Raw genomic sequence first — 922,746 nt, 5'->3', positions numbered from 1 at the left:
ATGGTCAAATCCTCGCGTCAAGAAGGGAATCAAAAGGGGGAGCCTACTCATTCTCATCGGTTATGTATTGCAGATCCGGTTCGGACGATTGTTGGAAGGCTCGATCAATACCAGTTTTGATATTGTCCATGTGCTCCAATGTTTGGGTCTATCGATGATCTTTATTGTTGTACTTTATTTGCCATTCCATAAGTCAGGCAAATACCTGTTCCAATTCTTGTTGGGCTCCATTACCATTTTGCTCTTTCTGTCCAATGGACTTATGGATCAATGGGATTATGGATTCCTGCCCGGCTGGCTATCCAATTATATAACAACAGAGAACGGTTCCGTTTTTACTATGGTGCCCTGGTTTGGCTTTGCTACGGCAGGTGCGTGCCTATCTGGATTTTTTCATTCCAATCCAAACAGGCAAGGATTCTACCTCAAAGCATTTTTAATTACCCTTTCTATCGGTATACTATTGATTCTCCAATCCTATGAGTTCATACGGGACCTTGGATTCTTGATCGACACCCCTCTTTTACATAGGGCACTTGACAACAGCTACCTTTTCGCCAGGTTGGGAGTGGTCCTTGTCATCTTTGCCATATTCATTTTATTGAGAAACTTTTTGGCCCATAAGATTATTCTTCAAATTGGGCAAAACACATTGGCCATTTATATCCTCCATGCCATGGTCCTTTACGGTAGTATTACAGGACATGGTCTTAGCAGGTATTACCATCACTCCCTATCCATTTCACATGTTGTCCTTGGAGCCATATTTTTTCTTGCAGGCATTTGTTCTTTGGTCCTAATGACTGAAAGGAAAATAAAGCAACTCTATAACTAAGACCGGTTGGGCCGAGGGTTCACTTCAAGACCTCCAGGCTGCAGTTTATTCAGTTTCTCTTTTGAACGAAGCCAAAATTCCAATGGATAGCGACAATGCAATAAATCCTAAAGAAACCCATTCCGGAAAAGTATATTGGTGTGCCAAGATCAATTTCACCCCAACAAAGCTCAGAATGGCCACCAGACTATATTTGAGGTGGTGGAACCGGTTGATCATATGGGAAAGGAAAAAGTACATCGAGCGAAGGCCCAATATGGCGAATATGTTCGAACTGAACACCAAAAAGGGATCCGAGGTTATTGCCAATATGGCCGGAACACTGTCCAAGGCGAACAGGATATCGGAAAATTCAATGATCACCAAGGCGATGAACAAGGGGGTGGCCGCGGTAATATGGCGCAGTTTGATGAAAAACTTCTGACCCTGCATATGGGAGGTAATGGGCATGATCTTTCTCAAATTCCGATAGATAAATGATTTTTTTGGATTAAAGGCCTTTTGTTTGGATACCAACATCTTTATGGCGGTAAAAATCAAAAAGGCCCCGAAAATATAGGTCATAAAACTGAACTTCTTGATCAGTGCCACCCCGAAGAAGATCATCAGTGCCCGGAACACAATGGCCCCCAAAATACCCCAGAAAAGCACACGATGCTGGTATTTCTGGGGAATATGGAACGAACCGAAGATCACTGCAATGATAAAGATGTTGTCAACGCTCAAGGATAGCTCGATCAGATAGCCGGTAATGTATTTTATACTGGCGTCCAGGGGTGCCAGGGAATCGATATTGTCAACTTTCCCTGTTCCATACAATCAGTAAACAATACCTGAGAACAAGAAGGACATAGCCACCCAAATTCCGGTCCATATGGATGCTTCCCGCACACTGATGATATGGGCCTTCCTGTTGAAGACACCAAGGTCCAATGCCAAGAAAAAAAAGATACCCAAAAGGAAAAAGCCCCAGACCATCATAAGTTTTAAGAATCAAAAGTAAACATTGGTAACCGTCAGTCTACAAAAAACCATTAAATAAAAATGTCCCATGGATAAATCCATATAAAATCTTTATATTCTTCTGGGTAACTTTACCCAAAAAAGGTTTGGATTTCCTCAGAACACGGAATTACAGTAAAAGGAAACAGTACACGATAAGCATCCTGCTCATAGTAGCCACTTCGTTCGTCTGTTTCTTTCTGGTAAATTTTATCGGTTATGGTGCCGTTGCCCTCATCCTGTTGATGGCGGTCTCCCTCAATGCCATCCTCTTCGATATTTTTCCTGTAATGGTATCCGCTCTGTTAAGTGCCCTGATTTGGAACTTCTTCTTTATTCCCCCTACAATGACCTTCCACATCGAGACCCCCGAGGATGGCCTTATGTTCTTGATGTACTTTGTCATTGCATCCATCAATGCAGTACTTACCTTTAAGTTCAGGGAGTTCGAAAAGAAACAACGGGATGAGGAGGAAAGGGCCAAGTCCATAGTCCTATACAATACCCTGTTGAATTCGCTCTCCCATGAACTCAAGACCCCTATAGCCACCATAATCGGTGCCGTGGATACCATTAAGGACAAAAACTCCAAACTCTCCGATGGAAACAGAAATGAACTGTATTCAGAAATCGAAATTGCAGGTCTCAGGCTCAATCGACAGGTCGAAAATCTTTTAAGCATGAGCAGGCTTGAAGCAGGGTTCATCCAGCCGAAAAAAGATTGGTGCGATATCAACGAAATTATTTTTTCCATGATCCGAAGGAACCAACAGGATGCTTCGAATCACAAGGTTGTTTTCGAAGCCAAGGAGCACCTTCCCCTTTTTAGGCTGGATGGTGGACTCTTGGAACAGACCTTGCACAATATCATCCACAATGCCATTCAGCATACCCCAACAAACTCCATTATAACCATTGATGCCGATCAAATCCATGAAGGCTGTGTCATATGGGTCTCGGACAACGGGAAAGGTTTCCCGGAAAACGAAATTAAATCCGTTTTCCGTAAATTTTACCGCATTCACAACACGACAGGGGGTACCGGTCTTGGACTTTCAATAGTGAAGGGTTTTACCGAAGCCATGAATGGAAAAGTGACCTTGGAGAACAGGGAGGGAGGTGGTTCCTTGTTCACCGTAACCATTCCAGCAGAAACATTGCCCATAAACAACGATGAAAATGGATAAGGCACAACTATTGATCATTGACGATGAGCCCCAAATTAGAAAACTGCTCCAAATCAATTTGGAGAGCAATGAATACAGGGTCATACAGGCTGCAAATGCCAAAGAGGGTACTGCCCTTGCAGCAAGCCATTTGCCTGATGCCATCCTTCTGGACATAGGGTTGCCGGATAAAAGCGGCCATGACCTCTTGGTGGAACTCAGGGACTGGTACCATAAGCCCATTATCATTTTGTCGGTTCAGGACAACGAACCCGATATTGTCAAAGCGCTGGACAACGGCGCTTCGGATTATCTTACCAAACCCTTTCGGAGCGGCGAACTCTTGGCCCGTATCCGATCGGCAATGCGGAGAGATCAGGGCATTGAGCTTAAAACCGTCATTTCGTTTGGAAATCTTGAAATTGACCTTGTGGCCCGAACGGTCAAAAAGGAAGGGGTGTTGATCAAACTGACACAGACCGAGTACAACCTTTTGGCGCTATTCGCAATCAATGAGGGAAAGGTACTCACACACCAGTACATACTTAATGAGGTCTGGGGATATGGCCACAAGAACGAGACACAATATTTAAGGGTATTTGTGGGCACCCTGAGAAAAAAAATCGAGGAACGGCCCAACCATCCCGAACACATCGTAACCGAAAGCGGGGTAGGTTATCGGTTTCAATGACCTTTTTAAAATCTTTATCCCCTAGCCCCTTTTCTTGATTTTTTAAATATTCCATTCCCCTGATCTTTGTGCCAATCAAAAAGAGCTATAAAGTGGGATGGGACTTTTTCTATGATGAAGGTGCAGGCGGCCCATATGATTCTTTGGACGACTGGTGCCGGGATATACACCATCTTGTGCTTCCATTGATCATCATGGTGGATATGGGCATGAGCATTTACTTCATTGTTGAACTTTTCCTCATCTAGACCACCCCTATGGAAAATAAAGCCCGAATCAATAAGGAAGCAGCGAATTTGATAGTCAGTCTATGCTTATGCATCCATAAGTTGAAAAATCCAAACTTGGATGAAAAGGGGCCCTATGCCCTTCTTATCAAATGGACCCATAGGGATTTAAAGGATAGATTGGATGCTGTACTGGGGGGCTTGAGTGTAAGGGTCATGGTAAGGGAAGCGGGAAAGACCAAGGATTATGTCAAGAATCTTCTGGTGATTTATGGACTGTTGCCTGAAGGGTTGGGACATAAAAATGAAATCATCGGGATTCTGCACGAAATCTTGGACGTAGTGACCGAACTGGAACAGGGATTGGGTCATGATTTTTAAATCAATGTATGAAAGGAATATTAAAAAAATACAGAAAGTTTCAATTGACTCTTTCACCCCAACAGAACCTATTGTACGGCTTTTTGACCTATACCCTTTTAGGATGGTCATTACTTTGCCTCCCCATAGCCCATAAACTGGACATTCCCGCCCTGGACAGCCTGTTCATTGCCACCTCTGCCATTTCCACAACGGGCTTGGTCACAGTTAGCGTGTTCGATAGCTATTCCTGGTTCGGACAATTCATTGTAATGCTCCTTTTCCAAATCGGGGGGATCGGTTATATGACCTTTACGACCTTTATTGTCCTTTCCAAGAAAAGTGACCTCACCCATTGGCACCAACGCATACTGAACGCCGAGTTTACCATGCCCAAAGGGTTTCAGGTCAAGGATTTTCTGAAATCGGTCATCCTATTTACCGTTGTCATCGAGATCATTGGGGCCCTATGCCTCTATATTGCCTTTACCAAGGCTGGGGTGGAGCACAACTTTGCCCTATGGAGCAGTATCTATCATAGCGTTTCGGCTTTTTGCACAGCAGGTTTCAGTCTCTATAACGACAGCTTTGAACAGTTTGCGGGCAATCCGTCCATCAACATAATACTTTCCATTTTGGCCATCTGTGGTTCCTTGGGGTTTATCGTGGTCACCGACTTTTGGAACCGACTATCCGGAAAATCGAGAAAGATCACCTTCACCACCAAAATCATTTTAGGGTCCATGGCCCTACTATTGGTATTTGGAACAATTATGCTCTATTTTTTTGAACCGGCCATTGAGGGACAGGGCGGACAGCGTTGGATGGCCTCCTTTTTCCAGACCATGACCGCACTGACCACGGTAGGGTTCAACACGGTCCCGTTGGGTAGTTTTGCCACTGGGAGCCTATTGGTCATTATTTTCCTCATGTACATAGGGGCTTCTCCTTCCGGGACCGGTGGTGGGATGAAGACCACAACGGTCACTGCCTTGATCGCCATTATGTGGAACCGGATCAGGAACAATAGGCATGTTACATTTTTGGGAAGGACCATTCCATTGGAAAGGCTCTATGTGGCCACCTCCGTTTTCATGCTGTATGCATCTGTTATATTTTTGGCAACTTTTCTATTATCCCTCTCTGAAAAAATCCCCTTGGAACAGATCCTTTTCGAGACCACCTCGGCCATTGGCACTGTAGGTCTCAGTACAGGCATTACAGGAAGTTTAAAGCCTTTAGGAAAAATGGTCCTTATTACGACCATGTTCGTGGGCAGGTTGGGATTGCTTACTTTTGGCCTGGCCATCTTGGCAAAGAGGAATACGTTGAGTACAAAGAAAAAAAGTGAAGACTTGGCTTTATAGGCACCTATGGGCCGCACCTCCTTAAAGGCCAGTTTTATGGGGCATCCATCCATAATTTTTGATAGCACATTGAACAATGGCATCAGCCGGTACGCCCTCAATCTTTATAAAATCTTTATAAACCTATGCCTAACTTTATGCCCTCAAACCTAAGTATGGTTTTCTATGTCGCTTTTCAAATGGGGAAAGTCAACACTTTTTAACAGGGACTTTTCCCAAATCCTTTTTAAGCTGGCTTTGTACAGCAGCATTCTGGGGGTTTTTCTGTTCATTGTCGATTTTGGCTATGACAAGCCCCAACGCATACAGATTTGGTTCAACATCTTTTATTTTGTGGTTATCGGCCTGGGTATTTTGGCCACGGTCCTGCGGTATGTGGAGCGTATGAAACAAATCGAACGCTCGGTCATCATTTTTGATGCCCTTACCATTTTGATTACCTTGGGTATACTCTGGGCCCATTTTTTTGGGGAGGAGGGACAAAGCCATTTATCGTTCCTGTACAACGACAATTGGGTCAAGTTCGCCATCATCCTCACGTTTATCCGGGAGTTTTCCGAGCAAGAGATCAACTATAAAAAGACCCTGCTCAATCCCGCGCAATTGTTCATTGCCAGTTTTTTGGGCATCATATTGATCGGAGCGATTTTATTGTCGCTGCCCAATGCCACCCATGACGGCATCTCCTTTTTGTATGCCTTGTTCACCTCTACCAGTGCCGTATGCGTAACAGGTCTTATTGTAGTGGATACAGGAAGTTATTTCACCGTTTTTGGTCAAACCGTCATCCTTTGCCTTATCCAGGCCGGGGGAATCGGGATTTTGACCGTTGCAAGCTATTTCAGCTACTTTTTCAAAGGGGGTGCCTCTTATGAAAACCAGTTGACCTTGAGTGACATGACCGGAAGCAAAAAATTGGGTGAGGTCTTCGGTACATTGAGACGTATTCTTGTCATTACTTTTTCCATAGAACTGGTCGCGGCGCTATTTATCTACTTGAGTTTGGACAATGGTTTGTTCACCTCCTTTTTCCATCGCTTCTTTTTTTCAGTATTCCACGCTGTATCTGCTTTCTGCAATGCAGGGTTCTCCACCTTGCCCAATAGTTTGTACGAAACTGGGTTTCGGTATAATTATATGTTCCAAAGTCTTATAATCGCAGCCTTTGTATTGGGCGGATTGGGGTTTCCCATTGTGGTAAACCTTATAAAGTATCTTAAATATTTTATGGTCAGGAAACTGTTCTATCTTACTGGGGACCAGAAAAAACACAAACCATGGGTACTGAACCTGAACAGCCGCATTACACTCATAACCACCTCTATGTTGACCACTTTGGGAACAACAATGTTCTATTTCAATGAATATAACAACACCTTGGCGGAACACGATGGCGTTGGTAAGGTGATAACGGCCCTTTTCGGTGCGGCCACACCAAGAACGGCAGGCTTTAATTCAGTGGACATGGCTGCACTCGATTTCTCCACTGTCATGATGATTTTCCTTTTGATGTGGGTAGGGGCGTCACCGGCGTCCACGGGAGGGGGCATCAAGACCAATACCTTTGCCATAGCCACCCTGAACTTTTTGAGCTTGGCAAAGGGAAAGGCAAGAATAGAGGTCTTTCGTAGGGAAATCTCCGAAGTCTCGGTGCGACGAGCCTTTGCCGTAATTGCCCTCTCCTTGTTGGTCATCGGCACCGGTATTATCTTGATTTCCGTATTTGACAGTGACAAGAAATTATTGGATATCGCCTTTGAATGTTTTTCAGCATACAGCACCGTTGGTCTGAGTCTGGGAATAACTGCAAAACTGAGTGGCGCCAGTAAACTTGTCATTATCGCGGTGATGTTCATCGGTAGGGTGAGTATGTTGACCCTGTTGATCGCAGTGTTCAAAAAGGTAAAGCAGAAAAATTATAAATATCCTGTTGAGGAACTTACCATAAACTAAAAGAACTGATTATGAAATATATCATTGTGGGACTTGGAAGCTTTGGCGCCTCTCTTTCAGAAAAGTTGACCGAACAGGGGAATGAAGTTATCGGTATCGATACGAACATGAACCGGGTCGACAATTACAAGGAGCGCATCTCTCATACCATTTGTATGGATGCCACCGATGAATTTACGGTGTCCGGTCTGCCTTTGGAGGACACCGACATGGTCATTGTGGCCATTGGGGAGGACAAGGGAGCCAGTGTGATGGCAACGGCCCTTTTCAAGAACTTTCAGGTCAAACGGCTGATCAGTAGATCCATTGATGAACTTCATGAAAAGGTTTTGCACGCTATAGGGGTAGATGAAATAGTGCATCCAGAGGAGGAATCCGCCGAACGATGGGCCAAAAAATTATGCCTCAAAGGAGTGGTCGACTCCTTTGAGTTGAACGATGATTACAGTATCGTCGAGGTCAAGGTCCCTGCCAAGCTACATGGCAAGACCATAAGGGAAAGCAATATCAGGGAAGCTTACAATCTATTGGTGTTGACTACAATAGCCAACACCGAAGAAAGAACAGTTGTGGGAAAAACCAGGAATGTCACTAAGGTAAAAGGGGTTGCCAACCCTGACAGCATGTTGAACAACGATGATATTATCGTAGTATATGGTTCGAACAAGGACATCAAAAAATTTTTAAAGGATGATTGATTCTAGACATTTTTTCATTTTGGGACTGTTAATGGTAATGTTCACAGTAGCCTCATGTAGGGATAGGGGTTACGAGCAAAAGCTATTGGAGCGACAACGAATCGAAGATTCATTGGCCAATTCTATCGAGGGCAAAACCTCAAACATTCCGAAGGATCATTTTGAGACCATTGTTTTTGAAGGCTGTGAATATTTGGTTTATAAGGAGGAGCCTGATTCCAATTCGGCATTCGGGTTTATGGCACATAAAGGGAATTGTAACAATCCCATACATGTTTCAAATCCCGATTAGGCCCTAATCATGGAGTTTAATGGGTATGGCACCATAATAATCCGTTATGCTTTTGACCATGGAACTGCGATTCGCTATAAACATTTAAAATAGGATGTCCATTGTCATTTTAGTTCAAATCTTAACTACGCTTGTTTTGTCTGGAAGGGCTAACAGAGATTGAAGAATTATTTGTATAGTCGATATTCATAAGAAAACGGATACCATTAAGTAAAAGAAAAAGCAACAATAATTGTGATATTAATGACTAGTTTGATTTCTTTTGGGATATGTTTTTTTCAACATGTAGATTGCTCAGAAAAAGATATCATTTTGGATGTATATAGGGAGTATCACATATTTACCCTCGGGCCGGAAAATAGAGGTGGTGAAGATCAACTACGACTTTTTTCGGGGAAGAAACAAAGAGATGCATGATTACGATTCATTTGATTTTATTACACTTAATTTATAATTTTAAAATATTTTTGATTAAAATCCGTTACGGATAAAATTCCTTGGGTCTTGGAATTTCAATTTAGTAAACCAACCATATCCACATAGGCAACATGCTTCAGAAATTAATTCTTTACCAGTGACGTTTGGTTATCCAACCGTTTCAGTTATCCCAAACTTTTTAAACCAACCTCAAAGGAATGTCCCCCATCCTAGATGCTTCCAGTTTATCGGAAGACCATATTTTTGATTTTTGTCCACATCCCATGTGGATTTACGATTTAGAGACACTTCGTTTTCTAAAGGTTAACAATGCGGCCCTGCAACAGTATGGCTTTACCAAAGGCCGTTTCCTTCATATGACCCTTAAGGCGATAAGACCTAAAAAGGATATCGCCAAATTGGAAATGGCCATCGAGAACACCAAAAAGAGAAAGGACACCTACAAAGAGGGCTTTTTTCGCCATAAGAAAAAGGACGGTACGGTCTTCCCCGTATTTCTGAAGAGCAACCTCATCCAATACAAAGGTAGACCTGCTGAACTTGTCATAGCCATGGATATTTCCGATACCATGGAGTACGAAAAAAGGTTACTTTCCCAAAACCGACTTTTCCAGGCCATTTCGGATATGAACAACAATTTGATTCGAAATCCGGATTGGTTGAAAGCATTGGATGTTTGTTTTACGTTACTATTGGAGACCTTGAAAATCCATCGGGTCTATTTCTTTCAGAGCGATTCGAAACTTGATAGGATCACGTTAATGAAAATTAAGACCGACCGAGATCCTAAATCCGATCTCGATGGATACCCTGCCTTGCCCTTTCCGCTTCTACAGCACCTAATTGGGCGTTTGAGGAAGGGAAGGGTCTTTTCGATGAACCGATCGAAGGTCTCGGAACCTAATCTTGCGGAAACTTTGGAGACAGAATGCCTAAAGTCATTATTGGCTCTTCCAGTTTTTTCATCTGGCACTTTCAGGGGTTTTATCGGCTTGGAGGACCATGAGACAGAAAGGAAATGGACGAAAGAAGAAGTACAATTGTTGAACACCCTAACCACCAATCTATCCCATTTGATCAATCAATCGGATGTCTTGGACCAAGTAAAGAACAGCGAAAGCAGGTTCAAAAATTTGGTGCTGAACGGGACCGATCTGATCTCTATCGTGGATACGGACGGAATCTACCTTTATGCTTCCCCATCCTTTGACAACCAATTGGGGTACTCAACCCATGATTTGATGGAGACTTGTTTTTTTGATCGATTGTCCAAAGACGATATACCACGGTTAAGGAAGGCCCTCGAAATGGTACAAGAGGTCGAACATGTTGAGATCGAACCATTCCGATTCAAACATTCCAATGGAACCTGGAAGTGGATTGAATCCATTTGGAGCAACTATTTGGCCACGCCCCACATTCAGGGGATTGTCATGAATTCCAGAGATATTACCGAAAGGATGAGGTCCAAATTGAAAAAAGAGCTTTGGCTGGACCTCGTTAAAGCTTTTGGAAAAAAGGGAAGCCTTCGGGACGGCCTTGATACCATCATGGAAAAATTGGTCGAAGTGTGCGAAATACAAGCTGCTGAGGTGTGGTTAAAATCAAGGGACGGGGCCAAATTTAACCTGCTAGGCCAAGCCAGCGGTGGGAAGAGTGGCGAACTTTTTTTGAAGCAACCCATGCCTGTGGATTATTTTTCAATGGAGAAGGGAATACAAGGCAAAATCGAACAAGCGAATGCATTGATGATTTGGGATGACTTTGACAAGAACCCTGAATTTGTTCGATCAAATTTCGCCAAAAAGGTTGGGATCAGAACCTGCATTGGCCTACCCATACTTTCGGGCCAGGAATCCATTGGATGTCTCCTTTTATTTGCAAAGCAACCAAAAGAGGACTTGAATGATATCTTATATCTTGTTGAGGGAATTGGCCATCAGATAGGGGGACCCATCAAACAAAAAATGGTCCAGGCGGAATATTTGGAGTTTTTTGAGCTCTCACCGGATCCCTTTTGCATCATTGGTTTTGATGGGAGAATAAAACAGGCCAATAAAGCCTTCCTAAGGCAATAGGCAAAAATCGAACACAAATTGTGGGAATGGCATTTGAAGCCTTTATCCATGCATCCGATCAGGAAAAATTGGACCAAGTGTTGCCCAATCGACGTGGTTCGGGAAGAACTGATGGTATTGAAATGCGTATGTTGACCAAAAGCAATACGGAAAAATGGTTCATATGGTCAAGTACTGCCAATATGGACCATGAACTTGTATTGGCGGTCGCCAAGGATATCACTGACCAAAAGGAACTAGAGCATTCTTTAAGGATGTCAAACACCAGACTCAACCGGGCACATCGGATAGCTAAAATTGGATATTGGTATAGAAATTTCGATTCGGACCTTAGTGAGTGGAGCCCGGAAACCTATGGGATTTTTGGATATACCCCTGAAAATTTCCATCCGACCATGGAAAATGTCACCAAAGCCTTTCATCCAGAAGACCGATACCTTATCGAGGAAAGTCCCAACATCCATTTGGAACCAGGGGTCATTACGAAATTTGAACATAGGATCATCACCGGGGACGGGGCCGTTAAATGGGTGCACCAAGAAATCCAAATGGTCGTCGACGAATCCTCAGGGGAACCAATGCATATTGAAGGAACGGTCCGGGATATTACCCAAGAGAAGGAGTATGAGTTGCAATTAAGGATAAGTAGGGAACGGTTCCTTTTGGCCATGTCGGCCAGTAAGCAGGTCATTTGGGAACTTGACCATCGATCCAAAACCTTATTATATTGCCAAGTTTTGGACCGAGTGGAGGAACGAATAACCAAACAGCCCTTTGAAATTGAAAATGATTGGTTCAAAAGAATCCATCCAAAAGACAGGGAACATGTCTGGAATACCCTTGAAAACCATTTGTACGAGTCTGAAAAGAAGGATTGGGCCATCGAGTATCGGACCATATCCGAAAACGGCTCCATGGGATATGTACTAGATAGCTTTTATGTCCAGAGGGATGGCCGCAACAACCCTATTAAAACCATTGGTTCAGCAATGGATGTAACAGAGGCAAGGGAACAAATGGAAAAAATTAAGGGCCAAAACAAAATGCTTACGGAAATTGCCTGGCTGCAGTCGCATGCCATCCGTTCGCCCCTGACCAGGATTATGTCCCTTCTGATCCATCATAGAAGCTATGGAGAAGAAGTTTTCTCAACAAAGGACCTGTTGGATATCATTTCAACCTCCATTGATGAAATTGACCGTGAACTACATAAAGTAATAGAGATAACCAATAAAAATTTTCAAAATGGCCAAAGAAATATTATTGATCGATGACGATGCCATCACCAATTTTTTAAATCAAAATTTGATCGAACAGAAAATAAAGGGCATTCCCATTTCCATATTCTATAACGGTTTGGAAGGCCTTAAATATATCAAGAACAATCCAGACAAACACTATATCGTTTTTTTGGACATCAATATGCCCGTGATGAACGGCTGGGAGTTTATTGAAGCAGTGGACTCCCTAACGGTTGAAACAAACGTGGAGATTCATGTTTTGACGTCTTCCATAAACCCTGGGGATAGGGAAAGGGCCAATGGTTTGCCAAATGTTGATTCGTTCATTGAAAAACCGTTGGATGAACTTGCGATGGAGTCATTTATGGTGGCGAAGCTAAAAAAGCCACTTTGATTTCAGTATAAGGCCGTTCACGGATATATCCATACCCAGTGCTTTATGCAGTTTCCCTGCAAATACGGTATATGCGGTTTGCCTTATCTGTAGAGAAGTAACACCACAACACGGCATTTGGTTATTGCGCCTTTTTCATTTTCAATGAATAGCAAATGACACAAAAGATTGGCGTTTTGAATAAATAGCTTCGGTTTTATGTTTTAGGCATTATTTTCTGGAACCTTTAAATGTATTTTAGAGGTAAATTCATATTTCTGGATCATAATTTTACTTTGTCTAGGTGATTGACTTTAAAAATTGAGACCTTATTAACAACAATTAAATTGAATAGTTCCGTATTGTTTTTAACGAAATATTTTTCTTCTTCAACACTACCACAAATCGGCTCCTTGTACGGAAAGGTTATACAATTCTCAAAAAAGTATAGAATTGCTTTTTGTGAATCCCTTATGTTTCGCACGAAAGAGGAAATATCAAAACCAAGGACTTCGCTTTAAGCCATTGTAATAATTTAAGCATATAATCGGATAATATCCGATTATATGCTTGTTTTTTCGCATTAAATTGTTACATTTAAATACTTTAATCGGATATTTTCCGATTATCATATGCAAAAACAGCAATATGGATTTTAGAGCATTAGTAAAGGAATATGCCGAAGGCCCAATATCAAGGCACCTGATTCTGGCACTACTACATGAGTACCAAAGTCCGAACGATAAAATCAGTGAATTGATCAAAAACCAGGAGCTTATCTCCATTCGGAGAGGTCTTTATGTCATAGGCCCAAAAATAGACCTGCCGTCCCCCGAGCCTTTCTTGATCGCCAATCATCTCAGGGGGCCAAGTTATGTATCATTGGAATCCGCTCTGTCCTATTGGAACATGATTCCGGAGCGCTCCTATGAAATAAGTTCCGTGACCCTAAAAACTTCCAAAACCTATAAAACCCCTGTTGGGCGGTTCAGTTACCGACACTTAAAAACTCCCTATTATTCCTATGGCCTAAAAAATGTGGCATACTCCAGTAAACAAACAATCATCATTGCTTCTCCCGAGAAAGCCATATGCGACAAAATTGCCCTGACAGCAGGTATCAATCTTAGAAGTATCGGTCAAACCAGGGCATTGTTATTGGAAGATTTCCGAATGGACATCGAAGTACTGCGTACATTGGATACAAAGACCATGGAAACTTGGATAGAAAATGCACCAAAAAAAAAAAGTTTAAAAATCCTCATCCAAACCCTAGTTGCATTATGATCAAAGAATGGATTGCTGAATATGACCCAAAAAATGAAGAAGAGATACTGTCCGCATTGCGTGAAATCATGCAGGAAATTACCCTCGCAGGTCTTTCAAGAACCGATTTTTACGAGAAGGCTGCTTTTTATGGGGGTACCGCACTGCGCATCTTTTATGGCCTTGATCGATTTTCAGAGGATTTGGATTTCTCCCTACTACAACCTGACCCCAATTTTTCCATTGAGCCCTATTTCAAAGCCATTGTGGATGAATTCAAATCATTGGGGCTCAATGTCAGCATAAAGGAAAAACAAAAAGCTGAAAAGTCCTCGATCGACTCCGCTTTCCTGAAAGCTGAAACCATATGGCAAGAAATTGTATTGGAGGACATTATCAAAGAAACCGGGGTCCGTTCAAACAAGACCCTGAAAATTAAAATAGAAGTGGACCGAATGCCCCCTCTAAATTTCAACACCGAAGAAAAACTGCTACTTCGTCCATTTTCCTTTTATGTGAAATGTTTTACCCCACCAAGCCTATTTGCAGGAAAAGTCCACGCCCTACTTTTCAGAAAGTGGAAAGATAGGGTAAAGGGAAGGGACTGGTATGATCTGGAATGGTACATTAAAAAGGGTATTGAATTGGACACAAATCACTTTTTGGCAAGAGCCAAAGATACGGGTGACTGGAAAGAAGACAGCATTTCACCTGAAGATGTCATGGAATTGCTCCATAAAAAAATCGAATCCGTTTCATTTAAAAGTATCAAAGAAGATGTTGTAAGGTTTATTAAAAATGATGATGTTTTAAGTATTTGGAGCCCTGAATATTTCAATGATTTAATAGAGAAAATCAAATTTGGGAATACCTGATATACAAAATATTTAGAGGAATTGTAAAAATTAAAAGGGCACTTTAATGGCTTAAAAAGAATCAAAAAAATTAGTTCCAAAAAAAGATTTCATATGTACATATATACAATACAAAACAGATAATTCAATCCATATTGAAACCAAAACCCTATTTCAGATCAAAATCCATCATTTTTTATGTTAAAAAGGTTAAAATTTGTTAAAAGGTGAGCAATTCGGTGCCTCTCAATAATGACCCTCCAGGAAGCCCTGAAAAATGGGCTATTTTGGCAAAAAGTTCGAGTCCCGTCCAGACCGCAAAAAGCTCCGAGAAATCGGAGCTTTTTTGGTTTTTGCCCCCATCACTTAGCTTTTTCTTTCCCCTATTATTTTGTCGTTATTCACTTTCCTATCAAAAATTAATGGATACCGTTAACCTTCCTCGCTATTGAGCTAAGCTAAACCGAGTCAACACCTTATATTTCATGTAATGAAAATGGATTTGCCCGACGCAAAATGTTTTTGTAGCAGCATTTCCTTGAACTGAAATGAAAAATAGAAATTAACACATACGAAAAAATGGATAAGAAGAATTATATGAACAACCCAGAAGGCCTGAGAAAAATCAGGACCATGATCGACGAACAAAAAACGGTAATGATGGCCAGTGACTTGGACAAAACACCTTTCTCCGTTTGCCCAATGACCATACAACAGATGGATGAAAAGGGTGACCTTTGGTTTTTTGTTTCCAAGAAAAGTGGCCTATTCAAAGACATTGAGAAGGATAACCGTGTTCAACTCTTGTATGCAGATGAAGATGATGACCAGTATATTTCCATATTCGGCAATGCAACACATATCATCGCGAAGCAAAAGAGAGAAGAATTATGGAATTCCCATTTGCTAAATTGGTTCAAGGGAAAGAATGATGAGGATTTGGCTCTGATCAGTGTGAATATGGACAACGCCTATTATTGGGACCATGAAAACGCCAAATTAGTTTCTTTCTTCAAAATTGGAAAAAGTGGTTCCGTAAAGGAGACATCCGAATCGGAAACAAAGGGTTTTGTAAATCTATAAGAGATAAGGTAGGAAAGATTGGACAATACTTTCGTGGAAGGTTTTGTGTATAAGAGAACCCATTTTGTTCATCATCTAAATCAAAGTGATAAAACAAAAGCAAATGACAACTATAACGTTTGCATAGGCGTAAAACGGTGCATGACGAACGTTAGAAAAAACATAAAGCCCAGTATTATTGGGATTTAAGGGCAGCATTGCTTACCTTTGCCCCGATGAACGTCAAGCTCCACGAGAGAAAAAATTGCAGGATTCTAAGTTTTCAATATCTGGTATTTCGAAACCAACCAGATAAATTCATTCCGCCTACCCTATAATTACCTTCCCATTTGGGGAGTAGCTCCGTAACCAAGGAAGTCCGCAAAGCAATATTTCCGGAATTCCTGTTGGCCCTATTTTAACCATTAACTAAAACTTAATCCATCATCGTTCAAAACAAAAGCATGGTAATCAAAACCTACGATGCCTATACTAGACTTTCTACCATGGAAGCTGACCGGTTTGCCAATTTTCTTTTTGATCATCAAGAAGGAAAAAAAGCCACCAAAAAAGCCATTAGAAAGGCTATCCAGTATTCCACCAAAGACATTCCTGGATTGGGAGGGTATGTTTTTGCCATGGAAGAGAAAGATGACATTTTGGGCTTGGCCGTTGTGAACAAAACAGGGATGGGCGATTATATCCCAGAAAATTTCTTGGTTTTCTTTGTGATTCACAGAGACCATCGCAACAACGATATCGAAAAAAAACTATTGGACTATACACTCCAATATTGCAAAGGGGATGTTGCCGTTCACATTACGGGTGAAAACCAGTATCCCAATAAAGAGTTTTTTGAAGACAAGGGGTTCAAAGCAACCCATTTAGAAATGAGATTGAACAGATAAATCAGTATATGTTAAAAATTGAAGTAAAACCAGGCGAAAGTATCGAACGAGCGCTCAAACGCTATAAGCGGAAATACCGTAACACCAAGCGTTTGGACCAAATTCGTGACCGCCAAGAATACACAAAAAAATCAGTAGAACGCCGAAAAACATTGAAAAAGGCACAATACAAGGAACAATTCCTGAACGAACAGGAAGACCAATAACATCAAAAACAAAAAGTATCAACAACAACAAAATGAGACTTTCAAGAATTAAAAGGGAAACCAGATATGAAAAGCGCTACAGCGTTAAAATGGGGGAGCTTACCACCCGTGTCACGTACATAAGAAGGTATATTATGGGGCTTCCCGTCCGCACTTTGCACCGCTATCGTTCCACGTATTATGGAAAGATTAAGGATTGCAAGGATTGCAATGTACTCGCATAACACCATTTTAATTTATTATATAACCCTTTAATAAAAACAATGAAAGTATTGGTTATTGGCGCAGGTAACATGGGACTTACCTATGCCACAGGTATGTCTAAATCCAAACTGTTGAAGAAACGCAACATTATGGTATTGGACAAGTCAAAAGAAAGACTCGAAGAGGTAGGTAAAATTGCCTATTTCGATGCCATTGATAAGATTGAGGACTGTGTACCACAGGCCGACATCATTTTTTTGGCCGTTAAACCCTATCATGCCGAAGAACTCTTCCAACGCATGAAGAAACTGGTGAATCCCGAGCAATTGTTCATTTCGATCATGGCAGGAGTCACCATTAACTATATTCAAGAAGCCTTGGGAATCAAAAAAGTGGTCCGTGCGATGCCCAATTTGCCCGCTCAGGTAGGTAAGGGTCTAACCAGCTACGTGTCCGCAGAGGAAGTTTCCCGTTTGGAGCTTTTTATGGTCGAAGGATTGTTGGACACCACGGGAAAATCGCTTCGGGTAAAAAACGAAAAGTTCATTGATGCCTCTACGGGTATTTCCGGTAGCGGTCCGGCCTACGTATTCTATTTTATGCAGAGCATGATGGAGGCCGCCCTACAAATGGGATTCTCAGAAAACGTTTCCAAGGTTTTGGTGAGCCAAACCTTTACCGGTGCGGTGGAATTGTTCAACCAGAACAACCTAAACCCCGACACCTGGATGGAGATGGTCGCCTCCAAAGGAGGAACCACTAGGGCTGCCTTGGATTCCATGGAAGACAACAATGTAAACGAATTAATCAAAGAAGCCGCCTTCGCAGCATTCGGTAGAGCTGTGGAACTTGGCGAAGAATACTAAACCATGTACAAAGAACTAGTGGTTATCAAAGTAGGTACCAATGTGATGACCAATAAAGATAATAGAATCGTAAGACCCGTGCTCAACAGCTTGGTACAGCAGATTGCCGAGCTATACGAGCGAGACATCATGACCATTTTAGTCTCCTCTGGATCGGTTATCGCCGGTAAAGAGGTGCTGGGAAAAGCCAAAATCAAGGATAAGACCCAACGACGACAGGTATATTCTGCCATTGGTCAACCCAGAATGATGCGGCACTATTACAACATTTTCAACGATTATGGTATGAAGTGTGCCCAAGTACTCCCCACCAAGAGGGATTTTAACCCTGGGGTGCATCGGGATAACATGATCAATTGTTTGGAAGGCCTCCTTTCCGAAGGAGTCATTCCCATAGCCAATGAAGACGATGCCGTATCCGTATCCATGTCCATGTTCTCGGACAATGATGAGCTGGCCACATTGCTGGCCCAGTTGATGAAAGCCGACAAATTGATTCTTATGACGGATATCGACGGTCTCTATGATGGACATCCCGAAAAGGAAGATTCCAAAGTCATAGGAAAAGTTGAGCCTAAAGAGGACTTGGACAAATACATAGAAGAAGGAAACAAGCAAGAAGGTGAAGGCCGTGGCGGTATGGGTTCAAAATTGAACTATGCCCAAAAAGCGGCAGCAGCCAACATACCTTCATACATCGTTAACGGAAAACGCGAAAACGTAATCTTGGATGTAATCGAAGGAAAGAACGTAGGAACAGAAGTTTCAAAATAACAGTAATGAAATTATTAAAAACAGATTTAAAAAATAAAGTATTACAGGACATGGAGCGCATTCTCGATGAAAATCGGGACGAACTGCTCCAAGCCAACAAAAAAGACCTCGACGCCTTTAATCGGGACGACCAAGCCTTGTACGATCGCTTGGTAGTGGACCAAAAGAAGGTAGACCAAATGATTCAGGCGGTAAAAGAGGTACGCCTACAAGATGACCCCGTGAACAAGGAAATTTCCACAAGGGAATTGGACAACGGGCTTAAAATCATCAACAGAACGGCACCCTTTGGTACCATCATGATCATTTATGAGTCCCGTCCCGATGTGACCGTGGAAGCGGCCGTACTAGCCTTTAAGGCAAACAATAAGATTTTGCTCAAAGGAGGTAAGGAAGCCTACCATAGCAACAAGGCTTTGGTCAAGTTTTGGCACCAAGCCCTCACCGAGAATGGCTTGTCCAAGGATTTTATCCAGTTCTTGGAAATGGACAGGACCCAAACTCAGGATTTTTTACGAAATCCAGACCAAGATCTGGACCTTATCGTACCCCGTGGCGGTGAACGCTTGATCGCTTTTGTAAAAGAACACGCCAAGTGCGCCGTACTGATTAGCGGAAGGGGAAACAATTTCCTTTATGTACACAAAGAAGCGGATTGGGAAAAAAGTTTGAAAGTGATCTTGAACGCAAAGACCCACAAGATTTCTGCCTGTAATGCATTGGACAAAATTTTGATGGATACCCAGATCGATGGGTATGAAGATAAGTTGAAAGAACTACAGAAGGTCTTAACTGCCAACAATGTTTCCATAACGGTAGATGATGAAGTCAAAAAAACGTTGACCAACGAAGATACCATAACCGATGAAGCTATCTGGCAAGAGGAATTTTTGGCCATGAAGTGTGTTATCGGTGCCGTGGACAATATTGACAAGGCTATTGCTAAAATCAATAAAAATTCAGGTGGACACTCCGCTTCCATCATGACAGAGAACAATGAAGTGGCCAGAACCTTCATGGAGAATATAGACTGTGCCGCTGTGTACCAGAATGCCTCCACCCGATTCACCGATGGAGGTCAAATGGGCGTTGGGGCAGAACTGGCCATCAGCACCGATAAATTGCACCACAGAGGTCCATTGGGTCTCAAGCAATTGGTCACCAACAAATACTATGTATTTGGGGATGGACAGATTAGGGTGTAAACCCAACCTAAAATGATGTAAAAGGAGGCAAATTGCCTCCTTTTTTTATGGATTGCTCTGAATCAATATTCTCAAAAAGGGAAAAAGCTTGGTCAATCATCATTTTTCATTGTATTTATTGGTCATTTTTTAAGAAAATCTCTAGATTTAGTTCATAAAACAAATAAGTATGGGAAAATTTGAGATTAAAACCGATAAATCCGGAAAGTTCAGGTTCAATTTGAAGGCCGGGAACGGACAGGTAATTTTGAGCAGCCAAGGGTACTCTTCCAAAGCCGCTTGCGAAAACGGAATCGATTCTGTGAAAAAACATGCGCAGGACGATGATAATTTTGAAAGAAACAAGGCAAAGGACGGAAGTCCATACTTTAACCTGAAAGCATCCAACGGTCAGGTTATCGGAAATAGTGAAATGTATTCCAGCGAATCTGCCATGGAAAATGGTATTGCCTCCGTCAAAAAAAATGCTCCTGACGCATCTGTAGAAGAAGTTTCTTAAAAACAAAGTCATACTTTACATCACAAAAAACAGCTCGATCGGGCTGTTTTTTTTGTGCTTATTTTTCATCCGTCAGATCAGAAGGGCCATCCGTCAGATCGGAAGGGGCATTCGTCAATTGGCCACAATTTTTTCAAACTTTCGATTGTATGTTTGTATCGCATTTAAGCGTTAGTGCATATTGATAAGCAAGGTCAATATAACGCATGCACATATAGCAATTCACTTTTGACGACTGATAGTCATAAAAGTGTTTAGTTTAGTTGAGGTTTCCGTTACGCCAAGGAATCGAAAGATTCCTTGGTTGTAATGGTTTTTTTGTTTGTTCCCTATCCACATCATCAGAGTAGGAAAAATCCTGTCCAAATCTGCATCCGTCAGATCAAACCCCCCATCCGTTAATTGGCACCCTTTGCGTATTGCTATTTGTATTCTCTTTGTTCCATTAACAAGGTGAACAACCAATAGCAATACATAAACGATGAGAAATAAAATGATGTTTTCAGGAAAGATATTAGCAGGTCTTTTCTTGATACTAACAATGCAAAAGGCACAATCCCAATCCTACTCGGGATTTTTGGAAGACAACTACAACGGGGTGCATGGAATTCTTTCCAACCCTGCTAACATTGCGGACTCCCGTCTAAAGTTGGACGTGAACCTGGTCGGGGTCAGTGCCTTTTTTGGCAACGATTATTTGGGAGCCAATTTGGGCGATCTATTCCGGGATTTTGAAAATACCTTCGATGAAGCGAGCAAAACCCCAAAAAACAATAACTTCTTGGCCGCCAATTTGGACATCCTCGGACCAGCGACCATGTTGAGCATGTCGCAAAAACACTCCATAGCCGTTTATACCAGAGGACGCATCTTTTTAAATATTGATGATGTCAACGGAAATACCATCGATAAGGAGGGTGGCTTTAACGAGAACGAGGACTTCTTTGTGAACGAGGGTAACATCTCTGGCCAACTGAACCTTTGGACAGAAATAGGTGCCACTTATGCCCGTGTGCTGTCCAACAAAGAAGAACACTTTTTTAAAGGAGGTCTTACCGTTAAGTACCTTTCCGGAATACGCCATAATTACATCAACGGTTCGGACATTAGCTTGGATTATAATGCAGCCCCAAGGCAAATAACCACCACAGGTCAGTTAACACAGGGCAGGGATTTTTCGGAAGGCAGTGATGTATTGGACGACCTTTTGAGTTTTAGTTCCTCATCGGGTTTTGGAGCTGACCTCGGACTGGTTTACGAATGGCGTCCCGACCATGCCAAATACACCCTAATGGATGCCAATGGCAATCCAAAACCCAACAGAGGGGTTAATAAATACAAGCTCAAATTAGGGCTTTCCATTACCGATATAGGCCGTATCAACAACGAAAACGGCGAGGAAGAAACCTATGATTTGAACGCTACCCAAGATGTGGACAATTTCGATGGCCTAGATCTGGATGAAGCATTACAGGAAAACTTTGCCACCATTGGCGCAACAAGGGTATCGGCACCAAGTGCCCTACCAACCGCGCTACATGCCAATGCCGATTGGAATGTGGGTTCAAAATTCTATCTAAATCTCAATACAGATCTCTCGCTTCGTGAGCGAAATCGAATCAACACCGCACATGTCATCAATCAAGTATCACTTACACCAAGATTGGAAACCGCATGGTTGAGTATTTATTCACCTATCAGTCTCATGCAAGGCATAGGTCTTAGATGGGGTGCTGGTCTAAGAATGGGACCTTTCTACCTTGGATCAGGCTCTGTGCTCACCTCCTTCCTGGGTCAAACCAGAACCATCGATGCCTTTGCCGGAGTAAAGGTACCCATCTATCAAGCTAAGTTACGGGATAGGGACAACGATGGCATCTTTAATCAAGAAGATGCATGCCCAGATGTGCCAGGACCAGTGGACAACCAAGGTTGCCCTTGGCCGGATACTGATAAAGACGGTGTTTTGGATAAAGACGATTCATGTGTAGATCAGCCCGGACCTGTAGAGAATAATGGTTGTCCATGGAAGGACACCGACGAGGACGGTATTTTGGACAAAGACGATAGCTGCCCCAATGAAGCAGGGCCAGCAGAAAATCAAGGTTGTCCTTGGAAAGATACCGATAACGATGGGATTCTTGACCATAACGACAACTGTCCTGAAACACCAGGTTTAGCTGAGTTTGATGGATGCCCCGATACCGATGGTGATGGTATTATGGACAAAGAAGACCGCTGTCCTAACGAAGCAGGAAGTTTGGAAAATAAAGGATGCCCTGATACCGATGGCGACACCTTGGTGGATGTGGACGACGAATGTCCAAACGTAGCCGGACCGTTTAGCAATAACGGATGTCCAGAAGTAACCCAAGAAATTCAAAAGCAATTGAACGACTATGCCCGCACCATTCTGTTCGATACAGGAAAGGCTACCATCAAAACCGAATCTGTATCCGTTATGGTGGACATTATCCAAATCCTGAACGAATATCCCACCACCAAATTCACGGTTGAAGGCCATACCGATAGCGTGGGAAGCAGCGAAAGCAACCAAAAACTGTCCGAGGCAAGGGCAAAAGCGGTGCTGGAGTTCTTGATCAACGAAGGAATTTCCAGCACTAGATTGACCGCCATCGGATTTGGAGAGGACAAACCGATTGCAACCAATGATACCCCAAGCGGAAGAAAACAGAACAGAAGGGTAGAAATCAATTTGATCAAATAGGATAAGCTCACAAAACAAGAACCAGGTTTGGTGTAATGCTTACGTTCTTGAATAAGTGGGTCAAGACCGTCAGGAAAATTACTGACGGGCTCCTTTTACAAGAATAAACCTACAAAAACCGCAAATTTAAAAAAGGTCGATTTTCTCATCCGTTGATCCAGAATGGGCATCCGTCAATTCAAAAGACCCATAGATCAATTGGCACCCAAAAATGCAGATCATAGTGCTTTACTTTATACTACCAAATCTATATCCTGTCCTTACCCCAACAGGAGCATAAACTTAACGCTTATGATAAGACTTCTACTTAACCACTTTTTTAATGCACTGAAATCACTTCAGGTGCAGACCTCGTTTATGGTTAATCCTGCAAGAACCAAATCAGTAGTAAGTTTTGTTCTGTTGATGGGATTAATGTCCAACACTTCGATATTTGGTCAAACAGAAGTTGATACATGGTATAGTGCGGACCGTGCTGTGAATAGCGCCCCGCTGCCTAACGGACAATTACAACTATTTACACCATTGGCCCCGGCAGATGGAACTCCTGTCACTTGGTGGTACGATCTCGTCGACTTTAATGATCCAGATAAACAGGATGCCGTTCAACATCCTTCAAATGTATTGAATTTCCTGCTACCCCATCCAGACGGATTCGAACACTCTTTTGGATCACCATCATTCTTGACACCAGTAGGATCAGCTCCCGGAGTACCAACGCTAAGGAGAAACCACATGAACTTTAACCCATCTATTGAATTTGATGGAAGCGGAGTTGGAGACGGATTATACCTACGTCCAATTTCAAGAGGAGAAATAACCCTATTTATTGTATTTCAGGCACAAGGAGCTGGAAATACGGCTGAAACCCAACGACTATTATTTGGTGGAGATATCGAAAACCATCATTCATCCACAACCAATATTTCTGTGGGAATAGCAGACGGGAACAGGTTTTCAGTCGGAAGAACATGGGATGGAGACGGCGGCGGATGGTTTCAATCCGGTAGTGTGGATTTGTTAGGAGCACCAACTATCGGCACTATGATTAGGGATGTAGATACCGATGGCTCCCAACAAGATGAACGCTTTATGTCCTTTGTAAATGGCCTAGCCGATATTGATGAGCTAAGGATTCACTCCAGAGCTGAACAAAATCTATACCTCTATAATAGTTTAGGCAAGCACTTCAATAGTAATGATTCAAATAGGAACCTTACAGGAAATATAGCTGAAGTTCTTTTGGCTGATGGTCCCTTGGATGCAAGTAATAGAGCTAGGGTAGAAAGCTATTTAGCCATAAAATACGGGATTACCCTTAATAGGGCGGGACAATTGGGAAGTATCGATGGAAATTTAGGCTATCCATACCTAGCCGCAGATGGAACAGTAATTTGGGATCCAACCCTAAATTCCAACATTTATAAATTTGATATTGCAGGTTTAGGTCGTGATAGATACCAAGATAACAATGGTAGTAATCCAGATTTGAGATATAACCTGCACCAGCGCATTTCCAAAAGTGTGAATGCACAGGCTATTGTTACCATGTCCAACAACACCGATTTCATAGGTGACAATTTGGAACAAACTAGGCCTATTATAGATAATACCACATCGTCTGGGGAGTCATTGACAACCACATCATATTTACATAATTACCTGATTTGGGCAAGTGATAGGGGAAGTGTAAACCAAACCGCAGTAGAATTGCCCACAGGATACTCCGTCCGTATAGAACGGGAATGGCAAATCCAAAAAACAGTGTCTCCCGGAGGAGTTGACCCCATAAACAATGTCAGTGTTCGGGTAGACCTTTTGGGTTCAGATATGCTTTCCAACCCCAACTGTGGCACTTTAGTGCTCCTTATAGATAATGATGGTGATGGCGACTTTCTCACGGGCACTTTGACGTCCATCCCCGCCACTAGCGTAGATGGCGCCAACAATGCCTATTTTGATAACGTAACCTTTGAGCACACACAGGTCTTTACCATAGCTTTTTTGGATGATGAGGACCCTACTGCTAGCGATCAAGTATCAACAGTTTGCGATACCCCTCCTGCTGTGGATCCTGATGTCATAGACGATGAAACGGACAATTGTGGTATTGCTTCTGTTACATTTATATCAGAAACAACAGACAATCTTTCCAATCCAGAAACCATAGTAAGAACCTATCGCGTAACCGATATTTACGGCAATTTCATAGACGTAACACATACCATATACGTCTATACTTCACCGGTAGTAGATGAACCTGCTGATGTCTCTGCATGTAACTCTTATGTGTTACCACCGCTCACCACAGGCTCCTACTTTACTGGAAGTGGCGGTACCGGAACTCCGTTATCCGCAGGAGATGTTATTACCAGTACCCAAACCATCTATGTGTACGCCGCAACAGGACCAGTACCGTGCACAGATGAGCATAGTTTCACCGTCAACATCGACGGGGCCAACGAGGCCGGAACCCCCACAGACCTCGCACTCTGTGAAGGGGACGCCACCGCCTACGACCTCTCCGCACAGCTCGCCGGTGAGGACGCAGGGGGAACATGGACCGACGTGGACGACGCTTTCGGCAACGGGGCCAACTCCGTGGTAGCCGACCCCGCCAACATGGACTTCAACGCCATAGCACCGGGAACCTACCGATTTACCTATACCGTATCCTCGACAGGGGCATGCCCCGACGACTCCGCAACCGTGGAGGTCAACATCGACGGGGCCAACGAGGCCGGAACCCCCACAGACCTCGCACTCTGTGAAGGGGACGCCACCGCCTACGACCTCTCCGCACAGCTCGCCGGTGAGGACGCAGGGGGAACATGGACCGACGTGGACGACGCTTTCGGCAACGGGGCCAACTCCGTGGTAGCCGACCCCGCCAACATGGACTTCAACGCCATAGCACCGGGAACCTACCGATTTACCTATACCGTATCCTCGACAGGGGCATGCCCCGACGACTCCGCAACCGTGGAGGTCAACATCGACGGGGCCAACGAGGCCGGAACCCCCACAGACCTCGCACTCTGTGAAGGGGACGCCACCGCCTACGACCTCTCCGCACAGCTCGCCGGTGAGGACGCAGGGGGAACATGGACCGACGTGGACGACGCTTTCGGCAACGGGGCCAACTCCGTGGTAGCCGACCCCGCCAACATGGACTTCAACGCCATAGCACCGGGAACCTACCGATTTACCTATACCGTATCCTCGACAGGGGCATGCCCCGACGACTCCGCAACCGTGGAGGTCAACATCACCATACAGCCCGATGCAGGGGACGACGGGGCCATGACCATATGTGAGGGGTCATCAGTGACCGCCGCGGACCTTTTCGCACAGCTCGGGGGAACACCCGATGTCGGGGGGACCTGGACACCAGCACCCGCAGGACCAGGGGTCTATACCTATACCGTGGCGGCCAATGGCAATTGTTCAACTTCTGCAATGGCACAGGTTACTGTTATTGAAGAAAACATAGGTGCCTTTGTAGAACCCGTTTACACTTGTGAGGGCGGCAATTCAATCAGCAATTCGATTTTGGTGACACTTGCTGACCCCTCCATAGCGGACAACCTTATGTATGCACTGGATTCCACAAATCCCAACGATTTTGTATTGAATCCTGACTTTTTCAATATAGGTGCAGGGGAGCATACTTTATTTATAATGAGCAATAGTGGATGTTTGTTCGATTTTGCTTTCACAATAGACACAATAGACCCATTGCAGCTATCACTTTCTAGTGAAAGTATAAATCAAATAACCGCCAATGCAACGGGAGGCACAGTTCCCTACACCTACTATTTCGAAGATGAAAATGGTACAACTGCGAACACCTATACCATTGACAGGAACGGAGCTTTCTTTGTCAGGGTAGTGGACAGTAACGGTTGTGAGGCCATAGCTACCATTACTCTCAATTTAGTAGACATTTCCATTCCAAATTTCTTTACTCCAAACAATGATGGGCAAAACGATTTTTGGAAACCTAGAAATACTGAAGGCTTCCCTGATATTGAAACTTACATTTTTGATCGATATGGAAGGAAAATATGGATTATAGGACCTCTTGACCAAGGTTGGGACGGCACCTACGAATCCAGACCTCTTCCATCTGGGGACTACTGGTACATTGTTAGATTGAACGATGGCACAGGTCGTGAATATGTAGGGAATTTCACCCTATACCGTTAAACAGAAAAATACAATGAGAAAAACTCTAGTCTATGCAATGTTGATGAGCACTATATACACATACGGACAAGAATTGACCATCCCGCAGTTGTCACAATATTTAGCGGACAACCCCTTTATCATGTCTCCCGCTTATGCAGGCATCGGAAACTATGTAAAGGTTCGGATGAACGGACTCACATAGTGGGTGGGTATCAGGGATGCTCCCGATACCCAGTCCCTATCCGCAGATGTTCGACTTGGAAACAGGTCTGGTATTGGATTATTGATGTATAATGATTCCAACGGCGAAACCAAGCAAAGAGGGGCGAAAATCGCCTTTGCCCATCATTTGACTTTAGACAAGTATGAGGGAAATTATCTTTCGCTTGCCCTTTCGTTTAACCTGAACCAATTTCGTATTGATATTGAGAACTTTGAGGATAATACTGATCTTGCGGTGACGGACGACCGCGCTTCCAGCAATCCCAATTTTGATCTTGGTGCCTTATACCGTAGGGGTGAATTTTATTTGGGCCTTAATGTATCCAACATTTTCAATAAAGACTTTAATAAGTTCAATCCCATTCTAGAACCCAATACCTTAAGAAATTATTACCTCTATTCTGGATATAGCTTTAGAAAAAGTAAAAGAGCGGACTTTGAAATTGAACCTTCCATTTTCTTTCAATACTTTGAAAGTGATGGTAGGTCCGTAACAGATTTAAATACCAAATTTAAATGGTATGACTTCCTAGACTATTATTATGCCGGCTTTACCTATCGTTTTTTGAACGATCAACTGGGGAGCCCACTTTATGTAGCTCCAATGATCGGTCTCAAAAAAGGGGACTTCTACTTTGGTTATAGCTATCAAATCATAGCCAACGAAATTTTGGGGTACTCCCAAGGAACCCATGTAATCACCGTGGGTGTTGATTTATTCCAAGGGATTTCAAATTGCTCCTGTACCTATTAAACAAACTCTTAAAAATTTCAGCATATGAAAAAGATTATTAAAAATTTCAGCATTGCCCTCTTAACAGTTTCTATCTTATTTTTATCCTCTTGCAGTAAAGATGAGAGTCCTTTTGGACCATCTTCCAGCGATGCGCCAGTCACACTAAGTAGCAAGTCTATCGATACCTTGGTTTACGCAAAGGTTGGAAATGCAGCTATACCTGTTTACATAGCAATACCCGAAGATTGTGATATGGAAGATTATCCCGCGGTTATGGTGCTTCATGGATCAGATGGCATGTGGTTAGACCATGATACTAGCACAGGTAAAATGTCAGGTCAATTTAACGAATGGAAAAAACTTCTGAACAACAACTGCATTTTTGCGGTTTTTGTTGACAGTTATTCCGGACGCGGCGTTCAAACACGAACAGGAAAATGGACTACCGCCCCAGATAACTTTAAAATAAGTTCCCAATTTATTCGGCCAAGGGATGCCAATGCTGCGCTACGACTATTGCAGGAAATGAAGTTCAGCAACGGCAAACCTGTAATCCGTAGCAACCAGATTGCCTTAGTGGGTTTTTCGGATGGTGCAAGTGCCGTAGCATCTACTTTATACAATATCGATACCACTCCTGATGGATGGCAATGGATCCAAACCTTTGATGGAAAAGTCTACGACACCAACTCCGGAGTAATACCCCCAGAGCCAAAACCCGAAACCGGGTTTGCTGGTGGTATTTTCTATTATGGCGGCTCTGGAGCCTATAATTATTGGGGCAAAAGTCCATGTAGCGATGATGCGGCAGAGGGCAACATATTTCAGCCCTACGCTCCAATGCTCTATCAAGTTCCATCAGAGGGATACTTGAGCGAGAACACACTTTGTCAGGTTGCTCTTTTGAAAGAAAAAGGACTACCAGTGGAAGTAAGGGTCTATCAAGGCGTAGGCCATGGTTTTGACTTTGATAAAGTGGAACAGAGTGAACTGGCAAGAGCTGTATCCATACAATGGTTAAAACAACTTTTTGCCAACCTTGAAGATTAATACAAACCACATATTTATATATACGAAGCGTCAAATAGGGAACATTACTGAATTTCAATCTCAAGAAACTAGCTTTTTGGAACCACAAGGCGATAGGGAACACTAATATTACTGTTGGCCGCCTTTTGAAAAGCTAGCAAATCATCCTCATAACAAAAATGAATGAACGGCCTGGGGCCAAAAAAAAGTCAGAACACCTGAAAAATGAGTTGATATGAGAGACAACTTTCTTGAAAAATGGATTTTGGATTTGGTAAAATCCGAACATGAGTACGGAAACATCCCGAATCACGCCACCTACAGATTAAGGGAGCGATTGCACGATTTTATCGAAGTGACCATTGAATGGATGGATTATGAAGAAAATAACCATAAAATAGTTTACCATGCCCGATCGTATGGTAGAAACAAAATTGGAGCCACGGTAGACCCAATGGAAGATTCCATTTTTGAACTGGAAAACTATTATACATTGGAAATACACACCTATATAAACCATGTTAAAAGGAATTATAGCACTCGAAAGATTGCAAATTATGATGTGATGGGTGTTGTTAGACAGTTGGAAAAGACAGCAAACAAAAAATAAGGCCCCTTAGAAGGCATATTTGATGAAATTGGAGTGTATTTCATCGATAAAAACTCACGCTTAATCGATGATTTTGTATCCGTCAATTCAAAAGGGCCATCCGTCAATTGGTGGGGCAAAGTGTACTTTTTTATTTGTTACTTGGTATCAGGAAAATTCCCAAATTCTTAAAATAAAACCTGTTATGCATCTATTAACCATTTTTTGGACACTTATTTGTGCCTTCGCCATTATTGGATATCCCATTTATCTTTTACATAAATCCTCATCCATGATGAAGGATCATCATGATAACTGCATACCGTCGGAACCCAATACGGTAGAACTACTATCGTTTGACATAAAAGAACAACTGCCAGGCTGGTCCTTTAGCTTGGATGTCCCACAATTAACCGAAGAGATACTACGTAAAAATCCAATTCTTTTTTATTTGGAATCGGATAAAGATTGTTTAAAGCTTCCTTTGAACAATGCCTCCATGGGCTACATGGCCAATGTGTACAAAAATGTTGGAAAAGTCTACGTCACCTTTAAGTCCATAAAGGATGGAGTTTCCAACTATTATGTTCCTGCCTCACATTTAAAAAGGCTTAAAGTATTGATTATCAAATCGAAGGATGAGCGCATATGTGGTAACCAATCCGCATCGCCAAGCAAAACGGTAATGCACAACAGTATGACCAAGGCAGGAATCAATATCAACGATTACGAAGATGTTTTGGGGTATTTCAGCAACATTGCCTCGATAGATTTTAAAGGGCATTTCATATCAAAAGTCCCTAAACGAAATAAAGTCCAAAGAAAGCCCATGAAGCCTGTAGCCGCTATAAAAAAAGACGAATTATATGCTACGGTTTGAAAAACTATCTTTTAGTGTTCTCCTGTTAATGTAAAGTGGGGTTCCTCCCCTATTGGAACCCCATTTTACCACTAAAAAGCCATGTGAAAAATGAGCCAAAAATTGCATCCGTTGACTGGGAAGGGCCATCCGTCAGATCAGAAGGGGCATTCGTCAATTGACCGCATTTTTTTTATAAAAACCGAAGTAGCTTTATCGAAGATTTAAAAACAAACATATGGGCTGTAGCTGAACTGTAAAGTTCCTGTCTTCGGTTCTGGCGATGGAGACAGTACAGCCCAAAAAATATAATTATTAAGCATTATTACACACTAACCAAAACTCACCATTAGTATTTTCTTCAGCTGAGAGCAAGTATGGGGTTATGCTGCGTAACAGTTAAAAAAGAGAAAAGAAAGTGGTGAGTCCTTTTTAGGACAGTTTTAGTAATGCAGTTTTTTGAAAAATACAACTATCCCAATTCAAATTGTATTATTCTTCCCCCAAAATGCTTATTTTAATTGGTTAAAAAGCATACTAACATGTAACCAATCAAGGGTTTACACATAAAATAAGCTCTGTAGATGATTTACAGCCGAGCAAGTAAGTGACTCGACTTTGCTGTTTACGCACTAAAGCAATGGTAATAGAATGCTGCGAGAGAAATGAATAGTCCGAATTAATTGCATGCTTAAAAAATTAAATATAGAAAAATAATTTAATTCTTACAATACCTGAAAGAAATATAATCAACTCACTTGGAGTCATTAACCTTGTAACTCCCTTTTTTGCTGAATGATTGCGGCCACACATATAAACAGACCCTCCTGCACACAAGGCTTTCTTGTTGTTTCATTTGCTCGTTTATTCCCGATTAAACCCTTCAAGACTCTATGCCGCTTCCTACTATGTTTTTGTATTCTTTTGGGGCATTTTGCCCATTCTCAGGAATCCCCGGTTAATCAAGATCGTAAATTAAAGCAGCTTCCGTTCTCTTATGCCATAGTAAAAGATTGGGATAGTAGCTTTTCCGAGATGTTGGAATCTTCGTTTTCCAAGCCCCACAAGAATGTTTTACTCGATGTAGGAAAGACGTATTGGTTTAAAATTGACCTAAACAATGAACTTGATACTCTTCAGACCGAAGATTTATGGCGATTAAGGTCTAACCATTTTAATAGGGCACAACTTTATTTTAAAGATGGGGATTCCATCGCCACCCATTCCTTTGGACGATTCAAGGATGAAAATGAAAAGAGATCGTTAAAACATGGTAGTGGTGCTGTGTTCCGATATGAAAACATAATCTCCGGGAGATACCTTTATGTAAAAGCAAAAAATCATTTTGAATACCCATACCCTGTCCATTTCGGATATTTGTCAAATGATGCGAACCGATTTTACACCGATTACTACAGCGAACAAGACCTTGAACAGATCACCCCTTCCCTACTCTTTTTGGGGGGCTGCGCCATTTTATTCTTAACATTCGCGGTCATATTCCTAAACGTAAGAAGGTTGGAATTTCTGTTTTATTCATTTTATGTGCTTTTTTTATGTGGCTTCCTTACCGGTCTCGATATTCCCAGAGTATTCACTCTGTTCGATAGCGAGCTTGGCTTTTGGGCTCTTACCATTTCCCAGGTCCTCATCAACCTGTTTTATGTATTGTTTGCCAAGTTTTATTTGAACACCGAAAAGCAATACCCTTTACTGGATATTATCATCAAAATCATTGTTTTGGTATTAATTCTTATTGTGCTCGCACATGGAATAGCTTACTTTTCAGAACATTACCAACTGCAAAGCAACATTTTGAATTTCCAAAGACTACTGATGACTCTTTTTGGTCTTTTCGCCATGGTTTACCTCCTTCTGTTGCGTAAGGATATATTGGCCTGCTTTATTGTTGCAGGTTCATTTTGTTATATGCTGGGTGCACTTGCCTTTTGGCTAATGTATTCAAAACACTATATGATCTTGGGCTCCATGTTGGAAATCATGATTTTCTCACTCGGTCTCGCTTATAAAATCAAATTGGAGTATGAAGGTAAAGTTATCTTGCAAAGGGAAGTTTCCCTTAAGGACATTAGCGCCAAAAGAGCTCAAATAAACCCCCATTTCTTCTTTAATTCATTGGGCTCCATCCAACATTTGATACTGCACGACAAAAAAAATGCCGCATTAAATTACCTGAACAAGTTCAGTAAACTGGCTCGTAGTGTTTTGGAAAGTTCGTATGAAACCACGGTGACCCTGACCGAGGAAATAGAACTGCTACGCTCCTATCTGGAACTCGAGTCCTTGCGGTTTGATAAAGCTTTCTCATACACCATTACGGTGGCTGATTCCGTTGACACCGATGCCGTGGAAATCCCCTTGATGCTCATTCAACCCTTCGCCGAAAATGCCATTATCCATGGGTTGATGGGAAAAAAGACAGGCGAAAAGAAACTTGAATTCCGTTTTTTCATGGAAACGGAATATCTTGTCATAGAAATTGAGGATAATGGGGTAGGCAGGTATTATGAAAAAACCAAGAAAAGCAGGAAAAAATCCAGAGGTATGGAAATCACCAAAAAGAGACTAAAAATGCGGGACACCTCCGACCTCAATAAAAATAGCATTGAAATCATAGACAAATAGGACACCCAAAGCCAGCCCAGCGGCACCAAGGTCATTATACGATTGAATAACCCCTAAAAAACAACCCAATGGTACTAAAAGCAATAATCATCGAAGATGAAAAGCACAGCAGGGAAACCCTTAAATCCATGCTGGAAGAGTTTTGTAAAGGCGTGGAAGTCATCGCCATGGCAGGCACTGTTGATGAAGCGGTTAGAGTCCTCTCTGTGTACAGTCCCGACATTGTTTTCTTGGATATTGAATTGCAATCGGGTGTTGGGTTCGACGTGCTTGAAAGAATCAAGGAACCCAATTTTGAGATCATCTTTACCACGGCCTTCGAAAAATATGCCATAAAGGCCATAAAATTTAGTTCGTTGGATTATTTGTTGAAGCCCATTGATCTTAGTGAACTCCAACAAGCCGTGAACAAGGCCCGAAGCAACATGGACACCAATATTTATCGGGAACAGTTGGACAACTTGATGCAGAACATATCCCGGGGCAATATGCGTCCCGAAAAAATATGTTTGGCCACCACCACGGGTATGGAGTTTATAGAAATCAAGGATGTTATCGCCTGTAAAGCTGATGGTTCCTATACCTGTTTTATGATGGACAGCGGGGAAATACCCATGGTAAGCAAGCACTTAAAGGAATATGAACAAATGCTTGCCGAGTATAACTTTATGCGTGTACACAACAGCTACCTTGTCAACTTGCGAAAGGTGAAAAAATATGTAAAGACCGATGGGGGTTATCTTATAATGGAAAACGACCTTCAGGTAAACATTTCGCCAAGAAAAAGGGATGACCTCATTGAGGCGATGAAGCGTCTGTAAGGGATTAATCCTTCTTGTTCACCAACCCTTTCGTAAACTCGTTCAAGGCTTCCACCTTTTCCTCGAAATCACCCTTTAGGGTTTTGCGGTATTCGTTTAGGTTTTGCACCAAATCATCGATATTTTCAGGAATCACGTCCTCAAAAAATTGACGCAAGCGTTTAGCGGTGGTCGGAGACTTTCCATTAGTGGAAATGGCCACCTTTACATTCCCCTTGGTCACGATTCCACCCATATAAAAATCGCAAAAGGGAGGGTTATCGGCCACATTCACCAAGGTACTTCGCTCTCTGCACTCGTGGTACACCTGCTCGTTCACCTCCGGCTTATCGGTACATGCCACCACCATGTGCTTCCCATCCAAATATTCAGTACGGTACACATCTCTTGTAATCGTCACCTGATGTTTTTGGGCCAACTCCAAGGTAGCGGGCAAAAATTCGGGAGCTACCATCTGTACCTGGGCGTTTGGGCTGGACTTCAATAAAAAAGTCAATTTCTCCAGTCCCACATTGCCACCGCCCACAATTAGGACGTTCAAATTGGCCACTTTTAAAAAAATTGGATACAGCTCGTTCCTTTCCATTGTAAATTGGTTTTCAACCTCCGATACCTCAAAGATACTGACTATTTATGGCCGGAAGTAACCATTTAACTGGCCAAGATCTAAAAAGTTGGTTCTTCTTGCTTCTTTTTTGATGATTTGAACTCATAGCGAACAAATAGCTCGTGCGAGCCTCCGCTATAATTTGCCAAGTTGGAGGTTGTAAGATCATAGGCGTAACCAGCGCTAAAATTGGCATCGATTTGCATCCCTAGCAAGGTAGAGAAAGAGTCGTCCCAGCGATAAGCCAATCCAAATAGAAAAGTTTCCTTGAGCATGGCATTCACCGAAACATCTGCAATAATCGGTGTGCCGAGCACCCATTTTACAAAGAAAGCGGGCTTGAGTTTAACATCGGGCGTTAAGTCCACTACCTTTCCGCCAATAAAATAATAGTGCAAACGCTCCGCTGCTATTTCCTGCTCCTCCCCATCGTAATGCTTTTGCGAGAAAAAATTGGGAATGGCAAATCCCAAATATCCCTTTTTGGTATCGTAGTATAGTCCGGCACCTATGGTGGGGAAAAATTTACTTTTGATGTTGTTTTGAAAGGCCACATCCGCATCATCCGTAAGTCCGCGGGAAAAATCCACATCAAAAATGCGACCGCCCAATTTCATCCCGAAGGATAGCTTTCTGTTGGCACTGTCCAGTTGAATGGTGTAAGACACGTTTCCATCCACCGAAATTTCAGAAGAAGGACCAAGAGCATCCCTTGAAATGATTCCCCCCAGACCCAATTTGTGTTCCATAGGTGTATCCACGGCGAGTACTTGTGTGTTTGGCGCCCCATTTAGACCGGCCCATTGGGAACGGTGCAGCAACAAAGCGGTCAAATGTCCATTGGAACCTGCAAATGCCGGGTTTACGCTCATGGTGTTGTACATGTATTGGGTAAACTGGGGATCCTGTTGTGCAAAGCTAACCAAAGGGGTTGCGCAGAGCAGAATCAAACAGATTTTCCTTATTTCCTTGGTAATATGTATCCTTGAAATCCCCATGCTTATCTGTTTAAATACAACCAATCCGTTCGTGGTTCCGACCCGTCGCCCAAATCCAAAATATAATAGTAGGTACCCACAGGAAGTTGGTCTTCGGGCTGGACCATGGCGCGACCATTTGGCGTTCCGTCCCAATCATTTTTATAGGATCTTGTTTGATAGACAATATTCCCCCACCGATTATAAATCTGCAATGAGTTATTGGGGTAACGGGAAATACAATCAATCTTAAAAAAGTCGTTCACACCATCGCCATTGGGAGAGAACTCGTTGTAGACGACCAAACAACTAGGAGCAACTGACGCTTCTGCCCTATTATTGTCCTCATTGATATCCCATTGATCCACATAGGCGATGTTCACAATGTTTTGATAGTCCTCAACATCCATAACCTCAACGGTTAACAATAGCGTGGCGGTTCCGGATACGGGCAAGCACTCGATTTCCCAAAAGGAAGCATCGGCATCATACGTTCCCGTTGAAGTCTGTGCACTCACAAATTGATACCCCAAGGGCAATTCCTCCTGTACCCCAATCTGCGTTGCATCATCAACACCTAAATTGGTCACAGTGATTTCAAAAGTCACCTCATCCCCAATATTTGGCTCTGGATTATCCACAGATTTTGTGATGGCCAAATCGGTGGTCTGTGGTGCAACAGAAGCAGTTGCTTCGTCGTCATCCACAACACCGTCCATAAAATCATCCTCATCCATAGCAGTGGATGGATTGCTATCGGGGTCGGGATATAAACTTGATGATACAAAGGCCTCATTGCGATACTCATCTTCCGACCCTGTTGGCGGATTGACCATCGCTAAAACTTCCAAACTTTCCGTATCCTGGTTCAGGACCCTTCTGTTCAGGTTCCAGATTCCCGAAGTTGCATCGTAAATACCCGCCGTTGTGGTATGGGATTGATAGGTATACCCTGAAGGCAACATATCAATGACCACTACATCTCTGGCATCGGAGGGACCATTATTTGTTAAGCTGACCACAAAACGAACCACTTCCCCTACATTGGGTGTCGTGTTATCCACTGTTTTGGTCAGCGATAGATCGGCCAGTCCACCGGGAACTGGAACCACCGTTGCCTGATCATCCTCGGAACCCAAGTTGTTGTTGGGTGTGGAATCGGGATCATACGTATCCAATGCAATGAGTTCTGCTGTGTTCTTATAGTTGCCTGTTGATTTTACAATGGCCCGAATTTCCAAGGTTTGTAATGCTCCATTGGCCAGAAAAGGTAATTCCCAAGACCCTGCAATTTCATCGTAGACACCTGCTGAGGTTACTGCTGAAACAAATTGATAGCCATCTTCCAATTCGTCTTCAATGATCAATCCTGAAGCATCATTGGGGCCATCGTTTTGTACTTGAATTGTAAAGAGGAGTTCATCACCCACCTCGGGATTCAAATTGTTCACCGCTTTCGATACGGACACATCGGTTACATGCCTTGGTGTGATAGCCAATTCGTCCTGATCGTCCTCGGACAGCACTCCGTTGTCCGGTGTGGAATCTGCATCAAATAGGATGGCATTGGTCACTTCTGCCCCAAAAACATAGTCGCCTGTTGGATTTACTTCAACCACAACGTTCAACTCTGCTTGGGATTCCAAAGGAACCGCCCCAAGATTCCATAGTCCGGTAGAAGGGTTAAATGCTCCTCCCGAATCGTCAGAAACATAGGTGAGCCCATCTGGTACAATTTGAGTCACTTGCACTCCAATCGCATCGCTCGGGCCCTCGTTGGTCAATGTTGTGGTAAAGGTGATTTGAGTGGCCACATCGGGAACTGCATTGTCCACGCTTATCGCTACATTCAGGTCGGCTGATGGAACTGGTGTGGTGCCAGCACTATCTTGATCATTTTCAAAGATGTTGTTATTGTTCGGTATTGAATTGGGGTCGAATTGATCGGAAGCAAAAACTTCGGTCACATTAAAATAATCTCCGGTATTGTTTACCGAGGCGACAATCGTCAATGTTTCTGTGCTTCCATCGGCGATAGTCCCGTTGAGTGTCCACATTCCCGAGGTTGCGCTATACAAACCAGCCGTGGTGCCATGGGAAACATAGGTATATCCATCCGGCAATAGGTCCAAGACCTCAACCCCAGTGGCATCGCTCGGGCCCAAATTGGTAATATTTATGGTGAAAATGACATCCTGACCAACAAATGGACTCAGTTGGTTGACCGATTTCCGCAATAATAGATCTGCCACGGGGACCACAATCGGTTCCACCGTTTGCTGATCATCCTCCGCCTCATTGTTATTATTTGGACTGGAATCCACATCGTTCTCCGCCACATTGGTCAATTCGGCCGTATTGGTATAATTTCCTATCTGTAATACGTCCACGGTAATAGCCAAGGTTTCAGAGCTGCCATTGGGCAAACTGCCCACTACCCACGAACCATTGGTCGCATTATAGGTTCCCGTGGATGGAACTGCATTTACCAATTGATATCCGGAGGCCAAAATATCGGTCACTACCACATTGGTGGCATCACTAGGTCCATCGTTGCCCACAGTGACCGTAAACACAATCTCCTGACCTACTTCGGGAATCAGTTCATCCACAGTTTTGGTCACGAAAATATCTACCAAAGGTTCTGGAACTACCGAAACACCGTCTTGGTCGTCCTCGCCCGGTATGTTGTTGTTGGGGCTGGAATCCACATCATTTTGATCATGTGCGGTAATTTCTGCTATGTTATTGTAATCTCCTGATGCATTGACCGTGGCCAATATGCTTAAACTGGCCGAACTTCCGTTGGCAACGGTACCGACATTCCAAATACCCGAAATGTCGTTGTAAGCGCCACCCCCATTGTCAGAAACATAAGTGTAGCCAGAAGGCAACAAATCGGTCACCCCCACCGAAGTGGCATCACTTGGGCCGTCGTTGCTCACTGTTAAGGTGAACCTGACGTTTTCGCTAACCAATGGGGGCGATTTATCGATTGTTTTGGTGAGTGAAAGGTCTATCAATGGCGCTGGTGCGACCACTACATCGCTCTGGTCATCTTCTGAAGACACTCCATTGGACGGAGTGGAATCGATATCATAGGCATCGGAAGCGATGACTTGGGTAGTGTTGGTGTAATTGCCGGAGGGATTGACCATCACATCGATGGTCAATGTTTCCGTAGCTCCGTTGGGCAGGGTTCCCACCTCCCAAAAGCCGCTTACGGGACTGTAAGTTCCCGTCGTTGCTGCATAGGAAACAAAATTGAAGCCGGAGAGCAACTGGTCTACCACCCTTACATTCGTTGCATCATGTGGACCAGCGTTGGAAATCGAAATCTCAAAGGAAATCTGCTGCCCCACAAAAGGGGACAAATCACCGCCCACTACCGATTTGGTCAATGAAAGATCGGCCTGCAAAGGCGCTGCAGTCACATTGGCTTCATCATCTTCGCTTTGATCTCCATCATCGTTATTGGGGCTACTATCGCTATCCAACTGATTGGCAAAAACGACTTCCGCGATGTGAGTGAACTCACCTAGCGTCCCCGTTGGGGTCTGTACGGTAGCATTAAAGTTTAAAGTAACCGTATTGTTTCCCACTGGAACGGTCAATCCCGTCCAAGTGACTTCATCAGTTAAAAAACTAAAGGTTCCGCTATTATTTATGGCGGTCACATTGTCAAAACCACTGGGCACCAAATTGGCTATGGTCACATTGGTGGCATCCACATCTCCAAAATTGCTCAGATGTATGGTAAAGTTGACCACTTCACCAATGGTGGGCAATGTATTACTGGCTAACATTTCCATTTCAAGGTCAACCCCCTCTATGGTTATCCCCACAGTGTCGGATGCGGTATTACAGCTTATATCGGAGACGGTCCATTCAAAAATATAGATGCCCAAGCCCATGTTGAAAACCTGGGTGCTGGGATTATTGGCATCTGCAAAGGTGACCAAGGTGGGGCCGGATAACTGTGTCCAAGTGCCCGTACCAACAGCTGGCGTGTCTGCATTCAAAAAGACGGAGGTGGCTTGGTCAAAGGTAAGGTCTGGACCTGCGTTCACCGCACAATCTTGAGCATATCCTTGATGAAAAACAGCCAACAGGAGGAAAACTGTCAAAAAAAGTTCCTGAAGACAGGCAGTGACTGAGGTTTGATCATAGCTGGGTTGATGAGGTTTTCCTTATCTGGCAAGGCTTACCCAAACTTATCAAGAACTGGCCTAAAATGAGAAGTTATGTTGTAGGGCAAGTAGCTTTTGTTGTGAAATCACCGATAAATGAAGAGAGAAACACGCTATTCGTTGTGGCATTTTGTCCTTTTGATGAAAGCTGAAACGGCTGCGATTCCGGATACAAGAAATCGAAATGGATGACCTTAAATGAAAAAGGGACCTGTTTCAGGTCCCTTTTTAAGTATTCAATTGATAGGATTGTTATGCTTCGCAGCTCACACAGTCTTTCTTTTGTTTGAATTTTTGCGCGGCATTCATGCTGTGCTGATAGTACAAGGACTTCAATCCCAATTTCCATGCGGTAACGTGGATTTTGTTGATTTCCTTGGTAGGCATATCGGGGTGTACAATAATGTTCACCGACTGCCCTTGATCGATATGATTCTGTCTGTTGGCCGCTTGGTAAATGATGTCCAATTGGTCCAACTCAGAATAGGTTTTGAAGACCGCCTTTTCCTCTTCGGTCAAGAAATCCAAATGCTGCACGGAACCATCCATATCACGGATGCTCTTCCATACTTCTGGGGTATTTTGACCCTTTTCTTCCAAAAGATCCATGAGGTATGGGTTCTTAATGGTCACTTTGATTTTGGCAATATCCTTAACGTAACAATTGCTCCAGATGGGCTCGATTCCTTGTGAAACCTGTCCCAAAATAAAGGCGGAAGAAGTGGTAGGCGCAATAGCGTTCAAGGTAGCATTGCGTCTTCCATACCCTTTCAATACATCGGGCTCGCCAAAACGCTCTGCCAACTGCTCTGATGCCTTGTAGGAACGCTCTTTGATTTCCCTAAAAATTTCACTGTTCAAGTTGTAAGCCTCCTGACTATCAAAGGCCAATCTTTTGGACTGTAGCAAGGAGTGCCAGCCCAATACACCTAGACCCAAGGCACGGTTTTGCTTCGCAAAATTATAGGCACGCTCCATAAACAGGAAGGTTTGTTGGTCTTCCCTATCCGAAGAATCCCTGTATTCCTCCAATTTTTCAATAAATTCGGTAATCACGGCATCCAAGAAATGTACCATGGTCTCAACGGCATCGGTCTTTTTCCACTTATCGTAGTGCAGTAAGTTCACGCTTGAAAGTACGCATACGAAGGACCAATCATCACTGGAAGGCAACATGATCTCGGTACATAGATTGCTTGCATGGATACGGTGCTTTTTGTCCTTATACACATCGGCGGCACCATCGTTGGCGTTGTCAGTGAAGAATACATAAGGATATCCCATTTCTCCCCTTCTTTGCAACACTTTTGCCCAAACGGTTCTTTTTTCCGCGTCTCCATCCACCATTTCCTGCATCCATTGGTTGGTTACGGTAACCCCATGGGTCAATTGTTGGATTGGGTTCCCTTCGGTTCCGATTTCCAAAAACTCCATGATGTCCTTATGGTCAATGGGCAGGTATGGAGAAAAACGACCGCGACGAACCGACCCCTGGCTGACTACATCTACCATGGACTCGAACAACTGCATAATATGCACGGCACCGGAGGCTTGACCGTTATTTTTAACGGGTGCTCCCCTATGCCTTATTTTTCCAAAATAACCCGAAGTTCCTCCTCCAAGTTTGGACATCATCCCTACCTCCGACTGGGTATACAGGATGTTCCCCATGTCATCATCGATATGGGAACCAAAGCAACTGATGGGCAACCCGCGCTTTTTTCCAAAATTGGACCATACTGGAGAGGCCAAAGAGAAAAAGCCTTCGGACATATAGCCGTAAAACTTATCGGAGTATCCCGGAATTCCCAAAATCTCCTCTGCTCTATCCCCGATTTCTCGGATTCGTTCCTCTGGGGAAACCCCTTCGGTCAAATATCCGGATGCCAGAAATTTTCGGCTGTATTCGTTCAACCATTCAAAGCCTTTGCTTTCTTCGTTCTTTAGCTTGGACAAGGTGTCTTTCCTTGCGTTTACAAGCTCTTGTGTTTTATTGTCCTGCTTTTGGTCTGCGGTCGGGGTTATTTGTGTTCTCTTCTCCATAATTAAAAAAGGTCGTCGCTAGTTATACTTTGTGTTCTTTTGCTATAGTTGATGGATCTTTTTACAAAAAAGTCTCCGTGTTTTGTTCCTATGATCTCGTCGTCGAACCATTCAGTCTGTTCCAATAGTTTTTGATCGACGTCGAATATTTTGGGGATTCCTATGCTCTCCAACGAATTGTTAAATCTGTTCTTGATGAACTCATTCACCAAGTTTTTGGGCAAGAAATCCAATTCGCCCTCTTCAAAGATCCAGTCCACTATTTTGCTCTCCGCATCAAATGCCTTCTCACAGATATCCTGGATCATTTCCTTGTACTCGTCATCGAACCACTCTGGATGTTCTTTTTTGATGATATTGATCACATCGATTCCAAAATCGCCATGAATCTGTTCTTCCTTGGATGTGGCCTCCACTACATTGGAAATTCCCTTCAACACATTTTTGTGTTTGTTGAACGCCATAATGATCAAGAACTGGGAAAACAGGGAAACGTGCTCGATAAATAGGGAGAACAACAAGATGGATTCGGCATACTCCCTATCGTTCTCACTTTTGGCATTTTTGAGCGCAGTCTCCAAATACTGCACCCGTTTCATGATTACCGGCTTTTTCTTCAAGTTTTCGAACTCTTTGTTCAATCCCAAAATCTCCAAAAGGTGTGAATAGGCATCGTGGTGGCGCACCTCACTCTCCGCGAAGGTGGCTCCAACAGATCCGATTTCTGGTTTGGGCATTCTGTGGTAGATATCGCCCCAGAAACTTTTAACGGCCACCTCGATTTGGGAAATGGCCAACATCGTATTTTTGATGGCGCTGCGCTCCACATCCGTCAACCCCGATTTAAAATCCTGGATATCGCTGGTAAAATTGAATTCCGTATGGATCCAATACGAGTGTCTGATCGCAGGTACATATTCATACAATTGCGGGTACTCATAGGGCTTTAGGTTGATACGTTTTTCGAAGATATTCGACTCACGCATCTGGGCCCTTTTGTTCCTGTAAATAATGTAGGCTTTTGCCGCATCGTGGAACTCACTGTCCATAAGTTCGTTCTCCACCACGTCCTGCACTTCCTCCACAGTGGGTACGTAGTGTTCATCTTCTCTCTTACGTTCCAACAACACTTGGTTGACGTTGTCGGCAATGGTCTGCGCATCGTTGATCTGGCCATGTTCCACGGCCGTCATAGCCTTCAAGATTGCGTTTGTAATCTTGTGCAAGTCAAAATCTTGCGTGCTAAAATCCCTTTTAGTTATCTGAGTAATCTGCATGAAGAAAACGGTTTGGAGTTGAAAAAAATAGCTTGACTGTAAAATTCCTATTTTCTTTACTTAAATTTTAAGTTGACCCGATTAGGTTCTTAACACTTTTATCAACATTTAGGTTTTTCACCGATAAAAAACCATGGGAACAAACGTAAATCAAGGGCTCCGAAAAATTGAAGTCAAAACCGATTTTTTCCAAATACTTTTTCACAGTTCTTTAACAATTTTTAGGTCGCTTGTTCATCGTCCCAGTAAACACCGAACATTGGCCCATTTTAACGACGGAAACATCCTTCGGAAACACTCGATCGTTTTTCAAACCATATAGGCCCTTCACCAAAAAATGTTTGATGAAAGTCCATCAGCATTCAATAATGTTTTTATTTTTGACCCAAGTAAATCATTTTGAGTATGTTGATTACGGCTAACAGGGCGATTTCCCCGTTACTGAGTTTTGATTTCTACTTGGAGGCTTACCATCGATTGGTGAAGACCTTAAAAAAGGAGGAGGACCTAAAACATCTTCGGGAAGTGCTTAACGGAAATCTTGGATCCCATATCCAAAACCTGATATTGGAGGAAAACTACGACACCCTGGTGGTAACCTGCCCCAAGCAACACATTGTTTGGGTAAACGATGGTTTCACGCAAATGACCGGTTACACCAAACATTTCGCTATCGGCAAACGGCCCAGTTTTCTTCAGGGCAAGGAAACCCCAAAAAGCACTACCAACGAAATTAGGGAACAACTAAAGGCAACCAACACGTATAGTGGTTCCGTAATCAACCACCGAAAGAACGGCGAGCCTTATCTCTGCAAAATTCAAATATTGCCCCTTTACGATTCCCAAAAGGAGCTTACGCATTTTATTGCGCTGGAGAAGGAATTAATGGCCGCTTAAGTTTGGGGGAACCGATATATCTTTGTAAAAAACTACGGAACAAGTACCTTCAATGCCTTTCCAACAATTGATACCGTTAACTCGTTATTTTCTAAATGATGTAATTCTCCATCGGCCTGCATTAAACGATCACAACGCCCTCCTTCAAACGCCAGCTTAATTTCCTTTACCTTGAAATATTGGATTTTATCAAGGTACTGATTCAATCTAAAAAGAACCATAAGACCCACCAAAAGCATCTCCCCACGACCAAGGCTTTCTATGACCACCACATCTAACAAGCCATCTTCCATGGATGCCATTCTTGTTAGGGAAATATCATAGCCCATAACCTTGGAATTGGAAACAAAAAACATAAATGGATTTACACTAAAGGTTTTCCCGTTGAGTTCCACGTTGATATTTTCGACTGGTTTAAATTCTCTAATGGATTTAAAAACCGCCTTTAAATAAGCCCAAAACCTTCGGCCATTGGCTTTATTATAATTGGAAATCACTTTTGCATCGAACCCGATTCCCATATTGGAAAAAAAAGGTTTTCCGTTTACCAAGGCCACATCAATCACACTGGTCCTTCCCTTCTTAATAATATCGGCCGCCTCTTGAAGCCTTCGGGGAATACCAAGACTTTCGGCAAGTCCGTTTCCAGAACCTGTTGGGATGATCCCTAAAAGTACCTTGGTTTGCACCAAACAAGAAGCGACCTCATTAATGGTCCCATCCCCTCCGCAGGCGACCAAAATTTCAGCTCTTTGCCCAATCGACTCTTCCGCCAATTTTGATGCATGTCCAGCATAATTGGAGATTTTTACAGTAATATGATAGTACTGGGGATCAAAATATTTGGACAGGGTAACCTTATCCAAAACCTGACCTCCTTTACCAGCAATGGGGTTCACTATAAAATGGATGTCCGTCATTGTCCCGGATTTGCGTTCAGCCCGCCATGGTTATATAGAAAATCGGCCAATTGGTAATATGAAATGGCTTCATTCAAAAACAATGTGTCCAGGGGACTCTTTATCAAACTGTTCTCTTCTGGATCCCATTGATATTGATTTGCTGTCTTGCCATCTCCCAAGACCATTAGGTCGGTCTGCTTTAACAATCCTAGCTTTCTATAATTGCCAATAAAAGCGCGTTGTTCCAAAGAATCCGTGGCGAATACGTTTCTGCCAAAAAAATTGTTCTTGTATTCCCATCCCAGCAATGAAAAAACGGTAGGCATAACATCGATCTGGGAGCACTGAGTGTTGATCTTTTTTTGTGACAGACCATCAAAATTGACCAAGATGGCGGGAATTCGATAATTGGCCACATCCAGTTCCCACTTACCGGCACTACTCGCGCAGTGGTCGGCCATAATCACGAAAACCGTATTCCTGTACCATGGTTTGGTCTTCGCATTTCTAAAAAACTTGCCTATGGCATAGTCGGTATACTTCACGGCTCCGTTCCTGCCAGTACCAGAGGGAATATCTATTTTTCCTTCTGGATAGGTATAAGGCTTATGGTTAGAGGTCGTCATGATAAAGCTAAAAAATGGCTTTCCCTCCGAAGAGAATCGGTCCGCCTCTTTGAGCACTTTTTCAAAAATATCCTCATCACACACCCCCCATGCGTTCTCAAAGGTCACTTCCCCATTTTCTATGTTCCTGCGGTCGGTCACTATATCACCGGAGGGCAAAAAGCCTCTTCCCCTATCGACAATATCAAATCCATTACCGCTGAAAAACTTGTCCATATTGTCAAAATAACCATCGCCACCGTAGAAAAAAGTCCGTGAATAACCTTTGTTTTTAAATACCTCACCTATCGTATAAAGACCTTGGTTACGTTCGCGCTTTACAATACTTCTTCCCGGGGTGGGCGGCACGGCCAAGGTAATGGCCTCCATACCGCGTACCGTTCTTGTTCCGGTAGCGAACAACTCGGTAAAATAGGCCTCGGCTCTGGCAATGGAGTCCAAATTGGGGGTCAACCCCTTTTGGTTGCCGAAAACTCCTAAATAGTCCGCACTTAGGCTCTCCACACATATTAATACTACATTTGGCCGTTGTTCCCGATTTCCCTTCACATACCGGAGAATATTTTGGTTCGGGAAGAGCAAACTGTCAGCAGGGGTCTTAATATGTTCCTCCACGACAGCTAGGGCATCGGTTTCGGGAATAGTTTGATAGAAGTCCGTATAACTAAGCTCATTGTTTCTGAAAGCTGCAAAAAAGGAATAGATTCCTGCCTTGGACAACTCGTTGTTGTATCTGTTGTTCGAAAGCTCGGCATCTTCATTCTCAACCTTACCGCTATAGGTAAGCATTATTCCAATGGCCAATATGGCCGGCACCAGTTTTTGTCGGAAAGTGGTAGTTGACCGAAATGCCTTTCTAAAAACCCCTTTCTTATTAACGTACCATGTTGTGAGCACTACTAAGAGCAACATACCACCAATAAGAAGGGGCAATGGATAGGATTCATTTATATTTTTTACCACCTCGTAGGTATAGATCAAGTAATCAACGGCAATAAAATTGAAGCGTCTTTGGAACTCATCCCAAAAAGTAATCTCTGCGAAAAAGGAGAAATAGACAATGAGCAAGCCCAGCGACCACCCGAGATAACATATTATTCGGTCCACGACCGAGCCATGGAATTTCTCGGGCAACAACATGAAATACAAGGCCGCCACCGTATAAAAAAATGACAGCGCACCTATATCGAAGAACAATCCTATCATAAAGACCTTGACCAATCCAAAAAAGGAATGTTCCACTTGAGAGAAATCCATGGCAAGGAAAATGGACCTAACCACGAATGAAACAATCAAAAACAACAATGCAAAAGCGTTGATGATCGAAAAACGGGATGGAAATATTTTTTTAACCATAAATATCTTGTTGATTAATCCATTACAAACTTGAAACCAATACCAAAATAATGAGCCTTTAGCCCAGTGGTTCGATGATAATTATTGTATTTAAAATCAATGCTCTTTAATCCAAACCTCCATGTCCTGAACTTGGTGAAAATATCCGTATAGGTAATTCCGAAGCCGTATTGATGGGCATCGTAGGCTGAAAGATCAAAATCGGAGGTATAGAAAGCACTGGTTGAAAGGTGGGTATCGAAAGGTGCAAAATAATCGATCTGGTTCTGCGTGTAATACCGATAAGATGGGTAAAAGGTAAAGTTTTGCAACACCTTGATGGGGAGTTCTACACTGGCTGTATGTGCCCGAAGGCCCCAATCATCAAAATAGTAGCGATAATAGGTTCGAACGGTAATCAACTCATTAAAATAGTGGTTCAGCCGAAATCCGATTGGAAACTTCATTCGATTGTCCGGCAATCGCTCCATGTCGTCGGCCAACATAAATACATCCCCATTCTGTGACGAAGTGTAATTGGGAATACTTGCGGGGTTTCCAATAAAATAATTGAGTCTATCAGCAAAATAAACCCTTTGCATGGGGTTGGCCAGCCAGCCTTGTTGACGCACTACATCAGCAAATATGGACATTTGGGTATTCTTTCCCAATATTTGTGAAAAGGAAACCGATAGTGCAAAACTGTTCCGTTTCTTATCAGAAATCAGGCTGAAACCATCCACGGGACGCCACGTATCAGCACCATTCTTATTGGTTACCTCTCCGTTATCGTTCAAAATATCCACGCCATTGAAAAAGCCGCTGTTCAAGTTGGTACCGGATTCCAGGTAGCTATCCAGTTCTGTTGGATATCTGGGCAACCAGGTATCTAGAAACACACTTCCTTTAAGATTGATTTCCGTATTCTTTTCATTGAACAGTTTGGTAATGCCCGCCCCAAAACCAAAGGATAGGTAGTCGTATTCCGTAGCGAAAGAGGCATTGGCGCTCCATATCTGGTTCCTATCATCGGAACTATGGGCGTAGGCCGCAGAAACACTTCCCCAAGTATCTTGCCGGGAGGCCCCTGAAGATGCCACCCAAGGGCTCCCGATTACACCCGAATATCCGCTACCGGCGCTAAAATTGTCATCATCCTCAAAACCATCATCATCCGCGTAGCGGTTACCCCCTGTTTTTGCCGAAGTGGCCACAGCGCCCCGTGAAGCACCACTAACACCAGAGCCAGCATTGGAGTTGGTCAGGTCAAACGGATTCAAGTTACTCGATGATGCAGAAGTGTAGGTGGAAATACCCACGTCTACCGTCAAAACATCGTCATCATTCAATGGAATGCTCACTACAAAAGAAGGAGCCACATCTGTTAGCTGTTCCGTGCCAATTCCCCCGGTCACAGAGGCATTGTTTCCATCCTGTTCGTAATAGCTGGACAAAATATCGACCTCCGTGGCCTCCAACACCCGCTTTTTATAGCCTTCAACATTTGTTTGTTGTGCCCATCCCAACAGCGGAAACAACAATGCTAGTACAACAATTTTTCCCATTTCTTGATCAGTTACATCCACATCCCCCACCGGTTTTGCCCCCGTTTCCGCCCGAGGCACCTTCACGGTAAACTTGATAGTTGGTCTCAAACTTTGTGAATTTTTTATCGGCCAGTACCATGTCAGGATCATTGATGTTCACTTTGTCATATTCATGTAATACGGCACAAGAAGAAAGACTACACAATCCACATAGCACAATTAAAATCTTTTTCATATCTGGTATATTATTTACTTTGAGTTTCTATTTCCTTTAGGGCAATGTTTTTGGAGGTGATTACCTTGTTGTTTTCATCCACAATAATGCATTCCACCCCTTTCAATTGGTTGATAAAGTCAAGACCGATATCCACTCCCATCACAAATACTGATGTTGCAAGTGCATCGGCAAGCTCTGCATTCTTGGTAAAAATGGTGGCGCTGAGTATTCCTTTGCTGGGATATCCTGTCCTTGGGTCGATGATATGGGTATAGCGTTCGCCGTTGATAATAATGTACTTTTCATAATTACCTGATGTTACGACGGCCTGATCTTCCACGGGCAACCAAGAAAACACCTTCTCTTTGTTCAAAGGATTTATTATGGCGACCATCCAGTCCTTGCCATCAGGCTGCGCACCCCAGGCATTCAAATCTCCCGAAGCATTGATTATCCCCGATTCGACACCCTGCTCCACCAACAGCGCTTTGGCTTTATCGGCGGCATATCCCTTACCTATGGCACCAAAACCTATCTTCATACCCTTGTTCTTTAAAAAAACAGTCTGGGCGGCGTGATCTAGGATAATATTTTGGTATCCCACTTTTGAGACCGATTCACGAACAATGTCTGGTGACGGCATTTCGGTAACGGATCCATCGAATTTCCAGATACGGTCCATGGAAGCATAACTGATATCGAAAGCGCCCTGTGTAAGCTTGGAAATCTTCAATGCCCGTTCGATCAGCTGGAACAATTCTTTGTCTACTTTTACCGGTCGTAGTCCTGCATTTTGGTTGATGGCCGATGTCTGGGATTGTGGGTCCCAAGAAGAAATCAGCTTTTCTATTCGAGAAATTTCGGCTACGGCCATATCCAAATAGGTATTGCCTTGTTCAAGATTTTCGGCCACTACCGTAAGATCGAACCTACTCCCCATCAACTTTAAGGTGCGCTGATAGACCGTTTTTTGCAAGGTCACATCGCGCAAATGATAGTTGGTTTGTCCCGAATAGCCCGCCAAAGAAAGAAAGAGGAATAACACACAATATATAAGCCCTGTTCTCAACATATCTGTTTATTTAAAGGAGCTCAATTTGTTGAAATAGGCTTTTGGACCTGTTTTTTCATAACCAGCCTGCCCGAGCACCTTTCCTGTTGCGTCCAACACCACCACGTAAGGAAAGTAACCTTTGGGATTGTACTTCGCCGCCAGGGCCTTGTTTCTGGCTTCTTGTTCTTCAGGCAACTTATTCCCCTTCTTTCGTGGAAAATCTGCCTTGAGCATTACAAAACGGTCCTTTGCCAATTGTTGAAACTCCTTTGTGCTCCAGACCTCTCTATCCAATTTGATACATGGCGCACACCAGTCGGATCCCTGAAAGACCAGTATGATGTTTTTTTCGTGTTTCAGTGCCAGTTCTTTGGCAGTGTCCATGTTCGTTTGCCATTCTTGAGCAGAGATTTGCTGAATGAAAAAAAAACTGAATACCATTAAAAAAGAATACCGCTTCCTTATTTGCATAACTAGATTTATTACATTTTATCAATAGTTAGACAGCCAAAAGAAGGGACACCCTATTTTTTTCTCATTATTTTTATACCCTATTTAAAATAGTTTCGCCAACATTGAATACGACCAAGGAAGAACCATCCATTTGCGAGCAGCAAACCTATAATCAAATATTTCGTACACACTACGAAGCCGTTACCCGGTTTATATATTTTAAATGCGGCGACCTACAACAAGCTGAAGATATCGTTCAGGATGTATTTGTAAAGCTCTGGAAGTTATGCGCCTCAGTATCGTTTGAAAAGGTAAAAGCTTATCTGTATAGAGCCGCCAACAATTCCTTCCTAAACGAAAAAGCACATGAAAAAGTAGTCCTAAAGCACATGCAAACCATTGTTCGGCCCATTGATCACGAAACTCCAGAATACCTGATACAAATGGAAGAGTTCCACAAAAAACTCAAAGAGGCGATTGCATCGTTGCCGCCCAAGGAAAGGGAAGTATACCTATTAAGTAGGATAGAAAAAAAAACCTATCCCGAAATCGCTGAAATTCTGGGACTTGGAATCAAAGCCATAGAGCGGAGGATGAGCAAGGCTCTGTTATTGTTAAGGGAGCTTCTTGGAAATGATTTAAAGTTATAATAGGGTAAACCATTGTTTAACTGTCCTTTAAATAAGAGAACAAATACCCATGGAAGAAAAATACGCCAGTGAAGATTTTTTGGCCCGATGGCTTGCAGGGGAATTGAGCAAGGAAGAGCTAGCAGGGTTCGAGGCATCCAATGTCTTCAGGGACATTTTGGCCATTGATACTGCGGCCAAATCCCTAAGTGGCCCTAAAGTTGATGTGGAAAGAGCGCTCTCATTGGTCACGGCACGGAATCAAAACATTAGGAGAACAACACCTAAGGTAAAACGGTTATGGTCATTTACTGTAGCGGCAGCTTGCATTGCCATACTTTTCGCAGGATACACCTATTTCTTCGGGTACAAGACCTATTCCACAGGCATTGGGGAAAAAGAAACCGTTCTTCTTGCAGATGGCTCCCTAATTGAGCTGAACGCCAACTCTTCAGTATCTTTTAAAAGATTCGGCTGGGAGGAAGACCGATCCGTTAACTTTGACGGAGAAGCTTTTTTTGATGTTGTTCCGGGCAAGGATTTTACGGTAAACACCGACAAGGGCAAAATTTCCGTTTTGGGAACCCAATTCAACATAAGGGACAGAAAAGATTATGCAATACAGTGCTACGAGGGCGCTATTATATTTATGCCATTGAACGAAAATCATCCCATTATCGAACTGGAAAAAGGTATGGGAATTCTCCTATCGAAAGGGAAAATCCAAAAAGAACTGCTTTCCAAGAATGCCCCAGATTGGAAAAATGGTTTCTCTTCCTTTTCAAATCAGCCCTTGTACGAAGTATTGGAGGAACTTGCTCTACAATATCCCGTGGAATTTAGAACAAAAGGCGTTGACATGAACCGGGAGTTTACAGGAATTTTTTCTCACAACAGCCTTGAGAGTGCCTTAAAAACGACCATGGAACCCATGGCTGTCGAATATCATATTTCCGAAGACAAAAGAATTATTACCTTGTCCGAATAAGTGATGAGGATTTTCATAGTTGCGGCATTGTTCCTATTTGGCATTTTTACGTCCAGTGCCCAAGAACATCTATTCCTTGAATTTAGGGACACCCCATTAAAAAAGGTTATTGGACAACTGGAAAAAGATTTGGACCTACGGTTTTCATATGCAGAGGATCTGATCAAAGACAAAAAAATAGAACTATTTGCAGACGGCTTAAGCCTGAATATACTTTTAGGTACCCTTGAAGCCCAAACAGGACTACGTTTTGAAAAAATTGATGGGCAACCACAAATAATCGTTGTTCCCTTGCCCACAGCAAAGGATTTATTCCAAGTGTATCTTTTAGATAAGGATACACGAATGCCTATATCCGAAAATCAAGTTGTGATAGACTCTAACCTAATATTGGCAACGGACAAAAGCGGTTTTATCCAGTTCAAGGATACTGGAAAACCTACCTATCGGTTGGAAGCGAATGGATACCGAACCATATTTTTATCAAAAAAAGAACAGGTTCGCCCCATTTACCTTACCCCAGCATATCAAGAACTCAAAGAGGTAGTGGTCACATCCTATATCACCACAGGTATTGATAGAAATCAAGACGGTTCCATTACCCTTTTACAAGAACCATTGGGACCCATTCCCGGGCAGACTTCACCAGATATTTTGCAAAGCATCCAATTGATTCCCGGAGTTGCAGCTTTGGATGAGTCAGCATCGGGAATACAGATACATGGTGGCACCTCGGACCAAAACTTGGTTCTGTTCGACCATATTCGTGTGTTCAATACAGGCTATTTGTACGGTATGCTTTCCAGATTTAATCCCTATGCAACCCAAAAAGCAACCATTTTTAAAACCGCAACTAGCGCATCCTATGGCGATAGGGTTTCTGGAATAATCGATATTAGCACGGACGATACGGTATCCTCAAAAATGTCAGGAGGAATTGGAATGGATGGATTGAGCGTTGACGGATATATCAAAATACCGTTATCAAAAAAATCATCCATCTCGCTCTTTGCCAGAAATGCGTATCAAGACATTTTCGAATCCCAGACCTATGAGGCCTATGCCAAGAAAATTTTCGATAATTCCGGGGCTATATCAGATAGTAGTGGGAATCCTCTAAATGTGGTTTCGGACGATAGCTACACCTACGAAACAAGCAATAGTGAGTTTCGGTTCTACGACATTAACGCCAAATATGTCTTTAAACCATCGGAAAAGGACATACTTTCCGTTAGTGCCTTAATGACAAGAAACCGAACCTTGTTCTCGTTCAGCAATCAAGGGGAAACCAAAAGAGATTCATTGGCCACTGGTAACGGGGGAATAAGTATTAACTGGAAACGTCATTCTTCCAATGGCCAGATTGATCAGTTAACCACGTACTTCTCTTCCTACGATTCCTATTACCAAAACCTTGAACTATATGGAAACGAGCTCGAAGAAACCAATATTAGAGGTAATCGAATCAGTGATTTTGGATTGGAACTCAAGTCGGATAGGGTCTTAAAAAACAACGATATAGTAGGTTTCGGATACCAACTTTCCAACACGAATTTAGAAATTGACCTAAACTACTTTTCCAATATTGACCCTGCAAACAATGTTAGCCTTCCTGTGCAGGATAGTAACCTAAAAAACGTACTTTTCGGGGAATACAGTATTAGAAAGGAAAAGGGAAATTTATTCAAAATAGGACTAAGGGCGGTTCATTATGGTAGTTTGGGCCGGTTTCTGATCGAGCCGAGATTGAATCTGGAGATACCATTGAGCCCATCATTCAGAATAAGAACAGGCTACGAAAGGAGAAACCAGCCCATTGCACAGCTTATTGAATTTGACCAGACCGAACTCAGACTGGAAAACAACCTATGGAGGCTATCGGACAATGCGGACTACCCGCTATTGCAAAGTAATCAGTTTTCTGCAGGCATTCTTTTCGATAAGAATGGCTGGACCTTTGATGCGGAAGTCTACTATAAAAACCTCACCGGACTAACCTCGTTTAACCAAGGATTCAATCTGCCCCAACCCATTCTTGCTGAAGGCAAAAGTCGCATTAAGGGATTGGACATCCTATTAAAAAAGCGTATCAAAAATTATAGATTTTGGATGGGTTATACCTTGAACAATGTGGATTTTATATTTGAAGACCTCCAGGACCAAAGCTTTTCAGGCAACAACGACATACCCAACAGCTTTAGGATTTCCAATAGTTTGAACATTAAAAACCTAAAGCTCTCTGTTGGATGGCAATATCGTACAGGATCACCATATACTCCCATTAAAAATTATGATGAAGCAACCAGAATAGTCTCGTTTGAATCCTTGAACAGCGGCAGGTTGCCCAACTTTCATAGACTGGATGCTTCTGTAATCTATAATTTTGATGTCAATCCAAAATCCACAAAAATCCAATTGGGGCTTTCTGCATTGAACATCTACGCCCGGATAGTACCCCTCGCAGTCATCCATAGGACTTCACAACAGAATGGAGCGTTATTGTTGGAACAGGTAATACAAAGAAAATCGCTGGGCTTCACTCCAAATCTTACTTTGAGATTGTTTTTCTGATTTAGGAGAAATAAAAAACCCTGACAAAAATGTCAGGGTTTTGCAGTACCTTGGGTGGGAATCGAACCCACACTCCCGAAGGAACTGGATTTTGAAGCCAAGCGGTATTAGGTCATTTTATCTATTATCAACTCATTTTCAATTGTTTATCAGTTTTTTTATTTTATTTGATTTCAAATAAAATCAATTAAACCCAAGAAATGTTGTACCTATGTTGTACCAACTTTGTATTATCTTTACTACAAGATTATCAAGTAAATGGCCAGTAATACAAAAATAGTACTCCGGAAAAAACCAAATAAATTTGGTGAATACCCTCTGGCCATCAGAATATCAAAAGATCGGAGAACAAGCTACATTTATTTGGGTCATTATGTCGATGCAAAATACTGGGATGCCAAAAAAAGACAAGTCAAAAGATCTCATCCTAATCCCGCTCACCTAAATAACTTTTTGGAAATAAAGCTTGCTGAAACGGGTAAGGTTATTTTAAGGCTGCAAGCGGAGAACAAAGATATTTCTGCCAGTCAAATCAAGGCAGAGATTGAATCTGTCTTAAATAAGAAAGACTTTTTTCAAGTTGCCCAAGAGCATTTGGATGAATTGGAAAACAACAACAGATTAAGTCAACATTCTTCGGACAAAGCACGCATCAATCATCTAAAGAAATATAGCAGGTCTTCGACCCTTCCATTTAAAGAAATAAGTGAACGCTTTTTAAAAGGGTTTATCCGGTATCTAAAATCGGAGCGAAAAGTTTCCGAAAGATCGGTAGTCAACAATCTTGTGGTAATTAGAACCATTTACAATAGGGGAATTAAAATGGGGCTTGTTGACAGAAAGCTATATCCTTTTGGGCATAACAAAATTGCCATCAAATTTCCTGAAACGGAAAAAGTGGGCCTAAATGCCAGTGAAATAAAAAAAATTGAAAACTTAGCTTCCTTGTCCGAAAGCCAAAAACATGCCAGGGATGTCTGGTTATTTAGTTTTTATCTAGCAGGAATAAGGGCTTCGGATGTCCTACAATTGAAGTGGAGCGATATATATGATGGCCGCTTGCACTATACAATGAAGAAAAACTCCAAAATAGTTTCGTTGTTAATCCCGGATAAGGCTAAGAAAATTATTGACTCCCATCAAAGAACAAAGGGAGGAAACAATGATTTTATCTTTCCATATCTCAAATATGTAAATTCAAAGGATGGAAAGGTACTTTGGAAAAAAACCAAGCTAGCCATTAGAAAAATCAATGATGAAATGGGCACTATTGCAGACAAAGCGGAGATAAACAAAAAAATCACCATGCACATTGCAAGGCACAGTTTTGGAAATATTGCTGGAGACAATATCCCTGTGCAGTTGCTACAACAACTTTACCGCCATTCTTCGATTACCACCACAATGATGTACCAATCCAATTTCATGAACAAAAAAACCGATGACGCACTTCAAAGTGTGGTAAATTTCTAAATTGACTTAAGTTTGTCCCAATCTTACCAGAACTTTTGCACATGGTTCCTGTTCCAATTTTATAGCGTTCCGGCAGATAAGCGTTAAATAGAATTGGAATAGGGTGCAATTTACTTTGCTATTAATGTTCCGGCAAGATCTTATTTAGGTTAGTCCTATTTTAAGGAAGATTTAAAAAGTGGAAGGGTTAAGAATTATATTTTCTATGCTTTCTTAAGGTCTAAAAGGTTCGGTCTTATCATTTGGACCGTATTTCGTTTACTAATTGTTATCTGCTGTTATTTTTTCATGTGCTCTAGTCCAATTCCCGATAATGTGAAGAACATTCCCCTTTCAATGTTAAACTCTTCGAAAGTTACTAATTCTGGAATTCTTTTTTCCTTTTCCAATATGGATTTTATCGCTTTGTAGTGATTTAAAAATTCCTTTGTTAAATTCAGGTCTTTTTTAAATGCTTTAATCATTTCTACGAATAAGAAGCACCCATAATAAATAATAAAATCTTCGTAGTACTGGTCGAAATTGTTAGTTGAAAATTTATGAACTTGAGGCCGTTCATCTAAATCTTTACTCCAACCCGTTCTCAAAATAATATGAGGGTTAAAATGTACATGAGAGGAAGAAGCCGAATACAGGTAATCATAAAGTTTTATTAGCTTTCCATCTGTTGCCATTTGGGCAACACTTGGAAAATCTCTTTTTTTATTTAATCCTTCTCTTTCCCAAATTTTTTTCAAATCATTGGATGCCTCTTTAATCATTTCTGGAATTAGTGCTTCATTCATTATTGGCTGTTGAGAACCGATTTGTTTGAAAAAGTTCTGTTGAGCGATTATGCTGTCGTAGCAATTCTTATGTGCGTAGGTCGATATAAGTTCGTTTTTATCTCCACTATATTTTAAGATTATATACTTAAAGGCAATCAGTTCCTCCGTGATACTCCGAAGGCTGGACAAAAGAAAGAATGAACCCGTTTTTTTCTTATTGACGATGTAAAAGTTGAACTCAATACATTTTGCAAAAATACCTGTCAAAACAGACTGGAAAATTTTGGAATTTAATTCATTTGGTTCATAGGTAACAGAATTGAATTCTTGCAAAAGATTATGAACTTGGTCAAACTCTATCTTTAATTTTCCTTTCATTTCATATTGGCAGTTAACGGTCTCTGTTCGTAGTCGAGGTTTAGCACTTAACTTTGCAAGTAAAGCAATTACTTATAGCCATCTTTGCCGGCAGTTTTTATTTCTTCTGGGAAATATTTAATTAGAGCCAATTTTGCATCTTCATTCCCTTGTAACAATTTTATACTTCTATCCGTAAAATCAGATATGTTTAAATGTTTACTAGCTATATTTTTGATTCCTTTATGATTAAAAGTAACCAACACTTTGTCATAGTCTGCACTGGTTATCATTTGATTTAATTGAGCAATACGGTCAGTAAACCAATCATTTATTGTAATGTTATCTAGGAAATTTTGATAATTAGTTTCTAACTGATTTAAGGCGTTACCTTTAGAAACATCACTATCGGTGAAATAGTAATTTACCTTCGTGCTTACATAATTTGAAGCCTGAACTTCTTTTAGTTTGTCTAATTCTTTAATGACGTCAGTTTTAATTAAATCAACATTTGCTTCATCAGTTAAAATCTGTTTCGCAAGAATTGCCAGGAAATCTGAATCCAAAAATAAATTTTCAACTTCAGCAACTGAAAATGAATAGACATCACTTTCTTTTAGTTTTTCCAGTCTTGAAGTATCGTGATGATCAGAATCAACAAGACCAAATGCATTAGTGTTTACATTTTGTAACTTATTAAAGGCTTTAGTGTGATTAATTACATCAAAGCAACTGCCCACTGGCATTATTGTCAATTCAGGGAAAAGGATTGAGTAGACCCTTTCGTCAATACTACCTTAACACCTTCACAGAAAAGAATATTTTTTCTACTACCTAATAACTCAAAAAGAAGAGTCTCAGGTATTTCATCAGTTGGTATATCTTCAATTTCCCATTTGTCGGGATGTGTAAATGATTTGATCCATATCTTTTTTGCAGTCGTTCTACTGGTTGCGAAATCTAAATCGTGTGTAAGATAAATAAAAAGACAATCGTTCCTTTCACTTTCTAATATGTCCCATAGCTTTTTTAATATAGTTTTGTGCAGATACATTTCAGGTTCATCAATGACAATAAATCCTTGAGATGGTGCTTGTAAAACTTGAGCAATGAGATATAGCATAACTTTTTCACCATCACTCATTTGTATTGCAGGGTACGACCTACCGTCTTCTGAATAAGCTGTGATATTAATTCCATCCCTGCATTCAATTGTTCTATGCTCTATTAAAGAATTCCATATTTGAAATGTTATATCTAAATTAGTTAATCTTGGGCTTTCCATTTCTTTTCCAGACTTAACCAATTCAATAGCTTTTTTCCTATATGAATTGCCAACAGAAATATTATCTGCAAGTAAATTTTTTAATACTATGGAAAATTCTTGCTGTAAGTATCTGAATTCGCCATCATTTTTGTTTGTTTTATCTCGAAGTTGAGATTCTTTAAGTTCCGTTGCAGTTTTAGCTGGGTTTGAAATAGAATCAAAACTGGGAACCAATAAAATTCGTTGGGCAGAAATTACTACTCCATTATTTTGAAGGTAGCTTTTAAACTTGTTTGATAGGGTTGTTTTTCCACTGCCATTAGCACCAATTGCGACCACATTATTATTGAAAAATCCAATCTTTTCAAAAAAATCAACATTAAAATTTAATTGGTCGTAATACCTAACAAAATTAACCCCATTTTGTTCAATATTAGTGCGCGTTTGTTTTATCCAGTGCTCGTTTTGTTGGGGAATAAATGAAGTGTTTTGATGACCTCTAAAGGGCAGTGAACTCAATACGTTATCTATATTAGACCTAAATTGATTTAGATAATTGATTTCAAAATTACCGGCAGTTGCCTTTTCTTCTATCAAGGTAACTAATGCAATAATTTTATCTATAATGTCCAATGTTGATTCATTGCATTCTAATTCAAAAGAAACTTGTCTATGAATATTTAAATCATTTTTAGCAGTTTGGACGTAAGTTAAAAATGCTTGTAGTTGTTGGTTCATTCAAGTATTTTTTAAATGGCAGGGAACGGTTATTTAATAACATCAGTTATGGGTTGTACGCAGGATCACTCACTGTAAATATGCAGGGGGTTGAGTTAAATGTAAGAATTTTCAATAAACTGTAAAATGTGAAATTCCGTAAAAGGTTTAATAATTGCATCGAATGGAGGATTTATTTAGAATCCAATATTGGATTGCTTTCTTTTTTCTTTTGCCTGGCAAAAGAAAAATGTAAAGCAAGAGGGTAACATGCTGGCGCACTGTTATTGATTCATTTTCCTTCGGAAAACCCCATTTCTAAGGTGTTTTTAAAAATATTGATCTATGAACTTTATAGCTTTTTCTACTAAAAAAGGCCTTCCGACCAGTAAAATCAATTGATTTTTTACTAAAAAATGGTTTTTTGAAGAATGGCTTAGTTGAGTAATGAAGGCTTTATTTGTCCAATAATTTTATCGGCAAATCTTCTATTTTTCACGGAAAAAGGTGTTCAGCCCAGTAAATTCAAGAAAATTTTCACGGAAAAATCAAAAATAATTAGTCATTTTGAATAAAATGTACCTTTTCATCCCATAAATGGCATTTGTATTTTATTAAATCTGTTTTGTAAATTACAATCGGTTTATTGTGGGAAACACCCTATATTTGAGCTATGCAGACAAAGACCAAAAACAACCATATAGGCAGAAAGATTAGTAGAATCAGGGAACTTCGAGGGATGAAACAAGAAACTCTTGCAGAAGAACTGGGTATCAGCCAACAGGCCATTTCCAATTTAGAGAACAGCGAAAAAGTAGATGATGCCAAGCTAGAGGAGATTGCTAAGGCTCTTGGCGTATCCAAAGAGGCTATTGAAAATTTTTCTGAGGAATCAATGATTAACTATTTCAACACCTTTAATGAAAAGGTGTCCAGTAGCAACTTTGGCCACAATAATACTTGCACATTCAATCCTTTGGATAAATTAATTGATGCATACGAAGAAAACAAGAAGCTTTATGAGCGTTTGTTACAAGCTGAAAAGGACAAGGTTGCGTATTTAGAAAAGCTGATGAAATAGATTATTTTAAGTTTCAACCACTCACTTACTTCATTGGTAGATGTACCTAAAAGTATAGTTCTGGCCAATTTGTAATATCTTTATATCCTAGAACGGTTATAAAAGGTATATGCAAGTTCAATTTCGCACCAAAGATGAGGCCAATATAGAACAGGAAAGAGGTTTCTTGGCACTTACCCCTATTGAACGCATTTACCGTTTCTTGGATTTGATGCAGCGCATCAACCGGTTTCCCACAAAGGCCAAACATGATGAGAATACTTTCATTATACACATTAATAAAGGGAAATGAGGCAATGGAAAGAGGATGTCGATCTTTTTTGGAAATGACCAACAAAAAAAGTTAGAAAAGTCTATATCTTCTAATGGTCATGGGTTGGGGTACCTCTCAAAAACATTCTATTGGAACTCTTTAAAACTTAACAGATTTTGCCTCGCTCAGTAAATTAGTTTGTGTAAGTATTTGGGGCTTGCAGCACTTCACTTCGTTCCGTTCGCTTAATAAAGTTATTCCAAAACTCTTATTGGTGTTGAAAAAACATGTCTAATAGATTGACACTTTTTGTAAAAAAAATTTACACTCATACTTCAGATTAAATAAAAGAGCGTAATTTAAAATACTTAATATCAGAATATTAAAAAGTTTTTGGAGGTTGGTTCAATTTTTGGAATGGCAAAAGTGTTGTTAAAGGGGTGCAAGAAACTAAAACCTTGTTTATGAATGAAATAAAACCATACTTTCGACATCTTTTGAAGAATAAATTATACACAGTAGTAACTGTTCTGGGTTTTGCCTTTTCACTAACTTTTGTTTTATTACTAAGTGTATATATTAAGAATGAGCTTTCCATAGATGATTTTCATTTAAAGAAAGAAAGGATCTTTCGGCTTGAAAACGAAAGTGTAGATTTCTCGCCCCCCATAGCTGTCGATTTAAAAGACAGCTACCCTGAAATTGAGGATTTTACCAGGGTTTACAGTGAATCCGGGAGGATTTCGAAAACAGATGGGCAAAAGACTAAGTTTGACTACCTTGGAGTGGATGCATCATTTTTTAAAATCTTTTCCTTTCCACTTATCAAAGGTGATGTAAGTAGTGTTCTTCAATCGGCTGATGGTATAGTTCTTTCAGAATCAAGAGCTTTCAACCTGTTTGGAACTTTGGACATTATTGGTGAAACAGTGTTCATCAATTCCAACAATAAGTTCACGGTTACTGGTATAATGGAGGATTTTCCGGAGAATACACATTTTGAAAAACAAGATGCCATTGTGAACCTAAAGGCTTTCAAATCCATTTGGGGATTTGAAACCATAATGGAAGAATATGGATGGTGCTCAATCAGCATCTATTTTTTAGCCAAGGCAAACACCAATCTTCCTGCAAAAGCCCCTGAAATACACGAAAACTTCAAAAAGAATTTTTGGCTTTATAAGGAAGGTTGGGCAAACACCGTAGAGTTTACACCATTGAAGAATCTATATTTTAGTTCAAAACAAGGAAGTGGCACAAAGAGTAATAGCAGAGCCTTAATTACTGTTCTATCAGTCATAGTATTTATTATCCTGTTACTTGCAGTTGGCAATTATATCAATCTGACAATTGCCCAATCTACTTTCAGAGGGAAGGAAGTAGCGATGAAAAAGCTACTGGGAAGTTCAAAGAAAAGACTGGTCTTTCAATTGGTCAAAGAGTCTGTTTTTTTATGTATTCTCTCATTGCTTCTTGCTCTTTTACTTGCCATATTGGTAGAACCTATCTTTAATTCTCTGTTGAATACCCAATTACTTCTGGACAATGCTTTGAACATTACCAATCTAATGATCTTTTTATTAATTTTTACCATCATAGGTTTGTTATCCGGGATTGTTCCAGCTATGAAGATTTCAAGCTTTAAACCTATTGAAGTGGTGAATGGTGGGTTTAAGAAAAAATCCAAGGGTATATATGCTAAGGGTTTTATCACTTTTCAATATACTGTAACAATAGCCCTATTGGTCTGTAGTTGGATTATTCTAAAGCAGACCGAATTTCTGCGCAATTATGATTTAGGGTTTCAAAAAGATAATATCATCCAAATGGAATATCTAGGGGCAATGAACCAAAAAAGCACCATTAAGGATGCTCTTATGACAATCCCTGGTGTCAAGAATGTATCCATAACATGGCAGAGTCAATTGAGTGGTGGAAGTAACCAAACATTTGATCATAATGGAAAATCTATTAGCTTTCAAGAGTTTGCGGTGGACTCTTCATTCTATAATGTCTTCGGAATTGATATTAAGAAAAATAATGTCGCTTACTCGGAAAATGGGGTGTTCTTAAATGAAACAGGACTAAAAACATTGGAACTGAAGGATGGGGAAAATTCATTTAGGTTCCATGAAGATGAACTCCCAATATTAGGAGTGGTCAATGATTTTAATTTTAAAGAACTTCGCAACCATGTTGGCCCACTTATGATTAGACAACTAACACCTGATAGGTATGCAGACAATATATTCTTAAAAGTTGAAGGTAAATCTATTTTTGAAATTGCCGAAAAGATCAAATCAGTTTATGGAGATTTAATCGGGGATGTCGAATTTGATATCAATTTTGTTGATGAGTCCATCAACCAATGGTATGAAAAGGATGAACGGACAGGTAAAGTCATTGGCTATTTTACACTATTATCTTTTATAATATCTGCAATGGGTATTTTGGCAATGTCAACTTTTTACACTCAGCAACGGAAAAAGGAAATAGGAATCAGAAAAGTAAACGGAGCCAATATTGCACAGGTACTTTCGCTATTGAATAAGGATTTTCTAAAATGGGTATTATTGGCATTTTTTATTGCTGTACCGATTTCATTGTATACAATGAATAGATGGCTTGAAAATTTTGCATATAAAACCAAATTGAGTTGGTGGATTTTTGTTTTAGCAGGCGTTACGACCTTAGTTATTGCATTTGTAACAATTTCATGGCAAAGTTTTAAAGCTGCCATGGCCAACCCAGTAGATGCTTTACGAAACGAATAAGAATCTTTAATCTTATTCAATTTAAAAGATAAAATATCACGAACTGCGGTCTTTCTTTTGCGACCCTCCGGGAGCAAAAGCATGATTGTCATGACAATGACACATCTTGAATTCGTTGCCGAACTTTATCTATAGCGTTTTTTCCCGTTCTTTCGTTCCAATTTGAGCACGGCCCAAATCGAAGCCAAAATTTTGGGGCGGCAATGAAATCGAACAAGTAAACATTGAAAAAATGTTGGCCGTCACCTTTCTGAGAAATGTTTTACAACATTTAACTTTCGGATATATTGCATGAATACTTTATCCATTACCATACATTTTTATAGACACTTTTTGGAAACATGAAAGTTTAAAAAAATACAAATACACAAATTATTAGTTTGTATATTTGAATGATTATAAACCATGTGGCCTTTTTATGGTTTAAAAAAGATTTAATATCAAAACTTTTAGTTTGGAAAAAGAACAAAAAATAAACCGTTTTCTTAATTCACAGCCTCCGGGAGTTGTCTATTTAAGCTCATGGTTAACGGAAAATGGATTCTCCACACAATTGCTCAATCGATATAAAAAGAGCCGTTGGATATATTCCATTGGTTCCGGAGCTTGGATGAGAATGGGTGATAAGCCTACCTATCAAGGAGCATTATTTGCGTTGCAAGAACAAGCTAACCTAACTATCCATCCGGGAGGTAAGACCGCCTTATCCTTATTGGGAAAAGTCCATTATCTGGAACTATCCACAAAACAAATAACGTTGTTCGGGGGAAGCGAAGAAAAATTGCCCGCTTGGTTTTCAAAATACAACTGGGGGTTAAAAGTGGACTACTATAGTTCCTCCTTCCTTCCTTCCAATCTAGGACTACAAACTTTGGAGCAAGGGACTTTCAATTTGTCGGTGTCGAATCCAGCAAGGGCCTTAATGGAGTGTCTGTATCTAATACCCAAGAAACAAGAACTGGTCGAGTGCTATGAAATAATGGAAGGATTGAACAACCTAAGGCCAAAGCAGGTACAGGAACTTTTGGAGGCCTGCACTTCCGTAAAGGTGAAACGACTTTTTCTGTACATGGCAGAAAAGGCAGGGCACGATTGGTTTAAATACACCAACTTGGAAAAAATCGATCTTGGAAAAGGAAAACGCTCCTTGGTAAAAGATGGTGTTTATATATCCAAATACCGTATCACGGTCCCTAAAGCATTGGAAAATTATGAATAATTACAAGCAACAGGTTTCCCTATTGTTACAGGTGTTACCGGAGGTAGCAAAGGAACCGGATTTCGCACTGCACGGTGGTACGGCCATCAATCTGTTTGTAAGGGACATGCCCAGATTGTCGGTAGATATTGATTTGACCTACATCCCCATAGAGGATAGAAAGACATCCTTTAAGAACATTATTAATGGTCTTGACCATATAAAAACAAAACTCGAAAAAATTTTACCGGAAGCTACAATCACCCTAAAAAAGGAGACATTAAAACTTCAGATCACCACTGTAAACGCACAGATAAAATTGGAAGTTAACCAAATCAATAGGGGTGTCATGGGTGAAACGGTAACATTGCCGCTATGCGAAAAAACCCAAGAGGAGTTTGATGCTTTCTGCGCCGTACCGGTAGTTCCTTTAGGTCAATTGTATGGTGGAAAAATATGCGCTGCATTGGACCGACAACATCCCAGGGATTTGTTCGATGTAAAATATATGATGGAAAACGAAGGATTTACTGACGAAATCAAAAAGGGGTTCCTATTGTTCCTTTTGAGCAGTAACCGCCCCCTTCACGAAATGTTGCATCCCAATTTTATCGACCAAAGGAAAACCTTGCTCAACCAATTTGAAGGTATGAGTCCGGAACCTTTTACCTATGGGGATTTTGAAAAAATCAGGAAGGAATTGATAAAAGAAATCCATCAAAACCTAACAGCTGAAGACAAGGAGTTCTTATTGGGTTTTGGCCAAGGAACTCCCAATTGGGATATTTATGATTTTGAACGTTTTCCTGCCGTGCAATGGAAACTACAGAATCTTATCAATCTTAAAAACAGGAACCTTAAAAAGCATGAAAGTTTTGTTACCTCATTGAAGAACGTATTGGATTGATTGAACTATTCGCCAAAATGAAATTATAAGGCAATGCATCAAAAAAGAAATATAAATATCTTCTCATGAATATTGAAAAGCAAATACAGTTACTGAAAACCTTTTTCAAAGGGCGTGACGATGTCTTTGCTATACGATGGGAAAAGGGTGATAAAAGTGGTTATATGCCAGCTTATCATTATGACCCCTATATGTACCGCCTACACAAACAAAAAGGAGGAACATTCAACAATTATAAGGACAAGACCTATTTAAAATTAGATGGCCATCAACTAACAAAACATATAAAAGGCGTCAAATTTATTGGTGTTTATCCACTTTTGACCGATAACACCTCTTGGTTTATCGTGGCCGATTTTGATAAAAAAGACTGGAAAGAGCAGTCCGTTAAAGCTATAACTGTTTGTAAGGAAAATGGGATTCCTGCATATTTGGAACGTTCGCGTTCAGGAAATGGTGGACACGTATGGATATTCTTTGAACAGCCATACCCGGCCATAAAAAGCAGAAAGGTTTTATTGAAGCTTTTCGAGCAAGCAGGTGTTTTTTCCAAATTTGACAAAAACACTAGTTTCGACAGGCTATTTCCAAACCAAGATTATTTGTCAGGAAAAGGGTTTGGAAACCTGATTGCCCTCCCGCTTCAAGGAGAAGCTTTACAAAAGGGCAATTCCTGTTTTATTGACCTGCGGACTTTTACTCCCTTTCAAAATCAATGGCAATTTTTAAAAAGCATCAAAAGGGTTTCGATCATTCATTTGGATAGGGTTTTAGAAGAATTATCCAAGGAAAGCGTAGTCACAAAGGTTTTTTCTAAAAGCCATAATGTCAATACCGGGAAATTGAAGATTAGTTTAAGAAACAGTATCGTGATTAATCGAAATGGCCTAATCCCACCAATAGTTGATTTTTTAAAAGAGCGTTTGAACTTTTTTAATGCTGATTATGCGGTTAAAAAGAACACCGGAAGAAGTACTTGGAAGACGGAGCGCTATTTTAAACTTATTGATGAAACCGAAAATACAATTGAAATCCCGAGAGGTTTTATAGGGAGCTTGGTTCGGTTCTGTAAGCAAAAGCACATTGATTATGAATTTATAGACCAAAGAAAACAGTTGAACAATATTGAGTTGAAGTCCTCAATTCAGCTGCTAAAACACCAATTCCACCCGGTAGAAACAGCTAAAAAAAAGGATTTCGGAATTATTGTAGCCCCACCAGGATCGGGAAAAACAATAATAGGACTAAAAATCATTGAACAAAAGCAACAACCTGCATTAATCCTTACCCATAGAAAACAGATCGCCGAGCAGTGGATGGATAGAATTGAAACTTTCTTTGGAATTCCAAAAAGGGAAATCGGCAAAATTGGTCAAGGCAAAATGAAGATTGGCAAAAAGGTAACAGTGGCATTGATCCAAACGTTGGCAAAGAAACTATCCAACGAAAATGATGCACAAAAATTAGCATCTGCTTTTGGCGCCATAATCATAGACGAATGCCATCATATTCCGGCTAAATCCTTTCGTGAGGTCGTGCATCAACTCTCTCCGTATTATCAATATGGGTTAACGGCAACCCCCTTCCGTAAAAGCAATGATGAAAAATTAATTTTTGTGTATTTGGGAAACATTATTTCTGAAATAAAGCCCCAACAAATTGAACAATACAAAAAAGCAAGGGTTGTAATTCGCGAAACCAATCTCAACGTTCCCTTTAACCCAAAAACTGACCATTTTGAAACCCTTTCCAAAATATTGGTCCACGATTCCGAAAGGAATAAACTCATCTTAAACGATGTTGGAAATGAATTGAAAAAGGGTAGAAAGGCAGTAATCATTACGGAGCGAAAAGAGCATATTCAAACCCTTCATCAATATCTTAAAAATCAATTTGAGATTATTCCAATTTCAGGCGATGATAACGCAACCTCACGTTCGATGAAATGGAAAAATATCGAACAAGGCAACTTTCAAGCTATTATCACTACCGGGCAATTTTTTGGGGAAGGGGTGGATATCCAAACCATCTCCTGCTTGTTCTTGGTATATCCGTTTGCCTTTAAGGGCAAACTAATCCAATATATCGGAAGGGTACAACGTTCTGAATTAACACCCGTTATTTATGATTATCGGGATAAGCAAATCCCGTATCTGGATAAGCTCTTTTTAAAAAGGAACACCTACTATAGAAATCTTGACCGACAAGCAACGCTGTTTGAGGATTTAAAAGAAGACATTGATAATGGACCGAGACTAAACGATATCGACAAGGTCATTAAAGTTGCTATCAACAATTTGGATTTTCATTACGGAATGGTCAGTTTTTCATATAAATCCCCAAATGGAACTTCATTTGAATTTGAAATCGAGAATGAAGAAATGCAACCTGAGTTTGAGGTATTGAAACCATATTTCACTAGGGTTTTAAACTCCAAATTCATTACGGTCCGTATCCATATAGGATTTAATGATGCTGCGGTTGTTTCGCAATTGGCCACCTCGGATGATATTGACCGTATCAATAAAGAAATAGTGGATAGTGTAAAATTTCAGTTTATTGAACAACATTTTATTAAGAGTGTAAAACTTGGAAAGGATGAAGATACTGAAGAGGTGCCTAGAACAATAGGATCATTCTTTGGCTCAGCTGATAATCTGTTGGAAAGCCTATTGAAAAACAGCAATTATGTCCACTATAGGCAGTTATTATATTTATCAAAACAGCATCAGTATGAAAAACTGAAAATCAGATTTGTTTTAAATCCATTTTCATTCGTTTTCCTAGTAGAGGGAGAACAAAAACATCACATTATTCTGGAAACACTGAATACCAAAGAGGCCACCTATGTGTGGCATCTTCCAAAAGAACATTCTCTTTTCAAAGTAGAATTGGAACGAATCAACCAGAAATTGAATTGGATCCGTAATAATGGGCGCCAATCTTTTTTGGAAACCAAAAAAGAAAATTTCAGTAGGATAATTCATGACTATAGCGAAGATGGAAGAGGCTTCTATAAATGGAAAAATGCTTTGGAAGAACGTTTGCTGTAATACCTTAGTCTTTTTCCGTATTCCGAACTGGAAAGTGTCTCAACTTGGCAGCGTGGAAACGATGTCAATGTTGCGAGCTTTTTCGCAGTCCATGGCGTTTCTATTTTTTCTCTCATTGTCTCAAGTTTTGTTATTTCTCCTACCTTCCTACCTATCCCAATGATGACGAGGGTTTTTAAGCTAGGTCAGATGTTTTTTCAACTTACCTATCTTACCCTTTAGGTAGGTTAGGTAACCTCTAGGTAAGATGAATGTTATATATCCTACCTAAGGTTTTGCCCCATGACCATTGACTATATCCTACTTTAGGTAACTAGGTAGGTATTATTCTTCTTTCTTTGCAAAATCCATTTCCCATGGGCTTACCCCAAAGAGCGGTCGGGACAAATAGCCGTACACCTGTCGTTTGGGGTGCTTTATCTTTTGATTTATTTGTTCCTTTCGCTCTGCGTTCCGTTTCCAACGAAATTTTGATGATTTGATGACAAACCTCTCGGAGACCCTATAAATACTGATTATTCACCCGTCATCATTTTGTCATCGTTTCATCGTTTTTGTTTTTTTCTTCAACGTCCCTGTCATCATTTTTTATTTTGATGACAGTATGATGACAAAGTGATGACAGCCTAAACCCTTATAAACGCTGGGCTAATATCAATCTGTCATCAAATCATCAAAATTTTGGGGCATAAAAATCATTTTCTACGGCAAAGTATTTCGAGCTGCATCATCGATATTGACTATCAGCCGTTTTATAGGGTAGCTTTCTGCTCTCTTTGAAGTTGGATCGGTACCCCCAGTCTTAATGACTGAAAGCTCTAAAATACATGGATGGAGTTGGGTATAACTTGAACAAGTGCAAGAAATAGGGTCAAATGATACCAAAAAAGCACAACCAAAATGTTAAAGTTGAAGAATTTAAAATGTTGTACCTATGTTGTACCAAAATAAAAAAGCCGAGAGGTAAATCTCGGCTTATCCCTTTTGTACCTTGGGGGGGAATCGAACCCCCACTCCCGAAGGAACTGGATTTTGAATCCAGCGCGTCTACCAATTCCGCCACCAAGGCATCGGTACCACATTTTCAAATGCGAGTGCAAAGCTAAAAAAATAATTTTATATATCGCCAAAAAATACTTGGATTTATCCTTTAGCAACCCAATTTAATTTTTAAATTTGCACCTCCTTATTTATAAGTACGTTAAAACGCTAGCTAACAAGAAATTGTAATGGCATATCAAGTCCCGGAACCTAAAATATTTGCTTGCACACAAAGTGTTGAGCTGGGCAACAAAATCGCTGCCTCCTACGGAGCTGAATTGGGAAAAGTTCAATTCTCCAGATACAGCGATGGAGAGTTCCAGCCCTCCTTTGAGGAGTCCATTAGGGGAGCGCGTATTTTTATTATCGGCTCCACCAACCCCAGTTCCGAAAACTTGATGGAAATGTTGCTGATGCTCGATGCGGCCAAAAGGGCTTCGGCAAGGCACATTACCGCCGTTATGCCTTATTTTGGTTGGGCAAGACAAGACCGTAAGGACAAACCGCGTGTTCCCATTGCGGCCAAATTGGTCGCCAAAATGCTGGAGACCGCCGGTGCCACCAGAATCATCACCATGGATCTCCATGCGGACCAGATACAAGGATTTTTTGAAAAGCCCGTGGACCATTTATTTGCATCCACCCTTTTCTTGCCTTATTTAAAAGGGTTGCACTTGGACAATCTTTGTATTGCATCTCCCGATATGGGAGGTTCCAAAAGGGCCTATGCCTACTCCAAAGCTTTGGAATGTGATGTGGTGATTTGTTACAAGCAACGAGCGAAAGCAAATGTTATTTCCCACATGGAACTTATTGGCGATGTCCAAGGTAAAAACGTGGTTTTGGTAGATGATATGGTCGACACGGCCGGAACACTTACAAAAGCGGCCGACCTGATGATGGAACGGGGAGCGGAAAGCGTACGTGCCGTTACAACACATGGATTGCTTTCGGGCAAGGCGTATGAGCGCATTCAAGAGTCCAAATTAACAGAACTGATCGTTACCGATTCCATTCCTGTGGACCAAAGCCAAAAGAAAATAAAGATATTGTCGTGTGCCGATCTCTTTGCCGATGTGATGCACAGGGTCCACCACAATACATCAATATCATCAAAATTTTTAATGTAGCCTTCGACTACGCTCAGGCTGACAACGCCTGGCACTTCGAAGATAAATTTTATCATAAATTAAATATTAATAACAGATTATGAAGTCAATTACAATCAAAGGATCCCAAAGAGAAAGCGTGGGCAAGGTTGCTACCAAAGCCTTACGTAATGCTGGAAAGGTCCCTTGCGTGCTGTACGGAGGGGATAAACCAGTGCATTTTTCAGCTGATGAAATCGCATTCAAAGACTTGGTGTACACCCCAAATGCCTACACCGCGGTAATTGAATTGGAAGATGGTCAAAAATTTGACGCCGTATTGCAGGATATTCAATTCCACCCTGTAACCGACAACATCCTACACGTAGATTTCTACCAGTTGTTCGAGGACAAACCAATTACCATGAGAATTCCTGTTCGTTTGGAAGGAAACTCTCCTGGTGTGAGAAACGGTGGACGTTTGCTTTTCAGAAAGCGTAAACTATCCATCCGTGCATTGCCTGCATTGCTTCCCGATTTTATCACTGTAGATATTTCCAAATTGAGAATCGGTCAGACCATTGCTGTGGAAACTATTTTAAGTGACGATTACACTTTCTTGCACCCAGATAGTACCGCTATCGTTCAGGTGAAAGCTTCTAGAACTTCTGTTGATGAAGAGCTTGAAGATGAAGATGAAGAAGGAGTAGAAGGTGCTGAAGGAGAAGCTACCGAAGGTGGCGAAGCTCCAGAAGCGGAAGCTGCAGAATAGCACTTCAACAATTTTCACAAGAGCATCCCATTTTTGCCTCGGTAAAAATTTGGGATGCTTTTGTATTTTTGGGCAAATCCATTTTGGCTGATGCTCCATTTTATCAAACAGCTTTTTGGCTCACATAAACCATTATTGCAAGAAACCGAACCCATGAAGAAATTTTTGATTGTTGGTCTTGGAAACATAGGTGCTGAATACGAGGACACCCGTCACAATATCGGGTTCAAAGTCCTTGATTTTTTGGCCGAACAGGAGAGTTTCGCATTCGAAAGTGCCAAACTTGGTGCCGTGGGCACTTTTAAGCACAAGGGCAGGAGCCTTATCTGCCTAAAGCCGTCCACCTATATGAACTTAAGCGGTAAGGCTGTGAAGTATTGGCTGGATAAGGAAAGTATCCCTCTGGAAAATCTTTTGGTCATTACCGACGATATCAACCTTCCTTTTGGAACGCTTCGTTTAAAGGGCAAGGGTAGCGATGGCGGCCATAATGGTTTGAAGGATATTCAAAATGTGCTACAGACCACCACATACAACCGTTTTAGATTTGGCGTAGGTTCGGATTTTGGAAAGGGCCAACAAGTGGATTATGTGTTGGGCAAATGGGATAATGACCAACAAAAATCCATGCCCGAACGTTTGGAAAAATCTGCGGATCTCGTGCGATCGTTCGTCTTCGCTGGTGCCAAAAACACCATGAATCAATTCAACGGCAAATAAGTTAGAGAACTTTAAAGTCGAACACACTGGAACTGGAAACATTCCCTTCCAAATCAGTAGTGATCACTTGCCAGTAATACACCGTACCCGACTCAACGCCGACGGGAAGTTCCATGGTAGACGCATTGGTTACCCCGACCGATGTTTCCGGAGGGTTGGTTTCCGAGAAAAATACTTCAAAGAAGTCGATGTCATTGTCCACATCGGCACCTGCCCACTCCAAGGTTACTTCGTTGGCAATATCCTTCTGGACCGTTGCTCCCGACCTAGGGCTTTCCAATTGTGCAGGAAAAGGAACATAAGTGGTCTGTGACCCAGCATTGTAAAAAAGCCATGTTTCGCTAGATGCTACCTGATCAGATTCGGTGTTTTGGCTGGTGACCGACCAGGCATAAGGGGCTCCCTTGGTGATGGTTAAACTTGCTGAAGTGGAAGCCGTAGAAATGGTCTGGGGTAAATTGGTATTTAAATTGATGACAGAAAGCGTATACCTAGTTGTATTTTTGGACGCATTCCATCTGAAGGTGACCTGGGATGAAGTCTGATTGATATCCGTTCCCGTGGTACACTCTGAATTTTCTTCAGGGAAAACCAAAGTGGCACCTTCAGGTGCTGGGGGAGGTCCATCGTCCCCACCACAGGAAACCAATAATGCCAAAAGGCTCAAATAAATTATCTTCCGAATCATTCCTTGATCAGTTTAAACATTTCCTTTTTACCGGATTTTTCCAGACCTAAATAATACAGTCCTTTGGGCAAGGTGGACACATCCAACTCCAAATCCTCACCGAATACCCTTCTGCGTTCCGTGCGGACCAACTTCCCATTGGCAGTGAACAGTTGGATTCCCACAATCCCTTCAAATCCGGCCATGTACACTTGGGTCGCGGTATACACTGGGTTTGGTGACAAAATTGGCCTTTCCGAATAAAAGAAGGACTTTTCAAAACTTCCTTGGCAAGGCAAATTGGTAAAAACCTTTAAGGTGTTGATACCATTTTCCAAAGGAAGTTGAATTTTGGAAGCCTCCGTTTGGGTAACCAGACCATTGAGCTCCACATTGTAAAACGAAGCCCCGTTCAGGTCAAGGTTCAATACCCCCGCATCCAGCAATGCCGATACATCGAGCACATCGGGTTGGGTCAGCATAGCATCGAAACACACCTCCTCATACGTTATCAATCCATCCGTTCCACTTATGCACAAAGAATACTCTCCCGCAGGCAGATTGCTAAACGTTTGCGAATTGGTAAATTCAAAAGATTCCGAACCACTGGCACCGTTCAAAACAGCTGTGTAGTTGACCGCGGTATCCAAAGGTGTAATGGTTATGGAACCATCATTATTGTTACGGCAGCTTTCGCTTTCCACTTCAATTTCAAAATTATCGGAAGCAAATCGATATACCGCGCAGCCATTCGTATTCACCTCAACACCTTTTGGCGTGCCCAAGCAGAGGTCGTCACCATCATCAAAAACGCCATCCTCATCAGCATCGGGTCGATAACTACCCTCAACACAGATATCCAGGGAAAAATCGACCAAGGCACCACCATCACTGGCAGCGGTATCTTCTATTTCCAAGACCCACTCGCCCAATATGGACTCGCCATTCAGGGATGATAAAAATCCTATCGGCGCAACTGTTCCCGAAATTGCAGGGTTTTCTCCACAAACAATGGGGTCCCCATCATCATCAAAAACTGCATTCAAATCGTTATCCGCTCCGCAATTATTTGATAATAGGGTCACCTCGGTTCCCGAAGGAGAGATAAGGGTAATGATCAGGTCTTCCAAATAGGTATGATCTAGCTGTAAGTTTACATTGACATCCGAAATGGGCAAATCTTCCACAAACAGGATGGAGGTGGTAATGGTTGGCGTTCCAGATGATGAAATGGTAATGGGTAAATCCGTTGCGTTTCTATTTCGGCAATTTATCTGTGATGTGGTAAAGCTGAAAGGTGTTCCAAAAGTTCCCGAACCGCAACCATTGTTGGGTCTCACTCTCCAAAAATATTCGGTCTCAGCCTCTAGTGTTGTGGCCTTATAGGTGGTAAAGGGCAAAGATGCAGATTCTACCACATTGGTAAAGGCCAAATCGGTCGCCACTTCCACATCATAATTCGAATAGGATGGGTCAGCTTGCCAATTGAGCAAAGCCTCCAATGCCACACCCGCCTCTCCATCACTTGGCGCGAGCAATGCCACATCGGCAAAATTGCCATCCTGCACCAGAAGGGTAAGCGTAACGTTCTTGGTCACCGAAGCCGAGGTCGCAGTGACCACAATATCGTAGGTTCCTGGGGCAACGCTGTTGGTATTCGACAGTGTAAGGTCTACAGCCGTACTATTTGCGGTTGCATTCGTTGGAGAAAAATTGGCAGACATGCCTGCAGGAACGTTAGCCGAAAAAGTAGTGTTCTCGTTGAATCCTGCATAGGTTTCATAAACAAAAGGTATCACCAAATCATCGGGCTGGCAAACCTCATAGTCCAAGTTTTCAAAATTAAGGACCACTTGGGATTGCTCAATGGTAAAATCGGTGCTGTTCACAGCGAAGAAGATATTGTTACTGGCTTTTACCATAATTCGACCCGTATTGGTCACATTTCCTGGCAGAAGCACTTCTTCGGCACCATCGTTCAAGGTGTTTTCCAAAAGGGTTATGGGATAGGTCAGTCCACCATCCAAAGAAAGAAAAATATCCACCTGTTGCGCATTTATGGGAGCTATGTCCGTGTTTGACACGTCCCATGTAATTTCTTGTACCGAGCCGGCCACGTAGGTTTCTTCGGAAGTTTGGGAAGTAACGATAAAAGGACCTGCGGCTTTAATGACCCGAACATCCAATACATCCGAAACTACTTGCCCACCTCCAGCAGCGTTGTCACGGACCGTACAGGCAAATCTCAAGTTCCGTTCTATCTCGGAAACCGTTTCCCAAGCTTCTCCTGTGGCTGGGTTTACTTGAGTCAAATTACCTTGGACAACTTCGGAAAGTCTGGGAAAATATCTTTTGGAATCGGTTGATGGTGGCAACGATCTAAAATTGGCCCCGCTCGGGTTCAAGGAGCCAAAAGATGCCGTTGTTACCAATCCATCATCAATTTGTTCCCAAGTATAGGTCAGCACATCCCCTGCGTCGGGGTCGGTCGCATTACCTTCCAAAACAAAGGCGGTTCCTCTAGGTATGGTGTAATCATCCACTGGCACCAAAACAGGCGGTGCATTGCTGATTGCCTCGGTTTGGGCACAGGAAGTGGTCTCCAAATAGGTAGATATTTGAAGTATGCTATTGTAATGGAAATAATCATCGCCCTGCAGCGCAACATTGTTCCCTTCTACAATGCCTGCATACCCCATAATGGTGCTTCCACTGGCAGGTTCCGCTTGAACTCCCGTTCCCTCAGATTCGAAAGACCACGTGTGGTTGGCGCCAAATTGATGACCGAGTTCGTGTGCTACGTAATCCAAATCGAACACATCCCCTTCGGGAACGTTGGCGGCAGAAAAGGCACTACCTTTTCGATTATCCACACAGACAGAGGCGATAAAACCAGCATTACCATTGTCCAATCCCACGCCTACTTGATGGAACAAATGCCCAACATCATAATTTTCTTCTCCAATAATCGATGTAATAGTGGACTGTATCTGCGAATTCAAACTATTGTTGAAAGGATCGGTATTGGCATTGGTAAAAATAAGCAGGTCGTTATTGGGAATCAGTTCCAAGGTGACGCCCAAATCGGTCTCGAATACTTCGTTGACCCGGGTTAAAGTTGCATTGATGCCAGCAAGCGCGTCTTCTACCGTGCCGCCCATGTATTGGGTATATTCTCCCGAAGCGGACACCGCCACCCGATACGTTCTGAGCACTTGGTCATCTACCAAAGGGACTATGGTTTTTCCAGCTAAATTGGATGATTTTGAAGCATTTCCAAATAGGTCTTTGCTGGTTGTACAGATAAAATCCATTTTTGAGGAAAGACCTGCTTCCTTGTCATAAAGAACATAAGTATCCGAATCGTTCGAGGCTGGCTCCATGAATGTGATTCGGCTGTCCTCCAAACTCACCATCATGGTTTGGATACCTTTGTGCGAACTGCTCAGCTTCACCTTGTATTTACCATCGGCGCTGATTCCCGTAAATGATTTGATAGCCGGGTATTTCTTGGAAAGATCGGGATGGAGCACGGCCGTTTCCTTCACGTAAAACGGAACTACATCCCCTTCCCCATTGGGAAGATAAACCGTGGTTGCAGAACTTTTGGCCACCGAAACGGAATTGATTGTTTTGGATAAGCCACTTTTGTCCAACGTGAACACTTTTTTGGCATCCGAAATATCCTTTAGGGAACTGGCGCGAAGTCCGGACCGGTTCGGAACGTTTTTCCAATATCCCTGCTGCCCGTAAATGCAAAAGCAGCTAAAAAATATGGTTATTGAAAAAACAAGATGTAACTTAGCTTTCATACACGGTTAGGGCATAGTATATTTTCAAATGTAAGCCTTTTTTTATTTCTAAATCAGTTGGAAACAATCCAAAACATTTCTCATTTTAAGCAAGTTCCGCATCAAACTGTGGTGACCATCGGCACATTTGATGGTGTGCATTTGGGCCACCGTAAGATATTGGAACGCATCACAAACAATGCCAAAAACACCGGACTCAAATCCACGGTCCTCACCTTTTTCCCGCATCCAAGAATGGTATTGCAAAAAGATGTGGACATCAAACTGCTGAACACCCTCGAAGAGAAAAAGCAGATTTTGGAAGGTTTGGGACTGGATTATTTGATCATCCATCCGTTTACCAAACAATTTTCCAGACTATCGGCCATCGATTTCGTAAGGGACATTTTAGTGAACAACATCAAGGCCAAAAGAATCATCATTGGATACGACCACAGGTTCGGTCGCAATCGAAATGCCAATATCAAGGACTTAATTTCCTTTGGAAATACCTTCGATTTTGAGGTAGAGGAAATTCCTGCCCAAGAAATCGAAGACGTTTCGGTGAGCTCCACCAAAATCAGGAAAGCGTTGTTGGATGGCGATGTAGAAACTGCCAATAGCTACTTGAACTATGCTTACATGCTAACGGGCACGGTGAAAAAAGGACGCGGACTAGGAAGGGATTTTGGTTTCCCCACCGCAAACCTCCACATTGCCGAAGAGTACAAACTCATTCCAAAAAATGGAGCCTATGTGGTAAAGAGCCATTTGGATGGCAAGGAGTATTACGGCATGATGAACATCGGCTTCAACCCTACGGTAGACGGTTCCAAAAAAAGCATCGAAATCAACTTTTTTGAGTTTGACGGCAATCTCTACGAGAAAAAAATACAGGTAGCACTATTGCACCGTATCAGGGATGAGCATAAATTTAACTCGATCGAAGAATTGAAGGAACAATTGAAGAAAGACAAAAACCACTCTTTGGACCTAATTTCCAAATAAATGTTCACCCAATTTCTATTTCGGAAAATTGACAACGCCCAACTGGTGGTTTTCCGAATATTCTACGGCTTATTGGTCGCTGCGGAATGCTACGGGGCCATCGCCACAGGCTGGGTTCGAAGAACTATGGTGGAGCCCAAGTTCACTTTTTCCTTTATTGGGTTTGAATGGTTACAGCCCCTGCCCGGCAATGGCATGTACATCTATTTTGCTGTTATGGGCACTTTGGGGCTTTTGATCGCCCTCGGGTACAAATACCGATTCAGTGCTTTGGCCTTTGCCATCATGTGGACCGGTGTGTACCTCATGCAGAAAACATCCTACAATAACCATTACTACCTATTGATGCTATTGGCCTACATCATGGCCATTTTTCCCGCCAATAGGGATGCCTCTTTGGATGCCAAATTCAACCCTGGGCTGCGTTCCCAAACCATGTACAACTGGATTCGATGGACCATCATACTGCAATTGTTCATTGTGTACACCTATGCCTCAGTGGCCAAACTATATGGGGATTGGCTGGATTTCAGTATCGTGGAACTGTTGATGGAATCCAAAAAGCATTATTATCTGATCGGGGATTTACTCCAAGAAAAATGGGTGCATCAAATAGTCGGGATATTCGGGATTGTGTTCGACCTTTTGATCGTTCCAGCCTTACTTTGGAAACCTACGCGCAAAATTGCTTTTGTATTTTCCATCTTTTTCCATCTGTTCAACAGTATTGTCTTCCAAATCGGGATATTCCCCTACCTCTCTTTGGCCTTTACGGTCTTCTTTTTTGAACCTCAGACCATTCGAAATCTCTTTTTGAAAACCAAAAAATTCATACTGGACACCAAAATCGTAGTCCCCAAAAGCAAGAACATCATTCTTTCGATGCTGGGCATCTATTTCCTCATTCAATTGCTGTTGCCCCTTCGGCACCATCTGTTCCCAGATGATGTACTTTGGACCGAGGAGGGCCATCGACTGAGCTGGCGGATGATGCTTCGCAGTCGAGCGGGCAGAATCACCTACAAAGTAGTGAACACCCAAAGCAAGGACACCACCATCATCAACCTAAATGAATATCTGACCAACAAACAGGTGAGGAGAGTGGAATGCTATCCCGATTTTATATGGCAATTTGCCCAACACCTCAAAAAGGACTATGCCCAAAAAGGAGAGGACATTCAGGTATTTGTGGACAACAAGGTCAAAATCAACCAAGGGCCATACAAAATCTTTATCGACCCCAAAGTGGACTTGGCCAGCGTTCCGTGGAACCATTTTTCCCATAACGATTGGATTCTCCCCTCGACCAAAGAATAAAATTGGGCACTTGTTCAGATTCGATTAAATTTGCGGCTCAAAACTAGGCCATGCTTCAACTACAGAACATCAGGGAAAACAAGGAAAGTATCATCACCGCTTTAAAAAAGCGAAATATCGATGCAGCACCGATGATTGCGAAGGTTTTGGAACTCGATGAAAAACGACGTTCCATCCAAACAGAATTGGATGCTACTCTGGCCGAATCCAACAAAATCTCCAAAGAAATCGGCATCCTTTTCAAAACAGGAAAAGCGCAGGAAGCGAATGTTCTAAAAGAAAAAACCGCTGGACTTAAAGAAGCGTCAAAAAAGTTGGGCGATGACCTCAACCTTACTGCAGATGAACTTCAGCAACAACTATATTTGATTCCGAACGTTCCGCACGAATCGGTTCCAGCGGGTAATTCCGAAGAGGACAACGAGGAAGTATTCCGGGAAGGTGATATTCCAACCTTAGCGGAAGGCGCATTGCCCCACTGGGAATTGGCCAAGAAATATGACATCATCGATTTTGAGCTTGGGGTGAAAATCACGGGAGCAGGTTTTCCAGTGTACAAAGGAAAGGGTGCCCGTTTGCAACGCGCCTTGATCGCCTATTTCTTGGATAAAAATGCAGAAGCTGGGTATACCGAGATGCAAGTGCCGCTCATGGTCAATGAGGACTCTGGCTACGGAACCGGACAATTGCCCGACAAGGAAGGGCAAATGTACCATGTACAGGCGGATGACCTATACCTAATCCCAACGGCTGAAGTGCCGGTGACCAACTTGCACCGAGGCGATATCTTGGCGGAAGGTGATTTCCCTATCAAATACACAGGCTACACTCCCTGCTTCCGACGTGAGGCGGGCAGTTATGGGGCACATGTCCGTGGTTTAAACCGTTTGCACCAATTTGACAAAGTGGAAATCGTGCGCTTGGAGCACCCCAACAACTCTTACCAGGCCCTAGATGAAATGGTGGAGCATGTTAAAAACATTCTTCGCGAACTCAAATTGCCCTACCGCATCTTGCGGCTCTGTGGTGGCGACCTTGGTTTTACATCGGCCCTGACCTTTGATTTTGAGGTATTCTCCACCGCGCAAGACCGTTGGTTGGAAATCAGCTCCGTGTCCAACTTTGAGACCTTTCAGGCCAATCGCCTAAAACTTCGTTTTAAGGACGAAAATGGGAAAAGTCAGCTGGCCCACACCTTAAATGGAAGTGCCTTGGCATTGCCACGGGTATTGGCGGGTATCTTGGAAAACTATCAGACCGAAGACGGGATAAAAATCCCTGAGGTTCTGGTTCCCTACTGTGGTTTTGATACCATCGATTAAGGTTTTCAGGCATTTATTTGGATTCGCTTAACAGAATCCCCCGTATTTCTGCGTTATATTTGAAATAAAACAAGCAATTGCAACGCCTTTTATTTTTCATATTCGCAATTACATGCACCGTGTTGTCGGCACAAGAAGATTTCTTGGCCAAACAATACTTTCAAGATGGGGATTATGAAAAAGCATTGGTCTTCTACGAAAAATTGGTGGAGACCAATCCAAGACGCACAGATTATGCAGAGGGATTGGTAGCCTGCTATCAGCAATTGGAACGTTACGATGAGGCCGAAGCATTCTTACTTCAAAAAATAGAAGATAGTTATGCCTTTCCCACCTTTTTTATTGAGTTGGGCTATAACCATACCCTAAAGAACGAACCTGAAAAGGCCAATGCCTATTACGACAAGGCCATCCAAAAAATAGAGGACAACCCCAATTACGGATACAGTGTGGGCTATCGGTTCCAAACCTATGCCTTATTGGATTATGCCATCCAAGCCTACAACCGCGCCATGGAGCTCAAACCGGACCTCAACTATGATTTTCAATTAGCTAGAATTTATGGTGAACAGGGCGACATTGCCAAAATGTATCAGTCCTATCTCAATTTGATTTGGGAAGGCCGCACTTCCCGCTCCAACGTGCTCCGCAATATTGAGGACTTTATTTCCGAAGACCCATCCAACGAAAACAATGTGCTACTGCGCAAAGTGTTGTTGCAAAATGCCCAAAAGGCACCGGACATTCTTTGGAACGAACTACTGAGCTGGTTGTTTGTCCAACAAAAACAATACAATAGCGCCTTTGGCCAAGAAAAAGCCATTTACAAACGAAGTGAAGGACAATCCATAGACCGTTTGGAAAATTTGGGCCGTATCGCTATGGAAGAAAAAGACCTGGAAACGGCCACGTCTATCTATGAGTTCATTGTGGAAAACACGGAGAATCCGAGTACCAGGCTCAATGCAGAACTCAGCTTGATCGACATTGCTTTGGAAAATCCCTCGGAAAAAGTGTTGCAAACGGTTGAGAAAAAATTTGAGGACTTGGTAGAAATGTACGGAAACCAGAGCAGGACGCTTCAACTACAAGTGGCCTACGCCAATTTCCTGACCTTTAAAAAAGAACAACCAGAACCGGCCATAGCCATGCTCAAGCAAAGTTTGGAACTACCCATGGGCCAAATGACGATGGCGTATTTAAAATTGGCACTGGGGGACATTTTGGTTTTTGACCAGCGGTTTAACGAAGCATTGATTTTATTCACACAAGTGCAAAAAAGCATGAAGAACGATGTGCTGGGGCAAGATGCACGGTTTAAAGTGGCACAGACCAGTTTTTACAAGGGCGATTTTGATTGGGCCCTCACCCAACTTAAGGTATTGCGCGGTTCCACCTCCCAGCTCATCGCCAACGATGCCATGCAGTTAAGTTTGTTAATTTCGGACAACTCCTTGGAGGACTCTACCCAGACCGCTTTGAAAAAATATGCCCGTGCCGACTTGTTGGCCTATCAAAATAAAGACAAAGAGGCTGTTGAAGTGCTCGAGGATATTTTGGAAAATCACAAAGGGGAAAAAATTGAGGACGAGGCCTTGTTGAAGCAGGCCGAACTTTTGGTAGAGCAGAAAAATTATGAGGCTGCGGCCTTCAACTATCAAAAAATAGTCGAGTTTTATTCCGATGGGATTTTGGCCGATGACGCCCATTTTGCCTTGGGAGAACTCTATGAGAACACTTTGAACGAACCTGAAAAGGCCAAGACCCACTACGAGAAAATCATCTACAACTATCAGGACAGCTATTACTTTCCACAAGCCCGAAAAAATTTCAGGCGGCTTCGAGGGGATGTAATCAACTAGTCACCTGCCCATTACTACGAAGACGGGAATCTCTTAAAGAGGTTTCTCAGAATTACACTAACTTCGTCCACGCTAAAACAAACAAAGCAAATGCTCATATACAACGTAACCATCAACATCGATGAAAGTGTACACGACCAATGGCTGGAATGGATGAAGGACAAACACTTACCCGATATGCTGGCCACAGGGAAATTCTCCCACGCCAAAATGGTAAAGGTCTTGGTAGAAGAGGATATGGGCGGTATTACCTACTCCGTTCAATATACCACACAGGACAGAGCCACCTTGGAAGCCTATTACAAGGAGGATGCCGACCGTCTGCGTGCCGATGCGCAACAGATGTTCCCCAATAAATTCGTTGCCTTTAGAACGGAGCTAGAAATCATCAGTCAACAAATCCCATAACAATTGGAGTATCTGTTTTCCTATGGAACCCTACAGGACCCACAGGTCCAGAAATCTGTTTTTGGCCACTTGCTCAACGGAAAAACTGACGCAGTTGTGGGGTTTCAAAAAATGGAAAATGCCGTTTATGGACGTTACCCCATAGTAGCTCATACCGGAAACCCAAAACACAAAGTTAAGGGCATGGCATATGAGGTGAGTTCCGTTGACCTGAAAAAGGCAGACCGCTACGAGACCGAAGCCTACAAAAGGGAACTCTTCACCTTGGAATCAGGCGCCAAAGCATGGATCTATGTCGAAAATTCCAATTAACTTGCCAAAAAATGCTCCCGTGTCCAAAAAGAAAAAAAAGAAGTACCCGAACAATCCCAAGTACAATCAAAAACAGGTACAGGAGGAGGGCGCGGTAAAGGCCAAAAAACATTTGGGCCAGCACTTTCTCAAAGATGAATCCGTAGCACAAAAAATTGCACAGACCCTTTCGCTGGATGGCTATCAAAACGTGCTCGAAATTGGCCCGGGCATGGGAGTGCTCACCAAGCATTTACTGAAACGCGATTTGGATTTGGTGGCGATGGACTTGGACGATGAATCCATTGTCTACCTCAACCACAGCTTCCCGCTCGAACACGCTGCCATCTTAAAACAGAACAACCGCTTGAACGTCGTAGAGGCGGACTTCCTGAAGTTTGACCTGACCGAGCTGTATGGGGAGGAACAGTTTGCCATTACGGGAAACTTCCCTTACAATATCTCCAGTCAGATTGTTTTTAAAATGCTGGAAATGCGCCATCAGATTCCTGAATTTTCAGGAATGTTCCAAAAAGAAGTGGCCAAACGTATTTGCGAGGGCCCTGGCAACAAAACCTACGGGATTCTCTCCGTGTTGGTCCAAGCCTATTACGATGCCGAGTACCTTTTTACCGTACCGCCCGGGGTTTTTGACCCACCACCAAAAGTCGATTCGGGAGTGTTACGGTTGACCCGAAAAAAGGAACTCACCTTGCCATGCGACGAACGCCTTTTTTTTAAAGTGGTGAAAACCGCCTTCAACCAAAGAAGAAAAACAATACGCAACAGTCTTAAAACCTTCAACCTTTCTGATAATCTCAAAGAAGATGCTATCTTTGACCAACGCCCGGAACAGCTAAGTGTAGCTGACTTTGTAACGTTGACACAGAAGATAGCCAATGACCCCGTTTAAACTCACAGACGAGCTTTTAGAAGAAATCAGGGAACTGATCGGCGACAGCAAGGATGCTGCGCTTCAGACCATGATGAAGGAGTTCCACTATGCCGATATTGCGGAGATAGCGGACGAACTGGAGGTCGAAGAGGCTACATATCTTATCAAACTGCTCGATAGCGAGAAAACCTCGGACATCCTTGCCGAAATGCACGAGGACATCCGTGAGGCGGTCCTTAAAAACCTTACCGCGAAGGAAATTGCCGGAGAGTTGGCTGAGCTCGACACCGATGATGCGGCGGATATCATCAACGAACTTCCCAAAGAGCTTGTTCAGGAAGTTATTTCGGAGATTGAGGACAGGGAGCACGCCAAGGACATTGTGGACCTATTGCGCTACGAAGAAGACTCCGCCGGTGGTCTTATGGCGAAGGAGCTCGTAAAGGTCAACGAGAATTGGACCGTTACCACCTGCGTGAAGGAAATGCGTGCCCAAGCCGAAAATGTGACCCGTGTACATTCCATTTACGTAGTAGATGATGAAGACAAGCTCAAAGGTAGGCTTTCCTTAAAGGATTTGCTTACCGCTCCCGCCAAGAGCCATATCAGGGAAATATACATTCCGAAGGTAGATTCCGTTAACGTGAACGAAAAGGGCGAAGAAGTCGCTAGGGTGATGTCCAAATACGATTTGGAAGCCATTCCCGTAGTGGATGAGATAGGACGTTTGGTGGGGCGAATCACCATTGATGATATTGTTGATGTAATCCGTGAAGAAGCCGATAAGGATTACCAAATGGCAGCCGGTATCTCTCAGGACGTGGAAGTAAGTGATAGTATTTGGATACTTACGCGAGCACGCCTCCCATGGTTGATCTTGGGTCTTTTTGGCGGACTTGGGGCTGCGGCCATTATGGGAACCTTTGAGGAAATGATTGCCAAACACGCCGTATTGTTCTTTTTCACCCCGTTGATTGCTGCGATGGCCGGAAACGTTGGGGTACAATCCAGTGCCATTGTGGTGCAAGGTCTGGCCAACGACGACTTAAAGGGCAGTGTGAGGAACCACCTGTTGAAAGAAATGCTATTGGCTCTTCTCAACGGATTTATCCTTGCTATTTTGTTGCTGCTCTTTACCTGGGTATGGAAAGGGGCCTTTGAAACTGCTTTGGCCATATCCCTTTCGCTGATCGTGGTGATTGTGGTGGCCGGATTTATAGGCACCTTTGTACCCCTCTTCCTTCATAAAAGAAATATAGATCCCGCCATTGCCACGGGTCCTTTTATTACGACCAGCAACGATATTTTTGGCATCCTTATTTATTTCTGGATCGCAAAAATCATTTTGGGAATTTAAATCTTGCCATGAAATCCATCAACCTAAAAGAAAAACATGCCGAGTTTACCAAACCGTGGCATCCGCATCAAATTGCCGTAGTGGACGATATGCAGGTCCTTTTGGCCAAACTCCAAGGTGAATTCGTGTGGCACGCCCACGAAAACGAGGATGAACTGTTTCAGGTTATCAAAGGCACCCTTTATATGCAGTTTCGGGATAGGACCGAAGTGGTGAACGAAGGTGAGATCATTGTGGTGCCCAAAGGTGTGGAACATAATCCCATGACCAAAAATGGCGAAGAGGTGCACGTACTCCTTTTTGAAAAAATGAGCACAGCACATACGGGCAATGTGCTCCATGAAAAAACACAGACCCATTACCCAAAAATATAGGAGTCGTATATTTGCCCCCATGAAAGTTCTCCACCTCGACACCAACCATCCCCTGCTCTTGGAACAATTTGCAGAGCTCGGGTTCGAAAATCATGAAGACTACAGCTCTACCAAGGAGCAAGTAGAGAAAAAAATCCATCTATACGACGGCATCATCATCCGAAGCAGGTTTACCATCGACCAACAATTCTTGGAAAAGGCCACCAACCTCAAATTTATTGGAAGGGTCGGCGCCGGCTTGGAAAATATTGATGTGGATTATGCCAAATACAAGGATATTTTCTTGGCTTCGGCACCTGAGGGTAACCGAAATGCAGTGGGCGAACACACCCTTGGCATGTTGCTCTCCTTGATGAACCAGATGGGCAAGGCCGACCGACAAGTGCGAAAAGGCAAATGGAAACGCGAACAAAACAGAGGCGTTGAACTGGAAGGCAAAACGGTAGGGATTATTGGCTATGGAAACATGGGCAAGGCCTTTGCCAAAAAATTGCAAGGATTTGACGTAGAGGTCATCTGTTATGATATTGTGGGTGGCGTAAGTGATGACAACGCCCGGCAAGTCGGCATTATGGAATTCCAGCAACGTTCGGATGTAGTGAGTTTGCACGTTCCCCAGACCGAGGAGACCATAGGAATGGTCAATACCGAATTCATAGAAAAGTTCCATAAACCGTTTTGGCTATTGAATACCGCCCGTGGAAAATGTGTGGTCACCAAAGACCTGGTGGAAGGACTAAAATCTGGAAAAGTGCTTGGCGCTGGATTGGATGTACTCGAATATGAGCAAAAGTCCTTTGAGAATATGTTCACTAAAAAACCAAAGCCGTTCAAATACCTACGCAAGGCCAAGAATGTATTACTAACTCCCCATGTAGCGGGATGGACCGTGGAAAGCAAGGAAAAATTGGCGCAGACGATTGTTGACAAAGTGAAAGAAAGATTTTCTTAACTTTAAGAACCTCTTCTATCCTATACTTGACCTTGATTGCTCATTAAATTGATTATTTTATGACCATTGAGGCCCAAACACCGGACGAGTACATTGAAAAACTTCCTGATGACCGCAAAGAGGCGGTCTCCAAATTACGGGAAACCGTAAAATCCAATTTACCCAAGGGTTTTGAGGAATGCATCAACTATAAAATGATAGGCTATGTGGTGCCACATGCCATTTATCCAGAGGGTTACCACTGTGATCCTAAATTGCCATTGCCCTTTATCAATATCGCCTCACAGAAAAACTTTGTGGCACTCTACCATTCGGGCATCTACGCAGACCAAGAACTCCACGATTGGTTTGTGGGTGAATATCCAAAGCATGTAAAAACCAAATTGGATATGGGCAAAAGCTGTATCCGATTCAAAAACGTGAACCACATACCGTATGATTTGATTGCGGAATTGTGCCAAAAAATGACTCCGCAACAATGGATCGGTTTGTACGAACAAAACATTAAGAAATCATGAAAAACAGAGTAACGGGATTGGGCGGCTTTTTCTTCAAAAGCAAGAATCCGGATCATATGAAAGAATGGTACAAAAATCATTTGGGCCTCAATACGGACCGCTATGGATGTACCTTTTGGTGGAAAGACAAAGATGGAAACGACTGTTCTACGCAATGGAGCCCGATGGATGAAAAAACAGAGTACTTTAAACCTAGTGAAAAGCAGTTTATGATGAACTTCCGGGTGGAAAACCTGGTAGCGCTGCTCGAAGCCCTTAGAGAAGAGGGCGTGAGGGTAGTGGGTGAAATGGAAGAATACGAATATGGTAAGTTTGGCTGGATTTTGGACCCCGAGGGCAATAAATTGGAACTTTGGGAGCCTGTTGATAAAGCCTTTCTGTAGGTATGGATTTATTTGCTACATTTAAAACTCATTAACCAACACATAAAAAAACATGTCAGAAGAAAAAAAAGACTTCGGTGATAAAGCCGAAGAAGCAGCCAAAGACTTTAAGGAGGATGTAAACAAGGCATTCGATCCAGCAAATCCGGAAAGCGGAAAAACCGTAGCCATTATTGCTCACTTGACCTTCATTGGATGGATTATCGCTATCATTATGAACAGTAGCAACAAAACGGAAATAGGTTCCTTTTACATAAGGCAGACCTTGGGGATTTATCTCGTTGGATTTGTCTTAGGTATAATACCCATTATCAACCTTTTTGGTATACTTATCACCTTCATTCTTTGGATCATTAGCTTGATTGGTGCCATTAATGGAAATCAAAAACCTGTATTTTTGGTGGGCGAGTATTTCCAAAATTGGTTCAAGAGCCTATAAAAAGTATGTAAAAGCCAGATAAAATCTGGCTTTTTTTGAGGACTTATTCATCGTAATATTACAATAAATAGACAGCATATGGTCATTAGAACCATGCAAGCTTCAGATTGGGAAGCAGTCGCGAAGATTTATTTGGAAGGCATCGCAACCGGTTTTGCCACATTTGAGACACAAGCACCCTCCTATAATGATTGGGACAAAGCCCATACCAGCCAGTGCCGTTTGGTCGCCGAAATGGATGGCATCATCATGGGTTGGGCAGCGCTCTCCCCCGTATCCAGTCGATGTGTGTACGGCGGTGTGGCCGAGGTCAGTGTTTACATTTCGGCCCAGAGCCGTGGCCAAGGTGTCGGGAAAGCATTGATGCAGCATTTGATCGGGGAAAGTGAAAAAGCTGGATTTTGGACTATTCAATCCGGTATTTTTCCAGAGAACACGGCGAGTATCAAATTACATGAAAGAGTGGGTTTTCGCTATATTGGAAAACGGGAACGCGTGGGCAAGATCCACGGGGTCTGGAAAGATAATTTGCTGTTCGAAAGACGAAGCTCGACCGTTGGCGTGGATTAATCCTCCTCAGAATGGCCGTTCCCTTCCGCTACTTTGCGCTCCAGTTCGGCCTGAAACTCTTCCATTACGGGTTTTACGGTACTCTCCGGTAAATCCGCTATCCGGATGTACATTAATCCGTCCACCGAATTATTAAAAAGCGGGTCCACATTAAAGGCCACCACCTTCGCATTTTGCTTGATGTACTTTTTGATCAACACCGGTAAACGCAAACTTCCCGGCTCCACCTCACTGATTAGTTTATCAAATTTATTCAGGTCGGCTTGGGTCTCATCAAAAACAAACTCCTTATCCGCATCCTTCAACTTTACCTTGAACTCCTTTTTGGGGCGAATGTATTGCGCCACGTAGGGATCCCAGTAATTGGATTTCATGAATTCAATCATCAAGGATTTGGAGAAATTGGAGAATTGGTTGCTGATGCTTACCCCTCCAATCAAATATTTATGCTCTGGATGTCTCAGGGTCGTATGTACGATTCCTTTCCAAAGCAGGAACAAGGGCATGGGTTTTTGTTGGTATTCCTTTACAATATAGGCTCGCCCCATCTCAATGGATTTCTCCATCATTCCGTACAACTCCGGTTCAAATCGAAACAAGTCCTGCAAATAAAAACCGTCGATACCGTACTTGCTGAAAATTTCGGAACCCAATCCCATACGGTAAGCCCCTACAATGGCCTTGCTGTCGTCATCCCAAAGAAACAAATGGTGGTAATAGGAATCAAATTTGTCTAAGTCAATCGCATTGTTGGTACCTTCTCCCACTTCCCTGAACGTGACCTCACGCTGACGCCCGATCTCGTTCAAACAAAAGGGCATATCCTTGGCCTGGGCCAAGAACACTTCGTAGTTCTTGCTCTGGAGCATACGGCAATCCTTCTCGCGCAATTTTTCAATCTCGCCCTCCAAAACCTTTGCACTGATGGCCGAGGCAATCTTTTTGGGCGGCTTGGGGATTTTGAGGGAGGTCGGCACCTTGTCCAAGAAGCGTTCCTTTTCAAAAACATTGGCCAACAAATAGGTTTTCTTTCGGAGCAGTTCTGCAAATCCTTCTAAAGTATCCTCCTCATTTTGGGTTTGGACGGAAATGGGTTGACCAATCCGCACTTTGATGGGACGACGGCTTTGGGATGTCAATTCCGAAGGTAATTTGGCCGTTCGGAATACATCGTCAATTTTAGAGAGGCGATAGAACAACCTACTATTTCGGGCATGAAAATAAATGGGCACAACGGGCACTTCGGCCTTTCGAATCAGTTTTATGGCGGCCTCTTCCCATGGTCGGTCCACCACCAACTTTCCATCGCGATAGGTAGACACCTCGCCGGCAGGGAAAATCCCGAGAGGATGTCCATCGCGTAAATGTTGTAGTGCATTTTTAAACCCTACGATGCTGCTCTTGGCATCCTTATGGTTCTCAAAGGGGTTCACCGGCATAATGTAGGGCTTCAAAGGCTCTATCCGGTGCAACAAAAAGTTGGCAATTATCTTATAATCTGGCCGCTCATTCAACAATAACTTGAGCAACAGTACGCCATCAATACCTCCCAAAGGATGATTGCTAATAGTAATATAGGGGCCCGATTTCGGGAGTCGTTTTAAATCTTCTTCGGGAATTTCAAAATCTATTTCATAATGTTCTAGAATAGCATCCAGAAACTCAGGACCCGAAAGGTCTTTGTTCTTATCGTAAAACCTGTTGATAGTGCTAATTCGGGTAGCCACCATTAAAAGCCATCCTACAAACGTGCCCAAAAAGCCATATTTGTCCAGATGGATGACCTTCGCCACCTCTTTAGCAGAAACCAAGCCCATAGAAAACGTATTTAGGTACGCGTAAAGATAGAAAATAAACCCTATAGGGTTTTTTACCCAAATATTAAGGCTAAATCATTACTTCACAACCAATTGAACCGTTTCCTTGCCTCGCTGCTCCACCAGTACGGACTTTCCATTTTGAAGGGATTTGACCGAATCGTCGTTAAAATGGCGAATGGTGTATAGCGACACATCTTCGTGACAAACCACCTTAAATTTGCGTTTAAGCTCTTCCAGCAATGGCGGAAGACCCCTAAACTTATTGTCCAAACAGACCGAAAAGCTGATGGCCGAATTTTGGATCAAATCGACCTTTAAGCGGTGGTCATGGAACAACTTGAAGATTTCGCTGATGTTATCCTCCACGATAAATGAAAAATCCAGTGAAGATAGTTTGAGCAACACTTGGTTCTTCTTTACGATAAAGCAGGGTACCTTGGGCTCAATACCGTTGCCCTTGCCCACAGTAGTACCCTTATCCTTTGGATTCACAAAGGATTTTACATGAAGGGGTATCTCCTTACGCTGAAGCGGCTGTAAGGTTTTGGGATGGATTACCGAAGCTCCATAAAATGCTAGTTCGATGGCTTCGCGGTATGAAATCTTGTCCAACAATTGGGCGTTCTCAAAATTTCTGGGGTCGGCGTTCAATACTCCGGGAACATCCTTCCAAATGGTGACGGATTCCGCATTGAGGCAATAGGCCAAAATTGCAGCGGAATAATCGGAACCCTCCCTTCCCAAGGTAGTCGTAAAATTGTTGTCGTCACTTCCCAAAAAGCCTTGGGTAATGTTCAATTTGGAAACGTCGACACGGGAAAGTACTTCTGCTTGGGTACGGTCCCAAAGTACTTGCGCATCCCTGTTGGTCGTATCGGTCTTGATAAGGGTTCGGACATCCAACCATTGATTGGAAATCCCAACCTCGTTCAAATAGGCACTGACGATGGTACTGGACAATAGTTCGCCATAACAGACCACCTGATCGTACACAAAGCCATATTTGGGCGACTTATTCCACGCCAAAAAGCCTCTTACTTCATCAAAGAGCATCTTTACTCGGTTATAAACCGGGTGGTTTTGGTTTTGAAAAAGATTGGTAATAATGTTATGATGATACTCCACCACCTCTTGTAGCGATGACTGTACATTGGCCTTATCATTAAAATAGGACTCCACCACCTTTTCCATGGCGTTGGTCATCTTCCCCATCGCAGAAATGACGACCAAAGTATCTTGGTAACCCACCTCTTTAAGCACATTCACCACATTTCTCACTGCGTCGGCATCCTTCACCGATGCTCCACCAAACTTAAATACCCTCATGTATCTTATCTTCTATAAAATTGTCGGCCTAATTTAGGCTCTCCATGTAATTTTTGATTCCTGCTTCATCCAGCTGCACCACGTCCCAATCCCTTAGCACATGGGCCCCTTTCTTTTCATAAAATTCGATAGCGGGCTCGTTCCAATCCAGCACTTCCCAACATATCCGTTTTACCCCAAGACTATGTCCATATTTAACGACCTCATCCAGCAAAGCGGTTCCCAAACCACTTCCCCGCATCTTCTCGGAAACAATTAAATCCTCCAAATGGACGGCAGGTCCTTTCCATGTGGAGTACCTTGGGTACACCAAGGCAATGCCCGCGATTCCATTCGACGTATCTGCAACAAAGCAATGGAACATCTTTTGGTCGCCAAAACCGTGCTGTACCAAATCCTCTTCGGTAATCTCTACAGCATCGGGCTCCTTTTCATAATGCGCCAATTCCTGAATCAGTTGAAAAACTTGCCCCATGTCTTCGGGTTGGGCCGCCCTGATCGTATATTCCATAACTGTTACAAATAAAACTCAAAGTTATAAAATTACATAATTAAAGTCTTTCGAAAACGTTGTAGTTTCACAAAATGCCCGATATTTGTCCTCAAATAAAACAGCCTTTCCATGTTTGAAAAACAACATCGCACGCTCGGTGAATTCATCATCGCCAATCAAAATTCATTTCAATATACTTCTGGGGAACTTTCACGACTGCTCAACGGGATTCGCTTGGCCGCAAAAGTAGTGAATCACGAAGTGAACAAAGCGGGATTGGTAGACATTATCGGCGCTGCGGGAGACACCAACATTCAGGGGGAAAACCAACAAAAATTGGATGTTCTGGCCAATGAAAAATTCATCCAGACCCTTAAAAATCGTGAAATTGTTTGTGGCATTGCTTCGGAAGAGGAGGAGGACTTTATCAGCATCAACAGTTTTGACAAACAGCACCAAAACAAATATGTGGTTTTGATAGACCCTTTGGACGGCTCTTCCAACATAGATGTAAACGTTTCGGTGGGGACCATTTTTTCCATTTACAGAAGGGTCACTCCGGTAGGAACACCGGTGACCTTGGAGGACTTTTTACAGCCCGGAAAGAATCAGATTGCGGCGGGTTACATTATTTACGGCACATCGACCATGCTGGTCTACACCACCGGGGACGGGGTAAACGGTTTCACGCTTAATCCAGCCTTGGGCACCTTTTACCTATCCCATCCAAACATGCAATTTTCGGAAATAGGGAATATCTACAGCATAAATGAAGGTAACTATGTGCATTTTCCGCAAGGGGTAAAGGATTATATCAAATACTGTCAAATGGAGGAAGGAGATAGGCCCTACACTTCACGGTATATCGGTTCGCTGGTCTCGGATTTTCATCGAAACATGATCAAGGGTGGAATTTACATCTATCCCAAAACCAGCAAGGCACAAAATGGAAAACTTCGTTTGCTGTACGAATGCAACCCCATGGCGTTTTTGGCCGAGCAGGCCAATGGTAAGGCGAGCGATGGCTTTCAGCGAATCATGGAAATCCAGCCCACCGAATTGCACCAAAGGGTTCCTTTTTTCTGCGGAAGCAAAAAAATGGTAGAGAAAGCAGAGGAATTTATGGCGAAATACTAGCTTTCGCGCCTTACCAATTCGTGATAATCCTCGAATGGGATTCTTCCTGTAAAAATTTTGATGGATTTATCGACGAGTTCTGCTGCCGATTTCGGTGAGAAGCCAAGGCCAATAGCATATTTCTCCACTATGCGCCTCTCTTGTTCGTCAATATCATGGTCTGAGAAAATAATCTGAAAAAATTCGAATAGCCTCTTATATCGTTGCTCGCCACTGTGAGGAGTCTCGATTGGATATTTGTTCTCCTTTTTCATCACCTCCTTAAATTCCTCCTCGCTGATGTTCAATTTAAAGGCAAACTTTTCCAAAACGGCCATCTCCTTGGGGTTGATTTCCCCATCAACAGCTGCCAAACTTGCCAAAGTGGCAAAATGAGCCAAGTTTTTCTTGTGGTCCCCGTGCTCGTAAAGATCTAAAATGGGCATATCTCAAATTTTGTGGGACAAATATAAATCTTTAAAAGAGATTAAAATATATAAAATGGGCACCAAAAGAAATTTGTAATTTACGGCTGCTATGAAAACACCTTTGCTGCAATTTACCCCCAAAGGAATCTACTGTGAACAAGCGGATGTGTATTTGGACCCATGGAGACCTGTGGATAAAGCCATCATTTCGCACGGACATGCCGATCACAGCAGATGGGGGCATCAAAAATACATTACCCACCACAAGAATGTTCCCATTGTACAACATCGTCTAGGCGATGTGAACATTTCCGGTAAGGATTGGGGCGAGACCTTCAGCTTGAACAATGTAAAGTTCAGTTTGCACCCAGCCGGACATATGGTGGGTTCTTCCCAAATACGGGTAGAGCACAAAGGGGAGGTTTGGGTCTTTACGGGGGATTACAAAATCGAGGACGACGGTCTCACCACGCCATTCGAATTGGTAAAGTGCCACACCTTCATCACAGAATGTACCTTTGGATTGCCTGCCTTTCAATGGAGACCGCAAAAAGAAGTGTTCAACGACATCAACCAGTGGTGGGCCCAGAACAAATCGGAAGGAAAAACCTCCGTATTGTTCGGTTATTCCTTGGGCAAGGCACAGCGTTTGCTCAAACATTTGGACACCTCCATCGGAAAAATTTACACACACGGAGCCGTGGAGAACATGACAGAGGTATTACGGCCCTTGGTCGATTTACCCCCGACCCATTTGATTACCAAGGACACCAAAAAAGACGAGCTTTTGGGCAACATCGTGGTGGCACCTCCTAGTGCCCACGGTAGCACTTGGATCCGCAAAATGGTGCCCTATGTTACGGCTACGGCAAGCGGATGGATGGCGTTTCGGGGTGCCCGAAGACGCAGGGCCATTGATAAAGGCTTTGTGTTGAGCGACCATTGCGATTGGAACGGACTGTTGCAAACTGTAGAAGCTACGGGAGCAGAAAAAATCATCTGTACCCATGGCTATACGGATATTTTCTCCAAATATTTGCAAGAATTGGGATACGATGCCCGAACAGAAGCCACGCAATACGAAGGGGAGCTGTCCGAGGTCAATGCTACCGAACAGGAAAAATCGGAAGTGGAATGAGACAGTTTGCCCAGCTCATAAAAACCTTGGATGGCACCAACAAAACCAATGTAAAGGTACAGGCGCTCTCCAACTATTTTTTAGAGGCGACCGATAAGGATAAGGTTTGGACCATTGCGATTCTCTCCCACCGAAGACCTCCACGACCAGTAAACACAACTTTGCTGCGCACATGGGCCGCGGAGCTCTCCAACATCCCTGCTTGGCTGTTCGAAGAAAGTTACCATATTGTTGGGGATTTGGCAGAGACCATTGCCTTGGTAGTACCATCATCAGAAAAAGGCTCCAAAAAATCATTGACCACATTTTTACAGGAGATGATTGCCCTAAAACCAAAGTCCGAAGCAGAAAAAAAAGAATACCTATTTCAAAATTGGTCCGTGCTGGATTACTACGAAAGGTTTGTCTTCACCAAATTGATTACAGGCGGTTTCCGTATCGGGGTAAGCCAAAAATTAATGACCCGGGCACTTTCCAAAGCTACGGGTATCGAGGAGGATATTCTCGCCTACAAGTTAATGGGGAATTGGGACCCGAACCGCATTTCATTTCACGATCTTGTTTTGGAAGAAAAGGAGAGCGATTACCTATCCAAACCCTATCCTTTTTACTTGGCGTATGCTGTGGAAGAAGATGTTTCCGACTTGGGGGATGTAAACCAATGGTCCGTAGAACACAAATGGGATGGTATTCGCTGCCAAGTGATTCTTCGAAATGATGAACTCTTTGTTTGGAGCCGTGGGGAAGAACTGGTCACCGATAAATATCCGGAATTTGAAGCCTTCGTTGGCGTCATCCCCAATGGAACCGTTCTGGACGGTGAACTGCTCCCCTATCCCAAGGGCGAAATCGGAACTTTTAAAGATTTGCAGACACGCATCGGCCGTAAAAATATTTCAAGATCACTTTTAGAAAAGATTCCCGTCAAATTGAAAGTATATGATATTTTGGAATGGAAGGGGAGGGACATCAGGAATAAAACTTATCTGGAGCGAAGAAAAATTTTAGAGTCTGTGATTTCGACTACGCTCAATCATCAGGACGCCGAGCGCTGGTCATTGAGCGCCCGCCTGCCGGACGGGCAGGAAGTCGAAATGAGTCGAAGCAACTCATCTGGTAACGAATTACCGTTGCTCCTATCCGAACGAATGCAATTCGATTCATGGGACAAAGTGACCAAAGAAAGGGAAAAGTCTAGGGAAAAACGCAGCGAGGGCCTTATGCTCAAACGAAACGAATCCACCTATCAAGTTGGGCGCAAAAAAGGGGATTGGTGGAAATGGAAAGTTGACCCGCTAACCATTGATGCCGTACTCACCTACGCGATGCGCGGTCACGGTCGACGCAGTAACCTTTTTACCGACTACACTTTTGCCCTCTGGGATGAAAACGAAGAAGGTGATAAAGAACTGGTCACCTTTGCCAAGGCATATTCCGGGCTTACCGACAAAGAGTTTAGACAAGTGGATGCCTGGATCAAGAAAAATACCTTGGACCGTTTCGGCCCTGTCCGAAGCGTCACCCCGCAGCATGTGTTTGAAATCGCTTTTGAAGGTATCGCTCCTTCCAAACGCCACAAAAGCGGTGTCGCTACCCGTTTTCCAAGGATTTTGAGATGGCGAAAGGACAAGAAAATCGAAGAAGCCAACACATTGGACGAGTTAAAAGCACTAATTCCGAGTGGAACGAAGGAATCCAATAAGAAATGAGTCAAAAGGACCTCTTCCATATCGCCGAAAATTGGTTCCAAGAACAAGATTGGAAGCCATTCCCTTTTCAAAAGGAGAGCTGGAAAGCTTTTTTGGATGGAAAACACGGCCTATTAAATGCGCCCACGGGTAGCGGAAAAACCTATGCACTTTGGTTTCCCATCGTGCTCAACTACATTAAAAACAACCCTGATTACAAGACAAAGCATAAAAAGGGATTAAAAGCCATTTGGATTACGCCGCTACGGGCGCTTTCGCAGGAAATCAAACAATCCGCTGAACGCATCACCCAGGATTTGGAAACGCAAATGACCGTGGGCATCCGTACAGGCGATACCTCCACCAAGGAAAGGGCCAAAATGCGTACCAACATGCCCGACCTTTTGATTACTACCCCCGAAAGTTTACAATTGTTGCTATCCTCCAAAAATTATGCTAAAACGTTTAAGGATTGCTCGGCTATTGTAGTAGACGAATGGCACGAATTGTTGGGCACCAAACGGGGCGTTCAAATGGAACTCGGGCTATCCCGCCTAAAAACAATTTGCAAAGAGTTACGGATTTGGGGCATATCGGCCACCATTGGGAATTTGGAACAAGCACGGGAAGTACTGTTGGGACCCACCTCCCCAGAACTGGAAAATTCGGTTTTGGTCAAGGCCAACCTCAACAAGAAAATCACCGTCAAAAGTATTATTCCAAAGCAAATGGAAACCTTTCCGTGGCGCGGACATTTGGGACTGCATCTTTTGGACCAGGTGGTGCCCATCATCAATAACAGTAAAACTACCTTGCTTTTTACCAATACGCGCAGTCAATGCGAAATATGGTTTCAGAAAATATTGGAAAAATATCCCGAGTTCGCCGGGGAAATGGCCATGCACCATGGGAGCATCAATAAGGAAACCCGATTATGGGTAGAGCAGGCCATTCGCAACGAAAGCCTAAAGGCTGTGGTCTGTACATCCAGTTTGGACCTTGGTGTAGATTTTGCGCCTGTGGAAACCGTGATCCAAATTGGTGGACCCAAAGGCGTTGCCCGTTTCTTGCAGCGCGCGGGACGCAGCGGTCACCGACCTGGTAAAGAAAGCGTCATTCATTTTCTGCCCACTCATGCCATAGAGCTGGTCGAAGCTTCGGCCATGCAAAAAGCGGTTTTGAACAGTGCTGTGGAAGACCGTATCCCCTACTTGAACAGTTTTGATGTCCTTATTCAATATTTGACCACCTTGGCGGTTTCAGATGGGTTTTATGCTGATGAAATCTATCCAGAAATCAAACAAACCTTTTGTTACCAGACCTTGACCGAAGAACAGTGGCAATGGCTGCTCAATTTTTTGGTAATGGGAAGCCAAAGTCTCAAGAGCTATGATGAATACAAAAAAGTAGAGGTAGAAGAAGACGGCAAATTTAAAGTAAACAGCAGGGCGGTGGCCATGCGTCACCGTTTTCAAATAGGAACCATTGTTGGGGATGCCACAATTTCTGTTCGCTATCAAAAAGGAGGGTACATTGGCAGTATCGAGGAATATTTTATCTCCAAATTGAGCCCCGGCGATGTTTTCACCTTTGCAGGGCGAAATCTGGAATTCATAAGGATCAAAGGAATGGCCGCACACGTTCGAAATTCTTCCAAACGGACAAACAAGGTACCTAGTTGGATGGGCGGACGTTTGAGCTTTTCTGCAAAGATGTCCGAGTTATTGCGTCAAGAATTGTACACCGCCGAACTGGAATTTGACGAGCAATCGGAAGAGATACAGGCTTTGCAGCCCATGTTCAACAAACAACGGGAGGAAAGCATTGTACCCCAGCCCCATCAGTTTTTGATCGAAACCTTCAAGACCCGTGATGGCTACCATCATATGTTTTATCCGTTTGAGGGCAGGGCCATTCACGAAGGGATGAGCAGTTTGTTGGCGTATCGGATTAGCTTGTTGGCTCCCATTACCTGCTCACTTGCCTTCAACGATTACGGTTTTGAATTGCTATCGGACCGTGAAATCAACATTCAGGAGATTTTGGACAACAACCTTTTTACGCCAGAGTATATGTTGTCCGACCTACAAAAAAGTTTGAATTCCAACGAAATGGCACGTAGAAAGTTCCGTGATATTGCCGTTATCAGCGGGATGGTGTTTACGGGCTATCCGGAAAAAGGTGTCAAAATGAAGCATCTGCAAAGCAGTTCGGAATTGTTGTTCGATGTGTTCCGTGATTTTGAGGATGACAACCTGCTCTACCAACAAGCCTATACCGAAACCTTTGAGCACCAATTGGAAGAAGGTCGTTTGCGATTGGCTTTGGAACGTATCGGTGAACAAGAAATCGTTTGGCGAAAATGCTCACAACCTACACCCCTCTCGTTTCCCATTATCACGGACAGGTTGCGGGAAAAATTGTCCAACGAAAAACTGGCTGACCGTATCAAACGGATGGTAAATAAACTAACCAAATGACCACGGAACATCCTTGCACCTGTCATTCCGTGCCCCGACACGGAATCTCATCCAATAAGAATACTGAAACATTTTTTGAATCACCCTGTGTGGTTATTTTTATTATAAAACAGACTGTCATTTGAGAAATTCAGCGTCAAATAGATTTCTCGACTGCGCTCGAAATGACAATTGAACTAACTTTGCGGTATCTGGTTTTAATGACGGAAAATATTCAAATACACAACCAAACATTTCAGCTCCACCCTTTGGGTGGCCTATTCTGGGAAGAGAAGTCGTTATTGTTGATCAGCGATGTGCATCTGGGCAAGGTATCCCATTTTAGAAAATTTGGGGCTGCTGTTCCCCGAAAGGCCATTCACAAGAATTTCCTGCTGCTGGACCAAATCGTTTCCGATGTCCAACCCTTTCAAATCTGCTTTTTGGGCGATCTGTTCCATTCGTCATTGAACAAAGAGTGGGAATTGTTCGAAAACTGGGTCGCTAAAACTCCTGCTGAGATACTGTTGGTAGCGGGTAACCACGACATTATTGCCCCGGAAAAATTCCAAAAACTGAACATTTCCCTGTTTCCCGAATTGATCATCGATTCGTTCCTATTGACCCACCATCCCGAGGAGCGCGAAGGGTATTTTACGTTTTGCGGCCATGTGCACCCCTCCATTAAATTCAGGGGTTTTGGCAGGGAGCGCATTAAACTTCCCTGCTTTTTCAAGTCCAGCAACCAAATGATCTTGCCCGCTTTTGGCCAGTTTACCGGAACCCATGCCCTTGAGCCCAAAGATTCGGATGAAGTCTTTGCCATTGTAGAAGATAGCATAATCAAAGTTTAACATTACTTCGTCTTTTCTATATAAAGAGCGAGATTAATATTGAAGAATCCGCTGTAAAAACTCAAGTTCAAATTCAAAAGTCAAGTTCAAAAAAGGTCATTTCGATATGAGATGCAATGCATCGATTGAGAAATCTGTTTGAAAACTCAAGTGCAAGTTTCAAGTTCAAAGTTTAAGGGTTAAAGGTTTAGGGTACAACTTCAAAAGGTTATTTCGACTGAGGAACGAAGTGATGATGGAGAAATCTGTTTGAAAGCTTAAGTTCAAGTTCAAACTCAAGGTTCTAAGTTTAAGGTTTTACTTCAAAAGGTCATTTCAAATGACAAAGAACCCTATTCGTGCCAATTCGTGACATTAGTGTCAACTGCTCATTGCCTTCGGTCTTCGGACTTCTTATTGTCGCTTCGACTCATTTCGACTACGCTCAATGACCACCGCTCAGCGACCACTGCCCACTGCTGACTGACTTCGGACCCAAACAAAAGATTTCTCGACTGCGCTCGAAATGACAAAGAACCCTATTCGTGATAATTCGTGAAATTAGTGTCAACTGCCCATTACCTTCGGACTTTTTATTGTCGCTTCGACTACGCTCAGCGACCACTGCCCACTCTTGCCTGACTTCCGACTTCCGACTCCCGACCCTAGTTCCATAAACTCGCTTTAACGCCCTCATCACACCAAGCACACACATTCTACCCAAATCAAAACAAACCCAAAAAACATTTTTACTAAAAGGTTACGCGGTTTATCTTTGCGGCAAAGTTTTTTGGATTGACCAAAACCCCGATTTCCCAACTTTTTGAACAGTCTCCCCAACTCGGGAAACTGAGGGAAGCTATTGCCCAAGCTGTCACTTCGAGCTGTCACCCTGAGCTTGTCGAAGGGGCAGTCGATAAGTCATTGGTATCACAAAAAATCAACATTAAAGGACTTGTTGGTTCTTCCCTATCCTTTGTGATTGCAGAAACGTTTAAGTCGGTTGACTCCCCCTTTTTGCTGATTTTGAACGACAAGGAAGAGGCAGCCTATCATCTCAATGACCTGGAACAGCTTATCGGTGAAAAAGATGTACTTTTTTATCCAGGAAGTTACCGCAGGCCCTACCAAATCGAGGAAACGGACAATGCCAATGTGCTCTTGCGAGCCGAGGTGCTCAACCGCATCAACTCCAGAAAAAAACCTGCAGTTATCGTCACCTATCCCGATGCGCTTTTTGAAAAAAGTGGTCACTCGGAAGGAACTGGACAAAAACACCCAAAAAATAAAGTTGGGCGACGAGATTTCATTGGACTTTTTAAACGAAGTCCTTTTTGAATACCAGTTCAAGCGGGTGGACTTTGTGACCGAACCGGGCGAATTTTCTGTTCGGGGCGGTATAGTAGACGTGTTTTCTTTTTCCCATGATGAACCTTACCGTATCGAATTTTTTGGGGACGAAGTGGACAGTATCCGAACCTTTGATGTAGAAACACAGCTTTCTACGGACAAGGTGAAAAAAATCACAATTATTCCCAATGTAGAAAATAAGTTCACCGAAGAAATACGGGAGAGCTTCCTAAAATATATTTCGGCCAACACGGTGGTCTTTGCCAAGAACCCGGCCTTGATCTATGACCGTATCGATTCCTTTTTTGAAAAAGCAGAGGAAAGCTTTGCCAAGCTGAGCCAAGAAATCAAACATGCGGCTCCCAAAGAACTTTTTGTGGATTCAACTTTGTTGAAAGAGCAGTTGAAGGATTATTTATTCGTTGAAATTGGGGCTTCGACTCCGCTCAGCCATCAAAATACAGGAGAAACGGTCACTGAGCGAAGTCGAAGTGGCATCATCCAATTCAATACCAAACCCCAGCCCTCGTTCAATAAAAAGTTCGATTTGCTCATTGAAAATCTCAATGACAACCGGGATGCGGGTTACAGTAATTATATTTTCTGTTCCACGGAGCAGCGGCCAAGCGTTTTCACGACATTTTTGATGAAGTGGATGAGACGGTGCACTACCAAACCATCATTTTTCCGCTGTTCCAGGGTTTTGTGGACCAAGATCTAAAAGTAGCCTGCTACACCGACCATCAAATTTTTGAGCGCTACCATAAGTTCCATTTAAAGAATGGCTATGCAAAAAAGCAGGCCATCACCCTTAAGGAACTCAACAAACTGGAAATCGGTGATTACGTTACCCATATCGATCATGGCATCGGGAAATTTGGTGGACTGCAAAAAATCGATGTGGAGGGCAAAAAGCAGGAAGCCATCAAATTGATCTATGGCGACCGTGACATTTTGTACGTGAGCATCCACTCGTTGCACAAAATTTCCAAATACAACGGCAAGGACGGTGCTCCTCCCAAAATCTTTAAACTGGGCTCGGCGGCTTGGAAAAAACTCAAGCAAAAGACCAAGGCGAGGGTCAAAAAGATTGCCTTCGACCTTATTAAGGTATATGCCAAACGAAGACTTGAGAAGGGTTTTCAGTATGCGCCCGATAGCTATCTCCAGCACGAATTGGAGGCTTCCTTCCTCTACGAAGACACCCCGGACCAAGAAAAAAGCACCCAAGACGTCAAGAAGGACATGGAGAGCGAACGCCCAATGGACCGCCTCATCTGTGGGGATGTAGGCTTTGGAAAAACAGAGGTTGCCATTCGTGCCGCATTCAAGGCCGTGGACAACGGCAAACAGGTGGCCGTTTTGGTTCCTACTACCATTTTGGCCTTTCAGCACCATAGAACTTTTTCCGAACGATTGAAAGAAATGCCCGTAACCGTGGATTACCTCAACCGTTTTAGAACAGCGAAGGAGAAAAGGGAGACCCTGGAGAATTTGGAAAGTGGGAAAGTGGATATCATTATTGGAACACACCAACTGGTCAACAAAAATGTAAAATTCAAGGATTTAGGATTGTTGATAGTAGACGAGGAGCAAAAATTTGGAGTGTCCGTCAAAGAAAAACTGCGTTCCATCAAAGAAAACGTGGATGTGCTCACCTTAACGGCCACACCTATTCCAAGGACCCTTCAATTTAGTTTGATGGCCGCCCGTGACCTATCCGTTATCAATACGCCACCGCCGAACCGCTATCCCATCGAGAGTCAGGTGATTCAGTTGAACGAGGAAATTATTCGGGATGCCATTTCTTACGAAATCCAAAGGGGCGGACAAGTATTTTTTATCCACAACCGCATTGAAAACATCAAAGAGGTCGCTGGGATGATCCAACGCTTGGTACCTGATGCCAAAATTGGCATCGGTCATGGCCAAATGGAAGGCAAAAAATTGGAAAACCTTATGCTTGCCTTTATGAACGGGGAGTTTGATGTTTTGGTGTCGACCACGATCATTGAAAGTGGGCTGGATGTAACCAACGCCAATACCATTTTTATACATAATGCCAACAATTTTGGATTGAGCGACCTGCACCAAATGCGCGGACGTGTGGGCCGAAGCAATAAAAAGGCTTTCTGCTATTTCATTACCCCGCCTTACGAAGTGATGACCACCGAAGCGCGCAAACGTATCGAGGCTTTGGAGCAATTCACAGACCTGGGCAGTGGCTTTAACATTGCGATGAAGGATTTAGAAATTCGCGGTGCCGGAGATCTATTGGGCGGTGAACAGAGTGGGTTCATTAATGAAATAGGGTTTGAAACCTATCAAAAAATATTGTCCGAAGCCATTGAGGAACTCAAGGAAAACGAGTTCAAGGAATTGTATGAGGAAGTCGAGGGCGACAAGGAAAAGGTATATGTTAAAGAAATGCAGTTGGACACCGATTTTGAGCTGCTCTTCCCTGATGATTACATCAACAATATTACGGAGCGACTCAACCTCTACACCCAACTGAATGAAGTGGAAGATGAAGAAGGCCTTCAAAAGTTTGAGGCGCAACTGGTAGACCGCTTTGGGGAATTACCCGAACAAGCGGCAGACTTACTGAATTCCGTTCGCATTAAATGGATTGCCACCCACATTGGTCTGGAAAAAGTGATTATGAAAAAAGGCAAGTTCATTGGCTATTTTATTGCCGATCAGCAATCCAGTTTTTACCAGAGTGCCGTGTTTACCCAAGTGCTGCAATATGTTCAGAGCCATCCCCAACAGGCCAAGCTCAAGGAAAAACAGACCCGAACTGGGTTACGGTTACTGTTGACGTTTGACAGGATTACGAGTGTGGATAAGGCTTTGAGGGTCTTGGAGCCTTTTACACCTCAAAAAGAGAATGTTTCAGCATAGAATGGATTTCTCATATCCGTTCGAAATGACATCAACCTTCAATGGTCATTTCGACAGAGCAAAGCGACGAGAAATCTCAAAAAGTCATCTTTCCAGGCATGCTTTAGCATCCAGCTCAGACAAAAATAGATTTCTCACTGCGTTCGAAATGACAGTTACAAATCATTTGTCATTTCGACAGAGCGAAGCGATGAGAAATCTCAAGCAAGCAAGATTCCGTGCATACTTCGACTTCCTGCCTGCCGCAGGCGGGGACTCAACATCCGTACAGAATGACCTTAAAAAGCCTCATACACCTGCTTTACAAACTCCCCGATTTTTGAGGGCTCCAACCAACGGGTCACAATGACCAACCCATTTTTTTGGTCCACCACAATAAAGTTGCCTCCAAATCCCGCAGCGTAGAACACGTGCTCCGGAACACCCTCCCAGTGGCGGTCTCCTTTTTGGTTGAGCCACCACATATAGCCATAATTAACATTGGGTATAGAAGGCGTAGTGGCTTTCTTAATCCAATCTTCGCTGATGAGCTGCTCATTTTCCCATTTCCCGTTATTCAAAAACAAGGTTCCAAAACGGGCCATATCCTCTGTGGAAATAAAAAGTCCGGCACCCGAATGTCCTCCCCCGGTCACGGATTTCATTTTAATACCATCGACTACCGTCCAGGCGTTCTCGTAGCCAAACCAACGCCAAGAGGTTGTTGCCCCAATTTTGTCCATCACTTCTTCTTTGAGGACCACGGGAACAGGTTTTCTCCACACATGAGTAAGCGAATAGGCAAGAACATTAACACGAACGTCGTTGTATTCCATCACGGTTCCCGGTTCATTCAGTTTGCGGAACTTCCAATCGTCCAATCCACCTTCTCTGGGTGGACGGTCCGCCCAATCCTTGCCACCCCAGAGCTCACCCGACCAATCGGAATTCTGTTGCAATAGGTGTTCCCAAGTTATTTTAGAATTGTGCTCCCCATCAAAAGTGCCATCCCAAATATAATCGCCCACTTTGTCTTTGGTATCCTTTATCAAACCATGATCTTCGGCCAATCCGGCAACGGTGGATAAAAAACTTTTGGTGACACTAAAGGTCATATCCACACGTTTGGTATCGCCCCAAGAGGCCAAAACATAGCCGTTCTTCATAATCATACCAGCAGGACCTCCTCGTTTTTTGGTCGGACCCAAAATTTGATGGAAGGGTTCGCGTTTAAAACCTTCCAAAATGGCAATCCGCAAGTCCCGAGACCCTGAATATTCGTTGGCATTGGCAAATGCTACGGCTTTGTCCAATGCAGATGGGTCAAACTTAAATTGCCCTTTTTCCGCAGTTTGCCAAGTTTCGTAGCGTTGAGGAAAGTTGATTTCTTGCCCGTGGACCATAAAGGTTGTGGCAAAGGCCAACAGAAGTGCTGTTTTCACTAAACAGTTTTTCATTTTTCGGAGGTTTGGTTTGGGTAAGAAAGGTAGTGATTGTTGGGGAATTTATCCTTTGTCAATTCAAAGGATATCTTTTTAGATTCTTCGCGGCGCTCAGAATGACAAATCAGATTTCTCACGTTCGTTCGAAATGACATCACCCTTCAATGGTCATTTCGACAGAGCGGAGCGACGAGAAATCTAAAACCGCTTTTTGTGAACCTGCTCTCCGGTTTTATCATAGTATCGCCATGTGCCCACTTGCTTATCCTCCCGAAAACGACCCCTTATTTTTCGAGTACCGTCGGGATAGAATTCTTCGTAGCGACCATGTTTTAGGCCATCTTTCAAATCCACTTCAAACCAAGTGTTCCCATTGGCATATTGCTTTCGGAACGATTTGGCATTCAAATCGGTTGGATAGATAGGTTTAAGGTCAAAAATGGCATCGGTAATTTCCGTTGAGTCGGAAACTGGCTTTTTTACCGTTGTTTTATCCACGGATCCTTTCTGTTTCATGGCTTTTTTGACTTCTCCCACATCCTGATACTTCAGGACCAATCGACTTTCAAATAGGTCATCCTCAGGAGTCAGTTGCAGGCCTACCTGCGGAAAGCAAATGATAAAATCCTTGTTCTTCAGCATTTTTTGTTTGGTCGGTGCATCGGCCAAGGCATACATATTGTCAAAAAGCAAAGGCACATTACTGTACACAAAAACCGTGGATTCGGTATCGAACTTTTCATCAAAACTTTTAAACTCTTTTGAAGTTGCCAGGATTTCCCCTTCCGATACTTTATCAATTATACCCTTTAGGGTATTGGGACTATCACTAAAGATCACAAAGTCGTCAATTAGGGTGAAGTAGGGTTTGTCAAACTCATCAAACCTGCCGCCCAGAAGCATCTTAAAAAAGCCTTTGATGGAGAGAAAATTGATTTCGTAATCCTTATAGTTGACCGCCTTAAACTTGACGGGCGTTTTTTTACGGATCTGCTCTACCACAAAATCCAGATGGGTCTTGGCAGCTTCGGCATCGTTGGCCTTGAGTACCAAGGCCATGTCGTTCTTGCCCTTGTTGATGTGGGATTGAATCTGAAGCACGGCAATTTCGTCCCCAATCCAGCTTATAAAACGTTCCTTCACATCGATTTTTAGGAACTTCTCCACCTTGGCAATACTTGTTTGGTAACTCTCGAACTGCTCAGGGTCGTTCTGTTGGACAATTTCGAAATTCTTATAGAACTCAGTGAAGCTATCAAACCCATAACTGATGTACAGTGCCGTGCTGTTTGGAGCCACTTCGGGAACAGACCGTTTGGCCGTGCCCGATTTTTGCAACGCTTCCAAATAGTATTCGTTCACGCCGCTGATATTGGTATATCCATTGGCGGTGAGGGTACTGTTTTCATCCAGATCAAAATAGAAACCGGAGAACAGGAAATTTTCACTCACCCGTTTTACCCAATCCGAAGGGCGGTCGGAGTACATTTGAACGTAATCATCAAAATAATGGTATTGCACATACATTCGGAAGAGATCTTCATGTCCCACTTTTTGATTGATCTCCAAAAAATTGAGATTGCGTCCCAAAACAGGTTCCGAATACTGATCAATGGAAGCCTCCACCAAAGTATGGGTATACGACGCCACCAACTGGTTTTTGATAAAGGCCAAATACATGGTCTCTTTGCTTTCCCTGTCGTGGACTTCCAAAATCTCATGTTCGTGATAGGTACGCTTGCTCAACACGTAACCATCATCCAACAAGGTGTTCAGATAGGTTTTGAGCAGTTGCAGTTTGGCTATTCGTTTTAAATCCAGTACATAAAAAATTCCATAGTCCTTGGGCGAAATCATATGGATGGAGATGAACAGGGAACGATTATCGAAAAACTCGAACAGTTTATGGTTGTTGTTGAAAATCGTATCTACCCGTTGAATGTTCTCGGTGAGGTCCGAAAAATAGGCGTTTTTCTTGAGGTGGCGCCATCCTTCGCTCTTGCTGATTTGCTCCCAACTCTCTACGGGCTGTTCCGATTCAATAATGAAAACCGCATCTTTGGGAATCAGGTAAATGGACTGCAGATTGGTCTTTGGGGAAAGAATAAAAATATAGGCCAGATAGCACAGGTACAGTACGATCAGACCCAAAAAACCGAACAAAATCCTTTTTTTGGTCATTTTTCAAAAAAGCGTCTTTTTCAAGAACGAAGAAGATGCCGTTTTAGTTTAGACCAACAAACTGGAAACCGATTTTAAAGTGATTTTAAATCCTTGATGGTCTTGAAGGCAACATCCACCTGTTCGTCGTTCACCAGAATGGTAAACTCATTGGTCGTGGAAATCACCTCATAGAGCACAATGCCCTCCCAGGCCAATCGCTGAAAGATGAAGTAATAGATTCCGGGCACCGAGACGTTTTCAGCAGGCAACTTTACCGTAATGGAAGAAAGTCCTTCGGCCTTTTGGGTACAGCGTTCCATTTTGAAGTATTTCTCCACTACCCCGTCCATTACATTGCTGATAACAATATTGATTTCGTTCACGCCACGCGACGAAGTGTAGAAAACGTCTTGATTGGCATTTACCTCTTCCAATAGCCTTGCCTGTTGTTCCAATATCGTGTCCGAAGCCAAAAAGGTATAATCCGTTAGGTTGGAACGTACCGTAATCTCCCCAATATTTTTAAGGACCTTTACAATTTTATGGGTGGCCCTAAACTCCAAATCATCCGAAAGGCGTTTGAGTGCCATCACAATGGCGCCGTCCTTTACATCCTTTCCAAGCTCTTCGGCGATTTCCGGTTTTATTTGACGTGACAAAGAGGTCAGGTTAATGATTCCCTGCGCCAAAGCTGTTTGCAAAAAGGGCTTTTTCTTGATGTAATGCTCGACTACCGCTGATATTGTTTTCATGGATTGGCTTGATTTTCAACAAAAATAACATATTGTTATAAAACAAACAAATGGTTAGAAATGATAGAAGGCATTTTCAATATGCTCAATATCAAAACGGTCATCATATTTGATTACGGTGATAATGTCAAACCTCACCTCCACATCATCTTCCATTTCCTCCACAAAGTGATTGGCCGCCATGGTCAACAACTTTATCTTTTTAGGATTGATGGTATTGGAAATATCTTCCAAAAAACCACTGGTTCTCGACTTTACCTCTATAATCACTAAGATATCCCCTTGCCTTGCGATAATATCGATTTCAGCCTTGAGATAACGGTAGTTTTGCCTCACTATCTGATATTCCGAAGCTTTTAAAAAGTCGATTGCTTTTTGCTCTCCTAGCTTGCCAAATGTGTTATGATCACCCATAGATTTGGTAAAATTCTAAAAATTTACTGCATTTCATCGAAAAATTTGGTAGTTCACGGACTTTAGAACGTTAAGATTGTAATTTGTTGGCTCAATTGAACCACATCCAATACTAGCATAAACATATAGTTGCCCCAAAACTATGTACCTAATTAACGCCAGACATTGCTATGGAGTACTTTATCAATTGTAATTCCTCAACCTTGGCGCCGTACACTACTCCATTGGATGAGTTACGTGCGGCCCACTTGTACCGAAGGCTCGGATTCAGCGCCTCGGTACAGACCATTAACGCCGCTGTTGGACAAACAGCAGGCACCCTAATCGACAATTTGGTAGATCAGGCGCTCGCCACCCCGGCCATTCCCGCACCAGAATGGGCAGATTGGAACAACGCCAATTATCCGGAAGACGACGATCTTGCCCGCCAACTGCGAAGGGCCCATATTGAAGATTTCACCACGGCCTACGGAAATGCCTTGGTCAATAACGAACTGCACGAAAGGATGAGTTTCTTTTGGAGCAATCACTTTGTGACCCAATTGGAAATCTACGATTGCCCCGGATTCCTGTACTACTATATCAATTGCTTACAGCGAAATGCCCTGGGCAACTTTAAGACCTTCACCAGTGAAATCGGTTTGACGAGTGCCATGCTCTATTATTTGGATGGGGTCCGCAACCGGGGAAACAATCCGAACGAAAATTATGCCCGTGAGCTTTATGAGCTCTTTACCATGGGCGAAGGGAACAACTATACCGAAGAAGATATCATTGAAACCTCCAAGGCGCTATCTGGTTACACCGAACGTGGCGAAGAAGGATGTACCCAAGTCACTTTTGACCCCACGGAGTTCAACACCGACAACAAGACCATTTTTGGACAGACCGGAAATTGGGGGTATGATGACGTTATCGATATCCTTTTCAATGAACGTCCGAACGAAATCGGTTGGTTTATCTGTAAAAAATTATACGAATTCTTCGTTCACCCAGATTCTACCGGTGACGAAGGAAACGGCATTGCCCCACAGATCATTGATGGGATGGCCCAAACGTTTATCAGTAGTGGGTTTGAGATTGCTCCCGTACTGCGACAACTGTTCAAGAGCCAGCACTTTTTTGATGAAACCGCTATCGGGGTCATAATAAAAAGCCCCGCAGATCTCTATTTCAATTTTTTGAAAGAGACTGGTTTCTCTTATGATGATGGTACCATTATGAATATGATGGATTCGTGTTCCCTGATCGGCCAACGCTTTTTCAACCCTCCAGAAGTGGAAGGTTGGCAACGCGACCGAACCTGGATCAATACCAATTTCATCATTGGTCGATGGTTGACCATGGAGGTGTTCTTGGAGCGATTTTTCCAAAATAATCCCGAAGAGTTTAGGGATTTAGCGGTAGCTGCCGTTGGACCTGCCAATAGCAATACCAGCAATCCTGAAATTGTGGTCAGGGCCTTGGTCAACAAGTTCACGCCCAAGGGCCTTTTAACGGATGCCGATTTTGAACGGGCCATGGATGCCTTCAAGATTGACGATGTTCCCGAGGAATATTATTCTCCCGATTACTATCCAGGAGGTACGAGCCAGTGGATGCTGCAAATCAGTGCAGAAACTCCAACACAGGTGTATATCCTGTTGCGCCATTTGTCCCGCGAACCCGAATTTCAACTCAAATAACCCCATCACCATGTGCGATAATCACCACACCCACGATAATTCCCCTTTCAAAGGCCTAGAACACGAAGGCCACGATCTGGAACACAAAAAATGGAGCCGACGCTCATTTATCCAAGCTTTGGGCATAGCAGGTTCGGGATCCATGTTTTTGGGAAGTCATTTTGTAACAGCTTCCTCACCATCACCGTTAACGGCTGCCGTAGCGGCTGCAGAAACGGACAATATTTTGATATTGATTCGATTATCAGGTGGGAACGACGGCCTCAGTACCGTTATCCCTATTCAACAATATGATACCTACGCCAATGCTAGGCCCAATATCTACATCCCGGAAAGTAAGGTCCTAAAGCTTACCGACGATTTTGGAATCCCTACTTATATGAGTGCACTGGAATCGCTTTGGGGCGATGGCCAGTTTAAGGCCGTGCACGGGGTTGGGTACGAAAACCAAAGTCTTTCCCATTTTACGGGATCGGATATTTTTGCCAACACAGACTTGACCACAACCGGATTTTCCGGTGAAAACACAGGCTGGATGGGCCGTCACTTTGAAAACCTGTATCCCGATTACCTCATTAATCCGCCAGCGGCTCCTGCGGCCATTCAAATTGGCAACTTGGCCAACTTGGTCTTCCAAGGGGAAGAAACCAACTACGCCTTTGTGACCAATAATGTGGATCAATTGGAACAAATTGCAGAAACAGGTTCCTTCTACGAAATTGAAAATGCACCTTTTGGCGATTGTATGTACGGTGACCAGCTTCGATTCTTAAGGGGAGTGGCCAACACCACCTACGAATATGCGGGCACCATTCACGATGCCTACATGAGGGGACAGAACCAAGTGGAGTATCAGGATAATGGTTTCGCACGTCAATTGGCGCTCTTGGCGCGATTGATCAAAGGAAACCTGGGCACCAAAGTGTATATGATCTCCTTGGGAGGTTTTGATACGCATGGCAATCAGCCTATCGTTCACGAACGTTTGATGTCCAACCTATCCGTAGCCATCAATAACTTCTATGAAGACTTGGCCTTTACCGAACAAGACGACAAGGTGTTGAGCATGACTTTCTCCGAATTTGGCCGTAGGATCTTCGAAAATGGTTCCAACGGTACGGATCACGGAAAAGCGGCCCCGACCCTCTTCTTTGGTTCAGGATTGAGCGGAAGTGCCTTTGTGGGCGACCACCCATCCTTGGACGAACCCAACAATCGTGGTAACTTGGATTACACCATGGACTTCAGAAACCTTTACGGCACCGTATTGGCAGAGTGGCTCTGTGTTCCTAGACAAACGGTGGAACAACATTTATTGGGCCACCCCTACCAAGCCGTGGACTTAGGGTTCAACTGTAGTGGAGAGGTGTTCGACGATATTGCGATGGACAATGATCCTCCGACTTTACCAGAAACACCGCCAAGCCAAGACCCTATGGATCCAAACATCGATATTTTGGATACCATAGAACACGCCGCAATCTATCCCGCGACCTCACCAAGAGATCCCTACATCCATCTGGAAATGCCCGTTTCGGCCCATGTGGATATTGAATTGTTCAATATTCTGGGACAACGGGTAGGCACCCTGTTCAACGAGATGATGTTGGAAGGAGCCGTGGACATCAATATCCGTCAACGCATGCGTGACAGCTTGTCCACAGGAAAATATATTTACCGAATCTCTGTGGGAGATAAGAAAATGAGCAAATCCGTGATGATTGCTTAACGATTATACTTAGTCATTCATTTTTTGGAAGCCCTTCGGAAATGCACCCCTCACCCCAAATAGGGTCGCATTTTCGGGGCTTTCGTTTTTTGTGCGTATCCCGTTAAAATCAGTATTTTTGGGGCTTAATTAAAAATTACATGGCTCAAAATACTTCTCCTTCCAGATACACCATCACAGCGGCACTCCCCTATACCAACGGTCCCATTCATATTGGGCACTTGGCCGGTGTTTACGTTCCGGCAGATATCTATTCCCGCTATTTACGGTTAAAGGGTAAGGATGTCGCCTTTGTATGCGGGAGCGACGAACACGGTGTGGCCATATCCATGAAGGCCAAAAAGGAGGGGGTAACCCCAACCGAAATTATTGATAAATACCACGGCATCATCAAAAAATCCTTTGCCGATTTCGGAATTTCCTTTGACAACTACTCTCGGACTTCTGCGGAAGTACATCATAAAACCGCATCGGAATTTTTCAAAAAAATGTACGGGCAAGGAGATTTTATCGAAGAGGAGACCGAACAATTGTACGACGAAGAGGCCAACCAATTTTTGGCTGATCGATTTGTTATCGGCACCTGTCCCCGTTGCGGCCACGAAGAAGCCTATGGTGACCAGTGCGAAAATTGCGGCTCTTCCTTGAATGCTACGGATTTGATCAACCCAAAATCCACCATAACAGGAACCGTTCCTACCTTAAAAAAGACCAAACACTGGTTTTTGCCCCTGGATCGGTACGAAGGTTTTTTGAAACAGTGGATATTGGAAGACCATAAATCGGACTGGAAACCCAATGTATACGGACAATGCAAATCATGGATCGATGAAGGTTTAAAGCCACGGGCCGTTACCCGCGATCTCGACTGGGGCATTCCTGTTCCCGTTCAGGGCGGCGAAGGAAAAGTGCTCTATGTTTGGTTCGATGCACCCATTGGCTATATTTCTTCCACCAAGGAGTGGGCCGCACGCGAAGGCAAGGATTGGGAGCCCTACTGGAAGGATGAGGACACCAAATTGGTGCACTTTATCGGTAAGGACAATATTGTGTTCCACTGTATCATCTTCCCGAGCATGTTGAAGGCAAACGGTGACTTTATCCTTCCCGATAACGTACCCGCCAATGAATTCTTGAACCTTGAGGGCAACAAACTTTCCACCTCTAAAAACTGGGCAGTCTGGTTGCACGAATATTTGGAAGAGTTTCCCGATATGCAGGATGTACTCCGCTACGCGTTAACAGCAAATGCCCCAGAGACCAAGGACAATGATTTTACGTGGAAGGATTTTCAATCCCGAAACAATAACGAGCTTGTGGCCATTTTTGGGAACTTTGTGAACCGTGTGGCCGTTTTGACCCATAAATATTACGATGGCAAAGTGCCAACACCAATTGAACTTTTGGCGGTTGACGAGGAGGCCCTAAAAGCTTTAAAAGAATTTCCCGAAACACTTTCCTCATCCTTGGAGCGCTACCGTTTCCGGGAAGGAAGTCAGCAATTGATGAACTTGGCGCGTTTGGGCAACAAATATTTGGCCGACCAAGAGCCTTGGAAACTGATTAAAACGGACGAAAAGCGCGTACAGACCATTATGTATGTTGCCCTCCAGATTGCTACAGGACTCGCTATTTTAAGTGAGCCCTTTTTGCCGTTTACCTCGAATAAGCTAAAGGGGATTTTACGTCATGCCAAACTTGATTCAGCATCCCATTGGGATGACATTGCAACAAATGATGTGCTGCTTCCTGCTGGGCACCAACTCAACCCAAGCGAGCTACTTTTTAGGAAAATCGAGGATACCGAAATTCAACAACAACTGGACAAATTGGAAGCCACTAAAAAAGCAAACGCATCAACCTCCACCAACTCAACTGACATGGACAAGGAAATAGCACCCCAAAAAGATACCATTACCTATGATGATTTCTCCAAACTCGACATGCGGGCGGGAACAATCGTCGAAGCCGAAAAAATGCCAAAGGCAGACAAACTCTTGGTCTTAAAAGTGGACACCGGTTTGGATACCCGGACCATTGTATCGGGCATTGCCAATAGCTTTAAACCCGAGGACATTGTGGGCAAAAAGGTAACTGTCTTGGTCAATTTGGCTCCCAGAAAATTACGCGGAGTTGAAAGCGAAGGGATGATCTTGATGACGGAGAATACCGAAGGAAAGTTGGTTTTCGTCAATCCTGATGAGGACGGAGTGGCGAATGGGGAGACCATAAACTAATTTATACCCAAAGAAATTGTAAGGTCAAGAACCCGCCTGCCTAAGTGGAAAAACTTCTCGACTGCGATCGAAGTGACAACTACCAAAAAAACATCAATGCAACTCGTTCCCTACATCGTCCAACACACCCAACTATCACAAAAAAGTGTGGAAAATACGGTCGCCTTGTTGAATCAGGATTGTACTGTTCCCTTTATTTCACGGTATAGAAAAGAGCTGACCGGAAATTTGGACGAGGTGCAGATTGGGTCAATCGTCGAATTCAAAAACCAGTTCGAGGCCCTGGAAAAACGAAAAGCGGCCATCATTAAAGCGGTTGCAGAGCAAGATGCCCTTACCCCTGAACTGGAAACAAAATTTTTGAATTGTGCTGACCTGACCAGTTTGGAAGACCTGTATCTCCCGTTCAAAAAAAGCAAGAAGACCAAGGCTGAGACCGCCCGAAAAAATGGCCTGGAACCTTTGGCCAAGATCATCATGGCCCAAAGGAACGATGATATCGAGTTTACAGCTTCCAAATACCTTAACGAGGAGGTCACCAACGAAGATGAGGCCTTGGAAGGGGCAAGACACATCATTTCCGAGTGGATCAACGAAAGAACGGACATCCGAAATCAATTAAGGGGCCAATTGGAACGCTATGCTTTGATCACCACAAAGGTGGTCAAAACCAAAAAGGATGATGAAAAAGCCCAAAAATTCCGTGACTATTTTGATTGGAGCGAACCTTTGAACCGCTGTCCATCACACCGGTTTTTGGCCATCATGCGTGCCGAAAAGGAAGGTTTTATCCGTGTAAAAATTGAAATTGATGATGAACGGGCCATTCAAAAGATGGAGAGTCGCCTCATCAAATCCAATAATGCCTGCACCGAACAAATAGAACTCGCCATTGCAGATGCCTACAAACGACTTCTGCTACCTTCACTGTCCAACGAACTTTTAAAATCGGCCAAAGAAAAGGCAGATGCTGCTGCCATTCAGGTATTTTCAAAAAACCTAAAGCAACTGTTGCTCGGTGCCCCGTTGGGTGAAAAGCGAATCTTGGCCATCGACCCGGGGTTTCGAACAGGCTGTAAGTTGGTTTGTTTGGATGAACAGGGCGATTTAAAGCACAACGAAACGATTTATCCCCATCCGCCACAACGGGACAGTTCCGGTGCCATCAAAAAGATAAGTTCTTTGGTAGATGCCTATAAAATCGAGGCCATCGCCATTGGGAATGGGACAGCATCGCGGGAGACAGAACAGTTGGTAAAGCGAATTCCCTTTAAAAATCCTATGGAGGTTTTTGTGGTCAGCGAAGCTGGGGCTTCCATTTACTCGGCCTCTAAAATTGCAAGGGAGGAATTTCCCAATTACGATGTTACCGTTCGTGGAGCGGTTTCCATCGGTCGGCGACTGGCCGACCCCTTGGCGGAATTGGTTAAAATTGACGCCAAGTCCATCGGGGTTGGGCAATACCAGCACGATGTAGATCAGACCCAATTAAAAAATTCCTTGGACACAGTGGTGGAAAGTTGTGTGAACTCCGTAGGGGTGAATATCAACACGGCCAGTGTACCTCTTTTGAGCTATGTTTCGGGCATTGGGCCTAAACTTGCCGAAAACATTGTGGCTCATCGGAATGAAAACGGCGCTTTTAAAAACAGGGAAGAAATCAAAAATGTGCCCCGTTTGGGCGGAAAGGCCTTTGAACAGAGTGCTGGATTTTTGCGCATCAAAAATGGGGACAATCCTTTGGATGACTCAGCCGTGCACCCAGAAAGCTATGGTATTGTATCGCAAATGGCCAAGGATAAAGGCATTTCATTAAAAGAAATTGTCGGAAATAAGTCAGCGCTCCAAGGCATTGAACTGAAATCGTATTGTACGGACACCATTGGAATGCCCACTTTGCAGGACATTTTGAAGGAACTGGAAAAACCGGGCTTGGACCTTAGGGAAAAGGCCAAAGTGTTCACTTTTAACCAAAACATCAAAGAAATCACCGATTTACGTCAAGGTCAATTATTGCCGGGAATCGTCAACAACATCACCAATTTTGGATGTTTTGTGGACATCGGCATCAAGGAAAGTGGACTTATCCATATTTCCAATCTCTCCGATACCTTTGTAAAAGATGTGAACGAACATGTGAGCCTGCATCAACAAGTGGTGGTGAAGGTGTTGGATGTAGATGTGCAAAGAAAACGCATACAATTGGCGCTGCATAAACAGGGTTCGTAATATGCTGAAAATAGCCTACCATCCTATTTACAAACACCCCTTGCCCGAAGGGCATCGCTTCCCCATGATCAAATATGAATTGTTGCCGCAACAATTATTGCATGAAGGAACCTGCACACCGGCCAACTTTTTTGAACCCGAACTTCCCAACGACCAAGACATTTTGGCTGCGCACGATGCCACTTACTACAAAGATTTGGTCGCGTTGGACCTTTCCAAGAGTGCCGCTCGCAAAATTGGATTTCCCCTCAGTACGGAACTGGTGCTTCGGGAACGCATTATTGCGGATGGCACCATAAAAGGTTGTCATTTCGCCCTCGAAAATGGTATTGCCATGAATATTGCAGGGGGAACGCACCATGCCTATTCCAATCGCGGTGAAGCTTTTTGCATGCTCAATGATCAGGCCATTGGTGCACGCTACCTGTTGAACAAAGGTTTGGCTCGAAAAATACTGATTGTGGATTTGGATGTGCACCAAGGCAATGGAACGGCTGAAATTTTCCAGACAGACCCTAGTGTTTTTACGTTCTCCATGCACGGCAAGGGCAACTATCCCTTCAAGAAAGAGGTTTCGGACTTGGACATTCCTTTGGAAAAAGGCACTACCGATGAAGAATATTTGTCCATCCTAAAAACCACCTTGCCCGAATTACTGGGGCAAGTACAGCCGGATTTTATCTTTTACCTGTGCGGGGTTGATGTGCTCGAATCGGATAAGTTGGGCACCCTTTCCATGACCTTGGATGGTTGCAAGGAACGCGACCGTTTTGTACTCCAAAGCTGTTTTGATGCCCAAATTCCTGTGCAATGCAGCATGGGCGGCGGGTATTCGCCAGAAATAAAGGTGATTGTGGAGGCACACGCCAATACTTTTCGCTTGGCCCAAGATATGTATGAAGAATTTTAGCGACTACTTTTGTTTTACACCATCATGAAAACCTATCTCTATCTCACATTGCTTTTGTTGACCACTGTCCTGACTGGTCAAGAATTGCCCCAAAAAGAAGAAAAAAACCTTTGGAACAATTTTACCTACGATATCGGAAATATTTTCGGCGGAGTCGGTCACGCTTATTCCAGACCATTTCATTGGAAAGGTAACGACTGGGCGAACTTTGGCTACTTGAGCGGAGGAACCTTGCTGTTATTTACCGTAGACGATGAACTGAACGATTGGAAAAATGGTTTTGAACAGGACGTTCCAGATTTCATCAAAGACTACGGAAACAAATATGGCGCCCCTGAAAACAACTACATGCTCACCGGCGGGGTGTACTTGGCCGGACTCTTTTCAAAAAATGAAAAACTCAGGCGTACGGGTGTGCTTTTGATTTCCTCCGCCACAGCAGGTGGATTTCTTCAACAAGTCAGTAAACGAATCATTGGGCGTGCACGTCCAAAGAGTGGCGCTGGTTCCGCTACTTTTGACCCTCTACATCTGGATAGGGTCTACGATTACGACTCTTTCCCTTCCGGACATGCCATGCTGGCCTTTAGCAACGCTTACGCCATTGCGAAACAATTTAAGAGCCCGTGGATTAAGGGTGGACTTTATGCTGTGGGGATGATTCCAGGCATGGTAAGGGTGCTCGATGACTTCCATTGGGTATCCGACGTAGCCTTTAGTACGGTACTGAGTATCTTTATAGTGGAATCCATCGACAAATACTTAGACTCCAAGTACAATGAAAAATACAACGATCAAAAACCAAAGAACGTGAGCTGGAATCTGTCCTTCGGACCAAATACCTTGGGAGTTTCCGTTCACTTCTAGAAGATTAGGGCCCAGTTTTTTGTTAAATTTTATTTAGATTGATTTAAAACAATTAATTTTGTCGCCTATTCTGTCCGCGATGGGAAAGAAAAAAGACAAGAAAAAACTCAAAAAGGCCATGCTTCGGGAATTGCCTCCTACAGGGAAGGTGAAATCCAAATGCTGCAAAAAATACAAGAAGAGCGAAAGCAAGCGTTGTAAAAAATGTCCTTGCTTTGATTTGCTCAAGAAAGTGGCCTAATCAGCTCCATCAAAAAAGCACCCTACTTTCTCCCATCCCAACCTATGGTTTTTTTATTTGTGCTATTTTTAAGGCAAACTAGAAACCATGATCAAAAAAACCTCTTTTTTATTTGCCCTTCTCCTTAGCTGCGGTATGTCGCTGCTGGCACAGGACAAGGAAACCGTAATTGAAGCCATTATTACGGAAGCCAACGAAAATTCCCAACTCGAAGCATTGGGTCACGAACTTATGGATGGCATTGGCCCCCGATTGGTAGGAACACCCCAAATGAAAAATGCGCACGACTGGGCCGTTGCCAAATATGCGAGTTGGGGCATTCCAGCCCGTAACGAGCAATGGGGCGAATGGAAGGGATGGGAGCGCGGTATTACCCACATCGATATGGTTTATCCAAGGGTTCAAAGTCTACGGGGAACACAATTGGCTTGGAGCCCTAGCACGCCCAAAAAAGGTGTTACGGCGGAGCTCGTTGTTTTACCGACCGTATCAAATTCGTCAGAGTTTAACAATTGGTTACCGAACGTGAAGGGTAAACTGGTAATGATTTCGATGCCGCAACCTACTGGCAGACCTGATTACAATTGGGAGGAGTTTGCCACCGAAAAGTCCTTCGAAAAAATGAAAAAGGAACGCGAAGAGCAGACCGAAGCCTGGAACAAGAACATGGACAACATAGGTTTGGACAGACGTTCGCTTCCCGTTGCTTTAGAGGAAGCAGGGGCGGTCGGGATAGTTGCTTCCTATTGGTCCAGAGGTTTTGGAGTGAACAAAATCTTTGGTGCCTACACCAAAGAGATTCCAACCGTAGATTTGGAACTGGAGGATTATGGCATGCTGTACCGTTTGGTGGAGTCTGGTCAAAAACCTCAACTGCATGTGGTTGCAGAATCCAAGGAACTGGGCAAGGTGCCCACTTTCAACACGATTGCCGAAATAAAGGGGTCCGAAAAACCCGATGAATATGTCATCCTTTCTGCCCATTTTGATTCGTGGGACGGTGCCACTGGCGCAACGGATAATGGAACAGGAACCTTGGTCATGATGGAAGCCATGCGAATTTTGAAAAAGGTATACCCAAATCCAAAGCGCACTATTCTTGTGGGCCATTGGGGAAGCGAGGAACAGGGTCTAAACGGGTCTAGGGCCTTTGTGGAGGACAACCCGGAAATTGTTGATGGCGTACAGGCCGTATTCAATCAAGATAATGGAACCGGACGGGTAGTCCGTATTTCCGGTGGCGGTTTTTTGAATTCGTACGATTATCTCGGCAAGTGGCTGCACGAAGTGCCTTCGGAAATCACCGATGAGATTGAAACCACCTTTCCCGGAACCCCAGCGCGCGGGGGATCGGACTACGCATCCTTTCAAGCTGCTGGAGCACCTGCCTTTAGTCTAAGTTCTTTGAGCTGGGCCTACTGGAACTACACCTGGCATACCAATAGGGATACTTACGACAAGATTGTTTTTGATGATGTTCGGAACAACGCCATACTTACAGCCATTCTGGCGTATATGGCCAGTGAGCATCCTGAAAAAACATCGAGGGAGAAAGCAGTTTTACCTGTAAGCAGCAGAACTGGAGAGCAATTGGAGTGGCCCACACCGCGTTCACCCGAGCGTGATGGCGGTCAGAATTAAGTCCATACCAAACCCGATATAAAAAAGGTGCCCGATCGGGCACCTTTTTTTGACTAACTAACTAAAACACATTCAAAATATGCGTGGTGAAGCTACTTGGACTACAGTCCCCACTGCTTCTTTGGAGTATATGGTATCGTCCGAATAAATAAAATAAAATCCCGCTTGCTTATAATAAAGGTCGCTATGCATACAGTCGTTTTTACATTTTTCGGCATGTTCGGAATATGCCATTCTTTTTTCATTCATGTAAACCTGATATGCTGGGACATTTTGGACCTTTAAATCATTTTCAAATAGAATTTGGTCCTTCCAAAAATCCTTTTCGTCCTCTATATTCGAAAAAGCAACCGTTTGTTCGCGATGGGCATCTTTTCGGGCCAATTCTTTATAAAAGGACAGGCCATTATGTTGAGCCATACTTGCGGTCGCCAAACCTAAGGTAAACCATATCGCAATGTAAATTTGTAATCTCATCTTTCTTGATGTTAATGGATACGTTTTTCATCTACTGCAGTTCTGGCGTTTGGTCATATAACAACCAAAAAAGCTTTTTCCCTACCTCGGAAACAAAAAAAGGGGCTGTTACACCCCTTTAGTCCATATTGGATTGAAAGGCTTACTTGCCCAACATTAATAATTCATTGCATTTGATCTCGGTGATATATCTTTTTTCACCCTCGTTGGTTTCGTAGGAGCGATTCACGAGCTTACCCTCTACCATAATTTCCTTACCCTTGGAGAGGAATTCTTCGGCAATCTCGGCCAATTTGCCCCACGCGACGATGTTGTGCCATTGGGTATCGGTTACTTTTTCCCCTTTGGCGTTTTTATAGGTTTCATTGGTGGCGATGGAAAACTTGGCCAATTTGGTGCCATTTTCAAGAGTGATGATTTCAGGGTCGTTTCCCAAATTACCGATCAACTGAACTTTGTTTCTAAGTGAATTCATAATAGTAAGATTTAAGTTTAACACGTATTCATCGAACTTCCTTGGTCCGACGAGGCAAACTTAGAGCCACTTCAACACATCATTTGGCTTGTAATTATTTGTTTTCGTTTGTAAACGTATGTAAGTAATTATACCTATTTAAAAGTGACTTGACATACAAATCGGTGTCTAACTAAATGACCAAAACCACTTAGTGATGCCCATACGAAGTATTAACAAATACACCGTGATCAAACGGTTTAGTTTAGGAAAGAAACTATACGACAAACTGGATACCATCTACGTTCAGGAACACGACCCTGTAAATATGGAGCCCCAAAAAGTCTTTAATGGAGAAAAGGAATATGTAACCGACATTTCATCCGATGTATATCTATCGCTACGGAAAGGCTTCATTATCGACGAGCAGCAAAGCTCACTCGACCCTAACCACTCCAAATAATCGTTAATTTTTGTTAAATGCTTGATTACCTTGTTATTGCACTCAGCTTCACAAGTGTGAAACAACATTGAAAATAGCGCATATTGCCCTTAAAATGGGACTTTTTGTGCCTTTTTGGCATCCAAACACCAATAGCATCAAGAATTACATCATTCCCATCAATCCCAGCGTCCCTCTTCCTGTACTTTAGTAGTAAATAAATCAAAAACCTATTATATGGAAACTATTAAAGCACAGAATAAGACATTTAAAAAATTAGGATTCACCTATTTGGAGACCGCAGAAATTGTAGTCAGCCTCAATACGCTGCTGGCCAATTACCAGGTATTTTATAATAAGCTTAGAAATTTTCACTGGAACATCGAAGGACCAGATTTCTTTGAACTCCACGAAGAATTCGAAAATGAATACAATACCGTAAAGGAAAATATTGACATCGTAGCGGAAAGAATCCGAGTGTTTGGCGTAAAAACCAACTTTACCATGAAAAAAACCATGGAGCTCTCCAAAATTGAGGAAAAAGATAAAAACTTCTCCGCTTTGGAAATGGTACGGGAAGTACTCAACGATTACGAAATTCTCCACGACAACATGTTGGATGCCGTAAATGCATCACTGGAGACCGGAGATGTTGTTACTGAAAACATGATGATAGAATTTATGACCGAGCTGGAGAAGAGACACTGGATGTTCACTTCCTACCTAAAGTAAGAAACGAACATTTTTGCCGAAGAACTGATTTATTAATCACTAAAAACAATACTATGAAAAAGATACTCACTATACTATCATTCGCGACCTTGACCGCATTTGCGGGATATGGACAAAGCCAAAATTCCGGAGTCATGAAAGCAACTACGCAAATGAAGACCTTTACCGTTTCTGAAGACGGTGTAGAAAAGGAATACAGCGTAAAAGTGATGGAACGAAGGAAGTACGGTATGGAATTGAACAGTAAGGATAGAGGAATGGTCAATCAAGACCGAAAACTATCATCACCATTTGTTACCAAATTGGTAGCCATTGATAGCGATTCCGACCCGAACTACGACGATTATATGGTGCTGAAATACAAGGGTACCGTAAACAATGATTTTGATGTAGTCCAGACCGAGAAAGGATTTGATATCAATGTAGACGATAAAACAATGCACTATGATGTATTGGAAAGCAATTACCTCGTAGATAAGAAGAGTAAAAACTTCTTTATCATTGAGGAATTTGAATCGAAATAGTTGATATAATTTCGTTTTTTGATTGATGAGAAGCCAGGGATTTTCCCTGGCTTTTTCTTTGTTCAAATCGCCGGATTAAGACTTATATTTGGACCTTAAATTCAACCTATGGACCCTTGGCTACGTCCCATACAATTGGAAGGCGAATCGGTAAAGCTCGTTCCGCTTCAGAAATCACAAAAAGTGGATCTGGTCTTCGCTGCATCCGACGGCAAGCTTTGGGAACTTTGGTACACCACAGTCCCATCTCCCAAGACCATGGACTCCTATCTGGACACGGCCTTGGCACAACAAGCCGAGGGCAACGCACTGCCCTTTGCCATCATCAACAAAAAAACCAATTCCATTGTGGGGAGCACCCGTTATTTGAATGTGGATGCAAAAAACAAACGATTGGAAATCGGCGCTACGTGGTATGCCAAGAAAGTGCAGCGTACAGGCATCAACACCGAGTGCAAATACCTGTTGCTCAAATATGCTTTTGAAAATTTAAACTGCATTGCCGTGGAGTTCCGTACCCATTTTCACAATCACCCATCCCGAAACGCCATTTTGCGTTTAGGAGCCAAACAAGATGGCATTTTACGCAACCATCGGGTGGATGAACACGGCAATATGCGGGATACGGTGGTCTATTCCATTTTGAACACCGAATGGAAAACGGTCAAAACTTCGTTGGAATTCAAAATGGGCAAAAGTTATTTGGGCTGACCTTTTCCAAGACACCATAAGTTGGCAAAATTATAACTGGCCAGTTCCAAGTTTTCAATGGTTTTGGCTTTGGCATCTTCCAAATTTCCTATTTGATTGAGAATGGAAACTGCATAATCCAACCCCATATCCTGCATCGCTTCAATTGAAATATCCACCGACCCACAAAATGCTGCAACTGGGATATCATATTTTTTGGCTGAGCGAACCACACCGTTGATGGTTTTTCCGGAAAGCGTTTGTCCATCCAACTGTCCCTCGCCCGTAATCACCCAATCCGCACCTTGCAAAAAGGCATCAAAATGGGCGAGTTCCATGACCAAATCAACCCCAGAGGCCAGCTCTGCATTCAAAAAAACCACAGCTCCTCCGCCAAGTCCGCCGGCGGCTCCAGCGCCCGCGATTTGTTGCACATCAACCCCAAAAGTGGACTGTAGCACTTTGGCAAAGCCTTGTAGTCCCTTGTCCAATAACACAATTTCTTCCTCAGATGCTCCTTTTTGCGCTCCGTACACCTTGGCAGCACCGTTTTCTCCATAAAAAGGATTGTTCACATCGCAAGCCACTTGAATCTTGGCGTCCCACAACTTGGAATTCACCTGACTTTTTTGGATCTCCTTGACCTTTCCTAAATTTTTCCCAACGGGTTCCAGTTCATTTCCGTTGACATCCAAGAATACATATCCAAGTGCCTTGGCCATACCCATACCGCCATCGTTGGTAGCACTGCCGCCTATCCCCAGCACAATGTTCCGTGCTCCCTTTTCCAAAGCATCCAAAATGAGTTCACCCGTGCCATAAGAGGTGGTTTCCATACAGTTCATTTCCTGCTTTTGAAGCAGCTTATAACCTGATGCTTCCGACATTTCAATAAAAGCCGTCTGTTTATCCTCCGACAGCAAGTAATGCGAGTCAGTGTTTCGAAAAAGCGGGTCCTTTACGGTTACAGTAACTTTTGATGCGTTCAAATAATCCCCAACCACATCAATGGTACCGTCCCCACCATCGGCCAAAGGCCGATGTATCAATTCTGCATTTGGAAAAACTTTTACAATGCCACGGGCAACGGTTTCACAAAATTCGCGTCCTGTAAGTGAGCCTTTATATTTATCGGGTGCCAAAATAAATTTCATATCCACAATGTACTCAAGTTAATCGAGTTAAGCCAGATAATTTGAGCTGCTCCATTTCAAAATGGAACACGGCACAGGTTTTGAACATAAGGGGGAAGTATTTACCTTTAATAAAACTACATCATGAAAAAAACAATCTTTTTTATAGCTACGGTGCTGTTCAGCGGTGCAATTTTTGCCCAATCGAAAAACTTTTTAAATACGCCTTATCTGGAGACCCAAGCACAGGTGGACACCATGGTCACTCCGGACAAGATTTACCTCAACATTTTTATCCAAGAAAAGGATACCAAAGGCCGGGTTTCCGTGGAAGAGCAGGAAAATCAAATGGCACAGCGCTTCAAGGCTATGGGAATTGACCTAGAGAAACAATTGGTGATCAAAGATGCTAGCAGCAACTTTAAAAAATATTTTTTACGGCAAAAAGAGGTGCTCAAAAGCAAGCAATATTCCCTATTGGTCTATTCGGGCAAGCAATTGGGCGATGTGATGATGACCTTGGAACAACTGGAAATTGCCAACACTAGCATCGAAAAAACAGAATATTCTAAAATGGACGAACTCGAATTGGAGCTCAAAACAAGGGCCGTAAAAAAAGCCATTCAAAAGGCCGAAGCACTTACGAAGCCCTTAGGTCAAAAAGTGGGAGCGGCCATTCATATTGTGGACAATTCGCAATATTATCCAAGGTACAACCAAGCACCCATGATGGAAATGAAGGCCGTGTCTGCAGATATGGGCAGCGCACAACCATTGGACCTTGATTTTGAAAAAATTCGGGTAGAAACCAATGTCAACGTCAAATTTGCCCTGTCCAATTAGCGAACAGGGTCGTATCATTCGAACCAAAACCTATATGAAAGCAACTGTCTTACTTTTTCTCTTTACTGTCGGACTTGTTTCTGCCCAAGAAACGCTACAATTGTCCGAAGGACAAGCATCTCCCCTGGCCAACCTGTCGGATGTCGCTTGGATAGCAGGTCATTGGCAAGGAGAAGCTTTTGGTGGTACCGCAGAGGAAATCTGGAGTGCCCCTTTGGGCAATTCCATGATGTTTGTGTTCCGATTGGTAAACGATGGCATGGTTTCCTACTACGAATCGGGCCATATCCAGCAATTGGACGATTCCCTCATACTTCAGCTCAAGCATTTTGATGGCAATCTGATGGGTTGGGAAGAACGGGACGAAACCATTGACTTTAGATTGGTAAAACTAGAGCCGAACAAAGTTTTCTTTGAAGGACTGACCATGGAAAAAATAAGCGACGACCAAATGAATGTTTGGGTGCTCATTGAAGAAAATGGAAATTCGGAGGAAATCCTTTTTGCATACGAAAGGGTAAAGTGATTTGGTTTCACGGGAAACGGTTGAATTAGTATCTTTAACGGACTAACTAAACCAACACTCCTGTGAAATCAAAATCTTTACTTTTAGTTTGTGCCATGCTTATGGCATTCCATCCTGTGGATGCACAACGCAGAAACAAAAAATCTGATCAACCCTCCATCGTTGTTAACGACTCCCTTTTCCCTGGATTAAAGTGGCGAAACATTGGCCCCTTCCGTGGAGGGCGTAGCGTTGCCTCCGCAGGGGTTGTAGGGCAACCCCACACCTATTATATGGGAACTACTGGTGGTGGCATCTGGAAAACTACGGACGATGGCATTACCTGGAAAAATGTTTCCGACGGATTCCTGAAAACGGGGACCGTTGGTGATATCGCCGTATCCGAAAGCAACCCTAATATCGTGGTCGTCGGCATGGGCGAGCATGCAGCTCGAGGCGTTATGACCTCGATGGGCGATGGCGTTTACAAATCCACCGATGCCGGGAAAACTTGGAAACACATAGGTCTGGACTTTACGCGCCATATCTCAGATGTCATCATCCACCCTACCAATCCTGATATTCTCTTCGTTGCTGCCCAGGGTGCTCAATACGGCCCTTCCGAAGATAGAGGCATCTACCGCTCTACCAATGGAGGACAATCTTGGGAAAAAGTGCTGTACGTGGACACTATCACTGGAGCATCATCCTTGAGCATGGACATGAGCAACCCCCTTATTCTGTACGCAGCCATGTGGCAACACGAACGAACGCCATGGACCATTACCTCAGGAGGAGCCAATTCAGGGCTTTATAAATCTGCCGATGGAGGAACCACTTGGGACAAAATGGAAAAAGGTCTTCCCAAAGAATTCGGTAAATCGGGCATTTCCGTATCCAGGGCAAATGCCGATGTGGTCTACGCCGTAATTGAGGCCGAAGGCGAAAAAGGAGGTGTGTATAAAAGCATGGATGCTGGAAAAACATGGAAACAGACCAACAAAGATCGAATCAATATTGCACGATCTTGGTACTACATGGAAATCTTTGCCGATACCCAAGACGAAAATATCGTGTACGTTTTGAATGCACCTGTCACCAAGTCCATTGATGGCGGAAAGACCTTCACGCCTGTTCCAACGCCCCATGGCGATAACCATGACCTCTGGATTCATCCGAAGAACAATCAGATCATGATCAATTCCAACGATGGTGGCGCCAATGTATCCAACAACGGAGGAATTAGCTGGAGTTCACAACAAAATCAGCCCACGGCACAATTCTACCGGGTCATCACGGACAATCTAGTCCCCTACAATGTGTACGGAGGACAGCAGGACAATACATCCGTAGCCATTGCCAGCCGTACTAGGGATGGCGGTATTGATTGGAAGGATTGGTATGCTGTTGCTGGCTGCGAGAGCGCCTATTTGGCCTTTGACCCAGACAATCCAGAAGTGATTTTTGGCGGATGCTATCAAGGAATCATAGAAAAATGGGTGAAAGCCTCCCGTGAAGCCAAACCCATTAAGGAATACCCAGAATTGGGTCTGGGAAACATTCCAAAGGACTTTAAGTTCCGTTACAATTGGAATGCGCCCATCATTAGTTCACCACACGACCGCAACACCATTTACCATGCCGGAAATGTGGTGTTCCGAACCACCGACGGCGGTTACAGTTGGGATGTGATCAGTCCAGACCTTACCAGAAACGAAATTGAGAAACAAGGACCGGGAAGTGGTCCATATACCAACGAAGCGGCTGGAGGGGAAAACTACAACACCATCATGTACTTGGTGGAGTCTCCCCATGAACAAGGAGTGCTTTATGCAGGTACTGACGATGGATTGGTCCACATCACCAAAAATGGAGGCCAGAGCTGGGAAAACATTACCCCTCCCAATACCAAGGAAGGAATCATCAACAGCATAGAGGTATCTCCGCACGATCCAGCTACGGCCTACATCACCTTAATGCGCTACAAGTTCATGGATTTGGACACCTATATCTATAAAACATCGGATTACGGCCAAACGTGGACTAAAATTACCAATGGTATTGATGGCGAACATACTTTTGCCCGTGTAGTACGTGAGGATAAAAAGCAAAAAGGACTGTTGTATGCCGGTACCGAAACCGGACTATATGTTTCTTTGGATGATGGGCAACATTGGCAACGCTTGCAATTGAATTTGCCCGTGGTCCCCATCAACGACTTGATTATTCAGGATAATGATTTGGTAGCGGCTACGGCAGGAAGGTCTTTCTGGATTTTGGATGATTTGGGCGCGATTCAGCATAGCTTGAGCAGGGCGAATTCGCTTCAAATGGTAACTCCGAAACCATCCTACCGAATTTTTAATGGCAGTTCCGATGAATTTGTATCAGGATTGGGACAAAATCCAAAATCCGGCGTCACTTTCGATTATTATTTACCGAAAAAATTGGATTCCACCGAACTGAAGCTAGAGGTACTTTCTGGTGGAAAGGTGATACGAACCTTCACCAACCAAGCGCCAAAAGATTTCAAGAGTTGGGCAGGTGGACCCTCCAAACCGAAGGTGCTGCCTTCGGCCAAGGGATACAATCGGTTTACTTGGGATTTTTACCGCGAACCCTCCCCTGCCATTGAGAATGTGTTTGGGTTTGATGGATATGGAAGTTCCCGTGTGGCACCCGGCACCTACACCCTTCGGCTAACCATGGGCAACGAGACCGTGGAAACCAAGGCAGAGGTATTACCAGATCCTTTGATCGAGGCTACAGCTGCAGACTATGCGGAACAGCAATCCTACTTGACCCGAATCGATGAAACCTTGGTTAACATGCACAAGGCTGTGAACCAAATGCGCACGGCCAAAAGTCAACTTAACACCTATAAGAAATTGCTCAAGGACAATGAAAAGGCCAAAGAGCTATTGGAGAAAGGAGATGCATTACTGGAACGCATCAATACTTGGGAAGAGAACCTCATCCAGCCCAAGCAAAAAACCTTTCAGGATGTAGTGAACTTTAGCAGTAAACTCAATGCCGATTTCATGCATTTGAGAGGGTTTATCGATGTGGCCGAACCTAAGGTCACCGAAGGTGCAAAAGAGCTTTTCCGGGATAATATGGCCGAATGGAAGACTTTTGAAAATGAAAAGAACGCCATTGTGGGCACGGGCATGAAAGAATACAACGACATGTTCAAAACATTGGATATTCCCGCCATTATTTTAACAGAAGAATAATGGCCGAAACCTTTTGGAACGATCAGGAGTTCACAAAACAGGATTACACCCAGCAAAAATTGCCAAAGGGCGATTATGAAAATTGCCGTTTTGTGGACTGCCTGTTCTCCGAGGGGTATTTGGACAACCAGAATTTTATTGATTGCACATTTGTGGGCTGCGACCTTACCAATGCCAATATTGCCCATACCACTTTTAACGAGGTCACCTTTACCGACTGTAAAATGGTAGGGCTCCAGTTTGAAACTTGTAACCCCTTGTTGTTGTCGCTCCATTTTATAGGTTGTAATCTGTCCGTAGCGTCTTTTCATGGTATGGACTTACCACGTACCCTATTTGAAGATTGTAGGATGCATCAAACCGATTTTACGGAGACCCAACTGAAGGAGGGAAAATTTCCCAATTGTGATTTTGAAAATGCCATCTTTGACCAGACCAATCTGGAACGTGCTGATTTTACGAGCGCCCTAAACTTTAACATCGACCCCTCCATCAATCAACTCAAGAAAACGCGGTTCAGCAAAGAGGGATTGATCGGTTTATTAAAAAAGTATGATATTGTGGTTACCTAATCTTATCCTATGTCCGAAAGAAAATGCTTGGTCTGTGGAGAAAAGCTACTGGGCCGTATCGACCAAAAATACTGTTCCGACCATTGTAGAAATGCCTACAACAACCTGCTGAACCGTGACAGCAAAAATTTGGTGCGCAACATCAACAACAAACTCCGTAAAAATTATCGAATACTGGACAGTTTTCCTTTAAAGGATGGCAAAACCAAGACCACGAAGATGCGTCTGTTGGACAAAGGCTTTGATTTTGAGTACATCACCAACCTTTATACCACCAAAAAGGGCAGCACGTATTATTTCGTGTACGACCTTGGCTATTTGCCGCTCGACAACGATTATTACATGATCGTAAAAAGGGAATAGATTATTTCCAGCTTTGTCCGCTTAATTTGAGTGCGGCCACTACGATATCCTTTCGGCTGATCTGACCCACCAAAATACCGTTTTTCATGACGGGCAATCGGCGCCGGTTGTGGCGATCAAAAACACCCGCAGCATCAAAAATGGACATATCGTGAGGAATGGTCTCTACATTTTTGGTCATAAAACGCTCTACGCTCTTATCCAAAATAGGTTGGTTAAAATAGCGGCTCTCCGAAATCTGCTTCATACAATCGGCTTCGGAAACAATCCCCACCAAAAAACCATTGTTGTCCAACACAGGCCCACCAGAGATATGGTGCTTGGCAAAAATCTCCATTACTTCCAATATGGACTGGTCTGGAGAAAAGGTGATCAATTTTTTGGTCATGTAGTCCTCCACCAAAATTGGGGCATTGTACTTTTTCTTGGATTCCTCCTTAGAACGCACGCCTTGAAAACTCTTGATTGCCATAGGGTTAGATTTTAAAGTTGAATATTAAATATAGCCTTTTTTAACGAATATCCTAATTTTGGTCATCTAAATATGAGAACCTTTTAGAATTTCATACATTTATCACGTTGTGTATTTTAGCTGAAATTTGTCAGTTCGAGTGATTTTTCGAAAGAAAAATTGTATCGAGAACTAGAATTTCAATCCCAAAACCTATTCTCGATACCTGCCTTTGCCGGCAGGCAGGCAAAATTCCTTCGGAATTTTACTCGAATTGACGGCTTTGGCATAAAGACATCATAAACACACAACGGGTTACATTTAGTCTTTAAGAATATGAAGCCATGAAATTTTCCCGAACCCTTGCCCTTTTGCTGCTTTTCCTTGCCGTTTATTGGAGTTTTGTTTCCCTGATGCCCTCCTACAAACCAGATAAGGATGATGCAGCCACCAACTTTTCCGTTGACAGGGCGCTTGGCCACGTGGATCAATTATCCAAAGTGCCCCATGCCGTCGGCTTTCCCGGTCATGAAGACGCAAAAAAGTACATTATTTCGGAGCTGAAGAAAATGGGACTGGAGACCTTGGTCCAAGAGGGCTACACAGCAGGCGATTGGGGCAATCTGAGCAAGGCCAGCAATATTTTGGCCCGAATCGAGGGTAGCGAAGAGGGCAAAGCACTTCTTCTACTATCGCATTACGACAGTAGTCCGCACTCCTCTTATGGTGCAAGTGATGCAGGAAGTGGTGTCGCCACCATTTTGGAGGGAGTACGTGCTTTTTTGAGCGAAAATAGAGTCCCAAAAAACGATATTATCATCCTAATCAGCGATGCAGAGGAATTGGGGCTGAACGGTGCTGACCTCTTTGTAAACAATCATCCTTGGGTCAAGGACGTTGGGCTAGTCCTAAATTTTGAGGCACGGGGCAGTGGCGGACCCAGTTACATGCTTATCGAAACCAACAGGGGCAACGGGAATTTGATAAAAGAGTTCAAAAATGCCAATCCGAAGTATCCCGTGGCCAATTCTTTGGTGTACAGTATTTACAAAATGTTGCCCAACGATACCGACCTAACGGTGTTTCGCGAAGATGCGGACATTGAAGGCTTCAATTTTGCCTTTATCGATGACCATTTTGATTATCACACCGCATTGGACAACTATGAACGATTAGATAGAAACACACTGGCCCATCAAGGAAGCTATCTAATGCCGCTCCTCACCTATTTCAGCGATGCCGATTTGGGCAACCTAAAAAGTCTGAATGACGAAGTATATTACAATCTGCCCTTCTACAAATTGGTTTCCTATCCGTTTGAATGGATATGGCCTATGTTCTTTTTTGGGGTGCTTGCTTTTGCAATGCTCTTGTTCTGGGGCTTCAAAAAGAAGCAATTGGAATTCAAGCCGATTTTGAAAGGCTTTCTACCCCTACTCATCACCTTAGTGGTAAATGGACTGGCCGGTTATTTTTGCTGGTCCATCATCACTTGGTGGTACCCAGGCTTTAAGGATATGCTGCACGGCTTCACTTACAATGGTTACACCTATATTGCCGTATTTGTATCCTTTGCCTTGTTCGTTTGCTTTTATACCTATCATAAATTCCGAAGAATCAACACACCCAATCTTTTGATAGCCCCTAGTTTTTTATGGCTGGTCATTTGTGGATTGGTGGCGCATTATTTGAAAGGTGCCAGCTTTTTCATCATCCCTTTGTATGGATTGTTGGCCGGACTGTTGGTGACCATCAACCAAAAGGAACCCAATCCGTTCCTGATGGTGTTCCTTGCCCTGCCTGCCGTATTGATCTATTCGCCCTTCATCAAAATGTTTCCCGTTGGACTTGGACTCAAGATGATGATTGCGGCAACGGTACTCACCACACTGCTTTTTGTATTGATTCTCCCTTTTTTCGGGCAGTTAAAAAGCAAGGGGAGACTGGCTTGCCTTTTCCTTTTTCTGTTTTTTGCCCTTGGGATTACCAGTCATGTTCAATCCGACTTTAATGAGGAACGTCCGAAACCAAGCAGTTTGCTCTATGTGTACGATGCAGACAAACAATCCACCCTATGGGCCACCTACGACCATGTATTGATGGATTGGAACGGACAATTTTTAGGGGATGATAAGAGAAAACCTACTGCAGAGACCATCTCGAGCAAGTACCGGACCAGCCTGAATTATGTGGCCAATGCCCCCAAGAAGAATATCCCCGTCCCATACATTGACACCGTTTTGGACACCATTATAGGGGATAAAAGACATATTGAGGTTTGCATTACCCCAAAACGGAACGTGAACCGATTGGAAGTATTCACCAATCCGGTAGTCATTAGCGCTGCCAAGGTGAACCGTATTCCATTATCGTCCTACTACTTGGAAAACCGAAGAAGTAGGTTGTTGACACATTATATATCCAACAACAATTTTACAGAACTGCAACTGGAGTTTCCAAAGGATTCTGTGTTGGAACTCACCCTTTACGAAGCCTCCAACGATTTGCTGACTCATCCGGATTTCAGTATTCCTGAACGACCTAAAAACAGTATCCCTATGCCTTTTGTGTTGAACGACGCCATATTGACCATAAAAACCGTCCGATTTGAATAAAACCATAGGCATATTGGGTTGTGGCTGGCTAGGTTTTCCCTTGGCCCAGCGATTGGTGGCCGAAGGATATACCGTTAAAGGAACTACTACCTCAGCTTCCAAAATGCAAGATTTGCAAGATGAAGGCATCACCCCATTTCAAATTAGTTTGTCCGAAAATGGGATCCATGGTCCCATCAACGAATTTTTGGCAGGACTGGAAACGCTGATCATCAACGTTCCGCCAGGATTGCGAAGCAACCCCTCCGAAAGCTATGTTCGTAAAATGGAGCATCTGCTCGAAGCTCTTACAACGAGTGATGTCTCCCATGTGCTATTCGTAAGCAGTACCTCGGTGTATGGAAATGCCGACGGTGAGCTAACGGAAGATGCTCCCTTGATGCCAAATACCGAATCTGGAAGACAATTGGCAGCATGTGAAAACCTGTTCCGAAACAGCAAGGCATTCGCTGTGACCATCATCCGGTTTGGCGGACTCATCGGACCCGACCGCCATCCTGTTACCATGCTATCGGGCAGGGAAGGACTGAACAACGGCCACCACCCCATCAACCTCATTCATTTGGAAGATTGCATCCATATGATATGGACCATTCTCAACAATTCTTACTGGGGTGAAACCTTCAACGGAGTGTATCCCCATCATCCCGAAAAACAAATCTATTATTTTGAGGAAGCACAAAAAAGGGGGCTTCCCGCACCTTCCTATCAAAGGGAACCGTCATCCAATAGTGGCAAACTGGTTCGGAGCACAAATTTCCTCAACAAGGGCCATAGCTTTACCACATCGGTAGTTTCTTAGCCTTATTGAATTCTTAACAGCTTGGTTTGGATTATTTTGTTAGTTTTGGCGCACTAAATTGAAGATCAATGAAAAAGACCGTACTCTTACTGCTCCTATTTGTGGGCTTTAGTGGTATTTCCCAAACCAACAATGCCCTTGTGGAACACTACAAGGCGTACTACCAAGAAATGCGATTGCAAGGCGATGTCGTCGGTGTTATCGGCGCACTGACCCACTTGAATGTTTTAGACCCTTCCCAAGGGCGCAGGGACACCTTGGCCTTTGTTTACATGAACAATGGACAGCACATGCAGGCCCTGAACACTATTGGTGTGGAAAAGAATGCAGATGATTCCGATTTGGCCGTACAGATCAAGGCTTTTTCATTAAAAGCCCTGAACCAGCCCAAAAGAGCCTTGGAACACTTTGAAGAGCTGTACAAAAGAGAGGCTTCTCCATATATCGCTTATGAAATGGCCGACCTTAAAATACAAACCGGCGATATGCCCGGGGCGATTTCCAATATTGAATACGGTATTGCCAATGCCACAGATGAAATGACCTATGCGTTTTACGAGCGGCAACAACCCTACGAGGTTCCTTTAAAGGCCGCTTTTTATCATTTGAAAGGTTTGGCAGATTTTAATATGGATAAAGAAAATATTGATGGAGCCATTGTTTCCATTGACGAAGCCCTGAAAATTGCTCCGAACTTTAACTTGGCCAGCCTGAGCAAACAGGCCTTGGAATCCCGTAAAAAACAAGCTGCCGAAGGAGGCGAAAAATAGGTTATTGCTTATTTTTTAATTCTTGGAGCAAAGCATTGTCCTTTTTTTCCTTGATCTGGACAAGTTCGTCCACGAATTCGTTGGGCACTGCAATTGAAAGTACATAATGGGCAATTTTCCATTGCCCATTTACTTTTTTGAGCACGCCGGACCCCCTACAAATCTTCATTTGGGTGTCCAATAGCTCATCGAACCAAGCAAATTCCCCTGATTCGTCTACATAAATATTGCGCTCCACAGCGGTAAAGCTCCATGCTTTGCCACTATCAAAATAGGGCTTGGAAAAGGCCCGGAACTCATCATTTTGCCAATTTTCCATTGCATCCGTGCCCAAAAACACCCCGTCCTCGGTCATTCTCCCAAAGTAGGACTCAAAATCAGCATTGGCCGCATCCTTATGCCAACCGTCCAGAACATTGTTGATGGCCTCTTTTTCATTTTGTTGTGCAAACATCGTGATGGAACCCATCAAAAAGGCAATAAATAGAGAGTTAAGCTTCTTCATCTAAAATCAGTTTTTTGTCCAATTGGCTGTTCATGATCAAATTCAACTGTCTGCGCATGGCGTTATACGCTTCCAGCACTTTAACGGTTGATTCTGTGGTTGGTTGGTTGTCGAGTATACTGGCCTTGGTCTTGTACAAAAAGGTACGCATGACCATTTGACGGCTCTTTAATTGGAAAGAATCGAACGGCTCGGGATAGGTTCCTTCGGCCAATTTTTTCTCCTTTTCGATAAGATCGTCGATAGCGAGGGCCAAATCTTCATTGTTGGTGGCCTTGTAGAGCACATCGACGCTTGCATTCAAATTCTTGAACTCTTGCCATTGCTCCACGATCGCACTTGCCTCTGGATTTATGGTTGCCTTATCCGGCATTTTTTGGTAGTTGAATTCCAGTGCCGTAGTATCCACTTCGGGAGCGGCTTTTTCGGACTTTTTGCATGCCCCTAACGAGACCAGCAAAATCAATATGCCTAATAATTTTCGCATAGGCGAATGTACAAATTTTAATAAAGGGTATCTTTGCCATCAAACTAAATTAACTTCAATTTTAATGCACAAACCCGTTTTGATTATTGGCGCATGCGGCCAGATAGGAACCGAACTGACCTTTGAACTACGAAACAAGTACGGAGCTGAGAATGTGATTGCCAGCGACATTCGTGAGGGCAGTGATGCCCTGATGCAGTCGGGTCCATTTGAACTATTGGATGCTACCAACTACGCTGCCATTGAAGATGTGGTGATGCATTACGAGATTGATGAGGTCTATTTAATGGCCGCCATGTTGAGCGCAACGGCCGAAAAATTCCCCATGCGCGCCTGGAACCTGAACATGAACTCCCTTTTCAATGTCCTGAATCTGGCCAAGGAGAAAAAGATTTCCAAAGTGTTCTGGCCCTCAAGTATTGCCGTTTTTGGGCCCAACACCCCAAAACAATACACGCCGCAAAATACCATCATGGAACCCAGCACCGTTTACGGAATCAGCAAACAGTCCGGTGAACGTTGGTGTGAATATTACCATAAAAAATATGGGGTGGATGTAAGAAGCATCCGTTACCCCGGTTTGATCAGTTGGAAGACCATGCCGGGCGGAGGGACTACCGACTATGCGGTTGAAATCTACCACGAAGCTCTTAAAAAAGGTTCGTATGAATGTTTTTTAACCAGCGATACAGAGCTTCCGATGATGTATATGGACGATGCCATTAGGGCAACGATTAGCCTTATGGAAAGTCCTTCGGAGAACATAAAGGTGCGGTCCTCATACAATTTGGCTGGCATGAATTTTACCCCGGCCCAAATGGCACAAAGCATCACCAAGCATATTCCCGATTTTAAAATCAGTTATGCTCCCGATTTCAGACAAGATATTGCAGACTCCTGGCCCAGCAGCATAGACGATTCATTGGCCAAGGAGCAATGGGGATGGCAGCCCAAGTTCAATTTGGACCAAACTACAAAGGAAATGCTCGAAAATTTAAAAAAGAAGTAAGGCCTTATTCTTCCTCTCCATCATCGGAATCCGAAAACTCTTCGTCTTCATCTTCTGGTATCTTTTCAAAAGGTTCTGAATCGAAATTGTCATCGTCATCCTCGTCGAAATCCGCCATCGTACGTTCGAGCTTGGAGCTTATCTTCACCAGATACTTGGTATCCTCCGTAGATACTTCAACGGCTTCAATGTATTCCCCCTTGAGGTTTTTGAAGTGGATGACATCGTCGTCCCCATAACCGTCAGGGTATTTTTCCACCAAAAGCTTGAGCACTTCCGATGTTAGTTTTTTATAGTCTACAATTACGCGTTTGAGGTTATCCATGTTTATGGGATTGATTTGTACCGTGGCTAAATTTAGAATAAAAGTGATTACAAGTAGAAATTATAAAAAAAATCTTGGGTTGTCAAAATTGGGGCGATTTTATCGACCAAAGATCAAGCCAAGCTTAAGCTATCATTATGGGGCAATGAAGTGAACCTTGCACTTTGATGAATACATATTCGGCAAAGGATATTTGATTATTATGTATCTTACCTATCCCAAACCAATAAAGGACAGGACCATGAGCCTACAAAATGACCTGCCAGAGCTTGTGAAGGCCGGAGTGATTTCTGAAGACACCGCTGCGGATATTGCTTCGTATTATCAAGGCAAACAAACATCTCCCACGAACAAACTTTTTGTGGTTTTTGGTATTTTGGGGGCCATTTTGGTGGGTTTGGGCATCATACTCATCATTGCCCATAATTGGGACGACCTTTCACGCGGCCTGAAAACGGTCTTTGCATTCCTACCGCTAGTTATTGGACAAGCATTATGTGCATTTGCCTTTTTAAAAAAGCGGGGCAATGTGGCATGGAGGGAAAGCAGCTCGGTATTCCTATTTTTTGCAGTGGGTGCCAGCATTGCTTTGGTAAGTCAGATTTACCATATTCCAGGAGACCTGGGCAGTTACCTGTTAACATGGATGCTTTTGACCCTGCCCTTGATCTATGTGATGCAATCGCCCATGACCTCCCTGCTTTGCCTAGTGGGAATCACCTACTACGCCTGTGAAACCAGTTATTGGGGATTCCCAACATCAAATTCCTATCCGTACTGGGGGATGTTGGTTGCCATCCTCCCCTTTTATTATCAACTGTTTCGGAAAAATCCTTTTAGCAATTTTGTTCGCTTCCATAACTGGCTGGTTCCCCTGTCCCTCGTTACGGTTTTGGGAACCTTATCGGCTACCTTGGACGAGTTCATGTTTATAGCGTACATATCCCTTTTTGGCTTCTTTTATCTTTTGGGAACAGGTGCGTGGATGCCTCAAGAAAATACCAAAAACGGCTATACCATACTAGGCAGTTTGGGCACCATTATTTTACTGTTGTTTCTGAGTTTTAATGAATTCTGGGAACATCTGTTCAAAAAGGAACTGCAGCTTACGGAAATCTTCGCTTCGCAGGAATTTGTTTTGATTGTGCTGCTAACCTTGGCGGCATCCGTACTGCTATACCGAACCATCCAACAGAAGGGAATCCGAAACCTATCCCTTTTCTCTATAGCTTTTTTGGTGTTTATTCCCATTTTTTTCATCGGAACAGCTTCTACCATAGCTGTGGTTTTGGTAAATGTGTTGGTATTCCTGCTTGGGGTCTTTACCATTCGGGAAGGGGCACGAAAAAACCATTTGGGCCTGCTCAATTATGGCTTGCTCATCATTACAGCCTTAATTATTTGTCGGTTCTTTGATACCGACCTGAGTTTTGTGGCAAGAGGGCTATTGTTCGTTGGGGTTGGCGCTGGGTTCTTCTTCGCCAATTATTGGATGATTCAAAAACGAAAAGAAAAATGATCGGTAAGAATACCCAAATCATAGCTTTTGTAATATTGGCCTTGACACAACTGGTGATTCCCGCCAACATGATCTGGCAGCAAGAACAGCTATTGGAACACGGCACCGAATATAAGTTCAAGACCGCTCCCGTAGATCCGAACGACCCCTTTCGGGGAAAATACATTACACTGAGCTACGAGGCGTCCTCATTCGACGTAGGCAATGAAATGGACTGGGATCATGGGCAAGCCGTTTACGTTGAGCTGACCACGGACCAAAAAGGATTCGCAAAAATAGCATCGATATCCCATGGGGCACCTGATCATACCGAAGCATACGTTGAGGGCTCCATCCTGTTTGTAACCCGTAATGGCAGTAACCGAGTTACCATTGGCTATCCTTTTGATCGTTTTTATATGGAGGAATCCAAGGCCCAACCTGCGGAAGTGACCTATCAAACCGCACAAAGGGACACCACAAAGACCACTTACGCACTGGTCCGCGTAAAAAACGGAAAAGCAGTACTAAAGAACGTACTGATTGATGGTGTTCCTATAAAAGAACTGGTTGGGAAGGAACTCTTGGAAAATGATTGAAGAAAGTAGCCCCGGCAAGAATCGAACTTGCATCTAAAGTTTAGGAAACTTCTATTCTATCCATTGAACTACGGGGCCATTCCATAAAATGGACTGCAAAAATAGGGTTTTTGACTCATCTTATGCAACCCTTTTCTGCTATTTATACATTGGTTTTGGAACTACCCTAAGACCTTTTTGCTTCTTCTTCCTTCAGGATTTTTTCCAAATAGGATCGGGACAACGGCTTGTCCACATAACCCGAAATCATCCCGTTTTTTTTGGCAATGGCCCTATCCGAAGCATTGGTAAATGCCGAAAGGACATAAACACTGGGGAGTTTGTGTTCTTTGAACAGATTCTTCAGGTTTTCCAAAAAATCCCATCCGTTCATCCCGTCCATCACCAAATCCAAAAAGATGATATCGGGCAATCTATCGTGCTCCTCGATATATCCGAAGCAAGCTTGTATTCCTTCCTCCCCACTGGAGCAGGTCACGATATCAAAATTGCCGTGGGATTGCTGTATGCAGTACCGGGTCGCGAACTGCGACACCAAGTCATCGTCTATAATAAACGTCGTGAGTTTCATGTAGGGTCTATTACGTAAGTTTGGGACATCCAAAGCTATAGGCAAGCCCTCAATAAACCATCCATTTTCGTTGTTTGGGCAAATTATCCCGTCAATCCACGCCTAATGGGGCAATCTTGCCCTCACCAGGCCATACACAAAGGCACCTAAAATGGCCCCGAACAGTACGATGACAATGGGCCAATAGCCCGCTCCCACCAAAATGTAAATGGGTCCAGGACAGGCTCCCGCGAGGGCCCAACCCAATCCGAACAACGTACCTCCCAAAATATATCGAGCAAACGATTTTTCCTTGTCGGATATTTGGATGATTTCCCCTGAAAATGATTTGATCTTGGATTTTTTGATCCAAAAGACCAAAACAACACCGACTGCTAAGGCAGAACCAATGATACCGTACATATGAAAGGAATCAAACTGGAACATTTCATAAATCCGAAACCAAGAGGCGGCTTCCGACTTGTACAGGACAATTCCCAAAAAGGTTCCCAATAAAATATAAACTATATTCTTCATACTGCAAAAATTAAGGGAAACAGCAGGTGTACCATAATCAATCCACCAATAAAAAAGCCAATGACGGCAATCAAAGAAGATCGCTGTAGGTTACTCAATCCTGAAATGGCATGGCCAGAGGTACACCCTCCAGCGTAGCGGGTTCCAAAACCAACCAGAAAACCGGCAACCAAAAGAATAATCCACACTTTAGGATTGGATAGGGCTTCTATACTAAAAAGTTCGGTGGGCAAATAGGCTTCCCCAGCACTTTCAAAACCAAGATTTTGGAGTTTGGTCACGGTTTGTCCCGATATATCCACAGCAGGATTGGGAGAAAGCCAATGGGCTCCCATGAATCCACCAATAACGGAACCGAGGACAACCAAGAGATTCCAACGTTTGGATTTGGTATCTATTTTAAAATAATCCGAGAATTTTCCAGCTCCGCCCATGGAGCAAAATGTCTCCAAGTTGGAGGACATTCCAAATTTTTTGCCCATGAGTATAAGCAGCGCCATGATGATGGCGATAAGTGGGCCCGCCACATACCAAGGCCAAGGTTGATAAAGCATTTTCGTGAGGTTTTAGACAAAGGTCACGAAAATGCTTTAAATAAAAAACAATATAAAGGCCTAGCTACAGTTGTTGGTCGAGTCGGAGACCCCGAATTTCTTTAGGATATCTTCCAACAAACACCACTTGGTCAACGAGGATTGCAACAGGTTGGCCCCCACAAACGCGGTAAACCACAACCAGTTGATGTTGACATATACGGCCAAAATAAGGCTGATGAGCACAAAACTGCCCGCTACACCCCTAACGATTCTATTTCTCATTTTTTTTGATTTTTAAACGGTTCTGTCAATAGGTATTTCCACCGCCCTTATCGGGTTGGTGGTCTCACTTTCGGTGTTGAATTGTTTGATCAATCCAAACAATTCGGTTACCTTCTCTTCTTCGGTAAAAGAGAAGAACATATTGGATGCTGCGCCTCCCTTTTCGCTAGGGAACCAGCTGCTGGTGTACATCAACGGTGCTGCACTTTTGTATCCGTCGATATCGGACTCGCTGAAACTCTCTACGCCGGCCTTTTTAAACAATTTAAAGACCTCGCTCTTATATTCCTCAACTGTGGTAACAATGATCATTTTCATGTGCTTACTTTTATTGTTTTTCAATGGTCACATGTAACCTTTGACGACTAAAAAAATCACTGACCTGTTTGTCAAAATATGCTGCTAGTCGTTTCGGTTTCATTTTAGTTGTAATTTTTACGTTCAATCATATAATACACCAATGGCACCACCAAAAGCGTCAACACTGTGGACACTATGGTTCCTCCCATCAATGAAATGGCCAATCCTTGGAAAATAGGGTCGAACAATATCACAAAAGCTCCAATGACAACTGTTCCAGCCGTTAACAGAATAGGGGTGGTACGCACGGCGCCAGCTTCGATAACGGCTTGCTTAAGGGGAACTCCTTCGTCCAATCTTAGATTGACAAAGTCGATAAGCAATACCGAGTTCCGTACCATGATTCCTGCCAAGGCAATCATCCCGATAAAGGAAGTTGCGGTAAAAAAGGCACCCAACATCCAATGTCCAAGCACGATTCCAATTAAGGAAAGGGGTATGGCCACCATCATCACCATAGGTGCCTTAAAGTTTTGGAACCAACCTACGATCAGCATGTAGATAATCACAATGACGCCCAAAAAGGCAATCCCCAAATCACGGAACACCTCTAAGGTCACCTGCCACTCGCCATCCCATTTTACGGTATAATCATCCTCAAACTGGGGTTGTTCCATGTAGAGTTCGTTAATGGAGTAGCCTTCGGGCAGTTCCAATTGGTTCAATTTGTCCGTCATTCCCAAAATGGCATATACCGGACTTTCCAATTGCCCAGCCATATCGGACATCACATAAACCACACGCTTTTGGTTTTTTCTATAGATGCTTTTCGCTTTGACACCTTCCTTGACCTGAACCAAGTCGCCAACGGAAACCATATTTCCCTGCTGGGATGCTATCTTCATTTGCTTGATTTCCTCCAAACTGGATTTATCCTTCTCACTTACGGCAAGGACAATTCCAATCTGGTCAAAAGCATCCTCCCTATAAATATGGGATACCGGTTGTTCGCGAAAAGCCATGGCCATCACCTGAACAATTTGCTGCGGAGTGATACCGTAGATCATCGCTTTTTCCTTGTCAATCACAAAATCGTACTCAACTTGATCATCCTCGACCATCCAATCTACATCCACTACGTCGGTAGTGTTGTTCAAGATGCCCTTTACCTTATCGGCCAATACAATTTGCTTTTCATAATCCGGACCGTACACCTCGGCTACAATGGTAGAAAGTACAGGAGGTCCCGGTGGTACCTCCACAATCTTGATGTTGGCCTGGTATTTTTTACCCAATTCCTGAATCTTGGGCCTAAGTAATTTGGCGATATCGTGACTTTGTGCACTTCTATCGTGCTTATCCACCAGATTCACCTGAATATCGGCCATATTACTACCTCCACGAAGATCGTAGTGCCTAACCAATCCATTGAAGGTTATCGGTGCGGAGGTGCCCACATAACTTTGGTAATTGACCACTTCGGGTCGGGTGGACAAATAAGCTCCGATTTCCTTGGTTACTGCAGCCGTTCTTTCCAAAGTAGTGCCCTCGGGAAGGTCTATCACCACCTGAAACTCGTTCTTGTTGTCAAAAGGCAACATTTTCACCGCTACGGATTTGGTAAAGAACATGGCAACAGAGGCCAATAATAGCACTACGGTGATACCTAAGAACATCCATCTCTTTTTGCCACTTTCGATCAAAGGTCTTTCAAATCGCTCGTAAGCTTTATAAATAAAGGTGTCCTGGATTTCGACGGCTTCTTTTTCCTTTTTCTTCTTTTTGTCCTTCTCCCTTAGGAAGATGTACCCCAAATACGGAGTTATGGTCAATGCCACGAACAAGGATAACAACATGGCTATCGAGGCTCCGATGGGCATGGGCGACATGTAGGGGCCCATCAATCCAGATACAAAGGCCATGGGCAATACAGAGGCAATCACCGTAAATGTGGCCAGAATGGTAGGGTTACCTACTTCGTTAATGGCATAAATCGCAGCATCTTTGAAAGGCAATCGTTTCATTTTAAAGTGGCGGTGCATGTTCTCCGCTATAATGATGGAGTCGTCCACCACAATACCCGTTACAAAAACCAAAGCAAACAGCGTGATTCGGTTCAACGTATAATCGAGCATATAATAGCTCAACAAGGTCAAGGCGAAGGTAATGGGCACGGAAAGGAACACGACCAATCCACCTCGCCACCCCATGGCCAACATTACCACAAAAGTGACGGCAATAATGGCACCGATCAAGTGCATTAATAGCTCAGATACTTTTTGGGATGCGGTTTCGCCATAGTTACGGGTGACCTCCACCTTTACTTCGTCAGGGATCAAGGTAGTTTTTAGGTGGTCCACTTTTTCCAAGACCACATCGGCAATCTTCATGGCATCGGCCCCTTTACGTTTGGCAATGGAAATGGTTACCGCCGGGTATTCCGATTTAAATTCTTCTGCCTTTTCACTGGCAGCACCAAATCCAAGGGAAACATAGTTTTTGGGCAGCTCGGGACCATCCAAAACAGTGGCTACCTGCTTCAAATAGATGGGCTGACCTTGTTTGGTGCCCACAATCAGGTTTTCCAGATCTTCTTTTGTTTCCAAAAAGTTTCCCGTGCTGATGTGGAACTCGGTATCGTTGGAAAGGAAGTTACCAGAATCCATCTGTTGGTTATTGGCTTGGATCATTTGGGCAACGGCCAACATATCTAAGCCTGATTCTGCCATTTTATCCTTATCCACCACCACACGAAGCTGGGGACTACGCCCTCCTATCTTTTTGGTGATCGAAACACCATTTACTTTTTCGATTTCATTTATGAGCTCGCCCGAAATCTGTCTCAACTGAAAATCATCGTAGGTATCACTCCAAAGTGTTAAGGCCAACATGGGCACATCGTCAATGGCACGGGTTTTTACCAATGGCATGGTAACCCCTTCGGGCATTTGGTCCATGTGCTTGTTGATCTCGTCGTACAAACGTACCAACGACCTTTCGATATCTTCCCCTACATAAAACTGCACAATAACCATCCCCTGCTCTTGCATGGAGGTGGTGTACACATACTCTACGCCTTTGATGTTCGATATAATTTTTTCGAGAGGTTTTGTTATCCTGGATTCCACCTCGGTTGGGCTGGCCCCTGGATATCCTACGAAGATATCCGCCATGGGCACATCAATCTGGGGTCCTCTTCCCTTGGGATAAGGAAGGAACTGTACACCCCGATGACCATAAACACAATCATGAGGAGCACCGTTAGCTTGGAGCTAATAAACCCTTTGGCTATTTTACCTGCAAGTCCGTCTTTCATTGTTAGCTTTTTTGGGTTATTGAATGCTTACTTTAACTCCGTTGTACAATTTTCCTTCGGCCGAAACGATGTACTGATCCCCCGCTGATAGACCGGACAACACTTCCACCTCATCACCATAGGTATCGCCCAATCGCAACCATCGCAATAAGGCCACGTTATCCTGTCCGAGTGTATACACCCCGGTCAATTGACCCTTATGCACCAAGGCTTTGGACGGAACCGTAACAACTGTTTTACCATTGCTCTCCTCGCCCGCCTCCAGCCTAACGGTGGCAAACATACCTGACAAAATCTTGGCATCTGTTTTGTCCAATAAAACCTTCATCACATATTGCCCACCTGTATGTTGTGCGGATGCACTCAACTCGGACACTTTTCCGGTAATCGTGGTATCCAAAGCCTTTACAAGTATGTGAGCCTTGGTTCCTATTTCGATCTCTGAAATATTGTTCTCCGCTACTTTGGCCTCCACTTCAAACCCACCTGGGGATTCCACGGAAACCAGCGGAACACCCGGATTGGCCATATCACCCTCATCGATGTAGGTATTGGTCACCACTCCACTGAAAGGCGCACGAATGTTGGCGTAAGCAAACTGGGAGTTTACCTCATTTTTCATTTGATTGGCTGCTTCCAATCTGGCCTTGGCCATTTCATAGCGCGCGGTCATATCATCCAGCTCTTTTTGGGAAGCGCTGTTTTCCTTAAAAAGATTTTGGAACCTTTCATAATCCTTCTTGGCATTGTTAAAAGCCACCTGTGCTTCCGTAATGGAGGCTTCCACCTGTGCTTTTTTAGCCCGTAGGTCCACGTTGTTAATGGAGATCAGTACATCCCCCTTGTTTACTTTCTGACCTATTTTTACAGGAATGGATTCCACATGACCCATCATTCGGGTACTTAGGGTGGCGCTGTTCACGGCCTTGATTTGACCACTTCCGGCCAAAATGGTGGAGCTATCGTCCATGGCCACTTCGGCAACGGTTACCGGTACTGCTTCGGAATTGTCGACCGACTGTTTTTCATCGCTTCCACAGCCTACCAGAAAAAGGCCAAAGGATGCGGTTAGCAGTAAACTTTTATATATCGTAGTGTTTTTCATCTTGAATTATTCTTTGGTTAAAAATGTCAATAAGTATTGTGCTTGATTATATTCAAAAATGGTTTGATAGTACGCCAATTGCTTTTCGGCAAAGGTGGCTTCGGCCATCAATAAATCTGTTGTTTTTTCGAGTCCTTCCTTGAATCTGTTGGTGCGTATCCGCAATGCTTCTTCGGATTGCTCCATAGCCAATTTTGAGGTCTGGAGACGGCTCTCGGCATCTTCGACCATCCGTTTGGTGCGTTGAAGCTCCATAGTACTTTTGGCAACGTACTGTTCGTATTCCTGTTTCGCCTTTTCATAGCTTGTTTTGCTCTTTCCTGCTTTGGCAAATCGTTGGGATCCCTTAAACACATCCCAGCTCAAACTTGCCCCAATAATGTATCCTTTGGCATCGGCCTGAAAAATTTGATCATCGTACATTTCGTAACTGGCAAAAGCGTTCAGTCGCGGTAGAAAGGTCATGTTGTCCGCCTTCATGTTGGCCTTGTAGGCTTCTGACACCAAATCCATAGCTTTCACATCTGCCCTGTTTTCCAGAGAGCCTTCCAAGGTTTCTCCTAGCCTGTCCGGCACCAGTTCTTCGGATGGTTCGTAAACCACGGTTCCTTCTTCGTTCATCAAAAATGCTAGATAATCCGACGCATTTTGCACGTTGCTCTTGGCTGTTTTCAATTGGTCGGCAACCTCGGTGACCCGGACTTTTACCTCCAACAAATCCGATTTTTGAAGTAATCCTTGATCATAGCTGTTCTGCGCCATCTTCAAGTTGGCATTGGCAGCTTCAAAAGCTTTTTCCATAACCGCTACGGCTCTGTGGGCCAATTGTAATTGCCCAAAGGCCTTCCTAGCTTCAAAGTCTAAATAATCCCGAGTTCTGATGGCTTGGAGTTCTTTGGCTTCCATCGTGGTCTTTGCCGCTTTGCGCTGGTAAAAGCCATCCAAATTGATCAAGGGTTGTTCCACCGAAACTATGGTGGCGTAGTTTTCTACCTGATCGGGGTCGTTTAAAAGAACAGGGTTAAAATCTGCCTGCGTCAATATAGCTTGGTTGAGTTTGGAACCAAAGGCCATCAAAGGGTTGGTAGTCGCCAATCCAGTGTGCGATACAGCAATCTGTGGTAAAAAGATGGAATTGGAAAACCTATAATCGTATTTGGCCATTTGGGCTTCCTGCTCAGAAACCTTTATGCTGCTGTTGGACTCCTGTACCTTGGCCAATACGTCTTCCAGAGAAATATTGATATGGTCCTGAGCGAGTGTCAGCTGCATAAAACCGAATGCAATAATACATGTGAATATATGCCTCATTGTTTTTTTATTTTGAGGCAAAATTAGAGTGGCAACACCGCTTTCACAGTAACATTAGTTACCTTGGCTTATATATAAAATTAGGAGGCACGATGGCCTCCCTATTTCTTTTACTATCAGAAGAATAACTGGTTCAACCCCATTTAATATTGGGTTTGGAGAAACATGGATACCCTTAGGATGGTTTGTTTTTGTCGCTGTTCATCAGGGCAAAAACTGCAATTACCAGAACTACGACCACCAGTGCAAACACACCTATCATCCAAATGCCGTTTTCCCAGGATACCAGTGGAATATTGATTAATGATTTCACGATGTATTGGTTTTAAGTTTGGTTCAAATGTACAGGCTTCATCCTTTTGATAATATGATAATTCTCATAATTGCCACACCTAGGCTTACCTTTTTGAGAATTAATGAATGTACCGCAGTCTGTTTACTAAAAAAGCCGCCCTTTTTAGGAGCGGCTTCTTTTATCAACCAACCAAAAAAACCTAGTTCTTGACCTTGCATGTATTAATCCCAAACAGGGTATACAACGGGCAAAAACTAATAAAGCTTGTTAAAACGAATATGGCCGCCAACGCTAATAGCACATAGGCCAATGTTCCTGTTATCACATTAAAGTAATACAACGCCCCTACACCTAGTGCAAGGAGAATCCGGATTGTACGGTCTGCACCGCCCATGTTTTTTTTCATAATGGATAGTTTAATATTAGTACCATACAAATTACCAAAAATTGGCTCAGCTTGCATATCCTTTTTTTGATTATCAAAGGATTACCTCAAAAATAAGGTTTCATGGAATCAACCATAGTAACCTTGGTTACACAGACGGTATTATTTTTAAAGTATTTTTGATATTGAATAAGTTTGATGCTGTTTGCTCGACAAATTTGGCGTATGTTGGATTATTTGGATGCCCTTATCAATGGATTTTTAGGAACGGTTCGCTGGACATGGAGGTCCATTATTTTTGATGTTCCCTGGTACACCAATTATTTCTGGGGATTGATCATTATCTCTTTGTTGGTCTGGGGATTGGAGATTCTTTTCCCTTGGCGCAAGCAACAGTCCATTTTTAGAAAGGACTTTTGGCTGGATGCCTTTTACATGTTTTTCAACTTTTTTGTGTTTGCCATCGTTATCAGTGGGGTCTACAAACTGTTGGGCGTTCTGTTTTCCGACATGGGCATCAGTTCACGAGCTTTGGCCATCGTGGATATGGCAAACTGGCCGCAGTGGACGCAATTGCTCCTCTTTTTTGTGGTTCTCGATTTTGTACAGTGGTTCACCCATGTTTTGTTGCACAGGTACCCGGTTTTATGGGAATTCCACAAAGTGCACCATAGCGTAAAGGAAATGGGGTTCGCGGCCCATCTACGTTTTCATTGGATGGAAAATATCCTTTACAAACCACTAAAAACTTTGGGCGTGATGGTCATTGGTGGTTTTGAGCCCGAACAGGCCTATATTGTGCATTTTGCTGCCATCGCCATCGGACATTTTAACCATTCGAACATAAAACTGACCTATGGTCCGCTAAAATATATTTTGAACAATCCGGTGATGCACCTATATCACCATGCCTACACCATTCCCAAAGGCTCTCACGGGGTAAATTTTGGCATCAGTCTTAGCATTTGGGATTATATTTTCAGAACCAACTATATTCCGGAAAGCGGTGGTCAAATCCAATTGGGTTTCCCTGGGGATGAAGCCCTGCCCAAAGGGTTTTGGGGACAATTGATTTATGGCTTCAAAAAACCGAAAAAAAAGCATTAATTCGTTTTTTTCGGGGCATCAAAAACAATGCTCCAGATTCCCCGTACTTCGTCGGGTCCATATCCTGTGGCTCTATCTTGGGGATACAGTTGGGATAAGCTTTCGTATACTTTTGGGGTTATGTGTTGTTCTGGAACTCCGTGGCAGTTCAAACACATGGTATTGGTTACGATGGGATAGTAAAAAAATACTTTTCCGTTCTCTTCCCTCAAAATAGGTTCAACGGAATTGCCTGCTGAAACCTGGGCCTTAAACGTTTCGATGTGAGCCAATTCTATGTCATTAGCTTGATTGTTTGGATTTCGAGGTTTATCCGATACCCTTTTGATGCGCGCATGGAAGTTGGTAGACATACTATCGGTCAACGGGTAGGCCCTTTCATTACAAAAAGCTAAGGCCGCTTCTACCCCCTCATTTTGAATAGTGCCCATTAGATTTTTACCAAGTACTTTTTTGGTCGCCATCGCATAATGCATTCCCAATTCCTTTGCGTCCGTTTCGGCTTGGGACGTTTCCGGCTTTTTACCTCGGTTGTAAAGGGAATCCCCTTTTCGGTCCATCCAATGGGATTTGAACCATTCGGGCTCCTCAATGTGGTAATCGAACATGTACTCGGCAATCTTTCTTACCTCATTTTCTGGAAATTGTTGGGCTGGCATCAATCCAAACCTTCGGACGGCACCACGCATTTGGGTCTTATCTTCTGATGGTGATTTTACGAAGGCCATAATAGCATTCACAAAAGCCTCCCTTTCCTGATAACTTTCCAAATAATGAGCCTTAATGGCCACCATTGGTGGCCCAATTCGCTGACCGTTCTGTGCTGCGGACGGATTATGGCATAGATAACATTGATTTTCCATCAGCACTTTTCCTTCCACTATTTTAGGGGCGGTTTGTGCGATTGGTTCAGGCACTTCTTCATCCGAAGTTTTTGGTCCCTGTTTACAGGATAGCAGCAGAAAAAAGACCGATATGGAAATCAAGGAGAATCTCATCGGTTGGACATTTTACCACTAGCACAGCTCACAAACGATTTTGCCTTGTCCATAAAACCGTTTTCATCGTCCATTGTGGGATAGCCCATGCGTTTGAGGGCCTCTTTAACTAAGGAAGCTTCATCGGCGCTTTGATGATCAAAGCTAACCGATGAGCTGTCCTTCTCCACAATCACCTCTTTAATTTCCTTTATACCGGAAAGTTTGCTGGATATGGTCTTTGCACATCCGCCACACTTCAGATTCTGTACTTGAAAAGTTGTTCTCATCTGCTTTTGTTCCGATTAATAACTCCAAGCGCTATAGCCGCCCCTTAGATCATATATTTTTGAAAAACCAAGTTCCACCAATCTTTTGGCAGCTCTTTGGCTTCTATTCCCAGATTGACAATAGATATAAAGGGGAGTATCCTTTTTCATTTTGGCAACGGAAGCATCAAAAGCAGAACCTTGGAAAAAATCGATGTTCTTGGCTCCTTTAATGTGCCCGGACGCAAACTCTCTTTTGGTCCTCACATCCACCAGCTGTACTTTACCTTTGGAAATGGCTTCTTTATATGCTTCGCGGTCCAGAATCTTAATTTCATCTGGCAAGGTTTGTTCTTTGAACAAAAAACTGAATATTGACATAGTATCTTTATTTTGAGACACTAAAGTATCCCAAACAATCTATGCCGTCAGTAACGATGGTTACACAACCCGAACTTTTTTGAGATTATTTCCGAGGTAAGCACCTTATTTCAAAGTTGTAGGGCATACATAATCGGTAACCGGTATACCCGCTTTTTTGATATCTGCAAAACCACCGGCAACATCAACTAAATTGTGGATTCCCCTGCTTTTCAATATAGAGGAAGCAATCATACTGCGATATCCTCCGGCGCAGTGCACATAAAAAGTCTCTTTCTCCGGAAATTCCGATAAGTGATCGTTGATGTAATCCAAGGGGGTCAAGTGGGCATTTTCCACATGCTCGGCTTGGAATTCGGTTTCTTTTCGCACATCGTACACCGGCACCCCGTTTTCAATTCGTTTTTTCAACTCTTCGGCACTAACGCTTTCTACGGTGTCCACTTCCTTCCCGGCTGATTTCCAAGCATCGATTCCGCCCTTTAGGTAACCCAAGGTGTGGTCAAAACCAACACGTGATAATCGGGTGATGGTCTCCTCTTCCCTTCCTTCTGGTGTTACCAAAAGGATGGGCTGCTTTACATCGGCAACCAATGCGCCTACCCATGGGGCAAAACTACCGTCCAACCCGATGAAAATAGACCGTGGCACATGTCCTTTGGCAAAATCGTCCTGATGGCGGACGTCCAGCACAATGGCTCCTGTTTCGTTCGCCGCCACCTCAAAAGCTTCCGGTGTTAGGGCCTGGGTTCCCCTTTCCAATATTTTGTCGATATCCTCGTAGCCTTCCTTGTTCATTTTTACATTGAGCGGGAAGTACTGTGGCGGTGGCAACAATCCATCGGTCACCTCTTTGATGAATTCATCCCTGGTCATGTCCGCCCTCAAGGCATAGTTCATTTTTTTCTGATTGCCAAGAGTATCTACCGTTTCTTTCATCATATTTTTTCCGCAAGCGGAACCGGCACCGTGGGCGGGATAAACGATTACGTCATCGGCCAAGGGCATAATTTTGGTTCTTAGGCTATCGAACAGTGTACCTGCCAACTCTTCCTGTGTCATGTGAGCCGCTTTTTGTGCCAAATCTGGCCGACCTACATCACCCAAGAACAAAGTGTCGCCACTAAATATGGCATGGTCTTTCCCATGCTCGTCCCGCAATAAAAAAGTAGTGCTTTCCATGGTGTGACCCGGTGTATGTAGCGCAACAATGGTAATATTGCCCAACTGAAACTCTTGTCCATCTTCTGCAATAATGGCATCAAAAGAGGGTTCTGCGGTCGGACCATACACTATGGGCGCTCCCGTTTCTTTGGATAGGGTCAAGTGGCCGCTCACAAAATCGGCATGAAAGTGGGTCTCAAAAATGTATTTGATTTTTGCCCCGTTTTCCTTGGCGGTTTTTATGTAAGGGTCCACCTCTCGTAAAGGATCAATTATGGCAGCTTCGCCATTGCTTTCTATGTAGTAGGCACCTTGTGCAAGGCAACCTGTATAAATCTGTTCAATTTTCATCTCTTGTGGTTTTTATCAAAAATACGATTCTACGCCCTAAACTTCAGTGACCAAAGTTACAAAGTCTTGGTTTTTGATTGCAGGGACACTTTTTTCTGTATGTTGCTCAATGCCTTAGGATTATTACAGCAATCCACGGCATCGTAGGTTTGTGCAAATAAGTTTTCCTCTCCCAAAATATCGATTATGCCACTTGAATAGAGGATATCCCTTGTCGGGCCAATGGCTCCGGCAATCAAAAACTCAATTCCCTTCTCGCGAAGTTCCAAAATAATTCGTTCCAGCATTACCGAAGCGCTGCTATCGATATAATTGATAGGCTCCGCGTTCAGGATAATAAACTTAAGCTGGGGTCCTTTCTTTTGAATTTGTTGATAAAGTTGCTTTTTGAAATAATCCTTGTTCCCAAAATACAGTTGTGCATCAAAGCGAATGATCAGCTTGTCGTCGTACACTTCCACATCTTCAGAAAAACGGTTCACATTTTTGAAATAGGTAGTGTCCTTGATTCTTCCCAAAACCGCTATGTGGGGGTTGGAAATCCGGTAGACCAACAGCAAAAGGGAGAGCAATACTCCCAAGATGATTCCTTCGATAAGGCCAATGGACAAAGTCATCAAAAAGGTGGCGATCAGCAATAGGAACTCATCTTTCCTGTTTTTCCAGAGTTGCAGCGGGTACCTCAAATCGATAAGTCCAAACACCGAAACAATGATAATGGCCCCTAGCACTACGGTAGGAAGATTGTAGAAAAGCGGTGTCAAAAACAATAAAACCCCGGCTACCAAAAGCGCACTGAAAATCAGTGCCATGCCGGTGCGTGCGCCGGAGTGGTCGTTAATGGCGGTTCTTGAAAAGCTTCCTGAAACAGAAAATGACTGAAAGAACGAACCAAGAATGTTGGATAGTCCCAATGCCCGAAGTTCTTGGTTGGGGTCCAACTCATATTCTGGGTGGCGTTCCTCCACAGTTTTAGCTATTGAAATGGATTCCATAAACCCAAATAGTGCCACGGTAATGGCTATGGGCAAAAACTGTCCTACCGCGTCCCATTGTATGCCGGGTAGTTGAAAACTGGGTAATCCCCGTGGTATTTCACCGACTACTTTTATGCCCTTGGCCTCCAATCCCAAAAGTGCTACCGACGCTATTCCCAAAATAACGACCAACAAAGGCACTGGTAATTTTTTATTAAGTTTTTTTAGTCCAACAATAATTAATATCACCAAAATCCCTATGCCAAAGGTAAGGGGCTGGATATCCGTGAGACTCCCAAAAATACTTCCCAGAAGCACATAAATTTTACCGGATTGGGGCAAATCCACGCCCAGAATGTGCTTTAATTGTCCCAGACCGATTAAAATTGCGGCCGCAGAGGTAAATCCGCTGATAACAGGTTTGGACAAAAAATTGACAAAGAAGCCCATTTTTAAAATACCCAACAGCAGTTGAAAAAGTCCAATGAGAAGCGTCAAAAAGATGACTGCTGCAATATAGTCCTGAATGTTGGCCAACTGCATGGCCCCAATCCCTGCTGCCACCAATAAGGAGTCCATTGCCACGGGACCGACAGCCAATTGCCTCGAAGTTCCGGTAAGGGCATACACCAATTGAGGCACCAAGGCTGCGTACAGACCATAGATGGGTGGCATCCCCGCAATCATGGCATAGGCCATGCCTTGTGGAATCAATAGAATGCCCACGGTAAATCCGGCCACTAGGTCACCGTACAGGGTTGAACGGTCATAGCGGGTAATCCAGTTTAAAAAAGGGAAAATCCTTTTGAGCATGCAATCGGTTTTATACAAAAATAGGATGCCTGTTGGGTATCCTCAGTAACAAAGGGCACAAACCTACAAATCCACTACGTGGATGTAGTTTCTGTGGAGCACCAGCTTTTTCATCTTCTCCAGCTTCTTCAACAATCTGGAGATCACCACCCGTGAAGTATGCAAATCATAGGCGATTTCTTGGTGCGTATTTCGGATACGGTTATCGTTGGTGACCTCAACCTTCTTTTTAAGATAATCCACCAAACGTTGGTCCAAATTTTTAAAGGCAATGCTATCCACAGTCTGCAATAACTCGTTGAGCCGATTTTGATAGCTATCAAAAACATAGTTGCGCCACCCTTTATAATTCGCCATCCATTCTTCCATTTTTTGAACGGGAACCATCACCAGTCGGGTATCGGTTTCAGTAATGGCCCTGATTTCGCTTTTCGTATGCCCCATGCAGCAAGCCATGGTCACCGAACAGGTTTCCCCTTGTTCCAGATAATACAAGAGCAATTCATCCCCTTCCTCGTCTTCGCGCAGCACTTTTATGGCTCCGGACAATAGTAAAGGCATACTCCGAATGTATTGGCCAATATCCATAATCGTTTCTCCCGCGGGTACTTCCATGAGTTTGCCCGTTTCGAGAATTTCATCGATCAGGGGCTGTTCAAAATAGTTGCCAAATGTGGCTGCAAGCTCTTCTTTCATGTTGTAAAAATACGCTGCTCTAAGGTAACCATTTTAGGAAAAATGAAACTGTACAACGGGCAATCCAACTAAGGAGTTTATGGAATTATGTTGATAACTAAGATGCACTTCACAATAATTGGCTATTTTCAATGCGAGTTTACCATTGTAATATGTATTGGATAGGTTTCGACATAGGCAGTTCATCCATAAAAGCTGCATTGATCAATGCTGATAACGGGAGCCCTATTGATATGGTTCAATACCCCGAAAAGGAGATGTCCATCGCCTCCGCACAATCTGGCTGGGCAGAACAGCACCCACAAATGTGGTGGCAAAATCTTTGCAAAGCAACCCAAAACCTGATTTCAAAAAGTAACATAAACAAAAGTGAGATAAAAGGCATTGGCATATCTTATCAAATGCACGGATTGGTCATCGTGGACAAAAAGCTAGAACCTATTCGTCCTTCCATTATTTGGTGCGATAGTAGGGCAGTAGAAACCGGAGAGCAGTTGTTCCATAATGCTGGTGAGGAAAAATGCATCGACCATCTCTTGAATGCTCCCGGTAACTTTACCCTATCCAAGCTCAAATGGGTGAAGGACAACGAGCCCGAAAACTATCAAAACATACACAAGTTTATGCTCCCGGGGGATTACATCGCTTTGCGACTGTCGGGAGAGTGTGCCACTACCCCCTCGGGACTTTCCGAGGGAATCCTGTGGGATTTCAAGGAAAATCAAATCGCCAAATGGCTATTGGAAGAAGCGGGAATCGATACCTCCCTTGTCCCTGAAATCCGTCCCTCGTTCTCCGAACAGGGAAGGGTCAGCAAAAAGGGCGCCGAGGAATCCGGACTGCCCGAAGGCATTCCCATCATGTACCGTGCTGGGGACCAGCCCAACAATGCTTTGGCACTAAACGTTATGGAACCGGGCCAAATTGCCGCAACGGGGGGCACCTCCGGAGTGGTCTATGCCATCTCCGGCCAGCAAAGGACGCAAGAACATACCCGCATCAACAGTTTTGCCCATGTCAACCATTCCAAAGACGCTACCCGAATAGGTAAGCTGCTATGCATTAATGGGACAGGCATACAGTACAGTTGGATGAAAAACGAACTGACTGATGGGCTTTCTTATAATGATATGAATCAAATGGCTAAAAAAGTAACTATCGGTTCGGATGGCCTTTCCATCCTTCCCTTTGGCAACGGTGCGGAGCGTATGTTGGAAAATCGTGGGAAAGGCTCCCGCATCCTTAACCTCAATTTCAACATCCATAAAAAATCCCATCTGTTCCGGGCAGCCTTGGAGGGCATCGCCTTTGCCTTTGTGTACGGCATGGAAATCCTACAGAAGGATGGTGTGGACATCGGCTCCATCAAGGCGGGCAACAACAATCTCTTTAGGGCCGGTATCTTTTCCAAGACCGTGGCCACGCTGTCCCAAAGCAAGATCGATATAGTGGAGACCACTGGTGCAGTGGGGGCTGCAAGGGCAGCAGCCTATGCCCATGGGGACTTTGCCAGCATTGGCGAAGCCACCGCCACCGATGCCGTGCAGCTGACCTACGAGCCCGAAAACAATATCAATGAATACCAGGAAGCCTATCAGATCTGGAAAGAGGCCCTGAACGAATATTTGGATTAACAACTGAACAAACATATCATGATCACAACAGGAGATAAAGAATTCTTTAAGGGAATCGGCAAGGTAGCGTTCGAAGGAAAATCCTCGGACAATCCCTTTGCCTTCAAGTACTATGACGAGAACAAAAAAGTGGGCACAAAGACCATGAAGGAGCATTTTAGGTTTGCCATCGCCTACTGGCATACCTTTACGGGCGTTGGAGGGGACCCTTTTGGGGCGCCTACCATGGATTTTCCTTGGCTCCAAAGCACTGATTCCATTAAACAGGCCAAGGACAAAATGGATGCAGCTTTTGAGTTCATCACCAAGATTGGTGCACCCTATTTCTGCTTTCATGATTTTGACTTGATAGACGAAGGTTCCAGCTTGGTGGAATCCGAAAAAAGATTGGAGATCATTACGGACTATGCGCAAGAGAAAATGAAAGCTTCCGGAGTAAAATTACTATGGGGCACGGCCAACTGTTTCAGTCATCCGCGCTATATGAACGGTGCTGCCACCAATCCCGATTTTGATGTCGTGGCCGCTGCCGGTGCCCAGGTAAAAAATGCCCTTGATGCCACCATCAAACTGGGAGGCGAAAACTATGTTTTTTGGGGTGGCAGGGAAGGTTATATGTCCCTTTTGAACACCGACATGGGACGTGAACAGGACCACATGGCACGTTTTCTTCACATGGCCAAGGATTATGCCCGAAAACAGGGCTTTAAAGGGACCTTCTTCATTGAACCAAAGCCCATGGAGCCCACCAAGCACCAGTATGATTTTGATGCGGCGACCGTAATCGGTTTCCTTACCAAATACGACCTATTGGACGATTTTAAACTCAACATTGAGGTGAACCATGCCACTTTGGCCCAACACACCTTTGAGCATGAGCTTCAGGTAGCGGCGGACAACGGCTTGCTGGGCAGTATCGATGCCAACAGGGGGGATTACCAGAACGGTTGGGACACCGACCAATTTCCCGTGGACGTCTACGAACTGACACAGGCCATGTTGGTCATCCTGCAAGCTGGAGGTTTTCAAGGTGGCGGCATCAACTTTGATGCGAAAATACGCAGGAACTCCACTGACCTAGAGGATATTTTCCATGCGCACATCGGGGGAATGGACGCCTTTGCAAGGGCCTTATTGGCCGCAAACGATATTTTGGAAAATTCCAAGTATCTTAGCCTACGCAAGAATCGCTACGCTTCATTTGATACTGGCTCAGGCAAGGCATTCGAAGAAGGTAAACTTTCATTGGAAGACCTTCGTCACTATGCGTTGGAGCATCAGGATATCAAAAAGAGAAGCGGACAACAAGAAATGTTCGAAAATATCATCAATCAATATATTTGATTTTATAACCAACTAAACAAACCGTTTTGGCCCAAGCCAAGACATCAAAATCTAATTTATGGCACTTATTTCATTTTTGGGATTCACTCTTTTGGTGGGCATCATCTCGTGGTGGTCCGTTAGAAAAACCGATGAATCATCTTCCGACGGTTATTTTTTAGGAGGCAGGAGCCTTACCGCTGGAGTTATTGCAGGTTCGCTATTGTTGACCAATTTATCCACGGAACAAATCGTTGGACTCAACGGGAGCGCCTACAAGGATGGGCTTTCCGTTATGGCCTGGGAAACCTTGGCAGCACTTGCCATCGTGGTCACGGCCCTGTTCTTGCTCCCAAGATATTTAAAGGGCGGACTCACCACAGTACCGCAGTTTTTGGCCAAACGTTTTGATGTCAGCACCAAGACCATCACATCCGGCTTGTTCTTAACCGGCTACGTAGTGGTATTGTTGCCTGTGATATTGTACTCCGGTTCGGTCGCCATTAGTGGAATGTTCGATGTTCCCCAACTCCTTGGGGTTTCGGACTCCACGGCCCTTGTGATTTGTATTTGGGGCATTGGCATTATAGGTTCCATTTATGCGGTTTTTGGAGGATTAAAAGCAGTTGCGGTATCGGATAGTATCAACGCTGTTGGTCTTATTGTAGGAGGTATATTGATTCCCATTTTTGGTTTGATGGCCATTGGTGACGGAAGTGTTTTTGGGGGACTTGAAACCTTGATGAACGCAAATCCCGAGCGTTTTGATTCCACTGGAAACCCTGGTCAAGAAGTACCTTTTTCTACCATATTTACCGGAATGATGTTGGTACAGCTCTTCTATTGGGGGACCAACCAACAGATCATTCAACGTGGATTGGGCGCCAAAAACCTAGCGGAGGGCCAAAAAGGACTGTTACTGGCCGCTTTTCTAAAGATTTTGGGACCCATCATCCTCGTGCTGCCGGGTATGATCGCCTACTACTATTTTGAGGGCGGACTTGCCAGTAGCGACCTTGCATATCCGGAACTGGTCCGCGCCGTATTGCCCAAACCGTTGATGGGCTTTTTCGCCGCTGTGCTGTTCGGGGCTATTTTAAGTTCGTTCAATAGTGTGCTCAACAGTTCTGTCACGCTCTTCGGGATAGACATCTATAAACAACATTTAAACAAGGATGCTTCAGAAATGACCGTGGTAAAATATGGGAAGGTCTTTGGCGTTTGTTTGGCCCTAGCAGCCATGTTCATTGCTCCGCTGATCGCAAATGCTGGCAGTTTGTTCAACTATCTACAGGAAATCAACGGAATTTACAGTATTCCGATTTTCACCATTATTGTAGTGGGTTACCTCACAAAAAGAGTCCCTGCCATTGCCGCTAAAATTGGTATTCTTTCGGGGTCTGCCCTTTACATCATCAGCCAATTTATCATTGGGCCAAAAATGGTGGCAAATGCACTTGCCGAGGCCAAGGCCAATGGAATCACGGACCCTGCCGAGCTCAATTTAATCGAGGCTGGAGCATATCCCCATTATTTGCACGTAATGGCGATATTGTTTGTGTCCAACATCATCATCATGCTGCTTATTGGAAAGTTCTATCCGAGAAAGGAGCCGTTCCAACTGGAATACACCAAACAAGTTTCCATAGAACCTTGGAAACACGTAAAATTGGCCAGTGGATGTATCGCTTTTATCGTAATTGCGATCTATATCTATTTTGCCAAGTAAGGTAGATATACAAGCTAACTAAAAAAGGCCGGGGTTCTACCCGGTCTTTTTTTATGGTAAGATGCTTTTCAAAAAATTATCCTTGTACGCCCTGCCCATGGGGATTTTGGCACCATTGGTAAGCGATACCAAATTTCCCGAGATACGGTCTATCTTTTGGGTATTAATGATGTGGGATTTATGTATTTGGTAAAAATGATTCCCTCCCAAGACGTCGACCCAGTGACGTAGGGATTCATTGGAAAGTATTTTCTTGTCGGCCAAATGAATCTCCGTATAGTCGGAATCCGAAGTAATCGAATAAATATCGTTTATCAGGACCTTGATGTGTTCGTGGCTGGACTTCACGTAGATTTCCGTAAGGGGAACACCTCCACTCTTTGAGCCCTCTTGCTCGTATTTGGCGTTCACCTTGTTCACGGCCTGCAAAAAGCGTTGAAAGGAAAAAGGCTTTAACAGATAGTCCACCACATTAAGGTCATATCCCTCCAAAGCATACTCCGAAAATGCCGTGGTCAAAATAACATTGGGCGGATTGGGAATGCTTTTCAGAAAATCCAGCCCATTGATCTTGGGCAGATGAATATCCAAGAACATCAGATCCACAGATTCAGTGTTCAGGAACTCCATTGCCTTTAGTCCATCGGAAAAGACTTCTACCAATTGCAGCGTGGGTACATCTTGGATAAATTTTCGCAATATGCGCTGGGCCGGCGGCTGATCTTCAACAATGATACATCTCATAACCTACACTTTTTCCAATTCCAGCTTCAGGTACACATGGTAGCTGTTATCGGCTTCTTCAATCTGCAAAATATGCTTTTTTGGATAAAGCAGCTCCAATCGCTTTTTTACATTCTTGAGGCCAATGCCCTTGGCCACACTGTCCAAACTAAACCCAGGTTCGTAGTTATTCCTGCAATGGAATTCCAAATAGGAATTTTTCAGTTTTACCGAAATGTCGATTTTAATATCCGATGACTGACCTGACTGGCTGTGCTTAAAGGCATTTTCGATAAATACGATCAAAATTAAAGGCGCTATCCTGTAATCTCCTTTAATGTCGTCCACATCAAAATGTACCTCTCCCCTGTCCTCGATCTGTAATTTGTACAATCGGATAAAGTTGCCCAACTGCTCCAGCTCCTTTTTCAGCGGAACCAGCTTTTCCTTGGACTCGTAGAGCATATATCTGAGGACTCCGCTCATCTCCAGAATAATCTCGGGTGTCTTTGGCGATTCCTGAAGCGCATACGAATACAGATTATTCAAGTTGTTGAACAAAAAATGGGGATTGATTTGGCTACGGAGAAACTGTAACTCACTTTCTTGTATGGTGGATTCCAATTCATCAATTTGGGCTTGTTTTTTTAAGGCGTCCCACCCAAACTTAAAGCCAGATAAAATACACATGACCGGCAATACCCCAAGCAGCGAGATATAGATGCCAGGAAAAGTCCTTCCCCTTTCTGAATCTGGAAATATAATAGGTTCCAACACAAGTTCCTCTATCAGAATAACAACGGCAACCACAATGGCGGCCCCTACAAAAAACTGCCAGTACTTTTTACGATACAGAAAATGGGGCATTAAATAGTACGTTACAGAGACTGTGGCCAGACTGTAAAAAGTCAAAAAAATGGCCCTGTGCACCATAATGGCACCCGTATTTCTGTTGAACGAAAAGAACAGCAGCACCAAGATGTGCAGTACAATTTGAAAAAGAAGCTCCTTGCGAGAAATCAATACACTTAAATTAGTAAATCCAAAACTAGAGATAAAACTCGGGTAAAAGAAAAGCAGTTTTATCAACAACCAACTTTAGCCTGTCAACGACATTTCTCCCATTACATTTCTTAATTTATTGGTTGATTGGGGGTTAAGCCCCGTTGTTCGCAGAAAATATTTAGATTTTCGAACCAGTTTCTCCATCTTTAGTCCAAATCACAGGAGAAAGTGGCAATCCTTTCCCTATGTGAACATCATTACGAACACTAAAATCATACATTATGAAAAAATTATTTCTTGCAATGGCATTTTTGACCGGCTTGATCGTCAGTGCCCAATCTACATGGAAATCGGACCCAGCACATTCCAAGGTCGGTTTTGGCATTACCCACCTTATGATTTCACAAGTTGAAGGACTTTTTAGCGATTTTGAAGTAACAGCAACGGCCACCGAATCCTTTGATGATGCGACATTCTCTGTGGACATTAAAACGGCGAGTATCGACACGGACAATGAGAGACGCGACAACCATTTGAAGAGCCCAGATTTTTTTGATGCCGAAACATATCCCTCCATCACCTTTGAGAGCAGCAGTTTTGAGAAAACAGGAGACAAGACATTTAAGGTCATGGGAGACCTTACCATTCACGGAACCACCAAAAAGGTGACCTTGGACGGAACAGTGAACGGTATCATCACCGATCAACGGAGCAATAAATTAAAGGCAGGACTAAAGCTTACCGGAACCATCAATCGATTGGAGTTTGGTGTCGGGGAAGAGTCGGCTTCCATAGGAAACGAGGTAGACATGACCATTCACTTGGAAATGGCCCAACAATAAACGAAATTTACAACCTATTGACAAGAAAGGCCCAATTGGCCTTTCTTCTTTATTTACAACAAACTTAACATGGGAAGAAAATCAGAAAATACGTTTAGGGAATTCCACCGCTATTTGGGGTTCTTTTTGGCCGGAATTATGGCCGTTTACGCCATTAGTGGCATTGTACTTACGTTTCGAAACACCGATTATTTGAAAAGCGAATATCAGGTAGAAAAAACATTGGAACCCAATATGCAGGAAGAGGCTTTGGGCTCCGCTTTGCGCAAAAGAGGCTTTAAGGTGGACAAAGCCGAGGGCGACATGGTATATTTTGATGGCGGCACCTACAATATGAAAACAGGTGAGGCATCCTACACGGAAAAACGTTTGCCCGCTATTTTGGAAAGCATGAACAAACTGCACAAGATGCACACTGGAAATCCATTGTTCTGGTTGGGTATCTTTTTTGGGATAGCCCTACTATTTTTTGCGGTTTCAGCGTTTTTTATGTTTCGTCCCTCCGCTCCCATTTATAAAAAGGGACTGTATTTTGCCGCGGCAGGTTTTCTGCTGACCATAGTCCTGTTAATGGTATAAAATATAAAAGCCACCAAATTCGGTGGCTTTCTTTTTGTATGCTCCCACGCTAAGGATTGATGCCCAAATAGGCTACTGCCTCTTCATAGGTCATCTTTTTTAGGTTTTCGATGGTGCCTTTGCCCAATGCACCCGATGGGGCCAATACATATCTGAGACTTATTTCAAGTTCCTCATCCTTCCCCATAGAAACTCCCTTGAACACTTCGTTGTTCATGATGATCGATTCCGAATAAATGGATATCAAGATATTTCCTGGAGAGAACGAATAATCAAAAACGTCTTTGCCAATTTCATCTTCATTATAAAAAACGATGACCTGTTGTGGCAGAGAAACGATATTATCCGTATTAGGCACTGTTTCCGTCCCGTTTGATCCATAAATGTAGATCTGGGCATAAACCAACACCACGCCACCATTGGCAATATCCTCTGTTAATTGGGGAATATCCCAATTATAGGTCAGTAAAGGGTGACTATCCGAGTATTCGAACAAATCAAGTACAGCAGGCACATGTAACCAATCACTGGCAATTACGTTCATGTTGCCATCCACCCCATCGACCCCATCGGTGCCCGGAGTGCCTTGCTCTCCTTGCGGACCCTGCTCGCCCTGAGGTCCCTGCTCACCTTGAGGACCCTGTACGCCTTGGGGGCCAGAATCTCCTTGTTCCCCTTGAGGTCCTTGTGGCCCGGGATCACCCTGAGGCCCTACCTCGCCTTGTTCGCCTTGAGGTCCCATAAGACCATCAGCCCCATCTTCAACAGAACAGGAAAAATGTAAACAAATGGATGCAGTGACCATGGCAGCGATTGCTAATTTTCTATATAACTTCATAGTACAGTTTGGTTTTTATGTTACGATGCCTACAACGTCCTCATCTTTCAAATTGTTATGAATTATCTTACAATTTGTTGTGTCTTATCCTATAGTTGTTGTGTAAAGGCAAGTTGTATGAATTATTTTTTTTGAATCAAACACCGGATGTGCAAAACCACTTACCTCAAAAAATATGACTAACTTTTAAGGGGTATCTCGAATAGTTGTTATCCACCATAGAAGTAATGCCCCTACATACCAAAAAATGAATTCGATGAAGAATCCACTCATATTAAAAATCCTCATTTTGATGAGTTATTTTGCTACTAAACCTATGTCCGCCCAAAACTTGGACGATCATAAATGGAAACATAGAATCCTTATCGTAAAAACCGCTGTTGACCATTCTGAAAGATTCGCAGACCAGCTATTGGAATTCAAGGACTCGAATAAGGAACTAAGGGAACGAAAACTGGTGCTGTATGCCATTCGGCAAGATGAATTCTCTTTTACGGATTATACCAACAACATGGAGAATTACACCGGAAAACTTCCTGAAAAAGGAATCAAACCCATGCTAAATGCAAACGAAGCGTTTGAGATCATCCTTATTGGCCTGGACGGCGGAATCAAACTTCGAAAAAATGATATCGTTTCCCGAGAAGAGCTATTTAGCATCATAGATGCCATGCCCATGCGAAGAAATGAAATGAAGAATTAAGTATAGTGTATTTACGCCAAGGGACGTACCTAAGAAATACATCAACAAGCAAAAAAGAGCCGCACTCTCGTGCAGCTCTTTTTACTGTTGCTCCCCCTCTTGGGCTCGAACCAAGGACCCTCTGATTAACAGTCAGATGCTCTAACCAACTGAGCTAAGGAGGAATATTTTACCTTAAGCGGGTGCAAATATAATGGATTCTTTTTTACACCACAAACAAAAAAATTGGTTTTCTATTTAAACAACCATTTATACAAATCGTTGCCATTGGCAAACAGCAACAAAGCAATCAATAAAAAGAAGCCGACCATTTGGGCATACTCCAAAAACTTGTCGCTCGGTTTACGGCCTGTAACCATTTCGTACAGCAGGAACATTACGTGTCCACCATCCAGGGCAGGAATCGGCAAAATGTTCATAAAGGCCAAAATAATGGAAATAAAGGCCGTTGTCGCCCAAAAAGCTGGCCAGTTCCACGTATCTGGGAACATACCGCCAATGGCTGCAAAACCTCCCACACCTTTATAGGCTCCTGTCTCTGGGTTAAAAATCTTCTTGAGCTGCTTCATGTAACTGGAAAGTGTAGAAACTCCTTTGTTGATACCCGCTGGAATCGATTCCAAAAACGAATAGGTCTCTGTCTCCACCTTTAAAATCCCTCTTTGTTCCATCTCTTCCATGGTGAAGGGTGCCGTAACAATGCCCAATTTACCATCACTGCTTACCGATGCGGTAACTTGCCCCTCTGAACCATCTTCCCGACGAACCAGTACATTGATATCCTTACCTTTGTTCTGTTCCAATTGATCCATCACTTGGTCCCGATAAATGGCAGGTTCCCCATTGATGGCTAAAAACTCATCCTTTGGTCTAAATCCTGCATTCTTGTTATGCGAAGTATCAGGAACGTTGTTTACCATAAATGGCGTCCGATAAAACAAAAACCGAACCTTATCCTCGTCCTCTATTAGAGTAGAGATAAAGTCAACTGGGATTTCCTTTTCTATTCGTTCCCCATCCCTTTCAATGGTAATTCGGTTTCCATTGATCAACTCAATAAAAACGCTGTTAAACGATTTCAGCTCTTCACCATCCACAGCAATGATCTTGTCCCCTGTTTGAATGCCCACTTCATCGCCTATTTCCTTTTCTAGTACCCACACACCATCTTTTAGACTGTTCATGGGAATATACTGTTCACCATAGGTATAGGCCATACCAATATAAATGATGACGGCCAACACGAAATTTACGGTTACACCCCCCAGCATAATGATCAAACGCTGCCAAGCTGGCTTGCTTCGGAATTCCCATGGCTTGGGTTCTTGCTTCATCTGTTCCTTGTCCATGCTCTCATCGATCATACCGGATATTTTTACATATCCGCCCAAGGGTAGCCATCCAATACCATAAACCGTTTCACCTATTTTCTTTTTGAAGAGGGAAAATTTCACGTCAAAAAAGAGGTAAAACTTCTCTACCCTGGTCTTGAACAGCTTCGCTGGGATAAAATGGCCCAGCTCGTGCAGCACGATCAAAAGCGATAAGCTCAAAAAGAATTGTATGGTCTTTATAACTATAGGGGTCATCCGTCGTGTTTTGTTAAAACCAACAAAAGTAACCTTTTAGGGATTGATAAAAAAACCTCCCCATTTTATCACAATAGGATTTAAGAAAGATTTAGCATCAAAACTTTCCTTTCTCTTTGATGGATAACCGTTTGGGCCGTAATTTTGCATATATGCTGTCATTCTTTGCCAAGTACAAAATGTTCGGGATAGTCATGTTGGTCCTTTCCGCCATCATTGTCTATCTATTCTACAACGCCCTTCAGCCCCAGAAAATGCTTCCGGTGTACCAGCCTTCCATGGTGGACAAGTCCTTGGTGGACAGCACCCTCCATTACACCAAAAAATACCATAAGATAGCCGATTTTTCATTGGTCAACCAAAACGGGGATACCATTACCCAAGAAAATTACAAGGATAAAATATATGTGGCCGATTTCTTTTTTACCACCTGCCCAACCATTTGCCCGATCATGACCAAAAATATGGCCGAGGTGCAAGCAGTGGTGAAGGACGACCCCAACATTATGTTGCTCTCCCACTCCGTTACCCCGGATATTGATAGCGTTGCCCAACTAAAAAAGTATGCAAGGGAAAAAGGCGTTATCGATAGCAAATGGAACTTGGTCACAGGAGATAAGAAACAGATCTACCAGCTTGCTCGAAAATCATATTTGGCCGTTAAAAATGATGGTGACGGAGGTCCGTACGATATGATCCATACCGAAAATTTTATTCTGGTGGATAAAGAAAAAAGGATTCGTGGCTTTTACGATGGTACCGACCGTGAAGAAATCGATAAGCTTTTGAAGGACATTGAAATCCTTAAAGCCAGTTATAACGATTAACGCAAATCTTCTTTCTTCATGATTGCCTCCTGTAGTTCCCCATTTTTACTTATTTTTGCCCTTACTTAAAATTGTTCTAAATAAAAACAGTGGCCACAGTAGCAGATTTACGGTACGGACAAAAGGGAATAATCAAAGGATTCACGGAAAACAACCTCCCCATCAAGTTAATGGAATTGGGATGCCTGCCCGGCAACAGCGTAGAACTGTTGCGTATTGCCCCACTGAACGATCCCATTTACATCAACCTTAGTGGCAGCCACTTGGCCATACGACGATCCTTGGCGCAGCTCATTGAATTGGAAATCATTGAAGAAACACAGCCCAAATGAGCAAAAACATCAACGTAGCCCTCATCGGGAACCCCAACACGGGAAAAACATCAGTATTCAACCAACTTACCGGTCTTAAGCAAAAAGTAGGCAACTATCCCGGAATCACCGTGGAGAAAAAGGAAGGTATCTGCAAACTTCCCAGAGGCGTAAAAGCGCATATTCTCGATTTACCGGGAACCTATAGTTTGAACACCACCTCTCTCGATGAGAGTTTGGTGGTGGAACTGTTGCTCAACAAAAACGACAAGGATTATCCCGACGTTGCCGTGGTCATTAGCGATGTGGAAAACCTCAAACGGAACCTACTGCTCTTTACCCAGATCAAGGATCTAAAGATTCCGACCATTTTGGTGATCAACATGGCCGATAGGATGGACCGAAAAGGGATTTCGTTGGATGTGGAGGCCATGGAGAAAAAGTTGGACACCAAAATCGCCTTGGTCAGTACCCGGAAAAACACTGGTATAGAACGCATCAAGGAATTGATTGCCGATTACAAAAATGTCTCGTCCAAACCGCTATTAGATCCAACCCGAATTTCCCCAGCATACTTCGAACGATTAAAAAAGGCATTCCCACAAAACGATGTGTACAAACTATGGCTCGTCATCACTCAAGATGTGAACTTTATGCCCATAGAAAAGAAGCGTATCCAAGATGCTACGGACTTCTCCACAAAGTCGAAGGATGAGCTCAAAAAATTGCAGCACAAGGAAACGGTACTTCGCTACCAGCTCATCAATAACATTTTAAAAGAAACTTACAAGGTCGATTTTTTGGCGGCAAAAGGCCTTCGAGCTTCGTTGGACAAAATCTTAACGCACAAAATATTCGGCTACCTGATTTTCTTTGCCATCCTATTGCTCATATTCCAGGCCATTTTTGAGTGGAGCTCCTACCCCATGGACTTTATCGATGAAAATTTTGCCTTAGCGGCCGAATGGATAAAGACCACCTTGCCTCCCGGGGTATTTACGGATTTACTTGCTGAAGGAATTGTAGCGGGAATCGGGGGCATTGTTATTTTTATCCCTCAAATTGCCTTTCTGTTCCTGTTTATCTCCCTTTTGGAAGAGTCAGGCTATATGAGCCGTGTCGTTTTTTTAATGGACCGATTGATGCGTCCCTTCGGATTGAGCGGAAAAAGTGTAGTGCCCCTCATATCTGGGAACGCATGTGCCATACCGGCCATTATGGCCACCCGCACCATTGAAAATTGGAAAGAAAGACTCATCACTATTCTGGTAACCCCATTTACCACCTGCTCCGCCAGATTGCCCGTGTATTTGATTCTAATCGCCTTGGTGATTCCAGAGGGCAGCATTTTGGGTCTGAGCTATCAAGCGTTGACATTGATGCTTTTGTACCTCATCGGCTTTGGAATGGCACTGTTTTCAGCCATGGTGCTCAATAAAATCCTTAAGATAAAGAGCAGGTCCATTTTTATGGTTGAAATGCCAACCTATCGGCTTCCATTGCTCAAAAATGTGGTGTACACGGTAATCGAAAAAACAAAAAGCTTTGTTTGGGGCGCGGGTAAAATCATTTTGGCCATATCCATTGTCCTATGGTTTTTGGGCTCCAATGGGTATTCGGATGATTTCCAAAATGCAGAGACCATCGTAACCGAAAGAATAGAAAACGAGGGATTGAGCACCTACAGCAAAAATTACATTCAAAACAACATTGCTTCCCATAGGGAGAACGCCTTGGCAAAAGGAATCGCACCCAGCTCCATTCAAGATTCCCTAAGGACCTTGACAGCAGAACTCACGGAGAGGGCGGTTGCACAGGAGATTGCCAGTTACAAATTGGAACATTCCTACATTGGCCAAGCCGGAAAAGCTTTTGAACCCTTGGTAAAACCCTTGGGCTACGATTGGAAGATCGGCATTGCCGTATTGACCTCCTTTGCCGCCCGGGAAGTGTTTGTGGGCACCTTGGCGACCATTTACAGTGTGGGAAGCGACGAGGAAGAAACCATTAAGAAGCGAATGGCGGCAGAACTGGATGAAGATGGCAAACCATTGTTCAATCTCGCATCCGGAATATCACTGATGTTGTTCTACGCTTTTGCCATGCAATGCATGAGCACGCTCGCCATTGTAAAAAGAGAGACCAATTCATGGAAATGGCCCATGATCCAATTGGGCTTTATGAGTGTTTTTGCCTATATTATAGCTTTACTCGCTTACCAAATCCTAATTTAATCGCATTATGATCCAACAAATCCTGGTTTATGCCACCTTATTGATTGCTGCAGGGTATTTGGTGTGGAAATTTCTACTCCCCAAATCAATCTTCGGAAAAGGCAAGAACAATTCTGGTTCCTGCGGTTCCGATGACTGCGGTTGTGGTTGATGAACAAAATGTTTTTAGGTTCATTTGTATTAAAATCCATAGATTGTGGGACATTTTGTTCTCATGAAAAACCTCACATCCGTTTTCTTGCTCATCATCTTGATGCCTTTTGCAAGTTGTTCCTCAACTAAGAATCCATCCTATAGCAAGTACGCTGCCCAGGAAATCCAGACACAAAACAACAAAACCATCGACTTGATCGATAGAATCAGGCGTTTGCCCGGAATAACGCTCAGAGGCGGTATCCCCTATTTTATGAAATCGGCCAATCAGATTACGGGAACGGCCACCGAGCCATTGTACGTCCTGAACGGATATATACTGGGCAATTCGTTTGAATCGGTAAATCAATTGGTGGACAGTGCCACCGTGAAGGATATCGAAGCACTGAGCGGTTCGGATGCAGGATCCTATGGCTCCAGAGGTGCTAGCGGGGTCATAAAAATCACTACTTTCCAATAAAGCATCACTCTTAGAATAAAAAAATCACTTTCCGTGTAACCTTTCCCAATTTCTTGACTATATAAGATAAACGCCAACTAAAACAACAGCATTTGGAAACACTTTCAGATGAGATGATCATGCAAAAGGTATCTGAGGGAAACCTAGACCTGCTGAAGGTACTTTTTGACCGGCATCATAAACACGTGTACAATTTTCTGTACAAAATGTCGGGTGATCGAATGTTGGCGGAAGATCTTACACAAGATGTTTTTTACAAACTGATCAAGTATAGGGGTACCTACAACAATGGGTCGTTTATGTCTTGGATGTTCACCATTGCAAGGAACAATCTCAAGACCCATTACACCAGAAACCATAAAGCCCACGACGATATCGAGGTTTTGGCCTACAAAGCGGTGGAAGAGGAGAATGAGGTGTCGGAAAACAATGCCCACTTACAATATGCCCTGAGCCAATTGGATCCGTACGACCGAGAATTGGTCATCTTAAACCGATATCAAGAGATCAAGTACGAGGATCTTGCTGAAATTATGGGCAGTACCCCCGGAGCTGTAAAAACAAGAGTGTGCAGGATTTTAAAAAAATTGAAGAATATCTATTTAGAACGTAGTTGACCATGGAAAAAGAGCATGTTTTTGACCAAATACCAGAGTATCTGGATGGTCATTTGAGCAAAACGGAGACTGCCAAGCTAGAAAAGCATTTAGAGCAATGTGCTGAATGTCAAAAAGAAGTAGAGGAGATGAAAATTCTTTTCACTGGGTTTGACAATGAGGTGTCCACACCCACCGATAGGCTCAGAGCCAAATTTGAAGCGGCCCTTGAACAAGAAAAGATGCAGCAGGGAAAAGTGGTTCGCATGGAGAGCGGAAAACCATCCAACTGGGCAGGGAACCTATTAAAAATTGCGGCAAGCATCGCCCTTTTGGTAGCAGCATTTCAGATGGGCAGCCTCTTTCAACAACGAAAAGTAAACCAGGACCTTGCACAACTGCAAGATGAAACCCATAAAATGAAACAAACGACCATGCTGTCGTTAATGGAGAACCAATCGGCGAGCAAACGCATTCAGGGAGTGAACTATATCGAAGAATTTGAGGAGCCCGACGAGGCCATCATCCAAGCACTCGCCAACCGATTGTTGTACGATGAGAACGATAACGTACGGATGAACGCCTTTGAAGCACTGGTGAAATTTACCGCATCAGAAACCGTAAAAACCACCTTTATAGAAGCCTTGGAGCACGAAAAGAACCCAAGCATACAAGTAGCAATTATTCAGGCCTTGGTCCAGATTCAGGAAAAGAAAGCGGCCGAACCCATGAAAAAATTATTGGAGAAAGAAGACACACAACCCTTTATCAAGGATCAAATCAGGGCAGTATTGCCAAGTATATCATAAACATCAAAAAAGCGAATATCATGAGAAAATTCACAATTATTGCTGTGGCCCTTTTTATGGGTACCATGGCCAAAGCACAAAACGACTACACCAAATCCCTCAACGGAATCCAATGGGTAAAAATCGAATCAAAGACGGATATTGTGGTAAAAACACACAACGCCAACGAATTGGTGATCAAATCCGGCCCTCAAATAAAAACGCCAGAGCGTGCCAAAGGACTCAAATTGGTGGGTGAAGGCGGCACGGACAATACCAACGTAGGCTTCTCCGTAGTACAGGACGGGAATACCCTGATCGTGTACAACCTACGCAAAAACAAGGGAGCCGAAATCTATTTGCCAGCTTCACAGAACCTTGCCGTAAAAAGCACTTGGAACGGGGATATTGAAATCGACGGTTTTTCGGGTGAAATTGAAGCCGATGCCCAACTCAATGGAGGGGTACGCATCACCAACGTAAACGGCCCTGTTACCGCCAACTCCTTGAACGGGCAACTGGAAGTGGTTTTTGGAAAAGTCACTCAAGACTCCCCTATCTCCCTGTATTCCACCAATGGTGCAGTAGATGTCAGTCTTCCAGCAAACACCCCGGCCAATCTTGCCTTGAGTACGCTCAACGGAAATGTGTACACGGATTTTGACGTTAAAGCCGAGGACAAAAACGGATTAAAGTCCGTTTTGGGAAGGGATATCAAGGCATCCATTAACGGAGGTGGCGTCAAAATTTCCATGAAATCCACAAACGGAAACATGTATCTCAGAAAAAAATAAACATCAATCAACGTTTAAAATCAAAAATCGAACAGTCATGAAAAACATTATTATTACCGCATTTTTAGGGTTGGTTACACTTACCCTGAGCGCACAGAAAGTCATCGAAAAAAACTTTGACTACTCCGGTCAGTCCATAGATTTGGATGTCAAATTTGCGAAAAACATAGAAGTAAAAACATGGGACAAAAACACCGTCTATTTTAAGGCCGACATTACTATTGAGGATGGAAAGTACTTGGACAAGTTTAAACTCGACATTGCTGAAAACAACAGTTCCCTCAGTATCGCTTCCAACGTAAAGGATGTTTTTGACGCTTTTAAGGCCGAGTGGGAGAAAACACGCCCAAATAAAAAGGGGTATTATTTTGAAGGGGACAGCTACGAGTTCAACTATGTGCTTTACGTACCCAAGGGAGCCACCTTCGCCGTAAGCAGCATTAACGGTGACCTTGCCTCGGATTATATTGAAGGAGATTTTACAGCAGATTTGATCAATGGCGATATCGAAATCAAAAAGTACAATGGCGATATGGACCTTAAGACCATCAACGGCGAAATAGATCTGGTGATGAAGGATTCCAGATTGGTGGCCGAGACCATTCATGGCAACATTTATGCGGATGAAGGCTTAAACCTTACTGTGAGTGATCGCTACGTGGGCCAAAAAGTGGAAGGAAGGTTTGACAATGCCACGCACCGCCTACAACTCAATACCATTAATGGGAATATGTACCTGCGCCTCTAGATCAAATTGGCAACAAAGGAATAAAGCAAAAGGGCCCAACCAACGACCAGCAATAATCCCCCGATGGGGGTCACCGGGCCTAAAAACTGAGGTTTACTGCCTTTTGCCGCACCCAAACAAAGAGCATAAATACTGAAGGAAAACAACAAGGTACCAAAAATAAAGCAGTTGACTATCCAAGAGTCCAATGGCTTATCAAAATTAAGATTAAAGCCTAAGACCAACAGTATAATGGCATGGTACATTTGATATTTGACCCCTGTCTCAAAACTTTGTAGCAGTTCGGGGGTCAATTTCTTTTTAAGGGCGTGGGCACCAAATGCGCCAAAAACCACTGCCAAAAGACCATACAATGCGCCCATAAGTTGGGCCATAAAAATTGTTCCCATAGTGCTGTTAGATTAAAGGTCAATATGGATTTCGTAATCCGAAATCATCTTAAAAGCGCACTCGTGATATTTGGGCGGACCAAAGGTCTTCATTTTGGCATTGGAAAATGCCACTTTTTCCTTGGGTATGCCCAACCAATTGGTATCGAGTTTGCCATTGTTGTTTTCATCATGGAATACGGCCAAGGCATATTCTCCAGGAGGAAGGTCGGGAATATTGAATTCCACGCTTCCTTCGTTTGCGGCGACACTGTCCGTCTTCAAAACACGGTCAAAAGATAAAAAGGATTCGTCGGAATCATACACTGCAACATTGACACTTCCTTTTTGAGTGGCCACATTGTTCACCCGAACGCTCAATGTATTCTGCGAGAAACCCACAATGGGCAATAAGAGAAAAAAGAGAAATGCCTTCATACCTATTGGACTTCTTTTTCAGTTTCCATGTTGTTCAACAATTCAGTCTGCAAAATTGCAAATAATTCGGTAGTTTTAAGACTGTCCCTCAAATTCACATACATTTTTAAGGAATCGTGGTGCACCAATTTGATTTTTTGCTGGTAGAGATCATCCACAAAAACATAGACTTTGGTGTTGGTTATGGAATCATTAAACACCCCTTTCTCCCTTTCCATCCAAGAAAACCCGCTAGAACGCTCCATCTCGGGTAATTTTTCCACAAAAACCACACTGTCCAATGCTGTCAAAGGTATGTTTTGATAATAGATACCCGAGTAGATCTTAAGGTGTCCCTCCTCGATCTTATGCCAGTTTTTATAGTGCTCCACAAAGGCAAGAACGCAAAGTATCAAGGTGATGACAATCAGCAGATTCCATAACCAGTGTCTCTTTTTTGATTTCATAGTATGTCTCGAAAATTCCTGTGTACGAACCAACAGTTCCTACAAAGAAAAGTAATTATTAGAACAACATGCGAATCCGTAGAATATTGTGCGCTAACTTATTATCTTTAAACAAACCACTAACCATGCCGACCATTTTTAGAAAACTCAGGAAATCCCTCTTGACCGAGAACAAATTCTCAAAGTATCTTTTTTATGCCGCAGGGGAAATTGTGCTGGTCGTCATTGGAATACTATTGGCCTTGCAAATCAACACCTGTAACAATCAAAAGATACAGCGCAACAAGGAACAATTCTATTTACAGGAAATTAAATCGAGCCTGGTTCAAGACTCTTTGGCAATACATGTGGTGTTGGACTTCAATCGGGAAAAACAAGCGACTATTTCCGATATGATGGGAATCTTTGCCGACACCTTGAACAACCAACAACGCTATGCCATTTTTGATGCCGCTACGGACGTTTTTGTAGACTATCGCCTTTTTGAACCCAGCACCACCACCTTTAACAACATGTTGGCCGCAGAGACCATTACCGTAATTCGTGACAATGGCCTTAAAAAGCTATTGACTAATTATTATGAATACCCCTATTCCGAAGGAATTCAAAAAAGATTGGTCCAAATGAACCGTAAAGTGGTAGATGAGGCCTTCCCGGAATTCTTTACCAAGGAATTTGCAAAGGCCAAACTGAATCTGGATACCGAACTAAAATCCATCCAAAATGTAGAGCTGCACAAAAATCCCGTTTTTCTTTCCGATCTTTACGGTATCAGTTATCTTATGACCATGCAGGACAGTTTTCTTGGCAAAACTTTGTCCGACATCAACAAACTGATTACCACAATTGATCAAAATTTAGAATAACAGCAACACAACTTTATGGATTTTAAAGGAAAAAATGTATTGGTTACCGGTGCTTCGCGAGGCATCGGGAAAGCAACCGCATTGGCCTTCGCCAAAAAAGGGGCCAAGGTAGGGCTCAATTATAGAAGTAATGATGAAGTAGCCAAACAGACATTGGCGGAGCTGCCCGGGGAAGGCCATCAACTTTTTAAAAGGGACATTTCCCAAAAACAAGAGACCCAATCCCTCATTGAGGACTTTGTGAATCATTACGGTCAATTGGACGTTTTGGTGAACAACGCGGGCATTTCCATTTTTCATGAGATAGACCAAGTGGATTTTGATCATTGGACCCATGCTTGGGAAAAGACGTTCGAGACCAACCTATTTGCCGTGGCCAACTTGTGCTATTGGGGAGCCAAGGCGATGATGAAAACCGGAGGCGGACACATTGTAAGCGTGTCCTCACGAGGTGCCTTCCGGGGCGAGCCTACCAAACCGGCCTACGGGGCCAGTAAAGCGGCACTGAACTCCATGAGCCAATCCCTGGCCAAAAAATTGGCACCACACCACATTTATGTTGGAGTGGTCGCCCCTGGATTTACCGAAACCGAAATGGCCAAAGAAACCCTGACCCCTGCCGAAAGGGAAAACCTGCTCCGTGAATCACCCTTTAAACGCATGGCCCAACCCGAAGAGGTAGCGCACGCCATTCTTTTTTTGGCATCTTCCGAGGCGGCTTATTCCTCAGGGACGATCATTGATGTAAATGGCGCATCTTACCTAAGAAGTTAAGGAATGAAGGCTGCTACGATTGCACAACTCAAAAAAGAACTCCAATTCAAATCACAGGAGGAAACCCTCCTGCTATGCCTGCGCTTGGCCCGCTTCAAAAAAGAGAACAAGGAATTGCTTACTTATTTGCTTTTTGAATCCGATAGTGAGGAAGGCTATATTGAATCCGTAAAAGAAGAGGTCGATGCCATGTTTGAAGACATCAATACCAGCAGTTATTTCTACATCAAAAAGAGCGTTCGGAAAATACTTCGTACCATTAAAAAATACATCCGATACTCTGGGAACAAAGCCACCGAAGTGGAACTGTTGCTCCACTTTTGTGAACGGATGAAATCCTTACGACCGTCCATTCACAGAAATACTACCCTCACCAATTTGTACAATCGCCAATTGGAATACATCAAAAAGAAAATTTCCCTGCTCCATGAAGACCTACAATATGATTATGGAGTTATCTTGGAACACTTAAATCATTGAGACATGTTTGAAGACGATGATGATCTAAACAAAAACAGGGATGAATTTGAAAAAATGCCCCTTTACAAAAAAGGGTGGGTCATTTTTGATTTGGCCGACAAAATAGCCTCCCTGGCCAATGACGAAGAAGAATATGCATCCCTTCCGGAAACCGAGTTGCGCCTCTTACGGCACCATGCAGAGCAACTGCGCAATGATGCCATGCTCATTTGCCCGAAAATAGCAGGCGCCGAAGGAGGTGACCTGTATGGCATCCGAATGGAGAATGCAACCATCATTCGGAAAGCTGGCCGCGAGATCCAAACGGGATGCTCAGGTTTGGAAATGTGGGGGTTCAAACACACGGAATATCTGGAGTTGCTACGGCAGGAAATTGAGGAATTCAGAATCTTGTTTGCCGAATGGGTACAGACTTTTGACCCATGGAACTATACCTTGGACCGCTGGGGTCTATTTAATCCTCCCGGGGTCAACTTTGATGATCCAGAACTCTAACCCATCCAGCAGCCATGTCAAAAAGTTTGAGTACATTGTAGACTAATTCAAACTACTCACAACCAACCTTTGACATCATGAGAATGCCAACAACCTCGATGAAAACATGGATGCTACTTTCCATGTTCCTTTCAACACTATTTATTTACGCACAAAATGCATCCCCTAGCATCGTTGACACCAGCTTTTACAGCGGTTTTGAATGGCGGAACATAGGTCCAAACCGGGGCGGACGTTCCTTGGGGGCCGCCGGAAGCCCCTCCAGACCCAACGAATATTATTTTGGTGCCACCGGGGGAGGGCTTTGGAAAACCATTGACGGCGGAAACACTTGGAAATGTGTAACCGATGGCCAAGTAACGAGTTCCTCTGTTGGGGCTGTGGCCGTGGCAGAAACCAATCCGGACGTGGTGTATATCGGGATGGGCGAAACCCAACTTCGTGGTAGCATCACACAGGGAGACGGGGTATACAAATCAACCGATGGCGGCGAAACATGGACACATCTTGGACTGGAGGAAACCCAAGCCATTTCCCGAGTCCGTATTGACCCGACCAATGAAAATATTGTTTATGTTGCCGCATTGGGCCATCCCTATGGAGAAAACGAGGAACGCGGTGTTTTTAAATCCGTGGACGGAGGCAAAACATGGAAAAAAGTCCTTTACGTGAGCGATAGGGCAGGTGCCGCCGACCTGATCATAGACCGAAACAATCCCAATACCCTCTACGCCACTACGTGGCAAGTCTATCGTAAGGCATGGAAAATGTGGGGTGGTGGTCCAGATAGCAAGTTATGGAAATCTACCGATGGCGGGGAAACTTGGACGGACCTGACCGAAAATCCTGGAATGCCCGAAGGTCCCATTGGTAAAATTGGGGTGACCGTTTCCCCTGCCGACTCCGATCGCGTTTGGGCCATAGTGGAAGCCAATGAAGGCGGTGTTTTTCGTTCAGATGATGGAGGTGACACTTGGGAACTCACCAACAACGAACGGAAATTACGGCAACGTGCCTTTTACTACTCCAGAATTTATGCCGACCCCAAGGATAAGGATGTGGTGTATGGTCTAAATGTAGGTTTTTACAAGTCAACCGATGGTGGAAAGACTTTTGATGAACGCATAAATACGCCCCATAGCGACAACCATGATTTATGGATAGACCCCAATAATCCAGAAAGAATGATAAGCTCCAATGACGGAGGTGGTGTGGTGAGCATCAACGGCGGTAAAACATGGACCGAACAGGATTATCCGACCTCTCAATTTTATCACGTAATGGCCACCAGCGATGTCCCTTATCATGTAGCTGGTGCCCAGCAAGACAATTCTACTTTGGCCATGCCCAGCGATGGTTGGGACTTTATGCAGGCCAGAGGCCCGAGCTCCGAATGGTACTACGCTGTGGGCGGCGGGGAAAGTGGTTGGATTACGCAAAGCCCGACCAATCCCGATATTTTTTACGCAGGAAGCCAAGGAGCCCTCTTGACTAGATATGACCGAAGCAATGGACAAACACGAGACATTCAAGTATATCCAAGATTTTTCTCGGGAGAACCTGCAAGTGCACTTCCAGAACGTTGGCAATGGACTTTCCCCATTATGTTCGCTCCCAAAGACCCGAACGTGATGTATACCTGCTCCCAACACGTCTGGAAAACTACAAACGATGGACAGACCTGGGAAAAAATCAGTCCGGATTTGACCTATGCCGACCCAGAAACCTTGGGCAAAACGGGTGGGGTCATCACTATGGACATGAACGGCCCCGAGATCTATGCCACGGTCTTTGCCTTGGCACCTTCCAATCACGATATCAATACCATTTGGGCCGGATCGGACGACGGTAAAATACACATCACCCGCGATGGCGGCAAAAACTGGGAGGACATTACGCCGGAGAACCTTCCCAAATATTCCAGGGTAAGTATCATTGAGGAATCCATACACAATCCTGGCACCTTATATGTGGCTGCGAACAGATACCAAGTGGACGACAGGGCCCCCTACGTTTTTAAAACACACGATTACGGAAAAACCTGGACGAAAATAATTAATGGAATAGAAGACGGTCACTTTGCCAGAGCGATTCGCGAAGACCATATCAGGGAAGGCCTATTGTTCTTGGCCACCGAACATGGAGTGTATTTTTCCATAAACGATGGCGCCGAGTGGCAATCCCTTCAATTGAACTTGCCCGATACCCCGATCAGGGATTTGGTGATCAAGGACAACGACGTGGTATTGGGCTCCCACGGTCGTGGATTTTGGATTTTGGACGACATTCAGCCGTTCAGGGAATACTCCGAAGACCTTAAAGAGCAAAAAAATGTCCTTTTTAAGCCTACCAATGCCATCAGGGGCATCTACAATGCCAATTTCCAATACTACTTGGAAGAAGAGGTGGACACCATCACCTTTTCCATTTTTGACGCCAACAATAACCTCATCGAATCTTTCGGGGGTAATCAACCCAAATATGAGGATTCAGGTGAATCTTCGTGGTGGAGCCGTTTCAGCAGCACCAAACCTACAACGGCAAAAGGCATCAACACCTTTACATGGAACTTGCGCTATCCCGGTCCCACTACTTTTGATGGTATCATTATTTGGGGAGCATCGGCCGAGGTAGGACCAAAAGCACCGCTTGGCACCTATACCGTACAAATGAAAGTTGGCCCCGAGGTCATCAAAAGCTATCCATTTGAGATTGAAATGGACCCCAACCTGAAGGGAATTACTGCGGAGGATCTCCAAAAACAGTTCGAATTGGCTTCCAAAATCACCCAAAAAGCTACTATTGCGAATGAAGCGGTCATACAAATACGCAGCATCCGCAAACAATTGGATAGTTTGGGCAAGGGGATTTCCAGCAGAAAGTTCACTAAACTCACGGAGGATTTCATGGGAACCTTGACGGAAATTGAGGAAGATCTTTATCAGACCAAAAATCAATCAGGACAAGACCCATTGAACTTCCCCATCAAACTGAACAACAGGTTCAACGCTTTGCAACGAAGTATCGAAAACGGGGATGCACGACCCACGGATGCCGCCTACGTGGTGTACGATGAATTGTCCGAAGAACTGGAAAAACATATGGCCAAACTGAATACAGCCTTGGAAAAAGAGCTCCCAAAGGTGAACGCCATATTAGAAGAGAACGGAGCTTCAACAATACGTTTGGAGTAACATAGGGTTAAAGCCGGAATTGTAGCGCAAATCATTATCTTTAAAGGAATCAATTCATAATCGACCTATGAACCGTTCCTTTCTCAAAGTGATGATTTGCGCTTTTCTTTTTATGGCCATTTCATGTCAACAAAAACAAGATGAAAAAGATCAAGCTCCCGTAGAAAACGCAAAATGGTGGAAAGAGGCCATCGTTTACCAAATATATCCTCGGAGTTTTAAGGATTCCGACGGTGATGGTGTGGGTGATCTAAAGGGCATTATTGAAAAATTGGATTACATCAAAAGTTTGGGAGTCAATGCCGTATGGCTAAATCCCATTTATACCTCTCCCAATGCCGACAACGGTTATGATGTGAGCGATTACAGGGGCATTATGGAAGAGTTCGGGACAATGGCGGACTTCGACAGTCTCCTTGCCGGAATGCATCAAAGGGACATTAAGTTGGTAATGGACATTGTTGTAAACCATAGTAGTGACCAGCACGAATGGTTCAAACAGTCGAGAAGTTCACGGGACAACCCTTATCGGGATTACTATCATTGGTGGCCTGCGGAAAAAGGAGAACCTCCATATCGCTACAGTTTGTTTGATGCCAAAGGCAATGCCTGGCAATACGATTCTATAACCAACGCTTACTATTTACATTACTTCGCCAAGCAACAGCCCGACCTCAACTGGTCCAACCCCAAAGTACGACAAGAAGTTTACGATATTATGAAGTTTTGGGCCGACAAGGGAGTGGATGGCTTTCGTTTGGATGCATTCCAATTTGCTGCCAAGGACACTACCTTTCCTAAATTTCCGGAAGGGTTTGAAAAAGATTTCATACAATACTACGCCATGCAAGACGGGCTCCACGATTATCTGAAGGAAATGAACGAACAAGTCTTCAGTAAATATGATGTGATGAGCGTTGCCGAAGGAGCAGGCCGTAATTTTGAAGATGCCCACAAATTGGTTGATGCAGACCGTAATGAATTGAACATGGCCTACGCCTTTGAAGGAGTGGATATTCCAAAATATGAGGGATATGATCTAAAGACCATGAAAGAGATCTTCACCAAATGGGACCAAGAATTTGCTGAGGATGGTTGGCTTTCCATTTTTTTGGCCAACCACGACCAAGCCAGAATGGTAAGTCGTTGGGGCAACGACAGCAAAGCATACAGAAGCGCCTCTACCAAACTCTTAAACACTTTTATACTTAGCATGCGCGGTACACCTTACTGTTACTACGGGGACGAATTGGGCATGACCAATATTGACTTTGATTCGATATCCCAATATCAAGATATTGCAGCAATCAATGGCTACGAAAAAGCATTGTCCGAAGGCGAGGATATGGAATTGTTCATGAAAAAACTCAACTATGGGTCACGTGACAATGGACGTACCCCTATGCAATGGGACAATTCCGAACATGCAGGATTTACCAGCGGAACACCATGGCTTCCCGTAAACGATAATTACATCGATATCAATGTAGCCACTGAAAACGCCGATCCCAATTCTGTGCTCAACCACTTTAGAAAAATGACGGAACTTCGAAAGCAAAATCCCGTTTTGATCTATGGAGCATACGAACTCCAAGCTCCGGAACATCCGCATATTTATGCCTACACAAGGACATTGGGTAACAAAACCGTATTGGTTTTGTTGAATTTTTCCGCCGATTCAGCAGAGCTTGCACTAAAAAATGATTGGTTAAACCATTCCGTGATGATCAACAACTATGCTGATATCGAATTCGCAGAAAATTCAATCAAAATGCAACCCTATCAAGCTGTGATTTTGGCCATTGAGCCATGAATCCGTAAAATCAGATTAATTCTAAATTAAGTCCGAATTGATGTCCTCCTGCTTATTATTCTTAATTTTATGGTGTCAGGATGAACAAAATAGTTACCATAAGCATATCGTTGCTCATTTTACTCCAAAGTGCCAATATCCATTTGAAGGATTTGGTGGAACTTGGACAACTGGTCGAGCACTACCAATTCCACAATGAGGAATATGGTGACGATTTTATGGTGTTTGTATCCAAACATTATGGGGACCTTAAAGCTTCCCATAGCGAAAAGCATCAAGAGGAGCGGAAAGAACACGAAAAACTTCCGTTCCAACATCATCAAGCTCCCTGTGCGCAACCTTTAGTGTTTGTTTTAGGACAAGATAGCTTCATCAATTCCTATCCAGAAATTCCATTGGCGGCGAAGGGTAATTTTCATTATCAGATATCCTATTCGCACATTTGGGGGGACAATCTTTTCCAGCCGCCCAAACAGGCATAATTCATAGTACTTCAGCCTAGCTGAACACTTCTCACAAGCTTTATTCCATTTTAATAATGCTATTATTTTCTATGAATCATGTTTTCAAAAATTATCAACTTTAGTATAAAGAACAAGTTTATTGTTCTTCTTTTTACAGTGGCAATAGCCTTGGTGGGGCTATACTCACTATCACAAATACCCATCGGGGCCGTTCCCGATGTCACCAACAATCAAGTGCAGGTCATCACTACCTCAAGGAGCCTCTCCACCCAGGATATGGAAAAATTTGTAACCTATCCCGTAGAGTTGGAAATGGCAAATCTCCCTGGCGTTAAGGAAATTCGGTCCGTTTCCAAGTTTGGCCTTTCCGTGGTTACGATAGTATTCGAGGACGATTTGGGCACCTTTCTGCCACGACAGCTCATTGCGGAAAAAATCAAATCTGCATCCAGTCGAATACCCGAAGGCTTTGGAACCCCGGAGATGGGACCAATTACCACCGGATTGGGAGAGATTTACCAATATATTTTGGATGTAAAGCCCAAATACAGGGACCAATATTCTTCCACGGAGCTGCGTACCATCCAAGATTGGATCGTAAGACGGCAGCTTTCCGGAATTCCAGGAGTGGTGGAGGTGAATACGTGGGGAGGGCACCTCAAACAATACGAAGTGGCCATTCAGACCCAAAAGTTGAACGCTTTCAATATCACCGCTAGAGAAGTGTTCACCGCCTTGGAAAAAAACAATAGTGTTACGGGCGGTGGTTATATCGAGAAAGTAAACCAAGCCTATTTTATCCGTGGGGAAGGTTTGGTGGGCAACCTTAAGGACATCGAAAACATTGTGGTAACCGCAAGGGACGGAATTCCAATCTATATCAAAGACGTGGCCAAAGTTGGATTTGGAAGTGCGCCACGTTTTGGGGCGATCACCGGAAATGGCGAGGGCGAAAAGGTCCTCGGTCAAATTATGATGCTCAAAGATGCTGACTCCAAACGTGTTATCGAAGCCGTCAAGGAACGAGTCGCCGCAATCTCCAAATCCTTGCCAGAGGGGGTGTACATCAACCCGTTCTTGGACCGTAGTGAACTCATCGGAAGAACAACCTTTACCGTTACGGAAAACCTCGTACTGGGTTGCCTTATCGTGATTTTTGTCGTCGTATTGCTCTTGGGCAACTGGCGCTCAGGGCTTGTGGTCGCCTCGGTTATCCCACTATGCCTATTATTTGCCCTTACCTTAATGAACATTTTTGGTGTGGACGCCAATTTATTGAGTTTGGGTGCTATCGACTTCGGAATCATCATTGATGGTGCCGTAATCATTGTGGAATATATTGCATTTCAAATTACACGAAGACAGGGAGAGTTAGTGGACTTGGGCAAAGATGCCACACAGTCCATAAAGGATAAAATAACGGTTGAAGGTGCTACCAAAATGATGAACTCCGCCGTGTTCGGCCAGCTAATCATTTTAATTGTATTCATCCCAATCCTGTCCCTGAGCGGTGTAGAAGGGAAAATGTTCAAACCAATGGCGTTGACATTTAGCTTTGCCCTTTTGGGAGCCATTTTACTCTGCTTTACCTATGTTCCCGTCGCCTCCTCCTTGTTTTTAAAACCATCCAAGGAGTCCTCCAAAAATGTATCCGTCCGTTTGGTAAACTGGATCAACAAACAATATGAACCCGTTATAGAATGGGCCATGAAAAGCAAAAAACTCGTGCTTTCCATAGCTGCTGCACTATTGGTAGGAGCCATAATTTTGTTCTCTTCAATGGGAGGTGAATTTGTGCCCACTTTGGACGAAGGAGACTTTGTGATCCAACCTGTTCTGAAAACAGGGACTTCCTTGGCCAAAACCGTAGAAACGACCACTAAAATTGAAAAAATCCTAATGGAACAATTTCCAGAGGTCAATCAGGTAGTAAGCCGTATCGGCGCAGCCGAGGTTCCCACCGACCCTATGTCAATGGAAGAAAGTGACGTTATCATTTCCTTGAAACCAAAAAGCGAATGGACCTCTGCCGAAACCAAGGACGAACTGGCCGATAAATTTAAAGAGGCCCTTTCCGTAATCCCGGGCATGGAAGTGGAATTTACCCAACCCATTGAAATGCGATTTAATGAACTGATTACCGGGGTACGGGCCGATATTGCCATCAAAATATTTGGGGAGAACCTCGAAACCCTGAGCAAAAAAGCCGATGAAATAAAGGACCTTATCCAAGATGTGGAAGGTGCGTCGGACATTATCGTAGAGAAGGTGGAAGGTCTTCCCCAAATGAACGTTGCTTTTGACCGCGCCAAAATTGCACGTCATGGGCTCAACATTGCCGACCTGAACGAAATGATTTCCATGGGTTTTGCCGGTAAGGTCGTTGGCAGCGTTTTCGAGGGGGAACGACAATTTGATCTGGCCGTCCGCTTGGATTCCGAGAACCGCCAAGATATTTCCAACCTTCGGAATCTTTATGTGGATATTCCCAATGGAGGAAAAATCCCGATGAGCGAACTGGCTGAGATTACCTATCAAAAAGGTGCCGCCAAAATCTCCCGTGATGATACCAAAAGACGCATCGTAGTGGGCATCAACGTTAGAAACCGGGATCTTCAATCTGTGGTCGATGATATCCAGTTATTGGTCAGGGACAACATCACGCTGCCCCCGGGCTATCTGATTACCTATGGTGGACAGTTCGAAAACCTTCAAAATGCCAAGGCCCGGTTGATGATAGCCGTACCCATTGCTTTGTTGCTCATATTTATAATGCTCTATTTCGCTTTTGGGTCGGTAAAAGAAGCTTTGTTGATTTTTTCCGCCATCCCGTTATCAGCGGTCGGCGGGGTTCTCTTGCTCTGGTTAAGGGATATGCCCTTCAGTATTTCTGCCGGGGTTGGATTTATTGCCCTTTTTGGGATAGCCGTGCTCAACGGTATCGTACTCATCGAGCATTTCAAGGAACTCAAGGGAAAGGACTTTGATTCCATGGAAGATTTGATCAAACAGGGTACCAAGGACAGGCTTCGTGCGGTTTTATTGACCGCTTCTGCGGCAGCTTTGGGCTTTTTGCCCATGGCGGTATCCACCAATGCGGGTGCTGAGGTACAGCGACCCTTGGCCACCGTGGTCATTGGCGGACTGGTAACGGCAACTATGTTGACATTGGTTGTACTGCCCGTTTTATATGCGTATTCACATCACATAAAATTCCGTGGAATGGGAAAAATACGAAGAGCGCGAAAAATGAAAAAGAAAGCGCTTACCATTTTATTGTTCATGGTTAGCCTTTCAGGTTTCTCCCAACAAAAGTTGAACCTGGAGGACCTTATGGCTTTATCCTTGGAAAATAACAAAGGTATCCAGGCAGGTTCCATGATGGTAGATCAAGCAGAAACCCTAAAGGGAACCGCTTTTGAGTTTGACAAAACGGATATTTACTATCAATATGATGAGAACAACTTGGCCATCAACAATCAGCCCATACGGGTTTTTGGGGTACAACAGCAATTTGAGTTCCCTACGGTTTACGGAGCAAAGAACAGACTTCAACAATCGAACTACGAGCTGCAAAAATCATCCTTTGAAATTCAAAAGAAGCAATTATACCAAGCCCTGAGCAATGCGTACTACCAATATCAGACCTTGAACCAAAAAGCAAAGCTTTACAAGACGTTGGACAGTATTTATAGCAAATTTGCGCACGCGGCCGACAGACGTTTTGAACTCGGCGAGACCAATTATCTGGAAAAAGTAACGGCAACGGCCAAGCAACGACAGATTGCGAACACCTTTGCCAAGATCAATCAGCAGTTGTTGACCACATATGGTCAGATCGCAAGTTTGGTCCAGACAGAAGACAGTCTACAAATAGTGACCGAAATGCCAGAAAAGCTTACCGTGATCAATCTGCAAGGGATGATGCCAACGGAGACCTCTTTTTTGGACCATCGCCAACAGCTGAGTAATGCCCAAAAGAGCTTAGAGGAAAATCGATTGCTGCCCGACCTCAACCTTGAGTATTTTCAAGGAACCAACAGCGGTCTGGGCGCATCCCTTTATGGTCTTCAAGTGGGCGTTCGCGTTCCCATTTTCTTCTTTGGCCACAGTAGTAAGGTGAAATCATCCAAAATACAGACCAAGATCACGGAAATGGAAAATACGGAGATCAGCGTAGCCATGAACCAGCGCTATAAAACCCTAATGGGCCAATTGGAACAACAGGCCAAGGAGCTCTCCTATTATGAGGACGAAGGTGGTCTACTTTCCGATCAAATTTTGAAAGCAGCCTCCGGGAATTTTCAAAATGGGGAAATTGACTTTTTCCAATATATCCAAAGCTTGGAAAATGCCTACGAGATTCAACTCAATTATTTGGATGTGCTCAACCAGTACAATCAAACCGTAATCGCCATTAATTATTTGACCATAACATTATAATCATGAAACATATACTTCAAATAACCGCTGTTTTCCTTCTAATGATGGGCTGCGGCAATAAGAACAATCAAGCATCCACCGAACAAGAACAAGAAGAAACAGGTATTGTGGTGACGCAGAACCAATTCGATACCAATGATTTGATAATAGGAGGCTTGGAGAAACGAACCTTTCCCAAGATTGTGGAGACCTCTGGAATGATTGACGTTCCTCCGGAAAACCGGGCCAGTATCACCGCATTTATGGGAGGTTTTGTGAAGCAGACTTCCCTTTTGGTGGGTGACCGGGTCAAAAAAGGACAACTCCTGATAGTACTCGAAAACCAAGAATTCGTACAGATGCAACAGGATTATCTCGAAGTATTCAACCAGTTGGATTACCTGAGGGCAGAGTTTGAGCGAAACCAGACGCTTTTTAAGGAGAAAATCGCCTCACAAAAGAATTTTCTTCAAGCCAAGAGCAATTATGAAACAGCCAAAGCACGCTATCAAGGTTTGAGGGAACAATTACAAATGCTCAATATTTCCCCAAGCCAAGTGGAGCAGGGCAAAATCTCTTCACAGGCTGCCATTTATGCCCCTATTGCGGGCAGTATCACCAAAATGAACGTGGCCAAGGGAAGTTATGTGTCACCTGCTACGGAAATATTGGAAATTGTAAACAATGACCACATTCACCTAGAACTTACCGTTTTTGAGAAAGACATTTTAAAGGTGAAGAAAGGACAAAAGATCTTGTTCAAGATTCCAGAGGCGGCCAAATCCAATTTCAATGCAGAGGTATACCTAGTGGGGACATCGATTGACAGCGATAAGCGAACCATAAAGGTGCACGGACATTTGGAGCACGAAGAGAACACCAATTTTTTACCTGGGATGTTTGTGGATGCCATGATCATGACCGATACGGTACAAACCTGGGCATTACCCGATGAGGCGGTAATCGAATCGGAAGGAAACCATTACGTGCTAAAACTGATCAACAAGCAAGACGGCTATACCTTTGAACGTATCCCCGTAGCTCAGGGAAATTCGTATGATGGTTATTCGGAAATCATTTCGGATCAACTAACCGAATCTGACGAATTTTTGATCAAGGGGGTATTTGATTTGATTGGGGGATAATTTACCCCAATCCTACATCCAATATCATCATAATAATAAATCCACCGATAAAACCCATTGTGGCGATATCGGTGTATTTGTCTTGTTGCGTTTCTGGGATTACCTCCTCGACCACCACAAAGATCATGGCTCCTGCCGCAAATGCAAGGGCATAGGGCAAAATAGGTTCAAAGGTCAATACGGCCCAAGCGCCAAGCACACCGGCAATAGGTTCCACAATGGCCGATGCCTGACCGTACATCCAACTTCTTCTACGGCTGAGTCCATGCCTGCGCATAGGCACTGCAACGGCAAAGCCTTCCGGAAAGTTTTGTAGCCCAATACCCAAAGCCAAGGCCACGGCACCACCAATGGTCGCGCCTTCAAAGCCAGAGGCTACACCCCCAAAAAGGACACCTACCGCCAACCCTTCGGGAATATTGTGCAAGGTAATGGCCAATACCAAGAGCGTAGTGCGATGCCAGGGTGTTTTTACCCCTTCCGCTTCGTCTATTTTAAAATTGATATGGACATGGGGCAAAATTTTATCCAGACCAAAAATAAAAGCTGCACCCATTAAGAACCCAACGGCAGCGGGAATGACCTTGACAAAGCCTTCCCCTTCACTCATCTCAATGCCCGGTGCCAATAGGCTCCAGAAACTGGCGGCTACCATAACCCCACCGGTAAAGCCCAACATGCCATCCATTAAGGCCCTTTTTGGACTTTTGAACAAAAATACAAGACCCGCCCCGGCAGCGGTCAATCCCCAAGTGAACAGGGTGGCGTAAAGGGCCGCCAAAATCGGGTCGATACTTTCAAAATAGTCGATTACTGCTTCCATTAGCTATTCTTTTTCACAAATAAGTTTGATGCTATTTGATGTGATATTCGCATTTCGTTCCCCTCCATTCGAATACGAAGGGAATTGTCAAAATCCTCTTTATCCAAAACCTGGATGGTATTGCCCAAAGCGATGTTGTTCTTGTCCAAAAACTTCAAAAAGGGAACCGAAGAATCCTTCACTCCTACACAAACCCCTTTGGAGTTGATGGGCATTTCGCTGAGCAATTTCTCATCACGTTCCTGAAACTTTCCATCTTTCGTGGGAATGGGATCGCCATGGGGGTCATACTTGGGAAAATCCAAGAGCTCATCTATTTTGTCTATCAATTTTTCACTTTTGATGTGCTCCAACTGCTCGGCCACTTCGTGTACCTCATCCCAAGTAAAATCCAGTTTTTTCACCAAAAAGACTTCCCACAACCGATGCTTACGAATAATGGACAATGCGGTTTTAACGCCGGCATCCGTCAACGAAACCCCTTGGTAGCGCACATAATCCACCAATCCTTTTTCGGCCAATTTCTTGGCCATATCCGTGACGGACGAGGGTTTGGTTTCCATCTGTTCCGCTATCGCATTGGTGGTAATGGATTTGGAATCGCCACCACCCAAATGAAATATGGCCTTTAAGTAGTTTTCCTCAGATCGGGTCATCAAAATTGTTTTTTCAAAAATACATTTTTATTTAGCAAAATTTATTTTTCGTTGTGTCTAAATTACCGAGTGAATTTGAATACCTTTTTGAAGCTAAGCAGCACCTTAATCTACTAGTAGTTTCTTTGTAATGCGATTACAAAAAGAAGAATGGTTATCTTTCTAAAGTTTAAAATGAAATACTATTGAAGTCTCGATTTTACTTTTTTGCCTGCTTTTTGATTTTCATCCTTGTACTGTCACTTTTGATTACCGGCTCCTCCATTTTGACCGTCCCGTTGTATGAAGGAAGTTCCATTCCGATGGGAACGCCCATCACTTGGATGGGTCTAATTGCGTTGCCCTTGACAATCTATTTTGGTGTGGGAGAATTTAGGGATCCCAAGAAACGGCACAAACTGTTCAACCAACTTCTTACGTTTTCCGTGGGTTTTGCAGTTCTTTGGGTACCCGTGTCCTATTTACTTGCTGGAAATTTATCGTTTTCATTTTCGGGAGCGGCGACAGGTTTTCAGGGAGGCCAACTGGCCATGAAATTATTCTGGGGATATACCTATGGCATCGCTATTTTGCCCGTTTTATTATTAATCATACATTGGTTTTTGAAATTGATAAATACAATAAGAAAATAATATCCAGTGAAGATTCATTTCCTATCCATTATGGTAATCCTGTTTTCCCATTTTACAGGTTTAGGGCAAACTGAAAGAATTGAAAAACAGCTTATGGATTGCTACTATCAATCTTATCCGGATGATGGAGAGGGCTACAAACAATTATTGCTTGATTATCAAAATCTTCTGATTCTAGAGGGGTTCTTGATCGATGAAAGTGGAAAAAGCTATATCCAGTTTCTAAAAGGAGTGGTTAATGGAACACATCCCAAAAAGGAACCGTCCAAGCTATTCTGTTTAGAGAGTCAAAAATTAAGTGGTTATGACCCTCAAAAAACTATAGGTTGCAATCAGATCAAAAGTGTTGATTCAACAAATTACAATAAGTCAACATTAAAACAGCTAGAGCAATTTGCTGTTGATTCTCCGAAATCTTTAGCAAGAAAGATGTTGGAATTGTTATCCAAAGAAGATTTTACCCTGGATTATTACAAAAGACTATCCTTTCTAGTCTTTTGCATGATTGATACCCAAGCGGGAATAAATACGGATTTCCAAGAAGTCAAAGAGTACGACCCAGACAAGGCATTGCATATAAAAATCACTGAAAACGAGGAAATCTATGTTGATGATAATCAAGTTTCAAAAGAAAAATTAGCCAGCCACATTGAACAACACTCTTTAAGAAACAAATCCGTAGCAACATTTGTGTTAGCCTATAATGGTAACATAAAATATTCTGTTTACAAGAACACGGTGGAGATCCTTTATAGTACGGTTATTGACTTAAGGGAAAAGCTTGCTCTAGAAAAATTTGGCACCCGTTTGGAAGATTTGGATAATAGCCTTAAAAAACAAATAACAGCCATCTATCCTTTAAGAATCGTAGAGGAAGAATTGGAATAAAAGAAAAAGTCATTCGACCCTTCAAATGCCTATTTTTAACAATATGCCCAACTACGACTACATCATTATAGGTGCGGGAGCCGCTGGTCTGCTTTTGGCCGATACGTTGGGAAAAGATCCTTTCTTTGCTTCCAAATCCATTTTGGTGTTGGACAAGGACGATAAATCCAAAAACGACCGCACGTGGTGCTTTTGGGAACGGGGTGCCGGGCAATTTGATGAACTGGTCCATAAAACATGGAACCATATTTATGTGGGGGGGAAATCACTTCAAAAATCCACTTCCATTGACCCCTATACCTATAAAATGTTGAGAGGGATTGATTTCTACAATCACTTCGTGCCAAGAGTAAAGGCCTATCCCAACATCACTTGGATACAGGAAGAAGTGCAACAATTCGAAGAGCACGAACATGAGGTTGTGGTAACCACCCCTAGCCAAAAATTTACCGGACAAACGGTATTTTCCAGTGTGTACGACGCTTCCCTACCCCTAAAACAAACGGATTACCCCGTTTTACAGCAACATTTTGTAGGGTGGCACATTAAAACAGACCGGTCGGTTTTTAACCCAAACGAGGCTACATTCATGGATTTTTCCGTACCCCAAAAGGGCAATACCCGATTTATGTACATCCTCCCCTTTTCGGAAACCGAAGCCCTCTTGGAATACACCCTCTTTTCCGAGCATCTGTTGGAAAAACAGGAATACGAAGAAGCCATTAAAGCCTACATCACCAAAAACTTCGGTGATATAACCTACTCCATCCAAGACACCGAATTCGGAAGTATTCCCATGACTTGCTATCCCTTTCATCAACATAATTCCAATAAATTGTTCCATATTGGGATTGCAGGTGGGTGGGCCAAACCCAGCACGGGCTATACTTTTTACAATACAAGCAGGGAAGTGCCCAAACTGGTAGCACATCTTAAAACGGGTAAACCCTTGACCCAATTTCACCAAAAGAACCGGTTTCTGTTCTATGATATGTTATTATTGGACATTTTGTACAAAAACAATCACTTGGGACACGAAATTTTTGAATCCATGTTCAAAAGAAGAAAGGCTTCCTTGATCCTAAAATTCTTAGAAAACGAGACCAATCTTTGGGAAGAACTTCAAATTGTGTCCGCTCCCAAACCCATGCCGTTCATCAACGCATTGCTCAATCGCCTATTCTAAACGGTACGCTCCATCAAATTTTTTCCAAACTGCTTTAGCAAAGCTTTTTTGTTCTCTGGCAGGTTGGTGTCTGCCAAGGCATCAAAGGCCTTTTGGGTGAAGTCTTGTATCGCTTTTTTGGTTGCTTCCACTGCTCCACTTTCCTTAAAAATTGCTTTTACCGCAGCGACCTTAGCTGTAGAATCTTCAGGTTTGATGGAATACAGGTGCAACAGCCCTTCTTGATTGTCTTTGGAGGCATTTTCCAAGGATTTCAGGTACAGATACGTCTTTTTGTTCTCCATAATATCGCCTCCCACTTGCTTGCCAAAGGTTTTGGGGTCACCAAAGGCATCCAAATAATCGTCCTGTAATTGAAAAGCAATGCCCAGATCTCGGCCAAACTCATAAATGGCATTGGCATCACTGTCGGGGGCTTTTGCCACAATCGCACCCATCTTCATGGCAGCTGCCACGAGAACGGAGGTTTTGTACTCAATCATTTTCAGGTATTCGGGGATGGTCACATCGTCCCGGGTCTCAAAATCCACATCATATTGCTGCCCTTCGCAAACCTCCAAAGCGGTCTTGCTGAACAATTTGGTCAGCTCCGCATAGATTTCAGGAGGGTAGCTTTCAAAACATTGATAGGAAAGAATCAACATGGCGTCGCCGGATAGAATTCCCGTGTTCACATCCCATTTTTCATGAACGGTCACCTTACCTCTTCGCAAGGGAGCGTCATCCATAATATCATCATGTACCAAGGAAAAATTGTGGAACATTTCCACAGCCAAGGCCGCATCCATGGCATCCGCTACCTTTCCACCAAAAGCCTCGGCCGTCATCAAGGTGAGTATAGGCCGCATGCGTTTGCCTCCCAATCCCAAAATATACTGTACGGGCTCGTACAGATTTTTGGGTTCCCCTAATTGGGTTCTTTGTTCGAGGTACGTAACAAACTGAGCTCTGTACTGACTAATGCTATCGATATCTGACATGGAGTCAAAAATACATTCAAATATTGAATTTGAGGATGGGCTACTTTTAAAATCAGTTGTTATCCACACCAAATATCTAAAAGTCAATCCTTTGAAAAAAAGTTTCCAAAAAAGTGCAATAGAATCCTTTTACTCCGTCTCTATTAGTGAAGAGCAACCCGAAGTAACCAAATGGCAGCCAAAACCGATAACCATAACAACCTGACCAACTTCTTCACAGAGGAGTACGGATCGTTGCGGTCGTATGTGCAGTCGAAGATCAGGGACACATCGGAACGGGATGCCGAAGATATTGTGCAGGATGTTGCCCTACGGATATTCTCCCGATCGGAAGATGCCATTCCTATCCACAACGTAGGTGGATTTGTGTACAACGCCATTCGCAACAGGATTATGGACATTATGCGTGGGAGAAAAGAGAAAAAAGTGCCCAGCGAGGACATTGACCAACAATGGCGCGAATTTGCAGAGTTCTTTTATGGTGATGCCGACAATAGTTACTCCCCGGAAATGGAACGGGCCCTCAAAAAGGCCGTTCAGGATTTAAAAGCGCCTTACCGGGATATCGTCATTGCCATAGATTTTGAAGGATACCATTACAAACAAATAGCTGAAAAAACAGGAATACCGGCAGGGACCCTCATGTCACGAAGACATAGGGCCATGTCTGAACTATCAAAAAAATTGGAAAACTTAAAAGAAATGAGTCATGGAGCATAAAAAAGAATTTGAAAAAGCTGTAGAAAAGAAGGTGGAGAACACCGTAAAAAAGGTAGTAAAAGTCATTGCCATGGTCGTCTTGGGAATCTTGGTCTTTCTTTTGGCCAACTATTTACTGATGCGCCTCTGGAACTGGCTCATACCCGATTTGTTCGGAGTTGGAACCGTTACCTACTGGCAGGCACTTGGAGTGTTCATTCTTGCCAAATTGCTGTTCGGTTTTGGCGGCGGTGGCGCAAAAAGCAAGGGCAGCAGTCACAAAAAGAAGATGAAGTCGTCCAACAAATGTGGATCCTGGAGACGGGATTTTGATGAGTGGAAACACTACGATCAATTTTGGAAGGAAGAGGGCGAAGAAGCCTTTAAAGCATATGTTCAAAAAATCAAAAACGATAATCATGATGAATCCAAAGAAGCCTAACCGAAGTAAAAAGTACCTACGCCAATTCCGACCTTTTTTTTGGAGGTTGGGTCCCCTCGAAGAAAATGAGTCCCATCAAAAAACAGCGGTGGTTCCCGTATATATCCACGGAAAAAAACGCAGTTAAAACAAAAAATCAATCCTTCGTTAAAAAATTGTAAAACCACGGAAACTTTTTTTGTTTTTAAAGTTTCCGTGGTTACATTTGCCACCGATTATGAGGGAGACGATTATACAAAAAGCAACTGAAATGTTCTTAAACCTAGGCTTTAAGAGCGTTACCATGGACGATTTGGCCCATGAGATGGGGATGTCCAAAAAGACCATCTATTCACATTTTAAGAACAAAACGGAACTGGTGGAGGAGTCGACCATGACCATGTGTGACTTTATTACTTGCGGAATAGACAACATCGTAGAACTGAAAAAAAACCCAATTGAAGAACTGTACGAAATCAAAAGATTTGTGATGGTACATTTAAAGGATGAGAAATCCTCACCTCTGTACCAATTACAGAAGTATTATCCCAAGGTCCATGCCACCCTTAAGGAGAGGCAGTATAGTTCCATGCACGGCTGCGTCATCGAAAATGTGAAACGAGGCATGCAAATGGGCATCTACCGTGACAACCTCAACGTGGAATTTGTTTCCAGAATTTATTTTTCCGGGGTCATGAGCATTAAGGACAATAACCTTTTCCCTACCAAAATTTTCAACAAAGTGGAGCTGCTGGATTATTATCTGGAATACCACCTCAGGGGCATTGTAACCCCAAAAGGAAGACAAATACTCAACTCAATCATCAATTCAAATCAAGAATAAATGCGACAAACACTAATCACCTTACTATTTATATTGCCCTGGTTGGCATCTGCGCAGGACTCCATACCGAGTTTTAGCTTAGATCAGGCCATCACCTATGCATTGGAGCACAATTATACCGCCCAAAATGCAGAAAGGGATATCCTTGATGCCCAAAAGCAAAAATGGGAGACCATTGCATCGGGATTGCCCCAGATCAATGGAGCGGTAAGCTACCAAAACCAGTTGAAGCAACCTGTGGCCCAGATTCCCGCTGAATTTTTTGGCGGAGAACCAGGCACTTTTCAAGAAGTGGTCTTTGGACAGCCGCAATCCATTGCCGCCACTGCAACCTTGACCCAACAGATTTTTGATGGATCTTACATCGTGGGCGTTCAAGCCACCAAAACCTTTTTGGATTATAGTCAGAACAACAAGGAAAAAACCGAACTGGATGTTCGTAAATCGGTGGTAGAAGCCTACGGCAACGTATTGTTGGCCCAAGAAAGCGTACTGATTTCCGAAAAGAACAAAGCCACTTTGGAGGAGAACCTCTACGAAACCAAACGTATTTACGAGAACGGACTTGGAGATGAGGAGAGCGTGGACCAATTGCAGATTACGTTATCATCGGTTGAAAATCAGCTTAAAAATGCCCGTAGGATGGAGAAAATCACAAGGCAAATGTTGAACCTGGTGCTTGGACTCCCTATTGAGGCCCCAACAGTTCTGACCGAAAATCTGGATGACCTTACCCAAAAGCAAATTGATTTAGGCCTTATCGATTCCGAATTTGACATAGAGAACAACGTAGATTTTAAAATGGCTGCCAACCTCAACGAACAACGTTTCCTTGAGTTAAAATTGGCCAAGAGCAGAGCGCTTCCCACCTTAAATGCTTTTGTCAATTATGGGGGAAACTCATTTAGCGATCGTTTCAATTTTTTTAGCAGCGGGCAGCAGTGGTTCGGTTCCTCTATTTTAGGGGTAGACCTCAACATTCCTATCTTCAGTTCCCTGCAACGAAGCGCCAGCACCCAACGTGCCAAGATTGCCTTGGAAAAAGCCAAAACACAATTCACCGAAACCCAATCACGTATTCGTCTTCAACTGGAAACGGCCAAGAGCGATTATATTCTGGCCATTGAACAATATGGCACTTCCAAAGACAATCTGGACCTGGCCGAACGCATCGAAAAAAAGAACCAAATCAAATATTCCGAAGGTCTGGCTACCAGTTTTGAATTGAGACAGGCACAGACGCAGCTATACAACAGTCAACAAGAATATCTACAATCCATGGTCGACGTGATCAATAAGAAAACGGCGCTGGAAAACATTATAAATCAATAAACAAAGGAGAAAACCATTCCATCATGAAAAAAGCTATATATATCACAATAACCACCTTGGTCCTTGCTTCGTGCGGCAGCGGCAGCGGTAATTCCGTAGAAAGTGTAATCGCCAGTAAGGATGTAGAGGCCATTCGCGCCAAACGAAATTCCGTCACCGAAGAACTGAAGGCGTTGGAATCACAAGTAAAACAATTGGACGAGGCCATCGGTGAACTCGAGGACAACACAAAATTACCTTTGGTTTCCGCACTCACCGTAGAACCACAACAATTTCAACATTATTTGGAATTGCAAGGAGATGTAATGACCGACCAAAACGTTTTGGTATACCCGGAAATGGCCGGTACCCTTTACCGTGTTTATGTAAAAGAAGGCCAACGTGTATCAAAGGGGCAATTGCTGGCCTCCATTGACGATGGCGGACTCTCCAGCCAATTGGCTCAGTTAAGGACCCAGGCCGAGCTGGCGAAGACCACTTTTGAGCGCCAAAAAAGACTTTGGGAACAAAATATTGGTTCGGAAATACAGTACCTACAGGCCAAAACGCAGTATGAGGCCCAACAGAGCGCCGTGAAACAATTGGAAAGCCAAGTAGGGAAATCTTCTATCCGTGCTCCTTTCTCAGGGATTGTGGACGACATTATAAAAGATCAAGGTACCGTGGTAAGCCCAGGACCTGGATCAGAGATTTTCCGAATTGTAAACCTATCCGATATGTACATTGATGTAGAAGTACCCGAAAGCCACTTACCCAATGTGACCGTAGGTAAGGAGGCAGAGGTCTATTTTCCTGTTTTGGGAGAGAGCATCACTACAAAGGTGCGTCAGACCGGCAACTTCATCAATCCGAGCAACCGATCTTTTAGTGCGGAGATTCCCGTGCCCAACAAGACTGGAAATGTAAAGCCCAATTTGACGGCCAAGGTAAAAATCAATGATTATACCAACGAGAATGCCATTTTAATCCCCCAAAGTGTGGTTTCGGAAAATGCTGAAGGGGAACAATACGTGTATCTTATTGCTGAAGAAAACGGAGAGGTGATGGCCAAAAAATCCATTATAACTCCCGGTAGAACCCAAGGTGATTATTTGGAAGTACTTGAAGGAATCTCATCCGGCAGTCAGGTCATTGTAGAAGGTGCCCGTAGGGTACGAGATGGACAAAAAGTTCAGGTGATCGATTCAACTACAACAGCCAAAAACTAATCCAGGACAATGAAAAAAGCTGAAAAAAACGCAAATAAGGAATTTCGCCTATCATCGTGGGCCATAGACAATCCGTCTGTGATCTATGTGATGATCGGTCTGTTCTTCATCATAGGGCTATCTGCCTATTTTTCCATGCCGCGGGAAGATTTTCCTGAGGTAGAAGAAACGAAGATCTACGTAAGCACCGTTTACCCGGGGAATACGGCGGAGGATATGGAGCGATTGATTACCGACCCTTTGGAAGATGTGTTGAAAAACATCAGTAATGTGGTCGAAATCACCTCGACCTCCCAAGAGGATTATTCCATGATCGTTGTGGAGTTTGATGAAGAAATTGCCGTGGAAACCGCCAAGCAAAAAGTAAAGGACGAAGTGGACTCGGAAAAGGCCGGTGAAGATTGGCCTATTTTCAATGGGGCCAAAGTGGAACCCAACGTGTTCGACCTCAACCTTGCCGAGTCGTTTCCTATCATGAACGTGAACCTTACCGGGGACTATCCGGTGGAAAAACTAAAGGAGTTCGCAGAGTATCTGGAAGACGAAATAGAAGACCTCCCACAAATCAAAGAGGTTGATATTAGGGGCGCACAGGAAAAAGAAGTCGAAGTAGCCGTGGATGTGTACAAAATGATGGCATCCCGTGTAAGCTTTGACGACGTGATCCAAGCCATTGCCAATGGCAACATGACGATGTCCGCAGGTAACTTGATTACCAGCGGCCAGCGAAGGACCATTCGTATTTTGGGTGAAATAGAAAACCCTTCGGAACTGGAAAACTTTGTGGTAAAATCCGAAAACGGAGCCATCTATCTGCGTGATATTGCTACCGTCACTTTCTCGGAAGAAGACAAAACCACCTATGCCCGTGAGCACGGTAGTCCTGTAGTGATGTTGGACATCAAAAAACGTTCTGGAAAAAATACCATCGAGGCTTCGGACCTCATCCGTGACCTTGTTGATGAGGCTAGGGAAAACTACTATCCCAAGGACCTTAAGGTAACCATTGCCAACGATTCGTCCAGCAGGACCTTGAACCAAGTTGACGACCTAGTGAACAACATCATCTTCGGGATTATCCTCGTGGTGACCGTTCTCATGTTCTTTTTAGGATTCCGCAATGCACTTTTCGTTGGTTTTGCCATACCCATGTCCATGTTCATGTCCTTCATGATCTTGTCTGCCATGGGCTACACGCTTAATACCATGATTCTTTTTGGTTTGATCATGGGACTGGGTATGCTGGTGGATAATGGTGTAGTGGTGGTTGAGAACGTTTATCGACTCATGGAACAAGAAGGCATGTCCCGCAAGGAAGCTGCCAAAAAAGGGATTGGGGAAATCGCCATCCCGATCATTATTTCTACGGCAACCACAGTGGCGGCCTTTGTGCCACTCGGAACATGGCCAGGTATTATGGGAGAATTTATGATCTTCTTCCCGATTACGCTCTCCGTGGTTTTGGGTTCTTCCTTGTTCGTGGCCATTTTTATGAACTCCATGCTCGTTTCCCAGTTTATGCAGATTGGGGAAAAAGAGCTTACCAGAAAACAGTTGATTCGATTGAGTATCATTTTGGGAGGATTTGGATTGTTCATCTACTTTGTGGGCGGACAAGTTCGGGGGCTCGGTACCTTAATGATCGTTGTGGCCGCCATGTTCTGGATCTATAAGTATTTCCTTAAACCTTCCGCCCGTCGTTTCCAGACCAAGAGTTTGGTGCGATTGGAAAACTTCTATGAAAACCAATTGAAAAAGGCGCTAAGAGGAAGAAATGTGTACTGGTATTTTGGCCTTACCTCCCTTCTTCTGGTTCTTTCTTTTGTGTTCTTTGGGATGTCGCTACAAACACAGCGTACCAAAGTAGAGTTCTTCCCAGACAATACACCTAATGAAATTTATGTATACATCGAATATCCACAGGGAACCGATATCGATAAGACCAATGCCATTACAAAGGATATTGAAAGTAGGGTATACGGGGTAACCGGTCGCAGCAAATACAACGATGGTGATTTTAACTATTTGGTGCAATCCAGTGTATCCCAGGTAGGTAAAGGTGCAGAAAACCCCTTTACAGAGGGAGGTTCCGCAGCGGAGATGCCGCATCGTGGTAAGATTACCTTGTCCATGCGGGAATTCAAATACCGTAACGGATTGGATACGGAAGAGCTTAGGCAGCAGATTCAGGATACCTTGACCGGCGTATATCCCGGGGTTACGATTTCGGTAGAAAAAGATGCGGTAGGACCCCCTGCTGGATACCCCATCAATATTGAAATTGAAGGTCAAAACTATGACACCCTCATCAATACGGCCGAACGCATGCGAAATTATATCAACAGCAAAAATATTGCTGGAATCGAGGAGCTTAAGGTCGATGTAAACAAGGGCAAGCCTGGAATGCAAGTTGTTGTGAACCGAGAAAAGGCCGGCGAACTTGGAGTGTCCGTGGGTCAAGTGGGCCAGCAACTACGTAGATCCATTTTTGGGGACAAAGCCGGTATTTATAAAAAGGATGGTGAGGATTACAACATCAACGTAAGGTTTGATGAGGATATCCGCTACAATACCAGTGCCTTGTTCAACCAGAAAATAATCTTTAGGGACCCTTCCAACGGGCAGATTAAGGAAATTCCAGTATCTGCCGTGGCCGACCAAAAGAACACCTCTTCCTTTAGTGCCATCAAGCATGTAGATACCAAAAGGGTGGTGACCGTATACTCCGCACTAAAACCCGGCTTTACCGATGCTGCAGCTATTGTTGCGGAAATACAGGAAGAAATGCAGGAGTTCAAAGGACTGCCCGAAGGAGTCAAAATTGATTACACCGGACAAATAGAGGAGCAAGAAAAACAGATGGCCTTTTTAATGAGTGCCTTCTTTTTGGGGCTTGGATTGATTATGTTGCTTTTGATTTTCCAGTTTGGTGGCATCTCCAAACCAGCCATTATTATGATGGCCATTTTCCTCAGTTTTATCGGAGTATTCGGTGGCTTGATCATCACGGGCTGGCCCTTTGTGATTATGATGACCATGATGGGTATCATCTCCTTGGCCGGGATTGTGGTGAACAATGGTGTGGTGCTATTGGATTATACCCAAATCTTGATCGACCGTAAAAAAGTGAAACTAGGTATTTCTGACGACGATCTATTGAGTCGAGAAGATGTGACAGAAGCCATAATTGTCGGAGGAAAGGCGCGTTTACGGCCCGTATTGCTAACGGCCATTACAACGGTATTGGGCCTTATTCCGTTGGCCATTGGTCTGAACATCAACTTTGTGAGCCTCTTTTCAGATTTTGACCCTCAAATATACATGGGAGGTGACAATGTGATTTTCTGGGGACCTTTGGCATGGACCGTGATTTTTGGTCTGGTGGTAGCTACATTCCTCACACTGATCATTGTGCCGGTATTGTTCAATATTTCGTACAGGTTAAAAATCAGAATCCGTAGTTGGACCTCAAAACACGAAACCCCAGAGGTGGTAACAGAGTAAATCAGGATATACATAAATAAAAAAGCCCCGACCAAATGGTCGGGGCTTTTTCTTAAACACTGATTTTAACTATTGGTTGACCGTAACGGCATCGCCTTGGTTCCAATTTTTTACTTGTGCTACGCGGTTATCTGAATAATCCACCTCGCTCAATTCATCATTTTGCCAGAAAAACCATTTTCCGGTCTTTACGCCATTGTCGTATTGACCAGTGGCAATTTTTTTACCTTCAACATTGAACATTACCCAGTCACCATGTAACTTTCCGTTCAACATATAACCGGTTTGGGCAATTTCGCCGTTGTCATGAAAATAAGTGGCTTTCACCATTTTTCCCATTTTCTCAAAGGTCGGTTCAGTATCTTGAGCAGACACCCCAACCACAAACATCACCGCCAAAAATAATACTGCTTTTTTCATATTGTATGGGATTTAATATTGTTAATACCTAATTGATAACGTAACAAAGATACTTAAATTTTACATTAATAACACATTTAAGTAACATTTAGTTTACATTAAGTTAACATTAAAAATCTATGTTACTGTATTTCAGTATGTTAAATGTATTGTGAAACTCACTTCTGAAGATATTTTACCCGACTTTTTAACCATTAATCGTATCAAAAGCCACTATTATGTAATCTTAATGTTAATTTAAAGTTACGTAATTATTTGTTACCAACACTCATTACCCACCTAAAAGCGTCCAAAACAGAAAAAAGGCATATCCCCTAAAAATTACACACATTCCTATTAAATTTGCGCTCTCATAACAAGCAGTATGTACAGAAGCAATACTTGTGGTGCCCTCAGGGCATCGGACATTGGAACAGAGGTGGTTTTAAGTGGATGGGTGCACAAGCTACGTGACAAAGGTTTTGTGGCCTGGGTGGACCTTCGGGACCGCTATGGCATTACCCAATTGGTCTTTGATGAGGAGCGCACCTCCAAAGAGCTTCTGGACAAAGCCAGGGAACTGGGTCGTGAAACCGTGATACAAGCCAAGGGCGAAGTGATCGAGCGCGCTTCCAAAAACCCCAATATTCCAACCGGGGAGATTGAAGTATTAGTGAAAGAGCTTACTATACTGAATACCTCTTTGCTCCCTCCTTTTACCATAGAAGATGAAACCGATGGTGGCGAGGACATCCGCATGAAGTATCGCTATTTGGATATCCGCAGGAATCCAGTTAAAAACAAACTGATTTTTCGCCATAAAGTGACCATGGAGGTCAGGAAATACCTGTCCGACCAAGGCTTTATTGATATTGAAACCCCTTATTTGATCAAATCCACACCCGAAGGCGCAAGGGATTTTCTGGTGCCCAGCCGTATGAACGAGGGACAGTTTTATGCCTTGCCCCAGTCGCCACAAACCTTCAAGCAACTGTTGATGGTAGGCGGTATGGACAAGTATTTTCAAATTGTGAAATGCTTTAGGGACGAAGACCTCCGTGCCGATCGCCAACCAGAGTTCACGCAAATCGACTGTGAAATGGCCTTTGTGGAACAGGAAGACATCCTCAATACTTTTGAGGGCTTGACCAAGCATCTGTTAAAGGAAATCAAAGGTGTTGACGTAGCAGATTTTCCCAGAATGACCTATGACGATGCGATGCGACTATACGGTAACGACAAACCGGACATTCGTTTTGGAATGCAGTTTGGCGAACTCAACCCAGTAGCGCAGCACAAAGATTTTAATGTATTCAACTCGGCCGAACTGGTAGTTGGGATTGCCGTTCCAGGTGCCGCCTCCTACACAAGAAAGGAAATAGACGGCCTCATCGACTGGGTAAAACGCCCACAAGTGGGAGCCAAAGGGATGGTCTACGTAAAATGTAATGAAGACGGCACCTACAAATCTTCCGTGGACAAGTTCTATGATCAGGATGATTTGGCCCAATGGGCCGAGGCAACAGGGGCAAAAGCCGGCGACCTTATCTGTGTACTTTCGGGCAACACCCATGAAACACGCACCCAATTAAGTGCGCTTCGTATGGAATTGGCCACACGCTTGGGCCTTAGAAAACCAGATGAGTTTGCTCCGCTTTGGGTAGTGGACTTTCCATTATTGGAACTGGACGAAGAAACAGGAAAGTACCATGCCATGCACCATCCTTTCACCTCACCAAAACCCGGTCAGTTGGAATTGTTGGACACCAATCCCGGAGAGGTTAAGGCGAACGCCTACGACTTGGTACTGAACGGAAACGAAATTGGAGGTGGTTCCATCCGTATCTATGATAAGGAAACCCAAGCCACCATGTTCAAACATTTGGGCTTTACCCCAGAAGAGGCCAAGGCGCAGTTTGGATTCTTGATGGATGCCTTCCAGTACGGTGCCCCCCCACACGGAGGTATTGCTTTTGGTCTGGACCGATTGGTTGCCATTTTGGGCGGACAAGAAACCATCAGGGACTATATTGCCTTCCCAAAAAACAACAGCGGACGCGATGTCATGATCGATGCGCCAGCCAACATAGACGACGAGCAATTAAAGGAACTCCATTTAAAATTGGACTTGTGATATATCAAAATCCCGCTCACTGCGGGATTTTTTAATACTTTTATTAGTAGTATATACCTCAATGCCCTATAGTAACAAAAAACTGTTTACCCGATTTCTTAAATGGCGATATAGAAACATCTCCAACAGGACCTTTATTCAATTGATGAGCCTGATGGTGGGTTTCCTCGCTGGAGCCGTTGCGGTGACCTTAAAAAACACCACCTATTTTATAGAGTCCCTTCTAAAGAAGGGAATTGTGTTCTCCGAAAACCAGCTATATTTCATATTGCCTACCATTGGGCTTACCTTGGTGTACCTCTATGTCAAATTTGTACACAAGGAACCGCTACAGCATGCCGTTTCATCCATCATATTTTCACTATCCAAGAAACGGGGATTGCTTCGGATAAAGGACATCTATACACCTTTGATAACCGCTCCCCTTACCGTTGGATTTGGTGGTTCGGTAGGTTTGTTGGGGCCGGCTGTCAAATCAGGTTCGGCGGTGAGTTCCAACTTGAGCAGGCTTTTTCATATTGATGCCAAAACCCGGACCTTATTGGTGGCCTGTGCCTCGGCCGGGGCCATAGCCTCTATTTTTCAATCGCCCATTGCTGCCATCATATTTGCAGTGGAAGTGTTTACGCTGGACCTCACGATGCTGTCCATGCTGCCCCTGCTGCTTGCCTCTATTTCGGGTGTGTTGACATCCTACTTTTTTCTGGGCAACGAGGTACTGTTCAGTTTTTCCCTCTCCGAAGGCTTCCAACTGAACGATACTCCCTTTTATATTCTGTTGGGTGTGGGGACTGGTTTTGCCTCCATCTATTTCACCAAAATGTACTTTTACATCTTGTCCCTTTTCAAAAAACTGAAAAGCCCCAAATACAAACTATTGGTCGGAGGCATTACCATCGGGGTTATGCTTTATGCCATTCCTCCACTTTATGGTGAAGGTTTTGGCTTTATCAACAATCTCTTGGATGGAGACCATCTCAAGGCTTTGGGCACCACCCCTTTTGATGCCTATACCAATAATATTTGGGTAGTGATCGCCCTTCTGTTCGGCATTACTATTTTTAAGGCTATCGCCATGACGACTACCATTGGTGCCGGTGGTGCCGGAGGGGTTTTTATTCCTACCATGGTCATGGGCAGTGCACTGGGCAACGTCGTGGCCAAGGTAATCAATAATTTAGGCCTAGGTTTCTCGGTTTCGGAAAGCAACTTCACCCTAATTGGCATGTCGGGGCTCATCGCTGGGGTGATCCACGCACCATTGACGGCCATATTCCTTATTGCGGAAATTACGGGAGGGTATCAGCTTTTTGTGCCCTTGATGATTACTGCTGCCATTTCATATTTGATCACCAAGAACGCGCTCGACTATACCATTTACACCAAAGAACTCGCCAAAATAGGTGCCTTATTGTCACACAATAAAGACCAAATGGTCCTTGGGCTGATGGAAATGGACGATGTGATCGAAAAAAACTTTAAGCCCGTCCACCCTAAAATGTCTTTGGGGGAAATGCTGCACCAATCGGTTTCCAAGTCCAAAAGAAACCTGTTCCCCGTGCTGGACGATGACAAAAAGCTCATCGGAATCATCGTGTTGGACGACATTCGCCCCATGATGTTCGATACGGAGCTCTACGATACCATTTTTGTTAAAAATTTGATGCATGCCCCGCCAGAGGTTATCTTTTACGAGACGGACAATATGAAACAGGTGATGAAAAAGTTTCAGGACAGTGGCGCCTGGAATTTGCCCGTCATCAAAAAAGGAAAATACGAAGGCTTCATTTCAAAATCGAAAATGTTGACGGCCTATCGCAGAAAATTGATCAATTATTCCCAATGAAAATCAGACTGAAACATATCATATTTATCATTATGCTGTTATCCTTAGGCTCCATAGGCTATGGGCTTACGTTGGAAGACAAGCACCCCCAAGCACCCAAGTACATCGGTGGGGGAACCGTTGGACTTTTTTTGGTGGCCATGCCACTTTTTCTTTGGAAGGAAAGTAGGTTTAAAAACATGAAAGATTACATGTTAACCAAGGAAAATATTATAAAAATGCAAGAAAAAGAACGTAAAAACACTGAAAATCAATAATTTTCATAAGATTTAAACTTCTTTTCATCCAATCAGTCATAAAAAAAACTACTTTCGTGTTTTAACATTTTATTTATTTTTTAATGACTGGTACAGTAAAATTTTTCAATGATTCCAAAGGGTATGGATTCATTACAAACGACGACACAGGAAAAGACATCTTTGTTCATGTTACAGCATTGAACGGGGTGGAATTGAACGAAGGCGACAAAGTAGAATACACAGAAGAAGAAGGAAGAAAAGGAGTGGTTGCTGCAAAAGTGCAGGTAATCGGATAATAATATTTTATTTTGATTTGATTTAGAAACCCCGGCAGTGCTGGGGTTTTTTATTTAGTTTAGGTTCCTGCGCTGGATAAAAAACCGTTTTAACAGCTCGGAGGCTTCCTTTTCCAGTATCCCCCCGACCACCTCAGTTTTGGGATGCAGATGTCCACCCATCACATTGAAGCCCCTTTCCAGGTCTGATGCTCCATACACCACCTTTGATATTTGGCTCCAGTACAAGGCCCCTGCGCACATTTGGCAGGGTTCCAAGGTCACATACAAGGTGCAGCCCTGAAGGTATTTACCGCCCAAAAAATTGGACGCAGCGGTAATGGCCTGCATTTCTGCATGTGCGGTAACATCCTTTAGGCGTTCCGTAAGGTTGTGCGCCCTACCTATGATTCTATTGTTCACCACAATGACCGCCCCGACCGGCACTTCCCCCCGTTCAAAGGCCATCTCGGCCTCCTGAAGGGCCTTCTTCATAAAATAGGTGTCGTCAAACGGGTTTTCCACAATTTTTACATCAATTTCATCAGATTGCTAAGCTACACATAAAATAATTTTGGGGAGAATCGATACTTTTGTTTTTTATTCATTGGAAAGGTTATTACCACATATCGACTCCCCTAGCGACCTCAAAAAATTGACCTTGGACGAGCTGCCCCAACTTGCCCAAGAACTGAGGGAGTTCATTATTGACATTGTTTCGACCAAGGAAGGACATTTGGGGGCCAGTTTGGGCGTTGTGGAACTCACCATTGCCCTGCACTACGTATTCAATGCCCCTCACGATAAGCTTATTTGGGATGTGGGCCATCAAGCCTACGGGCATAAAATATTGACGGGTCGAAAGGAAATTTTTGAAACCAATCGCCAATTGGGCGGTATTAGCGGTTTCCCAAAACGCAGCGAAAGTGAGTACGATGACTTTGGAACCGGTCACAGTTCCACAGCCATCTCCGCCATTTTGGGAATGGCCATGGCCTCCAAACTAAAAGGCGACCATTCCAAACAGCATATTGCCGTGGTCGGCGATGCATCCATTGCCAGTGGCATGGCCTTCGAGGGTCTCAACCATCTCGGGGTGACCGATGTTAATGCATTGATCGTGTTGAATGACAATGCCATCGGAATTGACCCCAGCGTGGGTGCGCTCAAAAAATACCTTACCAATGTAAAGGCCGGTACCGCCAAGGACGAAAATATTTTTGAGTGCCTCAATCTCAACTATTCCGGGCCCATTGATGGCCATGACCTAAAAAAACTGGTCGATGAACTGGAACGATTGAAACAGCTCGATGGTCCCAAACTGCTGCACATCATCACCACAAAGGGAAAGGGGCTCAAACAGGCCGAGGAGGACCAAGTAGTATACCACGCCCCGGGCAAGTTTGACAAAATCACCGGGGAACGATTGCCAAAATCAGGCGAATCACAACCCCCAAAATACCAAGATGTTTTTGGGCATACCTTGGTAGAACTGGCTGAAAAGAACCCAAATATTGTGGGAATCACCCCCGCAATGCCCAGCGGCAGTTCTTTAAAGCTTATGATGGATAAAATGCCTGAACGCGCTTTCGACGTGGGCATTGCCGAGCAGCACGCCGTCACCCTGGCTGCGGGTATGGCGACGCAGGGATTGGTTCCATTTTGCAATGTGTACTCTACTTTTTTGCAAAGGGCGTATGATCAGGTTATTCACGATGTAGCCCTACAAAAGCTTCCCGTAATTTTCTGTCTGGACCGAGCGGGACTGGTAGGCCAGGATGGCCCCACGCACCATGGTGTTTTTGATATCGCTTTTTTGCGCTGCATTCCCAACCTTATCCTATTTGCACCTATGAACGAAATGGAGCTCCGGAACATTATGTACACCGCCCAATGGGGCCTTGACCTTCCCATCGCCATCCGATACCCAAGAGGGCGGGGCGTAAACTTGGATTGGAAAAACAAGTTTGAACAAATTGAAATAGGAACCGCGCGTTGTCTTAAGAAAGGAAGTAAGCTAGCTATCCTAACCGTGGGGCATGTGGGCAATACCGTTACCGAAATCATATCAAAACTGGATGGGCAGGAAAAAGTTGGGCACTACGATATGCGCTTTGTAAAGCCGTTGGACAAAAAAACGCTCCGTACCATTTTTAGTACCTATGACCAAATTATCACGGTGGAAGACGGGACGATAATGGGTGGCTTTGGATCTTCCGTTTTGGAGTTTGCGAACGAAGTCGGAGCATCCATCCCTATTTCCATTTTTGGGGTTCCCGATGTTTTTATCGAACATGGGGAAATGACGGAGACCCATCAACTTGCTGGTATAGATTTTGATACCTTATTTTCACACATACAATCAACCTTAAACCAATGCGATTAACTTGCTTTTTCATTCTTTTCCTTACTGTTTTCCTATCTACCCATGCACAGGTAACGCGCATCAAAGCTTTTGAGATTGACAGTACGGAGTCTGGTTTTCAAATTGTTCGTATCAAAGATGTTAAACTAAAGTACCTTACCCGTAGCGCCAAGCTTACTGATCCACGTACCGTACTGAACAGGATCAAACCGTTACGAGTGTGGTACAACCGATTCAAACCTACCTCCTTTTGGAAAAAGGTGAACAAATTTGGGCTCAACATCAGCGAAGTGGCCTTTGTAAACTGGAACGCGGGGGGCGACAATTCGGTGACGGCCTTGGCAAGTGCCGATTTTGCCCGAAATTACAAGTTCAGGTATTTGAGTTGGAACAGTGAGGCACAATTTCGTTACGGCATAAACGCACAAGAAGGGAGAAAGTTGCGAAAAACGGACGACCAGATTCGGATGGCCTCTACCTTAAGTTTTAGAAAGGATACCATCACCAACTGGTACTATTCGGTGAGGGCCAATATTAGGACCCAATTCTCCAATGGTTACAAGTATCCCGACCGTGACAACCCCATTTCAAGGTTTATGGCTCCGGGATATCTTTTTGTGGGTATGGGTTCCTCCTACTTGCCTCCAAAGGATAAGTTTACCTTGTACATTTCGCCCGCCACCATGAAATCGACCTTTGTTTTGGACGAAACGCTTTCCGAACAGGGCGCCTTTGGTGTTGAAAAAGGTAAAAACCTCTTCTTGGAACTTGGTTTTTTGATTACCAATACTTGGGAAACCGAGGTAGGCCAAAATGTGCTGATGAGCCATCGACTGAATCTCTACACCGATTACATCCGGAGTTTTGGTAACATTGATGTGGATTGGGAACTGAATTTTAACCTAAAGGTCAATGAATATCTCAACGCCAATATCGGAACCCATATCATTTTTGATGACGACATTAAATTTAATGAGGAAATTGCGGAGGATGGGACCATCATAGACCCTGGGATTGCCCGAATACAGTTTAAACAGCTGTTGGGGGTAGGATTGCTCTATTCCTTTTAAACCTTGCGGCCGGTCAATTTATCGTGGATGTGCACAGCGGCACTGTCCGACAGACTGGCCACAAAGCAACTGGTATCCAACAATATTTTATAAATGGAGGTCGAGGTGTTCCTGTAGCTTTCAGGTAGACTTTTAATGAGCAATCGATCGTAATTCGTATCCTCACCTTTCTTGATATGGATCAATGCCGTAGTGTACATGTCCAATAGGTCCGAAATGATTCGGTAGCCTGCCAATTCCTTATCGATAACCTCTGTGGATTGATAGATCTTCTCCACGCTCAACTTGATGATATCGTCCACCTGTGCAGTATATTTTCCTTTATCAAGCAAAGAAGTATTGAACTCCCCCTTAAGGATCTTTTCTTCATGCTGAACAAAAACATCCACGGCATCCCCTATCAAGGTACTAATGGCCAGAGCCCTCAAATAGCTCAATCGGTCACTGGAAGTGGTCATGGCATTGTACTTTTTGGTGTTGATGTTGTCCTTCACCAAATTGATCAGGTATTCCAAGGCATACTCCTCGGGAATCAATTCAAGGTTGATGCCATCCTCAAAATCGATAATAGTGTAGCAGATATCGTCCGCAGCTTCGACCAAATAGGTAAGCGGATGCCTTAAAAATCCCGTTTCAGGATGCGAGGGATTCGGCAAAAGGCCAAGTTCCTCTACAAGTTCATTGAAAAAGGCTTTCTCGGATTGAAAGAAACCGAATTTTTTGTCGGCAATGTTCTTGGAAGGCTTTTTGGGCAAAGATCCTTTGGGGTATTTGATAAAAGCGCCCAAGGTACCATAACTTAGTCGCAGACCCCCCGGAACCCCTTCCCGTGACTCGGTGAGCAGTTTAAACCCGTTGGCGTTCCCTTCAAAATCGATAAGGTCTTGATATTCCTCCGGCGTCAGGATATCCTCATAAAACTTTCCCGGTCCTTGTTTAAAGTAATTGCCAATGGCCTTCTCCCCACTGTGCCCAAAAGGAGGGTTGCCAATATCGTGGGCCAGCGCTGCTGCGGCAACAATGGCTCCAAAATCGTTGAAATGGTGCCCGTGAACTTCGGCCAAAAACGGATATTTGTTCAATACTTTTTGTCCAGCGATACGACCAAGGCTACGGCCCACTACGGAAACCTCTAAACTATGCGTTAAACGGGTATGGACGAAATTCTTTTGGGATCCCACGGCGATGGGCATGGGAAACACCTGTGTTTTGTCCTGCAGACTTCTAAAGGCAGATGAAAAAATAATGCGGTCGTAATCCACTTCAAACCCTAGGCGGGTCTCGTTTTGTTCCTTTCGCAGACGTTTTCCTGTATCCCCGTGTCGTTTTAAAGAGAGTAGCTGCTCCCAGTTCATTGGCCAGTAATTTGCAACGAAGATATGGCAAAACGGGAACCTATGTCCAACACTGGGAAAATATTGATATTTTTAGTTCCGTATTTGGTAACATTTTGTTAACCTGATTGCCGATTTATAGTATCATTTTTGTCATATTTCTGAAAGAATGGGGGAGAATATTTACATTTTCATGGTTGTGGCTCTTGGCATTTTGGCCATTACCGATTTGGTTGTAGGAGTAAGCAACGATGCGGTCAATTTTTTGAACTCGGCCATTGGGTCAAAAGCAATTTCGTTTAGGACCATAATGATTGTGGCCAGCGTTGGTATAGCGTTTGGGGCCATATCGTCCAGTGGAATGATGGAGGTCGCCCGAAAGGGAATCTTTAATCCCGGTGAGTTTGTTTTCGAGGAAATCATGTTCATATTCATGGCCGTAATGATTACGGACATTCTATTGCTCGATTTCTTCAATACTTTGGGCATGCCCACCTCTACCACCGTTTCCATTGTTTTTGAGCTTTTGGGGGCATCTGTGGCCATATCCTTGATTAAAATCGCCGAAACCCAAGGCGGTGTTTCCGATCTTGTGACTTACATCAATACGGATAAGGCGGCTGAAATCATATTTGGCATTCTCCTTTCTGTTTTTATTGCCTTTTCCATTGGAGCTTTCGTACAATTTATATCTAGGGCATTGATTTCTTTCAATTTCAAAAAGAAATCCAAATGGGTAGAAGCCATTTTTGGTGGTTTGGCCATTACCGCCATTGTATATTTTATACTGGTGAAAGGTTTGAAGAGTGCAGCACTTTTCGATGGAGCCCTATCAGAATTTGTTGCCACCCAACCTCAAACCTTTTTGGCAGGTAATTTTGTGTTCTGGACCTTGATTTCTTTCATTACCGCCAGTCTTTTCAAGTGGAATATTTATCGCATCGTTATCGGTTTTGGAACCTTTGCACTGGCAATGGCCTTTGCGGGGAACGATTTGGTCAACTTTATCGGGGTCCCTATTGCCGCATTGCAATCCTACCAAGATTGGCAAGCTTCCGGCATTGATCCAACTCAATTCAATATGAAAGGGTTGTCCGCTGCCGTCCAAACGCCCACCATGCTGTTGTTGCTCTCTGGAGCGGTAATGATTATCACCCTCTGGTTTTCTTCCAAGGCAAAGGGTGTTGTTAAAACCAGTGTAGATTTGGCACGACAAGACGAGGGGGACGAACGTTTCCAGCCTAATTATCTTTCGCGACAAATCGTTAAGTTCAGTATTGCTGCATTTGATAATGTTTCCAAGGTGGTTCCCAATTCGATTCAATCTAGAATTGACAAGCAGTTTGTGCTCCCCAAAACATATGTGCCCAAAAGCAAGACTCAGGAACAACCGGCTTTTGACATGGTAAGGGCATCCGTAAACCTTATGGTTGCCAGTGTGCTCATTTCCATTGCCACTTCCATGAAACTACCATTGTCCACAACTTATGTCACCTTTATGGTGGCCATGGGTACTTCTTTGGCCGATAGGGCGTGGGGAGCGGAAAGTGCCGTGTACAGGGTTGCAGGAGTACTCAACGTCATCGGCGGTTGGTTCTTTACAGCGCTAAGCGCCTTTGTAGCAGCAGCCATAATAGCCTATCTGCTTTTTGTTGGTAAATTCATATCCCTTGTTTTGATGCTAGTGGCCGCAGCAGCCATTTTATTGCGTAATTATATCTCCCACAACAAAAAAACTAAGGAAATTAAGGCGGAAGACAGTCTGCGTAGGGCAGAGAGCAGTTCCATACAGGGAGTGATCGAAGAGACCGCTGCCAATATTGCCAATGTGGTCAAACGAAGCAATCGAATTTACTCCAACTGTATCCAAGGATTGTCCAAACACGACCTTGACTTTTTGAAGAAGAATAAAAAGCAAAGTAAAAAATTGGCCAATGAAATCGATGGTCTGCGAAATGACACCTTCTATTTTATTAAAAATCTGGACGAGGCCCATGTAGGAGCCAGTAACTTCTACATCAACATTATGGGACACCTTACCGATATGTCCCAATCCTTGGAATATATTGGAAAGGTGAGTTATGACCACGTGAACAACAATCACAAAAAGCTTAAGTACAACCAAATCAAGGAGCTTAAGGAAATAGACAGCTCTTTGGAGAAAGCTTTTAACAGTACCCAGAAGGCTTTTGAAGATCGCTCCTTTGAACAGATAGGCAGTGTTCTTAAGTCTAAGGAGAAACTCTATGCGATGGTTTCCCAAAAAATCAATCAGCAGGTTTCCCGAACCAGAACCGAGGAATCCAGCCCTAAGAACACTACCCTTTATTTCTCCATTTTATTGGAGAGCAAGGATTTGATTACCGCCATGATGAATCTTTTGGAGCAATACTACGCGGAACACGACAGTTCCGTTTCCCCTGCCACCATCGAGAAGAAATAAAAAGCGGTATCTTTCATCCACATAATTTAGTTGTGATGAAAAAATACGGTTTTATATGGGCTTGCCTTGGCCTGTTATCATTTGTCTCTGGACATTCCCAATCCATATCTGCGGAACAGGTTCTGGAAAAGGCCATAGCCTTTCACGACCCAAATGGGAAATGGGACCAATTAAAAACATCCTTTAAAGTGGTTATGGAAACTCCAAACCGCCCAAAACGAACCAGCACCATTCAGGTCGATTTTCCAAAACAGCTTTTTATGTTAACCGTGGAGCAAGGCGAAAACACCTCTTTTTTCAACATTACCCCCAACTCATGCGTCATCACCTTAAACGATAGCGAAGATTTTTCGGAAGAGGACAAAGAAAAAATGAGATTGACCTGCGAACGTGGCAATTTTATGAAAGACTACTACACATATCTGTACGGTTTGCCCATGAAATTGAACGACCCGGGCACTCATTTGGACCCTAAGGTTCAAAAGAAGACTTTTAAGGGCAAGGAATATCTTGTTGTAAAAGCGACCTACGATGCCGAAGTTGGAAAGGATACTTGGTACTTTTATTTTGACCCCGCCTCCTACGCTATGGAAGTATATCAGTTTTACCATGAGGAGTCCAAAAACGATGGGGAATACATCCTATTGGATGGTTTGGAAGAAATCGAAGGCATCAAAATGCCCAAAACAAGAGCTTGGTACACGAATAAAGAGGAAAAGTACTTGGGGACTGATACGCTATTCAAATTATAAGCGCATGAAACATATTTTATTGGTTGGAATAGTGGGTTTTTGTAGTATCGGTCTATTCGGCCAAACTAAGGAGAAGGATTGGATGTTAGGACCCTTTAGTCGGCCTGAAAATGCAAGACCTATTCTACAAAAGGATAGCTCTTCAACTTTCCTGGATCCCATATCACAGGAAACCGTGCATTGGGAGTCCATGGCCACGTTTAATCCAGCTGCCATTGCGGAGGGAGATTCCATATACGTGCTGTATAGGGCGGAAGAAAAATTGGGGGAGAAAGAAATAGGAGGTCACCGCTCTCGCATTGGCATGGCCGTTTCTACAAACGGAATTGATTTTACCAAAAGGCCCCAACCTGTTATTTACCCTGACCAAGATCATCAAAAGATCCATGAATGGCCCGGCGGAGTAGAAGACCCACGAATTGTGGAAACGGAAGATGGGCTTTACGTGCTCACCTACACCCAATGGAATAGGCAAGTGCCGAAACTGGCCGTGGCGACCTCACAGGATATGGTAAATTGGGAAAAACATGGGCCCGTATTTCAAAAATATAAGGATGGAAGTTATCACGATTCCGAGACCAAATCCGGAGCTATTGTGACCCAAATCAAGGATGGGAAATTAGTAGCGGCCAAAATCAATGGTAAATACTGGATGTACTACGGAGTGCCCCATATATGGCTCGCCAGCTCCGATAATTTGATTGATTGGGTACCTGTGGAAACCTACGAAGGCAAGTTGGCGCCCGTTTTAAGCCCAAGACCGGGCTATTTCGATTCATGGTTGGTAGAGGCGGGACCGCCTCCGATACTAACGGATAAGGGAATTGTAGTGCTTTACAATGCAGGTAATTCACAAAATATTGGGGTCAAAGCATTGGGCAATCGAGTGTATACTGGCGGACAAGCCCTTTTCGATTCCAACGAACCTTGGAAATTGATCGATCGCACCAACACACCCTTCATTCAACCTGAATTGCCCTTTGAAAAATCGGGGCAATACAAAGATGGAACGACCTTTTTGGAGGGTTTGGTCCTTTTCCACGGGACGTGGTATCTGTATTACGGTACTGCCGATAGTATGGTAGGCGTTGTTACCGGTAAGCAGTAAACTATCTATAAAAATTCATCTCATCCATATATTTCCATACCGATTCGGGCAGCAGGGGACGTATGTTCTTTCCAGCCTTGTGCGCTTTTCGAATAAATGTCGATGATATTTCCATGATAGGGGCGTCTACTTTTATAATCTTCGGATGGCCCTCAAACTGATGCTCTATTTTTCCTTCGGAAATTCTTGGATACACATGTATGGAATAGTGCTCTAAGATAGCCTCGTAGTTCTTCCATTTATGCAGGCCTTTTAAGTTGTCTTCCCCCATAATGAGCGAAAATTGATGGTCATCGCCATACTTTTCATCCAAATGGACCAAGGTGTTGGTGGTATAGTTGGGCTGTGGAAGGTCGAACTCGATTTTACTGGGCTTTAATTTGGGATAATCATGTACCGCTTCGTACACCATTTGATATCGATGGTTGTTGTCCAAAAGCGATTGCTTCACCTTAAATGGACTTTGTGGTGTGATGACGAACCAAACCTCATCCAGATCGGAAAACTCCACCAAATGGTTCGCAATCACCAAATGGCCTATATGTATGGGGTTAAATGTCCCAAAAAAGAGGCCTACCTGCTTCATCGCCTAGTTGTCTTTAGAAGGAATCTCGACCCCTAAAAAATCGGCGACCAATTTATGGGCCTCATCCAGTGCAACATCGAGATCATAGTTCTTGATGATCTTATCAAATTGTGGGGCCGTGGCCAGCTCAACGGAAGCTTTGGCTATTCTCATGTTTATCTTATCGTCGCTTTCGGTGCTTCTTTTTTTCAGTCTGATTTTTAGTTCGTCCACACTGGGTGGTTTCACAAAAACGGCCAAGGTTTTATCCGGAAACTTCTTTTTGATGCGCAATCCACCGGAAACATCGATATCAAAGATGACATTCTTCCCTTCTGCCCAAAGACGCTCCACCTCGCTTTTTAGGGTACCGTAAAAATTATCGCGGTACACCTCTTCCCATTCCAAAAAGTCACCATCCTTGATGTGTCGTTTAAATTGGGAAACAGACATAAAATAATAGTTGACCCCGTTTTTTTCCTTGCCCCTACGCGGACGTGAGGTGGCCGATATGGAAAAGGCCAGGTTCAGTTCGGGCTGGTCCAGCAAATGGCGTACAATGGTGGTCTTGCCACTTCCCGAAGGTGCCGAGAAAATAATAAGTTTACCGCCTTCCGTCATAGCACATTGAGCATTTGTTCCTTTATTTTTTCCAATTCATCCTTCATCTGCACCACCAACTGCTGCATGGGAGCATAATTCGCTTTGGATCCAATGGTGTTAATCTCCCTCCCGATTTCCTGAGAAATGAATCCCAATTTTTTTCCGTTGGATTCCTTCGAATTCAGTGTGGTCTCAAAATACTTGAGGTGATTGGCCAAACGGACTTTTTCTTCCGTGATGTCGTATTTCTCCAGATAATAGATGAGTTCTTGTTCAAACCGGTTGGCATCCAATTCTACCTTTAGGTCGGCAACTGCTTTTTCCAAGCGTTCGCGCACTGTTCCCAAGCGTTCGGGATCCATCGCTTTAACCGCTTCCAACAGTTCATTTAGGTTCTTCAGCCTGTTTACAAAATCCTCTTCCAACACCTTTCCCTCTTCATTTCTGAACTCCACAATGTTGGAAAGTGCTTCATTCATCGCTTCAACAATCGATTTATATTCTTCTTCGTCGATAGCATCTTTTTCGGTTTTGAGGGTATCGGGCATACGCAGGGCCATTTCCAATAGCTTGATTTCGTCGCCTTTCACAATCTTGGAAAGTTGGTCCATGTAGTTTTTGACCACTCCTTGATTCACCTCTGCCGTGGTTTCCTCCCCGGTAATCTCAACATACAGGTTAAAATCCACCTTTCCCCGTACCAATGCAGCTGCGATCATTTTACGCAATTCCAGTTCCTTTTCCCGGTAAAACTGGGGGAGTCTGGCATTGATGTCCAGATTTTTGCTGTTGAGCGATTTAAGCTCTATGGTTATTTTTTTGGATGGAAGCTGTAAGATGTGCTTCCCGTAGCCTGTCATGGACTGGATCATATAAATCTGCTAAATTTTGCCAAAGGTAACCAAAATAGGTTTTGGCCCCTTATTGATTATAACCGTCTAAAATGGACCAAGGGAGCTAGTCCAACTCCCTTACCCATATATTTCTGTAGCTTACCCTGCTGTTGTCTCCGTGGTCCTGCAAACGCAGAGGTCCTTTTCCGTGCGGTGGGTTTTTGGGCCATCCAATGTAAGGGGTGGTACCCTTGATCTCCACATGGTCCTGTATCAACACTCCGTTATGAATCACTGTAAGGGTTCCTGATTTTACCTTTTGACCCTTTTCAAATTCGGGAGCATGGTAAATGATGTCATAGGTGTTCCACTCGCCTGAAGGTACCGAAGCCATGGCCAAGGGCACATGTTGCTTGTAAATAGATCCCACCTGCCCGTTCACATAAGTGTCGTTGTTGTTGTTGTCCAACACCTGTACTTCATACAAGTTGTTCAAAAATACCCCGCTATTACCTCTGTTTTGCCCATCACGCTGAACTTCGGCCGGGGATTTCCATTCGATGTGCAACTGTACGCTCCCAAAATTTTGCTTGGTCTGAATATCGCCTGTGCGGTCCTTCACCGTCATGCTTCCATCATCATTCAATATCCATTTTGCCGCCGTGCTGTCTACGGAACTGATCCAATTATCCAAGGAGGTACCATCAAACAGTACAATGGCATCGCTTGGAGGGGCTCCATTTTCACCTGGGGTGACCTTGGGAGGAACAGGTTCGTATATTTCGGTTTCCTCTGGTGTGGTGGGTTCCTTTTCTTGCGCTGTGGTCCATCCGAAAACAAATAGGGCCAATATCATTAAAAGATTTCGTGTTTTCATCATCTTATAACTCCTTAATTTTTATGTTTCTAAAAGCGACCATATCACCATGGTCCTGCAGTCCAATCTTGCCTGTAGTGAAGGCGGCGAAATCTTCCCAATCGGCAAATTTTGAATTCGCAATCAATTCATCCCACCCAGGTCCTTGCACGGGAAATTCCACTATTTTGGTTCCGTTAAGTACTACATGTCCTTCATTGGTCTTGTGGTTGATCATCAATTCAACGGTATTCCATTCACCAGCAGGATTTGTTACATCCTTGGACGGTGAAACCATATCATAAAGGGCTCCCGCCAAACGATCATCACCATTTTGGGCATCGGGATGGCGTTCGTTGTCCAACACCTGTATTTCGGGTCCGGTGAGATAAGGTTGACCGTATTTTTCGTCCTCTTTTACGGCCCAAAAAATACCGCTGTTTCCCCCTTCGGCAATCTTCCAGTCCAAGGTCAGCACAAAGTCGGTAAACTCTTGGTCGCTAACGAGGTTGTAACTAGTGCCTTCGGGCCTTTCTTCGGGTGGATAAAACACCATGGCGCCATCCTCCAATTTCCAAGGTTCTGTTACGGCTCCCCCGTTGTACATGTGCCAGCCATCAAAGCTTTCACCATCGAAAAGTGTGGTCCACTCTGACTCTTTTTCTTCAACGGTCTCGGTCATTTCTTCCTGTACTTCTTCTTTGTTTTCCTTTGGTTTATCCTTGCATGCAACAGCAATGGCAAGGGCTACGAACAGCAATGGTTTTTTCATAATCCCAGTATGTTTTTCAGTTTTTCTTTATCGATGTCCGCTCCCGCGAAATCATCAAAGGTTTTGGTTGTGGCTTCTATGATATGATCTTGAATAAATTTAGCGCCTTCGCGAGCACCTTGTTCCGGACTCTTGATACAGCATTCCCACTCCATTACGGCCCACACATCGCATCCGTATTGGGTCAGTTTGGAAAAAATGGTCTTAAAGTCAATCTGCCCATCACCTAAAGAACGGTACCTTCCTGCTCTATCCCCCCAATCATTGTAACCGCCAAAGGCACCTTTCTTGCCAGTTGGGTTAAATTCGGAATCTTTTACGTGAAAGGATTTGATGAACTCATGGTAGTGGTCGATATAGGCGATATAATCCAATTGTTGTAACACAAAGTGACTTGGGTCGTATAAAATATTAACGCGCTTGTGATTGCCAGTCGCATCCAAAAATCGTTCAAACGTATCGCCATCGTGAAGGTCTTCGCCGGGATGTATTTCGTAGCAAACATCCACGCCTTCTTTATCAAAATGGTCCAAAATGGGCATCCATCTTTTGGCCAATTCCTCAAATCCCATTTCTACCAAGCCTGCTGGACGCTGTGGCCATGGGTGTGCGGTGTGCCAGAGCAAAGAACCGGAAAAGGTGGCGTGTGCCTTGAGCCCCAGTCTTCGGCTGGCGGTAGCTGCTTTTTTTACGGTTTCCACGGCCCATTTGGTACGTTCCTTGGGCTTTCCGTGCAGTTCCTTGGGAGCAAAATTATCGAACATGATATCGTACGCTGGATGAACGGCAACCAACTGCCCTTGCAAATGGGTGGATAGCTCGGTGATTTCCAATCCATAGGAATTGATCTTGCCTTTGAGTTCATCGCAATAATCCTGACTTTCGGCAGCCTTGTCCAAATCTATGAGGAACGATTCCCATGTGGGAATCTGAATGCCTTTATAGCCTAAATCGGAGGCCCATTTACACATGCCGTCCAAGGTATTGAACGGAGGTTGACTGTCCACGAACTGCGCTAAGAACACTGCTGGTCCTTTGATTGTTTTCATTGAAATTAATTTTAAGGGATTCGATAACCCCAAACAAATTGGGATTTATCTTCTATATTTAAGAAAAAAACTATGCTATTTTTACGTCTCATGTGGTTAAGACCTAAAGATAGGAATTCGTTAACAATTAAAACAGCTAACCATTTTTTTTTAAACACTACTTATGGATAATGCTTCTGCCCGAAATCTGTGGGGCGATTTTTTGGATGCCCATTTGGAATTTGCCTCCGAGGATGCCCCTAAAGTCATTCACTTTGGCGACAACGAGAAAGATGCCAACCTATGTGCCGATTTGGTCTGTAAAGAGACCAAAAGAGCAACGTCCCATTCCTTACAAGTTTTACAATTAAAAGGGAAACCACTCCCCAAAATCGGAGATTTTGCCGTGGTGACCGATTGGGAAGGAAAGGCCAAGTGCGTGATTCGCACCACTGCAGTTAAACTGCTCCCGTACTTCAGCGTAAGAGAGGAACACGCGCGTTTGGAAGGTGTTGGCGATAAAAGCCTCGAACACTGGAAAAAGGTGCATTGGGACAACTTTACGCGTGAGCTTGCCCAATTCGACAAAACTCCCAAAGAGAGTATGATCGTGGTTTTCGAACAGTTTGAAATGCTCTTTAAAAAGTAATGGCTGCCTGAAACAAGTTCTTCAACCTCAACTTTTTTCAGGTTTACTACTCTTTTTTCAAACAGCCATATTGCTCAGGTAAACGGAAATCAATCCATGTCTACCCAAATATTTCCTTGTTTGTGGGAGGCCACAGTATTCTCAATAAAATTAAGGCCTCTAACCCCGTCCGTCATGGTAGGGAATTCGCCACTATTGTACTCTTCGCCACGAATGGCCTTTGCCACGCCAAGATAAATATTGGCCATGGCATCAAAAATACCTTCTGGGTGTCCCGGTGGCAGTTTAGTACCGTCCAATGACAATGCTGAGTTGTATTGATGTCCCGGTTTATATACCTGTAATGGTTCGGGGTCGTTCAGCCTGTACAGATAGTTTGGGTTTTCCTGTTCCCATTTCAAGCCTCCTTTTTGACCGTAAATGGCAATAGTAAGGTTGTTTTCTTCACCAGTGGCCACTTGACTCGCCCGAATGACGCCTTTTACATTCTTGTCCAAACGGATAAGGGCCGTTCCGTCCATATCCATCACATTGTCATCATAAACATAATTGAAGTCGCACAAAAGGGATTGCACTTGCAATCCAGTGGTGAACTCTATCAGGTTAAAGGCATGTACCCCAATGTCTCCCATACAGGAACTGATACCTGCTTTTTTGGGGTCCAACCTCCATACACTGCCTCTTTTTTCCTTGTCGTGGATAATGGGGTTCATCCAACCCTGATAATATTGGGCATCGACCTTGTGCACTTTTCCGATAACGCCTTCCTTGATCATCTCCCTCATTTGGCGCACCATAGGATAACCGGTATAGGTATGGGTCACCGCGAATACGGTCCCGGCCTTTTTAAGGGTATCCCGTAGAATTTTGGCTTCTTCGTAGGTGGTGGTCATCGGTTTTTCACAAATGACATGAAACCCGTGGTCCAACAGCTTCTTTGCCATGGGAAAATGAAGGAAGTTCGGTGTAAGGATGGAGCATACCTGAATACGCTCATCTTCCGGCAACTTCATTTCCTCTTCGACCAGCGTATCAAAATCTTTATAGATACGGTTGGTAGGTATGTCTATCTCCTTGGCAAAGGCGATGCTGTCCTCGTGATCTGGATTGAAGACCGCTCCCACTATTTCGTAGTTGTCATTGATGAAGGATGCGACCCTGTGCAGCACCCCGATAAGAGAATCCCCTCCTCCTCCAAGAATTCCTAGTCTAATCTTTTTCGGCATTTTCTAATCTTTATATTTATTAAACAATTTCTTCCGTTGCATGTCCTTGTGGCACTCTTCGCTCTTCAAGCTTTTTTCGTAAAAGGAATAAAATGAAGAACAGCACGGCTACAGCGAGCGGGAAAAACATCATTTTCCCCAAGGTCGCCTTTCCGGCGGTAAGTTCGGCCACTTGATCGGCCAAACCAGAGGCCAATGCCTCATTTTTTGCGGTGTCCAGCCATCCTCCGATCACCGGTTGCCAAATGGAGGTGGCGAACATGCCCGCTCCACCTACCAGCGACATTCCCAAAGCACCTGTTTTGGGCAGATATTCGGAGGTAAACCCGATCATGGTAGGCCAAAAATAACAAACTCCCAAAGCAAATAAAATGGCGGCCAAATATATCATGGATCCTTCGGCAATGCTCATACTATATACCGCGGCGGTAGTCACTACGGCAGACATAAGCAATACACCAATGGGATTGATGCGATGTACAATGGGCCCGGCAAAATATCGGCCAATGGCCATAATGCCCGTTACCATGGCAAGCACCAACATGGGGCTTGCCCCCGAGTTTCCAAGGATACGCTCCACCCATTGCTGTGGCCCAAATTCGGATATGGCCGTAAGGGTCATACAAATCAGGATAAAGATGAACAAGGGATCGGCAAGACCTTTGATATTTTTTGTAGTATCTGTTTCGATATGTTCGCTTTCGGGGAATTGCTGTTTAAAGAACATATAACCGTAAATGAACGTAGGAATCAACATGACCCCGATCTGCAATTGCCAGCCCATTCCAAAATCGGTCATGAACTTGGAGATCAAGGAACCGATCACGATACCTCCAGGGAACCAAACGTGAAATTTGTTGAGCATCGCCGTACGGTTTTTGGTGTACATGTCAGCTATCATAGGGTTACAGGCAGCTTCCACAGAACCATTGGCAAAACCAATAAAGAAGGTTGAAATAATAAGTGTCCAGAAACCTCCGGCCACAATAGTGAGCACCAAGCCCAATAAATGGCATACAAAGGCGGCCACCATCAGTTTGCGGGCTCCAACCTTATTATAGAGCAGACCTCCGAAGATCATGGCAATCGGAAATCCAAAAAAGGCCATACTGTTGATCCAACCCAATTGCTGGTTAGAAAGTTCAAATTCTTCCCCCAGCTGGGTCAAAATACCGGCCCGAATGGCAAAGGTCATGGATGTAACGACGAGTGAAATACAGGCCGCTATAAAAAGCTGGTTCTTGTTTACATTTTTCATGTTTGAGTTAGTTGGTTTTGGTTGTACCTAAGATTTATATTCTACTTTTTCATTTTTAAAAAGTACGGCAAAAAGAATTCCGACCGCAAGGGCAAAGATAGCTGGGAATCTCCACACGCTTACCCAATCGTGGGTATTATCGGGCAGTTGATAGGTATCCACAATTTGACCTGCCACCCAGAATCCGATCAGCATCCCCATACCGTATGTAGCCAGTGTAATCAATCCTTGTGCGGCACTTTTATATTTTTCACCTGCTTTGGTATCGGTATAAATTTGACCGGACACAAAGAAAAAGTCATAACAGATACCGTGCAAGGCAATCCCGATAATGAGCATAAATACCAACTCACCTGTGTTCCCGTAGGCAAACAGTACGTATCGCACAAGCCAAGCGATCATTCCCACCAAAATGGTTTTTTTAAATCCGAATTTTTTAAAGAAAAAGGGCAATAACAGCATGAAGAGAACCTCGGATATCTGCCCTATGGTCATCATTCCGGCGGGTCCTATTTCCGACCCTGCCAGATTGATGGAGGCTCCGATCTCCCCTAGATATTGACCCGCATGCTGATAGTAGAACCCAAGCGGGATACATATCAAAACGGAGGCTATGAAGAAAATCAAATAGTTCCTATCGTTTAGAAGTTTCAATGCATCGAGACCCAATATTTCCGAAATGGACACTTTCTCTTCTTTGTCCACCTTTGGAGGTGTCTTTGGAAGGGTAAAACTGAACACTCCCAAAATACCCGACGCAATGGCTGTCATGATAAAGGTATTCCTAAGTGCTCCGTTGGCTATATTTTCAGGCGAATCCCATTGAAATATCAAACTGATAAAGACCAAACCTGCGATGATCCAACCAATGGTACCGAACACACGGATAAAGGCAAACTCTTTGGACGGGTCCTTCATTTGGTTGAACGAAACCGAGTTGACCAAAGCCAATGTGGGCATGTAGGCAATCATATAACCAAAAACATAAGGCACAAATATGGAAATATCGTCGGCCGATGCCATTTGGTACATAAGGAAGGCCCCTATTAAATGGAGCACACCCAAAATGCGCTCTGCGTTAAAGTACCTATCTGCTATAAGCCCGATAATGAACGGGGCAATAATCGCTCCCCACGATTGGCTAGAGTACGCAAGGGCCGTTTCACTGCCGCTGGCGCCCAAGGTATTCGGCAGATATATTCCTAAGGTAACAAACCAACCTCCCCAGATAAAAAATTCGAGGAACATCATAAAGGAGAGCTGGAGTTTGATCTTACTATTCATGTAAACTATGCGTTAGTGGTTTCTATCTTTTGTAAAAAATGTAATCCAAAGGTTCGGGCGTGAGACCTTCATCGCGAAAGGTCCTCATCATTTGTCCCCGGTGGTGGGTTGAATGATTGATGATATGAAAAAGTATGTCCTTCACTTCGTTGGTAAATACCTTTCCTGCACTATTGGTGTATTCCACCCGATTTTCCAAGGCATCCGTACCGGAAAGAATTTCAAAGGTGGTACGTTGGTTATCGTAATGGATATCTTCCCACCGTTCTAACATGTGCAGGTCCCAGACCCCATAATCAGACGTATTCCCTAAAATTCTTTGGTTCCAAATATGATGGGCATTGAGTATGTGACTAAAAAGTCTAATGCAGTTGTCCGGAACCTTGTCCGGACCACTGCATTGTTCAATCATTTTTTTGTTACAATAATAATTGTAATCGAAGAGCTGTTGAAAAAATCCCTTCATCTACCCATTCATCTTTGGTCGGATTACTCCAATATTCTTTCCAAGAGTCTTTTGGTGGCCAAAATGCCTTCCTCTTCGCTCAATTCGGAGCCTTCGTACTCAACTCCCACAAAACCTTCGTATCCAGAATCGAGCACTATCTCCATAATTCTTGGGTAATCTACCCTTGTTTCATTTCCTTGCTCATCGAAACTGTAAGATTTGGCGCTTACACCTTTGGCATAAGGCATCAGCTCTTTGGTTCCTTTGTAGCGGTCATATTCTTCCAAACATTTGGACGAATAGTAGTCGCCAGCTTCCCTTTTGATGCAGAAGTTCCCAAAATCGGGCAAAGTACCGCAGTTGTCCATACCTACTTTTTCCATCACTTCCGCCAACAATTGCGCATTGGATGATGGTCCTCCGTGGTTTTCTACAATGATGTTGATGTTTTTGTCCTTGGCGTAGGTGGCCAATTGGGTAAGTCCGGCAACGGATGCTGGCATCCATACTTCGGGCTCCATGCTTCCATTGAGGTTAACACGTATGGAGTGACAGCCCAATGCAGCGGCGGCATCTACCCATTTATAATGGTTTTCCACAGCCTTTGACCTCTCTGCTTCGTCCGGCACAGCAATATCGCCTTGGCCATCGACCATGATCAGCAAGTTCTTTAATCCATACTTTTCGCTTTCGGCCTTGCTTTTTTCTACCCAGTTGTTCATGGCCTCTTCTGAAAAATCGGCCGCTTCAAGTTCTTTGTAGTACAGGCCGCTCACATATTCCAGACCTTCAAAACCCCACTCGCTGGCTTTCTCGGCAAAGCTGTAAGGATCTACGCCCTCCTCAAATATCATTTTGTGCATGGACCATTGGGCCAAGGAAAGTTTAATATCTGGTTTTGACTCTTCGGCAGCCACTTCTTCGGTGGCGGTTTCATCGGCCGTTTCCTTCTTTGGATTCTGTTTACAGGAATAAAATCCCAAAAAAGCCACTGCGATCAACGTGACGATACTTTTCTGTGCTAAACTACTTTTGTTCATATTTTTACGTTGGTTAATTTCTTCGAGAACCCAAAAACTATAACGTTATAGTGCTGAATTCTCAATAAACATAGGGTTTAAATGTAGAAAATTAATTTAATAATTAATACATTTAGCAAATAAACAATCCGAATAAATGAGTAAATTTTATTACAATCAAGAGCAGGAATCCTATGATGCCATCGTGGTAGGAACGGGCATCAGTGGAGGTTGGGCTGCCAAAGAATTGTGCGAAAACGGTCTCAAGACCTTGGTCTTGGAGCGTGGGCCCATGGTGAAGCACCGCGACGATTACCCAACGGCCAACAAAGACCCTTGGGATTTTCCCCATGCAGGACAGGCAACCCGAGAAGACATTAAGAAGCAGGAAAAACAATCCAGAACTGGGTATACCACATCTGCTGCATCCAAACATTGGTTCGTAAACGATTTGGACCACCCGTATAACGAAGTAAAGCGATTCGATTGGATGCGTGGCTACCATGTAGGTGGGCGTTCCATTATGTGGGGTCGCCATAGCTACCGCTGGAGCGATATCGATTTTACGGCCAACAAGAACGAAGGCATTGCCGTGGATTGGCCCGTGCGCTACAAGGATATAGCCCCTTGGTACGATAAAGTGGAAAGTTTTATTGGAGTTTCCGGTGAAAATCTGGGCTTGCCACAATTACCCGATGGTAAATTTGAGCCGATGATGGAGCTCAACTGTGTGGAAGATTTGGTGCGCGGCAAAGTGGCTGAACACTTTAATGGTCGTGTGATTACCGCAGGAAGGGTGGCCCACATTAATAGTGACAAACAATTTGAGGGCGATGGCCGTGTACGTTGCCAATTCAGGAACCGTTGTATTAGAGGATGTCCATTCGGAGCATACTTTAGCAGTGTTTCCTCAACGCTTCCGGTTGCGGAGCGCACAGGCAACCTTACCCTAAGGCCGGACTCCATTGTTCATGAAATCATTTACGACCCAAATACCAAAAAAGCTACGGGCGTAAAAGTTATCGATAGGGAAACCAAAGAAGCCTACGAGTTCAAGGCCAAAGTGATATTCCTTTGTGCTTCTGCGGTTGCATCCACTTCCATTTTGATGCAATCCAGATCGGACCGATTCCCCAATGGATTGGGCAACGATTCCGGTGAGCTTGGCCATAACTTGATGGACCACCACTTCCAAGTAGGTGCTTCCGGTAAGTTTGATGGATTCGAGGACAAATATTACAAAGGCAGAAAGCCCAACGGTGTCTACATTCCGAGATTTAGAAACTTGGGCGGTGACTCCGATGTAAGCTTCTTTAAGCGTGGTTACGGTTACCAAGGAGGTGCAAGCAGGGGCAATTACGAAGAATTGGTCGCCGAAGCGTCCTTTGGAAAAGAGTATAAAGATGCCATGCTGACCCCAGGAGGTTGGAACTTTAGTATCAACGCTTTTGGCGAGGTACTGCCTTACCACGAAAACAAGATGACCTTGGATTACGATAAAAAAGATCAATGGGGACTGCCTACGGTTACCTTTGATGCGGAAATCCGGGAAAATGAACTGAACATGCGTAAGGACATGCAGGATCAAGCAGTGCAGATGCTTGAGAAAGCAGGTGCCAAGGATATTACTCCTTTTGATGCGCCCTACGCCCTTGGTCTTGGTATTCACGAAATGGGAACGGCCCGCATGGGAAGCGACCCAAAAACCTCTGTGGTAAACGGGAACAACCAAGTACATGGATGTGAGAACGTATACGTAACCGACGGTGCATTTATGACCTCTGCCAGTTGCGTGAACCCATCGTTGACCTATATGGCATTTACGGCAAGGGCAGCCAACCACGCCGCCCAAGAACTTAAAAAAGGAAATATATAATGGAAAGAAGATCAGCACTCAAAAATATGGGATTGGCTTTCGGATATGCCGTAGCCACCCCAACCCTGCTCTCGCTTTTACAGAGCTGTAAGGACAAGCCGGCATTTGCTGAATGGACACCAAGCTTCCTTAGCAAAGAACACGGTTACGCCTTGGCACAGACCCTGGACGTAATTCTGCCAAAAACTGATACACCTTCTGCCACCGAGATGAACGTACACGTGTTCATTGACGCATATTTGGACGAAGTGATGCCTTTGGAACAGCGGGAGTTTGTAATGATGCAAATGAACAATTTCTATGATAAGGTTCTTGCCGATTCTGGTAAAGAAACATTGACGGACATAGAACCAGCAGACATAGAACCCGCCTTAAAAACGTACTTGAGAAAAAGGACGAAAGAGGAAGAGGAAGCCCACTCCGAAGCCATCATGAACTATATGGAGGCTATTATGGAAGGCGGCGAAGGAGTTCTGGATGACGAGGTTGTGCGCTTCTCTTTTGCCAACGATTTAAGGGGCTTGGCCACTTGGGCCTATAAATCCTCGGAATATATTGGTGAAGAGGTACTGGCCTATGCACCCATACCAGGGGAGTACATCCCTTGCGGCGATCTGCAGACATTGACAGGCGGAAAAGCTTGGTCTTTGTAAATCGCAAAGCACTCGAATCAGAAAAGCCTCCAGTTTTGGGGGCTTTTTTAGTTATCCACAGTAACAAAAATACCCCGGAATGTTCTATTGTGGGGTGAACTTGTCCGAGGTATTAAATCAATAAACACTATCACACGTACTGTAATCCAGCACTAAAACTGGTGGTAAAAATAGGCATCACTGCAACAAAATTCTTAACCGTCCCAGTTAACTTTTTCTTTATTTCCATCCATTTTTAATGGAAAACGAAAGTCTTGGTTTGCGTGGACAAAGATTTAAAAATACGGTCAAATTCTAAAGTGGCTACGCCAGAAACAACGACAAAGTTTTTAACATAAAATGTTGACATCTAGAGGAAAGCAAGAAATCGAGTTGACCAACGGGAATAGAACCACATAAAACAAAAAAGACCAAGGGGAGAACTAATATCCCTACTTGGTCAAACTCTTATGATGAACCGGCCAAAGCCATATATTACCAAAGAGTACGGCCTCTTCAATCCTGGTTTAAAAGATTCTTTTCGTTCTAGGTAGTTCCCCCGAAACCTAAAATCAAATCCGAATCACACCCTGATCAAAGATGAATTGTGCAAGCGGTTTATACAATCAGATGATTGGTTGCTGTGGCCGTACAATTTTTTGGTAATACAAAATTTTAAAGAACATTTGGAGCCTAAGCTATTTCTTCACGACCATTTCCTTCCAATCCTCGTTCCATTTAGTCTCTTTCTTTTCTGCCACAGAGGCAAAGATCAAGGCTACAACAAAAATCAAGAACAAAACAATGCATTTTCGCATGGCTCCAGTATCTATTGGTTTTTTAGTCAGGCCGAAGATAATTAACAACAAATATGCAATAGGGGTTCTATGTATAAATTGCATCATTTTATGTATAATTGGTTTTGCCATTTTTTTGCCGTTTGTAATCCTTTTCTTGTTTTTTGATTTTGATACTCTTAAAAAATGCGGCTTTTTCCCTTGATTTTGATTTTTATACCAGTTATACGTGCTGCTGATCCATTAACACATAATTTTAGCACTATGTGAAGAATAATTCTAAATTTGAATTTAGGTATATAGTTTTATGATAGAAGCCGTAATCGTCGATGATGAAATCAAGGCCCTTCAGAGTTTGAGTTGGGAGCTGACCAATTTGAGCGATGAGGTGGATATTATTGCATCCTTTACAGATGCCCGCGAAGCCTTGAACTATTTGGAACAGAACACGCCCGATTGTTTGTTCCTCGATATCGAAATGCCCTCCATGGACGGTTTTCAGTTCATCAAGAATCTAAAGAACAAGGATTTTCCAGTTGTCATCACCACAGCTTACAATCAATATGCGCTACAGGCCCTGAAGAACGAGGCCATCGACTATCTTTTAAAACCCATAGATTCCGATGATCTTGAAGTAACCCTGGCCAAAATCAAAAAATACAACGCCAAAAACCTGACGGTAGAACGATTGGAGAAAATATTGCTCAACTTCAATTCAGAATCACAGAGCAAAAAAATTACCATCAACACCGACGGTAAGCTCGTTTTCCTGCATAGCGACGATATTCTTTATGCAGAATCCGACGGTAACTACAGTACCATTTTTTTGACGGACGGCCAAAAGATCCTACTTACCAAAAAATTAAAGGAGGTCAATTCCCTGCTTCCCGAAAACTGTTTCTTCCGCATACACAATTCGTACATCATCAATCTTAATAAAATAAAGGAGTTCCTAAAAACGGACGGCTACGTAGTCTTGGAATCCAACCATAAAATCCCAGTGTCCCGGCAAAAAAAATCCGATTTTTTGGATATGCTCTAATACCCGTATTCCCGTGCCCACATCAAAGTTCCATCCCATCGAAAACCTGTATCGAGCACAAAGGTCGGCGGTTACGGCTTTCCTTTTTTTCTTGGTTCTAGGGGGATTGGAAGCTCAAGAAATTCCAGAAGCATTTCAGGAAAAAGCGGAAACCCTTGTTCAGTTGCAACCAAAAACTTATGAAGTACTGGACCAAGAGCTTTATGAAGAAAAAAAGGACACCACCCTTCTACGATATTTTGCCGACTTGAGTGCAGCGAACGATTATCCAGTGGGACAATCCTATGCGCTGAATCAATTGGGCATGAAATACCGTAACTTTTCCCAATACGAAAAGTCTGTCAACCTACATGAACAGGCACTGGAGGCGGCAGAGGAGGGCAATAGTACCGACTTTAAGATTTTGAGCCTTAATATGCTCGGGGTGGTCTATAGACGCACGGATGCCATTAAAACCGCTTTGGACTACAACCAAAAGGCCCTCGAGTTGGCAGAAGAAGTCGAGAACCCATCCAACCACATCAAGCGCAGTATCAATGTGGCCCTGAACGGAATCGGAAACCTGTACCAAACCTTGGAACAGTACGATTTGGCCATTATGCAGTTTAAAAGGGCCCTAAAACTGGAAGAGGAGCTGAACAATAAGTTGGGCTTGGCCATCAATCACCAGAACATCGGACATTGCTTGGAAGAAAAAGGCGATTTGGAGGGCGCTCTGGAAAACTACAGAAAGTCCTTGGCCTATAACGAGGAAATCGATTCGGATATCGGCCGTGTCATTTGCAAGAATAGTTTGGCCCAAATCTACTTGAAGCAGGACATGCCCTATCTGGCATTGGTACTCTTGGAACCCTTGCAGGAAGAAGCCAAGAAAATCGGAGACTTTTCCATTACTTCCTTGGTCTTCATCAACACAGGATGGGCCCATACCAAACTGGCGAACTACAAAGTGGCAGAAGATTTTATCCAAGAGGGATTAAAAATGGCGCAAAACCGAAATATTCCCACCAATATCCTCTATGGATACGAAAAAATGACGTTTTTAGAACAAACCAGGGGGAATTTCAAAATGGCATATGAATTCTACAAAAAGGCATCCGAATCCGAAAAACAGATTTCAAGTGCTACGAATCTCCGGTACATGAACGACATCATCGTTCGGTACGAAAATGAGAAAAAGAACAACCAGATCGCGGTGTTGGCCAAAGAGAATGAAATTGTGCGGTTACGACTTAAAAAAAACCAGACAACGCTTTTGGTCAGTGCGTTGATCGTAGGACTGATTTCGTCCATCCTTTATATTCTTTACCGCCAATACCAGAGCAAAAACGAAAAAAGGGTGCTCACTTTGGAGCAGCAAATGCTGCGCAGCCAAATGAATCCACACTTTTTGTTCAATTCGTTGAATTCCATTAAGCTGTACATCATTAACAACGAACAGAAAAACGCTGTTCACTACCTAAACAAGTTTTCCAAACTCGTCCGTAAGATTCTGGAGGCATCTTCACAAAAGGAAATCCCATTGTCGGAAGAATTGGAGACCATGGAACTTTATATGAACATTGAAAACATACGCTTTTCCAATGAAATCGATTTTAAGATTGAGGTAGAGGAAGATATCAATATAGACAACATCAAAATACCTTCGCTCACCCTGCAACCCTTTTTGGAAAACTCCCTCTGGCACGGATTATCACCAAAAGAAGGGGATAAAAAAATCCAGATCAACGTGAAACACAAGGACAAGGGCCATGTTTCCATAGAGATTGTGGACAATGGCATTGGGCGCACCATGGCCGAGGTAAACAAGGAAAATCGGGTATTGAAACGCAAATCGCTTGGAATTCGCATCACCAAGGAACGCTTGGCCAATTTTGCCAAGGACTACCAGAACAAATTTGATGTGGATATTTTGGACCTGTTCGATGAGAACGGGGATCCCAACGGAACCAAAGTGGTATTGGACATCCCTACGATTTAGCGCTTGCTGCCGCGACCTCTTCCAGTTCGCTATACCACTTTTTGCCAAACTTTTTGATCAAGGCATCCTTTACAAATTTGTATATCGGCACCTTTAGTTCTGCCCCCAAAGTACAGGCAGGGTCGCATATTTCCCATTTGTGGTAGTTCACCGCGGTGAATTCGCTGTACTCCCGTGTGCGAACAGGGTATAAATAGCAAGAAAGAGGTTTTTTCCACTTGGTAGCTCCCGCTTCGTAGGCAGCTTCGAGACCGCATTTGGCAATGCCCTTATCGGAAAAGATCACATAAGCACATTCATTGTTGTCCACCAAAGGCGTTTCCCATTCCCCATCTTCACCTTTTACAAAAGCACCCTGTTCTTCAATGGCAGCAATACCTTCAGGACGCAAAAACGGTTTCACCTTATGGTAGATGTCCACCAATTTATCGGTTTCAGCATCTTCCAATGGCGCCCCGTATTCTCCTCCTACACAACAAGCACCTTTGCATGCGGTTAGGTTGCATACAAAATCGTTCTCCAAAATCTCTTCGGATACAATGGTTTTTCCAATCTGGAACATAGTCTGCCCTTACTTTTTTGGCAAAGGTAATCCAAAACCAAAAAATTGATGATTTCTAAACATTTTATGTGATCCAAAAGTATTTTTTACCTGTAAATTTGCCGTCCGAAAAAAATGACGCCATGAATTTTAACGTTAAGGAAATAGCCACCGCTGGAATGATCTTGTTTGCCGTGATAGATATTTTGGGAAGTATCCCGATTATTTTATCGCTTCGCCGCAAAGTGGGACACGTGCAGTCCGAAAAGGCCTCCATTGTGGCCACCTGTATCATGATTGCCTTCCTATTTGTTGGTGAAAGCATCCTAAAATTGATAGGTATAGATGTCAACTCCTTTGCCGTGGCGGGGGCTTTTATCATCTTTTTCCTGGCTATTGAAATGATTTTAGGCATTTCGCTTTACCGGGATGATGAGCCTGAGACGGCCTCCATTGTGCCCATCGCCTTCCCATTGATTGCCGGTGCGGGCACCTTGACATCCATTCTCTCGTTACGGGCAGAATACCACGTGGAGAACATTATCGTCGCCATTATTATAAACGTTATCTTTGTATACATCGTGCTAAAGTCCAGTGCCAAGATCGAACGGATTTTGGGCAAAAATGGACTTAATATTATTCGAAAAGTGTTTGGGGTCATCTTAATGGCCATTGCCGTAAAGCTTTTTGCCACCAATGTAAACGAGTTATTGTCGCACGCTGCTTAAAACAATGCTATGAACAAGACCTTCGCCGTAATTTTAATCGTACTTGCTTTGGCCCTTATTGCCTTTAACGTCACCTTGGTCGATTTTGAACAGCCTTTTCAGGGCGATAGCACCATTGCCCTTATCGGGATAGTGGCCTCGTTGTGTGCCATTGTGTTGATGTTGATTTTTATGACTTCCAAAAAAATCGACAAGAAACTGAAGGATTGATCTAAGGTTTCATTTCTACCGCACCAAGTTGTGAAGCTTCGATATCGGCCTTGTCCAACTCCTTGACCCGTTGCAACATGCTGTCGTAATCCCCTTTTATTTGTGCGGACACATTGGGTGAGAACAGTTGTTCGGCAATATTGGCTTTTAGGTAAGCTTTTATTTTGTCTTCGTAAGCGTAGAAGTCCAACTTTATCTTGCGGTCCAGCACAAATTGGATGAAGTTATCAAAAAGGATATCATCCACTCGGAATTCATCCAAAAACTCGTTTTGGGTGTACCCTTCATATCGGGTCCTATCCTCCTCCAAGTGCTCAAAAATAAACCTTGCAAAGAATTGATAGGTCTCATCCATACTCTCAATGGCTTCCTCTTGATTACTGCCAATAGGCACAAATACATCGGGAATGATTCCTCCACCACCATAGACCACCTTTCCTTTTGGGGTAACAAACTTTAAGGAATCGGCTACTTTTATACTATCCGCAGAGAGCAGTTCTCCGCTTTCGTATCGCTCCATGAACCTATGGTAATAATCGTAGTTGCCATCCTTATAGGATTTTTGGATGGAACGTCCTGTTGGGGTGTAGTATCGGGAAACGGTCAGCCGAACCGCTGAGCCATCGCCCAAATCCATTTCGCGCTGCACAAGTCCCTTTCCAAAAGAACGGCGCCCCACAATGGTCCCAATATCGTTGTCTTGCAAAGCACCCGCAATAATTTCACTGGCAGATGCGGAACGTTCATTGATCAACACATAAACGGGTTTGTCCTCAAAATCCCCTTTCTTGGTGGCATACGCCTTGTTGATTCGCCCTTTTTTGTTCTTGGTGAACAGAATCAATTTATCCTCACCCAAAAACTCATCGGCCAATTGCTCGGCAATGCCCAAATATCCGCCAGGGTTGTCCCTGAGGTCAAGCGTTAACTTTTCGGCCCCGCGCAACTTCAATTTTCTGAGCGCGTCTTTGAACTCATCAAAGGTGGACTCGGCAAAACGATTGATTTTGATGTAGCCCATATCCTTGGTGAGCATGTAGTAGGCATCCACACTGCGGATAGGCACCCTATCACGGACCACAGGAACATCCATAAGTTTATCTTCGCTCTTTCGATATACCTTGAGATTGACCTTGGTCCCTATTTTACCTTTTAAAGTGGAAACCACATCGTCGTTGGCTATTCTACGTCCGAAAAGGGTGTCATTGTCGGCCATAAGGATACGGTCGCCAGGTTTGATGCCCCCTATGTAGCTTGGACCATTTTTAATGGCTCTGATTACGGTAATGGTATCGCGGTACATGTAGAAACTCACTCCTATTCCAGCAAAATCCCCTTTCATGCTTTCCGCAACGTCCTTCATTTCATCTTTGGGAATGTATACAGAGTGCGGGTCTAACTTGCCCAAAATATTGTTGACGGTCACATCCACAATGCTATCGGTATCCACATCGTCCACATACTCATAGTCGATGTAGTCGATAAGCCTGTTGAGTTTATCCTTTTTGGAATTGGTGGAGAAGAGCTTCTCCGGCGAATCGTTAAAATGGAGCTTGCCTCCGATAAATATGCCAAGAGCCACCGCTAAAGCAAGTAACGTGGGCCAAATATATCCTTTAATCTTTTTCATATAGCAATTATGGTTTTAAACCATTTCTTCCAAAACAGGCAAATGCACAATCTCTACGCCTGCCCTTTCCAGAAATTTTAATCCAGAGTCGTCTTTGTACGCTTTCTGGTATACCACACGTTTTATGCCAGCTTGGTGAACGAGCTTGCTACACTCCCTACACGGGGACAACGTAATGTACAAAGTGGCCCCTTCACAGGATTGTGTGGATGAGGCTACCTTAAGAATGGCATTGGCTTCAGCATGGAGCACGTACCATTTGGTGTAGCCCTCTTCGTCTTCACAGTAATTCTCAAAACCAGTGGGTGTTCCATTGTAACCATCGGAAATGATCATTCTATCCTTGACGATAATGGCGCCGACCTGCCTTCTTTTGCAATACGATAGTTTTCCCCACTCTTGGGCCATCCGCAAGTAGGCTTTGTCGTATTTTTCTTGTTTGCTCGCCTTCATAAATCCAAAAACGCTGATATTTAACTAAATATACCTGCTTTACAAGACCCTCACAACCTTATTCGATAAAATTTAACGAAGGTTCCTACTTGGGGAACGTAGCAATAAGCAGGGGTATTGTAATGGCAATGATTAAAATTGATGCTACTGCTATAAAAATGGAACGCCTTACCTTGAATAGGTCCAAAACTACATAGGCGATGGCCAAAACCACCAATATAATGGTAACCTGGGACAGCTCGATTCCCGTGGCAAAACCCAACAAAGGGGTAATCTTGTCCTCCTCCTCTGCCATCAACATTTTAAAGTAATTGGAAAACCCAAAGCCGTGGATCAGCCCGAAGAATGCCGTGGCCAACGCATGAAGAAAAAGACCCACATCCAACGCTTCCTTGTATACATAGGTGAAATTGAAAAGGGCCGTAAGCAGAATGGTTATGGGAATCAGGAATTCAATCAAACCGACATCCAAAGTTGCCACTTCGTAGACCGATAATGCCAAGGAAACGCAATGCGCTACGGTAAAAATCGTGGCCAAAATGACTACCCGCTTCCAATACCTAAAGGTAAAGGGTACGGCCAAGGCCGACAAAAACAGGATATGATCATACGCGCCAAAATCCAGCACGTGGTCCAGCCCCAACTTGATGTAGAACAAAAACTCTTGCATAATATATTGGTTAAGAAATACCTCTTTCTTTTTGTATGGTCTCGTAAGCCTTTTGCACTTCCTTGAACTTCTCCTCTGCTCCTTTTCGTATGGCTTCGTTCTCCGTCACCACCCTATCCGGATGGTACTTTTTGGCCATGGTACGGTAGGCCTTCTTCACTTCTTCATCGGTAGCCGTCTTTTCGATCTCCAAAATTTTATAGGCCGTATCCGCCGATTTGATGAACATGGCCATGATACTCTCAAAATCGTGTTGGCTCAACCGAAAGTACCCGGCAATTTCGCGGAGTTTTTCAACTTCTGCCTTGCTCACCTGCCCATCGGACTGGGCAATGCCGAACAGAAAGTGCAACATTTGCAACCGCACCTCGTAGCGGGTTCGTTGCACCATAAAATTACAAATTCGCTGGGCGGATATTTCCCTTTTTTTGATGACCTCGTTGAACGTCCTGAAAATGGCATTGGCCTTTTCCTTGCCGTAGGTGCTCAGAAAATATTGGCGCACATAGTCGAGCTCCCGTTGATTTACCTGTCCATCGGCCTTGATGATGATAGAGCACAACGAAAGCAAGTTCAACTCAAAATCGGCCGGAGAAACCGATTGGCGCGTCACATTTTCGAAAATGGAACCCGACCTGCTACCGGAACCTCCTAGATTATCCAAGAATGTCCCCACGATAAATCCCAAAACCGCTCCAGGAAACCTAAACATAAAATAACCGAGAAAGGCGGCTATCCACTTGATCATGCATCAAAATTTAAAGGGCAAAGATAGGGGTTTGATTGACAAACAAAGCTTTATGCAATGTTAAGGGTGATGAAAAAAACCAAACGATCCCTTATCTTTGTCACCTAATTAAATCGAAGCCTATGTATCCAGAAGAATTGGTAAAACCTATGCGCGAAGACTTGGCCATGGCCGGGTTTGAAGAACTACATACAAGCGAAGCCGTGGAAAACGCCCTTAAAAAGAGTGGCACCACATTGGTCGTAGTTAATTCGGTTTGTGGCTGTGCAGCGGCCAATGCCCGACCTGCAGCCAAATTGAGCCTTCAAAATAGTAAGACACCCGACAACTTGGTAACTGTTTTTGCAGGTGTGGACATGGATGCCGTGCAAACAGCAAGAAACCATATGGTTCCGTTCCCTCCATCATCACCAAGCATGGCCTTGTTTAAAGATGGGGAGTTGGTGCACATGATCGAAAGACACCACATTGAGGGCAGGCCTGCCGAACTTATCGCGGAAAACCTGATGGAAGCCTACAACGAGCATTGCTAACATTGGGCAAATCCTATAACAAATAGCCACCTTAATAGGTGGTTTTTTTATTTTTACGCAACCTAAAAACCATCATAGTGCTAAAATTGTTATCCTATCCTTTGACCATCCTCTTTTTCCTGTTGTTTGGTCTGGTATTGGTCATTTTTCATCCCATACAATGGTTGTGTCTCAATCTGATTGGATATAATGCTCACAAAAAAAGTGTATCCGTCCTCAATTGGTTCATTATGCGGTGCACGAATGTTTTGGGAACCCGGTATACTTTCAGAAACCAACAGCAACTTCCAACGGATAGACCCCTCATCATTGTGACCAATCACCAAAGCATGTACGATATTCCACCGATTATCTGGTACATGCGCAAGTACCATCCTAAGTTTGTCAGCAAAATAGAATTGGGAAAAGGCATCCCGAGCGTTTCCTATAACCTTCGCCATGGAGGTTCTGCGCTGATCAACAGAAAAGACCCAAAGCAATCCATTGCCGAGCTTCAAAAATTGGGCAAGTACATTGAAACCAACAACCGCAGTGCCGTGATTTTTCCTGAAGGCACCCGAAGCCGAAACGGGGTGCCCAAGCCCTTTAGGACCACTGGTCTAAAAGTGATGATGAAAAATGCGCCATCGGCCCTAATCGTGCCCATCAGCATTAATAATTCATGGAAACTGCTCCGTTACGGCAAATTCCCAATGGGATTGGGTTCCCACGTCACCTTTGATGTGCATCCGCCCATAGAAAATTCGGGAAACCCTGATGAGCTCATCACCCAAATTGAAAACCTAATTGTTTCTGGGGTCAAAACGGGATAATAATGGAAAACCAACTTATTCAAAATACCATCGCCTTTGTAAAAAGGGAACTGAGCGATGCCGAAGGAGGTCATGATTGGTTCCATATCCAACGTGTTTTCAATACTTCCAAACTTTTGTTGCAGCATGAAGAAGGTGACTCCCTTGTGGTGCAATTGGCCGCTTTGCTGCACGACATTGCAGACCCCAAGTTCCATAATGGAGACGAGCAGATAGGACCACAGACCGCCCAAGATTTTTTGGAGACCCAGCAGGTTTCACACGAAACCACAGTGCACGTCGTCAATATTATACGCCACATGTCCTTTAAAAATAGTCTGGAGCAGGATGGGGAGACATTCACTTCCAAAGAAATGGACATTGTTCAAGATGCCGACCGATTGGACGCCATTGGTGCCATTGGCATTGCCAGGGCCTTTAACTACGGAGGCTTTAAAAATAGGGAACTGTACAACCCGAACGTGCCCCCTAACCTGAACATGACCAAGGAAGAATATAAAAAATCCAAAGCCCCCACCATCAACCATTTCTACGAAAAATTGCTCTTGCTCAAGGACGGGATGCGTACCCCAACTGGAAAAAAACTGGCCGAAAAACGGCATCAATTTATGTTGGATTATCTGGAACAGTTTTACAAGGAATGGGAAGGGTCAGTATAAATCCTAGACTTTCTTTTTCCCCTTTTTTGTATCTTGGGAACTCACATAAAAAATCAAACTAAACAAGATGCAAAGAAGAAAGTTCATCAAAAATACCGCAGCGGCTTCGGCTGCGTTTTCCATTGTTCCGAGTCATGTGTTGGGCAAGACCCACGTTCCCCCCAGCGACACCCTGTATGTGGCAGGCTTTGGTGTTGGTGGTAGGGGAAATAACGTTATCAATGGACTCAACGATACGGGACGCGTTAAGTTCGTGGCCTTTTGTGATGTGGATGACCGCCGTGCCCAAGAAACCTACGAACAGTTTCCCGATGTAAAACGATACAAAGACTTCCGCAAGGTTTTTGATGAACGCTTGAGCGATATCGATGCGATTATGGTGGCGACGCCCGACCATACACATGCTACCATTGCGCTGCCTTTTATGCGTGAAAAAAAGCACGCCTATGTGGAAAAACCGCTCACGCACAACATACAAGAAGCCCGATTAATGACCAAGGTAGCCCGCGAAAATGGGATCACCACCCAAATGGGGAATCAAGGAGCTTCCAGCGACGATAGCCGTATTGCCCGTGAATGGGTGGAATCCGGTATTATTGGAAAGGTACACACCATTGATTGCTGGACCAACCGACCTGTATGGCCCCAAGGAGTGCCCATGCCTACCCAGAAGGACCGTATCCCAAGAGGATTGGATTGGGACCTGTGGTTAGGGCCCGCCAAAATGCGGGATTACAATGATGCCTATCTTCCGTTTAAATGGAGAGGGTTTTGGGATTTTGGAACCGGTGCCTTGGGTGACATGGGCTGCCATATTATGGAAACACCCTTCAGTGTGCTGGACCTCGGGTATCCTACGGAGGCCGAAGCCAGTTGTACCACCGTTTGGGTAGATGATTTTGTGGAAGCGGATTACAGTCATTCCTGTCCACCTTCTTCCAAGATACACCTCAAATTTGAGCACGAAGAGCACGGCGACATTGCCCTAAACTGGTACGATGGCGGTTTGAAACCAAATTTACCCGACGAATTAAAAGATGGCGAAACCATCGGTGACAATGGTGGTGGAACGGTGATTTATGGCGACAAGGGCATTTTGGTGTGTGACACCTATTCCAGAAACGCCCGTTTATTGCCCTCCGAAATGATGGACCTCTACAAAGCCCCTGCTGCCAAATATCCACGGGTACCGGGCGGAATGAATGGCCATATTGCCAACTTTGTGGACGGTTGCCAAAACGGAACGCCAACTTCTTCCAATTTTGAAAAAGCAGGAAAACTAACAGAGACCGTGTTGATGGGGAACCTTGCCGTAAAAGCCTACCAGTATAAAGAATTACAGCCTGGTAAAACTGCAAAGGACTGGAACCCCTACAACTCCCCAGGGCGAAGAAAGTTGATGTGGGATGGCGAGAACATGAGAATTACCAACTACGAGAAGGCCAACGAATGGGTAACGCGCGATTACCGTGAAGGCTGGGAGTTGGAATAAGTAAACTAAGAAAATTGATATATAAAATGGTCCGTTTCGGGCCATTTTTTGTTCTCAATACATCAGGTGAAGATGGATATTCGAGGCCAGTTAAGTCATTTCGACATGAGATACTAAGCATCGATTGAGAAATCCAACAGAAAAACTCAAGTTCAGATTTCAAGTTCAAACTCAAAAGGCAAGTCCAAATTCAAAAAAGGTCATTTCGACTAAGATGTGAAGCATCGATGGAGAAATCTGATTGAAAAACTCAAACTCAAAGGTCAAGTAGAAGTTTCAAGTTCAAGGTTTAGGGTTTAGGGTTTAGGGTTTAGGGTTTAGGGTTTAGGGTTTAGGGTTTAGGGTTTAGGGTTTAAGCCTAAAAAATTCATTTCAAATGACAAAGAACCCTATTTGTGCTAATTCGTGACATTAGTGTCAACTGCCTATTGACTATTTCCCATCAAACCAAGTCTATTTTCTATCGTCTTTTCTCTCCTGAATCTAGATTCTTGGCTCTTGGCTCCTCACTGAACCAGGTTCTCGATACATTTTTTGCCTCTTTTTTTCAAAAACCGTCAAAAAACACTCGAACTGACCCCCTATCTTACAAGATCAACAACTGCCCACTGCTGACTGATTTCCGACTCCCGATAGATTTCTCGACTTCCCCTTCGACTGCGCTCAGGGTGACAGTTCGAAATGACAAAGAACCACATTGGTGCCAATTTGTGAAATTAGTGTCGACTGCCTATTGACTATTTCCCATCAAACCAAGTCTATTTTCCATGGTCTTTACTCTCCTCAGTCTTGATTTTTGGCTCTTGGTTTCTCACTGAACTAGGTTCTCGATACATTTTTTGCCTCTTTTTTTCAAAAACCGCCAAAAAACACTCGAACTGACCCGCTATCTTACAAAATCAACAACTGCCCACTGTCCACTGCTGACTGATTTCCGACTCCGGATAGATTTCTCGACTGCGCTCGAAATGACATCCTACCTCGCAACACGAAACCCGAAACCCATAACTCGTAACTCCCAACTTCGGACTTCCAACTGCTAACAAAAACTCAAAACAACTTTAACTGCCCATCTTTGTAATGTTCATGAAGTTCTGTGTTCAGGGTAGGAAAGCTTTTATCCCGAAAATATTTTTTCCTGGCGAGTTGTGCCATGTGATGGATTTGCTCCGCAATTTTGCCCTCTCCCCTCGTTCGGGTTCCGAATCTGGAATCATTTACCGTTCCTCCGTGGCAATCTTGTATTTGGTGCAGTACCTTTTCGGCCCTGTCTGGCATGGCCTTTCTGAGCCAATCTGAAAACAGCTGACCAATCGCCCCATTGAGTCGAACCACCGTAAGGCCAAACGAACGTGCACCATGGTCGGCCACGGCTTTGGCCAATGGCAACAGTTCATGCGAATTGATTCCAGGGATCATGGGTGCCAACATCGCGTTTACGGGAATGCCATTTTCGGATAGGGTTTGGATGGTTTTGAGGCGCTTTTGGATGGAAGCCGTTCGAGGTTCCAGTAAACGCCTTGTTTTTTCGGACAGCGAAGTCACCGAAATATATACGCCCACCAAACCATACTGATTCAATTCTTTCAACACATCCAAATCCCTTAAAACAAGGGCGTTTTTGGTAATGATGCCAACGGGATGCCGATATTTTAAAAACACCCCCAAACACTTTCGGGTGATTTCGTATTCCCGTTCCGCAGGTTGATAGCAATCCGTATTTCCTGAAAGTACGATGGTCTGTGCCTTCCAATTTTTATGTTTAATCTTGGCCTCCAAAAGTTCCGGAGCCGATTTTTTGACCAATATCTTCCGTTCAAAATCCAACCCGGCACTATAGCCCCAATACTCGTGCGTATTTCGGGCGTAACAGTACACGCATCCATGCTCACAACCTTGATAGGGGTTCATGGAGTACTGCATGCCCACATCGGGACTCTCCACTTTATTCACTATGGTCTTGGGAAAAATGGGGATATAGGTCGTTTTGTTGCTTTCCGCTTCTTCTCCCTCCAACCGACAGAATTCCAAAAAATCATCCCGAAGTTCAAAAGAATGCTGCAAAAACCGGTTGTCGGTATTCTGCTGTGCGCCTCTTCCTTTGATATAGTTTTCGGGATTCATGTATTGGATTTATTCCAAATATATGGATTATTTCCTTTTATTTAAATATTTAAGTTTGACACGAATTTCACGGATTATCTCGAATGCAGCGGCTACACCCATCGCTACATCGCGTCCAGTCAGGCAATCAGCAACCGAACGGAATGACACCAAAATATCCGATTTAGCGCTTTCGGACTTCCTAAAGATTTCTAGACCTGCCTGCTGCAGACTACCAATTAAGAACCTTTCACTAGTTCTCGATACTTTTTTTGGCTCCTTTTTTCAAAAACTCACCAAAAAACACTCGTACTGACAAACAAATATTTGCTTCGGACTTCCGATAGATTTCTCAACTTCCCCCTCGACTCATTTCGACTTCGCTCAATGACCAACGCTCGGGGTGACAGTTCGAAATGACAATGAGTCCTATTGGTGCTAATTCGTGAAATTAGTGTCAACTGCCCATTGCCTATTTCCCACCAAATCAAGTCTATTTTTTATGGTTTTTTCTCTCCTGAGTCTTGATTCTTTGCTCATGACCCCCACAAAGATTTCTCGACTGCCCCTTCGACTCATTTCGACTTCGCTCAATGACCACCGCTCGGGGTGACAGTTCGAAATGACAAAGAACCCTATTCGTGCCAATTCGTGAAATTAGTGTCAACTGCCCATTGCCTATTTCCCATCAAACCAAGTCTATTTTATATTGTCTTTTCGCTCTTGAGTCTTGATTCCTGGCTCTTGGTTCCTCACTAAACTTGGTTCTCGATACTTTTTTTGGCTCCTTTTTTCAAAAACTCACCAAAAAACACTCGAACTGACAAACAAATATTTGCTTCCGGCTTCGGACTTCCGATAGATTTTTCAACTTCCCCCTCGACTCATTTCGACTTTGCTCAATGACCAACGCTCAGGGTGACAGCTCGAAATGACATCTTAACTGTTGACTTCAGACCTCCGACTTAGGACTTCGGACTCCTGACTTAAAATAAAAAAGCCGAGCGAATGCCCGGCCTCTCTGCTTAGGTTAAGTGCCCCGAATGGGAAATATTATTCTAGACAAGAAAAATACATTTTAGGATTTCTACCTTTTATAAGATACAAAATCCCACAACTAAAATTATTCCTCTTTGCTTTCCAAATACCTGAACAAGGGTGCCATTTTTTCTTCATAAGAAAGGTTCGCCCAATTCAACTCTTTAGTACTTGATCCACTACTTTTAGAGGCTTCGCTGTTTATGTTCTCAGTTTCAACAATTAAGAGTGGTCTTAGGTCTTCTAAAGTATTTTCTTTTGCCACAATACGTAAATCTCCCTGACCATTTTCATCAGAATTAGGGTCAAGCCTTAAACGAATTCCTTTATTACTATCTGGATTACAAATCCAGTTTTCCACAACGCTTCTAGGCAATATAATAGGGAACCAGCCATAGGCAGACCCAGAACCTTTCGGCAACAAAAGTGGATAGTCATCGGAACCTATTGGTCCTGCCCACATTGCGCTCTCTGCTCCAATATCCGCCCAATCATCATTGACATTTGCCATGGACCAATTCACTTCTTCCTCAACGAAGATGGGGTCGTCAGCTCCATAAAAACCAACCTTCATGTATAAATTGTCAAAGGTTGCGTTTAGGTAAGAATCTATGTAAACATATAATGTAGCCTTACTCACATAAAAAGCATCAGAACAGGTTTGACCCTCCCCAACTAATTGAGAGGTAATGGCATCTCCAATTCCATCGAAACGAAAAAGTGCTCTTCTTTCCCCTGTTGCAAGTCCGTTAAATGAATAAAATAACTGAACAAAATCCTCATTCAGTCCTGTTCCGGTAGAAACAATATTCGCATCAGATGTTCCTTCATATCCTTTAAATCCATTTTGGAAATAAAAATCTACAGTTGGGCTATCTGCTCCTTGTTGACCTTGTATACCTTGTTCACCTTGTGGGCCTTGGGGTCCTTGTGGCCCTGTTTCACCGTCTTCCCCCGAACAGGAGACTAAACTTACTGCCATGCACAACATGGCCATACATACTAATTTTAAACTTTTCATGATTGTTAATTTTATAAATTAGGGTTAATACTCCGCCAAAGTTAGGTGAGGAAATAGGTAGCATTTTAGGCTAATTGACGGATGGCCCTTCTGATCTGACGGATGCCCCTTTTGGGTTGATCTGTGAAAATTGGAATAGGATTATTCCTACGAAATTTTAGCCTAAAAAGAGATTGTAGGGAACACACTACATGGTAGAGGGTTTGCCTTTTTCGATGATTTTAAATCGTTTTCAGTGGAAATCAGCAACAAAGATGGACTTCCTATCCTTAGAATTGAAGAATGTAGCTATGAAGGATGGTCCTGAGAGAGTGACCCATGCGAATTCCAAAGTATAGGCTTCAGAACCCAAAAAAAATAGACTTAACGGCCTGTCGGATTACTGAAAACTCACTTTCACCAATTGCTTTCGACTTCCGCGCTTGGCGTAGAACAGCATTTTGTCGTCGGATTCATCTTTTAATGGCATGGAGACCATTAACGGCAATCGGGCTTCCTGTTGGTCGATGATTTTTTCATAATCCATCACCCCATTTTCGTCCAACGAAATCATGAACACATTTCGGTTTCGGCTAAATCCTTGCTTAAAAATCAAACGTTCATTGTTGATCAATTGCGGATTTTCGGCAGCGGTGCAAATAAAAAAGTAAGTGTTGCCATCCTTGCAATAGGAGCTGTAGGAGGCATAGGCGCCATCGCCCTGGGTTACTTCGGTCTTGTTGATGTTGCGCGCCCATTCCATGCTGCCATTGGCATCCAGTTTTACGCTGACGATATCGTTGTGATGGTACCGTTCAATCCTGATGCGTTGACCCGCTCCAGTGGTTTCCAATCCGGTGGTGACGAAATATTCCTCGGCGTTGAAGAATATTTCATTTTCTTCAGTGGTTTCCACCCCTTTAAAAACCAGGTTTTTGATATCCTTGTCCTCTTCGCGCCCAAACTTATCGTCCATAAACTGTTGTGAGAAGGGGTTGTACTTTTGGGTACGGATATTCAAAGTGTTCGGGTCCACATCAAAATAGGCGATGCCATTGTAACGGTTGTCCTTACGATCGGCATAAAACCCTGTACAGACCAGTTTGTTTTGGATGAAAACGGGATATAATGCCTCAGGATATTTACCGGGATCCACGAAGGATTGGGTTGTGTTCCCGGATTGTGACACCTTAATAAGCTCGTACTGAAATTTCCGTTCGTCCACACTAAACCTTCGCTTTTTATAGTAAGCCTTCCCTACAATATAGGCCGTTTGAAGGTCAGCAGAAAAAGCAACGTTCTCGAAAGCATAGTTCTTTTCCTCGATTTGGTCGGAGAAATCATATTCAAACTTTTTATTGAGTGCAGTATCGAACATATGGATCATATGTTTGTTGTCCTTTCCCTTTTTATGATGCGTGCTGATCACAAAACCTCTTTTGTTTTCATCAAACAAGACAGCTGTGGTAAAGCCCCTGGAAAAGTCGCGGTTGTAATAGTTTTTGCCAACGGGATCGTTCACCTCTTCCGAAGCGATGGAAAGCAACTTTTTTTCCTTGAAGTTAAAATCGATAACAGGACTACTGTGCACCCAGTATTCATATTCGCCCCGGTCAAGGTTGTAATTGAGAAACAACAGGTGCAGCTGACCATTTTTGAGGAAGCCATCCACAAAATCGAGCCCTTTCAACTTATAGTTGTATTCCGATACCAACTCTAGATTGCTGTTGTACTTTTCGATCAGGTAGCCCTTGGGCTTCAAGATCAATCCTTGGTAATAGGCACGTACCAACACATAACCGCCCGAGTCGTCCTCATTGATGGCAACTAGGTTCGAATATCGGTAGCGGTCGTGATATTTTTCCCCAAAATCATAGGAAACGGGCATCTTTTGTGCATTCAGCAACACACTGCCGAACACCAGTAAGCAAAGTACTAATAGGTTGTTTTTCATGATCTGGCTGCGTTAGGCCAATGGTCATGATCCAGGGAAATCAGCTTTTCTTTTCTCGAGGAAGGCCGAAGTGCCTTCCTTAAAGTCATCGGTTCCAAAGCAAGTGCCAAAAGCATCAATTTCCACCGAATAGCCATCAGCGTCATACTTAAAACCAGCATTTACCGCTTTTATTGCGTGTTTTATGGCGACGGATGAATTATTCGATATCCTGCTCGCTATCTTTTTACAAAAAGGAAGTAGTTCTTCGCTGGAGACCACGTGGTTCACCAGTCCATATCCAAAGGCCTTATCGGAATCGATCATGCCTGCCGTCATGATCATTTCCATCGCACGCCCCTTACCTACAAGCTGCGGCAAGCGTTGGGTGCCGCCGTATCCGGGAATCACGCCCAAGGAAACTTCGGGCAATCCCATTCGGGCATTGCTGCTGGCGACCCTAAAATGGCAGGCCATGGCCAGTTCCAATCCTCCGCCCAGAGCAAATCCATTGATGGCTGCGATAACGGGTGTCGAGAGATTCTCAACAAAATCGAACAGTTGCCGTTGACCTGCAGCGGCCAATTGCCGGCCTTCCTTCACCGAAAAATCCGCGAATTCGGAAATATCGGCACCGGCCACAAAGGCCTTGTCCCCGCTTCCTGTAATTATAATGACCTTGGTTTCGGAATCCTCATCCAACTCCTTAAAGGCCACGTGCAGCTCTTCTATGGTTCGTTTGTTGAGCGCATTGAGTTTCTTGGGCCTATCGATGGTAATAGTGGCCAAATGGTTTTCTTCTTCAATGTAGATGTTTTCGTAATCCATAAAGATTGCTGTTTGGGGCGGCACAACGCTGAACCGCCATTATTTTTTCTGTTCCTTTGGAAAATCGATGGTAAACACGGTCCCTTTTCCAACTTTAGATGTAAAGTTAATGGTTCCGCCATAGTTTTCCACAATGTTCTTTACCATACCCAATCCTAGGCCTGTACCACTGGATTTTGTGGTGAACTTTGGCTCAAAAATACGATGCTTGTACTCATCGGAAATGCCCAGACCATTGTCGGCAACCGATATTTTTACCCTATCCCCGACCGATGCTACGGTTACCAAAATCCGTGGCGATTCCACTTCGGGAATGGCCTGAATGGCATTTTTGACCAAATTGGTGATCACCCGTATCAGTTGTGTGCGATCCAATTTGGCGACCACCTCTTCCTCATCCGCTATAAAATGAATGTAATCCTCATTAAAGATTTCCAAGGCCAGCTTTACCACTTTTACCACGTTCAGGGTCTCATTTTGCTGGGCGGGCATATCGGCAAAACTCGAAAAGGCCGTGGCAATATTGCTCATGGTATCGATTTGCTGGATTAAGGTTTTCGAAAATTCCTTTACTTTTTTTTGAATATCAGGGTCATTTGGGTCGAATTTCCGTTCAAAACTCTGTACGGTCAATCGCAGGGGAGTCAACGGATTTTTGATTTCATGGGCTACCTGCTTCGCCATCTCTCGCCAGGCCTGTTCACGTTCGCTACGGGCCAATTTTACCGCGCTTTCCTCCAACTCATCAATCATCCGGTTGTAGGAGTCCACCAGCTTTGCGATTTCCTCCCCTGGGCTTTCCAAATAGATTTTCTCGTTTTGATGGGTGAGATTGGTCCGGTTGATCTTGTCGGAAATTGTTTGTAACGACCTTGTGATATATTTTGAAATGAAATAGGACAGAATAATGGCTATGACCAACATTAACAGATAAACCATACCCAATCGGAAAAGGAACTCCTTAAGTTCCATATTGTTGAAGGTATTGTCCTCAAAATAGGGAAGGTTCAAAATACCGATGGGCTTAAACTTCAGGTCGTAGATGTAGCGGTATGTTGCTTGATAGTTATCGCCAGCCGCCCTTTTTTCTTCCACAAAACGGCTTTCCCCTCCTTCTCTCAGAAAATTAAGTATTTCAGCATCCAAACAGGTGGCGATGGCGTTGGATTCGAAAGTGGGCCTAGAGCTTTTAATGAGGTTTCCTTCTAGATCATAAAGGTTGAAATTGACATTTTGGATGTTGGCAATCTCATAGATTTCTTCGCTAAAGATGAGGTGAAGATTCTCGGTGACTACCGGATAGGTGGTTTCCTTGAGCGTAAATTCAATGCTCTTCATCAACTGCTCTTCCTTACGCTCCAAGCGTTCCCTGTGGTAATCGTTTCCCTGCTCCTTGTATTGGTACACCGTTACCCCGGCAATCAGCACAGATGCCAATACCACCAAGGTAATCATGGAAATAAAGATGCGCGACCGTAAGGATAGTTTTCGTAGCAAGCTCGCTTGATTTGATGGTTAAATTTAAGCAATTATCGAGCCAAACAATACAGCTTCGGGATTGGGATTCAATCACAAAAACAAGACGAAAGAAAGCTCAATCTTTTTGTTTTCAAGCATTGGGATTTCTGTCCCGCACTTTTTTGTACCAACGAATGCCCAGCATCAAAAGGATAATCAATGCAAACATGCCTACAATTCCATAGATCCAATTGAAAGCACTTTTGAGCACCACTAAAAAGACAACCGCAAAAAGGATAATCGTGGCAACCTCGTTCCACAGACGCATAAATTTTGAGGTATACTTGACCTCATCCCGCTGTAATTGCTTGAAAATCTGATGGCATTTCCCGTGATACACAAAAAGTAGCAGCACAAATGCGAGTTTAACGTGCATCCAGGGTTGCTGTAACCAGCCCGGCATCAAAATAAGCAAAATAATGGCCGTGAGCGTGCAGAGCACAGCCGACGGCCATGTAATGATATACCATAATCGTTTGGTCATCAATTTGAGCTGGTCGCTCAGGATTTCCTTATCGGGTGATGGTTTCTGCCATGCTTCGATATGGTAAATAAAGAGTCGCGGTATATAGAAAAGACCTGCGAACCAGGTGACCACAAATATGAGGTGCAACGATTTGATGTATGGGTACAGCAATTGCTACGTTTTTATGAGTTACATCCGGATGGCTCCAATGCCCTTATCCCAGAGTTTGGTGTTAAAATTAGGGATTTCCGTTTTCATTAAGGTCTCCGCACGTTGTTTTAATCCCACCCATTGGGCATCCAGTTCCTTCTTTCGGTCCACGGATGGCTGATTGATCTGTGGCAACGAACTATTGCTGTGGTTCATCACAAAAAGATACTCGGCCGTAAACTTGTTGGGGAAATTCTCCACATCGTCATAGGCTTGCGATTTGCGCTGCACCATTTCCTCGTCCCACACCTTGAGTTTGTCGAGCAATGACTGTCCTTCTTTTTTGAGTTCCTCCTCTTTCAAGTCCTTTAGTAATTTTGTCAATTGATTTTGAACGCTTTTCAAGGTGTTTACCTTATTGTGCATGTCGATGAGTTTAGACTCAAAATCCGTCATAATAGCATCGTACTCGGCAAAGCGCTCTTCCGAAACATGGGTATTGGGCGTAGGCACAATCATCCCTTTGGTGGTAACGGTATTTCCTCCTGCACTTAATTGGATGGTATACGCTCCAGGTGGCACTTTGTGCCCTGTGAAATCCGCTTCAATGTATACACCTGGTACACCTGGCATTATAGGGGTTTTAAGGTCCCATACAAATCGGTTCAATCCTTTGGATGTCCCCAAGGTAGGTGCAGGGGGCGCTCCTCCTCCGTTATGGGGGATATAATCCTCATCCTTCTTGGAGGTAAAGGTCCGTACCACTTTACCCTGTGCATTTTTGATTTCCATAGTGACTTCGGTGGAATCCATTTTTTCCGGAAGATGGTAATAGATGACCATCCCATTGGCCGGGTTGACCCCTTCAAATGGATTGGTTCCGGACAGATTGGAAGAATTTCTGCTCAATGGGCTTCCCCAATAACCGTGGATGGCTTCTTCCGGCTGATACAATTTCAATTCACCGCTATTTCCTTTGTATTGGGCCAAGGTTGTGATATTGTCCAAAATCCAGAAGCTCCTCCCAGAAGTAGCCACAATCAAATCGCCCTTGTGCACCTTTAAATCCGTAATCGGCGTTTTGGGCAAATTCAATTGCAGCGGCTCCCATTTTTTGCCGTCATTCCAAGATACATACAGTCCTTTTTCAGTTCCGGCATACAACAATCCTTTCTGCTGTTCATCCTCACGGACCACTCGTGTAAAAGCTCCGTAGGGAATGCCCTCACTAATATTGGTCCAACTTTTTCCGTAGTCGTTGCTTTTGTAGAGGGCAGGAGTATAATCGTTGAATTTGTATCGGGTAGTTGCGATATAGATAGTCGCTGGGTCGTGTGGTGAAACTTCAATGGCGTTTACCAAACTCTCCTTTAACCCCTTTGGGGTTATCTCTTCCCAAGATTCACCGCCATTTTTGGTAATATGCACCAATCCATCATCACTCCCAGTAATCAACACCCCAGCTTCGTGTGGTGATTCCAAGAGATAAGAAATGGTCCCGTAGTTTTCAGCACCTACGGCTTCATTGGTGTATGGGCCTCCGCCCTTTCCTTGCAGTCCATCTTGGTCCCGTGTTAGGTCTGGTGATACTTCCTCCCAGGTCACACCATTGTCCCTTGTTCTGAGGACCAACTGTGCCGCATGGTAAAAAGTTCCGGGTTCGTGTTTGGACCAAATAATGGGTGCATTCCAATTGTATAGGTATTTCATGTCACGTGCATCACGTCCCAAATATTGTATTGGCGCTGCCATGACATTGCTGGACATTTTGGATTCCATATCCAACAGTTCAATGGTACCCAGATAACTGCCTCCCATCACATAGCGTGGATTTTCGGGGTCGAAGCCCAAAAAGGCACTCTCTCCCCCAGCGGAATAATGCCAATCTTCTTGATTGATGCTCCATCGACCTACGGAAAGACTGGCGATCTTTACCGAGGTGTTGTCCTGTTGACCTCCATAAATATTGTATGGGAACAAATTATCCGTGCTGATACGATAAAACTGTGCCGTGGGCATATTATCCTGCAGGGTCCAGTTTTCACCATAATCGAAGGTAATGGTAGCTCCACCATCATCTGCCAAAACCATATTTTTCGAGTTGTTCGGGTTAATCCACAGGTCATGGGTATCACCATGGGGCACGGAAATGGTCTCCCAGGTTTTTCCACCATCTTCGGAACGGAACATAGAGGCACTCAACACATACACGGTATCTTCATCATTAGGGTCTACAAACACTTCGATATAATACCAGGCACGCTGTACCAATCGGTTGTCCCCACTGATCATCTGCCAACTATCGCCCCCATTGTTGGAGACGAAGAGACCTCCTTTATCTAAATCTGAATCACTTTCGATCAAGGCGTATACTTTTTCAGAATTGGAAGGGCTCACAGCAACGGCCATTTTCCCTTTTTCTTCAGGCAGCCCTTTGGTCATTTCTTCCCAAGTGTCTCCGCCATCGGTAGATTTGTACAATCCGCTTCCTGGTCCTCCACTGATTACTTTATTGGGTTTACGCTGATGCTCCCACATCGCGGCATAGAGCACTAAGGGATTGTTGGCATCCATAGAGAGTTCCACTGCTCCGGTGCCTTCATCCACAAACAGTATCTTTTCCCAATTTTTTCCACCATCCATGGAACGGTACACCCCTCTTTCAGGGTTTGGCGCAAATAAAGCACCTTGGGCAGCCACGTACACCACATCTGGGTTGGTGGGGTGGATAATGATTCGCGAGATATGCTGTGTTTTTTCAAGTCCCAGTTTTATCCATGTTTTTCCTGCATCATTGGATCGGTAGACACCATCCCCGTAGGAGGTCATTACTCCCCTTGGAGCATGCTCACCCATACCACAATAGAGAATATTGGGATTGGAAGGCGATACGGAAACCGCCCCTACGGAGCCCATTTCAAAGAAACCATCCGATATGTTTTCCCATTGTCCGCCCGCATTGGTGGTTTTCCAAAGTCCACCACCCGTGGTTCCCATATAGTAAGTGAGCGGGTCGCCAATTACACCGCTAGCGGTCACGGAACGTCCTCCCCTAAATGGGCCAATGTTCCGGAAAATCATGGGTTCAAAATAGTCGTTGGTCGTCTGTGCGAATGCCAGGGTGCCAAAAATGGCACTCAACAAAAAAAGCAGTCCTTTTTTCATAGTGTTGGTTGGTATTGGAATGTCTGTAATGTAAAAGCCCCTATGCAAAAACATAGGGGCTCGTTTATTTATTCTTCTATGCTCAAATAATCCAATTTGAGTTGGTTGAACTCTTCATTGAAGGTAGCAATTTCTTTATCCATCAAATTATCGAATGTCCTCAATTGCTCGTTGATCTTTTGTGTCATTTCATTTTTGACAGCAATATCCTGTTCGGTCGGTGGGAAATCGTCTAGAGAGACCAAACTGTTCAAGTGCGCCAATTTATTGGTCAACCTGATGGGGAAGTTCAAAGGATCTTGATTACTTCTGTTTTGGGTCTGATAGAGTGCCTTTTCTACGGAGCCAAACTCTTCCTTCAAGCTTTTGGCTTTCTCCACCAATGCTTTTGTGGCTTCTTCATCCTTATATTTTTTGATGAATTCATCCAACTTTCCGTTGATTGCCCTAATCTTCTTTATGGATTGATGGGCCTTGTCCACAGTCTCGTTCACCTCGGTGATAAAATCGTATTGTTTTTGCATATCGGCAACGGTAACTTCGGCCCTTGGGTCTGGTAAAATGGTAAAGTTTTCGCTTTGTGTTTCTCCATTTACGTTCAAATGCACCTTGTAAGTTCCTGGAACCGCTTTTGGACCGCTTAGGTTGGCCCACCACAAGATCATGCCATCCAATCGTTCGGCTCCCTTGCCTCGCGTATCCCAAACATAGGTGTTTCCGCCTTTCTTGGCTTCCAGTTTTTTGTCCTTTTCCTTGGCGTAGGTACTGTAGGTGGCCAAGGTATCTCCGTTCATTTTGGTATAGGTCAACGCAATGCTGTCCTTTTCGGAAACATCTTTCAGGTAAAAATGCGTAATAACCCCATTGGGCAAGTTCTCACCTTCTGTTTTTGATGGCCTTCTTGACGCCCTGCCTTTGGTTCGGTAGCTGTCCCTTGGTTTGTACAAAATCGCATCAGCAGATTTTTTGGCATTGTCCAATTGATGTAATACCGTAAGATCATCAATAACCCAGATACTTCTACCTTGTGTCGCTACGATCAGGTTGTCATCCTTGATGGTCAAATCGGTAATGGGTACAATGGGCAAATTCAATTGGAACTTCTCCCATTGGGCTCCATCGTTGAACGAGATATACATTCCGGTCTCCGTACCCGCATAGAGCAGCCCTTTTCGTTTTGGATCTTCCCGAACCACCCTTGTGAAGTGTTCATCTTCAATCCCATCGGTGATTTTGGTCCATGTTTTTCCGTAATCGGTGGTCTTGTAGAGATATGGGGCAAAATCGCCCAACTTATACCTCGTAGCGGCCACATAGCAGGTTCCTTCATCAAATGCAGAAGGCTCAATGCTATTGATCATGTTCCACTCGGGCATATTTGGAGGTGTTACATTTTCCCAGGTTTGTCCGCCATCTTTGGTCACATGGATAAGTCCATCATCACTACCTACCCAAAGCAGACCTTCCTTCAATGGGCTTTCATTGGCGGCAAAAATGGTACAGTAGTATTCCACACTGGTATTATCTTGAGTGATGGGTCCACCACTGGAAACCAGTTTGGTAGGGTCGTTTCGGGTTAAATCACCACTCAACAGTTCCCAGCTTTGACCTTCGTTGGTCGTCATGTGAACATGGTTGGAAAAGGTGTACAGTTTATTGGGGTCGTGCTTGCTGAACATGATGGGGAAGTTCCATTGAAAACGGTACTTCATCCCTTCGGCACCGTGTCCCATCGGGTTGTCGGGCCATACATTTACTGCTCTTACCGTTTTGTTGGCATGGTTCACACGGGTCAAAAAGCCTCCGTAGCTCCCGCCATACACAATATCGTTGTTTTCAGGGTCCACGGCAATATGTGCGGATTCACCTCCTGCTGTTTCTTCCCAATCATCCTCTCCAATAGATCCATCATCACTTCGGTAATTGATTCTGATGGTAGAGTTGTCCTGCTGCGCCACATAAATTCGATATGGGAACGCATCATCCGTAGTAACCCGGTAAAACTGTGCCGTAGGTTGATTGTGATAGGTACTCCACGTTTCACCGCCATCAAAACTTACTTGGGCACCACCATCATCGGCCATGATCATACGGTTGGAATCTTCAGGTGCAATCCAAAGATCATGGTGGTCTCCGTGAGGTGCGTTGTTGGATTTGAAGGTCTTTCCTCCATCCGTACTTTTATGATAGCTCACGTTGAGTACATAGACTACATCTTCATTATTGGTGTCGGCATAGACACGGGTATAGTACCACGCTCGTTGCCTTAGACTTCTATCACTGTTGACCAAGGTCCATGTAGCTCCGGCATCATCGGAACGGTAGAGACCTCCTTTTTCCTTGTTTTCTACCATGGCCCACACCCTATTGCTGTTGACTGGGCTTACGGCCACTCCAATGATACCCAATGTATCGGTTGCGAAGCCCTTATTTTTGGAAATCTCCGTCCATGTTTCACCGCTATCGGTACTCTTCCAAAGGGCGGAACCTACTCCACCACTGCTCAAGTTGTAAGGTGTGCGTTGTATCCTCCATGTGGAAGCATACAAAATCCTTGGGTTGTTCGGATCAAAGGTAAGGTCAACGGCTCCCGCCATATCATTGGCATACAGCACTTTTTCCCAAGTTTCGCCTCCATTCGTGCTTTTGTAAACACCTCTTTCGGTAGTGGGTTTATACAGATTGCCCATTACCGCAGCGTAAACAATGTTGTGGTCCTTTGGGTGGATTCTCATTCTAGAAATATGTCGGCTTTCATCCAATCCCAACGATGTCCATGTTTTTCCGGCATCCACTGTCTTCCAGACTCCGTAACCAGAGGAGACATTACCACGAACGGTCTGTTCTCCACCACCGACATAAATGACATTGGGGTCGCTTTGGGCCACTTCAACGGCACCAATACTTCCTCCGAAGTAACCATCGGAGATATTCTCCCAGGTGCCACCACCGTCTTTAGTTCTCCAAACTCCACCTCCTGTGGCTCCAAAATAGTATAGGTTAGGTTTTCCTGGCACTCCAGCAACGGTTCCGGAACGTCCACCACGGAAAGGCCCGATCAATCGGTATTCCAAACTAGAATAAAGTTCTTCGGGGTATTGTGGCCCACTTTGTTTTTTGTTCCTACGCTGGGAATGGACCGGTGAAATAAACAGTGTTGCGGTAAGCAAGAGCATACCGATCTTGAAAAAGCAAATCTTCATTTTTAAAGTGTTGAGTTAGTCAGCCTTAAATGTAATAAAAAGCAACAAAAAAGTTATCCAATATTTTGTACTTTAACCCAGCATATAAAAATCAAAACCTAAACCATGCTTAAATTTTTGAGGCTTGCCGCCATCTTTTTGGCGTTGGCCGCTTGCAAAGACCAATCCAAACAAAAAGAACAATCAACCCCTCCCGAAACAACCACAGAACAACCCGAATGGGTGTATTTGTTCGATGGCACCAGTTTGGACGGCTGGCGGGGCTATAACATGGACTCCCTCCCGCCTGGATGGACCATTAAGGACAGCGTACTTACGTTCGATACCGAATTGGGACTTGAACAGGATTATACCGGTGGCAAGGATATTATCTACGGCGCAGAAGAGTTTGACAATTTTGAGCTTTATCTGGAATGGAAAATCCCCGAAGGAGCCAACAGTGGCATTTTTTATCACGTTAAGGAAGGCTACGATGGCCCGCCGGAGGTATCGCCTGAATATCAGATCATCGATGATGAGAATTATGCCGATATCCACGATCTAACCGGGTACAACTCACAGTTTGGCGCCGAACATCCCGAACTCCTTCAAGATTGGCAAAAAACTGGAGCGGACTACGCCATGCATACGGCAGACGAATCGCAAAAGCAACTGAACCCCATTGGGGAATGGAATTCCTCAAAAATTGTGTTCACTCCAGAAAAAGTAGAGCATTGGCTCAACGGCAAAAAACTATTGGAGTTTGAGCCTTGGTCCGAAGACTGGAAAGCCAAAAAGAATTCAGGGAAATGGGACAACGCTCCCGATTATGGGAAATACAAAACGGGCTACATTGCCCTACAAGATCATGCGAGCCCAATTTGGTTCAGAAACATAAAAATTAGAAAACTATAATAACCTCCAGACCATGAACAAAAGAGAATTTATCAAAAAGAGTAGTGTGGGAGCACTGGGAATAATGTTGGCGCCTTCCATTCTTAAGGCAGGATTCCCCAAAGACAAACTAAGAACGGCACATATTGGCGTAGGAAATATGGGCATGGAGGACCTCAAGGCCGTATCCTCCCATGAAGCAGTTGAAGTTATCGCTCTTTGCGATGTGGATGCCCTCAACCTATCGGCTGCGCACAAAATGCATCCGGGCGCACGTATCTTTTTTGACTATCGTGTGATGTTGGAAGAAATGGGAGATGAAATCGATGCGGTCATCGTTTCCACGCCCGACCATACACACGCCCCTGCCTCATTGATGGCAATGAACATGGACAAGCCCGTGTACTGTCAAAAACCGCTCACCCACTATGTTTCCGAATCCAGGGAAATGAAACGGGTGGCCGCCGAGAAAGGTTTGGTGACGCAAATGGGGATTCAGGTGCACTCCTTTTACGATTATAAATTGGCCACACTTTTGATTCAGTCCGGAATCATCGGTAAAGTTCATACGGTACATGCATGGTCGCCCAAAAATTGGGGGTATGATGGACCATTGCCCGAAGGCGAAGATCCGGTTCCAGAGCAATTGGATTGGAACCTTTGGTTGGGCACTTCCACCAAACGACCTTACAAAAAGGACATGTACCACCCAGGAAACTGGAGAAAATTGATGGATTACGGCTGTGGTACCTTGGGCGACATGGGAGTCCATATTTTTGATACGCCTTACAATGCGTTGGAGCTTGATGTACCCAGAACCATTATGACGGAATGCCGCCCTCCCAACGGATTTGGTTTCCCGGAAAAGAATACGGTCACCTATGAATTCCCTGGCACCAAGTACACAGGAAAGTCCTTAAAATGGATTTGGTACGATGGCCCCGGTGCACCAGAAATGCACGAAGACCTGATGTTGCCCGGAATGGAAATGAAAAAAGACAACGCTGCTGCCCAAAAAAGTGACGGGAACAGTATCTCCTTGGACGCCGGAGTGGCAGGAGAAAACGAACTTCCAGAACAAGGGGCCATGTTTGTGGGAACCAAAGGCAGATTGTTGTTGCCCCACTTTATGCAATTGCCCAAAAAGATAGTGCGCGGTAAATATGTGGACATTTCCAAGGAGATTGCCAAAGTATCCGAGGAGCATAATTTGGGCGAACCCATCCGTAATTATGGCACAGAAGGACCAAAGCACTACCACCAGTTTGTGGATGCCTGCTTGGGCAAGGATACCACAACCGCACCTTTTGATTATGCCGCCCGTTTGACGGAAACCATTTTATTGGGAACCATTGCAGGGCGTTTCCCAGGAGAAACGCTTCATTGGGATGCGGAAACGGCGCAATTCAAGGAAGAAAAAGCCAATCAGTTTTTGGCTGGTGATTATCGGGACTTTTAAATAATCGCTATGTCCTCCACCTTGGAATATTGGTTAAGCGGTTCCGTACCCCATGTCCCTGCACTCTTACAGCCAGCAGCACATGCCTTGCTACAGTCCGTGCGGGAAGTAAAGGAATATTTGGCCAAGTTCCCGGAAGAGCAGCTTTGGGAAAAAGCCTATGGCAGGGCCTCGGTAGGATTCCACCTTAGGCACATGACCGGGGTACTGGACCGATTACTAACTTATGCCAAACAAGAGCCCTTGACGAAGGAACAGTTCGAATTCCTGAAAAATGAAGGGAATGGCGAAGGAGCACCTACCAGCGAACAATTGATTTCGGCATTGGAGGACAAAGTGAATGAAGCTTTGATCTATTTCAAGACCATTCCAGAAAACACCCTGACCGACGAACGTTTTGTGGGCCGCAAAAAGCTGCCCACAACGCTAATCGGATTGCTTTTCCATGCTGCCGAACATAGCCAACGTCATGTGGGTCAGTTGTTAGTGACGGTTAGCGTTGTAAAAGGTCAATAACCGGGCCTTCGGGGCTATCTTGGAAAATTGGGTCGCGAAGTGAATGGGAACCAAACTTGATGGAAGCCCCGACAGAACCTTCGCATGAGTTTAAAAAGGGATACTTTAACTTCCACAACAACAAGGTTTTGACAGTCTTCTCTTACAGCGTTTCCCCACAAAATAGTGGGCTTCCGGAGGATTAATACCTTAAAAGTGTACTGTCACCTCTGTTTTTTTAACAGTCACAACATTAATTTCACATCTCCTTTTCCATGGACTAGTTTCGAAAATGTATGGAAAGGATAAACCTCAATCAGTTTTCATTTATAGTAGCCCTTTTAGCTGTATTCCTTATAACTCCAGCTATGCTTCATGCCCAAAAAGCGGCACCTGTTGCAGCGGATGATAGCTACACGGCAGGACTTAACAGCACTTTGAACGTTGCAGCATCCAACGGTTTGCTTCAAAATGACTCAGATGCCAACGGAAATGCCACCATGAGTGTGCAAACTACGCCCGTGGCTGACGTAGCCAACGGTGTTTTGAACCTGAACAGCGATGGTAGTTTTGACTACACCCCAAATGCAGGTTTTATTGGAACAGATAGCTTTACCTATCGGGTTTGCGACGATGGTTCGCCAAGCGAAGTAGTTTCCCGCTTTGATTTTGATACTCCGACCATAACCACAGCTACCATTGGTCCCAACGCCACCTCTGTCAACCCAAATGCAGCACAAACAGGTTGTGGGATACATTTTCCTACCGGCTCAGGTGGATCAACAGGTTTTGATATTGTGGTGCCCAACACTTCAGGTATTTTTAATTTTACCAGTTTTGAAGTCTCCTTCGAATATCAAGATCAAGAAAGTCAAGCTGATATTGTTACCGCGGGTAATTTTAGAATCTATCACTTTAGGCCCAATGAGATGGGATTGGAAATTGACGTGGTCAACTCCGTAACCGGTCTTACGGAAACCTTTACCCAAGATTTTGGGAATTTTTTGAGCGGAAACAATCCGTATTCCGTAGCTTATAACGAAGCTACCGGGGAAGTAACCTACACAGCCAACGGAAGTTCCACAGTATATGCCGTAGCCCCTCCAAATTCTCCTTTGGACAGTAGTTTGGCCACAGATATTATTATCGGCGAACGCATGGATGGCTCTGGGTCCTCTACACCCTCACTCTGTAGCATGGAGTTTGTGGACAACAGTGTGCTTTGCGATGAAGCCGATGTCTCCCTCTCGGTAATAGCTACTGTAATCACCAACAGGAACATCACATACCGGGTGAATAAAAATTAGGATACCAGAGGACTTCCTCCTACGCCTTATGCTCCAATAACGACTCGAACGAAACGTATTTTAGCGCTTTCTCATGGGTAGCTTCCAATACCACAGGTGGCGCAACTCCCTCCAAATAGGCCTCTTTCCAACGTGAGGCACAGAGGCACCATTTGTCCCCAGCTTTCAAGCCTGGAAATTGATAAAAGGGCATGGGTGTTATCAAATCGTTCCCTTTGCTTTTTGAGAACTGTAAAAACTCATCCGTCATAATGGCGCACACCACGTGTTTTCCTGTATCGTCGATACCCGTTTTACAAAATCCATCCCGATAATAACCCGTTTTGGGTTCCAAACAGCATGAAATCAATGATGACCCAAGTACATTTTTATCCATAGTGGCCTAAAAATAATTTAAGTTGAGCAGTTTGTAGCATTATTGTTGCCTTTTCTATAAATGAATGACAAGCTTTTATCATTATTGATAGTCCTAAGGTTTTGATTACCAATGGTTCTTCATCCATATAAATACGCTATTGCATTCCATTGCAAAACATTAATTCTTATTTATCCGATAAGAATCCGAATAAGAGATATGTCCCTTTAAGATTGGATAGGCAATAACCGAAACATAAAGCTCGTTTCAATAAATCACTAACCAATGATTATGACAAGATCTGAACGACTGGTTTCTTGCAAACAATGCAAAAACCGCTATCTCGACTTTAATAAAGGACTTCTATGTAACCTTACAGGCAAGGAAGCGGATTTTGAAGGAGAATGTCAAGACTTTGAACAAGATGTATCAAACACTTATATAAGAAAACCAAAAGAGGCCATAAGGCCCAATACCAATAGAGCGCTATGGGCGCAATACCTTATTTGGGCAATACTGGGTTTCAGTCTATTTTCTTTGTTATCCTCCTATCTTCAATATGACCTTTTGTTAAAAGTTCAAGAAGGTTTTTATGTATCTGAACATGAGCTAACCAATAATGATTTAAGGGAAGGAGTCGTAGGGATTATTACTATTGTTTTGTACGTAACCTCAGTTATTCTATTTATTAGATGGTTTCGAAGGGCATACTACAACTTAAATAGTAGAGGGAATACAACATATGACGAAGGTTGGGCCGCAGGCAGCTGGTTCGTTCCAATAATCAATCTATTTCGGCCATATCAAATTATGAAAGAAATCGATGATGAAAATTGCAGGCTTATTGAAAAACATTCACAAAAACCTATTTCGAAAAGCTCCATTCTCATAGGGTTTTGGTGGGCAGCTTGGATAATCGGAGGTATTTTGGGACGTTATATTTTCAAATCAGGTTTAAATGCAGAAACACTTGAAGAACTGATGGCCAGTACGCAAGCCGATATGCTAGGTATCGTATTTGACGTTCCGCTCTCTTTGCTGGCAATTTTTACTATAAGAGAAATATCCAAAAAAGAAGATCTTTTATTTCAACTAGAAGAAAAATCACTCGAAAAAACTCAAGCCTAGTTTTTCTACAAATTCCGTAACATTTTGGATTGTTTTCATACTAACTTAAAGGAAATCTTCCCGATTTTTAATAGTTTTAAAGAGATAACAACTAAACACTATACCCATGGATATTTTTGGAAAAATCAAGGAGAAGCTCAGTAACGAGTTTATTGATATTGTCGAGTGGTTGGATTACACCGACGACACCATTGCGCATCGCTTCGAGCGATATCAAAACGAAATAAAAAACGGTGCGAAGCTCATTGTTCGTGAAGGACAGACAGCCGTTTTCATTAACGAAGGTCAATTGGCCGATGTGTTCGGGCCCGGCACCTACGACCTCACCACACAGAACCTGCCCATTTTAGCGACCCTAAAAGGGTGGAAGTATGGATTTAACTCTCCCTTCAAGGCCGAAGTGTACTTTGTGAACACCCACCTTTTTACCGATGAAAAGTGGGGAACAAAGAGCCCAATCACCTTGAGCGATGATCGCTTTGGTCTGGTAGAAATACGCGCCTTTGGCACCTATGCCTTCAAAATTTCCGATGCTGGAAAATTTATCAAGGATATCGTTGGTACAGACAGCAACTTTACCAATTTTGAAATCAATGAGCACCTCAAAAGTTTGATAGCCACCCGTTTTACCAATACCGTTGGCCAAGCCAATCTTCCCATCGAGCTTTATGCAGCAAACACCACCGAGCTTTCGGACACTTGTCGCGAGGTGATGTCGCCTGAGTTCGAAAGTGTAGGTATTTCCTTGGAAAAATTCTATATCGAGAACGTTTCCATGCCCGAAGACCTCAAAAAGGAAATCTTCGAGTACAGCCGTATCGATAAATTGGACTTGGACAAACTGACCAAATTCAAGACGGCAAAGGCCATCGAAGCTGCTGCACAAAACGAAGGTGGAACTGCAGGTGCCGGAATGGGCATGGGTATGGGATTTGTGCTGGCCCAACAAATGGGAGGCATGATGGGCGGAAACGCACAAGCCGCTCCACAACAGGTTGCACAACCCATGGGAGGTGCTGTTCCTCCTCCAATGCCAACACCCACCATGTACTACTATGCCTCCAATGGGGTGCAGCATGGGCCCGTTACCTTTGAGCAGATGCAGTCTTTGTTTGCCTCTCGCACCATCAACCGCGATAGTTTGGTGTGGAAACAGGGAATGTCCGCATGGACCGCTTTGAAAGAGATTGAGGAATTGAAATCGTTCTTGGGAGGCAAGACGCCGCCACCATTACCAACGGAGTAATCTTTTTATTGGCATTTCGAAATGAGTTGCAAAGCAACGATTGAGAAATCTCAGTGTTGCAATTGAGATTTCTCAGTCGTGAACTCCTTCGAAATGACAACAAAAGTACCAATTACCTTGTCATTCCTGTGAAAACAGGAATCCAAAAAAACAATCAAGATTTCCGCCTTCGCGGGAATGAATCTATGGAAGAGCAAAAAATCCAAAAGACCGAACTCAAAAAAGCCTGTGTCAATTGTGGTGCAGAGCTTAAATACAAGCCTGGCACTACCCAGATAAGCTGCGAATATTGCGGACACATGGAGACCATTGCCTTGGATGACAACGGGTTCGAGGAATTGGAACTGTACCCTTTCCTTAAGGAAATGGGCGCCCAAAGGCACAGTGAGGAGATTTCCATGCTGCATTGCAAAAATTGTGGTGCCGATCAGCATGTGGAAGAAAATTACAAGTCCCTTCATTGTGTATATTGCGGTCAACCCTTGGTAGTTGCAGACGCCTATACCGAAAAATGGATTTTACCAGGCGCCGTACTTCCCTTCCAAATCGACAAAAAGCAATCTTTTGCCATTTTTAAGAAATGGGTACAAGGATTGTGGTTCGCTCCCAACAATCTAAAAAAGGCGGCACTGGACCCTCAATTCACCAAAGGTTTGTATTTGCCCTACTGGACCTTTGATGCGCAGCTTTACGCTTCCTACACCGGCCAACGCGGAGAGTATTATTATGAGACCAAAAGGGTTCGCGACTCCAATGGCAAAATGGTAACCAAAAGGGTTCGGAAAACAAGATGGTATCCAGCAGCCGGTCAGGTTTCCGGTTTTGTGGACGATACGCTCATCAAAGCATCACATCAAAAGGCGGGAAGAATCCCAAGTAAAATCGCCTTTTGGGATTTGAAAAAGCTCCAACCGTTCAACAGTGGATTTTTATCAGGATTTGTAACCGAAAAATATACCATCCCGCTCAATGACGGTCACCTGCAATCCAAAGAAGTGGCCAGAGGTATTGCCGAAACCTGGTGTAGGCGTGATATTGGCGGGGACACCCAACGCGTGCTTTCCATGGACATGAAACTGTCCGAGGAAACGTTTAAGCATATTTTGTTGCCCGTTTATGTGAGTGCCTATCGGTATAGTGGTAAGGAGTACAATTTTTTCATCAATGGGGAGAATGGACAGATATCCGGCACACGACCTTATAGTTTTTGGAAAATATTCTTTACTGTTCTTGTAGTGATAGCCGTAATTGGTGTGATTGTGTTGCTTTCTAAAAAATAATAAGGAGTCAGTTCGAGTGATTTCCCAAGGAAATTATATCGAGAACTTAAAACAACAGTATCTCGATTCAAAAACGCTTCGCTTTTCCACTCGATGTGACCAGCTTTACTCAAACACCAAACAAACAGGATTGGGATGACTGGTTTCGTTCAAAAAAGTTAACGTACCCTTTTCCAAGTCCCTTTTGAACACCACAATATTGCTGGTCTTTTTATTCGCTACCAATAAAAACTCGCCCGTGGGGTCCATGGAAAAGTTTCGAGGCCAATCACCGCGGACCGACTCCCTACCAACCAAATCCAATCGTCCTGAATCTTGATCCACTTTAAAAATCACTATGGTATTTTCTCCTCGATTGGATCCATACAGAAACTTGCCATCAGGTGAGAGATGAATGTCGGCACAAAAGCTTTCCCCATCAAAATCCGCAGCCAAGGTTGGCACTACTTGAACTTCTTGATAATCACCCTGAGTATCCTTTTCAAAAATGGAAATGGTACTGTTCAACTCGTTGATGACATATAGCAATTGTCCACCTTTACCAAAGGTAAAATGGCGGGGTCCTGCCCCATCTTTAAAGGTCAGGGAGAATTGTTCAGCTGGAGTAAACTTTTCCTCTTCTTTCTGATAGCGCTTAACAGCATCCAGCCCTAAATCGGTCACCATTAGCCCTTCTGGAGTGAATTGAGCCATATGTGCATGCGATGTCTTAACGGAATCCAATGGCTTGTGGTCGATTACTTGCGGATTCTCGGCCAGCGAGCCATCTTCATTGAGGGCGAAAATGGAAACATTGCCTCCCGTATAGTTGGCTACGGCCAATTGGCCATTACCCGAAAGTGACACATGACAGGGGTGTGCCCCTTGGGTTCCTCTGCTATTTTGAAGCTCTAGTGCTCCCTTTTCCAAACGAAACGCGGTAACGCCTCCGCCCAAACTATCAAAATCGGCAGTTTCCTGAACGGCGTAAAGGTTCTTTTTATCCTCCGAAATGGCCAAATAGGAGGGATTGGTCAACTTCGCCGCCAGTTTTTGGTTGGAAAGCTCCCCTGTATTCGCATCAAAGGAATACGTATAAATGCCTTCACTATCGCCATCGGTATAGGTGCCAACAAATAGGGTGTACATGGGTTTTTCTTGAGGTTTTTCTGCACAAGCGATTGCTAAAACAGCAACTAAGCCCGCTAGAATACTATTTTTCATGGATGTTTAGTTAGGCCACCCAAATTAAACATTCTAAATCAAAATAAAGAGGTTTAGGAGAGTTCGCTCTTGATTTCCTTTTGAAGAAAGAAGCCGGTTACAATGGTCGATAGCACATCTGCAATACAAAACGAAAGCCATACGCCTATTTCACCCATAAATTTGGGCAGTACCAAAATCAAAGGGATAAAAAAGAAGCCTTGACGGGTCAAGGTCAACAACAAGGCTGGGGTAGCTTTCCCAATGGCCTGAAAATAAGCTGCCCCGATCAACTGAATGGCAATTATAGGGGTTGCGGCAAAGACCAAGCGCATGGCCAAAGGTGTATGCGCAAGCACAAAATTGTTGGTGGCGATTTCTTCTGCGGACAATTCTGGTCGATTGCTCAAAAACAGGGAGGCGATTTCGGACGGGAAGACCATCAGCACTATAAAGACCAAGGTTGCGACCAAGGCCGCATATTTAATGGCGGTGTAGATGGATTCCTTCACCCGATCGTATTTGACGGCACCATAGTTGTAGCCCGCGATGGGCAAAAACCCCTGAGTAACCCCAAAAACCGGGAACAGGGCAAACATCAACATCCTGCCGATAATCGCGTACACCGCGACCATGGCCTCCCCGCCCAGATTGAACAATATATTGTTCATCAATAAGTAGACAATACTGGTCACAGCTTGGCGGGCCAATGTCACAAATCCCAAGGAACCGATTTCACGGAGGATGGGGCGGTCCAATCCAAAATGGGAAACATCTATCTTAAGTTCGGAGTTGTCGGACAGGAAAAAATAGAATACGTAAAAGAAACAAAGCAAATAGCCCACCGTGGTCGCCCATGCGGCCCCGTGCATTCCCCAATCGAACACATAAATAAAGATGTAGTCCATCAACAGGTTCCCAACGGATGGGATGATCATGGCTATCATGGCAAAGCGAGGTTTGCCCTCGGCACGGATGACCGAATTTCCCATCATACAGAGCGCCAAGAAGGGAACTCCGTACAAAATGATGGTGTAGTAAATCTTCGCAGGTCCAAAAATAGAACCTTTCCCTCCAAAGGCCGGAATCAGGCTATCCACAAAGTAAAGCCCAAGGGCCACCATGGTAATGGTTACCAATAAGGTCAGGGTAATCTGGTTACCGAAGGTTTTTAGGGCTTTTTCGCGGTTGTTGGCACCAAGTGCACGGGAAATGATACTGGAACCTCCAATACCGATGGCCATTCCAAGGGCGGCAATAAAAAAGGATACCGGCAGCACTACATTGATAGCAGCGATGGCTATGGGCCCGATCCAATTTCCGACAAAAATGGAATCCACCAGCACGTTCAGGGACATCACCAAAATACCGATGGAAGCGGGTACAGCTTGTTTGATCAGTAATTTTCCAATGGGTTCCTGTCCCAGTTCATCGGAGGTTATTTTGGCCATGCCAGTGGGTATTCTTTGGGTTTACAATAAGGTGAATGCTATAGTTGTTTCAAAACTACAACGCATTCACCAAATTACCTTTGTTCTCCTTCAGTTTTTCAGCAATACTGTTCCAAAGCGCTATTCGATAGTGCAATGCCTGTTTGCTGTGCTCCAGAACATCGTTCCATTTTTGGTCATCGGAACCACAAAGCGCCTTGATCATGCGCAGCGCTAAAGGTCCATGCTCGTCCCCATCCAACTCGATGTGCCTTTTCAGGTAGTACTCCAGTTTCTTGTATTGGCTAGCGCCCTGTTCGCCCGATTGTTCGATAATGCCCAAAAACATATCGGGAATCAAGTCTTCGCGACCAAAAGTAAAAGCAGCTGCGATGATATGCGGTTCTTGGGTATTGATGACCTTAAAAGTGAACTGAAGAAAGTCTCTTTCTGCTTCATTGAGGTCAGCCTTCTCAATTTGGGCAGATATCGTTGCCAAATCCGTAAACGAAGAAATTGTTGCTTCCACTTTTTGGGTGTCAGCTTCAACTTCTTTCATGGCATCCAAATACATTTCAAAATGACTTTTGGCCTCTCCTTTTTCATTAAAGTCGCTCTCCTCCTCCAACACAATCTCATTGATGAATCGGGCTACAGCAGTATCCGTTGCCGGATGCCAAGGCAAACCAACGCAGGTAAGCTGCTGCTGAAGCGCCTTTAAAAGTGACATAAAATCCCAAACGGCATACACATGGCTCTCCATAAAGGTCTTGATGTCCTCAATGGTTTCCAATTGGGCGTATAGCGGATGGTTCTTGAGTTGTTCCCGAAGAGGTTGGAGTTCTTGCTCCAAGATTTCAATTTTCATAGCAATTCTTTTATTCTTCTTACGGAATTTATCGGATATGGGTTTCGGGCAATGCTCCTTTTTCCTCCCAATCCTTGATCCAGTTGGCCATTAGTTCGGCCCAATCGTCGCGGTCGTTCAAACAGGGAACATGTTTATAATGTTCTCCACCGGCTTCTTCGAACTGCTCCTGTCCTTCCATGGCGATTTCCTCTAAGGTCTCCAAGCAATCACTCACAAACGCAGGGGTAATCACTGCCAGTTTTTTGATGCCTTCGTGACCTAGACGTTCAAACTCCTTATCCGTAAAGGGCTGCAACCATGGATCGCTCCCCAATCTGGATTGGAACGAAGTGCTGACCTTATCTTTTGGAAGCCCAAGCTCTTTGATGACCAACTCGGTAGTATCGTAGCACTGGTGACGGTAACAGGTATGGTGTGCCACGGAATTGGTCTTACAGCATTGGCCATCCAGTTTACAATGGAACTTGGTAGGGTCAGATTTTCGGATATGCCTTTCGGGAATTCCGTGATACGAAAACAAGATATGTTCGTAATCAAAATCCTTTAAGCCTTCAGCAATACTTTTGGATAGTACTTTGATGTAATCCGGGTTGCTGTAAAAAGCGGGAAGGGTTGTTAAGTGCATCTCAGGAAAGTCCTTTTGTTGCACCTCCAGTGCCTTTACCACCACGGTTTCGTAGGATGACATGGCATAGTGCGGATACAATGGCACCAAAAAAACCTCATCAACGCCCTTATCCTTCAATTCCTGCAATCCTTCCTTGATGGACATGGAGCCATAGCGCATCCCTAAAGCAATGGGAAGGTCGGTATGCTTTTGTACTTTTTCCGTGAAACGTTTGGACAGAATAATGAGGGGAGAACCTTCTTCCCACCAAATTTTGGAATAGGCCTCAGCAGATTTTTTGGGACGGAAATTCAAAATGATGCCTCTCACAATGATGTTCCTCAACACAGGATTTACGTCGATAACACGCTCATCCATCAAAAATTCATCCAAATACGGCTTTACATCCTTTGCGGTTGGGCTATCCGGAGATCCCAAATTGACCAATAAAACTCCTTTTTTCACGGCTTTTTAGTTTAGGTCGCTAAAATACAACACGTAGTGGACTTGACCTTTTTCACATCCAAATTCTTTCTTATGATCAAATAATGTTTCTCGATTTTGTTTAACCATTCTTCCTTTCTTGACCATTCTATCTTATTTTTGGAAATATGGAGTCTTTCTACGACAATGTTTCCAAAGAATCCCTGATTTATTTAGGTGTGACCCTAGTTGTGCTCGTGATACTTTATTGGGTCACTTCCGTAGTCCTGAAACGACTGGGAAAAAACCCTAACTATTTATTGCCCAAAACCGCTTTTAAACGGCTGGCATTTCCATTGATTCTCATTTTTCTCTCCGTCTTGCTTCGCATGAAAGCACTGCGGGACATTCTAAACCTATCGGAAGCTGGTTTCTGGTTTAGAAAAATCAGTACCATTCTTTTCATTTTTGCCATGGCATGGGTAATGATTGCCCTGCTTAAAATCATTAAAAAAGCGGTCATCCAAAATTATGACATAGGAGAAGCTGATAATTTAAAGGCCAGAAAGGTCTACACCCAGTTTACCATTTTGGAACGGATCTTTATTTTTATTGTTATCCTCTTGGCCACAGGATTTATGCTGATGAGCTTTGAGGAAATCCGCGAAGTGGGTATTAGCATTTTTGCCTCGGCAGGTGTAGCGGGAATCATTATTGGGTTTTCGGCCCAGCAGTTCATCGGGACCATTCTGGCAGGTATCCAAATTGCCATTGCACAGCCCATAAAACTGGATGATGTGGTCATTGTGGAGGGTGAATGGGGCCGCATTGAGGAGATTACCCTGACCTATGTGGTAGTGAGCATTTGGGACAAAAGGCGCTTGATCGTACCGACGCCCTATTTTATCAACCAACCCTTTCAGAATTGGACGAAAACCTCTTCAGAGCTGATGGGGACCGTATTCCTTTATGTAGATTACAATGTCCCTTTTGATCAACTGCGCGAGGAACAGACACGAATTTTGAAGGATACCGACCTGTGGGACGGCAATGTGAACGTAATACAAGTAACCGATACCAAACCCAATTATGTAGAGATCCGATGTTTGGTAAGTGCCAAGGATTCTCCCACAGCTTGGGATTTACGGGTCCATCTCCGCGAAAAACTTATTGTGTATTTACAGGACAACTATCCGGAGAGCATTGCCAGAACCACCCGATTATCGGTTGAACATAAAAACGGTTTTAATGAGAAATAGCATATTCATGGCCCTTTTGATGTTGGGAGGCTTCGCCAATGCCCAACACATCACCTGTTCTCCTGAGGACAAATCCTTGTTTGAGCATAAAATCGCCGATCTAAAGCAAACAAGGGCATCGAGTCTGGGAGATACCATTGCCTTGGTGGGACAGTCTTTTTTGGGAACGCCTTATGTGGAAAAAACACTGGAAGTTGGGGATAAGGAAACCTTGGTAATCAATTTTGGTGGACTGGACTGCACCACCTTTGTGGAAAATGTCATGGCGTTTAGTTTGATGCTGAAACGTCAACAGACCAATTTTGAAAGTTTTACCAAGAACTTGGAGACCGTTCGGTACAGAAATGGGGATTTAAAAGGTTATCCCTCTCGTTTGCATTACTTTACGGAATGGATTCGGAACAACGAGAAAAAAGGTTTGGTGAAGGATATTACTGCAGAATTGGGTGGTGTTGCGTTGGAAAAACCCATCAACTTTATGGGCACCCATCGTGATCTGTATCCGTTTTTGGCCAACGATACGAATTTTAAAGCCATGCTTACGGTGGAAAAAGAGCTTGCCAAGGAAAAGCTTTGCTACTTGCCCAAGGATCAAATCGAAAGCAAGGAACAGCTCATTAAATCGGGTGACATTATTGCGCTGGCCACTTCCATAAAAGGTTTGGACGTGACCCATACGGGCATTGCCATTCATCAACCGGACGGGCGACTGCATTTATTGCATGCTTCCAGCAAAAACGGGGAGGTGGAAATTTCTGAATTGCCTTTGGCGGATTACCTCAAAAACATCAAAAGCAATATTGGAATTATAGTAGCGAGACCGACCTTACTTCCGCTTTAAACACCATTCGATGGCTCCCAAAAGGTGTTGACGGAACATGGGTTCATCATAAGAATCATCGGTATGGCCGCCACCAGTGTAAAAAGCCCTGCCCCCATCGAATTCCTGATACCATGCAATCGGATGGTTGGTGCCATTGGTGCCACCTTCGTAGCTGCTTTCATCCAAATTGAGCAACACCGTAGTTTCCGAACTTAGGGTTTTGTAATTGTACCACTCATCGGTTCGTATCCAAGTATCTGAAAGATGTTCCGTTGCCGGATGCGACTTGTTGACCACATTGATGGTCGCTTTTCGGACATTGGGGTTGCTAGGATGGGAATCGAAGTAACCCCCTACCAACTTTCCGTACCAAGACCAGTCATATTCGGTATCTGCCGCAGCATGAACACCCATATAAGCGCCACCACTTTTTATGTAAGACTCAAAAGCCCGTTGCTGTGTAGCATCCAAGACATCCATGGTGGTATTCAGAAACACCACAAGCTTGTAGTTACCTAGATTTTGGACCGTAAAGTCCTCACCCGACTCCGTCTGCAAGGCAATAAAACCATTTTGCCGTCCCAATTCCCTTAAGGTTTGGACCCCTTTTTCAATAGATTTATGCCTGTAGCCTTCCGTTTTGGTAAATACCAGCACCAATTCAGGCATTTTTTTCGCCTCGGCCTCGATGGTAGGGTCATCTTGAGCCATAATGGGAAGCGTAAAACAAAGAGCGAGCAAGAAAAGTGGTATGAATTTCATAAGGGTACCTTTAGACGTTTGAAGTTAAATATTTTTTGGGCGTAGTACCGAATTTCTTTTTAAAAGAGGCTATAAAATGGCTAGCAGTGCTGTATCCGACCTTTAATCCTACTTCGTTGACGTTATGTTTGCCGGTTTCCAGCATTTTTCGGGCATAATCCATTTTATAATCGAACAAAAATCCAAAAACGGAGTCCCCATAAATCTGTTTAAAACCCTCCTTTAATTTTTTAAGGCTCAAGCCAACTTCTTGTGATAGTTCGGCCAAGGTCGGCGGTTCGGCCATACGGGAAATCATGATTTCCTTGGCCATCCGGATACGGCGCACATTATCTTCATCCGCCAAATAAGGGCACTGTTCCAAATCGGCATCCTCGGTTTTGTTGAAGTAGAGAGAAATCAATTCATACACCTTCCCTTTCAGGTATAATTTTTTTATGGATGGATGCAGGTTGTAGTTCATCAATTGGCTCAGTACAACGGCTGTGGCAGGCGATACCATTTCTTGGGAATAGTATTTCTTTTCCTTGTTTTCCTCGCTCAAAAAAGGAATGTAATCCGCTTCGTTGGAAAATAGGGCGTGGAACTTTCTAATGGTCATCACCACGGAAAGCAACCATGACCCTGGCGAGACCACTAAGTCAAGCGGCAAATCCTTCTGGGTATTGTAAAGCAAGAGCGAGTTTTCCTCGTTGACTTCCAAATAGTAATTCCCTTCATTAAAGTTGAACTTGGATTTGCCCTTCAAACAGAAATGAAACTGGATATAGGTACTGTCGATATCCCGTTCAATAAGTTTTGGTTCTTGGGTATCGTTTTGGATTTTAAGGATGTAAAAGCCATCTTCCACCAAAATTTCATCATAAGAACCGCTAGCGATATTTTTCACATTCATTCTTCGTCTGATTTTGTTTTCCTACTAATTTAGAATCGCTCTAAATTGTATACTGCTTAAGCTAATTTATCAATAATAACAGTGCTTACCATCATTTTTATCAAAAATAAAACATAAAATGGCAGCGATGGTCATTTATAGTACCGCTAGCGTTATTTTTTGACCTACAAGCCTGTTATTTTTGTGCTGCGATTTATATCCTTTATGAGGGACTACCATATTTCAAAACATAATTCCTTCTATGCCATTGGGTTGAGTTACAAGAAGGCAGATGCAGAGGTTAGAGGAAAGTTCAGTCTGGATGTTCCTGCTATTGACCGTATTTTGGGCAAGGCAAAGGAATTTGGAATTGATGGCCTGTTGGCTATTTCCACATGTAACAGAACCGAACTATACGGTTTTGCACAACACCCCTACCAACTTATCAAATTGCTGTGCGACGAAACCCCTGGTACCGTTGAAGAATTTCAGGAAGTGGCCTACGTGTACAAAAATCACGATGCCATATCTCATATGTTTAAAGTGGGCACTGGTCTGGACAGTCAGATTCTGGGCGACTTTGAAATCATCAGCCAAATAAAGCAAGGGTTTTACCGATCCAAAAAGCAGGATATGGCCAATCCTTTCCTGGAACGCTTGTGTAATTCGGTAATCCAAGCAAGCAAGCGAATCAAAAACGAAACAGAAATTTCCTCTGGTGCCACTTCGGTTGCCTTTGCCTCGGTTAAATATATCTTGGATAATGTAGACGACATTTCCAACAAGAACATTTTGTTGTTCGGGACAGGCAAGATTGGACGGAACACCTGTGAAAATTTGGTGAAGCACTCCAATAATTCCCATATCACTTTGATCAACAGAACGCGTGCGAAGGCGGAAGATATTGCCGGTAAGTTCCAATTGACGGTAAAAGATTATGGCGACCTTCAAACGGAAATCCGAAAAACCGACATTTTAGTGGTGGCCACAGGGGCTCAATTGCCCACCGTTTCCAAGGCCATCATCCATCCCAAAAAACCTTTGCTGGTTTTGGACCTATCGGTGCCCAAAAACGTTTCTGATGATGTAAGGGAATTGGACAATGTGACCTTGGTGCATTTGGACCAACTTTCCCAAATTACCGACGAGACCCTGTCCAAGAGAAAGGAATATGTTCCCAAAGCGGAAGCCATCATAGAAAAGGTAAAAAAGGATTTCCTCAAATGGTTGGAAAGCCGAAAATTTGCCCCGGTCATCAATGCCCTAAAGGACAAACTCAACACCATGAAAGCCGAGGAAATCGACTTTCAGACCAAAAAAATTGAAGGATTCGACCAAATACAAGCGGAAATCATCTCCGACCGTATCATCCAAAAAATCACCAAGCAGTTTGCCAACCACCTAAAGAGCAACGAGGTCGATACCGATGATAGCCTGGAACTGATACAAAAGGTCTTTCAGCTAGAACTACATTCCAAATGAGCAAAATTATCCGCATTGGAACCCGCGACAGCGAACTCGCGCTGTGGCAAGCTACCACCGTGCAACAAAAACTGGAAGCGCTCGGGTACGACACTATTTTAGTGCCCACCAAATCGATGGGGGACCAAGTGCTGGACAAACCGCTTTACGAACTGGGAGTTACCGGAATATTTACCAAAACCTTGGATGTGGCCATGCTCAAGGGCGACATTGATATTGCCGTCCATTCCATGAAAGATGTTCCTACGCAACTTCCCAAAGGTATTGTGCAAGTAGCCGTATTGGAGCGCGCCATGACCCATGACATATTGGTGCACAAAGGTTCTGGTTTTTTGGAACAGGACCAACCGGCTACCATTGCCACCGGAAGTTTGCGCAGAAAGGCCCAATGGTTGAACAAATATCCCCATCATACCGTGGTAGACCTCAGGGGAAATGTGAATACACGTCTCTTAAAATTAATTGAGAATGATTGGCAAGGGGCCATTTTTGCCCAGGCAGGACTGGAACGCATCAAATTGTTGCCCAAAGATGCCATTCAACTGGATTGGATGATTCCTGCACCCGCACAAGGTGCTATGCTCATTGTGGCCATGGAAAATGATGCATTCACCAAAGAAGCCGTATCCCAACTCAACCATACCGAAACCGAATTGTCCACAACTATCGAACGTGAATTTTTGCGGACCTTGGAGGGTGGTTGTACCGCACCCATTGGGGCTTTGGCCCAAATAAAAGACCAAAAGGTTTATTTTGAAGGCGTTGTTTTTTCGTTGGATGGAAAGCAGAAAATCGATATCAAAAAAGAGGTGAAACTATCCGAAGCCCAAGGGCTAGGTAAACGTAGTGCGGAAGAGGTATTGCAAAAAGGTGGTGATAAATTGATGCAGCAAATCAGAAATGAAAACAATACTGTCCACTAAAATGTTGAGCTTGGCCCAAAAAGAGCTTTTTTTAAATTCCGGTTTGGGATTAGTGGAGTACGATGCCCTAAAAATTGAGCTGGTTGACGTGAGAATTCCTTTGGACCAAGTGAACTATATTTTTACGAGCAAAAACGCAGTGAATGCTTTTTTGGAACAAGCCAGACATTCAGATGCATCGCGGTTCGCTGCCTTTTGCGTCGGAGAAAAAACCAAGAGATTTTTGGAAACCAATGGAATGAAAGTGTTGGAAATGGCCCAAAACGCCTCGGATTTGGCCAGGATTATCATGGAGAAGCATCAACACAAATCCTTTTTGTTTCTTTGCGGCAACAAGCGGAGGGATGAACTTCCTGAAACACTGACAAAAAATAACGTTCAGTATAAAGAATTGGAAGTGTATCGCACTCATTTGAATTCCAAAGCGTTTCAACGCAATTTTGATGGTATTTTGTTCTTTAGCCCAAGTGGCATCCAAAGCTATCTTTTGGAAAATTCAGTAGGAAACAGCACCCTCTTCTGTATTGGAGATACCACCGCCGCTGAGGCCAGAAAGTATTCAAACAAAATAATAGTTGCCAATAAGCCGACCGTAGAAAACGTGTTGGTCCAGGCGATAAAAGAAATGTCATTCCGCACTTGATGCTGAGGGTAGTCGAAGCATGATGCGGAAACCAAAAATAATATAAAAGATTCCTGTCTGCACAGGAATGACAAATTAAAATTTATGATCAAAAACGACTTGTTCCTTCAAGCTTTAAAAGGTGAAACCGTTGAACGTCCACCCGTATGGATGATGCGACAAGCAGGGCGCTATTTGCCCGAGTTTATGGAACTCCGTAAAAAATACGATTTCTTTACCCGCTGCCAGACCCCTGAATTGGCTTCTGAAATTACCGTGCAGCCCATACGCCGCTACGGTATGGATGCAGCCATTCTGTTCAGTGATATTTTGGTAATTCCACAGGCTATGGACATTGAGGTGCAGATGAAGCCCAATTTTGGACCTTACCTCCCCAATCCTATCCGTTCACAAGCAGATTTGGACAAAGTAATCGTTCCCGATATCCAAGATTCATTGGGGTATGTGATGGATGCGATTACCATAACCAAGGAAAAGTTGAACGACGAAGTTCCTTTGATCGGGTTCGCAGGCTCTCCGTGGACCATTCTCTGCTATTGTGTGGAGGGACAAGGGAGCAAAAGTTTCGATAAGGCACGAGGGTTCTGTTTTACCCAGCCTGAAGCTGCACACGAACTGCTTCAAAAAATAACCAACACCACCATTGCCTACCTCAAGGCCAAGGTAAAAGCCGGGGTAAACGCTGTGCAAGTTTTTGACTCATGGGGCGGCATGCTCTCACCACAGGACTACCAAGAATTTTCGTGGAAATACATCCAGCAGATTGTTGATGCATTAAAAGAGGAAGCTCCCGTTATTGTATTTGGAAAAGGGTGTTGGTTCGCCCTCAAAGATATGGCCAACTCCGGCGCTTCGGCTGTTGGGGTAGATTGGACCTGCTCCGCACAAAACGCGAGGTATTTGACCGGCGGAAATATTACGCTTCAGGGGAATTTTGATCCCGCGCGTTTACTGTCCCCACCTGAGAAAATTAAGGAAATGGTCACGCAAATGATCCGTGATTTTGGCAAGGATAAATACATTGTGAACTTGGGCCACGGCATATTGCCCACCATTCCTGTAGAAAACGCAAAAGCGTTTATTGACGCGGTAAAAGAATACAAAGGGTGAACCTTGTTGCAGTACTAAAACGGGTCGATTTAAAAAATATACTGAAAGTTATAGGTATTGGTTTCAGCCGACCTCATCTGGTGCTGCCCACCGTTAAGGCTACGAAGGACTGCATTGCCATTTCCACCCAAAACTATGGAAAGTTGCATCATAAAAATGGGCCCGCCAATGCCTTTAGACATGCTTTTTGGAATTATTTAATTGCGAAAAGATGCTTTAATTGGCACAGCAACGAAAAGACCGTTTTAGCTTGGGCCAAAAAAGTGACGGATTGGCACGAGGATTCATTTCCAAATCAACCCCTGCCAAGGGCCATGGATTTGCACAACAATGAGGTTGGTCGTTTGGTTTTTACACAACACCTACTAAAATCCGAGCAGGAAATCGTAGCATTGATGAAGGAAATGACCTCGGAATCCATTAAAATCGACACTAACACAGACCTGTCTGAATATAAAAACCGAATGGTACATATTTTAGAACAATGAAGGATAAATTTTACGAATACATTCAGCAACTACAAGATACCATAACCACCAAATTGGAAGAATTGGACGGCGTGGCCAAATTTCAACAGGATTTTTGGGAGCGTGAAGAAGGGGGAGGGGGCAGAACCCGGGTGATTGAAAACGGTACTGTTTTTGAAAAAGGCGGTGTCAACATTTCCAAGGTACACGGTCCACTGCCCAAGAGCATGCAAAATTACTTTGGTGTGGAAGACGTGGATTTTTTCGCTTGCGGCCTCAGTTTGGTGATTCATCCCAAAAGTCCAATGGTTCCCACCGTGCATGCCAACTGGCGCTATTTTAAAATGTATGACAAGGATGGGGACATCGTAGATCAATGGTTCGGCGGCGGACAGGACCTCACCCCTTATTATTTGTTTGACGAGGATGCCGTTCATTTTCATAAGACGTGCAAAAAGGCCTGTGATGCACATCATCCAGAGTTTTACCCTACTTACAAAAAGAAATGTGACGAATATTTTTGGAATGCCCATCGAAATGAAGCCCGTGGGGTTGGCGGATTATTTTTCGATTACTGCAAGGCTACGGATGCAACCAGCATGGAAGATTGGTACAACTTCGTCACCGAGGTTGGCGATAGTTTCTTGGAAGCCTATGCACCCATTGTTGAAAAAAGAAAGAATCTCTCCTACACCAAAGAACAACGCGACTGGCAAGAAATTCGTCGTGGCCGCTACGTGGAGTTCAATTTGGTACACGACAAAGGCACCCTTTTTGGGCTCAAAACCAATGGCCGTATCGAAAGTATTCTGATGAGTCTACCTCCTCACGTACAATGGCGCTACGACCATCATCCGGAGAAAGGAAGTGAGGAAGCCAAACTGATAGAAGTGCTAAAAGAGCCGAAAAATTGGGTTTAATCCGTAGTTTTGATAGCAAACCTAGCTTATGAGACAGAAAATATATCAAATCGATGCCTTCACCAATCGGACTTTTGGCGGTAACCCAGCGGCCGTCTGCATCCTAAATTCGTGGCTGAGCCCAGAGTTGATGCAAAAGATAGCCCAAGAGAATAATCTGGCCGAAACCGCCTTTGCAGTTAAAAAAGATGAACAGTACGAGATTCGCTGGTTTACCCCAGAAGTGGAAGTGGACCTTTGTGGACATGCCACTTTAGCGACTGCTTTTGTGCTGTTTCACTTTTATGAATTTGACGAAAATACCATTCAGTTTTATTCACCACGCAGTGGAAACCTCAGCGTTGACAAGGCTGATAATGGTTGGCTTACCTTGGATTTCCCAACAGACCACCTGATTGCCATTCAAAATGTTGACGAGTTGGACGCTGCTATTGGACAAAGTCCAATAAAAACCCTGAAAGGGAAAACCGATTACTTGATGGTCTATCGCTCCCAAAAAGAGATTGAAGCCTTGGAACCCAACCATCACTTATTGGCGCAATTGGATGTTCGTGGGGTTATTGTGACGGCGCCTGGGGACGAAGTGGACTTTGTTTCCCGTTTTTTCGCCCCGGCCTGCGGTGTTCCCGAAGACCCCGTAACCGGTTCGGCCCATACCTCTTTGGTTCCGTATTGGACGGAAGTTCTTCAAAAAACCAAAATGACGGCCAAGCAACTTTCCAAAAGGGGAGGCGATTTGGTCTGTGAATATTTGGGCGACCGCGTAAAAATATCAGGCAAAGCCGTACTTTATTTGACCGGGGAAATAGACATTTGATCAACACTTAATACTTAGCATATGTACCCACTTATACGAAATAGAAGACTCCGTGCCTCCGAATCCATCCGGAGATTGGTTCGGGAAACCACCTTGACACCAGATGACTTTTTGGTACCGCTCTTTGTGACCGAAGGAAAAGGAATCCGAGAAGAAATCCCATCCATGCCCAATTATTTTAGGTTGAGTTTGGACCAGTTGGAGAAGGAAGTAAAGGAACTTTGGAACATGGGATTGTGTTCCGTGCTCCTTTTTGTTAAAGTGGATGATAAACTGAAGGACAACAAAGGCACCGAAGCCCTTAACCCCAACGGTTTGATGCAGCGCGCCATAAAAACCGTAAAAAATGCCTCTCCCCAAATGCTGGTGATGACGGATATTGCCCTTGACCCCTTTTCATCCTACGGCCATGACGGTATCGTGGCAGAGGGACAGATCCTGAATGATGAAACTGCCGAAGTACTTGCCGAAATGAGTGTATCCCATGCCCAGGCAGGTGCCGATTTTGTAGCACCCAGCGATATGATGGATGGCCGGATCTTGACCATTCGCGAAGCTTTGGAAGATGAAGGATTCATCAATACAGGAATTATGGCCTATTCCGCCAAATATGCCAGTGCCTTTTACGGTCCCTTCCGCGATGCGTTGGATTCCGCTCCAGTGGACATTGCCAATGTGCCCAAGGACAAAAAATCCTATCAAATGGATTATGCCAATCGGTATGAAGCCATCAAAGAAACCCAAATGGACATTGATGAGGGGGCTGATATCGTAATGGTAAAGCCAGGCTTGTGCTATTTGGACATTGTTAGGGAAATCAAAAATGAGGTGGAAGTGCCAGTAGCCGTTTACCAAGTTTCTGGGGAGTACGCCATGGTAAAAGCTGCTGCCGAAAAAGGTTGGTTGGACCACGATGCGGTTATGCTGGAACAGCTCACGGCCATCAAAAGAGCAGGTGCCGATATAATCGCTTCGTATTTTGCTAAAGATGCAGTAACCTTAATAAGTTGATTCTTTTTCGTCGCCCTGAGCGCAGTCGAAGGGTTGCGAAGGATTTTATCCGAACTTTGGGATAAACCTCAGCCAAAATGAAAATACGAACCACTTCGATACTCTTCTTCATTTTAGTGATGCACTTGGGGTTTGCCCAACGCGAGCTTATCCATGCCTTACCCTCCCAATTAGGGTTCGATGAGGCTTTCATCAACCAAAAGGTGGATTCCATCATGGAAATGGGCATCGATAGCTTGGCTTTTCCCGGAGCGCAGCTCTTGGTGGCCAAGAACGATACCATTATTTTCCACAAAGCCTATGGTTTTCAAACCTACGATAGCATCCAGCCGGTAGCCTTGAACGATTTGTACGATTTGGCCTCTGTCACCAAAATCTCGGGACCGTTGCCTGCTTTGATGAAGTTGGTAGATGAGGGAAAGCTCGATTTGGATGAACCTTTCAGCAGATATTGGAAGCCTTGGCGACACCGAAAGGATAAAAAAGACCTCACGCTTCGGGAAATCTTGGCGCATCAAGCAGGGTTGGTACCCTATATCGTTTTTTTGAAAAAAGTATTACGGAAGAATGGTGCCCTCAAAAGGCGGTTCTTGCATGCTTCATCCAGCAAAAGATTTACGGCACAAGTGTACGATGGGCTGTACATCAACCATCGTTTTGAACGAAAGATGAACCGAATCATCAATCGCTCCAAGGTCTCCGATGAAAAGAAGTATGTGTATTCGGGACTCTCGTTCTTGCTTTTCCCCCAATTGATTGAACAGCTGACAGGAACCGATTATCAAACCTATTTGGATGAAAATTTCTATCAACCATTGGGTTGCCATACCTTGGGATATCTTCCAAAGGAAAATTATTACGCAAATGCAATTGTTCCCACCGAAATGGATTCCATTTTTAGAAAAACGGTGGTACAAGGTTGGGTACACGATGAAAATGCATCGCTCAAAGGAGGTGTATCGGGGAATGCCGGCCTTTTCGGCACAGCGGACGACCTCGCCAAGTTGATGCTGCTTTATCAGAATTACGGCAAGGTTGATGGCCAGCAATTGATTTCAGCCGAAACCGTAAAAGAATTTACCGAAGTTCAATATCCCGAAAACGACAACCGTCGTGGATTGGGTTTTGACAAGCCGCTGCTGAACAATTCAGAACTTCCTTTGGGCGAAGCCTACCCTTCCCCCTTGGCCAGCCCCAAAAGTTTTGGCCATTCGGGATTTACGGGAACTTTCGTCTGGGCCGACCCTGAAAACAGATTGACCTTTATTTTTCTATCAAACCGCGTTTATCCGTCACGTAGCCATCGCCAATTGTATGAGCTGAACATCCGAACTGCGCTGCAGGATGTTTTTTATAAAGCTATGGTATTACCCATTCAAAATTGATTCCTATTCCCTATCTTGGTACAAAAGATTCGGCCATCCTATGGGACTACTCATTTTTTACGCCCTAATTTCCATTTTCTTTTCCTTTTTGTGCTCCATCTTGGAAGCGGTGCTCCTCAGTGTCACCCCTACCTTTATTAACTTAAAAAAGCAAGAAGGCAAGGATTATGCAGCCACTTTGGAATCCCTTAAAAAGGATGTGGACAAACCGCTTATTGCCATATTGACCTTGAACACCATCGCCCACACCGTGGGAGCCATTTTGGTGGGGGTACAGGCGAAGGTAGCTTATGCGGAAATCTATGGAACCACAGAACGGACCCTTTTTGGTTTTGCCTTTACGGAAGATTTGATGGTCGGAATTGTCTCCACGTTGATGACCATATTGATTCTGGTGGCCTCAGAGATCATTCCAAAGACCATTGGAGCGACTTTTTGGAAACAACTGGCCAACTTTACCAGTAAGGCACTAAACATCATGGTATTCGTTTTAAAATGGACCGGATTGCTTTGGCTTTTGCAACTCTTCACCAAACTCGTTGGTGCCAAAGGCGAGCACGGCAGCGTGTTGAGCCGTGAAGATTTTAGCGCTATGACGGAAATTGCGCACGAGGAAGGCGTCTTCAAGGAATCGGAGTCCAAGATGATCAAAAATCTGCTGTATTTTGATGAAATTCTGGCTCGGGATGTCATGACACCACGAACGGTGATGAAGGTTGCCTCTGAAGATATGCCCATCAAGGAGTTTTTTGAGAAAAATAGACCCCTTCGTTTTTCCCGCATACCCTTGTACAAAGATCGGATGGACAACATTACCGGTTTTTTTCTCAAGGATGAATTGTTGGAAGCCATTGTCAACAAAAAAGGGAACGAAACCTTGGCCACCATCCGAAGGGAGTTGTTGGTAACCAACCGGAGCAAGTCCATCAACGACCTTTTCAAAAAATTTGTGCAGAAACGCGAACACATTTCATTAGTAGTGGACGAGTATGGATCGGTAAGCGGATTGGTGACTATGGAGGATGTGATAGAAACCTTGCTCGGATTCGAGATCATGGATGAAAGTGACAATGTGGAAGACCTCCAGAAGCTCGCCAGAAAGAACTGGCATGCGCGCGCCAAGCGATTAGGAATTATTGAAGATGAAGATGAAATAGAGTGATGGAACATGCTTGTATACAGACCCCTATCGGAATCGCAGAGTTAATAGGCGATAAAAATGGACTGGCTTCGATTACCGTATTGGAGAGTAAAAAACCAAAAGGTACAATTCCAGCGGTTTTAAAGGATGCCGTTGAGCAACTTGAAGAATATTTTGAAGGAAACCGAACGGTATTTGAGCTTCAACTCAACCCTTCGGGAACCGATTTTCAAAAAAAGGTTTGGGAAGCCCTTTTGCAAATTCCCTTTGGAAAAACCATTTCTTATTTGGAACTTTCCAAACAACTCGGTGACGTAAAGGCCATTCGTGCAGTAGCCTCGGCCAATGGCAAAAATCCACTTTGGATTGTGGTTCCTTGTCACCGTGTCATCGGAACCAACGGAGACCTCACAGGATATGCAGGTGGACTGCATAGAAAAAAATGGTTATTGGAACACGAGAGTCCTGCCAAGCAGACGACTCTTTTTTAATGTATTGCCATGCTTTATAAACTTAACCTGAAGCATATCCTTTTTTTGGATATCGAGACCGTACCCCAACACCCAAATTTCACCGATCTGGAGGAAACCGCCCAACTTTTGTGGGAACAGAAAACCCAGTACCAACGCAAGGACGAATACACACCCGGAGAATTTTACGAACGGGCGGGCATTTGGGCCGAGTTTGGTAAAATAGTCTGTATCTCCGTGGGCTATTTTGTCCACAAAGGTGAACAACGAAATTTTAGGGTTACATCCTTTCACGGTGAGGAAATTGAAATCCTTAAACAGTTCAAGCAGCTACTGCAAGACCATTTTAGTCAAACCAAGCACCTCTTATGCGCACACAATGGCAAGGAGTTCGATTTCCCCTATATCGCTCGTAGAATGGTGATCAATGGCATTAACCTTCCCTATAAATTGGACCTTTTCGGAAAAAAGCCTTGGGAAGTGCCCCATTTGGACACTATGGAGCTTTGGAAGTTTGGCGACTACAAACATTACACCTCCCTAAAACTGCTTGCTTATGTCCTTGGGATTCCATCTCCAAAAGAAGATATGGACGGCAGTATGGTAAAGGATGTGTTCTACAAAGAAAAGGACATCGACCGCATCATCAACTATTGCGAATTGGATGTGGTGACCACGGCCCAAGTGTTCCTGCGACTGCAGAATGAGGAGTTATTGCGTGATGATGAAATCAAAAAAGTTTAGAAATTAAAATTGAAACAAGAGCCGAGAAATAAGAGTCAAGAGACAGGAATCAAGATGCAAGACCCAAGAGGGCAGTCATCTTTTGAACTTGATGTTTGAATTTGAACTTTTCAAATGGATACCGTATCATGCTTCGACTCATTTCGACTTCGCTCAATGACCCCCGCTCAGCAACCGTTCGGAATTAAACAACTAATTAGTTTTTATAAAACTTGGTACTCTTAATTCCGGCGTAATCTTGTACCACCAAAACGTATAGTCCGGCGGAAAGTGAGGATACATTAATGGAGCCTTGGGTTTTCCCTTTTTGGATTACATTCCCAGAAGTGGTCACAATGGAAAATTCAGCATCTTTTGACAGTTCAGCGTTCACATTTAAATAATCCACTGTGGGGTTTGGGTAAACGGATATAGTCAACTCTTGTGGAATAAACATGGGCGCATTTTCAATCAATGCCGTTTCAGCTCCATTAAACGCAAATTCGATAGGCTCCGAAAACTCGGACACTACATTTTCGGTACAGATGGAACGCACACGCGCTTCGTAAACCTTGCCTACTTCCAAGGCTTTAAGCTCAACGCTGCTTTCCCAAGTCAATTCACTGTTCCAGTCGTCCGAATCCACACTTTTATACTGAATCTCGAAAAGGGTTTCTTTGGCTTCCTTCCAAGAGAGGGCAGCTCCATCTTCCGTAGCATTATCCAAATCCAGATTGGAAGGAGTTTCAATCGAACATTCAGAAACTTGGGCTCCAGTAACGATCAGGGAAAAATCCTGAAGGCCGGTGGTCAATGTTCCTTTATGTGAAATGGTGATGGTATAGGTTCCGCTAGCTTGCTCCACTTCTAAGCGCTCAAAGGGATCAACTTTATTATCGCCCTTGGTGGCAGCATCGTTTGCTTTGGCTGGATTGAGTTTCCAAGGAAAATACGTTTGTCCATCCTTGGTGATACGAATGTCCAAATCATTGACCAAAGCGGCAGCAGTACTGTTCAATTCTCCTCGGTTAATGTTTTCCGAAGCTGGGTCTGTCCATGAAATCGAGGCCATCAACGGAACTCCTTCCATAGCGTTTACGGTAATGGTGTAAGTTTCCCCGTTGGACAACCGTTCCTCATTTACCAAAGTAGTGTAGTCTTTATTTTGAAGGACCTCAGCAGCAGCTTTGGCGTTCATAATACCCCAACCCATTTTGTAATCGGGTCCCTTGGCATCCACATCATCAGCCGTATGAAGGGCTAATCCCTTAAGGGTGGCAGCTTTCATATACGAACCAAAAAGCTCTTCGTGATACTGTTGCAACAACAAAAGTGACCCTGTCACTCCTGGCGCCGCCATGGACGTTCCCGAAGAAACCTGGTAGCTGCTATTGGTGGCTGAACTGGTGGAAAGAATGTTTCCGCCATCTCCGGCCAAGTCAGGTTTTACACGACCATCATCCACGGGTCCAAAACTGCTGTATCCAGCAACGGATGCCTTTTTTAAATCGCCGTTACTATCGATTTCGGTATTGGCACCGGCCACGGTCAATCCGTTTTTGGTGGTAGTAAAGCCCAATAGTAAGTCGAACCCATCAGCTGTTTTCCCAAAGTTGGGAGCATCATTATCAAAAGATTTTTGAGCATTGCCTGCAGCGGTCACCATCAAATAATGTGGCGCATTATACATGATTCGGTCCCAATCTTGGCTAACTTTAATGTAAGCGCCAAAGTACCAATCCGGCACCCGGTCCGAAAGTATTCCGTAGGAATGGTTGCTCAACAAAAGTCCGTTGGCAGCTGCTTCGGCCACTTCAATCTTGTCTCGGCTCCAATCGTGGGTTAAAGCCTCCGCGCCGTAGGCAACACCTCTAGCATTGGGCTCCACGCCGGCAGAGATTAAATTTCCGGTCACTAAGGTAGCGTGCAGACTTACTTCATTGGCTTGATCAGCGTTTTTGGCACGAACATCAAATTCTTGATGGGAAGATAGTGCTACACCGGAATCCCATACGCCAACTTCCATTTGGGTTCCTGATAGACCCAAATTGAGAAGGCCTTTATCATATAGGGTGTGGGCCCTAGAAGTTTGGGATGCAGGGTCATTTAAAGTTGTATAGAATAAAGGAGTACCATCTGTACCTACGTCTTCGAGCGCAATTTCGGTACCATCGGTTCTCTTTTCTGTAACTGTAATATTCTTGGATTTGACCAACTCACCTATTAGCTTTAGCTTAGCCTCATAATCGGCTTCCATCTCGGAAATGAATGTGGACATATTTCCGTACTCATAATCGAAACTAACTTGCTCTTTGGTGTCTCGTGTTTGTCCTAGGATGGAACCCACGCCCAAAAGCGAAAATAAAATGGAGAAGATTGCTCCCTTAGCCGAAAAAGGAAATCTGTAGTCCATGATAGTTTAAGTTTAGGTAAGATTTGGACTACGAATATATGAGAAAACGTAAGTATTATCGATAAAATTCCTACTTTATTCGATGAAATACATAGTGATTTACCGATTTGTGTTGTGAAAATTCACTTTTACGATGTGTAGCCTTATTCCTACTTTAATTTGCTGTAACGTAAGCTCTCCAAGATTACAATAGCCAACCACAAAAATAGCTGCCAAACATTGTGTAAATTTGTATCCTAAACCCATTTGATGCTAGAAAAGAAGTCCATAGAATATGAAAAGGCGGTACTGATCGGTGTGTTGAACCAACATCAAGATGAAGACAAGGTAAAGGAATACTTGGATGAGTTGGAGTTTTTGACCTATACGGCCGGTGGCGAAGTGGCGAAACGATTTGTGCAGCGCATCGATGTGCCCAACCCGAAAACCTATATCGGTAGTGGTAAAATGGAAGAGGTGCGTCAATATGTGAAGGAACACGAAATCGGTTCCGTTATTTTTGATGATGAACTCTCCCCTGCCCAGCAAAACAATATTGAAAAACTGCTTCGCTGTAAGGTACTGGACCGAACTAGCCTTATCTTGGATATTTTTGCCCAGCGCGCACAGACGAGTTACGCCCGCACCCAAGTGGAATTGGCGCAGTACGAATATCTTTTACCTCGACTAACCGGACTTTGGACGCACTTGGAACGACAAAGGGGTGGTATCGGGATGCGTGGACCGGGTGAAACGGAAATCGAAACGGATAGACGTATTGTCCGCGATCGCATTGCCCTGCTCAAAAAGAAACTGGCCAAAATCGACCGACAAATGGAAACCCAACGGGGCAACCGGGGTTCCTTGGTTCGTGTAGCTTTGGTAGGATACACCAATGTGGGTAAATCTACCTTAATGAACGTAATCAGCAAAAGTGATGTATTTGCCGAGAACAAACTCTTTGCAACCTTGGACACCACCGTTCGAAAAGTGGTTTTGGGCAACCTCCCTTTTTTGTTGAGCGACACCGTTGGTTTCATCCGAAAACTGCCCACCCAGTTGGTGGAGAGTTTTAAAAGTACCTTGGACGAAGTTCGAGAGGCCGACCTTTTATTGCACGTAGTGGATATATCCCATCCCAATTTTGAAGAGCATATCGCATCCGTCAACCACATTTTGGACGAAATCGATAGTTCGGACAAGCCATGTATAATGGTCTTCAATAAAATTGACCAGTACCAGCCCGAAACCATCGATGAAGATGACTTGGTCACGGAAAAAACCACGGCCCACTTTACCTTGGAGGATTGGAAAAAAACCTGGTTCAACAAGATGGGCGATAAGGCACTTTTTATCTCCGCTTTGAACAAGGAAAACATGGACGAATTCCGCAAGCGGGTGTACGACGCGGTGAGGAACATCCATGTGACCCGTTTCCCTTACAACAACTTTTTGTATCCAGAGCATCTGGATGAATATAGTGAGGGGTAGACTTTATCGATGAACGGCAACCTATTGCCTATTTCACAACATTTTTGGACCTGTTCACAACAAAAGTTTAGGGCGTGACCACAGATGATCTACTTTCACTTTGTTTTTAAGTCATTTTAGTGTCACGCACAGATCTTACAGATCTTAACCTACTTAGACCATGGTCTTAAAAACTTGAAAAACATTTTTCACCCCACAAAAAAGCCCTCCGCAAAGAGGGCTTTTTTTGTATGCAAAAGTTGCACGTCAAAACTTGTAGCTCAACCCAAGGGTCCAGTACGTTTGCAGTTCGTTGTCAATGGTATCAAAAGTGGCATCCGGATTTGGTGTTGGAGCATTGTTCACAATATAATTGAGCGTTTCCTGCTTGTTGTTCCTCAAACCAAAATCAAAGCCCACCCCAATCATTTTCCAAAGGGTATAGCTAAATGAGTTGATCCAGGTCCAGTTACTCAAATTGCTGCTCTCATAACTCTGAAAAAGGGAAAGGTTACTCTTAAAACTCACCGCTCCTATCTGTTTAGTATAGTCTGCAACAATCTTGGCACCCATGGACGACTCAAAAATGGTATCCTCGCTACTGAACACAAAGTTGTAGTTGAGCGGATGTATGACCACTACCAGGTCCGAAATGGGCGTCCACGTAGCACCCACACCCAAATCAAGGTAACCGGGGTCGTTAAAATTGCTCAATAAAGTGGTACGGTATTCCGCCAAGGCAGAAATCGCAAACTTCTCGCTTAGTTTTCTACCGTACAGGGAAGAAATATTGAATACATCCGTAGCCTGTCGGAAACTGTCATCGTCGGTGGGATCGTCCTTATCGTCCAGCTTTACCCAAGCTAGGTTCACATTGGCCGAATTTCTCCAAAAAAACTTTTCTTCTTTCAGGTTGGCAAAGGCATTTACGGTAAATCCGATGTTGCCAGAGGAGTTATTGGGTATGCCCTGCGCAAACCAATTATTGAATTCCGATAGGCTACCGCCAATGGTTCCAAAGGCGCCCACTTTCCAGCCGGGCAAGGCATCGAGTTTGGCCTGTAGGGCATCCACCCGCTTTTGAATGGCGGCAATGGAATCCTTTTTGGGAGCTATCTGGGCTTTTAGTTCTTCTTCGGTCTGTGCCGTGGCGGTGACTAGCGCAAAACAGGCCACAAGGGCGAATAACAATTTTTTCATAGTATGAAGTTTACTGTTTAGACCGTAAAAATAAGAAATGTCACTTCGCAACCGCCATTTCTTCACAAACAAATGGGTTTAGGGTTTAGGGTTTAGGGTTTAGGGTTTAGGGTTTAGGGTTTAGGGTTTAGGGTAAAAAAGTGCTTTTAGGGAATTCTTACCAAACTGATGTTGGCGAAGTAACCGGAACACTCAAACTCAAGTGTCAAGTTCAACACATAGGTTCAAAGTTTAAGGTTTAAGTTCAAAAGGGTATTTCAAATGACAAAGAACCAATTCGTGCCAATTCGCAAAATTAGTGTCAAATGTATACTGCCAACTTACCACCCAGCACTGCCCACTACTTCCCTATTTCAGTCCTCCTTACTGTCGCTTCGACTCATTTCGACTCCGCTCAATGACCGCCGCTTAGCGACCACTGCCCACTGCCCTCTGCTGACTGACTTCCGACTCACAAAAGATTTCTCACTTCGTTTCGAAATGACATCTTAACTCCTGTCTTCCGACTTCGGACTTCCAACTGCCCATCAAACCAAGTCTATTTTCTATGGTCTTTTCTCTCTTGGATCTTGATTCTTGGTTCTTGGTTCCTCACTGAACTAAGTTCTCGATACATTTTTTGCCTCCTTTTTTCAAAAACTCATCAAAAAACACTCGAACTGACACACCATCTTACAAGACCAACTGCTACCTGACTTCGGACTCAAACAAAAGATTTCTCGACTGCCCCTTCGACTCATTTCGATTCCGCTCAATGACCAACGCTCAGGGTGACAGCTCGAAATGACAAAGAACCCTATTCGTGCCAATTCGTGAAATTAGCGTCAACTGCTCTTTGAATCACATCGTGCAACCCGAAACACGTAACCTATAACTCCTCATCTATTCCCGTCTATTTTCTATGGTCATTCCTCTCCTGGGTCTTGGCTCTTGGTTCTTGGCTCCAGTAAAGATTTCTCGACTGCCCCTTCGAGTTATTTCGACTACGCTCAATGGCCAACGCTCAGGGTGACATCTCGAAATGACAAAGAACCCTATTCGTGCCAATTCGTGACATTAGTTTCAACTGCCCACTGCCCATCAAACCAAGTCTATTTTCTATGGTCTTTTCTCCCCAGAGTCTTGATTCTTGGCTCTTGGCTCCTCACTGAACTAAGTTCTCGATACATTTTTTGTCTCTTTTTTGCAAAAACCGCCAAAAATCACTCGAACTGACATCTTAACCTGAAACCCGAAACCCATAACTCGTAACTCACCACTCCCGACTCCCAAAATCCCATTTCCAACCCCCAAAATCCATCCCCCAAAAAAAATCCGTCAGATCAAACAGGGCATCCGTCAGATCAGAAGGGGCATCCGTCAGATCGCACCCATTTGTAAACCCAAAATACCGCATCTTGCTCCTTATTTTTAAAAACTGATAAATTATGAATTACAAAAAATTGTTATGGTCGCTCCTGGCCATTACCGTATTGTGGTCCTGTGGAAAGGACGACGCGCCCCCACCGCCTTCCAACGCGGTACCTGTAATTAATGCCGCTACCTTTACCGTGGCGGAGAACATCTCCGATACCAAGATCATTGGTACCGTTAAGGCCACCGATGCCGATGGTGACGCCCTCACCTTTAGCATACAGACCAACTCCGACAACCTGTTCGAGATCACCGGGGCAGGCGTAATGAGCCTAGCTACCGGGAAAAAACTGAGCTTTGCCACCAAGACGAGCCACTCCCTAACCGTTGCCGTGACCGATGGCACCGATACCGCCAGTGCCACAGTGACCGTGAACGTTACGGAAGCCACGGGCGAGGAGCCGACCAACGAGGCCCCTTCTGTTGAAGACCAAGAATTTACAGTGGCAGAGGATAAGACCGTGGTAGGCACTGTAACGGCCACCGATGCGGACGACGACGAACTCACATTTGCCCTAGTAACCGATGAGAGCGAACTCTTCCAAGTGGCCGATAATGGCGAAATCAGCTTGGTCCAGGGCAAGAACCTCGACCATGGGACCGCCACAGAACACGTGTTGACCCTTAACGTTGGGGATGGCGTAAACGTGCCCGTGGAGTTTACGGTGACCATTACCGTGACCAAGGCCGGTGAGACCACCAACGAAGCCCCGACAGCCGAGGATCAAAACTTTGAAGTGGCCGAGGATGTGGCCGTGGGCGATGTGATCGGCACCGTGGAAGCCAACGACGGCGACGGGGACGAATTGACCTTTGCCTTGGTGACCGACGAAAGCGAGCTCTTCCAAGTGGCGGAGAACGGTGAAATCTCTTTGGCCGAGGGCAAGAACCTCGACTTTGAGACCACCACCAAGCACAGCTTGACCTTGAGCGTTAGCGACGGCAGCAACGACCCCGTGGAGTTTACTGTGACCGTAACGGTGACCAATGTGATTGAAAGCTTGTTCGAGGACCCTGCTTCTTTTATTATGAAGTTTAATGTAGCCGCCCAACAAGTACTGGGCATTGGACTAAATCAAGATTTTGAATATGACTACTCCATAGATTGGGGGGATGGTACCGTAGAAAACTATACCACCAATGAAAACCCAACACATGAATATGCTGCTCAAGGGGAATATTTAGTGGCCATAAAAGGTACTTTTCCTGCACTGCGCATGGAATGGACAGATACGGACAGTCAAAATACTCTGGTCGATGTAGTACAATGGGGTACCCAACAATGGCAATCCATGTTTTATGGATTTTCTTTATGTGAAAACTTAGTAGGGTTTAGTGCCGCTGATGAGCCTGATTGGTCAAAAACCAACTCCATGGAAGGGATGTTTGCTGGCTCCGTAAAATTTAACGGGGATATTGGAAATTGGGACACCAGTGCTGTAACCAATATGGCTAATATGTTTAGCTATGCCTTGGCCTTTAATCAGGATATTGGAAATTGGGACACCAGTGCTGTAACCAATATGCAAGGTATGTTCTATACTGCTCATACATTTAATAAAGATATCAGTAATTGGGATACCAGTAGTGTAACAAATATGAGTAACATGTTCTACGTAGATCAAGGGGAATCTGCCTTTAACCAACCTTTGGTTCAAACTGTTGGCGGTTGGAATACAAGCAATGTAACGAATATGGCAAACATGTTCCGCAATGCGGCGGCCTTTAACCAAAGTTTGGCCTCATGGGACATCGGTAGCGTTACCAACATGTCGGGTATGCTCAATAATTGTGGGATGAACACGGAGAATTATGCTGCCACCTTGATAGGCTGGGGCAATAGGGCAGATGACCAGATTCCAGATGGCATTACTTTAGGTGCCAACGGACTTCAGTATTGTAATAGTGTATCAGTAGGATTTGCAATAAGTAACTTAAGCAACTCCATCCAAAATGGGGGTAATGGTTGGACCATTAACCATGCTGGGGCTGTAAACTGTCCATAACAACCACCTAAATACCATCTTGTCCCAGTCCCATACAGGGCAAGCAGAACCACCGGCGGCCTCCAGGTTTCCGGTGGTTTTTTATTCCGTGCTGGTCACGGAATCTCATCCTTCTTGATACTACAGCATCTTTCCGTACTCCTGCCAACTGGCAGGAGATACGGAATCTTTTTTTTAGGTGGTAAGTAGGTCGCTTCGGCTCATTTCGACTCATTTCGACTTCGCTCAATGGCCACCGCTCAATGGCCAGCGCTCAGCGACCCAAACTCTCATTACGAACGGTTGCCGGGGCGTCATTCCGAACTTGCCTGCCTGCGGCAAAGGCAGGTTTCGGAATCTCATCCCTCTAGATAAGTTGTCTTTTCGTGCACGACACGGAATCCATTTTGTTTGGGATGCTGAAACCAGTTCAGCATGACCGCAATAAGTCATTTCGACATTAGATGCGAAGCATCGATTGAGAAATCCAATGGGAAAACTCAAGTTCAAATTTAAATGTCAAATTCAAGGTTTAAGGTCAAAAATTTCATTTCAAATAGCAAAGAAGCCTATTCGTGCTAATTTGTGAAATTAGTGTCAAATGTATACTGCCAACTTACCACCCAGCACTGCCAACTACTTCCCTATTTCAGTCCTCCTTACTGTCGCTTCGACTCATTTCGACTCCGCTCAATGACCGCCGCTCAGTGACCACTGCCCACTGCCTACTGCCTTCCGACAGATTTCTCACATTCGTTCGAAATGACAAAGAACCCTATTGGTGTTAATTCGTGAAATTAGTGTCAACCATCCACTGAACGTCTGCCCATCAAACCAAGTCTATTTTATATGGTCTTTTCTCTCCTGGGTCTTGTTTCCTGGTTCTTGGTTCCTAACTCGCAACACGAAACATGCAACTCACGACTTCGGACTTCCGGCTTCCGACCCACAAAAGATTTCTCACTTCGTTTCGAAATGACATCCTAACCACTGACTTCGGACTTCGGACTCAAACAAAAAATCTTTCACGCTTGCTCCGCTCGCCCTTCGACAAGCTCAGGAAGACAGTTCGAAATGACAGTCAAACATCCCTCTCAACTGCGTACCGAACTACTGTCCACTGCTTACTGGACCACTGAAACCTACTTCTTTCGTTTAAAAAGCGGCACTGAGGAACAAGCTTCACCGTACATTACACTTTTGGCCACTTCTTGGATGCGGGCAACGGCCATGAGGTAGGCATTCTCGGGAACGGGTTTATGGGAACACCCTTTAATAATAACAGGTTTATCGGTAAATTCCGTAACGTCCAATTGCTCCAAAATGGGTTGGTAAAGTGCGGTTTCCAAATCTGGTAAAGTGCCTTGTATCACTTTTTTGGCATAAGGTTGCAATTTGGAAGCTACAAGCATAAATGCCCAACCGGGCACTATGGCGTCCGAGGAACATTGTAAGGCTACGTAAGCATCTTGATAGGCTGTCCAATCATGCGCCTCCACGTGGGCACGAAACTCCTTTTCACGCAAAATAAAGCCTTCATAGAGCCAATCTGCAATGTCCAACACCTTACGCTCCCCTTTGGGATAGTAATCCTCGAGGTTGAAGGTGATCAACTTGCTTTGGGCTACTCTGTTTATAATTTCATCTTCCATACTGTCATTCCCGCGCAGGCAGGAATCCATTATAATTTTTGATTCTGCGATCGGAATCTATTGGCCGGTGAGGTTTTTTGGTGCTTTGTTTTTCTGCCTTTTACACGTTTGCGCCACAGTTCAAAAGAAGAACGCTTCAAATGGGTACGCATCACCTCGCGCACATCGTTCTCCTTTAGGCCAAACTGAAATTCGATGGCTTCAAAAGGAGTCCTGTCTTCCCAGGCCATTTCAATAATTCTATCAATTTCCCTAACCGTTAATTCCTCTGACATTATGATTTATGATTTTGGAATTATTTCTTGACAGTTTACAATAATCCGAGTTCGAGTTTGGCCTCTTCGCTCATCAATTCCTGCGTCCAAGGTGGATCGAAAGTGATTTCCACTTCAACGTCTTTCAAGACATCGATGGATTTAACTTTTTCCTCCACTTCCACGGGCAAGGTTTCGGCCACGGGACAGTTGGGCGAGGTAAGCGTCATCAAAATCTTTACTTCATAATCTTCATTCACGAACACATCGTAAATCAGACCAAGTTCATAAATGTCCACTGGGATTTCAGGATCGTAAATGGTCTTGAGCACCTTTACGATTTTTTCGCCCAGTTCCTGTGTATCTATGGTAGTTTCTTCGCTCATTCCGTGTTATTTTAACTGTGTTTGATAAGCTACTGCGTACAATTTGAGCTGCTTGATCATACTCACCAATCCGTTGGCGCGTGTCGGGGACAAATGTTCCTTTAGTCCGATTTCATCAATAAAATCCACATTGGCATCGATAATGTCCTGTGGTTTTTGATGACTGAAAGCCCGGATCAGTATGGCAATGATGCCCTTGGTGATGATGGCATCGCTATCCGCCGTAAACACCAATTTGTCGCCTTCCAGTTCGGCATGTACCCACACCTTGCTCTGACATCCTTTAATGATGTTGTCGTCGGTTTTATATTTTTCTTCTATTAACGGAAGTGACTTTCCAAGCTCTATCATGTATTCGTACCGCTGCATCCAGTCGTCGAACATGGAAAACTCGTCTACTATCTCTTCCTGTATTTCTTTTATGCCCATGCGATTATTTTGTTCAAAAGTACAACTCAGGTCGATGCTTATCAAGTCTTTAAGAGAAAGATAACTTCCAACGATAACACTCTTGATACATTTATCAACAATTCGTCAATTCGAGTGATTTTTCAGGACAGAATCCTGAAAAATTGTATCGAGAATCAGAATTTTCAGAGTAAAAACCTTGTTCTCGATACTTTTTTTTCAAAAAAACTCGAACTGACGGTTTTTTGAATCTATGAATTCTCAATTGCACAAAATGTTATTGCAACATATTTTTGGCGCGTTTCACCCCTTCCACTAAGCGGTCCACTTCTTCCTTGGTATTGTAAAAACTAAAACTGGCCCTTACCGTTCCGGGAATCTTGTAAAAGTCCATGATGGGTTGCGCGCAGTGATGTCCAGTTCGGACTGCGATGCCCAGTTTGTCCACAATGGTACCGATATCATACGGGTGAATCCCTTTTATATTAAAAGAGATGACCGAAGTTTTGTTGGTCGCGGTGCCATAAATCTTCAGACCTTCAATAGTGAGCAATTGTTCCGTTGCATACTGCAATAATTCATGCTCATATTGGGCGATGGCCTCAAAACCGATATGGTTCATATAGTCCAAAGCGGCCCCAAAAGCGATTCCACCGCAAATGTTGGGTGTTCCGGCTTCAAATTTATGGGGCAGGTCGGCATAGGTGGTCTTTTCAAAGGTTACCTCAGCGATCATCTCGCCACCTCCTTGGTAGGGGGGCAATTTTTTGAGCCACTCTTCTTTTCCATATAACATTCCTACACCGGTAGGGCCACACATTTTGTGGGCAGATACCGTGTAAAAATCCACATCCAAGGCTTGCATATCAGCTTTGATGTGCGGTGCGGCCTGCGCTCCGTCAATCAAAACCGCGGCTCCTGCCTTGTGGGCGGCATCAATAATTTCCTTTATGGGATTGATGGTGCCCAACGCATTGGAAACGTGGTTGCAGAACACCAACTTGGTCTTTTCTGACAATAGCTTGTGGTATTCCTCCATGACGAGTTCACCGTTCGTGTTCATGGGTATCACTTTCAAAATGGCACCCGTGCGTTCGCATAGCATCTGCCAAGGGACAATGTTGGAATGGTGCTCCATGGCGGAAACCAATACCTCATCTCCTTTTTGTAAAAAAGCGGTGAATCCGTTGGCCACTAAGTTAATGGCATCGGTAGTCCCGGAAGTATAAATGACCTCGTGCGCTTTTGCAATATTGAAATGCTTCTGGATTTTTTGACGGGCAGCTTCGTAGGCGTCCGTGGCTTCTTGCGATAAGGTGTGCACCCCACGGTGAATATTGGCGTTGTACCCTTGATAGTAGTCCACGATCACATCGATTACCTGTTGTGGTGTCTGCGAGGTGGCCGCGTTGTCCAAATACACCAAGGGCTGTCCGTTCACCTTCCTGTGAAGGATGGGAAAATCCTTTCTAATGGCGAGTATGTCCAGAGTTGTCTCTATCATTGTAAGGTTGAGGCTAAAAATTGAGCTTACAGGTCAAATCCCATACGCACTCCCAATTTATTGGCGATAATCTTATTGATTCGCGCCTTTAGTTCGGGAATTCGTACACTTTCCAATACGTTGTTGGCAAAAGCGTACATCAATAGGGCCTTGGCCTCTTTTTTGGGTATTCCCCTTGACCGTAGGTAAAACAATGCTTCTTCATCCAACTGGCCAATGGTACATCCGTGCGAACATTTTACATCGTCCGCAAAAATCTCCAATTGCGGTTTGGAGTTGATGGTCGACTTATCGCTCAACAAAATATTGTTGTTCTGCTGAAATGCATCCGTTTTTTGGGCGATTTTGTCCACAATGATCTTTCCATTGAACACCCCCGTAGAACTGTCCCCGAAAATTCCTTTGTAATCTTGGTGGCTCTCACAATTAGGCTGTGCATGGTGCACCAAGGTGTGATGGTCCACATGCTGTTTGTCGCCCAAAATGGTGACCCCTTTCAAGGTTGAATCGATGCGCTCGCCATTCTGATAAAAGTTCAGGTTGTTGCGGATCAATTTACCTCCCAAAGAGAAGGTATGCACCCGCACTACGCTACTGTCCTTTTGCGAAATATAGGTGTTGTCCACCAATGAAGCGGTGGGCTCATCATTCTGTACCTTGTAATAATCGATGATGGCGTCCTTTCCAGCAAAAATTTCGGTCACGGAGTTGGTGAACACCTCATTTCCCGTTAAACTTTGGTGCCTTTCAATAATCTGAACCTCAGCGTTGTCCTCTGCCACGATCAAATTACGCGGCTGCAACATCAAGGCTGGCTCTTTGCCCGTAGCCAAATGTAGAATTTGGATGGGCTTTTTGGGCATTTTGTTCTTGGGGATATAAATGTATGCCCCTTCCTTACAAAAGGCAGTGTTCAAGGAGGTCAATGACTCATCCTTGGAGGCCGCTTTATTGAAATATACTTCAATGATGGGTTGATACATCGGCTTGCTGAATGCCGAACTCATCAAACAGACATCCACCCCGTCATGCGTTGTTTCTGATAGGTAAGAGCTGTACACCCCATCCACAAATACGATTTTATAGGTGTCAATCTCGTGCAGGAAATATTTTTTGACATCCTTGTACTCCAACGAGGTCTCGTGTTTTGGAAAGATGCTGAAATCCACTTTCTGCAATCCTTTCAACGAGGTGTATTTCCAAGCTTCCTCCTTTTTGGTGGGAAAGCCTTTGGTCTCAAAATTTTTGATGGCATGGGACCGCTCTTCGTGAACTGGATGATCTAAATCCATTCCGTCCTCAAAAGCAAAAAAAGAGGAGACTAATTTTTCCTTTAAATCCATTTTTTTTAATGTTTCAGGTTAAGGGTTTCAAGTTTTAGGTTTCTAGCTGATTCTCCTTAAACTTTACTCCTTTAAAATCCTTTTTATTTAAATAGTTGATGAAGTTTGCAATTTTCCGGCTAAGGACTTCATACTCAGAAGTCAGCTTTTGCAGTTCATCAATGGTGATATAATCATTATCAAAAACCCGGTACAATTGTGATCTTGATTCTCCCGCAGATCCTTTTGCAATTGAAAGAAATTGTCTAAACTCCAAGTTACCGTCCCTTTCAAACCCCTCGGCGATATTGTCCATTACGGAACCCGAAGATGCCTTTATCTGGTCTCTTAGTCGAAAATGATTCTTCAAATCGGTTTCATTTGCAATACGGATGATGTCCTTGGATAGCTTTCTGGCTTCCTGCCAAATCTCTAAATCTTCGAACCTTTTTACCGTAGCCATTGGATCGGGACAACATTAAACTTGAAACTCCTAAATTACAGCATCCTCTTTCAACCAATCGTAACCTTTCTCTTCCAACTCCAACGCCAATTCCTTGGTTCCGGATTTCACTATTTTTCCATTATGCAATACATGTACAAAATCTGGCACGATGTATTCCAACAAACGTTGGTAGTGGGTAATTACGATAATGGCGTTATCCTTACTGCGCAATTTGTTCACCCCGTTCGCCACGATGCGAAGGGCATCAATATCAAGTCCGGAATCAGTTTCGTCCAAAATGGCCAATTTAGGCTCCATCATCGCCATTTGGAAAATCTCGTTACGCTTCTTTTCACCTCCAGAGAAGCCTTCGTTCAAGGAACGGGAAAGGAACTTCCTATCAATTTCCAACATTTCGGACTTTTCACGAATCTTTTTCAGCATTTCGTTGGCCGGCATATCTTCCAAGCCTTGTGCTTTTCTGGATTCGTTGATAGCGGTCTTCATGAAGTTGGTCACCGACACACCTGGGATTTCTACTGGATATTGGAAGGAAAGGAACACTCCTTTGTGCGCTCTTTCCTCTGGTGAAAGTTCTCCCAAATCTTCTCCTTCCAAGAGAATGGTTCCTTCACCCACCTCAAACTCTTCTTGACCTGCAATTACTTCGGCCAAGGTGCTTTTCCCAGAGCCGTTGGGGCCCATAATGGCATGCACCTCTCCCGCATTTACTTTCAGGTCGATTCCCTTAAGGATTTCCTTGTCCTCTACGCTTGCGTGTAAATTTTTTATTTCTAGCATGATTTCTCTTCTTCAAAAATTATGTTCTATCTTAAAATTTGTGATTTCGACTTCGCTCAATCACCAAATCGGGTTTTGGGTGGTTGAGCGTAGTAGAAGCTACCCAACGGAGCCTTCCAAACTGATTTCCAATAGTTTTTGGGCTTCCACGGCAAATTCCATGGGAAGTTTGTTGAGCACTTCTTTACTAAATCCGTTTACGATCAAAGCAATGGCCTTTTCGGTATCGATTCCCCTTTGGTTGCAATAGAAAATTTGGTCCTCACCAATTTTACTGGTCGTGGCCTCATGCTCTATCTGTGCCGTTTTGTTTTTGGCTTCAATATAGGGGAAGGTGTGCGCTCCGCAGCGATTGCCCATCAAAAGGGAATCACACTGGGAGAAGTTCCTGGCGTTTTCGGCACGGCTGTTCACCTGTACCAATCCTCGATAGCTGTTTTGCGACTGGCCTGCGGAAATTCCTTTGGAGATAATGGTACTCTTGGTATTTTTTCCCAAGTGAACCATCTTGGTTCCTGTATCGGCCTGTTGAAAATTATTGGTTACCGCAATGGAATAGAACTCCCCAATGGAGTTGTCCCCTTTCAAAATGCAGGATGGATATTTCCAGGTTACGGCTGAACCGGTCTCAACCTGTGTCCAAGAAATCTTGGCGTTCTTTTCGCAAAGTCCACGTTTGGTCACAAAGTTGAAAACGCCCCCTTTACCTTCGTTGTTACCGGGGTACCAGTTTTGCACCGTGGAATATTTGATTTCTGCATTGTCCAGCGCAATGAGCTCAACCACTGCAGCGTGCAATTGGTTTTCGTCACGCATGGGCGCTGTACAACCTTCGAGATAACTCACATAACTGCCTTCTTCGGCAACCACCAAAGTTCGTTCGAACTGTCCTGTTCCCGCTTGATTGATACGGAAATACGTGGAAAGCTCCATCGGACATCTAACCCCTTTAGGAATATAGCAGAAGGACCCATCGGAGAATACCGCAGAGTTCAGGGCCGCATAAAAATTATCCTTTTTGGGCACCACAGTACCTAGATACTTCTTTACCAATTCCGGATGCTCTTGGATGGCCTCGGAAATTGAGCAGAAAATGATCCCTTTCTCGGCCAAGGTCTTTTTAAAGGTGGTGGCCACGGAAACGGAATCCATCACTATATCCACGGCAACCCCAGCCAGTTTCTTTTGTTCATCCACGGAAATGCCCAACTTCTTGAAGGTCTCCAGCAATTCAGGGTCTACTTCGTCCAAGCTGTTGTACTTCGGCTTTTTATTCGGGGCGGAATAGTATGAAATATCCTGAAAATCAGGTTTCTTGTATTTCACATTGGCCCATTCGGGCTCCTCCATTTCCTGCCATGCACGAAAGGCTTCCAATCGCCACTCCGTCATCCAATCGGGTTCCTCCTTCTTTTTGGAAATGGCAATCACGATGTCCTCGTTCAGCCCTTTGGGCAACGTATCCGATTCAATATCTGTGTAGAAACCATACTCGTATTCCTTGGTTTCCAGTTCTTTCTTTAATTCTTCCTCTGTATAAGCCATATATCTTTAAGTTATCCAATTACAGGCCTTTAGTCAATGTTTATAGTGAAAAACTTTCTCCACATCCGCAGGTTCTTTGGGCATTGGGATTGTTGAACACAAAACCTTTACCGTTCAAACCTCCGGAATATTCCAATGTGGTGCCTACCAAATACAGAAAACTCTTTTTGTCCACAATGATTCTGACCTCATTATCTTCAAAAACCTTATCTGTATCCGCTGCGGATTTGTCAAATTTCAATTCATAAGACAATCCACTGCACCCTCCGCTCTTTACGCCAACACGCACAAAATCGGTGGTCGCATCAAAACCTTCCTCGGTCATGAGTGACACTACTTTATGCTTGGCCGATTCCGAAACCTTAATCATCTTACTTGTATTTAATCTAAATAGCCTACAAATATACTGTTTAAGAAGGGTTTTACCATAGCAACTAACATTATTATAACGTATGATTCGATAGGCGTTTCCTATGGAAATTCGCATAGATCCATACCCTATGCCCATACATGGCGATTCCACAAGGCTTTTTCGTGATTTTGACCTAGTTACGCCAAAAAAATTAATGTTCGACCCTAAACCTAAATTTACGATAATCCTCATTATTTTTGCAAAATGCTAGAAGACAAGAATCAAGAACGAACTTCATTGGAAGAATTGGGCGAATTTGGCCTGATAGAACATCTTACCAAAAACTTTGAACTCCAACAGCCTTCCTCCATTATCGGGGTGGGCGACGATGCCGCCGTAATGGATTATAACGGCAAAAAAACCATTGTTACCACCGACATGCTGGTGGAAGGAGTCCATTTTGATTTGAGCTATATGCCCCTAAAGCATCTGGGCTATAAGTCGGTGATGGTGAACCTGTCGGACGTGTATGCCATGAATGCCATGGCCACCCAAGTCACGGTTTCTTTGGCAATCTCCAACAGATTTCCTTTGGAAGCACTTGAAGAGTTTTATGAAGGCGTTGCCTTGGCGTGCAAACTGTACCATGTGGATTTGGTAGGGGGAGATACCACTTCCTCCACACGGGGAATGATCATTAGTGTTACGGCCATTGGCGCGGCAGACGAGAATGACATTGTTTACCGAAAAGGGGCAAAGCCCAACGATTTGTTGGTGGTGACCGGGGATATTGGCGGTGCCTACCTCGGACTTCAGGTTTTGGAGCGGGAGAAGGAAGTTTTTAAGGTCAACCCCAACAGCCAACCCGACCTTGAGCCGTATTCCTACATTGTGGAACGGCAATTAAAGCCAGAAGCCAGAAAAGATATTGTGGAACTGCTCAAAAAACTGCAAGTAAAACCTACCTCCATGATCGATATCAGCGATGGCCTTTCTTCGGAAGTCATCCATTTGTGCAAGCATAGCGATACAGGCTGTAATGTTTTTGAGGATAAAATCCCGTTAGATCCTACGGTAATTTCCGCTTCGGAAGAGTTTAAGATGGATAGCACCATGATTGCCTTGAGCGGCGGAGAGGATTACGAGTTGTTGTTTACCATCGACCAGGCAGATTTCCCAAAAATCAAGGGCAACCCCAATTTAACGGTTATCGGCCACATGACCGAAAAGAGCGAAGGCATCCATTTGGTGAGCAGGGCCAATACCAAGATTCCAATTACCGCACAGGGCTGGAACTCGTTCAACAAATAAAAAAATCCCGAAAATCAAGACTTCCCTACATCATGGCATTGGGGCACGCAACCATTAGCAGCAGGTAATAACTTAAGTTTTCGGGATAAGATTTGGGCCTTTTCCTAAATCAAAAAAGGGCTATGCCACTTGGTGCACCACCCTGTTTTTGCGTTTTCTGTACATATCTTCCAAAGTACTGTTGATCTCTTGCATTTGAGGTGTCAGTGCAGAGAGTTTGCCACTTACATCGGTAGTGACCTCTTTTTGGCAGTGGATGCATTTGTACTCCTTAATGTGTTGGGTCACCTTTTTGGAAACCACGTAATGATGGCCGAACAAACTGCAGAAGAAGGAGGTGAATTTGTTGCCATGTTGCATAGTAGTTGTTTTCATAAGCTGGTGTTGTTTGGAGAAAAGCACTGGATTGCGAAATGGGGCTTCGAAAAATGCTTAATTTGGTTCGTAGTTTTATGTTATAGAAATATGAGTTTAATACGTTTATTTTTATAGGAACGGATGTTGATAACTTTTTATTTCACCTTTATCTCGATAAAACATTTTTTTCGATGAAATACCATAAAATCGTTGAAAAGCTGTCTTTTTCCGCTCAAAAACACTTTTGTAAGATACCTTATTGAAAACAAATTATCAACAACCCATCAATAAAAAATCGTTAACGATTACGGCTTTTGCCCTTTTTTCCCTCTTTTTTGGCGCGGGCAACCTTGTTTTACCTCCACTTTTGGGGTTTAAGTCGGGCAATTTATGGTGGCTGGTCACCTTGGGGTTTTGCATTTCGGGAGTACTCATTCCTATTTTGGGCATTGTAGCGCACGCCAAACTGCAGGGCACCTTGTTCGATTTTGGCAAAAAGGTATCGCCCCGTTTCAGTATCATCTACTGCTACCTTATTTATGCCATCGCCATTGCATTGCCATCACCCAGAACCGCTTCGGTAACACACGAAATGGCCATTCAGCCCTTTTGGGATGCTCCCTCTTGGCTCACGAGCCTGATATATTTTCTGTTGGTGTTCGTGTTTGCCATCAATCGCAGTAAAATGCTGGATGCCTTGGGCAAATTATTGACGCCGGGAATCCTCATTATTTTGGTGCTGATGATAGCCACTGCCGTCTTTGGTTTTGATTTTGAACTGGTCCCGTCCACGATGGACCGTCCATTTAGTTCGGGCATATTAGAAGGCTATCAAACCTTTGACGCCATTGGGGCCGTAGTGGTAGGCGCTGTAATCATCATTTCCATCAACCTGAAGGAAAAAACCGCATCGTTCGAGGAAAAGCGAAGACTCATTGGCAGAGCGGGACTTTGGGCGGGCATCGGGCTGTTTTTGGTTTACGGCGGACTTATTCTGACGGGAGCCGTTTTTGGAAATACGTTTGATGCCGAAATCTCTAGAACTAGCCTTTTAAGGGGCATTAGTACGGCAACCTTGGGAAGCACCGCCAATCTTTTCCTGAGTATTTTGGTGAGTTTGGCCTGCTTTACCACCGCCGTTGGTATTGTAACGGGTACCTCGGATTTTATAAAAGGTCGTTTTAACGATTCCATTTGGGCTTACCGCATTACGGCCTTCTTGGGCTGTGTGCTTGGGGTGCTCATTGGTCAGTTTAATGTGGGGTACATAATTTTGGTGGCGGTTCCCTCGCTAATGTTCATCTATCCCATCACCATTGTGTTGATTTTGTTGAACGCCGCTCCTTCGGCCTGGAGTTCGACCAGGGTGTTTCGAAGTGTTGTTCTGGTCACGGCCATTTTTAGTGTTCCCGACTTTCTAGGAAGTTTGGGATGGGGAGAACAAATAGCTCCCTTTGTCGATTGGATTCCGCTAAGCGAACATCAAATGGGATGGGTTTTGCCCGCCCTGGTAGCTTTTGTAGTGGCAAACTTGATTTTTGGAAACAAACCAATAGTCCAGGAATAATTACACCCTTCTTTTAAATCTGCAGAAGAGAAAATGCTGCGTAGTACCAAATGGCGTTTGATGGTTTTCTGTTTGACAACCCATTTTTTCAAACTTTTGGAAAGTAGCTTCCATTTGTTCAGGACTGTATTGCTTAATGGAAAGACCACTGCATTTTTCAGGGCCATTTTCAGAAAAGGTACCGATAATCACATGTCCCTTAACCCATTCGTTCACTAAATCTACATAGGATTGAATCTGCTCTGGCTCTGTCAAAAAATGAAAAGCAGCACGGTCATGCCACAAATCGTAGTTCTCTTTTGGTTGGAATGAGATGATATCGGTCTCTATCCATGTTACTTTATTGGCGTGTTCGCCTAATCGTTTTTTGGCCCGTTCCAAGGCCTTACCTGAAATATCAAGTACAGTGATGTCTTCAAAACCTTCATCGAGCAGAAAATCGACCAACTTGCTGTTGCCTCCGCCCACGTCTATGATTTTTGAATTCTTTTTCAGGGACAGGGAATGGATGAGTTCCAACGAAATTTGCGGCACTTCTTGTGTCCAACTGACCTCCTCCGGCGTTTTGGTACCATAAACTGTTTCCCAATGTTCTTTTTTATTCAATACTTGATTTTTAAGGTTTAATCGCAAGCACAATGTTTGTTGCTCCTTGCCTTTTCAAAGCATTCCTTTCCTTCGGAAAAAGCAAAATAGGCCAAGCCCAAGGTACCTATACTATCTATATATGGAATCTTAAAAAGTTCATAGATACCGCTGCTGACCAATAAAATAATCGACATGTACACACAAACCAAGGTACAGTTGGCATCGGCCAAAATAGGAGCTGAATTGAGTTGGCGCCCCACCTTTCGCTTCCACCAGACCAAAATCCACATCACCAGTATGGAAATGGTTGAAATGACAACACCCCAAAAAGTGGTCAAGGGTTTGTGGCCTGTCCAAATATTGTAAACACTGGATACCACCAATCCAACGACCAACAAATAAAATGCTACGCCAGTGATTCGAAGGGCGGTTCGTTCAAAATTATCACGGTTGCTATCGGGGTTTCGTTGGATCCGCAGAATCATGTGGGCAATGCCCAAACCTGAAATGACCTCGATAAAACTATCCGTACCAAAACCAAAAAGCGCAAGACTTTCATCCTCAAGCCCAAGATAGGTGGAGATAATCCCTTCCGCCACATTGTAAAAAATGGTAAAAAGGGCAAGCGCAAAGGCGGTTCGGTATAGTTTAAGCTGATCCGTCATAATCCGTTACATTAAGCCATTTGATGGAACATTTCTTTTTGGTGATGAACCAAACTGACTAACTTACTCCGAGTCTCGCTTCTTTTTATTGTAGTAATAAATGGCATACGCAATGCCAGCCAGCACCACAAAGGGAAGGTAACTCCCAATAACCACCCCGATTTCATAGGCACTATCCGGGGCTTCTTCCATCTTTTTTTCGATGGTCGATTGTTGCATCAACCACACTAGGCTCGCTCGCATACTTCTTTTGTCTCTCTAAATTCTAAAATCAGAATCTGACTATTTGTTCATCAATTCCTCGATTTCCTCGATTTCTATGGGGATGTTTCGCATCAAATTAAAGGGCTCTCCCTTTTCTTGGATAACCACATCATCTTCCAAACGGATTCCCATTCCCTCGGCAGGAATGTAAATACCGGGCTCCACCGTGAACACCATATTGGCTTTCATCGGTTTTTTCAACTCCCCGTAATCGTGGGTATTCAACCCGATATGGTGACTGGTACCGTGCATGAAGTACTTTTTGTAGGCAGGCCAGTCTGGATTTTCATTTTGCACATCGGCCTTGTCCAACAATCCAAGTCCTATCAGTTCGGAGGTCATGAGTTTTCCGACCTCCTTGTGATATTCGGCCCATAGCGTTCCGGGCACCAACATTTTAGTGGCTTCATCCTTTACACGAAGGACTGCGCTATACACTTCCTTCTGTCTGGCCGTGAATCTTCCGTTCACAGGAATGGTACGGGTCATATCGCTGGAGTAGTTGGCGTATTCCGCAGCAAGGTCCATCAAGATCATATCGCCGTCCTTCACCTGTTTGTTATTTTCCAAATAGTGGAGCACGTTAGCATTGTTGCCCGATGCAATGATGGGACTGTAGGCAAACCCTTTGGAGCGGTTCCGAATAAATTCGTGCAGATATTCGGCCTCAATTTCGTGTTCCCATACGCCAGGCTTCACAAATTCCAACACCCTTCTAAACCCTTTTTCGGTAATGTCGCAGGCCCTCTGCATCAATTCGATTTCCTCTGGTTCCTTTACCCCGCGAATGTTCTGTAAAATGGGATTGCTTTTGGCCCATTGGTGGGCAGGGTATTCCTTTTTTACTTTTTCGATGAAGCGGTCTTCCCTAGTCTGGGTTTCCACTGCTTGGCGGTAATGTTCATTGGTGTTGAAGTAGATGGTATCCGCCTCCGTCATCAAATCAAAAAATATCTTGTCAAATTCGGTAAGCCAATACACTGTTTCAATACCTGAAACCTCCGTTGCTTTTTCCTTGGTGAGTTTTGCTCCTTCCCAAACGGCGATATGGTCGTTGGTTTCCCGCACAAACAGAATTTCCCTGTGCTTGGCATCCATGGCATCGGGAAAGAGAAGCAAAATCGTTTCCTCTTGATCAGCACCGCTCAGATAAAAAAGGTCCCGGTCCTGCTCAAAAGGCAAGGTACTATCCGCACCAATGGGATAAATATCGTTGGAATTGAAGACCGCAATGCTCTTTGGCCGCATTTGTGCCACGAATTTTTTACGGTTCTTTATAAAAAGGTTGCTGTCTATCTGAGTGTATTTCATAGTTGTGATTTGATTTGCTCAAATGTAGGTAATTGCGTTACCGAAGACAAATCCTTACCTTCCCAATCAAATTGAAAAAATGGAGCTCAACCTTAGTATTCCCGCACTGCTTTTTCCTGCCATTTCGTTGACCATGTTGGCTTACAACGCACGTTACTTGGCCATTGCTGCATTGATCCGCCAGTTGCACAAGCAGTTTGAGGAAACTTCGGCGCCACCTCTAAAACAACAAATCAACCAATTGCGGACGCGATTGGGCATCATCAAGAACATGCAGGCCACTGCCATCGTGAGTTTTTTGTTGGCCGCCGTTACGATGTTCTTGATCTATGTGGAAATGCGGGTCTGGGCCAATGTAATTTTTGGCATCAGTCTGGTTTTTTTGATGATTTCTTTGATCCTTTCCCTTCTAGAAGTACAACTTTCCACTAAAGCCTTGGGGATTCAGCTCAAAAACATGGAGAAATAATACGGGATTCCAACCAGATGTGTAGGAATTTTACGTATTTCATTTCTCCTAAAATAGCATCCGTCAATTGAAAAGGCCCATACGTCAATTCGGAAGGTGCATCGGTCAATCGGTGCCCAAAAATACCTTTAGCCCCATGTACCTTTGATTCATCATTATAGATGTTTTAGACGTAAACAATTATGCAAAAGGTAAGGGATTTGGCAATTTTTAAAAAAATAAAGGAGGTCCGGGAGTACGAATTCGGTGTCTTTTACTTTTTTGATGGATTGGTCATCTCCGAAATGAGCGAAGGAGCCACTTTCGATTGGGACAAAGCCGAAAAAATAATCAGTGTGGCCTACGAAATTTTAGGAAAGGATAAACCTGTAGCTTACATCAGCAACCGAATCAACGATTATTCCGTGGTGCCCACGGACTGGCTCAAGTTCTACAAAAACCGACATCATCTAGAGTTCTACTCCATTGTGGCCTATAATAAAAGTGGTTTGGCCAGTGTTATTTTGGAAAAGATGTTCTTCAGAAACAAAATCAGGCAGTTTTCCGATTTGGAAGATGCCGTACAATGGAGCTTGGCCAAGGTCAGTGAAAAAATGAACATGTCGGCCTGAACCTAAAATTATTTGCGGCTGTTTCTTCCGTGCTTTTCCACATAACGCACAATGTGCTTGGCCACGTTGATACCCGTGGCGGCCTCTATCCCTTGAAGACCCGGAGACGCGTTCACCTCAATCAATAAAGGGCCATTTTTTGATCGGATCAAATCCACACCTGCTACGCCCAATCCCAGGTGTTTGGTTGCATTAATGGCTATGAACTTTTCGCGTGGTGTTAGTTGTACGGCTTCCACTGCGGCTCCTCGGTGCACATTGGACCTAAAGTCGTCCAAGCCGCTGGTACGTTTCATGCTGGCGACAATTTTTTTGCCCACTACAATAATCCGAAGGTCTTCCCCATTGGCCTCGGCAATATATTCTTGGAGTAAAATACTCGTGTTCATGTTGTAGAGGGTATCGATTACCGATTTTGCCGACTTTTTGCTTTCCGCCAGAATCACACCTTTGCCTTGGGTGCCCTCTTGCAGTTTTATAATGACCGGCGCTCCGCCCAAAAGCTCAATTTGATCCTCTACATTGTAGGGATTGATGGAAAACACTGTTTTGGGGACAGGAATGCCTTTTTGGGACATCATCTGTAGGGTAGCGACTTTGTTCCGGGCTCGGGTGATGCCCAATGATTTGGCGGTGGTGAACACATGGTTCAGCTCAAATTGCTTTACGATGGCCGATCCGTGCCGAGTTACCGTAGTGCCGATTCGTGGTACAATGGCATCAAACTCGTCGGTGATGTTCTCCGTTCCCATATAAATCTCGGGTCGGTCCCCGCCCAACTGCACCGAACATTTGGTATGGTCCACATGCTCCACATAATGCCCGGCCCGCTCAAATTCCTCAGCAATCCTAGCCGTGGAATACACGTTAAGGCTTACGGATAAAATGGCAACATCCATGTTTTTTTGTTTGATTTTGGATTCATTGGTAATATCGGTCAAATTTCCGGGATGGCGATAACGAGGGTTTAAATCGCATTAGCTTAAAATGAATCTAAATAACCTGCTTTACGATGTTGAAAGCTTGTTAAAAACTCCTTCGTGCCGTAAATTTGTGTAAAAACTGACTTCTAATGAGTTTGATAAAATCTTCGTTGGCCCGAAAGTACGTAATGGCGCTATCGGGTCTTTTTTTGGTTGTTTTTCTCACGCAACATCTTACTATCAACATTACTTCGGTCATTGATCCGGAAACCTTTAACTCCTGGTCCCATTTTATGGGCTACAATCCATTGGTGCAATTTGTACTTCAACCCATTTTGATTGCTGGTGTAATCATCCACTTTGTAATGGGCTTTGTGTTGGAAATCCAGAACAGAAAAGCTAGGGATGTGGGCTATGTAAAGTACAATGGCGCTGCCAATGCACCATGGGCTTCCCGTAACATGATTTACTCAGGTTTGGTGGTATTGGCCTTTTTGGCGTTGCACTTCTACGATTTTTGGGTGCACGAGATGGCCTACAAGTACATCGAGGCCAACCCACAGGACCCAACGCGTTACTACGCCGAAACCGTTGAAAAGTTCGCTCCTGTTTGGAGAACCGTGCTTTATGCGGTATCCTTTGTGCTGCTGGCTCTTCATTTATGGCATGGCTTTGCCTCCTCTTTCCAATCCATGGGTGTAAACAACAAGTACACTGCTGGATTTAAAAAATTTGCTAAAATATTCGCGGTCGTGGTACCCTTGGCCTTTGCATTCATCGCCGTTTACCACCACCTTAACCCAATAACACATTAAGTATGGGCATATTGAATTCCAAAGTTCCATCTGGACCCTTAGCGGACAAATGGACCAAGCATAAAAATGAAATTGACCTAGTCAACCCCGCCAACAAGCGGAACATTGATATTATTGTCGTTGGTACTGGATTGGCCGGGGGCTCCGCTGCAGCCACTTTGGCAGAGCTGGGCTACAATGTAAAAACTTTCTGTTATCAAGATTCTCCCAGAAGGGCGCACTCCATTGCAGCCCAAGGAGGCGTGAACGCGGCCAAGAACTATCAAGGGGATGGCGACAGTGTTTACCGTCTTTTCTACGACACCATCAAAGGAGGTGACTACCGTTCCCGAGAGGCCAACGTGTACCGATTAGCGGAAGTATCCACCAATATTATTGACCAATGTGTTGCCCAAGGAGTCCCTTTTGCAAGGGAGTATGGAGGGTTATTGGACAACCGCTCCTTTGGAGGGGTTTTGGTTTCCAGGACCTTCTACGCCAAAGGGCAAACCGGTCAACAGTTGTTGCTGGGCGCATACGCCGCCATGAACCGTCAAATCCAACGAGGCAAAATCAAATCGTACACGCGTCATGAGATGTTGGACTTGGTTTTGGTCGATGGTAAGGCCCGGGGTATTATTGCCAGAAACTTGGTGACCGGTGAAATCGAAAGACATTCTGCGCATGCCGTTGTCATCGCTTCCGGAGGATATGGAAACTTGTTTTACCTTTCCACCTATTGTATGGGTGCCAACGTGATGGCAGCCTGGAGAACACACAAAAAAGGTGCTTTCTTCGCCAACCCATGTTACACACAAATCCACCCGACCTGTATTCCGGTTTCGGGAGACCATCAATCCAAATTGACCTTGATGTCCGAATCACTGCGAAACGATGGACGTATTTGGGTGCCCAAAAAATTGGAAGATGCCCAAGCCATTCGCGAGGGTCGTTTGAAGCCTACTGAATTGGCGGAAGAGGATAGGGATTACTATTTGGAAAGACGTTATCCTGCCTTCGGTAACTTGGTGCCACGGGACGTTGCCTCAAGAGCTGCCAAGGAACGATGCGATGCTGGATTCGGCGTGAACAAAACTGGCGAGGCCGTATACCTCGATTTTGATTCGGCCATAATGCGTTATGGAAGGGAAAAAGCAATGACCTCTGGAATGAAGGATGCAGACGACAAAACCATTCGCGAGCTCGGTGAAAAAATAGTCGAGGCGAAATATGGTAACCTCTTCCAGATGTACGAAAAGATTGTGGACGAAAACCCATACAAAACCCCCATGAAGATCTATCCAGCGGTGCACTACACCATGGGAGGTCTTTGGGTGGATTACAACCTGCAAACCACCATTCCTGGGTGTTATGCCGCAGGAGAGGCCAACTTTAGCGACCACGGCGCCAACCGTTTGGGGGCATCGGCCTTGATGCAGGGTCTGGCCGATGGATATTTTGTGCTTCCATACACCATCGGGGATTATTTGTCCAACGATATTAGAACTGGGCCCATTCCTACCGACTCTCCTGAATTTGATGCCGCCGAAAACGATGTTCGTGAGCGCATCAAAAAATTGATGTCGGGTAGCGGTATCCACACGGTGGATTATTACCACAAGAAATTAGGTAAAATCATGTGGAACAAATGTGGAATGTCCCGAAATGAAAAAGAGCTCAAGGAAGCCATTGAAGAAATCGCCGCATTGCGCAAGGATTTCTGGGAAAACGTAAAAGTTCCCGGAACACCGGATTCCAAGAACCAAGAATTGGAAAAAGCAGGTCGTGTGGCCGATTTCTTGGAACTGGGCGAGTTGTTTGCCAAGGATGCATTGCATAGAAATGAATCCTGTGGAGGACATTTCCGTGAAGAGTATCAAACAGAAGAAGGCGAGGCCCTTCGTGATGACGAAAACTTTAAATACGTGGCCGCTTGGGAGTACGCAGGCGAGCCCAAAGATGCCAAATTGCACAAAGAAGATTTGGAATACGAGAATATCAAAGTAAAGACACGTTCATATAAATAAAATTGCTATGAAATTATATTTAAAAATATGGCGTCAAAAAGATGCGAACTCCAAAGGAGCGATGGTCGACTACACCCTTGATGGGGTAGAAAAGGACATGTCCTTTTTGGAGATGTTGGATATTTTAAACGAGGATTTGATCGCCAAGGGTGAAGAGCCTGTGGAATTCGACCACGATTGCCGCGAAGGTATCTGTGGTACATGTTCGTTGATGATCAACGGACGTCCGCACGGTCCAGATTCATTGATTACGGCCTGTCAACTGCACATGCGTAGTTTTAATGATGGGGACGAAATCGTAATTGAACCTTGGAGGGCCAAAGCGTTTCCTGTAATCAAGGATTTGATTACTGATCGTAGTGCTTTCGACCGCATCCAACAGGCTGGTGGTTATATTTCCGTAAACACTTCGGGACGACCAGTGGATGCCAACGCCATTCCTATTGAAAAGGAGCTTGCCGATGATTCCTTTAATGCCGCCACTTGTATTGGTTGTGGGGCCTGCGTGGCCGCTTGTAAAAATGCGAGTGCCATGCTGTTTACCTCAGCTAAAGTATCGCAGTTTGCCCTATTGCCACAGGGACAGGTAGAAGCTGCGGAGCGTGTTCAGAACATGGTGCGCCAAATGGATTTGGAAGGATTCGGAAACTGTACCAATACCGGTGCTTGTGAGGTGGAGTGCCCCAAAGGTATTTCTTTGGAGAACATTGCCCGCATGAACCGCGAATACTTATCCGCTACGTTGAAAGGATAAATCGTATCATATTTTATTATAGAGGACCCAAATTCCAAAAGGAGTTTGGGTTTTTTATTTTTCTTTCTTTCTGTAGTAGTAAATAAATTGCCTAACATTATCCTCAACCTCCGTTTGGTCATATCTGCTAAATTCTTCTATTCGGATTTCTTCTTGAATTAAACTAGGGTAATACTGTTCAACCTTCCTATAAATAAAGTCGATATCAGAAATCTTGCTCATGTACTCAAAATCCCTTTCCTCTAAGGAGGAAATATTTTCATTATTCCATATCGTGGGGAATATTCGGATATAACTTCCAGTGCTCTCTGCTGAATTCATGTGCATCTCTAGATATTCCATATACTCCTTATTCCTGTGTTCAAACAACAATGCCATTATCATTCTATTTTCATTTTGAAATGGATTTTTAAAAAAAGGATGTTGGTCTGAATCGAACACTTTATCAACTATCATTAACTCAAGTTCTTTCTTAAAATCTTGGTTTCTGAATTGTCTAGTAAAATAACATAATTCACGAAAGTTCAATTTTTCCCCCAAGGACAAGGATAACTCTTTAACTTTTTCAGGAATATCATCGCTTAGCAACCTGCCAATTGATTCAATAATCTCTAAGCGGTCGTTTTTGCCAAAAACATCACGATCAGTAACTGGAAACATATCCATTTTGCCAAATAAGTATAGAAAAAGGTTGTTTCTTATCCCAAACTCTTTACTATTGGCAATCATAGCCAAGATTCTATATTTAATCTTCGATAAATTATACTTGTTAAATAGTTCAGAATATATAAGATCCGCTTCATCAAAATTTTTGTCTTTCACTAAATTGATAAATTTACGAACTACCCCTTCCGATATCTTACCCTTAATATGATAAGAGAAATACTTGTCAAAATGATAGAAATGATTAATCCTTAATTCACTGTTCAGTTCATCCTCAGATTTAACTTTGACCATAAGCTTCAGTCTATTCAATGGAAATAGCATATTTATGATATGCATTGATGCCCTAAAATTATCATTTAACTCTTTTCTAAATCCATTCAACTCGTCTCCGGAGGCGGGAGCATCATTAAATGTAATTCTGTTTTCTAGTGCTCCTGTTATTGGATTTTGATAATAATTTTTAATTAACTCATAACAGCTAGGATCTTTTAATTTTAAATAGTTTAGCCAAAATAAATCCCTAAGATTCACATCCTCGCCTATAGAAAATGCATCAATAAAAAAACTATTAAAAAGCCTTATTATTTCTCTAGGATTTCTAAAATAGCTTGCATTATACTCTTTTCTTATCTCTTCAATCTCCGCATTTTTTGAAGTCCCTGCTTCTAAATATCCTAGATTTGATACCACATTTTTTAAGTTCTTATCAAAATAGGCCCTCAAATCCTCTTCTTCAATTTTTGGAAGCCTTATTGGAACTTGAACTATTTTTTCGAGATAAAGCCTGCCGTCTTCCGCATCATCTCCATGTCTATCCTTGATAACTTTGCATATTTGCTCATCATCCATTGTTATCAAATACACTATGTTTTTAAAATTAGCATTGAGCTTAATTAACTTTAGCAAAGAATATACCTCCTCCTTATCTAACCTATCTATATCATCAATGAAAATTACAATCTTATAATTTGCTTTAATTAATGCTTTATCAATAAAACCTTTTAAATCTACAATTGACAAAGTAGCCTTATGCTCCAAATCTCCACCTAAAGCCTTAAAAATTTCCGACGGGTCAAAAGTTAATTTCCCTGAAAAAGCTTTTGGAACACCAATGGTCGCAGATAATTTAATTGCTTTCAAGTATCTACCAAAACCTTTAATAAGCTTGGCCGCCCTCTGTAAATCCTCATTATCATTTATCCTCAATTTTTGAGAAAGACCTTCAAAAAAGTCGAATAAAATTTCGTTTTCATTGTCATATCTCCAAGGATTGAAGTGGTACTTCATTATACCTTTTTCGCCCTTCAACTTTTCAAAAACATCAATCTTATTCTCTACAAGGTTTAAAAATGAAGTTTTTCCATCCCCCCACTTTCCATAAATACCAATTACTAGTGGTTCACTATTTGATGTTGATCTTTGAATTATTTCCTGAACTTTCCTAGAATAATGCTTAAAGTTGAATAAATCTTCTTTAGCGCTGCCAATTGGCCTTTCAACAATTAATGAATCACTCATATTTTAAATTGATTTTCTTATGATTTCAAATTCCTACAAAAGGTAATTAATTTCAACATGTTAATATTTTAAATCTGTATGGTTTGCTAAATTTTACATACTTTTCAAAACAATGACCAAAGAGTATCCCAAAGAGCGTATCAAAGTACCCCGATTTAATGAGGAATCAGGTTTTTACACCACCCCTCAGCGCTCCAAGATCATGGGAAAGATCCGTGGTAAAAATACCAAGCCGGAACTCGCCTTTAGGAAAGCATTGTGGCAATCGGGCTATCGATACCGTATCGATTATAAAAAGCTTATCGGCAAGCCAGATATTGCCCTAAAAAAGTATAAAACGGTCATTTTTATTGATGGGGAATACTGGCACGGCCATAATTGGGAGGAGCGCAGGGAGAAAATCAAAACGAATCGGGAGTTCTGGATTCCAAAAATCGAACGGAACATGCAGCGTGACCAAGAGGTAAATCAAGCCTTAAAAGAAAAGGGCTACACGGTGTTTCGGTTTTGGGAAACGGAGGTAAAGAAAAACTTGGACGATTGCCTCGAAGAGGTACTTACCCACCTCAATCAAGTCAAAGCTGCTTTTTCACAATCCTGAACACCTGCAACACATCGTCCAACGGCAACTCAAAATCCTGAAATTCCGGCGAAGTGTTTAGGTTATGGCAAAGCAAGGCCCTTTTGTCCTTGTTATACCCTGTAAGTCGCTTACAGATAATCCGGTCCACACAAACAAGTATGTAAGATTCGTTCCAAAAGGTCTCCTTGTTGCGAGCCAAGGACTCTTTTTTTACTTCCAATCCAAGGACATACGACTTGTTGGGAATGGATGCAGCGCTGGAGTCGTTCATGGAGTCGCCGGAGACTTCAAAAATACGATGGGGTTCCTCGGTCAAGAAATCAATAATGAACCCTCCTTGGAATGGGTTGGTGAATTTGTCCGTCTTTAATGATTTGATATACTTTTGATGCCACTCCACCAGCACCAAAGGAGCCATTACCAAATACTTTCCATGCTCCAAGGGGTAGAATACACTGCCATGTTTGGTAAACGGTTGTCGCCTGGTATAGGCCTCTCCCATATCGTTCACCTCGTGCATGTAGAGCTCGGCGATGGTAAGACCAAAATATTCGGCGATCTTGGTCAAATTTTTTATGGGAATGTTGGCATCCTTTCTTTCGTAGAGCTGAATCGTACGTAAACTCACGCCAATTTCCTCACCCAATTGCGATTGACTAATATTATTTTTTCGTCTTAATTGCTTAATTATATACATTTATTTCTATATTGTGTAATATTGTTACGCAATAAGCGCTCAACGCAGCAATTTCTCTAGTTTTCTGTAATTGGGTTACAGGCCAAATATAGAAAATAGGATTTGACCCCAACATATAATTATTTAAACTCGAATTATATATGGGTTCCATTAAAGGCCTAGGGCCATTTCTAGAAAAAGATTCCATTTTTACGGAAGAGGATTACGGAAAACCGATCAGCGAGCGACTGTCCCAAGTGCTCCGCCGTAATGCCACCAAAAACGATTTTGCCAATATTGCCATTCAGAGCAATGTAAGCTTTTCAACCATTCGAGATGTGGTGTACCGAACCAACAGCTTGACCAAAGTGAACGCAATGGCGATTTCCTTGCTCATCCATGCGGCTTTTGAAAATTCCTTTGCCTACAAATTGCAGGCCGAAGGGGACATTATGTTCTTGAGCAACTTACTTAAGGTCTAGTCGAAGGAGCCAATCGGTCTGCTTGTCCTTTCCGATGTAATAGGGATGCTCACCAAATTTGACAAACCCATGGCGTTTGTAAAAAGCTATGGCCTTTGGATTATGCTCCCAAACCCCTAGCCAAATGAATTCCTTATGGAACTTTTTTGCAATGGACTTGATTTCATTTAACATCCAGGCACCAACTTGCTTGCCCTGATATTCCCGGGCCACGTAAATACGCTCTATTTCCATCGCTCGCGGATGATGCACGTCCGTTTGTGCGGAAGCTACATTGAGTTTCATGTAGGCAACCCGTTTGGATGAGTTGTGTACAAAATAAAAATGGGTGTAGATATTGGACAATTCCTTGGCAAGTTTCCGGGGGTGGAAGGCTTCTTGAAGATATGCCTTAAAGTCCTCTGGATTATTGTCTTTTTCAAATGCTTCAGCAAAAGTGGTTTTGGACATTTCCAACAGATCATCCAGATCGGTCAAGGTACATTTGCGAAGCGATAGTTGCATAGGGTTGGTTTTGCCTAAAATTATCGCAAAAAAAAGAGCCGAACAATACGTTGGCTCCATATTTTTCAGGGGGATTTAAACTGGTTGACCTAAAGCATGAACAGCTTTTTGATCAAAAGCATAAAACCTGTGAAAAAATCGTTCCTGTAAACTTGAACATTCTCGTTCATCGTAGTGTTAGATTTTAGTGCCATGGTTCAATCGGTTTGTGGTTAATTTGGGTAACAATTTCGTTATAACCAAATATATAATCGTTGAATGGCAATATAAAACTATTGTTGTGTAATGGCAATATTATGTTGTATAAATTAAGCCGTTTAGTATCAAATTTGCATTTCTGGAATTTCACCCTCCACGACCAATTTACCTTCGGTAGCTGCTTGAATTTCTTCAATGGAAACTCCCGGTGCCCGCTCCAATAGTTTAAAGCCCTCCGGTGTTACCTCCAACACGGCCAGATTGGTCACTATTTTGGTTACGCAACCGACCCCTGTCAAGGGCAAGGTGCACCTTTTCAACAATTTGGATTCTCCCGCTCTATTGGTATGCATCATGGCCACGATAATGTTTTCTGCCGAGGCTACCAAGTCCATGGCACCTCCCATGCCCTTGACCATCTTCCCGGGAATCTTCCAGTTGGCGATATCACCGTTTTCCGCTACTTCCATGGCCCCTAAAATGGTGAGGTGGACATGTTGCCCTCGAATCATGCCAAAACTCAAGGCGGAGTCAAAAAAGGACGCTCCCGGCAAGGTGGTTATAGTCTGTTTTCCGGCATTGATAATATCGGCATCTTCCTCTCCTTCAAACGGGAATGGACCCATGCCCAATACCCCATTCTCACTTTGGAACTCCACACTGATGTCGTCCCTGACAAAATTGGCCACCAAGGTGGGTATTCCGATACCGAGGTTGACGTAGTAACCGTCCTTGACCTCTTTTGCAATTCGTTTTGCTATTCCGTTTTTATCTAACATATTATTTTCTTTTGTAAACACCCCTAAAGTCCCGCCCTAGGGGACAATTGCTATTTCCTTTCACGGACGGTTCGCTGCTCAATGCGTTTCTCATAGTTTTTACCTTGGAAGATGCGCTGCACAAATATTCCGGGAATATGGATCTGGTTGGGGTCCAAGCTCCCAGCGGGCAGCAGTTCTTCCACCTCGGCCACGGTAATGGTCGCTGCGCCACACATGCACGGGTTAAAGTTCCTTGCTGTTCCCTTAAAAATCAGGTTTCCGGCCTCATCGCCCTTCCAAGCCTTCACAAAGGCAAAATCCGCCTTGAAGGCAGGTTCAAGTACATACATTTTTCCATCGAACTCCCTTGTCTCTTTGCCCTCGGCCACTTCGGTACCGTAGCCTGCAGGAGTGTAAAAAGCAGGGAAACCCGCTTGGGCGGCCCTACATTTTTCGGCCAAGGTCCCCTGTGGGGTCAGCTCCACTTCCAGTTCACCGCTCAACATTTGTCGTTCAAACTCATCGTTCTCGCCCACATAGGATGATATCATTTTTTTGATCTGACGCTTTTGCAACAAGAGTCCAAGGCCAAAATCATCCACTCCTGCGTTGTTGGAGATGCAGGTGATGTCCTTGATGCCCAAACGGACCAATTCGTCAATGGCATTTTCCGGTATTCCACATAGGCCAAACCCCCCCAGCATGAAGGTCATTCCATCTTCTACCCCCTTCAAAGCCTCAGAAACATTGGCAACTGTTTTATTGATCATAGAATTCGTATTTATTTGCCCTGAAATTACGATTTAAATAAAAAAGCCCCAAGCAAATTAAGATATGCTTGAGGCTTTGTTAAGAAATAAGTTCTTGTTTAAAAATCCAAGTCTTCCAGATCGTCTTCTGTATCGATTAAATCTTCTTCTTCGTCCTGTTGTTTTGTGCAATCAATGTTGATGGATAGTTCTTCCGGTGCTTCAAACTCCTCCTTGGATACATTCAGTTCTTCGTTGTCGTAGTTCTTCTTCATATAGAGTGCCCAAATAGGCAATGCCATAGATGCCCCTTGTCCGTACAAAAGACGGTTAAAGTGTATAGATCTGTCTTCTCCGCCGACCCAAACACCTGTGACCAGATTCGGCACCATGCCCATAAACCAGCCATCACTCTGGTTTTGTGTGGTTCCAGTTTTACCTGCAATGGGATTGGTGAGTTCGTACGGATATCCAGTGATAATCTCTTTGTATACGGTTTGATTTTTTCCGTAGGTGTGCCGTAATCTTCCGCCCGAACCATATTCGGTAACTCCTTCCAATAGGTTCACCATGGCGTAAGCGACATCTTTGCTCAATACATCCTTCGTCTCTGGTGTGTACTCAAAAAGTACCGTTCCGTTTTTGTCCTCAATACGGGTCACCATGACAGGCTTCACATAAACTCCTTGATTGGCATAGGTTCCGAATGCGCCGACCATTTCATAGACGCTCACATCGGGCGTTCCCAATGCGATGGAAGGCACTTCGGGAATTTCTTTGGTAACCCCCATACTTTTTGCGATGGACGCCACCGACCCAGGTCCAACCCGATCAATAAGCTGGGCTGTAATGGTATTGACAGAATTGGCCAATGCACTTTTAAGGGTCATATCCTCACCGGAGTACTTTCCGTCCGAATTTTTCGGGCACCATGCAGCCATATTCCCATGTTTCCCGGGCTCAATGCAATATTGGTTGTCGGGGAGGGTATAACATGGCGAATAGCGTAATTGATCTATGGCAGCTGCGTAGACAAAAGGCTTAAATAATGAACCCGCTTGTCTAGATCCTTGAATTACGTTGTCGTACTGAAAGTGCTTGTAATCGATTCCTCCTACCCATGCCTTTACGTGACCTGTTTGTGGTTCCATTGACATCATGGCGGTACGTAGAAAAGTTTTATAGTATCGGATGGAATCCATTGGGGTCATGATGGTGTCCTTTTCAAAAGAATCGCTGTTCCAATCAAAAACGGTCATTTCCGTTTTTTCGCGGAAGGTGGCTTCGATATCTTTTTCGGACAGTCCTTCGCGTTTGAGGTGTCGCCATCTCGCGGAACGTCGCATGGCATTGCGCATGATCGTGTCGATGGCTCCCCTGCTCACATCCAAGAAGGGTGCGGTGAGATTTCGGTCGGGGGTATTTTGGTGGAAAAACTCGGCCTGAAGGTTTTTCATGTGCTCCTGAACCGCTTCTTCCGCATTGCGTTGCATTCTGGAATCTATGGTAGTGTAGACCTTTAACCCATCGAGGTAAATATTGTATTTCTCACCATCCGGTTTGGGGTTTTCCTTGACCCATTGGTTCAAATAGCGCTGCATATACATCCTGAAATAGGTGGCAAGACCTTCTCGATGCGACTCTGGATTAAAATTGATTTTCATCTCCAAACTTTGAAGGGAATCCTTTTCTTTTTCGGAGATATAACCGTATTTGGCCATTTGACCCAATACCGTATTCCTGCGGTTCAATACAAGTTCTTCTCTACGGATGGGATTGTAAAGGGACGAGTTTTTGAGCATACCCACCAAAACCGCGGACTCCTCAATTCTCAAATCTGCAGGTTCCTTTCCAAAATAAATTCTTGCAGCGGACCGGATACCATCGGCATTGTAACCAAAATCATAAATATTGAGGTACATGGCTATGATCTCTTCTTTGGTATAATTGCGTTCCAAGCGGGTGGCTATGACCCATTCCTTGATTTTTTGGGTAACGGCCTCAAATAAGTTTCGTGATCTGACCCCAACGAAAAGTTGTCTGGCCAGCTGCTGGGAAATGGTACTGGCGCCTCCTTTGGTTCCCAAATACACTAGTGCTCTTGCAAATCCTCTGGCATCGATTCCGGAATGGTCATAATAACGGGCATCTTCGGTGGCTACCAGGGCATCCACTATGTTTTGGGGCAGGGTCTCATAATCTACCCATGTACGGTTGTCGTCCAAATAGAGTTTTCCCAAGGTTTCGCCATCGGAAGAAATAAACTCGGTAGCGAGATTGGTCTCCGGGTTTTCCAAACGCTCAAAGGTTGGCATTTCGCCAAACACCCCCCATGAGGCCAATAAAAAGATAAGGACCACGGCCAATACTCCTGATCCGAACAAAATCCAAAACCATTTAATAAAGGGAAGAAAGTTTTGCTGCTGTTTTTTTTGACGCTTTTTTGCCATTATAATTTGGGTGCTTTTTCTATTTCCAAACCAACATCTGTTACGCCTTCCAAAATGTGAAGGCCTTCCACATCGCCGTTTTTGCGCATGGCGTGGGAAATGCTCACCTTATATACGCCAGAATCCGGAAAATCGATCTTTTCCTTGTACCAAAGTTTGTTTTCCTTGATACTTCCCATTCCTTTTCCCAGCCATTCGCCGCTCGGCTCGGCCATGCGGTACTCCAATGTATCTTTAACGGTATTTCCGCTGGGATATTCCAGTTCGGTAATCAAAAATAGGTTGCTAAAGGCAAAAGTGTCATCATTTCTAATATTGATGAACACATTATAGGTTTGGGTGGAGTCCAGTTCAGAGAATTGAAAATCAACTCCTTGATCCATCTGCCATTTACCGTCGGTGATGGGTTGATAATCCGAATAGACCAAAAGTTCGTTGCAGGAGGATAGAGCAAGAACCAACACCAGTAGTAACAGCAATTTATTTCGCATTTGGAGATGCTTTAGATTTTGGTTTTCTGCGCTTCTTCTTTCTACGCTTTTTTCTGTTTGGCCGATCAAATCGGGTAAGGCTGTCTTGCCCGACCACATTTTCGAAAGTGGTTTTATCCTCGGTAACATTGTCCGCGGCATATTCTTCGAGACTGGCCACTTTTTGGTTCTTTTTGTTGAGTTCCAAAATCTCCAGTACCTGATCTTTGGAAAGCGTATGCCAAGTAGCAGGTTCATCCTTGTAAGAGAACCAAAGTGTTTCTTTAAAAATATCGGCTTTTTGGCAAAATGCGATTCCCTTCTGTGTTTTTAACTTACAATCGGACGGCGGGAAGTTCTTGAGCGCTTCCAGATACATGTCGAGCTCGTAATTGAGGCAGCACTTTAATTTACCGCATTGGCCCGCTAATTTCTGTGGGTTGAGGGCCAATTGTTGATAGCGGGCAGATGCCGTGCTCACCGACCTAAAATCGGTCAACCAAGTGGAGCAGCAAAGCTCCCGACCGCAGGACCCGATGCCTCCCAAACGTTGCGCTTCTTGCCTATATCCAATCTGGCGCATTTCAATTCGGATACCGAAGGCTTTCGCCATATCCTTGATCAATTGTCGAAAATCCACACGATCCTCGGCAGTGTAGTAAAAGGTGGCCTTGGAACCATCCCCTTGAAACTCCACATCGCTCAGTTTCATTTCAAGTTTTAGGGAAATGGCAATCTCCCGCGAACGCTTTTTGATTTCTTCTTCGCGGTCCCGACATTTTTGCCAAATATCAATGTCCCGTTGACTGGCCTTTCGGTAAACTTTAGGAAGGTTCTTATCGTCCGGAGAAACTTTTTTTCGTTTCATCTGGATTCGAACCAGCTCTCCGGTAAGGGTAACTACCCCTACATCGTGGCCGGATTTGGCCTGGGTGGCTACCACATCACCAATGGACAAGGTGAGATTCTCCGTATTCCTGAAAAATTCTTTTCTGCTGTTTTTAAAACGTACCTCAACGCAATCAAAGGGTTTTTGACCGTTGGGCAACGACATATTGGAAAGCCAGTCAAAGACTGTGAGCTTGTTACAACCATCAGTGCCGCAAGTACCATTGTTCTTGCACCCACGCGGTTGTCCATCCTTGCCGGTTGAACAACTGCTACACGCCATATTTAATATCTTGATTGGAGAGCCAAAAAAAGCAAACTGTCTGTTCTAGCGCGGACCGGAAGTCCATCTTACATAGGGAAATCCAAATCATACATCCACCACGCCGATGAAAGAACCTGTTTTGCTACACTGTTTGAGCAGCCCCAATAGGGTTCATAAAAAATTACTTGATGTAAATATAGTACAATTTGTGGCAGTAGTGAAATGCTACTTCTTGTATTTCAACACGGGAGAGCGTCCTTTTTTGAATATTTTGTTGCTGGCTCCCTTGCCCTTACGCAAACGTTTTTGTTCTTCGTAGGGCAGTGCATGTACTTCCATACAATCCACCGAACAACAATTGTTCATTTCATTGGCACATTCATCACATTGGATAAACAACAAATGGCATGCTTCGTTTGCACAGTTGACATGGGTATCACAAGGCTTTCCGCATTGATGGCAATGTGCGATCACATCTTCGGAGATGCGCTCACCGCGCCTATGGTCAAAAACAAAGTTTTTACCCAAGAATTTGTTTTCCAATTGCTTTTCGCGCACTTGTCGGGTATATTCGATAATGCCACCTTCCAGTTGAAAAACGTTTTTGAAGCCTTTGTGCTTGTAGTAGGCACTGGCCTTCTCGCAACGGATGCCTCCGGTGCAGTACATCACGAGGTTCTTGTCCTCTTTGTGGGCGGCCAAATCCTTTTCGATGATGTCCAACGAATCGCGGAAGGTATCCACATCTGGGGTAATGGCATTTTTAAAGTGCCCTATCTCGCTTTCGTAGTGGTTGCGCATATCTACCAGAACAGTATTTTCATCTTCGATAAGCTGGTTAAATTGTTCGGCGCCTACGTGTATGCCCTTATTGGTGACATCAAAGGTGTCATCGTTCAATCCATCGGCCACGATTTTATCGCGTACCTTAACCTTTAATTTCAAAAAGGACTTGTTGTCCTGTTCAATGGCGATGTTCAACCTTACATTTTCCAAAAAGGTGATACTGTCCAAATGATCCTTGAAGCTATTGAAATTATCTGCTGGCACCGAAAGTTGTGCATTGATTCCTTCGTGGGCCACATAAATGCGCCCGAGAACTTCCATTTGGTCCCAAGCCAAAAAAAGATGGTTTCGTAAAATCTGTGGATTGCCTATGCGTGCATATTTGTAGAAAGAGATGGTAAGCCGATCTTTCCCGGCTTCCTCAATAAGCGCTTCCCTTTCCTTTGCACTTAATGTGTTGTACAGTTGCATGCTATACCGGATTAAGTTTTAAGAATGGTTCTTTTAAATGTGCGGCAAAGATAGAAAATTAAGGGAGAGCAAACTAAAAGGGCCGCGAAGGCCCCTTTAATCCATTACTACTTTCTCATAGCAGCGTTCTCTTTCTCATAGCAATTGCGAGCCAAAAGGCTCTATGGAGATGAGTTAGTACTTTAAGGATGTAATGTTATTAAAAAGGTTGCGTGCCCTTTTTTTCATGTGGAAAGAAATGGTATTTTAGCCTTCCTAATATTTTTTACCATGAGCAACGAGAAAGAAGCAAAATTAAAAGCACTTAAACTAACCCTGGACAAGTTGGACAAAACCTACGGTAAAGGTGCTGTCATGAAAATGGGGGACAGTGTTGTGGAAGATGTTGAAGTGATTCCTTCCGGCTCATTGGGACTGGATATTGCCCTAGGTGTGGGCGGTTACCCCAAAGGAAGAGTGGTGGAAATCTACGGTCCTGAATCCTCGGGTAAAACTACGCTGACTTTACACGCCATTGCCGAAGCACAAAAAGCAGGAGGTATTGCCGCTTTTATTGATGCTGAACACGCTTTCGACCGTTTTTATGCCAAAAAATTAGGGGTGGATATCGACAACTTGATCATATCCCAACCCGATCACGGGGAGCAAGCTTTGGAAATTGCCGACAACCTGATCCGTTCCGGGGCAATCGACATTGTTATTGTGGATTCCGTGGCCGCTTTGACACCAAAAAGTGAAATCGAAGGGGAAATGGGGGATTCCAAAATGGGATTGCATGCGAGGCTCATGTCGCAAGCTTTGAGAAAGCTAACCTCCACTATCAGCAAAACAAAATGTACCGTAATATTCATCAACCAGTTGCGGGAAAAAATCGGGGTCATGTTCGGTAATCCTGAAACGACTACCGGTGGTAACGCCCTAAAATTTTATGCTTCGGTGCGATTGGATATTAGAAGGTCTACCCAGATTAAGGATACGCACGGTGAGGTCCAAGGAAACAAGACTAGGGTAAAGGTGGTCAAAAACAAAGTGGCACCTCCCTTCAAAACGGCTGAATTCGACATTATGTACGGAGAAGGAATTTCCAAGATCGGGGAAATCCTCGATTTGGGAGTGGCCTACGAAATCGTGAAGAAAAGTGGTTCTTGGTTCAGTTATGGCGACACTAAACTTGGACAAGGGCGGGATGCCGTAAAATCGCTCTTGTTGGACAATCCAGAGCTTGCAGAAGAATTGGAAGCCAAGATCAAAGAAGCCATTGCCGCAGTAAACCAGTAAACTTTTTTATCGATTTTTCTGGTAGATTGACATTGGCCTTTTCAAATCCTACGCAACCCTTGTGTATACCATACATCTTAGGGGAAAAGGATTAATTATGAAAAAAGTGCTGATGCCCTTCTTATTGATTGTGGCATGCTCATGGTTCATCTCCTGTGAGGTGGACGATGATTCCCCCAATTTTTACTTTACCTCGCTGACCACGGTCGAGGCCCAAATGCCCGAATCGTTCGAGTTTGGGGAAACCTACGATATTGAAGTAACCTACCTAAGGCCAAATGGCTGTACCTTTTTTGAAGGCTTTAATGTGTCACAAACCGCAGAAACCGGTCGCGACGTTGTCGTGGTAGGCTCTGTGCTCACCGATGAGGACACTGTATGTACACAAGCTGTAGAAGAAGTTGTAGCCACCTTAAAATTTAATGTAATTTACACCAAAGACTATGTATTCCGATTTTATGCAGGCGATGATGAAGACGGCAACCCGACCTTTTTGGAGTACACCGTCCCGATTGCAGAAACGGAGAACACAAATCAATAACAACAAAAATCCAACATTGACCAACATTTGGATCTTGAAGAACTGATATATCATTGTCAAAAGGGAAACCGACAGGCACAAGCTGAACTATACCGGAGATATTCCGGTATTCTTTTCGGGATGTGCCTCAAGTATTCTCGGAACAAAACGGAGGCAGAAGACAATCTGCACGATAGTTTTATGACCATTTTTGACAAGATCGATCAATACGGTTTCAAAGGATCTTTTGAAGGCTGGATCAAACGGATTACGGTAAACACCGTCCTTCAAAAATACAGAAAGGACCAGCACCTAAATGTAGTTTCCGAGAATACCGAAGATGAGGAAGATGTGGACACCGATGGTACCGACATCAGTCTCTCCACTTTACTGGGATACATTCAGGAACTGCCGCACAAATATCGGCTCACCTTCAACCTTTATGTGCTGGACGGTTATAGCCACAAGGAAATAAGTGAGATGTTGGGGACATCCACTGGAACTTCCAAATCAAATTTGGCTCGGGCCAAGGCGATTTTGAGGGAAAAAATAGAAAAAACCAAAATAAACATTGCTTAAACGAAATGACAATGGGGAAAAAGAATTTAGAGCAATTGTTCAAGGAACGCTTTAGCGACTTCCAAGAGGCGCCCGACCCAAAGGTCTGGGCCTCCATCGAAGCTTCCTTGGACCAGAAAAAAAGAAAGAAACGCGCCTTTCCCATTTGGTGGAGCCTTGGCGGCGTTGCTGCCGCATTGGTTTTGTTGCTACTGGTAGCAAACCCTTTTGCGGAAGACACCATAGAACCACAGGTGATTTCTGAAAAGGAAAACGTTGCATCGCCCAAAACCATGGACAAGTCGGAATCCGATATTACCAAAGATGGGACAAACACGAAAGCAACTCCTGAAAATCAAAAGGGCTTGGTGAACAACACTGATGATGGAACCACTATCAACAAAGAAAAGACGCTGCCCAACAGCAATTTTAATAAAAACCAGGCCTCCTTGGCCCAGAACGCCGAGCAGAACACGCTTGAAAACCGTTCAAAGGCCAACAATAAAACCAATCGGTATGCCTTGGGCGAAAATGATGGGCAGACCATTACGGGAACTGTTATGGACGTTAATGAAGGTATTGTGTCTTCTGAAAGTCCCGATTCAGTATCTAAAAATCAGTCCAACAATGAAACGCCTTCAGCCGCAGCCGAAATGGCAGCGATTAATGAGGAACAGCAGGAGACTGAAAAGCAGTCCATTTATGATGCGATAGCCGAGCAGAACGAAATTGAGGAGGAGGCCGTCGCCCAAAACAAGTCTGGCAAATGGTCCGTTGGGCCCTCGGTGGCACCCGTATACTTTGACGCCTCTGGCGATGGCTCGCCCATAGACCCCAGTTTTGCATCCAACTCCAAATCAGGAAACGTTAATTTGAGTTATGGTGTTAACGTGGCCTACGAGGTGGGAAAAAAGCTAAAAATACGATCAGGGGTGCATCGGGTCAACTTTGGATACAACACCAATGATGTTGTGTTTTCCTCTACCTTGAGATCCGCCTCCAACGACAGGATCGAAAACATCAACTACGATCCAAACGCCCTATCCATCGTTGTAGAGAGTAAAAACAATGCAAAAGATGCACTCGCCGTCAATTCCAAGGAGATTGCCTTTAACGAAGCAGCCGCCTTTGATGGGTCCATGGTACAACAACTGGGCTATATTGAAGTTCCCTTGGAGTTGAATTACGCAATTGTGGATAAAAGATTTGGAGTTGATGTTATCGGTGGGGTAAGCTCCCTGTTTTTGATAGACAATGCCGTATTGCTGGAATCCAATGAACTCATCACCGAAGTGGGCGAAGCCAATAACATCAATTCGACGAATTTTAGTGCCAATTTTGGTATGGGGCTCAATTACAAGTTTTCACCCAAAATACAGATCAATGTAGAACCTGTGTTCAAATACCAATTGAACACCTTTTCCAATGTTTCCGGCAACTTTCGGCCATATTCCATTGGTGTGTACAGCGGATTTAGTTTCAGGTTCTAGCATCTAAGACGTTGGTTAGGAAGATTGCTCCTTTAAGCAATCATTCGAGCGCTCTATCCTTAGGGCGCTTTTTTTTATAAAACATTCGCATATTTTTCTTACTTTTTCCACATCAACACTAACCAAAGGATTGATACTGTGACCGCTGAGAATTTTGAGGACATCCTTGTGTACTTTTCCAAATCGTTGATGGGAAAGGAAAACGAAGAGGATATTCTTTGGGATATCGCCAAGAATTGTATCGCCAAACTGGGCTTTGTGGACTGCGTGGTCTACTTGGTCGACCACAACAATGTCCTTATTCAAAAGGCAGCCTACGGCCCCAAGAACCCAAAAGACCGTACCCTGCACAATCCTGTTGAAATCCCCGTTGGGCACGGAATCACTGGGGCGGTGGCCAAAACACGTCAAGCGGAATTGATTGTGGACACTTCCCAAGACCCCCGCTATATCGAGGATGATGACAACCGGCTTTCCGAAATCTGTGTCCCCATTACCTATGAGGACCAACTCTACGGCGTTATCGATTGCGAGCACCCCGAAAAAGGATTTTTTACGGAGCGCCACCTCAAAATGTTATCCGCCATTGCCTCCATTTGTGCCATAAAAATTAAGAGTGTGCGCGCCAATCTGGAGCTTTTGGAAAAGCAGGACAAACTTTTTCAGATACGGGAGGAAATGATGGAGCTAAAGCTGAAAGCCCTGAATTCCCAGTTGAACCCCCATTTTATTTTCAACTCGCTCAATGCCATCCAGTATTTTATAACGGCACAAAAAACCAAGCTGGCCTTGGATTACTTTTCCACCTTTAGCCGTTTGGTCCGATATTACCTTAAACAATTGGGAGAGGACACCACGCCATTGTATCACGAAATCGATATGCTGCACTGGTACCTAAAGCTTCAAAAGTTGAGGTATGATGACTCCTTTGCCTACACCATTTCCATAGAAAAGGACAATCACAATATCGAGGAGGCCATTATTCCATCTTTCATCATCTTGATGCTCTTTGAGAACATTGTGGAACAATCATCCATCAACCAAGAAATTGACCAACATTTCCATATCGATATTAAATCAACCTCAACATCCGTGATCCTGAAGGTGGAGTATCATTGTAAAAATTTGGATCCCCATGTTCCAAAAAACCTGGATTACCGGGAAGATATCCTAAAGTGGAAAGACCAAGTACGACTTCTGAATACGGTCAAAGGCTACAGCATCGCCCACCAAACATCCAGTGTGAGGGCCAAGGGAATGTACAAGAAAAGCATCTTGTTGCAACTCCCGAATTTGGTTTAGGTCAAATCCTTTAAAATTACGGTTCTTACCTCTTCGCGCAACGTGGAAGTATCCTCCGCGCTCAAAATGCCCGTTTCGAAGAATGGATGCACCTTTGCCCTTATCCTTCCAGGTCCACCGCTTAAAAAGGTAAAGGAGAACCGTTTTTTATTGTCCAAAAAGGTGATGGGTACCACGGGGATTTTATGGGCAATCGCCATTTTAAAAGCGCCATCCTTAAATTGGTCCAGAACAATTTCTTCTTCCGGGACACCGCCTTCAGGAAAAATACAGATACTCAAGCCTTGGTTCAGCCGTTTTTGGGCCCTTCGGTACACGCCCGTTCTACTCTTTACACTGTCCCTGTCCACCAAAATACATACCCTTTTATAGAAAAATCCGAAAATGGGAATACTTACCAGTTCTTTTTTGCCCACGAACACAAAGGGATTACGGCTAACGATGAGCATCAGCATAATATCGAGCATACTGGTGTGGTTGGCCACCAACATATAACTTTTGCCCTTTTCCATACGCTGTTGCCGTTCAATTTTGGGAAAACAGCCCATCCCGTACAAAATAGGCACGGCCCAAAAGTTACGTGCCAGCCAAAAAAAATGATGATAGGTCTTTTCGGAAATCGTAAAAAGCAGCAATAATGGAAAAAACAACAGTATAGGTACGGTAACCAGGATATAGAACCATACCCGGTACAAAACATGCCCCACATTTCTCACCACACCTAACATGGGGCCAAATGTAAAGTATTTCGGAATTTTCATTCGGCACATAGCCTATCTTTTAGACAAACTACTACTTTTTTAATACGCGGGGGATGCTTACTTTTACGCGCAAAAAAGGAAGCATGGCGCGAATTCTGACCGGGATACAAAGTACAGGAACACCCCATTTGGGGAATATTTTAGGGGCCATTATGCCTGCTATTGACATGGCCCAAGACCCCAAGAACGATTCCTTTCTCTTTATTGCCGATATGCATTCCCTAACCCAGATTAAGAACGGGGAACTGTTGCGCAACAACACCTACGCTATTGCAGCCGCTTGGCTCGCTTTTGGCCTGGACATTGAGAAAACCGTTTTTTACCGACAGAGCGATATCCCACAAACCGCAGAACTGGCCTGGTACCTGAGCTGTTTTTTTCCCTACCAACGGTTGACGCTGGCCCACTCCTTTAAGGACAAAGCCGACCGGCTGGAAGATGTAAATGCAGGCCTATTTACCTATCCTATGTTGATGGCGGCGGATATCTTATTGTATGATGCCGAAATTGTCCCCGTAGGAAAAGATCAGTTGCAACATTTGGAAATGACCCGCGATGTGGCTGCCCGCTTCCACAACCAAATGGGCGAAACCTTCGTGATGCCCGAAGCCAAGGTGCACGAACAGACCATGTACGTTCCCGGGACCGACGGCGAAAAAATGAGCAAAAGCCGCGGTAACCTCATCAATCTGTTCCAACCTGACAAAAAATTGCGCAAGCAGATCATGGGTATTGTTACCGATAGTACCTCCATGGAAGACCCCAAGGACCCTAGCACGGACAATGTTTTTGCCCTCTACAAGCTTTTGGCAGCTCCCGAGCAAATCGAAGAAATGAGTGCCAACTATTTGGCCGGAAACTACGGTTATGGCCATGCCAAGCAAGCCTTGTACGAACTGATCTTGGAAAAATTTGAAGAGCCCCGCGAAAAGTTCGAGTATTACATGACCCACACCAACGAAGTGGACGAAGCCCTGGCCTTTGGCGCCGAAAAAGCGCGTAAAGTGGCCGATGGGGTACTGGCAAGAGTACGTGAAAAGTTGGGGTACTAACAGTTCATCCGAAATTGGAGCGACCGACTGGGAACCAGCAACCCTATAAATACTCGTAAAAACCTTGATTTTTCTTCCAAGACCGATTAAACCTCGATTTACCGTGGTAAAGTTTCGATGAACAACAACCAAAATCAGGGCGACTGTTCTGTTTTTGCGTTTATAGATGAACTGGCCTCGAAATAGTTCAAAACTGGGCTGTTTCGTGTAATTTCGACATAAGGAACGAAGTGACGATGGAGAAATCCAATGGGAAAACTCAAGTTCAAACTCAAAGGTCAAGTTCAAGTTTCAAGTTCAAAGTTTAAGGTTTAACTTCAAAAGGTCATTTCTATCCTATTGGTGTTAATTCGTGTAATTAGTGTCAACTGCCCACTCTCAACACGAAACACGCAACACGAAACTTCTGACTCCCGATAGATTTCTCACTTCGTTTCGAAATGACATCTTATCCAGCATTTTAGGTTTACTGCCCGCAGCCAATAACCAAGTCTGTTTTCTATGGTCTTTTCTCTCCTGAGTCTTGATACCTGACTTTTGACTCCCACAAAGATTTCTCGACTGCGCTCGAAATGACATCCTAACTCGCAACACGAAACACGCAACTCAAAACTCCCGACTTCCGACTTCGGACTTCCAACTACCCATCAAACCAAGTCTATTTTCTATGGCCTTTTCACTCCTGATTCTTGATTCTTGGTTCTTGGTTCCTCACTGAACAAGGTTATCGATACATTTTTTGACTCCTTTTTTGAAAATCCGCCAAAAAACACTCGAACTGACATCTTAACCTGAAACCTGAAACCCCTAACTCTAAACTCCCGACTTCGGACTTCAGACTCCCGAACCCTCAACTGCCAACAAAACCTACACCGCCTCGAACAGTTTACCGGGCAGTGGACGAATCACGCCTTTCATTTCCATTTGCACCAAAGTGGACGATACCTTAAAAATGGGCAATTTGCACTCCAAAGCCACGGTGTCCAGTAGCTGTTTTCCGTTCAACTGCAGGTAGGAGTAGATTGACTGTTCTGTTTCGTCCAACTCGACGAACAGCTGCTTCTGCACTGTTTTCTCTGGCTTTTCTTCCTCGATTTGCCATCCCAAAAGGTAAATCAGCTCGGCGGCAGAGGTCAATAAGTGGGCCTTTTGGTATTTGATGAGGTCGTTGCAGCCCTTGCTCCATTTGTCGGTGGCCCGGCCCGGAACGGCAAACACCTCTCGATGGTAGCCATGGGCCAAATCAGCGGTCACCAAACTACCCCCCTTTTCGGCAGACTCTATGACAATGGTAGCTTCGCTGATACCTGCAATGATTCGGTTCCGCTTCAGGAAATTCTCTCGGTTGGGTTGACTAGTGCTCCAAAATTCGGTCAAAAAACCACCATTGGCCTCGATTTTGCATTGATATTTGGCGTGTGCTTTGGGATAAATTTGATTCAGGCCATGCGCCATGCAAGCAATCGTCTGCAATCCGTGATCCATCGCCGCCTTTTGCACTTTTATGTCCACACCATAAGCCAATCCACTTACAATAATGGGGTTCAACGGGGCCAATTCGGCTATAAACTGTTGGGCAAAGGAACTCCCGTAACTGGTCAAATTCCGCGTGCCCACCACGCTGATGATTTTTTGCTGCTTCAAATTGATATTGCCCCTTTGGAACAAAAGAATGGGACCGTCCAAGCAATGTTTAAGGCGTTCAGGATAGGTGTCATCCATAAAATAGGACACCTCAATGTTCTCTTTGGACAAAAATTCGAACTCCTGTTGGGCTTCATCCAAATATAGGGTATCATGAAGTCCTTTTAAGGTCACTTTACCAATGCCGTCAATTTTGAGGAGGTGGTGTGGTTTGTCCTCAAAAATGGCCGATGGACTTCCGCAGTGCGCAATTAATTTTTTTGCGGTCACATCCCCGATATTGGGAATGTTTTGCAGCCGCAAAGCCGCAATAATTTCAGGTTCAGTCATTTGATTTGGGCGTCAAAGTTGTCCACAAAATACAGCTTTTCAAATGTTAATAAAAAGTTATCCGGCTTATTTTGTACTCCCCCATTTTTTACAATATTTGTGGCTATGCGGATAGATGCACACATAGAAAAATTGTTGTTTGACTATAATTGTGTCGTGGTACCCGGTTTTGGGGCTTTTTTGGCACATGGTACATCCGCAGAAATCGATAGGGCCACCAACACTTTGGTACCGCCAAGCAAAGTCATCTCCTTTAATTCCCAACTTTCCAAAAACGACGGTCTTTTGGTATCCCATATTGCCAAAGAAAAGCAATTAGGATATGAAGAACTGTTGAAAGAAGTGGAAAACGTGGCCCAAGATTGGAAAGAAAGATTGGCCCAAGGCGAGCGCATCGAGCTTTTTGGCATCGGGACCTTGTGGCATAATTCCGAGCAACGTATCCAATTTCAACCGGAAGAAAAAGTCAATTTTTTGACGGCTTCCTTCGGACTTTCTGCTTTTACCGCCACTCCTATTCAGCGTGAGGTAATCAAAGAGGAAATTGAAGAGTTGGAAGAACGGATTCCATTCATCATCACTCCGGAAAAACGGGAGCAGAGCTCGTTCCGACCTTGGCTCAAGTACGCCGCCGTGATTCTGTTGGCCGTTTCTATGGGAGCTACATCGTACAAAACCTATGGCGACCTTCAGGAAAAGGAGGTGGCCGCCCAGCAAGATGCCCAGCAAGAGGTTTCCCGTCTTATTCAAGAGGCTACTTTTTTTGAAAGTGCTCCTTTGGAGCTGCCTGCCATCAATATCAAGGTTACCAAAAAGCAATTGGGTAAACATCATGTAATCGCCGGTGCCTTTCGGGAAGAGGCAAATGCGGAAAAACGTGTTGACCAACTTAAGGCAAAAGGGTATAATGCCTTTTATTTGGGCACCAATACCTATGGGCTTCATCAAGTGGCTTACGACAGCTTTGAGGACCCGAAGGAAGCCCTTGTTTTTTTGAGAAAGGTAAAAGCCGAGGATTCACGAGATGCTTGGTTGCTTTCAGAGAAATAATCCCACTTTCCTTTAAAAAGCATTTCTTACTTCAATATCTTTGCGCAAAATGTAAAGAGGTATGCGCGCTAAAAAACCCAGTGAATCTCGCACGGTAATGACCGATTTGGTATTGCCCAGTGAAACCAACCCCCTGAACAACCTGTTTGGAGGCGAGCTCTTGGCCAGAATGGATAGAGCGGCCAGTATTTCGGCACGGAGGCACAGCCGCCGTATTACGGTGACAGCTTCGGTAAACCATGTGGCATTTAACAGTGCAGTTCCCTTAGGGAGTGTGGTTACCGTGGAAGCTTCGGTTTCGAGGGCATTCAACACTTCCATGGAGATTTTCTTGGATGTATGGATCGAAGACCGCTTTACGGGAGAGCGCACCAAGGCCAATGAGGCCATTTATACCTTTGTGGCCGTGGATGATACGGGAAAACCAACCGAAGTACCGCCTTTGGAGCCTGAAACGGAGCTGGAAAAGGAGCGCTACGCTGCTGCCCTTCGGAGAAAACAATTGAGCTTGGTCCTGGCCGGTAAAATGAAGCCTGCCGATGCCACAGAGCTTAAGGCGCTTTTCTTGAACAACTAAAAAGTATACAGTCGAATTCCCACGAAAGGAACCAAAGTTTGAGTTCTTTTCAAAGAGTTTTCGATCTCTGGTGCGGCATCAATACTCAATAAATCCATGTAGTGGTCCAGTTTGAGAAATACACCAAACGAATTGCTTATTCTATAGCCAAGGTCAATCTTGGCCAGTATGGAAAACCCATCATCCCTGAACTTGGCAGCGTCTTTCTCATGTCTATAAAGGGCATAACCTATGCCCAAACCTGTTCTTAGGGTGATTCTTTTTTTGTGTTCCAATATGGAGTAGCTACCTGTAACATACAAATGCGTTATTCTAGAGTTATCTATACCTCCAACTTTGCTAATATCAACAACATCTCCTTTAAAAAAGCTCCATTGTCCTCCAATCAACCATTTGGGCGATTCCAAAACATTTGCTGTGATGTTTGTGGCATTTCTGAGGTCATATCCTTCGGCCAAAAAATTATTCCCATAACTGGAGGGTATACCATATGCAATACTTAGCTCGCCTAAGATATCCCATTGCAATTCTTTTTGCTCTTCTTGCCCGAATAATAAGGATAGCGGCAGAAAGAGCATTGAAATCAATGCAATCCTTTTAAAAATCAAAAGTATACCCATCAGTATTATATTGTATTTTGATTTCTCCTCGCCCAACTATCCCGTTATTAATCAATGAATAACTGATTTTAATAGACTCTCCCTGTATGACCCTTAATGGAACTTCCCTAGTCATATCAGATGGGTATAACTCCCCAAATAATTGCCTTTGGAACACTTCTTCTTCGAACTCACCGAAATTTAAATTGACCTCTTTTAGGGTAGAATTGTAAGATATGCCATAGGACAGTGTGTCTTGCATATTGGCTACCCGATTGATTAATAAACTTGTATCTTCCAAAGGCCCAATAGCAATGTCAGGAACTTTATATTTGAAGTTTTCCAATGAAAATGGTTGTAGCCCATTAATTTCTACTGTTGGCCAGAATGCATTGTACCCGTTTTTACCGATATCATTGATAGCCACTGAAATGAAATCACTGTTTTCTGGTGAGATGGTAATGACTTGATATTGGCCATCTGACCTTAATTTTGATTCGCCTATCAAAGCTACTTGCTCCCTCCTTGAGGGAAAAGAAGTGAAAGTTCCTAAGGCATAAACATCTACGGGAAGTTCGGGAATTACTGTACTTTCAAAGGAAATCACTTGGCCATCAACCAAAAGGCGGGTATTGTCCTCATAGGTCAACTCACATGAGCATACAATTATACCTATAATGAAAACAAGTAGGTTTCTTCTCATTACTTAAGTAAAGATTTGGTTGGCTGAAAGTTACATCAATTATTTGATTAAAAATCAAAATTATTGGGGTCTGGTCCAAATCGTTTGCCCTTTTCCAAACTATCCAATAATTGCACGTCTTCATCTGACAATTCGAAATCAAAAAGGTTGGCATTGGCCTTGATGCGTTCTGGTTTGGATGATTTTGGAATAGTAATCACCCCTTTTTGCAAATCCCATCGCAGTACTACCTGTGCAATGGTCTTGTTGTATTTCGACGCCAAATCATTCATCACATCCAAATCAAATATATGCCCTTGCATTAAAGGAGACCATGCCTCGTACTGGATATTTTTAGACACACAGAAATCAATCAAATCCTGCTGCACCAAATAGGGGTGGAACTCCATTTGGTTGACCATGGGCACAAGCTCCACCGAAGGCAACAAATCCTCTAAATGATGTTTTAAAAAGTTGCTGACCCCAATGGCACGGACCCGTTCTTCCTTGTACAGTTTTTCCAAGGCTTTCCAGGTCTCCTTGGAGAGGTCGCCTTTGGGCCAATGAATCAAATACAAATCCAAGTAATCGGTTCCCAAACGTTCCAAACTGGCCTCAAACGCCTTGAGCGTGTTGTCATAGCCTTGATCGGTATTCCACACCTTGCTGGTCAAAAAAACATCTTCGCGCTTTACATTACTTTCGCGGATTCCGGTACCAACGCCTTCTTCATTGTGATAAATGGCAGCGGTATCGATATGACGATAGCCATGGTTTAAAGCTGCCTTTACCGCATTTATGACTTCGCTTCCATCATCGGATTGATAAACGCCCAATCCAAAATAGGGCATCTGGACCCCATTGTGTAGTTCAAAAGAGCCTTGTAAATCAGTTATTTTCTTCATAGTGTTAAAGTTGATAGATCCAATCCTCGGGGTTCAAGCGGTCGGAATCCTTGTACAGGTAAAATTTCAACTTTGTGGTGCCGTCCAACCGATTGGTATTTATTTCGCCCAGCACTTCTTTGGCGGCGACTTTATCCCCTTTTTTTACATAGAGATTGGAAAGGTTATAATAGGTGCTGATGTAATTTCCATGTTTGATCTGAACGCCTTTGTTCCCTCCGGGAACGGATAGAATGGCAATGACCTCGCCCTCAAAAATGGCCCTCGCCTTGCTCCCTTTGTCCGTGGTGATGGTTACGCCATTGTTCCGATGCTTGATGCCGGGGTATAACTTGTCCGCATAAACTCCATAACCCTGACTTTTAATTCCCTTTTCCACCGGCCAAATCAATCTGCCCTTGTTGGAAGAGAAATTGTCTGCCAACAACTTGGCTTCGGGAGTAAGGGCAAACGTGGCACTGCTTGTGGATTTGCCCGAGCTTTTGTTGGAGCTGGCAATCGCACTTTTGATCATCCGTTCAATTTCATTGTCTATTCTACGGGCCTCTTTCTGCTTTTCCGCAATGGCGGCGGTATATTTTGCCTCGTTCTGTTTTATGCTCGTTAAGAGACTACGCTGCGCCTCAATTTCTTTGTTTAGTTCCTCCTTAGCCTTTTGATTTTCTGCAACCAATTGGTCTTTTTCCTTTCGTTGACGTACCAAGTCTTGGTTTAAGGCTTTGAGTTCCTCGGTTTTTTGCACAATGCCTTCCCCCTGCTTTTTACGGTGTTTGGCATATTGTTGCATGTACTGAAGCCTTTTGAAGGCTTGAAAAAAGTTTTCTGCGGATAAGAGGAACATCAAGCGATTATTCTGCGACTTGTTCTGATAGGTTTTTTGAATCAGTTCGGCATAATCTTCCTTTAGGACTTCCAAATCCTCCCGAAGCTTGCTGATACTTCTAATATTGACATTGATTTGCCTACTCAGCAAATTCGATTGTTGATTGGTTACCCGAATCAGCTCTTGCCGCACATTGATTTTGTTGTCCAAAGCCTCCATTTGGTCCAACACCGTACCCTTTTCTTTGCGCTCGGCGAACAGCAGACGGTTAATTTCTTTGATTTCCTCTTGCAAGCGTTCCCGTTTGGCCTCCAACACCTTCTGTTCCCCGGTTTGAGCAAATGAAGTTACCGAGGTAAGCAATGTAAGTATCAAACAATAAATAAGATATGAAATTTTAGCTTTCATATTACTTTAATGTAATTTTATCATACCCTTTGGGCACTTTGTACGGAAAACTCATGGGTTTGTTGAGCTCCAAGTTACGAAAACTCAAGTCAATCGTAGTCAGTTCACCTTTTTCCTCGGCCACGATTTGTATATCCTCCGGAAGCACATTTCCAGAAATATCTTGATAGGTATATTTTGCCAATAAATGTCTTGCGTTAATCGGTTGTGATATTTCCTGACTGGCTATTTTAAAGTTTTTGGGCTCCAATTGAAACAGAATCTTAAAAAGTTCTTGGGCTTTCTTAGGTTTTAATTGGTAGTTCCCGTTGTATACTTCCGAATTGAGTTTTTCTTTTCTGAGGTCGAGCACTGCGTTTCCCAAAAGTAGGTTTTGTACTTTTTCAAAATCCAGTTCTGTACCCAACAACTTGCTCAAATAGCTAAAGTCTCCATCGAAATACTCATTTTGGAGCTTGTTGTAAAAGGATACTTTTTTGGGCGTAATGTGCGCCTTTACAACACCGAGCGGCGCACTCATCCAAATCACTTTGTCCTTTTCCATGCGTAAGCTTACGTTGACACCTTGCGAATCGTCCCCGTTGGTGTAGTCGATCTTAACTCGCCCCCTCAGGGTTCGGAATTTGGGTTGGTTGGAATAATGGGCATTCACGATATTTTTTGCCGAAAGTCGCGAATTGGCCTCCCCGCCAGTAATCGATTTGGTGCTTTTACACGATGTCAAAGCTGCCAGCATAATTACGGCAATTCCAGCTTTATATATGTTTTTATGTAGGTTCATTAGAGTCCTGAATTGATCTTGTTCAAATATTCATTGGCTTTTTGTGCATTCCCAATCTTGGAATACCCTTCGGATAATTGCTTGTACATCTTATTTTGAAGTGCAGTGTCATCCAATAGGTAGTCCAATCCACTTAGCAACACTTCCACCCCCTTGTTTGCATTACCGGTATTATTCAACGCTGTTCCGTAAGCGTAATAGAAATATGGCTGTAATGGATAGGTGTCCAACGCCTCCTTGGATTCCGTTAATAAGGCTGTATAATCAGACGCTTCAATGTATTGGTCCAATGTTCTTTTTAGTTGGGCCAATGGGTCATTTACAGGCTCTTTTTGCTGCACTATGGGTGTAACTTCTTCTATATTTTCCCTTTTTTGGAGGGAATCCTTAATCTTTCGGCTTAGCTCCGATTTCAAGGAGGAACTTGGTAAACCTTCCAACACCTTGGTGGCTTCCTTGTACTGCTTCATTTTGAAGAAGAAGAGCGCCATGTTCTGCCTAAGCTTGGTATTACCATAAGGAATTCGTTCTTTGATAGTCTCCACGGGGCTTCCTTGTTTGTCCAAAATGGTGAGCACATTGTCCAAATACCAATAGTCCTCTGGTTCCGATAATAGAGCCTCAATCGCATAATCTTGCGCCTGCACGTACTTTTTATCGAGCATATAGGCTTTACCCAATTCGTAATCCACTACGCTGTTGTTGGGTTCCAGTTGCTTGCATTTCAATAAGAGGTCTACCGCCCTATCGTAGTTTTGGATGCCTTTCTGTTTGAGGGCTTCAAAGAAATTTTCTTGAAACTCATCGGTATATTCTTCTAAGTAGACCTCGGCGCTCCCCTGTTCTTCTTGGGCACAGGTATGATTATGCATCAGTACTGATGCTCCCGCAATCAACCAAACCAGCAGTTTCCTTTTCATAGTAACGTCCTAAGTCCCCATCCCACCAAAAATGTGTTCTAAAGTTATTCCAAAACAGAATAATCTCCAATGCTAATGGTCTCAAAATTACCATTATAAATTACATGGTTCCCGATCATGGCATTATCCAAATTGGCATTGGTAATCCTGCTATGGCTCTGGATGAGGCTGTTTTTTATGGTCGAATTCTCCACAACGGTATTCGCGCCAACCGAAACATATGGCCCTATCGTGGTATTTTTGAGCACTACGTTCTCTCCAATAAAACAGGGTTCCACTATATTGGCATTTTCTTGTGTCACGGAATCGGCAATCATGTTTTCGCCCTCCTTTTCCAAGAAGGCCAACATGCGCTGATTGGTTTCCACGGTCACGTTTTTGTTGCCGCAATCCATCCACTCATCCACCTTACCCGGAACAAATTTCATGCCCTTTTCCATCATCCGTTTGATGCCATCATTGATTTGGTATTCCCCACCATGGGTGATATCATGATCCAAAACATGCTGCAGCTCATTTTTGAGCACTCCAACATCCTTGAAATAATAAATACCGATTACAGCAAGGTCAGATACATATTCTTGCGGTTTTTCAACCAATTCCACGATTTGATGGTCACTGTTCAACTGGACCACTCCGTACGCTTCGGGGCGCTCCACTTGCTTCACCCAAATAACGCTATCGGCCGATTTATCCAAATCAAAATCGGCTCGTATTAAGGTATCGGCATATGCGATTACTGCAGGACCGCTCAAGGATTCCTTGGCACTCATGATAGCGTGCCCAGTTCCAAGCGGTTGTTCTTGTCGATAAATGGACCCTTTAGCGCCCAATTCGTCCGCCAATGCCATTAAGCTTTCCACCACATCATCCCCAAAAAAGGCAGGATCACCCAAAATAAAGGCAACTTCCTCGATTGGTTCGCCCAATACTTTAGCAATATCAGTGACCAAACGGTGCACTATAGGTTTTCCTGCAACAGGAATCAACGGTTTTGGAACGGTCAGTGTGTGCGGTCTTAGGCGAGATCCCCTCCCTGCCATGGGTACGATTATTTTCATGCTAATGCCCGCGAAGGCGGGTATCTTTTTATAGGTTATACTTATTTATGCGGTCTCGACTGCGCCTGTCTGTGGACAAAGGCAGGCTCGACCTGACATTATTACTTCACTCCTGTACTCCCAAATCCGCCCTCGCCTCTGTCCGTTTGAGAAAGGGCTTCAACTTCTACCCACTCGGCACGTTCGTGCTTTGCGATGACCATTTGGGCAATACGTTCACCATTTTCCACAATAAAATCTTCATTGGAAAGATTTACCAGTATTACCCCAACGTTTCCGCGATAATCGGCGTCAATCGTTCCAGGGGCGTTTAACACGGTGATTCCTTTTTTGGCCGCCAACCCGCTACGTGGCCGTACTTGGGCCTCATAGCCCACAGGGAGCTCCATGTACAGTCCAGTGGGGACAATGGCCCTTTCCAGAGGTTTTAAGGTGATGGGGGATTCCAAATCCGCCCTTAAATCCATCCCTGCGGAGGCAAGGGTTTCGTAATGTGGCAGCTTATGGCCTGATTTGTTGATGATCTTAATCTTCACGTCTTAAAAATATGCTTCTTAATTTATCTCCTTCCAACTTGTACACTAAGCCCAAAAATAACAAAAACAGTAGGCTGCCGGCTATTAAATTTCTATTAAAAACATAGAACGAAAGTATGGAAAACACCAGCGATACGGATAGATAAAACACAATCTTTCGCATGTTGTAGGGTACAGGGTAGTATTTTTTTCCAAAGTGATAGGAGAGGAGCATCATACTACCATAGGCGGCCAAGGTGGCCAAGGCCGAAGCCATGTATCCTATTTTTGGGATCAAGCTTATATTAATGACCAAAGTGATGATGGCCCCAACGGAAGAAATATAAGCGCCAAATTTGGTTCTGTCCGTTACTTTATACCAAACAGAGAGGTTGTGGTAAATCCCCAGACAGAAGCTTGCCAATAGGATAATAGGAACCACATCCAAAGCTTCCCAATACACAGGGTTGTGCAATAGCAGTCTGCCCAGTACATCGATAAAAGCGATAACTCCCAATAAGATAATGCTCCCAAGGATTACAAAGTAATTGGTAATCTGTGCATATGTTTTTTGGGGTTTTTCGCTCTTGGCATGGCTAAAGAAAAAGGGTTCCACCCCCATTCTGAAAGCGGTCCCAAACAGCGTCATAAACAAGGCCAGTTTGTAGCAGGCACCATATTTTCCCACTTCACTTTCGGCAATGTCGGATGGAAGGAGTTCGGTTAGTAAAATTTTATCCAATACCTCGTTGATGGTAAAAGCGATTCCAGCTACAAGAATGGGTCCTGCATATTTCATCATTTGTTTCCAAACGCCCAAATCGAACGTGTAGGATGCCTTTAGGTAGGTGGGCAACAAAATCAATAAGGTTACTCCGCTGGCGATTACATTAGATATCAAAACGTAATGGATTTCCCAATTGGGTTTGTACAGGGATACGAAAAAGCCAGTGTCCGCCTCTTGTGCCATTTTTGGGAGTACCAACAGCAAAAATACGTTAAAAGCCAAGTTTATGGCCACATTAATGGTCTTTAGGACCGCATAGCGCATTGGTTTCTCATTCGCTCTTAGCAGCGCAAACGGAATAATGACCACGGCATCAAGAACCAAAATATAGGTGGTGAACTTAAGGTAATCTGCGTTGATATTGGTTACGCTGGATAACCATTCCCTAAGCGACAGGGCAAGAATCAGAAACAGAAAGGAAGAGCTCAGCAAGGATATCAGTGAAGTAGATATCACTTTGGCCTTATCCCCGCTTTTATGGTAAAACCGAAAAAATGCCGTTTCCATACCATAGGCCAAAAACACATTAAAGATGGCTATCCAGGCATATATGTTCGTGTACTGTCCGTAACCTGAAGCATTCTCAAATACGGCGGTATACAGCGGTAACAAAAAGAAAGAGATGACCCTTGGCATTACGGTGGCCAGGCCATAAATGAACGTTTGTTTAAAAAGCCGCTTAAGTGGATTCAATAGGAGTTGCTTCTTTAAAGACCTAAGTTAGGTGGCTACAAGTTACGCAAAAGCCCGAATTAGCTAAACCATATTGCCCTAAGAAAAACAAAAAGACCACCGGTTGGGTGGCCTTTTGATATTATATAAATACGGAATCTTAATTGTTCAAAGCCTCGGCTCCACCAACAATTTCGAGGATTTCGTTGGTGATCGCTGCCTGACGGGCTTTGTTGTAAGTCAATTTTAACTCGTTTCTCAATTCGGCAGCATTATCCGTCGCTTTGTGCATTGCGGTCATACGTGCTCCGTGCTCACTGGCAAAGGAATCCCGAATGGCCTTGAACAACTGTGTCTTCAAGGATTTTGGAATCAGCTCCTTTACAATTTCCACTTTGGAAGGTTCAAAAATGTAGTCAGCAGCAATAGCTTTGTCCCCTTCAGTTCCTACTATCGGCAGAAACTGCTCGGTCATCACAATCTGGGTAGCGGCATTTTTGAACTTGTTGTATACCAATTCGATTTTATCGTAATCGCCCTTGGTAAACAAACGCATCAACAATTCAGCGATTTCTGCAACATTGTCAAAGGTCAAATCATCGTATACCTTGCTTTGGTCGCCCAAAATGGTATGCCTTTTTCTAAGGATGTCGTGCCCCTTTTTACCGATGGTATAGAAATCCACTTGCTTGCCCGGATACATATTGGAGACCAGATGGTTGCTCTGCTTGATGATGTTGGAGTTGAAACCACCACAAAGTCCCCTGTTGGACGTAATGGCAACCACCAAAACCTTGTTTACGGGCCTTTTGTCGGCGTACTCGCTTCCACCATCTCCTTCCAAACTGGCACTAAGCCCTTGCAGGAGCTCGGTCAATTTATCGGAATAGGGACGCATTGCCGTAATAGCATCCTGAGCTTTCTTCAACTTTGCGGCAGATACCATTTTCATGGCACTGGTAATCTGCATCGTTGATGAGATGGATGATATTCTGTTACGTATTTCCTTTAGATTCGCCATATTCTACTTTGTCATTCCGCACTTGATGCGAAATCTTTTTGGTTATGGATTCCTACAGTGCCCTGAGCGTAGTCGAAGGGCACCTTGGAAATGACAATTGTTATGCTTTGTACTTGCTTGAAAGATCTTTACAAACAGCAGTCAAGGTCTCGGTAACCTCATCGGTCAATTTACCCGCTTTAAGGGTGTCCAAAACATCTCTGTGCTTGGCGTTCAAGAACTCCAAGTAATCTTTTTCGAATTCTTTTACTTTGTCTACTGGCACATTTCTCAACAAGTTCTTGGAACCTGCAAAGATGATGGCCACCTGATCTTCAACAGTAAATGGATCGTTCTGACCTTGTTTCAAGATTTCAACGTTTCTACGTCCTTTCTCGATAACGTTCAAGGTAGCGGCATCCAAATCGGAACCGAACTTGGCAAAAGCTTCCAGTTCACGGAACTGGGCTTGGTCCAATTTCAAGGTACCGGCTACTTTTTTCATGGATTTGATCTGAGCGGAACCACCCACACGCGATACGGAGATACCTACGTTGATTGCAGGACGCACCCCTTGGTTGAACAAGTCTTGCTCCAAGAATATCTGACCATCGGTAATGGAAATTACGTTGGTTGGGATATAGGCAGAAACGTCACCTGCTTGTGTTTCAATAATAGGAAGTGCAGTCAATGACCCTCCTCCTTTTACCATCGGCTTCAAGGACTCTGGAAGGTCGTTCATGTTCTTTGCAATCTCGTCATCGGCAATCACTTTGGCCGCACGCTCCAACAATCTCGAGTGCAAGAAGAAAACGTCACCAGGATATGCTTCACGTCCTGGAGGTCTTCTCAACAACAAGGACACCTCACGGTAGGCTACAGCTTGCTTGGACAAGTCATCATAGATAATCAAGGCCGGACGCCCTGTATCCCTAAAGTACTCTCCAATGGCCGCACCGGCGAAAGGTGCATATACCTGCATCGGTGCAGGATCGGAAGCGTTGGCGGCAACAATGGTTGTATAGGCCAATGCACCTCTTTCTTCCAAAGTTTTGGCGATAGCGGCCACCGTTGATGCTTTCTGACCTACGGCAACGTAGATACAGTAAACTGGTTCACCGGCATCGTAAAATTCTTTCTGGTTCAGGATGGTGTCGATACAAACGGTTGTTTTACCAGTCTGCTTATCACCGATCACCAACTCCCTTTGTCCACGTCCTACGGGAATCATGGCATCGATAGCCTTGATTCCAGTTTGCAATGGCTCGTTTACAGGTTGTCTAAAAATTACACCAGGAGCTTTACGTTCCAAAGGCATCTCATAGGTTTCGCCCGAAATAGGGCCTTTACCGTCGATAGGCTTGCCCAAGGTATCGATAACCCGGCCAACAATTCCTTCACCAACGTTGATGGAAGCGATGCGCTCGGTCCTTTTTACGGTTGCACCTTCTACAACCTCTTTGGATGGGCCCAACAATACAACACCTACGTTGTCTTCTTCCAGGTTAAGAACAATTCCTTGCATACCGCCGTCGAACTCCACCAACTCCCCGTACTGGGCATTGGAAAGTCCATACACACGGGCAATACCATCACCCACTTGCAATACGGTACCTACTTCATCCAAGGAAGCGGATGCTTCGAAACCTGATAACTGTTTTTTCAAAATTGCTGATACCTCAGCGGCTTTTACTCCTGCCATTTTTATAGACTATTTGTAAATTCTCTTTTTAATCCGTTCAATTTGTTTGCGATGCTTGCATCGTATTGGGTATCTCCTACCCGTAGTACAAATCCTCCGATGATGCTCTCATCGATTTTATTCTCAAGGGTAACCTTGTTACCGGTTGCCTTGGTGACCGTTTCCAATATCTTCTTCTCCAAATCGGAAGTCAATGGAACGGCGGTTGTCACGTAAGCTACTTCTTCGCCCTTCAATTTTTCGTGAAGGATGATGTATTTGAAGGCCACTTCCTGCAACATCGCAATTCTTTTATTGCTGATCAAGGTTTGAAGAAGACCTTTGGTGATTTCGTTGGCATCCTTAAAAATTTCCAACAAACTGCTTTTTTTCACCTCCGATTTGATGATAGGGCTCTCCAACATGCGTTGAAGCTCCACGTTCTCGGAAATGGTAGCAGCTATCCCCCGCATGTCTTTTTCCACGGCATCGGCCGCTTTCTTTTCGACTGCGAAATCCAAGGTTGCTTTTGCGTAGCGTATGGCTGCCCTATTTTGGTTCATGGTCCGTTTAGTTCAGTTTAATATCTCCCAACATGTCCTCGACCAACTTCTGTTGTTTGCCTTTGTCGGACAGTTCTTCTTTGATTACCTTTTCCGCAATTTCCACGGAAAGGTTCGCTACTTGTGCCTTGATGTCTGCCACAGCAGCTTTCTTTTCACTTTCAATAGTAGCTTGGGCCTGCTTGATCATCTTGTCGCCTTCAGCCTGAGCTTGTTCTTTGGCTTCGGAGATAATGTTGGCTTTAATGTCTCGGGCTTCTTTTAACAGCGCGTCCCGTTCTGCCCTGGCCTCTTGCAACAATCGTTCGCTATCGGCAGTGACGTTCTGCATTTCCTTTTTTGCAGCCTCAGCAGCTTCAAGGGCACCTTTGATCCCTTCTTCGCGCTTTTCTACCGCTCCAAGAATGGGTTTCCAGGCATATTTTCTCAACAACAACAATAGGCCCACGAAAAGCAACAACTGCCAGAAAAACAAGCCAAAGGAAAATTCCTCTATTAACTTTTCCATTTATCTTAAAATATTAATGCTTTTAAACTATATCACTTTAAAATCAATGAAGGGCCATAGCCAACCGCTATGGCCTTCATCAATACTGTTACGGTTATTAAGCTGCAAAAAGAGCGGCGAAACCGATACCTTCAATAAGGGCTGCTGCAATCAACATTGCTGTTTGGATCTTACCAGAAGCTTCAGGTTGACGAGCAATGGCTTCCATTGCCTGACCACCGATTCTACCGATACCCAATCCTGCTCCGATTACGATCAAACCAGCACCTACGATGTTTGGAATTGTCATGATATATGAATTTAAATATTAAACGTTCTACTTTTAATTAATGATGATCTTCTTCTACCGCCATACCAAAATACAGGGCGGACAACATGGTGAAAATATATGCCTGCAATGCGGCCACCAACAATTCCAATAAAGAAAGTGCAAATGCCAACAAGAAGGACAATGGGCTTCCGATCCAGTTTTTAAATATGAACATCAACCCGATAATACTCATCAATACCACGTGACCTGCGGTAATGTTGGCATACAAACGAATCATCAATGAAAATGGCTTGATGAACGTTCCCAACAATTCGATGGGCGCCAATATAATTTTCATAGGGACAGGTACGCCCGGCATCCAAAAGATGTGCTTCCAGTAGTTCTTGTTCCCAGTAAATGTTGTAATAAGATAGGTGATCATGGCCAAGGCAAAAGTCACTGCAATGTTGTTGGTGACATTCACTCCTAGCGGTGTCAACCCCAAAAGGTTGATGACCCATACAAAAAAGAATACAGTAAGCAGATAGCTCATATACCTTTTGTATTTATGCTCACCAATGTTTGGTATGGCAATTTCGTCACGCACAAAAAGTACCAATGGCTCCAAAAATCTTCCCAAACCTCGTGGCATGGTGCTTTTTTGGTACCTCTTGGCCATGGAACGGAACACCAAGAACATTAAAAGGGCTACGGCCATAATAAAGACCACATTCTTTGTTATGGAAAAGTCCAAGGGCTTTTCGTTGGTGGGATGTGCATCATCTACCACCAAATTCTCCCCAAAAGCATCTTCGGTATGGGTTTCTTCGCCATGATGTCCACCAAAATTGATGGTTCCTTCGGCATCCGTCTTGTATATTTTATTGTGATAAAGTGCGTAGTAATTACCGTCTACCTCTGCAACGGACTCTCCATGCTCCAACTCGGAAGAAAGAAAGACCTTCAATCCATTATCCCATAGAATCACAGGAAGTGGAAACCCAAAATATTTGTGCTCGCCCTCTTCGGTGGTATATGAAAAAAGGTTGAAATCATGCGAATCCAAAAGGTGGTGGTCGATGTATTCCTTAATCTGTGTCTTTAAATCGTGGGCACCGGTTTCAACTTCTTCTCCCTCTTGGTTTTGGGCCGATACAAATCCCGCAATCAAAAAAATTACGGCAACTAGTTTTTTACTGAAAAAAGAATATCGCATATGATCCAACTATGGGTCCTCAAAAATTGGTGCAAAAATACATTCCTCCTTCAAAAGAAAAAAGCTTTTTCCAGTATTATTTTTTTATTGAATTTTTCAGGTCTGTTTTGGGGCTTTGTCACACAGTATTAAGCAGTTTCACCAAAAAGAAGGTTTCCAATATCAGTGCAAATCCATATGGGACAAAAAAGATAAGGAACTCCAATTGCTCCAAGACACCATCCTGATGGAATGCGGGATATAGAAAAATGAAGAAAAGCGCAAACTTTACGAGGCTTCCCCCTAGAAAAAAGAATCCCAACAAGTCGCGATATTTATTGCGAAAAATGTAAATCGCATAAAAAACAATGAGCGCCATAACCGCATTGAGCACATAGCTTTTTGTCAGCTGCAGGGACGAAAGCTCGTATCCCCGGTCTTCCAAAACCCATGATTGAAGAAAGAACAGTCCCCATAGGCCCAAAAGGAGAATGGAGGTAAAAAGAATTGGATAAGCCCTTTGCTTCAATCGTTGATTTTTTTGATTTGTTGGAGGATCAAATATATAGAAATCGCCACGGCCAAAATGGTACAAATGGGCAAGAATACTTTTTCAGTCCCAAAATGGCCATCCAACCATTTGCCGCCCCAAACGCCCAAATAAATAACAACGCCCATTTGAATGGCGGAACCAGACAAACGGGCGGCTGTATTGAGTGTTTTGTTGTAGTCTTTCTTAGGAGGCTTTTGCTGGCTCATTTTTGCTGGTTGACTGCATTTTGGGCGTAGCCGAAGCTCCTTTGCCCATGGTGCACGCCGCATTAAAGGTGGCACCAGGTTCTACCGCCAATTTGGCTACCGTTACCGTGCCCTCGATCGTTGCGGAGGATTTCAACGACAATAGGTCCTTTACCATAAGTTCTCCGTTGAACCTTCCTTCGATATCTGCGTTCACGCACTCTACCTTACCGTTAATGTAGCCATCCTTTCCAATGACCACTTTACCGGAGGTGGTCACATTGCCTTCCAACTTACCGTCTATCCTGAAGTCGGCCTCGGAGGTGATGTCACCCTTAATTTTAGTGTTCTTCTCGATTCTGTTGGGCTGTCCGCCAAATTCATTCATAGGCCGGGGTTTTTTGTTGTCAGAAAACATTGTGTTCTAGGGTTTTGGGGTTTAAAATTGTGCTTTGTATGATTCTAAGTTTTTGTGGACCTGTATGATTTTATAATTATCCGATAAAACTACAAAATTCTCATCTTTAATCAGATAGTCCCTGTTGTTTTTTATGAGCTCCGCGAAGCCCAAGGCAAAGTCTTGCGAAGGAAAACCGTGTACCACTACAAATTCATCTTCCAAATTATAGATGTCCTTGGAAACCATGTTTTTATAGTTCAGTTCCTTGATTGCTTTTTCCAATCGGTTTTTGAGCTTGGTGGCATTTTCATCGTTTCTGATCTTGAACGGGAAAACTACTTTCCAGTTGCCCGCGCCAGTGGAACCGGTTTCTGGGGAAAACTCCTTGTTCTCCAGTTTAGGCAGCTGCTCCTCCACCATTTGCTCGGCCTTTTTGCCTTCGGGGTTGTTGGGGTAGGTCAGTGCCACATAGTTCAAGGCTTCCTTGAAGGGCTCAAAACCTTGCAAGCGGCCAATGGCATTCGCTTTCAGCATTTCAAACTTGGGTACAATGGGATCGCCGGTAAATTTATTGATGTATTCCTCCGACTGGGTGATCACGTTCAAAAATTCCTGTTCTTGGTACTTTTTGAACAGGGCTGCATATCGGGCATCGGGGCTATCCGTATCCCCGTCCAGTACCGCCTGTGGGTTCAACAAAATTTCCGCGTAGCGGGTATCGGGATGATTGGCAATGATGTTCTGCTTCATGTTCACTGCCAGCGGACTGCCCGTTTCCTCATAAATCTTGTATAAATTGTATTTGGAGGGCAAAATCAACCGCTCTTCGGGATTTGACGACAACACCCGCTCCAATTTGGCGGCGGCCAACATGTTGTCCTTGAACTTTTCCTTGTAAATCAAACCCAATTGATAGTTGGCAAAGTTGCGCTCGCCTTTTAAACTATCTATTACGGCAACATCCGTAGGAACTTGCTCCAAGTAAAAGTCAACGGAATATTTTTGGTCTTCGGTCAGGACTTCATCATTCGCTGCAACCACCTCTCCGGTAGCCTCCGAAATGGAGATTTTGGTTTTATTGCTCCATCGCCAATCGTCTTCCAAAGTCCGGGTGCCCCATCGTGTCCTAAAATCGTTTCTGCCATTGCCCAAACTGGTAATATTGTAAAAGTAGAACTTGCCTTGGTTCTCCTTACCGCCTTTGCTGTTGGCAAAAGTAGCGAAGCCGGCGGTGGTGCGCTCCCTCTCTTTTTCGGCAGCCGCTTCTTCCTTCCGCTTCATTTCGGCTATGTAGTCCTCAAAATAGGCCGTACGGTCCGCTATCGGCATTTGATATAAAGTGATCACGCTATCGGCATGCTGCACAATGTCCTCATATTTGATCACATCCTCAAGGTTGTCCAGCTTCTTTTTGATGTTTCGGTGCTTGCGGGTGTTCTCGTTCAAGTTGGTCAAAGTGCTGTCGTAGTAGGAGCCCGCCATGCGGTATTCATCCTTGTCAAAATAATAATCGGCCAGACTTTGATAGTTGAGGGCATTCAACTTGCGTTCGCCTTGGGTTGCCTGAATGGATTTGTTATAATAGGCCAATCCAAGACTATCCTCTTCGTAAGCCATATGAAATTCGGCCACTTGGCGATAAATCTTGTCCAAAAAGGGGCGGTTCTCCCGATTCTCTTCGAGTTCGGTGAGGTATTCCAACATTTCCTCTCGGTTGCCTTCGGTAAGTTCTATGTTCTGTATTTTTTTGAGATGCGCATTGATCATGTACACCCTGGGGGATTTGCGGTTAAGCTCAATGACTTTATTGTAGGCGTAGTTGGCACTGTCCTTATGCCCCAACTGGTCGTATAACTGACCTATGATGAACAAATACCTTCCTTTTTCCGGATTCTTTTTGGTGTAGGCCTGGGATATTTTCAATTTTTGAATAGCGGTGTCGGGAGCATTCAGGTTGATATAGCATTGGGCCATAACTGCGTTGGCGTCGGCATACTCCTGGTCCTTGAGTTTTTCGTACTTAAAAAGTCGCTTTAGATTTTTGATGGCCACCTCGGGATTATCCAAACGCATATTTGTTTTTTCCCGCCAGATGGTCGCTTCATTCAGCTTGTCGCTTTTGCTATATTTTCTCAGGATATAGTTGAAGGATTCCAAAGCAGGAATATAACGCTGGTCAAAGTAGCGGGATTTTCCCAAAAGCAAAAAGGCCTCATCAATTTGCGGGTTTCGCTCCTCGTCCTTAATGTCCATGCTGTGCTTTTGGATAGCCTTGGTAGCCTTTTCCTCCGCAATAAGAAAGTTGGGGTTGTTGTCCTCGGAGTCCAGTTTTACCTCATCGGTCACTTTTAAGCGTTCTACGGGCAGTATTTCCCAATAATCATCCCGATAGGTCGAATTGATTTCATCCAGCCCTTTTTGAAAGGCCAAATTTCCGTTGTACAAAGTGTTGTACTCGGTGTTGAGGGCGTGCCAATTTCGGTTGATGAACTTGTCCTTTTGGGTGGAACAGGCATTAAATGCAAGTCCTCCCAAAACCAATAGGCCCAAAAATGTGTGATGAAGCTTCAAAATTATCGATAATCTTGTGTAACCTTAAACTCAAAAATGAGCGGATTATTATAAGGCTTATCGATAAAATGCATTATTCCCTCATCAAGGTTTCAGTTTTAAGAAAATAGTGTCTCCCAACCCCAACCAATACTTTGACCCGATTACTATTCTGGAGATAGTTTCTTTGATCGGGAGCACATTTTTGTATCTGTTCATAGTTATATATGTAACCAAGCTTTTGGTAGACTCATCATACATTGTTCTTGGTGCTCCCATGAATACATACTTTTTCAGGAAATTTAAATCATTTCCATAGGGACTCTCCTGCATCAATCTTAATTGAATCTGACCTGTTTCGATTATGACTGCGTCGATATAGGACTCTTTTTTCAAATCAAAATAAATAGTGAATCCTTCGATTTCTTTATTAATCAATGAAAATATTGCCTCGTCCAGTATTTGAGTTTCCTCAGAATCAATTGTTCGTTCCTTTTTTAAATCCTCCAACTCCTTTTTGTATTGATCTATTTGAGGAACAAAATAGCCTAAGGAATTTTCTCTTTCGGAAAATGACTCAATATTTCTTTTAAGCCTCTGGATTTTTTGGTAGTTGGCATTTTGAAGCTCCAGAAGACATTCCAATTCCAATTGAATGTGCCTCAGCTGTTCGTTAGCGTAATGAACAGCAATATAGTCATGATCTCTTTTGTTTTCATCAATTTCGAGTAATAGGCGTTGTTTTTCCCATTGATAAAAATCAACTAATAAGTCTAAATCACTGGACATGGTTAATGGTTAATGTCCTAAAGTTGTAGAATTTCCGATTAACCTGCAAAGAAAGCTTCCAATTCCTTCATGGTTTCCGCAGAGGTGTGAAGATCTTTCACAATCTCACCTTTATGGAGCACCACGATACGCTGGCAAACTTCGGTTACGTGGATCAAATCGTGACTAGAAACCAGTACGGTAACGCCCTCTTTTGCTGCCAAATCCTTAATGATTCCCTTTAATCGAATTTGGGTGGTCGGGTCCAAGTTGGCAAAGGGTTCGTCCAAAATCACCACCTCGGGGTTACCGATAAAGCTGGCCACAATGCCCACCTTTTTTTGGTTTCCTTTGGAAAGGTCCCTAAGGTATTTTTTCTGGTTGAGGATTTCTCCGTGGAAAAAGTCATCAAAATTGGCCAATAAGGCATCAACATCCGCTTTGTTCCTTCCGCGCAGTTCGCCGATAAAGTAAAAGTACTCTTCGGGTGTAAGGTACCCGATCAAGAAGGTCTCATCAACAAAGGCAGAGGTAAAGGGCTTCCATGCTTCGCTCTCGTCCACCCGAATGTCTTTATTTATGATATGACCGGTAGAAGGCTGTATCAAATCCAACAAAATACTGAACAGGGTTGTTTTCCCCGCCCCGTTGTTGCCAACAAGGCCAAAGCTCTGTCCTTTGGGAATTTCTAAATGGTCAATGTTCAAAACGGTTTTGTCTCCGTAGGTCTTGGTCAAATTATGAACTGTGATCATGTACTTTTCTGTTAATGGTTTTTTATTTCTGTTTGTATGCTTGTAGTGTTTTGTACTTTTCCTTTTTGTAAATGCCCTCAATCATGGTAAATACCCTGTTTTTGAAAGCAAATCCGAGTATGCCGAACACGGCTACAAAGATGTACCCTGCCGTAGGGTTGATCAAAAAGTGGCCAATGGCATAAATAGCTATGGGCAGCACCAATTTGGGCAAGGTAAGCAACAACGTTTTGGCATTAAAGGCCTGCTTGTCGCCAAAGGCTTTCTTGTTCGAGGTAAGCTCAATGGGCGTTTTTACATAAGCCCCTCCCCAAAGCACCAGGTAACTGTTTATCCCAATGTTATAGATGCCTCCAACCAATACTGCGGCGTAGGCTTCCCATCCAAAGTAAAGGTAAAACGTCGCAAGAAAAGTGGAGATAATAGTCGCAATAACCACCAAATACCATTTGGAAGAAAGGTATTCCCGATACTTGATGTTTTGGCTCATCATCAACGGATAGTAACTGCTGTCCCAACTGGGCACGTACTGCCCAAAACTGAACAGGAACCCTCCCGTAACAAAAATACCTGCGAAGATTTTCCAGAAAGGCCCGTCGTAGACTTCGATGGCATTGGTAAAAAAGAGCAGTCCGTAAAAAATAAAGAAGAATCCTGCTATCACCGCCGAGCGCGAGCGCTTGTTCCGCTTGATTAGTTTGATGTCGTTCTTGAGGAAGGTGCCCAAATTCCCGAAGCGGTCCAACCATTCCAGGTTTTCTGTCTTGGCCTCGGTATGTTTTTTGGCCAGTCCGCCATCCAAATACATGTGCTTTTTGAAATAGGCAAAGGCGCCATAGTACAAGCCTGCCAAAACCATCCAAGGGATAATCGTCGTCCAGGGCAGATCGTAGAAAAAGTCGAAAATGGGTTGGGTGTAAAAGGTAATATCGAACCATTGATAGTATTGCGATGCACCGGCCAGGATGAAGAGGGCCGCGAACACATAAAAAACAGCATTTTGGTTGTTCACCATCACATTGATAAAGTTGTTGCAATAGAGCAACGCCATCATCGCCAAGTGCCATCCTATGACCTGAATGGCAGGGTATCCTTGGGCGACCAAAACAATACTGAACGGTACAAAGAAAAAGGCATGGGCCACATTGAAGAAAGAAATGGCCGTTTTTCCGAGGGAAAAATGGACCACTTTGCTTTTGCTAATGGGCAAATACAACAAGGGTTTGATGTTCGTGACCGGCATTTTTTGAAGCATGTACCGGAATAGGAGGTCGAATGCCAAATAATAGATCATAAAACGGTTGATGACCCTTAACGGATCGCCGATACCTCTTTCGTCAATAATAAAGTATGCGGCAACACCCATCCCCAAAAATGTGGCAGTAATCCACAAAGCACCTATGGCCATCAAGATCTTGAACCATATTTCGGTCTTGAAGGTTGCCGATCTAAAAAATGACTTCCACTGGAGCCCAATAAAATGTTTGATCATGGTCGGTGTATTTTTTTTGTTGGTATCTAATTTATCGGATTTGTTACACAGTGGAAATGCTTTTTGTAAAAATAGCTGTTCAAAAGGAGTGTATTGCTTAATTTTGCAGCAAAAATTTATACATGAGCCAATTTCATGCCTTACAAATAACTGCGGTAGACCAATTGACCCCCAATGCCGTAGCCCTTACTTTTGACATTCCGGAGCACCTTAAAGAAGCGTTTACTTTTAAAGCCGGACAATATATTACCCTAAAACACGAAGTCAATGGAAAGGAACTCCGTAGGGCCTACTCCATTTCTTCCGCGCCCTCATCGGGAAAATTAACGGTCGGCATCAAAAAAATGGAAGGCGGAACGTTTTCTGTTTATGCCAACGAACAACTGAAGGCCGGGGACACCTTGGAAGTCATGGTGCCGGAGGGACGTTTTGTGTTCGACTCCCAAGACCCACAAACCATAGCTGCCTTCGCTGCTGGTAGCGGAATCACTCCTATTATGAGCATTGCGCAAACCGTTTTGGAGAGACATCCAGATAATCGCTTTGTTTTGGTGTTCGGAAACCAGACGCCTGAGGAGACCATGTACTTCAAAACCATCCAATCCCTAAAGGAGCGTTATGGTGACCGTCTTTTTGTGCAATATGTATTCAGTAGGTCGAGCGAGGAAGGCGCCCTTTTTGGACGTATCGAAAAATCAACGGTAAACTTTGTTTTAAAGAACAAATTCAAAGAAACTGCATTCGATGCCTTTTACTTGTGTGGACCCGAGGAGATGATCAATCAGGTGTCTAACACCTTAAAAGAGAATGGAATTTCCGAGAACAAAATCCATTTTGAACTGTTCACTAGTTCGGATACGGAAGATGAGTTGGCCGAAGAACTGGAAGGTAAAACACAGGTAGAAGTACTTGTGGACGATGAGACCTTTACCTTTGTTATGGACAAAAAGGAACTGGTACTCGATGCGGTGCTAAAGCAGGATATCGATGCGTCGTATTCATGTCAAGGTGGTGTTTGTAGCAGCTGCATTGCTCGCCTTACCGAAGGAAAAGTGGAGATGGTGAAAAACCAGATTTTAACGGACAGCGAGATTGAAGAAGGGTTTGTGCTTACCTGTCAATCGCACCCGATAAGTGCCAAGATCAAAATCGATTACGACGACGTATAAAACTGGATTAATACTCTAAGAAGTTTGGGACATCATTTTTTCCAATGCCCTACTGCCTTGGTCATACCCAATTTTAAAGGCGTTCTCAATACCCTTTTTATCGAGCACCCCAATGGCATCCAATTCTTTGGGTTCGATAAACAGGTCGCATTGCCGTAATTTTTCGTGGTTGGAGGCGTGAATCATCAAACTGGTGACCCTGGCCGTAAGCTGAAATGAATTTCTGAGGTCCTTTTTCTGCAAGGGAGCGGTTATGGAAACGTTACTTCCAATGATAAAATCCGTAAGGTTGTCCACATATTCCTTTGGGAAATTGTTCATGATGCCACCATCCGCATAAAGCACATCATCAATGGTAACCGGACTGAATACAGGTGGTAATGCTGCCGACGCCAATAATGGTTTGATGAGCTCTCCGTCGTAGAATACCTTTTCGTTGCCTTTTAACAGGTCCGTGGCCACCACAAAAAGTGGGCGTTTCAAACTTTTAAAGCTATCATCGGGAAAAAAATCCTTGAAAATACTGAAATATCGTTCGGTATCGATAAAGCCGGGTTTGTTGATGGCAAAAAAACTGTACTGAAATAGCGGCGTCTCCTTAAAGAACTTGAGCATATCTTCCACGGAGTTGTCATTGGCATACAGCGCCCCAACCAAGGCTCCAATACTGGTTCCGGCCACTACGTTGGCTTCAATCTGGTGTTCCCGAAGGGCCTTGATAAGCCCAATATGTGCCATTCCACGGACGCCACCGCCAGAAAGTACCAAGCCTATGGATTTATCCTTGAGCATCTGTTTATTACATCAATTGGTTGTAGGTGTAAAGGTACTATTTTGATGGAATGCCAAGGTTGCCCTATCGTTGTATTTCGATTAAAAACAACATTCCCATCAAAAAAACCAAACCACCTCTGCCAAAACTCCGTAAGTGTGTGTATAAACTAAAAATTACATCACATGAAATCTTTTAAAACAATTACCTTATTATTTTCTTGTATTGGCTTAATGGCCGTAACCCATGTATCCGCACAGACCAAAATGGTTGGTGGTGCGCCCATGTACCCGAGCAAGGACATTGTTTCCAATGCCGTGAACTCCAAAGACCATACTACTTTGGTAGCTGCCGTTAAAGCGGCCGGATTGGTGGAGACCCTGCAAGGCGATGGGCCATTTACCGTATTTGCCCCTACCAACAGTGCTTTTGAAAAACTGCCCGAAGGAACCGTGGCCACCCTGTTGAAGCCAGAAAACAAATCCAAATTGCAAGCAGTGCTTACCTATCACGTGGTAGCTGGTAAATACAGTGCAAAGGATTTAATGAAATGGATCAAAAAAGGAAAAGGCATGGCCGAACTTACTACAGTAAACGGAGCCAAGCTCACTGCCATGATGGAAAACGACATGATAATGATCAAGGACGGTTCTGGAAACGTTTCCACCGTCACCATTGCAGATGTCAACCAATCGAATGGTGTGATCCATGTTGTGGACACCGTTGTGCTTCCGTAAGTAAAGATCTTTGTTAATTTTTTGAGTTAGGAAAAGAGCGGCAAATGCCGCTCTTTTTGTTTCTGATTCCTTATAATCGACTACAAAACAATTGTTTATGGACTTAGAGGCAATTTTATGCCGATAAGTGTAATCATTCGCAAATCCTTTCGACCTAATTCAATAGTGATATTTGTTGTATGTTTAAGTAAAAACATCAAATCCAGAAAAACATGGCGAACTCCTATTATGACCCAGCGGACCTAAGAAAATTTGGAAACATTACAGAATGGAGCGAGGAACTTGGCAAGAAGTTTTTTGATTACTACGGAAAGGTTTTTGAAGAAGGTGCCTTGAGTGCCCGCGAAAAATCACTTATCGCCCTGGCGGTAGCGCATGTGGTGAAATGTCCATATTGCATTGATGCCTACACCAAAGACGGGCTGCAGCGAGGCATTACCAAAGAAGAAATGATGGAAGCCGTTCATGCGGGGGCAGCCATTGAGAGCGGAGCGACACTTGTTCACGGAGTACAAATGATGAACAAGTACGAAAAGCTTTCGATGTAGTTTCGGCTTACTTCGCTTATAATTGAACGTCCCCTAGTATTGAACATCAATGTATCGGAAGGAAAATGAACCTTTCCTAAAATGATTTAGATAACCTATAGCATGACGCAAAGCATTCTCGCAGATATAAAAAAAGCAGCCAAAAAGTCCCTTAAAGCGAGGGAAGACGAGCTCGCGAATACCCAAAAGCAATTGGAAGTGCTGAATGGGGAGTTGTTTTCGAGTGGTGAACTGCCCTATTTTAAGGATAAGATTGCCGAATCGGGACAATTTCCCCTAAAACCCAAAACGTTGGAAGTACTCCAGATCAATGTGGGGTATATGTGTAATCAGGTTTGTGCCCACTGTCATGTGGATGCCGGGCCAGACCGAAAGGAAATCATGACCCGGGAAACCATGGAACAGTGCCTTGAGGTGATTCGAAATACTGGGGCACACACCTTGGATTTGACCGGAGGAGCCCCCGAAATGAACCCCGATTTTAGGTGGTTCGTGGAGGAAGCGTCCAAAGCGGGCATCCAAGACTTTATCGTTCGGTCCAATCTCACCATTATTCTGGCGAACAAAAAATACCACGATCTGCCGGAGTTCTTCAAAAAACACAATGTGCATGTGGTTTCTTCCATGCCGCACTATACCCGAGGAAAAACGGACAAGCAACGGGGGGATGGGGTTTTTGACAAATCTATAAAAGCACTCCAAATGCTCAACGAGGTGGGCTATGGCAAACCCAATAGCGATTTGCGTTTGGACTTGGTGTACAATCCTTCCGGGGCATTTTTGCCGTCCGACCAAACGGCGATGGAGCGGGATTTTAAAAAAGCTTTAAAAGAAGATTTCGATATCGACTTTCACAACCTGTTCGCCATTACCAACTTGCCCATTTCGCGCTTTTTGGACTACCTTATCGCATCGGACAATTACGAAGATTACATGTACTCATTGGTGGAAGCCTATAATCCTGCCGCCGTGCAAAATGTGATGTGCACCAACACCATTTCGGTAAGTTGGGACGGCTGGCTGTACGATTGTGATTTCAATCAGATGCTGGACCTTAAAGTGGCGAGCAAGGTCAAACATATCAAAGATTACAACGATGACCTGTTGAACGACCGTGAGATTGTGATTTCACAGCATTGCTATGGTTGTACGGCCGGAGCCGGGAGCAGTTGTCAGGGTACGGTTGCGTAGCTGCTTTAGGCGTTAACCTCAAAATTGATGTTCATAGTCCCAATCCAGACCATCATCATCCAATGATGCTTTTGTAATTCCAGTATATCGCTCTTTCCAAGGAGAAGGATCAATTAATTGCATGGATTCGCTCAGCTGAGTTGCTATGTCCATCAAATCGACCACCAAAGGCTGGTCTAAATTTCCACTGGATTTCAGTTCAAAAGTTTGATTCCCATTGTTGAGATAGAGGTTATAATCCAAAAATTCTTTGTCAAAATCAACATCAATGATAGCAGCTTCCCGTGCTGTAGCTATTTTGAATGGCTGATAGCCGTGATTATCTACAATAGCGTTCTGGTGTTGGACAAGTTTTTTGTTCAGCTCGTTAAATTTTTCGCTTTTGATGGCCCCTAAAGCTACATCGATACTTGGAAAGTTTAAATCTTCAGATTTTCTAAGGTGTTCCATGTCCTTTTGTCTGTCCCAGACCACCGTTCGTATCATGGGAGGTAAAAAATCAGCTTCCTTGTTCCAGGTGTCATCACTCCAAATCGAATAGGATTTCAACAAGCCATATTTTGGCTGGTGCAGTATCAATTGGAAATCTTTTTTGAGCCAATCACCACTCGTTTTGTGGATGATGGACGATGGTCCCTCTATAAGAAAGTTGCCCATTTTTGTAATACGTTGTCTATACGCACCTGTCATAAAATGCATTTTTGTAGAAGTTGGCACAAATGTGAGGAATAATTTGGTGCGATCTGACGGATGCCCCTTCCGATCTGACGGATGGTGCTTCTGATCTGACGGATTTTTTTTGGGGAGGTGGATTTTGGGGGTTGGGAATGGGATTTTGGAAGTCCGAAGTCGGAAGTCGGGAGTTCGGAGTTAGGGGTTTCAGGTTTCAGGTTTCAGGTTTCAGGTTTCAGGTTTCAGGTTAAGATGTCAGTTCGAGTGTTTTTTGTCGGTTTTTGCAAAAAAGAGACAAAAAATGTATCGAGAACTTAGTTCAGTGAGGAGCGAAGAGCCAAGACCCAGGAGAGGAAAGACCATAGAAAATAGACTTGGTTTAATGGGCGGTTGGAAGACCGAAGACCGAAGTCGGAAGACAGGAGTTAAGATGTCATTTCGAAACGAAGTGAGAAATCTATCGGGAGTAGGAAGTCAGTCAGCAGTGGGCAGTACTCGGTGGTAAGTTGGCAGTATACAAATGACACTAATTTCACGAATTGGCGCCAATGGGGTTCTTTGTCATTTGAAATGAATTTTTTGACCTTAAACCTTAAACTTGGAACCTTGAATTTGATCTTGAGTTTTCAAACAGATTTCTCAATCGATGCATTGCATCTCATATCGAAATGACCTTTTTTTGAACCTATGTGTTGAACTTGACACTTGAGTTTGAACTTGAGCTTTTCAACTAGATTACATCATCAATTCTTTGCATTTCATTTCTAATCAACCTTTGTCAAAAGTTGAAACAGCTTATTCAGCACATCGGCGGGTTCAATGGTTTGCATCGCGTTTTCATAGCCTTGGGGTACTTTGTTTCCATATACAGAAGTTGGAATCAAGGGGTAGGTTTCCCGGTCGGCCGTCAAAGCATTTTCTATGGGCTGCCCAAAGGGATAAAACCCGGCATACGGGTGGGTAACGCCCCAAAGCGTCACCACAGGAATACCATAATTCGAAGCCATATGCGCATTCCCACTGTCCATGGACAACATCACATCCAAATTGGAAATGAGCTGAAGCTCTTCGGATAATTTGAGCTTGCCTGCCATGCTAAGTGCATTGTTGTAGGAGTTGGCCATATCTTCCAATACTGTGACTTCCTTCTCGCCTCCTCCAAAAAGCAATATTTTATACTTATTGGTATTATTTAGTTCTTGGATTACCGTTTCCATTGATTCTAAAGGATACATCTTCCCTTCATGGGCGGCAAAAGGGGCAATTCCCACCCATTTCTTGGTATCCTGATGTACCAAATCGAGTACTTTCGGGGAAAGAGGTAGTCTTTCAAGTGGTGGTGAGGAGCTTAAATCTATTGGATAACCTAGTTTTGAAAACACCTCGGCATAGCGTTCATGAGTGGTTTTAAGTTGCTCAAAAACCTTGTTTTTAGTCCTTGTAAGTGCTTTTTTCTCCTTTCTGCCTTTGTCAATTTGAACAAAAGGGATGCGTTCCAGGCCAAAATACTTTTTAAGTACCCTGCTTCGCAGTACATTGTGCAAATCTGCAACGGCATCGATTTCCAAAGCTTTCAGTTCCTTGTACAATCGCCATAGGCCCGTTAGACCTTTGTGTCTGTTTTTCACATCAGCTGCATACACTTGCACGTTATCCAGACCATCAAAAATAGGGGCAAATGTTCTTTTGGTAAGCAAGGTGAGCCTAAGATGGGGATATTGTTGCAAGAGGGCTTTGATTACCGGGACCGTCATGGCCACATCGCCCATGGCCGACAAGCGGATGATCAATATATGGGTGTATTTACCCTTTTTGTCCACGGAGTACTGGGTTTAGCTCTTCGTCGTTGTACATTTTCATCTGTTTGTAGACTTTCATGTACTTATTTCCAGCCTCGATATCGGCCAACAATTGATCTATGGCCGTAGAAAGATCTTTTCTTTGTTCCAATAGTACCGCTAGCTTTTCACTGCACTTTTGGGTGTGCTCTGCGGAGGCGTCGGTACGGTTCACCTCCTCTTGCATGTGATAGATCTTCAATGCCAAAATGGACAATCGGTCTATGGCCCAAGCAGGACTTTCCGTGTTGATGGTGGCATTGTCCTTTACTTGTACTGATTGGTATTTATTCAAAAAATAGCTGTCAATATACTCTACCAAGTCCGTCCTATCCTGATTGCTCGCATCAATTTTCCGTTTCAGCTCCAAAGCGGCTTTTGGTTCAATCTCCGGGTCTCGGATAATGTCTTCATAATGCCATTGTACAGTATCTATCCAGTTTTTCCGGTAAAGCAAATGTTCTATTTGATCTTTTGGGTACGGATTGGTGAATGACTGGCTCACATCGTCCTTAATGTGATAGGTATCTATACTTTCTTGAAAGATATTGAAGGCAAAATCGCTGAACATAATCTAAAATTTGTTCAAAGATATTGCTTTATGGCGTATTTAGTTAAGGTGGAAGACAAAAAGAGCGCAGGCCAGGACAATGCTGCCCATAAGTGCAATCTCTTGAAACTTCTCTTTTTTGATGCCTTCAAAATAATTGGTGAAGAACACGGCAGCGGGAAAAAAGGTGAGCAGAACAGGGGATGCATCGGCCGGTGTGAACAGCATAATCCCAGTGGACAATATGAAAATGAGAAATACAATCCGTAGTAGGAGCAGCTTTCCCCCACTTACGTTTCGAAGTCTTACGAAAACCAACATGGAAACCAAGATGGTCAAAATTAAATAAATCAATGTTTTTACATTGAGTACCTGAAAAAAGGATTTGGTAGTAAACAGCCCTAAGGAAAATTGGTAGTGCTCCTCAAAAAACTCCAAAGACCCTTGTACTTTGAGCACCGTGAATGTCAACATAAATATGGTGGCAATTCCCAAAAAAGGCACCAACCAGTTTTTAACCGTTTTACGGTCATATACTCCGATCACAAAAAAAACGAGCAGCATAAAGGCAAGCGCCCAATCGTAGAACAAACTGGCCAATGAAATCAACAATGAGGCATCGAATATTTTGTGTTTTACGTTCCTAGTTGATTTTACGGACAATATTCTCCAAAAAGCCAGAAGTAGAAAAAAGTTGGCAAAAATGACCTGGTCAAGAACGAGCTCGTCGGAAAAACTTATAATCAGCAATAGGAAAAACAGCATGGCATACGAGTTGGACTCCGTTGCTTTCTCGGTGCGTACGATTTGATTGACGATAAAAACAGCCAGTAAAAGTCCGATAAACAAGACCAGTTCTCGTCCGATGACTTGGCTTATCTTTTGTTCCCCAAGCCCGAAAAATAGATGGGTAAAATAGAAAAGGAACAGGACGATGGCAAGAACAATGTAGTTTATGGGTTTAGTTTTTCCGAAAAAGCTTGAAATCATCCTATCTTTTGCTACTTTTGTAAAGTAAATATAGCCAAGATGAGCAAGTTTTTTTACGGTATAGAGGACTTATTTGTAAACTATCTTTTTGCACCACTGGATTCGTTGCGTTTTATGCACAGCTGGTGGGGCTCCAATACCATTAACTGGGTCTTTATGATCATTGGCTTTGTGGCCATGGTCTATTGGATGGGCCAGTTGAAAATTTTCAACGAAAGCGGCGAGGAAGATAAAAGCATCAGCTCACACTCTTATCTATAGATCGAAGCCTAGATCTTTTCGGTAATACATGCCATCAAAATGGAGTTTTTCCATGTTTTGATAGGATGTTCTTAGCGCTTCCCTAAAATCTTTTCCAAAGGAAGTAATAGCTATGACACGGCCGCCATTGGTCACAACCTTTCCATCTGATATTTTGGTTCCTGCGTGAAAGACGAGGGAATTTTTAATATTCTCCGTTCCCTTGATTTCCTTGCCTTTTTCATAGGCTTCGGGATACCCGCCAGAAACCGCCATTACGGTGGTTGCAGCTCTTTCATCAATATTTAGGTCGATTTGGTCCAGTGTTCCATTGGCCATCGCCAGCAATACTTCAACCAAATCACTTTGGAGCCTTGGAATAACCGCCTCGGTTTCCGGATCGCCCATTCGCACGTTGTACTCGATTACCTTGGGTTCGTCTCCCACTTTGATCAAACCGATAAAGATAAAGCCCACATAAGGCAAATTATCCGTTTTTAGGCCTTCTACGGTCGGTTTAACTATTTGTCGCTCTATCTTGTCCATAAAGCCGGTATCGGCAAAAGGAACCGGGGAAATGGCCCCCATTCCACCCGTGTTGAGCCCCGTATCGCCCTCACCTATTCTTTTATAGTCTTTGGCAGTTGGTAGGATTTTATAGTTGGTGCCATCGGTGAGCACAAAACAGCTCAATTCTATACCGTCCAAAAACTCCTCTATCACAACGGTGGCACTGGCGTTTCCGAATTTGGAGTCGAGCAGCATCGATTTGAGCTCGTCTTTGGCTTCTTGTACATCTTTCAAAATCAAAACACCTTTGCCTGCGGCCAAACCATCGGCCTTGAGCACGTAGGGAGGTTGTAGTGTCTCCAAGAAGGCTTGGCCTTCCTGTAGGGTCTCCCTTGTAAAACTTTGATAGGCTGCCGTTGGAATGTTGTGACGCATCATGAACTCCTTGGCGAACTCTTTGCTGCCTTCCAATTCGGCAGCTGCTTTTTGCGGTCCGATTACTGGAACGGATTTCAACTCGGCATCATTTAGAAAAAAATCGTGCACCCCATTCACCAAAGGATCTTCCGGTCCCACTACCACCAATTCGATGCTTTCCTGCAACACCAACGTTTTAATGGCCTCAAAATCGTTGACACCCACCTCCACATTTGTGGCAATCTGTGCAGTGCCCGCATTGCCTGGCGCCACAAAAAGTTTGGATGTTTTGGGACTTTGGGAAATTTTAAGGGATATGGCGTGCTCGCGACCACCGGACCCCAGGACAAGAATGTTCATGGTTCAAAGTTTTGGCAAAAATACGTTTTGACAGGAACTTTTGTCTAGTTATTCGGGGAGAAATCGCGATGGGCTTCCCATAATTGTTCGTGCGAAAGTGATTTGAAATAATCAAATACTTTTTTCAGTCCTTCGGAACGATGTACTTTAGGCTCCCAGTCCAAGATTTCCTTGGCGCGGGAAATATCTGGCTGCCGCTGCATGGGATCGTCCTGTGGTAGCGGCTTGAAGATAATTTTTTGGTCGGTTCCCGTGAGCTTGATAATTTCTTCTGCAAATTCCAGAATAGTGGTCTCATCCGGATTCCCAATGTTGATGGGTTCTACATAATCACTCATTAAAAGTCGGTATATCCCTTCAATCTGGTCATCGATATATGTAAAGGATCGCGATTGTGAACCATCACCAAAAACGGTAAGGTCCTCGCCACGAAGTGCCTGTCCCATAAAAGCGGGGACGACACGGCCATCGTTAAGTCGCATACGGGAACCGTAGGTGTTAAAAATCCGAACGATACGGGTATCCAAACCGTGATGCCTATGGTAGGCCATGGTTATGGACTCCATAAAGCGTTTGGCCTCATCGTAAACGCCCCGTGGGCCGATAGGGCTCACATTGCCAAAGTAATCCTCGCTTTGCGGATGCACCAAAGGATCTCCATAAACCTCTGAAGTCGAGGCCACTAGAATCCGTGCATTATGGTCCCTGGCAAGCCCCAATAAATTAAGTGTCCCCAAAGAGCCGACCTTTAAGGTCTCAATTGGGATTTTTAAATAGTCAATCGGGCTTGCCGGTGATGCGAAGTGTAAGATGTAATCCATCTTGCCAGGAACATGAACAAATTTGGTGACATCGTGGTGGAAGAACTCAAACCGTTTTAGGTGAAACAGGTGCTCGATATTTTTCATATCACCTGTAATGAGGTTATCCATCCCAATAACATGGTGTCCTTCGGCAATGAAACGATCACATAAGTGTGACCCCAAAAATCCGGCTGCTCCGGTTATGAGTGTTTTTTTCATTTTTTCCCTTTCTTACTCTTTGAGTCGGAGTCCTTTTTCCCTTTTAAAGCATCTATTTTTCGTTTCAATAAGATTTTTTGCTTGAGGGTCGTAAAGTTGTAATTGTACCTGAAGAATATATAAGCCAAAAAAATCACAACACCTACCAACATAATTACCATTCCCGTATTCTTTGCCTTACTTCCTAGAATAATAAAAAGAACAACAAAAATGATATTAAAACAACCTATAATAAAACTAGCTTGCTTATGTGAAAGCCCCCAAAAGTCGATGAGCACATGATGAACATGATTCCTGTCCGGGGAAAACGGACCTCTTTTGTTCGCTAGACGAATTGTAAACACTCTTGCGGTATCAAACAAGGGAACAATTAAAATACTTATCGCTATTAAGGGAGCATTCTCTAACAAAAAAGGAAGTTCTCCGTAAGCTGTAGGCTCAAGTGCTAAAAACTTCAATGTCAATACGCTGATTATAAAGCCGATAATCAATGAACCTGTATCGCCCATAAATATTTTTTTATTCGAAGATATGTTAAACCCAAAAAAAGCCATCAATGAAGCGTTCATTGTGATGGCGATAAGAGCAAAAAAATATTCCTGTGATAAATAGAAAATAGTTGTGTAAATAACCATTATTACAATACCAACAATTGATGCTAGTCCGTCAATCCCATCGATTAAATTATATGAATTTATTATGGTTAACATTAAAAATCCTCCTATTATAAGGTATAGATAATAAGGGATTTCATAAATGTTCAAAAAGCCATTTAATGACTCAATACCAAAACTATCATTGACCAAAACAAAGCTGATTGCCAATATTTGAGCCAATAACTTTGACACTGGCGAGAGAACAACTAAGTCGTCTTTAAGCCCTACAATGAACAAAATAGTAAGTCCTGGAATAATGTAAATGAACTCTAAATGTTCTGCTCGATCTTTTATAAAAAATAATGTGAAGACCAAACAATAAAAAAAGGCGATTCCTCCCAATGTGGGTGTTCTCGACCTATGAGAACTCCGATGATTAGGATTATCCATTAACCTCTTATATTCGACAACACTAATTATCCTTGGGATTGTCAAATAAGTCAACAAAAAAGACCCTATAAAAAGTAATGTAGCTGTTTCAAGAAAATACATCCGTAATGTTTAAACTCTCCCAAAGATAATCTTAATTAAAAAGGTAAACAGTGAGCTTTGTCTAGAAATTCGAGTAGGTTCTTTCACCAATCGGTAAAACCATTCTAAACCCAATTTTTGATAAATGTTTGGCGCTCTTTTTTTCATTCCTGCGTATACATCAAAGCTTCCCCCCAAACCCATGTATAGAGCTGGGTATTCTTTCATAAGCTCGGACATCAATATCTCTTGTCTGGGGCTTCCTTGAGCAACAAAAACAACGTCAGGCTTTTTGGTTTTTAAATCAAAAGTCAATTTTTCTTTTTCACCTTTCTCAAAATAACCGTTACGAAACCCCACAATATCGATATTTGGATAATCCTTTTGCAGCTTACCTATAGTTTTTTCAATCACTTCTGAGGTTGAGCCTATAAAGTAAAATGATTTTGAATTTTCATATCTGCCAATGATATCAAGCCAAAATTCTGCTCCTGCAATTTTAATAGCACGTATACCTTTTCGCCTCAGGGCCAAAACGGCACCAATGCCGTCTGCATAACCGATGTTATTGTTAATTATATCATCTAACACTGTGTCTCTTCTGACAAGTTTTTCCGCGTTAAGGGCTATTAGAATAGCTTTTTTGTGTTGAATGAATTCCAAAAACTCCAGTTTGCTTTTGAATGGGTAAATATTCTTTTTGCCTAATTTAATACTATCCATATATTTTCTGAGCACCTTTATATAATTCTAAATAGCTTTCAGCATTTGCAAGCCAACTCTTTTTCTCTTTAACAAATTTCATTGCTCTTTTCTTTACAATTTTACTCTCTTCATTCTCAATAAAGAGAACCTTTTCCATTAATGAAAGAAGATCTTCTTTATCACCAGCTTTGAACAGAAACCCATTTTCTCGATTCACAACCAATTCCTTTATTCCCCCTACATCACTCCCAATGAACAACTTACCATATGCCATCGCTTCTAATGGTTTTAAAGGGGTGACTGAATCAGTCAACTTATTTTTAAGCCTAGGGTTAAAAATTATGTCAATTGAATTGAAGGCCAGTGGAACTTCATCTGGTTGAATTGCTCCTAAAAAATAAACGTTGTCAATATTCTTGGCAAGTTCGGCAATTCTAGTTTCTTCCACTCCTTGACCGTATATTTTGAGCTGGATGTTAGGATATTTCGAGGAGAATTCCTTAAAAGCATGGATTAAAAAATCTATCCCTTCATGTGGCGTTAATGTCCCAATATAGCCAAAAGTTGTTATAGCCCTTTCTGTATCATCTTCGACATATTTGTTTCTCAATTGCTTGATCCATGTTGTATTAACCGCATTATTAATTACCACTACTTTTTCATTGGATATCCCTTTGGAAAGTAACTCTGCTTTTAAATTATTATTTAATGCAACCACGGCATCGGACCTTTTCATAACGAATAGTTCAAGTTGAAACAATAGGTTTTCGAAGTATAGATCCAAAAAGGTTTTTCGCTTCTTGGTCTTCCTCAACATCCATAGCGACCTCACCTCATAAACAACAGGCAGTTTATATTTTCTTCCAAAATATATTGCGGGAAGTCCACAGAAAAACATAGCATGTGCATGTAAGATATCTGGCTTTTCCCTCTTGATAATTTTATTCAACTTGCGTGAAAATGGAATAATGCTTAAAACCTTGTTCACCCTCTTTAAAAAGGATTTTGGTTTGTCCGAAATACTGTCGCTGGTCCTAATTGATGTTCGGATATAACGAATTCCATTAATTGTCTCTTCTACTTCTTTGCCAATTTGGAAAGGGGAAGTTACAGCAACTGAATCTAAACCAATTTCCTTTTGAGACATTAGTATGTCTCTTGACCTAATACTTGAACCTGAAATCTGAGGCAGTGATTGGTAAAGTATATGCAATACTTTCATAGAAATAGTTGTGTTGAACAAAAGTAAAGTAAATTGCAAGAAAATAACCAGATAAAGCAATCCTTAACCTTTAGTATATTTAATATGATCAATAAACTGGAAAAATACAGGTCTACTGTTTTTTTGTGCATCTTAATACTGTTCTTTATTAGTTTGATATTGGCCCCAAACGACATCAACAGCAAGGTGCTTATAGGACTTGTAATTGTTTCCTTGTTCTATTTTTCTTTAGAAAGCCTTAAAGAGTCCTTAAAGCATCATTTCCCTTTGTTGTTACTTTTCCTATTAATTACTATTAGCCTGGTTTATACTGGAGACTTACCCACTGGTGTCCAAAAAATTCAACGCGTATTGGTAATTCCGCTATTTTTTATGGTATTCCCATTTGCCAATCTCTCAAAAAGAGTTTCGCAACAAATACTCACAGTTTTTGTTTTTGTGGTTTTGACCGCTACTGTCTATTCGCATATTGTGGTGATTAATTCCCTTTTAGAGAATGGGGAGTCAACCGTTCGAAGTCTTTTTAACCTCAATTATTCTTATTTGAACTTGGGCAACACCTTAGACCTTCACCCGACTTATTATGCTTATTTTATTTTATTTGCTATATCCATTACTATTAGCCTGCTCCAAAAAAGCAAATCTTTATTGATCAAGTCACTTTACGTGTTGTTAATCCTGTATTTTTCCTTTTTTATTGTCCATTTGTCTTCTCGAATCGGAATTTTGGCACTATACTTTCTACTTTTGTTTAATGTGGTTTTATACATCAGGGCTTCCAAATCTTGGAAAAAGGGAGCTTTGATTCTGGTAGCGGTACATTTGGCACTGTTCGCCATAGTTTGGAATATTGGAGTCACCAAATACCGTATCCAACATATTTTTGGGTTTGAGTATTATAACGGATATAAAGTAAATGATGGCCAACACAAGTTAAGGCTTTGGGGAGCCGCAATCAAATCCAACCATAATTTTTTGTTCGGGAATGGAATGGGCGATATAAACAGCTCATTGAACCAAGCATACACCAACTTGGACAACAAAAAGGCCTTGAATGAAAATTACAATGCCCACAACCAGTTTATTGAGTACTATGTGGGACTGGGCATCGTGGGCGTACTTGCCTTTACGTATCTTCTTTTCTATTATGGGTACGCTTTCCTCAGGGCAAAGAATTTTTTGGGGTTACAGTTTATATTAATAACCGCTATTTTGTGCCTTACGGAAAGCCTATGGAGCAGACACCATGGCATCGTTTTTTTCGTAATGGCATTAGGGGTTATTTGGCAGTTGAACAAAGATGAAACTCAGATAAGTCTTTCCTAAAAACTACGGACAGCTCTTACTCTGCTCTTATACCATTTTGCTTCCCCTCCAATGCTACCTACATGCCAACAAGCGTCGGAATAAGGATAGGGAGGCCCACACTGGTCTACCCATCCGAAAACTTGTATTGCATATTTTTTGGAAGGCTCCCCGTCTTTATCTTGAGTGGAGGTCCAATATGTTATGGTATGCTCCAAAATGTATTCTTTAGGTTTGTTCATCTTAGTAATTTCTTTATAACTCGGCAAATACCAATCATCATAAACCTCTCCTTCAAACTCAATGCTGTAGTCATCGCAAAGGCGTGCCGCGATGTTAGGTTCGTCACATACAGCCAATATGGCCAAGGTATTTACCTGCCCATAGCCTATACCTATGTTTTCAGCACCTGAAATATTCAGGCAATCCATTGTATTAGGACAACATCCCCAAGGTACCTCAAGTTCCCCATCTGCGGTCTGCAGGTCCTCAAACGAGGCGATAAGGCCGTGCGATTCTCCGGACACATAGCCCTTGTCCCCTTCTTGGAAGATGTAAAATACTATGCCTCCTTGGTAATGGTCCCCATATTTTAAAAAAGGACCATCATCCTTACTACAGGAGGCCGCTATTGCGACCAATACGGTTACGAAAAGTCCATTCAACTTTTTCGTTGCAATTTTGCTTCTTGTTTTAATTAAACGCCTCTTTTTGCTGCAATGTTGTTTTAAATCCGGCCAATAAAATCAATATAAACAAAAAAGAGGTCTGGTACATAAAGGAAGTGGTCAATCCCATAACAAGAAAATAGCAGATAGTCAACACCTTAAATCTTTTGTTGGTTTCAGTTTTATTTATGAAATACAGCAAGACCAGTAACGGAACCAACATTACCAAGCCATATTTTACATAGAGGGTAAGGTAAATGTTGTCCATGTAGATGTTATAATCCTCAATGTTCTTTCTATACTCAAACCAGGGAATGAAGAAGGTTTCACCAGCTCCTTTGCCGATCAAGTAATTGTACCATTCAAAACTATCCAATTTCAAGAAAAAGGGAGAAAAGCGTTTTTCTTTTAGCTCTGTCAAAAGAACCTGTGCATTCAACAAAGTGCTCACCCGTGCCTTAAGCGCTTCATTCAAGGATAAAACCCCGATGATTATGGCCAACAAGCCCACAAACAAAAAACCGGCCTTTCTTAAAAATGCCTTGGGGTTCGCCAAGGACATCACCATATTCAACAAAAACAATAGTACTGTAACCAATAGTAAGGTTCGATTTCCAGAGAGAAATATTGGTCCGAAAATAAATACAAATTGCCATCCATTAATCTTTGAATCTGATGCCATTTTTCCCAAAAGAAAAAAGATGGCATAAAATGTGCCCAATGATAGATATCTACTTTCTTGTGCCATATAGAAGGGGTCGTTTGTAAGTATGGTCACAATTGGGGTGAAATTGACCATAAGAAAATAAAATACAGTGGCGAAAAAATTAATAAAAAGGAGTTTTTTGGCCAACTTGCTATCCCAGGAATATTGATTCCCCTTCATAATATCCAAAAAAAGGAGGCCTATTGCCAATCCTAAAATGGGTTTGGCGTCCTTTAACAAGTCTATAGCCGAGGTACTGCTTGAATTGAAAACATAACCCAAACCTGTGTATACAATAAAAAAAACAGGTAATACAAGTAGGGCCCAAAATAAGTTTTTTGATATTCGATTTTGTTTTAGAATTAGCAAAATGTATAGTAGAAGGGGTATAGCTACAAAAAAATAGTAAACGGTAACTTGATATCTTGTATGAAGTATGGTTAGGGCGGGAGTAAAAGGTATTAACAAGGATACCCCAAAAAACCATTTTAGTCCTTTGGTTTGCCAAAACAAAACCCCAAGCAGCAAGTAGCATATGGTGAGAATAACGAAAATGAAGTTGGGAATCATGCTTTTAGACTATCCTATTTAAAAGATGGTTTAACAATGGCCCAAAGATACTCCCTAAAAGTGGCCCCCGTCATTTTGTAGACCAGCAGCCTCCAACTAGGAATGAAAAGAATAGCCATTGCCAATGTAAGCGCCCAAGCCACCTCTTCAATTCCCATAATGGAGCCGGAATATATGAAAATTGGCAAGACCAATAGAGTAATCATGTTCCATAAAAACTCAAGGTGGGTTTTGCCAGTGGCAATCACTAAACTACCCACTGGGTTGCCAATTGCCCTAAAAATCATATATACGCTGAGAATCCTAACCAGCGGGTTAATTTCCTCAAATCCAGTGCCATATAAAAGTTGCACTATTATCGGAGCAAAGAGGGCAACGGCTCCATAAACTGCAAAGTTTAATTTACCGACCCATCCAACTAATTTTAAATAGTTGGTCTTAAGTTGTAACATGTTTTCCTGAAACTTGGCCAATGCAGGTGAAGCCACCTTCAACAAAATGGGATTAAGTATTTGTGCAGGCCTTGAAACCAATTGCTTTGCTAAACTATAACCTCCTAAAACATCGGAATTAAAGAACTTGCCAATCAACAAAATATCCATGTCCCTATTAAAATAGTTGATAATTTGCCCTCCAACTTGGTACATGCCTATCTTTAAAAAAGGGGTGGTCTCACCAAAATTGAAATGAAGTTTGAGTCCATATTTTTTCAGTCCGAGAATCAGATACAGAGTGTTCTGAACCAAATATTGTAAAAGTGCACTGTATACCAAGGCCAATACTCCATAATCGTTAATCGCAAGATAAACTGCGAAAATTAAGGATAGCAGTGATGCGGAAATTTCGAAGATGGTTACTTGTTTAAATAAAAGAAATTTAGACTCTATAGTTTTAAATATCCTTCCCCCGGCCGAGATCAGTAGGTTAAGTCCTAAAAGAGGAATTAGAAATTTCAGGTCTTGTTCTTCATAAAAATTGGACACCAATGGAGTTATCAAAAGCAAAATACCATAAAGCACTATACTAAAAATTACATTGAGCCAGTAAAGGCTGGCATACTCATTCTTGGAAATCTGTTGTTTGTGCAAAATTGCAGAAGTTAAACCCATATCGTTGAACAGGTTCATAAAACCCATAACAAAGGTAACCAAGGCCATTAATCCAAAATCTGCTTTATCCAAAAAACGGGCAAGAATGGCAATTTTTAGCAATGCCACAAGTGCGTTGGTTATGGTCCCAATAGTGGTCCATTTAACTCCCGATATCACATTGCTCTTAATCTCTTTCACTTAAAATTGATAGAACCTCTTGTTTAATTCTATTTTTAACCCTTTGATAATTATATAACTGTTGTGATAAAGTAATGTTCTTTAACATTTCTTTTTCTGTTAAAGGATTTAGTGCGTCCTCACAGTCAAAATCCTTTTGAATAGAAAAAATTAAAAATCCTTCTCTCTTAAGACACGAGTAAATAGTGTTTTCTTCTCTAAGGAACACCTTACAGCCAGCTGCTAAAGCCATCATTATCGTATTAAAAGCCTGTTGTCGTTTGTGGTTCATTATCAAAACAGAACAGCTTTTGAGAATTGAATTATATTCTTCAAAACTTAAAAATTCAGTTATTGGAAACATTTTTTGTTTTAAAACAGACTTTCCCTTTGATAAAACAACTTTTTTATAAAACATGTCTCCATAACTCAGTGGAACAAAAACTTTTCTTTTAGAAATATCTTTTTTGACAATCATCTTAAAGGCTTCGATATGATTGTTGGTTGCTGAGCTTGAATTTCCAATTAAAATATTTTGCCTTTCCAATACAAGTTCATCTGCTAAGTTTTGTTCATTAAAACTAAAATAAGTAAACCAACCCCTCTTTGCTTTGTTTTCTACATACGTGTCCAATAGGTCTATGTCTTCAGAGATGTTAGTAAGAATGTAATCTATCTTTTGTCTTACAGTTTTCTTAAATAACTTCCACTGATATCTCTTTTTTATTTTAGATAAAATCTCTTTACGTACCAGTTTTAATACTGGAAGGCTTTTTTTGTATGTCTCCCGAGTTAGAGGAAGTAAATTGTTTATTTTAGGGTTTAAACCATAAATCTCTGCCCCCCACAAATACCAAATATTTTTGGTCCTGTTAGGAATTAAAGGAAATAAATTCAACTTATAATCCTTATAAAGGTTATGGAAAAAAATTATATTAGCTTTTGAGGCGTGTTCTTTAAACAAATCTTTATATCTCCTACTTCCCTTAAGAGCATAAAATGAACAATCAAAGTTTATTCTTTCATGATAGACTTCACTCCTTTTATCGTCGACACCTATGAGGTATACATTATCATTTGGCAGAATATCTTCAAATATTTGTATAGCTTTCTTTAAGAACTTTTCCTCATCAAGTATATGAAGTATCATTTAAAATATTTTTTGATAGTATCCGATATGAATAATACTTCATCACATTCTAGTTCATAAAATAATGGTAATCTGATCAAGCAATCCGAAAATCTTTCAGAATTTTGAAGACGTTGTGGTGTGTTGCTTTTGAGATAAAATGTGCTTGTGTGCAAAGAAATATAGTGGAAAACTGCATGTACACCCCGGCTTTTTAAAAAAGATAATAGTTTATCTCTCTCGGCAATATTTTGTGCTAGAACATAGAACATATGAGCATTATTAGTGGCGTAATCAGGAATACTGGGCAAAGTAATCTTGCCGTCCGACTCAAGTGATTCTAATTGTTTATAGTATATGTTCCAAATTTCCTTTCGTCTTTTTTGTATTTGTTTCGAATGTTCCAACTGAGCATAAAGGAAAGCTGCTGTAAGTTCAGATGGCAAGAAGGATGATCCAGTATCCACCCAACCATATTTATCAACTTCCCCTTTAAAAAATGCGGTCCTATTTGTTCCTTTTTCCCAAATAATTTCTGAACGATCAGTAAACTTCGCATCATTTACAACAAGAAGACCTCCTTCACCTGCAATGACATTTTTGGTCTCATGAAATGAAAATGCTGATAAATGTCCTATTCCTCCCAATGGTTTTCCCTTGTAAAATGAATCTATAGCCTGAGCTGCATCTTCTATGACATAAATCCCATGTTTATTTGCGACACTCATTACAATATCCATATCACAAGCAACCCCTGCGTAATGCACCACCACAACAGCTTTTGTCTTAGCAGTAATCAGCTCTTCAATTTTGTTCTCGTCTATTCCAGGATGGTCTTTTCGACTATCCGCAAACACAATATTTGCTCCTTGACGGATGAATGCTAGCGCCGAAGATACGAAGGTGTAGGAAGGAACGATTACTTCATCCCCTGGACCGATGTCCAAAAGAATAGCTGCCATTTCTAATGCATCTGTACAAGATGTGGTCAATAGAGTTTTCCTAAAATGATACTCGTCCTCAAAAAAGCTCTGACACTTTTTGGTAAAAATACCGTTGCCGGAAATTTTCCCAGAAAGTACCGCCTCCTTTATATACTGGGTCTCATTGCCAACAAGAAAGGGTTTATTAAATGGAATCATCAATAAAATTTTGTTCTAAATAATTTTAAGGGCAATAATGGCTCATTATTATCGTCGAAACTTGCCATCTCAATCTTAAGTAAACCTTTTCCACATACAACAACGGGATTTCCTTGTTCCATAAAGATTACTTTACCCGGACTTCTATTTTCAATAATAATATCGGAGATTTGACTTACTTCAAAAATTCTCACCTTTCTTTGACCAACAAACGCAAAAGCGCCAAGATATGGGTAGCCCACCGCATCAATGAATCTTTTTATCTTCTTTGAACTTTGGTGCCAATCAATTTTATAGTCTTCTTCAGTCCTCCATAGACTGTAAGTGGCCTTGCTTTCATTTTGAGGGGTGGCATAGATGTCGGTATTTGACTTGATTTTGTGAAATATGTCTAGTACTAAATCCACATAACAATCCGCTATTAAATCTATTGCCTTTTCAATTTTTATTGGGTATTGTATGTCTGTTTGGGTTTGTCCAATAATGGGACCTCTATCATAATCGTTGCTGGCAAATAACGCAGTGACCCCTATCTTACGCTCTCCATTAATCAATGAATTAACCAAAGGTGCAAAACCTCTATACCTTGGCAACAACGAATCATGGAGGACAATAAGAGGTGGGGTATTCTCCGTTTTTATCAGCCATCTCCATGATATTGCCAACAAGTATTCTACCTTCAAATCTTTGTAGCCCGATTCATCTCTGTCATAATATGCGATGCCATATTCGGAACAAAGCTTTCGGATTTCGGTGTTGTAATCCTTATGGATGTTAGTGTCTAAAGCTCCAACAACAAAAGCCAGGTTTAAGGTATAATCATGGTTCAATAAGCTTTTGAGGACCAGAAAGCCTTTCTTTGTCATTAAAAACACCCCTATTTTTTTCATTTTGAAGCTATTCTTTTCAAGTATTCGCCGTAACCACTTTTACTATGATCGTCTGCCACTTCTTGGAACTTTTCTTTTGAAATATATCTCATCAAATATGCTATTTCCTCCAAACATGCGATTTTAAGACCTGTTCGCTTTTCCACCGCTTTTACAAACTCGGTAGCTTCAGTCAATGCTTCGTGGGTTCCAGTGTCCAACCAGGCGTATCCTCTACTCATTATCTGCACCTTAAGCTTGTGCTGTTGCAGATATGCCTGGTTTACCGAGGTAATTTCCAATTCCCCTCTTTTCGAAGGTTTTACATTTTTTGCAATTTCGACTACTGAGTTAGGATAATAGTATAATCCTACTACCGCATAGTTGGATTTTGGCTGATGTGGTTTTTCCTCTATGCCTACAACATTTCTTTCTCCATCAAATTCAACCACACCATAGCGTTCAGGATCCTCTACATAATATCCAAATATCACTGCCTTTTGTTCACTCTTAACCGATTCGACCGTGGTCGACAACATTTTTTGTATTCCCGCACCATAAAAAATGTTGTCTCCAAGTATCAAACATACGTCGTCCCCTCCTATAAACTCTTCACCAATAATAAAGGCTTGTGCCAATCCATCAGGTGAAGGTTGTTCAGCGTATGACAGCTTTATTCCAAGTTGTTCCCCTGACCCTAACAACCTTTTAAAGTTTGGAAGGTCATGCGGTGTGGAAATAATCAAAACCTCTTTGATACCCGACAACATCAGCACCGATAGCGGGTAATAAATCATTGGCTTATCATATATAGGCAATAATTGTTTTGAAACCACTTGGGTCAAAGGGTGTAATCTGGTTCCTGAACCGCCTGCTAGAATAATTCCTTTCATATATCGTTTGGATATTGTTTCTCATAATACTTCATGTAGGCCCCGGAGGTAACATGGGACAACCAATTCTGGTTTTCCAAATACCAGTCAATCGTCTTGGATAAACCCTCCTCAAAAGTTACCGAGGGGGACCAGCCCAATTCATTATTTATCTTTGAAGCATCAATGGCGTACCTCAAATCATGTCCTGGCCTGTCTTTGACAAAAGTTATAAGTTCTTCTGAACTTCCAGTTGACCTGTTAAGTTTATTATCCATTTGCTTACAAAGCTCCCTAACAAGATCAATGTTTTTCCATTCGTTGAATCCACCTATGTTATAGGTCTCATTAATCGTTCCTTGATGAAATACCAAGTCGATTGCCCCAGCATGATCTTCTACATACAGCCAATCCCTTGTATAATTGCCATCTCCATAAACTGGCAAGGGTTTTTTATTAAGAATATTGTTAATGAAAAGTGGTATTAGTTTCTCTGGAAAATGATTGGGTCCGTAATTATTGGAACAATTACTTATTACATACGGTAATGCATAAGTTTCCCCATAAGCCCTTACAAAATGATCTGATGCTGCTTTTGAAGCAGAATATGGGGAGTTTGGTTGGTAAGGACTCGTTTCTGTAAAAAACCCAGTTGTCCCTAAAGATCCATACACCTCATCCGTACTTACATGGTAAAATCTCTTCCCTTCCCAATTGCCCGACCAAATTTGCTTGAACGCATTTAATAAATTCATGGTTCCCAATATATTCGTCTTGGCAAATGACAATGGTTCACTTATGGATCGATCTACATGACTTTCTGCGGCCAGATGGATTATACCATCAAAGCGATACTTATCAAAAAGATCACCAATGAATTCTGCATTATTAATGTCTCCCTTAATAAAAAAATAATTAGGATTATTCTCGATATCCCTAAGATTCTCAAGATTGCCCGCATATGTCAGGGCGTCTATATTGTATATATTGTAGTTGGGATAGTTTAAAACGAAGCGCCTTACTACATGGGACCCAATAAATCCGGCGCCGCCGGTTATTAATATTTTCATTTTTAACTGTTATGAATTTTTTTAAACTAAGTTTTATTGTCTGACAATACCGCAAAAGTCCAATACTACTTTTCCCTTATCTAATTCCAATTCAAAAAATTGCTTGTGGCCCACCAAAAAAACAACAATATCTGCCTGCTCTGCTGCCACATTGTAATCTGTCAATTTAAAAACATTATGGGAAGCTATGTTAGGTTCTACGATAAAATACTCCTCATCATTGGAGTCTTGTAAAACCTTTTGTACTATGTACTTTGCAGGTGATTCTCTTAAATCATCTATATTCGGTTTAAAAGCCAATCCCATAAGTGCTATACGTGGTTTGCGGCCGTGTTTTAACTGAAACTCCAGCTTCGTGTTTTTTATTTTTTCTGCGCACCAAAACGATTTGTAGTTGTTGATTTCCCGAGCAGTCCCAATAATTTTTGATTCCATAGGGTAATCGGCAACAATAAAATACGGGTCTACTGCAATACAATGTCCTCCTACCCCACACCCTGGCTGTAAGATGTTGACTCTGGGATGCTTGTTTGTCAAATTAATAAGCTCCCATACATTGATATCGGCCTTGTCACAGATTAAGGACAGCTCATTCGCAAAAGCAATCTGCACGTCCCTTGATGAATTTTCGACCAATTTGCACATTTCTGCCGTTCTGGCGTTGGTTTTGTGCAGTTCTCCTTTTACAAATTGTTGGTAAAAAGATAATGCCTTTTGTGTTGAAGCATTATCAATACCTCCTATTACTCGGTCGTTATGTACCAATTCATGCATTACGTTCCCTGGCAAAACCCGTTCAGGGCAATAAGCTACATATAACTTATTCTTTAGTTCGGGTCGTTTGGAGTAGATAAGTCCCGTCATTTTTTCGGTAGTACCAACGGGTGATGTTGATTCTATAATATAGAGGTCACCTTCTTCAAGTAATGGCAGTATGGCCACTGTGGCGGCTTCAACAAAGGAGGTGTCTGGCTCATTCTTGTCCTTAAAAGGTGTTGGAACAACTATAATGTATGTTCTTGCATTCACTGGTTTAGTATCTGCGACAAGGTTACCCTCATTAACTGCAAAAGCAACCGCAGCATCTAATTCAGGTTCAACAATATGAACCTTACCTGAATTTATGGTGTCCACCACATTTTGGTTTATATCAACACCGTGAACATATTTACCGCTTTTGGCAATCAAGGCAGCTGTTGGGAGTCCGATATATCCAAGTCCCATCATTACTACATCTGGAGAGCTTTTTTTGATTTTCATTTCTCTTCTTTAATAGTTTTACCTAAATTTTGATATGAAATAACCTGCGTTTTAATGGCCTCTTCCGTTTTCATAAAAGGTTTCTTCGGGTCCTGTATTAAATAGCTTTGGCGAAAACCTGCTTGATAACACTTTGCTTGCCATTTATTTTAAATAACGGTCGGAATGCTCTGCATTCATATCTTTGTCAGACAGCAATAACTGATTGCTTTCCAAGTTCCATTTTATGCCCAAATTTTTATTGTCGTATCTGATTATGCCTTCAGAGGCCTTATTGTAATAATTATCGCATTTATAAATTACAACGGCCGAATCGCTCAATGTTAAAAAGCCATGGGCAAAACCCCTTGGCACAAATATTCGCTTTTTATTTTCAGCACTTAATTCAATCGACAAGTATTCGCCAAAGGTAGGAGAATCTTTACGTAAATCAACAACTACATCTTGTATAATTCCTTGGATTACCGAAACTAGTTTGGCTTGTGCATAATTATCCTTCTGAAAATGCAACCCCCTCAACACTCCTTTTTTGGAATAAGACTGGTTGTCCTGGACAAAGTTGACATTACTGCCTATTGCCTCACAAAAAGCTCTATGATTGTAACTTTCAAAAAAATATCCACGGTCATCCTTAAAAATGGTGGGCTCTAAAATATAGCAGCCCTTTAATATAGTTTCCTTAGCTTGCATACATTTTGAATTTAGGGGACCATTTTTTTAAAGGTTAAGATAAAACACTGTTTTTTGGTCTTTTGGCAAGTGTTTGATATTCATTGTCAACGGTCAATGCCACTCTTTCGAAAAGTTTGTTTTCCTTCAATATTTGCTCCGCAAATTCATACCAAGTCATCGGATCACCATCTGCGAAGTGATAGGTTCCAAAGGGCTTATTGCCCAATACAATTTCGTTCAAAATAAAATGGGCCAATGCCTCCGTGTTCGTGGGGCGCCCCTTTTGGGCATTGGTAACCCGAAGCTCTTCTCCCGCCAGTGCTTTTTTAAGAATGGTTTTATAAAAGTTGTGTCCATGTCTCTTGCTATACAACCAAGACGTGCGGACAATGTAGTGTTCGGGTTGCCATTCTTGAATCAATTTTTCTCCCGCCAGTTTGGATTTCCCATACTCATTTATAGGATTGGGGTTGTCTTCCACCGTGTAAGCATCCTTCTTTTCCCCGTCAAAAACATAGTCGGTTGATACATGGATCAAAACCACGCCATGCTGCTTACAAATCTGAGCCAAATCTTTCACAGCTTCCGCATTGACCTTAAAAGCTTCTTCGGCGTTACTTTCTGCGGCCTCCACGTTGGTAAAGGCAGCACAGTTGATGCAAAAGTCGCACTTCCCTTTTTCAAATACTTCGACGATTTGCTCTCTTTGCGTAATGTCGAGGGCATCCATAGGTTTAAAATCAAAGGAGAGTTGTGGAAAATGCAAGGTTAGGTCTTGAAAAGTAAGTCCGAGTTGCCCATTGGAACCTGTTACTAAAACGCTAACCATTGTTTAACTTTTATAGTAAAAGCCTAATGCCGCCCCTACTTTTGATTATATGTTTTAAGGTATCTGTTTAGTTCAAGCAAAGCTAAAACCCCAAGGACCAAAATTAGCAACAATGCTGGGAGTTTAAATTTATAGCTGTTCCAAATTCCCTTTAATTCCACGCCCCTTGTTGGGAAATCGCTAATTACATTGATAATGGTCGATTTATTGGCGCGTTCCTCGTTGAGTTCTACCAGTTTTTCCTTCAATACGTCTTTCTCCTGCACCAACGCAAGCTCACGCCCTTTTGCCTCCCCTCCTTCTGCCAAATTAATGCTCGTACCCTGCATGGGCTTGTCCGCTTCCTTCACCAAAACAGTTCGATATAAGCTTTGCAAAGAGTCTATCTCGGCCAACTGGTTTTTATAAATCTCTTCCTGAAGCTTTAGGTTTTCATCATTAATCCTTTTCTGTAACTTAAAATACTCGTTTACTGAAATAGAGTTGATAATGGCCGGCTGCGCTTTCTTGGCCACCCTATTATCTGTGCTTATCAAGGATATTTGGTGGAACCTGGCGTCCATGGAATTGAAGTTCTGCAAATAATTTTCGTAGTCAATCGCTTTTATGGTAGTAGTGTCGAGCTCTTTTATAAATTGATCAAAGAGCTTTATTTTTTGATTTTCATCCGAATAGGAATCCGTGAAAATCTCTTTGATGCTAGCTGCCTCATGTTCAGTGATATTCAATGCAGTGGCCAATGCCACCGAATCTTGGGCCTTAGCTAAATCATTGTAAAAGGCAATATTGTTGTACAATTGCTGTACACTGTTAAAATTGGGTTCCACTACCATCCGGGAAATATACTTTTCCGGGGTAATACTGTCAAGGACAAAACCTCCCACACCTCCAATAATAAGAGCCGCTCCGATTACAACGATGTTCTTTTGAACAAACAGTAAAAATAGCATTATCAAGTGGAAAATGCCTTTGAATATACTTGCGATGAAATTGAAGAACTTTTGAAAGCTCCTTCCTATCATTTGGAACAATTGTCCCAAATCTATTTCATCCGAATTGTTCTGTTGTACCGGTTGGTCTGCCATACCTTATGAATTGAATATTTGTTGTAAAATTTTATCCGTAATCAAATACGTGGGTTTCACCCCTGTTGTCCCCAATCCTCCTGAAGCCAATGTGCTCCCGGTCTCCAATGGATTGTCCGAGGCGTAGTACGCATATCTCACCTTCACCTCCTTTTTAATGCTCTTCCGAATCTGGGAGGCCGATTGTATTGCCTTTTGGTAATGCACCCCTTCCATCTCCAAGCCGATAACGTTCCATGTAGACTCATGAAAAAACTGGAGAATATCCCTGTTTTGCAAGGATGTTCCCAAAACGGTCACCATGGTTCCTTCCGTTACCTTTAATCCATGTCCTTCAAAATCGGAACCTTTCAGTTCGTTCTCGAAGGGATAATTGTCGGCGGTTCCTTCAAAAATATGCGCCGAAGGAATCATAATATCTCCTTTTCCCCCTTCCAAAATACCAGCTTTTCCCATGATGGAAACTGAATCCACATTTAAAAATGTTTTCTTTTGGCCTTCTTCCATCGGCTTCAAAAGCTCGTCTATGGTCTCATAAGCCTGCTCGCCAAAGGCATAGTCCATCACAAAGATAACTGGTTTTTGATCTTTTGCGATATCATTTGGGAGTGTGTAACAACAGCTGCCGTTTCCGAACTTGGCCGTGTCAAAAATCTGTACATCGATATTCGCTCCTGATTCATCCTCCAACATAATCATGCCATTGCTCAGCGCATGGTTTTTGACCTTTTTATTGAGGGACTTGTTTTTATCCGAGCTTAGTGCCTTATAAATTTCCAAGGAGTCGTTATCCGGGAATTCATCTGCCAATGCCTTTTTGGCAAACAAGGAGTTCATCACACTGTGCATATTTGCGCTGATGATATGAAGTGGCCTGTGCAACAGATCATGGTTTTTCAGCGTGGCCTTGATCCTATCTGCCCATTTTTCACCATGGATATGATGCCCCAATCGCTCCCGCAACAAGGGGCTGAAGGTAATGGTCCTTTTATTGCCTGTCGTCTCTTCCTCAATGGCCAGTTTGCCCAACCAATGGATAACGTTCAAAAAGCGATCCGGGTCTTCTGGGGTCTTAAGCTTGTTTTGGATTTCCACCACCTCATCAAAAGTCCTGCTCAAGATATTGGCGCAGTGAATCAATGCCACCTCACGTTGTTCGGAGGTCTTTTCTTCCGATAGCACAAATTCCGTAAGCTTGTCCCAGTCCCTTATGGTCGAGGTCCCATCGTCTACCAATACCCTTCTGCATATTTTTCCGGATTCGATGAACAAGAAGGTCAAGTGGGTCAAAATATCATAAATATCACTTCTACCACGGGTAATCTCCACGTTCATCTGCTCGTCATCAATACGGTAACAATTCCTTCTCCTTTTGGGAGGAACAATTGGTTTTAGATGTGATTTGGCAAAACCTTCGTCGGAGGTAAGGTTGATAAAGCGACATTCCTCGATGCCTTCGGGAAGTCGTTCCAACACATAAATCAAACCGTTCAACTCTGCCTTATCGTCGGCAATGGTGCCATAAATTTCCGGCCTAAGCAACAATAACGCGGTCCGCAAAGCATTACCGGAAACGCCAGAGGGTTTGTAGAATCCCCTGTTCAGCAAATGTCGCATGGTGATGTACAACCGTTCGATTGCGTTGGTCGACTCCTGTGCCCTAGTGGTCTGTTTTACTTCTGTTGCCATCATAACTTCTGGCAAAAATAAGTGAATTCCTATGAAAGATAAGCCCTTATAACTCAACTAATTTTAAATGGCTGAAGTCCATCGGCCACTTTTCGGTCGTTCGCAAGGCGCTGTACCTTATTCTGACCTCCAAGCTTTCCAATGGATTTCATATAATCTTGAAAGCCGTTGGTGCTGATGCTTCTTATTTTCAAGGGTTGAAGAATATGGCCATCAATCAAATCAAAATAATAACTGTTCTGCTGTTTCATGCTTTCTTCTATAATGGAAGCAAACTTTTCTTGGTCAGATGGCTCCCGCTCAAATTCGATAAACCATTCGTGATAGGGCAGCTCTCCTTCCTCGGGATCGGTTTGTGGGGCAACGGTAAATTCATTCACAAGGGCATCGGTCTGCTCCACGGCCAATCGTAAGGCTTCTTCCACTTCCTTGGCGATTACGTGCTCCCCGAAGGCAGAGATAAAGTGTTTGATACGTCCAGAAACCACAATTTTATAGGGGTCTTTTGAAATAAACCGAACGGTATCGCCAAGATTGTAGGCCCATAGCCCTGCATTGGTAGAAATCACCATGGCATAATCCACATCCAATTCCACATCCGCAATGGTCAGTCTCTTGGGTTGTTCATCAAAAAATTCGTCGGCTCTTACAAACTCATAAAAAATACCAGCATCGAGCAACAAGAGCATCCCTTTTTCCTTTTGTGAATTTTGATAGGCAAAAAATCCTTCGCTTGCGGGAAAGAGTTCGATACTGTCCACTTTTCTCCCAATCAAGTTTTCAAACTTGGCCCGGTAAGGCTCGTAATTCACCCCGCCATAAATAAAAAGTTGGAATTCCTTAAACAGCTCCCCTACTTTTTTTCCCGTCTTGGAGTTCAGCTTTTCAAAATACATCTGTACCCAAGAGGGAATGCCTGCGATTACGGTCATATTCTCGTTTTGAGTCTCCTCAACAATTTTTTCCACCTTGGTCTCCCAATCTTCGATACAGTTGGTTTCCCAGCTGGGCAATCGGTTTTTTTGAAGGTAGTTGGGCACATAATGGGCCGAGATGCCCGAGAGGCGCCCTAATTTGATGCCGTTTTTTTCCTCCAACTCCGGACTTCCCTGCAAAAAAATCATCCTCCCATCCACAAAATCGGCGTTCCCTGTTTCATGGATATAATTCAAAATGGCATTCCTTGAGGCTTCTACTTGATTTTTAATGGACGGCTTGGTGATAGGAATGTATTTGGCACCGGAGGTGGTGCCAGATGTTTTGGCAAAATAAATGGGCTTGCCTGGCCAAAGCACATCTGTCTTGCCATCTATGATCTGTTGAACATACCCTTTCAGGTCTTCGTAATCCCTGATCGGGACGCGTTCCACAAAGTCCTGATGTGAATTGATGGTCTCAAAGTGATGGTCCTTGCCAAAAAGGGTCTGTTTTCCCTTTGCTACCAATTCGTTAAAGACTTTCTGCTGGGTGTGCACCGGGCGGTTTACCCACTTGTTCGTCTTTTTCGCTATCCGGTTGGCAAATATTTTGGCTGCAAATGCTTTTAGGGACATTAGTTAAAATCAATATAGTTCTGCGGGTCTACCGGTTTCCCTTTTCTCCAGAGTTCAAAGTGAAGATGTGGGCCTGTGGTGAGTTCCCCCGTATTTCCGATGGATGCGATCACTTCCCCAGCTCTTACTAAATCTCCTTGGGACTTGCTCAAAGAGCCATTGTGTTTGTAAACCGAGGTAATTCCTTCTTGGTGCTCAATAATAATGACATATCCTGTTTCGGTGGTCCACTCTGCAAACAATACAGTACCATCGGCAATTGCCTTGACAGGGGTGTCCCTGGGCGCCACCAAATCTACCGCATAATGCTTTGTCTTTTGATCAAACCCTTGGGACAGGGTGCCGTTGACCGGCGAAAAGAAAAGCGTACCCAAGTTCTCGATGTCTCGCTCAAAAAGATTGTATTTGTCTTCCAGTTCCACCTCTTCCCTTAAGAGCAGATCTTCCCGTATTGGGGTGAGATCTACCGATGCTGGATCTAACTTATATTGTTCAAAAAGGGAGTCTCGGTTAGTCTGATTGTTCTCGATATCGCCGCGCAAGACCTTTCGCACATTGTCCAAATACCTGTTGGTATAATTTAGCACAGTGACCAAAGAGTCCGTTTTATAGGTAAGTTCAGTGGCCTGTCGCTTCAATTTGGTGGATGAGTAACCTGGAATGTATTCTCGTAGTGGGGTAAAGGCAATGATCAATGTGGTGACTCCAATCAGTACAATAATGAAAAGGGTGCCGGTCACAAAAACGTTCAACCGGTTCAGCTTAAAGGATATCTTTTCCTCAAAGGTGCTTTCATTCAAGATCACCAAGCGGTACTTGTGCAGCAGCTTACGCCTGATCTCTTTTCTTTTCTTTTTGTCCTTTGCCATAATCAACAAAGATAGTCTTACAATTTAATATGGATGTTAAGCTTTTTAAAAAGCTAGGTTGCTTAAGTTCCTAAAAATCATTCCCAAATGCTAATTTTAGTTAATCGATCACACTCTTCCGCATCTTTTTAGTACTTTTACATTTCTAAATTAAAGCTTTTGTAGATATGATTGCTCAAACAATATTTCTTGGTATGTTAGGCCCTTGGCAGATTGTATTGATCGTTGCCGTGGTGGTTTTGCTTTTTGGAGGCAGAAAGATTCCAGAGTTGATGAGAGGCTTGGGAAGTGGAATTAAAGAATTCAAGGACGCTACCAAGGAAGACGATAAGTTGGAAGGCGAAAGCAAAGAATCCAAGTCCTAAAACAGTTTAGTATTTAAACCTTGAACCCTATTGTTTTTTAATGGTTCATCGACCAACAACAACATTTTTTAGGCATTCAACGACGCAAATTCAACCTTTCACAACAAAAACTTAATACCCCACTTACCATATCCTATTTTAGCGGTTCAACTAAACTGTTAGGCTCTCACAATGCTTAACCTCCAAATGGACCCAACTGTTCATTTGTGCAGATGGAGTGGTAATGAAAAAACTGACCTTGCTATTTTTCTTTCTCGGTTGTTTGGGAATATATGCCCAAGACCTTGCTGTGTCTTCAAATGATGCAGCTATTCCTTTGTATACAAACAGCATTAGCGAATCTAACGCCAATAATGGAGATGTTGTAAAACACGTTGATGGCCTAAGCGACAAAAAGCTGGCCAAATACCTTCGCAAGGGTGGTGTTGCGGATAAACTTATCGAAAAGGCCAACGAGTACTACGACAAAATGTGGTATGCCGAGTCGGCGCGCATTTATGATATGGTGCTTGAAAAAACGGACGCAAAACACACCTCATCCCTACTATCAAAAGCCGGTGACTCCCATTATTTTATCGGGAACCTTGAGAAGGCCTACAAATGGTACAATGAACTTTATCAATTGTTTTCCGATGATGTGTCCGACGAAACTGTTTTCAAATACACCCAAACCTTAAAGGGAACTGGCAAATACCGAAGAGCGGCGGCAATCACCAAGATTTTACGCCAAAAGAGGGAAGAGCCTTTAAAGGAACTCCAAAATCAAAATGACTCCAATTGGGAGGATGCCTACACGGTCAAAATCAAGAATTTGGGAATCAACTCTCCCTATTCGGATTTTTCTCCCATGTTTCATGGTAACGGTATTGTTTACTCCTCCGCCAAAGATTCATCCATTTTTATCACACGCCGGTACAAATGGACCAACCAACCCTTTTTGGATATTTACGAGGCCAAGCGAAAGAATGATGAAGGAGACCTGACACAACCCAAGAAGTTCTCCAAAAGCATCAACAGCAAATACCATGAGGCTTCAATGGCCTTTTCTCCCGATAACGAAACCATTTATTTCACACGAAACAACTACGGAAAAAGATTGAAGCGAGGGAAAAATGGTATCAATCACTTAAAGATTTATCGCTCCCGATTGGTGAACGGGGAGTGGTCCAAGGCCGAAGAGCTACCGTTTAACAGCGCAGATTATTCCACCGGGCACCCCACCGTTAGTCCAGATGGCACTAAAATGTATTTCGTTTCCGATAGACCTGGCGGTTTTGGCGAAACGGATATTTATGTGGTGGACATCTATCCCGATGGCGGCTTTTCAGAGCCCAAAAACTTGGGTAGGACCATCAACACTGCGGCAAAGGAAATGTTCCCGTACATCACCGAAAACACCCTTTATTTTTCCTCCAATAGGCCCATGGGCTTTGGAGGGCTAGACATATATAAGTCAGAGGGCGTGGACGATATGTTTAGCATTGGGGTCAATTTGGGCAAACCCATTAACAGTAGTAGGGATGATTTCTCCTATATTATTGATGCTGCGGGCGAGAAAGGATATTTTGCTTCCAACAGAAAAGGAGGGAGGGGCGACGACGACATTTATTCCTTTGTTCTTGAAGCCAACCTCAACGCCATCACGGGCTTTGTTGCAGAAGCGGAGACCGAGGAGGCTCTTGAGCGGGTACATATTGCATTGTTTAGTGCTACTGGCGCCCTGCTTTTTGAAACCATGGCCGATACCACGGGAGGTTATAGCTTTAAAAACTTAAGTTCCAATACAGATTATACCGTGGTGGCCCAAAAAGAGGGCTATATCAACGATAGTTTACAAGTACGCACCAAGGAAAACGAAGGTATTTCCGTTTCGCAATACTTGCGCCAATTGAAACGAACAGAGCCTAGTACCGTTGCGGAGATGTTTGAGCCAAGCAATGTTTATTTTGAGTTTGACAGTTCGGAAATTACTACGCGTTCAGCGGAAGAGCTGGATAAACTGGTTGCAGTGCTCAAAGAAAACGAAGGTCTCTCCCTAAAGATAGCTTCCCATACAGACGCAAGAGGCCCTGCGGCCTACAACAGGCTTCTATCGGACCGAAGGGCAAAATCTACCAAACAATATATTGTATCCCAAGGCGTGGACCCGTCCAGAATTATAAGTGCCGTAGGATATGGTGAAGAAAGGTTGCTCAACCCCTGTTCCGATGGGGTTCCCTGCTCTCCCACACAACACCGTTTGAACAGAAGGTCGGAATTCATACTGATTTCCGAATAATCGCTCCTGCGACTCCTTTTATGTCTATTTTCAAGTTGATTTTCGCACTCTAGTTGCCGTTTATCGGTCATCCATGCCTTCCATCGATCGGCAGCAATATGTAGTTTGTCGATCAAACCCATTCCTTTAAGGATTAGCGACTTAAGAGTATGGTTTTCGTCGTTCAAAAACGGCTTTTTGCCCTTTAGTTTTTTCATCCACCCTTTAAAAACAAAACTTTGTTTCAGCTTAAATCTTAAAAAACATACTTATGAAAAAATTACTACTCGTTAAGGAAATATATATTGAAGGCTTCCGAAACTTGGGCCACTTTTTGGTGGAGAAATATTTCAAGATATTCGCCTGGTTTAGTTTCGTGATGTTCTTTGTGGTACTTTATGCCTTCGTATATCGAATTGCCACTGGCTTTGCATTTGATTAAATCATATCCATCATACAAAAAAGCCCCGAACCAATGGTTCGGGGCTTTTTATTTTTTTCTATTGCTAGTTATCTAATCGGACGTGTCTTTTGATGGTAAAAACTCAATGGTCTTTAAAATGGCTTCCAGTTCGAACATGTAGTCCCTTTTGGCTTCGGATGGTGCAAAGGTAAACCCTTCGATGACCATTTTTCTGTCATTTTCCTTGTCATTGATGATATAGGTCAAAAACGGTCCCGCCATCGGATAACCGCTTATTTCCCAAACCCCTTTCACCTCGGCCGCTTTTTTGCCGCCAATCTCCGCAGGAAACACATAGGGCGAAAAGGCCTTTTCGGTAATCATAAAGGTATTTTCATACGGGCCTGGAATATACTTTTCGCCAATGGAATCCCTCATCCGAACGATATCGTCCACAAACGTGGAATCGTTGCTGAAGTAATCCCAAGGCATTTCATAAGCAATTACATTCATGGTGCCCTTCGGAATCTGAATGTCCATCCACACAAAATTATCTTCTCTTTTGCCCACCTTATACAACGATGGCACGTTTAGTTTTATGCCAAACTCCTCTTCCAATGCCTCATCTTTACTCAAGGAACGCTCAAACCTTCGCTGGGCCTCTGCAATTTCGTTGGATTTGAACTCCTTTATCGCTCTGTCGGCCAGGGAATCCAAATTCCTGATCATGACCTCTTCGGTAGGGCCAGTGACCACCGCTACCTTTTGGGGCTTTGCATAGGCGTCGTCCTTAATATGGGCCAAAGAGGTGGAATCCTGCTCCACGTAGAGAATAGATCTCGCATGTGTGGTAGTTCCCTTAAAAACCTTTGGAGGCACTTGGGTGAGGGTAAACAATGGCTCTATTTGGGGCAACCCGATAATCTGTGCCGCAAATTCGTCACGTATCTTTTCCCCGACCGGCCCTCTCCAGAGCTCGGTGTCCATGATGACCATCAGCGAGTTGATTCCCCCGGTAGAGGGTGGTAAAAATTTTTCTTTGGAGCCTGAGTTCTTACAGGCTGATAACGCCAACAATGAGATGGCAAGCAGTAGTGTTCCTAATTTTTTCATCTTGTGTTAAATTTACGAAGAACAATCACACAATTTAAGTTTTGTGCCCGGTTTTAGGTTATTACCTCTAATACCGTTCCATTCTCGTAAATTTTCTATGGTAACTCCTGGATATTTTTTGGAAATCGTCCAAAGTGAATCTCCAGACTGCACCGTATGGACCTTTGCCCCGTTGGCAACGGTGTTTGAAGACTTGGACGCACTGCTCTTGGAGCTTGATTCGGCAACATAAGGTTTTCTCGGAAAAATGGTCAAGCGTTGCCCTACTCTCAAATTGTTGCTTCTAAGACCGTTCCATCGTTTGATCTGGCTGACTCCAACCCCGTAGCGTTCTGCAATTTTGCCCAAATAATCACCACTTTTTACGCGATATCTGATCTGGTCTTGTGCGGTAATCATGCTCGGTAACGGCTTCTCCAAAGAGTCCAGTTCCTTTTTAACGAAGGCATAAATTTCCTCCTCGTTGGCCACAAACTTTCCAATTTTGGATTTGGGCAGTCGCAAGGCGTAATTCTTCCCTTCCACTTTGGGTATGATATTGAGCTTGTAGGCCGGGTTCAACATTTCCAATTCCTCGTTGCTGATATCGACCAATTTGGAGATTTGGTCAAAAGTGATCAAGTTTTTGACATGGATGGTATCCGTTTCAAAATAGGGACGCTCCGCCTTTTTGTATTGCAGGCCATGCTCTTCGGCATACTCAAAAATGTACATGGTCGCCAAAAACGCCGGAAGATATCCTGCTGTTTCACGTGGAAGAAATGGTCTAATGTTCCAATAATTCTCGTAACCGCCCGAACGTCGGATGGCTTTGTTCACATTTCCGGGTCCGGAATTATAGGCTGCCAAAGCCAAATCCCAATCTCCGAAAATATCATACAATCGGCTTAGGTATTTGCTGGCCGCTTTGGTTGCCATAATCGGGTCGTGCCTCTCGTCTACATAACTGCTTACATCCAAACCGTACATTTTTCCGGTGCTGTACATAAACTGCCACAATCCCTTTGCTCCCACTCTGGACATGGCTTTTGGATTAAGGGCAGATTCAACAATTGCCAAATATTTAATTTCCAATGGGATGTTTTGATTGTCCAGTTCCTGCTCGAACAAGGGAAAGTAAAATTGGCTGGCTGTCATCATCCGTTGCATCAAATCCCTTCTGCGAGTCAAAAACGATTTGATAACGCTTTCCAAAGAAGAATTATACGTAATGTTGAACGGTGTTTTCTCGTTCATTCTGGCCAATCTGGCCTTGAGGGTGTCGGTTGGTAGGTCCACCACAAAAATGGAATCTTGCCCCGGCCCGTTTTGAACCTCCAAAAGCATATCGCTGAACAGCTCGGCATTGCTATGGAGTTCGTTCAGCCAAAGGCTGTCGTATCGCCAAGCCTCTTCCAGGTCCCGTAGCTTAAACTTACCATCTTCGTGGGTTTCCAATGCCATGAGCTGCCCGTCAATCTTAATGTTGGATACAGCAATGACCCCTTCTTCCTCTTCTTGGAGCATTATGGAATCCTTCTCCTCCTCTTGCGTACTATCCTGTTGCGCACTCAAATAAGGCGCTAGGGACAGCATGGCCGCAAATACAGCTATTTTCAATCTTTGGTTCATTTGGAAACGGTTTGATTTTTTTGGGGCTAACTAAATTGGCTTTTTTTTCTGACATACTAAAGCGCACAACCAAAATTTGCCGTCTTTTAACGTTTTCCCCTAATAACTCACAACGTGGAACTTAGCTCAATATTGCAGCGATGCCCGGAAGGGTTTTTCCTTCCAAACTCTCCAACATGGCTCCTCCTCCTGTAGATACGTAGCTTACTTTATCCTCGAAACCAAACTGCTTCACGGCAGCAACGGAATCCCCACCGCCAACAAGGGAAAATGCACCGCCCTGTGTGGCTTCATCAATATAGTTGCCCAAGGCAATGGTTCCTTTGGCAAAGTTTTCCATTTCAAAAACGCCCACAGGTCCATTCCACAATATGGTCTTGGAGGCCAGAATCACTTGTTTAAAGATTTCCAAGGTTTTTGGTCCTGCATCCAGTCCTTGCCAGCCATCGGGAATTTTATCCACGTCGACAAACTGGGTCTCGGCATTGTTGTCAAAATCGTTGGCGGCTAGCACGTCAACCGGTAAGTACACGCTAACTTTTTTGGCTTCGGCCTGTTTCAGGATATCCAATGCCAGTCCCATTTTATCGTCCTCGCAGATGGAATCACCCACTTTTCCCCCTTTGGCTTTTACAAAGGTGTAGGTCATCCCACCGCCGATGATCAGGTTATCAACCTTATCCAATATATTCTCGATGATCGTGATCTTGGAAGACACCTTTGCCCCGCCCAAAATAGCGGTCACAGGTTTCTCGCCCGTTTCCATAACCTTGTCAATAGCCTTGATTTCCTTGGCCAATAAGTAGCCAAAGCATTTGTTTTCCGGGAAAAACTGGGCAACGATGGTCGTGGAGGCGTGCGCCCTGTGTGCTGTTCCAAAGGCATCGTTCACATAAATGTCCCCGTGTTTGGACAGTGCTTCTGCAAAGGACTCATCGCCTGCTTCCTCCTCAGCATGAAAACGAAGATTTTCCAACAATAGCACCTCTCCGTTCTTTAAACCGGCCACGGCATCATCTGCTTTTGCCCCGACGGAATCTTCGGCAAATTTCACCTGTACACCGATAATGTCCGATACTTTATCCACGATATGGGAAAGGGACATATCTGGATTGGCCTTGCCCTTTGGCCTGCCCAAATGGCTCATCAGTACAGCAGAACCGCCATCTTCCAAAACCTTTAGGATGGTTGGCTTGGCTGCTTCGATTCGGCTGGTGTCGGTTACCTTGAAGTCACCATCCAACGGTACATTGAAATCAACCCTGATCAGTGCTTTTTTGCCTTCGAAATTAAAATCGTCTATCGTTTTCATCTTTGTGTTCTTTTTTGAGAATTTCAAATGTAAAGATTTCCTGCTTTTTCCGCAGTCGCAGCGACCCGATATTTAAAAGTTAAGGTGATTTTAACCTTTTTGTTACCATATGTTACATCCAGAAGTGTCCAATGGAGCGCATGGGCAACTTCAGCGGTTAAAAAATGTATCTTTGAGACATGCTTTTTAAACACATTTTAGGGCTCGAACACATCAAAAGTCATTTGGTGACCACGGCGGAAACCGGAAGGGTGGCCCATGCCCAGTTATTTGTGGGCCCGGAAGGCTCTGGGGTGTTACCCATGGCCATTGCCTATGCGCAGTACCTTCTCTGTGGAAACACTGGAGGGGAAAACGAAGGTGAAAACACGGTGTGCAATACCAAATGCAATTCGCTGACGCATCCTGACCTTCATTTTGCTTTTCCCGTTTCCAATTCGGACAAAGTTAAGTCGCATGCGGTAAGTGACCACTATTTGGAAGAGTGGCGGATGTTTGTTTCGGAGCAGCCTTATGGCAATTTGTTCGATTGGTACCGGCTTATCGGTATTGAAAAAAAGCAGGGCCAGATTGGGGTGGACGAAGCGCAGGATATGGTGAAAAAATTATCCTTGAAGTCCTACGAAGGCGGTTATAAGGTGCTCATTGTTTGGATGGCCGAAAAGATGAACGTTTCAGCGGCCAACAAGCTCTTGAAATTGATTGAAGAACCCCCCAATAAAACGGTGTTGCTGCTATTGGCCGAAGATGAAGAACAGATCATCAACACCATACGTTCCCGTTGCCAGATCCTGAACTTTCCCCCTTTGGCGGAACAGGTGATTACCGACGAACTTTTGGCTAGGGGCGTTGCGCAAACGGAGGCGCTTACCATTGCCTTGGAAGCCAATGGCAATTTTAACAAGGCGTTGGACCTGCTTAACAAGGATTCGGAGGACTTGGTCTTTGAACGATGGTTTGTTCAATGGGTGCGGAGCGCCTTTAAAGCCAAAGGAAATAAAGGCGCCATTCAGGAGCTGATTTTATGGAGCGATGAGGTTTCCAAGACCGGGCGCGAGGTCCAAAAAAAATTCCTTAACTATTGCCTCACTATGATGCGGCAGGCACTGCTTCTCAACTACAAGGCCAAGGAATTGGTCTACACCAAAGTGCATATGGAAGGTTTTGATTTGAACAAGTTTGCTCCCTTTGTACATGAAAACAATATTTTGGATATTGTGAAAGAGTTGGAAGAAGCCATTTTCCACGTGGAACGCAATGGTAATTCCAAATTGATTTTCACGGACTTGTCCATTAAACTGACACGGCTATTGCACGCCAAGGCCGCTTAAACCAAACAGCGTATGAACCATATAATTTCAAACATCACGGAAATCCTATTGCTGATTTTTTTGACCATTGTTTTCTTACAGAGCGGCATTGATAAGCTGCTCCATTGGAAAGGTAACCTAAGCTGGCTTACAGGGCATTTTTCCAAATCCCTTTTTAAGGGCTCGGTGCCTCTGCTGCTTGCCATTATCTTGGTGATGGAAATATTATCCGGGATTCTTTGCGGGGTCGGAATTTTTCAATTTGCCATTGATGGCGAAAGTACCATCGGCTTTTACGGTGCGGTATCCTCTGCAGTTACGTTGTTGATGTTGTTGCTGGGGCAGCGAGTTGCTACGGATTATGAGGGGGCAAAAACCATAGTGGTTTATCTTATCCCCACCGTTTTCTTGGTGTATTTGATGCAATGACAAACGCTTTTCAATCATGATTGCTGCACCTAAGCAAAGAACACAGCTTCCCGAAAAAACACAAAAATATTACGACCAATTCCAGCATCTCATCTTGGAAATCCGGAAAAGGAAATTGCCAAGTGATTTGGTAACGGTCATCAATAATCGCATTGAGACATTGAACCAAGTCTCGGATACCGACAAGGCATTAAAGTCTGAAATCCAAAAGACTCAGTCGAAGATTGTTGGTCTTTTAGCGGAAAAACTGAAAATAGTGCCCATTAATTATTACCGAAAAACATGGTTTGTTTTGGGCATGACCGTTTTTGGGCTCCCAATGGGAACGGCGCTCGGTCTTAGCTTGGGCAATATGGGATTATTAGGTCTCGGACTGCCGGTGGGGATGTTCATCGGGCTGGCAATGGGTGCCCGAATGGACAAAAAAGCGGAAGAGGAAGGTAGACAATTAAATATCGAAATTAAATCATAGCTACTTCCAGAAATTGATTTTCAATAACATGAAATAAGGGCTGTCTTATCCTGACAACTCCTTAAACAAAAAAGAGGCCCTCTAAAAAGCAATTTGTATGTCATTTCGAGCGCCTGCCTGCGGCAGACAGGCAGTCGAGAACTTAAGACGCGTTGGACGTCAATGGGTTTCGACTGCGCTCAACCCGACAAAGTTCCAATAGTAAAGCTTTTTAGAGGGCTTCTTTTATTTGTATGGATACAGTACTAGTTTTCGTACTTATCGTTCAATATCTTCAATATTTCGTTCGTCACATCATTGGCATCGTCGCCATAGATTACAGAACCTCCTTCACCCCCACCAAGGATGTAGGTATATCCGTTTGCTTTTCCATAAGCACGGATTTCCTTTTTCACCTTTTTCACCAAACTATCCATTTGAGTCTGGCTATTCTGCTGTAACTGTTGCTCTTCTTGTTGAAGGCGCTGACCAATTTGTTGGCCACGCTGTTGCAGTTGTGAATACTCTTCCTGTGCGCTTTGCTGTGACATGCTCTGGGCTTTGCTCTGGAACTGCTGCAGTTCCATTTGAAAGGCTTGGGAAATACTGTCCCTTTTTCTGCCCATGGCATCAGCTTTGGTCTTAAACCTAGCCTCTACATCTATTTTCTCTTGATAATCGTCCATGATCTTTACACTGTCCACATAGCCGATTTTGTTTTGCTGACATGCCATGGCCGTCACGGCAATCGCAAGCACTACTAATTTTTTCATTATTTACTTTTTATCGATGCGCAAAAATAGGAAAGCTTTCGGAAAGGCGATCATTAACTTTTTGTGATGTTAATCGACCTCAAAAAAGATAAATAAACAAAATCTATCCTAAAAAGCTGAAACAATTGATTCTGATTATTTTTAGGGCGGCATAAAATCCGCTTTTCTCGCGGCATCTTTTTGAGTCAATACGATTCCCTTTAAAAGGCACAGTTCGCAACGCAGAGGGCCTTAAAACAACTTATTTCCCCTTTTTGAGAATATAAATCAAGGACGAGGGCTCCTTGGTAAAAACAGCTTTAAGGTTGGACCATAATCCGATGAAAAAAGCTTTGATGAAGTAGAATCTGTTTCCTTTGTATTTTTCGGAAAGCAGAGAGACATAAAATGCATCGAACCACATCGGTTTGGTCTGGACTACTTGCAGACCATGGGGGGCAAAAAGTTTAGAAATCGCTGTTTTTGAAAAATGCCAAAGGTGTCTGGGAACATCGTAAGCAGCCCAGAAGGATTTATAGTGTTGGGCATCCCAAGATTTAAAATTGGGAACGGCAATAACCAAAACTCCATCATCTTCTAAAAGTTCAACCAAGTTGGAAACCTGCTCCTGTAAATTCGGCAAGTGCTCCAAAACGTGCCATAAGGTAATGGCCTGAAACTTCTGGACAGCAAGTTTATCCAAGGTAGGCCATAGTTCCATGCCCTTTTCCTTTGCCAAGCCCCTTGCTTTTTCATTGGGCTCAACTCCGGTGACTTCAAAGCCAGCATCTTGGGCAGTAATGAGAAAATCTCCCGTTCCAGCACCTACATCTAATAAATTTACAGGTTTATCTATCTGATTTTCAACAGTTTGAAGCTTATTTTTAAGGTTCACAGCTTTAATCCAGTGATATAGCCGTTCTGTGAACGATGTTTTGGCATCTGTATGGGAAATATAATCCTCACTATCGTAGTACTTTGATAGTTTTTCTGGTTGGGGCTGGGTTATGAGCATATCCAAACTTTCATCCCGGTGCAATTCAAACTGCTCTCCAGAAACAGCATAATCCTTAGTTCTTAAAAACAAGTTCATTGTAGTTATCGGTAGCCAAATATTCTTTTTTCAGGTTCCGAAGATAGGACAAAACCTTTTGCCGCGAAACCGACTCTTCAGACAAACAGTCTTTTTCTGTATCAGTAAAGACTTCTATTGCAATGTACCAATTGCCGGTTCTAGAGGTATGGATATCATCAAAAACGGGTTCCATGTCGGTAGCTTTGTTCAGGGCAACATCCAAAGCCAAGGGAATAAGGTTGATAGTCTTTGTTGGAATCTCTACTTCGTAAAAGGAAAAATAATAGGTTGTATCCTCAATCAAAAAAGGAACCTGAACGTCCACATAGTAATCATTCAATTGAAATTTTGTGTTGACGTAGTGGTAAAATTCGTCAGCCTCTTTAGGGTCTTCAAAAACGAAAACATTCTTTTTGGGAAGGCCCTTTTTGAAGCGTTTCCCTTTTGCAATTTTATAATCTTTAATGTTTGGAGCAATGCGCAAAGGGATACAAGACTGGCACAACAACGCACACCATAGGATTAAGCGTATTCGTTTCATCTGGCTTAGTGTTTGATATAGCAAATCAAAAATCGAGCCGTTCTAGATGAATCAGAACCCAAAATTTCATGTTCCACGTGGAACAGTTCAGGCGGCTATCTGCCCAAATACACCAATAACACACTAATGTCTGCGGGAGAAACACCGCTTATCCTCGAGGCTTGTGAGATGGTAACTGGCTGAATGGACTGCAACTTCTCCCTCGCTTCATAGGATAGTGATTTCAACTTAGAGTAGTCAAAATTGTCCGGGATACGTACATTTTCTAACCGCTGTAACTTATCGGCATTTGTTTTTTCCTTCTCGATATACCCCGAATATTTCACTTGTATTTCGGCTTGCTCCAATACCTCTGCATCCAATTGGTGCTCCTTCACAAATTCTGAAACCGACTCCAATTCGAGCATATGCTTCATGGTAACCTTTGGTCTAGAAAACACTTTGAACAACTTATCAGATTGCTTTACTTGTGCCGAATTTAAGGACTCCAAAATGGGGTTTATTTCATCCGTGGTGAAGCTTGTCTTTTTAAAGAAGTCAATAAAATTGTCAGACTTGCTCATCTTCTCCTCCATCCTTCGCAAACGTTCCTCTTTGGCCAAACCAATTTCATAGCCTTTGGGGGTAAGTCTCAAATCGGCATTATCCTGTCGAAGTAAGGTCCGATATTCTGCCCTTGATGTAAACATACGATATGGCTCTTCAGTGCCCTTGGTGATCAAATCATCAACCAACACACCGATATAAGCCTCATCTCGTTTAAGGATGAACGGTTCCTTTCCGTTGATTTTTAAATGGGCGTTTATTCCGGCCATCAAACCTTGGGAAGCTGCTTCCTCATATCCCGTGGTCCCATTAATCTGTCCTGCAAAATATAGGTTCTGTACCAATTTTGTTTCCAGCGTATGCCTTAACTGCGTCGGTGGAAAATAATCGTATTCAATTGCATATCCTGGCCTAAAAAATTTAACCTGCTCAAATCCCTTTACCGACTTCAAAGCTCGATATTGAACATCTTCAGGAAGGGATGTGGAGAATCCGTTGACGTAAACTTCCACCGTATTCCAACCCTCTGGTTCGACAAAAATTTGGTGCGAATCCTTATCTGCGAAACGGTTAATCTTGTCCTCAATGGATGGGCAATATCGCGGCCCTATACTCTTAATTCTGCCATTGAACATTGGTGATCTTTCGAAACCCTCCCTAAGCAAATCGTGAACCAATTTACTGGTGTGCGTCATATGGCAATCGCGCTGCGTTTGCAAAATGGGGGTATCCAAATAAGAAAATTTCTCAGGTTGGCCATCACCTGGTTGGGGAATCATCTTGGAATAATCCAAAGACCTTCCATCAACTCTTGGTGGTGTTCCGGTTTTCATGCGCCCACTATCAAAACCAAGCTCAACCAATTGTTCAGTAATTCCTGTGGCCGCTTTTTCACCAGCCCTTCCACCGCCTAGCTGCTTTTCTCCAATATGGATCAAGCCATTCAGGAATGTCCCATTAGTAAGTACAACGGCTTTGGCTCTAATTTCCAAACCAAGGCTTGTTCTAACCCCTACGACTTTATCCCCCTCAATCAATAATCCATTCACCATCTCTTGGTAAAAATCGGCATTTGGGGTATTCTCCAAAGCCATGCGCCACTCTTCGGCAAAACGCATTCTATCGTTCTGCGATCGCGGACTCCACATGGCAGGTCCCTTGGATTTATTCAGCATTTTAAATTGGATGGCAGACTTGTCGGTAATAATACCACTATACCCGCCAAGAGCATCTATCTCACGGACAATTTGTCCTTTTGCAATACCTCCCATAGCCGGGTTGCACGACATCTGCCCGATGGTTTGCAGGTTCATGGTCACCAACAAGGTGCGAGAGCCCATGTTTGCGGCAGCCGCTGTTGCCTCTGCCCCTGCATGACCTCCACCTACAACAATAACATCATATTCCTTTTCAAACATATCTATGGTTCCACGTGGAACATTTTAATCTTTTCTTCTTCTTTATTTCGCATCACTTCCTTTTCCGCGTTGTTCTTGTCGCCGTATCCGGCAAGGTGTAAAACCCCGTGACTCATCACGCGTTTTAGTTCCGTTTCGAAATCCACCCCGAATACATCAGCGTTTTCTTTGACCCGCTCTGTAGAAATAAAGATGTCAGCAGCTATCCGGTTGCCATCCGTATAATCGAAGGTAATAATATCGGTAAGCGTATCGTGATTTAAATATTGCATGTTAAGTTCCAACAAGTATTCATCCGTGCAGAAAATATAATCTATCTGGCCTAAAATGTAACCTTCGGAATGCACTATCCTATTTACCCAATCGGAGTAGTCGGATGTGTTGCTTATCAAAAAATCACTTTTGAAATGGAACTCTATCATTGTCAAAATATACCTTTACTTTGCGCTCGTAATTTTTGCGCAAAGGTAAGGCTTGTCTATTTAATATTTCAACATCGTTTTGATACCTTTCCAGCAACTCCGGTTTCGTGGTAATCGGATTGGAGTATTGTTTTAAATTACTCTTGCTTTCCCGTTCCTTTTTTTGACCCTGTTCTAGTGAGGCATTTTCCAATTTCATCAACTGGTGCTGAATGTTGTTTGCTTTACTCCGCGTCTTATTTGTAATCCCATTTTCCAAAAGGTCATTTTCAAAGTCTTCCATCTGTTGCATCAATTTTTTGGCCAAATTCCTATCAGATTCGTTAATCATGTTCTCCAGTTGCCTTTCTAAATTCTGTCTTAAAAACTGTTGCTCTTTGTAAATTTCATATACTTCATTTAGGTCCATTTCTCCTAAACCATTCCCGTTTGATTCAGATGTGCCATTTTGTTCTCCCGTCTTTCCACTTTGCCCTTTTTGGCCATTCTTACCTTCACCTGTATTTCCTTCTTCGCCCTGCTTGTTGCCACCTTCATTCTTTCCGTCTTGCTCGCCCTCACCATCTGATTGCTGACCCTGCTTTCCTGATCCATTCATTTTCTCCTGTATCCCTTGTTGGCCTTTGATGATATCCGGTAACTGAAAATCCTGCCCTTCTCCGCTGCCTTGGCCCGGACTCATGTTCTGCTGCATATTATCCAAAACATTTGCCAAGAAATCTGCCAAAGCGTTTGTAGCATTGATCACATATTGTTGATACGAGGCACCTTGATAAATCTGATTATCGGCAATACTTTCCAAAGACTTATCTATGTTATAATACACCTCGGTGATTTGCTCGTTCACAAACTCAGACAATTCGGCCCTACGGAGTGAGAGGGCAAATAAACTATCATCTACATGCTCAAACAATCTACGAAGATCCTGCTGGCCCTTGACGGTTTTTGAGAACTGGGAAATATCTACATCCGCACTTTGGATATTATCAAAAAGGTTTTCCTGCTTGAAAGAAAATGTGACCAAATTGTCCAGTATTTGCCGGAGCATTTCAGCATCTTCGGCATCGGACTGACCTCCTCCTGAAGCACCTGACTTTAATGATTGGCTCATTTCGCGCATCTTCTGCGCTGCGGACTTTTGCTTTTTGGTGGCATTATTGCCAGCATCCTCCTTTTCCTTGGATTGTGAAGACTCTTCCATTCCCTGATGCTTATTTATTTCCTCAAGGGCATCTTGCTGGTCTTGTTTTATGGCTCCGGTCTTCGTTTCATCCGTATCAAGTTCGATGGGTTTCTTTAACTCTTGGTTATCATTCTCCAAATCCCGTATCTCTTTTTCCAAACTTTCAAATTCCTCATTAAGCCTTTTTTGCTCTTTGTCACTAAAATCCTCTCCCAACTTTAACTCTGATAAGGTCTCTTGCTTCCGCGCCAATTCTTCCAGCTCCTTAGCTATTTGTGATGCCTTTTCAGTGACGTAGTAACGCTTCGTCAACTCTAAAATCTGCTCTAGGTTACGTGTATTTTTACCTTGATTCTTACCCAACTCCTCAAGGCGTTGTTGTAGCTCCTCCTTATCAATCTTCTCCGCAATCTTTTCCAACTCTTCCAACAGTTTGGCATTTTTGCGAGCCTCTGCTTCTTGTCGCTCCAAACGCTCTTGTATCATCCGCTTCATTTCGGAATCTTCCTCATTCTTGTCAATGCTCTTATTTAAATCCTGGCTAAACTTTTCCATTAACTGCTCTTGCATTTGCTGTTGTTGCAGAAAATTTTTAATCTGACTTTTCTCCTCAAAATTCAAGGCCTTCTCTTCCTTCTGCAGCTGATTGATTTCGGAAAGCTTCTCTTCCTGTTCTTGTATGTTCTTCAAGGATTCCCCAAGCTTGTTCAATGTCGTATTCTGAAACTCCAACTCCTTGTTATTCAGCTGATTATCATCATAAAGAACAGCGTCAAACACCTCGCTTTGGGTTACCTTTCCGCCCCTAATACCATCATTATCAACCACTTCAAAGTAAATCTTATAGCTTTTACCCGCTTCAATCGCTAAACCGGACGGGAACGTATAATAGAACTGAGTGACATTGCCTTTTGGCGAATCCAAAACAAGACGTTGCACACTTTGTTTATCATCGGATGGATAAACCACGGCCCTAATCTCCCTTAAACCATAATCGTCGGCCGCTTGTCCAGCAAAATAAGCCTCATTGGGATTGAGTGAGTCCATTATTTGGTTCACCTGCACAGTCGCCTTTTGATCACGAATCACACCCAGGCGATACGCAAGCCTTTCAAAGTCACGTACCTTTTTATTGGATGTGGTTAATTCATACTCTACTTCATCAAATAGTCGCATTTGATGACTGAATACAGAACCATCCCGTTGAAAGGATTGTAAGGTGTCCTTGGTGATCATATCAATCTCGTCAACATTGCTCCCGGAAATTTTCCATGTAATCCGCGTACCCTCCGGTACCTCGGCATTACCTGTCCCAGATAGTACCTCAGAACTTCTTTTCAAATAAGAAGGATAATCCAATTGCAAGGAAAAATCAACCAAAGTAGGTGTTTCAAATGTGCTTACTTGATACCTTCTGGAATCCCATCCATTGGCCGTTAAATAAAAACTAAAGTTGCCAACAGGTGGTTGAAACGTATACACATAAACCCCATTACGCTCTTGCATCACTAAACGTTCGTTGCCTACCACCATCTGAACATCGCTCGGGCGAACCTCTCCAATAGTTCTCACTTCAATGGTCAAAGCTTCATTATCCAATACCTCCAAATCGGTGTTCAGCACCTCGAACACAAAAGGAGCAGGACGTTCATAAGCCACATCGTAATTTAGAACCCTTTTGTGGGAATTGAAGAACGAGACCACATCCCCGGTCACCCAAATAACAGCCAAAATACCCAATGGAATCAGGATGTACCTCGCATATTTTAGACTCTCCCGAACATTCACCGCATCCACAAAGGACACGTTTTTTAAATCCGTTGCCCTTTGCTCTATACTTGCCATAAGTAAATCAGACTTTCTTGGATTTTCCGAAAGCTCCAACAAATTAAGAAGTCTATCATCAACGTTGGGGAAATGCTTCCCAATCATTCGAGAGGCCAACTTGTGGTCAATCCCCTTACGAACCTTGAAAAGAAAAAGCAACGGAATAAGGATATACCTGTACAGCAGAAACAATTCTACAACCACAAACAAGATAAACATGGTCAATCGCCACGACTCGTTCATCCAAAGTACATATTCAAAATATGTAATGACAATCCAAAAAATAGTGCCTAAAGTCAAAAACAGGAAAGCTCCCTTTACCAATTGCTTCACATAAAAGCGGTTGATAAAGCGTTCCAGTTTCTCCAGAATGGTGTCGTAGGTGCTCAAAATCAATAGTAATTATTACCAAATTACCCGATCCTTACCAATTGAAAAGAAAAAATTTGTTAAACCTTGGTTTAAACCGATGCACGCACCCCTTTTCTGTTCAACCGCATCCATGTATCTTTGCAGCCTAATCAAGGTCGATTATGAGTCAAAAAGTACGAGTCCGATTTGCACCCAGCCCTACCGGTCCATTGCACATTGGCGGATTGCGCACGGCGCTTTTCAACTATTTGTTTGCCAAAAAACATGATGGTGACTTCGTTTTGCGAATAGAGGATACCGATCAAAACCGATTTGTGGAAGGGGCCGAGGCATATATCATTGAGGCCCTTAACTGGAGCGGGATTCCTTTTGACGAAGGACCGGGAAAAGAAGGAGACTTTGGACCTTACCGTCAGAGTGAGCGTAAACAATTGTATCAAGCTTATGCACAAGAATTGGTAGAAAAAGGAAAGGCTTACTATGCCTTTGATACGGCAGAGGCCCTCGACCAACATCGAAAAGACCATGAGGCCAAGGGTAAAACATTTATATACAATTGGCACAACAGATTAAAACTGACCAATTCCCTCTCTCTTTCCAATGAAGAGGTGCGGGCCAAAATAAATGCCGGAGAAGACTATGTCATCCGTTTTAAGTCCCCTGAAAATGAAAATCTTGTTCTAAAAGACATCATCCGTGGAGAAATTCACATCGATACCAATGTGTTGGATGATAAGGTATTGTTCAAAAGCGATGGTATGCCCACCTATCACTTGGCCAACATTGTGGACGACCATCTGATGCAAATTACCCATGTGATTCGTGGTGAAGAGTGGTTGCCTTCCTTGGCCTTGCATCAACTTCTATATGACGCATTTGGTTGGGATGCCCCACAATTTGCACACCTTCCATTGATCATGAAGCCCGTAGGGAAAGGAAAATTGAGCAAAAGAGATGGTGAAAAAGGGGGATTCCCCATATTTCCGCTTAGGTGGAACCAATCCGAAGGCTACCGGGAAGCCGGCTTTTTCCCCGAGGCGGTTGTTAATTTCTTGGCGTTATTGGGTTGGAACCCAGGCACAGAACAAGAAATTTTTACTTTGGATGAACTAGTAGACAGCTTTACCTTGGAGCGTGTCAATAAATCCGGAGCCCGCTTTGACCCAGAAAAAAACAATTGGTATAATCAACAATGGCTACAGAAAAAAAGTGATGCCGAGTTGGCAGAACTATATACAAAAGAACTTGCCCAAAAAGGCATCACTGCCGAAATGGATTATGTTGTAGAGGTGGTATCATCCATCAAGGAGAGAGCTTCCTTCGTTACCGATTTTTGGGACCTATCCGATTATTTCTTTCAAGCTCCCGACTCCTACAACGAAAAAGCGGTAAAAAAACAATGGAAGGAAGATACCCCTGAAATCATGCAACAGCTAGCTTCCCTATTAGAAAAATTGAACGATTTTTCATCAACAAATATCGAACAACAGGTGAAAGCATGGATTTCCGAACAGGAACTTTCCTTCGGAAAAGTGATGCCTCCCTTGCGTTTGGTAATCGTTGGTGACATGAAAGGACCGCATTTATTCGATATCATGGCGCTTATTGGCAAAGCAGAAAGTATCTCCCGCATACAGACCGCCATCGCCCACTTATAGGATTATTGGAAATGTAACATTATTTGAATATTGACTACTAATAATGTAGTCAAGTTTCGTAATTTCCATTTCTAACATAAATTCTAAACACTATGGGCAACTATTATCTAATACCGATTGCGTTTATAGCGCTGATTATCCTTTTTAAGTTCTTTTTTATTGTGAAGCAACAAACCGCTGTGGCTGTGGAACGCTTTGGAAAATTCCATAGCATCAGAAACTCCGGGCTTCAAATGAAAATCCCGATTGTGGACCGTATTGCAGGCCGGTTGAGCCTAAAAATTCAACAGTTGGATGTTATCGTTGAGACCAAAACCAAAGACGATGTATTCGTAAAGCTAAAAGTTTCTGTGCAGTACGTTGTCATAAAAGACAAGGTCTATGATGCCTTTTACAAACTCGAATATCCACACGATCAAATCACTTCGTACGTATTTGATGTGGTCCGTGCCGAGGTTCCTAAAATGAAACTGGACGATGTCTTCGTTAAAAAAGATGACATCGCCATCGCAGTAAAGGCAGAGCTACAAGATGCAATGCTTGACTATGGATTTGACATCATCAAAACGTTGGTGACGGATATCGACCCGGACGCGCAGGTAAAAGCCGCCATGAACCGCATCAACGCCTCAGAACGTGAAAAAATCGCGGCACAATTTGAAGGTGACGCGCAGCGCATCCTGATTGTGGAAAAAGCAAAGGCCGAGGCGGAAAGCAAGCGTTTGCAAGGTCAAGGTATTGCAGACCAGCGAAGGGAAATTGCCCGCGGTCTCGAAGAATCCGTAGAAGTGTTGAACAAGGTGGGCATCAATTCCCAAGAAGCCTCTGCTCTCATTGTGGTTACCCAGCATTACGACACCTTGCAAGCTATTGGTGAAGAAACCGATACTAACTTGATTTTGTTGCCAAACTCTCCGCAGGCCGGAAGCGACATGCTAAACAATATGGTGGCCTCCTTTACTGCCAGTAACCAAATTGGAGAAGCTATGAAGCGCAAGAAAAACGAAAAAGGTACGGATAACGATTCGTAAACCTGTTCCCAATACAAAAAGGCTCCGAAGACGGAGCCTTTTTCTTTTAATCAATGCTTTGCAACCTTAATCCAATTTCTTTAATATCTTTTTGGCGACCAAGGAGATAGCAACTTTTTGAAGCAAAGGAGCCAATCCTCCCAAAATATTGGTCGGATAGAGCTCATTCTTGGTGTTCTGAACGGCAAGCTTCACTTTCTCTTCCTCAATTTGTCGTTGCAATTTGAGAATTTTCAAGTCCCGATCGATTTCTTCAAATGATGTATATGTTCCTTGTATCATATCTCGTCAAAATAAAATTTAGAAAAACTCTTTAATAATGGCTTTTCAAATCTTTTGCGAACAGACCACAATATTAGACCAATCAGTACATAAATACCGCCAACCAATAAAAACCCTTGGGCCGTGTTGTTTAACAACATCGCAAACCAGAAGGCCAAACTTATGGAAAGGAACAAAAGAGCCATGGAAACCACACCGCCAATAACCAAGACTTTGGTGGCCATGGTGATTCCCTTCATCATGGACTTAAAGCTTTGGAGGCGGTAAAAGTCCAAACTATTCTTCACATAGGACTTTACCCCATCCTCCACATCGCCAATCTGTTCTTTAATTTCTTCAAATGCCATGGATTACTTCTGCAATTGGGCGTTCTTACTTCTCAAATCTTCGAGCTTCTTTTCCAAGGCAACCAAAATATCATCTGCCTTATAGCTCATGGTAGATAATGTATCCTCCAACTTTTCTTCGAATTCCACTTTTTTGGCATCCGCCGTTCTGGTGAATTCTTCTTTGGCATTGCTTAAACTTTGAGTGATATCATCTTTGGCCTTTACAGCACTCTTTTTGATTTTCTTTCTGGTTTTCTTTCCTTTATCCGGAGCATACAATATTCCAATTCCAGCTCCAACAACAGCTCCAGTTAATAATGCGGTTAATACGTTTCCTGTGTTATTTGACATAATTTTTTTGATTTTTGATTAAACTTCAGTGATACCGAATCGTAACCTATTTAAATGATTACTGAATCGGATTTATCCAAAAGTAATAGTGCGTTAGTGCACGGATCAATTCAAACGGTGGAAACGTTAACGCTTTAGCTAAATTTTGATGAAATATTGCAAATAAGACGCTACAAGCCATCTTTTGCTCACTTCCATGCCTTCAGTCGGCTTTTAAAAATTAGTCAAAAGAAACCCGCCAAAAAAAAGCCGTTTTCAATAAGGCAATTCAATGGCGGGGCAAAGTTTAATAAGAAAATATTATGTTACTCCTTTTGCTCCAATTTGGCCCACGTGTCGCGTAAGGTCGTTGTACGATTGAACACCAATTGGTCGGAGGTAGTATCTTTGTCGACATTAAAATAACCGAGACGTTGGAACTGCATTTGATCGCCAATCTTGGCATCCTTTAAACTAGGTTCCAAATAACCGGTTACCTTTTGCAACGAATCCGGATTTATGAAATCCAAAAAATCTTTGTCTTTATGACTATCAGGTGTGGCATCCGTGAACAATCTATCGTATAATCGTACCTCGGCTGTGATGGCATGCGCAATGGAAACCCAATGTAAAGTTCCTTTTACCTTTCGCAAACTCTCCTCGGTGCCAGAACCACTCTTACTTTTGGGGTCATACGTACACTGTACTTCGGTAATGTTTCCTTCCGAATCTTTGGTGCAGCTTTCAGCCTTTATAATGTATCCATTCTTTAAACGGACCTCCCCTCCAAGTTTCAGCCTAAAGAATTTACGATTGGCCTCTTCCCTAAAATCTTCTTGTTCAATGTACAACTCCCTTGAAAAAGGAACCTTGCGGCTGCCCGCGGAATCATCCTCCGGATTGTTCTCGGCCTCCAACCACTCTTCCTTACCTTCCTCATAATTGGTAATCACCAATTTTAATGGATTGAGAACCGCCATTACCCGAGGTGCAATTTGGTTCAAATGCTCTCGCACATGAAAATCGAGCAAGGATACATCTACCACATTGTCGCGCTTGGCAATCCCGATAGTGTCGGCAAAGTTTCGAATAGATTCTGGAGTGAACCCCCTTCTTCGCAACCCTGAAATGGTGGGCATGCGGGGATCATCCCACCCAGTCACAATTCCATTTTGAACCAACTGTAGCAGCTTTCGCTTGCTAACCACGGTGTGGCTTAGGTTTCTTCGAGCGAATTCTCGCTGTTTCGGGCGTAATTTATCCGAAGATACCACTTGGTCCAAAAACCAATCGTACAGCTCCCGGTGCGGTAAAAACTCCAATGTACAAAGGGAGTGGGACACCTGTTCAATATAATCGCTTTCGCCATGTGTCCAATCGTACATCGGATAAATACACCAATCGGTATTTGTGCGGTGGTGCGCTTTATGCAGAATGCGGTACATTACCGGATCACGCATAAGCATATTTGAAGATGCCATATTGATTTTTGCTCTGAGTACATGTGCTCCATCCTTAAACTCACCATTTTTCATACCCTCAAAAAGGCGTAAGTTTTCCTCCAAGGAACGATTACGGTACGGACTTTCTTTCCCTGGTTCCGTTGGAGTCCCTTTTTGACTCGCTATTTCTTCGGAGGATTGGCTGTCCACATAGGCTTTTCCATTTTTGATGAGCTCAACCGCCCAATCGTACAATTGTTGGAAATAGTCCGACGCATAGCATTCCGAAGCCCACTCAAAGCCGAGCCAGCGCACATCTTCCTTTATGGCCTCCACATACTCCTTTTCCTCTTTGGCCGGGTTGGTATCGTCGAAACGAAGGTTCACCGGGGCATTATACCGCAGTCCAAGTCCAAAATTGAGACAAATGGAGCTGGCGTGACCAATGTGCAAATAGCCGTTTGGTTCAGGTGGAAAACGAAACCTAAGGTCATTTTTGGAATAATCCTTCTTAAGGTCTTCCTCAATAATGTGTTCTATAAAGTTGAGCGATCTAGCTTCTTCTGACATACCAGTAATTTGATGCGCAAATGTAGTAAAATCCCATGTTGATAGCTATTTTTCCTGCTTCCGTGTATACAAAGTAGGCCATTTCACAACAGTTTTCCCAACACCTACAACAATATCTTTCCGTTCGTCGAAAATAGCGACATATTTGTTATTGGAATACTATATGAAAGAGAGGCGCCCGAACACCGTCTCTCCGAAGGAATTACGATTATTACAATTAAGGGGCACAAACTAACAGGGCTATATGGCCCATAACCTCTTAAATACTAACGGTGATGAGAAAAAGTAATTCAACCTATAGCGTTCTTGTTCTGGCCTTGGCTTTTGTGCTACTTGGTACCCTTACTTCGCAAGCCCAGATTCTACACAAGCCCGTACCGGCCGACAACCCCAACCTTGCTGGAAATTCCGCTTGGACCGCTGTCTGTGCTTCCGCAGGCTTTAACGAATATTTCGTGAACTTTACTTGGGATCCGCCCTTGGTGAACAGCAACAACGAATTTGTTCTTGAGCTATCGGATGCCAACGGCTTTTTCTCCGACCCCACCGAACTGGCCCGCGTCAGTGACAAAAACACAACTTTTGACTTTGAGTTTCAATTCGCTCTTCCTTCGGAAATGCGCGGAAGTAGCTATAAAATGAGGGTTCGAAGCACGAGTCCGGCCAAGACCAGTCCCGCTTCTGATGCCTTTTCCATGTATTTTATCGATTACAATGCGCCCTTGCTGATCAGCGAAAACGGAAGCGGATCCATTCCTTCTGGGGGGTTGATTCAAATTTGTGGTGGTGGAGCGGTCACACTAAAGCCGCACAACATTCCAAATGCCTCTACCTATATCTATAACTGGTACCGCAGTGGTACATTATTGCCCACAAAATCAGAAAGCATCACCGTTTCTGAACCGGGCATGTACTACGTGGAACTCGATTACGGGGATTGTTCCGGATCCGCCAACACCCTATCCAACACCATTGAAATATCCACTGGCACCAGTGCAGGCTTGGCCATCAACGGCCCAAGCAGCATTGCCATTTGCCCTGGAGAATCCCAGGTGTTGGAGGCCAGTATTTCCGGTATGGGACTAAAATATACTTGGTACAAAGATGGAGTCGTCGTAAACGGTCCTACTGTTGATGCCAGCACATTTAATGTAAACTCAAGCATAACAGGCTTTGAGGGTTCCTATGAGGTTGAAATTTCTGGAACAGGAGTATGTACCGAAAGATCGGCCCCTATTACTATCTCCAGAACCGGTTCGTTCGACATTACATTGAACAACAACGAAAATATAGTCTTGCTTCCTTCACAGACGAAAAACTTATCCGTCTCAACCTCGGCTACAAGTGCCAGTTATCAATGGTATAGAAATGGTGCTGCCATTGCAGACGCCACCAGCAATAGCCTTCTGATAAGCGAAGTGGGCGAATACTACGTAACAGTCACGGAAAATGGGGGTCCTTGTACGCCCGAGCCCATTGCCTCTGCAACCACCACGGTAGTATCTCCAGACTCTTTTGAGTTTGTGGTCGATTATGTGGGCAATTACACTTCTTGTGAAAGTGTTGACGCTACGTTGACCTTGACCGCTATCAATGCAGTAAGCGATAGTGGTGCCAAAACGGATGTGACCGCAGACCTACAAAATTCATTTGATTATCAATGGAAACTGAATGGAGCCAACATTTCAGGGGAAACATCAAAGACCATTACCCTATCCAATCAGGAAGACAACGGCGAATATACCCTAATGGGTTCCGTTGATGCTTTTGAGGCCCTGTCCAACAGCTTGGCCGTGACTTTGGCTTCCAATGAAACCTTACAGATTACAGCCAACGGCAATGTTCTTTGTGAAGGTGGGGAGGCCATCGTTCTGGAAACTTCCAAAGATTTGACCGATGTAACATTCCAATGGAAAAAGGACGGAGCTGTTGTTGATTCCTCATCCGACGCTTTCACGGTGAGCGAAACAGGTGTCTATCAACTTGTTATCACTTCCAACGAATGTCCATTAGTATCCAACGAAATCACCATTAGCGCTTTTGACGATTCGCTTTTGGTACTTGATAAACCCAAAGACCTCATCATTATTGAGGGAGAAACCCAAACCCTTACCGCTAGCGGTGCAGATTCCTATGAATGGTACGATGCAGGGAACAACCTAATTTCCTCAGGAAGTTTTTACGACTTTACCGAGGAAGGGGAATACCTACTCGTGGCCTATTTCGGAACCTGTACAGTGAGCAAAGTCATTACTGTTACCTACAGGGATATGTTCAATATACCAAATGTTATTACCACCAATGGCGACGGTATTAACGATTTATGGGTATTGCCCAACACCTATTCCAGAGATCCGAACGTACTTGTGACCATCTTCAATGAAAGAGGGGAGCAAGTGTTTAGCCAAGCTGGCTACGAAAACAATTGGCCGCAGTCCACCACAGCTTTCAACAAACAAAACATGATTTTCTATTACAAGATTACCCGTGGTGGCAAAAGCCTGAAACAAGGAACCATCACTGTTATTAAATAAGCAGCAATGCAGACCAAAAAACCTCTACTCTTACTTGCCTTCTTGCTACTTGCCCTTTCCGGAATCCGCGGACAAGAGGAAGAAGCCTATGTACCCTATAACGTACCATCACAGAACCTTTTGAAGTTCAATAGGTTCTTGCTCAACCCTACCTTTTCTACGGTAAGGGAAGACAAATCGTACATTAACCTATTTCACAGAAACCAGTCGGTATCTTTTGATGACAATAACCAAGTGTACTTCTTGAGCTATAGTGGTAGGGTGAGCGATAGAAGTGGTGTTGGTCTTAGTTTGTTCACTAACCGAGAAGGTCTCTTCAATAACTTCGGTGTTCACGCCAACTACGCCTATGGTGTTCGCTTGAGCCCAAAAAGCACCTTCACCTTTGGTGCCAACGTAAGCTATTACCAAAGTGCCTTTAATCAAGATAGGGTAAATTCTGTTGAGGTTGACCCGCTATTGAACACCTTGGAAAGCAGTTCTTTGGTGAGCTTTCAACCTGGGTTCAACTTCTCCATTGGTAAGTTTGATATTGGAGGGTTTGCAGAAAACTTGTTCGACTACAACCTAAAAACCAGTGAGTCTGTCACTGATTTCAATGAAAAGACCTATTCTGGTCACTTGCAATATACCCATCAGTTTGAAAATGGAACAGGAATCATGGAAAAGGCTCGTTTGATGCCCTTGGCCCGGGTTCGTAAAGTAGGAGAAGAAAATATCACTCTTGGTGGTAACCTTATTCTTGACCTCCCAAAATTGGGGTGGGTACAAGCAGGTTACGACGATTTTTACGGAGCTTCCGCAGGACTTGGTTTTAACCTTACCAAGAACATCTCTTTGGGATATACCGTTGAGAAAGGATTGTCCAACCAATTTGAAAACTTTGGGGTAACCCATGAAATCTCCTTGGCATACTCCTTTACGCCTAACCTCACCGAGGATAGAGTTATGTTGGAAAAAGAAGGCGAAGAACTGGTTTCCAATGAGGAAGATGTTCCACAAGATAGCTTGAGCATTACCGATAAAGATTTGGAAATCGCCCGCCTGCAGGACAAATTGGCTGAAAACGATGCCATTTTGGACGAATTGCTGATGCGCCAGGATTCGATTGAAACTACTCGAAAAAAAGACCTTGAACGACGCTTCGAAACCGTTATGAAAATGGTTCAGCGGGAAACACGCGGTCAAAATCCTGCATTGGAACAAAGGGCTAAAGAGGTCTACTTTGCCGATATGGACAGCGCGGACATTGTTACCCGCAAAACACAGCCTTTTGCCAACCATGGGCTATCCAACAGCACGGCCACCAAAAAGGTGATCAAAATCAACGAAACCAAAGCGAATACCGGCGATGCCTATGCTTCCAATACCTCCTCAAAAAAGGACAACACCTATAGGTCGGTAAAAAGCAAGAAGACAACTGGGTTCAAATCCCATGCTGTTCCCAATGTGGAAAGCGGTCACTATTTGATTGCCAATGTGTTCAGGGATACCAACAACCTCAACGCATTTATTGAAAAACTTCGTGCCCAGGGCATTGAAGCCGATTACTTCCAAAACCCGAAGAATGGTCTCAACTACGTATACATCGGGGACTTTAACAACAAGACTGAAGCTCTGGAAGCCTATCGTACCAAGATGAACGGTACCTACCAAGGCGATGCTTGGGTGATGAACGTGAACAATGGCGGTTCGCCCATTGCGGGCTACGACGGAACTTTGGCCGCAAAGTCCAAGTACAACAACAATGTGCTTTCCAAAAACGTAGCAAACAATACCCTAGCAAAAGGCAACAAGCATGTAGTGCTCCAAACACAATCCGGAGACGGATTGCCAGAGGGCTATTACATTATTGCCAATGTTTTTGACAATTCGGCCAGTGCCAAAGCCTTTGTTAAAGAATTAAATTCCAAAGGATTGCACGCGAGCTACTTCGTAAGTCCCGCCGACAAAAACAGGTACGTGTACTTAAAAAAGCACGAAACCTGGAACAATGCTTTGACCTCTTATTACACCAAACTAAACGCTTCGTATGATGACGATATGTGGATCATGCGCATCAAACCAAACACTAATAGCTAACCATGACCAAAGTCTTATTCAAATCCATTGTTTGCCTACTGGGCATAGGGCTTCTTAGCTCTGCACTTCATGCTCAAGTGGAGGTGCCTTTTACCCCAAGGTTGGACAATTCCTATATTAACATTAAGGGAGATTATACCTTTTTGGCCAACTCCATTATAAATAGAGTGGATGGTAGCAATACGGCCAACGACCCCTATAATGGCAATAACAACAACAACGGTTTTCATAGGGATTATATTGATATTGATGGAGACCCAACAACCTTTAGTTCCAGCAGTTCTACCTTAACCTTGCCAGATTGCTCCAGAATCTACTGGGCCGGACTGTACTGGTCGGCCAATTACCAACAAGAGGTGCTGAACAACAGCCAGATCTCAAGCCTTCCTGCGAACGATTCAAGAAGACTGGATTTTAGAGAAATCAAATTCAAGGTCCCTGGCGGAAGTTACATTGATATTGTAGCCGATAACAACCCTGACCCCGTAGGAGAGGAAGATACCGTAATCCATGATGATGTCAACTTCAAGGACTCCCCTTATACCTGTTTTGCCAACGTTACGAACCAGCTTCAAGCCTTGGCCAATCCTGCTGGGGAATACACGGTGGCCAATGTTAGGGCTACTAGAGGTAGAAGTGTTGGCGGCGCTGGTGGTTGGACTTTGGTCGTAATCTACGAGAACCCTACGCTTTCCGGTAAATACATCTCCGTTTTTGACGGATATGCCGGTGTTTCCGGTACTTCAAGTGCAGATATCAATGTGTCTGGATTCAATACAATTCCATCCGGACCGGTAAGGGCCCGTTTGGGGGCAAGTGTCGTAGAGGGAGATAGAAGCATCACTGGTGATGCGTTCCGAATCCAAACTCCAATGAACCCCGGTTTTACCAACCTATCCAATGGTTCCAACCCTGCGAATAACTTCTTTAATTCAAACATTACCATTGATGGTGCAGATGTTACCAACAGGAACATATATGCGACAAACACCCTTGGCTACGATGCGGATATTTTTGAAATCAACAACCCATCCAACAGCATTATAGACAATGGCGAAACCGATGCCACCTTGCGTCTTTACACACAAGGGGATGGCTATGGCGCTTTTTTGGTGACCTTTGGTATCGAAGTAATCGAACCTAACATTGTCCTTGAAAAAACAGTCGAGGACATTGGAGGAAACGATATTACCGGAGCCGGGGTAAATCTTGGTCAAACCTTGGATTATGTGCTTTCTTTCCAAAATACAGGGAACGACGATGCCACCAATTATACCATTAGGGACATACTACCCGTTAATGTTAGTTTGGACGAATCTTCCATCACAATGCCAGCAGGTGTTACCTATACCTACGACGCTGCCACTAGGGAAGTGATGTTCAGTATTCCTGATAACCTTATTGAGATTGGCGACCCTATTTCACAAATAAGAATGCGGGTACAAGTGGCCCAGAACTGTTTCGACTTTATTGATGCCTGTACCGATGTCATCCAAAACTTGGCATATTCCACCTATCAGGGAATTATAAATCCGAACCAAATCACGGACGACCCAAGCGTTTATGACTTTGATGATTGTGGTTTTGGTACTCCCGGAGCCACCAACTTTCTATTGGACGATCTAAGTGCCTGTAATTTTACCAGAACCGTACAATTATGTGGTGAAGACGTACTTCTTGATGCCGGGGACAACTTTGACAACTACATTTGGTACCGCGATGAAAATGGGAACAATACCATTGATGTTGGTACAGACACTGTAATCACAGATGGGGATGCGGACAACGACCCGAGTACCCTTTTGGTAAGTGAAATCGGAACATATCTTGTGGACAAACAAGTGGCCGATCCGTGTAAGGATTTCCAAGAAATCATTGTTGTGGAACTGTTTGGATCTGTACAGTCCAACCCGATAACTGCTTTGATCAACGACACCTCAAACACCATTGATGGTGACATTGAAATATGCCCCAACGATGGTAGCGAGCTTCCCGAGATTTTCCTTTGTGGATTGAATGACACGGAGCTTATCCAAATCAATATTCCCGATGCCACGAGCATTGTTTGGGAGCAATTGGACGAAGCCAGCTGTGGTGCTTCCGTAGATGGTTGTGCAAACACCAATACAGGATGTACCTGGAACACCGTGGACACTGGAAACGACTTTTTGGCCGAAAACACAGGCCAATATCGAATGGTCATCAACTATCAAAATGGCTGTTTTAGTCGATTCTATTTCAATATTTATAAAAACCCGCTAGACCCCCAGTACACATCCAGCGACATTATTTGTGACACCCCCGGTAACATTACCGTGACCAATATACCGTTGACCTATGAGTTCCAACTTGTAAACCAGGCCACGGGTAATATTGTTGTGCCCTATCAGTCTAGCCCAAGTTTTACAATTCAAAACAACGGCGCCTACATGGTAGAGATGAGACAACAAGGCGTAACAGATGGTTGTGTTTTTGTGTTGGACAATATTGGTATACTGGACAGGGATTTCCAAGTGGATGTGGTTCCTCAGGACACGGACTGTAACGGTCTGGGCGAAATCGCAATCTCTGTACTTAATGTAGAAGCGCAGTATTACTATGAAATATCCCAGGGAGGAACCGTAGTCGATACCCACGGGCCAACCAACGATAACAATTACACCTTCGAAAACCTTAACGATGGTATCTATGACGTAACCGTTACCACAGATGATAATTGTGATTACACGGAACAAGTAACCATACAAGATCTTACAGACCTAGAACTTACCGCCAGGATTTCCCAGCATATTACATGTAGGGAAGGAAACATCCAAATGGAATCAACAGGGGGTAAAACACCACATACCTACGCTATTTGGTCCTTTGTGGATGAAGGTGGGGTTACCCAGATTTCTTATCCAACAGTAAACGACGTTCCTGCTTCAGCCTATCAAACCAGTCAAATATTTGACATCTACGATCCAGGAGACTACACCTTTATTGTCGTTGACAGGAATAATTGTTACGACATTTCGAATACCGTGACTATTGAATTTAGGCCAGCAGCAGAATTTAACGCGACTACCGTTACCGATGTGGTTTGTTATGGTGACGCTACTGGGGGGATTACTTTTAATTTGGTCAGTTCTAACGGATATCAACTTACATACTACTTGTTCGACGCCACCGGCTTCGACGAAGACAATTACGACTATGCCAATGCGTTGGCCACAAACACTTCTGGGAATTTCCCAGGATTGACTGATGGGGATTATGTGGTGGTCATTAACCAACGTAAAGGTAGTGCCTCATGTGATTATTTTGAGTATTCCACTATCTCAGCTCCATCCTTTGCTTTGGATGCCGATGCTGTATTAACCCAGGATTACACCTGTTTACAAGATGGAATTATCGATGTTCAAAATGTAACAGGAGGGACCGCTCCTTATGAGTACAGTATTGATGGCGTTACTTTTGGAAGTGCTTCAACGTTCAACAACTTTACGGATGGAACCTATACAGTAACCGTTCGTGATGCCGTTGGTTGTGTCTTTACAGCTACTCCTATCACAATCGATCCGCTAGATCCACCAACGGATATCGATTTTGCGGCCACCAATCCACTTTGTCCAACCTTTACTTCCGATGTAACCCTAACCGTAACCGGAGGCGAGCCCAGTTTGATATACGAAATCATCTCTCCTGTGGGAAGTGCCGTAAACAATGGCAACAATAATACCTTCACAGGTTTGACCCCGGGAACTTACCTTTTCCGTGTAACGGACAACGCAGGATGTACTTATGATGAAAGCCACACCATTGCCCCTGTCACTGAAATCTCCGTTACTGGTCAGCTGATTAGCAACATCACCTGTTTGGGTGATAGCGATGGTGAAATCCAATATACTGTTAACAACTTCAATACGGATTATGATTACACAGTAACAGGTCCTGCCAACTTTTCTGGAGCAGGGGAGACCAGCGGAACCATTTCATTGAACGGATTGGCCGAAGGAACCTATACCATTACCGTAACCGATAACTTTACCAACTGTACCGACACAGCCAACTTAACCGTAGCTGCTCCTACAGCGGCCATTACAGCACCGGTTACCATTACACAGCCCACCTGTTTGGCCAATGGCTCCGTTTCCATTGCCGCTGCTGGAGGATGGGGAAGCTATACGTATGAAATTACTGCAGGTCCAGCAGGCTATACCCTTCCTGCACCACAGACCAACGGTCTTTTTGCTGGTTTGAACATTGGCGGCACCTACACCTTTACTGTTACCGACGCCAACGGATGCGTATATACCGATGACTTTGTCATTAATGAAGCAGTAGCACCCGCTTTGGACATTGTTCCAAATGATATTTGCTATGATGATGCTACAGGTCTTACCCTAACGGCCAATGTAATCTCTGGAGGGGATGGAAATTATGAATACAGCCTTAACGGAGGTCCATTTGTAACCAGCAATGTATTTACCGGCTTGGGCCCTGGAACCCATACCATCGATGTAAGGGACGGAAATGACTGTACCGACTCGGAAACTATTACCATAGACCCCGAGCTGAGCGTAGTGGCTTCCGCTCCAAACATTACTGCATGTGCTACAGATACAGATATAACCATCACCGCTGCCGGTGGTGACGGCAACTACGTGTATGCCGTGGTGGCCAATGGGGCCACTCCAACAACTGGAGATTTTTCAACTACAAATCCTGTTACCGTTACAAGTGCTGGAGACTACGATGTATATGTACGCGACAATGGTGGAGCTTCAGGCTATTGTGAGGCAAATTATGATATCACCATTGCCCAAGATCCCCCATTGACCATTAATGTGACCAATACAGATATTCTTTGTAGTGGGGAAGCACAAGCTCAAATTACTATTGCGGCGTCTGGTGGAGAGGGACCGTATACGTACAGTATCAACAATGGGTCTACCTATCAAACCTCGAACACTTTTGTAAATCTTCCCGCGGGAAGCTACAATATCCGTGTAAGGGATGCCAACAACTGTGAAGTAACCGAAATCTATACGATAAACGAGCCTCTAACGCTATCTGCATCCGCCGCAGTTACAGCATTGGCCGAATGTTACCCCGGTATGGGTGCAGAGGTACGGATAACCAACGCAATTGGGGGCACAGCTCCCTACGAATACAGCTTTGATGGCGGTTCCAATTATGGCGCAAGTGCTATCGGCTACCTATTGCCCGGAACCCATACCCTTTACATTAGGGATGCCAATTTGTGTACCTATCCAATGACGGTTACCATTGACCCGGAACCAACCCCTCCTACGGCAACACCGGCCATAGATTATGAGTGTGATGGAGAAGGAACGATTACCGTAACAACAAGTAGTACGGATTTTGATTATACCTATGAAATCAACGGAACCCCAAATACACCGAACACTTCCAACGTGTTCAGCAATGTGCCCGTTGGAAACCACACCATAACGGTTAACTATACCAGCAACATAGCTCCTTCCCCAAGTATTCTACTTACCGAAAACTTTGGAACGGGACCCAACACCAGTATTCCCGAAGTGGACCCGGCATACTGCTACGAGCCACAAAACGGAACCGTAAATTCTTGTGGATGGGCAATTAATAACAGAATCCAAGACGGGGAATACTCTGTGACGCAAAACATCGTGAACCCTTACGGTTCGTGGTTGAGTCCAAATGACCACTCAGGTTTGCCCAATGGTCGCTTCTTGGCCATGAACGTTGGTGGTGCAGTAGGGCCCAATGGTATTATCTATGCCAAAAGAGGCATTGAGGTAGTTCCCAACAGGGACATTACCATTTCACTTTGGGCATTTAATCTATTGAGAAACGGAACTGGTGGAGCCGACCCAGATATTGACATTCAGTTGGTAGATGGCGGCGGAACCGTAATTGCCAGTACAACCACAGGAAACGTTCCCAAAAACAATGGGGCCAACGATTGGCAGAATTACTCCGTGACCCTTAACCCGGGAGGAAACACCAATTTGGATATCGTAATTCGTACCAATTCGGCAGTAACCGGAGGAAATGATATTGCAATAGATGACATTGAAGCCTTCCAAACCCCAGAAGTGTGTACGGAATCGTTGACCATTAATGTAAATGTGGAAGACGGACGTGCCTTTGACGGTGCGATTACGGCATTTACCGACCTGACTTGTAATGGAGCTGCCGATGGCACCATCACTTTTGAAGCGGAAAACTTTGACCCTGCAGCCGGATTTACCTATCAAGTGGATGGCGGTGCTGTTTCAGCGGCGCAATTTGCCAGTCCTATAACCGTAAACGGTTTATCCGCAGGAGCACATACCATCGAAATTGTTGACTTGAGAGACCCTGCTTGTTCAGTGGTGCTTAATCAGACCTTATCACAACCAGATGTGGTTGACGTTACTGCTTCGGTTACCACCCAACTCACTTGTACCAATGGCGGTGCAACCATAACGGCAACAGCGATCGGTGGAACACCAGTATATCAATATCAATTGGAAGATAACTTAGGTGCTATACTTACTCCTTATCAATCATCCAATGTATTTACCGGCTTAACCGATGGTGACTATGTACTTAGAGTAAGAGACACCAATGCTTGTGAGGATACAACACCTATTACGGTAGATCCTTTTGAAATTCTTGCTTTTGATGCAACCCCAACAGCATGTTATAGCGGAAATAACGACGGTAGTATTCAGGTGGATGTTACCGCTGGAAATGGCAATTATCAGTTTAGCTTGAACGGCGGAGCGTGGATCACACCATCCCCTTCAACAGCTACCACCTACACATTCAATAATCTGGTGGCCGGAACCTATACCGTAGATGTGCGCGACCAATACGGTTGTTCGTTGCAACAACCAGTGACCATAGTGGACGCCTTGGTAGCATCAGTAGATGTGGTCGATGTATCAACTTGTGCAGACGGCAGTATTACTGTTACAGCTTCTGGTGGAAGCCCAACATTGGAATACGCTTTTGTTCCAACAACTACGAACCCAACAGGTTCTTTCTCCACATCGAACGTATTTACTGTTACTGCAGGAAACGAAGGGACATTTGATGTGTACGTCAGAGATAATTCCGCTACGGCACCCTACTGTGAATTTATGGAAACCGTAACGGTTGATCCTGCGGTTCCATTGACCATGACAAATACTCCGAACGATCCCGATTGTTATAATGGGACTGGAAATATTCTGGTAGATATCACTTCTGGAATTGCTCCATATACCATCGAAATTATTGATTTGGACAATGGCGGGGCTTCCAGCCAAACCAACACCAATGTTTTGGCCTCTAGCAGAACCTACTATAACCTAATGCCCGGCAACTATACTATCAATGTAACCGATGCATCAGGATGTATTATTACCGATACCCAAACCATTAACAACCCAGACGAACTAACAGCTGTGGTAAGTGGAATTACGCCTGCCACCTGTACCGGATTGGCAAGTGATTTTGGTTTTGGTTTCTCCAGTTACCCTACAACTTTGGGAACCATTGAATTTAGTGATGATGGGGGGGCTACTTGGATTGGTGACAATTCCGTACCCGGTGTAACCGATCAATTGACTGGTTATAACTCCGGTGATACCGTTTACCCATCCATGAGGACTGTGGACGGTTCCGGTAATACTATCTGTCAAACAGACCTGCCGCCTTTCATTATTCCTTATCCTTTGGATGATTTGGATATAACCATTTCGGCATTGGTTGTAAACTGTAACGAGCTTCAAGTTACCGTACAGGGATCAGAGGGTGCTCCAGGATATGAGTATGCTTATTCTGATGACCCGGCCAATTTTGATCCAGCTACTGCTTCTTGGAATCCCGGTGGAAGTGTGGACAATCTGGGTAATCCAGTTACCGCTGGTCATGGTATGTACCAATGGACCGGATTGGTTCCTGGTAGAACCTATGTGTTCTATGTAAGGGATAGCGGAGGATGTGTTAGACAAAGTAACGTGAACGTTAATGATCTGATTACTGTTCCCTTGGAAATCACATCTACATCCACACCAAGTTGTGCTGGATTAAATAATGGAACCATTACTTACACGGTAACAGATAACCAAGCGCCTTTTGAGTCGCAGTTTAGATGGAACTTCTATGATATGAGCTCTGGTTCGCCTGTACTGGTTACCAATAGTGGTGGAATAGTTCCTTATTCTTCTCCCCAAGATATTACCTTAACAGGCCTTCCTGCTGGAAACTATTACATCGAAGTCATTGAAGTTGATGGCGGAGGTGTTGATAGTTGTGTGGGAGCAACAGAAAACCTATTGCTGGAAGAACTTGATCCATTGTCTGGAACACCTGTTGTGCTGCAAGACATTAGTTGTAATGCTCCAGGCCTTATCCAAATCCAAAACCCATTGGGCGGTGGTGGAATATACACCTACACCGTAACGGGCCCTGCCGGCTTTACAACCATAACCTCAACATCCGATAATCCAATCGAGATTCCAGCTAACTCACCTGCTGGAAACTACGATATTACAATGGAAGATCAGTTCGGCTGTGGAGTGAACCTAGGATCTGTTCCTTTAACATTGACTCCGAACCCAACTATTGACAGTGTACTTATTGATAGTTGTTCCATTCCTATTACAGTAACTATCAATGCAACTACCACAGCTCCTCAAGTATTCTATTCATTGGATGGAGGAGCAACCTATTTGGACAATGGTGGGATATTTACCAATGTGTCGCCCGGAACCTATAACGTAGCCATCATGGATAGCAATGGATGTACGGATACTGATGTAATCGATGTATATCCTCCATTGGAGTTCACGGCTATCCAGACTGTTGCTTTGGATTGTGAGCCAGGTACTGCGGCTAATGCGGAGATTGAAATCGAGGTAATCTCAGGTTCTGGTAACTATGAATATGTAATTGATGGACCTGGTGCCAACGATCAAGTTAGAGCGGTGCTACCGTCCAATCCATTTACATGGACAGACGCTGCCGCTGCCGGAAACTATGAAGTTATTGTATTTGATATGGGAACAGCACCACCAAACTGTTCTCAGACCATTACAATTGATGTTCCGGACGCGCCACTCCCTGATTTTACGGAAACACACGTAGATGTGAGCTGTTTTGGAGGAAATGATGGAAGCATTACCTTGACAGCCGTTGATAACGGTATACTACCATTGAACTATACCCTTGTACCAATGCCTGTCGGCGCTGTCCTGAACGGAAATACCTTTGAAAACCTACCTGCAGGAACCTATGATGTGCGAGCAGTGGGAACGAATAGCTGTCCTTTTGAGATTAATGGTATAGTAATCAACGAACCTGCTCCTATCTCTGTTCCTGCTCCTACAGTAGTTGAATTTGCATGTACCGCAGGTAACAATAGGAACAACGCTACTATCACTGTGGATGCATCATCCATAACCGGTGGAAGTGGAAACTATGTGCGCTATGAATTTATCAACAACGCAGGTTCCGTAGTAGTGCAATCCGGAAGCAATCCTGTGTATACCTCAACCGACATCAACGGAGGAAACTATACCATCAATGTATACGATTCCAATGGTTGTTTGGGGACCACAACAGCTGTAATCGCTCCATTCGATCGTTTGGACTCGGCAACGGTAACCGTAGATGCAGTGGCCACTTGTGTCACCGGAGAGGATATCACCATTACAGCAATTGGTTCCATCACAGATTCCAATACACATCCTGCAAACTACGAGTTTAGGGAATTGCCTTCTGGTGCTTTCCAGGCTTCGGGAAGTTTCACTGGATTGAGTGTTGGCACTCACAATTTTGAAGTTAGAAATACAGTAACAGGATGTATCATTACCGTATCCCACGAAGTGGCCGATCCAGAGGTGTTGGATTTAAACATCGTAAACACCACGGATATCACCTGTTTTGGTGATACCAATGGTACCGTTGAATTAAATTTGGTAGACAGCTCCTCTGTTACCTATGCCGGTGCAACTAGCTATACACTTTATTACGATACCAATAACACGCCTACAGATACTTCTGATGATACTGTGACAACAGGTTCCGATGCTGATGGCAGCTTTACCATCACAGGATTGGCAGCTGGTACATATTTCATTGAAGTAACCGACACCAATCCTCCTGGATCAGCATGTTTGTATAGTGAATCGTTCACGATTGCAGGCCCCGCTGCCGCCATTACTGGAGCTACTGTAGTTACTGATATTACATGTCTTGGTAACGATGGAGCTGTACAGATTACCAACGTTGCCGGTGGATGGGGTGGATACTCCTACTATGTAGGAATTACTTCACCAACTGGCCCGGGAGATTATGTGGCCAGCCCAAATTTCACTGGATTGAATGCAGGTACCTACGAAGCTTGGGTCATCGATTCCAGTGGCTGCGAGCAATTGGTGGACACCGCTGTGCTGACAGATCCAACTCCAATTACAGCAACTTTACAGATCAATGTGGAAAACTGTACCAACCTACAAGGAGAAATCCAAGTGGTTGGAACCGCTGGTGGCCAAGGAAGTAACTACACCTATCAATTGATCAGAAATGGATCAAATGTAGGTTCTCCACAAACCAGTACTATTTTCTCTGGTCTTGGTGCCGGTTCTTACGAAGTACTTGTAGCCGATCAGTGGTCTTGTACCACAACGGTTGGGCCCGTAGTGCTTACAGATGCCATGACAGCAACCACCACTGTGGATAAACCCATCGACTGTACCTTGAACCCAGGAGGTGAAATCACTGTGAATGTATCGGGAGGTTCTTCCAACCTAACATTTGATGTGGTCTACCCAGATGGAATAACTACCGATTCCAATATCACAGGGGTATTCACTGGACTAACCCAGCCAGGGGTATACACCTTTACGGTAACCGACAACAACACAGCAACACCTTGTACGTACGTCGTTACACAAGAGCTTGATGATAAAGTTGACCCGGTCATTGACAATGTTTTGGTAGATGATGTCAACTGTTTTGGAGGTTCCGATGGAAGTTTGACCGTGGTACTAGATCCGGCAACCGTAGTAGATCCTGTATACACTTATGAGCTTTACGAAATGTCCGATTTGGTAAATCCATACCGATTTGCGCAATCAAGTCCAGTTTTTGATAACCTTCCAGCCGGTGATTACCGAATAAGGGTAATATCATCTAGGGAATGTGATGACACTTTCGATGCTACCGTAGGCGAACCATCTGTTCTAAACGCAAACGCAACGGCAACACCATTTGTTTGTTCACCAAGCAACTCGGTTAATGAATCGACCATCACCGTTGTGGCCGCAGGTGGAACCGCTCCGTACGCGTACAGTTTCAATGGAAACAGTTTTACATCCAATGATACGTTTGACATTGTGGATAATGGAACTGCCCAAACCATCAACTATGTGGTGCGAGATGCCAATGGTTGTGAATATCCTGATAGTATTATCGTTCAGCCATTGAATACATTTACCTTGGGTATCAATCAAGATGTGGCTATCACTTGTGCAAATCCAGAAACGGTAACATTGACCGTTACGGAAAGTATTGGTGGAGATACCTATACATTTGAACTGTTGCCTGTTGGAAATCCTTTTGGATCAATGACAGCTTCAACAACTACAACAGCTACCTTTGATTTGACCCAACCCGGTAGTTATACCTTTAGGGCCACCAATGACACCACTGGATGCTATGTAGAAACTACGCATACAATTGCACCATACGATACCATTGATGTAGTGGCTACGGCAACATCACCTGCTATCTGTTTTGGTGATGCAGGAACTATCGAAATCAACGTTTCAGGCTACGTTGGAACGTACGACTATGAAGTATTCCAAGCAAATGGAACAACAACAGGGGTTACCGGAAGTGGCAATACAACTACCAATCCATTCCAGATTCCAGATCCAACCGCTGCCTTGGTCGGTGGAAACTATTATGTGGAAGTCGTGGGGACCAATGCCCCTTTCTGTCCGGCAGTATCAGGTACAATAACCATTGTTTCCCCAAGTTCTGCACTGGATTACACCCCACAAGAAGTGGCCAATGTAACCTGTACCAATGATCAAGGTGAAATTTTAATAGCCCCAACAGGAGGTTACGCACCTTATGATATTGTTTTGACCAATACTACCACATCCCAAGTGTATACCATGAACAATGTAGCCAGCTATGTGTTCACAGGTTTATCTGCAGGAGATTATACGGTAAGCGTTACGGATAACGGAGGTTGTACTGAAGATAGGACGATTCCATTAATAGAACCAACTCCTATTACTGCGGACATTGATGCTGCTCCAATAGATTTATTGTGCTACGGTGCAGAAAGTGCATCCGTATGGGCACATAATGTTGCCGGTGGAAGTGGTTCTTACGTATATCAGTTAAACTATTACGATGCAACAGGCGCCAATATCGTTTTCACCACAGGTGAACAGAGTAGCAATACCTTTAACGGATTGGGTGCAGGTATTTACAGTATCACGGTATCCGATGGATGGAATTGCGGTATAGAAACTCCTCAAGTTACCATTACGGAACCTACCGAGGTAATGGCCAGCCTTATTGAAGTGAGTGCCATGACCTGTAACAATAATGCAGAGATCATGTTGAACGCCGTAGGAGGAACTGCTCCTTATTTCTACAGTACTGATGGTATCAACTTTACAGCAATGAGCGGTGGTGATACCCATACGTTCAATGTAGGTCCGGGAGCGTATCAATATTACGTAAGGGATGCCAATGGTTGTGATGCTTTGATTTCCAACCAAGTTACTGTTGACGCGGTTCCACCACTTACGTTGAACATTGACGATTCTGCTGCGATGATCAATTGTATGGGAGAGGCATCTGCGACCATCACGGCCCAAGCCACAGGTGGACTCGGTAACTACAGCTACGAATTGTTCGGAGATGCAGCTTTGACCAACTTGATCAATGGTCCACAACCCAGCGGAACCTTTGGTGGTTTGATGGCAGGTGATTACTATGTAAGGGTTACCAGTGACGATTGTGTTGAGGTATCTCCAGTGATTACCATTGTAGACCCCGAACCATTGGTAGTGCAGAGAGAAGAATTTACAAATATTACTTGCTCAGGAGAGAACGACGGTACCATTACTGTTGAAGTGTCGGGGGGAACAGGTGAAATCCTATACGCTATTTCACCTAATCTAGATCAGTTTGATACGATGAACACCTTTACTGATCTAGAACCCGGCATCTATGATGTTATCGCACAGGATGTGAACGGATGTTTCATCACGTTCCAGTTTGAAATTACACAACCCGATCCTGTAGTGGCCGAAGCTATCAACATTATGGATGAGGTCTGTTTTGAAAGTGGTGATGGCTCCTTCGAACTACAGGTTTCTGGAGGTACAGCACCCTATGAAACAAGTTTAAATTCCACTGCGGATTCCAACTTTGTACAAGATCAGTTCTTGTTCCAAAACGTACCAGCCGGAACACATGTGGTGTTTGTAAGGGATGCCCAAGGTTGTGAAACAAACGTAATTGTGGAAATAAACCCCGGAGTTAACCTTGCCGCTACAGTTACGCCAATGTATGAATGTACCGGTAATGTCCCAGATAATTATTTGGACATTGTAATGGAAGATGAATCCATTGCCAACGATTTGATGTACGCCTTGGATTCCACCGATCCTGCAGATATGCAGTTGGAAGCCAACTTTACCAACATGGCACCTGGAGACCATTACATTACCATTGCACATTCGAATGGATGTATGACAACCTACGACTTTACCATCGATTCCTTTGAACCTTTGACATTGACGTTGGAAAACAACACCATCAACCAGATTACGGCCGTGGCCGAAGGTGGTGTGGAAGATTATACATTCTATTTCAATGGAGTGGACAATGGAAGTGACAACACCTATTTTATCAATAGGACAGATACCTACACGGTAACCGTTGTAGATGAAAATGGTTGTGAGGCCACGGCAGAAATCTTTATGGAGTTCATAGATGTAGAATTCCCGAATTTCTTCACCCCAGATGGTGACGGTCGCAACGATTTATGGCTGCCAGACAACATTGAGGGCTTCCCCGACGTACTAATCAAGATTTACGATCGTTATGGTAGAGTAGTGGAAGTAATGGCCCGAAATGTTAAGGGCTGGGATGGAAATTATGATGGCAAACCATTGCCAACTGGTGACTACTGGTACGTTGTTCAATTACAAGGTGAACAGGATAACAGAGAATTTGTAGGGCATTTTACCCTATACCGATAATAACGCTTAACCTACTTTAACCCCATGTTCAAAAAAGTATACGCAACCATCTTATTTGTTCTGTTGGCATGCTTTGCCAAAGCACAAGAGTTGACTGTACCCCAACTATCCCAGTATATTGCGGACAATCCCTTTTTGATGTCCCCAACCTATGCGGGAATAGGTGACCATATCAAGGTAAGGCTCAATGGCCTTACCCAATGGGTGGGTATCGAAGATGCACCGGATACCCAAACCTTGGCCGCAGATGCACGGATCGGAAACAGGTCGGGAGTAGGCATGTTATTGTACAATGATAGTAATGGTTTCACCCGGCAACGGGGAGCCAGAGTGTCCTTTGCCCACCATTTAACCTTGGATAGGTATGACGATATCTTCCTTTCCTTTGGAATCTCTTATAACTTCAACCAATTTCGAATCGACGTTGAGCAGTTTGAGGAGCGTAATGGACAGCTTCCCGCTGATGATAAAGCCACTACCAACCATAATTTTGATTTGGGTGTACTCTATCGTTACGATAAATTCTTTTTCAGTCTAAATGCAGGCAACGTTTTAAATAAAGACCTGACCAATTTTAATACGGATGTCATTACCATTGAGCCCAATAAGCTGAGAAACTATTATGTGTACTCGGGTTATAGCTTTTCCAAAAGCAAGAACAGCAAATTGGAAATAGAGCCTTCCGTATTCTTTCAATGGTTTGAAAGTGATGGGCGTTCCGTAACCGATCTGAACACCAAATTCCGGTTCCGTGATTTTGAGGACTATTATTATTTAGGGGTAACCTATCGTTTTTTGAACGATCAGTTAGGTAAGCCACTCTACATTGCACCCATTGCAGGATTTAAAAAGAGTAACTTCTATTTTGGCTATTCCTATCAGGTCATCACCAACGAAATTTTGGGCTACAGCACGGGAACGCATGTATTGACCGTTGGTATGGATCTGTTCCAAGGAATAAGTAACTGTAGATGTATGTACTAAATTCTACTCATTTCCCGTACTTTTGCCCTTTCTTAATTAAAGGCTTTGGGAAAAATTAGGTTAAAAAACGTTCGAATACATTCCAACCACGGATGCTTGAAGGAAGAAATGCTCATTGGGAGCGATTACAGGGTAGATTTGGAGATTTCCGCTGATCTATCCCAACCAGCCAATTCCGACCAGCTCAGTGAAACCGTGGATTATGTACACTTGAACAACATTATAAAAGAAGAGATGACGGTGCGTTCCAACCTTTTGGAACATGTGGCCAAACGCATCATTGATCGCATATTTAAAGAAATCAAGGAAGTAACGGAGGTCGAGGTAGAAGTAGCCAAGATCAATCCACCCATTGGTGGCGATGTGGAAAGTGTATCCGTAAAACTAAGTTCCAGCCGATAAGTTTATTTAAAGGAATACTGGACAAAAATTCGCAAAATATTTTTAGCTTTGCGATCCAATTGGCATCGTGGCCGAGTGGCTAGGCAGAGCTCTGCAAAAGCTTGTACAGCGGTTCGAATCCGCTCGATGCCTCAAAACCCAGTACAATGTGCTGGGTTTTTTTGTTTATAGATTCTCTATTTTTTCGATTTCTTCCTGTATATCAAACCTGTCTTTGGGCAAAAATCCTTTGGTAATCAATACGATTCCGCAAATGATGAGCACTATGCCCAATCCCTTTTTTATCAGTACGATCCGTTCTTGGGTCAAATAGCGTTTCAACTGTTTGGCCAACACTATTTTAAGTACATCAATTCCGAAATAGACCATTAATACCGTTCCAAAAAAGACCACCATTCTGTTGGGGTTGTTTTCCAAACTGGGCCCCACCACTATAATCAGGCCCAACCAAAAGGCCAATACCCCAATATTGATAAAATTCAACAGAAAACCTTTTACGAAGAGTCCCAAATAGGTTCCTTTGGTGGCTTTGACATTCGTCTTTTTTTTTGCCTTCTTCACAAACAGAAAAATTCCGTAGACCAACAAAATCATCCCACCGAACACAAACAGCCCAGGTTCGTTGCTCAAATTCTCCAACAATTGAAAACTACTGAAATAGGCTATCAATAAAAAAACGATGTCCGCCAAGATTACCCCTAGATCCAAACTTACCCCTGCCCTAAAGCCCTTTGTGGCACTGGTTTCCAATAAAACAAAGAAAACAGGACCGATCATAAAGCTCAACAGAAGCCCTAAAGGGATTGCAGCTTGGATGTCGTCAATCATTTTTTAATCTACTCTTTTTATTTTTCCGCCAAAGAGGGTTCGTTCATCCATGGTCTTTGGATCTCCATACACCAGCACTTCGCCACCAGCTTTTACATTGGCCTTTACATAATCGGTTGCATGGATTTCGGCATGTCCCCCTGCGTTCACACTTATCGTGGTAAATTTGGTTTTAAAGGTTCGACCGTTGTATGTACCTCCCGTATTGATGATCACATCTTGGGTGTTGGAAAATCCTGCAGCGAATATTTTACCTCCAGATATGGACTTGATCAATAATTGGTCCACCTCACAGTTGATTTCCAATTCACCACCCTCCTGTGCCTTCAGTTCCAAAACATCTTGCACATAGGTGTGATCGGATGATATCCTGGCATCTTCATTCACATCGATCACCACCAATTCTTCCGAATGGTACAGATCAACATAGGTTCTATATCCACTGAAAATTTTAACGATTTCCATTCGAATTTTCAACACACCTTCATTGTTGACTATGGCCACATTACTGGTGTTGGCTCCCGTAATCACGGCTTTATTTTCGTTGGACTTGATTAAATTAATGGAAATTCCATCAAATCCCTTGACTTCGGTAAACTTTTGTAGGTTTTGGGTAATGGTAGCATCCTGGGCTTCACTGTATTGCAGTGAAAGGAACAACATAACAATCGTACATATTCTCATGTTATAAAAATTTGGTTCTCAATAGGATAACAAACTTTGTTCCAAAATAGTATTATTTCTTTTTACCGATCAAGGAAAAGTCCAAATGTCTTTTGATCAAATCGGTACTCTTCACCATCACGTACACTTCATCTCCCAATTGGTACATTCGTTTGGTCCGTTCCCCAATAATGGCATATTGGCGTTCGTCAAAAACATAATAATCATCTTTGATATCCCTAATCCGTACCATGCCCTCACATTTGTTCTCCACAATTTCCACATAGATGCCCCACTCGGTGACCCCGGAAATCACCCCTAAGAACTCTTGGTCCTTATGGTCTTCCATAAACTTGATCTGCATGTACTTGATGGAATCCCTTTCCGCATTCGCGGCCAATAGCTCCATATCGGAAGAATGCTTGCATTTTTCCTCGTAAAACGTAGCTTTTGGTGTCTTTTCCTTATCTAGATAATGCTGTAGCAATCGGTGCACCATCACATCCGGATATCGTCGAATGGGAGACGTAAAATGGGTGTAGTAGTCAAACCCAAGACCATAATGGCCAATATTTTCAGTGGTATAAATAGCCTTGCTCATACTTCGTATGGCCAAGGTATCCACCAAATTCTGTTCTTTTTTGCCCTTAACGTCCTCCAACAACTTATTTAGGGACTGATTGATGGTCTTTCGGTCCTTTAGGTTGATACTATGTCCAAATCTGGAAATAACGCCGTTCAGGGCCATTAATTTATCATCATCGGGTTTATCATGCACTCGGTACACAAAGGTTTTCTTCTGCTTCCCGATAAACTCTGCCACTTTTCTGTTGGCCAAGAGCATAAACTCCTCGATCAATTTATTGGCATCCTTGGACTCTTTGAAAAACACACCTACGGGTTCATTGTCCTCCGAAAGGTTGAATTTCACCTCAATCTTATCAAAAGAAATGGCTCCAGCATCCATACGTGCCTTTCGCATGATCTTTGCCAACCGATCAAAAGTGAGAACGGCTTCAACGATGTCATCCGAAACAGAATATGCCTTTCCTCGAATGGAAATTTCTTTTGGAATTTGATGCTGTTTTGTCTCAATAATGTGCTGCGCTTCCTCATAGGCAAAACGCTCGTTGGAATTGATAGAGGTTCTACCAAACCATTGTTTGACCAACTGGGCCTTATCATTCATCTCAAAAACGGCCGAAAAGGTATATTTTTCCTCGTTGGGACGCAACGAACAGGCTTGGTTGGACAACACTTCCGGGAGCATGGGAACCACACGGTCCACCAAATATACCGATGTAGCCCTATCGTAAGCCTCTTCTTCCAAAATGGTATCGGGCTGCACATAATGGGAAACATCCGCGATATGGATGCCTATTTCATAATTGCCGTTTTCCAATTTTTGAAAAGAAAGTGCATCATCAAAATCCTTGGCATCCTTGGGATCAATGGTAAAGGTCAATACATCGCGCATATCCCTTCGCTTAGCGATTTCCGATTCCTTTATACTGGTATCCAATGTTTTGGCGTACTGTTCCACCTCATAAGGAAATTCATGGGGAAGTCCATATTCCGCCAAAATGGAATGGATTTCCGTATTATGTTCGCCGGGTCTCCCCAACACCTCCACAATTTCACCATACGGGGAATCGGCGTCATCGGGCCAATCGCCCAAATTGACCAAAACCTTGTCTCCATCGTTGGCCTTTTTCAGCTTTTCCGGCGGGATAAAAATATCGGTATACATTCTGGAATCGGTGGGGCGAACAAAAGCAAAACGTTTTTGCTTGTCCACAATACCCACGTAAGAGGTTTTCTTTCTTTCCAGTACCCTGGAGATTTCACCCTCCATTTTCTTGCTCTTGCGCCTCGGTTTTATGAATACCTCTACCGTATCGCCATGGAATGCTTTGTTGAGGTTATTATTGGACACAAAAATATCGTCCTCCAGCTCATCGACCACAATATAGGCATTGCCACTACTGGTAAGATCTACCCTTCCGGTAAAGTATGTATGGAGCGATGGTTTCTTTTGATACTTGCCTCTTTCCGGTTCCACAATACGGTCACTGGCCTTTAACTGTCCCAATCGTTTGATCAAAAGGTTTCTATCCTGCGTATCTGTAATCCCTAATTTAGAAGCTATCTGCTTGTAATTGAAGGTCTTGGAAGGTTCTTTTTCCAATACGGTGAAAATGCCCTTGGTTATCTCGTTCTTTCGCTGACTGCTTGCCCTCTTCTTTTTCTTTGACATTAACGTCCTTATTTTTTTGAAAAATACGAATTATAATTCTTGAGCAACAAAGAAAGGAAGAGTAATCCAAAACAAAGTGAACTTTATCAACAATAATCAATACTATCTCTTTTCTTCTTTTTTAAAATTTATAAAAATGGTGATGATGATGGATCGTTGAAATGTGGAATAAAATTTTTACCAAAAAGTTGCTTTGAACCGATTAAAAATTTTGTTCACAATTTGTCAGAACAGAATAAATTTAAAAATCAAGGGATTAGATTTTTTGTACACCGATTTTAATAACCGTTATCAACATCAATTTATTGAAAAGTTAATGTATTTTTAATGTTAATTACCTTCCAAAAAGCGTTGATTTAGGTTGATTAATTTTTAATGGAATATTACCCCAACATTAAATCTTATTTCCTAATGGTTTATTTTTTCGTCATTACAAAATTTCATTACCATTAGTTTTCTGTAATTAATTAACAAAACCTTGTTTTCGGTAAGCAGTTGTTTTCTAGTGAAATGCAGAAATCTGGATGATTTTATAAACAGCCCAACAGGAAAAGAAATCGTACCTTTGTGACATACCCATTTTTAAATGAACACCATGAAAATAGCCATTGGAAATGACCATGCTGGTACGGATTATAAACTAGCGATTATAGGTCTTCTCAAATCTAAGGGAATTGAAGTTGTTAACTACGGCACCGACGGTACCGATAGTGTGGATTATCCTGATTTTGTGCACCCCGTTGCACAAGATGTGGAAGAAGGCAATGTCGATTTTGGCATTGTTATTTGTGGTAGTGGTAATGGCGCTACCATGACCATTAATAAACACCAAGGCGTTCGCGGAGCGCTTTGTTGGAACAAAGAAATTACAGAGTTGGCCAGGGAACATAACGACGCCAATATTTTAAGCCTGCCAGCTCGGTTTATTGCTTTACCACAAGCCCTTGATATGGTACAGACCTTTTTGAATACCGAGTTCCAAGGAGGCAGACATGAGCGTAGAATAGAAAAAATACCTTGTAGATAAACCCCTATGGGTCACCATCACCATCATGGACATTCACATTCCCACGCACATCCCGATTTAAAGGGAAGGAATCTGCTTATTTCCATCTTTTTGAACATAGGTATCACCCTGGCTCAAATTGTGGGTGGATTGCTGTCGGGAAGTTTGGCACTGCTGTCCGATGCACTGCATAATTTTAGCGATGTACTTAGCTTGGTGATTAGTTATGGTGCCCGTAGATTGGGGCAGCGTCAAGCATCCAGCCTTAAAACTTTCGGGTACAAGCGAGCAGAAATTTTGGCTGCTTTCATTAATGCGGCGACTTTGGTGGTCGTTGCCATTATTTTAATGAAAGAGGCTGTGGAACGGTTGATGCAACCACAAGAAATTGAATCCAACTTGGTTATTTGGTTGGCATTGATAGCCATAGTTGGAAACGGATTCAGTGTATTGCTCCTTAAAAAGGATTCAAACCACAATATGAACATGAAATCCGCCTATTTGCATTTGCTTACCGATATGATGGCCTCCGTGGCTGTGTTGATAGGTGGTATTCTGATGAAATATTTCCAGGTATATTGGGTAGATGCCATCCTCACCATGATTATTGGGGTCTATTTGATTTATATGGGTTATGATTTGTTGAAGGAATCCACCAAAGTATTGATGTTATTTACACCGAAATCAGTAGTGATCCAAGATATCGTGGAATCCATTTGTACCATTGAACCTGTGAAAAATGTCCACCATGTTCATATTTGGCAGCTCAATGAGGAAGAAGTGCACATGGAAGCCCATATCGATTTTAAGGAAGACATACGACTGTCGGAATTTGATGCCATTCTCGAAAAAATAGAAGAACATGTGTATCATAAGCACGGTATCAACCATGTGAACATACAGCCAGAGTTTGATAAATGTGATTCCAAAAGCGTAATAGTCCAAGATTGATGCAAGTATCCATAAAAACATTCGATGAACTCAGCATTCATGAGCTCTATCAAATTCTACGCCTCCGCAGTGAGGTCTTTGTAGTGGAGCAGGACTGTGTGTACCAAGATGTGGACAATAAGGACCAAAAAGCACTCCATGTCATAGGCTTGAAAGAAGATGAAGTAGTTGCTTATACCCGGGTTTTTAAACCGGGCGATTATTTTAAGAATGTCAGTATCGGCAGGGTGGTGGTATGTCAAGATCAACGAAAATACGGCTTGGGCAAACAGATTATGTTGGCAACGATGGCAGCTATTGATCAACGGTTTCCCAACAAACCCATAGAAATTTCTGCACAATCCTATTTATTAAAGTTTTATACAGATCTTGGTTTTTCTGCCTTTGGCGAAGAATATTTGGAAGATGGCATTCCGCATCGAAGAATGTTGAAGAAGTGAATTCAAATTAACCTCTTCGCCACTCCAATTCGATTCAAAAATTCAAGTCTTAGAATAAGATTCACTGGCTTTTCCACTTTGTTTGTACTGGAAAAATATAGATAGCCCTCTTTCTTGGGATCAAGACCCTCCAGCACCAACTTTCCATTCACCTCTTTGTGATCAAGGGCTAATTCCTCTAAGAAAGATTGGTTTAGACCCAGTTCATGTAAACGCAAAATCAGTTTTTCCCGATTTACAAAAGTGATGTTACAACTGGTGAATACATCAGCTTCATCCGAATAAATGCTGGTGACCAATGCATAAAAATGGGTCTTTTTGGAAACATCGAAGAGCCAGCCCTGCTTTTGCACCCCGTTTTTTGAGTAAAAGAGCTCAAAGGCAAAAGTGGGCAAACTTTCGTTGATATAGTCCAATTGGGCTTTTTCGTCCACAAAGAAGAAATGCCCCGACTGTTTGTCCTTTAAAATCAAATCGATTCCCTGTAACTGTTTTTTGAGTTCCGAAACACGCTCAAAATCATATCTTTTGAGGTGTTTTTGGTAATAGGTGTCCAGTAAGGAGCTTAATCGTAGTTCTTTGGATAGGTCAGCTTTGAAGTTGCTTTTCAAGGTGGTTAATTTTCCGGAACAGGGAAGCACCAATCTTTTCCACAATGCCCACCACCAAGGCGTTGCCCATAAAAAAGGCGCGTTTGGCATCCGAAATGCCCTCCAATTGGGTATGATGGTCCGGAAACATGTTCAACCTTTCCAATTCAACAGGTAAGAGTCTTCGCAGTCCCTTGGAGGTTTGGACCACGTGCTTAAACCGCGAAGGGGATTTCCCGCCCTCACCGGTTATAATAGTTCTGGAAGGTTGATCAAGAGCATCAGGGAAGACCATGCTTCCCTCGCTATAATGGTATTCAAAACCAGCTTTGGTCTTGCGTATTTCTTTTTTGGAGCCTTTTAAATAATCCCATTTGGGCAAATCGGCCTCATCAATATAATATTCGGAAGGAATGTTACCCTGCTCCAAAATATCCGATAACGTCGTTCTATTTCCATCGTAAGAAGCGGAGGTGGTTAAGGTAGTTACCTTGCCATCTACACAGATTCCGGTATTCAGGAAAGGAGATAGTCCCTTTTCACTATTGAAATTGGAGGATACATCCACCAAATCTTCTTCCAAATCGAACACAACAGCTTTTTGATGGGTTGGAGCAACGGGAAAGGCCTCGGAGAAAATACCATCGCGAAGCATCCAATCTTCAGGATGCGAATTTTTCATTTTTTGATGGATTTTGGACCCCTTAAAATATGCCAGAAAAAAAACGCGCCTTCGGCGCTGAGGCATTCCATACTCGGCCGCATTGATTACGCGCCATTCCACGGCATAGCCCAAATCCGACAGGCTACGCAACATCACTGCAAAATCCCGCCCACGTTGTGTGGAAGGCGATTTTAAAAGGCGGTCCACATTTTCCAAAAACAGATAATTTGGCTTGTTTTTCTTTTCGGAAAGTATACGGTGAATGGACCACCAAAGAACCCCCTTTTTACCAATAAGCCCCTTGGAGTTTTTCAGGGAAGTGGCCACCGAGTAATCCTGACAAGGAAAGCCTCCGACCAACATATCATGGTCTGGGATTTCTTCGGTTTTCACGGTCTCGATATTCGCATTGCAATGGTTTTCCTTGCCAAACCGAGCTTCGTAGACCAAGGAAGCGTGCTGCATTTTGGTGGAAGGCTCCCATTGGTTGCTCCAGACCACTTTGAAACGTTTGGTGCGTTCCAGACCAAGGCGAAAACCGCCAACCCCTGCAAAAAGTTCACACACTTTAAGTTGTTGCATGCCCAAAAATAGAATTTATTCCCTCTTTTTTAACCATTAATGGATGAATCAAAGACGGTTTGGTAAAAAGATAGCAGGAATACGACGGAAAAAATAAAGACCACAATCATAAAGATGGTATTCAAGAATCGCGAAAAATCTTGATTTTCCAAATTTTCGGTGATTCTGGAAGCATCGGGATTTCCGGGGAGGTACATTACCTCTACATGGTCCATTTCTTCAGCAGACTGGGCATTTTCCGCTATTTTTTTATCATTTCCTTTGATTTTCTCCCCATTTTGGGACCTAAATAAATAGGAAAAATCAAAAACAGGTTCTGCCTTGACCAAGGTTCCCGTATTTTTCCGGGCTGATACTGTTGCCGTCGCCCCAACGCCATAGAACAAGAGATTCCAGTTGTATTCCAAGGATTTTTTATCCACCAAAACCCCAATCTTTTGCAATAACAGATAGAGGAAGATGCTCACGACAATGAGCGTCAGTCCAATTTGCCAAGTATACGACGTTTTAAAGAGTTGCTCGTAGGTATTCGGTGCAGCGAAAATCCGTTCCATAGCCTCGCCCATCAAGATATAGCTCCCAATCACATAAACAATGATTTTTAGGCTGCAGATGATGACAAATACAAATGAAAACCGACAGGGTTTTTGGGAAAGGAAGATGGGATTTTTGGGTTTTCGGGCAATATTGAGGCCAATTTCGATGGTTTTATCTGTTTCAAACCGTCGCAAATGGGGTTTGGTGTCCCATACCCGAATTTTTCGGTGTATATGATGACCGGAAAAATTCTCGAACAGCAACAACAGCTCCAGTAATGGTTTTTTTCCGCCTTTAATGGTAGTTACGGTTATGATGGAGGCTTCTTTGGTAACGGATCCGCTTCTCCGATTACGTACAATGCAGAAGGCCCTTGAGAAACAATTGCTCATCAAATTGTACAACCAATAAAAAAGAACAAGGCCGATCAAGGACAAGGTGAGCACAGTGTAGGTCATATGCAAAATTTTCAGTTAAGATATGACGCCCAAGGAAAAGTTTAGCCCACCAATTGACGGTTGATGGTTTTGAATTGACGGATGGTGGTTTTGAATTGACGGATGAAGAATTCAGGCTATCAAAAACCTCACAAAAACTACCTCAAAATACTGGCATATTTTTGGGAGTCGGCCAAGAGCTCTTTGGCCGTCAAGATGGCATCGTCGTGGTTCAGATAATATTTGTACAGGCCTTCGCGATAAAAATATCGGGTGATGATCTCGTCCTCCAGCTTTTTGGTGATTTCCTTTTGATAGCTGTCCAAGGCCGAAATTTTACCACGGTTAACCGCTAAGAGTAGATCTTTGTACTTTTCCTGGACTTCGGAGCCCAATAACGTATCGTCCGTATTGATAGATTCTTCCAAAATCTTTTCTGTTTCCGTCTGAAAGGTGAAGTTTTCCGATTTCACAAAGCTTTTGAATTCAGAATAATCGCTATCGGAGAAACGGAAATTGTCCACCGAATTGAAATCGTGGGCATAGAAATAATCCGTAGCAAAATCAAAAACCAGCTGGTTTTGCTCCAAAGCGTCTATTAAGGAGTTGGTTCTAAGGGATTCGATGGTCACATCGGGCATGATGCCTCCACCATCCCAGACCTTTCGGCCATTTCTGGTGGTAAACTCATTAAACTCGGTATTTCGAACCGCATTGCCTTCTTTATCTCGATTCCAATAATCCAAGGATTGTATGCACCTTCCGGATGGCGTGTAATACCTGGAGATGGTCACTTTCAATTGTGTTCCGTAGGTCAATTTTAACGGGCGTTGCACCAGTCCCTTTCCAAAACTTTGTGCACCCACGATTACAGCGCGGTCCAAGTCCTGTAATCCACCGGAAACAATTTCACTGGCCGAGGCACTTTTGCCATCCACCAATACTACCAACGGAATTTCCTCATCTTCTGGCTGGTTTTTGGTTCGGTATTCCTGATTAAATTTTTTGACTTTGGATTTTGTGGTCACGATCAATTCGCCTTTGGGCACAAAAAGATTGGTCACATTAATAGCTTCCGAAAGCAGGCCTCCGGGATTGCCCCTAAGGTCCAAAATCAAACGTTCCGCTCCTTTGCCCTTGAGGTCTTGCATCGCGGATTGGGTTTGTTTGGACGCCTTGCGATTAAAACGGGAAAGCACAATGTACCCAGTTTTTTCGTCGATCATGTCGTAAAACGGCACGGCATCGACCTCAACCCCTTCGCGGGTGATTGTGGCGGTTTGGGTTTTTCCCTGTCTTAGAAATGTAACATCGACCGTGGAGTTGTTGGCGCCCTTGAGCAGTTCTCCGGCGTTGTCGTCAAAATCGGCAACGTTGGTCTCCCCAATTTTAATGATTTCGTCCCCAGCTTTTAGCCCGGCCTTGTCTGCCGCATAGCCTTGATAGGTTTCAACGACAACCAATTTTCTGTCACTGGTCCGCACCAAGGCCCCAATACCGGAGTATTCACCAGCATTATTGATACGGTAGGATTCCACATCCTGTTCGTTCAAAAACTGGGTATAGGGATCTAGTTCTTCCAACATGTTCTTTATGGCGGAATCCATCAGCGCAGCTGGATTGGTCTCATCCACATAGTTCATGTTCAGCTCTTTAAAGAGCGTTGTAAAAATTTCTATTTGCTTGGCAATCTCAAAAAAGTCACTCTTAAAACCGCTGGCACCCACCAAAACGACTACGGCCAACATGGGAATCATCAACTGCTTCTTAATCAATCTTTTCATGGAATTCTTTGTTTACAAATGCCTTTAACAGCGTTTTCATAGCAATTTCGACCTGCCTAAAATCGGGGTCTTTCTTGCCAAGGTATAAAAATATGAACGCATAATTTCCCTCAATGTTGTTAAAAATGAGGGGCTTGTTGAGCCTGTACGCCTCACGTAACAGGCGTTTGATACGGTTGCGTTCCACGGCTTTTTTGAATTTTTTCTTTGGTGCCACCACGGCCACCTTCACCGGGACAGCATCAGGAAAAGAGGTGTTGAGGTATATCAGTTTGACGGGAAACTCCTTCAGTGTTTTTCCTTCGGAAAAAAGCTTTTCAAAAATGGTTTTATGGGTGAGCTTCTCCTTTTTGGGAAAGGAATTGTCCCCTTGAGGGGACTTTAGGGGTGTTTTTTCTGCATTCAAATTAGGGTCTTTGTGTTGCATTTGAGCTATCGTTTCTTTTATGCTCATCAAAACACTGAACATATTGCTTTTAACTTCCTGATCCTGCAACCTGAGCAAATGTACGCCGACTTTTTCTAGTTGATGTTCTCTTTGTTGATCCTTGTCATATTTGAAATCATGCGAAACCCCGTCAATTTCTATGGCAAGCTGTAATTCGTGGCAATAAAAATCAACAATATATTCAAGTAAAGGAACCTGTCGATGAAATTGAACCCCCATTGAACGTTGCTTTAGTTTTTCCCAAAGAAGGACCTCGGAGAGCGTACTGTTTTTACGCAGTTGCCTTGCAAATTCTTTTAACTTGGGATTATATGGAATAATCTTGTTTTTCATACGAACGAACCCAAATATATCAAGAATAATTGTTCATGTAACACCCCTAAGGTCCCCTCAAGGGGACAGTTGTTCATGATAGATAAAAAAAGGGCGGCACAATGGCCGCCCTTCAAGATTCTTCCATTCGTGAGGGCTACTCCTCAGCTTGGTAAACGTTGTTTTCTCCATTAACATCGGCCATCAACTGGGATGGGTCGATCATAATGGCCTGCACGTTCTCCATCGGCATATCCAAGGTAAACACATAGGTAGGATATGCCCAAGGCCAATCCTCCAAAACAGTGCGCTTTAAATTAGGATATGGGTTGTCTTTTTCCCCGAACATCATGCGCAAGGGAACGTAATAGGTTTGTTGGGTGCCGTCCTTGCCCACTATCAAAATATCCAAAGGCATGGGCATTTCGCCAATGCGCTCCATGGTCACTTTAGTATTTTCTCCATCAGCCTCCACACTTTTGATTCCGTAATCGATGGTATTGGTGGTCTGGGTCCAATCTTTAAGGTACCAGTTAAGCTCCATTCCGGACACTTTTTCTGCGGTCCTTTTGATGTCATTGGGCACAGGGTGCTTGAACTTGAAATCCTCAAAGTATTTTTGAATGGTTTCCATAAGCTTGTCTTGCCCAATAACATAGCCCAATTGCGAAAGGAAAATGGATCCTTTGCTGTAGGCCGAAACACCGTAGGCGAAGTTGGTGGTATACCTGTCCGCATGCGTCGCTTGTGGCATTTCCAGGCCAGAGTTTACCAAAGCGTAGTACCCTCTGTAGGAGCCTTCAAAAGGGTTCTCCTTGTTCTGCTCCATAATCTGGTTCATACACAAACTACTGATAAAAGAGGTGAAACCCTCATCCATCCATTCGTGCTCGGATTCATTGGTAGCCAGTACGTGCTGGAACCAAGAGTGCGCCATTTCGTGCACCATTACCCCAACCAAGCTGCCAAATTCGCGTTCACCGGTGATCAAGGTGCTCATGGCATATTCCATACCGCCATCGCCTCCTTGAACCACAGAATATTGTTCGTAGGGGTACTTCCCGACGTTGTCGCTAAAAAATTTCATGGCCGCAGCTGTTTTGGGCTGAAGTTTTTTCCAGTTTTCGTTGAATTCTGGATTGTCCTTGTAAAAGAAATGTAGAGTTGGCCCATCTTCCATTTCGTACGTATCGTGAATGTACTCTGGGTCGGCCGCCCACATAAAATCATGGACGTTGGGCGCTTTAAAGTGCCAGGTCAATGTTTTTCCCTTCGTTTTTACCTTAGTGCCGGGGGCTTCATACCCGTGACCGATTTCTTGTGGATTCTGAAGATATCCAGAACCTCCAACCGTGTAGTCCTTGTCCAAAGTAATTTTGACATCAAAATCACCCCAAACCCCATGGAACTCGCGGGCTATGTACGGGTTGGGATGCCACCCCTCAAAATCATATTCGGAAAGTTTGGGATACCATTGGCTCATGGATAGCGCTACGTTTTCCCTGCTGTTTCTTCCAGAACGTCTGATCTGCAACGGAACCTGACCTTCAAAAGTCATATCAAAAGTAGTTTTTCCTCCAGGAGGAATGGGTTGTGCCAAATTCACTACCAAAATCGTCCCTTCTTCCGTAAAAGTAACAGGCTGGCCATCTTGGGTAAGGGATGTAGCGTGCAAGTAGCCCATTTCACTTTCGGAAAGCGAAGCAATTCTACTTTTGCCATCTTCCATCATTCTTTTATCGGGATCTTTGATGTTTTGCAGCCTAATGTCCATTTCACTACCAGGCTGAAAGGCATTGTAGTACAAATGATAGAAAACGCGGTCCAATTGATCAGGAGAGTTATTGGTGTAGACCAATTTTTGGGTCCCTTTGTACTGGTAGGTTTCCACATCCATGTTCACATCCATGGTGTAATCTACATGTTGTTGCCAGTAGCCCGTATTTTGGGCACTCAAAAAAAGACTGCTCCCTAAAAGGGCTAAAAAAAGAAATACTCGTAAACGTTTCATAAATTATTTTGAATTACTGTCCAAGGTCATTTTGCCGTTTGAGACGTTGTTTGCTAAAATTAAGGCATTGTAGGCATTCACCATTTTGCCCGATTTGGAAATTTTATCAAAAGTGGTGGCTTTGGTTTCGTCACCGGCCACAATTACGGAGGTTTTGGTCCTTAGACCGGATTCCATGATAATGTTTTTTACTTGTGATGCCGACAGGTCGGGATAGTACGAGCGAATCAAGGCCGCTACACCGGCCACGGCAGGTGCTGCCATGGAAGTCCCTCCTTGAAATTCGTATGCACTGTTGGGCATGGTAGAGTAAATCTCTGCACCCGGGGCAAAAACGTCCACCCGTTGACTGCCATAATTGGAAAAAGAGGCAACCATTTCGGAGCCATAGTTACTGGAAAGGGCCCCAACGGTAATCAAGTTATCCACAAACTCCGTTTCGGTGTCCATGTCATCATTGGGATAATTTCTGTTTTCCGGAAGTTCTAGGTTCTCTCCATCGTTACCAGCTGCATGAACAATCAATACGTCCTTGGAGGCGGCATATTTGATGGCCTCATAGACCCATTCTGCTTTTGGGGAGAAGGATTTTCCAAAACTACAATTGATGATGGAAGCACCATTGTCTACTGCGTATCGGATACCTAAAGCGATATCCTTATCGTATTCGTCCCCGTTTGGCACCGCACGAATACTCATGAGTTCCACATTTTTGGCGACGCCGTTTACACCGATTCCGTTGTTTCGCTGTGCGGCAATAATACCCGCTACGTGCGTACCATGGCTTTCGCTCTCTACTTGGTTGTCCGGGTTTCCGTTGCCATAGGGCACATCGGTAATGTCGTAAGGGTCATCGCCCACGGGAGCCCTACCGTTAAAGTCCTTGTTCAGATTATAGTTGACTTGCTCGGTAAAATAGGTAATTCCTTCTTCAAGTTCTTCCAACACTTCGGAAATACTATCCCCATAGGTGAACATCTGTGTCAACACGGCAACACTTTGCTCCATTTGGGCGGTCTTGGGTTCAATGGAAAGTAAATCTTCCTTGGTATAGGTTTCTTTACCAAGTTCGTCTTGGACAAGTTGGTCGGCTCCTTTGACCACTTGAAAAATTTGTTCGTATTGCTGCTTGTTTTGAAGGGCTTCAGGGTATTTCTTATCCAAAAGAAGCCTCGCTTCTGCTCTTTGTGAGGCATCACCAATGTTCAGGCGGAGCATACGCACATATTCCAATTGCTCATTATAGGAATCCCCAAGAAAATTATAGCCGTGAATATCGTCCACATAACCATTGCCGTCGTCGTCCTTCCCGTTGTTGGGAGTTTCATCGGAATTGGTCCAAAGCACACCCTTTAGATCTTCGTGGTCCAAATCCATCCCTGAATCCAGAACGGCGACCACTACGGTTTTTCCTTTTTTGTTTTTGATAATTTCATTGTAGGCCCTGTCCACACTCATTCCGGGAATGGTGTCTTGGATTAGGTCTAGGTGTCCCCAATGCTTTTTTTCTGCTTCGGTAAGCTCTGAAACCTTTAAAGGAACGGCATCGATGTTCTCCACAGGGGTGGAAACCAATGTGGTTGATCCACAACCCATCAAAATAAGGGCCGCAGAAAGCGAAAGGAACGATAGTTTGTTATATGTGCAATTCATAAATTGTTTAGGAATAAAAAAGAGTTACGGTGTATTGAATAATTCTTGATACGTAAAGACTTGATCGAGGCGCGCCCCCTTTTCCGTTTGCTGCAAGGAGCAGATTTGATTGTGGGCATCGTGCTCAAAAAGCAACAACCAATCATTTTCAACAGCTTGATTCAAAAAGCGGCTTTTTTCCTCCAGTGTCAATAATGGCCGGGTATCGTAGCCCATGACGTAGGGTAGGGGAATGTGACCGACGGTTGGAATCAAATCGGCAACAAACACAAGGGTTTTACCTTGGTATTGGAGGTGGGGCAACATTTGCTTATCGGTATGCCCATCCACAAAGTGGATGCCAAAACCGAGTTCGGATTTTTCTAGGAATGAACCATCATTTCGGTCCACAAAATGGAGCTGGCCGCTCTCTTGCATGGGCAAAAGGTTTTCCTTTAAAAAAGAAGCTTTTTCACGGGCGTTGGGTTTGGTGGCCCATTCCCAGTGGTCCTTGTTGGTCCAAAATTTGGCATTTTTAAAAGCAGGTTCATAGCCTGTTCGGTCTTTGTTCCATTGGATACTGCCCCCACAGTGATCAAAGTGAAGGTGGGTCAAAAAAACATCGGTGACATCATCACGGTGGAAGCCCACTTTTTCCAATGATCTGTCCAATGTTTGATCTCCCCAGAGATAGTAATAGCTAAAAAACTTCTCCGATTGTTTGTTCCCAAGACCGTTGTCGATCAAAATAAGTCGATCGCCATCCTCAATCAATAGGCAGCGGGCGGCCAAATCGATCATATTGTTTTGGTCGGCAGGATTGGTCCTGTTCCAAATGGATTTGGGCACCACACCGAACATGGCTCCGCCATCCAACTTAAAATTACCGGTCTCAATGGGATAAATTGTCATTCTGAAAGTAAAATGGGCTGCAAAATAAGAAAAGCACGCCCCAAATGCCGAAAAAATAAAGATATATTGGCCGTAATTTAACAAAAAAGCGACCAGTAAAGGCCAAAAATGAATGTCGTTCCCAAAACGATCAAGCGATTGGCGGCGGGAAACAGTAGAGCGTTGGGCAAAGGGTCAATATCTAAAAGAAAAACAGTAAATTTCCACAAAACTTAGACCATGCTCGAACTTGCAGGAATCATAATTCTTGGAATTATTGCACAATGGGTGGCCTGGCGATTTAAATTGCCCGCAATTTTGCCCTTGATATTGATTGGTTTGTTGGTAGGGCCTATTGCCACCCTATATACGGAAGACGGATCAAAATTGATAGAACCTATCTGGAACGGCGAAAAGGGCCTGTTCCCCGGGGAAGGGCTCTATTCCTTTGTTTCGCTGGCCATTAGCGTCATCCTTTTTGAAGGTGGCCTAACGCTCAAGAGAGCTGAAATATCCAATGTGGGGCCCGTGATTACCAAGCTGATCACCGTTGGTACCATCGTTACCTTTTTTGGCGCCGGTGTTGCGGCCCATTATATTTTTGGCCTCTCATGGCAGATTTCCTTTTTGTTCTCCGGTCTGATCATTGTAACCGGCCCGACGGTAATTACCCCGATTTTAAGGAACATTCCCTTAAAAAAGGATGTCTCTGCCGTTTTAAAGTGGGAAGGTATCCTAATCGACCCTATCGGAGCGTTGGTTGCGGTATTGGTTTTTGAGTTTATCAGTGTGGGAGAGGGGCAGGCCTTTACCCAGACCGCTTTGGTGGAGTTTGGAAAGATTATCCTTTTTGGGACCACCTTCGGATTCACCTTTGCGCATGCGTTGGCCTTTGCCATCAAAAGGGATTTTATTCCGCATTATTTGCTGAACGTGGTTTCCCTGTCAACAGTACTATTGGTGTATGTGGAATCGGACCTGTTTGCGCACGAATCGGGACTATTGGCCGTTGTGGTCATGGGTATGGTGATGGGCAATATGAACTTGCCGAACCTAAAAGAATTGCTCTATTTTAAGGAATCATTGAGCGTACTTTTGATTTCCATTCTCTTTATCCTGCTGGCGGCCAATATCAATATCAGTGATATGGAGTTGATTTACAATTGGAACACAGTCATCCTTTTTGCGGTCATTGTTTTTCTCATAAGGCCCATAGGGGTGTTCTTGAGTTCGCAAGGGTCCAATTTAAAGTTCAACGAAAAACTCTTTATCGGTTGGGTAGGGCCTCGAGGAATCGTTGCGGCCGGTATTGCTTCCCTTTTTGGTTCAAAACTGATGCAACGGGGCGAACCCGGAGCCGAATATATTACCCCTTTGGTATTCATGATCGTGTTGGGAACGGTACTGTTGAATGCGACCACCGCCCGTGTATTTGCAAAATTGGTGGGTGTGTTTTTGAAGAAATCGGAAGGTATATTGATTATCGGTGCTTCCAGACTCTCGAGATTGATAGGGAACTACCTTAGAAAGAACAACAGGCACGTGGTGTTGATAGACAACAACCAAAACAATGTGGACAAGGCCAAAAAATTGGGGTTGGAAGCCATAACGGCCAATATTTTTTCCGATACGCTAACGGATAACATCGAACTGAACGATATGGGTTATTTGATGGCATTGACCGGCAATTCGGACATCAACAAATTTGCCATCAAAAAATTCCAACGACAATTTGGTGAAAATGGAGCTTTCCGCTTGGTGAACACTGAGGAAGTAAATGACCCTGATAACAATCCGAAGGAAGGGCTATTTTCACACACGGACGATTTTATCCAGTTAATGGACACGGTTCGCAAGCATCCTACCATCCACGAAATCGAACTGGAGGACAAAGAACATTATGACAAGCTTATCGATATAACCTACGAAGACCGCGATATTGTTCCCTTATTTACCAAATCCCCAGATGGCAGTATCGAGATCATCCCTGCAAACAGCAAGGACTTTACACCCAAAGGGGAAGGCTACAAGCTGGTGTACCTAGGCAAAATATTGGAAAATGACGAAACCCAAGAAGATGAGAATGATGAAAATGAAGAATGAAACGGGCTAACCAATTAAAGCTATTAATACTCCACCGTAGCTTTCTTTGAAGAATAAATATTGGTTTCTTTACGGGTTTTCTTAGGGTAGAAAATTTTCGAAAGAAGCGTTACTACGAAAGTTTTTTTTTGCGAAACAGACTCCCACGACCTTTTAGCAAGATTTTTGTGAACCAAAAAAGTACACACCAAGAAAATTCAACCATTGTATCGGGCTTATGGACTTGTTAATCAATACTTGAAACAATTTTGCCACAAACAGCCGATTTCTTCTTAATATGAGATTCACTCCTTAATGGCTGTTTGATAATTATGTCAATAGCTAGACTTTTTGTGGAAAATTAGGACCAAGAAAAGACCGCTATAAGGATTAACACCATGCGATGTAATAAAAAAGCCACAAGAAAAAATCTGTAAATGCATTCGTCAATTCATATGGGGCATTGATCAATTCAAAGGGGTCATTTGTCAATTAAGGGGCAAATAAAAGTTTGGACATAGCTATTTTGGCGAATTATAAACCAAATAGATTTCTTTAAAAATGAAAAAACTAGTACTGACAACCCTTATTGTTGCAACTTTAATTACAGCGTGCTCTAAAGATGACGATAAACCAACCAAAGAATGTGAATCTTGTACTCTTCAAGGAAATAAAGTGGAAGTATGCGATAACGCTGACGGCACTTGGACACTATCCGTTGCCGGTTCTACAACAACAACAGACCCCAAGCTTTTAGGGGCCGAAGGATTAACGCCTAAAGAGTATGCCCAATCATTGTGTTCAAATTAATGGCATGTTCAAAAAGAGGCCGAAGGAAAAATTTTCTTCGGCCTCTTTTATTAGAGCACATTTCCATAGGGACAACTTGTTGTGAGTTAAGTTTTGAAATACATGGAAATAGCTGTTAAGTCTTTGATAGGGTAGTCATAAAAACAAGAAAGGGATAGCGTGGAGGAGTTCCATTTCTGAATCAAATCAAAACTAGAGCCTAAAGAGAAGACCTTATTAATCGTTCAATTTAAGAACGGCCATAAAGGCTTGCTGTGGTATTTCCACATTGCCTACTTGGCGCATCCTCTTTTTACCCTTTTTCTGCTTCTCCAAAAGTTTACGTTTACGCGATATATCTCCACCGTAACACTTGGCGGTCACGTCCTTTCTCAAGGCTTTGATGGTTTCCCTTGAAATGATCTTGGAACCGATGGCGGCCTGTATTGGAATATCGAACTGTTGTCTTGGGATGAGTTCCTTTAGTTTTTCGCACATCTTTTTACCAATGTGGTAGGCATTGTCAAAGTGAACCAATGCAGAAAGCGCATCAACGGGTTGCGCATTCAGCAGGATGTCCACCCGTACCAATTTAGACGTGCGCATGCCAATGGGGGAATAATCAAAAGAAGCATATCCTTTGGAAACCGTCTTCAAACGGTCATAAAAATCAAAAACGATTTCAGCCAAGGGCATATCAAAGATCAACTCGACCCGCTCGGTGGTCAAATAGGTCTGGTTAACGATTTGTCCACGCTTTTCAATGCAAAGTGACATCACATTGCCCACAAAGTCGGCCTTGGTGATAATGGTCGCCTTAATATAGGGCTCCTCTACCCGGTCAATGGTCGATGGGTCCGGTAGATCGGAGGGATTGTTAACGATAATGGGTTTTTCATCACCTTTGGTGGTGTAGGCGTGGTAGCTTACGTTGGGCACCGTAGTGATCACGGTCATATCGAACTCACGTTCCAAACGCTCTTGAATGATCTCCATATGCAACATGCCCAAGAATCCACAACGAAAACCGAAGCCCAGAGCAGCACTACTTTCAGGTGTAAACACCAGCGAAGCGTCATTCAATTGCAATTTTTCCATGGAAGACCGCAAATCCTCAAAATCTTCAGTGTCTACGGGATAGATTCCAGCAAAAACCATGGGCTTTACGTCCTCAAAACCACTGATGGGGTTTTTGGTAGGGTTGGCCGAATCGGTGATGGTATCACCCACTTTTACCTCGCGTGCATCTTTTATACCGGTGATCAAATAGCCCACATCCCCTGTCGAAATCTTGTTTTTGGGATGCTGGGTCAGCTTTAGGGTACCAATTTCGTCCGCTTCGTAGGATCTTCCCGTAGCGACGAATTTAATTTTTTGGCCTTTGGTGATTTCTCCGTTTACAACCCTAAAATAGGTTTCCACCCCTCTAAAAGGATTATACACGGAATCAAAAACAAGGGCCTGCAACGGCTCGTCACGGTTCCCTTTTGGTGGGGGAATACGGTCGATGATCGCCGTTAATATTTCTTCAATACCCAATCCTGTTTTGGCACTGGCTGGAATCACCTCTTCCGGCTTGCAGCCCAAAAGGTCCACAATATCATCCGTTACTTCTTCGGGATTGGCACTGGGAAGGTCCACTTTGTTGAGTACGGGGATAATCTCCAAATCATTTTCCAACGCCAAATAGAGGTTGGAAATAGTCTGAGCCTGAATACTCTGGGCGGCATCTACCACCAAAAGCGCTCCTTCGCAGGCCGCAATGGAACGTGACACTTCGTATGAGAAATCGACGTGTCCGGGAGTGTCGATCAGGTTGAGCACATACTTTTCACCGTTGTGCTCGTAATCCATTTGAATGGCGTGGCTCTTAATGGTTATTCCACGTTCGCGCTCCAGGTCCATGCTGTCGAGCAATTGGTCCTGTTTCTCGCGTTCGGTCACCGAGCCGGTAAAATCCAACAAACGGTCGGCCAAGGTACTTTTACCGTGGTCAATATGTGCAATGATGCAAAAATTCCTGATCTTCTCCATAACAATAATAAGATACCCTAAAAAAGGGATTTTATCAACTGCAAATATAATTGTTTTACATACCCATAAAGGGTTTTTTATCAATAAGAAAATAAGGGGCTATTTCGCTCAAAAATAATTTCTTAGATTTGAGGTTCAACCCAAACCTCTAATGAAGAACCTCACCACCGTACTTATATGGGTGCTCCTATCCTTAGGTGGCGCTTATGGCCAAACCTTTAAGATTACCGGAAAGGTGGTGGACGAGCAGAACCAGATAATACCTTACGCCAATATTTTGCTGTTAAAGGCTACGGATTCCACCTTTGTTCAAGGAAGTTCGGCCAATGAGGAAGGCTTTTTTGAGCTTTTGCAAGTCGAGCCCAACCTGTATCTGCTGCAAGCGAGTTATGTGGGCAGGGGCTCCGAACCCAGAGCATTGGACATTAAAAAGGACGTATCCCTCGGTGCTTTGATCATTCCCATGGAGAGCAATGAATTGGATGAGGTAGTGGTCACGGCTCAGCGTCCCAAACTCCAACGATTGCCGGACAGACTGGTCTTTACGGTGGAAAACACAGTGGTTTCGCAGGGAACCTCATGGGACATCCTTAAAAATACGCCCGGCGTTATCGTCAATCAGGATAATTTGATGATACGCGGCCAAAATGCCACGGTCTACCTCAATGATAGAAAGGTGCAGCTATCAGGGCAGGAGGTACAGGATCTGCTGCAAGGGCTTTCGGGAACCAACATCAAGTCGGTGGAAGTGATAGCCAATCCACCCGCCCGCTATGATGCCGAGGGTGGACCGATTTTGAACATTGTCACTAGCAAAAACATTGTTCCCGGCTATAAGGGTAGTGTAAATGGATCCTTCACCCAGGCGGTATTCCCCAAGTACAGTATCGGGACGAGCCATTATTACAAAACGGATAAACTCAATCTGTTTGCCAATTACACCATCAACCCCCAAAAAGAGGTCAATAAAACCAAAAAGGGCATCAGTTTTATCGATGATACCAATTCGATTTTCTCCGTTTGGGACACAGATTACAATCAAACGGACCGCTCGCAGTCGCAAAATGCCAGTTTTATCCTCGATTATGATTTTGATGACCGCAATAGTCTCAATCTGACCTCCAACCTGTTGTTCAATCTGGACCAAGAGCAACAGACCCTGCTCAGGAACGAAATCAGCAATGCGCAGGCTGAGTTGGATTCGACCTTCACCACCCAGAACAATGCCAACATGGACAATACCAACTTGGCCTTCGACCTTACTTACGTGCACAAACTCAAAAAACCCGGTGCGCAAATTCGGGCCAACGGTCATTACACCTATTTTAACGGGGAGACGTTCCAACGATTGGCCTCCGATTATTTTGATGCGGACGGCACTTTTTTAAGGGATTTTGGTTTTGATTCGGAAACCGACCAAAACATTCAAATTTTTACAGGTCAAATCGACTACGCTACGCCCATCGGAAATGCCTCTTTTGAATCGGGAGTGAAATATTCATCGATATATTCCGAAAACAAGCTCGATTTTTTCAATTTCAACGGTTCGAGCAATACAGTTGATGCCTCCCTCTCCGATGAGTATACCTACGATGAGAAAGTCTACGCTGCGTATTTGAGCTTTGTGAAGAACTGGGAAAAATGGTCCATGAAATTGGGTGTGCGCGGTGAGTTGACACAGGCCGAAGGTATTTCGGAGACCTTAGATCAGGTAAATACGCAGGACTTTTTTGAGCCGTTCCCTTCCCTGTACCTGCTTTACTCGCCATCGGACAAGCATAGCTTTTCCTTTGATTATGGAAGAAATATTAACCGACCCAAGTACAACGACCTGAATCCTTTCCGATTTTTTTACAACGAGAACGACTTTGAGGAAGGAAATCCGGGTTTGAGGCCAAGTTTTAGCAATAACTTCAACTTCAACTACACGCTCAACAGTGAGTACTTCTTTGATGTATACTATCGCGATAATGGCCGGAACATAGCCTATTTGGTATTTCAGGACAATGAGAACCAAACCTTGGTAGAGTTGAAACAGAACGTACTGGAAAGTAAATCCTATGGATTGGATTTTACCTTGAGCAAGTCCATTTTGAATCCGTGGTTCCTGTACGCCTATACTTCGTTGTTTCATGAAGAGGAAACATTTTTGGCCGAGGAAAGCGGCAATGTACCCTTCACCAACGAGGTGAATGGGGTCTACGCTTATTTGGGCAATTACTTGACCCTTTCCAAAGATGGAACCTTTACCGGGGAAGTCGCCGCCACCTATGTATCGCAATTTCTCTTTGGCTCTTACGTGTCCGATGAGCAGTTTAATTTGACGCTTGGCCTTCGCAAGACCTTGTTTGACAATAAGATAGTGCTTTCACTTGCCGCAGAGGATATCTTGGAGCAGTATGTGCCCACCTATCGTTCGCAATACCTGAATCAGGACAATTTTTATCGTAGACGCCCCGAAACACAGTTCATCCGTTTTGGATTCACCTATAATTTTGGGAACTTTAGGTTGGAGGATAACCAAAGAGGTATCGATAAAAACGAACGCGACCGACTGCAATCGCAGAACTAAGTTTGGATTTGCCGCCTATTTTGTACTTTTGCAGTCCAAAAAACAAAGGATTTGCCAAAAATTGGAAACATAGAACTACCTGATTTTCCGCTTCTTCTAGCTCCCATGGAAGATGTGAGCGACCCTCCTTTTCGAAAACTGTGCAAGGAGCAGGGTGCCGATGTGGTGTATACGGAGTTTATCTCTTCGGAAGGATTGATTAGGGACGCCGCCAAAAGTGTCATTAAGCTCGACATTTACGAAAAAGAGCGGCCCGTAGGCATCCAAATTTTTGGCGCCGAATTGGATTCGATGCTCCAAGCCGTGGATATTGTGGAAAAATCGAACCCAGACATCATCGACATCAATTTTGGCTGTCCCGTAAAAAAGGTGGTCTGTAAAAATGCAGGGGCCGGTATTTTGCGCGACATTCCTTTGATGGTCAAACTCACCGAAGAAATTGTAAAGCGAACCAAATTGCCCGTTACCGTAAAAACGCGATTGGGATGGGACAACAGTTCCATTAAAATTGTTGAGGTCGCAGAGCGCTTACAGGACGTTGGGATACAGGCCATTTCCATTCACGGACGTACCCGTGTGCAGATGTACAAGGGCGAAGCCGACTGGAAACCCATTGCCGAGGTGAAGAACAACCAACGTATGCACATTCCAGTATTTGGCAACGGGGATGTGGATACGCCAGAAGCCGCAGTGAAAATGCGCGACGAATTTGGACTGGACGGAGCCATGATCGGTAGGGCAAGCATTGGTTATCCATGGTTCTTTAATGAGGTGAAACACTACTTTAAAACAGGGGAGCATTTGGCACCTCCCTCCATGCAAGAACGGGTGGATGCCGCCCGTAGGCACTTACAGATGGCCATTGACTGGAAAGGGGAAAAACTAGGCGTTTTTGAAACCCGTAGGCACTACACCAATTATTTTAAGGGCATACCACACTTTAAGGAATACCGCATGAAAATGGTGACCAGTGACGATGCCGCCGATGTTTTTGCCGCTTTTGACGAGGTGGAAGAGAAGTTCGGCGATTTCCAGTTCGCTTAAGCGGAAATCAACTTTTCGTTGATTCGGCTGCTCGCGATTTTTGAGGAGATAAAGCCCAATACCACAATCGTTCCGATAACAATCAAGATATTGATGATATTGAATTCTACGGGATAAGCCAGGGTAGGTGTAATCTTCAACCAACCGAATGCCAATTGTGATCCAATCAGAAGTGTACCGATCAACACACCGATCAATCCACCAAAGGAAGTGACCAAGATGCCTTGGATAAAATAAATACGCCTCAGTTCTTTAATGGTGGTTCCCAAGCTGTACAGTGTTTTGGAATTTTGTTGTTTGTCCAAAATCATCATGATAATGGCCCCGACCACATTGAAAAGGGCAATGATCAACACCAAGGTAAAAATCAAATAGGTGGCTAAATTTTCGGTGTTCAGCATCCGATATAGTGAGGTATTTTGCTCCCTACGCGTTAAAACGGACACCTTATCGCCCAAGACTTCCTTTATGGCGTTACGGACATCATCCGCAGAGGCCTTTTCCACCAATTTAAAATTGATACCGGAAATCTCGGTAGAGTCCTTTTGCAGCAGCTCTTGCACAATGGGGAGTTGGGCAAACACATACTTTTTATCCAAGCTTTCTTCCACGGCATACACTCCGCTCACCACTAGGGCCAGATCATCATACGGTTTGGCATTGAGGCCTTGTTGGGAAAAGGACCCTTCGCCTGGTTTGGGCACAAGGACTTCCATTGCCGTGCGGTTGTTCATCGGAACACCCAGCAAATTATAGATGCCGATACCGATAACGCCACTATAGACATCCGAACCCCAATTCCCAAAAATCAGGGTACTGTCGACCCCAGTAACGGCTCGGTAATGCTCATCCACTCCTTTAATGTAGGCAATGGTACTTTTCTCTTTATAGGTAAGGTAGGCCCGCTCCTCCAATTCTTTGGCATAGTTGGCCAGTCCCTCGATGTTGGCAAGGGCCAATTCTTCATCCGCCGACACGGTAAAATGCTTCCCGATGGTGGGCGAAGCCTTTAAATCGGGATCAAAGGTGTTGGAAAAGGAAAGGCTGAAGGTCCGTAGCCCTGCAAAAGCGGAAAGCACGATAAAAAGTGCTGCGGAACCGATCACAATCACCAAAAAAGTGATGAAATTGATGATGTTCACCGCATTCTGGCTGCTTTTGGAACGCAAGTAGCGCTTTGCGATATACAGGGGAAAGTTCAAAATCAGGATTTCTTGCGTTTGTCGAGCAGGTCCCTATTCTCGATAGGGTTTTCCTCTCGCTTCAGCGATTTCTCAATTCCTTCGATGTACTCCAACGAATCGTCCAGATAAAAGTTGAGTTCTGGCACACGACGTAGTTGGTGCTTGGTGCGCTGGGCCAGTTCGTATCGGATGGCTACTTGGTTTTCTTTAATACCTTCCAACAATTCCTTGGCGCCTTTGTTCGGAAAAATGCTGACATATACCTTGGCCAAGGACAGGTCTACGGTCACGGAAACTTTGGACACCGAGATCAAAGTTCCCTTAAGGCCACCGTCGGTCGCAGCACGTTGTAGGATATCGGCCAAATCCTTTTGAATGATTCCCGCTATTTTTTTCTGTCTTTGTGTTTCCTCCATACTGCAAAAATAAGCGAATTAATGACTAACGTCACAGGATTAACCATTTACAGTGCGTAATTTTGAAAAAAGCTACGTATTTTAAAGCTATGGATACTTCTATGGACAAAATTGAACACATCGGCATTGCCGTAAAGGATTTAGAGGCTTCCAACGCCTTGTTTGCCAAACTTTTCGGGGTGCCTCATTATAAAGTAGAGGAAGTGGCCTCGGAAGGGGTAAGGACTTCCTTTTTTAAATCGGGGCCCAATAAAATTGAACTGTTGGAGGCCACAAAACCGGATAGCCCCATTGCCAAGTTTGTAGAGAAAAAAGGGGAGGGCATTCACCATATCGCATTTGCGGTGGAGGACATTGTTTCGGAACTGGAGCGATTGAAAGGTGAGGGCTTTGTAGTGTTGAACGAAACCCCCAAAAAAGGGGCAGACAACAAGTTGGTGGCTTTTTTGCACCCAAAGGGCACAAATGGCGTTTTGGTGGAGCTATGCCAAGAAATAAAAGAGGGCTAGTGGGAAAACCTTGCGCTGTAGAAAAATAAACACTAATATTGCATCCGCAAAATGCGGTCCTATAGCTCAGTTGGTTAGAGCACCTGACTCATAATCAGGTGGTCCCTGGTTCGAGCCCAGGTGGGACCACATCATTTAAAAAACCCGTGCTGATTATGTACGGGTTTTTTTGTTCTAGGCAAGAAAGAATCTTTTCTAAATGCCAGTCAACTCCTTCGCAATCGCTTCCGCTTGTTTCAATACCGTTTCTGTCGCCAGTTTTTGCATATCTGGTGGATAGCCGTATTGTCTCAAAGTCCGCTTGATGATTACTTTCAATTTCGCTCGTACGCTTTCTTTAATTGTCCAGTCAATGGAAGCGTTTTGCTTTACTCGTTCGGTCAAAATCACAGCGAGTTCTCTCAGCTTGTCTTGCTGCATGAGTTGTTTTGCTGAGTCGTTGTTCGCTACTGCGGTGTAGAAAGCATATTCAAAGTCAGAGAGTCCAAGCTTTTTGGCTTCACTATCCATGTTCACGATTTCCTTACTCAACTTGATGAGTTCGTCCATCACTTCGGCTGCCGTCAAAATCTTGTTGTGGTATTTCTTGATGGAATTCTCCAACATTTCTTTGAGCGACTTACTCTTTACCAAGTTCTTTTTGGAACGAGCTTTTATCTCATCATTAAGCAGCTTTTTCAAAACTTCCAGAGCAACGTTCTTGTGTTCCATTCCTTTGAGTTCCATCAGAAAGTCTTCGGATAGAATGGAAATGTCAGGTTTCTTGATTCCTGCTGCATCAAAAACGTCAATCACTTGTTCAGAAACCAAGGCTTGGTCAATAACCTGACGAATAGTCGTCTCAATTTCTTCATCGGTTCTGCCTGAACCTGTACCGTCAAACTTGGCTAAACGTGCTTTAACTGCTTGAAAAAATGAAACTTCATCTTTTACGTCCATTGCTTGCTCGTGTGGAACGGCAATCGCAAAGGCTTTGGACAATGCAGTTACTTCATTGATGTATCGTTTCTTACCGTCTTCGAGTCCGAGAATGTGTTCTTCGGCAGCAAGTATCATGGAAAGTTTTTGTCCTGTTTCCGCTTGGAAATAATCTTCATACGGAAAACCGCTGTACATCTGCGAAACCACTTCCAGTTTTTCGAGCATCAATTCAACCGCCTGTGCTTGAGCAATGGTTGGGTCGCCTTTTCCACCTGCATCGGAATAGAACGAAAGTGCTTTCTTCAAATCAGAGGCAATACCCAAATAATCAACCACCAAGCCACCTGGCTTGTCTTTGTACACTCGGTTTACCCGTGCAATGGCTTGCATCAGGTTGTGGCCTTTCATCGGTTTGTCGATGTAAAGCGTGTGCATACTCGGTGCATCAAAGCCTGTGAGCCACATATCCCTAACAATTACCAGTTTCAATTCATCGTCTGGGTCTTTCATTCGGTCGGCAAGCGTTCTTCTTTGTTGTTTGGTGGTGTGGTGTTTGGCGATTTTTGGCCCATCCGAAGATGATGAAGTCATTACGACTTTAATCACACCTTTGTCCAAATCATCTGAATGCCATTCAGGCTTTAGTTTGATGATTTCCTCATACAAATCAGCGGCAATTCTTCTTGACATGGCCACAATCATTCCTTTACCTTCAAATACTTCCTGGCGTTGACCAAAATGCTGAATGATGTCGTTAGCTACATTCTTAATGCGGTTTTCACTGCCGATTAAGGCTTCCAATTGTGTCCATTTGGCTTTTGCTTTTTGGGTTTCGGTGAGTTCTTCACCGTCCAACTCATCATCCAGTTCCTCAACCAGCTTTTTGCCTTCTTCGCTCAGGTTCACTTTCGCCAATCGGCTTTCGTAATAAATGCGAACGGTCGCACCGTCTTCAACTGCTTGGGCAATGTCATAGACATCAATATAGTTTCCAAAAACGGCAGGGGTGTTTACATCGGTGCTTTCAATAGGTGTTCCTGTAAAACCGATGTATGTGGCATTAGGCAAAGCATCACGCATGTACTTGGCAAAACCGTACACAGTTTTCTTACCAATCACATTGCCATGCTCGTCTTTGTCATCCACGGTTTTGGCTTTGAAACCGTATTGTGTTCGGTGGGCTTCATCAGCGATTACCACTATGTTTTCCCGTTCCGAAAGCGTTTCATACACATTGCCTTCTTCGGGCGAGAATTTTTGAATGGTGGTAAAAATCACACCGCCAGAAGCCACTTTCAGTTTTTCCTTTAGGTCGTTTCGGTTTTCAATCTGCTTCGGTTCTTGACGCAATAGCTGTGTGGAAGAAGCAAACGTATCAAAGAGTTGGTCGTCCAAATCGTTACGGTCGGTGATGACAACAACGGTAGGATTGTCCAAGGCCAATACGATTTTACCCGTGAAAAACACCATGGAAAGGGATTTACCACTTCCTTGGGTATGCCAAACTACACCACCTTTTCGGTCACCTTTGGGTTGTGATTTTACACCTGCCACACCATAGCTTTCAGGCGATTCCATCACAAAATTCCCCTCCTGTGGAGGGGTGCCTGAAAGGCGGGGTGGTTTGTTTGTGTTCGACAGAGCTGGGTGGTCATAAAGCATATTCATTACACTTGACATTTGCTTCATGACATCATTCACTGGTATATGAATAACCGTCAATCCGAGTGACTCTAAATAAGCATCTCGCTCAGCATCGTATTCCACTTTATTATCATGACTACTGCCATCAATTTCGACTACAACTCCACAATTAGCACAATAGAAATCAACGATATAGTTGCCAATGATTTTCTGACGGTCAAAATCAAAACCTTTAAATTGTTTATTTTTTACTTGATTCCAGAAAAGGACCTCTGGAAGGTTTCCTGCTTTTCGAAGTTCACGTGCTCGTTCCTTTAGTTTTGGGTTATAAGGAAGTGAGAAGTAGTTTTTAGTGGCTCTGCTAATTTCTTTGATTCTGGGATTAGGAACCACCCCGGTCTGCGACCACCCCTCCACAGGAGGGGAATTGTGCCCCGTAGCTCTGATAGCAGATTCCACCGCTCGGTTTACGGCATAGTATTGATGGTAGGCGGCTAATTTTTTGACGGTTGAAATGGTGGTAACGCCTGTTTTGGCATCTTCTTTTTTGGACTTTTCAAAAACGATGAAATGCCGAACCAAATCCAGCAAGGTTTCTTTGTTGAGCATGCCATTGATGAGCGTTTCCATTTGGCTTACCAAGTGCGAAGCTTCTTCTTTGCCGTCTGCCGATTTCCACGCCATAAAACGGCTCATGCCCGATGAAAGAGTTCCTGCTCTGGCTTCCAGTCCGTCTGAAATAATCGTGAACGCATTGTATGTAAACAGACTTGGAATGACCGCTTTGTAGGTTTCTATTTGACGAAAAGCAGATTTGATTGTGGCGTTTTCATCTGCTGCATTTTTGAGTTCGATGACCACCAAAGGAATTCCATTGACAAAGAGAATGACATCAGGGCGTTTGTTTACGCCATCTTCTACCACCGTAAACTGGTTGGCAACTATGAAGTCGTTGTTTTCGGGTGTGTTAAAGTCGATTAACCACACCAAATCTCCTCTTTGTTGTCCATCTTTTTGATAGCTGACTTTGATTCCTTCGGTCAATAAGCGATGAAAGCTCTCATTATTGGTCAGTAACTCTGGCGAATGGATCCGCTGAATTTCTTTGATGGCTTCTTCCTGTGCAGCAGATGGCACGGTTGGATTAATTCTTCGCACGGCTTCTGCCATGCGATGGGTGAGTAGGATTTCTTCGTATGAACTCCGCTCGGGATTTTCGCCATCATGGGCAATACTTGGTGCATAGATGTATTCATAGCCCAAATGCTCCAACAATTTGATGGCAAAATCTTCTATGCTATGTTCAGTTATTCTTGTCAAGGCTTATGCTAACTCTACAGGTTCAATAAACTGTCTTCCTACTGAGTAGTGCAATAGTTTCTTATGGTGCAAACGACCTATGATGATGGCAGGATGCGTGTTGAATTTTTCAGCAAATTCCAGCACATCATCTTCGGTAAGTGAATATCGTTGTATGATTTCTTCTTCTTGCTCATTTGAAAGGGTCCATTTGACTGCAAAGTTGTTTGCTTCTTCCTCCTTTGCCAAGTCTTTATCTGAATAATCAACGTCTTCAAGAAAGATGTCCTTTTTCCCATGAAGGATGATATGGCCTGCTTCATGAAAAAATGTAAACCAAAAGCTGTCATTTCTTTTGTACCGGCCTGATAATTGAATGAGTGGCGTGTCACCAAGCCATCGTGTACTTCCGTTTATAGGTGCTTTTTTAATATTGGGTGTATGCACCACTTTTACACCTGCTTCTAAACAAAGTGCTTGTAGCTTTTCAAAGAAGTTTGCAGGATGCGCTGCCATGATGCTTTTAATTTCAGGCAAGGCATCTTTAAACAACCTCTCATTGTATGGCATTTTAGGCAACTCAGCGGCCTGTAGTTCACCTTTGCGTAACCATGCTGATATCGCGTAGGGTTCTTTGGTATGAGCAAGAGAAATACGAAAAGCCACTTTAAGCTGCTGATTAAAGTAGTAGTCCTCCCAAGCTGCGTGACTGCTGATGCCGAAAAAAGCCAATAACTCGGATGTTTTCTCCAAAATGGAGGGTCTAGCAGGAATCCATTCTTTTTTGACCAAATCCGAATAAGGGAATGATTTTGCCCACTCTGTTGCTTCTTGAAGCAGTTCTTGGCGTTCTTCTCTTGCCATGTATTCATCATAATTACGCTGCATATTCAGCCAAAAGTGAGCAGGAATTTTGAGTACATGTTCAAATTGCACCGCCATTTCTGGTGTGATGCTGCTTTTGCCTTTGAGTATCGCTATTACCGTTTTTTCGGGCTTGCCTGTACGGATAGCAAATTCTTTCGGTCCCATACCCAGTTCCTCCAACTTTTCAGCTAGCGTTTCGCCAGGATGAAAAGCTATTTGCGGATGATATTGATTTGTTTTAGTTGCCATGTGTTCTGCCTTTGTCTTGTTCCTTATTTGCCGTGATAGTTGGTGATCTCTATGATTTCCACCCCTTTGATTTCAAGCCAGATGTATTTTCCATCTTCATCTGTGGGAATGGGTTGTTCGTGTGGCTCAAAAACCAGCCTGTACGGTTGGTCAAGATCGCAGGCCCACTGTCCTTTACGGTCACCTGTGAGTTCATGATAATGCCCAGGCAAGTATCGAACGTCTTCCAGGGTTAGGGCGTTGTGCAGGTCGCCAAGCCTTTTGTTGTATAGCTTTGCACGAATTGGCCCCATCTGCTTTTGGCACTTCTTAAAGTCGTTCGCCAGTTTTTCCAGCTTTTTATCGTCAAAGGTTATTTTCACAACAAAGATATAATTATTTTGATTGACAGCAAATGTAAGTCAAAATATTTAGTCAGACAGCCGCACCTCCCTAAAGTTCGACAAGCTCACCTCCCCACTCATCAACTTCGGCAGCAGCGTATCCCGCAGGGCGGTTAGGGTACGGATTTGGGTATAATTTGCTTTAATTTTCTGCATCATAGGGTCAACTTCTGCATGAAACCTGTCAATGTTTTCGTTCACAGAAATTTCCAAACTTTTGATAAGAACCTGACTAATATTTTGCTGAGCAGAGCCGACTGCTCTGCTTTTTAGTTCGTCAACATTTGCTTTGATAGTGTGGTAAATAAATGTGTATGGGAATTCATCATTAGGAAGACAAGCACAAATAGCTTGATTACATGTGGCTTCCTGACCAATAATTGCAAATTGACCTACCGTAGCCCCATACATTGCAATTAATACACTGTTCTCAGGCAATAACTTCGCACTCGACTTTTTCAGTGCTTCTAATGTGATTTTTTCTTCTGTATCGAAAATGTAGCCACCGTTTAGCTCTTTGGATTTGACCCATTGGTATATACCACCTTCGTAGAAATCCATTCTTTTTCTAGATGGCGTACCGCCTGATGTCGTTCTAATACATTCACCTAGTGGAATTAATTCTGATTCTCGCTCCACAAACCACTGCCTAAACAGCGTCTCCGCCATTTGCTCCAGGGTTTGGTTTTGGCGGTGCAGCAGGTCTATTTTGTCGGTAAGAGATTTAAGAAAGTCTACAATTTCTAAAATGACTTCTTCATCTTCTGGCAGAAATATTGGAATTGAAAGTAAGTTAGATTTACTCAACTTGGGTTGAACAGCCCCAGTAATGAACTCATTGATATTGAGATTTGCGAAATAGTAAACAAGTAAATCGTTAAATTCATCTCGTTTGCCCTTTAAGATATGAGCATGATTATTGACCCAAAATTTACCATCAGCTTTAAAAGCAATTGGGGTTTTTCTTGACTTTAAATTTTCACCATCCTCTGATATTAAGACATGTTCGCCTTCAAATAAATAATCATCTACATAGTCTATAATTCCAGACGCACCATAATATGGAAAATCCCCTTGTCGTTTTTCTCGCTCCAACTTACTGAGCGGGATTCTAAGGGTGTTCTTTACTTCAGCAAAGTCTTCAATCGAATATTGCTTCCACTCACTCATCAATCTTCACTTTTTGAAGGTTAGCAGCAATTCGTTCGTTGAGTTCAGCTTCTTCTTTGAGTTGGGCTTCAAACTCGGCTTTTAGGCTGGTAAAGCGTTCGGCAAAGTCAAAGTCATCTGCTGTGTCTGCCAAGCCTACATAGCGGCCAGGGGTGAGTACATAATCCAATTCAGCTACTCGTTCTTTGGTAGCAGAAGCACAGAAGCCTTTGATGTCTTCATAACCACCCCGCCCGCCTTTGGCGGGCACCCCTCCATTGGAGGGGAATTTGTTGCGCCAGTTGTGGTAGGTGTTGGCAATTTTGGCCACATCATCGGGCATCAGTACTTTGGTGCGCCTATTGATGAGTGTGCCCATATTCCGAGCATCAATGAACAAGATTTCACCCCTTCGATCGCGGAATCTGCCATTGCTACGGTTACGGCTCATAAACCACAGCGAAGCAGGAATTTGGGTATTCAAAAACAACTTGGCAGGCAGGTTTACAATGCAGTCAATCAAATCGGCTTCCACCAGTTCTTTTCTAATTTCGCCTTCACCGCCACTTTTAGAAGTCAAAGCGCCTTTAGCCAATACAAAACCTGCTTGCCCGCTTGGTGCCAAGTGGTACATAAAATGCTGAATCCATGCATAGTTGGCATTACCTGTTGGTGGTGTGCCGTATTTCCAGCGGCCATCGGTACGCAATAAATCACCGCTCCAGTCGCTCACGTTAAACGGTGGGTTGGCAATGATGTAATCCGCTTTCAGGTCTTTGTGGGCGTCATTCAAAAACGAGCCTTCGTTGTTCCACTTCACCTGTGAACTGTCAATGCCTCTAATGGCCAAATTCATTTTTGCCAGTCGCCAAGTGGTTTGGTTGCTTTCCTGTCCGTAAATGGAAATATCATTGATTTTCCCTTGGTGTTCAGTTACAAATTCTTCAGACTGAACAAACATTCCACCTGAACCACAGCAAGGGTCAAACACTCTGCCTTTATAAGGTTCAAGCATTTCCACCAATAGTTCAACTACGCTTCTTGGCGTGTAGAACTGTCCGCCCTTTTTACCTTCTGCCAAGGCAAATTCACCCAGGAAATATTCAAACACATGTCCCAATATATCAGCACTTCGGGCTTTGGCATCACCCAAGGCAATGTTTCCAATCATGTCTATGAGTTCACCTAAACTGGTCGGGTCAAGATTTTGTCGGGCATAGACTTTAGGTAAAACACCTTTCAGCGAAACGTTTTCTTTTTCAATGAAGTCCATGGCTTCATCTACCGACTTTCCAATGGTGGGTTGCTTGGCTTGTTAGAGTAGGTAAGACCAACGGGCTTTCTCTGGCACGAAGAACACATTTTCAGCTTTGTATTCGTCTTTGTCCTCTGGGTCAGCCCCTGCATATTCTCCTTCGCCTGCTTTTAGTTTGTCGTAGAGTTCTTCAAACGCATCTGAGATGTATTTCAGGAATATGAGTCCGAGTACTACGTGTTTGTATTCCGCAGCGTCAATGTTTTTTCTCAGCTTGTCGGCTGCTTTCCAGAGTTGTTTTTCCAACGGTTCTTCAGTGGTTGTCTTTGCCATTCGGTCTATGTGTTCAAATACTATTAGTTAAGGAGCCTTTCCCTTTCGGAAACGAAAGAAAAAATCCCATATTAAAATGAGTTTAGCGGAGGGAAATCAATATTACAAAAAATGTGGGAATATGTTGCACTGGAATTATTGCTAGTGTTGCTATGGAAAACCCCAACCATTTAGGGCTTTTTTATGTTGAGACTGAGCTTTTACCACCCCTCCTTGAAAGAAATTTCTGAAGGCATCTGTTCGGAATACTTAGATAATGTGCTATCTTTAGGGATAGTGATTCGCGCTAGAAACATTATCGTATTCCCCATTCTTTTGATTCTGTCCGTTGTCGCCCTTGGACAAGATGCGGCAAAAGCAGATTCGGAAGCCCCTCCATTGCTTGAAAATATCCATCTACATTTGAACAAAACGGCTTTTTTCAAAGGAGAGCACCTTTGGTTTAAAGCGTATGTGAAAGACCAACGCCAACATTTGCCTTCTTCAACTACTACGAACTTACATGTTGGCATTTTTTCAAAGGAAGGAAAGGCTTTACAAAAGAAAATGCTCCTTGTAAACAATGGTATTTCCTATGGCGATTTTTCCATTGATTCCACCTTTGTTGAGGATTCCTATACGTTGATGGCTTGGACCAACTATATGAAAAACTTTGAGTCGGCCACTCCGTTTCTTCAACAAATCAAGATTGTTGGGAAGACCAAGCAAATGAGCCAGGGCAAGGATGATTTGACAATTCTCGTTCATCCTGAAGGACAACAAATCATTGCAGATGCATACAACAGTGTTGGTTTTACGGTTGTTGATGGGCATAGGCGTCCTATACAAACTAACGACATTTATCTGTTGACTGAAAGCGGCAAACAAATTCAGTCGGATATTCAAACAAACGAGTTGGGCCAAGGCAGGTTTGGCTTTTTTGCCGAACCAAACGAATCCTATTTTTTAAAAATTAAAGGAATAAAAGGGCTTTGGACAACACATCAATTGGAAATTGAACCGCATCAGGGAATTGGAATAAGCGTGGACAATACGGCAAAAGAGGTGGTTGTGATACGTTCCAAAAGATCTAAACCAAGCTTACATGTAAAAGATGGCACAAAATTTTCGATGGCAATTTTTAATCATACGGAGGGCACTTACATGCATCGTTATGAAATCGACCCCAACAACACGCCCATTTCCATTGGCCGCAATCAAATCCCAAGCGGAATCAATACGGCGGTCATTTTGGACGAAGATATGAGCCCCGTATCACAACGAATGTTCTTCAACAAACAAAGTTTGGATATAAAGCCACATTCGGTAAATATCAGTTATTGCTTGACCCAAAACCAAGACTCACTTCAGATAGACCTGATGCTGCCAGAAGGAAATGAACAAGCCAATCTAAGCATATCGGTACTTCCGGTGGAATCAAGAGCATATTACCCTAACAATTCGATAAGTTCATCCTTTTGGGTACAACCTTACCTTCAGCAGCAGTTTCTTGATGGCAGGTATTTTTTTGAAGGCGCAGACCGTTCCAGGGACTATCAAATGGATACGAGGTTGCTCATGGAAGGCAGCCAAAAATTCGGCGAGCTTATGGGCAAAGAACTTAACGAAAACATCACCTACGAATTTGAAGAAAGCATAGCCTTCAGCGGTAAAATTTTGGATGCCGACCTCAAAAGTGAAAAACAGGTTTCGATAATGTCCCAAACGTTCGGTACAGTCAATTTCTTTGATCTTTCATCAAACAAGAACTTTGGGGGGAGACTTCCCTTATTCGAGAACGACTCGGTCTTGGTCAGTGTTTTGGACGAAAAGGGAAAACTCAGAAAGCCAAAAGCAGAACTAAAATTCGATAATCATCGTTTGGATACTTTTGATTATTCTAAATGGTTGGCCAAAAGAAACCAAATTGAACAAGAACCTGCGCTTTTTAAAATAGGGGAAGACCTAGACCTAACCGATAGAACGATATCGCTTGATGAGGTAGTAGTTTCGGAAAAGATAAAGGAGAACACCAAATTCCAGATAACCACCGAAATAGAAGCTAGAATAATTGATAAAACAGCCTTAAGCCAGCACAACTCATTTATAAGTTATATCCAAAAATTGGGCTTTCAGATTCGGCCGAATGTTCAGGAGGGAGGTATTGGCGTTTACGTTTTTAACGCGCCGGGTATCGCGCCGGTGCCCGTCTCGATTGGAGGAGTTCCCGCCAATCCGGGAGACCTTATTTCAATGCCACTTTCATCCATAGCATCAATCGTTTATAATAAGTACGTTATGCCTCATCAAGGGCCATTTATTGCGTTGTCTTTACGATACGACTATGATGAATTGTATGGCAGGGAAGCGCGTTTCACAAGTTTTGCGATTCCTAAAGGGTTCAATCGTCCTCAAGCTTATTTTACCCCCAATTACCCGGATTATAGTTCGTTTTTGTACAAAAGATATGGCGCTATTTGGTGGGAAAGTCAAGTTAAGGTCAGCTCGGAGATACCACATTCAATCACGGTTCCCCTCAACGAACAACAGGAGGTCAAAATAATTATCGAGGGGATGTCGACCCAAGGGCTGTTGTACCACACCGAACAGACCTGCAGTCCGTTTGTGAACGTTGAATCTTCCAACGAGTAGGATTAAATACCTTCAGTGACTTTAGACCATGCAACCCCCAAATCCTAAGAATTCACTAATTTGCTACAAAGGAGAAGAACATGCTCACTGCCGAACAAAAACTTAAGGAACGCATCAAGGAACTCACCTGTTTGTATGAGGTAACATCCCTCATCGTCAACTGCGATTATGACGATATGGAAACGGCGCTACTCGGCATTGTGCAGTGTTTGCAGCGTGCTTGGCAGTTTAATGAGGATACGTACGTGCTCTTATCCAACTCTGATTATTTTATCAAAACCGAGGAGAAAGGAGAAGATTACGTGTTTTTGGAGTCGGTCATAACCGTGTTCAACAAACCTAGAGGTGAAATCAAGGTGGGGTATCCGTCACCGAAATACCAACTCAAGGATTTTTTGGAGGAAGAGCAACAACTGTTGGACAATGTGTGCTTAAAGGTGGGCAACCTATTGGAACGCAAGGAAATCAAAGAAAAGGAAGAGCAGATACGCCGACAGGTGGAACAAGCTGACAGGCTTCGGATATTGGGAGAGATTACGGCCGGTATCGCCCACGAGCTCAACACACCGCTTGCCAACATTCTGGGCTTTACCGAGCTTCTACAGGAACACATAAGTGATGACCCTCAAGCCCTCAAGGATTTGGATAAAATCATCACGAATACGATTTTTTCACGCGAAGTGGTCAAAAAACTGATGTTCTTCGCTTGCGAAATGCCCGAAACAAGGGAAGTCATCAATGTGGTTGAGGTGATAGAAGAGGCCATCAATATGCTGCGGACTACCTTGCGCCAAAATGATGTCTCTTGTGACTTTGAACATTCCGAAGAAACCATTGAACTTCGTATTGATAAAATCCAGCTGACTCAGGTGGTCTTCAACCTTATAGTGAACGCCATCTATTTTGCGCCGCCAAAAAGCACGATTTCAGTCTCATTGGCGATTGAAAAAGAAAATATCATCCTAAAAATTGCCGATCAAGGGCCGGGCATACCGGAAGAATCCAAAGCACATATTTTTGACCCATTTTTTACCACCAAACCTGTGGGTGAAGGTTCTGGATTGGGACTTAGCGTAGTGCACGGCATTGTGCAGAGTCACCAAGGCAGCATTGCAGTTACCCCGAATACCCCGGCAGGCACTATCTTTACCTTGCAATTCCCTAAAAAATAACCACTTTGCTAAAAAAGGAGAACATATTGCTGGTCGATGACGATATCGACATTTTGGAATTGCTGCAACGGCACCTAAAGTCAATGGATTACCATACCTATAAGGCGGTTTCGGTCAAGGAAGCGCTTTATATCCTAAAGGATACAGAGATTGACCTATTGGTGACGGACATCAATATGCCGGAGATCGATGGGCTGGAATTGGTGAAATATGTGGCGGAACATTATCCCCATATGCCCAAGTTGGTGGTGACGGGATTTCCATCTGTCGAAGATGCATCGAGTGTGATCAAGCACGGGGCAACGGATTATTTGACCAAACCTTTTACCAAAGTTGAGCTGGAGCTGGCCGTAAAAAAAGCACTTGCCAGTAAGGAATCAAAGAAAACAGATAAAACACCACCGGCAATACCTGTGGCCACCAACGGGTATTCCGATATGATCGGAAACTCCGAAGCCTTCCAAAAAGTGACCCAAATCATAGATCGGGTAAAAGACAATCGAGCCACGGTCTTGGTTCGCGGCGAAAGCGGAACTGGAAAGGAGCTGGTGGCAAGATCCATTCATTACTCCGGCAAGTTTTCCCGGGCACCCTTTATCGCAGTGAATTGTGGGGCCATTCCCGAGAATCTGTTGGAGGCCGAACTTTTTGGCTATACCAAAGGTGCATTCACGGGCGCCAACGAGAATCGTGATGGCTTTTTTCAGGCGGCGCACAGGGGCACTATTTTTTTGGATGAAATCGGAAATGCCTCCTTGCCTGTTCAAAATAGGTTGCTACGTGTGCTCCAAGAAAAGGAAGTCACCAAAATAGGCTCTCAAAAACCCGAAAAATTGGACGTTCGTGTCATTGCCGCCACCAACAGTGATTTGGACGAACTGATTCAGAAAAAAACCTTTAGGGAAGATCTTTTTTATCGATTATCGGTTGTGACCGTTGAGGTGCCGCCGCTGAGGGAGCGACCTTCGGATATTCCGCTGCTGGTGGAGCAATTTCTCCAAAAGTACGGAGTAGAGTACAAAGACCGCTTTGTTCGTATTACTGATGATGCCCTTGAAGTTTTAAAACGATATTCTTGGCCAGGCAATATCCGTGAACTGGAAAATGTGGTGCAGCGGGCCGTGATTATGTGCGATGGCGAAATCACATTGCAGCATCTGCCCGATGTGCTCAAGTACAAAATCGATTTCCCTAAAAAGGGATTCAAAACACTCCAACAAAAAGAAAAGGAATACATTCAAGAAGTGCTCCTTTCCACACAGGGCAACAAAACCAAAGCTGCCGAAATTTTGGGCATCAATCGTAAAACACTACGCGAAAAATTGAAATAATCACTGGGGCATTTCGCCCCTACCGGGTAAAAATTACCCGAACTCACGTTTCATTCATTTCATATTAAAAAAGTTTAAGTAACTCATAATCAAATTTTTACCAGTTTTATCCCAGGGTTGTTCTTTCGAATGGCACGCGCTTTGCCTTTATATGGTCAAAATGTTGGGATGCTGTTTGAGCTCCCTGATTTTGATAAGAACTGGAAATGAAATACGGAAGCCTTATCATGGAAAAGAAGGATTATCTAACGTTGAAACGAATACTGAACTTTCACAGGTATTATGAGGACTATGCCCATAAAGATGCTTTGGAGCAATTGGGCGATAGGATTGACAAAGCATTGGTGGAAGATGATTCCGATATGCCCGACGATGTGGTTCGATTGAACTCCAAAGTAACAGTGGAGTTCCTGCATGGCGAAAGGAAAACGTTTCAACTGGTCCCATCGACTCGGGACGATCTTAAAAAGAATATGATTTCCGTAGTGAGTACGCTGGGAGCGAGTTTGGTCGGACTTGCGGTGGACGATCGAATACAGTTAGGCCTTCCATCAGATATCAAATCCTTTAAGATAGTCGGCGTAGAACAGTCGCACCAAGTATCATCCAGTTTTGATTTATGAAAATTAATTGTAAACCTTAAATATTAGATAGTTATGAGAAAAATAATTTTAGCACTTCTGTTCGTGGTAGCAACCACAAATATCAATGCACAAAACGCAAATCCCCAAGATATAAAAGTTGGTGATGTGTTGGAAATTGGTAAGCCGGACACCCCAAAGTTCAAGCACATTGATTTCCCGAGAGCCAACTTCATCATTAAAAAAGGAGGCATTGCCAATTATAAAACAGTGGTTGGAAACAAGGTTGTGGTAACCGACATTAAAGAGAAAAAAGATGGCACCGTAGTGGTCAAAATCAAAAAAACCGATGGTAAAAGATTTTTTAACAGTCACCCTGTTGTTAAAGCAGATTTGAAAGATGCACTTGAGTCTGGCGAGTTAAGTGTACTATAGTTGATTGATGATTTCCGCTCAGCTTAAGGCAATAGGTTTGCTCAATTAGAATGGTTAGCTAATGGCTGGGCGGATTTATTTTAATAAATTAACGCTCAATAGAAACAAGAAAAGCAAGAAAATGCCAAAAAAAATGTCCATAAAACAGCGAATAAACGCAGGCCTGATACTTGCAGCAGCATTTTTATTGGTTCTTGCATCCAACCGGTTGAACAACCGTAACTTTTCTACAGTTGAGCATGGCGTGGACTCTGTTTTTGAGGACCGCTTGGTAGTGCAAGAATATATTTACACACTGAACAATTTGTTTCATAAAAAGGAATTGTATTTGGCCAATAATCCGGAGAATATCAAAGCAATTCCACAATATCCGAAGATAAAAGGCATCCTATCGGATTTTGAAAAAACAGAGCTAACTCCGGAAGAGTCCAGATACTTGACCAATTTAAAAGACAATTATACCGAACTCAAAACACTGGAAGCCAATTTGGACCAAAAAGATAATTCCCAGAAGGCCATTGTTTCCGTATTGAACAACATTAGCAGAGATTTGGATGAGCTTGCTGAGGTGCAACTGTCGGAAGGGCGGAACCTCACTCAGCGTTCCAAAAAATCTTTGGGGATGAACCAGCTGTTATCCCGTATTGAAATCGTGTTCTTGATTATTATCGGAATCCTTTTTCTTGTTATTGTTTTCCATCGGGATAAATCGGATATGAAACTTGTGGAAGACGGCTCCTAATCTACCTCCAAAACCGATTGCTCCTTTCCGTTAAAAGCAAAGCTTTCACCCTTTTTCCTACCCAACAACAATTGCGCTATGGGTGCGCTTGCTGAAATACAGTAAACAGTTGTATCATTATATTTAAAAGCCCCTGCCGATATAGCGATGAAATAAGTGGCCATACTTGTTTTTACCAAAGACCCCAAACGTATTTTTTCCGACGGCTTTTCAATATTGATTTTTTTGAGAATGCTTCGGGTAGCATCGACTTCCTGTAATTGTTGACCCAGTTTTTCCTGTTCCAATTGCACCATGGCCCTACCCGTTTCGTGCTTATCCCCTGCCGAACTTTTGGTTTCGGAACCCAGAGATTCTTGGAGCTCATCGCTCTGTTTTTTGAGCCGCGCCATTCGCTCGTCAACGTATTCCCAACAAAATTCCAAAAGGGCTTTTTTCATAACAAGATTAGGCAAAGGTAAGTCGGAAAACCGTTTCTTTATGGGGTACGGAACGTACTTGTATGCCTCCACCATGAAGTTGCATAACTCGTTTGGAAAGACTTAATCCAATACCGGTTCCCTCGCTTTTGGTGGTGAAGAAGGGCACAAAAATTTCGTCCATTACCTCGGGCGGGATGCCAGGGCCATTATCTATCACATCAATAAATTTAGAGCCGTTTTCATCGGTTCCGGCCACTATCAGCACCTTACCGTTTTCGGTGTTTTCCACAGATTGCAATGCGTTTTTCGCCAAATTGATCAATACTTGGGAAATCTGTTTTTCATCAATATAAAATTCAAGGTTTTCCGGATTGCATACCGTTTTAAATGCACTGTTGCCATCGGTGAGCCGAGCGGACATAAGCACATCTATCTTATCCAGAAGTGCTTTCCCTTTTACAAGGATTTTGTTGGGGTCCGGTACATGCAGCAGACTTCTATAGGATTGCACAAAATCCATCAAATCGCCACCTTGTTCCTTGATCACCTCCAAGCCTTTGAGCGTATTTTTTATCTGGCTCTCTTCCAATTCCTCCAAGGGCGTGATCTTGCTTCCCTTGCGATAATATTTGATGATGGAGTCGGATATTGAGGTAATCGGGGTAATAGTGTTCATAATTTCATGCGTGAGCACCCGGATAAGACGCACCCAAGACTCGGTTTCCTTTTCGTCCAGTTCCTTGTGAATATCCTGTGCCACCACCAATAGCAGCTCCTGCCCGTCCAGTTTTAAGGGCGACGACTTCAAGGCCAATTGGGTCTGTTCCCTTTCGTTGGACAGTTGAAACAGCTTTCGCTGAAAGGGTTTAAAATCCTTGAAGATTTCGTAGAGTTTTTCATCTACTTGTTTTAGCTGTTTGATGTGGTTGAGGGGCGTGTAGTCCAACAACTGCTCCAAGGTGGGGTTGGCAAAGAGGATGTGTCCTTTTGCGTTGAAGGTCATAATCCCGATACTGGCCTGCTTCAAAATTTCCTGATAGTATTGTTCCCGTATCTGCAACTGCAAATGGACCTCATGGATCAAGCCGTTCACCCGATTCAGGCTACGGTTGAGTTCCTTAAAGGACTCTATGGTAACGCTCTCAGGAAAGCGCAATGTAAAATCTTCGTTCTTGATGGCATCAAAAAAGTAGGCAATTTTCCTATTGGTCCTGTTGATAAAGGTGATTAGGGAAAACACCTGTATTACCAAGGCAAGCGCACAAACCCCCATGGTAAAGTACCAAAGGTAGGCCAATGAAAAGGCCATGGCGATGGCCGTAAGAGTGAGAAACACTACGCGGACAATGAGCTGGATGTAAAAATTTCTGCTCGCCATCAGTCGTTCTTTTTCTTCAACTTGTTGTAGAGTGTTTGCCTTGAAATGCCCAATTGTTCGGCCGCGGCACTGTAATTGCCCTCGTTTTGTTCCAATGCCCTTAGAATCATCTGTTGTTCCATTTCATTTAGGGTCATGGGTTCACTGTCCATGGATTGCATGGGCTTGGCATGCAATAAAAAATCGGAGGGTTTCAGCACACTACCATCTGAGAGGATTACGGCACGTTCCATGGTATGCTGCAATTCCCGTATGTTTCCGGGCCAAGGGTACTCCATCAGCTTTTCTTGGGCCAATTGGTTCATCCGCAAACCGCTTTTATCGTATTTATGGGCAAACTTTTTCAGGAAAAAATCGGCAAGTACCAAAATATCATCATCACGTTCTCGCAAAGGCGGCACTTCTATGTGGATGGTGTTGATGCGGTACAGCAAATCCTCCCGGAACAGTCCATCGGCAACCATTTGCTCCAGATTGCAATTGGTGGCACAAATCAAACGAATATCCACATTGATAGGTTTGTTGGACCCTACGCGAACTACTGATTTATTTTGGATGGACGACAAGAGTTTGGCCTGCATTTGTAATGAAAGGTTCCCAATTTCATCCAAAAAAAGACTGCCTTGGTGGGCGGCCTCAAATTTGCCCGCCCTATCTTCCTTGGCATCGGTGAAAGAGCCTTTGGTATGCCCAAAAAGTTCACTCTCGAACAGATTTTCGGCAATGGACCCCATATCCACCCCAATAAAAACCTCGTCCTTCCGGGTAGATAAACGGTGCAGTTCCCGAGCAATCAATTCCTTTCCCGTACCGTTTTCCCCTGTAATCAAGACATTTACATCTGTCTTGGCTACCTTGGCCACCAAGTTGAGCACGGTGGTCAATGCTTTGGATTTACCGATGATGTAATTTCGCCCCTCGTTGATGACCTGCTTTAAATTGTTCTCCTTTTTCTTCAGGTTGTGGATTTCCTGCTTGGATTTTCTCAGTTCGTAGGCAGATTTTACCGTGGTCATCAAACGCTCGTTGTTCCAAGGTTTGAGCACAAAATCGGAAGCGCCTTGTTTGAGGGCCCTCACGGCAAGGTCCACCGCTCCGTAGGCGGTCATCATAATCACGGAAGTATGGGGAGACCTCTTTTTGATTTCATTGAGCCAATACAACCCTTCGTTTCCCGTATTCACCCCGGCGGAAAAGTTCATGTCCAACAACACAATGTCAATATCCTCGAGATTTGGGAAAGAGGAAATCTGGTTCGGGTTAAAAATGGTCTGCACACTTTTGTATTCAAACTGAAGGAGGATCTCCAAAGCGCTCAGTACACTTTTGTTATCATCGACCACTAAAATATGGGCATCGACCATGGGTGTTTTGTTCTTGGTGATGGTTAAAACTACAAATTGCAGGGATACGCTCCGCGTCACTGTAAAATATTTGGACATTTTTTGTACAAAATTTTTACACCTGCAAGGATTATTTTATATGGAATTACACATAAACACCTGATTATCAGACAAAAAATATTTTGGCATAAGAATGGAAAGTAGTTTGGCACAGGAAATCACTATGAATTTAAAAACATACATAACAACATTACTTTTATTTGCATCCGCGGTGGTGTCGGCTCAGCAAGTCTGGACATTGGATGAGTGCGTGGCCTACGCCATAAAAAACAATCTCCAAATCAATGACTTTGAGCTGAACACTGATTCAAACAAGGAGTCCTATCGCCAATCTGTCCGCAATCTGTTGCCCATAATCAACGGGTTTGCCGATTACAGCATAAATTTTGGTAGATCGATCAACCCAGAGAACAACAGTTTTGTGAATACTGAATTCTTCTCCAACAATTATTCCCTACAATCGTCCTTCGACCTTTTTCAGGGGTTCCAAAAAATAAACAATATCAAGGCTTCTAAGTTTTTGTACAAGGCGACCCAAGAAGAAAGTCTTCAGCAGAAGTATTTATTGGCTTTTAGGGTCATGTCTGCCTATTACGACATCCAATTTATCCAAGGGCTTATCGACATCGCGAAGGAGCAGGTACAAATATCCCAGACCAATTACGATTTGGTCAAAAAGCAGGTGGAACTCGGGGTGATGGCAGGGGCCGATTTATATGAGGCAGAATCCTTGTTGTATGCGGACAGCTTAGCGTTAACCCAAAATGAGAACAGGTTGAAAGCGGCAAAGCTTACCTTGTTGCAAGCCATGAACATTGAGGGCCAAAACGATATCAAATTGCAGCCTGAACTTATCGCGGCAGGTTCTTTTGAAAAGACTGAAGCTATGGTTTCGGACTCCATATTTGTTGCCGCCAAAGATTTTATGCCGTCGATAAAGGCACAAGAATTTCGGGTAAAGGCCGCAACAAAACAATTATCGGCAACGCGAGGCGGTCTTTACCCTTCCATTAGCTTGCAGGGGGGAATCGGCACCGGATACTTTGAAACCATAAGGGACTCTTTGGGCACTACCATTCCTTTTAGGGACCAAATACGTGACAATACCTTCAAATTTATTGGGGCTTCCCTGAACGTTCCAATATTTGGTGGATGGGCCAGCCGTTCCCGGGTGAAGCAACAGAAAATAGCTTTGGAAAGAGCAAAGAACAATGCCAAAATTACCGAGCAGGAGCTATATCAGATTATTCAACAATTGGTGCAAGAGCACGAAGCTTTGATGGCGGAGACGGTACAACGCAAAAGGGAATGGAGTCTCAGGCCCTTGCCTTTGCCATTGCTCAAAAACGCTACGAAAAGGGAATGATAAACGCTATCGAACTTAGACAGTCCAAAAACTTGTTCGCAACCGCACAAAATCAAAATTTACAGGCCCAGCTCCGATTGCGGGTCAATAATAGCACACTGGATTTTTATAGAGGTCTGCCCATTTTTAATATCAACTAACAACGACCATGGATATACAATTAGAAAAGAAAAAAGGACTACAACCCAAGCATTATGGATATATCGCACTAGGGATATTGCTGTTGTTTGTGGGCTACAAATTGATTTTTGCCAGTTCGGTGTCCACTTTCAGAACGGAAAAGGAACGTTTGTCGATTTCCACGGTGACCGATGGAAAGTTTGATGACTATATCACCATTAATGGCAACGTGGCCCCGATTGCAACCATTTATATGGATGCCTACGAGGGCGGAAGGGTTTCCGAAAAATTGATAGAGGAGGGCTCGATGGTCAAAAAAGGGGACATTATCCTGAAGTTGGAGAACATGGTCCTTTATGAGCAAATTTTGGCAAGTGAGAGCAATTTGGCACTCAAGCAAAACGATTTACGCTCCACTAAACTTACTTTCGATTCCCGCCAAGTGGAGGGAAGACGGTCTTTGGCCACTGCCGAGTATGATTTGCAACGGTTGAAGCGGAACTACGAACAGAACGAGGAGCTGTACCAGGACGAATTGATTTCCAAAGAGGCCTATTTACTGTCCAAAGAAAACTATGAACTGGCCAAAAAGCAATATGAAATTGTGAAACTGCAGACCGAGCAGGACGATGAGCTGCGGGAAACCTCACTCAAAGGCTTGGATGCCGACTTGGATAGGATGCAAAAAACCTTGTCCATGGTGTACGAGCGTTTGGATCACTTGAACGTTCGGGCCCCAGCAGACGGACAGTTGGGCTTTTTGGACGCAGAAATCGGTCAAAACATATCCCAGGGCCAACGTATTGGACAGATCAACGTACTGACCGATTTTAAGATCGAGGCCGATATTGATGAGCATTATATCGATAGGGTAAAAAGAGATCTTTCGGCAGTCTTGGAACGCAACGGCAACGAATACAAACTGCGATTACGCAAAGTATACCCCGAAGTTAGGAACGGTAGGTTCCGTGTAGATTTGGTTTTTGTGGACGACAGGCCTGAGACCATCCGTGCAGGTCAGAGTTACAATATTCGACTGCAGCTAGGCGAATCCAACGATGCTTTATTGTTGCCCAAGGGCGGTTTCTTCCAGAGTACCGGGGGCCAATGGGTATTTGTGGTCAACCCCAACGGGGACGAGGCCATCAAACGAAATGTACGTTTGGGCAAGCAAAACTCAAGATATTATGAGGTCTTGGAGGGCCTTCAACCCGGGGAACAGGTGATTACTAGCAACTACGACAGTTTTGGTGATGCGGAACGAATCGTGCTCCAATGACCCATATAATTGTAACAATCCTTAAAATAGAATAGTCTTTATAAAACAACCATCAAAAAATGATACAGATTACTAACCTTAAAAAAAGCTTCCGCACCGAGGAGGTAGAGACCTTGGCCCTCAACGGGGTGAACCTCAAAGTGGAAGAAGGCGAATTCGTGGCCATTATGGGACCGTCCGGTTGCGGAAAATCAACCTTGTTGAACATTATCGGTATGCTGGACAACCCTACTGAAGGGAGCTATAACTTTGCGGGCCACGAAGTGGGCGGACTCAAAGAAAGCCAACGCACCCAGTTGAGAAAAGGAAATTTGGGCTTTGTGTTCCAAAGCTTTAACCTGATCGATGAGCTCACCGTATTCGAAAATGTAGAACTGCCCTTGATCTACCTTAAAATGAACAAGGCAGAGCGCAGGGAAAAAGTACAAAAGGTACTCGAGCGCATGAAAATCGCCCATAGGGAAAAGCACTTTCCACAACAGCTGTCTGGAGGTCAACAACAGAGAGTGGCCATTGCCAGAGCCGTTGTGACGAACCCAAAACTGATCCTGGCGGATGAGCCCACAGGTAACCTAGATTCCAAAAACGGAATTGAGGTGATGAACCTGTTAACGGAACTCAACCAAGAAGGAACTACCATCGTAATGGTGACCCACTCCGATCATGATTCACATTACGCCCACAGGGTAATCAACCTGTTTGACGGGCAAATTGTAACAGAAAGCCAAAACAAACCATTGAAAAGCATGGTATAGGAGTTTATTCACCAGCCCTGAGCGAGTTCTGCCGAGCGCGTAGTCGAAGCCAAGGGTCAATCAAAAAACAATCAAATCAATCAGATGTTCAAAAACCACCTAAATATTGCCTGGAGGACCATTAAAAAGGACAAGCTCTTCACGTTTATCAAGATTGGAGGCTTTGCCGTAGGTATTGCCGCCTGCCTTTTGATCGCTCTTTTTATCCGAAACGAAATCAGTTATGATGAACACTATATAAAAAAGGACCAGATCTACCGGGTGGTTTTTCAAGGAGAGGTCCAAGGCGAAGTGATGAAGAGCACCCATTTTCAATTGCCCTTTGCCGATGCGCTCCAATCCGATTTTCCAGAAATCACCAAGGCGGGCAAAGTCAATACCATTGAGATTTTTGGTGCTGGCAAAAGAGGAATGCGGGTAAGTGGACAAAACGAGAACACTTTTGAAGAGGACTTTATTCTGGCCGATCAAGAGGCTTTTGATATCTTGGAAATCCAGCTGGATGAAGGCAACCCCCAAACGGCACTTTCACGACCCAGCAGTATTGTGATGTCTCGCTCCAAGGCGGATAAATACTTTCCAAACGGAGATGCCCTGCAGCAGACCATTTTTTTGGACAATGATACCTCCAAGCCTTACACGGTTACGGGAATTATGGAAGATGTGCCGGAGAACTCGCACTTGGATTTTGACTTTTTGTTGCCCATTGAGGACACGAATCAAAATTGGACCAACCAGAATTATTTTACCTACGTACTGGTAAACCCGAATACGGACATCCCGGCGTTGGAACAGAAAATGTCCTTGATTGTCGAAAAATATATCATTCCGGCCCAAATAAAAAGAGGGCGTTCGGCCGACTTTATCGATGTGCTGAGAACAGCGGAATACAAGCTTCAACCGGTTACCGATATTTATTTGAAATCCGACCTTAAAATGCAGGATGGCCTAAAGCACGGGGACATTAAGTTTGTTTGGCTGTTTGCGGCCATTGCCGTTTTTGTGCTGTTGTTGGCCATCATCAACTTCATCAACCTTTCCACCGCCAAATCAGCGAATCGGGCCAAGGAGGTGGGGTTGCGAAAAACCATCGGGGCCTTTCGCAACAATTTGGTGGGGCAGTTTCTCACGGAATCGATGATTTTCAGCATCATTTCGTTCGTTTTGGGTGTTGGATTAGCCTGGGTGCTACTCCCTACCTTCAACCAAATAGCCGCCAAAAACATGGAACTGCCTTTGTCCGAATGGTGGTTTCTTCCCATCCTGCTTGTAGCCGCTCTTTTGGTGGGGGTTTTGGCAGGGCTCTACCCCGCTTTCTATTTGTCGGCCTTTAGGCCCGTAAATGTTTTAAAGGGAACCCTGAGCGTAGGCAGCAAAAGCGGAAGGTTGCGCAGCGGATTGGTCATATTTCAATTTACCACTTCGGTCATTTTGATTATCGGCACCTTGATCATTTATCGCCAGATGGATTTTATCGTCAGCAAAGAACTTGGCTATGATAAGGAGCGTGTGGTCGTGTTGGAAGGAACCAACATCTTAGGGAACAAAATGGAAGCTTTTAAGGAGCAATTGGAGGGACTATCGCAAGTAAAGAGTGTAACAGCCACCAATTATTTGCCCATTGATGGTGGGAGCAGAAACGGCAACACTTTTATGGTGGACGGTCAGGATGATGGCGGAAGGGGTGTGCCTGCACAAAAATGGCGTGTCGATTATGATTATATCGAAACCCTAGGAATTCAGCTGGAAAAAGGGAGGAACTTCTCCAAAGAATATGCCTATGATTCCATCAACTCCATTGTAATCAACAGCAAAATGGCCTCCGAACTGGGATTGAAAGATCCCATCGGCAAGAAATTGGACAATAACAGCCAAGTATTTACCATTATTGGGGTAATCGAGGACTTTCACTTTAAGTCTTTAAAAGAGGATATTTCGTCATTGTCGTTGGTCATTGGGAAAGATGTAGGAGCCGTTTCCATAAAATTGGAAAAGGGAAATCCTGCAGAAGCACTGGCCTCGGTGGAGCAGGTGTGGAACCGTACGATTCCCAACCAAGCGATGAACTACACCTTTTTGGAAGAAGAGTTCGCCCAAATGCATGCCGATGTGCAACGTATGGGAAGCATCTTTAACAGTTTTGCCCTTTTTGCCATTCTTGTGGCCTGTTTGGGACTTTTTGCCCTCTCGGCCTTTATGGTGGAACAGCGCAGAAAGGAGATCAGTATCCGCCGGGTTTTGGGAGCACCGTTCAAGAACATATACCAATTGCTCACCCTCGATTTTTTAAAGCTGATCCTTATTTCCATCGGAATTGCGATTCCTATTGGTTGGTATTTGATGAACCGGTGGTTGGAAGGATTTGCATACCACATCAACATAGGCTGGGAAATATTTTCCCTGGCGGCACTTATAGCGCTCGGCGTAGCGATTGTAACCATTAGCTATCAATCCATTGGGGCGGCGCTCTTGAAGCCCACCAAAGGCTTGCGAACGGAATAAATCAATCAAAAAAACGAAAACCATGTTCAAGAATTATCTAAAAATAGCTTGGAGGAACCTTTCAAAGAATAAGGGTTACACCATCATCAACGTGGGCGGATTGGCCATTGGGATGGCCGTTACCCTGATTATTGGTTTGTGGATCAACGACGAGCTGAGCCATAACGATTACTTTACCCATAAGAACCAGATAGCGCAAGTGTTCCAATCGCAGACATTCAATGGTGAAACGGGCACAGGGCCCGCTATTCCACGTCCTTTGGAGAAAGCCTTGCGAGAAAGCTATATGGACAATTTCCAGCATTTGGTCATGTCCTCTTGGAACACTTCCCAATACCTAAAGTATAAAGAAACCAGCATTTCCAGAACAGGGAACTTTATGCAGCGTGAGGCTCCCGACATGTTGGACCTCAACATATTAAAAGGCGAAAAGGACGGTGTTCGCGAAATCAACTCCATCATGCTATGTGAGTCTACCGCTAAGGCACTTTTTGGGGATGAAGACCCCATCGGAAAAACCGTAAAGGTGAACAGCCAATACGATATGATGGTGACCGCGGTGTACGGGGATATCCCCTTCAATAATTCGTTCAATGATGCAGAATTTATCATGCCTTGGGATAAATATGTTTCCGTGAACGAGTGGATCAAGAATGCCGAAGATCAGTGGGGCAACAATTCGTTTCAAATGTTTGTCCAAATCTCGGACAATACCAGTTTTGAGTCCGTTACCGCTAAAATTTTGAAGGTAAAGCAGGAACTGAACGAAAATTCCAAGGAATTTAATGCAGAGTTGTTTCTTTTTCCAATGCAGGATTGGCATTTAAGGGGGCGCTTTGAAAATGGACAGCAAGTCGGTGGAAGAATCAAATATGTGTGGCTATTTGGAATCATTGGAGCGTTTGTCCTCTTATTGGCCTGTATCAACTTCATGAATCTGAGCACAGCCCGTTCCGAAAAAAGGGCGAAAGAAGTCGGTATTAGAAAATCCATCGGTTCGCAGCGAAGCCAATTGATCAATCAGTTTTTGGGAGAATCGTTTGTTGTGGTCCTGTTGGCATTTTTGATTGCGGTGGTTATTGTGGTACTATCCCTCAATGGCTTCAATGAATTGGCCAGAAAGGATATCGATTTTCCGTGGTCTTCCGTTGGTTTTTGGGCCGCATCATTAGGGTTCGTACTATTTACCGCTTTACTGGCAGGCAGCTATCCGGCGCTCTACTTGTCTTCATTTAGACCGGTTGAAGTATTAAAGGGAACTTTTAAAGCAGGAAAACACTCGGGACTGCCCCGTAAAATATTGGTGGTACTACAATTTACCGTCTCCGTAGCCTTTATTATCGGCACTGTAATCGTAATGCAGCAAATCAATTACGCAAAAAACAGACCCATCGGCTATGATAAGGAAGGATTGGTGCAGATACCTACGATGAGCCAAGATTTTCAGGGGAAATTTGAATTGATGCGGGACGAATTCATCGCATCGGGAGCCGTGGTGGAAATGTCCACCTCCAGTGCCCCAACCACAAATATTTGGTCCAACCGCAGTGGATTCGTCTGGGAAGGCAAGCCGGAAGGTTTCCAAGAAGATTTAGCTTGGACCGAGGTGTCACCCGAATACGCCAAAAGCCTGAACTTGAAGATTGTGCAGGGCAGGGATTTCTCGAGGGAATTTCCATCGGACTCCAATGCCGTATTGCTCAACGAAACCGCGGTAAAATACATGGGACTGGAGAACCCCATCGGTAAATTTATCAAGGATGATGAGGAAGACCCTTCCCCGCCTTTGAAGATTATTGGCGTGGTGCAAGATATGATTGCGCAGTCGCCCTACGAGCCAGTAAAACAGGGCATGTACGTTTTTGATAAACACGAAAATGGTTCCTACTACAACATGAGATTGAACCCATCACAAAGTGCCAGCCAGAATTTGGCGGTAATAGAAAGGGTTTTCAAGGAACATTTTCCCGATATCCCATTTCAATACGACTTTGTGGACCAAGAGTACGGGGAAAAGTTCGCGGCAGAAGAACGGATAGGAAGATTATCAGGAATATTTACCGCCTTGGCCATTCTGATCAGTTGTTTGGGACTGTTTGGTCTGACCTCCTTCGTTGCGGAGCAGCGCACCAAGGAAATCGGAGTTCGCAAAGTGCTCGGAGCTTCGGTGTTCAATGTGTGGAATATGCTGTCCAAAGACTTCTTAAAATTGGTGATCATCTCCTGCTTTATTGCAGTTCCCATCGCCTATTATGTGATGAACGGCTGGCTGCAGGAATATCCCTATCGGGTAATTCTCAAGTGGTGGATTTTTGCCTTGGCCATGCTGGGAGCCTTAGCCGTAACCATCCTTACAGTGAGCTTTCAGGCCATTAGGGCAGCAAAATCGAACCCAGCCCGTAGCCTAAGAACGGAGTAGTCAACATCAAAAAACGAAGATCATGTTCAAGAACAACATCAAAATAGCATGGAGAAGCCTTAAAAAGCAGCCATTCTTCACATTTCTCAACATATTTGGATTAGCGATTGGAATGACTGGTGGGCTTTTGCTCGGACTGTACATTTATGACGATTTGAGCCACGACAAAATGTTCGTGGATGCCGACCGCATCTATCGGATTAATTCCGATATGAAATTTGGCGGAGCGGAAGAAGAAACGGCTGAAGTATCGGCACCCATGGCCCAAGCATTGGTAAATGATATTCCAGAGGTAGAATTGGCTACACGTTTCAGGAACATAGGGAGTATTTCCATTCGTTTGCAAGATGCTACGGACAATGTACGCGAGCACCAGATAGCGTATGCCGACTCCACTTTTTTCAAGATGTTCGGCATACAATTGTTGCATGGGGATGAACGCACGGCGTTGGTGGAGCCGAACACCATGATCATGACGCGAACCGCTGCCGAAAAACATTTCCCTGTTGACCAAGCTATTGGAAAAACCTTGATGATCAACGATCAAGAGGTGTATACCGTAACGGGAGTGATGGAAGATTTGCCCAAAAACTCCATTTTCAGGGACAAACCTATTTTCTTGGCAATGTCAGGGTATGAAGATGCCCAACTTGCCGAGTGGGGAAACCATAATTACTACACCTTTGTAAAGCTTGTTCCGGGTGCTTCGGGTTCGGATATTCAAGATGAAATGCAGGCCATGGTCGGGAAATACCTGATTCCTTATGCACAACGGTTTTTCCCAGGAATTACGGAACAGCAATTTTTGGATTCCGGCAACTATGTAAACTACTCCACCATTGCATTAACGGATATTCATTTGCATTCTGGACGAAGCCCTGAGTTCAGCACGGTGAGCGACATCAAAAATGTATACATTCTTGGGGCTATCGCCATTATTTTGTTGGTCTTGGCCAGTGTAAACTTTATGAACCTGTCCACGGCACATTCCCTAAAACGATCAAAGGAAGTTGGTATTCGAAAAACCTTAGGCTCGCAACGAAGCGGTTTGATAGGGCAGTTTTTAACTGAATCCGGGCTCATTGCCGTGGGTTCCTTACTGTTTGCCATCGTTATTGCATCTGTCGCCATGCCCTTTTATAACGATTTAGCAGGGAAAGAGCTATCCATACCCTATTCCAATCCATTTTTCTGGTTGATTTTACTCGTCGCAGCCTTGGTTTTGGGGTTGTTTTCCGGCAGTTATCCCGCGTTTTTCATGTCCCGTTTTGTGGCAGCCAAAGTGCTCAAGGGCCAAGGGGACAATTCCATTGGAGGAGCCAGGGTGAGAAACGCCTTGGTAATTTTTCAATTTAGTATTTCCGTGTTTCTGATCATGGGTACGTTGACCGTATTTCAACAGTTGCGCTTTATTCAGGGTAAGGACCTCGGATATGGAAAAAACCAAGTGCTGGTGATAGGAGGGGTTAACAGTTTGGAAGGTAAAAAGAAGGCCTTCAAAGATGCCGTACTTCGAATAAGCCAAGTAAACCATGCTACCTTGAGCAGTAACTTGCCAACACCCTCTGCAAGAAGCAGCGGGACCTATTTGTTGGCGGAAGACCGTAGTCAAGAGAAATCCATCAATATGCAACAATGGGAGGTGGATGAAGATTACCTATCCACAATGAACCTTTCTTTGATTTCAGGGAGAACTTTTGACCTGGATAGGTTTGCCACCGACTCTTCGGCGGTCATCTTGAATGAAAAGGCAGTAGCTGTTTTGGGAAAAACCCCAGAAAGCGTCATAGGCACCCAATTTGTTGGTGGTCTGGAAGGTGGAGGTAATTTGTCGACAGTGATAGGGGTGGTGAAAAACTTTCATTACGAAACCCTTAGGGATGAGGTGGGCTCATTGGCGCTCTTCCACGGCGGGGAATTTGCCAGTAATTTGGCCATAAAGCTAAATGGCGGAGACGTGACTCAATCCATTGCCGAAATAGAGAATATTTGGAGACAGATGGCCCCGACACAGCCATTTGACCATTATTTTATGGATGACTCCTTCAACGCAAGCTACGAGGCTGAACAGCGGTTAGGAGAGATTTTTATGATTTTCACATTGTTGTCCATCATCATAGCGTGTTTGGGCTTGTTGGGCCTTGCCACCTTCAACGCGCAAAAGCGGGTAAAGGAAATCGGGGTTCGAAAGGTGCTGGGAGCTGGCGTAGGCCAAATTGTTTATCGCTTGTCCGTTGATTTTCTAAAGTTAGTGGGATTGGCCGTGGTCATTGCACTGCCCTTGGGTTGGTACGCCATGGATAGATGGCTTCAGGATTTCTCGTACCGTATCGATATTCCGTGGTGGATTTTTGCGCTATCCGCACTTATGGCGGTAGGCGTTGCGCTGCTAACGGTGAGCTATCAAAGCATAAAAGCTGCCGTTGTAAATCCGGTAAAAAGTTTAAGAAACGAATAGGTCCATCTATCATCAATCAAAAAATGAAAGCTATGCTCAAAAACTATCTGAAAATTGCCTGGAGAAATTTGATCAAGAACAAAACCTTTAGTATTGCCAACATTATTGGGCTGACCTGTGCCTTTGCGGTAGCCATCTTATTGTCCATGACAGCCTTGTTCGAACTTTCGTTTGATCAGTTCCATGAGAACAAAGACAACACCTTTCAATTGTATCTCTCAAGCCAGACGCCAAGGGGAGTGGAGGTGAGCACGTCCAATCCGGTTCCGTTGGCCGCTGCTCTCAAAGATGAAGTGCCGGGCATAAAGCACATCGCAAGGTCATTGAGCGAGGATGCTTTGATTTCCTACAAAGAGAAAGATCTAAGCTTGGACGCGGAATTTGTGGACGCGGAATTTTTCCAAATGTTCACCTACCCGGTCTTAGAGGGCAATGAAGAAAATCCTTTGCCCAACAAAAACTCGGTTTCCATCACTGAGGAGACCGCCCAGAAAACGTTTGGAACACTCGATGCATTGGGCGAGACCATTCAAGTGAAGATAGGGGGGGAAGAGCGTCCGTTTACCGTGGCAGCCATTTTGGAGGATACCCCTGCCAACAGCAGTATGGATTTTGATATCGTGATTCCATTTGAGAACCATCCAGAATTCGAAGCCAACAAGGACGAGTGGAATTCTCAGTTTTTTCCAGTGTATTTGCAATTGGAGGAAGGCATCACAACGGAGCAATTTGAGCAAAGTACAAGGGAATTTGTGAATCTTCATTACGCAGGCAGCATTGAAAGTGCCCAACGGGATGGAGCCACACCCGATGTGAACGGCCAATTTAAACAACTACACCTATTGCCCATAACCGATATGCACTTTGTAAACTACAGGGAAGGGCGCGCAGAGACTGCACGTACATTCCCTTACCTTATTTTGGGGGTGGCACTGGTGATCATATTTATCGTTTGTGCCAATTTCATCAATATGAACATTGCACTCAGCGAAAAAAGGCTAAAAGAAATAGGGATGCGTAAGACCCTAGGGGCAGTCAAAAAACAGTTGTTTTTTCAGTTTTGGATGGAAAGCGTGATCGTATTTTTACTTTCCATAGGACTGGGTCTTGTGGTGAGCAATATCCTTATAGATCCATTTAAGACGTTGTTCAATACCAAGGCCACTTTTGCTGAGGTAACCCAACCGGAAATTATAGGAATATTTGCACTGGCCATTTTTGGAATCACCTTGATTGCAGGAGGATATCCAGCACTGCTTATGAGTAAATTAAGTACTCTAAGGGCGTTAAAGGGCAAGTTGGATTTGGGCAAGAACCGCTTGCGCAACGGACTGATTGTGCTTCAATTTGTGATTGCCATAATGCTGATCAGCGGTACCTTGGTCCTTCACGGGCAGTTGGAATTTATGCGAAACAAGGACTTGGGCTACAACAAGGAACAGGTCGTTTCCATTCCTTTGAACGGGAGAAAGGATAGTTATGCGGTATTGGAACTCTTGCGTGATGAACTGTCGCAACACCCGAACATTTTGAGCGTTTCCGGCGCTGATAATAACTTAGGTCTTGGTAAGGATGGAAGTCTTTCCAGCAGTGCCATGGGCTTTGATTACAAGGGAAAAGGAATATTCACTAATGCCTTGACGGTGGATTATGATTATGCCAAAACCTTGGATATTGAGCTCAAATCCGGCCGAATGTTCAACCGCGAATTCAGCACCGACAGTTTAAGCTTGGTCATCAATGAAAGCATGGCCAAACAATTGGGAGAGGAAGACCCTTTGTCCATTCGGATTCCCATGGATGATTCCGTCACCTATTCGGTGATAGGAGTCATAAAGGATTACAACTTTCAAGATGTCAAAAAAGAGGTGGAGCCCCTCACCCTGTTTATGAACAAGGATTGGGACCTGTATTATGCCTATGTCAAAATTGCACCACAGAATCCTGCCAGTTCCTTTGAAGCCATCAAATCGGCTTGGGAGAAGATTGAACCACAAGCTGAATTTTTGGGCTCATTTTTGGATGAAAACGTAGACCGAACCTTTAGAAGGGAAAAGAACATGGCAACCATTATTACCAGTGGCAGTATTTTGGGAATCATCCTGAGTTGTTTGGGTCTTTTTGCCATTTCCATGCTCGTAGTAGCGCAGCGCACCAAGGAAATAGGAGTACGCAAGGTTGTAGGGGCAAGTGTTTCTTCGGTAACTCTACTGCTGACCAAGGACTTTTTAAAGTTGGTTGGTATAGCCTTTATCATTGCAACCCCCATAGCTTGGTATTTTCTAAATGAATGGTTGCAAGACTATTCGTCGCACGTTAACCTTAGTCCATTGTTTTTCATTGGTTCAGGTCTATTGGCGGGCCTCATTGCCTTTATCACAATAGGGTCTAGAACCGTCAAAGCGGCTTCTGCAAATCCAGTTAACAGTTTACGAACCGAATAACACTAACACATGCTTCTACAACTCAACAACATATTCAAATGGGTCAACTCTGGGGGCCAGCGTATTTTTTTGCTTAAAGACATCAATTTACAGGTGGAACAAGGAGAGTTTATCTCTGTAATGGGGCCTTCGGGGTCGGGAAAATCTACCTTGCTCAATGTCATCGGGATGTTGGACACCTTTGATGAAGGACAGTATAATTTTTTGGACGAATCGGTCCATTCCCTCAAAGAAAAACACCGTTCCAATCTGTACAAGCAATACATCGGCTTTGTATTTCAATCCTACCACTTATTGGACGACCTAACTGTACAGGAAAATTTGGAAATGCCTTTGATTTATAAAAAAATCAAGGGTTCGGAACGGAAGGCTATGGTGGCCGATATGCTGGACCGTTTTAACATTGTGGGCAAAAAGGACCTTTTTCCTGCACAGCTGAGCGGAGGACAACAACAATTGGTGGGTGTGGCCCGAGCTTTGATCGCCAACCCAAAGTTGATTTTGGCCGATGAACCTACGGGCAACTTGAATTCCAAACAGGGCGCGGAAATCATGGAACTATTTAAGCAATTGAACGAGGAAGGGGTAACCATTATTCAAGTCACACACTCGGAAAAGAACGCGGAGTATGGTTCCAGAATCATCAATTTGCTGGACGGGAGAATGGTTTAATCTGCCAGCTCTGCCAACTCTTGGCCAACTAGGCTACCGAGAGCAACTCCCATTCCGCCCAAGCGTACGCCGCAGGCAATGGAATTGGAGATTTGCTTGACGATGGGCGACTTTTGCGCACCCACACCCATAATGCCACTCCAACACCGCTCAATTTGAAAGGATTGATTTGGCAAGATCATTTCACGGAGAAGAGACTCCAATTTTTGTTGGATGATTTCGGTTTGTCCAAACATCATGGTCTCCTCAGTCTTAAAATCAAGATTGCGTCCACCGCCAAACAGAATACGATCATTTATATTTCTGAAATAATAATAGCCTTCATCAAAATGGAAGGTTCCCTTTATGGGCAAGTTTTTGATGGGCTCGGTAATCAATACCTGGGCGCGTGCCGGTTGCACAGTTTCCGATTTTAAAAGTTTTGACGCAAACCCATTGGTGGCGACAAACACCTTTTTGGACACAAACTCAAAATCCGTTGTTCGAATCAAGGCGCCCTGGTTGAGTTGCTCGATATCATGAACCGTTATCCCATTTAAAATGGGAATGTCCATGGCAGTACATTTATAAATGAGGGAACGCATCATTTTACCTGTATCCAATTGGCCTTCCAGTTGATGCGTGAGGTATTTCTGCTGAATGTTTTCAAAATGGAAACTATTCTCGGTGGCCTTAAATGGCTTTTGCCCAAAAACGGGTTCCAATAGATTGTTGAGATAAGGAAGAGACTGTAAACACTTTTCGTAAAAGTCTGGTTTGTCCAACGGGAAAAGCTCGTGTCCGCCCAGCAATTGGAAATCGATGGCCTTATCCCCCAGCAAATTCCGTAGCCGTTGAATCCCATTCCAGCGCTTTTGGACCAGTTGCACCACTTCTTCTTCCGTATGATGGTTTAGATCGGACAAGATTTCGGAAACACTTCCAAAACAGGCAAAACCTGCATTTTTGGTGCTTGCCCCTTGCGGCAGACTGCCTTTTTCCAGGATTAGGATATTGGATTTGGGATATTTTTCCTTTAGGCTGATGGCACAGTTGAGTCCAACGATGCCGCTTCCAACGATGGTGAAATCCACATCGGAAAACCAACTTTTATGTTCCCAATAACTCAATTCCATAACTAAAAAACCCCGATAAATCGGGGTTCAAATTAATGTTCTTCTTTATACTTTGGGTCCATTTTAAAGTCCTCCATGAATTTGGTGGTATAATTTCCAGCCAAATAATCAGGATGGTCCATCAATTGACGATGGAACGGAATGGTGGTCTTGATTCCCTCGATCACAAACTCGTCCAAAGCTCTTCTCATTTTATTGATGGCCTCTTCCCGGGTCTGGGCGGTAGTAATCAACTTCGCAATCATCGAATCGTAGTTCGGCGGAATCATATAACCGCTGTACACATGGGTATCCAAACGCACGCCATGTCCGCCTGGAGTATGCAAGGTGGTAATCTTCCCTGGAGATGGCCTAAAGTCGTTGTAAGGGTCTTCCGCGTTGATGCGGCACTCGATGGAGTGTAATTTTGGATAGTAGTTTTTTCCTGAAATAGGTACTCCACCGGCTACCAAAATCTGTTCCCGAATCAAATCGTAGTCCACCACCTGCTCGGTAATTGGGTGCTCCACTTGGATACGGGTATTCATCTCCATAAAATAGAAGTTTCGGTGTTTGTCCACCAAAAACTCAATGGTTCCCGCACCCTCATATTTGATAAATTCCGCAGCTTTTACCGCGGCCTTGCCCATATCTTCACGAAGCTTGTCCGTCATAAAAGGAGAAGGTGTCTCCTCGGTCAACTTTTGGTGCCTACGTTGCACGGAGCAATCCCTTTCCGACAAGTGGCATGCTTTTCCGTATTGATCTCCCACAACTTGGATTTCAATATGTCGGGGCTCTTCAATCAGTTTTTCCATGTACATTCCGCCATTTCCAAAAGCAGCTGTTGCTTCGGTAACGGCACTGTTGAAGTTTTTCTCCATTTGATCTTCAGACCAAATGGCACGCATCCCTTTACCTCCACCACCGGCGGTGGCTTTGATCATTACGGGATACCCCATCTTTTTTGCCTCTTTTTTGGCGTGGGCAACATCTTTCAATAGACCTTCCGAACCGGGAACGGTAGGTACACCAGCTTTCCGCATGGTTTCCTTGGCCGTGGCCTTATCTCCCATTTTATCAATTTGTTCGCCGGAGGCACCAATAAATTTGATATCATGCTCGGCACAGATCTTGGAGAATTTGGAGTTTTCGGATAGGAACCCATAACCAGGGTGAATGGCATCGGCATTGGTGATTTCGGCAGCAGCGATGATGTTTGGAATCTTCAAATACGACTCACTACTGGGCGCAGGCCCTATACATACTGCTTCGTCGGCAAATCGGACATGAAGACTTTCCTCGTCGGCCTTGGAGTAAACGGCTACCGTTTTTATGCCCATTTCCTTGCAGGTCCTGATGATCCGCAAGGCAATTTCGCCCCTATTTGCTATCAATATTTTTTTAAACATAGAACACAATCTTAAGTTAGGAATTCTAAATCTTAAATGATTTTGGAAACCAACGGCCCCAAAAACGATCATTTAAAATTCGCTACGATGGGTCTACCAAGAATAATGGTTGGTCAAACTCCACTGGTGAGGAATCATCAACCAAGATCTTTACAATCTTTCCGGAAACTTCGGATTCGATATCGTTGAAGAGTTTCATCGCCTCTATCACACAAAGTACATCACCTTTACTGATGGAAGTTCCTACCTCAACAAACGGCGGCTTGTCCGGGGAGGGTTTTCTGTAGAATGTTCCAATAATGGGCGACTTGATGGTGATGTATTTGGAATCATCATCTGCTTTTTTGGAATCGGCCGGTGCCGGAGCAGTGGCTTCTTGTGCTGCGGGTGCCTGTGGTGCCGGAGCGGCAGCTGTTGTAGCCTGGGGCACTGGGATTTGTTGAACAATGGTGGTTTCGGGCGAGCCAGAGCTTGTGCTTCCCGTTCGAATGGTGATTTTAATGTCCTCCATTTCCAACTTCACCTCGCTGGCGCCCGACTTGGCGACAAACTTGATTAAACTTTGAATTTCCTTAATGTCCATGGAATATAATTTAGTTAGTTGTGTGATTAAGAATTATAGGCCCATTTCAAATAAATGGAACCCCATGTAAAACCACCACCAAAGGCGGCGAAAATAATATTGTCTCCTTTTTTCAATTGTTTTTCGTAATCGTGCAACAACAAGGGGAGTGTTGCCGATGTGGTATTACCATAACGGTCAATGTTGATCATTACCTTATCCGCCTCTACACCCATTCGGTTTGCGGTGGCATCGATAATGCGTTTATTGGCCTGATGTGGCGCCAACCAGTGCACATCGTCCTTGGTCAAGTTGTTCCGCTCCATGATCAATGCCGAAACATCGGCCATGTTTGAAACGGCAAATTTAAAGACGGATTTCCCATCTTGGTAAACGAAGTGTTGTTTGTTTTTGACGGTTTCCTCGGATGCAGGCAATATGGAGCCTCCGGCATCAATTTTTAAGAACTGCCGCCCGATACCATCGGAACGGAGGTACTCGTCCTGAAGCCCTAATCCTTCTTCGTTGGGTTCAAAAAGCACAGCTCCAGCGCCGTCACCAAAAATGATACAGGTGGTCCTATCGGTATAATCAATGATGGAGGACATTTTGTCGGCCCCAATGACCAATACTTTTTTATATCTGCCGGATTCGATGTAGCTGGCCGCGGTAGACATCCCATACAAAAAACTGGAACAGGCCGCCTGAAGATCGTACGCAAAGGCGTTTACAGCTCCAATTTCCGAAGCGACGTAGGCAGCTGTTGCTGCAACGGGCATATCGGGAGTGGCGGTGGCCACCAAAACAAAATCTATTTCCGAGGCTTCAATTCCCCTCTTTTGAAGAAGATCTTCTGCGGCTTTGATCGCCATAAAAGATGTTCCTGCATTTTCTTCTTTTAAGATTCTCCGTTCCTTGATCCCGGTTCGGGTGGTGATCCACTCGTCGTTGGTATCGACCATGGTTTCCAACACTTTATTGGAAAGTACAAAATCGGGAACGTATCCTCCTACAGCTGTTATTGCTGCCGTTGTTTTCTTCATTTTAGCCTCTCTTTATTGTCAAAAGGATTGAAATTTGACCCAAAAGCGGTGAAAATTAGTCATTTTATATGACTTTATCGGTAAAATTAACCGTTTTTGGGTGTTAAGAAGGGTCCATAAAAAAACTCCCGTTAAAAATTCAACGGGAGTTGCTTTATTACAAGGGATTTGCGCTTAAGCCGCAGTTTCCTCTTCTGTTTTGTCAATCAAAACCTGACCTCTGTAGTACAATTTGCCTTCATGCCAGTGAGCTCTGTGGAACAAGTGCATTTCACCTGTTGTGGAGTCCTTGGCAATTGTTGGCGCAACTGCTTTGTAGTGGGTTCTTCTTTTGTCCCTTCTGGTTTTTGATGTTTTTCTTTTAGGATGTGCCATTATAAACCTATTTATCCGTTAGTAACTTTTTTAAATCGTCCCACCTTGGGTCTGTTTTTTCCGATGGTTCTTTTTGCTCTTTTGGCTGCAACTCTTCCAGTTTGTCCAAGATGTCCGATTGCAAGGTTCCGTCCTCAACTCCGGGATGTACTCTTTTCTGGGGAACAGCTAGCACCAACATTTCATAAATGTATTGGGCTATGTTGAATTGGTGTTCTCCATGCGGAATGATCAAAATTTCATCGTCTTCGTCGTTGTACTCTTCGCCAAACTTGACGACAAGTTTCAAATCCGAATCGATGGGCTGGTCATAGGACTCGCCTGTTAGATCGCAATCCACATTTATGGTGCCGGTTGCTTTCATTTCGAGTTCCATCATGGTGCTCATCTTTTCCAGAACAGCACTTATGTTGACGGAGGCCCCGTTAAATTCTTGGTAGTCAAAAGATTCAAAGAACGCATCATCAATCTCGTACACAAATTTATGTTTTCCCAACTTCAGACCTGAAAAAGGGATAAAAAACTCTTTCAGCTTCATCATTTCTACACTTAAGGATTGTGTACCAGCCTTTAAAGGCGGGTGCAAAGATACTACTAATTTACAAAACTGCAATTCTAGCTACAACAAATATCCAAAATGCAGTCAACTTTTTAACCCCCGCGCTTAATTTTCTGCTTTTGCAGGGGGTTTTTGGTCAATTCCAAGTATTCTGTTCTATTTCTGAAAACCTGTATGGCGGTAAACACCGCTTCCTTAAAAGAACTCTCGTCAGCCTTGCCTTTTCCAGCGATTTCGTAGGCCGTGCCATGATCTGGGGAGGTTCTCACCTTGTCCAGTCCGGCGGTGTAATTGACCCCTTTTCCAAAGGAAAGCGTTTTGAACGGAATGAGACCCTGATCATGATAGGCAGCTAAAATGGCATCGAAACTCTCGTGGTTTTTGGACCCAAAGAAGCTGTCGGCGGAGTATGGGCCGTAAACCAAAACCCCTTTGTTGAACAATTCTTTTATGGTGGGCTTTAAAATCTTGTCATCTTCTTCGCCAATGGTTCCGTTGTCGCCGCTATGCGGATTGATGCCCAAAAGGGCAATTTTGGGGCGACGAATGCCAAAATCCATTTTTAGTGATTTTTCCATGGTCATCACCTTATCACGAATCAATTTTGGGGTAATGGCCTCGGCCACATCCTTTACCGCAATATGATCGGTAAGCAATCCCACACGAAGGGAGTTGGTGACCATAAACATGAGGCTTTCTCCCTTCAATTCTCTGGCGAGAAAGTCCGTATGGCCCGGAAAATTGAAGTCTTCCGATTGTATGTTGTTCTTGTTGATGGGCGCAGTGACCAAGACATCTATCTTGTCCTCTTTGAGTGCGTCAACAGCGGCCCGTAACGATTTAATGGCATATTCACCGCCTTCCTTGGTGGCCTCTCCGTAGGTTATGGCAGGCACCTCTTTCCAGACATTCACAATATTGATCTTGCCCTCAATGGCCTGTTCGGCATCACGAACGCCATTGAACTTGATGTCGATTCCCAAATCCTTGATCTGTTGGGAGACAGTTTTGTTGGATGCAAAGATGACCGGAGTGCAAAAGTCCAACATTCTTGCATCTTCAAATGTTTTGAGCGCTACCTCGCACCCAATGCCGTTAATATCCCCAATGGAGATCCCTAACCTTATTTTTTGACTTTCCTTCATAAAATGAATGCCGTTATGGCTACTTTTGCATTACAAAACTAGTCAATTAATAAGACACATGTTCACAGGGATCATAGAGACTTTGGGGAAAGTAGAAAAGTTGGAAAAGGACGGGGGAAATCTTCACCTGACCGTTAGCTCGGGAATCACTTCCGAATTGAAAATTGACCAGAGTGTTTCACACAACGGGGTGTGTCTTACCGTGGTGTCCATTAACGGGGATAGTTACACCGTCACTGCGATTGAAGAGACCTTGAACAAGACCAATCTTGGAGACCTTAAAGTTGGCGATACGGTCAACCTTGAACGCGCCATGGTATTGGGAGCACGTTTGGACGGGCACATTGTACAGGGACATGTGGACCAAACGGCGGTTTGCCAATCGGTAGCGGAACAGGATGGTAGTTGGGTCTATACGTTTACCTATGATTCCAAGCTCAACAACGTCACCATCGAAAAAGGGTCCATTACCGTTGATGGGGTAAGCCTCACGGTGGTCGACTCCCAAAAGGACAAGTTTAGCGTAGCTATTATTCCGTACACTTATGAGCATACCCGATTCCATACCTACAAAGTAGGTACAAGAGTGAACTTGGAGTTTGATGTGGTCGGGAAATACGTTGCCCGATTGTTGGAACTTAGAGGCTAAAATCCATCAAAATACATTGCGCATGCCGCGCCAAATTCTGATGAGCACGAATGTCGCGATCAACACCATCACCGTTAGTCCTAAGGCCAATGGATAGTTTCCATAGATCCAGTTTCCTGTGGCAAAAAGACATCCATACACCAAAATACAACCCACAATCATGGCCAAAACACCCGATGGCACACTCCACTTGGCATTTTCATCTTCCAAGGTAACTCCGTCGGCCTTGGCCGCTTCATGAACCTTGTTCCATCCAGGACCTCCCGGCTTCGTGATTTTATAGAAACGGTAAAGTACCTTATTATCCTCCGGTTTGGTCAAGAATGTGGTGGCCAACCAGAGTATGGTGGTAATCAGCACCACTAAAGGAAATTTACTCCATGCTGGAAAGGGAGCACCTTCTGCCAAAAACAAGGGGTCTTCCAATTGCCAAAAAATAATGGAGATGATTCCTGAGGAGAACATCGCCACGATTTCGCTCCATGCGTTGATACGCCACCAGAACCATCGCAACAAAAAGATAAGTCCCGTTCCTGCTCCAAACATAATGATGATATCGAACAGCTGGGTGGCGTTGTTGAGTTCCAAAGCAAATAGACTGCTCAGTACCATCAAAACAACCGTAGAGATCCGTCCCACGTTCACCAATTCCTTTTCCGAAGCATCTTTGTTGACCTGCTGCTTGTAAAAGTCGTTCACAATATAGGAGGAGCCCCAGTTGAGGTGGGTTGATATGGTGGACATGTAGGCCGCACCCAATGAAGCCATGACCAGACCCAACAAGCCCGTGGGCAACATGGTGAGCATAGCGGAATAGGCCAAATCATTTTTGAGAATATTCTCTGGCACATTCGGAAACGCCTGTTGGATGCTTTCCAAATCAGGGAAGACCACAATGGAGGCCAAAGCCACCAAAATCCAAGGCCAAGGCCGTAGTGCGTAGTGCAATATGTTAAAGAAAAAAGTGGCTCCAATAGCATGGTTCTCGTTTTTGGCGGCTAGCATCCGCTGGGCGATATAACCACCGCCGCCCGGCTCTCCGCCGGGGTACCAAGCACTCCACCATTGTACTGCCAAGGGGATGATCAATAGCCCTATCAAGGCTTCCGTATCGGAAAAGTCGGGTAAAATGGACATTTTTTCCTGTACTTGGGCATTGGCCAAAATATTGTCCAATCCGCCCACTTCGGGCATGTTCACCAAATAGACTGCAGCTCCAATGGCCCCGCCCATGGCAACGAAAAACAGTAAAAAGTCTGTGTAGACCACACCCCTAAAACCACCAACGGCACTAAAAATCACCGTTATGGTTCCCCCAAGGAGTACGGTTTCAATAGGTTCCAATCCAAGCATTACCTGCCCTATTTTGATAGCGGCCAAGGTTACCGCCGACATGGCCATCACATTAAAAACTACCCCCAAATACAACGATCTGAATCCTCTAAGAAAATGGGCTGGTTTTCCTCCGTAGCGCAAATCGTAAAACTCCATATCCGTGGCCACATTGGATTTTCTCCAAAGCTTTGCATATACGAATACGGTTAACAAACCCGTGAGCAAAAAGGCCCACCAGCCCCAGTTTCCGGAAACCCCATCGGTACGGACAAAATCCGTTACCAAGTTGGGTGTGTCCGTGGAGAAAGTGGTGGCTACCATGGAAAAGCCCAAGAGCCACCAAGGCATGCTTCGGCCGGATAAAAAGTATTCTGCGGTGTTTTTTCCTGATTTTTTGGAAACATAGATTCCTATAAAAAGCACGATGGCGAAGAATCCAAAGATGATGATGTAATCTAAAAGTTCTAGTTTCATTTGTTTAGTTTGGCTGGACCTAAAGATAGGTTTTTTGGGTTACTTTTGTGAACCTGTAAAAAGTCTTCATGTTTCTTTCCGCTTTCTCAGATATTTCCGTAGCCGCATGGACCATGGCCGCCACTGCTGTTTTTTTGATGGGGGTTTCCAAAGCGGGACTCAAGGGAATGTCCATTTTTAATGTGACCTTGATGGCTTTGGCGTTCGGTTCCAAGGCTTCTACGGGTCTTTTTATCCCATTGTTGATTGTAGGAGATACGTTTGCCGTGATCTATTACAACCGACACACCCAATGGAAATATATTCTACGGTTTTTGCCTTGGATGATTTTAGGGATCCTTATCGGGGTCTTGATCGGAAAAGACCTTCCCGAGCGCGAATTTAAATGGGCCATGGTGGTGGTGATTTTCATTAGTTTGGGCATGCTGGTGTTTTGGGACCGACGAAAATCAAAAAAGGTGCCCACCCATTGGCTGTTTTCGGGTTCCATGGGGATGTTATCGGGAGTATGCACCATGATCGGAAACTTGGCAGGAGCGTTCACCAATATTTTCTTTTTGGCAATGCGCTTGCCCAAAAACGAGTTTGTGGGCACTGCCGCTTGGCTGTTTTTTATCACGAACCTTTTTAAGATGCCCTTTCATGTTTTTGTTTGGAAAACGATTACCGTGGATAGTCTGCTGATTAACCTGCGATTGCTCCCTGCTATTTTTGCGGGTTTGCTGTTGGGTGTTTTTCTGGTGAAGAGAATCAACGAGAAGAATTACAAACGCTTTATTTTGATCGTCACCGCCATTGGCGCTGTGGCGATTTTATTTAGATGAGAGCTATCGGTTTTGATAAATAAAAAGCCGCATCCAATTGGGTGCGGCTTTCCTTTATACATTAAGATGTTCTTTTACTCCGAAGCCCCTTCATAAATTGCATTAAAAATCAATTTAAAAGTACCGCGTGGCTGTGCCCTAAATTGGGGACGGAACGCAAACAAAATCGCAGCGCCTTTTCCGTATTTGGCTTTTACCATGGCAGGCTTTTTGGCAATATACCTGTCTTCGCCCATGGCCCAACCGCTCATTAAGAGGTCTTTGGCCGCATAGGTGGCAATTACCTCTACATCGGGTTCGGGAGCATCGGCAATTTCTTCGGTACCGCCTTCACCTGTTTTTCGCTGTTTGTCGATGGAGAAAGCCCTACTTCGGTTGAAAGAAACGGCAACCGTATCCTTCATGCCAAAAGCAAGTGGATGTGCGGTATCCACCCCAGCCTTGATCAAGGAACCGGGAATAAAGAAATCGTTGCTGTCGGCATTGGCCACTGCATTGCGCAAGGGAAGGCCAAACTGTTCAATCACAAAATCACTGGCCTCATCAAACGCAATCAAAGTGCCTCCTTCTTCCACATAATCGCTCAACTTCACCGAACCTTTTAATCCGATACCTCCGGTGAATTTTTCCGGCATGCTCAAATTACTGTGTCCATGCAAAATGGAACTTGGCCGTTGTGAAGGGATGATAATGGCATCATACTGAGACAAGTCTCTGGTTTTGATATCCGCATCGTGCAAGGTATCCATATCAAACTCGTATTCATCCATGATATAACGGGTCCATCCTTCGTCCATATTGGCCACCCAGGATTTGTAGAGCCCTACTTTGGGCAAATGGATTTTTTTCAGTTGCACTTCGGGCTTGGCGGCAAGTCCGGTAAACTCAAGTCCGTATTCTTGGGCCAAGGATTCCATGAGTGCTTTGTCTCCAGAAACGATGTAAGAACCGGCTGGCATGGTCGTTTTTCCCGCCTTGAATTCCGTCATGCTTTTATAAGCTGTTCCGCCTGCCTTTAACACTTTGTTGGTAGCGACCACGGCAGCATTGGTGTTGGCGCTCAATGCATAGCCAAAGGAGCCGTTTCTGTTTACATCACCTTCGTAATAGGACACAAGCCCTGTAACTTTCTCAGTTTGTACGTTGAATGATTCGGCAACCCTATCCACATCGATTCCCATTTGCATAGGCAATGTCCATCCGGCCAGATCGTAGGGGGTGTCCGGTGGCCCGCCCGGATATTGAAAACGGGTAGGGTAGTCCTGTTTTTCCATGAGGTCCAACAAATAAGGCCTAAAGGCCTGTGCGGTGTAGATGACGTAAGATCCTTCTTCATAATCTTTGCCGTTTACGGTAAAGTCCTTGGTGGCTCTTTCCACTTCAATTCCGCCTTGGAGCAGCACGTTTACCAAGTTCACCGCTTCAAAAGAATCCCATTGCTCTTTGCCAATAACGTAGGCGAACAAATCTCCGTTTTTTCCTTTTTCTACGGCCGATTTACCCATTTTATAGATATTGTACAGGTAATTGCTCTTACGGTCTGCAGCAAGGTCCAACGTGGCCCAAGTCGCAGTCAACATATAGTCCACAGCGTCCCGAAAATGGGATTCACCACCTTTCCATGGATCAGGGTACATAATGTCGGTACCATCAGTAGGGGTGCCTCCTGCAACGGTTTTCGGAAGTTTTTCCGGATCATAGAATCTTGGGGTCGGTGTGGTATGTCCAGTTTCGGTCAAGATACCGATCATGTTGTGATAATAAGGTACGGTACGTCCGCCACCGTTCCAGAACATGGTGTAAAAGTTGTCAGCGATGGCACCGGGCATGTTTTCCAAGGAAAAACGCTTGGTCATGGCAGAGCCCACTTCGCTAACGCCAGCGGTAATGGCCGGATGAATTCTGGGATTCACCGGGTCGGCGTAGGGGGGCAACGAAATCTTGGTCCAAGATGGGGACGACTGGTGGTGATTGTACACAATCTGGGGATACCATTCGTTGTATAATATCTTCGTCACATTATAGGTTTCGGGCATAATGTTCATGAACCAATCCCGGTTGTTATCATGACCCATGTAGTAGTGATACAAAATTGGGGGGCGGGAGGTTTCGTAGGGTGTGCCCAGATTTTTTCGGTACCAGTCTACCACGATATCCAAACCATCGGGATTCATTACGGGCATCAATAGCGTAATCACATTTTCCCTGATTTTTTTCATTTCTTCGGTTTCGGAGGTGGCCAGGGTATAGGCCAGTTCCGAGGTCATCTGCCCATGGGCCAATTCGGTGGAGTGCATCCCCCCGTCGACCCAAACAATGGCCTTACCTTCTTGGGAAAGGCGAACGGCTTCGTCATCGTTGACCTGTACACGGGCCAATTTGGTGCTGATGTCTTTCCAATTATCCAATTGAGCCAAATTTTCTTCTGTCGAAATGAACAAGAGGTACATTTTACGGCCCAATACCGTTTCTCCGATTTCGATTTTTTTCACTCGGTTGGACGCTGCATCCAATTTTGACAAGTAGTCTTCAATTTGGGAGTAATCGGCCAGTTTGTAATCGGCGCCTACCCTGAATCCGTAAACATCTTCTGGGGAGGGAACATTCTGTGCCACGGAAAACGCGGCGCAAGACAAACACATCGCTGCGGAGAGCAGCCATGTTTTGAGGTTTGCTGTTTTAGAAATCATTTTTTTGAATTAGTTATAATTTGACTGAAAATTAAGCAATTGAGCCGAGTATATTAAATCCCTTGCTTTTGAATTGTGTTTAAATAACATTTTTAATTTGGTATCCGATTGGTAGAGGGTGTTTGAGCGAAAACTATCGGTCCAAGTTAGGATTTTTGCGGGATGCTTTTTTCTCGGCGGTTCGCTTTTTGGTCTTTAGCCGTTTTTCTTGTGAAGATTTTGTGGGTCGCGTAGGTTTACGTTTTTTGGGAACCACAAGAGCATTTTTCAGGACGTCAAAAAAACGTTTTACAACCAAATCCTTGTTCCTGTGCTGGCTGCGGGCTTCGTCGCATTGCAGCATCAAAGCCCCATCGTTGGTTAAACGGGATTGTAGTTTAAGGAGCAAGCGTTCTTTTTCCCTGTCAGATAGCCCTTCCGACTCGGGAATGTTGAATGTGATCTCTACCTTGGACGAAACCTTGTTCACATGTTGGCCTCCGGCCCCGCTGCTTCGCATGGCCTTAAATTGAAGTTCCCTATGTATCTGTTTTTTGTCCAACGTGTAGTCTTTTATTGATGGTATTCAAAGATACATTAAGAAAAAGGGTTGACCCGGGACTTTGTTCTTTGTCAGAATTGAAGAAAAGAAGGGTGCCATCTTCAGCTTTACTTTCGTTGAGGTAATGACTCCCTTTAAAAAAGGAATGGATAACCTCCACTCGTAAGCCCGAGGAATCGGAAAATTTGAATTCATCTGGGTACACGAGTACATCCCTATCAATTTCGGAATAGGACTTGAGGAGCTTCATGGGCACCTTGTTCACTTGTCCAAATAAAGAGGCGGTGTAATAGTTGGGCGGATTTATATAGAGGTCTTGCGTGTTCTCGTTGGCAATGATTCGTCCCTGTTCCATAATTAAGGTGCGTTCGGCAAAGGGCAGCACATCGTTGGGATCATGGCTTGCGGTGAGTACGGTAACGCCCTGTTTTTTGAGATATAAAAAGAGATTCCTTCGGAGGGAGAGCCGCTTAAAATTATCGATATGCCCGAACGGTTCGTCCAAAAGGAGGATTTCCGGTTCTTGTGCCAATACTCGCGCCAAGGCCACACGCTGCTGTTGTCCCCCACTCAAAAACTTGACCTTTGTTTTTGCAAAGGGCTTCATTTCGATGAGGTCGAGGAGTTCATCAATGCGTTCTTGATGGGTTTCGCGTTCAAAAACCGAAAGGAACTGACCTATGTTTTCTTCCACGGAAATGAAGGGCATCAAATCAAAATCCTGCGCCAGGTATTTCATATAGGGTTCCCCGGGAACCAAATTGAAATTGGGGCCAAGTGCTTCCGTATCTCCCCAAAATATGGAGCCTTCCTCTACATGAAGGAGACCGTAGATGATTTTGAGCAGGGTGCTTTTTCCCGAGCCGCTTTCGCCCATCAGGGCCACATGCTCCCCCGGGGCCACTTCAAAAGTGATATCCTTTAAAATGGGTTGATCTTGATACCCGAAAGAATGTACTTGGACTTTTAGCATAAAAATAAATGGCTCATCTGTCAAAAAAAATGTCAGGTTGAGCGCAGTCGAAACCTAAATTTGTTTGCACGTGTTTTGTTCTCGACTGCGCAGGAACTGACAATATGTTGATGAATCAATCCTTAAACTCTTTGAGCACGGCTTGGTTGGGAAGCTCATCGTACCCCATATTGAAAAAGGTAAACCCGAAAATATCGGCATATTGCTCTATGGTTTTGCTCACGGGGGTTCCCGCTCCATGACCAGCGTTGGTCTCGATTCGGATAAGTGTAGGCTGGTCCCCGGCCTGTTTTTCCTGTAGTTCTGCAGCGAACTTGAAGCTGTGTGCTGGAACCACACGGTCGTCGTGATCTCCAGTGGTGACCAAAGTGGCGGGGTACGCCGTACCTTCCTTCACATTGTGTACAGGGGAATATCCTTTGATGTAGTTGAACATTTCCTCGCTGTCCTCGGAAGTTCCGTAATCGTAGGCCCATCCTGCACCTGCGGTAAAGGTGTGGTATCGGAGCATGTCCATAACACCCACGGCGGGTAATGCCACCTGCATCAAATCGGGGCGCTGGGTCATGGTGGCGCCGACTAGCAAACCTCCGTTGGACCCACCACGGATGGCAAGATACTCTTTGGAAGTGTAGTTGTTCTCGATCAAGTATTCTGCCGCAGCGATAAAGTCATCAAATACATTCTGTTTTTGAAGCTTGGTTCCGGCAATGTGCCATTTTTTTCCGTATTCACCACCGCCTCTAAGGTTGGGAACGGCGTAGATACCGCCCTGCTCCATCCAAACGGCGTTCACGATGCTGAAAGAGGGTGTCAAACTAATATTGAAACCGCCATAGCCGTACAGAATGGTCGGGTTTTTGCCGTTCAGTTCGGTTCCTTTTTTGTAGGTGATGATCATGGGCACTTTGGTGCCATCCTTGGAGTCGTAGAATACTTGTTTGGACTCATAATCATCGGGGTTAAAGTCAATTTGAGGCTTCCAGTATTGCTCATATTCCCCGGTTTCTACGTTGTATTTGTACAAAGAACCCGGTGTGTTGTAATTGGTGAAGGAGAAGTAAAATTCCTTGTCCTCTTTCTTGCCGCCAAAGCCTCCTGCACTTCCTACGCCGGGTAATTCCACCTCGCGGACCAAGTTACCCTCGTAATCATATTGAAGTACTTTGGAAATGGCATCCACCATATATTCGGTAAAGAAATAGCCGCCACCTGTACCTGCGGTAAGCACATTTTCGGTTTCGGGAATCAGGTCTTTCCAATTATCAGGAGTAGGGTTGGCCGCATCCACTACTACTACTTTTTTATTGGGCGCTTCACGGTTGGTGACCATGTAAAGGGTAGAACCTTCGTTGTCGATAACATAGGTATCGGAATCGGTGTCGTCCAGAATGGTGACCAATTCAGGATTCTCTTGTGAGAGGTCCATCATAAACAATTTGTTGCCCGATGTGGACACCGAAGCGGAAATGAACAAATACTTCTGGTCTTCGGAAACGGAACCGCCTACGTAACGGTGCTTTTGTTCTGGTGTGCCACCAAAAATGATTTTATCCTCAGACTGGGGCGTTCCCAATTTGTGATAATACAATTTATGTTGGTCGGTTTTTGCGGAAAGCTCGCTTCCTTCGGGCTTATCGTAGCTGGAATAAAAGAAACCGTCGTTTCCTTTCCACGAAATACCACTGAACTTGATGTCCACCAAGGTGTCCTCGACAATTTCCTTGGATTCGGCATCGATGACAATTCCCTTGCGCCAATCGCTTCCTCCTTCGGAGATGAGGTAAGCCGCTTTGGAGCCGTCCTTGGTAAAACTAAGTCCCATCAGCGATGTGGTGCCGTCCTCGGAAAAGGTGTTGGGGTCCAAAAAGACTTCTTCTTCGCCGCCATCCTTTTTACGGTAAACCACATATTGGTTTTGTAAGCCGTTGTTTTTGTAATAGTAGGTGTAGTTGCCCTCTTTGAAAGGGGACCCTACTTTTTCGTAGTTCCAGAGTTTTTCCAACCGGTTTTTAAGGTCTTCGCGGAAAGGGATTTTTTCCAAATACCCGAAGGTGACGGAATTTTGCTCTTTTACCCAAGCTTCGGTCTCCTCGCTACGGTCGTCTTCCAACCAGCGGTATGGGTCGGGAACCTCTGTTCCAAAATAATTATCAACGGTGTCAACTTTTTTGGTGGTAGGATAGTTCACAGTGATGGGTTCTCTTTTTTTAGGTTGTTCCTGGCAGGCTGCAAACAAAACCAAAGCAGCCAACAGACTTATGTTTTTCATGTTTTCAAGGATTGATTCCGTTAAAAATACCACAAAACACAGAAATCTACTGGCTGTAAATGATGCTTTAACGAATTTTATGAAATAGCTTCAGAAGTATTGGAAACCAAACGATGCTCTACCAAATACTCGGCAATCTGTACGGCATTAGTTGCGGCTCCTTTGCGTAAGTTGTCCGCTACAATCCACATGTTCAATGTGTTGGGTTGGGTCTCGTCCCGTCGGATGCGGCCCACAAAGACCTCGTCCCTTCCGTTGGCAAAAGCGGGCATGGGATAGGTGTTGGTTGCTGGGTTGTCCTGTACCACAATACCCGGTGTTTCGCTGAGTAACTGGCGGACTTCGGCCAAGTCAAAGTCGTTGTGGAACTCCACGTTTACGGATTCGGAATGTCCACCAGCAGTTGGGATGCGCACTGCCGTAGCGGTAACCGAAAAAGTGCGGTCATCCAAAATTTTTTGCGGCTCACGAGCCAATTTCATCTCTTCCTTGGTGTAGCCGTTTTCCAAGAACACATCGCAATGCGGCAGGGCATTTCTGTTGATGGGGTGTGGATAGGCCATTTCACCCTCGATGCCAGCAGCTTCGTTTTCCATTTGTTGCACAGCTTTGACTCCTGTTCCCGAAACGGATTGATAGGTGGAGACCACCACACGCTTCATTTGATATTTTTTGTGCAATGGGTCTAAGGCCAATACCATCTGAATAGTGGAACAGTTGGGATTGGCGATGATTTTGTCATTAACAGTGAGTGTATTGGCATTGATTTCGGGTACCACCAATTTTTTGGTGGGGTCCATACGCCAAGCCGAAGAATTATCGATAACCGTAGTTCCAACTTTGGCAAATTTGGGCGCCCATTCGAGAGAAGTGTCTCCCCCTGCCGAGAAAATAGCAATATCCGGACGGGCAGCTACAGTGTCTGCCAACCCGATGATGCTGTATTCTTTATTTTTATAAGTAAGTTTTTTGCCCACGGAACGCTCCGAGGCAACCAACAACAATTCTGAAATAGGGAAGTTGCGTTCTTCCAACACTTTCAACATGACTTCGCCTACCATTCCGGTGGCACCAACAACTGCTACTTTCATTTGAAAAAATTTCTTGCCGCAAAGGTACTTCAGTCAATGGGTTAAACAAGTATTTTTCGCATCAATCATTAAAAAATAACAAATTGTTATAAATAAAACAACCATCAACATGTTAGCGAAACACATTGATGGTTTTAAAGGTTACTGTGATGTAGCGGCGGTGCCTAAAGTGCACCAACGATTTTTATGCTTTCAGATGCAAAACATCCAATGATTGGTTTTTTTGTCCCAAATACTTCTCGACTTCGCTCGAAGTGACATTGCATCATCATTGAATATGAATCTTGAATTACTTTTTAAGTAAATCCCTGATCTCTGCCAGCAACTCCTCTTGGGTTGGACCCTTTGGTGCTTCTGGAGCAGGCTCCTCTTTTTTCTTCATCTTGTTAACGCCTTTCACAATAAGGAACATCACAAAGGCCACGATGATAAAGTCGATGACATTGGTAAGGAATGCTCCGTAGAGCACGGCAATTTCCCCAACAATTTCTCCTGCATCATTAGGAGTTCCCTCGGTGATGACGTATTTCAGATCGTTGAAATCTGCGTTGAACAATAATCCGATCAGTGGAGATACAATACCTCCAGTGAAGGAAGACACCACTTCCTTGAAAGCGGCACCCATGACGAAACCTACGGCAATATCCACCAGGTTTCCTTTCATGGCAAATTCTTTAAATTCTTTTAAAAATCCCATTTTTATAGTTGAGTATTGGTTATTGACCAACAAAGTAAACAAAAAAGTGGTCTGCAGGGACGATGGTGCCGAAAAAAAGTCAATTTTTCACCACTCTTTTTACACGCTGGGATATCGCGGTTAGGATTTCGTAGGAGATGGTATTGGCTCCTGCTGCAAACGCTTCTGCGGATTTTTCCGGACCGAACACGATGACCTCGTCCCCTTCTTTGCAATCAATTCCAGTAACGTCTACCATGATCATGTCCATGCACACATTCCCCAAAATCGGTGCTCTTTTCCCGTTGATGGTCACCGAACCTTTTCCTTTACCGTACTGTCGACCAATACCATCGGCATGGCCCAAGGGCAAAGTGGCACTCCTTGTTTTTTGGTCGGCTTTAAAAGCGCGGTTGTAGCCTACGGAATGGTTGGGCTCTATTTCATGGATTTGCGAAATAACTGTTTTGAGCGTGGCTACGGGCTTGAGGGCTGCATCCACTTCGGCTTGATTACCGTAGCCGTACAATCCGATGCCGCTGCGGACCATCTCGAACTGGGCCTCAGGATAATTGATGATTCCGGAAGTGTTCAACATATGCCGCATGGGCGTGTAACCCAATTTTTCGGCCAATGCCTTGCTCGATGTGGAAAAGGAATGAATCTGCGCTAAACTGAACTCCCTTTCGTTACCATCCTCAGAGGCCGCTAAATGCGAAAAGGTGGAAACGATTTCAACGGATGTACTTTTTGTGATGGCTTCCTCAATAAAATCAACATCGGTTTGGGCAAAACCCAGACGGTTAAGCCCTGTGTTGAACTTAATGTGAACGGGATACTGCTTTTGTTCTTGTATCTCGGCAGCTTTCAGAAATTGTTTTAGGATGTTTTTCGAATAAAGACTCGGTTCCAAGCAATAGGCAATCAAATCATCAAAATTTGATGCCAAGGGATGCAGGACCAATATCGGTAGTTTTATGCCGGCCTGTCGTAACAGAACTCCTTCACTTGCGTAGGCTACGGCAAGGTAATCGGCGCCCAATTGTTCCAATTTTTGCGCAATGATCACCATATCGCTCCCATAGGCAAAGGCCTTTACTACTCCTAAAAATTTGGTGCTGGGCTCAATTTTGGAACGAAGGTAATTGTAATTGTGCTCCAAGGCCGATAGGTCCAAGACCAAGGTAGTTTCCCCGACCTTACTCATTGGATTTTTCTTTTTTGGAATTCACCTCTTCGGACTTCACATCCATATCCTTGATTTTTTCCCGGAGCATGGCCTTGTAAAAAGCCCCACGACTCAACGGTTCATATTCTTCAGTTTCGCCCAAGAGTACCAGATTGTCGTTAAGAGATTTTCTAAAACTGTAATTGGCCAAATTCCCAGTTCGCGTGCAAACGGCGTGCACTTTGGTCACATATTCTGCCGTTGCCATCAACGCGGGCATGGGTCCAAAAGGATTGCCCTTAAAATCCATATCCAGCCCGGCGACCACCACCCGGATCCCACGGTTGGCCAAATCGTTGCACACGGTTACGATTTCATCGTCAAAAAATTGTGCTTCGTCAATGCCGATTACGTCGCAGTCATCCGCCAACAGGCGAATATTTGCCGCAGCGGGAACAGGAGTGGACCGGATTTCGTTCGCATCGTGGGAGACCACCATTTCTTCATGATAGCGCGTATCCACAATGGGTTTAAAAATCTCCACCTTTTGTTTGGCAAATTGGGCCCGCCTTAGTCTACGGATAAGCTCTTCGGTCTTTCCGGAAAACATGGAGCCGCAAATCACCTCAATCCATCCAAACTGTTCCTTAGGGTTGACTGTGTTTTCGAGAAACATACCGTATTTTTGAAAGAAATTGTTTGTTTTCCCGTTATATGGGAACCAGCACAAAGCTACTAAAAAATTGCACCCCTGTTTTCAATAAGATTTTAACCTTTTGTTGATAGGGTATTCGCAAAATCGTTATATTTTTATACGAAAGAGGAAAAGCTATGATACGGAAATTGAGGGAAGAGCTGATCAAATTGTCCACCGACATCATTACCGCTCGGGAGGATACCGATCTTGCGGCACTATATGATAAATCCAGAAAAATATATGAGAAATTGGCCGTTCTCAAATTTATTGATGAGAAATTGAACGATGTGGAGGTGGATGTCTCCCAAAATGTGATTGCCTCACGGTTCGAGAAAATGGCCAATGCTGTGTTGAGCGGCAACAAATCCGTTCCGGAAAGTAATCCGCACCAAGAGGATATCATTACGACTCCTTCGATGGACACGATCAGGGATATTGTGTCCGAAATGCCGTCCGATGAAAATCTGGAAAAGGTTTTTACTGAATTTGTGGCAAAGCCCAACTTAATGAAAAACGACATGGAAGAGGTAACTCCCAAACAGGTAGGCAACACTTCCAGCGCACAGTCCATTCAGCCCAAATCGTTGAACGATAGGCTTGCCAAGGAATTTCAGGTCGGCCTTAACGATAAACTGGCCTTTGTAAAGCACTTGTTCAACAACAATATGGAAGATTATACGCGGGTGCTTTCCCAACTCAACACCATTGATACCCAAGAACGCTCCATTGCCTTCATCAACAATATGGTGAAGCCGGAGTACAATAATTGGGAGGGGAAAGAAGAGTATGAGGCCCGCTTCATGTCACTCATTGATAAAAGGTTCGCATAAATTCCATTTTACCATTTTAATTTAGAGGTAAGACCGTAACTTTGGTCCATGGGAAAGCTATATCTGGTGCCAACACCGATTGGAAATTTGGAGGACATGACACTTCGTGCCATCAAGGTGCTCAAAGAAGTAGATGTAGTTTTGGCGGAAGACACCCGCACCAGCGGTAAATTGCTCAAACACTTTGACATTGATACTCCTTTGCAGAGCCATCATATGCACAACGAGCATAAACAGGTGGATGGATTGGTGCAAAAAATGAAAGAGGGTGTCATTTTCGCCCTGATTTCTGATGCCGGTACCCCTGCCATTTCAGACCCTGGCTTTTTATTGACCCGCGCTTGTGTTGAAAACGATATTGAGGTAGAATGCTTGCCCGGTGCTACGGCCTTTGTTCCAGCGTTGGTAAATAGCGGATTGCCCAACGACCGATTTGTGTTTGAAGGCTTTTTGCCCATAAAAAAGGGACGCCAGACCCGACTATTGGAACTTGCCGAAGAAACCCGCACCATGGTTTTCTACGAGTCGCCCCACAAACTGCTAAAAACCCTGACCCAATTTGCCGAATACTTTGGGGAAGACAGACCTGTTTCCGTATCTCGGGAGTTGACGAAGTTATATGAGGAAACCGTTCGAGGAACCGTTGCAGAGTTAATTGCCTATTTTACCACCAAGGCACCTAAAGGGGAATTTGTGATTGTGGTTGGTGGAAAAAAGTAAGTGTTAGGGACAATCGATTTTTTCGACCCAATAAACAGGATGGACGAGCTACTGGCCAACGTACGGAACTGTTCCCATTGCAAAAAACATTTGCCATTAGGGCCCAGACCCATTGTTGCCGCCCATCCAGCATCCAAAATAGCCATTATTGGACAGGCGCCCGGAACCAAAGTGCACCAAACAGGAGTTCCTTGGGATGACCCCAGCGGGAAACAACTCAGAAATTGGCTTGGCGTAACAGATGAACAGTTTTATGATGAACGCTTATTTGCTTTGATTCCTATGGGGTTTTGTTATCCCGGTAAAGGAAAATCGGGGGATTTGCCGCCACGTCCTGAATGCGCGCCTTTATGGCATCGATCGTTGATAAATCAAATGCCGCAGTTAAAACTGACTATTTTGATTGGCCAATATGCCCAAGCCTATTATTTGGAAAAAGCCCGTGAAAGGAATCTGACCGAAACAGTAAGAAACTACAAAAGCTATTTACCCAACTATTTTGTGCTGCCCCACCCATCGCCCAGAAACCGGTTTTGGTTGAGCAAAAACCCATGGTTTGACCGAACGGTGGTTCCAGAGTTAAGAGCAAGGACGTTAAGCGTTCTGAAGATATAAGGTTTCCTTAGTATTTGGACCCATCGTGCTTGCCCCTTTCCCAACCTACTTCGCCCAAATATTTTTCGGCACTTTCTACGGCCCCATCTTCAATGTTGGTTCCCATAGAATCGTTCCAGCGGTTGAGGTACCCAAAAAGGGATATGACCCCCATCATTTCCACAATTTCGCCATCGTTCCAATGTTGGTGCAGTCGTTTTTTAATATCAGCATTCACCGTATTGGGCACTTGGGAAGCCGCAAGCGCAAAATCCAAAGCTGCCCTCTCCGCTTCCGAAAACGCGTTATGGGTTCTGTATTCCCAAATGTTTTCCAGCTGTTCCTGTTCGGCGCCATAGCGTTCTGCGGCCCTAATGGCATGTGCCTGGCAATACCGGCAACCCGTGGCGTTGCTGCTTACCCAAGCGATCATTCGTTTTAAGGCGGAGGTCACACGGCCTTCATTGGCCATTACCGCTTTGTTCAAATTGATAAAAGCCTTGGAAATGGAAGGCCTGTGCTGCATGGTCAGCACCGAATTGGGGCAAAAACCAAGGGTTTCGTTAAAGAACTCGGCCAGTTGTCTGGTTTCGGGATCGTGGTCGGGGGAAAGGGGGTCTACTAAGGCCATCGTTGAGATTATAAATTGTATTTTTGAAGTCTACAAGAAACAAAAATTAATCATCATGACAAATCACATCACAACCAAATGGTTAGGCGAAATGGCCTTTGAGAGCAACAATCCTTCTGGGCATACAGTGCGTATGGATGCAGGCGCAGAAAGTGGCGGTTCGGGTGCCGGTTTGCGCCCCAAAGCATTGATGTTGTCCTCTTTGGCAGGCTGCTCTGGTCTGGATGTTGCTTCGCTTATCAAAAAAATGAAGCTGGAGGTAGATGATTTTAAAATAGAGACCATTGCGAACCTCACCGATGAACACCCGAAATACTACGACTCTGTAACCATAGAGTACCACTTTACTGGAACCAACTTAAATGAGGAAAAGCTCAAAAAAGCGGTAGACCTTTCGGTAGAAAAATATTGTGGAGTGATGGAGATGTTCAGAAAATTTGCTGAGTTGGATATTAAGACCATGTTTCATCATAAGTAAGAGTGTCACTTCGAGTAATTCTGATAAAATCAGAATTGTATCGAGAAGTGGCTTTCATGGAAAACAAGCAATTCCACTTTTAAAGGGATAATTGTAGAATTAGTTTTTTGTACTAAGTTTACAAGCACTGGAGTGACCATCTTATTTTTAAAATATGGTATGAAATGGTCAAACCAAAAAAGAAGCCTCATTAACGGTCATTTTGATTCGTTGCCCAATCTTGCTAAAAATGTTTAACCAATGGTTCTCGATACGTTTCGAAAATCTTTCGAAACACTCGAACTGACCATTTCCAAAACCTAACATGGATGCGCTGGACCATTAAACCAAAACCCGAACAAGAAGCCATTGACCAACTTTCCGAAGCATTGGGTGTGGAGAATTTGGTGGCTCAACTGTTGATTCAGCGGGGAATTACCAATTTCGAGGAGGCAAAAGCATTTTTCCGACCAGAGTTGACCCATTTGCATGACCCTTTTTTGATGAAGGACATGGATAAGGCCGTCCAGCGGATTGAGCAAGCCATTGCAAAGGGCGAAAATATGTTGGTGTATGGCGATTACGATGTGGACGGCACGACTTCCGTAGCATTAATGAGCTCCTTTTTGGTGGAAACCTATCCCAATGTAGCAACCTATATTCCTGACCGCTACTTGGAAGGATATGGTATTTCCTTTCAGGGAATTGATTTTGCAGCAGATAATGATGTTAGCCTAATGATTGCCCTGGATTGTGGCATCAAGGCCATCGACCAAATAAAATACGCCAAGGAAAAGGGGATTGACGTCATCGTTTGCGATCACCACCGACCAGGGCAGCAGCTGCCCGAAGCCGTTGCCGTGTTGGACCCCAAACAGGAGGATTGTGAATACCCGTACAAGGAACTTTGCGGTTGTGGGGTAGGCTTTAAGTTGATTCAGGCCCTTGCTTCCAAACAGGGCAAAACTATCAAAGATTTAATGCCATATCTTGATTTGGTGGCCACTGCCATTGCGGCCGATATTGTTCCCATCACAGGCGAAAATCGTGTATTGGCCCATTATGGGTTACAGGTCATCAACGAACATCCGAGAACAGGAATCAAAGCGTTGATTGACCAAACCAAAAAACGGGAACTTACCATTACGGATGTGGTGTTTATCATTGCCCCTCGCATCAACGCTGCTGGACGGATGAAACATGGTCAACATGCCGTTACCTTGCTTAGCGAGACCAATTTTGCACAAGCGCAACAATATGCTGCCGAAATCGAATTGTTTAATACCGAACGAAGAAGTTTGGACCAAGAAATTACCCAAGAAGCCTTGGTACAGATTCAGGAAAACCAAGAAGAAGATAAGTTTACCTCGGTGGTCTACAACGAAAATTGGCACAAGGGAGTCATAGGAATCGTGGCCTCACGATTAACCGAAACCTATTACAGACCTACTTTGGTTTTCACTAAAAGCGGGGACAAATTGGCTGCTTCGGCCCGTTCGGTCAAAGGATTTGATATTTACAACGCGCTTGAAGGCTGTTCCGATTGCTTGGAGCAGTTCGGCGGACATATGTATGCTGCAGGACTTACGCTATTGGAAGAACAGTACGAGGCCTTCAAAAATCAGTTTGAAAAAGTGGTTTCGGAAACCATCGACCCTAAACTGTTGCAGCCCGAGATTGCTGTGGATGCAAAAATCGCTATGCATCAGATTACACCCAAATTGATGCGCATCTTGAAACAATTTGCCCCTTTTGGCCCAGGGAACATGACCCCGATTTTTATGGCCGAAGGTTTAAAAGACACCGGGTACGCACGAGGCGTAGGAGAAGACGAAAAGCACTTAAAGTGTAGCGTATATCAGCCCGGTTCCAATCCTATTGGCGCCATTGGGTTTAATTTGGGCGATAAATTGAATGTGGTAAAGCGAATAAAACCGTTTGATGCCGTATTTTCGTTGGATGAAAACGAATGGAACGGAACGGTGAGCCTTCAACTAAAACTAAGAGATATTCGCTAGCTACTTATGGACCCCTACGCAGCGCTCCGCTATAAGGAATTCAACATATTTTTGATTGTACGCTTTGCCATGGTATTTGCATGGTCCATGCAGTTTATTGTGATTGAGTGGCAGGTGTATTCGTTGACCAAGGACCCGCTTTCATTAGGGATTATTGGATTGATGGAGGTCATTCCCGCAGTGAGCATGGCACTTTTCGCGGGCCATATCGTGGACCAGAAAGAGAAACGGAATTTACTGGTGACCTGTATTGCAGGATTTTCCGTAATCAGCTTGGGGCTGTTTTTGTTGAGTTGGCCCGGACTTGAAGCATCTTGGGAATCCAAAACCATTCTCTATTCCATTTATGCCTTGGTTTTTTTGGGCGGATTTGTGCGATCGTTTTTAGGACCGACCATTTTTTCGTTGATCGCGTTGATCGTTCCCAAAAAAATATATCCGAACGCAGCTACGTGGAGCAGCTCCACTTGGCAATTGGCATCCGTTTTAGGCCCTGCCTTGGCTGGATTCTCGATAAGTTGGATAGGAGTGCACTGGAGCATGTGCGTTATTTTTGGCTTTTCGCTAGTGGCTTTGATGTTCTTGTTTCAAATCCCCAAAAAGCCCATTATGAACCCAAAATTGGGAGAACCTGTTTTCCAAAGCCTACGCGATGGACTCAAGTTTGTTTTTGGGAACAAGGCCATTTTTGGAGCGCTTACTTTGGATATGATCGCTGTGCTTTTTGGCGGAGCTGTAGCACTTTTGCCCGTTTATGCACAGGATATTTTGCATGTGGGTTCGGAAGGATTTGGAATCTTGAGGGCGGCTCCAGCGGTGGGAGCTTCCATCACCATGTTGGGCTCCACCCGATTTCCGTTGCATAAAAATGCTGGGAAAAAATTGTTGTGGGCCGTGTTCGCCTTCGGCGTTTGCATTATTGTCTTCGGATTGTCCGAGCTATTTTGGTTATCGGTGATTGCCTTGTTCCTTAGTGGTGCGGTAGATGGTGTTTCGATGATCATACGCCAAACCATTTTGCAATTAAAGACTCCGGACAATATGCGGGGCAGGGTGGCTTCCGTAAATTCCATGTTCGTCGGGTCTTCCAATGAGCTGGGTGCTTTTGAAAGTGGATTGGCGGCCAAATTGATGGGCACCGTCACAGCGGTGGTTTTTGGTGGATGTATGACGCTTTTGACCGCAGGAACCACGGCCTTGGTATCACCTACCTTTAGACGATTGGACCTTCAAAAGGACATTGATGAGCACGAGAAGGAAGATTAAGTTTCAAAGGTAACGTGCGTTTGACATAAAGAAATTGCTAATTAATTGATAGATTTTAGTCGTCAGGTCGAGCGCAGTTGAGACCCTGTTTTTATGCCTTCTCGACTGCGCTCGAAGTGACAGTCTACCTTAAAAGTCCAATATTTGACAGGCTTCAACTTCTTGTTTCAAACTTTTGTAAGCTTAATTTTTCGCCATCAAAAACAGCATAGGTAAAATAGGAAATCCAATCCCCAAGATTGGTGTATTTCGATTTTTCGTTGAGTTGGATTTCCATGGGCAGATGGCGATGTCCAAAAATAAAATGGTCGTAGTGTTGCTTTTCCAACTTTCGTTTCGCGTATAAAATCAACCATTCCTTATCCTCACCTAAGAATTTGGCATCCGCTTCACCGGAAATTATTTTGTTGTTCACTGAAAGATGTTGTCCCAAGCGAACGCCCAAATCGGGGTGCAACCATTTAAAAAACCATTTGGCCACGGGATTGGTAAACACTTTCTTCATTCGTTTGAAGCCTTTGTCGTGAGGCCCTAATCCATCCCCATGTCCGATAAAAAAGGAAGTGTCGTTAATGAGGAATTGCTTCGGTTTATGGTAAACGGGAATATTGAGTTCTTCTTCGAAGTAACCGTTCATCCAAAGGTCGTGGTTGCCCACAAAGTAGGTGATAGGAATACCCATGTCCGATAGTTCGGCCAGTTTTCCCAAGGTGCGGGTAAAGCCTTTGGGGACCACGGTTTTGTATTCAAACCAAAAGTCGAACAGGTCGCCCATCAAAAAAATGGCACCTGCATCGTCCTTAATGGAGTCGAGCCAAGCCACGAATTTTTTTTCACGGGGCAAACTATCCGTTCGGGTCGGGGCTCCGAGGTGGTTGTCGCTCGCGAAATAGACTTTTTTGCCTTTAGGAAGTGAAATACGGTCCAATGGGTCTAGGGAAAAAGTTTATAGATGTCATTTCGTTTTACAAATCGGGATACTACGAAGGTATTATTTTCATAGAAAAAACCTAGGCGATAGGAACCTACCCTTATTCGAAAAGCATTGGGGTGCCCCGACAGCTTTTTCACCGAAGTAAGTTCATCCAGTGATTTGGCCTCTTTCATTTGGAGAATGATCTGTTTCAATTTTTGCTTGGTCTTTTTATCGTTGACCTTCCTTAAATCCTTTTCCAACGATTTAAGATACTTGACTTTCATTCATCCAATAGTTTAAAGACATCGTCTTCGCTCACAAAATCTTCTTTGTCCGCTTGTTGCATCAAAAGTAATAGCCCAAGGTCTTCCTTTTCCGCTTTTGAAAGTTGATCAAAACGCTCTAGCTCCTTCTTTTTGACGTATTCCACAATGGCTTTTTCCATTAAGGCTTTAACGCTCAAGTTTTCGAATGCGGAAAGAACCTTTAGTTTTACCACAAGGGATTTATCGACTTCCACCAACTTTTTTATCTGGTTTTCCATACAACTTGGTCTCTAAAATGCTACACTAACAAATATATAAAATATATATGGTATATATTATTTTTTGTAACGTCGGTTGCTTCGTATTCTGTTGACCACATACACCACAATCACAAAGAGCGCGAGTATGGGGAATATCAAATCATTCATTTTGTAAATTTTTATTTCTTCTCTCGTTCAAAATCGTCATGCTCAACTTGATTCAGCATCTTACCACCTAATCTTTTCATGAGACCCTTAAACTAGTTCAGGGTGACACGTATTTTTATAACTGGGGAGCATTCAACTACCTTTTAAACTTTTCCAATGCTTTTTTAGTATTCGGAGACAGTGCCAATCTTCCTGAAGCTTCGGCCCGTTCCAGCAATAGGTCGTCCCAGTGCTCCGTTCCTTCCCAAAGTACTTTTTTCATTTCAGAAAGTGCTTCGGGATTGTATGTCGCCAATTTCTGCAGGTGAATGTCCAGTTCCTTGTCCATATCTGCAATGGAATCATATACCTTGGCGTAAAGTCCTTGTTCTTTGGCCCAATAGGCATTTTTCCACTCTGTGGGATACAATGTGAGCTCCGCCAATGCAGCTTTTCCCATTTTACGCTCCACGGCTGGGGCGATAACAAAGGGACCGATTCCAATGGAAATTTCCGATAGTTTGATGGCAGCCTCCACAGTAGCATGCACATAATCGCAGGCCGATGCCAATCCGACGCCACCACCAACGGTTTTGCCTTGAACCCGGCCAATAATGGGTTTGGGACATTTGCGCATCGCATTGATCACATGGGCGAAGCCGCTGAAAAATTGTTTACCCTCTTCCAAATTGGAAACGGCTACCAATTCATCAAAAGAAGCACCGGCGCAAAAGGCCCGTTCACCTTCAGATTTTAAAAGGATGACCGAAACCTCTTTGTTTTCAGCAAGTTTTTCAAATTCCCGGGTAAATCGAGCCAAAAGCTCTGACACAAAGGAGTTGCTGGCAGGGTGGCCAAATTCCACGGTTGCGATTCCGTTTTCTATTTTGGTATATAGACTTCCGTTGGTTCTATCTGTTGTCATTTTAAACGATTATCAAATGGCAAAGCACTAAATTACGGGTTTTGCACCAAGGGCCGGAACTTTCGCCTAAATTTCCAGACCAATGAGAATCCGCGAATCATCATCCAGACCACAAAGGCGATCCAGATGGCATAAAAACCAAGACCCAGATACATGCCCAAATAAAGACAAGGGATAAACCCTAAGAATGTTGCTGCCAAGAGCACATTCCGCAGGTATTTCATTTCGCCCATCCCTTTAAAAATCCCATCAAAAATGAAAGCCAAAGTGTTCATGGGCAACCCTAAAATCACGATGTAAAAAATACTGTAAAAGGTATTGAGGACGATTTCCTCATTGGAAAAAAGGTGCCCGATGGGACGATAAAAAATGAATCCAAAGCACATGAGAACAAGGCTTACGATCATCCCGTATTTAAAGATGGTCTTGGCCAACTTCCATAGCCCGTCGTAATCGGCAGCGCCCAAAAGCTTTCCGCCCATACTGTTTCCGGCAGCGGCATAGCCATCAATAAAAAACGCGGCAAACAACCAAAGGTTGACAGCGATGGTATGTGCTCCGATAAATCGATCGCCCAAGGTGGTAGCTTCGCGCACGGCAAGCATCAGGGCCGCATTCAATGCTAAGGTGCGTACAAAAAGATTGAGGCTCATAAAAATTAACCGTTTGATTTCCTTGTTCAGCGGAAAGGTCAATTTCATGCTGATATCTGTCTTTTTTACCAACAGGATAAGGGACAAAATTGCCATAATGGCCTGTGCAATCAAGCTTGCCCATGCAGCTCCTTCCAAATACAGAGCTGGAATAAACCCTTCGATACCGTAGACAAGGACAAAGTCCAAAACTATGTTGAGCCCAGCCCCCAACATGGCGATGACCATAGGGTAGAAAGTGTTCTGCAATCCGCGGAAAATACCAAAGATGGCAAAGGTGAACAGGGTAAGTGGGAATCCCCAAACTCGAATGGAATAGTAGGATACACAATACTCCAATATTTTTCCCGACGCATTAAAGAGCGCAAAAATCTCTTCGATCACAAAAATGGTGGTGAGCAGCACTACGATGCTCAAACAGATGTTGAGAAAAATGGCCTGTGCGGGCATATTTTTTACCTCGTCCAATCTTCCTGCACCCAAATATTGGGAAATGATGGCCGAAATGGAGCTACGGGTCTGGCCCAAAACCCAAATCAGCATGGACAAAAAGGAGCCTACGATGCCTGCCGCGGCCAGTGATTCCAACCCGTCTACGGGAATGTTGCCCACTATGGCCGTATCCGTAATGGAGAGGATGGGTTCCGCAATCCCAGAAATGGTTGCAGGGATTGCCAATTGGTTGATGCTCTTGAAGTTTACCTGCGTGCTCAAATCGGGCGCAAGTTACAGCACTAATTCATAACAATGAAAAGGATGCACGCTTTGTTTGGGAAAGTAGATGTCCCCGAGTTTTTGATATCCTCTTTGTTCGTAAAAACGCTGGTTTCTTTTGTTCTGGGAAAAAGTATCCAATCGGACCGAGACAAACCTGTGTTCCCTGGCATGGTTTTCTGCAAAATCCATCATTTGTTGGGCAAGTCCTTTCCCCTGAAGGTTTGGGTGCACGGAAAGCCGATGGATGTAAACACTGTTTCCGTTGGGGGTAAGCCATTGAATGGGTTTGTATTCTTTATCCATCAACGTGGATATGACGATGGTGCCTTGAACCGTGTTTTTTTCTTCAACCACAAAAAGCTCACCACGTTCAATGTCTTTTTGAAAAGCCTCTTTGGAGGGATAGTGCTCGTTCCATTGAAAAATACCGTTCTCTTGCATTTTTTTGGCACAAGCTCGGGTTATGGTCAAGATATCGGGGATTTCAGATATCTTTGCGCGTCTTATCATTGATTCGTTTCAATTAAATTGTAAATTTAAGGTTTAATCGTAATCACCAAACCATGAACAATATTCTTGTACCCATTGGAACTTCTCCAGATTCACATCAAACCCTGCAATATGCGGTCGACTTTGCTTCCGAATTCGGAGCCAAGGTCTATGTGATGGACGTGTTCACCGTGACTACGGCGGTGGGCAGCTTGGCCAATGTGGAAGAAAAAGTGGCAAAAAGCAGTAAGGAACATTTAAAGGAGGTCATCGACCAAGTTGATACCAAGGGAATCGACATTAAAATGGCCACGTACAATGGCGATATTATTGACGGTTTGAAGAGCATTCACAAGGAACTGGGCATCGATTTGATCATTATCGCCCCAAAAAGCAACGATATCCAAGAGGAGCTTTATTTGGGCAATACTTCAGGTCGAATCATCAAACAGACCGAGATTCCGACATTGATCGTTCCTAAAGGAACCACTTTTAAGCCTGCAAAAAAGATATTGACCGCGTTTGGATCGGGGATCTTGAAGCGAAGTAGCATTTTGAACCCGTTGATCATTATAAAAAACAAGTTCAGGTCGGAAGTCAGTCTACTGTTGGTGAAAAGGCCTGGTTATACTGAGGACGATTTAAAAGTGAATACCGCTTTGATGGATTTAAGCTCCCAGTTGACCATCACAGAAAATGGAACTACGTACTTGGGCGTAACGGAATACTTCCAAAAAGAGCAGCCCGATATATTATGTGTTTTTAGAAGAAAGCGTGGGTTCTTTAAAAAGCTTTGGGAAAAGAACACGATTCCCAAGTCGGAGTTCTTTGTGAAGATACCTGTATTGGTACTAAGCGTTAAAAAAGATTAAGGAAGTAGCGCAAATTTTGATACTTTCAGAAAAAAGTAGTTATTTTGCGCTCTCTTTGGGGGATTAGCTCAGTTGGCTAGAGCGCTTGCCTGGCAGGCAAGAGGCCACCGGTTCGAATCCGGTATTCTCCACCAGTTTTTATAAGGCTTCAAGAGTTTTTTGCTTTTGAAGCTTTTTTTATTTGCACGCAATTTGCACGCATATCTGATTTTAAATTAAACGTGGTATTATTTGATAAAAATTGCCCTATTTCAATGTTTTTTAATCCTTTTTAGAATAATTCTTTGAAAAAGGATCATATCTACTACATGGGTTAGCTTCAGTATTCGATTTAGGAATCTAAGTCCAATTAAAGGTCAATTAACGAAACAAATAAAGGAGACCACAAATGGGACCGAACGATAACAGAATTTTTGAAATAGAAAACCGGATCAAAAAAAGACCGTTTTAAGGGACAGTTTGGTCATGGTAATTCTCCGGTTACAGGTTGGGTTATCTGTACCTTAGTTGAAATTGATGACGACTCAATTAAGATTCCGAAATTCATTGGGTGCGAATCCCGTGCTTTTTTTGAACATCCTGCTAAAGTGCTGGGGATATTTAAAGCCTAGCTCATAGGCAATCTCCGATATATTTTTGTCGGCATTGTAAATACGTTCTTTCGCAAGGTTAATCACTTTTAGATGAATGTGTTCTTGTGGAGACTTTCCCGTTTCTTTTTTGACCAAATCCCCAAAATAGTTCGGAGACAGATGTAGATGCTCAGCAAAGTGGCCTACCGAGGGCAAACCATATTTTTTTGGTTTTTCTGATGAAAAGTAATCGTTCAGAAGTACATCAAACTTTTGTAATGATGACTTATTTGCATTTTCCCTAGTTATAAACTGCCTGTCATAAAAGCGGGTACAATAATCCAAAAGCAATTCTAGATTGGCAGTAATCAAGTGCTTACTATGTTTGTCAATGTTTTGCTTCAGTTCAAATTGTATTTTCTCTATCGAACTAAGGATGACTTTACGCTCTTTTGAAGAAAGATGGAGTGCCTCATTTGAGGTATAGGAGAAAAAACTGTATTGATGTATTTTTTCAGCAAGGGTAGTCCCCAACAACAGATCAGGATGAAAGAGTAGCGCGTATCCTTTTGGTACATAATCAGCGTCTAAATTCCCAAACTCTATGATTTGGTTCAGGCCCATAAAAACAAGTGTACCTTCATCATAATCATAAGGTTTCCCTCCATACATCAATTTACATCCTTTGGCATCCTTTAAAAAGATAGCGTAACAATGATAATGAAAGGCGTCGTAGTCCTTATTGGTGTAGCCTGTTTCATTCACTTTATCAAAATCCACAACACATATTAAAGGATGCTCAACCTCATAATTTCTTAACTTACAGTAATCTGCAACCGACTTGATATAAAGGGTATTTTTCATTATCCGATTAAATTCTGAATAAAGATAGCTGAAAGCATTGCGATAACTCAAGCTTAATACCAATAATCAGTAATAATGGTTAGTAAAACCGTAATTGATATACAAGAAGCGAAAATAGGAATCGATACCTTTGTTTATGAATACATTAAATGAAGTCTTATGAGAGGATTATTACTATTTCTATCATTGTCTTTTTGTTTTGTGGGATGCAAACAGAACCAGAGCAGCAATCAAACATCCCACTCAACTTTCAATGCTTCGGATAGCACTTTCCTTGTCATTAAGGAACAGGGTACGTTCGCCGTAGGAGGCAGCATTAAAGAAACTCCCGGAACTTTTGATCCTATTGCTCACGGAGCGTTTAATCCTACAGATCAAAACACGGAAGGACAAACTCTGCACGGTGATCACGCATCAGTGTTCTATCAAATTCCAGCAGATGCTAGTGACCTCCCTCTGGTATTTTGGCACGGATATGGTCAGTCTATGCGTACTTGGCAAAGTACTCCGGACGGTCGGGAAGGCTTCCAGAGCATTTTCCTAAGAAAAGGCTTTCCGGTCTATTTGTTGGACCAACCGAGACGAGGCCTTGCAGGTCAAAGTTTGGAAGCTGGGTCACTAGAGGCCAGAACAGAAGACCAACTTTGGTTCGGAATTTTCAGAATGGGTGAGGGAAAGGAATTCTATCCGGACATACAATTTTCCAAAGATCCTAAAGCACTCAATCAGTTCTTTCGTCGGAGCACCCCGGATACGGGACCCTTGAATATCAATCTTAACATTGATGCCGTTTCAGCGCTGTTCGACAAGATAGGCAATGGTGTTTTGGTTACTCATTCCCATAGCGGAGGGCAAGGATGGCTTACAGCATTGGAAAACGAAAACATAAAGGCTATAGTGTCTTTTGAACCCGGCAGTAATTTTGTTTTTCCAGAAGGTAATGTTCCAGAGCCTATTTCATATGTTGGCGGTACGTTGCGAGCCCGCGGCGTCGCTATGGAGAAATTTGAAAATCTCACTAAAATTCCTATCATTATTTACTATGGGGATAATATTCCGGAAACCGAAGTAGAAAATCCTGGCCAAGAGCAATGGCGTGCAGCCCTTTTGATGGCGCGCAAGTGGAAACAAGCAGTAAACGATGCCGGAGGGGATGTAACACTTGTTGTATTGCCGGAAAAAGGAATAAAAGGAAACACACACTTTCCAATGTCCGATTTGAACAATCAAGTTATAGCCAACCTAATGTATGATTGGCTAGTTAAAAAAGAATTGAACTAAAAATCATAAAAATGAAAAATCTAATTAATATAGTACTATTTGTTCTTCCTATTTGCATACTTGCCCAGCAGAGTGACTACAAAGTGTCTTCATACCACGAAGAAGGCTTTAAGGCTCCAAACACTCATTACATAGGGGAAGCTTGGTTAAACAGTGTACTTCAGGCCGATGAGGAAACCGAATTCAACATTACTAAAGCAACATTCAAGGCGAATTCAACTTTGGACTGGCATAAACATTCATCATCGCAAGTCCTGATTTATGTAAACGGCGAAGGATATTATCAAGAAAGAGGAAAAGACCCTGTGATTCTTAAAGCAGGTGATGTGATACGATGCAAAAAGGGCATCGAGCACTGGCACTCATCTACTAAGTACAGTGATGTAACCTATCTGGCCATCTATGGCGGAGAACAACCTACCACTTGGACGGAGGTAGTTACCCAAGAATATTATGATAGCGTGGCAGAAAAACTCGAGGAATAAATTACCGTTCCTTCGACTAAAACTTTTCCAAAACCTAAAATTCCTATGATTTCAAAAAGTCACTTTAAGATTACAACATTGTTGTCATTATTAGTCTTCACTATTGGTTTTCATTCCAATGCTCAACAAATCATATTAAGCGACGAAGGTTTATCAGACCAAGAAAAAAGCATTGTCAAAATTGCTAGCCATACCGCCCAAGGTAATTTGGTGCAGCTTATGGATGTACTCAATGAAGGATTGAATAATGATCTTACTATTAATGAAACAAAAGAGATCTTAGTACATCTTTACGCATATGCCGGATTTCCGAGAAGTATACGCGGTTTACAAACCCTTCTCAAAGTGTTGAAAGAAAGAAAATCGAAAGGAATTGAAGATGATTGGGGCCCAGAAGCCTCATCCATCAGCGATTCAGAAACCAAGTATGAACGTGGAAAGACTATTTTGGAAGAACTTGTCGGAAGACCATTGGAGGAGAAAACGGAATATCAAAAATTTTCGCCCGAGATTGATAGATTCCTTAAGGAACATCTTTTTGCGGATGTGTTTGAGCGGGATGTACTCAGTTACAAACAGCGGGAGCTGGTGACCATATCGGTTATTGCCAGTTTGGGTGCCTTGGAACCTATGCTTAGAAGTCATTACAACCTTTCGCTCAATGTAGGTTGGCAGCCGGAACAATTGGAGAGTTTCACTCGGATAATAGAGACCACGGCAGGGAAAGAAAAAGCGGAATCTGCACTTTCAATTTTAGGACAAATACTTGAAAACCGTGAATAATGTCTAAGGGCAAAAAACATTTTAAGATGACAAAACGAATATTTTACTTGGTTATAACTTTTAGTTTAGTTCTTACGGCGTGTAGTAAGAAGAAAGAGCCTCTGGTAGAAGACGTTTCCATTTTTCCTAACGGAATAAAAATTGATAATGACAATTTCACTGGCATCGCTTGGCTTACTATGCTTGCAGAGTCAGATAGCCTTAATGCTATGTATGCCGGGAATGTAAGGTTTGAGCCGGGGACAAGAACAAATTGGCACTCACACCCTGCAGGACAATTGCTCATAGTGATTGACGGGGAAGGGTACTACCAGGAAAAAGGTCATTCCAAAAGAATGTTGCGTAAAGGCGATGCGGTAAAATGCCCTCCGGACACCCCGCACTGGCATGGAGCAAGCCCTAACAGTGATTTCTCGCACATCGCAGTTTCCAGTAGCGAAAATGGCCCCACAGAATGGCTTGAGCCGGTGTCTGATGGCGAATATTTTAGTAATTAATTTTAAAAGACTAGAATATTGTACGGCTTGGGGAATAATCACTGAAAGGAACGATTCCCAAAAAATGTTTGACTTTATGCCAGAGGAATTAAACCTTGAAACATCCAAATACGAAAATCTACCTTTTTTAAAGTACCCGTTTTTGAATTCCCCTAGTCTTAATTGTTGATAACCCCAATTTTTTCTATTAAATCACTTATTTGGCCATTTAGAGAATAGGTCTATTTGGTATCAAATAAAACCAAATAAATCTAAGGATTCATCAATGCTGTTTAATCTGAACTGTTTTGACATAAAATCCAGAAAATCAGATATTTGTGAATAAAACCTATCGTCCAATCTTACTTTTCCTCTACCCTCTTTTTATCTTTATCAAAAGAATTCTTCAAAAGAAAACAAAAGCGCTTTTGTTCATTTCTAATCTTTAAAAGAAACAAAAATGGACAATTTTTTGATACTCGAACGGCTCGACCGTTTGGAACGGTTGTTGATCGCCAATAAAGAAGTACTGACCTTTGATGAGGCCTGTGATTACACTGGCATATCAAGAAGCTATCTTTACAAGCTTACTGCTGCGGGGCAAATCCCGCATTCCAAGCCCAATGGAAAACTGATATTCTTTGAAAGGGAAAAGATAGTCAGTTGGCTGCTGCAAAACTACCGTAAGCCACTGCCGGAAAGCGAAACGATCGGGGATTCAAATCCATAGCCGCAGATTCATCTTTAAATCATTTGTGGATTCACCAAAAGTGGAAGTAATCATAAAATTTCAAAAAGCACCAATATGGAAACAGTACCCTACATAAGGGTCGGGACCACTTTTTACAAGTTGGTAAGGATTCCGACCATTTCCGGACATTTCAACGAGCAGCTGCTCCCGTGGAACGAGCATATCATAAAACAGGACCATGGCAAGGACTATCTGGGCAAGGTTCCCAAATATGACGGGTTCGCTTGTATTCCTTGCCATATAGATTTCAAAAAGGAACACCATGGTTTTTATAATACCTATTCCCCTTTGGCGCACGAACCGAAAGAGGGGAGCATCAAAAGAACACAGGCCTTTTTAAAGCATATCTTCGGAAACCAGTTGGAACTGGGACTGGACTATCTGAAACTTCTGTACCAAAGGCCAGTGCAGGTGCTCCCCATCCTCTGTCTGGTCTCCACCGAAAGGAACACTGGAAAAAGCACTTTTCTTAAATGGCTCAAGGAAATCTTTGGCAACAACCTGACATACCTGACCAATGACAGTTTTGCAAGCCAGTTCAATGCGGACTGGGCCAACAAGTTGCTGATATGCGTGGACGAGGTACTGTTCAACAAAGAGGAGCTTACCGAGCGCATCAAATATCTGAGTACCACCAACCGGAACAAACTGGAGGCCAAGGGCAAGGACAAAAGGGAAGTGGAGTTCTTCGGTAAATTTATTCTGTGCAGTAACAACGAGGACAGTTTTATCAAGATCGATGCCCATGAGACCCGTTTCTGGGTGAGGAAAATCCCATCCCTTAAAAAAGAAGACACCGATTTCCTGGACCAGTTGGCCCAGGAGGTACCCGCCTTTTTGGATTTCCTTTCAAAAAGGGAGTACAGCACAAAGCAAAGAACACGAATGTGGTTCACGCCAAAACAGGTCCATACACCAGCGTTGAAGAAACTGGTGAACAATAACCGGAACAGGGTGGAGAAGGAACTGGCCAGTCTACTGCTCAGCGCCATGGAAAAGTTCGAGATGGACTCGGTTGACCTTTGTCCCATCGATGCCCTGCACATGCTCAACCGCACAAGGGTCAAGACCGACCTGACCCAATTGAGACGGTTGCTGAAAAAGGATTGGAAACTGGACAACCAGCCCAATTCCAACAAGTACCAAAAGATCACAATCTGGAATACCGGCGAGATAAACACCGAGGACGCCAAGGGAAGGTACTTTACCATAAAAAAGAAATTTTTGGTCCAAAATTTTGATGATTTGATGACAGATTGATATAAGCCCAATGTTTATAAGGGTTCAGGCCGTCATCACTTTGTCATCATTCTGTCATCAAAATAAAAAATGATGACAGGTACCATGAAGAAAAAAACAAAAACGATGAAACGATGACAAAATGATGACGGGGAAACAACCAGTATTTATAGGGTCTCCCAGAGGTTTGTCATCAAATCATCAAAAATCGATTAAAAACAGAACCATGAAAGAAAAAAGAATGGACTGCGAAAAAGCCCGCAACATTGACATCGTTTCCACGCTTGCCAATTTGGGGCACTTTCCAGTCCGGAAAACGGAAAAAGAAGCTTGGTTCCTCAGTCCGTTCCGGAGCGAGGCCCAAGCCTCTTTCAAGGTATCATTAAAGAAAAACTATTGGATAGACTTCGGGACCTTCGAAGGGGGCAGTACCATAGACCTGGTCATGAAAATGGAGAACTGTTCCGTAAGGGAGGCATTGGAACGATTGTCCGGGAACATGGACCATTTTTCTTTTCACCGGCGGCCGAATCCAACCAAAAAGGAACACAGGGCCAACCCGATTCAGATTATCGAGATAAAGGAAATCGAGCACCGGGCCCTAGAAAACTATCTGAGCTCCAGAAATATCTCGATCAAGACCGCAAGAAAACTTTGCAAGGAGATACATTATCGAATAGGGGAGCGGACATACTTTGGCATCGGACTCCAGAACAGGTCTGGAGGCTGGGAACTGCGTAACAGCTATTGGAAAGGGTCCACGTCGCCAAAGGATGTTACATTGATAAAGAACGATTCCAAAAGCTTGGCCATTACCGAAGGCATGTTCGATATGCTTACCCTATTGGAGCTGATGCCGTATATCGTAAACAGCCATGATCTACTGGTATTGAACACCACGGCCTTTGTAAAACGGATGATAAAGGAAATAGGGAAATATGAAAGTGTGGAGCTGTTTCTGGATAGGGACAAATCGGGAATGGGGATGACGGAACTTTTAGTGGAAAAGTGCCCGAACAGTAGGGATATGTCCTCTCTCTATAGGGGATCCAAGGATATGAACGAATGGAAGGTAAAAAACGCGAAGGATGAAGTTCGGCAGCGAATTCAAGATGTGTCATTGTCATGACAAATCTTGCTTTTGCTCCCGTAGGTCGCAAAAGATGATGTGAAAATGAAGAAAGAGTTCGTCCAGTTCCGATGCTCGGTCTACGAGAAGAAACTGCTGAAGGTAAAGGCCCGGAAAAGCGGTCTTTCCGTCAGTGAGTACTGCCGAAGAGCGGCCTTCGAGGACCGAATCGTGGAGCGGATGACGGACGAACAGATAGAGGCCTATAAACTATTGGTCAAATACCAGCGGAACTTCAAATTGATCACGAACATGTTCCGGAAGCGGAACCCAAAGTTGGCAGAGGAAACGACCCAATTGGCCAAAGAGATACGACAACACCTTTTAAATTTCAAGAAATGATAGGCATGGGCAAAGCCATATCGCACACCGCAGCCTCGATGAGCTACGGGATGAACCAGGAGAAAGGATCGGAGATCATCCACAGCCAATATCTGGCAGGGGAGACCCCAAGAGAGATCACCGAGGAGTTCAAGGTCATTCAAGAACAGAACGAGCTGTGCCGGAAGAATACGCTGAGCTTTGTGCTCAGTCCCACCATCGAGGACGGCAGGAAACTCGAAAGGGAACAGCTCAAGGAAATGACCGAAAGGTTCCTTAAGGAAATGAACCTCAAGCAACATCAGGCCGTTGCCTTTGTCCATAGGGACAAGGAACATGTGCACGTCCATCTGTATGCCAACCGGATAAACTTTCAGGGCAAGGCCTATAATGACAGTTTCATTGGAAAACGTAGTCAACAGATGGCCGAGCGGGTGGCCAAACAAATGGACCTGACCACGGTAAGGGAGGTACAGCAGGAAAAACTCTACCGGATGCAACATGTCCGCTCTGAAATACAAAAGATCCATGAAAAGGTCATGTCCAGGGACCGCCCAAGGGATTTTGACCAGTACATCAAATCCATGGAGCAGAACAATGTAAAGGTCATTCCCAGCATCAATAAGCAGAACCAATTGCAGGGCTTCCGTTTTGAGTACAAGGGAACCAACCTAAAAGGAAGCGAGGTGCACCGGTCCATGTCCATGGGCAGGATCGCACGTCAAATGAACTTTGAAAGGAACATGGCACAACGAATCGCCAAGGACAAGAGCATGCAGCTTTTGGGCAAGACCGTGAATGTCCCGACAAGTCTGGCCCAGACCGTCATTAAGAAAACCATCAAATTGGCCATCAAGGTGGTCAGGGACACGGGTATAGGAATCTAAACACAACAATATGGCAAAACTGGATGAAATAGCGGAACTGTTGACCGAGGAGATCAACGGATTTGAAAAGAGCATTAGCCGGTTGGAAAAGGTGCATGAAAATTTGCAAAACCTTCCATTAAGGCCGGATACCAGCGAGTTAAATGCGCTTCTAAAGGAGTACGGCAACAATCAAAAAACCAACATTGAGGAACAGCAAAGACTGATGCAAAGAATCCTTCACAAGGTGCAGAAGTCAATCCTGTTGCCCAGTTGGGCCATAAAACTTACTTGGGGGATGTTGGTCACGGTCCTGTTGGTCCTTGGTTTTTCCATCTATCAGGTATCAAGGATTTCCAAGAAAGAAGAGGCAGCATTCATCAAAGGTCAGGATGATGCCATTGAACACTACGGGACATTCTTTGAAGAAAGCCCAGAGGCAAAGGAAATGTACCAAAAATGGCTGCAGGTAAAAAGCAAAAAGTAGGACAGCGCCCTATCCTATTTTTGCTAAACGCTTATCTTCCCAAACACTACAAAAATAGGATAGGATCCATGCGCTGAAGTTGTGAGTAAGGATTTGGGACTAGGAAGGGTTAAGGCTACAGTTTAACCAATTTCTTATTATAATTGTCTAGTATATTATTCGGCAGGGACTTCAGATATATTTGAGTAGTTGATAGTCGATTATGGCCAAGCATGGAAGAAATAGCTTGTAAGGGAACGTCCTGCAGCATAGCTTGGGTTGCAAAACTATGACGAGATACATATGAGGTTAACCGCTGCTCTATCTTGCATTTTTTTGCAATTTCTTTAAGCCCTTTATTATATCTCTTTCGTGCCCATAAGACGTCTTTATATTGAAGTTCAAATGTGGCTCTTTTAATGATTGGAAATATAAATTCAGACCTCTCTTTATCCTTAAGATAAAACGAGAGGATTTCCTTTAACTGAGGCGTGATGTTAATATCATAAGGCTTTGACGTTTTTTTTCTTTGGAATTTAATTCGGTTGTCAATGATATTTTGAACCCTTAAAAAAGCCAAGTCCATAAAGGAAATACCATAAAGCATGTAAGAGGCAAGGAAGTAATTTCTATAGTGAAACAGACTATCCGTTTCTTCCAGTTTTAAAAGCATAATTGATTTGATGCTTTTAATGTCAAGCGCTCTTTTTTCTGTAGGAGTAGTTTTAATCTTATAATGTGTAAAAGGATAAGCATCTCTAGAAACAACATCAGACTTAATGGCCTTGTTAAAGACCGCTTTGATTGTTCTCATATACGTCGATAGGCTGTTAACAGAATTACCTTTGGAAAAGTGCCAGTTCTCAAATCTTTTGAGAAAATCATAATTGATTTCGTTGAATTTGATATCATTTCCATCAGCGAATTTCTCCAATACCTTAATTACCGCGTAGTATGTGTTTGCATTACCATAACGTTCAGCTGCTTTTAACTCATCGACAATATCCTCGCTAAACTTAAAAAATGAATCCAATGATGCGGTTTTTACAATCTTCTTCTTAAGCTGCAAAATGGATAAAAAGTTAAGCTCGTCCTTTTCGTTCAGGTCATTAATTATGTCGACCGCTCTGGTCTTTTCTTTTAAGAGTTGATTATTGAGTTTACTAACTGATGAAGTTCCTTTGAATGCTCTTTTAACTTTCTCGTTTTTATTATCCCAAAATTCCTTTTTTATTGATTGACCTAAGCTTATGGAAGTTGTTTTTCGAAAATGGGTTAACCGTAAAATAATAGGATAGGAGTCATCTTTTTTCTTCCTACGCGTATCTAAAGAAAGTTTTATATTGGTATTCATCCTAATCAAAGGTAAAAAAAATTTGCACGCAATTTGCACGCAAATGGGTGATTTTATTTAAATTTAAATGAACATGAAATTATGTAAAATACTGATAAACAATAAAATATATATTTATTTGGATTGGATTGATATGGTAATCCTCTTGCTGGCAGGCAAGAGGCCACCGGTTCGAATCCGGTATTCTCCACCAAAAGTTGTAAAAGCACCTCATTTGTGAGGTGCTTTTTTTTATGGAATATTTTGTCTACATCATTTATAGTAAATCGTTGGACCGATATTATGTGGGGCACAGTCAAGATTTGGAGGATAGGATGAACCGCCATAATAGTGGCAGGTCCACATACACTAAAACTGCAAAGGATTGGGAGGTAAAGTATATAGAAAGGTATTTCTCCCGAAGCGAAGCAATGGCTCGGGAAAAGGATATTAAAAGGAAGAAAAGCAGGAAATATATTGAGTTTCTGGTCGGGAAGGATGTTGGCTAGAGCGTTCCGAAGGCGTTCGGAAAGGCCACTGGTTCTCCCGATAGCCATCGGGACGGTATTCTCCACCAAAAGTTGTAAAAGCACCTCATTTGTGAGGTGCTTTTTTTTTATGGAATATTTTGTCTACATCATTTATAGTAAATCGTTGGACCGATATTATGTGGGGCACAGTCAAGATTTGGAGGATAGGATGAACCGCCATAATAGTGGCAGGTCCACATACACTAAAACTGCAAAGGATTGGGAGGTAAAGTATATAGAAAGGTATTTCTCCCGAAGCGAAGCAATGGCTCGGGAAAAGGATATTAAAAGGAAGAAAAGCAGGAAATATATTGAGTTTCTGGTCGGGAAGGATGTTGGCTAGAGCGTTCCGAAGGCGTTCGGAAAGGCCACTGGTTCTCCCGATAGCCATCGGGACGGTATTCTCCACCAAAAGTTGTAAAAGCACCTCATTTGTGAGGTGCTTTTTTTTATGGAATATTTTGTCTACATCATTTATAGTAAATCGTTGGACCGATATTATGTGGGGCACAGTCAAGATTTGGATGACAGGATGAACCGCCATAATAGCGGCAGGTCCAAATACACTAAAACTGCAAAGGGTTGGGAAGTAAAGTATACAGAAAGGTATTTCACCCGAAGCGAAGCAATGAACAGGGAAAAGGATATTAAAAGGAAGAAAAGCAGGAAATATATTGAGTTTCTGGTCGGGAAGGATGTTGGCTAGAGCGTTCCGAAGGCGTTCGGAAAGGCCACCGGTTCTCCCGATAGCCATCGGGACGGTATTCTCCACAAAAACGTAAAAGCACGCCATTTACGGGGTGTTTTTTTATTGATGATTTTTTTTGAACTGTACCGAAAGCGTTAAAAGGCACTTGGAAAAGGAGTTTTATCTGCGGGTAGGTTCAAATTGGCCAAAACCTTGTTCAATTCGTCCAACGAAGACTCATCTATGAGGCGTAGGTCGATGTGCATATCCTTCGTGTCGGATTTTAAGATATAATCACCTGCGAATTTTTTTATCCAGGTAATATCTTTTAACGCTATTTTTCTGTTCGTCCCATAAAAAATATTTCTTTGGATAGTGTTATCGTCGATAATTAAGTATTGAAAGGTTGAATCATACCAGTATTGCCCCAGATATAAAAAACCGATAATGGGATACACATAAATCATCCAGTGGTTTTCTTCTTCGGTAAATTCGGTAAATAAAATGATTACTGCAAAAACAAGCCAAATGACACCTATAATCAAATTGGCGTAAAGTCTTTTTTTCTTGAACCGTATTTTCAACGCTTTCATTTAGCAGATAAAAGAGTTAAGAATCCTAAATATATTGATTTTAACCTTAATGAAGTATTGTTTGGCAGCGATGGGAATGGTCTGCATATTAAAATCTCCAAAGAACCTTCTGCCCGAAAGTTTTATCCTCCTTTGCCATCGAATATCTTCCCAAACTTCTCTGGAAGCTCATCCGTAATATGTAAAGGGTTTTTGGTAAAAGGATGCTCAAATTTCAGGGAATAGGCATGCAGGTATAACCCCTTGCCTTTTAAAATCAACTTGTCTAAGCCATAATCCTTATCGCCAAGAATCGGATGACCTATACTGAACAGGTGTTTGCGCAACTGATGCCTTCTGCCCGTTTTGGGATGCAATTTCACTATATTCAGAAAGCCGAAACGGTCGGAGGGGACGGATTTCATAACTTCATAATCAGATTGTGCTGGTTTACCGTCAATTGCTGTTTCAATCCTGCCATTTGGTTTCATGTTGCCAATGGTAATGGCATAATAGGTTTTGACAATCTTTTTTTCTTCGAACAATTTATTCAAAGCACGAATGCTACTAGCGGTTTTGCCCACCAAAACAATTCCCGTAGTAGCATAATCCAATCGGTGGACGGGTTGCGGTATGGAGGCATCGGAAAGTGAACTCGGTTTGAGGTTTTTTGGCAAGGCATTGGCAAGGGTCTTGAACTTGTTTCCGCTCACTTCTATTCCAGCGGGTTTGTGGATAGCGGCCAAATGGTCGTCTTCAAACAACACCTCTAAGGGAAATTCAAAGGATTTCTTAGTAGTGATTTCTAGGGGAATGTCCAAGGAAATTTGCTCCCCACCAGAGATGAGTGTAGCTGTGCTGGCAATTACGCCATCTACTTTGATGTAACCTTTCTTTAACGCCTTTTTCAGTGCCGATTTTGTGGGGAAGGCTTCAAAAATGCCCACACCGTATTCCTGCAGCCGTTGGCGCTTCAGGATTTCTGGTACGGTATGGGTTTCGAATTTTAAGATGAAATAAAAGTATCAATTTTCAGTAAAGTCACACCACATTCAAACATTAACCATCCTTTAGGATGGATTTTTTGTATTTGGTCCCTGCTTTTTTGAACTTTACTTGAAAACAAAATCAACATGAAACTAGAAGGAAAAGTAGCATACATCACAGGAGGTACCAAAGGTATTGGATACGGAATTGCCGAATGTTTGTTGGAGCAAGGCATGAAAGTGGCCATTAGTGGCCGAAGTCAAGAAAGTGCCGATACTGCCGTAAAAGGGTTAGACCGTCCCGACCATGTTTTGGGATTGGTATCCGATGTGTCCAATTTGGAAGATGAACAAAAGGCAGTCGCCGCCATATTGGATAAATGGGGACAGTTGGATGTAGTGATGGCCAATGCAGGGGTTGGACATTTTGCACCCATTGATGAGCTGGGTGATGACAAATGGCACCAAATGATCGATACCAATTTGAATGGAGTGTATCATACCTTAAAAGCTTCGGTTGATGCCTTGAAAAAATCTGAAGGGTATTATATGACCTTGGCCAGTTTGGCGGGCACCAACTTTTTTGCACAGGGAGCAGGCTATAACGCCACTAAGTTTGGCGTGGTCGGATTTACCCAAGCTGCAATGCTCGATTTAAGGCCACACAACATCAAGGTCACCACCATTATGCCCGGTTCGGTAGCATCCCATTTCAATAATAATGAACCATCCGACAAGGATGCGTGGAAAATTCAACCGGAGGACATTGGAAAGTTGGTCATTGATTTATTGAAGATGCATCCACGTACCTTGCCCAGTAAAATCGAGGTGCGTCCCACACGTCCGGATCTAAAATAATCAGTCGATTTTCTCTGTTAGGGGATTTGTGGCATCACAAATCTCCCCAATCAATCGAAATAGATAAGTTTCAAATTGGGCAAGGGTATCCGAGTGTATTCGGGTATCCTTGTCCTCTGAAAAAGGTAATAGCCCTTGGCTCAATTTTTTAAAGGAAATGATTCCTGCTTCGACATCCGTTTTGCCGTGCTTTTTGGCATACAAGTAGGCATAGCATAACAATTGAAAGGCTTTGCTCTTGTCGTAATCTGTAATCAAGTCTTCCCAATCCGATATTTTCACGTTTTTGGATTCTACTTTTCCCGTTTTGTAGTCGATGATACGGATGGTACCGTTAAATTCATCCACACGGTCCAAAGTTCCTTTTAGCTTGATGGGAAAGTCAAGTTCTGGAACGTTTATCAAGGCTTCATAGCGTTCTTCCAAAGCCAGTATTTTGATGTGATGACGCTTTAGTTGGTGCATTTCGTTGTCAAAGAAGTTGTACAGATATTTCAGGATAACATTGTACACCAACAGAAACCTTCCTTTGGAAACATCGACCCCTGATAGGTTTTTGTTAAAATGATGCTGCACCACTTGGGGCACTTCTTTTTTTAAGCTTTTGATATGTTCCTCGGTCAATGTTTCACCAACGAGAGGCAAGTAGAGCTGCTCCAAACTATCGTGGATAATGGTGCCAAAGGTGTTGGCCGCTATATTTTCCTCCACTTCATCCAAATCATTGATTTTAAGGATATTTCTTGTGTAAAAATCGATAGGATTCTTAATGTAATTGGTCAGCGAGGTGGGCGAAAACCCTTTTTGGGCAAACACTTTTAAATCCTCCATGAGCTTTTTATCCTTTTGGATCTGGATAGGCTGTTTGGCCTCAATGGTAATTTTTGGTGTGGCGATGGAGTGTTTTACATTGGCTTTTAATCGTTCATCGGTGAGCAATTGGGTGATCAGTCTGCTTTTCTCGCCACCTTCAAGTACATCAGGTTCGGTGTTATAGGTAATGTAAATGTTCTTCGCGCGCTGAATCAGGCGGTAAAAGTGGTAGACGTAGATGGCATCTTTTTCCTTGTAAGTGGGAAGGCCGTAGTCCCGTTTCACATCAAAAGGAATAAAGGAATTGTTCGATTTTCCCGAGGGCAGTATGCCTTCGTTCACCGAGGTAATGATAACCGTTTTAAAATCCAAGTTTCGGCTTTCCAACATTCCCATAATCTGAAAACCGGTCAGCGGCTGACCGATAAAATCCAAGGATTCCATATTCGCCAATTGTTTGAACAAATTTTTGATGGATTTCAGTTCACCCATAAAATCCACTTTGTCCAAATACTGTCCCAATTGATTAAAAAGCGCATAAAATCGATACAAATATTCCAGTTCGAGCGCATTTTTTTCTTTTTGGTAGATGGTCTTTAGGCGCTCAATGAGTGTTAAACTGTTTTGTATCCATTCCATGGGGGATAGGGCCGTATCTGGAAATATGATCGACAACAACGGTTGAGCTTTTGGATACTTCGTTAGGGCCGCTTTATTGAGATAGATAAGGTTATGTTCTTTGATGTCCTTGGACATTTTTTGGGCAAAATTCCCCTGATCTTCAGTGGAGAGCGTTAAGGCATACGGATTGGAAATGAATTCCAGTACGCGCTTGTAGAACCATCCATTCTCCGAAGCGTTAAGTTGAAGCTCCAGATAACTGATAAAAAAGGAGTAGAGCACCGTTTTGTTCATGGGCATCCCCATCGTAATGTTCACTTCTGGAATATTCTCTGGTACCGCATGCAATATCGGGTTGAGCAAAGTCTCATCGGCAAGGACCAAGGCAGTCTTTTTGATGTCTATCTCGCTGTTTGTATCGAGCTCCCCCAATAATTGACCCACATACTTTGTCTGTGAGATGTTTTTGGGTACTCCTGTGATAACGATGTTCTTTTTGGAGAGAAAGTTGTTCTGTGGCGTTATTTTGTGCCCATGTTTGTAATAGGGCCAATTAAACTGATAGTTCCGAATAAAAAGGCCTGCATCATGGATAGGGTCGTTCAAAAAATAGGAATCGATATCCCAGTAGATGTGGGAATTTCCTGTTTCCAGATAGTGCTGGATAATATTGGACTCTGCATTGTTCAATGCATTAAAGCCCACAAATATGATGGGGTTTGATTCACTTCCTTTGGGACTTTCTTGTTGAAGTACTTTTACCGCTTCTCGTTGAATCAGCCCTTGGTAGGCGCGTTTTTGTGCTATCAAGCTGGCGTAGAAGCGTTCGTAAATACTTTCTAGGTTCTTCCACAGCTGCAGGTAATTTTCCACAAGTTCGGATTTATCCTTGCTGGTGGACCAGTGGTTAATTTCCTTGATGGCGGAAAGGTAATTTAAGATGTCTTTCGCCGGAATAAGGTAGCCGTCGATTTCATTAAAGTCCTGCAATAGGGTTTGTCCCCAATTCATGAAGGAGGCAAAGTCGTCCGGATTTTCTTTTTGCGAAGCTTTGTATACTTCATAGAGCGCCAACAGCAAATCAATGTTGGAAGCTTGCTTGATATCCGTAAGATTTCCGATGAATTCTTGAATGGATAGTATTTCTGGACTGAATATGTTTTTTACAAGGCGTTCGGAGATATACTTTTTCAAGAATGTCCCTGAACGTTTACTAGGAAGCACAAAGGTACATTGGGTAATGTCCAGTTGCTTATTTGCCAGGTCGTCCAGCACATATTCGAGAAAAGTCTGCTGCATGGATTAAAAATAAAAAAGGCCCCGCATTTGCGGAGCCTTTTTCAAGAAAACTTTGTTTCTTTTATTACTTCACCAAGTTGATTTCAACTCGTCTGTTCTGTGCTCTACCAGCTCTTGTGTTGTTGGTAGCGATTGGCTTCTCTTCACCGTAACCGATGGCAGTCAATCTACCGGCATCGATTCCTTTGTCGATCAAGAAGTTTCTAACAGAATTAGCTCTTTCCTCAGAAAGTTTTTGGTTCAATTGGTCGCTACCTACGCTGTCAGTGTGACCTTCTACAGTAAACTTAGCAGTAGGATACTCGTTCAAGATTTGGATGATGTCAACCATTACAGAAGTAGATTCTGCTTTGATAGAAGACTTACCAGTATCGAACAAGATAGTTCTAGCGTAGTCGTTCAATTGCTTCTGAACTTCCTCAGTTACTTCTGGGCATCCGTTGTTAGCAACAGTACCGGCAACTTCTGGACACTGATCATCTTTGTCAAGTACACCGTCACCGTCAGAATCTGGCCAAGGGCATCCGTTGTTAGCGGCAGGTCCAGCTTCGTTAGGACACTCATCATCTTTATCGGCAACACCGTCACCGTCAGCATCAGGACAACCAGCTAGTGCAGGAAGACCAGCAGTGTTTGGACAAGCGTCATCTTTATCGGCAACACCGTCACCGTCAGCATCAGGACAACCAGCTAGTGCAGGAAGACCAGCAGTGTTTGGACAAGCGTCATCTTTATCGGCAACACCGTCACCGTCAGAATCAGGACATCCGTTCATTTCTTTGGAACCAGCTTCGTTAGGACATGCATCTTTTGCATCCTCGATACCATCACCGTCAGAATCAGGACATCCGTTGAAAGCCGCTAGACCAGCTACTTCTGGACAAGCATCGTCTTTGTCGTAGATACCATCACCATCAGTGTCAGTACCACCAAATTTGATGCTAAGACCAGCCATGTGCTGGAAGTGCTTTACCAAGTAATCCTCGAAAGCGTGCTTATATTGTGTTTGAAGTGTGAAACCAAGGTTGTCAGAAAACCAGAAGTTAACACCAATACCACCGTTAACGGTACCAGCACCGATTTCATCAACCCAAGTATAACCACCACCGATCTCTACGAAAGGATCAACTACGGTGTTTTTAAGGATGTTATACTTAATGGTACCATCTATAGCGTAGTGAGAAAGATCATCGGCATCGAAGTCTCCCAATTTTTCGATTCTGTTCAAAGAACCTCTAGCTCCTACAGAGAAACCATCACCGATGTACTTGGAAACGCCAATGTATGATACAGATGGCAAAATGTTCCAGTGATCGGTTACGTTGAAGTACTCATCGAACAATGTAGTACTGGAGAACGGGTTGTTCTCATCATTTGTAGGATAGACGTCTATTGCATTCACCCCTATGCTTACCTGCCAGGGATTATTTTCGTCTTGCGCTTGTATGCTGTTGATCCCTACAAATACAAGAGCAACAACCAATAATTTGCTAAGATGTTTCATGCTCAAAATTTTAAGTTTAAGTGTTTATCAGCAGCAAATGTAAGTTGTTAAGACTTATTAACAAAATCTAAATTTCTTTTTTTTTGACTCATTTGCCAGAAGATTTATTGCATTTCGTCGATTTTAGATGACATTTAACGACTTTCCTACTTTAATAAAGGCATTAATTGCTTGGTCCAAATGCTCCTTTTCGTGGGCCGCAGAGAGCTGCACACGTATTCTCGCCTTGTCCTTGGGAACCACGGGATAGAAGAAACCTATCACATAAATGCCCTCTTTTAACAGCATATCTGCCATATCTTGGGATAGCTTGGCGTCATAAAGCATTACGGGGACTATGGCAGAATCACCATCGATAATATCAAAACCAGCTTCTTTCATTCCTTTTTTAAAGTATTCCGTATTGTGCTGCAATTTATCCCGTAGGGTGGTGTCCTTATCCAACATGTCGAATACCTTAATGGATGCCCCCACAATGGCCGGTGCCAAGGAATTGGAGAACAAATATGGTCGGGAGCGCTGGCGCAGCATTTCTATGATTTCCTTTTTACCAGTGGTGTAACCTCCCATCGCACCGCCCAGAGCCTTGCCCAAAGTACCTGTAATAATATCGATGCGGTCCATTACACCCTTTTCTTCCAGGGTGCCACGGCCTGTTTCGCCAATAAATCCAGCAGCATGACACTCATCTATCATGACCAAGGCATCGTATTTATCTGCTAAGTCACATATTTTGTCCAATGGGGCCAATAAACCATCCATGGAGAACACTCCATCTGTAACAATAATCTTGAATCGGGCCCCATCCGCATTGCTTTGTTTGAGTTGTTTCTCCAAATCGGCCATATCGTTGTTCGCGTAGCGGTAACGTTTTGCCTTGCACAAACGCACCCCATCGATAATGGAAGCATGGTTCAGCGAATCGGAGATAATAGCGTCTTCGGCGGTGAGCAAGGGCTCAAAGACTCCTCCGTTCGCATCGAAGGCCGCTGCATATAATATGGTATCTTCTGTTCCATAGAAATGGGCGATTTTTTGCTCCAGTTCTTTATGGATGTCCTGAGTTCCACAGATAAAGCGAACTGACGACATACCGAAGCCGTGCGTGTCCAAGGCATCCTTGGCGGCCTGGATCACTTCGGGATGGGAGGATAGTCCCAAGTAGTTGTTCGCACAAAAATTAATGACCTCTTCTCCCGTGGAGATTTTTATCACAGCACCTTGGGGCGAGGTAATGATACGTTCTTTCTTGAATAGGCCAGCTTCTTCGATTTCTTTCAACTCTTTGGCCAAATGCTCTTTAATTTTTCCGTACATATCTTTTAAATAGGTTTATACAAAAATAGGGTCTATTTGTTGGTCAATATAAACAATAATGGATTGTTTTACCTTAAAGTCCATTTCGCTCAAAACAGCTCCGTAGTTGGCAATCTGTTCTTTGTGCCTTGGGGAGGCTTTACCTGTTTTGTAGTCGATGATGGTAGCCCGTTTTCCATCCAGAACAATTCGGTCGGGACGCAAGGATTTTCCATCTGTTGTCAGGATCTCTTGCTCGTTTAGAATGGTACGATGTTCCGAGAAAAGGTCAGCCAATTTCGGATGGTTCACAACGTCCAATACTTTTTGTTTGATGTCCGCAGAAGCCTCTTTTGGAAAATGTCCTTCGATTTCCAAACGCTCCAAAATGGGGTCTACATCTTTTGCTGTTTTGATTTGACTCAATGCAAAATGGATAACATTCCCCATTTCGATGGCTTCCAAGCGTTCGTCGTCCCACAGGCGACCCGATGTGGTGGAAATGGTGAAACCACTGTCTGTTTTGGTTCGAGAGATGTAGGGGATATAGTTCTCTGCAGGCTCAGCAGCTTTCCTACCGCTTTCCGAAGGAAAAACACCAATGGTATAGACGCCGTGTTCGGTTTCCTTTACATGTTGTTGCTGAACGTACCACTGGAAAAGGTCTTGGTAGGATGTAGCAGTTTCGATGCTTGCGATCTCCTTTTTGCTCTTTTCTGTAATAATGAACAGGCCTTTTTCGGGACGGGTGAGGGCCACATACAGCACGTTCATAGCATCTAATAAAGACTTTTGCTCCACTTCCACATATTTGGCCTGTGTTATGGGGTTATATTCCAGCATATCGCTCTTGGTGTTCAAAAGGAACTCATCCAGCCCTATTTCGTCTTCTTGGGATGTGGCGGCAACCCACGACTTTTTGTCCCTTTTGATCAAAGGTGAATCGGCAAACGGAAATATCACAAACGGAAACTCAAGCCCTTTGGCCTTATGGATGGTCATGATCTTTACTGCATCCACTCCGTCCGGTGCGGCAATGGAAAGCGATTCTTTTTTGGTTTCCCAATAATTTAAAAAGGCATAAACGCTTGGGCCATCCCTCTTTTCAAGGTCGAGTACCTCGTCCATCAAAAAGGAAATATGCGCTATGGAACCTTGGTTGAGTTTAAATTGAACTATGGCAATTTCCAAAATGGTGAGCACGGGCTTACCTTTTAATTGGTTCAAATCAAAACCATGCTCGTTGGCCATAAAAGGTACGATATCATCCAAATGTTGGGAAATGAAACTGTGTTCACCCTCTCCATCTGCACTTATATACCTTAATATATGATAAGCCGCCTCACGGTCTGCGGGATTTTCGAAAATCCGGAGGATGGAAATCAAAAAAATCACCTTTTCATTCTTGGAGAGCAATAACGCATCCGAAGAAATGATAGGAATTTGGTGCTGGGCCAAGAAATCGGCCAACAACATTCCTTTTTTGTTATCACGGACCAGAACGCAGATATCCGCATAAGAATGGTTTTCAGAAATGATAAACTGAATCGACTTTAAAGTTTCTTCGCAGTATGCTTGGTCCTTATCCTCCAAATCGGCATCCAAAAAGGATAGCTGAATGTAACCGCCTGGCTTGTTGTTTGTTTTTTGATGCGAGTCGTTCAAAAAAAGATTGCGATAATCCTCTTGGGCCAAGACGGGTGCCGAAACAGTGAAAAAGCTATTATTAAAGTTTACAATTTCGTCTTGGCTTCGCCAGTTGGTATCCAAGGAGTGCACGCTCGGTTCCACTACAAAAGGATGCGAATTTCCGTTGATCAAATGGAGAAATTGCTCGGCCCTGCCACCTCGCCAGCGATAAATGGCTTGTTTTACATCGCCCACCAAAAACAAGGATCCACGTTGGTGCCTTTCATCCTCACTCTCCAAGGCATTGCCAATAAGGGGCAATAGGTTCTCCCATTGCATTTTGGAGGTGTCCTGAAACTCATCGATAAAGTAATGACGGTATTTTTCGCCCATTCGCTCGTAAATAAAAGGAACCGGTTGGTTTTTGATTTCTTTCGACAGAATGGCGTTCAGGGACGAGATGGGCACAATGTCCCTGTCCAATTCAATATGTTTGATTTCCTTGGCGATTTCGTTCAAGACGGTCATTGGAACGATGTTGCCGTAGATGTTTTGAAGATACACCAGTTGATGGAGGTCCTTCTTTATAAGTAAAAACTGCTCTAAAACGGCAGAAGCTAAAACAGAAGAGTCCCTTTTGTCTTTTGCGTAAAGGATTTTTTTGTTCTCTCTTAAATTCTCTTCGAGCTTATTGGCATATAATCTTTTAATGTCAATAAAGCCTTCGGATATTTTTTTAAAATGATTTGGAAGCGTTCCACTGGGGAAATCATTCAATTCAAACCCTAAGTTCTCAATCTCCAAAAGCGTATCCTGCGCAAGCTGTTTCACTTTTTCCTGAATGGCCTTGCTTTTTGAGGCAATCAGCTTTTGAATTTGGGTAAAATCTGAAATGGATTTTTCACGGAGTGGTTCAATATGCTCGGCGTGGTTTTCCTGGAACAGTAGCTTCCCGATTTCCATCAAATCGTAAGTAATGTCCCAGCTTTTATCATCATCGATTTTTTCGAGGGAAAAGGCAATCAACACTTCGGTGAGCTCTTCATCGTTTCCTGCACGTTCCAACAAGCGCCCTACGGCCTCTTCCAACAATAAATCCTGATTGAGCTCTACCTCAAAATTTTGGGACAGATGGAGATCGCGGGCAAAGGTCTTTATGATTTTGTGGTTGAACTTATCTATGGTAGAAATTTCAAAAAAGGAATAGTTATGAAGAATCCGTTTTAGGATGAGTTGGGAACGTTGTCGCAATTCTTCCTCCGTTAAGGAAAGTTCTTCACAAAGGGTAACGAACAGACTTTTCTGTTTTTCGGGAACAGTTTCTTGTCCAAAAGCGAACAAGTTGTCCAGAATCCGGGTCTTCATTTCCTCCACCGCCTTGTTGGTAAAGGTAATGGCCAGTATTTGACGAAACTTTACCGGTGAATCGTTGGAGAGCAGTAAGGTGAGGTAGGCCTTGGCCAGGGCGTAGGTTTTGCCCGAACCGGCTGATGCGCTGTATATTTTGAAATTAGACCCCTCCAAAAACGTTTTTCCTGCAAAATAAGAATTCCTTACCTCATGTTAACATGGTTTTAGCGGAATATAAATGTTAAAATCCGTATTTTTACGGGAATAGATTAATAACCTAAAAAAACAAGATAATTATGGCTTTTGAATTACCTAAATTACCGTATGCATACGATGCGTTGGAACCTCATATAGACGCTAGAACCATGGAAATCCACCATACCAAGCACCACAATGGATATACCACCAAACTGAACGGTGCCATTGAAGGAACTGACTTGGAAGGGAAGGGAATCGTGGATATTCTTTCCAATTTGGACATGTCCAACGGAGCCGTGAGGAACAATGGAGGCGGGTTTTTTAACCACAGCCTGTTCTGGGAAGTAATGTCCCCAAACGGAGGCGGAAAACCATCCGGTGAATTGGCTTCCGCGATTGATGAGGCTTTTGGATCCTTCGATGCCTTTAAAGAAAAGTTCTCCAATGCTGCAGCTACGCAGTTTGGCTCTGGATGGGCTTGGTTGTGCGTGCACAAAGGCGGTAAATTGGAAGTTTGCTCCACTCCTAACCAAGATAACCCCATTATGCCCGGAGTAGCTTGTGAGGGATACCCAATTTTGGGCTTGGATGTTTGGGAGCATGCCTACTATTTGCACTACCAAAACCTAAGACCGGATTACATTGCTGCATTCTTTAATGTGATCAATTGGGACAAGGTTTCCGAAAATTATGCAGCTAGTAAATAGTAACTAGTTCATTCATAAATAAAAAGCCGTGCACTTGGTGCACGGCTTTTTTTGTTTCGAATTTTTTCAAAATAGAAAAGGGCGAGGAAGTCCTCACCCTTTTCGTCCCAAATCTTACCATAAACTTAACCTACTTATGCTATGGCGAGACTAAAATACTGGTATTGTGAGAAATAACAAAGGGTTTTAAAAAATATTTTACTTTTTTGAAGAAAAAGAAAACGTGCAGTTCATCGATAAAATGGATAAAACCTTGGTAGTCAAATATAAAGAAGGCGGAGCATGCTCCGCCTTCTTTCCCCAAATCTTACCATGAACTTAACCTACTTATGCTATGGTCCTCCAAAAGTAAGGCGGAGGATTATTTCTTGCGTAAGCTTTTAGACGAAACTCCTGTAAATGGGTTGAAGTGTATGTTGAACTCCAATAATTGATAAATATCAAGAAAAGTAGCTTAAATGCTAGGGCTATGAGAAGTATGCAAAATAAAAAAGGTGGAATAGCTTCCACCTTTTTTGCCCCAAATCTTACCATGAACTTAACCTACTTATGCTATGGCAGTTACTAAAGTAGGATTGCTCTTTGCTGGTCGTATAAAAAGACGCTGTTTTACGGGATTCATCGATAAAGTGTACATTTTCAGCCTTTTTTAAGCCATTTTGGGTTAATAGGCACGCTCGTTCTTGCCCTCAAAAAAGTTGATAAAGGCCTTATTGACCACCCTATTTCCTCCCGGAGTTGGGTAATTTCCGGTAAAGTACCAGTCACCCAAATTTTTTGGACAGGCGCTGTGCAGCCCTTCAATGGTTTGATAGATAATCTCAACCTCTGCATTGATGCCCTCTGGACACAGGATTTCTCCAATCTTTTTGGAAATCTGTTTGGCCGAGAAAGGTGCATAGAACTCCTTGACATGATTGATGGCCTCTTTGTTCGGCGCCTTGGTCTGGGCCACACACTTATGATAGATTTCTTCAATCAAATGGGTGGTGCCGTGATCCTCGTGAAGTGCCTTTGCCGCCTTAAAGGCTACAAAATCTTCCAGTTTGGCCATATCGATACCGTAACAATCCGGATAGCGGATTTGTGGAGCCGAGGACACTACTATGATTTTCTTTGGTGATAATCGGTCCAAAATTTTGAGGATACTACGCTTCAGTGTGGTACCTCTAACAATACTGTCGTCGATAATCACAAGATTGTCCGTGCTTTTTACGGAACCATAGGAAATGTCGTAAACATGGGTCACCAAATCATCACGACTACTGTCTTGTGTAATAAAAGTTCGAAGTTTGGCATCCTTAATGGCCACTTTTTCAATCCGCGGGCGGATGGCGAGGATTCGGTGAAGCTCTTCTCTATCGATATTGCCTTCCATGGCCAGAATCTGCTCTTCCTTTTTCTTGTTGAGGTAATTCTGTGCTTCTTTCACCATTCCAAAGAACGACGTTTCCGCGGTGTTAGGTATATAGGAGAAAACAGTATTCTCCAAATCGTTGTCGATGGACTTCAGTATTTCTGGAAAAACCAATTTCCCCAGTTTTTTTCGTTCCTGATAGATTTCCTTATCGCTACCACGCGAGAAATAGATGCGTTCGAAAGAACATGCTTTACGTTCCGTAGGTTCCAAAATCTGTTTCAAGGCCATGGAACCACTTTTTTTGATGATTACGGCATGACCGGGGTCCAACTCGTGCACATCTTCAAAATTTACATTGAAAACGGTTTGGATCACAGGCCGTTCCGATGCTACGACCACAACTTCATCATCTTGATAGTAATAGGCCGGACGGATTCCCGCAGGGTCCCGCATCACAAAGGCATCCCCATGCCCTATAAGTCCGCTCATGGCATAACCGCCATCCCAGTTTTTGGAAGCTTTCCTTAAGATTTTGGCTACGTTCAATCGTTCGGCGATAAGTGCTGAGGCCTCTCTTTTGGTATAACCTTCTTTTTTGATCTGTTTGTAAAGTTTGGCAACGGCATCATCCAAAAAATGGCCAATTTTTTCCATCACCGTTACAGTGTCGGCCTTTTCCTTGGGGTGCTGTCCCAATTCCACCAGATTTCCGAAGAGCTCATCAACATTGGTCATGTTAAAGTTTCCGGCAACAATAAGGTTACGGTGCATCCAGTTGTTCTGCCTCAAAAAAGGGTGTACACTTTCTATACTGTTTTTTCCAAAAGTTCCGTAGCGAACATGTCCCATCAAAAGTTCTCCGATGTATGGGATGTTCTTTTTCTGCCAGGCCACGTCATCTTCCCGATCGGGATTTTGCTTTAAAGCGGTATTGATGCGATTGTTGATCTGGGCGAAGATATCTTGAATGGGCTGTTGCTCGGCCGATCGTACACGGCTCATGTACCGTTCCCCGGGTTCCATATCCATTTTGATACTTGCAAAACCGGCACCGTCCTGTCCGCGGTTGTGCTGCTTCTCCATCATTAGGTACATCTTGTTTACGCCGTAAAAAGCTGTACCGTACTTTTCTTTGTAGTACTCCAAGGGTTTAAGCAAACGGATCAATGATATTCCGCATTCGTGCTTAATGGGATCACTCATAATAAACCTAATAAAAAATGCCCCGAAATTCTCAGGGCAAACATTTATGTTAATTCAATATTGAACTGTGTCAACTCCTTAAACTGAGCCAGGCGGCCATCCACCTCGCTCTTTTTTAGATCCACCATCCGTTCGGTACCAAAGCGTTCCACACAGAACGACGCCAAATTGGAGCCGTGGATGATGGCATTTTTCATACTCTCAAAAGAGATATTCCCTGCTTCGGTCAAATAGCCTGCAAAGCCACCGGCAAAGGTATCACCTGCTCCCGTGGGATCGAAAACCTCTTCCAAAGGAAGCGCCGGGCCAAAGAAAATTTGCTCCTTATGAAACAAAAGTGCTCCGTGCTCCCCTTTTTTGATCACCACGTATTTGGGACCCATCTCCTGAATTTTGGCCGCAGCCTTCACTAAAGAATATTCGTTGGTCAATTGTCTTGCCTCTTCGTCATTAATGGTAATCACATCTATTTTGGAAATCACCTTCATCAAATCGTCCCAAGTATTGTCCATCCAAAAGTTCATGGTATCCAAAACTATAAGTTTTGGTCGTTTTTCCATCTGATTAATTACACTCAACTGAATATTGGGATGCAGGTTACCCAACATCACAATATCGGCATCGGTATAATGGTCGGGAACAACAGGGTTAAAATCGGCCAAGGTATTGAGCTCGGTGGCCAAAGTGTCCCGTGAGTTGAGGTCGTTATGATATTTTCCTTCCCAGAAAAATGTTTTGCCCCCTTTCACAACTTCCACGCCGCTAAGGTCAATGTCCTTGTTCTTTAAAATATCCATGTAGGATTGTGGAAAGTCATCACCCACAACGGATACAATGGCGGAGTCAATATCAAACTGTGAAGCGGCCAAACCTATAAAGGTTCCTGCGCCCCCCAGTATTCTGCCAGTTTTCCCGAACGGTGTTTCAATGGCATCGAATGCCATGGTTCCCACAATCAGTAATTTACCCATTCCCTAAATTTTGGTGCAAATATACGGTTTACCCTTTCCAATTTGTATAAAGGGCGTTCCAATTATGAAAAAAATGGAAATATCCGCACAAAGACAGGTTACTTTCTGCCAAAGTCGGCTGGGATTTCTCCCCAAGCCTTGGTTTCCCACTTCACAATTGGGGTGTTGAACCTATTTTTTTTGAGCCAAAGTTCCGCCCGTTCGATCAGTTCAAAAAGCTGGGTATTTTTAACGGTTTTTTCCAGTTTGGTACCACACTTTTTCTTGCGCACCCAACCAATGGCAATTCGGGAATCGGAGTACAGGATTCGGTCGCTCTTTTTTTGTTGTAGAAAGGCAAGTCCGTGCACCAATGCCAAAAATTCGCCTACATTGCTGGTTCCCTGCTCAAACGGACCTTGATGAAAAAGAACCCGTTTGGTCTTGGTGTCCACACCGCGGTATTCCATCTTTCCGGGGTTTCCGCTTGAAGCGGCATCTACGGCAATGGAATTGTAATTGGGTTCGCCGATTTTTAAAAGTTCCTCGGGACTTAGTTCGCTTTTGCTCTTGGATTTGCCTTTGTATTCCAAATAGTTGCCATTAAAGGCCTTTTTGGCCTCCTCAAAAGTGGCGAACGATTTGTATTGCGCACCTTTTACGCCGTCAATTTGGGCCTTGCAATCTGTCCAAGACTCAAAAATGCCCGGGTGCTTTCCCTTCCAAACCACATAAAATTTCTTTTTCTTGGCCATTAGGACAATACTATTTCTATCACTTTTGGGAAATGCTCATATTCCAATTGATGGACTTTCTGGGCAATGGTTTCTGGAGTGTCTGAAGGGTCAACTTTGGTTTTTGCCTGAAAGATGATGGCGCCTTCATCGTAGTTTTCGTTGACATAGTGAATGGTGATTCCCGTTTCGGTTTCTTGATTTGCCTTTACGGCTTGATGCACTCTATCTCCATACATGCCCTTTCCGCCATATTTGGGCAACAATGCAGGGTGGATGTTGATGATTTTGTTGGGAAATGCTTCGATAAGATGGGTTGGAACCTTCCAAAGAAAGCCGGCCAAAACAACCAGATCTGCCTCCAACCCCTTCAAAAGGCGAAGAACAGCATCGGATTCCCTAAAAGCAGGTTTGTTAAAATAAAATCCAGGTACTCCCATACGGTCACAACGTTCGAGCACCTTGGCGGCACTCTTATTGGTGAGCACTGCCACCACCTCTGCTTGGGGTTTTTCGCTAAAAAAGGAAATAATGTTTTCGGCATTGGAACCGCTGCCCGATGCAAAGATTACAATTCGTTTCATTCGTTAGGAATTGACGGGATTTTAAATTAAATTACGATGGCTAAAGTAAGGTACAGTATTTTAAGAACTTTAATTTACGTCACATTTTATCGTCAAATAGTGTATTTAATCCAAAGTTTTATATTTTTGCCAACGATTTAAATTTTTAAAACCACAATAATTATGTCAGACATTGCATCAAGAGTAAAGGCTATCATCGTTGATAAACTAGGTGTGGATGAAAACGAAGTTGTAGCGGAAGCCAGCTTTACCAACGACTTAGGAGCGGATTCCTTGGACACTGTTGAACTTATCATGGAGTTTGAGAAAGAATTTGATATTCAGATACCAGATGACCAAGCAGAAAACATCGCCACTGTGGGTCAGGCCATTAGCTATATAGAAGAAGCTAAGTAATTATATGATATATCGCTAAAGATTAAAAATTATCCATGTGGTTGTTATCGCATGGATAATTTTTTTTATAATTAACGTCTAAAGGGTAAAAAAATAGTTCAATGCAGTTAAAGCGAGTTGTAGTTACCGGAATGGGAGCGTTAACCCCCATAGGTAACAATTTGAAAGCTTATTGGGAAGGACTACGGACCGGTAAGAGCGGTTCTGCCCCCATAACATATTTCGATACCGAAAAATTCAAGACCAAGTTCGCATGCGAGCTCAAAGGGTACGACCCAATGGATTTCTTCGATAGGAAAGAGGCAAGAAAACTAGATAGATTTGCCCAATACGCCCTAGTATCTTCGGACGAGGCCATTGCGGACTCAGGAATTGACCTGGACGTTGTGGACAAGTTTAGGGTAGGAGTTGTTTGGGGCGCTGGAATAGGCGGATTGGAAACCTTCCAAAACGAGGTGATCGGTTACGCCGAAGGTGACGGTACACCGCGCTTCAATCCTTTCTTTATCCCAAAAATGATTGCAGACATCGCACCGGGGAACATTTCCATCAAACATGGATTTATGGGTCCTAACTATACCACTGTTTCTGCTTGTGCCTCGTCAGCAAATGCTATGATCGATGCACTCAACTATATCCGATTGGGACATTGCGATGTTATCGTTACCGGAGGCAGCGAGGCAGCGGTAACCATAGCAGGTATGGGCGGATTTAATGCCATGCATGCCCTTTCCACCAGAAACGATAGCCCTGAAACGGCTTCAAGACCTTTCGATGCCACAAGGGATGGCTTTGTATTGGGCGAAGGTGGCGGAGCGCTTATACTCGAGGAGTACGAACATGCCAAAGCACGTGGAGCCAAGATTTATGCCGAAGTGCTCGGCGGAGGTCTTTCGAGCGATGCTTACCACATGACCGCTCCTCATCCAGAAGGTATTGGTGTGGTCAAAGTAATGGAAAACTGTTTGCAGAACGCTGGATTGAACCCAGAGGATGTAGATGCCATCAACACACATGGTACTTCAACACCATTGGGAGATGTGGCCGAACTTAAGGCCATATCCAAAGTGTTTGGGGACCATGCACCAAAAATCAACATTAACTCTACCAAGTCCATGACCGGACACTTGCTGGGAGCGGCCGGGGCCATTGAGGCGATTGCCTCCATTTTGGCCATGGAGCACAATACGGTGCCCCCGACCATTAACCACAGCACGGTAGACGATCAAATAGATCCATCCCTCAACTTGACCTTGAACAAGGCCCAAGAACGGGAGGTAAAGGTGGCCATGAGCAACACTTTTGGCTTTGGAGGACACAACGCCTGTCTTTTATTCAAAAAATTAGGGTAGTTTTGTAACATGAAACTCACCTCCAAAATATTCAATTCCCATCCCAACTCGGATGGGGATTTTTTTTTGGGTATGAAAAGAATCCTTGGCTTTAAACCCAAGAATCTGACCATTTACAAAACGGCATTTCTTCATCGTTCCATGAACAAAAAGGACGATAATGGAAACCCTATCAACTACGAAAGGTTGGAATTTCTGGGAGATTCCATGTTGGGTACCATCATTTCCAAATATCTGTACAATGAAGTGCCCGAAGGGGATGAGGGATATCTGACCAAAATGCGGTCCAAGGTAGTCAGCCGAAAGCACTTGAACGAACTGGGCAAAGATTTGGGACTTTTAAAATATGTGGAAAGCCGTATCCCTAAGGAACATTTTGGGGAAAATATCCACGGGAATGTGTTCGAGGCGTTGATTGGCGCCATTTATTTGGACAGGGGCTATACTTATTGCGAAAAGTTCATTGACGAACGCGTGATAGAGCCCTATGTGGACATCGATCAGTTGGAAGGCAAGGTCATCAGTTACAAGAGTTTGGTGATAGAATGGTGCCAAAAAGAGAAAAAGTCCTTTAATTACCATGTGTACGAGGATACAGGGAATGATGAACTCAAACATTTTGCCGTAAAACTTACCATTGGCGACCGGATGTTGGCCAAAGCAAGGGCCACCTCCAAGAAAAAGGCAGAGGAAAAGGCATCCAAACGGGCATACTTTGCCTTACAGAGCAAGATAGAAAAACAGTGACTTTAAATAATGGTAAACTCAAACGTTTTCGCTTATTTTATAAGTGTATTGTTTTGTATTGACTAGGCAATCATTCGTAATAAGCCTATATTTACAGTTCGTGTTATGGGCATGTTAACTACGCACAAGATATCGGCAGACCTTTATGATGATAGTTTTCACCTCATTGCCATCCACAGTGATTTGGAAGATTATGCCATGGCCTATGCTATAAATTCCAATTGTGGACTTTATCTAAAACGGATGAAGAAAGACCTTTGTTTTGATGAAAATATGGCCTTTTCCGTTTTTGACTGGGAAGATGAGATAAACGATATGTACTGGACACTGATTGCCAACAAGTGCGAAACCGAAGAAGAGATGGCTTCCATAGGCTTATTTGAGAGTAATGTATCCAAAAGGATAGGCCATTTGGTGAAGGAAAAAAAGGAAGTGGATTATTTTTTGAAAGTGGATGCAGCAGATGAAACCATTTATGCTGAAAAGCTCAGGGCCATCAAACAAATAGGAAAGGTAATCACCGCATACCCATTGGACACACAAAACTTAAAATCAAAAAGAAATTTAATCTTTTAACAATGCCAACTAGAAAGAAGACTAAAATTGTAGCAACCCTCGGTCCGGCCACCAGTAAAAAGGAAACCCTTAGGGAAATGATCCTTGCCGGAGTGGATGTTTTTAGGATAAACTTTTCCCACGCTTCCTATGAGGATGTTGCTGAGCGAATTAAAATGATCAGGGAACTTAATGAGGAGTTGGAAATCAACACCGCCATACTTGCAGACCTGCAAGGGCCCAAACTTAGGGTCGGTGTCATGGGAGGCGAAGCCATCGTTGCCCCTGGTGATGAAGTTACCTTTGTGACCGGCGAACCTTTTGAAGGTACAGCCGAGAGAGTGTACATGAACTACAAGAATTTTCCCAAGGACGTGAAAGCAGGAGAGCGTATTCTCTTGGATGATGGGAAATTGATATTTGAGGTAAAGTCAACCAACGGGGAGACCGAAGTGGTCGCCAAAGTGATTCAAGGGGGACCTTTGAAATCAAAGAAAGGGGTGAACTTGCCCAACACCAATATTTCGTTGCCGGCCCTTACCAAAAAAGACATTAAGGATGCCATTTTTGCTATCCAGCAGGATGTGGATTGGATTGCCTTGTCCTTTGTGCGTCATGCGCAAGACTTGCACGACCTCCACAACCTGATCAAGGAGCATACGGAACACAAAATCCCAGTAATCTCCAAAATTGAAAAGCCAGAGGCTTTGGAAAATATCGATGAAATTGTAAAGGCCTCCGACGGACTTATGGTGGCCCGTGGCGATTTGGGTGTGGAAATCCCCGCCCAAGAAGTTCCTCTAGTGCAGAAACAATTGGTTTTGAGCGCCAAAAAAGGAAGGATACCGGTAATTATCGCCACACAGATGATGGAAACCATGATCACCAGCCTTACACCGACACGTGCGGAGGTGAACGATGTCGCCAACTCGGTAATGGATGGGGCGGACGCCGTAATGCTTTCAGGAGAAACCTCGGTAGGTAACTATCCTGTGCAGGTAATTGAAAAAATGGCGAGTATCGTGACCAGTGTGGAGGCATCTAGCTTGATCAAAGTACCGCAGAACCCACCACACATCCGAACCAAGCGATACATTACAAAATCGGTATGCTACCATGCAGCGTTAATGGCCAATGAAATTTCGGCAAAAGCTATTTCCACATTGACCAACAGTGGGTACACCGCCTTTCAGATTTCGGCCTGGAGACCTTCGGCCCATATTTTGGTGTTTACCTCGAACAAGAGAATACTAACCCAGCTCAATTTGCTTTGGGGAGTAAAGGCTTTTTACTACGATAAGTTTGTCTCTACCGACCAGACCATTGAGGATGTAAACCAGATAGCCTGCAAAAAAGGTTTCTTGGAGGTGGGCGATATGCTCGTAAGTTTGGCAGCCATGCCCATTAAGGAAAAGGGGATGGTAAATACACTTCGTGTAACCGAAATCGAGAGCTGCAATTTTTAGCCTTCTCGGATGAAAATTTTAAAAAGGCGTGCACTGAAGTGTACGCCTTTTTTATGACAGCTCAACCTCTTTAAATAGGGAAGGGGCAATGCTCCTTGCCATAAAAATGGGCCAGTCGTTTTTAAACAGATGACTTTCTGTAACGGCGCTTTCATACAATAGGTAAAGTCCGCCCGATATTTTTTCAGTCTCCGCTTTGGAAAGGTTGGAAATGTTGTCCCCGACCACTTCGCCCAAGTATAGCAGCAATTCCTTTTTTTGAAGTTGGATCACCTCCAATATTTTCGTTTGGTCTGGTGCCAATTCCCCAAGTGTTTTAAGGGCCCAACACCCTTGAAAATCTTCTTGTAGGTACATATCCCGCAACAAGTCGAATATGGCCAATAACTGCAGCCTTCCCTTGCTTCTTTGACCAACATAATCCTTTAGGCTCTCCAAAAAGTCATGGTGGCGCTGCTTCAGGTAAGCAATACAAATATCCTCTTTTGATTTAAAATGACTGTAGAGCGTCGCTTTGGCGATATCGCATTTGGAAATGATCTCATTGACTCCTGTTGAATTATACCCTTGGGAATAGAAAAGCTCTCCCGCAGAGGATATGATGTGCTCGTGCAATTTGTTTCGTTGCATAAATAAGAATATAGTTAATGGTGGTCAATGGCATCACAAATTAATGAAGAATTATTGGGTAGAACAATGAAACCGCCAATGAAATCATTGAAGTTGCACCTAATTTCTACTGTCTAACTGTTTAGTATGGTGTCGATTGTAAACATTTTCCTATCTTGTGTATGGTATTTTATCAATCAAATAACTTAAAAACATTAGAAATGAAAAGATTACTTTTGGCCGCTTTCTTCGGCCTGTTCTTTGCCGTCAGCCATTATGGGCAGGAATTTCAGTTCAAGGCAGAGGACATCGACATCGACTACAAAAAGTACACCTTAAAAAATGGATTGACCCTTTTGGTGTACGAAGACCACAAGGCGCCTATTGCCGCTGTGAACGTTTGGTACCATGTGGGTTCCAAAAATGAAAAGCCGGGTAAAAGCGGATTTGCACACCTCTTTGAACATTTAATGTTCAACGGAAGTGAAAACTACAACACCGACTATTTCCAAGCCTTGGAAAGTATTGGAGGAACTGACCTGAACGGTACCACCAATACCGACCGAACCAATTACTTCCAAAATGTGCCTGTTTCGGCTCTTGACCAAGTACTTTTCTTGGAGTCGGATAGAATGGGGCACCTGTTGGGCGCTATCGACCAGGCCAAACTGGACGAGCAACGAGGCGTAGTGCAAAATGAAAAAAGACAAGGGGAAAATCAGCCTTACGGTATGCAATGGGATTATTTGACCAAGGCCATGTATCCAAAGGGACATCCTTATTCTTGGACGGTAATCGGGGAAATGGAAGATTTGAATGCCGCCTCTTTGGAAGATGTGCAGGAATGGTTCAAATCTTACTACGGCGCGGCCAATGCGGTAGTGGCTGTGGCTGGTGACGTGGATGCCGAAGAGATCCATCAAAAAGTGATCAAGTATTTTGGGGATATCCCGTCCGGCCCTACCGTGGAAAGGCAAGAAGTGAACATTCCCAGCAAGGAATACGATTCCCGTCAAGTTTACGAGGATCGCGTGCCCGAAACCCGGGTGCTGTTTGCGTGGAACACCCCTCCCTACGGTTCTAGGGAAGACCTTCATTTTGATTTGATTTCCGCTATTTTGACCAGTGGCAAGAATTCAAGACTGTATCAAAAATTCATCTACCAAGACCAATCGGCAAGCGCAGCCGTTTCCTTCCAGTCTTCCAGTGAAATTGCAAGTAATTTCATCACTTGGCTTAATGTGAAGCAGGGCGAGGACCCAGAAAAACTGGAAAAGGAACTAGAAGCCGAAATCAACAAGTTCATCAAAGAAGGGCCCACTGAGGACGAACTCAAAAGGGTAAAGGCCAGTTATTTTGCCAATTTTATCAAAGGACTGGAGCGTATTGGTGGCTTTGGGGGCGTATCGGATATTTTAGCTTCCAACCAAACCTACCATGGCGACCCTTCCTACTACAAAACCACCTTAAAGTATGTGGAAGATGCCACGGCGGAAGATTTAAAGAAAACAGCGGCCAAATGGCTTACCAAAGGAAAACATATTTTGGTCTGTAAGCCTTTCCCGGAATATGACATTGTGGAATCTACCGTAGACCGAAGTACATTGCCCGCCCTCACGGAGCAGAAAAGCTCCAAGTTCCCCGATTTGCAGCGGACGCAGTTATCCAATGGATTAAATGTGGTGTTGGCACAGCGAAAAGGGGTTCCCACCATCGTAATCAACCTGGTGGCCGATGCAGGATATAAAACCGACCATCTATCCGCTCCAGGAACGGCGAAATTGGCCATGAACTTGATGGATGAAGGAACCAAGGATATGGATGCCCTCGAGATCAATGAGCAGCTTCAATTATTGGGGGCCTCATTAAGCACTTTCTCCAGCCAAGATGAATCGAATGTGTACATGAGCACTTTAAAGCCCAGTTTTGATGCCAGTTTGGATCTCTTTTTGGATGTAGTGCTCAATCCTGTATTTCCAGAAAAGGAGTTTGAACGTCTACAAAAGGAGCAGCTCAACGATATCAAACAGGAAAAATCCCAACCCATTTCCATGGCACTTCGGGTAATGAACAAATACCTGTATGGTGACGACCATCCGTACAGCAGCCCTTACACGGGAACCGGTTACGAGGAAACTGTGTCTCAATTGACACGCCAGGATGTGGTGAATTTTTACAATACATGGTTCAAGCCGAACAACGCCACTTTAATCGTGACAGGTGATGTGGAAATGGCAGAACTCAAGTCCAAATTGGAAAAAACCTTGGGCAAGTGGAAAAAGGGAGATGTTCCGAAGATTGTTTTCAATGAGCCCAAGACCAATTCCAAAAACACCCTTTATCTCATGAACAGGCCCGAATCCCAACAATCGGTGATACTGGCGGGACACCTCACAGAAAAGTATGGTGATGTTTCAGAAATAGCTTTGGAGCAAATGGTCAATATTCTTGGAGGTGATTTCACTTCTCGAATCAATATGAATTTGAGAGAGGACAAACATTGGTCCTACGGAGCAGGAGGCTTTGTGATAGGTTCCAAAGAAGAACGTCCGTTTATTGTGTACGCTCCGGTGCAGACCGACAAAACAGCAGAGTCCGTAACCGAAATCAGAAAAGAGATTGCTGAATTTACTTCGACCAGACCTGCGACAAAAGAGGAACTGGACAAAGTAAAGACCAATCAAGTGTTGAAGCTCCCTGGCCAATGGGAAACCAATAGTTCCGTTAACAGTTCGGTGAGAAACTTGGTGCGCTACAATTTACCGGATGATTACTACCAAAAATATGATCAGAATGTAAGAAGCCTTTCGGTGGACGACATCCGAAAGGTGAGTAACCAAGTGGTACAGCCGGACAAAGTAAACTGGTTTATGGTGGGCGACAGAGCTGAAATCATCGAAAAGTTGGATGAACTTGGTTTTGATAACATCATTGAGATTGATGCCGATGGCAACCCCAAAAAACCTGCGGTACAGCCTGTGGAATCTGATATTAAAAATTAATGGAATAAGGAGGCTTTCTAATAGTACTTTTAACTGATCCGTCATTCCGAACTAGTTTTGGAATCTCACCAGATAATGCTTAATGTATTATGAGAAACTGAAACAAGTTCAGGTTGACGTTAAAAACGACGTCTTAGACAGCCTCCTATTTTAAAAATCAAATTTCAGTTGCACCAGCACGGACTCCTTTTTAGGCTCGTCCTTTTCTTTTTCCGTGTTGAGGTTGGCCAAGGAAATGCCCAACAAACGAACGGAGTTTTCCAAAGACGATTGGTACAACAACTCCTTTGCGGTTTCCAAAATCAAATCCTTGCTAGCGATAAAATAAGGCAAAGTCTTGCTCCGGGTCTGGAGCGTAAAATCGCTGTACTTAATTTTTAGCGTCACCGTTTTGCCCGCAATTTTCGATTTCTGAAGCCTGCGTTCCAACTCGTGGGCAATATTGTCCAATTTTTCCAGCATAAATATCTCACTGCTCAGATTCTCTGAAAAGGTACGTTCCGCCCCTACCGACTTTGGAGTCCTGTGCGGTTTTACTTCGCTGTTGTGGATGCCACGCACCACATGATAATAGTGCCCGCCGCTCTTTCCAAAATGTTTGTCCAAGAACTCCAGTGACTTTTCTTTGAGGTCTTTCCCCGTGAAAATGCCAAGGCGATACATTTTTTCGGCGGTGACTTTCCCTACCCCATAAAACTTTCGGATATCAAGACGCTCCAAAAAATCAATGACTTCCTCGGGATTGACTGTTTTTTGACCATTGGGTTTGTTGTAATCACTGGCCACCTTTGCGATAAACTTGTTTATAGAGATTCCCGCAGACGCCGTGAGCCCTGTTTTGTCAAAGATTTTTTGGCGAATTTCCTTGGCAATCAAGGTAGCGGAGGGATTCCCTTTTTTGTTTTCCGTTACATCCAAATAGGCCTCATCCAACGAAAGTGGTTCCACCAAGTCTGTGTATTCATAAAAAATTTCCCGTATTTCAAGGGATACCTCCTTATAGCGGTCAAATCGGGGTTTTACAAAAATAAGATGTGGACAGTTCCGCAAGGCAATGGAGCCGGCCATGGCACTCCTAACCCCGTATTTTCTGGCTTCGTAGCTCGCTGCTGAGACCACCCCACGTTTGGACCCGCCTCCAACGGCAAGGGGCTTTCCCTTAAGCTCGGGGTTGTCGTGCTGTTCCACCGAGGCGTAAAAGGCATCCATATCCACATGAATGATTTTTCGTAAGGGAAAATCGAAATCCATACCCAAATTTAGGGTATATTTAGTTTGATGGAACATTTGGAAATAGAACGCAAGTTTTTGGTCACAAGCGATGGATTCAAGCAACAGGCGACATCGCAAACACGTATTGTGCAGGGATTTCTGAACACTGACCCAGAACGAACCGTTAGGGTTCGCATTAAGGGAGAAAAGGGATTTTTGACCGTAAAGGGTCCCAGTAACGATTCTGGAACCACACGTTTTGAATGGGAAACGGAAATTACGGCAGCGGAGGCGACAAACCTTATTGATTTATGTGAATCGGGTATTTTGGAAAAGGTCCGTTTTGAAGTCCCATGGGGAAATCACCTGTTTGAAGTGGATGAGTTTTTGGGTGAAAACAAAGGTTTGGTGCTTGCCGAAGTGGAACTCAAGCATGAAGATGAACGTTTTGAAAAACCGAAATGGCTGGGAGAGGAAGTCACTGGCCAGATACCATATTATAATTCACAATTGAGCATAAAACCCTTTAAGGAATGGCAACGATAGCATCCAAATCAGTCAAAACAATCAATGTTTTAATAGTGGTTAGCGCAATTTTAGCCATTACGACCGAGGCTTTGGGCCATACCCCGGCTTATATGCTCTTAAAACCATTGACCACGATTTTGGTGACATCTTTGGTTGTGCTTGTTCCCCAAACACAGCAATCCAAATTCAAAACCTTGATGGTCCTTGCTTTTCTGTTTTGTTTGTTGGGGGATATTCTATTGTTGTTTCCCGCATACTTCGTTTATGGACTGGCAGCCTTTTTGGTGGCACATCTGTTGTTTGCCACATCTTTTGTGCAGCTAAAGGGTTTTCAAACTCATTGGATTTCCTTTTTGGCACTTTATGGCATCGGCATCTCTCTTTTTCTGTGGTTAAAACCGAGTCTAGGCGACTTTATGGTACCTGTTGGAGTTTACGTTTTGGTCATCTGTTTTATGGCTTGGCAAGGGATTGGACTTTTCCTTAAGGATAAGAGCAAGCCGTTTGTATGGATTGCGGTGGCCGTGCTCCTATTTATGTTCTCTGATACTATGATTGCCATTGCCAAGTTCAAAACGGATTTCTCTTATTCTAGTGTTGTGATATTAAGCACTTATTGGCTCAGTATTGGTTTGATAGCCAATGCGGCTAGGAGAATTATCTTATCTCCCAAGAGCTGAGATCAATCCAACTTCTTATCCAAAGACAAAATAGTATGAAGCAGAACGTTGGCACCATTGGCCATATCTTCTGCTGACGTAAATTCTTTGGGCGAGTGACTGATGCCTCCCTTGCTGGGAACAAAAATCATCCCAACTGGTGCAAAACGGGAAATATCCTGTGCATCATGGCCGGCACCGCTGGGCATATATTGATAGCTTAACCCCAATGCCTTGGCAGAGCTTTCAATTTCTTTTTGAATCTTAGTATCAGTCAGGGCGGGTTCTGCAGTGGTATCCAACGGTAAAAACTCAACGGATACGTTGGAGGATTCCGCAATCTCCTCAGTTTTCTCTTTAATGGCGTTGTACACTTTCTGGATGACCTCGGAGGAGAGGTCACGTATTTCCAAGCTGGCCACTACCTTACCAGGAATTACGTTCGGAGCGCCAGGTTCTGCCTTTATTCGCCCTACGGTACCTACTTGGGTGCCTTCAAAACTATTGGTAATTTCATTTACGGCCACAATATATTTGGCTGCAGCCAATAGTGCATCTTGTCGCGCATCCATGGGAGTGGTGCCGGCATGATTGGCAAAACCGGTAAATACGACATCCCACCAATTCAGTCCGACGATTCCCTCTACCACGCCTATGTCCAATTGCTCCTTTTCCAGCTTGCCGCCTTGCTCGATATGAAGCTCCAAAAAAGCGGCTAAGCTACCTTTTTCACGTTTTGCGCTTTCAATTTTTGTGGTATCTCCTCCTATTCTCATGATACCTTCGCCCATGGAATATCCTGTAGCATTGACAATGGGAAAGGCTGATTTACCCAGATTCCCGGCCATGGCCCTACTGCCCATCACACCACCTTCTTCGTTCGGAAAAATGATGACTTCCAAAGGATGTTCGGTTGTTATGTTGTTTTCATTTAGCGTTTCGATAATTTCCAAAGCCGCCATGGAACCCAAACAGCCATCATAGTTGCCCCCATTGGGAACCCTATCAATATGGGAACCAAAGGCAATGGGTTTTTTAGTGGCATCGGTACCTTTTCGTGTCCCGATAATATTTCCCGCAGCATCCACCTGAACCTCCATCTCCAAACCCTTTAGGGTTTGTATCACCCAGTTGCGTGCTTCAATATCGGCATCGCTAAAGGCAACACGTTCTGTTTCACCATTTTCTTGCAATCCGAATTCGGCCAGCTTGAAAATCCTGTCCTCAAGTCGGTCTTGGTCAACCTTTATCGTGGATTGTTGCGCAGTAGTGATACCAGTGCATAAAATGGCCAATAATGGGAAGAGTACTGACTTCATAATGGTTTGGTTTTCCTGAAAGGTAACAATTTAGCGGACTATGTTTGCTATTTAAGCGGCTTTTTCCGCCGTTGTAGCTTGTATTTCACGATCCATGAGCTTTTGGGAAGACCACTTTTTTTTGTGCACTCCGCTGAGCCAAGGAATGGAAAACCCAACGGCTAATAGGACACCTGAAACCATAAAAATCATCAATGGTTTTGCAAAAAGGGTTCCGCTGTTCAATGTCGCCAAGATCAAGATGGTGGACAAGGGGAATGATAAGGCCAATATGGCCACCCCAAAATCACTGTTAAAGGTTCTTTTGAGGGGTTTTTGGTCCATTTCCAAACTATCTACGGCCGCGATATGGGCATAAGGCCAAAAACTGCAGGCACTTAGTCCAAACGCCATGGTCAGGAGGATTTCCTTTGGTGCTTCAATGCCCGCAAGAGTGACAAAGGTTCCAGATATGAGAAGGACCAAACCTGCCCGGATACACAGCAGTGAAAAAATCTGAATGAACTGCTTTCTTTTGATTTTTACCGCAAGTCCGATAAAGAGCAGCACAAGCGGTGTCATAATTAAGCTTAGTTTCTCCAATGTCTCGCTCAAAAAGAACGGTAGGGAGTCCATGCTTACCCCAAAAGCCAACAAAACCAAGGCTGCTCCAATAAATACGTTCACCGGCTCCGAGACCATGGCCTTTATCAAGGGCTTTAGTTTGGTTCCCCCTTTTCTTTTTTCACTGGATTGAAGCCCATAATGCCAATTCATGGCCACCAAATACAAAAAGAAGAGCACGAACACTTTATTGCCAAGGTCGGACATAGCGGCTTTGGCCAAGTATTCATCACCCAAGAATTCCAAAATAAAAGGAAACGATGAAAGTCCCGGCGCTAGTGATGGCACCAACAATCTTGCAGTCCTATAATCCGACGTGCCTTTTCCAATGCCCATAAGGGGCAGAATAAACGGCATGGCAAAGAACAAAATCAAGTTGAGCCCAAGGGCCAATAAGGGCAATAGCAGCAAATGCAGTTCTACCTTGACCCCCAACAACGCAATGAAGATGGTCGCTGGCAGGGCCAAGTTCAGAATGATTTTTTTTATGCCCGTAATCTCCTCTTTGGACTTGAACTTCACCTTAAGTACAATCCCAATGAAGATAAAGAACAGAAAAACGATGGTTTTTTGAATCCCTACGTCCACTATGCCAACACTTTATCGAGTGCAGCGGTAAAGGTTTTCATTTCGTCCATGGTTCCCATACTTACACGGCACCAGTTTTGGTCCATAAACTGGAAAGCACGAACACCCACCTTTAACTCGGTCATTTGCTCCAAAAACGCTCTTCCTTCCATTTCAATAGGAAAAATGATAAAGCTTGTGGATGACGGAACATAGGAAGTAATGCCCATCTTTTCCAGACTTTGGTACACATACTCCCTGCACTCGGCATTTAGGTTCCTTGATTTTTCAAGGAAGGCCGCATCGTCCATGGCCGCCATGGCAGCGTATACGGAGGGCAAGGAAATTCCCATGCCTCCCCTTGTTATTTTTTGAAGTCTGTTCAAAGTCTCTTCCAAAGCAACAATGTATCCGACACGCAAACCGGCCATTCCATGAATTTTGGAAAAAGTTCTTGCTATGATGACATCCTTGCCCTCGTTCACCAAGGAGACCATACTCTTTTTGGCCCCTTCATCCAAGAACCAGAGATAGGCTTCATCCACAAAAACAGGAACCCTTTCGGATACGCGTGAACAGAAATCCACCAATTCCTTATGGTCCGTCATAGAACCGGTTGGGTTGTTGGGGTTACAGATATAGACCAGTTTGGTATCATCGTCGATCGCTTCCTCCATCGCCTTAAGGTCGTGCGACCAATCGTCCTTTAGAGGCACTGGCTTCCAGCTTGCACCAACAGATTCCGCTACTTGAATGAGCGACATATAAGCTGGATCGGCAGAAACAACATTGCCACCGTTCATAAAGAAAACCATGGCCGTTTTCTCCAACAAATCTGAAGAACCGGGTCCCATCATAATATTTTTGCTTTCTACACCTTCAAAATCAGCGATTTTGTCCACTAGTTGGAATAGTTCCCTCCATGCGTATCTATTTCCTCCCGAAGCGGAACTTTTGAAAGCTTCCAAAGCCATAGGTGATGGACCATATGGATTTTCGTTGGCATTTAGTTTGGCTTCCAGTTCAGGAAACAAAGCGTCTGGCTTAGGCAGATATTCTTTAAAAAACGGACTGTAAACAGCATTTCCCTCTCTGTCAAGGGTTAAGGGGGCCTTTGGTCTCTCGGCCAATCCTATGTAAGGTAATGCCATTGCGCCTCCAGCGGTAAGCATGCTTTTTCTGATCCAATCGCGTCTGTTGATGTTGGTTGATGTAGTTCCCATTGGTTTTTAGTTTTAAGAAGAACTTAAAATTACGCGATCATTCCGCTTAAAACAACGCTAAAAACATAAAAATCAGGCCCTTAAAGAAGAATTTATTAAAATATTCGCAGGTTATTTATAAAATTGATAGTATCTGTATCTCAAAAATGGGCTTTTTTGATGATGTTGTGGGCGTACGCCAGCCAGATAAACGAATAATTAGGACGGGATAAAAGTTGTTGGATGATGTGTTCGCCTATTTGGATGTCTTTTGGCATTCTGTCATCAGCAAACCATTAATCTTCCGAAAGAATACCTTCCTTGTCTACAATGGGAATTGTACGGAGGTGATTCTCTTTAATGGTGTGCTTAGGGAACAGGCATCTTTTTTCAAAGAGCTTGTTTTCAGCAAAAAAGGTCACAAAGAATTCATTGTTGAGCGCCAACACCTCTTCCTGCAGCAATTCGATTTTTTTAAAGGATTTTGGTCCCAAAACGCCTATGCCATGGCGCATGGTGGATGTTTTTTTGTCGCCGTCAAATCCTTTGGAGACCACAATGGTCATCTCAATGGTATCGGAACGGTTATTGATGAGGTAGGCATTCCAGTCTTTGGACAAAAATTCTTCGTTCCACTCACGAATCACAGCAACATGTACATCCTTGGCTACGGGAATTTCAATATCCTTTTTCATGGAATGCGGTTAAAAGGCGCTTTTGAACTGCTCCAAAAAGCGCACATCATTTTCACTGAGCAAACGGATATCGGAAATTTGGTGCAGCAAGAGTGCAATACGGTCAATTCCCATTCCAAAGGCAAACCCAGAATATACTTCGGGGTCTATGCCACAATTTTTAAGCACGTTGGGGTCTACCATTCCACAGCCCATGATTTCGAGCCATCCGGTACCTTTGGTCATCCGGTAATCGGTCTCGGTCTCCAATCCCCAGTACACGTCCACTTCAGCGCTGGGTTCGGTAAACGGGAAGTAAGAGGGACGCAGGCGTATTTTTGATTTCCCGAACATTTCGGAGGTAAAATATTGCAAGGTCTGCTTTAAATCGGCAAAGGATACGTTTTTGTCCACGTAAAGCCCTTCTACCTGATGAAAAAAGCAATGCGATCGCGCTGAGATGGCCTCGTTTCGGTACACTCTTCCCGGGGAAATGGTACGAATGGGCGGTTTATTCGCCTCCATGTACCGTACCTGAACGGATGAAGTATGGGTGCGCAATAAAATATCTGGATCGGTTTGAATGAAAAAGGTGTCCTGCATATCTCTCGCTGGGTGGTATTCGGGAAGATTCAATGCAGTAAAATTGTGCCAATCGTCCTCCACCTCTGGTCCCTCGGACACATTGAAGCCGATCCGTGAAAAGATATCGATAATCTGGTTTTTTACAATTGAAATGGGGTGTCGTGCACCAATCTCAACAGGTTCGCCAGGACGTGTGAGGTCGCCATATTTTCCACTGGCCTCGGTCTGGTTTTCTAGAGCTTCCTTTAAGGCGTTGACCTTTTCAGCAGCAACGGTTTTCAATTGATTGACAACCATGCCGAACTCTTTTTTCTGCTCGTTGGGCACATTTTTAAATTCAGAGAAAAAACTGTTCAAAAGTCCTTTTTTACCCAAATACTTGATTCGGAAGGCTTCGATTTCGTCTATGGAGCTGGAAGTAAATTTTTCAACTTCGGCGATATGTTCCTTAATGGTATCAATCATGATGGCTTGCGCTATTGGCGGACAAATTTAGCAAATTGTCCTTGAATAAATAGGCAATTAGGAAATGTACTGCAATTCCACCGAACAAATGCCACAACCAATGGGTGCCCATGGGAAATAATGTTTGATGAAGATCGATGCTTCTAAAAAAAAGCGCAACTCCAAAAATGATAAAAGCGGTCAACACCAAACCTATATTTTTTCCTTTGGTTTTTGCCAAATACCATGTTATGGGAATAAGGATTGTAGCAGCAGTGATTAGGTATCCAAGGGAAATCCTCCAACCCTGAGGCATGGGAAGAATCCGTAGTAAAATGGAGGCGCTCAGCAATAGTGCGATAAACACCAAGCGCTGCCACCACTGATGAACGAGTTTACATATAAAATAAATCACCAAAGAAGCGCAAAGCAGCATAATGGGCATCCAATCCAACCGAAGCCAAAACTCGTGGCTACGGGTAGCGTGATACACCGTGCCTCCAATGTAGCTAACTCCGATAACGGGAAGTACCCAAGCCAAGAATTTGTGCTGTCCAGGATTTCGGTACACCCGCAAGCTCCAGTAGATGATCAATAGCAAAAAGATAGTATTGCTAAATGTATTGAATGGCTCCACGGGAAACCCGCCTTGGGTGGTTTCCAAATAAATGGGTCCGGAATCATTTGGAAATTTCATATTGGGTATAAAGGTATGATGGTTTCAGGCCAAAATACATATTGCCAAGCAGATACCAACGCCTCTAAGGCTAAATTTTAAACTAAAAACAGGCTGTCTAAAAAGCGGTTTGCCTGTCAGTTCGAGCGCAGTCGAGAACTTAAGACACATTGGTAATCAATGGGTTTCGACTGCGCTCAACCTGACAAAACTCAAATAGTACCGCTTTTTAAACAGCCTCTTTTCTTTTAAGAAATGTTGGCGGGAATTACAAAAATGTTACGCTTCCATCCGAAATATCGTACATGGCGCCTACAATGGCAATATCACCATCTTCCTCCATTTCTTTTAGGATAACACTTTGGTTTCTAATGTTTTCCAATGCCATTTCAACATTTTTAACGGACACGGCATCTACAAACTCCAAATTTTGGGAGTTCCTCAAAGACTCGTCCTTGGGTTCCTTTACCGCGTAAACCGCAGGTTCAATCTTATTGATCAAACTGGTCAAGTTACCGAGACGGGCATGGTCGCAGGCGCCTTTTACAGCCCCGCAACTGGTGTGTCCCAGTACCACAATGGCCTTGGTTCCGGCAAGTTTGCAAGCAAACTCCATGCTGCCCAGAATATCTTGGTTAACAAAATTCCCTGCTATTCGTATGCTAAAAATATCTCCTAGACCTTGATCAAAAACCAGCTCTGCAGAAACTCTGGAATCGATACAACTTAGAATAGTCGCAAATGGAAATTGACCATCCTTGGTATCGTTTACTTGCTCCAATAGGTTTCGATGTGCTTTTAAATTTTGTTGAAAACGCTCGTTTCCCTCCTTTAAAAACTGAATTGCCTTTGCAGGAGTCATTGTGGCTTGCGTTTCTTTGGTATGTGCCTTCATATGTTTAGGTTATGCTGTTTTTTTGGGTCTTAGATTAAAAAATTCGATATAACTATCCGGATTTTCAACCTCTCCTTTTTCAGAAATAATTTTGATGTCGATGTTTCTGTTCTTGGCCTTGCTCGAAAAATCCTCGAGAATCTCTACGATATCGTTATCCAGATACCTTGTTTTTCTCACGTCCAAAGTGAGATAGGTGTTTTCGGAAATACTGTCCAATTCTTTCAGGATAGCTCCTTTGTTGAAAAAGGTAACCTCTTCGGCAAGGGTCATTTTTATTTGATGTCTGCCGCCATCGCTTTCCTCAATGTGCAAAAAGTGGGAGTTTTGGTAACTTTTGATCAAAACCACCACGATACCAACACCAAGGCCAAGGCTTATTCCTACCAAAAGATCGGTAAAAACGATACCCACCACGGTCACCACAAAGGGGACAAACTGTTTCCAGCCAGCTTGATACATCGTTTTAAACAGACTTGGTTTGGCAAGCTTGTAGCCTACCACAAATAAAATTGCCGCCAATACTGACAGCGGAATCATATTGAGCAGTGTCGGAATCAAAATAACCGAACCCAACAGAAAGAATCCATGGATTATGGCTGCTAATTTGGTTTTACCGCCAGATTGAATATTGGCCGAACTTCTCACAATAACCTGTGTTATTGGAAGCCCCCCGATCAAACCCGAAAGTGTATTCCCAACCCCCTGGGCGATCAGCTCACGATTGGTAGGGGTGGTCCGTTTTTCAGGATCTAACTTATCGGTTGCTTCTACACAAAGTAGGGTTTCCAAACTGGCCACCAGCGCTATGGTGAAGGCGGTGACCCACACTTCTGTATTGCCAATGGCAGAGAAGTTGGGGAAACTAAAGAAACCCAAGAAGGATTGAAAGCTATCGGGAACGGGGACCGTTACCAAGTGTTCCGCTGAAATTCCCCAAGTGGCATCCCCCTTGGTAACACTAAAGTAGATGATACCAATGACCACGGCCACCAGAGGGCCCTGAATCAACTCAAATATTTTTGATTTTTTGGTCAATACCTGACTCCACAAAATCAAGATGGCCAATCCAATAGCGGCAATGAGGGTTGCACCAGGACTAATGTAGTTGATGCTGTTAATGATTTCGCTAAAGGTATTCTCACCATCCACTTGAAAAAAGGCCCAATCCCCTTCGGGATCGGAATCATAGCCAAAAAAGTGTGGGATTTGCTTGAGAATGATAATGATACCGATTCCCGTAAGCATCCCTTTGATTACGGATGATGGGAAATAGTAGGCAATCACCCCAGCTTTTAAAAAGCCAAAGATCAATTGGATGATACCGCCCAAAACTACGGCCACCAAAAAGTTTTGATAGCCTCCTAAGGTTCCGATGGCGGTCAAAACGATGGCTGCCAAACCAGCAGCCGGTCCGCTGACCCCAATTTGTGAACCGCTTAGCGCCCCCACAACGATTCCACCGATAATACCCGCAATGAGCCCGGAAAATAGGGGAGCCCCACTGGCCAAAGCAATACCCAAACATAAGGGTAGTGCCACGAAAAAGACTACGATACTCGCAGGTAAGTCATTTTTTAAATGCTTGAACATGTTATAATGTACGTTTGTTCTTCTATACTGGTTAGGTTATGGATAGAAGATGTTTAAAAATTGAATTAAAAAAGTACGAAGAATTATGTCAATTTTCTGGGAGGGGGATCTAATATTTCCACTATATAATCAGAAATAGGAAGTAAATAGCCTATATCATCTTGGTTCTGTTGCTGGAAAACAGGGTTGTTCGCCAGTTCCAAATAGTATTTGATGTAGGCGTCGATTTCGTCAAATTTCTTGTTCGTTTCCCCATTGTTGCCATTGTTTTCCTCCTCCGCAGCACCGATCACCATGGTCTTTCCCAATTCTTTGTCCAGAAATGGGATGAGCGGTGATACCGTTAAAGCGGATATCAGCACTAGGGAAATAATGGCATGGAGAACACTTTTTAGCACAAACCAATTTTTGCCAAAAATACAGAATATTAAACAAGGCAGGGGTGTTTTGGCCTAAAAGTCCTTGATTTTCCTGACATTATCGGCCTCCAGCCAACCAGTTTGGCCATCAGCAATGCGAATTCTTTTCCAATCATCGAGTTCCTCCAGTACGTTTACCTTGGTGCCTTCATGTAGGGTGAAAACGGGAGCACTGTTATTGTTAGGCTCTGCATTCACGTTGACTTCCTTGCTGAACACAATGGCAGGATCATTGTTTTTAAAGGATTGAAAGTTGAGATAGGCCATCAGTATGCTGAGCACCCCCAAGACTAGGGCAAATATACCGGAAATAAATGCGGCTCTTTTCTGATTTGCCGTTCCAAGAAAGTAGTAGGCCATGTATGCCATGACGAACAAAAACACCAACGCCACTGCTAAATAGGCCCATTGATCGTAAGTAAACATGCCTATTACCGCCGAATATAGCTTGGAAAGCTCCGTTTTTGGCATTTCCTCAATGGCGTCCAGCCTCATATTCTCAGCAAACCTCAGATTGTTTTTGATCTCTTCATTGTTCGGGGATAGCAATAGGGCTTTTTCGTAATAATAGATGCTGGGCCCTATGGCATTTTGTTTGTAATAACTATTGCCCAAATTAAAGTAGAGGGAGGCGGAATGCTGCCCATTTTCCAAAATCTGTTTGTAGTTTTCTATGGCTTTGGAATATTCCCCATTATTGTACAGTTCGGTTGCCTCATCAAAAAGGGTCTCGTTTTGGGCAAACCCAAAATTCAGGGAGAAGAGGCAAAGTAAAAAGACCATCTTTTTCATGCTCATAACTGTTTGTCCAAATTAGAGATTACCTCACTTGCTTTTTCATAATCCTGCTGCATCTGCACGTTGGAAAATGGACTGTAACGCGCCATTTCACAGCTGGTAAGCAAACTTATGAAGCCGTCAATATCCGCTTTTTCCACTTTTTTGTCGGATAGAATACCCGTGATTTTATCTTTACTGAATTCTGAGGTTTCAATATGCAATTTAGCTTTCAGGTAGTTGTGGAGCCCTTTTTCCAAGGCCACGTAGAAAGCTTCTTTATTGCCCAATTCTTTTTTGGCAGTAGACAGGTATTTTCTGGCTAGCTTGTTGGCCCGCTTTATTTTGTTTCCTTCCACATCACTGGCAATGGCCTCCCTCTTTTTGAACGCAAATATGGCGATGGGAATCAACAATAATGGGGCAAACAATAGGATAAAGAACAGCTTTGACCCGAAAAACCGATTCACTTGAATTGGCGATAAGTTCGGGTTGATATGGATAAAATGAAATTGCTCGCCTGTGGGCACCACCAATTGTTTGTTGGCTGCTTGACTAGCTGCAGTGGCACTTCCGCTCGTAGGACCCTCGATTACTTCAATATTGATTTCTTCTGAGTTGATGGTTTTGTAACTACCCGTTTCTGGGTTAAAATAGCTGAAAGAGATGCTTGGGATGGGATATTTTCCCCTGAATGAAGGCACGATGGTGTAATTGTTGGAGACTTTACCCTCCATACCGCTGCTGTAGGTGCGGATATCCTCATCATATTCGGGGTCGTATACCTCCAAGGAACTGGGAAGTTCTGGTTCTGGAAGCTGGAACAACTTTAAATTTCCCTTTCCGGACACTTCCACAATTGCCTGTAACGATTCCGAAGCGTTCAATTGCGTTTTACTGGTAGTCACGGAAAAATCAAAATCACCTACGGCGCCGCTAAAATTAGCTGGTTTTCCTGCTTCGGGAAGCGGTTTTACGTTGATGGTTCGCCTGCCTGCGGAAACCGTTTTACTGGTAGAGGTATAGATTCTTCCACCAAAAAAGTCCCTGCGATTGGTGGGGACGTCCACGAATATCTCCAATGAAAGGGGTTCAATATCCAATTTGCCCGATTTTTGAGGGTAGAGCACCACACGTTTCAGTACAACATATCTGTAAGGCTTACCTTGATAGGTTCCATTTTGTGCGGTATGCTTGGTTACTGGAATATCCTGACTCCAGAAATTGTTATAGGTAGGATTGTCCAATGGCCGATAGTTGGTCACACTGATGTTTGGACTCACATACAACTTGTAGACTACGGTAACGGCCTCATTGAGGTAGGGATTTCCTTTGGAAACCTCAGCTACCAGATGAAGGTTTTCGTCCGCCACATCGTCCACGGTCTTTTGGTCGTTGGGCTTGTCCACTGCGGCGGTCACCTCTACCTGTTGTGGGGTGGTCTTGTAGGTTTGCCCATCAATTTCAATGGTTGCTTGATTAATGGTAAAACTTCCCCTTGCCGTAGGCACCAAAATGTAGCTATAGGTTTTGGAAAAACTGCGTTTTCCGTTTACCCAAGAGGAGCTTATGGATTGTGAAGGTCCCATCACTACCCGAAAGTTTTCGAATTGTGGCGGTTTAAAGTTGTCGCCATCCTTATTCATGGTAAAATCAACCCGAAGACGCTCGTTCAGTCCCAATTTGTCCTTGCTCAAGTTCATGACGAACTCGATACTTTCGGTTTCGTCTTGGGCATGGGAGTGTAGCCCCGAAAGGAGCAATATTCCCAAAACAAGCCATATTTTGCCCCTTAACGCTTTCATTACCAGTCTTTCTCGTTTTTGACCTTTTTTCCACGAACTTTGCGGGCCTCCATCTTTTCCTGTACTTTTTTCTCTTCGTTCTGCATGGCTTCTAACAGATTTTGAATCTGCTGTTCGGAAAGTTGGTTGGGTCTAGGTTGTTGTTTTTTATCGTCGGGCTGATCTCCTTCATTGGGCTTTTTCTCCTGCTCTTTCTTTTTGTCTCCATCGCCTTCTTGATTTTCCTCGGGCTTGTCCTCACCGTTTTCACCTTGGTCGCCCTTGTCCTTGTTTTCGTCCTCTTTTTGGTCGCCCTCGTCTTTTTTCTCGTTGTCGCCGCCTTCGTTGTTCTGGTCTTGGTTTTTATCCTTGTCCTCGTTCTCTTGGTCTTTTTTGTCCTGATCTTCGTTGTTCTGATCGTTCTTTTGCTCGTCCTGTTGTTTTTCCAGCATTTTTTTGGCCAAGGCCAAATTGTAGCGGGTTTCGTCGTCGTTTGGATTGCTTCGGAGCGCTTGTTTGTAGGCTTCCACGGCTTTTTCGTACTCCTTGTTTTTCATGAATACGTTGCCCATGTTGTGGAATGCCTTGTGTTTATCCACTTTTTCCTCAGCGGCTTCACTTGCTTGTTTGTATCGGCCAAAAGCTTCACCAAAACTTTCCCGATTGTAGTAGGCATTCCCGAGGTTGAACCGTGCAGCTGCATTTTTATCACTTTTGGAAATGGCCCTTCTGTAATCCGCCTCAGCGGTCACAAAATCGTTGGAAGAAAGTTGCTCATTGGCTTCGTATGTCAGGTTTTTGGAAACCTGCAAGGCTTTTTCGGCCTCTTTGTTCGCTTTTTCTACCATGTCGTCCTGTGCTTGGATGGTTCCAAAACACAGCAATAGTCCAAAAATCAACTTTATCTTATTCATCATCATGCTCATTAAAAAGATTCAGTTTTTTCAACCATTGTGTTTTCCTGTCCAAAACAAAAATGTCCAAAAATAACAATAAAAAGCCTGCTGCGAGGAACCACTGAAATTGGTCCTTGTATTCGGCGAATTGTTTGGCTTCAAATTCGGTTTTGTCCATTCTGTTCAGTTTTTCTTTGATGTATTCCACCGCGTTTTCGGTATTGGAACCATCAATATAATCCCCATTGCCCCTGTTGGCAATTTGGTTCAAAACTGTTTCGTTCAGTTTGGTGATGACCACCTCGCCTTGATTGTCTTTTTTCAAACTTTCCACAACCCCATTTCGTTTGATTGGAATTGGAGCACCCTTTGCTTTTCCCACACCGATGGTGTATACGCGTATCCCGTTTTGCACTGCTTTTTCCACCGAATTAATCGTGGAGCTTTCTGAATGGTCTTCACCGTCGGACACAATAAAAAGGACCCTGTTGGTCTGCTGGGAATCGTCGTAATAGGTACTTGCCAAATCAATAGCGGCGTTGATGGCCGTTCCTTGTGAGGAAAGCATATCGGTATTCATACTTTGCAGGAACATTTTGGCGGCACCGTAATCTGTTGTAATGGGCAATTGTGGGTATGCCTGCCCTGCGTAGGCAATGATTCCTATACGGTCGCTTGCCAGTTGGTTGATGATTTCGGAGACAATACGCTTTGCCTTTTCCAAACGGTTGGGAGCGATATCTTCGGCCAACATACTTTTGGATACATCGATGGCGAAAACAATGTCCACACCTTCCCGTTTTACCGTTTCCAGTTTTGTACCGATTTTGGGATTCACCAAGCCCAAGACCAAAAAGGCAAGTCCGCCCAAAAAGAAGACCAGCTTAACGGTGGACTTGAAGTTGGATTTGTTGGGCGCCAATCGTTTGAGGAGCGATGTGTCGGCAAACTTTTTCTGCGTTTTCCGTTTCCAGATCTGAAGAAAAAAGAACGCTAGGGCCATCACTGGGATGACGGCCAATAGGTAGAAATATATTTTTTCATCAAACTGGATCATTTCCTAAATAAAACTTTTAAATATGGAGTTTCGCAATCCCCATTCCAACAACAATAAAATCCCGGCCAAGAAAATGAGCGGCCTAAACTTTTCCTCGTATTTGTAATATTTGAATTCTTCTATCTCTGTTTTTTCCAACTTGTTGATTTCATCATAAATCTCCTCCAAAGATTCGTTGTCGGTGGCACGAAAGTATTTTCCTCCGGTCACCTCCGCTATTTCTTTGAGCAGTTCCTCATCAATCTCCACTTGGCGCATTCCGTACCGGTAGGAGCCATCGGGATTATAAGCTATGGGAGATAGCGCATTCCCATTCGTACCTAAGCCAATGGTGTATGTTTTGATTCCAAAGCCTACGGCCAGATCAGCTGCGGTTCTTGGTTCAATAAAGCCAGAATTATTGACACCATCCGTTAAAAGAATGATAACTTTACTGATGGCTTTACTTTCCTTTAGGCGGTTTACCGATGTGGCCAATCCCATACCAATGGCGGTACCGTCTTCCAAAACACCATAGGTAATTTCATCCAACGCATTGAGCACAATGGTCTTGTCGCTGGTAATCGGGGTTTTGGTATAACTTTCTGCAGCGTAGGCGACCAATCCAATACGGTCGTTGGGGCGTCCTTCAATAAATTTGGCGGCTACCTCCTTAAGGGCTGATAGCCGATTAGGCTTTAAGTCGCGGGCCAGCATACTGGACGATACATCGATGGACATGACAATATCGATACCTTTTGTGGTTTTGGTACGGGTTGAGATGTCTTCCGTTTGGGGTCGGGCCAAGGCAGTGATGATGGCAGCTAGGGCCAATAATCGAAGGGCAAACAATACAGGCTTTAGCTTAGAGGCCCAACTTTTCACCGTAAATCCTTTGATGCTGGAAATGCGAAGGGAGGCCATTTCGTTTTTTCGTTTGAAAAAATACCATAGCAAAGCCAAAGGCAGCAAAAGAAGCAGCCAGAAAAATTCGGGATTTGCAAATTCTATATTCTCAAACATTTACGCCTGTAATTTTACGTCTAAACTGGTTAAAATTCGGTCCACGATCTGTTCCGCATAGGCATCATCCTCTTCCCAAGTTATCACCACTTGCTGTATAAAACCTTTGCCACCAAACGATAAGATATTGTATTTGGCTCTTTTGGAATCGCCATCGGGCGTTTCCAAGGTGCCGGTTCCGAAGGTTTTTACTCCTTTTACACCAGATTGTGTGACGAACTCCTCTTGCTTGGTAATGATATTTTTGAGACCGAGTTGCTCAAAATTGGTCAAAGTAGCACCTATAACGGCTTCAAAATTGGGATCTTCTTCTTGATTTTTAAAGGTGATGGAACTGGCACTTACTGAAAAAATGCCCGCATAATTGCCATAAGAGAATGCCTGTAATTCCTTGATCAATTCTTTGGTTTCTGTGGGCATGTCCGGTTCTTGGCGCAGCAGTACCTCCGGTGTTTCCAATTCTATGGGCGGGAACCCGTACGAACTGGATACCCATTCGCCCTCCAACAGGTCTTTGGTAGGATAGCCAAATACGGTGTCCCGTACTTGTTTGGCACCAAAATAGGCCACGGAAAATACACTTCCCAAAATGAGAATACCGGCAAAAATAGCGGCAGCCCAATAGATACGCTTGCGCTGTTTTTTCTTGGCAAGTTCTTCCAGGTATTCCTCGTCCAATAGCAGGTCTTCCTCTGTCGGTTCAGGCAGTGCTTCGTGGGTTTTGGTTACGATTTCCTCCACCAATTTTCTGTCTTGCTCCGCGATGGATGATGCCGGTTTGGATTTGGCGAATTTCACCAAATCGGCAGTTTGCAATATTTTTTGGAATTGAAAAATGGTATCGTCATCCAATTTAAGTTCCCCAGCATCCCTCAGCATTTCTAATTTGGTAATCAGTTCGGAGGTTGTGCTTTCCATGGCCGTCACATGTACCTCTTCTTCCAAATAGGAACGCATAATATCAGTCAATTCTGAATAGTATTGTTTGAACTCGTCTTGGATAAGATATTTGGAGTTTTCCAGTTTTTTGAGTTCCAATATAGCTCGGTCATAAGGTGGGAGCAGGGCCACTTTTTCTTCTTCTGTCAAGGGTTTTTTACGCAAAAAGAACCAATACACCAATCCGCCGACCACAATCAAGCCCAAAAGAATCCAAAGAGCGGTGAGCCACATTTCGGCATTGCTCTTTTCCACTTCCATCAAAGGCTTGATGTCGTACATTTTTTGTTTGGTCGTATCCACAACCACATCAGCAACCTTCACTTGAAACGAATCCGTAAAAAAGGGTTGTTCATTGATGGCGATACGCTGCGGTGGAATGGTATAGGCACCACTATCAAACTGGGTAAGGGCGTATATTTTTTGCAGGATAACCTTGCTGTCTTGCTTTAGGGTATCGGCCATAATGGCTTCGACGGTTTCCAGTGGGGAAAACGTTTGTCCTTCTGGAAAAAAGACCACATCGGTGGAATCGGCTTCAACCGTAATACTGTATTGGATTTGTTCCCCAATTTTGATGGCCAAGGTGTCCACTTCGGCCGTTACCTTGAGTTCGGTCTGGGAGAAACCGAGCAACGGCAGCAGGCAAAACAACAACAAAGTGCCCAGTAGTTTTTGGACCCTGTTCAAGTGTATTGTTGTATGGCAACTTTCCTTTATCATTTATGCTCTCCGTTTAAAATAGCCCAATAGTTTTTTCACATAACTTTCGTCCGCCCGACAATTGATTACACCAGATCCGGATTTGTTAAAGGAATTGATAAAGTATTCCACTTTTTCCTTGTAATGTTGCCCGTAGGCCGAACGCACCTGTTTGGATTGGGTGTTTACCAATTGTATTTCACCTGTTTCGGCATCTTGCATTTGCACCATACCCAAATTGGGGATGGATTCTTCCCGTTCATCATAGACCCGAATTCCGGTCACGTCATGTTTGTTGCCCACAATTCGAAGGGTGTTGTCGTAATCATCGGCTATAAAATCCGAAAGCACAAAAACGATGGCCTTTTTCTTCATCACATTGGTCAGGAACTTCAAAGCCTCGGCAATATTGGTCTCGCTGCTTTTCGGGTGAAACTCCAACAACTCCCTGATGATTCGCAGTACGTGGCTTTTTCCTTTTTTGGGCGGGATAAAGAGCTCCACCTCGTCGGAAAACAGGATAAGACCTACTTTATCGTTGTTCTGTAGTGCAGAAAAGGCAAGTGTTGCGGAAATTTCGGTGATGATATCTTTTTTAAACTGATTGGAGGTGCCAAAAAACTCGGACCCACTCACATCCACCATCAACATCATGGTGAGTTCGCGCTCCTCTTCAAAAACTTTTACAAAGGGTTCGTTGTAGCGGGCGGTCACGTTCCAGTCAATACTCCTTACATCGTCCCCAAATTGATACTGGCGTACCTCGCTGAATGTCATACCCCGACCTTTGAACGTAGAATGGTACTCCCCACCAAAAATATGGTCGGACAGACGTCGGTCTTGATTTCAATTTTGCGTACTTTTTTTAGTAGTTCCTTTGTATCCATTTGGTTCAAGAAAAATAGGTTTTCGGGTTGGTTAAAGTATTGCTACTTATTCCGATAAACATTGAACCGCTAAGGCACTTCTACCTCGTTTACAATCTTGTTGATGATTTCTTCGGAAGTAATATTTTCTGCCTCGGCCTCGTAGGTGATTCCAATACGGTGGCGCAGTACGTCGTGTACCACGGCCCTTACATCTTCAGGCACCACATACCCCCTTCTTTTGATAAAGGCGTAGCACTTGGAAGCATTGGCCAAGTTGATACTTCCCCTTGGAGAGGCACCAAAGCTGATCAATGGCTTCAAGTTTCCAAGGTTGTATTTTTCCGGATATCGCGTAGCGAAGATGAGGTCGAGTATGTATTTTTCGATTTTTTCGTCCATATATACCTCCCGAACAGTATCCTGGGCCCTCAGAATTTGTTCTAGGGAAACTACAGGATTAACGGTTTCGGTGGCTCCCCTCAAATTTTGTCTGATGATCAGTTGCTCTTCGTTGAGTTTTGGATAATCGATAACGGTTTTTAGCATAAATCGGTCTACCTGCGCTTCGGGAAGTGGGTAGGTACCTTCTTGCTCCACAGGGTTTTGGGTGGCCATTACCAGAAAGGGTTTGTCCAAAATAAAGGTTTCATCACCGATGGTCACCTGCTTTTCCTGCATGGCTTCCAAAAGTGCGGATTGCACTTTGGCAGGGGCCCTGTTGATCTCATCGGCCAAAACAAAGTTGGCGAAAATGGGCCCTTTTTTAATGGAGAAGTCATTTTCCTTGATATTGTAGATCAGCGTACCGATCACATCGGCGGGCAATAGATCGGGTGTGAACTGTATGCGGCTAAAACTGCCTTTTACCGCTTTTGCCAAGGTGTTGATGGCCAGTGTCTTTGCCAGTCCGGGAACACCTTCGAGCAAGATGTGCCCCTTGCCCAAAAGTCCGATCAATAAGCGCTCCACCATGTGGTTCTGGCCTACAATGGCCTTGTTCATCTCAACCCTTAAAAGGTCAATAAAAGCGCTCTCTTGGGCTATTTTCTCATTCACAGCACTAATATCAATAGTAGTGTTTTCTTCCATTGTAAACTTTTATTGTTTGGTGTTAAGGTCGGGGTTTTTACTAAGGTGTGCAAAATGAAAATTTATTTAAAACCTGCCTGTTAATTAATGGTTAAAAAAAACGCTAAACCCCTAGTTTTATGAAGGATTTAAGGCTTTAATTTTATACTTTCAGCGCTTATGGAACAGACAACGAAATTTTCCCGTGTGATATCGGGAGCAATGACCTGGGGGAGTTGGGGTAAAAAACTTTCCAAAAAAGAAATGATGGAATTGATGCACCATAGCATCGAGTGCGGACTCACTACTTTTGACCATGCCGACATTTATGGTGGATATACCACCGAGGCTGATTTTGGAGCTGCCTTTGGTGATAGCGGGATCAAAAGGGAAACTATTCAGTTGATTACCAAATGTGGTATTCAATTGATGGATAGAAAAAAAAACCGAATCAACCATTATCAGTATGATAAAGATTATATAATCTGGTCAGCGGAGGAGTCCTTGAAAAAGTTGAAAACTGATTACTTGGATTTTTTCTTGATACACAGGCCAAGCCCGCTGATGAATCCCAATGAAATAGCTGAAGCCGCACGCCATTTATTGGTCAGTGGAAAAATAAAGCAATTTGGGGTGTCCAATTTTACCACCTCGCAGATGGCCATGTTAGAAAAGGCCGTACCTGTGGAAGGCAATCAAGTAGAATTTTCCCTCACCCACCACGACCCTATGTACGATGGGGTTTTTGATGATTGCATCGCCAACAAAAGAATGGCAATGGCTTGGAGTCCTTTGGGCAGTTTTTTTAGGGAAGATGATGAACAGGGGGCCCGAATCAAAGCGGCAATGGAACCTTTGAAGGATAAGTATGATGCCGATGAAAGCCAGTTGCTTTTGGCATGGATTTTAAAGCATCCGGCCAAAGTGCACCCTGTAATCGGCACAACGAATAAAAAACGAATGGAATTGGCCGCAAAGGCCGTAAAAATAGATTTGGAACTTCAAGATTGGTTTGCTCTTTTGGTGGCGGCCCAAGGGCACGATGTTCCATAGAAAATAAATGCAATGGCAACAACAGCGTTAATTACAGGAGCAACAAGTGGAATTGGAAAGGCAACTGCCGAACTTTTTGCAAAGCAAGGTTTCAATCTGATTCTTTGTGGCCGCAGGGAAGAGCGTTTACACGAGCTAACGAACCAATTAGGAAGAGACACATCAATTTTGACGCTCAATTTTGATGTGAGGAATCGTGAGGATGTGTTCTCCGCCATCGACAGTTTGCCCAAGGAATTTTCAGAAATCGATATTTTGGTCAACAACGCGGGAAACGCACATGGTTTGGACCCTATTGATAAGGGCAACCCAGATGATTGGGATGCCATGCTGGATATCAATGTGAAGGGATTGCTGTATATGTCCAAAGCCATTATTCCTAAAATGGTGGAGCGCAAATCAGGGCACATCATCAATATTGGTTCCACTGCGGGCAAGGAAGTGTATCCGAATGGAAACGTGTATTGCGCCAGTAAACATGCCGTAGACGCCATCAACCAAGGAATGCGTATCGATTTAAATGCCTATGGCATCCGGGTCGGGGCCGTAAATCCAGGACTGGTAGAAACGGAATTCAGTGATGTCCGGTTCAAAGGAGATTCCGAAAGGGCTTCGAAAGTATATCAAGGCTTTCAACCCTTGAAACCGGAGGATATTGCCGATATTATCTTGTTTGTAGTCACTCGACCCTATCATGTAAACATTGCTGACCTTGTGGTGATGCCTACCGCCCAAGCCAGCAGCACGATTGTGAAGAAAAATAGTCCATAGATGATGGTTAAAGGTCAAAACTGTCAGTTCGAGTTTTTTCAGAAGGAAAAAGTATCGAGAACGTGGTTTGTGCGATTAAAAATTTTTTTCTCGATACATTTTTTTGGACTTAAGTTCAAAAAACCACTCGAAATGACGAATTTTTCTTTGGTTTCCGAAATCCCAAAGCTTTAAATTATGATCAACAAACGCCTACTCGTAAAAAACTTATTAGCCCATAACGACGAGAATAGTTTTTACGACAAAAAGCGTTTTATATCCATAGGGGAGAAAGAAGGCAAGGCCAAATTTTTAAAACATGTCTGTGCCCTCGCCAATAGTAACCCGAAGAACAATTCGTTTATCGTAATCGGAGTCGAGGATGAGGACAACAAAATCGTGGGCGTGGATTTTTTTGATGATAGCAAGATTCAGAACCTTGTGAATGCCTATCTGGATAACCCTCCCTTGATTTCTTACGAGAACATCCCATTTCCTCATTTGCCCGAGGGGAAGGTGGTCGGTTTGGTCACCATCAGGTCCAACGGGAAAGTATGTGCGCTGCGCAAAAATATCTGGAAATATTATGGGGGTGCCGTGTTCTTTCGTGAAGGCAGTATTAGCTTGCCCAAAGCTTTTGATATTGAGCTGAAGGACATCAATTCCGAAAAGGTGGCCACCATTGAACAACATGCACGGAACAATATCGAGTACACCTTGGATGCCGTACTCAACTTTTTCAATACCCGCCACCCCGATTTAACCAGTGATTACAAAGTGTTCAAAGAGCAATTCGTGGTCTGCTGGGCAGGCAACAAGAAAAAGGTAAAGGGCAAAGTGTATTATTCTAGAGTGGATATTGAATTGATCAATGAGCAGGTGAAGCTCTTCTACTCCGCTCTGGATGAAATTACCATCGATTATGATGATGATTCCTTCAAGACCTTGGAATATGTGCAATTGGGGTTGGGTTCACAACAAAAATATTATCCATTGGAAGAAATGACGATCACCTTTTCGGACAATGGCAAGTATACCATAAACAGCAAATTGGTTTTTGAGCCGCCGCAGTTCGATAAGAAAACCTTGTATCATGTGTACAATACGAATAACGCATTGCTCAAAAAGCTGGAAGGCCATATTCCGTTGACCGATTCGGAGCATATCGACATCACCCATCTACCTGCTACGTATCTTATTTGTTATTTGAACGGGTTTGAAGAGGCAAAGGACAAAATGGAAAGTTCCCGCGCCTTGCTGAAAGCCTATGACACTCATGTGTATCAATCCCTAAAGGAATCCCAACGGATTTTACGAAAGGTGAGGTACGCTTAGGATTTCATCAGCCAAATCATCTGATAGGGCATCACTTCCAGGAGCGCGCTGTTCAAATGCACCTTTTCACCGGACACCAAATCCACGGGATCCCCTTGACTGAAATAGCCCAATTTTTTGATCCAACTGCTATCGATTACCTGAGGGTTTTCGTCAAAATTACAAAGTACGAGCAGTCCCTTATAGCCTTGCGTTCTTTCAAAGGAAAAGATATGGTCATTACCCGTGTGGCACAGTTCCAAATTGTTGTTATCCGCAAAAACCCCATGCTCCTTTCGTATTTGGATAAGGTGTTGTAGCGCACGGAAAATATTGGATTGCGGCGATTCCAGTTTGTCCAGTTGTGAGATGACCTCCCAATCCTGCATGGGGCGGTTCACCCAGCGACTGTCGCCTTTTTTGGCGTCGTCGGTTTGAAAGGAGTAATCGTTCAAGGTGCCAATTTCGTCACCGGCATAGATCAAGGGGATTCCTCCAAAAGCCAAGGTAATCCCATGCAGCATGATGATCTTGTCAACGGCCTCTTTAATGAGCTCTTCATCTTTGGTTTGGATGCCCTTCTCCAGTCCTAGGAGGGAAGCCGCACTCCCCGTGATACGGCCGTCGCCAGTTTTGGGGTTGTACATGAACAACATTCCCATAGCGGGCGACCAATCCAATCTGCGACAATAATAATCCAACAAGAATTTGCGATGCATATTGGGATTCCACCCAAGTTCTTCAATGAGGTGGTTTTCGTACCCCAGCCCAATATCATCGTGGCAGCGGATGTAGTTGATCCAGGTGCCGTCTTTGGGTTTTGATGGAACGTGCATCAAACTTTTGTAGAGCAACGAGGTTTTCTTGGTGGCAATGGAATTCCATAAGAGTGCCATCAACGAAGCATTATAGGCAATTTCACATTCGTTGCCCTGTTTTTCATCTTCCCCGAAGTATTTGATAATGTTCGTAGGAGCTACAATCGCTTCAGCCAATAGAATAGAACCGGGAGCTACCACTTGAAGGCACATGCGGTACAAGGAAATCAAATTATGTGCCTCGGGAAGGTTTTGGGAGATGGTTCCGATTTTTTTCCAGAGAAAGGCGAGTGCATCAAAACGCACCACATCCACGCCCATATCGGTCAGTTTCACCAAATTGGTCAACATTTCCAAGAACACCTCTGGATTGGTGTAGTTAAGGTCCCATTGATAACTGTTGAACACCGTCATCACCCATTTTTCCATTTCGGGGATATAGGTAAAATTGCCCGGCGAGGTTTCGGGAAATACCTCTGGCAAGGTTTTTTCAAATTCGGCAGGGATGGTGAAATCCTCGTAAGTGTAATAGTAGCCTTGGTACTTTTTGTCCCCTTTTTTCGCTTTTTTGGCCCAGGAAAACTCGTTGGAGGTATGGTTGACCACAAAATCGAGCATCAAATACATACCGTTTTTTCGAAATGCAGTGGTCAGTTCCAGGAGGTCTTCCTTGGAACCGTATTTTGGGTCCACTTCCAGATAATTGTTCACCGCATAGCCGCCATCACTTTCGCCCTTTGGGCGGGTAGTGATGGGCATCAGGTGCACAAAATTGACTCCCAAGGATTTCAAATAGGGTATTTTTTCCTGTAATCCCTTCAAGTCCTTATTGAAATGCTCCACATACAACTGCATGCCCATCAGCTTTTCGGATTGGTACCAGTTTCCCGATTTTAATCGGGCGATATCCTGTGATTTCAAGACCTCGGGCCTTTCCAAAAATAATTTTGGGAGCAGTTTCAGCAACTTTTGAAAATGGGGTGCGTAGCGTTCTTCCGGATATAAGGAAAAAAACTGCTTTTGAATCAAGGTGAGGTTAGTGGCCAAGCGTTGATCAAAAAGCTCTTGGCTGCTCTTCCCTTTGTGAGGGAGCAATCGGTGTAATTGGGCCTGGTTCATTTATGCTTCAAGCTGGTCTTTGGTGGGTAGGGCGACAATGGCCCCGTAGTTTGTGGTGGTGATGGCCCCAGCTTTATTGGCTTTGGCCACCATATTTTCCAACAGTTCAAAATCTTCGAAAACGGGCTCAAAATTGCCCAAATCAGAAATTTGGTACAATAGGCACCCAATAAAGGCATCACCGGCACCAGTGGTATCTACGGGGGTGACCTTAATACTTGGGATTACTTTTTTGGTTCCATTGGTGCTTAGGAGTGTGCCATCTTTTCCCATGGTGACGGTAATGATTTTGGCCCCTACCTTATGGAGGGCATCACAAGCCTCATGGATATCTTCTTTTCCGGAAAGTAGTTGAGCTTCTTCCAAACTGAACTTGCACAGATGTGATTTTTCCACAAAGGGCATACATTTTTTAATAAAGGTTTCCGTGTCATCCTTCCATAAATCTGTTCTGTAATTGGGGTCAAAACAGATGAACATTTCCTTGGTGAGCCCATCAAACAAGTATTTGGTATAGGTTTTTTCCAAAGGTCCCCCCAAAAGAGCGGTTGCTGCTCCCAAGTGGAGAATGTTACCCGGGAGGTTTTTTCTAAGGTCTGGATTGTAGCTGAGTTCTTGGTCTGCACCCCGACTGAACACAAAATCGCGCTCGCCGTCTTCCGAAAGGGAAACAAAGGCAAGTGTGGTAAAGGTTTCGGAAAGCTGGGCCAATGAAATGTCGACGCCTTCGTTTTTTAAGGTATCCAAAAGGAATTTCCCAAAAGGGTCGTTTCCAACACTACCTATAAAAATGCCGTTTCCGCCAAGTTTGGCGATGGCACAGGCTACGTTGGCAGGTGCTCCGCCCGCTTTTTTGGTAAATTGGGTGGCTTTGGAGAGATCGCTCCCTTGCTTTTCGGCAACAAAATCGATCAACAGTTCGCCAATACAGTATACTTTCTTCATAGTACTTCGGAATATTCTAAGGTACATAGAAAATAATACCACGTCCAAAAATCAGTTAGGTTTATTTGAATTCTGGGTTAAATCCGTGATAAAGCCGGTATGATTTTTTAGCAGCCAATCATTTGTGTGTAATATTGTCAAAAACTTTTCTATGCGGACATTGGTAGTGGGCGACATTCATTCAGGAGTAAGGGCTTTAGAACAATTGATGGACAAAGCGAGGGTGTCGACCGAGGACCATATCATTTTTCTGGGCGATTATGTGGATGGATGGAGCACTGCCGTGGAAACCATTGATTATTTGATCCAACTCAAAGATCAGTATAACTGTACATTTATACGCGGCAACCATGATGAACTCTGCAAGGCTTGGCTTATTGAGCAGAAGGAAAATCCACAATGGTTGGCCCATGGTGGCGAAGCCACGCGGCAATCGTATTTGAATGCAGATAAGGATACGTGGAGAGTGCACCTTGATTTTTACGAGGAGCTGCAAAACTACCATCTTGCAGCCGACAATCGACTGTACTTGCATGCGGGCTACACAAATCTTAAGGGGATAGACTATGAATATTTCGAGCAGTCCTTTTATTGGGACCGCACTCTTTGGGAGCTTGCCACGGCCCTCGACCCTGAATTGGAAACCACAGACCCTAAATTTCCTAAAAGGCTTACCCATTACACCGAAGTTTTTATTGGGCATACCCCTTTGTCCAAAACCGGTTTTGTGGAACCGACCAAAAGGGCCAATGTTTGGAATGTGGACACGGGTGCTGCGTTCAAGGGTGGCCTAACCATGTTGGACGTGGAGACCAAGGAATTTTGGCAAAGCGATCCCGTGCACACATTCTATCCCGGAGAAAGAGGAAGGAATTAAAAAGATTTCGATATTTTATAAAGACCTTTGTAAAAAACCCCGTACTATGTCGATAAAGAATGTAAGATTGGAAGTAATGCAGGCGATTGAACCCAAAGTAGAAGGGTATATCGATGAATTTCTTATCCCAACCGAAAAAATATGGCAACCCACCGATTTCTTGCCCGATTCGCGAAGTGATCACTTTTATGATGACATCGAAAAAATTCGTGGAGAAGCAAAAGAGCTTGGATACGATTTCTGGGTGACCTTGGTTGCGGACACCATTACTGAAGAGGCCTTGCCTACCTACGAATCTTGGTTGATGGATGTGGAAGGTATTGACCAGCATAACGGCAAGGATAATGGCTGGAGCAAGTGGGTGCGGGCTTGGACTGCGGAGGAAAACCGTCACGGCGATGTATTGAACAAATATCTATATCTTTCGGGACGCGTTAACATGCGCGAAATTGAAATCACAACGCAACATTTGATATCCGATGGGTTCGATATTGGAACCGATAGGGACCCGTACAAAAACTTTGTGTACACCACCTTCCAAGAATTGGCAACCAACATCTCACACAAAAGAGTGGGCAAAATGGCCAAAAAGAAAGGAAATGGTCTTTTGGCAAAAATGTGCACGATTATAGCCGGTGATGAAATGAGACACCATTTGGCATACCGTGAATTTGTAAAGACCATTATGGGCCAAGACCCAGATGGAATGGTACTTGCCTTTGCCGATATGATGAAGAAGAAAATTGTGATGCCCGCCCATTTTCTAAGGGAATCCGGTGGAAGTATTGGAGAGGCCTTTGAACAATTTTCCAATTGTGCCCAACGATTGGGAGTGTATACTGCCCAGGATTATATCGATATTTTGAAAAAACTGAACGATTACTGGGATATCGGTAATTTAAGGGGACTTTCCGACCAAGCGGAAAAGGCAAGGGTGTACCTGATGAAGTTGCCTGAGCGATTACAACGAATTTCGGAGCGCATGCAATTCTCGCAAGAACAGTACACGTTTAAATGGGTGGAAGCGAACGGGATGATGTAGAAAGACCAGTTGGTCTAGGAGCTGGATCAATATTTTCCAGCGCGATGTTTTTCCTGCCATTCAAATAGTTGTTCCCAATGACCTTCGTAGGCCATCTTGGCCTGCATGGGCCATGAAGCAGGATCGTGAATGCGGTAGCGTTTACCGCCCGAATCCAGCACTTCCTGGCACTTGTCGGCGGAGATTTCGGCCAAATCCTTCCAAGTGGTAATCTTGAAATTATGGAACAGTCCCTCGATTTTGGGCCCAATCCCTTCGATAAGCTTTAAATCGTTTTCCTTTATGGTTTTTCCAAAGGCAGCTTTGGCCTCAACAGGATCAAATATGAAGTCGCTCTTTGCGGTTTGTGCAATGTCCTTAAGTTGGATTTCCTTGGTTTGAATCGTGTGCGAATCCAGCCTTTTCCGGCAGATGTCCAAATCTGACTTTAGTTTGGCATTCTCAATTTCAAGCGCGTTCAACGCTAATGATTTCTCCATTTTTCGGGGAGTATCGGATTTGCCAAAGAAGTATCCTAGGATACCTGCAATGATTCCCGTAAATGCCAAGATGACCCAATACCAAATAGTTGAACTTTCCCAATCCATAGGCAAACAAATAAGCGGCAAAAACCGCACTTTAAAATAGCACAAAAATCTTAAATCCGCTACGGAATTGCCTCAAATTCAACAAGACAACAAAAAATAAACGAAGTTGTAGGAAAAATCCAAGGCAAGAAACAAAATAAATGGTACCAACCATACACTTTTTGCGACCACTGATACGATACCTCTTAAATTCCTAAGGAAAATTATGGAAATTTGAGTGGACAATAAGTTTAAGAACCCTGTTTCTCCCGACAATGATCCGGCATTGAAATAGGGTTTTAAAGTTAAGTTTGAGTTAGTTAAGTTGGTTTTAAAGACTGCCCATTTCGTGTTACTTACAAAATGGGCGGCTTTTTATGTTTATAGGTCAAACTTGATTCCCTGTGCCAATGGCAGTTCGGTAGTGTAATTGATGGTGTTTGTCTGCCTTCTCATGTAGATTTTCCAAGCATCGGAACCGCTTTCACGGCCTCCTCCGGTTTCTTTTTCCCCACCAAAAGCTCCACCGATTTCAGCACCTGAGGTACCAATATTTACATTGGCAATGCCACAATCCGACCCTTCTACGGAAAGGAAACGTTCGGCTTCCCTTAAATTGTTCGTCATAATGGCAGAAGAAAGCCCTTGTCTTACCCCATTTTGCATATCCAGTGCATTTTGAAGGTCACCACTGTACTTCATTATGTACAATACGGGCCCAAAGGTTTCATGCTGTACAATCTCGAAGTGGTTTTCTGCTTCGGCAATCGCCGGTTTCACGTAACAGCCACTTTCATAGCCTTCGCCTTCCAGCACACCGCCTTCGACCAAAATAGTTCCGCCTTCGGCTTTTACCTTTTCCAAAGCATTCAAATAATTGTTTACCGCGTCTTTATCGATGAGTGGTCCCACGTGGTTGTTCTCATCGAGGGGATTTCCAATGCGTATTTGCTTGTAGGCGTCCACAATGGCGTTTTTTACCTTATCGTAGACGTCTTCGTGTACAATCAACCTACGGGTGGAAGTACAGCGCTGTCCACAGGTGCCCACGGCTCCGAATACGGCACCGATAACGGTATTTTTGATGTTCGCATCGGGTGTAACAATGATGGCATTGTTACCACCGAGTTCCAATAATGTTTTTCCAAGACGTCCGGCTACTGTCTGTGCAACTATCTTTCCCATGCGTGTTGAACCGGTAGCGGAAATCAACGGGACCCTTTCGTCCTTGGTCATAAATTCTCCCACGTGATAATCTCCGGTAATCAAACAGGAAATACCTTCGGGCACCCCATTTTTGGTAAAGATGCGAGCGGCAATGTTCTGGCAGGCCACAGAGGTCATCGGTGTTTTTTCCGAACCTTTCCAAATACAGGCGTCCCCACATACCCATGCCAATGCCGTGTTCCAAGACCAAACGGCGACCGGGAAATTAAAGGCCGAAATGATACCTACCACGCCAAGGGGGTGGTATTGCTCGTACATCCGGTGTCCTGGACGCTCACTGTGCATAGTTAGGCCGTGCAATTGACGTGAAAGTCCCACGGCAAAATCGCAGATGTCAATCATTTCCTGTACCTCGCCAAGCCCTTCTTGGTAACTTTTGCCCATTTCATAGGAAACGAGTTTTCCCAACGGTTCTTTTAGGCGGCGCAGCTCATCATTAAATTGTCGAACAACCTCGCCACGTTGAGGCGCAGGCATGGTTCGCCATTTTTTAAATCCTTCTTGGGCGGTGGTGATCACCTTTTCGTAATCTTCCTGAGAGGTAGCCTTTACCTTTCCGATAAGTGCTCCGTCAACAGGAGAATAGGATTCAATGAATTCCCCATTGGAAAACCATTCTTTTCCGGTAGAAGTACCATTATTTATTTCATTTAGCCCTAATTCTTTCAGGGCCTCTTTGATTCCAAATGCAGTTGCGATTTTTGACATTTATAACTTTTTACAAGTGAATTGTTATATTTTCACAATATTACGAATAATCTTGAAGAGAATAAACGGTTTACAGGAATAGGTGCACCAATAAAAGTGCTATTCCTACCAAAGCAGGGAGTGCCTGTACCGTAAATATTTTTTTTGAAGCGGTAGCCGCACCGTAGATTCCAGCTACGGCAACACATCCCAAAAAGAAGAGGGCTACATACACTTGCCAAGCTCCATCTTTGATCAACAAAGACCAGATAAGTCCTGCAGCCAAAAAACCATTGTACAGCGCTTGGTTCGCCGCCAGTGTTTTTGTGGGCTCAAAAAGCTCTTCCGGAAAGCTGCGGAACACCTTTTTTGCCTTAGTGGTCCATGCAAACATTTCCAGCCATAGAAAGTACAGATGGAGCAGGGCCACAATTGCAACGATGATTTTTGCGATAAGGAGGCTCATTCTTCTTTGGCTACAAATCGTTCATCAACGGGCATTACTGTACCACATTTGTTGCAGGTGCGCAGTTCTTCCGAACCGTAAAAGTGCTTAAAATGACCTAAGAAATCCTTTTCAATGTCATGTAGTTTAAAATAAATCTCATGCAGTTTGTTGTTGCAGTTATCGCAAAACCAAAGCAGTCCATCTTCGGCATCGAGGTCCATGCGCTTGCGCTCCACGACCAAACCAATAGAGCCTTCCTTGCGAACGGGTGAATGTGGCACTTTGGCCGGATGTAGGTACATATCCCCGGGTCCCAGTTCCATGGTTCTTTTTTGTCCATCTTCTTGGATATGCACTTCGATCTGTCCTTCCAATTGATAAAAAAGTTCCTCCGTCTCGTTATAATGATAATCCTTTCGAGCATTGGGACCGGCGACCACCATCACAATGTAATCACCCGATTCTTTGTACAAATTTTTATTGCCCACCGGAGGTTTTAGGGTCTCACGGTTTTCCTCTACCCATTTGTTGAGATTAAAAGGTGCCTTTATTGCCATGTTCAAAGATTTTATGAAAGGTAAAAAAATCTCTCGTGGCAACATAGCAATTCAAAAAAAAGACCCACCATAGGCGGGTCTTGCTGTGAGTTATACGGGGTTACATTAGTCTATCTTTATAAAAATCTGGGTATAGTAAGGTCTTCCGTCCTTGTCCAACTGCACGCTAAGGGCAGTGTGGGTAAAGTCCCCATCAAGAGCTTGCTTATGGGAGGCACTGGCCACCCATGCATCCATAGTTTTTTCTGCGGATGCGTAGAAACGGGCCACATTTTCTGAAATTTTTTGTGCATTGGTTTCCGCTGCAATGCTGGCGGCACGTTCTTCAAAATTATCGTGGCTCAAGCTGTTTTTGGAAATCATATAATTGTTGTGTTCCTCAGCATATTTGTAAGCTGGTTCGCTTGTGATCAAGGCCTCCAAACCGATTGAATTTCGGTATTCGTTGACCAAATCCAGCAGTTCCTCTTCCATTTTTATGGGATCTACAGAAACTTTATCGTTTCCAATACTGGCTTCGGTATACAATTGTTCCAATTCTTCTGTCGATGATTTGCTACAGCTTGCAAGTAGCAATACCAATCCTACGATCAGCAAAGTGCTCGTACATTTTTTCATTTCTCGGGGTCGTTTTCGGGAGTGCTCTAAATTCCCTAATGTTCTCGTTTGCTAAACTAAAGGAGACCCTGCCCGTTTCCATAAAATTTCCACATCAGGGTAGATTATCACGTTGAAATACAGGATACTGAAATAATGATGGTGCCGTGGTATGGGAAGATTATCAATTCATCGGAAAAAGCGTACCGTTCATATAATCTCCTCCCTAGCTTCGACTTCTTCTTTGGGGAGGGTTTCCTCGTCATCAAATACATAAGCGAACACCAAGGCTCCAATTTCCTTGATGGGTTCGTAGAAAACGGATTCTTGTTTGCTTTCTTCATTGATGAGTCCGAGAGGAGAGGAGAGCTTTTCAAAGAAAATTAGAAAGGCACCCAAGATAACGGCCACCTTTAAAGCTCCAAAAATACCCCCGGCGATTTTATTGAGCAATCCGAGCATGGCAAAATCAGCAATCTTGGTCAGGAATTTGCCTGCCAAGTTCACCACAATGATAATGGCAAAAAAGGTAATTAAGAACGCAGCGATTTTAAGATATTGGTCGCTCCAATCAAATCGTTCTGCAAGATAATCCCCTGTGATGTACGAAAAATGGATGGCGCCATAAATTCCGGCAATGATTGCCACCAAAGAAGCTAGCTCTACAAACAAGCCATTTTTCAGCCCTTTGTACAGGCCCCAAATCAAAAGAATTCCTATGATGATATCCAAAAAGCTCATGCGCGGGTTTTAACAAATATAGAATATTGATTTGTACCTTTGGTACTCATTGCAAAAGACATGGCAAGAGACGAACAATTAAGGGGACGATGGGAGCTATTGGTGCAAAAACTGTCGGCCCAATTTTCCGATGGTGATCCATTGGAACTGGATGGCATCATTTATTTGGTAGGCGTTCAGGAATTGGGAAATTTTCATCGTAAATTTAAAAAGGACGAAAAAGTCAATCTGATGCATATCGCCATCTGCAGGCTGTTGGAGCCTTATGGGTATTATGATTTTGACTTTTTTGATGACGATGGATGGCCACATTATAAAATCAAGGAACAACTCCCACCGCTGAAGGCCGGGGAGCAAACGGTTTTGATGAAGGAAGCCTTGGTAAATTATTTTTTGGAAAAGGAGTACATTAATTAAATGAATCCCCAAAAACCATATTACGCGGTGATTTTCACCAGCCTAAGAACTCCAGGCGACGAAGGATATGCGCAAATGGCGGAAGAAATGGAAACCTTGGCACGAAAACAACCGGGTTTCTTGGATGTAGAAAGTGCTAGGGATGGTGTCGGAATAACCGTCAGTTATTGGGAGAGTTTGGAAGCGATTGCCAATTGGAAGGCCCAATTGGACCACAAACAAGCGCAAAAACAAGGCAGACTGCAATGGTATTCTTGGTATAAAGTCCGGGTATGCCGTGTGGAACGGGAATACGAATTCAATACAATAGAATCATGAGCGAGAACATTGTTTTTTCAAACGTAAATCGAAAGGAACAGTTGCAAAAGGCGGCTCAAATGTCATACGACCTCGTGGTCGTGGGTGGGGGAATAACCGGTGCTGGAATTGCCCTGGACGCTTCTTCTCGCGGCATGAAAGTGTTGTTGTTGGAGAAAGGGGATTTCGCTTCGGGTACCAGCAGCAAATCCACCAAATTGATACACGGCGGGCTTCGTTATTTGAAACAATTCGATTTTTGGTTGGTAAAAGAAGTGGGTTCGGAACGTGCCATTGTGCACAAATTGGCACCCCATTTGGTGCTGCCAGAAAAAATGTTGCTCCCGCTTATCGAGGGCGGGTCTTATGGAAAATGGTTGACCTCCATCGGTTTGAAGGTGTACGATATTTTGGCCCAGGTTTCTGGGGACGATAAACGGCAGATGCTGGAGAAGAAGGAAGCACTAAAACTGGAGCCGCTGCTTCCCAAAAAAATCTTGAACGGTGCGGGCTATTATGCCGAATACCGCACCGATGATGCCCGGCTCACTATGGAAAATTTGAAGACCAGTCTTCAGTTTGGGGCACAGTTGTTCAATTACGCCAAGGTCACCGATTTTATTTATAAGGATGAACAAGTAGCTGGGGTAAAGTTCACTGATGAGGTTTTCGGGGATGAGTATAACGTATTTTCTAAATACGTCATCAACGCTGCTGGCCCCTGGGTGGATGAACTGCGCAGTGTAAACCAATCCAAAAAGGGAAAACAATTGCACCTGACAAAGGGGGTCCATTTGGTATTTCCAAAGGAAAAACTACCGGTAAAACAATCCGTTTATTTTGATATTCCCGACGGCAGGATGATGTTTGCCATCCCACGCGGCAAGGTCACCTATATTGGCACTACGGACACCAATTACAATGCCGACAAGAACCATGTAACAACCGAACTGGCCGATGCCATTTATTTGATTTCCGCCGTAAACAACATGTTCCCCGACATTGAATTGGAGTTGGACGACATTATTTCGTCATGGGCTGGACTTCGTCCTTTGATTCACGAAGAAGGGAAATCCGCTTCTGAATTGTCCCGAAAGGATGAAATCTTTACTTCAGATACTGGATTGGTCAGCATTGCAGGGGGTAAACTTACGGGGTACCGCAAAATGGCCGAACGTGTGGTGAACCGTATCGTCAAAAAAATGGAGGAAGATTACGAAACCGAATTGAAGGCTTGCACCACGGATAAAATCCCACTTTGTGGAAACGACTTTAAAAAGTATAAGCACGTAACCAAATACATTGATCAGGTCTTGGACAATCTCAAAGAAGATGGATTTGAATTCTATCACGCTTGGTACTTGGTCACCACCTACGGTAAGCAAACCGAAGCTATTTTGGAGCGGTATGCCAACATTAAAGGGAAAAAACCCAAAGAACGTATGATCAGGGCAGAGGCCCAGTTTGCCATGGCGCACGAAATGGCCCTAAACCCGCTGGACTTTTTTATTCGAAGAACGGGCCGACTGTATTTTGACATTGACAGCGTTCGAAAATACAAGGAGCCGGTGTTCGAGGAGTTCCAAAAAGCCTATAACTATTCTGCGCAAGACATGGAAGCCTTTTCCAAAGAATTGGATACCCAGTTGACCGAGCATTCGGATTTTTCGTTGGAGCGGGGTTAATCCAACTTCTCCGTCAACTTTTCAAACACCTTTTTGGGGTTCTTGTTTTTGTAGAGCACTTGGTACACGGCGTTGATAATCGGAGTTTTGGACTTCTTTTGTAGTTTTTCCATCAAGTTATGGGCGCTTTGGGTAGCATAATAGCCTTCGGCTACCATATTCATCTCCATCATGGCGCTTTTTACGGTGTAGCCCTTACCTATCATGTTTCCGAACATACGGTTTCTACTAAAAGTGGAATATCCCGTTACCAATAGGTCGCCCAAGTAGGCCGAGGCGTTGATGTTTCGCTTCATTTTGTATACTCGGTCTATAAAACGTTTCATCTCGCGGATGGCATTGCTCATCAACACGCTTTGGAAATTGTCCCCATAACCCAGTCCGTGGGCTATGCCCGCAGCAATGGCATAAATGTTTTTCAGCATGGCTGCATACTCCGTACCGATGATGTCGTCCGATATTTTGGTACGGATGTAGTCGCTCTTCAGGTGTTTGGCCACCATTTTTGCCTTATCGGAATCGGCGCAGGCAATGGTTAGGTACGATAAGCGCTCTAAGGCCACTTCTTCGGCATGGCAGGGTCCTGTAATGACCCCAATATTTTCAAAAGGGATGCCGTATTTTTCATTAAAATGCTCCCCAACAATGCGGCCGCTTTCCGGAACAATACCTTTAATGGCCGAAAAAATAATTTTATCCTTCAACGGAACGGTCAAAGCTTGGAGTTCCCTTTCCAAAAAAGCGGAGGGAATCGCAAAGATCAGCACATCGGATGCTTCAGCAATCGTGTTGATATCATGGCTCATTACCAGCTGGTCCACATCAAACTCCACAGAGCTCAGATAGTTGGGATTGTGCCATTCTTTTTGGATATGTCGAATCGCAGAATCGCTCCGCATGTACCAATGTACGTGGGCTAAATTTTCTGTCAGCATCTTTACAATGGCCGTACCCCAGCTTCCACCTCCAAAAACCCCAAAATTAAGTTTGTCTCCCATGCATCCAAATTAGGTTGTAAAGCTAAAAAATAAATCAATCAGAATGTTTATGGCTGATTATCAAACAGTTAACAAATTTGGCACGCTGCTTGGTTTAGGTATAGGGAACCTTAAAACCTCGATTATGAAACATAGAAAACTACTTTTCGGATTTTTACTGATAGGCATATTGGCCAGTTCCTGCTACACCGAGGTTATTGTGGAAGATGACCTGATGGTGGAGCCACCTATCACTACCGCCCTGGTTTTGGAATCGTACGACCTTTGGTATATCGATATTAATGCAACCCGTGGCGGTGGGGAAGTGCCCTTTTTGCAACGGGCGTTTACCATTTCGTTCGATAGGGGCATCGTTTACGCCAACAACAATCTTTCCGGTTTGGGAAAAACAGGTAACGGATTGGGTATTGATGTTGGTGCATACGGCACCTTTAGCGGTCAGGTGGAAATCGACCACGATGTAAACGGCCTTTGGTTGTTGGAAGTGTTCCCTTTGGACAATAATACCTTGGAACTCTACGATCCCCGCTCCGATACTTCCTATATTTTGGAAGGGTATCAAAGGAACAACTTTGATTACGACAGGGTGTTCTATGACAATATCCACTATTTGCTACAGGAATATCAAGTATGGGAGAAAACCTTTACCAGTGAAGTTGGAGCCTTGAACGAGTTCGATGAGGAAAACTATTTGCAGTTTTTTGCTGACGGGGATGGGTATTTTAGGTCCTCGGTTGATATGACTGGTATTCCGTTGAACAGTATTCAATGGGATTACCAGGGGGATTATGAAGTGTACGACGTGGCCAATGATGCCACCCTGAAAACTTTAACACTCGATTATGACTATTTGGGCAATGATTATTTTGAGTTGTACGTTATCAATGATAGTACCATAGAGTTGTACCATGTATCCAGCGGAACGGTGTATGAATTCACGGGAAGAGGATACATCCAATATTTGAAATCAAGTGGCGGAACAGGTAAAAAACGTTCAAAAACAAACAATCCTGTAATGAACGTTACCCGTCAACGGAATATGTAAGGAAGAACATATACGTTCGACCATACAAACAGTTTTTTTGGTTGGTTATTTAGTTAAGAATCGCCTTGGGCATTTGTGCTCGGGGCGGTTCTTTTTTTAGCGGTTTCTTTTCTTATAGTCCGAAGGGTTTTCACCACTTATCCTTTTAAAGGTCCGGTTGAAATAGGACAAGCTTTCAAACCCGCACTCGTAGCAGGTTTCTCCTATATTCTTGCCCGTCAACAACATTCGTTTGGCCTGCGTAATCCGATATTGGTTCAAAAAGTTGGTAAAGGTACTCCCCGTATTCTTTTTAAAGTATCTGCAAAAAGCCTCTTTCCCAAGGTTTATGGACGCTGCAATATCCTCCAAGGCTATTTTTCGTGAATAATGCTCATCGATATAGGAATATACCTTTTGCAAACGTTCTTGTTGCTTGTTGGCTTTGTTGTTGATAATCGGGTTGTCGTGCAAAAGGATGTACTCCTCACTCTGGGCCAATAGTTTGAGCAACCGCAGAATTTTCAATAATTGATCAAACCGGTTCATGCCCTGCAATTGTTTCATGAGGGAACCCACCGTTTGTTTCGTTTCACCATAAAAGGCAATGCCGTGCTGAGACCTGTCCAATAGCCCATACACATCTTCCAGCTCCTGAATCTCGGTAAACACCTTTTCCTTGAACGAAGCGCTGATGTGCAAAACTTCCTTGTGGTACTCCGTTTTGATGCCGTGATCAAAGTTTAAATGGGGGATGTTGGAACCGATCAGTACAAGGTCGCTTCCCTTGAAATTGGAAATATGGCGACCTACATGACGCTTTCCATTGGCCCCTTCAATATAGACCAATTCAAATTCGGGATGAAAGTGCCAGAAAAAAAGATCGTTCAACTTCGGATTGTGCAATAGATGGAAGGAGCTCTTGTCATTGGGCTGTATGTTTTCCAACTGAATTTTCATCTTATTGCTTTAATATGACTAAAAATAAGAAGTAAAAATCAAAATAGTTCAAATATTGGTCAATGTTAGGGTAGAAACCCCAGTGCGCTTCCACTAGTTTTGATTCATCCTTAAGTAGTAAAGCAAAGAACAATGATGCAGCAACATACAGAGATGGCGAACAAGGCCCACGAGGCCATACCCGGAAATCCCTCCACCGCCACAAGCAGTAAAACAAAACTCAATGATAGATCCAACAGCAAACCACTACGGGTACTTTCCGAAGAGGATTGGGCATTTTGGATAGAAAATGGATACATCGTAATCAAAAATGCCGTTCCAAAAGAACAGGCGAAGGCAACTGCCGATTTTTTATGGGAGTTTGACGAAAAGGACCCGAACGATCCTGAAACCTGGTATGCTCCGCCAAGAGCAGAGATGAAAATGAAAGAGCTTACCGGAACAGGAATGGTGGAAGTGTACAATCACCAACATTTATGGAACAACAGACAAACACCGAAAGTATACGATGCCTTTGTGGACATTTGGGGCACGGAAAAGTTATGGGTCACCATCGACCGCGCCAACCTCAATATGCCCCAACGTCCAGGAGAGAACAAAAAAGGGTTCATCCATTGGGACTACGACCCCGAGACCAAACCCCAAAATGTGCAGGGCGTATTGGCCCTTGCTGATCAAACCGATGAAAACATGGGCGGATTTCAATGCATCCATGGTTGTACCGAAACTATGAAACATGGAAGCAGACCCAACCCGAAGACCGTGACCATTTTCAGCCCGATGTAACCGGGTTGGAAGATAAAATTGTAAAAGTGAAATTGGAAGCAGGAGACCTTTTGATTTTCAACAGCACACAGCCCCACGGCATTCGGCCAAACAAATCCGGCGACAAAGTGAGGATAGCACAATACATTTCCATGATGCCTGCGGAGGAAGACAACGAAGAAATGCGGCAATGGCGCATCAATTCGTGGAAAAACAGAATTGCTCCCGAAGGCTATGCCTTTCCGGGCGATCCGCGGAAATGGGAACAGACCAAATACGATACTGCCAAATTAAGTCCACTGGGAGAAAAGTTATTGGGCCTCACTAACTGGTAGATTATCAAATCCTTAAAAATTTTCGGGTCATTAGGGTCTTGCCGTTAATAGTGTTACTTTTGCGCGCTTCAAGATTGAAGCCATGAAAAAATATCTCAACCTTTTTGATTTTTCCCAAAAAGTAAACTACCGCACAGAAATTTTATCGGGCCTTACCGTGGCACTTGCCTTAGTGCCCGAAGCCATCGCATTTGCCTTCATTGCAGGTTTGTCGCCCCTCACCGGTTTGTACGCAGCCTTTGTCATGGGATTGGTCACCTCGATTTTGGGCGGTAGACCGGGAATGATTTCAGGGGCTACGGGAGCTGTGGCGGTTGTCATTGTTACCTTGGCTCAGCAATATGGGGTGGAATACGTATTTGCCACCGTAATCCTAGCAGGTATTTTACAGTTGCTGGCCGGAGTGCTTCGGTTGGGAAAATTGATGCGTTTGGTGCCCCATCCCGTGATTTTCGGATTTGTGAACGGTTTGGCCGTGATTATTTTTATGTCGCAGTTAAGTCAATTTCAAACCGTGGACGGGGAATGGTTGAGCGGAAGCACCTTATATATTTTCTTGGGATTGGTACTTTTGACCATGGTGGTGATTTGGGGGCTTCCTAAATTGACCAAAGTGGTTCCAGCCTCCTTGGCAGCCATCCTTTTGGTGTTTGGAATCGTGTTTTTCTTGGGATTGGATACACGGACTATTGGCGATATTGCATCCATTCAGGGAACCTTTCCACCTTTTCATATACCTGATCTTCCCCTTACTTGGGAGACCTTACAGATTATATTTCCCTTCGCCGCGATTATGGCAGGTGTTGGTTTGATTGAAAGTTTGCTAACGCTCAACATCGTGGACGAGATTACCGAAACCCGTGGTAGAGGCAATAAAGAAGCTGTGGCGCAGGGAACCGCAAACATTCTTTCTGGATTTTTCTCTGGAATGGGTGGTTGTGCCATGATCGGACAAAGTTTGATCAATACGTCCAATGGTGCACGTGCTCGACTGTCGGGGATTGTGGCTGCCTTGATGCTTTTGGTATTTATTATGTTCGGCTCCAGTTTGATTGAAAGAGTGCCCATGGCCGCACTGACCGGTCTGATGATCATGGTTGCTTTGGGGACCTTTGAATGGGCGAGTTTAAAGACCTTCCGCAGAATGCCAAAATCGGATGTGTTGGTAATGGTGCTTGTAACCTTGGTGACGGTGTTCCTTCACAATTTGGCTTTGGCCGTGTTGGTGGGCGTGATTATTTCCGCACTCGTGTTTGCTTGGGACAATGCCAAACGTATCCGGGCTCGAAAAAGCATTGATGACGAAGGCGTGAAACACTACGAAATCTACGGTCCGTTGTTCTTTGGCAGCACCACCTTATTTGCCGAAAAATTTGATGTATTGAACGACCCCGAAGAAGTGGTCATTGACTTTGCCGAAAGTAGGTTGGTGGATATGTCCGCCATTGAAGCCGTGAACAAAATTACAGAGCGTTATCGCAAAGTGGGCAAAAAGGTGCATTTAAAGCATTTGAGCCGCGACTGTAGGCGTTTGTTGGCCAATGCCGACGACATTATCGAAGTCAATGTTTTGGAAGACCCGACCTATAAGGTAGTGGTGGATAACTAGGAATTACTCCCTTGTTTTTCCCAAGAACACATTCACATTTGGGTTTTGGGGATTGCCACTGGCCCGTCGCATCAATACAATTTGGCCTGTATGGTGAATACAATCCGCAAGCATGCCATTGATCATATTCCAGAAGGGGAACTCGGAGGTTCGACCTCCCTGTTTAAATATGACCTTAAAATCTTCCATTTCTTCAGAAGTTTTGCCTAAAACTTTCTCGCTGGCAGTTTTTAAATTGTTCAGGGTAAGTGAACGAAGCTCCTCATACGAAAATTTTTGAGGGTTCACCGGTCTTTCATAAGGCTTGGCATCTGGTGCCAACAAAATATTATTGGACATCACGTAAATGTGTTCCATGGTTTCAAAAAGAGAACGGCCATCTTCCGATGCCCGGTAGGTCAAATCATTTTCGGTGAGCCCTTCCGTGGCCCAGTAATAGCGGAACCCCAATCCATCTATCATTCTGGAAACTACATTTCCGGAGGTAAACGTTGAGGGGTAATCGGGTATTTCTTTATACGGCAGCTCCATTTCTTGTGCTTTGGTTTGCATATGAAACGACAAAATAACAAAAAGAATAAGGCTGCACACTTTCCTCATAATCAATCCCATTTTTTGAATATCAAGATGTTTTCCTCGGAACCATTCGAAAGATAGAGTCGATTATTTTCCACCTTGTATTGTGTGCTGCTGTTCAAGGCGGTCAAAAATGTGGATTCCTTGTCCATATTGGGGCAGGCCATCCGTGTAGTGGCCACTTGGGTGAATCGCAGCACATCCTCTTCATAAAAAATCCCACCTGTCATTCGGTTGCAGCCCGAATACCCAGAAAATCTATTGTTGTTGATATTGATTTCCAAATTGGGCAGGTCCCTACCGCCAAATTCTTCCTTGGAAACCGCATTGCCGTTCATTTTTTCCAATACCCAAATGTCGTGAAGCCTGTAATCAGTAATATAGGCCCCGCAGCCTTCGTACACTTTGGTTTCATCTCCGCCCGTGCTTTTGTAAGATACAGTTACGGTGTAAGGGAACACTTCGCCAGACATGGCATTGGTACATTCCTTTTGGGATATGATTACATCTAGCTGTGTGGCCTCGGTTTGCATGCGAAACATCTTGATGTTTCCATCCTGTGCCTTAATAGCTTCGGATGGGGGCGTTGTGATGGTATCTTCCATAGTCTGAAGTTCCACCTTGTCTCCATATAACTTGAGTCCCCAAAAGGGTTCGGTTCCAGTGGCCTTAAAATAGCTTCCGTCAATTTTTATAGCAATGGGTTCCATGGTTCTTTTTTCTTCTTTGGATGGCAGGGTGTCCACTACCGCCTCTTTCGCTTCTGGTTCTGAGGTGGTTTCTTTCTTTTTCTCGGCACAGCCAAAAATCAGCAATGCAACACAACTTAAAATGAGTATCTGTTTCATGGGTTTACTTTTTTGAATCGCATCATCGGTACCTCACCGACCAAAAGGTTGAGTTTTCCCTCCTCTACGGAGTAACCGTCTATTTTTTTCATCATCTGTAAAAATTGGCGTTCACTGCCGCCGCAGAACATCATGGTGGTGGGTCCGGGATCACCAAAGGCAATGGTACTTTCCGCAATTTCAAAATCGGCGGTATAACCGTTGCAACTATCGGTACCCCTAACCTTGCCGGTTTCTTTGTTAAAGGTAATCTGTGGCTTTTTGTTGGGAAAAAGTCCATCGAAGGCGATTCGTGGGCCGGAAATGTATTCCAATTCCCAAGTAGGGCCGTAGAGGGCTTCCTCATCGGATTTGGCGCTTCCGCAGGATTCTGCCAGAAGTATGGCAAAGAAAAAGAGAAGAATTGAAGTTTTCATCTTATAGCAATTACTGGTTAATGTTGTTGTAAAATACTAAAAAAATGAATGACCTCCCCTATGTTTTATGTTGTTAAATGGCTAAATGATAATACTTTCTAGGGCTTTCTTAGGCTCCAAATTTCATAAATGGGGTCTCCCTTACTACTTAATCCCGAGTGGTGCCAATCCCCATTGATCAATTCATAATTGAACTCCAAACTTGCGCCGACCCTAGAGTCGTCCCGGGAGAAAAAACCGATATTTTCGGTGTATGTGCCATTAACGGTGGTATAAGTTCCCCCACCAGTCCCCATAAATTCCTTGGTTTCGGTGTTGTAGGCAATCCACTGAAAACGGGTGCCGCTTAATATTTTCATGGTCTTTCGAGGTCCGGAAGTGTCGCGTTTCACAATTTCACCATCGCGTTTTCTGCCGGATATCAACCATGCACCAAATAGGTCGCCGGGCGTCCCATCATCAACGCGCGTCCATGTCATGTCGTAGAGATCCAGCACATCATTTGCCATGGAATAACTATGGGATTGGGTTTGACCAACCATTTCAGGGTTTTGCGTCGAAAATTCAAAAGTTAAGTCGATTGTTCCGTTACTTAGGGCATATTGACCCCCCTTGGTGCCAACAAATTTTCCATAGGCCTTTTCAAAAATTGCTTCCGAAAAAAAGCCGTTTGTAAATGTTATCACGTGCTCCACTTCAGATCCTGCGTCGTCGGAACCCATAGTGCTCCATGCACCCTGAAGTCCTTGTGCGTAAATCAAGGGTGAAAACCCTACACAAACAGCAAAAAGTAGTAGTCTTTTCATGTTCCAAAAGTTTGTAGTAAGATATAAAAAAAGCTGCTGTTTCTTTAACAAAACAGCAGCTATCCTACTATAATTGAGTTGGTTTGTTTAAAGTGTTCTCAAGTACTCGGCAACATCCCTTGCCTCATCCTCAGTAAGGTTTTGGTTGAGCATAATGGCGTTGTTGTACTCTTTCAACAAGGCTTTGGCAATAGGGTCTTCCTTCAGCATGCCATCGGGGTTCAAGATCATGTTCATGACCCACTCCGGGCTTCTTCTTTCATAGACACCTTTTAGCGCAGGGCCGATCATGCGTTTTTCTGCCATGTGGCATGCTACGCAAATAGCCTCAAATTTGGCTTTACCCCTTGCGGCCATTTCATCATTGATTTCATCTGGGAATTCCATATTCGTAATCGGACCTACTCCTTTATTGTCCAAATCAACAGGAACACCTTCTTTTTCTACTGTTTTGGTATCTTCCGTTTTGGTGCGGCTTACTTCAAAGCCATCTTTCTTTTCTTCCTTTTTGCCGCCGCAGCTTGCTATCATGGCCCCCAAGGCCAAGACCATTACCATTTTTTTCATTCTGATTCTATTGAAGTTTATGTGTAAACTGAGCTACTAAGATAGGTAATTAGCCACTAATAATCCTTGCGTTTTTTGTTTTGTCTTTCAGAAAATCACCGAGTGACCATTCAAATGGAGTCAAAAAAAGCCAGTGCCCTTTTTTCGGTATAGGTGATGTTGTTCTTGCCCCAAAAACCCACATGTCCGCCATAGCTGGGCATTTCTAGAAACAATTTGGTATTTCTATCGGTTTCCTTTACGGGATAACACTCAGGACCCAAAAAAGAATCATCCTTGGCATTGATGATGAGGCTCGGCACTTGGATATGGGGTAAAAATTGCAGGGAGCTCGATTTTTTGTAGTAGTCCAGGGCATCTTCAAAGCCGTGTGCCTGACTGGTGTAGATATCGTCAAAATCCTTTAGGGTCTTTATGCTTTTGATGTCGTTGTCACTTATTTTATTAGGGAACATGTGCTGTTTTTGACGTAGTTTGTCCAACAGGTTGCCCTTAAATTTAATCGCGTACATTATGTTTTTGATGCTGAGCAACTGTTTGCAGGAATCATGAAGATTACAGGGTACGGAGACGGCCACGGCCCCTTTGATTTCCTTTGGGACATCGTTGCCCTCACCCAAATATTTGAGCAATAGGTTTCCGCCCAAGCTGAATCCTTTCAAGTAGATTTCCGAATAATTCTTGGTATTGAGAATATGGTTGAGAACTTCAATTAAATCCTCTGTGGCACCTGAATGATAGGAGCGATACTTTACATTGGGCTCACCACTGCATCCCCGATAGTTCACGGCACAGGTATCGTAACCATTTTGGTTCAGTATTTTGGCACTTCCAGTAATGTAGGGGCGCTGGGCATCCCCTTCCAGCCCGTGAAGCAATATGACTAACTTTTGCGTCTGAGTTACCGAATCGCTCCAGTCCAAATCCAGAAAATCACCATCTGAGAGCATAATCCGTTCCCTTTTTTGGACCACCCCGTTTACCGAACGGATAATGCCCGAATAAATCGTGGCGAAATGCCCATTTTTAAAAAGTAGGGGTGGTGTATAATCGGAATTCAGCTGTGGCATGGGTTACTCCTTTGGATAGGTGGTTAACAGTTTGGACTGCTCTTCCACCGCTGTTTTAAACCCGGATTTCAACTCTTTGACCAATGCCGAAACGGATAGCACATTGTCAATCGTGGTTACGCCCTGCCCAGCCGACCAAATCGTTTTCCAAGCCTTGGCCTCGGTATCGAGTTCCTTGCCAAAGTCAATTTTCGTATCCTTTTTCAGGTCTTCCTCTGTAATACCTGCCGCTTTTAGGCTAGCAGCCAAGAAATTCGCGTGTACGCCCGAAATGGCAGCCGTGTACACCACATCACTCGCACCTGCCTCAATGATCATTTTGCGATAGTCGTCGGTGGCTTTGCTTTCCTCCGTGTTGATGAACCTGGTACCCATATAGGCTAGGTCGGCTCCCATCTGTAGGGCAGAGGCAACATCCCTACCGGTACTGATGCATCCGGACAAAATGATGGTTTTATGATAGAATTTTTTCACCTCCGCGATCAAACTCATGGGGTTGATGGTACCGGCATGCCCACCAGCACCTGCTGAGACCAATATAAGACCGTCCACACCAGCTTCGGCCGCTTTTTCGGCATGGCGCTTTTTGATGATGTCATGAAAGACCAATCCGCCGTAGCTATGAATGGCATCCACAACTTGGCTTACTGCACCGAGCGAGGTAATCACCAAAGGCACTTTGTGTTTGATGCAAAGTTTTACATCGGCCTCCAATCTCGGATTGGTCGGGTGAACCACCAAGTTGACCCCGAATGGCGCTGCTTTTTTGCCGGTTTCCTCCTCAAATGCCTTTAATTCTGACTTAATTTGGATGAGCCACTCCTCAAAACCTTCACTGGTGCGTTGGTTCAGGGCCGGGAAGGTTCCCACTATACCATTTTTACAACATTCCACCACCAATTTTGGTCCCGAAATCAGGAACATGGGGGCGGCAATAACGGGTAGGGACAGGTTTTGGATAAATTCAGCTTTTTGGCTCATGGTTGTCATGTTAAACTATGTTTAAAAATAGGAACAATTCTTCTTCATAATGGAATCAGTTCTCAAAACTATGGTATTTTTACAATTATTATGCATGCATAACAAAATAACCTTTTATGTTTTTTAAGGAATTTGAGATCAGGTGGAGCGATACGGACGCCAACCGACATTTAGCGAATTCGGCCTACATCAACTTTATGAGCCACACTCGAATGGCCTATTTAGGGCTATTGGGGTTCAATCAAAAAAGTATGTCCGCCCACAATATTGGTCCAGTGGTTTTTTACGAGCACGTCTATTATTTTAAGGAAGCTTTCCCAGGCATGCCCGTCAAGGTCTCTTTGGAGTTTGCCGGAATGAGCAATGATGGGATGTTCTTTGAGTTTAGGCATAATTTTTACGACCACAACGGGAAAAACTTTGCGCGTTGCGAAATGATGGGAGCCTGGATCGATTTAAAGAACAGAAAACTTACCGGATTGCCCGAGGAGTTTTTGAATGCTTTTGAATCCATGGAAAAAACGGAGGACTTCAAGATTTTGACCAAGGAAGATACGCGGAAGCACGTTCAGAAGCCAAAGGACATCGAGATTTTATAATTTCTTTTAGGCCTCTTTTGGGTGCTTGATGCCTCTTCGTGGTTTTTTGCTGGCCAAATAAACGCCTACTAGCACAAAGGCCATGGCCAAAATTTTGATGAGGGTGAGATGGTCCTTGCCGGAGGAAAGCGCAAATAAAATACCGACCAAGGGCTGCATATACACAAAGGCCCCTACAGACGACGCTTTGAGTTCGGTCAAGGCAAAAATATTGAAGAGATAGGTCAAAAAAGTAGTGCCGATGACCACAAAGGCAACAGATCCATAAGCCCAAAGAGGCATGGTCGACCATTCAATTTCGAGTACCTCGGGTAAGGTGATGGGCAAATTGACGATAAAGGCAATGCTAAATAACCATTTCATCAATGTGAATGGGTGATATTTTTCAATCAGTTTTTTTACCACCACCAAGTAGGCACCGTACGCTGTCGCATTAAGAATGAACAAAGAGTTTCCCAAAGGAATGTTGGGGGCATCTTGGCGTATTTCTGCCCCAAACAAAATAAGACCCAGCGCACCTACAAAACCCATAGCAATCCCCAATCCCTTGTTGAGCGTAATTTTCTCGCGTAAAAACAGAGCGGAAATCACCACAACGATGATAGGGGTGATGGTTACAAGTACAGCGCTATTAATAGGTGTGGATAGTTGGAGGCCCTTAAAAAAGGATAGCATATTGATGCTCATTCCCAAAAGGGAACAGAAGAATAAACGCCCCCAATCGCGTTTTTCAATTTTTTGCTTTGGACCCAAAATTGAAATCAACCAAAAAAGGATGGCTGCCCCGCCTACACGAAGAAAGATAAACCCGAAGGGTTGAACGTGCATGGGCATGACTCCCTTGGCTACGGTGTGGTTGATCCCGTAGATAACAGTGGCGCCTATGGCGGCCAAAATGGCCAAGGTTCTTTTGCTCATCAATGCAGTGCCGCTTTGGCGGCTTCTACTGTTTTTTTTGCATTTCCAACGAAAATGGTGTCATCGACCAAGACTACAGGTCGTTTTAAAAAGGTGTAGTGCTCCAAGATCAAGTCCTTATAATCCTTTTCGGAAAGCTCCTTTTCATGCAATCCCCGCTGGCGGAAAAGCATGGCTCTGCGGCTGAACAGGGATTCGTAGCTCCCGCTCAATGCTGCCATGTGTTCCAACTGTTCTGGGGTAATGGCTTCTGATTTGATTTCTTGCAGTTCAACTCCGTCCAACGGCTCCAATTCCTTCAATATGCGTTGGCAAGTGGAACAGCTGCCCAAATGATAAATCTTTTTCATAAAAATGATATTATTGGATGGACAAAGGAAGTCAAAAATGAAACAAATCCCATTGCAAAGAGGTAAATTCAACAGGATTTAATCGCTTTGTTGATTTGGAAAAGAAGGGGTTTAATTCCGAACAGAGTAGGCAGTTTCGTATTAAAAACATAGTTTTACGAAAACGAGCGTTGTGATTATATAGAAAAAGCTATGGAAAAGACCTTTGATATTCTCCTTAAAAACAGGATGATACTGCACGAATTTTTAAAGAAAACGCCCAAGGACGATTTGTTCCGGATTCCTGATGGGTTTAGCAATAACATTTGGTGGAACATCGCCCATGTGGTGGTTACGCCCCAATTGCTATTGTACAAATTGAGCGGATTGGATTTTACCATAGAGGAAGAACTCATCAACAACTATAAAAAGGGTACTTTTCCTAATGGAGAAGCTACCGAAAAGGAGATGGAACAGATTTCCGCCTATTTGTTCAGCACAGTAAAGCACATTCAGTTGGATTACGAACATGGCAAGTTTAAGAACTTTCAGGAGTATATGACTACACCTAAAATTGGATTGAACAGTCCCGAAGACGCCCTGTCCTTCAATGTTTTCCATGAGGGATTGCACCTTGGTGCCATCTTGGCACTGAAAAAGGCGTTGGCCCGCAACTAGCTTTTCGTCTGGAAATTTTTAAGGCATAAACAAACCCTCGGGAAATCGATTATATTTGTTTTAAGAACCCAAATCTTAATCCAAATGAAACACTACCATGTATGCTGGGGGCTCTTTTGTATGCTGTTTGTCTTGGTATGCGAGCAGGGCTATTCCCAAAGAAGTTACTTGTCCATTGGAGCGGTACCTACCTACAAGACCGATGGTTACGGTATTCAGCTCAATTCGAACCACTACCACAATGATACAGATTTTGTTCAGGTATCCCTAGTGGCCACCTTTTCCAAAGAAAGGCCCAATGCCGGGGTAGAGTTCCCGTATAACGACTATTGGTTCAATCTAGGATATTTTACAACGGTGTTGACCTCTCCCAATCGGGGTATTTCCTTTTATTTTGGAGGTGGGCCATCCGTAGGATACAAGCACATCAACAATGGGGAGACCGAATTCCCCTTTGATGCCGTTGAGGCAGAAAGCAGTTTTATCTATGGTGCCTACGCTTCGTTTGAAATGGACTTCTTTGTTTCAGATGCGTTTTCTTTGATTGTTCCCATCAACGGATATTATCATTTCAATAGCGACCTGAATGATACCACGCTCTTGTTGGGTGCCGGGCTCCGTTATTATTTTAAATGATATCAGGAAAAGCGATCAGCGTTCAACCTTATGTTTTAAAAAGGGGTTGATGTCAGTGTAGGGTAAAACCAAGCTTATGGGGCCATCCGCATACGACGCCACTTCGTATTGGTTATAGATGAGCTGCAGGCCCTCGGTGGTGTACCCGATGTTGTTGGGCAAATGAAAACTGTCCCCTTCGAACATAAATCCGGTAGCATTGATGTTTTGGTCCTGCGGTATTTCTTCCTGATTGCGGAATTGGGTCTCCGCAAATTCGATAAAGCCTTCAAAATCATCAAAAAGTTGGTTGTTTTCCAGCTCTTTTCCAGATTTTTTGTCAAAATTAAGATAGGTGGTGGAGGCATAGCCATGTGCACCACCGGTAAAGCAATACGAATTCAGTTTGAGTGTGACCAAATTTTCATCTTCGTACACCACTTCGCCCTCTATTTTGGCCTCCCATGGTACCTCGTCCGGGAATTTGGTCTTGAGCTCCTTGTAACTATCGGTAAAAGATTCTAGTGCTTTGTTGACGTTATCGATTTCCTCATCATCCGTAAACGACAAAATACTGATGATTTCTTCTTGAACAGACCTATTGATAGCTTCCGAAACCGCGGAGCCGTCCAAAGCATTTGGAATTTGAACCATGATTTGAGGGCAATCCGCACAGTTTTCACCAAGCAGTTCGGTGGGCTCAAAGGTAAGTTTGCTCTCTGTTTGGCAACTGATTAAAAGGCCAAAGGAAAACAAGCAAGCAAGATATTTTTTCATGATTGAGGTTTTGGGTCATCAAAAATAATACTTCGGAAAGATAACGATACATTTGTATGTAGATAGTTGCAACATGGGCATAAAAGAATTAAAGTTCAATAGCAAGGCCATTCACGGTGGGCAGCAACCAGATGCTGCGTATGGTGCTGTGATGCCGCCGATTTATCAAACGTCCACCTATGCACAACCCACACCAGGAGGTCATAAAGGATACGAATATTCAAGAGGGGCCAACCCAACACGAACTGCTCTGGAGAATGCAGTGGCGAGCCTGGAAAACGGTAAGTTTGGAATGGCTTTTGGAAGTGGAATGGCGGCCATTGACGCGGTGATGAAGCTTTTGGAGCCCGGCGATGAGGTGATTTGTACCAGCGACCTTTATGGGGGCAGTTATCGCTTGTTCAAGGGAATCTATGAGAAATTTGGCATCAAATTTTGGTTTTCGGACATGGTTGACATGGATGAATTGTCCTCGCACATCAATGCCAAAACCAAGTTGATTTGGGTAGAAACCCCCACCAATCCACTGATGAATATTGTGGATATCAAGGAGGTTTCGGAAATCACCAAGGCCAACAAGCTGCTCTTGGCGGTAGATAACACCTTTGCTACACCTTACCTGCAACGTCCTTTGGAGCTTGGAGCTGATATAGTGATGCATTCCGCCACCAAATATTTGGCAGGCCATAGCGATGTGGTGGTCGGGGCACTGGTAGTCAATGAGAAAACCTTGGCGGACCGACTCTATTTTGTTCAAAAATCAAGTGGTGCCATTTGTGGGCCCATGGATAGTTTCTTGACCTTACGGGGGATCAAAACGCTGCATGTGCGCATGCAACGACATTGCGAAAACGGGGAATTGGTGGCCCATTATTTGGAGAATCATCCTAAAATCGATACCGTATACTGGCCAGGCTTTGAACATCACCCGCAGCATAAAGTGGCCAAAGCGCAAATGTCCGGTTTTGGGGGCATGATTTCCTTTGTGCCCAAAGGAGGAAAATATGAGGATGCTATACAAATTGTAGAAAAACTTAGAATATTCACCTTGGCCGAATCGTTGGGCGGTGTGGAAAGTTTGGTGGGGCATCCTGCAAGCATGTCGCACGGAAGCATTCCAAAGGAAGAGCGTGAAAAAAAGGGTGTTGTGGATGCGCTCATCAGGTTGAGCGTGGGCATTGAAGATGTAGAAGATTTGATTGCGGATCTAGAGCAAGCCTTGAAATAATATTTTTTGAAAAATTTATAAAAAATAAATATTCAAATTATTGAAATACCATAATTTTGCCTTCAAATTCATAAATCTATAAAATAGTGCTTTTCGTTTAGCGGAAAGACAACTAATCCTAGCCTTTATATGGAAGAAAAAATAGAAGATAAAGTAAAAGTGTTTATGGATGAGGTGATTTCCAGAAATGGACATGAGCCCGAATTCATCCAAGCCGTGCAAGAGGTAGCTGAAACTGTGATACCTTATATTGTTCAGCACGACATTTATCATGGTAAAAACATTCTGTTGAGAATGGTGGAGCCAGAGCGATTGATTTCGTTCCGTGTGGCTTGGGTCGATGATAACGGAGAAATCCACGTCAACCGTGGCTACCGTATTCAAATGAACTCAGCCATCGGACCGTACAAAGGAGGTCTGCGCTTTCACCCTACCGTAAATGCCAGCGTGCTTAAGTTCCTGGCTTTTGAGCAGGTGTTCAAAAATAGTTTGACCACTCTTCCCATGGGAGGTGGTAAAGGAGGTTCCGATTTTGACCCAAAAGGTAAATCCGACGATGAGATCATGCGTTTTTGCCATGCGTTTATGACCGAGCTGTGCCGACACATTGGTCCTAACACGGATATTCCCGCAGGAGATATCGGTGTAGGTGCCCGTGAAATTGGTTTCCTTTTTGGGATGTACAAGAAAATACGAAATGAATTCACCGGGGTATTGACCGGTAAAGGTCTTTCTTGGGGAGGTTCGTTGATTCGTCCCGAGGCAACAGGTTACGGAACCGTATACTTTGCCGACAGCATGCTAAAAACCAAGAACGAAACCTTTGAAGGCAAGAAAGTTGTGATTTCAGGTTCTGGTAACGTGGCCCAATATGCTGCAGAAAAAGTATTGCATTTGGGAGGAACTGTCCTAACGCTTTCCGATTCTGGAGGTTACATTTACGACAAGGACGGTATCAACGAGGAAAAATTGGCTTTTGTGATGGACCTGAAGAACAACAAACGAGGTAGAATCTCCGAGTATGTTGATAAATATCCATCCGCAGAATTCCACAAAGGAGAAACGCCTTGGAAAGTAGCCTGCGATATCGCATTGCCATGTGCTACCCAAAATGAACTGAACGGAGACGACGCCAAAACTTTAATCAAAAATGGATGTATCGCGGTGGCCGAAGGAGCCAACATGCCTTCGACCCCAGAAGCGATACATGCGTTCCACGATGCGGAGATTTTGTTCGCGCCTGGTAAAGCATCCAACGCGGGTGGTGTGGCCACTTCTGGATTGGAGATGAGCCAGAACTCGTTGCGTATCAGCTGGACCAGGGAAGAGGTGGACAAGCGATTGAAAGGAATCATGTCCGACATTCATGATGCCTGTGTACAATACGGACAAGAGGAAAATGGATACTGTAATTACGTAAAAGGAGCGAACATTGCCGGCTTTGTAAAAGTGGCCGATGCCATGTTGGCCCAAGGCGTGATCTAAATATAAACCATCGCGAATGGTTTTTGGTTGGCAGTTACCGGAAGGAGTGGTTACATTTACACTTCTGGTAACTGCTTTTTTATTGGTCCATGCAAATCACAACCAAAGCCATTGTGCTATCTACACTAAAATATGGGGACACCAGTCTCATTGTTCGTGCATTCACACAATCGGACGGTGTAAAGTCGTATTTGCTCAAAGGGGTGCTAGCCTCCAAAAAAGCAAAGATTCGAGCGGCTTATTTTATGCCTTTGACACAACTGGAAATTGTGGCCAACCACAGGAACAAAGGCAGCTTGGAAAGTTTGCGCGATGTTAAGGTTTCGGTGCCCTATCGCACTATGCATACCGATGTGGTGAAAAACAGTGTGGTGCTTTTTTTGGCGGAAATGCTCGGTAATAGCATTCAGGAACAGGAGCAGGACGAAGGTCTTTTCAATTATTTGGAATACGCCTTGCAATGGATGGACGTTCATCAGCTCTCGCCCAACTTTCATATTCTCTTTTTGCTGAATCTTACCAAATATTTGGGTTTTTATCCGGATACCTCAGACCAAAACTCGCCTTTTTTCGACCTTTTGGAGGGTAGCTTCTGCGAAACCCCTTCACTTAACCCCTTGATTCAGAATGAAAATCTGGAGCATTTCAAGAAGTTTTTGGGCACGAATTTTGATACATTACAAAGAATACAACTAACTAAGTCAAACAGGCGGGAACTCTTGAAAACAATGATCCAATATTACCGATTGCACGTGCATGGATTCCGCGAACCAAAGTCCCTCGCCGTATTAAATGCCGTTTTTTCGTAAAAATGCCACACCTAAAATCAACCTTTACCCTAGTTCTTTTCTTGTTCGCTCATATTTTTTATGCCCAAGACGTAACTGTGTTGGATGCCGATAATGGTGTTCCTGTGGACAATATTGCCATTTTCAATAAAGATCAGAGCAAATCGACTATAACCGATGTAGATGGAAAAGCCAACCTTGCCATTTTTGATTTGGATGAAAAGATTACCTTCAAGCATATCAGCTATCAGACGTACACTTCAACAAAGGCCCAAATAGAACGTCGTGGTTACCGTGTTTACCTGAACTTAAAGACGGAGGAACTTCAAGAAGTGGTCATGTCCGTTTCCAAATGGGAACAGCAGAAAAAGGATATTCCCCAAAAGGTAGAGACCATCGATGCGCGTAACATTGCTTTTGGAACGCCTCAAACTTCAGCGGACCTCTTACAAAATAGCGGAAAAATCTTTGTACAAAAGAGCCAATTGGGTGGAGGTAGCCCTATGATTCGGGGTTTTGCCACCAACCGTATTTTGCTTTCGGTAGATGGGGTTCGCATGAACAATGCCATTTTTAGGGGAGGGAATCTTCAAAATGTGATATCCATCGACCCTTTCACCATCAAAAAAACGGAGGTGACCTTTGGTCCCGGTTCCGTGATCTATGGTAGCGATGCCATTGGTGGCGTCATGAATTTTTATACCCAACAACCCCGTTTTTCCTTTACGGATAGTTTGGCTCTTTCAGGAAATATCGATTACCGCTATTCATCAGCCAATAACGAAAACACGGCGCATGTGGATTTTAATCTGGGCAAGGAAAAATGGGCTTCCTATACCAGTTTTACCTATAATAGTTTTGACGATTTAAAGATGGGCGAACATGGTCCCGATTCTTATTTGCGTCCCAATTATGTGGTACGACAGAATGGAACCGATGTGCTGGTGGCCAATGAGGACCCCAAAAAGCAGGTCAGTTCCGGCTATGATCAGGTCAATTTCCTTCAAAAGTTTACCTACAAGCCCAATAGCACTTGGAACTATGATTTGGGATTGTACTATTCCGAAACCTCTGATTATGATAGATATGACAGGTTGATTCGGCCAAGTAGGGATGGAGAGGGCCTTCGCTCGGCCGAGTGGTATTATGGTCCCCAAAAATGGTTCATGGGAAATTTTCAGGTAACCCGAAAAGGAAAGAACAAGTTTTACGATGGGGTCAAACTAACCACCGCCTATCAGTTTTTTGAGGAGAGCCGAAATGATAGGGGTTTTCAAGATCCAGAACTTTACTCAACAAAGGAAAAAGTGGATGCCTTGTCCGTTAACTTGGATTTTGAAAACAAAAAAATTGGTGCCCTCAATTTATATTATGGCGCCGAATACGTATTCAATAAGGTCAACTCCGTAGGAAGCGTTAGAAACATAGAAACCAACGAAGTACAGGAAACAGCATCCAGATATCCAGATGGGTCCACTTGGCAGACCTTGGCCGGTTACGTGAATGGAGAATACCGCCTAAAGCCCAATCTTTCCCTCTTATCCGGGATACGCTATAGTCAGGTTTGGGTCGATGCCACTTTCGATACCACATTTTACCCATTTCCTTTTGACAAGGCGGATATTGTTACCGGTGCCTTAACTGGAAGTTTGGGTATGAGTTGGTTCCCGCGTGAAGATTTACAAGTAACTTTAAATGGATCTACCGGATTTAGGGCCCCGAATATTGACGATATTGGAAAAATCTTCGATTCCGAGCCGGGTTCCGTGGTAGTCCCCAATCCCGATTTGGAGCCAGAATATGCCTATAATGGGGAACTGGGACTCCGAAAAAACTTTAATAATATTTTGGTTTTGAAAGGCGCAGCCTATTATACCTATTTGGTGGATGCCTTGGTACGAAGGGATTTTTCCTTTGGCGGTCAAACCGAAATCGAATACAACGGCGAACCAAGCAATGTGCAGGCCATCCAAAATGCAGCCAAGGCCTATGTATATGGTTTTGAATTTGGATTGGAAGCCTTTTTCAATGAACACTTCTCGTTGGTTTCAAACCTTACTTTGACGGAAGGCGTGGAAGAGGATGACGACGGTACCGACAGCCCATCGCGACATGCCGCCCCTACCTTTGGGGACGTCCATTTAATTTGGGAAAACCAAAAATTGAAAGCCGATGTGTTTGTCAATTACAATGGAGAAATCAGCAATGATGATTTGGCCCTGTCTGAACAGAGCAAAACCTTTATTTACGCAAGTGATGCCAACGGAAACCCTTATTCACCATCTTGGTATACCCTTAATTTTAGATCGCAATATCAGATTACCAATGCCTTGAAAGCTTCCGTAAGTTTGGAAAACATGACCAACCAGCGATACCGGACCTATTCGTCTGGCATCGTTGCACCGGGAACCAACCTGATCTTGGGATTGGGTTACGTTTTCTGAAAAAATAAAGGCTCGGAAACCCCGAGCCTTCTTTCTTGAATTTTCTAAAAACTAGATGCTATCAATAGCCTTTTTGGCTGCTTCTTTCATTTCTTCGCCGGCTTTTTCGGCGGCATCCATGGTTTCTTCACCGGCCTTTTTTAGGCTGTCCAAGGCCTTTTCGCCCATTTCCTTGGCGTCTTCACCAGCTTTCTTCATGGCATCAGAAGTTTCTTTGGCAGCTTTTTCCAGGTCTTCACCTGCCTCTTCCAAGCTTTTGGCGGCTTCCTCTGAGGCCTTTTCAGCCTTGTCTTTGGTATCCTTACAAGACGTCATCACCGACATCGATACGGTTAATGCCATGGCGGCAATCAATACTTTTTTCATGTTACTAATGGTTATGTGTTAATAGAAAGGGAATATAAACAAATTAATGTAAAGCGGTGATTTGGTGCATATCATATTTAGGTTAAGGGAATTATGTGAATTCTAATGCCAAAAGGCAGGGCTTAATTCCACTTAAATTTATAATTTTGCAAACTTGAATTCTAGTAGAAGAAGCAGTTTATGAAGTTTGCGGAATATAAGGGATTGGATTTGCCAAAAGTATCGAAGGATATCCTTGACTTTTGGAAGGACAAAAAGATTTTTGAGAAGAGCGTTTCCACTAGGGAAGGCAAGGAGAGCTATGTGTTCTTTGAAGGGCCTCCATCCGCAAACGGGATGCCAGGTATCCACCATGTGATGGCACGCACCATTAAGGATATCTTTCCACGCTACAAGACCATGAAAGGGTTTCAGGTGAAGCGAAAGGCTGGTTGGGATACCCATGGCCTGCCTGTGGAAATCGGTGTGGAAAAAGAACTTGGCATTACCAAAGAAGATATCGGCACCAAAATATCCGTAGAGGACTATAATGCTGCTTGTAAAAAAGCGGTGATGCGCTACACGGATGTTTGGAACGAAATGACCGAAAAAGTGGGCTATTGGGTAGATATGGATGATCCCTATATCACTTACAAGTCCAAATACATGGAATCGGTATGGTGGTTGCTCAAACAGATATACGATAAAGGACTCATCTACAAGGGTTATACCATTCAGCCCTACTCGCCCAAGGCGGGTACAGGTTTGAGTTCCCATGAGCTGAACCAGCCCGGTACCTATCAGGATGTGACAGATACCACGGTGACCGCACAGTTTAAGGCCAAAACCGATTCTTTGCCCGATTTCTTGAAAAAGGTTGAGGGACATATTTACTTATTGGCCTGGACAACCACTCCTTGGACACTTCCATCGAACACCGCATTGACCGTAGGTCCGAAGATTGAGTATGTGTTGGTACGGTCGTACAACCAATATACATTTGAGCCGATCAATGTAGTGCTGGCCAAAAACTTGGTGAATCATAACTTTTCCGGAAAGTTTACCCAAGTGGAAACAGAAGAGGAGTTGAAATCGTTCCAAGAAAGCGACAAAAAGATTCCTTATTTGGTCGGTGAAGCTTTTGTCGGGAAAGACTTGGTAGGTATCCAGTACGAACAGTTGATTGACTACGTGCAGCCCTACCAAAACCCAGAAAACGCATTCAGGGTAATTTCCGGTGATTTCGTAACCACGGAAGACGGTACGGGAATTGTGCATACCGCTCCCACCTTTGGTGCAGATGATGCCTTGGTGGCAAAACAGGCCACGCCAGAGGTTCCTCCTATGTTGGTCTTGGACGAAAACGGTAACCCCGTTCCGTTGGTGGACCTTCAAGGGAAGTTTAGACCGGAACTTCGGGAATTTGGAGGCAAGTACGTTAAGAACGAATACTATGATGAGGGCGAAGCTCCCGAAAAGTCGGTCGATGTTGAGATTGCCATCAAACTAAAAACAGAAAACAAAGCCTTTAAGGTCGAGAAATACGTGCACAGCTATCCCAATTGCTGGCGTACGGACAAACCGATATTGTACTATCCCTTGAACTCATGGTTTATTAAGGTAACCGATGTCAAGGACCGCATGTTCGAACTGAACCAATCCATCAACTGGAAGCCAAAATCCACAGGTGAGGGCCGTTTTGGCAATTGGTTGGCCAATGCCAACGATTGGAACCTTTCCCGCTCCAGATATTGGGGTATTCCATTGCCGATCTGGAGAACAGAGGATGGCAAGGAGGAATTGATTGTTGGTTCCGTCGAAGAGTTGAAGTCAGAAATGGCCAAAGCAGTTGAGGCGGGAGTAATGGACAAGGATGTGTTCGAGGATTTTGTGGTAGGTGATATGAGCGAGGAAAACTACGATAAGATCGACCTGCACAAGAATATTGTGGACGGTATCACGCTGGTTTCCCCGTCTGGGCAGCCCATGAAGCGGGAAGCCGACCTTATCGATGTATGGTTTGATAGTGGTTCCATGCCCTACGCACAATGGCACTATCCTTTCGAAAATAGGGAGCTTATTGATGATGGAGTAGCTTTCCCGGCCAATTTTATCGCCGAGGGAGTGGACCAGACCCGCGGATGGTTCTATACCCTACACGCCATAGCCACTATGGTTTTTGATAGTATCGCCTATAAGAATGTGGTTTCCAACGGACTTGTGTTGGACAAGGAAGGCAAAAAGATGTCCAAACGTTTGGGCAATGCGGTAGACCCTTTCGAGGTATTGCCAGAGCATGGACCCGACGCCACACGTTGGTACATGATTTCCAATGCCAACCCTTGGGACAACCTAAAATTTGATATCGAAGGCGTAGTGGAGGTGAAGCGAAAGTTCTTCGGAACCCTTTACAACACCTACTCCTTTATGGCGCTATATGCCAATATTGATGAATTTGATTATTCCGAGCCCGATGTTCCATTAACCGAAAGACCAGAGATCGATCAGTGGATTTTGTCCGAGCTCCATACCTTGATCAAAAATGTGGACGAGGCTTACGGGGATTACGAAGCTACCCGTGCCGCCAGAATGATTTCCGATTATGTTCAGGAAAACCTGAGCAACTGGTATGTTCGATTGAGCAGAAGGCGTTTCTGGAAGGGGGATTATCAAACCGATAAGATATCAGCCTATCAAACGCTTTACACCTGTTTGACCACCGTTGCAAAGCTATCTGCTCCTATTGCTCCTTTCTTCATGGACCAATTGTACCGCGATTTGGATGCAACCACCCAAAAAGAAGGTTTTGAGAGTGTGCATTTGGCCGAATTCCCAGTTTTTGATGCCAAAATGGTGAACAAGGATTTGGAGCGCAAGATGCAATTGGCGCAGAAAATATCTTCCTTGGTGCTTTCTATCCGTCAAAAGGAAAAGATAAAGGTGCGTCAACCGCTTCAAAAAATTATGATTCCTGTGCTTGATGAAGAGCAAAGAAGGGATATCGAAGCTGTTTCCAATTTGGTAAAATCCGAAGTGAACGTGAAGGAGATAGCGATGTTGGACGATGCTTCGGGAGTGCTGGTAAAGCAAATTAAACCCAACTTTAAGGTATTGGGCCCGAAATTTGGTAAGGACATGAAAGCGATTGCAGCCCAAGTATCCGCCTTGGGCCAAGAGGATATCCAAAAAATGGAGCGCGAGGGAGAATTAATGCTACAGTTGGAAAATAAAACCGTTAATTTACAGTTAACCGATGTAGAGATCAGTTCCCAGGACATTGAAGGATGGTTGGTGGCCAGCTCAGGCCCTTTGACCGTAGCCTTGGATGTGACGATTGATGAAACCCTTAAAAAAGAAGGGATTGCCAGGGAATTGGTCAACCGTATCCAAAATTTGAGAAAGGAATCAGGTTTTGAAGTAACCGATAAGATTGACATTAAAATATTGAAAGACGGCCTAGTGGAAAATGCGGTTTCCAGTAATGTGGACTACATCAAAACGGAAACCCTGACCGCCGAGCTCAACTTTGAGGAAAAACTTGAAGAAGGTGTAGCAATCGCCTTTGATGAGGTGAACACAAAATTGTTTATTCAAAAACATTAAGAAAATGGCAGAAGAAGCAAAAGTTAGATACTCCGACAAGGACCTTGCCGAGTTCAGGGTCTTGATCGAGGAAAAAATGGAGAAGGCCAAAAAGCATTTGGAGCTTTTGAAAAGTTCTTACATGAACGATGGCAACAACGGTACCGACGATACCTCACCTACCTTTAAGGCTTTTGAGGAAGGCTCCGAAACCATGAGCAAGGAAGCGAATACCCAATTGGCCATTCGCCAGGAAAAGTTTATCCGGGACCTTAAGAATGCCTTGTTGCGTATTGAGAACAAGACGTATGGTATTTGCCGAGTTACCGGAAAGCTCATCAACAAGGAGCGTTTGAAGCTTGTACCGCATGCTACATTGAGCATCGAGGCGAAGAACATGCAGAAATAATCCAAACGCCTTCGGGCGTTTTTCTTTATGAGGGCGTTGTTGTTTTTGATGGTTTTTTTTACGCTCGTGACAGTTCACGCGCAAAAATTGGTAAGGAAAGCCTTTATCGGTCCCCGAACGGAGACCATTCAAATTGATGCCCAATACTGTTACCGAATCGACCTGAAAACCACCGATTCAGATGAGGTCCAGGTTTATGCAAGCATGGAAGGCGAGTATGCCAAAGACTTGCTTATTTCCATTGAACAAAGTGGCACCACTGCCATGATCAGTGCCGATTTTCAGCCCCTTTTTATTAACCCCAATGACAAACTGAGCGCGCACAAAGTGGTTTCCATTGCCTTGGAAGTGACCGTGCCAGCGTATAAAAGCGTTGATGTATTCGGGACCAATACCAATTTGTACGCCTCTGGAGCATACCGCGAACTTAACGTTGCCCTTTCGGATGGGCGCTGCACCTTGGAAAACATTTCCGAATCCGTTCAAGTGACCATACAAAAAGGGGATATTGTGCTTTCGACTGCGAGCGGGAATATTGTCGCGGAGAGTGTATATGGCAATCTAAGCAAGGAGTCGATTCCCTCAGGGGATAATCAATTTGTGCTGAAGACCATAGAAGGCGACATCATCCTCAAGAAAACAAAATAATATCCATATTTTTGCAATCCTTTTTAGTACAAGCATGAACCTGAAAAAGTCCCTTCTCATAATCTTTCTGATCCTTTTGGTGGACCAGATCAGTAAAATCTACATTAAGACCAGTTTTATTCTGGGCGAAGCCCATGAAGTGTTCAGTTGGTTCAAAATACTGTTTATTGAGAACGAAGGGGCAGCTTGGGGCACCAAATTGAGCGATCTATTACCTATTTCCGAAAGGGCGGGAAAATTGGTTTTGACCATATTCCGAATTTTTGCGGTTTTTGGCATCGGTTATTGGTTGTGGGATATCATTAAAAAGCAATCACCGCGTACTTTAATTTTGGCGGTATCCTTGATTTTTGCCGGAGCCGTTGGAAATATTATAGACTCGGTATTCTACGGAATTATTTTTGACCACAGCAACGGTCAAGTAGCGACCTTATTTGCAGAGGAACCCTACGGAAGCCTATTCCATGGCAAAGTGGTGGATATGCTTTACTTTCCGTTGGTAGATACCACCTGGCCGGATTGGGTGCCTTCGTTGGGTGGAAGGAGTTTCCGCTTTTTCGAACCTGTTTTCAATATCGCGGACACGGCGATTAGCACAGGGGTGGGTATTTTGATTGTGTTCAACAAAAAGGCATTTCCGAAGCAGGAAGAAGAAAAAAAAGAGGATTCTGGTAATCAGAATGTGTAAATCCGTTCAGGGGTTACGCAATAATCCAATTTCACGTCATTTTCATGCAGGTCCGTAATGGGCTCCTGTTCCGCTTCGAAGAGTGAAAGCCCTATTTTAATGGTTTCCTTGCGGCATTTCCTTAAAAACCCATCATAAAAACCAGCACCGTATCCCACACGGTTGCCCAAAGTGTCAAAAGCCATGAGCGGCACAAAAACCACATCAATCTTGTTTTCCGGCACCTCGATACCTTCCACAGGCTCAGGAACGCCCCAAGCACTATTCTTTAGGGTAGTAGTATCGGTGAGCAAATAATTGGTCATGGCGGTCTTGCTCGCGACCTTAGGGACCACGATATTTTTATCTTTTCCTTGTAATAATGTAATAAGGGGCAAGGTGTCTACCTCCTTCTTTTCTTCGATACTCAGAAATATATGGAAATAAAAAAAATCCCAAATTGGGATTTGAAGGATATAATTGGTCAAAACCAAACTTAAATCGGAAGATTGCTCCGTTGAAAGTTCTGTTCTGAGGCGATTGTATTTTTTTCTAAGTTCACTTTTCAACATCTAAATGATGCAGAATTTTGGGGTTCTTTAAGGGGAACGAAATTACTACTCTCCTTTTGTTGCCACGGAGAAGAAGATTTTGAAGAAAAGCATCAAAATCAAGTACATTCCCAAAACGATGATATAGTTTTCCATAGGATTGTATTTATATGGTTAAATGTAAGTAAAACAAATGGAAAGTTTACCATGAAATGCAGATTTTATCGATGAAATGCATAATTTTTAGCAACAGTTTAACAAATTCTACCCACTACTTAACATACAATTATAGATTTCCCATAGTTTTTTTAGGGGAAAACCCCAGTTTTGCTTTTGATGAATTTTCTTGGTAATGTGTTGGTTTCGTGGAGATTTGAGTCATCCATGAGATCGGAAGGAACAAATATGGACTCAAAAGAGGAATTGATCAAGTTTAACAATAATCACCACAATTAAAATATAACTTTGTTGTAAAGTCAAAAAAAGTTCATTTTACGGAACTCCTATGTCCAAATCGGTATCCTTACAAGTTCAATTAAGTGCCCTTCCCGATAATCCTGGCGTTTATCAATTTTATGATGCCGACGGGAAGATTTTGTATGTGGGCAAGGCCAAGAATTTGAAGAAAAGAGTGTCATCGTACTTCAACAAAAAACAGGAGTACGGCAAAACCCGGGTGCTCGTCAAGAAAATCCGATCCATAAAACATATTGTGGTGCCCACCGAGTCCGATGCCTTGTTGTTGGAAAACAACTTGATCAAAAAACTGCTGCCGCGGTACAATGTACTCCTCAAGGACGATAAGTCCTACCCCTGGATATGTATTAAAAACGAGCGGTTCCCCAGGGTGTTTTCCACGCGGAAGCTCATAAAGGATGGCTCAGAGTATTACGGTCCCTACACTAGTATGAAGACGGTCCGTACACTGTTGGATTTGGTAAAAAGCCTTTACCCTCTCCGTACCTGCAATTATGATCTTTCGGAGGAAAAGATAGATGCGGGAAAATATAAGGTTTGTTTGGACTATCACTTGGGAAATTGCGCAGGACCCTGCGAAGGTCTGCAGAGTGAGAAAGACTATCACGATCAAATCGAGGCGATTAGGCAGATCATAAAAGGAAACTTCAAGAGCTCTATTCAAGCGTTTAAACAGCAGATGAAGCTGTACGCCGAGGAGATGGAATTTGAAAAAGCGCAACGGGTCAAGGATAAAATCGATGTGCTGGAGAACTATCAAGCCAAATCCACCGTGGTCAACCCGAAGATCAACAATGTGGATGTGTTCTCCATTATTTCGGACAAGACCCATGCCTACATCAACTTTTTACAGATTTCGCATGGAGCTATTGTTCGATCGCACACCTTGGAAATCAAAAAGAAACTGGAAGAAACGGACGAAGAGTTGCTCCAATTGGCAATTACGGAAATCCGGCAGCGGTTCAAATCGCAATCCAAAGAGGTCTACCTCCCATTTGCTGTTACCGTAGAGGAAGATCTGAAGATCACGCTCCCAAAGTTGGGCGATAAACGCCGCATTCTGGACCTATCAGAGCGTAATGCCAGATACTACAGGCAGGATAGACTAAAACAAATCAAGATTACCGATCCGGACAGGCATACCAATCGGATCATGCAGCAGATGAAGGCGGATTTACGGTTGTCCGAAGAACCTCGTCACATCGAATGCTTTGACAACTCCAATATACAGGGAAGCAACCCGGTAGCGGCCTGCGTAGTTTTTAAGGATGGCAAACCTTCGAAAAAGGATTATCGCCACTTCAATATCAAAAGCGTGGAAGGGCCGGACGATTTTGCCAGTATGGAAGAAGTGGTCTTCCGAAGGTACAAGCGATTGCTCAATGAGGAAGAACCCCTGCCGCAACTGATCGTGATTGATGGGGGCAAAGGGCAATTATCATCTGCCTTAAAAAGCTTGGAAGTATTAGGCTTAAGGGGGAAAATAGCCATTATCGGGATTGCGAAGCGACTGGAAGAAATTTATTTTCCGGACGACCCGGTTCCCTTGTATTTGGACAAAAGGTCGGAATCCCTCAAAATAATCCAACAGCTCCGAAACGAAGCGCACCGATTTGGGATAACCCATCACCGGAACAAACGAAGCAAGGGTGCCATCAGCTCCGAATTGGTCAATATTGAAGGAATTGGCGAAAAAACGGCCGAGCAGTTGCTCAAGAGCTTTAAATCGGTCAAACGAATCAAGGAGGCAAGCATTGAAAAATTGACGGAAAGCGTTGGGGCATCCAAGGCAAAGAAAATCTATAAAACTTTTCACACCTAAATTATGCGGAACAAGGCCATCTATCTATCTATATGTTTTGCCTTGCTCGGCTGGGCAGGTTGGGCACAGGACATCTCGGAAAGCAAACCGCCCAAGGTGGGCCTTGTTTTGAGCGGTGGAGGCGCCAAGGGCCTCGCACACATCGGAGTTTTAAAGGTGATCGAGGAGGCTGGAATCAAGGTGGACTACATTGGCGGCACCAGTATGGGCGCTATTGTCGGGGCATTGTATGCCTCTGGGTATTCCGCAGCCCAATTGGATTCCATTTTTAGGAGCACCGATTTTACCGATTTGATCCAGGACAATGTGCCCCGTAGCGCAAAGACCTTTTACGAGAAGGAGGATTCCGAGCGGTATGCTCTTTCGCTGCCTTTTGAGAATTTTAAGGTATCCTTTCCGCAGGCCATTTCTGGTGGGCAGAACATTTATAATCTGTTGGTCCAATTGCTTTACCATGTGAAGGATGTGGAGGATTTCAAAAAACTGCCCATCCCATTTGTGTGCATTGCGACCAATGTTGAGACCGGCGAAGAGATAGTGTTGGACAACGGCTATCTTCCCGAAGCCATTGTGGCCAGTGGAACCTTTCCTTCCCTTTTTGAGCCTGCGGAAATCGAAGGGCAAATATTGATCGATGGCGGGGTGGTGAACAATTATCCCATAGGTCAGGTTCGGGAAATGGGAGCGGATTTGATCATTGGGGTGGATGTGCAACATGATTTGGTAACCAGGGAATCACTTTCCTCTGCCACCGAAATCTTGCTGCAGATCAATAATTACCGCACGGTGAACGATATGAAAAAGAAATCGAAGGAAACGGATGTGTACATTCGGCCGGAAATTGACGAATTTTCGGTAATCGATTTCGAAAAAGGCGGTCAAATCGTCAAAAACGGAGAAGCAGCTGCCAGAAAAAGAATGGATGAACTCCTTCAAATTGCCCAGAGCCAAAAGGGTACGCCCCCTCACAGAAAAAGGATCCAACTGGTGGATAGCTTAACGATCAACCGTATGATCATTGAAGGAAACGAACAATATACCCGTGGCTACATCAAGGGAAAACTACGCTTCAATCTGGCGGAAAAAATTTCATTCGATGACCTTCGACAAGGTATCAACAATCTTTCGGCCACCGGAAATTTTATGGCCATTCGGTATGATCTTATTTCCAACGGACTGGGTACGGACTTGATTTTGAAACTAAAGGAGGACCCCACCAAAATGTTCATCAAAATGTCGGCACACTATGATGATCTATACAAAAGTGCCGCTTTGATCAACCTCACCAAAAAGAACTTTTTAATGAAGGACGATGTAGCCTCTTTCGATTTTATTTTGGGGGATCATATTCGGTACAACATGCAATATTATTTGGACAAGGGGTACTATTGGAGCTTTGGGGTCAATTCCACGTTAACGGATTTTGACACGGAAACCGATTTTTCGTTGATACAGGGAAATTTTGATGTGCTCAATGACCCCAGCATCCAACGGATAAATCTGGATGTTACCGACCTTACCAACCAAGTATACCTTCAAACGTTTATAAAGGAAGAGTTTGCCTTTACCATTGGTGCGGAACACAAGTTTTTGAACTATAGCACAAGAACGTTGGGACAGTTGGAAGAGAATGCAGAGTTGGAAGTCGCCACATCCGGAAATCAAAGAACCAATTTTGAAAACTCCAACTATTTTAGCGCCTACTCCCAAATAAAACTGGATACCTACGATGATAAATATTTTCCGACGAAGGGACTACTATTTGATGGGGATTTTCATTTTTATGCGTTTTCTTCTGATTACAACGATAACTTCTCCGAATTTGCCGTGGCCAAGGGAAAGTTTGGGGGTGTGTTCTCTCCAGCTCACAATTTGAGCGTTACTTTGGAAGCAGACACAGGGTTTAAGCTAGGAACATCCCAAGTGGCTTCCTTTGATTTTGTATTGGGAGGTTATGGAAACGATTTTGTGAACAATTTTATACCATTCTTTGGGTACGATTTTCTGAGTTTGCCCGGAAATAGCTATATCAAGGGATTAGGACGGTTGGATTACCGTTTTGCGCCCAAGCACCATGCCTTGTTTACGGCAAATTATGCCAACGTAGCTGATGATCTTTTCCGGACAGGGGACTGGTTTGAAGAGCCCAGTTTTTCCGGCTATGGCATTGGTTACGGATTTGAATCCTTTTTGGGTCCTATCCAAGTGTTTTACTCGTGGTCTCCCGAAATTGATTCGAGCAATGTTTTCTTTAGTGTGGGTTATTGGTTTTAGTGAAAATCATGTGATCGAACAGGTTGGTTTTCTTAATAATTTGTCAAAAAAATAACCAAAACCAATCAATATCTTAGGGGTTTAGTTAAAGTCCGTTAAAATCACTTTTTTCTGAAAAAGCTTGCCGTATCTTTGACCCACATAAGGGGTGGTTCCCTTATAACTTTAAGTATTGGTTTTTCATAATTTAAAGTTTGGTTGGTTATTTAGGAAAAGCCCAGTCTTGTGACTGGGCTTTTTTTTGTTTATACTATTTTGGAATAAGTTTTGTTTAAGTATATGTGAACAGCGTAGCCCCCTAACGTGATTTTACTAATTTTATGACCATGAAATTGCATTTGAAAAAGACAATAATCGCCTTACTCCTGCTTGTAATGGCCCTTCCGGTGATGGGGCAGAGTTCGCAGCCAGCCTTTAAACCAGGGGAGTGGTTGAAATTTAGGATACACTATGGTATTCTAAATGCAAGTTACGCGACCATGCACCTTACCACCGAACAGCTAAACGGGGTTCCGGTGTACCATGTGGTGGGCAGGGGAAAGACCACGGGCTTCGCTAGCATTTTTTTTAAGGTGGACGATACCTACGAAAGCTATTTTGGAATGGACAATGGCAAGCCGTACAAGTTCATCCGAAAAATCGATGAGGGCGGGTACACCAAGGACATCGAAATAGAATTTGATTACGAAAAGGACAAGGCACTTCTGATTGACAACAAAAATGGTACACAGCAGGATTTTAAAATCCACGACCAAATTCAGGATTTGATTTCCGCTTCTTATTATCTGCGGAGTAACTATAATCTGGAAGAATTTAAGGTTGGCCAATCCATTAATTTGGATATGCTCTTTGACGACGATGGTGTTTTTAAGTTCCAATTAAAATATTTGGGAAAAGATATCATCCGTACCAAGTTTGGCAAGGTGGAATGTCTTAAATTTAGGCCGCTGGTTCAATCCGGTCGTGTTTTTAAGGAAAAGGAGAGTCTTACCCTTTGGGTTTCCAATGATTGGAATAAATTACCCATCAGAATAAAGGCCGATTTGGCCGTTGGTTCCTTAAAGGCCGATTTGGATGGTTATAATGGACTCAAGAACCAGTTTAAAATAATAATGGATTAGTTCGGTGTTTCATGGACAAGGATGCAAAAATCGCTTCCCAGATCAATAAGTTAGAAGAGAAGTACAAAAATTCAGGTCAGGACCTGAGTTCCTATCTGGATGGTCTGTTGTACGAAAGATATCTAACCTACTGGGATTATATCCATTTGGATACCCTGCTCAGCCTTCAGGTGCCACGAACGCATTTCCCCGATGAAGAAATCTTCATCATGTACCATCAGATTACCGAATTGTACTTTAAGCTCATCTTGCACGAAGAAAAACAGATTGTCGAGGATAAATCCCAGGATGTAGCTTTTTTCATAGAAAAGGTCCGAAGAATCAATAGTTATTTCAAGGCGTTGATTTCTTCGTTCAGTATTATGATCAAGGGAATGGAGCGCGAGCAGTTCCTTCGTTACCGGATGGCATTGCTTCCGGCGAGTGGCTTTCAGTCGGCTCAGTATCGCATGATCGAATTCTATGCCACACCCTTACAGCATATGGTACATCCTTCCGAACGGGAATCATTTTCATCGGAAAACAGCATCGAAGAGCTTTTTGAGCATGTGTATTGGAAAAAGGGTGCCACGGATCTGGAAACAGGCGAAAAGACCTTGACCTTGAAACAATTTGAGGTACGGTACACCCCACGGTTGTTGCGAATAGCCAATCAGGTGAAGGATAGCACCGTATACGATAAGTATTTACAGCTTCCGGATGCATCCCGATGCAATGAAGAGCTGATTTCGGCGTTAAAACAATTAGATCTGAATGCCAATGTAAATTGGCCATTGATGCACATGGGTTCGGCCCATCGATATTTGGCAAGGGAAGACAAGGATGTAGAGGCGACCGGGGGCACCAATTGGAAGGACTATTTGCCGCCCAGTTTCCAGAAAATAATTTTTTTCCCAACTTTGCATTCCACAGAAGAGTTGGATACTTGGGGAAAACAATGGGTGGACCACGTGTTTAACCCGGCAAAAAGAGAATACAAGGAATAGAAGAAAAATGCGGAAAATTATTGGGGCAATGGTGGTGCTGACGGTGTTGGCATCATGTAAACAAACTAAGGAACCGGTTGAAGAAGTGGCAAAAGTGGAAGTGATCGAAAAGCTTCCAGAACTCCATTATGGTTTCAATCTGGATGAGTTCAATGTAGTGCGCGATACAGTGCGTAACGGCGATAGCTTTGGTGAACTCATGCTCAAAAATAAAGTAGACTACCCCAAAATAGCGGCCATCTCCGAAAATTATAGGGACACTTTCGACGTTCGAAAAATCATGGTGGGCAAACCCTATCTCATTCTAAAATCCAAGGATACTTCCGAAGTGGCCAAGGTTTTTATCTATCAAAATGATCGAATAAACTACACTGTGGTGGACCTTCGCGATAGCGCTGTTGCTTACAAGAACAAACGAAAGGTCACCCTAAGGGAGCGCGAAGTAGGAGGCGTTATCAACAGCAGCCTATCCGAAGCTATGGATAATTTGGGGGTAGATTATAGCGTAACCATAGGGCTATCCGAAATTTATGCTTGGACGATTGACTTCTTCCGACTGGAAAAAGGGGATAAGTTTAAGGTGGTTTTTGATGAACGTTACATTAACGATACCATTTATGCCGGTCGTGGGCCCATTAAAGCAGCACTTTTTGAACACAAGGGGAGGACTGTTTATGCATTTCCCTATGTCGCCGACAGCGTAAACAACATTTTGGATTATTTTGATCAAGATGCCAACAATTTAAGGAGCACCTTTTTAAGGGCGCCCATCAAATTTGGATATAGGCTTTCCTCTCGTTACAATCTTAAACGAAGAATTGCCTACTATGGTTACAAAGTAAGGCCGCACAAAGGAACAGATTATGCTGCTCCTGTGGGCACGCCCATTGTGGCAACCGCTGATGGGACCGTTACAGAGTCAACCCGAAGAGGAGGTAATGGCAAGTACGTCAAGATAAAACACAACAGCATTTACAGTACCCAATACCTTCACATGAAGGCGCAGAACGTCAAACGCGGAGAATTTGTTCGGCAAGGCGATGTAATCGGTTGGGTAGGGATGACCGGAAATACGGGAGGCCCCCATGTGTGTTACCGTTTTTGGAAAAATGGAAGACAAGTGGATCCCTTAAAAGAAAAATTGCCCGAAGCCGACCCCATTGCAGATTCATTGCGTACCGATTATATGGCGCATATAGCCCCTTTAAAAGAGCAATTGGATTGTATTGAATTTGTTGACCCGACGCCAACAGAACCCGAAGAAACCCTAATATCATACACCCAGTAATGGCATTACCCACAATTGACCCCACTACCACCCAAGCCTGGAAAAAGCTACAACAACATTACCAAGAAACAAAAAACGTACACTTAAGGGAACTGTTTTCAAAAGAAGAAGGTCGGGGACAAAAGTTTTCGATCCAATGGAACGATTTCTTGGTGGACTATTCAAAGAATAGAATTACAGAAGAAACTTTGGAATTGCTACTGCAACTTTCCAACGAAGTAGGGTTGCAGGATGCCATAGGGAGCTATTTTGGCGGGGAACTCATCAACCAGACCGAAGGCAGGGCAGTACTGCATACAGCACTGCGGGCCAAAAAGGGTGATACGGTTATGGTGGATGGCGTCAACATCGTAGATGAGGTTTTTGAGGTGAAGGAAAAAATAAAATCCTTTTCCAACGCTGTCATTTCTGGAGAACGCAAAGGACACACGGGAAAAGCATTCACCGATATCGTGAACATTGGTATAGGTGGGTCCGATTTAGGCCCTGCTATGGTTACCGAGGCCTTGAAGTTTTATCAAAATGACTTAAAGACCCATTTTGTGAGCAATGTGGATGGGGACTTGGTTCACGAAGTGTTGAAAGAGCTCAATCCTGAAACCACATTATTTGTCATAGTATCCAAATCGTTTACCACCCAGGAAACGCTGAGCAATGCACTGACCATTAAAAAATGGTTCTTGAAAAATGCATCCGAAAAGGATGTGGCCGATCATTTTGTGGCCGTCTCTACCAACCTTGAGAAAATCAAGGAATTTGGTATAGCCGACGACAATGTGTTTCCCATGTGGGATTGGGTCGGAGGCAGATTCTCCCTGTGGAGCGCGGTTGGACTTTCAATTGCCTTGTCTGTGGGTTACGAAAACTTTGAAGCCCTTTTGGATGGAGCCCACGAAATGGATGTACATTTTAAAGAAGCCCCTTTCCAAGATAACATACCTGTGCTACTGGGACTGATCAGTGTTTGGTACAATAACTTTTATGGCGCCGAAACCGAGGCCATTATTCCATACACCCAATACCTGCACCGTTTTTCGGCATACTTGCAGCAAGGAATCATGGAGAGTAATGGAAAGAGTATGGACAGAAATGGAAATCGGGTGGGCCACGAATCAGGAACCATCATCTGGGGCGAGCCAGGGACCAATTCGCAGCACGCTTTTTTCCAATTGATCCACCAAGGGACCAAATTGATTCCAACAGACTTTATTGGATACAAGAAATCATTGCACGGAGATGTGGATCACCACAATAAGCTGATGGCCAACTACTTTGCCCAAACAGAGGCATTGATGAACGGCAAAACCGCCGATGAGGTCAGGGGAGAGCTCAAATCCTCGGGATTATCGGGCGAGGAACTGGAAAAATTGTTGCCCTTCAAAATTTTTGAAGGAAACAAGCCCACCAACTCTATTCTAATCGAAAAATTGACCCCGAAAAGTCTAGGAGCTTTGATTGCCCTTTACGAGCATAAAATATTCGTTCAAGGGGTAATCTGGAATATTTTTAGCTACGACCAATGGGGCGTGGAATTAGGCAAGGAATTGGCCAAAACCATTTTATTGGACATTGAGAATTCAGAAATTGGCAAACACGACAGTTCCACAATGCACCTTTTGCAATTTTTTAAGGAGTAGGTTGCCATCTTTTCAAATCCTTCGAAAAAACCTAAACAATTGTCTGTCAAAGAACTCTAATTGTTAATTTAGTGTTAAGTATATTTGCATGATTTTAACTTTGGCTTAATCGCAGTGTGTCAAAAATGGATCACATTTGCAGCGCTAATTAAACACTTAAACACTGAATTAAATGAAAAGAATCTACTTGGCTATTGCGGCCATTCTTTTTACCGCAACAGCATTTGCACAAGGGGTTACCACGTCTTCTTTGGGAGGTCAGGTAACGGACAACGTTGGAGAGCCTTTGCCGGGTGCGTCAATCGTTGCAGAACACGTGCCATCCGGGACAGTCTATGGTGCTGCTACCGATTTTGATGGTTTCTACCGTATTTCAGGTATGAGAACCGGTGGACCTTATACCATAACTATTTCCTATGTCGGTTTTAATGAAATCGTAAAGGAAAATGTCTTCTTAAACCTTGGTTCTACCGAAAGAATCAGTGTCGAAATGGCAGAAGCAGCTACGGCATTGGACGAAGTGGTACTCACTGGAGTATCAAGTGGGGTTTTTGGTGCCAACAAAACAGGTACGGAAACAAACATTTCACAGCGACAAGTGGCTACCACTCCTGCAGCTTCCCGTTCATTGGCGGATTTTGTGCGTTTAACACCACAAGCACAGCTGTCTGAAGGTGATGATGGTTTTTCCATTTCACTTGCTGGTCAGAACAACCGTTATAATGCCATTTATATTGATGGTGCCGTAAACAATGACGTGTTTGGTTTGGCAGGTTCCGGTACCAACGGAGGACAGACAGGGGTAAACCCACTTTCCGTTGATGCGATTGAAACATTCCAGATCAACATCGCTCCTTTTGATGTAAGACAGTCTGGTTTCTCCGGAGGTTCCATCAACGCAGTAACCCGTTCAGGTTCCAACGAATTTGAGGGATCTGCATACTACTTCACCAGAAATGAATCTTTGGCGGGAAAAACGCCAGGTGCATTGGTAAATGAAGGAGATGATAGAGAAAAACTAGCGGAATTCTCTGCTAACACCTATGGTGTTCGTTTGGGTGGTCCACTTATTGAGGACAAACTCTTTTTCTTTGTGAACTACGAAAGAGGTGAAACTGAAACTCCTCAACCTTTTACATTCAGCAACTACACAGGTCGTGCTTCTGAGGCAGATCTAGCAGGGTTGAGTTCATTCCTTCAAAATACCTACGGATACAATCCTGGTATTTTTGATAACAACACCCGTACATTGGAAAGTAATACATTGGTGGCCAAATTGGACTGGAACATCAATGAAAACCACAACCTTTCTTTGCGTCACAGCTATGTTGGTGCGGAAAACTTGGAAGCAAGAAACTCCGGTAACAGAAACATTGGTTTCATAAACGGTTCAGAGTTTTTTGAATCTACAACCAACTCTACTGCATTGGAGTTGAACTCTCGTTTCAGCAATAAATTCAGTAATAACTTGGTAGTAGGCTTTACTGCCGTACGTGATGACAGGGATCCTTTTGGACAGCCTTTCCCAACAGTTGACATCCAAGATGGAGACGGATTCATCTCCTTTGGTTCTGAGCCATTTTCTACCGCCAACTTGTTGAATACTGACTATTTGACTATTACCAACAACTTCAATATTTACGCAGGAAGGCACACCATTACACTAGGGGCCAACGCGGAATTTGCAACGGTAAAGAACTTGTTCTTTGCCTATAACTACGGGGATTATACCTTCGAAGATCAGTTCGATGATGAGGGCAATCTACTTTCTTCTGGATTGAACCAGTTCTTGACAGGTCAGAATGCTGACGTGTACCAGCATGGGTATTCTTTGGTCGGTAACGGTATAACTGGTGATGAATCTGCAGGTTCTGCTGATTTTGAAACGGAGCAGTATGGAGTTTACGTACAGGATGAAGTTGATGTTACCGATAACTTCAGAGTGAGTTTTGGTGCTCGTATCGATATTCCTGTATGGAGAGACGGTCCTGTAAATGAAGACTTCAATACTCGTACAGTAGGATTATTGGAAGCTGCTGGAAAAGACCTTCAAGGTGCTCGTGTTGGACAGCAGATTAGCAATGCCGTGTTCTCTCCTCGTCTAGGTTTCAACTGGGACGTAAATGGAGATAGAACCACTCAAATTCGTGGGGGTCTTGGGGTATTTACTTCTAGATTGCCATTGGTATGGCCAGGTGGTAGCTACAACAATAATGGTGTTACCGGTGGATTCATGTTCGAGTTTGGACAACCATTTGAAGCCGACGTTAACAACCAATTTGAAGACCCAGCTCCAGGTTCAGGTGGTGTTGGTGGAAACATTGACTTGATTTCAGCTGATTTCCAGCTACCTCAGGTTATGAAGTATAACTTTGCCATCGACCAGAAACTTCCTTGGTGGGGCTTGATTGCCTCTGCTGACTTCTTGTACACAGATGTAATCAATGACATCTATTATGAGAACTTGAATATCGGTGGACCAGAAGGATTCTACCAAGGTGCTGACAACCGTCCGTTTTACAATCGTAGCAATCGAATTGACGGTACATACCAAGGTATTTATTTAGCATCAAATACAGGAGGGGGTAATGCCACAACGGCTACCTTTACCTTGACTAAGCCTTTCGATAACGGTTTTGCAGGTTCGGTATCCTACTCTTTCAGTGAGTCCAACAAAATTTTCGATGGTACTTCTTCACAGAACAGTTCTCAATGGAGAAACATACTAACGGTAAACGGTAAAAACTCCAACTTGCCTGTTACCCGTTCCGATTTTGCTGGTGGTAGCCGAATTTTGGCCAATGTTTCTTACCAATTGGATTGGAACGAGAACGTAAGCACAACCGTTGCTTTGCTGTACACTGGATCACAAAACGCTCCATACAGCTTTACGTATAACGAAGGACGTGATTTGTTGAACGATGACTCAAGGGACAATGCTTTGATTTACATCCCAAGAGATGCTTCTGAAATTCAATTCTCTGGCGACGAGGCGCAGCAAGCGGCTCAATGGGAGCAATTGGATAATTTCATAAGCAGCATTGATTACTTGGACGAAAACAGAGGAGGTTATGCTGAGCGTAACGCTGAAAGAGGTCCATGGAGCCATATTCTTGACTTGAAGGTTCTTCAGGATTTCAAGATTAAGTTTGGAAATACCAAGCACACCTTCCAGCTTTCTGCTGATGTTTTCAACTTCACCAACCTTTTGAACAAAGATTGGGGTCGATTGAAGTTCGTGAGAAGCTCTGTTAGCCCGTTGACAACTGTTTCTACAGGAGACACTCCTGTATTCAGTATCAACCAAGGTGTAATGGATGAAAATGGAAACCCTGACTTCATCGAATTCGATGATAGAGGTATTCAGTCATCCAGATGGCAAGCACAATTGGGTATTAGATATATCTTTAACTAAGGATATATTAAATATAGAATTAAAGCCCTTCGCCATCGCGAAGGGCTTTTTTTATCTCTAAAATTCCGTATTTTTAAACCACTTAAATTCTACCTAATGGAAATCATCAAGAACCTACACTCTTATTTGGCCTATGTGGTGCTGGCCGTTTTAGTATTGGCCGTCGTGAATGCGATAGCTGGCTGGTTGGGCAAAAAGGATTTTACCCTGCAAAAGGACTTTCGTATCAGTTTGTTCGCCTTGATTCTGAGCCATATCCAGTTGTTGATTGGGCTTATTCTATATTTTGTCTCCGGAAATGGATTCAAAGCCATCCAAACCCTTGGAATGAGCGGATTGAACGCTCCGGCGCGCCTATTGGCCGTGGAACATCCGTTTACAAACATCATTGCCTTAGTTTTGATTACCATCGGATGGTCCAGGCACAAAAAGTTCATGGAAAGCCAGCGAAAGTTTAAGACCATTTCCATTTTTTACGGTTTAGGCTTGCTGCTTATTTTGAGCCGTATCCCATGGGCACAGTGGTTCGCTTAATTTCATTCCCGCGGAGGCGGGAATCTTACTCTGCTTCCTTCAACAAAAACAAATACACAGGAAAATGGTCGCTATACCCAGCCGTGTAGCTACCACCTGAGTAGGTGCGTAGCGGATAGCCTTTAAAGCGCCCTTGGTCCGTTCGCACAAAGGCAGGCGCAAAAATACCCGCTTTCCAAAAGGAAAGATTAGTACGGTCTTGCGCCACCAAATTCGAGGTGAAAAACAGTTGATCGAACAAATTCCATTTGTCTTGATAGGCGAGGGAACCAATGCCCTTTTTATAAAGTGCCTCCATGGGATTGTACAGGTCCAAACTGCCCAACTGCTTTATCTTTCCTTTGGTTTTCAAAATGGTTCTCAAACTGTTGTCAATGGGGTCGTCGTTTAAGTCGCCCATGGCGATAACTTTAGCATCTGGGTCCAACGTTTGTATGGAATCGATAATCCGCTTGTTCAGCAATGCCGCCCGTACACGAAAAGGTTCGCTCCTGGCTGCCCCACCTCTTCGGGAGGGCCAATGGTTCACCACAAAATGGAACTTTTCGCCATCCATGGTGCCACCTACCACCAACTGGTCTCTCGTATATTTGCGTTCCCCTAGATCATCAAACAATAAAAGCCTATGGCTTTTAAAGGATGAAGGAATGAAGGAAGCCTTTTTGTAAAGTAAGGCCACATCAATGCCCCGCTCATCGGGGGAATCAAAATGGATGATGCCATAATCCTTGTCCCGCAAATTCGGATGCTGGACCAAATCTTCAAGCACATCCAGATTTTCCACTTCACAAAGCCCCACAATGTCCGGGGAAGTTTTGGAGGTGTCAGCCCCAATTTGGGAAATTACATGGGAGAGATTGTCCAATTTTTGGAGATACCGTTCCCGGGTCCAGTGATAACGGCCCTCAGGCGTTCGGTCGTCATCAAAGGTAAGGGAGTCGTTTACCGTGTCAAACAAGTTTTCACAGTTGTAAAAAGCAACGGTCCTAATGATGTATGTCTTGGACTTTTGTCCGTAAAGTGAGGTCGATATTAATACAAGTAGGTATATTAATAATCGCATTCTATTTTGATTTTGTAGCTAAAATAAGTAAGATTGTACGCTTTCTTGCAATTTGTACAGCAATTACAACCCCTTTTTTATTCATTAACCTACAATAAGCTATGAGACTAGCCGTACTCTGGGCTGTACTCTGTTGTTGCAAAGTGCTGTACGGGCAACAACGTACACGGGTTACAGGCCAATTAATGGACAAGGGGTTGGATGTTCCCATTTCCAATGCAAACATCATTTTGGAAAGCAGTTCCCAACAATTTACAGTAAATGCAAAGGGTGAGTTTGAACTAAACTTATCGGAAACAGGAGAACAGATGCTCCAAATTTCGGCCTTGGATTTCATCACCAAGCGATATTCCATTTATTTGGATGGAAACCCCATCGATTTGGGCATTATTTATTTGGAAAGAGACATTGCCCGTGAACAAACGGATAACCTGATTACACTTACCGAAGGAGACCTTTCCGATGACTTTGAATCCGTTTCCAGTACCATGGGATTGTTGCAGTCTACCCGTGATATTTTTTTAAATCGTGCCGCTTTTGATTTTGGACAGGCCTTTTTTAAGGTCCGAGGATACGATTCACGAAATGGAATGGTGCTCATCAATGGAATTCCAATGAACAAATTCTTTGATGGCAGGCCGCAGTGGAACAATTGGGGCGGACTTAACGATGTGGTCCGCAATCAGGAATTTACCAACGGCCTTTCCATCAACCCCTATTTGTTTGGTGGAATTTTGGGGAATACCAACATTAATACCCGGCCATCTGGTCTTCGCCCAGGCTTACGTTTGTCTTCATCCCTTTCCAACCGAACCTACAATGGCAGGCTTATGGCCACGTATAATTCGGGGGAACGGCCAAGCGGACTTTCGTATTCGGTATCGGCCTCGCGCAGATGGGCCAATGAAGGTTATGTGGAAGGCACCTTGTACGATGCGTATTCCTTTTTTGGAGCTTTGGAATATCAGTTCAATCCCAAGAACAGCATTGCATTTACCTCAATTTTGGCGCGCAATCGAAGGGGGCGTTCCTCTGCCATGACCGAAGAAGTCTTTGATTTGATGGGTGCCCGGTATAATCCCTACTGGGGCAATCAAGACGGGATTATCAGAAATTCAAGGGAGCGGGAGATATTTGAACCGATTTTTTTGCTCAACTATACGCTTGATACCAAAAAAGTGGATTGGAATTTTGGATTTGCCTATCAAACAGGTACGAATTCACGCAGTAGGCTGGGATATTACAACGCCCCAAATCCCGACCCGACCTATTACAGATATTTGCCGAGCTACTACATCAACAGTTCCATAGGAGCGGATTTCGTGAATGCCAACTTGGCCAAAGAGGCATTTTTGGAAGACCCGCAACTCAATTGGGAGCAACTCTACACCGCTAATACCAATAATGCTGACAAAGCAGCCTACCTGCTCTATGATGATGTAACAGAAGATAAGACTTTAACGGTATCTACAAGTTTCAACGCTCACCTTGGTGATTTGATACAGCTTGGTTTGGGAGGAAATTATAGGAGTACTTCCTCCGAAAACTTTGCTGAAATCCAAGATTTGTTGGGCGCGTCATTCCATGAAGATTTGGATACCTTTTCCGATACCTTGAACGATACCCAAGGCGATTTACAGAAAACGGAAGGCGAAAAGTTCAACTATCACTATAATTTGGACGCTTCCCAAATGGAAGCCTATGCACAGCTTCAACTGACTTCCAAAACATGGGATGGGTTTGTTTCGGCCGCATATTCCAATCAGCAGGTACAGCGCAACGGTTTCTTTACCAACGAGCGTTATCTGGAAAATTCCTTTGGCCCTGGCAATCAAATTTCTTTTTCCAATCTATCGTACAAAGCTGGTTTGACCTATTTCCTGAACGGACGACATTGGATTACCGCGACTGCGGCGCAGATGGAACGGCCACCCATTGTTCAGAATATATTCATCAACCCAAGGGAGAACAATGAAACAGTGCCTGATTTGCAGCAGGAAGCTATAAGCAGTGTGGATTTGGGCTATTTTGTCCGATTGCCCAATCTAACAGGTCGTATAAGTGCTTTTTATACGCGGTTTCAGCACACCACCGACATCAATTTCTTTTTCGTGGATTCCGGATTGGGTTCCGATTTTGTGCAGGAGGTCATTACTGGATTGGATAGGTTGCACAAGGGCATTGAATTCGGGTTTGAATATGAGGCGTCCTCCAGTGTAAAGTTGACCGCCGCGGGAAATTTTGGCGAGTATACCTATGCCAGTGACCCATCCATTCAAATTAATTTTGACACGGCTGGAGCCGAAGAGGACCTGATTGCGCCCGAAGGTACCATTGATTTGGGTGTTGCCGACCTTAAGGACCTCAGACTGGCACAAGGCCCACAAACCGCCATCGCTCTAGGCGTATCCTATCGTTCGCCAAAGTATTGGTGGGTCAGCGCAACGACCAATTACCTCACCAATAACTATATCAACCTTTCCGCCATCACCAGAACCCCCAGTTTTTTGATTGACCCCGAAACGGGCGAAGCTTTTCCCGATGCCACCGAGGAAAATGTGGGCCATCTACTGCGGCAAAAAAAGTTGGAGGACATCTACCTGCTCAATCTAGTGGGTGGCAAATCGTGGCTGGTGGGCGGAAAATACATCAGCCTTTTTGCCAGTGTGAACAATCTGTTCGATACGATTTTCCGTACAGGAGGCTATGAGCAGAGCCGTAACGGGAACTTTGGGCAGTTGCGGCAGGACAATCAGAGCGGTTCCCCTTCTTTCGCGCCAAAGTATTGGTACAGTTACGGACGCACCTATTTTTTGAATTTGGCTATCAGCTTTTAATCCATTATCCCATGAAAAATTTAGTGTTAAAGAGTATCGGAATTGTATTGGTCATCCTAGCATTGAGCTGCGTGGAGGGCCGTGAATTTGGAACATTGGAAGCCAACTGCACTACGGATATCAACGCAAACATCACTTTTGCCGCTTTGGATTCGCTGGTTCAAGACGATGTGGTGCAGATTCAGGAAGATTTGGTACTGGAGGGCTATGTGATTTCTTCCGACCAAGCAGGTAATTTTTTTAATGTACTTTACCTACAGGACAGCCCTGCCAATCCTTCGGGAGGAATTCGCTTGGAGGTGGACTTGCGTGAATCCCATTTGTTATATCCAGTTGGGAGCAAAGTTTATATCAAACTGAAAGAACTCTATCTGGACCGAAGGGGAACTTCGCTTGAGTTGGGAGGGGTGTTCTCCTCTTTTGGGAACCTCTCGGTAGGTCGATTGCCCAGAGGAAAGGTGTTGGAGCACGTATTTACCTCCTGTGAAGGGCCGGGTACGATTCAACCGCTCAAGACGACTATCGCGGAAATTGACAGTATTCCTTCGGAAATATTGGTGCAGTTGGATTCATTGGAGTTTGCAGAAGATATTTTGGGTGAAACCTACGCCATTCCCGAGGAAGAAACCGAACGCATCTTGATGGATTGTGCGGAAAATCAAATCACCTTGTTGAACAGTGGCTACTCCGATTTTCAGGCGGAGCCATTACCGCAAACCAATGGAACCCTAACGGCCATAATCACCAAAGATGGAAAGTCCCCTCAGTTGATTATCCGTAGTTTGGAAGATGTGTCCTTTACCAATGACCGCTGTCCGGAAATCATCACCGAGTTTACTTCCAATCGTATTTTTATTTCGGAATTGGCCGACCCGGACAACAATTCCGGCGCACGCTTTGTGGAACTGTACAATGCGAGCGAAGAACCGCTGGATTTAAACCTGTGGACGCTGCGACGGTATACCAACGACAATACGGAGGTGAGTTCCACCATCGACCTAACAGGTTTCATAATCAACGGCGAAAGCACCTTGGTGATATCCCCCAACGCCTCCGAATTTGAACTGGTGTATGGCTTTCCTCCCGATTTGGGCGTATCCACCAACAGTCCTGCCGATTCCAATGGAGACGATAATTTGGAGCTTGTGGACCCCTTTGGGACCGTCATTGATGCGTTTGGGGTCATTGGAGAGGATGGTTCCGGAACCAATCACGAATTTGAGGATGGCCGTGCGGTACGGAACATCGAAATTACCACCGCAAACCCTGTGTATACTTTTTCGGAATGGACTATCTTTAACGATACCGGAGAGGCGGGAACCATACAACAGCCCCAGAACGCCCCCGAGGATTTTACTCCTGGTGTGCGGGAGTGACCATATTGCGCAGCATACCCCAATTACATTTTAATTCTTTAATTATGAAAAGCAAAATTGTTTTTACTGCTGCAGTATTGTTCTTCGGCCTAACTCATAGCTGCGCACAAGACTTTTCCCCCAAACAACAACAGCGATTGGAGGAGTGGGGGTTGAACCATACCTATCTGTTGGCACAAAGTGAGGCTAATGAACAGCAACTATTGGATATTTTGAACGAGAATCGCAAAAGAAAGAACAACCTGGTCATGGGTGCGGGTTTTGCAGGACTGGGTTTGTTGTTTTTAACTACAGGCAGTATAATCTTCAACCAAGATAGCGATTGTAATGATACCCATATATGTGAGAATACTGGGCAAGTTATTGTGGGTGGAGGACTCATGGCTCTGGGAACATTTGAAGTGGGGTATCCCTGCCCTTATTTTTATCTTCCATAAAACGAAAGAAAAAACGAAACAAAATGATTCAGGAACTTCAAGAACAATATCCGTTGATGCCCCAATTGCAATAAAATTGGTGACCAAAAGCTGATTTTCTGTCAGTTCGACTGAAGTCGAGAACTTAAAGTGTGTTAATAATCAAAAGGTTTCGACTGCGCTCAACCTGACAAAGTCAAAATCGTATCACCTTATAGTGCGGTCTCTAAGCGATGCGTTCAAAAAAATTAAAAAGCCTTGTACCCAAACTTTTGTCCACCAACCGAGGCGTCGGCCATTAGGCCGGCCTTGGGCAGGGCAAAAACGGCTACGCCATCCTTATATTTGGCATTAAACGCAATACCGGATTTTAGGGCAACCGCCGAAGTCTCGGCCGCAAATTGGAATTTTTCGGTTTTGAAGCGCTGTAAATCCACATCGGTCTCAAAAAAGATGACCTCGATAATGGCCTGACCACCCGCTTGCAGTCCAATGTTCAACTTTTTCAAATCGGCCATGCCCACTGCTTCGCCATTTTCGTAGACTACGCCGTTACCGGATGCCCCGCCAATGATAAAACCACCCTTCCCTACATTCGGGAAAATTGCGTAGCCAGCGGAATCTTCAAAAAAGCGTTCCAATCCCGGACTGGTCTCCAGTAGGGTCGTTTTGGCCTTTTGGGCATCCTGCATAATCTTTTGGTCCTTTCTACTTTGGGCCGAGGCAACGGTTGTTGTTAACAATAGGGTTGCCAGGGCACATATTCTTATCAATTTCATCGTGTCATTATTAAGGTTCAATCAAAAGTAACCAAACAACTTGCTCCAATTTGGAAAGGGTTTGCCAAATAGTGTTAAGGAAAATATAGAAAATCAAGGAACTCGATCAAAGGAGGTAAAACCAATAGAGAAAAACTATGTTTTAATAATATATTAATATCAAACGTCTATGGTCTAGGCAAGCAATTTAGTATCTTTAAGGAACTGAAAATTAATATAAAACAACGATACAATCATGAGTAAAGAATTGGCAAACGGGGCTGATGCAAGCATGTGCCCACACCTCAATGCGATGAACCAAGCTGCAGGGGAAGGAACTTCCATTGATTATTGGTGGCCAGAGCAATTAAACTTGGGCATTTTGCGCCAACATTCGAACCTGACCAACCCTTTGGGTGAGGATTTTGATTATGTGGAAGCCTTTAAGTCACTCGACTTGGATGCCCTAAAAAAAGACCTTACCGATTTGATGACAGACAGCCAAGATTGGTGGCCTGCAGATTACGGACATTACGGACCATTTTTTATCCGTATGACATGGCACGCTGCCGGTACGTACCGGGTACAGGATGGCCGTGGTGGAGCTGTTGGAGGACAACAACGTTTTGCCCCATTGAACAGCTGGCCGGATAACGCCAACTTGGACAAAGCACGTCGACTGTTATGGCCCATCAAACAAAAATATGGGAACAAAATTTCTTGGGCCGACCTTTTGGTGTTGACCGGAAACGTAGCTTTGGAGTCCATGGGCTTCAAAACCTTTGGTTTTGCCGGAGGACGTAGGGACGACTGGGAAGCTGACAAAGCCACAAACTGGGGTCCTGAAAAAGTATGGGTCGGAGATGAGCGTCACGATGATGACGGTATGTTGAAAGGTAACCTTGCTGCTGACCATATGGGATTAATCTATGTTAACCCAGCAGGACCTAACGGAGACCCAGACCCTCTTAAAGCAGCGAAGTACATCAGGAACTCCTTTGGCCGTATGGCTATGAACGATGAGGAGACCGTAGCCTTGATTGCTGGAGGACATACCTTTGGTAAAGCACACGGAGCGGGACCACATGAACACAAAGGCGTAGAGCCAGAAGGTGCTGCCATGGCCAATCAAGGATTTGGATGGATGAGCGATTTCAAATCAGGAAAAGGACCCGATACCATTACCGATGGTGAGGAAGGCGCCTGGACCAGCAACCCCATCAAATGGGATATGGGCTATTTTGAAAACCTATTTGGTTACGAATGGGAAAAAACAACAAGTCCGGCAGGAGATGTACAATGGCAACCCGTTAATGGCGGTGGAGCAGGAACCGTAGTAGATGCTTACGACCCAAACCTTAAGCACGCTCCAATGATGTTCACTACGGATTTGGCTTTGCGCGTAGATCCGGAATACGAAAAAATTTCACGTAGGTTTTACGAAAACCCAGATGAGTTTGCAGATGCCTTTGCACGTGCTTGGTACAAGTTGACCCACAGGGATATGGGACCCAAAGCCGTATTGTATGGACCAGAAGTGCCAGAAGAAGAACTGTTGTGGCAAGACCCCATTCCAGCGGCGGATTACGAAACTATTAACGATGACGATGTTGCCAATTTGAAAGGTAAAATCGTAAGCGCCGGATTGAGTGTGTCAGAACTAGTTTCAACAGCATGGGCTTCAGCCTCTACTTTTAGAGGTTCTGATAAACGCGGTGGAGCCAATGGCGGACGTATCCGTTTGGCCCCTCAAATTGATTGGGAAGTCAACAATCCAAAACAGTTGAAGAAAGTATTGAACACCTACGAAGTGATTCAGCAAGGGTTCAATGATGAGCAATCTGGAAACAAAAAAGTATCCATGGCCGATTTGGTGGTCTTGGGAGGTGTAGTAGGTATCGAAAAAGCCGCAAAAGATGCTGGTTATGATGTCTCCGTACCCTTCACACCGGGCCGTACCGATGCTTCCGCGGACCAGACCGATGTTGAATCCTTTGAATGGTTGAGACCTCAGGCCGATGGATTCCGTAACTACTTTGCGCCAAATTTTGAGACCACGCCAGAGACCATGTTGGTGGATAAGGCAGAGCTATTGACCTTGACCGCTCCTGAAATGACCGTTCTTTTGGGTGGTTTGAGAACCATAAACATCAATTTTGATGGTTCCGACCATGGTGTATTTACAGACAAGCCCGGTACCTTGAGCAATGATTTCTTTGTGAATCTTTTGGATATGGCGACCCAGTGGGAAGCAACATCCGAAGCCGAAGAGGTTTTTGAAGGTAAGGACCGTAAGACCGGAGAGGTAAAATGGACCGGAACCCGTGTAGACCTTATTTTTGGTTCCAACTCCGAGCTACGTGCCTTGGCCGAATTGTATGCGGGCAGCGATTACAAAGAGCGATTTGTAAAAGATTTCGTTGCCGCATGGACCAAAGTAATGAACTTAGATCGTTTCGATGTGGCCTAGGTCCACCGGAGCGAGTGAATAGAAAAAGAAAATTGAATTAAATGCTGCCATGACCCCACAAGGTTATGGCAGTTTTTTTATAACTTTCCCAGAGCTATGAACAACAAGCAGGAACTTTTCAATCAGATACGGTCGGGCAATTTGGAGACCGTACAAAAGCTACTGAACAACGACCCAGCTTTGCTGGAAGTCAAAGATGAAAGGGGCTCCACACCATTATTGTTGGCCGCATATTATGGCCATACCGATTTGGTAGATTTTTTACTAAAAAAAGGTGCCAAAGTAGATGCCTTGGATGGTTCGGGCAATACCGCACTTATGGGAGTTTGCTTTAAGGGCTATACGGATATTGCCCAAAAACTGATTGATGCTGGTGCCAATGTAAGCCAAAAAAACGCTATGGGCGCTACCTGTCTCATCTACGCAGTCACTTTTAACCGAAAGGATATTGCCGAAATGCTTTTAAAGCATGGGGCCGATGCATCGGTGAAGGATGCACGCGGCAACACCGCCATGGACTTGGTGAAGGAACAAGGAACAAGGAAACACGGAACTGGAGGAACTCTTAAAACAATACTAGATGTCCAAAACCTTGAACATTGCTTTGATTCAAACCACATTGCATTGGGAAGACCCGGTAAGCAATAGGAAGATGTTTGATGAGAAAATCGAAAGTATACCAGATGATGTGGATGTTATTGTTCTTCCCGAAATGTTTACCAGTGGCTTTACCATGAACCCCGGAAATATGGAGCCATCGGAAGGGGAGATTACGGTGGATTGGATGAGGGCTTTGGCAAAGGACAAGGACTCGGCCGTGGTCGGGAGCATTGTTTTTCAAGAGGAAGATAAATTTTACAATCGATTGTTTTTTGTCTATCCTGATGGTTCCTTCAAGCATTATGATAAAAAACACACCTTTACCTTGGCAGGAGAGGATCAAGTGTACGAGGCAGGAAACGAAAAACTTATTTTGGACTATAAAGGATTTAAAATCTGCCCCATGATTTGTTACGATTTGCGATTTCCAGTGTGGTCCAGAAATGTGGAGGATTACGATGTGCTGATGTACGTAGCCAACTGGCCCAAGAAAAGAATTGCCGCTTGGGATACGCTGTTGAAAGCAAGGGCGATTGAAAACATGGCTTATTGCATCGGTGTCAATCGTGTAGGTTTGGATGGTGCTGATTTCGAATATACCGGACATTCCGCAGTATACGATGTGCTAGGAGAGCAATTATGTTATTCCGAAAAGGAAGAGGTACTTTACGCCACTTTGGACAGGGCCCATGTCGAAGATACCAGAAAACAATTACGATTTTTGGAGGACAGGGACCGCTTTAGTTTGATAGAATAAAGGTTTCTTCCTTTTCCCAATTTGCTCTGATTTCGATAGTACCAGGATAATAGCTGATTTTTTCGGGCTGCTGTTTTTTCAAGTAATTTCCCGTATCCCATTTTCCGTTTCCGTTCGAATCAAAAATAACGCGGGCGATATAATTCCCGGGGTTGAGATGGTTAAATTCAAAGGTTTGTGCTTCCGAGGCGACTATTTCGCGTTGCACCACACCCTTTTCATTGGTCAACTGCACAACGATGGGATAGGTTACGTCGCTACCGAAAATCATCCTAAGGTTACCGTAATCGGCAAAACTTCCAGTTGATAGGTTGTAGTCCAGGGTATCGTTTTGCATGCCAAAAAAATCAGTGATGGCACCGGGCAGTAGCGAGAAGGAATACTTTTGATTGGGCTCTACCTCAAAATCAAAATCTACCTTGTTTTTAAGGGTATCCAAGACAAAAGTGTAAGGCATGGGAATGGAATCGCTCACATTGAGAGAAACTTGACTGGTATCCAACGCAACAATGGGAGTATTAGCCAATATGCTGAATTTGTCCTCAAAATTGAACTTCCCCGTTACAGAGGTGGATAGTTTTAAGGAATCCATGGGAAGGTCACGCATTTTTACCGTAAACGTATCGATGGCCTCGACTTTGTCGTTTTGAACAGTGAAGATAATCGAGTCCAATTCTGTCGGGCTAAGCCAATAATTCAAGGTGTCTTTGTCCCTTTCTTTTAAAAGGGTAGTGCTCACAGAGTCCGGCAAGGTGGTCAAGGATTCGATGACCATGTCCCTGTAATCTCCTTGGTATCCAAATATGATCTTGTTCTTGGCCACCATACTGGGTACCGATGCCTTGTAATTAAGCTGTTCCCTAAACAGGTTCAATACATATATGGAATCTGTTGGTACGGTAATGGTATCGGCAATAAAACCGATTTTATCCTGGGATTGATCGAACATATTGTTTTTGTTCACATCCTTGAGCCCAAAAAGGGCGTATTTACCCCCTTTCAGGTTTTTTAGTTCAAAAAAGGGCAAACTATCTCCAGTGTTGGTGATGTACAAAGGTGGCTGTTTGAACACCGTGGAATCTGTGTAGGTGCTGTCCATCTCGTAGAGCATCACACTGATAAATTCATCTGCCTTAAGATTGACCGCATCCGAAACAGCCCCGGTCAGGGTCAAGGAATCCAAATAATCTCCTGTCGAAAACACATAGGTCAAAAAACTGTTTGGGTTTTTTTCGTTGTTGTCTACAATACTTTGTCCAAAATTAATGGTGTAAGTAGTGTTTTCCCTCAGCGTATCCTTTATCTCCACTTCGATATACTTGCTGGGAGCACCCATGGGTGTTATGGTAGCTGGGTTTTTAAATGGGGGCGAAACGACCAACTGGTTTTGGACATCTTCCAGTTTGATAAGCTCATCGAAATAGAGGCGTATTTTCTTTGCCTTGAAATTGGTGGTAAAGTTTTCTGGTTCGGCCCTTACCAACTGGGGGGGCGTCGTATCCTTGGGACCGCCGCTGGGAGAACCTCTCTTGGCGCATTGCCAAAGGGCCATCACCATAAATGCGAAAAAAAGAAGTCCCAACGATTTTTTCAAATAAACCATGCCGAAAACATTGTGGAACAAAGAAACAACTAATTTAAAAAATGCGATACCGCATTGGCAAAATTTAACCCTCTGGCACCACCGCCATACTCAAAACAGAAACTTCCAATCCTTTTACCTGCAGCAAGGCCCGAGCGCAGGACTCGATGGTGGCACCCGTTGTGATCACATCGTCGACCAATAGAACTCTTGTATAGGAGATATTTTTGGAAAAGTCGAGGGCAAAGGCGTCCTTGGAACTTTCCCATCTCGTTTGCCGGCCTTTCTTGGTCTGGGTTTTGGTGTTCTTGGTCTTAATCAGCCAATTGTCGCAATAATCCGCTCCGATATGCTGCGCTACGTGGCGGGCGAACAATGCCACTTGGTTATACCCCCGTTTTTTCAATTTCTTGGGGTGTAAGGGAACCGGGACTACAACATCAATATCCTTCAGTTGGCCAGATTCTTTCAAAAGGGTGCCGCACCAATCCCCAAAAAAACCACCGATCTGTTCTTGATTTTTGTACTTAAGCCAATGCAGTACATTTTTTACTAGGCCATTTTTGGAGAAATAAACGAAAGATGCCGCCTTTTTTATGGGAATTCTACCATAAAATATGCGGTCCACAGCGTTTTCTTCCAGATAGTTATGATCGGTGAGTGGCACATCATGTCGACAAACGGCACACAAAACGTGTTCTCCCCTAAATAATTGGGCATTACATCCAAAACATGCCCTTGGCAATAGGATGTTGTTAATCTCGTTTATTATCTTAGCCAACCTTTTTGGTGTCAAATCTTATACATTTTTAGCGTAGTCTGTCAACCCCATGAACTCCCAAGATAACACTTTTAACTACAAAATTATCTTTGCCGCTATGGTTGCGGTAATTGTGGGGATTCTTATTGCATTTTATTACAGCTACGCCCAGTCCAAAAACCAAATGATCTACCTAGAGGAAGAAAAATCACTTTTGGTCAAGGATTTGACATTGATGCGTGCCGAAGTGGACCGTTTGTCCGGGTTGAACGAGGTCAACGAAATCGAACTACAGACCTCTCGTTTTAGGGTACAGCAATTGCTGGATTCCGTAGGTAGGCTCAATTTTAGCATCACCAAACTGAAGGAGACACGAAAGGAACTGAGAAAGTTGGAGTTGAGATTTGACAGCCTTAAGCTAAAAAACAACTTTCTTCGGTACAACAATAGCCTCTTGGCAAACAAGTACAACGAGACCATTAAGCAACTGGAAGAGCTCAGGGGAAGGGCCAGCAGCATGCAACAGACCGAATCGTTATTGCGGGAGACCAATAAGGAGTTGACAAGGGAATTACGTATTAAAAGTTACCTGAAATTACAGGATGCCGAGGGAAGCGGTTTTAGATTGCGGGCCGGCCGTCCCATCAAAACCAACAAGGCATCGGTAATAGAGAAGTTACGGGGATGTGTCACCATCTTAAGTGATCCCAATTCCAAAGGAGACATTAAGGTGCTCTACCTGCAGTTTTTGGACCCGAATATGGCCATCATCGAGGACAATGCCAGCACCATTTCAGTGAGTGGCAACACCTACAGCAAAAAGGTGGAAATTGTGTACACTGGGAAGGAAATCAGTATCTGTGACGCCATTACCGTGCCCGAAGGTTCTTTGGCAGAGGGAATTTACACCCTAAATGTATTCGAGGACGAAAGATTGTTGGCTTCCACCGAATTTCAGCTGAAATAACATACTACTTTTTGGGTAAAATTCTATTTTTGCCCAATGGCAAATCAGGAAGACATTTTTAAGAAGGTTATCTCCCATGCAAAGGAGTACGGATACGTATTTCAATCCAGTGAGATCTATGATGGACTCAGCGCTGTTTACGACTATGGTCAGAACGGGGCGGAGCTAAAAAAAAACATTCGCGAATATTGGTGGAAGGCCATGGTGCAGCTCAATGAGAATATCGTGGGCATCGATGCAGCCATATTTATGCATCCTACCACTTGGAAAGCCTCAGGCCACGTGGATGCCTTCAACGATCCATTGATCGATAACAAGGATTCCAAAAAAAGATACCGTGCCGATGTCCTTATCGAGGATTACGTAGCCAAAATCGAAGCCAAAATCGACAAAGAGGTGACCAAGGCCACCAAACGATTCGGTGACAGTTTTGATAAGGAGCAATTCATGTCTACCAATCAGCGGGTGATGGATTATCAGGAAAAGGCTGACGGTATCCTTAAGCGAATGGGACAATCCCTTGCCAAAGAGGATTTGGCCGATGTAAAGGCCCTGATCGAGGAGTTGGAGATTGCCTGTCCACTATCAGGATCAAAAAACTGGACCGATGTCAAGCAGTTTAACTTGATGTTCGGTACCAAATTGGGCGCTTCTGCAGACAATGCCATGGACCTTTATCTACGTCCGGAGACCGCACAAGGGATATTTGTCAACTTTTTGAACGTACAGAAAACGGGAAGGATGAAAATTCCGTTTGGGATAGCCCAAACAGGAAAAGCCTTCCGTAACGAAATCGTGGCCCGTCAGTTTATCTTCCGTATGCGTGAGTTTGAACAGATGGAGATGCAATTCTTCATCAAACCGGGCACACAAATGGAATGGTACGAAGCGTGGAAGGAAAAACGGATGAAGTGGCACCTTTCTTTGGGTATGGGAGAGGAGAACTATCGTTTCCACGATCATGAGAAATTGGCGCACTATGCTGATGCTGCCGCCGATATTGAATTCAAGTTCCCCTTTGGATTTAAGGAATTGGAAGGCATCCATTCCCGTACGGATTTCGATTTGGGCAAGCATGAAGAGTACTCGGGCAAAAAACTCCAGTATTTCGACCATGAGGAAAATAAGAGCTATACACCTTATGTGTTGGAGACTTCTATCGGATTAGACCGTATGTTCTTGGCGGTATTCTCCCATGCTCTGCAAGAGGAAGAGTTGGAAAACGGGACTACGCGCACCGTACTTAAGATTCCAGCAGTGCTCGCACCGAACAAAGTGGCTGTTCTACCATTGCTTAAGCGTGATGGTTTGCCTGAAGTCGCACAAAAGTTGGTGGATGAGCTTAAATGGGATTTTAATGTAGAGTATGATGAAAAGGATGCCGTGGGGCGTCGCTACCGTCGTCAAGATGCTGCAGGAACACCTTTCTGTGTGACCGTGGACCATCAAACCTTGGAAGATGATACAGTGACCATCCGCCACAGGGATACCATGGAACAAAAACGCGTAAAACTTTCAGAGGTGAAAGATATCATCTCCAAGGAAGTGGATATGCGCTATTGGCTGCAGAAAATCTAAGCTTACAATTTTATAAAAGGTGTCAGGTCGAGCGCAGTCGAGACCTGTTTTAGTGCTAAGATTTTGATCTCTCGACTCCTCTCGAGATGACATTGCAAACCATTTAGATTTAGAATAAACCTGTAATTTCGCCATCATCATTGATGTCGATTTTCTCGGATGCTGGATGCGCTGGCAATCCGGGCATGCGCATAATGTCGCCTGTAATCGGAATCAAAAATCCCGCGCCTACAGCTATTTCTATTTCGCGTACCGTGATGATAAAATCCTTGGGTCTACCCAAAAGCTTCGGATTGTCGGATAGTGATTTCTGCGTCTTGGCAATACAAACGGGTAATTGCTCCAGCCCCAAATCCGCAATTTTTCGAAGGTCAGCCTTGGCCTTGGCCGTGTAATCCACATATTCTGCTCCGTAGATTTCGGTGGCAATGGTGGATATTTTTTCCTTCACGGAAGACTTCCAATCGTAAAGCGGTTGGAATGCAGAAGCACCTGAATCCACAATATCGATGACGTTCTTTGCCAATTCTTCGGCACCATCGCCACCTTTGGCCCAAACATTGGCAACCGCTACGCGTACACCTTTGGATGCTGCCAGTTCTTTAATGACGGCGATTTCTTCATCCGTGTCGGTAGTAAATTTATTGATGGCAATTACGGGCACCACCTTAAACTTTCCGATGTTCTCCAAGTGTTTTTCCAAATTGGGCAATCCTTTTTTCAAGGCAGCCACATTGGGTTCGGTCAACGATTTTAAATCGGCACCACCATGATATTTTAAGGCTCTAATGGTCGTGGTGAGTACAACCGCCTTTGGCGTCAAGCCAGCACTTTGACACTTGATATCAAAGAATTTTTCGGCTCCGAGATCAAATCCAAACCCTGCTTCGGTCACGGTGTATTCTGAATGGGACATCCCCATTAGCGTAGCTATCACGGAGTTGGTTCCCTGGGCAATGTTGGCAAAGGGGCCTCCATGGATAATGGCCGGATTCCCTTCAATGGTCTGTACCAAATTCGGTTTAATGGCATCCTTCAATAGTGCTGCCATGGCCCCTTCGGCCTTTAAATCCTTGGCGTAGATGGGTTTCTTATCATAAGTGTAACCAACGAATATATTGCCCAATCGTGTTTTGAGGTCGCTCAGACTTTCGGCCAAACATAAAATGGCCATAATCTCGGATGCTGCGGTAATATCAAAACCCGTTTCCCGGGGAACGCCAGAAGTAGTTCCACCCAAGCCAACAATTATATGGCGTAAGGAACGATCGTTCATGTCCATCACCCGTTTCCATCCAATGGTACGTGGATCGAGCATCAAGGAGTTGGTTTTGCTTTGAATATTATTGTCGATAATGGCCGATAAGAGGTTGTGCGCCTTTTCGATGGCCGCAAAATCGCCTGTAAAATGCAGGTTGATGTCCTCCATGGGCAGTACCTGGGAATGACCACCACCTGTAGCTCCGCCCTTAATCCCAAAAACGGGTCCCAGCGATGGCTCACGCAAAACAACGGTGGATTTTTTTCCTAGGCGGTTCAAGCCTTCGGATAGACCTATCGACATGGTGGTTTTCCCTTCTCCCGCAGGTGTGGGCGAAATGGCCGATACCAAAACCAAATTACTTTGTTGTGCCTTTTCGCGGTTGATGGCCTTTAGTGGAAGCTTTGCTTTGTATTTTCCGAACATTTCAATCTGTTCGGGGTTGATTCCGAATTTTTGGGCAATGGAAGAGATGTGTTTTAATGAAACACCTTTGGCAATCTGTAAATCGGTCATAGTCTTGATGTTTGTCAATTGGGATGGGATTTCCCAAAAATTCAATAGACAAGATACTATAATTGAGGGAGTAAAACTATGATATTTGTACGTGTTCAGCTTATTCCACCCGTCGTCCTTGGGTGGTAAAGGAGAGGCCTTGCTGGCCCGAGGTGGAAATCATGACCCCTTCAAAATAAGGTTCGTTGGAGGTGGGTTTTATGGACCAATGAAAAAGAAAGTTAGCACCTGTTCCGCCCAAGCGGTCCTTTTCATCGATTACAATTTCCACGGTTTCCATGGGCCTGATAAAGATGGGTTCCTCAAAATAGCTACGGATGGGACTTCCCTCGGTATCAAAATATTCGGCCTTATTGATGTAGATGGTATCCTTTAGGTTGGTATTTCGCATACTGATGGTACTTGTCAAATTATGCGTGCGATGTTCCGTTTCGCTGTAAATCTCCGAATACACGGATAGATAGGAAATGCCTTGCATTAGTGAATCTTGCACAGAAATCGACGCTATTCTATTGTTCCAGTTCACGGGGTCGATGGAACTTACCTCTTGCTTTGTGTCTTCAACACAGGAAAAAATCAAAATGGGGAAAATAAGGAAGACAAGTCTTTTCATGATAGGTTTCAATAGCTCATCTAAGATACGGATTAGTGGGAAACCTTGGGGGTGCTTTTGTCGAATGATTGAAATTACGCCTCCTGTTTCCGAAACAATAGATAGGAATACAGCACGGGTACCAATACCATTATTGCGGTTATGCATATAAAAACAATAAAGTTGGTTTTGCCATCCAGAATGAGACAGGATAGGATGATGAGCAGCCCGCCCAAGAACCAAATTTTACCGGCAAGTTTATGGGTCGCCTTCCAGACACTTTCAGATTCCAAGGTCCATGGAGTTCGGATACCGATAAAATAATTCGCTTTTAGGGTTTTAAAGTAATTTCCTAAAATAAGGAAGAGAACTCCACAGCCTAATAAAATATAATCTGGGTCTGTCAAAGTTTGATTTTTGGCAGTATAGATGATGAACAGCGCCAAGATGGACATGAATGTGGTGATGATAAATTTTAAGGTATCATACTTGCCGCCCATTTTTTGAATCTGTTTTTTGGGGTCAATATAGGGAACTGCCAAAAAAATCAGATAGATGAGCAACGAGGTCATAATTGGAATCAAGATGAGTTCTGACTTATTGCCATATCGGTCTATTTCGCCCTCAATATTGTAGTGCATAGGTACTTGGGCCGGTAGTTGGTTCCAAACATAGGCCAAGTAAACAAAGGGTAGCAGCACGATTCCGATAAGCGGTAGTTCCTTTTTAAGATTCATAATTTATTTCTTTAAGGTTAGTATCCAGTTGATCAAATCTTCCAAAATGGTGGTGTTGAGGGAGTATTCCACAAACTGCCCCCTTTTTTCGCTACTCACCAAGTCGGCTTGCTTCAGTATGTCCAAATGATGCGAAATACTCGGTTTTGAAATATCAAATCTTTCTGCAATCTCCCCGGCATTCATATCCTTTTCTTTAAGGAGTTCCACAATTTGTCTTCGAGTTTCATCATTGAGGGCTTTGAACAGTTTGTTCATTCATTTAGTTATTTAGATAAATATCTAAATAAAATTTCAATTTTCAAAGTTGGATTTAAAGGAAAGGTGTTGAACTATGACTTATGCTTTATCGGAAGCCAAAAGCTTTCTTCCGAGTCTGGATGCTCTCCTTTATAAGCTTCACCCATGAGTGCAAAAAATGGTCGGCCATCCATCTCGTATGCTGAATTTGGCAGCCATTCCCCATACATATATTGGAAGGTATCCATGGCCTCGCTTGGCTTTCCTTTGTAATTGAATACCGCATACAGTCCTTCGGGTATGGTCAAGGCTTCCATGTTCTTTGGTATTTCTTCTATTTTGGAAACTGAAATAGCCGCCCATTTTTCAAATGTCTTTGTCGGGTCAAAAGCATCAAAAAAGGAAGAGTTGGGGTAGATTTCAACGGAATAGAGATTATCGTCCTTTTGGTGTCGTACTTCTTTTTTACGAGACATAAAATTGCGCCAGAGCTCAACGGTTTTGTCGTTGGCAAAGGATGTTTTGATGTTCTGGCCTATTAAATGGATCTTGGGTAAAGTTGTTATGTTTGGCGTCATGATTTTTCTGCGTTCTCTTGGACCCTAAACCTAACGATTTGTTCAATGAGGTCAAAAGGAATAGTCTGGTTCAAAGGAAACTGTACGGAACCCTTTCCTTGTTTGTATTTTGAAAGCTCTTTTTGAAATGCCTCGTGTCCCGATGGGGTTGCATAAAAACCGATGTGGTTTTTATATCCGGCAAAGTAAACCAAAGGTTTGCCATTAGTTTTGTATCCAGGCATACCATAAACTATTTGCTCCACTGCATCGGGCGCTGCCTTTTTGATGATGGTCCGTATACGCTGTAATTGCTTTTGGACCTCCATAGGAAACTGACTTATATACTGATCGATTTCGTTCACATTCAAATTTCTTCCACTTTAAAATACATAGTTCAATCGGAACCCTCCAAAATAATTCCGGCCATTGCCCGGATAATAATATCGGGGTTGTGAACCACCAAATCCAACGGCATTGATCAGTACCGATTGGGCATAGTTAGTGTCAAATATATTGTTGATGCCAACATTCAAACCCAAATTCACATGGGTTGAGATCGAAGTGGCAAAGCTCATTTTGGAATGGAATACATTAAAAGAATCGCTGCTGAGGGTATTGGCATCCGTTAACGGAATGTCATCCACAAATTGATGGATGAGGTTCAGTTGCAATCCACTGGAATGCCTAAAATCGATACCAGAGCTTAAGCGGTTTTTAGGGACTCCCGTAAGCGGATTGCCCGAAAAATCATTGTCTCCATTCACAAAATCCACGAAACTATGGTCGTTAAGCGTGTAGCTCAGGTAGGGCGAAAAGGTGATGGACGGGGAAAGTTTTTCCCGGTACTGTACATCCACCTCGAAGCCTTGATGGCGTGTCTCGCCAGCATTTCGGCCAATAAACTCATCTTCACCCACCCGTTGGGCCACCAGCAGATTTTTGACGTTCATTCGATAGAGGGCCACGTTGGCCGAGAGTTTGTTTTCCCATAGTTGCCAGGTACTGCCCAGTTCATAATTGGTTCCTGTTTCTTGTGCAATATCTGGGTTGATGACGCCATCAGGTGTCAAAGTTTCCTCTAAACTGGGGTTGGAAAAACCCCTACTCAGGTTGGCGTAGAGTTCCCCGTTTTTCAGTTGATAGCGGATTCCTAGATTGGGAAGTATAATGGCATCGAAATCGCGTTCGGCGGATGCATTGGTATCCCCTTGATTGAACAGGTCCCTAAAATCGTAATGTGTCTTGTTCACATTGAGGCCAAATTGCGCGGTAAGTTGTGTGGTGATGGGATAGGTTACCGTTCCAAAAAGGTTGAGCTGTCGTCTAAACTCGGTGTTGTCGCTCAATTGTTCACCTTGTAAGCTGCCATTGCCATTGTTTTCTTCGTACAAATTTTCGAAAGTACCCCAGTGGTATTCATCTTTGTACAACTCACCTCCGAAGGAGAAATCAGCCTTTCCCCATTTCCCAGTAAAACGACTCCGAAGACCAAAACCATTGGTAAATTCATCCAAAATATTGAACGGTCTTGGTTCGTAATGGTCCAAGTAGGTGTAAAAAATACTGGTGGTATTCTCAAAGGTTTCAGAGAACTGATAGGTATGGGACAAACCTGTCAAAATATAATCATTTGCCTCAAAACCTTGTGATTCCAGCCAATTGTTGGGAGCTCTTGTGGGGTCTTCTTCAAAGTCCGTTTGATTGATTGAACTCGGAATTTGGGCCGTATAATCGATATAATTGACCAAAAGGGCCATGCTACTCTTTTGTCCAGTTCGAAACTGGGTGTTCAGCAATAGACCATCACGTTCAAACCTACTGTTCTGTCTAAATCCATCCGTTTCCAAATGATTGTAGCTCAAGGAAATGTTCAATCCACTTTCGGAATGGGAAAAGGTCAAGTTGTCCTTGAGCATATTGTAGGATCCCACGGTAAAGGAATTGATAAGCTGGGTCTTGTCCTCTACGGAAGCTTTGGTGTCCAATAAAATGGCTCCGCCCAAATTGGAACCATAAGCCGTGGCTTTTGGTCCCTTGATGATCTCAACGGCGCCCAAATCCTCCACGTCGTAGGCTTCAATGGTAGAGACTCCGGTTCCATTGGTGACTGGAATACCGTTAAAATACATCCGTAGTTTATTTGTGCCATAGGGAGTTCTGGCCCCAACGCCCCGTATGGTGATACGATTCGTATTGATGGCACCAGACAAAATGTATACTCCCGAAATCTGGTTTATGGCCGAGGGAATGTCGGTAGGATTGAACCGCTCAAAGGTCTGGGCCGAAATTTTCGACGAGGACGTGATGCCCGTTGCCTTTTTGGGAATGGCATCTTGGGTCAATATCACTTCTTCCAGGGCAGTAATGGAATCCTTGGGTTGATTCTGTTGTGAAAAGCTTTGGAGTACAAATAAAAGAGCAAATAAGGGAAGTCCTTTTGTTTTCAATTTCATTAAACTGATTTATCGAGTTCTTCCAACAAGGTATCCGTATCCTTGATGGTGGCAAATTCATCTTTTAAGCTGGCCAATTCGGTATGGAAGATTACATCAGCGCCATATCGGTTCCCGTCAAACCCCACTTTGTCGAAAGCTGCCGTGGCGTCGGAGACCAAGGTCACATGAAAGCCCAAGTTGGAGGCCATTCGCACCGAAGTGGAAATACAGTGCTCCATAGTGAGCCCTGCCACTACGATATCGGTGATGTTCAAAGCTTTTAAACGAAGCTCAAGGTCTGTTCCGATAAAAGCGCTATTCACTGTTTTTTCCAATACGGGCTCACTCACCAAAGGTTCTACGGCTGGATGAAAATTATTGCTCATCTTGCTGGGATGCAAGGGCGAACTTAGATTGGTGGAGTTATGCTTTACGTGGAAAACGGGCAATTGTTTGGATCTAAAAAAGTGGAGTAGCCTGCCACAATTTTCTTCGGCGTTTGGATGGTTCCGTTCCGTGCCATAAAAGGAGGTTTCCTGAAGACCGAGTTGGATGTCTATCAAAACAAGTGAGGTCATGCTGGCCATTTTGCCATAAAATTAAGGGAAAAGATCAAGAGTTGGACTGCGATTCTATTATTCGATGCCATGATCATTAAAATCAATTTTAAGGAGCCAGCCACAATGGCTATTTTTGAGGAAATTTGATTTTATGAAAATCGCATCATACAATGTCAACGGAATCCGTGCCGCAATGAACAAAGGATTTGTGGATTGGTTACAAACGGTTTCCCCCGATATCATCTGTCTTCAAGAGACCAAGGCCATGGAGGACCAGGTGGACACCCAACTTTTTGAGGAGGCTGGGTATCCCCATCACTACTGGTTCAGTGCCCAGAAAAAAGGATATAGTGGTGTGGCTTTACTTTGTAAAGAGAAGCCGGACCATGTGGAATTTGGTACGGGTATCGACTATATGGACCATGAAGGGCGAAATATCAGAGCCGACTACGGAGATCTGTCCATAATGAGCATGTATTTGCCTTCCGGGACCAATATGGACCGCTTGGATTTTAAATTGACCTACATGGCGGATTTTCAAAAATATTCCGAGGAGCTTCGAAAGGAACGTCCCAATCTCATTGTATGCGGGGATTACAATATTTGTCACGAAGCCATCGATATCCATGATCCCGTCCGAAACAAGAATGTGTCTGGATTTTTGCCCGTAGAACGCGAATGGATCGGCAATTTTATGAAAAGTGGCTTTATTGATAGTTTCCGACATTTCAACAAGGAACCCGACAATTATACCTGGTGGAGTTACCGCGCCAATGCCAGGGCCAATAATAAAGGATGGCGTTTGGATTATGGAATGGTGGCCGAGCCCTTGCAGGACCGATTGAAGCGTTCCGTAATCCTGTCCGAAGCCAAGCACAGCGATCATTGTCCCATTTTGTTGGAAGTGGAAAAATAACGTTCCCGTAAAGGCCGATATTTCTGATTCCTTACCTTTATCCGTCCTAAATAGTAAAAGATGAAATATACCAGAATTCCACATACCGATATCCGCATCAGTAAAATTTGCTTGGGCACTATGACGTGGGGCCGCCAGAATAATGAAGATGATGCCCATGAGCAAATGGACTATGCCTTGGATCAAGGGGTGAACTTTTTCGATACCGCGGAATTATACCCAATCCCTTCAAAAAAGGAACTCTATGCCGTTACCGAAGAATTGATTGGAAACTGGTTCAAAAAAACGGGAAATCGGGATAAAGTGGTGCTGGCATCCAAAATTGCAGGGCCAGGGCACGCAGCACGGCATATCCGTGACTCGGGGTTCAGCAAGGAATCCATCATCAGTGCGGTGGAGGGCAGTTTAAAGCGCCTTCAAACGGATTATATCGACCTATACCAATTGCACTGGCCAGAGCGGAAGACCAATTATTTTGGCCAACGCGGGTATAATGCCCATGCCGTTGATGTTTGGGATGACAATATCCATCAAGTATTGGAAACGTTGCGTGACCTAATTGCGGAAGGCAAAATCCGCCACGTTGGGATTTCCAATGAGACGCCATGGGGTACCATGCGGTATTTGGAAGAAAGCAAGGTACACCAATCCTTGCCTAGGATGAAGACCATCCAGAACCCTTATAGTTTGCTGAACCGTTTGTTCGAGGTGGGTCTTTCCGAAATTTCCATGCGCGAACAAATCGGACTTTTGGCATATTCACCCTTAGGTTTTGGAGTGCTAAGTGGTAAATACCTTACTGATGTTCCTCCAAGAAAGGCCAGGGTAACCTTGTTTCCAAATTATAACCGATATAGCGGGGAGACTGCCACCCAAGCTACCGAAGCTTATGCGGAATTGGCCAAAGCACACGACCTTAGCCTCGCCCAAATGGCATTGGCTTTTGTAAATACCCGGCCATTTTTAACGAGTAACATCATTGGTGCAACCAGTATGGAACAACTCAAGGAAAACATCGGCAGTATCGATGTAGACCTTTCCGATGAGGTGTTGGATGGCATTGAGGAAATCCACAACACTATTCCAAATCCCGCACCTTAAACTTATTCGAGGGCGTATGCCCGATATTCATCACCCGAGGCAGTTCCCATTTTTCCGCCCCCGCAAGAAATGACAAGGTATTGCTTGCCATCCACTTGATAGGTGATGGGAGTGGCATAACCGCCTGCGGGAAGTTTGTCTTCCCAGAGCTGCTTACCTGTTTTCATATGGAACGCACGGATTTTTTCATCCTTGGTGGCGGCAATAAAAAGCACTCCACCTTTGGTGATGGCAGGCCCGCCGTAATTTTCGAGTCCGGAAACGGGTACGTTCGGGTCTTGTAAACTTTCCTCGTGGCCCAGAGGCACGGTCCATAGATACTCACCTGTGTTGAGGTCAATGGCATTCAAGGTTCCCCATGGCGGTTTCACAACAGGATAGCCCCTATCATCCTTAAATCTTGCGAAACTAGCGACCGAATAGGGCACATCTACATTTATTTTTTCCACCCGGTGGTCTTTTGCTTGTTCCATACCCATCAGAAATTCCGTAATGGCATCCGTTTCATCAGTGGAAAGGTTGGGCATGCCCGGCATGGCACCGCGCCCTTTTTGGATGATGGTCTTTATGGAATCGGCTTCCAAACGCAACTTTATATTCTGAAGTGCTGGAATACCGGCCAAACCTTGCAGTTCTCCACCATGGCATCGGGCGCAATGGATTTGTGCTAGACTTTGTCCAACGCTGGAGCCTTCGGCACCGCCACCAACCTCTTTCATTTTAATGATCCAAGCCATTTCATTGGCATTCACGTACATCACGCCATCGCGAGGGTCGAGGGCAGCCCCGCCCCATTCGGCTCCCCCATCGGCACCGGGGAATAGGATTACGCCCGTGGTATCCATGGGAATAAATTGTCCTTTGGATGTGATGGACTTGAACTTTTCAAGCACGGTGGGTGTATTTTCAGTTTTGTTCCCTGAAACCAAATCATCCACAAATGCGGTGCGGTCGGGCGCATACAAATCGTCTTCTGTCAATATCTGACGTGCAAATGGGGCTGGTTTTAGGGGTAAGGGTTGGGTTTCAAATGCCTTTTCACCGAGCAATGTGGAACCGGGATAGGCTTTTTCCTCGATAGGAAACAAAGGTTCTCCCGTGATGCGGTTGAACACGAACACATGGCCACTTTTGGTAACCTGAGCCACGGCAGGAATGGTTTGTCCGTCCCGTTCAATATCAACTAGATTGGGTGGCGCAGGCAAATCGCGGTCCCAAATATCGTGGTGCACCATTTGAAAATGCCAAATCCGTTCGCCTGTGTTAGCATTAAGGGCCAGTAGGGAATTGGCAAAAAGGTTGGCACCTTCCCGGTCGCCCCCATACCAATCAAAAGCCGCTGAGCCTGTGGGAATGTAAACAATGCCCTGTTCGGTGTCCAAGGCCATACCGGGCCAACTATTGGCGCCTCCTACTTTTTTATATGCTTCCGCTGGCCACGTATCGTAACCAAATTCCCCGGGCTGTGGAATGGTATGGAAGGTCCATAAAATTTCACCTGTGAGCACATCATAGGCGCGGATATGTCCTGGTGAGGAGCCTGGACCTTCGCCCACTCGGGTACCTTGAATCAATATATTTTGAAAAACTGCGCCGGGAGTGTTCGATACCACGGATAATTTGCTGGGGTCCCTGCCCAGACCCTGCCTTAAATCAATACTGCCGTTGTTGCCAAATGAAGAAATGGGTTCGCCAGTGATTATGTCTACAGCATAAAGTTTGGGTCCCGATGAGAAAAAGATACGGCCGGGATGTTCTCCATCGGATTTCCAATAATTTAGGCCCCGATTAAGCCCCAAACCTGATTCATCTTTGGTTTTTGGCGAGAATTTCCAGACTTCCTTGCCCGTAGTTGCATCGAGGGCAAACAGTTCGATGGCGGCATTGACGCCATAAAGGACCCCATCAACCATTAATGGACTGGTTTGAATCTGAGTTGTTCTACCCTCTTGAAGTCCGCCACTTTTATAGCTCCATGCCAATTTTAATTGGGAAACATTTGCTGTGTCAATTTGATCCAGATTGGAGTAGTGTGTGCGTTCGGGGTCACCCAAATAGTGCTCCCAGGTTGTAAAATAGGGTTTGTCCGCTTTGTTTTTGTCAAAGTTTGAGCAAGCTGTCAATAGCGTCAATAAGGCTAGGGGGAAATATCTTTTCATGTGCAGTTTGAAAGTTTCCTAAATATATAAAGAAACCTGCAATTACGGTTTTACCCGAACAGATGGGCAACTACATCCTCGATCTTGGATACTTTTTGAATCTGTATGCCAGATTGTTTTAAACCGATTTTGTTGTTTTTGGAGACAAATATTTTGGAAAAGCCCAATTTTTCAGCTTCGAGTATGCGTTGGTCCACTCGTTGAACTGGCCTAATTTCACCTGCAAGTCCGACTTCTGCAGCAAAGCAAACACCTTTTTCAATGGCAATGTCGGAGTTGCTGGATAGGATAGCGGCCATTACGGCCAAATCGATAGCGGGGTCATCTACGGAGATGCCACCGGTAATGTTCAAAAAAACATCTTTTGCGGCCAATTTAAAACCTGCCCTTTTTTCCAAAACCGCCAAGAGCATGTTCAAACGTTTGGCATTGAAACCTGTGGCGGAACGTTGTGGCGTTCCATACACGGCGGTGCTCACCAAAGCCTGAATCTCTATCAACAAAGGTCGCATACCTTCCACAGTGGCTGCGATGGCAGTACCGCTGAGGTCTTCGTCATTTTTGGAAATCAACACTTCCGATGGATTGTTCACTTCACGTAGGCCGCTTCCCTGCATCTCGTAAATACCGAGTTCAGCTGTGGAACCGAAGCGGTTTTTAAGGGATCGAAGGATTCGGTACACATAATTGCGGTCACCTTCAAATTGGAGAACGGTATCCACCATATGCTCCAAAATCTTTGGGCCCGCAATGGTGCCATCTTTGGTGATGTGTCCAACCAAAATAACAGGGGTATGACTTTCCTTGGCAAACTTGATGAGTTCCGCTGTACATTCCCTGATTTGGGAAATGCTCCCCGCAGCGGATTCGATATAATCGGTATGTAAGGTCTGTATGGAATCGATGATTACCAAATCGGGCTCAATGGTAGTGATCTGTTGAAATATATTCTGCGTTTTCGTTTCAGTGAGGATATAACAATTCTCGCTGTTGGGCTGAATCCGGTCGGCTCTCATTTTTATCTGTCGCTGACTTTCCTCGCCCGACACATATAGGATTTTGTAGGGCAGTTTTAGCGCAATCTGAAGCAACAGCGTACTTTTTCCGATACCTGGTTCCCCGCCCAACAAGGTCAATGAGCCTGGTACCAACCCACCGCCCAACACACGGTTGAATTCTTGGTCCAAGGTATCCAAGCGCAGTTCCTTCTCTTGGGTGATTTCGGAAACGCGAAGCGGTTTATTGGCCTGTTTGGCAACGGTGTCGGTTCGCCAACTTTTTTTGTCCTCTTTTTGGATGACTTCTTCCACAATGGTGTTCCATTCCTTGCAGGAGGAACATTGTCCGATCCATTTAGGAAATTGGGCGCCACAATTTTGACAAAAGAATGTTGTTTTGGTCTTGGCCATTCAGAATTCAATGAGGGGCCTAAAGATATGGATTTTGATTGTTGGATTGATGTCTTGATAATTGGTTTGATTTTTTCTGAAGCAAACCACCCAACAATCAAATCATTAAGAAATACAGCTCACTAATACCCAAAGTCTTCCTTGAGCGCATCTATTTTTTGAAGTGCCAAATCCTTGGTCAAAAAGTCGATTTCTTCCATTTGGAAGGCTTTTTCAAAGGTCTTGAATGCCTTTTTTGGCTCTCCGATGAACTCATAGTGTTCTGCTTCAAAATAAAAGCCCATCATGGTTTCTGGAAATTCCTTTTTGCAAAGCTCTGCCAGTGGTTTTAAGGATTCGTAATCCTCCTTTTTAAGGCAAGCCGCATAAATGGCCATGATATCGTTGAGTTCCACGGGTTTTTCAAAACCAAAGAGGTCTTTGATTGTGCCATATCGCGTTTCCAGATAGTTAAATACAGGCTCTTCGGAGGTCAAAATATCCGATTTGTATTCCGCAGGGGTAATGGGTCGGTAAATCCTAAATACATTATCAAAAGCTTTGCTTATCCCATAGGCGGCAATGGAGGTGTGGTCGGCATTTTCATATTCATCAAAAAAGTAATGCAGGGATTCTTTGGTGATGGATTTGATGCTGGCATTCATTTGAAGTACGCGCTGGCGATCATCGGTGGGTGCTTTTTCTACGATCAAGTTGTAAAAAATCGTCTGGTCGAGCTCCGATAGGCGTGCAGGCACCCTACTTTCCATTTCAGTGGCCAAAACAGGCGAAATGCTGATGTACGAATTGAACAATGATCTATCCTTGAACAAATAGTAGTTGCCAAAATTGGCGGTGATATCGTACCCCACAAACATTTTGAATGGAGCCACATTGTAACTGGTCTCTAGGTATGGAATGATTTCAGTGCCCAAAAACTCAAAGAACAGCTTTCCTTTTTCGGATGGTAGGCCCGAAACTTCTTCGAAGGCGCAATCTTCCCAGCGAATGTCATTCTCCAATTGATCCACGCCTACCACAATGGCTTGGGGCATGCGATCAAAGCTGCTTTGGAATTTTACGTTGGCCACGACAAGGTCGAACAAATGTTCGGCGTCGAGTACCACGATGAGTGGATACGATTTTTCTTCGTCGTAATCTTCTGGAAAGTAGTAGGAAACATCGCGTCGTTCCTGTAATTTAAAGGATTCGAATATTTCCTTTTTTACTTGGGCGCCTAGGTTCAAGCAGGTGAAGCCTATCAGTAGCAATAGACATTTTTTCATTGGTTAAGTTTTGGGCGGTCGGGGCTTACCGATTTCTATTCAATAACGGTAATACGATGAAGGATATTGTACCGAAAAGGACGACCATCATGGTTTGTGCGATCCACATGATCCAACCGAAAGCATCACCAGAAACAGAGCTGATGCCATAGATGCCCAAGGCAGCACTTACCGCTATGGGATACAGGCCAATTCCGCCGTTGGTGGTCGACATGGCGAAGGCCCCTGCGACAAAGGCCACCAATAGTTCGCCCATGGAGAGTGGAACGGTTTCTTCAACCGTGTATTTTATCACCCAGAACATACCAAAATAGGCGGTCCAGATAAAAACCGTATGAAGGATGAACGGCCATTTGTTTTTCATTCTGAAGAGGCTGAGCACCCCATCTTGAAGTCCGCCCAAGAAGCCTTTCAACTTTAACGCCAATGGCGATTTTGATTTTCGGATGATGTACGACCCCAGAAAAAGACCGACTATCCCAACAAATAAAATTCCAATGGCCCCGATGAGGTTTACTCCTCGTTGCTCCAGAAATCCTAGAATAAAATCCGTTTGAAGTACGAGGGTGACCAATATGATGATCAAAAGCATCAAGAGGTCTATGACCCTTTCTGTGACAATGGTTCCGAAGCCTTTTTCAAAAGGGACCTTTTCGTAGGTGGTGAGTGCGGTGGCCCTTAAAATTTCGCCCGAGCGGGGTATGCCCAAGTTGGCAAAATAGGAAATCAATACAATAAATATTGTGTTGATGGTTTTGGGGCGATATCCCATGGGTTCCAGCAGATATTTCCAACGGACCGCTCTGGAAATGTGGCTCAAAATCCCGATAATCACGGAAATACCCACCCAAAATGGGCTGGCATTGGAAATATAGTGGAGGATTTGATCCCGTTCTTCAGGTGTGGTGGAGTTGTAGGAGTACCAAACCAAGAAGAGCCCAAAAGCGATGGGTACAAAAAGTTTAAGGAATTTTTTTAGGGATTTGCCCAAAATCTATTGGAGTAGATTGGTTTCCTCGTTGGGGAATACCAATGCAGGATTAAATGTCTTTGCCTTTTCGATATCCATCCAGGCATAGGTGATCAAGATCAAAACGTCGCCTACGGCCACTTTTCGGGCAGCGGCACCGTTCAGGGTGAGTTCGCCAGAACCTCTGGGGCCTGGTATGGCGTAAGTTTCCAATCGCTCACCGTTGTTGTTGTTCACGATCTGCACTTTTTCTCCCCTGATAATATTGGCGGCATCCATCAGATTTTCGTCTATAGTTATGCTTCCGATATAGTTAAGGTCGGCTCCGGTTACTTTTACTCGGTGAATTTTGGACTTTACGACTTCTACTTGCATGGTGCAAAATTATCAATTCAATCTTAGATTATCAATTAAGCGAACTCCGTCGGCATAAACGGCAATGAACGCCCTATATTTTTGGTTGTCTTGAATTTTTAATGCCGGTGTTAAGGTATGCTCGTCGGCAATTTCAAAATATTCAAGCTCAAACAGTGGGTTTCCTTGAAATTCCGAGGTTACCCAATCCTTTATATCCAGTGCACTTTCCGTGCCAAATTTTGTTTTGGCAGTTTGCAGCGTGTTATGGATAAAGCCAGCCTGTTCCCTAGTCGTTTTTGACAGTCTTTCATTACGTGAACTCATGGCCAGGCCATGGGGCTCCCGTTCAATAGGGCACCCTATGATGGTATACGGCAAATGCTTGATTTCGGCCATTTTTCGAATGATCTGCAATTGCTGAAAATCCTTTTCGCCAAAGTAGGCCCTGTCCGGGGCCACGGTTCGGAGCAAAAGTTCCACAATGGTGCCAACGCCATCAAAATGCCCCGACCGGAATTCTCCTTCCATTACCTTGTCCAGACCTTCAAATTCATAGGACTCGGATGCGACTTTACCTTCATAGATTTCATCCACCGTAGGTGCGAACACAACAATCTTATCGGATACTTGCCTTAATAAATCGATATCCTTTTCAAAAGTACGGGGATATTTTTCCAGATCATCCCTTTTGTCGAACTGTGTGGGATTCACAAATATACTTACCACGACCAGGTCATTTTCGGAGAGGGCTTTTTTTACCAAAGAGATATGACCGCTGTGCAACGCTCCCATAGTGGGCACAAGACCAATGGTACAGTCTTTTTTCCGCTGTTGCAGCGTAAAGGTGTTGAGGTCTTTTTTTCGGTCGAATATCTTCATATACAGGTACAAAAGGGTGCAAAAATACTATAAATACTATGAATCAGCATAATTTTTGTACTTTTGCAGCTATGTTTTTCGGATAAACAAAAGAAAGTGTTTATGAATGGTAAAAAGGTATTGTTTGTATCTTCTGAATTAGTTCCCTACCTCCCAGAGAATCCTGTTTCCTTAATGTCGTACGAAGCGCCAAGAATGGTGAACAGCAATGGTGGGCAAATACGCATATTTATGCCAAGGTATGGAAACATTAACGAAAGAAGGCATCAATTACACGAGGTCATCCGTTTATCGGGGATGAATTTGGTCATCAACGACATGGATATGCCCTTGATTATCAAGGTAGCCTCCATACCCAAAGAACGAATCCAAGTTTACTTTATAGACAACGACGAATACTTTAAAAGAAAAGCAACATTTGCGGATTCTAGCGGAAAACTGTTCCCGGATAATGATGAGAGAGCCATTTTCTTTGCCAAAGGAGTGGTGGAAACCGTGAAAAAACTGAATTGGTCGCCGGATATCATCCATGTACACGGTTGGATGGCCTCCATGGTACCACTTTATTTGAGAAAGTATTATGCAGATGAACCCCTGTTCTCCGAAAGTAGGATAGTGACATCTGTTTATGGAAAGGATTTTGAAGGTGAACTGGACAGCCAAATGATCGATAAAATCGCCTTTGATGGCATAGCCAAAGAGGATATTGCCGCCCTGTCCAAGCCCGAGTATAATAATTTGTTAAAGGTTGCCGTAGATCATTCCGATGCCGTTATTTTAGCCGCGGAGGATTTGTCCGACGACCTAAAAAGTCATATCGATAATCTTTCCGTTCCGGTACTTCCCTATGTTTCGCTTCAAGAAGCAGAGGAGGCGTACACAAATTTCTATAACACAGAGGTTTTAAAATAGATTGAATGAGATTTTCCCATATTTTCAAAGTTTCAGCACTGGTTGGAACTTTGTTTTTACTACTTGTCTCTTGTGAAGAGGAGTTGGATACCATAGGAGAAGGTGTTATTGGTGGAGAGCCCTTTAGTACTGGTAAAGTGGAATACGATGTGTTTGCCTTCAACAAGGGAATCACTGCTGTACAGACCAATAAATTGCCACTGTACCAATTGGGAACTTTTAACGACCCCATTTATGGCAAGCGAAATGCGAGTATCATTTCACAACTTACCCTGCCTACTCCCTCGCCTAGTTTTGGAGATATTTCCCAAGCTAGTGAGGATGGCCCGGACAACGATCAGGAAAACGAAACGGTAAGCGAAGTGTACCTATATATTCCTTTTCAACGATCTCCTTCCGGTGATAGGGATGGCGACGGGGTACCCGATGTATTTGAGCCCGGCGATGCAGCAACAGACCCCAACTCCGATTTGGATGGTGATGGCGTAACCGACAACCAAGAAAGAGCCATTGGTTCCAATCCATTTGATCCAGATGAGGATGGAACAGGCGAAGGGTTTGTAGCCAATACATATCCACAAAGGTTTGATTTGGACAGTATTTATGGAAATCGGGAACAGTCCTTTAATTTAGTGGTGTCCAAATCCAACTATTTTTTGAGGGACTTAGATCCCAATTCTAACTTTCAAGAAGCTCAAGAGTACTACTCCAACCAAGATTTTTCTACTTTTATTGGTGAAGAATTATTTAATGGTGAGGTTACCATCAGTGACGAAGAACTGCTTTTTAGGGACAATGAGGACGACCCTGACACTCCGGATATCGATGAATCCCAAGAAATAACCAATAGGTTGAATCCTGGAATCCGAGTACCGCTGAATCCAGATTTCTTTCAGCAGAATATTTTGGACAAGGAAGGTCAGCCAGAGTTATTGACCCAGTCCAATTTCAGGAACTTTTTGCGAGGCATCCACTTAACGGGTACCGATATGGAAGAACTTATGTTCCTTTTGGACCTAACCCAGGCCAATATCACCATTAGTTATACCTACGATGATTTTGACCCAGAGACAGAGCAAACGGTCACATCGGAAAGAGATTACGTTATCAATCTTTTGTCCGGGACACAAGCTGGAGGAATCAACGGAAATGCGGTAAATGTTTTTGAGGACGAAATGTTGCCTCCCTACGTAGAGGGGGCCCTCGACAGCGACGAAAATGCGTCAAGGATATATGTTAAGGGTGGTGCCACCTTGGCAGAGATACGTCTTTTTGATGAATTGGAGAATGGAGGGTCTGCCATCATCAATGAAATCAAACAGAACAATTGGGTGATCAACGAGGCCAATTTGGTGTTTTATGTGGACCGTGAAACGGTAGGCCCTACCATAGTGGAGCCACCGCGAATTTATTTGTTCAATGCAGAAACCAATCGTCCGCTTTTCGATGCACTTAACGAAGATCCGGCGATCAATACAGGTCCTAATCCATTGCGATACTTTCTTAACCATGGCGGTTTGTTGGAAAAGGAAAACGATAGGGGCGTAAAATATACCGTGCGTATTACGGAGCATATTAACAACATCATTGTACGGGATTCCGCCAATGCCAGATTGGGGCTGACTGCTACGCCCAACATCAACTTAGTGGGACTTCGAGAAGCGATGGGCAGCGATATGCAAGGGGTGGATTATCCCATCGCCGCATCCATGAGCCCATTGGGTACGGTCCTTTACGGAAGCAATCTAGCTCCAAGTGAGGAGGCCATGAAGTTGAAATTGGAAATCTTTTACACAGAAGCAAATTAGAGGGTAGCTTTATCGTGGTTTTTTGGACTTTTGTCGTTTTAACGAACCAGAACCTATGATTTTAACGTATACCTATTAATTTTGATGACCAACCCCCAAATGGACAACAACAAAAAACAATCTTATGTGTGGAATAGTAGGTTACATCGGTCATAGGGAAGCATACCCGATAATTATAAAAGGTCTGCAAAGACTGGAGTACAGAGGTTACGACAGTGCAGGCATCTCTCTTTTTGATGGAAAGGATATTCACTTGTCCAAAACCAAGGGCAAAGTAGAAGATTTAAAAAATAAGGCCGAATCGACCATTCCTACTGAAGGAAAATTGGGATTGGGCCATACGAGGTGGGCAACCCACGGGGTTCCCAATGATGCCAACTCACATCCGCATTATTCCAATTCAGGAGACTTGGTGATCATCCACAATGGCATCATCGAAAACTATGAGTCCATCAAACAGGCCTTGACAAAAAGAGGCTATACTTTTGAGTCGGATACTGATACCGAAGTACTGGTCAATCTCATCGAAGAAGTCAAGAAAAAGGAAGGGGTAAAACTCGGAAAGGCGGTGCAGATTGCACTGAACCAAGTGGTAGGTGCCTACGCCATCGCCGTTTTTGACAAGAGCAAGCCTGATGAAATAGTAGTGGCCAAACTAGGTAGTCCACTTGCCATTGGAATTGGTGAGAACGAGTACTTTATCGCTTCCGATGCATCCCCTTTCATTGAGTTTACCAACAACGCCGTTTATCTAGAAGATGAGGAAATGGCGATTGTTCGGATAGGAAAGGAAATCAAGCTGCGCAAAATCAAGGACGATGCCATTGCGTATCCCAATATTCTAGAACTACAGCTAAATCTGGAAGAAATAGAAAAAGGGGGGTATGACCATTTCATGCTGAAGGAAATCTACGAGCAGCCCAAAGCGATTTTGGATACCTATCGAGGCCGTTTGTTGGCCGATAAGGGAATCGTTAAGATGTCAGGAATCGACCAAAATCTTGAAAAGTTCTTAAACGCCAACAGAATTATTATTGTGGCCTGTGGAACTTCATGGCATGCGGGTCTGGTGGCCGAATATATTTTTGAGGATTTGGCGAGGATACCTGTAGAGGTGGAATACGCTTCGGAGTTCAGATACCGAAATCCGGTAATTACGGAAAAAGATGTTTTGATTGCCATTTCCCAATCCGGTGAAACGGCTGATACCTTGGCAGCCATTAAATTGGCCAAAGAAAAAGGGGCCTTTGTGTTTGGGGTGTGCAACGTGGTGGGTTCTTCCATTGCTAGGGAAACCCATGCCGGTGCCTATACACATGCTGGTCCGGAAATCGGGGTGGCATCCACCAAGGCATTCACTACGCAGATTACTGTGCTCACTTTGATTGCCCTCAAATTGGCGCAAGAAAAAGGAACCCTTTCGCAAAGCAAGTTTCATGAGTATTTAGCGGAACTGGAAGCCGTACCAACCAAGGTAGAAAAAGCACTGTTATCCAACCCATTGGTAGAAGAAATATCCGAGACCTACAAAGATTCCACCAACTGTTTGTACTTGGGAAGAGGCTACAATTTTCCAGTGGCATTGGAAGGTGCCTTAAAGTTGAAGGAAATCAGTTATATCCATGCCGAGGGATACCCGGCTGCCGAAATGAAACACGGCCCCATCGCTTTGATCGACGAACAGATGCCTGTTGTGGTGATTGCCACCCGAAAAGGACATTATGAAAAGGTGGTGAGCAATATCCAAGAAATAAAATCCCGAAAGGGACGCATCATTGCCATCGTTACCGAAGGGGACGAAACGGTAAAGCAACTTGCCGACCATGTGATAGAAGTACCGGATACCTCAGAAAGTTTATCACCATTGTTGACGACCATACCGTTGCAACTATTGTCCTACCACATCGCCGTAATGCGAGGCTGCAATGTGGACCAGCCAAGGAATTTGGCGAAGTCCGTGACAGTGGAATAATCCAATATCAACTTAAAACAAAATCAAAAGGCGCTTTAAAAGCGCCTTTTTTGTTGATTGCTTAGATTTGCGGAAGAATTTTTGCCAATAAAGTATTATGCATGCATAATTTTTTTCAAATTTGTATTATTGAAATAAAAAAAAATGTATCTTCCCGTTTGATACTTAACATGCACAAAAACTAAATTAACTCTAATCCATAGCAAATGAAAAGACTTATGTTTGTTTCCCTAATGCTACTGGGTTTGGCAACCACCTATGGCCAAACCACTGTAAGGGGAACGGTAGTTGATGAAAACAATGCCCCCATTCCTGGGGCCAACGTGGTCTTGGTTGGAAAAGCGGAAGGAACCACTACGGACTTTGATGGGAATTTTACCTTTAATACAAGTGAAGTGCCCCCATTTAAACTTCAATTTTCAAGTATTGGTTTCTCGGATTTCACAGCGAATGTCACTTCAAACAACCAAACACTCAATATCACACTTTCCGAAGCAAACACCATGCTCGACGAAATTGTGATTTCCGCTTCGAGAACGCCCGAACGTATTTTTGAATCACCCGTATCCGTAGAAAGATTCGGACTGAAGGAAATCAAGAATACTACGGCCGAATCGTTTTATGGTGGACTTCAAAACTTAAAAGGGGTTGATATCAACACCAACAGTTTAACCTTTCAGTCCATCAACACCAGAGGTTTTGCCACCTTTGCAAACAACCGATTTTTGCAATTGGTCGATGGAATGGATAACACCGCCCCGGGTCTGAACTTCGTTTTGGGTAACCTGGTGGGGATGTCCGAATTGGATGTACAAAGTGTGGAAATCCTTCCGGGAGCTTCTTCCGCATTGTACGGTGCAGGTGCCTTTAACGGTATCTTGTTCATGACCAGTAAAAGTCCTTTTGACTTTCAAGGAATCAGTGCTTACGCCAAGGGCGGGGTAACTACCCAAGACGCCGCAGGAAGCAATTTTTACAAGGATTTTGGTATTCGAGCTGCCCATGCTTTTAGCGATAAATTGGCAGTAAAGGCCAACCTTTCTGTATTGACCGGTGAAGATTGGCACGCCAACAGTCGTGTGGACTTGAACAACCCAGGCGCCGATCGTTCCAATCCGGCTTATGATGGATTGAACGTATATGGTGATGAGGTATCCACAGTTCTGAATTTTGACGCTGCCGCAGGATTTCCTTCCGGAACCGTTGGGTCGGCCCTAATTTCCAGAACAGGATATGATGAAGCCGATTTGGCGAACTATAATGCGGAAAGTGTGAAGACGGATTTCGCTGTGCACTACCGTCCGTTTGCCAATGATTTGGAGATTATCTTGAATAGTAGGATTGGTCGTGGTACCACTATCTATCAAGGTGCCAACCGTTACGCAGTGGCGGGGTTTACCATGCAGCAACATAAATTGGAAATCAAAAACGACAACTTCTTTATTAGGGGTTATATCGTCTCCGAAAATTCTGGAGATGCTTACGATACCCGTTTTGCGGCGATTAACGTTAATAGGGCCTGGAAGTCGGATACCCAATGGTTTACCGATTATGCCAGAGCTTACATCCCAACTTACCTAGGTGGAATTCAGGGAGCGGGCCTTAGCCCAGATGAGGCATCTGCCCAAGCACATATTGCAGGACGACAAGCTGCCGACCAAGGTAGATTGATTCCGGGAACACCAGCTTTTGAGAGTACATTCAATAGAGTGATCAATGATGGCGACTTGACTACGGGAGCTAAATTTATCGATAGGACCAAATTCCGTCACGTGAACGGAAATTACAATTTGGCACATCTTATTGATGATTGGGCCGATGTTCAAATTGGAGGATCATTTAGAGAGTATGTGTTGAATTCTAATGGTACTATTTTTACCGATATAGATGGGCCAATTTCTTATAATGAATACGGTGCTTATCTTCAGGTACAGAAGAAATTTTTGGATGATCGTCTGAAGTTTACAGGTTCTGCCCGTTACGATAAAAATGAGTTTTTTGATGGATTTCTTTCACCGAGAGTATCGTTGGCGTATACCTTGGGTGAAGAACGCAACCATAATATTAGGGTTTCCGTGCAGCAAGGTTTCCGAAACCCCACCACACAAGATTTATTCATTGGGTTGAATGCCGGTCGTGCCATTTTGGTAGGTTCTGCACCCGATAACTTGGATAGGGATGTTCGTACTTTCGACGTTAGTGAAAGCGGACAGGCTTTAATTGGACAGTCTACCGTGGAAATTGTGGGACGTGAGGCATATGAAAACGCTTACTCCACCAGTTCCTTGCAAGCTGGTGCACCTGAAGCAGTAAATACACCTTTGGTTCAACCAGAGGAAATTACAGCCTACGAGTTAGGATATAGAGCCCAAGTAGGTAAGTTTACCATTGATATGAGCGGTTATTACAACAGCTACAGTAATTTCTTGGCCAATACCACCACAGCGGTACCCTTTTATGGTGAAGCAGGGGATGGAGGTCTATCTCTCTTGGCTTTACAGAACGGGGATTTTCAGGTTTACCAAACTTATACCAACTCCGAAGCGGACGTTAATTCCTATGGAGCAACCGTTGGTGTAGATACCAAACTGGGTAATTTTGATTTAGGCGTCAACTACACCTTTGCCGAATTGGATATCGATGAAGGACGGTTCCCAGATTTGAGAACTAACTTCAACACGCCAAGACATAAGGTCAAAGCATCTTTCGGAAACACGGCCCTATTCAAGAATTTCGGGTTTAATGTGAATTATCGTTGGAGTGATACCTATTTCTGGGAAGCCTCTTTTGCAGATGGTACTGTCCCAGCATTCACCGTATTGGATGCACAGATCAACTATGCTGTACCAAGCATCAAGTCTATCTTTAAGCTGGGCGGGTCCAATATTTTGGGAGACGAATATTTTACGGCCGTAGGTACCGGTTTTATAGGTTCCATTTACTATTTGTCATGGACCATAAACCCCTAAACTACAGTTGAAAAGATTGAAAAAAGGCGTTGGGTTTTCCAACGCCTTTTTTATTTAAAAAAAAGCTGAAATCGGTTTCTGAATAAAAATGTAAAAGCATATCTTTGCAGCCGAAAAATCAGCGGATATTTTCCGCGTATTCAATTAAAAATAAACATACTAATGTCTAAAGTAACAGGTAAGGTTGCCCAAATTATAGGCCCGGTCATTGATGTTGAGTTTGAATCAGGGGTAGAAATCCCAAGAATTTATGACTCCCTTGAAATTGCAAAAGCTGATGGCTCAAGATTGGTTTTGGAAGTACAATCACACATTGGTGAGAATACCGTAAGAACCATTTCTATGGACTCAACCGACGGATTGAGTAGGGGTGTAGAGGTCGTAGCTACCGGAAACCCAATTCAAATGCCGATTGGCGAAGAGGTGTACGGACGTCTATTCAACGTAATCGGTGATGCAATCGATGGTTTGGAGGAACTGCCTAAAACTGGAGACAAAGGACTGCCCATTCACAGGGAAGCTCCAAAATTTGAAGATCTTTCCACTTCAACCGAAGTACTTTTTACGGGTATCAAAGTAATCGACCTTATCGAGCCTTACGCAAAAGGTGGTAAAATTGGATTGTTCGGTGGTGCCGGGGTAGGTAAAACGGTATTGATTCAGGAGTTGATCAACAACATTGCAAAAGGTCACGGTGGTTTGTCCGTGTTCGCCGGTGTTGGGGAACGTACCCGTGAAGGAAACGATTTGCTTCGTGAGATGTTGGAGTCCGGTATTATCAAATACGGTGACGATTTCTTGCACTCCATGGAAGAAGGAGGATGGGACTTGTCCAAAGTAGATAAAGCTGCTATGAAACAATCCAAGGCGACCTTCGTGTTCGGTCAGATGAATGAGCCACCAGGGGCACGTGCCCGTGTGGCATTGTCTGGATTGACCATTGCAGAGTATTTCCGTGATGGATCAGGCGAAGGACAAGGAAAAGACGTTCTTTTCTTCGTAGATAACATTTTCCGTTTCACCCAGGCAGGTTCTGAGGTATCCGCACTTTTAGGTCGTATGCCATCTGCGGTAGGTTACCAACCCACATTGGCAACAGAGATGGGTGCCATGCAGGAAAGGATTACATCCACCAAAAGAGGTTCCATTACATCTGTACAGGCGGTTTACGTTCCTGCGGATGACTTGACGGATCCTGCGCCAGCAACCACGTTTGCTCACTTGGATGCAACAACCGTACTATCCCGTAAAATTGCCGAGTTGGGTATTTATCCCGCTGTGGATCCTTTGGATTCAACGTCTAGGATTTTGACCCCTGAGATTTTGGGTAAAGAGCATTACGATTGCGCACAGCGTGTAAAAGAGTTGTTGCAACGATATAAAGAGCTTCAGGATATTATTGCCATCTTGGGTATGGAAGAACTTTCTGAAGAAGATAAATTGGCCGTAGGTAGAGCTAGACGTGTACAACGTTTCTTGTCTCAGCCTTTCCACGTAGCAGAGCAGTTTACAGGTATTCCTGGGGTGTTGGTTGATATTAAGGAGACCATTAAAGGTTTTAACATGATCATGGACGGTGAACTAGATCACTTGCCAGAATCTGCCTTCAACCTTAAAGGAACTATCGAGGAAGCCATCGAAGCTGGAGAGAAAATGCTCGCGGAAGCATAATGTCATTCCTGCGAAAGCAGGAATCTCATAGGAAATTTAGTCAAAGTTAAAAGATTCCCGTTTGCACGGGAATGACAAAAGAAAATATGTATTTAGAAATAGTATCACCCGAAGCCACTTTATTCTCAGGAGACGTAACTTCAGTTACCGTTCCCGGAGTAAACGGTGAGTTCCAGATGTTGGAGAACCACGCTCCAGTTGTATCTCTATTGCAAGCTGGAAACGTTAAGGTAAAAGGTAACATCACCATTGATGAAGCCTTTGCCAATAAATTTTCCAAAGGAAGCAATGGAGAGACTGTTCTGGCTATCAGCAGTGGAACCGTAGAGATGAAGGACAATAAAGTCATCGTCCTAGCCGATTAAAATAAATGAATTCATTCATAGAAAAGCCGCTCCATTGGAGCGGCTTTTTTGTTTTTGGTATCCAAGTATTGGTACAATGACAGATAGAATGAAAATTACTATTTATCCTTCCCCAAAGAAACTTTATAATCGTCGATATTCCCGTGGATCTTTAAGTTGAGGTAGCGAATTTTCTTGGTAGGGTCCACTTCAATAATTTTGTCGTCTGTGGGAATGGAGTCCTTGTCCTTTTTATTGCCGAACAACTTATACACCGCTGCCCTTTTCACCGTTTTCCATGGGATTCTGACGTAATATTCGATATTTTGCTCCATATCCTGGGTGCCGGAAAGCTCCATATGTCCGAGGGTAGATTCAATGGTCATGTCGGGAATGGTCATCTTACCTTTAGTAATGTCCAAACGATTCTGAAGGGTATCAAACCGGACATTTCTCAGGTTTTTATCCCCCATATAGTCGGACAGCATAAGCATGGGTTTGTAATTCACCAACCTCCCATTGAGCACTTGGACATCCATATGTATTTCCGATTCGTCCAGATCGGGAACCAAATCGGGGTAAACCCTGATTTTCCCCTTAATATGTGATGAAACCTTTCCATGCAAATTTTCTGATACCAGATGGTCCTGTCCAAAGTTTTCAAACTTGAACAACAGTTGGTCCAAATCCACATTCTTGAGTGTTAGGTTGGGACTCAGGTAAATTTGCTTTGGGTCGCTACCGTTAAAGTACCCCGACAGATTAAACTGTCCACCGGCAGCCTCCATGCTCAAGGTATCCACATACACGAAGTGGTCCTTTGTGGTGCGCAAACTGGCGTTGATATTCTTAAAATCGATTCGATTACGGATAAAGTGCCCTACGGACATCAAATTGCATATCGGTAAATGGCAATTCATAAATATTGAATGCCGTTGCATGTTTCAATACGGTGCTGGAATCGATTTCCAAGTTGTTTTTTGGTGTTGGGGCTGCGGTATTGAAACTGAAAAGCTGGTCATAATCGATATAGTTGGCATTCAGCGTTAAACTATTATCGCGTTTTTTGATGCTTTCATCCTGTCCTAGATAATAGTTGAGGCTTACATCAAAAACCGTTCTTCCAATTTGTCCATGTAGATTTTCGATGACCAGATGCTCGTCTTCGTAGTGTATCCTGCCATTGAAATCCTGAAACCGCATGGGATGCAGGTGCATTTTGGTGTCCAATCCATCCACATCCAAATCAATGGAATGCAATGCAGAATCCTTGTAATGCATACTGGAATTGATGTGCATGGTCAGGTTTTCAAATTCTTCATGCCGATATTCCTCAGGGACATAATTTTCACCCTTGTATGAGAACAAATCTTCTAGTCGTAATAGGTCTGATGCCAAGGTGAGATCGAGGTCTACATCCCCGTTGAGCGTATCCTTCATCCAAAACCGGTAGTCGTGGACCAATCCGTTCAAGTGAAAATCGGAATCGTCTATCTCTCCGATAAAATCCACTATTTTCAGATCTTTGTCATCGATGAGGACGTCCGCATGAAAATCATGCAATCGGTGGGGGTAGTGTTTGAGTTCCGCATACAGACTGTCCACGAAGAACTCCCCTTTGGGTAAGTACTCGGTTTCCGTAAAGTTTTTAGCGGATGCAACAAGGGAAAAGCCAGCACTTAAGTTGGTAATCTGTTCATTGATGCCCTTGTTTGCTGTCGCAGAGTATCCCGTCAATTCGGCAAGGTCGAGCATTTTCGATTGAAGATCCAGATGCACTTTTACAGGTGTCTCTGTATGGTGTACGATGGACGGCAAGTCAGAAATATAACCGGTCATGGAAAGATCGGAATTGCCCATGGATATATTGAAGGTGTCCAAAGTCGCCTGTTTGCCCTTCATAATAAGATGCACATCGAGTCGGTTGAGGGGAGCTGGCATTTCCGATGAAACCATACTTAGGTTGGTGATTCTAAGTTCGCTAAAATAGGCCTGATTGAGGTCGCTGAGTGCATTTTCCGGATTATCGAGATCGATAATGTCGTGGAAGTTCATTTTTAAGGAAACATCACCCGCCACATTTTCAATCTCGGTCATATTTAAAAACTTGGTCATGAATGCCAAATTGAAATCCACATCCAATCGCATATCCACCTCAGGTTGCTCAAAGTTTTCGACCATAATGGAGCCCGAAAAATTACCCGACTCCAACTTGGCATTCATATTGGCCAAGGAAAATTTCATGGTTTTTAAACTACGATCTTCCCCGTTGGTGAAATATCCATTAAATCCCATTTGGTTGATGCGCTTTCGCTCCTTGGTGTTTTCGAGAAAGGCTTCGCTGGCACCAAATTCAGCCTCAATAAAAGGCATCTTTCCATCCTTGAGCGGCCCTTGTAACACGCCGTTAAAGTAAATGTTCCCTTGGTTTTTGTACCGTTCCAAAACTGGGATAAGGTCATCCGGAGCAAAGGCGATGAACACATCAAAATTGGGTTTGGTTCCCTTGACCTTTAGGTCAATGTTCATGTTGTTTTTGGTTTCCAGCGAACCATCCAATTCAAAGTCACCATGCTCCATGGTAATACTGGACGGCTTTATCTGAAGAACGCCTGTTTCCTCATTGAAATTGATATCGGTATTGAGCTTAAAATCTTTATGATGGATATAGGTCTGGTTTCCGTTGTCGAAGATGTTTAACAGAAACTCGGTCTCCATATGTGCATTGATGAGGCCATCACCCCACTGGAATCCGCCATCGGCCTTATGGATAAAGGTTTCAATATCCATGTTTGTAGCTTCGTCCAACTTGTGGATATCTAGTTTTTCCAGTTTGATTTTTTTCAGATGTATGTGGAAAGGTTCGGCTTCTTCGGTTTCGCTGGCACTTTGGAGCGCGTTTTGAAGATTGTTGGTGCCATCGCTATGCATCACCAGATTGAAAACTCCCTCTTTAACCCGTAGCGACTGAATATCGTAGTTTCCTTGTACGATATCCCAAAGATTTAGGCCAACATAGAGATTGTCCACCTCTGCAATCAATGGAGAGGACTCGGTTTTGTTCTCGTAAATCTGAAGATGGTACAACTTCATGGAGATGTACGGAAAGTTGCCAAACAAGGATAATTTGGAATCAGCCAAAGCAATACGACCCTCGTGCTGTGCATTGAGCGCGGAAATCTGGTCTTGTATGATGTCTTTTTGCGCCTTATGGATATAGAGCAACAAAGCCCCAAAGGACATTGTGGGCAATAGAATGGAGATAATGATCAACCGCAACCAAAACTTTCGCTTTTTTAAAAATATGAATTTCATATCCGCTATACTGTTAATCTAGAACCCATTTTTAATGGGTATGTTTGATATTCAAGCGTTCCGTAAAATAAAGGTTGAGGAATTTTAATCGTTTCAAACCCAGTTTGAAACCACTAGTATAACTCATCATCAAGAGGAATTATTGCAGGCCAAGCTGGCTTTTTGAAAGGTTTCTGTAGGTCAGCGTTCCAAGAGTAAGATACGCCATTCACGTTCACTAGTTTGATAAATAGTTAGAGGCTTAAATCCAACCGCTTTATGTGCTACAAGGGACCTCCTGTTTTTGCCATCCACTTCCGTAATAATCTTGTCAAAGCCTTTCGGCAATTTTTCCTTCATGGTTCGGTACAACTTTCTAAAAATACCTAGTCTCCGATGACTCTTGGCTACACAAATTTGACCCATCACCATGTAATTGTCCTTAGGTCCGAGAACTTTTTCGATTTCATGGAACATGGGTCGGAGTACTTCAATGGCATCTGCAAAATTGGGGTGCATGCAAAGTGCGTAGCCTACAACAAGCTGTTCATCCACCGCGATAATGTGTCCACACATAGCGTTCATGGCTCTAAGGAGATCTAAATCATGCTCCACTGTCACAAATCCTTCTTTCTCCCTTTCTTCTTGACTGATATTTTTGGGTAAGTTACGCTGCTGAAGGTCCAGAATCTGTTCCAGCTCCCTCATCGTTTCTGCCTGCTTGTAAATGATCATTTACTTCACTTTGAGCCAAGCTTTGCGGTGCTCCAGGACTTGTTTGGATGGTTTTTCATCCTTGTCCTCCATCAAACTAAAGACATAATCTGGACTGGGGGTCAAGACTATTTCGGTGGTCTTTTCTTCTCCAAAACGGGTGAATTTTACCTGCAACGGTTCGCCCATTCCAAATCGTTTCAAGTAGTCATCAAACGATTCATCCTCGGCAAAGGGTTCGTTGTTGATGCTAAGGATGACATCGCCGTTATCCAAGCCAGCCTGGTATGCCGGACTTCCTATTTTTGTATTTCTGAGTATCATATAGCCAGATTTGTCGGCGCTCATCGAAACATAGGCCCCAAAATAGGCCGAGGCTTCAGGCTGTTCCAAAACCACACCCACGGAGGCCATCAAATCCTTGTAATTGGGCATGTCACTTTTGTAAATGTATTTGCTGAAGAAATCATCGCCAAAGGCTTTTCCTGCGTATGTATTCAAAGCATCATGAAGATTTTGGATGGTATAGGGAACTTCGGTTTTGCCGTATTGCTTCCAAACTAATTTCATGTAATCATCCAGGTTCAATCCTTTTTCGCGAAGGGAAAGGTCCAGGGCCAAGCCCAAAACACTGCCATAGGAGTAGTACGAAATGAACATATTTTCCCGGTTGACGGGGTCCACTGAAGTAGCAGCATCCACAAAAGGGGCCTGAAAACTCATCTCTATCGGATTAAAGAATTGTCGCGCCGGGGAGTTCCAAACATAATTAAAGGTTCCGGCCAATCCTTCTACATAATCTTTAGGTGAAGAAAGCCCTGTTCTGCACAGGATAAGACCGGTGTAATAGCTGGTAAAGCCTTCGGCAAACCAAAGTGCACCGCTCATGTTGGCTTCCTCAAAATTGAAGGGTTCCAAGGTCTTTGGGCGGATACGCTCCACGTTCCATGCGTGAAAAAACTCGTGCGAAACCGTCCCAATGTTACGTTCCATGCCTCCGTTGGCCAAGCTACGGGTGCTCGTCAAAATAGTAGAGTTCCGATGCTCCATGCCATCGCCCGAAGCATTGGGAATGTAGCAGGCCAAAAAGGTGTAGCTTCCATAATCAAAATCGGGCAGTTCGCCATACACCTCTTTCTCGGCCAGAACGACCTTTTTCACCTTTTCAAAATATTCGTCTGCTTCCGCTTCGGTACCGTTATGGTGCAGCGCAAGGTTGATGGTCTTCCCATCTACTTCAAAAGAGCGAAGCATATAATTGCTGATTTCCGTAGGACTGTCCATAAAATAGTGGAGGTTGGGGGCGGAATAGGTGGTGCCAGATACCAAAGGCAACTGGGTGGCCACTTTCCAATCCAAATCCTCGCGGAGGTCGAAGGTTACTTCGATGTTGCGTTCGCTCAGTTTGGGAGCAAACATAAAGGTCGCAGGGATGTTCAAGTGCGCATGGGTTTCATCTACTTGGGAATAGGTACCATCGCCCCGATTGGCAAACAAAATATAGCTTATGTTGATGGTGCCATCGTGCCCGCTGACTTCCCACGCATAGGGATTGGGACGGGTAATTTTTAAAGCTTTTCCTTTGCTGTCTGTAGCTTTGAAATCATACACATTCTTGGCAAATTCATGGAGCGCATAGCGACCTGGAGAGGTCCTGCTCATCCGAAACTCCACAGTGTCTTCGGTCAAGTTGGGAAAAGTGGCTTGAATGGCGGCCTCGTGGTGTACGGCGTTCTCAAAGGAAATGTGATAGGTATTGGTCTGGGCATTTATGAATAGCCCAACACATAGAGCAAAAAAAGTAAGGGTAAATCTCATTTTTGGCAAAGGTTTAAGAGCCACCAAGATACGGTTTAATCTGCGTAAGTGCTAGATTTGTGGGAAGGAGAAACTTTTTGGCAGCTATTTGAAAAAATCGACTATTTTAACAAGAAAATGAGCGATTGCCATATTGTTTGTACGTTTTAGTACGAAGGAAGAAATAACAAAGGGGCTGCCATAAGTCAAAAATATAAGGAAGCATGAAAACAGAATTTCACACATTGGGTACGTTTGAGTTTCCTGCCGATGCCGTGGTCATTAAGGGGAAATTGGAAGCGGAAGGCATCCCGGTTTTTTTAAGGGACGAGGCTACCATTAATTCCGACCCATTGATCAGTGCGGCCCTTGGTGGGGTCAAGCTCCAAGTATATTCCACCGATAGGGAACGGGCCAAGGAAATTTTTGACGAAGTGCGCAACTACGCCACGGACGAATTTGGCAATCCAGTGGTATGCCCTAATTGCAAGGCGACCAAATCCGAAATCTATTATTCCCGTAGCAATGTCTTCTATAAATTGTTTCCGTTTTTTGAGCCCAGGAAGTATCAATGTATGAACTGTAACTTTATTACACGCCCGGCAAGTTGAACGTGTTTGGGATTGGAATTTCAACAGCGGCAGTTAAAACCCTGATTTCTACTGTTGTTGAGTGAACTTTATAATCACTCTAATCGCTGGTAAATAAGCCCACGATCTACGGTAGCCCTTAACTCGTAATGTTGGGCCAAGTAGGCATCGATATATGTGTTGTACTGGACTAATTTTTCGTAAAAAATGCGTTTACCCTTTCTAGCTACTACGATTTTGGGCTGAATGACCTCCATGATGTATTGTAGTTCCTCAAGACCTGATTTACTGGGATTGTTCATGTAGGGAAACAATTCTTCGCGGGCAATATTACTAGGGTGGGTTGCGGCTGAGGTCGGAGGCAATTCATCCAACTGCCAGTATCCAATATGGTACTCCGTAAAGAAAATATTTTCGGTTTCCAGCTTATGGTCCAAAATATACCTTGGCACGTCTATGCCCTCTCCATTATAAAAGGAGCCCTTTTTCAACTTGTTGGAAACAATGTTTCCATATTCCAAATAGGATTCCATCGGAATCAAAACAAGGAGTACGATAACAATCGGGCTAAACTTTTTCGGAATCGCGGGAAGTTTGCTCACGGCCATGCCCAAGGGAATCAAAATAAATGGATATAGTTGGATGAGATAATGCCCGTTCACCTTGCCTGCTTGAACATACGAAAACAATATTCCAACAACTACAATGGTTAACAGTTGTATTCCTTTTGATTTCCAATCCACCCACTTAAAATAGTAAATACCACCCAACAAGAGCGCAATGGTTCCAACGTAAGGCAAGGTTTTCCATGGTGAATGAAATTTCCCCTCAGAATAGGCCAAAGGCGCTTCAAAAATGGATTTCCACCAAACGTCGGAAATCCCTTGGAGGTAATAGGGGAGTAGTGTACAAAGAACCGTTAACAAAAAGCCGACTCCCATGAACACCAGATGTTTCAAATTTATCCAAAGCCGTTTGGTATGAAATCCCTCCCAGAGGTAAAAAACGCCCAAACTTAAAACGGGATAGGCCATGTTGAGCTTGCTCATTACCGAAAGTCCCAACAGGAGTCCGGCCGTAAAAAACCATTTACTATCCTCTTTGGTGAACAGAATGAAGAGCGCTGCCACAAAAAAGAAAGTACAAATGTGCTCCGACATCACTCCTTGCAAACTGCCAAACAGACTTTGAAAAAAAACACAGAATATCGCCACCCAAAAGGCTATCTTTTTTGAGGTGATTTTTGATGCAATACCGTGGGTAAATAAAGCGGTAAGCGCAACCAGCAACGAACCAAAAAAACGAATGGCAAAGAAGCTTTTCCCGAAAATTTTGATGATGATGGCAAAATAGAGAAATGTAATCGGTGGTTTCAGGTCCCACAATTGGGTGTATGGCAAATACCCGTTCACCCAAGATTGTCCCATCAAAATGAAAGTGCTCTCGTCCCGGTCCACGTAATCCCTAAAAAAGAAAGGGAAACGGATGAAAATTGAGATTATGACCAAAACAAAGGCGACTGTTTTCCAGTCCAGGTCTTGATACCTTAAGGAACGTAATTTTTTAAGCACGGTGGTATTCAGCTTTTTTGGTCATTCATTATCCTCTTTGCAATATAGATAAATTTGAATGTTTAGGGAGGTTCCGAAGCAGCAGAAAAATGAGGCTTAAATAGGATACCCTTTAACAAGCCTTCTATAAAGCAGGATTATCATGACTTTGTCAGGTTGAGCGCAGTCGAAACCCATTTAATGTCAAAGCACTTTAAGTTCTCGACTGCGCTCGAACTGACAAGAAATGGTCTTTTTTAGTCAATCTCTTTATTTTACGCAGCGATCAACTGAAGGTATGCCTGTTTTAACTTTTCCATTGCGATTTTAAGCTCTTCCTCGTTTAAATGCCCATATCCAAAACGTATGGCGCAGTTATTTTTATCTTGATAGAGGATTGTTTTTGGCAGGAATACATCCAATTTTTCAGCCTCTTCGGCTAGTTTTACCAGAGATAGGGGATTTTTAAATCGCAGCCATAGGGCAAGTCCTCCAGAGGGTATTTGCCAATCAAGTATATCGTCAAAATGTTCTTTTAAAAAAGCGCATAACGCATCTCTACGTTGTTTGTAGGTTACTATATTTTTCTTTGTGAGCCGGTATATTTCACCTTCGGATATTAGTTCAGATAGCATTTGTTCCTGTATGAGGTCGCCTTGGGTGTCCAACAATTGCAAGTAATTATGGGCCTCTGTAATGACCTGTTCGGGTGCCACGACAAACCCAGTATGAAAACTGGGAAATAATGATTGTCCCAGTTTGCCTAAATAAATCATATTCCCATTGGCATCTGCACTGGCCATAGGCAACATCGGAGAACCCTCAAACTGAAAATCATGGTCAAAATCGTCCTCAATTATGGCAAAACCATGGATTTTGGCCAATTCCAATAATTGTAGCCTTCTTTTGGTACTTAAGGTGATGGTGGTAGGGTAGTCCCGATTGGAGCAAACATAAATACACCGAATTTTCCCATGTACACAATGCTTTTTGATGTAGCCCACATCCATTCCCTCATCATCTACCGGTACTGTTTTTAGTTTTGCCCCTGCTTGTTGAAATATCATGTTGGCCACGTAATTGCTCAGTTGTCCTACCAGTACCAAATCGCCCGGATGTATCAGTACCCGCGAAACTATATACAGACTCATTTCGGTACTCCGGGTGTTCAATAAATTGTTTGGTTTGATATGAAAGCCCCGGGTGGCATTTAAGTAATTGCAAAGTTGAGTGCTAAAAACTGAAGGAACCAAGGCGCTTGTTCTATTCCATTTGTTGATCAATGGTTTTCGTTTCATCGCAGCGCTATACCACCTGGAAAATTGGTGCACAGGATGTAATCTTAAATCGGGCTTACCATCATTTATAGAATATTTGGCAGTGGTCTCCTCTCTGGTAGATGCTAAATTAAAGGATTGTTGGAATGGGAACCCCGGACTTTTGGGATACTGATAAGCCTGATTGATGTGCTGTGTATTTGCCTTGATCTTTACCTCGGAACCTTCTGGCACCACCACAAAAGTTCCTTTGTTGGGAATAATGTTTACCCATCCTTGCGAGGCCAATTCATCATATATGGCCACAGCAGTATTGCGATGAACGTTCAATAACTCACTTAAAATCCGGGTACCCGGCAATTTGCTGCCTTTTTCCAAATACCCTCTCTGAATGGCATTCATGATTTGCTGTGCTACTTGCACATACACAGGCTGCACAATAGACTTATCTATGGATACAAGCTGGGTCAACAAATCTAAAACCGGACTATTCATTATTTTAAAAGTGGACTAGTTTAATCGTCCGGAAAGTTAGGACTTTTGCAGTTCTAATGGAAACGACTTAAAAACATACGTTACAAGCTCAAAATAATGAAGAAGTTAATTTTACTTTCTACGATGCTCCTAGTTGGTGCTTTTCAAGTACAAGCCCAAGAAGACGATACTGTCAAGATAGATTCGTTGAGCGAAGTTGTAGTGATCGCCAACCGAATCAACCTTCCATTCAAGGAAAATTCTAGAACCATAAACATTGTAACCTCCGCTCAAATTAAAAACAGTGCAGCGGTTAATGTAGCGGATTTATTGCAACAAGTTGCAGGTGTAGATATTAGAAGGCGCGGTACAGGGGGTAGCCAAGCTGATTTGTACATACGAGGTGGTGGTTTTGACCAAACCTTATTGCTTATAGATGGCGTTAAAATGGACGATCCGCAAACGGGTCACCACACCATGAACGCAGCTTTGCCCTTAGAGGTTATCGAACGGATAGAAATTATAAAAGGTCCAGCAGCTCGGGTTTTTGGACAAAACGCCTTTACGGGCGCCATCAATATCATTACAAAGAAGAGTTTGAATAATTCCGTTTCCTTAAATGTGGAAGCGGGTTCTTTTGGCCAATTAAATGGTAGCGTAACTGCGGGGGTGGATAAGGAAAACTCTTCGCATATCATACATTTGGGAAGGGTAACCTCCGAAGGATATAGAAATAACTCGGATTATGATAATGCCAATTACTTTTTAAAAAGCACTTTTAATAAAAATGCGCAGCCCATTATATTGACAGCTTCTTTTTTGGAGCGTAATTATGGGGCTGAGAACTTTTACACCACCAATCCTACATTTAACGAGTACGAAGAAACCCAAAACAGTCTTTTGGCGTTATCTACCACCTTCAAGAAAAATAACCTAAAAATACAGCCAAGACTCTATTGGAAACGTAACCAAGACTTGTTTCTCTTGAGACGAAATGACCCCAGTTTTTTCAGAAACATGCATATTTCCAATAAGATTGGTGTGGAAACCAATGCTTCCTATGCCTCTGAATTGGGAATTACTGGTTTTGGGGTGGAATTTTCTAAAATCTATTTAAGAAGCAATAACCTGGGCAATCGAAACCGTTTCATGTCGAATGTGTTTTTGGAGCACCGCTTTAGTATAGCGGATAACAAGTTGGATATTACTCCGGGTGTGGCGCTAACTTACTTTTCCGACTTTAAATTCCGTGCCTTTCCCGGTTTGGATATAGGGTATAGCCTTACCAATAATTTTAAGGTATATGGAAATATTGGTTATACCTACCGCATACCTACTTATACCGATTTGTTTTACAATGACCCTGTTTCCAGTGGTAACGAAAATTTGGAACCAGAAGAAGCATTTGCACAGGAATTTGGTCTAAAGTATACTACGCCTAAAGTTAATGCCAGTATCGCTGTTTTCAATAGAGACGCGGATAATCTTATAGATTATATCAGAAACGATGTTTCTGAAGATGTATTTGTGGCAACCAATATAACAGAGGTAAATACCAAAGGTTTGGAATTGGACGCTGCCTATAATTTTTTGTTCAAGGATTTTACGCAAACCTTAAGTGTGGGCTATGTGTTTTTAGATGATAATATTTTAGATCAAAATGAGGAACTATCCCGTTACTCTTTAAATACGCTAAAGCATCAGTATACCACTCGCTTGAGTACCCAATTGTTTAAAAATGTGCGCCAGAATATCATCTATAAGTATGCAGAACGTACTACAGGGCAAACCTATAATGTTTGGGACGCTTCGTTGGGAATCAAAGTAAAGCAGGCAGAGTTTACCATTACTGCAAGCAATATTTTCGATGCGGATTACATAGAAGCAGGATTTGTTCCAATGCCGCCAAGCAATGTATTATTTGGTTTGCGCTATAGTTTTAAATAGCACCAAACGAAGTATCCCAGTATAAGTCAGGCCAGTCTCAAAAGGATGGGTTTTCGTAACCATTTCAAAACGTTTTCGTAATTTAGCTTTTGCTAATTCCTTGAAATTTTGAAGCTGAATCTTGAACAGATACCTCGGGAGAAGACCCTTTCCAAGGAAGCGTTTCTCCAAAACTATTTCAAGCCCCAAAAACCGGTGGTCATCGAACGGTTTATTGAGGATTGGCCAGCGTATTCCAAATGGAGTTTGGACTACATGAAAGAAATTGCGGGTCATAAGGAAGTTCCTTTGTACGATGATCGTCCTGTGAAGCACGACGAAGGCTTTAACGAACCACATGCCAAAATGAAAATGGCGGATTATGTGGATCTTCTAAAAAATGGCCCTACCAAATACCGGATATTTCTCTGGAACATTTTAAAGGAAGTCCCCGAATTGCAAAAGGATTTTTCCTATCCCGATTTTGGACTTCGGCTGATGAAAGGGCTGCCCATGCTCTTTTTTGGAGGTGAGGATTCCTACACCTTCATGCACTACGACATTGATTTGGCCAATATTTTTCACTTTCATTTTGAAGGGAAGAAGGAGTGTATTCTTTTTTCCCAGGAAGAAACCAAATTTTTGTATAAGGTGCCCCACTCCTTGATTACGAGGGAGGATATCGACTTTGCCAATCCCGATTTGGAACAATGGCCAGCGTTGCAACATGCCAAGGGACATGTAACCCGTTTGGAACACGGAAATGTGTTGTACATCCCTGAAGGGTACTGGCATTATATGAAATATGTGACTCCCGGATTTTCGATGAGCCTCAGGGCCATCGCCAGAAAACCCAAAAATCTGGGCAGGGCAATCTATAACATCTTCGTGATGCGTCATTTTGATAATTTGATGCGCAAAATCAAAGGGCAGGAATGGATTGATTGGAAGAATGAAAAGGCTGTGGAGCGGACCCAAAAACTATTGCTGCAGAACTGAACTTATTTCACGAGTTCGTTCGCTTTTTCGTAGACCAAGTGACTTTCCCAACCCCGATAGAGTAGATAATCGGCCAACTTTTTCTTTTTTTTGAACGGATTGGTCTCCTTGATTTGACCCAACCTTTTTTTGGCCAATTCATCAAACGTTTTTAGGTAATCCTCGTTCTGGATTTCTGCCAGGGCACTTTTGATGTTGTATGCAGAAATATCCCTGAACTTAAGTTCCCGAACAATCCTGTTCGTCCCCCATTTTTTGATTTGGAATTTACCTCGGGCAAAAGCTTTGGCGAAGCGTTCCTCGTTCAGGTAATTTTCTTGGATAAGATGTCCCACAATTTGGTCGATGGCCTCAGGAATCATGTTCATGGACTTCAATTTGTCCATCACCTCTTTGTGGCAACGTTCTTGGTAGGCGCAATAATGCTCCATTTTAGCCGTAGCTTCCTGAACCGAATAATATTTTTTGGGGGATTCGTACGTGGCCATCATCCTAATTTTTTCCAATAATCATAGAGGGTTCGGTAAACGTAAATACGGTTTTACCGTTTTTGGTTTCAGTTTGAGGGTTGCCTTCCTGTACAGTGTAGCCATCACCGGGTAAAACCACCCGGATTTTCCAGTCGGGTTGGTTTTGTGTGATTTTGATTTGATGCCCATTTTCCGATGTGCTATGCCAAACCGAAATAAGGTTGTTCCCAATCTTGACATTTTCGAGAGAGGCGTTGTCCCATTCACTTGGCATTTGCGGCTCTATAATGACTGTTTTTTGGTGCGCCATGGGCTTGATACCAAAAAATTGGTTCACAATGGGAACCGCAAAGGCATAGATGTTCCATGCCTGGGTCATCATCCCATAATCTGGTGAAACCTCGTAAATACTGCCGGGAAGCGCATAGCTAAAGGAACGTGACATCCGCTTTAAATAGTCCAAGGCTTGGTCCGGTCTGCCATAATTATTTTCAGCTACGGCTTGTACGCCGGAGGGCAAGGTCATTACGGCTCCCGTATACGAAAACACCTTGCTGCCTTGGAACGAGCCTTCGTCCTCCCCAGCGGTCTCATCACGGTCGATTCCCGTTACGAACACACCAAAGGGATTCGTAAATTTTTTGGCGTTGTCCAAAGCTGTAATCGCCTTGGTACTGTCTGCAATTCCCATCTCCATGGGTGTATTCACCACCCAATTGTGATACAGCACAAATGGCCTTGCCTTGTTGGATGGGTTTTTCAAAATTTCTTGCCTAGTTGCCTTAAGTTCCTCTACGGCCCATGGTTTGTTCAAGGTGTCCGCTCTAACCAAGGCATCCTCTATCAATCGAAGTGCCTGTGCATCTGTCCCTATAAAATCAGCATAGGACCCAAAGGTTTCCGACCAGAATTCGGTATTGATTTTTTCCTTTAATTCATCCGCCACTTCTTGATATTCCTCGGCTAGATCAGCTTGGTCAAGTTCCAAGGCCATCAGGGCGGCATCGGAGAAAGCGCGCTGGGTGTAGGAGGCCACATCGATCATTTCGCTGTCCAGACCATGAATTTCCATCATGCCAAAACCGTCTGGAAACAGGTTGTTGTCGGCATCATTGGCTTCCAAAAGCCATTTTAGTCCTTTTTGTATGGTTGGAAAGTACTTCTCCAGAAAAGTTTTATCGCCGTTCCATTTGTAAATCTCCCATATCAAGGAGGCAAACTGAGGGGTTTCGTTGATGTTGCCTTCATTGAAGACGACGCCATTGGTAGACATCTCATGTAAAATCCGACCATTGCCGTTTACCGCCATTGAAACGCTGTCCAAAAGCTGGATGGTCTGTTCCACGACATCATCTTGGCCTACGGCCATGTAACCTTTAAGGGCATATTCACTGTCCACCCCAAACCACCAAGGGTAGTCTGCAATCCCGGCACCAATGCCCGTGCCTATCTCGGGAACGGTGCGCACCAGCCAATCGCAGTTGTACTTCAACCATTCAAAGGTTTCTTGCAATTGTTTGTCGGGAATGGTCAGTTTGGACTGTTGGGACAATTGTTCATAGCGAAGTTTTTTCTCCGCTGCCATGGCGTGATGGTCGGTCAAAATATCAAGAAAAGTACTGATAGCTTCTTCTTTCGAATGATAGGATCCAGCAATGGAAAAATTTAGGGTCGTTTCCGATTTGGCAGGAATAGTCACCGCATAGGTGAGTGAGTGGGATGCTCCATTGGGTTTAAGGGAATCGGAAAGGGTTTCAGAAGTAAGGGGGTTTTGATTAGATCCAAACACAGTGTACCAAGGGTTGATACTGTCTTTCACCACCCAATGCGATTCTTCAAAAGAGCCCGAATCTTTGGAATCGATCATGTTGGAACGTTCTCCCAACCAGGTTGGCCTCAAGTTGGAGTGCCCTACGAAGTTGAACTCCCCCTCAAAGTTGTCTTCTCCATTATTTTTGAGGATAAATTGAACGAATATGCCCTGTTTTCCATCGGGTACAAATTGAACTCGTTCAATAAGCAGTCCTTCATTTTTAAAAGTATAGGTATGTTTATTGGCGTAGGGATAGTTGGTAAAGGTTGATGCATTTTCAAGAGGAAGCACTCCTTGCTCAGTGATCAATTGTGCCTCAAAACCGTCCATCAGTTTTATGGGATGGTTCCAAATACCTCCCATCTCTCCCTTGATATGCCAGCCCAAAGGATGGAAACTACCGTCTTGGTGGCCCACCATGTACACCCTGTCTCCCGCGGCAACAAAAGGGGATTCCAAATAATCTTCTTTACCTGATATGTTCGGGGAATCTTGTAAAATATCGGTCAGTGGTTGTTGGGTTTGGGGAGCACACGCCAAAACAAATAGGCCTAGTAGTACGAAGAGTGTTTTTTTCATGGTAGGGATGTTAAGTATCAAAAATAGGATTTTGCCAGTAACTGGTAAAAACAAAAAAAGCGACCCGGTTTGGGGTCGCTTTTTTGTTATGGTCTTATGGTTTTACCGTCCTTGTCCTTAAAACGGTACTCTAGGTATGTATAGGCATCCCTAGGTTGGATTTTAATCCACTTCTTGTACATTTTAAACCATTTGGAACGAATGGATGGGAATCCTTTGGTTAGGTATGCCGCAATAAAAGGATGTATGTTCAATACAATGCCGTTGATTTTGCGGTCCGGTTTAAGGATTCGCTCCAAATCTGCTTGGATCTTATCGATCAAAACAATGGGAGCTTCCACTTCGGCACCCGATACGTTCGGGTTTTCCTCACTGGTTTTAATGTTCATTTCGGGACGGACCCTTTGCCGTGTAATTTGGACAAGTCCGAATTTACTGGGGGGCAAAATTTTATGTTTGGCCCTGTCGTCCTTCATTTCGTTCCTTAGGTGGTCGAACAATTTGCGTCGATGGTCACCTTTGGTCATATCTATAAAATCTACCACAATGATTCCTCCCATATCGCGCAAGCGCAATTGTCGTGCAATTTCGGTTGCTGCCAATAGGTTGACTTCGAGTGCGGTATCTTCTTGGTTTTTGGCCTTGTTGGAGCGGTTGCCGCTGTTCACGTCGATAACGTGCAATGCTTCGGTATGCTCGATAACAAGATAAGCCCCTCGGCTCATGGATGCTGTTCGGCCAAACGAGGTCTTGATTTGACGCTCAATCCCGAATTTCTCAAAAATCGGGGCCGAACCGGTGTACTGCTTTACAATGGATTCTTTCTCTGGTGCAATCTCGTGCACATAATCCTTGATTTGGTTGTAAAGCGTTTCTTCATCAACATAAATTCCGGTAAAGGAATCGTTGAATACATCCCGAAGGATGGATGATGCCCTGTTCAGTTCCACCAATACTTTGGATGGATGGGGCGCTTTGTACAATTTCTTGCACATGTTTGTCCATTTGGAAAACAAGTTCTGTAGATCCTTGTCCAGTTCAGCAACCTTTTTGCCTTCTGCAACGGTACGGATAATAACTCCAAATCCTTTGGGCTTAATACTCTTTACAAGACGTATAAGCCTGTCTTTTTCTTCTTTGCTCGCTATTTTTTGGGATACCGAGACACGGTCGGAAAAAGGCACCATGACCAAGTAACGACCGGCTATGGAAAGCTCGGAACTTATTCGTGGTCCTTTGGTGGAGATGGGTTCTTTTACAATTTGTACCAATAGTGACTGATTGGCTTTCAACACGTCGTTGATGCTGCCATTCTTGTCAATGTCTTTTTCAGATGGAAAATCTTTTAAGGAATACTCTCTGAGTTTCCCTGTCCTAATATTTTTGATGAATTTCAACATGGAAGACAGTTGCGGGCCCAGGTCGTGATAGTGCAGGAACGCATCTTTTTCATAACCTACATTGACAAATGCTGCATTTAGGCCTGTAACGGGTTTTCTGATTTTGGCTAGGAAGATATCCCCTACGGAAAAGTTGTTATTGTCTTCTTCTTTGTGTAATTCTACTAATTTTCCATCCTTTAGTAAGGCAAAATCGACTGCTTCAGGAGTAGATCTTACGATTAATTCTCTATTCACCTGAATCGATTTTTATCTGTCCCACGATTAATTTTGGGACAAATGATTAAACAATATATGGAATCGGTCATTTTTCGAACCGATTGAAATTCGTTGCTTGAATCTCTATGTCAAAGAACGTAATAGGGTAAAACGAAAAAGTAGTTGAAACAACTACTTTTTCTTGTGTCGGTTAGCTCTTCTACGCTTCTTACGCTTGTGCGTCGCTACCTTATGTCTTTTTCTTTTCTTTCCACTCGGCATATGCTCTTGCTTTAGTGTTGTTAATTATATTATTTTATTTGTACGTTGGTCTTAACGCCTTCCACAAATACTTTGGCAGGCTTGAATGCAGGGATATTGTGCGCAGGAATTTTGATGGTAGTGTTCTTAGAGATGTTTCTACCTGTCTTTTCCGCTCTGGTTTTGATGATAAAACTACCAAAACCTCTTAAATAAACATTATCACCATTCTCCAAGGATGATTTTACCTCTTCCATAAAGGATTCCACTGTCGCTTGCACATCTCCTTTTTCGATACCTAGTTTCTCCGAGATCCTAGTTACAATATCTGCTTTCGTCATTTCGTCTTATTAATTTTCAAATTTTTTTCGGCTTGCAAATATAAACATTATAATTAATCTTTCCCTTTAACCCTTTAATTTTAAGTATATAAACTGATACATTTGGGCTTTATTACTTTTAGCCATGAGTTTTGCCCCGAAAATCCTGAATTGGTACCGTGAACATCAACGCGATCTTCCTTGGAGACAAACCCGTGACCCTTACCGGGTTTGGCTATCGGAAATTATACTTCAGCAGACCCGAGTGGCCCAAGGGATGCCCTATTATTTGAGTTTTGTGGAAACATTTCCCACAGTTTACGATTTGGCGGAGGCACCAGAGGAACAGGTGCTGAAGTTGTGGCAGGGGCTGGGATATTATTCCCGGGCGCGTAATCTCCATACCACAGCCAAAATGGTTGTTACCGAATTTGATGGTCAGTTTCCACATACCTATGAAGAACTTAAAACATTAAAAGGAGTAGGCGACTATACGGCAAGTGCCATAGCCTCTTTTTGTTTTGATGTGCCCGAACCTGTTGTGGATGGAAATGTGTACCGGGTACTTTCTCGATATTTTGGGGTGGATATACCTATTAATAGTACCGAAGGCATTAACTATTTTAAGGAATTGGCCAGGGAGGTGATGGATGCCGAGAATATTCGAGACTACAATCAGGGTATCATGGAGTTTGGTGCCATACAATGTGCTCCCAAAAAACCTTACTGCCTGCTTTGTCCGTTGCAGGAAAGTTGTGTGGCCCTTAAGGAGAACAAGGTGGACATACTGCCCATAAAACTGAACAAGACCAAGGTGCGAAAACGATACTTTAATTATATGGTATGGTTGGATGGAAATGGGAATACCGTTTTGGAGCAACGCAAGGGCAAGGGTATATGGCAGAACCTGTATCAATTTCCACTCCTAGAAACCGATGGTCCGTTGGAGGATGCAGAAATTAAAGAAAAAATGAAAGTGAACCATACCCCGTTAGAAATTGAGACACTGTCCTTATATAATAATGAACCCATCATTCACAAACTTTCACATCAACATTTGCATACACAGTTTTGGATCCTAAAAACTTCCCATATATTAGAGGAAGGAATACCGTGGAAAAAAATCCATGATTTTCCCGTACCGGTTTTGATAGCTGATTTTATTAAGACATTTAAAATTTAGTACTTTTGACAAATTAAAGAGATATGAGCGGAACATTGAACAAAGTAATGCTGATTGGGCATTTGGGAGACGAAGTGAAAATGCACTATTTTGAAGGAGGAAACTGTATTGGCAGATTCCCTTTGGCCACCAACGAAACCTATACCAATAGGCAAACTGGGGAAAGGGTCACCAATACGGATTGGCATAACATTGTGGTCCGCAATAAGGCCGCCGAGATCTGTGAAAAATACCTCAGTAAAGGGGACAAAGTCTATGTGGAGGGGCGTTTAAAAAACAGGCAATGGCAAGGAGAGGATGGCAATATGCGGTACACTACCGAAGTGCATGTACAGGATTTTACCTTTTTGACCACTAAAAAGGAGAGCATGGCCAATGCACAGTCATCCGGTTCGTCGCCTTCCAATTACCAAGAACCTGCGGGTGGCCAAAGTTCGGCCGCACCCATGGAAGATACCGAAGAGGATGATGACCTACCATTCTAAATACAAAGTTTAAAGCAATACTACATTGGATCCCGAGCCCCATAGTTTGGCATTTTACCTTTCCACTTTCAGTGGAGTCTTTACCATTAAAATAGTTGTGCTAGTGCTGTTGTTGGCCTGTTCAGCCCTTATTTCGGCAGCAGAGGTGGCCCTTTTTGGCCTATCTCAGACCGATGTGAACGAAATGCAGGAAAGCAATTCGTCCCGAAGCAAATTGATTGTGGAGCTACTGGCAAAGCCGAAAAAGTTATTGGCCACTATTTTGATTACCAATAATGCCATCAATATTGGGATAGTGTTGCTTTTTAGCTCTATTGGCAATACCATTTTTGCAGAAATCGATGGCACCCTCCGCTTTTTGTTGGAAGTGGTAGTGGCCACCTTTTTAATACTGATGTTTGGTGAAATTTTGCCAAAAATCTATGCAAACCGCAATCGGGTGCAGTTTTCCCAGTTCATTGCCGTGCCGCTAAAGGTGCTCAATTATATCTTCACTCCCTTGAGCTCACCCATGCGATCGGTGACCCTTTTTATGGAAGACAAATTGGGCAAGAAAAAATCCAACCTGAGCATCAACCATCTATCGCAAGCTCTGGAATTGGCTTCCGAAGGAGATACTACCAAAGAGGAGCAGAAGATTCTCGAGGGCATCGTTACCTTCGGGAATACCGATACCAAACAGGTAATGTGCCCACGCATTGATATTTTTGCGCTCAACGAAAAAATGAAGTTTCCAGAAGTGTTGGAAGAAATAAAAGAAAATGGCTATTCCCGAATCCCAGTTTTTTCCGAAAATATGGACAACGTGCTTGGGGTGTTGTATGTCAAAGATCTGTTGCCCTACATAGAAAGAAAGAATTTTAATTGGATGTCGTTGATACGCGAGCCCTATTTTGTGCCCGAAAACAAGAAACTGGACGACCTGCTTTTGGAATTTCAGGATAAGAAGAACCACTTGGCCGTTGTGGTGGATGAATACGGGGGAACATCGGGAATCGTAACCCTGGAAGATATCATCGAAGAAATCGTGGGAGATATCAGCGATGAGTTTGATGATGAAGATTTGGTCTTTTCCAAATTGGATGATTACAATTTTGTGTTCGATGGCAAAACTGCCCTCAAGGATTTCTACCGCGTTGCCAAAATAGAGGAGGAGAACGAATTTGAAAGTCAAAAAGGGGAATCCGAGACCATTGCCGGATTCGTGCTGGAAATTTCAGGAAGCTTTCCTAAAATCGGGGAAAAAGTACCTTTCAAGGACTATCTGTTTGTAGTGGAAAGCATGGATAAAAAAAGATTAAAACGTATTAAAGTTACTTTACCACATGAAGCATAAGATGTTCCTATTTTTGGCGCTCGCCGTATTCTCGATTGGTTGTAAGGAGGAGGTACTGCCCAAACCGAAAGCCATGCTCCGCTTGGAGTATCCGACGGCCGACTACCAAACCGCGGATACTGATTGTGTGTACACCTTCGACCAGAACAGCCTGTCCAATATCAAGGAAAACAAGGATTGTTCCCTTGTGCTGGACTATCCCATGATGAAAGGATCCATTTACCTTACCTACAAGCCTGTCCAAGGTAACATCCGAGAGTTATTGATTGATGCTCAAAAGCTCACCTATGAGCATGTAGTCAAAGCCGACAACATCGCTCCAAAGGAATATATCAATCCTAATGAGAATGTCTATGGCATGTTCTACGAAGTGAGTGGCAACGCCGCTTCCCAATCACAATTTTATGTGACCGACAGTACCGATCATTTTGTGACTGGGTCACTGTATTTTTACGCCAAACCGAACTACGACTCCATACTGCCAGCGGCCATGTACCTCCAAAACGATATCCGGAGGATTATGGAAAGCCTTCGATGGAAGGAATAGTTATTGTACCGTATCCTTGGCCAAAAGGGCTTGTGCACGTTCAATACTACCGTTGATTTTTTGCTTTACCACCTTCACTTTTTCCTCTTCCTCGTCCAGTAGTTGTTGCTTTTCTTCGGAAAGTTCTTTCCCGTTCATGATTTCGTCGTGGTTGAACCGATCACCAAACTCCTTCATCCAATCCATCATGGCAGTGTTGGCGTCTTGCAGATCCTTCATGGCTTCTTCGTACTGTTGGCCAACTTCTGTTGAATCTACCTTAGGTCGAAGCTCACCGACCAATTTACCAATGGTACTCATTTTGGGCATCACCTCGTCGTGGATGGCCATCACCTTTTCCATTTGTGTAGGACCCTCGGGGGCCTTTTTCTCCTCTTTGCAGGAGGTGCTGATCAATAGACAGGCCAAAGCCAAATAGGAAACAAATTTTTTCATGATCTCGAATTTGAACACAAAAATAAACAGGAATTGCTTAGCCAGAGAGTAAGGGAACTTTAATAAATGTTAATAATGAACAATTCTAGGTTTCAGAACGGATAAAATAAAAAAAGACATTTTTGTCCTAAAAAAAGACGAAATGTGACTTTTATCACATTAGGGAATATAAAGAGTATCTAATTTTGCTAAAAAGTTTACGTCAAAAGGCAAAAAGTGAAGTCTAACTCCCAATATAGGACCATCAACAAAATTGGCATTGCCTTGTTGTTCATCGGTATGATACTGATCAGCAACCTACGGTTTTCGTCCATGTATGTTTACTATAGTTTGGATAGGGAAGGCTTTATTGAACAACTCTGCGAGAACAAGGATAAACCGGAACTCAATTGCGATGGAAAATGTATGTTGGCGCAGATGCTCCAAGCACAATCGGAAGATGATGAACCCATGCCCATTATAGGTTGGGAAGAGGTTTTGGTGTTTTTTGTAGTTCTTCCCAGCTACAGTATGAGTCCTGAAGATAATCATGAAATACATACAGTCCAGTATGTAGACCTATACACCTATCACTATACCCCAAGGCTTATAAAGCCTCCAATGATTTAAGATGCCCCACGAATCGGTAGTCAAACCCTACCGAACATGTATAATCTTAAATCAAAATCAAAATGAATACAAGTACAATTGCAAAACTTTGTGTTTTGCTTTTCGGGACAACTGTGTCCTATGCGCAACAGTCCAACACTCAGGATTCCCTCGAAAGAAAACCGGTACAACTGGACGAAGTATTGGTACAAGGAAAAAGAAAGTCAGACCCCGTTTTTTCGGCCTTTAAAAGTGAACAGGAAAAAAAGATAGTCGAATCCAAAAATGTGGCCGACCTTTTTAAGGACATTAATGGCTTCAACCTTATCAAACGGGGCAATTATGCCATGGACCCTTCCTTTAGGGCGACCCAATACGAGCAATTGAACGTGCAGTTCAATGGGGGCACCAAGGTAATGCACGCCTGCCCCAACCGTATGGACCCGATTACTACCCATGTGATACCAGAGGAGATAGAACGTGTGGAAGTAGTAAAGGGTCCCTATACCTTTAGGTATGGCCCCACCTTTGGTGGCATCGTGAATCTGGTCACCCAAGAAGTGGAGAAACAGGAAAAAGGATACCATGGCAAGGTAAACTTTGGCGGGGAGAACAACGGTAACGCCATAACCAGTTTTGCCAACGTTAAATATGTGGGTGAGCAGTTCGATGCCAACCTTAATTTTGGGCTACGTGATTTTGGCAACTATGTGGATGGTGACGGCAACGAAATACCATCTTCTTTCAAAAGCACGGATTACGGAGTTCAGATCGGATACAACCCAACCGACAACCAAAGGATCCAATTGGGATTCCGGCAGTCGTTCGGAAGGGATGTATTGCACGCAGGATTACCCATGGATACCGAAATCGACGATTCCAACGTACTCTCTTTGGATTATAAATTGGATAATATTTCCGATGGTTTGCGGACGCTGAGCGCCAAGGTGTACCGTTCCAGGGTCGACCACGTGATGACCAACGAGTTGCGTCCGAGCTTTATGATGACCGAGGCAGTGTCAGAAGTGGATGCGACCACAGTGGGTGGAAGGATGGAATTGGAATGGAGACCCGTTGAGGATGTTAAATTGTACACTGGGATTGATGCCTTTTCGGTCGGAAGAACAGGGAACAGGACCCGCTTGGTAAAAATGAACATGATGACAGGGAACCCACTACCCATGCCCATGGAATTTGTAGATGAGGTTTGGCAGGATTCCCAAATCGAGGATTATGGAGCGTTTGTGGAGGGCAAGTATCCATTGAGTCAAAAACTGTTGTTGAATGTTGGGGCCAGGTATGATATGGTCCGTTCCCGAACCGATTCCCCATCGGATGATTTTGTAGCCGAATACCCTAACTTGGACACCCGCACCGAGCACAATATCAGCACTACGGCTTCGGTAAAGTATATGGCTTCATCGCATTTACTGTTTGAATTGGCCTTTGGAAGAGGGGTACGTTCCGCCAACATGATTGAGCGTTTCATCAACCATTTTACCGTGGGGCAAGACCCTTTCGAATATGTGGGCAACCCTTTCTTGGATGCCGAGGTGAACAATCAGTTTGAATTGGGCGTAAAGGGCAATACCGATTTTGAGGGCTATGCGCTGAATCGATTGGATTTTGGGGCTTCCGTTTATTATTCGGACTACGGGAACTACATCGTGGCAGTTATCGACCCCGAATTGGACAAAAAATATATGCCCATGGCGGAACCAACAGCGGTAAAAAGATTCACCAATTTGGAAAGTGCCTATAAAACAGGATTTGAACTGTTTGCCGAGTTGGCTTTTTTGCAGGATTTTAGTTTTAAAACAGAATTGGCCTATGTGTATGCCAAAAACCAAGATCTGAACGAATCTTTGCCCTTAACGCCACCTTTGGTGACACGCTTTAATCTCGATTTTGAAAAGGAAACCATATGGGCCAAAGCCACCTACACCCTCACTTCGGAACAATCGAACATTGCGCTTTCCTTCGGGGAACAGGTCACGGATGGATACGGGGTATTGGACCTTCGCTTTGGTGCAAAACCTTTTGAACACCTAACCGTTGGGGTAGCTGCATCCAACGTTTTTGATGCAACCTATAACAACCACTTGAATTTTTCATTTGTAAACCAAGCGGATTTTGGCAGGGTACCGATCAACGACCCGGGAAGAAATCTTTCTGCCTTTATTCAATATAGTTTTTAGTCCTTTCCCAAAACTAAAAAGGCGCTCCACTGGAGCGCCTTTTTTTGTAAGGGACTGTTTTTTATTTAAAATCCGAGGCATCTACCCCCTCATTTACTTTGATTTCCTTCACAAGAAACTCAAAGTTTTGGGGCCCCATGCTTTGCATCAACTTAAACGGGAACTTGATGCCGGAAACTTCTTGGTAATCACCATAGCCTAGAGTGCTGGTCATTTGTTGGCCTTGCATCTCTTGAGTGTTGATTTCTTGAACTTTAAGCCCGGTCTCTACGTCATAAAAAGCCGTTTTGTTGTCACTGATCTTTAATTTGTATGCTTTTTTATCGCCCACGGGCTCTATCCCTTCCAAGGAAACATCACCTGCGGCCAAATAGTTAAGTTCGGGGAACGCGGCTGATTCTTCCTTGATCTTGGAAATCTCTTCTGGGGAAAGGTCCTTGCGTTGGCCCTGCACTACCATATAACCACTATCGCCATCCAAAACTTGTTTTTGCATGGAATTTCCCTGCACCTTCACATTTTGCATAAATTGGTCCTGAGCTGTTTTCTTCATCTCCAGTTCCAGTTTCATGCCCTGCATCTCGGCTTCGGCCACCATGGAATACGATTCTACCCCTTCAAGCTTGGCTTTGCCTCCAATCGCTTGGATGTAGTTTTCGAGTACAGTTTTCGCATCCATTCCTTCGGGTACTGCAGCATTGTAATCAGGCTTTTCTGTCTTGTTTGCATATTTATCAAAATACAGTACGGGAACATCTTTGCCCTTAAAGGTCACTTTTTCCAAATTTTCCAATACATCGCTTCCTTTTCCAGTGACCACCACTCTGGCGTTTGTAGTGGAGAAATGCTTTTGGGCAGCTTGGAGCACATCCTCTTTGGTAATGGCGTCCAATCGCTCCAAATAGGTCTCGTAAAAATCCTTTGGAAGGTCCTCTGTTTCGATGTTCAGGGCATATTCCGCCACTGTTTCGGGCTTTTCAAGTGCCATAACAAAGCTTCCAGCGTATTTTGCCTTGGCATTGGCCAGTTCTTCATCGGATACGGGTTCGGAAGTAATTTTATCGATTTCCTTTAAAATTTCCACTACGGAACTGTCGGTCACCGCATTCCTTACCTGTGCATAGGCATTAAATCGCATAGGGCTGTATTTGTTCGCCCTGATGCCAGAGTAGGAACCGTATGTGTATCCTTTGTCTTCACGTAGGTTTTTGAACAATCGGGCCTGTCCGCCGCCGCCCAAGATTCGGTTGGCCAACAAAGCATCCAGATAATCTTCATCCTTCATTTTCAGATCGGTGATGTTCTGCACGGCCACTTCGGATTGCACGGCATTGGGCATATCCACAAAGTTGATCTGCGTATACTGCACATCTTTGGGATCGGAATAGGTGAAGGATGGCGGAGCCGCTTTCGACCAAGGAGTGAACGCCTTGGTCACCAATTCTTTTACGTTTTCGAATTCCACATCCCCGATGACCACCAAATAGGCATTGGCGGGCACAAAATAGGAACGGTAAAACTGCTCAACATCCGCTAGGGTTACATTGTTCACCGTTTCCTCTGTCATAAATTCACCAAAAGGATGATTTTTTCCGTAGGCAAGGGCCAATTGCACTCGGTCTGCCACCGCGGAAACATCTTTTTCTTCGGATTTGATCGCTGTAATGATCTTTTCTTTTTCCTTATCAAACTCTTCGGGAAGAAAGTTCGGGTTAAGGGCAGCATCTGCCATCAGTTCCAAAATTCTTGGAAAATATTTGGACAAGGAGCTGGCAAAGGCACTTTGATCACCTATAAACACTGTTGCGCCCAAAAAATCCACTTCTTCGTAGAATTCATCTTTTGGGATGTTTTTAGATCCTTTTCCCATCATGCTCGCCGTGAGTGCGGAAAGACCTGCTTTGTCCCCTTCCATAATGGGAGGGTTGTCAATCGAGAGCTGTACCCGCACCCTTGGCAATTTATGGTTTTCCACCACCAGTACTTTCAGGCCGTTCTTCAATTCAAAACGGGCAGGATCTTTCAGGTTGATTTTGGGAGCTGGCCCTGGTTTGGGCTGTGTGCTTCGGTCTATTTGTGCGTACGATGCTGTCATGAAAAGCGACAGCACGGTCAAAACTAAATACTTTTTCATCTTAATTAGCGTCTTTTTGTTCTGGTAGATATTCCAACTCCAAGCGTTGGTTCACCTTCAAATATTTTTTGGCCACTTCCATGATTTCCTCTCGGGTAATGGAGCGGTAAATGTCGATTTCCGTGTTGATGAGGTTGGTGTCGTCCTTGAGCATGTAGTTTTCGGCCAAGGAATTGGCAATGCCCTCAACACTGCTGTTGGCATTTACAAATTGGTTTTCGAACTTGTTCTGGAGCTTTTGGTAATCCTTTTCAGAAATAAGCTCCATCTGAAGCTTTAGGATTTCCTCATCGATTTCCTTTTTGATGTCCTGGATGGAATTGTCGCCCACAGGAAGTCCTCCAACAATGTAAGAGCTGTAATCTTCCGCATCCACAGGTACCGATAGTATTTGTAATGCCATTTTTTTCTCGTCCACCAGTTTCTTGTAAAGTTTGGAGCTTTCCCCGTCACTCAAATAGGTAGAGATCATATTGATCACATAGGCATCGCGTTGACCTTGCCCAGGAGTCCGGTAAGCCAATAAGATGGCTGGGATTTGGATATTGGGGTCGTAATACTTGGCAAATTTTGTGGTGGTGATGGGCTCTTCCTTTACGTTGGGTCGCTGTATTTCGGCGCCTCTAGGGATAGGACCAAAGTAATCTTGAATCATTTTTTTGGTCTTTTCGGTATCAAAATCACCAGCTACCACCAAAACGGCATTGTTGGGCACGTAATAGGTTTTGTTGAATTTCTTGAAATCATCCAAAGTGGCGCTGGCCAAATGGTCCAACGACCCGATAACGCCCCAACGGTATGGATGTTCGGCGTAGAGATTTTTCAGGATTTGCTCAAAAAAGGCACCGTAAGGAGCATTGTCCGTTCTGAGCCTTCTTTCTTCCTGTACCACTTCTTTTTGGGTATCGACCCCCACTTGGCCTATAATGGGATGCAGCAATCGCTCCGATTCCAGCCAAAGGCCTACCTCCAAACTGTTGGATGGGAACACCTCATAATAATAGGTGCGGTCCAAAAAGGTGTTGGCGTTGTGCCTGCCCCCGTTGGAAGCTACGATTTGGTCCCATTCACCACGTTCGATGTTTTTGGTACCCTCGAACAATAAATGTTCAAAAAAGTGGGCAAAACCTGTTTTGTTGGGATCCTCGTCCTTGGATCCCACATGGTACATTACCGATGTGGTCACTACTGGGGCGCCATTGTCCTGATGTAGGATAACGTGAAGCCCATTGTCCAGGTCATACTCTTCAAAAACGACTTCCTGTGCAGAAAGCGTGGTCGCTCCAAAGAGCATGAGCCATGCAGAAAACAAATGTTTTTTCATTGTAATAGTCAGTATTTAAAAATTGATGTTGCTACGGGGTTGGTATCGATTTCTTGCTCGATGTTACGCAAAATATAAAATATTTTGTGGGTGGGCAGAAGTTTTATAAAAGTCTTTAGATTTAAAATTTAGCATAATTGGCAAACATTCAGTAAATTAATACGTGAATCCAAAAACAATACTATGAAAAACATTACCCTTCCAATCCGTTTCGGAATTGTCACCAGTGCTGTGCTCATCGCCTATTTTTTGATTTTGGCGTTAATGGGCAAGCACACGAACGTCTTTTTTAGTCTGTTCAATGGGGTGATTACGGGTTTTGGGATTTATGAGACCATTAAATACACCAAACTGCGGAAAGGTAAAAACTTTACGTATGGGAGCGGGTTTACCGCAGGTATCACAACAGGCTTTGTGGCCACCTTGCTGTTCACCATTTTCTTTGCATTTTATGCCACGGAGTTGGACAGTGCCTTTTTAGGGGAACTTTCCACCGCTTGGTCCAGTGATTATAAGAACTTCGAGGGTATCGTCTTTTTTACGGTGGCCATTATGGGGTTTGCCACAACTTTGGTTTTAACACTTTCCTTTATGCAATTGTTCAAAACCAGCAACAACTCCAAAAAAATAATGGGTTAAATCAAATAGAATACTTGTAGATTAAGGATTTAGCAGTATATTTGCACCCGCTAATTTTGACAAAGCGAAAGAATTTTTAATCTAATTAACGCATTATGTACGCAATTGTAGAGATGGCAGGGCAGCAGTTTAAAGTTGCAAAAGACCAAAAAGTGTACGTTCATCGTTTGCAAGAGGAAGAAGGTGGCAAGGTCACTTTTGACAAGGTCCTTCTTTTGGAAGATGGTGGTAACGTAACCATTGGCGCCCCGGTCATAGAAGGTGCGGCTGTTGAAGCCAAAGTAGTAAAGCACCTTAAGGGAGATAAGGTAATCGTCTTTAAAAAGAAAAGACGTAAGGGTTACCAAAAGAAAAACGGTCACAGACAGTATTTGACCGAAATCGTTGTGGAAAGCATTGTAGCGAAAGGCGCTAAGAAAGCTGCCCCAGCCAAAGCAAAAGCTGAAGCAAAACCAGCTGCTGAACCAAAAGCAGAGAAAAAAGCGGAAGCCCCAAAGAAAGAAGCTCCCAAGGCGACTGAGGATTTGAGTTCCAAAACGGTTGCTGAGTTGAAGGAAATGGCAAAAGCCAAGGAAATCAGTGGTTACTCTTCTATGAAGAAAGCCGAGTTGATCGAAGCGTTAAGCAAATAAGACAAGAACTAAAATTTATATATCATGGCTCACAAGAAAGGTGTAGGTAGTTCAAAAAACGGTAGAGAATCAGAATCGAAACGCTTGGGCGTTAAGATTTTTGGTGGTCAGGCAGCAGTAGCTGGTAACATCATTGTAAGACAACGTGGTACCAAGCACAACCCTGGCGAAAATGTATACGCAGGAAAAGACCATACCTTGCACGCCAAGGTAGATGGTGTTGTTAAGTTTGAGAAAAAAGCAGGTGGAAAATCTTTTGTATCCATCGAGCCTTTCCAAGCCTAATCAACAACTACATAATGGATAAAAAAGCCCCGCATTTGCGGGGCTTTTTTTATTTGTGAAATTTTAATGGTTTTATAACCTAACGGTGATGTTAGGGTTAGCCTGAAAAACGAACTTCAATGTTTGCTTGTCCAAGCACGCATTATGAAAAAGGTTTTTGGGTCTATACTGTTTTTTTTGACGGTTGGTTTGTTGCCAATTTCACTTTATGGCCAGCAAACTGATGGTTCTTTGGATATGGGACTGGCTGGAGAAGCCTATCATATACTTCAGAAGCAGTTGGAAACCGCCAAGCAGCACCCTGAATCACCGCTACAGATTGCCGTTGGACATCTAGAACTTGGAGCATATTATCATTCCCTTGGTCTGTATACAGAAGCATTGGCACAATACAATTTTGCCCTCGAACAACTGGTTCATCATCCCGATGATATGTTGTATGCGGAACTCAACAACAACATTGGCAAAGTTTACCTTTCCCTAAGCAATTTTGAACTTGCTGAACAGTATTTTGAGGAGACCAAAGCGGCCTGTGAGCAACTAGGTGACAAAAAAGGTTTGGCCACATCCTTGGGACTTTTGGGGGCAAGCCATGAAAAGCAATCGGAATACGAGGAAGCCTTGGAAGACCAAAGAAGGAGCTTGGCGCTTTTCAAAGAGCTTCGTGATGATTTGGGCACGGCACTGACCAACGAAAATATCGGAAGCATTTATGAAGACCTTGAACAATTTGACCTTGCCTATGATTATTTCAACAGGGCTTATGGCCATCTCAAATGGACTGGAACCGAAGCCGAGGCGAATGTATTGAACAATCTTGGCGATGTTTTTCGGAAAAGAGGGGAGTATCCGTCCGCCTTGGAAAAAACCACCTTGGCACTGGAACTTGCCATCCAAATCAACGACCTTCATCAAATGGAAAGTGCGCACAAGGACCTCTCCAAAACCTATGCGCTCATGGGTAATTTTGAACAGGCACATGCCCATCTACTGCTGGCCGAGCAATACAACAGCGATATGCTCACGTCCCAGAACAGCGATCAGTTGAACGTGCTCCAGACTATTTACGAAACCAACAAAAAGGAAGCAGAGATTGAGCTGCTCAAAGAGCAGAACAAGGTGAGCGAGGCCCATCAGAATTTACTTTGGGTAGCCCTCTTTTCAATTGCAGTCATCTTCGTTATTCTGTACTACTACATGGGAAGAAAACGAAAGGCCAAGCTCAAGATTCAGGAATACAAACAACGCATGCTAAAGGCGGAACTGGACAAAAAGGCCATCGAAGAAAAAAACCTCCAACACGAGGTACAGCTTAAGGCAGCCTCCCTGTCTAGATACAGCCTGCACCTTTCCCAGAAAAACAAAATCTTACTGGATATGTCCAATACCTTAAGAAACATAGCTTCACGCAAGCACATGGACACCTCGAGAAAAATCAAGGAGTTGGTCAAGGAAATCGACTTCAATCTAAAACAGGAACAGGAGTGGGATGAGTTTATGAGCTTTTTCAAGGAAATCCATCCTGAATTCGTCAAGAAATTATCTTCCCTGTCCCAAAACTCCCTTTCGCCCGCCGAACTCCGCTTGGGCATGCTGTTGCGGTTGAATCTTTCCTCCAAGGAAATTGCATCCATTTTACGGGTAACCCCAGATAGTGTCCGTGTGGCCCGTCATCGACTTCGAAAAAAGCTGCCCATTGATCAAAAGGAAGAATTGGTAAACTTTATGATCGATCTTTAGCACCATTTCCTCCCTGTTTTATGGAAAAGGTTATGCCAATGTAAAATAACTGTAATTGTTGCCCTCTTGTTTCTGTGCATTTTCCCTTTTGTTTCCTTTTTGTTTCCCTTTATTTCAAACCATAACGAATTGATATACATAGTTTTGAGAAAACCAAAACGCAAATTGAAATGAAACTAATGCATATCAAAAATTACCTGTTTGTAACGCTGTTCTTAGTCTTTGGCTTTGCCACAGCACAAGCCCAAACAGGAAATATTCAGGGTACCATTTCCGATGAAAACGGAATTTACGTCTCTGGTGCCAACATCTTTATCGAAACGCTGAACAAAGGAACCATTTCCGATTTTGATGGAAGGTTTACTTTGGTGGGTGTACCAGAAGGAACCTATACACTTCAGATTACCTACATAGGATATGGAAATGTAGATCAAGAAGTATCGGTTGCCTCTGGAGAAACAGCCAGTGTGGTCGTAGAATTGATGCCTACCAATTATCAATTGGACGAAGTGGAAGTCGCTGCACAAGGTTTGAGCGGCCAAGCCAAGGCGCTGAACACGCAACGAACCAATTTGAACATTACCAACGTGGTTTCCACCGACCAGATAGGAAAATTTCCCGATGCCAATATCGGTGATGCGGTAAAGCGTATTCCGGGTATCACCATGCAAGTGGACCAAGGGGAGGCGCGTAATGTGATTGTGAGGGGTCTTTCGCCACAACTCAATTCCGTGACCTTGAACGGCAGTCGTATTCCATCTGCCGAAGCCGATAACCGTAACATTCAAATGGATTTGATTCCATCGGATATGATCCAGACCATAGAGGTGAACAAGGCCGTAACCCCCGACATGGATGGCGATGCCTTGGGAGGTTCCGTGAATTTGGTTACCCGAACTGCCCCGCAAGGCTTTCGACTTTCGGCAACTTTGGGTTCAGGGATCAACTTTATCACAGATAAAAGAAACTTAAATGCTTCGTTCCTAGTAGGGGATCGTACCAAGGACGGAAAATTTGGATGGATGTTGGGTGCGGTGATTCAGGATAACGATTTTGGTTCCGATAATATTGAAGCGGAATGGACGGACGAATTCGCATTTACCAATGCAGAAGGAGAGGAAGAAGAATTGGAAGTAAATCCATACACCAATGTGGCCGAGCAACGGACCTATTTAGTGCAACGCGTACGTCGTAGTTTTTCTGCCAATTTTGATTATCAATTCGATGCCAATAACTCCATCTACCTTAAAACCATGTACAACTGGAGGGATGATAGGGAGAACCGTTATGTCTTGGCCCAAGAGATTTTGGACGCAGAGGATATTGGCTCTGATGATTTTACCATCACCAATGGCATCCCGACCCGTTTTCCGGCAGAGATAGCCCGAGAAACCAAAGGAGGAATAGACAATAACCGAAACCAAAACGCCCGTTTGGAAGACCAGCGTATGCAAAACTATACCCTTGGGGGAAACCACCTTTGGGGCAACGTAAAAGTAGATTGGTTCACATCGTACGCCAAGGCATCCGAAGAGCGATTGGACGAGCGCTATGCGCAGTTTGCTACCGAATACACCGTAATCAATGACAATAGCGACCCAGAGTTCCCCATCATGACCGCTGCAAACCCAGGAGACGCCAACAATCTATCGGCTTTTGAGTTTGATGAGATTACCAACGAAACACAATATACGGACAAGATGACCTCAATATTTTTGTCAATGTTGAAATTCCTGCGGACCTTTTTGGAAAAGGAGATGGGACCGTAAAATTTGGGGCAAGGGGACGCTTTAAGAACAAGAATAGGAACAATGATTTTTTTGAGTATGATTTGGAAGACACCTTCCCTACGCTGGATGCAGTTCCAAATAGGGATTTCACCGACCCGGATTATTTGGCCGGAGGTCAATATGCAGCAGGATTCTACGCAGACCCTGCATGGCTCGGCGGTCTCAATCTGAACGCGGACAACGGAGAATCCATCATCGAGGAATTTCTTCCCGGAAACTTCGATATTTCAGAAAACGTGTATGCAGGATACATCATGGCCAATCAAAAACTTTCGGATAAGTTGAGCGTATTGGCCGGGGTTCGTTTGGAACATACCCAATTGGAATCCGATGGTTTTAGCGTAACATTTACGGAAGATGACATCGTCTCCCAAGAAGTTAGTGCCGATAACTCATACACCAACATTTTGCCCAGTGTACATTTTAAATACGATTTTAGTACCAACACTATTTTACGTTTTGCGTGGACCAATACCTTGGCCAGACCCAACTATGAAGACTTGATTCCAAGAGCGGAAATTATCAATGCAGATGACGAGATTATATTGGGTAATGCAGCCTTGGACCCAACCACTTCCATGAACTTTGATCTGATGGCAGAGCATTATTTTGAAAGTATTGGGGTAATCTCGGGAGGTTTATTTTATAAAAATATCGACGATTTTATTTATACCTTCATTTCTGAAGCTCCGGACAACTCCTTTGGCCCAGATACAGAAGGTTTTGATGTATTCCAGCCATTGAACGGGGACAATGCCACTATTTTTGGGGTGGAATTCGCGTTCCAGCGGCAACTTGACTTTCTGCCGGGTTTCGCTAGAAACTTCAACATTTACTTGAACTATACATATCTTACTTCCAGTGCCGATGGCATACGAAACGAGGATGGGGATGAGCGAACCGACGGACTTGCCCAATACCGCACCTAATATGTTCAATGCTTCCTTGGGTTACGCTGGTAAGAGATTCAGTGCCCGTTTGTCTGCGAACTTTTCAGACTCCTACGTGGATGAAAGTGGCGGAAACGCCTTTGAAGACAGGTATTATGATCAGCAGTTCTTTTTGGATTTCAATTCCAGTTTTGCCATCAACAATAAACTCAGGATCTATGCCGATTTGAACAATATCACCAACCAACCCCTGCGCTTTTTCCAAGGCGTGAGCGAACGCACGCAGCAAGCGGAGTACTACGGACTTCGATTGACCTTTGGTTTGAAGTACGATTTGTTCAAAAAATAAAATCAGGTAGTATATTTTATATACGGTGCCACAACAAGAACCTGCCTTTGGGTGGGTTCTTGGGACTGGTATCTTTATCTAAACCATAACTATGAGAAAAACATACATTCCACTATTTGCCATTTTAGCCATGGTTTCCTGTCAACAAGGAAGTAAACTGCCTGCCATAGCACCCGATGTGATTACCGAAAAAACCCCGAACGACACCGATGACCCCGCCATTTGGGTGAACCCCGATGATGCCTCCAAAAGCATTGTCTTTGGAACCGATAAAGAGACGAACGGAGGAATATATGCCTTTGATTTGGATGGAAAGATTATTCAGGAAAAATCCATCAAAAACATAGAACGCCCCAATAATGTGGATTTGGCCTACGGTTTCCAGTTGAACGATTCTGTTGCGGTAGATGTAATTGCCTTTACCGAAAGGGAAAAGCAACAAATAAGATTGTTTTCTATTCCGGATATGAAGCCATTGGATGGGGGAGGCTTTCCCGTTTTTGAAGATGAAGCCAATATCGAGCAGCGTTTGGCCATGGGCATCAGCCTCTACACATCACCAAAGGACTCTTCCCTCTATGCCATTGTCGGTAGAAAAATAGGTCCAAGCGGTTCCTATCTCTATCAATATAAGTTAGAGGCCGATAGCATTGGGGTTACCGCTAATTTGGTCCGTAAGTTCGGAAGCTTTACGGGCGGCAAGGAAATCGAGGCCATTGCCGTGGACAACGAAATGGGCTACGTGTATTATTCCGACGAAGGCGAGTGCATCAAAAAGTATTATGCGGAGCCGAGTATGGGCAATGAGGAGTTGGCTTGCTTTGGCGGCGAGCTGTTCTTGGAGGATATTGAGGGCATTGCCATCGCCCGGTATCCAAACCGGGAGGGATATATCATCGTTTCCGACCAGCAACGGGGGCAGTTCAATATCTTTTCCAGAAAGGACAATAGTTTCATCAAAGCCGTCAATCTATCCACATTGGAAACCGATGGTTGCGATGTAGTCACTGTACCCTTGAACAATACCTTTGTCAATGGTCTTTTCGTTGCCATGAACGACCAAAAGAACTTCTATTTTTACGATTTGAACAAAGCGCTCGACCTGAAATAGTTCTTGTATGCATTTTGGTTGAAAAATTCGTCAGTTCGAGTTTGTTTTTGGAGCTCAGTGGAGAAAACGAGTATCGAGAGCGGGATTTTCCCTAGAAAACCGTATTCTGGATATAAAATTTTCAAAATTTCACTCGAATTGACGGTTTTCAAGTTAAAAGAACAAAATGCACTACGGGTCTAAAATGTAAGTTTTCGTTTGCGGGCGGTAATCTGCCAAGTATCTACTTTTTTACCGCTCTCGATTACGGAAACTTCATCATGGAGATTGATAGTGGGGCAAATATGATAGGGAATGCCATAGAGGACATCGCCCACTTTGTAGTTGTCCCACTCCTTTACTTTAATGACCCCATGTTCCTCACTTTGTGAAAGCAGTTCGTAGCCATCAAGGTTCACGAATTTGACTCGCTTATCTATCGGATTTTCGGCAGCGACCGATTTATGTCCAAGATCAACGGTAATGATTCCATCGGTGGGTTTGGAAATGATCCTTGTTACCAAAAGGGCCGCATGTTTGAAGTCTTGTTCCGTTAATTTTTCGCCATACCCCCAATCCCAAAGGACACAAGTACCGGGACTGGTGATTCTTTTTTCTTGAAGAAGATGTGACGTAAACGATGGCGTTCCCCCACAGATGAGCTGGGCTTTCGGATAATCCAGCCGGAGCGCATCAAAATAGGTTTCCACATCCTGTACTCCCTTTTCTATCTGTTGGTTGCGCAACTCAAAGTCGGGGTCCCGTAAATGCCCATCGTAGGCATGAAGTCCACTCAAAACTAAGGATTCACAGATTTTTAAATAGGCAATCAATTCATCCAATCGAGGGCCAACTTCAATCCCCGAACGGTTCATGCCGTTATTGATGTCGATATAAACTTGGACTTTTAGGCCCTTTTCCTCAGCTTTTTGATTCAGTAACTCCGCACTGTCCACATTGTCCACCAGCGTAGAAAACTCGGTAGCAGGGTATTGCGGTATCATATTCAGCAGGCGGTCTACTTTGGGCCCAACCAATTGATGGGCAATCAGCACGGTGGCGGCACCGGCTTCGGCGGCAATCTCCGCTTCCGAAATGATAGAGGCCTTAAACTTTTGAATCCCCGATTCCAACATCAGCTGCATCACCTTGGGCATTTTGTTGGTCTTGATATGGGGCATCAACCTGTCGGTCTGACCATCTACCAAAGAGACCATCTTTCCAATATTATATGCTAAGTGCTCCTTGTACAAAACTATGGAAGGGGAATCCACCGTTTCAATATTTTCAATATGGTACCACGTATTGTCCATCACTTTGCCTTTTTGAATCCATAAAGGTAACAATCCCGTCACGATGTTTGACATCACCTCCCTTGCTTTCAGGAAAACACTTTATTGAAAGTATAAAACCTTACATCAAAATCTTTTGTACCTTAAGTTCCATTAACTATAAAATTTATATCATGAAAAAAGCAATTATTTCTTCATTACTGGCCTGTTCCATACTATTCACTAGCTGTTTGGGGTCTTTTAGGGCATTCAATAATCTTAAGGACTGGAACCAAGGGTTGACCAATAGCAAATTCCTGGACAACTTGATTTTTTGGGGATTGAACATTGTTCCCGTGTATGGACTGTTCTTTCTTGGGGATACCTTAATATTCAATGTGATAGAGTTCTGGTCCGGCTCCAACCCAATAGCCATGAAGGATGGGGAATCTGAAATCCAAATGGTGGAGCACGATGGCAATACCTTTGAGATGATTGCCACCAAAAACAGGATTCAGGTCACCGTTGTAGAAGGGCCTAAAAAAGGAAAGAAAATTGATTTGGTCTACAAGCCTGATGAGAAATCTTGGAATGCGATTCGTCCGAACGGAGAAATCATCAAACTATCCTCTTTTGAAGAAGGTTTCTACATAGTGCACATGCCAAACGGGAAGAAGGTAAAAATTGACCCAATGAGCACTAGGGAAGAAGGATTGGCGCTGTTAAACGAAAGCAAGACCTGCTATTATGGCGAGACCTTATTGGCCGATTAATAAAATAGCATAGCAATAAAAAACCCATGGTGTTGGCCATGGGTTTTTTGTTTTATACCAACTTCAGATTAATATCGATAATATTCTGGCTTGAATGGACCTTCAACCTGTACACCGATGTAATCTGCTTGTTCTTTATTAAGCTCTGTCAATTCAGCGCCCAAGCGTGCAAGATGCAGTTTGGCCACTTTTTCATCCAAATGTTTGGGCAGCATATAAACTTCATTGGCATACTTGTCGCTGTGCTTCCAAAGTTCAATTTGTGCCAAGGTCTGGTTTGTAAAACTGTTGCTCATCACAAAACTTGGGTGGCCCGTGGCGCATCCTAAGTTTACCAATCTTCCTTCGGCCAGCACGATGACATCCTTTCCATCGATGGTATATTTATCCACCTGTGGTTTGATTTCATCTTTGGTATCTCCGTAGGCACCGTTCAACCATGCCATATCGATTTCATTGTCAAAATGACCAATGTTGCAAACAATGGCCTTGTCTTTCATGGCCCTAAAATGCTCTTCGCGGATGATGTCCTTGTTTCCGGTACTTGTGATGACGATGTCAGCAGTGGGAACTAAACTCTCCAGTTTTTTCACTTCAAAACCATCCATGCAGGCCTGTAGCGCACAGATGGGGTCAATTTCGGTCACGGTAACAATGGCTCCTGCACCACGGAAAGATGCTGCGGTACCTTTGCCCACATCACCATAGCCAGCAACTACCACACGTTTTCCTGCCAACATGGTATCAGTAGCCCTTCGGATAGCATCCACGGCACTTTCGCGACATCCATACTTATTGTCGAATTTGGATTTGGTCACGGAATCGTTCACGTTAATGGCGGGCATGGGAAGTGTTCCCTTTTTCATTCGCTCGTACAAACGGTGGACTCCAGTCGTTGTCTCTTCCGAAAGACCTTTGATACCGGCGGCCAATTCAGGATATTGGTCCAGCACCATATTGGTAAGGTCGCCACCATCGTCCAAGATCATGTTCAAAGGCTTTCTGTCCTCGCCAAAGAACAGGGTCTGTTCAATGCACCAGTCAAATTCCTCCTCGTTCATCCCTTTCCAAGCATACACTGGAATACCTGCAGCAGCAATGGCGGCGGCAGCGTGGTCTTGGGTAGAAAAAATATTACAGGAGCTCCAAGTTACCTCGGCACCAAGGGCCACCAAGGTCTCGATAAGAACTGCCGTTTGGATGGTCATGTGCAAACAACCGGCAATTCTAGCGCCTTTTAGCGGTTGTTCGCTACCGTACTCTTCGCGCAGGGCCATTAGCCCTGGCATTTCGGCCTCGGCAAGCTCAATTTCTTTCCTTCCCCAATCCGCAAGAGAGATGTCCTTTACCTTATAAGGTACGTATGGAATTGTCTTTGTGCTCATACTTTATCTAATTTTACTTTTGTAGCTTCGCTTATATTTTGGCACAAAGATACGAATTCGCATAACTTTTGCTCATGCCCATTTATAAAACAATAACAGTTTCGCCCACCACCAAGGTCTACATTTGGAAAGTGACCGAGCCAGAAGCTGAACTGGCTAAAGATGTGGAGCTTACGGCGCATTGTCAAAATCGGATGGACGGTATGAAATCTGAGGCACATCGCAGGGCATTTTTGAGCATTCGCCACCTTTTGGCCGAGGCGGGTTATGTGGACAGCGATTTATATTATGACGATTTTGGAAAACCACATTTAAAGGATGGAAAGTACATATCCATCACCCATTCCCACCATTTTACGGGAATCATTGTAAGCGAAACGGATGAGGTAGGCATCGATATTGAGATGCAGCGGGACAAAATTCTAAAGATTGCCCATAAGTTCACTCCGATCCAAGAATATAAGACCTTGGCCAATTCGGAAGCCTTGATGCGAAAACTGACCATTGTTTGGGGTGCCAAGGAATCGCTTTACAAAATCTATGCACAACAGGGCCTTAGTTTTTTAAGGCACATCAATGTGATTGATTTCTCCTTCGAGGACACCCGAACGGTGGCGGAAATTATGTACAAGGGCAAAAAATCGCACTACGAAATCGAATTTCTGGAGTTCGAGGGATTCACCTGCGTTTATGCACTTAAAATGATGGGAGGATAATTCCTTTTTGTAGTTTTGTCGCGAAACCTATTGGCCATGAACATATCTGTTGAACTTACCCTTTCCCCATTGCAGGACGATTTTGAAACCCCCATCATTCAGTTTATCAAAAAACTGCGCGCTTCGGGACTTACGGTTTTGGAAAACCCGCTGAGCACTCAGGTATTTGGCGATTATGACAAGGTGATGGAATTATTGAATTCCGAGATTAAGGAAAGCTTCGAGAACTTGGACCATGTAGTACTCACCATGAAAGTGGTAAAATCCGACCGTAGCGACTATGAACCCCATTTTTGATTTTTTCCTTGGCCCATACCAAGGTAGGGAGCTATCCCTGATCATTTTGGAGGCTACGGCCTTCTTCTTCGGTATTGCCAGTGTGGTGTATGCCAAACGGGAAGATATTTTAGTGTACCCTACGGGACTCGTGGCCACGGTGATCACGACCTATATTTTTTTGGTGGACAGTTTATATGGCGATATGATGATGAATTTTTACTATTCCATCATGAGTATTTACGGTTGGTGGAACTGGGCCAGAAGAAAGGATGATAGAAACCCAGTGGTGCAAATTACCCGAACGAACACCAAGGAGAAATGGATAGGGTTCGGATTTTTTCTACTCACCATGTTGGTGACCTATGGGGTTTACAAGGCCTTTAGTGCCGAAATTGGCCCTACCAACTATGTGGATATCTTCACATCGGGTATTTTCTTTACCGCTATGTGGTACATGGCCAACAAAAAACTGGAAAACTGGACCCTTTGGATTTTGGGTGACTTAATAACCGTACCTTTGTATGCATACCGGGGATGGGGAATGTTCTCTTTGCAATACCTCATCTTTACCGTTTTAGCTGTACAGGGATATCTAGCATGGAAGAAAAACTTGGGCAACAGCCTTCAAACCTCATCAAAGTAGTCCTTTTTGGACCTGAATCCACAGGAAAGACCACACTCTCCAAACAACTGGCCGAACATTACCATACGGAATGGGTGCCGGAATACGCACGGGAATACCTTCAAGATAAATGGGATCGGGAACAAAAGACCTGCGAGCCCCAAGATTTGCTGCCCATTGCCTATGGGCAAATGCAGCTGGAAAACGAACTGGCCCAAAAGGCCAACAAAGTACTGATCTGCGATACCGACCTCTTGGAGACCAAAGTATATTCCGAGGCTTATTACGATAGCACCTGCGACCCACTTATCGAGAAATACGCCCTGCAGAACAGCTACAACCTCTATTTTTTGACCTACATCGATACACCTTGGGTGGCGGACGACCTGCGGGACAAGCCCGATGAAAGAGAACGAATGTTTCTACATTTCAAGGAAGCATTGGAGAAAAATAACAGGAAATTCATTAATTTAAGGGGGGATAAAGCATCAAGGCTTTCCACAGCAGTTAAACACATAGATAAACTTCTCCAAAAACATGATCGAATTAAGTCCTAAAGACTTGGAACAACTCGATTCCAAAGGAATTTCCAAAGAAAAAGTAGCGAACCAAATAGAAACATTTAAAGAAGGCATTCCCTTTGTGAACTTATCGCAGGCCGCGGTGGTGGGCAACGGCATATTGCGCTTCTCCGAAAAAGAGCGGCTGGACCTCATTCAATATTTTGAGGATAACAGGGGCGCTTTGGAGTTGTTGAAGTTTGTGCCAGCCTCGGGAGCCGCATCCCGAATGTTCAAGGCCATGTTCAATTTTTTGGATAGCTACGACCCTTCCAAGGAAAAACTTTCCGAATACATAAAACGTACTGGCGATACCGATGCCCAAAAGTTCACCGATAACCTTTCGGACTTTCCATTTTATGAGGTGATCATGTCACGAATTAAAGGAAAAGCATCCAACAAGGATGAGGAAGCCTATCTTTTTGTGAAGGAAATGTTGTTGGAAAGCGGACTCGACTACGGTTTTTATCCCAAAGGACTCTTGCCCTTCCATAAATACGATACAGGTTCCGCCACCCCATTTGAAGAACATTTAAAGGAAGCGGCGCAGTACGCAAAGACCAAGGGTGTTGCCAACCTGCACTTTACCGTTTCCGAGCAGCACGATGAAATGTTCGCCAGGGAAGAGGCCAGAGTGAGCCCAAAGATTTCCAAGAAAACGGATACCCGTTTTCAAATTTCCTATTCCAATCAAAAGCCTTCCACAGACACCATTGCGGTAGATATGGACAACCAGCCCTTTAAAAACAACGATGGTTCCATTCTGTTCCGGCCGGGTGGCCATGGAGCACTTATCGAAAACCTTAACGATCAGGATGCGGATATCATCTTCATCAAAAATATTGACAACGTGGTCATCGATAAGAACTTGGAAGCAGTGGCCAATAGCAAAAAAATGTTGGCAGGGGTCCTCAAAAAAGTTCAGGATAAGGCGTTTGCCTACGCTAAGTCAATGGAAGAGGGAGATATTTCCGTTGAAAAGGCGGACGAGATTAAGGCCTTCTTGGAGAAAGACCTCAATGTACGCATGCCAAGCAACTATGATGACCTTGGCGTGGAGGAGCAAAAGGCCGAAATCAAGAACAAACTCAATCGTCCCATCCGAATCTGTGGCATGGTAAAAAATGAAGGCGAACCCGGTGGAGGACCTTTTTGGATCAAGGATGCCGATGGCAATGTATCCCTTCAGATCATTGAATCAGCGCAAATAGATATGGAAGATGATGCGCAAGTGGCCATTCTTAAAAACTCGACCCACTTTAACCCTGTCGATTTGGTCTGTGGGGTTAGGAACCACAAAGGCGAAAAATTCGACCTGTTGAAATATGTGGATCCCAAACAAGGTTTCATCACTGGAAAAACCAAGGAAGGAAAAGAATTGAAAGCACTTGAGCTACCGGGACTATGGAACGGAGCCATGGCTTTCTGGAACACCATATTTGTGGAGGTGCCCTTGGTGACCTTTAACCCTGTTAAAACCGTAAATGATCTTTTAAAGCCTTCGCACCAAGCCTAAAGGTTTTCAACAAGATAATTGATCCGCTTTTTGAACAAAAAGCGGATTTTTTTTTTGACCAAAAGTGACCCACCGGTAAAAGTTGTGTCCTATAAAGTACAGTCGGGATTCTTTTCGATGACATGATTAAATACGATAATCCTTAGGGGTTGTCTCAACTAGGTTGGTTGATTTGGTAAGAAGGCCGTGCAATACGTACGGCTTTCTTTTGACAGGAGGATCAAAGAATACAAAGGCTATGTTTTTTAAAATAATACTGTTTTTAAATCTATTATCCTTGGGCTTGGCCCTCTATATTTTGATAAAACATTTAAAAGACAGAAAAAAGGACGAAAACATAAAGAAGCAGGATGATGCTATATAAACACTATCCATGTATTATCCATCTCTGCCAATCTGTACCGTGGTCTTTTTTCCTTGTGACCATTTATTGGCAAGTATGAAAGGCTGCTTCGGCAGCCTTTCTTGTATAAAAATTACACACTTTCCACAACTGCTTACACACTTTTACACACACCCATAAAACGTCAAAAAATCATAAAAACCTCATAATCATATAGATATGTCGTGCTGGACTGATTTTCTTGAAATGGCACCATGTTTTCAAGTAACTAAGCAAGTTTAACAATTAAAATTAGTTACCATGAAAAATTTAGCTTTAGCCACAGTACTATCATTTGTAGGAATCACAGCATTTGCCCAAGTAGAAACCCCAGAAATGGAAAACAACAGTGCAATGGAAATTGTTCAAGGCGATTTTGAGGAAATCAGCGTCTCCGACCTTCCATCTGCTGTAACCGGTGCTGTTGAGTCCAACTACCCAACCGCCAAAATCGACAAGGCATACAAAAACGATAAGGACCAATACAAATTGGAACTTACCTTGGAAGACGGTACTTCCGGAACGGTGTATGCCGATGCTGAAGGGAACTGGATTGACATGTAATCCCATAACACCCCACAATAGTTAGTTTGGTTTGAAGGAGGGCTGCATTTGCAGCCCTTTTTTTGTGATAACTTTATAAAACCATCGGCATCTTTCAGAAGGTATGGGACGTATATTAGGTAACTGAGTTATGCCCAAAATCCTAATCATTGAAGACGATACCGCCTTCTGTCAAATGCTCCAAAAGTTTTTGACAAAGAATGGTTTTGCGGTTTCCACTAGTTACTCCATTAAAGAGGCCGAAGAGAAATTGGCCGCAAGAACCTTCGATATTATCCTCTCCGATGTTAGGCTGCCCAAAGGGAACGGGGTTACGCTTCTCCCCCAAGTAAAAAGGGATTCACCCAAAACCCAAGTAGTCCTTATGACCGGCTACGCGGAGGTTAAGACTGCGGTCAATGCCATCAAAAAAGGGGCATTCGATTATATTTCCAAACCCTTTACGCCCGAAAGCATACTTGCAGTGATCAAAGATGCGCTACATGCCAAGGTTTCCGAGACCGAAAAAACCACCAAGCCTTCCACAACATCTGGAGTGGGAACGATCAATGCGAAGCATTTTTTGAAGGGGCAAGGAGAAAAATCCAAAAAACTACAGCAGTATGTGGAATTGGTAGCCCCTACCAATATGTCTGTATTACTGACCGGCGAAAGCGGTACGGGTAAAGAAGTTACGGCAAATGCCATTCACCAAGCAAGCAAAAGAAGCATACAACCTTTTGTAGCTGTGGATTGTGGTGCCATTCCCAAGGAAATTGCCACCAGTGAACTCTTCGGACACGTCAAAGGTAGTTTTACGGGCGCCATTGACGATAAAATGGGACATTTCGAAGCAGCCAATGGGGGAACCTTATTTTTGGATGAGGTGGGCAACCTTTCCTATGAGCATCAAATTCAGCTGTTGCGTGCCATACAGGAACGAAAAATCAAAAGGGTTGGAAGCACTAGGGAAGTGGAGCTTGATATTCGGATTATTGCTGCCACCAACGAAAACCTTTCCGAGGCCGTGGAGGAAGGCAGCTTTAGGGAAGACCTTTATCATCGACTCAATGAGTTTTCCATCGAAGTACCTTCCTTGAGGGAACGAAAGGAAGATATATTGCTGTTTGCAGATTATTTTTTGGCCAAGGCCAATTCCGAATTGGACAAAAATGTTTTGGAATTCGCCGACGAAACCAAACACGTGCTATTGGAGTATAGCTGGCCCGGTAATTTGAGGGAAATGAAAAATGTGATCAAAAGGGCGGTGCTCTTTTCCGAAACCGAAATCCTATTTCCCAATGCACTGGCAGATGAAGTGGTAAAAGGGGCCAACAATAGGGAGGGAGAGCATTTTTCGAAGGCCGATTTTGAAAAGGAAAGAATATTGGAAGCCCTAAGGCTGACCAACTTCAATAAGAGCAAAGCTGCCCAACTTTTACAGATTACGCGTAAAACGCTTTATAACAAGATCAATCAGTATCAATTGGATGTTTAGACAGGTAAGCCTCTATATCCCTTCGTAGTTCGCCAATAGTATCCTTGAGCTCCGAAAGCATTTTATGGACCTTTTTGCCCTCGGCGTCGTCTGGAATGGTTTCCAAAACCTCCAGTAAAACTATGGCGTTTTTTGCCTCCAACTGTCGGAACATGGGCAACATTTTATGGGATACGGTCCTTATTTCCGAATAATCATGATTGCCGACCGCAGAAAATAGAATGTCCATATTTCTGTCCGAATTTACCAAAAACACCATTAAAATGTCTTGTAAGGACTCAAAATCGCCCAAAAAAGGTGAAATGTTGTCAATGGAGAATAGAGAGGATGTTGAACTTGGTATCGGTTGTTGGCAATCTATCTTATTGCTTTGTGGAAGTAGCTCCAAAAGCGTATTGGCAGAAAAGGGCTTCTGTAGGATGTTGGAAAACCCTGCGTTAAGGTAGACCGTTTTGTCCGGTACATGTTTTCCTGTCATCAAGAGTATGGAATTTTTAAAACCATGGTTTGTGAGCGATTCCAATACGTCCCACCCGTCCATTTGCGGCATTTCCATATCCGTGAGCACCATATCATATTGACACAAATTTGATTTGTCCACTTTTTCAAAATGGGTAAATGTATGCGCGGTGATGCCATTGACCTTGCATATTTCCGATACGAGCCCAAGCATATTTTCATCGTCATCAATGACCAGAATCGTAAGTTCGTCGGTTTTTGGATTGGTGTTTTTGGATTTGGGTCGGACGATGTCCATCTCGGAGAACTCCACCGGTATTTGGAGGGTGAACGTACTGCCTCGGCTCAGTTCACTTTCCAAGTTTAGCTCGCCACCCAGTAGTTGTGCCAGATTTCGTGATATGGTAAGACCTAGCCCATATCCCATTTGCTTTTTTTCTGAAGAAGCTTCCGCTTGTGTAAATTCTTGGAAAATGGTCTCCTGTTGTTCCCTCGGGATGCCTATTCCCGTATCCATTATTTGGATGGTTGCCCACCTAGCCCCGTTTCTTTCTTCCACATTGGCCGAAACCTTCACATAACCCTCATCGGTAAACTTAAAAGCGTTTCCAATGAGGTTCGTGAGTATCTGTTTGATTCTAAATGGATCGCTCAAAACAGGTCTTTTTAGGATCTCCTCGACGTCCAATTGTAGTGAAACTCCTTTTTTGGATTGCATTTCTTCGAAATTGCCAGCAGTTTCTTCCAATAGGCGGTATAGTTCAAAGGGAACTTTTTCCAACGTTATTCTGCCTGCCTCCAATTTGGAATAATCCAAAAGATCGTTCACCAACTTTTCCACATATTCCGATGATGACCTCACCTTTTTGATATAATTCAATTGCTTATCGTCCAAGCTACTTTGCTCAATAAGTTCCGAGTACCCGTTTATGGTGTTCAATGGGGTCCGAAGATCGTGGCTTACAGTTGATATCAATTGTTCCCTTGTCCTCAAAAGGGACTCTACGGCTGTTTTGGCGCGCTCCAATTGTTCGCGGTACTGCTGCACCTTCCAAAAATCCCTTGTGATCAAAAGGGTGAAAACTACGACGGTGATAAGCCCCAAAACCACGGCCCCAGCAGCCAATCGGCTACTTTTTTGAAGCGCCTGTTCCTGTTTTACATTGTCCAAATAGGCATTTTGGGCCATTTCCCGTTCAAAGTAGGATAAAATGCCCCTCATTTTTTGGGAAAGTTCCAAGTCCGTCCTATAAATTTCAAGTTCCTTTTGAAGGACTGATCGCTCGGCGATGGCCGTTTCGGTTTTGGCTTTGTTCAATATGGATTTGGACACCTCTAAAATGGAGTCGATGTTGTTGGCGTCCGAACCATTTTCCGAATCGGGAATGTTTTTGTTGAGAAGAGCGACATATTCCCGAATCGATTTCTGGGTCTTAGGTGACAAATGCTCAAAATTTGGGGCAAAGGTCTCTGGGGTAATCCGGCCCATGTCTACTTCCATATCGTGAAATGCCTTTAATACCGAGTCCAATGAGGTGCTGTTCTCGTTCCGTACCTTAAGCTTTCGGAGCTCAGCATTGTTGAATACTTTTTGCTTCAAAAGCTCCTGTACACTGTCCAGTTGGGCACCTTGGTTTCCATAATCGGTTTGCGCCAAAGGTTTCAATACATCGATGAATTGGTTGATTGAATCCACTTTTTGGGCGTAGGATTGCAGGTCTTTGGGTCTTTTGGTCTGTAATGCGAGTTTCGACAGGTTCTCGGCATCGTAGAGTTGGGTGAGGAGTCTGTTCGTCTTCAAAAGCTTTTGATTGCTCTCTTCACTTTTTTGGAAGGAAGCATAGCTTTTGAACTCATTATAAATGAAAAATCCGGCAAGCGTTGCCAAAATTCCCAACACTGCATAGCTCAAAATTATTTTAAGGGCAAACCTGTTTTTTGATTTAGGGCGCATACCATTATATACGCAGGTGCTTAGGGGGCGTGGTTGTTATCAAAAGTTAAATTTCCGTTCGGATTTTTATGAAAAACCATATACACATCTTACATTTGCGGCATCTCAAAGGGGTGCTTTTACCAAAAGGCTGAGATTATACCCAATGAACCTGGGCGGGTAATGCCGCCAAGGGAATGCGCAAGCCGCATCTTGGAATTTCTATGTTTCTTCAAGAAACAAAAATCAATTACTAACACAGAATAATGACCCCTTTTATTCGTAACATTTTTACGAATGAAATTTTATTCAATTATTCAGAAAAGGGCCATTTCGGGCTCTTCGCAACAACCGCGGAACAACAAACGGAACCATTTCAAAAAGTTCACTATTGCCTTGGCTTTGATTGGCCTAGGTGGCACCATGAGTGCCCAAGAGGAGCCCATTGACAGCCTCGAGGGAGAAAAAGTAGTGCTCGATGAGGTGCTCGTTCAAGGTGTACGGGCCACTAAGGAGTTTCCGATTACCTTTTCCGATCTGGACAAGGTGGAAATTGCTCCCCGTAACCTTGGCCAGGACATTCCCATTCTCATGAACTTTATGCCGGCCGTGGTCACGACCTCCGATGCCGGGGCAGGGATAGGTTATACCAGTATCCGTGTTCGTGGTAGCGATGCCACCCGGGTAAACGTAACCATCAACGGAATTCCTTACAACGATGCCGAATCCCAAGGAACATTTTGGGTAAACATGCCCGATTTTGCATCGTCCACCGAAAGTTTGCAGCTGCAACGCGGAGTGGGGACTTCTACCAACGGTGCGGGAGCCTTTGGCGCGAGTTTGAATATGCTCACCGATGCTTTTTCCGAAGAGGCCTATGCCCGTATTTCTTCCTCCGTAGGAAGCTTCAACACCTTACGGAGCAACGTGAAATTCAGTACAGGGCTCATGAACGACCATATCGAGTTTTCAGGCCGATTGTCCAGAATTACTTCGGACGGCTATGTGGATAGGGCATCCTCAGAATTGGATGGCTATTTTTTACAAGGCGTCTACAATGATGATAATACCTTGGTGAAGGCCTTGCTTTTTGGAGGCCATGAAATCACCTATCAGGCATGGAACGGAATTACCGCCGATCAGTTGGTGAACGACCGCACCTATAATTCGGCAGGTGAGTATACCGATGACAATGGCAATATCCAGTATTATGAGAATGAAGTGGATAATTACAAACAAGACCATTTTCAGTTGCATTGGTTCGAAACCTGGAATTCTGCTTGGAACACCCATTTGGCCGTTCATTATACCCGGGGACGGGGCTTCTTTGAGCAATACCGAGAGGACGATGATTTTGCCACTTATGGTTTGGAGCCCCTTACCGTGAATGGGGAACTGGTGGAAACCACAGATTTGATTCGTCGTCGATGGTTGGACAATGATTTTTATGGAACCATTTTTTCGGCCACCTACAACAACGAAAACCTGGAACTTATCATGGGAGGCGGTTACAATGAATATAAGGGTGACCACTTTGGGGAGATTATCTGGGCCGAGTTTGCCAGCAATAGCGAAATACGCGACAGGTATTATGATGACAACTCCACCAAAACGGATTTCAACATCTACACCAAGGCCAATTATAGATTAACGGATAAATGGTCCTTGTTTGGCGACCTGCAGTATCGAGGGGTTACCTATCAGGCGAATGGTGAGGATACCGGACTGGTGGATGACACGTTCAATTTTTTTAACCCCAAAGCGGGAATCACCTTTGATCTCAACCGAAACAACAACTTTTACTTTTCGTATGCCAGGGCCAACCGGGAGCCTAACCGCAATGATTATGAAAATGGAAGTCCAAAGCCCGAAAAGCTGAACGATTTTGAGTTGGGGTGGAGGTATGTTTCCCCAAGTTTTCAGTTGAACACCAACGTGTACTACATGCGCTATAAAGACCAGTTGGTGCTAACGGGTGAATTGAACGATGTTGGAGCTCCGCTGCGGTCCAACGTGGGTGACAGCTATAGGTTAGGCCTGGAAATCGATGCCAACGTTCGCTTATCCAGAACCTTTCAATGGAGGCCGAATATTGCCTTGAGTGATAATCGCAATATCGATTTCTTTTTTGAACGTGACGGGGAGCTTCAAAATTTGGGAAATACCCGTATTGCCTACTCACCGCGTTTGATTGCAGGGAATATCCTTTCCTATCAGCCCAATGCGAATCTTCAAGTATCATTGTTGTCAAAATTTGTGGGAAAACAGTACATGGGCAATATCGATTCCGAGAATTCCGTCTTGGATAGCTATACCCAAACCGATTTCAATCTCCAGTACACCATCAACATGAATTCGTTTGTGAAGAGTATTGAGCTTTCTGGATTGGTCAACAATATTTTTGATGCGGATATCGTATCCAACGGATATTTCTTCACTTTTAATGATGATTTTTCCAATCCCGGAACGGTTACCACTGTTGAAGGGGCAGGATACTATCCACAGGCAGGCATCAATTTCCTAGTGGGTGCGACTATCAATTTTTAATGTAAGACTGTAAGACAAGAGGTTCTGCAAGTTAGGTGCAGGACCTCTTTTTTAACCATAGTGTTAGATCAATTGGAAATGACCACGGTGTTGCCATTTTGGGCCGCATTGTAAAACAACAGGTCATAGTAGCGGTTGCCATCATTGGGTCGGTCCAATTGCTGTCCCGTAAAAAGGCTGTAGGTGTAGCCTTCGCAGCCGCAGACCACGTTCTGTCCGTCTATGGTCATGGTAGAACACTCATTGGGCGTGTGGTTGGGACAACTGGCCTCAAAAGCATAGAAGGTATTTAAGCTGGCCTTGATTACAAAAGCTCCTCGTGTTCCCACGCCATTGTTGCCCACATAAACGGGATTTCCAATGTTGTTCAAGTCGTTGTAAAGCGGTAGGTTCAGGTTGATTTCAAACCGAAACCGAACCTCTTGCAAATAAGGATTGCGGTTGGTCGTATCCGAACTGCAGGAGAGCATAAGCACAAGCAAAACAAGGGCCCAGAGATGCTTCATGGTAATTGATTTCAAAGGGTTACAGGCGCAAAGTTGATCAAAAATTGCCTATATTTGCGTTAAATCCTCGCAAAAACCATGCAGGTCATGGGAATCGTTGAGGATTTTTTGTATTTGTAGAGGAAGTGTACATTGGGGAAATTTTTCGATTTTCTTCGATGTCTTTTTGTATTAAAACTAAACGTCATGAGCAAAGTTTCATATTATACGCCCGAAGGACTGAAAAAATTGAGGGACGAGCTAAACTACCTGAAGGATGTGGAGCGCCCCAAAGCGTCACAAGCTATTGCAGAGGCAAGGGACAAGGGAGACCTATCCGAAAATGCGGAATACGATGCGGCCAAAGAAGCACAGGGATTGTTGGAGATGAAAATTTCCAAGATGGAAGAAACCTTGGCCAACGCTCGTTTAATCGATGAATCCCAATTGGATACCTCTAAAATATTGGTGCTATCTACCGTGAAGCTCAAGAACCAGAACAATGGTATGGAAATGAAGTACACCTTGGTGGCGGAGAGCGAAGCAGACCTGAAGAAAGGAAAAATTTCCGTAACCTCTCCGATTGGAAAGGGGCTGTTGGGCAAAAAGGTGGGCGATGTGGCCGAGATCAAAGTACCCAACGGAACCTTGAAGTTTGAAATTTTGGAGATCACAAGAGAGTAAGCGTAACTTAATTGGTTATATTTAATCCCATTGCAAAATGGGATTTTTTATTTTAAAACCGAATCAAAATGGCCAGTATATTCACAAAAATCATCAATGGAGACATTCCAAGTTACAAAATAGCTGAGGACGAGTACAATTTTGCTTTTCTGGACATCAACCCCAATGCCAAGGGACATACCTTGTGCGTTCCCAAAAAAGAGGTGGATAAGATGATGGACCTGGATGAGGAATCGTACATGCGATTGATGGCCTTTTCACGAAATGTGGGGATGGCCTTGGAGAAAGCAGTGCCCTGTAAGCGGGTGGGCATGTCCGTAATAGGCCTGGAAGTGCCCCATGTGCACGTTCATTTGATTCCACTTCAAAGCATGGCCAATGCCACTTTTCAACACAAAGAGAAACTTAGCGAAGAAGAATTTGAAGCCGTGGCGGAAGCTATCCGGTCCAAACTTTAACTTTCCAAATAAAAGTAAACGCCTGCCGCCGCTAAGCACAGCATCAGGATCAAAATAATGAAGAACAACATGGTAAACCGTACTGCTGGCCGGTCTGGTTTTACCAATTTGTTGTAGTAATTAAAGACCCTTTCAATGTCTGGGGTCCAGTTTACGGGGTAAATAACAGAGTTACATTTTTTGCACTTGATCTCGTGGGTTACCACTCCTGTGGTTCTATGGTACAAGGCATTATACGTATGTTTTTGGTAAAATGTGATCTTGAGTTCCTGATTAAAACACTCGGGACAGTTGTTGGTGATGTCAGCTTCCTGTATTACAAGTTGTTTTTCCTCGGCCATAATTCAATTTTCTAGTGCTTTCAGGGAAATTTGCATGATGGTTCCTTCCTTGCTTGACGAAAATACTTTAATTTTTCCTTTATGGTACTCTTCCACGATTCTTTTTACCAACGAAAGCCCTAAACCCCAGCCTCTTTGCTTGGAAGTGACCCCAGGATTGAAAATGTTCTGGAAATCGCTTTTTGGGATGCCGTGTCCGGTATCGGAGACCAATATGTTGATGTTTTGGCCCTTTTTTTCAATTTGGATGGCGATATTGCCCTTTCCCTTCATGGCATCGATGCCGTTTTTTACCAAGTTTTCTATACTCCAATTGTACAAAGGAGGGTTCATTAGCACCGCGGCTTCCTCTACATTGGAGCTGAAGGAAAAATGCACCAATTTGGAACTGCGCTGCTTGAGGTAGTCGTAGGCCTTTTTGGTTTCTGAAACAATATCGTGTTTTCGCAGTTCGGGCACGGAACCTATTTTGGAAAAACGCTCGGTAATGGTTTCCAGTCGGCTGATGTCCTTTGCGATTTCACGGGTTACCTCTGGGTTGATGGCCTCAGATTTCAACAGTTCGTTCCAGCCCAATAAAGAAGTTAGGGGCGTTCCGATCTGGTGCGCGGTTTCCTTGGCCATTCCCGCCCATAGTTTGTTCTGTTCCGATGCCTTGTTGGTCCGGAAGAAAAAGAAAATGACCGCACCAAATAGAAAAATGATCAATAATAGGGCCAGTGGATAATACTTTAATTTGTTCAGCACCTCGGAGTTGCCATAATACAGGGTTTCCAAGAGTTCATCTTCCTGTATGATCTGTATAGGTTCGTTCTCGTTCCTGAATTGGGCGATTTTTTTTCGGATGTAGACACTGTCACCGATTTTGTCCTCCGGAATGTTGTGGGTTTTATAGGAGCCCTCTTCGTTCACCAAAATCATGGGAGTTGAGGTGTTGTTTCCTAAAACTTTTAGGGTAAGGTTTCCCAGCTCTTGGTCCACCGAAGATTGCACCAGCTCCAACTGGGCCGTGGCCCATATTTCCATTTTGAGTCGCTCTTCCTCCTTAAATTTTTTGAAAAAACTGTTGGTGTTCCATAAAATAAGGCTCACAATAACGAATGCCGAGATCAAGAGGATAAGGTTGGAAGTTTTCCGTTTTGAGCTAAAGTTCATGGATGGTCAAATTGTTTTTAAAGATAGGGAAATGGAAAACATGTTGATAGTTCGTTGAAATAACGGATGCCAATGGAATTCATTTTATGTACTTTTGGGTTTTCAACAAAAATTAACATTGCATGGAAGTTCAGGGAAGAATCAAAATGATAGACGAAACCAAGACCTACGGTAACAACGGTTTCCGAAAAAGAGAAGTGGTCGTTACCACAGAGGAACAATATCCACAACACATTTTGGTGGAGTTTGTGCAGGATAAATGCGATTTACTGAATAATTACAGTGTTGGACAAATGGTAAAGATCAGCATCAACCTAAGGGGCAGGGAATGGGTAAACCCACAGGGCGAAACCAAGTATTTCAACTCCATCCAAGGTTGGCGCATCGAGAACCTTCAGCCCGAACAGTCCGGTGCCGACAATATGCCACCTGTTCCTCCCATGGAGGCCTTTGAGCCTGCGGACGATTATAACGAAGAAGATCACGACGATTTGCCTTTTTAATCGACACGTTTAATGATAATTATACTGGAAATCTGGACCCTACCGTCCAGATTTTCTTGTTTTTGGCCCGATTTGTATTTTTAGAAAAAAATGCACGTGGAAAACACGCCCCTATACTTTTTGAACAAAAGGTTGGAGTTTCCCCCGGTGGATCGGGCCAGTGAGGATGGCCTGCTAGCGGTAGGTGGAGACCTCTCCCCAGAACGGTTGTTGTTGGCCTATAAAAATGGAATTTTTCCTTGGTTCAACGATGATTCCTTGATTTTATGGTGGGCCCCCGACCCCCGTATGGTTCTTTTTCCTAAGAAGGTGAAAGTATCCAAAAGCATGCGAAAGGTGATTCGTGACGGCCAATTTACCTTGACCCAAAATACTTGTTTTGAAAAAGTAATGGACCATTGCGCCAAGGTTCTACGAAAGGGTCAGGACGGAACCTGGATTACCCCCGAAATGAAAACGGCCTATATGAATCTGCACCAAAAAGGCCATACACGCTCTTATGAAGTCTGGGAGGACGGTGAGCTGGTGGGCGGACTCTACGGGGTTGACCTTGGACACGTATTTTGCGGGGAAAGCATGTTCAGTTTACGGCCCAATGCGTCTAAATTTGCGTTCATCCAAATGGCCCGGGAACTGGATAAGAACGGATACTTGGCCATCGATTGTCAAGTGTATACCCCCCATTTGGAGAGTTTGGGTGCAGAATTGGTCCCACGAGCGGAATTCGTAAAAATTTTACAGGGAGAACTGCGCACTCGTCAATAAAAAAAGCACATTTTGTGGTTGACTGGCCGTAAAATCCTCTATCCGATATTCTACACCCATTTGGAACTTAAGGCCACCGTTAAGTTCCCAGCCTATCTGTCCCGATAATCGGGTATCGTACTCAGGGAGGTTTTGCTTCGCCACGCTCAATAGGCTTTCCAGGCTGCCCACAAAGTAGGGTTCCCCAGGGTCCAATTTTTCGCCCTGTAATGGAAAATCCACGGCAAAGCGATATCGGAACCGATGTGTGGTCAAGGAGTTGGTAATTCGCTGCTCTGCCCTAAGCCGGTGTCCGTAGCGGATAGCGAGAGGTTTGTGGGTAATGTTGTATTGTTGGGTGAGCCGCAGTTCGTTTTCCCTATCCTCAAAGGTATTTCGGAAACGGTATTGGATACCAAGGGCCACACTTTGGTTCCCCTGAATCTTAAGGTTGGAAAAATGCGCAAGATCCAATTGCCTCACCCGCAAGGTCGCCACTTCATCGTCAAAAATGTAATTTCGGTTGGCCAATGAAAAATTGTGCGAATAGGACCCGGAAACCTTGTAATTGACGGCCACTTGTGGCTGCCAATAGGCTGTAAGGTTTTCTTGGGCCCGAACGCTGACCAAAGACAACAATAGCAGCAGCCCAAAAAACCACCTAGTAAAGTACATGGTCATAACTTGGTGGGAACGATTTGCGGATTTGTATCAATTGGCCCTCTGCATCAAACAGCGCTTCGTACTCTTGAAATTCCTTGTCCTTTTTGGCGGAAAAAATCAGTTCATAGTTCACCACGGGCAAAATCAGGTTTTGGAAGGCATTGTGCAGGAGCTTTTTCTCGGATTGCCCATCCAGCAAAGGATATTGCTGTTGGATTTTTTTGATTCGATATTTGGCATGGTTTTCATCAAGATAGAACAGAATGGTGCCCCAAGTCTCGTTGGGAACATCCTGCTCCTTTATGATAAACTCGACATCCTCCAATTTTCCATTTTCATCAAATTCCACGCTGTAGTGAAGCCTTCCTTTTTTAAACTTGGCTTCGTAGCTTTTTTTGATGCTGTCCGTTTCTTTATAAAAACGGATGCGTTTGGCATCGTCCAAGTAATCTTGTATCAACAGGTAGGAAGCTTTGGGGAATTCTTCCTCATCTATCCTTGATTCACGTTCGTACTTGTTCTGTGCAACACCAAATTGCATTGTCACAAGCATAAAAAGGAGTAAAGGGTTAAACTTCATGGTATCTAAAACAGTTTACTTCGTGGTCGTTGACCATACCGGTGGCCTGCATGTGGGCGTAAATTACGGTACTACCAACAAACTTGAAGCCTCTTTTCTTTAAATCTTTGCTAATGGCATCGGAAACAGTGGTGGTCGCAGGGGCATCCTTGTAATTTTTCCATTGGTTTTTGATGGGCTCACCATCCACAAAATCCCAAATGTAGGTATTGAAGCTACCAAATTCTTTTTGGATTTCCATAAAAGCTTTGGCGTTGGATATGGTAGCGTTCACTTTTAATTTATTTCTGATGATGCCGGGATCCTGTAGCAGGGAATCGACCTTTTTTTGGTCGTAGGCAGCAATTTTTCGGTAATTGAACCGGTCGAAGGCTTTCCTAAAATTTTCTCGTTTGCGCAATACGGTAATCCAGCTCAATCCGGCTTGAAAGGTCTCCAATATCAAAAATTCAAAGAGTGTATCATCATCCCGCACGGGAACGCCCCATTCCGTATCGTGATAAGCTTCGTACAAGGGGTCGCCAAGGCACCAACCACACCGATGTTTGTCCATAGTGCTAGAATTTTTATCAAAAGTAAGGGAAAAATCGAAGCGTTAATTGAAAGTTAAAGTATTACCAATCGATAGTAATACTTTTATATTTGCGAGGCAAAATTTTAAAAGTGATGTGCGATGGATTTATTGATGCAGTCCCTGAAGATCGGGGTTAACGAAAAACTTTACATTAAAGACCCCGAGTCCTCCACTTTGGGAAAGAATATTATTGAGCACAGTATCCTGATGATCGATGAACTTGGCTTTGACAGTTTTACGTTCAAGAAGTTGGGCGTAAAGATCAACTCCAACGAAAGCTCCATTTACCGATATTTTGAGAATAAACACAAACTTTTGCTGTATTTGGCCACTTGGTACTGGGGCTGGGTAGAGTATCGTATGGTATTTGCCACCAATGGTATAGATGATCCCGTCAAAAAGCTGGAGAAAGCCGTGGAGGTTTTGACCCAGAATGTGGAGGAGGACAGTACCATTTCGCATGTGAATGAAGTAGTGTTGAACCGGATAATCATCAACGAGTACTCAAAATCCTATTTGGTGAAGGAGGTCAATCAAGAGGATAAGGATAGTTTTTTTATCGTTTGTAAACGATTGGTCAACCGATTGAGCGATATGATCTCTGCTGTGGACCAAAAGTACCCCTATCCCATAAGTTTGGCAAGCAACGTCATGGAAGGGTCGCTCCACCAGTATTTTTTAAAGGAGCATTTCCCCACGCTTACCAATTGCAACAGCACCATTTCACCAACCGAGTTTTTTACAGACCTCATTTTCCGTACTTTAAATAAAAAATAGATGGCAAAACAAATACTTACTTCTTGGCAGCGACTCGTCAACTTGTTAAAATTGGACAGAAAAGATGTACTTCAGGTCTTTTACTACGCTATTTTTTCAGGTTTGGTGGGTCTATCACTTCCATTGGGTATTCAGGCTATTATCAACCTGATTCAAGGCGCACAGGTAAGTACCTCATGGATTATACTTGTAATCTTGGTCACCTTGGGGGTTGCCTTTTCGGGTGTCTTACAGTTGATGCAAATACGCATCATTGAAAATATCCAGCAAAAGATATTTACGCGGAGTTCGTTTGAATTTACGTATCGATTCCCCAAAATAAAGATGTCCGAGCTTCGGAATTACTATCCCCCGGAATTGGCCAACCGCTTTTTTGATACGCTCAACATACAAAAAGGGGTGTCCAAACTTTTGATCGATTTTCCAACGGCACTCCTGCAGATTGTTTTTGGACTGCTTTTATTGTCCTTGTATCACCCTTTCTTTATTGTTTATGGTGTGTTGCTTTTGGGATTGATATATGTGGTTTTTAAGTATACCATATCAAGGGGGCTGGAGACGAGCCTTGCGGAATCCAAACAAAAATATAAGGTCGCCCATTGGATCCAGGAAGTGGCCAGAAGCATTGTTAGTTTCAAGCTTTCCGGTAAAACCAGCCATGCACTTCAAAAGAACGACTATTTGGTAAGTGGCTATTTAGAGGCACGGGAAAGCCACTTCCGCATTTTGGTGCTGCAGTTTATTCAGATGATTGGATTTAAAATCTTGGTCACCGCTGGCTTGCTGATCATAGGAGGGCTCTTGGTACTGAACCAAGAGATGAACATTGGGCAGTTTGTCGCCGCAGAGATCATTATTTTATTGGTGATCAGTTCGGTGGAAAAACTTATTGTTGGATTGGAATCCTTTTACGACGTGCTTACTGCATTGGAAAAGTTGGGCCAAGTGGTGGACAAAGAAGTAGAAACAGATCAGAAGGATTTGGAACTTTTTGAACAAGAAGATTTTAAAATGGACTTGGAGAATATTGTTTACAATGTTCCAAAAACCGATATCAATATACTCAGCGGACTTTCGATGAGTATTGAGAAAAAAGATCGGATATTGATCACAGGGGCCAATGGATCCGGAAAATCCACCTTGCTGCACCTTATTTCTGGACTTATTGAACCCACTAGGGGAAGCATCTATGTAAACGGTGTACGCTTGAAATCCGAAAATTTGAACCACTTTAGGTCCAAAATAGGACAATCCTTAAAATTGGAGACCCCCTTTGAGGGCACTCTTAAGGAAAATATCACATTCGGCAACCCTGAAATTACGAAGGAAGACATACTTTGGGTGCTGGATGTTACGGGACTCAGCAAAGTGGTCAAGGATATGGAAGATGGTATTGATACGGTTATTTTTCCCGAAGGAAAGCAAATTTCATATACCGTGGCCAAAAAGATCGTGCTTGCAAGAAGCTTGGTAAAAAGACCTAAACTCTTGGTGCTACGTGATCCGTTAGATCAGTTTGACGAAGATGAGACCACGCGTATCATGGACTTTTTAACCGACCCGGCCCAGCCATGGAGTCTGGTCGTGGTAAGCGATGATAAAAAATGGGTAAACAAATGTGGTCGTATCCTGACCATTGAAAATGGAACAATTAAGCAATAACGCGAAACGCCATGTTGAATATTTCTAAATCAGTTTTAAATAGAAAGGTAGACCTTTCCCACTTCAGGGCAGTCCAAAGGGTATCCCACCGAAGACATTACAAGCATTTCAATCGGTTCCTTGTGGTGTTCACCGTTATTCTTGTTATCATTTTATTCCTGCCTTGGACCCAGAACGTATCCGGCAAAGGTTTTTTGACCACCTTAACGCCCGACCAACGCCCACAGACCATTCAATCCCCAATACCAGGTCGGATTGAGAAATGGTTTGTTCGCGAAGGGGATTTTGTGGAGAAGGGCGATACGATTTTGCATATTTCTGAAATCAAGAACGAGTATTTCGACCCCAATTTGGTGGAACGGACAGGGCAGCAGATCAGGGCCAAAGAAATGTCCGTTACCTCTTATCAAGAAAAAGTAAAGGCCCTTGATGCCCAAATAGCGGCTTTGACCACCGAAAGGGCCTTGAAATTGGAACAAGCGCGGAACAAATTGTTACAGGCCAATTTGAAAGTGGAGAGCGATAGCATCGATTTTGAAGCGGCCAAAACAAACATTATGATTGCCCAAAGGCAGTTTGATCGTACCACTCAATTGGAATCCGAGGGACTTAAGGCAGTGACCGATGTGGAGGAGAAACGCCTTAAGCTGCAAGAGACACAGGCTAAATTGATTTCGCAGGAAAACAAACTATTGGCCAGTAAAAACGAGGTGTTGAACGCCCAAGTGGAAATTACCAGGGTAGAAGCGGAGTATGCCGACAAAATATCCAAGGCACGAAGTGAGAAGTTCACCGCCCAATCCAATCAGTTCGACTCAGAGGCCCAAGTGACCAAGCTGGAGAACGAATTCACCAACTATTCCATTCGGAATGACTTGTACTACATTAGGGCGCCCCAAACCGGATTTATAAATAAGGCTATTCAAGGCGGTATAGGGGAAACCTTCAAGGAAGGCGACCGATTGGTAGGTATTATGCCGGCAAAGTACGATATGGCGGTAGAAACCTTTGTGGAGCCGATTGATTTGCCTTTGATACACCTTGGGGAAAAAGTACGGATACAGTTTGATGGTTGGCCCGTGATTATTTTCAGCGGATGGCCCAATGTGTCCTATGGAACCTACGGTGGGGTAGTCGTCGCGATTGAGACCTTTATTAGCGATAATGGGAAATATAGGGTTTTGTTGGCTCCAGACCCGGAGGACCATCCCTGGCCTAAAGACCTTAGAGTAGGGTCGGGTGCCAATACCATTGCCCTATTGGAGGATGTCCCCATCTGGTTTGAATTATGGAGACAGTTGAACGGCTTCCCGCCCAATTATTATCAACCCGAAAACAAAAGTGCAAATGCTGCAAAGAAATAGAAGTTTACTTTTATACTGTACCCTCTTTTTCTTTTATATAAGCTTTTCTCATGCCCAACAGGATTCATTAATGGTCCTAGGGTTTAAGGAGTATTTGGGCTATGTAAAAAAATACCACCCCGTGGCCAAGCAGGCCCAGCTGACCATCGCCATTGGTCAGGCCAATCTTATGAAGGCCAGGGGAGGTTTTGATCCCAAAGTCGAGGTGGATTACAATCGGAAAGAGTTCAAGGGAACAGAATACTGGGACAAGTTAAATGCAACCTTCAAAATACCTACTTGGTTCGGAATAGAACTTAAGGGGAACTTGGAACAGAATGAGGGCAGTTTTTTGAGTGATGAAGCAACTGTTCCCGATGATGGTCTGTACAGCGCCGGGGTATCCATGTCCGTTTTGCAGGGATTTTGGATCAATGAGCGCATGGCCACCCTCAGGAAAGCCAAATTCTTTAGGGAGCAGTCCAAGGCAGATCAGGATTTATTGGTGAACCAAGTGCTGTATGATGCCGCCCTTGCCTATTTCGATTGGTTACGGGCCTACCGCGATGCACAGGTTTTTGAGGATTTCTTGGAAAACGCAGAGGTCAGGTTTCAGGGCGTTAAGAGCAGTGCCCTTGCAGGTGATATTTCCATCATCGACACGGTTGAAGCAAAAATCGCTGTCGAAAATAGGGCGTTGAGCCTAGAGCAAGCCAATGTGAAGTTGATGAAACGATCATTGGAGCTATCCAATTTTCTTTGGATAGAGGATGTTCCCGTTGAGCTACAGGACAATATTATGCCAAATTTGGACGTGGAAGGCGAAATTGATACCACTTTGGAGATTTTGGGCAAACCTTTGGACAGCTTTACCTTGGAGAACCATCCCAAAATACGTTCCCTCGATTTCAAAATCGATGGACTTGTGGTGGACCGCCGCCTAAAAGCCAATAAACTGCTGCCCAAACTGGATGTGGAATACAATTTTATTACCGAAACCCCTGAATTGATCAATTCCTTGGTCACTGAAAACTTCAAGGGAGGTTTCACCTTTAGCGTACCCTTATTTTTACGAAAAGAAAGAGGGGACTTAAAATTGGCCAAATTTAAACTGAGAGATGCGGAATTTGATCGCGATAATGCCCAAGTTGAAATTCAGAATAAGGTAATCGCCATTTATCGTGAGTTGGACTCCTACATTACCCAAAATACATTGATCGCCAATATCGTGAGGGATTACGGTACTTTGCTTCAGGCGGAGGAACGAAAGTTCAGTTTTGGGGAAAGTTCCCTCTTTTTGATCAACTCACGGGAAAGCAAACTCATTGATGCCTATCTGAAACAGAACGAGATGCAGAACAAGTTCTTTTACACCAAAGCGATGCTGTTCAAGAGCTTGGCCATCAACCCGGAGGCACTGTAAGGAATCCGTTTCAAAAACAACCAATGATAAAAGTCACCAAATAGGCGATAGCTCATGGTTACTTTTGTAAAAACATTTTTTATGGAAGTTTTGGAGAACGATAAGTTGGAGTTGGTACAGGATTTTATTCCCAAGGCGATGGATTATTCCAGATACCGTAAACTGGTAAGTGAGTTGGCCAAATTGGGTAAGGCAACCGGTCCCAACCAGTCCGAAGCCATGATTAACTATACCAAGTTGAGCGACCGTAGAATGGTTCGCTGGGAGAAAACCTTCAACATTTCGGAGGAAATTCAAGAAAAGTTGACCCACTTGGATAGGGAATTAACTTTCTTGGTGCTCACCGAAAGCTGGTGCGGAGATGCTGCGGCAAGCTTGCCCATACTTCAAAAAATTGCGGAATCAACACCCAAAATCGACCTCAAAGTTGTGCTGAGGGATGAAAGCCTGGAATTGATGGATGCTTTTTTGACCCATGGTGCCCGTTCCATTCCCAAAGTGATTGTTTTGGACAACTCCCAGCAAGAAATAGTTGGTGATTGGGGTCCAAGACCAAGCCTTGCCACCAAAATGGTGGAAGATTATAAAGCGGAACACGGTAAACTTACCGATGAGTTCAAACAGGAATTACAGCTTTGGTACAATAAGGACAAGGGACAAAATATACTACAGGATATCCTAAAGTTACTTGCTTTGGAATAGATAGGTAATGGTTCCGATCTGTGCTGCTTTGGAATCGGGGCTAAAACGTGCCTTAAGTGCGTAAGCGATGGCATTGTCTACCAAACAACCGTTGTCTGTCCCCGAACTTTTATCATTAAAACTTGCTTCAGTAACATAGCCATTGTTGTCTACGGTAATGTTCACCACTACCTTGCCACCTTCAATGCAGGTGTAGATGGGCGGGGGGAGGTAATAGGCATTTCGCTCCACCAAAGAGTACGAAATGGAGGTGCGTCTGTCTTTCAAGTAGTTGGTGAATTCTTCTTTTTGGGCGTCGCGTTCCCCGAGCTTTTGCTTTTTTTCGTCCCGTTGGGCCTTTAACTGCTTCAGTTGCTCCTCAAATCCTGAATTATCGGCGTATTCACCTGTTTCGCTGTTCAGTGCTCTTTCTTCCATAAGTTCCTCCAGTGTCTTCAGAGGTTCCGGATTGCCCACACTCGGCTTTGCAGTTTCATTGAGGGCCATATGGCTTTTGATTGGGTCGTTGGCGGCCTCCATCTCCTCAAGTCGTTGTTCCTCTTCTTCCAGGAGCTTTTCGATATCCTCGTCGGCCAAGCTCATTTCAATCACATATTCATCCTCCTGCATACCTCCTAAGTGAATGTTGAAAAGCAACAAAACCACTATGGACATAGCGAAGAAAGTGATCAAAAGTGATAACTGGCTCTTGTTAAGGTTCATGGTTTAACTATAACCGCTTTTTTTCTAAAATATTTTATCCCAACCCCTCTAGGTTGAGGTGTTTACCCCTAATCTCTCCTTGAACATTTGGGGCGTTGTAGCATTATCTACGTTGAAATCCCCTATTTTGGTTCTTCTGAGCTTAGATAAGTAGGCACCCGAACCCACTGCCTTTCCAAAATCGTGGGCCAAGGAACGGATGTAGGTTCCTTTGCTGCAAACCACCCTAAAATCCACTTCGGGAAGGGCAATTCGGGTAATCTCAAATTCCAAAATCTCGATTTTCCTTGATTTTATCTCCACTTGCTTCCCTTCACGGGCCAATTCGTACAATCGTTTTCCATCCTTTTTTAAGGCTGAAAAGATGGGCGGTACTTGTTCAATTTCGCCCAAAAATGACTTTGTGGCTTCGTGAATGAGCTTATCGGAAAGATGATTTGTGGGAAAGGTTTCGTTCACTTCGGTTTCCATATCGTAGGAAGGCGTAGTGGCGCCCAAAGTGAAGGTTCCCGTGTACTCTTTCACTTGTCCTTGAAGCTCCGGAATTTTTTTGGTGAATTTACCGGTGCAGATAATCAATAGACCCGTGGCCAACGGATCAAGGGTCCCGGCATGGCCAATTTTGATTTTTTTAAGGCTAAATTTTTTGCGAATCGCCCATTTAAGGGCATTCACCGCTTGGAACGAACTCCATTCCAAGGGTTTGTCGATCAAGAGTATCTGACCGTTCAAGAAATCTTCTTTGGTGTTCAAAAACTTGGGGTTTGTGGCAAATATACTGATCTATCCCAAATACTCCACGCAAGAGCTATGAGGCCCACAACCAAACAGTAAATGGCAAAATAGGTAAGTTTGCTTTGTCGCACCAGTTTGATCATCCACGTACAGGCGGCAAGTCCTGCAATAAAGGCAGCAACAAATCCCGCACCCATGGCCACAGCTTGGTCGCCATGAAAGGAAATTTCCCCTCCCATCAAATCTTTGGCCACTTTGCCCAAGATCAACGGAACTACCATCAAAAAGGAAAAACGTGCTGATTTGGTCTTATCAACCCCCAAGAGAACCGCAGCTGAAATTGTGGCGCCACTTCTGGAAATTCCGGGAAGTATGGCTACGGCTTGCGCCATGCCAATAGCAAATGCGCTGCGGAAGGATACGTTTTTATCGGTGGTTTTGGCCAAATCTGCCAAATACAATAAAAATGCAGTAATGATCAACATGATGCCCACAATCACAATGGCACCATCGAAAAAGACCTCAATAAAATCATTCAAAAAAAGACCGACCAAGGCGGCAGGTATCATGGAGATGATAATTTTTAAGGAAAACTGGGTTTCCTCGTTCCATTTGAATTGAAATAGGCCCTTTAAAATTTCAAAAACATCTTTCCGAAATACCACTAACGTACTCAAGGCAGTGGCAAAGTGAAGGATGACGGTGAACAACAAACTTTCTTCGGGAACGGCCTGTGCGCCCAAAATGGCTTTTCCCAATTCTAAATGACCGCTGGAGGAAACTGGCAAAAATTCGGTCAATCCCTGAATAATCCCAAGGATAATGGCATCGATCAATTCCAAATTACTCTTTGTTTTTCTTGTTAGGATTCAACAAAATGGCATAGACCTGAATGCCAAGCCCTATCAAGATCAAGGTCGGCGCAAGGCGTATCCGTCTAAAATTGTAGATCTCGGGATTGAAAACCTCTGGGTCGTCGCTTCCGCCTCCACTCATCAAAATATAACCAAGGGCTATAAAGGCAATGCCGATGAAGAGAAAGAGGTAGTTTTTTCGTTGAAAAACAAACTCCTTTGTCGGTTTTTGACCGTTTTTGTTGTTCTTGCTCATGTCGCAAAGTTAATAATAAAGATCGTCCGTCCTTAAGTTTAAAAAACGTTGGGTGGCAAAATGCGTGCTGGCCCAAGAAATGATTACCCCCAAACCAAAAACACCAACAAACAAAAGTATGAGGACTATGTAATCCTGTAACAAGTTCAGTTCGGGGAAATTTTTGTCGATGTAGTACACCAAAACGCCCAACCCGATAAGGGCAACAACGGCGCCTGCCATGCCCAGCTTAATGTTGGTCCAAATAAAGGGCCTGCGGATAAAGGTCTTAGTGGCACCCACCATTTGCATGGTTTTGATGATAAACCGTTTGGAGTAAATGGACAGGCGAATGGAGCTATTGATAAGCAACACGGCGATGAGTGTAAACACGGCACTGGCCACCAAAATCCAAAGGCTTATTTTCCGGGCATTGTTGTTCAGCAACGAAATCAAGGGTTTATCGTAGCTTACTTCATCCACGTATGCTTTTTCGGTAATCTCGGCAGCAATCTCATCAATCTGTTGTGGCGATACAAAGTCAGCCTTTAGGTTGACATCAATGGAATTTTTAAGGGGGTTGTACCCTAAAAACTCCACAAAGTTTTCTCCGATGTCCTCACTATACTGTTCTGCGGCATCTTCTTTGGAAATATAGGCTGCCGATTTGGTGTACTCGGCAAGGGCAAGGCTTTTTTGCAATTGGTCGATTTCAACGGGTTTGGCCGTATCCTTCAAGTACACTGAAATGGTTATCTGTTCCTTAAAGTGGTCGGCCAATTTTTTGGTATTGAGCACCAAAAGACCCAAGACACCCAATAGAAATAGGACCAAGGCAATGCTCAAAGCCACGGAAAAATAGGAGGAAATCAGTTTTCGGCGCTGATATCGTTCAATATATTGGCTCATACGGTAGAATCAGTACGTAAAAATAGAAAAGTAAATTGTATTTAGGGGATTAAACCTATTTTTGCACACGAAATTGAACAAGATTAACAATGAATTACGATTTCCGCGAGATTGAGGCCAAATGGCAGAAGTATTGGGCAGAAAACGAAACCTTTAAGGCATCCAACGATTCCGACAAGCCTAAATTTTATGCATTGTCGATGTTTCCCTACCCGTCCGGTGCAGGGTTGCACGTAGGGCATCCGCTGGGTTACATAGCAACGGACATCTATTCACGTTATAAACGTCACAAGGGGTTCAATGTGTTGCATCCCATGGGCTACGATTCCTTTGGATTACCTGCTGAGCAGTACGCCATTCAAACGGGTCAGCATCCGGCCATTACTACGGAAAATAACATCAACCGGTACCGTGAGCAACTGGACCAGCTTGGTTTTTCTTTTGATTGGAGCCGCGAAGTGCGAACCTCAAATCCACAATATTATAAATGGACGCAATGGATTTTTATCCAATTGTTCAACGCTTGGTACAACAAGAAATCCGATAAAGCTGAAAACATTGATAGTTTGATTTCCATTTTTGAAAAAGAGGGAAATATCAATGTCGAAGCCGCTTGTGATGATGACACCCCAAGTTTTGATGCAGCGACCTGGAATGCGTATTCAGAAAAAGAAAAACAGGAAATCCTGTTAAATTATCGATTGACCTATTTGGCGGATACCGAAGTAAACTGGTGTCCTGCCTTGGGAACCGTTTTGGCGAACGATGAAATCGTAAACGGAGTTTCCGAGCGTGGTGGTCATCCCGTGATCCGCAAAAAAATGACGCAATGGAGTATGCGTATTACCGCATACGCACAGCGTTTATTGGACGGATTGGATAAAATTGATTGGCCACAACCACTAAAAGATTCCCAAACCAATTGGATTGGACGCTCGGTTGGGGCATCCGTTACTTTTAATGTATTGGACGCTGAGCGTAGTCGAAGCGACCAAGAGGTGATTTCGAATGACGATGTCACTTCGAGCGCAGTCGAGAAGCCTTACGAGATAGAAGTCTTCACCACCCGTCCCGATACCATTTTTGGGGTAAGTTTTATGACCTTGGCCCCGGAGCATGAGCTGGTGGCTAAAATCACTACGCCAGAACAAAAAGCTGAGGTGGAGGCTTATGTGGAAGCCACGGCAAAACGGTCCGAACGTGATCGTATGGCCGATGTAAAAACCATTTCCGGAGTATTTACAGGAGCATATGCAGAGCATCCGTTCACCAAGGAGCCCATTCCCATTTGGATTGGCGACTACGTACTGGCGAGCTATGGAACCGGTGCGGTGATGGCTGTGCCCTGTGGCGATCAACGTGACTACGATTTTGCAAAACATTACAATATAGATATCCCCAATATTTTTGAAGGGGTCGATATTTCCGAAGAGGCCTTCGCTGACAAAGAAACTACCGTCATTGCGAATTCCGATTTTCTAAACGGACTTTCCTACAAGGATGCGATGAAGAAAATCATTGCCGAATTGGAACGAATCGGACATGGCAAGGGCAAAGTGAATTATCGTTTGCGTGATGCCGTATTTAGCCGTCAGCGATATTGGGGGGAACCCTTCCCCGTGTATTATGTGGATGGTATGCCGCAGATGATCGATGAAAAATATTTGCCTTTGGAACTGCCCAAAGTGGAAAAATACCTCCCCACCGAAACAGGTGAGCCACCATTGGGCAATGCTACAGAATGGGCATGGGACGCGAAGAATAAAAAAGTAGTTTCCAATGACTTGATTGACCATAAAACTGTTTTCCCATTGGAGTTAAACACCATGCCGGGTTGGGCAGGAAGTTCCCAATACTTTAATAGGTATATGGACCCGCTGAACGATGAGGCTATTTTCTCTCCAGAAGCCATCAACTATTGGCAAGATGTGGACTTATACATAGGAGGTAGCGAGCACGCTACGGGCCACTTGTTGTATTCCCGTTTTTGGCAGAAGTTTATGTTCGATATGGGCTATGTGCCCAAAGATGAGTTTGCCCAAAAGTTGATCAACCAAGGGATGATTACGGGGACGAGTGCGTTTGTTTATAGGCTGGATTATATTCCGGGTTTTGATAGTAGTGAGGGACAACGTTCAAATAAGAAAACTGATGTGTTTGTTTCAAAAGGTCTTTTTGATTCCCTTAAAATTGATAAAGACGTATTGGAAGATTTCAAGGAGACCTTGAAAATTGCGCTGAGCGGGGTACTGGGTCCTAATTTAATTAATATTTCCATTAATATTCATAATACACAACCCATCCATGCTGATGTAACTTTGGTCAATAGTTCTGATGAACTGGATATCGATGCGTTTTTGAACTGGCAACCTGAACTAAAAGAATCATTATTTTTTTCAGATAATGGGCGATTGATTTTGACAGAAAACAATGAAAAGTATATCGTAGGCCGCGAAGTCGAAAAAATGTCCAAATCCAAATACAATGTCGTCAACCCCGATGCCATTTGTGAGGAGTACGGGGCAGACTCGTTGCGTTTGTACGAAATGTTCTTGGGACCCTTGGAGCAATCCAAGCCTTGGAATACGGCGGGGATTACAGGAGTACATTCCTTCTTAAAGAAACTATGGAAGTTGTATGCGCCATATACAAATGGGTCGCTGAGCGGAGCCGAAGCGGAACCCACTGCCGAAAATCTAAAAACCTTGCACAAAACCATCAAAAAGGTGGAAGAGGATATCGAGAACTTTTCGTTCAACACCTCTGTATCCACTTTTATGATCTGTGTTAACGAATTGACGGCCCAAAAATGTACCAGTAAAGCTATTCTGGAGCCATTGGCTATTCTGGTATCACCTTATGCGCCCCATATAGCCGAAGAGCTGTGGAGTCGTTTGGGGCATACGGAATCTATTGCGGAAGCCCCCTTCCCTACATTTGAGGAAAAGTATTTGGTGGAAAGCAGCAAGGAATATCCGATATCTTTTAATGGGAAAATGCGTTTCAAATTGGAATTACCCTTGGATATGGGCAAGGATGAGATTGAAGCCGCTGTTTTGGCCCATGAAAAAACAAAAGAGCAGTTACAGGGCAGGGAACCCAAGAAAGTCATTGTGGTGCCTGGCAAGATTGTGAATATTGTCGGGTAATCCGAAACATCGTTGCTGTCATTCCGAACTTGATTTGGAATCTCATACAATTAAATCAGTTTTATGGGAACCTGAATCAAGTTCAGGTTGACGAAAACATCACCTTACGATAAAATCAATACGATTCTTATAGAAATACCCTAAAAAAGCATGCCATTCGGCATGCTTTTTTATTTTCAAAACAGTATAGGTGTAAAAAATAGGGGTACACACTTTAAAAAAATATAAAAAAGAATGATTAACCCCTATTAAAATAGGGTATAGATGTTAAAAATACCTTTTTTAACCATTGACCCCTGTATTTTATCGAATTTTTGCGTTTTAATTTGATTTTTTTGTTCAACTTTGACACATCAACCATTAAAAGCAACAAAATGACTGTTGGAATACCTAAAGAAATCAAGAACAACGAGAGTCGGGTCGGCATGACGCCTGCCGGGGTCTTTGAATTGGTCAAGAACAACCACACCGTGTATGTGCAATCGGGTGCTGGCGAAGGAAGTGGTTTTTTTAACCAGGATTACCAACAGGCAGGGGCCACTATTTTGGATACCATTGGTCAGGTGTATGCCATGAGCGATATGATCGTAAAGGTGAAAGAGCCCATTGCGGAGGAGTACCATTTGATTCAGGAAGGTCAAATAGTGTTTACCTATTTTCATTTTGCTTCCAGCGAGGCCTTAACCAAGGCTATGATCAGGAGTAAATCCATCTGTATTGCTTATGAAACCGTTGAGGACGAAGACGGTACATTACCATTGCTAACTCCAATGTCCGAAGTTGCCGGTAGAATGGCAATACAACAGGGCGCCAAATATTTGGAGAAGCCCGTAAAAGGCAAAGGTGTGCTTTTGGGCGGAGTACCAGGGGTGTCCCCTGGGCGAGTTTTGGTCCTTGGTGCCGGTACGGTTGGCATTCAGGCTGCTAAAATGGCAGCAGGGTTAGGGGCACAGGTTACGATTTTGGATGTGAACATGAAACGTCTCAGATATGTCAACGATATTATGCCCAGCCATGTGATTACTGGTTTTTCCAACGAATTCAATATCAGAAAATATATCAAAACACACGACTTGATCATTGGTGGAGTCCTGTTGAAAGGAGCAAAAGCACCCAACTTAATTACCAGGGACATGCTCAAGGACATGCATCCGGGAACCGTAATTGTTGATGTGGCGGTAGATCAAGGCGGATGTGTGGAAACCACTAAACCAACCACACATGAAGACCCCATCTATATAATTGATGATGTGGTCCATTACTGTGTAGCCAATATGCCAGGGGCAGTGCCTTATACTTCTACTGTTGCCTTGACGAATGTAACACTGCCCTATGTGCTAAAATTGGCGAACATGGGATGGCGAAGTGCCTGTAAATTGGACAAATCCTTGGAAAAGGGATTGAATGTGGTAGAAGGTGAGGTAGTTTACAAAGAAATTGCCGAAACCTTTCAGTTGGAGCCTGTGATGGCATGATCCACTAACATTTTGACAGCAAAATTACCCCGACCCTATTTGGCGGGGTTTTTGCTTTTATGTAGTATATTAGTTTGTATAAAATGAAAAAGCTATGATGACATATTATATATTGATTGGTGGAATTGCCCTAGTGAGCTGGTTGGTAAGCAGCCGATTGAAAAGTAAGTTTAAGCAATATTCCAAGGTTCATTTGAGGAATGGCATGAGCGGCGCCGAAATCGCCCAAAAAATGCTCGATGACCACGGTATTCGGGATGTAAAGGTGATATCCACTCCCGGAATGCTAACAGACCATTACAATCCAAAGGATAAGACTGTAAACCTGAGTGAAGGAGTGTACAATCAGCGCAATGCAGCTGCAGCCGCAGTAGCGGCTCACGAATGCGGCCACGCTGTTCAGCATGCACAGGCTTATGAGTGGTTGACCATGCGATCTAAATTGGTGCCCGTGGTAAGCGTTACCTCCGGTATGTCTACCTGGGTGGTATTTGGGGGTATTATGCTGATGGCCGCCACAGGCGTGGCGGGAGGCATCGGTTTTTACATCGCCGTAGCCGGATTGATCATGATGGGTTTTGCGACTTTGTTCAGTTTTGTGACCCTTCCTGTTGAATACGATGCCAGTAAAAGGGCCTTGGTATGGCTCAAGCAGAAGAACATGGTAAGCCAGCAAGAACATGCAGGTGCCGAAGACGCCCTAAAATGGGCCGCAAGAACCTATGTGGTTGCTGCTTTGGGTGCATTGGCTTCCCTGTTGTACTGGGCTTTTCAGGTCTTCGGTGGCAGGGATTAACAGCTAAATGAAATAAAATAAAAAGGGGCCAAGCGGCCCCTTTTTCTATACTTAATTTTGTGGTTTACTCAATCCAATTGGCAACTTGGTTATCGATCATTTGCAGGCCTACACCTTCGGTGCCGGTCACTTCGATCATATCCAAGATATCCCTGATGGTGTTTTCTTCTTCTACCTGCTCCATTACAAACCAATCCAAGAAACGTTCTGTGGCAAAATCACCAATCTCCCTAGCTTTTTTTACGATGTTATGGATGGATTTGGTCACTTTCACCTCGTGCTCCAAGGTAGATTCAAAAACATCGACGATGGAGGAATAATCGTGATTGATGCCCGTAACCTCTGGAGAAATGGGGTTGCCACCCGTATCCACCAAAAAGTTAAAGATTTTCATCATGTGCTCACGTTCCTCCTCAGCTTGCTTGAAGAAGAATTTGGCGCTGGTGAAAAAACCGTTCTGTTCGCACCAAGAGGCCATGGCCAAATAGGTTGCCGAGGCGTGGGCCTCCATTTTTATCTGTCCGTTGAGCAAATCCATGGACTCCACTTTAATGCTCATACTTTGTCTTGCTATATCTTTCATAAATACTATGATTTTAATCCAATTATACCCTATAAAGGTACTGAATTTTAGGGGGTTTTAAAAATGAGCCCTTTGTTTTAAGGCGGTTTAAGACTCATTAAAAATAAAGGGTTATCCTTGTTTAGGAAACGGCCATTTCTGCAACATCGGCGGAAAGACCAAGGGATACAAAACTGTTGGACACCAATTTTTTCAGATCCAACACCTCCAAAGTGTTTAGAATGAACAGGTGTTCTTTATTGCACAGCATCAATACCTCGAAACCGTGGGCGTTGAGGTCGCTATCAAAGTGGCTTTCAATGTTGATGCTCATCACCTTATGGCGAAGCGAAAGAAGCTGACATAAGGACATACGTACTGTTTTTTGACCAAAGTCAAGATAAAAACAGCGTTCGTCCACAGCTTGGTAGAGAGTGTAATATGTAGATTGAACTATTACATTCATGGGGACAAATGTAATGCTTATTTAGATTTAATACAAATATCAAATCCGTATTTGACGATCGATTTGTTGATCTAATGAGATGAAGGTCTCTGTTCTCGAAACTCCTTCGATTTGCTGTATTTTTTTGTTGAGGACCTGCATTAAATGTTCGTTGTCCTGGCACAATACTTTAATGAGTATGGACCAGTTTCCCGTGGTATAGTGGCATTCCAAGACCTCAGGGATTTCCTTTAGCTGCTTTACCGCCCTTGGGTTGGTCATAGCTTTATCCAGATAAATACCAATATAGGCCATGGTAGAGTAGCCCAAGACTTTAGGGTTGATAACAAACTTGGACCCAGCGATAAGCCCCGAGCTTTCCAATTTGCGAAGCCGCTGGTGAATGGCCGCTCCAGAAATCCCAATGTTCCTCGCAATCTCCAAGATGGGCTTTCGCGCATCTTCCATCAGGTATCTTAGGATTTTCTTGTCAATACCATCTATTTTAACCGAATTGTTATTGTTTTTCACAATATGGATGTTGATTTGAAGTCAAAGGTATAGAAAAACTTTCAGTTGACTATCCTGCAACAGAGTCAGGATTATAGCCCAAATAGGGTTTGTCATATTCCTTAAAACTGATGCCATAGGTTTTCAACTCTTTTAAAATAGGTCCGTACACCTCTTTCAAGATGGGTATTTGTACCCCTGGGGTCGTTATTTTTTCATTAAGGATGAGCAACGTGGCCATGGCTACCGGCAATCCAACCGTTTTGGACATAGCGGTGTAGGCGCTGTTCTCTCCAATCACGACCATGTTGGCATCTATCTGCTTCTTTTTACCGTTCAGTTCGTAGCCGAATTTATGGTACATCACGATCATATCCTTTTCATCCTCTTTCAGGGTCCAGCTATCTTCCAAAATGTATTGGAGCATCTGGGCAGGTGTCGCATTTTTTAATGGGATTTTTTTGGATGGATTAAAAAGGTCCAGCTCCAACAGTTTTCCCCACATAATGTCATCTTGGTCAATTTTAAGGTAATGTCGCATTTTAAGTTCTACGGAATCGGTAGGGGAATAGGGCAAAAAGAGGTTGACGAATTCACGGTACGACATACCTTCCGAATTTTCAATGGAGTAGCTGTCATCCGTCATGCCCAAAATCACGAACATTTGCCACGCTTTGGAAAAGCCGACGCGCCTCATGGTTCCACGGAATAGGGTCAATGCATTTTCTAACCCGTAGGCCTCCCGATATTTTAGCGAATCCCGGTTGGCGTAGGCCTCAAAAGTGCCGTATCCTTCAATATCCATAAACTCGGTTCTCCTAAAGAGTTTCTGGTAAGGAATATACTTGTAAGTGCCCTCCTGAATAAATTTGGCAGCCCCTCCTTGGCCAGCCAAGACAACATTCCGAGGGTTCCAGGTAAATTTGTAGTGCCAAAGATTGGTATCGCTTTGCGGAGCAACCAATCCACCTGTAAAGGATTCGAACAACAACATTTTTCCACCCGCATCGCGAATTCGGTCAATGACTTCCATTGCACTCATGTGGTCGATACCGGGATCAAGACCGATTTCGTTCATAAAAACTAGTTCTTTTTTCTTGACATCCTCGTCCAATGCCCGCAATTGATCGCTGACATAGGAAGCGGTAATAAAATGCTTTTCAAACTCCAAACAGTCGTGTGCGACATTGATGTGCAGACTGGCGGGCAGCATGGAAACCACAATGGAGGCTCCGGAAACCGCTTTCTTGCGTTCGGTCTCGTTGAAAATATCCAATTGAAAGACCGTACAGTTGGGATGCGAAGCAAATTTATCGGGAATGTTCTCCGGGTGAAGATCCCCGATATTGAGGTGAATCTGTTCTTCTGCTGATTTTTCGAGGAGATAATCCAAGAGGTAAGAGGTTGATTTGCCTGCTCCAACAACTAAAATAGTACGGGCCATGTGTTTTGTTTACTTTTGATATTCGGGATACTAAGGTATTAAAATGTTATATCTCTAAAAAAATAGCGTGTTAAAGTTATGAACAGAACAATTTTGTTAACGGGAATGGTATTCGGTTTGTTGGCCATTGGTTTGGGTGCTTTTGGGGCCCATGGCTTGGAAAAATTGGTAGATGCGGAAGCTATCGACACTTTTGAAACTGGGGTGAAGTATCAAATGTATCACGCCCTGTTCCTACTTTTTTTGGGAATGTGGGATGGTCTGTCCAGTAAGCCAAAAAGGTACATTTATGGACTTGTTGTGGCAGGCGTGGTGCTGTTCTCCTTCTCAATTTACCTTTTGGCATTGAACAGTTTGACTGCTTTTGACTTTAAAATCATAGGTTTTTTAACACCTTTTGGAGGGGTTTTGTTGATCTTAGGTTGGATTTTATTGGGATATCACATTTTAACCAAGAAAACACTCAATTAAGCAAGATTTAAAAGGACGAAAAACTATTATTTTCTAGCTTTGTACCAACATAAAAATCTAAACTATGAAGGATTCCACTTCAATTACGAAAACGATTTCGTTACACTCCTATGGAATAACCCATGACAATGTGAATTACCAGCTTTCCCCAGACGAATTACACGACATTACCATTGAAAAGGAAATGGGCCAAGAAGGTTCTTCCGGGGCCTTGGCAGTAAATACTGGAGAGTTTACAGGTAGGTCGCCCATGGACCGCTTCATTGTTAAGGACGATATTACTTCGGATAAGGTGTGGTGGGGAAACATCAACATTCCTTTTGAGAGCGAAAAGTTCGACCAACTGTACGATAAGGTCATTGCCTACCTCAATACCAAAGAATTGTATGTTCGGGATTCCTATGCCTGTGCGGATGCGGATTATAAGTTGAATATTCGGGTAATCAACGAATATCCTTGGTCCAATATGTTTGCCTATAACATGTTCCTGCGTCCTGCGGAGGATGAGTTGGAGGATTTTGACCCGGAATGGACCGTGGTGAATGCACCCGGCTTTATGGCCAATCCTGAAGAAGACGGAACCCGTCAGCATAATTTTGCCATCCTTAACTTTACCCGAAAAATCGCTTTGATCGGAGGAACAGGGTATACCGGTGAAATCAAAAAAGGTATTTTCTCCGCCTTGAACTTTATTCTTCCCGTTTATAAGAATACGCTACCCATGCACTGTTCGGCCAATGTGGGCGAATCTGGCGATACTGCCATTTTCTTCGGTCTGTCCGGAACAGGAAAAACTACTTTGTCCACCGATCCAGACAGAAAATTGATCGGGGACGATGAACACGGCTGGACACCCGACAATACGGTTTTCAACTTTGAGGGAGGCTGCTATGCCAAGGTCATTGACCTTTCCCAAAAGAAGGAACCTGAAATCTACGGGGCCATCAAAAAAGGAGCTATTTTGGAAAATGTGGTCATGGACGACAAGGGTGTGGTCGATTTCTCCGATACCTCCATCACACAAAATACAAGGGTAAGCTACCCCATCCACCATATTGAAAACATACAGTGGCCTTCCATTGGAGAGAACGTAAAGAATATTTTCTTTTTAACGGCGGATGCCTTCGGGGTGTTACCTCCAATTTCCAAATTGACCCCGGCCCAAGCCGCTTATCATTTTATTTCGGGATATACGGCGAAGGTTGCCGGTACGGAAGCTGGTGTGGTGGAACCGCAACCTTCCTTCTCGGCCTGTTTTGGCGCTCCCTTTATGCCTTTGCATCCTGCGAAATATGCGGAGATGCTGAGCAAGAAGATGAAAGAGTCTGGGGTCGATGTATGGTTGGTGAACACGGGTTGGACCGGTGGACCCTACGGTGTGGGCACCCGAATGAAGCTGAAATACACCCGTGCCATGATCAGTGCGGCACTCAGTGGCGAGCTGGGCCTTTACAATTATGAGAAATACCATATCCATTCCGTATTTGGGGTGGCGCAGCCAAGGGAATGTCCAGGCGTACCTACACAAGTGCTTAGCCCAAGGGCAACGTGGAACAACGATGAAGCCTACTACAAAACTGCCTTTAAGCTGACCAATGCTTTTAGGGAAAACTTTAAAAAGTTTGAAGCTTACGCAAGTGAGGAAATCAGGCGGGGCGGACCACAACGATATGCCTTTTAAAAAACAAAGCCCCGTTCTCACGGGGCTTTTTTATTCTTTTGTGCTGCGAACTATTTGTTCACACTGGTAATGTACTTCTGTAGAGCCATGGTCATGGAAGGTGTTTCGGGCGTTGGTGCCTGAATGTCAATCCGAAGGCCTGCATTGGTGGCTGCTTTTACCGTACTGTTGCCAAAAACGGCAATTCTAGTATCGTTCTGTTCAAAATCGGGGAAGTTCTTCATTAGGGATTCGATTCCTGAGGGACTAAAGAACACCAAAATGTCATAATACACATTTCTTAGGTCCGATAGGTCGCTGATTACCGTTTTGTAGAATATACCGCGGGTCCAATTTACGCCGACCTCGTCCAACAATTCGGGGACGATGGGCTTTAGGGAATCGGAAGAAGGTAAAAGGAACTTTTCGTCTTTATACTTCTTGATCAAGGGAATCAATTCGTTGAACGTTCTCTTCCCAACATAAATCTTTCTTTTTCTGTATACCACGTATTTTTGTAAGTAGTAGGCCACCGCCTCCGACTGACAAAAATATTTCATGGAATCTGGAACTTTGAAGCGCATTTCCTCGGCAATTCTAAAGAAGTGATCCACGGAGTTTCGGCTCGTTAGGATGATTGCCGTAAAGTTGTTCAAGTCGATTTTCTGCTGTCTCACATTTTTGGCTTCTACGCCTTCAACGTGTATGAAAGGTCTAAAATCTACTTTTACTTTCTCCTTTTCAATTAATCTTGAATAGGGTGAGTTTTCGACTTTGGGTTCCGGTTGGGAAACCAAAATTGTTTTTACTTTCATAAGTTTTCAACCTTTAAAATAGCTTCCAATTAACACCAAGGGCGCAATTTCGAGTGCGCAAAGGTACAAAATAAAATACACAAAAAATGGGAAGAGTGCTTTTTGATGGTTCTTCAGCAGCTTTGTGATACCGATGCCATTAATCAAGAATACCAGTGCCAAAACCACATAAATAGTGGTTTTTGAGAGGGGAGTAATGTAAATCAATAAAATATTGGCAACAGCGATGATGATGCCGCTATAATTGAGATATGAGATTTTACTGAAGACCACACTTCCAAAGAGCCCTAGGTTATTGAACACAAACCCGGTAAACATTTGAACCAGAAATTTAACCAATTCGAACAGGGCCAAAAACCCTAAAACAATGAGGTAGGAGAGGAACGAATTTGGAACCGGGGCGAGCTCAAAAGTTTGTAAAATAAGAAATAGGAAGAGTGATATATTGATGAGCTGGAATAGTGTCAAGAGCAAATGGAACCAATGTGAAAATTGTCCCTTTTTATTATGGAGAAGGATATACTTATCGTTGAAGGGAAGAATGATGAAATTGAGGAACTTTTTGTGAAAAAGATATTTGCCAAGCGCCAAAACAACCAGACCGATAAACAGTGTTAACGTCATCCAATCCAACGAAATGATTGTTTTTTCTATGGGTTCCATTATTCAATCTTTATCGGTTTGCCATTGAGACCAGCGGGAAGGTTGTTCTCCGAAATCCCAATCCTAAAGTACGACGGATTTTCCATGGACGACAGCGGCAACTGAAACGTATAGTGGAGCGTATCCTTGGATTTAAGGAGCACCTGTGGTGGCTCGCTGCTCTTAACTTTTAATCGCTGTGTTTGTTTTACCTGTTTGTGCTCGTTGGAGTACGAAATGGTAAACTTTAATTGCTCCAAGGGAACATCAAAAGGATAGGGATTGTATACTTTTAATGCATACCCGATGCCTGCGCTTGGTTTTTCAACTATACATTCCAACCTTCGATAGGATTGAAAATCATCGATAAAATTTCCATAAAAGATAGTACTGTCCAAATGCATATAACTCACCTCACCTTTTTTAAGGTATTTGGAAACATACAGAACCTTTTTGCCTCTTACCCGCTCTTCCGAACCATCAATGGAATACTGGTTTTTCCGGTACATGTAGTTGTTGAGGGAGATGGCAGGAACATCGGCATAAAACTCGTACATCGAGGCGCGACGATAGGAATTCTCAAAAATAATGGGCACCCCACCGGACTTTGTTTTGAGTTCACTGGTCCATTCCTTGTTGCCGTGGGTTTCAAAAAACATGGGGAACAAGGGATAATACACCATCCATGCCCGCGCATACAGCAAGAGCACCAAACTCACCAAACCTACACGATACATCCATTTTCGGCTTTTGGCATGCGTCAATAGATGATTGAAGGCAATGATGGCCAACGGAATGGAGATAACAATGGCCCATTGCGCCTGTACCCGTCGGTTGAAACTGGAAATAAAGAAGAAAATCAAAACCCCATAAATCAAATACACCAAGGCTTTGGAAAACTTATCCGTGGCCCTAAACTTGAACAAGGCACCATAGACCCAGTAAAACAATAGGCCTATAATCACTATGATGTTTAAAAAGTAGCCCAAGGTAAACTCGTCAAACGAATAGGGTTGGTTGGGACGCTCATATAAATGAAAGGTGATGGATACAAAATCATTTTGGTAGAGCCACACAAAGTGTGGAAGATAACACGCCAGTGCAATCCCCACGGCTAACCAAGCTTTTTTATTGAGGACCAGTTTGTAATTGGACAGCAGCACGAAAAAGATGACCAAAACCGCATGGTACTTGCTGTACATGAGTGCCGCCATAACCACTCCCAATAGAAGCGCTGTTGCAATGCTCTCGTTGGCCAAAAAACGTTTGTACAACCAAAGGAACAGGGCGGTAAAAAACAAGAGGGAGGTATCGGGAAGCGTCAAGAACCCATAAGCGTTCATTAAAGTGAAGGAGAATACCAATAGAAAAAAATGGATGACATATTCCTTCTTTTTGGGGTTGTCCACCATCAACCAGAGCAATACATAAGTACCTGCCGATAGTATGCAACTCATTAGCCTTACGCCAAGTTCACCGTCAAAAAATAAGCTGCTCAATCTGATTAAAAAAGCCACCATGGAAGGATGGTCAAAGTAGCCCCACGCCAACTCTTGAGCATAATACCAATAATAAGCTTCATCATAAATGAGCTCTGTTACGGATGCTTGAATCAAGTTAAGTACCAAAAGGACCGCTAAGAGCACATAAAAAAGTCTGGGAAACTTTTGCGACATTCAAGTGAGTTTTAAGCGGCAAAGTTACAAATATTGGGTTTGTTCCGAGCAAGCATGTGAACTGGAACTTGTGCGGGCAAGATAGAAAACCGTATTTTTGAATTTCTAATCTAGCGCGAATGGCAGACGGCTTGGTCATTATACCCACATTCAACGAAATTGAAAACATCGAGGCCATTGTAAGGACGGTTTTCGACCTAAAAAAGGATTTTCATGTACTTGTAGTGGATGATAACTCTCCAGATGGTACCGCAGATGCTGTTCGTAAATTACAAGAGGAGTTTTCAGACCAGCTATTTTTGGAGGTGCGCAAGGAGAAATCAGGATTGGGTACGGCCTATATCCATGGATTTAAATGGGCCTTGGAAAAAGGGTATGAGTACATTTTTGAGATGGACGCCGATTTTTCGCATCGTCCTGCCGACCTTTCCAGATTGCACCGCGCCTGTTTGAACGGGGCCGATGTGGCCGTGGGTTCCCGTTATAAAAAAGGGGTAAACGTGGTCAACTGGCCCTTGGCGCGTATTTTGCTCTCCTACGGTGCTTCGTTCTATGTAAAACTGATTACTGGGATGAAGGTGCACGATCCCACTGCGGGATTCGTTTGTTACCGAAGAAAGGTTTTGGAGACCATCAATTTGGACCATGTGCGGTTTATCGGATATGCCTTCCAGATAGAGATGAAGTACAGGGCCTACCTCAAAAAATTCAAAATTGAAGAGGTTTCGATTATTTTTACTGATCGGGTAAACGGAAAGTCAAAAATGAACTCCGCCATTATACGAGAGGCCGTTTTTGGGGTCATCGCCATGAAATTCAGAAGTATATTTTTTAAAAAGAGCTTTTAGTTATGTCAAGAATCCTGCTGAAAAATGCAAAGATTGTCAATGAAAACCGCATTTTCGAATCCGATATGTTGTTGGATGGGGACTTTATTTCCCGAATAGACTCCGATATTTCAGATGCCAATGCCCAGGTCATCGATTTGGAAGGCGACCTTTTATTGCCGGGCGTCATCGATGATCAGGTCCATTTTAGGGAGCCGGGTCTTACCCATAAGGGCACCATTGCCACGGAGAGCCGAGCGGCCATTGCGGGGGGCATAACTACGTTCATGGAACAGCCCAATACCAATCCACAGACCACGACCATAGAAAAATTGGAAGAAAAATTTGCCATGGCGGCCAAAGATGCCTCGGCCAACTATTCCTTTTTGTTTGGGGGAACCAACGACAATTTGGAGGAATTAAAGCGACTCGACCGAAATGCCTGTTCCGGGGTAAAGTTGTTTTTAGGGTCTTCTACAGGAAATATGCTGGTGGACAATGAAGAGGTGTTGGAAAAGATTTTCAGTAATACCGAGATGGTCATTTCCACACATTGCGAAGACGAAGGTACCATTAGGGCCAATATGGAAAAGTACCAGGCCATGTACGGGGATGATATTCCCATAGAACTGCATCCCATCATCCGAAGTGCCGAAGCCTGCTATCTTTCATCGTCCAAAGCTATTGCCTTGGCGAAAAAAACGGGCGCCAGATTGCATGTGTTCCATTTGTCCACAGGAATAGAGACCGACTTGTTCACGAACGAAATTCCGCTGGAAAAGAAACAGATTACAGCTGAGGTATGTATACATCACTTGTGGTTTTCCGATGAGGATTATGCCACAAAAGGGACCCATATTAAATGGAACCCCGCCGTGAAGACCAAGACGGACAGGGAGCAACTGTGGAAAGCCCTTTTGGACGATCGCATTGATGTGATTGCGACCGACCATGCGCCCCATACCTTGGAAGAAAAAGATAATCCCTATACCAGTGCCCCATCGGGTGGACCTTTGGTCCAACATGCGCTTTTGGCCATGCTGCAAAAAGAAAAGGAAGGAATCATCAGCTTGGAAAAAATGGTAGAAAAGATGTGCCATAACCCTGCAAAACTCTTTGATATTGACCGCAGGGGATATATCCGGGAGGGGTACTTTGCCGATTTGGTCCAAGTGGGCCGAAACGTTAAAAATGAGGTAACAAAAGCCAATCTTTTCTATAAATGTGGTTGGTCACCCTTTGAAGGTGTTACTTTTGAATCGGAAGTGAAACGTACTTTTGTGAATGGGCATTTGGCGTACGACAATGGTACCTTCAGTGACAAAAAACATGCGAAAAGATTGACCTTTAACAGGTAAATAATGAAGAAGGCGGTACTTGTCTATTTAAGTTTGATGGTTTTGTTTTCCTGTGCCGAAAAAGTAGTGGAGGAACCGGAAAACCTCATACCCCAAGATCAAATGATCGAAATATTATATGATCTGTCCATATTGAATGCGGCCAAATCCGGGGCCAAAAGAAAGTTTGATGATGCGCATATCGATGTCATGGGATTTATCTATAACAAGTACAGTATCGATAGTACCCAATTTGCCGAGAGTGACCTGTACTACGCTTCTTTGCCCTCTGAATACCAAAAGATCTATCAAAATGTTGAAGCGATGCTGAAACGGAAACAAGATACATTGGAGGCCATTAGCAAGCGTTTGAATGACAGTATTCGAGAGGCCGGGCTACAACGGCGTGATTCTTTGCAGTCCGTCAAGGAAAAAAGAGTGGGCAAAAAAAAGGTCGTTACCGATTCCCTGTAAACATTTGACAGCAGAACGCGATGGACTCGTCCATATCTTCAAAGGTAAAATTGAGTTGGGATTTGATTTTTTCATTGCTGTAGTATTCCTCTTGATACAGTCCCTTTGCCACCGCTTTCGACAAGCGTCTTCTTTTGCCAAAAATGGTGCTTCGGACCCAATCCCAGCGCCAAAAGAGTTCCAACCAAAACTTAGGAATTACTTTTTGAGGGGGCTCCACTCCCAATTGGGGCGCGATTTTCTTTAAGAGGTTCGCATAGCTCATATGTTGGTCGACCAAAATAAAACGCTCCGTTTGTATGTTGGAGTCCATCAAACGCGTCATGGCCTTGATAACGTCGTTTACCGTTACAAAACCAGTTCCGCCAGGGATAACATATTTTTTTCCTTTGGAGGCATAGGAAAAAAAGCTACCGCTTCCCGATTTCCAAAAGCCGGGCCCGATTACGACTCCAGGATTTACGATCACCACGGAGAGCCCTTCCTGTGATCCCCGCCACACTTCCAGCTCAGCATCATATTTGGTGATGCCGTATACCGTAGCGTTGGCATCGTTCCACTCCGTATCCTCGGTGACTTTAGCTTGTTTTAGGCTGGGACCAATAGCTGCAATGGAGCTCACATAGCACAGTTTTTTTACACCATATTTTAGGGATAGGTTAACCATATGGGCCGTGCCTTGAACATTGGTCTGTTTCAGAAGTTTGTAATCCTTCGGATCAAAAGAAATCAGGGCGGCACAGTGGTATACCTGCTCAACACCTTCAAATAGGGCGTCCAAACCGCCCAAAGCAGTAATGTCTCCCTGGACCCAATCAATTTGATCAACGAGTTGGGACGCATTGCCCGAATAATATCCAAAAACCTTGCGAACCTTGTCGATGGACTCCTTTGTCCTGAAGTTGCTTCTCACTTTATTCCCATTTTTCAGCAGATGGAAAAGCAAGTGGGAACCGATAAGTCCAGTGCCTCCTGTAACCAAAATCATAAGGTAAAAGTACCTATTTGTTGCGGAAATATGGAGCAAAATGCCAACTTCATTTTATATTTGCAGCTATTCCAAAAAACCGATCATGACGAAGAATTTTGTTCAAGAACTGCAATGGAGGGGAATGGTGCACGATGTGATGCCAGGAGCCGAGGAACACCTAATGGAAGAAATGAGGGCCGCATACGTGGGTATCGACCCAACTGCCGATTCTTTGCACATTGGACATTTGGTGGGTGTAATGATGCTCAAGCATTTTCAATTGGCGGGCCATAAGCCTTATGCACTTGTGGGCGGAGCGACTGGGATGATCGGTGATCCTTCTGGAAAATCCGCGGAGCGAAATCTTTTGGACGAAAAAACGCTTCGCCATAATGAAGAGGCCCTTAAAGGTCAATTGAGCCGTTTTTTGGATTTTGAAAGCGGAGAGCCCAACGCCGCGGTTCTGGTGAACAATTACGATTGGATGAAAAACTTTTCGTTCTTGGCCTTTATCCGCGATGTGGGAAAACATATTACGGTCAATTATATGATGGCCAAGGATTCCGTGAAAAAGCGGTTGTCCTCCGATGCAAAGGAAGGGATGTCCTTCACAGAGTTTACCTATCAGTTGGTACAGGGCTACGATTTTTTGTATCTCTACCAGAACCACGATTGTACCCTTCAGATGGGCGGTAGTGACCAATGGGGCAACATCACCACTGGAACGGAATTGATCAGACGAATAGGTGGCGGAAAAGGTTTTGCCCTAACCTGCCCGTTGATTACAAAGGCCGATGGGACCAAGTTCGGAAAAACCGAAGGAGGGAATATCTGGCTGGATGCGGAGCGTACCTCGCCCTATAAATTTTATCAGTATTGGTTGAACACTTCGGATGAGGATGCCGAAAAATACATCAAAATCTTCACGTTTTTGACCAAAGATGAGATAGAAGGCCTTGTGGAACAGCATAAAGAGGCACCGCATGAAAGGGCACTTCAAAAGAAATTGGCGGAAGAGGTGACCATTATGGTACATTCGGAGGAAGATTTGGAAAATGCCATTAAGGCCAGCGACATTTTGTTCGGTAAATCCACTTCCGAGGATTTGAAAAAATTGAACGAGAAGACTTTTTTAGATGTTTTTGATGGTGTTCCTCAAGCCACTATTTCCAAAGAAGAGCTTCAACCAGGCTTGGATATGATCGGGGCCTTAGCAGCAAAGACCGGATTTTTGGGCTCCAATGGCGAGGCTAGGCGAGAATTGAAACAAAATTCCATATCGGTCAACAAAGAAAAAGTAAAGGAAGATTATTTGATTACTTCGGCCGATTTGATCAATGATAAATTTGTGCTCTTGCAACGGGGGAAAAAGAACTACTTTGTGTTGGTAGTGGAGTAAAAACACAAAGAGGGTGTCTAAAAGTCGGTTTTGTTTTCGTCAACCTGAACTTGTTTCAGGTTCTCATAGTGCATTGCTTAACAATATGATGTATGATGAGATTCTGAAATAAACCTGTCTGCCGACAGGCAGGTTCAAAATGACGTATTACAATATTTTCAGACACCCTCTTATTTTTATGTTAGAAATGTAATTCCATACCTGCCGCAAATCTCACTGACTTTGGCAAAATCTGGTGGTCCTGGTGGTAGATTGCCCAATTCGGCGAACATGAGCTCCAATCCTGCTGGAAAAACACTTAAAATGGTTTTACAATCTTGATTGCCCACCACTTTCCAGGTGTGCGGTACATTTTTGGGCGCAAAAGCCAAATCACCTGCTTTTAAAACAGTAGTTTCATCGCCCACAGTAACTTCAAGCTCTCCTTCCAAAACCTTGAAGATTTCATCCTCATTGGTGTGTACATGCGGAGGAATCATGGTTCCCGGCGGATTTACTTCCTCAATCAAGGTGAAAAGGCCATTGGTGTCTTCACTTGTCAATTTAAAGGTTTGTTGGTCTCCGATAACGTTTACTTGTTTTCCTTCTCCTTTTCTTACGATTTTTGGTTTCAGGTTCTTGCTCTCTTTTTCATTTTTGGAAGAGAAATGAGCGAATGAGGGCATTGAAGCAAGCGCCGCTGCAGATAGAGCGGTTCTTTTTAAGAATGCATTTCGATTCATGTTTAGTTTGTTTGGTTACTTTTTTAAAGTATGTAAAATATTGAATAAGTGCATATTATACCTTGTAAAAGGTATCGTATTATGTGTAATTTGCAGAAAAGTGACCTTTAGAACTTAAAGCACCATCAAATTACAGCCGCGGATATCGGAATCATCAAACCGCCCCAACACCTCAAAACTGCCATTGGCATGGGTCTTCCCTAAATCTTGTGTGGCGATAAAGGAACACGAGTAAACATTGGCTAAATCGATGACGTTGATACCCCCGGTTTTTCCGTAGGCTTGTATGCTGAGCGGGTCCTCGGTATCGCGAGTGATGATTTTCATCCAAGGGGGTGTTTGGAAAATCCCATTGCCCTTGGAATACGCTTGTGATAAGAGCTCGGTCATCCCATACTCGGAATGAATCCTATCAACACCCAACCCTTGGGTTAGGATATGATGGAGTTCTTCGCGAATGAGTTCCTTACGACGTCCTTTCATCCCTCCCGTCTCCATCACCGTCGTGTTTTTGAGTTTCATAGGGAATTGCTCGGCCAGGTCCAGCAAAGCAAACGACACGCTTATCAGAAGGGTTTTGGTGTTTTTTTGCTCTAGGGCAAGCAATTTTCGGTGAAGTTCATCGAGGTTGTGAAGGTAAAATCCGCTATCAGGATGATTTGATTTTTTGATTAAATAGTCGACCATATAAATGAGCGAGGAACCTTCCCTTTCCAAATAAGAGGGCAACAATGCCAAAATGCAGATTTCTTCGGGAGCTTCATAAAAATATTCAAAGGCCCTTAAAAAACTGTTTTCATATAGTTTGATGTCCGGTACTAAATGTTTGCTGGTCGTGCTTTGTGTGGTGCCGCTGCTCGTGAAAATGGTTTCGACTTCTTTTTGGGTGGAAAGCACGCGATGGGTCTTAAAGAAGGATATGGGTAAAAAAGGGATGTCGAGATAATGCGAAACGGTTTCAGGTCCTTTTTTTAGGTGTTGACAAAAGTCCTGATAGACTACATTGTTTTCAAACTGGAAACGAAAAACATCCAAGGCCAAATCATTGAATTCACTTGCCTTTTCAATATTGAAAATACGATGGGTCTCAAACTGTTTCATCCTTGGGCAAAAGTACCCAAAAATAAAAAGCGGCTGTCTAAAAAGCAGTTTACCTGTCAGTTCGAGCGCAGTCGAGAACTTAAGACGCATTGATAATCAATGGGTTTCGACTGCGCTCAACCTGACAAAGCTCAAATTTTACCGCTTTTTAGAAAGCCTTTTAAAAATGATGAAGTATGGTTTATTTGACGACCAGTTTTCTGGTCATGGTTTTTTTGCGTTCTGTTACTTGGAGTACATAAACACCTGGAACCAATCGTGAAATGTCGAGAGTGTTGGTCGTGATTCGGCTGGTGAGCACCACTTCTCCAAATACATCATAGATCTTAATATCCTTTACACCGTTGGTTTCGGTGGTAATGTAAACTTCGTTCCCATAAGCGGGATTAGGGTACATTTTAAAACCCTGTAGCTCTTGTACCGGTTCGTTGTTCACGGTAACTAAATCTTGACCGAAAGAAAACAATGGTAAAGCCATAAGTAGTAATACAAAGTAGATTTTCTTCATATGCGCTGATTTGGGGTCTATGTGCAATATAAAAGTAAATCAACACGGTAATTTGAACCATTTTATGTTGTGAAAACACTAAAATGGGTGGTAAAGCGTTGATTGTTGTGGTTTGGCTAAGTGGTGTGTAAGGAAAAAGTATGGAACTATTTCACAATGAGCTTTCTAGTCGCCACTTTGTTGTACTCGAACACGCGAAGAATGTAGACCCCTTTGTCCAATTCGGAAAGGTTGAGTTCCTTGCCTAAAATGGTGGTTTGGAGGACTTGCGTTCCCAACACATCAAAAACCAAGATTTTTTTGGGGGCGTTAAGGGTGGTTTCTATATACACTTTGCCTTGGGTAACCGGGTTGGGGTAGAGCTTAAACCCGTCAATATCTGCGTTGGACCTAGCGTTTTCCTGAGAAAACCCAAGGGTGCAGACAAATAATAACATGACGAGGTAAAGGTGCTTCATACGTTAATGGTTACAAAGGCTATGCCACAAATATATAAAAATTGGAATGCGAAAGCGGAACCTTTTGACAAATAGAGGTTTACTTTTCGATGAAATGCAAAAAAGAAGCCCCCGGAATGCCGGGGGCTTACAATATCTTATTTTGAAAGGATGATTAGTTGATACCTACGGTCCAACCAGCACCCCAAGTAGCAACATCGGTACCAGTACCATTCCCAACACCAGAGATAACGTCGGTTTCGTCAAAAATAGCTCCAGTATCGTTTTTCAAGGTTACGGTAACGTTGGTGAAAGTAACGTCTACAATGTTCAAAAGATCATCCAATACACCTTGACCCGTATCAGCGTCATCCAAGTCAAACGCTTCCTCGAAATCGATAACCAATACATTTGTGAAGGTGCCTTGTGTTCCGGCACGCAATCTTACAGCTTCGCCAGCGTTATTGGGTCCACCTACCACAGTTACATTGGTTACGGTTGGGTTGGAGAAATAGCCTGCTTCATTGCTGAAGTCAGTATTGAAACCGTCACATTCAAAAGCTTTGTCGTTGATGGTACCTCCGTGTTGTACATATACATCTGTAAGTACCCCGGTAAATCCTTCGGTCCAGTCGATAGAGTCATCCTCAGCATTAACTACAACCAAGTGGCTAGCTTCAACTGTTCCACCAAAGAATTCGAATCCGTCATCAGAGCCTTCGTACACTTGCACATAGTCGATTAAGGTTCCGTTTCCTACAGCGTAAAGGGAAAGTCCGTTCAACTCGGCATTGCCATCAATGGCACCACCGGCATACTCTATACGCACATATCGGATAACTCCAGAATTATCTGCTGGAGTATTTCCGCCATAAGCCAAGGCACCTACTTCGGAAGTAGCAATGTCAGTAGAACCATCAGGAGTCGAGTTTATAGGCGCTCTTCCCAAGATAACCAATCCACCCCAATCACCAGGTCCTGGGTCGGAGCTGTTTGAAGTGAATACTATTGGATTTGCAGCAGTTCCGTTTGCATTGATTTGCGCCCCTTGCTGAATGGCAATATAGGCGTTTACTCCAATAGGCTCCACCTCTATGGTCATGCCAGCAGGAATAGTAAGGGTAGTTCCGTTTGCCATAAGTACTGGCCCGGTTACGGTGTAAGCGATGTCTGGATCTAATGTAAGATCTTGGGTGTACAACCCATTTAGGCTTACGGCAGTTACTTCTTCTCCACCACCACCGCTTGTGTTGTTGGTGGTATTGTTCGTTACACTGTTATCGGTGATAACAATATCTGAGGTATCGTCTGCTTCACAGGCAATGAACAAAGCAGCGGCTATACCTAAAAATAAAAACTTGTTTTTCATTTGTCAGAAATTTAGATAGAATTAAAATTTATATTTAAGGGTTAGCCCAATGTTAACCCCAAGGTTATACTCTCTTATTACAATGTCGCCCAAATCGGTACCTTCTCTTACGAAGGATATGTCCGGGTCTAAAATGTTTTTAGCGGAAAGATTTGCTTCAAAGTGCTCTCCAAAGGAATTTTGCCATACAAAGTTCAGTGTGGGAACTGCCTTTTCAACTATGTTGCCCAAGCTACCGGCTCCTAATGAGAAAATGCGGTCGGAAAAATAGGAGAAGGCCACTGTGGCTTTCGGTTTATAGGTTCCAAATGTGGGACTGTAGTTCAAATCCGCATTAATAATGAATGGAGACGCTCCTTCCAATTGATCTGAGGATCGGTCGAATGAGGTTCCAAAGGTGTTTTCAGTACCGGCAGGGATATCTTTTAAGTCCTGTTCGGTGTGGGTGTAGGCCGCATTCAATCCCATGGAAACAATGGCGTTTTCGTCGCTGTCCATCACAAGATTTTTTCTGGCCTCCAATTCAACCCCGTAAATATCCGCTTGGTCACCTGTCCTAAAATAGCGTTGTGTACCTGTTGCATCGGCTGCAACGACTCGGTTCACAGGGTTCTTGATTGTTTTTGCGAAAGCCGCCAAGGAGATGATTTCCCCTCTTTCCAAGAACCATTCATATTTAAGGTCGTAGTTATAGATATCTGAAATAAGTGGCGCCATCACCGTTCAAACCGCCCAAAAGATCAGGGTTACCACCCACCCTTTGGGTTACCGATTCGTAAACAAAAGGGGCAACCTCCTTAAATTCTGGAAAAGAAGCGGTTTTGCTGAATCCAGCCCTTAGGTTCGAATTTTCATTCAGGGCATATTTTACGTTCAAGCTAGGTAAAAAGATGTTTTCGTAAACTTCCCTAAAACCTGGGTCTACGGGACTGATATTGATTACATCGTACTCCACTTTTTGGCTGAAAGATTCGATACGAATACCGGGAACAAGGCTTAGTTTATCTGTTAGGCCTAGCTCTGCCGTGGTATAGAAAGCATGGATTCCCAAATTACCTTTATAAGTGTTCTCTGGTAAACCAGGTCGGTTGGTATTGCCAATTTCATTGGTGATAGGATTAAGAACAATGGTATTCCAAAGTCCTGCACCTGAGGGAATATTAATGTTTTCTACATTAAAAATGGAGTTGAGGTTGTTTACATCGGTTACAGGCGTATTGTCCCTATTTACAATATCATAGCCATAACGGATGCTGCTGAACCTACGTTCTTTCCTCCTTCCATTGTAGCCAAAATTGAACTTAACCTTTTCAGAAACCTTATAGCCCAAGTTCATAAAGCTGTTTAGCTCGTTTTCATCTATACTTTGGAAAAAACGTTGGTTATCAAAAGGAATGTTGGTGTAGAATACCGGATTGGTGGTATCGTCGTTGTCCAATGCCAATTGATAGTTTTCTAAGGTGATACGTTTTCTGTCCGGCTCATCTGAAAACACTTTGTTGAAACCAACGCCCCAATCCAATGAAAGTTTATCATCGAACAAATGTTGACCGGTCAATTGATTTACAAAAATCATATCTTGGTTAAACTGAACGTTCATTACATAAAAGCCTTGGTCCGTGTCCAATATGGCATCACGGTTTCTTCCCTGACCGTTCACGCCATAATAGCCAACCCTGTCGGCGGCGCTATTCACAAATAATGAACTGAACTTCACCTTGTTTTCGGTGTTGATGCGATATGTAACATTTGCTAAAGCTGTTGTGGTCGATTTGTATGCAAACTCTCGAACATCTGGAAAGTCTACCTTAAGCACATTGGTAAAGTCCCTAGCAGGTCCTTCCCAAATCTCATAACCATTGGCAAAACTTGCCGCGCCAAAAAAGCTCAATCTGGACTTGTCATCATTGAAGTCGAAGGAATAACCACCCTCAATTGCCCCGTTAATGTTAATGGGGTCCCAGGCAGCTTCTGGGTCTACGCCATGGGAGAGAACTACTGCAAATGGATTGTTGTCATATCTATTGTAGAAACCAAAATCGCTGGTACCTTCACTCTTTACAAAATCTTCGCCAGCGGCATTGGTGTTGATTCCACTGCCCATAGAAACTTCCAAGTAACCATCTCCAGTGTACTCTTTTGAATCTACATTAACATTTCCTGCGGCGAAATCGCCGTAAAATGTAGGGCTGTATGCTTTGCTAACGGCCACATTTTCAATGATACTGGAACCGAAAAGATCTAAGTTGATGTTCTTTTTTTCCACATCATTGGATGGGAGTGAAAGACCGTTCATGGTGGTGTTCTGGTAACGATCACCAAGACCTCTCACATATACGTTACTGGACCCCTGTTGTTTTGAAATACCTGAAATCTGGGCCACGGCAGCTGCTGCATCATCAATACCTTTTAAGGTCAATGCTTCTGCACTTATGGCCTCTTGCATCACCAAAGCGTTCTTTTGTTGGAGCAAAAGGGCTATTTCTGAATCTTTTCTTGCCGTTGTGGTCACTACCACTTCATCAAGACCTACGCTACTGGCACCAAGACCGGCATTGATTTCGGTTACCTTGCCCGCCTCAACAACAACATTAGGCACTTCCAAGGTTTCATAGCCCAAGAAACTAAAGACTAAGGTATAGGTTCCCGGTTCTACATCTTCAATCTGGAAAAGACCATCAAAGTCGGAAGTTGTCCCCTTTGTAGTCCCTTTAATCAGCACGTTGGCAAAGGGTAGAGGTTCATTGTTAAGCTCCTTGTCCGTAAGTTTCCCTACAACGCTTCCGTTCTGTTGGGCGGATAGCACCAGGGTGAATAAAGAAAAGGCAAATAATAGATATGTTTTCATACTCTACGCTGTCGTATTAATTCGGGGCAAAGAAACGGGGAGGTTGTAAAAGCGGTGTTAGTTGTATGTTAAGTGTTTATTTCAGTTCTGTTACAATAATGTTACTAGATTAAATGAACGTTAACCGTTTATCCCGTAAGTGTATTATCTTTACATTTGGGCGATTAACACAGAAACCACATCCCATGAAAAACAAGGACATAAAGATTCTGCTAGTAGACGATGAACCTGATATTCTGGAAATTATAAGCTACAACCTCGCAGAGGAAGGTTACGAAGTATTTACTGCCAAGAATGGCGCCGATGGCGTGGCCAAGGCCAAGAAGAAGAATCCGCACCTGATTATTATGGATGTGATGATGCCCGAAATGGATGGAATCGAAGCCTGTGAACAAATTCGTAACACGCCTGGGCTGGAGGATACCATCATTGCCTTTTTGACCGCCCGTGGCGAAGATTACTCCCAAGTGGCGGGGTTTGATGCAGGAGCCGATGACTATATCACCAAGCCCATTAAGCCCAAAGTGCTGGTGAGCAAGGTAAAGGCCTTGTTGCGCAGGTTGAAGGACGATAAAAAAGAAGTAGAGGATATTGTAAAGGTGGGAGAAATCGTCATCAACCGGGAAGAATACAAGATTGTGAACAATGGAGAGGAAATGGTGCTGCCCCGCAAGGAATTTGAGTTGTTGTCGCTATTGACCTCCAAACCCAACAAGGTTTTTAAGCGCGAGGTGATTCTGGATAAAGTTTGGGGCAACGAGGTGGTCGTTGGTGGCCGTACCATCGATGTCCATATCCGAAAATTACGCGAAAAAATTGGAGATGACCATTTTAAAACCGTAAAGGGCGTTGGGTATAAGTTTGTGCTCTAATGGCCATAAAACTAAAGAAATCATACAAGTTTGCCTTAAGGTCTTCACTGGCCATCACCCTTTTAATTACTGCTGTTTTCGTTGGCTTCCAATGGGACGCCGGAAGTGTTGACTGGATTCATATCCTCCTTTTTGTTGTATTGTGTTTTGGCATCTGTTTTGGCATCATTCAAATACGGGTGGAGCGATTTATTTATCGACGTATCAAAAAGATTTACGACGATGTTTCCCTTTTGGAATCCTCCTCCTTTTCCTCCAAACCGGTTACCACCGATATGCGAACCTTGGTCCAGGAGATCGAAAAGTTCGCCGAAGGCAAGAAAATTGAAATCGATACCTTAAAAATCCGCGAAGAATACCGAAAGGACTTTTTGGGGAACGTTTCCCATGAGCTCAAAACACCCTTGTTTACGGTTCAAGGCTATATCCTTACCCTATTGGATGGGGCAATGAAGGACAAGAAGCTTCGTAAAAAGTATTTGCAACGCGCCAGTAAAGGCGTCGAACGTTTGATTTATATTGTAAAAGACCTCGATTTGATCACCAAGTTGGAAGCTGGGGAATTAAAATTGGAACAGGAGGATTTCGACATCATAGAGCTCATTCAAAATACCTTTGACCTATTGGAGATGAAAGCCGCCCGAAAGGAAATTTCCCTAACCTTTGATATGGAGTACCCCAATCCCATTTACGTTAACGGTGATCGTGATAAAATACAGCAGGTGATCAGCAACTTGCTGGTTAACTCCATTAAATACGGACTGCCTAAGGGAACTACGGAAGTAAGCGTGGAAAACCTCATTAAGAACAAGGTGATAGTTCGGGTTACGGATAATGGTGGTGGAATTCCCAAACAGCACATACCGCGCCTGTTTGAACGCTTTTATCGCGTAGATCAAAGCGGTAGCCGCGCCGAAGGGGGCTCGGGACTTGGACTCTCCATTGTAAAGCACATTGTGGAGGCCCATGGTGAAAAAATCTATGTGGAAAGCGAAGTGGACGTGGGTTCTGAGTTTTCATTTACACTGGAGAAAGCATCAAAAACCCCTGTGGTAGAAAAGACCGAAAACAAGTCCGAATAGTCCGTTTGGGATTCAAATTGCGTCAATCCCTTAAAGTCGGCAATTCTGGATAAATCATTTAAAGAGAAGTCCTCTTGACTGCTGAACGGGACCAGTCCCTGCTTCTGCATCCGTTTGGCCAAATATTCCTGTTCGTATTGCCCGGGGGTCGGGATGAAAAACGCCTTCTTTTCCAATTTGGCCAGATCCATTACCGTAGTGTAGCCCGATCGGCACAGCACCTGTTTGCTTTGGTTCAGGGCTTCTTCGAGTTTGGCCGACTTCATAAAATTATAATGGATGATGTTTCCGTTGGGTGTCTTTATCTCCTCCCTCACCTGTTCATCTTCAATTCTTCCCTTTACAAAAAGAATGTTGCCTTCAAAACCCCGTAGTTCGTTCAACAGTTTTTCTTCCAGAAAAGTGCGCTGGGGCTCTGGGCCCGATAGCAAAACCATCAAATCATACATCGGGGGGATTTCTTTTTTTTCAAAACGGCTCAAGGGCCCCAAATAGGCAATGTTCAACTTGGATTTTTTCAAATGGCCCAACTTCCCGGTCAAATTGGGTTTGTCCTGTACATCGGGAACCCAACAGGCATCAAATTTTTTGATGATTTTTTGATGGGCCTTGGAACTCATCCACGTAGTATTGCCCGAAAGTACGTTAAGTTGATGCGTAATGAACACACAGGGTACTTTTTTATAATAGGCTCCCAATCGGTTATCGGAAATGATGCCATCCAAACCGTGCTCCTTTACCAAACGTTTTACTTCCTTCTTTTCCTTGGCCATGGCCTTGAGGACCTTGGGGGAATCCCAAATCATCTTGATTTTGAAGTTTTTCGCCTTCTCCGCATAGGAGATTTTATAGGAAGGCAATTCAAAAGCGGGCAATTCGGGAAATTCTTTTTTTAATAAGGATAAGGCCACCCCATCCGATGCAATAAAGGGTTGATGGCCATGGGCCAGTAATTCGTGGATAATGGGGATGCACCTAGTGGCATGTCCCAGTCCCCAATTTAATGGAGCGACCAGAATACGTTTGGAACTTTCCATGATCACAAAAAAACAAAATGCGAATTGCTTTTAGATTTCCTTAGTTTTGCCAAATCATTAATTTTTTGCTCAATTCAATACCAAAAAGTGGGAAGTAAGAACAAACTCAAAAGGTTCAAGGAAAACGAAACATTCGCCAATGTGGTGCAGCCCAGTCGCGAAGAGGTCATGGCTGGATTCAAATATAAGGGCAAATGGTCTTCCTTTTTTGGCAATAACAACCCAATAGTTTTGGAGCTGGGCTGTGGCAAAGGAGAATATACGGTGGGTCTTGCGCAAATCAACCCCAACAACAACCATATTGGCATCGATATCAAAGGGGCGCGGTTCTGGCGTGGTGCCAAAACTGCTTTGGAAAAAGAGTTGAACAATGTGGCCTTTTTGCGTTCTCAGATAGAATTGGTGGACCATCTTTTTGGAGAGGGCGAAGTCAGCGAAATTTGGATAACTTTCCCCGACCCACAGATCAAGTACAAACGGACCAAACATCGTATGACAAATCCCGTATTTCTGGAACGGTACAAGAAAATATTGAAACCAGGCGGACTCATCAACCTTAAGACCGATAGCGAATACATGCATGGCTATACCTTGGGACTTTTACAGGGGTTGGGCCATGAAATCCTGTATGCCAACCACGACGTTTATAAAAACGAAGGGGCACCCCCCGAAGTTCTCGGGATTCAAACTTTCTATGAAAATCAGTATCTTGAAAAAGGAAAACCAATTACCTATATCCAATTTAGGATCAACTAACCAATGACCCACGTACTCATTCTCTTTTTTGCCACGTTTTCGGCCGCCTTTATGGCAACGGTGCCGCCGGGTCTGCTCAACATGAACGCAGCCAAGGTGAGCGTGGAGAAGGGAAAATTGAACGGAATCATATTTAGTTTGGGCGTCTCGAGCACCATAATGGTGCAGGCCTATATCGCAGTTTACATTTCAAAGTTTTTATATCGAAACCCAGAAGTGGTCGATGTGCTTTTTAAGATTGCGGTGGCCGTTTTTGCATTTTTTGCCATTTACTTTTTCGTAGTGGCCAAACGGAACAAGGCCAAGGCACAGGCCATCAAGGAAGTGAATCTGAGCAAAAAGAACAGCTTCTTCAAGGGAGTGTTGTTGGCAGCCCTTAATTTATTGACCATTCCCTATTACAGTGGCTTGAATGCCATGTGGAACGAGGCCGGATGGATCAAGTTTGAGGCGAAAGACATCACCACCTTTGTAGTCGCAGCTGGCACAGGTACTTTCTCGGTGCTTTACCTCTATACCTTTTATTTTGACAAATTGGAGACCAAGAACAGTCGCTTTTCGAGGAACTCCAACTACATTTTGAGTGCATTGATGTTGCTCTTGCTCATCATTACCCTGATTCGAATTATGTACCGTTGATCCTATGGAAGAGACAAACTTCTTTGATAAAGTCTACGAAGTGGCCAAGCAGATTCCTTATGGCAGGGCAACGTCTTACGGAGCAATAGCCAAATATTTGGGAGCTGCCCGCAGCGCCCGTATGGTGGGTTGGGCGATGAACAATTCGTTGGCAAAGGATGTTCCCGCCCATCGTGTCGTGAATCGAGTGGGGGTGCTCACGGGAAAGCACCATTTTGATGGCACCAACGTAATGCAGCAGCTCCTCGAGAACGAAGGAATCCCAATAAAGGACAATCAAATTGTCGATTTTCAAAAATACTTCTGGGACCCTGCCCAAGAACTTTGATCAATACCCTGGAGGATGCAACTCGTCAAAAGAGGTGTTGTCCTGAAACGCTTTGGCCAACAATAGAATACTTGCTTCGTCATACAAATTGCCCACAAAGGTCATGCTTGTTGGATGGTTTTCATCGTCCAAACCCGTAGGTACCGCAATAACGGGATGTCCCGTTAAATTGGTGGCCAAGAGTTGGTCGTTTCCAAAAGTGGGAGAGATCAACACATCATAATTCTTCATCAAATCCTGCATTTTTTGGATAAGTACTTGTCGCTGGCGGTTCGCCTGAATGTATTCCACAGCGGGAATAAATCGGCTTTGTCGCAGGGAATTTGCGCGGGAACGCTGGTCTTGCTCTACCATGGAATCCACCTCTCCCGAACGGACCAGTTCATCAAAAAAGGCACCAGCTTCCGCTCTTAAAATAATGTCGAAACCACGATAGGGCACCGCCTCGGGCATTTCCACTGGCGTTGGGTCAATGCCCATTTCCTTGAGCGATTTTAGGGCATTTCTTAGATTGTTGCCGGATTCAGTTGTGTCCTTTTCGATGTCTTTCTGAAGATAGGCGACCCGTAAATTTTTGATGTCTTTGCTCCAATCCACCCCAAATGGAAGGTCCACTGTAGTCAAATCGTTTTTATCCTCTCCCTGAATTGCCTCAAACACAATGGCACAGTCCTCTGCATTTCGGCCCAGAGGCCCAACCTTGTCCATGGACCAGCTCAGGCTCATCACTCCATGGCGACTCACCCTGCCGTAGGTAGGCCGCAATCCAGTAACCCCGTTCCGTGTGCTGGGCGAGGTAATGGATCCTAAGGTTTCGGTTCCCAAGGCAAACGGAACAAGTCCTGCCGAGGTGGCCGAACCTGACCCGGCAGAGGAACCACTGGCCCCTTGGGTGGTGTCCCAAGGATTTTTGGTTTTTCCATCGAACCAAACATCACCTCGGGCCAAAGCCCCCGAAACCAGTTTGGCCACCAGAACGGCCCCTGCATCTTCCAGTTTTTGTATCACCGTTGCTGTTTCATCGATTATTTGGTCCTTGTAAGGAGCCGCGCCCCAAGTGGTGGGATATCCGGGAACCGCCATTAAATCTTTGGTCCCGTAGGGAATGCCGTGCAAGATGCCACGATAGTTCCCGTTTTGAATTTCTTTGTCGGCCCGCTTGGCTTGTTCCAAGGCCAAACTATCTGTAATGGTGATGGAACATTGGAGTACGGGCTGGTATTTTTTCAATCGCGCCAAAAAGAACTTTGTGAGTTCCGTTGAGGTTATTTTTTGATTTTTGATGAGTGAGGCTAGCTGAGGTATGGTGTAAAACGCCAATAAATCATAAGGTTCCGGTACCTCCACATGGTCAGGAATGTTCCATTGGGTTCCTTCTTGTTGCTCTGGCATTTGGAAGCCAAAGGGAGTAGGGTCAAAACGGACAGCGGGAAAAACACCGTTGTCCAACGGATATTTACGAAGGGAATCAAAACCACTTCTATTTCGTTGCAAATAGGGGTAAAGCGTATCGATTTGTTTGTTGGCAAAATGCAAGCCGATGAGTTTTTCCGATTTTTTGACGTCCCGTTTGCTAAAGGAATTTTTGTTGGTGGAACAGGAAATCCAGGTCAGGGAAATCAGAAGAATGAGAATAAGGGGAAATTTGGTTTTGGTTGGCATATGGGTCGATAATTTGAAATAGCGGCTTCTAAACTACATTTTTTCAAAAAAAAGAGCATCATTTGGGACTTGTTTTGTGTCCGAAACCTTTTTTAAAAAGAAACTTTGGGTCGATTCTCAGTTTTTTTGAAAATCGGAGGGACAACTTCTTAATCTAAGACCAACATCGTATCTTTGTAGTTTAGAACCAGTTCAAACAATTGGTTTAAAAAATTGCAAATCATGAAGTTGAAAAAAGCAGATATACTCAAGGCATTGGAAAAAATTTCCGCACCGGGCGAAGGCCAAAATTTGGTAGAAAGCGGTTCGGTGAACAATGTTCAGGTGTTTGGCGACGAGGTCGAAGTGGATGTCACTATAAAAAATCCAAGTCTACAGGCAAAAAAGAAGACCGAGGTGGAGATTTTAAAAATTATCCACAGCGAGGTCTATGAAAAAGCCAAAATAAAGGTCAACCTAAAGGTGGATGCGCCTGCCAAGCCCAAGGTAAACCAAATCAAAGGGAAACCCATTCCCGGTATACAGAACATTATTGCCGTTGCATCCGGCAAAGGGGGCGTAGGTAAATCTACGGTTACGGCCAACTTGGCGGTGACCTTGGCCAAAATGGGCTTTAAAGTAGGTTTGTTGGATACGGATATCTACGGACCGTCCATGCCCATTATGTTCGATGTGGCCGCAGAGAAACCTTTGTCCATCAATGTGGATGGAAAGGCCAAAATGAAGCCTATTGAGAATTATGGGGTGAAGCTGCTTTCCATTGGATTTTTTACCCAACCCAACCAAGCGGTGATTTGGAGGGGGCCCATGGCAGCAAAGGCATTGAACCAGATGATTTTTGATGCACATTGGGGCGAGTTGGATTTTCTTTTGTTGGATTTACCTCCAGGAACAGGGGATATCCATTTGAGCATAATGCAGTCCTTGCCCGTAACAGGGGCAGTGGTGGTAAGTACACCTCAGGAAATCGCTTTGGCGGATGCCAGAAAAGGGGTCGCTATGTTCCAGCAAGAAGCCATCAATGTGCCTGTGTTGGGAATCGTCGAGAATATGGCGTATTTTACACCTGCGGAATTGCCCGATAACAAATATCATATCTTTGGTAAAAATGGGGCCAAGAACCTTTCTGAGGATTTAAATGTCCCATTTTTGGGCGAAATCCCGTTGGTACAAAGTATTCGTGAGGCTGCCGATGTGGGCAGACCGGCTGCCATGCAAACAGCCACGCTTACGGAAGAAGCCTTTGAGGAACTGACCAGAAATGTGGTACAGGAATTGGTACGAAGGAATACAGACCTTCCTCCTACAGAAGCGATAAAAATTACAACAATGGCCGGTTGTTCCGCTGTTAAAAAGAAGTGAGCATGACAACAATGACATCAGAAGAAACAAGAAGCAATGTAGAGAAGGCGTTGGAAGAAATCCGACCTTTCTTGCAGAGCGATGGTGGAGACATCACATTGATTTCCATCGAAGACAATACCGTGAAGGTTCGATTGGAGGGTAACTGCATTGGCTGCAGCGTCAACCAAATGACCTTGAAGTGGCGTGGAAATGACCATTAAAAAATATGCCCCTCAAATCGAAGAAGTCATCAATATTTCCTAACTGATTAAAATCATAAATCTTTTTTGAGGCAAGCAGTAAGTTGCGTGCCAAAACCTCTTGTATATGATCAAAACAGATATTCTGATAATTGGAGCGGGACCTACGGGTCTCTTTGCTGTTTTTGAAGCTGGCCTGTTGCAGCTAAAGTGCCATTTGATTGATGCCTTGCCGCAAGCTGGTGGACAATGCTCGGAAATATATCCCAAAAAGCCCATTTACGATATCCCTGGATTCCCCGAAGTATTGGCAGGCGACTTGGTAGACAATTTGATGGAACAGATCAAGCCCTTTCAGCCTGGTTTCACCTTGGGTGAGCGTGCAGAGACCATCGAAAAATTGGATGATGGCACTTTTATCGTCACTACCAACAAAGGGACCAAGCACCACGCGCCAGTAGTGGCCATCGCAGGTGGTTTGGGCAGTTTTGAGCCCAGAAAGCCACTGTTGGAAAATCTGGAAAAATATGAAGATAACGGTGTAGCCTATATGATCAGGGAGCCGGAAATCTATCGGGGTAAAAAAGTACTGATTGCAGGAGGGGGAGATTCCGCCTTGGATTGGTCCATCTTTTTGGCCGATGTTGCCGAAGAAGTCACCTTGGTACACCGTCGGAACGAGTTCCGGGGAGCATTGGATTCCGTAGAGAAGGTACAGCACCTCAAAAATGAAGGCAAAATCAATCTGATTACCCCAGCAGAAGTAGTTGCCCTAAAAGGGGAGGATAGCTTGGAAAAAGTAACCGTACAAAACACCAATACTTCCGAAGAAACCGATATAGCCGTTGATTTTTTTATCCCCCTTTTCGGATTGTCCCCAAAATTGGGGCCGATAGCCAACTGGGGGTTGGAGATTGAAAAAAATGCCATCAAGGTGGACAACACCTATGATTATCAGACTAATATTCCTGGGATTTACGCCATCGGTGATGTGAATACCTATCCGGGCAAGTTGAAATTGATCTTGTGCGGGTTCCACGAAGCGACCTTGATGTGCCAAAGTGCCTACCAAAAAATCCATCCAGATAAAAAATACGTGATGAAGTATACCACCGTTGGTGGCGTAACCGGTTTCGATGGAAGCAAGAAAGAGGCCCCGAAAGCTGTGGTGAAAGCAATCGACTAAGTATAAGTGCAATTTAAATAGATAGCGGAACTGTATACAAAGGTTCTCGACGAGGTATGAGCGATATCAAATTAAAAATAATTGACCGGGAAGGTGTTGCACACGAAGTGGATGCCCCTACCGATATGAACATGAACCTCATGGAAGTGGTTCGTTCGTACGAATTGGCTCCAGAAGGAACCATCGGTATTTGTGGTGGTATGGCCATGTGCGCCTCATGCCAGTGTTATATTCAGTCGGACCATCAGCTGCCTGAAAAGTCTGATGACGAAGAAGCCATGTTGGCCGAAGCCTTTTTTGTAAAGGACAATAGCCGCTTGGGCTGTCAAATCCACATTACCGAGGATTTGGACGGTCTGGAGGTAGAACTGGCTCCCGAAGAAGCTTAGATCCTCGCTTGGTACGTAAAGAGATTGTAATATCTTCCTTCGGAAGCAATCAATGTTTCGTGGGTACCCTGTTCCAAGATATGACCATTTTCAATCACTAAAATTTGGTCCGCTTTGCGGATGGTGCTCAGTCGGTGCGCAATCACAAAGGTGGTTCTGCCCTTGGTGAGTTCGCCCAAACTTTTTTGGATCAAGGCTTCGGATTCCGTATCCAAACTAGAGGTAGCTTCGTCCAAGACCAATATTTTTGGGTCGGCCAATATGGCTCGCGCAATGGCAATCCGTTGGCGCTGACCTCCAGATAGCTTTACCCCACGTTCTCCGATCAGGGTGTCCAATCCTTTGTCAAAACGGTCGGTAAATTCATCCACGTAAGCCGCTTTTACCGCTTCCATCAATTTTTCCTCACTGGCATTGGGCCTGGGAAACAAAATGTTCTCCCGAATAGTGCCCTCAAACAAAAAATCATCCTGTAATACCACCCCTAAATGTTGGCGAAAACTGTTTAGGTTTACTTTGGACAAATCGTGCCCATCAATGGTGATGGTGCCCGAATCAGGATTAAGGAAACTGGCCGCCAAGCCTGCAATGGTGGATTTACCTGAGCCGGAACTACCGACCAAGGCAATCACTTGCCCTGGAGCTACATCAAAACTGATGCCGTGCAACACTTCTTTATCCGCTTCATAGGAAAAGCGCACATCGGAGAAAGACATTCGTCCTTCAACATGATCTAATACTATGGTGCGGTTTTCCTCATCGGACTCCTTTTCCAGGTTCATCAGTTCTTCGGTACGGTCCAAGCCTGCCAAGGCTTCCGTAAGTTGACTTCCCACACTGCTCATTTGAACGATGGGGGCGATCATCAAACCCAATAGCACCGTGAATTCCACAAATTCACCTACGGTAAGCGTATCCTGTATGATTTTATAGCCGCCAAAACCCATAACACTGGTGGTTGCCACACCCAATAAAAAGGTGGACGAACTCGTCATAAAAGCGGTGGTGGTCAAGCTCTTTTTTACGTTTTCATACAGGCGTTCCACCCCGACTTCAAACACTTCTTCTTCCTGCTTTTCCGCGTTGAACCCTTTAATGACACGGATTCCACCCAAGGTTTCTGTCAATCTACCTTTGACTTCTGCATTGATTTTCCCACGGTTCCTAAAAATGGGCCGAATGATCTTAAAAGCCTTTAATGCGATAATGGCGAAAATGGTCAACGGGATAAAGGTGAACAAGGTCATGAATACACTGATGTCCATAAGCAAGATAAGGGAAACCACTGCCGTAATGATGCCTCCCACCAGTTGCACCAAACCCGTGCCGATGAGGTTCCGTACACCTTCCACATCGGACATGATACGAGAAACGAGCGCTCCGGATTTTGCATTGTCAAAGAATCGGACGGGCAGGGCCAACACCTTTTTCTGTACCTGTGCTCGAAGCTCGGAAATCAGATACTGTGCCTGCACGCTCAATATTTTCGTCAACAAAAAAGAAGTGACCGCCTGTACAAAAATGGCGAACATGACCCCTGCCACCAGATATTTCAGCATGTCCACATCTTTGTTCACAATAACATCATCAATAAGGTGTTTGGATGCAATTGGAGCCACAAAACTGGCCGCCTTGCTAATGGCGATGAGCAAAAGACCAAGAAGCACCAATTTGCGTTTGGGCCAAATAATGGTTTTAAATGCGGTGAGGATACTTACTTTTTTGTTGGACATAGCAGCTTTTCGAAAGAGGGTGCAAGTTACGGCAAATTGGGAGGGATGCCGAATCTTGATTTTTTTAATCGTGTAAAAGCCTACAAATGTTATATTTAGGCATCTAAACCAGACCACTAATCATGCCCAAATCACTACATCTGATCCTGTTGTTTTTAATGAGCTCCTTGTCTTATGCGCAAGGAACGTACCCTACTTTAACCGAAATCGTAACAGACAAAGCCCAGATTTTTGCCCAGTCCGAATTGGAAGAGCTTGATACAAAACTCTATCAATTTGAATCGGAAACCAGCAACCAATTGGTGATTTTGACCATAGATGCATTGGGCAACGAAACCATTGAGGGGTATGCGTTTGAAGTGTTCAACAAAAACAAATTGGGACAGGAGGGCAAGGACAATGGTATTTTGATTCTTTTCTCCAAACTGGACCGGGAAGTTCGGATTGAGGTGGGCTACGGATTGGAATCCTACATCACGGATGCGGTTGCCTCACGAATCATCCGCAATACCATGATACCGAAATTCAAAGAGGAAGATTATTATGGTGGACTGGATCTGGCCACCGATCAAATCATTGATTTTTTAAAACACCCGGAAGCGTTGGAGGAATTTAAGGCAGAAATCGCCGAGGAGGAGGAAATGCCATGGTGGTTATTGGGATTGATCAGCCTGTTCTTGTTGATGTTCGTCGCCGCTGGCGCATTTGTTTTTTATAAGGGCTATTCCACTCTAATTGAAATTTTGCGGGGCATATTCACTGGAAAGTTGGCCGTGGTTCGAGGCATTTTTATGGCCATTTTCATGTCGTTTCCCATGGTTTTTGGACTTGTTTTTATGGGGATGCCGCTATTTTTTATGGCGATGATCTTGGGGTTTGAAGAGGTGCTTCTCGAAAATGGAGTAAGTGTTGGGATTTTGGTACTTTCCGGACTATTGGCCTTTGGGGTTTTGACCATTATATTGGTGATTCTAAAAATCAAGAGAAAAGGAGACGAAGGGTTTAAACTTTCCCTGTTGAAATCGGATAAGGCCTATATGAAGAAAACCTTTTCATCATCTGGAACCCATTCTTTTGGTTCTAGTTCTGGGGGAAGAAGCTCATCCAGTAGTTTTTCCGGAGGTGGCGGCAGTTCTGGAGGTGGTGGGGCCAGTGGAAGTTGGTAATTGTGGTTTAATTTCTGTATTTTCCAACAACTAAATTTAACACCATCAATTATTATGGCTAATCCTTTTGTGATTTTCATTTTAGGGTTTATAGTTGGAATGGTGGTTCTTTTTGCAATCTTTAAAAAGAAAAAATAAAAGTGGTCTTATCAAATTGAACCTTTAATACCTTTTCAAACTAACTTATGAGAAACTTACTATTCGCCGCCATCCTGATATTTATATCCTGTTCCCCATCTCCTCAAACCGAGGTGGAACAATGGGAGGCCCAAGCTGAGAACATTACCATTATCCGTGATGATTTTGGGGTTCCCCACATCTATGGAAAAACAGATGCCGATGCGGTTTTTGGCTTGTTGTATGCCCAATGCGAAGATGATTTTAACCGGGTGGAACAAAACTATATTTGGGCCACGGGCCGATTGGCCGAAGTGGAAGGCGAGGATGCGCTGTACAGCGACCTTCGGGCAAAAATGTTCATGACCGAAGAAGAGGCCAAGGCCAATTACAGAAATAGTCCCGAGTGGCTCAAGGAGCTGTGCGATGCCTTTGCGGATGGTATCAATTATTACCTACACACTCATCCTGAGGTGAAACCAAAACTGCTGACCCGTTTTGAGCCATGGATGCCGATGTATTTTAGCGAAGGCTCCATAGGAGGGGATATTGAACGTATTTCCACACGAAAAATCAAAAGTTTTTATGAAAGTGGGATGGAACTAACCAAGATGGAGGCCCTGCAACTCAAAAAGGAAGCTGAAATGGAAGAACCCCAAGGTTCTAATGGAATCGCCATTTCCGGTGATTTGACCGAATCCGGTAATGCCATGCTCTTGATCAATCCCCATACCTCCTTTTATTTTAGGGGCGAAGTGCATGTGGTGAGCGAAGAGGGATTGAACGCCTACGGAGCTGTAACATGGGGGCAGTTTTTTGTGTATCAGGGCTTCAATGAAAAGACCGGTTGGATGCATACCTCGACCTATACCGATGTAATGGACGAGTTTAAGGAGACCATTGTAAAGAACGATGGCAAGCTGTTCTATCAATATGGAGAAGAATTACGACCTGTGGATTCCACAACCATCACCCTAAAATATAAGGAAGGGGAGGCCATGAAAGAAAGAACATTCCCCATGTACCGAACCCATCACGGACCGATTACACATCAAGTGGATGACCAATGGACCGCTTCGGCCATGATGTGGGAACCGGTCAAGGCGTTGGAACAGTCCTATATCCGAACCAAGCAAGACGGTTATGAAGGTTTTCGCAACATGATGGATATACGGACCAATTCTTCCAATAATACGGTTTATGCGGATGCCGAAGGTAATATTGCCTATTTCCATGGGAATTTTGTGCCCAAGCGCGATACCATTTTTGATTACACTGAGCCTGTGGATGGTAGCAATCCCAAAACAGATTGGCAAGGATTGCATACGGTGGATGAAAATATATTGGTACTCAATCCAGCCAATGGTTGGATTCAAAATTGTAACTCTACCCCTTATACTTCTGCTTTGGAGTACAGTCCCAAGCGGAAGGACTATCCCAATTACATGTCCCGGGACCAAGAAAATTTTAGGGGTATCCATGCCATTCAACTTTTAACAGGAAGAAGCGGATACACTTTGGACAGTTTGATTGAGCTGGCCCACGACTCCTATTTGCCTGCTTTTGAAGCATTGATTCCTGGTTTGGTTAGGGCGTATGACAATAATCCGGACCCAGCATTACAGGAAGCTATCGACACACTTCGGAATTGGGACTATACCACATCCAAAGAATCCATTGCAATGACACTGGCGCACTATTATGGAACCCTTTGTTATGCGAAGGCGGAAAGGCCTGAAGGGATGTATTCCATGGAATTGGTGGAATATTGGGGAGATGCTTGGGACGACGATAAAAAGCTTGCCTTACTCAAAGAGACCTTGGGTAATTTGGAGTCCGACTTTGGAACTTGGAAAATGCCTTGGGGCGAGGTCAATCGTTACCAACGTTTAAATGGTGATATCCGTCAACCTTTTGATGATGCCAAACCCAGCATTCCCATTGGTTTTGCCAGTGGTACTTGGGGGGCATTGGCTGCCTATGGCGCCCGATATGATAACAATACCAAAAAAATCTACGGTACTCGGGGAAATAGCTTCGTAGCGGCGGTGGAGTTTGGCGATAAAGTTAAGGCGAAGACCATTTTGGCCGGTGGACAGAGCGGCGACCCGGATTCGCCACATTTTAATGATCAGGCACAGCGCTATGCCGATATGGAATTCAAAGATGCCGCTTATTACAAAGAAGATGTGCTCAAACGTGCAAAAGAGACCTACTCGCCCGGTAAAAGGTAAGGGCTTAGTTGTTTTTTTCGATGCCAGTGTCCTCTTCCTTAACGATGATGAGACTGGCCTTTGAACCTGTGGAGAGGTTCCAGCGGTTGTTATGGATAACCACGCCCTTGTCGTCGGTGACTACTACCTGTGCGGTATTCGGTCCAGAAGAACCTTGGTTCAAGGCTTCGAACTCTACACGGTTAAAACCCTCCACCAAATCCAGATTGAGCCCTTTGAAAGAACCATCGAGTAGCAGATTGTATTCTACAACTTCACCGTTGACATATATTTTGATGCGGTCACCATCCACATATTCGTGGTCGCGGGCCACAATGCCCACAAATTTGGCTTTGGTAGTGAAATCTCCCAAATATTGGTCTCCAAAATATTCGTTGGAGCCTTTTTCCTTTTTTTCTTTGATCTTTGGGTCGATGACCATGTCGTGACCTGCCTGAACAAGTTGCCTGTCTGGCAACATTTGAACTCCGGGCTTCTCATTCTTGGAGGTAAGGCTCTCGTCCAATACGGAAGGCATTCTTAGCAAAGTGCCTTGGTTGCTGGTTTTGACATCGAGTTTATTATTATCGCCAATTTTTAAGGGCCGGGTTGTGGGAATGTCACCTTGCGCATGCATGGGCATGGCAAACAAAAGAACCCCTAACAAAGCAAATACACTCTTTTTCATGGCAACTAAGGCAATGGTCTAATTATAAAGTTAGCAAATACCTTGCCACCAATTGTATAAATTGACGTTAAATCGTTAAGCTGTAGTCTTTTTTGGAGTGCTTTCTCTTTTTAAGTCCAAAAAGTGGGTGTAGAACGGGTATCCGAAGGATAATCAAGTCGTAAATGAGCCAACTCAGTCCAAAGGTACCTGCAACAAGGATCAACGCCTTGGGGGCAAGCCCCAAATCCAAATCCATTACAAGATAGCCAATGCAGACCGTGATGGTCTGGTGCAATATGTAGAATGGGTATACGGCCCTGTTGGCATAGGCGAGTCCAGTGCTCGGCTTGTTGAGGTATTGGGCGGCGTAGGCAAATAGCACCAAGATCCACGACCAGATATTTACCACTTTCAGAAGGGCCTCGGTAAAGTGAATCACATAACCATCTTCAAAAAATAACCAGATGATGGTCTGCCCCGTAAAACCTACGATACCTAAAAGAAGGGCTTTTTTCTTCATCCTGCCCAAGGTATTCCAAAAGATATCTCCTGTAGCGACCAGAACAAAGCCGTAAAAAAACAGAATGATGCTGAATATAAAATTAAACCAGTCATCCACCAAAGCATGGGTAATGGGAAAAAATGGTTCTACCAAGGATTCCACCAAATAAAGCGGAATCACGAATAGGTAAATGCCCCATGATTTTTGGATGATGTTTTTAACCCATTCCACGAATTTTGTGCTGTGGTTCCTCAAATAGACGAAAAGCGGGGCCAAGACCCACGAGAAAACCAGCAAATACGGCAAAAACCACAGGTGATGCCAACTTAAATTTCCTTCGGGATACACCCCATCAAAAGCAATTGTTGAAAAGAATGCCCAATAGGAACCCGTAAACTGTCCCTCCGCCAAGCGTTCCACGTACACTTGAGGGGGCACAATAAGCAACATACCTACCACCAAAGGAATCCCCAAGCGCAGAAATCGTTCCCACATAAATTTTCCCATCCCGCGTTTGCCCAGGGCATAAAACGTACCCATTCCGGATATCACGAAAAGTATGGGCAATCGCCATTGGTTTAAAAACAGCATGGGCCAGCGCAGCCAATCGTAAATAATGTTGTTTTTTACATGCCATCCCCAAGGAACAAAGAACATCCCCACGTGGTAAAAAATAAGTAGGCCGAATACAATCACCCGAAGCCAATCCAAATCGTAACGTCTAATGCTAGAATCCATTGCTAAAATTTTTTCCAAAGATGTGGAGCATAGGGGAAACCACATATTTTTTGGAGCTCGTAAATGTCCTGAATTGCAATTCTGGAGGAATTAAGTTCTATTTTCCTTCATATAAGCGGAAGGGGATTGGCCTGTATGTTTTTTGAAAGCACTGTAAAAGGCTGATTTGGACCTGAACCCGACCGATTCACCAATAGCCTCAACCGTGAGCTGCTGAAATTCTGGATGGAATAACCTCACTTGTGCAAGTGCAATCCGTTTTTGGTTGATGTAATCGTTGAAGTTGTTGCCCGTCTCGGAGTTGATCAATCTGGAGATGGTATTGCTATTGGTATCCAGCTGCTCGGATATTTTTTTTAAGCTGATATCCTGATGGGTGTAATATTGGGAATCTTCGATAAATGCTTCAAGGGTCCTGAATTGAACGGAAGTGCCCGACAAGGTCTCATACTTATCGGCAATCCAAGATTTTTCAAAAAAGCGCGATTCGGAAAGTATGAAATAAGAGGTGATAAAGATAGTGGCAGTTTGTATGATTCCGATGATATGATCACCACCGTCATCATCAAAATTGAGATAAATAATAAATATAGTCAGTAGGATCACTAAGAAAAAAATAACCGTGTTTCTTGAAAACATGTACTTGTCCACTTTAATGTTTTTGGCCTTGGTCCACCCCTTTTTTCGGGACTTTAGTACTAACAAAAGGGACAAAATCAGATAAAATGCAAAGCTGATTAGGACCAACCATCGAAATTGGTCTTTAATATGGTGGTATGAGTAGTCCATAGTGCCCGGGACTTCCAAAAAGCCCAAGTCACTATGGTAAGCTCCGAGATAGGCATTGATTTTTACTTCAATGGGACTGGTATAGAAGTTCACTTGTGAAATGACGTAGAGCAATGGGAGTATAAAATGGGGCCAATGCTTTTTTGGGCCAATGGGCTTCCGTTCCAATAGGGCAAACAAGAAAAAGTATAAAGTTGGAGCAATCAAGAGCACCAGAAACTCGGTTGAATCGTTCAAGTGCATCGTGTATTTCATCAAACCGGTGTAGCAAAGGTAGATGTCCAAAAATACGAGGCACTGCACCAAAAGGGACCAACCAAAGAAAATGATGGCCGAATCGCGTTTTGCCCTTAAAAAGATGACCAAGGCCAAGAAAACCCCCTGTACTATGCCCAAGAGCATGATGTGCGATGCAAGGTCGTACCGGATGGGGATTTGATCTAATATGGCCGTTACATCATTCATTTATGGGGTATAAGTTGTATCTTGAAAGCAAGTAAAAATGAAAATTACCATTCTTTTTTAAATCAACCTGACACCAAAATGAAAAAACGACAATTCTTACGCTATATGGGCAGTGCCGCCATGGCCGCCCCTCTTTTTCCGATTACTTTGGATGGCGCCATGACCGAGAAAGGGCCGTATCCCGATAAGGACAGTGAAGCATTTTGGGAACGCATCAGGGAAGATTACAGCTTAAAGCCGGATTACATTAATTTGGAAAGTGGGTACTACAACATTATTCCCACTCCCATCCTGAATAAGTTCACCGAACATGTACAACACGTAAATTATGAAGGTTCGTACTATATGCGTACCGTGCAATGGGAAAACAAGGACAAGGCAGCGGCACGGGTGGCGGAACTCGTCAATTGTTCTGAAAAGGAATTAATAATTACCCGAAATACCACCGAGTCTCTGGATATGATTATTGGGGGCTTCCCTTGGGAAAAGGGTGACGAAGCTGTTTTTGCCGTTCAAGATTATGGCGCCATGCAAATACATTTTCATCAAATGGAAGACCGCTATGGTATTGTTTGCAAAAAGGTATCCGTGCCCAATCACCCAGAATCGGATGAGGAAATTGTGTCGCTCTACGAATCGCAATTAACTCCAAAGACCAAATTATTGATGATTTGCCATATGATCAATGTGACCGGACAGATATTGCCCGTCCGAAAGATTTGCGATATGGCCCATGCCCATGGGGTCGAGGTGATGGTGGACGGTGCCCATTGTGTTGGACACATAAGGGTAGATTTGGCCGAATTGGACTGCGATTACTATGGATCCAGTTTGCACAAATGGCTTTGTTCCCCATTGGGAGCGGGCATGCTCTATGTTGCGGAGAAGAATATTTCTAAAATATGGCCCTTGTTTGCGGAACACGAAGAGGATGATACCAAAATCCGCAGGCTCAACCATACAGGAACCCATCCCGTTCATACAGATTTGACCATTAATGATGCTGTGGACTACTTGGACATGATTGGATTGGAGCGCAAGGAAAACCGAATGCGCTACCTGCAACGCTATTGGAGCGACCAACTCCGGGATGTGGAGAATGTGGTCATCAATACACCCTTGGAACCGCGCCGCAGTTGCGGTATTGCCAATGTGGGACTTACCAATATGAAACCTTCGGAAATGGCAAAGACGCTATTGGATGAGTTCAACATCTGGACCGTTGCCATAGATTTTGAAAATGTCCATGGCTGCAGGATCACGCCCAACGTGTTTACCACCACCAATGAACTTGACCAATTCGTGAGTGCCATCAAAACGATGGCAAAGCGAACTTAATGATCCATATAATCCCGAAGCTTTTCAGGTCCTTCCAACAATACCCGAACAATTTGAAGGGTGCCGTCTGGCTTCGTATCAATGTGCCATTTAATGAGTGATAGTTCCCCGTTTTCCAACTCAATACCGGTGATGCTTCGCGGGTGCACACAGCTACCATCGTTAAAAAAGGGAATTTGCCCAGGCTCTGGAAACCTCGGTCTGTGGGTATGTCCCGCCATAGTAATCAACAATCCATTTTTAAGAATCCAGCGTTTGATGCGCTTTTCGATTCGGATAAGCTCCTTGTAATTTTTGGCAGGACTCGTAGGGTCGGCGATGCCCACTACCTGAAGCGGTTTCCACAACACCCGCACCAAAAATCGACCAATCCGCCAGCAGACATAGTTCCACCAGTCTGCCTGATGCCCATGAACGCAGAATATCTCCTGACCCGTTTCAGCATGCTTCAAAACTATAGCTTCGTGATACGTAATGCCCTCGAAAAGTTCCTTATCCGACCCATCAATGGGCTCAAAATAGTGGGAAAGATGCTCATCCACATAGGCGGGGTCGCGGTACACCATATCGTGATTGCCCCAAAGCATATGCAAACGGTTTTCCAAATGGAACCTCCGCAACAATTGGTATACATTCTTGTGTGCCTCAAAAATGGAGTCAAAGCTGATATTTTCCCAAAGCTCGTCCCCATCACCAAGTTCGATGTAGCTGAACCCCTCCCGATAATAATGGTTTAGCGCATGAAAGTAAATGTTCCGATTATTGGCAAAATCGTCGGCGAAGCTGTTGTCCCCACGATGACAATCACTAAAAAAAATGAATTTGGAGCCTTCATCAAAGGGAATGACCTTGGCATTTTTGTAGGCATTGTCTAATCGGCTCGAAGAGGACATGAAAAAGGTACTAAAATCCTTAAAAAAGGACGTTTTGTCCATAAAGATATTGATAAAACCATATGCGCCTTTACTTTTTGTAAATTTGTAGTAGAAACCTCGACTAAACGGTGTATGAAGCACGACTACCATTCTGAAAGCCCACTTGTTCAATTGGTGAGTTTCAACAAATTGTTGGAACATTACGATGAGCAGCTTAAGAGTTCAAACAAGCACTTGGCCCAACGGGCCAAATATGTCTTGGATGCACAGGCTCCCTACCCAGAACTTCGTGAAGGCTTCACCGATCTGTCGTTGTTGGAGACACATAAGGATGTAATCAGCATAATTTTAGAGGATTCTTTTGCCCCCATTTTGACCAAGAACGAGATAAAAACAGCTTCAACGCCCTTCGAGAACTTGGTTTTTAACTCTTCTGAACGGTTTCGTCAAATTCTGAAGGATGCAGGAGAGGAGTACGAACCGGAAATCACCAACATTCCAAGGGAATTTGATTACATCATGAAGTGTACGGTGATCTTGCAGTTTTATTACGGTTACAATTTAGATTTTAAACGTCCATTTTTTTTCGATATACCCGATTCCAACGGTGTGATGCGCCGTTACCGTATTTTGTACAATGCTGATTTTATGGAAATCATCCCAACAGACAAAGCAAAGCCCGTTAGCCAGGATGATGTGGATGAACTGTTGGAGAACTTTTACAACTTAGATCTCTGGAAGGAAAAAATTCCACCGAACAGTTTTTTGGCGAGGGGTTTTGTTATATCCAATATGTTCGATGTTACCGCCGAGCATTCCGTTTCGGAAATCAAGTCGACCTTGATTGGAAAGACCCAACGTGGGAACGACTCCTTTATGGAAAATTTCGAGGATACCTTTAGATCTTTCTTTAGGTTGAACGATATTAAGGTCGGATTTGCGGGCTACGATTCCGGTGCAGATCGCTTTTTTAAGATTTATGGAAAGGGAATGGATAGCTATATCCTGAATGGAAAGGAAACCGAAGACTGTAATTCCACGTTTTGTAGTTATTCCCATGGAAAGCTTTTTAAGGAGAACAAGTATTTTGCCATTTCCAATGTGGAGAAGTATTACAATAAAACTGAAGGCAAAGTACAGCCCTATAAAAATTTGATGGACCAGGGCATTAGAAGTGCCATTTTGGCCCCTATTGCTGTTAACGGCGAACTTTTGGGTGTCTTGGAACTGGTTTCCGGCAAAGTAAACGAACTCAATAGCGTCAATGCCAACAAGTTGGACGATGTGATGCCTTACATCGTGGCGGCAGTGATGCGCACCATCGAAGAAGAGGAGAATCTGATTGATGCAGTAATCCAGCATGAATGCACCTCGGTACACCCGTCGGTATATTGGAAGTTTCAAGAAGAGGCCAAGCGTTTTATGGCCGATGAGCTTTCGGGCAACGAAGCCGTTTTTAAAGAAATCGTCTTTAAGGATGTTTACCCGCTATACGGTCAAATCGATATCAAGGATTCCGCAAAGGAACGCAATCTGGCCATCCAACGTGATTTGATGATTCAGCTGTCAGAAATCAATGATATCCTCCAAATTGCTTTCTCCAAATATGAACTTCCCATCTATGAGGAACTGATGTTCAGGGTCAACAATTACCTGAACGAAGTTAAGGAGGCCTTGTTTACCCACACCGAACAAGCGGTTTTCGATTTTGTTAAAGAGGAAGTAGACCCTGTATTTGACCATTTACAAAAGGAAGATGAAGAAATCGCAGGATTACTTGAAGCGTACAAACAAAAAATAGACAAGACCACCGAAAGCTACTACGACCATCGTAGAAACTACGATGATAGTGTAATGGAGGCTAACATGAAATTGGCGGCCCTATTGGATAAAAAGCAGGAAGAGGCCCAAAAAATGTTCCCGCACTATTTTGAACGGTACAAAACCGACGGTGTGGAACACAATATGTACATCGGCAGTTCCATTGCAAAGGACAGAGAGTTCAATGAACTGTTTTTGAGCAACCTAAGATTGTGGCAGTTGCAGGTAATGGTGGAGATGGAGAACAAGTATTACGCACTTAAACCTCATTTGCCCGTTAAGTTGGATGTGGCTTCATTGGTCTTGGTGTACAGTACGTCCTTGGCCATACGGTTTAGGATGGACGAAAAGCGCTTTGATGTGGATGGCACCTACAATGCCAGATACGAGGTCATTAAAAAGCGAATCGATAAATCCTTTGTGAAGGGAACCAACGAGCGCCTTACCCAAAAAGGGAAATTGGCCATTGTGTACTCCCAGCGCAAGGACGAAAAGGAATATTTGAGATACATCAGTTTCCTAAAAGCCAAAGGTTACTTTACCAATAACATCGAAATCGTGGAACTTGAAGGTGTACAAGGAGTTTCGGGGTTGAAAGCCATTCGTGCTGAAATCCTATATCAAAAGGATAAAAAATCCGAGCGCACCTATACCTACGATGACCTCATGGAGGAACTCAACAGCTAGATCAGAAAATCAACCGGTCCGGGCCAAAAAATCGGAAGGCAATCCCAAAAGAAATTACCGAAATGATCATCCCTATCATGAATATGTTATAGGTAATCCGAAGTATCTTGTACTTTCTGTTCAAAACAACACCTAAATAATAAAGGTCTTTGGTAAGGGATGAATACACATAATCCTTGTCCTTCACCATTTCCTGCAGGGCCCACTCGTACTCTTTTAGGTCCATTTGATGGAAGTTTCCAAAAAAGAGAAGGTTTACACGTCGCTCTTCCACATCTTCCTTGGTGAACTTGCCAGTGGTGATATTGGGTCTTGTTGCCAATACGGACAGCACCATGGAAACGACACTGAACATGATTAAGATCAAGGTAGGATAGATCATATAGGTATTGGAAGGATTGTCCAGTTTGGTAAGCAAATTGGCCAATACCAGCGAAATGATAATCGCATTCACCGATAACAGGATGTTCGCCTTGGTGTCGGCAATATCGCTCAGTTTCAAGTGGTTTTTTAAGGTTACCCGATACAGCGTTTGTACACTTCGGTCGGGACTTTCGCTTTTGTATTTGGCTTTGAGGGCTTCTTTTTTGGCAATCTTTTTTTCGGCCTTTTTCTCTTTGAGGAGCTGCTTCAAGTTTTTCTGCTTTCCATCTTCCCAGTTTTCCTTTGCGTAATCCGTGTAAAACTGGTGCTTGCGGAACATTTTGATGTTCTTGTCCCGCCACTTTTTGGAGGAATAGTCTGCAATCCCCAATTGCTTGAATTCTTCCTTTAAAAAATCGGTGGTTTCCCAATAACTTCGCTTGGCGAAATGAGACATATCGGCATCGCGGATAATTTCTTCCGGCAAGGTTTGGGGTTCGCTGTACATTTTGGTGGCCATGATGAGGGTGCACACCTGATGGATTCCCTTTTGGTCGTAGCCCTGTTCCCTAAGAAAATCAGAAGCAAGCTTACAACTACTTTCTTCATGGTCTTCATGGCCATTAATGTGACCTACATCGTGAAACCAAGCCGCCAATAGCAGTTGTTCGTTCTCCGTATCGCCCAAGTTATAATAGTTGAGCAATTCTTTAGTACTTTTGACTACTCGTTCGGTATGTCGCAAGTTGTGGTACAAGAACTTGGGGTCAAGTTCCTCCGTTAAAAGTTTAGAAACGAAGTGTTTAGTTTTATCAACAATTTCCGACATATATTCTGATTGGAATTCCAAATTACGAAATTTTGGTATTAACGTCGTGCAATATGAAGAAACATTACTTGCTAGCCCTGCTCATCGGCGTATTGCATGGTTGCGCCACCTACCAAACCAAGTATGCGGATTCTTACCCGGGTACCACTGGCCAATTTCAAAAGGAAGTGGAGCATACCTTCTACCTGATTGGTGACGCGGGAAAATCTCCCATGGGAGAGCTCAACCCCACCTTGAAAAGGTTCAAGAAAGAACTGGAGAGCGCCCAGCCCAACAGTACCGCTATTTTTTTGGGAGATAATATTTATCCCGCTGGTTTTGTGGATAAAGATGACGACCCAGAGGCCTATCGGCAATCCAAACATTATTTGGATGCCCAGTTGGCCACCTTGGAAGACTTTAAAGGCAGACCACTATTTATCCCAGGAAACCATGATTGGTATAGCGACGGTTTGAAAGGCCTGAAACGCGTAGAGGAGTATGTAGAGGATGTATTGGATGATAATGAGGCCTTTCAACCCGAAAACGGCTGCCCCATTGAGGATATAGAGATCAGTGACAAAGTTATGGTCATTGCCATTGATACAGAGTGGTACTTGGTCAATTGGGACAAGCATCCCACCATGAACGATGAATGCGAAATCAAAAGTAGGGGACGGTTTTTTGAGGAACTGGAAAGTTTGATTAAAAAGAACAGGGACAAAACGGTGATCATTGCCATGCACCACCCCCTGTTGTCCTATGGAGTGCACGGAGGGCAATTCTCATTTAAGCAGGGGCTTTATCCCAGTGGAGGTAAGGTGCCCATGCCATTTTTGGGTGCAGCCATCAATCTGCTACGGAAGACATCGGGCGCATCCGCAGAAGACCTTTCCAATCAGTTGTACAACGAGTTAAAGAAGCGAATCCTGACGCTATCGCAATATTCTGATAAGATTATTTTCGCATCAGGACACGAACATACGCTCCAATATATTGAAGAATTTGGAAAGCCTCAGATCGTTAGTGGTTCTGGAGCTAAAACCGGAGCAACCCGATTGCTAAATGGCAGTAAGTTTTCTTCAGGAATGAACGGGTATGCGGTTTTGACCGTGTACAAAGATGGTTCTTCCGATGTGGTGTTCCACGGAACGGAAACAGACACTGTATTGTACAATACACCGGTTCTTCCTCCCGATCGGCCAACCAAGAAAATCGAGATGGATGATGATTTTCCGGCGTATCAAATGGCTTCGGTCTACGCTCAAGAGGATATTGAAAAAAGCAAATTCCATAAATGGCTTTGGGGAGAGCGGTATCGAAAATATTACGGGACCCAGATCAAGGCACCTACGGTGCGATTGGATACACTTTTTGGAGGACTCACTGTGGTACGGAAAGGTGGCGGCAACCAATCCAATTCCCTGCGATTGGCAGATAAGCAAGGTCGGGAGTATGTTATGCGGGATTTAAGGAAGAGCGCCGAAAGATACCTGCAGGCCATTGCATTCCAAGAGCAATATATCATTGGGGAATTTCAGGACACCTATACCCAAGAATTGTTGCTGGACCTGTATACCGGAGCACATCCCTATGCCCCATTTACCATAGGTAAACTTTCCGATGCCTTAGGGATGTTCCACACCAACCCCAAATTATATTATGTGCCCAAACAATCGGTTTTGGGAGATTACAATAAAGAATTCGGAAACAGCCTTTATATGATCGAGGAGCATGTTTCCGATGATCATGATAATCTCAAAAGCTTCGGATATACCAAAAAAATCGAAAGCACCTACGACCTGATGGACAAGCTCCGCGAAGATGAAGAGTATAGCATTGACCAGAAGGAGTACGCCAAGGCCCGGCTTTTTGATATTATGATCGGGGATTGGGATAGACACGTGGATCAATGGAGGTGGGCAGAGTTTGAAACCGAAGAGGGCAACAAAGTCTACAAACCGATTGCTCGGGACAGGGACCAAGTATTTTCCCGCTGGGGAGACGGATTGATCATGGGCTTTGGTTCCAGGGCCGTACCTGGATTACGGATTTTTGAAGGTTTCCACGAAGAAATACGAAGTGTGGAAGGATTCACTTCTTCCCCCCGCACCTTTGCCTTGGATATGGCCCTGTTATCAGAAACCGATTTGGACACATGGGTAGAGCAGGCCGAATTCATTCAGCAAAATCTGAACGAAGAAATCATCGATGAAGCATTTTTGGCATTTCCAGAAGAGGTCAGGGACGAAACGTTGACCGAAATCAAACGGATACTATTGGCCAGAAAAGCTAACCTGGTTCAGACTGCGAAGGACTATTTCGCTGTTTTGAATCGCTACAGTGTGGTCACTGGAACGGACAAGGATGATTACTTCAATATCGTATCATTGCCCAACGGTCATGTTGAGGTTCGAGCATATCGCATCAAGGTAGGGGAAATGACCGATTTGTTCTTCAACAAGGTTTATGATCCAGCCCATACCAAGGAGATATGGGTGTACGGTCTGGACGATGATGATGTATTCGATGCCCGTACCGAAACCTCACAAATAAAGGTTCGCATTGTGGGGGGGCAAAACAACGATGTGTACAAAATTTCCGAAGGCTCCAAGAAATTATCGGTCTACGATTTTAAAGACAAAAAAAATACGCTGGACGAAGCCTACGGTGGAAAGATTCGCCTTGTAAGGGATTATGACACTAACACTTATGAGTTTTTGAACATCAAGGCCAGTAACAATCAAATATTACCTACGATTGGCTTTAATCCTGACGATGGCGTACGCATTGGGCTTACCGATACCTATACCTTCAACGGTTTTAGGAAAAACCCATTTACGCAGCAACATACCTTTAATGCGGCCTATTATTTTGCCACGGATGGGTTTGATTTGGGCTATCGTGGAGAGTTTGCCCATGTATTTAACAAAGTGAACCTTGAGGTGTATGCCAAGTTTACGAGTCCCAACTTTACCCGTAACTTTTTCGGCTTTGGAAACGAAACGGTCAACAATGATGATACAGAACCCTTAGGCTTGGATTACAATCGGGTACGCATCCGTACTTTACAGCTTGCACCCTCATTGGTATGGCGCGGTTTTTTGGGATCCAAAGTGCGATTGGGCCTGGCCTACGAAAACATCGAAATCGAAGAGACCGAAAACAGGTTTATCAATGAATTTTATGTGGCCAACGGCGAAGAAAACCACCTTAGCTTTTTTGGTTTGGATGGCGAATACAGCTATTCCAATACGGATAATGAAGCGTTCCCGACTGTGGGCATGGCCTTTTACTTGGAAGGTGGATTTCGTAAAAATTTGGACGACGGTTCACGGTCTTTTGGCTATGTGATACCGTCATTTTCCATGGACCATAAACTTTCGGCAGACGGTAGATTGGTTTTGGCCACACAACTCAAGGGTCACTTTACCATTGGCAATGGGTATGAATTTTATCAAGCGGCAAGCATAGGCGGCAACAATGGATTGCGCGGTTTTAGATTCCAACGGTTTACGGGTAAAACAGCATATTTTCAAAATACGGATATCCGCTACAGCTTTCGAAGGACCAAAACGGGAATTCTTCCTGTAACCCCTGGAATTTATGGTGGTTTTGACTATGGCAGGGTATGGTTCCCAGAAGATTCCTCGCGAATTTGGCACAATTCGTACGGAGGTGGATTTTTCGTGAACGGAGCAGATATACTCTCCGCCAATTTCGGACTTTTCAATAGCTCCGATGGGCTTCGATTTGCTTTTGGACTTGGTTTTGGGTTTTAATCACGAGTGTATTTATACAAATGCTGCCCACCAAACGGATTCTTTTCATCGGCAATGATAAGGGTTTTGTCGTCCGCAAAACAAACCGATTCAATCTGAGTGTTGGTTTTTAAATCCACTATTTTAATGGTGGCTTGGGAGAAGTCCGGTGCTGTAAAGTCAGTAAGCAAAAAAACGAGTCCATAGCTCAAAAGAGCAATGGTTTTCCCATCCGGTGAGATGTCGGCACTGGTCACCGAACAGCGATTTTGGTCCCCACAAAGGAAAAGATAACCCAAAAATTCGGCTTCGTGAGACCCTTCTTCGTCAGGTACACGATACATCAATGTTTTTCCGGAGTAAGGCCGTGTTCGATTTTTGGTGAAAATGTAAAGATGCCCGTTCAGGTGAAAAAATCCCTCTGTGTCATAATAGAGACTGTCCTTTTTGGGCGGAAAATCGTTTTGTTGGGGATACCGAAACTTAATTTTGTCGGCGTTTGGCTTTTTTCTGTCCAGTTCGTCTTTTGGGATTTTATATATGACCAGGTCATCCCGTTCGTTTTGATTGTTCCCGAAGTCTCCGATATACAGGTTGCCCTCCTTATCCATGGCCAAATCCTCCCAATCCTCGTTTTTGGCATGGTCAATTTCCAAGGATTCCTTTAAGTGGCCCTTGTCGTCAATTTTATAAATTTCGTCCTGGTTACCACTGTCTTCTATCACCCAATAATGGCCGTCATCCGTGAGCTCAAGACCCGATACTTCCTTTAGTTTGGAAGGAAGATCGCCCATGGGTTCCAATTCGCGCAGAAAATTTTGCTGAGCACAGGTTTGCGCAACCATGACGAGCAATAAAAGGGATAATTTATTCATCACTTTCCTTTATGGGCATAAACACTTCCGTGGTCCACTCCAGTTCATTCCCTCCCATATTGGGGTTATTGTAGAAAACCTCTATCGGCGTGCGCTCAACAGGGATGTTCTTTTCCTCGGCATAATCCAACAATGCGAACCATGCTCTGTCAGACGTGATATAATTGCCATGATAGATGGCTTTAATTGCGTTTTGGGAGAATATCCGTTTGTATACGATATCTGGATGGTCTGGAAGTTTCTCCGAACGGATTATGGGATTACAGAAGTTATAGGACAGGCGGTTGTTCTTCAAGTCCCAATCCACTACTTGAACAAATGGAGGGCCGTTCAATTGCACTTGGTTTTGAAGCAAGATACCATTTAAAAAATTGTGGTTCTTCATCATGCCCAAAGCTTTGCCTTCCGTGGTGGTGGTAAGCGGTATACAGGCACAAAAGGATGAAAATATTTCCTCTTCGCCTTCAATCGATACTGTAAAAAGTTGGATATGGTCGTTCAAAAAATCGTTGAAATCCAAAAGTAACCGTCTGGAGCCTTTTTCAAAATCGGTATCGGAAAAAGGGACGCCCAAACGATTATTGAAGGAATAATCCAAGTCTGTTATGTTTACTTGAACTTCGCTCAATGAGTCATGCACTTTTTGGATTTCCCACTCAAATACCTGCAGGGAATCGTTTACCAAAATGGTTTGCCTAAAATGTCTAGGACTTTCGTAATCCAGCGGTATAACGGAATCAAATCCTTGGTTCCAAGCCTTTACCGATTCAAATATGGTCCCAGGAATGGCCTTGGCCTTAAAATTGACCTGATAATCCTGGGGTTTTAATACAAAGTACCATAAAATCACTCCTACCACAAGGGCAAGGATTATTGAACTGATCTTCCTCATAACTAAGGAGCAAAAATACGGATTAGCCTTTTGTCATGTCCAATTTATCGACCACAAATTTCCCTAGGTCCCTACCTTGCTTTATCCCAACATCGATAGCCGCCCTATAATGGATACCACCGTACATTCGGCTCAATGCCGCCTCGTCGGATGCTTGGTTGAACGAGGAAAAAGAACGTACCGGAAGGCCGTAGGCTACTTCTGTATCATCATCAAAGGCAAAGTTATCGCCAAAAATACTGGTCAGTGCAATAGCCGCAGCTCCGGAGACCACACTATGTCCGCTTGTGTATTCTGGGAATGGCGGGGTTTGCAACACTGGCTCCCAACTGTCGTCGATGTACTCGTTGATGACGGTTTCCGGGCGGATGAGATTGCTTCGGTACTTTTCGTCCCAACAGCTGATAAAGGCATCGGCAATGGCAATGGATGTCTTGGTATAGGCATAAACCGTTTTGGCAAAATCGGAGTTCGTTTTACGGGATGCGATTTTGGTAATGCCTATCCAGTGTGCACCAGGCGTAATCTTTTTGGTGGCAAACATCAAATGTCCACGGGTCACAGAAACGTAAGGGTTACAGTCCCAAAACTGTGCAATGGCTATCTCTTCTGATTTATCGCCTTTACCGATCATGTTTTTGCGAACCTCGTAAACCTCCATCACCTCTTTGTAAAACTGGGAATCTTCTTCCATGGAAAATTCTGGCGGGGGTATGGGCTTGAATTGCTGAGCTGAATCGATGGCAAAAGGACGGATTTTTTCCCAGTGGGGCTCAATACCGTTCATATAGGCTGGGGGAGTGGGCTGCCAACGCGAAGGATCTTCAGAATTCACGGAGAACTTGGGCATGGTACGGGTCTCCTTATAATTGTCTTTGTTCATCCATTCCCCAATAAAATCGGCCACTTCCAAACCATATTCCTTAGAGGCGTTAAAAACGGGTTCATTTTTGTCCATCCAAATGGTGTACAAGCTGTCCCGGAAAGTCTCCATCCGTTCTTCCGAAAAAATGAGACGCTTGCTCAAATCCATGTGGGCCACCAAAGCAGCCATTTCAAAATTGATGTTTTCCTCATTTTTAGGAGCGGGAATGTTTCCTAAATCGGTTACTTGGCCCGCCAACGACTTGTATTTGTCATTTTTTAAGGCAACAATTTCGTAAGCGGCAATGTTGGGGTACGCAAAAATTCTGCTGGCTACGGGCGGTGAAAATATATCATGAATCATGATTTCAATGACCTTGTCCACCGAAGCGTGCAATTCCTCCGGAGAAATTTCAATGGGTTCCTCTTTTTTCTGGCAAGATGCCAAAACCAGCAAAATGGCTGCGATCAGTAGTATTCCTTTTTTTATCATGGCCTAACGATTACTTATTGATTTTATATACTTGTGCTACATCATCATTGAAGACGGCCAACACATATTTTTGATTTTGTACTGTAAAAGTTTGTAGATGACGAACCGATTTTTTGGTAAAATCCAACCCAAGTTGGTTTCCTAAAACGATATCATCTTCATTTTTGATAAGGGCGCCCGGAAACGAGTCCAATCTGCCGTGGTAGGGCTTTACCCCAAAATAATTACCTCCCAAAAGTGCTTCCTTTTTGCCATCCCCATCGAAATCGTCCACTAGAATGGACATGATGGGAGATACCTGAAGCGCATTGTTGAACGGGACAAAGGTAAATGTGCCACCGTCGTTTCTGGCATAGCCCGATTGTAAGGTGTTTACTTCCAACAGTGTCGATGCATCCAAAGCATCTTCCCCGAAAATTTCTTCGATGGTCTGTCCGGCAAAGGATTTGTAAGTGGTATATTTCTTTTTGAGATAAACCAATTGCGATGCTAGTCCGTCCAAGGTTTCCAAGGCATAGTAGTTCCCGTTCTTTTCCATGGCTGTGATGGTCTCGGTCTGACCATTTTCATCAAAATCGTTGAAATAAAGCCTCATGGGGTGTTTTTTGGATGCCTTAAACTTGGAATTGGTGCCCCAGTTGCCCAAAAGGTAGTCCATGTCCCCGTCACCATCCATATCAAAGGGTTCAATGGTCTGCCAAAGTCCGGTCAAATCCAATTGTGCCACTTCGGTGAACGCTCCGTTCTGGTATTTTAAGAATTTTGGGGCCATCCATTCCCCGACCAAAATAAGGTCGGTGATGGAATCCCCATCAAAATCGCTCCAAATGGCATCGGTAACCATCCCTTTGGCGAACGATTCAAACTCTTTTCTGGCTTTAAATTTGCCTCCTTGGTTCTCGAGCAAAACCGAGGTGGCCAGGGTTCCAAATTTACCGGTTAGTGTATGTCCACCAATAAACACGTCCAAATCACCATCATCATCAAAGTCGAAAGGTTTGACGACCGAGGAGTTTTGGTAGATTTCTGGTAGTGCAACGGCTTCAAATACAGTGTCTTTTTGTACGTAAAAAGCATCTAAAAGAGCCTCCGAAGTTCCATAAAAGTCACCGCCGCCGGAACTGGTGATAATATCATTCTTGCCGTCATTGTCAAAGTCTGCAATGCTCGCGGAAACTATCTCTTTGATGGAGTCTTTTTGAAGGCTATCAAAACGTTTCGGCACAAATATGGAATCCTGTTGCACAAAGATTCGGGAGGATATGTACTTGGACCCTCCAAAAAAGACATCTTCTTTTCCATCGCCTGTTAAATCCCCAATGGCAAGGGCGGGACCTCTATCGGAAATCTGATAGGGAATCAGTTTTTCACGGTTAAAATCGGTATAATTGTCCTCCACATGTGTAAAGTCCAAGCCCAATCTATTGTTCACGGGAGTAAACATCGGTTGTTTCTTTGCACTAATGCTGCCGTAATCAAACGGTCGGGTATTGGATGGACTTATGGTCAATGTTTGGTTCAAGTTGACGTTCGTCAGCACTTGATAGGTTTTATCGGGCCAAATAATTTTTAAGGAATCCAAAGGCTGGTCCGAGGCATATCCAAAATGAACCATAGGTTCGGAAGAGGCCTGAAACCCGCGAGTGGTAAATAGTTCCTTAAATTGAAGTCCTTCCTTGTTGTAAGCATACACCTTGGTGCCAATACCGAATCTATTATTCTTGGTATAGTGGAACTTTACCTTTAGGTAATTGCCCTTTCCGTTGGTTTTGTTGATGTAGAGCGATGCGGGATGGTCGATATTGTTGGTAACCAAATCCAAATCACCGTCACCATCCAAATCGCCCATTGCGGTGGCACCGGAAATCAGGGTATCCTTGGTCACCCATATTTCGGACATATCCTGAAATTGCAGGTCTTTGTTTCCCTTAAATACGTAGTTATGAACATTGCCCGAAGGCATCAGCTCCAGTGCTTTTTGGTCCACCAGTTTAGTATTGTCGATTTTTTGTTTGATTTGTTCTGTGGACACAAATTTGATAAAATCAAGGTCGTTCGGTCTTTTCGGAATCCCGTTCGAAATAAAGACGTCTTGTTGTCCGTCCAGGTCGTAATCACCAAAGAGGGCGCTCCAACTCCAATCCGTAGCAGCGATGCCGCTCATTAGCGCGGTTTCCATGAAGTTGCCATCGGGTTGGTTCACAAAAAGCATGTTGCGGGTAAACTGATAGTGGTACCCAAAACGGTCGATGCGCATTTTTTGGGTTTGGACATTGTCGTCCCCTTCCGATGATTTTAGTGCCACTTCGTCTTCGGGAAGCATATCCAAGGAAAGAAAATCAGGGCGGCCATCGTTGTTGATGTCGGCCACGTCGTTCCCCATGGAAAATCTGGAGGTGTGACCAAAATATTTTTTTAGGCTTTCGGTAAAGGTTCCGTCGCCATTGTTGAGGTAGTAGTAATCGTCCTCGTGGAAGTCGTTGCCCACATAAATATCGGGGTAGCCATCTTGATTAAAATCAGCAATGGCCAATCCAAGTCCGTATCCATTGATTCCGCCGTAGATGCCGGCTTCTTCACTTACATCGGTAAACTTTCCGTTGTCGTTGCGGAGCAGTTTGTCCCCAGTTTCGTACCGACGTTCGTACCGCAGGTCAAAACGTCCAAAGGAGTTTTGGGTATGTACGGCATGGTTAAGTAGATAGAGGTCCAAATCGCCATCAAGGTCATAATCAAAAAAAGAGGCGTTGGAACTATACGAGTCGAAATCCAGCCCATATTGCGCGGCACTTTCGGTAAAGGTATTGTCCCCATTGTTGATATACAGCTCATTGAAGCCATTGAAGCCATTAATGCCCACTACGGCACAAACGTAGATGTCCAATAAGCCATCCCCGTTAATGTCGGCCATGGTGGTGCCGGTATTCCAACTGCTATTGCCTTCTATTCCTGCGGAGGTCGAGATGTCCTCAAACTGTAGGTTGCCCTTGTTGAGGTACAATTTGTTCTTGACTTGGTTTCCACTGAAGAAGATGTCCGGCAAGCCATCATTGTTGATATCGCCGATGGATACGCCTCCTCCGTTGTAGAAGTACAGGTAATCCAATATGCTCAAATCATCAGTAGGGGTGAGGGTATTCGTAAACTCAACTCCTGTTTTTTGGGATTCGGGGTTTTCAAAAAGACTCCCTTCCTTTTTGCAGGAGACAACACCAAGGGTAATCAATATTATGATGAGAAACCTATTCATTGATGGCAAAAATCTTTGGTTTGTTATTGTTTACGGCCGCAATAACGTAAGTTTTTCCGTTTTTGTCCTTGAATTGCTTCAGGTATTTTACTTCATCCCGAACCTTGAATCCACTGGTTTCATAATCTTGCCATGTAAAGCCAAGCTGCCCATCGCCCAAAAGGAGATTGCCTTGGCTGGCATCCAATCGGGAAAATTGCGGTTTGAATTCGTAGTTGTTCCCGGCCATGATCAAATCCAAATTGCCATCGTTGTTGACATCAGTACAAGTGATATCACAAACGCAGGACAACTGTACCCGAGCGGGAAGATTTTTGATCGTAAACGTACCGTTGCCTTCATTTATGGCGATTACTGATGCTGAGGTTTCCGCTTTTTTCACTATCGATTTGGCCATTACCTCTTCAGGGAATAGTTGGTGAATCGTTCGGTGGGCATAATCAGAAGCCTTGAGGTTTTGCTTTTTGAGGTTGGGTAATTGTTCGGTGAGTTCCCTTTTTTGGTGAATGGGATAATCCCCTCCATTTTCCTGAAGGGTCATAATCTGCTCTATGGTCCCGTTGTTGTCATAATCGTTGATGTAGAGTTTCATCGGGGCATATTCCGTGGGCTTGTAATGTAGGTTTAGACCTTGGTTGCCCAGAATCAAGTCCTGGTCGCCATCACCATCCAAGTCTGCGGTCTCCACGGTATTCCACCATCCGTAGAGGCTGTCCAGAGAGCTGTCCATTTTGGTCAATCTCCTTCCCGTGTTTTTATAGATTTTTGGGGTGTCCCATTCTGCGGTGACGATCAAATCTTTTTTACCGTCCCCGTCCATGTCCTGCCATTGGGAATCGGTCACCATTCCGGCATCTTTTAAATCGTACCCCAAACGTTCGGTAACATCGGTAAAGGTGCCATCACCCATATTTTCCAATAACAGGTGGTCTGGAGAGATTCCGTACACGCCAACTACGCTTCGGGAGCCTATAAATAGGTCTATGTCGCCGTCATCGTCATAGTCATGCGGTGCTATGGTCGCGATGTTTTTATAGGTGGATGGCAGTTCATTCCCTGATTTTGAAAAGTTCCCATTGCCATCATTGAGGTAAAGTCGGGCAACGTATGTACGCTCCATGCCCACATTGTTGCCTCCTGAGCCAACGACCAAATCGAGGTCCCCATCGCCATCAGCATCAAAAAAAGCTGCGGCCACGTCCTCAAAATTCTTGTCAGCTTCGAGGGAAGCACTGTTTTTTGCAGTTATCCTGCCATTACCTCGATGCAGGTATACGATTCCAGGCTGACCTTTGGCGCCTCCGATAAAGAAGTCTTCGTTGCCATCGCCGTCAACATCGGCAACCGCAAGGGAGGGTCCCTCTTGGGAAAGTTTGTGGGAAATCAATCCTTCGTAATCAAAATCATTGTAGCTATCCTCCTGATGTGCAGCCGCAAAATTGGCATCCATTTCCTTGAGATAGGATTTTTTCACCTCCTTTTTTGGAAGGACGTAGGTTTCGGTTGCATTGGTATGTTCTATATTCAGGACTTGATTGGCTTGTACGTTTTCAAATTTCTGGGTGCGTTCATCGGGCCAAACGATGCGGATGGAATCCAATTGAGCGGTTTTTCCCAGTCCAATGGTCATATCGTACTGGATGGAGGATTGAAATCCTCTTGAGGGAATCAATTCTTGGTTGACAATATTTCCATCGAAATAAAGCTTGGCCAAAGTGCCCACGCCAAAAGGGTTGCCTTGGGGTCCTTTGAACTTGAGCTGTATGTAGTTATTGTTCAACTGGGACTCCGTATTGTTTTTATAAATGTAAGCGGGAGTGTTCACGTTATTGATGACTAGGTCCAAATCCCCATCGTTGTCCAAATCGCCATAGGCGGCACCATTGGAGCGGGAGGGGAGCTCAAAACCCCATTCCTCATTTGCATTGGTAAAGGAAATATCGCCATTGTTCTTGTATGCATAGTTGGGCTGTGGCTTTATGGGCATTTTGTTGATGATGGAGTCTATGGACTCCTTTTTTCCGGTCAGCGCCATTTTTTGCACAATCTCGTTGGCGAAGAAATCCACAAAATCCAAATCCGTCAGGTCGTGGTTGATACCGTTGGTGATAAAAATGTCCTTAAGACCATCATTGTCCATATCGAACATAAGGCCGGCCCAGCTCCAATCGGTGGCGTGTATGCCGCTGTAGTAGGCAACTTCGGAAAAAGTGCCGTTGCCATTGTTGAGCTGTAAGGTATTTTGAATGTACTGTTGTCCGAAATCCTTATTCTGTTTCAGGTTAAATACGTTGTACCCTTCAAATTCCATCACTGATTTAACCCGATGCTCTTTCTCCGGAAGCATATCGGTGATAAAAATATCGTTATGTCCATCATTGTTGATGTCGGCCACGTCGATTCCCATGGCGGATAGGCTCAAATGGGAGGTCCAGTCGTTGATTTCCTCACTAAAAGTGCCATCTTTTTGGTTGATATAGAGGTAGTCCCTTTCATAAAAATCGTTGGATACGTAGATATCTGGGTAAAGGTCTCCGTTAAAATCGGTAACCAAAACACCAAGACCAAATCCGATAAGACTTCCGTAAATGCCGGCTTCTTCGCTGACATCCACAAATTTACCGTCGTCATTGCGCAGCAGCATATCGCCCACACCCTTAAAAATATCTGGAACACCTTCCCAGTCTTGCGCCCTTACGTCTCGTTGTTCCGCATAACCAAGGCTGCTAACGGGGATGTTGCTGTTGTTGAGGATATAGGCGTCCAAATCGCCATCCTTGTCATAATCAAAAAAGGAGGCATGTGTGGTAAAGCCTGTTTTGGCCAAGTTGTATTCTTCTGCTTTTTCGGTAAAGGTCAAATCCCCGTTGTTGATGTAGAGGTCGTTGTCGTGGTTATTGCCTTCCATGTTCCCTGCATTACAGACATAGATGTCCAGAAGGCCATCGTGGTTGATGTCCACCATAACCACCCCAGTGGACCAAGGTTTGTTCCCCAGTACCCCGGCCTGCTCGGAAATATCCTCGAACTTCATGTTGCCCTTGTTGAGATAAAGTCTGTTGGGTTCCATGTTTCCGGTAAGGTAAATATCCTGAAGCCCGTCGTTGTTCACGTCGCCGATGGCCACGCCACCTCCGTTGTAAAAGTTTCGGTATTTAAAAATGTTGAAATCCTTTCTGTTCTCTACTTTGTTGATGAAGGTAACGCCACTTTCCTCAGGTGAGAGCAACGTGAAAAGGGTCTCTTTTTTCGCTTCTTGTGCGGTTTGGTCTTCTTTTTTGCTGTTGCAGGCAGATAGACCTAGTAGTACAAGGGATAGGGTGATATATTTCAGTTTCATCTAACGTTCTTTTTTAACCAAAAAAATGGGAGCAGCATTGTTCATCGTAATGATGAATTCTTCGTTCCCATTGTTGTTTATTTTTGCAATTTTTCTGGCTGCACCGGAAATGCCCAGACTACGCTCCCAGCTAATGTTCCCGCTGTCGTCATTCTGCAACAAAAATCCGTGTGAAGCATCCAATCTACCAAGTTGAGTGCTTATCTCAAAATTATTGCCCACCATTAATATTTCATTAATCTTTCCTTGATCGTTTTTTACCAACTGTATATCGTTTACCGAAGATGACTGTACCAAATGCGGCAATGTTCTTAGGGTAAAGTTGTTATTGCCATCATTCTCAAAATAGGAGGTGCTTAGCAGATATACTTTTCTTTGGATGGCTTCATTCAATTTGTCTTTTCCAAAGAGTTCATCCAAGGATGCTTTGGCAAAGTCTTCGTAAAACAGGAATTTTTTGTTCAAAGAGGGCATTTGTTTGGCCAACTCATCCTTTGAGGCAAAGGCAGTCTCCCGGTCCCCATGAAAATGGGTCACAACAGTCTCAATAGACCCATTGTCATCAAAATCGTTGATGTACAAAGTGATTGGTTTTTCAACGGAAGCGTCAAATTTGGTGTTTAGGCCCCAGTTTCCGGCCAGTATGTCCAGATCGCCATCGTTGTCAAAATCTGCAAGCTCTAGTGTGTTCCACCAACCATGGGTGTTGTCGAGTCCATTATTTTTTTGGAGGGATAGTGTTTTGCCATCGTTCAAAAAGATAGAGATGGGATTCCAGTGCCCTGCGGCAATAAGATCTATATAGCCATTTCCGTCCAAATCTTGCCAAACAAAGTCTTTAATGTTGCCTAAATTTTGTAATTCCGGAGCGAATGAAGCGGTGATGTTTTGGAATTTGCCCTTACCGTTATTTTCGAGGAGGTATTGTTGGCTTTTCTCCCCAAATTTGGTCGAAACCGCATTGGATGAAATCATAAGGTCCATGTCGCCATCATTGTCTATATCCACAGCATCGACCTTAGCGGCGTTGATTTCTATTTGATGGAAGGCGTTGTTGTCTTTCTCCAGTATCCCTTCATTGTTGCGATACAATCTCGGCTGTAATGGGTTGCCGCTTGTAAACTCGTTTCCGCCGCTTACCACCACAATATCGAGGTCCATATCGTTGTCTACGTCCACAAATACTTGGTCAACGTCCTCTGCTATGGCATCTTCTTCAAAGAGTTCTGGTTGATGGTCGTTGTAGTTTCCCTGTTGATCCTGAAGATATAGTTTGGAACCCTGTTTTTTGCCTCCAGAAATAAAGACGTCGTCCAATCCGTCATTATTGATATCGGCTACGCTTACCGAAGGTCCCTCATTTGAATGGGCAAATGGAACCAATGGATTCCGATCAAAGTCCAAGGTGGGGTATTCCTTGTGCACAAAATTGAGGTTCCGTGAGGACGGATTATAATGTAGTTGCTTTTTTTTAACGGGTTTTTCGTAATAATTGCCACTGGCATTGGAATGGTCAACTTTTAAAAGTTGATTGGCTTTTACGTTTTTGAGCGTTTCAAACTTTCCTGATGGCCAAACCACATGGAGCGAATCAATTATGGAATCGTAGCCAACACCAAAGGTTAAGGTATTGTCCTTTGCGGACATAAAGCCGCGTGTTGGGATGTTTTCTTGAACCGATTTTCCTTTTTGATGAAACAGAATAACCTTGGTGCCTATACCAAAGGTATTTTTTTCACTTCCTTTAAAGGCCATTTTGATGAAATTCCCCTCGCTTAGGGTGTTTTCCATCACAAAAGCTTCTTGGTTGACATTGTTCACTACAATATCAAGATCCCCATCATTGTCCAGATCGGTATATACGCATCCATTGCTATAGGAATCTATCTGAGGCCCCCACGTTTTGGTGACATTATTGAAATGAGCCCCGCCGTTGTTTTTATAAAAATAGTTCTGCACTTTCTTTTTGGGCAACCGGTCAATCAGTTCCATGTCCTTGTCCGATAGCCCTGTTTCAATGTTTCGTTGGATTTCTTCATTGGATATATAGTTGATATAATCCATGTTATTGGTTACGCCCTGTATGCCGTTGGAAATGAATAGGTCCTTGAACCCGTCGTTGTCGTAATCGGCAAATAGGGCGCCCCAGGACCATTCCGTGGCGTCGATTCCGCTCAGGTTGGCAATTTCCCCAAAATTTTCCCCATCCAGATTCAAGTGAAGGGTGTTTTGCATGTACTGGGGAGCGAAACCATTTTTTAAGAACTGTTGGTACACTGGATAGGCGTATTCCAACCCAGATGTTTTATACGTTTCCAAGTCTTCGGGAAGCATATCCAACGAAAGAATGTCGGAAAGGCCATCGTTGTTGATATCGGCAATATCGTTCCCCATGGAAAAGTGGGTGGTATGTCCTAGCTTCTGGTCGTTCTCGGAGATGGTTTCCCTAAAGGTGCCATCCTTTTGGTTGATGTAGAGGTAGTCATTTTCAAAAAAGTCGTTACCGATATAAATGTCGGGATAACCGTCGTTATTGATGTCGCTTATGGCAAGCCCAAGTCCATACCCGATGGTTCCTTGGAAGATACCGGCTTTCTTGGATACATCGATAAAAGCTCCATTTTGATTTTCAAAAAGGATATCGCCCGACATGGAATCGACGATTTTTCTTTTGGCCCCTTTTCCGTAGGAACGATTGGGGTTTACGGAGTGGTTAAGGAGGTACATGTCCAGATCACCGTCCAAGTCGTAATCGAAAAAGGCAGCTTGGGTAGCATAGCCTATAAAGTCCAGACCATATTTTTGGGCTTCTTCCTTAAATGTTGGGATACCTTTTGCGTTGTTCCCTTGATTGATGTATAGTAGGTTTTGCCCACGAATAATGCCATGATCTCCAACTTTGCAGACGTAAATATCCAGTAAACCGTCATTGTTGACATCGGCATGGGTTACCCCAGTGGTCCATCCATCATTATTCCTTAGGTTGGATTCCTTGGTAACATCCTTGAATTTAAAATTACCTTGATTGAGGTATAGTTTGTCTTCCCCTTGATTGGAGGTGAAGTATAGGTCGGGCAGTCCATCGCTATTGAAATCGCCAGAAGCGACCCCAGCGCCATTATAAAAATAAAGGTAGTTGAGAATATTAAGTTCAGGAGTTTGTTTTAGGCTATTGCTGAAAGTGATACCTGTTTGCTTGGCTTCTTTCAACACAAAAAGAGTCTCCTGTTGTTGGGTACCGCAGCTTATTAAGGTCGTCAAGACTCCAAAAAGTATCCAGAACTGTCCTTTCATTTCTTTCTTCAATAGCAGGGGGTAATATAAATAATTCCTTCGCATGGCGAACATCAAATACATTAATGTTTTTCTAAGAAAGAATTAATAATTGACTAATGATGTACAATGCAAAAAGAAAAGACCACCAATCGGTGGTCTCTTCCTATATTAAACAGCTTAAACTTTGAATTACTAGTATCCTGGGTTCTGCACCAAGTTAGGATTAAGAATAAGTTGTGCAGATGGAATTGGGAACAATTGACGATCTGGGTTGCCCACAGCGTCAGCTTCTTTGAAGTCCCAATCTTTGGTGTACTGCCCAAAGCGAATCAAATCGTTTCTTCTCCAACCTTCAGTGTACAGCTCACGAGCTCTTTCATCCAAAAGATCTTGCTCTGTAACTGTTCCAAGAGGAGCAGCTCCCCTAAGGGTTCTCAACTCATTGATCATAGCGGTTGGGTCACCACCACTTCTCATCATAGCTTCGGCTTTCATCAAATACGCATCTGAATATCTGAAGAAGATGATATGGTTAGCGAAAGCACCATCCCTTGGGTTGTACTTGATCACACGGATACCCGTTACTTCGTTGTTGTCAACCAAGCTTGGTTGTCCGTCTACAGCACTAACAAATTCTCGGGTAAAACTCAACGGGCTACCATTTCTGTCTTCAAGTGCAGCACCGTTGGGTCCATATTGTTGTCCAATCAAGAATCCGAAACCAACATTGGAACCGTCAACGATACCATCGCTGTTTTCGTCAGTACCGTAAGATCCGTCAAAGGCAATTCCGCTTGGAGGAACAAATCCTCTACGGGTTTCTTGACCATCCTGCAAGGTGCCATCGTTAAGGCCTCTGTTGCTGTTGGCATCTCCTTCGAACAAGTCGTAAAACTCTGCCAAGGTGCTGAAACCATTCCAACCACCACCACCTAACTCGGTAGAGTTATAGTGCAAAGTGTTGAAAATTCTAGCACCTGCGGAAGCCTGTACGTAAAAAATAGTTTCAGTGTCACCTCCTGGTACAAAGATGTCGAAGTAATTGTCAGCCAACTCATAGCCATCGCCTTCAATACCATCTACCAAAGAGATAACTTCACTCATATCAGCGGAATCAGGAGTTCCTGATCCATTGTAGATATGTCTGTTCAAAAGCACTTTTGCTTTTAAGTATCTAGCGGCAGCCTTGGTAGCTCTTGAATTGTCGTCACCAGCAGATGATGTTGGCAGATTGGAGATAGCAGTATCCAAATCACTCAAAATAAAGGATACAGCGTCCTCACCCGTCAAAACATCTGGATCTCCCAATGGGTCTGCAGACTCAGTGTCCCTGTAAGGTACTTGTCCAAAGTTGTCCAAGATAATGAACATGGACAGTCCTCTGATGAAGGCAGCATGACCAACCGCTTCGGTTGAGGAAGCTGATCTAGAATCCAAAACTTCGCTGGCCTGCAATTGCAACCCGTTCCATTCGTTCCAAACACCTAAAATATATTGGTGCTCAGGAGTCCAGGAATGCTGGTGCAACTGTCTCCAAATTCCATTATCACCCCAGTCAGAACCTCTGGTGGGTACCAAAAGGGCGTCTGTGGTTACTTCATTCAATGCATACAGGTTAGCCTGCGTGCCAAAATAGCCATACAAATCGTTGTACATTGCAGTCACCTGGCTGGATGCGGCCTCAGCGGTTTCAATTCCCGTGAAACCCTCCGCCAGTAATGAATCAGTTGGCTCTACTTCCAAATCGGTACAGGAAGTCAGCATGACACCTGCTAGCAAGGGAAGTGCCAAATATCTGTTCGTTTGTTTTAAAATATTTCTCATTGCTCTTTTTTTTTAAAATTTAGCGTTGATTCCCAAAGTTACTGTTCTTGGTCGTGGGAACGCAGTGTAATCTATACTTGCACTGGGGATACCAGTACCGAAGTCTCCTGTGTTGGAGGATACTTCTGGATCCAATCCGCTATAATCGGTAATCAAAAACAAGTTTTGTCCGGTTAGTGACAATCTTAGGCTTTTCAAGGCTCCTTCTCCGCTCAATGGGACATTGTATCCGATGTTGGCGTTCTGCAATCTAACAAAATCACCTTTTTCCAAATACAGGGTAGATACCTCTTGGCTTACATTAACTTCCAAACCTCTTGGGTCAACGTTTCTTGTAGTTTCAAACGTTGGTCTGTTCAAGAAGGCGTTGGCAGTATTGTTATATACTGAGAATCCAAACTGACCTGTGAAGAAAGCTGAAGCATCCCAGTTTTTAACCCTAAGGTTAAGGGATAGACCAGCGTTTACATCAGGAAGACCATCTTCTCCCACGAAATCTTTTTGATCAGGGTTGAAGTTTGGATTTCCACTGCTGTCTTCAGAATACTCGGCCATGTAGAAGGAGAAACAAAGATCTACCTTCTCCCAAACGTTGCGCGAATGCATCGGTAAGACCAGGTCCGTTCAATGCACCGAAGTTAGCGGTAATACCATTCAAACCTTCCACGGTGTTCTTGTTGTAAGCTACGTTGAAGGAAGTGGAGAATGTTACATCCTGTGTTTGAACGAAGTCATAGTTCAACGCGACTTCAACACCTTGGTTGATTACTGTGCCATTCTCTAGGTTTTTGAACACGAATGGGTCGGCAGCAGGGGCTGCAGCACCTTGTCTGAACAATAGGTCTCTTGTTTCTTTACGGTACAAGTCAACAGATCCACTGAATCTATCCATATTTATACCGAAATCCAAACCAACGTTCAGATCCAAAGTAGACTCCCATTTCAAATCTGGGTTCTGTACGGCTACTGTCTGTGCACCTGGTCTAATGATGTCACCACTGTCAGTGATACCAGGTCCTCCAAAACGTACCCTTCTTAAGAAGTTGGCATAACCCAAACCTTCTTGGTTACCGGTGATACCAGCACCCAATCTCAATTTCAAGGTGGAGAAAGCGTCACCAATAAAGTCTTCCTCGTTCAATTTCCAGGCAAAAGCACCGGATGGGAAGTAACCATATTGATTGTTTCCACCAAATCTTGAAGAACCATCCGCTCTTACGGTAGCCGTAAATAAGAATTTGTCCATCAAGCTATAATTCGCCCTTGCAAAATAAGATTGCAATTCGTCTGTATTATCGAAAGTGTCAATCCAAACAGAGGTGTAGTTACCGGAGGTAATATCCAAAGTTGCTGTATCCTCAAAAGGATTGATACTGTTTACGAAAGTGCCGTTAGGAGCAAACCCAGCTTGCTGGTATGGTCCAGTGATGCTGTTACGGATGCTGTTCACATCGTCGATCAAAAGCTCACCCATAGCATTCAAGTCTTGGGTAGGTGCTTGCCATCCTTGAGAGTTGAATCCTCTTCTACGGAAATCCTGGAAGGAATAACCTACAATAACATCTAAAGAAGAATTGTCGAAATCCTTTTTGTAGTTAAGGGTAGCTTCCAACAGTTGGCTGGTAGCGTTCAAGTTGTTGAAAGCGGTTTGACCATTTCCAGTAACACGGTTAAAGTTGTTGGCTCTTGCGGAAATGGAAGTAATCGCATCTGCATCCGAATCATCGTAACCTACACTTACCTTGGCAGTCAACTCGTCCAGAATATCGTATTCTGCAGAAACGTTGATCAATGCACGGTTGGTGTTGGTTACAGATTGCCAGCTAGCCAAGTAGTTGGCTGGGTTCAACTGGTTACCTTCCAAAAAGAAATCTGGACTTGAAGGCCAAGTTGGGTTAGCCGAGTAGGCAGCACCAATCAAGTTACCACTAGCTCCAGAACCACCACTAATTGGTGGGGCATCATCGTTCACACGGGAAAGCGAAGCTTGAAGGGTCAAACGCAACTTATCGTCCAAGAACCTTTGGCTTGCATTGATTCTTCCTGTGATACGCTCTTGCGCAGATTTTTCAATCACACCAAATTGCTTGCTGTAAGAGAAAGTAGCTCTTACGTTACCGCTACCATAGTTTCTGGAATAAGAAAGGTTTTGGTTTTGTGAAGCAACAGTTCTTGTGATGATGTCTTGCCAATCTGTATCGAAACCGAAATCAGCAGCGTCGGCAATTTCCTGACTTCTTTCAGTGGCAGTTGCAGACAAGAACTCATCTCTATTGAACAAGTCATACTCATTGGCAGGTGTGGAAATACTCAAGTTGGAGTTGAATTCCCAAACGCCACCTGAACCAGCTCTACCACTTTTAGTGGTAATGATTACAACACCATTTGCACCACGAGATCCGTAAATTGCCGTAGCGGAAGCATCCTTCAAAATGGACATGCTCTCGATATCGTTCGGGTTGATAAAGTTCAATGGGTTTCTTGTAGCGTTGCTACCGTTGATTACGTCACCGCCTGAAGGAGTTGTTGACTCCCCTGAAAGTGGAATACCGTCCACTACGAAAAGCGGATTGTTGTTGGAACGAATGGAGTTGGAACCCCTAATCCTAAGATTAACCCCGGCACCAGGTTCACCACTGGCCTGTGTAATCTGAACACCCGCGGTTTTACCTTGAATCAACTGTTCTGGGGATGCGATCACACCTCCGTTGAATTCTTCGGAAGTTACCGCAGCAACCGCACCGGTCGCATCCTTGACCGTGGTTTGGCCGTAACCAATGATTACCACTTCGTCCAAAGCTTGCGCATCTTCGGTCAAGGTCACATTAATGGTAGATTGACCATTTACGGCAATCTCTTGGGTTTGGAAACCAATATAGCTAAACACTATCGTAGCATCCTCTCCCACATCGTTAAGGGTGTAATTACCGTCAAAATCGGTCTGCGTACCATTGGTAGTCCCTTTTACCAATACGCTTGCCCCTGGCAACGGTCCGTTTGCATCAGAAACGGTACCTGATACTGTTTGAGCCTTCACCAACCCAAAGCATAAAAATGCCCCGAGCATCAAAAAGCTTCGTAGTAGCGTAATCTTCATAAATAATTAGATTTAAGTTTAGTTAATTTTAATTCAAGTGTTAAACATATATAAAAAAAAGGTTAATGTAAATTTAAGCATATCGTAAAAGACAACGAAAACGGTTTCGTGTTCATAACTTTATAATGTGTTAAATCGACAAATTTAAATCAACCTACTTGCTGCATTCCCAATTAAAGCAGTGGGGATTGTGAATATAGCAATATTGGCCCTAATATAACAATTTTATCCTTTGGTAAGGATTTTAAATGGAATTGGGGTCCTTATTGAATTGTGTCCATTGTGTTAAAAAAGTACCATTTCTGTACGCTCTTGAAGCATAAATGAGTAATTTTCACGCGCGGATTGTAAAGCACCGTTTAAATAATTAGGTCATTGAAAGCAAAGATTACCCTTAAAGATATAGCCAGAGAACTCGAGGTGTCCATTTCCACGGTGTCCAAAGCATTGAAGAACAGCGAGGAAATCAGCAGGGATACCAAGGAAAAGGTACAGGCCTTTGCCAAACTCTACAATTACAAGCCCAATAACATAGCCATAAGTCTTAAAAACAAGCGTACCAAAAACATTGGTGTGGTTATCCCCGATATTGTGCATCATTTCTTTACCACAGTTATTCGTGGAATCGAAAAATACGCCAATGCACGGGGCTACAACGTGATTGTTTGTTTGTCCGAAGAATCTTTTGATAAAGAGGTCATCAATATGGAAATGTTGGCCAATGGCAGTATCGATGGCTTTATCATGTCGCTCTCTTCCCAAACACAGGAAAAAGGGGATTACAATCACTTAAAGGAAGTCACCGAGCAAGGTATTCCTGTGGTGTTGTTTGATAGGATCACTCATGAAGTGGAATGTGATAAGGTGATTATCGACGATGAACTAGGGGCTTACCAAGCTACCAACAAATTTATATCCCAAGGCAAAAAACGTATCGCCCTGATTACTACCGACGACTACTTGAGCGTAAGCAAGGCAAGGACCAAAGGCTATTGGAAGGCCTTGCAGGACAGTGAATTGGAGGCGGATGAATCCATGATCCTAAAAATGCCCTCCATGGAAATGGATGAACAGGCCATCAAAAACTTTTTAAATACCAAAAACCCGGATGCTGTGCTCTGTGTAAATGAAATATTTGCCGTTTACAGCATGCGATTGGTGCAGCAAAAAGGATTGCGTATTCCCGAGGATATCGCCTTTATCGGGTTTACCGATGGTGTTTTGTCCAAATATGCCAACCCCAGCCTCACTGTGGTGGCACAGCACGGTGAAAAAATGGGAGAGGTTTCTGCCCAAATGTTGATAGATAAGGTAGAAAGCGAAGCGGAGGAAGAGACCTATCAGACCAAAATATTGGAACCCACCTTGGTGATCCGTGATTCCATTGCACATTAAGTCGCATAACCTAGCTTCAGATGGTATGAATGCAAAACAGACCCTCATTTTTCTGACTATCCTGACCATCCTATCTGCGTGCAAAGAAGAACCCAGTCAAAAACCGACAGTCCCGCCCATGAAGAAGAAAGAAGTAGTCTACCAAGTATTTACCCGATTGTTCGGCAATACCAATACGAATAACAAACCTTGGGGAACCATTGAAGAAAACGGTGTGGGCAAGTTTGCCGACTTTACCACCGAAGCCCTGACCGAAATAAAGGACTTGGGGATTACCCATATCTGGTATACCGGCGTGCCTCACCATGCTGTTATCCGTGATTATACCACCTACGGCATTTCCAATGATGATCCCGATGTGGTCAAGGGAAGGGCAGGATCCCCTTATGCGGTGAAAGACTATTATAATGTGAATTCCGATCTGGCTGTTGATCCTTCAAAAAGACTGGAAGAGTTCAAGGCGCTGGTTCAGCGTACGCACAATGCGGGGATGAAAGTGATTATCGATATTGTGCCCAACCATGTAGCCAGAAACTACGAAGGGTTGACCAATCCCGAAGGTGTGGAAGATTTTGGTGCTTCGGACGATACCTCCAAAGCCTACGATAAAAACAACAATTTTTACTATATCCCTGGCGAAGCTTTCCAAGTGCCCGAATGGCAAGATGGGTATTTGCCATTGGGCGGTGATGCGCATCGGTTGGCCGATGCCAAATTTGAAGAGGTTCCTGCCAAATGGACCGGAAATGGCTCGCGCTTGGCCCGGCCCCATTTTAATGATTGGTACGAAACTGTAAAAATCAATTATGGCGTACGTCCGGACGGAACCAAAGATTTTGAGGAACTGCCCGAAGAATACCGTCAAAAAGATTATAAGGAACATTACGAATTTTGGAAGGATAAGGCCCTGCCCGATTCGTGGTACAAGTTTAAGGACATTACTCAATATTGGTTGGATTTAGGTGTAGACGGGTTCCGGTTTGATATGGCCGAGATGGTACCCGTGGAATTTTGGAGCTATCTGAATTCCAACATCAAAATGAAAAATCCTGACGCCTTTCTCTTGGCCGAAGTTACAATCCCCAATTGTACCGAGATTATATACATAAGGGAAAAATGGATTATCTCTACGACAAGGTAGAACTCTACGATAGCATCAAACATATTATGAAAGGCTACGGTTGGACCGACCATATTCCCGTGGTCCAAAAAGGAATGGCAGACATAGAGCACCACATGCTCCATTTTCTGGAAAACCATGATGAGCAACGTATTGCAAGTCCTGAGTTTGCTGGAAATGCCCAATTGGGCAAACCGGCCATGGTGGTTTCCGCTACCATCAGTACATCTCCTACCATGATTTATTTTGGTCAGGAAGTGGGAGAGCCCGGGGCGGAAGATGCAGGTTTTGGAAAACCATCACGGACTTCGATATTCGATTATATTGGAGTGCCTCATCATCAACGTTGGGTTAATGATAAAAAGTTTGATGGTGGCCAATTATCCGAAGAAGAAAAAAATTTGCGCGATTTTTATAAGCGACTCTTAAACTTTACCATCAAAAGTGAAGCCCTAATGGGCAACTATCAAGAGATCCATTTTTTCAATAAGGACCATACCGAAGGTTATGACCACCGAATATTATCCTATGTACGATGGTCCGATAGCGAAAAGCTGATTGTGCTGTCCAATTTTGATGTAGAAAAAAGCTATTCCCTAAACTTAAAAATACCAGAAGATGTGATTGCCCAATGGCAATTGACAGATGGAACGTATCCTTTAACAGAAATGCTGTATCAACAAACACAACCGCAATTGGAAGTGAAGAATGGTCAAGGTCAGGTTCAAGTGCAGCTCGAACCCTTGGAATCCTTTATTTTTCAGTTGCCTTGATACTATTCAAACAAATGATATGCATACGGCAATGTCAAGGGGCCCACTATCAACCAAATTTCCAAAGCAAATTGTATTTTTATCAACCAAAACGAACCAAAAATGAAGAAAACCTGTATTGCAGCTCTCGGAGCTATCTTGCTTTTAACCAGTTGTGAAATGAAGAAAAAACCATTGGTGATAGGTCACCGAGGAGCCATGGGGCATGAGACCGAGAATACATTGGCATCGGTACAAAAAGCCTTGGATTTGGGCGTAGATATGATCGAGATTGACGTTTTCAAAATAAGCAGTGGGGAAGTCGTTGTTTTCCATGATGAAAGAGTGGACAGACTTGCCAATGCAGGGGGCAATATCGAGGAATACAATATTGCCGACCTTCGACAGCTCATTTTGGATGGTGGACACAAGATTCCAATGTTACAGGAGGTTTTGAGATTGATCAACAACCAAGTAGTGCTGAATATCGAATTAAAAGGGGATGACACTGCCGACAAGGTGAACCATATCGTCAACTATTATATCGAAAAAGAGGGTTGGAGCCCGGAAAATTTTGTGATTTCCAGCTTCAAGTGGGATGAGCTCCGTACGATGAGGGAAAAGAACAAAGACATTCAAATCGCGGTTTTGACCGAAGATGACCCTATAGAGGCGATGCAAGTCGCCAAGGAACTGAACGCCGTGGCCATAAATCCCTATTTTAAACAATTGACCCAAGAGAATACAGCGGCAATGCAAGCAGCGGGATACAAAGTGTATACTTGGACAGTAAACGAACCTGCTGATATCCAAAAAATGATGGAGTTCGGGGTGGACGGTATTATCACCAACTTCCCGGAACGAGTGAACTGATGTTCGATGTAATCATAGTAGGGGGCGGAGCAGCCGGATTTTATGCCGCAATTCACATTGCGGAACAGGCACCGAACCTGAACATTGCCATTTTTGAACGGGGCAAGACCGTGCTATCCAAAGTAAAGGTGTCAGGCGGCGGACGCTGCAACGTAACCCATGGTGAATTTTCTCCGAAAGAGCTGACAGCTAATTACCCAAGGGGCGAAAAGGAGTTGTTAGGTCCCTTCCATACCTATGCCCCCATGGATGTGATGGCCTTTTTTGAGGAACGTGGCGTTCCGCTCAAGATCGAGGAAGACGGACGCGTTTTTCCGAAAAGTGATTCTTCCCAAAGTATTATTGATTGTTTGGTGGGCCAAGCGGAACGTTTGGGGGTGCACATCCTCAAAAATAGCTCTGTAAAATCCATCGTTAAAATAGATGATGGATGGCAGGTCACGACGATGAACAAACCGTACTCTACCAAAAAATTGCTATTGGCCACGGGGAGCAACCCAAAAATCTGGAAGCTGCTGGAGGACTTGGGACATCATATCGTGGCTCCCGTGCCTTCTTTGTTTACCTTCAATATCAATGATGAACGAATTAAAGGCATACAAGGATTGAGTACCTACGCAACTGTTGAGGTATTGCCCAAAAAAACGTTTCATACCGACACAAAATCGCTCAACCTCAAAAGCGTGGCCAGGGAGGATGCAGTATTGTATGCCGATGGTCCACTATTGATTACCCACTGGGGGATGAGCGGGCCGGCCATTTTAAAACTGTCGGCTTGGGGAGCCAATATCTTGAACGAGTATAACTACGCTTTTAGAATTCGGGTCAACTGGTTGCCCGATTACAGCACCGAATCCATGGAGGCTTATCTAAAAGAATTGAAAGGCGTAGAGGCCAAAAAGACCGTGATGCGCACCAACCTCACCGAGTTGCCCAAGCGCTTATGGCAACGTTTGGTGTCCGCTGCCCAAATTTCACTAGAAGAACGTTGGGGCGACATTACGAAGGTGCAGCTTCAGACCTTGGCGGAGCAATTGACTGCATCATCATTCAAGGTGGAAGGCAAAAGCACCTTTAAAGAAGAGTTCGTGACCGCAGGAGGGGTCGATTTAAAAGAAATCAATTTTAAAACCTTTGAAAGCAAACTACATCCTAACCTCTATTTTGCAGGAGAAATCATCAATGTCGATGCCATAACAGGCGGTTTTAACTTTCAGAACGCATGGACGGGTGCCTACATCGCCGCACAAGGAATATCCTCATGAGATTATTGCAAGAGCATGGCTACCCAAGCAGCTATTACTCCTCCCAGAATAGGTCCCGCTACGGGAATCCATGCATAGCCCCAGCCATTGGAACCTTTATTTTTTAACGGCAAGAGCGCATGTACAATGCGCGGACCCAGATCACGTGCCGGGTTGATGGCATAACCAGTGGTGCCACCCAACGACAATCCAATGCCCCAAACAATAAGGGAAACCGGCAAAGCGCCCAAGGAACCGAGTCCGATGATTTCATTGTTCGTAGAGATCACGGCATCCGTAAAATAGAGTACGGAAAATACAAGGACGAAGGTGCCCAAGATTTCCGAAAACAGATTGATGCCCGTGTTGGGAATGGCAGGAGCGGTACAAAATACGCCTCTTTTGGTACCGCCATCCTCGGTGGCATCAAAATGGTCCTTGTTGACGAGCCACACGCAAAATGCCGCAAACATGGCGCCGATAAATTGGGCAAGGATATAGCTGGGTACTTCGCTCCAAGGAAATTCACCGGCTGCAGCAAGTCCAAAACTTACCGCTGGGTTAATGTGCGCTCCGCTGTATGGCCCTGCGACCACAACGCCAGTATACACAGCAAAGGCCCATCCAGTGGTGATCACGATCCAACCGGAGCCATTACCGTAGGTTTTTTGTAGGGAAACGTTGGCATTTACGCCCAATCCCAGTACCATCAATAAAAAAGTACCTACGATCTCAGAAATAAAAGGAGTCATATGCTAGGAATGTTAGTGTTTGTTTGGTTTTGACAAGATTACGGATTTTCTGTCCAATATTCGAGCGCTTTTATGGCCCTGTACCATCCTTCGATGCCTTCATCAATGGCTTTTCGCTCTTTGGTGGGGTTGAAATGTACATCGGTTTCCCAGATATTTTGGATTTCTTTGGGACTTTCCCAATACCCAACGGCCAATCCGGCCAAATAAGCGGCCCCCATTACCGTAGTCTCCACAATTTTGGGACGAACCGTAACCGTATTCAATACATCGGCCTGAAACTGCATCAACATATCGTTTACGGTGGCCCCACCATCCACTCGGAGTTCCTGTATCGAAATGCCGGAATCCGCCTCCATGGCCTTTAGGATATCCATGGTCTGGTAGGCGATGGACTCCAATGCCGCCCTTGCAATATGGGCATCGGTACTACCTCGGGTGAGCCCAAAAATGGTTCCTTGCGCCTTTTGGTTCCAATGGGGAGCTCCCAAACCAGCAAAGGCCGGAACAAAGATGACCCCATCGGAACTGTCCACGGAACTTGCCAATTTCTCGACTTCGGAAGAGGTTTTGATGATGTTCAAACTATCCCGCAACCACTGCACAACGGCTCCGGCGATAAATATGCTACCTTCAAGCGCGTAGGTGGTTTTCCCATTGATTTTCCATGCGACCGTGGTCAAAAGATTGTTTTCGGAGACAATCGGTTGGTCCCCAATGTTCATCAACATAAAACAACCCGTGCCATACGTATTTTTGACCATGCCCTGCTGGGTACACATTTGCCCAAAAAGAGCGGCCTGTTGGTCACCGGCAATCCCTGCAATCGGTATTTTGGTAGCGAAAAGGCTACCACTGGTATGCCCGTACACCTCGCTGGACTGTTTTACTTCGGGAAGCATGCTTTTGGGAATCGTCAACAGTTCCAACAATTCATCGTCCCAGTCCATCGTATTGATATTGAAGAGCATGGAACGACAAGCATTGGTTACATCGGTGATATGTAGTTCGCCATCCGTCATTTTCCAAATTAGCCAAGTGTCGATGGTGCCCAAAACCAAGTCCCCAGCTTCGGCTTTTTCCCTGGCTCCTTCCACATTATCCAAAATCCATTTGACCTTGGTGCCCGAAAAATAGGAATCGATCACGAGTCCCGTTTTTTCACGGATGAGTTGTGATTTCCCTGCTTTCTTGAGCTCATCGCAATAATCCGCTGTACGCTTGTCCTGCCAAACAATGGCATTGTACACCGGCTCTCCGGTATTTTTGTCCCACACCACAACGGTTTCCCGCTGATTGGTGATACCGATGGCTGCCAATTGCGAGGCTTTGATGCCCTTTTTGCTCACAGCTTCGGCCGCCATTCCGGCTTGGGTGGACCAAATTTCATCGGGGTCGTGTTCCACCCACCCAGGTTTGGGGAATAGTTGTGTGAATTCTTTTTGTGCTACGGAGATAATGGTTCCCTTTTTATCGAAGACCACGGCACGGGAACTGGTGGTGCCTTGGTCCAAAGCCAGGATATATTGATTCATTTTGTTAATTTAAGTGCGTTTCAATTTACTAAAATAAATTTGGCTATCACATCGGTTTAACATGGCGGACACATTCATAGCATTGCTCAGGGGTATCAACGTAAGCGGTCAAAAAAAGATAAAAATGGCCGAACTGAGGGCTGTTTTGGAGGATGTGGGACTTCAAAACGTAACAACCTACATCCAAAGCGGTAACCTTGTTTTTGATAGCGAAGTGTCACAAACAAAGACACTTCAAGAGCTTATCAATTCAACAATTTTGAAGCATTTTGGTTTTGAGGTGCCTACGTTAGTTGTTCAGAGGGCTGATATCCAGCAAGTTTTGGAGGACAATCCTTTTTTGGATACGACCGAGAGCAACAAATTGTACTATGTACTGCTCCAAAATCCCCCACAAAAGGAATTGGTCGAGGAATTTAATCAACAAAACTTTGAACACGAGGACTTTCATGTCACCGATAACTGTGTTTATCTGCAATGTAAAAAAGGCTATGGCAAGGCCAAACTCAACAATAATTTGATCGAACGAAAATTGCAGGTGCAGGCCACCACAAGAAATGACCGTACCTTACGAAAGTTGTTGGAGCTCTCCGCTAGTTAATTCAGTTCCCAGATTTTATAGTTCAATGCAGAGGCAAAAGCCACCCACAAGACGTAAGGTACGAGCAAGTAGGCCGCTGGCTTACTGATGACCCTGAACCATTTAATGGTAAGAATGATCATGGTGAGCAGGGCGAGAATCACGATCATGCCCCCAAGCGGATTTTTAAGCCCGAAGAATACAATACTCCACAGGGCATTCAACAAAAGCTGAAACACAAAATGGTACAATGCCGTTTTTACCCAGATATGGTGATACCCCTTGGACCAAACAATACCAGCAGCTACCCCCATCATAATGTACAATGCGGTCCAAACCGGGGCAAACAGATAATTGGGTGGGGTAAAGGAAGGCTTGTCCAGCGTAAGGTACCAATCGTTTACCGAGCTTTGGGTAGCAATACTCGAAAGGAATCCTATGGCTAGGCAAACCAGAACGCTTACAGTGATGTAAAGGACTCTTTTTTTCATGATTGGAGCAACTTCGACTAAAATAAGAATTTATTTCAATTCGATTTACAGTAAGTTTGTGACAATATTGTACATCTAACAAGCATTTCCCATGACGGAACAAGACTTTTTGCCCCATCCGTACCAACAATTCCCGGAAAAGGGCAAAGTAACCTGGAAAGCTCCCAGTAATATCGCCCTGGTGAAATATTGGGGCAAAAAACCGGTGCAATTGCCGGCCAATCCTTCGATAAGTTTTACTTTGGACAATTGCGCTACCACAACCTCGCTCTCGTTTACAAAAAAGGAAAAGGAGGGTGCCATTTCCTTTGACCTCTTTTTTGAGGGCAAGCCAAAAGAAGATTTTAAACCCAAGATCCAAACATTTTTAGAGCGAATTGAGAAGTATGTTCCATTTGTAAATGAATATCATTTTACCATAGAAACCTCCAATTCCTTCCCGCACAGTAGCGGTATAGCTTCCTCTGCCAGTGGGATGGCCGCCCTATCGCTCTGTCTAATGGATATGGAAAAACAATTAAATCCAGATTTGGATGAGGCTGTGTTTTATCAAAAAGCGTCCTTTTTGGCGCGTCTGGGCTCAGGGAGTGCTTGTCGCAGCATAAAAGGCCATTTGGTGCAATGGGGCGAGCATGCCAACATACCCAATAGTTCCGATTTATTTGGGGTGGAATATCCGTTTGAGGTGCATCCCGATTTTAAAGGGTATTGTGATACCATTTTGTTGGTGCACAAAGGACAAAAACAGGTGAGCAGCACCGTGGGGCATCAATTGATGCACGGTCACCCTTACGCCACAAACCGATTTCAACAGGCATTTGACCATCTGGACCAACTACAACCTATTTTGAAAAATGGGGATGTGGACGATTTCATCAAACTAGTGGAAAGCGAGGCACTGACGTTGCATGCCATGATGTTGACAAGTATGCCCTACTTTATGTTGATGAAACCGGATACGTTGGAAATCATCCAGAAAATCTGGCACTACCGCGAAGAGACAAAAACCTCGGTATGCTTCACACTTGATGCTGGGGCCAATGTGCATTTGCTCTACCCTTCATCCGAAAAGGCCAAGGTACAGACGTTTATCAAAGACAATTTGGCCCAACATTGTGAAAACGGACAATACATCCACGATCAAGTGGGAGCGGGGGCCATCAAAATAAACGGTTAAAAATGAACAGCTAAGGCGTTTTTTTACGTTATTTGCCAAGGTTTTAGACCAACGGGAACATGGTTTTATGGATAAAATCGATTTGTTTATCGATATTTATTAAACATTAAACAAAAAATGTTTGTATCTTAGTCGTAGTATATGAAAGGTCCACTATTTTATTCCAAGATATTATTGTTCGGGGAGTACGGCATTATCAAAGACTCCAAAGGTCTATCCATACCCTATAATTTTTTTAAGGGTGCCTTAAAATGGGACAAGAACAATTCCCAAATGGCCCAAGAATCGAACAAGAGCCTGAAGGCCTACGCAGAATATCTTAAGGTGTTGGAGATGAAGGAGGAAGGTTTGGTATCGTTCGATATTAAAGCCTTGGAGAAGGATGTGGCCGAAGGGATGTACTTTGACAGTTCCATTCCGCAAGGCTACGGCATTGGAAGTAGTGGTGCTTTAGTGGCTGCCATTTACGACCGCTACGCTACGGACAAAATCACCGTCTTGGAAAATTTGACCCGTGAAAAATTACTTCAGTTGAAGAAAATTTTTGGGAAGATGGAATCTTTCTTCCACGGTAAATCCTCAGGATTGGACCCATTGAACAGCTATTTGAGCCTGCCTATCCTTATTAATTCCAAGGACAACATCGAATCCACCAGTATTCCTTCGCAAAACACCGAGGGAAAAGGTGCAGTGTTCTTGTTGGATAGCGGTATGACTGGCGAAACCGCACCCATGGTGCAACTCTTTATGGAAAACATGAAGCAGGAGGGTTTCCGTAATATGATTAAAAATCAGTTCATCAAACATACCGATGCCTGTGTTGAGGACTTCTTGAACGGCAACATTAAATCGCTGTTCGGAAACCTAAAACAATTGTCACACGTGGTGTTCGACAACTTCAAACCCATGATTCCTGCCAAGTTCCATCAACTTTGGCAAAAGGGTATCGAAACCAACGATTATTACCTCAAACTCTGTGGTTCTGGCGGTGGTGGTTATATTTTGGGCTTTACCCAAGATCTGGAAAAGGCCAAAAAAGCCCTTGAAGGCCATACTTTGGAAGTAGTGTACAACTTCTAACAGCAAAACCATGCTTAGTAGAAAAAACAAACTCCTGCTTTTTAAGCTGTTGAGTCTGTTTTCCGTGGTCCGAGGCTACAACATCTTGGTGATTACCTTGGCGCAATACTTGGCCTCCATATATATTCTGGCGCCCGATATTCCGTTGCGGGATGTGGTCCTCGACCTAAATCTGTTCCTTATTGTCACCGCTTCGGCACTCACCATAGCCAGTGGGTACATCATCAATAATTTTTATGATGCGGAAAAGGATTTGATCAACAAGCCCACCAAAAGTATGTTGGACCGCTTGGTGAGCCAGCGTTTTAAACTATCCACCTATTTTGTGCTCAACTTTATGGCCGTTTTTGCGGCCAGTTACATTTCGTTCAAGGCGGTGCTGTTTTTTTCTGCCTATATTTTTGGCATTTGGATCTATTCGCACAAGCTCAAACGGATACCGCTGATCGGTAATTTGGTGTCTTCCACTTTGGCGATTGCCCCGTTTTTTGTAGTGTTCGTGTACTATCAGAACTTTCAGACCGTGATTTTTGTGCACGCGCTTTTCTTGTTTTTACTGATTTTGGCCCGGGAAATGATCAAGGACCTCGAAAATATGGCGGGTGATCTGGCGCAAAACTACAGGACCATTCCCATTATCTACGGACCCAAGGTTTCCAAAGCCATCATCTCTTTTCTGATTGTACTGACCTTGGTGCCTTCGCTACTTTTGATTAATACCTTTGATGTCGGCTATATGTACTTCTATTTTTCGGCCTGCGTGGTGCTGTTGATTTTATTTTTGGCCTTACTGTGGAAGGCCAATGGCAAGAAGCATTATGTGTGGCTGCACAACATCATCAAACTAATTATTGTGGTAGGCGTTTTCAGTATTCTGTTGATCGATGTGGATGTGGTGCTGAACCGAATTTTGTAACAAGATTTCAAGTTGGTAAGAAAGGTTTCAGAATTGTAACCATAATCCAACTTTGGGCATGTAAAAAGACTACCTTTGCCAAAAATTACGACTGATGGCGAAATCAGACAGCAACAGGGGCAAAAGACCCTCGAAAAATTACAAGGGCGGGGACAACAAAAGACCGCAGGGGAAACCTTTTACGCCCAAACAACGTGCAAGCGCACCTCAGAAAAAATCCAATCCCGACGAGATTCGACTGAACCGATACATTGCCAATGCGGGCATCTGTTCCCGAAGGGAAGCGGACACCTATATTGCAGCAGGTAACGTTACGGTAAATGGCAAACCGGTGACCGAGATGGGATATAAGGTAAAGCGCTCGGACGATGTTCGCTTTGACGGTAAACGCCTAAGCCTGGAAAAGAAAGAGTATATATTGTTGAACAAGCCCAAGAACTTTATCACCACGACCAGTGATGAAAAGGGCCGCCGTACGGTGATGGAACTGATTTCGAGTGCATCCAACAACCGTTTGTTGCCCGTAGGCCGTTTGGACCGGAATACCACGGGTCTGTTGCTCTTTACCAACGATGGTGACCTTACCAAAAAATTGACGCACCCCAAGCACAACGTACGCAAAATTTACCATGTGCATCTGGACAACAACCTGAATTTGGGCGATTTGCACAAAATTGAAGCGGGACTGGAGTTGGAGGACGGTCCCATCACTGTGGATAGTGTGAGCTACATCCAAGGTGCACCAAAACGCGAAGTGGGCGTGGAGATACACAGTGGGCGCAACCGCATTGTGCGACGTATTTTTGAACACTTGGGCTATACCGTGACCAAATTGGACCGGGTGGTCTTTGCTGGACTCACCAAAAAGGACTTACCTCGTGGCCATTGGCGTTACCTGACCGAACAGGAGGTGATTAATTTGAAGAATATAAGGTAATTTAATCGGTTTTCTAGGAAGGTTTCTTGTTGCAATTATCATATTAGGCCATGACTAGTTGTATGGTGCAGCATCAAGCTTGGCGCATATTTATCAAACTAAAAATCTGGAGGATTTTCACAAGTTCGAAACTAGAAGCATTGCCTATGGCCCCGTTGAGCTAAAACTTTTTTACACAAAATATTTTGATTTCCATTGACTGATTAAATCTCCAATTATTTTAGTGCTTGTATTGTCCGTTATCATATTCAATTCTTTTAGTCGATAAATTATGCTCGTTTTTGATACGCTAAAGTGGTTCGCTAATTTGTCAATAATCCTTCTGAGTTTCCTTTGATTTGAATAGTTGTCATCAAAAATTAAATTGTGCTTAGCTCCTTGATATTGCCAAGCTTTTGCAATTATTGATGATTTTGGTAACAAAAGTGAAGCAGAAAAATAATTTGCTTGCCATTCAACCCAATGCCTCGGATTTTCAAGTCGGTTTTTTCCAATAGTAAAGTCGTATTTAGAGTCTGAAAAGGAATTCATAAGCTCTTGATTAATCCGCAATTTTTGATGCAGTTTAAAATGACCAAACTCGTGTCCAATAGTAAAAAGCTCTCTTGGTGTTCCAATAATTTTTTTGCTTATACCAATTGTTTTATTGTCGATGTCGCAAGTTCCTAAATATTTATTCTCTTTAGGATCAAAATAGTTAATTTCAATGTTGTATTCAGATTTTAAATAATTGGAAAGGTCTTTTACGGATAGACCATATCCGTTTATTAGGTATGATTCATCGAATTTGTCTAATTCGTCTAATGTAATTTGGTTGATGTTTTCTTTTGAAAGTAAATCAATTCCATAACCAACTTTGCTTTTCGCGGGGATTAAGCAGCTTAAAAGCTGTTTATCTACAACTTTTGATAATGATTTAACTCCTTCATCCAGAAGTTGTTCATTGATTGTTTCTTCGAGAATTGGAATTATATTTTCCTCCTCTATATTTCTTTTGTAAAGCGTGATGTTAAAGTTGTCCTTTGATTCTCCCTCAATAACCATCATTTTCTTTGCTGATGCATAATCAAATGCTCCTTGTTGCAAAGGTGAGCTTGTAATAATTATTGCTTTTGCATTTACTCCACTTGTTTCCAAGATGTCAGCGAAGAATTTTTTAACCTCATTGATTGGCACTCGATGGGTATAATTTTTACATTCAATAAAATAAATCATTGAGTACTGGTCAGCATTTGGTGGCCAGATTTCGATTGTCAAGTCAAATTCAACTTCTCCTGAACCTCTCAAATTTGAAGGGTACTTTTTTTTTGTAAAAACCCTTGCATATTCTTTCATTACTCCGATAAGTCCGTCATCAAGAATTCTTTCGATTATTCCAACCGCCTTATCTTCTAAAATGTCTCCTTTTTCGGTAGTATTCATTAAATTTTGTTCATTTGGTCAAATGTTGCACAACGTTAAAGGATAAGAATCGTTTTAACGATTTATATCAATCGATACCGAAACGAGTTCGGCACAGGTAAGTGAAGTTAGTATTTTTTATGAAGAAATTCATTTCGAATGCACAATCCCCCTTCTGAGTTGATCAATGCCCTGTTTGGATCAACGGATGCAAAAAACAGGGTTTAAAAAATGGAGTAAAATTGGGTTGAAGTTGGATGTTTTTGGCACATCATTAGATGGAAGTGAATCATATCATGTGCAGGTGCACGCCCTCCAGTAAAAAAAATAAATTACTAGGTAGCTAGGCGTTGCCTTACCGAGCAAGAAGTGATTGATTTGAGGTATATTAGGTAAGTGGTTTTTTTGGGAAGGATATTATTGTTGCACTTTTCTCGCCATAAACTATATAGGTATTGTAGCTAGTGCTTCAACTTTCTGCTATGCAGATTGCAGTAAATTAATACCTGACAATTCCTGTCCTATTTGGTGAATTCCGTTTAATATTTTCTGAGTTTGTTTTGGTGATGGTTTTTTCGTTCCGGAAACATATTGAGAAAGCAATGTAGCGTTCATTCCGATTTTCTCAGCGAGGAATTTTGCATTGATTACTTTATAATATTTAAAAAACTGCTTAAAATCAATTTCGAATCGGATATCAGCCGGATCAACTTTTACCGTTTCTTCTTCAAAATAAAATTCGGTAGCTTCATACGCACTATTTATCAGGTCAGGAATTGATTTTCCAGTCGTAAAAATTGGATAATCTACTGCATAAGCAGAAAAGCCGGTATCGGTTTTCTCAACAGTCATTATGATTTTCTTTTTTGCCATAACCTTATAATTTTATTCCAGCGTCTTTAAGAATTTTCTTTTCCAATCCTTTACCCATTTCCTGGCTCCCGTGATTCGGAAATATTATTGTTCCTCTTTTCGTTTGGTGATGCATTTTCACGTGTGAACCTTTTTGAGAAACTGGATATCAACCATCTTTGGTCAAAATTTTATAAAGTTTGGAACATTTCATCCAGTTTTCCTTTTTAAGGACAGTTCAAAGGTAAATTATTATTTACTTTTCGGCAAGAGATATTACTTTGAAAACGGCTTTTTTCAGCACTTGCTACAACGTTAGGTCATAGGAATCTATATCAATCGATATCAAAACAAGTTCAGCACAGGAAAGTGAAGCTAGTTTTTTTACGGTAGAAATTTCACACCAATTGACGAATACCCCTTCCGAGTTGATCAACGCCCTGTTTGGATCAACGGATAGTTTTTTTACCACTAGTAATATTTGATCTTAACACTGCTATAACCGCCCAAACTATCGTAGCCCGACCAAATGCAGCCCCAATCGAACTCACGTTCGTTCCCAACCTGTTTCTGTAACCAAGCGTTGCACAGTTCCAGGTGTTTCATTTCCGCTTCAAAGCTCCAGTCCTCCCAATCGCTTGTAATTGGAATGGGAAGCGGACTCACCAAAAGTTCCAAAACCAAAAGTCGGTTGTAGCTAAATCGCATCCGAAAGATGAAAAAGGAGCGTTCCACCCTCACATTTCTAAAATGTACTAGCTGATTTTCCGCATCCACAAAGCCAATCACCTCGGGTTTGTTGCCCAAGTTCAGTTCTGCGGTTGTGGTAAAATCGATATGAGGGCCAATCTCGATACCTTCGTAAAGACGCAGGGCGCCCGTTGTTTTGTCCAACATGATGTTCAACTATTTCCAATGGAATCCCGAAGGTCTAAAAAAAGATGCTTGCTCAAGGCCCCCAATTGACGGATGCCCCTTTTGAATTGACGGATGGGGGTTTTCAGTGAACGGATGGACCTTATCGATTAAACCAATAGGTAAACTTGAGCGTCAAGGACCACAAATTGCCTTCCAGTGGGGCGAGCTGTTCATTGTTATTGAATACCAAAAAGAGGTCCGATGCAGGAGCGTATCGCCATTGCAGTCGTGAATTGATGCCAAAATTGTTGTTCTGCTCGTTGTACTGCACTAGGGTAGACCAGAACAATTTGTTGGTAAAGGTGATATCTGCCTCCGTGCCCACCAACCAGAAATCGGTGGTGTACCAAGGTGCAGGTAAATCGAGGTTGTTGTAGCTGAGGTTGGCCCCCAAACTCACATAAGGCTGAAACCGATAGCCTAGTCTGGCATTTAAATTGGTACGGTAACCACTCGCAAAATAGCGGCCCAATCGGGTCGTCATATTGTAGGTGAACAAACTTTTTGGACGCGAATTGTATTGCAAATACACCCCGTTCCAGTGGTGCCGCGTATTTGTGGCCAACTGCTCTTGGCCGGTGTTGGTGGGGTCAAAGGGGGCCAATAATCGAACGTATTCATTAAAGACATCAGCACTCAGGGAACTACGATCCATAAAATCGATTCGGTAGCCCACGATGGACACATAATCCGTGGCGTTAAAATTGGGGTTGAAATAATAAAAACCGGTGTATTGCGGACCATGGCTCACCACCTTGTCGCTTGCAGGCAAAAATTGATATCCTACGGAACCTTCAAACTTGAGATAGTTGTTTCGGGGCACAAAACCCACTTCCGAGGTAAAATCCTCCGAAATATATTCCTGCTGTACCCGCCAGTTCCAGTTACGACTGCTATATGCCAAATGGGCGCCCTGGGCAATACCGTTGTAAGATGCATCGGGACCGAAAGATTTCAGCATAAACACCTTTCCATTGTATTTGTTATCGGCCGAGGCCAGGTTGTATTCCAGACCCAGATTCCGGTTGAACTTGGTGTACTGCGTCTGCAAGCTATCTGCCAGGGCATTGTAGTCCAAGGATTCCTTGTTCACGAACAATAGGCCGATGTTGGAACGAGAGAACACCTTTTGCTGCATGGAAAGCACTGCAAAATTCTGACTTGGCAACCCTGTCTCTTCCAATTTGTCCGTTTGCATGTTCAAAACGCCCAAACGCAAGTTACGGTTCAGGTTGCCGCTGACACGAGCCCCTGCGATAATGGGGACGCCCAATCCTATCCTACGCGAAAAGAAGGGTCGGATTTCATCATACCCAAAGCTGGCAAAGAGGTCTGCGTTTTCAAGGAAAAATTGGCGTCTTTCTGGGAAAAAGAGTTCAAAACGGGTCAAGTTGGCCACTTGGCGGTCCACTTCCACTTGGGAAAAATCAGGGTTGATGGTCAGGTCGAGGTTCAAGGAAGACGTCAGCCCCAATTTGATATCGCCCCCAACTTTGAACTCGTTGTCGTACGTCAGGTTTTCGATACTCGAATTGCCGGTTGTGCCCAGCACGTAGGGAATAATGGAATAGTTGAGGCCCTGTTTGGGCGGCGGATTGTCCCAGACCATGGTGCCCGTGTAGGCCAGCGAGGCGGTAGGGAACTGCCGTGGTATGGGCGTCCAGCTCGATTTTTCGTTGGTGCTCAAATCCAATCGGGAAAAGTTGACGCCCCATTCGGTCACATCCTTTTCATAGCGGATGGATTTAAAGGGGATGGCCATTTCCACGACCCATTTATCTTCATAACTCTGCACTTCCGAAATCCATTTGCTGTCCCAATTCAGGTCGATGCTACCACCGTTGGACATGGTGCCGTCCCACTGTGCGCCATAGGCATTTGCTCCAAAACTAAACCCTGTGGTCTGGTTGTTAAATGGGTCCATGAACAATAAAAAATTGTCGTTTCCCCCAAAGGAGAAGTCCCTGCGAAGCGATTCCACTACGTAGGTATTACCGGGTGTTTTGTAAAAGGTGGCCAACAGGTAGAGTTGCCGGTTATCGTACGCCATTTTCACCTCCGAAGGCTGGGTGGCTTTGCGGTCGTCCATGGGCAATACCATAAAAAAGTCCTCGGCGGCCTCTGCTTCCTGCCATGTGGTTTCATCGCCAATACCGTCAATAGTAATGGTTTCGTCCGTTTGGTACAGATGGATTTTATAGTCGGCGTTCTTCTTTTGCGCAAAGGTGAGCGCACAAAAAAGCATAGCAAACACTATGAAAACGGAGGGGGTTAGGCGGAGGTTGTTCATTGTTTGTTTAGTGCCGCAAAGGTAAGCATTTACTTTTTTTCTATAAACCTTATTGACCTTTCACCTCCTCGAACAAGGTCCATTCGTTGAGGCGCAAAACTATGGTATTGGGACGTTCTGGATTTTCCTGCGGAAATGAAAAATAGCCCTGACTAAGTGTAAAGGCTCAACTGGGGTTTGGACTTAACAGTCTAGTGTATGATTAGTTGCGGACTTTTCTAACGGAAAATGTCCGCCCGACTTTAAAGATAATTGATTATAAGGATTTCCATTTTGGGAAATCCGACCGCAATTAATTACATGTAGCCTTACCCGTTTTGTAGCCTTTCCTATACACCGTGTTAGGAAACGTTTTTAATTTGCAGACATTATAACTTCATCTCCGAAATTGTGATTGCCCTTAATGAAATAACTCTCCATCAATTTTTTCAGTTCGGGCTTACATTTTGTATTGTAATCAGTATAGACTGTCCCCCTGAAATTTAAATTTCCATTATTGTTTTCAATCCATTCGACAAAGTACATTACGAGTCCGAATTTTGATTCATTTCGAATGGTTTCTCTTATCTCTTCAAAGGTTGGCGAGACTGGTTTTCCATTTTTCATTGTGTGATATGACATCTGATTTATGTCAATAAGCAAAACACAGTCCATGTCCGCGTAATTCTTTTTGTTCTTTTCGCGAAATTTCCGCACTAATTTAATTCCAGGATTTGAGTCCTCAGTGAACTCTGTAAATCTTGAAGAAGTAATTTCAAACCCATTACTTTCGACTATGAAGTCAGGCTGATTTTTGTTAGGGTCTCCAAATTCAAATTTCATATTGTTATCAGTTGAAACTCTTATAAAATGAGCACACTGATTTATCTCGAAAATATGTCCGTGTATTGATAAGTCAGTATTGTTGACTATTCTTTTTGTGTAATACTCGTAGATTGACTTGTCATAATCCTTAATATCCATCAAAGACAAGCCCAAAATCCTCAGATGATGTTCTTTGATTTCTCGATCTCTTTTTGAACTTGAGGGTATTGAATTAATCTTTTGAACAATTGGATGTGCAGAATCGTTTAGGTCAATTCCAAGTAGGTCTCGATAAAATTTTAATATCTTTTCCATATGCTTGCTAACGTTAATAGCTATGAACCGTTTCAATAATTTATATAGACCTATACCGAAACGAGTTCGGTACAGATAAGTGAAGTTCGGGAAATTATAGGTTTGAATTATGTATGAATTGACGGATGCCCTGTTTCAATTGACGGATGCCCTGTTTCAATTGACGGATGCCCTGTTTCAATTGACGGATGACCATTTTGCCCTAAAAAAAAAACAGCTATTTCCCCACCTCCTCGAACAAGGTCCATTCGTTGGGGTCCAGTACTATGGCATCGGGCCGTTCCCTACTTTCCAACGAGAAGCTTTGGTTTTGTTGGGTTACCTCAATGGTTTTTATCTTCATCTTTCCATCCTTTACCACCCCTATTTCCAAAGGAAATTGGAATACATAATGGTCTTGGGTTTGCATGATGTTCAGGTCAATGTTTCCGTTGCTGTACTCCCAGTTCCATTGGATTTGCGGATGACCCTTTACAAATAACCACTGTTCAAAAAAGGCTTCCAAATCCTCGCCAGAAACCTCTTCCATCACAGTACGAAAATCGTCCGTAAGCACGTTGCCATTTTGGTAAAGCGCATAATAGGTTCGGATGCCTTCCCAAAAAACACCATCACCCAAGCTATGGCGAAGCATGTTCAATATCCAGCCTCCTTTTTGGTACGTATTGGTGCTCAGTACCTTCATGGGGTCTTTAATGCTGAGGTCCACAATGGGGGCTGGATTTTTCCGGTAATACTCAAAGATTTGCTGTTTATCTATGGCCAATTCCTCCTTGCGGCGTTCATCGCCGTACACATCTTCCAAATAGAGAATAGCGAAGTAGGTCGCAAACCCTTCGCTCAGCCAAACATGGTTCCAGCTTTTCTCGGTAGCCGAATTTCCAAACCATTGATGGGCGATTTCGTGGGCAATCAAAGGCTCCACAGTTTGGTTTCCCGTGACCGAATTCTCAAAATAGGCAATGGTACCCGCATTTTCCAGTCCACCCCACTGGGTTTTGGCCTGCATATTGGCCAATTTGGCATACGAATACGGTCCAATGGTACCGATAAAATAATCGAGTACTTTGCTGGCCACCGCATAATCGCCAAACCCCTCCAAACGGTTTTGTGGGTACACCCAGGCCGAAACCTCAATACCATCCACCATGTCCAAAAATCGCGAAGCGAACTCAGTGACCCCAATGGTCATCACCTTGGTGGCCACAGGAGCAGGTTCGTGATAAATGGTGAGCTTATAGCCATTTTTCAAGTTGCTTTCTTCCACTTTTAGTCCGGTTGCCACCACATCGTATTGGTCGGGCGCAGTAATTTGAAATTCCACGCTCGCCTTGTCGTACGGATGGTCTACCGAAGGCAACCAATGCCTTGCCAAGTTGGGCCAGTTATCCCCAAAAAAGGAACGCTTGCCATATTTGGTGGTGTCGATGACCAAGCCTCTTTCTGGAATACCATGGTAAGAGATGGTGTAGGTTTGAATTGAGTGCTCGGTATTTTTTGGAACGATATTGATTTTATCGTTAGCAAAGGTATAGTCAGCTTGTGAACCATGGTCCATGACTTCGGAAACCTGCATGCCGAACTGACCGGATTTTTGGATGAGGTCCAACGAAAATGGAACTGGCTTGTCCTTGAACAGCACGGTGACTTGGGTTTCTCCCTTGATTTCGTTGGAAGTATCGTTCAAGTAAAGCGCAAAAACATAGTTTTGGATATCGACCGATTCATTCTTTTGATAAACATCCTGCGCTAGAGTGGATTGTAACATCCCAATACAGAGAAAAAGGCGAAGTATATTTTTGACGGACATAGGTTTGATTTGAAAGCCGTTGGCTAAATTTTCAACCTAATGTATCCATTTTAAGCCAAAACTTTTTCCATTTTCTCTTTTATCTGCTCCAAACATAGATTGCCCAAACTACCTTCGTGGGTGTGCTCGATGTCCCGTTTGGGTTTAAAGTTCCCATTTTCTATGGCCTTGCCCATGGTTTTGTAGGCATCCCGAAAGGGCATGCCGCTTTTAACGAGTTCGTTCAAGGTGTCCACACTAAATAGGTAATCATACTTGGGGTCGTTCAGGATACTTTTGTTCACCTTGATTTCTTTCAAGCTGAAGGTCATCATTTCCAGACAGGCATGCATGTCCTGCAAAGCAGGTACGATTACTTCCTTTACCAATTGAAGGTCGCGATGGTAGCCACTGGGCAGGTTGTTCATGATCATGATCAATTGATTGGGTACCGCTTGAATCTTGTTGCACTTCGCACGAATCAATTCGAAAACATCGGGATTCTTCTTGTGTGGCATAATGCTACTACCCGTGGTCAGCTCGTTTGGAAAAGAAATGAAATCAAAATTTTGGCTCATATACAGGCAAATGTCCATGGCCATTTTGGAAAGCGTGGCGGCAACGCTGGAAATTCCAAAGGCGGTTGCTTTTTCCACTTTTCCACGCCCCATTTGGGCAGCCACCACATTGTATTTTTGCGTGGCAAAGTCCATTTCGGCCGTGGTAAAACTTCTATCAATAGGAAAGGAGCTTCCATAACCTGCTGCACTGCCCAGCGGATTTTGGTCAGCGACTTTGTAAGCCGCTTGTACAAAGTACAAATCGTCTATCAAGCTCTCCGCATAGGCGGAAAACCAAAGTCCAAAAGAGGAGGGCATGGCAATCTGCAAATGGGTGTAACCCGGCAGCAATACTTTTTGATGCTTGTCCGCTAGCTTCATCAACAAATCGAACAGGGTTTTTACTTGCTGTTTGATTTCGGTCAACTCATCTTTCAGGTACAATTGCATGGCCACGAGCACTTGATCGTTTCGGGAACGGGCGGAATGGATTTTTTTACCGGTATCCCCCAATTTTTCGGTCAACATAAACTCGATTTTGGAGTGCATGTCCTCAAAATCATTCTCAATACTGAACTTGCCCTTTTCAATATCCTTAGAGATGGTATCCAATGCTTTTACCAAATCTTTGGCCTCGTCTTGGGTAATCAACCCCACCTTGCCCAACATTTTGGCGTGTGCTTTGGAAGCGATGACATCGTATTTGGCTAAGACCAAATCCAGTTCACGGTCGTTGCCCACCGTAAAGTGGTCTATTTTTTTATCAGTGCTGAATCCTTTGTCCCAGAGTTTCATAGTTTTTCTTTTGTCATTCCCACGAAGGTGGGAATCTTATAATTTCGATATGTATGGCCCTTCGACTTCGCTCAGGGCCCAAGTTTCGTTTTTTTACTGTAAAAATCCCGTCAGGATTTTAATGTAAAGATCTATGCCTTCCTCAATTTCCCGTACAAAAATATATTCATTGGCCGAGTGTGACCGCGTACTGTCCCCAGGTCCCAATTTTACTGATTGGCAGGTTAATGCCGCTTGGTCTGAAAGCGTTGGTGAACCGTAGGTTTTTCGCCCTAGGGCCAATCCACTTTTCACCAACTCGTGGTCTGGGTCAATGCAGGAGGAGTTCAATCGCAAAGAACGAGGTGTTAATTTGCAAGGCGCTTCCTTTTGCAGGATATCGGCTATTTCCTGATTGCTGTAACAATCGTTCACACGCACATCAATGACCAAATCCACCTGTGCGGGCACTACATTATGCTGTTTGCCCGCATTGATTTGGGTAACCGTCAATTTGACTTCTCCCAATGCCTCCGATACCTTTTCAAAGGAGTAATCCTTGAACCACTGCAAGGTTTCAATCGCGTTGTAGATACAGTTGTTGTTGTTCGGATGGGCTGCATGTGATGGGGTTCCTTCCACAACACCATCAAAAACCACCAATCCCTTTTCTGCAATGGCCAAATCCATTAAAGTAGGCTCGCCCACAATGGCAACATCAATGGTGGGAAGAATGGGGAGCAATGCCCTGATACTTTTTTCGCCTGCATCCTCCTCTTCCGCAGTCGCTGCCATGATGATATTGTGGCTCAAGTTTTCTTTCTCGTAAAAATGAACGAAAGTGGCCAATAGCGACACCAGACATCCGCCAGCATCGTTACTGCCGAGCCCATATAATTTTCCGTCTTCGATATGAGCATCAAAAGGGTCCTTGGTGTAGGCGCTGTTCGGCTTTACCGTATCGTGATGTGAATTGAGCAACAGTGTCGGTTTGTGCTCATCAAAATGCTTGTTGAACGCATAAATATTATTGTATTGGCGATGGGTTTTCACTCCAAAACCCTGTAAAAAACCCTCAATAGCATCACCTGTTTTATCCTCTTCACCTGAAAAGGATGGTGTACTGATGAGTTTTTTCAGCAGGTCAATGGCTTTTTCCGTTACTATTTCTTGATTGATGTTCATAAGGTCAATGTGGTGTAATCTGAGTTATCTGCTTCCAACATATTGGTGTTTCCCACGCATACTTTGGATACATGGTTGCGTAGGGCATAAAAGCAGTTGTGCAACTTGGGAAGCATACCATCCGCAATGATGCCGTAGGCCAAGAGTTCGTCATACCCCTTGGAATCGATGTGATGGATTACGGAGTTTTCGTCCTCCACATCTTGCAATACTCCTTTTTTTTCGAAACAATAGTAAAGGGTGGTCTCAAACTGATCGGACATGGCAATGGCCAATTCAGCGGCAATGGTATCTGCATTGGTATTGAACAGTTGCCCTTTTCCGTCGTGGGTAAGTGCGCAAAAAATAGGGGTGAACCCTGCTTGCAACAATTTAAAGATTCCGTAGGTATTCACCATATCTACATCGCCGACAAAACCGAAATTCACATTTTTTTTAGGTCTTTTGTGGGCGCGAATGGCATTGGCATCGGCACCGCTCATTCCGATGGCATCGGTGCCAAGTGCCTGTAATTTGGCTACGATTTTTTTACTGACCAATCCGCCATAGACCATTAGGGCAATATCCAAGGTCTCGGCATTGGTGATTCGCCGTCCGTTGACCATTTTGGATTCTACCCCCAATTGATTGGCCAACTCGGTGGCTTTGTTACCACCACCGTGAACCAAAATTTTGTTGCCGTCCATTTTGGCGAACAGGTCCAATACCTGTTTGCATCCTTCGGCATCTTCTATCAGGTTTCCGCCAATTTTTACTACGGATAATTTTTGTTTCATTTTATGTATTTATAATCCCTCCATCAATGGTTACTGTGGTTCCAGTGATCCAAGAACTGTCATCCGAAACCAAAAAAAGCACAAGTTTAGTAATATCTTGAGGGGTACCCAACCTTTTTAACAATGTAGTCCTTTTCGCATGTTCTACGGCAGTTTCAGGATGTTCAAAAGCCTTGGCCGATTCCCACAGCAAGGGCGTATCCACTGGCCCAGGACAAATGGCGTTTACACGGATGTTTGGAGCGTAGTCCACCGCCATTTGCTTCATTAGTGCTACGGCTCCCGCTTTGGAAGCACAATAGGCTGGATGATTTGGGAAACTTTTGAAGGCCGCTATAGAAGCATTGATCAAAATATTGCCTTGAGGTTGTTGCTGTAAGATGGGCAGTGCGTACTTACAAAGATAAAAGAGAGCACTCAAATTGGTGTTGATGGCGTTTTGCCACGTTTCGATAGGTAGTTCCATCACATTGCCCAATCCCAGAATACCTGCGTTCAATGAAAGGATGTCCAATTGGCCATAGGTTTCCAAAGCCGTATCGACCAGCTTTTTGTTGTAGGAAGGCTCCATAACATCCCCTGGAACAAATACAGCATGGGCCAAGCTGTTTTCCAAAGCTTGGCCACTTTTCTTATTCCTGCCCGAAAGCACCAAAAGCGCTCCTTCGGACGATAGTCCTTGGGCAATGGCTTTGCCCATTCCACTTGTTGCACCGGTTACAATACAGACCTTGTCCTTTAATTTCATAAGTTCTCCAATATTTTTTTCAAGACTAGCTGTGCGGAAAAGACTCGGTTTTTGGCTTGTTGCACCACTAAGGATTGTTCACCATCCAAAACGGCATCTTCCACGATCATGTTCCGGCGAACGGGGAGGCAGTGCATAAATTTGGCATGACCTAATTTTTGTTGGGTCATGGTCCAGTTGGTGTCCCAGCTGAGCACTTTGCCGTACTCGGAATAACTGCTCCAGTTTTTGACGTAAACGAAATCGGCATCTTCCAATGCTTTATCTTGATCGTATTCGATTTGGCAGCTTTGTGTCAATTCGGGATTGAGTTCGTATCCTTCGGGATGGGTAATCACAAAATCGGCATCCTGCAATTTCATCATCTGTACAAACGAATTGGCCACGGCATGTGGCAAGGCCTTGGGATGCGGTGCCCACGAAAGGACTACTTTAGGCCTTTTCTTGGTTTCGTTTTCTTTCAAAGTAATGGCATCGGCCAACGCCTGGAGCGGATGCCCCACCGAGCTTTCCATATTGACCACAGGGATGGTGGCATATTTGGCAAATCCGGTAATTACCTCTTCGGCTTCGTCTTTTTCCCTGTCAACTAGCCCTGCAAATGCCCTAATAGCAACAATATCGGCATATTGGGAAACCACTTGGGCCGCTTCCTTGATATGTTCGGAAGTACCTTGGTCCATCACGGTACCATCACCATATTCCAAAGCCCAGCCTTCGTTGCCAAAATTCATGATCATCACTTCCATGCCCAAATGCATGGCCGCTTTTTGCGTACTCAAGCGTGTTCTAAGGCTATTGTTGAAAAACAACAGACAAATGGTTTTTCGCTTGCCCAAGGATTCAAATAGGTACGGGTCTTTTTTAAGGGTAATGGCTTCGTCCACCCAGTCGAGGAGGGAATCAATATCGTTAATGGATAAATAGTGCTTCATGATAATGCTTTTTTGAGGGCTTCAAAAAATAAGTCTATATCTTCTTTGGTGATGTTCAACGCAGGCAGGAATCGCAACAATTTCTTGTTTTTGGCGCTTCCTGTGAACATGTGTTGCTCCAAAATCATTTTTTTGCGGAGGTCCGCCACCTCAAAATCAAACTCTAATCCAATCATAAGTCCTCTACCTTTTACCTTTTTGATTTCTGGTATCTCCGCTGCTTTTTCTTTGAAATACGAACCAAGTTTTGCTGCATTGGCCATCAAATTTTCATCCTCTAGCACTTCCAACACGGCCAAGCTCGCCGCACACGCCAAATGGTTGCCTCCAAAGGTGGTGCCCAAAAGTCCATAGGAGGGTTTAAAGGATTCGTGGATCAAAATACCACCAACTGGAAAACCATTGCCCATACCCTTGGCAATCGAAATAATGTCGGGTTGTACACCTCGACTCCGCTCAGTGTCCAAATGGTGCTGAAAAGCGAAGAACTTACCACTTCGTCCGTAACCGGACTGTACTTCATCGGCAATCAATACGATGTTATGCGCTTTACATTTTTTGGCGATGAACTGGAAAAATTCGGTAGTCGGTTCATCCAAACCACCAACGCCTTGAATAGCTTCTATGATAACGGCACAGTATGAATCATTTTCAATGGCGTTTTCAAAGGCATCAACATCGTTCAAGGGCAAAAAAGTGACCTCTTGCTGTTTGTTGATGGGCGCATTAATGCTCGGATTGTCCGTTGCAGCAACGGCAGCCGAGGTCCTTCCGTGAAAACTATTGGTAAAGGCAATTACTTTTGATTTTCCAGTGTGGAACGAGGCCATTTTCAGTGCGTTTTCGTTGGCTTCGGCCCCAGAATTGCACATAAATAGGTCGTAATCTTCGCATCCTGACATTTGGCCCAACTTTTCGGCCAATGCCTGCTGAAGTGGATTTTGGACCGAATTGCTGTAGAACGCCATCTGTTCCAGTTGCTCCTTTATTCGCTTTACGTAATGCGGATGGGTATGTCCGATTGAAATTACGGCGTGGCCGCCATAAAAATCCAAATATTTTTCCCCTTTCTCGTCCCAGACTTCTATGCCCTTGGCTTTCACTGGAGTAACGTTGTACAGTGGATATACGTCGAATAGTTTCATAATCTTTTACTTGTCACCCCGAGTGCCCACCTACGGCAGACAGTCAGGCGAGAGGTGTTTTTATGTTTTTGTTCAATAAAGGTCTCGCATCTCGACTCCGCACGATATGACAGCTCGACCTTTCTTTTTATCCTTTTCTGATTTCACTTATTTTCTCAAACGAGGATACAATTCCCCTGATCAAGGATGAGCTCAAACCTTGATGCTCCATTTCGTTCAAACCTTCAATGGTGCATCCCTTTGGTGTGGTCACCCGATCGATTTCTTCTTCAGGATGGCTACCGGATTCAATCAACAAACTGGCAGCCCCATTGCAGGTGTGCATGGCCAGCTCTTGGGCTTCTTTTGCATCAAAACCTAATTGAATGGCTCCTTGTGTTGTGGCTCGAATCAAACGCATCCAAAAAGCGATGCCACTGGCACAGATGACCGTTGCCGCTTGCATTTGGTCTTCCGGAATTTCCATGGTGTGGCCCATTCGGTTAAAAATGGCCTTTGCCAAATCAATCCGTTTTTTGCCCAGTTCGTTGCTGCAAATACAGGTCATGGATTTACCTACTGAAATAGCGGTATTGGGCATGCTTCGGATGATAAATTTATCCGAACCGATGATTTCCTCTATTTTGGGAATACGGAAACCTGTAATGGTGCTTATGATTACATGTTTTTCGGTCAGAAGGTCCTTGGTCTCTTTCAAAATAGAAACAAATTGACCGGGTTGCACCGCGAAAATCAGGATATCTGAATTTTTTACGGCTTCTTGGTTGTCCGAGGTTACGGTTACGATTCCATACTTTTCAAATTCCTGAATGGATTTCGTATTCCGTTTGGTGAGGTACATGGTGGTGGCTCCATTGCTATGCAAAATGCCCTTGGCAATGGCCAATCCCAAATTCCCTGCTCCTATGATGGCTATTTTCATGATTCTCTTTTTTATCATTTCCGTGTAGACGGAAATCTGATTTGATTGTGCCCTTCGACTACGCTCAGGGCACCCATATTAAAATACTCCTGCCTTCAACAACAGGCCTGTTGTCTCAGGAAATCCGAACATCAAATTCATGTTTTGAACCGCTTGTCCCGATGCTCCCTTCAATAAATTGTCGATGGCCGATGTCACCAAGAGCAAGTCATCGTGCTTATGCAAGTGGATGTGGCACTGGTTGGTGTTCACGACTTGCTTCAAATGCAATTCTTCATCCGATAGGTGTGTAAAAGCAGCATACTTATAAAAATCGCTGTACAATTGTTTCGCTTCCTCCAAGGTGCCATCAAAATGGGTATAGGCGGTGGCCAAAATCCCTCGGGTGAAGTTGCCGCGATTTGGCAAGAACATCAATTTGCCCACAGAATTCCCGTAGGAATTCAAGCTTTCTCCAATTTCTCCCAAATGTTGATGCGTAAAAGGTTTGTACCAAGATACGTTATTGTTCCTCCAGCTAAAATGGGAAGTGTCCGAAAGACCGACCCCAGCGCCGGTGCTGCCCGTAACGGCGTTGATATGGACATCATTGCCCAACAACCCTGCTTTTGCCAAAGGCAATAGGGCCAATTGGATAGCGGTGGCAAAACAACCGGGATTGGCAATGGCTTCTGCAGCTTGGATCGCGGACGTGTTCAATTCGGGAAGTCCGTAAATGAACCGTTGCCCATTGAACATGGAATCTCCCTGCAATCTAAAATCATTGCTGAGGTCGATGATTTTTGTTGATGCCGAAAATTTGTTCTCGTTCAAAAATGAGGTCGAATTGCCGTGTCCCAAACAAAGAAAAACTACATCCACATCTGGATTTATTTCTCCTGAAAACTTCAATTCCGTTTGCCCCAGCAAATCTTGATGGGCCGAAGTAATCGATTTGCCCGCTCGGGTGGTGCTGAACACAAAGTCGATTTCTGCCTCAGGATGGTTGAGCAACAATCTGATCAGTTCCCCGCCGGTGTACCCCGACCCTCCTATGATTCCTACTTTTATCATAATTTTAATTTTGTCATTCCCGCGAAGGCGGGAATCTTATCCAACTAGGTCTCTACCTTCGACTCCGCTCAAGTTAACGGCTTTTAAATTTCATTGTTTACGTGGTTTGCAATTTTCCCGGAGTTGGACAAAATTTTGATGAAGCCCTTGGCATCGTCGGCGTTCCAGCCCTTGTTCATTTCACCATAGCTTCCAAAGGAAGCGTTCATCAAATCGTGGGGGGAAGTGATGCCGTTCAATTCAAATCGATAGGGATGCAAGGTCACGAAAACATCTCCCGAAACGTGTTTCTGGGTGTCGGTCAAAAAGGCTTCGATGTTTCGCATTACTTCGTCCAAGTAATTTCCTTCGTGCAATAGCATTCCATAAAAGTTGCCCATTTGTTCTTTCTGGTATTGCTGCCATTTGCTCAAAGTGTGTTTTTCCAGTAGATGGTGCGCTTTAATGATGATCAATGGTGCGGCTGCTTCAAACCCAACCCTTCCTTTGATCCCAATAATGGTGTCGCCAACGTGGATGTCCCTGCCAATAGCGTATTTGGAGGCGATGGCAGACAATTTCTCGATATTGGCCACAGGAGTGTCTTCCTCCCCGTCCAAGGCTACCAACTCCCCTTTTTTAAAGGTCAGTTTTAATCCTTTTGGCAGTTCCTTTTCCAATTGGCTCGGATAGGCACTTTCGGGCAGGGATAAGTGGGAGGTAAGGGTTTCATCTCCTCCAACGGATGTCCCCCACAAACCTCGGTTCACAGAGTACTTGGCCTTTTCCCAAGAGTAGTCGATACCATTTTGTTGTAGGTAGTTGATTTCTTCCTCTCGTGCCAATTTTTTGTCCCTGATCGGGGTGATGATCTTGATTTCTGGCGCCAGGATTTGAAAGATCATATCAAATCTAACTTGGTCATTGCCTGCACCGGTACTGCCATGGGCAATGTATTTGGCACCTAGTTTTTTGGCATGGTTTACAATTTCTATGGCCTGTACGATACGCTCCGCACTTACGGAAAGGGGATAGGTATTGTTTCGGAGCACATTGCCAAAGATGAGATATTTGACCACTTTTTCGTAGAACGTGGTAACGGCATCTATGGAAGTGTAGCTGGTTGCTCCCAAAGCGAGGGCTTTTTCTTCGATTTCCTTGATTTCTGCTTCACTGAAACCTCCAGTGTTCACACTTACGGCATGTACTTCAAAGCCTTCTTCTTGCGATAGGTACTTGGCACAGTATGAAGTGTCCAATCCGCCACTGTAGGCTAAAACTAATTTTTCCATTGTTCTTTTAGTTTGTCATTCCTGCGAAGGCAGGAATCCATTTTATGTCTTAGTTCTTATATTCTTGATGGTTCGACCCCTCACTCAACCCAGGTTCTGCATGTTAGATCGAACAGACAGTTTAATTATCTTTCTTTTTTAAAAAGAGGTGTTCCTTGATGCTTTTTAGTCGTTGGAACGCTTTTTTATTGATTTTTTCAGGTTCTTGTTTTTTTGATTTTGGGTCGTACAACATGCCTGTACAGAGGCACATTTTCTTTTCGGTACGGGTCAAAATATCAAAGTTCTTACAGGTTTGGCACCCCTTCCAGAATTCGGGATCATCCGTAAGTTCGGAAAAGGTTACGGGTTTGTAGCCCAGCTCGTAGTTCATTTTCATCACGGCCAGCCCGGTGGTAATACCAAAAATTTTGGCATCGGGGAATTTTTTCCGTGATAGGTCAAAAACGGCTTTTTTGATTTGCTTGGCAAGCCCTTGATTTCTATAATCGGGATGCACGATCAAACCGGAATTGGCCACAAAGTCTTTATTTCCCCAGACTTCGATATAGCAAAAGCCGGCAAATTTATCCCCGTCCAAAGCAATGATGGCATTTCCGTTCTGCAAACGCTTTATGATGTACTCGGGCGTACGTCTGGCGATACCCGTTCCGCGAACCTTGGCGGATTCGGTAATGGTATCACTAATGATTTGTGCGTATTTAAAATGTGATTCGTTAGCAACAATAATTTCCATTGCAAGCGATTGATCTATAAAAATTGAAAAAAGTATTTTGGAAGTTGTGCGGAAATGGACTCACCTATTTCCAATAGATATGATTCACCCTTACGGGCGACGACGGCGGGGTGTAAATGGACTAATGGGAGCAGCGATGCTCAACGAAGTTAATATGTACTCTTGTCCTTTCATTACGGGACTAAAGTACAAATTAATTCGAACTGTGCTAGAATTGATGTTATTTTTTAAAGAAATATAACTTTTTAGGGCGACTACCTATCATTTCGTAAATAAAAAAGCCGATTACCAATAGGTATTCAATCGCCAGCAACCCTAAATTTTCGGTATAGTCTGGGTTGGAGTAGGTGTAATAACTCAGAATTATGGTGAAGGACCAGAGCAGGGGGAATCGATAATCGGTGAAAATGGAGAAGCCCAACAGGAACACCACATACCAAGGGTGTACGGTGGTGGATAGAAAATAATAGCAGGCCAAGGCAAATACCATTGAGGTAATGAGACTTTCCATTTTTTGATTCTTCCGAAGGAAAGCGAGCAACAATACGATAACAATGACCAGTTTTTGAATGAAAGAGCCATAAGCGTCGATGAGTTCCCAAGGTTTGGCTTCAAAATAGGTGACTCCTATCTTTTTGACCACATTGTATATGCTGGCATTGAACTCGAAGTTACTGAACCAAAGCCCAACGGTTTCGGAATAATTATCGATAAATACATTGGAGTAAAACGGAAACAACAATGCAGTACATCCTAAAAGGACTAAGGTGTAAAAGGCGGCACTTTTTTTGAATCTGAAGTATTTGATAAATAGTGGCAAAAACAACAGCGGCATTAGTTTGACCATAATGGAAATGGCATAAACAGGGGTTGCCCATAACCATTTATTGATGGATATGAGGTAAAGCGCCCACACAAAGAAGAACACCATTACGCCTTCAAAATGCAGATTTCCGGTCAATTCAATGATGACCAAGGGATTCAAAAAGTACCAAAACGCCAAGTTGTTGGCCTTGTTCAGTTGTTGCAATAACTTTCTGCCGAAATAAAGTGCGCCCAGGTCAGCAAGTATTATGATCAATCGCATGGCAATGGTTGATCCCAAAATGCTTCCTCCGCCCAAAACCGATGCCAATGCGAACAGTACTTGGTTGACAGGTGGATAATTGCTGTAGTGCCTTGCGTTGAGGTCGGTCATCCCTTCGCGCAGCTCTTTCATGTTGGCAAAGGTGACATGCCCTTGTTCCATAATTTGGTCGGGGGTGTACAAATAGGGGTTGATGCCATTTTTAATCAGTTCCCCATCCCAGAGGAACCGGTAGAAATCCTGTGAAAGGTTCGGTTCGGCCATCAAAAACACCAACCGAAAAAGTATGCCGATAATTAAAAGGAACTTAAAGTTCCATTTTTCGAACTGGATGATTTTGTAGGTGAGGTAAAAAAGTGCCCCGAAGAGCATAAAGAGCTTTACAAAATCGGTGCGTACCAGATGGTAGGCAAAGCTCCAGTAAAACAAAATACAGGCGACGGCAAATAGTATCGGATATCTATGCAGTCGCCAATAAGCTTGCATGGTGCAGGATTATGCCTTGGACGTCAAGGATTTAAAGAACACGAATCCAAACCCTAGGAACAACATGAGGTGGAAAGGGAACAATCCGTAGTCGTTCAACGGTATGGCGCTGTACATTCCAAAAAGGAAATAGATCATCAAAGCAAACTCCAAAATCATGTTGGGCGACAATTTGTTGGTCAAATATTTGTTGCCCTTCCAGGTATCGGTTAGGTTGTTGATATTGAATTTAGGAGTTCTCACAAATTCACTTCGTTTGCCCAAATGCCCCTCTAGAACCGCTACGGTGTTGTGCAAAGAGAAGCCCAATGCCACAGAGAAGAACGTAAAAAAGAGTTTGATGTAATCCACAAAGTTGTCAAAACTACTGCCCTGTATACTCTTGTAGGTGAACCAATAACACACAAATAGGATGATGGTGCTCAAAATAAAGAAGCTGGTTACCTCAAACACCCAACCCAAATGACCATAGGTGTTTTTGATGTACAGCATGGGAATGCTCAATAGCGCCACAATAAAAACACAAAGGAACATGGAGCTGTTCAACAAGTGCATTACGCCATGGAACTTGGTTTTGAACGGGATGTTTTTGGCTGTGATAACGCTAAGCACCGTTTTTCTAAAGTTTTCGGCCCCTCCTTTGTTCCAACGGAACTGTTGGGAACGGGCGGCACTGATCACTACGGGAAGCTCTGCGGGTGTTTCCACATCTTCCAAATATTTAAACTTCCAGTTTTTCAACTGTGCACGGTAGCTCAAATCCAAATCTTCGGTCAAGGTATCGCCTTCCCAGTTTCCGGCATCGAGGATACATTGTTTTCTCCAAATACCAGCGGTACCGTTAAAGTTGATAAAGTGTCCTTTGGAATTTCGTCCTACCTGCTCCAAGGTAAAGTGGGCATCCAAAGCAAAGGCTTGGATACGGGTTAGGGTAGAGTAGTCTCTGTTGATGTGCCCCCAGCGGGTCTGAACCACACCGATTTCCTCATCTTTAAAGTAAGGAACGGTTTTTTTCAACCAATCGGATTCTGGGAGAAAGTCGGCATCAAAAATGGCGATAAAGTCACCTTTTGCGATTTCCAATCCTTCTTTTAGTGCACCGGCCTTAAAACCTTTTCTGTTTTCGCGGCGGATATGTTGTATGTCGAGACCAGTTTCCTGAAGCTCTTGTACCCTTCGGGCGGTTTCGGCCACAGAATCGTCGGTAGAGTCGTCCAAGACTTGGATTTCCAGTTTACTTTTAGGGTATTCTATTTTGGCGATGTTGTCCAACAAACGCTCCATTACATATTCCTCGTTGTAAATAGGAAGCTGAATGGTAACGAATGGAATTTCCTTGGGGTCGAGAAGGTTGAATTTTGGGGCTTCCTCGTTTCGCTTTTTATAGCCGAGATAGTTGATCAAAAGATTCAACTGGGCAAGACTGTAGAAGAAAATCAAAAGTAAGGCCGTACTATAAATAGCAATGATGATGTAAGTAATAGCGAGTCCCATTATTTTAAACTGTATTTAAAGATCCAACCCAAAATTTTTATGCCAGCAAATATAGTACCTTTTACCGTACCAGAAACTTTTGATACGCCAATTCTTCGTTTGTAACGCACTGGTACTTCGATATATGACATTTTTTTTCTTAAAATTTTTAACTGCATTTCCACTGTCCATCCATAAGTGGTGTCCTGCATGTTCAATTCTTTGAGCTTTTCGTACTTTATCGCCCTAAAAGGTCCTAAATCCGTAAATTTTGACCTAAAAAACAAACGCATTAAAAATGTGGCCAATTGGTTCCCAAAAACCTGTTGTGGAGTCATGGAACCCGGTTCGCGAAGTGATTTTTTTCGCGCCCCGACCACAAAATCGATGTCATTTTCCAAAATTGGGGCGACAATCTTATCCAATTCCGCTGGATAATCTGAATAGTCTCCGTCGATAAATACGATAATGTCGGGTGTTTTGGATTGTTCGGAGATATAATTTAATCCCTTTAAACAGGCAAAGCCATAGCCCTTGCGGTTTTCGGTGATCACCGTTGCTCCAGCTTTTTTGGCATTTGCCATGGTATCGTCTTCGGAACCATTGTCAACGACTACGATTTCCGATACGTGGTCAGGGATTTCCGAGACGACCAAACCAATGGAATCTCCTTCGTTGATTGCTGGGATAATGACTTTGATATCCGCCATTGGCTGGGAACAATTTAGTTAGTGTTAGCAGTTGCCAAAACTAAAATTTTCCATGGATAACTGATGCGAAACTTTGAAAAAGAAAGTGATCTTACTTTTTGTTTACCAAGGTCATGAGGTCTACATCGTTGCCCAACAACACCTGATTGCTGTCGATTCTTCCCTCCAAGGGGCCATTCTCCAATTTAAGTACGCCACGTGGACAGACCGCCGAGCAGATTCCGCATCCCACACAGCTTGATCGGACGATGTTCTCCCCTTTTTGGGCATAGGCGCGCACATCGATTCCCATTTCACAGTACACCGAACAATTGCCGCAGGAGATGCACTGACCGCCATTGGTGGTAATCCTAAACCGGGAAAACAACCTTTGCTGAAAGCCCAAAATGGCTGCCATGGGACATCCAAACCTGCACCAAACCCTACTGCCAAAAATGGGATAAAAACCCGTTCCGATAACACCAGAGAAAATACTGCCGATCAAAAAAGAGTAGGATTTACGTAGGGTACCTGATTTGAACAAAAATACTTCCCCGTCACCACTGAAAAAGTGGAAACCGATCAATGCCAAGATAATCACGAAGTAACCGATAGCCCCATATTGGGCATCTTTTTGAAGTTGGTCCCGTTTAAAAATCATGGCCCAACCGAAAACCAAGGTCAGCAACCCAGCTACGCCAATCAAAAAAGTACTTTTGGTCAACCAATATTTGCTGGTGTCCGTTCCCAAATAGGAGTAGATAACGGCGGTGGTCATCAAGGTTACAAAAACCACGACGCTGTGCACCACCCATCGCTCTACTTTCCAGGCAAAGGTGGATTTATCGCTCAACTGCCTAAAGGAATCGCCAGCTGTTTCGGCCAATCCACCACAGCCACAAACCCAGGAGCAATACCATCTTTTGCCATATTTGTAGGTTAGGATGGGGGTTATCACAAAAATGGAAAGGATACCAAAAATCAAAAGGGCAAAACCGATTTCGCCAGAACTCAAAAACATTTTGATACGATATCCTTCAAAGTTGTAATAGTTCAGTGGCCAAATATTTTTTAAGTCGTAATAAGGTAGGCTTCCTCCGTTCAGAATCTTGTCCCCGTTCAAACGTGCCATCAATTCTGGGATGATGAATGCAAAGGCGGTTTGAAAGAACATTACGCTCACTGTGCGTAACCTTTCATAACGGTTATGGCGGTATTTCCAGAGGAACTTGATGCCAAAGGCCAAAATGGCCACGGTATAAAGGGTCCCATACACAAACCACTGACTGGCCGGATTGCCGCTCAACAACTGGCTTAGTGGGTCAAAAAGGGCGATGACACCCTTATTTTCGCCATCGCTTACCAAGCCAAGATATTCGGGATAAAAATAGAGTATAATATAAAAGCCTGTCAATGCCAAGCCAGCAATCCACCCCCATAGACCACGACTGGAAATGGATTTGAACCAGACCCCGTCGTTTTTAATGCCCGGTAGTTTTTTGGAATAGGCATCCCAAGAGAACCAAATAACCCCAATGGTGATGGCCAAAAGCGACAAGGTGAGCCAAAGGGTCTTATTTGGAAAGCTCACATTGAAAACGGCCAACAGTAAAATGCCCAATCCCGATGTTCCTAGAAAAACAGCCATCTTTTGGTTGAGGCTCAAGCTTTTTGGTGGTTCCCCCGTTAGGGCCATGCTCGGACTATGTGTTTGGTTGCTCATTGTTTGTTGTTTCTTTGTTTTAATATTTTCCAATTAGGTACAAACCCATCAACCCAATTGGAAGATGCGTTTTAGGCTTTTCTTTTTCAGGCTGATGGATTTTCCAAAATCAGCATTGTATTTTGAAACGATTTGCGATTCGAAGTTTTTGTAGAATTCAGGATCAAAATTGGCGTCCACCAAATGCTCCATTACAAAATCAGCCGTTCGTTTTTCGCTGAGCCATCGATCAACGATCTGATGCCTTAGACGAATGCCGAAAGTGTTGATGCCCAACAGTATTCCGGAATCCTTGTCAAACGCTATGGTGATACAGATTTTTTCGTTGGGATGCCTCCAGTGAAAGTGGAGCTCGTTTTCTTTTTTGTTTCTTTCCGAAAACACCCAACCATAGGTTTGGTACTCAATATCCAAGAATTTGGCCGAGTTGAACCAATGTCCGGGGTTGTATGTCATCCGATTGCCGCAAATGGTTTGGGCAAGGGCTTCGCCCATCATCCGTCCCGTGTACCACACCGCCTCAATGGGCCTGCGATTTCCAATGGCCTTATGCTGTTCGGCACAGTCGCCAATGGCGTACACATCTTTCACGTTGGTTTCCAAAAAGCGATTGACTTTTACGCCTCGCCCCAATGCAATCCCAGAATCTTTCAGAAAATCTATATTGGGGGTTACACCCGCCGTCAATCCTACCAGATTGCATTCAATTTCTTCACCCGTTTCCGCCAAGGTCACGGATTTCACCCTTCCATTTTCATCGGGGTGGATTTCTTGAAGTGATGTGCCCAATCGCAAATCAATGTGGTGCTCCCGAATATGTTCGTTGATCATTTCAGATTCTCCAGAGGGCAAAACACTGTTCCAAAAACTTTTTTCACGTACTAAAAAGGTAACGGGAATATCTCGCGTTCGTAGCATCTCGGCCAATTCGATGCCGATAAGGCCGCCGCCTACGATTACAGCTCGTTTACAAACCTTGTTGTTGGGTGCGTTTTCTTCCAAGAGTTCCAAATCTTGTTTGGAGTAAAGCCCTTGCACTCCATCCAAATCCTGCCCGGGCCATCCAAATTTGTTGGGTTTAGATCCTGTGGCAATAACCAACTTATCGTAATTGAGCGAAGATTTGTCCGCTAGATAAAGCAGCTTTTGTTCGGTATCTACTTTGGCAACATATCCATGCACCATTCGATGTTGTTCTTTTTCCAGAAGTGGTTTTCGTAGGGTTGGGTATGCTCAAACTTCATATGGCCCATGTACACGTACATCAAGGCCGTCCTCGAAAAAAAGTATTCGGACTCGGCCGAAATGATGGTGATTTTTTTATCGGAAAGTTTGCGGATATGCCTGGCAGCAGTAACGCCTGCTATTCCATTTCCAATAATGACAACGTGCTCCATGGGTTAGGTTTGATTGTTTGATGTGTCGCTTTTTTTGTTAAGAACTTAACAACAAGATGAAATTTAATAAGAATAATGGAGCTGAATGCTGTTTTAAAATGATTATTTTAGAGGGTTGGCTATCATTATGAAAAAACTGTTTTTTTTAGGAATCCTAGTCCTTTCCTCTTGCGCCAGTAGCAAGTTTCAAAAGGTGAACGGTGTAAGTTTTGTGGCTTCCCGTGAAGAGGTTTCGGAAAGGCATATCGCCCCTGTTTTGGATGTCCATGCCAACTATGCGGCCATTATGCCCTTTGGTTTTATCAATGGCGAAAAATCAGCTGAATTGTTTTTTAATTCGGACCGACAATGGTTTGGTGAGCGAAGGGATGGTGCAAAACAGTATATCGAACAACTGCATCGGAATGGGGTAATGGTGATGGTGAAGCCCCAAATTTGGATTACCAATGGTGCTTTTACCGGAAACTTGGATATGAAGAGCGAAGCGGATTGGGAAACGTTTGAGGCTTCGTATGAAAAATTTATACTATTGTTCGCCGAAATGGCCGAAGAAACCCAAAGCGATATTTTTTGCGTGGGCACGGAATTGAAGACCTTCATTGATGAACGCCCCGAGTTTTGGGATCAACTCATCCAAAAAATCAAAGAGGTATATCATGGAAAGCTCACTTATGCAGCCAATTGGGATGAATATGCCAAAACACCTTTTTGGTCGGAACTCGATTATATAGGGGTGAATGCTTATTTTCCATTGTGTGAAAGGCAAAATCCTACAAGAGAAACACTTACCGAAGGTTGGAAGCCTTGGAAGGATAAGATGAAGGCATTGGCCCAAGAACAGGACCGTCCTATTTTGTTTACGGAATTTGGCTATCGGAGCATGGATTTTACCGGTAAAAAGCCCTGGTTGGTAGACCGGAACCAAGAGAATGTGAACTTGGAGGCCCAAGCAAGGGCGACCCAAGTGCTTTTTGACGAATTTTGGAACGAGGACTGGTTTGCTGGTGGCTTTGTGTGGAAATGGTTTATGGAACACGAAAAAGTGGGTGGAGCCGGTGACAATCGCTTTACACCCCAGAATAAACCTGCAGAGTCCGTGATACGGGAACAATACGCACAAGTAAAAACATCACGAAGTCGGGATTAGAAAATGAAGCCCCAAAATTTTTAATGGGATAACGACCTGTTGTCTCATAATTTTCGCCATATTTGTAGCACATCCCACCCAAAACATGTTATAATGAAATTAAGATTATCCCTTCTATTTTGGGTCGGGGCCTGTACACTCATTTTTGCTCAAGACAATAATTTTTACCAAGTGGTAGCCGAGCAGGGCGACGGTATTTTTTCCTTGCTACGGAAACAGGGCTTAGATCCCGCCAAGCACTATGGCACATTTCTGGAACTCAATTCCGATAAGATCAAAGAAGGGAGCGCCCTGAAATTAGGTGAAGAATACAAGGTGCCCTATGCCAGTGATTCCTTTAAAAAGAAAGGTGTTTTGGTCGAGGCGGTCGCCGATGCCGAAGCCCCTATTTTTGATGCCGAACTTTCCCAGATGTCGGTCAAAAGTGACAAATTGAAGGATGCTGTGTACTATCTGATCGTTGAAAATAAGGTTGAAAGCGATGGCAGCTTTACCAAAGATATTGCCAAACGTCTCGCCGCTGAATTGATGGAACATGGTGCACAGGTTTATGTAATGGGGGAGCCCAGCAATACAAATGCTTCCAAAGGAATCATGGGGGAGTATGTGAAGGTCATCAACAAGCGATACCTTCAAAACATGGGCAAATACCAACGTGTCCTCTTATTGCGTGCGGGCGACCTTTCCCAAGGAAGCGCGCTGGATGTAGCCGTTTATCATTACAACAAAAGTGAGCAAGGGCAACGGTTTGCACACCATATTCAAAATGTATTCAAGCAGCATAGTGTTTCCAATACCAATGTGGATGAGGCCAGCTTGATTTTTGAAGATGAAAACAGTCTTTATCTGGCAAGAAACATACTACCTGCAATAAGCCTGTTGTCCTTGGAAAGTTCCTCCAAAACAGCCCAAAGTAAAATTTCGCTCAAAACCGACAAAACAAAGTTCGCCAATATGATCAGCAGCGGTATCATAAACGACTACGCGGACCTCGAATTTGAGAATTGAGGATTGTTCGATAACCCCTTTTTTAACAACAACCCCCACCATTGTAGTGGTAGGTGCTCTCACTGATAAAAATTTCATCTGAGGTATTCGCCAGAGCCGCTGCCGTTTTATCACAGACTGCCAAGGGCTGGTTCTGTTGCAATACGTGTCCCTTTTGATCATCAAAATAGGGTTCGTTGCCAAAGTAAATGGCTGTTTTTCCGGTAAACACGCAAGGTCCGTCCTCGGGCATAGGGTCTTTTATGGCCGCTATTTCTATGGATTCGATATGGATAAGCTCATCAGTTGGATAGTGGTTGGGAGATAAAACCCTGTAAGAACGTTTACCACGGATTTCGATGGTACCAAAGCCGGCATCGGTCAATATTTTTATGTAATCCTTTAAGGGGATGCTTCCGCTGAGGCATTGTGCCCTCAATCGGTCATCGTTGCGGAGTTCATCGCTCATGGGTTGCTCGCAAATGGGGTCGCTCATCACCAAACGGCCATGCGGTTTCAGGACACGGTACATTTCAGAAACGGCTTTTTTCAAATCTTCCATTTTAAAGATATTGAACAAGCAGTTCTGCGCGGCCACGTCCATACTCTCATCTTCAACGGGCAAATGCAGGGCGTCTCCTTTGACCAAGTTGACATAGTCGCTTTTGAACCAATCGTTTTCCGCTTCGGCCAATTTGAAATTTTTCCGGGAAGCTTCCAGCATTTCATCCACGGAATCCACTCCGGTAACCCCTCCTTTTTGCCTAGAAAAGTAAGCGAATTGCAGCAGTTCCATACCACCGCCAACCCCCACATAAAGAATTTTGGGTTCGTTCACCAAATCTTGCGCGGAAACGGTACTTCCGCAACCATAGTTCATTTCTTGCATGATCTTGGGAATGGAAAGTCCGGGAAATTGCCAAATGGGGTTGGTGGTGCAGCAGAGTCCAACATCTGGGGTCAGGGCTGCTTCTTTATATAAATCCTGGGTGGCATCTAAATAGCTCATAGTTCTTTGATAAGTTCTTTGAATAGTTTGATCATTTTGGGTTCCGTTTGCCCTGCGACCCTCAAAATTTCCTGTACTTCAACAGGTTGCAAATTATCAGGGTCACATTCATCCGTTAAAACGGAAACCGCTACAATGGGTAGTCGTAAATGATTGGCAACAATTACTTCGGGAACGGTACTCATTCCAACCGCATCTGCACCCAAGGTTTTGAGCATGCGATATTCGGCCTTGGTTTCCAGTTGCGGGCCCACCACCGATGCATATACCCCTTTTTGCAACGAAATGTTTTCGCGTTTGGCTATGGCCTCCACTTTTTTGCGCATATCCAAATCGTAAGGTTCGCTCATATCCACAAAACGGTTCCCGAATTCGGATACGTTCTTAAAGGCCAATGGAGAACCTCCCTGCAGGTTGATGTGATCTTCGATGAGCATGATATCCCCTTTCTTAAAGTTGAGGTTGATGGCTCCCGCGGCATTGGACACAAACAATTGTTGTATACCAAGACTGTGCATCACGCGAATGGGGTAGGTAATGTCCAAAAAATCGTATCCTTCGTACAAATGGAAACGGCCTTGCATCACCACTGCCTTTTTGCCCTCGATAGTGCCATAGATGAGTTTCCCGGTATGAAATTCTACCGTTGCCAACGGAAAATACGGGATATGGTTGTAATGGGCCTCGATGGGATGCTCGATGCTCTCAATGAGCTGCCCAAGTCCCGTGCCCAGTACAATCCCAATTTCTGGGGTTTCGAAACCACGTTTTTTCAAGTAATCAACGGATTCATCAATCTGTTTTTGTGTCATTCTTGTATATGTTTTAAAAATGGCGCAAAGGCCTCAATATCTTTAATATCTTCGTAATAATCGACATCATTTTTTTCTTCCAATAGATGTACGTCGGCGTCTTTGATATCGGAAAGCGTATCGGACAACACCATATTTGTGCCCCATGCCTTGTTTTGGAACAGCTTCCTTCGTAAGGATTTCATACCCAATAGGTAATAGCCGCCGTCTTCTGCCGGGCCCACTACAAAATCATGTTGGTCAAGTTTGGAAAATGCTTCTTCCAGATCTTTTTGGTTTAAATGGAACATATCACTTCCAATAATGATGATGTTCTCAAACCCGGCTCGGAATCCCTCTTCAAAAGCATGCATCATGCGCTCGCCCAAATCCTTTCCAACCTGGAGTTTTTTTTGGTAGATGGAACTGTCCCAGATATCATGTTCCCAAATCTGTTCGGAATAGTACACCCATTTCTCTACATTTAGATTCTTGGTGAAGGCGACCGTTTGGTCCAATAAAAATTTGTAGATATCCAAAGCCGCTTTATCACCCACCTTCGCTGCCAATCGGGTCTTGCACTTGCCAAGTTCGGGGTTTCGGGTAAGGATCAAAAGAAGGTTTTTGCTCAACTTTTATGGATTTAGTTGGGGTTTGCAAAACGCTGTTTAAAGATAGGTAGATTTTTGCGTTCGTTCCTTTCGGAAAAAGGGAAATATTTTTTGGTTACAGTTGGTTTTCCGTCCAATTGCTCTGCCTCAATGTAGATAAAACCCATACAGTGAGCGCTAAAATTTGTTTAACTTGAGCGGGTTAATTTATTTGAGAAAATGCACAGACAAGTCATAAGTTGCTTTTTGATACTCGCCCTGGTGGCATGCAAGCAGGAACAAAAGAAGGCATCGACCCCGACAGATAAGGATGCGAAATATCAAGAAGCATATCGACCACAATTTCATTTTTCACCATCGGAAAAATGGATGAATGACCCCAATGGCTTGGTATACAATGACGGTTGGTACCATTTATTCTACCAATACTACCCAGATGATATCGTGTGGGGACCCATGCATTGGGGGCATGCGATGAGCAGGGACTTGGTGCATTGGGAGCATAAGCCCATTGCGCTATATCCCGATGAGCATGGACTTATTTTTTCGGGTAGCGCTGTGGTGGACAAAAATAACACGACGGGTTTCGGTAAAAATGGGGAAACACCTTTGGTGGCCATATTCACCTACCATTCCATGAAGGGTGAAAAAGAGGGTAGAACAGACTTTCAAACACAGGGCATTGCCTACAGTTTGGATAATGGTGTCACTTGGACTAAGTATGAAGGCAATCCGGTAATACTGAATCAAGGCATCAAGGATTTTAGGGATCCCAAGGTGTTTTGGCACGAAGCTTCGTCATCTTGGATAATGGCATTGGTGGCGGGCGACCATGCGCAATTCTATACTTCCAAAGACCTGAAGGATTGGAAGTACATGAGCGATTTTGGAAAAACACAGGGCGCCCATGGAGGTGTTTGGGAATGCCCCGATCTTTTCCCCTTACCAGTACAGGGTTTAGAGGAAGAAAAATGGGTGTTGTTGATCAGTATTAATCCCGGAGCTCCGAATGGTGGTAGTGGAACCCAATATTTTGTTGGTGATTTTGACGGAACAACCTTTACTTCGCAGCAGCAAGAACCTAAATGGCTGGATTATGGAACCGATAATTATGCTGGGGTCACCTACAACAATGTGCTAAGCGAGGACCGAATTTTTATCGGTTGGATGAGCAATTGGGACTATGCACGGGATACCCCTACCCAGAAATGGCGAAGTGCCATGACCGTCCCCCGCAAACTTAGCTTACATAAGGTTGAAGACGACTATGTTTTGGCAAATTATCCCATTGCGTCCGTTGGAAAATTAACTTCCGATATGTTGCTGTCCTCAACGCAAGTCCCAGCGGCCACTTCGGACACTTTAGTTGTTGATGGGCTGCATCAATCCGAAATACAATTGAAAACAGCTTCAAAAAATATGAAGCTTCTGTTCAAAAACGATAGGGATGAAGTGCTTCAGGTCCAGATGGGTCTGGATACCTTACAAGTGGACAGGAGGTTGTCGGGTCAAGTTGATTTTCAAAAGGATTTTGGGGCAAGGATCCATAAAGCCCCTATAGTGCTCCCGAAGGGGGAGCTCAGGAATTTGAGGGTTTTGATGGATTGGTCGTCTATGGAGCTGTTTGTAAATGAAGGGTTATTGTCCATTACCGAGCAAGTATTTCCCACCGAACCTTACGATACATTGATTATTGTGAATGAGGACAGCCAACATCCCATCATTATCGAATCCATCAAAAAGATGGAATCCGTTTGGCAAAACTAGGATTGTCTGACCGATATCAGCTTTTTTGACAAGTTTCTCGATCATCTTTGTGGTCAATCATGGCATTATGGGCATTACTCGGGAACTACTGGAAAAAATGGCAGAGCAAATTGATGCCGTCATTGACAGGATCCATCAGCATGAAATGGATGGCCATGGATTGACCAAGGGTGTATGCGATATGTATAGCGCCAGTGCCAGAAATTTGCTCCATTATACTTCCTTTCGGAGTTTTGATGCGCGAAAAATGCAAAAAGGTCTCAAACAACTGGGTCTGACCCGGCTTGCCAATGCAGAGGGCAATATACTGGGCAGTCTTCTCAACTTAAAAATCATTGTGAATAGCTTGTTGGGCAGGAGCCCCGATCTTACCAAAAATGAGTTTTTGAACATTGGCGATGGGGCCTTGTTGCTGCAAAAGCATACGGAAGCACTATTCGGGCTGAACACTCGGGAACGCAGGGTGCGTATTATGGTGACACAACCCACGGAAGCGGCAACAGACTATGATTTGGTGCTCCAAATGGTGAAAAATGGGATGGATTGTGCCCGCATCAATTGCGCCCATGATGGCCCCGAAGTATGGAAAGCCATAATTGACCACGTCCGAAGGGCTGCCAAAGAGAATTCCAGCTATGTAACGATAGCCATGGATTTGGCCGGTCCCAAAATAAGGACTGGGCCGATAGTTATTCGCGACCATAAACAGGGCAATATCCCGAAAGAACCATATATCCGGGTGCACGCTGGCGACGAACTCATCGTGACCGGAAACGAAAAAGAGGTTGCCCTACCCACCTTCGATGGAAATGGAAAACAGCTTCAACCTGCCAGCATTGGATGCATCCCTGCCATAATCGTAGATCGGGTCGAAACGGGAGCCCCCATTTTATTCGATGACGGAAAAATTGAAGGAGAAGTTATCCAAAAACATGTGGATTCCTTTGTAGTAAAAATTACACGCACCAAACCAGGTGGAGCAAAACTGAAAGGGGAGAAAGGAATCAATTTGCCCACATTGGATTTGGGAATTTCGGGACTCACGGAAAAAGATCGTGAAGATTTAAGGTTTGTGACACAATATGCGGATATGGTCAACTATTCCTTTGTAAACGACGAAAAAGATGTGAATGACCTGCTTTTTGAGCTCAAAAAGTTGGGTGCGGATGATGATTTGGGACTTATCCTGAAAATAGAGACCCATTTGGCCTATAAAAACCTGATCAATATCCTTATTGCTGCAATGCAGCGCAAACGTTTGGGCATTATGATAGCTCGTGGCGACCTGGCCCTTGAAGTAGGATGGAAAAATATGGGTGCCGTACAGGAAGGTATTTTATCGTTCTGCGGAGCGGCACATATTCCTGTGGTATGGGCCACACAAGTATTGGAGGGCTTGGCCAAAAAAGGAATGCCGTCGAGATCTGAGATTACCGATTTAGCTTCTTCCGTCCAAGCGGAATGCGTTATGTTGAACAAAGGCCCGCATATTATTGAGGCCATCTCTTTTTTGGATGAGGTGATGCAGACCATGGAGAGCTCCCATGATAAGAAAGAGGTTATGCTGCCCAAAATGGAGTGGAAATAAAAAAAGGGCACCTGAACAGGAGCCCCAAGACACATTACTAACTAACTGCAGATGAATTTTAAGGGATGCGTTAGTGTTTAGTATAGTTAACTAATGTAAAAGTAGATACTTCTTAAAAGGGAGTAGACGGATAGTGCAATTACGGCGTACCAAAAAAGGTATCCCAACTTTGCTTCTATAGTGTTCATTTTTCAGCGTGTTTGTTTATTTAGTTGAGTTAAAACTACACCTCTAAAGTATTCAAAACAAAGCCAATTCCCATGTAGAATTATATCGGTTGCCCTAATATCACGATAATTGGTGGTAAAAGTTATGTAAATGGAAAAGTGATGGATTTTGACATGAAGATGGTTGGGCGAAAGCTGGATCTTTTCGCTGAAAAACAAACTGTTATGTCAATTGGAAGAAGAGAGTTGGAATCTTGGGAAGGATGTCTATCGCAGGATGGAGAAACATCCTTCCGTATACTTTTGAAAGTAGATGTTAAGCCAAGGGCGAACCTTTAAGTCGTTTTTCGATTTTGCGCTTCTTGGCCGTAATATTCTTCATGATTTCCATTAATTTGGAATCCTTAGTCTTTTTGTAGATCTCGTTAATGGAAAGAATCAAGCTTTTTGCTTCCCTTGAGGCCTTAACCCTATCGCTGGTGGACATGTGGCTCATGGGCCTTTTCTCAAATTCTTCCGCCTGTTGTAATAAATCCTGGGTCATTTTTTGTTTTTAAAATTATTCGCAATCGGCTAAATATAAGAGTTAGTTTTATACTTTTTGCCTATGCAACCATTTGATTTCCATATTTATGAAAACATTAAGAAGATGGGTGGGGGAAGTGTTGAAAAATTCTAAAAATGGTCTGGAAGCGACCTGTTTTCCTGATACTGGAGATAAAGGAGGATGTGTAAAAAATCAGGTTTTCTCCACTAAAGTCCCGCTGTATGTTAATTTAACGTTTAGTAATTGTAAACTATATATTATTTGGACTATTTTTGCATCAAAAGAAGTAGTTGGAAATTATCTGGAAACATACGGAAAACAAAACTTTCCTCAACCACGAAAGTAGGATCAATTTGGAATATGCGGTCCGCCTTCAGGTGGTAAAGACACTCATCAAAGAGGCAGAACACCTGATGAATTACCTTTCTTTGGTCGGGATTCAAATTGATGCTTCCAATGGAAAGGTTTCCGTTCACCCAGAAACTCCCGAACCGCTCTATTCCAAAATTTCGGACAAGCTTGTTCAGCCCAACGCAACAAACGTGCAAGAACCTGTGTCATCCCTTTTGGCGACAGCTCATTTCTAAGATCTTTCCAGTCAATCAAAAAACGGATTGAGAACACCCCAATGCAGGTATATCGGTAATTTTATAGAAAGAAATTACCCATATGGCAATCATAGGAAACATTATCAAAGGTGTTATTGAGGCAAAGGATGCCCTCAGTAGGGAAACAGACCCTGTTGAAGACCAAAAAAAGGTACTCCGGGATTTGCTGGAAAAAGCTAAGGATACCGATTTTGGAAGGCAGTACGATTTTGAAACCATCCTAACGTCCGATGACGTCCAAAAGACCTTTTCAGAGAAAATTCCTTACCACGACTACAACAAAATTACCGAGGAATGGTGGAGCAAGACCATTGAGGGCGAGCCCAATGTCACTTGGCCCGGGAGTCCCGATTTTTTTGCGCTGTCTTCTGGCACCACAGGTAAGACTTCCAAGCGAATTCCAGTAACCAAAGATATGTTGGACTCCATTACACGGGCAGGACGGCAACAGGTTTTCGCCATGAGCAATTTTGATATGCCAGCGGATTTTTTCGAGAAGGAAATCATGATGTTGGGCAGCTCCACCAACCTGCAGGAACGCAATGGTAAAAAAGAAGGGGAAATTAGCGGCATAAGTGCCAGCAACATTCCATTTTGGTTTAAAAAATACTACAAGCCCGGGGACAAGATTGCCCAAATTGATGATTGGGACGAACGGGTGCTTTCCATTGCCAAAAACGCGAAAAATTGGGATATTGGCGCCCTTAGTGGCATTCCCTCTTGGATGGAATTGATGCTCAAAAAGGTCATTGATTACCACAATGCGGAGCATATTCATGAGATTTGGCCCAATTTACAGGCCTATACTTCCGGAGGGGTGGCTTTTGAGCCCTACGAAAAAAGTTTCAACGCCCTATTGGGCCATCCTATTCAGATTATCGATACCTATTTGGCTTCCGAAGGGTTCTTTGCCTGCCAGAACCGTCCGGAGACTACGGCCATGAAATTGATTACGGACAATGGGGTCTATTTTGAATTTGTCCCCTTTGAACCGGAATACGTCAATCAAGATGGATCATTGACCGATAATGCCCCTGCCATTACCCTTGACAAAGTGGAGGAGGAAGTGGATTATGTATTGATCATTTCCACGGTATCGGGCTCTTGGAGGTACATTATTGGCGATACCATAGCCTTTACGGATGTGGAAAGGGCCGAGATCAAAATTACGGGTCGAACTAAATTCTTCCTGAATACCGTGGGTTCCCAGCTTTCGGTGAACAAGTTGAACGATGCCGTGAAACATTTGGAAGAGGAACTCAATATCAAGGTGCCAGAATACACACTTTGCGCCAAACGCTTTGACGATGGATTTTACCATTCCTGGTATTTGGGGTCCGATAAAAATCTGGATGAGGAAAAAACTGCGGCCGTGTTGGACGCTTACTTAAAGGAAGCCAATAAAAACTACAAGGTAGCCCGAAGCAAAGCTTTGGAAGGTGTTAAGGTCACCTTTGTGCCCCAACAAATGTTTGCCGAATGGAACGGAGCCAACAAAAAGAAAGGTGGTCAGGTAAAAATGGAGCGCGTAATGGGAGAGGAGCGCTTTAAGGAATGGGAGGAATTTGTCGCTAATCAATCATAATAGGCCATTGTCGACAGAATCCTGTTGTTTGACCATTTCCATAATTTCATCCGGGGATAGATAATATTGTTTGATTCGGGTCTTGTACGTTTCATCGATGTCGGAATTGTTGAGTATAAACCGTTTCGTCTTTAGGATGTATTCGGACATTCCCCTAGCTACGGCAAAGGAATCTGCGGCACGCTCTGCTTGCTTCACAAACTCTTTTAAAAGCACATAGCGGATACCAAAACCGATAAGATTGAGATTGCCCCGCTCTTGATAATCCATCACATGGCCGAGCTCATGGCCCAACCAACCGATCAAAACATCTTTGGGCACATCCACTGTTTTATATTCTTCACCGGAAATCTTGAACCGTTCGCTGATCAGAATCACGTAGCTTCGCTTGCTTCTCGGTTTTACGAGTCCGCTCCAAGTAGGCTGTGCCTGCATCACCGATTTTTTGATGTTTTTTTTAAACTTAAAGGTTATGGGAATGCCTTCAAGCTCTGGAAAATGTTCCAAGGCGATGTTTACTTCATCTTTTATGTTGTCGGGTATACTGTTTTTGGGTTCCTTCAAAATAATGATTACAAAAAATAGTGCGATGAATACAAGAAAAATGGAAAGGAATTTTCTCTTCAAAATGAACTGGGCTTAAAAAGATGCTGTCTAAAGAGCGGTAATATTTGAACTTTGTCAGGTTGAGCGCAGTCGAAACCTAATGACAATCCATGTGTGTTAAGTTCTCGACTGCGCTCGAACTGACAGATAACCCGCTTTTTAGACAGCTTTTCTGAATAGGTTCTTTTTATCTAAAACTGGTATCGAAGCCCTAACGCAATATCAAGGTCAAGGTCATCGGAATAATTGTCGTTGAATCCAAGTTCCGGTCTCATGTCGAGTGAGATGAGCAGTGGTATTTCAAAATTATACTCTATACCGATGTCACCGGCCACAAGGGCAAAAGTTCCATCGTTCTCACCGGCATCAAAGGAACCAAGACCACCACCGGCACCTACGTACCAGTTAAAACCGCCATCTATGGGCATCACCCATTGATAGAGACCTACCAATTTAAAGGCTTCCACATTGTTGGAGTCTCTCCAACCGAGGTCAAATTCCAGTCTGTTGTTTGCTTTTAGGTAACGCTGGTAGGAGATTTCACCTCCAAAACCGTCGTTATCGCCCAATCGGACACCCAAGGCGTTCTTTGAGATGCTCTGGGCACTCATGGCTGTTGTTCCTGCTAAAAATAAAAGTAAGATTAAATTTTTCATCATTGTTTATTTTGACACAAAGGTAGATTTGTCCCTGTTTTGGCTTGCCGTAAACCATTTAATGTTTGCTCCAAATACCTATTGGGCCTATTAAATTAGGGGTTTAAAGAATTTGAAGAGTCCTTCGAGGAACCGTAGCCATACGCCCCTGTTCTTGAAGCGCTCCAAGGTGACCAACTCAGCCTTATCGCAGAGTTTTTGGAACTCTTGGGTCATTTCGGCGGTGATGCGCTCGTCGTACAGGAGCACATTGGTTTCATAATTGAGCTCAAAGCTGCGTATGTCAAAGTTTCCGGAACCGATGGATACCAAGTCGTCGTCTACGATCATGATCTTGCTATGCGAAAAGTCGTCCCGCAAATAAATATCGATGCCTACTTGCAGCAGTTCCTCAAAATGGGAGAACATCGCAAATTTGGCGGCTTGCGAATCGGATTTTTTGGGTACCAGCAGACGGATTTTTACACCTTCCAAGGCCACAATCTTCAAACTTTCCAAAAAAGCCTCTCCAGGAACAAAATAGGGATTGGCAATGCAAATGGATTTTTGGGCCTGGTTCATCATGCCGATGTACTGGTGCATGATGGTGGGATACATGGAATCCGGTCCCCCGGCCACTACTTGGGCATCCACTCCGTCCATTTGTTCCTGTTCGAACAGATAATCGGAGATATGAAAATTTTCCTTGTTGCTGGCAAAAAAGTAGTCCTTGAGAAACACCATGTGCAGGTCGTTGACCACTGGCCCTTCCAATTGCAAGTGGACGTCCTTCCATTTGCCCAGTCCATCCTCCCGTTTGATGTATTTGTCCGATACATTCACGCCTCCCGTAAAGGCCACTTGGTTGTCGATGATGACAATTTTCCTATGGTTCCTAAAGTTGAGCGAGAACAACAGGTTGGTTAATCGGATGGGCATGATGGGGTAGATCTTTACTCCGATATCCTGAAATTTTTTTCTGGGACGCCCCCGTAATTGATAGCTTCCCAAGGAATCGTAAATGATGCGTACCTCTACCCCCTGATCAATTTTCCGCTTCAACAAATCCAACATTTTGTCCAAGAGCTGGCCCTGTTCCAAAATATAATATTGAATGTGGATGAACCTTTTGGCCTTTTCCATGGCATTGAACAGCACATTAAAGGTTTCGCCGCCATCCTGCAACACGGAAACTTTGTTTCCAGAGGTCGCCGTGGTATTGCAACTGGAATGGATAAGCCGACTGAGGCGCTGTTTTCTGATGTCGTTCTCGAAATGGGTGCGATGGTCCTCTTTTAAGGGAGATTCCGGTAATCCGTATTTTTTGCGTTTTTCAAATTCCTTGGGATTAAAAAAGCGGAACTTTCGGCGGTTCACACCAAAAAGGTAATAGAGGAGTGCCCCAAGAAAGGGTAAGGTAATAATGGCCAATGACCAACTAATGGAACGCGAAGGTCTTCTACCGTGGTAAATGATGGCGCCAATGGCCCAAACGGAAGTTACGATATAGAGGATGGTGAGGACAGTCTTCAAAAAAATGGTAGTGTTTAGATGTTCTAAGGTAGCAACGTTTTATGGTAAAGCCATGCCATCCCTATAATAAAATAGGTGCCAACAAAAAACTCTGACAAATCTTTGCCAGAGTTTATACTTTTTAATTTGTGAAGTCTATTGGGAATCGTCAGTGGCGTCCTCAATGGAGTCTTCCACTTCTTCGGCAGCATCTTCAATGTCGTCTCCAACATCTTCCGCTGCGTCTTCCACCTCTTCGGCGGCATCCTCAACGCCTTCCTTCACATCTTCTACGGCCTCTTCGGCCTTATCTTCTTTTGTTTCCCTGCAGCTGGTCATGCTCAAAGTAAGCACGGTAGCTAGCATCAGGGCAAATACACTTATCGTCTTTTTCATGGGTTCTCTGTTTTAAGGTTAATGATTATTGTGGGTGTTCTATAGTCTTTTTCTTCCGGTTATCAGTGAAATGATAAACAGGACAATAAAAATGAAAAATAATATTTTGGCGATGCTTGCAGCTCCGGCGGCGATTCCGCCAAATCCGAAAATACCCGCAATGATGGCCAAAATAACAAAGGTGACTGTCCAACGTAACATAATAATAGTAGTGTTTAAATTATAGCCTGATCAACTCTTAATCAGTACATTACAAATATCGCTTGCCTTTTGTCCGTAGCTTGTCGTTTTCGGTGTTTATGTTAACTCAAAAGCAAAATAGGAATCGCATCGCCCCTTAAAAAAGAGGTAGTAATCCCTTAAGAGGACCGTGTTAGTCCTGCGAATTTGTGATAAGGGGTAGGTGTTGGGTGTCGGAAGTGATATGGTTCAAAAAAAACTCATTGGATAGCCTTTTGGCTTTCAGTTTCACATCTTTCGGCTTTTGGATGATTTCTTCCAGCTCCGATGGGGTAGCCTTTTGGTTTAGCCAGTCCATCGCCATGGCTTTGGGGATGATGACGGGGCAAAGATTGCTAATGTTGTGGTATTTGGTGAGGAAGGTATCCGTTTTGTCCACCATAAGAGCGGTGCACAAAAAGCCATCGTCCAACCTATTATAGGTGCCTGCAAGGTAGAAAGGCCTGTTGTTGGCTTGATGGATGTAAAAACTACAGGTATTTCCATTTTCCAAAAGGTGGGTATAAAAACCGGTCACAATGATCAAGCAGCGGCGCTGTTCAAAGGATTCCTGCATCCAGTCGATGTCTTCCAGTTCGCTCACCTTTACGTTGAGGGTATTGGCATTGTCCTGAAATATATGCCAGTCTTCTTTGAAATCCTGAGGCATCAGCCCCCAAATGGCCAATGAGATGCGGTTGGGCTCCTCCATGGTCACCACACTGAGGTTGATTTCGTGAAATCCGTTAATAATGGGGTTTGGGGTGTATAGGTTTGGATATCGGAAAGGAATTCCAAACTCCTGTTCTATCTCCTCTTTTCCTGCGTCATTTGAAAGTTTGTAAATCATAATATCCTGAGGTGTGACCACAAGAAAGACCATAAAAGAAGTAATGATTAACTCAAATCAAATTATTTGTATTGCTTTTCATTTTTTTATTAAAACTATGATAAAGCCAAGCGCCCATGGCTGACCAACGGACAACAAACCCTATATTTATAGTCTTAGATCAAGAATAAACAAATTAGTAGGAGATTTTAATGATCAAAATCAAAGTGGATGCTCAGGACACCGCGGAATCGGTGGAGCAGATAAGAGACGTTATCGGAGGCGAAATCAAGGAACGCTGGGGGCAGTATGTTTTGCAGGTTTCCAACGATAAGGCCGAAGGGAGCATACGTTTCATCACCTTCGATTGGGGGGTAAGCCTGTTGGAACTGGACATTACCTTTGCCGAAGAGGTGATCATTGAAGTGGACACCTCCAACTTTAATCCCATTAGTTTTTACTATTGTTTGGAAGGTTATTGCGGACATAAGTTTGGCTACCAGCCCGATGATGAGATCAAAATCATGGAGCAGTTCCAGTCGGTGATTTTGACCAACAGGGATGGTGGCATCACCGACAGGTACTTCCCGAAGGACATCAAAATTTCCCAAACCGTCATCCAAGTGCGCCGGAAGCCATTTTTGCGCAAAAGGCTCAACCAGGGCGAGGAGCTCAACCAACAGCTGTACAAGGTGTTTTTGGATAGCGACCACGAAAAGGTGTTTGCCTACTACGGCTCGTACAACCTTAAAATGGCGGAGGTGGTCACCAAGATGCGCGCAATCAAGGCGAAGGGCATGATCCGCATTATGATGCTCGAGGGCTACGTGTACCAGATATTGTCCATGCACATGATCCAGCACAACAAGGAGGTACTGAACAAACGACCGCAGACAAGTCTGCTAAAGCGGGAGTTGAAGACCATTCGCAACTACGTCAAAAAAATAGAGAAGAACATTTCCCAAGATTTTTCGTTGGAAGACATTTCTGCGGAAACGGGACTAACGCAGGCCAAACTGCAAGAAGGTTTTAAGTTGCTCTACAACAAAACGGTTACGGAGTACATTCGCCATGCACGATTGGAACTGGCCCGCGACTACATTGCCACCACCGAAATGAACATCTCCGAAGTGGTCTACTCCATCGGGTTTACCAGCAGGAGCTATTTTTCCAAGATTTTTAAGGAAAAGTACGGACTAAGCCCTAGCGAATTCAAGAATAGTAAAAAGAGCGCACAGACTGTAGGTTGATGCAGCTCTGAAGGTCTGTTAATTTAAGTTGCGGAACGCTTTGGGTGAATGCCCAACCTGCTGCTTGAACATGCGGCTAAAATGTTGGGGGTATTTAAAGCCAAGCTCATAAGCAATTTCGCTCACCGATTTGTTCGGGTCGAAGACCTTTTCCTTGGCCACATCGATAAGTTTGGTCTGGATGTATTCCTGAGCGGATTTTCCGGTCTCTTTTTTGATCAAGTCACCAAAATAATTGCTGGACAAATGCAATTGGTCGGCAAAGTACCCCACCGTGGGCAATCCGTATTTTAAAGGTTTTCCCGAAGTAAAATAGTCGCTCAACAAAGATTCAAACTTGTTCAGGGAATTTTGATGTGGAATTTCACGGGTCAAGAACTGGCGATCATAAAACCTGAGGCAATAATCCAACAGCAGCTCAATATTGGAAACAATGAGCTTTTTACTGTGTTTGTCCAGGTTTTGTTCCAATTCAAATTGAATCTTATCCAACAGGCTCAAAATAATTCTACGCTCTTTGGTCGACAGGTGGAGCGCCTCATTTACGGCATAGGAAAAATAAGTGTAGGACGCCATCTTATTGGCAAGGTCCGAGCCCAGAAAAAGGTCGGGATGGAACACCAGCGCATACCCTTTGGGCACGTAATTGGCATCTTGGGTGAGCTGTACGGTTTGGTCGGCACCCACAAACACCAAGGTCCCCTCGTCATAGTCATAGTCCCTACCGCCATATTTGATCTTACAATGCTTGCTATCCTTTAAAAAAACGCCGTAGCAGCCCCAATGGATGCCCTCATAGCCCTTGTAGGAATACTGGTCCAGATTTAGCGTGGAATAATCCAAAATACTGACCAAGGGATGCAACAATTCGGCATCGCGCCACTTGAAATAATCGTTAACGGTCCGTATGTGCAAAATCTTTTCCATGGTCCTAACCCTATCAATTACGCATTAAATATAAGCTATTGATTGCCAGTATTTCAAATGGGCGTGTACAATCTGTAATATTGGTAGGAACATCTGTAATTCTGGTACGATTTTCCACTGGGTCGGAGCGTATTTTTGGTCACATCAATGGAAAAACGATGATGATGAAGCACTGGTACCCCGTATTATGGTTGATTTTTGGCCTTTTTATGCTTGTTCCGTATTTGGGATTTGCCCAAAATACCACCAAACAGATCGGCGCCAAATTCATCACCGAAGAAGTGGTGTTGGATGGTAAATTGGACGAAGCTTTTTGGGAAATGGCCGAAACCGGTTCCGATTTTGTGCAGTACTTTCCAACCGATTCGCTTCCGGCAAAACACGCCACATCCTTTAAAGTGGTCTTTTCCGAAACTACCCTGTATTTGGGCGTTCGGGCCGAGGCAGTCAATGGCGACTACGTGGTATCGTCTCTTCGCCGGGATTTTGGCGGAACTACTAACGATAACATCTCCTTCCTCTTCGATACCTTCAGCGATGCGACCACGGCCTTCTTTTTTGGTGTGACTCCCTACGGCGTTCAGCGTGAGGGCTTGGTGGCCGAAGGCGGGGAAAATTTCAACAATACCTGGGACATCAAGTGGCAGGCCGAAGCCCAACGGTACAATGACCATTACACCGTGGAAATCGCGATACCCTTCACGTCCTTAAAATTTATCGAAGGTTCTACCTCTTGGCGTTTTAGGGCCTACCGCTGGAATATCCAAAGCAACGAACAGACCACATGGACCCAGATTCCGCAAAACCAGACCCTATCCAGTTTGGCCTACATGGGGCAGTTGAACTTTGAACGACCCTTGGGGCGCTCGCGGAGCCCGTTTTTCTTGATTCCCTACATCAATACGCTGGCGCAGGAGGATTATGCAGCGGATACCGACCAACAGGATTTTAAGACAGGGGTGGATGCAAAAGTGGCCGTTAGCGAGGGGATGAATTTGGATGTCACCATTAACCCCGACTTCAGCAATGTGGAGGTCGATGATGTGTTTACCAACCTGACGCGCTTTGAAATACGATTGCCGGAACGGCGCCAGTTCTTTATCGACAACAACGACCTTTTTGCCAACTATGGGAACACTTTGGACAATATTCCCTTTTTCTCAAGGCGTATCGGCTTGGTGCGCGATACCTTGGGCAATCTCATTGAAAATAGATTGCTGGGCGGGGTACGTTTGAGCGGAAAACTCAATTCCACATGGCGACTGGGCTTTTTGAACCTGCAATCGGCCGCGGACGATGCCAATAGGATTCCTTCATACAACAATATGATGTTGGCGTTTCAAAAGAAAGTGTTCTCCCGCTCCAATTTGGGCTTCTTTTGGGTGAACCGCCAAACGTTGGACACCTATGAATCCCTCAACCCGAACGAACGCTATAATCGGGTCATCGGGCTGGACTATGATTTGGCTTCGGCAGATAACATTTGGACCGGGAATTTCTTTGTGCACAAGTCCTTTCAGCCGGGGGATAGCGAGGGCAACTTTTCGGCTCAGGCCCGGGTGAACTACGACGATAGGGACTGGCGGTTTGTAACCGATTTTGTGTATGTGGATGAAGAGTACCGGGCCGATTTGGGCTTTGTGCCACGAACCGATATTTTTAAAAATGGCCTTTCGGCCACACGACGGTTTTATCCGAGGGATTCCAAGATCAGTAACCACAGTTTCCAACTGTTGGGCGTCAACTTTTGGAGGGTGAATCTCGATTTTAAGAACACCGATTATTTCTACCGCGCCACTTGGGAAATCAATTTTACCAACCAGTCCACCTTTTCTAATAACGTACAGCACGATTATATTTTCCTTACCAACGACTTTGACCCGACCCGAACACCGGGCGCTACGCCACTATCCGGAAACCGGGGGTATAGCTTTACGCAGTACAACGCCGAATACGCATCCAACCCGTCCAAACTGTTCACTTTTTCGGGCAATACCTCGATCGGACAGTTTTTTAACGGGGAGCAGTACTCCTTTGGCGGACAGGTGGGCTATCGCTTTCAGCCGTGGGCCAACATTAGTGTTGGCGTCAATTACGATGGCATTCGACTGCCAGAACCCTATAACGATGCCGATATTTGGTTGGGCATTGCCCGTGCCGAAATCACTTTTAGCAAGTCCATATTTTGGAACACCTTGATCCAATACAGCAATCAGCGGGACAATTTTGGCATCAATTCGCGCTTGCAATGGCGTTTTGCTCCCTTATCGGACCTATTTTTGGTGTACAATGACAATTATTTTACGGGAACCTTTGCGCCCCGGTTCCGTTCCATTAACTTAAAGCTCACCTATTGGTTGAACCTATAAGATCGCCCAAGGGTGGTTTGAATGATAAAAAACAACAACTAAAACACGATAGCAATGAAAAAAATGACCTTGATAGCGCTTTTGGGCGCACTGTGCTTCGCCGCAACCGGAAACGCTCAAGATGCCATTTTCCCGAAGGGGCAAAAGGGCCCAGCTGAATTTTTTACCGGCAACGCCTATCCGTATGGTTTGGTACAGGCCGATTCTATCTACACCACCTTGGCGGGCAATGTGTATTTTGAAGCTGGGGCGAGGAGCCATTGGCATTCCCACCCGGCGGGGCAACTATTGATCGTGATCGATGGTACCGGCTATCATCAGATTGAGGGGCAGCCCAAGGAAATAATTACCAAGGGCGATGTAGTAAAATGTCCCCCAAATACCAAGCATTGGCACGGGGCATCTAAGGACGAGGGCATGTCGCACATTTATGTGATTCCCAACACCGAAAAGGGAATCGTGGAATGGATGGAGCCTGTTTCCGATGCGCAATACAACAACTAACTACGCCTTAGTGGCATGCCCGCAAATCGGGGTGCAAAGCTTCTCTAGGCGGTATATGCCTTGGTAGGTATGCGTAACCTGGATCCGGAGCAAAGGGTCAGGGGCATCTATCCTAAAGGATAGCACCAATTTTTCTTCATCCACGTATAGGCTGCCCTGGTCCAAGGGGCGGGGCAGGGAGAGCGGTCCCATATCGTTGAGGTTAGTGGTTTGGTATATGTGGCATTGCAGGGAAAACCGGAACACCAGACTGTCCATGATATCCAATTGGAGCAGCTGCGGGGACAATTTTTGAAACCCGATACGGCCCTGCCGGCTAGGCAGGTGGTGGAGCAGCATGCCCTGTTGCGAATTGCAAATGTTGAGCGATGCAAAGGTAATCTGTAATTGGGTGTGGGTGCTGTGGTGGAGGAAATGAGTTAGGGCGGAAGCGATGGTAGGTGGAAGCATAATCGATTATTAGATTTTGGGCTTTTGATTTATGAAAAGTAAGCAAATTAATCAAAAATAACACCATATGGTGTTTTTATTCGGTTTTTGGAATAGGCAATTTGCTTCCATGTTGAATGATTTGACAAAAGAAGAAGAACAATTCCTCGTAAAATTTGGAGCGCAGATACGTCGCTTACGAAAAGGAAAGGGGATGACCCAAGCGGACTTGGTTTTTGAGGCCAAAGTTCACGGAAACATGATAGGCAGGATAGAACGCGGTGAGCGAGCCGCCAATCTTCTTCAACTTCGCAAAATAGCTAAAGCTCTAGAAGTTAACGTAGAGGAGCTTTTTGATTTTTAAATATGGATGCAACTGCCAATCATCGATTTTATGCTTAATTTGGGGTGTATGGATGTATTTTATGTTTATATAAACATGTTACATAATTTTTAAAATAAATGAAAATTTGCATTTGGTGTAGACAGAATGATACACAAGTTACATTTAATAATAAAGCACATACGATTCCCCAATCTTTATGTGGTAAAAACATATGTGAAAATGTTTGTGACAAATGCAATTCATATTTTGGAAATATTCAAAACAGAATTCCTTCTATTGAAACAGTCATAAAAGAGACTTTTAATATCTCCAGAATGATTTTACTTGATTCCAGCAATGAGGTCGGAAAGAATAAAGCACTAGCAAGATTTAAATCAGAACTATTTAACGTTAATCTAAAGCAAAAAAAAGTAAGAGTTAAACCTAAATATAGTCTTCGGCAAAATTTTCAAAAAAATATGGCTAGACAGTTGAAACGAGGAATATATAAAGTTTATCTAGAAGAAAGAGAAAGGCAAAAAGGAGATGCATTGAATGAAAAATATGATTTCATTAGAGAGTTTTCAAGATATAACCTCGGCGACTTTCCATTAATATACTTCAGGAGAAAAAATGGAATCATGATGATGCTAGAGGAATGGAATAAATCACCAGAATTAATTTTTGACGAAAGGTACAGAATGAAATACCTTTTAGACAATCATAACTTTTTTGAATTTGAATTGCTAGGTCATGTTTTAGCAATTTCAACATCCCGTAATTTCGTATTGAGTAGAGATACTTATATAAAGGAGACAAAAAAGGTTAAGGAGGAATTATTTTCTGAAATGTTTCCTATAGAAAAATTTAATGATTTCGATTTGACTTTAAAAATTATGGCTAATTGAAAAATGACTAAGTAGAACAAAGTCCATAGTTCATTCCGCCATAGCTAAGACCTTTACGATTCATATATGAAAAATTTTAAAAATATAATATTTGTTCTTTTTGTAATGCCCTGTTGTTTTGGTCAAAACCCTGATTACAAGTTATTAATGCGGAACATAAGCACCCAAAACCAAGTGGATAGTATTCAATTGAATAATCCTTGTTTTTCCCTAAAACGTATCATACAGACAACAAGCGATTCTGGTTTTGAAGAATTTATCAAAGATATTGAAATCGACAGCATAAAGGAGTTTAATGATGTTTATTATAAAATCCTTAATAAAAAAACCAAGAAGGAATTCAAGGTTAAATACATATGGTTGGATGGTGGCAAAATGTCCAATTCCAAAATTCAGGGTACTAAAAAAGAAATATTTAGAAGATATAGAAATGGAGAGGACTTTGGGGATCTTGCAGATGAATACTCGATGGACCCAAGGAAAAACCAAGGAAACCTAGGCTGGTTTCCTGAAGGCAGAATGGTTCCTGAATTCGAAAAGTCTGTAGCTGAACACGAGCTAAATGATATTTTTGAGTCTATTCAAAAAGATAGGAACTGGCATTTTGTTGTTTTAAAAACACACAATGATAGGGAAACAGGGGAATTTGAATACTTGAAATTAACTGAAATACAAGAATCCGTTACACGAGATGTAAATGAAAAAGGCAAATTCATACGGGTAACAATTGCAACTGGGATTAAAAACATTGTAGAACTGAGTAACGTACAAATTTCAAAAGTAGAGTGCGTGAATTGCAAAAAAGAAGTTCTGAATAAGGCAATCAAATGTGAAGCCATTCAAAAAAGCTTTGAAATACTCAAAGGTCAAGCTATGAATGAAGAGTTTAAAGAAAACTCTATTTATGTGAAAAAGTTCAGATTTGACTTATAAAAAAAACTAAAGCACAAGAGAGAACCGACTTAAAAAGCAAGTTGGTTTAAGCCATAACTCCCCACAGGGCATCACTGGCTTCGGCCGCGCTGAGCAAAGAAGAAAATGAGGTGACGAAATTATTTTCGAGCCCTTTTTAACCAATACCCTTCCAACCACCAAACCCGAAGAAAATTTTATAATATGTAACTTTTAAGTTACATTTGTTTTATGGAAAAGGTCCGGGAGGTAATCCAGTACAAAAACTATTTCGAGGAGTTCCTTTTAAAGCAGCCAAACAAGGTGCAGGACAAAATATTCAAGGTCATCGAAATAATTGAAACCTATAAAAGGGTTCCCTCCAATTACCTAAAAGCCATAGCGGGCACTAAAGGACTGTACGAAGCCCGAATTAAACTCGGCTCGAATATTTGGAGAGTATTCTGCTTTTTTGACAAAGGAAAATTGGTAATCCTCTTAAACGGATTTGCCAAAAAGTCGCAGAAAACCCCGCAAAAGGAAATCGACAAAGCAGTAGGACTAATGCACTCATACTATGAAGACAAAAGAAGATAAAATGGATACAAAAAGTTGGAAGGATATTAAGGATACCGTGTACGGAGAAAGGGGAACTGAACGTAGGGATGAACTGGAAAGGGACTTTGAGTCCTTTAAAATCGGACTTTTGTTGCGTAAGGCACGTGAGGAAAAAAACCTTACCCAAGAGCAATTGGGCGAACTTGTGGACAAAAAACGGACTTACATTTCGCGTGTGGAAAACAACGGAAGCAATCTTACGCTAAAAACACTCTACGATATAGTGGAGAAAGGACTAGGGGGAAAGGTGAAAATATCAATTGAAATCTAAAAGAGCAGTTTTGTAATACGCTCCACAACCAATGATTCCTGCCTGCTAGTAGGCAGGTTTAACCCAAGCCCAGATTGACTTGACTTTAACTAGGCTGAACGAGAAGAAAAATTAGGCGACGAAATTATTTTCTAGATCTTTGTACACACTATGAAAAAGCTGATTTCCATACTGGTATTGCTAATGATAAGTTCCTGCCATTTGGGTAAAAACGGAGTACTTGTGGAAATCAAAAACACCTCTGGCGAAGCCATCCATAACGTAACTTTCTCCTCTGACGACAAAACGAAACTGGAAATCGAACAAATCAAACCCAACGAATCCGTCGTAGAATTTCTTGATATGACGAACAACCAGAAAGGTGATGGTGCTTATGGATTAATTTTTGAGCGGGAAAATGGCAAAAAGGAACATACAGGCGGCGGATATTATACCAATGGTGGTCCGTTAGACAGAAAGGTTATTTGTGAAATAAAGAAGGATACGGTTTTAATGCAGTTTACGGGGCCAGTGTATTAAGAAAACTGGGCATAGTAAAGAACCGAGTTAAAAAGCAAGTCGGTTTAACCCTCAACTCCCAATAGAGCAGCATTTCGACAAAAAACTTTGTTTTTTGCTCGGTATAAACTTCGATTCGGTTTTGTTCCAAAACAAAAGCCCATCCAAATAGGACGGGCTTTTCATAGCTTCCACTTTGTGGTACCTCCAGGAATCGAACCAGGGACACACGGATTTTCAGTCCGTTGCTCTACCAACTGAGCTAAGGTACCATGCTGTATTAAGCGGGTGCAAATATAATTTCAAAATTAGGATATACAAACAAAAACCCGAAAAAAAGGTGTTCATTTTTTCCAATTCCCGATCTTTGCGATATGAATTTGGTGATCGACATAGGCAACACCCTTATCAAATATGCTGTTTTTAAAAACGATAGCATCGTGCACGATCAGTCTTCCGAGTCGGGGCTGTTCCTTTCCAAGATCAAGGAATTGTTTGAGCAATATCCACAGATCAACAATGCCATACTTTCATCCGTAGGCAAACTGGACCGCAAGGAGCGCGATGTGGTGGCCCTGTTCTGTAAGGTGCACGTGCTTACCAGTGCCTCCAAGGTCCCTTTTAAAAATAGCTACGCTACCCCGCATACCTTGGGCGTGGACCGATTGGCCTTGGCCGCGGCCGCCTATCATCAAAATCCGCGCGGCAATACCTTGGTGATAGATGCCGGTACCTGCATCACCTACGATATGGTGAACAATGCCGGGGAATATGTGGGAGGTGCCATTTCCCCGGGAATCCGTATGCGCTACAATGCCATGCACAACCAAACGGCGGGCTTACCGCTGCTCCAGCCCGGGGAGCTGCTGGACTTTGTGGGCAATTCCACCGAATCTTGTATGCACAGCGGGGTAATCAATGGTGTGGCGCAGGAAGTGGATGGGGTAATCGGGCAATATCGGTCTCGTTTTCAAGATTTAACAGTTATTTTAACAGGGGGAGACTACCATTTTTTTGCCAAAAGGCTAAAAAACACCATATTTGCCAACTCCAAATTTCTCTTGGAGGGGCTCAACTGCCTACTGGAATACAATACAAACTGAATGATTAAAAGAATTCTGATCGCTTTTTTCTGCGTGGCTGCCCATGGTCTGTTCGCACAAAATGGAACCATTTCGCCCTATTCGTACTTCGGTATTGGCGACCAACGCGACAACGGGGCAGTGGATACCCAAATGATGGGCGGATTGAGCATGTACGGGGACAGTATCCATATCAATTTGGGCAATCCCGCGGCCTATTCCAAATTGCGATTGACCGCCTACACCGCGGGACTTTCCCATAAAGAATACCGCCTAAAGACCTTCACGGAAGAACAGAACACCTCGGTGACCAATTTGGATTACCTATCCATAGGATTTCCCATAGCACGGAATGCAGGCTTCGGTTTTGGAATTATGCCATACTCCTCTGTGGGCTATACCTTAAACTCCATAGCCCAGAACAGCAGCGGGGCAGAAGTCACCAATTTTTATGAGGGCTCGGGCGGATTGAACCGTTTGTATGCCTCCATTGGTTTTGAGCCGATCAAAAATGTAAGCTTGGGCGCTACCATCAACTATAATTTTGGAACGCTGGAATACCAAAGGATCCAAAGTGTGGAAGGAGTACAGTTTGGCACCTTGGACGATCGGGAATCCAGAATAAACGGCTACGATTTTAAATACGCTCTTAATTATACCCCTACCATAAAGGATAAATACACCTTATATACTTCGGTTCTGGTCAATACCCAAGGAAACTTGGTGTCAAAGAACACGGAGACCCTTGGCTCGTTTTCCATTGCCAACGGAAACAACGTAGAGGTTGTGGACGTCAATCTGGATGCATCCAACCTCAGAAACACCGAAATCAAGATACCTACACGGACCACTTTGGGATTGGGGTATGGAGAAGATAAAAAATGGTTTGTAGGGGCAGAGTACAGCTTTCAGCAAATGAGCAAGTTCGAGAACGCTTTCTTGGGCTTGGACAACGTAACCTATAATGATGCGAGCAGCTACGCCTTGGGAGGTTACTGGGTACCCGAATACAGGGCGCTCAACGGTTACTTTAATCGGGTGACCTACCGTGCAGGACTTCGGTACGATGTGACCGGGATGACCGTGAACAACAAAGAGATAAACAATTTTGGCATAACTTTTGGACTTGGTTTACCGTTGGGTGCCAATTTCTCCAATTTGAACCTTGGGTTTGAGTTGGGAAGACGAGGCACCACGGATCAGAACCTGGTGGAAGAAAGTTATTTCAAAATCAATCTGGGCTTATCCTTAAATGATAGATGGTTTAGGAAAGTAAAAATTAATTGATAGGCCGTTTTTTTGAAAAATTAATAAATAACCACCCATAAAAGGTCCCAAAAAAGGATTTTTTAATGAAAATTTGTACTTTAACAGCTTTAAAATTAGAAAGATGAAAAAGAGACACTACTTAACAATGATAGCGGTCACCATGTTGACGGGATTAAGTATGGCCCAAGCACAGAACCCCGAGTGTATGACCAATCTGTCGATTTACGCAGAACACGTAAAGGTTAAAAATTATGATGCAGCTTACGAACCATGGAAAATGGTGTATGAAAGCTGTCCAGATATCAACAAGGCAAACTTTTCCTACGGGGAAAAAATCCTAAAATCCAAGATTGAAAGCTCTACTGGAGCCGAGAAGGATGCTTACATCAAAGATCTTTTGGCGTTGTACGACAACAGTCTTAAGTACTTCCCTACCAACTACACCAAGGCGGGAGTTGCAATTGATAAGGTATTGTTGATGTACGAAAACAAAATGGCTTCCGATGAGGAATTGTTCAATATGTTGGACAAGGCATTCCAAGAGGATCAAGCCAACTTTAAGAACCCAAGGGCATTGTACCTGTACTTCTCCAGTTTGGTAGACTTGCACGATGCAGGTAAAAAAGATCTTCAAGATGTATTCAACACCTATGATGATGTAACGGGAAAAATAGAGGAAGAAAATAAGCAGTTGACCGATGTGGTAACCAAGCTTCTTCCCAAGGATTCTTTGGGAACTTTGACCTCCAAAGAAAAGAGAATGCTGCGTGCAGCTACCGTGAACTCAGAATCTTACGGTAAAGTGGCCAGCAGTGTAGATTCCAAATTGGGTGCACTTGCAGATTGTGATAACCTAATTCCTCTTTACGAAAAAAGCTTTGATGAAAAGAAAGGCGATGTAAAGTGGGTTAAGCGTGCGGTAGGAAGAATGTTCTCCAAAGAATGTACGGACGACCCTATGTTTAGAAAATTGTTCGAGGCCCAGTTGGCTTTGGATCCTTCTGCAGACGCCTACATGTACGGTGGTGTATTGAAGCAGAAATCCGGTGATATGAACGGAGCCCTTGCCGACTTTAACAAGGCGGTAGAGTTGGAGACCGATTCATACAAAAAATCGGAAATCCTATACAAGATTGCAACTACGGTTAGAAGAAGCAGTTCTTCACAAGCCAGAAGCTATGCTTTGAAATCCATTGATGCCAATCCAGCAAACGGTAAAGCCTATTTGTTGATTGCCAACCTCTATGGAAACAGTGCCAACGATTGTGGAAGCACTCCGTTCGAGAAAAGAGCTATCTACTGGAAAGCTGCAAGCATGGCCAGAAAAGCGGCCACTGTGGATCCTGCATTGAGCGGACGCGCAAGCCAAGCAGCCGCAAGTTATGAGGCCAAGGCCCCATCCAAAGAGATGATCTTTAGCTCCGGTATGGCTGGTAAGACCATTTCCTTCAGCTGTTGGGTAGGTGGTAGTGTTACGGTACCGAATTTGTAGTGAAACGAACATCACAACATATATTAAAGAGCTTTGCCACGGTTTTCACCGTGGCAATCCTTTTTATGTCCTGTGGTGACGACTACGAACGAGTGGGCGAGGAGGCCGTAAAACCCCTCTTTCCCCAAGGTGTTGCCCAAAATTTCACCTTGACCTATACCGAAACCGTAGAGGCCATGAGCACACAGGATTCCGCAAAGTCGCGGGTCATCGCCGTGCTCACCAGTCCGTTATCCGAAGATTTCGATAACCAACGGTTTAAATTCCGTACCTTCCCAGAAGGGCTACGAGTGGATTTTTTCAATGAAAAGAATCAGAAAAGCGTCATCATAGCCGATTATGGCATCGTATATTCCCAAACCAATTTAATAGATTTGCGGGGCAATGTGGTGCTGGAAAGTCACGATGGCAAAAAGCTGGAAACCGACCAGTTGTATTTTGACAGAAAAAATAACTGGATCTTTACAGAAGCCTCATTTACATATACCAATCCGGAAGACAGAACCGTAATGGACGGTGAAGGGATGGACTTTAATAAGGATTTTACATTTTTCAAGGCCCATAAAACTTATGGGATGATGACGATTAAAGAAGAAGAACAGGATGATTAAGATTTTACGATACACCGAATACCTATACTTGGCCGTAGCTGCCATATCCATCTATAAGATTGTAACACTTTGGAGCGTGAATCCAAAGGAAACCTACATCTTTATCTTTTTCGCCGTAGTATCCGTTGCTATGTTTGTGTTTAGAAGAAGATATCGGAAACGTTTTGAACAGCGAAAAAAGGATAATCAACAATAACCTTGGACTCCTCCCTAATCATTATCATTGTTTCCCTGCTGTTATCGGCATTTTTCTCCGGCATGGAAATCGCCTTCGTTTCCGCCAACAAGATCCATATTGAAATAGAGAAAAAGCAAGAAGGCTTTTTGGCCAAGGTGCTAACCCTGCTCACCGACAAACCATCCAAATTTATAGCCACCATGCTTATAGGCAACAATATTGCCTTGGTGATCTATGGTCTTTTTATGGGGGATGTGCTCATGGAGTGGTTCCAAAGCTTGTTGCCCGCCAAATATGAGTTTGTCAATGTGCTATTGACGGATTTTAGTCTGCTTTCGCAGACCGTAATTTCAACCATACTTATTCTGTTGACGGCGGAGTTTTTGCCCAAGGTATTCTTTCAAATCTATGCCAATGTACTAATCAAGGTATTCGCCGTGCCGGCCTATATGTTTTACCTGTTGTTCTCGGTGATCTCGACCTTTGTCATCAAGGTATCCGATTTTGTTCTGAGAACCCTTTTCAAGACCGAAGGGGACGAGGTGCAACTTACATTTACCAAATTGGAGCTGGGCGATTACATCAACGAGCAAATGGAAACCGTGGAAGAGGAGGATGATGTGGATTCCGAGATCCAGATATTCCAGAATGCCTTGGAATTTTCAACCGTTAAGGCAAGGGAGGTGATGGTGCCGCGTACCGAGATTACGGCAGTGGAAATTGGTGAAACCCCAAAAAACCTGACCAAACTTTTTTCGGAAACCGGATATTCAAAAATATTGGTGTACAAGGACAGTATCGATGAGATTATTGGGTATGTGCATTCGTATGAGTTGTTCAAAAAGCCCAAAACCATAAAAAGTATCCTGCTGCCGGTTGAATTCGTTCCGGAGACCATGCTCATCCAGGACATTCTGAACGTATTGACCAAAAAACGAAAGAGTATGGCCGTGGTTTTGGACGAATATGGGGGTACTTCGGGAATTTTGACCGTTGAGGACATCATTGAGGAGCTTTTTGGCGAAATAGAGGATGAGCACGATTCCACGGACCTGCACGAGGAGCAGATCAGCGAAAATGAATATAAGTTCTCCGCCCGCTTGGAGGTGGATTACATTAACGAAAACTACAAAATGGAACTGCCCGAAGGCGAAGAATATGAGACCTTGGGCGGATTGATCGTGCATCAGACCGGAGAAATACCCGAACAGGACACGGAAGTCATATTAGGTCGATTTAGCTTCAAGATTTTGGAGGTATCGAATACCAAAATCGATTTGGTAAAGGTCACCGTTCACACTGAAGATTAATAATTTCCGCACCTTTTTTAGCTTTCCTATTTGAAAAGAAAGTGGTATTTTCGCCCACTGAATTTAAAGAAAACAAGCAGTAAAATGGCAATATTAGAGAATATTAGAAAACGGACAACAGTTCTGATTCTTATCATTGGTTTGGCGTTGTTCGCATTCGTAATATCGGGAGTATTCAGCAGCGATAATTTTGCTGGTGGAAAGGTTGGCTCCACGGTCGCAGAAGTCAATGGAGAAAATATTCCCATCAATGAATTTAGGGCCCAAGTGGAGAATGCCTCCAGAAGATATGGACCTAGCGTTACAGGAACCCAGTTGGTGAACATGGTTTACGACCAAGAGGTGCGTAGGACCATCCTGAACCAGCAGTTCGAGGATTTGGGGATAGAAGTTGAGAGCGACCAAATCGTTGACTTTGTGAGGACTTCGGGTTATGCCCAGATTCCAGATTTTCAAGATGAGAACGGTATTTTCAACGAGCAGGTATTCAAAAGCACCATTGCCGATTGGAAAGCCAACGACCCTTTGCGTTACGATGCGTGGTTGCAAGATGAAAAGTCCATTATCCAAGCTGCCAAAGAGCGTATGTACTTCAACTTGGTCAAAGGAGGGGTGACTGCTACCCTTGCCGAAGGAAAACTGGACTACACCATGGCCAACGACAAGGTGGATATCAAATATGTCCGTATTCCTTACACCACCATTCCAGACAGCACCATCACAGTTTCCAAAAGTGAGATCGAAGCATACATCAAAGATCACAAGGCCAAGTTTCAGCAAGAAAACGCCAGGGATATCCGATTTGTGTATTTCGAGGAAAAGCCATCAGCGGAAGATGATGCCAGTGTAAAGGAAGCCATTACGGCACTATTGGATGATTCAGTAGAGTATTCAGAGGCTAAAGATGCCAACGATACCATTGCTGGATTTAGGAATACGAGCGATATGGCTGCCTTTTTGGACAGACATTCCGATGAAAAATTTGACACGATTTACAAGGCCAAAAAAGACCTTCCTTCCGTTGTGGCCGATACCTTGATGGCCATGGAAGTAGGAGAGGTGTATGGTCCTTATAAGGATGGGGACTTCTATAAAGTCTCAAAAGTTATGGACCGAAAGGAAAATGGTACGGTAAAGGCCAGCCATATTCTTATTTCTTGGGAAGGCGCCGAAAGAGCCAATCCTGCGGTCACAAGGACCAAAGAAGAAGCTGAAGTAGAGGCCAAAAGATTATTGGCCGAAGCCAAAAAAGAGGATGTCATGTTCACCACTTTGGCCAGGGAAAATTCAGATGGACCTTCTGCGCCACGTGGAGGAGATCTTGGTTATTTCCAAGAAGGTCTAATGGCGGATGAGTTCAACGATTTCTGTTTTGGCAATCCAGTAGGAACCATTGGATTGGTAGAAACCCAGTTTGGATACCATGTTATTAAAGTGGATGACAAGCAGGACGTTATCCAGGTGGCTACCTTGGCCCGTGAAGTGGAGCCTTCCGAGCAGACCATAAACACCTTGTTCACCGATGCGACCAAGTTTGAAATGGCGGTTATCGATGATGAGCCGGAAAACTTTGGGGACATTGCTAGGGAAAGTAGCTACACTGTTCGTCCCGTGAACAAGATAAAGGAAATGGAGGAAAACTTACCAGGTTTGGGTTCACAGCGTAGTGTGGTACAATGGGCGTTTAACGAGGACACCAAGGTAGGTGACGTGAGACGTTTTGATGTGAACAACGGATATGCCGTGGTACAGCTTACCAAAAAATATAGAAAAGGACTTATGGCTCCAGAGGATGCTTCGGCAACTGCACTGCCAGCCATCAGAAAAGAGCGCAAGGCACAGCAAATTATTGCCGCCAACCAAGGAAAAAGCTTGGATGACATGGCGTCGGATAACAATGTGAGCATTAGTACAGCTTCTGCTTTGACGCTAAAGGCACCTACCTTGCCCGGTGCAGGAAGAGAGCCTATGGTTGTGGGTACGGCATTTGCTTTGGACAAAGACCAGACCTCCGAACTCATCGAGGGAGAGACAGGTGTCTACAAATTGACCGTTACCAACAAAACGGCAGCTCCCGATGTGGAAAACTACAGCACTTATGCCCAAAGCCTGCAGTCCAGTACAGCGGCCAGGGTCAATGGAGCAGTTTATAATGCCTTAAAGGACAAAGCTGAAATTGAAGATAAGAGAGCTACTTTTTACTAAGAATTACGCTTTAAAGGATAAAAAAAGCCTCCCGACTGGGAGGCTTTTTATTTGCTTTCCGTTTCGTCCCACTTCATTTTATAGCAGATATGGGTGATTTTGCCTTTAGGGTCAACGGTGATTTCAAACCCTTGTTTGGTTCGGAAGTAGGCATCCCGAAGAAAGTACCATTTCCCATTTGTAAAAAGGAATTCCCGTTTGTCCGGTTTCCATTCGGCGATGGGATAGATGTAGTCCAAGAGTACCTGAAAATGGGGAGCAGATTCTGGATTTAAAATAAAATCCTCACGGATATAGCTGGTCAATTTGGGTAATGGTGTATTCATTTGGATTTTTTCGAAAGGTTGCACCTCTCGGCCATTGTCCACCACAATAAACTCTTGGATTTCGGTCTCTTTATCACCATAGATGTTTTTGGTTTCTTGGGTGATGTGGTACACATCATGCTTTAAGATACGTTGTACCGATTCCGAAGTAATTTTGTTGTAGTTGGTGGTGCAACTTTGTTTGATGAAGTTTTCCAGTCGATGCGTTGTTTGTGGGTCTTCTTGGCTAAAAACGTTTGGGCTGACCAAAAGTAAAGCGCTTGCCAAAACGTAGGTCATAGGTGTTTTAAAGATTGGGATCATAATACACTATACTTTGATAAATATATCCCAAACATAAGGGCTACGGATGGATTTTTAGGGTGCCAATTGACGGATGCCCCTTTTGATCTGACGGATGAGGGGTTTGGGTTGATTTATGATGGAATAATAGATGGATTCAAGTTTGGAATTTATAAATATGTTTTGAGTGAACTTGGATCATGCGACCAAATGAGTATGAAAAATAGGGAGGTGAGTAGATAGGTGCTTATTTGCTATTCCACTTCCTTTATCAAACCATTAAGTGGTCTTAAATATGATCGGATTGAATTTGCAAAGTTTTTAGAGCTCTTAAACAGCTACGGTATTATTTTATTTCATCAATTTTACTTTTTAAACCAAGTAGTTTGTTTAAATATGAATACTATGTAATTAAAAGGATAATAGATTTACTATATTTTGGTGATAGGATTTTTTCTACGAATCTTACAAAATAGAATCGACCCCATTAAAGGGGTCGAAGCTATTGATAAACCTTATTGTTTTTAAATCTTGGTTAAAGTGGCTGTTGCATTTGTTGCTGACCCACCACAATCACCGGATTCATCTTCTGCAAAAACTATGGTAAATGAGGAATCATCGGTGATATCGTATGTTCCTGAAGTAACATCATCTCCCACTGGTGGACCTAGTGTGATGTTATCTACGCAAGCAAGCCCAGTTGCTTGGCCCCCAAGAGGAACAATTTTCCCACAAATTAGGTTAAACTTAAATTCTTCAGGGCCGTTACCAATTCCTAGGTCTTCCAAATAAATGGCAGAGAACACCCTTTCAGTACTTGTTTCACCAATGCTTATGGTTACTGTTTGATTATTCCAAATGGGGACTCCCCCAACTGGGCTTATTGGGTCGACCGTCAGTTGATAATCTCCAACGAATAAATCTTCTTGTACCGGACAAATAACAGTTGGGGTATATAAAAAGGGTGAACGAAAGAAAGAACCTGTTAATGTACTGGTATTATTGACAAATGAAAATCTTCTGCCGTCAGTAAGCACTAACTCAAACCTGATGGTAAATTGATCTCCACCAGTAATATCATCATTTGTTCTGTTCACATGCGCCAACATATCTGGTAATGTTGCCGAATAGGTAAACCTTGGAAGACCGAATGGACCATTGGTAAATGTAGTTGACGAAATCGTGGCAAATAGGGTTTCTTCAACGTTGGTGCCCGGCCCTATTTCTTCTGTATTGTCACGAAAACCCACATAAACTTCTACTTGATTTACAAGTTCACCATCTTCGGAATCTTGAACTTCGAGCTCTACAGCGAAATTTCCACTATCGTCACCAACTGGAAGTTCATTTGAGATTACGGTAATGGTTCGTAGTATTGCACCCCTTTCAGTACCAGCTGTGACCTGGTCTACCACGGTGTCACCCTCATCACAAGAGGAAATACAAAGGGCAGCTCCTGAAAAGAGGAGTATTGATATTTGTTTAAACCAATTTTTCATAATTTCAGTTTTAAATTTTAGTTAGCAGGTGGGAACGTTGGACTGGCTGGATTGTTATCCCAGAATACCTGCTGTGTCATAGTTTGTTTTTGTGTCAAAGATGGGTTGGTTACAACCTCACCTTGAGGGTAAAGAAAACTCCTTGGGAAAGGTCCAGGGTTGGGTTCCCAGTTAGGTAACACGGTGGTCGGATACCCCGTCATTCTGTAATAGTTGTAAGCTTCTGTCGCACCTCCATAAAGGGTGATAAAGTACTGCTCAGCAAAGATGTTTTCTTTTTCTTCACCAGTAGCGTCGTTAAAATTGGCTACAACATCATTGATGTAACTTTCTACCGTTGCTTGGTCCGGGGCAAAGGATAAGTCTCCAGTAGGGTCTAATGAACCAAAGGACATTACTTTATCGATTGACATTTGGAGTGCACGGTTTAAGCGTAGTCCTCGTTCAGTGTCATTATCGGCCATAATCGCTCTCCAAAATTCAACATATGAAGAAAGAATAATAGGCTCAATGCCGGCACCACCACCACCTTTACCCAATCCAACTTTTCCATCAAAAGCAGGGTCTTCTGCATCCACGGCGAAATCATTGTCGTCAAATTTTCCAGCTGCAGGGTAGACACCTACCGCAGTACGTTCAAAATTATCCGGAGGAGTACCCTCATCGTTACCGTGGGAGCGGCCCCAATAGCCATTAGGTACACTACAATACGTAAAGCCACCATCAATATAATGTTGGGGGGGAGTGGCCAAGGAACAGGCTAATTTTTCTTCATTGGGGTCTGCATCCGCCCCAGGAGTTTCTCCCACCTGTCTATAGAAATAATAGCGAATGCGTGGGTCATTATTGTTTAGCATCAATTCCATTAGCCAATTGGACTGGTAAATGTTGGCCCCTGATGGGGTGTAATCGGCAGCATAATCTGGATGACGTGTGTCTGGTTGTAGCTCGCTGGTGCCGTACTGGAACTGAAAGTCATCGGCGGATGAGGAAATAAAGTTGCCAGTGGCAATTACCTGTTTAAAACTCCCAACATCACCTGTCATCATATACGACTTTAACCTAAGGGTGTTAATTAATTTCAACCATTTTGCCGTGTCTCCTCCATAAAATAAATCCGTTGCTCCGAAGGTTTGGGGATTAGTGGCAAGTAATCCTTCGGCTTCATCCAAAATAGACATCGCAGCAGCATATATGGCGCCCCCTTCATCTAATTTTGGGGATGGAAAATCTTCTGGTTTTCCAGCTTCTCCAAGGGCAGCCTCGCCAAGGTAATCCACCAAAAGCATCAGCATATGTGCTTGAAGAGTTTTTGACACACCAACATGAAATGAATAATCCAAGTCACTGATTTCATCTATCGTTTCTAAGTTGGCAATGTTGGTAAACATTCCAACTCGAATATCCCCATTTCCCACATCATTAAAATCACTACTGTAGGTTCTTGCCCAGATATCATCGAAAGTATCTCCAGGGTAATTATTGAAATAATCCCTTCCAAACATATAATCGATTCGGGTCAACTCGGCACCTAGGTCGCTTATTTCAGCCATATTCGAGGCATAGGCCAATTGTATGGAGTTCAACAACAAGTTAGGGTCTGCCTGATCGGCAGCAAGGTCATTAGGACTAACTCTTAAGTCCAATTCAGTCGTTTCACAGCTGGTGAGTGTCACCCCTGTGATTAAGACTATGGTAATATATTTTAGAAAATTTTTCATAATGCGTATATCATTAACAATTGTTATTAGAACGATGCTCTCACAGTTAAACCATATCGTCTCTGGGATGGGCCGTTCATAAAGTCAAATCCACGACCGTTTCCGATACCGACACCTGCTACGTTAGGGTCAAAATTGGCACCATCAGGGGTGTTGTAGGCATCATACCAAAGGTTAAAGCCCTGTGCGGTTAAGGTCAACGACCCAAATGGGGTATTGTCCAAATACTTTTTGGGGAAAGAATACGATAGGGATACTTCCTGCAAACGGATTACCGAAGCATCATAAATCTTCATTTCCGCCGGTCCGAACAATAGGTTGTTGAAGTAATAGGTGGAATTGTTGATTTGTTTGTCGTTCACTTCTCCCGTAGTTTGATTAACACCGGGAATGATGTAAGTGTTTTCCCTGTCCACAGTTTCCGTAATCAAACCACGACCCAATAGGGTGGCTATGGTACTGGACATGATATCTCCCCCTTTCACGTGTTGGACTTGGAAACCAAGGTTCCAGTTTTTATAGGAAAAGGTATTAAAGAAGTTCATGGTATAATCTGGAACAGCGTCTCCAATAATAGGGACATTACCCTCACTGTCCTGTTCCACAATAACGTAGTTACCCGCATCATTTACCAAGAAGTTTCCATTTTCGTCACGACCTACTGCGGTACCCACGATAGTTCCCAAAGACTCTCCTTTTATGGCAGCGTTGGCTCCAACAAACAGGGCAGTACTACCTGCGTAGAAAATGATATCCTCCTCTTGCTCCTCAACGACTTCCTCGTTGGCAAAGAAGTTTACCCTTGAGTTCCAGTTGAAGCCATCTTTTCCACCTCTAAAAATGTCGATACCTAAGTCGGCTTCGATACCTTTATTGCTGATTTGACCAATATTGGATTGAGTCAGGGTGAATCCAGTGGAAGGAGGTAGTGGTTGGTTGACAATCAAATCATCCGTTCTTCTGTCATAATAGGTAAAGTCCAGTGAAACCCTATTTTGCCAGAAACGTGATTCTAGCCCCACCTCGAATTCTTTTAAAAGTTCAGGTTTTAGATTGGGATTCTCTTTGACGTTACCGACTTGGTTGGTCGTAATTTCTCCACCATCACCAAAAATCTGTGTATTTTGTTCTACCACACCAACGGTTGGATAACCTGTTGGGAAGTTGGCAGAGGTGGCATATCCAGCTCTTAGCTTCAGATAATTGAGGCCGTTTTCACTTTGTAGTCCTTTGAAGGCCGTTGTAGGTAGGAAGGAAAGACTTACTCCTGGATAAGTAAGTGCCCTGTTTTCCCTGATCAAGTTCGATACCCAATCGGTTCTTGTATTCAAATTCAAGAACAGCATATTATCGTAGTCGAAGGATACTTGACCTAACAAACCAATAATGTTACGCTGTTGTGAAAACTGGATGGGCAGTTGGTTTTCATAGTTGAAATGCCTCTTGATGCCATAAACAATTTGACCCGTACTTGCCACCCCTTGTCGATCAAAGATGTCCGAACGAGCATTTGCACCAGCAATGAAGGTCATTCCAATTTTTTCAGAAAGATCGTAGTTGCCATTGAGGGCAACGTAGTGGTCCCAAATGGTATTATTGTTGTCGAATGTATCCAAGAAACCAAAAATGGCATCGGTAAATTCAACACCACCTCTGTTGGACCCATTGATATTGCGTTCGTTGTAAAAATCGAGACCTGTTCTCCAGGTCAGTCCTAGATTTTCGTTGATTTCATAGTTTAATGAAGTATTGAAGTTAAACCTGTTGGTCAAGTTGTTGTAGGTAACATTCTTTGCTGTCCACCTTGGGTTGATAATATCATTTCCATTACGATAGTAGATACTGGAACCGTCCTCTGGCTGTTCAAATGGAAGTCCCATTAAATCTACACTCAAAGGCGTGAACAGAACGTTGCCAAACACAGAAAGTCCCAAGGAACCATTACCCCTACTAGCTGCAATGGGAGGGCTTTTCACATCACTACGGGCATAATTGGCCGTGGCTTGTATGGTAAATTTATTGGACAGTTTAGATTTTCCACCTACCGAGAAGTTGAAACGGTTCAATGAGTTTCCTGGGGTAAAGCCTTCTTCATCCAAATAGCCAATATTGGCATTAAAGGTGGTATTCCCATCCTCTGAGCCGCCGGCAATGTTCAAAGAGGTGTTCATAGTGCGTCCGGGACGCATAAACTCTTCTACCGAATTATAAGGCCTCCACTCATATCTTTGATTAGCAAATTGCTGTGCCAAGGCACTTTGACCTGTATTGGGGCCTCCTGGGTTAAGAAAAGCTGAAGATGCGTAAGGATGCAATAAGGTACCTTGGTCGTCTATGGCAGCTTGGTTACCCCATCCAGAAACGCCTGCACGGTCAAAACTAGGTCCCCAGTTACTGAAGAACCAGCCAAAGGATTGGTCAAAGCCGTTACCAAATTGTTGTTGGTAATCAGGTAAGGAGGCAAACTCGTTCGCAAAGTAAGACTGACTTACTGTTATCTCCGTCTTCTTCGGCCCTTTTTGAGCGGCCCCTGCTTTGGTGGTTACCAAAATTACCCCATTACGTCCCAATGTTCCGTAAAGGGTGGTAGCGGCAAGTCCTTTTAATACCTCTACGCTGGCAATATTATTAGGGTCTAAATCCAAGAAACGTGAAGGAGCAGGGTTGCCGTCCAAGAAGTTACCAGGTGCGTTGGTATCATTGCTAAAGGGTACCCCGTCAACAATAAACAAGGCCTGGTTGCTCCCACTAAAGGAACTAAAACCTCTTACGGTAATGTTCGTACCTGACCCAGAGGTACCGCCTGCTGATGTGATTTGCACACCGGCCGCTTTACCATTAAGAACCCTGGCAACATCACCTTCGGATCGGTTTTCTATTTGATCAGCTCCAACGGAAGTCACAGCATAACCAAGTGCTTTTTTCTCCCGCTTGATGCCTTGAGCGGTAACAACCACCTCCTCAAGAGCTTGTGCATCTTCTTCCATTTGTACGTTAATTAAGTTTGATGCTCCAATGGTGCGCCTAGTTGGTTTTTGCCCTATGTAGGTGAATAGAAGCGTTTGTCCCACCTTTGCGGAGATGGCATAATTTCCATCGAAATCCGTCTGCGTACCTGTGGAACTCCCTTCAACAACAATGTTGACACCCGGCAGGGGCAGTCCATTTTGGTCGGTAACTGTACCGCTAACATTCTTTTCTTGAGCCAGTGCCGCTGTAATGGAACAGCATAAAAACACCAACATCATCCAATAATTTCTCATTATCATAAAAATTAATTTAGAGTTAGTTTTTGCAATCGAGCAGGGGGAGGATGAATCTTTATTTGTAGGCTAATTCAAAAAATCTTCCGAAACAATGAAAACTAAAAAATCGGAAAGAAGATAAGATCTAGAGCCTCCACCCTGTGGATTGCGGGGTAAAAGAATGGAAAGTTGGAGGGAAGATTGTTAGCGCTTATTAACCTTTACTTATTTCCCGAAAAGGATTTACGTTTACAAATTCGGCAGGAAACTGGGCTAGGCTGCGTTTTGGATAAACTCCTTGGGTGTAATCTTGGTTCGTTTTTTAAATGCCTTATAAAACGATACCCGATTGTTAAATCCACATTGGTAGGCGATATCGGAAATGGATTCAGAGGACTTTTTGAAATTGTTGCAGAGTTTATTTTTGGCCTCTTCAATCCGGTAGGTATTGATGAAGTCGTAAAAACTCATATTAAAGTTTTCGTTGATTACTTGGGAGGCATGGTGTCTGGAAATATTGAGCATATTGGCGATATCGTCGAGGCGTAGTTCGTGGTTCAAATAAAGTTTTTGGGTGTCCATCAAATCCTCCAGTTTTTCCTTTAGTTCTTGTGAAAAGGCTTCGGACAATCCCGTTTTTTCATATTTGTCCTGTTTGGTGTGGGCAATTGTACACTGACTTTTCGTTTTCAATAGGTGACGATATTTCAACAATAGGCAAGTGGCAATCACATAAAACGGAAGTGGCACCGCAAATAGGAGAAAGGAACCTTCAAAGTTTGACCAAGTGTAAAAAATCAAAAAGAGCGTGTACCCAAATAAAAATAGAAACAGCGAAATGAAACTTTTGGTAAAAAGGTCCACCTTGTTTTTCTGAAAGAAATGTGTGTAATCCCAGAGTGACATAAGCAATCATTTTTGTCTTCGGGATTCAAATTGCAAAAAAGTAAAGTTTTATCGGGGCACCAATTGACGGATGCCCCTTTTGATCTGACGGATGGCCCTTCCCAGTCAACGGATGCATTTTTGGGGTATCAAAAAATCATCCGGGAATAGGGGATAACGGTGGAGTATCCTTTGCCCTTAAAATAGGCCGTGGTTTTTTCATCTCCCGTAGCCAATACAAAATCACCGCCCCAAGCTCCTAAACTTTTGATCATACCAAAATAGTCTGGAAACAGTCGTTGCTTTACAGGTTGTTCCTGTAACACGTCGGAAAGAAGGTTTTCATGTGTTTCCATCAAGGATTCAAAGCCCGCTAGGGTAGGGACTTCAATCATTCTATGGGTTATGTATGAAATTTCTTGGATGAGTTTGTTCCTATCAAACTGCCGGTTTCTGTAATTGGCGATGGCTTCTTTGCTGCTCTGTTTTTGGTTGAGGTGCACAAAATACAGGGAGTCCTTAAAAATGGGGTCAAAATCAATGGTTTCGACCTTTGGTTCACCATCCAAACGTTGATAGGTGATGGGAGAATTGTGTTGAGCACAGGCGATATCGTAACCGCTTCCGCCAAAAGCATTCCATAACAATTGATAGGCATCCACTCGAGCCCATTGTGCCAAATTGTTGATCAAAGTGGATGAGGTGCCCAATCCCCAAGATCGTGGAAAGGTCAGACGGGTTGTTACCTCGAATCCATCGCTATCGGTAAGCAATAAAGGGTTTTGCGCATTGGCCTCCAAAAGGAGGTGCACCAAGGTTTGGGCCATGGCCTCATCCGAAGTGGAAACTATTTTTAAGTTGGCAAGGTCAAACGTCGCGGAGAACCAGCTATGGTCATTTTCGTCCAAACTGGTCCACTCCAATACACAGGACGAAGTAGGGGTTACCTGTAGCGATTGCCCATAACTGGTGGGGATGGCCAGGCCAAGGGCCCCATCCAAAATAGCATATTCGCCGGAGAGCAATAGTTTACCGTTACTGTAAAACTCTTTCTTCATTATTTTGACTTCAATTGCTCCAATGCCTCCTTTACTGATGCATTGGTAACAGTTTTGTCCTTAAAATACGTGACCAATTCCTGTTTTTCGCTTTCAGTGGCGCCCAATTGGTTGAGCATATTGAGCAAATGCATTTTCATGTGCCCTTTTTGGATTCCTGTGGTGACCAAGCTACGTACAGCTGCAAAGTTCTGTGCCAGTCCGGCCACGGCCATGATCTGCATCAACTCCTTGGCAGTTGGATTCTGTAAAATTTCCAAGGCCAACTTCACCAACGGGTGCAAAGAGGTAAGTCCGCCCACGGTACCCAAAGCCAAGGGAACCTCTATCCAAAATCTGAAAATATCATCCTCGATGGTGGCGTTTGTCAAACTGGAATATTGACCTTCTTTGGCAGCGAAGGCATGGACTCCTGCTTCAACAGCCCTAAAATCGTTGCCAGTAGCGAGCACCACGGCATCAATCCCGTTCATAATGCCCTTGTTGTGGGTAACGGCTCTGTAGGGCTCTGCCTTGGCAATGTTGACGGCCTGCACAAATTTTTGTGCAAATTCATCCGCTGGCATATCGTCACTCCCCAACTCGGAAACGGGACAACTGACCTCTGCCCGAACCAGGCAATCCGGCACGTAGTTGGAGAGGATGCTCATCACGACCTCTATATTTTTTTCCTCTTCGGTAAAGTCTTTATGATTTTGGACCTCTTCTTTCAGGGTTTTGGCAAATTGTTCCAGACAGGAGTTGATAAAGTTGGCGCCCATGGCATCCAAGGTCTCAAAAGTACAATGGAGCTGATGGTACCCTTCAATCTTATCTGTGAGATTTCGAAGCACAATATCGTTGATGCCACCGCCCCGCTTTTCCATGCTTTGCGTGATGGAAGCCACACTGGTAATCAGCTTAGGCCTTACACTGTTGAAAAAATCGGTGAGCTTGTTTTGATCACCCCGATACATAAAATGTACCTGTCCCACTTTCTCCGTTCCCAAGACCTCTGTTTTGAATCCGCCCCGCTCCAACCAGAATTTTGCTGCCTTGCTCGCCGCAGCTACTACGGAACTTTCCTCAATGGCCATAGGAATGGCGTAGAGCCTATCATTAATCAAGAAATTGGGTGCAACCGCAAAGGGCAGATAGTAATTGGAAATGGTGTTTTCAATAAACTCATCATGCAATTGCTGCACTCTTGGGTCCGAGTTCCAATACTGCTGCAACAGCGATTTGGTCTGTTTGGGGTCTTTGGTGCAATTTGTCGCTATCCAATCAATTTTTTGGGTTTTGGACAATTTGGAAAATCCTTCAACTGGAGTGTTCATAAAGTTGGCTTAACGCTTTCAAATATACGGATATTGACCATTTACAGTAGAAGGCATTGTTTTTAAATCCAAAGGTTAAAATTTGTTGCAAACGCAACATCAAAATTTATTTTTCGGATAAATATTAGTAAACTTGGAAGTTGTTAAATCAAGAATGTGAGCTAGAACACCATCGAGACATTTTTGTTTGACCTTTTGACTGCATACCAGTTGACTAAAACGTTTTTGGTTGTAAAACACATGTTTAATCAATTTATCACTTCATGAACAAACCGTCTTTTCTATTCCTTTTTCTTTTAGGATGTTTGACCTTTTCCACCGCACAAAAGAAAAAAATAACCCTCGAAGAGATTTGGGGAGGAGAATTTAGAACGGAATATATGGATGTCCTCCGCTCCATGAACAACGGTACCCAGTATACCATATTGAATACGGAACGTTCCCCAAGATCCAGTAGTTTGGACAAATACGACTACGAAACCTTGGAAAAAGTAGAGACCATTGTAGCTTCATCCGAAGCGGTACCCTATTTTTCTTCTTACACTTTTAGTGATGATGAATCCAAAGTACTGTTGGCAACGGAGGTAGAGCCCATTTTTAGACGTTCCCGTTTAGGTATCTATTATGTTTATGATATTGCTTCCAAGGATTTGATAAAAATCTCCGAGACCAAAATCCAAGAGCCCACACTTTCTCCGGACGGGAGCAAAGTGGCCTATGTGTTGGACAATAATCTCTATGTGATGGATTTGGACAACCGCACCACCAAGCAGGTGACCACGGATGGCAATAAAGGAACCATAATTAATGGGGTAACGGATTGGGTGTACGAGGAGGAATTTGGTTTTGTGCGTGCCTTTGAATGGAACAGCAACGGAACCAAAATCGCTTTCCTTCGGTTTGATGAAACCGAGGTTCCTCATTTTTCGATGGATTTTTACGGAACCGATTTGTATCCGTATCAATATGAGTTTAAGTATCCCAAGGCCGGAGAGAAGAATTCCATCATCACCTTGCACATGTACGATGTAGCATCTGCATCTATTTCTAATGTAGATTTGAATGACCCTTACTACATTCCTAGAATCAAATGGATGCACAATCCCAATCATTTGAGCGTCCAAACGTTGAACAGGCATCAAAATGTACTGCAACTACATGCAGTGGATGCCAAAGACAATTCCGTGACAATTTTACTGGAGGAAAGTGATGGTGCCTACGTAGATATTGATGATGACCTTACCTTTTTGGACGACGATAGTTTTATTTGGACCAGTGAGGCAGATGGATACAATCACCTTTACCTTTATGGAAAGGACGGCAAATTGAAGAACCAAATTACCGACGGACCGTGGGAAGTCACGAGCTATTACGGATATGATGAAAAGAACGATCGTATCTTCTATCAATCCGTGGAAAATGGTTCCATCAACCGTGGCGTTTACAGCATTTCCACCAAAGGAAAGCGAAAGAAAGCATTATCCACCGAAGCTGGGACAAATTCCGCAGCCTTCAGCAGTGATTTTACCTATTACATCAATACCTATTCCAGTGCAACAACACCTTACAGGTTTACCCTGCATGATGCAGCTACTGGGAAACTGGTCAAGAAAATCAAGGACAACTCAGCTTTGCTGAACAAATTGGAGGGATACGAGATTTCCCCCAAGGAGTTCTCCACCATCACTGTAAATGGAAACGACCTGAACATGTACATGATCAAACCTGCCAATTTTGATCCAAACAAGAAATATCCACTTTTCATGTTCCAATACAGTGGCCCTGGTTCACAGCAGGTATCCAATTCGTGGATGGGAAGCAACGATTACTGGCACCAGCTTTTGGCTTCCGAAGGCTATATCGTCGCCTGTGTGGATGGTCGTGGGACCGGGTTAAAAGGGCGCGACTTTAAAAAAGTGACCCAAAAGGAGTTGGGCAAATACGAGGTGGAAGACCAGATTGCGGCAGCCCAACAGTTAAGTAACCTACCTTATATTGATGAGGACAGAACCGGAATTTGGGGATGGAGCTATGGCGGATTTATGTCCACCAACTGCTTGCTCAAGGGCAACGATACCTTCGAAATGGCCATTGCCGTGGCACCGGTTACCTCATGGCGTTTTTACGATACCATTTACACGGAGCGCTACATGCAAACGCCCCAAGAAAACCCAACAGGTTATGACGATAACTCTCCATTCAATTATCCGGAGTTGCTAAAAGGGGATTATTTATTGGTTCACGGTTCTGGGGATGACAATGTCCATGTGCAGAACACCATGCGCATGATCGAGGCATTGGTACAGGCCAACAAACAATTCGATTGGGCCATTTATCCCGATAAAAACCACGGTATTTATGGGGGCAACACGCGATTGCACCTCTACACCAAAATGACCAACTTCGTTAAGGAAAAACTTTAAAAATCTAACCAATACCAATTCGATATGTCAGAAGTATCCAAACCAGCAGCAGAACAACAAATGTTTGGACACCCTAAAGGGTTGTTCTACCTCTTTTTTGCAGAGCTATGGGAACGTTTCAGTTTTTATGGAATGCGGGCGTTGCTTACGCTTTATATGGTAGAGGTCATATTTGCGGCCTTGATGGAACGCGACTATGCCACCGCGGCGGTGTATTCCTCTTACGGTTCTTTGGTTTATGCTTCCACGGTAATCGGCGGACGCATTTCCGATAGCATTTTGGGCATGCGCCGCTCCATATTTTTGGGCGGAATATTAATGTCCTTGGGGCACTTTGTACTCGCCATTGAAAATAACATCACCTTTTTCCTTGCCCTTTCCTTGATCATTGCCGGGAATGGATTCTTCAAACCCAATATATCGACTTTCGTAGGTTCCCTCTACAAAGATGGTGACCCCAAAAAAGACTCCGGTTTTACCATATTTTATATGGGAATCAATATCGGGGGATGGGTAGCACCTTTGCTTTGCGGATATTTGGCCGCCAAATATGGTTGGCATTACGGATTTGGCCTGGCAGGAATTGGAATGCTTACAGGTCTCATCGTTTTTTGGAGCGGGATCAAAAACAATGTGTTCGGCGATAAAGGTCTCCCTCCGGAGAACGGAAACATCGATAAAAAGGTATTTGGACTTAAACAAGGGGTGCTTGTTCCCGTATTGGCCTTTGCATCGGTGCCGGTAATTGCCTATTTACTGTCCGCTTATAAAGCTCTGGGCGCTGAAGGAACTTTTTTTGACGACCAAAACATTGTCAACGTAATCTTCAAATTGATTGGATTTTCTATTTTGGTGTACTTGGGTTACATCATGTACAAGGCAACTTTGGAAGAACGTAAAAAACTATTCGTAGCAGTTTTGATCACCTTTTTTATGACCATTTTCTGGGGTTTTCATGAGCTTTCGGGAAGTGTAATAACATTGTTTGCCGCAAGAAATGTGGATTTGGAGGGCATTATGTCGGCCTCCCAGACCAATTCGTTGAACTCCATGTGGATCATTATTTTGGCTATTCCAATATCTTTAATGTGGCAATGGTTGTCCAAAAAGAAACTCAATCCAAGGACGCCCTATAAGTTTGGAATGGGACTTTTGTTTGCTGGTATCAGTTTCTACGCCTTGGCGATAAGTGGCGCCAGTGCGAACGAAAATGGTTTCGTTCCGTTTACGTATCTACTGTTGATGTACTTCTTGCTATCCGTTGGGGAATTGTTCATGTCTCCCGTAGGATTGTCGAAAATCACCGATTTGTCTCCCAAACGTATCGTTGCCTTCATGATGGGGGTTTGGTTCCTGTCCTCCGCATTTGCCTTTCAGGTGGTGGGCTTTATTGGAAAGCAATTGGCCATCGAAAGTACGGATGCCGATATTAGTGGGTTTAGTACTCTAAACATTTACACCGATGGATTTATGCTCATCGCTGAATATTCTTTAGGAGCAGGACTTTTGGTCATCTTGGCTTCGCCATTGATCAAAAAGTTGATGGGTAACGTTCATTAAACCTTTTAAAATTTAAACACATAAAATCCCTTTTCACCCGTGTAGTGAAAGGGGATTTCTTTTTGGGCACAAGTGGATTTCCACTTTGCGACCAAACTAGGGTAGTTGCTGCCATCCGCCAGCACAGTTTTGGGTTGTAGGGAATCCAGCAATCGCTCCAAATGGAGTTTTGGTGATAGCGTCAACAAGAGGTAATCGGGATGCTTTTCCAAAGGGAACAACGCTGTGCTATCCACAATCACCAATCTTTTTTCACCCAAAATGTAGCTGTTTTTGAGTTTGGAAGTGTCCGAGGTTCGGATGCGTTCAGCCACAGCGTAATCGTTGGCAATGTTTCCAATGTTTGTAGGGTTTGAAGTGAGAATGGTAAGCGAATCTCCCAACTGATGCAACACCACCGAATTTCGGGAACGGTGGGCGAGTATGACCGCTTCCTTTCGCCGTGTTTGAAGGTTGTTCCAGATACCCCAACTTTGAAACAGGATAATTCCACCAAACAGAATTAAAGCTGTTTTTCTGATGGGTTTGGACAGAAATACCACTGCCGAAATTATAATGGCATAGCCCAAAAGGAGCTGTACCGAATCAAAAGGGATATCCTTAATAATAAAACCTTCTTGCTGCGCTACCCATTCTACAATAGCATTCATGATGTGGATTACCCAGTTAAAAGCATTGACCAAAAATTGTGGCAATGCGTTCAAGAGTGCCAAAGCAATAACTAGAATGCCAAAGCCCAAAATCAACCCCAAAAAAGGAATAATGAGCAGGTTTGAAATAAAAAATAAGGCCGGAAACTGATGAAAGTAGAACAAACTAATGGGTAGAACGCCCAATTGGGCCGCAACGCTCACCGATAGCAATTGCCACGTTTTCCGGACAATAAGGTTTTCGGGAAACCAGAAGCGTTGCAGTTTCGGATAGATCCAAACGATGGCAAATACCGCAGCATAACTCATCTGAAACCCCACTTGAAACAAGAACAAGGGCTTTATCAACAAAATGAAGAGCATGGAGAGCGCAATAATATTGAACGAACTCGTAGGACGGTTGAGATAGAGGGCATAGGCCACAAACGAAAACATGGTTACGGCCCGGACGATGGAGGGAGAAAGTCCTGCCACAAAAGCATACGCCCAAAGCAATAGCACCACCAATACCAACTTTAAGGTTTTACCTTTAGGTAAACGCTCCAATGGAACCAATAAAAATTCCAAAATGAAAAGGATAATCCCCACATGAAGTCCGCTTACGGCCAATATATGGACGGCGCCTGCATTTTTATAATTGTTGTAGGTATCCTCAGAAATATCATCGCGTTTGCCCAATAATAAGGCTTGGATGACTGCCATTTCGTCCGCCCCAAAGGCTTTCCTTTTGAGTTTGGAGATGATGTGTCCCCTAAAACGGGAGGCGTGTCCAAACAAGGTATTCGAGTTTTTTTCCGTTTTAAGGATGGACGGATAGTTGGTCCTGATTTGATGCTGGATGCCCCCCTTTTGTAGATAACTTCGGTAATCAAACTGGTAAGGGTTCAACGGTGGTCGAATGTTTTCAAGCGATGCATGAACCAGCAATTCATCATCAATTTCTAGCGGATGCAAAAGGGAATCCGGTGTTAGACTCAATAGTAATTTTCCAGAGGCCCTTTTCTTGTCCGTAGAAATAACTTTGGCTACATAGCGATGGGAATAGGCATTGGGTTTTAAAGCTTCTTCCACTTTAAGGTGCCAAACCTTTGGGTGTTGCACATCTAACTGGCCATAAAAATTGGGCATACCCTTGTTGGTGGACATACCCACAACAAAAGTGCCCAACGCAACTGCAATGATGGCGACAAGTGACTCAACATACGGGAAGCCTGAGCTGGATTGTTTTTTGCTGGTCCAGTATAGCAGAGGCAGCAATACAACCGTTGCAATCAAAGCCAAAAGCGGAGTCACTTCCGCATAAAAGCCGATACTGATGCCCAAAATAACCCACAAGGTGAGCTTTATGGACACAAAATTAAGCTGACGCACTTTACAAGATGCGCATGGCCTTTACAAAAGCGCTGTTCCAGTATCCTTCCCGTAATGAGGATACCAGCACGCCTCGTGAGGTTGTGGCGTGAATAAATTTAATGTCCCTTCCATCAACATCAACCACCAATCCAACATGGTTGATGCGTTTTCCGGTTTTGCTGGTCTTGAAAAAGAGCAAATCGCCCTTTTCAACATTGCCGACCCCGATTTTTTGTCCCTCCAAGGCCATCTGGTAGGAGGTGCGTGGGAACATAATGTCGTTTTCCTTTAAGGAAACATAGACCAAACCAGAGCAATCCATACCTCGTTTGGTGGTTCCACCATACTTGTACCGGGTTCCAGAATAGGACATCGCCGTAGAAATAATGGCTTCTGCCTTTGCATTTTTTCGCCCCTCTTTTTTGCGTGTGCGTTCAGGGGAAGTGTCTCGTGTGGACCCCTCTACCGTTACGGTTCGGGTCTTGCTGTAGGTGCGTCGTTTTTTGCCGGGACCACAGGCCATAAGGGCAAAAAACAATAGTAAGATTATGGTTTTACGTAACATCCAAGAATAGATTTACTTTCTTGGATGATAAAACTACACATTTTTCACAATTAATCGAGCAGCTAGTTCACTGGCCCCTTTTCCGCCCAGTTTTTCCTTGAGTTCGATGTAGTCGGATAGTATTCGCTCGCGCTCTGGGCCATCCACAATCTTGGTAAGCTCTGCTTTGAGCTGTTTGGAGGTCAAATCATTTTGAATGAGTTCCTTCACCACTTCTCGTTTCATGATCAGGTTGACCAGCGAAATATAATCCAAGGTAATGATACGTTTCGCAATCTGGTACGAAATCCAGTTCCCCTTGTAGCAGACCACTTGTGGCACCCCAAAAAGGGCGGTTTCCAAGGTTGCCGTTCCACTTGTGACCATGGCAGCGTGTGAGTGTTTGAGCAGAGTGTAGGTTTTGTTGGAAACGTATTCCACTTTGTCACCTTTCAAAAAAGGCGTGTAAAAATCATCTGGGAGACTTGGCGCGCCCGCAATCACAAACTGGTACTCGGGAAAGTCCTTTTTTACGGATAGCATAACCTCTAACATTTTTTGCACCTCCTGTTTTCTACTTCCTGGCAATAGGGCAATAATTGGCTTTTTAGGGTCTAAACCGTTCTCCTTTCTGAAGGTTTCGTTGTCTTGCAAGGGAGTGTTCTCGATGGCATCAATAAGGGGATGGCCTACAAACTGAACAGGGTAGCCGTGTTTTTTTTCATAAAAATCCTTTTCAAAGGGAAGGATAACGTACATCTGGTCGATATCCCGTTTGATTTTGGAAATCCGTCCTTCTCTGGACGCCCAAATTTGGGGTGAGATGTAGTAATTGGTCTTAAACCCGTTGGCTTTTGCCCATTTGGCAATCCTAAGGTTGAACCCCGAGAAGTCGATAAAAATAACCACATCTGGATGGAACTTTTGGATATCCTCCTTACAATAGGCAATGTTCTTGAAAATTGTTGGGATGTTAAGGATGACCTCCAAGAATCCCATAAAGGCCATATCCTTGTAATGCTTGGCCAATTGGCCCCCGGCCTGTTGCATCAAATCACCGCCCCAACAACGGATTTCTGCAGCACTGTCCTCTTTTTTGAGTGCCTTGATCAAATTGGACCCGTGCAGGTCGCCCGATGCTTCACCAGCGATGATGTAATATTTCATGGGTAAGTGTCCAAGTTCAAAATTCAACCATCAATTTCAAAACCAAAGGTTTAAGCCATTACTTTGTAGGCCAAAATAACCAGTGCCGTAACCAGGGTGGCCAGCATAACGCCTTTGGCGCGTTGGTCCCGTTTGATGCGCAAAAAACCAAAGAAGGCTACCAAATTCAAAATGGCGCCCAATGCCAGTAAACTGCCAATATGACCTTGCTCCACGGCAGCATTAAAGGTGGTGGTAATCCCCAAATCGGAAAAAAGGAGTATGTACAGCAAAGTACCAAAGGTGTTGGCTATGATTCCTACAATAAATCCTATGATGATTTCTTTTCTATTGTTCATTTAAGTTCCAGTTGTTTATTTGTGGTATGGCGTGATGCGCGGTCAGGTCGAATTGGGTGGGTACTACGGAAATAAAACCGTTGGCCAAGGCCCATTCGTCGGTGTCCTCCCCCTTGTCCAAAAGCTCAAATTCACCCGTGAGCCAGTAGTAATCCTTTCCGGACGGACTGGTCCGTTTGTCGAACTCCTCCTTCCAATTGCCTCTAGCTTGTCTGCAGATACGAATTCCCTGTGGTTCGTTTTCCGTTTTTGGAATATTTACGTTCAATACGGTCCCTTTGGGAATACCGTGGGTCAGTGCCTCCAACACAATTTTTTTGATAGCGCCCAATGCAGGCTCAAAATTCGCGTCCCAAGAATAATCGCAGAGGGAGAAGCCGATGGCAGGAATCCCTTCGATACCCGCTTCGATGGCCGCACTCATGGTACCCGAATAAATTACGTTAATGGATGAATTGGAACCATGGTTGATACCGCTTACGCAGATATCAGGCTTTCGGTCCAAAATTACGCGAAGCGCCAATTTTACACAATCGGCCGGGGTTCCACTACAACTATATTCGCTTGGGGCACCTTCTTTATGGTCCACGACCACCTTTTTGGAAAAGAGGGTGCTGTCTACCGTAATGGCGTGTCCCATGCCGCTTTGTGGACTGTCCGGAGCAACCACCACCACTTCACCGATCTCTTTCATGGTGCGTATGAGCGCCCTTAGGCCGGGAGCTGTAATTCCATCATCATTGGTGACCAAAATAAGCGGTTTTTCCATCTCGGATAATTTAAGCTATAAAAATACGTTTTTCATAAGGATATGAAGGCCTGGGCGTTTAACAAAAAATTAAATCCGCCTGAAAGGACTGGCACGGTTTTTTCTGTATCTTAGGGAATTCATACAAGTAGAAACGAAGGAAGATACAATGAAGATTTGACAGTATGAGGTCAGATTGTTTCGTTCCGGAAAAATCAGATTATGAAAAAGAACTTTATTTTGGCACTTTTGGTTATTCTTGTCGCAGTCGCCTCCTGCAGCTTTACCAACAAGTCTTTTGATAACGATGACAAGGATAAATTTTTATTGGAATTGATTTCCTACGTATTGGAAAGGGGCCATTATGAGCCCAAAGAGGTGAACGACACCTTTAGTTCCAATGTTTTTGATGACTTTATAGAGGTCATCGACCCCACCAAGCGCTATTTCTTGGAAAGCGACATCAGGGAGTTTGAAAAATACCGCTTCATGATCGATGACGAGATCAGGAATACGGATATCGAGTTTTTCAATGCCGTCTATCAGCGGTTGATGGTCCGTATGGATGAGGCCAAGGAAATCTATAAAGAAGTCCTCGCCCAACCATTCGATTACAGTATTGATGAAACCATCGAGATCGATTACGATAAGCAAGAGTTTGCGACCAGCAAAAAAGAACTCAAAGAACGTTGGAGGAAACAATTGAAATACAATACCCTCAATGTATTTGATGATAAAATCGATAACCGAATTGCCGATGCCAACGCCGATGGCAGTCTGAATGCCGATGCGGTGATGGCTTTTAATGAGATACCCAGTTCCATAGATAAGGCTGCAATTGAGGAGGAGGCTAGGGAGGTCACCAAAAATACCTTGGATGAATTTTTCGACTTTGTGGACGATTTGGAACGCAAAGATTGGTTCGTACAATACTTAAATACCATTGTAGAGGAATTTGACCCGCATACCTTTTATTTTGCGCCTGAGGAAAAGGAGCGTTTCGATATTGGAATGTCCGGAAAATTTGAAGGAATCGGTGCACGATTGCAAAAGAAACCCGAAGGGGCCAAAATCGTTGAAATTATTTCTGGGGGTCCCGTTTGGAGAGACCAATCCTTGGAGGTTGGAGATCAAATCCTAAAAGTGGGGCAAGATGGCGAAGAGCCAATCAACATTGTGGGAATGCGTTTGGAAGATGCCATTAAATTGATCAAGGGCCCAGAAGGTACCGTGGTTGATCTTACCGTTAGGAAAGTGGACGGGACCATTGAAACTGTTTCCATTACCCGCGATGTAGTTGAATTGGAGGAATCTTATGCAAAATCTGCGACCATTGACGCCGGGAACGAAAAATTTGGATTGATCAATCTCCCAAAATTCTATGTGGATTTTGAGGATTATTCCGAAAGAAATGCAGCGACCGATGTGGCCAAGGAATTGGAACGACTCAAAGAGGCCGGTGCCGAAGGAATCATTCTCGATCTTCGTGACAATGGAGGAGGATCTTTGAAGACTGTGGTAGAAATGGCAGGATTGTTCATTAAGGATGGTCCTATCGTTCAAGTACGTTCTTCGGGTCAGCGAAAAGAAGTCCATGAAGACAAGGATGAGCGTATCCAGTGGGATGGTCCCTTGGTCATCTTGGTGAACGAATTGTCCGCCTCTGCCTCCGAGATATTGGCAGCTGCCATGCAAGATTATAAACGAGCGGTCATCATAGGGAGCAAACAAACCTTTGGTAAGGGAACCGTTCAAAATGTGATTCCTTTGGATGGCATTGTTCGAGGAAACGAACACGGTGATTTGGGAGCCATCAAACTGACGACCCAGAAGTTTTACCGAATCAATGGAGGCTCCACGCAGTTGGAAGGTGTAAAAAGTGATATTGTGGTTCCGGACAGATATAGCTATATCGATTTGGGCGAGCGCGATCAGCAAAATCCGTTGGGTTGGGATAAAATCACACCAGCCGACTATGAGGTTTGGGACGGTTACATTGATTTTGACGATGCTGTAAAAAAGAGCAAGGACCGTATGGCCACCAACGAACAAATTAAGCTTATCGAAGAAAACGCTAGATGGGTGAAGGAGCAACAGGATGAAAACCTGATTTCCTTGAGATACGACGATTACATCTCAAAGGAGCAAGAAGCCAAAAAACGGGCAGAAAAGTTTAAGAGCCTGAGGGATTACGATTCCAAGTTATCGTTCAGTTCCTTGCAGTACGAAAAGGAATTGTTCACACAAGATTCCGTGCTTCGTGAGAAAAGGAACAGATGGCACCAAGATTTGGCTCGGGATATTTATGTGGAAGAGGCCGTGAATGTGCTTAGAGATCTTCATCAGAACAATATCAAAAAGAAGGAGAGCGAACTGGCCAGTGTCAATAAAGGATAAACTGACCACATTCTACGAATGTAAGCCAACTCATTTTGAGTTGGCTTTTTTATTTATTTTCGCCCCAATTCAAGGGATTTAGGCATCAAATGAGAAAAAGAACGATTTATACCCTGCTCATGTTGGTTTGTATTGTGGGTTTTTGGCTATTCGAAAACTTTTATACTCCGGCTACTTATTCAGACCCAAGCACATCCAAGGTGAATGTGGCTGCTTCCGGGTTTTTACCGAGTTCCACAACGGGCGAAATCGTAGAGCATTCGTATTATACATTATCCTATAGTGAACCCCACGAACAAGCCGAATGGGTGGCTTATACCCTCAAACAAGAACATTTGACCTACGACGATAGGGAACGTCCTTATTTTATAGAGGACCCCAAAGTAAGTACAAAGTCGGCCGATTGGCGCAATTATCGAGGGTCTGGATATGATCGTGGACATTTGTGCCCGGCAGGAGATCGCCGCTTTTCGGAACAGGCCTACAATGAAACTTTTTATACCAGTAACATAAGCCCGCAGGACAGGGATTTTAATGCAGGTGTTTGGAACCGATTGGAACAGAAGGTCCGCTATTGGTGCAAGAAATATGGTGATTTGATGGTGATTACGGGGGGAGTCTTGGAAAATGACCTTCTGGAGATAGGCGATGAAGATGTGGATGTGCCCAAATCCTATTACAAAATTGTGATGCGTGGCAAAGCCAAAGATGCCAGAGCTTTGGGTTTTTTGATTCCAGCCAAGGAAAGTCAGCAACCCTTGGAGCAGTTTTTGGTACCTATCGATGAGATTGAAAAAAGAACGGGTATCGATTTTTTTGAAAAGCAGGCGCAGGACTGGCAGTCCAACATCGAGTCCGAAGTGAAGGTTAGGGATTGGAAGTTCTAGATACCGTCCTTCAATCGGTTGGAGTCCAGTTTTAGGAAAATGAACAACAACATGGTAAAGAAAATGAGCCCAGAACCGCCATAGCTAAAAAATGGCAAGGGCACGCCAATGGTGGGCAACAATCCAATGACCATTCCAATGTTGATAAAATAGTGGAACACCAAAATGGAAATCACTCCATAGCCATACATGCGGCTAAAATCACTTTTTTGCCGCTCCGCAATATAAATCAACCGTAAAAAGAACAACGAGAACAACAGGATAACGGTTGAGGTGCCCAGAAAGCCCCATTCTTCTCCTACGGAGCTGAAAATATAGTCGGTGTGCTGCTCGGGTACAAAATCGCCCTTGGTTCGGGTACCTTCCAAAAATCCCTTTCCAGTGAAGCCGCCAGATTCAATGGCTTTTTCGGATTGATAGGTATTGTAGCCGATTGTTTTTCGGATTTCATCCAGTTTTTCCTCATCCTTTTCCAAACTCAACCAAAGGGCAAAGCGGTCGCGGTGACGCTGTTCAAACACATTTTCGAACACGAAATTTACAGATAGCGAAAAGAGGATAGCAACTACAATGACTCCCAAGACTGGCAATAGGGGAATCTTTACGGAAGCCTTTTTGAAGGTGTAGACAAGCAGTGTCAAAATAACCAGTCCAATGGCGACCCAAACAGTGCCAAACATTAGGGTGGTTGCAAATAGGACCACGGCGAAAATGAGGATGCCCAAATAATATATGGGGAATCCTTCCCTAAAAAGGACAAAAAACAGGGAAAAATAGATGAGGGAACTCCCCGGGTCGGGCTGGGGAAGTATCAGCACAGCTGGCAACAGAATAATGACCAAAGCATATATCTGGTGTCTTCCGGTGCGGATGTCAGTTTGGATGTCGCTCAAAAATTTGGCCAGTGCCAGCGACGTTCCAACTTTGGCCAACTCGGAGGGTTGGAGGTTAAAAAAACCCAAATCATACCAAGAAGTTGCCCCTGCAATGGTTTTACCAAAGATGAAGAGTCCCAGCAACAACACGATGGACACAATATAAAAGATGGATGCAAATCGTTCAAAGAATTGTGACTCCACAAAAAGGACAAATAAAATACCCAAGGCTGCCAGTCCGATAAAAAAGAGCTGTTTTCCATAGAGGGTGGAAAAACTGAAAAGGGAGATGTCTGCTTCCCCTACGGAAGTAGAGTAGATATTGAGCCACCCGATAAATACCAAGAGGGCGTAGAGGATGACGGAAACCCAATCCAACCTTCCGAAAGGTCCTCTACCAGACATATTCGTTGATTTCAAAGGGTTCGCCGCTGTAAGGCTTGGCATACTCGTGCTCCAACGTTTTTTCCAGCATTCGTTTTTCCAGATCTTTTCTGGTGATTTCCCCTTTGATATACTTTTCAATCAATAGGGAAGCGATATGTCCAGCATAACGTGCACCATAATATCCATTTTCAATGTAAACCGCTAGGGCGATCTGCGGGTTTTCTACCGGGGCAAAGGCTACGAAAACGGAGTGGTCCGTTAGCTGCATACGTTCACCATCCACCCGTATGTAATTCTCAACCGTACCCGTCTTTCCGGCTATATCGATGCCTGGAATTTTGAGCCATCTAGCAGTACCATAATTGTATACGTTGGCCATGCCCTCGATTACAGGGTCAAAATGTTTTCGGTCGATGGTTGTGTAGCGGGGCTCGGTATATTCGGGGTTAATGTCCCCTTTATTACCTATACTTTTGATAACGTGCGGTGTATAGAAATAACCACGGTTGGCAATGGCAGCCGTCATATTGGCCAATTGTAAGGGTGTGGCAGCGATTTCGCCTTGGCCAATGGAATTGGAAATAATGGTGGAAGCAGCCCATCGGCCATTCCCATACCATTTATCATAATAGGCCACATCAGGAATTCTACCAGGGGCCCCGGTGGGAAGGTCAGTGCCCAAGAAATCACCCAAGCCAAAGCTTTTCATATGCTTTTCCCAAACGGACATTCCTTCGTCAGTCGTATTATATTTATCAAAAATCTTCCTGAAAACCCCGGCAAAATAGGCATTACAGGATTGGTAGATGCCAGAATTCAAGTCGCGGACACCACCTCCGCAATGACAGCCTCGAAGTGTGTTGCCCACATAAAACCCATGATAACATCTAAAATTCGTATCCTCGTCAATGACGCCTTCTTGTAGACCGATAAGTGCATTCAAGGTCTTAAAAGGTGAGCCAGGCGAGGGCTGGGCCAAAATGGAACGGTCCCAAGTGGGTTTGGCAATGGTGTCGTAATGGAGCTTGCTATAATTTTTGGAGCGTTCCCTGCCCACCAAAAGTGCGGGGTCGTAGGTTGGGCCTGAAATCATGGCCAAGATTTCCCCGGATTTGGGCTCAATGGCCACAATACCACCGCGTTTACCGTGCATCAATTTTTCCCCATATTCCTGCAAGGTCTTGTCCAAGGTGATATGGATTTCCTTGCCTTGTTGTGGCAGTGTATCCAATTTCCCATCTTTATAAGGTCCAATATCCCGATTAAAGCGGTCTTTTTGGATGTGTTTCACACCTTTTTGTCCCCTAAGGATTTCCTCGTATTGTTGTTCAATACCTGTTCGCCCTTTTAACTCTCCCGCAACATAGTAAGGGTTGTTCTTAAGGTCCCACTCGTTAACCTCACTGATATACCCCAAAACATTGGCGGCACTTTTGGTGTTGTAATAGCGCAACGACCTTTTTTGGATATAAAAACCGGTAAAATGGCGCATTTTTTCCTGAAGCTTGGCATAATCCTCCTTGGAAAGTTGAGGTACCAAAACCGATGGGAGCCGAGGGGAGTACCTACGGGCTTTTTCCATTTTGGAAAGAAACTCTGGTTTGTCAATGCCCAGCAGGCTACAGAATTCAATTGTGTCCAATGGTTTTACCTCCCGTGGGATGACCATCACATCATAAGCCGGTTGATTGCCCACCAACAGTTTACCGTTCCTATCGTAAATGTAGCCGCGTTCGGGATAGTCATATACTTTTTTGATGGCCGGATCGTCCAGTATTTGGTCCGGCGAAAAACGGAACAATTGCAAATAGGAAAGCCTACCGATAAAGGTAAATCCTATGAGCACAATAATGGAGGATAGCAATAATTTTTTCATGACCAATCTAAATTCTTGGGCGTCAATATATACCCAACGATAAAAACTACGTTTTTATTCGCTCTTTGGACTAAAAAGTGAACTGAATAATACACAAAGTATTAAAGTTACCATGCCCGTAGCAAGAACTTTTTTCAAAATTAATAGGATATGGGCGATACTTAAAATTTCAAACGAAAAGAATATCAAATGATGTAGTATCACCAATAGGGCCAAAAAGGTGACCCGTTGTACCTTGGTCGTATTTTTAAAACTGAAACTCTGGAAATCATAGTTCACTCCAAAACAAAAGCGCATGATCGACGGTCGGGCATAGGCAATGGTTACGGAAGCCAGTGCATTGAGCGCCAAGGTATCCGAAAAAATATCGATGACCAGCCCCAACAAAAAGGCGCTCAGCATAAAAATGGCCCTATTTCCTTTGATGGGATACCAATAAAAGAAGATTACGTACACAAAGGGATTGATGAATCCTAAAAAGTTCAGGTTATTGAAAATGAGCACCTGTGTGATGACCAGCAGCACAAAACGTAAGATATTTATGATTAGGGTGCTGCTCATTCTATAGTCCTTGATTCCAGTTCTTCGATTTCTTCCCTATCCTTGTTCTCGATGAGATATACATTTTTGATGTTGGCCATATCGGAAAACAGTTCAACATCGATGTTGTAAAAGCTTTGGGAAGCGTTCAGGTCGTATTTTTTGATGGTTCCAATGGGTACATTTTCCGGAAAAATGCTGGACATTCCCCCTGTAACAATGGTGTCGCCTACGACCACCGGAACCAATCGGGGAATATCGATAAGCTGGACCACCCTGTAATTTTTCGCATCCCAAATCAAGGAGCCGAAGTATTCTGTACCCTTAATTTTTGCGTTGATATTGGATTTGGTGTTGAGCACGCTTTGCACGGTGGCAAAGTTGGTCGAAACGTTTTCCACGATACCTAAAATACCATCTGTGGTGATTACCCCCATATCTTGATGAACGCCGTCTTTTTCCCCTTTGTCAATGGTCACATAATTACGAGGGGATGTAAAACTGTTCTTGATGAGCTTGGCGTTGAGCACTTGGTATACGGCCAAAGTGGAATCCAAGGGGGCTACGCTGTCATCTTGGGAGTTGAAAAGCATTTTTCGCAGCCGTTGGTTTTCCTCAACCAATCTTTTGTTTTCCTTTTTTAAATTGAAATAGGAAGAAACATCGGCCCCAGCACCATAAATACTTCCAGATACCCATCGGGAAGAATTAAAGAACTTGGATTGATGGTAGGAATGCGATCGGATGGTCATCACCAAGGCGATAAACGCAAAAAACACATATAGGAATGTATTTCGGTAGCGTAAAACAAAATTGATGATGCGTTGCATGCAATCGTATCGTTAAGAAGGTTTTTCAACTCCTTGAAGGTAATAGAACCGTAAGGAATACGGCACTATTTTATCAAAATACTTTTATAGCGTTCCAAGTTTTTGAGCGCAATCCCTGTACCGCGAACAACAGCTCTCAGTGGATCTTCGGCAATGTAAACAGGTAGGTCGGTTTTTTGTGAAAGCCTTCTGTCCAATCCACGAAGCATAGAACCACCACCTGCCAAATAGATACCGGTATTGTAGATATCGGCCGCAAGTTCGGGCGGAGTTTGGGAAAGCGTTTCCATAACAGCGTCTTCCACGCGCAAAATACTTTTATCCAAAGCCTTGGCAATTTCCCGATACGAAACCTGCACCTGTTTGGGTTTTCCGGTCAAAAGATCGCGACCTTGAATGGACTTGTCCTCTGGTGGGGATTTTAAATCTTCCGTGGCCGAACCAATTTCTATTTTGATGGCTTCGGCGGTACTTTCGCCCACATACAGGTTATGCTGCGTACGCATGTAGTAAATGATATCGTTGGTGAAAACGTCACCCGCAATTTTTACGGATTTGTCACAAACGATACCCCCAAGCGCAATCACCGCAATTTCGGCAGTACCACCACCAATGTCCACGATCATGTTCCCTTTGGGCTGCATAATGTCCAGACCGATACCAATGGCCGCTGCCATGGGCTCGTGGATCAAATAGACCTCTTTACCGTTTACACGTTCGGCAGACTCACGTACCGCTCGCATTTCTACTTCCGTAATGCCGGAAGGAATACAAATGACCATTCGCAGGGCGGGAGGGAACCATTTTTTCTTGAGTGCCGGAATGTTTTTGATGAACATACTGATCATCTTTTCCGAGGCATCAAAGTCAGCGATGACCCCATCCTTCAACGGTCGTATGGTCTTGATGTTTTCATGGGTCTTCCCCTGCATCATATTAGCTTCGCGGCCTACCGCGATTATTTTCCCTGATACGCGGTCCCTTGCCACAATGGAGGGACTGTCAACCACCACCTTGTCCAAGTGGATGATCAGGGTATTTGCAGTACCAAGGTCAATGGCTATTTCCTCGGTCATGAAATCAAAAAATCCCATACAAATCGTCTGTTTTTCGGATTAACGGTAAAAATTATCGGCTAAAGTACTAAAATTAATGTTTAAAATGCCTAGTACCAGTCATCACCATGGATAATCCGTTTTCATTGCAATAATCAATGCTCAATTGGTCCTTGATGGAACCTCCGGGTTGGATGACACTTTTGATGCCTGCCTTGTCCGCAATTTCCACGCAATCGGGGAACGGAAAGAAAGCATCACTGGCCATAACGGCACCTTCCAAATCAAAATCGAAGGACTTTGCTTTATGAATGGCCTGGTTCAAGGCATCCACACGTGAAGTCTGTCCGGTTCCACTGGCACAAAGCTGTTTGTTTTTTGCCAAAACAATGGTGTTGCTTTTGGTATGCTTGCATAGTTTGGAAGCAAAAATCAAATCTTCTATCTCCTCAGAGGTCGGTTTTTTGTCCGTAACTGGATTCAAATCTTCTTTGGAGTCGGTTTTGGAATCTTTATCCTGAACCAATACACCGTTCAAACAGGTTCTTACCAATGTTTCGGGCAATTCAATATCATTTTGAATCAAAATAATCCTGTTCTTCTTGCCTTTCAAGATCTCTAAGGCCTCATCAGTATAACTTGGAGCGATGACCACTTCGCAGAACAGATTATGAATTTCTTCGGCAGTTGGTTTGTCAATTTCCACATTGGAAATCAAAATACCGCCAAAGGCAGAAACCGGGTCACCGGCCAAAGCATCCACATAGGCTTGTTTGATGGTGCTTCGAGTGGCCAATCCGCAAGCGTTATTGTGTTTGAGGATGGCAAAAGTAGGGTCGTCGTTCTTGAATTCGCCCATCAAATTGACGGCAGCATCCACATCCAAAAGGTTGTTGTAGGATAGCTCCTTTCCGTGCAGTTTGGTGAACATGGCATCAAAATCGCCAAAGAAAAACCCTTTTTGGTGCGGGTTTTCTCCGTAGCGCAACACCTGACCTTTGGTTTCACTAATTTTCAACACGGTTTCTTCTTTCTCTTTGTTGAAGTAATTGAAGATAGCCGTGTCGTAATGGGATGAAATATTGAACGCCTTGGTGGCAAAACGTTTGCGGTCTTCCAAGGTCGTGGTACCGTTTCCTTCCGAAATCATGTTCAAAAAGTCTTCATAATCTTCCATGGACGATACACAGAGTACATCCTTGAAGTTTTTGGCAGCAGCCCTGATCAGGGAAATACCGCCGATATCGATTTTTTCGATGATATCTTGTTCAGAAGCGCCGCTGGCTACCGTTTTTTCAAAAGGATACAAATCGACGATGACAATGTCCAATTGCGGAATATCGAATTCCTTCATTTGGGACACGTCACTTTCATTATCCTGCCTATTCAAAATGCCTCCAAAAACCTTGGGGTGCAATGTTTTTACACGCCCACCCAAAATGGAAGGGTAGCTGGTGACGTCTTCTACGGGCATCACATCGATACCGAGGTCACGGATGAATTTTTCGGTACCCCCTGTGGAGTAAAGGGTTACACCGAGTTCGTCCAGCTTTTTTACAATAGGTTCAAGTCCGTCTTTATGGAAAACGGAAATCAATGCAGCGGAGGCTTTTTTGGCAGTACTCATTTCTATCTTAAAAATCAATTTCTTAAGCGTACAAAAGTACTTGTTTTAGCCCTAAAAAGCAGTACGGGTTATCAACAAATTCGGAGAAGTTTTACAGGATCTCCGCCACGTGTCGGTTGATGAATTCCAAAAAACGTTCATCCTCCTCCGTAAACGGATCAGGTGTATTGGAATCGATGTCGATTTGGCCCACATTCTCCCCGTTTACAAATAGCGGGACTACAATCTCCGCTTTGACGGTTATGCTGCAAGCGATATAGTTGTCCTGGGCGGCCACATCCGGTACCACGAAGTTCTGGTTGCTCACAGCCACTTGACCGCAAATACCTTTTCCAAAGGGGATAATGGTATGGTCGGTAGGGGCTCCAGCGTAGGGCCCTAGCTTCAACTCTTCCTTGTCACCATTTTTAAAATAAAACCCTACCCAATCATAATGGTCAACGTTGTTGCGCAAAAGTTCACAGATGTCGCCCAAACGGGTGTCCACAGCTTTGCTTTCGTCTTTAACGATATCAAGTATTTTGGGTTCCAATGATTTTAGCATGAACTATTCTTTTTTGCAAATGTATTGAATCGTGGATTTGTACGACAAAATAAAGCAAGCTTACAGATTGTAAACAGATAAAGTTCTGTTAAGCAAAACAATAAATGTTAATATTTTGTAGTTTTGTAATCGAATGAGACAGTTTTTCCATCAAATAGCATCCTTGCTCATGGCCCTATTGGTCTTGGCCTCCACAGTTTCGTGGACGGTGGACAAGCATATCTGTATGGGGCGAGTGATGGATATTTCCTTTTTTGCCCATGCCGATGATTGTGGAATGGACATGGATATGGAAACATCCTGCTGTGATGATGAATCGTTTACTGTTCAAGGTCAAGATGACCTAAAGATATCTTTCGAGAACTTCGATTTGGACCAACAAGTTTTTTTAATAAGCTTCGTCCAAACCTATTTTCAACGTTTCGAAGTTGAGTTGGAAGAACCCAATTCTTTCATAGCGTACAACCCACCTCCATTACTTCGGGATGTACAGGTCCTTGACCAGACTTTCCTTATTTGATTTAACATAGATTGAATTTTCCCGACCCGATTGGTTGGGCTGTTGCGTTTATACGCTTTTTTGTGTCGATCTAATGTTTAAATCAAAGCTTTATGCTGAACAAAAGCATCAAATTTTTAATAGAGAACAAATTGGTAGCCGTGTTGCTCCTGCTGTTATTTATGGCTTGGGGTATCGTAAGCACTCCCTTTAACTGGGATACCGGGGGCATTTTACCGACCAATCCCGTGGCTGTGGATGCCATTCCCGATATTGGCGAGAACCAACAGATTGTTTTTACCAAATGGCCCGGTCGCTCTCCTCAGGATATCGAGGATCAGATTACGTATCCATTGACCACTTCCTTGTTGGGAATTCCAGGGGTTAAGACCATCCGTAGTTCTTCCATGTTCGGGTTTTCCAGCATCTATATCATTTTTGAAGAAGATGTAGAATTTTATTGGAGCCGTAGCCGTATTTTGGAAAAGCTCAATTCACTTCCCAATAACGTATTGCCGGATGGGGTAAATCCCGCCTTGGGACCAGATGCCACTGCCTTGGGTCAAATTTTTTGGTACACTTTGGAAGGTCGCGATAAAGATGGCAATGTCACCGGTGGATGGGATTTGCAAGAACTCCGAAGCGTACAGGATTACTATGTCAAATATGCTCTTTCTTCTGCATCAGGGGTATCTGAAGTGGCCTCTATTGGGGGATTTGTACAGGAATACCAAGTAGATGTAAACTCCGAACTGATGAAGCAGTACAATGTTGGTTTGGATCAGGTGGTCAAAGCTGTGAAGCAAAGCAACAGGGATATTGGCGCACAGACCTTGGAAATCAATAAAGCGGAATATTTGGTGCGCGGACTGGGTTACATCAAATCGTTGGAGGATATCAAAAATGCGGTTGTAACCGCTACGGACTACACCTCCATTCGTGTTCAAGATGTGGCCCGTGTGTCCTTAGGGCCAGCCGTGCGCCGTGGAATTTTGGACAAGGAAGGGGCCGAGGTAGTTGGTGGTGTTGTTGTGGCACGATACGGCGCCAACCCGTTGGAGGTCATCAATAACGTTAAGGAGCAAATAAATGAATTGAGTGCAGGTCTGCCATCCAAAGTATTAAAGGATGGAACCACCTCACAGTTGACCATAGTTCCTTTTTATGATAGAACGGAACTTATCCAAGAAACATTGGGAACCTTAAATGAAGCACTCACCTTAGAAATTCTGATTACCATTTTGGTGATTGTGGTCATGGTGTTCAATCTTAGGGCCTCTATTCTGATTTCCGGTCTGTTGCCCGTAGCCGTATTGATGGTATTCATCTCCATGAAGCTATTTGGCGTAGATGCCAATATCGTAGCACTTTCTGGTATAGCCATTGCCATAGGGACCATGGTGGATGTTGGGGTGATTCTCTCCGAGAATATTATCCGGCACATGGATGAGAACAATAACGATCTATCTACAAACGAAATAGTGTACAACGCCACTTCCGAGGTCTCCGGTGCCATTTTAACGGCGGTACTGACGACTATTATTAGTTTTATCCCCGTGTTTACCATGGTGGGAGCCGAAGGAAAATTGTTTCGTCCGTTGGCCTTTACCAAAACGATGGCTTTGACGGCATCCATTATCGTAGCCCTGTTTTTGATTCCACCTTTTGCCGCCATGATTTTTAGAAAGAAAAGCGCCAATCAACTCCTCAAATACATCTGGAACGGTCTCTTGATTGCCTTCGGATTGGTGACCATCGCTTTCGGATATTGGTTAGGCCTGGCCTTGATTTTCTTTGGTGTTTCGGGAATCCTAAAATTGAGAGAGGTTATTGATCAAAAACAAGGAGGAATGCTCAATGTGGGTATTTGTGTTGCAACGATTATTTTCTTGTTGGCCGCATATTGGAGACCGTTGGGCTTTGATCGCAGTATTGGCATTAACTTGCTCTTTGTGGGGTTGATTTGCGGTGCTTTATTGGGAGTGTTTTATCTATTTAGGCAATATTACAGTCGAATTTTGACATGGGCTTTGGAGCACAAACTATTGTTCCTTTCAATTCCTACCACAATTGTGGTATGCGGATTTTTGATCATGCGAAATACGGGAGAAGAATTTATGCCTTCCTTAAATGAAGGATCTTTCCTTTTGATGCCCACTTCGTTGCCCCATGCCGGAGTGGAAGAAAACAAGAGGGTGTTGCAGCAATTGGATATGGCCGTGGCGACCATTCCAGAAATTCAAACTGTCGTGGGAAAAGCTGGAAGAACGGAATCCGCTTTGGACCCTGCGCCGCTTTCCATGTACGAGAACATTATTCAATACAGGTCGGAGTATCAAAAAAATGAGGCAGGCAGTCCACAGCGTTTCAAGGTCAATTCCGATGGCTATTTTGTATTGAGCAACGGAAAAGTACTCGCCAATCCAAATGTAGAAGTAAGCAATGAGCAGAACTATGCCGAGAACCATGTAAGCGAACCCTTGCGAATCAATAGGGACCTTTTGATTCCAGATGATGATGGTGAATATTTTCGAAACTGGCGTCCCGATATTAAGAAACCGGACGATATCTGGAACCAAATTGTAAAAGTGACCAAGTTGCCCGGGGTTACCTCGGCACCCAAGTTGCAGCCCATCGAAACACGGTTGGTCATGCTTCAAACCGGGATGAGAGCTCCCATGGGCATTAAAGTAAAAGGTCAGGATTTAAAGGAGATTGAAAACTTTGGACTTCAACTGGAACCTATTCTAAAGGAAGCTACTGGGGTTAAGGATGAAGCCGTTTTCGCAGACCGAATCGTGGGTAAACCCTATCTGCTCATTGATATTGACCGAGAAAAACTGGTCCGTTACGGTTTGGTTATCGAAGATGTCCAACAAATTTTGGAAGTAGCCCTCGGCGGGATGAGCTTGACCCAAACCGTGGAAGGGAGGGAACGTTACGGAGTTCGTGTACGCTACCCAAGGGAGCTTCGTGAAAACCCTACCGATATTGAGAACATTTATGTTCCTGTGCAAAAAGGAAGTCCTGTTCCCTTGAGTGAGTTGGTCACCATCCGCTACGAAAAAGGCCCTCAAGCCATTAAAAGTGAGGATACCTTTTTGGTGGGTTACGTGCTGTTTGATAAACTCGATGGTTATGCTGAGGTGGACGTGGTGGAAAACGCACAAGCCAAGATTCTTGAAAAGATAGAAAGCGGGGATTTGGTAGTGCCCAAGGGCATTAGCTATCAGTTCACCGGGACCTATGAAAACCAGTTACGGGCCGAAAAAACCTTGTCCGTAGTGGTTCCATTGGCCCTTTTGATTATTTTCTTGATTTTGTATTTCCAGTTTAGGTCAGTGGCCACATCCTTGATGGTCTTTTCGGGGATAATGGTGGCTTTTGCAGGAGGCTTTTTAATGATTTGGTTCTAAGGTCAGGATTGGTTCCTCAACTTTAGTTTTATGGGAGAAAACCTGAGGGACCTGTTTCAAATGCATACCATCAACCTCAGTGTGGCCGTCTGGGTCGGATTTATTGCCCTGTTCGGAATTGCTACGGATGATGGGGTGGTAATGGCTACTTATTTGACCCAAACTTTCGAAAAAAATCAACCTGAAACCTTGAAAGGTATTCGAGCCTCTGTATTGGAAGCAGGCGAAAAACGAATCAGACCTTGTTTAATGACCACTGCAACGACCATTTTGGCATTGTTACCAGTCTTGACCAGTACCGGAAGGGGAAGCGACATTATGATACCCATGGCCATTCCCAGTTTTGGAGGTATGCTGATTGCACTGATCACGTTGTTTGTGGTGCCAGTGCTGTTCAGCTGGAAAAGGGAATGGCAACTTAAAATGCAAAACCGATGAGAAAAACAGTCATTTATATAGTTTTTGCTTTAGTAACAATCAGCTTAAAAGGGCAGTCCTTGGAGGGTTATCTTCAAGAAGCAGAATTGAACAGTCCCATGATTCAGGCTTTGGAATTACGCTATAACATTGCCAAGGAAAAGGTGAATGAAGTCAATACCTTGCCCAACACAACCCTTGGTGCCGGATATTTTGTTAGCGAACCGGAGACAAGAACAGGCGCACAGCGAGCCAGATTTTCAGTTTCCCAGATGCTGCCCTGGTTCGGTACAATCACGGCCCGTGAAAACTATGCCAGTTCCATGGCGGATGCCGAGTATGCTGAAATTGTAATTGCCAAACGAAAGTTGTCCTTAGCTGTAGCACAATCTTACTATAAATTGTTTGGTACCAAAGCCAAACAAAAAGTGCTGGAGGAAAACATAAAATTGCTTAAAACCTACGAAACGTTGGCTCTTACCTCTGTGGAAGTGGGGAAGGCCTCGGCCGTGGATGTGTTGAAACTTCAAATACGCCAAAACGAATTGCAGCAACAGAAAGAAGTATTGGAACAATCCTATATCGCCGAACAGGCGGTTTTCAACAATCTTTTGAACCGAGACGAAAGTATTGCTGTTGAGGTGGTGGATGAAATGGATATTCCGGAGGATGACCCAATCCTCGACAAGCAGGACTTGAGCTTAAATCCAGAATTGTTGAAATATGACCAATTGTACGAATCAGTTGCACAATCCGAATTGCTCAACCAAAAGGAAAATGCCCCTAGTTTTGGAATCGGACTGGATTACATTCCCGTTTCGGAAAGGGAGAACATGGTTTTTAGCGATAACGGAAAGGATATTGTGATGCCGATGGTCACTTTCTCCATTCCCATTTTCAACAACAAATTCAGGTCCGTTACCAAGCAAAACGAGTTGCGTCAAAAGGAAATTGAACTTCAAAAAAAGGAGCGCTTGAATGTTTTAGAAAACACCTTCGCCAATGCCATTTCGCAGAGGAATCAGGCACGTATCGCCTATCAAACCCAAATAAAGAATTTAAAACAGGCCAAGGATGCCGAAGAAATCCTGATCAAGAATTATGAAACGGGAACCATCAACTTTAACGATGTGCTCGACATTCAGGAATTACAGCTAAAATTTCAAACCAATCAAATACAATCTGTGCAGTTATATTACCTGCAATCTGCCATCATCAATTATTTAATTAACAAGTAAATTTAATTTATCAAAAATGAGAACAAACATTAGAACAATTATCGGAATCGCATTCGCTTCAGTATTGGTACTAACGGTATCATGCAAAGGAAAAACAGAGGAAGCAAAAGAAACTTCCACCGAAGCGACCATGGAACACGAAGGTCACGATATGGATAAAATGGATCATGAAGGACATGACATGGACAATATGGAAACCGCAGATAAACAAGGTAAGGAGTACACTTCCAAATATGTTTGCCCAATGCACTGCGAAGGTAGTGGTAGTGATGAAGAAGGGAAATGTCCAGTGTGTGGTATGACCTATGTATTGAACGAAGATTTTCAAATGGACGAACAGGAACAATAATATTTTTGGGGAATGAAACATACCTATCACATAAACGGAATGAGCTGTAATGGCTGTAGAAAGCATGTTGAGGAAACCCTGTCCAAAGTGGATGGAGTGAATGCGGTTGAGGTGAATTTGGAAAAAGCTGAAGCCGTGATCGAGATGGAGGAACACATTCCCATCAAAAGGTTAGAAAAGGCATTGGAGGATAGTGGTGGCAGTTATTCAATACATACCAACGGTCACCATCATCAACCAAAGAAGAAAGAGGCGAAAAGAACAGTTTCCAACGGGAACGGCACCTTTTATTGCCCTATGCAGTGCGAAGGTGATAAAACCTATGACAAGCCCGGTGATTGCCCTGTATGTGGGATGGACTTGGTAGAGGAACAAAATACGTCCGCCAGTTCCAAACAGCAATGGACTTGTCCCATGCACCCCGAAGTAGTGGAGGATAACCCTGGGTCTTGTCCAAAGTGTGGAATGGACCTTGTGCCCAAGGAACCCGAAGCCAGTGCAGAGGAAAAGACCTATAAAAAACTGCTCAAAAAGTTTTGGGTAGCCCTTGCGTTTACCTTGCCCATTTTCCTGATTGCCATGAGCGATATGCTGACTAACAATCCGCTGCATGATGTCATGGAAACTCAATACTGGAACTGGGTTCAATTTGCATTATCACTTCCTGTGGTTTTTTACGCCACTTGGATGTTTTTTGAGAGAGCCTACCGAAGCATCAAAACATGGAATTTGAACATGTTTACGTTAATTGGGATTGGTGCAGGGGTAGCTTTTGTGTTCAGTGTACTTGGGTTATTGTTCCCGGGATTTTTCCCTGATCAGTTCAAAGGGGAAACAGGTGCGGTCCATGTTTATTTTGAAGCAGCAACCGTAATCCTCACCTTGGTGCTTTTGGGTCAATTGTTGGAAGCGCGGGCACATAGCAAAACCAATAATGCCGTAAAGGAATTATTGAAATTGGCACCGAACAAAGCCATTAAAGTTGTGGATGGAGAAGAAGTCGAAGTAAGTATTGACGCTATTGAACTTGGCGATATTTTACGGGTGAAACCCGGAGAAAAAATTCCAGTGGATGGCATTATTACAGAAGGGGAGACTTCAGTTGACGAATCTATGATCACAGGTGAGCCCATTCCTGTTGAAAAAGGAGTTGAAGATAAAGTAAGCAGTGGGACCATCAATGGGAATCAATCCTTTTTGATGAAAGCTGAAAAAGTGGGTAGTGATACCTTGCTTTCACAGATCATCAGCATGGTAAACGAAGCCAGTAGAAGCCGTGCGCCCATTCAAAATTTAGCCGATAAGGTATCCGCTTATTTTGTTCCCACGGTGGTGATTATTTCTATTTTAACCTTTGGGGTCTGGGCCATCTGGGGACCACAACCCACCTATGTTTACGCGTTAATTAATGCCATTGCAGTTTTGATCATTGCCTGCCCTTGTGCGCTTGGGCTGGCAACTCCAATGTCGGTAATGGTGGGAGTTGGGAAAGGTGCCCAAAATGGTGTGCTTATCAAAAATGCCGAAGCGCTGGAGAAAATGGTCGACGTGGATACCTTGATTATTGATAAAACAGGTACCATTACCGAAGGTAAACCCACCTTCGATCATTTGGAAACTTTTTCGGATGATTATTCACAAGAAGACCTACTTCAATATTTAGTATCCGTCAATGCCAATAGCGAGCACCCTTTGGCTCAAGCTACCGTAACATATGGTAAGGAGCAAGGCATCAAAATACTAAAAACAAAATACTTCAATGCTGTTACAGGTATGGGAGTAGAAGGCAAGATCAAAGACTTGGAAATTCGTCTGGGGAACATCAAATTGATGGAAAAGGCGAATGTTAAAATCTCGGATGAGATGAAGGAGAAGGTCAAAAAGGAACAAGAAAAAGGGAAAACGGTTTCCTATCTAGCCATTGATGATAAATGCCATGCTTTTGTGGCCATCGGGGATAAAATCAAGGAGACAAGTGCCAAGGCCATCAAAGCCATCCAAGACAAAGGAATTTCGGTAATCATGCTTACCGGAGACAATACCACAACTGCCAAAGCTGTTGCGAGCGAATTGCATTTGGACGATTTTAAAGCGGAAACCCTACCTGAGGATAAGATGAATGAAGTAGAGCGCCTGCAAAATGAAGGCAAGGTAGTGGCCATGGCCGGCGACGGTATCAACGATGCTCCTGCATTGGCCAAAAGTGACTTGGGTATTGCCATGGGAACCGGAACCGATGTGGCCATAGAAAGTGCCATGATCACTTTGGTAAAGGGTGACCTGCACGGCATCGTAAAAGCACGAAACCTTAGTGAGGCCACCATGAAAAACATTAAGCAGAACCTATTTTTTGCATTGATATACAACACCATCGGTGTTCCGGTAGCGGCAGGTGTGCTCTATCCCTTTTTCGGGATTTTGCTTTCACCCATGATCGCTGCCCTGGCCATGAGCTTTAGCTCGGTATCGGTTATAGCCAATGCACTGAGATTACGAACTAAATCAATCGACTAGAACAAAAATGGTAAGACGGACAACAGCGGTTAAAATTAGAAAGGCTCATAGATATTTGGGCATATTTTTGGGGATTCAGTTCATTATGTGGACTGTAAGTGGTCTCTATTTTAGCTGGACGGATATTGATGAGATTCACGGAGATCATTTTAGAAATATGGACTACGAACCCGCAGCTTTTGATGGGCTTATTGGATTTTCGGATGTTGATCTGCCCGTTAAAATTAGTTCGTTGAGCTTAAAAGAGATTGCAGGGAACCCCTATTATTGGATTAACCATAAGTTTTTGGTGGATGCGAGAACAGGAGACCCTAAAGAAGGGATTTCGGAAGAAGAAGCCTTGGCTGTTGCAGAGCGTCAAATGTCATCCGAATTAAAGGTGAATGGAGTTGAGGTTATTAATGAAACGGATAAACATCACGAGTATCGCGAAAAAAAGTTGCCCGCTTATGTAATCAGTTACGATTCTCCTGAAAACATCAAAGCCTATGTTTCTGTGGCTGATGGGTCATTTCAAACGGTACGACATCGGAACTGGCGATGGTTTGATTTTTTATGGATGACCCACACCATGGATTATGAAAGCAGGGATGATTTTAATACAACCGTGCTTTGAGCCTTTTCCCTTTTGGGATTGATTACCGTTTTGAGCGGATTTTTACTTTGGTTTACCTCGTCACCTACGATGAGGAAAGTCGTTAAACGAAAAAGATAGTGCTATGAAAAAGGAAAATATCATTTATATCGGAATTGCCGTGTTGGTTGGATTGTTGGTGGGTTACCTCATATTTGGAGGCAATACTGAAACTACTTCAGTGGACGAGCATGACCACAGTGCTGAAATGGCTTCTGGCGAAATGTGGACCTGTTCCATGCACCCACAGATTATGCAACCCGAACCGGGCTCTTGTCCTATTTGTGGGATGGATTTGATTCCTGCGGATAATGGGGGAGAGGGATTGGCTGTCAATCAAATTAAGATGACGGAAAACGCGATGGTTCTGGCTGGCGTTGAAACCATTAGGGTTGGTTCAGGAGCCGATGCAGAAGAACATTTGAAAATATCTGGAAAAGTTGCTGTCAACCAGGAATCGGATGCGGTGCAATCGGCCTATTTTGACGGAAGAATAGAAAGTATACATGTCAATTTTGAAGGGGAACAAGTCCGTAAAGGTCAAAAGTTGGCCACAATTTATGCCCCGGCCTTGGTTTCGGCCCAACAAGAATTATTGACAGCTGCAAAATTAAAGGAATCACAACCGCAACTGTACAAGGCGGTTCGGAACAAGTTAAAGTTGTGGAAGTTGTCCGATACACAAATCGACCAAATCGAAAGCTCTGGACAAGTGCTTGAAAACTTTCCAGTATATGCCAATGTGAGTGGAGTGATTTCCGAGATTATGGTGGAGGAAGGGGATTACATCAAAACGGGCTCACCTTTGGTGAAAGTGGCCAATTTAAATTCGGTTTGGGCCATTTTTGATGCCTATGAAAACCAATTGAGCTTGTTTAAGGAAGGTCAAACCTTGGATGTAAGCACCAATTCCTATCCGAATCAAACTTTTACTGCTAAAGTTTCCTTTGTAGCTCCAACATTGAACAAGCAAACCAGAACTATGGAAGTTCGAGCAGAGCTGGACAACAAAAAAGGGATGCTAAAACCGGGTATGTTTGTACAAGCAGAGGTTGAGGTGAACAATAAACAGGATGGGGAAGTAGTGTTGACCATTCCCGAAAGTGCCGTGTTGTGGACAGGAAAGCGTTCCTTGGTGTATGTACAACCTGATCCAAATAGTTCCACTTTTGAAATGCGGGAAGTGGAGCTCGGAAATTTGATGAACGGCAGTTACGTAGTCAATTCAGGATTGAACTCTGGTGATTGGGTCGTTGCCAAAGGTACTTTTACGGTGGACGCAGCGGCCCAATTGCAGGGTAAAAAATCCATGATGAACCAAAATGCCCAGGCGATGCGCACGGGACGTGAAGGCCATTCCGAAATGGGCTCTACAATGAAAATGGAATTTTCGCAAGAAGCGGAAACAAAGTTCGGCGACCTTTTAAAAGTGTATCTGAATTTAAAGGATGCCTTAGTTGCTTCTGACCAAGAACAAACGCAAACATTGGCGAAGAAGGGAGCGGGAATCGCTTCTGAACTAAGCGGAATGCAAATGGATGATATGGGGAAGAGTCATATCACACAACTAGCGAGTCAATTTAAAGAGATAGGTTCAAAAAGTGACTTGAAAGGTCAACGCGAGGTGTTTGTTTCGCTTTCCCAAAATATGATTCAAATTGGTCAACAAATAAGCGGGCTGGATGGTAAACTTTATGTACAGCACTGTCCCATGGCGAATAATGACAGGGGTGCCAATTGGCTCAGTTTGGAAGAAGAAATCCGAAATCCTTATTACGGTGATGCGATGCTGACCTGTGGCAGTGTCGTAGGTACTATCGATTAGTGCACGGGTAACTAAAGACAAAAGAAAACGCCCCGATGCAAATCGGGGCGTTCCTGTTTTTATTCGCGAGTGATGCTTTTACATCATACCTGGCATTCCACCGCCGCCCATTGGAGGCATGGCTGGGGCATCTTCCTTAATATCGGTCAATGCACACTCTGTGGTCAAGATCATTCCAGCTACGGATGCTGCATTTTCCAACGCAATACGGGTTACTTTCTTGGGATCGATGATTCCTGTTTTAAGCATGTCCACATATTGATCGGATTTGGCATCGTAACCGAAGTCTTTTTTGCCTTCCAAAACCTTGGCGATAACCACAGAGCCTTCACCACCAGCATTCTCTACGATGGTACGCAATGGAGATTCGATGGCTTTGGCCACGATTTGTACACCTGTGGTCTCATCCAATGATTCGGTTGCCAATTTTTCAAGTACCTTTTTGGCTCGTACCAAGGCAACACCACCACCGGCAACAATACCTTCCTCTACGGCAGCACGGGTAGCGTGCAAGGCATCGTCCACACGGTCTTTCTTCTCTTTCATTTCCACTTCGGAGGCTGCGCCTACATAAAGTACGGCAACACCACCGGCCAATTTGGCCAAACGCTCCTGAAGTTTTTCCTTGTCGTAATCAGAGGTAGTGGTCTCAATCTGAGCTTTGATTTGGTTTACCCTAGCTTTGATGTCAGAGGCATTCCCGCTACCGTTTACGATTGTAGTATTGTCTTTGTCAATGGTCACGGTCTCAGCAGTACCCAACATGTCCAAAGAAGCATTTTCCAAAGAGAAACCTCTTTCTTCGGAAATTACGGTACCACCTGTCAAGATGGCGATGTCTTCCAACATGGCCTTTCTTCTGTCACCAAAACCAGGTGCTTTTACTGCGGCAATCTTAAGTCCACCTCTCAATTTGTTTACCACCAAAGTTGCAAGGGCTTGGCCTTCTACGTCTTCGGCAATGATCAAAAGGGGTCTTCCGGATTGTGCTACGGGCTCAAGGATAGGAAGGATTTCCTGTAGATTGGAGATTTTCTTGTCGAAAAGAAGAATGTATGGGTTCTCCAAATCTGCAATCATCTTGTCGGTGTCGGTTACAAAGTAAGGAGATAGGTACCCTCTGTCAAATTGCATACCTTCAACAACGTCAACGTAAGTGTCGGTACCTTTGGCTTCCTCTACGGTGATTACCCCTTCTTTTCCAACTTTTGCGAATGCTTTGGCAATCAGGTCACCGATAGCATCGTCGTTGTTGGCTGAAATGGAGGCAACCTGCTTGATTTTATCAGAGTCGTTACCAACTTTTTTGGCTTGTTTTTCCAAATCGGCTACCAAAGCTTCAACAGCCTTATCGATTCCGCGTTTTAGGTCCATTGGGTTGGCACCTGCAGCCACGTTTTTAAGCCCTTCTTTTACGATAGCTTGTGCTAACACGGTAGCGGTAGTGGTACCGTCACCGGCTTGGTCGTTGGTTTTGGAAGCAACTTCCTTCACCATTTGTGCACCCATATCTTCCAGGGCGTCTTCCAATTCAATTTCTTTTGCAACGGAAACACCATCTTTGGTTACTTGTGGTGCTCCAAAGGACTTGCTGATGATTACGTTTCTACCTTTTGGTCCCAAGGTCACCTTTACGGCCTCGGCCAATTTGTCAACGCCTCGTTTCAGTCCGTCACGTGCATCAATGTCAAACTTAATATCTTTTGCCATCTCTATCTAGTTGATTTTTTAGTTATACAATTGCCAAAATATCGCTTTCGCGCATCATCAAATAGTCGGTTCCATCGAACTTCAGTTCGGTACCGGCATATTTTCCATATAGAACGGTATCACCTACCTTAACGGTCACTTTTTCGTCCTTGGTTCCAGGTCCAACGGCCACAACGGTTCCTTTTTGAGGTTTCTCTTTAGCGTTGTCCGGGATAATGATACCGGAGGCAGTTTTGGTCTCGGCCTGTAGAGGCTCGATCAAAACCCTATCTGCCAATGGTTTGATATTTACTTTAGCCATATTTTAAATGATTTAGATGTTTGTTTTAAAATTTCTTGAATCAAAATGACAGAAATTGTGCCAATGCCCGAAAACTGACATTCTGGAAAACAAAAATGCCAGCTTGTCATTTCAAGCTGGCATTTTTCTATGCTTTGTCACTGGAAACTATCCAATGGTGTCCACTGGACTAGTCGTGTTGGCCGGTGGAAGTTGTTCAGGAACTTCCTCTGGAACCGTTTCTGGTATTTCGGTATCGTCGCCTTGAAGTAGTTTGGAGTCTGCTTGGCTGTAGTTTCCTTTTAGGGATACATTGGAAAGCAGTATCAAAACAATCAATAAGGTGGCCAAAGTCCAAGTACTCTTGTCCAAAAAGTCCCCTGTCTTTTTAACACCACCAACAACTTGGTTGCCGCCTCCTCCAAAAGATGAGGACAAACCACCTCCTTTAGGGTTCTGGACCATAATGACCAAGACCAACAAAAGGCACACGATAATAATCAATACCAAAAAAATTGTAAACGTGCTCATTTCTTATCTTTTTCTTGCTGCAGCTTCTTCACCGCCTGAATTTGATCTGCAAAGAAACCACTTTTTTCTGGATATTTCAAACTCAATATTTTGAACGCTTGAATGGCTTTTTTATACTTATTTTGCTCTAAGTATACCTTGGCCAAGGTCTCTGTCATCAACTCGTTTTGGTTGATTTTTGTGGACTCCTTAATATTGACTTTGGGGTTGTTTTCCTTTGGAACTATCTTAGGATTGTTGGCAATGAACTTATCCAG

Annotated in this window: 809 protein-coding genes, 7 tRNA genes, 10 pseudogenes and 1 riboswitch (2 of these 827 cut by a window edge); of the genes and pseudogenes, 405 read left to right on the top strand and 421 right to left on the bottom strand. The window is 43.7% G+C overall.

All coding sequences use genetic code 11. From position 1 onward, the window contains the following. On the top strand, nucleotides 1-835 hold the 3' portion of the coding sequence (locus ABNE31_RS04635) for a heparan-alpha-glucosaminide N-acetyltransferase domain-containing protein (protein ID WP_349352536.1). It extends 266 nt beyond the left edge of the window; 835 of the gene's 1,101 nt are visible here — the last part of the coding sequence; its start codon lies beyond the left edge, outside the window; it ends in the stop codon at nucleotides 833-835. Nucleotides 836-880: 45 nt separating this feature from the next. On the opposite strand, the pseudogene ABNE31_RS04630 reads toward ABNE31_RS04635, so the two are convergent. Beyond that, a pseudogene (locus ABNE31_RS04630) lies at nucleotides 881-1,816 on the bottom strand (TerC family protein). A gap of 128 nt (nucleotides 1,817-1,944) precedes the next feature. Between ABNE31_RS04630 and ABNE31_RS04625 the strand changes: the two are divergent. The 29 genes and pseudogenes from ABNE31_RS04625 to ABNE31_RS04485 all read left to right on the top strand — a co-directional run bounded on the left by ABNE31_RS04625 (nucleotide 1,945) and on the right by ABNE31_RS04485 (nucleotide 34,386). Next, nucleotides 1,945-3,024 (top strand): ATP-binding protein, encoded by a 1,080-nt coding sequence (locus ABNE31_RS04625; protein WP_349352535.1) that lies wholly within the window; start codon nucleotides 1,945-1,947, stop codon nucleotides 3,022-3,024. Then, nucleotides 3,017-3,694: a response regulator transcription factor gene (locus ABNE31_RS04620; protein WP_349352534.1), complete on the top strand. Its 678-nt coding sequence runs from the start codon at nucleotides 3,017-3,019 to the stop codon at nucleotides 3,692-3,694. Before ABNE31_RS04625 ends, ABNE31_RS04620 begins: the two co-directional genes overlap by 8 nt. 68 nt (nucleotides 3,695-3,762) lie before the next feature. After that, nucleotides 3,763-3,942, top strand: coding sequence for a hypothetical protein (locus ABNE31_RS04615; RefSeq protein ID WP_349352533.1), 180 nt, complete (start codon nucleotides 3,763-3,765; stop codon nucleotides 3,940-3,942). A gap of 9 nt (nucleotides 3,943-3,951) precedes the next feature. Further along, nucleotides 3,952-4,302, top strand: a complete 351-nt coding sequence (locus ABNE31_RS04610; protein ID WP_349352532.1) for a hypothetical protein — start codon at nucleotides 3,952-3,954, stop codon at nucleotides 4,300-4,302. 8 nt (nucleotides 4,303-4,310) lie between these two features. Next, complete coding sequence (locus tag ABNE31_RS04605) at nucleotides 4,311-5,648, top strand: potassium transporter TrkG (protein ID WP_349352531.1); 1,338 nt, start codon at nucleotides 4,311-4,313, stop codon at nucleotides 5,646-5,648. Between the two features lie 165 nt (nucleotides 5,649-5,813). Further along, nucleotides 5,814-7,601, top strand: coding sequence for a potassium transporter TrkG (locus ABNE31_RS04600; RefSeq protein ID WP_349352530.1), 1,788 nt, complete (start codon nucleotides 5,814-5,816; stop codon nucleotides 7,599-7,601). 11 nt (nucleotides 7,602-7,612) lie between these two features. Continuing rightward, nucleotides 7,613-8,299 carry a TrkA family potassium uptake protein gene (locus ABNE31_RS04595; protein ID WP_349352529.1) on the top strand — a complete coding sequence of 229 codons (687 nt, stop codon included), beginning with the start codon at nucleotides 7,613-7,615 and terminating at the stop codon, nucleotides 8,297-8,299. Then, nucleotides 8,292-8,591 carry a hypothetical protein gene (locus ABNE31_RS04590; RefSeq protein ID WP_349352528.1) on the top strand — a complete coding sequence of 100 codons (300 nt, stop codon included), beginning with the start codon at nucleotides 8,292-8,294 and terminating at the stop codon, nucleotides 8,589-8,591. Before ABNE31_RS04595 ends, ABNE31_RS04590 begins: the two co-directional genes overlap by 8 nt. 635 nt (nucleotides 8,592-9,226) lie before the next feature. Next, a complete protein-coding gene (locus ABNE31_RS04585) occupies nucleotides 9,227-11,107 on the top strand; it encodes a PAS domain S-box protein (protein ID WP_349352527.1) in 1,881 nt (626 codons plus the stop codon). 26 nt (nucleotides 11,108-11,133) lie between these two features. Further along, the gene (locus tag ABNE31_RS04580; protein ID WP_349352526.1) at nucleotides 11,134-12,381 is read left to right on the top strand and encodes a PAS domain-containing protein; all 1,248 of its coding nucleotides are present in this window, start codon (nucleotides 11,134-11,136) and stop codon (nucleotides 12,379-12,381) included. Further along, nucleotides 12,353-12,742 carry a response regulator gene (locus tag ABNE31_RS04575; RefSeq protein ID WP_090293168.1) on the top strand — a complete coding sequence of 130 codons (390 nt, stop codon included), beginning with the start codon at nucleotides 12,353-12,355 and terminating at the stop codon, nucleotides 12,740-12,742. Before ABNE31_RS04580 ends, ABNE31_RS04575 begins: the two co-directional genes overlap by 29 nt. Before the next feature lie 627 nt (nucleotides 12,743-13,369). Further along, complete coding sequence (locus ABNE31_RS04570; RefSeq protein ID WP_349352525.1) at nucleotides 13,370-14,008, top strand: hypothetical protein; 639 nt, start codon at nucleotides 13,370-13,372, stop codon at nucleotides 14,006-14,008. Next, complete coding sequence (locus tag ABNE31_RS04565; RefSeq protein ID WP_090293162.1) at nucleotides 14,005-14,862, top strand: nucleotidyl transferase AbiEii/AbiGii toxin family protein; 858 nt, start codon at nucleotides 14,005-14,007, stop codon at nucleotides 14,860-14,862. Before ABNE31_RS04570 ends, ABNE31_RS04565 begins: the two co-directional genes overlap by 4 nt. Before the next feature lie 558 nt (nucleotides 14,863-15,420). Continuing rightward, nucleotides 15,421-15,924: a pyridoxamine 5'-phosphate oxidase family protein gene (locus tag ABNE31_RS04560; RefSeq protein ID WP_349352524.1), complete on the top strand. Its 504-nt coding sequence runs from the start codon at nucleotides 15,421-15,423 to the stop codon at nucleotides 15,922-15,924. A gap of 443 nt (nucleotides 15,925-16,367) precedes the next feature. Continuing rightward, nucleotides 16,368-16,811 carry a GNAT family N-acetyltransferase gene (locus ABNE31_RS04555; RefSeq protein ID WP_349352523.1) on the top strand — a complete coding sequence of 148 codons (444 nt, stop codon included), beginning with the start codon at nucleotides 16,368-16,370 and terminating at the stop codon, nucleotides 16,809-16,811. A gap of 8 nt (nucleotides 16,812-16,819) precedes the next feature. Further along, nucleotides 16,820-17,017 carry a 30S ribosomal protein S21 gene (gene rpsU / locus ABNE31_RS04550; RefSeq protein ID WP_127140807.1) on the top strand — a complete coding sequence of 66 codons (198 nt, stop codon included), beginning with the start codon at nucleotides 16,820-16,822 and terminating at the stop codon, nucleotides 17,015-17,017. Between the two features lie 32 nt (nucleotides 17,018-17,049). After that, nucleotides 17,050-17,241: a hypothetical protein gene (locus ABNE31_RS04545; RefSeq protein WP_179383555.1), complete on the top strand. Its 192-nt coding sequence runs from the start codon at nucleotides 17,050-17,052 to the stop codon at nucleotides 17,239-17,241. 39 nt (nucleotides 17,242-17,280) lie between these two features. Further along, the gene (gene proC / locus ABNE31_RS04540; protein ID WP_179383554.1) at nucleotides 17,281-18,087 is read left to right on the top strand and encodes a pyrroline-5-carboxylate reductase; all 807 of its coding nucleotides are present in this window, start codon (nucleotides 17,281-17,283) and stop codon (nucleotides 18,085-18,087) included. A 3-nt stretch (nucleotides 18,088-18,090) separates the two neighbouring features. Then, nucleotides 18,091-18,861, top strand: a complete 771-nt coding sequence (gene proB / locus ABNE31_RS04535; protein WP_293281958.1) for a glutamate 5-kinase — start codon at nucleotides 18,091-18,093, stop codon at nucleotides 18,859-18,861. 5 nt (nucleotides 18,862-18,866) lie between these two features. Next, nucleotides 18,867-20,066, top strand: a complete 1,200-nt coding sequence (locus ABNE31_RS04530; protein ID WP_349352522.1) for a glutamate-5-semialdehyde dehydrogenase — start codon at nucleotides 18,867-18,869, stop codon at nucleotides 20,064-20,066. Nucleotides 20,067-20,235: 169 nt separating this feature from the next. Next, nucleotides 20,236-20,565 carry a YegP family protein gene (locus ABNE31_RS04525; protein WP_179383551.1) on the top strand — a complete coding sequence of 110 codons (330 nt, stop codon included), beginning with the start codon at nucleotides 20,236-20,238 and terminating at the stop codon, nucleotides 20,563-20,565. 481 nt (nucleotides 20,566-21,046) lie between these two features. Continuing rightward, nucleotides 21,047-23,293 carry a DUF5723 family protein gene (locus ABNE31_RS04520; protein ID WP_349352521.1) on the top strand — a complete coding sequence of 749 codons (2,247 nt, stop codon included), beginning with the start codon at nucleotides 21,047-21,049 and terminating at the stop codon, nucleotides 23,291-23,293. 291 nt (nucleotides 23,294-23,584) lie between these two features. Beyond that, nucleotides 23,585-27,502, top strand: a complete 3,918-nt coding sequence (locus ABNE31_RS04515) for a T9SS type B sorting domain-containing protein (RefSeq protein WP_349352520.1) — start codon at nucleotides 23,585-23,587, stop codon at nucleotides 27,500-27,502. Between the two features lie 13 nt (nucleotides 27,503-27,515). Then, nucleotides 27,516-28,460 (top strand): annotated as a pseudogene (locus tag ABNE31_RS04510) (type IX secretion system membrane protein PorP/SprF). Nucleotides 28,461-28,484: 24 nt separating this feature from the next. Further along, entirely contained in the window at nucleotides 28,485-29,492 is a 1,008-nt protein-coding gene (locus ABNE31_RS04505) for a hypothetical protein (RefSeq protein ID WP_349352519.1), read from the top strand. Nucleotides 29,493-29,706: 214 nt separating this feature from the next. Further along, the gene (locus tag ABNE31_RS04500; RefSeq protein ID WP_349352518.1) at nucleotides 29,707-30,081 is read left to right on the top strand and encodes a hypothetical protein; all 375 of its coding nucleotides are present in this window, start codon (nucleotides 29,707-29,709) and stop codon (nucleotides 30,079-30,081) included. Between the two features lie 271 nt (nucleotides 30,082-30,352). Beyond that, nucleotides 30,353-30,940 (top strand): hypothetical protein, encoded by a 588-nt coding sequence (locus tag ABNE31_RS04495; protein WP_349352517.1) that lies wholly within the window; start codon nucleotides 30,353-30,355, stop codon nucleotides 30,938-30,940. 1,014 nt (nucleotides 30,941-31,954) lie between these two features. After that, complete coding sequence (locus ABNE31_RS04490) at nucleotides 31,955-33,565, top strand: histidine kinase (protein WP_349352516.1); 1,611 nt, start codon at nucleotides 31,955-31,957, stop codon at nucleotides 33,563-33,565. A gap of 68 nt (nucleotides 33,566-33,633) precedes the next feature. Next, a complete protein-coding gene (locus ABNE31_RS04485) occupies nucleotides 33,634-34,386 on the top strand; it encodes a LytTR family DNA-binding domain-containing protein (RefSeq protein WP_306012918.1) in 753 nt (250 codons plus the stop codon). Between the two features lie 4 nt (nucleotides 34,387-34,390). Here the strand turns inward: ABNE31_RS04485 and ABNE31_RS04480 are convergent, their stop codons facing one another. The 5 genes from ABNE31_RS04480 to ABNE31_RS04460 all read right to left on the bottom strand — a co-directional run bounded on the left by ABNE31_RS04480 (nucleotide 34,391) and on the right by ABNE31_RS04460 (nucleotide 43,480). Beyond that, nucleotides 34,391-34,972 (bottom strand): bifunctional precorrin-2 dehydrogenase/sirohydrochlorin ferrochelatase, encoded by a 582-nt coding sequence (locus ABNE31_RS04480; protein WP_349352515.1) that lies wholly within the window; start codon nucleotides 34,970-34,972, stop codon nucleotides 34,391-34,393. An 80-nt stretch (nucleotides 34,973-35,052) separates the two neighbouring features. After that, nucleotides 35,053-35,991 (bottom strand): type IX secretion system membrane protein PorP/SprF, encoded by a 939-nt coding sequence (locus ABNE31_RS04475; protein ID WP_349352514.1) that lies wholly within the window; start codon nucleotides 35,989-35,991, stop codon nucleotides 35,053-35,055. A gap of 2 nt (nucleotides 35,992-35,993) precedes the next feature. Further along, nucleotides 35,994-40,097 carry a gliding motility-associated C-terminal domain-containing protein gene (locus ABNE31_RS04470; RefSeq protein ID WP_349352513.1) on the bottom strand — a complete coding sequence of 1,368 codons (4,104 nt, stop codon included), beginning with the start codon at nucleotides 40,095-40,097 and terminating at the stop codon, nucleotides 35,994-35,996. A gap of 315 nt (nucleotides 40,098-40,412) precedes the next feature. Then, nucleotides 40,413-42,203: a ribonucleoside-diphosphate reductase subunit alpha gene (locus ABNE31_RS04465; protein WP_179383547.1), complete on the bottom strand. Its 1,791-nt coding sequence runs from the start codon at nucleotides 42,201-42,203 to the stop codon at nucleotides 40,413-40,415. A 2-nt stretch (nucleotides 42,204-42,205) separates the two neighbouring features. Further along, nucleotides 42,206-43,480, bottom strand: coding sequence for a ribonucleotide-diphosphate reductase subunit beta (locus tag ABNE31_RS04460; RefSeq protein ID WP_179383546.1), 1,275 nt, complete (start codon nucleotides 43,478-43,480; stop codon nucleotides 42,206-42,208). 405 nt (nucleotides 43,481-43,885) lie between these two features. On the opposite strand from ABNE31_RS04460, the gene ABNE31_RS04455 reads away from it, so the two are divergent. Next, nucleotides 43,886-44,377, top strand: a complete 492-nt coding sequence (locus ABNE31_RS04455; RefSeq protein ID WP_349352512.1) for a PAS domain-containing protein — start codon at nucleotides 43,886-43,888, stop codon at nucleotides 44,375-44,377. A gap of 32 nt (nucleotides 44,378-44,409) precedes the next feature. Here the strand turns inward: ABNE31_RS04455 and ABNE31_RS04450 are convergent, their stop codons facing one another. From ABNE31_RS04450 to ABNE31_RS04425, 6 genes are read right to left on the bottom strand one after another with little or no spacing between them, the layout of a single operon-like run. Then, nucleotides 44,410-45,297: a diacylglycerol kinase family protein gene (locus tag ABNE31_RS04450; RefSeq protein WP_349352511.1), complete on the bottom strand. Its 888-nt coding sequence runs from the start codon at nucleotides 45,295-45,297 to the stop codon at nucleotides 44,410-44,412. After that, a complete protein-coding gene (locus ABNE31_RS04445) occupies nucleotides 45,294-47,261 on the bottom strand; it encodes a sulfatase-like hydrolase/transferase (RefSeq protein ID WP_349352510.1) in 1,968 nt (655 codons plus the stop codon). The genes ABNE31_RS04450 and ABNE31_RS04445 overlap by 4 nt, the downstream gene beginning before the upstream one ends. Nucleotides 47,262-47,275: 14 nt before the next feature. Next, complete coding sequence (locus tag ABNE31_RS04440; protein ID WP_349352509.1) at nucleotides 47,276-48,805, bottom strand: DUF3570 domain-containing protein; 1,530 nt, start codon at nucleotides 48,803-48,805, stop codon at nucleotides 47,276-47,278. Between the two features lie 7 nt (nucleotides 48,806-48,812). Then, a complete protein-coding gene (locus ABNE31_RS04435) occupies nucleotides 48,813-49,022 on the bottom strand; it encodes a DUF4266 domain-containing protein (protein WP_349352508.1) in 210 nt (69 codons plus the stop codon). Nucleotides 49,023-49,032: 10 nt separating this feature from the next. After that, nucleotides 49,033-50,076 (bottom strand): FAD:protein FMN transferase, encoded by a 1,044-nt coding sequence (locus ABNE31_RS04430; RefSeq protein ID WP_349352507.1) that lies wholly within the window; start codon nucleotides 50,074-50,076, stop codon nucleotides 49,033-49,035. Between the two features lie 6 nt (nucleotides 50,077-50,082). Next, on the bottom strand, nucleotides 50,083-50,499 hold the full coding sequence (locus ABNE31_RS04425) for a thioredoxin family protein (protein WP_349353024.1): 417 nt from the start codon (nucleotides 50,497-50,499) through the stop codon (nucleotides 50,083-50,085). A gap of 134 nt (nucleotides 50,500-50,633) precedes the next feature. On the opposite strand from ABNE31_RS04425, the gene ABNE31_RS04420 reads away from it, so the two are divergent. The 4 genes from ABNE31_RS04420 to ABNE31_RS04405 all read left to right on the top strand — a co-directional run bounded on the left by ABNE31_RS04420 (nucleotide 50,634) and on the right by ABNE31_RS04405 (nucleotide 56,172). Next, entirely contained in the window at nucleotides 50,634-51,161 is a 528-nt protein-coding gene (locus tag ABNE31_RS04420; protein WP_349352506.1) for a sigma-70 family RNA polymerase sigma factor, read from the top strand. Nucleotides 51,162-51,210: 49 nt separating this feature from the next. Beyond that, a complete protein-coding gene (locus ABNE31_RS04415) occupies nucleotides 51,211-52,128 on the top strand; it encodes a FecR domain-containing protein (RefSeq protein WP_349352505.1) in 918 nt (305 codons plus the stop codon). A 3-nt stretch (nucleotides 52,129-52,131) separates the two neighbouring features. Further along, nucleotides 52,132-54,699 carry a TonB-dependent receptor plug domain-containing protein gene (locus tag ABNE31_RS04410; RefSeq protein WP_349352504.1) on the top strand — a complete coding sequence of 856 codons (2,568 nt, stop codon included), beginning with the start codon at nucleotides 52,132-52,134 and terminating at the stop codon, nucleotides 54,697-54,699. 258 nt (nucleotides 54,700-54,957) lie between these two features. Beyond that, on the top strand, nucleotides 54,958-56,172 hold the full coding sequence (locus ABNE31_RS04405) for a site-specific integrase (RefSeq protein ID WP_349352503.1): 1,215 nt from the start codon (nucleotides 54,958-54,960) through the stop codon (nucleotides 56,170-56,172). A gap of 278 nt (nucleotides 56,173-56,450) precedes the next feature. On the opposite strand, the gene ABNE31_RS04400 is transcribed toward ABNE31_RS04405, so the two are convergent. The 3 genes from ABNE31_RS04400 to ABNE31_RS04390 form a co-directional block, all read right to left on the bottom strand. Beyond that, a complete protein-coding gene (locus tag ABNE31_RS04400; protein WP_349352502.1) occupies nucleotides 56,451-57,317 on the bottom strand; it encodes a DUF5677 domain-containing protein in 867 nt (288 codons plus the stop codon). A gap of 68 nt (nucleotides 57,318-57,385) precedes the next feature. Continuing rightward, nucleotides 57,386-58,042: a hypothetical protein gene (locus tag ABNE31_RS04395; RefSeq protein WP_349352501.1), complete on the bottom strand. Its 657-nt coding sequence runs from the start codon at nucleotides 58,040-58,042 to the stop codon at nucleotides 57,386-57,388. A 5-nt stretch (nucleotides 58,043-58,047) separates the two neighbouring features. Beyond that, nucleotides 58,048-59,301, bottom strand: a complete 1,254-nt coding sequence (locus tag ABNE31_RS04390) for an AAA family ATPase (protein ID WP_349352500.1) — start codon at nucleotides 59,299-59,301, stop codon at nucleotides 58,048-58,050. 652 nt (nucleotides 59,302-59,953) lie between these two features. Between ABNE31_RS04390 and ABNE31_RS04385 the strand changes: the two genes are divergently transcribed. The 6 genes from ABNE31_RS04385 to ABNE31_RS04360 all read left to right on the top strand — a co-directional run bounded on the left by ABNE31_RS04385 (nucleotide 59,954) and on the right by ABNE31_RS04360 (nucleotide 68,546). Beyond that, nucleotides 59,954-60,361 (top strand): helix-turn-helix transcriptional regulator, encoded by a 408-nt coding sequence (locus tag ABNE31_RS04385; RefSeq protein ID WP_349352499.1) that lies wholly within the window; start codon nucleotides 59,954-59,956, stop codon nucleotides 60,359-60,361. Between the two features lie 109 nt (nucleotides 60,362-60,470). Then, nucleotides 60,471-60,653 (top strand): hypothetical protein, encoded by a 183-nt coding sequence (locus tag ABNE31_RS04380; RefSeq protein WP_349352498.1) that lies wholly within the window; start codon nucleotides 60,471-60,473, stop codon nucleotides 60,651-60,653. A 425-nt stretch (nucleotides 60,654-61,078) separates the two neighbouring features. Continuing rightward, the gene (locus ABNE31_RS04375) at nucleotides 61,079-63,388 is read left to right on the top strand and encodes an FtsX-like permease family protein (protein WP_349352497.1); all 2,310 of its coding nucleotides are present in this window, start codon (nucleotides 61,079-61,081) and stop codon (nucleotides 63,386-63,388) included. 454 nt (nucleotides 63,389-63,842) lie between these two features. Next, the gene (locus ABNE31_RS04370) at nucleotides 63,843-64,607 is read left to right on the top strand and encodes a type IV toxin-antitoxin system AbiEi family antitoxin domain-containing protein (protein ID WP_349352496.1); all 765 of its coding nucleotides are present in this window, start codon (nucleotides 63,843-63,845) and stop codon (nucleotides 64,605-64,607) included. After that, nucleotides 64,600-65,493 carry a nucleotidyl transferase AbiEii/AbiGii toxin family protein gene (locus tag ABNE31_RS04365; protein ID WP_349352495.1) on the top strand — a complete coding sequence of 298 codons (894 nt, stop codon included), beginning with the start codon at nucleotides 64,600-64,602 and terminating at the stop codon, nucleotides 65,491-65,493. Before ABNE31_RS04370 ends, ABNE31_RS04365 begins: the two co-directional genes overlap by 8 nt. A gap of 65 nt (nucleotides 65,494-65,558) precedes the next feature. Continuing rightward, the gene (locus ABNE31_RS04360) at nucleotides 65,559-68,546 is read left to right on the top strand and encodes a DEAD/DEAH box helicase family protein (RefSeq protein ID WP_349352494.1); all 2,988 of its coding nucleotides are present in this window, start codon (nucleotides 65,559-65,561) and stop codon (nucleotides 68,544-68,546) included. Between the two features lie 987 nt (nucleotides 68,547-69,533). On the opposite strand, the gene ABNE31_RS04355 is transcribed toward ABNE31_RS04360, so the two are convergent. After that, nucleotides 69,534-69,615: transfer RNA gene (locus tag ABNE31_RS04355), tRNA-Leu, on the bottom strand. A 160-nt stretch (nucleotides 69,616-69,775) separates the two neighbouring features. Here ABNE31_RS04355 and ABNE31_RS04350 point away from each other — a divergent pair. From ABNE31_RS04350 to pth, 3 genes are all read left to right on the top strand, one after another. Further along, a complete protein-coding gene (locus ABNE31_RS04350) occupies nucleotides 69,776-70,717 on the top strand; it encodes a ribose-phosphate pyrophosphokinase (protein WP_179383544.1) in 942 nt (313 codons plus the stop codon). A 79-nt stretch (nucleotides 70,718-70,796) separates the two neighbouring features. Next, entirely contained in the window at nucleotides 70,797-71,447 is a 651-nt protein-coding gene (locus ABNE31_RS04345; RefSeq protein ID WP_293288616.1) for a 50S ribosomal protein L25/general stress protein Ctc, read from the top strand. 90 nt (nucleotides 71,448-71,537) lie between these two features. Further along, nucleotides 71,538-72,167, top strand: a complete 630-nt coding sequence (pth, locus tag ABNE31_RS04340; RefSeq protein ID WP_349352493.1) for an aminoacyl-tRNA hydrolase — start codon at nucleotides 71,538-71,540, stop codon at nucleotides 72,165-72,167. A 1-nt stretch (nucleotide 72,168) separates the two neighbouring features. Here pth and ABNE31_RS04335 read toward each other — a convergent pair whose 3' ends face one another. Together ABNE31_RS04335 and ABNE31_RS04330 are read right to left on the bottom strand one after the other, a co-directional pair. Further along, nucleotides 72,169-72,855, bottom strand: coding sequence for a hypothetical protein (locus ABNE31_RS04335; RefSeq protein WP_306012911.1), 687 nt, complete (start codon nucleotides 72,853-72,855; stop codon nucleotides 72,169-72,171). After that, a complete protein-coding gene (locus ABNE31_RS04330) occupies nucleotides 72,852-76,646 on the bottom strand; it encodes a reprolysin-like metallopeptidase (RefSeq protein ID WP_349352492.1) in 3,795 nt (1,264 codons plus the stop codon). Before ABNE31_RS04330 ends, ABNE31_RS04335 begins: the two co-directional genes overlap by 4 nt. 57 nt (nucleotides 76,647-76,703) lie before the next feature. On the opposite strand from ABNE31_RS04330, the gene ABNE31_RS04325 reads away from it, so the two are divergent. From ABNE31_RS04325 to ABNE31_RS04260, 14 genes are all read left to right on the top strand, one after another. Then, on the top strand, nucleotides 76,704-77,633 hold the full coding sequence (locus ABNE31_RS04325; protein ID WP_179383539.1) for a bifunctional riboflavin kinase/FAD synthetase: 930 nt from the start codon (nucleotides 76,704-76,706) through the stop codon (nucleotides 77,631-77,633). Next, nucleotides 77,634-78,950 (top strand): HTTM domain-containing protein, encoded by a 1,317-nt coding sequence (locus ABNE31_RS04320; RefSeq protein WP_349352491.1) that lies wholly within the window; start codon nucleotides 77,634-77,636, stop codon nucleotides 78,948-78,950. Between the two features lie 50 nt (nucleotides 78,951-79,000). Beyond that, nucleotides 79,001-80,272, top strand: coding sequence for a serine--tRNA ligase (gene serS, locus ABNE31_RS04315; protein ID WP_293281923.1), 1,272 nt, complete (start codon nucleotides 79,001-79,003; stop codon nucleotides 80,270-80,272). Between the two features lie 119 nt (nucleotides 80,273-80,391). Beyond that, on the top strand, nucleotides 80,392-82,134 hold the full coding sequence (locus ABNE31_RS04310) for a tetratricopeptide repeat protein (RefSeq protein WP_349352490.1): 1,743 nt from the start codon (nucleotides 80,392-80,394) through the stop codon (nucleotides 82,132-82,134). Between the two features lie 90 nt (nucleotides 82,135-82,224). Then, entirely contained in the window at nucleotides 82,225-82,542 is a 318-nt protein-coding gene (locus ABNE31_RS04305) for a DUF4286 family protein (protein WP_349352489.1), read from the top strand. 3 nt (nucleotides 82,543-82,545) lie between these two features. Beyond that, nucleotides 82,546-82,854 carry a gamma-glutamylcyclotransferase family protein gene (locus ABNE31_RS04300; RefSeq protein ID WP_349352488.1) on the top strand — a complete coding sequence of 103 codons (309 nt, stop codon included), beginning with the start codon at nucleotides 82,546-82,548 and terminating at the stop codon, nucleotides 82,852-82,854. A gap of 19 nt (nucleotides 82,855-82,873) precedes the next feature. After that, nucleotides 82,874-83,746: a 16S rRNA (adenine(1518)-N(6)/adenine(1519)-N(6))-dimethyltransferase RsmA gene (gene rsmA, locus ABNE31_RS04295; protein ID WP_349352487.1), complete on the top strand. Its 873-nt coding sequence runs from the start codon at nucleotides 82,874-82,876 to the stop codon at nucleotides 83,744-83,746. Further along, complete coding sequence (gene mgtE / locus ABNE31_RS04290) at nucleotides 83,733-85,085, top strand: magnesium transporter (protein WP_293281915.1); 1,353 nt, start codon at nucleotides 83,733-83,735, stop codon at nucleotides 85,083-85,085. Before rsmA ends, mgtE begins: the two co-directional genes overlap by 14 nt. An 8-nt stretch (nucleotides 85,086-85,093) precedes the next feature. Continuing rightward, nucleotides 85,094-85,459, top strand: a complete 366-nt coding sequence (locus tag ABNE31_RS04285) for a cupin domain-containing protein (RefSeq protein ID WP_349352486.1) — start codon at nucleotides 85,094-85,096, stop codon at nucleotides 85,457-85,459. Nucleotides 85,460-85,478: 19 nt separating this feature from the next. After that, complete coding sequence (locus ABNE31_RS04280; RefSeq protein ID WP_349352485.1) at nucleotides 85,479-86,411, top strand: 2-hydroxyacid dehydrogenase; 933 nt, start codon at nucleotides 85,479-85,481, stop codon at nucleotides 86,409-86,411. Nucleotides 86,412-86,470: 59 nt separating this feature from the next. Next, nucleotides 86,471-86,929, top strand: a complete 459-nt coding sequence (locus ABNE31_RS04275) for a DUF1801 domain-containing protein (protein ID WP_349352484.1) — start codon at nucleotides 86,471-86,473, stop codon at nucleotides 86,927-86,929. Continuing rightward, nucleotides 86,926-87,312 (top strand): VOC family protein, encoded by a 387-nt coding sequence (locus ABNE31_RS04270; RefSeq protein WP_349352483.1) that lies wholly within the window; start codon nucleotides 86,926-86,928, stop codon nucleotides 87,310-87,312. The genes ABNE31_RS04275 and ABNE31_RS04270 overlap by 4 nt, the downstream gene beginning before the upstream one ends. 52 nt (nucleotides 87,313-87,364) lie before the next feature. Beyond that, nucleotides 87,365-87,751 (top strand): YtxH domain-containing protein, encoded by a 387-nt coding sequence (locus tag ABNE31_RS04265; RefSeq protein ID WP_306012899.1) that lies wholly within the window; start codon nucleotides 87,365-87,367, stop codon nucleotides 87,749-87,751. 78 nt (nucleotides 87,752-87,829) lie between these two features. Continuing rightward, complete coding sequence (locus ABNE31_RS04260) at nucleotides 87,830-88,321, top strand: N-acetyltransferase family protein (RefSeq protein WP_349352482.1); 492 nt, start codon at nucleotides 87,830-87,832, stop codon at nucleotides 88,319-88,321. On the opposite strand, the gene ABNE31_RS04255 is transcribed toward ABNE31_RS04260, so the two are convergent. The 3 genes from ABNE31_RS04255 to ABNE31_RS04245 form a co-directional block, all read right to left on the bottom strand. Next, on the bottom strand, nucleotides 88,318-90,138 hold the full coding sequence (locus tag ABNE31_RS04255; RefSeq protein ID WP_293281900.1) for a lysophospholipid acyltransferase family protein: 1,821 nt from the start codon (nucleotides 90,136-90,138) through the stop codon (nucleotides 88,318-88,320). The two genes, ABNE31_RS04260 and ABNE31_RS04255, sit on opposite strands and share 4 nt — an antisense overlap. A gap of 78 nt (nucleotides 90,139-90,216) precedes the next feature. Beyond that, on the bottom strand, nucleotides 90,217-91,467 hold the full coding sequence (locus tag ABNE31_RS04250) for an aspartate kinase (RefSeq protein WP_349352481.1): 1,251 nt from the start codon (nucleotides 91,465-91,467) through the stop codon (nucleotides 90,217-90,219). A 28-nt stretch (nucleotides 91,468-91,495) separates the two neighbouring features. Further along, nucleotides 91,496-91,978: a GNAT family N-acetyltransferase gene (locus tag ABNE31_RS04245; RefSeq protein ID WP_349352480.1), complete on the bottom strand. Its 483-nt coding sequence runs from the start codon at nucleotides 91,976-91,978 to the stop codon at nucleotides 91,496-91,498. A 111-nt stretch (nucleotides 91,979-92,089) separates the two neighbouring features. Here ABNE31_RS04245 and fbp point away from each other — a divergent pair, with 111 nt between their 5' ends. Then, the gene (gene fbp / locus ABNE31_RS04240; RefSeq protein WP_349352479.1) at nucleotides 92,090-93,097 is read left to right on the top strand and encodes a class 1 fructose-bisphosphatase; all 1,008 of its coding nucleotides are present in this window, start codon (nucleotides 92,090-92,092) and stop codon (nucleotides 93,095-93,097) included. Here the strand turns inward: fbp and ABNE31_RS04235 are convergent. Continuing rightward, nucleotides 93,094-93,522 carry a TerB family tellurite resistance protein gene (locus tag ABNE31_RS04235; protein WP_179383520.1) on the bottom strand — a complete coding sequence of 143 codons (429 nt, stop codon included), beginning with the start codon at nucleotides 93,520-93,522 and terminating at the stop codon, nucleotides 93,094-93,096. The two genes, fbp and ABNE31_RS04235, sit on opposite strands and share 4 nt — an antisense overlap. Before the next feature lie 91 nt (nucleotides 93,523-93,613). Between ABNE31_RS04235 and ABNE31_RS04230 the strand changes: the two genes are divergently transcribed. The 5 genes and pseudogenes from ABNE31_RS04230 (at nucleotide 93,614) to mfd (ending at nucleotide 103,876) form a co-directional block, all read left to right on the top strand. Continuing rightward, entirely contained in the window at nucleotides 93,614-94,642 is a 1,029-nt protein-coding gene (locus ABNE31_RS04230; RefSeq protein WP_349352478.1) for a ligase-associated DNA damage response exonuclease, read from the top strand. Beyond that, nucleotides 94,639-96,351 carry an ATP-dependent DNA ligase gene (locus ABNE31_RS04225; RefSeq protein WP_349352477.1) on the top strand — a complete coding sequence of 571 codons (1,713 nt, stop codon included), beginning with the start codon at nucleotides 94,639-94,641 and terminating at the stop codon, nucleotides 96,349-96,351. Before ABNE31_RS04230 ends, ABNE31_RS04225 begins: the two co-directional genes overlap by 4 nt. Next, a complete protein-coding gene (locus ABNE31_RS04220) occupies nucleotides 96,348-98,810 on the top strand; it encodes a ligase-associated DNA damage response DEXH box helicase (RefSeq protein ID WP_349352476.1) in 2,463 nt (820 codons plus the stop codon). The genes ABNE31_RS04225 and ABNE31_RS04220 overlap by 4 nt, the downstream gene beginning before the upstream one ends. Nucleotides 98,811-99,010: 200 nt before the next feature. Further along, on the top strand, nucleotides 99,011-99,643 hold the full coding sequence (gene pdeM, locus ABNE31_RS04215; RefSeq protein WP_349352475.1) for a ligase-associated DNA damage response endonuclease PdeM: 633 nt from the start codon (nucleotides 99,011-99,013) through the stop codon (nucleotides 99,641-99,643). Nucleotides 99,644-100,417: 774 nt separating this feature from the next. Beyond that, nucleotides 100,418-103,876, top strand: a pseudogene (mfd, locus tag ABNE31_RS04210) (transcription-repair coupling factor). Nucleotides 103,877-104,154: 278 nt separating this feature from the next. Here mfd and ABNE31_RS04205 read toward each other — a convergent pair. The 4 genes from ABNE31_RS04205 to ABNE31_RS04190 all read right to left on the bottom strand — a co-directional run bounded on the left by ABNE31_RS04205 (nucleotide 104,155) and on the right by ABNE31_RS04190 (nucleotide 108,626). Further along, on the bottom strand, nucleotides 104,155-105,312 hold the full coding sequence (locus tag ABNE31_RS04205) for a serine hydrolase (RefSeq protein WP_349352474.1): 1,158 nt from the start codon (nucleotides 105,310-105,312) through the stop codon (nucleotides 104,155-104,157). 183 nt (nucleotides 105,313-105,495) lie between these two features. Beyond that, complete coding sequence (locus ABNE31_RS04200; RefSeq protein ID WP_349352473.1) at nucleotides 105,496-107,478, bottom strand: DUF3352 domain-containing protein; 1,983 nt, start codon at nucleotides 107,476-107,478, stop codon at nucleotides 105,496-105,498. A 74-nt stretch (nucleotides 107,479-107,552) separates the two neighbouring features. Beyond that, the gene (locus ABNE31_RS04195) at nucleotides 107,553-108,212 is read right to left on the bottom strand and encodes an aspartate kinase (RefSeq protein ID WP_179383509.1); all 660 of its coding nucleotides are present in this window, start codon (nucleotides 108,210-108,212) and stop codon (nucleotides 107,553-107,555) included. A gap of 54 nt (nucleotides 108,213-108,266) precedes the next feature. After that, complete coding sequence (locus tag ABNE31_RS04190; RefSeq protein WP_349352472.1) at nucleotides 108,267-108,626, bottom strand: YraN family protein; 360 nt, start codon at nucleotides 108,624-108,626, stop codon at nucleotides 108,267-108,269. A 170-nt stretch (nucleotides 108,627-108,796) separates the two neighbouring features. Between ABNE31_RS04190 and ABNE31_RS04185 the strand changes: the two genes are divergently transcribed. From ABNE31_RS04185 to ABNE31_RS04150, 8 genes are all read left to right on the top strand, one after another. Then, nucleotides 108,797-110,311 carry a DUF1800 domain-containing protein gene (locus ABNE31_RS04185; protein WP_349352471.1) on the top strand — a complete coding sequence of 505 codons (1,515 nt, stop codon included), beginning with the start codon at nucleotides 108,797-108,799 and terminating at the stop codon, nucleotides 110,309-110,311. A 10-nt stretch (nucleotides 110,312-110,321) separates the two neighbouring features. Continuing rightward, nucleotides 110,322-112,040, top strand: coding sequence for a DUF1501 domain-containing protein (locus ABNE31_RS04180; RefSeq protein ID WP_349352470.1), 1,719 nt, complete (start codon nucleotides 110,322-110,324; stop codon nucleotides 112,038-112,040). A 140-nt stretch (nucleotides 112,041-112,180) separates the two neighbouring features. Further along, complete coding sequence (gene metG, locus ABNE31_RS04175) at nucleotides 112,181-114,277, top strand: methionine--tRNA ligase (RefSeq protein ID WP_349352469.1); 2,097 nt, start codon at nucleotides 112,181-112,183, stop codon at nucleotides 114,275-114,277. A gap of 96 nt (nucleotides 114,278-114,373) precedes the next feature. Beyond that, nucleotides 114,374-116,506 carry a Tex family protein gene (locus tag ABNE31_RS04170; RefSeq protein ID WP_349352468.1) on the top strand — a complete coding sequence of 711 codons (2,133 nt, stop codon included), beginning with the start codon at nucleotides 114,374-114,376 and terminating at the stop codon, nucleotides 116,504-116,506. Nucleotide 116,507: 1 nt separating this feature from the next. Further along, nucleotides 116,508-117,416, top strand: coding sequence for a histone deacetylase (locus ABNE31_RS04165; RefSeq protein ID WP_349352467.1), 909 nt, complete (start codon nucleotides 116,508-116,510; stop codon nucleotides 117,414-117,416). Between the two features lie 24 nt (nucleotides 117,417-117,440). Next, the gene (locus tag ABNE31_RS04160) at nucleotides 117,441-118,283 is read left to right on the top strand and encodes a phosphatase PAP2 family protein (protein ID WP_349352466.1); all 843 of its coding nucleotides are present in this window, start codon (nucleotides 117,441-117,443) and stop codon (nucleotides 118,281-118,283) included. A gap of 79 nt (nucleotides 118,284-118,362) precedes the next feature. Beyond that, on the top strand, nucleotides 118,363-118,524 hold the full coding sequence (locus ABNE31_RS04155) for a hypothetical protein (protein ID WP_179383501.1): 162 nt from the start codon (nucleotides 118,363-118,365) through the stop codon (nucleotides 118,522-118,524). An 87-nt stretch (nucleotides 118,525-118,611) separates the two neighbouring features. After that, on the top strand, nucleotides 118,612-120,165 hold the full coding sequence (locus ABNE31_RS04150; protein ID WP_349352465.1) for a M20/M25/M40 family metallo-hydrolase: 1,554 nt from the start codon (nucleotides 118,612-118,614) through the stop codon (nucleotides 120,163-120,165). A gap of 72 nt (nucleotides 120,166-120,237) precedes the next feature. Here the strand turns inward: ABNE31_RS04150 and ABNE31_RS04145 are convergent, their stop codons facing one another. Both ABNE31_RS04145 and ssb (ABNE31_RS04140) read right to left on the bottom strand, forming a co-directional pair. Beyond that, nucleotides 120,238-120,642 carry a hypothetical protein gene (locus tag ABNE31_RS04145; protein WP_349352464.1) on the bottom strand — a complete coding sequence of 135 codons (405 nt, stop codon included), beginning with the start codon at nucleotides 120,640-120,642 and terminating at the stop codon, nucleotides 120,238-120,240. A 142-nt stretch (nucleotides 120,643-120,784) separates the two neighbouring features. Beyond that, on the bottom strand, nucleotides 120,785-121,117 hold the full coding sequence (gene ssb / locus ABNE31_RS04140) for a single-stranded DNA-binding protein (RefSeq protein ID WP_127140871.1): 333 nt from the start codon (nucleotides 121,115-121,117) through the stop codon (nucleotides 120,785-120,787). A gap of 196 nt (nucleotides 121,118-121,313) precedes the next feature. Between ssb (ABNE31_RS04140) and ABNE31_RS04135 the strand changes: the two genes are divergently transcribed. The 4 genes from ABNE31_RS04135 to ABNE31_RS04120 all read left to right on the top strand — a co-directional run bounded on the left by ABNE31_RS04135 (nucleotide 121,314) and on the right by ABNE31_RS04120 (nucleotide 123,505). After that, entirely contained in the window at nucleotides 121,314-121,559 is a 246-nt protein-coding gene (locus ABNE31_RS04135) for a hypothetical protein (RefSeq protein WP_179383498.1), read from the top strand. Between the two features lie 216 nt (nucleotides 121,560-121,775). Then, on the top strand, nucleotides 121,776-122,270 hold the full coding sequence (locus ABNE31_RS04130) for a DNA starvation/stationary phase protection protein (RefSeq protein ID WP_349352463.1): 495 nt from the start codon (nucleotides 121,776-121,778) through the stop codon (nucleotides 122,268-122,270). A gap of 53 nt (nucleotides 122,271-122,323) precedes the next feature. Next, nucleotides 122,324-122,794: a hypothetical protein gene (locus ABNE31_RS04125; protein WP_293281863.1), complete on the top strand. Its 471-nt coding sequence runs from the start codon at nucleotides 122,324-122,326 to the stop codon at nucleotides 122,792-122,794. A gap of 108 nt (nucleotides 122,795-122,902) precedes the next feature. Beyond that, the gene (locus ABNE31_RS04120) at nucleotides 122,903-123,505 is read left to right on the top strand and encodes a GNAT family protein (protein WP_349352462.1); all 603 of its coding nucleotides are present in this window, start codon (nucleotides 122,903-122,905) and stop codon (nucleotides 123,503-123,505) included. Here ABNE31_RS04120 and ABNE31_RS04115 read toward each other — a convergent pair. Further along, on the bottom strand, nucleotides 123,493-124,638 hold the full coding sequence (locus ABNE31_RS04115; protein WP_349352461.1) for a glycerate kinase: 1,146 nt from the start codon (nucleotides 124,636-124,638) through the stop codon (nucleotides 123,493-123,495). The two genes, ABNE31_RS04120 and ABNE31_RS04115, sit on opposite strands and share 13 nt — an antisense overlap. Nucleotides 124,639-124,761: 123 nt before the next feature. Between ABNE31_RS04115 and ABNE31_RS04110 the strand changes: the two genes are divergently transcribed. The 5 genes from ABNE31_RS04110 (at nucleotide 124,762) to ABNE31_RS04090 (ending at nucleotide 130,136) form a co-directional block, all read left to right on the top strand. Further along, nucleotides 124,762-125,460 carry an SIMPL domain-containing protein gene (locus ABNE31_RS04110; RefSeq protein WP_349352460.1) on the top strand — a complete coding sequence of 233 codons (699 nt, stop codon included), beginning with the start codon at nucleotides 124,762-124,764 and terminating at the stop codon, nucleotides 125,458-125,460. 34 nt (nucleotides 125,461-125,494) lie between these two features. Then, nucleotides 125,495-125,986, top strand: coding sequence for a DUF6265 family protein (locus ABNE31_RS04105; protein ID WP_349352459.1), 492 nt, complete (start codon nucleotides 125,495-125,497; stop codon nucleotides 125,984-125,986). A 62-nt stretch (nucleotides 125,987-126,048) separates the two neighbouring features. Next, the gene (locus tag ABNE31_RS04100; RefSeq protein WP_349352458.1) at nucleotides 126,049-129,201 is read left to right on the top strand and encodes a glycosyl hydrolase; all 3,153 of its coding nucleotides are present in this window, start codon (nucleotides 126,049-126,051) and stop codon (nucleotides 129,199-129,201) included. After that, entirely contained in the window at nucleotides 129,201-129,773 is a 573-nt protein-coding gene (locus ABNE31_RS04095; protein WP_349352457.1) for a pentapeptide repeat-containing protein, read from the top strand. The genes ABNE31_RS04100 and ABNE31_RS04095 overlap by 1 nt, the downstream gene beginning before the upstream one ends. Before the next feature lie 9 nt (nucleotides 129,774-129,782). Further along, nucleotides 129,783-130,136, top strand: a complete 354-nt coding sequence (locus tag ABNE31_RS04090) for a hypothetical protein (RefSeq protein WP_127140881.1) — start codon at nucleotides 129,783-129,785, stop codon at nucleotides 130,134-130,136. Between the two features lies 1 nt (nucleotide 130,137). Here ABNE31_RS04090 and ABNE31_RS04085 read toward each other — a convergent pair whose 3' ends face one another. Then, nucleotides 130,138-130,608 (bottom strand): CBS domain-containing protein, encoded by a 471-nt coding sequence (locus ABNE31_RS04085; protein ID WP_179383489.1) that lies wholly within the window; start codon nucleotides 130,606-130,608, stop codon nucleotides 130,138-130,140. 323 nt (nucleotides 130,609-130,931) lie between these two features. Here ABNE31_RS04085 and ABNE31_RS04080 point away from each other — a divergent pair, with 323 nt between their 5' ends. The 3 genes from ABNE31_RS04080 to ABNE31_RS04070 all read left to right on the top strand — a co-directional run bounded on the left by ABNE31_RS04080 (nucleotide 130,932) and on the right by ABNE31_RS04070 (nucleotide 134,774). Next, nucleotides 130,932-133,202 carry a M28 family peptidase gene (locus ABNE31_RS04080; RefSeq protein WP_349352456.1) on the top strand — a complete coding sequence of 757 codons (2,271 nt, stop codon included), beginning with the start codon at nucleotides 130,932-130,934 and terminating at the stop codon, nucleotides 133,200-133,202. After that, entirely contained in the window at nucleotides 133,195-134,004 is an 810-nt protein-coding gene (locus ABNE31_RS04075; RefSeq protein WP_349352455.1) for an SDR family oxidoreductase, read from the top strand. Before ABNE31_RS04080 ends, ABNE31_RS04075 begins: the two co-directional genes overlap by 8 nt. 68 nt (nucleotides 134,005-134,072) lie before the next feature. Beyond that, entirely contained in the window at nucleotides 134,073-134,774 is a 702-nt protein-coding gene (locus tag ABNE31_RS04070; RefSeq protein ID WP_179383486.1) for a hypothetical protein, read from the top strand. A gap of 1 nt (nucleotide 134,775) precedes the next feature. On the opposite strand, the gene ABNE31_RS04065 is transcribed toward ABNE31_RS04070, so the two are convergent. Both ABNE31_RS04065 and ABNE31_RS04060 read right to left on the bottom strand, forming a co-directional pair. After that, on the bottom strand, nucleotides 134,776-135,279 hold the full coding sequence (locus ABNE31_RS04065) for a nuclear transport factor 2 family protein (protein WP_349352454.1): 504 nt from the start codon (nucleotides 135,277-135,279) through the stop codon (nucleotides 134,776-134,778). Beyond that, the gene (locus ABNE31_RS04060) at nucleotides 135,266-135,766 is read right to left on the bottom strand and encodes a hypothetical protein (protein WP_179383484.1); all 501 of its coding nucleotides are present in this window, start codon (nucleotides 135,764-135,766) and stop codon (nucleotides 135,266-135,268) included. Before ABNE31_RS04060 ends, ABNE31_RS04065 begins: the two co-directional genes overlap by 14 nt. A 64-nt stretch (nucleotides 135,767-135,830) precedes the next feature. Between ABNE31_RS04060 and ABNE31_RS04055 the strand changes: the two genes are divergently transcribed. Continuing rightward, nucleotides 135,831-136,775, top strand: a complete 945-nt coding sequence (locus tag ABNE31_RS04055; protein WP_293288394.1) for an NAD-dependent epimerase/dehydratase family protein — start codon at nucleotides 135,831-135,833, stop codon at nucleotides 136,773-136,775. Between the two features lie 4 nt (nucleotides 136,776-136,779). Here the strand turns inward: ABNE31_RS04055 and ABNE31_RS04050 are convergent, their stop codons facing one another. Further along, the gene (locus ABNE31_RS04050; protein WP_179383482.1) at nucleotides 136,780-137,100 is read right to left on the bottom strand and encodes a hypothetical protein; all 321 of its coding nucleotides are present in this window, start codon (nucleotides 137,098-137,100) and stop codon (nucleotides 136,780-136,782) included. 241 nt (nucleotides 137,101-137,341) lie between these two features. On the opposite strand from ABNE31_RS04050, the gene ABNE31_RS04045 reads away from it, so the two are divergent. Together ABNE31_RS04045 and ABNE31_RS04040 are read left to right on the top strand one after the other, a co-directional pair. Beyond that, nucleotides 137,342-138,619 carry a DUF2157 domain-containing protein gene (locus ABNE31_RS04045; protein WP_349352453.1) on the top strand — a complete coding sequence of 426 codons (1,278 nt, stop codon included), beginning with the start codon at nucleotides 137,342-137,344 and terminating at the stop codon, nucleotides 138,617-138,619. After that, a complete protein-coding gene (locus ABNE31_RS04040; RefSeq protein ID WP_349352452.1) occupies nucleotides 138,616-139,197 on the top strand; it encodes a GDYXXLXY domain-containing protein in 582 nt (193 codons plus the stop codon). Before ABNE31_RS04045 ends, ABNE31_RS04040 begins: the two co-directional genes overlap by 4 nt. 6 nt (nucleotides 139,198-139,203) lie before the next feature. On the opposite strand, the gene ABNE31_RS04035 is transcribed toward ABNE31_RS04040, so the two are convergent. The 11 genes and pseudogenes from ABNE31_RS04035 to ABNE31_RS03985 all read right to left on the bottom strand — a co-directional run bounded on the left by ABNE31_RS04035 (nucleotide 139,204) and on the right by ABNE31_RS03985 (nucleotide 147,835). Further along, nucleotides 139,204-139,275 (bottom strand) — tRNA-Arg (locus tag ABNE31_RS04035). 88 nt (nucleotides 139,276-139,363) lie between these two features. Beyond that, complete coding sequence (locus ABNE31_RS04030; protein WP_293288390.1) at nucleotides 139,364-139,768, bottom strand: response regulator; 405 nt, start codon at nucleotides 139,766-139,768, stop codon at nucleotides 139,364-139,366. A 102-nt stretch (nucleotides 139,769-139,870) separates the two neighbouring features. Next, complete coding sequence (locus ABNE31_RS04025; RefSeq protein ID WP_349352451.1) at nucleotides 139,871-140,284, bottom strand: DUF6691 family protein; 414 nt, start codon at nucleotides 140,282-140,284, stop codon at nucleotides 139,871-139,873. Next, a complete protein-coding gene (locus ABNE31_RS04020) occupies nucleotides 140,281-140,838 on the bottom strand; it encodes a YeeE/YedE thiosulfate transporter family protein (RefSeq protein WP_349352450.1) in 558 nt (185 codons plus the stop codon). The genes ABNE31_RS04025 and ABNE31_RS04020 overlap by 4 nt, the downstream gene beginning before the upstream one ends. A gap of 60 nt (nucleotides 140,839-140,898) precedes the next feature. Further along, the gene (locus ABNE31_RS04015) at nucleotides 140,899-141,102 is read right to left on the bottom strand and encodes a DUF2892 domain-containing protein (RefSeq protein WP_179383476.1); all 204 of its coding nucleotides are present in this window, start codon (nucleotides 141,100-141,102) and stop codon (nucleotides 140,899-140,901) included. Nucleotides 141,103-141,114: 12 nt separating this feature from the next. Next, nucleotides 141,115-141,420: a hypothetical protein gene (locus ABNE31_RS04010; RefSeq protein WP_179383475.1), complete on the bottom strand. Its 306-nt coding sequence runs from the start codon at nucleotides 141,418-141,420 to the stop codon at nucleotides 141,115-141,117. Nucleotides 141,421-141,524: 104 nt separating this feature from the next. Then, nucleotides 141,525-144,718, bottom strand: a pseudogene (locus ABNE31_RS04005) (efflux RND transporter permease subunit). Nucleotides 144,719-144,734: 16 nt separating this feature from the next. Further along, complete coding sequence (locus ABNE31_RS04000; RefSeq protein WP_349352449.1) at nucleotides 144,735-145,823, bottom strand: efflux RND transporter periplasmic adaptor subunit; 1,089 nt, start codon at nucleotides 145,821-145,823, stop codon at nucleotides 144,735-144,737. 6 nt (nucleotides 145,824-145,829) lie between these two features. After that, nucleotides 145,830-147,095: a TolC family protein gene (locus ABNE31_RS03995; protein WP_293288376.1), complete on the bottom strand. Its 1,266-nt coding sequence runs from the start codon at nucleotides 147,093-147,095 to the stop codon at nucleotides 145,830-145,832. Between the two features lie 214 nt (nucleotides 147,096-147,309). Then, nucleotides 147,310-147,447 carry a hypothetical protein gene (locus ABNE31_RS03990; RefSeq protein ID WP_179383471.1) on the bottom strand — a complete coding sequence of 46 codons (138 nt, stop codon included), beginning with the start codon at nucleotides 147,445-147,447 and terminating at the stop codon, nucleotides 147,310-147,312. A gap of 181 nt (nucleotides 147,448-147,628) precedes the next feature. Beyond that, nucleotides 147,629-147,835, bottom strand: a complete 207-nt coding sequence (locus tag ABNE31_RS03985; protein ID WP_179383470.1) for a DUF2892 domain-containing protein — start codon at nucleotides 147,833-147,835, stop codon at nucleotides 147,629-147,631. Nucleotides 147,836-148,039: 204 nt separating this feature from the next. Between ABNE31_RS03985 and ABNE31_RS03980 the strand changes: the two genes are divergently transcribed. Continuing rightward, the gene (locus ABNE31_RS03980) at nucleotides 148,040-148,921 is read left to right on the top strand and encodes a sterol desaturase family protein (protein ID WP_349352448.1); all 882 of its coding nucleotides are present in this window, start codon (nucleotides 148,040-148,042) and stop codon (nucleotides 148,919-148,921) included. Here ABNE31_RS03980 and ABNE31_RS03975 read toward each other — a convergent pair. The 6 genes from ABNE31_RS03975 to ABNE31_RS03950 all read right to left on the bottom strand — a co-directional run bounded on the left by ABNE31_RS03975 (nucleotide 148,918) and on the right by ABNE31_RS03950 (nucleotide 154,549). Beyond that, nucleotides 148,918-149,919, bottom strand: coding sequence for a DUF3365 domain-containing protein (locus ABNE31_RS03975; protein WP_349352447.1), 1,002 nt, complete (start codon nucleotides 149,917-149,919; stop codon nucleotides 148,918-148,920). The genes ABNE31_RS03980 and ABNE31_RS03975 overlap by 4 nt on opposite strands. Further along, a complete protein-coding gene (locus ABNE31_RS03970; protein WP_349352446.1) occupies nucleotides 149,916-150,188 on the bottom strand; it encodes a heavy metal-associated domain-containing protein in 273 nt (90 codons plus the stop codon). The genes ABNE31_RS03975 and ABNE31_RS03970 overlap by 4 nt, the downstream gene beginning before the upstream one ends. A gap of 15 nt (nucleotides 150,189-150,203) precedes the next feature. Then, entirely contained in the window at nucleotides 150,204-150,548 is a 345-nt protein-coding gene (locus ABNE31_RS03965; RefSeq protein ID WP_293281807.1) for a rhodanese-like domain-containing protein, read from the bottom strand. 105 nt (nucleotides 150,549-150,653) lie between these two features. Next, nucleotides 150,654-152,063, bottom strand: coding sequence for an MBL fold metallo-hydrolase (locus ABNE31_RS03960; protein ID WP_179383466.1), 1,410 nt, complete (start codon nucleotides 152,061-152,063; stop codon nucleotides 150,654-150,656). Between the two features lie 56 nt (nucleotides 152,064-152,119). Further along, a complete protein-coding gene (gene sulP / locus ABNE31_RS03955; protein ID WP_349352445.1) occupies nucleotides 152,120-153,853 on the bottom strand; it encodes a sulfate permease in 1,734 nt (577 codons plus the stop codon). 63 nt (nucleotides 153,854-153,916) lie between these two features. Continuing rightward, on the bottom strand, nucleotides 153,917-154,549 hold the full coding sequence (locus ABNE31_RS03950) for a Crp/Fnr family transcriptional regulator (RefSeq protein WP_179383464.1): 633 nt from the start codon (nucleotides 154,547-154,549) through the stop codon (nucleotides 153,917-153,919). Between the two features lie 152 nt (nucleotides 154,550-154,701). On the opposite strand from ABNE31_RS03950, the gene ABNE31_RS03945 reads away from it, so the two are divergent. From ABNE31_RS03945 to ABNE31_RS03935, 3 genes are read left to right on the top strand one after another with little or no spacing between them, the layout of a single operon-like run. Continuing rightward, on the top strand, nucleotides 154,702-156,183 hold the full coding sequence (locus ABNE31_RS03945; RefSeq protein ID WP_349352444.1) for an FGGY family carbohydrate kinase: 1,482 nt from the start codon (nucleotides 154,702-154,704) through the stop codon (nucleotides 156,181-156,183). Nucleotides 156,184-156,201: 18 nt separating this feature from the next. Beyond that, nucleotides 156,202-157,527 (top strand): xylose isomerase, encoded by a 1,326-nt coding sequence (gene xylA / locus ABNE31_RS03940; RefSeq protein ID WP_349352443.1) that lies wholly within the window; start codon nucleotides 156,202-156,204, stop codon nucleotides 157,525-157,527. A 58-nt stretch (nucleotides 157,528-157,585) separates the two neighbouring features. Next, entirely contained in the window at nucleotides 157,586-159,235 is a 1,650-nt protein-coding gene (locus ABNE31_RS03935) for a solute:sodium symporter family transporter (RefSeq protein WP_179383462.1), read from the top strand. A 51-nt stretch (nucleotides 159,236-159,286) separates the two neighbouring features. Here the strand turns inward: ABNE31_RS03935 and ABNE31_RS03930 are convergent, their stop codons facing one another. Further along, nucleotides 159,287-159,979, bottom strand: a complete 693-nt coding sequence (locus ABNE31_RS03930; RefSeq protein ID WP_293281800.1) for a response regulator transcription factor — start codon at nucleotides 159,977-159,979, stop codon at nucleotides 159,287-159,289. A 3-nt stretch (nucleotides 159,980-159,982) separates the two neighbouring features. Next, nucleotides 159,983-160,981 (bottom strand): histidine kinase, encoded by a 999-nt coding sequence (locus ABNE31_RS03925; protein WP_179383460.1) that lies wholly within the window; start codon nucleotides 160,979-160,981, stop codon nucleotides 159,983-159,985. A 263-nt stretch (nucleotides 160,982-161,244) separates the two neighbouring features. Between ABNE31_RS03925 and ABNE31_RS03920 the strand changes: the two genes are divergently transcribed. Continuing rightward, nucleotides 161,245-161,805 carry a YceI family protein gene (locus ABNE31_RS03920; RefSeq protein ID WP_349352442.1) on the top strand — a complete coding sequence of 187 codons (561 nt, stop codon included), beginning with the start codon at nucleotides 161,245-161,247 and terminating at the stop codon, nucleotides 161,803-161,805. A 69-nt stretch (nucleotides 161,806-161,874) separates the two neighbouring features. After that, complete coding sequence (locus ABNE31_RS03915; RefSeq protein ID WP_349352441.1) at nucleotides 161,875-162,384, top strand: PepSY domain-containing protein; 510 nt, start codon at nucleotides 161,875-161,877, stop codon at nucleotides 162,382-162,384. Between the two features lie 49 nt (nucleotides 162,385-162,433). On the opposite strand, the gene ABNE31_RS03910 is transcribed toward ABNE31_RS03915, so the two are convergent. Continuing rightward, nucleotides 162,434-163,222 carry a hypothetical protein gene (locus tag ABNE31_RS03910; protein ID WP_349352440.1) on the bottom strand — a complete coding sequence of 263 codons (789 nt, stop codon included), beginning with the start codon at nucleotides 163,220-163,222 and terminating at the stop codon, nucleotides 162,434-162,436. A 256-nt stretch (nucleotides 163,223-163,478) separates the two neighbouring features. On the opposite strand from ABNE31_RS03910, the gene ABNE31_RS03905 reads away from it, so the two are divergent. Then, a complete protein-coding gene (locus ABNE31_RS03905; RefSeq protein ID WP_349352439.1) occupies nucleotides 163,479-163,925 on the top strand; it encodes a DUF4174 domain-containing protein in 447 nt (148 codons plus the stop codon). A gap of 90 nt (nucleotides 163,926-164,015) precedes the next feature. Here ABNE31_RS03905 and ABNE31_RS03900 read toward each other — a convergent pair. Next, nucleotides 164,016-164,089 (bottom strand) — tRNA-Asn (locus ABNE31_RS03900). Between the two features lie 69 nt (nucleotides 164,090-164,158). After that, on the bottom strand, nucleotides 164,159-165,514 hold the full coding sequence (gene rseP / locus ABNE31_RS03895) for an RIP metalloprotease RseP (RefSeq protein WP_293287356.1): 1,356 nt from the start codon (nucleotides 165,512-165,514) through the stop codon (nucleotides 164,159-164,161). A 152-nt stretch (nucleotides 165,515-165,666) separates the two neighbouring features. On the opposite strand from rseP, the gene ABNE31_RS03890 reads away from it, so the two are divergent. The 9 genes from ABNE31_RS03890 to ABNE31_RS03850 all read left to right on the top strand — a co-directional run bounded on the left by ABNE31_RS03890 (nucleotide 165,667) and on the right by ABNE31_RS03850 (nucleotide 172,425). Beyond that, entirely contained in the window at nucleotides 165,667-166,341 is a 675-nt protein-coding gene (locus ABNE31_RS03890) for an SCO family protein (RefSeq protein ID WP_349352438.1), read from the top strand. Between the two features lie 89 nt (nucleotides 166,342-166,430). After that, nucleotides 166,431-166,673, top strand: a complete 243-nt coding sequence (locus tag ABNE31_RS03885) for a FeoA family protein (RefSeq protein ID WP_179383434.1) — start codon at nucleotides 166,431-166,433, stop codon at nucleotides 166,671-166,673. Continuing rightward, nucleotides 166,670-168,886 carry a ferrous iron transport protein B gene (gene feoB, locus ABNE31_RS03880; RefSeq protein WP_179383433.1) on the top strand — a complete coding sequence of 739 codons (2,217 nt, stop codon included), beginning with the start codon at nucleotides 166,670-166,672 and terminating at the stop codon, nucleotides 168,884-168,886. Before ABNE31_RS03885 ends, feoB begins: the two co-directional genes overlap by 4 nt. 7 nt (nucleotides 168,887-168,893) lie before the next feature. Then, entirely contained in the window at nucleotides 168,894-169,037 is a 144-nt protein-coding gene (locus ABNE31_RS03875) for a hypothetical protein (protein WP_293281786.1), read from the top strand. 63 nt (nucleotides 169,038-169,100) lie between these two features. Beyond that, the gene (locus ABNE31_RS03870) at nucleotides 169,101-169,499 is read left to right on the top strand and encodes a Plug domain-containing protein (protein WP_349352437.1); all 399 of its coding nucleotides are present in this window, start codon (nucleotides 169,101-169,103) and stop codon (nucleotides 169,497-169,499) included. A 92-nt stretch (nucleotides 169,500-169,591) separates the two neighbouring features. Next, a complete protein-coding gene (locus tag ABNE31_RS03865) occupies nucleotides 169,592-170,116 on the top strand; it encodes an RNA polymerase sigma factor (protein ID WP_349352436.1) in 525 nt (174 codons plus the stop codon). A 2-nt stretch (nucleotides 170,117-170,118) separates the two neighbouring features. After that, nucleotides 170,119-170,904: a HEAT repeat domain-containing protein gene (locus ABNE31_RS03860; protein ID WP_349352435.1), complete on the top strand. Its 786-nt coding sequence runs from the start codon at nucleotides 170,119-170,121 to the stop codon at nucleotides 170,902-170,904. Between the two features lie 20 nt (nucleotides 170,905-170,924). Continuing rightward, nucleotides 170,925-171,677, top strand: a complete 753-nt coding sequence (locus ABNE31_RS03855; protein ID WP_349352434.1) for a DUF4097 family beta strand repeat-containing protein — start codon at nucleotides 170,925-170,927, stop codon at nucleotides 171,675-171,677. A gap of 37 nt (nucleotides 171,678-171,714) precedes the next feature. Then, the gene (locus ABNE31_RS03850; protein ID WP_349352433.1) at nucleotides 171,715-172,425 is read left to right on the top strand and encodes a hypothetical protein; all 711 of its coding nucleotides are present in this window, start codon (nucleotides 171,715-171,717) and stop codon (nucleotides 172,423-172,425) included. Here ABNE31_RS03850 and ABNE31_RS03845 read toward each other — a convergent pair. The 3 genes from ABNE31_RS03845 to ABNE31_RS03835 are packed head-to-tail and all read right to left on the bottom strand — an operon-like array spanning nucleotide 172,422 to nucleotide 173,677. Beyond that, nucleotides 172,422-172,814 (bottom strand): DUF423 domain-containing protein, encoded by a 393-nt coding sequence (locus ABNE31_RS03845; RefSeq protein ID WP_349352432.1) that lies wholly within the window; start codon nucleotides 172,812-172,814, stop codon nucleotides 172,422-172,424. The two genes, ABNE31_RS03850 and ABNE31_RS03845, sit on opposite strands and share 4 nt — an antisense overlap. A gap of 12 nt (nucleotides 172,815-172,826) precedes the next feature. After that, complete coding sequence (locus tag ABNE31_RS03840; RefSeq protein ID WP_179383427.1) at nucleotides 172,827-173,231, bottom strand: DUF2141 domain-containing protein; 405 nt, start codon at nucleotides 173,229-173,231, stop codon at nucleotides 172,827-172,829. A 2-nt stretch (nucleotides 173,232-173,233) separates the two neighbouring features. Next, complete coding sequence (locus tag ABNE31_RS03835; RefSeq protein WP_349352431.1) at nucleotides 173,234-173,677, bottom strand: hypothetical protein; 444 nt, start codon at nucleotides 173,675-173,677, stop codon at nucleotides 173,234-173,236. A 125-nt stretch (nucleotides 173,678-173,802) separates the two neighbouring features. On the opposite strand from ABNE31_RS03835, the gene ABNE31_RS03830 reads away from it, so the two are divergent. The 9 genes from ABNE31_RS03830 (at nucleotide 173,803) to ABNE31_RS03790 (ending at nucleotide 187,330) form a co-directional block, all read left to right on the top strand. Beyond that, nucleotides 173,803-174,543 carry a DUF6090 family protein gene (locus tag ABNE31_RS03830; RefSeq protein ID WP_349352430.1) on the top strand — a complete coding sequence of 247 codons (741 nt, stop codon included), beginning with the start codon at nucleotides 173,803-173,805 and terminating at the stop codon, nucleotides 174,541-174,543. A 15-nt stretch (nucleotides 174,544-174,558) separates the two neighbouring features. Then, on the top strand, nucleotides 174,559-175,317 hold the full coding sequence (locus ABNE31_RS03825) for an SDR family oxidoreductase (RefSeq protein ID WP_179383424.1): 759 nt from the start codon (nucleotides 174,559-174,561) through the stop codon (nucleotides 175,315-175,317). 3 nt (nucleotides 175,318-175,320) lie between these two features. After that, nucleotides 175,321-175,797 carry a hypothetical protein gene (locus ABNE31_RS03820; protein WP_349352429.1) on the top strand — a complete coding sequence of 159 codons (477 nt, stop codon included), beginning with the start codon at nucleotides 175,321-175,323 and terminating at the stop codon, nucleotides 175,795-175,797. 3 nt (nucleotides 175,798-175,800) lie between these two features. Beyond that, nucleotides 175,801-176,292, top strand: a complete 492-nt coding sequence (locus tag ABNE31_RS03815) for a hypothetical protein (protein WP_179383422.1) — start codon at nucleotides 175,801-175,803, stop codon at nucleotides 176,290-176,292. 77 nt (nucleotides 176,293-176,369) lie between these two features. Continuing rightward, nucleotides 176,370-179,486 carry a glycosyl hydrolase gene (locus tag ABNE31_RS03810; RefSeq protein ID WP_349352428.1) on the top strand — a complete coding sequence of 1,039 codons (3,117 nt, stop codon included), beginning with the start codon at nucleotides 176,370-176,372 and terminating at the stop codon, nucleotides 179,484-179,486. A 67-nt stretch (nucleotides 179,487-179,553) separates the two neighbouring features. Then, nucleotides 179,554-181,299 carry an alpha-glucosidase gene (locus ABNE31_RS03805; RefSeq protein WP_349352427.1) on the top strand — a complete coding sequence of 582 codons (1,746 nt, stop codon included), beginning with the start codon at nucleotides 179,554-179,556 and terminating at the stop codon, nucleotides 181,297-181,299. An 80-nt stretch (nucleotides 181,300-181,379) separates the two neighbouring features. Beyond that, entirely contained in the window at nucleotides 181,380-181,781 is a 402-nt protein-coding gene (locus tag ABNE31_RS03800; protein ID WP_349352426.1) for a hypothetical protein, read from the top strand. Between the two features lie 78 nt (nucleotides 181,782-181,859). Further along, nucleotides 181,860-186,206 carry a CusA/CzcA family heavy metal efflux RND transporter gene (locus tag ABNE31_RS03795; RefSeq protein WP_349352425.1) on the top strand — a complete coding sequence of 1,449 codons (4,347 nt, stop codon included), beginning with the start codon at nucleotides 181,860-181,862 and terminating at the stop codon, nucleotides 186,204-186,206. Nucleotides 186,207-186,208: 2 nt separating this feature from the next. Further along, nucleotides 186,209-187,330, top strand: coding sequence for an efflux RND transporter periplasmic adaptor subunit (locus ABNE31_RS03790; RefSeq protein ID WP_349352424.1), 1,122 nt, complete (start codon nucleotides 186,209-186,211; stop codon nucleotides 187,328-187,330). A gap of 1 nt (nucleotide 187,331) precedes the next feature. On the opposite strand, the gene ABNE31_RS03785 is transcribed toward ABNE31_RS03790, so the two are convergent. Together ABNE31_RS03785 and ABNE31_RS03780 are read right to left on the bottom strand one after the other, a co-directional pair. After that, nucleotides 187,332-188,153, bottom strand: coding sequence for a ZIP family metal transporter (locus tag ABNE31_RS03785; protein WP_179383417.1), 822 nt, complete (start codon nucleotides 188,151-188,153; stop codon nucleotides 187,332-187,334). Beyond that, nucleotides 188,153-188,809, bottom strand: coding sequence for a metal-dependent transcriptional regulator (locus tag ABNE31_RS03780; protein WP_179383416.1), 657 nt, complete (start codon nucleotides 188,807-188,809; stop codon nucleotides 188,153-188,155). Before ABNE31_RS03780 ends, ABNE31_RS03785 begins: the two co-directional genes overlap by 1 nt. A 185-nt stretch (nucleotides 188,810-188,994) precedes the next feature. Between ABNE31_RS03780 and ABNE31_RS03775 the strand changes: the two genes are divergently transcribed. The 3 genes from ABNE31_RS03775 to ABNE31_RS03765 are packed head-to-tail and all read left to right on the top strand — an operon-like array spanning nucleotide 188,995 to nucleotide 191,515. Beyond that, entirely contained in the window at nucleotides 188,995-189,441 is a 447-nt protein-coding gene (locus ABNE31_RS03775) for a hypothetical protein (protein WP_349352423.1), read from the top strand. Nucleotides 189,442-189,447: 6 nt separating this feature from the next. Then, entirely contained in the window at nucleotides 189,448-190,329 is an 882-nt protein-coding gene (locus ABNE31_RS03770; RefSeq protein ID WP_349352422.1) for a hypothetical protein, read from the top strand. A gap of 25 nt (nucleotides 190,330-190,354) precedes the next feature. Continuing rightward, on the top strand, nucleotides 190,355-191,515 hold the full coding sequence (locus ABNE31_RS03765) for a lycopene cyclase family protein (RefSeq protein ID WP_349352421.1): 1,161 nt from the start codon (nucleotides 190,355-190,357) through the stop codon (nucleotides 191,513-191,515). Here ABNE31_RS03765 and ABNE31_RS03760 read toward each other — a convergent pair. Beyond that, nucleotides 191,512-192,495, bottom strand: a complete 984-nt coding sequence (locus tag ABNE31_RS03760; RefSeq protein ID WP_349352420.1) for a polyprenyl synthetase family protein — start codon at nucleotides 192,493-192,495, stop codon at nucleotides 191,512-191,514. The two genes, ABNE31_RS03765 and ABNE31_RS03760, sit on opposite strands and share 4 nt — an antisense overlap. 171 nt (nucleotides 192,496-192,666) lie before the next feature. Between ABNE31_RS03760 and ABNE31_RS03755 the strand changes: the two genes are divergently transcribed. The 6 genes from ABNE31_RS03755 (at nucleotide 192,667) to ABNE31_RS03730 (ending at nucleotide 200,503) form a co-directional block, all read left to right on the top strand. Continuing rightward, complete coding sequence (locus ABNE31_RS03755) at nucleotides 192,667-193,215, top strand: RNA polymerase sigma factor (protein ID WP_349352419.1); 549 nt, start codon at nucleotides 192,667-192,669, stop codon at nucleotides 193,213-193,215. Then, complete coding sequence (locus ABNE31_RS03750; protein WP_349352418.1) at nucleotides 193,205-193,636, top strand: hypothetical protein; 432 nt, start codon at nucleotides 193,205-193,207, stop codon at nucleotides 193,634-193,636. Before ABNE31_RS03755 ends, ABNE31_RS03750 begins: the two co-directional genes overlap by 11 nt. A gap of 217 nt (nucleotides 193,637-193,853) precedes the next feature. Next, nucleotides 193,854-194,459 carry a TetR/AcrR family transcriptional regulator gene (locus ABNE31_RS03745; RefSeq protein WP_179383409.1) on the top strand — a complete coding sequence of 202 codons (606 nt, stop codon included), beginning with the start codon at nucleotides 193,854-193,856 and terminating at the stop codon, nucleotides 194,457-194,459. Continuing rightward, nucleotides 194,460-195,791, top strand: coding sequence for a TolC family protein (locus ABNE31_RS03740; protein WP_179383408.1), 1,332 nt, complete (start codon nucleotides 194,460-194,462; stop codon nucleotides 195,789-195,791). Nucleotides 195,792-195,814: 23 nt separating this feature from the next. Next, nucleotides 195,815-196,999 (top strand): efflux RND transporter periplasmic adaptor subunit, encoded by a 1,185-nt coding sequence (locus ABNE31_RS03735; RefSeq protein WP_349352417.1) that lies wholly within the window; start codon nucleotides 195,815-195,817, stop codon nucleotides 196,997-196,999. A gap of 9 nt (nucleotides 197,000-197,008) precedes the next feature. Then, a complete protein-coding gene (locus tag ABNE31_RS03730) occupies nucleotides 197,009-200,503 on the top strand; it encodes an efflux RND transporter permease subunit (protein WP_349352416.1) in 3,495 nt (1,164 codons plus the stop codon). Nucleotides 200,504-200,572: 69 nt separating this feature from the next. Here ABNE31_RS03730 and ABNE31_RS03725 read toward each other — a convergent pair whose 3' ends face one another. Then, nucleotides 200,573-200,923, bottom strand: coding sequence for a nicotinic acid mononucleotide adenyltransferase (locus tag ABNE31_RS03725; RefSeq protein ID WP_127140554.1), 351 nt, complete (start codon nucleotides 200,921-200,923; stop codon nucleotides 200,573-200,575). A gap of 364 nt (nucleotides 200,924-201,287) precedes the next feature. Here ABNE31_RS03725 and aspS point away from each other — a divergent pair, with 364 nt between their 5' ends. From aspS to ABNE31_RS03705, 4 genes are all read left to right on the top strand, one after another. After that, nucleotides 201,288-203,036 carry an aspartate--tRNA ligase gene (gene aspS / locus ABNE31_RS03720; protein WP_293281743.1) on the top strand — a complete coding sequence of 583 codons (1,749 nt, stop codon included), beginning with the start codon at nucleotides 201,288-201,290 and terminating at the stop codon, nucleotides 203,034-203,036. 61 nt (nucleotides 203,037-203,097) lie between these two features. Further along, nucleotides 203,098-204,882 carry a chloride channel protein gene (locus ABNE31_RS03715; protein ID WP_179383403.1) on the top strand — a complete coding sequence of 595 codons (1,785 nt, stop codon included), beginning with the start codon at nucleotides 203,098-203,100 and terminating at the stop codon, nucleotides 204,880-204,882. Then, complete coding sequence (locus tag ABNE31_RS03710) at nucleotides 204,879-205,139, top strand: hypothetical protein (RefSeq protein ID WP_179383402.1); 261 nt, start codon at nucleotides 204,879-204,881, stop codon at nucleotides 205,137-205,139. Before ABNE31_RS03715 ends, ABNE31_RS03710 begins: the two co-directional genes overlap by 4 nt. An 83-nt stretch (nucleotides 205,140-205,222) precedes the next feature. Further along, on the top strand, nucleotides 205,223-205,417 hold the full coding sequence (locus tag ABNE31_RS03705; RefSeq protein WP_127140550.1) for a cold shock domain-containing protein: 195 nt from the start codon (nucleotides 205,223-205,225) through the stop codon (nucleotides 205,415-205,417). Between the two features lie 54 nt (nucleotides 205,418-205,471). Here ABNE31_RS03705 and ABNE31_RS03700 read toward each other — a convergent pair whose 3' ends face one another. Next, nucleotides 205,472-205,921 carry a nucleoside deaminase gene (locus tag ABNE31_RS03700; protein ID WP_179383401.1) on the bottom strand — a complete coding sequence of 150 codons (450 nt, stop codon included), beginning with the start codon at nucleotides 205,919-205,921 and terminating at the stop codon, nucleotides 205,472-205,474. An 82-nt stretch (nucleotides 205,922-206,003) separates the two neighbouring features. On the opposite strand from ABNE31_RS03700, the gene dxs reads away from it, so the two are divergent. Continuing rightward, nucleotides 206,004-207,782 carry a 1-deoxy-D-xylulose-5-phosphate synthase gene (gene dxs, locus ABNE31_RS03695; protein ID WP_349352415.1) on the top strand — a complete coding sequence of 593 codons (1,779 nt, stop codon included), beginning with the start codon at nucleotides 206,004-206,006 and terminating at the stop codon, nucleotides 207,780-207,782. Further along, entirely contained in the window at nucleotides 207,773-208,831 is a 1,059-nt protein-coding gene (locus ABNE31_RS03690; RefSeq protein WP_293287449.1) for a DUF3078 domain-containing protein, read from the top strand. The genes dxs and ABNE31_RS03690 overlap by 10 nt, the downstream gene beginning before the upstream one ends. Here ABNE31_RS03690 and dgt read toward each other — a convergent pair. Continuing rightward, nucleotides 208,828-210,186 carry a dGTP triphosphohydrolase gene (gene dgt, locus ABNE31_RS03685; protein ID WP_349352414.1) on the bottom strand — a complete coding sequence of 453 codons (1,359 nt, stop codon included), beginning with the start codon at nucleotides 210,184-210,186 and terminating at the stop codon, nucleotides 208,828-208,830. The genes ABNE31_RS03690 and dgt overlap by 4 nt on opposite strands. A gap of 148 nt (nucleotides 210,187-210,334) precedes the next feature. Here dgt and ABNE31_RS03680 point away from each other — a divergent pair, with 148 nt between their 5' ends. Genes ABNE31_RS03680 through ABNE31_RS03670 form a run of 3 tightly spaced genes read left to right on the top strand, consistent with a single transcriptional unit; the run spans nucleotide 210,335 to nucleotide 214,468 of the window. After that, complete coding sequence (locus ABNE31_RS03680) at nucleotides 210,335-212,608, top strand: inorganic phosphate transporter (RefSeq protein WP_349352413.1); 2,274 nt, start codon at nucleotides 210,335-210,337, stop codon at nucleotides 212,606-212,608. 35 nt (nucleotides 212,609-212,643) lie between these two features. After that, nucleotides 212,644-213,360, top strand: coding sequence for a DUF6503 family protein (locus ABNE31_RS03675; RefSeq protein WP_349352412.1), 717 nt, complete (start codon nucleotides 212,644-212,646; stop codon nucleotides 213,358-213,360). A 4-nt stretch (nucleotides 213,361-213,364) separates the two neighbouring features. Continuing rightward, nucleotides 213,365-214,468: a glycoside hydrolase family 130 protein gene (locus ABNE31_RS03670; protein WP_349352411.1), complete on the top strand. Its 1,104-nt coding sequence runs from the start codon at nucleotides 213,365-213,367 to the stop codon at nucleotides 214,466-214,468. Between the two features lies 1 nt (nucleotide 214,469). On the opposite strand, the gene nadD is transcribed toward ABNE31_RS03670, so the two are convergent. The 6 genes from nadD to ABNE31_RS03640 form a co-directional block, all read right to left on the bottom strand. Next, a complete protein-coding gene (nadD, locus tag ABNE31_RS03665) occupies nucleotides 214,470-215,054 on the bottom strand; it encodes a nicotinate (nicotinamide) nucleotide adenylyltransferase (protein ID WP_349352410.1) in 585 nt (194 codons plus the stop codon). A 3-nt stretch (nucleotides 215,055-215,057) separates the two neighbouring features. After that, a complete protein-coding gene (gene gmk / locus ABNE31_RS03660; protein ID WP_179383393.1) occupies nucleotides 215,058-215,654 on the bottom strand; it encodes a guanylate kinase in 597 nt (198 codons plus the stop codon). Further along, nucleotides 215,651-216,508, bottom strand: a complete 858-nt coding sequence (locus ABNE31_RS03655; protein WP_349352409.1) for a YicC/YloC family endoribonuclease — start codon at nucleotides 216,506-216,508, stop codon at nucleotides 215,651-215,653. The genes gmk and ABNE31_RS03655 overlap by 4 nt, the downstream gene beginning before the upstream one ends. A gap of 85 nt (nucleotides 216,509-216,593) precedes the next feature. Beyond that, entirely contained in the window at nucleotides 216,594-217,325 is a 732-nt protein-coding gene (locus ABNE31_RS03650; protein ID WP_257023955.1) for a DUF1080 domain-containing protein, read from the bottom strand. A 25-nt stretch (nucleotides 217,326-217,350) separates the two neighbouring features. Then, entirely contained in the window at nucleotides 217,351-218,097 is a 747-nt protein-coding gene (locus ABNE31_RS03645; protein WP_349352408.1) for a DUF1080 domain-containing protein, read from the bottom strand. Continuing rightward, a complete protein-coding gene (locus ABNE31_RS03640; protein WP_349352407.1) occupies nucleotides 218,094-219,146 on the bottom strand; it encodes a sugar phosphate isomerase/epimerase in 1,053 nt (350 codons plus the stop codon). Before ABNE31_RS03640 ends, ABNE31_RS03645 begins: the two co-directional genes overlap by 4 nt. Nucleotides 219,147-219,309: 163 nt before the next feature. Between ABNE31_RS03640 and ABNE31_RS03635 the strand changes: the two genes are divergently transcribed. Further along, nucleotides 219,310-219,774, top strand: coding sequence for an ASCH domain-containing protein (locus tag ABNE31_RS03635; protein WP_179383389.1), 465 nt, complete (start codon nucleotides 219,310-219,312; stop codon nucleotides 219,772-219,774). Nucleotides 219,775-219,863: 89 nt separating this feature from the next. Here the strand turns inward: ABNE31_RS03635 and ABNE31_RS03630 are convergent, their stop codons facing one another. The 5 genes from ABNE31_RS03630 to ABNE31_RS03610 are packed head-to-tail and all read right to left on the bottom strand — an operon-like array spanning nucleotide 219,864 to nucleotide 225,030. Next, complete coding sequence (locus ABNE31_RS03630) at nucleotides 219,864-221,000, bottom strand: Gfo/Idh/MocA family oxidoreductase (RefSeq protein WP_349352406.1); 1,137 nt, start codon at nucleotides 220,998-221,000, stop codon at nucleotides 219,864-219,866. 19 nt (nucleotides 221,001-221,019) lie between these two features. Beyond that, a complete protein-coding gene (locus tag ABNE31_RS03625) occupies nucleotides 221,020-222,258 on the bottom strand; it encodes an MFS transporter (protein WP_179383387.1) in 1,239 nt (412 codons plus the stop codon). A 27-nt stretch (nucleotides 222,259-222,285) separates the two neighbouring features. After that, complete coding sequence (locus ABNE31_RS03620; RefSeq protein WP_349352405.1) at nucleotides 222,286-223,542, bottom strand: MFS transporter; 1,257 nt, start codon at nucleotides 223,540-223,542, stop codon at nucleotides 222,286-222,288. Between the two features lie 22 nt (nucleotides 223,543-223,564). Continuing rightward, on the bottom strand, nucleotides 223,565-224,008 hold the full coding sequence (locus tag ABNE31_RS03615) for a DinB family protein (protein ID WP_349352404.1): 444 nt from the start codon (nucleotides 224,006-224,008) through the stop codon (nucleotides 223,565-223,567). Nucleotides 224,009-224,031: 23 nt separating this feature from the next. Beyond that, complete coding sequence (locus ABNE31_RS03610) at nucleotides 224,032-225,030, bottom strand: sugar phosphate isomerase/epimerase family protein (RefSeq protein ID WP_293281698.1); 999 nt, start codon at nucleotides 225,028-225,030, stop codon at nucleotides 224,032-224,034. Between the two features lie 136 nt (nucleotides 225,031-225,166). Here ABNE31_RS03610 and ABNE31_RS03605 point away from each other — a divergent pair, with 136 nt between their 5' ends. The 4 genes from ABNE31_RS03605 to ABNE31_RS03590 all read left to right on the top strand — a co-directional run bounded on the left by ABNE31_RS03605 (nucleotide 225,167) and on the right by ABNE31_RS03590 (nucleotide 231,337). Beyond that, nucleotides 225,167-226,885 carry a GMC family oxidoreductase gene (locus ABNE31_RS03605; RefSeq protein ID WP_349352403.1) on the top strand — a complete coding sequence of 573 codons (1,719 nt, stop codon included), beginning with the start codon at nucleotides 225,167-225,169 and terminating at the stop codon, nucleotides 226,883-226,885. Next, on the top strand, nucleotides 226,885-227,538 hold the full coding sequence (locus ABNE31_RS03600) for a gluconate 2-dehydrogenase subunit 3 family protein (RefSeq protein WP_349352402.1): 654 nt from the start codon (nucleotides 226,885-226,887) through the stop codon (nucleotides 227,536-227,538). Before ABNE31_RS03605 ends, ABNE31_RS03600 begins: the two co-directional genes overlap by 1 nt. Nucleotides 227,539-228,621: 1,083 nt before the next feature. Continuing rightward, complete coding sequence (locus tag ABNE31_RS03595) at nucleotides 228,622-229,356, top strand: LytTR family DNA-binding domain-containing protein (RefSeq protein WP_179383381.1); 735 nt, start codon at nucleotides 228,622-228,624, stop codon at nucleotides 229,354-229,356. A 13-nt stretch (nucleotides 229,357-229,369) separates the two neighbouring features. Beyond that, nucleotides 229,370-231,337, top strand: coding sequence for a tetratricopeptide repeat protein (locus tag ABNE31_RS03590; RefSeq protein ID WP_349352401.1), 1,968 nt, complete (start codon nucleotides 229,370-229,372; stop codon nucleotides 231,335-231,337). Here ABNE31_RS03590 and ABNE31_RS03585 read toward each other — a convergent pair. Then, complete coding sequence (locus tag ABNE31_RS03585; RefSeq protein ID WP_179383379.1) at nucleotides 231,327-231,899, bottom strand: DUF3109 family protein; 573 nt, start codon at nucleotides 231,897-231,899, stop codon at nucleotides 231,327-231,329. The genes ABNE31_RS03590 and ABNE31_RS03585 overlap by 11 nt on opposite strands. A 122-nt stretch (nucleotides 231,900-232,021) precedes the next feature. Between ABNE31_RS03585 and ABNE31_RS03580 the strand changes: the two genes are divergently transcribed. Then, nucleotides 232,022-232,606, top strand: coding sequence for a MarC family protein (locus ABNE31_RS03580; protein ID WP_127140527.1), 585 nt, complete (start codon nucleotides 232,022-232,024; stop codon nucleotides 232,604-232,606). A gap of 9 nt (nucleotides 232,607-232,615) precedes the next feature. Then, nucleotides 232,616-232,816: a hypothetical protein gene (locus tag ABNE31_RS03575; protein ID WP_179383378.1), complete on the top strand. Its 201-nt coding sequence runs from the start codon at nucleotides 232,616-232,618 to the stop codon at nucleotides 232,814-232,816. Between the two features lies 1 nt (nucleotide 232,817). Here the strand turns inward: ABNE31_RS03575 and ABNE31_RS03570 are convergent, their stop codons facing one another. From ABNE31_RS03570 to ABNE31_RS03555, 4 genes are all read right to left on the bottom strand, one after another. Continuing rightward, nucleotides 232,818-234,446 (bottom strand): S41 family peptidase, encoded by a 1,629-nt coding sequence (locus ABNE31_RS03570; protein ID WP_349352400.1) that lies wholly within the window; start codon nucleotides 234,444-234,446, stop codon nucleotides 232,818-232,820. Between the two features lie 15 nt (nucleotides 234,447-234,461). Further along, nucleotides 234,462-234,899: a dCMP deaminase family protein gene (locus ABNE31_RS03565; RefSeq protein ID WP_349352399.1), complete on the bottom strand. Its 438-nt coding sequence runs from the start codon at nucleotides 234,897-234,899 to the stop codon at nucleotides 234,462-234,464. An 85-nt stretch (nucleotides 234,900-234,984) separates the two neighbouring features. After that, entirely contained in the window at nucleotides 234,985-235,569 is a 585-nt protein-coding gene (locus ABNE31_RS03560) for a HupE/UreJ family protein (protein ID WP_306012799.1), read from the bottom strand. Between the two features lie 10 nt (nucleotides 235,570-235,579). Continuing rightward, entirely contained in the window at nucleotides 235,580-236,317 is a 738-nt protein-coding gene (locus tag ABNE31_RS03555; RefSeq protein WP_306012798.1) for a TerB family tellurite resistance protein, read from the bottom strand. Nucleotides 236,318-236,439: 122 nt separating this feature from the next. Here ABNE31_RS03555 and ABNE31_RS03550 point away from each other — a divergent pair, with 122 nt between their 5' ends. The 4 genes from ABNE31_RS03550 to ABNE31_RS03535 all read left to right on the top strand — a co-directional run bounded on the left by ABNE31_RS03550 (nucleotide 236,440) and on the right by ABNE31_RS03535 (nucleotide 239,813). Continuing rightward, complete coding sequence (locus ABNE31_RS03550; protein WP_349352398.1) at nucleotides 236,440-236,850, top strand: BrxA/BrxB family bacilliredoxin; 411 nt, start codon at nucleotides 236,440-236,442, stop codon at nucleotides 236,848-236,850. A 77-nt stretch (nucleotides 236,851-236,927) separates the two neighbouring features. Then, nucleotides 236,928-237,662, top strand: a complete 735-nt coding sequence (locus tag ABNE31_RS03545) for a lysophospholipid acyltransferase family protein (protein WP_349352397.1) — start codon at nucleotides 236,928-236,930, stop codon at nucleotides 237,660-237,662. A 2-nt stretch (nucleotides 237,663-237,664) separates the two neighbouring features. Beyond that, nucleotides 237,665-238,321 (top strand): HD domain-containing protein, encoded by a 657-nt coding sequence (locus tag ABNE31_RS03540; protein WP_349352396.1) that lies wholly within the window; start codon nucleotides 237,665-237,667, stop codon nucleotides 238,319-238,321. Between the two features lie 67 nt (nucleotides 238,322-238,388). Then, nucleotides 238,389-239,813 carry a Gfo/Idh/MocA family oxidoreductase gene (locus tag ABNE31_RS03535; RefSeq protein WP_349352395.1) on the top strand — a complete coding sequence of 475 codons (1,425 nt, stop codon included), beginning with the start codon at nucleotides 238,389-238,391 and terminating at the stop codon, nucleotides 239,811-239,813. 1,050 nt (nucleotides 239,814-240,863) lie between these two features. On the opposite strand, the gene ABNE31_RS03530 is transcribed toward ABNE31_RS03535, so the two are convergent. From ABNE31_RS03530 to ABNE31_RS03495, 8 genes are all read right to left on the bottom strand, one after another. Further along, nucleotides 240,864-241,937: a PA0069 family radical SAM protein gene (locus ABNE31_RS03530; RefSeq protein WP_349352394.1), complete on the bottom strand. Its 1,074-nt coding sequence runs from the start codon at nucleotides 241,935-241,937 to the stop codon at nucleotides 240,864-240,866. Nucleotides 241,938-243,039: 1,102 nt separating this feature from the next. Beyond that, the gene (locus ABNE31_RS03525; RefSeq protein WP_349352393.1) at nucleotides 243,040-243,975 is read right to left on the bottom strand and encodes a hypothetical protein; all 936 of its coding nucleotides are present in this window, start codon (nucleotides 243,973-243,975) and stop codon (nucleotides 243,040-243,042) included. 379 nt (nucleotides 243,976-244,354) lie between these two features. Continuing rightward, nucleotides 244,355-245,908 (bottom strand): hypothetical protein, encoded by a 1,554-nt coding sequence (locus tag ABNE31_RS03520; protein WP_349352392.1) that lies wholly within the window; start codon nucleotides 245,906-245,908, stop codon nucleotides 244,355-244,357. A gap of 24 nt (nucleotides 245,909-245,932) precedes the next feature. Beyond that, the gene (locus tag ABNE31_RS03515) at nucleotides 245,933-246,715 is read right to left on the bottom strand and encodes an enoyl-CoA hydratase-related protein (RefSeq protein ID WP_349352391.1); all 783 of its coding nucleotides are present in this window, start codon (nucleotides 246,713-246,715) and stop codon (nucleotides 245,933-245,935) included. 39 nt (nucleotides 246,716-246,754) lie between these two features. Beyond that, nucleotides 246,755-248,170: an ATP-binding protein gene (locus tag ABNE31_RS03510; protein WP_179383752.1), complete on the bottom strand. Its 1,416-nt coding sequence runs from the start codon at nucleotides 248,168-248,170 to the stop codon at nucleotides 246,755-246,757. Between the two features lie 154 nt (nucleotides 248,171-248,324). Then, nucleotides 248,325-248,870 carry a CopD family protein gene (locus tag ABNE31_RS03505; protein WP_349352390.1) on the bottom strand — a complete coding sequence of 182 codons (546 nt, stop codon included), beginning with the start codon at nucleotides 248,868-248,870 and terminating at the stop codon, nucleotides 248,325-248,327. 18 nt (nucleotides 248,871-248,888) lie between these two features. Next, complete coding sequence (locus tag ABNE31_RS03500) at nucleotides 248,889-252,014, bottom strand: glycosyl hydrolase (RefSeq protein WP_349352389.1); 3,126 nt, start codon at nucleotides 252,012-252,014, stop codon at nucleotides 248,889-248,891. A 68-nt stretch (nucleotides 252,015-252,082) separates the two neighbouring features. Beyond that, the gene (locus tag ABNE31_RS03495; protein ID WP_349352388.1) at nucleotides 252,083-255,217 is read right to left on the bottom strand and encodes a glycosyl hydrolase; all 3,135 of its coding nucleotides are present in this window, start codon (nucleotides 255,215-255,217) and stop codon (nucleotides 252,083-252,085) included. A 105-nt stretch (nucleotides 255,218-255,322) separates the two neighbouring features. On the opposite strand from ABNE31_RS03495, the gene ABNE31_RS03490 reads away from it, so the two are divergent. From ABNE31_RS03490 to ABNE31_RS03475, 4 genes are all read left to right on the top strand, one after another. After that, on the top strand, nucleotides 255,323-256,111 hold the full coding sequence (locus ABNE31_RS03490; RefSeq protein ID WP_306012789.1) for a DUF1080 domain-containing protein: 789 nt from the start codon (nucleotides 255,323-255,325) through the stop codon (nucleotides 256,109-256,111). Nucleotides 256,112-256,124: 13 nt separating this feature from the next. Next, nucleotides 256,125-257,549: a Gfo/Idh/MocA family oxidoreductase gene (locus ABNE31_RS03485; protein WP_349352387.1), complete on the top strand. Its 1,425-nt coding sequence runs from the start codon at nucleotides 256,125-256,127 to the stop codon at nucleotides 257,547-257,549. Between the two features lie 9 nt (nucleotides 257,550-257,558). Then, nucleotides 257,559-258,065, top strand: a complete 507-nt coding sequence (locus ABNE31_RS03480) for a DinB family protein (protein WP_349352386.1) — start codon at nucleotides 257,559-257,561, stop codon at nucleotides 258,063-258,065. 275 nt (nucleotides 258,066-258,340) lie between these two features. Beyond that, entirely contained in the window at nucleotides 258,341-259,351 is a 1,011-nt protein-coding gene (locus ABNE31_RS03475; protein WP_349352385.1) for an Ig-like domain-containing protein, read from the top strand. Between the two features lie 19 nt (nucleotides 259,352-259,370). Here the strand turns inward: ABNE31_RS03475 and ABNE31_RS03470 are convergent, their stop codons facing one another. After that, entirely contained in the window at nucleotides 259,371-259,727 is a 357-nt protein-coding gene (locus ABNE31_RS03470) for a DUF2237 domain-containing protein (protein WP_349352384.1), read from the bottom strand. Nucleotides 259,728-259,997: 270 nt separating this feature from the next. On the opposite strand from ABNE31_RS03470, the gene ABNE31_RS03465 reads away from it, so the two are divergent. The 3 genes from ABNE31_RS03465 to ABNE31_RS03455 all read left to right on the top strand — a co-directional run bounded on the left by ABNE31_RS03465 (nucleotide 259,998) and on the right by ABNE31_RS03455 (nucleotide 263,360). Beyond that, nucleotides 259,998-260,834, top strand: coding sequence for a DUF4328 domain-containing protein (locus ABNE31_RS03465; RefSeq protein WP_349352383.1), 837 nt, complete (start codon nucleotides 259,998-260,000; stop codon nucleotides 260,832-260,834). Between the two features lie 106 nt (nucleotides 260,835-260,940). After that, nucleotides 260,941-262,080, top strand: coding sequence for an SPFH domain-containing protein (locus ABNE31_RS03460; RefSeq protein ID WP_349352382.1), 1,140 nt, complete (start codon nucleotides 260,941-260,943; stop codon nucleotides 262,078-262,080). A 185-nt stretch (nucleotides 262,081-262,265) separates the two neighbouring features. Beyond that, complete coding sequence (locus ABNE31_RS03455; RefSeq protein ID WP_349353023.1) at nucleotides 262,266-263,360, top strand: DNA helicase PriA; 1,095 nt, start codon at nucleotides 262,266-262,268, stop codon at nucleotides 263,358-263,360. 105 nt (nucleotides 263,361-263,465) lie between these two features. Here the strand turns inward: ABNE31_RS03455 and ABNE31_RS03450 are convergent, their stop codons facing one another. The 4 genes from ABNE31_RS03450 to hemH are packed head-to-tail and all read right to left on the bottom strand — an operon-like array spanning nucleotide 263,466 to nucleotide 267,915. Next, nucleotides 263,466-264,563, bottom strand: a complete 1,098-nt coding sequence (locus ABNE31_RS03450) for a lactonase family protein (protein WP_349352381.1) — start codon at nucleotides 264,561-264,563, stop codon at nucleotides 263,466-263,468. A gap of 53 nt (nucleotides 264,564-264,616) precedes the next feature. Then, a complete protein-coding gene (locus tag ABNE31_RS03445; protein ID WP_179383356.1) occupies nucleotides 264,617-265,993 on the bottom strand; it encodes an MATE family efflux transporter in 1,377 nt (458 codons plus the stop codon). 55 nt (nucleotides 265,994-266,048) lie between these two features. Next, entirely contained in the window at nucleotides 266,049-266,840 is a 792-nt protein-coding gene (locus tag ABNE31_RS03440) for a DUF3050 domain-containing protein (protein ID WP_349352380.1), read from the bottom strand. 28 nt (nucleotides 266,841-266,868) lie between these two features. Continuing rightward, complete coding sequence (gene hemH, locus ABNE31_RS03435; RefSeq protein ID WP_179383354.1) at nucleotides 266,869-267,915, bottom strand: ferrochelatase; 1,047 nt, start codon at nucleotides 267,913-267,915, stop codon at nucleotides 266,869-266,871. Between the two features lie 146 nt (nucleotides 267,916-268,061). Here hemH and ABNE31_RS03430 point away from each other — a divergent pair, with 146 nt between their 5' ends. Then, on the top strand, nucleotides 268,062-269,132 hold the full coding sequence (locus ABNE31_RS03430) for a mechanosensitive ion channel family protein (protein ID WP_349352379.1): 1,071 nt from the start codon (nucleotides 268,062-268,064) through the stop codon (nucleotides 269,130-269,132). Further along, nucleotides 269,122-269,973, top strand: coding sequence for an N-acetylmuramoyl-L-alanine amidase-like domain-containing protein (locus ABNE31_RS03425; RefSeq protein ID WP_349352378.1), 852 nt, complete (start codon nucleotides 269,122-269,124; stop codon nucleotides 269,971-269,973). Before ABNE31_RS03430 ends, ABNE31_RS03425 begins: the two co-directional genes overlap by 11 nt. Here ABNE31_RS03425 and ABNE31_RS03420 read toward each other — a convergent pair. After that, entirely contained in the window at nucleotides 269,959-270,717 is a 759-nt protein-coding gene (locus ABNE31_RS03420) for a ThuA domain-containing protein (RefSeq protein ID WP_349352377.1), read from the bottom strand. The two genes, ABNE31_RS03425 and ABNE31_RS03420, sit on opposite strands and share 15 nt — an antisense overlap. 10 nt (nucleotides 270,718-270,727) lie before the next feature. After that, nucleotides 270,728-271,612, bottom strand: coding sequence for an AraC family transcriptional regulator (locus ABNE31_RS03415; RefSeq protein ID WP_179383350.1), 885 nt, complete (start codon nucleotides 271,610-271,612; stop codon nucleotides 270,728-270,730). A gap of 204 nt (nucleotides 271,613-271,816) precedes the next feature. Between ABNE31_RS03415 and hemA the strand changes: the two genes are divergently transcribed. The 12 genes from hemA to ABNE31_RS03355 all read left to right on the top strand — a co-directional run bounded on the left by hemA (nucleotide 271,817) and on the right by ABNE31_RS03355 (nucleotide 282,704). Further along, on the top strand, nucleotides 271,817-273,073 hold the full coding sequence (gene hemA / locus ABNE31_RS03410) for a glutamyl-tRNA reductase (protein WP_179383750.1): 1,257 nt from the start codon (nucleotides 271,817-271,819) through the stop codon (nucleotides 273,071-273,073). Next, nucleotides 273,070-273,996, top strand: coding sequence for a hydroxymethylbilane synthase (gene hemC / locus ABNE31_RS03405; RefSeq protein ID WP_349352376.1), 927 nt, complete (start codon nucleotides 273,070-273,072; stop codon nucleotides 273,994-273,996). Before hemA ends, hemC begins: the two co-directional genes overlap by 4 nt. Beyond that, a complete protein-coding gene (locus ABNE31_RS03400) occupies nucleotides 273,974-274,639 on the top strand; it encodes a uroporphyrinogen-III synthase (RefSeq protein ID WP_349352375.1) in 666 nt (221 codons plus the stop codon). The genes hemC and ABNE31_RS03400 overlap by 23 nt, the downstream gene beginning before the upstream one ends. 84 nt (nucleotides 274,640-274,723) lie before the next feature. Continuing rightward, nucleotides 274,724-275,749 (top strand): uroporphyrinogen decarboxylase, encoded by a 1,026-nt coding sequence (gene hemE / locus ABNE31_RS03395; protein ID WP_349352374.1) that lies wholly within the window; start codon nucleotides 274,724-274,726, stop codon nucleotides 275,747-275,749. Then, nucleotides 275,746-276,237, top strand: a complete 492-nt coding sequence (locus tag ABNE31_RS03390; protein ID WP_349352373.1) for a hypothetical protein — start codon at nucleotides 275,746-275,748, stop codon at nucleotides 276,235-276,237. The genes hemE and ABNE31_RS03390 overlap by 4 nt, the downstream gene beginning before the upstream one ends. Next, entirely contained in the window at nucleotides 276,234-277,136 is a 903-nt protein-coding gene (hemF, locus tag ABNE31_RS03385) for an oxygen-dependent coproporphyrinogen oxidase (protein WP_349352372.1), read from the top strand. Before ABNE31_RS03390 ends, hemF begins: the two co-directional genes overlap by 4 nt. A gap of 28 nt (nucleotides 277,137-277,164) precedes the next feature. Continuing rightward, nucleotides 277,165-277,953 (top strand): PhzF family phenazine biosynthesis protein, encoded by a 789-nt coding sequence (locus tag ABNE31_RS03380; RefSeq protein WP_349352371.1) that lies wholly within the window; start codon nucleotides 277,165-277,167, stop codon nucleotides 277,951-277,953. A gap of 21 nt (nucleotides 277,954-277,974) precedes the next feature. After that, entirely contained in the window at nucleotides 277,975-278,964 is a 990-nt protein-coding gene (hemB, locus tag ABNE31_RS03375; protein WP_349352370.1) for a porphobilinogen synthase, read from the top strand. Nucleotides 278,965-279,041: 77 nt separating this feature from the next. Then, nucleotides 279,042-280,349 carry a serine hydrolase gene (locus ABNE31_RS03370; RefSeq protein WP_349352369.1) on the top strand — a complete coding sequence of 436 codons (1,308 nt, stop codon included), beginning with the start codon at nucleotides 279,042-279,044 and terminating at the stop codon, nucleotides 280,347-280,349. A 40-nt stretch (nucleotides 280,350-280,389) separates the two neighbouring features. Continuing rightward, nucleotides 280,390-281,511 carry a hemolysin family protein gene (locus ABNE31_RS03365; protein WP_179383342.1) on the top strand — a complete coding sequence of 374 codons (1,122 nt, stop codon included), beginning with the start codon at nucleotides 280,390-280,392 and terminating at the stop codon, nucleotides 281,509-281,511. Then, entirely contained in the window at nucleotides 281,511-281,981 is a 471-nt protein-coding gene (locus ABNE31_RS03360) for a methylated-DNA--[protein]-cysteine S-methyltransferase (RefSeq protein WP_349352368.1), read from the top strand. Before ABNE31_RS03365 ends, ABNE31_RS03360 begins: the two co-directional genes overlap by 1 nt. Nucleotides 281,982-281,990: 9 nt before the next feature. Further along, the gene (locus ABNE31_RS03355; protein WP_349352367.1) at nucleotides 281,991-282,704 is read left to right on the top strand and encodes a 3'-5' exonuclease; all 714 of its coding nucleotides are present in this window, start codon (nucleotides 281,991-281,993) and stop codon (nucleotides 282,702-282,704) included. A 196-nt stretch (nucleotides 282,705-282,900) separates the two neighbouring features. Here ABNE31_RS03355 and ABNE31_RS03350 read toward each other — a convergent pair whose 3' ends face one another. Further along, on the bottom strand, nucleotides 282,901-285,096 hold the full coding sequence (locus ABNE31_RS03350) for a S8 family serine peptidase (protein WP_349352366.1): 2,196 nt from the start codon (nucleotides 285,094-285,096) through the stop codon (nucleotides 282,901-282,903). A gap of 249 nt (nucleotides 285,097-285,345) precedes the next feature. On the opposite strand from ABNE31_RS03350, the gene hflX reads away from it, so the two are divergent. Further along, nucleotides 285,346-286,566 (top strand): GTPase HflX, encoded by a 1,221-nt coding sequence (gene hflX / locus ABNE31_RS03345; RefSeq protein ID WP_349352365.1) that lies wholly within the window; start codon nucleotides 285,346-285,348, stop codon nucleotides 286,564-286,566. Between the two features lie 246 nt (nucleotides 286,567-286,812). On the opposite strand, the gene ABNE31_RS03340 is transcribed toward hflX, so the two are convergent. Continuing rightward, on the bottom strand, nucleotides 286,813-287,745 hold the full coding sequence (locus ABNE31_RS03340; protein ID WP_349352364.1) for a DUF3078 domain-containing protein: 933 nt from the start codon (nucleotides 287,743-287,745) through the stop codon (nucleotides 286,813-286,815). Nucleotides 287,746-289,172: 1,427 nt separating this feature from the next. Here ABNE31_RS03340 and ABNE31_RS03335 point away from each other — a divergent pair. Beyond that, entirely contained in the window at nucleotides 289,173-291,164 is a 1,992-nt protein-coding gene (locus ABNE31_RS03335) for a BspA family leucine-rich repeat surface protein (RefSeq protein WP_349352363.1), read from the top strand. Between the two features lie 1,121 nt (nucleotides 291,165-292,285). Here ABNE31_RS03335 and ABNE31_RS03330 read toward each other — a convergent pair. From ABNE31_RS03330 to ABNE31_RS03285, 10 genes are all read right to left on the bottom strand, one after another. Continuing rightward, entirely contained in the window at nucleotides 292,286-292,795 is a 510-nt protein-coding gene (locus tag ABNE31_RS03330) for a DUF2480 family protein (protein WP_349353022.1), read from the bottom strand. Nucleotides 292,796-292,824: 29 nt separating this feature from the next. After that, nucleotides 292,825-293,070: a TIGR03643 family protein gene (locus ABNE31_RS03325; protein ID WP_179383336.1), complete on the bottom strand. Its 246-nt coding sequence runs from the start codon at nucleotides 293,068-293,070 to the stop codon at nucleotides 292,825-292,827. A 35-nt stretch (nucleotides 293,071-293,105) separates the two neighbouring features. After that, nucleotides 293,106-293,435 (bottom strand): iron-sulfur cluster assembly protein, encoded by a 330-nt coding sequence (locus tag ABNE31_RS03320; RefSeq protein WP_179383335.1) that lies wholly within the window; start codon nucleotides 293,433-293,435, stop codon nucleotides 293,106-293,108. A 6-nt stretch (nucleotides 293,436-293,441) separates the two neighbouring features. Then, a complete protein-coding gene (locus ABNE31_RS03315) occupies nucleotides 293,442-293,864 on the bottom strand; it encodes a SufE family protein (RefSeq protein WP_349352362.1) in 423 nt (140 codons plus the stop codon). Between the two features lie 256 nt (nucleotides 293,865-294,120). Further along, nucleotides 294,121-295,347: a cysteine desulfurase gene (locus tag ABNE31_RS03310; RefSeq protein ID WP_349352361.1), complete on the bottom strand. Its 1,227-nt coding sequence runs from the start codon at nucleotides 295,345-295,347 to the stop codon at nucleotides 294,121-294,123. A gap of 26 nt (nucleotides 295,348-295,373) precedes the next feature. Further along, a complete protein-coding gene (gene sufD, locus ABNE31_RS03305; protein WP_293281645.1) occupies nucleotides 295,374-296,690 on the bottom strand; it encodes a Fe-S cluster assembly protein SufD in 1,317 nt (438 codons plus the stop codon). A gap of 34 nt (nucleotides 296,691-296,724) precedes the next feature. Further along, complete coding sequence (locus tag ABNE31_RS03300; RefSeq protein ID WP_349352360.1) at nucleotides 296,725-297,132, bottom strand: four helix bundle protein; 408 nt, start codon at nucleotides 297,130-297,132, stop codon at nucleotides 296,725-296,727. A 30-nt stretch (nucleotides 297,133-297,162) separates the two neighbouring features. After that, the gene (gene sufC, locus ABNE31_RS03295) at nucleotides 297,163-297,915 is read right to left on the bottom strand and encodes a Fe-S cluster assembly ATPase SufC (RefSeq protein ID WP_349352359.1); all 753 of its coding nucleotides are present in this window, start codon (nucleotides 297,913-297,915) and stop codon (nucleotides 297,163-297,165) included. 99 nt (nucleotides 297,916-298,014) lie between these two features. Beyond that, entirely contained in the window at nucleotides 298,015-299,460 is a 1,446-nt protein-coding gene (gene sufB / locus ABNE31_RS03290; RefSeq protein WP_179383330.1) for a Fe-S cluster assembly protein SufB, read from the bottom strand. Between the two features lie 40 nt (nucleotides 299,461-299,500). Further along, complete coding sequence (locus ABNE31_RS03285; protein ID WP_179383329.1) at nucleotides 299,501-299,830, bottom strand: iron-sulfur cluster assembly accessory protein; 330 nt, start codon at nucleotides 299,828-299,830, stop codon at nucleotides 299,501-299,503. 246 nt (nucleotides 299,831-300,076) lie between these two features. Between ABNE31_RS03285 and thiL the strand changes: the two genes are divergently transcribed. Continuing rightward, nucleotides 300,077-301,123, top strand: a complete 1,047-nt coding sequence (gene thiL / locus ABNE31_RS03280; RefSeq protein WP_349352358.1) for a thiamine-phosphate kinase — start codon at nucleotides 300,077-300,079, stop codon at nucleotides 301,121-301,123. 120 nt (nucleotides 301,124-301,243) lie between these two features. Here the strand turns inward: thiL and ABNE31_RS03275 are convergent, their stop codons facing one another. Further along, a complete protein-coding gene (locus ABNE31_RS03275; protein WP_179383327.1) occupies nucleotides 301,244-301,498 on the bottom strand; it encodes a hypothetical protein in 255 nt (84 codons plus the stop codon). Nucleotides 301,499-301,739: 241 nt separating this feature from the next. Here ABNE31_RS03275 and brnQ point away from each other — a divergent pair, with 241 nt between their 5' ends. After that, entirely contained in the window at nucleotides 301,740-303,047 is a 1,308-nt protein-coding gene (brnQ, locus tag ABNE31_RS03270) for a branched-chain amino acid transport system II carrier protein (RefSeq protein WP_349352357.1), read from the top strand. On the opposite strand, the gene ABNE31_RS03265 is transcribed toward brnQ, so the two are convergent. The 4 genes from ABNE31_RS03265 to ABNE31_RS03250 form a co-directional block, all read right to left on the bottom strand. Next, nucleotides 303,048-303,653: a class I SAM-dependent methyltransferase gene (locus ABNE31_RS03265; RefSeq protein WP_349352356.1), complete on the bottom strand. Its 606-nt coding sequence runs from the start codon at nucleotides 303,651-303,653 to the stop codon at nucleotides 303,048-303,050. 17 nt (nucleotides 303,654-303,670) lie between these two features. Continuing rightward, nucleotides 303,671-304,300: a cation transporter gene (locus ABNE31_RS03260; RefSeq protein ID WP_349352355.1), complete on the bottom strand. Its 630-nt coding sequence runs from the start codon at nucleotides 304,298-304,300 to the stop codon at nucleotides 303,671-303,673. Between the two features lie 63 nt (nucleotides 304,301-304,363). Then, nucleotides 304,364-304,543: a hypothetical protein gene (locus ABNE31_RS03255; protein ID WP_349352354.1), complete on the bottom strand. Its 180-nt coding sequence runs from the start codon at nucleotides 304,541-304,543 to the stop codon at nucleotides 304,364-304,366. A 39-nt stretch (nucleotides 304,544-304,582) separates the two neighbouring features. After that, a complete protein-coding gene (locus ABNE31_RS03250; RefSeq protein ID WP_349352353.1) occupies nucleotides 304,583-305,875 on the bottom strand; it encodes an aminopeptidase P family protein in 1,293 nt (430 codons plus the stop codon). 79 nt (nucleotides 305,876-305,954) lie between these two features. Between ABNE31_RS03250 and ABNE31_RS03245 the strand changes: the two genes are divergently transcribed. Together ABNE31_RS03245 and ABNE31_RS03240 are read left to right on the top strand one after the other, a co-directional pair. Beyond that, nucleotides 305,955-306,344 (top strand): DUF2721 domain-containing protein, encoded by a 390-nt coding sequence (locus ABNE31_RS03245; protein WP_179383321.1) that lies wholly within the window; start codon nucleotides 305,955-305,957, stop codon nucleotides 306,342-306,344. Between the two features lie 182 nt (nucleotides 306,345-306,526). Beyond that, nucleotides 306,527-306,955: a hypothetical protein gene (locus tag ABNE31_RS03240; protein WP_306031000.1), complete on the top strand. Its 429-nt coding sequence runs from the start codon at nucleotides 306,527-306,529 to the stop codon at nucleotides 306,953-306,955. A gap of 8 nt (nucleotides 306,956-306,963) precedes the next feature. Here ABNE31_RS03240 and ABNE31_RS03235 read toward each other — a convergent pair whose 3' ends face one another. Further along, on the bottom strand, nucleotides 306,964-307,854 hold the full coding sequence (locus tag ABNE31_RS03235; RefSeq protein ID WP_306012746.1) for a RimK family alpha-L-glutamate ligase: 891 nt from the start codon (nucleotides 307,852-307,854) through the stop codon (nucleotides 306,964-306,966). A 173-nt stretch (nucleotides 307,855-308,027) separates the two neighbouring features. On the opposite strand from ABNE31_RS03235, the gene ABNE31_RS03230 reads away from it, so the two are divergent. The 3 genes from ABNE31_RS03230 to ABNE31_RS03220 are packed head-to-tail and all read left to right on the top strand — an operon-like array spanning nucleotide 308,028 to nucleotide 311,453. After that, nucleotides 308,028-308,693, top strand: coding sequence for a succinate dehydrogenase cytochrome b subunit (locus ABNE31_RS03230; protein ID WP_179383318.1), 666 nt, complete (start codon nucleotides 308,028-308,030; stop codon nucleotides 308,691-308,693). 2 nt (nucleotides 308,694-308,695) lie between these two features. Then, a complete protein-coding gene (locus tag ABNE31_RS03225) occupies nucleotides 308,696-310,699 on the top strand; it encodes a fumarate reductase/succinate dehydrogenase flavoprotein subunit (RefSeq protein WP_306012745.1) in 2,004 nt (667 codons plus the stop codon). Between the two features lie 7 nt (nucleotides 310,700-310,706). After that, nucleotides 310,707-311,453: a succinate dehydrogenase/fumarate reductase iron-sulfur subunit gene (locus ABNE31_RS03220; RefSeq protein WP_349352352.1), complete on the top strand. Its 747-nt coding sequence runs from the start codon at nucleotides 310,707-310,709 to the stop codon at nucleotides 311,451-311,453. Nucleotides 311,454-311,507: 54 nt separating this feature from the next. Here the strand turns inward: ABNE31_RS03220 and ABNE31_RS03215 are convergent, their stop codons facing one another. Then, nucleotides 311,508-313,637 (bottom strand): P-loop NTPase fold protein, encoded by a 2,130-nt coding sequence (locus ABNE31_RS03215; protein ID WP_349352351.1) that lies wholly within the window; start codon nucleotides 313,635-313,637, stop codon nucleotides 311,508-311,510. A gap of 112 nt (nucleotides 313,638-313,749) precedes the next feature. On the opposite strand from ABNE31_RS03215, the gene ABNE31_RS03210 reads away from it, so the two are divergent. After that, nucleotides 313,750-314,238 (top strand): very short patch repair endonuclease, encoded by a 489-nt coding sequence (locus tag ABNE31_RS03210; RefSeq protein WP_349352350.1) that lies wholly within the window; start codon nucleotides 313,750-313,752, stop codon nucleotides 314,236-314,238. Here ABNE31_RS03210 and ABNE31_RS03205 read toward each other — a convergent pair. Continuing rightward, nucleotides 314,213-314,917, bottom strand: coding sequence for a helix-turn-helix domain-containing protein (locus tag ABNE31_RS03205; protein WP_306012743.1), 705 nt, complete (start codon nucleotides 314,915-314,917; stop codon nucleotides 314,213-314,215). The genes ABNE31_RS03210 and ABNE31_RS03205 overlap by 26 nt on opposite strands. Nucleotides 314,918-315,057: 140 nt before the next feature. On the opposite strand from ABNE31_RS03205, the gene ABNE31_RS03200 reads away from it, so the two are divergent. Next, nucleotides 315,058-315,378 (top strand): hypothetical protein, encoded by a 321-nt coding sequence (locus ABNE31_RS03200; RefSeq protein WP_179383314.1) that lies wholly within the window; start codon nucleotides 315,058-315,060, stop codon nucleotides 315,376-315,378. Here ABNE31_RS03200 and ABNE31_RS03195 read toward each other — a convergent pair. The 7 genes from ABNE31_RS03195 to ABNE31_RS03165 form a co-directional block, all read right to left on the bottom strand. After that, entirely contained in the window at nucleotides 315,364-315,882 is a 519-nt protein-coding gene (locus tag ABNE31_RS03195; protein WP_349352349.1) for a GNAT family N-acetyltransferase, read from the bottom strand. The genes ABNE31_RS03200 and ABNE31_RS03195 overlap by 15 nt on opposite strands. Nucleotides 315,883-316,205: 323 nt before the next feature. Next, nucleotides 316,206-316,859 carry a CoA transferase subunit B gene (locus ABNE31_RS03190; protein ID WP_179383312.1) on the bottom strand — a complete coding sequence of 218 codons (654 nt, stop codon included), beginning with the start codon at nucleotides 316,857-316,859 and terminating at the stop codon, nucleotides 316,206-316,208. Nucleotides 316,860-316,909: 50 nt separating this feature from the next. Beyond that, nucleotides 316,910-317,611, bottom strand: a complete 702-nt coding sequence (locus ABNE31_RS03185; protein WP_179383311.1) for a CoA transferase subunit A — start codon at nucleotides 317,609-317,611, stop codon at nucleotides 316,910-316,912. Between the two features lie 98 nt (nucleotides 317,612-317,709). Continuing rightward, nucleotides 317,710-320,040, bottom strand: a complete 2,331-nt coding sequence (locus ABNE31_RS03180; protein WP_349352348.1) for a transglycosylase domain-containing protein — start codon at nucleotides 320,038-320,040, stop codon at nucleotides 317,710-317,712. Continuing rightward, on the bottom strand, nucleotides 320,040-320,531 hold the full coding sequence (locus tag ABNE31_RS03175; RefSeq protein WP_349352347.1) for a gliding motility lipoprotein GldH: 492 nt from the start codon (nucleotides 320,529-320,531) through the stop codon (nucleotides 320,040-320,042). Before ABNE31_RS03175 ends, ABNE31_RS03180 begins: the two co-directional genes overlap by 1 nt. Continuing rightward, the gene (gene ricT / locus ABNE31_RS03170; protein WP_179383308.1) at nucleotides 320,521-321,681 is read right to left on the bottom strand and encodes a regulatory iron-sulfur-containing complex subunit RicT; all 1,161 of its coding nucleotides are present in this window, start codon (nucleotides 321,679-321,681) and stop codon (nucleotides 320,521-320,523) included. The genes ABNE31_RS03175 and ricT overlap by 11 nt, the downstream gene beginning before the upstream one ends. A gap of 207 nt (nucleotides 321,682-321,888) precedes the next feature. After that, nucleotides 321,889-322,920: a rhodanese-related sulfurtransferase gene (locus tag ABNE31_RS03165; RefSeq protein WP_349352346.1), complete on the bottom strand. Its 1,032-nt coding sequence runs from the start codon at nucleotides 322,918-322,920 to the stop codon at nucleotides 321,889-321,891. Nucleotides 322,921-323,190: 270 nt separating this feature from the next. Between ABNE31_RS03165 and recA the strand changes: the two genes are divergently transcribed. From recA to ABNE31_RS03140, 5 genes are all read left to right on the top strand, one after another. Next, a complete protein-coding gene (gene recA / locus ABNE31_RS03160) occupies nucleotides 323,191-324,198 on the top strand; it encodes a recombinase RecA (protein ID WP_127140449.1) in 1,008 nt (335 codons plus the stop codon). Nucleotides 324,199-324,295: 97 nt separating this feature from the next. Next, nucleotides 324,296-324,739 (top strand): hypothetical protein, encoded by a 444-nt coding sequence (locus tag ABNE31_RS03155; protein WP_179383306.1) that lies wholly within the window; start codon nucleotides 324,296-324,298, stop codon nucleotides 324,737-324,739. Nucleotides 324,740-324,766: 27 nt separating this feature from the next. Beyond that, nucleotides 324,767-325,297, top strand: a complete 531-nt coding sequence (locus tag ABNE31_RS03150) for a sigma-70 family RNA polymerase sigma factor (protein ID WP_179383305.1) — start codon at nucleotides 324,767-324,769, stop codon at nucleotides 325,295-325,297. An 11-nt stretch (nucleotides 325,298-325,308) separates the two neighbouring features. After that, a complete protein-coding gene (locus tag ABNE31_RS03145; RefSeq protein WP_349352345.1) occupies nucleotides 325,309-326,766 on the top strand; it encodes a hypothetical protein in 1,458 nt (485 codons plus the stop codon). A 138-nt stretch (nucleotides 326,767-326,904) separates the two neighbouring features. Further along, complete coding sequence (locus ABNE31_RS03140) at nucleotides 326,905-328,068, top strand: histidine kinase (protein ID WP_349352344.1); 1,164 nt, start codon at nucleotides 326,905-326,907, stop codon at nucleotides 328,066-328,068. On the opposite strand, the gene ABNE31_RS03135 is transcribed toward ABNE31_RS03140, so the two are convergent. Continuing rightward, complete coding sequence (locus ABNE31_RS03135; RefSeq protein ID WP_349353021.1) at nucleotides 328,065-328,796, bottom strand: lysophospholipid acyltransferase family protein; 732 nt, start codon at nucleotides 328,794-328,796, stop codon at nucleotides 328,065-328,067. The genes ABNE31_RS03140 and ABNE31_RS03135 overlap by 4 nt on opposite strands. Nucleotides 328,797-328,912: 116 nt before the next feature. Here ABNE31_RS03135 and trpS point away from each other — a divergent pair, with 116 nt between their 5' ends. Then, nucleotides 328,913-329,881, top strand: a complete 969-nt coding sequence (gene trpS, locus ABNE31_RS03130) for a tryptophan--tRNA ligase (RefSeq protein ID WP_349352343.1) — start codon at nucleotides 328,913-328,915, stop codon at nucleotides 329,879-329,881. A gap of 867 nt (nucleotides 329,882-330,748) precedes the next feature. Here trpS and dprA read toward each other — a convergent pair. After that, a complete protein-coding gene (gene dprA, locus ABNE31_RS03125; RefSeq protein ID WP_349352342.1) occupies nucleotides 330,749-331,855 on the bottom strand; it encodes a DNA-processing protein DprA in 1,107 nt (368 codons plus the stop codon). A 105-nt stretch (nucleotides 331,856-331,960) separates the two neighbouring features. Between dprA and ABNE31_RS03120 the strand changes: the two genes are divergently transcribed. Further along, nucleotides 331,961-332,905 (top strand): SPOR domain-containing protein, encoded by a 945-nt coding sequence (locus ABNE31_RS03120; RefSeq protein WP_349352341.1) that lies wholly within the window; start codon nucleotides 331,961-331,963, stop codon nucleotides 332,903-332,905. A 61-nt stretch (nucleotides 332,906-332,966) separates the two neighbouring features. Next, nucleotides 332,967-333,482 carry an acyl-CoA thioesterase gene (locus tag ABNE31_RS03115; RefSeq protein WP_179383299.1) on the top strand — a complete coding sequence of 172 codons (516 nt, stop codon included), beginning with the start codon at nucleotides 332,967-332,969 and terminating at the stop codon, nucleotides 333,480-333,482. On the opposite strand, the gene ABNE31_RS03110 is transcribed toward ABNE31_RS03115, so the two are convergent. From ABNE31_RS03110 to ABNE31_RS03005, 22 genes are all read right to left on the bottom strand, one after another. Further along, the gene (locus tag ABNE31_RS03110; protein WP_349352340.1) at nucleotides 333,479-334,102 is read right to left on the bottom strand and encodes a hypothetical protein; all 624 of its coding nucleotides are present in this window, start codon (nucleotides 334,100-334,102) and stop codon (nucleotides 333,479-333,481) included. The genes ABNE31_RS03115 and ABNE31_RS03110 overlap by 4 nt on opposite strands. Beyond that, nucleotides 334,080-334,784 carry a hypothetical protein gene (locus ABNE31_RS03105; protein WP_349352339.1) on the bottom strand — a complete coding sequence of 235 codons (705 nt, stop codon included), beginning with the start codon at nucleotides 334,782-334,784 and terminating at the stop codon, nucleotides 334,080-334,082. The genes ABNE31_RS03110 and ABNE31_RS03105 overlap by 23 nt, the downstream gene beginning before the upstream one ends. 47 nt (nucleotides 334,785-334,831) lie before the next feature. Continuing rightward, nucleotides 334,832-335,668, bottom strand: a complete 837-nt coding sequence (locus tag ABNE31_RS03100; RefSeq protein ID WP_349352338.1) for an aldo/keto reductase — start codon at nucleotides 335,666-335,668, stop codon at nucleotides 334,832-334,834. 4 nt (nucleotides 335,669-335,672) lie between these two features. Then, nucleotides 335,673-336,899 (bottom strand): peptidoglycan DD-metalloendopeptidase family protein, encoded by a 1,227-nt coding sequence (locus ABNE31_RS03095; protein WP_349352337.1) that lies wholly within the window; start codon nucleotides 336,897-336,899, stop codon nucleotides 335,673-335,675. Between the two features lies 1 nt (nucleotide 336,900). Continuing rightward, nucleotides 336,901-337,680 carry a DUF4292 domain-containing protein gene (locus ABNE31_RS03090; RefSeq protein WP_349352336.1) on the bottom strand — a complete coding sequence of 260 codons (780 nt, stop codon included), beginning with the start codon at nucleotides 337,678-337,680 and terminating at the stop codon, nucleotides 336,901-336,903. Then, nucleotides 337,680-338,600 (bottom strand): hypothetical protein, encoded by a 921-nt coding sequence (locus tag ABNE31_RS03085; RefSeq protein WP_349352335.1) that lies wholly within the window; start codon nucleotides 338,598-338,600, stop codon nucleotides 337,680-337,682. Before ABNE31_RS03085 ends, ABNE31_RS03090 begins: the two co-directional genes overlap by 1 nt. A gap of 44 nt (nucleotides 338,601-338,644) precedes the next feature. Continuing rightward, complete coding sequence (locus ABNE31_RS03080; RefSeq protein ID WP_349352334.1) at nucleotides 338,645-339,661, bottom strand: sugar phosphate nucleotidyltransferase; 1,017 nt, start codon at nucleotides 339,659-339,661, stop codon at nucleotides 338,645-338,647. Between the two features lie 101 nt (nucleotides 339,662-339,762). Then, the gene (gene dut, locus ABNE31_RS03075) at nucleotides 339,763-340,197 is read right to left on the bottom strand and encodes a dUTP diphosphatase (RefSeq protein WP_349352333.1); all 435 of its coding nucleotides are present in this window, start codon (nucleotides 340,195-340,197) and stop codon (nucleotides 339,763-339,765) included. After that, entirely contained in the window at nucleotides 340,187-341,656 is a 1,470-nt protein-coding gene (locus ABNE31_RS03070; RefSeq protein WP_349352332.1) for an oligosaccharide flippase family protein, read from the bottom strand. Before ABNE31_RS03070 ends, dut begins: the two co-directional genes overlap by 11 nt. Before the next feature lie 139 nt (nucleotides 341,657-341,795). After that, nucleotides 341,796-342,656, bottom strand: coding sequence for an ATP synthase F1 subunit gamma (atpG, locus tag ABNE31_RS03065; protein WP_293281386.1), 861 nt, complete (start codon nucleotides 342,654-342,656; stop codon nucleotides 341,796-341,798). A 100-nt stretch (nucleotides 342,657-342,756) separates the two neighbouring features. Beyond that, nucleotides 342,757-344,337, bottom strand: coding sequence for a F0F1 ATP synthase subunit alpha (gene atpA, locus ABNE31_RS03060; protein ID WP_179383287.1), 1,581 nt, complete (start codon nucleotides 344,335-344,337; stop codon nucleotides 342,757-342,759). A gap of 2 nt (nucleotides 344,338-344,339) precedes the next feature. Further along, nucleotides 344,340-344,879 carry an ATP synthase F1 subunit delta gene (atpH, locus tag ABNE31_RS03055; RefSeq protein ID WP_179383286.1) on the bottom strand — a complete coding sequence of 180 codons (540 nt, stop codon included), beginning with the start codon at nucleotides 344,877-344,879 and terminating at the stop codon, nucleotides 344,340-344,342. A 7-nt stretch (nucleotides 344,880-344,886) separates the two neighbouring features. Then, a complete protein-coding gene (locus ABNE31_RS03050) occupies nucleotides 344,887-345,387 on the bottom strand; it encodes a F0F1 ATP synthase subunit B (RefSeq protein ID WP_306012727.1) in 501 nt (166 codons plus the stop codon). Nucleotides 345,388-345,484: 97 nt separating this feature from the next. Continuing rightward, nucleotides 345,485-345,676 (bottom strand): ATP synthase F0 subunit C, encoded by a 192-nt coding sequence (gene atpE, locus ABNE31_RS03045; RefSeq protein WP_053970734.1) that lies wholly within the window; start codon nucleotides 345,674-345,676, stop codon nucleotides 345,485-345,487. Between the two features lie 37 nt (nucleotides 345,677-345,713). Continuing rightward, entirely contained in the window at nucleotides 345,714-346,853 is a 1,140-nt protein-coding gene (atpB, locus tag ABNE31_RS03040) for a F0F1 ATP synthase subunit A (RefSeq protein ID WP_179383284.1), read from the bottom strand. A 118-nt stretch (nucleotides 346,854-346,971) separates the two neighbouring features. After that, complete coding sequence (locus tag ABNE31_RS03035; protein WP_349352331.1) at nucleotides 346,972-347,361, bottom strand: DUF6168 family protein; 390 nt, start codon at nucleotides 347,359-347,361, stop codon at nucleotides 346,972-346,974. Next, complete coding sequence (locus ABNE31_RS03030) at nucleotides 347,358-347,591, bottom strand: AtpZ/AtpI family protein (RefSeq protein ID WP_349352330.1); 234 nt, start codon at nucleotides 347,589-347,591, stop codon at nucleotides 347,358-347,360. Before ABNE31_RS03030 ends, ABNE31_RS03035 begins: the two co-directional genes overlap by 4 nt. Continuing rightward, entirely contained in the window at nucleotides 347,569-347,988 is a 420-nt protein-coding gene (locus ABNE31_RS03025) for a polymer-forming cytoskeletal protein (RefSeq protein ID WP_179383281.1), read from the bottom strand. Before ABNE31_RS03025 ends, ABNE31_RS03030 begins: the two co-directional genes overlap by 23 nt. A 21-nt stretch (nucleotides 347,989-348,009) precedes the next feature. Then, a complete protein-coding gene (locus ABNE31_RS03020; RefSeq protein ID WP_349352329.1) occupies nucleotides 348,010-350,541 on the bottom strand; it encodes a hypothetical protein in 2,532 nt (843 codons plus the stop codon). Nucleotides 350,542-350,625: 84 nt separating this feature from the next. Continuing rightward, nucleotides 350,626-351,309: a hypothetical protein gene (locus tag ABNE31_RS03015; RefSeq protein WP_349352328.1), complete on the bottom strand. Its 684-nt coding sequence runs from the start codon at nucleotides 351,307-351,309 to the stop codon at nucleotides 350,626-350,628. Nucleotides 351,310-351,347: 38 nt separating this feature from the next. Then, nucleotides 351,348-352,043: an ABC transporter ATP-binding protein gene (locus tag ABNE31_RS03010; protein ID WP_293281365.1), complete on the bottom strand. Its 696-nt coding sequence runs from the start codon at nucleotides 352,041-352,043 to the stop codon at nucleotides 351,348-351,350. A 22-nt stretch (nucleotides 352,044-352,065) separates the two neighbouring features. Beyond that, the gene (locus ABNE31_RS03005; RefSeq protein WP_349352327.1) at nucleotides 352,066-353,535 is read right to left on the bottom strand and encodes a DUF5687 family protein; all 1,470 of its coding nucleotides are present in this window, start codon (nucleotides 353,533-353,535) and stop codon (nucleotides 352,066-352,068) included. Between the two features lie 122 nt (nucleotides 353,536-353,657). Between ABNE31_RS03005 and ABNE31_RS03000 the strand changes: the two genes are divergently transcribed. Further along, a complete protein-coding gene (locus ABNE31_RS03000; RefSeq protein WP_349352326.1) occupies nucleotides 353,658-354,704 on the top strand; it encodes a ferredoxin--NADP reductase in 1,047 nt (348 codons plus the stop codon). A 15-nt stretch (nucleotides 354,705-354,719) separates the two neighbouring features. Here ABNE31_RS03000 and ABNE31_RS02995 read toward each other — a convergent pair whose 3' ends face one another. Then, complete coding sequence (locus tag ABNE31_RS02995) at nucleotides 354,720-355,496, bottom strand: patatin-like phospholipase family protein (RefSeq protein WP_293281358.1); 777 nt, start codon at nucleotides 355,494-355,496, stop codon at nucleotides 354,720-354,722. Between the two features lie 213 nt (nucleotides 355,497-355,709). Here ABNE31_RS02995 and ABNE31_RS02990 point away from each other — a divergent pair, with 213 nt between their 5' ends. The 3 genes from ABNE31_RS02990 to arsS all read left to right on the top strand — a co-directional run bounded on the left by ABNE31_RS02990 (nucleotide 355,710) and on the right by arsS (nucleotide 357,952). After that, nucleotides 355,710-356,213 carry a fasciclin domain-containing protein gene (locus tag ABNE31_RS02990; RefSeq protein ID WP_349353020.1) on the top strand — a complete coding sequence of 168 codons (504 nt, stop codon included), beginning with the start codon at nucleotides 355,710-355,712 and terminating at the stop codon, nucleotides 356,211-356,213. Nucleotides 356,214-356,425: 212 nt separating this feature from the next. Beyond that, nucleotides 356,426-356,761, top strand: coding sequence for an arsenosugar biosynthesis-associated peroxidase-like protein (locus ABNE31_RS02985; RefSeq protein ID WP_179383275.1), 336 nt, complete (start codon nucleotides 356,426-356,428; stop codon nucleotides 356,759-356,761). 102 nt (nucleotides 356,762-356,863) lie between these two features. Next, entirely contained in the window at nucleotides 356,864-357,952 is a 1,089-nt protein-coding gene (gene arsS / locus ABNE31_RS02980; protein ID WP_349352325.1) for an arsenosugar biosynthesis radical SAM (seleno)protein ArsS, read from the top strand. A gap of 18 nt (nucleotides 357,953-357,970) precedes the next feature. On the opposite strand, the gene ABNE31_RS02975 is transcribed toward arsS, so the two are convergent. The 4 genes from ABNE31_RS02975 to ABNE31_RS02960 form a co-directional block, all read right to left on the bottom strand. Continuing rightward, nucleotides 357,971-358,642 (bottom strand): hypothetical protein, encoded by a 672-nt coding sequence (locus tag ABNE31_RS02975; protein WP_349352324.1) that lies wholly within the window; start codon nucleotides 358,640-358,642, stop codon nucleotides 357,971-357,973. A gap of 746 nt (nucleotides 358,643-359,388) precedes the next feature. Next, a complete protein-coding gene (locus ABNE31_RS02970; protein WP_349352323.1) occupies nucleotides 359,389-360,444 on the bottom strand; it encodes a glycosyltransferase family 9 protein in 1,056 nt (351 codons plus the stop codon). Then, nucleotides 360,428-361,033, bottom strand: a complete 606-nt coding sequence (locus ABNE31_RS02965; protein ID WP_349352322.1) for a DUF4254 domain-containing protein — start codon at nucleotides 361,031-361,033, stop codon at nucleotides 360,428-360,430. The genes ABNE31_RS02970 and ABNE31_RS02965 overlap by 17 nt, the downstream gene beginning before the upstream one ends. Before the next feature lie 39 nt (nucleotides 361,034-361,072). Further along, on the bottom strand, nucleotides 361,073-362,002 hold the full coding sequence (locus ABNE31_RS02960; protein ID WP_349352321.1) for a DUF6427 family protein: 930 nt from the start codon (nucleotides 362,000-362,002) through the stop codon (nucleotides 361,073-361,075). A gap of 39 nt (nucleotides 362,003-362,041) precedes the next feature. Here ABNE31_RS02960 and ABNE31_RS02955 point away from each other — a divergent pair, with 39 nt between their 5' ends. Further along, entirely contained in the window at nucleotides 362,042-362,263 is a 222-nt protein-coding gene (locus ABNE31_RS02955; RefSeq protein WP_349352320.1) for a uracil phosphoribosyltransferase, read from the top strand. Here the strand turns inward: ABNE31_RS02955 and purD are convergent. The 5 genes from purD to ABNE31_RS02930 all read right to left on the bottom strand — a co-directional run bounded on the left by purD (nucleotide 362,258) and on the right by ABNE31_RS02930 (nucleotide 367,605). Next, nucleotides 362,258-363,529, bottom strand: coding sequence for a phosphoribosylamine--glycine ligase (gene purD, locus ABNE31_RS02950; protein WP_349352319.1), 1,272 nt, complete (start codon nucleotides 363,527-363,529; stop codon nucleotides 362,258-362,260). The two genes, ABNE31_RS02955 and purD, sit on opposite strands and share 6 nt — an antisense overlap. Nucleotides 363,530-363,573: 44 nt before the next feature. Next, entirely contained in the window at nucleotides 363,574-364,551 is a 978-nt protein-coding gene (locus ABNE31_RS02945) for a UDP-glucuronic acid decarboxylase family protein (RefSeq protein WP_349352318.1), read from the bottom strand. After that, nucleotides 364,548-365,549 carry an MraY family glycosyltransferase gene (locus ABNE31_RS02940; RefSeq protein ID WP_349352317.1) on the bottom strand — a complete coding sequence of 334 codons (1,002 nt, stop codon included), beginning with the start codon at nucleotides 365,547-365,549 and terminating at the stop codon, nucleotides 364,548-364,550. Before ABNE31_RS02940 ends, ABNE31_RS02945 begins: the two co-directional genes overlap by 4 nt. A gap of 159 nt (nucleotides 365,550-365,708) precedes the next feature. Continuing rightward, nucleotides 365,709-366,401 carry a WecB/TagA/CpsF family glycosyltransferase gene (locus tag ABNE31_RS02935; protein WP_349352316.1) on the bottom strand — a complete coding sequence of 231 codons (693 nt, stop codon included), beginning with the start codon at nucleotides 366,399-366,401 and terminating at the stop codon, nucleotides 365,709-365,711. After that, on the bottom strand, nucleotides 366,394-367,605 hold the full coding sequence (locus tag ABNE31_RS02930; protein ID WP_349352315.1) for a glycosyltransferase family 4 protein: 1,212 nt from the start codon (nucleotides 367,603-367,605) through the stop codon (nucleotides 366,394-366,396). Before ABNE31_RS02930 ends, ABNE31_RS02935 begins: the two co-directional genes overlap by 8 nt. A gap of 84 nt (nucleotides 367,606-367,689) precedes the next feature. On the opposite strand from ABNE31_RS02930, the gene ABNE31_RS02925 reads away from it, so the two are divergent. Next, entirely contained in the window at nucleotides 367,690-368,931 is a 1,242-nt protein-coding gene (locus tag ABNE31_RS02925) for an O-antigen ligase family protein (protein WP_349352314.1), read from the top strand. On the opposite strand, the gene ABNE31_RS02920 is transcribed toward ABNE31_RS02925, so the two are convergent. The 15 genes from ABNE31_RS02920 to ABNE31_RS02850 form a co-directional block, all read right to left on the bottom strand. After that, the gene (locus ABNE31_RS02920; RefSeq protein ID WP_349352313.1) at nucleotides 368,928-369,575 is read right to left on the bottom strand and encodes a hypothetical protein; all 648 of its coding nucleotides are present in this window, start codon (nucleotides 369,573-369,575) and stop codon (nucleotides 368,928-368,930) included. The two genes, ABNE31_RS02925 and ABNE31_RS02920, sit on opposite strands and share 4 nt — an antisense overlap. 28 nt (nucleotides 369,576-369,603) lie before the next feature. Next, nucleotides 369,604-370,854, bottom strand: a complete 1,251-nt coding sequence (locus ABNE31_RS02915) for a DUF6369 family protein (protein ID WP_349352312.1) — start codon at nucleotides 370,852-370,854, stop codon at nucleotides 369,604-369,606. A gap of 14 nt (nucleotides 370,855-370,868) precedes the next feature. After that, on the bottom strand, nucleotides 370,869-372,143 hold the full coding sequence (locus tag ABNE31_RS02910) for an MOP flippase family protein (protein ID WP_349352311.1): 1,275 nt from the start codon (nucleotides 372,141-372,143) through the stop codon (nucleotides 370,869-370,871). Continuing rightward, nucleotides 372,130-373,272, bottom strand: coding sequence for a TDP-N-acetylfucosamine:lipid II N-acetylfucosaminyltransferase (locus tag ABNE31_RS02905; protein ID WP_349352310.1), 1,143 nt, complete (start codon nucleotides 373,270-373,272; stop codon nucleotides 372,130-372,132). The genes ABNE31_RS02910 and ABNE31_RS02905 overlap by 14 nt, the downstream gene beginning before the upstream one ends. After that, complete coding sequence (gene rffA, locus ABNE31_RS02900) at nucleotides 373,269-374,393, bottom strand: dTDP-4-amino-4,6-dideoxygalactose transaminase (protein ID WP_349352309.1); 1,125 nt, start codon at nucleotides 374,391-374,393, stop codon at nucleotides 373,269-373,271. The genes ABNE31_RS02905 and rffA overlap by 4 nt, the downstream gene beginning before the upstream one ends. Continuing rightward, nucleotides 374,393-375,283, bottom strand: coding sequence for a formyltransferase family protein (locus ABNE31_RS02895; RefSeq protein WP_349352308.1), 891 nt, complete (start codon nucleotides 375,281-375,283; stop codon nucleotides 374,393-374,395). Before ABNE31_RS02895 ends, rffA begins: the two co-directional genes overlap by 1 nt. Further along, entirely contained in the window at nucleotides 375,280-376,155 is an 876-nt protein-coding gene (rfbA, locus tag ABNE31_RS02890) for a glucose-1-phosphate thymidylyltransferase RfbA (protein WP_349352307.1), read from the bottom strand. Before rfbA ends, ABNE31_RS02895 begins: the two co-directional genes overlap by 4 nt. After that, the gene (rfbB, locus tag ABNE31_RS02885) at nucleotides 376,152-377,204 is read right to left on the bottom strand and encodes a dTDP-glucose 4,6-dehydratase (protein ID WP_349352306.1); all 1,053 of its coding nucleotides are present in this window, start codon (nucleotides 377,202-377,204) and stop codon (nucleotides 376,152-376,154) included. The genes rfbA and rfbB overlap by 4 nt, the downstream gene beginning before the upstream one ends. A 33-nt stretch (nucleotides 377,205-377,237) precedes the next feature. Beyond that, on the bottom strand, nucleotides 377,238-378,464 hold the full coding sequence (wecC, locus tag ABNE31_RS02880) for a UDP-N-acetyl-D-mannosamine dehydrogenase (protein WP_349352305.1): 1,227 nt from the start codon (nucleotides 378,462-378,464) through the stop codon (nucleotides 377,238-377,240). Nucleotides 378,465-378,608: 144 nt separating this feature from the next. Beyond that, nucleotides 378,609-379,154 (bottom strand): dTDP-4-dehydrorhamnose 3,5-epimerase, encoded by a 546-nt coding sequence (rfbC, locus tag ABNE31_RS02875; protein WP_349352304.1) that lies wholly within the window; start codon nucleotides 379,152-379,154, stop codon nucleotides 378,609-378,611. A 34-nt stretch (nucleotides 379,155-379,188) separates the two neighbouring features. Further along, entirely contained in the window at nucleotides 379,189-379,965 is a 777-nt protein-coding gene (gene rfbD / locus ABNE31_RS02870) for a dTDP-4-dehydrorhamnose reductase (protein WP_349352303.1), read from the bottom strand. Nucleotides 379,966-380,000: 35 nt separating this feature from the next. Then, nucleotides 380,001-381,050 carry a hypothetical protein gene (locus tag ABNE31_RS02865; RefSeq protein WP_349352302.1) on the bottom strand — a complete coding sequence of 350 codons (1,050 nt, stop codon included), beginning with the start codon at nucleotides 381,048-381,050 and terminating at the stop codon, nucleotides 380,001-380,003. A gap of 3 nt (nucleotides 381,051-381,053) precedes the next feature. Beyond that, the gene (locus ABNE31_RS02860) at nucleotides 381,054-382,742 is read right to left on the bottom strand and encodes a hypothetical protein (RefSeq protein ID WP_349352301.1); all 1,689 of its coding nucleotides are present in this window, start codon (nucleotides 382,740-382,742) and stop codon (nucleotides 381,054-381,056) included. 50 nt (nucleotides 382,743-382,792) lie between these two features. Beyond that, a complete protein-coding gene (locus tag ABNE31_RS02855; protein ID WP_349352300.1) occupies nucleotides 382,793-384,292 on the bottom strand; it encodes a GH3 auxin-responsive promoter family protein in 1,500 nt (499 codons plus the stop codon). Then, a complete protein-coding gene (locus ABNE31_RS02850; RefSeq protein WP_179383247.1) occupies nucleotides 384,292-385,161 on the bottom strand; it encodes a M23 family metallopeptidase in 870 nt (289 codons plus the stop codon). Before ABNE31_RS02850 ends, ABNE31_RS02855 begins: the two co-directional genes overlap by 1 nt. Nucleotides 385,162-385,328: 167 nt before the next feature. Here ABNE31_RS02850 and tatA point away from each other — a divergent pair, with 167 nt between their 5' ends. The 3 genes from tatA to ABNE31_RS02835 all read left to right on the top strand — a co-directional run bounded on the left by tatA (nucleotide 385,329) and on the right by ABNE31_RS02835 (nucleotide 388,225). After that, nucleotides 385,329-385,526: a twin-arginine translocase TatA/TatE family subunit gene (tatA, locus tag ABNE31_RS02845; RefSeq protein ID WP_179383246.1), complete on the top strand. Its 198-nt coding sequence runs from the start codon at nucleotides 385,329-385,331 to the stop codon at nucleotides 385,524-385,526. A 223-nt stretch (nucleotides 385,527-385,749) separates the two neighbouring features. Continuing rightward, nucleotides 385,750-387,804, top strand: coding sequence for an OmpA family protein (locus tag ABNE31_RS02840; protein ID WP_349352299.1), 2,055 nt, complete (start codon nucleotides 385,750-385,752; stop codon nucleotides 387,802-387,804). Between the two features lie 250 nt (nucleotides 387,805-388,054). Then, on the top strand, nucleotides 388,055-388,225 hold the full coding sequence (locus ABNE31_RS02835; protein WP_164732874.1) for a DUF6747 family protein: 171 nt from the start codon (nucleotides 388,055-388,057) through the stop codon (nucleotides 388,223-388,225). 72 nt (nucleotides 388,226-388,297) lie between these two features. On the opposite strand, the gene ABNE31_RS02830 is transcribed toward ABNE31_RS02835, so the two are convergent. From ABNE31_RS02830 to ABNE31_RS02820, 3 genes are all read right to left on the bottom strand, one after another. Continuing rightward, entirely contained in the window at nucleotides 388,298-389,299 is a 1,002-nt protein-coding gene (locus ABNE31_RS02830) for a DUF4837 family protein (RefSeq protein ID WP_349352298.1), read from the bottom strand. 12 nt (nucleotides 389,300-389,311) lie between these two features. Then, on the bottom strand, nucleotides 389,312-390,910 hold the full coding sequence (locus tag ABNE31_RS02825; protein ID WP_349352297.1) for a LysM peptidoglycan-binding domain-containing protein: 1,599 nt from the start codon (nucleotides 390,908-390,910) through the stop codon (nucleotides 389,312-389,314). Between the two features lie 121 nt (nucleotides 390,911-391,031). Continuing rightward, nucleotides 391,032-392,222, bottom strand: a complete 1,191-nt coding sequence (locus tag ABNE31_RS02820; protein WP_349352296.1) for a phosphoglycerate kinase — start codon at nucleotides 392,220-392,222, stop codon at nucleotides 391,032-391,034. A 179-nt stretch (nucleotides 392,223-392,401) separates the two neighbouring features. Between ABNE31_RS02820 and ABNE31_RS02815 the strand changes: the two genes are divergently transcribed. Genes ABNE31_RS02815 through ABNE31_RS02805 form a run of 3 tightly spaced genes read left to right on the top strand, consistent with a single transcriptional unit; the run spans nucleotide 392,402 to nucleotide 394,433 of the window. Then, complete coding sequence (locus tag ABNE31_RS02815; RefSeq protein ID WP_293281245.1) at nucleotides 392,402-393,553, top strand: DNA polymerase III subunit delta'; 1,152 nt, start codon at nucleotides 392,402-392,404, stop codon at nucleotides 393,551-393,553. Between the two features lie 12 nt (nucleotides 393,554-393,565). Next, complete coding sequence (locus ABNE31_RS02810) at nucleotides 393,566-393,961, top strand: DoxX family protein (RefSeq protein WP_349352295.1); 396 nt, start codon at nucleotides 393,566-393,568, stop codon at nucleotides 393,959-393,961. A gap of 16 nt (nucleotides 393,962-393,977) precedes the next feature. Continuing rightward, complete coding sequence (locus tag ABNE31_RS02805; RefSeq protein ID WP_349352294.1) at nucleotides 393,978-394,433, top strand: hypothetical protein; 456 nt, start codon at nucleotides 393,978-393,980, stop codon at nucleotides 394,431-394,433. Between the two features lie 245 nt (nucleotides 394,434-394,678). On the opposite strand, the gene ABNE31_RS02800 is transcribed toward ABNE31_RS02805, so the two are convergent. From ABNE31_RS02800 to ABNE31_RS02775, 6 genes are all read right to left on the bottom strand, one after another. Next, a complete protein-coding gene (locus tag ABNE31_RS02800; RefSeq protein ID WP_349352293.1) occupies nucleotides 394,679-395,185 on the bottom strand; it encodes an OmpH family outer membrane protein in 507 nt (168 codons plus the stop codon). 241 nt (nucleotides 395,186-395,426) lie between these two features. Beyond that, nucleotides 395,427-396,257: a class I SAM-dependent methyltransferase gene (locus ABNE31_RS02795; protein WP_349352292.1), complete on the bottom strand. Its 831-nt coding sequence runs from the start codon at nucleotides 396,255-396,257 to the stop codon at nucleotides 395,427-395,429. Beyond that, nucleotides 396,235-396,780 carry a hypothetical protein gene (locus ABNE31_RS02790; protein WP_349352291.1) on the bottom strand — a complete coding sequence of 182 codons (546 nt, stop codon included), beginning with the start codon at nucleotides 396,778-396,780 and terminating at the stop codon, nucleotides 396,235-396,237. The genes ABNE31_RS02795 and ABNE31_RS02790 overlap by 23 nt, the downstream gene beginning before the upstream one ends. Nucleotides 396,781-396,875: 95 nt before the next feature. Beyond that, the gene (gene mnmG, locus ABNE31_RS02785; RefSeq protein ID WP_349352290.1) at nucleotides 396,876-398,744 is read right to left on the bottom strand and encodes a tRNA uridine-5-carboxymethylaminomethyl(34) synthesis enzyme MnmG; all 1,869 of its coding nucleotides are present in this window, start codon (nucleotides 398,742-398,744) and stop codon (nucleotides 396,876-396,878) included. Nucleotides 398,745-398,746: 2 nt separating this feature from the next. After that, complete coding sequence (gene ybeY / locus ABNE31_RS02780; RefSeq protein ID WP_349352289.1) at nucleotides 398,747-399,166, bottom strand: rRNA maturation RNase YbeY; 420 nt, start codon at nucleotides 399,164-399,166, stop codon at nucleotides 398,747-398,749. Next, nucleotides 399,141-402,566 carry a DUF4175 family protein gene (locus ABNE31_RS02775; RefSeq protein ID WP_349352288.1) on the bottom strand — a complete coding sequence of 1,142 codons (3,426 nt, stop codon included), beginning with the start codon at nucleotides 402,564-402,566 and terminating at the stop codon, nucleotides 399,141-399,143. Before ABNE31_RS02775 ends, ybeY begins: the two co-directional genes overlap by 26 nt. Before the next feature lie 143 nt (nucleotides 402,567-402,709). Here ABNE31_RS02775 and gltX point away from each other — a divergent pair, with 143 nt between their 5' ends. Both gltX and ABNE31_RS02765 read left to right on the top strand, forming a co-directional pair. Next, on the top strand, nucleotides 402,710-404,206 hold the full coding sequence (gene gltX, locus ABNE31_RS02770) for a glutamate--tRNA ligase (RefSeq protein ID WP_349352287.1): 1,497 nt from the start codon (nucleotides 402,710-402,712) through the stop codon (nucleotides 404,204-404,206). A gap of 92 nt (nucleotides 404,207-404,298) precedes the next feature. Further along, entirely contained in the window at nucleotides 404,299-405,237 is a 939-nt protein-coding gene (locus ABNE31_RS02765; RefSeq protein ID WP_179383232.1) for an SPFH domain-containing protein, read from the top strand. Between the two features lie 66 nt (nucleotides 405,238-405,303). Here ABNE31_RS02765 and ABNE31_RS02760 read toward each other — a convergent pair whose 3' ends face one another. From ABNE31_RS02760 to ABNE31_RS02745, 4 genes are all read right to left on the bottom strand, one after another. Next, the gene (locus ABNE31_RS02760) at nucleotides 405,304-405,519 is read right to left on the bottom strand and encodes a DUF6327 family protein (RefSeq protein ID WP_293281217.1); all 216 of its coding nucleotides are present in this window, start codon (nucleotides 405,517-405,519) and stop codon (nucleotides 405,304-405,306) included. Continuing rightward, nucleotides 405,516-405,866 (bottom strand): phage holin family protein, encoded by a 351-nt coding sequence (locus tag ABNE31_RS02755; protein ID WP_179383230.1) that lies wholly within the window; start codon nucleotides 405,864-405,866, stop codon nucleotides 405,516-405,518. Before ABNE31_RS02755 ends, ABNE31_RS02760 begins: the two co-directional genes overlap by 4 nt. A 3-nt stretch (nucleotides 405,867-405,869) precedes the next feature. Then, complete coding sequence (locus ABNE31_RS02750; RefSeq protein WP_179383229.1) at nucleotides 405,870-406,199, bottom strand: YtxH domain-containing protein; 330 nt, start codon at nucleotides 406,197-406,199, stop codon at nucleotides 405,870-405,872. Nucleotides 406,200-406,504: 305 nt separating this feature from the next. After that, nucleotides 406,505-408,190 carry a glutamine--tRNA ligase/YqeY domain fusion protein gene (locus tag ABNE31_RS02745; protein WP_349352286.1) on the bottom strand — a complete coding sequence of 562 codons (1,686 nt, stop codon included), beginning with the start codon at nucleotides 408,188-408,190 and terminating at the stop codon, nucleotides 406,505-406,507. Between the two features lie 275 nt (nucleotides 408,191-408,465). On the opposite strand from ABNE31_RS02745, the gene ABNE31_RS02740 reads away from it, so the two are divergent. The 6 genes from ABNE31_RS02740 to ABNE31_RS02715 all read left to right on the top strand — a co-directional run bounded on the left by ABNE31_RS02740 (nucleotide 408,466) and on the right by ABNE31_RS02715 (nucleotide 428,576). Then, nucleotides 408,466-410,724 carry a gliding motility-associated C-terminal domain-containing protein gene (locus tag ABNE31_RS02740; RefSeq protein ID WP_349352285.1) on the top strand — a complete coding sequence of 753 codons (2,259 nt, stop codon included), beginning with the start codon at nucleotides 408,466-408,468 and terminating at the stop codon, nucleotides 410,722-410,724. Between the two features lie 6 nt (nucleotides 410,725-410,730). Further along, on the top strand, nucleotides 410,731-412,806 hold the full coding sequence (locus tag ABNE31_RS02735; protein WP_349352284.1) for a PorP/SprF family type IX secretion system membrane protein: 2,076 nt from the start codon (nucleotides 410,731-410,733) through the stop codon (nucleotides 412,804-412,806). Between the two features lie 2 nt (nucleotides 412,807-412,808). Continuing rightward, nucleotides 412,809-427,058, top strand: a complete 14,250-nt coding sequence (locus tag ABNE31_RS02730; RefSeq protein ID WP_349352283.1) for a T9SS type B sorting domain-containing protein — start codon at nucleotides 412,809-412,811, stop codon at nucleotides 427,056-427,058. A 24-nt stretch (nucleotides 427,059-427,082) separates the two neighbouring features. Further along, nucleotides 427,083-428,042, top strand: coding sequence for a type IX secretion system membrane protein PorP/SprF (locus tag ABNE31_RS02725; RefSeq protein WP_179383224.1), 960 nt, complete (start codon nucleotides 427,083-427,085; stop codon nucleotides 428,040-428,042). A 45-nt stretch (nucleotides 428,043-428,087) separates the two neighbouring features. Then, nucleotides 428,088-428,444 carry a dihydroneopterin aldolase gene (gene folB / locus ABNE31_RS02720; RefSeq protein ID WP_179383223.1) on the top strand — a complete coding sequence of 119 codons (357 nt, stop codon included), beginning with the start codon at nucleotides 428,088-428,090 and terminating at the stop codon, nucleotides 428,442-428,444. 61 nt (nucleotides 428,445-428,505) lie between these two features. After that, nucleotides 428,506-428,576, top strand: a tRNA-Cys gene (locus ABNE31_RS02715). A gap of 33 nt (nucleotides 428,577-428,609) precedes the next feature. Here the strand turns inward: ABNE31_RS02715 and ABNE31_RS02710 are convergent. The 3 genes from ABNE31_RS02710 to rnr are packed head-to-tail and all read right to left on the bottom strand — an operon-like array spanning nucleotide 428,610 to nucleotide 432,192. Continuing rightward, nucleotides 428,610-429,272, bottom strand: a complete 663-nt coding sequence (locus ABNE31_RS02710) for a LysE family transporter (protein WP_179383222.1) — start codon at nucleotides 429,270-429,272, stop codon at nucleotides 428,610-428,612. 3 nt (nucleotides 429,273-429,275) lie between these two features. Beyond that, nucleotides 429,276-429,956, bottom strand: a complete 681-nt coding sequence (locus tag ABNE31_RS02705; RefSeq protein WP_349352282.1) for a head GIN domain-containing protein — start codon at nucleotides 429,954-429,956, stop codon at nucleotides 429,276-429,278. A 52-nt stretch (nucleotides 429,957-430,008) separates the two neighbouring features. After that, on the bottom strand, nucleotides 430,009-432,192 hold the full coding sequence (gene rnr / locus ABNE31_RS02700) for a ribonuclease R (RefSeq protein ID WP_349352281.1): 2,184 nt from the start codon (nucleotides 432,190-432,192) through the stop codon (nucleotides 430,009-430,011). A 595-nt stretch (nucleotides 432,193-432,787) separates the two neighbouring features. Between rnr and rpiB the strand changes: the two genes are divergently transcribed. The 3 genes from rpiB to ABNE31_RS02685 are packed head-to-tail and all read left to right on the top strand — an operon-like array spanning nucleotide 432,788 to nucleotide 434,589. After that, on the top strand, nucleotides 432,788-433,219 hold the full coding sequence (rpiB, locus tag ABNE31_RS02695) for a ribose 5-phosphate isomerase B (protein WP_179383219.1): 432 nt from the start codon (nucleotides 432,788-432,790) through the stop codon (nucleotides 433,217-433,219). 6 nt (nucleotides 433,220-433,225) lie between these two features. Further along, nucleotides 433,226-434,149 (top strand): cation diffusion facilitator family transporter, encoded by a 924-nt coding sequence (locus ABNE31_RS02690; protein ID WP_179383218.1) that lies wholly within the window; start codon nucleotides 433,226-433,228, stop codon nucleotides 434,147-434,149. Continuing rightward, the gene (locus ABNE31_RS02685) at nucleotides 434,149-434,589 is read left to right on the top strand and encodes a GNAT family N-acetyltransferase (RefSeq protein ID WP_349352280.1); all 441 of its coding nucleotides are present in this window, start codon (nucleotides 434,149-434,151) and stop codon (nucleotides 434,587-434,589) included. The genes ABNE31_RS02690 and ABNE31_RS02685 overlap by 1 nt, the downstream gene beginning before the upstream one ends. Nucleotides 434,590-434,591: 2 nt before the next feature. Here the strand turns inward: ABNE31_RS02685 and ABNE31_RS02680 are convergent, their stop codons facing one another. The 8 genes from ABNE31_RS02680 to ABNE31_RS02645 form a co-directional block, all read right to left on the bottom strand. After that, nucleotides 434,592-435,200, bottom strand: a complete 609-nt coding sequence (locus ABNE31_RS02680; protein ID WP_349352279.1) for a hypothetical protein — start codon at nucleotides 435,198-435,200, stop codon at nucleotides 434,592-434,594. Next, complete coding sequence (gene dcm, locus ABNE31_RS02675) at nucleotides 435,178-436,425, bottom strand: DNA (cytosine-5-)-methyltransferase (RefSeq protein ID WP_349352278.1); 1,248 nt, start codon at nucleotides 436,423-436,425, stop codon at nucleotides 435,178-435,180. Before dcm ends, ABNE31_RS02680 begins: the two co-directional genes overlap by 23 nt. Before the next feature lie 29 nt (nucleotides 436,426-436,454). Then, complete coding sequence (locus ABNE31_RS02670) at nucleotides 436,455-437,420, bottom strand: hypothetical protein (RefSeq protein WP_349352277.1); 966 nt, start codon at nucleotides 437,418-437,420, stop codon at nucleotides 436,455-436,457. A gap of 137 nt (nucleotides 437,421-437,557) precedes the next feature. Then, nucleotides 437,558-439,183: a S41 family peptidase gene (locus tag ABNE31_RS02665; protein ID WP_349352276.1), complete on the bottom strand. Its 1,626-nt coding sequence runs from the start codon at nucleotides 439,181-439,183 to the stop codon at nucleotides 437,558-437,560. After that, nucleotides 439,167-439,964: a ribonuclease P protein component gene (rnpA, locus tag ABNE31_RS02660; protein WP_349352275.1), complete on the bottom strand. Its 798-nt coding sequence runs from the start codon at nucleotides 439,962-439,964 to the stop codon at nucleotides 439,167-439,169. The genes ABNE31_RS02665 and rnpA overlap by 17 nt, the downstream gene beginning before the upstream one ends. A gap of 136 nt (nucleotides 439,965-440,100) precedes the next feature. Beyond that, nucleotides 440,101-441,954: a M1 family metallopeptidase gene (locus ABNE31_RS02655; protein WP_349352274.1), complete on the bottom strand. Its 1,854-nt coding sequence runs from the start codon at nucleotides 441,952-441,954 to the stop codon at nucleotides 440,101-440,103. Between the two features lie 3 nt (nucleotides 441,955-441,957). Then, nucleotides 441,958-443,607: a S8 family peptidase gene (locus tag ABNE31_RS02650; protein WP_349352273.1), complete on the bottom strand. Its 1,650-nt coding sequence runs from the start codon at nucleotides 443,605-443,607 to the stop codon at nucleotides 441,958-441,960. Nucleotides 443,608-443,631: 24 nt separating this feature from the next. Then, nucleotides 443,632-444,498 (bottom strand): MBL fold metallo-hydrolase, encoded by an 867-nt coding sequence (locus ABNE31_RS02645; protein ID WP_349352272.1) that lies wholly within the window; start codon nucleotides 444,496-444,498, stop codon nucleotides 443,632-443,634. A gap of 219 nt (nucleotides 444,499-444,717) precedes the next feature. Between ABNE31_RS02645 and ABNE31_RS02640 the strand changes: the two genes are divergently transcribed. Continuing rightward, a complete protein-coding gene (locus ABNE31_RS02640; protein WP_349352271.1) occupies nucleotides 444,718-446,580 on the top strand; it encodes a sodium:proton antiporter in 1,863 nt (620 codons plus the stop codon). A gap of 540 nt (nucleotides 446,581-447,120) precedes the next feature. Beyond that, nucleotides 447,121-447,369, top strand: a complete 249-nt coding sequence (locus ABNE31_RS02635) for a hypothetical protein (RefSeq protein ID WP_349352270.1) — start codon at nucleotides 447,121-447,123, stop codon at nucleotides 447,367-447,369. A gap of 216 nt (nucleotides 447,370-447,585) precedes the next feature. Here ABNE31_RS02635 and lepA read toward each other — a convergent pair whose 3' ends face one another. Beyond that, the gene (gene lepA / locus ABNE31_RS02630; protein ID WP_179383207.1) at nucleotides 447,586-449,382 is read right to left on the bottom strand and encodes a translation elongation factor 4; all 1,797 of its coding nucleotides are present in this window, start codon (nucleotides 449,380-449,382) and stop codon (nucleotides 447,586-447,588) included. A 151-nt stretch (nucleotides 449,383-449,533) separates the two neighbouring features. Here lepA and ABNE31_RS02625 point away from each other — a divergent pair, with 151 nt between their 5' ends. Continuing rightward, a complete protein-coding gene (locus tag ABNE31_RS02625) occupies nucleotides 449,534-451,954 on the top strand; it encodes an outer membrane beta-barrel protein (RefSeq protein WP_349352269.1) in 2,421 nt (806 codons plus the stop codon). A 51-nt stretch (nucleotides 451,955-452,005) separates the two neighbouring features. Then, nucleotides 452,006-452,998, top strand: coding sequence for a tRNA dihydrouridine synthase DusB (dusB, locus tag ABNE31_RS02620; RefSeq protein ID WP_179383205.1), 993 nt, complete (start codon nucleotides 452,006-452,008; stop codon nucleotides 452,996-452,998). Here dusB and ABNE31_RS02615 read toward each other — a convergent pair. Together ABNE31_RS02615 and rbfA are read right to left on the bottom strand one after the other, a co-directional pair. Next, nucleotides 452,995-454,200, bottom strand: coding sequence for an FtsX-like permease family protein (locus ABNE31_RS02615; RefSeq protein WP_349352268.1), 1,206 nt, complete (start codon nucleotides 454,198-454,200; stop codon nucleotides 452,995-452,997). The genes dusB and ABNE31_RS02615 overlap by 4 nt on opposite strands. Nucleotides 454,201-454,202: 2 nt before the next feature. Then, nucleotides 454,203-454,598: a 30S ribosome-binding factor RbfA gene (gene rbfA / locus ABNE31_RS02610; protein WP_119607165.1), complete on the bottom strand. Its 396-nt coding sequence runs from the start codon at nucleotides 454,596-454,598 to the stop codon at nucleotides 454,203-454,205. A 101-nt stretch (nucleotides 454,599-454,699) separates the two neighbouring features. On the opposite strand from rbfA, the gene mce reads away from it, so the two are divergent. Beyond that, on the top strand, nucleotides 454,700-455,107 hold the full coding sequence (mce, locus tag ABNE31_RS02605) for a methylmalonyl-CoA epimerase (RefSeq protein ID WP_349352267.1): 408 nt from the start codon (nucleotides 454,700-454,702) through the stop codon (nucleotides 455,105-455,107). Between the two features lie 55 nt (nucleotides 455,108-455,162). Continuing rightward, nucleotides 455,163-455,236 (top strand) — tRNA-Ile (locus ABNE31_RS02600). 66 nt (nucleotides 455,237-455,302) lie between these two features. Here ABNE31_RS02600 and ABNE31_RS02595 read toward each other — a convergent pair. Genes ABNE31_RS02595 through ABNE31_RS02570 form a run of 6 tightly spaced genes read right to left on the bottom strand, consistent with a single transcriptional unit; the run spans nucleotide 455,303 to nucleotide 463,207 of the window. Beyond that, nucleotides 455,303-458,992 carry an HsdR family type I site-specific deoxyribonuclease gene (locus ABNE31_RS02595; protein ID WP_349352266.1) on the bottom strand — a complete coding sequence of 1,230 codons (3,690 nt, stop codon included), beginning with the start codon at nucleotides 458,990-458,992 and terminating at the stop codon, nucleotides 455,303-455,305. A gap of 3 nt (nucleotides 458,993-458,995) precedes the next feature. After that, complete coding sequence (locus ABNE31_RS02590; RefSeq protein WP_349352265.1) at nucleotides 458,996-460,087, bottom strand: HigA family addiction module antitoxin; 1,092 nt, start codon at nucleotides 460,085-460,087, stop codon at nucleotides 458,996-458,998. Nucleotides 460,088-460,110: 23 nt separating this feature from the next. After that, a complete protein-coding gene (locus ABNE31_RS02585; RefSeq protein WP_349352264.1) occupies nucleotides 460,111-460,449 on the bottom strand; it encodes a killer suppression protein HigA in 339 nt (112 codons plus the stop codon). Nucleotides 460,450-460,497: 48 nt separating this feature from the next. After that, nucleotides 460,498-461,640 carry a restriction endonuclease subunit S gene (locus tag ABNE31_RS02580; RefSeq protein ID WP_349352263.1) on the bottom strand — a complete coding sequence of 381 codons (1,143 nt, stop codon included), beginning with the start codon at nucleotides 461,638-461,640 and terminating at the stop codon, nucleotides 460,498-460,500. Continuing rightward, complete coding sequence (locus ABNE31_RS02575) at nucleotides 461,633-462,892, bottom strand: N-6 DNA methylase (protein ID WP_349352262.1); 1,260 nt, start codon at nucleotides 462,890-462,892, stop codon at nucleotides 461,633-461,635. Before ABNE31_RS02575 ends, ABNE31_RS02580 begins: the two co-directional genes overlap by 8 nt. 42 nt (nucleotides 462,893-462,934) lie before the next feature. After that, entirely contained in the window at nucleotides 462,935-463,207 is a 273-nt protein-coding gene (locus tag ABNE31_RS02570; RefSeq protein ID WP_349352261.1) for a type I restriction-modification system subunit M N-terminal domain-containing protein, read from the bottom strand. Nucleotides 463,208-463,420: 213 nt separating this feature from the next. Between ABNE31_RS02570 and ABNE31_RS02565 the strand changes: the two genes are divergently transcribed. The 6 genes from ABNE31_RS02565 to ABNE31_RS02540 all read left to right on the top strand — a co-directional run bounded on the left by ABNE31_RS02565 (nucleotide 463,421) and on the right by ABNE31_RS02540 (nucleotide 470,099). Then, on the top strand, nucleotides 463,421-465,838 hold the full coding sequence (locus ABNE31_RS02565; RefSeq protein WP_349352260.1) for a hypothetical protein: 2,418 nt from the start codon (nucleotides 463,421-463,423) through the stop codon (nucleotides 465,836-465,838). An 80-nt stretch (nucleotides 465,839-465,918) separates the two neighbouring features. Next, nucleotides 465,919-467,010 carry a HAMP domain-containing sensor histidine kinase gene (locus tag ABNE31_RS02560; protein ID WP_349352259.1) on the top strand — a complete coding sequence of 364 codons (1,092 nt, stop codon included), beginning with the start codon at nucleotides 465,919-465,921 and terminating at the stop codon, nucleotides 467,008-467,010. Nucleotides 467,011-467,015: 5 nt separating this feature from the next. Then, nucleotides 467,016-468,341, top strand: coding sequence for a sigma-54 dependent transcriptional regulator (locus tag ABNE31_RS02555; RefSeq protein WP_349352258.1), 1,326 nt, complete (start codon nucleotides 467,016-467,018; stop codon nucleotides 468,339-468,341). A 206-nt stretch (nucleotides 468,342-468,547) separates the two neighbouring features. Further along, nucleotides 468,548-468,964: a GreA/GreB family elongation factor gene (locus tag ABNE31_RS02550; protein ID WP_349352257.1), complete on the top strand. Its 417-nt coding sequence runs from the start codon at nucleotides 468,548-468,550 to the stop codon at nucleotides 468,962-468,964. 33 nt (nucleotides 468,965-468,997) lie between these two features. After that, nucleotides 468,998-469,357, top strand: coding sequence for a hypothetical protein (locus ABNE31_RS02545; protein WP_349352256.1), 360 nt, complete (start codon nucleotides 468,998-469,000; stop codon nucleotides 469,355-469,357). 133 nt (nucleotides 469,358-469,490) lie between these two features. Continuing rightward, a complete protein-coding gene (locus ABNE31_RS02540; RefSeq protein ID WP_349352255.1) occupies nucleotides 469,491-470,099 on the top strand; it encodes a hypothetical protein in 609 nt (202 codons plus the stop codon). Here ABNE31_RS02540 and ABNE31_RS02535 read toward each other — a convergent pair. From ABNE31_RS02535 to ABNE31_RS02525, 3 genes are read right to left on the bottom strand one after another with little or no spacing between them, the layout of a single operon-like run. Next, nucleotides 470,096-470,539, bottom strand: a complete 444-nt coding sequence (locus ABNE31_RS02535) for a 3-oxoacyl-ACP synthase (RefSeq protein ID WP_349352254.1) — start codon at nucleotides 470,537-470,539, stop codon at nucleotides 470,096-470,098. The two genes, ABNE31_RS02540 and ABNE31_RS02535, sit on opposite strands and share 4 nt — an antisense overlap. A 7-nt stretch (nucleotides 470,540-470,546) precedes the next feature. After that, entirely contained in the window at nucleotides 470,547-471,899 is a 1,353-nt protein-coding gene (locus tag ABNE31_RS02530) for an ATP-binding protein (RefSeq protein WP_349352253.1), read from the bottom strand. After that, complete coding sequence (locus tag ABNE31_RS02525; RefSeq protein ID WP_349353019.1) at nucleotides 471,899-473,263, bottom strand: sigma-54 dependent transcriptional regulator; 1,365 nt, start codon at nucleotides 473,261-473,263, stop codon at nucleotides 471,899-471,901. The genes ABNE31_RS02530 and ABNE31_RS02525 overlap by 1 nt, the downstream gene beginning before the upstream one ends. Nucleotides 473,264-473,435: 172 nt before the next feature. Between ABNE31_RS02525 and ABNE31_RS02520 the strand changes: the two genes are divergently transcribed. The 9 genes from ABNE31_RS02520 (at nucleotide 473,436) to ABNE31_RS02480 (ending at nucleotide 487,317) form a co-directional block, all read left to right on the top strand. Next, on the top strand, nucleotides 473,436-474,668 hold the full coding sequence (locus tag ABNE31_RS02520) for a TolC family protein (RefSeq protein WP_349352252.1): 1,233 nt from the start codon (nucleotides 473,436-473,438) through the stop codon (nucleotides 474,666-474,668). Further along, nucleotides 474,665-474,808, top strand: a complete 144-nt coding sequence (locus ABNE31_RS02515) for a hypothetical protein (protein WP_349352251.1) — start codon at nucleotides 474,665-474,667, stop codon at nucleotides 474,806-474,808. Before ABNE31_RS02520 ends, ABNE31_RS02515 begins: the two co-directional genes overlap by 4 nt. An 8-nt stretch (nucleotides 474,809-474,816) precedes the next feature. After that, on the top strand, nucleotides 474,817-476,067 hold the full coding sequence (locus ABNE31_RS02510; protein WP_349352250.1) for an efflux RND transporter periplasmic adaptor subunit: 1,251 nt from the start codon (nucleotides 474,817-474,819) through the stop codon (nucleotides 476,065-476,067). 59 nt (nucleotides 476,068-476,126) lie between these two features. Further along, a complete protein-coding gene (locus ABNE31_RS02505) occupies nucleotides 476,127-476,822 on the top strand; it encodes an ABC transporter ATP-binding protein (RefSeq protein WP_179383182.1) in 696 nt (231 codons plus the stop codon). 84 nt (nucleotides 476,823-476,906) lie between these two features. Beyond that, nucleotides 476,907-479,324 carry an ABC transporter permease gene (locus ABNE31_RS02500; protein WP_349352249.1) on the top strand — a complete coding sequence of 806 codons (2,418 nt, stop codon included), beginning with the start codon at nucleotides 476,907-476,909 and terminating at the stop codon, nucleotides 479,322-479,324. A gap of 22 nt (nucleotides 479,325-479,346) precedes the next feature. Beyond that, nucleotides 479,347-481,743 (top strand): ABC transporter permease, encoded by a 2,397-nt coding sequence (locus ABNE31_RS02495; RefSeq protein WP_349352248.1) that lies wholly within the window; start codon nucleotides 479,347-479,349, stop codon nucleotides 481,741-481,743. A gap of 22 nt (nucleotides 481,744-481,765) precedes the next feature. Continuing rightward, a complete protein-coding gene (locus ABNE31_RS02490; protein WP_349352247.1) occupies nucleotides 481,766-484,201 on the top strand; it encodes an ABC transporter permease in 2,436 nt (811 codons plus the stop codon). A gap of 32 nt (nucleotides 484,202-484,233) precedes the next feature. Next, complete coding sequence (locus ABNE31_RS02485; protein WP_349352246.1) at nucleotides 484,234-486,645, top strand: ABC transporter permease; 2,412 nt, start codon at nucleotides 484,234-484,236, stop codon at nucleotides 486,643-486,645. Nucleotides 486,646-486,654: 9 nt separating this feature from the next. Further along, nucleotides 486,655-487,317 (top strand): ABC transporter ATP-binding protein, encoded by a 663-nt coding sequence (locus tag ABNE31_RS02480; RefSeq protein ID WP_349352245.1) that lies wholly within the window; start codon nucleotides 486,655-486,657, stop codon nucleotides 487,315-487,317. Here the strand turns inward: ABNE31_RS02480 and ABNE31_RS02475 are convergent. The 7 genes from ABNE31_RS02475 to pdxA all read right to left on the bottom strand — a co-directional run bounded on the left by ABNE31_RS02475 (nucleotide 487,314) and on the right by pdxA (nucleotide 493,507). Beyond that, the gene (locus tag ABNE31_RS02475) at nucleotides 487,314-488,432 is read right to left on the bottom strand and encodes an FAD-dependent oxidoreductase (protein WP_349352244.1); all 1,119 of its coding nucleotides are present in this window, start codon (nucleotides 488,430-488,432) and stop codon (nucleotides 487,314-487,316) included. The genes ABNE31_RS02480 and ABNE31_RS02475 overlap by 4 nt on opposite strands. Before the next feature lie 32 nt (nucleotides 488,433-488,464). Beyond that, nucleotides 488,465-489,823: an acetyl-CoA carboxylase biotin carboxylase subunit gene (gene accC, locus ABNE31_RS02470; protein WP_349352243.1), complete on the bottom strand. Its 1,359-nt coding sequence runs from the start codon at nucleotides 489,821-489,823 to the stop codon at nucleotides 488,465-488,467. Between the two features lie 82 nt (nucleotides 489,824-489,905). Continuing rightward, the gene (gene accB, locus ABNE31_RS02465; RefSeq protein WP_306012637.1) at nucleotides 489,906-490,406 is read right to left on the bottom strand and encodes an acetyl-CoA carboxylase biotin carboxyl carrier protein; all 501 of its coding nucleotides are present in this window, start codon (nucleotides 490,404-490,406) and stop codon (nucleotides 489,906-489,908) included. A 26-nt stretch (nucleotides 490,407-490,432) separates the two neighbouring features. Beyond that, nucleotides 490,433-491,428: a beta-ketoacyl-ACP synthase III gene (locus ABNE31_RS02460; RefSeq protein ID WP_349352242.1), complete on the bottom strand. Its 996-nt coding sequence runs from the start codon at nucleotides 491,426-491,428 to the stop codon at nucleotides 490,433-490,435. Nucleotides 491,429-491,602: 174 nt separating this feature from the next. Continuing rightward, nucleotides 491,603-491,803: a 50S ribosomal protein L32 gene (rpmF, locus tag ABNE31_RS02455; protein WP_014032589.1), complete on the bottom strand. Its 201-nt coding sequence runs from the start codon at nucleotides 491,801-491,803 to the stop codon at nucleotides 491,603-491,605. Nucleotides 491,804-491,810: 7 nt separating this feature from the next. Next, nucleotides 491,811-492,344 (bottom strand): DUF177 domain-containing protein, encoded by a 534-nt coding sequence (locus ABNE31_RS02450; protein ID WP_179383172.1) that lies wholly within the window; start codon nucleotides 492,342-492,344, stop codon nucleotides 491,811-491,813. Nucleotides 492,345-492,454: 110 nt separating this feature from the next. Beyond that, nucleotides 492,455-493,507, bottom strand: coding sequence for a 4-hydroxythreonine-4-phosphate dehydrogenase PdxA (gene pdxA, locus ABNE31_RS02445; RefSeq protein ID WP_349352241.1), 1,053 nt, complete (start codon nucleotides 493,505-493,507; stop codon nucleotides 492,455-492,457). 58 nt (nucleotides 493,508-493,565) lie between these two features. Here pdxA and ABNE31_RS02440 point away from each other — a divergent pair, with 58 nt between their 5' ends. Then, entirely contained in the window at nucleotides 493,566-494,156 is a 591-nt protein-coding gene (locus tag ABNE31_RS02440; protein ID WP_349352240.1) for a riboflavin synthase, read from the top strand. 6 nt (nucleotides 494,157-494,162) lie between these two features. On the opposite strand, the gene ABNE31_RS02435 is transcribed toward ABNE31_RS02440, so the two are convergent. Next, on the bottom strand, nucleotides 494,163-495,965 hold the full coding sequence (locus tag ABNE31_RS02435) for a sodium:solute symporter family protein (RefSeq protein WP_293281085.1): 1,803 nt from the start codon (nucleotides 495,963-495,965) through the stop codon (nucleotides 494,163-494,165). A 68-nt stretch (nucleotides 495,966-496,033) separates the two neighbouring features. Between ABNE31_RS02435 and ABNE31_RS02430 the strand changes: the two genes are divergently transcribed. After that, entirely contained in the window at nucleotides 496,034-496,789 is a 756-nt protein-coding gene (locus tag ABNE31_RS02430; RefSeq protein WP_349352239.1) for a sulfite exporter TauE/SafE family protein, read from the top strand. Between the two features lie 74 nt (nucleotides 496,790-496,863). On the opposite strand, the gene ABNE31_RS02425 is transcribed toward ABNE31_RS02430, so the two are convergent. The 8 genes from ABNE31_RS02425 to ABNE31_RS02390 all read right to left on the bottom strand — a co-directional run bounded on the left by ABNE31_RS02425 (nucleotide 496,864) and on the right by ABNE31_RS02390 (nucleotide 506,876). Then, nucleotides 496,864-499,479, bottom strand: a complete 2,616-nt coding sequence (locus tag ABNE31_RS02425; RefSeq protein WP_349352238.1) for a M14 metallopeptidase family protein — start codon at nucleotides 499,477-499,479, stop codon at nucleotides 496,864-496,866. Between the two features lie 133 nt (nucleotides 499,480-499,612). Next, a complete protein-coding gene (gene arfB, locus ABNE31_RS02420) occupies nucleotides 499,613-500,020 on the bottom strand; it encodes an alternative ribosome rescue aminoacyl-tRNA hydrolase ArfB (RefSeq protein ID WP_349352237.1) in 408 nt (135 codons plus the stop codon). After that, nucleotides 499,998-500,993, bottom strand: a complete 996-nt coding sequence (locus ABNE31_RS02415; RefSeq protein ID WP_349352236.1) for an ABC transporter ATP-binding protein — start codon at nucleotides 500,991-500,993, stop codon at nucleotides 499,998-500,000. The genes arfB and ABNE31_RS02415 overlap by 23 nt, the downstream gene beginning before the upstream one ends. Before the next feature lie 115 nt (nucleotides 500,994-501,108). Then, the gene (locus ABNE31_RS02410; RefSeq protein ID WP_349352235.1) at nucleotides 501,109-503,265 is read right to left on the bottom strand and encodes a prolyl oligopeptidase family serine peptidase; all 2,157 of its coding nucleotides are present in this window, start codon (nucleotides 503,263-503,265) and stop codon (nucleotides 501,109-501,111) included. Nucleotides 503,266-503,342: 77 nt separating this feature from the next. Continuing rightward, entirely contained in the window at nucleotides 503,343-504,356 is a 1,014-nt protein-coding gene (locus tag ABNE31_RS02405; protein ID WP_349352234.1) for an aspartate-semialdehyde dehydrogenase, read from the bottom strand. Between the two features lie 289 nt (nucleotides 504,357-504,645). Further along, nucleotides 504,646-505,053, bottom strand: a complete 408-nt coding sequence (gene mscL, locus ABNE31_RS02400) for a large-conductance mechanosensitive channel protein MscL (RefSeq protein ID WP_127140285.1) — start codon at nucleotides 505,051-505,053, stop codon at nucleotides 504,646-504,648. A gap of 79 nt (nucleotides 505,054-505,132) precedes the next feature. After that, nucleotides 505,133-506,239, bottom strand: a complete 1,107-nt coding sequence (gene alr / locus ABNE31_RS02395) for an alanine racemase (RefSeq protein ID WP_349352233.1) — start codon at nucleotides 506,237-506,239, stop codon at nucleotides 505,133-505,135. Further along, on the bottom strand, nucleotides 506,232-506,876 hold the full coding sequence (locus ABNE31_RS02390) for a thymidine kinase (RefSeq protein ID WP_179383160.1): 645 nt from the start codon (nucleotides 506,874-506,876) through the stop codon (nucleotides 506,232-506,234). Before ABNE31_RS02390 ends, alr begins: the two co-directional genes overlap by 8 nt. 155 nt (nucleotides 506,877-507,031) lie before the next feature. Here ABNE31_RS02390 and ABNE31_RS02385 point away from each other — a divergent pair, with 155 nt between their 5' ends. From ABNE31_RS02385 to ABNE31_RS02375, 3 genes are read left to right on the top strand one after another with little or no spacing between them, the layout of a single operon-like run. Then, nucleotides 507,032-507,727: a hypothetical protein gene (locus ABNE31_RS02385; protein WP_349352232.1), complete on the top strand. Its 696-nt coding sequence runs from the start codon at nucleotides 507,032-507,034 to the stop codon at nucleotides 507,725-507,727. Between the two features lie 48 nt (nucleotides 507,728-507,775). Further along, nucleotides 507,776-508,447: a 16S rRNA (cytidine(1402)-2'-O)-methyltransferase gene (gene rsmI, locus ABNE31_RS02380; protein WP_349352231.1), complete on the top strand. Its 672-nt coding sequence runs from the start codon at nucleotides 507,776-507,778 to the stop codon at nucleotides 508,445-508,447. A 39-nt stretch (nucleotides 508,448-508,486) separates the two neighbouring features. Next, nucleotides 508,487-509,062 (top strand): uracil-DNA glycosylase family protein, encoded by a 576-nt coding sequence (locus tag ABNE31_RS02375; protein WP_349352230.1) that lies wholly within the window; start codon nucleotides 508,487-508,489, stop codon nucleotides 509,060-509,062. A gap of 7 nt (nucleotides 509,063-509,069) precedes the next feature. On the opposite strand, the gene ABNE31_RS02370 is transcribed toward ABNE31_RS02375, so the two are convergent. Beyond that, nucleotides 509,070-509,672 (bottom strand): carboxymuconolactone decarboxylase family protein, encoded by a 603-nt coding sequence (locus tag ABNE31_RS02370; protein WP_349352229.1) that lies wholly within the window; start codon nucleotides 509,670-509,672, stop codon nucleotides 509,070-509,072. A 55-nt stretch (nucleotides 509,673-509,727) separates the two neighbouring features. Here ABNE31_RS02370 and ABNE31_RS02365 point away from each other — a divergent pair, with 55 nt between their 5' ends. The 3 genes from ABNE31_RS02365 to ABNE31_RS02355 all read left to right on the top strand — a co-directional run bounded on the left by ABNE31_RS02365 (nucleotide 509,728) and on the right by ABNE31_RS02355 (nucleotide 513,413). Next, nucleotides 509,728-510,150, top strand: coding sequence for an OsmC family protein (locus ABNE31_RS02365; protein ID WP_349352228.1), 423 nt, complete (start codon nucleotides 509,728-509,730; stop codon nucleotides 510,148-510,150). A gap of 308 nt (nucleotides 510,151-510,458) precedes the next feature. Beyond that, nucleotides 510,459-512,147, top strand: a complete 1,689-nt coding sequence (gene recJ, locus ABNE31_RS02360; protein WP_349352227.1) for a single-stranded-DNA-specific exonuclease RecJ — start codon at nucleotides 510,459-510,461, stop codon at nucleotides 512,145-512,147. Nucleotides 512,148-512,153: 6 nt separating this feature from the next. Next, on the top strand, nucleotides 512,154-513,413 hold the full coding sequence (locus ABNE31_RS02355) for an MFS transporter (RefSeq protein ID WP_306012617.1): 1,260 nt from the start codon (nucleotides 512,154-512,156) through the stop codon (nucleotides 513,411-513,413). Nucleotides 513,414-513,567: 154 nt separating this feature from the next. On the opposite strand, the gene ABNE31_RS02350 is transcribed toward ABNE31_RS02355, so the two are convergent. The 6 genes from ABNE31_RS02350 to ABNE31_RS02325 all read right to left on the bottom strand — a co-directional run bounded on the left by ABNE31_RS02350 (nucleotide 513,568) and on the right by ABNE31_RS02325 (nucleotide 517,807). Continuing rightward, complete coding sequence (locus ABNE31_RS02350; protein WP_349353018.1) at nucleotides 513,568-514,332, bottom strand: UDP-2,3-diacylglucosamine diphosphatase; 765 nt, start codon at nucleotides 514,330-514,332, stop codon at nucleotides 513,568-513,570. 14 nt (nucleotides 514,333-514,346) lie between these two features. Next, complete coding sequence (locus ABNE31_RS02345) at nucleotides 514,347-514,613, bottom strand: plasmid stabilization protein (protein ID WP_293281024.1); 267 nt, start codon at nucleotides 514,611-514,613, stop codon at nucleotides 514,347-514,349. Further along, entirely contained in the window at nucleotides 514,610-514,873 is a 264-nt protein-coding gene (locus tag ABNE31_RS02340) for a hypothetical protein (protein WP_349352226.1), read from the bottom strand. The genes ABNE31_RS02345 and ABNE31_RS02340 overlap by 4 nt, the downstream gene beginning before the upstream one ends. Nucleotides 514,874-515,159: 286 nt before the next feature. Continuing rightward, complete coding sequence (locus tag ABNE31_RS02335; protein ID WP_349352225.1) at nucleotides 515,160-515,927, bottom strand: enoyl-CoA hydratase/isomerase family protein; 768 nt, start codon at nucleotides 515,925-515,927, stop codon at nucleotides 515,160-515,162. Nucleotides 515,928-515,959: 32 nt separating this feature from the next. Beyond that, nucleotides 515,960-517,294 (bottom strand): MATE family efflux transporter, encoded by a 1,335-nt coding sequence (locus ABNE31_RS02330; protein ID WP_349352224.1) that lies wholly within the window; start codon nucleotides 517,292-517,294, stop codon nucleotides 515,960-515,962. Nucleotides 517,295-517,306: 12 nt separating this feature from the next. Then, nucleotides 517,307-517,807: a GNAT family N-acetyltransferase gene (locus ABNE31_RS02325; RefSeq protein ID WP_349352223.1), complete on the bottom strand. Its 501-nt coding sequence runs from the start codon at nucleotides 517,805-517,807 to the stop codon at nucleotides 517,307-517,309. Between the two features lie 53 nt (nucleotides 517,808-517,860). On the opposite strand from ABNE31_RS02325, the gene ABNE31_RS02320 reads away from it, so the two are divergent. Next, nucleotides 517,861-518,658 carry a universal stress protein gene (locus ABNE31_RS02320; RefSeq protein ID WP_293281011.1) on the top strand — a complete coding sequence of 266 codons (798 nt, stop codon included), beginning with the start codon at nucleotides 517,861-517,863 and terminating at the stop codon, nucleotides 518,656-518,658. A gap of 57 nt (nucleotides 518,659-518,715) precedes the next feature. Next, nucleotides 518,716-518,792 (top strand) — tRNA-Ala (locus tag ABNE31_RS02315). Between the two features lie 390 nt (nucleotides 518,793-519,182). Here ABNE31_RS02315 and ABNE31_RS02310 read toward each other — a convergent pair. Further along, a complete protein-coding gene (locus ABNE31_RS02310) occupies nucleotides 519,183-520,094 on the bottom strand; it encodes a helix-turn-helix domain-containing protein (RefSeq protein ID WP_349352222.1) in 912 nt (303 codons plus the stop codon). Between the two features lie 159 nt (nucleotides 520,095-520,253). Here ABNE31_RS02310 and ABNE31_RS02305 point away from each other — a divergent pair, with 159 nt between their 5' ends. From ABNE31_RS02305 to ABNE31_RS02260, 10 genes are all read left to right on the top strand, one after another. Next, on the top strand, nucleotides 520,254-521,375 hold the full coding sequence (locus ABNE31_RS02305; protein ID WP_349352221.1) for an alpha/beta fold hydrolase: 1,122 nt from the start codon (nucleotides 520,254-520,256) through the stop codon (nucleotides 521,373-521,375). A gap of 11 nt (nucleotides 521,376-521,386) precedes the next feature. Continuing rightward, nucleotides 521,387-521,860 carry a cupin domain-containing protein gene (locus tag ABNE31_RS02300; RefSeq protein WP_349352220.1) on the top strand — a complete coding sequence of 158 codons (474 nt, stop codon included), beginning with the start codon at nucleotides 521,387-521,389 and terminating at the stop codon, nucleotides 521,858-521,860. A 45-nt stretch (nucleotides 521,861-521,905) separates the two neighbouring features. Beyond that, nucleotides 521,906-522,643 carry a carboxymuconolactone decarboxylase family protein gene (locus ABNE31_RS02295; protein ID WP_349352219.1) on the top strand — a complete coding sequence of 246 codons (738 nt, stop codon included), beginning with the start codon at nucleotides 521,906-521,908 and terminating at the stop codon, nucleotides 522,641-522,643. 26 nt (nucleotides 522,644-522,669) lie between these two features. Continuing rightward, nucleotides 522,670-523,140, top strand: a complete 471-nt coding sequence (locus ABNE31_RS02290; protein ID WP_349352218.1) for a cupin domain-containing protein — start codon at nucleotides 522,670-522,672, stop codon at nucleotides 523,138-523,140. A gap of 439 nt (nucleotides 523,141-523,579) precedes the next feature. Further along, complete coding sequence (locus tag ABNE31_RS02285; protein WP_349352217.1) at nucleotides 523,580-523,849, top strand: helix-turn-helix domain-containing protein; 270 nt, start codon at nucleotides 523,580-523,582, stop codon at nucleotides 523,847-523,849. A gap of 75 nt (nucleotides 523,850-523,924) precedes the next feature. Further along, nucleotides 523,925-525,130 (top strand): primase-helicase family protein, encoded by a 1,206-nt coding sequence (locus tag ABNE31_RS02280; protein ID WP_349352216.1) that lies wholly within the window; start codon nucleotides 523,925-523,927, stop codon nucleotides 525,128-525,130. A 205-nt stretch (nucleotides 525,131-525,335) separates the two neighbouring features. After that, entirely contained in the window at nucleotides 525,336-526,238 is a 903-nt protein-coding gene (locus ABNE31_RS02275) for a CHC2 zinc finger domain-containing protein (RefSeq protein WP_349352215.1), read from the top strand. Nucleotides 526,239-526,283: 45 nt separating this feature from the next. After that, nucleotides 526,284-526,580, top strand: coding sequence for a mobilization protein MbpA (gene mbpA / locus ABNE31_RS02270; RefSeq protein ID WP_349352214.1), 297 nt, complete (start codon nucleotides 526,284-526,286; stop codon nucleotides 526,578-526,580). Nucleotides 526,581-526,585: 5 nt separating this feature from the next. Next, nucleotides 526,586-527,446 carry a relaxase/mobilization nuclease domain-containing protein gene (locus tag ABNE31_RS02265; RefSeq protein WP_349352213.1) on the top strand — a complete coding sequence of 287 codons (861 nt, stop codon included), beginning with the start codon at nucleotides 526,586-526,588 and terminating at the stop codon, nucleotides 527,444-527,446. A gap of 10 nt (nucleotides 527,447-527,456) precedes the next feature. Then, nucleotides 527,457-527,912 (top strand): DUF6730 family protein, encoded by a 456-nt coding sequence (locus tag ABNE31_RS02260; protein WP_349352212.1) that lies wholly within the window; start codon nucleotides 527,457-527,459, stop codon nucleotides 527,910-527,912. Nucleotides 527,913-528,027: 115 nt separating this feature from the next. Here the strand turns inward: ABNE31_RS02260 and ABNE31_RS02255 are convergent, their stop codons facing one another. Beyond that, nucleotides 528,028-529,245 carry a site-specific integrase gene (locus tag ABNE31_RS02255; protein WP_349352211.1) on the bottom strand — a complete coding sequence of 406 codons (1,218 nt, stop codon included), beginning with the start codon at nucleotides 529,243-529,245 and terminating at the stop codon, nucleotides 528,028-528,030. Between the two features lie 233 nt (nucleotides 529,246-529,478). On the opposite strand from ABNE31_RS02255, the gene ABNE31_RS02250 reads away from it, so the two are divergent. The 3 genes from ABNE31_RS02250 to ABNE31_RS02240 all read left to right on the top strand — a co-directional run bounded on the left by ABNE31_RS02250 (nucleotide 529,479) and on the right by ABNE31_RS02240 (nucleotide 530,460). Next, nucleotides 529,479-529,733, top strand: a complete 255-nt coding sequence (locus ABNE31_RS02250; RefSeq protein WP_349352210.1) for a GIY-YIG nuclease family protein — start codon at nucleotides 529,479-529,481, stop codon at nucleotides 529,731-529,733. Between the two features lie 109 nt (nucleotides 529,734-529,842). Further along, nucleotides 529,843-530,097: a GIY-YIG nuclease family protein gene (locus ABNE31_RS02245; RefSeq protein ID WP_349352210.1), complete on the top strand. Its 255-nt coding sequence runs from the start codon at nucleotides 529,843-529,845 to the stop codon at nucleotides 530,095-530,097. Nucleotides 530,098-530,205: 108 nt separating this feature from the next. Further along, a complete protein-coding gene (locus tag ABNE31_RS02240; RefSeq protein WP_349352209.1) occupies nucleotides 530,206-530,460 on the top strand; it encodes a GIY-YIG nuclease family protein in 255 nt (84 codons plus the stop codon). A 137-nt stretch (nucleotides 530,461-530,597) separates the two neighbouring features. Here ABNE31_RS02240 and ABNE31_RS02235 read toward each other — a convergent pair whose 3' ends face one another. Both ABNE31_RS02235 and ABNE31_RS02230 read right to left on the bottom strand, forming a co-directional pair. Then, nucleotides 530,598-531,035, bottom strand: a complete 438-nt coding sequence (locus ABNE31_RS02235) for a hypothetical protein (protein ID WP_349352208.1) — start codon at nucleotides 531,033-531,035, stop codon at nucleotides 530,598-530,600. Nucleotides 531,036-531,157: 122 nt separating this feature from the next. Beyond that, nucleotides 531,158-531,961, bottom strand: a complete 804-nt coding sequence (locus tag ABNE31_RS02230; RefSeq protein ID WP_349352207.1) for an RluA family pseudouridine synthase — start codon at nucleotides 531,959-531,961, stop codon at nucleotides 531,158-531,160. A gap of 186 nt (nucleotides 531,962-532,147) precedes the next feature. Here ABNE31_RS02230 and ABNE31_RS02225 point away from each other — a divergent pair, with 186 nt between their 5' ends. Next, nucleotides 532,148-532,858 (top strand): SDR family oxidoreductase, encoded by a 711-nt coding sequence (locus ABNE31_RS02225; RefSeq protein ID WP_349352206.1) that lies wholly within the window; start codon nucleotides 532,148-532,150, stop codon nucleotides 532,856-532,858. On the opposite strand, the gene ABNE31_RS02220 is transcribed toward ABNE31_RS02225, so the two are convergent. From ABNE31_RS02220 to ABNE31_RS02205, 4 genes are all read right to left on the bottom strand, one after another. Continuing rightward, a complete protein-coding gene (locus ABNE31_RS02220; RefSeq protein ID WP_349352205.1) occupies nucleotides 532,859-535,591 on the bottom strand; it encodes a PD-(D/E)XK nuclease family protein in 2,733 nt (910 codons plus the stop codon). A gap of 64 nt (nucleotides 535,592-535,655) precedes the next feature. Further along, a complete protein-coding gene (locus ABNE31_RS02215; RefSeq protein ID WP_349352204.1) occupies nucleotides 535,656-537,095 on the bottom strand; it encodes an OmpA family protein in 1,440 nt (479 codons plus the stop codon). A 123-nt stretch (nucleotides 537,096-537,218) separates the two neighbouring features. After that, entirely contained in the window at nucleotides 537,219-538,412 is a 1,194-nt protein-coding gene (gene kbl / locus ABNE31_RS02210; protein ID WP_349352203.1) for a glycine C-acetyltransferase, read from the bottom strand. 15 nt (nucleotides 538,413-538,427) lie between these two features. Further along, nucleotides 538,428-541,544 (bottom strand): UvrD-helicase domain-containing protein, encoded by a 3,117-nt coding sequence (locus tag ABNE31_RS02205; protein WP_349352202.1) that lies wholly within the window; start codon nucleotides 541,542-541,544, stop codon nucleotides 538,428-538,430. A gap of 122 nt (nucleotides 541,545-541,666) precedes the next feature. Between ABNE31_RS02205 and ABNE31_RS02200 the strand changes: the two genes are divergently transcribed. After that, nucleotides 541,667-542,275, top strand: coding sequence for a superoxide dismutase (locus ABNE31_RS02200; protein ID WP_127140257.1), 609 nt, complete (start codon nucleotides 541,667-541,669; stop codon nucleotides 542,273-542,275). 664 nt (nucleotides 542,276-542,939) lie between these two features. Here the strand turns inward: ABNE31_RS02200 and ABNE31_RS02195 are convergent. From ABNE31_RS02195 to purN, 4 genes are all read right to left on the bottom strand, one after another. Next, nucleotides 542,940-544,838, bottom strand: coding sequence for an amidophosphoribosyltransferase (locus tag ABNE31_RS02195; RefSeq protein ID WP_293280976.1), 1,899 nt, complete (start codon nucleotides 544,836-544,838; stop codon nucleotides 542,940-542,942). 44 nt (nucleotides 544,839-544,882) lie between these two features. Beyond that, on the bottom strand, nucleotides 544,883-545,809 hold the full coding sequence (locus tag ABNE31_RS02190; RefSeq protein ID WP_349352201.1) for a PfkB family carbohydrate kinase: 927 nt from the start codon (nucleotides 545,807-545,809) through the stop codon (nucleotides 544,883-544,885). Nucleotides 545,810-545,907: 98 nt separating this feature from the next. Then, entirely contained in the window at nucleotides 545,908-546,543 is a 636-nt protein-coding gene (locus ABNE31_RS02185) for a ribonuclease H family protein (RefSeq protein WP_349352200.1), read from the bottom strand. Beyond that, nucleotides 546,543-547,106, bottom strand: coding sequence for a phosphoribosylglycinamide formyltransferase (purN, locus tag ABNE31_RS02180; RefSeq protein ID WP_349352199.1), 564 nt, complete (start codon nucleotides 547,104-547,106; stop codon nucleotides 546,543-546,545). The genes ABNE31_RS02185 and purN overlap by 1 nt, the downstream gene beginning before the upstream one ends. 162 nt (nucleotides 547,107-547,268) lie before the next feature. Between purN and ABNE31_RS02175 the strand changes: the two genes are divergently transcribed. From ABNE31_RS02175 to pyk, 5 genes are all read left to right on the top strand, one after another. Next, nucleotides 547,269-547,502 carry an acyl carrier protein gene (locus ABNE31_RS02175; RefSeq protein WP_009778413.1) on the top strand — a complete coding sequence of 78 codons (234 nt, stop codon included), beginning with the start codon at nucleotides 547,269-547,271 and terminating at the stop codon, nucleotides 547,500-547,502. A gap of 101 nt (nucleotides 547,503-547,603) precedes the next feature. Further along, nucleotides 547,604-548,854, top strand: a complete 1,251-nt coding sequence (fabF, locus tag ABNE31_RS02170) for a beta-ketoacyl-ACP synthase II (RefSeq protein WP_179383134.1) — start codon at nucleotides 547,604-547,606, stop codon at nucleotides 548,852-548,854. A gap of 9 nt (nucleotides 548,855-548,863) precedes the next feature. After that, nucleotides 548,864-549,601, top strand: coding sequence for a ribonuclease III (gene rnc / locus ABNE31_RS02165; protein WP_349352198.1), 738 nt, complete (start codon nucleotides 548,864-548,866; stop codon nucleotides 549,599-549,601). A 105-nt stretch (nucleotides 549,602-549,706) separates the two neighbouring features. After that, complete coding sequence (locus ABNE31_RS02160; RefSeq protein ID WP_349352197.1) at nucleotides 549,707-550,177, top strand: IPExxxVDY family protein; 471 nt, start codon at nucleotides 549,707-549,709, stop codon at nucleotides 550,175-550,177. 2 nt (nucleotides 550,178-550,179) lie between these two features. Next, a complete protein-coding gene (pyk, locus tag ABNE31_RS02155) occupies nucleotides 550,180-551,622 on the top strand; it encodes a pyruvate kinase (protein ID WP_179383131.1) in 1,443 nt (480 codons plus the stop codon). Between the two features lie 51 nt (nucleotides 551,623-551,673). On the opposite strand, the gene ABNE31_RS02150 is transcribed toward pyk, so the two are convergent. Then, nucleotides 551,674-552,252, bottom strand: a complete 579-nt coding sequence (locus ABNE31_RS02150) for a TetR/AcrR family transcriptional regulator (protein WP_349352196.1) — start codon at nucleotides 552,250-552,252, stop codon at nucleotides 551,674-551,676. A 200-nt stretch (nucleotides 552,253-552,452) separates the two neighbouring features. Between ABNE31_RS02150 and ABNE31_RS02145 the strand changes: the two genes are divergently transcribed. Continuing rightward, entirely contained in the window at nucleotides 552,453-555,233 is a 2,781-nt protein-coding gene (locus tag ABNE31_RS02145; protein WP_349352195.1) for a pitrilysin family protein, read from the top strand. Between the two features lie 150 nt (nucleotides 555,234-555,383). Here the strand turns inward: ABNE31_RS02145 and dinB are convergent, their stop codons facing one another. Then, nucleotides 555,384-556,484 (bottom strand): DNA polymerase IV, encoded by a 1,101-nt coding sequence (gene dinB / locus ABNE31_RS02140; RefSeq protein ID WP_349352194.1) that lies wholly within the window; start codon nucleotides 556,482-556,484, stop codon nucleotides 555,384-555,386. Between the two features lie 27 nt (nucleotides 556,485-556,511). On the opposite strand from dinB, the gene ABNE31_RS02135 reads away from it, so the two are divergent. After that, nucleotides 556,512-556,991: a CYTH domain-containing protein gene (locus ABNE31_RS02135; protein ID WP_349352193.1), complete on the top strand. Its 480-nt coding sequence runs from the start codon at nucleotides 556,512-556,514 to the stop codon at nucleotides 556,989-556,991. Continuing rightward, nucleotides 556,979-557,653, top strand: a complete 675-nt coding sequence (locus ABNE31_RS02130; protein ID WP_349352192.1) for a lysoplasmalogenase — start codon at nucleotides 556,979-556,981, stop codon at nucleotides 557,651-557,653. The genes ABNE31_RS02135 and ABNE31_RS02130 overlap by 13 nt, the downstream gene beginning before the upstream one ends. Nucleotides 557,654-557,655: 2 nt before the next feature. Here ABNE31_RS02130 and ABNE31_RS02125 read toward each other — a convergent pair whose 3' ends face one another. The 17 genes and pseudogenes from ABNE31_RS02125 to ABNE31_RS02045 form a co-directional block, all read right to left on the bottom strand. Further along, entirely contained in the window at nucleotides 557,656-558,951 is a 1,296-nt protein-coding gene (locus ABNE31_RS02125) for a Zn-dependent hydrolase (RefSeq protein WP_349352191.1), read from the bottom strand. A gap of 51 nt (nucleotides 558,952-559,002) precedes the next feature. Then, nucleotides 559,003-560,142 carry a permease gene (locus ABNE31_RS02120; protein WP_349352190.1) on the bottom strand — a complete coding sequence of 380 codons (1,140 nt, stop codon included), beginning with the start codon at nucleotides 560,140-560,142 and terminating at the stop codon, nucleotides 559,003-559,005. Next, nucleotides 560,142-561,344 carry a histidinol-phosphate transaminase gene (locus ABNE31_RS02115; RefSeq protein ID WP_349352189.1) on the bottom strand — a complete coding sequence of 401 codons (1,203 nt, stop codon included), beginning with the start codon at nucleotides 561,342-561,344 and terminating at the stop codon, nucleotides 560,142-560,144. The genes ABNE31_RS02120 and ABNE31_RS02115 overlap by 1 nt, the downstream gene beginning before the upstream one ends. Nucleotides 561,345-561,619: 275 nt before the next feature. After that, nucleotides 561,620-562,018, bottom strand: a complete 399-nt coding sequence (locus ABNE31_RS02110) for a hypothetical protein (RefSeq protein ID WP_349352188.1) — start codon at nucleotides 562,016-562,018, stop codon at nucleotides 561,620-561,622. A gap of 9 nt (nucleotides 562,019-562,027) precedes the next feature. Continuing rightward, nucleotides 562,028-563,047: a phenylalanine--tRNA ligase subunit alpha gene (gene pheS, locus ABNE31_RS02105; protein ID WP_349352187.1), complete on the bottom strand. Its 1,020-nt coding sequence runs from the start codon at nucleotides 563,045-563,047 to the stop codon at nucleotides 562,028-562,030. Further along, nucleotides 563,040-563,723: a hypothetical protein gene (locus ABNE31_RS02100; RefSeq protein ID WP_349352186.1), complete on the bottom strand. Its 684-nt coding sequence runs from the start codon at nucleotides 563,721-563,723 to the stop codon at nucleotides 563,040-563,042. Before ABNE31_RS02100 ends, pheS begins: the two co-directional genes overlap by 8 nt. 247 nt (nucleotides 563,724-563,970) lie before the next feature. Beyond that, nucleotides 563,971-564,597 (bottom strand): carbonic anhydrase family protein, encoded by a 627-nt coding sequence (locus ABNE31_RS02095; protein ID WP_293280920.1) that lies wholly within the window; start codon nucleotides 564,595-564,597, stop codon nucleotides 563,971-563,973. Between the two features lie 9 nt (nucleotides 564,598-564,606). Continuing rightward, nucleotides 564,607-566,190, bottom strand: a complete 1,584-nt coding sequence (locus tag ABNE31_RS02090) for a SulP family inorganic anion transporter (RefSeq protein WP_349352185.1) — start codon at nucleotides 566,188-566,190, stop codon at nucleotides 564,607-564,609. 83 nt (nucleotides 566,191-566,273) lie between these two features. Continuing rightward, nucleotides 566,274-566,588: a hypothetical protein gene (locus tag ABNE31_RS02085; protein ID WP_349352184.1), complete on the bottom strand. Its 315-nt coding sequence runs from the start codon at nucleotides 566,586-566,588 to the stop codon at nucleotides 566,274-566,276. A gap of 54 nt (nucleotides 566,589-566,642) precedes the next feature. Next, nucleotides 566,643-567,401, bottom strand: a complete 759-nt coding sequence (locus tag ABNE31_RS02080; RefSeq protein WP_349352183.1) for a tetratricopeptide repeat protein — start codon at nucleotides 567,399-567,401, stop codon at nucleotides 566,643-566,645. Between the two features lie 2 nt (nucleotides 567,402-567,403). Continuing rightward, entirely contained in the window at nucleotides 567,404-569,191 is a 1,788-nt protein-coding gene (locus ABNE31_RS02075) for a BatD family protein (RefSeq protein ID WP_349352182.1), read from the bottom strand. Then, a complete protein-coding gene (locus tag ABNE31_RS02070; protein WP_349352181.1) occupies nucleotides 569,191-570,084 on the bottom strand; it encodes a tetratricopeptide repeat protein in 894 nt (297 codons plus the stop codon). The genes ABNE31_RS02075 and ABNE31_RS02070 overlap by 1 nt, the downstream gene beginning before the upstream one ends. Continuing rightward, complete coding sequence (locus ABNE31_RS02065; RefSeq protein ID WP_349352180.1) at nucleotides 570,077-571,123, bottom strand: VWA domain-containing protein; 1,047 nt, start codon at nucleotides 571,121-571,123, stop codon at nucleotides 570,077-570,079. Before ABNE31_RS02065 ends, ABNE31_RS02070 begins: the two co-directional genes overlap by 8 nt. 3 nt (nucleotides 571,124-571,126) lie before the next feature. Beyond that, the gene (locus ABNE31_RS02060; protein ID WP_349352179.1) at nucleotides 571,127-572,125 is read right to left on the bottom strand and encodes a VWA domain-containing protein; all 999 of its coding nucleotides are present in this window, start codon (nucleotides 572,123-572,125) and stop codon (nucleotides 571,127-571,129) included. Further along, nucleotides 572,126-573,787, bottom strand: a complete 1,662-nt coding sequence (locus tag ABNE31_RS02055; RefSeq protein ID WP_349352178.1) for a hypothetical protein — start codon at nucleotides 573,785-573,787, stop codon at nucleotides 572,126-572,128. It abuts the gene before it with no gap. Further along, nucleotides 573,788-574,653 (bottom strand): annotated as a pseudogene (locus ABNE31_RS02050) (DUF58 domain-containing protein). Nucleotides 574,654-574,722: 69 nt separating this feature from the next. Continuing rightward, the gene (locus ABNE31_RS02045; RefSeq protein ID WP_179383107.1) at nucleotides 574,723-575,724 is read right to left on the bottom strand and encodes a MoxR family ATPase; all 1,002 of its coding nucleotides are present in this window, start codon (nucleotides 575,722-575,724) and stop codon (nucleotides 574,723-574,725) included. A 159-nt stretch (nucleotides 575,725-575,883) separates the two neighbouring features. On the opposite strand from ABNE31_RS02045, the gene ABNE31_RS02040 reads away from it, so the two are divergent. The 3 genes from ABNE31_RS02040 to ABNE31_RS02030 all read left to right on the top strand — a co-directional run bounded on the left by ABNE31_RS02040 (nucleotide 575,884) and on the right by ABNE31_RS02030 (nucleotide 578,841). After that, nucleotides 575,884-576,756, top strand: coding sequence for an aldo/keto reductase (locus tag ABNE31_RS02040; RefSeq protein WP_349352177.1), 873 nt, complete (start codon nucleotides 575,884-575,886; stop codon nucleotides 576,754-576,756). A 12-nt stretch (nucleotides 576,757-576,768) separates the two neighbouring features. Continuing rightward, nucleotides 576,769-577,527 carry an SDR family NAD(P)-dependent oxidoreductase gene (locus ABNE31_RS02035; RefSeq protein WP_349352176.1) on the top strand — a complete coding sequence of 253 codons (759 nt, stop codon included), beginning with the start codon at nucleotides 576,769-576,771 and terminating at the stop codon, nucleotides 577,525-577,527. A gap of 177 nt (nucleotides 577,528-577,704) precedes the next feature. Beyond that, the gene (locus ABNE31_RS02030) at nucleotides 577,705-578,841 is read left to right on the top strand and encodes an ATP-binding protein (protein WP_349352175.1); all 1,137 of its coding nucleotides are present in this window, start codon (nucleotides 577,705-577,707) and stop codon (nucleotides 578,839-578,841) included. Here ABNE31_RS02030 and ABNE31_RS02025 read toward each other — a convergent pair. Further along, nucleotides 578,838-580,757, bottom strand: a complete 1,920-nt coding sequence (locus ABNE31_RS02025; RefSeq protein WP_349352174.1) for an amylosucrase — start codon at nucleotides 580,755-580,757, stop codon at nucleotides 578,838-578,840. The genes ABNE31_RS02030 and ABNE31_RS02025 overlap by 4 nt on opposite strands. Beyond that, nucleotides 580,758-581,702 carry a carbohydrate kinase gene (locus ABNE31_RS02020; RefSeq protein ID WP_293280884.1) on the bottom strand — a complete coding sequence of 315 codons (945 nt, stop codon included), beginning with the start codon at nucleotides 581,700-581,702 and terminating at the stop codon, nucleotides 580,758-580,760. It abuts the gene before it with no gap. Between the two features lie 151 nt (nucleotides 581,703-581,853). On the opposite strand from ABNE31_RS02020, the gene ABNE31_RS02015 reads away from it, so the two are divergent. Beyond that, on the top strand, nucleotides 581,854-582,579 hold the full coding sequence (locus ABNE31_RS02015; RefSeq protein ID WP_179383101.1) for a metallophosphoesterase family protein: 726 nt from the start codon (nucleotides 581,854-581,856) through the stop codon (nucleotides 582,577-582,579). A gap of 46 nt (nucleotides 582,580-582,625) precedes the next feature. After that, a complete protein-coding gene (locus ABNE31_RS02010) occupies nucleotides 582,626-583,621 on the top strand; it encodes an acyl-ACP desaturase (RefSeq protein WP_179383100.1) in 996 nt (331 codons plus the stop codon). 26 nt (nucleotides 583,622-583,647) lie between these two features. Here the strand turns inward: ABNE31_RS02010 and ABNE31_RS02005 are convergent, their stop codons facing one another. From ABNE31_RS02005 to ABNE31_RS01980, 6 genes are all read right to left on the bottom strand, one after another. After that, nucleotides 583,648-584,208, bottom strand: a complete 561-nt coding sequence (locus ABNE31_RS02005; protein WP_179383099.1) for a hypothetical protein — start codon at nucleotides 584,206-584,208, stop codon at nucleotides 583,648-583,650. Nucleotides 584,209-584,568: 360 nt separating this feature from the next. After that, a complete protein-coding gene (locus tag ABNE31_RS02000) occupies nucleotides 584,569-586,122 on the bottom strand; it encodes an aldehyde dehydrogenase family protein (protein ID WP_349352173.1) in 1,554 nt (517 codons plus the stop codon). A gap of 70 nt (nucleotides 586,123-586,192) precedes the next feature. Further along, entirely contained in the window at nucleotides 586,193-586,567 is a 375-nt protein-coding gene (locus tag ABNE31_RS01995; RefSeq protein WP_349352172.1) for a DUF1304 domain-containing protein, read from the bottom strand. Continuing rightward, nucleotides 586,564-587,106, bottom strand: a complete 543-nt coding sequence (locus ABNE31_RS01990; RefSeq protein WP_349352171.1) for a 3-hydroxyanthranilate 3,4-dioxygenase — start codon at nucleotides 587,104-587,106, stop codon at nucleotides 586,564-586,566. Before ABNE31_RS01990 ends, ABNE31_RS01995 begins: the two co-directional genes overlap by 4 nt. A 105-nt stretch (nucleotides 587,107-587,211) precedes the next feature. Beyond that, nucleotides 587,212-587,724, bottom strand: a complete 513-nt coding sequence (locus ABNE31_RS01985) for a CAP domain-containing protein (RefSeq protein ID WP_349352170.1) — start codon at nucleotides 587,722-587,724, stop codon at nucleotides 587,212-587,214. A 189-nt stretch (nucleotides 587,725-587,913) separates the two neighbouring features. Then, nucleotides 587,914-588,444 carry a CvpA family protein gene (locus ABNE31_RS01980; protein ID WP_349352169.1) on the bottom strand — a complete coding sequence of 177 codons (531 nt, stop codon included), beginning with the start codon at nucleotides 588,442-588,444 and terminating at the stop codon, nucleotides 587,914-587,916. Between the two features lie 60 nt (nucleotides 588,445-588,504). Here ABNE31_RS01980 and ABNE31_RS01975 point away from each other — a divergent pair, with 60 nt between their 5' ends. The 3 genes from ABNE31_RS01975 to ABNE31_RS01965 are packed head-to-tail and all read left to right on the top strand — an operon-like array spanning nucleotide 588,505 to nucleotide 590,843. Beyond that, complete coding sequence (locus ABNE31_RS01975; protein ID WP_349352168.1) at nucleotides 588,505-588,861, top strand: hypothetical protein; 357 nt, start codon at nucleotides 588,505-588,507, stop codon at nucleotides 588,859-588,861. Further along, on the top strand, nucleotides 588,862-589,179 hold the full coding sequence (locus ABNE31_RS01970; protein ID WP_179383093.1) for an antibiotic biosynthesis monooxygenase: 318 nt from the start codon (nucleotides 588,862-588,864) through the stop codon (nucleotides 589,177-589,179). It abuts the gene before it with no gap. Further along, on the top strand, nucleotides 589,176-590,843 hold the full coding sequence (locus ABNE31_RS01965) for a glycerol-3-phosphate dehydrogenase/oxidase (RefSeq protein ID WP_349352167.1): 1,668 nt from the start codon (nucleotides 589,176-589,178) through the stop codon (nucleotides 590,841-590,843). The genes ABNE31_RS01970 and ABNE31_RS01965 overlap by 4 nt, the downstream gene beginning before the upstream one ends. Here ABNE31_RS01965 and ABNE31_RS01960 read toward each other — a convergent pair. After that, nucleotides 590,840-591,841: an NAD(P)H-dependent glycerol-3-phosphate dehydrogenase gene (locus ABNE31_RS01960; RefSeq protein ID WP_349352166.1), complete on the bottom strand. Its 1,002-nt coding sequence runs from the start codon at nucleotides 591,839-591,841 to the stop codon at nucleotides 590,840-590,842. The two genes, ABNE31_RS01965 and ABNE31_RS01960, sit on opposite strands and share 4 nt — an antisense overlap. A 124-nt stretch (nucleotides 591,842-591,965) precedes the next feature. On the opposite strand from ABNE31_RS01960, the gene ABNE31_RS01955 reads away from it, so the two are divergent. Beyond that, complete coding sequence (locus ABNE31_RS01955) at nucleotides 591,966-592,886, top strand: nicotinic acid mononucleotide adenyltransferase (protein WP_349352165.1); 921 nt, start codon at nucleotides 591,966-591,968, stop codon at nucleotides 592,884-592,886. 96 nt (nucleotides 592,887-592,982) lie between these two features. Here ABNE31_RS01955 and ABNE31_RS01950 read toward each other — a convergent pair whose 3' ends face one another. Then, nucleotides 592,983-593,825 carry an AraC family transcriptional regulator gene (locus tag ABNE31_RS01950; RefSeq protein ID WP_306012555.1) on the bottom strand — a complete coding sequence of 281 codons (843 nt, stop codon included), beginning with the start codon at nucleotides 593,823-593,825 and terminating at the stop codon, nucleotides 592,983-592,985. Between the two features lie 132 nt (nucleotides 593,826-593,957). Between ABNE31_RS01950 and ABNE31_RS01945 the strand changes: the two genes are divergently transcribed. The 3 genes from ABNE31_RS01945 to ABNE31_RS01935 all read left to right on the top strand — a co-directional run bounded on the left by ABNE31_RS01945 (nucleotide 593,958) and on the right by ABNE31_RS01935 (nucleotide 596,534). Next, nucleotides 593,958-594,611, top strand: a complete 654-nt coding sequence (locus tag ABNE31_RS01945) for a hypothetical protein (protein WP_349352164.1) — start codon at nucleotides 593,958-593,960, stop codon at nucleotides 594,609-594,611. Continuing rightward, nucleotides 594,530-594,925 carry a hypothetical protein gene (locus tag ABNE31_RS01940; protein ID WP_349352163.1) on the top strand — a complete coding sequence of 132 codons (396 nt, stop codon included), beginning with the start codon at nucleotides 594,530-594,532 and terminating at the stop codon, nucleotides 594,923-594,925. Before ABNE31_RS01945 ends, ABNE31_RS01940 begins: the two co-directional genes overlap by 82 nt. An 82-nt stretch (nucleotides 594,926-595,007) precedes the next feature. Then, nucleotides 595,008-596,534: a SulP family inorganic anion transporter gene (locus ABNE31_RS01935; protein ID WP_349352162.1), complete on the top strand. Its 1,527-nt coding sequence runs from the start codon at nucleotides 595,008-595,010 to the stop codon at nucleotides 596,532-596,534. A 3-nt stretch (nucleotides 596,535-596,537) separates the two neighbouring features. On the opposite strand, the gene ABNE31_RS01930 is transcribed toward ABNE31_RS01935, so the two are convergent. From ABNE31_RS01930 to ABNE31_RS01900, 7 genes are all read right to left on the bottom strand, one after another. Then, entirely contained in the window at nucleotides 596,538-597,086 is a 549-nt protein-coding gene (locus ABNE31_RS01930) for a hypothetical protein (RefSeq protein ID WP_349352161.1), read from the bottom strand. A gap of 50 nt (nucleotides 597,087-597,136) precedes the next feature. Then, nucleotides 597,137-597,958: an META domain-containing protein gene (locus tag ABNE31_RS01925; RefSeq protein ID WP_349352160.1), complete on the bottom strand. Its 822-nt coding sequence runs from the start codon at nucleotides 597,956-597,958 to the stop codon at nucleotides 597,137-597,139. Then, nucleotides 597,955-598,374, bottom strand: a complete 420-nt coding sequence (locus ABNE31_RS01920; protein WP_293280824.1) for an META domain-containing protein — start codon at nucleotides 598,372-598,374, stop codon at nucleotides 597,955-597,957. Before ABNE31_RS01920 ends, ABNE31_RS01925 begins: the two co-directional genes overlap by 4 nt. 98 nt (nucleotides 598,375-598,472) lie before the next feature. Further along, nucleotides 598,473-599,180, bottom strand: coding sequence for a membrane or secreted protein (locus ABNE31_RS01915; protein WP_349352159.1), 708 nt, complete (start codon nucleotides 599,178-599,180; stop codon nucleotides 598,473-598,475). Between the two features lie 87 nt (nucleotides 599,181-599,267). Further along, entirely contained in the window at nucleotides 599,268-599,747 is a 480-nt protein-coding gene (locus tag ABNE31_RS01910) for a cytochrome c (RefSeq protein WP_179383082.1), read from the bottom strand. A gap of 110 nt (nucleotides 599,748-599,857) precedes the next feature. After that, on the bottom strand, nucleotides 599,858-600,817 hold the full coding sequence (locus ABNE31_RS01905) for an alpha/beta fold hydrolase (protein ID WP_349352158.1): 960 nt from the start codon (nucleotides 600,815-600,817) through the stop codon (nucleotides 599,858-599,860). A gap of 3 nt (nucleotides 600,818-600,820) precedes the next feature. Then, on the bottom strand, nucleotides 600,821-601,798 hold the full coding sequence (locus tag ABNE31_RS01900) for a nitronate monooxygenase (protein ID WP_293280817.1): 978 nt from the start codon (nucleotides 601,796-601,798) through the stop codon (nucleotides 600,821-600,823). A 116-nt stretch (nucleotides 601,799-601,914) separates the two neighbouring features. Between ABNE31_RS01900 and ABNE31_RS01895 the strand changes: the two genes are divergently transcribed. Further along, entirely contained in the window at nucleotides 601,915-602,397 is a 483-nt protein-coding gene (locus ABNE31_RS01895) for an acyl-CoA thioesterase (RefSeq protein WP_349352157.1), read from the top strand. Nucleotides 602,398-602,403: 6 nt separating this feature from the next. On the opposite strand, the gene ABNE31_RS01890 is transcribed toward ABNE31_RS01895, so the two are convergent. Both ABNE31_RS01890 and ABNE31_RS01885 read right to left on the bottom strand, forming a co-directional pair. Next, nucleotides 602,404-603,315, bottom strand: coding sequence for a DMT family transporter (locus ABNE31_RS01890; RefSeq protein ID WP_349352156.1), 912 nt, complete (start codon nucleotides 603,313-603,315; stop codon nucleotides 602,404-602,406). Next, nucleotides 603,315-603,665: an ArsC/Spx/MgsR family protein gene (locus tag ABNE31_RS01885; RefSeq protein ID WP_349352155.1), complete on the bottom strand. Its 351-nt coding sequence runs from the start codon at nucleotides 603,663-603,665 to the stop codon at nucleotides 603,315-603,317. The genes ABNE31_RS01890 and ABNE31_RS01885 overlap by 1 nt, the downstream gene beginning before the upstream one ends. A 192-nt stretch (nucleotides 603,666-603,857) precedes the next feature. Here ABNE31_RS01885 and ABNE31_RS01880 point away from each other — a divergent pair, with 192 nt between their 5' ends. Both ABNE31_RS01880 and ABNE31_RS01875 read left to right on the top strand, forming a co-directional pair. Continuing rightward, the gene (locus ABNE31_RS01880; RefSeq protein WP_349352154.1) at nucleotides 603,858-604,322 is read left to right on the top strand and encodes a DinB family protein; all 465 of its coding nucleotides are present in this window, start codon (nucleotides 603,858-603,860) and stop codon (nucleotides 604,320-604,322) included. A gap of 84 nt (nucleotides 604,323-604,406) precedes the next feature. Next, nucleotides 604,407-604,958: a conjugal transfer protein TraO gene (locus ABNE31_RS01875; protein WP_349352153.1), complete on the top strand. Its 552-nt coding sequence runs from the start codon at nucleotides 604,407-604,409 to the stop codon at nucleotides 604,956-604,958. A gap of 15 nt (nucleotides 604,959-604,973) precedes the next feature. On the opposite strand, the gene ABNE31_RS01870 is transcribed toward ABNE31_RS01875, so the two are convergent. Further along, nucleotides 604,974-605,714 (bottom strand): DUF4163 domain-containing protein, encoded by a 741-nt coding sequence (locus ABNE31_RS01870; RefSeq protein WP_349352152.1) that lies wholly within the window; start codon nucleotides 605,712-605,714, stop codon nucleotides 604,974-604,976. Nucleotides 605,715-605,787: 73 nt separating this feature from the next. On the opposite strand from ABNE31_RS01870, the gene ABNE31_RS01865 reads away from it, so the two are divergent. From ABNE31_RS01865 to ABNE31_RS01850, 4 genes are all read left to right on the top strand, one after another. Beyond that, a complete protein-coding gene (locus ABNE31_RS01865) occupies nucleotides 605,788-606,942 on the top strand; it encodes a cystathionine gamma-synthase (protein WP_349352151.1) in 1,155 nt (384 codons plus the stop codon). A gap of 129 nt (nucleotides 606,943-607,071) precedes the next feature. Continuing rightward, nucleotides 607,072-608,427, top strand: a complete 1,356-nt coding sequence (gene gdhA, locus ABNE31_RS01860) for an NADP-specific glutamate dehydrogenase (protein ID WP_293280804.1) — start codon at nucleotides 607,072-607,074, stop codon at nucleotides 608,425-608,427. An 89-nt stretch (nucleotides 608,428-608,516) separates the two neighbouring features. Next, entirely contained in the window at nucleotides 608,517-609,236 is a 720-nt protein-coding gene (recO, locus tag ABNE31_RS01855) for a DNA repair protein RecO (RefSeq protein WP_349352150.1), read from the top strand. 2 nt (nucleotides 609,237-609,238) lie between these two features. Then, a complete protein-coding gene (locus ABNE31_RS01850) occupies nucleotides 609,239-611,659 on the top strand; it encodes a TonB-dependent receptor (RefSeq protein ID WP_349352149.1) in 2,421 nt (806 codons plus the stop codon). A 51-nt stretch (nucleotides 611,660-611,710) separates the two neighbouring features. Here ABNE31_RS01850 and ABNE31_RS01845 read toward each other — a convergent pair whose 3' ends face one another. Then, nucleotides 611,711-612,025 carry a hypothetical protein gene (locus ABNE31_RS01845; RefSeq protein WP_179383070.1) on the bottom strand — a complete coding sequence of 105 codons (315 nt, stop codon included), beginning with the start codon at nucleotides 612,023-612,025 and terminating at the stop codon, nucleotides 611,711-611,713. Nucleotides 612,026-612,205: 180 nt separating this feature from the next. Between ABNE31_RS01845 and ileS the strand changes: the two genes are divergently transcribed. The 4 genes from ileS (at nucleotide 612,206) to ABNE31_RS01825 (ending at nucleotide 617,331) form a co-directional block, all read left to right on the top strand. Beyond that, complete coding sequence (gene ileS, locus ABNE31_RS01840) at nucleotides 612,206-615,607, top strand: isoleucine--tRNA ligase (RefSeq protein ID WP_349352148.1); 3,402 nt, start codon at nucleotides 612,206-612,208, stop codon at nucleotides 615,605-615,607. Between the two features lie 4 nt (nucleotides 615,608-615,611). Continuing rightward, entirely contained in the window at nucleotides 615,612-615,995 is a 384-nt protein-coding gene (locus ABNE31_RS01835; protein ID WP_179383068.1) for a TraR/DksA C4-type zinc finger protein, read from the top strand. A gap of 87 nt (nucleotides 615,996-616,082) precedes the next feature. Next, nucleotides 616,083-616,643: a hypothetical protein gene (locus ABNE31_RS01830; protein WP_349352147.1), complete on the top strand. Its 561-nt coding sequence runs from the start codon at nucleotides 616,083-616,085 to the stop codon at nucleotides 616,641-616,643. 34 nt (nucleotides 616,644-616,677) lie between these two features. Continuing rightward, nucleotides 616,678-617,331: a lipoprotein signal peptidase gene (locus ABNE31_RS01825; protein ID WP_179383066.1), complete on the top strand. Its 654-nt coding sequence runs from the start codon at nucleotides 616,678-616,680 to the stop codon at nucleotides 617,329-617,331. Here the strand turns inward: ABNE31_RS01825 and ABNE31_RS01820 are convergent. After that, nucleotides 617,319-617,882 (bottom strand): 5-formyltetrahydrofolate cyclo-ligase, encoded by a 564-nt coding sequence (locus tag ABNE31_RS01820; protein ID WP_349352146.1) that lies wholly within the window; start codon nucleotides 617,880-617,882, stop codon nucleotides 617,319-617,321. The genes ABNE31_RS01825 and ABNE31_RS01820 overlap by 13 nt on opposite strands. Before the next feature lie 484 nt (nucleotides 617,883-618,366). On the opposite strand from ABNE31_RS01820, the gene uvrC reads away from it, so the two are divergent. The 8 genes from uvrC to ABNE31_RS01780 all read left to right on the top strand — a co-directional run bounded on the left by uvrC (nucleotide 618,367) and on the right by ABNE31_RS01780 (nucleotide 631,415). Beyond that, nucleotides 618,367-620,160 (top strand): excinuclease ABC subunit UvrC, encoded by a 1,794-nt coding sequence (uvrC, locus tag ABNE31_RS01815; protein WP_293280789.1) that lies wholly within the window; start codon nucleotides 618,367-618,369, stop codon nucleotides 620,158-620,160. A 3-nt stretch (nucleotides 620,161-620,163) separates the two neighbouring features. Then, the gene (locus tag ABNE31_RS01810) at nucleotides 620,164-622,434 is read left to right on the top strand and encodes a patatin-like phospholipase family protein (RefSeq protein WP_349352145.1); all 2,271 of its coding nucleotides are present in this window, start codon (nucleotides 620,164-620,166) and stop codon (nucleotides 622,432-622,434) included. A gap of 326 nt (nucleotides 622,435-622,760) precedes the next feature. Next, nucleotides 622,761-623,555 (top strand): DUF3108 domain-containing protein, encoded by a 795-nt coding sequence (locus ABNE31_RS01805; protein ID WP_349352144.1) that lies wholly within the window; start codon nucleotides 622,761-622,763, stop codon nucleotides 623,553-623,555. An 11-nt stretch (nucleotides 623,556-623,566) separates the two neighbouring features. Next, entirely contained in the window at nucleotides 623,567-624,541 is a 975-nt protein-coding gene (locus ABNE31_RS01800; RefSeq protein ID WP_349352143.1) for a tryptophan 2,3-dioxygenase family protein, read from the top strand. Between the two features lie 7 nt (nucleotides 624,542-624,548). Beyond that, complete coding sequence (locus ABNE31_RS01795) at nucleotides 624,549-625,829, top strand: peptidoglycan DD-metalloendopeptidase family protein (RefSeq protein ID WP_306012532.1); 1,281 nt, start codon at nucleotides 624,549-624,551, stop codon at nucleotides 625,827-625,829. Further along, the gene (gene pgi, locus ABNE31_RS01790) at nucleotides 625,829-627,466 is read left to right on the top strand and encodes a glucose-6-phosphate isomerase (protein ID WP_349352142.1); all 1,638 of its coding nucleotides are present in this window, start codon (nucleotides 625,829-625,831) and stop codon (nucleotides 627,464-627,466) included. The genes ABNE31_RS01795 and pgi overlap by 1 nt, the downstream gene beginning before the upstream one ends. 172 nt (nucleotides 627,467-627,638) lie before the next feature. Continuing rightward, on the top strand, nucleotides 627,639-630,881 hold the full coding sequence (locus ABNE31_RS01785) for a carboxypeptidase regulatory-like domain-containing protein (protein WP_349352141.1): 3,243 nt from the start codon (nucleotides 627,639-627,641) through the stop codon (nucleotides 630,879-630,881). 96 nt (nucleotides 630,882-630,977) lie between these two features. Then, the gene (locus ABNE31_RS01780; protein ID WP_349352140.1) at nucleotides 630,978-631,415 is read left to right on the top strand and encodes a hypothetical protein; all 438 of its coding nucleotides are present in this window, start codon (nucleotides 630,978-630,980) and stop codon (nucleotides 631,413-631,415) included. A 25-nt stretch (nucleotides 631,416-631,440) separates the two neighbouring features. On the opposite strand, the gene ABNE31_RS01775 is transcribed toward ABNE31_RS01780, so the two are convergent. Next, nucleotides 631,441-632,478 carry an endonuclease/exonuclease/phosphatase family protein gene (locus ABNE31_RS01775; RefSeq protein ID WP_349352139.1) on the bottom strand — a complete coding sequence of 346 codons (1,038 nt, stop codon included), beginning with the start codon at nucleotides 632,476-632,478 and terminating at the stop codon, nucleotides 631,441-631,443. Between the two features lie 101 nt (nucleotides 632,479-632,579). Here ABNE31_RS01775 and ABNE31_RS01770 point away from each other — a divergent pair, with 101 nt between their 5' ends. Genes ABNE31_RS01770 through ABNE31_RS01760 form a run of 3 tightly spaced genes read left to right on the top strand, consistent with a single transcriptional unit; the run spans nucleotide 632,580 to nucleotide 637,128 of the window. Then, complete coding sequence (locus ABNE31_RS01770; protein WP_349352138.1) at nucleotides 632,580-635,315, top strand: TonB-dependent receptor; 2,736 nt, start codon at nucleotides 632,580-632,582, stop codon at nucleotides 635,313-635,315. A gap of 11 nt (nucleotides 635,316-635,326) precedes the next feature. Beyond that, nucleotides 635,327-636,691 carry a DUF5689 domain-containing protein gene (locus tag ABNE31_RS01765; protein WP_349352137.1) on the top strand — a complete coding sequence of 455 codons (1,365 nt, stop codon included), beginning with the start codon at nucleotides 635,327-635,329 and terminating at the stop codon, nucleotides 636,689-636,691. Between the two features lie 44 nt (nucleotides 636,692-636,735). Further along, the gene (locus ABNE31_RS01760; protein ID WP_349352136.1) at nucleotides 636,736-637,128 is read left to right on the top strand and encodes a hypothetical protein; all 393 of its coding nucleotides are present in this window, start codon (nucleotides 636,736-636,738) and stop codon (nucleotides 637,126-637,128) included. Between the two features lie 227 nt (nucleotides 637,129-637,355). Here ABNE31_RS01760 and ABNE31_RS01755 read toward each other — a convergent pair whose 3' ends face one another. Further along, nucleotides 637,356-637,886: a lipid-binding SYLF domain-containing protein gene (locus tag ABNE31_RS01755; protein WP_349352135.1), complete on the bottom strand. Its 531-nt coding sequence runs from the start codon at nucleotides 637,884-637,886 to the stop codon at nucleotides 637,356-637,358. Nucleotides 637,887-638,121: 235 nt separating this feature from the next. On the opposite strand from ABNE31_RS01755, the gene katG reads away from it, so the two are divergent. The 3 genes from katG to ABNE31_RS01740 all read left to right on the top strand — a co-directional run bounded on the left by katG (nucleotide 638,122) and on the right by ABNE31_RS01740 (nucleotide 641,692). Then, nucleotides 638,122-640,335: a catalase/peroxidase HPI gene (gene katG, locus ABNE31_RS01750; protein ID WP_293286717.1), complete on the top strand. Its 2,214-nt coding sequence runs from the start codon at nucleotides 638,122-638,124 to the stop codon at nucleotides 640,333-640,335. Between the two features lie 96 nt (nucleotides 640,336-640,431). Continuing rightward, a complete protein-coding gene (locus tag ABNE31_RS01745) occupies nucleotides 640,432-640,983 on the top strand; it encodes an ankyrin repeat domain-containing protein (RefSeq protein ID WP_349352134.1) in 552 nt (183 codons plus the stop codon). Beyond that, on the top strand, nucleotides 640,916-641,692 hold the full coding sequence (locus ABNE31_RS01740; RefSeq protein WP_349352133.1) for an amidohydrolase: 777 nt from the start codon (nucleotides 640,916-640,918) through the stop codon (nucleotides 641,690-641,692). The genes ABNE31_RS01745 and ABNE31_RS01740 overlap by 68 nt, the downstream gene beginning before the upstream one ends. Here ABNE31_RS01740 and ABNE31_RS01735 read toward each other — a convergent pair. Then, entirely contained in the window at nucleotides 641,676-643,295 is a 1,620-nt protein-coding gene (locus tag ABNE31_RS01735) for an Ig-like domain-containing protein (RefSeq protein ID WP_349352132.1), read from the bottom strand. The two genes, ABNE31_RS01740 and ABNE31_RS01735, sit on opposite strands and share 17 nt — an antisense overlap. 64 nt (nucleotides 643,296-643,359) lie before the next feature. Then, the gene (locus ABNE31_RS01730) at nucleotides 643,360-644,055 is read right to left on the bottom strand and encodes a ComF family protein (protein ID WP_349352131.1); all 696 of its coding nucleotides are present in this window, start codon (nucleotides 644,053-644,055) and stop codon (nucleotides 643,360-643,362) included. 49 nt (nucleotides 644,056-644,104) lie between these two features. Here ABNE31_RS01730 and ABNE31_RS01725 point away from each other — a divergent pair, with 49 nt between their 5' ends. Both ABNE31_RS01725 and ABNE31_RS01720 read left to right on the top strand, forming a co-directional pair. Then, nucleotides 644,105-645,001, top strand: a complete 897-nt coding sequence (locus tag ABNE31_RS01725) for a hypothetical protein (RefSeq protein ID WP_293280760.1) — start codon at nucleotides 644,105-644,107, stop codon at nucleotides 644,999-645,001. Nucleotides 645,002-645,037: 36 nt separating this feature from the next. After that, the gene (locus ABNE31_RS01720) at nucleotides 645,038-646,579 is read left to right on the top strand and encodes a glycine--tRNA ligase (RefSeq protein WP_349352130.1); all 1,542 of its coding nucleotides are present in this window, start codon (nucleotides 645,038-645,040) and stop codon (nucleotides 646,577-646,579) included. Between the two features lie 109 nt (nucleotides 646,580-646,688). On the opposite strand, the gene ABNE31_RS01715 is transcribed toward ABNE31_RS01720, so the two are convergent. The 8 genes from ABNE31_RS01715 to ABNE31_RS01680 all read right to left on the bottom strand — a co-directional run bounded on the left by ABNE31_RS01715 (nucleotide 646,689) and on the right by ABNE31_RS01680 (nucleotide 653,498). Then, a complete protein-coding gene (locus tag ABNE31_RS01715) occupies nucleotides 646,689-648,356 on the bottom strand; it encodes a formate--tetrahydrofolate ligase (protein ID WP_349352129.1) in 1,668 nt (555 codons plus the stop codon). Between the two features lie 100 nt (nucleotides 648,357-648,456). After that, a complete protein-coding gene (locus ABNE31_RS01710) occupies nucleotides 648,457-648,969 on the bottom strand; it encodes a DUF3124 domain-containing protein (protein WP_349352128.1) in 513 nt (170 codons plus the stop codon). 74 nt (nucleotides 648,970-649,043) lie between these two features. Continuing rightward, a complete protein-coding gene (locus tag ABNE31_RS01705; protein WP_306012515.1) occupies nucleotides 649,044-649,685 on the bottom strand; it encodes an SdpI family protein in 642 nt (213 codons plus the stop codon). Nucleotides 649,686-649,688: 3 nt separating this feature from the next. Next, nucleotides 649,689-649,943, bottom strand: coding sequence for an autorepressor SdpR family transcription factor (locus ABNE31_RS01700; protein WP_179383042.1), 255 nt, complete (start codon nucleotides 649,941-649,943; stop codon nucleotides 649,689-649,691). Between the two features lie 74 nt (nucleotides 649,944-650,017). Then, a complete protein-coding gene (locus tag ABNE31_RS01695; protein WP_349352127.1) occupies nucleotides 650,018-650,503 on the bottom strand; it encodes a GyrI-like domain-containing protein in 486 nt (161 codons plus the stop codon). Further along, nucleotides 650,500-650,847 (bottom strand): DUF1801 domain-containing protein, encoded by a 348-nt coding sequence (locus ABNE31_RS01690; RefSeq protein ID WP_313790878.1) that lies wholly within the window; start codon nucleotides 650,845-650,847, stop codon nucleotides 650,500-650,502. Before ABNE31_RS01690 ends, ABNE31_RS01695 begins: the two co-directional genes overlap by 4 nt. A gap of 18 nt (nucleotides 650,848-650,865) precedes the next feature. Continuing rightward, a complete protein-coding gene (locus ABNE31_RS01685; RefSeq protein WP_349352126.1) occupies nucleotides 650,866-652,938 on the bottom strand; it encodes a TonB-dependent receptor in 2,073 nt (690 codons plus the stop codon). After that, nucleotides 652,938-653,498 carry a cysteine hydrolase family protein gene (locus ABNE31_RS01680; RefSeq protein WP_306012511.1) on the bottom strand — a complete coding sequence of 187 codons (561 nt, stop codon included), beginning with the start codon at nucleotides 653,496-653,498 and terminating at the stop codon, nucleotides 652,938-652,940. The genes ABNE31_RS01685 and ABNE31_RS01680 overlap by 1 nt, the downstream gene beginning before the upstream one ends. A gap of 133 nt (nucleotides 653,499-653,631) precedes the next feature. Here ABNE31_RS01680 and ABNE31_RS01675 point away from each other — a divergent pair, with 133 nt between their 5' ends. Next, nucleotides 653,632-654,396: an exodeoxyribonuclease III gene (locus ABNE31_RS01675; RefSeq protein ID WP_349352125.1), complete on the top strand. Its 765-nt coding sequence runs from the start codon at nucleotides 653,632-653,634 to the stop codon at nucleotides 654,394-654,396. A 60-nt stretch (nucleotides 654,397-654,456) separates the two neighbouring features. Further along, nucleotides 654,457-655,497, top strand: coding sequence for an NADP(H)-dependent aldo-keto reductase (locus ABNE31_RS01670; RefSeq protein ID WP_349352124.1), 1,041 nt, complete (start codon nucleotides 654,457-654,459; stop codon nucleotides 655,495-655,497). A 2-nt stretch (nucleotides 655,498-655,499) separates the two neighbouring features. Here the strand turns inward: ABNE31_RS01670 and ABNE31_RS01665 are convergent, their stop codons facing one another. From ABNE31_RS01665 to panC, 6 genes are all read right to left on the bottom strand, one after another. Then, nucleotides 655,500-657,656 carry a PQQ-binding-like beta-propeller repeat protein gene (locus ABNE31_RS01665; RefSeq protein WP_349352123.1) on the bottom strand — a complete coding sequence of 719 codons (2,157 nt, stop codon included), beginning with the start codon at nucleotides 657,654-657,656 and terminating at the stop codon, nucleotides 655,500-655,502. 50 nt (nucleotides 657,657-657,706) lie between these two features. After that, nucleotides 657,707-659,065, bottom strand: a complete 1,359-nt coding sequence (gene radA, locus ABNE31_RS01660) for a DNA repair protein RadA (protein ID WP_349352122.1) — start codon at nucleotides 659,063-659,065, stop codon at nucleotides 657,707-657,709. A gap of 122 nt (nucleotides 659,066-659,187) precedes the next feature. Further along, on the bottom strand, nucleotides 659,188-660,330 hold the full coding sequence (locus ABNE31_RS01655; protein WP_306012506.1) for an alpha/beta hydrolase-fold protein: 1,143 nt from the start codon (nucleotides 660,328-660,330) through the stop codon (nucleotides 659,188-659,190). Nucleotides 660,331-660,355: 25 nt separating this feature from the next. Beyond that, nucleotides 660,356-661,321 (bottom strand): lysylphosphatidylglycerol synthase transmembrane domain-containing protein, encoded by a 966-nt coding sequence (locus tag ABNE31_RS01650; protein ID WP_349352121.1) that lies wholly within the window; start codon nucleotides 661,319-661,321, stop codon nucleotides 660,356-660,358. A 3-nt stretch (nucleotides 661,322-661,324) separates the two neighbouring features. Continuing rightward, nucleotides 661,325-661,675, bottom strand: coding sequence for an aspartate 1-decarboxylase (panD, locus tag ABNE31_RS01645; RefSeq protein ID WP_179383032.1), 351 nt, complete (start codon nucleotides 661,673-661,675; stop codon nucleotides 661,325-661,327). 12 nt (nucleotides 661,676-661,687) lie between these two features. Next, nucleotides 661,688-662,536: a pantoate--beta-alanine ligase gene (gene panC / locus ABNE31_RS01640; protein WP_349352120.1), complete on the bottom strand. Its 849-nt coding sequence runs from the start codon at nucleotides 662,534-662,536 to the stop codon at nucleotides 661,688-661,690. A gap of 102 nt (nucleotides 662,537-662,638) precedes the next feature. Between panC and ABNE31_RS01635 the strand changes: the two genes are divergently transcribed. The 6 genes from ABNE31_RS01635 to ABNE31_RS01610 all read left to right on the top strand — a co-directional run bounded on the left by ABNE31_RS01635 (nucleotide 662,639) and on the right by ABNE31_RS01610 (nucleotide 672,233). Next, a complete protein-coding gene (locus tag ABNE31_RS01635) occupies nucleotides 662,639-663,448 on the top strand; it encodes a glycogen/starch synthase (RefSeq protein ID WP_293280729.1) in 810 nt (269 codons plus the stop codon). A gap of 5 nt (nucleotides 663,449-663,453) precedes the next feature. Continuing rightward, nucleotides 663,454-665,256 carry a DUF4270 family protein gene (locus ABNE31_RS01630; protein WP_349352119.1) on the top strand — a complete coding sequence of 601 codons (1,803 nt, stop codon included), beginning with the start codon at nucleotides 663,454-663,456 and terminating at the stop codon, nucleotides 665,254-665,256. Between the two features lie 124 nt (nucleotides 665,257-665,380). Next, the gene (gene glmS / locus ABNE31_RS01625; protein WP_349352118.1) at nucleotides 665,381-667,228 is read left to right on the top strand and encodes a glutamine--fructose-6-phosphate transaminase (isomerizing); all 1,848 of its coding nucleotides are present in this window, start codon (nucleotides 665,381-665,383) and stop codon (nucleotides 667,226-667,228) included. A 206-nt stretch (nucleotides 667,229-667,434) separates the two neighbouring features. After that, nucleotides 667,435-670,197, top strand: a complete 2,763-nt coding sequence (locus tag ABNE31_RS01620) for a TonB-dependent receptor (protein ID WP_306012501.1) — start codon at nucleotides 667,435-667,437, stop codon at nucleotides 670,195-670,197. Nucleotides 670,198-670,359: 162 nt separating this feature from the next. Continuing rightward, on the top strand, nucleotides 670,360-671,868 hold the full coding sequence (atpD, locus tag ABNE31_RS01615) for a F0F1 ATP synthase subunit beta (RefSeq protein WP_349352117.1): 1,509 nt from the start codon (nucleotides 670,360-670,362) through the stop codon (nucleotides 671,866-671,868). Between the two features lie 86 nt (nucleotides 671,869-671,954). Beyond that, on the top strand, nucleotides 671,955-672,233 hold the full coding sequence (locus ABNE31_RS01610) for a F0F1 ATP synthase subunit epsilon (protein ID WP_293280721.1): 279 nt from the start codon (nucleotides 671,955-671,957) through the stop codon (nucleotides 672,231-672,233). A 98-nt stretch (nucleotides 672,234-672,331) separates the two neighbouring features. On the opposite strand, the gene ABNE31_RS01605 is transcribed toward ABNE31_RS01610, so the two are convergent. The 4 genes from ABNE31_RS01605 to ABNE31_RS01590 all read right to left on the bottom strand — a co-directional run bounded on the left by ABNE31_RS01605 (nucleotide 672,332) and on the right by ABNE31_RS01590 (nucleotide 678,038). Then, nucleotides 672,332-673,102: an AsmA-like C-terminal region-containing protein gene (locus ABNE31_RS01605; RefSeq protein ID WP_349352116.1), complete on the bottom strand. Its 771-nt coding sequence runs from the start codon at nucleotides 673,100-673,102 to the stop codon at nucleotides 672,332-672,334. Further along, a complete protein-coding gene (locus ABNE31_RS01600; RefSeq protein ID WP_349352115.1) occupies nucleotides 673,077-675,527 on the bottom strand; it encodes an AsmA family protein in 2,451 nt (816 codons plus the stop codon). The genes ABNE31_RS01605 and ABNE31_RS01600 overlap by 26 nt, the downstream gene beginning before the upstream one ends. A gap of 180 nt (nucleotides 675,528-675,707) precedes the next feature. Further along, nucleotides 675,708-676,241 carry a GNAT family N-acetyltransferase gene (locus tag ABNE31_RS01595; RefSeq protein ID WP_349352114.1) on the bottom strand — a complete coding sequence of 178 codons (534 nt, stop codon included), beginning with the start codon at nucleotides 676,239-676,241 and terminating at the stop codon, nucleotides 675,708-675,710. Next, complete coding sequence (locus tag ABNE31_RS01590) at nucleotides 676,242-678,038, bottom strand: PDZ domain-containing protein (protein WP_349352113.1); 1,797 nt, start codon at nucleotides 678,036-678,038, stop codon at nucleotides 676,242-676,244. It lies immediately after the preceding gene. Nucleotides 678,039-678,241: 203 nt separating this feature from the next. Between ABNE31_RS01590 and ABNE31_RS01585 the strand changes: the two genes are divergently transcribed. Beyond that, on the top strand, nucleotides 678,242-678,628 hold the full coding sequence (locus ABNE31_RS01585; protein WP_179383022.1) for a DUF2007 domain-containing protein: 387 nt from the start codon (nucleotides 678,242-678,244) through the stop codon (nucleotides 678,626-678,628). A 74-nt stretch (nucleotides 678,629-678,702) separates the two neighbouring features. Here the strand turns inward: ABNE31_RS01585 and ABNE31_RS01580 are convergent, their stop codons facing one another. Beyond that, a complete protein-coding gene (locus ABNE31_RS01580) occupies nucleotides 678,703-680,178 on the bottom strand; it encodes a glycosyltransferase family 39 protein (protein ID WP_349352112.1) in 1,476 nt (491 codons plus the stop codon). A 254-nt stretch (nucleotides 680,179-680,432) separates the two neighbouring features. Then, nucleotides 680,433-681,929, bottom strand: coding sequence for a PLP-dependent aminotransferase family protein (locus ABNE31_RS01575; protein WP_349352111.1), 1,497 nt, complete (start codon nucleotides 681,927-681,929; stop codon nucleotides 680,433-680,435). A 96-nt stretch (nucleotides 681,930-682,025) separates the two neighbouring features. Between ABNE31_RS01575 and ABNE31_RS01570 the strand changes: the two genes are divergently transcribed. Both ABNE31_RS01570 and ABNE31_RS01565 read left to right on the top strand, forming a co-directional pair. Then, nucleotides 682,026-683,855 (top strand): TonB-dependent receptor, encoded by a 1,830-nt coding sequence (locus ABNE31_RS01570; RefSeq protein ID WP_349352110.1) that lies wholly within the window; start codon nucleotides 682,026-682,028, stop codon nucleotides 683,853-683,855. A 108-nt stretch (nucleotides 683,856-683,963) separates the two neighbouring features. Then, nucleotides 683,964-684,833 carry a cupin-like domain-containing protein gene (locus tag ABNE31_RS01565; protein WP_349352109.1) on the top strand — a complete coding sequence of 290 codons (870 nt, stop codon included), beginning with the start codon at nucleotides 683,964-683,966 and terminating at the stop codon, nucleotides 684,831-684,833. Nucleotides 684,834-684,835: 2 nt separating this feature from the next. Here the strand turns inward: ABNE31_RS01565 and ABNE31_RS01560 are convergent, their stop codons facing one another. The 4 genes from ABNE31_RS01560 to ABNE31_RS01545 all read right to left on the bottom strand — a co-directional run bounded on the left by ABNE31_RS01560 (nucleotide 684,836) and on the right by ABNE31_RS01545 (nucleotide 689,895). Continuing rightward, nucleotides 684,836-685,324 carry a regulatory protein RecX gene (locus ABNE31_RS01560; RefSeq protein ID WP_349352108.1) on the bottom strand — a complete coding sequence of 163 codons (489 nt, stop codon included), beginning with the start codon at nucleotides 685,322-685,324 and terminating at the stop codon, nucleotides 684,836-684,838. Nucleotide 685,325: 1 nt separating this feature from the next. Continuing rightward, nucleotides 685,326-687,695 carry a glycogen debranching protein gene (locus tag ABNE31_RS01555; RefSeq protein WP_349352107.1) on the bottom strand — a complete coding sequence of 790 codons (2,370 nt, stop codon included), beginning with the start codon at nucleotides 687,693-687,695 and terminating at the stop codon, nucleotides 685,326-685,328. Between the two features lie 86 nt (nucleotides 687,696-687,781). Further along, on the bottom strand, nucleotides 687,782-689,332 hold the full coding sequence (locus ABNE31_RS01550) for an Rne/Rng family ribonuclease (protein ID WP_349352106.1): 1,551 nt from the start codon (nucleotides 689,330-689,332) through the stop codon (nucleotides 687,782-687,784). A 272-nt stretch (nucleotides 689,333-689,604) separates the two neighbouring features. Beyond that, on the bottom strand, nucleotides 689,605-689,895 hold the full coding sequence (locus ABNE31_RS01545; protein WP_349352105.1) for an HU family DNA-binding protein: 291 nt from the start codon (nucleotides 689,893-689,895) through the stop codon (nucleotides 689,605-689,607). Between the two features lie 124 nt (nucleotides 689,896-690,019). On the opposite strand from ABNE31_RS01545, the gene mutY reads away from it, so the two are divergent. From mutY to gldD, 4 genes are read left to right on the top strand one after another with little or no spacing between them, the layout of a single operon-like run. Further along, nucleotides 690,020-691,057: an A/G-specific adenine glycosylase gene (gene mutY / locus ABNE31_RS01540; protein ID WP_349352104.1), complete on the top strand. Its 1,038-nt coding sequence runs from the start codon at nucleotides 690,020-690,022 to the stop codon at nucleotides 691,055-691,057. Nucleotides 691,058-691,080: 23 nt separating this feature from the next. Next, complete coding sequence (ssb, locus tag ABNE31_RS01535; RefSeq protein ID WP_293280699.1) at nucleotides 691,081-691,542, top strand: single-stranded DNA-binding protein; 462 nt, start codon at nucleotides 691,081-691,083, stop codon at nucleotides 691,540-691,542. Between the two features lie 46 nt (nucleotides 691,543-691,588). Next, nucleotides 691,589-692,878, top strand: coding sequence for a gliding motility-associated protein GldE (locus ABNE31_RS01530; RefSeq protein WP_293280697.1), 1,290 nt, complete (start codon nucleotides 691,589-691,591; stop codon nucleotides 692,876-692,878). Beyond that, nucleotides 692,868-693,425, top strand: coding sequence for a gliding motility lipoprotein GldD (gldD, locus tag ABNE31_RS01525; RefSeq protein WP_349352103.1), 558 nt, complete (start codon nucleotides 692,868-692,870; stop codon nucleotides 693,423-693,425). The genes ABNE31_RS01530 and gldD overlap by 11 nt, the downstream gene beginning before the upstream one ends. On the opposite strand, the gene ABNE31_RS01520 is transcribed toward gldD, so the two are convergent. After that, entirely contained in the window at nucleotides 693,426-693,860 is a 435-nt protein-coding gene (locus ABNE31_RS01520; protein WP_349352102.1) for a hypothetical protein, read from the bottom strand. Between the two features lie 216 nt (nucleotides 693,861-694,076). Between ABNE31_RS01520 and ABNE31_RS01515 the strand changes: the two genes are divergently transcribed. Both ABNE31_RS01515 and ABNE31_RS01510 read left to right on the top strand, forming a co-directional pair. After that, on the top strand, nucleotides 694,077-694,469 hold the full coding sequence (locus ABNE31_RS01515) for a hypothetical protein (RefSeq protein ID WP_349352101.1): 393 nt from the start codon (nucleotides 694,077-694,079) through the stop codon (nucleotides 694,467-694,469). A gap of 62 nt (nucleotides 694,470-694,531) precedes the next feature. Beyond that, complete coding sequence (locus ABNE31_RS01510; protein ID WP_349352100.1) at nucleotides 694,532-696,646, top strand: TonB-dependent receptor; 2,115 nt, start codon at nucleotides 694,532-694,534, stop codon at nucleotides 696,644-696,646. Between the two features lie 61 nt (nucleotides 696,647-696,707). On the opposite strand, the gene ABNE31_RS01505 is transcribed toward ABNE31_RS01510, so the two are convergent. After that, complete coding sequence (locus tag ABNE31_RS01505) at nucleotides 696,708-698,780, bottom strand: pitrilysin family protein (protein ID WP_349352099.1); 2,073 nt, start codon at nucleotides 698,778-698,780, stop codon at nucleotides 696,708-696,710. A gap of 1 nt (nucleotide 698,781) precedes the next feature. Further along, complete coding sequence (locus tag ABNE31_RS01500) at nucleotides 698,782-700,104, bottom strand: pitrilysin family protein (protein WP_349352098.1); 1,323 nt, start codon at nucleotides 700,102-700,104, stop codon at nucleotides 698,782-698,784. A 183-nt stretch (nucleotides 700,105-700,287) separates the two neighbouring features. Between ABNE31_RS01500 and ABNE31_RS01495 the strand changes: the two genes are divergently transcribed. The 8 genes from ABNE31_RS01495 to ABNE31_RS01460 all read left to right on the top strand — a co-directional run bounded on the left by ABNE31_RS01495 (nucleotide 700,288) and on the right by ABNE31_RS01460 (nucleotide 707,540). Next, a complete protein-coding gene (locus ABNE31_RS01495) occupies nucleotides 700,288-700,743 on the top strand; it encodes a DUF4199 domain-containing protein (protein WP_179383007.1) in 456 nt (151 codons plus the stop codon). A gap of 95 nt (nucleotides 700,744-700,838) precedes the next feature. After that, nucleotides 700,839-701,375 carry a 50S ribosomal protein L21 gene (gene rplU, locus ABNE31_RS01490; RefSeq protein ID WP_306012485.1) on the top strand — a complete coding sequence of 179 codons (537 nt, stop codon included), beginning with the start codon at nucleotides 700,839-700,841 and terminating at the stop codon, nucleotides 701,373-701,375. A 24-nt stretch (nucleotides 701,376-701,399) separates the two neighbouring features. Then, nucleotides 701,400-701,660: a 50S ribosomal protein L27 gene (gene rpmA / locus ABNE31_RS01485; RefSeq protein ID WP_127142388.1), complete on the top strand. Its 261-nt coding sequence runs from the start codon at nucleotides 701,400-701,402 to the stop codon at nucleotides 701,658-701,660. A gap of 144 nt (nucleotides 701,661-701,804) precedes the next feature. Continuing rightward, nucleotides 701,805-703,400 carry a tetratricopeptide repeat protein gene (locus ABNE31_RS01480; protein WP_349352097.1) on the top strand — a complete coding sequence of 532 codons (1,596 nt, stop codon included), beginning with the start codon at nucleotides 701,805-701,807 and terminating at the stop codon, nucleotides 703,398-703,400. A gap of 170 nt (nucleotides 703,401-703,570) precedes the next feature. Continuing rightward, a complete protein-coding gene (locus ABNE31_RS01475; protein ID WP_349352096.1) occupies nucleotides 703,571-705,169 on the top strand; it encodes a carboxypeptidase-like regulatory domain-containing protein in 1,599 nt (532 codons plus the stop codon). Continuing rightward, nucleotides 705,088-706,119 carry a TonB-dependent receptor gene (locus tag ABNE31_RS01470; protein ID WP_349353017.1) on the top strand — a complete coding sequence of 344 codons (1,032 nt, stop codon included), beginning with the start codon at nucleotides 705,088-705,090 and terminating at the stop codon, nucleotides 706,117-706,119. Before ABNE31_RS01475 ends, ABNE31_RS01470 begins: the two co-directional genes overlap by 82 nt. Then, entirely contained in the window at nucleotides 706,082-706,429 is a 348-nt protein-coding gene (locus ABNE31_RS01465; protein ID WP_349352095.1) for a hypothetical protein, read from the top strand. Before ABNE31_RS01470 ends, ABNE31_RS01465 begins: the two co-directional genes overlap by 38 nt. Nucleotides 706,430-706,520: 91 nt before the next feature. Continuing rightward, nucleotides 706,521-707,540 carry a phytase gene (locus ABNE31_RS01460; RefSeq protein ID WP_349352094.1) on the top strand — a complete coding sequence of 340 codons (1,020 nt, stop codon included), beginning with the start codon at nucleotides 706,521-706,523 and terminating at the stop codon, nucleotides 707,538-707,540. 179 nt (nucleotides 707,541-707,719) lie between these two features. On the opposite strand, the gene ABNE31_RS01455 is transcribed toward ABNE31_RS01460, so the two are convergent. Beyond that, entirely contained in the window at nucleotides 707,720-708,886 is a 1,167-nt protein-coding gene (locus ABNE31_RS01455; RefSeq protein ID WP_349352093.1) for a D-TA family PLP-dependent enzyme, read from the bottom strand. 98 nt (nucleotides 708,887-708,984) lie between these two features. Here ABNE31_RS01455 and ABNE31_RS01450 point away from each other — a divergent pair, with 98 nt between their 5' ends. After that, nucleotides 708,985-709,563, top strand: a complete 579-nt coding sequence (locus tag ABNE31_RS01450) for a DUF3332 domain-containing protein (RefSeq protein WP_349352092.1) — start codon at nucleotides 708,985-708,987, stop codon at nucleotides 709,561-709,563. Nucleotides 709,564-709,631: 68 nt separating this feature from the next. On the opposite strand, the gene ahcY is transcribed toward ABNE31_RS01450, so the two are convergent. Continuing rightward, entirely contained in the window at nucleotides 709,632-710,948 is a 1,317-nt protein-coding gene (ahcY, locus tag ABNE31_RS01445; RefSeq protein WP_349352091.1) for an adenosylhomocysteinase, read from the bottom strand. A 74-nt stretch (nucleotides 710,949-711,022) separates the two neighbouring features. Between ahcY and ABNE31_RS01440 the strand changes: the two genes are divergently transcribed. From ABNE31_RS01440 to ABNE31_RS01410, 7 genes are all read left to right on the top strand, one after another. Then, on the top strand, nucleotides 711,023-711,664 hold the full coding sequence (locus ABNE31_RS01440) for a 4'-phosphopantetheinyl transferase family protein (RefSeq protein ID WP_293280672.1): 642 nt from the start codon (nucleotides 711,023-711,025) through the stop codon (nucleotides 711,662-711,664). Nucleotides 711,665-711,700: 36 nt separating this feature from the next. Next, nucleotides 711,701-711,961 carry a YkoF family thiamine/hydroxymethylpyrimidine-binding protein gene (locus ABNE31_RS01435; RefSeq protein ID WP_179382999.1) on the top strand — a complete coding sequence of 87 codons (261 nt, stop codon included), beginning with the start codon at nucleotides 711,701-711,703 and terminating at the stop codon, nucleotides 711,959-711,961. Further along, on the top strand, nucleotides 711,945-712,586 hold the full coding sequence (gene pnuC, locus ABNE31_RS01430) for a nicotinamide riboside transporter PnuC (protein WP_349352090.1): 642 nt from the start codon (nucleotides 711,945-711,947) through the stop codon (nucleotides 712,584-712,586). Before ABNE31_RS01435 ends, pnuC begins: the two co-directional genes overlap by 17 nt. Then, a complete protein-coding gene (locus tag ABNE31_RS01425; protein WP_349352089.1) occupies nucleotides 712,541-713,122 on the top strand; it encodes an ATP-binding protein in 582 nt (193 codons plus the stop codon). The genes pnuC and ABNE31_RS01425 overlap by 46 nt, the downstream gene beginning before the upstream one ends. Continuing rightward, entirely contained in the window at nucleotides 713,103-714,641 is a 1,539-nt protein-coding gene (locus ABNE31_RS01420) for a DUF4301 family protein (protein WP_349352088.1), read from the top strand. Before ABNE31_RS01425 ends, ABNE31_RS01420 begins: the two co-directional genes overlap by 20 nt. A gap of 643 nt (nucleotides 714,642-715,284) precedes the next feature. Further along, nucleotides 715,285-715,587 carry a hypothetical protein gene (locus ABNE31_RS01415; protein ID WP_349352087.1) on the top strand — a complete coding sequence of 101 codons (303 nt, stop codon included), beginning with the start codon at nucleotides 715,285-715,287 and terminating at the stop codon, nucleotides 715,585-715,587. Nucleotides 715,588-715,717: 130 nt separating this feature from the next. Then, entirely contained in the window at nucleotides 715,718-717,064 is a 1,347-nt protein-coding gene (locus tag ABNE31_RS01410; RefSeq protein ID WP_349352086.1) for a sigma-54 dependent transcriptional regulator, read from the top strand. Here the strand turns inward: ABNE31_RS01410 and ABNE31_RS01405 are convergent. Next, nucleotides 717,039-719,477, bottom strand: a complete 2,439-nt coding sequence (locus tag ABNE31_RS01405) for an ATP-binding protein (RefSeq protein ID WP_349352085.1) — start codon at nucleotides 719,475-719,477, stop codon at nucleotides 717,039-717,041. The two genes, ABNE31_RS01410 and ABNE31_RS01405, sit on opposite strands and share 26 nt — an antisense overlap. Before the next feature lie 99 nt (nucleotides 719,478-719,576). Further along, nucleotides 719,577-719,670: riboswitch (TPP riboswitch) on the top strand. Nucleotides 719,671-719,753: 83 nt separating this feature from the next. On the opposite strand from ABNE31_RS01405, the gene ABNE31_RS01400 reads away from it, so the two are divergent. After that, complete coding sequence (locus ABNE31_RS01400) at nucleotides 719,754-722,003, top strand: TonB-dependent receptor (protein ID WP_349352084.1); 2,250 nt, start codon at nucleotides 719,754-719,756, stop codon at nucleotides 722,001-722,003. Nucleotides 722,004-722,071: 68 nt separating this feature from the next. Here ABNE31_RS01400 and ABNE31_RS01395 read toward each other — a convergent pair whose 3' ends face one another. Continuing rightward, nucleotides 722,072-722,509 carry a hypothetical protein gene (locus tag ABNE31_RS01395; protein ID WP_293280665.1) on the bottom strand — a complete coding sequence of 146 codons (438 nt, stop codon included), beginning with the start codon at nucleotides 722,507-722,509 and terminating at the stop codon, nucleotides 722,072-722,074. Between the two features lie 186 nt (nucleotides 722,510-722,695). On the opposite strand from ABNE31_RS01395, the gene greA reads away from it, so the two are divergent. Then, nucleotides 722,696-723,172: a transcription elongation factor GreA gene (gene greA, locus ABNE31_RS01390; protein ID WP_179382993.1), complete on the top strand. Its 477-nt coding sequence runs from the start codon at nucleotides 722,696-722,698 to the stop codon at nucleotides 723,170-723,172. Nucleotides 723,173-723,240: 68 nt separating this feature from the next. After that, nucleotides 723,241-723,630 (top strand): HIT family protein, encoded by a 390-nt coding sequence (locus tag ABNE31_RS01385; protein ID WP_349352083.1) that lies wholly within the window; start codon nucleotides 723,241-723,243, stop codon nucleotides 723,628-723,630. On the opposite strand, the gene ABNE31_RS01380 is transcribed toward ABNE31_RS01385, so the two are convergent. Together ABNE31_RS01380 and ABNE31_RS01375 are read right to left on the bottom strand one after the other, a co-directional pair. Then, a complete protein-coding gene (locus ABNE31_RS01380; RefSeq protein WP_293280660.1) occupies nucleotides 723,627-723,971 on the bottom strand; it encodes a hypothetical protein in 345 nt (114 codons plus the stop codon). The two genes, ABNE31_RS01385 and ABNE31_RS01380, sit on opposite strands and share 4 nt — an antisense overlap. Before the next feature lie 3 nt (nucleotides 723,972-723,974). Then, a complete protein-coding gene (locus tag ABNE31_RS01375) occupies nucleotides 723,975-725,126 on the bottom strand; it encodes a HAMP domain-containing sensor histidine kinase (RefSeq protein ID WP_293280658.1) in 1,152 nt (383 codons plus the stop codon). Nucleotides 725,127-725,248: 122 nt separating this feature from the next. Between ABNE31_RS01375 and ABNE31_RS01370 the strand changes: the two genes are divergently transcribed. Both ABNE31_RS01370 and aat read left to right on the top strand, forming a co-directional pair. After that, nucleotides 725,249-725,629: a DUF3127 domain-containing protein gene (locus ABNE31_RS01370; RefSeq protein WP_349352082.1), complete on the top strand. Its 381-nt coding sequence runs from the start codon at nucleotides 725,249-725,251 to the stop codon at nucleotides 725,627-725,629. A gap of 90 nt (nucleotides 725,630-725,719) precedes the next feature. After that, nucleotides 725,720-726,394, top strand: coding sequence for a leucyl/phenylalanyl-tRNA--protein transferase (gene aat / locus ABNE31_RS01365; protein ID WP_179382988.1), 675 nt, complete (start codon nucleotides 725,720-725,722; stop codon nucleotides 726,392-726,394). Here the strand turns inward: aat and ABNE31_RS01360 are convergent. From ABNE31_RS01360 to ABNE31_RS01350, 3 genes are read right to left on the bottom strand one after another with little or no spacing between them, the layout of a single operon-like run. Further along, complete coding sequence (locus ABNE31_RS01360) at nucleotides 726,365-727,048, bottom strand: DUF2490 domain-containing protein (RefSeq protein ID WP_349352081.1); 684 nt, start codon at nucleotides 727,046-727,048, stop codon at nucleotides 726,365-726,367. The two genes, aat and ABNE31_RS01360, sit on opposite strands and share 30 nt — an antisense overlap. After that, entirely contained in the window at nucleotides 727,035-727,589 is a 555-nt protein-coding gene (locus tag ABNE31_RS01355; protein ID WP_349352080.1) for a hypothetical protein, read from the bottom strand. Before ABNE31_RS01355 ends, ABNE31_RS01360 begins: the two co-directional genes overlap by 14 nt. A 16-nt stretch (nucleotides 727,590-727,605) precedes the next feature. After that, a complete protein-coding gene (locus tag ABNE31_RS01350; RefSeq protein WP_349352079.1) occupies nucleotides 727,606-728,169 on the bottom strand; it encodes a DNA-3-methyladenine glycosylase I in 564 nt (187 codons plus the stop codon). Between the two features lie 120 nt (nucleotides 728,170-728,289). Between ABNE31_RS01350 and ABNE31_RS01345 the strand changes: the two genes are divergently transcribed. The 5 genes from ABNE31_RS01345 to ABNE31_RS01325 all read left to right on the top strand — a co-directional run bounded on the left by ABNE31_RS01345 (nucleotide 728,290) and on the right by ABNE31_RS01325 (nucleotide 734,097). Beyond that, the gene (locus tag ABNE31_RS01345) at nucleotides 728,290-728,967 is read left to right on the top strand and encodes a TetR/AcrR family transcriptional regulator (protein WP_179382984.1); all 678 of its coding nucleotides are present in this window, start codon (nucleotides 728,290-728,292) and stop codon (nucleotides 728,965-728,967) included. After that, complete coding sequence (locus ABNE31_RS01340; protein ID WP_179382983.1) at nucleotides 728,968-730,629, top strand: ATP-binding cassette domain-containing protein; 1,662 nt, start codon at nucleotides 728,968-728,970, stop codon at nucleotides 730,627-730,629. 11 nt (nucleotides 730,630-730,640) lie between these two features. Next, complete coding sequence (locus ABNE31_RS01335; RefSeq protein ID WP_349352078.1) at nucleotides 730,641-731,993, top strand: HlyD family efflux transporter periplasmic adaptor subunit; 1,353 nt, start codon at nucleotides 730,641-730,643, stop codon at nucleotides 731,991-731,993. 70 nt (nucleotides 731,994-732,063) lie between these two features. Next, nucleotides 732,064-733,395, top strand: coding sequence for a TolC family protein (locus tag ABNE31_RS01330; protein ID WP_349352077.1), 1,332 nt, complete (start codon nucleotides 732,064-732,066; stop codon nucleotides 733,393-733,395). Nucleotides 733,396-733,476: 81 nt separating this feature from the next. Next, nucleotides 733,477-734,097 (top strand): thioredoxin family protein, encoded by a 621-nt coding sequence (locus ABNE31_RS01325; RefSeq protein ID WP_349352076.1) that lies wholly within the window; start codon nucleotides 733,477-733,479, stop codon nucleotides 734,095-734,097. Here the strand turns inward: ABNE31_RS01325 and ABNE31_RS01320 are convergent. Genes ABNE31_RS01320 through ABNE31_RS01300 form a run of 5 tightly spaced genes read right to left on the bottom strand, consistent with a single transcriptional unit; the run spans nucleotide 734,080 to nucleotide 737,532 of the window. Next, the gene (locus ABNE31_RS01320) at nucleotides 734,080-734,799 is read right to left on the bottom strand and encodes an energy transducer TonB (protein ID WP_349352075.1); all 720 of its coding nucleotides are present in this window, start codon (nucleotides 734,797-734,799) and stop codon (nucleotides 734,080-734,082) included. The genes ABNE31_RS01325 and ABNE31_RS01320 overlap by 18 nt on opposite strands. A 48-nt stretch (nucleotides 734,800-734,847) precedes the next feature. Next, nucleotides 734,848-735,552, bottom strand: coding sequence for a tRNA pseudouridine(55) synthase TruB (gene truB / locus ABNE31_RS01315; protein WP_349352074.1), 705 nt, complete (start codon nucleotides 735,550-735,552; stop codon nucleotides 734,848-734,850). Continuing rightward, complete coding sequence (locus ABNE31_RS01310; protein ID WP_349352073.1) at nucleotides 735,549-736,376, bottom strand: undecaprenyl-diphosphate phosphatase; 828 nt, start codon at nucleotides 736,374-736,376, stop codon at nucleotides 735,549-735,551. The genes truB and ABNE31_RS01310 overlap by 4 nt, the downstream gene beginning before the upstream one ends. 1 nt (nucleotide 736,377) lies before the next feature. Beyond that, a complete protein-coding gene (locus tag ABNE31_RS01305; protein WP_293280631.1) occupies nucleotides 736,378-736,644 on the bottom strand; it encodes a DUF3098 domain-containing protein in 267 nt (88 codons plus the stop codon). A 9-nt stretch (nucleotides 736,645-736,653) separates the two neighbouring features. Next, nucleotides 736,654-737,532 carry a permease-like cell division protein FtsX gene (locus ABNE31_RS01300; RefSeq protein WP_179382975.1) on the bottom strand — a complete coding sequence of 293 codons (879 nt, stop codon included), beginning with the start codon at nucleotides 737,530-737,532 and terminating at the stop codon, nucleotides 736,654-736,656. 89 nt (nucleotides 737,533-737,621) lie between these two features. Here ABNE31_RS01300 and ABNE31_RS01295 point away from each other — a divergent pair, with 89 nt between their 5' ends. From ABNE31_RS01295 to ABNE31_RS01285, 3 genes are all read left to right on the top strand, one after another. Next, a complete protein-coding gene (locus tag ABNE31_RS01295) occupies nucleotides 737,622-740,681 on the top strand; it encodes a class I tRNA ligase family protein (protein WP_349352072.1) in 3,060 nt (1,019 codons plus the stop codon). A gap of 374 nt (nucleotides 740,682-741,055) precedes the next feature. After that, nucleotides 741,056-742,156 (top strand): alanine dehydrogenase, encoded by a 1,101-nt coding sequence (gene ald, locus ABNE31_RS01290; RefSeq protein ID WP_179382973.1) that lies wholly within the window; start codon nucleotides 741,056-741,058, stop codon nucleotides 742,154-742,156. A 94-nt stretch (nucleotides 742,157-742,250) separates the two neighbouring features. Beyond that, nucleotides 742,251-742,952, top strand: coding sequence for a zinc metallopeptidase (locus ABNE31_RS01285; RefSeq protein ID WP_349352071.1), 702 nt, complete (start codon nucleotides 742,251-742,253; stop codon nucleotides 742,950-742,952). Nucleotides 742,953-743,016: 64 nt separating this feature from the next. Here the strand turns inward: ABNE31_RS01285 and ABNE31_RS01280 are convergent, their stop codons facing one another. The 4 genes from ABNE31_RS01280 to ABNE31_RS01265 all read right to left on the bottom strand — a co-directional run bounded on the left by ABNE31_RS01280 (nucleotide 743,017) and on the right by ABNE31_RS01265 (nucleotide 745,913). Next, nucleotides 743,017-743,535: a ferritin gene (locus tag ABNE31_RS01280; RefSeq protein ID WP_127142451.1), complete on the bottom strand. Its 519-nt coding sequence runs from the start codon at nucleotides 743,533-743,535 to the stop codon at nucleotides 743,017-743,019. A gap of 121 nt (nucleotides 743,536-743,656) precedes the next feature. After that, complete coding sequence (locus tag ABNE31_RS01275; protein ID WP_293280618.1) at nucleotides 743,657-743,887, bottom strand: hypothetical protein; 231 nt, start codon at nucleotides 743,885-743,887, stop codon at nucleotides 743,657-743,659. A gap of 132 nt (nucleotides 743,888-744,019) precedes the next feature. After that, entirely contained in the window at nucleotides 744,020-744,490 is a 471-nt protein-coding gene (locus ABNE31_RS01270) for an Lrp/AsnC ligand binding domain-containing protein (RefSeq protein WP_179382970.1), read from the bottom strand. Nucleotides 744,491-744,539: 49 nt separating this feature from the next. Further along, nucleotides 744,540-745,913 (bottom strand): saccharopine dehydrogenase family protein, encoded by a 1,374-nt coding sequence (locus ABNE31_RS01265; protein ID WP_349352070.1) that lies wholly within the window; start codon nucleotides 745,911-745,913, stop codon nucleotides 744,540-744,542. 78 nt (nucleotides 745,914-745,991) lie between these two features. Between ABNE31_RS01265 and ABNE31_RS01260 the strand changes: the two genes are divergently transcribed. Both ABNE31_RS01260 and pckA read left to right on the top strand, forming a co-directional pair. Then, nucleotides 745,992-746,384, top strand: a complete 393-nt coding sequence (locus ABNE31_RS01260) for a DUF423 domain-containing protein (RefSeq protein ID WP_349352069.1) — start codon at nucleotides 745,992-745,994, stop codon at nucleotides 746,382-746,384. A 64-nt stretch (nucleotides 746,385-746,448) separates the two neighbouring features. After that, nucleotides 746,449-748,065, top strand: a complete 1,617-nt coding sequence (gene pckA, locus ABNE31_RS01255; protein ID WP_349352068.1) for a phosphoenolpyruvate carboxykinase (ATP) — start codon at nucleotides 746,449-746,451, stop codon at nucleotides 748,063-748,065. A 50-nt stretch (nucleotides 748,066-748,115) separates the two neighbouring features. Here pckA and ABNE31_RS01250 read toward each other — a convergent pair whose 3' ends face one another. Genes ABNE31_RS01250 through ABNE31_RS01240 form a run of 3 tightly spaced genes read right to left on the bottom strand, consistent with a single transcriptional unit; the run spans nucleotide 748,116 to nucleotide 751,177 of the window. After that, nucleotides 748,116-748,859, bottom strand: a complete 744-nt coding sequence (locus tag ABNE31_RS01250; RefSeq protein ID WP_179382966.1) for a uroporphyrinogen-III synthase — start codon at nucleotides 748,857-748,859, stop codon at nucleotides 748,116-748,118. A 6-nt stretch (nucleotides 748,860-748,865) separates the two neighbouring features. Next, a complete protein-coding gene (locus tag ABNE31_RS01245) occupies nucleotides 748,866-749,522 on the bottom strand; it encodes a DUF4271 domain-containing protein (RefSeq protein ID WP_349352067.1) in 657 nt (218 codons plus the stop codon). After that, a complete protein-coding gene (locus tag ABNE31_RS01240) occupies nucleotides 749,522-751,177 on the bottom strand; it encodes a glycosyltransferase family 39 protein (protein ID WP_349352066.1) in 1,656 nt (551 codons plus the stop codon). The genes ABNE31_RS01245 and ABNE31_RS01240 overlap by 1 nt, the downstream gene beginning before the upstream one ends. Before the next feature lie 119 nt (nucleotides 751,178-751,296). On the opposite strand from ABNE31_RS01240, the gene ABNE31_RS01235 reads away from it, so the two are divergent. From ABNE31_RS01235 to ABNE31_RS01225, 3 genes are read left to right on the top strand one after another with little or no spacing between them, the layout of a single operon-like run. Then, the gene (locus ABNE31_RS01235; RefSeq protein ID WP_179382963.1) at nucleotides 751,297-752,025 is read left to right on the top strand and encodes a polyprenol monophosphomannose synthase; all 729 of its coding nucleotides are present in this window, start codon (nucleotides 751,297-751,299) and stop codon (nucleotides 752,023-752,025) included. Nucleotides 752,026-752,027: 2 nt separating this feature from the next. Then, nucleotides 752,028-753,362 (top strand): dihydroorotase, encoded by a 1,335-nt coding sequence (locus ABNE31_RS01230; RefSeq protein ID WP_349352065.1) that lies wholly within the window; start codon nucleotides 752,028-752,030, stop codon nucleotides 753,360-753,362. A 3-nt stretch (nucleotides 753,363-753,365) separates the two neighbouring features. Further along, nucleotides 753,366-753,815, top strand: coding sequence for a DUF4296 domain-containing protein (locus tag ABNE31_RS01225; protein ID WP_349352064.1), 450 nt, complete (start codon nucleotides 753,366-753,368; stop codon nucleotides 753,813-753,815). On the opposite strand, the gene ABNE31_RS01220 is transcribed toward ABNE31_RS01225, so the two are convergent. Then, a complete protein-coding gene (locus ABNE31_RS01220) occupies nucleotides 753,799-754,803 on the bottom strand; it encodes an NAD-dependent epimerase/dehydratase family protein (protein WP_349352063.1) in 1,005 nt (334 codons plus the stop codon). The two genes, ABNE31_RS01225 and ABNE31_RS01220, sit on opposite strands and share 17 nt — an antisense overlap. Nucleotides 754,804-754,888: 85 nt before the next feature. Between ABNE31_RS01220 and tyrS the strand changes: the two genes are divergently transcribed. Further along, complete coding sequence (gene tyrS / locus ABNE31_RS01215) at nucleotides 754,889-756,184, top strand: tyrosine--tRNA ligase (protein ID WP_349352062.1); 1,296 nt, start codon at nucleotides 754,889-754,891, stop codon at nucleotides 756,182-756,184. A gap of 176 nt (nucleotides 756,185-756,360) precedes the next feature. Here the strand turns inward: tyrS and ABNE31_RS01210 are convergent, their stop codons facing one another. From ABNE31_RS01210 to ABNE31_RS01180, 7 genes are all read right to left on the bottom strand, one after another. Then, nucleotides 756,361-756,906, bottom strand: coding sequence for a quercetin 2,3-dioxygenase (locus ABNE31_RS01210; RefSeq protein WP_349352061.1), 546 nt, complete (start codon nucleotides 756,904-756,906; stop codon nucleotides 756,361-756,363). Nucleotides 756,907-757,020: 114 nt separating this feature from the next. Continuing rightward, nucleotides 757,021-758,007 carry an acyl transferase gene (locus ABNE31_RS01205; protein WP_349352060.1) on the bottom strand — a complete coding sequence of 329 codons (987 nt, stop codon included), beginning with the start codon at nucleotides 758,005-758,007 and terminating at the stop codon, nucleotides 757,021-757,023. A 181-nt stretch (nucleotides 758,008-758,188) separates the two neighbouring features. Then, on the bottom strand, nucleotides 758,189-758,515 hold the full coding sequence (locus ABNE31_RS01200; RefSeq protein ID WP_179382956.1) for a T9SS type A sorting domain-containing protein: 327 nt from the start codon (nucleotides 758,513-758,515) through the stop codon (nucleotides 758,189-758,191). A gap of 146 nt (nucleotides 758,516-758,661) precedes the next feature. Further along, complete coding sequence (locus tag ABNE31_RS01195; RefSeq protein ID WP_179382955.1) at nucleotides 758,662-758,973, bottom strand: T9SS type A sorting domain-containing protein; 312 nt, start codon at nucleotides 758,971-758,973, stop codon at nucleotides 758,662-758,664. Between the two features lie 154 nt (nucleotides 758,974-759,127). After that, the gene (locus ABNE31_RS01190) at nucleotides 759,128-760,321 is read right to left on the bottom strand and encodes a multidrug transporter (RefSeq protein ID WP_293280591.1); all 1,194 of its coding nucleotides are present in this window, start codon (nucleotides 760,319-760,321) and stop codon (nucleotides 759,128-759,130) included. A gap of 21 nt (nucleotides 760,322-760,342) precedes the next feature. Next, a complete protein-coding gene (locus tag ABNE31_RS01185) occupies nucleotides 760,343-761,038 on the bottom strand; it encodes a TonB-dependent receptor (protein WP_349352059.1) in 696 nt (231 codons plus the stop codon). Beyond that, nucleotides 761,010-763,169, bottom strand: coding sequence for a TonB-dependent receptor (locus tag ABNE31_RS01180; RefSeq protein WP_349352058.1), 2,160 nt, complete (start codon nucleotides 763,167-763,169; stop codon nucleotides 761,010-761,012). Before ABNE31_RS01180 ends, ABNE31_RS01185 begins: the two co-directional genes overlap by 29 nt. A 185-nt stretch (nucleotides 763,170-763,354) precedes the next feature. Between ABNE31_RS01180 and ABNE31_RS01175 the strand changes: the two genes are divergently transcribed. Further along, the gene (locus ABNE31_RS01175; RefSeq protein ID WP_179382952.1) at nucleotides 763,355-764,041 is read left to right on the top strand and encodes a response regulator transcription factor; all 687 of its coding nucleotides are present in this window, start codon (nucleotides 763,355-763,357) and stop codon (nucleotides 764,039-764,041) included. Further along, nucleotides 764,041-765,123 carry an ATP-binding protein gene (locus tag ABNE31_RS01170; RefSeq protein WP_349352057.1) on the top strand — a complete coding sequence of 361 codons (1,083 nt, stop codon included), beginning with the start codon at nucleotides 764,041-764,043 and terminating at the stop codon, nucleotides 765,121-765,123. Before ABNE31_RS01175 ends, ABNE31_RS01170 begins: the two co-directional genes overlap by 1 nt. Here the strand turns inward: ABNE31_RS01170 and ABNE31_RS01165 are convergent. Beyond that, on the bottom strand, nucleotides 765,021-766,160 hold the full coding sequence (locus ABNE31_RS01165) for a glycosyltransferase (RefSeq protein ID WP_349352056.1): 1,140 nt from the start codon (nucleotides 766,158-766,160) through the stop codon (nucleotides 765,021-765,023). The two genes, ABNE31_RS01170 and ABNE31_RS01165, sit on opposite strands and share 103 nt — an antisense overlap. 87 nt (nucleotides 766,161-766,247) lie before the next feature. On the opposite strand from ABNE31_RS01165, the gene trmB reads away from it, so the two are divergent. From trmB to ABNE31_RS01150, 3 genes are read left to right on the top strand one after another with little or no spacing between them, the layout of a single operon-like run. After that, complete coding sequence (trmB, locus tag ABNE31_RS01160) at nucleotides 766,248-766,916, top strand: tRNA (guanosine(46)-N7)-methyltransferase TrmB (protein WP_306012451.1); 669 nt, start codon at nucleotides 766,248-766,250, stop codon at nucleotides 766,914-766,916. A gap of 3 nt (nucleotides 766,917-766,919) precedes the next feature. Further along, complete coding sequence (locus ABNE31_RS01155; RefSeq protein ID WP_179382948.1) at nucleotides 766,920-767,555, top strand: LysE family transporter; 636 nt, start codon at nucleotides 766,920-766,922, stop codon at nucleotides 767,553-767,555. A gap of 4 nt (nucleotides 767,556-767,559) precedes the next feature. Further along, nucleotides 767,560-767,883, top strand: a complete 324-nt coding sequence (locus ABNE31_RS01150; RefSeq protein WP_349352055.1) for an MGMT family protein — start codon at nucleotides 767,560-767,562, stop codon at nucleotides 767,881-767,883. Here the strand turns inward: ABNE31_RS01150 and ABNE31_RS01145 are convergent, their stop codons facing one another. Beyond that, complete coding sequence (locus ABNE31_RS01145; protein ID WP_349352054.1) at nucleotides 767,884-769,545, bottom strand: amidase; 1,662 nt, start codon at nucleotides 769,543-769,545, stop codon at nucleotides 767,884-767,886. It abuts the gene before it with no gap. Between the two features lie 222 nt (nucleotides 769,546-769,767). Between ABNE31_RS01145 and ABNE31_RS01140 the strand changes: the two genes are divergently transcribed. The 4 genes and pseudogenes from ABNE31_RS01140 to ABNE31_RS01125 all read left to right on the top strand — a co-directional run bounded on the left by ABNE31_RS01140 (nucleotide 769,768) and on the right by ABNE31_RS01125 (nucleotide 772,664). Next, nucleotides 769,768-770,907, top strand: coding sequence for an Mrp/NBP35 family ATP-binding protein (locus ABNE31_RS01140; RefSeq protein WP_349352053.1), 1,140 nt, complete (start codon nucleotides 769,768-769,770; stop codon nucleotides 770,905-770,907). A gap of 11 nt (nucleotides 770,908-770,918) precedes the next feature. Then, nucleotides 770,919-771,153, top strand: a pseudogene (locus ABNE31_RS01135) (NifU family protein). A gap of 63 nt (nucleotides 771,154-771,216) precedes the next feature. Beyond that, on the top strand, nucleotides 771,217-772,275 hold the full coding sequence (locus ABNE31_RS01130; RefSeq protein WP_349352052.1) for an NAD(P)/FAD-dependent oxidoreductase: 1,059 nt from the start codon (nucleotides 771,217-771,219) through the stop codon (nucleotides 772,273-772,275). Between the two features lie 56 nt (nucleotides 772,276-772,331). Next, the gene (locus tag ABNE31_RS01125) at nucleotides 772,332-772,664 is read left to right on the top strand and encodes a 2Fe-2S iron-sulfur cluster-binding protein (RefSeq protein WP_179382943.1); all 333 of its coding nucleotides are present in this window, start codon (nucleotides 772,332-772,334) and stop codon (nucleotides 772,662-772,664) included. Here the strand turns inward: ABNE31_RS01125 and ABNE31_RS01120 are convergent. After that, entirely contained in the window at nucleotides 772,661-774,397 is a 1,737-nt protein-coding gene (locus ABNE31_RS01120; RefSeq protein ID WP_349352051.1) for an ABC transporter ATP-binding protein, read from the bottom strand. The two genes, ABNE31_RS01125 and ABNE31_RS01120, sit on opposite strands and share 4 nt — an antisense overlap. Before the next feature lie 122 nt (nucleotides 774,398-774,519). Between ABNE31_RS01120 and ABNE31_RS01115 the strand changes: the two genes are divergently transcribed. Next, nucleotides 774,520-775,563 (top strand): TPM domain-containing protein, encoded by a 1,044-nt coding sequence (locus ABNE31_RS01115; RefSeq protein ID WP_349352050.1) that lies wholly within the window; start codon nucleotides 774,520-774,522, stop codon nucleotides 775,561-775,563. Between the two features lie 185 nt (nucleotides 775,564-775,748). Then, entirely contained in the window at nucleotides 775,749-777,914 is a 2,166-nt protein-coding gene (locus ABNE31_RS01110) for an acylase (protein WP_349352049.1), read from the top strand. Nucleotides 777,915-777,918: 4 nt separating this feature from the next. Here ABNE31_RS01110 and ABNE31_RS01105 read toward each other — a convergent pair whose 3' ends face one another. The 3 genes from ABNE31_RS01105 to ABNE31_RS01095 form a co-directional block, all read right to left on the bottom strand. Continuing rightward, nucleotides 777,919-778,581 (bottom strand): hypothetical protein, encoded by a 663-nt coding sequence (locus ABNE31_RS01105; RefSeq protein WP_179382939.1) that lies wholly within the window; start codon nucleotides 778,579-778,581, stop codon nucleotides 777,919-777,921. Nucleotides 778,582-778,648: 67 nt separating this feature from the next. Then, nucleotides 778,649-779,803 carry an acyltransferase family protein gene (locus ABNE31_RS01100; RefSeq protein ID WP_349352048.1) on the bottom strand — a complete coding sequence of 385 codons (1,155 nt, stop codon included), beginning with the start codon at nucleotides 779,801-779,803 and terminating at the stop codon, nucleotides 778,649-778,651. A 90-nt stretch (nucleotides 779,804-779,893) separates the two neighbouring features. Further along, entirely contained in the window at nucleotides 779,894-781,057 is a 1,164-nt protein-coding gene (locus tag ABNE31_RS01095; protein WP_349352047.1) for an AraC family transcriptional regulator, read from the bottom strand. A 78-nt stretch (nucleotides 781,058-781,135) separates the two neighbouring features. Between ABNE31_RS01095 and ABNE31_RS01090 the strand changes: the two genes are divergently transcribed. Continuing rightward, entirely contained in the window at nucleotides 781,136-782,395 is a 1,260-nt protein-coding gene (locus ABNE31_RS01090; protein ID WP_349352046.1) for an aminotransferase class V-fold PLP-dependent enzyme, read from the top strand. Here the strand turns inward: ABNE31_RS01090 and ABNE31_RS01085 are convergent. Continuing rightward, nucleotides 782,392-783,288, bottom strand: coding sequence for a metallophosphoesterase (locus tag ABNE31_RS01085; protein ID WP_179383723.1), 897 nt, complete (start codon nucleotides 783,286-783,288; stop codon nucleotides 782,392-782,394). The two genes, ABNE31_RS01090 and ABNE31_RS01085, sit on opposite strands and share 4 nt — an antisense overlap. A gap of 114 nt (nucleotides 783,289-783,402) precedes the next feature. Here ABNE31_RS01085 and ABNE31_RS01080 point away from each other — a divergent pair, with 114 nt between their 5' ends. Next, complete coding sequence (locus ABNE31_RS01080; protein ID WP_349352045.1) at nucleotides 783,403-785,778, top strand: GAF domain-containing protein; 2,376 nt, start codon at nucleotides 783,403-783,405, stop codon at nucleotides 785,776-785,778. Nucleotide 785,779: 1 nt separating this feature from the next. Here the strand turns inward: ABNE31_RS01080 and ABNE31_RS01075 are convergent, their stop codons facing one another. After that, nucleotides 785,780-786,970, bottom strand: coding sequence for a Pycsar system effector family protein (locus ABNE31_RS01075; protein WP_293280556.1), 1,191 nt, complete (start codon nucleotides 786,968-786,970; stop codon nucleotides 785,780-785,782). 53 nt (nucleotides 786,971-787,023) lie between these two features. On the opposite strand from ABNE31_RS01075, the gene ABNE31_RS01070 reads away from it, so the two are divergent. Further along, nucleotides 787,024-790,731: a metallophosphoesterase gene (locus ABNE31_RS01070; RefSeq protein ID WP_349352044.1), complete on the top strand. Its 3,708-nt coding sequence runs from the start codon at nucleotides 787,024-787,026 to the stop codon at nucleotides 790,729-790,731. Here ABNE31_RS01070 and ABNE31_RS01065 read toward each other — a convergent pair. The 9 genes from ABNE31_RS01065 to ABNE31_RS01025 form a co-directional block, all read right to left on the bottom strand. Beyond that, entirely contained in the window at nucleotides 790,728-791,585 is an 858-nt protein-coding gene (locus ABNE31_RS01065; protein WP_349352043.1) for a hypothetical protein, read from the bottom strand. The genes ABNE31_RS01070 and ABNE31_RS01065 overlap by 4 nt on opposite strands. Further along, nucleotides 791,578-792,477 carry an AraC family transcriptional regulator gene (locus ABNE31_RS01060; protein WP_349352042.1) on the bottom strand — a complete coding sequence of 300 codons (900 nt, stop codon included), beginning with the start codon at nucleotides 792,475-792,477 and terminating at the stop codon, nucleotides 791,578-791,580. The genes ABNE31_RS01065 and ABNE31_RS01060 overlap by 8 nt, the downstream gene beginning before the upstream one ends. A gap of 22 nt (nucleotides 792,478-792,499) precedes the next feature. Next, nucleotides 792,500-793,834 carry a vanadium-dependent haloperoxidase gene (locus tag ABNE31_RS01055; RefSeq protein WP_349352041.1) on the bottom strand — a complete coding sequence of 445 codons (1,335 nt, stop codon included), beginning with the start codon at nucleotides 793,832-793,834 and terminating at the stop codon, nucleotides 792,500-792,502. 10 nt (nucleotides 793,835-793,844) lie between these two features. Next, nucleotides 793,845-797,084: a VCBS repeat-containing protein gene (locus ABNE31_RS01050; protein WP_349352040.1), complete on the bottom strand. Its 3,240-nt coding sequence runs from the start codon at nucleotides 797,082-797,084 to the stop codon at nucleotides 793,845-793,847. Then, a complete protein-coding gene (locus ABNE31_RS01045) occupies nucleotides 797,077-800,424 on the bottom strand; it encodes an FG-GAP-like repeat-containing protein (RefSeq protein ID WP_349352039.1) in 3,348 nt (1,115 codons plus the stop codon). Before ABNE31_RS01045 ends, ABNE31_RS01050 begins: the two co-directional genes overlap by 8 nt. Further along, complete coding sequence (locus tag ABNE31_RS01040; RefSeq protein WP_349352038.1) at nucleotides 800,425-803,730, bottom strand: FG-GAP-like repeat-containing protein; 3,306 nt, start codon at nucleotides 803,728-803,730, stop codon at nucleotides 800,425-800,427. It lies immediately after the preceding gene. Between the two features lie 162 nt (nucleotides 803,731-803,892). Next, entirely contained in the window at nucleotides 803,893-805,524 is a 1,632-nt protein-coding gene (locus tag ABNE31_RS01035; protein ID WP_349352037.1) for a RagB/SusD family nutrient uptake outer membrane protein, read from the bottom strand. A 12-nt stretch (nucleotides 805,525-805,536) separates the two neighbouring features. Continuing rightward, a complete protein-coding gene (locus ABNE31_RS01030; protein WP_349352036.1) occupies nucleotides 805,537-806,079 on the bottom strand; it encodes a hypothetical protein in 543 nt (180 codons plus the stop codon). Then, nucleotides 806,063-808,621, bottom strand: coding sequence for a SusC/RagA family TonB-linked outer membrane protein (locus ABNE31_RS01025; RefSeq protein ID WP_349352035.1), 2,559 nt, complete (start codon nucleotides 808,619-808,621; stop codon nucleotides 806,063-806,065). The genes ABNE31_RS01030 and ABNE31_RS01025 overlap by 17 nt, the downstream gene beginning before the upstream one ends. A gap of 375 nt (nucleotides 808,622-808,996) precedes the next feature. On the opposite strand from ABNE31_RS01025, the gene ABNE31_RS01020 reads away from it, so the two are divergent. The 4 genes and pseudogenes from ABNE31_RS01020 (at nucleotide 808,997) to ABNE31_RS01005 (ending at nucleotide 814,026) form a co-directional block, all read left to right on the top strand. Next, nucleotides 808,997-810,016, top strand: a complete 1,020-nt coding sequence (locus ABNE31_RS01020) for a LacI family DNA-binding transcriptional regulator (protein ID WP_179382926.1) — start codon at nucleotides 808,997-808,999, stop codon at nucleotides 810,014-810,016. A 25-nt stretch (nucleotides 810,017-810,041) separates the two neighbouring features. Next, nucleotides 810,042-811,909: pseudogene (locus tag ABNE31_RS01015) on the top strand (alpha-amylase family protein). A gap of 102 nt (nucleotides 811,910-812,011) precedes the next feature. Beyond that, a complete protein-coding gene (locus ABNE31_RS01010; RefSeq protein ID WP_349352034.1) occupies nucleotides 812,012-812,761 on the top strand; it encodes a glycerophosphodiester phosphodiesterase family protein in 750 nt (249 codons plus the stop codon). Continuing rightward, a complete protein-coding gene (locus tag ABNE31_RS01005) occupies nucleotides 812,761-814,026 on the top strand; it encodes an NAD(P)/FAD-dependent oxidoreductase (protein ID WP_349352033.1) in 1,266 nt (421 codons plus the stop codon). The genes ABNE31_RS01010 and ABNE31_RS01005 overlap by 1 nt, the downstream gene beginning before the upstream one ends. Before the next feature lie 2 nt (nucleotides 814,027-814,028). On the opposite strand, the gene ABNE31_RS01000 is transcribed toward ABNE31_RS01005, so the two are convergent. Together ABNE31_RS01000 and glpK are read right to left on the bottom strand one after the other, a co-directional pair. After that, nucleotides 814,029-814,757, bottom strand: a complete 729-nt coding sequence (locus tag ABNE31_RS01000; RefSeq protein ID WP_179382923.1) for an MIP/aquaporin family protein — start codon at nucleotides 814,755-814,757, stop codon at nucleotides 814,029-814,031. Nucleotides 814,758-814,795: 38 nt separating this feature from the next. Then, nucleotides 814,796-816,292, bottom strand: a complete 1,497-nt coding sequence (gene glpK / locus ABNE31_RS00995; protein WP_349352032.1) for a glycerol kinase GlpK — start codon at nucleotides 816,290-816,292, stop codon at nucleotides 814,796-814,798. 61 nt (nucleotides 816,293-816,353) lie between these two features. On the opposite strand from glpK, the gene ABNE31_RS00990 reads away from it, so the two are divergent. After that, nucleotides 816,354-816,893, top strand: coding sequence for a DUF1697 domain-containing protein (locus ABNE31_RS00990; protein ID WP_349352031.1), 540 nt, complete (start codon nucleotides 816,354-816,356; stop codon nucleotides 816,891-816,893). Here ABNE31_RS00990 and ABNE31_RS00985 read toward each other — a convergent pair. Beyond that, complete coding sequence (locus ABNE31_RS00985; RefSeq protein WP_179382920.1) at nucleotides 816,890-817,363, bottom strand: TspO/MBR family protein; 474 nt, start codon at nucleotides 817,361-817,363, stop codon at nucleotides 816,890-816,892. The genes ABNE31_RS00990 and ABNE31_RS00985 overlap by 4 nt on opposite strands. Before the next feature lie 91 nt (nucleotides 817,364-817,454). On the opposite strand from ABNE31_RS00985, the gene mvaD reads away from it, so the two are divergent. The 4 genes from mvaD to ABNE31_RS00965 all read left to right on the top strand — a co-directional run bounded on the left by mvaD (nucleotide 817,455) and on the right by ABNE31_RS00965 (nucleotide 821,473). Beyond that, nucleotides 817,455-818,540 carry a diphosphomevalonate decarboxylase gene (mvaD, locus tag ABNE31_RS00980; protein ID WP_349352030.1) on the top strand — a complete coding sequence of 362 codons (1,086 nt, stop codon included), beginning with the start codon at nucleotides 817,455-817,457 and terminating at the stop codon, nucleotides 818,538-818,540. Between the two features lie 141 nt (nucleotides 818,541-818,681). Next, nucleotides 818,682-819,620, top strand: a complete 939-nt coding sequence (locus ABNE31_RS00975; protein ID WP_349352029.1) for a mevalonate kinase — start codon at nucleotides 818,682-818,684, stop codon at nucleotides 819,618-819,620. 10 nt (nucleotides 819,621-819,630) lie between these two features. After that, nucleotides 819,631-820,536 (top strand): geranylgeranylglycerol-phosphate geranylgeranyltransferase, encoded by a 906-nt coding sequence (locus tag ABNE31_RS00970; RefSeq protein WP_293288462.1) that lies wholly within the window; start codon nucleotides 819,631-819,633, stop codon nucleotides 820,534-820,536. Nucleotides 820,537-820,630: 94 nt separating this feature from the next. After that, nucleotides 820,631-821,473 carry a pseudouridine synthase gene (locus ABNE31_RS00965; RefSeq protein WP_293280513.1) on the top strand — a complete coding sequence of 281 codons (843 nt, stop codon included), beginning with the start codon at nucleotides 820,631-820,633 and terminating at the stop codon, nucleotides 821,471-821,473. 171 nt (nucleotides 821,474-821,644) lie between these two features. Here the strand turns inward: ABNE31_RS00965 and ABNE31_RS00960 are convergent, their stop codons facing one another. The 21 genes and pseudogenes from ABNE31_RS00960 to ABNE31_RS00860 all read right to left on the bottom strand — a co-directional run bounded on the left by ABNE31_RS00960 (nucleotide 821,645) and on the right by ABNE31_RS00860 (nucleotide 846,802). After that, complete coding sequence (locus ABNE31_RS00960; RefSeq protein ID WP_349352028.1) at nucleotides 821,645-822,895, bottom strand: ImmA/IrrE family metallo-endopeptidase; 1,251 nt, start codon at nucleotides 822,893-822,895, stop codon at nucleotides 821,645-821,647. Nucleotides 822,896-823,354: 459 nt separating this feature from the next. Further along, complete coding sequence (locus tag ABNE31_RS00955; protein WP_349352027.1) at nucleotides 823,355-823,747, bottom strand: helix-turn-helix transcriptional regulator; 393 nt, start codon at nucleotides 823,745-823,747, stop codon at nucleotides 823,355-823,357. 450 nt (nucleotides 823,748-824,197) lie between these two features. Beyond that, nucleotides 824,198-824,623: a hypothetical protein gene (locus ABNE31_RS00950; protein ID WP_349352026.1), complete on the bottom strand. Its 426-nt coding sequence runs from the start codon at nucleotides 824,621-824,623 to the stop codon at nucleotides 824,198-824,200. A 121-nt stretch (nucleotides 824,624-824,744) separates the two neighbouring features. Further along, nucleotides 824,745-826,889 carry a DUF5916 domain-containing protein gene (locus ABNE31_RS00945; protein WP_349352025.1) on the bottom strand — a complete coding sequence of 715 codons (2,145 nt, stop codon included), beginning with the start codon at nucleotides 826,887-826,889 and terminating at the stop codon, nucleotides 824,745-824,747. A 399-nt stretch (nucleotides 826,890-827,288) separates the two neighbouring features. Further along, nucleotides 827,289-828,053, bottom strand: a complete 765-nt coding sequence (locus ABNE31_RS00940; protein WP_349352024.1) for a hypothetical protein — start codon at nucleotides 828,051-828,053, stop codon at nucleotides 827,289-827,291. A gap of 217 nt (nucleotides 828,054-828,270) precedes the next feature. Next, on the bottom strand, nucleotides 828,271-829,863 hold the full coding sequence (locus ABNE31_RS00935; protein ID WP_349352023.1) for a M1 family aminopeptidase: 1,593 nt from the start codon (nucleotides 829,861-829,863) through the stop codon (nucleotides 828,271-828,273). 50 nt (nucleotides 829,864-829,913) lie between these two features. Further along, nucleotides 829,914-831,197, bottom strand: coding sequence for an argininosuccinate lyase (gene argH, locus ABNE31_RS00930; RefSeq protein WP_349352022.1), 1,284 nt, complete (start codon nucleotides 831,195-831,197; stop codon nucleotides 829,914-829,916). A gap of 93 nt (nucleotides 831,198-831,290) precedes the next feature. Beyond that, entirely contained in the window at nucleotides 831,291-832,361 is a 1,071-nt protein-coding gene (locus ABNE31_RS00925; RefSeq protein ID WP_349352021.1) for a M20 family metallo-hydrolase, read from the bottom strand. Continuing rightward, complete coding sequence (argB, locus tag ABNE31_RS00920) at nucleotides 832,358-833,137, bottom strand: acetylglutamate kinase (protein ID WP_349352020.1); 780 nt, start codon at nucleotides 833,135-833,137, stop codon at nucleotides 832,358-832,360. The genes ABNE31_RS00925 and argB overlap by 4 nt, the downstream gene beginning before the upstream one ends. A gap of 1 nt (nucleotide 833,138) precedes the next feature. After that, complete coding sequence (locus tag ABNE31_RS00915; RefSeq protein WP_349352019.1) at nucleotides 833,139-833,885, bottom strand: SDR family oxidoreductase; 747 nt, start codon at nucleotides 833,883-833,885, stop codon at nucleotides 833,139-833,141. Further along, entirely contained in the window at nucleotides 833,882-834,820 is a 939-nt protein-coding gene (locus tag ABNE31_RS00910) for an acetylornithine carbamoyltransferase (protein ID WP_349352018.1), read from the bottom strand. The genes ABNE31_RS00915 and ABNE31_RS00910 overlap by 4 nt, the downstream gene beginning before the upstream one ends. Further along, a complete protein-coding gene (locus tag ABNE31_RS00905; protein WP_349352017.1) occupies nucleotides 834,817-835,965 on the bottom strand; it encodes an aminotransferase class III-fold pyridoxal phosphate-dependent enzyme in 1,149 nt (382 codons plus the stop codon). Before ABNE31_RS00905 ends, ABNE31_RS00910 begins: the two co-directional genes overlap by 4 nt. A 127-nt stretch (nucleotides 835,966-836,092) precedes the next feature. Continuing rightward, nucleotides 836,093-836,887, bottom strand: a complete 795-nt coding sequence (proC, locus tag ABNE31_RS00900) for a pyrroline-5-carboxylate reductase (protein WP_179382903.1) — start codon at nucleotides 836,885-836,887, stop codon at nucleotides 836,093-836,095. A 78-nt stretch (nucleotides 836,888-836,965) separates the two neighbouring features. Beyond that, on the bottom strand, nucleotides 836,966-837,940 hold the full coding sequence (argC, locus tag ABNE31_RS00895) for an N-acetyl-gamma-glutamyl-phosphate reductase (RefSeq protein ID WP_349352016.1): 975 nt from the start codon (nucleotides 837,938-837,940) through the stop codon (nucleotides 836,966-836,968). Nucleotides 837,941-838,023: 83 nt separating this feature from the next. After that, nucleotides 838,024-839,211: an argininosuccinate synthase gene (argG, locus tag ABNE31_RS00890; RefSeq protein ID WP_349352015.1), complete on the bottom strand. Its 1,188-nt coding sequence runs from the start codon at nucleotides 839,209-839,211 to the stop codon at nucleotides 838,024-838,026. A gap of 121 nt (nucleotides 839,212-839,332) precedes the next feature. Then, nucleotides 839,333-839,947, bottom strand: a complete 615-nt coding sequence (locus tag ABNE31_RS00885) for a GNAT family N-acetyltransferase (protein ID WP_293280484.1) — start codon at nucleotides 839,945-839,947, stop codon at nucleotides 839,333-839,335. A gap of 220 nt (nucleotides 839,948-840,167) precedes the next feature. Next, complete coding sequence (mptB, locus tag ABNE31_RS00880; protein ID WP_349352014.1) at nucleotides 840,168-841,520, bottom strand: polyprenol phosphomannose-dependent alpha 1,6 mannosyltransferase MptB; 1,353 nt, start codon at nucleotides 841,518-841,520, stop codon at nucleotides 840,168-840,170. A gap of 9 nt (nucleotides 841,521-841,529) precedes the next feature. Beyond that, nucleotides 841,530-843,014 (bottom strand): cellulose synthase family protein, encoded by a 1,485-nt coding sequence (locus ABNE31_RS00875; RefSeq protein WP_179382899.1) that lies wholly within the window; start codon nucleotides 843,012-843,014, stop codon nucleotides 841,530-841,532. Continuing rightward, a complete protein-coding gene (locus ABNE31_RS00870; protein WP_293288496.1) occupies nucleotides 843,014-843,703 on the bottom strand; it encodes a glycosyltransferase family 2 protein in 690 nt (229 codons plus the stop codon). The genes ABNE31_RS00875 and ABNE31_RS00870 overlap by 1 nt, the downstream gene beginning before the upstream one ends. Before the next feature lie 91 nt (nucleotides 843,704-843,794). Further along, nucleotides 843,795-845,405 (bottom strand): 4Fe-4S dicluster domain-containing protein, encoded by a 1,611-nt coding sequence (locus ABNE31_RS00865; protein ID WP_349352013.1) that lies wholly within the window; start codon nucleotides 845,403-845,405, stop codon nucleotides 843,795-843,797. A gap of 48 nt (nucleotides 845,406-845,453) precedes the next feature. Further along, nucleotides 845,454-846,802, bottom strand: a pseudogene (locus ABNE31_RS00860) (FAD/NAD(P)-binding oxidoreductase). 127 nt (nucleotides 846,803-846,929) lie between these two features. On the opposite strand from ABNE31_RS00860, the gene ABNE31_RS00855 reads away from it, so the two are divergent. Then, complete coding sequence (locus ABNE31_RS00855; protein WP_349352012.1) at nucleotides 846,930-847,949, top strand: glycoside hydrolase; 1,020 nt, start codon at nucleotides 846,930-846,932, stop codon at nucleotides 847,947-847,949. Between the two features lie 93 nt (nucleotides 847,950-848,042). Next, the gene (locus ABNE31_RS00850; protein ID WP_349352011.1) at nucleotides 848,043-848,957 is read left to right on the top strand and encodes a hypothetical protein; all 915 of its coding nucleotides are present in this window, start codon (nucleotides 848,043-848,045) and stop codon (nucleotides 848,955-848,957) included. 22 nt (nucleotides 848,958-848,979) lie between these two features. Here ABNE31_RS00850 and arsM read toward each other — a convergent pair whose 3' ends face one another. From arsM to ABNE31_RS00830, 4 genes are read right to left on the bottom strand one after another with little or no spacing between them, the layout of a single operon-like run. Then, nucleotides 848,980-849,945, bottom strand: a complete 966-nt coding sequence (gene arsM / locus ABNE31_RS00845) for an arsenosugar biosynthesis arsenite methyltransferase ArsM (RefSeq protein ID WP_349352010.1) — start codon at nucleotides 849,943-849,945, stop codon at nucleotides 848,980-848,982. Continuing rightward, nucleotides 849,942-850,757 carry a purine-nucleoside phosphorylase gene (locus tag ABNE31_RS00840; RefSeq protein WP_293280467.1) on the bottom strand — a complete coding sequence of 272 codons (816 nt, stop codon included), beginning with the start codon at nucleotides 850,755-850,757 and terminating at the stop codon, nucleotides 849,942-849,944. The genes arsM and ABNE31_RS00840 overlap by 4 nt, the downstream gene beginning before the upstream one ends. Further along, on the bottom strand, nucleotides 850,754-851,368 hold the full coding sequence (locus tag ABNE31_RS00835) for a TIGR04282 family arsenosugar biosynthesis glycosyltransferase (RefSeq protein ID WP_349352009.1): 615 nt from the start codon (nucleotides 851,366-851,368) through the stop codon (nucleotides 850,754-850,756). Before ABNE31_RS00835 ends, ABNE31_RS00840 begins: the two co-directional genes overlap by 4 nt. Nucleotides 851,369-851,379: 11 nt before the next feature. Next, nucleotides 851,380-851,514 carry a hypothetical protein gene (locus tag ABNE31_RS00830; protein ID WP_306012391.1) on the bottom strand — a complete coding sequence of 45 codons (135 nt, stop codon included), beginning with the start codon at nucleotides 851,512-851,514 and terminating at the stop codon, nucleotides 851,380-851,382. A 52-nt stretch (nucleotides 851,515-851,566) separates the two neighbouring features. On the opposite strand from ABNE31_RS00830, the gene ABNE31_RS00825 reads away from it, so the two are divergent. Together ABNE31_RS00825 and ABNE31_RS00820 are read left to right on the top strand one after the other, a co-directional pair. Beyond that, the gene (locus tag ABNE31_RS00825) at nucleotides 851,567-853,114 is read left to right on the top strand and encodes a glycoside hydrolase family 32 protein (protein WP_349352008.1); all 1,548 of its coding nucleotides are present in this window, start codon (nucleotides 851,567-851,569) and stop codon (nucleotides 853,112-853,114) included. Nucleotides 853,115-853,139: 25 nt separating this feature from the next. After that, a complete protein-coding gene (locus ABNE31_RS00820; protein WP_349352007.1) occupies nucleotides 853,140-854,702 on the top strand; it encodes a pyruvate kinase in 1,563 nt (520 codons plus the stop codon). Between the two features lie 483 nt (nucleotides 854,703-855,185). Here the strand turns inward: ABNE31_RS00820 and ABNE31_RS00815 are convergent, their stop codons facing one another. After that, entirely contained in the window at nucleotides 855,186-855,413 is a 228-nt protein-coding gene (locus ABNE31_RS00815) for a hypothetical protein (protein WP_179382887.1), read from the bottom strand. Between the two features lie 293 nt (nucleotides 855,414-855,706). On the opposite strand from ABNE31_RS00815, the gene ABNE31_RS00810 reads away from it, so the two are divergent. After that, nucleotides 855,707-856,003: a hypothetical protein gene (locus ABNE31_RS00810; RefSeq protein WP_349352006.1), complete on the top strand. Its 297-nt coding sequence runs from the start codon at nucleotides 855,707-855,709 to the stop codon at nucleotides 856,001-856,003. Nucleotides 856,004-856,085: 82 nt separating this feature from the next. Next, nucleotides 856,086-857,609, top strand: coding sequence for a GH3 auxin-responsive promoter family protein (locus ABNE31_RS00805; protein ID WP_349352005.1), 1,524 nt, complete (start codon nucleotides 856,086-856,088; stop codon nucleotides 857,607-857,609). On the opposite strand, the gene ABNE31_RS00800 is transcribed toward ABNE31_RS00805, so the two are convergent. From ABNE31_RS00800 to ABNE31_RS00775, 6 genes are all read right to left on the bottom strand, one after another. Further along, nucleotides 857,604-858,236, bottom strand: a complete 633-nt coding sequence (locus ABNE31_RS00800; protein ID WP_179382883.1) for a hypothetical protein — start codon at nucleotides 858,234-858,236, stop codon at nucleotides 857,604-857,606. The genes ABNE31_RS00805 and ABNE31_RS00800 overlap by 6 nt on opposite strands. 170 nt (nucleotides 858,237-858,406) lie before the next feature. Next, nucleotides 858,407-858,871 carry a hypothetical protein gene (locus tag ABNE31_RS00795; RefSeq protein WP_179382882.1) on the bottom strand — a complete coding sequence of 155 codons (465 nt, stop codon included), beginning with the start codon at nucleotides 858,869-858,871 and terminating at the stop codon, nucleotides 858,407-858,409. A gap of 90 nt (nucleotides 858,872-858,961) precedes the next feature. Further along, nucleotides 858,962-860,383, bottom strand: coding sequence for a cardiolipin synthase (gene cls / locus ABNE31_RS00790; protein WP_349352004.1), 1,422 nt, complete (start codon nucleotides 860,381-860,383; stop codon nucleotides 858,962-858,964). A gap of 135 nt (nucleotides 860,384-860,518) precedes the next feature. Beyond that, the gene (locus tag ABNE31_RS00785) at nucleotides 860,519-860,758 is read right to left on the bottom strand and encodes a hypothetical protein (RefSeq protein WP_179382880.1); all 240 of its coding nucleotides are present in this window, start codon (nucleotides 860,756-860,758) and stop codon (nucleotides 860,519-860,521) included. Between the two features lie 39 nt (nucleotides 860,759-860,797). Then, the gene (locus ABNE31_RS00780; RefSeq protein ID WP_179382879.1) at nucleotides 860,798-860,959 is read right to left on the bottom strand and encodes a DUF1328 family protein; all 162 of its coding nucleotides are present in this window, start codon (nucleotides 860,957-860,959) and stop codon (nucleotides 860,798-860,800) included. A gap of 172 nt (nucleotides 860,960-861,131) precedes the next feature. Continuing rightward, nucleotides 861,132-861,827, bottom strand: coding sequence for an SOS response-associated peptidase family protein (locus tag ABNE31_RS00775; protein WP_349352003.1), 696 nt, complete (start codon nucleotides 861,825-861,827; stop codon nucleotides 861,132-861,134). A 191-nt stretch (nucleotides 861,828-862,018) separates the two neighbouring features. Between ABNE31_RS00775 and ABNE31_RS00770 the strand changes: the two genes are divergently transcribed. Further along, nucleotides 862,019-863,056, top strand: a complete 1,038-nt coding sequence (locus ABNE31_RS00770) for an AraC family transcriptional regulator (protein ID WP_349352002.1) — start codon at nucleotides 862,019-862,021, stop codon at nucleotides 863,054-863,056. 18 nt (nucleotides 863,057-863,074) lie between these two features. On the opposite strand, the gene ABNE31_RS00765 is transcribed toward ABNE31_RS00770, so the two are convergent. Continuing rightward, nucleotides 863,075-863,983: a helix-turn-helix domain-containing protein gene (locus ABNE31_RS00765; protein WP_349352001.1), complete on the bottom strand. Its 909-nt coding sequence runs from the start codon at nucleotides 863,981-863,983 to the stop codon at nucleotides 863,075-863,077. An 80-nt stretch (nucleotides 863,984-864,063) separates the two neighbouring features. Between ABNE31_RS00765 and ABNE31_RS00760 the strand changes: the two genes are divergently transcribed. Together ABNE31_RS00760 and ABNE31_RS00755 are read left to right on the top strand one after the other, a co-directional pair. Beyond that, on the top strand, nucleotides 864,064-866,352 hold the full coding sequence (locus tag ABNE31_RS00760) for a DUF5916 domain-containing protein (RefSeq protein WP_349352000.1): 2,289 nt from the start codon (nucleotides 864,064-864,066) through the stop codon (nucleotides 866,350-866,352). Nucleotides 866,353-866,406: 54 nt separating this feature from the next. Further along, on the top strand, nucleotides 866,407-866,856 hold the full coding sequence (locus ABNE31_RS00755) for a cupin domain-containing protein (protein WP_293280438.1): 450 nt from the start codon (nucleotides 866,407-866,409) through the stop codon (nucleotides 866,854-866,856). Here ABNE31_RS00755 and ABNE31_RS00750 read toward each other — a convergent pair whose 3' ends face one another. After that, nucleotides 866,857-867,306 (bottom strand): hypothetical protein, encoded by a 450-nt coding sequence (locus ABNE31_RS00750; RefSeq protein ID WP_349351999.1) that lies wholly within the window; start codon nucleotides 867,304-867,306, stop codon nucleotides 866,857-866,859. A gap of 67 nt (nucleotides 867,307-867,373) precedes the next feature. On the opposite strand from ABNE31_RS00750, the gene ABNE31_RS00745 reads away from it, so the two are divergent. The 6 genes from ABNE31_RS00745 (at nucleotide 867,374) to ABNE31_RS00720 (ending at nucleotide 870,817) form a co-directional block, all read left to right on the top strand. Next, nucleotides 867,374-867,649 carry a helix-turn-helix transcriptional regulator gene (locus ABNE31_RS00745; protein WP_349351998.1) on the top strand — a complete coding sequence of 92 codons (276 nt, stop codon included), beginning with the start codon at nucleotides 867,374-867,376 and terminating at the stop codon, nucleotides 867,647-867,649. Nucleotides 867,650-867,747: 98 nt separating this feature from the next. Further along, nucleotides 867,748-868,518 carry an HNH endonuclease gene (locus ABNE31_RS00740; protein ID WP_349351997.1) on the top strand — a complete coding sequence of 257 codons (771 nt, stop codon included), beginning with the start codon at nucleotides 867,748-867,750 and terminating at the stop codon, nucleotides 868,516-868,518. Between the two features lie 66 nt (nucleotides 868,519-868,584). Continuing rightward, nucleotides 868,585-869,451 (top strand): peptidylprolyl isomerase, encoded by an 867-nt coding sequence (locus ABNE31_RS00735; protein ID WP_349351996.1) that lies wholly within the window; start codon nucleotides 868,585-868,587, stop codon nucleotides 869,449-869,451. Nucleotides 869,452-869,661: 210 nt separating this feature from the next. Further along, nucleotides 869,662-870,006, top strand: coding sequence for a type II toxin-antitoxin system RelE/ParE family toxin (locus tag ABNE31_RS00730; protein WP_349351995.1), 345 nt, complete (start codon nucleotides 869,662-869,664; stop codon nucleotides 870,004-870,006). Nucleotide 870,007: 1 nt separating this feature from the next. Beyond that, nucleotides 870,008-870,298 carry a helix-turn-helix transcriptional regulator gene (locus tag ABNE31_RS00725; protein WP_179385736.1) on the top strand — a complete coding sequence of 97 codons (291 nt, stop codon included), beginning with the start codon at nucleotides 870,008-870,010 and terminating at the stop codon, nucleotides 870,296-870,298. Between the two features lie 150 nt (nucleotides 870,299-870,448). Next, complete coding sequence (locus ABNE31_RS00720) at nucleotides 870,449-870,817, top strand: hypothetical protein (protein WP_349351994.1); 369 nt, start codon at nucleotides 870,449-870,451, stop codon at nucleotides 870,815-870,817. A gap of 178 nt (nucleotides 870,818-870,995) precedes the next feature. Here ABNE31_RS00720 and ABNE31_RS00715 read toward each other — a convergent pair. Continuing rightward, nucleotides 870,996-871,068 (bottom strand) — tRNA-Phe (locus tag ABNE31_RS00715). Between the two features lie 102 nt (nucleotides 871,069-871,170). Here ABNE31_RS00715 and ABNE31_RS00710 point away from each other — a divergent pair. From ABNE31_RS00710 to ABNE31_RS00680, 7 genes are all read left to right on the top strand, one after another. Further along, nucleotides 871,171-871,899 carry a type III pantothenate kinase gene (locus ABNE31_RS00710; RefSeq protein ID WP_306012371.1) on the top strand — a complete coding sequence of 243 codons (729 nt, stop codon included), beginning with the start codon at nucleotides 871,171-871,173 and terminating at the stop codon, nucleotides 871,897-871,899. Then, entirely contained in the window at nucleotides 871,900-873,165 is a 1,266-nt protein-coding gene (locus tag ABNE31_RS00705; protein WP_293290407.1) for a hypothetical protein, read from the top strand. Between the two features lie 103 nt (nucleotides 873,166-873,268). After that, complete coding sequence (locus ABNE31_RS00700) at nucleotides 873,269-874,639, top strand: hypothetical protein (protein WP_349351993.1); 1,371 nt, start codon at nucleotides 873,269-873,271, stop codon at nucleotides 874,637-874,639. Continuing rightward, nucleotides 874,639-875,250, top strand: a complete 612-nt coding sequence (gene lptC / locus ABNE31_RS00695; protein ID WP_349351992.1) for an LPS export ABC transporter periplasmic protein LptC — start codon at nucleotides 874,639-874,641, stop codon at nucleotides 875,248-875,250. The genes ABNE31_RS00700 and lptC overlap by 1 nt, the downstream gene beginning before the upstream one ends. Then, nucleotides 875,243-875,446 carry a hypothetical protein gene (locus tag ABNE31_RS00690; protein ID WP_349351991.1) on the top strand — a complete coding sequence of 68 codons (204 nt, stop codon included), beginning with the start codon at nucleotides 875,243-875,245 and terminating at the stop codon, nucleotides 875,444-875,446. Before lptC ends, ABNE31_RS00690 begins: the two co-directional genes overlap by 8 nt. Nucleotides 875,447-875,448: 2 nt before the next feature. Next, entirely contained in the window at nucleotides 875,449-876,738 is a 1,290-nt protein-coding gene (locus ABNE31_RS00685; RefSeq protein ID WP_349351990.1) for a hemolysin family protein, read from the top strand. An 84-nt stretch (nucleotides 876,739-876,822) separates the two neighbouring features. Beyond that, a complete protein-coding gene (locus tag ABNE31_RS00680) occupies nucleotides 876,823-878,943 on the top strand; it encodes a peptidylprolyl isomerase (RefSeq protein ID WP_349351989.1) in 2,121 nt (706 codons plus the stop codon). Nucleotides 878,944-878,990: 47 nt separating this feature from the next. On the opposite strand, the gene ABNE31_RS00675 is transcribed toward ABNE31_RS00680, so the two are convergent. From ABNE31_RS00675 to ABNE31_RS00645, 7 genes are all read right to left on the bottom strand, one after another. Continuing rightward, entirely contained in the window at nucleotides 878,991-879,572 is a 582-nt protein-coding gene (locus tag ABNE31_RS00675; protein ID WP_349351988.1) for a hypothetical protein, read from the bottom strand. A 503-nt stretch (nucleotides 879,573-880,075) separates the two neighbouring features. After that, a complete protein-coding gene (locus tag ABNE31_RS00670) occupies nucleotides 880,076-881,050 on the bottom strand; it encodes a hypothetical protein (RefSeq protein ID WP_349351987.1) in 975 nt (324 codons plus the stop codon). Between the two features lie 17 nt (nucleotides 881,051-881,067). After that, nucleotides 881,068-882,696: a SusD/RagB family nutrient-binding outer membrane lipoprotein gene (locus tag ABNE31_RS00665; RefSeq protein WP_349351986.1), complete on the bottom strand. Its 1,629-nt coding sequence runs from the start codon at nucleotides 882,694-882,696 to the stop codon at nucleotides 881,068-881,070. A gap of 101 nt (nucleotides 882,697-882,797) precedes the next feature. Continuing rightward, entirely contained in the window at nucleotides 882,798-886,034 is a 3,237-nt protein-coding gene (locus tag ABNE31_RS00660; protein WP_349351985.1) for a SusC/RagA family TonB-linked outer membrane protein, read from the bottom strand. A gap of 255 nt (nucleotides 886,035-886,289) precedes the next feature. Then, on the bottom strand, nucleotides 886,290-886,922 hold the full coding sequence (locus ABNE31_RS00655; RefSeq protein WP_349351984.1) for a helix-turn-helix domain-containing protein: 633 nt from the start codon (nucleotides 886,920-886,922) through the stop codon (nucleotides 886,290-886,292). A gap of 128 nt (nucleotides 886,923-887,050) precedes the next feature. Further along, nucleotides 887,051-887,959, bottom strand: coding sequence for a GYDIA family GHMP kinase (locus ABNE31_RS00650; RefSeq protein ID WP_349351983.1), 909 nt, complete (start codon nucleotides 887,957-887,959; stop codon nucleotides 887,051-887,053). Then, a complete protein-coding gene (locus ABNE31_RS00645; protein ID WP_349351982.1) occupies nucleotides 887,959-889,275 on the bottom strand; it encodes a hydroxymethylglutaryl-CoA reductase, degradative in 1,317 nt (438 codons plus the stop codon). The genes ABNE31_RS00650 and ABNE31_RS00645 overlap by 1 nt, the downstream gene beginning before the upstream one ends. Nucleotides 889,276-889,538: 263 nt before the next feature. Between ABNE31_RS00645 and ABNE31_RS00640 the strand changes: the two genes are divergently transcribed. Next, nucleotides 889,539-891,698, top strand: coding sequence for a S9 family peptidase (locus ABNE31_RS00640; RefSeq protein WP_349351981.1), 2,160 nt, complete (start codon nucleotides 889,539-889,541; stop codon nucleotides 891,696-891,698). Between the two features lie 24 nt (nucleotides 891,699-891,722). Next, nucleotides 891,723-893,258 carry an oligopeptide:H+ symporter gene (locus ABNE31_RS00635; RefSeq protein WP_349351980.1) on the top strand — a complete coding sequence of 512 codons (1,536 nt, stop codon included), beginning with the start codon at nucleotides 891,723-891,725 and terminating at the stop codon, nucleotides 893,256-893,258. A 5-nt stretch (nucleotides 893,259-893,263) separates the two neighbouring features. Here the strand turns inward: ABNE31_RS00635 and ABNE31_RS00630 are convergent, their stop codons facing one another. The 5 genes from ABNE31_RS00630 to surE are packed head-to-tail and all read right to left on the bottom strand — an operon-like array spanning nucleotide 893,264 to nucleotide 898,079. Beyond that, nucleotides 893,264-895,261: a ComEC/Rec2 family competence protein gene (locus ABNE31_RS00630; RefSeq protein WP_349351979.1), complete on the bottom strand. Its 1,998-nt coding sequence runs from the start codon at nucleotides 895,259-895,261 to the stop codon at nucleotides 893,264-893,266. Nucleotides 895,262-895,280: 19 nt separating this feature from the next. Beyond that, entirely contained in the window at nucleotides 895,281-895,826 is a 546-nt protein-coding gene (locus ABNE31_RS00625; protein WP_179385715.1) for a C40 family peptidase, read from the bottom strand. Nucleotides 895,827-895,859: 33 nt separating this feature from the next. After that, nucleotides 895,860-896,972 carry a lipid-A-disaccharide synthase gene (gene lpxB / locus ABNE31_RS00620; RefSeq protein ID WP_349351978.1) on the bottom strand — a complete coding sequence of 371 codons (1,113 nt, stop codon included), beginning with the start codon at nucleotides 896,970-896,972 and terminating at the stop codon, nucleotides 895,860-895,862. A 50-nt stretch (nucleotides 896,973-897,022) separates the two neighbouring features. Next, nucleotides 897,023-897,310 carry a hypothetical protein gene (locus tag ABNE31_RS00615; protein ID WP_293288902.1) on the bottom strand — a complete coding sequence of 96 codons (288 nt, stop codon included), beginning with the start codon at nucleotides 897,308-897,310 and terminating at the stop codon, nucleotides 897,023-897,025. After that, on the bottom strand, nucleotides 897,300-898,079 hold the full coding sequence (gene surE / locus ABNE31_RS00610) for a 5'/3'-nucleotidase SurE (RefSeq protein ID WP_349351977.1): 780 nt from the start codon (nucleotides 898,077-898,079) through the stop codon (nucleotides 897,300-897,302). Before surE ends, ABNE31_RS00615 begins: the two co-directional genes overlap by 11 nt. A gap of 201 nt (nucleotides 898,080-898,280) precedes the next feature. Here surE and ABNE31_RS00605 point away from each other — a divergent pair, with 201 nt between their 5' ends. Next, nucleotides 898,281-900,455, top strand: a complete 2,175-nt coding sequence (locus ABNE31_RS00605; RefSeq protein WP_293280383.1) for a carboxy terminal-processing peptidase — start codon at nucleotides 898,281-898,283, stop codon at nucleotides 900,453-900,455. Nucleotides 900,456-900,544: 89 nt separating this feature from the next. After that, nucleotides 900,545-901,342 (top strand): DNA/RNA non-specific endonuclease, encoded by a 798-nt coding sequence (locus ABNE31_RS00600; protein ID WP_349351976.1) that lies wholly within the window; start codon nucleotides 900,545-900,547, stop codon nucleotides 901,340-901,342. Here the strand turns inward: ABNE31_RS00600 and rodA are convergent. The 7 genes from rodA to ABNE31_RS00565 form a co-directional block, all read right to left on the bottom strand. Further along, nucleotides 901,339-902,622 (bottom strand): rod shape-determining protein RodA, encoded by a 1,284-nt coding sequence (gene rodA, locus ABNE31_RS00595; protein ID WP_349351975.1) that lies wholly within the window; start codon nucleotides 902,620-902,622, stop codon nucleotides 901,339-901,341. The genes ABNE31_RS00600 and rodA overlap by 4 nt on opposite strands. Beyond that, nucleotides 902,612-904,480, bottom strand: a complete 1,869-nt coding sequence (locus ABNE31_RS00590; protein ID WP_179385708.1) for a penicillin-binding transpeptidase domain-containing protein — start codon at nucleotides 904,478-904,480, stop codon at nucleotides 902,612-902,614. The genes rodA and ABNE31_RS00590 overlap by 11 nt, the downstream gene beginning before the upstream one ends. Before the next feature lie 54 nt (nucleotides 904,481-904,534). Next, entirely contained in the window at nucleotides 904,535-905,041 is a 507-nt protein-coding gene (locus ABNE31_RS00585; RefSeq protein WP_293280376.1) for a rod shape-determining protein MreD, read from the bottom strand. After that, nucleotides 905,038-905,850, bottom strand: a complete 813-nt coding sequence (gene mreC / locus ABNE31_RS00580; RefSeq protein WP_349351974.1) for a rod shape-determining protein MreC — start codon at nucleotides 905,848-905,850, stop codon at nucleotides 905,038-905,040. Before mreC ends, ABNE31_RS00585 begins: the two co-directional genes overlap by 4 nt. 65 nt (nucleotides 905,851-905,915) lie before the next feature. Continuing rightward, the gene (locus tag ABNE31_RS00575) at nucleotides 905,916-906,944 is read right to left on the bottom strand and encodes a rod shape-determining protein (RefSeq protein WP_349351973.1); all 1,029 of its coding nucleotides are present in this window, start codon (nucleotides 906,942-906,944) and stop codon (nucleotides 905,916-905,918) included. 55 nt (nucleotides 906,945-906,999) lie between these two features. Beyond that, the gene (purH, locus tag ABNE31_RS00570) at nucleotides 907,000-908,532 is read right to left on the bottom strand and encodes a bifunctional phosphoribosylaminoimidazolecarboxamide formyltransferase/IMP cyclohydrolase (RefSeq protein ID WP_349351972.1); all 1,533 of its coding nucleotides are present in this window, start codon (nucleotides 908,530-908,532) and stop codon (nucleotides 907,000-907,002) included. A gap of 91 nt (nucleotides 908,533-908,623) precedes the next feature. Beyond that, on the bottom strand, nucleotides 908,624-909,076 hold the full coding sequence (locus ABNE31_RS00565) for a GAF domain-containing protein (protein WP_349351971.1): 453 nt from the start codon (nucleotides 909,074-909,076) through the stop codon (nucleotides 908,624-908,626). A gap of 133 nt (nucleotides 909,077-909,209) precedes the next feature. Here ABNE31_RS00565 and ABNE31_RS00560 point away from each other — a divergent pair, with 133 nt between their 5' ends. The 7 genes and pseudogenes from ABNE31_RS00560 (at nucleotide 909,210) to ABNE31_RS00530 (ending at nucleotide 919,968) form a co-directional block, all read left to right on the top strand. Continuing rightward, entirely contained in the window at nucleotides 909,210-909,596 is a 387-nt protein-coding gene (locus tag ABNE31_RS00560) for a hypothetical protein (protein WP_293288883.1), read from the top strand. A 92-nt stretch (nucleotides 909,597-909,688) separates the two neighbouring features. Next, a pseudogene (locus ABNE31_RS00555) lies at nucleotides 909,689-913,429 on the top strand (efflux RND transporter permease subunit). Next, nucleotides 913,426-914,646, top strand: coding sequence for a TolC family protein (locus ABNE31_RS00550; RefSeq protein ID WP_349351970.1), 1,221 nt, complete (start codon nucleotides 913,426-913,428; stop codon nucleotides 914,644-914,646). Before ABNE31_RS00555 ends, ABNE31_RS00550 begins: the two are co-directional and overlap by 4 nt. Nucleotides 914,647-914,662: 16 nt before the next feature. Continuing rightward, nucleotides 914,663-914,995 (top strand): heavy metal-binding domain-containing protein, encoded by a 333-nt coding sequence (locus tag ABNE31_RS00545; RefSeq protein WP_349351969.1) that lies wholly within the window; start codon nucleotides 914,663-914,665, stop codon nucleotides 914,993-914,995. A gap of 12 nt (nucleotides 914,996-915,007) precedes the next feature. Continuing rightward, entirely contained in the window at nucleotides 915,008-917,509 is a 2,502-nt protein-coding gene (locus ABNE31_RS00540; RefSeq protein WP_349351968.1) for a heavy metal translocating P-type ATPase, read from the top strand. Between the two features lie 7 nt (nucleotides 917,510-917,516). Further along, nucleotides 917,517-918,224, top strand: a pseudogene (locus ABNE31_RS00535) (PepSY domain-containing protein). Between the two features lie 4 nt (nucleotides 918,225-918,228). Beyond that, a complete protein-coding gene (locus ABNE31_RS00530) occupies nucleotides 918,229-919,968 on the top strand; it encodes an efflux RND transporter periplasmic adaptor subunit (RefSeq protein WP_349351967.1) in 1,740 nt (579 codons plus the stop codon). 78 nt (nucleotides 919,969-920,046) lie between these two features. Here ABNE31_RS00530 and groL read toward each other — a convergent pair whose 3' ends face one another. From groL to ABNE31_RS00510, 4 genes are all read right to left on the bottom strand, one after another. Next, entirely contained in the window at nucleotides 920,047-921,678 is a 1,632-nt protein-coding gene (gene groL, locus ABNE31_RS00525; protein ID WP_179385700.1) for a chaperonin GroEL, read from the bottom strand. Nucleotides 921,679-921,700: 22 nt separating this feature from the next. After that, nucleotides 921,701-921,979: a co-chaperone GroES gene (locus ABNE31_RS00520; RefSeq protein ID WP_014032184.1), complete on the bottom strand. Its 279-nt coding sequence runs from the start codon at nucleotides 921,977-921,979 to the stop codon at nucleotides 921,701-921,703. Nucleotides 921,980-922,126: 147 nt separating this feature from the next. Further along, nucleotides 922,127-922,489 carry a preprotein translocase subunit SecG gene (gene secG, locus ABNE31_RS00515; protein ID WP_179385699.1) on the bottom strand — a complete coding sequence of 121 codons (363 nt, stop codon included), beginning with the start codon at nucleotides 922,487-922,489 and terminating at the stop codon, nucleotides 922,127-922,129. Then, on the bottom strand, nucleotides 922,486-922,746 hold the 3' portion of the coding sequence (locus ABNE31_RS00510; protein WP_349351966.1) for a hypothetical protein. Its footprint extends 618 nt past the window's final position; the window shows 261 of its 879 coding nt (coding positions 619-879); its start codon lies off the right edge, out of view — the gene reads right to left on this strand; the stop codon is at nucleotides 922,486-922,488. The genes secG and ABNE31_RS00510 overlap by 4 nt, the downstream gene beginning before the upstream one ends.

This window comes from Flagellimonas sp. MMG031 (genome assembly GCF_040112705.1).
In the GTDB taxonomy this organism is placed as follows: Bacteria; Bacteroidota; Bacteroidia; order Flavobacteriales; family Flavobacteriaceae; genus Flagellimonas.
Note: the sequence above shows the minus strand (reverse complement) of the source record. Positions and strands in the feature narration are given on the sequence as shown.

Coding starts and splice junctions, on each gene's coding strand:
- ABNE31_RS02850 (WP_179383247.1), bottom strand. CDS start 385,161: ATGGCAAAGGACAAAAAGAAAAGAAAAGAGATCAGGCGTAAGCTGCTG.
- ABNE31_RS04145 (WP_349352464.1), bottom strand. CDS start 120,642: ATGAGATTACAAATTTACATTGCGATATGGTTTACCTTAGGTTTGGCG.
- ABNE31_RS01185 (WP_349352059.1), bottom strand. CDS start 761,038: ATGGCGCCACTTATTTCAGATATCTATAACTACGACCTTAAATATGAA.
- ABNE31_RS00635 (WP_349351980.1), top strand. CDS start 891,723: ATGTCAGAAGTATCCAAACCAGCAGCAGAACAACAAATGTTTGGACAC.
- ABNE31_RS02365 (WP_349352228.1), top strand. CDS start 509,728: ATGACAAATCACATCACAACCAAATGGTTAGGCGAAATGGCCTTTGAG.
- ABNE31_RS03240 (WP_306031000.1), top strand. CDS start 306,527: ATGCAAAAGGTAAGGGATTTGGCAATTTTTAAAAAAATAAAGGAGGTC.
- rbfA (WP_119607165.1), bottom strand. CDS start 454,598: ATGGAGGAAACACAAAGACAGAAAAAAATAGCGGGAATCATTCAAAAG.
- ABNE31_RS01005 (WP_349352033.1), top strand. CDS start 812,761: ATGTTCGATGTAATCATAGTAGGGGGCGGAGCAGCCGGATTTTATGCC.
- ABNE31_RS03625 (WP_179383387.1), bottom strand. CDS start 222,258: ATGAAAAATGTAAACAAGAACCAGCTTTTTATAGCGGCCTGTATTTCA.
- ABNE31_RS03855 (WP_349352434.1), top strand. CDS start 170,925: ATGAGAAAATTCACAATTATTGCTGTGGCCCTTTTTATGGGTACCATG.
- radA (WP_349352122.1), bottom strand. CDS start 659,065: ATGGCCAAGACCAAAACAACATTCTTTTGTCAAAATTGTGGCGCCCAA.
- ABNE31_RS03705 (WP_127140550.1), top strand. CDS start 205,223: ATGACTGGTACAGTAAAATTTTTCAATGATTCCAAAGGGTATGGATTC.
- ABNE31_RS02905 (WP_349352310.1), bottom strand. CDS start 373,272: ATGATACTTCATATACTTGATGAGGAAAAGTTCTTAAAGAAAGCTATA.
- ABNE31_RS01595 (WP_349352114.1), bottom strand. CDS start 676,241: ATGATCATTTACAAGCAGGCAGAAACGATGAGGGAGCTGGAACAGATT.
- ABNE31_RS04580 (WP_349352526.1), top strand. CDS start 11,134: ATGGCATTTGAAGCCTTTATCCATGCATCCGATCAGGAAAAATTGGAC.
- ABNE31_RS01380 (WP_293280660.1), bottom strand. CDS start 723,971: ATGGCCGAGGAAAAACAACTTGTAATACAGGAAGCTGACATCACCAAC.
- ABNE31_RS01475 (WP_349352096.1), top strand. CDS start 703,571: ATGAAACTAATGCATATCAAAAATTACCTGTTTGTAACGCTGTTCTTA.
- ABNE31_RS01505 (WP_349352099.1), bottom strand. CDS start 698,780: ATGAAAAAGTATTTAGTTTTGACCGTGCTGTCGCTTTTCATGACAGCA.
- ABNE31_RS01965 (WP_349352167.1), top strand. CDS start 589,176: ATGAGCGAGAACATTGTTTTTTCAAACGTAAATCGAAAGGAACAGTTG.
- ABNE31_RS03025 (WP_179383281.1), bottom strand. CDS start 347,988: ATGTTTTCTGACAACAAAAAACCCCGGCCTATGAATGAATTTGGCGGA.
- ABNE31_RS04170 (WP_349352468.1), top strand. CDS start 114,374: ATGCAACTCGTTCCCTACATCGTCCAACACACCCAACTATCACAAAAA.
- ABNE31_RS04150 (WP_349352465.1), top strand. CDS start 118,612: ATGATCAAAAAAACCTCTTTTTTATTTGCCCTTCTCCTTAGCTGCGGT.
- ABNE31_RS03785 (WP_179383417.1), bottom strand. CDS start 188,153: ATGGAAGCAGTAATCGACTATTTTGAAAGTATCGACCCGATTTTGGCG.
- ABNE31_RS01220 (WP_349352063.1), bottom strand. CDS start 754,803: ATGATTTTGGTTACAGGAGGCACTGGACTTATCGGTTCCCACTTGCTT.
- ABNE31_RS03745 (WP_179383409.1), top strand. CDS start 193,854: ATGAGGGAGACGATTATACAAAAAGCAACTGAAATGTTCTTAAACCTA.
- ABNE31_RS03200 (WP_179383314.1), top strand. CDS start 315,058: ATGGGTTCCATTAAAGGCCTAGGGCCATTTCTAGAAAAAGATTCCATT.
- ABNE31_RS04125 (WP_293281863.1), top strand. CDS start 122,324: ATGAAAAAGATACTCACTATACTATCATTCGCGACCTTGACCGCATTT.
- ABNE31_RS01460 (WP_349352094.1), top strand. CDS start 706,521: ATGAGAAAAACATACATTCCACTATTTGCCATTTTAGCCATGGTTTCC.
- ABNE31_RS02310 (WP_349352222.1), bottom strand. CDS start 520,094: ATGAAAAATACCCTTTATATCAAGTCGGTTGCAGATTACTGTAAGTTA.
- ABNE31_RS01045 (WP_349352039.1), bottom strand. CDS start 800,424: ATGAAACTGAAATATATCACCCTATCCCTTGTACTACTAGGTCTATCT.
- ABNE31_RS02765 (WP_179383232.1), top strand. CDS start 404,299: ATGGGCAACTATTATCTAATACCGATTGCGTTTATAGCGCTGATTATC.
- ABNE31_RS01405 (WP_349352085.1), bottom strand. CDS start 719,477: ATGCGCCCTAAATCAAAAAACAGGTTTGCCCTTAAAATAATTTTGAGC.
- ABNE31_RS03525 (WP_349352393.1), bottom strand. CDS start 243,975: ATGAAAAGTTTAAAATTAGTATGTATGGCCATGTTGTGCATGGCAGTA.
- ABNE31_RS03445 (WP_179383356.1), bottom strand. CDS start 265,993: ATGGCCAAAATAACCTCCGATGAACTGGGACAGGAACCCATTGGAAAA.
- ABNE31_RS01725 (WP_293280760.1), top strand. CDS start 644,105: ATGAACTCCCAAGATAACACTTTTAACTACAAAATTATCTTTGCCGCT.
- ABNE31_RS02175 (WP_009778413.1), top strand. CDS start 547,269: ATGTCAGACATTGCATCAAGAGTAAAGGCTATCATCGTTGATAAACTA.
- ABNE31_RS01655 (WP_306012506.1), bottom strand. CDS start 660,330: ATGAAAAAATGTCTATTGCTACTGATAGGCTTCACCTGCTTGAACCTA.
- surE (WP_349351977.1), bottom strand. CDS start 898,079: ATGGAAAAACCGCTTATTTTGGTCACCAATGATGATGGAATTACAGCT.
- ABNE31_RS03740 (WP_179383408.1), top strand. CDS start 194,460: ATGCGACAAACACTAATCACCTTACTATTTATATTGCCCTGGTTGGCA.
- ABNE31_RS03245 (WP_179383321.1), top strand. CDS start 305,955: ATGGAGCTCAACCTTAGTATTCCCGCACTGCTTTTTCCTGCCATTTCG.
- ABNE31_RS01195 (WP_179382955.1), bottom strand. CDS start 758,973: ATGAAGCACCTTTACCTCGTCATGTTATTATTTGTCTGCACCCTTGGG.
- ABNE31_RS02185 (WP_349352200.1), bottom strand. CDS start 546,543: ATGGCCAAGAAAAAGAAATTTTATGTGGTTTGGAAGGGAAAGCACCCG.
- ABNE31_RS01345 (WP_179382984.1), top strand. CDS start 728,290: ATGGATTTATTGATGCAGTCCCTGAAGATCGGGGTTAACGAAAAACTT.
- ABNE31_RS00965 (WP_293280513.1), top strand. CDS start 820,631: ATGGCGAAATCAGACAGCAACAGGGGCAAAAGACCCTCGAAAAATTAC.
- ABNE31_RS01190 (WP_293280591.1), bottom strand. CDS start 760,321: ATGAAAAACAAGTTTTTATTTTTAGGTATAGCCGCTGCTTTGTTCATT.
- ABNE31_RS01835 (WP_179383068.1), top strand. CDS start 615,612: ATGGCAGAAGAAGCAAAAGTTAGATACTCCGACAAGGACCTTGCCGAG.
- ABNE31_RS04130 (WP_349352463.1), top strand. CDS start 121,776: ATGGAAACTATTAAAGCACAGAATAAGACATTTAAAAAATTAGGATTC.
- ABNE31_RS00640 (WP_349351981.1), top strand. CDS start 889,539: ATGAACAAACCGTCTTTTCTATTCCTTTTTCTTTTAGGATGTTTGACC.
- ABNE31_RS00545 (WP_349351969.1), top strand. CDS start 914,663: ATGAGAACAAACATTAGAACAATTATCGGAATCGCATTCGCTTCAGTA.
- ABNE31_RS00710 (WP_306012371.1), top strand. CDS start 871,171: ATGAATTTGGTGATCGACATAGGCAACACCCTTATCAAATATGCTGTT.
- ABNE31_RS01210 (WP_349352061.1), bottom strand. CDS start 756,906: ATGAATCGAAATGCATTCTTAAAAAGAACCGCTCTATCTGCAGCGGCG.
- ABNE31_RS02710 (WP_179383222.1), bottom strand. CDS start 429,272: ATGATTGACGACATCCAAGCTGCAATCCCTTTAGGGCTTCTGTTGAGC.
- ABNE31_RS01305 (WP_293280631.1), bottom strand. CDS start 736,644: ATGAGCAAGAACAACAAAAACGGTCAAAAACCGACAAAGGAGTTTGTT.
- ABNE31_RS03485 (WP_349352387.1), top strand. CDS start 256,125: ATGAACAAAAGAGAATTTATCAAAAAGAGTAGTGTGGGAGCACTGGGA.
- ABNE31_RS04330 (WP_349352492.1), bottom strand. CDS start 76,646: ATGAAAGCTAAGTTACATCTTGTTTTTTCAATAACCATATTTTTTAGC.
- ABNE31_RS02070 (WP_349352181.1), bottom strand. CDS start 570,084: ATGAATAAGATAAAGTTGATTTTTGGACTATTGCTGTGTTTTGGAACC.
- ABNE31_RS02090 (WP_349352185.1), bottom strand. CDS start 566,190: ATGTTCAAGCATTTAAAAAATGACTTACCTGCGAGTATCGTAGTCTTT.
- ABNE31_RS00540 (WP_349351968.1), top strand. CDS start 915,008: ATGAAACATACCTATCACATAAACGGAATGAGCTGTAATGGCTGTAGA.
- ABNE31_RS03950 (WP_179383464.1), bottom strand. CDS start 154,549: ATGAAAGAAGAGCTTGCAGCCACATTTGGCAACTATTTTGAACAGCCC.
- pnuC (WP_349352090.1), top strand. CDS start 711,945: ATGAACCCCATTTTTGATTTTTTCCTTGGCCCATACCAAGGTAGGGAG.
- ABNE31_RS02755 (WP_179383230.1), bottom strand. CDS start 405,866: ATGGCATTTGAAGAAATTAAAGAACAGATTGGCGATGTGGAGGATGGG.
- ABNE31_RS00950 (WP_349352026.1), bottom strand. CDS start 824,623: ATGTTGGACAAAACAACGGGCGCCCTGCGTCTTTACGAAGGTATCGAG.
- ABNE31_RS01395 (WP_293280665.1), bottom strand. CDS start 722,509: ATGAAGCATCTCTGGGCCCTTGTTTTGCTTGTGCTTATGCTCTCCTGC.
- ABNE31_RS02895 (WP_349352308.1), bottom strand. CDS start 375,283: ATGAAAAAAATAGGGGTGTTTTTAATGACAAAGAAAGGCTTTCTGGTC.
- thiL (WP_349352358.1), top strand. CDS start 300,077: ATGCTAGAAGACAAGAATCAAGAACGAACTTCATTGGAAGAATTGGGC.
- dcm (WP_349352278.1), bottom strand. CDS start 436,425: ATGCAACAACTTAAAGTGTGTGAACTTTTTGCAGGGGTTGGCGGTTTT.
- ABNE31_RS04450 (WP_349352511.1), bottom strand. CDS start 45,297: ATGACGGACATCCATTTTATAGTGAACCCCATTGCTGGTAAAGGAGGT.
- ABNE31_RS03725 (WP_127140554.1), bottom strand. CDS start 200,923: ATGAAAAAAGCAGTATTATTTTTGGCGGTGATGTTTGTGGTTGGGGTG.
- hemB (WP_349352370.1), top strand. CDS start 277,975: ATGTACCCACTTATACGAAATAGAAGACTCCGTGCCTCCGAATCCATC.
- ABNE31_RS03360 (WP_349352368.1), top strand. CDS start 281,511: ATGGAACATGCTTGTATACAGACCCCTATCGGAATCGCAGAGTTAATA.
- ABNE31_RS01350 (WP_349352079.1), bottom strand. CDS start 728,169: ATGGACAAACATCGGTGTGGTTGGTGCCTTGGCGACCCCTTGTACGAA.
- ABNE31_RS01845 (WP_179383070.1), bottom strand. CDS start 612,025: ATGAAAAAAGTATTGATTGCCGCCATGGCATTAACCGTATCGATGTCG.
- ABNE31_RS04255 (WP_293281900.1), bottom strand. CDS start 90,138: ATGGGCTTGGTTTCTGCTAAAGAGGTGGCGAAGGTCATCCATCTGGAC.
- ABNE31_RS03425 (WP_349352378.1), top strand. CDS start 269,122: ATGAGAAATAGCATATTCATGGCCCTTTTGATGTTGGGAGGCTTCGCC.
- ABNE31_RS01130 (WP_349352052.1), top strand. CDS start 771,217: ATGATCAAAACAGATATTCTGATAATTGGAGCGGGACCTACGGGTCTC.
- ABNE31_RS02340 (WP_349352226.1), bottom strand. CDS start 514,873: ATGGAAAACCAGATAAAAAAGTTGGTGGAAGTCGATAAATCCCTTGTG.
- pdeM (WP_349352475.1), top strand. CDS start 99,011: ATGACGGAAAATATTCAAATACACAACCAAACATTTCAGCTCCACCCT.
- rfbA (WP_349352307.1), bottom strand. CDS start 376,155: ATGAAAGGAATTATTCTAGCAGGCGGTTCAGGAACCAGATTACACCCT.
- atpE (WP_053970734.1), bottom strand. CDS start 345,676: ATGACAATTCCAAACATCGTAGGTGCTGGTTTGATCGTAATCGGAGCA.
- ABNE31_RS00850 (WP_349352011.1), top strand. CDS start 848,043: ATGAAATTAAGATTATCCCTTCTATTTTGGGTCGGGGCCTGTACACTC.
- ABNE31_RS00675 (WP_349351988.1), bottom strand. CDS start 879,572: ATGATCCCAATCTTTAAAACACCTATGACCTACGTTTTGGCAAGCGCT.
- ABNE31_RS03085 (WP_349352335.1), bottom strand. CDS start 338,600: ATGAAAAGGAAACTGCTGGTTTGGTTGATTGCGGGAGCATCAGTACTG.
- ABNE31_RS01500 (WP_349352098.1), bottom strand. CDS start 700,104: ATGAAAAAACATTTGTTTTCTGCATGGCTCATGCTCTTTGGAGCGACC.
- argC (WP_349352016.1), bottom strand. CDS start 837,940: ATGATAAAAGTAGGAATCATAGGAGGGTCGGGGTACACCGGCGGGGAA.
- ABNE31_RS01385 (WP_349352083.1), top strand. CDS start 723,241: ATGGCCAGTATATTCACAAAAATCATCAATGGAGACATTCCAAGTTAC.
- ABNE31_RS02530 (WP_349352253.1), bottom strand. CDS start 471,899: ATGGCGAGCAGAAATTTTTACATCCAGCTCATTGTCCGCGTAGTGTTT.
- gmk (WP_179383393.1), bottom strand. CDS start 215,654: ATGACGGAAGGCGGTAAACTTATTATTTTCTCGGCACCTTCGGGAAGT.
- ABNE31_RS02800 (WP_349352293.1), bottom strand. CDS start 395,185: ATGAAAAAATTAGTAGTGCTTGCGATTGCCGTGACGGCCATGGCATGT.
- ABNE31_RS02015 (WP_179383101.1), top strand. CDS start 581,854: ATGCGGACATTGGTAGTGGGCGACATTCATTCAGGAGTAAGGGCTTTA.
- ABNE31_RS03920 (WP_349352442.1), top strand. CDS start 161,245: ATGAAAAAATTATTTCTTGCAATGGCATTTTTGACCGGCTTGATCGTC.
- ABNE31_RS03090 (WP_349352336.1), bottom strand. CDS start 337,680: ATGAACCTACATAAAAACATATATAAAGCTGGAATTGCCGTAATTATG.
- ABNE31_RS03795 (WP_349352425.1), top strand. CDS start 181,860: ATGTTTTCAAAAATTATCAACTTTAGTATAAAGAACAAGTTTATTGTT.
- ABNE31_RS02810 (WP_349352295.1), top strand. CDS start 393,566: ATGAACCATATAATTTCAAACATCACGGAAATCCTATTGCTGATTTTT.
- purD (WP_349352319.1), bottom strand. CDS start 363,529: ATGAACATTCTTGTCCTGGGGTCCGGTGGTCGCGAGCACGCCATATCC.
- ABNE31_RS02125 (WP_349352191.1), bottom strand. CDS start 558,951: ATGAAGTCAGTACTCTTCCCATTATTGGCCATTTTATGCACTGGTATC.
- ABNE31_RS02640 (WP_349352271.1), top strand. CDS start 444,718: ATGCTCGAACTTGCAGGAATCATAATTCTTGGAATTATTGCACAATGG.
- ABNE31_RS04260 (WP_349352482.1), top strand. CDS start 87,830: ATGGTCATTAGAACCATGCAAGCTTCAGATTGGGAAGCAGTCGCGAAG.
- ABNE31_RS03640 (WP_349352407.1), bottom strand. CDS start 219,146: ATGAAAACAATCAAAGGACCAGCAGTGTTCTTAGCGCAGTTCGTGGAC.
- ABNE31_RS02930 (WP_349352315.1), bottom strand. CDS start 367,605: ATGAAAGTATTGCATATACTTTACCAATCACTGCCTCAGATTTCAGGT.
- ABNE31_RS00765 (WP_349352001.1), bottom strand. CDS start 863,983: ATGGAAAAGATTTTGCACATACGGACCGTTAACGATTATTTCAAGTGG.
- ABNE31_RS01970 (WP_179383093.1), top strand. CDS start 588,862: ATGAATCCCCAAAAACCATATTACGCGGTGATTTTCACCAGCCTAAGA.
- ABNE31_RS04345 (WP_293288616.1), top strand. CDS start 70,797: ATGAAGTCAATTACAATCAAAGGATCCCAAAGAGAAAGCGTGGGCAAG.
- ABNE31_RS02370 (WP_349352229.1), bottom strand. CDS start 509,672: ATGGCCTTAGTAGACCCCCTTTCCCCCGACCACGATCCCGAAACCAGA.
- ABNE31_RS00670 (WP_349351987.1), bottom strand. CDS start 881,050: ATGAAAAATTGGTTTAAACAAATATCAATACTCCTCTTTTCAGGAGCT.
- tatA (WP_179383246.1), top strand. CDS start 385,329: ATGATTGCTCAAACAATATTTCTTGGTATGTTAGGCCCTTGGCAGATT.
- ABNE31_RS03840 (WP_179383427.1), bottom strand. CDS start 173,231: ATGAAGGCATTTCTCTTTTTTCTCTTATTGCCCATTGTGGGTTTCTCG.
- ABNE31_RS03980 (WP_349352448.1), top strand. CDS start 148,040: ATGTTGGATTATTTGGATGCCCTTATCAATGGATTTTTAGGAACGGTT.
- rodA (WP_349351975.1), bottom strand. CDS start 902,622: ATGTCTGGTAGAGGACCTTTCGGAAGGTTGGATTGGGTTTCCGTCATC.
- ABNE31_RS02375 (WP_349352230.1), top strand. CDS start 508,487: ATGGACGAGCTACTGGCCAACGTACGGAACTGTTCCCATTGCAAAAAA.
- ABNE31_RS01915 (WP_349352159.1), bottom strand. CDS start 599,180: ATGAAAAGACTACTACTTTTTGCTGTTTGTGTAGGGTTTTCACCCTTG.
- ABNE31_RS01940 (WP_349352163.1), top strand. CDS start 594,530: ATGCATCCATGGTTGTACCGAAACTATGAAACATGGAAGCAGACCCAA.
- mbpA (WP_349352214.1), top strand. CDS start 526,284: ATGAAGAAAGAGTTCGTCCAGTTCCGATGCTCGGTCTACGAGAAGAAA.
- ABNE31_RS01935 (WP_349352162.1), top strand. CDS start 595,008: ATGAAAAAATATCTCAACCTTTTTGATTTTTCCCAAAAAGTAAACTAC.
- ABNE31_RS04460 (WP_179383546.1), bottom strand. CDS start 43,480: ATGCAGATTACTCAGATAACTAAAAGGGATTTTAGCACGCAAGATTTT.
- ABNE31_RS01140 (WP_349352053.1), top strand. CDS start 769,768: ATGAAGTTGAAAAAAGCAGATATACTCAAGGCATTGGAAAAAATTTCC.
- ABNE31_RS02235 (WP_349352208.1), bottom strand. CDS start 531,035: ATGAAAGCGTTGAAAATACGGTTCAAGAAAAAAAGACTTTACGCCAAT.
- ABNE31_RS04110 (WP_349352460.1), top strand. CDS start 124,762: ATGAAAAAAACAATCTTTTTTATAGCTACGGTGCTGTTCAGCGGTGCA.
- arsS (WP_349352325.1), top strand. CDS start 356,864: ATGACGCAAAGCATTCTCGCAGATATAAAAAAAGCAGCCAAAAAGTCC.
- ABNE31_RS03190 (WP_179383312.1), bottom strand. CDS start 316,859: ATGTTAGATAAAAACGGAATAGCAAAACGAATTGCAAAAGAGGTCAAG.
- ABNE31_RS01995 (WP_349352172.1), bottom strand. CDS start 586,567: ATGAGCCTCCTTATCGCAAAAATCATCGTTGCAATTGTGGCCCTGCTC.
- ABNE31_RS04560 (WP_349352524.1), top strand. CDS start 15,421: ATGGATAAGAAGAATTATATGAACAACCCAGAAGGCCTGAGAAAAATC.
- ABNE31_RS03860 (WP_349352435.1), top strand. CDS start 170,119: ATGGAAAAAGAGCATGTTTTTGACCAAATACCAGAGTATCTGGATGGT.
- ABNE31_RS01775 (WP_349352139.1), bottom strand. CDS start 632,478: ATGCGATTATTAATATACCTACTTGTATTAATATCGACCTCACTTTAC.
- ABNE31_RS02825 (WP_349352297.1), bottom strand. CDS start 390,910: ATGAACCAAAGATTGAAAATAGCTGTATTTGCGGCCATGCTGTCCCTA.
- ABNE31_RS03135 (WP_349353021.1), bottom strand. CDS start 328,796: ATGTTAGGTGTGGTGAGAAATGTGGGGCATGTTTTGTACCGGGTATGG.
- ABNE31_RS01070 (WP_349352044.1), top strand. CDS start 787,024: ATGAAGAAACATTACTTGCTAGCCCTGCTCATCGGCGTATTGCATGGT.
- ABNE31_RS02095 (WP_293280920.1), bottom strand. CDS start 564,597: ATGAAGGCACATACCAAAGAAACGCAAGCCACAATGACTCCTGCAAAG.
- ABNE31_RS03005 (WP_349352327.1), bottom strand. CDS start 353,535: ATGATCAAACATTTTATTGGGCTCCAGTGGAAGTCATTTTTTAGATCG.
- ABNE31_RS03000 (WP_349352326.1), top strand. CDS start 353,658: ATGAGCCAATTTCATGCCTTACAAATAACTGCGGTAGACCAATTGACC.
- ABNE31_RS03155 (WP_179383306.1), top strand. CDS start 324,296: ATGAAAAAAGTGCTGATGCCCTTCTTATTGATTGTGGCATGCTCATGG.
- ABNE31_RS02110 (WP_349352188.1), bottom strand. CDS start 562,018: ATGAAAAAGGATATTGAAATTCCCGTAGCCAAGGATGTACATGTTGCT.
- ABNE31_RS03560 (WP_306012799.1), bottom strand. CDS start 235,569: ATGCAAGAGTTTTTGTTCTACATCAAGTTGGGGCTGGACCACGTGCTG.
- ABNE31_RS03010 (WP_293281365.1), bottom strand. CDS start 352,043: ATGATCACAGTTCATAATTTGACCAAGACCTACGGAGACAAAACCGTT.
- ABNE31_RS03820 (WP_349352429.1), top strand. CDS start 175,321: ATGAAGGCTGCTACGATTGCACAACTCAAAAAAGAACTCCAATTCAAA.
- ABNE31_RS01880 (WP_349352154.1), top strand. CDS start 603,858: ATGGAAAAGACCTTTGATATTCTCCTTAAAAACAGGATGATACTGCAC.
- ABNE31_RS03715 (WP_179383403.1), top strand. CDS start 203,098: ATGCCCTATAGTAACAAAAAACTGTTTACCCGATTTCTTAAATGGCGA.
- rpmA (WP_127142388.1), top strand. CDS start 701,400: ATGGCTCACAAGAAAGGTGTAGGTAGTTCAAAAAACGGTAGAGAATCA.
- ABNE31_RS01325 (WP_349352076.1), top strand. CDS start 733,477: ATGGAAGTTTTGGAGAACGATAAGTTGGAGTTGGTACAGGATTTTATT.
- ABNE31_RS01720 (WP_349352130.1), top strand. CDS start 645,038: ATGGCAAATCAGGAAGACATTTTTAAGAAGGTTATCTCCCATGCAAAG.
- ABNE31_RS02520 (WP_349352252.1), top strand. CDS start 473,436: ATGGAAAGTAGTTTGGCACAGGAAATCACTATGAATTTAAAAACATAC.
- nadD (WP_349352410.1), bottom strand. CDS start 215,054: ATGAAGCAGGTAGGCCTCTTTTTTGGGACATTTAACCCCATACATATA.
- ABNE31_RS02795 (WP_349352292.1), bottom strand. CDS start 396,257: ATGAACTTGTTTTTAAGAACTAAGGATTATGCTGTTTCTGGAGAGCAG.
- ABNE31_RS00935 (WP_349352023.1), bottom strand. CDS start 829,863: ATGTCCGTCAAAAATATACTTCGCCTTTTTCTCTGTATTGGGATGTTA.
- ABNE31_RS02225 (WP_349352206.1), top strand. CDS start 532,148: ATGAAACTAGAAGGAAAAGTAGCATACATCACAGGAGGTACCAAAGGT.
- ABNE31_RS01090 (WP_349352046.1), top strand. CDS start 781,136: ATGAAAAAACGACAATTCTTACGCTATATGGGCAGTGCCGCCATGGCC.
- ABNE31_RS03565 (WP_349352399.1), bottom strand. CDS start 234,899: ATGAAGGCGAGCAAACAAGAAAAATACGACAAAGCCTACTTGCGGATG.
- ABNE31_RS01545 (WP_349352105.1), bottom strand. CDS start 689,895: ATGACGAAAGCAGATATTGTAACTAGGATCTCGGAGAAACTAGGTATC.
- ABNE31_RS01510 (WP_349352100.1), top strand. CDS start 694,532: ATGAATACAAGTACAATTGCAAAACTTTGTGTTTTGCTTTTCGGGACA.
- ABNE31_RS04530 (WP_349352522.1), top strand. CDS start 18,867: ATGAAATTATTAAAAACAGATTTAAAAAATAAAGTATTACAGGACATG.
- ABNE31_RS02460 (WP_349352242.1), bottom strand. CDS start 491,428: ATGAAGAAAACAACGGCAGCAATAACAGCTGTAGGAGGATACGTTCCC.
- ABNE31_RS01410 (WP_349352086.1), top strand. CDS start 715,718: ATGCCCAAAATCCTAATCATTGAAGACGATACCGCCTTCTGTCAAATG.
- atpH (WP_179383286.1), bottom strand. CDS start 344,879: ATGAACCAAAATAGGGCAGCCATACGCTACGCAAAAGCAACCTTGGAT.
- ABNE31_RS04500 (WP_349352518.1), top strand. CDS start 29,707: ATGAGAGACAACTTTCTTGAAAAATGGATTTTGGATTTGGTAAAATCC.
- aat (WP_179382988.1), top strand. CDS start 725,720: ATGCACGTGGAAAACACGCCCCTATACTTTTTGAACAAAAGGTTGGAG.
- ABNE31_RS02290 (WP_349352218.1), top strand. CDS start 522,670: ATGACAAAACGAATATTTTACTTGGTTATAACTTTTAGTTTAGTTCTT.
- ABNE31_RS02255 (WP_349352211.1), bottom strand. CDS start 529,245: ATGAATACCAATATAAAACTTTCTTTAGATACGCGTAGGAAGAAAAAA.
- ABNE31_RS01170 (WP_349352057.1), top strand. CDS start 764,041: ATGGCCATAAAACTAAAGAAATCATACAAGTTTGCCTTAAGGTCTTCA.
- ABNE31_RS02435 (WP_293281085.1), bottom strand. CDS start 495,965: ATGAAACTAGAACTTTTAGATTACATCATCATCTTTGGATTCTTCGCC.
- hemA (WP_179383750.1), top strand. CDS start 271,817: ATGAGGGACTACCATATTTCAAAACATAATTCCTTCTATGCCATTGGG.
- ABNE31_RS02820 (WP_349352296.1), bottom strand. CDS start 392,222: ATGAAAACGATAGACGATTTTAATTTCGAAGGCAAAAAAGCACTGATC.
- ABNE31_RS03730 (WP_349352416.1), top strand. CDS start 197,009: ATGAAAAAAGCTGAAAAAAACGCAAATAAGGAATTTCGCCTATCATCG.
- ABNE31_RS01555 (WP_349352107.1), bottom strand. CDS start 687,695: ATGAAAAAAACACTCTTCGTACTACTAGGCCTATTTGTTTTGGCGTGT.
- ABNE31_RS01435 (WP_179382999.1), top strand. CDS start 711,701: ATGAACATATCTGTTGAACTTACCCTTTCCCCATTGCAGGACGATTTT.
- ABNE31_RS03635 (WP_179383389.1), top strand. CDS start 219,310: ATGGATAATGCTTCTGCCCGAAATCTGTGGGGCGATTTTTTGGATGCC.
- trpS (WP_349352343.1), top strand. CDS start 328,913: ATGGCGCGAATTCTGACCGGGATACAAAGTACAGGAACACCCCATTTG.
- ABNE31_RS04455 (WP_349352512.1), top strand. CDS start 43,886: ATGTTGATTACGGCTAACAGGGCGATTTCCCCGTTACTGAGTTTTGAT.
- ABNE31_RS01065 (WP_349352043.1), bottom strand. CDS start 791,585: ATGAATAAATTATCCCTTTTATTGCTCGTCATGGTTGCGCAAACCTGT.
- ABNE31_RS03030 (WP_349352330.1), bottom strand. CDS start 347,591: ATGAGCCAGCAAAAGCCTCCTAAGAAAGACTACAACAAAACACTCAAT.
- ABNE31_RS01240 (WP_349352066.1), bottom strand. CDS start 751,177: ATGTCGCAAAAGTTTCCCAGACTTTTTTATGTGCTCTTAGCGGTCCTT.
- ABNE31_RS01295 (WP_349352072.1), top strand. CDS start 737,622: ATGAATTACGATTTCCGCGAGATTGAGGCCAAATGGCAGAAGTATTGG.
- ABNE31_RS02035 (WP_349352176.1), top strand. CDS start 576,769: ATGGCAACAACAGCGTTAATTACAGGAGCAACAAGTGGAATTGGAAAG.
- kbl (WP_349352203.1), bottom strand. CDS start 538,412: ATGTACGGAAAAATTAAAGAGCATTTGGCCAAAGAGTTGAAAGAAATC.
- ABNE31_RS01520 (WP_349352102.1), bottom strand. CDS start 693,860: ATGAAAAAATTTGTTTCCTATTTGGCTTTGGCCTGTCTATTGATCAGC.
- ABNE31_RS04025 (WP_349352451.1), bottom strand. CDS start 140,284: ATGAAGAATATAGTTTATATTTTATTGGGAACCTTTTTGGGAATTGTC.
- ABNE31_RS02010 (WP_179383100.1), top strand. CDS start 582,626: ATGTCGATAAAGAATGTAAGATTGGAAGTAATGCAGGCGATTGAACCC.
- ABNE31_RS03400 (WP_349352375.1), top strand. CDS start 273,974: ATGAAAACAATACTGTCCACTAAAATGTTGAGCTTGGCCCAAAAAGAG.
- dprA (WP_349352342.1), bottom strand. CDS start 331,855: ATGACTGAACCTGAAATTATTGCGGCTTTGCGGCTGCAAAACATTCCC.
- ABNE31_RS02550 (WP_349352257.1), top strand. CDS start 468,548: ATGAAATACGGAAGCCTTATCATGGAAAAGAAGGATTATCTAACGTTG.
- ABNE31_RS01080 (WP_349352045.1), top strand. CDS start 783,403: ATGAAGCACGACTACCATTCTGAAAGCCCACTTGTTCAATTGGTGAGT.
- ABNE31_RS01145 (WP_349352054.1), bottom strand. CDS start 769,545: ATGCCAACCAAAACCAAATTTCCCCTTATTCTCATTCTTCTGATTTCC.
- ABNE31_RS01180 (WP_349352058.1), bottom strand. CDS start 763,169: ATGAAAACATATCTATTATTTGCCTTTTCTTTATTCACCCTGGTGCTA.
- ABNE31_RS04350 (WP_179383544.1), top strand. CDS start 69,776: ATGGCATATCAAGTCCCGGAACCTAAAATATTTGCTTGCACACAAAGT.
- ABNE31_RS02045 (WP_179383107.1), bottom strand. CDS start 575,724: ATGGAAGAAAACACTACTATTGATATTAGTGCTGTGAATGAGAAAATA.
- ABNE31_RS04490 (WP_349352516.1), top strand. CDS start 31,955: ATGTTGGAATCTTCGTTTTCCAAGCCCCACAAGAATGTTTTACTCGAT.
- ABNE31_RS02655 (WP_349352274.1), bottom strand. CDS start 441,954: ATGAAACGTTTACGAGTATTTCTTTTTTTAGCCCTTTTAGGGAGCAGT.
- ABNE31_RS03805 (WP_349352427.1), top strand. CDS start 179,554: ATGAACCGTTCCTTTCTCAAAGTGATGATTTGCGCTTTTCTTTTTATG.
- ABNE31_RS01600 (WP_349352115.1), bottom strand. CDS start 675,527: ATGAAATTCATATTTTTAAAAAAGCGAAAGTTTTGGTTGCGGTTGATC.
- ABNE31_RS01920 (WP_293280824.1), bottom strand. CDS start 598,374: ATGAAAACTTCAATTCTTCTCTTTTTCTTTGCCATACTTCTGGCAGAA.
- ABNE31_RS03095 (WP_349352337.1), bottom strand. CDS start 336,899: ATGAAAGCTAAAATTTCATATCTTATTTATTGTTTGATACTTACATTG.
- ABNE31_RS03550 (WP_349352398.1), top strand. CDS start 236,440: ATGTATCCAGAAGAATTGGTAAAACCTATGCGCGAAGACTTGGCCATG.
- ABNE31_RS01235 (WP_179382963.1), top strand. CDS start 751,297: ATGGCAGACGGCTTGGTCATTATACCCACATTCAACGAAATTGAAAAC.
- ABNE31_RS01330 (WP_349352077.1), top strand. CDS start 732,064: ATGGTCCTAGGGTTTAAGGAGTATTTGGGCTATGTAAAAAAATACCAC.
- rpiB (WP_179383219.1), top strand. CDS start 432,788: ATGAAAATAGCCATTGGAAATGACCATGCTGGTACGGATTATAAACTA.
- ABNE31_RS01110 (WP_349352049.1), top strand. CDS start 775,749: ATGAGAAACTTACTATTCGCCGCCATCCTGATATTTATATCCTGTTCC.
- ABNE31_RS00750 (WP_349351999.1), bottom strand. CDS start 867,306: ATGCTTCCACCTACCATCGCTTCCGCCCTAACTCATTTCCTCCACCAC.
- ABNE31_RS00690 (WP_349351991.1), top strand. CDS start 875,243: ATGATTAAGATTTTACGATACACCGAATACCTATACTTGGCCGTAGCT.
- ABNE31_RS00865 (WP_349352013.1), bottom strand. CDS start 845,405: ATGAGCAACCAAACACATAGTCCGAGCATGGCCCTAACGGGGGAACCA.
- ABNE31_RS01440 (WP_293280672.1), top strand. CDS start 711,023: ATGCCCATTTATAAAACAATAACAGTTTCGCCCACCACCAAGGTCTAC.
- ABNE31_RS03570 (WP_349352400.1), bottom strand. CDS start 234,446: ATGAAAAAGATTAAAGGATATATTTGGCCCACGTTACTTGCTTTAGCG.
- ABNE31_RS04385 (WP_349352499.1), top strand. CDS start 59,954: ATGCAGACAAAGACCAAAAACAACCATATAGGCAGAAAGATTAGTAGA.
- ABNE31_RS03050 (WP_306012727.1), bottom strand. CDS start 345,387: ATGGAAAAGTTAATAGAGGAATTTTCCTTTGGCTTGTTTTTCTGGCAG.
- ABNE31_RS02735 (WP_349352284.1), top strand. CDS start 410,731: ATGCAGACCAAAAAACCTCTACTCTTACTTGCCTTCTTGCTACTTGCC.
- ABNE31_RS02960 (WP_349352321.1), bottom strand. CDS start 362,002: ATGATTTCAAGCTTTTTCGGAAAAACTAAACCCATAAACTACATTGTT.
- rseP (WP_293287356.1), bottom strand. CDS start 165,514: ATGACCCCTATAGTTATAAAGACCATACAATTCTTTTTGAGCTTATCG.
- ABNE31_RS01030 (WP_349352036.1), bottom strand. CDS start 806,079: ATGGCCGAGTATTCTGAAGACAGCAGTGGAAATCCAAACTTCAACCCT.
- ABNE31_RS02865 (WP_349352302.1), bottom strand. CDS start 381,050: ATGGCAGACCAACCGGTACAACAGAACAATTCGGATGAAATAGATTTG.
- ABNE31_RS02690 (WP_179383218.1), top strand. CDS start 433,226: ATGGGTCACCATCACCATCATGGACATTCACATTCCCACGCACATCCC.
- ABNE31_RS03850 (WP_349352433.1), top strand. CDS start 171,715: ATGAAAAACATTATTATTACCGCATTTTTAGGGTTGGTTACACTTACC.
- ABNE31_RS02160 (WP_349352197.1), top strand. CDS start 549,707: ATGGGCATGTTAACTACGCACAAGATATCGGCAGACCTTTATGATGAT.
- ABNE31_RS01795 (WP_306012532.1), top strand. CDS start 624,549: ATGCGGAAAATTATTGGGGCAATGGTGGTGCTGACGGTGTTGGCATCA.
- ABNE31_RS02410 (WP_349352235.1), bottom strand. CDS start 503,265: ATGAAAAACATAAGTCTGTTGGCTGCTTTGGTTTTGTTTGCAGCCTGC.
- ABNE31_RS01060 (WP_349352042.1), bottom strand. CDS start 792,477: ATGAGGAAGATCAGTTCAATAATCCTTGCCCTTGTGGTAGGAGTGATT.
- ABNE31_RS00970 (WP_293288462.1), top strand. CDS start 819,631: ATGCTTAGTAGAAAAAACAAACTCCTGCTTTTTAAGCTGTTGAGTCTG.
- recJ (WP_349352227.1), top strand. CDS start 510,459: ATGCGCTGGACCATTAAACCAAAACCCGAACAAGAAGCCATTGACCAA.
- ABNE31_RS03475 (WP_349352385.1), top strand. CDS start 258,341: ATGGAAAGGATAAACCTCAATCAGTTTTCATTTATAGTAGCCCTTTTA.
- ABNE31_RS04620 (WP_349352534.1), top strand. CDS start 3,017: ATGGATAAGGCACAACTATTGATCATTGACGATGAGCCCCAAATTAGA.
- ybeY (WP_349352289.1), bottom strand. CDS start 399,166: ATGATAGAGTTCCATTTCAAAAGTGATTTTTTGATAAGCAACACATCC.
- ABNE31_RS03320 (WP_179383335.1), bottom strand. CDS start 293,435: ATGAGCGAAGAAACTACCATAGATACACAGGAACTGGGCGAAAAAATC.
- ABNE31_RS02355 (WP_306012617.1), top strand. CDS start 512,154: ATGGACCCCTACGCAGCGCTCCGCTATAAGGAATTCAACATATTTTTG.
- ABNE31_RS02190 (WP_349352201.1), bottom strand. CDS start 545,809: ATGGGTAAATTACTGATTGTGGGAACCATGGCATTCGATGCCATTGAA.
- sufC (WP_349352359.1), bottom strand. CDS start 297,915: ATGCTAGAAATAAAAAATTTACACGCAAGCGTAGAGGACAAGGAAATC.
- atpG (WP_293281386.1), bottom strand. CDS start 342,656: ATGGCGAATCTAAAGGAAATACGTAACAGAATATCATCCATCTCATCA.
- hemE (WP_349352374.1), top strand. CDS start 274,724: ATGATCAAAAACGACTTGTTCCTTCAAGCTTTAAAAGGTGAAACCGTT.
- ABNE31_RS02485 (WP_349352246.1), top strand. CDS start 484,234: ATGCTCAAAAACTATCTGAAAATTGCCTGGAGAAATTTGATCAAGAAC.
- ABNE31_RS03735 (WP_349352417.1), top strand. CDS start 195,815: ATGAAAAAAGCTATATATATCACAATAACCACCTTGGTCCTTGCTTCG.
- ABNE31_RS04505 (WP_349352519.1), top strand. CDS start 28,485: ATGAAAAAGATTATTAAAAATTTCAGCATTGCCCTCTTAACAGTTTCT.
- ABNE31_RS01120 (WP_349352051.1), bottom strand. CDS start 774,397: ATGTCCAACAAAAAAGTAAGTATCCTCACCGCATTTAAAACCATTATT.
- ABNE31_RS00805 (WP_349352005.1), top strand. CDS start 856,086: ATGGCAATCATAGGAAACATTATCAAAGGTGTTATTGAGGCAAAGGAT.
- ABNE31_RS02020 (WP_293280884.1), bottom strand. CDS start 581,702: ATGAAGAAAGTATACTGTATTGGCGAACTGTTGATCGATTTTGTTGCC.
- mreC (WP_349351974.1), bottom strand. CDS start 905,850: ATGCAACGCATCATCAATTTTGTTTTACGCTACCGAAATACATTCCTA.
- ABNE31_RS03750 (WP_349352418.1), top strand. CDS start 193,205: ATGGAGCATAAAAAAGAATTTGAAAAAGCTGTAGAAAAGAAGGTGGAG.
- atpD (WP_349352117.1), top strand. CDS start 670,360: ATGTCTAAAGTAACAGGTAAGGTTGCCCAAATTATAGGCCCGGTCATT.
- ABNE31_RS01715 (WP_349352129.1), bottom strand. CDS start 648,356: ATGACCGATTTACAGATTGCCAAAGGTGTTTCATTAAAACACATCTCT.
- ABNE31_RS03615 (WP_349352404.1), bottom strand. CDS start 224,008: ATGAAGGGATTTTTTCAACAGCTCTTCGATTACAATTATTATTGTAAC.
- ABNE31_RS02075 (WP_349352182.1), bottom strand. CDS start 569,191: ATGAAAGCGTTAAGGGGCAAAATATGGCTTGTTTTGGGAATATTGCTC.
- rfbD (WP_349352303.1), bottom strand. CDS start 379,965: ATGGTTAGCGTTTTAGTAACAGGTTCCAATGGGCAACTCGGACTTACT.
- ABNE31_RS01870 (WP_349352152.1), bottom strand. CDS start 605,714: ATGAAAAAATATCTTGCTTGCTTGTTTTCCTTTGGCCTTTTAATCAGT.
- ABNE31_RS02390 (WP_179383160.1), bottom strand. CDS start 506,876: ATGTTTCTCGAAAACACAGTCAACCCTAAGGAACAGTTTGGATGGATT.
- aspS (WP_293281743.1), top strand. CDS start 201,288: ATGTACAGAAGCAATACTTGTGGTGCCCTCAGGGCATCGGACATTGGA.
- ABNE31_RS01025 (WP_349352035.1), bottom strand. CDS start 808,621: ATGAAGATTACGCTACTACGAAGCTTTTTGATGCTCGGGGCATTTTTA.
- ABNE31_RS04220 (WP_349352476.1), top strand. CDS start 96,348: ATGAGTCAAAAGGACCTCTTCCATATCGCCGAAAATTGGTTCCAAGAA.
- atpA (WP_179383287.1), bottom strand. CDS start 344,337: ATGGCAGGAGTAAAAGCCGCTGAGGTATCAGCAATTTTGAAAAAACAG.
- lpxB (WP_349351978.1), bottom strand. CDS start 896,972: ATGAAATATTACATCATCGCTGGTGAAGCATCGGGCGACCTGCACGGG.
- ABNE31_RS04365 (WP_349352495.1), top strand. CDS start 64,600: ATGAATAATTACAAGCAACAGGTTTCCCTATTGTTACAGGTGTTACCG.
- ABNE31_RS01245 (WP_349352067.1), bottom strand. CDS start 749,522: ATGGAACCCATAGAAAAAACAATCATTTCGTTGGATTGGATGACGTTA.
- ABNE31_RS04430 (WP_349352507.1), bottom strand. CDS start 50,076: ATGTTGAGAACAGGGCTTATATATTGTGTGTTATTCCTCTTTCTTTCT.
- proC (WP_179382903.1), bottom strand. CDS start 836,887: ATGAAAATAGCCATCATAGGAGCAGGGAATTTGGGATTGGCCATTGCC.
- ABNE31_RS01075 (WP_293280556.1), bottom strand. CDS start 786,970: ATGTCGGAAATTGTTGATAAAACTAAACACTTCGTTTCTAAACTTTTA.
- ABNE31_RS01425 (WP_349352089.1), top strand. CDS start 712,541: ATGGAAGAAAAACTTGGGCAACAGCCTTCAAACCTCATCAAAGTAGTC.
- ABNE31_RS01810 (WP_349352145.1), top strand. CDS start 620,164: ATGCGGAACAAGGCCATCTATCTATCTATATGTTTTGCCTTGCTCGGC.
- fabF (WP_179383134.1), top strand. CDS start 547,604: ATGCAGTTAAAGCGAGTTGTAGTTACCGGAATGGGAGCGTTAACCCCC.
- ABNE31_RS00530 (WP_349351967.1), top strand. CDS start 918,229: ATGAAAAAGGAAAATATCATTTATATCGGAATTGCCGTGTTGGTTGGA.
- ABNE31_RS03380 (WP_349352371.1), top strand. CDS start 277,165: ATGAGACAGAAAATATATCAAATCGATGCCTTCACCAATCGGACTTTT.
- accC (WP_349352243.1), bottom strand. CDS start 489,823: ATGTTTAAAAAAATATTGATAGCAAATAGGGGCGAAATTGCCTTGCGG.
- ABNE31_RS04200 (WP_349352473.1), bottom strand. CDS start 107,478: ATGACCAAAAAAAGGATTTTGTTCGGTTTTTTGGGTCTGATCGTACTG.
- ABNE31_RS03995 (WP_293288376.1), bottom strand. CDS start 147,095: ATGCAGCTGACACTCGCTCAGGACCATATCAATATTTCTCTGGAAGAC.
- ABNE31_RS03110 (WP_349352340.1), bottom strand. CDS start 334,102: ATGGGTATACTTTTGATTTTTAAAAGGATTGCATTGATTTCAATGCTC.
- ABNE31_RS01850 (WP_349352149.1), top strand. CDS start 609,239: ATGCCACACCTAAAATCAACCTTTACCCTAGTTCTTTTCTTGTTCGCT.
- ABNE31_RS02320 (WP_293281011.1), top strand. CDS start 517,861: ATGAACAATATTCTTGTACCCATTGGAACTTCTCCAGATTCACATCAA.
- ABNE31_RS03845 (WP_349352432.1), bottom strand. CDS start 172,814: ATGGGAACAATTTTTATGGCCCAACTTATGGGCGCATTGTATGGTCTT.
- hemC (WP_349352376.1), top strand. CDS start 273,070: ATGAGCAAAATTATCCGCATTGGAACCCGCGACAGCGAACTCGCGCTG.
- ABNE31_RS02325 (WP_349352223.1), bottom strand. CDS start 517,807: ATGATAAGACGCGCAAAGATATCTGAAATCCCCGATATCTTGACCATA.
- ABNE31_RS04225 (WP_349352477.1), top strand. CDS start 94,639: ATGAGACAGTTTGCCCAGCTCATAAAAACCTTGGATGGCACCAACAAA.
- ABNE31_RS04485 (WP_306012918.1), top strand. CDS start 33,634: ATGGTACTAAAAGCAATAATCATCGAAGATGAAAAGCACAGCAGGGAA.
- ABNE31_RS01340 (WP_179382983.1), top strand. CDS start 728,968: ATGGCAAAACAAATACTTACTTCTTGGCAGCGACTCGTCAACTTGTTA.
- ABNE31_RS03645 (WP_349352408.1), bottom strand. CDS start 218,097: ATGAAAAAACCATTGCTGTTCGTAGCCCTTGCCATTGCTGTTGCATGC.
- uvrC (WP_293280789.1), top strand. CDS start 618,367: ATGTCCAAATCGGTATCCTTACAAGTTCAATTAAGTGCCCTTCCCGAT.
- ABNE31_RS01975 (WP_349352168.1), top strand. CDS start 588,505: ATGGCAAGAGACGAACAATTAAGGGGACGATGGGAGCTATTGGTGCAA.
- ABNE31_RS02990 (WP_349353020.1), top strand. CDS start 355,710: ATGGCCGTAACCCATGTATCCGCACAGACCAAAATGGTTGGTGGTGCG.
- ABNE31_RS03605 (WP_349352403.1), top strand. CDS start 225,167: ATGAGTAAATTTTATTACAATCAAGAGCAGGAATCCTATGATGCCATC.
- ABNE31_RS02130 (WP_349352192.1), top strand. CDS start 556,979: ATGGCAACGATAGCATCCAAATCAGTCAAAACAATCAATGTTTTAATA.
- xylA (WP_349352443.1), top strand. CDS start 156,202: ATGATCACAACAGGAGATAAAGAATTCTTTAAGGGAATCGGCAAGGTA.
- ABNE31_RS04105 (WP_349352459.1), top strand. CDS start 125,495: ATGAAAGCAACTGTCTTACTTTTTCTCTTTACTGTCGGACTTGTTTCT.
- ABNE31_RS01670 (WP_349352124.1), top strand. CDS start 654,457: ATGAAATATACCAGAATTCCACATACCGATATCCGCATCAGTAAAATT.
- ABNE31_RS01265 (WP_349352070.1), bottom strand. CDS start 745,913: ATGGCCCGTACTATTTTAGTTGTTGGAGCAGGCAAATCAACCTCTTAC.
- ABNE31_RS01585 (WP_179383022.1), top strand. CDS start 678,242: ATGAAAACAGAATTTCACACATTGGGTACGTTTGAGTTTCCTGCCGAT.
- ABNE31_RS04320 (WP_349352491.1), top strand. CDS start 77,634: ATGTTCACCCAATTTCTATTTCGGAAAATTGACAACGCCCAACTGGTG.
- ABNE31_RS01605 (WP_349352116.1), bottom strand. CDS start 673,102: ATGTCCGTAGGGCACTTTATCCGTAATCGAATCGATTTTAAGAATATC.
- ABNE31_RS00885 (WP_293280484.1), bottom strand. CDS start 839,947: ATGGAAATTATTGTTGCTAACGAATCACATTTTAAATACGCACAAATC.
- ABNE31_RS00565 (WP_349351971.1), bottom strand. CDS start 909,076: ATGCTAAAATCATTGGAACCCAAAATACTTGATATCGTTAAAGACGAA.
- ABNE31_RS03600 (WP_349352402.1), top strand. CDS start 226,885: ATGGAAAGAAGATCAGCACTCAAAAATATGGGATTGGCTTTCGGATAT.
- ABNE31_RS02115 (WP_349352189.1), bottom strand. CDS start 561,344: ATGGGAACTACATCAACCAACATCAACAGACGCGATTGGATCAGAAAA.
- ABNE31_RS01095 (WP_349352047.1), bottom strand. CDS start 781,057: ATGAATGATGTAACGGCCATATTAGATCAAATCCCCATCCGGTACGAC.
- ABNE31_RS03765 (WP_349352421.1), top strand. CDS start 190,355: ATGCCTATTTTTAACAATATGCCCAACTACGACTACATCATTATAGGT.
- ABNE31_RS02200 (WP_127140257.1), top strand. CDS start 541,667: ATGGCTTTTGAATTACCTAAATTACCGTATGCATACGATGCGTTGGAA.
- panD (WP_179383032.1), bottom strand. CDS start 661,675: ATGCAAGTAGAAGTCGTAAAGTCCAAAATTCACCGAGTAAAAGTAACC.
- ABNE31_RS02840 (WP_349352299.1), top strand. CDS start 385,750: ATGAAAAAACTGACCTTGCTATTTTTCTTTCTCGGTTGTTTGGGAATA.
- ABNE31_RS03370 (WP_349352369.1), top strand. CDS start 279,042: ATGAAAATACGAACCACTTCGATACTCTTCTTCATTTTAGTGATGCAC.
- ABNE31_RS04525 (WP_179383551.1), top strand. CDS start 20,236: ATGGGAAAATTTGAGATTAAAACCGATAAATCCGGAAAGTTCAGGTTC.
- ABNE31_RS04380 (WP_349352498.1), top strand. CDS start 60,471: ATGCAAGTTCAATTTCGCACCAAAGATGAGGCCAATATAGAACAGGAA.
- ABNE31_RS01930 (WP_349352161.1), bottom strand. CDS start 597,086: ATGCAAACCAAAGCACAAGAAATGGAGCTGCCGTATAAAGAAATACCC.
- ABNE31_RS01590 (WP_349352113.1), bottom strand. CDS start 678,038: ATGAGATTTACCCTTACTTTTTTTGCTCTATGTGTTGGGCTATTCATA.
- ABNE31_RS03235 (WP_306012746.1), bottom strand. CDS start 307,854: ATGGATGTTGCCATTTTATCCGTAAGCCTTAACGTGTATTCCACGGCT.
- ABNE31_RS03530 (WP_349352394.1), bottom strand. CDS start 241,937: ATGAATCCCGAAAACTATATCAAAGGAAGAGGCGCACAGCAGAATACC.
- ABNE31_RS03315 (WP_349352362.1), bottom strand. CDS start 293,864: ATGGGCATAAAAGAAATACAGGAAGAGATAGTAGACGAGTTTTCCATG.
- ABNE31_RS02065 (WP_349352180.1), bottom strand. CDS start 571,123: ATGATCCAGTTTGATGAAAAAATATATTTCTACCTATTGGCCGTCATC.
- ABNE31_RS02590 (WP_349352265.1), bottom strand. CDS start 460,087: ATGGCAACTAAAACAAATCAATATCATCCGCAAATAGCTTTTCATCCT.
- ABNE31_RS03670 (WP_349352411.1), top strand. CDS start 213,365: ATGAAACATATTTTATTGGTTGGAATAGTGGGTTTTTGTAGTATCGGT.
- ABNE31_RS01675 (WP_349352125.1), top strand. CDS start 653,632: ATGAAAATCGCATCATACAATGTCAACGGAATCCGTGCCGCAATGAAC.
- ABNE31_RS02645 (WP_349352272.1), bottom strand. CDS start 444,498: ATGACAATTTATCCCATTGAGACCGGTAATTTTAAGTTGGATGGCGGA.
- ABNE31_RS03450 (WP_349352381.1), bottom strand. CDS start 264,563: ATGAAAAATAGTATTCTAGCGGGCTTAGTTGCTGTTTTAGCAATCGCT.
- ABNE31_RS02195 (WP_293280976.1), bottom strand. CDS start 544,838: ATGAGTGATCCCATTAAGCACGAATGCGGAATATCATTGATCCGTTTG.
- ABNE31_RS04190 (WP_349352472.1), bottom strand. CDS start 108,626: ATGGGTGATCATAACACATTTGGCAAGCTAGGAGAGCAAAAAGCAATC.
- ABNE31_RS03255 (WP_349352354.1), bottom strand. CDS start 304,543: ATGCGAGCGAGCCTAGTGTGGTTGATGCAACAATCGACCATCGAAAAA.
- proC (WP_179383554.1), top strand. CDS start 17,281: ATGAAAGTATTGGTTATTGGCGCAGGTAACATGGGACTTACCTATGCC.
- rffA (WP_349352309.1), bottom strand. CDS start 374,393: ATGATTCCATTTAATAAACCCTTTCTTGTTGGCAATGAGACCCAGTAT.
- ABNE31_RS00615 (WP_293288902.1), bottom strand. CDS start 897,310: ATGAACAATAGAAAAGAAATCATCATAGGATTTATTGTAGGAATCATA.
- tyrS (WP_349352062.1), top strand. CDS start 754,889: ATGACGAAGAATTTTGTTCAAGAACTGCAATGGAGGGGAATGGTGCAC.
- ABNE31_RS01945 (WP_349352164.1), top strand. CDS start 593,958: ATGATGCAGCAACATACAGAGATGGCGAACAAGGCCCACGAGGCCATA.
- ABNE31_RS02855 (WP_349352300.1), bottom strand. CDS start 384,292: ATGTCCCTAAAAGCATTTGCAGCCAAAATATTTGCCAACCGGATAGCG.
- ABNE31_RS01575 (WP_349352111.1), bottom strand. CDS start 681,929: ATGAATAGTCCGGTTTTAGATTTGTTGACCCAGCTTGTATCCATAGAT.
- ABNE31_RS04010 (WP_179383475.1), bottom strand. CDS start 141,420: ATGAAAATGATCATTGTTACCACAGTTGAGGAATATAAGAGCGAGGTC.
- ABNE31_RS03250 (WP_349352353.1), bottom strand. CDS start 305,875: ATGAAATACACTCAGATAGACAGCAACCTTTTTATAAAGAACCGTAAA.
- ABNE31_RS00940 (WP_349352024.1), bottom strand. CDS start 828,053: ATGGAAAAGATATTAAAATTTTATCGAGACCTACTTGGAATTGACCTA.
- ABNE31_RS01685 (WP_349352126.1), bottom strand. CDS start 652,938: ATGAAATTGAAAACAAAAGGACTTCCCTTATTTGCTCTTTTATTTGTA.
- ABNE31_RS01355 (WP_349352080.1), bottom strand. CDS start 727,589: ATGCTTGTGACAATGCAATTTGGTGTTGCACAGAACAAGTACGAACGT.
- ssb (WP_293280699.1), top strand. CDS start 691,081: ATGAGCGGAACATTGAACAAAGTAATGCTGATTGGGCATTTGGGAGAC.
- ABNE31_RS00905 (WP_349352017.1), bottom strand. CDS start 835,965: ATGAAACTATTCGACGTATATCCACTGTACAACGTTACTCCAGTGAAA.
- ABNE31_RS01960 (WP_349352166.1), bottom strand. CDS start 591,841: ATGGGAGACAAACTTAATTTTGGGGTTTTTGGAGGTGGAAGCTGGGGT.
- ABNE31_RS01955 (WP_349352165.1), top strand. CDS start 591,966: ATGAAACATAGAAAACTACTTTTCGGATTTTTACTGATAGGCATATTG.
- ABNE31_RS03910 (WP_349352440.1), bottom strand. CDS start 163,222: ATGAAGTTATATAGAAAATTAGCAATCGCTGCCATGGTCACTGCATCC.
- ABNE31_RS02760 (WP_293281217.1), bottom strand. CDS start 405,519: ATGATACAAGGAACATATACATCATTTGAAGAAATCGATCGGGACTTG.
- ABNE31_RS02430 (WP_349352239.1), top strand. CDS start 496,034: ATGTTTCTTTCCGCTTTCTCAGATATTTCCGTAGCCGCATGGACCATG.
- ABNE31_RS02345 (WP_293281024.1), bottom strand. CDS start 514,613: ATGAAAGTCAAGTATCTTAAATCGTTGGAAAAGGATTTAAGGAAGGTC.
- ABNE31_RS00870 (WP_293288496.1), bottom strand. CDS start 843,703: ATGGCGGATATCAAAGTCATTATCCCAGCAATCAACGAAGGAGATTCC.
- mscL (WP_127140285.1), bottom strand. CDS start 505,053: ATGGGATTTTTAAAAGAATTTAAAGAATTTGCCATGAAAGGAAACCTG.
- ABNE31_RS04155 (WP_179383501.1), top strand. CDS start 118,363: ATGGGAAAGAAAAAAGACAAGAAAAAACTCAAAAAGGCCATGCTTCGG.
- ABNE31_RS02305 (WP_349352221.1), top strand. CDS start 520,254: ATGAGAGGATTATTACTATTTCTATCATTGTCTTTTTGTTTTGTGGGA.
- ABNE31_RS02145 (WP_349352195.1), top strand. CDS start 552,453: ATGAAAAGATTACTTTTGGCCGCTTTCTTCGGCCTGTTCTTTGCCGTC.
- ABNE31_RS01745 (WP_349352134.1), top strand. CDS start 640,432: ATGAACAACAAGCAGGAACTTTTCAATCAGATACGGTCGGGCAATTTG.
- ABNE31_RS04085 (WP_179383489.1), bottom strand. CDS start 130,608: ATGGCAATCAAGAGTTTTCAAGGCGTGCGTTCTAAGGAGGAATCCAAG.
- hflX (WP_349352365.1), top strand. CDS start 285,346: ATGCTAGAAAAGAAGTCCATAGAATATGAAAAGGCGGTACTGATCGGT.
- mnmG (WP_349352290.1), bottom strand. CDS start 398,744: ATGTTTGAAAAGGAATATGATGTTATTGTTGTAGGTGGAGGTCATGCA.
- ABNE31_RS01335 (WP_349352078.1), top strand. CDS start 730,641: ATGTTGAATATTTCTAAATCAGTTTTAAATAGAAAGGTAGACCTTTCC.
- ABNE31_RS02280 (WP_349352216.1), top strand. CDS start 523,925: ATGGAAACAGTACCCTACATAAGGGTCGGGACCACTTTTTACAAGTTG.
- ABNE31_RS03415 (WP_179383350.1), bottom strand. CDS start 271,612: ATGAATGTGAAAAATATCGCTAGCGGTTCTTATGATGAAATTTTGGTG.
- ABNE31_RS03620 (WP_349352405.1), bottom strand. CDS start 223,542: ATGAATAGTAAGATCAAACTCCAGCTCTCCTTTATGATGTTCCTCGAA.
- ABNE31_RS01010 (WP_349352034.1), top strand. CDS start 812,012: ATGAAGAAAACCTGTATTGCAGCTCTCGGAGCTATCTTGCTTTTAACC.
- ABNE31_RS01420 (WP_349352088.1), top strand. CDS start 713,103: ATGATCGAATTAAGTCCTAAAGACTTGGAACAACTCGATTCCAAAGGA.
- ABNE31_RS01150 (WP_349352055.1), top strand. CDS start 767,560: ATGGAAGAGACAAACTTCTTTGATAAAGTCTACGAAGTGGCCAAGCAG.
- ABNE31_RS03970 (WP_349352446.1), bottom strand. CDS start 150,188: ATGAGAACAACTTTTCAAGTACAGAATCTGAAGTGTGGCGGATGTGCA.
- ABNE31_RS03710 (WP_179383402.1), top strand. CDS start 204,879: ATGAAAATCAGACTGAAACATATCATATTTATCATTATGCTGTTATCC.
- pheS (WP_349352187.1), bottom strand. CDS start 563,047: ATGATTGATACCATTAAGGAACATATCGCCGAAGTTGAAAAATTTACT.
- ABNE31_RS04115 (WP_349352461.1), bottom strand. CDS start 124,638: ATGAAATTTATTTTGGCACCCGATAAATATAAAGGCTCACTTACAGGA.
- ABNE31_RS04575 (WP_090293168.1), top strand. CDS start 12,353: ATGGCCAAAGAAATATTATTGATCGATGACGATGCCATCACCAATTTT.
- ABNE31_RS03480 (WP_349352386.1), top strand. CDS start 257,559: ATGTCCTCCACCTTGGAATATTGGTTAAGCGGTTCCGTACCCCATGTC.
- feoB (WP_179383433.1), top strand. CDS start 166,670: ATGAGCAAAAACATCAACGTAGCCCTCATCGGGAACCCCAACACGGGA.
- ABNE31_RS03655 (WP_349352409.1), bottom strand. CDS start 216,508: ATGATCCAGTCCATGACAGGCTACGGGAAGCACATCTTACAGCTTCCA.
- ABNE31_RS02005 (WP_179383099.1), bottom strand. CDS start 584,208: ATGGATTGGGAAAGTTCAACTATTTGGTATTGGGTCATCTTGGCATTT.
- ABNE31_RS03800 (WP_349352426.1), top strand. CDS start 181,380: ATGAACAAAATAGTTACCATAAGCATATCGTTGCTCATTTTACTCCAA.
- ABNE31_RS00550 (WP_349351970.1), top strand. CDS start 913,426: ATGAGAAAAACAGTCATTTATATAGTTTTTGCTTTAGTAACAATCAGC.
- ABNE31_RS01665 (WP_349352123.1), bottom strand. CDS start 657,656: ATGAAAAGATATTTCCCCCTAGCCTTATTGACGCTATTGACAGCTTGC.
- ABNE31_RS00775 (WP_349352003.1), bottom strand. CDS start 861,827: ATGATTTACAAACTTTCAAATGACGCAGGAAAAGAGGAGATAGAACAG.
- recA (WP_127140449.1), top strand. CDS start 323,191: ATGAGCAACGAGAAAGAAGCAAAATTAAAAGCACTTAAACTAACCCTG.
- ABNE31_RS00915 (WP_349352019.1), bottom strand. CDS start 833,885: ATGAAATTAAAGGACAAGGTCTGTATTGTAACCGGTGCAACAAGTGGA.
- rnr (WP_349352281.1), bottom strand. CDS start 432,192: ATGTCAAAGAAAAAGAAGAGGGCAAGCAGTCAGCGAAAGAACGAGATA.
- ABNE31_RS02425 (WP_349352238.1), bottom strand. CDS start 499,479: ATGATTTCTAAAACAGCAAACCTCAAAACATGGCTGCTCTCCGCAGCG.
- ABNE31_RS03455 (WP_349353023.1), top strand. CDS start 262,266: ATGGAAGAGCAAAAAATCCAAAAGACCGAACTCAAAAAAGCCTGTGTC.
- ABNE31_RS00770 (WP_349352002.1), top strand. CDS start 862,019: ATGATCAAAATCAAAGTGGATGCTCAGGACACCGCGGAATCGGTGGAG.
- ABNE31_RS02285 (WP_349352217.1), top strand. CDS start 523,580: ATGGACAATTTTTTGATACTCGAACGGCTCGACCGTTTGGAACGGTTG.
- ABNE31_RS01175 (WP_179382952.1), top strand. CDS start 763,355: ATGAAAAACAAGGACATAAAGATTCTGCTAGTAGACGATGAACCTGAT.
- ABNE31_RS03815 (WP_179383422.1), top strand. CDS start 175,801: ATGTTTGAAGACGATGATGATCTAAACAAAAACAGGGATGAATTTGAA.
- ABNE31_RS02295 (WP_349352219.1), top strand. CDS start 521,906: ATGATTTCAAAAAGTCACTTTAAGATTACAACATTGTTGTCATTATTA.
- ABNE31_RS01400 (WP_349352084.1), top strand. CDS start 719,754: ATGAAATTTTATTCAATTATTCAGAAAAGGGCCATTTCGGGCTCTTCG.
- ABNE31_RS03105 (WP_349352339.1), bottom strand. CDS start 334,784: ATGAGAAGAAACCTACTTGTTTTCATTATAGGTATAATTGTATGCTCA.
- ABNE31_RS03875 (WP_293281786.1), top strand. CDS start 168,894: ATGATCCAACAAATCCTGGTTTATGCCACCTTATTGATTGCTGCAGGG.
- ABNE31_RS03355 (WP_349352367.1), top strand. CDS start 281,991: ATGCTTTATAAACTTAACCTGAAGCATATCCTTTTTTTGGATATCGAG.
- argB (WP_349352020.1), bottom strand. CDS start 833,137: ATGAAACAAAAATTATCCGTAGTAAAAATTGGCGGAAACCTGATAGAA.
- ABNE31_RS02385 (WP_349352232.1), top strand. CDS start 507,032: ATGATACGGAAATTGAGGGAAGAGCTGATCAAATTGTCCACCGACATC.
- ABNE31_RS03500 (WP_349352389.1), bottom strand. CDS start 252,014: ATGAAAAAAGGACTGCTTTTTTTGTTGAGTGCCATTTTTGGCACCCTG.
- ABNE31_RS02260 (WP_349352212.1), top strand. CDS start 527,457: ATGGCAAAACTGGATGAAATAGCGGAACTGTTGACCGAGGAGATCAAC.
- rfbB (WP_349352306.1), bottom strand. CDS start 377,204: ATGAAAATATTAATAACCGGCGGCGCCGGATTTATTGGGTCCCATGTA.
- ABNE31_RS02915 (WP_349352312.1), bottom strand. CDS start 370,854: ATGATTCCCAACTTCATTTTCGTTATTCTCACCATATGCTACTTGCTG.
- ABNE31_RS03080 (WP_349352334.1), bottom strand. CDS start 339,661: ATGAAAATAATCGTACCCATGGCAGGGAGGGGATCTCGCCTAAGACCG.
- rplU (WP_306012485.1), top strand. CDS start 700,839: ATGTACGCAATTGTAGAGATGGCAGGGCAGCAGTTTAAAGTTGCAAAA.
- ABNE31_RS02475 (WP_349352244.1), bottom strand. CDS start 488,432: ATGGAATTGAGTTATTGGGAACATAAAAGTTGGTTTTCCGATGTGGAT.
- ABNE31_RS03960 (WP_179383466.1), bottom strand. CDS start 152,063: ATGAAAATTGAACAGATTTATACAGGTTGCCTTGCACAAGGTGCCTAC.
- ABNE31_RS04120 (WP_349352462.1), top strand. CDS start 122,903: ATGGACCCTTGGCTACGTCCCATACAATTGGAAGGCGAATCGGTAAAG.
- rpsU (WP_127140807.1), top strand. CDS start 16,820: ATGTTAAAAATTGAAGTAAAACCAGGCGAAAGTATCGAACGAGCGCTC.
- ABNE31_RS02815 (WP_293281245.1), top strand. CDS start 392,402: ATGCTTTTTAAACACATTTTAGGGCTCGAACACATCAAAAGTCATTTG.
- ABNE31_RS02790 (WP_349352291.1), bottom strand. CDS start 396,780: ATGAAACGAATACGCTTAATCCTATGGTGTGCGTTGTTGTGCCAGTCT.
- ABNE31_RS04235 (WP_179383520.1), bottom strand. CDS start 93,522: ATGCCCATTTTAGATCTTTACGAGCACGGGGACCACAAGAAAAACTTG.
- ABNE31_RS03825 (WP_179383424.1), top strand. CDS start 174,559: ATGGATTTTAAAGGAAAAAATGTATTGGTTACCGGTGCTTCGCGAGGC.
- ABNE31_RS03300 (WP_349352360.1), bottom strand. CDS start 297,132: ATGGCTACGGTAAAAAGGTTCGAAGATTTAGAGATTTGGCAGGAAGCC.
- accB (WP_306012637.1), bottom strand. CDS start 490,406: ATGGACATTAAGGAAATTCAAAGTTTAATCAAGTTTGTCGCCAAGTCG.
- ABNE31_RS03595 (WP_179383381.1), top strand. CDS start 228,622: ATGATAGAAGCCGTAATCGTCGATGATGAAATCAAGGCCCTTCAGAGT.
- ABNE31_RS00720 (WP_349351994.1), top strand. CDS start 870,449: ATGAAAAAGCTGATTTCCATACTGGTATTGCTAATGATAAGTTCCTGC.
- ABNE31_RS03760 (WP_349352420.1), bottom strand. CDS start 192,495: ATGTCAGATATCGATAGCATTAGTCAGTACAGAGCTCAGTTTGTTACG.
- ABNE31_RS00990 (WP_349352031.1), top strand. CDS start 816,354: ATGGCGGACACATTCATAGCATTGCTCAGGGGTATCAACGTAAGCGGT.
- ABNE31_RS02275 (WP_349352215.1), top strand. CDS start 525,336: ATGAAAGAAAAAAGAATGGACTGCGAAAAAGCCCGCAACATTGACATC.
- ABNE31_RS01250 (WP_179382966.1), bottom strand. CDS start 748,859: ATGAAAGTAAAAACAATTTTGGTTTCCCAACCGGAACCCAAAGTCGAA.
- ABNE31_RS03180 (WP_349352348.1), bottom strand. CDS start 320,040: ATGGCAAAAAAGCGTCAAAAAAAACAGCAGCAAAACTTTCTTCCCTTT.
- ABNE31_RS04135 (WP_179383498.1), top strand. CDS start 121,314: ATGCCCATACGAAGTATTAACAAATACACCGTGATCAAACGGTTTAGT.
- ABNE31_RS01785 (WP_349352141.1), top strand. CDS start 627,639: ATGAAAAGAATCTACTTGGCTATTGCGGCCATTCTTTTTACCGCAACA.
- metG (WP_349352469.1), top strand. CDS start 112,181: ATGGCTCAAAATACTTCTCCTTCCAGATACACCATCACAGCGGCACTC.
- ABNE31_RS01695 (WP_349352127.1), bottom strand. CDS start 650,503: ATGACGCCAAACATAACAACTTTACCCAAGATCCATTTAATAGGCCAG.
- ABNE31_RS00520 (WP_014032184.1), bottom strand. CDS start 921,979: ATGGCTAAAGTAAATATCAAACCATTGGCAGATAGGGTTTTGATCGAG.
- ABNE31_RS02685 (WP_349352280.1), top strand. CDS start 434,149: ATGCAAGTATCCATAAAAACATTCGATGAACTCAGCATTCATGAGCTC.
- ABNE31_RS01260 (WP_349352069.1), top strand. CDS start 745,992: ATGAACAGAACAATTTTGTTAACGGGAATGGTATTCGGTTTGTTGGCC.
- greA (WP_179382993.1), top strand. CDS start 722,696: ATGAGCAAAGTTTCATATTATACGCCCGAAGGACTGAAAAAATTGAGG.
- ABNE31_RS03755 (WP_349352419.1), top strand. CDS start 192,667: ATGGCAGCCAAAACCGATAACCATAACAACCTGACCAACTTCTTCACA.
- ABNE31_RS03330 (WP_349353022.1), bottom strand. CDS start 292,795: ATGGAAGATGAAATTATAAACAGAGTAGCCCAAAGCAAGTTGATCACC.
- ABNE31_RS03935 (WP_179383462.1), top strand. CDS start 157,586: ATGGCACTTATTTCATTTTTGGGATTCACTCTTTTGGTGGGCATCATC.
- ABNE31_RS01200 (WP_179382956.1), bottom strand. CDS start 758,515: ATGAAGAAAATCTACTTTGTATTACTACTTATGGCTTTACCATTGTTT.
- ABNE31_RS02525 (WP_349353019.1), bottom strand. CDS start 473,263: ATGGTCGATGCCCATATTTTAGTGGTCGATGATAACAAAAGTGTACTG.
- pgi (WP_349352142.1), top strand. CDS start 625,829: ATGGCATTACCCACAATTGACCCCACTACCACCCAAGCCTGGAAAAAG.
- ABNE31_RS03975 (WP_349352447.1), bottom strand. CDS start 149,919: ATGAGATTCTCCTTGATTTCCATATCGGTCTTTTTTCTGCTGCTATCC.
- ABNE31_RS00575 (WP_349351973.1), bottom strand. CDS start 906,944: ATGGGATTTTTTGATTTCATGACCGAGGAAATAGCCATTGACCTTGGT.
- ABNE31_RS03285 (WP_179383329.1), bottom strand. CDS start 299,830: ATGATTAAGGTTTCGGAATCGGCCAAGCATAAAGTAGTGTCACTCATG.
- ABNE31_RS01155 (WP_179382948.1), top strand. CDS start 766,920: ATGACCCACGTACTCATTCTCTTTTTTGCCACGTTTTCGGCCGCCTTT.
- purN (WP_349352199.1), bottom strand. CDS start 547,106: ATGAAACGAATTGTAATCTTTGCATCGGGCAGCGGTTCCAATGCCGAA.
- ABNE31_RS04245 (WP_349352480.1), bottom strand. CDS start 91,978: ATGGAATATACGATCAGGGCGGCCCAACCCGAAGACATGGGGCAAGTT.
- ABNE31_RS01760 (WP_349352136.1), top strand. CDS start 636,736: ATGAAAAGCAAAATTGTTTTTACTGCTGCAGTATTGTTCTTCGGCCTA.
- ABNE31_RS01035 (WP_349352037.1), bottom strand. CDS start 805,524: ATGAGAAATATTTTAAAACAAACGAACAGATATTTGGCACTTCCCTTG.
- ABNE31_RS01865 (WP_349352151.1), top strand. CDS start 605,788: ATGGGCATAAAAGAATTAAAGTTCAATAGCAAGGCCATTCACGGTGGG.
- ABNE31_RS00780 (WP_179382879.1), bottom strand. CDS start 860,959: ATGTTACGTTGGACAGTCACCTTTGTTATTTTGGCCATCATTGCGGGT.
- ABNE31_RS01770 (WP_349352138.1), top strand. CDS start 632,580: ATGAGACTAGCCGTACTCTGGGCTGTACTCTGTTGTTGCAAAGTGCTG.
- ABNE31_RS02650 (WP_349352273.1), bottom strand. CDS start 443,607: ATGAATTGCACATATAACAAACTATCGTTCCTTTCGCTTTCTGCGGCC.
- ABNE31_RS02860 (WP_349352301.1), bottom strand. CDS start 382,742: ATGATGGCAACAGAAGTAAAACAGACCACTAGGGCACAGGAGTCGACC.
- ABNE31_RS04440 (WP_349352509.1), bottom strand. CDS start 48,805: ATGGGAAAAATTGTTGTACTAGCATTGTTGTTTCCGCTGTTGGGATGG.
- ABNE31_RS01875 (WP_349352153.1), top strand. CDS start 604,407: ATGAAACACTACCATGTATGCTGGGGGCTCTTTTGTATGCTGTTTGTC.
- ABNE31_RS01980 (WP_349352169.1), bottom strand. CDS start 588,444: ATGAGCTTTTTGGATATCATCATAGGAATTCTTTTGATTTGGGGCCTG.
- ABNE31_RS03905 (WP_349352439.1), top strand. CDS start 163,479: ATGAAGAATCCACTCATATTAAAAATCCTCATTTTGATGAGTTATTTT.
- ABNE31_RS03810 (WP_349352428.1), top strand. CDS start 176,370: ATGAGAATGCCAACAACCTCGATGAAAACATGGATGCTACTTTCCATG.
- dinB (WP_349352194.1), bottom strand. CDS start 556,484: ATGGATTTCGATTTTCCCTTACGAAAAATCATTCATGTGGATATGGAT.
- ABNE31_RS04415 (WP_349352505.1), top strand. CDS start 51,211: ATGGAAGAAAAATACGCCAGTGAAGATTTTTTGGCCCGATGGCTTGCA.
- ABNE31_RS02505 (WP_179383182.1), top strand. CDS start 476,127: ATGATACAGATTACTAACCTTAAAAAAAGCTTCCGCACCGAGGAGGTA.
- ABNE31_RS01780 (WP_349352140.1), top strand. CDS start 630,978: ATGGAAATCATCAAGAACCTACACTCTTATTTGGCCTATGTGGTGCTG.
- hemF (WP_349352372.1), top strand. CDS start 276,234: ATGAAGGATAAATTTTACGAATACATTCAGCAACTACAAGATACCATA.
- ABNE31_RS01900 (WP_293280817.1), bottom strand. CDS start 601,798: ATGAGCCAAAAAGCTGAATTTATCCAAAACCTGTCCCTACCCGTTATT.
- ABNE31_RS01740 (WP_349352133.1), top strand. CDS start 640,916: ATGTCCAAAACCTTGAACATTGCTTTGATTCAAACCACATTGCATTGG.
- ABNE31_RS03120 (WP_349352341.1), top strand. CDS start 331,961: ATGCGGATAGATGCACACATAGAAAAATTGTTGTTTGACTATAATTGT.
- serS (WP_293281923.1), top strand. CDS start 79,001: ATGCTTCAACTACAGAACATCAGGGAAAACAAGGAAAGTATCATCACC.
- ABNE31_RS01320 (WP_349352075.1), bottom strand. CDS start 734,799: ATGAACCTTAACAAGAGCCAGTTATCACTTTTGATCACTTTCTTCGCT.
- ABNE31_RS00815 (WP_179382887.1), bottom strand. CDS start 855,413: ATGACCCAGGATTTATTACAACAGGCGGAAGAATTTGAGAAAAGGCCC.
- ABNE31_RS01055 (WP_349352041.1), bottom strand. CDS start 793,834: ATGATAAAAAAAGGAATACTACTGATCGCAGCCATTTTGCTGGTTTTG.
- ABNE31_RS03830 (WP_349352430.1), top strand. CDS start 173,803: ATGCCGACCATTTTTAGAAAACTCAGGAAATCCCTCTTGACCGAGAAC.
- ABNE31_RS00740 (WP_349351997.1), top strand. CDS start 867,748: ATGAAAATTTGCATTTGGTGTAGACAGAATGATACACAAGTTACATTT.
- ABNE31_RS01905 (WP_349352158.1), bottom strand. CDS start 600,817: ATGCCACAGCTGAATTCCGATTATACACCACCCCTACTTTTTAAAAAT.
- ABNE31_RS00725 (WP_179385736.1), top strand. CDS start 870,008: ATGGATACAAAAAGTTGGAAGGATATTAAGGATACCGTGTACGGAGAA.
- ABNE31_RS01455 (WP_349352093.1), bottom strand. CDS start 708,886: ATGTCAAACATCGTGACGGGATTGTTACCTTTATGGATTCAAAAAGGC.
- ABNE31_RS02490 (WP_349352247.1), top strand. CDS start 481,766: ATGTTCAAGAACAACATCAAAATAGCATGGAGAAGCCTTAAAAAGCAG.
- ABNE31_RS04055 (WP_293288394.1), top strand. CDS start 135,831: ATGCACAAACCCGTTTTGATTATTGGCGCATGCGGCCAGATAGGAACC.
- ABNE31_RS01100 (WP_349352048.1), bottom strand. CDS start 779,803: ATGGATTCTAGCATTAGACGTTACGATTTGGATTGGCTTCGGGTGATT.
- ABNE31_RS00985 (WP_179382920.1), bottom strand. CDS start 817,363: ATGAAAAAAAGAGTCCTTTACATCACTGTAAGCGTTCTGGTTTGCCTA.
- ABNE31_RS01280 (WP_127142451.1), bottom strand. CDS start 743,535: ATGAAAGATATAGCAAGACAAAGTATGAGCATTAAAGTGGAGTCCATG.
- ABNE31_RS00705 (WP_293290407.1), top strand. CDS start 871,900: ATGATTAAAAGAATTCTGATCGCTTTTTTCTGCGTGGCTGCCCATGGT.
- ABNE31_RS03275 (WP_179383327.1), bottom strand. CDS start 301,498: ATGAAAACAACTACTATGCAACATGGCAACAAATTCACCTCCTTCTTC.
- ABNE31_RS04425 (WP_349353024.1), bottom strand. CDS start 50,499: ATGGTATTCAGTTTTTTTTTCATTCAGCAAATCTCTGCTCAAGAATGG.
- ABNE31_RS01115 (WP_349352050.1), top strand. CDS start 774,520: ATGCCCAAATCACTACATCTGATCCTGTTGTTTTTAATGAGCTCCTTG.
- ABNE31_RS02540 (WP_349352255.1), top strand. CDS start 469,491: ATGTCCATAAAACAGCGAATAAACGCAGGCCTGATACTTGCAGCAGCA.
- ABNE31_RS01125 (WP_179382943.1), top strand. CDS start 772,332: ATGAGCGATATCAAATTAAAAATAATTGACCGGGAAGGTGTTGCACAC.
- ABNE31_RS02040 (WP_349352177.1), top strand. CDS start 575,884: ATGGAACAGACAACGAAATTTTCCCGTGTGATATCGGGAGCAATGACC.
- ABNE31_RS02925 (WP_349352314.1), top strand. CDS start 367,690: ATGATCAATAAACTGGAAAAATACAGGTCTACTGTTTTTTTGTGCATC.
- ABNE31_RS04270 (WP_349352483.1), top strand. CDS start 86,926: ATGAAAAACAGAGTAACGGGATTGGGCGGCTTTTTCTTCAAAAGCAAG.
- ABNE31_RS00855 (WP_349352012.1), top strand. CDS start 846,930: ATGAAAAAACTGTTTTTTTTAGGAATCCTAGTCCTTTCCTCTTGCGCC.
- ABNE31_RS01805 (WP_349352144.1), top strand. CDS start 622,761: ATGAAATTGCATTTGAAAAAGACAATAATCGCCTTACTCCTGCTTGTA.
- ABNE31_RS00910 (WP_349352018.1), bottom strand. CDS start 834,820: ATGAAGCACTATTTATCCATTAACGATATTGATTCCCTCCTCGACTGG.
- ABNE31_RS01375 (WP_293280658.1), bottom strand. CDS start 725,126: ATGAACTTTAGCTCAAAACGGAAAACTTCCAACCTTATCCTCTTGATC.
- ABNE31_RS04595 (WP_349352529.1), top strand. CDS start 7,613: ATGAAATATATCATTGTGGGACTTGGAAGCTTTGGCGCCTCTCTTTCA.
- ABNE31_RS03325 (WP_179383336.1), bottom strand. CDS start 293,070: ATGTCAGAGGAATTAACGGTTAGGGAAATTGATAGAATTATTGAAATG.
- ABNE31_RS04090 (WP_127140881.1), top strand. CDS start 129,783: ATGTCCGAAAGAAAATGCTTGGTCTGTGGAGAAAAGCTACTGGGCCGT.
- mgtE (WP_293281915.1), top strand. CDS start 83,733: ATGACCCCGTTTAAACTCACAGACGAGCTTTTAGAAGAAATCAGGGAA.
- ABNE31_RS03015 (WP_349352328.1), bottom strand. CDS start 351,309: ATGTCCAGTGATTTAGACTTATTAGTTGATTTTTATCAATGGGAAAAA.
- ABNE31_RS02335 (WP_349352225.1), bottom strand. CDS start 515,927: ATGACAACAGATAGAACCAACGGAAGTCTATATACCAAAATAGAAAAC.
- ABNE31_RS01285 (WP_349352071.1), top strand. CDS start 742,251: ATGATGACATATTATATATTGATTGGTGGAATTGCCCTAGTGAGCTGG.
- ABNE31_RS01825 (WP_179383066.1), top strand. CDS start 616,678: ATGAACCTGAAAAAGTCCCTTCTCATAATCTTTCTGATCCTTTTGGTG.
- gltX (WP_349352287.1), top strand. CDS start 402,710: ATGAGTCAAAAAGTACGAGTCCGATTTGCACCCAGCCCTACCGGTCCA.
- ABNE31_RS02000 (WP_349352173.1), bottom strand. CDS start 586,122: ATGTCAAAAATCGCAACTGCATTTGGAATCAAAGAGGCCCTGAAAGAA.
- ABNE31_RS03870 (WP_349352437.1), top strand. CDS start 169,101: ATGAAAAACCTCACATCCGTTTTCTTGCTCATCATCTTGATGCCTTTT.
- ABNE31_RS00700 (WP_349351993.1), top strand. CDS start 873,269: ATGAAAAAGAGACACTACTTAACAATGATAGCGGTCACCATGTTGACG.
- ABNE31_RS03365 (WP_179383342.1), top strand. CDS start 280,390: ATGGGACTACTCATTTTTTACGCCCTAATTTCCATTTTCTTTTCCTTT.
- ABNE31_RS04465 (WP_179383547.1), bottom strand. CDS start 42,203: ATGGAGAAGAGAACACAAATAACCCCGACCGCAGACCAAAAGCAGGAC.
- ABNE31_RS02535 (WP_349352254.1), bottom strand. CDS start 470,539: ATGAAAAAAGCCCTTTTGGAATTTTGTTGGGAATACGTTGACGAGCGA.
- ABNE31_RS04375 (WP_349352497.1), top strand. CDS start 61,079: ATGAATGAAATAAAACCATACTTTCGACATCTTTTGAAGAATAAATTA.
- ABNE31_RS04250 (WP_349352481.1), bottom strand. CDS start 91,467: ATGAGGGTATTTAAGTTTGGTGGAGCATCGGTGAAGGATGCCGACGCA.
- ABNE31_RS02250 (WP_349352210.1), top strand. CDS start 529,479: ATGGAATATTTTGTCTACATCATTTATAGTAAATCGTTGGACCGATAT.
- fbp (WP_349352479.1), top strand. CDS start 92,090: ATGTTTGAAAAACAACATCGCACGCTCGGTGAATTCATCATCGCCAAT.
- ABNE31_RS04030 (WP_293288390.1), bottom strand. CDS start 139,768: ATGAAACTCACGACGTTTATTATAGACGATGACTTGGTGTCGCAGTTC.
- ABNE31_RS00840 (WP_293280467.1), bottom strand. CDS start 850,757: ATGACACAAAAACAGATTGATGAATCCGTTGATTACTTGAAAAAACGT.
- ABNE31_RS02415 (WP_349352236.1), bottom strand. CDS start 500,993: ATGCTAAAAGTCCAAGTACATTCTTTCGGGTATCAAGATCAACCCATT.
- ssb (WP_127140871.1), bottom strand. CDS start 121,117: ATGAATTCACTTAGAAACAAAGTTCAGTTGATCGGTAATTTGGGAAAC.
- gdhA (WP_293280804.1), top strand. CDS start 607,072: ATGGAAGAAAAAATAGAAGATAAAGTAAAAGTGTTTATGGATGAGGTG.
- ABNE31_RS03465 (WP_349352383.1), top strand. CDS start 259,998: ATGACAAGATCTGAACGACTGGTTTCTTGCAAACAATGCAAAAACCGC.
- ABNE31_RS03230 (WP_179383318.1), top strand. CDS start 308,028: ATGAGTTTGATAAAATCTTCGTTGGCCCGAAAGTACGTAATGGCGCTA.
- ABNE31_RS01415 (WP_349352087.1), top strand. CDS start 715,285: ATGAAAAATTTAGCTTTAGCCACAGTACTATCATTTGTAGGAATCACA.
- ABNE31_RS04065 (WP_349352454.1), bottom strand. CDS start 135,279: ATGAAGAAGCTTAACTCTCTATTTATTGCCTTTTTGATGGGTTCCATC.
- ABNE31_RS04515 (WP_349352520.1), top strand. CDS start 23,585: ATGATAAGACTTCTACTTAACCACTTTTTTAATGCACTGAAATCACTT.
- ABNE31_RS03510 (WP_179383752.1), bottom strand. CDS start 248,170: ATGATTACCTTGGTGGTATTGGCATCTGTGCTGATTGCCGGGGTAACG.
- secG (WP_179385699.1), bottom strand. CDS start 922,489: ATGAGCACGTTTACAATTTTTTTGGTATTGATTATTATCGTGTGCCTT.
- ABNE31_RS00745 (WP_349351998.1), top strand. CDS start 867,374: ATGGTGTTTTTATTCGGTTTTTGGAATAGGCAATTTGCTTCCATGTTG.
- ABNE31_RS00975 (WP_349352029.1), top strand. CDS start 818,682: ATGAAAGGTCCACTATTTTATTCCAAGATATTATTGTTCGGGGAGTAC.
- ABNE31_RS02985 (WP_179383275.1), top strand. CDS start 356,426: ATGGCGAACTCCTATTATGACCCAGCGGACCTAAGAAAATTTGGAAAC.
- ABNE31_RS04390 (WP_349352500.1), bottom strand. CDS start 59,301: ATGAACCAACAACTACAAGCATTTTTAACTTACGTCCAAACTGCTAAA.
- ABNE31_RS01800 (WP_349352143.1), top strand. CDS start 623,567: ATGGACAAGGATGCAAAAATCGCTTCCCAGATCAATAAGTTAGAAGAG.
- pdxA (WP_349352241.1), bottom strand. CDS start 493,507: ATGAAGGAAAGTCAAAAAATAAGGTTAGGGATCTCCATTGGGGATATT.
- ABNE31_RS04555 (WP_349352523.1), top strand. CDS start 16,368: ATGGTAATCAAAACCTACGATGCCTATACTAGACTTTCTACCATGGAA.
- ABNE31_RS02740 (WP_349352285.1), top strand. CDS start 408,466: ATGAGAAAAAGTAATTCAACCTATAGCGTTCTTGTTCTGGCCTTGGCT.
- ABNE31_RS00730 (WP_349351995.1), top strand. CDS start 869,662: ATGGAAAAGGTCCGGGAGGTAATCCAGTACAAAAACTATTTCGAGGAG.
- ABNE31_RS04395 (WP_349352501.1), bottom strand. CDS start 58,042: ATGCCAGTGGGCAGTTGCTTTGATGTAATTAATCACACTAAAGCCTTT.
- ABNE31_RS01630 (WP_349352119.1), top strand. CDS start 663,454: ATGAGATTTTCCCATATTTTCAAAGTTTCAGCACTGGTTGGAACTTTG.
- ABNE31_RS01890 (WP_349352156.1), bottom strand. CDS start 603,315: ATGAGCAAAAGAACCTTGGCCATTTTGGCCGCCATAGGCGCCACTGTT.
- ABNE31_RS00825 (WP_349352008.1), top strand. CDS start 851,567: ATGCACAGACAAGTCATAAGTTGCTTTTTGATACTCGCCCTGGTGGCA.
- ABNE31_RS03340 (WP_349352364.1), bottom strand. CDS start 287,745: ATGAAAAAATTGTTATTCGCCCTTGTGGCCTGTTTTGCGCTAGTCACC.
- rsmI (WP_349352231.1), top strand. CDS start 507,776: ATGGGAAAGCTATATCTGGTGCCAACACCGATTGGAAATTTGGAGGAC.
- ABNE31_RS04015 (WP_179383476.1), bottom strand. CDS start 141,102: ATGAGAAATAGAATCGTTAGGGGTGTAGCGGGCAGTTTTGTGCTCATC.
- ABNE31_RS03165 (WP_349352346.1), bottom strand. CDS start 322,920: ATGCAACTGTACAACACATTAAGTGCAAAGGAAAGGGAAGCGCTTATT.
- ABNE31_RS01360 (WP_349352081.1), bottom strand. CDS start 727,048: ATGTACTTTACTAGGTGGTTTTTTGGGCTGCTGCTATTGTTGTCTTTG.
- ABNE31_RS02510 (WP_349352250.1), top strand. CDS start 474,817: ATGGATATACAATTAGAAAAGAAAAAAGGACTACAACCCAAGCATTAT.
- ABNE31_RS04060 (WP_179383484.1), bottom strand. CDS start 135,766: ATGCGAAAATTATTAGGCATATTGATTTTGCTGGTCTCGTTAGGGGCA.
- ABNE31_RS03115 (WP_179383299.1), top strand. CDS start 332,967: ATGCGCGCTAAAAAACCCAGTGAATCTCGCACGGTAATGACCGATTTG.
- ABNE31_RS02080 (WP_349352183.1), bottom strand. CDS start 567,401: ATGAAAAAGATGGTCTTTTTACTTTGCCTCTTCTCCCTGAATTTTGGG.
- ABNE31_RS03945 (WP_349352444.1), top strand. CDS start 154,702: ATGTATTGGATAGGTTTCGACATAGGCAGTTCATCCATAAAAGCTGCA.
- ABNE31_RS00955 (WP_349352027.1), bottom strand. CDS start 823,747: ATGGCAAAAAAGAAAATCATAATGACTGTTGAGAAAACCGATACCGGC.
- ABNE31_RS01480 (WP_349352097.1), top strand. CDS start 701,805: ATGAAAAAGGTTTTTGGGTCTATACTGTTTTTTTTGACGGTTGGTTTG.
- ABNE31_RS02575 (WP_349352262.1), bottom strand. CDS start 462,892: ATGGACTTCATTGAAAAAGAAAACGTTTCGCTGAAAGGTGTTTTACCT.
- ABNE31_RS01925 (WP_349352160.1), bottom strand. CDS start 597,958: ATGAAACAGATACTCATTTTAAGTTGTGTTGCATTGCTGATTTTTGGC.
- dgt (WP_349352414.1), bottom strand. CDS start 210,186: ATGAACTGGGAGCAGCTACTCTCTTTAAAACGACACGGGGATACAGGA.
- ABNE31_RS02300 (WP_349352220.1), top strand. CDS start 521,387: ATGAAAAATCTAATTAATATAGTACTATTTGTTCTTCCTATTTGCATA.
- ABNE31_RS01465 (WP_349352095.1), top strand. CDS start 706,082: ATGAGCGAACCGACGGACTTGCCCAATACCGCACCTAATATGTTCAAT.
- argH (WP_349352022.1), bottom strand. CDS start 831,197: ATGAAACTCTGGGACAAAGGATTCAGCACTGATAAAAAAATAGACCAC.
- ABNE31_RS02060 (WP_349352179.1), bottom strand. CDS start 572,125: ATGTTTGAGAATATAGAATTTGCAAATCCCGAATTTTTCTGGCTGCTT.
- ABNE31_RS02500 (WP_349352249.1), top strand. CDS start 476,907: ATGTTCAAAAACCACCTAAATATTGCCTGGAGGACCATTAAAAAGGAC.
- atpB (WP_179383284.1), bottom strand. CDS start 346,853: ATGCGATATTCTTTTTTCAGTAAAAAACTAGTTGCCGTAATTTTTTTG.
- ABNE31_RS02545 (WP_349352256.1), top strand. CDS start 468,998: ATGAGAAAAATAATTTTAGCACTTCTGTTCGTGGTAGCAACCACAAAT.
- ABNE31_RS02150 (WP_349352196.1), bottom strand. CDS start 552,252: ATGCAACGAAACAAATTGCACGAGCACATCATATCCTCTGCGGGAGAG.
- ABNE31_RS00735 (WP_349351996.1), top strand. CDS start 868,585: ATGAAAAATTTTAAAAATATAATATTTGTTCTTTTTGTAATGCCCTGT.
- ABNE31_RS03225 (WP_306012745.1), top strand. CDS start 308,696: ATGGGCATATTGAATTCCAAAGTTCCATCTGGACCCTTAGCGGACAAA.
- ABNE31_RS00590 (WP_179385708.1), bottom strand. CDS start 904,480: ATGAAAAAATTATTGCTATCCTCCATTATTGTGCTCATAGGATTTACC.
- ABNE31_RS04020 (WP_349352450.1), bottom strand. CDS start 140,838: ATGCTTTATCAACCTTGGCCTTGGTATGTGGCGGGCCCACTTATCGCC.
- ABNE31_RS03175 (WP_349352347.1), bottom strand. CDS start 320,531: ATGCGAAATAAATTGCTGTTACTACTGGTGTTGGTTCTTGCTCTATCC.
- ABNE31_RS01635 (WP_293280729.1), top strand. CDS start 662,639: ATGAATGGTAAAAAGGTATTGTTTGTATCTTCTGAATTAGTTCCCTAC.
- ABNE31_RS02240 (WP_349352209.1), top strand. CDS start 530,206: ATGGAATATTTTGTCTACATCATTTATAGTAAATCGTTGGACCGATAT.
- ABNE31_RS01680 (WP_306012511.1), bottom strand. CDS start 653,498: ATGACCTCACTTGTTTTGATAGACATCCAACTCGGTCTTCAGGAAACC.
- ABNE31_RS02705 (WP_349352282.1), bottom strand. CDS start 429,956: ATGAGAATATGTACGATTGTTATGTTGTTCCTTTCACTGCAATACAGT.
- ABNE31_RS02030 (WP_349352175.1), top strand. CDS start 577,705: ATGATCAACAAACGCCTACTCGTAAAAAACTTATTAGCCCATAACGAC.
- ABNE31_RS04040 (WP_349352452.1), top strand. CDS start 138,616: ATGATCGGTAAGAATACCCAAATCATAGCTTTTGTAATATTGGCCTTG.
- ABNE31_RS02245 (WP_349352210.1), top strand. CDS start 529,843: ATGGAATATTTTGTCTACATCATTTATAGTAAATCGTTGGACCGATAT.
- ABNE31_RS04570 (WP_349352525.1), top strand. CDS start 13,370: ATGGATTTTAGAGCATTAGTAAAGGAATATGCCGAAGGCCCAATATCA.
- ABNE31_RS00875 (WP_179382899.1), bottom strand. CDS start 843,014: ATGGGACTCGCTATTACTTACATCATCATTGCTATTTATAGTACGGCC.
- ABNE31_RS01820 (WP_349352146.1), bottom strand. CDS start 617,882: ATGTTGAAAAGTGAACTTAGAAAAAAATACAATCGCCTCAGAACAGAA.
- ABNE31_RS04405 (WP_349352503.1), top strand. CDS start 54,958: ATGGCCAGTAATACAAAAATAGTACTCCGGAAAAAACCAAATAAATTT.
- ABNE31_RS00755 (WP_293280438.1), top strand. CDS start 866,407: ATGAAAAAAATGACCTTGATAGCGCTTTTGGGCGCACTGTGCTTCGCC.
- ABNE31_RS03915 (WP_349352441.1), top strand. CDS start 161,875: ATGGGAAGAAAATCAGAAAATACGTTTAGGGAATTCCACCGCTATTTG.
- ABNE31_RS01050 (WP_349352040.1), bottom strand. CDS start 797,084: ATGAATAGGTTTCTCATCATAATATTGATTACCCTTGGTGTTGTCTCC.
- ahcY (WP_349352091.1), bottom strand. CDS start 710,948: ATGAGCACAAAGACAATTCCATACGTACCTTATAAGGTAAAGGACATC.
- ABNE31_RS00560 (WP_293288883.1), top strand. CDS start 909,210: ATGAGACAGTTTTTCCATCAAATAGCATCCTTGCTCATGGCCCTATTG.
- ABNE31_RS04050 (WP_179383482.1), bottom strand. CDS start 137,100: ATGGATAACCTCAAACGCGTAATTGTAGACTATAAAAAACTAACATCG.
- ABNE31_RS04400 (WP_349352502.1), bottom strand. CDS start 57,317: ATGAAAGGAAAATTAAAGATAGAGTTTGACCAAGTTCATAATCTTTTG.
- ABNE31_RS04185 (WP_349352471.1), top strand. CDS start 108,797: ATGGAGTACTTTATCAATTGTAATTCCTCAACCTTGGCGCCGTACACT.
- ABNE31_RS03430 (WP_349352379.1), top strand. CDS start 268,062: ATGGAGTCTTTCTACGACAATGTTTCCAAAGAATCCCTGATTTATTTA.
- ABNE31_RS02440 (WP_349352240.1), top strand. CDS start 493,566: ATGTTCACAGGGATCATAGAGACTTTGGGGAAAGTAGAAAAGTTGGAA.
- ABNE31_RS00585 (WP_293280376.1), bottom strand. CDS start 905,041: ATGAGCAGCACCCTAATCATAAATATCTTACGTTTTGTGCTGCTGGTC.
- ABNE31_RS01700 (WP_179383042.1), bottom strand. CDS start 649,943: ATGAACAAACTGTTCAAAGCCCTCAATGATGAAACTCGAAGACAAATT.
- ABNE31_RS04305 (WP_349352489.1), top strand. CDS start 82,225: ATGCTCATATACAACGTAACCATCAACATCGATGAAAGTGTACACGAC.
- mvaD (WP_349352030.1), top strand. CDS start 817,455: ATGACGGAACAAGACTTTTTGCCCCATCCGTACCAACAATTCCCGGAA.
- ileS (WP_349352148.1), top strand. CDS start 612,206: ATGAAGTTTGCGGAATATAAGGGATTGGATTTGCCAAAAGTATCGAAG.
- ABNE31_RS03790 (WP_349352424.1), top strand. CDS start 186,209: ATGAAACATATACTTCAAATAACCGCTGTTTTCCTTCTAATGATGGGC.
- ABNE31_RS03220 (WP_349352352.1), top strand. CDS start 310,707: ATGAAATTATATTTAAAAATATGGCGTCAAAAAGATGCGAACTCCAAA.
- ABNE31_RS00785 (WP_179382880.1), bottom strand. CDS start 860,758: ATGAAAAAGACGATAAGTGTATTTGCCCTGATGCTAGCTACCGTGCTT.
- ABNE31_RS04285 (WP_349352486.1), top strand. CDS start 85,094: ATGAAATCCATCAACCTAAAAGAAAAACATGCCGAGTTTACCAAACCG.
- ABNE31_RS01105 (WP_179382939.1), bottom strand. CDS start 778,581: ATGAAAAAGAGTGTATTTGCTTTGTTAGGGGTTCTTTTGTTTGCCATG.
- argG (WP_349352015.1), bottom strand. CDS start 839,211: ATGGAAAAATTAGTTTTAGCCTACAGTGGCGGATTGGACACTTCATAC.
- ABNE31_RS00600 (WP_349351976.1), top strand. CDS start 900,545: ATGAGAAAAAGAACGATTTATACCCTGCTCATGTTGGTTTGTATTGTG.
- pyk (WP_179383131.1), top strand. CDS start 550,180: ATGCCAACTAGAAAGAAGACTAAAATTGTAGCAACCCTCGGTCCGGCC.
- ABNE31_RS00960 (WP_349352028.1), bottom strand. CDS start 822,895: ATGAATACTACCGAAAAAGGAGACATTTTAGAAGATAAGGCGGTTGGA.
- ABNE31_RS03350 (WP_349352366.1), bottom strand. CDS start 285,096: ATGGACTACAGATTTCCTTTTTCGGCTAAGGGAGCAATCTTCTCCATT.
- sufD (WP_293281645.1), bottom strand. CDS start 296,690: ATGGATTTAAAGGAAAAATTAGTCTCCTCTTTTTTTGCTTTTGAGGAC.
- ABNE31_RS03515 (WP_349352391.1), bottom strand. CDS start 246,715: ATGGATTACGAAAACATCTACATTGAAGAAGAAAACCATTTGGCCACT.
- ABNE31_RS00925 (WP_349352021.1), bottom strand. CDS start 832,361: ATGAACATCAATCAAGAAATAGTAACGGAAAAAGCCATTGACCTGCTG.
- ABNE31_RS03965 (WP_293281807.1), bottom strand. CDS start 150,548: ATGTCAATATTCAGTTTTTTGTTCAAAGAACAAACCTTGCCAGATGAA.
- ABNE31_RS02830 (WP_349352298.1), bottom strand. CDS start 389,299: ATGAAAAAATTAGGAACACTACTGCTTGCCATCTCATTGTTGGCGTTA.
- ABNE31_RS02215 (WP_349352204.1), bottom strand. CDS start 537,095: ATGAAACATCTTAGCAAATTATTGGTTGTTGCTCTTGTATTTGTAGGG.
- rnc (WP_349352198.1), top strand. CDS start 548,864: ATGAAACTCACCTCCAAAATATTCAATTCCCATCCCAACTCGGATGGG.
- ABNE31_RS03580 (WP_127140527.1), top strand. CDS start 232,022: ATGAATTTTAACGTTAAGGAAATAGCCACCGCTGGAATGATCTTGTTT.
- ABNE31_RS02995 (WP_293281358.1), bottom strand. CDS start 355,496: ATGCTCAAGGATAAATCCATAGGCTTGGTACTTTCTGGCGGTGGCGTC.
- rpmF (WP_014032589.1), bottom strand. CDS start 491,803: ATGGCACATCCTAAAAGAAAAACATCAAAAACCAGAAGGGACAAAAGA.
- ABNE31_RS03630 (WP_349352406.1), bottom strand. CDS start 221,000: ATGCCGAAAAAGATTAGACTAGGAATTCTTGGAGGAGGAGGGGATTCT.
- ABNE31_RS04610 (WP_349352532.1), top strand. CDS start 3,952: ATGGAAAATAAAGCCCGAATCAATAAGGAAGCAGCGAATTTGATAGTC.
- ABNE31_RS03835 (WP_349352431.1), bottom strand. CDS start 173,677: ATGAAATCAAAAAAGAGACACTGGTTATGGAATCTGCTGATTGTCATC.
- ABNE31_RS01225 (WP_349352064.1), top strand. CDS start 753,366: ATGAAGAAGGCGGTACTTGTCTATTTAAGTTTGATGGTTTTGTTTTCC.
- ABNE31_RS03675 (WP_349352412.1), top strand. CDS start 212,644: ATGAAAAAATACGGTTTTATATGGGCTTGCCTTGGCCTGTTATCATTT.
- ABNE31_RS00680 (WP_349351989.1), top strand. CDS start 876,823: ATGGCAATATTAGAGAATATTAGAAAACGGACAACAGTTCTGATTCTT.
- ABNE31_RS04265 (WP_306012899.1), top strand. CDS start 87,365: ATGTCAGAAGAAAAAAAAGACTTCGGTGATAAAGCCGAAGAAGCAGCC.
- panC (WP_349352120.1), bottom strand. CDS start 662,536: ATGAAGATATTCGACCGAAAAAAAGACCTCAACACCTTTACGCTGCAA.
- mptB (WP_349352014.1), bottom strand. CDS start 841,520: ATGCAAGCTTATTGGCGACTGCATAGATATCCGATACTATTTGCCGTC.
- glmS (WP_349352118.1), top strand. CDS start 665,381: ATGTGTGGAATAGTAGGTTACATCGGTCATAGGGAAGCATACCCGATA.
- ABNE31_RS03210 (WP_349352350.1), top strand. CDS start 313,750: ATGACCAAAGAGTATCCCAAAGAGCGTATCAAAGTACCCCGATTTAAT.
- ABNE31_RS04000 (WP_349352449.1), bottom strand. CDS start 145,823: ATGAAAAACACTACGATATATAAAAGTTTACTGCTAACCGCATCCTTT.
- ABNE31_RS03535 (WP_349352395.1), top strand. CDS start 238,389: ATGCAAAGAAGAAAGTTCATCAAAAATACCGCAGCGGCTTCGGCTGCG.
- ABNE31_RS03930 (WP_293281800.1), bottom strand. CDS start 159,979: ATGAGATGTATCATTGTTGAAGATCAGCCGCCGGCCCAGCGCATATTG.
- ABNE31_RS04275 (WP_349352484.1), top strand. CDS start 86,471: ATGACCATTGAGGCCCAAACACCGGACGAGTACATTGAAAAACTTCCT.
- sufB (WP_179383330.1), bottom strand. CDS start 299,460: ATGGCTTATACAGAGGAAGAATTAAAGAAAGAACTGGAAACCAAGGAA.
- alr (WP_349352233.1), bottom strand. CDS start 506,239: ATGAGTAAGGTCGGGGAAACTACCTTGGTCTTGGACCTATCGGCCTTG.
- rfbC (WP_349352304.1), bottom strand. CDS start 379,154: ATGCAAGCTAAGGAAACTATATTAAAGGGCTGCTATATTTTAGAGCCC.
- ABNE31_RS03495 (WP_349352388.1), bottom strand. CDS start 255,217: ATGAAGATTTGCTTTTTCAAGATCGGTATGCTCTTGCTTACCGCAACA.
- ABNE31_RS02265 (WP_349352213.1), top strand. CDS start 526,586: ATGGGCAAAGCCATATCGCACACCGCAGCCTCGATGAGCTACGGGATG.
- ABNE31_RS01910 (WP_179383082.1), bottom strand. CDS start 599,747: ATGAAAAAAATGGTAATGGTCTTGGCCTTGGGGGCCATGATAGCAAGC.
- ABNE31_RS04495 (WP_349352517.1), top strand. CDS start 30,353: ATGATGAAGGATCATCATGATAACTGCATACCGTCGGAACCCAATACG.
- ABNE31_RS01000 (WP_179382923.1), bottom strand. CDS start 814,757: ATGACTCCTTTTATTTCTGAGATCGTAGGTACTTTTTTATTGATGGTA.
- ABNE31_RS01735 (WP_349352132.1), bottom strand. CDS start 643,295: ATGGTTTATTTGAAAAAATCGTTGGGACTTCTTTTTTTCGCATTTATG.
- ABNE31_RS04195 (WP_179383509.1), bottom strand. CDS start 108,212: ATGAAAACAATATCAGCGGTAGTCGAGCATTACATCAAGAAAAAGCCC.
- sulP (WP_349352445.1), bottom strand. CDS start 153,853: ATGCTCAAAAGGATTTTCCCTTTTTTAAACTGGATTACCCGCTATGAC.
- ABNE31_RS04360 (WP_349352494.1), top strand. CDS start 65,559: ATGAATATTGAAAAGCAAATACAGTTACTGAAAACCTTTTTCAAAGGG.
- ABNE31_RS04205 (WP_349352474.1), bottom strand. CDS start 105,312: ATGAAAAACTGTTTAGTGAAAACAGCACTTCTGTTGGCCTTTGCCACA.
- ABNE31_RS04520 (WP_349352521.1), top strand. CDS start 21,047: ATGAGAAATAAAATGATGTTTTCAGGAAAGATATTAGCAGGTCTTTTC.
- ABNE31_RS04480 (WP_349352515.1), bottom strand. CDS start 34,972: ATGGAAAGGAACGAGCTGTATCCAATTTTTTTAAAAGTGGCCAATTTG.
- ABNE31_RS01990 (WP_349352171.1), bottom strand. CDS start 587,106: ATGGCAATAAAGGCACCTTTTAATCTCAACAAATGGGTAGAGGAAAAC.
- ABNE31_RS02935 (WP_349352316.1), bottom strand. CDS start 366,401: ATGGATAGTATTAAATTAGGCAAAAAGAATATTTACCCATTCAAAAGC.
- ABNE31_RS03460 (WP_349352382.1), top strand. CDS start 260,941: ATGGATATTTTTGGAAAAATCAAGGAGAAGCTCAGTAACGAGTTTATT.
- ABNE31_RS01950 (WP_306012555.1), bottom strand. CDS start 593,825: ATGAAAATTCAGTTGGAAAACATACAGCCCAATGACAAGAGCTCCTTC.
- ABNE31_RS03310 (WP_349352361.1), bottom strand. CDS start 295,347: ATGATAGAGACAACTCTGGACATACTCGCCATTAGAAAGGATTTTCCC.
- ABNE31_RS03540 (WP_349352396.1), top strand. CDS start 237,665: ATGGAAAACCAACTTATTCAAAATACCATCGCCTTTGTAAAAAGGGAA.
- arsM (WP_349352010.1), bottom strand. CDS start 849,945: ATGAGCTATTTAGATGCCACCCAGGATTTATATAAAGAAGCAGCCCTG.
- ABNE31_RS02670 (WP_349352277.1), bottom strand. CDS start 437,420: ATGACCTACACTGTGCTCACCTTGTCCTTGATCGGCCTTGTTCTTTTT.
- ABNE31_RS00795 (WP_179382882.1), bottom strand. CDS start 858,871: ATGAAAAATTTAATCTTACTTTTATTTTTAGCAGGAACAACAGCCATG.
- ABNE31_RS02945 (WP_349352318.1), bottom strand. CDS start 364,551: ATGAAAAAAACACTCATAACCGGAGCAGCCGGATTTTTGGGGTCACAC.
- ABNE31_RS01275 (WP_293280618.1), bottom strand. CDS start 743,887: ATGTCCTTATGTCAGCTTCTTTCGCTTCGCCATAAGGTGATGAGCATC.
- ABNE31_RS03490 (WP_306012789.1), top strand. CDS start 255,323: ATGCTTAAATTTTTGAGGCTTGCCGCCATCTTTTTGGCGTTGGCCGCT.
- ricT (WP_179383308.1), bottom strand. CDS start 321,681: ATGGCGTGTAGCAGTTGTTCAACCGGCAAGGATGGACAACCGCGTGGG.
- ABNE31_RS01885 (WP_349352155.1), bottom strand. CDS start 603,665: ATGAAAAAGATTTATCATTTGGGCAGCTGTTCCACTTGCCAACGCATA.
- gldD (WP_349352103.1), top strand. CDS start 692,868: ATGAAGCATAAGATGTTCCTATTTTTGGCGCTCGCCGTATTCTCGATT.
- ABNE31_RS00945 (WP_349352025.1), bottom strand. CDS start 826,889: ATGCTTTTTTGTGCGCTCACCTTTGCGCAAAAGAAGAACGCCGACTAT.
- ABNE31_RS02055 (WP_349352178.1), bottom strand. CDS start 573,787: ATGATAAAGGAAAGTTGCCATACAACAATACACTTGAACAGGGTCCAA.
- ABNE31_RS01620 (WP_306012501.1), top strand. CDS start 667,435: ATGAAAAGACTTATGTTTGTTTCCCTAATGCTACTGGGTTTGGCAACC.
- ABNE31_RS03145 (WP_349352345.1), top strand. CDS start 325,309: ATGGGGAAAAAGAATTTAGAGCAATTGTTCAAGGAACGCTTTAGCGAC.
- ABNE31_RS01755 (WP_349352135.1), bottom strand. CDS start 637,886: ATGAAATTGATAAGAATATGTGCCCTGGCAACCCTATTGTTAACAACA.
- ABNE31_RS03440 (WP_349352380.1), bottom strand. CDS start 266,840: ATGAAAATTGAAATCTTGGAGCAAGAACTCCAACCTCTTCGGGAACAA.
- ABNE31_RS01895 (WP_349352157.1), top strand. CDS start 601,915: ATGTTTTTTAAGGAATTTGAGATCAGGTGGAGCGATACGGACGCCAAC.
- ABNE31_RS02625 (WP_349352269.1), top strand. CDS start 449,534: ATGAAGAACCTCACCACCGTACTTATATGGGTGCTCCTATCCTTAGGT.
- ABNE31_RS03420 (WP_349352377.1), bottom strand. CDS start 270,717: ATGAAATTCATACCACTTTTCTTGCTCGCTCTTTGTTTTACGCTTCCC.
- ABNE31_RS04585 (WP_349352527.1), top strand. CDS start 9,227: ATGTCCCCCATCCTAGATGCTTCCAGTTTATCGGAAGACCATATTTTT.
- ABNE31_RS00650 (WP_349351983.1), bottom strand. CDS start 887,959: ATGAAGAAAGAGTTTTACAGTAACGGTAAACTATTGCTCTCCGGCGAA.
- ABNE31_RS04565 (WP_090293162.1), top strand. CDS start 14,005: ATGATCAAAGAATGGATTGCTGAATATGACCCAAAAAATGAAGAAGAG.
- ald (WP_179382973.1), top strand. CDS start 741,056: ATGACTGTTGGAATACCTAAAGAAATCAAGAACAACGAGAGTCGGGTC.
- ABNE31_RS01610 (WP_293280721.1), top strand. CDS start 671,955: ATGTATTTAGAAATAGTATCACCCGAAGCCACTTTATTCTCAGGAGAC.
- ABNE31_RS01300 (WP_179382975.1), bottom strand. CDS start 737,532: ATGAGCCAATATATTGAACGATATCAGCGCCGAAAACTGATTTCCTCC.
- ABNE31_RS03585 (WP_179383379.1), bottom strand. CDS start 231,899: ATGTTCCAGATTGGAAAAACCATTGTATCCGAAGAGATTTTGGAGAAC.
- ABNE31_RS01495 (WP_179383007.1), top strand. CDS start 700,288: ATGAAAAACATTACCCTTCCAATCCGTTTCGGAATTGTCACCAGTGCT.
- ABNE31_RS01765 (WP_349352137.1), top strand. CDS start 635,327: ATGAAAAATTTAGTGTTAAAGAGTATCGGAATTGTATTGGTCATCCTA.
- ABNE31_RS01560 (WP_349352108.1), bottom strand. CDS start 685,324: ATGATGGCCACGTACGAATCCCCCAAAAAATATTATTCGGTTCAGGAA.
- ABNE31_RS02025 (WP_349352174.1), bottom strand. CDS start 580,757: ATGAACCAGGCCCAATTACACCGATTGCTCCCTCACAAAGGGAAGAGC.
- mutY (WP_349352104.1), top strand. CDS start 690,020: ATGAGTTTTGCCCCGAAAATCCTGAATTGGTACCGTGAACATCAACGC.
- ABNE31_RS03890 (WP_349352438.1), top strand. CDS start 165,667: ATGCTGTCATTCTTTGCCAAGTACAAAATGTTCGGGATAGTCATGTTG.
- ABNE31_RS00625 (WP_179385715.1), bottom strand. CDS start 895,826: ATGTTACGTAAAACCATAATCTTACTATTGTTTTTTGCCCTTATGGCC.
- ABNE31_RS01165 (WP_349352056.1), bottom strand. CDS start 766,160: ATGGAAAGTTCCAAACGTATTCTGGTCGCTCCATTAAATTGGGGACTG.
- ABNE31_RS01985 (WP_349352170.1), bottom strand. CDS start 587,724: ATGAAAAAATGTACGAGCACTTTGCTGATCGTAGGATTGGTATTGCTA.
- ABNE31_RS00830 (WP_306012391.1), bottom strand. CDS start 851,514: ATGGGTTTTATCTACATTGAGGCAGAGCAATTGGACGGAAAACCAACT.
- ABNE31_RS02220 (WP_349352205.1), bottom strand. CDS start 535,591: ATGCAGCAGACTTTTCTCGAATATGTGCTGGACGACCTGGCAAATAAG.
- ABNE31_RS02495 (WP_349352248.1), top strand. CDS start 479,347: ATGTTCAAGAATTATCTAAAAATAGCTTGGAGGAACCTTTCAAAGAAT.
- ABNE31_RS02745 (WP_349352286.1), bottom strand. CDS start 408,190: ATGTCAGAAGAAGCTAGATCGCTCAACTTTATAGAACACATTATTGAG.
- pth (WP_349352493.1), top strand. CDS start 71,538: ATGCTCCATTTTATCAAACAGCTTTTTGGCTCACATAAACCATTATTG.
- ABNE31_RS02635 (WP_349352270.1), top strand. CDS start 447,121: ATGAAAAAACTAGTACTGACAACCCTTATTGTTGCAACTTTAATTACA.
- ABNE31_RS02405 (WP_349352234.1), bottom strand. CDS start 504,356: ATGAAAGTAGCAGTTGTTGGTGCCACCGGAATGGTAGGCGAAGTCATG.
- ABNE31_RS02805 (WP_349352294.1), top strand. CDS start 393,978: ATGATTGCTGCACCTAAGCAAAGAACACAGCTTCCCGAAAAAACACAA.
- ABNE31_RS03985 (WP_179383470.1), bottom strand. CDS start 147,835: ATGAAAAAAAACATGGGCGGTGCAGACCGTACAATCCGGATTCTCCTT.
- ABNE31_RS01205 (WP_349352060.1), bottom strand. CDS start 758,007: ATGAAACAGTTTGAGACCCATCGTATTTTCAATATTGAAAAGGCAAGT.
- ABNE31_RS03650 (WP_257023955.1), bottom strand. CDS start 217,325: ATGATATTGGCCCTATTTGTTTTCGGATGGACCACAGCGCAAGAAAAG.
- ABNE31_RS01370 (WP_349352082.1), top strand. CDS start 725,249: ATGGAAGTTCAGGGAAGAATCAAAATGATAGACGAAACCAAGACCTAC.
- recO (WP_349352150.1), top strand. CDS start 608,517: ATGCAAATCACAACCAAAGCCATTGTGCTATCTACACTAAAATATGGG.
- ABNE31_RS03100 (WP_349352338.1), bottom strand. CDS start 335,668: ATGAAGAAAATAACTGATTTACAAGGCTCTTTTGAACTACACAATGGG.
- ABNE31_RS01230 (WP_349352065.1), top strand. CDS start 752,028: ATGTCAAGAATCCTGCTGAAAAATGCAAAGATTGTCAATGAAAACCGC.
- ABNE31_RS04070 (WP_179383486.1), top strand. CDS start 134,073: ATGAAAAAGACCGTACTCTTACTGCTCCTATTTGTGGGCTTTAGTGGT.
- ABNE31_RS01705 (WP_306012515.1), bottom strand. CDS start 649,685: ATGAATCTTAAAAAGGAACTACCGCTTATCGGAATCGTGCTGCTACCC.
- katG (WP_293286717.1), top strand. CDS start 638,122: ATGAGTAAAGAATTGGCAAACGGGGCTGATGCAAGCATGTGCCCACAC.
- ABNE31_RS02480 (WP_349352245.1), top strand. CDS start 486,655: ATGCTTCTACAACTCAACAACATATTCAAATGGGTCAACTCTGGGGGC.
- wecC (WP_349352305.1), bottom strand. CDS start 378,464: ATGAAAATCAAAAAAAGCTCTCCAGATGTAGTAATGATGGGACTTGGA.
- ABNE31_RS04410 (WP_349352504.1), top strand. CDS start 52,132: ATGAGGATTTTCATAGTTGCGGCATTGTTCCTATTTGGCATTTTTACG.
- ABNE31_RS03520 (WP_349352392.1), bottom strand. CDS start 245,908: ATGAAAAACAACCTATTAGTACTTTGCTTACTGGTGTTCGGCAGTGTG.
- ABNE31_RS01085 (WP_179383723.1), bottom strand. CDS start 783,288: ATGTCCTCTTCGAGCCGATTAGACAATGCCTACAAAAATGCCAAGGTC.
- rnpA (WP_349352275.1), bottom strand. CDS start 439,964: ATGAAAAACAAGATTATTCCATATAATCCCAAGTTAAAAGAATTTGCA.
- ABNE31_RS00645 (WP_349351982.1), bottom strand. CDS start 889,275: ATGAACACTCCAGTTGAAGGATTTTCCAAATTGTCCAAAACCCAAAAA.
- lepA (WP_179383207.1), bottom strand. CDS start 449,382: ATGGAGAAGATCAGGAATTTTTGCATCATTGCACATATTGACCACGGT.
- ABNE31_RS04605 (WP_349352531.1), top strand. CDS start 4,311: ATGAAAGGAATATTAAAAAAATACAGAAAGTTTCAATTGACTCTTTCA.
- ABNE31_RS00660 (WP_349351985.1), bottom strand. CDS start 886,034: ATGAGAAATTATTGGATGATGTTGGTGTTTTTATGCTGTTCCATTACA.
- ABNE31_RS00605 (WP_293280383.1), top strand. CDS start 898,281: ATGAAAAAGAACTTTATTTTGGCACTTTTGGTTATTCTTGTCGCAGTC.
- ABNE31_RS03780 (WP_179383416.1), bottom strand. CDS start 188,809: ATGACCCGATCTGAGGAAAACTACTTAAAGGCCATATTTCATTTGGGT.
- ABNE31_RS02665 (WP_349352276.1), bottom strand. CDS start 439,183: ATGAAAAGATTGATTAAGAAGCAGTTGATGATTCCCATGTTGGCCGTA.
- ABNE31_RS04045 (WP_349352453.1), top strand. CDS start 137,342: ATGAGCCTACAAAATGACCTGCCAGAGCTTGTGAAGGCCGGAGTGATT.
- ABNE31_RS04160 (WP_349352466.1), top strand. CDS start 117,441: ATGAAAACCTATCTCTATCTCACATTGCTTTTGTTGACCACTGTCCTG.
- ABNE31_RS02965 (WP_349352322.1), bottom strand. CDS start 361,033: ATGTTCAGCGATTTTGCCTTCAATATCTTTCAAGAAAGTATAGATACC.
- ABNE31_RS00655 (WP_349351984.1), bottom strand. CDS start 886,922: ATGTCACTCTGGGATTACACACATTTCTTTCAGAAAAACAAGGTGGAC.
- ABNE31_RS03610 (WP_293281698.1), bottom strand. CDS start 225,030: ATGAACAAAAGTAGTTTAGCACAGAAAAGTATCGTCACGTTGATCGCA.
- ABNE31_RS01450 (WP_349352092.1), top strand. CDS start 708,985: ATGAAAAAAGCAATTATTTCTTCATTACTGGCCTGTTCCATACTATTC.
- ABNE31_RS04230 (WP_349352478.1), top strand. CDS start 93,614: ATGAAAACACCTTTGCTGCAATTTACCCCCAAAGGAATCTACTGTGAA.
- ABNE31_RS04335 (WP_306012911.1), bottom strand. CDS start 72,855: ATGATTCGGAAGATAATTTATTTGAGCCTTTTGGCATTATTGGTTTCC.
- ABNE31_RS04080 (WP_349352456.1), top strand. CDS start 130,932: ATGAAATTTTCCCGAACCCTTGCCCTTTTGCTGCTTTTCCTTGCCGTT.
- ABNE31_RS02955 (WP_349352320.1), top strand. CDS start 362,042: ATGAGCAAGTTTTTTTACGGTATAGAGGACTTATTTGTAAACTATCTT.
- groL (WP_179385700.1), bottom strand. CDS start 921,678: ATGGCAAAAGATATTAAGTTTGACATTGATGCACGTGACGGACTGAAA.
- ABNE31_RS04445 (WP_349352510.1), bottom strand. CDS start 47,261: ATGGTTAAAAAAATATTTCCATCCCGTTTTTCGATCATCAACGCTTTT.
- ABNE31_RS04590 (WP_349352528.1), top strand. CDS start 8,292: ATGATTGATTCTAGACATTTTTTCATTTTGGGACTGTTAATGGTAATG.
- glpK (WP_349352032.1), bottom strand. CDS start 816,292: ATGAATCAATATATCCTGGCTTTGGACCAAGGCACCACCAGTTCCCGT.
- ABNE31_RS03185 (WP_179383311.1), bottom strand. CDS start 317,611: ATGATCAATAAAACAGTTGCCAATGTTTCTGAGGCTTTGAAGGGGGTA.
- ABNE31_RS04435 (WP_349352508.1), bottom strand. CDS start 49,022: ATGAAAAAGATTTTAATTGTGCTATGTGGATTGTGTAGTCTTTCTTCT.
- ABNE31_RS02560 (WP_349352259.1), top strand. CDS start 465,919: ATGCTCACTGCCGAACAAAAACTTAAGGAACGCATCAAGGAACTCACC.
- ABNE31_RS04165 (WP_349352467.1), top strand. CDS start 116,508: ATGCTGAAAATAGCCTACCATCCTATTTACAAACACCCCTTGCCCGAA.
- ABNE31_RS02450 (WP_179383172.1), bottom strand. CDS start 492,344: ATGATGAAGCTGAAAGAGTTTTTTATCCCTTTTTCAGGTCTGAAGTTG.
- ABNE31_RS02835 (WP_164732874.1), top strand. CDS start 388,055: ATGAAAAAATTACTACTCGTTAAGGAAATATATATTGAAGGCTTCCGA.
- ABNE31_RS03215 (WP_349352351.1), bottom strand. CDS start 313,637: ATGAGTGATTCATTAATTGTTGAAAGGCCAATTGGCAGCGCTAAAGAA.
- ABNE31_RS02730 (WP_349352283.1), top strand. CDS start 412,809: ATGACCAAAGTCTTATTCAAATCCATTGTTTGCCTACTGGGCATAGGG.
- ABNE31_RS02750 (WP_179383229.1), bottom strand. CDS start 406,199: ATGTCAAATAACACAGGAAACGTATTAACCGCATTATTAACTGGAGCT.
- ABNE31_RS04280 (WP_349352485.1), top strand. CDS start 85,479: ATGAAAGTTCTCCACCTCGACACCAACCATCCCCTGCTCTTGGAACAA.
- ABNE31_RS02725 (WP_179383224.1), top strand. CDS start 427,083: ATGTTCAAAAAAGTATACGCAACCATCTTATTTGTTCTGTTGGCATGC.
- proB (WP_293281958.1), top strand. CDS start 18,091: ATGTACAAAGAACTAGTGGTTATCAAAGTAGGTACCAATGTGATGACC.
- ABNE31_RS03335 (WP_349352363.1), top strand. CDS start 289,173: ATGAATTACAAAAAATTGTTATGGTCGCTCCTGGCCATTACCGTATTG.
- ABNE31_RS04545 (WP_179383555.1), top strand. CDS start 17,050: ATGAGACTTTCAAGAATTAAAAGGGAAACCAGATATGAAAAGCGCTAC.
- mce (WP_349352267.1), top strand. CDS start 454,700: ATGGACAAAATTGAACACATCGGCATTGCCGTAAAGGATTTAGAGGCT.
- ABNE31_RS03205 (WP_306012743.1), bottom strand. CDS start 314,917: ATGTATATAATTAAGCAATTAAGACGAAAAAATAATATTAGTCAATCG.
- ABNE31_RS03470 (WP_349352384.1), bottom strand. CDS start 259,727: ATGGATAAAAATGTACTTGGGTCATCATTGATTTCATGCTGTTTGGAA.
- ABNE31_RS04180 (WP_349352470.1), top strand. CDS start 110,322: ATGTGCGATAATCACCACACCCACGATAATTCCCCTTTCAAAGGCCTA.
- ABNE31_RS03575 (WP_179383378.1), top strand. CDS start 232,616: ATGAACAAGACCTTCGCCGTAATTTTAATCGTACTTGCTTTGGCCCTT.
- ABNE31_RS03195 (WP_349352349.1), bottom strand. CDS start 315,882: ATGCAACTATCGCTTCGCAAATGTACCTTGACCGATCTGGATGATCTG.
- ABNE31_RS04095 (WP_349352457.1), top strand. CDS start 129,201: ATGGCCGAAACCTTTTGGAACGATCAGGAGTTCACAAAACAGGATTAC.
- ABNE31_RS02580 (WP_349352263.1), bottom strand. CDS start 461,640: ATGAGTGAGTGGAAGCAATATTCGATTGAAGACTTTGCTGAAGTAAAG.
- ABNE31_RS02515 (WP_349352251.1), top strand. CDS start 474,665: ATGATAAACGCTATCGAACTTAGACAGTCCAAAAACTTGTTCGCAACC.
- pckA (WP_349352068.1), top strand. CDS start 746,449: ATGAAGGATTCCACTTCAATTACGAAAACGATTTCGTTACACTCCTAT.
- ABNE31_RS02100 (WP_349352186.1), bottom strand. CDS start 563,723: ATGAAATTTCCAAATGATTCCGGACCCATTTATTTGGAAACCACCCAA.
- ABNE31_RS02570 (WP_349352261.1), bottom strand. CDS start 463,207: ATGGCAAAGACAACCACTGAAGAACCGTTGGAAAAACAACTCTGGAAA.
- ABNE31_RS01710 (WP_349352128.1), bottom strand. CDS start 648,969: ATGAAAAGACTTGTCTTCCTTATTTTCCCCATTTTGATTTTTTCCTGT.
- ABNE31_RS02975 (WP_349352324.1), bottom strand. CDS start 358,642: ATGACAGGTGCGTATAGACAACGTATTACAAAAATGGGCAACTTTCTT.
- ABNE31_RS03555 (WP_306012798.1), bottom strand. CDS start 236,317: ATGATCAAGTGGATAGCCGCCTTTCTCGGTTATTTTATGTTTAGGTTT.
- ABNE31_RS02135 (WP_349352193.1), top strand. CDS start 556,512: ATGGAACATTTGGAAATAGAACGCAAGTTTTTGGTCACAAGCGATGGA.
- ABNE31_RS01570 (WP_349352110.1), top strand. CDS start 682,026: ATGAAGAAGTTAATTTTACTTTCTACGATGCTCCTAGTTGGTGCTTTT.
- ABNE31_RS03690 (WP_293287449.1), top strand. CDS start 207,773: ATGCGATTAACTTGCTTTTTCATTCTTTTCCTTACTGTTTTCCTATCT.
- ABNE31_RS04475 (WP_349352514.1), bottom strand. CDS start 35,991: ATGGGGATTTCAAGGATACATATTACCAAGGAAATAAGGAAAATCTGT.
- ABNE31_RS04600 (WP_349352530.1), top strand. CDS start 5,814: ATGTCGCTTTTCAAATGGGGAAAGTCAACACTTTTTAACAGGGACTTT.
- ABNE31_RS03260 (WP_349352355.1), bottom strand. CDS start 304,300: ATGACGGATCAGCTTAAACTATACCGAACCGCCTTTGCGCTTGCCCTT.
- ABNE31_RS03680 (WP_349352413.1), top strand. CDS start 210,335: ATGGGGGAGAATATTTACATTTTCATGGTTGTGGCTCTTGGCATTTTG.
- purH (WP_349351972.1), bottom strand. CDS start 908,532: ATGAGTACTGCCAAAAAAGCCTCCGCTGCATTGATTTCCGTTTTCCAT.